The organism is Microbacterium sp. zg-Y625, assembly GCF_030246925.1.
GTDB classification, from domain to species: Bacteria; Actinomycetota; Actinomycetes; order Actinomycetales; family Microbacteriaceae; genus Microbacterium; species Microbacterium jiangjiandongii.
Genome location: NZ_CP126740.1, coordinates 459,429 through 1,377,821, shown reverse-complemented (window position 1 = coordinate 1,377,821; position 918,393 = coordinate 459,429). Strand labels below are relative to the sequence as shown.

Genomic DNA, 918,393 nt, shown 5'->3' with positions numbered 1-918,393 from the left:
TACGACGCGTTCGAGGTTCTCGTGGGTCTGCCACTGAATCTCAGCGGCAACGACACCCCGTCCACGGCAGACGCCCGGGCGTTCGCGGCCGAGCTGGCCCAGGCCGGATCGACCCCCGTGCGCATGGTGGACGAACGTCTCAGCACGGTCTCGGCGCACGCCGCGCTCAGGCAGAGTGGGCGTTCCCAGCGGGATTCTCGTAGCATTGTCGATCAGGTCGCCGCCGTCGTACTGCTGCAGCACGCGCTCGATGTTGAGAAGAGCACCGGTCGGCCACCGGGAAACCCGACACCTCCGGCCCAGGAGCCCGCCTGATGCCCTCATCCTCGTCACCGTTCGACGATCCGCCGGCCGACCTTTTCGGCAAGCTCCCCGACCCCCGGGGACGCTCGGGCGTCGCGCGGTCGGCGCCGCCGCCGTCTGCTGCGGGCCCCACAGACGCCGCGCCGGAGCACCCCGCTGACGACCGCGCCGCCGCGCCGGATGGCGGGACCGCTCCCGCGCCGGCTCCGACGCCGGCCACCGCCGCAGGTGACCGGCCGCTGTCCCGCCGTGAGGCGCGGCGCGCGGCCACCGGCGGAGCCCTCATCGCGGGGACCGCGAACACGAGCCAGACCGAAGCCCCGGCCTCGAGCGAGCCGCCTCCCGCGGCGCCGCGACCCGCGGCATCCGCCGCGTCCTCCGAGTCGCCCATCGACGCCGCCACCCCCTCCGCGGACCGGGCCGAGACGCCACCGGACGCAGCGGCGGAGACACGCACTGCGACCGCACCGCGACCGGCGGCCCGCCCCGCTGCCACCGCCACGCTCGACGCCCTGTTCACCGGTGAGGCGACGAGCGACGACCTGGGCGCGCCGCCACCCCCGCCGGACAAGCGCGGTCGGCGGCGCGGCGGATGGATCATCCTCGCCCTCGTGCTCGCACTTCTCGGTGGCATCGGCATCGGCGTCGCCTGGGTGTGGAACACCTACGAAGAGCCCATCCGCGCGTTCATGGGCTGGGAGGAGCCGAAGGACTACGAAGAGGGCGAAGCGACCGGCGAAGCGGCGGTGACCATCATCACCGGCGACAACGGTGCGTCGATCTCGCAGAACCTCTTCGACGCCGGCGTGACCAAGACCCCCGACGCCTTCTACGACTACCTCATCGACACCCAGCAGAACCCGCCCTTCCAGCCCGGCGTGTACCTGCTGCAGCAGAAGATGACCTCGGCGGCCGCCCTCACCGCGCTACTGGATCCCGCGAACAAGCAGGCGAACACCGCGCAGCTGCGCGAGGGCCTCACCGTGGAGCAGTCCCTCCCGCTGCTGGCGGAAGGGCTCGCGCTGCCGATCGAAGACTTCCAGGCGGCCGTGGCGAACCCCGCCGACTACGGCGTGAGCGCCGACAGCCTCGAGGGGTGGCTCTTCCCGGCCACCTATACCTTCGACCCGGGTGTCACTGCTGCCGACGTCATCCGCGCCCTCGTCGAGCGCACGACCCAGTCGCTCGACAGCGCCGGGGTGCCCGTCGAACGTCGCCACGAGATCCTCACCATCGCGTCGATCATCGAGCGGGAGGCCCGGTTCGAAGAGGACTTCTACAAGGTCTCCCGGGTCATCCAGAACCGGCTCGCGCCCGGGAACACCGAGACGTCCGGCCTGCTGCAGATGGACTCCACCGCGCAGTACGGCTACCAGGAGATGCACGACGGAACGGTGAGCTCGTCGCAGGAAGCCCTCGAAGACGACAACCCGTGGAACACGTACCGGCACCCCGGCCTCCCGGTCGGCCCCATCGCCAACCCCGGCGACATGGCCATCGACGCGGCGATGCATCCCGCCGACGGCCCCTGGATGTACTTCGTCACGGTCAACCTCGACACGGGCGAGACCATCTTCACCAACACCGGCGCCGAGCACGAGAAGGCCGTCACGCAGTGGCAGCAGTGGTGCGCTGACAACCCGGACTCGGGCTGCTGAGCGTGGGGGAGCGGGCTGCCCTGGAGGTCTGGGGCGATCCGATCGCGCACAGCCGGTCGCCGCAGCTGCACGCCGCCGCGTACCGGGTGCTGGGCCTTCCCTGGACGTACGGGCGCCGCCAGGTCACGGAGCAGGGTTTCGCGGCCGAGCTCGCGCGCGCCCGTGACGCGGGCCTGCGCGGCCTGTCACTGACCATGCCGCTGAAGGGCGCCGGCTTCGCCGCCGCCACCTGGCTCGACCCGCGCGCACAGCTCACCGGCGCGGTGAACACGCTGCGACTGGACGGCGACGCCCTGCGCGGCTTCAACACCGACGTGGGCGGCATCGTGCGAGCCCTGCGCGAAGCCGGCATCGACGACCTCGACCGGGCCCGCATCGTGGGCGCCGGCGCGACGGCGACGTCGGCACTGGTGGCGCTCGAAGAGCTCGGCGCACGACACGTCGAGGTGGCGGCGCGCCGCCCTGCCGCGGTCGCGCCCATCCAGCAGCTGGGCGCTCGGCTCGGGATCGACGTGGTGCCGGTGCCACTCGAGACGCCGTCGCACGCGGGCGTGCCGGTGACGGTGGCGACCCTTCCGGGGGACGCCCGTGTCGCCGCGGCCTCCACGGAGGCCCTCGCGCAGGCGGGCGGGCTGCTGATGGACGTCGTGTACGGACACTGGCCGACCGCGTTGTCCGAGGCGTGGGAGCGGGCCGGACACCCCGCCCTCTCGGGCCAGGGGATGCTGCTGCATCAGGCGCTGCTGCAGGTGCGCGTCTTCGTCACCGGCGACACCGCCACGATGGTGCCGCGCGAGCCCGATGTGCTCGCCGCAATGCGCCTGGCGCTCGTGGGAGGATAGGCGAATGCTCCGCGTGCTCACGGCCGGCGAATCGCACGGCCCCGAACTCGTCGCCATCATGGAAGGCATGCCCGCCGGCGTGCCGGTCTCGCGCGACGCCATCCAAGCCGACCTCGCCCGCCGCAAGCTCGGCTACGGCCGCGGATCGCGCATGAAGTTCGAGCAGGACGAGCTCTCGATCTCCGCCGGCGTGCGTCACGGCACCACGATGGGAAGCCCCATTGCGCTGCGCATCGGCAACACCGAGTGGCCCAAGTGGGTCGAGGTGATGAGCCCCGAACCGGTGGAGCTCACCGACAAGTCCCGCGGCCGCAGCGCCCCGCTCACCCGGCCGCGGCCCGGCCACGCCGACCTCGTCGGCATGCAGAAGTACGACTTCGACGAGGCACGACCCATCCTCGAACGCGCGAGCGCCCGCGAGACCGCGGCACGCGTCGCGCTGGGAGCCGTCGCCCGGGCGTTCCTCGGCGAACTCGGCATCCGCCTCGTCAGCCACACCCTCTCGATCGGGCCCGTGCACGTCCCCGCCGGGGCGGCGCTTCCCACGCCCGACGACGTCGACCTGCTCGACGCCGATCCGCTGCGGTGCTTCGACGCGGCCACGAGCGCGGCGATGGTCGCGGAGGTGGATGACGCCCGCAAGGACGGCGACACCCTCGGCGGCATCGTGGAGGTGCTCGCCTACGGGCTGCCCCCGGGGCTCGGTTCGCACGTGCAGTGGGACCGCCGACTCGACGCCAAGCTCGCGCAGGCGCTGATGAGCATCCAGGCGATCAAGGGCGTCGAGGTGGGTGACGGCTTCGAGACCACCCGCCGCCGCGGTTCGGCCGCGCACGACGAGCTGTTCGCCACGGATGCCGGCATCGCCCGGTCCAGCGACCGCGCCGGCGGCACCGAGGGCGGCATGTCCACGGGCACCGTGCTGCGCGTCCGGGCCGGGATGAAGCCGATCGCGACGGTGCCGCACGCCCTCCGCACGGTCGACGTCGCCACCGGCGACACCGCCTCGGCCCACCACCAGCGGTCCGACGTCTGCGCCGTGCCGGCCGCGGGTGTGGTCGCCGAGGCGATGACGGCGATCGTGCTGGCCGAGGTGGTGCTGGAGAAGTTCGGCGGCGACAGCGTCGGCGAGACCCGCCGCAACCTGCAGTCCTACCTCGCCGCCATCCCGGCGACGCTGCGCACGACACACGCCAGCGACCCCTCGCTGACATGAGCGCGCTCGTCCTGATCGGCCCCATGGGCGCGGGCAAGACGAGCATCGGCCGACGCGTCGCCAAGGCCCTCGGCCTGCCGTTCACCGACACCGACGCGGCCATCGTGCGCGCGCACGGACCGATCGAGCACATCTTCGCCACGCACGGCGAGCCGCACTTCCGGGCCGTGGAGCGCGACGCGGTGGGGGCGGCGCTCGCCACCGGTGGCGTCGTCGCCCTCGGCGGCGGGGCGATCCTCGACCCCGACACCCGCGACGCCCTCACCGGCCATCGCGTCGTGCTGCTGACGGTCTCACCCGACACCATCGCCTCCCGCATCCGCGACACCACCCGACCCCTGCTGCAGGGGGAGGATGCCGTCGCCCGCTGGACCGAGATCTACCAGGCCAGGCGCAGCCTCTACGAGCAGGCGGCGGACGTGACCTTCGACACCTCGCGGGGCCCCCTGCAGGAGGTGGTCGACGCCGTCGCCCACTGGGCCGCGGCCACCGAATCCCCCAAGGAGCACGCATGACCGACACCACCACCATCTCGGTCACCGGCAGCGCCCCCCACGACATCCTGGTCGGCCGCGGCATCCTCTCCCAGCTGCCCGAACTGGTGCCGGCAGAGGCGAAGAAGGTGCTCGTGGTGCATCCCCCCACGCTGCGCGACGCCGCCGAGGCCCTGCGGCTGCAGCTCACCGACGCGCTCGGCGGCGGTCGGCAGGTGCTGCTGGCCGAGATCCCCGACGCCGAGGCGGGCAAGCGCATCGAGGTCGCCGCCTTCTGCTGGCAGGTGATGGGGCAGGCCGACTTCACCCGGACCGACGTCGTCATCGGGTTCGGCGGGGGAGCGGTGACCGACCTCGCCGGGTTCGTCGCGGCCACATGGCTCCGCGGTGTGAAGGTGATCCTGGTGCCCACGACGGTGCTCGGCATGGTCGACGCCGCCGTCGGCGGCAAGACGGGCGTCAACACCGCAGAGGGGAAGAACCTCGTGGGCGCGTTCTGGGCGCCGCATGCCGTGCTCTGCGATCTCGAGATGCTCGACTCCCTGGGCGCGAACGAGCGCATCGCCGGCTACGCCGAGGTGGTCAAGGCCGGATTCATCTGGGCACCCGAGATCCTCGACCTCATCGAAGCGGATCCCGTCGCCGCCGTGGACCCGTCATCCCCGGCTTTCCGGCGCACGATGGAGCTCGCCATCGACATGAAGGCGCGCGTGGTCAGCGAGGACTTCCGCGAAGCGGGGCTGCGCGAGATCCTCAACTACGGCCACACGCTGGGTCACGCCATCGAGCACGCGGAGCGCTACCAGTGGCGCCACGGCGCGGCGGTGTCGGTCGGCATGATGTTCGCCGCCGAGCTGTCCCGCCTGGCCGGCCGGCTGCCGGATGCCGCGGCGCAGCGTCACCGCGACGTCCTCGAGACGCTGGGGCTGCCCCTCAGCTATCGTCCCGGCGCGTGGCCGCAGCTGCTGGCGACGATGCAGCGCGACAAGAAGACCCGCGGCGGCATGCTGCGCTTCATCGTGCTGGATGACATCGCCCGCCCGACGGTGCTGCAGGCGCCCGACGAGTCGCTGCTCTTCGCGGCGTACCAGGAGCTCTCCGAGTGACGCCGGCATCCGACCCTCGCCTGTCGGTTCGTCGCATCCGCGCTGACGAATGGCGAGAGGTGCGTGCGCTGCGGCTGGCTGCCACGGCAGACCCCGATGCGGCGATCGCGTTCCTCGAGAGCCACGCCACGACGGCCGCGCGCAGCGACGCCTTCTGGCAGTCGCGCACCGAGGATGCCGCGCTCGGCGAGACCGCCGCCCAGTTCATCGCGATCCTCGACGACGAACCGGTGGGAAGCGCCGTCGTGCTCGTACGGGCCACCGGTCAGACCGATCACCTGGGCCGATTCGTCGACGACCGACGCGCCGATGTGGTGGGCGTGTGGGTGCGGCCGGACAGCCGCGGCTCCGGCGCGATCGATCTGCTGCTGGACGCGGCCGCCCAGTGGGCGCAATCGGCGGGGCTCAGCCGCGTGCACCTGGACGTGCACCGCGACAACACGCGCGCCCAGGCCGCCTACCGGCGGGCCGGCTTCCTCCCCACCGGGGAGACCCTCGACGGGCCGATCGGACCCGAGATCGTCATGGCCCGGGACCTGCCGGGCACCGGCGACCACCGCTGACACCGGCGAGACACCTCCCCGGCACAGGAAGACTCACCGACACAGGACGTCCCGACGGCGTGCGACCTGTGCCGGTGAGATCTCCTGTCTGCGGGAGACAGGAAGGACGCGGATTCCGGGAACGGATGCTGCCGACGATAGGGTGCCAGGGTGAGCACGCCCCGCCGCCTCCTGCTGGTCAACGGCCCGAACCTGAACCTCCTCGGCATCCGCGAACCCGACGTCTACGGCCGGGACACGCTGGCCGACGTCGAGCGCATCGTGTCCGAGACCGCCGCCCGCCGCGGCTTCGAGGTGCGGGCGGTGCAGAGCAACCACGAGGGCGTGCTGCTCGACGCCATCCACGCCGCCCACGACGACTGCGCCGGCATCGTCATCAACCCCGGCGGGCTGTCGCACACCTCGGTGGTGCTGCGCGACGCGCTGGCCGGGGTCGCGCTGCCCGTGGCCGAGGTTCACATCTCCGACGTGCAGGCGCGCGAACCCTTCCGCCACCGCTCCTACATCGCGGATGTGGCCGTCGTCCACGTCACGGGGGAGGGTGTGGCCGGGTACGCGAAGGCGACCGCCCTGCTGCTGGATGTCATCACCGGCAACGCCGACGCCTGAGACGATCCCCGACGTCATCCCGTAGAATCGAACGCCGGGCCCGCGCGCAGCGCCCGACACCCTCACACGAAACGGACTCCCTTCTCCCATGGCATCCACCGCAGACATCAAGAACGGCGTCGTCCTCAGCATCGACGGCCAGCTTTGGAACGTCATCGAGTTCCAGCATGTCAAGCCGGGCAAGGGAGGCGCCTTCGTGCGCACCAAGCTCAAGAACGTCGTGTCCGGCAAGACCGTCGACCGCACGTACAACGCGGGCGCGAAGATCGAGATCGAGAACGTCGACCGACGCGATTTCACCTACCTGTACAACGACGGCGACAGCTACGTGTTCATGGACGTGGCCGACTACGACCAGCTCAGCGTGCCGGCCGCCACCGTCGGCGACGCGAAGAACTTCCTGCTCGAGAACCAGCAGGTGCAGATCGCGATGAACAACGGCAACCCGCTGTACGTCGAGCTCCCCGCGTCGGTCGTGCTGGAGATCACCTACACCGAGCCGGGCCTGCAGGGCGACCGCTCATCGGCCGGCACCAAGGCCGCGACCGTCGAGACGGGGTACGAGATCCAGGTTCCGCTGTTCGTCGAGCAGGGCACGAAGGTCAAGGTCGACACCCGTACGGGCGACTACCTCGGCCGCGTCAACTGAGCGGGGCACCGCCCTTTCATGAGTGCCCGCAGCAAGGCGCGCAAGCGCGCCCTCGACATCCTCTACCAGTCCGACGTGCGCGGTGACGACCTCGGAGTGACCCTGGCCGCCGAGGCCAAGCGCGCCGCGAACGAGCCGTCCCGCGAGACGTCATGGCTCTATGCCCGCGAGATCGTCGACGGTGTGATCGACAACCGCGACGAGATCGACGAGCAGATCACCGGCGTCTCCAAGGACTGGGTCCTGAACCGCATGCCGGCCGTCGACCGCGCCATCCTGCGGATGGCCACGTGGGAGATCCTGCACAACGACGAGGTCCCCGCCGCGGTCGCCATCGACGAGGCCGTGGAACTGGCCAAGGAATACTCCACCGACGATTCGGGCGCATTCGTGCACGGCGTGCTCGGCCGCATCGCCCGCGCATCCTGACCCCGCTGCGGCGGTGTCCGCGGGTGCCGGGAGAATGAAGCCCGTGGACCCGTCCTCGCCCGACTGGCGCGCCGTGCTCGCGACGCCCGGCAGGCTCGGCGCCGCGCCGCCCCTGGCGCTCGGCGTCGAGCTGCGCCAGCGCGCGCGCCGCGACGGCTCGCCGTGGAGCGCACCCCGCTGGCAGACGGCGACGTCGCGCGACCTGCACGCGTTCGGCGCCGACGTCGCCGTCGGACTGCGCCCGCTCGTGCGCAGCGACCGCTCGGACACCTGGATCAAGGGCCGCGCCTCGTGGGATGCGCTGCGTCGCCCCGGCCACGGCTACGACCCCGCGCAGGCACGCTGGTTCGTCGAGCTGTACAGCATCGTCCGTGATGCCCGCACGCTCGGCACCCTGCCCGACGGGTCGGAGTGGCTGCTGACCGACGAGGTCGAATCGGGGCTCTTCTGGCCTCACCTGCGCGACGCGCAGGCACTCGGCATCCCGATGCGCTCGACCAAGCCGCAGCAGACGGTGACCGTCGCCGAGAGCGCCTCCGCCTCGCTGCGGGCCGAGCGCGCCGGCGAAGGCCTCGCCCTCGTCGCCCACGTCACCATCGACGGCGACGATGTCGGCCCGGCCGAGGTGCGCCCGCTCGGCGCCGTCGGCCTCTATCGCTTCGCTCCCTCCGGCGAGCGCATCGACGTGACCCTGGCCGCGGCAGCAGTCCCCGAACCCGTCCGCGCGGTGCTGCGCGCCCGCACCCCGGTCGTGGTGCCACCGGACGAGAGCGACGAGTTCCTGCGCGATCACCTGCCCCGGCTCACCCGGCACACCCCGGTGGCCCTCGGCACGGGTGTGACGGCGCCGCCTGCCGCCCCGCCGCGACTGCACCTGGCGGTGGCGTTCGCGCCCCGCGACAGGGTGGACATCACCTGGTCATGGCACTACGCGGGCGTCCCACCCGCCCCCTTCACGGCGCCGCCCGCCGCCGACCGCGACGGCGACTTCGAAGCCGGTGTGCGTCAGGCGGTCGAGGACGCCTGGAACGGCGCCGGCGACCTGGCGTTCGCCGCCGATGCGGCGTTCACGGGAGCGGATGCCGCGCAGTTCGCACACGCCGTGCTGCCGCGCCTCGAGCAGCTTGACGACGTCGAGGTGGAGGTGACCGGCATCCGCCGTTCCTACCGGGAGCTCACCGGCATCCCGGAGATCACCGTCACCACTGTCGAGACCACGGATGCCGACTGGTTCGAGCTCGGCATCCTCGTCACGATCGACGGGCGCCGTATCCCGTTCGCGCCGCTGCTGCGGGCCCTCACCCTGCGCCGCAGCAAGATGCTGCTGAGCGACGGCGGCTACTTCTCGCTCGCCCACCCTGCGCTCGATCGCCTCCGCGAGCTGGTGGACGAGGCGGCGGAACTCGACGAGTGGGAGACCGGCGCCCGCATCAGCCGGTACCAGAGCGCCCTGTGGTCGGACTTCGAGGATCTCGCCGACCAGGCAGAGCCCGCCGTGACCTGGCGCGCGGCGGTCGATGGCCTGCGCGGGCAGGGCGGTGTCGAGCCCACCCCGGTGCCGGCCGCGCGGCGGGCAGAACTGCGGCCGTACCAGCGCAGCGGGTTCGACTGGCTCGCGTTCCTCTGGCGGCAGCGCCTGGGCGGCATCCTCGCCGACGACATGGGACTCGGAAAGACCGTGCAGGCGCTCGCCCTGATCGCGCACACTCGGGAGACGGGGGAGCGACGGCCGTTCCTGGTGGTGGCGCCGACGTCGGTGCTGGCGACCTGGCAGAGCGAGGCGGAGCGGTTCACCCCGGGACTGGTCGTGCGGACGATCGACGTCAGCGCAGCCAGGCGCGACGCCGACGTCGCCGCCCTCGCTGTGGGCGCGGACATCGTCGTGACCTCCTACACGCTGCTGCGCCTGGATGAGCACGAGTACGGGGCGGTCGAGTGGGCCGGCCTCCTGCTCGACGAGGCGCAGTTCGTGAAGAACCCGGCCACGAAGCTCCACCGGATCGTGCGGACCCTGCGCGCGGACGTCACCTTCGCCATCACCGGAACGCCGCTGGAGAACAGCCTCAGCGAACTGCACGCCCTGCTGTCGCTGACCTCGCCCGGGCTCTTCCCGTCGGCGCAGCGCTTCCGCACCGAGTACATCAAACCCATCGAGCAGGGCAAGACGCCCGAGAACGCCGAAGGCGGGCCCTACCGTGCGCGCCGCCTGGAGCGGCTGCGCCGTCGCATCCGCCCCTTCGTCCTGCGCCGTACGAAGGAACTGGTTGCCCCCGACCTGCCTCCCAAGCAGGAGCAGGAGCTGCGGGTGCGCCTCGGCGACGACCACCGGGCCCTGTACGACACCGTGCTGCAGCGGGAGCGGCAGAAGGTGCTCGGGCTGCTGCACGACCTCGACCGCAACCGCTTCATCGTCTTCCGCTCGCTGACGCTGCTGCGCATGCTGAGCCTGTCGCCCGCCCTGATCGACGGTCGCCACGCGCGCATTGCCTCCGCCAAGCTCGACGCCCTCGTCGAGCACCTCACCGAGCTCGCCGCGGAGGGGCACCGCGCGCTGGTCTTCAGTCAGTTCACCTCGTTCCTCGATCTGGCAGAGCGCCGGCTGGAATCCGCCGGCATCCCGTACGCCCGGCTCGACGGGTCCACCCGTCGCCGGCAGGACGTCGTCGCGGGGTTCCGTGACGGCGATGCGCCGGTGTTCCTCATCAGTCTGAAAGCCGGCGGTTTCGGGTTGACCCTCACCGAAGCCGACTACGTGTTCCTCCTGGATCCGTGGTGGAACCCCGCGGCCGAGACCCAGGCCGTCGACCGCACGCACCGCATCGGGCAGACGCGCCCGGTGAACGTGTACCGACTGGTCGCCGATGGCACGATCGAGCAGAAGGTGATGGCCCTGCAGGAGCGCAAGGCGCGGCTGTTCCAGTCGGTCCTGGACGCGGACGACCTGTTCTCGCACGAGCTCGACGCCGACGACATCCGGGCGCTGTTCGACCTCTGAGACGCGTTTGTCACGGCGTCGCGGCCCGACCCCCGCGAGGTCACGACGTAGACTCGGGAACTGTTCGACACGGGAGGAATCCATGCGCATCACGGGGCTCGGCCACGCCGGCATGTTCATCGAGACGGCAGGAGGCACCATCCTCTGCGACCCGGTGATCAAGTCGTCGTTCTACGGTTCGTGGTTCGTCTTCCCCGACAACCGCGCCCTCGACTGGGAACGCTTCGGCAACGCCGACTTCCTGTACATCTCGCACCGCCACCGTGACCACTTCGACCCCTGGATGCTGGAGAAGTACGTCCGCAAGGACATCGAGGTGCTGCTTCCGGACTACCCGACGGACGACCTCGAGAACGACCTGCGAGGGCTCGGCTACGAAAACATCACGTACACCCAGGCGGGGGAGATCATCGAGCGCGGACCGCTGCGCCTCATGATCACGCCGCTGCGCGCACCCAGCGACGGCCCCATCGGCGACTCGTCGCTTTCGGTCGACGACGGGACCGCGTCGATCCTGAACCAGAACGACTCGCATCCGCTGGACCTCGAGAAGCTGCTGAGCTTCGGCAAGCCCGAGGCCTACTTCACGCAGTTCTCCGGAGCCATCTGGTGGCCCATGGTCTACGACCTGCCGGACGAGGCGAAGGTCAACTTCGCCCACCTCAAGCGCGAGGCCCAGCACAAGCGGGCGATGTTCTACATCGAGAAGGTCGACGCGCCCCATGTGTACCCTATGGCCGGCCCGCCGATGTTCCTGCGCGACGAGCTTTTCCGCTACAACGGGCTCGGCCAGGAGAACGACTCGATCTTCACCGACCAGGCTCAGTTCCTCGCCAGGATGAAGGAAGAGGCCCCGAAGTACGACGGTCACGTCTTCATCCCGGGCACCGTCGTCACGATCGAAGACGGCCGGCAGACGGTCGAGCAGACGCTGTACTCCGAGGCCGAGATCGAGCGGATCTTCTCCGACAAGTGGTCGTACCTCGAGGAGCAGCGCGCGAGCCGGCAGGACGAGATCCGCGCCGAAGAGGCCTCGCGCGCGCCCGTGCTGCCGCCGGCCGAGATGCTCGCCGAGCTGAAGGCCTGGTGGGAGCCACTGCTGCGGCGCGGACGCATCTTCCGCGAGGGCGTCGGGGGACCGGTGCGCATGACGATCGGTGAGCTCGACCTCTGCATCGACTTCCCCAAGGCCAAGGTGCGGGAGTACGCGGGGGAGGAGACCAACTACTGGTTCACCATCCCCGCCGACCTCGTCTCCACGAACATCGCCGAGCGCGAGATCGACTGGTCGAACTCGATCTTCCTGTCGATGCAGTTCCAGGCCGGTCGCGTCGGCAAGTTCAACGAGTTCATCTACACCTTCTTCAAGTGCCTCTCCCGCGACCGCATCGAGTACGTCGAGAACTGGTACGCCGAGCAGTCCGACGTCTCCGAGGACATCCAGCTCGACGACTGGACCGTGCAGCGCCGCTGCCCGCACCTGCGCGCCGACCTGTCCAAGACCGGCAAGATCGAGGGCGACGTGCTCACCTGTTCGCTCCACGACTGGAAGTGGGACCTGAAGACGGGCAAGTGCCTGTCGACCCTCGGGCACCCGATCCGCGCCAGCCAGGTCGAGGACGAACTGCACCGCGCCGCCGCGAGCCCCGCCGCCTGAGCGCGCCGTCGTCGTTCCGGCTCCCGGGCCGGTAGGCTGAGCGGGCACACCCAGCAACCTTTAACACCGTCCTGTGAGGCGGAGAAGGGAGCGGCGGATGAGCACGCGCACCGTGCTGCACGACGCCGATATCGCCCGAGCACTGACCCGGATCTCGCACGAGATCCTCGAGTCCAACCGGGGGTCGGACGATCTCGTGATCCTCGGCATCCCGACCCGCGGTGTCACTCTCGCGGAACGCATCGGCACTCTCGTCAGCGAGTTCTCCGGCCGCAGCATTCCGGTCGGGGCGCTGGACGTCACGATGTACCGGGACGACCTGCACCGCAACCCGACGCGGGCGCCGCACCCCACCGCCATCCCCGCGGGCGGCATCGACGGCAAGACCGTGGTGCTGGTGGACGACGTGCTGTTCTCGGGCCGCAGCATCCGCGCCGCCCTCGACGCGCTGCAGGACATCGGGCGCCCCGCCGCCGTGCGCCTGGCGATCCTCGTCGACCGCGGCCACCGCGAGCTGCCGATCCGGCCGGACTTCGTCGGCAAGAACCTCCCCAGCGCCCGCGACGAGCGGGTCAACGTGCGCCTCGCCGAGGTCGACGGCGTCGAGGAGGTGACGATCGGATCATGAGGCACCTGCTCGACACCCGCACCCTCAGCCGCGACGACGCGCTGCAGATCCTCGACGTCGCCGAAGACATGGCCGACACCCAGCAGCGAGAGGTCAAGAAGCTGCCGACGCTGCGCGGCAAGACCGTGGTGAACCTCTTCTTCGAGGACTCCACACGCACCCGCATCTCGTTCGAGGCCGCCGCCAAGCGACTCTCGGCCGACGTCATCAACTTCTCCGCGAAAGGCTCGTCGGTGTCGAAGGGAGAATCCCTTCAGGACACCGCCCAGACACTGCAGGCGATGGGGGCGGATGCCGTCGTCATCCGCCACGGTGCGTCCGGCGCCCCGCAGACCCTCGCCACGAGCGGCTGGATCACCGCCGGAGTGGTCAACGCCGGCGATGGAACGCACGAGCACCCCACCCAGGCCCTGCTGGACGCCTTCACGATCCGCAAGCGCTTCTTCGCCGGCGACAGCCGTGGCCGGGACCTGGCGGGGCTCCGCGTCGTGATCGTCGGCGACATCCTCCACTCCCGCGTCGCGCGCTCGAACGTGTGGCTGCTGACCACCCTCGGCGCCCAGGTGACGCTGGTCGCGCCGCCGACCCTGGTTCCGCAGGACGTCTCGGCGTGGCCGGTGCACGTGCGCTACGACCTGGACGACGCACTGGACGAGGGTGTCGACGCGCTGATGATGCTGCGGATTCAGCTGGAGCGCATGGGCGCGGCCTATTTCCCGACTGAACGGGAGTATTCCCGCCGGTGGGGTCTGGACGCCGGGCGTTTGGGGCGTCTCGCGCCCGATAGCATTGTCATGCACCCCGGTCCCATGAACCGGGGTCTGGAGATCTCCGCCGACGCCGCCGATTCGCCCCGCTCGACCGTGCTCGAACAGGTGACGAACGGCGTGTCCGTGCGGATGGCCGCCCTTTACCTGCTGCTGGCGGGGGAGCGCGCACGAGCAGGAGAGGACGGACGATGAGCGAGAGCCTCCTCATCCGCGGCGCACGCATCCACGACGGAGCGGGCGACCACCGCACCGCCGATCTCGTGGTCGCCGACGGGCGCATCGCCGAGGTGGGCACGGGACTCAGCCGTGCCGGGGCCACCGTGATCGACGCCGACGGGCTGATCGCCCTCCCCGGGCTGGTCGACCTGCACACCCACCTGCGCGAGCCCGGCTACGAGGCGTCCGAGACGATCCTCACCGGCTCCCGCGCCGCTGCCGCCGGCGGCTACACCGCGGTGTTCGCCATGCCCAACACGTCCCCCGTCGCCGACACCGCGGGCGTCGTCGAGCAGGAGCTCGCCCTCGGCGAGGCCGCCGGATACGTCACCGTGCAGCCCATCGGGGCCGTGACGGTCGGACAGAAGGGCGAGCGACTCGCGGAACTGGGGGCGATGGCATCCTCCCGCGCACAGGTCCGCGTCTTCAGCGACGACGGCTTCTGTGTCTGGGATCCGCTCATCATGCGGCGGGCGCTGGAGTACGTGAAGGCCTTCGACGGGGTCATCGCACAGCATGCGCAGGACCCGCGGCTGACCGAGGGCGCCCAGATGAACGAGGGCACCGTCTCGGCCGAGCTGGGGCTCGCCGGCTGGCCGGCCGTCGCCGAGGAGTCGATCATCGCCCGCGACGTGCTGCTGGCCGAGCACGTCGGCTCCCGCCTGCACGTCTGCCACCTGTCCACCGCGGGGTCGGTGGACATCATCCGCTGGGCGAAGAAGCGCGGCATCGCCGTGACCGCCGAAGTCACCCCGCACCACCTGCTGCTCGACGAGGAGCTCGTGCGCGGCTACGACGCACGCTTCAAGGTCAACCCGCCGCTGCGGCGGGCGGAGGACGTGCAGGCCGTGCGCGAGGGTCTGGCCGACGGCACGATCGACATCGTCGCGACCGACCACGCCCCGCACCCTGCAGAGGCCAAGGCCTGCGAATGGCCTGCGGCCGCCAACGGCATGGTGGGGCTCGAAAGCGCCCTGCGCGTCGTGCAGCAGGCGATGGTCGAGACGGGGCTCATCGGCTGGAACGACGTCGCGCGCGTCATGTCGACCACCCCGGCCCGCATCGGCCGGCTCGCCGGTCATGGCACGCCGCTCGCGGCGGGCGAGGCCGCGTCGCTGACGCTCTACGACCCCGCCCCGGTGCGCCCCTTCGGTCGCGACGACCTGCGCGGACGCAGCGCGAACTCGCCCTACCTGGGTCGCGAGCTTCCCGGCGAGGTGCGCTGGACGCTGCACCGGGGCCGCGCGACGGTCGCCGACGGCGCGCTGCGCGAGATGACGGAGGCATCGGCATGACCCGCGAGACCGCACTGCTGATCATCGTGGCCGTGGCGATCGGCCTCTTGGGTCTGGTCGCCTGGGGCTGGAAACGACGATCCCGCCGCGACGCCGGCTTCGCGCCGCCCGTGGGAGAGATCCCCGCCGGCGCCACCGTCATCGGCGTCTTCCCGGCGCTGTACGTCGCCACCACCCGCCACGGGGAGCCGCTCGAGCGGCTCGCCATCCGCGGCCTCGGCTTCCGATCCAAGGCCGACGTCACCGTGACGGATGCCGGTGTGGCCCTGGACCTCGTCGGGCAGTCGCGCCTGTTCATCGACCGCGCCCGCATCAACGGCGTCGCACAGGCCACCGTCGCGATCGACCGCGTCGTCGAGCGCGACGGCCTGGCGCGACTGGACTGGCAGATCCCCACCGCCGACGGCGACGAGATCGTCGTCGACTCCTACTTCCGACCCCAGGAGACCTCCGCGCGCGCGCTCGTCGACGCGCTGCGGCAGATCCCCGACTCCGCTCCCACGACAGGAGACCCCGCGTGAGCTTGTTCACCCGCGAACCCGCCGTGCTCGTCCTCGAAGACGGCACCCGCCACACCGGACGCGCCTACGGCGCCCGAGGCACGACCCTCGGTGAAGTGGTCTTCGCCACCGGCATGACCGGATACCAGGAGACGATCACCGACCCGTCCTACGCCGGCCAGATCGTGCTGCAGACGGCGCCGCACATCGGCAACACCGGCATGAACGACGAAGACCCCGAGTCGCGACGCATCTGGGTCGCCGGCTACGTCGTGCGCGACCCCTCCCGCGTCGTGTCCAACTGGCGCGCCGACAGCACGCTCGACGAGGCGCTCGTCGCCGACGGCATCGTCGGCATCAGCGGCATCGACACGCGTGCCGTCACCCGTCACATCCGCTCCGCCGGCAGCATGCGCGGGGGCATCTTCAGCGGCGACGCCGCCGACATCGACCCCGAGGAGCAGCTGCGCATCGTGCGCGAGGCCCCCGCGATGGCGGGTCGGAACCTGTCGGCCGAGGTGTCCGTCTCGGCCCCGCAGGTGACCCCGGCCGTCGGTGAGCGCATCGGCGCCGTCGCGGTGCTCGACCTCGGCGTCAAGCAGGCGACGGTGGCGAACCTCGCCGCGCGCGGGTTCGACGTGCACGTGCTGCCGCAGGACGTCACGATCGACCAGATCCGCGCCATCGACCCGGTGGGGGTGTTCTACTCCAACGGCCCCGGCGACCCCGCGGCATCCGACGATCACGTCGTACTGCTGCGCTCGGTGCTCGATGAGAAGCTGCCCTTCTTCGGCATCTGCTTCGGCAACCAGCTGCTGGGGCGCGCTCTCGGCTTCGGCACCTACAAGCTGCCGTTCGGCCACCGCGGCATCAACCAGCCGGTACTCGACAAGCAGACGGGGCGCGTGGAGATCACCGCGCACAACCACGGGTTCGCCGTGGATGCACCGATCGAGGGCGTCACCGACAGCCCCTCCGGCTACGGCCGGGTCGAGGTGAGCCACGTGGGACTCAACGACAACGTCGTCGAGGGCCTGCGGGCCCTGGACCTGCCGGCGTTCTCGGTGCAGTACCACCCGGAGGCCGCCGCCGGCCCGCACGACGCCAACTACCTGTTCGACCGCTTCCGCGACCTCGTGCTCGCGAACCTGGAGACCACGAAGAATGCCTAAGCGCGACGACATCACCTCCGTCCTCGTCATCGGATCCGGCCCGATCGTCATCGGGCAGGCCGCCGAGTTCGACTACTCCGGCACGCAGGCCTGCCGCGTGCTGCGCGAGGAGGGCGTGCGCGTCATCCTGGTGAACCCGAACCCGGCCACGATCATGACCGACCCGGACTTCGCCGATGCGACCTACATCGAGCCGATCACCCCGGAGGTGATCGAGACGATCATCGCCAAGGAGAAGCCCGACGCGATCCTGCCGACCCTCGGTGGCCAGACGGCGCTGAACGCCGCGATGGCGCTGGACAAGGCCGGCATCCTCGACAAGTACGGCGTGGAGCTCATCGGAGCCAAGGTCGAAGCGATCGAGAAGGGCGAGGACCGCCAGATCTTCAAGCAGCTGGTGATCGACGCCGGCGCCGAGGTCGCAGCCTCGCGCATCGCCCACACGATGGACGAGGTGCTCGCCGCCGCCGACGAGCTCGGCTACCCGCTCGTGGTGCGTCCGTCGTTCACGATGGGGGGCCTGGGGTCCGGATTCGCCTACGACGAGCGCGACCTCCGTCGCATCGCCGGCGCGGGCCTGCACGACTCGCCCACGAGCGAGGTGCTGCTGGAGGAGTCGATCCTCGGCTGGAAGGAGTATGAGCTCGAGCTCATGCGCGACACCGCAGACAACACGGTCGTCGTCTGCTCCATCGAGAACGTCGACCCGGTGGGCGTGCACACCGGCGACTCCATCACGGTCGCCCCGGCGCTGACCCTCACCGACCGCGAGTACCAGAAGATGCGCGACATCGGCATCGACATCATCCGCGCGGTGGGTGTGGATACCGGCGGCTGCAACATCCAGTTCGCCGTCGACCCCCAGACCGGGCGCATCATCGTCATCGAGATGAACCCGCGCGTCTCGCGGTCGTCGGCGCTGGCCTCGAAGGCGACCGGGTTCCCGATCGCCAAGATCGCCGCGAAGCTCGCCATCGGCTACCGCCTCGACGAGATCCCCAACGACATCACCAAGGTGACGCCGGCCAGCTTCGAGCCGACGCTGGACTACGTCGTGGTGAAGGTGCCGCGCTTCAACTTCGAGAAGTTCCCCGCGGCGGATGTCACCCTCACCACCACCATGAAGTCGGTCGGCGAGGCGATGGCCATCGGCCGCAACTACGCCACGGCGCTGCAGAAGGCGCTGCGCTCGCTCGAGAAGCGCGGCTCCAGCTTCCACTGGGGAGACGAAGAGCGCTCCGTCGAGGAGCTGCTCGAGGTCGCGAAGACCCCCACCGATGGCCGCATCGTCGTGCTGCAGCAGGCCATGCGCAAGGGCGCGAGCATCGAGCAGGCGTTCGAGGCCACCAAGATCGACCCCTGGTTCCTCGACCAGATCGTCCTCATCAACGAGGTCGCCGAGTTCGTGCGCACGGCGGGCGAACTGGATGCCGACACCCTCCGCACCGCCAAGGAGCACGGCTTCAGCGACGCGCAGATCGCGCAGCTGCGCGGCATCCCCGAGGCCGAGGTGCGCGGCATCCGTCACGCGCTGTCGATCCGCCCGGTGTACAAGACCGTCGACACGTGCGCGGGGGAGTTCCCCGCGCTGACGCCCTACCACTACTCCAGCTACGACGCCGAGACCGAGATCACCCCCTCGGATCGCACCAAGGTCGTCATCATCGGCTCGGGCCCCAACCGCATCGGCCAGGGCGTGGAGTTCGACTACTCGTGCGTGCACGCCTCGTTCGCCCTGTCGGACGCGGGCTACGAGACGATCATGGTCAACTGCAACCCCGAGACCGTCTCGACCGACTACGACACGAGCGACCGGCTGTACTTCGAGCCGCTGACCCTCGAGGACGTCCTCGAAGTGCTGCACGCCGAGGCGCAGTCCGGCACCATCCTCGGCGTCATCTGCCAGATGGGCGGCCAGACGCCGCTGGGCCTTGCCAAGGGCATCGAAGAGGCCGGCTACACCATCCTCGGCACGCAGCCCGAGGCCATCGACCTCGCCGAGGAGCGGGAGCTGTTCTCGCGCCTGCTCGATGAGGCGGGCCTCGTCGCGCCGCGCAGCGGCACCGCGATCGACGTCGACGGCGCCGTGGCGGTCGCGGAGGGCATCGGCTACCCGGTGCTCGTGCGCCCGAGCTTCGTGCTCGGCGGTCGCGGCATGGAGATCGTCTACGACACCGCGAGCCTGCGCGACTACTTCGTGCGCATCGCCGACCAGGCCATCATCGGCCCCGGCATGCCGCTGCTCGTGGACCGCTTCCTCGACGACGCCGTGGAGATCGACGTCGACGCGCTCTACGACGGCACCGACCTGTACATCGGCGGCGTCATGGAGCACCTCGAGGAGGCCGGCATCCACTCCGGCGACTCGAGCTGCACGCTGCCGCCGATGTCGCTCGGCCGCGGCGAGATCGACCGCGTGCGCGAGGCGACGCGGGCCATCGCCGAGGGCGTGGGCGTGCGGGGTCTGCTGAACGTGCAGTTCGCCGTCAGCGCGGGCGTGCTCTACGTCATCGAGGCGAACCCCCGGGCCAGCCGCACGGTGCCGTTCGTCTCCAAGGCGCTCGGCATCCCCATGGCCAAGGCGGCCGCCCGCATCATGGCGGGCACCCCCATCGCCGGGCTCATCGCCGAGGGGATGCTGCCCGAGCAGGACGGCTCGCGCGTGCCGCTGGATGCCCCCATCGCCGTCAAGGAGGCGGTGCTGCCGTTCAAGCGGTTCCGCACCAAGGACGGCCGCATGGTCGACTCCGTGCTCGGCCCGGAGATGCGCTCGACGGGCGAGGTCATGGGGATCGACCGCGACTTCCCCACGGCGTTCGCCAAGAGCCAGGCGGCGGCGTACGGCGGGATGCCGCTGGAGGGGACCGTCTTCATCTCGGTCGCCGACGACGACAAGCGCGCCGTGATCCTGCCCGCCCACCGGCTGCAGGAGCTCGGCTACACGATCACCGCGACCGAGGGCACGGCCGAGATCCTCGCGCGCAACGGCATCGCCGTGACGGTGGTGCGGAAGTACTCCGAGACGGTCGAGAGCGGTGAGCCCAACATCGTCGACCTCATCAATGCGGGCGAGATCGACATGATCGTCAACACCCCGTCGGGCGGGATCTCCCGTGCGGACGGCTACGAGATCCGTGCCGCAGCGGTGGCCGCCGACAAGGCGCTGTTCACGACCATGGCGGTGCTCGGCGCCGCCGTCAGCGCCCTGCCGGTGCTGCGCGAAGGGTTCCGCGTGCGGAGCCTGCAGGAGTACGCCGCCGACCGCGCCGCAGATCTGGCCGCGAGCCAGGGCGACCGGGGAGGAAGATGACCGGGTTCGGCGGGCGACTGCGCGAGGCCCTCGCGACGCGGGGACCTCTCTGCGTCGGGATCGATCCGCACGAGCACCTGCTGGCCGAGTGGGGTCTTCCCGCATCGGCGGCCGGGACCCGTGACTTCGGGCTGCGCGTCGTGGATGCCGCGGCCGGCCGCGTCGGCATCGTCAAGCCCCAGGTGTCTTTCTTCGAGCGGTGGGGATCCGCCGGGTTCGCAGCGCTCGAAGAGGTGCTCGCGGCGGCGCGCGCGGCGGGCCTCCTCATCATCGCCGACGCCAAGCGCGGCGACATCGGGACGACGATGGACGCCTACGCCCGCGCGTGGCTGACCCCCGGGTCGCCGCTCGAGGCGGACGCGGTGACCCTCAGCCCGTACCTCGGCGTGGGAGCGCTGACCGGCACGCTGGAGTACGCGCTCGCGCACGGCAAGGGCGCGTTCGTGCTCGCCGCCACCAGCAACAGCGAGGCCCGGCGGCTGCAGGGCGCCCGCGACGGCGGGGACGGAACGGTCGCCGCCAGCGTGGTGGCGGAGATCTCGGCTTTCAACGCGCGCACCGCGGCGGCGGGGGAGCCCGCCGGGGTCGGCTTCGTGATCGGCGCGACCGTCGACCTGGCCGAGGCCGGGCTGGCGGACGCGCTTCTCCCCGCGGCCCCCGTGCTGGCGCCCGGCTTCGGCGCCCAGGGCGCGCAGCCGACGCACCTGGCGGCGCTGACGAGGAGTCTTGCCTCGCCGGTCGTCGCCAGTGAGAGTCGCAGCATCCTGTCGGTGGGTCCGACGACACTTGCCGCACGCATCGCTGAGCGTGCGGCGCTGTACCCGGAGGTGGAACATGGTTGATGCACAGCATCCTCCCGAAGTCGACCGCGCCGCGGCATCCCGCCGTGCGGTCGCCGCCCGTCGCGAGCGCGCGGCGCTGAAGCGCGACGTCGCCACTCGCGTGATCTCGCCGCAGGAGCTGCTGCGCCGGGCGCTGGCTGAGCCGACGTCGCCGGCGGGAGCCATGCGGGTGCCGGAGTTCCTCACCTCGATCCCCGCGATCGGGGAGGGAAAGCGCGACCGCATCCTGCAGCAGCTGGGCATCTCGCCCGTCAAGCGCCTGGGCGGGCTCGGCACGCGCCAGCGCGTGGCGCTGCAGCGGTTCCTCGACGAACGCTGGCCGGAGCCCGTGGCGCGTACCGGTCGCAGCCGGCTGATCGTGCTGGCCGGTCCCACCGCCGTGGGCAAGGGGACGGTCGCCGCGTACATCAAGGAGCACCACCCCGAGATCATGCTGTCGGTCTCGGCGACCACGCGCGCGCCGCGGCCGGGCGAGGTCGAGGGCGAGCACTACTTCTTCGTCGACGACGCCGAGTTCGACCGCCTGGTACGTGACGGCGAGCTGCTCGAGCACGCCACCGTGCACAACCACCACCGCTACGGCACGCCCCGCGCGCCGATCGACGCGGCGCTGGCCGAAGGACGCACGGTGCTGCTGGAGATCGACCTGCAGGGCGCCCGGCAGGTGCGCGCGGCCGAGCCCAGCGCCACGCTCGTCTTCCTGCTGCCGCCGAGCTGGGACGAGCTCGTGCAGCGCCTGGTCGGACGGGGCACCGAGGGCGACGAGGAGCGGGCCCGTCGCCTGCGGACGGCGAAGGTGGAGCTCGCCGCACAGGGCGAGTTCGACTATCGCGTGGTCAACGACGACGTGGCGCACGCCGCCGCCGAGGTCGCGAAGATCGCGCGCTGACGGCGCCGGGCTGCGCGCGCGGCGCGCGGCGCGCGGCATCCTTCAGTCGTCGCGAATGCGCGCCCAGAACGGCGCGGCGCACGACAAGGTAGACTGGGGGGATGCCTCGGTCAGCCGAGCGCCCAGACTTTCTCTCCCCGATCAAGACCACGACCTCAGGAGGTCCCGCATGGCCACTCGCGACCAGGGCATCATCGACCCGCCCATCGACGCACTGCTGGAGAAGGTCGACTCCAAGTACCAGCTCGTGATCTACGCATCCAAGCGCGCGCGTCAGATCAACGACTACTACTCCGACCTGCACGAGGGCAACCTCTTCGACAACGTCGGCCCGCTCGTCGACTCGACCGTCGAGGACAAGCCGCTGACCATCGCGCTGCACGAGATCCACGAGGACAAGCTGCGCCTCCGTCACGTCGACTGAGCCTCACACACACCCGATGACGCCGTGCGGCGGCCCGCTTTCGAGCGTGTCCGCCGCACGGCGCATACTTGTGTCCACCCCCGCCGCCCTCGACCTGGAGCATCGATGACCGACCTGCGCCTGTTCACCTCCGAGTCCGTCACCGAGGGTCACCCCGACAAGATCTGCGACCAGATCTCCGACAGCATCCTCGACGCGATCCTCACGGAGGACCCGAACGGCCGCGTCGCCGTCGAGACGCTCGTGACGACGGGGCTGGTGCATGTCGCCGGCGAGGTGTCCACGAGCGCGTACGTCGAGATCCCCGCGATCGTGCGCGACGTCGTGAACCGCATCGGCTACACCTCCAGCGACGCCGGCTTCGACGGCAACTCGTGCGGTGTGAGCGTGTCGATCGGCGCACAGTCCTCCGACATCGCCGCGGGCGTCGACAAGGCGTTCGAGCGCCGCGAGGACGGATCCGAGGACCCGCACGACCTGCAGGGCGCCGGCGACCAGGGCATCATGTTCGGCTACGCCACCGATGAGACGCCGCAGCTCATGCCGATGGCCATCTGGACCGCCCACCGCATCGCCGAGCGGCTCTCCGCCGTGCGACGCTCCGGGGAGCTGCCCTTCCTCCGCCCCGACGGCAAGACGCAGGTCACCCTCGGCTACGACGGGCACACCCCGCGCACGGTCGAATCGGTCGTGCTGTCCACGCAGCACCAGGCCGACATCTCGCAGAAGGCCCTCCGCGCGGCGGTGCGGGCCGAGGTCATCGACCCCGTGCTCGAAGAGACCGGGCTCGCGCTTCCCGACGTCAAATACTTCATCAACCCCGCGGGTCCCTTCGTCACCGGCGGCCCCAAGGGCGACGCCGGGCTCACCGGCCGCAAGATCATCATCGACACCTACGGCGGCGCCGCCCGTCACGGCGGCGGGGCGTTCAGCGGCAAGGACCCGTCGAAGGTCGACCGCTCCGCGGCCTACGCGATGCGCTGGGTGGCGAAGAACGCCGTCGCCGCGGGCCTGGCCGAGCGGCTCGAGGTGCAGGTCGCCTACGCGATCGGCAAGGCCAAGCCCGTCGGGCTCTATGTCGAGACCTTCGGCACCGGCCGCGTGTCCGACGAGACGATCCGCCGCGCGATCCGCGACGTGTTCGACCTGCGTCCGAAGGCGATCATCGAGCACCTCGACCTGCTGCGCCCCATCTACGCGCAGACCGCGGCCTACGGACACTTCGGCCGCGAACTGCCCGACTTCACGTGGGAGCGCACCGACCGCGTCGAGGAGCTCCGCACGGCCGCAGGCCTGTAGTGGATGCCGCGGGCGCCGGCGTGACGACCCGTCGCGTCGCACGCGTGCTGATCGACTCGCCGCTTCCGCAGTTGGACCGGCTGTTCGACTACGAGGTCCCCGACGAGCTCGTCGACACGGTGACGCCCGGCATCCGCGTGCGCGTGCCGCTGCGCACCGCCGGCCGCGTCGTCGACGCCTACGTCGTCGAGACGGGAGAGGCGGATGCCGCCGGGCGCCCGCTGTCGCTGGTCGAGTCGGTGATCTCGCCGGTCGCGGTGCTGCCCCCGGGCCTGTACGCGCTCGCACGGCGGGCCGCCGACCGGGCCGCCGGCTCGGCATCCGACATCCTGCGGCTCGCCGTACCCAAGCGCATGGTGCGGGCCGAGAAGGCGTGGTTCGCGCGGGCGACTGTGGCCGCGCCCGCAGTCGCCGAGGCGGATGCCGCGTGGGCCGACGCCGTGCTCGCGGCGTTCCCCGGGCTCTCCGACGCGATCGCCGCGGGGGAGCGGCTCGCGGTGGACGCACCGCCGCACCCGGCCCGGCTGGCTTCGGGCGAGGACGTCGGGGCGTGGGCGGAGCTGCTCGCCGCGGCCGCCGTGCGCACGCTGACCTCGGGCCGCAGCGCCGTGCTCGTCGTCCCGGACCACCGCGACCAGGCGCAGCTGGAACTCGCCCTCGCCGGCCGCGTGCCCGACGACGCCCTCGTGCGCGACGACGCGCGCCGCTCCGGTCCCGAGCGCTACGCCTCGTACCTGCGGGTGCTGGCCCCCCAGCCCTGCGTCGTCATCGGCAACCGCTCCACCGTGTACGCCCCGGCGCACGAGCCCGGACTCGTCGCGATCTGGGACGACGGCGACCCGCTGCTGGCCGAACCGCTCAGCCCCGGCGTGCACGCCCGCGACGCGGCGCTCGTGCGGCAGGAGCTCGACGGCGCGGCGCTGCTGTTCGCCGGCCACACCCGCACCACCGACGTCGAGCGGCTCGTCGCGGTCGGCTGGGTGCGCGAGGTGCCCGCCCGCCGCCGCACGAGTCCCCGCGTCGTCCTCTCGGCGACGCGCGAGGGCGAATCCCACGGCGCGCGCGTGCCCTCGTCGGCCTTCGCCGCCGCCCGCGAGGGCCTGGCATCCGGGCCGGTGCTCGTGCAGGTGTCGCGCCCCGGCTACGCCCCGGTGCTCGTGTGCGCCGACTGCCGCACACCGGCGCGCTGCCCGCACTGCGCCGGACCGCTGCGCGCCCGTCGGCCTGGCGCCATTCCCGAGTGCGCGCTGTGCGGACGCAGCGCCCCCGCATGGAAGTGCGCCAACTGCGAGAGCACGCGGCTGCGCATGGCCTCGTCCGGCAGCGAGCGCACCGCCGACGAGCTCGGGCGCGCGTTCCCCGGCACGCGCGTCATCGTCGCCGACGGCGTGCATCAGGTCACAGCGGTGGATGCCAGGCCCGCCCTCGTCATCGCCACGCGCGGCGCGGAGCCCATCGCCGCCGGCGGCTACCGCGCCGTCGTGCTGCTCGACGGCGACCGCATGCTCATGGCCGACGACCTGCGCATCGGCGAGTCCTGTCTGCGCTGGTGGTCCAACGCCGCGGCACTGGCCGCCCCCGGCGCGCCGGTGCACCTCGTCGGGGTCACCGGGGCCGTCGCCCGGGCGCTGGCGACCTGGACGCAGTCCGCCTATGCCCGCAACGAACTGGCCGAGCGGGCGCCTCTCCACATGCCGCCGGTCGTGCGGGTAGCCGCGATCCAGGGGTCGACCCAGGCCGTCCGCACGTGCCTCGACACCCTGCGCGACGACGTGCCGGCACTCGGCGACGACGCTGTGCTCGGCCCCGTGAGCGCCGAGGACGGCGCCCGTGCGGTGGTGCGCTTCGACTACGGCGTCGGCCGTGCCGTCGCCGAGAGCCTGCGCTCGGCCGTCATCGCCGATGCCCTCCACGCCCGACGCCCCACGAAGGGACGCCCCGGCCCGAGCCGTGCGACCCTGAGAGTGCGGGTCGACGTTCCCGATCTGGATCTGTAAGGAGCCCCATGCGCCTCGTCTTCGCGGGTACCCCCGAACCCGCCGTCCCCTCGCTGCGTGCCCTGGCCGCCTCCGGCCACGACCTGGTCGCGGTCGTGACCCGCACCGACGCGGTGCTGGGTCGAAAGCGCGTGCTGACGCCGTCGCCCGTGGCCCAGGCTGCCGACGAGCTCGGCATCCCCGTCATCAAGGCCGACCGGCTCGACGCGTCCGCGACCGACGCGATCACGGAGCTGCGGCCCGACCTCGGCGTCATCGTCGCGTACGGGGGCCTCGTGCGCGAGCCGCTGCTGTCGATGCCGCCGCACGGGTGGATCAACCTGCACTTCTCGCTGCTGCCCCGCTGGCGGGGAGCGGCGCCCGTGCAGCACGCGCTCATCGCGGGGGACCGCACGACCGGGGCCAGCGTCTTCCGACTGGTGGCCGAGCTCGACGCCGGTGACGTGTACGGCGAGGTCACCTACCCGGTGCCCGAGGAGGCGACGGCAGGCGACGTGCTGGCCGACCTGGCCGACGTCGGAGCAGGGGTGCTCACCGAGGTCGTCGACGCCATCGCCGCGGGCACCGCCCGCGCCGTCCCGCAGGTGGGGGAGCCCACCTACGCCGGGAAGCTGACCTTGGCCGACGGCGCCCTGGACTGGACGCAGCCCGCCCGACGCGTCGTCGACCGCGTGCGCGGCACGACCCCGGAGCCGGGCGCGCACACCACGATCGGGGGAGTGCGCCTGAAGGTGCTGGCGGCGAGCGCCGTGGCGGATGCCGCGGACCTCGAGCCCGGCCGGATCGGGCTGGTCGGTCGCGACGTGACCGTCGGCGCCGGCGAGGGCGCGGTCGTGCTGCACCGCGTGCAGCCGGCGGGGAAACCCGCGATGGATGCCGGTGACTGGTGGCGCGGGGCGCGCCTGACCGATGCGGTGGCCGGCTCATGAGCGGCGCGACCCTCGCCCGTCGCGTGGCCTTCGAGACGCTGCGGGGCGTGCACGAGTCCGACGCGTACGCCAACCTGCTGCTGCCGCGCGAGATCCGCCTGGCCGGGCTGACCCCTGCCGATGCGGGGCTCGCCACCGAGCTGACCTACGGCACACTCCGCCGCCAGGGCACGTACGACGCGATCATCGCGGAGGTCGCCGGTCGCTCGCCCGACGACATCGACCCTCCGGTGCTCGACGCCCTGCGCCTCGGGGTCCATCAGCTGCTGTCGACCCGCGTCGCCTCGCACGCCGCCGTCAACGAATCGGTCGCGCTCGCGCGGTCGGCCGCCGGGCAGGGGGCCGCGGGGTTCGTCAACGCCGTGCTGCGGCGCGTCTCGCGCGAGACCCCCGGCACGTGGATGGAGCGCATCACCGCCGCGGCGCGCTCCGACGATGAGCGCCTCGGCCTGACGTACGCCCACCCGGTGTGGGTCATCCGGGCACTCCGGCGGGCGCTGGCCGCCGAGGGACGCGCCGACGAGCTCGAAGACCTGCTGGCCGCCGACAACGCCTCACCGCAGGTGACCATGACGGCGCTGCCGGGGCTCGCCGAGATCCCCGCAGACGCCCAGCGCACGCCGTACTCGCCCTACGGCTTCCGCCTGGGCGGCGGCGCTCCCGACGCCATGATCGCGGGCGCAGGCGGCCGCATCCGCGTGCAGGACGAGGGGTCGCAGCTCGCGGCCCTGGCCCTGGTCGGGGCTGCACCGGTCGCGGCCGGCGAGCGCTGGCTCGACCTCTGCGCGGGCCCCGGCGGCAAGACCGCCATCCTCGCCGCCGAGGCGCTCGAGCGCGGGGCAAGGCTCGAGGCGAACGAACCGTCGGCCATCCGCGCGCGCCTCGTGCGCGACTCCGTCGCGGGCGTGCCGATGGACGTCCCGGTGAGCGAGCTCGACGGCCGGGAGCGGGCGGCGTCTGCCCCTGGGCAGTACGACCGTGTGCTCGTGGACGCGCCCTGCACGGGGCTGGGGGCGCTCCGCCGCCGCCCCGAGGCGCGGTGGCGCAAGAGCCCGGCCGACATCCCCGAGCTCACCGACCTGCAGCTGGGGCTGGCCACCGCCGCGGTGCAGGCGCTGCGGCCCGGCGGCATCCTGGCGTACGTCACCTGCTCGCCGCATCTGGCCGAGACGGCGGCCATCGGCGCCGAACTGCGACGCACCTTCGGCGACGAGGTGGAAGAGCTCGACGCGCGCGCCGTGGTCGAGGACGTCTCACGTTCGCCGCTGGATCTTCCCGAGCAGGCAGACGGCTCCGGGCGCGCGCAGCTGTGGCCCCACCGGCACGGCACCGATGCGATGTCGATCACGCTTCTGCGGCGACGGTGATCCCCGCTGCCCCCTCCCCGCGGGCCCCGGGCACCCGCGGCTGCGCGCGCTGCTCGAGTGTCGCGTCGGCACAGTCCCGCGCTCCCGCACCCACCATTCGCGACACCGGAGCAGCGCCGGTTCTGGCGCGGAGCGTACGCGCCTCGTGCGGGCGTGCGCGCGGCTGTTCGAGTGTCGCGTCGGCACGGTCCCGAGCGCCGGCACCCGCCATTCGCGACACCGGAGCCGTGCGGGTTCTGGCGCGGAGCGTACGCGCCTCGTGCGGGCGTGCGCGCGCTGCTCGAGTGTCGTGTCGGCACGGTCCCGAGCGCCCGCACCCGCCATTCGCGACACCGGAGTAGTGCAGGTCTGGCGCGGAGCGTACGCGCCTCGTGCGGGGGTGCGCGGGCTGTTCGAGTGTCGCGTCGGCACGGTCCCGAGCGCCGGCACCCGCCATTCGCGACACCGGAGCAGCGCGGGCGCCGCGAGAGCGGCGGGCGCGGGGCGGTTCGGGCGGCGCGGCCCGGATAATGGGACGGTGACCGACACCACCGACGTCCGCGTCAATCCCAGCGTCCTGGCCGCCGACTTCGTCAACATGCAGGCGGAGCTGGCTCGCATCGCCACCGCGGACTTCGTGCACGTCGACGTCATGGACAACCACTTCGTGCCGAACCTCACCTTCGGCCCGCAGATGGTGGCGCGCATCCAGCAGACGAGCCCCGTGCCGCTGGACGTGCACCTCATGATCGACGACCCGGAGCGCTGGGCGCCGGAATACGCCGAGCTCGGCGCGGCGTCGGTGACCTTCCACCTCGAGGCGGCCGCGAACCCCGTGGCGCTCGCCAGACGGCTGCGCTCGATCGGCGCTCGCGCGGGCGTCGCCGTCAAGCCCGGAACTCCCGTGGAGGGGCTCTTCGACAGCCTCGACGAGTTCGACCAGATCCTGGTGATGACGGTGGAGCCGGGCTTCGGCGGTCAATCCTTCATGCCGGAGACCATGCCCAAGCTGCGACTGCTCGCCGACGAGGCCCGCCGCCGGGGGAGCGCGGTGTGGCTCCAGGTCGACGGCGGCATCGGTGAATCCACGATCGCGCAGGCCGCCGAAGCCGGTGCGGACACGTTCGTCGCCGGCTCTGCGGTGTTCGGCGCCGCCGACCCCGGGGCCGCGATCCTGGCGCTGCGGTCGGCGGCGGGGCGCGCCCACCGGCACTGAGCCTCGGTCAGCCGGCGCTGTCCGGCGGTGCGGTCACGGCCGGGTCCAGCGCATGGTGATCGAGAAGTTCGCGGTGGACTTCGCGTTGGTGATGATGGCGCCCAGTTCCGCACTGAGCTGGATGCCGAACTCGAGCTCGATCTCCTGCGGTACGACCGGCAGCCGCGTGAGCCGGTCGATGAGAGCCCGCACGACCGGTTCGACCCGTTCCACCGCGTCCTCGAACCGGCGCTGGGAGCGTTCGACCAGTCCGCCGTCGGAGTCGCCCCCGCCGCGCGTGACGATCGGACCCGGGGCGGTCCAGGACGCGGGCGTGCTGACCTCCACCAGGATGTCTCCGCCCTCTGAAGGGAATGCGACGATCGGGCACATCTTCTGATCCTCACTGTTCGTGCGTCACCGTGACGTCGAAGTCGCCGACGTTGCCGACGTACCCCTCGTCGTTGATACCGAGGAAGAGCGCGCCATCGGCCGGGCACGTCATGTCCAGCGCCGAGCCGACGAGGAACGGCGCCCCCGACTCGCCGACACGCCCGATGAGCGCGGCGTGGTTCGCGTCGTCCACCACATTGGTGTCCAGCCGCTCGCCGTCCATCCCGTCCGGGCCGGAGGCGCGGTCTGCCGTCCCGCCGTGCTGAACGATGCCGGTCGCACGGATCTGCAGCGGCTCGTCAACGGCGCACTCGACCGCCGTCACCGTCCACAGCTGGCTGGCCGGGATGGCGAAGCTCGTCGTGGTCGGAACGGGTGAGGGTGTCCCGGCGCCGGGTGCGGGGGAGGCATCAGGCTCCCTGAGACCGGGAAGAACCGCCGCCAGGGCGATGCCGGCGGCGGCGATGGCCGCGAGTCCGATGCCGGCCCCCACGAGCGCCGCCGTCCGCCGACGTCGTCGTGGCCCCGGCGGTACGCTCTCCCCGAGCGGTGTTCCCCCGGCCACCGCCTCGGCATCGGCGGGCGCCGGGGGCAGCGGATCGGGGGCGCCGGCGTGCCGGCCCGCCAGCGACTGGATCTCGGCGACGGTGAACAGGCGGGTGTCCTCGCCGCGCAGGTAGAGCACGGGGGTGATCCACTCGAGCGTGTCGCGCGAGAGCCCGAGGATCGCGATGCGTCCGCTGCGGGTGGCGTCGTCGATCGTGCGGCCGTAGGCCAGGGCGGCATAGAAGCCGTGCGCGAAGGCGAGCGCCGCGGCGTCGCTGACGGTGAACTGCATGGCCACGACCGCGCTGATCCCGCTGCGCACGAGCGCGGCGGCGGTGCCGGAGTACAGCTCGCGCAGGCCGCTTGCACCCGACATGCACGAGTTGAGAACGACCAGGCGAGGCGTCGGCTCGGTCTCGTCGAGCAGATCGGCCAGCGCGGCGGCGCCGACGTACTCGGCGCGGCCGTCGGGTCCGCAGAACGCCAGTTCGCCCTCGTCGGTCTCGTCCTGGTAGCGGCTGTGGCCCACGAAGTGCAGGACATGCCAGGCCTGGGCCAGGAGCCTGCCGTGCAGCCGATCCCAGCTGACCTGCTCGATCCACTCGATGCGCGCCAGTCCCGCCGCCACGTGCGGGGCCAGGGCGCGCTCCAGACGGTCGCGCTCGGCCTCCACGTCCAGCGTCGCCAGGTTGCGGGGCGAGGAGAGTAGGCCGAGGATCCGCAGTGGCGGATCCACCCGCAGCGGCGCGAGCGACTCGGGCGGGCCGATCTGGCGGATCAGCGACTCCTTCCGGCACAGGTAGGTGCCGGTGGCCCCGTCGAACATCGCCTCCCAGGGCAGCGCCGCCAGCGCCGGGTCCTCCAGCCGCAGCCGCAGCTGCAGGTTCTCCCCGCGCGCGTGGGCGAGGGCGCGGCTGGTGCGGAAGGCGGCGCCGACGTCGCCCGTGAACAGGCGGTCGAACAGCTCCGCGCCGATGCGGCGGACTTCGCCCTCGCCGGCGCTGAGCGTGCGCCGCGCAGGGACCGCCGAAGCGAGCACCGTCGCCTCCACCGACGACAGCCGCGCCGCCAGCGCGTCCACATCGAGGTCGAACGCGCCGCGGCCGCCCTCGCTGCCGGTGGCCCGCAGCACACGGACCGGCCGCGCACGGGAGGGTTCTCCCGCGCTGATCTCGAGTTCGATGACCGCACCCATGGCCGCCCCCATCCGCGACTGGAACGAGCGTATCGCCGTGCGCGGACAGGGGATAGGGCCGTCTCGCGCGGTCACGCGGCCGGCAGTGGCCCGCCCGTTCGGTAGCCTGTCAGGGTGAAGACGTTCGACGCCCTGTTCGCTGAGCTGTCCGCCAAGGCGGAGCAGCGCCCCGAGGGATCGGGCACCGTCGCCGAGCTTGATGCCGGCGTGCACGCGATCGGCAAGAAGATCGTCGAAGAGGCCGCCGAGGTGTGGATGGCCGCGGAGTACGAGTCGCAGGATGCCGCGGCGGAGGAGATCTCCCAGCTGCTCTACCACCTGCAGGTGATGATGCTCGCGAAGGGGATCACCCTCGCAGACGTCTACCGACATCTCTGAGCGCCTCTCGTCACCCCTCCGCTCCCACCCGAAAGCCACACATGCTGCGTATCGCCGTGCCGAACAAGGGCTCCCTCGCCGACACCGCCGCCGAGCTGCTCGCCGAAGCGGGCTACATCGGCCGCCGCGACCCGAAGGACCTGCACGTCATCGACCCCGTCAACGAGGTCGAGTTCTTCTACCTGCGCCCCAAGGACATCGCCACCTACGTCGGCTCCGGCGCCCTGGACGTGGGCATCACCGGCCGCGACCTGCTGCTGGACGCCCGCATGCCCGGTGCCCGCGAGGTCGAGGCGCTCGGCTTCGGCGCCTCGACCTTCCGCTTCGCCGGTCCCCCCGGACGGTTCTCCGCCCTGGCCGACCTCGAGGGCCTGCGTGTCGCCACCGCCTACCCCGGCCTCGTCGACGCCTACCTCGATGAGCACGGCGTCGCCGTGGACCTCGTGCCGCTGGACGGCGCCGTGGAATCGGCCGTGCGGCTCGGCGTCGCCGACGCGGTCGCCGATGTCGTCTCCACCGGCACCACCCTCCGCCAGGCGGGCCTGGAGATCTTCGGACCCGTGCTGCTGCAGTCCGAGGCCGTGCTCATCGGCTCGCCGACCGAGGCGGAGGGCGCGGAGACCCTGCTGCGCCGCCTGCGAGGCGTCATGGTGGCCCGCCGATACGTCATGGTCGACTACGACCTGCCGGTGTCGCTCGTCGACCAGGCGGCCGACATCGCCGGCGGCATCGAGTCGCCCACCATCTCGCCGCTGCGCGACCCCTCGTGGGTCGCGGTGCGCGTCATGGTCGAGCGCCGTCGCGTGAACCAGATCATGGACGCCCTCTACGCCATCGGGGCGCGCGCGATCCTCGTCACCGCTATCCACAACGCGAGGCTCTGATGGCGCTGGCGTGCCGCGTCATCCCGTGCCTGGACGTCGCCGCGGGCCGGGTGGTGAAGGGCGTCAACTTCGCCAACCTGCGCGACATGGGCGACCCGGTCGAGCTCGCTCGGCTGTACTTCGAGCAGGGCGCAGACGAGATCACCTTCCTCGACGTGACGGCCACGGTCGACGCGCGTGCGACGACGTATGACGTCGTGCGCCGCACGGCCGAGCAGGTCTTCATCCCGCTCACCGTGGGCGGCGGCGTGCGCTCGGCCGACGACGTGGCGCGCCTCCTCGGCGTCGGGGCGGACAAGATCGGCGTGAACTCCGCCGCCATCGCCCGTCCCGCGCTCATCGACGACATCGCCGACCGGTTCGGCGCCCAGGTGCTCGTGCTCTCGCTCGACGTCAAGCGCTCCGCTGTCACCCCGTCGGGCTTCGTCGTGACCACCCACGGCGGACGCACCGAGACGGAGCTGGACGCACTCGACTGGGCGCAGGAGGCGATCGAACGGGGTGCCGGCGAACTGCTGGTGAACTCCATCGACGCCGACGGCACGAAAGAGGGCTTCGACCTCGAGCTCGTCCGTCTCATGCGGGAGCTGTCCACCGTGCCGGTCATCGCCTCGGGGGGAGCGGGCGACGCCTCCCACTTCGCCCCCGCAGTGCACGCCGGTGCCGACGCGGTGCTCGCCGCCTCGGTCTTCCACACCGGCCAGCTCACCATCGGCGACGTCAAGGACGCGCTGGCCGCCGAGGGGATCCTCGTGCGCGGACGGGAGGACCTGTCGTGACCGACAGCGTGGATGAGCGCATCGCACGCGTGACCTTCGACGAGAACGGCCTGGTGGCCGCCATCATCCAGCAGTGGGACACCCTCGAGGTGCTCATGCTGGCATGGATGGATGCCGAGGCCCTCCGCCGCACCCTCACCACCGGCCGCGTGACCTTCTGGTCGCGTTCCCGGCAGGAGTACTGGCGCAAGGGCGACACGTCCGGGCACATCCAGCTCGTGCGCGGCGCGCGCCTGGACTGCGACGGCGACGCCGTGCTCATCTCCGTGGAGCAGGTGGGGGCGGCGTGCCACACCGGCACCCGCACGTGCTTCGACGCCGACGACCTGCACCCCGTCACGGCGACGCCATGACCCGGCGCGCGCGTCTTATGGCGGTGCTGGCGATGGTCGTCGCCGGCGGCACTGCCGTCATCTCCTCCACGCAGACCTGGCTGGACGTCACCCTGACAGACGGCGCGGCGCACGTGCTGGCCGTCCCCGGAGCCGCCGCCGTGCCGGTGATCGCGCCCCTGGGGCTCGCCGCGCTGGCGCTCGGTCTCGCGCTCACGATCGTCGGCCGCGTGCTGCGTTACGTCTTCGGGGCGATCGCCGTCGCCGTCGGCGGCCTCATGCTCGCGCTCACCTGGCCGGTGGCCGTCGACCCGCCCGTGACGGCTGCGGCATCCACCGTGACCGAGACGACGGGCCTGAGCGGCACCGAGGCGGTCTCCGCCCTCGTGGCCGGAATGGCCGTGACCCCGTGGCCGTGGGTGACGGTCGTCGCGGCCGTGATCCTGGTGGTGGGGGGTGTCTGGACGCTCGCCTCGGCACACCGCTGGACGGGCGCCGGACGCCGCTATCGCACCGAGGCCACGGCCGTCGCCGGCCCCGCCTCGTCGCGCCCGCACGATGCCATCGACTCGTGGGACGACCTGTCGCGCGGCACGGACCCGACAGCCTGACCCCGCTAGACTGGACCGGAGCGGCCGCCCTGCCGCTGCGCACGCGAAGGAGACAGATGAGCAACCACATCGGCGACCCCGGCCACGGACATTCCCCGGCAGCGTGGACCGCCGTCGTCATCATGCTGCTCGCGTTCGTGCTGGGCACCCTGTTCTTCTGGCTGGACATGCCGGCGCTCGTCTGGGCCTCCGCCGGCCTGCTCGTCGTCGGCGCCATCGTCGGCTGGGCCATGTCCAAGGCCGGTTACGGCGCCAACGGTCCCAAGTACGCCTCGAAGCAGCATTGAGCATGCTCGCGGGCCTGACGGCCGGCGCGGTGGAGGATGCCGAGGAGCGGTCGCTGCGGCGGCCGCTCGCCGAGGTGGAGAAGCTCGCGCTGTCGCAGCCCGCGGCGCGCGACGCCCTCGCCGCGCTGGCGCCCGCGGACCGCGTGAAGATCATCGCCGAGGTCAAGCGCGCGAGCCCCTCGCGCGGCGACCTCGCCGCGATCCCCGACCCTGCTCACCAGGCCTCGCTCTACGAGACCGGGGGAGCCAGCGCGATCTCGGTGCTGACCGAAGGGCGCCGCTTCAAGGGCAGCCTCGCCGACCTCGAAGCGGTCAAGGCCGCGGTGTCGGTGCCGGTGCTGCGCAAGGACTTCATCGCGACGCCCTATCAGGTGCTCGAGGCCCGGGCCTCGGGCGCGGACCTCGTGCTGCTGATCGTCGCGGCCCTCGAGCAGCCCCTGCTGGCACAGCTGCACGCCCTCGTGCTGGAGCTGGGCATGACGCCGCTGGTCGAGACGCACTCGCTCGACGAGGTGCAGCGTGCCGCCGACGTCGGCGCCCGGCTGATCGGCGTCAACGCCCGCGACCTGTCGACCTTCGAGCTCGACCGTGACCTCTTCGGCCGCCTCGCCGAGCACATTCCGGCGGATGCCGTGAAGATCGCCGAGTCCGCCGTCCTCACCCCTGCCGACGTCGCGCACTACCGCGGCGCCGGCGCCGACGTGGTCCTCATCGGGGAGGCGCTGGTCACCGGCGACCCGGTGGCGACCCTCACCGCTTTCCTGGAGGCCGGCTCATGAGCCTGCGCGAGGCCCACGGGCCCTACTTCGGCGACTTCGGCGGGCGCTACATGCCCGAGTCGCTCATCGCCGCGATCGACGAGCTGACCGCGGAATACGAGGCGGCCAAGGCCGACCCCGCGTTCGAGGCGGAGTTCCAGAGCCTGCTGCGCTCGTACGCCGGCCGCCCGTCGCCCCTCACCGAGGTGCCGCGGTTCGCCGAGCACGCCGGCGGCGCCCGGGTCTTCCTCAAGCGCGAGGACCTCAACCACACCGGCTCGCACAAGATCAACAACGTCATCGGGCAGGCCCTCCTCACCAAGCGCCTGGGCAAGACCCGCGTCATCGCCGAGACGGGCGCCGGCCAGCACGGCGTCGCCACCGCCACGGCAGCGGCCCTGTTCGGATTCGACTGCACGATCTACATGGGCGAGGTCGACACCGAGCGTCAGGCGCTCAACGTCGCCCGCATGCGGCTGCTCGGCGCCGAGGTCGTCCCGGTCACCACGGGCTCCCGCACACTGAAGGATGCCATCAACGAGGCATACCGCGACTGGGTCGCCAGCGTCGAGACGACCAACTACGTCTTCGGCACCGCCGCCGGTCCCCACCCCTTCCCCGCCATGGTGCGCGACTTCCAGAAGATCATCAGCGAAGAAGCGCGCGCGCAGCTGCTGGACGAGGTCGGGCGCCTGCCCGACGCCGTCGTCGCCTGCGTCGGCGGCGGCTCCAACGCCATCGGGATGTTCGACGCGTTCCTCGACGACGAGGGCGTGCGCCTGTACGGCGTCGAGGCTGCCGGCGACGGCGTCGACACGCTGCGCCACGCGGCATCCATCGAGCGCGGCCGCCCCGGCGTGCTGCACGGCGCGAAGACCTTCGTGCTGCAGGACGAGGACGGCCAGACCGTCGAGTCGCACTCCATCTCGGCGGGCCTGGACTACCCCGGTGTCGGGCCCGAGCACGCGTGGCTCGCGTCGATCGGCCGCGCCGAGTACATCCCCGCCACCGATGCCGAGGCGATGGACGCGCTGCGCCTGCTCAGCCGCACCGAGGGGATCATCCCCGCCATCGAGTCCGCCCACGCCCTCGCCGGCGCCATGCGACTCGGACGCGAGCTCGGGCCGGATGCCCTGATCGCCGTCAGCCTTTCGGGCCGCGGCGACAAGGACATGGACACCGCCGCGCGCTGGTTCGGGCTCTACAGCGACGAGGCGCCCGCACCCGTCGTCACGCCGCCCGAGGACGAAGCCGCCGCCGGCGAAGGGATCGAGCTGTGACCTCCCGCGTCGCCGCCGCCATCGACGCCGCCGCCGCCCAGGGGCGCGGCGCGTTCGTCGGCTACCTCCCGCTCGGGTTCCCCGACCTGCGGACGAGCATCGAGGCCGCCGTGACCCTGGCCGAGAACGGTGCCGACATCCTCGAACTCGGCCCGCCGTACTCCGACCCGGTGATGGACGGCACGGTCATCCAGGAGGCGACCCAGACGGCCCTCGCCGCCGGTTTCCGGCTGCGCGACATCTTCACCGCTGTCCGTGAGATCACGGCCCGCGTCGACGTGCCCGTGCTCGTCATGACGTACTGGAACCCCGTCATGCAGTACGGCGTCGACCGCTTCGCCGACGACCTGCTGGCTGCCGGGGGAGCGGGCCTGATCACGCCCGACATCACGCCGGATTCCGCCGCGGAGTGGATCGCCGCGTCCGAGCGGACGGGACTCGACCGCGTCTTCCTGGCCGCCCCGACCTCGACCGACGAGCGCCTCGACCTGATCGTCGGGGCCTCCACCGGGTTCGTGTACACGGTCTCGACCATGGGCATCACCGGAGAGCGGGCCGATCTGGACGCCGCGGCGCGCACCCTGGTGGGGCGCCTGCGCGACCGCGGATGCGAGCGGGCATGCGTCGGCATCGGCATCTCGACCCCCGAGCAGGTGGCGGGAGTGCTCGAGTACGCCGACGGCGCGATCGTGGGCACCGCCCTCGTGCGCGCGCTCCGCGACGGGGGTCTCGACGCTCTCGCCGAGACCGCACGCGCCCTCACCGCCGGCTCGGCGCCCGTCGCGAACTAGACTTTCCTGGCCGGCCCGCCGCCGGCCCTCTGAACGCAAGGACACGGATCCCCATGATCACTGCCGTCGCGCACGTCGTCGCCAGCATCCCGAGCCCCTCCGTCAGCTACTGGGACCTCGGGCCGGTGCGCATCCACTTCTATGCGCTGTGCATCATCGCCGGCATCATCGCCGCGGTCCTGCTCACGAACCACCGACTCACCAAGCGCGGCGCGGAGCCCTGGGTCGTCATCGACGTCTCGCTCCCCACGGTGATCCTCGGCATCGTCGGGGCCCGCTTCTTCCATGTGCTCACCCACCCCGGCTTCTACTTCGCCGAGGGCCGGCAATGGTGGAATCCGTTCGAGCAGGATGCCATCTGGAACGTCTGGGACGGCGGCATCGCGATCTTCGGCGCCCTGCTCGGCGGCGCGGTGGGTGCGTGGATCGGATGCAAGTGGACCGGCATCCGGTTCTGGAGCTTCGCCGACGCCCTCGCCCCCGGACTGCTGCTCGCCCAGGCGCTCGGACGCTTCGGAAACTGGTTCAACCAGGAGCTCTACGGCGTGCCGACCGACCTGCCGTGGGGCCTGGAGATCGACTACCCCAACGCCGCGTGGCCCGCGGGCCTGCCCGAGGGGACCCTCTTCCACCCCACGTTCCTGTACGAGGTGCTCTGGAACCTGCTGGGCGTGGTCGTGCTGCTGTGGGCCGGCCGCAAGCTGCGTCTGCAGTGGGGGCGCCTGCTCGGCCTCTACCTCGTCTGGTACAGCGCGGGGCGCATCGTGTGGGAGTCGATCCGCATCGACCCGAGCGAGGTGTTCTTCGGCCTGCGCACCAACGTCTGGGCATCGATCCTCGGCATCGTGGTGGGACTGGCGATCATCATCGTGCAGAAGCGTCGCCACACCGGGGGGGAGCCGTCGGTTTATGTGCCCGGCAGGCAGTGGACCCCCGAGGGGGCTGTACAATCGCAGGACAACGATGACTTCGTCGACGTGAGCGCACCCCCCGCGTCCGATGTCCCCGAGGAGACAGCCACAAGCGCAGTTCCCCGTACATAGGTTTCAGGGCCGACGTCGTCCCGTCTTGAGTCTCAGAGTGAGGACGGCAGGTATGCCTTCGAGCCCCCGTCACGACGCCGGATCCTTCCGGGCGTTCCCGCCCCGTCAGGGCATGTACAACCCCGCGTTCGAGAAGGACGCGTGCGGTCTGGCGATGGTCGCAACGCTCCGCGGCCACGCCGGCCACGACATCGTCGAGCTGGCGCTGACGGCGCTGCGCAACCTCGAGCACCGCGGCGCGATCGGGTCGGACGCCGGTACCGGCGACGGCGCCGGCATCCTCACCCAGATGCCCGACGCGTTCCTGCGCGCGGTCGTCGACTTCGACCTGCCGGCGGCGGGGGAGTACGCCGCAGGGATGGCATTCCTCCCCCGAGAGCGCGACGCCCGCGAGGCGCTGAAGACCGGCATCGAGGAGCTCGCCGCCCGCGAGGGACTCACGGTGCTCGGCTGGCGCGAGGTCCCGACCGCCGACGACAATCTCGGCAAGCTGGCGTACGCGGCCCGTCCCGCGTTCGAGCAGCTGTTCCTCTCCCGCCCCGCCATCGGCGGTGCGCCGGCGTTGTCGGGCATCGCCCTCGACCGGCGCGCCTATCGGCTGCGCAAGCGCGCCCAGCATGAGCTGGGCGCGTATTTCGTCTCCCTGTCCTGCCGCACCCTCGGCTACAAGGGCATGGTCACCACGCTGCAGCTGGAGCCGTTCTACCCCGACCTTCAGGACGAGCGCTTCGCCTCGGAGCTGGCCGTCGTGCACTCGCGGTACTCGACCAACACCTTCCCGTCGTGGCCCCTCGCGCAGCCGCTGCGCATGCTGGCCCACAACGGCGAGATCAACACCGTCAGCGGCAACCGCAACTGGATGCGCGCGCGGCAGTCGCAGCTGGAGTCGGAGCTGCTGGGGGACATGCGGCCGCTCCTGCCGATCTGCACCGAGGGCGCCAGCGACTCGGCGTCGTTCGACGAGGTGCTCGAGCTCCTCACCCTCTCGGGTCGCAGCCTGCCGCACGCGATCATGATGATGGTGCCCGAGGCCTACGAGAAGCAGGCGGACATCGCCCCGGACCTGCGGGCGTTCTACGACTACCACTCCATGCTCATGGAGCCCTGGGATGGCCCGGCTGCACTGATCTTCACCGACGGCACCCTGGTCGGCGCCACCCTCGACCGCAACGGCCTGCGCCCCGGGCGCTGGACCGAGACGACCGACGGCCTCATCGTCATCGGCAGCGAGACCGGCGTGCTCGACTTCGAGCCCTCGCGCATCAAGCGCCGCGGGCGGCTGAGCCCGGGACGGATGTTCCTCGTCGACACCGCCGAGCGGCGCATCGTCGAGGATTCCGAGATCAAGGCGCGGCTCGCGGCGTCGGAGCCCTGGGAGCTGTGGCTGCGCCAGCGCCTGCAGCTGTCGGAGCTTCCCGAGCGCGAGCACATCGTGCACCCGATCGCCTCGATCACGCGCCGGCAGCGCACCTTCGGCTACACCGAGGAGGAGGTGCGCATCCTGCTGACCCCGATGGGGCAGAACGGCGCCGAGCCCATCGGCGCCATGGGGTTCGACACGCCCATCGCGGTGCTCAGCGAGCGTCCGCGGCTGCTCTTCGACTACTTCGTGCAGCAGTTCGCCCAGGTCACCAACCCGCCACTGGACTCGATCCGCGAAGAGGTCGTCACGAGCCTCCGAGCCGGCCTCGGCCCGGAGCGCAACCTGCTGTCGAGCGGGCCGGATCACGCACGCCAGATCACCCTCGACTTCCCGGTGATCGACAACGACGAGCTGGCGAAGATCCAGAACATCGGGCGCACCATGCCCGGGCGCCGGTCCGTCACGCTCAGGGGGCTCTACCACTTCGACGCCGGCCCCGGCACGATGAAGGCGCGCCTGGACGAGCTGTGCGCCGAGGCGGACCTCGCCATCGAAGAGGGCGCGGAGTTCCTCATCCTCTCGGACCGCGACTCGAACAAGGACCTCGTCCCCATCCCGTCGCTGCTGCTGGTCTCGGCGATCCATCACCACCTCATCCGCAGGCAGAACCGCATGAAGGTGGGCCTCGTCGTCGAAGCAGGCGACGTGCGTGAGGTGCACCACGTCGCGACCCTCATCGGCTACGGCGCGTCGGCGGTGAACCCGTACCTCGCGATGGAGAGCGTCGAGTACCTGGTGCGCGCGGGCTTCATCACCGGCATCACGCCCGAGAAGGCCGTCACCAACGTCATCTACGCGCTCGGCAAGGGCGTGCTGAAGATCATGTCCAAGATGGGCATCTCCACCGTGTCGTCCTACGCGGGAGCGCAGGCGTTCGAAGCGGTCGGCCTCTCGCAGGAGTTCATCGACGCCTACTTCACCGGCACCGAGAGCAAGCTCGGCGGCATCGGCATCGAGCACATCGCCGCCGAGAACCAGGCACGACACGACTTCGCCTACCCGGAGGACGGCGCCGCCCGGGCGCACGAGCGGCTGTGGACCGGCGGCGAGTACCAGTGGCGTCGCGACGGCTCGCCGCACCTGTTCAACCCCGACACGATTTTCCGGCTGCAGCACTCGACGCGTTCCCGCCGTTACGACATCTTCCGCGAGTACACCAAGCTCGTCGACGACCAGGCGCGCGAGCTCAAGACCCTGCGGGGCATGTTCACCCTGCGCAGCGGCCTGCGCCCGCCGGTGCCGATCGACGAGGTCGAGCCGGTCTCGTCGATCGTCAAGCGCTTCTCCACCGGGGCGATGAGCTACGGCTCGATCTCGAAGGAAGCGCACGAGACGCTCGCGATCGCCATGAACCGGCTCGGCGCGAAGTCGAACACCGGCGAGGGCGGCGAAGACGTCGAGCGTCTGCTCGACCCCGAGCGTCGCAGCGCCATCAAGCAGGTGGCATCCGGCCGGTTCGGCGTCACGAGCATGTACCTCACGCACGCCGACGACATCCAGATCAAGCTCGCCCAGGGCGCCAAGCCCGGCGAGGGCGGGCAGCTGCCGCCGGCCAAGGTGTACCCGTGGGTGGCCCGCACCCGCGGCGGCACCCCCGGCGTCGGTCTCATCTCACCGCCGCCGCACCACGACATCTACTCCATCGAAGACCTCAAGCAGCTGATCTTCGACCTCAAGCGCGCCAACCCCGCAGCCCGAGTGCACGTCAAGCTCGTGAGCCAGTCGGGGATCGGCGCGGTCGCCGCAGGCACGGCGAAGGCACTGGCCGACGTGATCCTCGTCTCGGGGCACGACGGCGGCACCGGCGCAAGCCCGCTCAACTCCCTGAAGCACGCGGGTACGCCGTGGGAGCTGGGGCTGGCCGAGACGCAGCAGACCCTCATGCTCAACGACATGCGGGACCGCGTCGTGGTGCAGGCCGACGGTCAGCTCAAGACCGGGCGCGACGTCATCATCGCCGCTCTGCTGGGCGCCGAGGAGTTCGGCTTCGCCACCACGGCCCTCGTGGTCGAGGGCTGCATCATGATGCGCGTCTGCCACCTCGACACCTGCCCCGTCGGCGTCGCCACCCAGAACCCGGTGCTGCGCGAGCGCTTCACCGGCAAGGCCGAGCACGTGGTGACCTTCATGGAGTTCCTCGCGCAGGAGGTGCGTGAGTACCTCGCCGAGCTCGGCTTCCGCTCGCTGGACGAGGCGGTCGGGCGCACCGAGCTGCTCGACGTCAACGGTGCGGTCGCGCACTGGAAGGCCGAGGGCCTCGACCTCGGTCCGATCCTGCGCGGTCCGGCGTTCGCCCCGGAGGTCGCGCGCCGCAACATGCGCACGCAGGACCACGAGCTCGAGGAGCACTTCGACGTGCAGCTCATCGAGCGCGCGCAGGACGTCGTCGCGCACGGCGGTCAGATCACGATCGACCTGCCGATCCGCAACACCGAGCGGGCCGTCGGCACCATGCTCGGCAACCGGGTGACGCTCGCACACGGCGTGAACGGCCTGCCGTCGGGGTCCATCGTGGTGAACCTCACCGGGTCCGCGGGTCAGTCCTTCGGGGCGTTCCTTCCCGCCGGCATCACCCTGCGCCTCGAGGGCGACTCGAACGACTACGTGGGCAAGGGCCTGTCTGGCGGCCAGATCGTCGTGCGCCCCCCGCGGGATGCCGCCTTCGACGCATCCCGCAACGTCATCGCCGGAAACGTCATCGGCTACGGTGCGACGCAGGGCACGATGTTTCTGCGGGGCGTCGTGGGGGAGCGGTTCTTCGTGCGCAACTCCGGCGCCACCGCGGTCGTCGAGGGCGTCGGCGACCACGCGCTGGAGTACATGACCGGCGGGCTCGCCGTGATCCTCGGCGCCACCGGGCGCAACCTCGGCGCCGGCATGTCCGGCGGCAACGCCTACATCTACAAGCTGGACCGGGCCCTCGTGAACCGCGAGGCACTGGCATCCGGCGAGCTCGAGCTGCTGGAGATGGGCTCCGGCGACATCGAGATCCTGCGCGACCTGCTTCTGCAGCACGTCGCCGAGACCGAATCCGCTCTGGCCGCATCGCTGCTGGAGAACTTCGACACGGAGGCGGGCAACTTCGTCCGCGTCGTTCCCCGCGACTACGCCGCGGTGCTGCAGACCCGCCAGCAGGCGGCTGCAGAGGGACTCGACCCCGACGGCGAAGTCGTCTGGAACCGCATCATGGAGGTGACGGGTGGCTGACCCGAAGGGCTTTTTGAAGGTCACCGAGCGCGAGCTTCCGCCGCGCCGCCCGGTGCCGGTGCGCATCCTCGACTGGAAAGAGGTGTACGAGCCGGGCGACACCGCCGTGCTGCGACGCCAGGCCGGTCGCTGCATGGACTGCGGGGTGCCGTTCTGTCACAAGGGCTGCCCCCTCGGCAACCTCATCCCGGAGTGGAACGACCTCATGTGGCGCGGCCAGGCCCGCAGCGCCAGCGAGCGGCTGCACGCGACGAACAACTTCCCGGAGTTCACCGGGCGGCTGTGCCCGGCGCCCTGCGAGAGCTCGTGCGTGCTGGGCATCAACCAGCCCGCCGTGACCATCAAGCAGGTCGAGGTGTCGATCATCGAAGAGGCGTTCGCCCACGGCTGGGTGGAGCCGGAGCCCCCCGAGCGCCTCACCGGCAAGACCGTCGCCGTCGTCGGCTCGGGCCCCGCCGGGCTCGCCGCCGCACAGCAGCTGACCCGAGCGGGCCACACCGTGGCCGTCTTCGAGCGCGACGACCGCATCGGCGGGCTGCTGCGGTACGGCATCCCGGACTTCAAGATGGAGAAGCGCCACCTGGAGTACCGGCTGCGCCAGATGCAGGACGAGGGAACACGGTTCCGCGCCGGCGTCGAGATCGGCCGCGACATCACGTGGGACCAGCTGCGCGAGCGGTACGACGCGGTCGTGGTGGCCACCGGGGCGACCGTGCCCCGTGACCTCCCCATCCCGGGGCGCGACCTCGCCGGCGTGCACTTCGCGATGGAGTACCTCGTCGAATCCAACAAGGCCGTCGCCGGCGACCAGGTGCCCAACCAGATCACCGCGGCGGGCAAGCACGTCATCGTCATCGGCGGCGGCGACACCGGGGCCGACTGCATCGGCACCGCGCACCGCCATGGCGCGCTGAGCGTGACGAACCTCGCCATCGGCGTGCAGCCTCCCACGGCGCGCCCCGACCACCAGCCGTGGCCGATGACCCCGACGCTGTTCGAGGTCTCCACGGCCCACGAGGAGGGCGGGGAGCGGACGTACCTGGCATCCACCGTGGAGTTCCTGGGCAACGACGTCGGCGAGGTGCGCGCGCTGCGCGTGGCCGAGACCGAGTTCGTCGACGGCCGTCGAGTGCCCAAGAGCGGCACCGAGCGCGAGATCCCCGCCGACCTCGTGCTCATCGCGATGGGGTTCACCGGCCCCGAGCGCGACCAGCTGGAGGACCAGCTCCACACGCAGTTCACGCCGCGCGGCATCCTCGCCCGCGACGAGGACTACCAGGCCAGCCACCCCGGCGTCTTCGTCGCCGGCGACGCCGGCCGCGGTCAGTCGCTCATCGTGTGGGCCATCGCGGAGGGCCGGGCCGCTGCCGCGGCGGTCGACCGCTTCCTCATGGGCAAGACCGAGCTTCCCCAGCCCGTACGACCCACTGACATCGCTATCGGCCTGCAGCCCGCGTAGGCTGAAGACGGCAGCACTCGACAGCCATCCCCCCAAAGACCGGAGCACATCCACGATGAGACGCGCGAAAATCGTCGCCACTCTCGGCCCCGCCACGTCCACCTACGAGATGGTCCGCGCGATCATCGACGCGGGTGTCGATGTGGCGCGATTCAACCTGAGCCACGGTGACTATTCCGTCCACGAGAACAACTTCGCCAACGTGCGCAAGGCGGCACAGGATGCCGGCCGCGCCGTCGCCGCGCTGGTCGACCTGCAGGGCCCCAAGATCCGCCTCGGCAAGTTCGCCGACGGGCCCCACCAGCTCGCCGTGGGCGACGTCTTCAAAATCACCACCGAGGACATCGAGGGCACCAAGGAGATCGTCTCGACGACCTTCAAGGGGCTTCCCGCCGACGTCCGCCCGGGCGACTTCCTCCTCATCGACGACGGCAAGGTGCGCGTCGAGGTGACCGAGGTCGAGGGCCCGGTCGTCACGACGAAGGTCATCGTCGGCGGTCCGGTGTCCAACAACAAGGGCATCAACCTGCCCGGCGTCGCCGTCAGCGTTCCCGCCCTCTCCGAAAAGGACGAGGCGGATCTGCGGTGGGGCCTGCGCGCCGGGGCGGACCTCATTGCGCTGTCATTCGTGCGCAGCGCTGAGGACGTCACCCGCGTGCACGAGATCATGGCCGAGGAGGGGCGCCGCGTGCCCGTCATCGCCAAGATCGAGAAGCCGCAGGCCGTCGAGAACCTCGAGGAGATCATCGACGCCTTCGACGGCATCATGGTCGCCCGCGGGGACCTCGGCGTCGAGCTGCCGCTGGAAGCCGTGCCGATCGTGCAGAAGCGCGCGGTCGAGCTCTGCCGTCGCATGGCCAAGCCCGTCATCGTCGCGACGCAGATGCTCGAGTCGATGATCAACAACCCCGTGCCCACGCGCGCCGAGACCAGCGACGTCGCCAACGCGGTGCTCGACGGTGCCGACGCGGTCATGCTCTCGGGCGAGACGAGCGTGGGGGACTACCCCGTCGTGGTCGTGGAGACCATGGCCCGCATCATCGAGTCCACCGAAGAGCACGGTATGGACCGCATCGCACCGCTCAACACCAAGCCGCGCACGCAGGGCGGGGCCATCACCCTCGCGGCGATGGAAGTGGCCGAGTTCGTCGAGGCGCGCTACGTCTGCATCTTCACCGAATCCGGTGACACCGCCCGGCGCATGTCGCGGCTGCGTCCGAAGTTCCCCATGATCGGGTTCACCCCGGAGCCGGCGATCCGCCGCCGCATGGCGATCACGTGGGGCGTGCAGTCGGCCATCGTCGAGCACGTGGCCCACACGGACCTCATGTTCATCCAGGTCGACGAGTACCTGCTGAACAACAAGCTGGCCGAGGTCGGAGACCGCGTCGTCGTGATCTCCGGGTCCCCTCCCGGAATCATCGGGTCGACCAACGACATCCGCATCCACAAGGTGGGCGACGCCGTGCACGGCAAGGCGCCGATCTACAAGGCCGAGCAGTAAGGCCGGAAGCGAAAAGGAGAGGGATGCCGCGATGCGGCATCCCTCTCCTTTTTCCGTACCGGTGGTGGGAGTCGAACCCACACGTCCGAAGACAACCGAGTTTGAGTCGGTCGCGTCTGCCATTCCGCCACACCGGCGTGCCTCCACGACGATACCGCAGGGAAGCGCCTCGCCTGTCCTAGAATGGAAGGGTGACTGACCTCGACGAAACCGCCACCCCCATGGCCACAGCCCCGCGACGCGTCGTCGTCGCCGAGGACGAATCGCTGATCCGCCTCGACATCGTGGAGATCCTCCGCGACAACGGGTTCGATGTGGTCGGCGAGGCCGGTGACGGCGAGACGGCCGTGCAGCTGGCCACCGAGCTCCGCCCCGACCTCGTGATCATGGACGTGAAGATGCCCGTGCTCGACGGCATCTCCGCCGCCGAGAAGCTCAGCAAGGCGCACATCGCGCCCGTCGTGCTGCTGACGGCGTTCAGCCAGAAGGAGCTCGTCGAGCGCGCGACCGAGGCCGGTGCGCTGGCGTACGTCGTGAAGCCCTTCACGCCCAACGACCTGCTGCCGGCGATCGAGATCGCCCTGGCCCGCTACGAGCAGATCATCACGCTCGAGGCCGAGGTCGCCGACATGGTCGAGCGCTTCGAGACCCGCAAGCTCGTCGACCGGGCCAAGGGCCTGCTCAACGAGAAGATGGGCCTGACCGAGCCCGAGGCCTTCCGCTGGATCCAGAAGGCGTCGATGGACCGCCGCCTGACGATGCAGGACGTCGCCAAGGCCATCATCGAGCAGCTGGCACCCAAGAAGTAACGAGACACCACTTTTCGGATGAGACCTGCCGCATTGCGGTGGGTCTCATCCGTTTTCTGGTTTCTCGCGGGGTCTCGCGCGGGTGGGACGCCCGGACGTGAGGGTCAGCGGTCCTTGATCAGGTTCGTGATGCGCACCGTCGAGCAGCGCCTGCCGCTTTCGTCGGTGATGACGATCTCGTGCACGGTCATCGACCGGCCGAGGTGAATGGGCGTGCACACCGCCGTGACGCGGCCGCTCGTCGCCGAACGCGTGTGGGTGGCGTTGATGTCGGTGCCCACCGCCAGGCGTTCCGGCCCCGCGTGCAGGTTGGCCGCCATCGACCCCAGCGACTCGCCGAGCACGACGTAGGCGCCGCCGTGCAGCAGCCCGACCGGCTGGGTGTTGCCCTCCACCGGCATCGTGGCGACGCAGCGGTCCACCGTGAACTCGGTGAACTCGATCCCCATCTTCTCGGCGAGGGCGCCCATTCCGCGGCGGCTGACCCACTCGAGTCCGGTTTCGGTCGCGGTCTCCTGGTCGGTCATGTCCTGCTCTCGGTTCGGGCTGTCCCACCCGCTCGTTAGGCTGGATGGGTGACGGATGCCGCAAAGCCTACCCTTCTGATCGTCGACGGCCATTCCCTGGCATATCGGGCGTTCTTCGCCCTTCCGGTGGACAACTTCACCACCAAGGACGGCCAGCACACCAACGGGATCTACGGGTTCCTGTCGATGTTCGTGAACCTGCTGAAGGCCGAGAAGCCGACGCACGTGGCGGTGGCCTTCGACACGTCGCGGCAGTCGTTCCGCACCCGCGAGTACGCCGAGTACAAGGCGAACCGCTCCGAGTCGCCCGCGGAGTTCAAGGGGCAGATCCCGCTCCTGCAGGAGTGTCTGGCGGCGATGAACATCACCGTGCTGCAGAAGGAGGACTTCGAAGCCGACGACATCCTCGCGACGCTGGCGACCGAGGGCGCCGCCGCCGGCTTCGACGTGCTGGTGTGCTCGGGCGACCGCGACACCATCCAGCTCGTGAACGACGACATCACCCTGCTGTACCCCAGCGTGCAGGGCGTCTCGCAGCTGAAGCGCTACGACCCCGCCGCCGTCGTGGAGAAGTACGGCCTGCCGCCGGAGATGTACCCCGACATCGCCGCTCTCGTGGGGGAGACGAGCGACAACCTCCCCGGTGTGCCGAAGGTGGGGGAGAAGACCGCCGTGAAGTGGCTCACCCAGTACGGCACGCTCGACGAGCTGCTGGAGCGGTCGGGCGAGATCAAGGGCGTCGTGGGCGGGAACCTCCGCGAGCACCTCGACGACGTGCGCCGCAACCGCACCCTCAACCGGCTGCTGCGCGATGTCGAGCTTCCCGTCACGCCGCAGGACCTGGCGGTGCAGCCGATCGACACCCAGGCCGTGCGCGACATCTTCGCCCGCCTGGAGTTCCGGACGCTCCTGCCTCGGGTCTTCGAAGCCGCCGGCGCCATCGACCCGGGACCGGACCCCGATGCGGCACCCGCCGCCGTCGCACCGACACCCGCCGAGCCCGACCCGGCAGGACTCTCGGAGTGGCTGGATGCCGCGAGTGGCGAGGTTGCCGTGACGGTCTCGATCTCCGGCGGTCTGCCGCAGCGGGTGGGACTTGCGACCGCGGACGCCGCCGTCGAGGTCACCTGGACCGACGAGACCGCCGCCGTACTGACCCCGTGGCTGGTCTCGGACGCGCCGAAGGTGCTCTCCGACGCCAAGCCTCAGGTCAAGGCGCTCCGCCGCGCCGGGGCGGCGCTCGGCGGCCTGGTGTTCGACGCGATCGTCGCCGGATGGCTGCTGCGCCCGAGCTTCCCCGACAAGAACCTCTCCGACCTCGTCGACCGCTACCTGGGCGAGAAGCTTCCCGAAGCCGACCCCACCCAGCTGGTGCCCGAGACCGAGGGCGCGACCCCCGGTCAGGTGTCGTGGTTCACGCTGCGGGTGGCGGACGCTCTCCGCGATGAGCTGCCGCAGAGCGTGGCATCCGTCCTGGCCGACATCGAGCTGCCGACGCTGCTGACCCTCGCCGACATGGAGCTCGCCGGCGTCGCGGTCTCGCACGAGAAGCTCTCCGCGTTCTCGGGCGAGCTGGCCGCGCGGGCCGACGCCATCGCGCAGCAGGCGTACGCGACCATCGAGCGCGAGGTGAACCTCGGGTCGCCCAAGCAGCTGCAGGAGGTGCTCTTCGAGCAGCTGCAGCTGCCGAAGACCCGCAAGACCAAGACCGGGTACTCCACGGATGCCGCCGTGCTCGCCGACCTGCAGGAGACCAACCCGCACCCGTTCCTCAACCAGTTGCTGCAGCACCGCGAGGCCACGAAGCTGCGGCAGATCATCGAGTCGCTGGACACCGCGATCGCCGCCGATGGTCGCATCCACACCACCTACGTCCAGACCGGCAGCCAGACCGGGCGCCTGTCGAGCACCGACCCGAACCTGCAGAACATCCCGATCCGCACTTCTGAGAGCCGCCGCATCCGCGCCGCGTTCGAAGTGGGGGAGGGATACGAGACGCTGCTGACCGCCGACTACTCGCAGATCGAGATGCGCATCATGGCGCACCTCTCCGGCGACCCTGGCCTCATCGAGGCCTTCAATTCCGGCGAGGACCTGCACCGCTTCGTGGGTGCGCGCGTGTTCCACGTCGCCCCGGAGGACGTCACCCCCGCCATGCGCACCAAGGTCAAGGCCATGTCGTACGGACTCGTCTACGGCCTGTCGGCGTTCGGCCTGTCCAAGCAGCTGCGCATCGAGCAGTCCGAGGCGAAGGGCCTCATGCTGGAGTACTTCGCCCGTTTCGGCGCCGTGCGCGACTACCTGCGCTCGTCGGTCGAGCAGGCCAAGATCGACGGCTACACCGAGACGATCTTCGGCCGCCGCCGCCCGTTCCCCGACCTCTCGAGCCCCAACCGGGTGCTGCGGGAGAACGCCGAGCGGGCAGCGCTCAACGCCCCCATTCAGGGCAGCGCTGCGGACATCATGAAGATCGCGCTTTTCCGTATCCACGCCGAGTTCGCCCAGCAGCAGCTGCGGTCGCGGGTGCTGCTGCAGATCCACGACGAACTCGTGGTCGAGGTGGCTCCGGGAGAGTGGGATGCCGCCGAGCGGATCGTGCGCGAGCGCATGGGCGATGCCGCGCAGCTCTCGGTGCCGCTGGACGTGCAGATCGGCCGCGGCGCCGACTGGGACGAAGCCGGTCACTGACGGCTCGGTTCGTGTGCGCACCCCCCGGCGTTCTAGTCTCAAAGGATGACTGAGACCTCACGCCCCACGACCCGGATCGACCAGATCGCGGACGCGTGGGTGGACACGCTCGCCGAAATGTCCCCGATGCTGGCCACCTACATCGGCCGCACCGAGTACAACGACCGCTTCGACGACCTGTCGCCGGCCGGCACCGAGCGCGCCGCCCAGGCCGCCCGATCGACCCTGGCCGAGCTCGAGACCGCCGACACCGTCGACGAGATCGACGTCGTCACGAAGACAGACCTCAGCCGCGAGCTGCGCCTGCAGCTCGAGCTGCACGATGCCAAGGCGCACCTGCGCGACCTCAACGTCATCGCCTCGCCCGCACAGGATCTGCGCTCGGCCTTCGACCTCATGCCGACCGAGACGGTCGAGGACTGGAGCGTCGTCTCGGCACGTCTGAGAGCGCTCCCGCAGGCTATCGCCGGGTACATCGAGACGCTGCGCGAGGGCATCGCGACCGGCGTTGTTCCGGCGCGCCGCCAGGTGCTCGAGGTGGTCACCCAGATCAGCCGCTACACCGAGGACCGCGGCTTCTTCTCGACCTTCGCCGCCGAGGCGGCTCCCGCCGAGGGGCACCTCCCGGCATCGCTCGCGCGTGAGCTGACCGACAACAGCAATGCTGCGCGCGTCGCGTATGAACGGCTGTCGTCGTTCCTCTCCTCGGAGCTCGCCCCCGAGGCGAGCGAACAGGATGCCGTGGGGCGCGAGCTCTACGCGCTGCACTCGCGGCGGTTCCTCGGCGCCGAGATCGACCTGGACGAGACGTACGAGTGGGGAATCGAAGAGCTCGCGCGCATGGTCGCCGAGCAGGAGTCCATCGCCCGGCAGATCTCGCCCGGCGCCACCGTCGAAGAGGCAGTGGCCCTCCTCGAAGCAGACCCCGCCCGCCAGCTGCACGGCACCGAGGCGCTGCAGCGGTGGATGCAGGAGACGAGCGACCGCGCGGTCGAGGAGCTCGGGCGGACCCACTTCGACATCGCCGAGCCCATCCGGCGGCTCGAGTGCATGATCGCGCCGACCAACGAGGGCGGCATCTACTACACCGGGCCGACCGACGACTTCTCCCGCCCGGGTCGCATGTGGTGGTCGGTGCCCGAGGGCGTCGACCGGTTCGACACGTGGCGTGAACTCACGACCGTGTACCACGAGGGTGTTCCCGGTCACCACCTGCAGATCTCGCAGGCGGTCTACAACCGCGCTCAGCTGAACTCGTGGCGGCGGCTGCTCGCCGGCACGAGCGGCCACGCCGAGGGCTGGGCGCTGTACGCCGAGCGCCTCATGGAGCAGCTGGGCTACCTCGACGACCCCGCCGATCGCCTCGGCATGCTCGACGGGCAGCGCATGCGCGCGGCCCGCGTCGTGCTCGACATCGGCGTGCACCTGCAGAAGCCGCGCCTGGACGGCACCGGCACGTGGGACTTCGACTACGCGCTGGAGTTCATGCGCCGCAACGTCAACATGTCCGACGAGTTCGTGCGGTTCGAGGTCAACCGGTACTTCGGCTGGCCGGGCCAGGCACCGGCGTACAAGGTGGGCCAGCGTATCTGGGAGCAGCTGCGCGACGAGGTCGCCGAGCGCGAGGGCGAGGACTTCTCGATCAAGCGGTTCCACAAGCGCGCCCTCGACATCGGCGGCGTGGGCTTGGACACCCTGCGGGCCGCCCTGCGCGGCTGAACCGCCGCCGCGGCTGAGCCCCCTGCGCCGTCCGACGGCGTCAGTCACCGCCGGCGCGGGGGTCGTGCAGCAGTGCCACGACCTCCGCGTCACCGGTCTGTGCGAAGTCGTCGTAGTACTGACCCACCGCCCAGAAGTCGCGCGGCTGCGACGGACACACCCACTCGTCGACGGCATCCGTCGGTGGCCGCCACCGTGCCGGAGCCACAGGCACCGCCAGCACGATGTGGGCAGCGCCCCGGGCGCGCAGCGCGCGGCAGGCTGCCAGTGCCGTCGCGCCGGTGGCGACGCCGTCGTCCACGACGATGACGGTGCGTCCGGCGACGTCCCCGTCCGCGCCGTAGCGCGCCGTACGCCGCTGCAGCTCCGCCGCCTCGACACGCTCCACGTCGGCCAGCTGGCCGGGGGTCACCCCGCCGGCGCGGACCGCGTCGGCGTTGATGACCCTGGCATCGGCGGCGATCGCTCCTGCGGCGACCTCGGGCTGCGACGGGATGCCGAGCTTGCGCACCGCCACCGCGGTCAGCCGCAGCCCGAGCCCGCGGGCGACGGCCGCGGCGACCACGACGCCGCCGCGGGGGATGCCGACGACGATCGCGTCGGACCCCCGCCATGCGGCGAGGCTCGGCACCAGGGCGGCGCCGGCCGCCGCCCGGTCGGCATACTCGGCCACGCGCTCACCGTACGCCCGCGGCGCCGGTGCGGGAACACCGTCGCGTCATACGCGCCTTGGGCCCCTGCGGCATCCGTACGATGACGGTATGACCGACGCGTCCACCACATCCGCAACAGCGTCGGAGCGACTCGACGCGCTGCCGTTCACGCGCAGGCACCTGCGCGTGCTCACCGGCTCCGGCATCGGCTGGGCGCTGGACGCGATGGACGTCGGGCTCATCTCGTTCATCATCGCGGCGCTGGCGGTGCAATGGTCGCTGGAGCCGGGCGAGACGGCCTGGATCGCGTCGATCGGGTTCGTGGGCATGGCCATCGGGGCGAGCCTCGGCGGGCTGCTGGCCGACCGGTTCGGGCGCCGGCAGGTGTTCGCCCTCACGCTGCTGGTCTACGGCATCGCCACCGGTGCCAGCGCCCTCGTCGGTGGCCTGGCGGTGCTGCTGGTGCTGCGGTTCTTCGTCGGCCTCGGCCTCGGCGCCGAGCTGCCGGTGGCGAGCACCTATGTCAGCGAGTTCGCCCCCGCCCGCATCCGCGGCCGGCTGATCGTGATCCTCGAGGCGTTCTGGGCCGTCGGGTGGACCGCCGCGGCCCTCATCGGGTACTTCGTGATCCCCGGATCGGACGACGGCTGGCGCTGGGCGTTCCTGTTCGGCGCCATCCCCGCCGTCTACGCCCTCATCGTGCGGTGGCGGCTGCCGGAATCGCCCCGCTGGCTCGAGCGGCGGGGGAGGACCGCCGAGGCCGACGCGGTCATCCGCACGTTCGAGGATGCCGCAGGCTCCCGCCCCGGCTCGTCGCCGGCCGCGGCCCGTCGCGCCGTCGACGGCGGCTCGGTCCCGGCGCCGGCGGCCGTGCGCACCCGCGACCGTCTGGCAAGGCTGTGGGCGCCGGAATTCCGCCTGCGCACCGCGAGCCTGTGGGCGGTGTGGTTCTGCGTCAACTTCTCCTACTACGGCGCGTTCATCTGGATTCCGACCATCCTCGTCGCCCAGGGCTACGACCTCGTGCGATCCTTCGGCTTCACCCTGCTGATCACCCTCGCCCAGCTGCCCGGCTATGCCGTCGCGGCGTGGCTCATCGAGGTGTGGGGGCGACGCCTGACGCTGTCGGTGTTCCTCGTGGGGTCGGCCGTCTCGGCGGTGCTGTTCGGCACCGCCACCGGCGAGGGCGCGATCATCGCCACCGGCATGGCGCTGTCGTTCTTCAACCTGGGGGCGTGGGGCGCGCTCTACGCCGTCACGCCGGAGATGTATCCCACATCGCTGCGCGCGACGGGGTCCGGCTGGGCAGCGGGCGTCGGCCGCATCGCATCGATCATCGCGCCGCTCACCGTGCCGCCGCTGCTGGCTGTCGGCGGAGCGCCGGTGCTCTTCATCGTGTTCGCGGCCTTCTTCGTCGTCGCCGCCGCCGCGGCGTGGGGACTCGCGGACAGACGCGGACTCGCCCTCGACGACCGGTGAGGTTCCGGCGCGTAGGCTGAACCGATGGCATCCGTACGCTACGTCGCAATCGGCGATTCGTTCACCGAAGGGGTGGGCGACGACCTGCCCGACGGCCGGGTGCGGGGGTGGGCGGATCTCGTCGCGCAGGGCTGGGCGGATGCCGTGGGCGAGCCGGTCGAATACGCGAACCTCGCCATCCGCGGCAAGCTGATCGACCCGATCGTGGCCGAGCAGCTGGAGCCGGCGCTCGCGTTGAAGCCGACGCACCTGTCGTTCAACGGCGGCGGCAACGACATCCTGCGGCCTCGGGCGTCGGTCTCCCGGGTCGTGGACACCTTCTCGCACGTGATCCGCCGCTGCGATGAGGAGGGCGTGCAGCTCATCCTGCTGTCGGGGGCGAACCCGTCGGGTCAGCTTCCCCTCAGCCGCGTGATCCAGCGCCGAGGCGACCTGCTGTCCGCGGCCGTCGTGCAGCGCGTGGCGGACCGGCCCGACATCATCCGGGCGCTCAACTGGCCCGACCGGGAGCTGTCGACCCCGCCGTACTGGTCAGAGGACCGGCTGCACATGAACAGCCGCGGTCACCACCGGGTGGCCGCCCGCGTGCTGGAGGCGCTCGGCCTCGCCGTTCCCGAGGGCTGGTGGTCGCTGCCGGATCTTGCGGCGCCCGGCCTGAGCGGGGCGGCGTATTACCGCGCGCACGTGGGTCCCTGGGTGCGGCGCCGGCTCACGGGTACCTCGTCCGGTGATGGACGCCAGCCCAAGCACGCCGTCTGGGAGACGATCGACCCCGGTCACGCCCGCACGGCGTAGGTCAGCTCGGCGAACTGGCCGCTGCGGCGCACGTCGGTCAGCGTCAGCCGGTCCGCGCCCAGGCGGCGGGGGAGGAGCGGCTTGCCGGCACCCAGCGTCGCCGGGGCGACCGACACCCGGATCTCGTCGAGCAGTCCGGCGTCGGCGAACTGGCCGGCGAGATCTCCACCGCCCACGACCCAGACGTCGAGGTCGCCTGCCGCATCCCGGATCTGTGGCCAGGCCGCGGACACCGGGCCGGACGCGAACCGGATATCGGCGCCGGGCACATCGGGGAGGGTGCGCGAGGTGAACACCCATGTCGGGCGCGGCCCGTAGAACGTCGGCCAGCGCTCGGGGTGGTCCAGCAGGCCTTCGTGCCGCAGCACCCATTCGTAGGTCGCGGAGCCCTGAACGAGCACGCCGATGCCGTCGAGGAACCCGTGGAAGTCGGCATCCCCACCCTCGCCGCCGGGCACGGCGAAGAGCCAGTCGAGTGAATCCGACTCGTCCGCCAGGTACCCGTCGAGGGTCGTCGCCGTGTAGAAGATCACGCGTGCCATGAGCGCAACGCTAGCGCTCGGGCCCGGCAGGGCACATCACCGGTGCCGGTGTCAAGTAGTCCTTGCTCCCGCAGCGCCTCGGCCAGTATTCGGAAGTCACCTGACCCGAAAGGAACTGCCATGAGCATCGGAGCCGGAATCGCGCTCTTCGCCATCGGAGCGATCCTCGTCTTCGCCGTCAACGTCGAGATCGACTTCGTCAACCTCGACATGATCGGCTACATCTTGATGGGCGCCGGGGCGCTGGTCTTGCTCATCGGCATCGTGCTGCTCGCGCGTCGCCGCTCGACCGAGACCGTGTCGCGCACGGCGGTCGACCCCGTCGGCGGCGAGCGCGTCACGCGCCGCTCGACGAGCACCTCTGGCGACGACGTCCTCTGACCCCACCCCAAAGGTGCCCCCGCGCGACCGCCACTAGAGTGCCCCTGTGGGCGACATCGAAATGGCACGGATCGCCGGGGGCACCGTCATGCTCCACGACGCGCGGCGGGAGCGGCGCTGGAAGGTGAAGCTCGAGCCGTTCGAGATCGGGGTGTACCCCGTCACCCGCGAACAGGTCGCCGAACTGCTGGGGGAACAGGCGCCCCATCCCCGACGGCCCGCGACCGATCTGAGCTGGTTGCGCGCCGTTCGGCTGTGCAACGCGGCATCCGAGTGGGAGGGACTCGACCCCGCCTACACGTTCGAGGGCGAAGAAGTGACGTGGCATGTCGACAGCGACGGCTACCGCCTGCCCACCGAGGCGGAGTGGGAGTTCGCCTGCCGCGCCGGCTCCACCGGGCCGCACTACGGGCCGCTTCCCGAGGTGGCGTGGACGGCGGCCGACGGCTGCACGACGCCGCAGAACGTCGGCGGCAAGCTGCCGAACCTCAACGGACTGTTCGACACCCTCGGCAACGTCTGGGAGTGGTGCTGGGACCTGCTCGACCCCGCCCGCTACGGCGACTACCGGGTCTTCCGCGGCGGCGGGTTCGCCGACGACGCCTGGAGCGTGCGCGCGTCGACGCGCCGGGGTGGCGCGCCGCGCATGCACCACGACGACGTCGGCCTGCGGCTGGCGCGCGGCGGGTTCGACGCGGTGGATGCCGCACAGGGCTGGTCCGCCGCTGCGGACCGCGAGCGCGCGCTGACGGACGAGCCGCTGCCGCCGGGGTGGACGCCGCGGGGGTAGGCGCGGCCCCTCGGTGCCTTCGGGTGTCACGCGTTGCGGGTCGGTGCCGCGCTGCGTGACGACAACCGCCACCTGGACTGCGTCAGCGCGCGATCTCCGCCAATCCCACGTCGCGGCACAGGCTCTCGAGGCCGGACAGGCCGTAGGCCTGCAGGGGGCCGGCCACCCCGGCGGCGTTCACGCGCCCGTCCAGCAGCGACTCCGCCGCCTTCGCCATGAGCTCCGCGGTCAGACTGTAGGCGCTCGGCCCCTCCAGGTGCACTTCGGCCAGTGTGGCCTCGTTCTGGTCCGCAGCGATCGCGACGACGTGACTGCGGGTGCGCGCGCGCTCCTGCTCGTCGGGCCCGGGGGAGGCGTCGTCGTCCGCGGCGGCGAGGCGCTCGATCAGCGGGCGGCCTCCGGGAATGGCGGCGACAGCACCGAGCACACGCGAAGCCACCGGCATGACCCGCGCCATGCCCGAGAACCAGCCGTTGTAATCCTCCACCGTCTGCACCCCGGGGTAGTGCACGGGGAGGAACAGCGCCTCGGTTCCTGAGACGAGGATGCCGGTGCGCTCGTCGCCGCGCACCTGGAAAGGCTGCGTGCGGCTGCCGGTGCGCACCTCCTGCAGTTGACCGTCGCGGCACACCACCGTGGGGAGAAGCATGCCGTCGGCCATCGTGGCCCGCGTGCCGCGGCTGATGCCGCCCCGCATCGACCCGGTCGCGAAGTACCCGATGCGCACCGCGGTCGCCGCGGCGCCGGCGCGTTCCAGGGCCAGCGCGCCGGCCAGCATCCCCGGGACGTAGTCGTAGCCGAACGCCGGCAGCATCGCGATGCCGGCGGCGCGCGCCCGCTCATGGTGACGGCGCTGCAGCTCACGGACGAACCCGATCTCGCCGGTGGTGTCGATGTAGTGCGCGCCGGCGTCGACGGCGGCCTCCGCGGCTGCCCAGCCGAGGCGCTCGAAGGGGCCGACCGTCGTGATCAGCACGTCGCCCGGTTCCAGCAGGGCGCGCACGGCCGCGGCGTCGGTCGCATCCACCGTCTGCGTCGGGAGGTCTGCATGCCGCGCCGACAGCGCCGACAGCTTCCCGGCATCGCGGCCTGCGAGCAGTGGCTGCTCACCGCGGCGCACCAGCGCCTCGACGATGAGCGCCCCGGTGTATCCCGTCGCTCCCAGAACCACGATCTTGGACGACATCGATCCTCCTCGTCGGCGGCTCACGAGACGACGGCGGCGTGAGTCCGGCCCTCCGGGAATCGTGCCCGCTCCGGTGGGTGAAGTCCAGCGTCGGCCGCGGATCGGGGGCTGTCGTGGACCACAATCTCGTCCGAAGGCCCCGGACGGGTCGCGCTACACCGCAGCACCCGCGTAGCGTGGCGACGGTCGGGGCTGTGGACGAGGGGATGCCGATGAACCGGGACCATCGCAGGCGCCTGCTGTTCATCGTCGTGCTTGTCTTCACAGGGCTGGGGACTACCGCCGTCGGCATCGGCAACAGCCAGGGCGCGCTGGTGGGGCTCACCGTATTCGTCGTGGCCGCTGTCTTCCCCGCAGCGCTGTTCGCTGTCGCGGCATACGTGTGGTCGGCGAACGACAGGGAAGCCGCCGCGCGCGGCCTGCCGCCGCTGGACCCCGACCACCTGCCCTGACCCGGCCGGGCGATCGCGACACGTCCTTGCGGGTCGGCGCACGGGCTCGCGTGGCATCCGCGGCTCTGTCGGGGCGTCCAGGTCGACTCGCTACGGTGAGCGGATGAGTACCCACATCGCGGCCGAACCCGGCCAGGTCGCCCCCATCATGCTGTTTCCCGGAGACCCCCTGCGGGCGAAGTGGATCGCCGAGACCTTTCTGGAGGATGCCGAGCTCTACTCGCAGACGCGCGGGATGCTCGGCTTCACCGGCACGTGGGAGGGGCACCGCGTCTCGGTGCAGGGATCGGGGATGGGGCAGCCGTCGATGGCGATCTACGCCAACGAGCTGATGGAGTCCTACGGCGTGGAGACGATCGTGCGCGTGGGGTCGTGCGGAGCGCTCACCGAGCGGGTCGCGCTGCGCGACATCATCATCGCCAACGGAGCCAGCACCGATTCGGCGATCAACCGGGTGCGCTTCCACGGACTCGACTACGCCCCCGTCGCGGACTTCGGTCTGCTGCGGGCCGCCGTCGCTGCGAGCGAGGCAGAGCCGCCGGCATCCGCCGTGCACGTCGGACCCCTCTTCTCGAGCGACCAGTTCTACACGACACGTGCGGAGCTGACCGAGCCGCTGGTGCGCCACGGCGTTCTCGGCGTGGAGATGGAGACGAGCGGCCTGTACACCCTGGCCGCGTACTACGGACGGCGCGCGCTGAGCATCTGCACCGTCTCGGACCATCTCGTCACCGGCGCGGAGACGACGGCCCACGAGCGTGAACAGACGTTCGGGGACATGATCCGCATCGCGCTGCGGGCGGCTACGAGCTGAGGGTTGGCGGGGCGGATCGGGGCTCGGGGTTTCGGGCTCGGGGCTCGGGGCGTCGCCGTTTCCTCCACAGGCGGATGCCGGCAAGAGTTATCCACAATTAGCGATTGGCCTGGGATTTAGGCGCGGCCGATGTCGGTGGCCCTCGGCAGAATTGCGGGTATGAGCAGTTCACCGGCAGCCGCCACGAGACGCGATACGCGGTCGCGTGGGGCGGTGCTGGGGGAGTTGGAACGCACCCGCTCGCGGATCGCGGCGCTGCAGGCCGAGGAGCTGGGGTTGCTGGCGCGGGCGGATGCGATCGCGGCGGAGCAGACCGCCCGCGTGCCCTCCAGTGCGGGCCGGGAGCGGGAGATGCCGCTGCGGGAGATGGCCGCCGAGGTCGCCGCGGTGATGCGCCGCTCCGACCGGGTGATCCAGGACCGCCTGCATGACGCGACCGTGCTGGTGACCGGGTTCGCCGCGACCGTCGCGGCGCTGCGGGCCGGGGCGGTCGACACGGCGCACGTGCGGATCATTCAGGATGCCGGTGCCCACATCACCGACCCCGACGCGCGAGTCCGGTTCGAGCAAGCCGCCCTGGTCGTCTGCGAACGGGAGACGCCGGGGCGGGCGAAACCGATCATCGCGATGATCGCGCAGAAACTGCACCCCGTACCCCTCGCCGACCGCCACGCCGAGGCCGCCGCCGGCCGGCGGGTGTGGGTGCGAGACCTCGACGACGGCATGGCGGAACTCGCCGCGGTGCTCCCGGCGGCGCTGGCGTACGCGATTCGCGACCGGCTCACCCAGCACGCGCGCGAGGTGATTGCCGCCCGGCGCGCCGCCGCGCCGGAGAAGCCGACGGGCAGCGACGGTGCGACCGCGGAGACGGGAGACGACACCGGCTCTGCCTCGACCGCCCCGGCGCACCCAGCGGTCGAGCGACCTGCCGACAATGATCCCGGGGTGACCGATACCCGCACCACCGACCAGGTCCGCGCCGACATCCTCACCGACCTGCTGCTCACCGGCCACGCCAGCACACCCGTCTCCTCGAGCAGCATCCCCGCCGGGCAGGCGATCACCGCGCACGTGCAGATCGTGATCCCCGCCGCCACTCTCACCGGCGACGGCACCGCACCGGCCGAACTCATCGGATACGGGCCCATCGACCCCGACACCGCCCGGCACCTGGCCGGGACCGCCGACCTGTGGGAGCGGGTGTTCACCTCACCCACCACCGGGGCCGTGCAACACGTCGACACCTACCGGCCCAACCGGGCACAACGCAGGCACCTCGACGCGCGGGATGAGCACTGCCGGTTCCCCGGGTGTCGAAGGCCCGTCTACTACTGCGACCACGACCACACCCTCGACCACGCGCGAGGCGGACCCACCGACGTGTGCAACCTCGCCAACCTCTGCGTCCGCCACCACACCCTCAAGCACGCCAGCGCGTGGAACGTCATCCAGAAACCTCACGGCATCCTGGAATGGACAAGTCCAACCGGCCGGATCCACCTCGACATCCCCAGACGCGTGCTCGAATTCACCGCCCTGGCCGCCGCCGAAGACCCACCCCCGTTCTGAGGTCGGGCGCCCGAGACGGTACTTTCCCACCATGGACGACGATGTCACGGGTCTGGCACGCGAGGGCTCGCCCAGCGCCGCGCGAGAGTTCGTTCCGCGATCACACCGCGAACTCCCGATGCTGCGGCTGTTTCTGCCGTTCACCGATCTCCACCGGCCGCAGGGTGACGATGCGGTGCGGTGGTCCCGCTTCGCCGAGCTCGGGGACCACTCGGCTTCGCTCAGCTGGTTCGAACTCGCGGACCGCATCGCCGCGGAGCACCCCGCCGTCCGCGACCTGATCCCGTGCAGGGGGGAGCTCGATGAAGAAACCGCTGCTGCGTTACGCGGTGTGATCGGTGACATGAGGCTCCGATGCCTTCGCTGGACCGGCTACGGCGAAGCCGCCCGCACCAGCACGTCGCGTCGCGTGTTCGGCGGCGAGTACTTCGAAGACGACCTCCGCGCCTCGGACGTCGTAGCGGGTCGACGGGTGCCCGAGTTCGCATGGGATGCCGCGGGCCGGCTCGCCTGGGGCACCCGCCTGTTTCCGGACTCGCTCATCGTGGCTGCCGAGCCAGCCCTCTTCCGACAGCTCCACAACGATCCGCGGCTGGACGTCGTCTCCGTACGCGTGGAGCGGGACGTCCTGCCCCCGAGCGCGGGGGACTGACCGAGCCGGCAGGGGAGTGGGCCGCGTCGGCGCGCCGACGCCCACCGCCAGTGCGGTGGCCGGATTGGGCAGCAAAGGCGCGAGATCGAGGTTTCCGTGGTGCATGCTTGTGCCATGGCGGGGAGACCGAGCGGTTTCGAGTTCACGGTGCGCGGCGACCAGGTTGTGATCCGGCATAACGGCCGGCACGCGACGACGCTCCGCAAGTCGGCTGCCAGCGGATTCCTTGACGACGTCCAGCGGTCGGATCCCCAGCAGCTGATGGCCCGTGTCACCGGCAACTACAAGCACGGCAACGAGCGTGGGACGGGCGGTCGAAGGTAACGGCATGAAGGGTCACCCCGCGCGAGCGGCGGTCGCTATCGTTGCGCCATGCCTTCGGTGACGGACTGGATCTCGAGCATCGGCTCCTTGGTGGGCGCCCTGACCGGCGTCGGCGCGCTGATCGTCGCTGTGCTCAGCTATCGCAAGTCGAACAGGGCTCTGGCCGCCGACGCGCAAACCAGGGGAGCAGTGACCTCGACCGTGGACGCGATCGAGGCGCTCGGGCGGACCGAGGGGTTCGGCGCCGAACCAGGTGCCGAGGGCTATGGCATCCGTCGCGAACGACCCGAGGCTCGGGAGCAGAAGGACGCATACGAGTCAGCGTTGAAGGCCGCCCGACGCGAGCTGGGGCGGACGTAGGGGACCGGCCCTCAAACTCCGTCCGCATCCCGGCCCGTTCGATCGACGGGGGACGCGGCGTGTCGATCGCGTCGGGCACGCCACGCTCGCCACGCGCCGGTGGACCAGAGCGCCCAGATCACGAGTAGCGGCTGGAAGAGCAGGCGGATGCCGCGGGCGAGATCGGTGTCCAGCCCGAAGGCATCCGTGCCGCTGACGAACTGTTCGATGTTTCCGGGGAAGATCGCGACGAAGAAGGCCGCGGTGACCCACCCGATCAGCGCACGTTGCCGCGCCCACGCCAGCAGGGCGAGGCCGAGCGCGATCTCGACGACGCCAGACGCGAGGACCACGAGATCGACTGGCAGCGGGAGCCACGCGGGAACCTGCGCGACGAACGACGCGCGCGCGAAGGTGAGGTGCCCGGCTCCGGTGAAGAGGAGGAAGGCGCCCAGCATCCATCGGGCGATCATCCGCGGAAGGCTCGTGCCCGGGCGCTCGCCCGTGGGCGACGCGGACTCGCGATCTGCGCGACGGCGCGCTGCGTTCATGTCATCACCTCACGATCCGCTCGGTGCCGTGTTGGTACGCCCAACATACGGTGGGACGCGGCTCGGCGAGAGACGTCGTTCCATACCGCCCTCAGCGCGCGGCCCCAGCCCAGAGCCAGCGCAGTGCGTCGGGGAGCAGCACGCCGCCGTGATTGGGGGAGTGTCCGCCGTCTCCTACGACGAGCCGAAAGTCGTATCCGGCGCGCGCGAGCGCCGCAGCTGTTTCGAGGTTCTCGGCGAACCAGTTGTCCTGGGGAGCGTTCCAGTTCAGGTCACGGTGAGCCGCGTGCAGGAAGATCCTCGTCGGTCGGGGCGGTTCGGTCTTCAGCAAGGCGGGGAAGGGGTTGCCGCCAGGCATTTGCGCGAAGCTTGCATTGAACCCGATTACCCTTCCGATTCCGTCAGGGCGGCACCACGCAGCTGTCACGGCCGCGTTGCCACCGCTGCTCCCGCCGCAGATTCCGCGCATCATCGGGTCCGGCGAGACCGCGAAGCGGTGCTCGATCAAGGGCAGTACCTCCTCGAGGAGGAAGCTGCCGTAGGCCTCGCCGAAGGAGTCGTACTCGGCGTTGCGGTGCTCCATCGGCACAGCGTCGACGTTGAGAACCCCTGGGTCAACGAACACACTGACCATCGGCGGGAGTTCGCCCGCCGCAGAAAGATTGTCAAGAACGGTGGCGCCACGGACATCCCCGTCGGGGTCCAGATACCACCAACCGTCATTGAAGAACATCACGGCACACTCGGCGGAGGTGGGCAAACCGGCCGGCCGGTGCACCCATACGGTCCGTGACGTTCCGGGGAATCTCGTGCTCGTGTCGATACGGATCTCCTCGATGGAGCCAGGCTGGACGCCGCGTCGCGCCAAGGAATCAGGACCGTACGCGTAATCGACGTCGGCCTGATCGAGAGGCAACGGGACAAAGGGCATCATCATCGGCACGCCATGACTCTGCCATGGCGGAAGCCTCTCGCTGACGGGGAGGGGGCGTCGTAGGAAGGGCGCGATGCAGAACATCGACCGCAATCCTGCTGTCCGACTTCACCACGGGGGGCGGACGACGATCACTGGATTGACATAATGTGCATTATCGGCGCTTCAGGAACGCTGCGTTGCGGGTAGCAGACCCGCCCCGAGGAGCCGCAGAATGATCACCGACACGAGGAGGCGATCATGGCGACGACGCACGCGGTCAGGCCACTCACCCTCGAGACCTATCCGGCCTGGCTGGCGCTCGCTGAGAAGCACAACGGCGTCTGGGGCGGATGCTGGTGCTCGTACTTCCACGGCGACACCGACCTCACCGTCAAGGATCAGTACGACGGGCCGACCTTCAAGAAGCGGCTCGTGGCGGAAGGCATCGCGCACGCGGCACTGGTCTTCGACGGCGCCGACGCTATCGCCTGGTGTCAGTACGGCAGTCCCGCCGAGTTGCCGGGCATCTACCACCGCAAGCAGTACGACGCCGGTGAGACGCGGCCGGCACCGTGGCGCATCACGTGCTTCTTCGTCGACCGCGACCACCGACGTTCCGGCGTGGCGCGCGAGGCCCTCGACGGTGCGCTTGACCTGATCGCGCAGGCCGGCGGCGGCGAGGTCGTGTCGTTCCCCAATGAGCTCGCGCCGGGCAAGCGCACCTCATCGTCGTTCCTGCACAACGGCACCCGGGCGATGTTCGAGAAGGCCGGCTTCGTCTTCGAGCGCCACATCGGCAAGAGCAAGACCGTCATGCGCAAGACGATTCCGGCGGCACTGCCCTGACACGGACCGTCTACCGGCACGTGCCAACCACCGGGACCCGACGAGCCGCGCCCCGCGTCGCCCTCTAGGCTCAGAGGGTGCTGGATGTCGCCACCGGATTCGTCGTCATCGGTGTGGCGATCTTGGTCGGCTACATCATCGGCCGCGTCGACCTTCTCGGTCCGCACGGCCGCCACGTGCTCAACCGACTCACGTTCTTCGTGCTGTCTCCATTCCTGCTCTTCGTTGTGCTGGCCCAGGCCGACGTGCAGACGCTTTTCTCGGCCCTCCTGCCGGTCTCCGCGATCGCTGCGGTGGTGGTGATCGCCGCGCAGGCCCTCTTCTCGCGCTTGCTCTGGCATCGCACCACCGCCGAGACGACGATCGCGGCGCTCTCGGCCGGACAGGTCAACTCCAACAACATGGGCATTCCGCTGTCGCTGTATCTGCTCGGCAGCGCCGCCTTCCCCGCCCCCGTGATCCTGCTGCAGCTGCTGGTGTTCACGCCCATCTCGATGGCGATCCTGGATGCCGCAACCACTGGCCAGCGCTCCCCCCGCCGCATCCTCAAGCGCACGGCGACGAACCCGATCGTCCTCGGTTCCGTGCTCGGAGTGGCGGTGTCGCTGTCGGGCTGGGACCTGCCGCCGCTCATCCTCGATCCCGCGCAGCTCATCGCCAACGCGTGCGTGCCGGTGCTGCTGATCGGCTACGGCATGTCGCTCTACGGTCAGCGGGTGCTGGGCACGGCCGGCCACCGGCGGGACGTGATCCTCGCCACCTCCTTGAAGCTGGTGGTCATGCCGCTGGTCGCGTGGGCGACGGCGGCGTACGTCTTCCAGCTGCCACCGGACGGCACACTCATCGTCACGGTGCTTGCGGCGCTGCCGACGGCGCAGAACATCTTCACGTACTCCCAGCATTACGGCGTCGGCGAGACCATCTCGCGGGACACGATCTTCCTGACGACCGTGGGATGCGTCCCCGTGCTGCTGCTCATCATGGTGCTGCTGGGCTAGCACTCCCCCGCCGTGTTCCCCGTTCGCGCGCGCGGATGCAGGGCTACAATGGCGCCGTCCTCACAGAATTTTCTCAGAAAGGACGCACGATGACCTACAACACCCCCATCGACCGACCGTTGCTCAACGGCATCCGCACGGCCCTCGGCATCAGCGGCGTGCTCGCACTGATCCTCGGCATCCTCATCCTCGTCTGGCCCGGCCGCACAGCCATGGTCGTCGTGGCGGTGGTCGCGATCTACGCCGTCGCTGCGGGCCTGGTGTACGCGGGGCTCGGGATCTTCAGCGCCCAGAAGGGCGGGTGGGCCCGTCTCGGGCACATCGTGCTGGGGGTGCTGTTCATCGTCGCCGGCATCGTCGCCTTCATCAATCTCCCCGCGGCCACGGCCTGGTTCGGGACCTTCATCGGCGTGCTCGTCGGCATCATGTGGATCATCGAGGGCATCGTCTCGCTCTCGACCCTCGAGTGGGTTGCCTCGCGGGGGTGGACGATCTTCTACGCGGTCCTCTCCGTCATCGCCGGCGTCGTCCTGCTGTTCGCCCCATCGTGGGGAGCGCTGACGCTCTGGCTGCTCATCGGCATCTCGGCCGTCATCCTGGGCCTGGTGCAGGTCATCCGCGCCTTCACATTCGGAAAGTGACAAGCCGCGAAGGGATGCGGACGCACCCCCGTCAGGGGACGATGGGCAGGTAGCGGTTCCACCAGTCCAGCACCGCGGCGAAGCGCTCGACACGGTGGCGCGGCCGGCCGCCGCGGGTGAGCTCGTGATCCTCACCGGGGAAGATGAGCATCTCGGCCGGAGTCCCCTGACGCTTCAGCGCGGTGTAGTAGCGCGTGGCCTGCTCGAGCGGGCAGCGGAAGTCGAGCTCCGAGTGCATGACGAGGGTCGGCTTCCGCACCTGCGAGACCATCGCCATGGGGCTCTGCGCCGCCATCGCCTCGGGGTCGGTGCCGACGTACTCGTCACCGAAGAACGAGCCGATGTCACTCGTGCCCGCGAAGGCGACGGGGTCGAGGAATCCGCGCTCGACGATGGCGGCGGCGAACCGGTGATCGTGGGCGATCGTCCAGGCGGTGAGGTAGCCCCCGTACGACCCGCCCATGATGCCGACCCGGTCCGCGTCGAGGCGCTCGTCGGCGGCGACGACGCCCTCGAGCAGGTCGATGACGTCGGTGAAGTCGAGCGTCCCCATCGCCTGGCGGATGCTGCGCCCGTGCGCACGGCCGTAGCCGGCCGATCCCCGGGGGTTGCCGTACACCACGGCGTAACCGGCGTCGACGAGCACCTGGGTCTCGTCGAAGGCCCGGATGCCGTAGGCCGCGAACGGTCCGCCGTGGATCTGCAGGATCACGGGGAAGGGACCCTCGCCGTCCGGCACAGCGACCCAGCCGTGCACCGGGTGGCCGTCGCGGGCGGGGATCGTGACCTCGGCCGGCTGCACGAGGCCCGCGGCGCCGAGGGCCTCGCCGAACGTGGTGAGCAGGCGCGGGCGACCGTCGACGACCTCGGCCAGCTCGCCGAACGACGTGGGCGTGCCGATGGCGACGACGATGCGGCCGCCCGCCGCCGCGTGGCCGAGCACCTCCACGTCGCCGCCGAGCACCACCGAGCTCCTGCCCTTGCGGGTCACCCGCAGCAGGTGCACCCGGCCACGCGTGCGGTCCTGCACGAGCAGGTCGTCGCCGTCGAATCCGATGTGGCTGCCGACCTCGCCGAGATCGACGGTCTCGGGGTCGGTCAACGGGTGGGCGCCTGCGGCATCCAGATGCCAGAGGCCCGTGCCGGGTGCGACGAAATCGCGGCCATCCTCGCCGACGTCATAGGCGAGGAGGAACAGCGCCCCGTCGGGCGCCACCGCCACTTCCGAGACGGCGAGACCCGCCTCGGGGCCGAGGACGGTCCGCTCCCCCGCGCCGTCGACCGCCACGGCGACGATGCGGCTGCGCAGGTCGCGCGCCTCGTGCTCGATCGTCTCCACGATGGCGAGCACGTGCCCGCCGTCCGCGGTGAACACCGGTGCGCCGTACGAGGCGGAGCCGTGCGTCAGCTGCGTGGCGTCCGCCGGGACCGCGCGGGCGTGCGGCCCGTCGCTCCCTTCGGCGCGCACCCGGGCGGCGGGCTCGTAGAGGGGCTCCGCATCGAGGTCGGGAGCGGGCACGACGAACAGGTGTGACGGGCGATCGCCGATGTAGCCGAGTCCGTTGGCGTGCCACCGGATGCCGGTGATGCGCCGCGGCGCCTCGGCTGCGGCATCCAGGCCCTCGACCGAGCCGTAGCGGCCCCGCTCCGGCACGCGGGCCGTGAAGGCGAGCGTTGCGCCGTCGGGCGACCAGGCGAATGCCCCCACCCCGAGCGGGGCGTCGGTCGTCTGCACCGGCTCCCCTCCCGCTGCGGCGACGACGAAGATCTGCCGGCGCCCCTTGGCATCCTCGCGGAGGAAGGCCACGGCGCCGCCGTCCGGGCGAAGCCGAGGCGAGGCGTCGGCGACGCCGCGCGTCAGCCGGCGCGGGGCGCCATGCGGCAGGTCGATGCGCCAGAGCTGGCCGACGTCGCGATTGGCGGACAGGTCGGGGCGGGACGTGGCGAAGATCGCGAACGCACCGTCGGGTGAGAGGGCGGGCCTGCCCACCGAGACGAGGGCATCGATGTCCTGGGCCCGCATCAGCTCACTCCCCCGCGAAAGAACCGGTGTCGCCGACGAGACGTGTGTGGTCCTCGGGCACCGGGTCGACGGCGGCTCGGGCGACCTCGGCGGCGAACTCCGACACATTGTAGAGCTTGCCCGCGGACTCGCGTCGCGAGGCGATGGCGCCCGGGTTGGCCCGCTCGAGCAGGGTCGCGGTGATGGTGCCCTCGATCATGTCTCCCGACACGACGACGAAGCCGATGCCGCGCTCGTCGAGCTCGCCGATCCGCTCGCGCAGGGCATCCTCGCCGGCGCGCTTGGACAGCGCGACGACCTCATACTCGGCCATCGTCGGCGTCGTTCGGATGAAGTGGGCCTGGTGGCTCGTCACGAACACGACCCGCGAGCCGTGGTGCAGCAGCGGCAGCGCCGCCTGCAGCACACCCACCTGGGCGTCGCGGTTGAGAGTCAGGGCGTAGTCCTCCGCCATGCCGGACTCCATGCCGCCGGAGGCATTGAGCACGAGGATGTCGAGGCCGCCGAAGGCGCGCTGCACCTCGGCGAACATCGCCTGCACGGCGTCGGGATCGGTGAGGTCGGCCCCGACCACGAGCACCTCGACGCCGAGCTCGCGCAGCTGCGAGGCCAGCTTCTCGGCGCGCGGCGCCTTGTTGCGGAAGTTGATGACGACGTTCGCGCCGGCCTCGGCGAGGTAGCGCACGGTGTCCGCGCCGATACCCCGGGATGAGCCGGTGACGAGCGCCGTCTTTCCGCTGAGGGAGCCGGCAGGCAGGATCTGGGACATGGGCGGCGCTCCTGTCTCGGGGGCCCGGAACGGGCGTCGCCGGGCCATCCGAGCCTAGCAAGCACCGGCGTCGTGACCCGGTGTTAGGGTTCCCTCAAGGACCGACGAAGGGACCGCGATGCTGCCCGATCTGACGCAGTACATCTGGATCGCCTGGCTCGTGCTGGCCCTGCTCTTCGTCACCATCGAGCTGCTGACCCTGGAGTTCACCTTCCTCATGCTCGCGGCCGGCTCGGCGCTGGGTGGCCTGGGGGTCTACCTCTTCGGCGGGCCGTGGTGGCTGCAGATCGTCGTCGCTGCGGCGCTGTCGGCGCTGCTGCTGTTCACGATCCGCCCCCTGCTCCTTCGCACGCTGCGCCGCGGCGACGAGCCTGCGCGCACCAACGTCGATGCGCTGTACGGGATGGGCGCCCGCGTCGTGGCCCCGTTCGTCGAGGACCGCGGCTCGGTGCGGCTCGACAACGGCGAAACCTGGACCGCGTGTCTCGAACCCGATGCTTCTCCGGCGCAGGTCGGCGACCGCATGCGCGTGGTCCGCGTCCTCGGCTCCGCCGTCGAGGTCGCCCCCTCCCCCGCACGTGAAAGGACCTCGGACGATGGTTGACGTCGGCGCGTTCATCGGACAGATCTTCGTGATCGTCCTCCTGGTGGTGCTCACGATCTTCGTGGTCGTGGTGATCTTCCGCTCCATCCGCATCATCCCCCAGGCCTACACCGGCGTCGTGGAGCGCCTGGGGCGCTATCAACGCACGCTGAGCCCCGGCCTCAACCTGCTGATTCCCTTCGTCGATCGCGTCCGCCCGCTCGTGGACATGCGCGAGCAGGTGGTGTCCTTCCCGCCGCAGCCGGTGATCACCGAGGACAACCTCGTCGTCTCGATCGACACGGTCGTCTACTTCCAGGTCACCGACGCCCGCGCCGCCACCTACGAGATCGCCAACTACCTCAGCGCGGTCGAGCAGCTGACGACCACCACGCTGCGCAACGTCGTCGGCGGACTGAACCTCGAGCAGGCCCTGACAAGCCGGGACAACATCAACGGGCAGCTGCGGATCGTGCTGGACGAGGCCACGGGCAAGTGGGGGCTGCGGGTGTCCCGCGTGGAGCTGAAGGCCATCGACCCGCCGGTGTCGATCCAGGACTCGATGGAGAAGCAGATGCGCGCCGAGCGCGAGCGCCGCGCCACGATCCTGACCGCTGAAGGCTCGAAGCAGGCGCAGATCCTCGAGGCGGAGGGGCGCCGGCAGGGCGAGATCCTGCGCGCCGAGGGTGACAAGCAGGCGGCTGTGCTGCGCGCGCAGGGTGAGGCGGAAGCCATCGAGACGGTCTTCGAAGCCATCCACAGGGGGAACCCCGACCAGAAGCTGCTGGCCTATCAGTATCTGCAGACCCTGCCGAAGATCGCCGACAGCGCGTCGAGCAAGCTCTGGATCATCCCCAGCGAGTTCACCGAGGCGCTGAAGGGCGTCAGCGGGGCATTCGGGTCGAAGACGACGGATGCCGCGGCCCGCGGCCCGCGCCCCACGTCGCTGTGACGCACCCGTGGTTCGCGGGGCGCACGCCCCGCATCCTGGCTCATCGCGGGTTCGTCCCCCCGGACGCCGACGGCATCGTGGAGAACAGCTTCGCCGCGATCGCGGCCGCCCACGCCGCCGGCGCGGGCTACATCGAGTCCGACTGCCACGTCACCGCCGACGGCCACGTCGTGCTGCTGCACGACGCCGACCTCAGCCGCGTGGTCGGCGACCCGCGGCCCGTCGCGCAGGTGACCCTCGCCGAGCTGGAGCGGCTGATGTCCGGTATCGGCGGTCTCATCACGCTGCGCCAAGCCCTCGAGGGGTTCCCCGACGTGCGGTTCAACCTCGACGTCAAGACCGAGGCTGCCGCCGTCCCCGTCGGGCGCGCCGTGGCGCCCCACGCCGAGCGCGTGCTGCTGGCGAGCTTCTCCGACGCGAGGCGGCGCGCGGCGCTCGATGCCGCCGGCCACTTCGGCGGCGGCATCCGGCCCGCCACATCAGCCGGCACTGCAACGATCGCGCGGGTACTCACGGCCGTCCGCGCCCACACACCGTGGATGGTGCGCCGCGCACTCGCGGGCGTCGACGCGCTGCAGATCCCCGAGCGCCGGGGGCCGGTGCGCGTGCTGACCCCGCGGCTCATCGACGCCGCCCACCGCTGCGGCGTGGAGGTTCACGTGTGGACCGTCAACGACCCGCTGCACATGGCGCGGCTCGTCGAACTCGGCGTCGACGGCCTCGTCACGGACCGCACCGACCTGGCGCTGCGAGCGGTCGCCAAAGGCCGCTGAGACCGCGCGTCAGCCGGCCTGGGATTCGGCTGTGAAAGCCCTATCGGTTGTGCCGGTTTGGGGTATGCGCACAGGTCCCGGCGCTATACCTGAACAGGCGACGAGAGGACCACACAATGGCAGACCGCAGCTTGCGCGGCATCCGACTCGGCGCGTCCAGCCTACAGAGCGAGGACGGCGTCGTTTTTCATGAACGGACCACGCACACGTATGTGTGCAACACGTGTGGCCGTGAGACAACCCTTCCCTTCGCGGTCGACGCCGAAGCGCCCGAGACCTGGGAGTGCCGCACCTGCGGCGCCGAGGCCGTCCTGCGTGTCGGCGAGAAGACCGTAGAGGTCGACCACAGCGGCGACAAGGTGCCGCGTACCCACTGGGACATGCTGCTGGAACGGCGCACGATCCCCGAGCTCGAAGAACTGCTCGAGGAGCGGCTCGCGTTCATCCGCGAGCGGCGCGGCGCAGGCCAGAGCGTGACGGCGAAGAAGAGCGCCTGAGCTCACACCGATTCGACGACGCCGGTCCCCTCGGGGGCCGGCGTCGTCGTTTGTGCGCCACCACGACGCGCGACGAGCCGGGCGCCGGCCAGCACGGCGAAGGCCACGACACTCCCCCATCCGAGCACGAGTTTCACCGCTGCGCCGATGACGACGGCCGGAGTCAGGCCGGTGCGCAGCGGCACGTCGGTGAGCATCGCCCCGGCCTCGCCCGCTGGCAGCCCGTCGATCACGGTGCCGTCCGGAGCGATCACCTGGCTGGTGCCCACAGTGGACAGGTTCACCACGGCGCGGCCCGTCTCGATCGCACGCATCCGCGCGAACGCCAGCTGCTGCAGGTTCTCGTCGGTGTCGCGGAAGTCGGCGTTGTTCGTCTGCATCATGTAGACCTCCGCGCCGTCGCGCGCGCCCTCCCAGACCACGTCGTCGTAGATGACGTCGAAGCAGATCGCGAGGCCCACGCGCACGCCGTCGACGTCGAACACGGGCGGGTTCGTGCCCGGGGTGTACTCGCGCTGGATGAGCCCGATGAGGTCAGGGACGATCGCTTCGAAGAACCACCGGTCGGGGACGTACTCCCCGAAAGGCACGGGCACGCGCTTGTCGTGGAGCGCGACGGGGTTCTCGGTCCCCGCCTCCCACAGCATCGAGGTGTTGAAAACCGCGTCGTCGCGCTGGGTGGCGCCGTTGACGATGAGCGGCGCGTCGAACGACTCCGCGAGCCGGTCGAGCACCCGCGCCACCGATTCGTTCCGCAGGGGGTCGGCGTCGATCCCCCCTTCGGGCCACAGCAGCACGTCCAGGTCCTCGCCCAGGAGCGGCTCGGTGGCATCGAGCTGGGACTGGAAGACGTCGTACGGCTCCCGCTCGTCGAAGTACCCTGCCGGGCCGTTGCCCTGCACGGCGCCCACGCGCAGCGTGCCCGCGGGGGTCGTCGGGAAGGCTGGTGTCAGCAGCAGCACCGCCACCGCCGCCGCCGTCGGCACCGCCGTGGGCCAGGAGCGCCAGGCGCCGAGTCGCACCCATTCGACGGCGGCCGCAGTGGCGAACACCATCAGGAAGGTGAGTCCCGCGACGCCCGTCCACGAGGCGACGTGGGCGAGCGGGCTCTCCGACTGGCTCATGCCCAGCCGGCCCCAGGGGAAGCCGGTGTAGGGCCAGGAGCCCATGACCAGCTCACGCGCGGTCCAGAGGCCCGCCACGAGCGCCGGGAGTGCCACTAGACGCGCCCACCTGCCGCCCCGCACGCGCGGCATCCATCGGTACGCCAGGGCGATGGGGATCGACCCCAGCCCCCAGAGGAGCGCCTCCAGGCCTCCGAGTCCGAACCAGGGCAGCAGCCCCAGGTAGCGCGTGATCCAGACGATGTGCGTGAAATAGAACGAGACGCCGAAGACGAGGCCGACGGCCAGCGCCCCCCAGGCCGACCGGCCGATGAGCGACACGAGGGCGAGCACGACACCGACGAACGCGAGCGGCCACCATCCCACGTCGGGGAAGGCGAGGTCGAGCACCGGGCCCCCGACGAGCGCGACCACGAGGGCGAGCCACAGCGGCAGCAGCGGCCGCGTGGCCGTGCTCTGCCCCTCCGGCGCCCCGCTCATACCGCGCTGTAGGCGACGATGCCGCGTCGCACGGCCTCGAGCGCCTTCCGCGCCGTCGTCGCGACCGGCGCATCAGCGACGAGCGACAACTGGTCGAGAAGGTCGATGGTCTGCTTGGCCCAGCGCACGAAGTCGCCGGCCGCGAGGTCGGCCTCGGTCAGCACGCGGTCGAGCATCCCCCCGCGGGCCCACGTGTGCATCGCCTGGGCAAGGCCCGTCGCGACCGGCTCGGTGCCTGGCAGGTGGTGCTCGCGCTCGAGGTCGTCCAGCTGCGCCCACAGCAGCTGCGTCTCGGTGAGGGCGGTGCGGAACGTCCCGCGGGGCAGCCCGTACTCCCCCGGGCCTTCGGAATCACGGCGCGGCTCGTAGACGAGGCAGCATGCGAGGGCCGCGAGCGAGGCGGCATCCAGGTTGTTCCAGATGCCACGGCGCAGCGCCTCGGCGACGAGCAGATCGCGTTCGCCGTAGATGCGACGCATCGTGCGGCCCGCCGCCGTCAGGGTCGTCCGGCCCTCGTCGTCGACGGCGACGTAGTCCAGCTCGGTCAAGACGTCCACCACGCGGTCGAACACCCGCGCGACGGTGCCGGTGCGGGTCTGGATCTGGTTGCGCAGCTTGTCGGTGCGGCGCTTGAGCTTCCAGTAACGCTCGCCCCAGCGCGCGTGGTGTTCGCGGTCGGGACAGTTGTGGCAGGGGTGGCGCTGCATCCGGCGACGGAGCGTCTCCATCTCCTGCTGGCGCTGGCGGCGCACGCGTGCGGGGGCGGTGCGGTCGGCGCGGTTGAGCTTCTCGAGATCGCTCAGCTCGCGCCGGATGGCGGCGTACTCCGTGAAGTCCCCCCGCTCGCACGTCTGCGCCTGCTGGTAGCCGGCGAGGGACTCCTCTGCCTCGCGCACCTGACGCGCGAGACCGACCACCGAGCGGTCCGCCTGGAACTGCGCGAAGGACGACTCGAGGATCTCGCGGGCCTCGGCGCGGCCGAACCGGTCGATGAGGTTCACCGCCATGTTGTAGGTCGGGCGGAAGCTGGAGTTGAGCGGATACGTGCGGCGCGAGGCCAGGGCGGCGACGGCCTGCGGATCGAGGCCCTCGGTCCACTGGATGACGGCGTGGCCCTCGACGTCGATGCCGCGGCGCCCGGCGCGGCCGGTGAGCTGGGTGTACTCCCCCGAGGTGATCGCCACCCGGGCCTCGCCGTTGAACTTCTCGAGCTTCTCGAGCACCACCGTGCGGGCCGGCATGTTGATGCCGAGGGCGAGCGTCTCGGTGGCGAAGACGGCCTTGACGAGCTTGCGGCGGAAGAGTTCCTCGACGACCTCCTTGAAGGCCGGCAGCAGACCCGCGTGGTGCGCCGCGATGCCGCGCTCGAGGTTCTCGCGCCACTCCCAGAAGCCCAGTGCATCCAGATCGTCGGCGTTCAGCGCCGCCGTGCGCTCGTCGACGAGGCGACGGATCTCGGCACGCTCGTCCGTGTCGGTCAGGCGCAGGCCCGAGCGGCGCACCTGCTGCACGGCCCCGTCGCAGCCGGCGCGGCTGAAGATGAAGAAGATCGCCGGCAGCAGGTTCGCCCGCTGCAGCAGCTGTACGACGGCAGGGCGGTCGAGCCGCTCCACGCGCTGCACGTTGCCGGGCCTGACCGGTCGTCTGCCACCCCGCTGCGGCCGCCGGTGGCCGGGTTCGTAGCCGGACTGTCGCGCACTGTTGTGTCCGTGCGCGCGGCGGTTCTCCTCGAACGTCTGGCCCTTCACGGACCGGATGCGCATGAGCTCCTGGTTGACCTGTGCGGTGGCGATGCCGGCGCGGTCGTCGAACAGCGGCAGCAGGTCGCCGCGCACGAGCACGTGCTGCTCGAGCGGCACCGGCCGCGTCTCGGACACGATCACGTCGGTGTCGCCGCGCACCGTGTCGAGCCAGTCGCCGAACTCCTCGGCGTTCGAGACCGTCGCCGACAGCGACACCAGCCGCACGCTGGGCGGCAGGTGGATGATGACCTCTTCCCACACCGCGCCGCGGAACCGGTCAGCGAGGTAGTGCACCTCGTCCATGACCACGAATCGCAGGCCGCGCAGCGCCGGCGAGTCGGCGTAGAGCATGTTGCGCAGCACCTCGGTCGTCATGACGACGACCCGGGCGTTGCCGTTGATGTTGGTGTCACCGGTGAGAAGGCCGACCTCGTCCTCGCCGTACACCTCCTGCAGCTCTCGGAACTTCTGGTTCGACAGCGCCTTCATCGGCGTGGTGTAGAACGCCTTGTCCCCGGGCTCCCGCATTGCCAGGTGCACGGCGAACTCGCCGACGATCGTCTTGCCCGCACCGGTGGGCGCGGCCACCAGGACGCTCCGGCCATCCTCGAGGGACTGGCATCCGGCGATCTGGAAGGGATCCAGGGTGAAGCGCTGCTGCTCGGCGAACTCCGCGGTGAGGGGATGCCGCCGCGCCTCCGACGCAGCGGCGAACCGCTCCGCCGGGCTGGGAGAGGTCACAGCGTGAGTCCCGACGGCGAGAGCGCAGCGGCGCGCTTCGCGCGGCGGTGGTCCAGCAGCATCGCCAGGCCCGCTGCGGCGAAGTAGAGCACCAGGAGGATGCCGGTGATCAGGAACGTCGTGGCGACGTCCGCAGGAGGGGTCGCGATGCAGGCGAAGATCACGCTGATGAGCACCGCGACCCGCCACGACGACAGGATCGCCTTGCCGGTGAGCACCCCGGCGAAGTTCAGGGCGATGAGGAAGACCGGCACGATGTAGGCCACCCCGACGAACAGCATCAGCTTGAACACGAAGTCGTAGTAGTAGTTGGCGTCGTACATCGCCGAGGCCCCCGTGGTGAGGAACTCGGCCATGAGCTTGACGATGTTCGGCATGACGAGAAGGCCCGTCGCACAGCCGGCGAAGAACAACGGCACGGCCGCGGCGATGAACCCGACGGTGTAGCGCTTCTCACGCTTGGTCATGGCCGGCATGATGTAGGCCCATATCTGCCAGATCCAGATCGGGGCCGACAGCAGGAAGCCGATGGCGAAGGCCATGCGCATGCGCAGGTCGAACGCCCCGGTGACGCTCGTGTACATCAGCTCGACCGCGGCCTGCTCCCCCCGCTCCGCTGCGAGCATGCGGATCGGCTCCGTGATGAGGTGCATCACCGGCTCGGTGATGAAGAACGCGGCGATCATCGCCACCACCACCGCGGCAGCACCGATCATCAGGCGACGCTTCAGCTCGATCAGATGATCGGCCAGCGACATCCGCTTCTCACGCCGAGAGTCGTCCCGTTCGACCCTCGACGGCCGGGTCATGACCACGCTCAGCGCGAAGAGGGCGGATCAGTGCGCTTGTCGGCGTCCAGCGTCGAGGCGGGGTCGACCGTGGGCGCGGTGGCCCCGGAAGAGACCGGTGCTTGGTCGTCCTCCTTCATCGCCTTCATCTCGGTCTTGAACACGCGTGCGGACTGCCCCATGCTCTTCGCGAGCGCAGGAAGCTTCGCTGCGCCGAACAGCAGCAGGATGATTGCCAGAATCAGCAGCCACTGCCAGCCGTGAATACCCATGAGAGTCCTTTCGTCGAAGCGGTCGACCGCCTCAGTCTAAACGGCGCTCATCGATATTGGGCCAGACCCGCGGCAGCCCACGCAGCCGCCGCTCTGCGTGCACCCACGGGCGCGAGCACCTCAACGTCACCGCCGAGACGCGTGGCGACGCGCTTGAGGCTCTGCTCATCGGCGACCCGCATGGTGGCCGTCGCCAGCTCACCGGCCGCGGCGATCTGCGCACCGCTGAGGTACTCGCCCAGCAGCGGCGCGATCTGTCGCGGGTACCGCACCCGCGCGAGGACGTCGCCGGCACCCGGTTCGAACAGCTGCGGCACGGGCTCGCCGCTGTGACTGACCGGGATCTCGGTGAGCGCTACCTCGCTGACGCGCTCCAGGTGGAACGTGCGCATGCCCTGTCGCATGTGGCACCACCCCTGCAGGTACCACTGGCCGTCCGCGATGTGCACCTTGGCCGGGTCCACCGTGCGCGTGGTGGGCGCGGCATCCGGCGCCTGGTAGGTGAAGGACACCGCGACACCCCGGCGCAGCGCCTCGGCGACCGTCACCCGCACGTCATCGACGGGCCCGGGGGCGACGATCACCTCGGCGGGTGCGCTGGCGGCACCCCGGGCGAGCTTGACGATGAGGTTCTGCACCGTGCCGCTGTCCCCCACCCCGGGAAGGGTCGCTGCCAGCTGCAGTCCTGCCAGCAGCGCCGCGGCTTCCCGCGCGGTCAGCCGAGGAGCACGCTCCAGACCGACCGAGTTGGTGATGACGATGAGATCGCGCTCGTCCAGCAGATCCCAGTCGATGTCGAACAGGTCGTTGGGCAGCTGCCAGAAGCCGCCCTCACCGGGCCGGCCGATGACGGTCAGCTTCTGCACCATCTCGCGCATCTGGTCGGGCGTGACCTCGAACTCGTCGGCAGCCTCCGCCACCGACACCTCGCCCTTGCCGAGCAGATACGGCACGAGCTGCAGCAGCAGCGCAGCCCGTTCCGTGGCGTGCAGCGGCCGCGCGCTCATGTCGCGTCCTCCGCGCCGTCGGAGTGCAGGGCCAGGGTCGCCTGCAGCCGCCGGATCACCTCGTCGCGCAGCGTCGCCGGCTCCACCACCCGCACCTCGGGACCGTATGAGGCCAGCTCGTCGGCCAGCACGTGCACGTCGACGTAGGGCACCAGCATGCCCTGGCCGGCAGGCTCTGCGCGGCGGCGCAGCCGCAGCGACGCCTCGGTGCCGGGATGCACCTCCAGCAGCGCCCGCTGACGGGCGGCGACGTCGTCGAGTCCGCGCACTGCCCGCTCCCCCGCACCGTCGCGCAACGACGGATCGAAGGTCTCACGGGTGATCGCGACGTCGCCGACGATGCGCGACAGCAGGAACGTGCGCTCGGCCTGCTGGTCGAGGTCGAAGCCGAAGACGTGCCAGCGCGCCTCGTAGTCGACGAGCGCGAGCGGGCGGATGCGACGTGAGCGGGGCCGCTCCTCCCCCGGCTTGAGGTAGGGGAACGACACCACGCGGGCCTGCTCCATCGCCTTCTGCAGCGGCGCGAACGCGGGCGTCCGCACACTCAGGCGGGGTGAGAAGCCGATGATGGGCTCGTCGACCTCGTTGCCGAGCGCGCGGATCTTGCGCAGCCCACTGCGCGCCTCGGCCGACAACGAGCTCTCGCTCCAGACGCCGCCGGCGACCGCGAGCACGGCGAGCTCCGCAGGCGTGAACGAGATGTCCTCCGGCAGGGCGTACTCGTCATTCGGCACGCGGTACCGGGCCTCGCGCAGGTCGTCGGGATCGGCATAGTCGCCGATGGTCTCGATCGGCACTCCGAGGCCGCGCAGGCTCTCCTTGTCGCGCTCGAACATCTTCTCGAGGGCGTCCTTCGACGCTCCCGACTGCGCCTGCTCCCGATAGCCCGCCACCGAGGAGAGGATGGTGTCCTTGGTCAGCCCCTGGTCGGTCGCCATGAGCGCGACGAGCAGGTTCACCAGACGTTCCTCCGGTGCGCTGCGGCTCGTCGCTGCGGCCACCTCGGGCTACTCCGCCGCCTCGTCGAGACCGAGGATGTCGATCACGAACACGAGCGTCGCACCGGGGGGAACCGGCCCCTGTCCCGCGTCGCCGTACGCCAGGTCGGAGGGGATGACGGCGAGGATCTGCGAACCGACCGTCTGACCCTGCAGCGCCTCGGCGAAACCGGGCACCACCTGATCCAGCGACAGCACGGCCGAGGCCCCGGCCTCCCACGTGGAGTCGAAGACCTCTCCGTCGTCCCAGGTGACGCCGGTGTACTTCACGCGGACGGGAAGGTCGCCGGTGACGACCTCGCCGTCGCCCTCCTTCAGCACCTCGACGACGAGTTCGTCGGGTGCCTCCGCGTCGGGCACGATGATGCCGGGGGTGCCGTCGGGCGCCAGCACGACCGTGGGCATGCCCCGGCGCGCGTTGTACTGGTCGTCGCCGTCTGCCCGGTCGGGGTAGACCTTCTGCAGATCGAGGACGAAGACCGCGGTGTCATCCTCGGTCAGACCCAGGCTCGCCGCCGCTTCGGGCAGCATGTCGTTCGGCGCGACCGCCCCGACGATGAGGGATCCCTCGGTGGCGCAGTCCAGCATCTTGGCGATGCCCTCGTAGGCCTCTGCCCACTGCGACACCGGCACGACCTGGGTACCCGACTGCAGCAGCAGGTCACCCGTGCTGCCGTTGACGATCGTCACGTCGAACGCGACTTCCTGTGCGTCGGAGGCGACGACAGGGCCGTCGCCCACGGTGATGTCGCGGTACACGGTCTCGTCCACGTGGACGGGGGCCGACACCCCGATGGTGTCGCCCGACATCGTGATCAGGTCGAGCACCTGTGCGTCACCCCCATCGCGCGTGCACGACGCGGCGGGCTCGGCGGACGAGCATCCGACCAGAGCGAGGGCGGACAGGCCGATGACGGCGGTGATGGCGGGAATCCTGCGCACCGGTACAGCCTAATCGGTGGCGGAGTCGGGCTCCGCCGCCCCCGCTGCGATCCGCGCGCCATCCGCTGCCCGCTGGGCTTCGCGCACGCGCTTGCGCAGGTTCTTGTCGGTGATCTGTCGGTCGCCCACGGCGCCGGGAGTCCACAGCTCCACGTCCTCGTCGGCGTAGCTCGGCTTCTTCAGCGCGCGCTTGCGCACGTCGGGAGGCACCGCGCCGGGCGCGAGGCGACGGGCGGTGAGGAGGAACCCGGTGTGGGCCACCATGCGGTGGTCGGGCCGCACGGCCAGCCCTTCCACGTGCCAACCGCGCACCATGGTCTCGCTGGCCTCGGGGTCGGTGTACAGCCCGGTGCCGCGGATGTACTCGGCCACACGGCTCAGCTGCGTCGCGGTGGCGACATAGCAGAGCACCACGCCACCGGGCGTGAGGGCCTCAGCCACTGCGTCGATGCACTCCCACGGCGCAAGCATGTCGAGCACGACGCGGTCGACGGATGCCGGTCCTACGGCATCCGGCAGGGATTCGACGAGGTCGCCCACGACCACGTCCCAGGTCTCCGGCGTGCCGCCCAGGAACGTCTCGACGTTCGCACGGGCCACCTCGGCGAACTCCTCGCGGCGCTCGAACGACACCAGGCGCCCGGCGGGACCGATGGCGCGCAACAGCCACAGCGACAGGGCGCCGGAGCCGACGCCGGCTTCCACCACCGTCGCGCCGGGGAAGATGTCGGCCTGGGCCAGGATCTGCGCGGCATCCTTCGGGTAGACGATGGCCGCTCCGCGCGGCATCGACATGACGAAATCCCGCAGCAGGGGGCGCAGCGCCAGGTACTCGTGCCCGCCGCTGTTGGTCACGACCGACCCGTCGGGAAGACCCACGAGCGCCTCGTGGCGCAGCACCCCGTGATGGGTGTGCAGCTCGCCGCGCTCCCGCAGCGTGATGGTGTGCAGGCGGCCCTTGGGTCCGGTCAGCTGCACGCGGTCGCCGTAACGGAACGGCCCGCTGGGCCGGGTGAGGTCCGCGGTCATCGGGACTCCTTCGCGCGGTGGTGGGCATGGAACTCGGCGACGTCCGCGGCGGTGCGGCCCTCGAGGGTCGGCCACAGCGCGTGCGCGCCGACGCCCGTCAGCGAAACCATCAGAGGCACGCCGATCGTCGCCGCACCCGAGGCGATGGCCGAGCGCAGACCGTTGGGGGAATCCTCGATGGCGACGACCTCGGCAGGCGTCACCCCGAGGATCTCGCAGGCCTGCAGGTAGGGGTCGGGAAAGGGCTTGGGGCGGATCGCGTCGTCACCGGCGATGATCACGTCGAAGGCCTCGAACGGGATCTGCGAGACGACGGTGTCGGCCATGCGCCGCATGGACATCGTCACCAGCCCCGTCTTGACCCCGGCGTCCCGCAGGCTCGCCAGCAGCTCCTGGGCGCCCGGACGGAAGGGGTTCCCGAGTTCCCGCAGCTGCCGCATCACCTCATCGGTGAGGTGGTCGACGATGGCATCCTCGTGCATGCGCACCCCCGCCTCCTGCAGGATGCGGGCGGAATCGTGGAGCCCCAGGCCCACCAGCCCCAGCGCCTGCTCGTGCGACCAGGTGCCGCCGTGACTCTCGATGAGCGGGGTCTCGGCCGCCATCCAGTAGGGCTCGGTGTCGACGAGGGTGCCGTCCATGTCCCACAGGACAGCGCGCAGCGCGGCGTTGGAAGAGGGGGCTTTCACCTCCCCATGGTACCGACGCGCATCGCGCGGCCCGCCCGCACGGGCGACACCCGGCCTATCCTTGGGGAGACGAAAGGAGACACGTGGAGGGTCTGGGACGCCGCGTGCTCGTGGCCGCGTTCGACGGTTGGAACGATGCCGGCGAGGCCGCATCGGCCGCTGTCGCGCTGCTGCGCGAGGAGGGCTCGTACGAGCCCGTCTTCTCCGTCGACCCCGAGCTGTACTTCGATTACCAGTACACCCGGCCGCAGATCGCGTTCGACGCCGACGGCCAGCGCGTGCTCACCTGGCCGCAGACCACGCTCTGGCGCCCCACCCGTCGCGCCCGCGGCACGCAGCTGTGGCTGCTGTCCGGCGTGGAGCCGGCGCGGGCCTGGCAGGGGTTCGCCGCGGAGCTGGTCGACGTCGCGCTGCGTGAGGACATCACGGGCATGGTCTCCCTCGGGTCGATGATGTCGGACGTGCCGCACACCCGCCCCATCTCCGTCGCCGCCGGCAGCCACAATGAGGAGCTGCGCACCCGGCTGGGCCTGGAGCGCTCGACGTACGAGGGGCCGGTCGGCATCCTGAGCGTCCTCGACCAGGCTGCCGACGCCGCCGGCATCCCCTCGGCGTCGCTCTGGGCGAGCGTGCCCCACTACGTCGCCGGGCACACCCCGTCGCCCAAGGCGACGCTGGCTCTGCTCGACAAGCTCGAGGATCTCACCGGCGCGCGGGTGCCGCGCGGGACGCTCGCCACCGAGGCGGCCGCGTGGGAGGCGTCGATCGACGCCGCCGCGGCGGACGACGAGGAGATGACGGAGTACATCCGCCAGCTCGAGCGCACCCGCGACACGTGGGACTCCCCCGAGGCGTCCGGTGACGCCATCGCGCAGGAGTTCGAGAAGTACCTGCGTCGCCGCGGCGACGGCCTGGGCCCCACCAAGCCCGGCCGCGACGACCCGCCGCGGCGCTGACGGGCGTCCGCCGCCGCGACGACGGCGGACCCGGGTCAGGGCTGGATGACGCCCATCGACAGCAGCACCAGCAGCACGGCGCCCAGCGCCACCCGGTAGATCACGAACGGCAGGAAGCTGCGCTTCGAGATCCACTTCATGAAGAAGGCGATGACCGCCAGCGCCACCACGAACGCCACGATCGTGGCCACGAGGGTCTCGGGCAGCGTGAACGGTCCCTGCTCGTCCCAGCTCTTGAAGAGCTGGTAGAAACCGCTGCCGAAGACGGCGGGGATCGCCAGGAGGAACGCGTAGCGCGCGGCATCCGCCCGCTTGTAGCCGAGGAAGAGCCCCATGGTGATCGTTCCGCCCGACCGTGAGACGCCGGGGACGAGAGCGAGGGCCTGCGCGAACCCGAAGGCCACGCCGTGGGGCACGGTGAGGTCGTTGAGCTCGCGGCGCTTCGCGCCCACCGCGTCGGCGATGCCGAGCAGGATGCCGAAGCCGATGAGCATGATGGCCACCAGCCAGAGCGAGCGGAAGACCGTCTCGATCTGGTCCTCGAACAGCAGCCCCAGCACCACGATCGGGATGCTGCCGATGATGATGAGCCACCCCATGCGGGCGTCGGGGTCGTTGCGGGGCGCTTTGCCCGACAGCGACCGGAACCACTGCGTGATGATCCGCACGATGTCGCGCCAGAAGAAGACCACCACCGCCGCTTCGGTGCCGATCTGGGTGATGGCGGTGAAGGCGGCGCCGGGGTCCTCGGCGCCGGGGAGGAACTCCCCCAGAATGCGCAGGTGCGCGCTGGAGGACACCGGCAGGAACTCGGTCAGACCCTGGACCAGACCCAGGATGATGGCCTCGAAGAAACTCATGCGCGCCTTTCGGTGACTGCGTGTCAGTAGGTGCGGAGCAGGTCGGTGAGAACCGCCTGTCCGAAGACGAGGGCGTCCAGGGGGACGCGTTCGTCGACCCCGTGGAACATACCCGTGAAATCGAGATCCGCCGGCAGGCGCAGCGGGGCGAAGCCGTAGCCGGCGATGCCGAGGTGCGCGAGCGCCTTGTTGTCCGTGCCGCCACCCATGAGGTAGGGGATCACCGGGACGCCGGGGTCGTGCCGTCCGAGGGCCGCCACCATTTCGCGCACCAGGTCTCCCGCGAAGGGAACCTCGAGACCGATGTCGCGGTGGACGATCTCGATCTCGACGTCGGGCCCGACGATGGCGGCGATGTCGGCGAGGGCGGCATCCTCTCCCCCGGGCACCGTGCGCACGTCGATGAGCGCCTCGGCCGTGTCGGGGATGACGTTGTGCTTGTAGCCGGCGGTGAGGCCGGTGGGGTTCGTCGTGGTGCGGAAGGTGGAGCGCAGGAACGCGGCGGCGGGGCCGAACTGCTCGGCGACGGCATCCGGATGCCGGGGGTCGCCGGTCACGAGGGCAGCGAGGCCCTCGACGAGCTGCCGGGACGTGTCGGTCATCGCCAGCGGCCACTCGGTGCGTCCGAGCGCGGCGACGGCCTCAGCGAGGCGCGTGACGGCGTTGTCGGGGTGGAACCGGCTGCCGTGGCCGGCAAGGCCCCGGGCGCGCAGGCGGATCCAGACGAGGCTCTTCTCCCCCGTCTGCAGGAGGTACGCGCGCCGGTCACCGGAGGCGATGGAGTAGCCACCCACCTCGCTGATCGCCTCGGTGGCGCCGGCGAACCACTCCGGTTTGTCCCGGACCACGAGGGCGGAGCCTTCGACACCGCCGTTCTCCTCGTCGGCGAAGAAGGTCACGATCACATCGCGGGCCGGCTGCTCGCCGGCGCGCAGCAGGTCGGCGACGGACGTGAGGATCATGGCATCCATGTCCTTCATGTCCACCGCCCCGCGACCCCACAGCATGCCGTCGCGGATCTCGCCGGCGAAGGGGTCCACGCTCCAGTCCGCCGCCACGGCGGGGACGACGTCGAGGTGGCCGTGCAGCACGAGGGCGGGCTTGTCGCGGTCGCGCCCCGGGACACGGGCGACCAGGTTCGTGCGGCGCGGGATGGGCTCGTAGTACTCGGGCGCGAGGCCGAGCGCCTCGAGGTAGGCGCCGGTGTATTCGGCGGCCTCGCGCTCGCCGCGGGCGTTGCCGCCACCGAAGTTCGACGTGTCGAACCGGATGAGATCGCGGGCGACGCGCACGACCTCGGGCAGGTCGGTGTCGGTCTCGGGCATGCGCTCTACGCTACCGGTGTCGGCGAGGGCGCCCCGCGTGGCGCCGGTTCGAAGTCGTCTCGCGATCATGCTAGGCTCGACCCTCGGTTGCGAAAGCAGCTTCACCCACTGCGCGGGTGGCGGAATAGGTAGACGCGCTAGCTTGAGGTGCTAGTGCCCTTTAACGGGCGTGGGGGTTCAAGTCCCCCCTCGCGCACAGTCAAGAAGGCCCCCGAAAGGGGGCCTTCTTCTGTTTCTGGGGACCATACCCCCCGCTGCCGCGCTCGCCTGTCACGTTTCGTCGCTTCGGGCGCGCGGAAGCGACGATATGCGACAGGCGAAGCGCGCGTCAGGCGACGGAGACGCCGAAGACGAGACCCAGCACGTAGGTGATGGCGGCGGCGCCGAGGCCGATCGCGAGCTGGCGCAGGGCACGGCGCAGCGGCGGGCCGCCGGAGAGCACGCCGACCATCGCACCGGTCGCCAGCAGTGCGATGCCGACCAGCACCAGCGCCAGCACCACGGCGACGACCCCCTCGAGGCCGAAGATCCAGGGCAGCACGGGGATGACCGCGCCTGAGGCGAAGAAGAGGAAGCTCGACGTCGCCGCGCCCCATGCCCCGCCGACCACGTCCTGCTCCTCGACGGCGTCCACGGGGCGTCGGTAGGGCTTCGACCGGTCTGCCGCCTGCGCGGTCTCGACGACGCGCCGGGCGCGGGCCAGCGCCTCGTCGGCATCCAATCCCCGGGCGCGGTACACCAGCGCCACCTCGTTGGCGTCGAGGTCGAGATCGGGCAGCGCCGCGTCGGCGAAGTCGCTGTGGCCGGTCGAGGCGAGCATCTCGCGCTGCGAGCGCACCGACACGAACTCACCCGCGGCCATCGACAGCGCGCCGGCGAGCAGGCCCGCCAGGCCGCTCAGCAGCAGGAAGGGAGCGCCCACACCGGTCGCGCCGATGCCCATCACGAGCGCGAGGTTCGACACCAGCCCGTCGTTGGCGCCGAACACCGCCGCGCGGAACGTGCCCGACAGCTGCCGACGGCCGCGCGCGGCGAGATTGCGGACGACCTCGTGGTGCACCTTCTCATCGGCGACCATGGCGGCCGTCGCGTAGGGCTCGTTCTCATACGGCGAGCGCGCCTCGGCGTGCTGTGCGAGCGCCAGCACGAAGACCATGCCGAAGCGCCGCGCCATCCACACCAGCATCCGGGTGTCCAAGCTGGGGCTCGGCAGGCGCTTGGGCTCGCCGCCCAGCAGCGCCAGCCAGTGCGACTCGTGGCGTCCCTCGGCGTCGGCCAGGGCGAGCAGGATCTCCCGCTCCTCCCCCATGCGCCGTTGCGCCAGCGTGCGGTACAGCCGCGCCTCGGCGCGTTCGTCGGCGAGGTACTGCGCCCAGCGTCGACGATCGCGTGAGGTCGGTGCGGCGGACGAGGGCGCGGTCATGGAACCTCCGTGAAGAAGGGGCGAGGGGGATGCCTCCACGGTAGCGAGCCGGGTGCGGACGGCGCGGCCGAAAGCCGCGATTGCCAGTATTTCGGGGTTCCGAAGCGCCGACCGCGCGGAGCTAGGAGTGCACGCGGCGACGCAGCAGGTCGATCCGCGCCTGCAGCTGGGCCACGGTGGCGTGGGAGACGGCCGGTCCCCCGCACAGGCGCCGGAGCTCTGCGTGCACGGCGCCGTGCGGCTCGCCGCTCTGCCGCGCGTACACGCCGACGAGGCTGTTGAGCAGCTGGCGCTGCTCCTTGAGCGTGCGGTGCAGCGCCGGCGGCAGGGTTGTGGCGGGCGGCGCTCCCGTGGCATCCGCCGTCTGCGCTTCGCTCGTCTCACGCGCCTTGCGGTGCCTGCCCTGCCGCGCTTGCCGCTGCATGAGGAGCTCGTGCACGTGCTCGGGCTCGAGGAGTCCGGGAAGCCCCAGGAACTCCTCCTCCTCGGGGGTTCCCGGCACGGCGAGCTGGCCGAACTCCTTGCCGTCGAACAGCACACGGTCGAAGTGCGCGACCGAGCCGAGCGCCTGGTAGCTGAACTCCTCGGTGAGCGAGTCGGATGCCTTGTCCTCGCGCTCCGCCTCGGCCAGCAGGGTGTCCTCGAGGCCGTCGTCGTCGCCCGACTCGCGGTCCAGCGCATGGTCGCGCTCGCGCTCCATCTCATTGGCGAGGGCCAGCAGCTGCGGCACGTGCGGCAGGAAGACGCTCGCCGACTCGCCGCGGCGGCGAGCGCGCACGAAGCGGCCGATCGCCTGGGCGAAGAAGAGCGGGGTCGACGCGCTCGTGGCGTAGACGCCGACCGACAGCCGGGGCACGTCGACGCCTTCGGACACCATGCGCACCGCGACCATCCAGCGCGACGTGCCCTTCGCGAACTCCTCGATGCGACCGGATGCCGCCGGATCGTCCGAGAGCACGACGGTCGTCGGCTCCCCCGTGATGTCGCGGAGGATCGCCGCGTACGCACGGGCGGCGGTCTGGTCGGTCGCGATGACGAGGCCCCCGGCGTCGGGGACCTCCTGCCGCACCTCGCTGAGGCGGCGGTCGGCGCTGCGCAGCACCGCGGGGATCCAGTCGCCCTGCGGATCCAGCGCGGTGCGCCAGGCCTGCGAGTTGATGTCCTTCGTGTTGTCCTGGCCGAGGTGGGCCTCGTACTCGTCACCCGCCTTGGTGCGCCAGCGCATCTGCCCCGCGTACACGAGGAAGAGCACGGGACGCACGACCCCGTCGGCCAGGGCGCGCCCGTAGCCGTAGTTGTAGTCCGTGCGGGAGAGCCGGATTCCCTTCTCGTTCGGGTGGTACTCCACGAACGGGATCGGCGCGGTGTCGCTGCGGAACGGGGTCCCCGACAGCAGCAGGCGACGCGTCGCCCGCTGGTACGCCTCGCGCAGGGCGTCGCCCCAGCTGAGGGCGTCACCGCCGTGGTGCACCTCGTCGAGGATCACGAGGGTGCGGGCGTCCTCGGTGAGGCGCTGATGGACGGATGCCTTGACCGCCACCTGCGCGTACGTCACCGCGACGCCGTGGTAGTGCCGGGCGGGTGAGACGTGGCGGTTGCTGAAGTTCGGGTCGAGACGGATGGACACGCGCGCCGCGGCATCCGCCCACTGCGTCTTCAGATGCTCGGTCGGGGCCACCACGACGATGCGGTCGATGATGCGCCGGCGCAGCAGCTCGGTCGCCAGACGCAGGGCGAAGGTCGTCTTTCCGGCGCCCGGCGTGGCGGCGGCGAGGAAGTCCCGGGGGCCTTTACCGACCCCGTCGGGGCCGTCCATCGCGAAGTACTGGTCGAGCGCTTCGGCCTGCCAGGCACGCAGTCGCTGGGCCGTTCCCCAGGGGGCGCGCTGCGGGAACGACGGCGAGAGGTGCTCGGCAGCGAAGCTCCCGAAATGCTCCTGCTGCTGTTCATCCACGACGGTCCAGCCTAAACGAGCCCACGGACGCTAGCCTCGAAGCTGGCTCAGCCGAGGAGGCACCATGCCCGACACCGACCCCGACACCCCCTCCGACTCCGTGACCGAATCCCTCGACCGTCTCGCCGAGTACACCCCGAACGAGACCGAGCACCCGTGGCGGCGCATGGTCGCGATCGGCGACTCGTTCACCGAGGGCATCGGCGACCCCGATCCCTCCTCCCCCGGCGGACACCGTGGCTGGGCGGACCGCGTCGCCGAGGTGCTGGGCGCCCAGGTCGACGACTTCGCGTACGCCAACCTCGCGGTGCGCGGAAAGCTGATCGGCCAGATCGTCGACACTCAGATCGAGCCGGCCCTGGCCCTGAAGCCGGACCTCATCACGTTCTCCGCCGGCGGCAACGACGTCATCCGCCCCGGTGGCGATCCCGACGCCGTCGCCGCACTGTTCGAGGATGCCGTCGTGCGGCTGACCTCCACCGGAGCGACGCTGCTGATCTTCACCGCCATCGACACGAACTTCACCCCGGTGTTCCGCGGCATCCGCGGGCGTGTCGCCATCTACAACGAGAACATCCGGGCCATCGCCGAGCGCTACGACTGCGTCGTGGCCGACCAGTGGGCGCTGAAGGAAGTGCAGGACATGCGTTTCTTCGACGACGACCGCCTGCACTACAACACCCTCGGCCACCACGAGGTGGCCCGCATGGTGCTGCGCGCCCTGAACGTGCCGAACGACCTGCAGCCGATGCAGCCCGAGCCGGTGCCGCCTCGCACGTGGCGGGCCGCGCGGGCGAACGATCTCGTCTGGGCACGGGAGCACCTCGTGCCGTGGGTGCTGCGCCGGGTGCGCAACCAGTCCTCCGGCGACCACATCACGGCAAAGCGCCCCGAGGCGCTGCCGATGACGACGCTCGCGCCGGGACCGGATGCCGCGGCGACGCCGGCCAAGCCGGCGTAGGGTCGGCGGCCGTGGCTATGAGCGGTCAAGCTGACCAGACGCGCCTTCGGTCGGCGCTGCGATGGATCAACATCGCGGCCGTTGTCGCCGCGGCCCTGCTCGTTGCCCTGTTCATCGTCGGCCTGCTCGGTGCGAACTCGGCGCAGCTCGTCGCCGCGGGCATCGGCTTCGCCGGAGCGATGGCGGGCTGGTCAGCGGGTTACGCGGTGATCACGTCGAAGCTGCGCGCCGCGCCCGAGCAGCACTCTGCAACGATGAGTGGATGAGTTCCCCTGGACCGAGCCCGGCACTCGTCCCTGAGTTGCTCGTCAGTGACACGAGCAGGAGCATCGACTTCTGGTGCGGCCTCTGCTGGTTTGAGATCGCCTATCAGCGCCCCGAAGAGGGCTTCGCCTACATCACCCTCGGCTCCGCGCACATCATGCTCGAACAGCGCGGCATCGGCCGGAACTGGATAACGGCACCGCTGGAGAGCCCGCTCGGGCGAGGCATCAACTTCCAGATCAGCGTTCCCCGCCTCGACCCGATCCTGGCGGCGCTGCGCGACGGCTCCTACCCCGTGTTCATGGCGCCGGAGACGAAGTGGTACGCCATCGGGGAACTCGACGAAACGGGCGTGCGGCAGTTCCTGGTGACCGATCCCGACGGATACCTCATCCGCTTCCAGGAGTCACTCGGACACCGGCCGCGCAGGCAGACGCCCTAGCTGCGGACGTCGTGAGTCAGCGACCACAGCGCCACCGCGCTCGCCGCCGCGACGTTGAGCGAGTCCACTCCCCCGGCCATCGGGATCGTGACGACGGTGTCGGCGGCCTCGAGCGCCCGGCGGGAGAGCCCGTCACCCTCCGCGCCCAGCATGAGCGCGACCCGCTCCGGTCGGGCGGCCGCGAAGTCGTCCAGCGGCACGGCACCCTCGGCGAGCGCGAGCGCCGCGAGGTGGAAGCCCCCGTCGTGCAGGATGCCGCGCGCCTCGGGCCACTCCGGCAGCCGCGTCCACGGCACCTGGAAGACCGTGCCCATGCTGACCCGCACGCTGCGCCGGTACAGCGGGTCGGCACACCGGGGCGACACGAGCACGGCGTCGGCCCCGAGCGCGGCGGCGTTGCGGAACGCCGCCCCCACGTTGGTGTGGTCGACGATGTCCTCGAGCACGACCACGAGACGCGCGCCGGCGATGATGTCCGCCACCGGCGGGGCGACGGGGCGGTGCATGGCGGCGAGCGCGCCGCGATGCACCTGGTAGCCGGTCAGCTGCTCGGCGACCTCGGCCGGAACGACGTACACCGGCGCATCGCCGGCGAGGTCCCGCACGTCATCGACCCACTTCTCCTGCACGAGGACCGAGCGCGGCCGATGCCCTGCCGCGACGGCGCGGCCGATGACCTTTGCGGACTCGGCGATGTACAGGCCGCCCGCGGGCTCGAGCACCCGGCGCAGCGCCACGTCGGTGAGGTCCCGGTAGTCGGCCAGACGGGGATCGGCGGGGTCTGCGACGTGCTCGATGGGCATTGGTCCACTCTCCCACGCGGCGCGAACCCCCACCCGCGCGCGAGCCGTGCCGCCCCCATGCGCGGCTGACCGTAACCTCCCGGTAAACCAGCACGCCTAGAATCGTCCGGGTGACCCCGGTGCTCCAGCTCGACGCGCCGACCGAGCGACTGGTCGGCGAGGCCGCCGACGTGCTGCGCGGCCGCAAGATCGCGGTGCTCACCGGCGCGGGGGTGTCCACGGACTCCGGGATCCCCGACTACCGCGGCGAAGGCGCACCGGTGCGCACGCCCATGACGGCGCAGCAGTTCCTCGCCAGCGAAGCCGCCCGGCGACGGTACTGGGTGGGCAGCCACCTGGGATGGCGCGTGTTCGCCGCCGCCTCCCCCAACGCCGGCCACACCGCCCTCGCAAGCCTCGAGCGCGCCGGCATCGCCACGGGCGTCGTCACCCAGAACGTCGACGGCCTGCACCTGCGCGCGGGCAGCCGCCGCGTCGTGGAACTGCACGGCACGATGCGCCGGGCCTTCTGCACCCACTGCGGCCAGGTGTTCGACAGACGCGACCTCGCCGTGCGGATCGAAGCGGACAACCCCTGGCTCAACGTTCCCGACGACGTGCTGCTGGGCCCCGACGGCGACGTGCTCCCCGAGACCGCCGACGGTTTCCGTGTACCCGAATGCAGCGTGTGCGGTGGCGTACTCAAGCCCGACGTCGTCTTCTTCGGCGAGTTCGTCCCCGTCGAGCGGTTCGCCGAGGCCGAGCAGCTCGTGCGCACGAGTCAGGCGCTGCTCGTGGCCGGCTCTTCGCTCGTCGTCAACTCCGGGGTGCGCCTGGTCGAGCGCGCCCGCCGTCGCCGGCTGCCGGTCGTCATCGTGAACCGCGGCGAGACCCGCGCCGACACCAAGGCGACGGTGAAGATCGACGGCGGCACGAGCCCCGTGCTGGCGGCCCTCGCCGATCGGCTCGCCGCCTCGCGCTGATCGTCGCGCGCGCACCCCTCTCGCTCCCGGCCGCCCCACCGTCTCCGAGCCCCCTCACGGATGCCGCGGTTAGGCTCGACGGGTGACTCTGCTGACCCTCGTGCGCCACGGCGAGACCGACTGGAACCGCGCGCGCCGCATCCAGGGGTCCACCGACATCCCGCTCAACGACACCGGACGCGCCCAGGCCCGCGACGTCGCTCAGCAGCTGCGCGAGCGCCTGACCACCGGTTCACCGGTCATCGTCGTCAGCAGCGACCTGTCCCGCGCGCGGGAGACCGCGGAGATCATCGCCGACACCCTCGGTGTCGATCCGCCCCGCACCTACCCGCAGCTGCGGGAACGCGCCTATGGCGAGGCGGAGGGCGTGGATGCCGCGGAGTTCCTGGAACGCTGGGGCGACTGGCACAGCGCCGAGGTGCCCGGCGCCGAGCCCTGGCCGGCCCTGCGCGCCCGCGCCCTGGCGGCCCTGCAGCAGATCGTGCGGGACGCGCGGCACACGACCGCGCCGGCGTCGGCATCGGTCATCGCCGTCGCACACGGCGCGCTCATCCGGGAGATCATCCGCCACGCCACGGGAGGCGAGCTCCCCCCGGTCGGCTTCCGCCTGCCCAACGGGTCGAGCTGCGACCTGCTGCTCGAGCGCGACCGCCTGCGGCTGCTCTCGGGCGTGGGTCCCGTCGTCGCCGGCTAGCGCCCGGTGCGGTGCAGGAGCGTCCGCGCGTGGCGCAGCACCGGTTCGTCGACCATCCGGCCCCGGTAGGTGAAGACCCCGCCCTCGTCCTCCGCCGCCCGCAGCACGGCGTGGGCCCATTCGCTGTCCGACGCGCTCGGCCGGTAGGCCGCGCGGATCACGGCCACCTGGCTGGGGTGGATGCAGGCGGTGGCGGCGAATCCGCTGGCCGCGGCATCCTCCGCTTCGCGGGCGAGGCCCTTCGTGTCGGCGATGTCGAGGTGCACGGCGTCGATGGCGGCCTTGCCGCGCGCGCCGGCGGACAGCAGCACGTGTGCCCGCGCGTGGCGGGCGACGTCGCGGTAGCGGCCGTTGGGCTTGCGGCTCGATGTACCACCCAGCGAGGCGACGAGATCTTCGGCTCCCCACATCAACGCGGACACGTTGTCGAGCGCGGCGATGCGCTCCGCGGCGGCGATGCCCCGCGCCGTTTCGCACAGCGCGACGACGGTGTAGCGCGCGTCGATGCGGCGGATCCGCTGGGGCGACTCGGCCTTGGCGACCATGATCGTCCGCACGTCCGTCTGCGAGAGGGTGGCCAGGTCCGCCTCGTGATCCGGCGTGCCGACCGGGTTCACCCGCACGATGACCCGCGAAGCGTCGAGTTCCGCGTCGATGAGGGCGCCGCGCGCGGCCGTCTTTTCGGCGGGTGCCACGGCATCCTCGAGGTCGATGATGACGCCGTCGGCCCGCGCAAGCGCCGACGCGAACCTCTCGGGGCGGTCGGCGGGGCAGAAGAGCAGGGCCGGGCCTGCCGGGATCGCGGTCACGTCGTCGCCTCCTCGTGGTCACGGCTCCATATCAGGGCCGTGCGCGTGGCCGTCGCGACGACCTCGCCGTGCTGGTTGCGCCCGGTGTGGCGCATCGTGACGATGCCCTGCCCTGCACGCGAGGCCGACGACCGCGCGCCGGTGATCTCGGTGTCGGTGTAGAGCGTGTCGCCGGGGAAGAGCGGGGCCGGGAACGTGATGTCGGTCAGTCCGAGCTGGGCCACGAGCGTCCCCTGGGTGAGCTGGGCAACCGACGAGCCGATCATCGTCGCCAGCGTCCACATTGAGTTGATCAGGGGACGGCCGAACGGCTGCGTCGCGGCGTACGCCTCATCGACGTGCAGCGCCTGCGCGTTCATCGTCAGGCCCGAGAACAGCACGTTGTCGGCCTGTGTGACCGTGCGGCCCGGTCGATGCCGGTAGCGCGCCCCGACCGCGAACTCCTCGAACCACAGTCCCCGCTGCACGATGTCGGGCGCGCCGGCGGGGGTGTCGGTCATGCCGTTCACGCTACCCCGAGTGCGCGGGCGATGACGAGCAGCTGCACCTCGGTGGTCCCCTCCCCGATCTCGAGGATCTTGCTGTCGCGGTAGTGGCGGGCCACGGGGTACTCGTTCATGAATCCGTTGCCCCCGAAGATCTGCGTGGCGTCGCGGGCGTTGTCCATCGCCGCCTCACCCGAGACGAGCTTCGCGATGGCGGCCTCGGTCTTGAACGGGCGCCCCGCATCGCGCAGGTGCGCGGCCCGCACCCACGCCAGCCGCGCCGTGTGCACGCGGGCCTGCATGCGCGCGAGGGTGAACTGGATGCCTTGACGGGTCGACAGCGCAGCCCCGAACACCTGCCGCGTCGCGGCGTAGTCAAGCGCCGCCTCGAGGCATCCCTCCGCCGCTCCGGTCGCGAGGGCCGCGATCGCGATGCGCCCCTCGTCGAGGATGTGGAGGAAGTTCGCAAACCCCCGCCCCTCCTCGCCGAGCAGGTTCTCCTCGGGCACGCGGCAGTCGGCGAAGGTCAGCGGATGCGTGTCGGACGCGCGCCACCCCGCCTTGTCGTACGCCGGTCCGACGGTGAAACCGGGCGTGCCGCTGGGAACGATGATCGTGGAGATCTCGGGCCGGTCGCCGCGACGCCCCGTGACGGCGGTGACGGTGACGAATCGGGTGATGGGCGTGCCGGAGTTGGTGATGAACTGCTTGCTGCCGTCGATCACCCACCCCCCGCCGTCGCGCCGGGCGGTGGTGCGGGTGGCGCCGGCATCCGATCCCGCCTCGGGCTCGGTGAGCCCGAAACCCGCCAGCGCCCGGCCCGTCAAGAGGTCGGGCAGCAGCTCCGCCCGCTGCGCGTCGGTGCCGAAGCGGAACACCGGCATGGCGCCGAGGGACACCCCCGCCTCGAGCGTGATCGCGATGGACTGGTCCACGCGCGCGAGCGCCTCGATCGCGAGCCCGAGGGCGAGGTAGGTGCCGCCCTGGCCGCCGACCTCCTCGGGGAAGGGCAGGCCGAACAGCCCCATGTCGCCCATCTGCGCCACGACGTCCATGGGGAGCGTGTGCGTGCGATCGGCCTCGTACGCGACCGGGGCGACGACGTCGTCGGCGAAGGCGCGCACCATGCGGGCCAGCTCGATCTCGTCGTCCTCCAGCGCGTACGAGCTCAGGTCGACGGGTCCGGTCATGGGGTCTCCTCCTCGGGGTTCGCGGGGTCCTCGTGCACCTCGGCGAGCACCTCGTCACGGCGCACCTGCGCGCCGACGCCGACGAGCATCCGCGCCGCGCCATCGTGGGGCGCCGTCACGGTGTGCTCCATCTTCATGGCCTCGATGGTGACCAAGCGCGACCCGGATGCCACCCGGTCGCCGTCCTGCACGTGCACGGCCACGACGGTCCCCGGCAGGGGCGCCCGCACGTGCGGCGCGGCGGGCGCATCGACGCGTGCGCGCGCCGCCCGGCTCCGCTCGGACGCGTCGCGGCGGGTCACCGGCCGCAGTCGATGGGTGGCCCCGGCCAGGTGCACCCACACGTCGCCGGCGCCGTCCCGGGCGAGGGTCGCACAGGTGCGCGGCGCGGCGCCGGCGGGGTCGGGCACGGATGCCGCGACCACCGACCCGCCCTCGGTCTCGAAGCGCGCGTGGCGCGGTGCCCGGCCGCCGCCGAGTCGCCAGCCGTCGCGGCGACCCCAGGGCGTCCCCGCCACGGCACCGTCGCCACCGCCGTCGGCGAGCGCGTCCGCGGCTGCGGCGAGCGCGTCCGCGGACGGCTCGGGAACCGCCAGCGGGGGCAGGGCGTCGATGATGTGCGTGTCGAGGCGTCCGTCCTGCACGGCGGGTTCGGCGAGGAGTGTCCGCAGGAAGGCGATGTTCGTGTCGACCCCCAGCACGACGGTGTCGGCGAGCGCCGCGTCCAAGAGGTCGAGCGCCTCGCGTCGGTCGGCGCCGAGGGCGATCACCTTCGCGATCATGGGGTCGTAGTGGCTCGTCACGATGCTGCCGGTCTCCACAGCGGCATCCACCCGCACGCCCTGCGGCACCCGCCAGGAGACGACCTCGCCGGTGGCGGGGAGGAATCCGCGCGCGGGGCTCTCGGCGTACACGCGCGCCTCGATGGCGTGCCCCTCGAGGCGCACATCGTGCTGCGCGAACCCCAGCGGCAGGCCCGCCGCCGCGCGCAGCTGCTCGGCCACCAGGTCGACGCCGGTGACGAGCTCCGTCACCGGATGCTCCACCTGCAGCCGCGTGTTCATCTCGATGAAGAAGAACTCGTCCGGACGGTCGGCGGCCATGAGGAACTCCACCGTGCCCACCCCGAGGTAATCGACGCTCGCCGCGGCCCGGCAGGCCGCCTCACCGAGTCGCCGGCGCGTCGCCGCGTCGACCGCAGGCGACGGCGCCTCTTCGATCACCTTCTGGTGGCGCCGCTGCAGCGAGCACTCGCGCTCGCCGAGGTGCACCACGGTGCCGTGCGCATCGGCGACCACCTGCACCTCGATGTGGCGCGGGCGCTCGACGAGGCGCTCGAGCAGCAGCGTGTCGTCGCCGAACGCGCTCGCCGCGACCCGCCGCGCGGCGGCGAGCGCATCGGGCAGGTCCGCGGGCTCCCGCACGATCTGCATGCCCTTGCCCCCGCCGCCGGCGGAGGGCTTGACCAGCAGCGGGAACCCGTGGGTGTCCGCGGCGGCGCGGATGGCGGCATCCGTCATGCCTGCGGCACTGAACCCGGGCACGACCGGCACCCCGTGAGCGGCGACGTGCGCCTTGGAGCGGATCTTGTCGCCCATGACGTCGAGGGCGTGCGGGGCGGGCCCGACGAACACGATGCCGGCGGCTGCGCACGCGCGGGCGAACGCCGCGTTCTCGGAGAGGAACCCGTACCCGGGGTGCACCGCCTGGGCGCCGGTGCGGCGGGCGGCGGCGATCACGGCGTCGATGTCGAGGTAGGACTGCGAGGCCGGCGCCGGCCCGAGCCGCACGGCGACGTCGGCCTCGCGCACGTGCGGAGCGTCGGCATCGGCGTCGCTGTAGACGGCGACCGAGCGGATGCCGAGGCGGCGGAGCGTGCGGATGACGCGCCGGGCGATCTCGCCGCGGTTGGCGACGAGCACGGTGTCGAACAGGGTCGTGGTCATGTCACATCCGGAAGAGGCCGAAGCCTGGGGCGGGGAGGGGTACCCGGGACACGACGTCGAGGGCCAGCCCCAGCACGTCGCGGGTGTCGACCGGATCGATGACCCCGTCGTCCCAGAGGCGCGCCGTGGCGTAGTAGGGGTCGCCCTGCGTCTCGAACTGGGCGCGCACGGGGGCTTCGAAGGCGGCCCGCTCCTCGGCCGACCACTCTTCGCCGCGCGCGGCGAGCTGGTCGGCCTTCACCGTCGAGAGGACTGACGCCGCCTGCGCGCCGCCCATGACCGAGATGCGGCTGCCCGGCCAGCTCCACAGGAACCGGGGCGAATAGGCGCGGCCGCACATCGAGTAGTTGCCGGCGCCGAACGATCCGCCGACCACGACGGTGAGCTTGGGCACCCGCGTCGTGGCGACGGCGGTGACCATCTTGGCGCCGTCCTTGGCGATGCCGGCGGCCTCGGCGTCACGGCCGACCATGAACCCGGAGATGTTCTGCAGGAACAGCAGCGGGATGCCGCGCTGATCGCACAGCTCGATGAAGTGGGCGCCCTTGAGGGCCGATTCCCCGAAGAGCACCCCGTTGTTGGCGAGGATGCCGACCGGATGGCCGTGGATGCGGGCGAACGCGGTGACCAGCGTCGTGCCGTACTCCCGCTTGAACTCGTGCACGCTGCCGGCGTCGACGAGGCGGTCGATGACCGCGTGGGCGTCGTACGGAACGTTCACGTCCACGGGTACGACGTCGTACAGCTCGTCGGCGGGCGCCGCGGGATCGGCGGGTTCGTGCACCTGCCATGCCGGCGGTGCGGGCGGCGGCAGGGTCAGCACGATGTCGCGCATGATCTCGAGGGCGTGCTCGTCGTCATCGGCGAGGTGGTCGACGACCCCGGAGCGCCGGGCATGCAGCTCGCCGCCACCGAGCTCTTCGGCGGTGACGACCTCGCCGATCGCCGCTTTCACCAGCGGCGGGCCACCGAGGAAGATCGTGCCCTGCCCCCGCACGATCACCGTCTCGTCGCTCATCGCCGGCACGTAGGCGCCGCCGGCCGTGCAGGAGCCCATCACGGCTGCCAGCTGCGGGATGCCGGCGGCCGAGAGCCGGGCCTGGTTGAAGAAGATCCGCCCGAAGTGGTCGCGGTCGGGGAAGACCTCGTCCTGCAAGGGCAGGAACGCTCCCCCGGAATCGACGAGATAGAGGCAGGGCAGCCGGTTCTCCAGGGCCACCTCCTGAGCACGCAGGTGCTTCTTCACGGTGAGGGGGAAGTAGGTGCCGCCCTTGACGGTGGCGTCGTTGCACACCACCATCACGTGGCGCCCGTGCACGAGCCCGATGCCGGCGATGACACCGGCGGCAGGGGCCTGGCCGTCATAGAGGCCCTCCGCGGCGAGCGGGGCGAGCTCGAGGAACGGACTGCCCTCGTCGAGCAGTCGGTCGATGCGCTCCCGCGGCAGCATCTTGCCGCGTGCCAGGTGACGCGCGCGCGCCGCTTCGCCCCCGCCGTCGGCCACCTTCGTCAGGCGCGCGCGCAGTGCGGCGGCGAGGTCGCGCTGCGTGTCCTCAGCGGCCGGAACCGGGGCGCGTGCGGTCATGCTGTCTCCGTCGACGTCACGATCGCGTCACACACGTTGTCGGCGGGCGACGCGCATGGTTAGTTTTCACTAACCGGGGCTTCAGGTTAGCGAGGATTAACTGAGATGACAACGGGACCGACCGACCGAGAAAGAGCCAAAGCCGACCGCCACGCGTCGCTGCTGCGGGAAGCCTCGCGACTGTTCGCGCAGCGGGGGTTCGCCGGCGTGAGCCTCGAAGACCTGGGCACCGCCGTGGGCATCACCGGTCCCGCGGTGTACCGCCACTTCCCCAATAAGCAGGCCCTCCTCGGGGCGATCCTGGTGGACGTGAGCCGCACCCTGCGCGACGGCGGCGGGGCGGTCGTGGCCGCGGGGCGCACGTCCCACGACACCCTCGATGCGCTCATCGCGTTCCACGTCGATTTCGCCCTCACGTCGGCGGACGTCATCCGCGTGCACGACCGGGAGCTCGCCAGCCTTTCCGAGGCCGACCGCCGCACGGTGCGGCGCCTGCAGCGCGAGTACGTCGAACTGTGGGTCGTCGTGCTCGACGGCCTGCGGCACACCATCCCGGCAGCCGCGCTGCGCGTGCGCGCTCATGCGTGCTTCGGCCTCATCAACTCCACCCCCCACAGCCTGCAAGCGGCGCGCGACAGCATCGGCGACGCCGAGCTCCGCGACATCCTGCGGGCGATGGCGCGGGCGAGCCTCATGGCCTGACGGTACGGCACCCGGCGTCACCGCAGCAGCAGCGCCCGGCCCGGCTGGCGCAGCACTGCAGCGACGTCGGCGACGAACCGTGCTCCCTGCTCGCCGTCGACGAGCCGGTGGTCGAACGACAGGCTGAGGGTCAGCACCTCTCGAAGCGCGACCTGACCCTCGTGCTCCCACGGCAGCCGCCGCACGCTGCCGAGCGCCAGGATCCCGGCCTCCCCCGGGTTCAGGATCGGGGTGCCGGCATCGACGCCGAACACCCCCACGTTCGTGATCGAGAACGTCCCGCCCGACAGCGCCGACGGCTCGGTGCGGCCGGCACGCGCCGTCTCGGCCAGCGCCACGATCGCGTCGGCGAGCTCGACGAGCGTGAGGGCGCCGGCATCCTTGATGTTCGGCACGACCAGCCCGCGCTCGGTGGCCGCGGCGATGCCGAGATGCACGCGTCGGAACTGCACGATCTCGTCGTCCCGCCATCGCGCGTTGAGCATGGGGTGGTGCGCGAGCGCCAGGCAGGCGGCCTTGGCCGCCACGGCGAGGATTCCGATGCGGTGCCCTGCGAGCCGCCGGTCGTCCCGCAGCTCGCCGAGGAGCCGCATCGTCTCGGTCACATCCACGGTCAGGAACACCGTCGCGTGCGGCGCGGTGAAGGCGCTCTGCACCATCGCCTGAGCCGTGAAGCGACGGACGCCGCGCACGGGGATGCGGGTGACGTCGTCATCGGCTGCGGCGGCCGGAGCGGGCACCGCCGGCCCGGGCGTCGCGGCCGCGGGCGCCTCGGCGACACGCTCGGCGAACTGCTCCACGTCGGCGCGGGTGATGAGGCCCTCGCCGCCCGTCGGGGTCACCAGGCGCAGGTCCACCCCGAGGTCCTTCGCGAGCTTGCGCACCGGCGGGGTCGAGCGGGGACGCTCGCCGAAGGGCGGCTCCGGCTCGAGCGCCCGCACCGCGTCGTGGGGCGCGTCGGCGACGACCTCCGCCTCGAGCGTCGTGCGGCCGGCAGCGGCGCGTCTCCGGCGCTGGGGACGGCCCCCGGATGCCGGTGCGGCGCCGTAGCCGACGAGGTGCGGCTGGGGCGCTTCAGCCGCTTCGGCGGCGTCGTCGGCCGGGGGGCTCGCGGGCGCGTCGAGCTCGAACGAGACGATGACGCTGCCGACGGCGATCACGTCGCCCGCCGCGGCGTGCAGGGTGGCGACCCGGCCGGCGTGGGGCGACGGCAGCTCGACCACCGCCTTGGCCGTCTCGACCTCCGCCAGCACCTGGTTGAGCGCGACCTCTTCACCCTCGGCGACGAGCCACTGCACGAGCTCCGCCTCGGGGAGCCCCTCCCCCAGGTCGGGCAGCCGGAACCCCGAGATCACTGCGCCGCCCCCGCGAGGCTATGGGGTCGGTCGAGCACGCGGTCGACGGCGTCGAGGATCCGGTCGAGGTCGGGCAGATGGTGCCGCTCGAGCTTGGCGGGCGGGTACGGGATGTCGTGGCCGGTGACCCGCAGCGGCGGCGCTTCGAGGTGGTGGAAGCAGCGCTCGGTGATTCCCGCAGCCACCTCCGCCCCCACTCCCGCTTCCCCGGGGGCCTCGTGGGTGATGACGGCCCGACCGGTGCGACGGACCGATGCCGCGATGGTGTCGTAGTCCACCGGCGACAGCGACCGCAGGTCGATGACCTCCAGCGACACCCCGTCGTCGGCGGCGGCCTCCGCAGCCTCCAGCGCGGTCGCGACCTGCGCTCCGTAGGTCACCACGGTCGCGTCGCGTCCGGGGCGGACCACGCGGGCCAGGCCCATCGGCGGGGCGTCGGCGAGCGGGGCGGCGAGATCGACCTCGCCCTTGACGTGGTACAGGCGCTTGGGCTCGAAGAAGACGACCGGGTCATCGCACGCGATCGCCTGGCGCAGCATGAAGTGGGCATCGGACGGGTTCGACACCGCGACGACCCGCAGGCCCGATGTGTGCACGAAGTACGCCTCGGGCGACTCGGAGTGGTGCTCGGCCGCGCCGACGCCGCCGGCCCAGGGGATCCGCACCGTCAGCGGCATCCGCACCGCCCCCCGCGTGCGGTAGTGCAGCTTCGCCACCTGGCAGACGATCTGGTCGAACGCGGGATAGACGAAGCCGTCGAATTGGATCTCGACGACCGGGCGGAACCCGCGGTACGCCAGCCCCACCGCCGTGCCCACGATGCCGGACTCGGCCAGCGGGGTGTCGATCACCCTGCCGGCCCCGTGCGTCGCGAGCAGTCCGTCGGTGATGCGGAAGACGCCGCCCAGCGTGCCGACGTCCTCCCCCATGATGAGCACCGAGGGGTCCTCCGCCAGGGCGCTCCCCAGCGCGGCATTGAGCGCCTTGGCCATCGTGAGCTCGGTCATGACGCACCCTCCTCGAACCCGTCGAGGTACGCGGCGTAGGCGCGGCGCTCCGCCTCGAGTGCGGCGTGGGGCTCGGCATACACCTCGTCGAAGATCGTCAGCGGGTCCCGCGTGCGGTACGACAGGCACACCTCCCGCACGTCGGCGGCCAGCCGGTCGGCGTCGGCGGCGATGTCCGCCGCAGCCTCGTCGTCCAGCGCCCCCCGCGCGCGCAGCAGCGCGTGCACCCGGGCGATCGGGTCGCGGCCGCGCCACCGCTCGAGCTCCGCCGGGTCGCGGTAGCGCGTGGGGTCGTCCGCGGTCGTGTGGGGACCCATGCGATAGGTGACCGCCTCGATGTACGCGGGCCCCGCCCCACTGCGTGCGCGCTCCAGTGCCCAGCGCATGGCGCCGAAGCAGGCGAGCACGTCGTTGCCGTCCACGCGCAGACTCGGGATGCCGAAGGCGGGCGCCCGCGCGGCCAGCGGCGTGCGGGACTGCACGCGCACCGGCTCCGAGATCGCCCACTGGTTGTTGGAGCAGACGAAGACCACAGGGGCGCCGAAGGACGCGGCGAACACCATGGCCTCGTTCACGTCGCCCTGGCTCGAGGCACCGTCGCCGAAGTAGGCCACAGCCACGTCGTCGGTGGCGACGCCACCGAGCGCCTCCGCGCGCTGGATGCCCATCGCGTAGCCGACGGCGTGCAGGGTCTGCGCGCCGATGATGATCTGGGGGCCGGCCGTGCGGCGGGCGAACGGGTCGCCCATCGACTGCTCCTCGCCGCGCCAGACCTGGATCAGCTCCGTCGGCGTCGCGCCCCGCACCAGCTGCACGCCGGACTCGCGGTAGCTCGGAAAGACGAAGTCGGCCGCCCGCAGGGCGCGCGCGGTGCCGATCTGCACCGCTTCCTGCCCCTCGCAGGGCGCCCACAGGCCGAGCTGGCCCTGCCGCTGCAGGGCGACGCCCTCGCGGTCCAGGCGTCGCGTACGCACCATGTCGCGATAGAGGCCGACGAGGACGTCGTCACCCACCTCGTGCAGCCACGGTTCCAGCGTCGCATCCGCGACCCGTTCGCCGTCGGGGGTGATGACCTGCGCGACGGGCCCCATGTCGGTGCCGGGATCCGCGGTCGTGCTCGGGAGATACGTCATCGTCGCCTCCGTCCCGGCGCCCCTCGTGAGGACCCCGTCGGTTCCGCGCCGGCCTCGTCGCCGGCTGCCGCGAGCGTACGTCGACACAGCACCTAGCTCAAGCACAAGCCGCGATCTTGAGCATCTTGCGCATGTCGACCCGCGGGTCGCGTGCTAGCGTTTCGCACTATGAGCACCCTGGACCACGTCGACCTGGCCCTGTTGGACGCCCTGGCGGACGACCCGCGCGAAACCGTCGTGGCGCTGTCCGAGCGCCTCGGGCTCTCACGCAACACCGTGCAGGCGCGCATGGGCAAGCTCGACCGCGCCGGCGTCTTCCTCTCCTACGAGCGGGCGATGGCGCCCGCCGCCCTCGGCTTCCCCCTCGAGGCCCTGCTCAGCGTGGTCGTCCGACAGGCCGACCTGCCGCGGATCACCGCCCAGATCTCCGAGATCCCCGAGGTCATCCAGGCTCACGGGATCAGCGGCGCGATCGACCTCGTCGTGCGGGTGGCCGCCCGCGACACCCAGCACCTGTTCGACATCGATGCACGCATCCTCGCGATCGAGGGCGTGGAGCGCTCCGAGACGTCGCTGGTGATGGAAGAGGTGATCGGCTACCGCGTCCGGCCGCTCATGGAGCTGGCCCGCGGCGAGGCGTGACGCCTCGTCAACGCCTGTCCGGCGCCGCCGCCACCCTCACGCGGGGCGTGGCATCCATCCGCACCAGAACGACGCCGACGAGGATGAGCGCTCCTCCGGCGAACTGCACGGGCGCCGGCGCCTCGCCCAGGAAGAGCCAGGCCATCATCAGCGTGAACAGCACCTCCGACAGTCCGACGAAGGATGCCACGCGCGCGCCGATGCGCGGCACCGCCACCACGCCGAGCGCGTAGCCGAGACTCGTGCCGATCGCACCCACCCACGCCAGCGGCATCCACCACGGCACCTCGACGCCGTCCAGCACCACGCTCACCTCAGGAGCGGCGAACGGCAGGATGCCGGCCAGGAGCAGCACGCCGATGAGCGCTGTTCCGATCAGCAGCCCGCCGGACGCCAGCGCCAGCGGCGGCAGTCGGTCGCCGCTGCGCTCGGCGATCGCGAAGTAGACGGCGGTGCACGTGGCCGCACCCAGCGCGAACAGCGTGCCGAGCAGGTCGAAGCGCGCACCGGTGAGGTCCACGACCAGCACGAGGCCGGCCATCGCCACGAGAGAGCCCCCGAGGACGAGCCGCGAGGGAGCGCGGCGGCTGCGCGCCCACACCCAGATCACCAGCAGCACCGGCGCGAAGTACTGGATGAGCAGGGCCACGGCCACCGGCATCCGCTGCATCGCCGCGAAATAGAACAGTTGGCAGCCGGCCACGGCGGTGAGCCCGAAGGCGACGATGATGCCGCCGTGTCTGCGCAGGAACCCGCGCTCGCGGCGCACCGCCTGCAGGAGCGCCGGCGAGAGGACGAGGCCGGCGAGCCCCATCCGCACCAGCAGCACAGCCCCGAGCGACCAGCCCGCTTCCAGCAGCGGCTTCAGGAAGGGACCGGAGAAGGAGAACGCCAGAGCCGAGGCCACCGCGATGACGAGTCCCGAGGTCGCCACGCGCGGAGGTCTGGCGACGGCGGAGGACAGCAGTACAGTACGTGTGCTCATGCTCCGCCTGTCAGGGGTGTGGTGTGATTCACTGGTGACAGTACGCCCACCGACGTCAGGGGTCAATGTGCTCTTCGCTCGTGACACGACGCAAGCTCTCGCGGCGGCCGTCGACCTCGTCAACACGCTGCCCGCGACCGCCACTGACGGCGCCGATCGCCTGGTGGACAGAGCGGATCTGCAGCGGTTCCTGCAGGTGCACCGCTATACGGGATCCTTCACGGGCGACCAGCGCGAGCTCGACGCGGTGCGCGCCATCCGCCCCCGCCTGCACGAACTCTGGCTGGCCGACCGCACGGCCGCCGTGCCGCTGGTCAACGGCATGCTCCGCGACGGTCACGCCCTGCCGCAGCTGGTGATCCACGAGGGCTACGACTGGCACATCCACGCCACCCGCGACGACGCGACGTTCGCCACGCGCGTCCTGGTGGAGACGGCGATGGCGTTCGTCGACGTCATCCGCCTCGATGCCTACGAGCGGGTGCGCATCTGCTCCGCCGACGACTGCCTGTCGGTGTACATCGACTACTCCAAGAACGGCTCGAAGCGGTACTGCGACACCGGCAACTGCGGCAACCGGATGAACGTCAACGCGTACCGTCGGCGGAAGGCTGCAGAAACCGCCTGATCGCCGCCGCCGCCGGCTGCGGCGTCTCGTAATGGATGAGGTGTCCGACGCCCTCGATCTCCACCAGCCGCGCATCGGGGAAGAGGGTCGCCAGGTGCCGCTCCGCCGCGATGGGCGTGATGTCGTCCTGGACGGCCGCCACCAGCAGGGTCGGCTGATCGATCGCCGGCGCGTAGGCGCGGATGTCGTTGGAGACCGACGCCAGGAACGCGTCGTGCAGCACGTCGCGATCGGCGAACCGCGAGAAGTACGTGTCGTGCTGATCGTGCACGAAGCGGCGCAGCGCCCGGTCGCGGGTCTTGGCCATCGACATGCTCATGACGCGCACGATGAGGCGGCTGCGCAGCACCGCATCGCCGACCGGGCGCGGCAGCCGGGCGCCGGCCCAGTAGTAGAAGACCGCCAGGCGGGTGAGGATGCCGCGGGGGCCTTCGAGCGCCGGGGCGCCGATCGGGTTGACCAGGATGACCCGCGGGGTCTCGAGGCCCCCGGCGACGGCCGCGGAGACGACGATCGACCCGAACGAGTGCCCGAGGATCACCGCCCCGGGTGCGGTCGCGGCAACGAAGTCGGTGAGCCACGCGGCGTAGGCGGCCAGATCGTGGCGGCGACCGGGCAACGGTGCGGTCTCGCCGAATCCGGGGAGGTCGGGCATGAGCACGCGGATGCCGTCGAGGTGGGCGACCACCGGCTCCAGGCCGTGGTGCTCGCCGCGGAAGCCGTGCACCGCCACGATGGTGTGCTCCGCAGTGGCGGGGCCGTACTCCCAGTAAGCGGTCGTTCCGCCTTGCACCGCGACCTCGTGTCGGCGCACCGGAATGCGGGCGAGGGAGTCGGCGTAGGGGTGCAGGGCGGTCACCCCTGAAGTCTACGAGGCGGCGACGGAGCGCCTGCCCGCCGATGTCGGCGCCCGGCTCTAGCGTTGTGGACATGACGATGTGGCAGCCCGAGCCGCTTCTCGGCTTTCCCGAGCCCGCGCGCATTCCGGCGTGGACGCGCCTTGTCGGCGTGTTCGATCTCGAGACGACCGGCGTCGATGTCGAGAACGACCGCATCGTCACCGCCCACGTCGGCGTCATCGACGGCTCCGGCGCGGTCGTGCACGCCCGCGACTGGCTCGCCGACCCCGGCATCGACATCCCCGAGGGGGCGACGGCGGTGCACGGCATCACGACGGCGCACGCCCGCGCCGAGGGCCGGGCCGCTGCCGAGGTCGTCGCCGACGTCGTGCAGATGCTGCGGGGACTGTTCGCCGCCGGCATCCCGGTGGTCGCCTACAACGCGTGCTACGACTTCTCGCTGCTCAAGTACGAGGCCGTGCGTCACGGCATCCGTGCCCTCCGCTCGCCCGGACCCATCATCGATCCGCTCGTCCTCGACAAGGCCCACGACCGGTACCGCCGCGGCAAGCGCACCCTCGAGGCCGTCGCCGCGCATTACGCCGTGCCGCTCGAGGGCGCGCATGACGCGTGCGCCGACGCCGTGGCTGCCGGACGGGTCGCGCAGGCCCTCGCCGAGCGGTTCGGGCCGCAGCTGCCGCCCACGGCGCAGGAGCTCCACACGCAGCAGATCGGCTGGGCGCGGGCGCAGGCGGCGAGCCTCACCGAGTACTTCATCAAGGTCGGCCGGCTCGACCCCGATGACAGCCTCGACGGCAGCTGGCCGGTGCGCTGACCGCCGCAACGACGAAAAGGCCCCGCCGAAGCGGGGCCTTTCGTGTGCGGCGACTTACTTGGTGCCGAAGTTCTTGAAGCGCTGGTTGAACTTCTCGACGCGACCGGCCGAGTCCATGATGCGCTGCTTGCCCGTGTAGAACGGGTGCGAAGCCGACGAGATCTCGACGTCGATGACGGGGTACTCGGCGCCCTCGAACTCGACGGTCTTGTCGCTGGTGACGGTCGAGCGCGTGAGGAACAGTTCTCCCGAGCCCAGGTCGCGGAACACGATGGGGCGGTAGTCGGGGTGGATGTCAGTCTTCATGAGGTGTCCTTGAGGTGGTGCCCTGGATTTTGCCAGAACGGTCAAAGTCTGCGGTGCGAATGCACCAAGGAACGATTCTATCAGCCTTGCGGCACAACGCGTACCGCGGCTCGACGGCGGGTCAGGCCGAGGCCGCCTCGGCGCGGGCCGAGTAGCGCCCGGCCTCTTCGTGCAGCGCGATCTGCATGCCGAACGCCTCGGTGAGGTTCTGCGCGGTGAGGGTCTCGGCGATCGGGCCGGCGGCCACCACCCTGCCCTCCCGCAGCAGCATCACGTGGGTGAATCCGACCGGGATCTCCTCCACGTGGTGCGTCACCATCACCATGGCGGGCGTCGTCGGCGCCTGCGCGTAGCCGCTCAGCAGGGCCAGCAGCTCCTCGCGGGCACCGAGGTCCAGGCTCGCGGTCGGCTCGTCCAGCAGCAGCAGCTCGGGGTCGGTCATCACGGCGCGGGCGATCTGCACCCGCTTCTGTTCGCCGTCCGACAGCGTGCCGAAGGTGCGATCGGCCAGGTGATCGAGCTTCCACTCGGCGAGCACGCGCAGGGCGCGGCGCTCGTCGATGTCCTCGTAGGCCTCGTTCCAGCGCCCCATGACGGCGAAGGCCGCCGTCAGCACGACGTTGAGCACCGTCTCCTCCGGCGGCACGCGCCGGGCCATGGCCGACGAGGCGAAGCCGATGCGCGGGCGCAGCTCGAACACGTCTGTGCGGCCGAGCCGCTCCTCCAGGATCGTGACGACGCCCGACGTCGGGTGCATCAGCGTCGCGGCGAGCTGCAGCAGGGTGGTCTTGCCCGCGCCGTTCGGCCCGAGGATCACCCACCGCTGGTCGTCGGTGACGGTCCAGTCGACATGGTCGACGATGTCCCGGGCATTCCGGCGGACGACGACGTCGGAGAACTCGAGAACCTCAGCCATGCGCCCAGCCTATCGGCCGCCGCCGGTGACCTCGGCGTACAGCGCGGCCGTCGTGTCGGCGATCGCCTGCCAGCTGAACGCCTCCGCGGCGCGGGCGCGCCCGGCGCGTCCGTAGGCGGCGGCGCGCTCGGGGTCGGAGACGACCTCGGTGAGCACGGCGGCGAGGTCGGCGACGTACCGCTCCGGGTCGGTCGGCGTGCCGGTGCCGTCCTGCACCTGTTCGATCGGCACAAGGCGCCCCGTCACACCGTCGACGACCACCTCGGGGATGCCGCCGGTCGCGGTGCCGACGACGGCCGCACCGCACGCCATCGCCTCGAGGTTCACGATGCCGAGCGGCTCGTAGACCGACGGGCAGACGAAGGTCGTCGCGGCCGACAGCAGCGTGCACAGCTCGTGGCGCGAGAGGTGGCGGTCGATCCAGACCACACCCGAGCGGGTCTGCTGCAGGCCGCGCACGAGTTCCTCGACCTCCGCCATGATCTGCGGGGTGTCGGGCGCTCCCGCGCACAGCACCAGCTGCACCTCCGGCGGCAGCAGGGCGGCGGCGCGCAGCAGATACGGCAGGCCCTTCTGGCGCGTGATGCGGCCGACGAAGACGACACTCGGCCGCGCGGCATCCACACCCAGCTCGGCGAGCAGCTCCGGGTCAGACACCGGATGCCACGCGTCGACGTCGATGCCGTTGTAGATCACCCGCACCTTCTCGGGGTCGAGCTCCGGGTAGCTGCGCAGGATGTCCTGGCGCATGCCCTCACTGACGGCGACGATGGCCGCGGCCCCCTCGTAGGCGGTCTTCTCGACGTAGCTCGAGATGGCGTACCCGCCGCCGAGCTGCTCGGCCTTCCAGGGCCGCAGCGGCTCGAGCGAGTGCGCCGTGACGATGTGCGGGATGCCGTGCAGGAGCGAGGCCAGGTGTCCGGCGAAATTCGCGTACCAGGTGTGGCTGTGCACGACGTCGGCGCCGGCCACGTCGCCGACGATCTCGAGGTCGGTGCCGAGCGTCTGCACGGCCCCGTTGGCGGATGCCAGCTCCGCCGGCACGCCGTAGGACGTGGTGCCCTCCTCGGCGCGGTCGGCCCCGAACGCGCGCACCCGCACGTCCAGCTGCGACCGCAGCGCCTTCACCAGTTCGGTGACGTGGACGCCGGCCCCGCCGTAGATCTCCGGCGGGTATTCCTTCGTGACGATGTCTACGCGCATGCCACGAACGCTAGTACAGCGCAAGTGCTCGTGCATTGCTGGCAGGCCCCCATCGGTGGCCATAGTGTTGAGCCATGCCTACGACGCCGAAGGTCTTCGGAATCATCCTCGCCGGCGGCGAGGGAAAACGCCTCATGCCCCTGACCGCCGACCGCGCGAAGCCCGCCGTGCCGTTCGGGGGCCAGTACCGGCTGATCGATTTCGCCATCTCCAACCTCATCAACTCGGGCCTTCGGCAACTGGTGGTGCTCACCCAGTACAAGTCGCACAGCCTCGACCGCCACATCTCGCAGACGTGGCGCATGTCGGCGCTGCTGGATTCGTACGTCGCCTCGGTGCCCGCGCAGCAGCGACTGGGCAAGCGGTGGTTCTCGGGCTCCGCCGATGCCATCCTGCAGAGCCTGAACCTCATCAACGATGAGAAGCCCGACATCGTCGTGGTGGTCGGCGCCGACCACGTCTACCGCATGGACTTCCGCCAGATGCTCGACGCGCACATCGAGTCCGGCAACAGGGCGACCGTCGCCGGCATCCGTCAGCCGATCTCGATGGCCAACCAGTTCGGCGTCATCGACGTGACCGCCGACGACCCCACGAAGATCAACGATTTCCTTGAGAAGCCGCAGGACCCGACGGGTCTCGCCGATGCGCCCCACGAGGTGCTCGCCTCCATGGGCAACTACATCTTCGACGCCGACGCCCTCATCGAAGCGGTCCAGGCCGACGGCGAGGTGCCGACGTCCAACCACGACATGGGCGGCGACATCATCCCCTACTTCGTCAAGCGCGGCGAAGCGGGCGTCTACGACTTCAAGCGCAACGAGGTCCCCGGCTCCAACGATCGCGACCGCGACTACTGGCGCGACGTGGGGACGATCGACTCGTTCTTCGACGCCCACATGGATCTCATCTCGACCCTGCCGGTGTTCAACCTGTACAACACCGACTGGCCGATCCACTCGCAGACGGTCAACTCGCCGCCGGCGAAGTTCGTGCGCGACTCGGTCGGTCGCATGGGCAACGCGATCGACTCGATCGTGTCGCTCGGCTCCGTGCTGTCGGGCACGCACCTCGAGCGGAGCGTCGTGGGCCCGTGGGCGCTGACCGGCGGCGGCTCGACCATCACCGACTCTGTGCTGTTCGATCACGTCGACATCGGCGCGGGGGCACGCGTGCACCGGGCGATCCTCGACAAGAACGTGCGACTGCTCGACGGCGCGACGGTCGGCGTCGACCGGGCGCGGGACCTGTCGCGCGGCTTCACCGTGACCGACTCCGGCATCACGATCGTCGGCAAGAACGCGGTCGTCGAGCGCTGACGCGGCGGGCGCGCGGCGCGCGATAGCGTGGAGGCGTGCTGCCTGCCCGCTTCCTCGTCGTGTTCGACGCCGACTCCACGCTCATCCGCAACGAGGTCATCGAGCTCATCGCCGATGAGGCGGGACGCGGCGCCGAGGTGGCCGCGGCCACCGAAGCGGCGATGCGCGGCGAGGTGGACTTCGCGGCGAGCCTGCGCTCCCGTGTGGCCCAGCTGCACGGGGTGCCGGTGGCATCCTTCGCCCGCGTGCTCTCACGCGTGGAGCCCACGCCGGGAGCGCGGGAGCTGATCGACGCCATCCACGCCCGTGGCGGGATCGCGGCGGTCGTCTCCGGGGGGTTCCACGAGATCCTCGACACCGTCGCACCGGCCCTCGGCGTCGACCTGTGGCGGGCCAACCGCCTGCACGCCGCAGACGGGTCGCTCAGCGGGGTGGTCGACGGCGACATCGTGGATGCCGCAGGCAAGGCCGCGGCGCTGCGGGAATGGGCCACCGGCCACGGCGTGCCGCTGTCCCGCACCATCGCGATCGGCGACGGCGCGAACGACCTGCAGATGATGGCCGCCGCCGGCCTCGGCCTGGCGTTCAACGCCAAGCCCGCCGTGCGGGCGCTGGCCGACCTCGTGATCGAGCGGGTCGACCTGCGGGAAGTCATCCCGCTGCTGCCCTGAGCGGGCCCCGGGCGTGTCGGGTGTCGGGGGTGCCGAGTAGCCTCCGGGCATGGACGTCATCCTCATCCCCGGACTGTGGCTCGACGCGTCGTCGTGGGACGACATGCTTCCCGCGCTGCGCGCGGCCGGCCACTCCCCCCGCCCGCTGACGCTTCCCGGCGTCGGCGCTCCGGCGGCCGACAGCGCCGAGATCGGCATCGCCGACTGGGTCGACGCGGTCGTCGCCGAGATCGACGCGGCGTCGGGCCCCGTCGTGCTCGTCGGTCACAGCGGCGGTGGCAACGTCGCCTGGGGCGCGGCCGACGCCCGCCCCGAGCGGGTCGCCCGTGTGGTCTTCGTCGACACCGTGCCCCCACCCCACGGCGGCACCATCTCGGAGTTCGACACGGTGGACGGGGTGGTGCCCTTCCCGGGCTGGGACTTCTTCGACGACGACGACGTCGCCGATCTCGACGCCCCGACGCGGGCGGCGACCGCGCAGCGCACGCGGAGCGTTCCGGCGCGCGTGCCGACCGATCCGCTGGCACTCACCGACGGGCGGCGGCACGCGGTCCCCGTGACGATCCTCTCCGGGGCGTTGAACGCGGAGACGCTTCCGGGGGTGATCGCCGAATGGGGCGCCTTTGCGGACGAGTCGCGGCGATCCACGACGCGCAGGTGGTGCACCTCGGCAGCGGTCACTGGCCGCAGTTCTCACAGCCCCAGTCGTTCGCCGACGCTCTCGTACGCGCCATCTGACGTGTCGGTGCGGAGTCAGTGCCCCATGCCGAGGCCGCCGTCGACGGGGATCACCGCGCCGGAGATGTAGGCCGCATCGTCCGAGGCGAGCCAGGCGACCACTCCGGCCACCTCGGCGGCCGTCGCGAACCGGCCCGCGGGGATGTTGCGCTTGTACTCCGCCTGGGTCTCTTCGGGCAGGGCCGCGGTCATATCGGTCTCGATGAACCCGGGAGCGACGACGTTGGCCGTGATGCCGCGGCCGCCGAGCTCGCGCGTGAGGGACCGCGCGAAGCCGACAAGACCGCTCTTGGAGGCGGCGTAGTTGATCTGACCCGCCGAGCCGTAGAGGCCCACGACGCTGGAGATGAGGATGACGCGACCCCAGCGGGCGCGCAGCATGCCCTTCGACGCGCGCTTGACCGCCCGGAACGTACCGCCGAGGTTCGTGGCCACGACGGAGTCGAAATCATCCTCGGTCATGCGCAGCAGCAGCGTGTCCTTGGTGATGCCGGCATTGGCGACGACCACCTCGACGGGGCCCAGCTCCCGCTCGACCTCGGCGTACGCGGCATCCAGCGACGCGGAATCGGTCACGTCGGCGCGCACCGTGAGCGATCCCTGCGGACCCTCGCCCGAACGGGCGGTGACGGCGACCCGGTGACCGTCGGCGACGAAACGCTCGGCGATCGCGCGGCCGATGCCACGGTTGCCTCCGGTGATGAGGACGACGCGTGCGGTGGTCATGAAGCTCCCTGGATGGTGCGGACGTGCGGCGGCCCCAGCCTAGTGCGGCCCCCGTTTGACACCCGCGGCACGGCACTGGGACGCTGGGGTCTACCCGCGAGGAAAGGCGAGACGTTGAGCACCCCCGACAACACACCCCCGGCCGGCGAGACCAACGAGCCGGCAGCGCCGACCCCTCCCCCGTACACCGCGCCGGCTTACACGCCGCCGCCCGCATACAGCCCCCCGCCGGCCGGGGCCCCGTACGCCGCGCCGCCGGCGCAGCCGCCGTACGCCGCACCCGCGCCCTACGGCCAGCCCGGCGCCGAGCAGCCCTCGTACAGCGCTCCCGGGTATCCGCCGGCTCCGCCCGCGTCGTACGGCCAGGCTCCCTACGGCCAGGCCCCCTACGGCCAGGCCCCCTACGCCGGCGCCTACGGCTACGCCGAGCCGAAGACCAACCTGCTGGCGATCCTCTCGCTCGTCGCCAGCCTCCTGGGCATCATCGGGGTGCTGCCGCTCATCGGCTCCGTCGCCGGCGCCGTCCTCGGCCACATCTCCCTGCGGCAGATCCCGAAGACCGGCGAGAAGGGCCGGGGCCTGGCCCTGGCCGGCACGATCATCGGATGGGTGGGCATCGGCCTGGCCGTCCTGCTCATCCTGCTCCTCGTCTTCATCTGGCTCGCGAGCGTCAGCTCGCTCACCAGCACGTACTGACACGGGCTCCGGCCTGCGCCACCCGGCGTAGGCTGGAGGGACCGTGAAGAAGTCGACCAGAGCGCAGACTGCGACCTCGCTTCCCGCCGCGCCGCGCGACGAAGCGGCGTCGCGGATGACCAACTACTTCATCACGATGGGCGTGCGCGTCACGTGCTTCGTGCTGATGGTCGTCGTCACGCCGTACGGCTGGTACACCGCGGTGTTCGCGCTCGGGGCGATCGTGCTTCCCTACATCGCCGTCGTCCTCGCGAACGTCGGCAAGGACACGCGCCCGACGGCGCCGGAGAACCCCGGTCGCGCCCTGACCGGAACCGCGTCGACGCCGCCGACACCGCCATCCCGCCCGACCGTGATCCGCCTGGACGAACAGCGCCCCACCGAGCCCGGAGAGCCGACGTGAACGAAACCATCTGCTCGCGCGCAGGATGCCGCGCCGACGCTCGGTGGCTGGTGGTCTGGCGCAATCCCCGCATCCACCCGGAAGACCGCCGCAAGCGCTGGGCCGCGTGCGATGAGCACGTCGGCTACCTGCGCGACTACCTCACCGCGCGGGACTTCCCGGTGGCGGTCGAGCCGCTGACCGCGGCGGCGACGCAGTGAGCCGGCGTCCTGCGCCCACCGCCGTCCGGTGGGCGGGATACGTCGCCGTCGCCGTGGTCTTCGCGATCGCCTGCGCCTACCTCTCGCACTGGCAGTTCGCACGCGGCGAAGAGCGCTCGACGCAGCTCGAGCTGGTGGAACGCAACTACGACGCTCCCGCCGTGCCACTGGCGGAGCTGATCCCCGCCGACGACGGGATGGATCCCGGCGACCAGTGGCGCCCCGTGACGCTCGTCGGCGAGTACGACGTCGACAGCCAGCTGCTCGTGCGCAACCGGCCGCATGGGGGCACCGCCGCCTTCGAGGTGCTGGTGCCGTTCCACACCGACGACGGGCGCGTTCTGCTCGTGGACCGGGGGTGGGTGCGCCCCGGCGCCGACCAGCCCGATCCCGACCACGTCCCGGCGGCCCCTGAGGGCCCGGCGACGGTGGTCGTGCGGCTGAAGGCGGGCGAGATGCTGCCGTCCTCGGGACGGTCGGCTCCCGAGGGCCAGGTGGCCACGATCCACCTTCCCCTCATCGCCGAGCTCATCGACGGCGGCGACGCCCTCATCGACAGCGCGTACGGACTCATGGTCAGCGAGGACCCCGCACCGGCGGAGGTGCCGAACGCCATCGCTTCGCCCTCGGAGGATCCCGGGCCGCACCTCTCCTACGCGATCCAGTGGATCCTCTTCGCCGTGATGGGCTTCATCTTCATCGGGTACATGATCCGCACCGAGCTTCGCGTCCGCCGCGAGGAGGCCGCCGATCGCGCCGAAGCGGCAGCGCGCGCCGGTGAGGACGTCACGGGACGCCGGCCCGTCCGTCGGCCGCGCCCCCCGAAGCGGCGCCGCGACCGCGACGCCGAGACCGAGGACGCGCTGCTGGACCGCGCGGGCGGCTGACGCCCTGCTCCGCCCCGCTCGCGGTGCGAGCCGCGGACGGGTCGTGGAATCCCGCGCTCAGGCGAGGGTGATGAGGTCGGCGTAGTCCCGGCCCCAGATGTCCTCGACGCCGTCCGGCAGGATGAGCACCCGCTCCGGGTTGAGCGCGTGCACCGCACCCTCGTCGTGCGAGACCAGCACGACCGCGCCCTCGTAGTGCGACAGGGCGTCGAGGATCTCCAGACGCGACGCGGGGTCGAGGTTGTTGGTCGGCTCGTCGAGCAGCAGCATGTTGGCGCTCGAGACCACGAGCGTCGCGAGCGACAGCCGCGTCTTCTCGCCGCCCGAGAGCACCGCCGCGGGCTTCAGCACGTCGTCGCCGGTGAAGAGGAACGACCCCAGCACCTTGCGGGCCTCGGTCGCCGTGATGTCGGGGGCGGCCGACATCATGTTTTCCAGCACCGACCGCGTGACGTCGAGGTTCTCGTGCTCCTGCGCGTAATAACCGATCTTCAGCCCGTGCCCGGGCTCGAGCTGCCCGGTGTCGGGCTTGTCGACACCCGCGAGAATGCGCAGGAGGGTCGTCTTTCCGGCGCCGTTCAGACCCAGCACGACCACCTTCGAGCCGCGGTCGATGGCGAGGTCGACGTCGGTGAAGATCTCCAGCGACCCATAGGACTTCGACAGTCCGGATGCCATGAGCGGCGTCTTGCCACACGGCGCGGGCTTGGGGAAGCGCAGCTTCGCGACGCGGTCCTCCTGGCGCACATCGTCCAGGCCCGCGAGCATCTTCTCGGCGCGGGCGACCATCTGGTGCGCGGCGGCGGCCTTCGACGCCTTGGCGCCGAACCGGGCGGCCTGCTGCTGCAGCACGGTGGCCTTCTTCTCGACGTTGGCGCGCTCCTTCTTGCGGCGCTCCTCGTCTGCGACCCGCTGGCGCAGGTAGTTCTTCCAGTTCATGTTGTAGACGTCGATGACCTGGCGGTTGGCATCGAGGTAGAACACGCGGTTGACCGTCTCGCCGACGAGCTCCACGTCGTGGGAGATGACGATGAGACCGCCCTTGTAGTTCTTCAGGAACTCCCGCAGCCACACGACGCTGTCGGCGTCGAGGTGGTTGGTCGGCTCGTCGAGGATCATCGTCTGCGCGTCGGAGAAGAGAATGCGCGCCAGCTCGATGCGGCGACGCTGCCCGCCCGAGAGGGTCGACAGCGGCTGGTCGAGGATGCGGTCGGGCAGCGACAGGTTGTGCGCGATCGTCGCGGCCTCGGCCTCGGCCGTGTAGCCCCCGAGCGCCTCGAAGCGCTCGGTGAGATTGCCGTACCGCTTCATGGCCTTGGCCGCGGCATCCGCATCATCCGACGCCATCGCGAGCGAGGCCTCGTGCATGCCGATCGCCAGCGAACCGAGTCCCCGCGCGTCGAGGATGCGCGTGCGGGCGAGCATCTCGGGGTCGCCCGAGCGCGGATCCTGCGGCAGATAGCCGAGTTCCCCGCTGCGCTCCACCCTGCCGTCAGCCGGGAGGAGGTCGCCGGCGAGCACCTTGGTGAGCGTCGTCTTGCCGGCGCCGTTGCGGCCGACCAGGCCGACTTTGTCTCCATCGGAGACGCGGAAGGAGACGTCGGACATCAGCACGCGGGCGCCTACGCGGATCTCGAGGTCGTGCACGGCGAGCACAGCGAACGTCCGTTCTTCGTGGGGTGGTGGGGGGTCGGCACAGGGCCAGCCCCCCAGTATACGTCGCGCGGCTGACCTCGCCGTCCGCGGCGCAAGACACCCCCTCAGGACGACCCGGCGTGCGACTCGCGATGGACGCCTCTGCGTGCGCGCCTCCGTAGCGTCGCCGGTGTGGAGATCATCAACGAGCTCATCCTGCAGGCGGTCGCCTCACCGTGGCTCTATCCCGTCATGTTCGCCGTCGCCGCCCTGGACGGGTTCTTCCCGCCGGTCCCCAGCGAGACGGTGCTGGTGGCGGCCGCGGCGGTCGCGGCATCCGCGGGGGGACCCGACATCGTGCTGCTGTGCGCCACTGCAGGAGCGGGAGCGGTCGTCGGGGACAACCTCGCATACCTTCTCGGGCGCACGGCCGGCACGCGCCGGTGGCGGTGGCTGCAGCGCCCCAGGGTCGCCGCCGCCTTCGCCTGGGCTCGGGCCACCCTCGAGCGACGCGGAGCGCTGCTCATCATCGGCGCACGGTACATCCCCGTCGGCCGGGTCGCGGTCAACATGTCCGCCGGCGCCGTGCGCTATCCGTGGCGCCGCTTTCTGCCGCTGAGCATCGTGGCGTCCGTCAGCTGGACCCTCTACAGCGCCGGCATCGGGCTCATCGCCGGTCACTGGCTCGCTGAACAGCCCGTCTTGAGCGCGTGTGCGGGGGTGATCGTCGCGCTTCTCATCGGCCTCGTGGTCGACCGGGTCGCGGCGCGGCGCCGGTCCCGCACGGGAGGCTTCGTTGTCGACACCCAGGAGGAACGAGGTAAAGTAAGCCTGTCCTAACATCAGGCTTCGCCCTCCGGAGGTTTCCGTGCCCCGCACTCGACTCGCCGTCGCCGCCCTGGCCGCGTCCGCCCTGCTTCTGTCCGGCTGCGCCGGAACCGCCGACGCACCGGCCGACGGCGCCACCGCTGAGGGTTCGGACGGGGCGTTCCCCGTCACGATCGAGCATGCGCTGGGCGAGACCACGATCACCGAGAAGCCGGAGCGCATCGCGACGGTCGCGTGGGCCAACCACGAGGTGCCGCTGGCCCTCGGCGTGGTGCCGGTCGGCATGAGCAAGGCGACCTGGGGCGACGATGACGGCGACGGCGTGCTGCCCTGGGTCGAGGAGCGCCTCGAGGAACTGGATGCCGAGACGCCGGTGCTCTTCGACGAGACCGACGGCATCGACTTCGAGGCCGTCGCCGACACGCAGCCGGACGTCATCCTCGCCGCGTACTCCGGGCTGACGGACGAGGAGTACGAAACGCTCTCGAAGATCGCGCCGGTCATCGCCTACCCGGACGTCGCCTGGGCCACGTCGTACGAGGACATGATCCGCCTGAACTCGGCCGCGCTCGGAATGGCCGAGGATGGCGAGCAGCTCATCGCCGATCTCGGCGCACGGGTTCAGGACGCCCTCGCCGCCCACCCTGAGCTGGCGGAGGCGAAGGTGCTCTTCTCCTACCTCGACCCCTCCGACTTCAGCAGCATCGGGTTCTACACCGAACACGACACCCGCCCCGGGTTCCTCGAAGGACTGGGTCTACCCCTGCCCGCCATCGTCGCGGAGGAGTCCGAGGGGACGGAGGCGTTCTACGTGACCGTCAGCTCGGAGCAGGCGGACCGGTTCGCCGACGTCGATGTGTTCGTCACCTACGGCTCCGCGGACGGCGCGATCATCGACCAGCTGCAGGCCGACCCGCTGCTCTCCCAGATTCCCGCTGTCGCGGAGGGCCGGATCGCGATCCTCGAAGACGGCACGCCGCTGGCGGCATCCGCGAATCCGTCCCCCCTGTCGATCGGCTGGGGCATCGACGAGTACTTCGCGGTACTCGCTGGTCCACTCGGCTAGCGAGCGTGGACGCCCTCCGCACGCAGGCACCCCTGCCGGACACCGCCGTCGTGCGGCGTCCGGCAGGGGTGCGCCTCGCGTGGGTGGGCGCCGGGGCGGCGCTGCTGCTGGTGCTGTCGATGACCTCCGTGGCGTTCGGCGTGCGCGACGCCTCCCCCTCCGAGATCCTCCAGGGGCTGACGGGGCAGACCGACGGCATCGCGCAGGCGGCGGTCGCCGCCCGCATCCCCCGCACCGTCCTTGCGCTCCTCGTCGGGGCGGCGCTGGCGATGTCGGGCGCGACGATGCAGGCCGTGACCCGCAACCCGCTCGCCGACCCCGGGATCCTCGGGGTCTCGGGCGGCGCGAGCCTGGCGGTGGTGATCGGCATCGCCTTCTTCGGGCTCTCCGCGCCCTACAGCGTCATGGCCGTCGCCATCGCCGGGGCGGCGGGCGCGGCGGTGTTCGTCTACGCCGTCGGCTCCCTCGGCCGCGGGGGCGCCACACCGCTCAAGCTGACCTTGGCAGGCGCCGCGACCTCCGCCGCCTTCACCTCGCTGGTGAGCGCCGTGCTGCTCCCCCGCGTCGACGTGATGGAGACCTTCCGGTTCTGGCAGATCGGAGGCGTCGGAGGCGCCACATGGGACCGCATCGCCGCGCTCTCGCCGGTGCTCGCCCTGGGTGCCATCGTGTGTCTGGTCACGGCCCGCGGCATGAACTCGCTCGCACTCGGCGACGACCTGGCCGCCGGCCTGGGCGAGAACGTGGCCCGCACGAGGCTGATCGCGGCCGCCGGCGCCATCGTGCTCTGCGGGGCGGCGACGGCCATCGCGGGTCCCATCGCGTTCGTCGGACTGGTGATCCCCCACCTCTGCCGCCTGCTGGTGGGCACCGACCACCGGTGGCTGCTGCCGATCTCTGCCCTCGCCGGGGCGGCGCTGCTGGTGGCCGCCGATGTCGTCGGGCGCGTCATCGCGCGGCCGGCCGAGCTCGAGGTCGGCATCCTCACTGCCGTCATCGGTGCTCCCGTCTTCATCTGGATCGTGCGACGACAGCGGGTGAGGGAGCTGTGAGCACCACGCAGACCTCCCCCCGCGCGGCCGCGCCGAACCGTGACGTCGCCGCCGGCCGCCGTGCGCGGCAGCGGCGGCGAGCGCTGCTCACCATCGCGCTGGCGCTGGCCGTCGTCGCCGTGTACGCCCTCAGCCTGATGGTCGGCAGGACGTTCTACCCGCCCCTCGACGTGCTGCGCGTCATCGCCGGCGAGACCGTACCGGGCGCGTCGTTCACCGTCGGCGAGCTGCGGCTGCCCCGCGCCACGCTGGGACTCGTCGCAGGCCTCGCCTTCGGCCTCGCGGGCGTCACGTTCCAGACGATGCTGCGAAACCCCCTCGCATCGCCCGACATCATCGGCATCACGTCCGGCGCGAGCGCCGCCGCCGTCGTGGGCATCATCGTGCTGTCGCTGAACGGGACCGCCGTGTCGCTGCTGGCCCTCGGCGGCGCGCTGGTCACCGCCGCCGCGATCTATCTGCTGTCGAACCGGGGCGGTTTCGCCGGCACCCGGCTGATCCTCATCGGCATCGGAGTGGCGGCGATGCTCGACAGCGTCGTGACATATGTGCTGTCGCGGGCGGCGGCGTGGGATCTGCAGACCGCCATGCAGTGGCTGACGGGGAGTCTCAACGGGGCGACGTGGGCGACGGTGCTGCCCCTCGCCGCGGCCTGCGCCGTGGTGGTGCCGATCATGCTCTCTCAGGCACGCAACCTGGGTGCCCTGCGGCTGGGTGACGACACCGCCGCGGCTCTGGGGGTGCCCGTCGGGCGCACCCGCATCGCTCTGATCGTCGGCGCCGTCGTGCTGCTCGCCTTCGCCACGGCCGCCGCCGGGCCCATCGCGTTCGTGGCGTTCATGGCCGGGCCCATCGCCGCCCGCCTGGTGGGAGCAGGCGGATCCCTCCTCGTGCCCGCCGCTCTGATCGGCGCGCTGCTCGTGCTCGTCGCCGACCTCGTCGGGCAGTTCGCGTTCGACAACCGCTACCCGGTGGGGGTCATCACCGGCGTCCTCGGCGCCCCCTACCTCATCTACCTCCTCATCAGGACCAACCGCTCGGGAGGCTCGCTGTGAGCATCGCCCACACTCTCACCGCCGAGTCGCTCACCCTCGGCTACGGCGATCGCACCGTGATCGAGGGACTCGATCTCGAGGTGCCGCCCGGGCGCATCACCGCCATCGTCGGGGCGAACGGCTGCGGCAAATCGACGCTGCTGCGCGCGCTCGCCCGGCTCATCGCCCCGCAGTCGGGGGACGTGCTGCTCGACGGCCGCTCGCTGCGCAGTCGTCCGACGAAGGAGGTCGCACGCACGCTCGGGCTGCTCCCGCAGAGTCCCGTGGCGCCCGAGGGCATCGCGGTATCCGATCTCGTCGGGCGCGGTCGCCACCCGCACCAGAAGATGCTCGCGCGGTGGAGCGAACGGGACTATGCCGTCGTCGCGCAGGCACTGCACGACACGGGCACCACCGAACTGGCCGACCGCGCGGTGGACGAGCTCTCCGGGGGGCAGCGACAGCGCGTCTGGATCGCCATGGCGCTCGCGCAGGAGACCGACGTGCTGCTGCTGGACGAGCCGACGACGTTCCTCGACGTGGCGCACCAGATCGAAGTCCTCGACCTGCTCACCGACCTGAACCAGGCGCGGGGCACCACGATCGTCATGGTCCTCCACGACATCAACCTGGCCGCGCGCTATGCCGATCACGTCTTCGCCCTGCGCTCAGGACGCGTGGTGGCCTCGGGCCCCCCGTCGGAGGTCATCACCGATGCGCTCATCCGCGAGGTGTTCGACCTCGACTGCCTGGTCGTGCCCGACCCGGTGTCGGGTACGCCCATCGTGCTCCCCCGCGGCCGGCACCATGTGCGCGGCGTCGCGACATCCGCTTCCTCCCCCACGACCGGAGACTCCGATGGCCCCGCCCGCTAGCACGTCACGCTTCTTCCGCGCCCGGGTCAAGGCGATCACCGACCTGACCCCCAGCTTCCGGCGGTTCACCTTCACCGGCGATGACCTGGACGAGTACGGCGACCCCGGCCTCGACCAGCGGGTCAAGCTCGTCTTCCCCACCGCAACGCTCGGGCTCGACGCCATGCCCACGGGCGACGACTGGTATCTGCGGTGGCGGGACCTGCCCGAGGATGCCCGCCTCCCCTTCCGCACCTACACGACCCGGGCCGTCCGCCGGGCGCACCGCGAGGTCGACATCGACATGGTCGCCCACGACGTGCTCGGTCCGGCATCCGCCTGGATCGCCGGGGCCGCCATCGGCGATGAGGTGCTCATCTTCGCCCCCACCACCGCCCACACGGGCGTCAGCTACGGCATCGATTTCGTTCCGCCTGCCCGCGCCGAACGGGTGCTGCTGGCCGGCGACGAGACCGCAGCGCCCGCCCTCGCCGTCATCCTCGAGCAGCTGCCTCCGGACGCGAAGGGCGTGGTCGTGCTCGAGGTTCCCCACCCGGGCGACACCGCCTACCTCCCCCGGCACGCCGGCTTCGAGTACCGCGTGCGCGCCCGCTCGGCCGAGCGTCACGAGCACCTGCTGCCCTCGGTCACCGACGCCGCCGTTCACCTCGCTCCCGCAGGACGCGGGTCACTGGTGGAGGAGATCGACGTCGACAAGGACATCCTCTGGGAGGTGCCCCGCACCGCGAAGGGAGGCGCCGCACTGAAGAGCGCGCCCCTTTACGCATGGCTTGCCGGCGAGTCCGGTGCCATCAAGGCGCTGCGACGCTGCCTGGTCTCCGAGCACGGCGTGGACCGCCGCGCGGTCGCGTTCATGGGCTACTGGCGACTGGGCAGAGCCGAGAACTGACACCGCTCCGGGCCGATCAGCCCGCGCGCTGCTCCTGAGCGTGCCCGAGCCGCAGCCCGGGAACAAGCGTGAACAGCGCCGCGGCCGTGCCGAGCGCGAAGACCGCGACGAACCCGGCTCCTGTCGCGGCGAACGCGAGGAACACCAGACCCATCGTGGCGATGACGACGGCGGAGCCCACGGCATCGGAGATCGACAGCGCCGAGGAATTGAACCCCTGGTTCTGCGGCGTCGAGTACGCCAATGTCAGCACGGTCAGACGCGGGTACATCAGCCCCATCCCGGCACCGGCCAGCGACCAGCCGGCGACCAGCAGCGCGGGATGCAGGTGCCACAGGGACGTCAGCAGGGCCACGGCGATCGCGGTGGTCAGCAGCGCCGTGCCGATGAGGGTGACGCGGGCGTTGCCGAGCCGGTCGCCCCAGCGACCCTGCACCCACGCGCCCAGCGCCCACATGATGGCGGCGACGGTGAGGCCGAGCCCCGCCCACACCGGTGAGAACCCGTACTCGTCGATGAGGAGCTTGGGCACATAGACCTCTGCGCCGAAGAGGGCGCCGGCGATGACGCCGCGCATGAGCACGACGCTCGGCAGGCCGCGTGCCGCGCGGAGCGTCCCCCGCGGCAGGAGCGGACGCACGGTCACGGCGATGACGACGACGGCGGCCAGCACGACCACCGGCATCCAACCGTCGGCGCCGCCGGCGAGGCTCAGCGCGAGGGCGCCGGCCGCGACGAGCACGGCGAAGAGCAGGCGGGCACCCAGCGGCGTGCGGTCGGGGTGCGCGGTGCCGAGATCGGCGCCGCGCAGGCGCGCCCAGACGAGGACGAACGCGACGACGGTGAGCACAGCGACCCCGAGGAAGACCCACCGCCAGTGGAGGAACTCGGCCACCGCGCCCGCGAGAACCGGGCCGACCAGCGACGGCACGACCCAGGCGGCCGAGAACGCCGCGAACACGCGCCCGTGCAGGTGCCCGGGAAAGACGCGGGCCACGACGACGTACAGGGCCACCGTCTGGCCACCGGTGCCGAGTCCCTGCAGCAGACGGCCCGCGACGAGCACCTCCATGGTGGGGGCGACGCCGGCCGCCACCAGCCCGGCGGCGAACAGCACGACGGAGGCGGTCAGCGGTCCCAGCGGGTTCGAGCGATCGCACCAGGCACCCGCGACCACCATGCCGATGACACTCGTCGCGACGGTCGCGGAGAACGCCGCCGCATACAGCGCCTCCCCGTCGAGGTCGGCGCTGACCACGGGCATGACGGTGGTGACCGCCAGCGCCTGCGTGGCCGCGAGGAGGATCATGGCGACGGCGCCGGCGGTCACCCAGACGAACCGCGGCGACCAGATGCCGGGCGTGACCTCGGTGCTCATGCGCGGGACAGCGCGCCGATGCGCTCGACGGCCTCCTGCAGCACCTCCGGCGCACAGCCCAGGTTGATGCGCACATGGCCGGCGCCCTGCGCGCCGAACGCCGGACCCTGGTTGAGGGCGACCTTCGCCTCGCGCAGGATCTTCGCGGCGGGGTTGTCCCCCCAGCCGAGAGCGGTGAGATCGACCCACGCGAGGAATCCGGCCTCCGGGATGCGGTAGCGCGCCGACGGCAGGTGGGTTGCGAGCAGCTCCGCCAGCAGGCGCCGGTTGACATCGAGGGCGGCGAGCAGCGAATCCCGCCAGGGGTCGCTCTCCGGCGAGAACGCGGCGATGTTGGCGAGCGCGCCGAACAGCCCGGTGCGCCACTCGACCTCGGCGGGAAGCGCCGTCAGCATCGCGGCCGTGGCGTCGGAGCCGGCCACCATGACCGCGCACTTCAGACCGGCGAGGTTGTAGGTCTTGCTGGCACTGGTCACCGCGAAGGCGTGCTCCGCAGCGAGCGGGGACGCCGCCAGATAGGGCGTGAAGGTGACGTCGGGCTGGGTCAGCGGGGCGTGGATCTCGTCGCTGATGACCGTCACCGCGTGCCGGTCGGCGATCTCGGCCAGCGCGGCAAGGGTCTGCCGCGAGTGCACCGTCCCCGTCGGGTTGTGCGGGCTGCACAGCAGCATCGCGCGCGCGCCCGCGGCGAACGCTGCCTCGATGCCCTCGAGGTCGAGGCGCCATCCTTCGCCGGTCTCGGCGAGCGGCACGCGCACGACGACGCCGCCGGCCTCCTCGATGGCATCTGTGAAGGGCGGATACACCGGCGGGGTGATGACCACGCCGTCGCCGGGGCGGATGACCCGGCGCAGCAGCTCCACGACCCCCATGATGACGTCTCCGGTGGACCTCACGCGCTCCGGCGCCACCGCCCACTCCCACCGGCGCCGGGCGTAGGCGGCGAAGGCGTCGCGGATGCCGGGGTCGGGAGGCGTGTAGCCGGTGTCGCCGCGGGCGACGGCCCGCGCCAGCACCTCGGTGATGGGTTCGGCGAGCGGGAAGTCCAGCTCGGCGACGAACAGCGGCAGCACGTCGTCGGGGTAGGTCCGCCACTTGGTGCTGCTGCGACGGCGCAGCTCGTCCAGCGGCACGGCGCGCAGGGGGGTGGGTGTCACGGTTCCAGCTTGGCACGACGCCCGCCGGACGACGGCGCGCGGCGACTCGGGGCGCCATGCAGAAGGCCCAACGCCCGGTCAGGGCGTTGGGCCTTCTCACGTCAGATGGCGAAGCCGAGGGCGCGCATCATGTCGCGCCCGTCATCGGTGATGCGCTCGGGGCCCCACGGCGGCATCCACACCCAGTTGATGCGGAACCGCTCGACGACCTGGTCCAGAGCCTGTGCGGTCTGCTCTTCCAGCACGTCGGTGAGCGGGCAGCCGGCCGAGGTGAGCGTCATGTGGATCACGAGAGCGTCGTTCTCGTCGTCCCACGCGAGGTCGTAGATGAGGCCGAGGTCGACGACGTTGATCCCGAGCTCGGGGTCCATGACGTCCTTGAGGGCCTCGATGACCTCTTCGTACTTGTCGGTGGTGAGCGTCGCGGTCATGACGCGATCCTACGCGCCCGCGTCGGCGACGGGCTCGAGGTAGCGGTCGTAGCCCTCGCTCTCAAGACGGTCGGCCAGCTCGGGGCCGCCCTCCTCGGCGATGCGTCCCGCGACCATGACGTGCACGAAGTCGGGACGGATGTAGCGGAGGATCCGCGTGTAGTGGGTGATGAGCAGCACGCCGAGGCCCGTGTTCTCCTTGGCGCGGTTCACGCCCTCGGAGACGATCTTCAGCGCGTCGACGTCGAGGCCGGAGTCGGTCTCGTCGAGCACCGCGATCTTCGGCTTCAGCAGCTCGAGCTGCAGGATCTCGTGTCGCTTCTTCTCGCCACCGGAGAAGCCCTCGTTGACGTTGCGCTGCGCGAACTTGGGGTCCATCCGCAGGTTCTTCATGGACTCCTTGACGTCCTTGGTCCAGGTGCGCAGAGCCGGTGCCTCACCCTCGATGGCGGTCTTGGCCGTGCGCAGGAAGTTCGTCACGGTGACGCCAGGGATCTCGACCGGGTACTGCATCGCGAGGAACAGGCCGGCGCGTGCGCGCTCGTCCACGGACATCGCGAGCACGTCCTCGCCGTCGAAGGTGATGGAGCCGCCGGTGACGGTGTACTTCGGGTGGCCGGCGATCGTGTAGGCGAGCGTCGACTTGCCCGAGCCGTTGGGGCCCATGATGGCGTGGGTCTCACCCGTGCGGATGGTCAGCGTCACGCCGTTGAGGATGGGGGTCGTTCCCTCATCGGTCTCGACCGTCACGTGCAGGTCGCGGATCTCGAGGACAGACATGTCAGACTTCCTTCTTCAGGTTCGGGTCGATGAGCACGTCGTCGCCGTCGATCTGGACGACATAGACGGGGACGGGCTCGTAAGCGGGGAGGTTCAGGGGACGGCCGGTGAGCAGCGAGAACGCCGAGCCGTGGGCCCAGCACTCCAGGGTCTCCCCCTCGACGAATCCCTCGGACAGCGAGATGTCGCCGTGCGTGCAGGTGTCGCCGATGGCGTGCACCTCACCGTTGGAGTCCAGAACGAGGGCGATCGGCACGCCGTCGACCTCGACCCGGCGGGCGGTGTCCTGCTCGAGCTCGCTCAGCGCGCAGACGCGGGTGGCGGTCATTCCTGCACCCCTGCGTCGAGCTCGGCGAGGATCGCCGCGGTGAGCTCCTCCTCGAGCGAGGGGATGCCGGTCTTCTGCACGATCTCGCCGAGGAACCCCACCACGACCAGGCGCCGCGCTTCGGCCTCGTCGATGCCACGGGCCTGCAGGTAGAACAGCTGCTCGTCGTCGAAGCGACCGGTGGCGCTGGCGTGGCCGGCGCCCTGGATGTCCCCCGTCTCGATCTCGAGGTTCGGAATGGACTCGGCGCGGGCGCCGTCGGTGAGCACCAGGTTGCGGTTGGCCTCGTACGAGTCGGTGCCGCTGGCATCCGCCCCGATGAGCACGTCGCCGATCCAGACGCTGCGTGCACTCTCGCCCTGCAGCGCGCCCTTGTAGAGCACGTCGCCCTTCGTGTGCGGACCCTTGTGGTGCATGTACACCTGGCTCTCGAGGTGCTGCCCGGCGTCCGAGAACGAGACGCCGTAGAGCTTGCATTCCGAGCCTGCTCCGGCGAGCTCGACCGAGGGGTTCACACGCACGACGCCGCCGCCCAGGCTGATCACGACGTGGGTGAGGGTCGCGTCGCGGTCCACCCGCGCCTGGTGGGATGCCACGTGCACCGCGTCGTCGTCCCAGCGCTGCACCGTCACGAGGTTCAGCCGGGCGCCGTCGCGCACGATGATCTCGACGTTCTGCGCGTACTGCGCGGAACCGGAGTGGTACAGCAGCACCGTGGCGGCCGAGTTCGGCATGGCCTCGACGATGATGTGGGCGTTGCCGTGGGCACGCGCGTCGCGGCCCACGAGGTCCACGCGCAGCAGGCCTTCGTGCTCCTCGTTCGCCGGAATGCGCAGGTGCAGCGCGTCGGGGCTCTGCTTCCAGGCGATGGCGGCGGCGACGTCCTCGGGGCGGAACACCTCGCCGCGCACGGCGGCCTCGTGGCCGACCGACGCGACGCGCAGGGTCTCGGGCACGTCGAGGCGGTACTCGACGGCCTCGGAGGCGCTGGTGTCCTCGTCGACCAGCACCGCGCCGAGGCGGGCGATCGGGGTGTGCTTCCAGTTGACCTCACGGCCGGTGGGGGCGCCGAAGTCGGCGGGGTCGAACGAGGTGGGACGCTCGGAGCGCGTCTGCACCGGGACGAACGCGGCGGCAGGGTCGATGTGGCCCTCCGCGCCGGCGACGGGGGCCTGGGTGACGGTGGTCATCAGCCGACGGATCCTTCCATGCCCATCTCGATGAGCTTGTTCAGCTCGAGGGCGTATTCCATGGGCAGCTCGCGGGCGATGGGCTCGATGAAGCCGCGGACGATCATCGCCATCGCCTCGTCCTCGGGCATGCCGCGGGACTGCAGATAGAACAGCTGCTCTTCGCTGACCTTCGAGACGGTCGCCTCGTGACCCAGCTGCACGTCGTCCACGCGGATGTCGATCGCGGGGTACGTGTCGGAGCGGGACTTGGTGTCGACGAGCAGGGCGTCGCAGCGCACCGTGTTGGCGGAGTGGTGCGCGTTGGCGTCCACTCGCACCTCACCGCGGTAGCCGGCACGTCCGCCGCCGCGCGCGATCGACTTCGAGATGATCGACGACTGCGTGTACGGGGCCATGTGGATCATCTTCGCGCCGGCGTCCTGGTGCTGACCGGGACCGGCGAAGGCGACCGACAGGGTCTCGCCCTTGGCGTGCTCGCCCACCAGGAAGATCGACGGGTACTTCATCGTCACCTTCGAGCCGATGTTGCCGTCGACCCACTCCATCGTCGCGCCCTCGTGGGCCACGGCCCGCTTGGTGACGAGGTTGTAGACGTTGGTCGACCAGTTCTGGATGGTCGTGTAGCGGACGCGCGCGTTCTTCTTGACGATGATCTCGACGACCGCGGAGTGCAGCGAGTCGGACTGGTAGATCGGCGCGGTGCAGCCCTCGATGTAGTGCACGTACGAGCCCTCGTCTGCGATGATCAGCGTCCGCTCGAACTGGCCCATGTTCTCGGTGTTGATGCGGAAGTACGCCTGCAGCGGGATGTCGACGTGCACGCCCTTCGGGACGTAGACGAACGAGCCGCCGGACCAGACGGCGGTGTTGAGCGCGGCGAACTTGTTGTCACCGGAGGGGATGACGCTGCCGAAGTACTCCTCGAAGAACTCGGGGTGCTCACGCAGGGCCGTGTCGGTGTCCATGAAGATGACGCCCTGGTCCTCCAGCTCCTTCTGGATCTGGTGGTAGACGACCTCGGACTCGTACTGGGCGGCGACGCCGGAGACCAGGCGCGCACGCTCCGCCTCGGGGATGCCGAGCCGCTCGTACGTGTTCTTGATGTCCTCCGGAAGGTCCTCCCAGGTCTGGGCCTGCTTCTCGGTGGAGCGCACGAAGTACTTGATGTTGTCGAAGTCGATGTCGCTGAGGTCGGCGCCCCAGGTGGGCATCGGCTTGCGGTCGAACAGCTGCAACGCCTTCAGGCGGGTCTTGAGCATCCACTCGGGCTCGGCCTTGAGGGCCGAGATATCGCGGACGACGGCCTCGCTGAGGCCTCGCTTCGCGGTGGCGCCGGCGGCATCGGGATCGTGCCAGCCGAACTCGTACACCCCCAGCGAATCAAGCTCGGGACGGTCGATGAGCACATCCGACATGACGATTCCTCCTCTGGGCCGCAACGGTGTCATCCGTCCCGGCATTCACGTCCCCCCGTGGAGTTCCGAGGGGGTGATGCCGCTTTCGGGCCCGCTCAACTGGCGCGCAATCGCGCCTAGACTGTAAGAGATGACCGGCGCTCACGCGCGGCATCCCACCCCATGAGTCTACAGGCAGCGCCGGGATCCGGCGTGGCCGCGCGGACCGCCCATCCCGATGCGGTGCGCATTCCCAGGAGGCGACGACATGTCCCACGCGGCCGCAGCGACGACCCGCTCGTCCCGCCTGCTCGATCGGCTCCCCGATCGCGTCGATCGGCGGGTGCGCGTCTTCGCCTGGCTGTCGTTCCTGGCCGAGGTGCTCATCATCGCCACCGGCGGTGCGGTGCGCCTCACCGGGTCGGGGCTCGGCTGCCCGACGTGGCCCACCTGCACCCCCGATTCGCTGGTGAACACGCCCGAGATGGGCATCCACGGTGTCATCGAGTTCGGAAACCGCACCCTGACGGGACTCGTCGGAATCCTCGCCCTCATCGTGGTCGTGCTGGTCTGGCGCATGCGCGCCGAGCGCCGCGACCTGTTCGCCCTGTCGCTCGTCGTGCTGGGCGGCGTCGTCGCGCAGGCCGTCGTCGGCGGCATCACGGTGCTGACGGGCCTGAACCCCTTCATCGTGGGCTTCCACTACGTCGCTTCGCTCGTACTCGTGTGCGTGTGCGCCGCGTTCCTCGTGCGCATGCACGCCGCCCCCGGTTCTCGCGCGCTCGCGGTGCCCCGCTGGTACGCGATCACGACGCACGTGACCACGCTGGCCCTGGCCCTCACGATCGTCTTCGGCGTGCTCACCACCGGCGCCGGCCCGCACTCGGGCGATGCGGATGCCGGTCGCAACGGCTTCAACGCCGAGCTGCTCGAGCACGTGCACGCCTGGCCCGGCTATGCGCTGTTCGCCCTGGTGCTGCTGCTGACGGCCGTCGCCTGGTCGCGGCGCCTCCCCACCCGGGCATGGGTCACCGCGCTGCTGGGCGTCGTGCTGGTGCAGATCGCCGTCGGCCTGTACCAGGCGCGCAACGGCCTGCCCGAACTCGCCGTCGGCGTACACATGGTGCTCGCGGCCCTGGCGGCGGCGACGATGACGGTCGTCGTGCTGCGACTGAAGGCGCCGGCAGCGCCGACCAGCGACCGCGCCGAAGAGCTGCACATAGCGCACGCATAGCGCGCTCCCTGGCTCTGTCCGGGTAAGAGGCGCAGGCTGGGCACCCCCTCGCGGCATCGGCCGCGTTCCCAGCAAGGAGCAGCATGACCTCTCGCGCCCGCCTCGCCCGCAGCATCCCGTTCTGGATCCTCGTCGTGGGATCGCTGGCCACCGCCATCGCCGGCGCGGTCATGCTGTTCGATCGCCTCACCGTCATGGCGACCGCTCTGGCGGCGGGAACGGCGACGGGCATCGAGGTCTACGTGGGCCAGGTCGAGGCGGTCGTCGGCGGCATCCTCGTGGGCGCAGGCCTCGTCGGTCTCGCGCTGGCGCTCACCGTCGCGTCGGCGCGTTCGCTCGTACCGGCCGCGTCCGCCGCGGTGCCGGCCCCCGAGCCGTTCGACGGGCCGGCGGTGCACTCGACCTCGGCCACCGCCTCCCCCGCGTCCACCGCCGGTTCCGGTCCCGCTCCGGCCGGAGGCCCCGCGGCGCACGTCACGACGGTGGACGCCGCCGGCCCCGCCCCCGCCCTGACGAAGCCGCGCGTGGACGCGTCCGACCCCGAGGCGCCCCGCCCCTGACCTGACGCGGGTGGGCGGGCGGGGGCGGCGGGCGGGCGCCGCGACCGCCGGCATGCGCCGTCCGCGGCATCCGCGCCGTCCGGCATCCGCGCCCGCGGCGCCGCCGCAGCTTCGGAGATGACCTCGAACCTCGGAGCCCGCCCGGGCTTTGCCTCCGCAAATGCGTCCTTCTCCGACGACGTGGCGTCGCGGCCTTACCGGACGCGGTGCAGCCCTTGGCCGACCGCACGCGCGATGCGGTCCTGCACGGCCGGCCAGTCGTCGATGACCTGCGGATAGGTCACGCGGATCACGTGGTACCCCCGCAGCAGAAGCTCAGCGTCGTGCGCCACATCGTCAGCTCGCTGCCGCCCGACGTGCTCACCGCCGTCGATCTGGATGACCAGCCGGTCCCCGATGAGGAAGTCGACCCGGTGTCCCTCGATCCAGGCCTGCGGCACGATGCGGACGCGCAGCCACCGCAGCCGCACGGCGAAGATGGTCTCCAGCCCGGACCCGGCGAACGGGTGCGCCTCGGCGAGCAGTCGGCGGGATGCCGCCGGCAGCGGCATCCGCGCGAGCACGTCCATCGTCGCGAGCCCCTGCTGCAGTGCGGACTCCCACACCGCCAGCGCGACCTCGTGGGGCTGACACGACGCGACGATCGTCAGGACGTTCTCGATCGGGTCCGCGAGGACGTCGGGATGCCGCGGCACGAGCGGTTCCGCCCAGTGCACCACCGGGCGCGAGGCCTTGTGCCCCGCCGCGTGGGGAAGGGCCGCGACATGGGGGCGCTCCTCGCGCAGCACCCACAGCCCGCGACGCCGCGCCTCCGTGATGCACGACAACACCACGCCGCCGCGCGCCGCCGCGACGAGTTCGGCATCCGCGCCCGGGATCGCCACCCAGTCCCGCCGCACGCGGGACAACAGCCCGCGCTCCAGGGCCATCCGGATGCAGTAGCGCGTCCACCCCTCGCGCTGCAGCGACGACACCCGCGCCACACCGCCTCGGACGGCGATCCGCTCACACAGGCGGCGGATCGCCGTCTCGGTCCTCATCTCGGCTGCCATGGCGCCTGAGCATGCCCGCCCCGCGCGGCGTCCGCTGCGCCCCACCGACGAACCGTGGACGAAGAGGGCATCCACACACCTGTGGAGGCCGCGCTGCGGACCCACCCCCGCCCCAGCGTCGGCGTCCTGGGAAGCCACAACTTCGGGGATCGCCGTTGTCCCGGAGCCGACGGCCCGATGCCCTCCGAAGAACTGCTTATCCCCGAAGAACCGGCGGCGCGGCGGCGACGCGGGGCGGCGCGCAACGGCGGCGGCGCGCAACCGGGGACGCGGGCGGCGCAACCGGCCGGGATCAGAAGGGCAGGAGCGGGTCGACGGCGATCGCGACGAACAGCAGCGTCAGGTAGGTGATCGACGCGTGGAACACCCGCATCGGCTTGGGCTCCGTGCCGCGCACCGCACGGTTGTAGAGCACGTGGGATTCGTAGACGAACCAGCCGCCGAAGACCAGGGCCGACACCGTGTACACGAGCCCCATCTCGCCCACCGGGATCAGCAGCAGCGAGCACGCGACGGTGGCCCATGCGTAGAGGATGACCTGCAGGCCGACCTGTGTGCCGTTGCGGGTGGCGCCCAGCATGGGCACCTCGACCTCGGCGTAGTCGCCCTTGTACTTCATCGACAGGGGCCAGTAGTGCGGCGGCGTCCAGAGGAACACGAGCGCGAAGAGGATGAACGCGCTCCACGACAGCGAGCCGGTCACGGCGGACCAGCCGATCAGCACCGGGAAGCAGCCGGCGATGCCGCCCCAGACGATGTTCTGCTCGGTGCGGCGCTTGAGGATCATCGTGTAGATCACGACGTAGAAGAAGATGGCCCCGACCGACAGCGAGGCGGCGACCCAGTTCGTCGTCGCGAGCAGCCAGACGGTGGATGCCACGGCCAGCACCCACGAGAAGATGAGCGCCCCGCGGGCCGAGACCTCGCCGGTGACGATGGGGCGGCGGGCGGTGCGCTTCATGTGCGCGTCGATGTCGCGGTCGAGGTACATGTTGAACGCCGCCGCGGAGCCGGCGCTCATCGAGCCGCCGATCACGGTGGCCAGCACCAGCCAGACATTGGGGAACCCGCCCTGCGCGAGGATCATCACCGGCACTGTGGTCACCAGCAGCAGCTCCAGCACGCGCGGCTTCGTCAGCGCGACGTAGGCGCGGACGGTGCGTCCGAACGAGGGGGCCGCCGTCTGCACACTGCCCGACGTCGTCGTGATGTCCATTTCCCCCGCTATCGCCGCTGCCTGCCTTCTCAGTCTAGGCCATGGCCTTCGCGCGGCGAGCCGGTGCGGCATTGTCACACAGGCACAAGACCGCCCTCCCCTGTACCCCACTTCGCTATGCTGAACCCACACGCGCGCCGGTGCCCGCCGGCCGCCGTCACCCCTTGCGAACGAGGGCTGCGGACCGGCCCTGGGATGGCGCACTCCCTCGAGAAAGGCGACCTAGTGTCGGAGTTGCAGTGGGAAGAGATCGACCGGCGCGCGGTGGACACCGCCCGAGTGCTGGCAGCCGATGCCGTGGAGAAGGTCGGCAACGGCCACCCCGGCACCGCCATGAGCCTCGCACCGGCCGCCTACCTGCTGTACCAGCGGGTGCTGCGCCACGACCCCACCGACACCCACTGGCTCGGCCGTGACCGCTTCATCCTGTCGGCGGGGCACTCGTCGCTCACGCAGTACGTGCAGCTGTACCTCGGCGGCTTCGGTCTGGAGCTCGACGACCTCAAGGCGCTGCGCACGTGGGGTTCGAAGACCCCCGGCCACCCGGAGTTCCGTCACACCGACGGTGTCGAGATCACCACGGGTCCGCTCGGGCAGGGTCTGGCCTCCGCGGTCGGGTTCGCCTACGCCGCGCGCTACGAGCGCGGCCTCTTCGACCCCGAGGCTCCGGCGGGAACCTCCCCCTTCGACCACTTCGTCTACGTGATCGCCGGCGACGGCGACCTGCAGGAGGGCGTGACCAGCGAGGCGGGGTCGCTCGCCGGCCACCAGCAGCTCGGCAACCTCATCGCCATCTACGACTCCAACCAGATCTCCATCGAGGACGACACGAACGTCGCCTTCACCGAGGACGTGGCCGCACGCTACGAGGCCTATGGCTGGCACGTGCAGACGGTCGACTGGAAGCGCACCGGCGAGTACGTCGAGGACGTCGCCGAGCTCTATGCGGCGATCGAGGCGGCCAAGGGCGAGACCGACCGCCCCTCGCTCATCGTGCTCAAGACCATCATCGGGTGGCCGTCCCCCGGCAAGCAGAACAGCGGCAAGATCCACGGCTCCGCCCTCGGTGCCGACGAGCTCGCCGCGACGAAGAAGGTGCTGGGCTTCGACCCCGAGAAGACCTTCGAGGTGGCCGACGACGTGATCGCGCACACCCGTGCCCTCGCCGAGCGCGCCGCGCCCGCCCGCGCCGAGTGGCAGCAGGCGTTCGACGCCTGGGCCGAGGCCAACCCCGAGCGCAAGGCACTGCTGGACCGGCTCGAAGCCGGTGAACTGCCGGCGGACATCGCCGACGCGCTCCCGACGTTCGAAGCCGGCAAGGACGTGTCCACCCGCGCCGCGTCGGGCCTCGTGATCAACGCTCTGGCCGCCGAGCTGCCCGAGCTGTGGGGCGGATCGGCCGACCTGGCAGAGTCCAACCTCACGACGATCAAGGATGCCAAGAGCTTCATCCCCGCCGAATGGTCGACCCACGAGTGGTCGGGTTCGCCCTACGGCCGGGTGCTGCACTTCGGCATCCGCGAGCACGCCATGGGCGCCATCATCAACGGCATCAAGCTGCACGGCCCCACCCGTCCGTTCGGCGGCACCTTCCTCATCTTCAGCGACTACATGCGCCCCGCGGTGCGTCTGGCCGCTCTGATGGACATCCCGTCGATCTTCGTCTGGACCCACGACTCGGTCGCCCTCGGCGAGGACGGCCCGACCCACCAGCCGATCGAGCAGCTGGCGACGCTGCGCGCGATTCCCAACTTCACTGTCGTGCGCCCCGCCGACGCGAACGAGACGGCTGCGGCATGGCTCGAGATCCTGCGCCGCAACGGCGGTCCCGTCGGCATCGCGCTGACGCGCCAGAACATCCCGGTGTTCCCCCGGGGCACCGGTGACGCCGACGGCGACGCGTTCGCCTCGGCGGACAACGTGGCCAAGGGCGCGTACATCCTCGCGGAGGCTCCCGGGGGCACGCCGGACGTCATCCTCATCGCCACCGGTTCCGAGGTGCAGCTGGCCGTCGCCGCCCGCGAGACGCTCGCCGCCGAGGGGGTCAACGCCCGCGTGGTGTCGGCGCCGTCGCTCGAGTGGTTCGCCGAGCAGGATGCCGCCTACCGCGAGCAGGTCCTGCCGTCCGCCGTGAAGGCGCGGGTGTCGGTCGAGGCCGGCTCCCCCCTGACGTGGCGCGGGGTCGTCGGCGACGCCGGCCGCTCCGTCGCGATCGACCACTTCGGCGCATCGGCCGACTACAAGACCCTGTTCCAGAAGTTCGGCATCACCGCCGACGCGGTCGTGGAAGCGGCACGCGAGACTCTCAAGGAGACCCACGCATGACCACGCCCACCCCCACGCAGGCCCTGTCCGACGCCGGCGTCAGCATCTGGCTCGACGACCTCTCCCGCCAGCGCATCACCACCGGCAACCTGCAGCAGCTCATCGACACCCGCAACGTCGTCGGGGTGACCACGAACCCGACGATCTTCCAGGGCGCGATCTCCGCCGGCATCGGCTACGAAGAGGCCATCGCCGCCCAGGCTGCCAAGGGCGCGTCGACGGACGACACGATCTTCTCGCTGACCACCACCGACGTGCAGAGCGCGTGCGACATCTTCCGCCCCATCTACGACGCCACGAAGGGTGTCGACGGCCGGGTGTCGATCGAGGTCTCCCCCGACCTCGCGCACGACACCGCCGCGACCGTCGCCCAGGCCAAGGAGCTCGCGGCGGCCGTCGACCGGCCGAACGTGCTGATCAAGATCCCCGCGACCAAGGCCGGGCTGCCCGCGATCACCGAGGTCATCGCCGCAGGCATCTCGGTCAACGTCACGCTCATCTTCTCGCTGGAGCGGTACGCCGAGGTCATCGAGGCATACCTCACGGGTCTCGAGCAGGCCAAGGATGCCGGTGTCGACCTCACCGGCATCCACTCCGTGGCCTCGTTCTTCGTCTCGCGGGTCGACACCGAGGTCAACAAGCGTCTCGAGGCCGTGGGCACCGGCGAGGCCGAGGGGCTCATGTCGCTCGCGGGTGTCGCCAACGCGCGCCTGGCCTATGAGCTGTTCGAGCAGAAGTTCGCCGAGAAGCGCGCGACCGACCTCGTGGCAGCCGGTGCCAACGTGCAGCGTCCCCTGTGGGCCTCCACCGGCGTCAAGGACCCGAAGCTCCCCGACACGCTCTACGTCACCGAGCTCGTCGCCCCCGGCACCGTCAACACCATGCCCGAGAAGACCCTCGAGGCGACGTTCGACCACGGCCAGATCACCGGAGACAGCATCAGCGGCACCTACGAGGCTGCGCACAAGGTCTTCGACGACCTCGACCGCCTCGGGATCGACCTCGTCGAGGTCACCCAGCTGCTCGAGGACGAGGGCGTGGACAAGTTCATCGCGTCCTGGCACGAGCTGCAGGGCACCGTCACCGCAGCGCTCGAAGGGGCGAAGGCCGACGCATGACCTTCGACATCCGGGTGACCGGGCATGCGAAGGCGGCGGTCGAGCGCACGCTTCCCGGGCTCGTCGCCGACCTCGTCGCCAGCGGCATCACGGCGGGCGACGGGAGCCTGTGGGGTGCCGAGGCCGAGGCCGAGGCATCACGTCGGCTGGGATGGGTGCAGGCCGTGAGCGTCTCCCGGCCGCTGGTCCCCCAGATCACCGCCCTGCGCGACGAGTTCGCCGCCCGGGGGATGACGCGCATCGTGCTGGCCGGCATGGGCGGGTCGTCGCTTGCTCCCGAGGTGATCGCACAGACCGCGGGCCGACCCCTGGTGATCCTCGACTCCACCGCCCCCGGGCAGGTGCTCGCCGCCATCGACGGTGACGCCGAGACCGGCGGCCTGGCCGAGACGGTGCTGGTCGTGTCGTCGAAGTCGGGCTCGACGGTCGAGACCGATTCGGCCCTGCGCGCCTTCGAGGCGGCGTGGCTGGATGTCGGGATGGACCCCGCCGAGCACGTGGTCGTCGTCACCGACCCCGGCTCGCCCCTCGACGAGCGGTCGCAGGCTGCCGGGTATCGCGTGTTCCACGCCGACCCGACGGTGGGCGGACGCTACTCCGCCCTCACCGCGTTCGGTCTGGTCCCCACGGGACTGGCGGGGGTCGACATCTCGGAACTCCTCGACGAGGCCGAGGCGACCCTGCTCGAGGTCGCCATCGACAGCGCCGACAACCCGGCGCTCGTACTCGCCGCGGCCATCGCCGGCGGTGATCCCCGTCGCGACAAGCTCGGTCTCGTGAGCGACGGCACGCACATCGTGGGGCTTCCGGACTGGATCGAGCAGCTCGTCGCGGAGTCCACGGGCAAGGACGGCACCGGCATCCTTCCGGTGGTCCTCCTCCCGGTCTCGCCCGAGCTCGATACCCGTCCGGCGGATCTGCAGATCCTCCGTCTCGTCGACGAGGCGCGCGAGTTCCACCTGTTCGAGCAGCACGAGGGCGAGATCCTTGTCAGCGGTTCGCTCGGCGCCCAGCTCGTGGTGTGGGAGTACGCGACCGCGATCATCGGCCGCCTCCTCGGCGTGAACCCCTTCGACCAGCCGGATGTGGAGTCGGCCAAGGTCGCCGCCCGCGGACTGCTCGACGTGCGGCCCGCCCCGACACAGCCGGCGTTCACCGAACGCGGCATCGAGGTGCGGGTGTCCGACCCCGCCCTCGCTGCCCGGGGTACCATCGCGGGCGTGTTCGAAGAGCTGTGGGCGCGCGTGCCTGCGGACGGCTACGTGTCGCTGCAGGCATATGTCGACCGGCTCGACCTGTCGCAGCTCGCCGGGCTGCGCGAGATGGTCGCGGCAGACAGCGGCCGCCCCACGACGTTCGGCTGGGGTCCGCGCTTCCTGCACTCCACGGGCCAGTACCACAAGGGCGGCCCCGCCACCGGCGTCTTCGTGCAGATCCTCGACGCCGGCGAGGTCGACCTGGAGATCCCGGGGCGGCCCTTCACCTTCGCCGAGCTCATCCGCGCGCAGGCCGCCGGTGACGCCACCGTGCTCGCCCAAACCCACGGGCGACCCGTCGTCACCCTCACCCTCATCGAACCGCAGGCCGAAGTGCTGACGCTGTTCGAAGCCGTCCTGGAGGACTGAAAGAACGTATGACCGTCGAGATCTCGCGTGGCCACAACCCGCTGCGCGATCCGGACGACCGGCGCCTGAACCGCATCGCCGGTCCGAGCGCGCTCGTCATCTTCGGCGTGACGGGCGACCTGTCACGCAAGAAGCTCATGCCCGCCGTGTACGACCTCGCCAACCGGGGACTGCTGCCGCCGGGATTCGCGCTGGTCGGGTTCGCCCGACGCGACTGGGCCGACGACGACTTCGCGCAGGTGGTGTACGACGCCGTCAAGCAGCACGCGCGCACCCCCTTCCGCGAGGAGACGTGGAAGCAGCTCCTCCAGGGGATCCGCTTCGTCTCGGGCGAGTTCGACGACCCCGACGCCTTCCACCGGCTGCGGGAGACCGTGCACACCCTCGACCGCGAACGCGGCACCATGGGCAACCACGCGTTCTACCTGTCGATCCCGCCGAAGGACTTCCCCCTCGTCGCGAAGCAGCTGAAGGCGTCGGGCCTCGTGGACGACACCTCGGCCGGTGACACCAGCTGGCGCCGCGTCGTGATCGAGAAGCCGTTCGGCAGCGACCTGCAGACCGCGCGCTCCCTCAACGAGGCGCTCGAAGTCGCCTTCCCGGCCGACTCGATCTTCCGCATCGACCACTATCTCGGCAAAGAGACCGTGCAGAACATCCTCGCGCTGCGCTTCGCCAACGAGCTGTACGAGCCGCTGTGGAACCGCAACTACGTCGACCACGTGCAGATCACGATGGCCGAGGACATCGGCGTGGGTGGCCGTGCCGGCTACTACGACGGCATCGGGGCGGCGCGCGACGTCATCCAGAACCACCTGCTCCAGCTGCTGGCGCTCACCGCCATGGAGGAGCCGATCTCGCTGGATGCCACACACCTGCGGGCCGAGAAGGAAAAGGTCCTGGCCGCCGTGCGGCTGCCTGAGGACCTCTCCACGGCCACCGCGCGCGGGCAGTACGCCGGCGGCTGGCAGGGAGGCGAGAAGGTGACCGGGTTCCTCGACGAGGACGGCATGGATCCGGCATCCGCCACCGAGACCTACGCCGCGATCAAGCTCGAGATCGCCACGCGGCGATGGGCGGGCGTCCCGTTCTACCTGCGAACCGGCAAGCGGCTCGGACGCCGCGTGACCGAGATCGCGGTGGTGTTCAAGCGCGCGCCGCAGCACCTGTTCCTGCGCAACCAGACCACCGAGCAGGGGCAGAACGCCCTGGTGATCCGCGTGCAGCCGGACGAGGGCGTCACGATCCGCTTCGGCTCCAAGGTGCCGGGGGCCGCCACCGAGGTGCGCGACGTCACGATGGACTTCGGCTACGGTCACGCCTTCACGGAGTCGAGCCCCGAGGCCTACGAGCGTCTCATCCTCGACGTGCTGCTCGGCGACCCGCCGCTGTTCCCCCGCCACGAGGAGGTCGAGCTGAGCTGGCGCATCCTCGACCCCGTCGAAGAATTCTGGGCGGCGCAGGGCGGACCCGTCGAACAGTACTCCCCCGGTTCCTGGGGCCCGCCATCGGCGGATGAACTGCTGGCCCGCGACGGCCGCGTCTGGAGGCGTCCATGATCGTCGATCTGCCCGACACCACGGTGTCCCAGGTCGCCCGCTCGCTGGTGAAGGTGCGCGAGGAGGGCGGCGCGGTCGCGCTCGGCCGCGTGCTGACGCTGGTCATCGCGACATCGCACGGTCTGGAGGAGGAGGCGATCGACGCCGCCAACGACGCCTCCCGTGAGCACCCCATGCGCGTCATCGTGGTGATGACGAACCCCGAGGGCGAGGCCCGCCTGGACGCGCAGATCCGCGTCGGCGGCGACGCGGGCGCCAGCGAGGTCATCGTGTTGCAGGCTCACGGCGACGCGGCCAGCAACCCCGACAGCCTCATCACGGGCCTGCTGCTGCCGGATGCGCCGGTGGTCGCCTGGTGGCCGGACCACCCGCCGGCGGTGCCGGCCGAGTCCGGCATCGGCCGCATCGCGCAGCGGCGCATCACCGACGCCTCGACGCGCCCATTCGCGGCCGACCGGCTCTCGACGCTCGCGCGCACGTACGCCCCCGGCGACACCGACCTGGCGTGGACCCGCCTCACCCACTGGCGCGAGCAGCTCGCCGCGGTGCTCGACCAGCCGCCCTACGAGCCGGTGACGGCCGTCGAGGTCGTCGGCAGCAGCAGCTCGCCCTCCACGGCGCTGCTGGCCGCGTGGCTGCGGCTGAAGCTCGAGATCCCCGTCACGTGGCGCTACGCCTCGCCCGAGGAGTGGGACCACGGCATCCGTTCCGTGCGCCTCACACGATCCTCCGGCGACATCGTGCTGGAGCGCGCCAACGACATCGACGCGCACCTCTCGCAGCCCCGGCAGCCGGGACACGACATCGTCCTGCCGCGCCGCACGCTGCGCGAATGCCTGGCCGAAGAGCTGCGCAGGCTCGACCCCGACGTCCTCTACGGGCGTGTGATCACGCAGGGCTGGGAACTGCTCGGTCCCGCCGTTACCGGGGTGACGCGTGGCTGAGTTCTTCGCCGAGAAGCGGGTCGTCGTGCGGCCTGACCGGGAGCACGTCGCTCGTTCGGTCGCCTCGCGGTTCCTGTCGCGGCTGGCCAAGCGCACCCACGACGGACGCCTCGCGCACGTCTCGCTGACCGGCGGCGTGATGGGCGCCGAGGTGCTCCGCGAGCTGGGCGGTCATCGCAAGCGCGACAGCGTCGACTGGTCGCTCGTGCACTTCTGGTGGAGCGACGAAAGGTTCGTCCCGCGCGACAGCGCCGAGCGCAACGAGAAGACCGCGCACGCCGAGCTGTTCGACCACATCGACATCCCCGCGGAGAACATCCACCCGATCCCGGCGTCGGACGCCGGGATCGATCTCGACGCCGCGGCCGAGGCGTACGCGCGCGAGCTCGCCCGCTTCGCCGACGACGAGGCGGGCAACGCCTGGCCGACGTTCCAGATCAGCCTCCTCGGCGTGGGGGCCGACGGACACATCGCCTCGCTCTTCCCCGACCGGCCGGAGATCCAGATCACCGACCGCGCGGTGGTCGGGGTGCGCGACTCCCCCAAGCCGCCACCGGAACGGGTCACCCTCACCCGACCGGTGATCAACTCCGCCTCGCGCGTGTGGATGGTCCTGGCCGGGGCCGACAAGGCCGCCGCCCTCGGACTCGCACTCGCCGGCGCGAGCTACGACAGCGTGCCCGCCGCCGGCGCCAAGGGTCGAAAGCGCACCATCCTCTTCGTGGACGAAGCCGCAGCCGCGCAGGTGCCGCCCGAACTCATCGACGGCGAGTACTGAGGCCAGTACACGGACCGGAATGACGAAAGGGGATGCCGCGAGGCATCCCCTTTCGTCGCTCTCGCGAGCGGTGGTCACAAACCGCGGCGCTCCCGCAGCTGCTGCAGCGCGTCGTCGAGGAGCGATTCGGCCTCTTCGTCGGTACGGCGCTCCTTCACATAGGCGAGGTGCGTCTTGTACGGCTCGGGCTTGGCCAGCGCGGGCGGGTTCTGCTGATCGCGGCCGGCCGGAAGCCCGGAGTGCGGCGAGTCGATCGTGTCGGGGATCTCCTCCTCGGAGATGCCGGCGGCGAAGTAGCGCACCGTCTCGTTGCCCAGAGCGTCCCAGTACGACACGGCCACGCGGTCGGCGTGGAAGCCGTGGTCCTGCTCGCCCATCGGTCCTGCTCCCACCCGCGTGCCGCGGATGGCGTTTCCACCTGTAGCCATGTCAGATTCCCTGGAACTTGGTGATCAGGCCGAGGGCCACGATCGAGACGAACCACGCCAGCGCGAGGATCACGGTGAAGCGGTTGAGGTTGCGTTCAGCCAGGCCCGAGGAGCCCATCGCGGATGTCATCCCGCCGCCGAACATATCGGAGAGGCCGCCACCGCGTCCCTTGTGGAGCAGGATGAGAAGGGTCAGCAGCAGGCTGGTGATGCCGAGCAACACCTGCAGGACGAACTCGAGGATTGGCACAGTCGTAGAAGCCTTTCGCTGTGGTCCCTGCGGACCGCACAAGGGTCGAGTATAGCGGGCGATGGCGTGGCGACGGGTTCAGCGGCCGGAGTGGCCGCCGAACCCGTCGTGGATCACACCCCGACGTGCTTCTGGAATCGGATGATCGCCGCGAACTCGTCGACCAGCAGGCTCGCTCCGCCCACCAGTGCGCCGTCGACGTCGGGCTCGCGCATGAAGCTCGCGATGTTGCCCGACTTGACCGACCCGCCGTAGAGCACACGGGTGCGCGCGGCAGCGTCGGCGCCGAGCTTGGCCGCCACGACGTCGCGCAGCTTGGCGCAGACCTCCTGCGCCTGCTCGGGGGTGGCCGCCTGCCCGGACCCGATGGCCCAGACCGGCTCATAGGCCACGACGACGTCGGCATCCGCCGGCACACCGTCGAGAGCCACCTCGAGCTGACCGACGGGCACCGCGCTGGCGCCGTGGGTTTCGAGGTCCTCCGCGGTCTCGCCGACGCAGATCACCGGCACGAGGCCGTGCCGCAGCGCCGCCTGCACCTTGGATGCCACGACCTCATCGGTCTCGGCATGGTACTGCCGGCGCTCGGAGTGACCGATGATGACGTACCGGCAGTCGAGCTTCGACAGGAACGCGCCCGAGATCTCTCCCGTGTACGCGCCCGAATCGTGCGCCGACAGGTCCTGCGCGCCGAGGGCGAACTCGATCTTGTCGGCATCCAGCAGCGTCTGCACCGCCCGCAGGTCGGTGTAGGGCGGGAAGACCGCCACCTCGACACTGCCGTTCTCGTGCTTGGCGTCCTTGAGCGTCCACGCGAGCTTCTGGACGAAGGCGATCGCCTGCAGGTGATCGAGGTTCATCTTCCAGTTGCCCGCGATGAGCGGGGTACGGTTCACTGCCATCCGAGGACCTCCAGTCCGGGCAGACGCTTGCCTTCGAGGAACTCCAGGCTCGCGCCGCCGCCGGTGGAGATGTGACCGAACTGGTCGTCAGAGAATCCGAGCTGACGCACCGCCGCGGCGGAGTCGCCACCGCCGACGACGGAGAGACCGTCGACCTCGGTGAGCGCCTGGGCCACCGTCTTGGTGCCGGCGGCGAAGGCGTCCATCTCGAACACGCCCATGGGGCCGTTCCAGAACACCGTCTTGCTGCCCCGGATCGCGTCGGCGAAGAGCCCCGCGGTCTTGGGACCGATGTCCAGGCCCATGCCCGACGCCCCGAACGGCGTGTCCTCGAGGGCGTCCGCCTCGGCGACCACGTGTTCGGCGTCGGCCGAGAAGGATGCCGCCATGACGGCATCCACCGGCAGCACCAGCTCCACGCCGCGCTCAGCGGCCTGGGCGATGTAGCCGCGGACGGTCTCGAGCTGGTCCTGCTCGAGCAGGCTCTTGCCGACCTTGTGGCCCTGCGCCGCGAGGAAGGTGTACATCATGCCGCCGCCGATGCAGAGTTTCTGCACGCGTGGCAGCAGGTGCTCGATGACGCCCAGCTTGTCGCTGACCTTCGAGCCGCCGAGGACGACCGTGTAGGGCCGCTCCGGCTTCTCGGTCAGGCGGTCGAGCACGTCGACCTCCTTCTCGATCAGGTATCCCGCCGCGGAGGGCAGGATCTGCGCCAGGTCGTAGACCGAGGCCTGCTTGCGGTGCACGACGCCGAAGCCGTCCGACACCAGCACGTCGCCCAGCGACGCGAGCTCCTCGGCGAAGGCGCGGCGCTCGGCCTCGTCCTTCGCCGTCTCCCCCGCGTTGAACCGCAGGTTCTCGATCACCGCGACGTCGCCGTCCTGCAGCGCCGCCACGGTCTCGCGGGCCGAGTCGCCCACGGTGTCGCCGGCGAACGCCACCGGCTTGCCCAGCAGCTCGGAGAGCCGCTGCGCCACCGGCGCAAGGCTGTACTTCTCATCGGGGGCGCCGGCGGGCCGGCCCAGGTGCGAGCACGCGATCACGCGCGCGCCCTGGTTGATCAGTTCGTTCAGCGTGGGAAGCGCGGCCCGCACGCGGCCATCGTCCGCGATGACACCGTCCTTGAGAGGGACGTTGAAATCAGCGCGGACGATGACACGCTTGCCGGCGAGCGACCCCAGCGAATCGAGGGTGCGCAGAGCCATGGTCGTCAGAGCTTGTCGGCGACCAGCTCGGTGAGGTCAACGAGGCGGTTGGAGTAACCCCACTCGTTGTCGTACCAGCCGACGATCTTCACCTGGTTGCCCATGACGCGGATGAGTCCGGCGTCGAAGATGCACGAGTGCGGGTCGGTGACGATGTCGCTGGAGACGATCTCATCCTCGGTGTACTTGAGGATGCCCTTCAGGGGGCCCTCCGCGGCTGCCTTGAAGGCGGCCTTGATGTCCTCGACGGTCACACCGTCGCGCGTCTCGATGGTGAGGTCCGTCGCCGAGCCGGTGGGCACGGGAACGCGCAGCGCGAAGCCGTCAAGCTTGCCCTTGAGCTCCGGCAGCACCAGGCCGATCGCCTTGGCGGCACCCGTGGAGGTCGGGACGATGTTGAGGGCTGCGGCGCGGGCGCGGCGCAGGTCCTTGTGCGGGCCGTCCTGCAGGTTCTGGTCCGCGGTGTAGGCGTGGATCGTGGTCATGAGACCACGCTCGATGCCGAAGTTGTCGTTGAACACCTTGGCCATGGGAGCCAGGCAGTTCGTCGTGCACGACGCGTTCGAGATGATGTGGTGGTTCTCGGGGTCGTAGTCGCCCTCGTTGACGCCGATGACGAACGTCGCGTCCTCACCCGAGGCCGGTGCCGAGATGAGCACCTTCTTCGCGCCGCCTTCGATGTGCTTGCGCGCATCGTCGGCCTTCGTGAAGCGGCCGGTCGACTCGATGACGATGTCGACGCCCAGCTCGCCCCAGGGCAGGTTGGCGGGGTCACGCTCTTCGAAGACCCTGATCTTCTTGTCGCCGACCGTGATCGAATCCGCGTCGTACGTCACGTCGGCGTCGAGGCGGCCGAGGATCGAGTCGTACTTGAGCAGATGCGCCAGGGTCTTGTTGTCGGTGAGGTCGTTCACCGCCACGATGTCGAGGTCCGCCCCCTGCGCGAGCGCGGCGCGGAGGTAGTTGCGTCCAATGCGGCCGAAGCCGTTGATGCCGATCTTGACAGACACGATGTCTCCCGGTTTCCGTCGCGCCGGCGGCGCCTGCTCGGCGCTCCAGACACGCGATCTCTGTGACAGAGAGGATGCCGGAACCCGCCCGTTTCCGGGGAGGATTCAGGCATCCTCACCTGTCTTCGACACTACAGCAGACCGGCGGTCTTCTCACGGGCCGTGTCGAACCGATCCGACACATTCGCCCAGTTGGCGATGTTCCAGAACGCCTTCACGTAGTCGGCGCGCACGTTGCTGTAGTCCAGGTAGTAGGCGTGCTCCCACACGTCGAGGAGCAGCAGGGGCACGGTGCCGGCCGCGAGCTGGTTCTGCTGATCGAAGAACTGCTGGATGATCAGGTTCTGGCCCAGCGAGTCCCAGAACAGTCCCGCCCAGCCGGATCCCTGCACGCCGAGCGCGGCGGCGGAGAAGTGCGCCTGGAACTTGTCGAACGAGCCGAAGTGGTCGTCGATCGCCGACGCGAGGTCGCCGACCGGCTTGTCGCCGCCCTCGGGAGACAGGTTCGTCCAGAAGATCGAGTGGTTGACGTGGCCGCCGAGGTTGAACGACAGGTCCTTCTCGAGCTTGTTGACGTACGCGAAGTTTCCCGTCTCGCGGGCCTCCGCGAGCTGCTCGAGCGCCGTGTTCGCGCCGGTCACGTATGCCTGGTGGTGCTTGTCGTGGTGCAGCTGCATGATCTTCGCACTGATGTGCGGTTCCAGCGCCGCGTAGTCGTACGGCAGCTCGGGCAGTGTGTATGTCGCCATGTTCGCTTCTTCCTGTCGGCGCCGCGCCGAAATCCTCGGAGCGGCGAGGGGACGTGGATCATCCTAGTGAGCGACAACACCGGCGGCACAAGGTTGCTTCCCGATGACCGAGGCGGTATCGACGGGGTCGTATGCACGCCGTTTCCTTCACAGCGCCGGGGGGTGCGCGGGTTATCCACAACAGGCTTTCAGCCTGGGGTTTGTGGACCGGTCGATGTCGGTGGTCGGCGGGAGGATTGCGGGCATGAACACCTCCCCGGCACACTCCCGCAGCGACACCCGGTCGCTCGGCGCGGTGGTCGCGGGGCTCGAGGTGACGCGCCGGCGGATCGCGGCGCTGCAGGCGGAGGAGCTGGGACTGCTGGCACGCGCGGACGCGATCGCGGCGGAGCAGACCGCGCGGGTGCCGTCGAGTGAGCGGCGGGAGCGGGAGATGCCGGCGCGGGCGATCGCGGCGGAAGTGGGGGCGGCGCTGCGACGGCCGGACCGGGGCATGCAGGACCGCATGCGGGACGCCACGACGCTGGTGGGCGGGTTCGCGGCGACGGTGGCGGCGTTGCGGGAGGGGCGGATCGACAGCGCGCATGTGCGGGTGATCCGGGATGCCGGGGCGGGGATTGTCGACCCTGAGACGCGTGCCCGGTTCGAGCAGGCGGCGCTGGTGGTGTGCGAGCGGGAGACCCCGGGGCGGGCGAAGCCGATCGTCGCGATGATCGCACAGAAGCTGCACCCGGTGCCGCTGGCGGACCGGCACGCCGAGGCGGCCGCGGGCCGGCGGGTGTGGGTGCGGGACCTCGACGACGGGATGGCGGAACTCGCCGCGGTGCTGCCGGCGGAGCTCGCGTACGCGATCCGGGACCGCCTCACCCAGCATGCCCGGGAGGTCACCGCCGCGCACCGGGCACGCGCCGCGGAGGCAGAGACTGCGGCTGATCCGGTGGCCACCGATACCCGCACCACCGACCAGATCCGCGCGGACGTGCTCACCGACCTGCTGCTCACCGGGTGCGCCACCGCCCCGGCTGCCACCGGCGCCATCCCGGCAGGGGCGGCGGTGACCGCGCAGGTGCAGATCGTGATCCCCGCCGACACCCTCACCGGAGCGGGCACCGCACCGGCAGAACTCGCCGGGTACGGACCCATCGACCCCGACACCGCCCGGCACCTCGCCGCGACCGCGGAGCTGTGGGAGCGGGTGTTCACCTCCCCGACCACGGGCGCGGTGCTGCAGGTCGACACGTACCGGCCCACCCGGGCGCAACGCCGGCACCTCGACGCCCGCGACGAGCACTGCCGGTTCCCCGGCTGCCGACGCCCCGCCCGGTTCTGCGACCACGACCACACCCACGACCACGCCCGCGGCGGACCCACCGCCGTCTGCAACCTCGCCAACCTCTGCGAACGACACCACGGCATGAAACACGCCACCGCGTGGACGGTGATCCAGAAACCCCACGGCATCCTCGAATGGACCAGCCCCACCGGCCGCGTCTACCCCGACAGCCCCAGACGCGTCCTCGAGTTCACCGCCCTCGCGGCAGCACAGCAACCCCCACCGTTCTGAGGCTGAGAGCGAACCGCGTGGGCTCGTCAGTCGTCGTCGCCGGCCGGGACGGCCGACTCGGTGTCGGGGATACCCTCGGCTTCGGCCTTCTTGTCCGCCATCGCCAGCAGGCGGCGGATGCGGCCGGCGACGGCATCCTTCGTCAGCGGCGGGTCGGCGTGGTGGCCCAGCTCGTCCAGGCTCGCGTCACGGTGCGCCAGGCGCAGCTCGCCGGCCTGCTTCAGGTGCGGCGGCACCTCGTCGCCGAGGATCTCCATAGCCCGCTCCACGCGTGCGCACGCCGCGACGGCGGCCTGTGCGGAGCGGCGCAGGTTGGCGTCGTCGAAGTTGACCAGGCGGTTGACGCCGGCACGCACCTCGCGGCGCTGGCGCAGCTGCTCCCATTCCGCGGCGGTGCGCACCGCACCCATCTCGGCCAGCGCGGCGCGAATGGCCTCGCCGTCGCGCACGACGACGCGGGGCACTCCGCGCACTTCACGCGCCTTGGCGGCGATGCCGAGGCGGTGAGCGGCGCCGACGAGCGCCATGGCCGCCTCGCCCGATGGGCACGAGATCTCGAGCGCCGCCGAGCGGCCCGGGTCGCTGAGCGTGCCCGCCGCGAGGAAGGCCCCCCGCCAGACGGCCGCCAGATCGGGGCGCGCGCCGGTGGTGAGCTTGTTGGGCAGCCCGCGCACCGGGCGACGCCGCTGATCGAGCAGCCCGGTCTGACGGGCCAGCGTCTCACCGCCGTCGATGACGCGCACAGCGAAGTGACCGCCGACACGGCCCCCCGACGCCTGCACGTGGGCGAGTTCGGGCCGCACGCCGTAGATCTCCATGAGGTCGCGAGCCACGCGACGGGCCAGGCCGTCGGACTCGAGTTCGGCCTCGACGGCGACGCGGCCGGCGATCGAGTGCAGGCCGCCGGAGAACCGCAGCAGCGCTGTCAGTTCGGCGACGCGCGCGGTGGGTCGCGGGTCGCGAATGGCGGCCAACTCGGCCTTCACGTCAGCGGTCAAAGGCACGGGATTCCTTCCGAGAGGCGCAGGGGACGATCGTCCAGCTTACTCTCGACCGAGGTCCCGATGCTTCACACGCACGGCGACGCCGGGCAGCGCCGCCAGTCTCCGTGCCAGTTCTTCGGCGGTCGCTACCGAGCGGTGCTTGCCGCCGGTGCACCCGACGGCGACGGTGGAGTGAGGCTTGTTCTCGCGCTGATATCCGGCCAGAACCGGCTGCAACGCCGCGACGTACGCGTCGAGGAACTCCACCGCGCCCGGCTGCCCGAAGACGTAGTCGCGTACGGCATCGTCCTTGCCGGTGAGCGACTTCAGGTCCTCGACCCAGAACGGGTTCGGCAGGAAGCGCATGTCCGCCACGAGGTCGGCATCCGACGGCAGCCCGTATTTGAAGCCGAAGCTCATGACGGTGAGCGTGTGCCGGGCGGACCCTTCGGTGGCGAAGAGGTCGACGATGCGGGTGGCCAGCTGGTGGATGTTGTTGTTGGAGGTGTCGACGATGAGATCGGCGCTCTCGCGCACGCGCGCCAGTCGTGCGCGCTCCCGGTGGATGCCGTCGAGGAGCGTCCCCTCACCCTGCAGCGGGTGCGGCCGACGCACCGATTCGAAGCGACGCACCAGCACGTCGTCGGAGGCGTCCAGGAACAGCACGCGCAGGTGCCTGCCGTGGCGCAGCGCCTGCGTGATGCGGGGAAGCTCGGCGAAGAGGTCGCGGCCGCGCACGTCGACCACCGCGGCGACCTTCGGCAGCGAGCCGCCGGCGAGCTCGCTGAGATCCAGCAGCGGACGAAGCATCTGCGGCGGAAGGTTGTCGACGACGTACCAGCCGAGATCCTCGAGGGCGTTGGCGGCGGTGGTGCGCCCCGCGCCGGACATGCCCGTGACGATGAGGACCTCACCCGCGTCCTGTGCCGTCATCAAGCGCCTCCGTCGTCCCCTACACCCTACCGGCGCGCGAGGTGCTCGTGGACCGTGGCGGCGAGCTTGGGACCGATGCCGGGAAGCTCGGCGATCTGCTCGGGCGTGGCTTCGCTCAGGGCGGCCACGGAGCCGAAGTGTCGCAGCAGCGCCTTGATGCGGGTGGCACCGAGCCCGGGAACCTCGCTGAGCACGCTGTTGATGTCACGTCGACGACGCTTGCGCTGATGCGTGATGGCGAACCGGTGGGCTTCATCGCGCAACCGCTGCAGCAGATACAGCGCCTCGGAGGTCCGCGGCAGGATCACGGGATAGTCCTCCCCCGGCAGCCACACCTCTTCGAGCCGCTTGGCGATTCCGCACAGGGCGATCTCCTCATGGCCGGCGTCGGCCAGCGCCCTCGCCGCCGCCTCCACCTGCGGCTTGCCGCCGTCGACCACCAGCAGCTGCGGCCGGTAGGCGAACCGCGGCTTCTTGCGCGCGGGGGCGACGACCTCGCCGTCATCGGTGGGCTGCGGCTCGGGCTCGTCCTGCTCCTCGGGACGGTTGAGATACGCCAGTCGCCGGGTGAGCACCTGGTGGATCGAGTCGGTGTCGTCCGTCGTCTCGGGCACGCCGAACGTGCGGTACTGGTCCTTGCGAGGAAGACCGTCCTCGAAGACCACCATCGAGGCCACGACGTGCGTGCCTCCCAGGTGCGAGACGTCGAAGCACTCGATGCGCAGCGGTGCTTCGCTGAGCCCGAGGGCCTCCTGCAGGTCGGTCAGCGCCTGCGTGCGGGCGACGTAATCGCTCGTACGACGCGTCTTGTGCAGCATGAGGGCCTGCTGGGCGTTGAGGTTCGCGGTCTTCATGAGCTCCGCCTTGCGGCCCCGCTGCGCCACCTGGATCGACACCCGCTTGCCGCGACGGGCGCTCAGCCACTCCTCGATGTCGCCGGCGTCCTCGGGGAGAGCGGGCACGAGCACCTGACGCGGGATGTCCGCCGCCGCCGCATCGCCGTAGCTGCGCTGCAGCACCTGGTCGACGAGATCGGCTCCCGAGATGTCGATCTCCTTCTCGATGGTGCTGGCGCGAACCCCGCGCACGCGCCCGCCGCGCACGACGAAGTGCTGCACGGTGGCCGCGAGCTCGTCCTCGGCGATGCCGAACAGGTCGGCGTCGGTGTCGTCCGACAGCACGAGGGCACTCTTGTTCAGCACTGCGTCGATCGCCTGCAGCTTGTCGCGGTAGACGGCGGCCGTCTCGTAATCCATGGCCGCCGCGGCTTCCTTCATGCGGGCGGTGAGCTCGCGTGCGAAGCGCTGGTCGCCTCCGGACATGAAGGCGACGAAGTCGTCGACCATCGCACGGTGCTCTTCGATCGACACCTTCATCGAGCAGGGGCCCCCGCAGCGCCCGATCTGCCCGGGGAAGCACGGCCGCCCGCTGGCCATCGCCTTCTTGTACGACGAGTCCGAGCACGTGCGGATCGGGAAGACCCGGATCATGAGATCGATCGTGTCGTGCACCGCCCACACCTTCGGGTACGGCCCGAAGTACTTGGCCCCCGGGATGCGGCGGTTGCGCGTCACGATCACCCGCGGTGCCTCATCGGCGAGCGTCACCGCCATGAACGGATAGGACTTGTCGTCCCGGTAGCGCACGTTGAACGGCGGATCGAACTCCTTGATCCACATGTACTCCAGCTGCAGGGAGTCCACGTCGCTGGCGACCACCGTCCACTCCACGGATGCCGCTGTGGTCACCATGCGGCGGGTACGCGTGTGCAGCGTGTGCAGCGGGGCGAAGTAGTTCGACAGCCGCGCACGCAGGTTCTTCGCCTTGCCGACGTACAGCACACGCCCGTCGGCGTCGCGGAAGCGGTACACCCCCGGGTTGGTCGGGATCTCCCCCGGCTTCGGCTTGTACGGGAGGGCGGGAGCGGAGCGCGGCATCCGCTCAGCCCGCCTTGCGGACCGCCTGCGCGTCGCCGAGCACTTCGGCCAGGAACGCGCCGGTGTGGCTGCCCGCGGTGCGGGCCACCTTCTCGGGCGTGCCGGTGGCGACGATCTGACCGCCGCCGGAACCGCCCTCAGGCCCCAGGTCGATGACCCAGTCCGCCGACTTGATCACGTCGAGGTTGTGCTCGATGACGATGACGGTGTTGCCCTTGTCGACGAGGCCGCCCAGCACCTCGAGCAGACGCGCCACGTCTTCGAAGTGCAAGCCGGTGGTCGGCTCATCGAGAACGTAGATGCTGCGCCCGTTGGAGCGGCGCTGCAGCTCGGTCGCGAGCTTCACGCGCTGCGCCTCACCGCCCGAGAGGGTGGTGGCCGACTGCCCGAGACGCACGTACCCGAGTCCCACGTCGACGAGGGTCTTGAGGTAGCGGTGGATCGCCTGGATCGGCTCGAAGAACTCGGCCGCCTCGGAGATGGGCATCTCCAGCACCTCGGCGATGTTCTTGCCCTTGTAGTGCACCGCCAGCGTGTCGCGGTTGTACCGCTTGCCGTGACACACCTCGCAGTCGACGTACACGTCGGGAAGGAAGTTCATCTCGATCTTGATGGTGCCGTCACCGGAGCAGGCCTCGCAGCGACCGCCCTTGACGTTGAAGCTGAACCGACCCGGCTGGTAGCCGCGCACCTTCGCCTCGGGCGTCTCGCTGAACAGGGTGCGGATGCGGTCGAACACGCCGGTGTACGTGGCGGGGTTCGAGCGGGGCGTACGGCCGATCGGCGCCTGGTCGACGTGCACGACCTTGTCGAGGTTGTCGAGCCCGGTGACGCGCGTGTGCTTGCCGGCGAGGCGGCGCGCGCCGTTGAGCCGGGTGGCGAGCACCTCGTAGAGGATGCCGTTGACGAGCGTCGACTTGCCCGACCCGCTGACGCCGGTGACCGCGGTCAGCACCCCGAGGGGGAATTCCGCCGTGACGTTCTTGAGGTTGTTCTCGCGCGCGCCGACCACCGTCAGCATGCGCTTCTTGTCGATGGGCCGACGCTTGGCCGGGGTCGGGATGGAGCGGCGCCCCGACAGGTACTCCCCGGTGAGGGAGTTGCGGTCCTCCAGCAGCGATGCCAGCGGCCCGGAGTGCACGACGTGGCCGCCGTCGACGCCGGCGCGGGGCCCGATGTCGACGACCCAGTCGGCGGCGTGGATGGTCTCCTCGTCGTGCTCCACGACGATGAGCGTGTTGCCGAGGGCCTTCAGCTTCAGCAGGGTCTCGATGAGCCGCCTGTTGTCGCGCTGGTGCAGCCCGATGGACGGCTCGTCGAGCACGTAGAGCACCCCGGTCAGTCCGGAGCCGATCTGCGTCGCCAGTCGGATGCGCTGGGCCTCTCCGCCCGAGAGCGAACCGGCGGCGCGGCTGAGCGTGAGGTAGTTGAGCCCGACCTGCACGAGAAAGTCCAGGCGCGCGCGGATCTCGCGCAGCACCGCCGCGGCGATCTGTGCCTCACGGTCGGTGAGCTCGAGCTGCGCGAAGTACTCCTGCGCCTCGGCCAGGCTCAGCCGGGAGGCGTCGGCGATCGAGTGGCCGTGCACGAGCACGGCGAGCACCTCGGGCTTCAGCCGGTCGCCGTTGCAGACCTGGCAGGGCACCTCCCGCAGGTACTCCGACCAGCGCTGACGCTGGCTGTCGGACTCGGCCTGGGCGTACTGCCGCTCGATGTACGGCACGACCCCCTCGAAGCCCGACGCGTAGCGCATCTCACGGCCGTAGCGGTTCTTCCACTTGACGGTGACCTTGTAGTTCTCGCCGCGCAGCACCGCATCCTTGATGTCCTGCGGGAGCTTTCGCCATGGCGTGTCGAGCGAGAACTTGAGGTCCCGCGCCAGACCTTCGAGCAGCCGCTCGTAGTACTGGTACAGACCCTTGCCCTGAGTCGTCCAGGGGATGAGCACGCCCTCGCTGATGGAGAGATCCTCATCGGCGATCATGAGGTCGACGTCGACCGACATCTTCGTGCCGAGCCCCGAGCAGGCGGGGCAGGCGCCGAAGGGCGCGTTGAACGAGAAGGTGCGGGGCTCGATCTCGGTGAGCTGGATCGCGTGGCCGTTCGGGCAGGCCAGCTTCTCGGAGAACGACTGCCAGGCGTCGTCGCCCTCTTCATCGACGAAGTTGACCTGCATGATCCCGCCGGCCAGTCCCAGGGCGGTCTCGACCGAGTCGGTCACGCGGCTCAGGATGTCGGGCCCGGCCACCAGGCGGTCGACCACGACGGCGATGTCGTGCTTGTAGCTCTTCTTGAGCTTGGGAGCCTCCGCGAGCTGCACGAGGTCGCCGTCGACGACAGCGCGCGCGTAGCCCTTCGCGCTGAGCTCCTTGAAGAGGTCGGCGAACTCACCCTTCTTCTGCGAGACGACGGGAGCCACCACCTGGTACCGCGTGCCGTCGGGCAGCTCCATGAGCTGGTCGGCGATCTGCTGCACCGTCTGACGCTGGATGCGCTCACCGCACTCCGGACAGTGCGGCACCCCGATGCGCGCCCAGAGCAGTCGCATGTAGTCGTGGATCTCGGTGATCGTGCCCACCGTCGAGCGCGGGTTGCGGTTGGTCGACTTCTGATCGATCGAGACGGCCGGGCTCAGGCCTTCGATGAAGTCCACGTCGGGCCGGTCGACCTGCCCGAGGAACTGGCGAGCGTACGAGCTCAGCGACTCGACGTAGCGACGCTGCCCCTCGGCGAAGATGGTGTCGAACGCGAGACTCGACTTTCCCGAGCCCGAGAGGCCGGTGAACACGACGAGCGCGTCGCGCGGAATGTCGAGGTCGACGTTCTTCAGATTGTGTACGCGGGCACCGCGGACGCTGAGCGTTCCGCGGGAGTTTCCGGGCGCGGGGACAGAGACGATGGGCACCGATCAAGTCTAGGCGGGGCCTCGGACACCGGCTCGGAAAACCCTGCGAGGCGCGCGCGTGGTAGGGCACCGCCCCGCCACTCGTCAACCGGCGATGGGCACGAGCGTCGCCGCGTAGCGTGCCGTGCAGTCCACCCCCCGCGACGATGGAGGATCCATTGCACAAGGACCGCAAGCCCACCCGCGACGACATCGCGATCCCCGGCGTCCCCGCGCCGGCGCCGCCGACTCTGGCGGAACCCACCGAACCGACCGAGCCGCTGCCCCCGAAGCCGGATCAGGCGGCGCCGAAGACGGTGACGCCCACGGGCGCCGAGACCGGTCTTCCGCCGAGCGCCGTCGCTCAGCAGGGCAGCCGCCTCACCACGGCGCAGGGCACCCGCGTTCGTGACACCGACCACTCCCTGAAGGCCGGAGCGCGGGGACCCGTGCTGCTGCAGGACCACCACCTGCGGGAGAAGATCACCCACTTCGACCACGAGCGCATCCCGGAGCGGGTCGTGCACGCCCGAGGCGCCGCCGCCCACGGCACCTTCCGCGCCAACGGGGCCGCCTCCTCCGTCACCCACGCCCAGTTCCTGCAGAAGGGTGCCACCACCCGCGTGTTCGTGCGGTTCTCGACCGTGCTCGGCTCCCGCGGCTCGGCGGACACCGTGCGCGACACGAGGGGGTTCTCCACGAAGTTCTACACCGAGGAGGGCGTCTACGACCTCGTCGCGAACAACATCCCGGTGTTCTTCATCCAGGACGCCATCAAGTTCCCCGACGTCATCCACGCAGGAAAGCCGCACCCCGACCGCGAGATTCCGCAGGCCCAGTCGGCCCATGACACGTTCTGGGACTTCGTCTCCCTGCACACCGAGGCCCAGGCGCACGCCATGTGGAACATGTCCGACCGCGGCATCCCCCGCTCCTACCGGATGATGGAGGGCTTCGGCGTGCACACCTTCCGCATGGTGAACGCGGACGGGGCCACGTCGCTGGTGAAGTTCCACTGGCGCCCCAAGCTCGGCACGCACGCTCTGACGTGGGAGGAGGCTCAGCTGGCGGCGGGCAAGGACCCCGACTTCCACCGCCGCGACCTCGCCGATGCGATCGAGGCCGGCGCCTTCCCGCAGTGGGATCTGGCGCTGCAGGTCATGCCCGACACCGAGGATGAGACCTTCGAGGGCATCGACCTGCTCGACCCGACGAAGTTCGTTCCCGAGGAGCTCGCGCCGCTGCAGGTGGTGGGCACCATGACGCTGGACGCCAACCCGACCAACTTCTTCGCCGAGACGGAGCAGGTCGCCTTCCACCCGGGCCACCTCGTGCCGGGAATCGACGTGACGAACGACCCGCTGCTGCAGGGCCGGCTCTTCTCCTACCTCGACACGCAGATCAGCCGACTGGGCGGCCCGAACTTCGCCCAGCTGCCCATCAACCGCCCGCACGCCGACGTCAACGACATGCTCCGCGACGGCATGCACCAGACAGCGGTGCACCGTGGCGTTGCGCCGTACCAGCCGAACTCGCTCGACGGCGGCTGCCCGTTCCACGCCGGCGCCGACGAGTCGACGTTCGCCGACCTGCCGGTGCGGGTGGCCGAGTCGGTGAAGGAGCGCGCGCAGCCGGCGAGCTTCGACGACCACTACTCGCAGGCACGCCTGTTCTACCGGTCGCTCACGCCGCTCGAGCAGCAGCACGCCGCCGAGGCCTACGCGTTCGAACTGGGCAAGTGCTACGAGCAGGCCATCAAGGAGCGTCAGCTGCAGGCCCTCGCCAACATCGACGCCGACCTCTGCGCATCGGTCGCCGATGCGCTGGGACTGCCCGCCCCCGAGGCCACCGTTCCCGTGACCGACGCGCCGCCGAGCCCGGCGCTGTCGCTGCTCGGCCAGCGGTGGCCGATCGAAGGCCGCACCGTCGGCATCATCGCGGATGAGCACACCGACCAGGGGGAGCTCGGCCGCACCCGCGCGGCGATCCACGCCACAGGCGCCGTGCCGCTGGTCGTGGCCCCGCGCGGCGGCATGCTCGGCACCGTGCCGGTGCAGCGCACGGCACACACCGCCGCGAGCATCGAGTTCGACGCGGTCATCGCGCTGTCGGCGTCGCCCGACCCGCGCACCGCGCGGCTCTTCGACGAGGCCTTCCGCCACGGCAAGGCGATCGGCGTGACCGATGCCGCGAGCGCCCTGCTGCGCGACGCGCGCATCCCCGTCGACGCCCCCGGCATCGTCGCGGGATCGGCCGAGCAGGTCGTGGCCGGCGTGCTCGACCTCATGCCCGAGCACCGCGTCTGGACCCGCTGGCAGGCGCCCCTGCGCTGACGGTCAGGCTCGCCCCGTTCCCGAGAACGGGGCGAGCCCGTCCCGCAGGGCCGCGAGCGCCGCGGCATCCACCCCCACGCGCTGCATGATCTGCTCCGGCACGCGCCGGGCCTCCTGGCGCAAGGCGACTCCCGCCTCGGTGAGGGCGATGTCGAGCACGCGCTCGTCGTTGCGACGACGGGTGCGGGTGACCCGGCCCTGCGCCTCCAGCCGCTTGACCAGCGGCGACAGGGTGGCCGGCTCCATCGCCAGCTCGTCGGCGAGGTTCCGCAGCGACCGCGGGGCGCTCTCCCAGAGCGCGAGCATCACGAGGTACTGCGGGTGCGTCAGCCCGAGGGGCTCCAGCACCGGGCGGTAGATCGCGACGACGTTGCGGGCGGCGGTGACGATGGCGAAGCAGACCTGGTTCTCGAGCTTCAGCAGGTCGTCGGCACCGTCCACGCCCCCGAGTCTAGCCATTCGTTAGTACACTAATGATCATGACGCGCAGCGACCCGGACCGCCCTCCCCTGCGCGAACGCGTCCGCGAAGCCGGCGGCTGGTACGCCTACCTCAATTCGCGCCTGATCAAGGTCGCCGGCCCCGCGTCCGTGGGACCCTACGACGCCGAGCCCGAGCCCACGCGCACCGAACGGGCCTGCCCGCTGTGCGGCAAGCCGATGTCGCAGCACACGTTCGACCGCTCGGGGCCGAAACCCCTCATGACCTGCCCCTGACTCAGCGCAGGCGCACCGATCCGTCGGCTTCGAGTGGCCAGCCCGGATTGACCGCCACCTCCCACGGGTGCCCGTCGGGATCCACGAACACCCCGGAATAGCCGCCCCATTCGGTCTCGGCGGCCGGGCGCGCGACACGGGCACCGGCCTGCTGGGCGGTCCGCAGGATGTCGTCGACCTCGGCGGGCCGCTCCACGTTGTGGGCGAGGGTCACCCCGCCCCACCCGCCACTGTCCGCCACACCGGAATCCGCCGCCAGGGCCGCCCGCGCCCACAGCGCCACGACCATGCCTCCGGCCTGGAAGAAGGCGATGTCACCGGGAACCGATCGGGGGTGCGGTTCCCAGCCGAGCGCGCGGTAGAACGCGATCGACCGCTCCAGGTCCGCCACTCCGAGGGTGACGAGGGAGAGCCGCTGCTGCATGGTCGCTCCGATCAGGCGTGGCCGGCGCGCTCCATGGCGCGCAACTCCTTCTTGAGGTCCTGCACCTCGTCGCGCAGCCGGGCGGCGAGTTCGAACTTCAGCTCGGCGGCGGCCGCCAGCATCTGGTTCGACAGGTCCTCGATCGTCGACTCGAGCTGGTTGGCACCCTCGGCCGCGATGCCCACCCGACGCAGCTGCGGGGTGGGGCTCTTGCCCTTGCCGCTCTTGAGGGTGCCGGAGCGCTTCTTCGACAGCAGCTCCTGGGTGTCCGACGCCTCGCGGTTCAGCGCGTCGGTGATGTCGGCGATGCGCTTGCGCAGCGGCTGCGGGTCGACGCCGTGGGCGACGTTGTAGGCGATCTGCTTCTCGCGACGACGTTCGGTCTCGTCGATGGCCTTGCGCATCGAGTCCGTCATGTTGTCGGCGTACATGTGCACCTCGCCCGACACGTTTCGGGCCGCGCGTCCGATCGTCTGGATGAGGGAGGTGCCCGAGCGCAGGAACCCCTCTTTGTCGGCATCCAGGATCGCCACGAGCGACACCTCGGGCAGGTCGAGGCCCTCGCGCAGCAGGTTGATGCCGACGAGCACGTCGTAGACACCGGCACGCAGCTCGCTGAGCAGCTCGACACGGCGAAGCGTGTCGACGTCGGAGTGCAGGTAGCGCACGCGCACCCCGTGCTCACCGAGGAAGTCGGTGAGCTCCTCGGACATCTTCTTCGTCAGGGTCGTCACCAGCACGCGCTCGTCGCGGCCCACCCGCACCCGGATCTGCTCGAGGAGATCGTCGATCTGCCCCTTCGACGGCTTCACGATGATCTGCGGGTCGACGAGCCCGGTCGGACGGATGATCTGCTCCACCACGCCGTCGGCGATGCCCATCTCGTACCGCCCGGGCGTCGCCGAGAGGTAGACGGTCTGCCCGACGCGCTGCTTGAACTCGTCCCACCGCAGCGGCCGGTTGTCCAGGGCGCTCGGCAGGCGGAAGCCGTGGTCCACCAGAGTGCGCTTACGGGAGGCGTCGCCCTCGTACATCGCACCGATCTGCGGCACCGTGACGTGCGACTCGTCGATGACCATGAGGAAGTCGTCGGGGAAGAAGTCCAGCAGCGTGTGCGGCGGCTCCCCCGGCATGCGGCCGTCGAGGTGACGGGAGTAGTTCTCGATTCCGGAACAGAAGCCGAGCTGCTGCAGCATCTCGATGTCGAAGGTCGTGCGCATGCGCAGTCGCTGCGCCTCGAGGAGCTTGCCCTGACCTTCGAGTTCCTTGAGGCGCTCGGCGAGCTCGTGCTCGATGGTGCCGATGGCGCGCTGCACGGTGTCGGTGCCGGCGACATAGTGGGAGGCCGGGAAGATCGGCACGCTGTCCATGCGGTTGATGACATCCCCGGTGAGCGGATGCAGCATGTACAGCGCCTCGATCTCGTCACCGAACATCTCGATGCGGATCGCGAACTCCTCGTACACGGGGATGATCTCGATCGTGTCGCCCCGCACCCGGAAGTTGCCGCGCGAGAAGTCGACGTCGTTGCGGTTGTACTGCATCGCGATCAGCTTGCGGATGAGCGCGTCGCGGTCGTACCGCTCCCCCACCTGCAGCGCCACCATCGCGCGCAGGTACTCCTCGGGCGAGCCGAGACCGTAGATGCACGAGACCGTGGAGACGACCACGACGTCGCGCCGGCTCAGCAGCGAGTTGGTCGTCGAGTGGCGCAGCCGCTCGACCTCGGCGTTGATGGACGAGTCCTTCTCGATGAAGGTGTCCGTCTGCGGAACGTAGGCCTCGGGCTGGTAGTAGTCGTAATAGCTGACGAAGTATTCCACCGCGTTGTTCGGCATGAGTTCGCGGAACTCGTTGGCCAGCTGCGCGGCGAGGGTCTTGTTGTGCGCGAGCACGAGCGTCGGCCGCTGCACCTGCTCGATGAGCCACGCGGTCGTCGCCGACTTGCCGGTTCCGGTCGCGCCGAGCAGCACGACGTCGGTCTCACCGGCGTTGATGCGGGCGGCGAGCTGGGCGATGGCCTGGGGCTGGTCGCCGCTGGGCGTGTATTCGCTGACGACCTCGAAGGGCCGGACGGCACGGGTGGTCTGCATCCTTCCAGCGTAGGCCGCCCTGCCGACAACGGGCCGGGCGTTCGCCCCCGGCAGATCGGGCCGCCCCGGCGGGGCGGCTCCCGGCCGCGGGGCGGTCGACGGCCCACCCGCCCGTTCGCGTACGATGTCCACGAGAGCGAGGCGACAAGTGCAGCGAACGGCCGTGGTCCTGGAGGACGAAGAGGACATCCGCGCGCTCATCACCACGGTGCTCACCAGTGCCGGCTACGAGGTGTTCGAGACGGCCAACGGTCTCGACGCCGTGGAGCTGGTGGCCCGTCACAACCCCGTGCTGACGACGCTCGACGCGAACGTCCCCGGCATCGACGGTTTCGAGGCCGCCCGTCGCATCCGCGAGGTCAGCGACACGTACGTGATCATGATCTCCGCGTTCGTCGAGGACGCCGACGCCGAGCGCGGGCGCCTGGCCGGCGCCGACGAGTACCTCGGCAAGCCCTTCCGTCCGCGCGAGCTTCGCGCGCGGCTGGAGATGGTGCCCGACCGGCGCCGGCGCACCGACGAGGGCTAGGCGCTCGGCTCGGCGACGAGCACCGCGGATGCCACGCTCGAAGCGGCCCGCAGGGCTGCCGCACGCGCGTCGGCGAGGAGGGCGTCGGCATCCTGCCCCCGGACCGATCCCACGGCGATACCCACTCCGAGCGACGGCAGCACTCCCCCGCTTGCGGCGTTGAACGCGTCGAACAGCTCGCGGTACATCGCCATGCCCAGCCGCCGCGCCTCGCCCGACGACCGCACGGTGGTCATGACCGCGAGCAGATCGTCGTCCTGCTCGCCCACCACCGCCAGGGCCGTCGTGCTGCGGCGCACCGCGTCCCGCCCCTGGGCGACGAGCTCGTCGGCCAATTCGATGCCGAACGCGGTGGCGATGTAGTCCAGTTCTTCCAGACGCACCACGAAGACGGCGATCTGCTCGCCATGGCGCCGTGCGTCCAGCACCGCCTGCGCGAGGGCGGCGTCGAACTCCGCGCGGGAGCGGATGCCGAACGGGGAGCCTTCCCCGTCATGGGCGGCCCGGCCGCGCAGCCCGGTGCGCCCGGCGCGCAGCACCGATGTGCCGACGACCATCGTGATGGTGAGGACGATGGTGAGGATGGATGCCGCGGCAGTGCCGAACCACGTCTCGAACAGCGCGCTCTCGGGGCCGGCGACGACGAACGCGACGACGCGCCCGGCATAGAACGTCGACTGCACGGCGAACGCGCAGGTCAGCGCCGCGGCGGTGGGTGCGTGCCGCAGGGTGCCCCGGCGGGTGGCGAGGGCGGCGAGGGCGGCGAACACCCACAGGGGCACGAACATCCAGAGCGCACCGGCCCAGTCGCCGCCGTCGGGGCCCTCGAGGAGCGCTGCCGCCGCTGCTGCGGCGGACGCCACGGCCACCGCGGCCGCCGGCCCCCTCATGGACCCCTCGTTGTACCGGCGGCAGCCGAGCCACATCAGTCCCGTCGAGGCGACGAACGCGCCGTTGCCGCCGGCCACCGCCCACCAGGATGCCGGCTGCGTCGCCCACACCAGATAGAACAGCGTCGTGACCAAGCCGCTGAGAAAGCCGAGCGCCCAGAGCCTTCCAGCCGCGTCGTCGCGACGCAGGAACGTCTCGACGATGAACAGCACGGCGCTGACCACGACGACGAGCGCGGTGACGGTGGCGAGGGAGTCCTGCTCCATCACGTGACTCCTGCTTCCTGCGGGTCCGAGCGGCCCACCGAGGCGTCGGCGTCCGCGCCGGGCCGCACGGACGGAATCGAGACGGTGAAGGTCGACCCGACGCCGAGTGTGCTGTGGACGAAGATGTCGCCGCCCAGACGACGGATGATCTCGCGGCTGATCGAGAGCCCCAGCCCGCTCCCCTCCACGTCGGTGCGGCGCACGGCGGCCCCCCGGTAGTACCGCTGGAAGATGTTCGCCAGATCGTCCTCGTCAAGCCCCACCCCGGTGTCCTCCACCAGGATCAGTGTCTTGCGCCCGCGAGTGGCGGTCACCAGCGACACGCGGCCGCCCTCGCGGTTGTACTTGATCGCATTGGAGACCAGGTTGTCGACGACCTGGCGCAGCCGGAGGGGATCGACGTAGCCTCGTGCCGGCAGCGCACGTGACAGGTCGATCGTGACGTTGCGGCTGCTCTCCCCCGTGATGAAGGACTGCGCCGAGGACTTGACGATGTCGAGGACGTCGACGTCTCGCGGCTGCATCGCCAACGCCACGCCGTCCGACGTGCTGGATGCCTTCAAGACGTCCCCGACGAGGGTCAGCAGCCGGTCGGCGTTGCGGTCGGCGATCTCCAGACTCGAGGCGGCCGCGGCCGGAAGCCCCGGCTCGTCCAGAGCGAGCTCGATGTGGCCGATGATCGACGTGAGCGGGGTGCGCAGCTCATGGGACACCGACGACACGAGCATGTCCCGCGCCTGAAGCGCCCGCATCTCAGCGGTGACGTCGCGGGAGACCATGACCGCGCCGGCATCGTCGTGGTCCACCGCGCCGGGCAGCAGACGCACGGTGATGCTCAGCGCCCGCCGCTCGCCGGGCACCGGTTCGAACCACACCCGCTGGTCCGAGAACTCCTCGCCGCGCAGCGCGCGCGCGAGGGGCTGCTCATCGGGCGGCAGCGGCGTGGTGCCGTCGGCCTGGTAGAGGACGGGCGCCACGCCGTCGCGGTCGGGCATGAGCTGGTGCAGGTGCGCGTGCGCGTCGCTGGTGATCGTCGTCAGCACGCCCCGCTCGATGCGCACGACCTCGAAATCGACGGTGTCGAAGACCTCCGACAGCGTCTGCTCCTGGTGACGGGACCGTTCCAGGGCCTGTGCGAGGATCTCGGCCTGCCGGCGCAGCAGTCGCCGCTGCGCCGCGGCCCGACGTGCGCTGGAGTACGAGGTCGCGCCGATCGCGGTCAGCACGACGGGGAGCAGCAGTGTGCCGAAGCTCACCGACTGGTGCGGGGCCAGCGTCGCCGTGATCGCATACATCCCGACCGTCAGGCCCAGGCCCCCCACGAACCCGGCCAGGGCGAACGACGACGCCAGCCAGAGCACGGGGAAAGTCCACAGCAGGGCCGTGCCCGCCGTGGTGTCGGCCATGCGCATCAACGCGATCCCGACGATGTCGCCCAGCGGAATGAGCGCAGTCCACCACAGGGGAACGCGCGACCACGGCAGCGCGATGGCCACCGCCGTGAGTGCGACCACCACCAGCACACCCGAGAAGAACAGGGCCACGTCGCCGGTGAAGCCGTTGCCGAGCATGAGGAACGCGAGCACCGAGACCACGGCGGCCAGGAGCAGCTGGTTCAACGCGGCGGTCCGGGCCGACGTGCGGTCTGCCGTCCGCACCTCGCCTCCGACGCGGCGATCCGAGACCTCGGGCTGCTCTCCGTCGGGGTCGGAGGCGGGAGACGGCATAAGACGACGTTATCGCGAGTGAGCGTCCGCGCCGGAACCGGCGTCATCCGCCGCGCCGCCGACCTTGGCCCAGAGCTCGTCGGTCTGCGACAGCGTCGCGGCCAGGGTGCCCGTGGTGTCGATGACGACGTCGGCGATCGCGAGGCGCTGGTCGTCGCCGACCTGCGAAGCGATCCGGGAGTGCGCGTCGGCCTCCGACATGCCCCGCAGCTCCACGAGACGTCGGGCCCGCATCTCCGCCGGCGCGTGGGCGACGACGATGAGGTCCCAGGGGTCGTCGACACGGGCCTCGACCAGCAGGGGCACGTCGTAGACCACGACCGCGCCGGGATCCGCCTCGCGCGCCTCGGCGAACCGGCGGACGGATTCCGCGCGGACGGCAGGGTGGACGATGGCGTTCAGTCGCGCGACCGCCCCGTCGTCTCCGAAGACACGGGATGCCAGCCGCGCGCGGTTCAGCGAGCCGTCGGCTGCCAGCACGTCGGGACCGAACGCCTCGGCGATCGCCTCGAGCACCGGCGAGCCGGGTGCCTGCACGTCGCGGACGATGCGATCGGCATCCACCACGATCGCCCCGTGGTCGGCGAGCCGACGCGCGATGGTGGACTTTCCCGAGGCGATCCCGCCGGTGAGTGCGATGAGCGGCATGTCATCGAGCATGCCAGACGCGCCGCCCGGGGCGGCGGCGGCGTGCGGGAACGACGAAGGGCCGCCACCGAGACGGTGACGGCCCTTCGTGATGGATCAGCGACCCGAGAGCTTCTCCCGCAGGGCGGCGAGAGCCTCGTCGTCGGCCAGCGTGCCGGCCGAACCGCTGTCGGACGAGTACGAACCCGCACCCGCGTCGACACCGGCGGCAGCCTCGGCCTCGAGGGCCTTGGCGACGGCGGCCTTGTGAGCCTCCCAGCGACCCTGAGCGGCGGCGTACTCGGCCTCCCAGGCCAGACGCTGCTCGTCGAAGCCTTCCTTCCACTGGTTGGTCTCGGCGTCGAAGCCCTCGGGGTACTTGTACTCCCCGTTCTCGTCGTACTCCGTGACCATGCCGTAGAGGGCGGGGTCGAACTCGGTGCCGTTGGGGTCGACCGACTCGTTGGCCTGCTTGAGCGACAGCGAGATGCGACGACGCTCGAGGTCGATGTCGATGATCTTCACGAAGACCTCTTCACCGACCGAGACGACCTGCTCGGCGAGCTCGACGTGCTTGCCCGACAGCTCGGAGATGTGCACGAGGCCCTCGATGCCGTCGGCGACGCGGACGAACGCACCGAACGGAACCAGCTTGGTGACCTTGCCCGGAGCGACCTGACCGATCGCGTGGGTGCGGGCGAAGACCTGCCACGGGTCCTCCTGCGTCGCCTTGAGCGACAGCGAGACGCGCTCGCGGTCCAGGTCGACCTCGAGGATCTCGACGGTGACTTCCTGGCCCACCTCGACGACCTCGGAGGCGTGCTCGATGTGCTTCCACGAGAGCTCGGAGACGTGCACGAGGCCGTCCACGCCGCCCAGGTCGACGAACGCACCGAAGTTGACGATCGACGAGACCGTGCCCTTGCGGACCTGGCCCTTGTGCAGGTTGTTGAGGAACGTGGTGCGCGACTCGGACTGCGTCTGCTCGAGCAGGGCGCGGCGCGACAGCACGACGTTGTTGCGGTTCTTGTCGAGCTCGAGGATCTTGGCCTCGATCTCCTGACCCAGGTAAGGCGTCAGGTCACGGACACGGCGCAGCTCGATCAGCGAGGCCGGCAGGAAGCCGCGCAGCCCGATGTCGACGATGAGACCGCCCTTGACGACCTCGATCACCTGGCCGGTGACGACACCGTCGTTCTCCTTGATCTTCTCCACATCGCCCCAGGCGCGCTCGTACTGCGCACGCTTCTTGGAGAGGATGAGGCGGCCTTCCTTGTCCTCCTTCTGGAGAACCAGGGCTTCGACCTCGTCGCCGACCTTGACGACCTCGTTGGGGTCGACGTCGTGCTTGATGGAGAGCTCGCGCGAGGGGATGACGCCCTCGGTCTTGTACCCGACGTCGAGGAGAACCTCGTCGCGGTCGATCTTGACCACGGTGCCTTCGATGAGGTCGCCGTCGTTGAAGAACTTCAGGGTCTTCTCGACCGCGGCCAGGAAGTCCTCGGCAGATCCGATGTCGTTGATCGCGACCTGCTTGGTGGCCGGGGCGGTCGTTGCGGTAGTCATGTAGTGGGTTGTCCTTGTTGGGTTGGGGTATCGGGCCTCGAACCGGGCCGTGCCGCCAGGGCGAACGGAACCGCGGTCGGAAGCGAAGCGGATTGTGGTGCGATGTCGTGCGCGGACGCCGATGCGGCGCCCACACGAATGACACTTCAGGATACCAGAGAACAGCGGTGCGCCGCGAGGCTCCCCGGTGCCGTCAGCGCGGGACGGACGCGGCGCACACGACGCAGCGGTCCGCCGCCGGCCGCGCCTGCAGGCGCGCGACCGGGATCTCCGCCCCGCACGATATGCACACTCCGTAGGTCCCCTGCGCCACCCGCTCGCGCGCGGCGTCGAGCTCGGCCCGCTCGGCCAGGGCAGCGCGTCGCAGCGCCTGCACCTGTGTCCACTCTCCGCTCAGCGTCGAGCCCTCCGGGTCGTGCTCGTCGTCGGCCGTGCCGTCCGCGCGGTCGCGCCGCAGCATCGCATCGTCGTGGTCGAACCGCGCGATGCGCGCGTCGACCTCGCGCCGACGGTGCTCGAGCTCGTCTTCCAGCGAGCGCAGCGCGGCCGCGCGATCGGTCACAGGCCGCGCAGCGCGTCGGCGATCGGCACCTCGCCGTTGCCGAAGCGCACGGTGCGCCCGACGGTCGCCGGCTCGACGAGGGATGCCGCGATGACGGCGGCGACGTCGGGGCGCGACACCGCTGCGTCGCCCTGGGGGTCCAGCGAGATGCGGCCCGTCGGGGGGTCCAGCGTCAGGGCGCCGGGCGCGACGATCGTCCAGTCCAGGCCGCTGGCCTGCAGATGCTCGTCGGCCGCCCACTTCGCCTCCGCGTAGGGGAAGAACCCGTCGCCGGGGTCGATGCCATGGTCGGCGCGCGAACCGATCCACGAGACCATGACGAACCGGGGCACTCCCCCGGCGACGGCGGCGTCGATCGCCCTGATGGCGGCGTCGCGGTCGACGGCGTAGGTGCGCTCGGCGGAGCCGCCGCCCGCACCGGCCGCCCACACCACGACATCGTTGCCCGAAACCAGGTTGGTGAGCTGGTCCAGGTCGAGTGACGCCACATCGGCCACGACCGCCTGTGCGCCGGCGGCGACGACGTCCGCCTCGTGGTCGGCGTTGCGGATGACCGCGGTGACGGTGTCGCCGCGCTCGGCGAGGATCGGCTCCAGATTCAGGGCGACCTTGCCGTGTCCGCCGATGATCAGGGTGCGTGCCATGTGGAACTCCTTTTGGGAACGGGACGGCTCCCCACGCTAGCGCCCCGAGGCCGTCAGAGGGCCGGTGCGCCCTGCGACTCGGGCGTCGCGGTACTATCCGCGCCGCGTGCCGCCAACCTGCTGTGATGCCTGCCCCACAGCAGGTAGAAGGCCAGCACGACCGCCACCCATCCGGCGAACCACACATACGTCGACCATCCGAGGCCGGCGATGAGGTACAGGCACGCGGCGATCGACAGCACCGGCGTGACGGGGTAACCCGGCACCCGGAACGCGCGCGGCAGGTCGGGCCGGGTGCGACGCAGCACCATGACGCCCACCGAGACGACGATGAAGGCGACGAGCGTCCCCATCGAGACCAGGTCCCACAGGCTCGTCAGCGGCACCAGCCCCGCCAGCACCGCGACCGCGGCCGACACCACGACCGTGGAGAAGACGGGAGTCCGCGTGCGCGGGTCCACCCGCGCGAACGCCTTCGGGATGAGCCCGTCGCGGCCGATCGAGTAGAGGATGCGCGTCTGCCCGAAGAGGATCACCAGGGTGACCGAGAAGATCGACACGACGGCCCCAGCCGCCAGCAGCGTCGCCGGCCACGATGCGCCCAGCACGTCCGCGAGGATGACGGCGAGGCCGGCGCTCTGCTGTGCCGGCTCGCTGAAATCGCCCCACGGCTGCGCACCCACCGCCGCGACCGCGACGAGCAGGTACACCGAGACGACGACGGCGAGCGCGATGAGGATCGCCCGCGGCAGCGAGCGCTGCGGGTCGCGCACCTCGTCACCCGCCGTCGACACGGCATCCAAGCCGATGAAGGTGAAGAAGATGGTGCCGGCGGCCGCGGTCACCCCCACCGCCCCGTGCGGGGCGAACTCGGCGAAGTGGTCCACGCGGAAGGCGGTGATGGCGATTGCGGCGAACATCAGGAGCACCGCCACCTTGATCACCACCATGATCGTGTTGACGACCGCGGATTCCCGCGTGCCGCGCACGAGCAGCACGGCGCACATGGCCACGAGCACGACAGCCGGAAGGTTGACGACGCCGCCCTCGAGCGGACCCGTCATGAGCTCCGGCGGCAGGTGCCAGCCGAACACCGCGGCGAGCAGGTGGTCGAGGTAGCCGCTCCAGCCCGACGACACCGCCGCAGCCGAGACGCCGTACTCCAGCATCAGGCAGGCAGCGACCCCCATCGCGACGATTTCGCCCAGGGTGACGTAGGCATAGGAGTACGTCGATCCCGAGATCGGTACGGCGGAGGCCATCTCGGCGTAGCAGACGGCCGACAGGCCCGCGGCGATCGCGGCGATGACGAACGAGAGCAGCACGGCGGGGCCTGCCAGCGGCACGGACTCGTGCATGACGAAGAAGACGCCGGTGCCGATCGTCGCGCCAACGCCGAGCATCGCCAGTTGAAAGGTGCCCAAGCGCCGGACGAGCCCCGTGGCGGAGTCCTCGCTCTGCGGGGTGATCGGCTTGCGCCGGAACAGCGCACGCATCGCGCTCTGACGAGCCGGCATCCGATCTCCTTCTGTGCGGTGGACAACCATCTATTGTAAGCCGCGGTGTTATGGCGCCGCGTCCGGGGGCGGCGGGACGCCGTCGCGGCGGCATCGCGGGAATGCCACCGATGTCGGCGCGGTTGGATCCGCTGACCCCGACTGCAGGAGACCCCATGAGCACGGCAACCGACGACAGAGTGCTGCACCCCCATGCGGCGATGGGCGCGGTGAGCCTGCGCGTCGCGGACCTCGAGGCGATGAGCGGCTATTACACCCACGCGTTCGCGATGGAGCCCCTCGTGGAGAGCGTCCGGGGACGCGAGGTGCACCGGGTGCTCGGGCGCGGATCCACTCCGCTCGTGCGGCTCGTCCACACCCCGGATCTGCCGCAGGCCGGTCCGCGCGAGGCGGGCCTCTTCCACACCGCGTTCCTCTTCGACGACGCCGAAGCGCTGGCCGCGACGGTGTACCGCGCCGCGCAGCATCCCCGCAGCCGCTTCACCGGCTCGGCGGACCATCTGGTGAGCGAGGCGTTTTACTTCACCGACCCCGAGGGCAACGGCGTGGAGCTCTACACCGACCGCGACCGCGCGGAATGGGTGCACGTCGCCGGTCAGATCCAGATGGACGTCCTCGCCCTCGACCCGAACGAGTACCTCCGCCGCCACCTCACGCAGGAGGCACTGGATGCGGGCCCGTCTCGTGCCGGCGCCGTGGGCCATGTGCACCTGCAGGTCGGCGACATCGCCACTGCCCGAGCGTTCTACGTCGACGCACTCGGGTTCGAGGCCACGCAGAGCGCCTACCCCGGGGCGCTCTTCGCCGCCGCCGGCGGATACCACCACCACATCGCGATGAACACGTGGAACAGCCGCGGCGCCGGTCCGCGCGCGGCGGCCCTGGGCCTGGGGGATGTGTCGATCACCGTCCCCCACCGCGAGGAGCTCGACGCCCTGACCGCGCGGCTGCGCGGCCACGGCATCGCCCACGACGGCGACGGCAGGTCGGTGCGCGCTGTCGATCCCTGGGGCACGCAGGTCACGGTCGCCCTCCCCGACCCCTCCCCCGACGAGGTGCTGCAGCGCTGACGGGTTTGCCCGGCCCGGGCACTGACGCGGTGCCGACCCACGGCCTAGCGTGGACCGCATGGCCCTGACCGCCGCGATCCGCGCCGATCGCCGGCTGCCCCTGCTGCAGGTGGTCAAGTCGGCGCTCGCCACCGTGCTCGCGTGGGTCGTCGCGGGCGCCCTGCTCGGGGGCCCCCCGCCGGTGTTCGCGGCGATCGCCGCGCTGCTGGTCGTGCAGCCGAGCCCGAACCAGTCGGCTGCCAAGGCGATTGAGCGCACCGTCGGCGTCATCGCCGGAGTCGCGATCGGTTCAGCCCTCGGTCTGGCGTTCGGCACGCAGGCCTGGGTGGTGCCGGCGGCGGTCGTCACGTCGCTGGTGTTCGGCTGGGTACTGCGGATGACGCCCGGCGTCAGCAACCAGACGGTGATCAGCTCCGTGCTGGTGCTGGCCCTCGGCGTGTCGACACCCGGCTACGCGGGAGCGCGCGTGGTCGAGACGATCATCGGCGCGGCCCTGGGACTCGCGGTGAGCGTGCTTCTGGCGCCCCCCGTGCACGCCACCGGAGCGCTCGATCGCGTGGATGCCCTGGGCCTCGAGACGGCCGCGACACTGGACCGACTCGCGGACGCCTTCACGTCACGGCGCACCACGGCCGAACTGGAGGAGATGCTGCTGACGGCTCGGCTGTTGCGCCCCATGCGGGATGCCGCGGAGAGCGCACTGTCCACCTCCACCGACGCGCTCGCCCTCAACCCCCGCGCGCCGCATTTCCGTCCACAGATCGACCACCTGCAGGACCTGCTCGAGAGGTTCTCCGGCATCGTCACGCAGGTGATCGGCATGACCCGCGCGGTGCGCGAGTATGGCGGCGGTGGCCTCGTCGACGAGCCGTCGTCCCCTGCGATCGCCGAGCAGCTGCGCCGGGCCGCGCACGACCTGCGGCTGCTGACGAGCGCACCCGGCGAGCTCGTGGAGGACGAGGAGCCGGCCCTCACCCGGCCCCTTCAGATCCAGACGCCGTCGACGACGAACTGGGTGCTGATCGGATCGATCCTGGTGGACCTGCGCCGCGTGCACGAAGCCATCACGGCTCCGCTGTGACCGGCGGGTCGATGACACCGTCGAGGTACCACCAGCGCCCGCTCTGCCACACGAAGCGGCTGCGCTCATGCAGCACTCCGCGGGTCGGGCCCTCGCTCCAGTGCGCGCGGAACTCCACGTAGCCGCGCTTGGCGCCGGCCTCGGTGTCGAGGATCTCCAGCCCTCGCCAGCGCAGAGCGGGGTCGAGGTCCAGGCGCTCCGGTCGGGTGCCCGGGTGCCAGGTCTGCTCGAGGTAGGCGGCGTCGCCCACGACGAACGCGGTGTACCGCGAGCGCATGAGCGCCTCGGGCGTCGGCGCCGGCACGCCGGCGAGGTGGCGTCCGCAGCAGTCTGCGAAGGCGGCCCCGCTTCCGCACGGGCAGGGGTGGTCGTCACGCATGGTGCTGCCAGTCTCGCACCGCTTTGACACCGCGACGGCTCCCGCCTAGCGTTCAGGCGCACGACCGTGGCACGCCGACGAGAGGAACACCGTGACTGCAGCGCCCCGACCGCGCATCTGGGGCACCGCGCAGTTCTGGTGGCGCGCCGCCATCGTCGCGGTGGGCCTGCTGGGCCTGTCCAGCGGCAATCATCGGCTCGTCTTCTTCACGATCCAGAGCAACGTGATCGTCTTCGCGTACTACGCCGGCGCGCTGTACTGGATGGTGCGCCGCGGCATCCCGGACGCCCCCGCCCCGCGGTTGCGGGGCGCGGTGACGACGTGGATCCTCACGACCGCCCTCGTCTCCCACGTGCTGCTCAACGAAGGGGCGAGCCCGCTGCCCGGGCTCATGGCCGCCGATCCGGCCCAGGCGCTGGCGAACCAGTCGCTGTTCCTCTTGCACTACGTCGTTCCGGGGATGGTGCTGGTGGACTGGGTGATGTTCGGCCCCCGCCGAGCGGTGCGCTGGCGCGACGGCCTGCTGTGGCTGATCTACCCCGCCGCCTACGCGATCGTGACGCTCTCCCGCGCGATCGCCTTCCCCACCATCGCCGACCGATTCCCCTACCCGTTCCTCAACGTCGACGAGCTGGGTCTCGGCGGCGCGGTGCTCGGAATGGCCCAGGTCGTCATGGTGATCGCGGTCATCGCCGCCGCCGTCATTGGACTGGACCGCCTGTCGGCCGCGATCGGCGGCCGGCTGCGTGGGGTGGTCGTGCGCGGCTGACCCCGCGGCTCTCGCCGCTGTGGATAACCGGATGCCGCGTGAGCGGTGCGCGATAACGTGTGCGCATGAGGGCACGGGGCGCGATCGGGGCAGTCACCTCGGTCCTGCTTGTGCTGGGTCTGACCGCGTGCGCGCCGGAGCCCGAGCCGACGCCCACCCCCACAGCCACGGGCTTCGCTTCGGAGGCCGAGGCGTTCGCCGCCGCCGAGGAAACCTACCGCGCCTACGTCGAGGCTCTGAACCAGGTGGACCTCAGCGACCCCGACACGTTCGAGGCGGTGTACGCGTGGACCACGGGGGAGGCGAATGCGGGGGAAAGAGAGGCGCTGTCTCAGATGCACGCGGACCAATGGACGGTTTCGGGCCAGACGGTCACGACGCGCTTCTTCCCAACGACGTATTCCCCGGACGCCGACACCCTCGTTACGGCCCTGGCTTGCAGCGACGTTAGCCGGGTGACAGTCGTGGACGATTCGGGTGGCTCAATGGTCAGCCCGGAGCGCCAAGACGTCTACGCGCTGGAACTTACCTTCGTCCATTCGAAAGACACCGCAACGTCACTGAGGATCGCTTCCAGCTCAGCCATAGAGGACCCCCGGTGCGCTACCTAATCGTGGGTGCCGCGATGGTTCTACTGTCGATCGGGACCGTCCCCGTGCAAAACGATAGGTGTACGGGAGCAGTCAACTGGACGTCCTGCTCGGTGCAGAACACCGGCTCCTCGGTGGAGCTGGGCGCGGACTACACCGCGGGTGGTGGCCACGGTGGTGGCGGCGGCAGGGACAACAGCGACGACGCAGTCGCACCGGGAACCGGCCAGCCCGCACCGGCCCCGGTCTGTAACCCGGTCGTCGGCTGCCGCGGCGGCTATCAGGTCTGGGCTCCCCCCGAGGTCACGATCAGCGACCTCGCGGCGTTCACACCGGCGCGCCCGACGTTCACGGCGGAACCCGACGGGGTCGCGGTGCGCGGCATGCCCGCCAACTTCGTGGCGAGTGCGACGGAGCAGCACATCGCCGGCGAGCTGTTCGACCACCCCGTGGTGGTGCGCTTCGTGCCCGCCGCGTTCGTGTTCCACTACGGCGACGGCTCGAGCCGCACCTCGTCGACCGGTGGGGCGACCTGGCCGACGCTCGGTCAGGCGCAGTTCACCGCCACCGCCACCAGCCACGCCTACGGCGAGCGCGGCGACTACGCAGCCTCGGTCACGGTGCGCTATTCGGCATCCGTCGATTTCGGCACCGGCTCGTGGCGCGACGTTCCCGGGTTCGTCGAATCGACGACCGGCGGGTACGGCGTGCGCGTCGTCGAGGTGCACACGGCGCTCGTGGACCGCACCTGCCTGGAGGACCCGACCGGGCCCGGGTGCTGACGACGACGTCCGTCCGCGCCGACGGCGGTACCGCTCCGACGAAGCGCCCAGCGCCCGACTATCCCTCCGACGGCGACTCGCGCCGCAGCCGGGAGGCAATGCGCGCGTATCGGACGGCAAGGAAGCTGAAAACGCAGAGGATTGCCGCACCGGTGATGATCCCGAACCCGTCGCGACCGTTGGCCATGTGCCTGACGAGGATCATCGCCCCCGAGACGGCTGCGAGAGCATAGAGGGCGACCATGCCGACGGCGGTTCGGAAGGTGATCGTCGACATGAACATGGCGACAATGTACACGCGGACCCCGCCGCCAGCGAAGCAGAGGGCGAACACGGCAGGATGGGGCATGCCCGACCAGGTACCACCGCAGGCGCTCGCCGATCCTGCCGCGTCGGGTACCACCGAAGGAGAGAACTCGGATGTCTGATCGCCTCATGCTCCTCGACACCGCGTCCCTCTACTTCCGGGCGTTCTACGGGGTGCCCGACAAGGTGCGCGCCCCCGACGGCACGCCCGTCAACGCCGTCCGCGGGCTGCTCGACATGATCGCGAAGCTGACGACGACCTATGACCCGACCGACATGGTCGCCTGCTGGGACGACGACTGGCGGCCGCAGTGGCGCGTCGACCTCATCCCGACCTACAAGACCCACCGCGTCGCGGAGGTCGTGCCGGGTGCGCCCGACGTCGAAGAAGTTCCCGACCCGCTGCAGGCGCAGATCCCGGTGATCCGCGAGGCCCTCGCGCTGCTCGGCATCCCCGTCGTCGGGCGGGCCGACCACGAGGCCGACGACGTCATCGGCACCCTCGCGACCGGTGCGACCATGCCGGTCGACATCGTCACCGGCGACCGCGACCTCTTCCAGCTCGTCGACAACGCCCGCGACGTGCGGGTGATCTACACCGCCCGCGGCATGAGCAACCTCGAGGTCGTCACCGACGCGACGGTCGTGGCGAAGTACCGCATCCTGCCCACGCAGTACGCCGACTACGCCACGCTGCGCGGCGACGCATCCGACGGCCTCCCCGGAGTCGCCGGGATCGGCGAGAAGACCGCGGCGACCCTGCTCGCCGCGCACGGCGACCTCGACGGCATCCGCGCCGCCGCCGTCTCTGGTGACGGAATGTCCGCCACGGTCGCGAGCCGCATCCTCGCGGCCGCCGACTACCTCGACGTCGCCCCCACCGTGGTCAAGGTGGTCACCGATCTCGATATCGAGCAGCCGAGCTCCCGTCTTGGGGCGCCGGATGCCGCCACGCGCGCCGCCGCGGAGTCCTTCGCCGAGCGCTGGGGCCTCGGCACCTCGATGAAGCGGGCGTTGGACGCGCTGGCCACCCGCGGCTGAGAAACCACGTTTCGGATGGGAAACACCGCCGTGCGCGGTGTCTCATCAGGAAAGTGGTGTCTCGCGGCGACGTGGGACCCGGGGCCACGCCCGCAACGCACGTCAGCGCCGGCGCGCCGTCCACTCCCGCAGCCGGGCCAGCGGCCAGGAGGTCACGATCCGCTCGACGGGCACGCCGGCACGCTCGGCGCGCGCGGCGCCGTGGTCGATGAGCGACAGCTGTCCCGGCGCGTGCGCATCGGAGTCGATCGAGAAGAGGCACCCGGCGTCGAGGGCCAGCGCGATGAGCTCGTCGGGCGGGTCCTGCCGTTCGGGGCGGGAGTTGATCTCCACCGCCACCCGATTCTCGGCGCAGGCCGCGAACACCGCGGCGGCATCGAACTGGGACTGCGGGCGGGTCCCGCGCGAACCCTCGACGAGGCGCCCGGTGACGTGGCCCAGCACGTCGACATGCGGGTTCTGCACCGCCGCGACGAGGCGGCGCGTCATCGGGCCCCGGTCCATCCGCAGCTTCGAGTGCGCGGATGCCACGACGACGTCCAGCTCATCCAGCAGCTCCTCCTGCTGGTCGAGCGCGCCGTCGTCGAGGATGTCGACCTCGATCCCGCTGAGCAGCGTGAACCCGTCGCCGCTGAACGCCGGAAGCAGCGCCAGCTGTTCGCGCAGCCGCTGCGGAGACAGCCCGTTGGCGACCCGGAGGCGTGGCGAGTGGTCGGTGAGAGCGAGGTACTCGTGACCGAGCGCACGCGCGGCCTCGGCCATGAGGTCGATCGAGGTGAGTCCGTCCGACCAGTCGGAGTGGCTGTGCAGGTCGCCGCGCAGACGGGCGCGGAGGTCCGAGCCGACCGGCGCGACCCCGGCGCTCTCGCGCAGCTCGACGAGGTAGGCGGGCACCTCCCCCGCCAGCGCCTGCTGGATCACCGCGAAGGTCGACTCCCCGATGCCCTTGCGCCGACGCAGTGCCGCGGTGTCGCTCAGCTGCGCGTCGTCGAGGCCCTCGATCGCCGCCGCGGCGGCGCGGAACGCCTTCGACCGGTACCGGGAGGCGCGCTCGCGCTCCAGCAGCGATGCGATCTCACTCAGGGCGTCGTACGGATGCATGGCGACAGAGTACGGGCCCGCACCGAAGTGGTGCGGGCCCGTGGCGTCAGAAGGCTCAGGAAGTCGTGATCGACGACCGCTTCACGACGACGGGAACAGAGGCGAGGCGATGGATCGCCCAGCCGAAGATGATCGACAGCACACCCATGCCCATGGCGAAGGCAGCGACGCCGAACGACACGACCGAGGTGAACAACGACGCCCGCAGGAACGACGCGTTCATCATCGTGGCGCGCACGGGGTCGTCCTGATCGAGCTCGGCGTAGGTCTTGCCCTCCGAGGAGTGCAGGGCGTGCTGCTGGATGATGTCCGCCTGCACGAATGCGGTGAAGGGTCCGGCGACGGTCTGACCCTGGAAGGCCATCGCGTCATCGGGGACGGTGATGTTCTCGGCACGCAGCTGCGAGGAAACCATGACCCAGACGACGATGCCGACGATGATCAGTGCCACACCGCCCAGGATGCCGATGATGCCGGCGGCCTTGATCAGGCCGACCTTGCGGGTGGGCGATTGGATGGTGTCGGCCGTGGTGGCCGGTGCTTCCGACATGCGGGGGTGCTCCTTGTGATCGGGGTGTTCCCTCAACCTAGCGGGGGCAGCCCCCGCCCCGACACACCACCGCCGTGAATAAAGAAACGCCCCTGCTCAGCCGGCGAGCTGCTGCGTCGCCTCCACCCATGCCGACAGCGTCGCGGCGGCGGATCCGTCGTCGATCGCGGCTGCCGCGGCATCCTTCGCCTCCGCCAGTCGCTCGAGTATCGGACGCTGCGCCTGCGCCGGATCCAGCGACAGCCGGTAGGACACGATGCCGGCGGCGGTGTTGAGCAGCACGATGTCGCGCACCGGACCAGGCTCGCCGTCGAGCACCCGACGCACCACGGCCGCGTTGTGCTCGGGTTCACCGCCCAGCAGGTCGTCGATGTCCGCAAGCGGGATGCCGAGATCGCGCGGGTCCAGGTCGTGCTCGTGGACGTCGCCCAGGCTGATCTCCCAGAGCCGGCTGTGACCGGTGGTCGTCAGCTCGTCCAGGCCGTCGTCGCCGCGGAACACGAGGGCGGTCGCCCCACGGGTGCGGAAGACACCGGTGATGAGCGGGACGCGGTCCAGCTGCGCCACGCCGACCGCGTTCGCCTCGGCGCGGGCGGGGTTGCACAGGGGCCCCAGGAAGTTGAACACGGTGGGCACCCCGAGTTCCCCGCGGGTGGCGCCGGCATGACGGAAGCCGGGGTGGAACGCCGACGCGAACGCGAAGGTGATGCCTGTCCGCTGCAGCGTCTGCGCGACGGCGTCCGGCGACAGCGACAGATCCACGCCGAGCGCGCGCAACACGTCGGACGAGCCGGACTTCGAACTGGCCGCCTTGTTCCCGTGCTTGACGACGGGGACCCCCGACGCCGCGGCCACGATCGCGGACATCGTCGACACGTTGACCGTGCCGAAGCGGTCACCGCCGGTCCCGACGATGTCGAGCACCTGCGAGGGCACCGGGAGCGGAACGGCCGCTTCGAGGATCGCGTCGCGGAACCCGACGATCTCGTCGATCGTCTCTCCCTTGGCGCGCAGCGCCACCAGGAAGCCGGCCAGCTGGGAAGGCGTCGCGGCGCCCGTCATCACCTGCCGCATCGCCCACGTCGACTCCGACACGCTGAGGTCGCGCGCGTCAAGGAGAGTGGTGAGGATTTCGGGCCACGAGTAGAGCTCCGCCATGGGGACCGATCCTATCGGGCGCGGATCAGCGAATTCTCGGCGGGCTCTGAGGGTGGACGCACTTCACCCAGCCGATCATCAGCGCTCCGATGGGAAACTTGAGGCCGACTTTCAGCCATAATGAATGTGTGACGAGCTCTCCAACGACCTATCCCCAGGCCATGCGGTCGGTCAAGCGACCTGACCCGGTCGCCGTCGGCACCATTGTCTGGCTCGGCAGCGAGGTCATGTTCTTCGCGGGCCTGTTCGCGATCTTCTTCACGCTGCGCAGCACCTCGCCGGAGCTGTTCGCCGCGCGGAGCGAGGTCCTGAACGTCCCCTTCGCCGCGATCAACACGTTCATCCTCGTGCTGTCGTCCTTCACCTGCCAGGCCGGCGTCTTCGCCGCCGAGCGCTTCCAGTCCTACCGCACCGGCAGCTTCTGGAACGTGCGCAAGTGGGGCATGACCGAGTGGTTCTTCCTCACCTTCATCATGGGCGCGGTGTTCGTCTCCGGCCAGGTCTGGGAGTACGCGACGCTCGTCGCCGAGGGCCTGCCGATCAGCGCCGACGCATACGCCTCGGCCTTCTACATCACGACCGGCTTCCACGCCCTGCACGTCACCGGCGGCCTGATCGCGTTCCTGATGGTCATCGGGCGCGCCTACGCGGTGAAGAACTTCGGGCGCAAGGAGATGACCACCGCGATCGTCGTGTCCTACTACTGGCACTTCGTCGACGTCGTGTGGATCGTCCTGTTCGCCGTCATCTATCTGCTGCCCTTCGTGGGCTGAGAGCGAGCTGAGAAAGCACATGGCACGACACACTCCTCGCCGCACGAACGGCCGCCGCAGCCCCTGGGCCGCCGCAGCCCTCATCGGCATCGGTCTTCTCGTCACCGGCGGCGTCTACGCGGGAGCCTCCGCAGCCGTTGCCGCCTCCGAGCCGCAGACGGTGACGTCCGCGCTCACGGTCGAGGACGGCAAGAAGCTGTTCCAGGCCAACTGCGCCACCTGCCACGGGCTCGACCTGCAGGGCTCCGCGAACGGACCCTCGCTGTACGGCGTCGGCGAGCTCTCGGTGGAGTTCCAGGTGGCTACGGGCCGCATGCCGCTGCAGATGCAGGGCCCGCAGGCCCCGCAGAAGCCGGTGCAGTTCACGCAGGAGCAGATCGAGGCGATCGCGGCGTACACGCAGTCCGTCGCCCCCGGCCCCAGCTACCCCGACGCGCACGTCCTCGACGGCGAGGGCGATGTCTCCGCAGGCGCCGAGCTCTTCCGCATCAACTGCGCGATGTGCCACAACGTGGCGGCCGCCGGCGGCGCCCTCACCGAGGGCAAGTACGCCCCGCCGCTCACCGACACCAGCGCACTGCACATCTACGCCGCCATGGTGACGGGCCCGCAGAACATGCCGGTCTTCAACGACCTGACCCTCACCACGGAGGAGAAGCGCGACATCATCTCCGCGCTGATGTACATGCAGGAGAGCCCGTCGCCCGGCGGCTTCAACCTCGGCTCGCTCGGCCCCGTTTCGGAGGGTCTGTTCATCTGGATCTTCGGTATCGGCGGTTTGATCGCTCTCACCGTGTGGATCACGGCGAAGTCGAACTGATCGATCACTGACACAGCATCACGGAACGCACGAGGAGCACCATGACACACGAGGACGACGCGCTCGAGCACGAGAGGGCTTCCTGGAAGCCCTCCCCGGGGCTCGCGGTCGCGGTATCCGACCCCGTGCACAACCCCGGTCTGCCGCCGCACCGCGCACGCATCACCGACAAGGATCCCGCCGCGATGAAGCGGGCCGAGCGCACGGTGTACACCCTGTTCTACCTGTCCCTCGCCGGGAGCATCTGGGCGGTCGCCGCCTACATGATCTTCCCGATCGAGAGCGGGCAGCTCATCGACATCCGCAACAACAACCTCTTCATCGGACTCGGCATCGGCCTGGCCCTGCTCGCGATCGGCGTCGGCGCCATCCACTGGTCCAAGGCGATCATGTCCGACAAGGAGTTCATCGAGCCGCGTCACGCCACCCGTGGCCGCGACACGACACGTGAAGCCGCCGTCGAGGTGTTCCGCGAGGCCAACGAGGAGTCCGGGTTCGGCCGCCGCACCATGATCCGCAACTCGCTGATCGCCGCGGTCGTGGCATCCGTCGTTCCGGGCATCACGCTGTTCCGCGGCCTCGCCCCGGAAAGCACGCCCGAGCACCCCCACGCCGGCGACCCGGTGTACCTGCTCAGCCACACCATGTGGAAGAAGGGCGAGCGCCTGGCGCACGACCCGAGCGGCCTGCCCATCCGTGCCGCCGACCTGACCCTCGGGTCGGTCGTGCAGGTGATCCCCGAGTCGCTCGCCTCGCTGAGCCACCACGACGGCTACCTCGAGGAGAAGGCCAAGGCGATCGTCCTGGCCGTGCGCCTGCTCCCCGAGCAGCTGAAAGAGGCCGAGGACCGCAAGGACTGGTCGTACGACGGCATCGTCGCCTACTCCAAGGTGTGCACGCACGTCGGCTGCCCCGTCGCCCTGTACGAGCAGCAGACCCACCATCTGCTGTGCCCCTGTCACCAGTCGCAGTTCGACGTGTCCGATGGCGCGGCGGTCATCTTCGGCCCCGCTGCACGTCCGCTGCCGCAGCTGCCGATCACCGTCGACGACGAGGGCTACCTCATCGCACGCAGCGACTTCACCGAGCCGGTCGGCCCGAGCTTCTGGGAGCGTCATTGAGCACCGCAACTGTCACTGAGGAGACGACCGAGAGGTCGAAGAACTCCGACGAGAAGCCCCTCGGCGGGCGCTTCGTCGCGGGGGCGGCGAACTATCTCGATGAGCGCACGAGCATCTCGGGCCTCGTCAAGGAGCTGGGACGCAAGATCTTCCCGGACCACTGGTCGTTCATGCTGGGCGAGATCGCCCTGTGGAGCTTCGTCGTCGTGCTGCTCTCCGGCACGTTCCTGACGTTCTTCTTCCAGGCCTCGATGGTCGAGACGCACTACTACGGCGCGTACGAGGCGATGCGCGGCATCCCGATGTCGGCAGCCATGGAGTCCACCCTGCGGATCTCGTTCGACATCCGCGGCGGTCTGCTGGTGCGTCAGATCCACCACTGGGCGGCCCTCGTCTTCGTCGCCGGCATCGGCGTGCACATGCTGCGCGTCTTCTTCACCGGCGCGTTCCGCAAGCCGCGCGAGCTCAACTGGGTGATCGGCTTCGTGCTGTTCGTCCTCGCGATGGGTGAGGGCTTCACCGGCTACTCGCTCCCCGACGACCTGCTCTCGGGCAACGGCCTGCGCATCATCGACGGCATGGTCAAGGGCATCCCGCTGATCGGCACCTGGACGTCGTTCCTGCTCTTCGGCGGCGAGTTCCCCGGCGTCGACATCGTGGGGCGCCTCTACACGCTGCACATCCTGCTGCTCCCGGCGATCCTGGTGGCGCTGCTCGCGCTTCACCTCATGCTCATGATCGTGAACAAGCACACGCAGTTCGCCGGCCCCGGCCGCACGAACAGCAATGTCGTCGGCTACCCGATGGTGCCGGTCTACATGTCGAAGATGGGCGGCTTCTTCTTCATCACGTTCGGTGTGATCGTGCTGATCGCGTCGCTGTTCACCATCAACCCGGTGTGGAACTACGGCCCCTACGACCCGTCGCCGGTGTCTGCGGGAACGCAGCCCGACTGGTACATCGGCTTCGCCGACGGCGCCCTGCGTCTGGTGCCGCCGCACCTGGAGACGGTCTTCCTCGACCGCACGTGGTCGTGGAACATCCTGCTGCCGCTCGGTGTGCTCGTCGTCTTCATCCTGCTGGTCGCCATCTACCCCTTCATCGAGGCGTGGATCACCGGCGACAAGCGCGAGCACCACATCGCGCAGCGTCCGCGCAACGCCGCCACCCGCACCGCCATCGGCGCGGCCGGTGTCACGTTCTACGCGGTGCTGTGGGCTGCGGCATCCTCCGACCTTATCGCCACGCACTTCTTCCTCACGATGGAGGGCGTCATCCACGCCCTGCAGACGCTGCTCATCGTCGGGCCGATCGTCGCCTACTTCGTCACCAAGCGCATCTGTCTCGCGCTGCAGAAGAAGGACCGCGAGATCGTGCTGCACGGCTACGAGTCCGGTCGCATCGTCCGCCTCCCGGGCGGCGAGTACATCGAGGTGCACCAGCCGGTCGACGAGTACGAGCGCGTCAAGCTCGTCGACGTCGAGACCAACGCGCCGCTGGTGGTGCGGCCCAACGCCAAGGGACGCATCCCGTGGCACGAGAACCTGCGCGCCTCGCTGTCACGGTGGTTCTTCGAGGACCGCCTGACCCCGCTCACCCAGGCGGAGCTCGACGCGGCGCTGGCTCACCAGCACCACTCCCTCGACCACATGCAGGAAGAGGAGGCCGCGGAGCTTCAGGGCGCCCACGAGCGCGCCGGCGTCCCCGACGCTCCCCTGCACCCGATCGATGACGGTCACAACAGCGAGACGGCCGTGCGCCCGTCGAACGTGATCATCCCCGACGAGGGCGACGACAAGAAGGACAAGAAGGACTCCTGAGTTCTGACATGAGAAGGGCCCCGGCGTATGACGCGCCGGGGCCCTTCTCGTTCGTCCGGGGAACAGGGCAGGATTCCTGCGCTCTTCGTCCTCCCGCGACGCCCTGTGCTCCTCGCGGAGCGCGGTACGGTGACTCGATGATGGATGCCGCCACCTACTTCTCCGCGAAGCTCCGCCATGAGACCGACCCGAGCGACGTTCACGAGGCCCAGCGTGCGGGCAGGACGATGACGCTCGTCGACGTGCGCAGCGAGGCGGCGTGGGACCGGGGACGTGTCACCGGAGCCGTGCACCTGCCCCACCGTGAGATCACCGCCCGCGCTGCCGCGGAGATCGATCGGGCCACGCCCGTGGTCGTCTACTGCTGGGGCCCCGGATGCAACGCCGGCGCCAAGGCAGCCCTGGCCTTCGCCACGGCCGGCTACGACGTGCGGGAGATGATCGGCGGGTACGAGTACTGGGCCCGCGAAGGCCTGCCGACGGAGGACGACAGCGGCCCGCTGCCGCGCCGGTTCGACCCGCTCACCATGGTGGTGCGGTAGCAGACCGGGAGCCGGCCTCAGGCGCTGTCGAGGCCCTCGAGAAAGCGGGCGGCCGCAGCGCCGACGAACACGGGTGCCTCGGGCGAGACCCGCTCGGGCGCCGGGACGATGTCGCACACGACGGCCGTCGCGTTGTCGCGGGTGCCGGCGTCGAGCGCGACCCGCACCACCCAGTCCGCGGCACGCTCAGGTGTCGGCGCGAGGACGAGGAGCCGCTCCAGCTCGTCGTGGGGAACGTAGTCGCTCACTCCGTCGCTGCACAGCAGCCAGCGATCCCCGTGCACGGCGTCCACGCGGGCCACACTGACGGTGTCTTCATCGTCCCCGCTGAGCGAGGCGGTGATGACGTTCCGCCGCGGGTGCACGGCCGCTTCCTCGGCGCTGAGGAGCCCCTGGTCGACGAGGGCCTGCACGAGCGAGTCATCGCGCGTCTGGCGGCTCAGCAGCCCGTCCCGCAGCAGGTAGGCGCGGGAGTCGCCGGTGTGGGCGAGGAGGAGCTCTCCCGATCCCCCGAACCACAGGCCGGTGAGGGTCGTGGCCATGCCCACCAGCGCGGGGTCCCGTCGCGTGTGCGCGCCGATGTCCCAGTTCGCCCAGCGGATGCGGGATGCCAGGTGCTCCGCGTCACGCGTCTCGGGCGAGCCGGCAGCGAGACGGTGCAGGAGCGCGGCCGATGCGAGATCCCCCGCCGGTCCCCCACCGACGCCGTCCGCAACGCCCGCCCCCCAGGATGCCGCGAAAGCGGCATCCTGGTTGACGGCGCGGAACTCGCCGACGTCCGAGACGGCGGCGGCCCTCAGTCGAGCGGGCATGATGCTCAGCGAGCGAAGTACCCGCGGTAGTACTCGAACACCCAGCCCACGATGGCGATGACGAAGACGGCAAGGCCGATCGGGATCATGAAGGTGCCGACGGCGAAGCCGATCATGGCCAGTGCCGCGGAGAAGGCCAGCACGATCGGCCACCACGACCACGGGCTGAACTCACCCATCTCGGGGTCCCCGTCGTCGATGTCCGCCGTGAGGATGTCCTCGGGCAGCTCGCCGCCCTGCGCCTTGTGCACACGGCTGACGTAGAAGCCGATGAGTGCGGCCATGAAGACCGAGAAGAACAGCGCCACGGTGCCGACCCACTCGATCGCCTGGTACCAGGCGAGCTCCGGGTAGGCGATGATGTTCCACCAGGTGTAGACGATCGCGACCAGCAGGAAGAAGCCCGCGAGAAGCCACCAGAGGTTGACGTTGGTCTTCATCGCTTACTTGACCTCTCCCTCGGAGACATCGACAACCGGAGCATCGGGCGCGTCCTTGGCAGGTCCCACGCCGACCGGCACGGCCGCCTCGGGGTGGTTGACGTCGAACGCCGGGCGCTCGCTGCGGATGCGCGGGATCGAGGTGAAGTTGTGGCGCGGCGGCGGGCAGCTCGTGGCCCACTCCAGCGAACCACCGTAACCCCACGGGTCGTTGACCGTCACCTTCGGCGCCTTGCGCGCGGTGATCCACACGTTGAACAGGAACGGGATCATCGAAGCACCGAGGATCATCGCACCCACCGTGGAGATCTGGTTCTCCCAGGTCCAGCCGTCCGCAGCGGAGTAGTCGGCGTAGCGACGCACCATGCCGTCGACACCCAGCCAGTGCTGCACGAGGAAGGTGAGGTGGAAGCCGACGAACAGCATCCAGAAGTGCACGTAGCCCAGGCGCTCGTTGAGCATGCGGCCGGTCCACTTCGGCCACCAGAAGTAGAACCCGGCGAACATCGCGAACACGACTGTGCCGAACACCACGTAGTGGAAGTGCGCGACCACGAAGTACGAGTCAGAGAGGTGGAAGTCCAGCGGCGGCGACGCCAGGATCACACCGGTCAGACCACCGAAGACGAACGACACCAGGAACCCCAGAGCGAACACCATCGGCGTCTCGAACGTCAATGACCCTCGCCACATGGTGCCGATCCAGTTGAAGATCTTCACCCCTGTCGGCACCGCGATCAGCATCGTCATCAACGCGAAGAACGGCAGCAGCACCGCACCGGTGACATACATGTGGTGCGCCCACACCGCCACCGACAGCGCGGCGATCGCGATCGTGGCGTACACCAGGGTCTTGTACCCGAAGATCGGCTTGCGGCTGAACACCGGGAAGATCTCCGACACGATGCCGAAGAACGGCAGCGCGATGATGTACACCTCGGGGTGACCGAAGAACCAGAACAAGTGCTGCCACAGCAGCACCCCACCGTTCTGCGGATCGAAGATGTGCGACCCGAGCACACGGTCCGACGCCGCCGACAGGATGGCTGCCGCCAGCACCGGGAACGCCATGAGGATCAGGATGCTCGTGATGAGCGTGTTCCAGGTGAAGATCGGCATGCGCCACATCGTCATACCCGGGGCGCGCATCGTGACGATGGTGGTGATGAAGTTCACCGCACCGAGGATCGTGCCGAAGCCGCTCATGCCCAGGCCCAGCATCCACAGGTTGCCGCCGGCGCCGGGGGTGAAGCTCGCGTTGGCGAGGGGCTGGTAGGCGAACCAGCCGAACGATGCCGCACCCTGCGGGGTGAGGAAGCCCGAGATCGCGATGAGCGAGCCGAAGAGGAAGAGCCAGAACGCGAAGGCGTTCAGGCGCGGGAACGCCACGTCCGGGGCGCCGATCTGCAGCGGCAGGATCGCATTCGCGAAGCCCGCGAACAGCGGCGTCGCGAACATCAGCAGCATGATCGTGCCGTGCATCGTGAACAGCTGGTTGTACTGCTCCATCGTCGGCACGACCTGCATGCCGGGCTCGAACAGCTCCGCGCGGATGATCAGCGCCATGACGCCGCCGAGCAGGAAGAACAGCACCGACGAGATCAGGTACATGTACCCGATGGTCTTGTGGTCAGTGGAGGTGATCCACTTGACGATCAGGTTGCCCTTCTGCTCCACGCGCGACGAGCTCAGCAGAGCCGCCTGACGCGGGGGAAGGGTGGTGGGTCGGGCCTGTCCCGTGCCCTCGAGTGTCGTCGCCATCTCAGTGGTCTCCCTCGGCCTCGCCGGCCTTGTTGCCCGGCAGGTTCTGCAGGCGATCGTAGGCGTCGTTGATGTCACCGGTCTGGCCGGCGTCGCGCAGCGTCTCGAGGTACTCCTCGTACTCGTCCTCGCTGACGACCTCGACGTTGAAGAGCATCATCGAGTGGTACTCGCCGCAGAGCTCGGCGCACTTGCCGGCATAGGTGCCTTCACGGGTCGGCGTGAAGGACCAGTAGTTGTCCTTGCCGATGTACATGTCCTTCTTGTAAAGGAAGTCGATGATCCAGAACGAGTGGATGACGTCGCGCGACTGCAGGTGGATCTTCACGGTCTGGTCGACCGGCAGGTACAGCGTCGGAAGCGCGGCCTGGTCGATGTCGCCCTTCTCGTTGGCTTCGGCCTGCACGCCCATCGTCCAGACGGCGTCGTCGGCGTCGCCGTTCTCGGGGTTGTACTGGAAGTCCCACGACCACTGCTTGCCGATCGCGGTGATCGAGACGTCGGGGTCGTCGTACTGCGTCTCGAGGATCGACTGGTCACGGGCCGTGAAGGCGAAGAACCCGACGACGAGGATCAGCGGGATGACCGTGTACAGGATCTCGATGGGCATGTTGTACCGCATCTGCACGGGCAGGCCCGTCTGGCCGCGACGGCGGCGATAAGCGATGGCGGCCCACCCCATGAGACCCCAGGTGACGATGCCGACCACAAGGAGCACGATCCACGAGGTGGTCCACAGCCCGGAGACCATTTCGACCCGGTCGGTCGCCGGAGCGCCGCCCTCCTCGAAGCCGGGGAGATAGCCGTTCAGCTCCGTCGGGGAGCACGCAGCCAGCGTGACTGCAGTGGCTGCTCCCAACGGGATGGCGGCCCAGCGTAGGCGGCGTTTTGATCGCACGGTGCACCTTTCCGGACGCGGGTATGACCAGCTAAGTCTAGGGCAACGTCACACCGGATTCAGGCCAACCATCCAGGTCCGCAAACGCGTCGTCCGGCGGTTTTCCCGCGCTGATCAGCGCCGGAACCGCCGGACGAAAGGCCGGGAAACCTTCAGATCAGTGGAAGCTGTCGCCGCACGCGCAGCTGCCTGCCGCGTTGGGGTTGTCGATGGTGAACCCCTGCTCCGAGATGGTGTCCTTGAAGTCGATCGTGGCGCCGTCGAGGTACGGCACGCTCATGTCGTCGACGATCACCTCGACCCCGTCGAAGTCGACGGTCTTGTCGCCGTCGAGGTAGCGCTCGTCGAAGTAGAGCTGGTAGATCAGGCCCGAGCAGCCGCCCGGCTGCACGGCCACGCGCAGGCGCAGGTCGTCGCGGCCCTCCTGGTCGAGCAGGCTCTTGACCTTGGCGGCGGCGGCGTCGGTGAGCGAGACGCCGTGGTCGCGGACGACCTCGGCGACAGGCTGTGCGGTGTCGGTCATGGGGTCTCCCCTGGGTCGGGCCGCCAGGAGCGGCTGGATGCCACGATTCTACGCGCGTCCCTGGGAAGCCGGCCCGATCAGAGGCTCTTGGCGTCCAGCCGCTCCAGCAGGAGCGCCTCGGAGACCAGCGCATTGCGGAACGTGTCCAGGTGCAGCGACTCGTTCGGGCTGTGCGCACGCGCGTGCGGGTCTTCCACCCCGGTGACGAGGATCTGCGCCTCGGGGAACACACGCACCAGGTCCGCGATGAACGGGATCGACCCGCCCACCCCGATGTCGACGGGGGCCACCCCGTATCCGGTCTCGAGCGCGGCGCGCGCATCTTCGACGGCCCACCCCGCGGTGTCGACGAGGAAGCCGTCACCGAAGTCCACATCCGAGAAGGTGAGCTCTGCCCCGAAGGGCGCGTTCGCCCGCAGGTGGGCCTCCAGCGCCCCGTACGCCTGCTGCGCGGACTGACCGGGCGCCACGCGGGCGCTGATGACGACGGACACCTCCGGGCTGAGCGTGTTCGACGCGTTCGCGACGCTGGGGGCATCGATACCGGTCACCGTCACGGACGGCTTGTTCCAGATGCGGCTCAGGATGGTGCCGTCTCCGATGGCGGACACCCCGTCGGGCAGCCCGGCCTCGTCGCGGAGCGTCTGCTCGCTGTACTCCGGGGTCGGGGCCTCTCGGTGGGTCATACCGGCGACGGCGACACTCCCGTCGGCATCCCACAGGGTGGACAGCAGCCGGACCGTGGCCATCATGGCGTCCGGCACCGCGCCCCCGAACATCCCGGAATGGGAGGCGTGCTCGAGCGTGCGGACGGTGAGCGTGAAGCGCGCGTTGCCGCGGAGCGACACGGTGACCGCCGGCGTGCGCGAATCCCAGTTGCCGGAGTCCGCCACGACGATCACGTCGGCACGCAGCGCATCTGCGTTCTCTTCGAGGAAGGCTGCGAAGGAGCGTGAGCCGGCCTCCTCCTCCCCCTCGATGAACAGGGCGACGCCGAGATCGAAATCGGGGCCGAGGGCCTCGGTGAGCGCGCGGAGGGCGCCGATGTGCGCCATCACACCGGCCTTGTCGTCGGCCGCGCCGCGAGCGTAGAGGCGGCCGTCTCGAACCGTGGGCTCGAAGGGCGGCGACTCCCACAGTGCGTCGTCGCCGACCGGCTGCACGTCGTGGTGGGCATAGAGCAGGATCGTCGGGCGGCCGTTGCGCGCAGCGCGGGTCGCGAGCACTGCCGGCATCCCGCGCTCTTCGGTGCCGGGGATCGCCGCATCGCGCACCTCCACCCGCTCGAAGATGCCGAGCCCCTCGGCGAGCTGCTTCACGGCCTCTGCGCTCCGACGCACCTCGGCGGGGTCGAAACCGGGGAAGGCGATGGAGGGGATGCGCACCAGCGCGCCCAGGTCGGCAAGGGCGGCGGGCACGGCGGCGGCGGCCGCGGCGCGCACCGCCTCGGGGCGGGACAGGTCGGAAGTCATGCGGGTAATCTTAGATCGAACCCGATTCCCGCTATCCAGAGGATCCCCCGTGGCCAACACCCCCGCTTCCGCGCCGAAGGAAACGTCGACGACGACGCCCGCCGAGCAGGTGGGACCGGGCAAGGGCCGGCCGACGCCCTCCCGTGCCGAGCGCGAGGCAGCCCGCAAGCGCCCGCTGGTGGCCGACACCAAGGAGGCCCGCGCCCGCGCGAAGGCGGAGCTCGCCGCCGCGCGCGAGAAGGCCCGCATCGGCATGGCCAACGGCGAGGACCGCTACCTGCCGGCGCGCGACAAGGGCCCGCAGCGTAAGTTCGCCCGCGACTTCGTCGACGCCGGATGGCACCTCGGCGAGGCCGTCATGCCGATGATGCTGCTCGTGATCGTGCTGACCTTCATCCCGATCCCGGCCATCACGTACTACTCGTTCATCGGCCTGTGGATCTTCATCCTCTTCGTGATCGGCGACATGATCATCACCTCGATCCGGGTGAAGAAGGTCGCGAAGGACCGCTTCGGCACGCGCATGGAGAAGGGCCTCGGCTGGTACGCCGCAATGCGCACGATTCAGATGCGCTTCATGCGTCTGCCCAAGCCGCAGGTCAAGCGCGGCACGAAGGTCTGACCGCAGCGCGTCAGCGCGCGGCTCTTCTGAGCCCGCGGTTGATCTGCCGCGCCCAGAGCGGCCCCCGGTAGAGGAACCCGGTGTAGCCCTGCACGAGGTCGGCGCCGGCACCCAGCCGTTCGCGCACGTCCCCGGCCGTCTCCACTCCCCCGACGGAGATGACGCAGAACGTCTCGGGCACCGCTGCACGCAGCACCCGCAGCACGGCGAGCGAACGCGCCTTCAGCGGAGCACCGGACAGTCCGCCGTCGCCGGCGGCCGCGACCACCGCGGGGTCGCTCACGAGCCCTTCCCGGGAGATGGTCGTGTTCGTGGCGATGATGCCGGAAAGACCCGCGTCGACGGCGAGGCGCGCGATCGCACGGATCTCGTCGTCGGGCAGGTCGGGGGCGATCTTCACCAGCAGCGGGGTGTTCCCGGAGGCGTCGCGCACTGCCTCCAGGAGAGGCCGCAGCGTCTCGACGGCCTGCAGCCCGCGCAGACCCGGCGTGTTCGGTGACGAGACGTTCACGACGAGGTAGTCGGCCAGGGGGGCGAGCAGACGGGTGCTGGTGACGTAGTCGGCGGTGGCATCCGCCACGTCGACGACGCGGCTCTTGCCGATGTTGACGCCGAGCACCGCCCGCTTGCTGCGGCGGCGGAGGGCGCGCAGGCGGGATGCCGCGGCCTCGGCGCCGTGGTTGTTGAACCCCATGCGGTTGACCACTGCCCGGTCGGGCACCAGGCGGAACAGGCGCGGCCGGGGGTTGCCCTGCTGCGGGATGGCGGTGAGTGTACCGACCTCGACATGGCCGAAGCCGAGCGCCCACAGCCCCGCGGCGCCGGTGACGTCCTTGTCGAAGCCCGCGGCGACGCCGAAGGGGGAATCGAACGTGAGACCGAGCGCCTGCGTCTGCAGCTGCGGTGCCGGCCGCGTGAACCGGCGCACGAGCGGGGCGACGGGCTTCGCGCCCAGCGCGCGGATCACCGTCATCGCCGCGTGGTGCGCGGTCTCAGGATCGAGACGGGTGAGGACGGCTCGGAAGAGAAGGGGATACATCGTCGGTACCTGCAGACCGGCGGGTCAGTCCGCGTGCACGGCGGCGCGGGCCGTCGCGTGGTCGGCGCGCAGCTGCGCGATGGCGGTCTCGAAATCCTCGAGCGAATCGAACGCCTGATAGACGCTCGCGAAGCGCAGGTAGGCCACCTCGTCGAGGTGGCGCAGGGGCCCGAGAATCGCCAGCCCGATGTCGTTGGTGTCGATCTGCGACGACCCGGTCTGGCGGATCGCCTCCTCGACAGACTGGGCGAGGATCGCCAGGTCGCCCTCGGTGACGGGGCGCCCCTGGCATGCCTTGCGGACGCCCGACATGACTTTCTCGCGGCTGAAGGGCTCGATGACGCCGGAGCGCTTGATCACGTTGAGGCTCGCGGTCTCGATCGTCGAGAACCGTCCGCCGCACTCGGGACACTGGCGTCGGCGGCGGATGCTCAGGCCGTCGTCGCTCGTGCGGGAGTCGACGACGCGGGAGTCGGGATGGCGGCAGAAGGGGCAGTGCATGGCACCGACAGACTAGCGCCCGAAGCGGGCGGTGACCGCTTCGCCGTGCGCGGGGAGGTCCTCGGCCGTCGCGAGCGCCACGATCCCGTCGGCGACCTCCGCGAGAGCGGCCTGGTCGTACGCGATGATCTGCTGTGGACGGAGGAACGTCGACGCGGACAGTCCCGCCGCGTAGCGGGCCTGACCGCCGGTGGGGAGCACGTGGTTGCTTCCGGCGAGGTAGTCCCCCAGGCTCACCGGCGACGCCGCGCCGACGAAGACCGCCCCGGCGTTGACGAAGTCGTCGACGCGGGGGTCGGCGAGGTGCAGTTCGAGGTGCTCGGGGGCGTAAGCGTTGCTGACCGCCGTCGCCGCGGCGATGTCGTCGACGAGCACCACGGCCGACTGCGGCCCCGCCAGCGCCTGGGCGATGCGTCCCGCGTGCCGGGTGCGCGCCGCACGCTCGGTGACCGCGTCGATCACGGCGGTCGCGAGAGCCTGCGACGGCGTCACCAGCACGGCGGATGCCTGCTCGTCGTGCTCGGCCTGGCTGATGAGGTCCATCGCGACCAGCGCCGCGTCGGCGCTGTCATCGGCGACGATGAGGATCTCAGTCGCCCCGGCCTCGGAGTCGGTGCCGACCACGCCCGCGACGGCGCGCTTGGCGGCCGCGACGAAGTTGTTGCCGGGGCCGGTGACGACGTCGACCGGCTCCAGCCCGATCGCCGGCACCCCGTACGCGAACGCGCCTATCGCGCCGGCGCCGCCCATCGCGTAGATCTCGGTGACCCCGACCAATCCGGCTGCCGCCAGGATCACCGGGTGCACCCGACCGCCGTGCTCGCGCTGCGGCGGGGATGCGAGGGCCACCTCGCCGACGCCGGCGACCTGCGCGGGCACGACGTTCATCACGACGCTCGAGGGGTAGACGGCCTTGCCGCCGGGGACGTACACCCCGGCGCGACGGACGGGCCGCCACCGCTGCTCGACGCGGGCACCGGGGGAAAGCTCGACAGCCGAGGGCGGTGGCACCTGCGCGGCGGAGGCTTCCCGCACGCGACGGATGGCTTCTTCGAGCGCGGCGCGCACCGCCGGATCGAGCGACGCGAGGGCTTCGTCGACGTGCTCCTGCGGCACCCGCAGGGCGTGACCCGATGCGCCGTCGAAGCGCTCCGCCTGCTCGCGCAGCGCGGCCTCGCCACGCGCGGCGACATCATGGACGATCTCTGCCGCCGTCGTGAGCGCCTCCGCGCGCGCCGCTCGGGCGCGCGGGACGGATGCCAGCAACTCGGCCGCGGTGAGCGTGCGGCCGCGGAGGTCGATCGTACGGAGCATCCCTCCAGATTACCGGCCGCTCCCGGGCCCGCCGTGCCGTGTGCGGGCGGTCAGCCCCGCGTGACGTCCGAGACGTCGTGCAGGTATCCCACACGTCCGTCTTCGTGGCGCACGACGTACACCTCACCGCGGTCCTCGATGACGAGCGCCCACGCGTCGGGTCCGATGCGGAAAAGCGGTGCGCCCTGCGCGTCGACGACGTCCCGCTCGACGGGCGCGAGTGCCCAGAACGCCTGGCTCACCGGTCCGCTGGAGACGACGACGGCCTCCTCGACGACGACGTCGCTCGAACCCGGCTCCGCCTCGGCTTCGGCGGGGGCCTCGTCTGCTGCGGCGACGAGCGGCTGGTCGTCCAGCGAGCGCTCGACGTCGGGGTTCTCACCGAAGCTGTCGGTGTCGTAGACCGCCGTGTGGGCGGCGCCGGAGTCGGCGACGCCCGTGTCGGCTGCGCCATACGCCACGGCACCGTACGCGTCGGTCCCGTAGCCGCCGGCTGCAGGGGCTCCGGCGGTGCCGGAGGTGGCATCGGCGGGCTGCGCGGCCGCGGGTGCCGGGGCGGGGCGGGGCTCGCGAGCGGGACGGGCGACGACGGGTCGCAGCGGCCGCGCGTTGCGGTGGGCCGTCACCTCACGCCGGTGCTGGAAGTCCTCCGAGAGCGTCGGCAGCAGCGGGGCGAAGACGGTGAGCACCACACCCGCGAGCATCAGGAAGAACTCGACCCACACGACCCAGCTGCTCAGCCACACACCGGTCTGCACGCCGCGCGCGATGTTGGTCCACAGTGCCGCCAGCCAGACGACCGTCGACACCGAGAACGCCACCGAGGCGAACTGGTCGATGCCGAGCGACCCGACACGGCGGATGCCGTCGGGCGAGAACCGGCGCAGCACGATGAGGAAGACCGCGACCGTGGGAACGCCGATGGTGAGGATCCAGTCCAGACCCGAGTTCCACACCGACCCCCCGATCCCCCCGATCTGCCCGACCACGTCGTCGCGGTACAGGGAGAAGAACGACACGACGAAGGCCACGAGCCAGACGCCCAGGAGCGCCACCTCGCGTACCGAGAAGGGGCCGACGCCGTACTGCGGCGGGGCGCCTGCGGACTCCGGCGCGGCGTGCGCCGTGGCATCCGGAGCGTCGGTGGAGTGATCGGGGGTGTTCACGGTGTTCTCGTCGAGCCGCTCGTCGGTCACGTTCATCCCTTCGCCGTCGCGCCGGAGGCGCGGTCATCCGATGGTACCGGTCAGCCCAGGCAGTGGGGACCCAGCAGCCCTTTCAGCTCGCCGTAGAGATCGGCGGTCACCTGCACGTGCATCGGCACCTCGAACACCTTCGCGATGCCGCCCTTGTGCACCTTCAGCGTCACCTCGGTGTCGCCGCGGTGGCGCGTGAGCACCTGGGCGAGTTCGCCGATCACTGCCTCGGTGGCGCGGTGCTCGGGCATCGTGAGGGTGAGCGGGCCTGCGACGTCGGTCGTACCCAGATCCGGCGAGAACGCCGACTGACCGTGCAGGTTCAGCCCGTCGTCGCGCCGCGAGACGCGGCCGCGGACGACGAGGATGGAGTCGGCGACGAGCATCGACTGGAACTCGGTGTAGGTCTTGCCCATGAACATCACGGTGACCTCGCCGTTGAAGTCCTCGACCGTGATCATGCCGTACGGGTTGCCACTCTGCTTGGCTACCCGGTGCTGCACGCTGGTCACGAGGCCCGCCACGGTGACCTGGTCGCCGTCCTGCACGTCCTCGCTGGACAGCAGGTCGTGGATTGACATCGAGGCGTGCTTGGCCAGGGGGATCTCGAGGCCCGCCAGCGGGTGATCCGAGACGTACAGGCCGAGCATCTCGCGCTCGAAGGCGAGTTTGTCCTTCTTGGTCCACTCCGGCCGCTCGGGCACCTTGGGCGGCATGATCTCCTCGGCCTCGTCGTAGAGGCTGTCGAAGTCGAAGCCGATGGCACCCGTGGCCGCCTTGCGCTTGGAATCCACGGCGGCTTCGGTGGCATCCTCGTGGATCTCCATGAGCGCGCGGCGCGTCGAGCCGAGGGAGTCGAACGCACCGGCCTTGATGAGAGATTCGACCGTGCGCTTGTTGGCGACGTGGATCGGCACCTTGGTGAGGAAGTCGTGGAAGCTGACGAAGTTGTCGTCGGCGCGGGCGGTCACGATGCCGTCCACGACGTTGGTGCCGACGTTGCGCACCGCGCCCAGACCGAAGCGGATGTCCTCGCCGACGGCGGCGAAGTACCGGATGGATTCCCGCACGTCCGGCGGCAGCACGCGGATGCCCATGCGGCGGCACTCGTTGAGGTACACCGCGAGCTTGTCCTTCGCGTCGCCGACGCTCGTGAGCAGCGCCGCCATGTATTCGGCGGGATAGTGCGCCTTCAGGTACGCCGTCCAGTACGACACCAGCCCGTAGGCGGCGGAGTGGGCCTTGTTGAAGGCGTAGTCGGAGAAGGGCAGGAGGATGTCCCACAGCTTCTGGACGGCGGCGTCGGAGAACCCGTTCACGTGCATGCCGGCCTGGAAGCCCGCGTACTGCTTGTCGAGCTCGGACTTCTTCTTCTTGCCCATCGCGCGGCGCAGGATGTCGGCCTGACCCAGGCTGAACCCGGCCACCCGCTGGGCGATCGCCATCACCTGCTCCTGGTAGATGATCAGGCCGTAGCTGGTGCTGAGGATCTCGGCGAGCGGCTCTTCGAGCTCGGGGTGGATCGGAGTGATCTCCTGCAACCCGTTCTTGCGCAGCGCGTAGTTGGTGTGGGAGTTCGCTCCCATGGGCCCCGGCCGGTACAGGGCGATGACGGCCGAGATGTCCTCGAAGTTGTCGGGCTTCAGCAGGCGCAGCAGCGACCGCATGGGTCCGCCGTCGAGCTGGAACACGCCCAGGGTGTCACCCCGCGCCAGCAGGTCGTACGCCGCCTGATCGTCGAGGGCGAGGTCTTCGAGGACCACCTTCTCGCCGCGGTTGGCCTCGATGTTGTCGAGCGCGTCGTCGATGATCGTGAGGTTGCGCAGCCCCAGGAAGTCCATCTTGATGAGGCCGAGGGACTCGCACGCCGGGTAGTCGAACTGCGTGACGATCTGACCGTCCTGCTCGCGCTTCATGATCGGGATGATGTCGATCAGCGGCTCGCTGGACATGATGACGCCGGCGGCGTGCACGCCCCACTGGCGCTTGAGGTTCTCGAGTCCCACCGCGGTGTCGAACACGGTCTTGGCCTCGGGGTCGCTCTCGATGACGGAGCGGAACTCGGAGGCCTCCTTGTAGCGGGGGTGCTTCGGGTCGAACATGCCGCCCAGGGGCATGTCCTTGCCCATCACCGCCGGCGGCATCGCCTTGGTGAGCTTCTCCCCCATGCTGAAGGGGAACCCGAGCACGCGCCCGGCATCCTTCAGGGCCTGCTTCGCCTTGATGGTGCCGTACGTGACGATCTGCGCGACGCGCTCGTCACCGTACTTCTCGGTGACGTACTGGATCACCTCGCCGCGGCGACGGTCGTCGAAGTCGACGTCGAAGTCGGGCATGGAGACGCGGTCGGGGTTGAGGAACCGCTCGAAGATCAGGCCGTGCTCGAGCGGGTCGAGGTCGGTGATCTTCATCGCGTACGCGGCCATCGAGCCGGCGCCGGAGCCACGCCCGGGACCGACGCGGATGCCGTTGCGCTTGGCCCAGTTGATGAAGTCGGCGACGACGAGGAAGTAGCCGGGGAAGCCCATCTGCACGATGACGCCGGTCTCGTACTCCGCCTGCTTGCGCACCGCGTCGGGGATGCCGCCGGGGTACCGCTCGTGCAGGCCGTTCTCGACCTCTTTGACGAACCAGCTCTCCTCGGTCTCGCCGTCGGGCACCGGGTAGCGCGGCATGTAGTTGGCCGAGGTGTTGAACTCGACGTTGCAGCGCTCGGCGATGAGCAGCGTGTTGTCGCACGCGATCTCGTGGTCGCGGAAGATCTGACGCATCTCGGCGGGCGACTTGACGTAGTACCCGTCGCCGTCGAACTTGAATCGGTTGGGGTCGTCGAGGGTGGACCCGGACTGCACGCACAGCAGTGCCGCGTGGCTCGTCGCGTCGTGCTGGTGGGTGTAGTGCAGGTCGTTGGTGGCCACCAGCGGAATGCCGAGGTCCTTCGCGAGCCGGTGCAGGTCGGTCATGACCCGGCGCTCGATCGACAGGCCGTGGTCCATGATCTCGGCGAAGTAGTTGTCCTTGCCGAAGATGTCCTGGAACTCCGCCGCCGCCGCGCGCGCCGCGTCGTACTGGCCCAGCCGCAGGCGGGTCTGCACCTCGCCGGACGGGCAGCCGGTGGTGGCGATGAGGCCCTTGGAGTACGTCTGCAGCAGCTCGCGATCCATGCGCGGCTTGAAGTAGTAGCCCTCGATCGAGGCCTTGCTCGAGAGGCGGAAGAGGTTGTGCATGCCCTCGGTCGTCTCCGACAGCAGGGTCATGTGCGTGTAGGCGCCCGAGCCGGAGACATCGTCACTGTTCTGCTCGGGTGTGCCCCAGCGCACGCGCGACTTGTCGCTGCGGTGGGTGCCCGGGGTGACGTACGCCTCGATGCCGATGATCGGCTTGATGCCGGCATCCTTCGCCGTCTTGTAGAACTCGTACGCGGCGAACGTGTTGCCGTGGTCGGTGACGGCGATGGCCGGCATGTCCAGCCGCACCGCCTCCTGAACCATTGCGCCGATGCGGGCGGCGCCGTCGAGCATCGAGTACTCGCTGTGGACGTGAAGATGAGCGAAGGAGTCGGATGCCACGGATCAAGTCTACGTTCGGCCACCGACGCCCGAGGCGGGACGCCGGGCGCGCCGCCTAGGCTGGGAGCATGGCCACTCCGGAGTTCGTCCTGTCGCTGCGCGAGCGGATCGGTCACGATCCCCTCCCCCTTGTCGGCGTCACCGCCGTGGTCTTCCGCGACGAGAAGGTGCTGCTCGGCAAGCGCGCCGACAACGGCGCGTGGGAGGCGGTCTCGGGCATCGTCGAGCCCGGCGAGGAGCCGGCGGATGCCGCCGTGCGCGAGTGCCTCGAGGAGGCCGGCGTCGTGGTGAAGGCGACCCGCCTGGCGCTCGTGGAGCAGATCCCCAGGATCACCTACGCCAACGGCGACCAGGTGGACTATCTCGGCCTGGTGTTCCGCTGCGAGTGGGTGTCGGGCGACCCGCACCCCGCCGACGGCGAGCTGACCGAGGTGGGGTTCTACGGCCTCGGCGAGATGACCGACGTCACTCACGAGCACGTGCGCAAGATCGCCCTCTCGATGGCGGAGGACGATCCGGCGACCTTCCGCGGCGGTCGCTAGGCGGCGCTGCTCCGAGACCGGGCGAGCCGGCGACGGTCGGCCCGCATCGCGAGCGCGGACCACGGGAGCAGGAGCAGCAGCAGCAGGAACCAGGACCGCGGCGAGAGCCATGCGCCCAGCGGTGTGGCTGTCGCACCGGTGACGTCGAGGGTGAGCCCGATGAGGAACCAGCCGCCCACGAAGTAGGCCAGCGGTCCGCCGAACAGGCTCCACAGCGAAATCCGCGAGCGGTTCTGCTCGATGAACCGCTGCTGCCGGGCGGCGAGGTCTGCCTGGCGACTGCGCACCTGCGCGCGGCGCTGCGCCTCGCTCAGTGCGCCGCCGATCGTCGACAGGTCCACGGCCCACGGGATGTCGCGCTCCGCCCGGGCCAGTCGGCGCCGCGCGCGGACCGCGCCGATCACCGTGAACAGCGCCGGCACGGCGAGCACCAGGCCGGCGACCCACCAGGCATCCGCCGCCGCGAACTCCCAGCGGAAACTCGACCCGGTGCCGTTGTAGTACACCGCACCGCCCATGACGATCGGCTTCTCGCGGACCCACAGCGGCAGGGTCGCGGCAAAGGCCACGAGCGCCAGCGTGAAGGACACGGTGATGGCGGCGGCGCGGGTGGCGCTGCGGTCGGCGTCGAGCCAGCGGCGCAGAACGACATCGCGATCGACACTCATGGACCTGACGCTACGGGACACAACGGCGCGGGGACGCGATCCTCGCCCGCCCGGCGCTAGAGGTCCCGCCGCATCAGCACCCGGGGGAAGCCGCCGGCGATCGCGTCGGTGTCGGCGGCTTTGCGGAAACCGGCCTGCTCGAACAGCCTGCGGGTGCCGACGTAGGCCATCGTCTGGTCGACCTTCTCCCCGCGGTTGTCCACCGGGTAGCCCTCGATCGCCGGTGCGCCTTGCTGCCGCGCATATGCCACCGCGCCGTCGATGAGCGCATACATGACGCCCTGCTTGCGGTGGCCCGGCCGCACCCGGAAGCACCACAGCGACCACACGTCCACATCGTCGATGTGCGGGATCCTGCGGTTGCGGCCGAACGTCGTCCCCGCGCGGGGGTACACCGCCGCCCACCCGACCACCTCGCCGTCACCGTCGTACGCGAGCACCCCCGGCGGCGGGTTCTCGGCGCACAGCTCCCGCACGCGCTGCGCTCGCGCCGGCCCTCGCAGTGCGACGTTCTCGCGCGAGGGGATGCGGTAACTCAGGCAGAAGCACACGTTCGACGCCGGGTTCTGGGGACCGACGATCGTCGCGACGTCCGCGAAGACCGTGGCCGGGCGCACCTCGATGACCATGACGGCATCCTGCCCCGTCTCGAGGACAGGAGGAATACCCGGTACAGGACGAATGAGGCGCGACTCACCTGCCCCGGTGAGTTCTCCTGTTTCGGGGAGAGGATGCCGCGGCTTCGGGGAGAGGATGCCGCGGTTCAGTCGCCGCGAAGGAGGTCGAGCGCGTGCTGAAGATCCGCCGGATACGGCGAGGTGAAGGTCACCCAGTCGGTCGTGGCCGGATGGGCGAACGACAGCTCGCGCGCGTGCAGCCACTGCCGCGTGAGACCCAGGCGCGCCGACATCGTGGGGTCGGCGCCGTAGAGCGGGTCCCCGACGCACGGATGCCGGTGGGCGGCCATGTGCACGCGGATCTGGTGCGTGCGCCCCGTTTCGAGATGGATCTCCAGCAGCGACGCACCGGGAAAGGCCTCGATAGTCTCGTAATGCGTGACGGAGTCCTTGCCGTCGGGCGTGACGGCGAACTTCCACGAGTGCGAAGGGTGCCGGCCGATGGGCGCGTCGATCGTGCCCGCGAGCGGGTCGGGGTGCCCCTGCACGACGGCGTGGTAGACCTTCTCGACCGTGCGCTCCTTGAACGCGCGTTTGAGGGCGGTGTAGGCGCTCTCCGTCTTGGCCACGACCATGAGGCCGCTGGTGCCGACGTCGAGCCGGTGCACGACGCCCTGGCGCTCGGCGGCTCCGCTGGTGGCCACACGGAACCCGGCTGCGGCCAGCGCCCCCAGCACCGTCGGCCCCTCCCATCCGACGGAGGGGTGCGCGGCGACACCGACGGGCTTGTCGACCACGATGATGTCGTCGTCGTCGTAGACGATGCCGAGGTCGGGAACGGCGACGGGGACGACCCGCGGGGGTTCCTTCTCGGCCCATGTCACCTCGAGCCAGCCGCCGGCGCGGAGCTTGTCGGACTTGCCCAGCGTGCGCCCGTCGAGCACGACACCGCCGGCCTCGGCCACTTCTGCGGCGAAGGTGCGCGAGAACCCCAGGAGCTTGGCGAGGGCGGCATCCACCCGTACGCCGTCGAGCCCGTCGGGGACGGGGACGCTGCGACTGTCCATCTCAGGCCTTCGCGGCCTCGTCGGAAGCCGCGGCTGCGTCACCCTCGGATGCCGCAGGCGCGGCGTGCCGGTGGTGTTCGCGGGTGCCGTCGAACCGCAGGCCGATCAGCACCAGCACGGCGACGCTGATCATCATCGTGACGATGAAGATGTCGGCGATGTTGTAGATCGCGGAGGGGAACCCGAGCCACATCCACGGCGTGTGGATGAAGTCGATCACGTGGCCCACCAGAAAACCCGGTTCGCGCACGAGCCGGTCGGTGAGGTTGCCGAGGATGCCACCGAGGAGCAGTCCCAGGACGACCGCCCAGAGGCGCGAGCGCACGGAGCGCACGGCCAGCACGACGATCGTCACGGCGGCGGCGGCCAGCACGAGGGTGAAGACCCACGTCACCCCCTCGCCGAGAGAGAAGGCGGCACCGGGGTTGCGGGTCAGGTACAGCTGAAAGAAGTCGCCGAGGACCGGAACCGTCTCCTGGTAGGGAAGGCCCTCGAGGGCGAGATGCTTCGTGAACTGGTCGGCGGCCAGCACCAGCGCCGCGAGAATCGCGATGATGGTGCCGGCCGCCGCCGTACGCAGGGGCGTCCGTTCCGTCAAGGACCGGGCCTAGTGGCCGACGGCCGAGACCGGCGCGGAGCCGGACGTCGTGCCGGTGGTGTCGAGGTCGCGGAGCTTGCCCTCGATGTAGCTGCGCAGCTGCGAGCGGTAGTCGCGCTCGAACTGGCGGAGTTCGGCGATGCGCGCCTCAAGAACGCCGCGCTCCTTCTCGAGCCGCGCGATCTCGTCGCGGCCGCGGGCCTCGGCCTCGGCGACGATCGACGCCGCCTGTGCCTGTGCCTCGGAGATGAGCTTGTCGCGCTGAGCCTGGCCCTCGGCCACGTGCTCGTCGTGCAGACGCTGCGCGAGCTCGATGATGCCGGCGCTGGCGGCGACGGGAGCGGCCGGCGAGGTCTCGGCGGCGGGGGTCTCGGCGACCACCTCGACGGCCTCGACCTCTTCGACCTCGGCGGGGGCCTGAGCGGCCGGCGCGGCGGCCGGGGTCTCGCCCGACTCGTAGGCGGCGAGCTTCGCCTTCAGCTCTTCGTTCTCCGCGATCGTCTTGCGCCACTCGACGACGATCTCGTCGAGGAAGTCATCGACCTCGTCCGGGTCGAATCCCTCCTTGAAGCGCACGTGCTGGAACTGCTTGGTGACGACGTCATCGGGGGTCAAAGCCATTGTCTGGTCCTCTTTCGGAGCTCACGTCGCGGGCCGATCGGGAGCAGCCCGCGTTCTGCGGGCCGATCAACCCAGCATAGTGCGAGCGGTCACGGGCCGCGAGGCGGGATGGGCGGTCAGGGTCCGGCGATCGAGCGCGTGATCGACAGCAGCACGAAGCAGACGAGCATCGTCAGCGGGAACGCGAGGTCGACGGCAACCGGGCCGAGGCGAAGCGGGGGGATGAACCTGCGGAAGAACTTGATGGGAGGGTCGGTGACCGTATAGACGATCTCCGCCGCGATCAGGCCGGCGCCGCGGGGGCGCCACGATCGATTGAACATCGGGATGTACTCGAGGATCAGCCGCACGAGCAGCAGCAGAACATAGACGAGCAGGAGCGAGTTGACGATCGCAGCGACGAGCTTGAGCACGTCCACGGCGGACTACTGCGCGAAGGCGGGCGCCTCGGGGTCGGCCTGCACGACAGCACCATCACCCGACACCGCGACGTTCTCGGGCGACAGCAGGAAGACCTTGCTGGTCACGCGCTCGATGCGACCGAACAGACCGAGCGACAGTCCGCTGGCGAAGTCGATCAGGCGGCGCGCGTCGGCGTCGCTCATCTGCGAGAGGTTGATGATCACGGGGATGCCGTCGCGGAAGTTCTCGGCGATGATCTGGGCGTCCCGGTACTGCTTGGGGTGCACCGTGAGGATCTCGCTGATCGCGCTGGGCGCGGGCTGGCGCACCACGGCGGGACGGTGGATCGGCGTGACCGGGGCGGGAGCCTTCTCGATCGGCTTCTCGCGGCGCGGCTGCGGCTGCTGCTGCGCGGCGGGCTCCTCGTAGATCTCTTCCTCGTCGGCCAGACCCAGGTACACCATGGTCTTCTTGAGCGGGTTCGACATCGCAAATCCTCCGTGGTTCGCTCGTGTGTTCCGAGGCTATCCGTGCACGGGCCTCGGGCCCGTGATTGCCGAGCCGATCCGCAGGTGTGTCGCACCTGCCGCGATCGCCTCCGAAAAATCGCCGGTCATCCCGGCTGACATCCATCCCGCGTCGGGCACCACCGCGCGCACCTGGTCACGTGCCGCAGCGAGGCGGGCGAAGGCATCCGCCGCCGGCTCGTCCAGCGGCGCGACGCCCATGACCCCGCGCACCCGCAACGTCGGACAGCTGCCGGCGATGTGCTCCGCGAGACGGGGGACGTCGTCCGGCGAGGTGCCGCCCCGTCCCGCGTCGTCGGTGAGGTTGACCTGCAGCAGCACATCGAGGACGCCCTCCACGGACTGCCCCGCGGCTTCGAGGGCATCGGCCAACCGCGCGCGGTCGACCGAATGCACGACGGCCGCCGCCTCGCGGATGGCCCGGGCCTTGTTGGTCTGCGCCTGGCCGACGAAGTGCCACCGCAGGTGCGGGAGGTCGGCAAGTTCCGCCCGCTTCGCGGTCAGCTCCTGCTGACGGTTCTCGCCGACGTCGCGCACGCCCAGGTGGTACAGCTCCCGAACGAGCGAGGCGGGGTGGAACTTGGTCACCACCACGCGCGTGATCTCCCCCGGGTCACGGCCCGCCGACCGAGCGGCATCCACGATGCGCGCGTCGACGTCGGCGAGCCGTGCCTTGAGATCCACGGTTACTTCAGGAAGTCGGGGATGTCCAGGTCATCGTCACCGAACGCCGACTCGTACGAGTCGGTCGACACCGGCGCACTGACCGACACGTGCTCGCGCTCGCGGGGCGTCTCGGCCGGAGCCGGCACGTCGCGGGCTGCCTCGGCGGCCGGAACCGCCGGCAGCACGGGAGCGGACGTGGTGCGCTGGGTGCTCACCGGGTCCAGCCGCAGAGCGGGCTCGCCGCCGTCGAAGCCGGCCGCGATGACCGTGACGCGCACCTCGTCGCCGAGGGTGTCGTCGATCACCGTTCCGAAGATGATGTTCGCTTCGGGGTGGGCTGCTTCCTTGACCAGCTGCGCGGCGTCGTTGATCTCGAAGATGCCGAGGTTCGAGCCGCCCTGGATCGACAGCAGCACACCATGGGCGCCTTCGATCGAGGCCTCCAGCAGCGGAGACTCGACCGCGAGCTCGGCGGCCTTGATCGCGCGGTCGGCGCCGCGAGCGGAACCGATGCCCATGAGGGCGGATCCCGCCCCCTGCATGACCGACTTCACGTCGGCGAAGTCGAGGTTGATGAGGCCCGGCGTCGTGATGAGGTCGGTGATGCCTTGCACACCGGCCAGCAGCACCTGGTCGGCCGTGGCGAAGGCCTCGATCATCGAGATGCCGCGGTCGCTGATCTCCAGCAGACGGTCGTTCGGCACCACGATGAGGGTGTCGACCTCTTCCTTCAGCTTCGACACGCCCAGCTCGGCCTGGCTCTGGCGACGGCGACCCTCGAAGGAGAACGGCTTGGTCACGACACCGATGGTCAGGGCGCCGATCGACTTCGCGATGCGCGCGACGACCGGGGCGCCACCGGTGCCGGTGCCGCCACCCTCGCCGGCGGTCACGAAGACCATGTCGGCGCCGGTGAGAGCCTCTTCGATCTCCTCCGCGTGGTCCTCGGCGGCGCGACGGCCGACCTCGGGATCGGCACCTGCGCCGAGTCCGCGGGTGAGCTCACGCCCGACGTCGAGTTTGACGTCGGCGTCGCTCATCAGCAGCGCCTGAGCGTCGGTGTTCACTGCAATGAACTCGACACCCCGCAGGCCAAGCTCGATCATGCGGTTGACGGCGTTCACGCCGCCGCCTCCCACACCCACGACCTTGATCACCGCGAGGTAGTTCTGGTTCTGGCTCATGCGCCGGCCTCCGTATCGTCCCGAACCCTAAACCTTCAACCTCATGTAGAGGTTTAAAGAAATGCTGGGTATGCAATTCCCGCTGACTCCGAAGCTAGGGTGCCGACGGGCCGCGACGTGCAGCGTCGCGGGCGTGTCGCCGGATGCGAATTCAGAACCGGTCGTATCGGGTCAGCGCAGCACGATGGCGTCGGGCGACGACACGTCGTACGCGGCCACCGTCTCGGGCGGGCGCGAGCGCATGATGGTCTCGAGCGCCAGTGCCTTCATGGCCGACTCGTCCGCGCCGCCCCAGACGATCTCGGTGCCGGTCGCCCCGAGAGTGAGGGTGACGTCGTTCGGCGTCGTGGCTGCGACCCGCGTCACCTGCGGGCGGATGCCGGCAGGCAGTGACCGCACGACATGGCCCACCGCCTCGAATGCGTCGGATTCCACGCCGCCGGCTACTTCGATCAGCGGCTCCCCCGCCGGCGGCGTGCTGGTGGTCGAGAGGCCCACTCCCGCCGCGTCGACGAGGGTGAACCCGGCCGGCGACGACAGCACGCCGATCGGGGTGCGCTCCACGATGCGCACCACGAGTTCGTGCGGCGGACGCGCTTCCAGCGAGTAGGTCTCGACGAGGGGGAAGCCCACCAGGACCGCCTTCACCTCACTGTCGTCCACGAGCGGCATCGGCGTTCCCACCTGTCCGGACAGTGCCTCCTCGACGGCGCCGGCATCCAGCCGTTCGGTGCCCTCGACGGTGATGGTCTGCACGGCGAACAGCGGGCTGTAGGCGGCACCCAGCGTGCCCAGCACGAGCACCAGCACGGCTGTGGCGACGCCGATCCACGCCATACGGCGGCGACGCTGGCGTGCGGTGAAGCGGCGCACCTCTGCGCGAAGCGCCCGTCGACGCGCCCGGGCGGCGCGCATGACATCGCCGAACCGCACCTCCTCGTCAGCGGACTCGGACGATGGATCGACCGGTCCCCGGGCCGACGGAGTATCGACGGGAGGCGGCGCCGGGCGGGTCAGAGGCCCCGGGTCCGCGGCGGAAGTGACGCCTGCGGGCTCATCGTCTCGCAGGTGGAACGGGATCACCGGCGCCAGCGGCACCGTCTCGGCCTCGTCGGGAGATCCGTCGGCGGCAGAGGCCCGATCGGCGCCCGGCTGGGGACTGTCCGGAGCCTCGGGCTGCACCTCGGGCAGCGGCCGCCGGGGCGGCCCGACGGTGCGGGGCGGGTCGACCGCGCGCGACGCGGCATCCGCCCCGCTTTCTTCGGGGCGCGCGTCCGACGGCGGCGGGAGCGGGCTCGGCCGGCGCATCCGGGCTACTCCGCCGCCGGGGACGGCGTGGTCGCCGCGAGCGCATCCAGCACCTGCGGGATGATGAGGTTTACGTTGCCGCAGCCGAGGGTCACGATGAAGTCCCCCTCGCGCGCGATCGACGCCGCGTAATCGGCCGCCTGCTGCCAGTCCGCGACGAAGTGGGCGCGGGACGGGTCGCCGAAGGCGCCGGTGACGAGTTCGCCGGTGACGCCCGGCACCGGGTCCTCCCGTGCGCCGTAGACGTCGAGCACGACCGTCTGGTCGGCGTGGGACTCCAGCACCTCCGCGAACTCGCGGTACATCTCCTGCGTGCGGGAATAGGTGTGGGGCTGGTGGAGGGCGATGATGCGACCCTCGCCCACGACCGTGCGAGCGCCGGCGAGGGCGGCGGCGACCTCGGTGGGGTGATGGGCGTAGTCGTCGTAGACGCTCACGCCGCGCTGCACACCGTGCAGCTCGAACCGGCGCACCGTGCCGCCGAAGGGCTCGACCGCGCGCAGCGACTGTTCGAGCCCGTAGCCGAGGGTGAGCAGCACCGCCACCGCGCCGGCGGCGTTGATCGCGTTGTGGGCGCCGGGAACGGTCAGACGCCCCTCCACCGAGACGCCCTCGTGCGTGAGAGTGAAGGAGACAGGTCCGTCGGCGACGATGTCGGTGACCCGCACGTCCGCCTGCGCGTGCTCGCCGAACGTGACGACGTTCGGGTGCGTCAGCCGGGCACGCACGCGCTGCGCGCCGGCGTCGTCGGAGGAGATCACGACCGCCTCGCGCGCCTTGTCGCCGAAGCGGGCGAACCCTTCGTAGAACGCGTCCCGGGTCGCCCAGTGGTCGAGGTGGTCGGGGTCCACGTTGGTGATGAGGGCGACCGACGTGTCGTACAGCAGGAACGTGCCGTCGGACTCGTCCGCCTCGATCACGAACAGCTCGTCGGCACCCGTGCCGCTCGAGACGCCGAGTTCGGCGATCACGCCGCCGTTGACGAACGTCGGGTCGGCATCCAGCCGCTGCAGCGCCGTGACGATCATCCCCGTCGACGTCGTCTTGCCGTGGGCGCCGGCCACCGACACCAGCCGGCGGGAGCCGATCAGCCAGTGCAGCGCCTGCGAGCGGTGGATGACGTGCAGGCCGCGCTGCTTGGCCAGCACGAACTCGGGGTTCTCGGGCCAGATCGCGCCGGTGTGCACGACCGTGTCGACGTCGTCGCCGAGGTTCGCTGCGTCGTGACCGACGTGCACCGTGGCGCCGCGCGCGGCCAGGGCCCGCAGTGCCGGGCTGTCGGCGCGGTCGGATCCCGAGACGCGGATGCCGCGGTCCAGGAACATCCCCGCGAGTCCGGACATGCCGGAACCGCCGATGCCGATGAAGTGCGCGGCGGTGATGTCGTCGGGGATGGGCAGGGTGAGGTCGGGTCGGATCATGGCCCGACAAGTCTAGGTCGGGTGCCGTGAAGGACCGCTGTGCGGCGCGCCCGTCAGCGACCGAGGGCGGCGTCGATCATGGCGATGACGTCTTCGGTGCCGGTGCGGCTGCCCACGGATGCCGCCGCGTCCCGCATCGCCTGCAGCGCGGCGTCGTCCTGCAGCAGCGGGACGATCTCGCCGCGCACGCGCTCGGGGGTGAACTCGCCGTCGGAGATGAGCCGCGCCGCTCCGGCACGCACGGCCGACGCGGCGTTGAGGGCCTGCTCGCCGTTGCCGACGGCGTACGGCACGTAGACCGCCGGGATGCCGAGGGCGCTGATCTCGCTCACCGTCGCCGCCCCGGCACGCGAGACGACGGCATCGGCCAGGGCGAAGGCGAGGTCCATGCGGTCGATGTAGGGCAGCAGCGTGTAGCCGGCGACGCCCGGATCCTGCAGCTCGTTCTTCTCCCCCGCCGCCTGCAGCAGCTGCCATCCGGCATCCCGCACGTCTTTCCAGGCCCCGGCGAAAGCCTCGTTGAGGCGCCGGGCGCCCAGCGAACCGCCGAAGACGAGGAGGGTGGGCAGGTGCGGGTCCAGCCCGAAGTGGGCGGCGGCTTCGTCGCGCAGCGCTTCGCGGTCGAGTTCCGCGATCTCGCGCCGCAGCGGCATCCCCACCACGCGCGAGCGCTTCATCGGCGTGCCGGCGAAGGCGACGCCCACCCCTGCCGCCCGACGTGCGCCGAGCACGTTCGCGAGTCCCGGCCGCGCGTTGGCCTCGTGCACGACGAAGGGCACGCGCTCGCGGGACGCCGCGACGTAGGCCGGAGCCGAGGCATACCCGCCGAACCCGACCACGACGTCGACCCGGTGGGCGCGGATGTGTGCGCGCACCTGGGCGACGGCCCGCAGGAAGCGGGGCGGGAACGCCACCGCCGCGCCGTTCGGACGGCGGGGGAACGGCACCTTGTCGACGAACAGCAGCTCGTAGCCGCGTGCGGGGACGAGCCGGGTCTCCAGACCCTCACGGGTGCCCAGCACCAGCACGGTGTCCTGCGGGTTGCGGGCGCGCAGCCCGTCCGCGACGGCCAGCAGAGGATTCACATGCCCGGCGGTTCCGCCGCCGGCGAGGAGGTACGTCGTCACCAGATGACCCTACCCGCGTCAGATCGCAGCGACGGCGGGCGTCTTCACAGGCAGCGTGCGGGCGAACGACAGCAGCACGCCGCACGCCATGAGCACCGACAGCAGCGCCGTGCCTCCCTGCGACATGAAGGGCAGGGGCACGCCCAGAACGGGGAACACCCGCAGGACCACGCCGATGTTGATGAGGGCCTGGCCGACGATCCACACCGTGATGGCACCTGCCGCGATGCGCACGAACGCGTCATCGGTCTTGCGGACCACGTGGAAGGCGCCCACGGCGAAGAGCGCGAACAGCCCCAGCGCGACGATGCAGCCGATGAGGCCCAGCTCCTCCCCCACGATGGCGAAGATGTAGTCGTGCGCCGCGGCCGGGAGCCACGCGTATTTCTCGCGCGAGTTGCCCAGACCCAGACCGAAGATCCCGCCGCTGGCCAGGCTCCAGACGCCATGCAGCGGCTGGTAGCAGGTCTCCAGGTAGTCGGCGATGCAGTTCGGGTCGAGGAAGCTCATGATGCGCGCCATGCGGTTGGGGCTGCGGATCGCGAGGACGGCGACGGTGGCGACGGCCGCGAGGAGCGGGATGATGAACAGCCGCAGCTTCACGCCCGAGAAGAACAGGGCCGCCAGCAGGATCAGCACCAGGATCATCGTGGTGCCGAGGTCTCCGCCGGCCATGACCGTCGCGATGACGAGGCCGCCGACGGGGACCACCGGGATGAAGACGTGCTGCCATTTGGTCAGCAGTGAGCGCTTGCGGAACAGCACCAGCCCGAGCCAGAGCGCAAGGGTGAGCTTGAGGAACTCCGACGGCTGCGCCTGCTGGCCGGCGATGGAGATCCAGTTGCGGTTGCCGTCGTTCTCGATGCCGATGCCGGGGACGAAGACGAGCAGCTGCAGGAAGGTCGCGCCGATCAGCACGGGCCAGGCGATCTTCTTCCAGAACGACACCGGGAACCGGCTGAGGACGAACATCAGCGGGATGCCGATCGTCGCGAACACCGCCTGCTTGACGAGCGTGTCGAAGGGACCGAGACCGGCAGCCGTGGACGTGGCGGAGGTGGCCGACAGCACCATCACGAGACCGAAGGCGGTCAGCAGGAGAGCGGCTGACGAGATCAGGACGAACTCGCTCGGCACCGGCGTGAAGACCTTGCCGAGCGAGATCCGCGCGGCGAGGGGGCCCCGCGACGCGCCGTCAGGCGGGGTCGTCGGGGGTGTCGTGCGGTTGTGCGTCGTGCTCGCCATGCGACCCCCCTCCGATCCGTTCGCGCACCGCTGCGGCGAAGCTCTTGCCGCGGTCGGCGTAGGACGCGAACTGGTCGAAGGATGCTGCGGCGGGGGCGAGCAGAACCACGTCCCCGTCACGGGCGATCCCCGCCGCCAGTTCGACGACCCGCGTCATGACCTCTCCAGTGTCGGCGTCGTCGACCTCGAACACGGGTACCGTCGGCGCGTGTCGCTCGAACGCCTCGACAACGGCCGTCCGATCGGCGCCGATCACGATGGCCGCCTTCGTCTTCGCACCCCTCCCCGCGACGAGGCCGGAGATGTCGACGCCCTTCAGCAGGCCGCCGACGATCCAGACGGCTCCCGGGTAAGCGGCCAGTGACGACGCGGCGGCATGCGGGTTGGTGGCCTTCGAGTCATCGACCCACGTGATGCCGCCTTCGATCGCGACCACCTCGATGCGGTGCGGGTCGAGGTGGAAGTCCTCCAGCGCCGCCGCGATCGCGGCCGGCTGCACGTCCAGGGCGCGTGCGAGGGCACTGGCCGCGAGGATGTTCGCCACGACGTGGGGAGCGGCGAGCCCGTGGGCGGCGAGGTCGGCGACGGTGGTCAGCTCGAGGGCGCTCGTGGCCCGGTCGGCCAGGAAGGCGCGGTCGACGAGGATGCCGTCGACGACCCCCAGGTCGCTGGGTCCCGGCACCCCGAGGTCGAAGCCGATGGCGCGGCATCCTTCGACCACTTCGGCCTCTTCGACCATCTCGCGCGTGGCGATGTCGGCCTTGTTGTACACGCAGGCGATGCGTGTGTTGGCGTACACGATCGCCTTGGCATCCCGGTACGCCCGGAACGAGCCGTGCCACTCCAGGTGGTCGTCGGCCAGGTTCAGGCACACCGACGCCGTCGGCGACACAGGCTCGGGCGTCCACTGCAGCCCGAGATACCAGAGCTGGTGGCTGGACAGCTCGACCACGAGCACGTCGAAGCCGGCGGGATCGCGCACCGCGTCGAGCACCGGCACGCCGATGTTGCCGCAGGGCGCGGCCCGCAGACCGCCCTCGGCCATCATGGTCGCCGCGAGCCGGGTGGTCGTCGTCTTGCCGTTGGTTCCGGTGATGAGCACCCACTCCGCAGGGCGGCCGTCCGGGCGGGTCACCTTGTCGCGCACGCGCCAGGCGAGCTCGATGTCGCCCCACAGGGCGATGCCGGCGTCCTGCGCCCAGCGGATCACCGGGTGATGCGGCGGGAAGCCCGGCGAGGCGACGATGACGTCAGGGGCGAAGTCCACGAGATCGCCGGGCACCTCGGTCAAGGGCCCGGTCCACAGCTCCGCGCCGATCACCGGCAGCAGGCGTGCATACTCCTCGGCGGCGGTCTCGGTGACCACCAGCACCTGCGCGCCGAGCTCCGCGAGCGTGTCCGCCACCGAGAACCCGGTGACCGACAGGCCCAGCACCGCCACGCGCAGCCCGCGCCAGTCGGCGTTCCAGCTGGTGAGTGTGTTCAGACGCTCGTTCATTGCGCGGCAAGCCATTCGACGTAGAAGAGGGCCACACCCGTCACCGCCAGGATGCCGGCGATGATCCACATGCGCACGACGATGGTGATCTCCGGCCACCCCCGCAGCTCCAGGTGATGGTGGAAGGGGCTCATGAGGAAGATGCGCTTGCCGCCGGTCGCCTTGAAGTAGTACCGCTGCAGCACGACAGAGCCGGGAGCGATCACGAAGACGCCGGCGATGAGCACGGCCAGCAGCTCGGTGCGGGTGAGGATCGACATCGCGACGATGACGCCGCCGATGGCCATCGACCCGACGTCGCCCATGAAGATCTTGGCCTTGGGCGCGTTCCACCAGAGGAAGCCGACGAGGGCGCCGATGAAGGATGCCGCGACGATCGTGAGGTCCAGCGGGTCGCGGGTGAGGTAGCAGGCGTCGGCGTAGGCCGGCACGAGCGCCGTGCTGATGCACCGCTGCTGGAACTGCCAGAAGGCCACGAGGCTGTAGGCCGACACCGTGAAGATGCCCGCACCCGTGGCCAGTCCGTCGAGCCCGTCGGTGAGGTTGGTGGCGTTGGACCAGGCGACCGACAGGAAGGACACCCACGCGAGGTAGAGGATCCAGCCGACGATGGCGCCCAGCGCCATGAACGACAGCACCGGGATGTCACGGAACAGCGAGATGTGGGCCGACGCCGGCGTGACGTCGCGGACATTCGGGAAGTTGAGCGCGAAGATGCCGAAGGGCACCGCCACGAGCACCTGGCCGATGACCTTGCGCCAGCCCGACAATCCGAGGCTGCGCTGGCTGCGCACCTTCAGGTAGTCGTCGATGAAGCCGACGACGCCGAGCCCCACCATCATCCAGAGCACCAGAAGGCCCGATGCGGTGGGCGGGCTCCCGCCGACGTACGTGCCGACGAGGTACCCGATGACGGAGGCCAGGATGAAGACGATCCCGCCCATCGTGGGCGTGCCGCGCTTGGCGCCGTGCTGCGGGTTGTTGCCGTCCTCCGGCGTGCGGATGACCTGCCCCCAGCCCAGCTTCTTGAAGAGCCGGATGAACAGCGGCGTGAGGAAGAGCGTGAACGACAGTGAGATCGTCGCAGCGATAAGGAGGGATCTCACGAGAACGATTCTCCCAGACGATCACCCAGATGCCGCAGGCCCGCAGCGTTGGACGACTTCACCAGCACACGGTCGCCGTCGCGCAGCTCCCCGGAGAGGTAGTCGTAGGCCTCGTCGGCTGTGGCGAAGTAGACCGCCTCCCCGTCCCAGGAGCCCTCGGAGATGACGGAGATGAACAGGCGCCGCGCCTCCGGCCCCACCACGACGATGCGGCGGATGTTCAGGCGCACCGCCAGCAGCCCGATGCGATCGTGCTCCTCACCGGAGAATTCGCCCAGCTCGCTCATCGCGCCGAGCACGGCGACGGTGCGCTGGTCGGGACCCGCGATCTGCGCGAGCGTCCGCAGCGCCGCCGCCATGGAGTCGGGGCTGGCGTTGTAGGCGTCGTTGATGATGCGCACCCGGGTCGAGCCCAGCGGCTGCATGCGCCATCGCTCGGCGAGTTCAAGCGTCTCCAGGCGTGCGATGGCGTCGCGGGCGCTGACCCCGAGCGCGGTGGCCGCCGTGAGCGCCGCCAGGGCGTTCATCACGTGGTGCTCCCCCAGCACGCGCAGCCGCAGCGGCAGGCGCTCTCCCTCGATGACGACGGTGCACGATGTGCCGTCGGCATCCACCTCGACGTCCTCAGCGCGCACGTCGGCCGCCGACGTGCGCCCGAACCAGCGGACGCTCTGGTCGCGGTCGGCGGCGATCGTCGCCATCGTGGCCACGCGTGCGTCGTCGGCGTTGAGCACGGCGATCCCGCCGCGACGCACGGCGTGGATGAGCTCGGACTTCGCCCGCAGGGTCGCCTCGACGCCCCCGAATCCTCCGGCGTGCGCCATGCCCACCATCAGCACCACGCCGACGTCGGGCTGCACGAGTCCGGCGAGCCGGGCGATCTCTCCCGGGCCGCTGGCGCCGAACTCGCTGACGAGGAACCGCGTGTCATGGGTGACGCGCAGCATCGTCAGCGGCGCGCCGACCTCGTTGTTGAACGAGGCGCGCGGTGCGACGGTCTCACCCTCGTCCTGCAGGATGCGCGCCAGCATGTTCTTGGTCGTCGTCTTGCCGTTGGAGCCGGTGATCCCGACGATCCGCAGTCGGCCGCCGGCGCGCACCCGGGCGACGACCTCGCGTGCCAGGTCCGCCAGCGCGGCGACGGCGTCGGCCACGACGATCTGGCTGACAGCCGCCGACACGGGGCGTTCGACGATCGCCAGCGCCGCGCCGCGCTCGAGGGCGGCGTCGACGAACAGGTGGCCGTCGGTGTCCTCCCCCGGCTTCGCGACGAAGATGCCGCCGGGTTCGATGAGGCGGGAGTCGGTGTCGACCGCGCCGGTCACCACGGTGTCCGGACCGGCTCCGCCGGCCGGGCGGAGTTCACCGGATGTGGCCCGGGCGACCTCGGCGAACGTCAAGGGGATCATGTGTGTCCGTTCTCGGTCACGAGCGCGCGCACGCCGGCGCGGGGCGGCGCGATCACTGCGTCTTGGGAAGAAGGGGCGTCTGCGAATCAGAGGGCAGGACGCGGTAGTTCTTGAGCACCTGCATCACGGCCTTCTGGAAGGCCTGGCGGTTCGCAGCAGACGATCTAATGGTAGTCGGCTCGTCGAGCGTGGTCAGAACGATGTACTGCGGATCGTCGGCCGGCACGATGCCGATGAGCGACGTGAAGTAGACGCCCGACTTGTAGCCGTTCTCCCCTGCGACCTGCGCGGTACCCGTCTTGGCGGCGATGCGGTAGCCGTCCACGGCGATGTAGTCGGCCATCTGAGCCTGCACCGCGACGTTCTCGAGCATGAGGGTCACCGCGTCTGCGGCCTCCTTCGACACGACCTGCTCGGGCGCGGGCAGATCGGGCTCGATCACGGTGCCGTCGGCGAGCGTGCAGGACTCCACGATCGACAGCGGCATCTTCAGCCCGCCGTTCGCAAGGGCCTGATAGGCGCTCGCGACCTGGGGGGAGGTCATCGTGTAGCCCTGCCCGAAGGTCGTGGCGTAGAACGTCTGGTTGTCCCACTCTGCGGGAGGATGCAGCACCCCCTGCGGCTCCTGCGGCCAGCCGATGGCGGTGCCCTTGCCCACCCCGAAGCGTTGCAGGTACTCGTGGCGCGTGTCGGCGGTGAGCATCTCGCCGAACTTCGACAGGGCGACGTTCGACGAGTCGATCAGCGCACCGGTGAGGGTGTAGTTCAGCACGGGGTGCGATTCGAAATCGCCGACGCGCGCACCGTTCGGGAAGGTCTCATAGTCACCCGCGGTCACGGTCGTGTGCGGCGTGGCGACGCCCGCGTCGATGACGCTGGCTGCGGTGATGGCCTTGAGGGTCGATCCGGGCTCGTAGGACTCCAGGAACAGGCGCGAACCCCGGTCCTCGGGCGCCGACCCATCGACGTTGTTGGGGTCGACGGTCGGGTACTCCGCCGCGGCCCGGATCTTGCCGGTGGCCACCTCGAGCACGAAGATCGCGCCGCTCGAGGCCTGCTTGTTCTGCACCTCTTCGGCGATGAGCTGCTGCAGATACCACTGCAGGTCGCGGTCGATCGTCAACTGCAGCGTGCCGCCGTCCACGGCGGGAGTCTCGATCTCGGTGCCGGGGATCACGACCCCGTCGGCACCGCGCTGGTAGCTGCGCTCCCCGTCCTGCGGCGCGAGGCAGGCGTTCTCGATCTGCTCCACGCCGGCGAGGGGCTCGCCGTCCGAGCCCATGAAGCCGAGCAGGTTGCCGGCGACCGCCCCGTCGGGGTAGGTGCGCTCGGGGTGCGGATCGAAACGCACGAACGGCGCCCGCAGGGCGGCCAGCTCCCGGTACTGCTCCGTCGTAAGACCTCGTTTGAGGTAGGCGAACCGGCTGCCGGGGTCGGCCGCGAGGGCGTCGTCGACGATCTTCATGATCTCGTCCGCGCTCTGCCCGGTGATGGCCCCCATCTCGGCGGCCACCTGCTCCCAGGGCACTTCGACCGTCACGCCGTCGATCTCGCGATCGACGGGGCCGACGTTGAGGGGGTCGAGCTTGCCGTCGTACTTCAGAATGCTCGTGGCCAGCGGCTCGCCGTCCGCGTCGACGACCTCGCCACGCGTGCCATAGAGCTCCTCATGGGCGCCGAGCGCCAGTGCCTGCGAGTCGGCGATGTGCTCGTCCGCGTTGACCACCTGGATGTCGACGAGCCGCAGGATGAACCCGGAGAGCACGGCGAGGACGACGGCGAGAGCGGCGACGGTGCGTCGGCGCGGGCTGCGGGTGGCTCGTGTCGTCATGGCTCTCAGTGTGTGCGGGGAACGGGGAGTCCGTCGGTGATCGGCGGGGGTGTCGTGGCATCCGTCGCGGCGGCGCCGGATGCTCCTGCCGCCGCCTCGGGCGCTGCCGGGGCGCCCTCGATCGTGGACAGTGGCGCGGTCACGAGCGGCACGTCGGAGATGAGGGCGTTCGGCACGGCGGGGCGGCCGAGCGCGTCGATGCTCGAGCCGCCCACGGCTGCCTCGCCGGCGCCCAGCACTGCGCCGTCGCTGAGGCGCAGGTAGTTCGGCGACTCGGCGATCACCATCCCCAGGGCGGAGGCATTCGCGGCCAGGAACTGGGGAGAGTTCATTCCCGCGACGTCGTCGGTGAGGATCTGCTTCTGATAGGTCAGGTCCCGCTGCTCGCGGGTGAGCTGCGCCACCTCGTAGGAGCCCTGCGTGGTGAGGATGGAAAGGCCCATCTGCGCGGCGCCGATCGTGACCGCCCCGGCCACGGCGATGATGCCGTAGAGCAGGCGCGGTCGCCGACGCGGCGCCGGGGCCGTGACGACCTCGAGACGGCGCCTCGGCGTGTGGAGGGGGGCGGGCAGCGCTGCGGCAGTGGCCGCCGCGGAGCCCAGGGGCAGAGTGCTCATGCGTCCTCCCGCAGTCGTTCGGCGGCGCGCAGTCGCACCGGTGTGGCCCGCGGATTGCGAGCCCGCTCCTCGGCGGAGGCGAGTTCTGCGCCCTTCACCAGCAGCTTCATGCGCGGGGCATGCTCGGGCAGTTCCACCGGCAGGCCGGCCGGCGCGGTCGACGCCGCGGCGGCGGCGAGCTCGCGCTTGACGAGACGGTCCTCGAGGGACTGGTAGGACAGCACCACGATCCGCCCGCCGACCGGGAGCAGGCTCAGGGCCGCCGGGATCGCGCGCTCCAGCGCCGACAGTTCGGCGTTGACCTCCACGCGCAGCGCCTGGAAGACCCGCTTGGCCGGGTGACCGGCTGCCTTCAGCGCGGCGGGCGTCGCCGCCTGCAGGATGTCGACGAGCCGGCCTGACCGCGTGATCGGCTCCGCCTTGCGGGCCTCGATGATGGCGCGGGCGTAGCGACCGGCGAGCCTCTCTTCGCCGTATCGCTCGAAGATGCGGCGCAGGTCCCCCTCACCGTAGGTCGCGAGGATGTCGGCGGCGGTCGTGCCGGCGGTCTGGTCCATGCGCATGTCCAGCGGCGCGTCCCGCGCGTAGGCGAATCCGCGGTCCGCCTCGTCGAGCTGCAGCGACGAGACACCCAGGTCGAACAGGATGGCGTCGGCGTTCCTTCGGCCGGTGGATGCCACCGCCTCGGCGATCCCGTCGTAGACGGTGTGGACGAGGCTGACCCGGTCGCCGAAGCGGGCGAGCCGCTCCCCCGCGATGCGCAGGGCGTCGGTGTCGCGGTCCAGCCCGATCAGGTGGGCCTCGGGGAACCGCTCGAGCATCGCCTCGGAATGGCCGCCCATGCCGAGGGTGGCGTCCACGAAGACGGCGCCCTCGTGCTGGAGGGCGGGCCCGAGCAGCGCGACGCAGCGCTCGAGCATGACGGGGGTGTGGATGTCGCGGGCTTCCATGATGTGAAGGGCGTGGCCCTCGACCCTGATCCCCATCCGCTCCGACCTGGCACCGGGGAAGTGTGTCAGGGCGTGCGGCTGGGAGTCACGATCGAGGCTCAGAAGAGGCCCGGGATCACCTCCTCCTCCATGTCGGAGTAGCTGTCTTCGTTTCCTTCGGCGTAGGCGTTCCACGCGTCGGCGTTCCAGATCTCGGCGTGGGCGCCGACACCCGTGACGACCAGTTCGCGGTCGAGGTTGGCGTAGGCCCGCAGCGGGGGCGGGATGGTGATGCGGTTCTGGCTGTCGGGCTTCTCGGCGCTGGCGGCCGAGAGGAACATGCGCTGGAAGTCGCGGGACTGCTTGTTCGTCAGCGGCGCCTCGCGGATGCGCTCGTACACCCGCTCGAACTCCGCGGTGCTGAACACGTACAGGCAGCGCTCCTGACCACGGGTGATGACGACGCCGGGGCCGAGGTCGTCGCGGAACTTCGACGGGAGGATGACGCGGCCCTTGTCGTCGAGCTTGGGAGTGTGGGTGCCCAACAGCATTGCCACCACCCCCTTCGTCCGGCCCCGCCAGGTAGCGCCACTTTACTCCACTTCCCTCCACTTCACTACACAAACCACCGACATTGCCCCCTGGCTGCCCCGGACCGCCCCGCGCGCACGAAAAAAGAGCACCGACCGTGAGGTCGGTGCTCTTGCGTTTTCGAGGGGTCAGTGCCGGTCTTGGCGGCGATCCCAGCGCTCATTCATGCGATCCATGAACGAGGTGGAGGAACGTGGAGCGCCCGGGCGGGCGCGGGATCCATCGACCGGCGCGCGGCCGGAGCCGCGCGTGGGGGTGACGGCGAGCACCACACCACCGAGCATGACGATGAAGGCGACGACACCGATGGCGACGTAGCCCGTCGATACCCCCGCGATGAGGCCGCCGAGGCCGAGAAGCACGAGGATCGTGCCGTAGACGATGTTGCGATAGCTGAGCGTGCGCCCATCGCGAGGCGCGCTCACCACGTCGGCGTCGTTGCGCATGAGATGGCGTTCCATCTCATCGAGCAGGCGCTGCTCCTGTTCGGACAGTGGCATGCATCCCCCTTGTGAGGTCCCAATAGGCATTGATTCTAACCGTGCCCGCGAGAACTAGGCTAGGCCCGTGTCGCCTACCGCGGATCCCATCGAAGCTGTTTCACAGCGACTGGTCGACTTCTTCACACAGCAGCGGGATGCCGCCCAGGCAGAGGGGCCGGAAGCGGTCACGTTCGTCGAGGCCGGGGTCGGCGCCGTCGGCGGCGGCAAGCGCCTTCGCGCCCGCTTCTGCGTGACCGGATGGCGGGCTGTGGCCGAGGCCGGAGGCCGCCGCCCGGGAGAGGCGCCGTCCGAGGTCATCACCGCCGCCGCCGCACTGGAGATCTTCCAGGCCGCCGCGCTCGTGCACGACGACCTCATCGACAACTCCGACACCCGGCGTGGCCGCCCGTCCGCGCATCGCGCGCTGGAGGCGGGTCACCGGGATGCCGGCTGGCTGGGCGACCAGGCGGGGTTCGGACGCTCCGCAGCGATCCTGCTGGGCGATCTGCTGGTGGCGTGGAGCGACGACCTGCTCGAAGACGGGCTGACCTCGGCCACCTGCGCCGCGGCCGCGCGTCGGGAGTATGCGCGCATGCGCCGCGACGTCACGATCGGCCAGTTCCTCGACATCGCCGAGGAGGCGGCCTTCCGCCAGTCCCCCGATGGCGAGCATGCCGACCGCGCGCTGCGCGTGGCATCGCTCAAGTCCGCCCGCTACAGCGTTCAGCAGCCGCTCCTGGTCGGCGCGGCCCTCGCCGGGGCGGACGCGCAGCAGCACGCCGCACTGGCGGCCTTCGGGCACCCCGTGGGCATGGCGTTCCAGCTGCGCGACGACGTGCTCGGCGTCTTCGGCGACACGGCGGTCACCGGCAAGCCCTCCGGCGACGATCTGCGCGAGGGGAAGCGAACCGTGCTCATCGCCTTCGCCCGCGAGACCCTCCCGCCGAGCGCCCGGCGGACGCTCGATGAGCTCCTCGGCGACCCCCAGCTCGACCAGGAGCAGATCGGCGCGCTGCAGCGCACGATCGTCGACTCCGGCGCCCTGGCCCGGGTGGAGGACCTCATCGCCGCATACGCCGCCGAGGCCGACCAGGCGCTTCGCGGCGCGCATCTGGGCGCCGCCGCGGTCGGCGAGCTGCGAGACCTCGCCCGCGCGGCGACGGCCCGATCGGCCTGATCAGGCGAGGGTCTGCGCGACCCGTCGCACCTCGGCCTTGCGGCCTTGACGCAGGGCCTCGATGGGGGGCAGTCCGATCGAGTCGTCGTGCTCGAGCAGCCAGTCGATCGCCTCGTCGTCGGTGAATCCGGCGTCGTGCAGCACGATCGCGGTGCCGCGCAGCGACGAGAGCGGGTGCCCGTCCAGGATGAACACCTCCGGCACCGCCAGCTTGCCGGTGCGGCGGGATGCCACGAGGTGGTACTCGTCGATGAGGCGCCTCACCCGACCCAGAGGTTCGCCGAGGGTCTCGACGAGTTCAGGCAGTGTCAGCCAAGCGGTCTCGATGCGCGAAGAGGTGGTGTCGCCGGTCACCCTCCCATGATGGCATCCGACCGCGGGGTGGCCGCGCGCTTTATGAGAATCTCATCATTCACACGCGTCACTTGCGTCACTCGCGTTGACCCTTTTTCACTTCCGTGACAGCGTGGCGGGGGTCCCGAAGGAGATCCCCCCATGCGACGACACCGCGCTCCCGCGCCGGCCACAGCCGCCGCCCCCCGCCCCGCACCCGCGCCCGCAGCGACCACCGGCGCAACCCTTCGTCGGCACTGGCCGGCGGCCGCGGCAGGGTCGCTCGCGCTCCTGCTCACGTCCGGTCAGGCCGCCCACGCGGCGGCTCCTCAGCCCGCGCTGCGCGATGCCGCCGTGTCGCCCGTCCTCACCGGCGCGAAGTCCGCACTCGCGCCCCGTCACACGCCTGCTGCGCCCTCCGCTGCGGCGACCCACGTCGTCGAGCCGGGCGACACCATCAGCTCCATCGCCGCCGCGCATGGCCTGCGAGTGGGCGACGTGCTCGCCCTCAACGGCCTGGGCTGGTCGTCGGTCATCACCCCCGGTCAGACGATCCAGCTGGCAGCGCCCACCGCTGCCGCCCCCGCCGCTCCGGCAGCGGCCGCTGCGGGCTCCTACTCGGTCGTCGCCGGCGACACGATGAGCGCGATCGCCGCACGGCACGGCGTCTCGACCGACGCCCTGCTCGCCGCCAACGGAATGGACCGCTCGTCGGTGATCTACCCCGGCCAGACCCTCGCACTGCCCGGCGCGGGCATGCAGCCCGCGGCATCCGCCTCCCCCGCCGCCGCCCCGGCGGCTGCCGCCGCTCCCGCCGCGGCATCGCACGAGATCGCCGCGGGCGACACGATGACGGGCATCGCTTCGCGCTACGGCGTGTCGCTCGACGCGCTGCTGTCCGCCAACGGAATGGACCGCTCGTCGATCATCTACCCGGGTCAGACCGTGAAGATCCCGGCAGCCTCGGTGGCGGGCCTCGACGCGGAGCAGGCGGCCAACGCCCGCACGATCATCCACGTCGGCCGCCAGCTGGGCGTCTCCGACCGGGGCATCGCCATCGCGCTGGCCACCGGCATGGTCGAGTCGTGGCTGCGCAACCTCGACTGGGGCGACCGGGATTCGCTCGGCGTCTTCCAGCAGCGCCCCAGCCAGGGCTGGGGATCGCCGGAGCAGGTGCGCGACGTCGAGCGCGCCACCCGGGTCTTCTTCGGGGGCCCGTCCGATCCGAATGGAATCGGCAGCCGCGGACTGCTGGACATCCCCGGCTGGGAGTCCCTGGCCTTCACCGATGCCGCCCAGGCCGTGCAGGTCTCCGCCTATCCCCACCGCTACGGCGAGTGGGAGGAGAAGGCGTACGCGTGGCTCGCCGCACTCGGATGACCATAACCGTCGGCCGCGAGGGTGAGGCGTTACCCGGGGAGCCCCGGCGCCGTCCGTAGACTCTACGCGTGAGCACGAGCCAGCAGACGGATCCGCTGATCGGCCGTCTGGTCGACGGCCGATACCGTGTGCGTGCTCGCATCGCCCGTGGCGGCATGGCCACGGTGTACGTCGCGACCGATCTGCGGCTCGAGCGGCGCATCGCCTTGAAGGTGATGCACGGGCACCTCTCGGACGACTCGATCTTCCAGAGCCGGTTCATCCAGGAGGCCCGGGCCGCCGCCCGCCTGGCCGACCCGCACGTCGTGAACGTGTTCGACCAGGGCCAGGACGGCGACATGGCGTACCTCGTCATGGAGTACCTGCCCGGCATCACCCTGCGGGAGCTGCTGCGCGAACAGCGCCGGCTCACCGTTCCCCAGACCATCACGATCATGGATGCCGTGCTCTCGGGGCTGGCGGCAGCCCACCGCGCCAACATCGTGCACCGCGACGTCAAGCCCGAGAACGTGCTGCTGGCCGAGGACGGTCGCATCAAGATCGGCGACTTCGGCCTCGCCCGCGCGACGACGGCCAACACCGCGACCGGACAGATGCTGCTGGGCACGATCGCGTACCTCGCGCCGGAGCTGGTGACGCGCGGGAGCGCCGACGCCCGCAGCGACATCTACGCCCTCGGCATCATGCTGTACGAGATGCTCACCGGCGAGCAGCCCTACAAGGGCGAGCAGCCGATGCAGATCGCGTACCAGCACGCGACCGACTCGGTCCCCCGCCCGAGCGCGAAGAACCCCGGCGTCCCCGAGCCGCTCGACGAGCTCGTGCTGTGGGCCACCGAGCGCGACCCCGATGAACGCCCGTCCGACGCGCGCGAGATGCTCGACCGGCTGCGCGAGATCGAGCGGTCGCTGGGCGTCGCGCCGCAGGTGGTGCGCACCGCCCCGATCGGCGTGGTGCCCGAAGACGACATGCTCGACTCCGGCGAGATGACGAAGGTGCTGCCCGGGGCGTTCACCGCTCCCACGGTGACCTCCGACGTCGACAACGCCACGCGGCTGCGCCGTCGCACGCAGCGCAACGCCGCCAAGGGCGGCTGGCTCGTGACCATCGTCGTGCTCTTGGCGGGTCTCGCTGCGGGGACCGGCTGGTGGTTCGGGTCAGGCCCCGGCTCGCAGGTGGCCGTGCCCGACGTCATCGGCATGACCTTCGCGGATGCGGAGGCGGCGCTGTCCCTCGAGACGCTGCAGGCGGTGGAGGACGGCGAGAACAACCTCGAGGTCCCGGCTGGCCAGGTCATCCGCACGGAGCCCACCCCGGGATCTCGCGTGGACCAGGAGACCCCCGTCACCGTCTTCATCTCCCGCGGACCGGCCGAGGTGTCGCTTGCCGGCCTCGCCGGCATGTCCGAGGCGCAGGCCCGCGAGTACCTGGATCAGAACATCGTGCGGGTGCAGGACGAGGTCGCACGGGAGTTCCGCGACGACGTCGAGCGGGACATCGTGCTCGCGGCATCCATCACCCCGCGTGACGGCGGCGACCCGGTGGACTGCAGCGGCGGCTGCGCCGTGCGGCAGGACGACTTGGCATCCCTGACCGTCTCGGCCGGGGCCGTCCCTGACGTCGGCGGCGCATCGGTGGAATCCGCGACCCGCACGCTGGACGAGGTCGGGCTGCTGGTGGCATCCGACACGATCGGCGAGTGGAGCGCCGACATCGACAAGGGCCGCGTCCTCGGGGTGGCCGGTGTCGACGGTCCCCTGCGGCCGGGCGACACGGTGACCCTCGTGGTGTCGAAGGGACCCCAGCCCATCGAGGTTCCCGACGTCACCGGATACACCGTGGCCGACGCGATGCAGACGCTCGCCGACGCCGGCTTCGAGCCCGGCACGGCACTGCCGGAGATCGCCTGGGGCATCTTCACCGTGAGCAACACGTCTCCGGAGGCGGGCTCGTGGCAGCTCCCCGGGACGTCCATCACGGTTCGCGTCACCGGCTGACCTTCGGGCGTCCGAAGGGCCCCTGCGCCACGGGGCCACCTGCGACCACCGAACCGGCGCGACGCACCGGCCACGAGGGCGCACTGACCCGCAGGCTCAGCGCTTCTCGAGCTCCTCGGCGACGAGGAACGCCAGCTCCAGGCTCTGCATGTGGTTCAGGCGCGGGTCGCACAGCGACTCGTAGCGCGTCGCGAGGGTGGCCTCGTCGATCTTCTCCGACCCGCCCAGGCACTCGGTCACGTCGTCGCCGGTGAGCTCGACGTGGATGCCGCCCGGGAACGTCCCCACAGCGCGGTGCGCCTCGAAGAATCCGCGCACCTCGTCGACGACGTCGTCGAAGCGACGCGTCTTGTAGCCGGTGGGCGTCGTGATGCCGTTGCCGTGCATCGGGTCCGTCACCCACAGCGGCGTCGCGCCGGAGTCCTTCACGGCCTCCAGCAGCGGCGGCAGCGCATCGCGGATCTTGCCGGCGCCCATGCGGGTGATGAACGTCAGGCGTCCGGGCTCCCGCTCGGGGTCGAGCTTGTCGATGAGCTTCAGCGCCGTGTCGGTCGAGGTGGTGGGACCGAGCTTCACCCCGATGGGGTTGCGGATCTTCGAGAAGTAGTCGACGTGCGCGCCGTCGAGGTCACGGGTGCGCTCACCGATCCACAGGAAGTGAGCGGAGGTGTTGTACGGCGTGCCGGTGCGCGAGTCGATGCGCGTCATGGGGCGCTCGTAGTCCATCAGCAGGCCCTCGTGGCCGGTGTAGAACTCCACGCGCCGCAGCTCGTCGAAGTCTGCTCCCGCAGCCTCCATGAACTTGATGGCCCGGTCGATCTCGCCCGCGAGGCGCTCGTACCGCTGGTTGGCCGGGTTCGAGGCGAACCCCTTGTTCCAGCTGTGCACCTCGCGCAGATCCGCGAAGCCACCCTGCGTGAACGCGCGGATGAGGTTCAGCGTGGATGCCGCGGTGTGGTAGCCCTTCAGCAGCCGTGCGGGGTCGGGCTGGCGCGACCCGGCGGTGAAGTCGTAGCCGTTGACGATGTCGCCACGGTAGGCCGGCAGCGTCACGTCGCCGCGGGTCTCGGTGTCGCTCGAGCGCGGCTTGGCGAACTGCCCCGCCATGCGCCCCATCTTCACGACCGGCATGGAGGCGCCGTACGTCAGCACGACGGCCATCTGCAGCACCGTCTTGATGCGGTTGCGGATCTGCTCGGCGGTGGCGCCGGCGAACGTCTCGGCGCAGTCCCCGCCCTGCAGCAGGAAAGCCTTGCCGGACGCGGCGCGCGCCAGGCGCTCGCGCAGGTTGTCGACCTCTCCGGCGAACACCAGCGGGGGCAGCGTCGCGATCTCGCTCGAGACGGCGGCAACGGCATCCGGGTCCGCCCAGAGGGGCTGCTGCTTGATCGGCAACGCGCGCCAGGCGTCGAGGGGGTCGGTCTGCGGGAGCATCAGGCCAGTCTACCGAGGCGTCACCGGCTCCAGCGCCGTGTGACGACCCCGCCGCCCCCCGTCAGGACGCCGAGACCGCGCGGCTCTTCACCGTCGAGGCGTAGACGTCGTCGTAGCGCTGCTCACCCAGACGCTGCAACGCCACCATGATCTCGTCGGTCACCGAGCGCAGCACGTAGCGGTCGTTCTCCATGCCCCGGTAGCGGGAGAAGTCCAGCGGCTCCCCGATGACCATCCCGACGCGGCCGACTCGCGGGATCGTGCGGCCGATGGGCATGACGGCGTCGGTGTCCACCATCACCACGGGAATGACGGGGACGCGCGCCTCGAGCGCCATGCGCGCGATGCCGGTGCGGCCGCGGTACAGCTTGCCGTCGGGGCTGCGGGTGCCCTCGGGGTAGATGCCGAGAAGATCGCCGCCCCCGAGCACCTGCAGCCCCGTGTTCAGCGACGCCTCGGAGGCCTTGCCGCCGGTGCGGTCGATGGGGATCTGACCGGTGGCCTTCATGAACATGCGGGTCGCCCAGCCCTTGAGACCCTTGCCGGTGAAGTAGTCGCTCTTGGCCAGGAACGACATCGGTCGGTCGATCATGAGCGGAAGGAAGACCGAGTCGCTCACCGACAGGTGATTGCTGGCGAGGATCGCCGCGCCCTCACGGGGGATGTTGGTCCGGCCCACGATCCACGGTCGGAAGATGGCCTTGACGACCGGTCCGATCACGATGTACTTCATGAGCCAGTAGAACACCGCTAGACGCTCCTGCCCGCGAGGTCGGCGACGCCGATGAGACCGGCGTCGTTGCCCAGCTGCGCGATGACGAAGTCGGCGACCGGCCGCTCGCCGTACCCGGGCAGCGACGTCTCGTACGCCAGTCGCACGGGCTCCAGGAGAGTCTCCCCCAGCTGCGCGACTCCCCCGCCGATGACGAAGAGCTCGGGGTCGAGCACGGCCTGGATGCCGCCGCAGGCTTCGCCGAGGGCCGTCGCGACCCGGCGCAGCGCCTCGACGGCGCCGGGATCCCCGGCGAGCACGAGGCGCGAGATGGCGGGGCCGGGAATCGTGCCCTTCTCTTCGCGCACCTGCGCGAGCGCCGCGCCGATACCGCCGGCGTCGGCGATGTCGTTCGCCTCGCGCTGCAGGGCACGCCCCGAGGCGTACTGCTCGAGGCATCCGTTCTGGCCGCAGCCGCACAGGCGCCCGTCGCGCATGAAGCGCATGTGCCCGAGCTCGCCGCCGATGCCGTGGCCGCCGTAGGCGAGCTCACCGCGCGAGACGATGGCTCCCCCTACTCCGGTGCCGAGCGTCAGCATGACCATGTCGCCCACGCCGCGGCCCGCGCCGAAACGGTACTCGCCCCACCCGGCGGCGTTCGCGTCGTTCTCGATGGTGACGGGCCGACCGATGCGCCGCTCGAGGTCGGCGCGCAGCGGCTCGTTCCGCCACGCGATGTTGGGCGCATGGAAGACGACCGAACGGGTCTTGTCGATGAAGCCCGCGGCGGCGACCCCGACGGCTGCCACCTCGTAGGACTGCGCGAAATGGCGGGCCATGTCGGCCACGGCATCGGCGAGGGCCTCGGTGTCGACGGGGGTGTCCACCCGGAGCTTCTCGACGACGTTGCCGGCGTCGTCCACGACGCCTCCGGCGATCTTCGTCCCGCCGATGTCGATCCCGACCTTGAGCACGCGGCATCCTTCCCGCCGCTGCCGTGCGCAGGGCGTCTTGAAGTCTACTGCGCGAACGCACAGGGCACCCGGAGCGAGACGCGCATGACGTTACACTCGGTTTCGGCGCAATAACCCGATTTTCGTTCGGTACCGAAGGAGTTGCCGTGGTCCAATTCGAAGTTCCCGCAATCGTCCCCGCTGATCCGCAGGGCAATATCAGCGATCTGCTCGCCGATCGGGTGAAAAGCACCCCCGATCTGGCACTGTTCGCCGTCCCCGACGGGGACGGCTGGCGCGACATCACCGCCGCTGCGTTCGAGCGGGAGGTCATCCGCCTGGCCAAGGGCCTCGTGGCCGCCGGCATCGAGCCCGGCGACAAGGTGGGCTTCCTCGCACGCACCACCTACGAGTGGTCGCTCGTCGACTTCGCGATCTTCTACGCCGGCGCCGTCATGGTGCCGATCTACGAGACCAGCTCGGCAGCGCAGATCCAGTGGAACCTCACCGACTCCGGCGCCATCGCCTGCATCGTCGAATCCACCGACCACGCCGCGCGCCTGGCCGAGGTCCGCGACGAGCTCCCGCTCATCCGCAGCACGTGGACGATGGATGCCGGCGACCTCGACGCCGTCCGCGCCGACGGCGCGTCGGTCTCGGACGAGGAGATCGAGCGTCGGCGCAACCTCGCCGTCGGCTCGGACATCGCCACGCTGATCTACACGTCCGGATCCACCGGCCGCCCCAAGGGGTGCGTGCTCACGCACAGCAACTTCGTCGAACTCTGCCGCAACTCCGCCAAGGCGCTCAGCGAGGTCGTCGCCGAGCCTGGCGCGTCGACGCTGCTGTTCATCACGACCGCGCATGTGTTCGCGCGGTTCATCTCGATCCTGAACATCCACGCGGGCGTGAAGACCGGCCACGAGCCCGACACCCGACAGCTCCTGAAGGCGCTCGGCAGCTTCAAGCCGTCGTACCTGCTGGCCGTGCCGCGCGTGTTCGAGAAGGTCTACAACTCCGCCGAGCAGAAGGCTGAAGCAGGCGGCAAGGGCAAGATCTTCCGCGCCGCCGCGCACGCGGCGGTGGAGCACTCCACCCTGCTGCAGGACGGCAAGAAGGTCCCGCTGGGCCTGAAGATCAAGTTCCGACTGTTCGACAAGCTCGTCTACGGCAAGCTGCGCGCCGCCATGGGCGGCCGCGTCAAGTACGCCGTGTCGGGGTCGGCCCCCCTCGGACCGCGGCTGGGACACTTCTTCCACAGCCTGGGCGTGACCATCCTCGAGGGCTACGGCCTCACCGAGACCACGGCGCCGGCGACGGTGAACCTCGCCACCAAGTCGAAGATCGGCACGGTCGGACCGGTGCTTCCCGGCGTCGGCGTGCGACTCGGCGAGGACAACGAGATCGAGGTGCGCGGCATCAACGTCTTCAAGGAGTACTGGCGCAACCCCGAGGCCACGGCCGAGGCGTTCCACGACGGCTGGTTCAAGACCGGCGACATCGGCTCGTTCGACGACGAGGGCTTCCTGACGATCACGGGGCGCAAGAAGGAGATCCTCGTCACCGCCGGTGGCAAGAACGTCGCACCGGCCGCGCTCGAGGATCCGATCCGCGCGAACCCGATCGTCGGACAGGTCGTCGTCGTCGGCGACCAGAAGCCCTTCATCGGCGCCCTCGTGACGCTCGATTCCGAGATGCTGCCCACGTGGCTTGCGAACAACGGACTGCCGGCCGACATGACGCTCGCCACCGCCGCAAAGGACCCGAAGGTGCGCGCCGAGGTGCAGAAGGCGATCGACACCGCCAACGCCCACGTGTCGCGCGCCGAGTCCGTCCGCAAGTTCAGCATCCTCGACAGCGAGTGGACCGAGGCCAGCGGTCACCTGACGCCGAAGATGTCGATCAAGCGCAACGTGATCCTGGCGGACTTCGCCTCACACGTCGAGGACCTCTACGCCGTTCCGGTGACGACGACGAACGTCGCTCTCGGCGGCTGACACCCGACACACGATGAAGAAGGCCCGGGGAGCGATCCCCGGGCCTTCTTGCGTCGCGCCGACCGTCGCCGGCGATGCGATGCGTCAGAACCAGCTGGACTCGCGCACCTCGCGCATGGCGGCACGGCGCTCTTCGGGCGCGAGCCGGTCGAGGTAGAGCATGCCGTCCAGGTGGTCGGTTTCATGCTGCAGCGCCTGCGCGAGCAGGCCGTCGCCTTCGAGCACGACCTCGTTGCCGTCGAGGTCGATCCCGACGGCTTTGGCGTGCGGATGCCGGATGGCGTCGTGCCAGAGGCCGGGAACCGACAGGCATCCCTCCCCCATCGGCACCGCCTCGCCCGAGACCTCGACCAGCCGGGGGTTGAGGATGTAGCCGATGTCGCCGTCGATGTTGTAGCTGAAGGCACGCAGGCCGACGCCGATCTGGTTCGCGGCCACCCCGGCACGCCCGGGCAGGGCGACCGTGTCGAGCAGATCTCGCACGAGCGCACGCACGCCGTCGTCGATGTCGTCGATCGGCGCGCACGCCGACCGCAGCACGGGGTCGCCGAACAGGCGGATGTCGCGGACGGCCATCAGGCAGCCGACGGCAGGCCGCGCAGGCCCTCGATGACCGTGGCCGCGAGTTCGCGCGCCGCCGTGCGCGTCGCCGGCTGCAGCTCGCGGAAAGAGATGGCGCTCCCGGCGGCGATGTGCGGGTCGTACGGCATGTGGACGACGGCTCGCACGCGCGAGCGGAAGTGGGCTTCGAGCTCGGCGGGACGCACGAGAGGCGCCCCCGGGCGGCTGGCGTTGAGCACCACCACGGCGTTGCGCGCCTTCTCGGCGTGGCCGTTGGCCTCGAGCCAGGTGAGCGTCTCGGATGCCAGGCGCGCCTCGTCGACGCTCAGGCCCGTCACCACGATGATCTCGTCGGCCAGGCCGAGCGTCGCGCCCATGACCGAGTGGACGATGCCCGTGCCGGTGTCGGTCAGCACGACCGAGTAGTAGTGGGCGGCGAACTGCGCGACGTCGTGGTAGTCGTCATCGTTGAAGGCCTCGGAGATGTGCGGGTCGGCGTCGGATGCCAGCACGTCGAGCCGGGTCTCGTCGCGCACGACGATGTCCGACAGGTCGTGGTACCCGGAGATCTCGCCGCGGCGGCGCACCAGATCACGCACCGTCTTGCCGCTGGGGTGACCGATCCGCTCGGCCAGCGTGCCCCGGTCGGGGTTCGCGTCCACGGCGATGATGCGATCGTCGCGGGCGTCGGCGAGGGCCATGCCGAGCAGTGTGGTGATCGTGGTCTTGCCGACCCCGCCCTTGCGGGAGAGCACCGGGACGAACTTCGCGCTTCCGCTGAGTGTCGCGGCGATGCGGCGGTCCAGCGCCTTGCGCTCACGGGCGCGGCGACCGTCACCGAGGTTGATGCGGTGCCTCGACAGCGAGTAGAGCAGGTGCCGCCAGGCGCCCTCCGGCTCTGGCTTGACCACGTGGTGCGGGTCGAGCAGACGGTCGGCGGTCAGCAGGTCGGCGGACTCCCGCCCCGGCTCGATCTCGCCGAGGCGACGGGGAGCGAGCTCGGCGCTGCGCGCGCGCAGGCGCTCGGCCGTGCGCGGATGCGCCTCGTCTGCGGTGCGGGCGCGCCTGGCGGCCGCCGTGGAGGGCTTCTCATCGTCGCCGGTCGTGGGCTTCGCAACCGCGCCGGTGGCGGGCTTGGCGACAGCGACAGCGCCGGTGGCGGGCACGGATCCGGTCGCGGGGCCGGCGACGGCACCGGTGGCGGGGGTGTCCTCGGAGGCCGCGGCATCCTTCTGCGCTGCCTCGTCGGCGGCCGTCGGCGAGGCCACCTCGTCGGCGAGCTCCTCGTCGTGAGCGAACTCCTCGAACGCCGGACGGTGCAGCTCTCCGGTCTCGTCGTCGATCGTGACGTCCTCTGCGGCGACGATGTCGACGCCGTCGGTCGCCGGGTCCGTGACCGGGGCGAATCCGATGGGCACGAAGCCCTCCGCGACGACGCCGTCGTCGACTGCCTCGTCGTCGGCATCGTCATCGTCATCGTGGGGCACCGGCAGCACGACGTCGACCTGGGCCGTGGCGGCGCCGAGGACTCCGATCCCGGTGGTGTCCAGGCTGGCACCGTCGGCGAGGACGCCGTTCTCGGGCTCTTCGTCGTGCGTCGAATCGTTGCGCTCGGGCGTCACAGCTCACTCCATGTAGGGTCCCGGACGACGTGCGCCCGCCCTCACAGGCTACTCGGAGGGGCGGACGACGGCCAAAAGGTCCCCGGCTTCGACCTGCTGTGTGCCCGACAGCACCAGCCGTTCCACGACGCCGTCGACAGGAGACGTGATCGCCGCTTCCATCTTCATCGCCTCGATGGACGCGATCGGCTGCCCGGCGGTGACCGTGTCACCCGACTGCACCTTGATCGTCACGACGCCCGAGAACGGCGCCGCCACCTGACCCGGCTTCGACGTGTCCGCCTTCTCGGCTTGGCGATGCGCGACGTCGATGGCGCGGTCGCGCACGAACACCGGCCGCAGCTGGCCGTTGAGGGTCGTCATGACCGTGCGCATGCCCTTGTCGTCCGCCTCGCCGATGGCCTCCAGCCCGACGTACAGCTGCACGCCGCGCTCGATCTCCACGACGTGTTCGGTACCGGAGGCGAGCCCGTACAGGTAGTCGACGGTGTCGAGCACGCTGAGATCGCCGTACGTGTCGCGGACCTCCTGGAACGCGCGGGTCGGCGCCGGGAAGAGCAGGCGGTTCAGGGTGCGGCGGCGCGTGGGGGCGTCTGCGTCGAGCGCCGCCGCGTCGTCGTCGGCCAGCTCCGTCACCCCGACCTTCACCTCGCGGCCCTGCAGCACCTTGGTGCGGAAGGGCTCCGGCCAGCCGCCCGGCAGGTCGCCGAGCTCGCCGGCCATGAAGCCCACGACCGAGTCGGGCACGTCGTACTTCTGCGGGTTCGCCTCGAAGTCGGCCGGATCCGCCTTGACGGCCGCCAGGTGCAGGGCGAGGTCGCCGACCACCTTCGACGACGGGGTCACCTTCGGCACGCGGCCGAGGATCGCGTCGGCTGCGGCGTACATGTCCTCGATGAGCTCGAAGTCGTCCGCCAGCCCCAGCGCGATGGCCTGCTGGCGCAGGTTCGACAGCTGGCCACCCGGGATCTCGTGGCGGTAGACCCGGCCCGTGGGACCGGGCAGGCCGGACTCGAACGGGCGGTACAGGGCGCGTACGGCCTCCCAGTACGGCTCGAGGTCGCTCACGGCGGAGAGATCCAGCCCCGTGTCGCGCTCGGTGTTCGCCAGGGCCGCGACCAGCGCCGACAGGGAAGGCTGGCTCGTGGTGCCCGCCATGGGCGCGGCGGCGGCGTCGACGGCATCCGCGCCCGCCGCACTGGCCGCCAGCAGGGTCGCGAGCTGACCGCCGGCGGTGTCGTGGGTGTGGACGTGCACCGGCTGGTCGAAGCGCTCGCGCAGCGCCGAGACGAGACGCGCGGCGGCGGCAGGACGCAGCAGCCCCGCCATGTCCTTGATCGCCAGGACGTGCGCACCGGCATCCACCATCTGCTCCGCCAGGCGCAGGTAGTAGTCGAGGGTGTAGAGGTCCTCGGCGGGGTTGAGCAGGTCGCCGGTGTAGCAGAGGGCGACCTCGGCGACGGCGGTGTCGGTGGCGAGCACCGCGTCGATGGCCGGACGCATCTGCGAGACGTCGTTCAGGGCGTCGAAGATGCGGAAGATGTCGACGCCCGATGCCGCGGCCTCGCGGACGAAGGCGTCGGTGACGGCCGTGGGGTACGGGGTGTATCCGACGGTGTTGCGCCCGCGCAGCAGCATCTGGATCGCGACGTTCGGCAGCGCGGTGCGAAGGGCATCGAGGCGCTCCCACGGGTCCTCGCCGAGGAAGCGCAGCGCCACGTCGTAGGTGGCGCCGCCCCATGCCTCCATCGACAGCAGCTGCGGGGTCAGGCGGGCGACGTACGGCGCGGCGGTGACGAGGTCCTTCGTGCGCACCCGGGTGGCCAGCAGCGACTGGTGGGCGTCGCGGAACGTCGTCTCGGTGACGGCGAGGGCCGTCTGCTCGCGCAGGGCCTTCGCGAAGCCGGCGGGGCCGAGCTCGAGCAGCCGCTGGCGGGATCCGTCGGGCGCGGGGGCGGTGACATCCACGGCGGGGAGCTTGGATGCCGGGTCGACCGACACCGGGTTCGCGCCGTTCGGGCGATTGACGGTGACGTCGGCGAGCCAGCCGAGGATCTTCGAGCCGCGGTCCTTGGACTCCCGCCCCTTGGCCAGGTGCGGCCGCTCGTCGATGAACGACGTCGACAGATCGCCGGCGACGAACGCCGGGTCTTCGAGCACCGTCTGCAGGAACGGGATGTTGGTGGACACCCCGCGGATGCGGAACTCCGCCAGCGCGCGACGGGAGCGGACGACCGCGGCTCCGAAGTCCCGGCCTCGGCAGGTCAGCTTGGCGAGCATGGAGTCGAAGTGCGGGCTGATCTGCGAGCCCGCGGCGGTGGTGCCGCCGTCGAGGCGGATGCCGGCCCCTCCCGGAGAGCGGTAGGTGGTGATCTTGCCCGTGTCGGGCCGGAAGCCCTGCGACGGGTCCTCGGTGGTGATGCGGCACTGCAGGGCGGCGCCGCGCAGGTGGATCTGCTCCTGCCGCAAGCCGAGCTCGTCGAGGGTCTCCCCCGCCGCGATGCGCATCTGCGCCTGCACGAGGTCGACGTCGGTGACCTCTTCGGTGACGGTGTGCTCGACCTGGATGCGCGGGTTCATCTCGATGAAGACGACCTCGCCGGTGCGGGGACCTGCCGTCTCGAGCAGGAACTCGACCGTGCCGGCGTTCTGGTAGCCGATCGACTCCGCGAACGCGATGGCGTAGCCGTGCAGCGCGTCACGCACGTCGTCGTCGAGGTTCGGCGCCGGGGCGATCTCGATGACCTTCTGGTGGCGTCGCTGCACCGAACAGTCCCGCTCGAACAGGTGCACGGTGTGGCCGGCCTGGTCGGCGAGGATCTGCACCTCGATGTGGCGGGGCCGCTGCACGGCCTGCTCGAGGAACACCCGCGCGTCGCCGAACGCACTCTCGGCTTCGCGCATGGCCTCGGCCACGGCGGGGGCGAGCTCCTGCGGGTACTCCACGCGCCGCATCCCGCGCCCGCCGCCGCCGGCGACGGCCTTGACGAAGATGGGGAAGCCGATGTCCTCGGCCTGGGCCAGAAGCTCGTCGACGTCGTCGGATGCCTCGGTGGAGCGCAGCACGGGCACGCCCGCGGCGACCGCGTGGTGCTTGGCGGTGACCTTGTTGCCGGCCATCTCGAGCACTTCGGCGGGCGGGCCGATGAAGGCGATGCCGGCCGCGGCCGCCTTTGCCGCGAGCTCCGGGTTCTCCGAGAGGAACCCGTAGCCGGGGTAGATGGCATCCGCTCCGCTCTCGGTCGCCACGCGGATGATCTCGTCGACGTCCAGGTACGCCCGCACGGGATGCCCCTGCTCACCGATGCGGTAGGCCTCGTCGGCCTTCAAGCGGTGCAGCGAATAGCGGTCCTCGTAGGGGAAGACGGCGACGGTGCGAGCGCCGAGTTCGAAGGCGGCGCGGAATGCGCGGATGGCGATCTCGCCTCGGTTCGCGACCAGGATCTTGCGGAACATGCTCACCTCACGTGGGATGACCGGGGCGCGCATCGCTGGACGCCGGACTGCCTGAGTGTGCTCACAGCCTAGGGGACGGTAACGTAGACCTCCGTGCACGTACTCTCCGTCAGTTCGCTCAAGGGCGGGGTCGGCAAGACAACGGTCACACTGGGGCTCGCATCCGCTGCGTTCGCTCGCGGTGTCCGCACCCTCGTCGTCGATCTCGACCCGCAGTCCGACGTGTCGACGGGGATGGACATCCAGGTCGCCGGTCGCCTCAACGTCGCCGATGTCCTCGCCAATCCGAAGGAGAAGGTCGTCCGTCAGGCGATCACCTCCAGCGGCTGGGCGAAGGTCCATCCCGGCACGATCGACGTGATGATCGGCAGCCCCTCCGCCATCAACTTCGACGGACCGCACCCGAGCGTGCGCGACGTCTGGAAGCTCGAGGAGGCGCTGGCCACCATCGAGCCGGACTACGACCTGGTGCTGATCGACTGCGCGCCCTCGCTCAACGCGCTGACGCGCACCGCGTGGGCGGCATCGGACCGGGTGATCGTCGTCACCGAGCCCGGGCTCTTCTCCGTCGCCGCCGCCGACCGTGCGCTGCGGGCGATCGAGGAGATCCGTCGCGGACTGTCGCCGCGGCTGCAGCCGCTCGGGATCGTGGTGAACCGCGTGCGCCCGCAGTCGATCGAGCACCAGTTCCGCATCAAGGAGCTGCGCGACATGTTCGGGCCGCTCGTCCTGTCGCCGCAGCTGCCGGAGCGCACGTCGCTGCAGCAGGCGCAGGGGGCCGCGAAGCCGCTGCACATCTGGCCGGGCGACTCGGCCCAGGAGCTGGCCGCCGACTTCGACGCGCTGCTGGACCGCGTCATGCGCACGGGACGCATCGCCGACCCCGCCGAAGCCCGCGCCTGATCCCCGCCGCTGCCGAGTGAGTATTCGTCGCGCCGAGTGAGTATTCGTCGCGCCGAGTGAGTATTCGCGGGGCGAGCCCCCTTCCAGCGCCGAGCGAGTTACGGGTTGCGCGCAGCCGACGCGCACCGGGCAAAGCCTCGACGACGCGTCAACGCAGACAGCTGTGGGCAGGCGCGATGAGCCACTCGCAGGCGCGAATGCTCACTCGCGAACGCGAATACTCACTCGCGAACGCGAATACTCACTCGGGAACGCGAATACTCACTCGCGAACGGTCAGGCGGTGCGCTTCGCGCGGCGAGCGGAGAGCTCGTCCATCGCGTCGGGAGCCTGGGAGTCGAAGTCGACCAGCGTCGACTCGACCTCGCGCAGAACCTTGCCGACGGCGATGCCGAAGACGCCCTGCCCGCGGCTCACGAGGTCGATGACCTCGTCGTTCGAGGTGCACAGGTACACCGACGCGCCGTCGCTCATGAGCGTCGTCCCCGCCAGGTCGCGGATGCCGGCCGCACGCAGCTGGTCGACCGCGGTGCGGATCTGCTGCAGCGAGATGCCGGTGTCGAGCAGGCGCTTGACGAGCTTCAGCACGAGGATGTCGCGAAAGCCGTACAGCCGCTGCGATCCCGACCCGGAGGCACCCCGCACCGTGGGCTGCACGAGCTCCGTACGGGCCCAGTAGTCCAGCTGCCGGTACGTGATGCCGGCGGCACGCGCCGCCTGCGCTCCGCGATAGCCGACTTCGTCGTCCATCTGCGGCAGTCCGTCGGTGAACAGGAGGTCGGCAACGAACGGCTGTCCGTCGGCCGCTTCGCCAGCGGTCATGCTCGTCTCCTCACTGTTCGGGTCGGTTCTTCCACGCTACGGGAGCCGAGGGGCACCTTCAATGACATCCGCATCTGGACGTCGGCGTGTCGCGTTACGGGGTGATTCTGTCGAGCGCGGTCTGCACGAATGCGCCGCGCACCTCGTCGAGTCGGCGGACGAGTTCGGGCGCGAGCTCACCCGCGCGGGCGCGGGCGTTGGTGTCGCTGCGACGCAGCATGGGCGCCAGCGCCGTCTCGACCAGGGCGACGTCGCGCTCGGCGTTCTGGCGCAGCGAACGCAGGTGGCGGGGATGGATGCCGTGCTCCGCCAGCCCGGCCAGCGCGCGCAGGAGCGTCAGCGCGCGCTCGTCATAGCTGTCGGCGCCGGCCAGCAGCCCCGCGGTGATCGCGTCGCCCAGCAGCCCCGCCTCGGCGCCGGCGGCGGCGATGAGCTCGTCCCGTCGGTACCGGCGCGGGGTCGCCGTGATCGAGGGCGGCATGAGCGCGCCGATGTCGTGACCGGCGTCGCGCTCGTCGAGCACTTCGCGGATGCGCTGGAGCGGCATGTAGTGATCCCGCTGGAGCGACAGCGCCAGCCGCAGCCGCTCGAGGTCGCCCGGCGAGAACTTGCGGTAGCCCGACTCCGTGCGCGTGGGTGCGACGATGCCCTGGACCTCGAGGAAGCGCAGCTTGCTGCTGGTGAGAGAGGGGAATTCCGGTGCCAGCCGGGCCAGTACCTGGCCGATGCTGAGGTAGCCCGCGGGCGCAGAGCGTCCGCGGGGTGAGGCTTGAGCCATCAAGCGCCTGCCGCGCGGTCGACCGGTGCGATGAAGAAGTTGAGCCGGAACTTGCCGATGCGCACCTCGGCGCCGTCGGTGAGGACGGCACGGTCGACGCGCTCGCCGTTCACGTACGTGCCGTTCAGGGAACGCTGGTCGACGATCTCGAAGGTCAGGCCGGTGCGGGTGACCTCGGCGTGACGGCGTGAGACGGTCACGTCATCGAAGAAGATGTCCGCCTCGGGGTGGCGGCCGATCGTGGCGACATCACTGTCGAGCAGGTACCGCGCCCCGGCCGTGGGACCCGAGCGGACCATGAGCAGCGCGGACCGCGACGGCAGCGCGGCGATCGCCTCGAGCTCGGCCTCGGTCAGCTCGCTGCCGAACGGCACGAACGAAAGATCCGAGTCGTGACCGAAGGTCTGCGTCGTATCGGACCCGCCTGCGGGGGTGTGTGCATCCGCCGCATTGCGGTGGATGTTGCCGTGCTCTCGCCGGTCGTTCTCGTCCACGCTTCCTCCTTGGCGACTCAGCCTAGTGGATGCGCCGTCGCGCGCGCAGTGCGGATCGGCGGCCGCGCCCACCATCGACCGGTGTTTCCGTGTGTGTCGTCGTGCGTGACGACCCGGCCGTCCGCACGTAGCGTGGCCCCGTCAGCCCGTGAAACCAGGAAGGAACCGCGCCATGACCACGCCGCGCCATCACCGTCCGCCCGCCGAGGTGCGCGAGCAGACGGTGTGCATGTGCGTGCGCGGGCAGCGGTGCTCGGTGTTCACCCCTGGGCACGCGGTGCACCTCATCCAGGCCCGGCTGGCGTCGGCGACCCCGGCCGAGTGGACGGATGCGATCGTCGACGAGGTGGATGCCGCCGCCGGCACGGTGTCCCTGCGCGCCGTCGACGGCGGTGAGTCCACGATCGTGTGGAACGCCGCGGGCGCGGCGCGCGTCGCGGAGGTCGGCTCCCCGGTCGCGGTGCACCGTCGCTACCGGGTGCTCGCCGTGGGCCGACGGTGGTTCAACGTCGCCGCCGTCGGCGGGGACGCGGCGTAGGACCTCGGAGCGGCACCCGCCACCACCGGGGCCGACCCGCGAGGGGACGACGGCTCAGACCGTCATCGAGTCCTTCACCGCCTGGCAGGCGTCGATGCACGCGCGGCACGCCTGGGCGCACATGCGGCAGACCTCGCTCATCTCGGCGTGCGGCAGGCACATGTCCTCGCACGTCTGGCACATCGCGATGCAGGCATCCAGCATCGCCATCATCGATGCGGGCGTCATGCCCTGCATCCGCAGCATGGCGCGCATCATCGTGTTGCACATGTCGGCGCAGTTCATGCACGCCGGCGCGCAGTCCATCATCTGCGTCGAACACACCACGCAGGCCTGCTCGCACGCCGAACACGCGTCCATACACGCCTGCATCAGCGCCATGTCCATCGCGTCCATGCCCGGAACCGCCGACATGTCCTTCGAAACGGCATCCATCATCCTGGAGTCCATCGCCCACCTCTTCTCGTCCGTGTCAGACGGGCAGGGGGCCCGCCTGCCGGTCATGGTAGGACGGGCGACCGGCCTGCGGTAGCCCCCGGGTAGGGTCGGACAGGTGATGTCTTCCCCCACCCGCAGCCCCCGCAGAGCCCGCCTGGGCGCCGTCACCGCCGCCCTGGGACTCGGCCTGCTCGGCGCGCTCGCGACAGCGACCCCCGCCGCTGCGCATGACGAGATGATCGCGTCCGACCCCGCTGACGGCAGCACGGTGGCCGTGCTCCCGCCCGAACTGACGCTCACGTTCTCCGCCTTCCCCCTGGACGAGCCCGGGGCGACGCTGGTGGAGGTGACGGATGCCACGGGCACCGACCTCACGGCCGGCGAACCGGTCGTCGACGGCACCGCGGTCACCCAGGCGCTCGAGGGCGAAGTCTCCGGTGAGGTCGCCGTCCTGTGGAAAGTGGTCTCCAGCGACGGTCACCCCATCGACGGCGAGTTCCGGTTCGATGTGGCCGCAGCCGCCGCGCCGTCGCCCACCCCGGGGGAGGCCACCGCACCGGCCGCCACCGCGGAACCGACTCCGCAGGAGTCGACCGCGCCGGTCACCGAGTCTCCCTCCCCCGCCCCCGCCGACGACGAGGACGGCGCCTCGGTGCTGCCATGGGCCCTCGGCGGGATCTTGCTGGTGACCGCCGTCGCCGCCGTGGCGTACCTGCTCGGCTCGCGGGCGCGACGTCGGCGTGCCGACGGGGCGGCCGGGGGTCCCGGGGACCGCACGGCCGACGAGGACTAGGCTGGTGGTCATGCCTCACTACGACGTCGTCATCCTCGGCGCGGGCCCCGGCGGGTATGTCGCAGCGGTCCGCAGCGCACAGCTCGGCCTGTCCGTCGCGATCATCGAAGAGAAGTACTGGGGCGGTGTGTGCCTCAACGTGGGCTGCATCCCCTCCAAGGCTCTCCTGCGAAACGCCGACCTCGCCCACACCTTCCTCCACAAGGCCGACCTGTTCGGCATCTCCGGGGACGTGCACTTCGACTTCGGCACCGCGTGGGATCGCAGCCGCAAGGTGGCGGACACCCACGTCAAGGGCATCCACTACCTGATGAAGAAGAACAAGGTCACCGAATACGAGGGGCGCGGCACCTTCGCCGACGCCCACACGATCGACGTGGCCAAGGCCGACGGATCCACCGAGCGCGTCACCTTCGACAACGCGATCATCTCGACGGGCTCGAAGGTGCGCCTGCTTCCCGGCGTGCAGCTGAGCAAGAACGTCGTGACCTACGAGGAGCAGATCCTCACCCGCGACCTGCCGGAGTCGATCGTCATCGTCGGCGCCGGCGCCATCGGCATGGAGTTCGCCTTCGTGCTGAGCAACTACGGCGTGAAGGTCACCATCATCGAGTTCCTCGACCGGGCGCTGCCCAACGAGGACGCCGAGGTGTCCAAGGAGATTCAGAAGCAGTACAAGAAGTACGGCATCGACATCCTCACCTCCACCAAGGTGGAGTCGGTCACCGATGACGGCACGAAGGTCACCGTCGCATACAGCGCGAACGCCGACGGCGCGAAGGGCTCGATCGAGGCCGACAAGGTCATGATGTCGATCGGCTTCGCCGCCAACGTCGAGGGCTACGGCCTGGAGAACACCGGCGTCAAGCTCACCGACCGCGGTGCCATCGAGATCGACGACTACATGCGCACGAACGTCGAGGGCATCTACGCCATCGGCGACGTGACGGCGAAGCTGCAGCTGGCTCACGTGGCCGAGGCGCAGGGCGTCGTCGCCGCCGAGACCATCGCCAAGGCCGAGACGCAGACGCTGGGCGACTACCGCATGATGCCGCGAGCGACCTTCTGCTCGCCGCAGGTGGCATCCTTCGGCCTCACCGAGCAGCAGGCACGCGATGCCGGCTACGACGTCAAGGTCGCGAAGTTCCCCTTCAGCGCCAACGGCAAGGCCAACGGCCTGGGCGAGCCCATCGGCTTCGTCAAGCTCATCGCGGATGCCGAGCACCTCGAGCTGCTGGGCGGACACCTCATCGGCCCCGACGTGTCGGAGCTGTTGCCCGAGCTCACCCTCGCGCAGAAGTGGGACCTCACCGCGCTCGAGGCGGCACGCAACGTGCACACGCACCCTACGCTGTCGGAAGCCCTGCAGGAGGCCTTCCACGGCCTCGCCGGGCACATGATCAACATCTGACGCCCGCCGTCACCGCACCACCTGACGCCGCCCCAAGACGAAGCCGGGGGCGGCGTCAGGCGTTGACGCGTGGCGCGTTACGTCTCGCTGCGCTCGCTCAACGACCGCGGGTCAGAAGCCGAGCGCCCGCGCGAGCTTCGACCCGGATGCCGCGGGGCGGCCGCCCGCGTGCGCCACGAGGGCGTCGGCGGCGGCGAAGAACGCCGCCCGCTGCTGAGGGTCGGCGGGGGCGGCGGGGCCGAGTTCCAGCTCCCACTCCCGCCAGGACGACTCCGTGCCGCGTCGCTCGTCACGGGCGGTGACGTGGTCGTCGACGAACTCGGCGACGAGTCCCCCCGCGGCATCCGTCAGGGCATACGCCACGCGCGCGTTGCGGATGCGCGCGAGGGCCGCGAACGGAGGCACCGCCCACTGCGAGAGAGCCTCGACCACGCCTTCGGGCACCGGCAGGTCGAGCAGGTCGGCGACCGGCTCCTCATCGAGCGGCCACGCCCATTCGTGCTTGCCCTCGGGCGTGGAGATCTTGATGTGCCAGCCGGCGTCGGGACCGCCGGAGCGACGCCGCACGGCGACGCCCGCGCGGGCGAGGTGCCCCTCCGCGGTGTCGAGATAGCGGGCGTCGAGGTCTCGGCGCTCGGCCTCGCCGACGGCGGCGACGCCGGGCAGTGCCGTCAAGTCCGGCACCGCCACGGCGTCGTCCACGTCGTACTTCCGCTCCACCTCCAGCGAGCGCAGCGGCTCGCCGTCGGCAGCGGTGCGGTGGATGTCGTCTGCCACGCTGTTACGGCAGGTCGGGGTGGTCGTCGGGGTCGGGGTCGATGTCGTCCTGCGACTCGACGAAGCGGAACGTCGCCTCGGTGGGACCGTCGTCGTCGCCGGTGTTCTCCGGCGCGCCCTCCCGCTCGTAGACGACCTGCGTCTCGCTGTAGGGAAGGATGAGCCGGTCCATCTCCGGGTCGTCGAGGGGAATCAGCTGCCCGTCGAGCGGACCTCCGTGCATACGTGCAATAGCCATGGGTTGACCTCCTGCTCCGACCCTAACCCGGCCCGCCCGGCTGATCGGCGTCGTTGCCCGAGAGGATCGCGGATGCTACGGCAGCGTGCCGCCCCAGCCCTGCAGCGTGCCGTCGGGCGAGGCGAAACGCGCCATGAGCGTGCAGTCCTTGCCGCCCAGCCCCTCGGCGGCCAGCGCATCCAGCTGCGACAGCGCGAGCCGCGCCGCGGGCAGATGCACGCCCGTGGCCTCCCCCGCCTGCACCGCGAGGGCCGCGTCCTTGCGGGCGAGGTCGACGGAGAACGTCGCGTCGAAGCCGTTGTTGGCGGCGGCCGTCGGCACCACCCCCGGCACCGGGTACCAGGTGCGCTGGGCCCAGGACTGGCCGGACGAGGCATCCACCACCTGCCAGAACACCTGCGGGTCGAGTCCCAGGCGCTCCGCGAGCTGCGACCCCTCCGACATCGCCAGCACGCTGATGAACAGCATCATGTTGTTCGCGAGCTTGGCGGCGATGCCGCTGGTCGCCTCGCCGCAGGCGATGACCGTGCGGGCCATCGGGTCGACGATGCCGCGCGCCCGCTCGACGTGATCGGGGTGCCCGCCCAGAAGGAATGACAGCGTCCCGGCTTCGGCGCCGGCCGTGCCACCCGAGATGGGGCTGTCGACGAACGCGAGTCCACGCGCGGCGGCCTCGTCGTGGCACCACTGCGACGTGCCGACGTCGACGGTCGACGTGTCGAGCAGCAGCGTCGCGGATGCCGCGTGGGCCAGGATGCCGCCCTCTCCCCCGTACACGGCGCGCACCTGGTCGGGTCCGGGAAGGGAGGTGAAACAGGCATCCGCGCCGTCGAGCGCGTCGGCGAGGCCGTCGACCACCTGGATGCCGCGGGCAGCCGCCGCCTCGCGCGCGGCGGGCGACGGATCGACGCCGCGCACGGTGTGTCCGGCGGAGACGAGGTGGGCGGCCATGGGCGCACCCATGTGGCCGAGGCCGATCCAGGCGATGGTGGACATGGGGTTCTCCCTGCGACGTCGCTGTCGCGGCCGCGGGGTGTGCGGCCGTCACCAGTCACAATAGGGCGCGCCGTGGCATCCATCGAGCACGGCCGACCGAGGGAGCGTCTCGGTCGGCATAGACTCAGGCGCGATGAAGCCCTTCCTGCTGCTGGCGACCCGCGCCGAAGACGTGCCCGCCGACGAGGAGTACGCGCTGTTCCTGCGCTACACCGGGCTGGATGAGAAGCACCTCGTGCGTCACCGCCTCGAGGCACAGCCGCTGGGCGAGGTGGACCTCGATGACTACTCGGGAGTCTTCGTCGGCGGTGGACCGTTCAACGCCTCGGACCCGCCGGAGAAGAAGTCCGCCGTGCAGCGGCGCGCAGAGGCGGATTTCGCGCGCCTGCTCGACGAGGTCGTGCCGCGGGACTTCCCGTTCCTGGGCGCCTGCTACGGCGTCGGCACCCTGGGGGCACATCAGGGCGCGGTGATCGACGGCACCTACCGCGAGCCGATCAGCGTCGTCACCGTGCAGCGCACGCCCGAAGGCGCCGCCGACCCGCTGCTGGCGGGCCTGCCGGACGAGTTCGCCGCGTTCGTCGGCCACAAGGAGTCGATCGCCGCACTTCCCCCGTCGGCGACCCTCCTGGCGACGTCGGCCGCCTGCCCGGTGCAGATGTTCCGCGTCGGGCGCAACGTGTATGCGACGCAGTTCCACCCGGAGTGCGACGTCGAGGGGATCTCGACCCGCATCCGCGCATACGCGAAGCACGGGTACTTCGCCCCCGACGAATTGGACCTGACGCTCGAGGCGGTGCGCCGCCTGCCGGTGACGCACACCGGTGGCATCCTGCGCGCCTTCGTCGAACGCTACGCCCGCTGAGCCGCCCCGCCTCAGACCACGGCGGGGACGTGCCAGATGCGGTCGATGTACTCGCGCATCGACCGGTCCGAGGAGAAGTAGCCGGTGCGGGCGACGTTGAGGATCGCCGAGCGCGTCCACGCGTCACGGTCGGCGTACGCGGCATCCACCTCCGTCTGCGCATCGATGTACGAGCGGTAATCGGCCAGCACCATGAACCGGTCGTCGTAGAGCAGGTTCGACACGATCGGCTCGAACACCGACGCGTCGCCGCCCGAGAATGCGCCGGACGCGATGAGGTCGATCGCGCGGCGCAGCTCGTCGTCGCTCTGGTAGTACTCGCTGGGACGGTAGCCGGCGGTCGCCAGGGCCTCGACCTCCGGCTCGCGCATGCCGAAGAGGAAGAAGTTCTCGTCGCCGACGAGCTCGCGGATCTCGATGTTCGCCCCGTCGTCGGTGCCGATCGTGAGCGCGCCGTTGAGGGCGAACTTCATGTTGCCGGTGCCCGAGGCCTCCTTGCCGGCGAGCGAGATCTGCTCGGAGAGATCGGCGGCGGGGATCACGCGCTCGGCGAGGGTCACGTTGTAGTTCGGCGGGAAGAGCACCTGCAGGCGACCCTGCAGTCGCGGGTCGGTGTTCACGACAGAGCCGACGGCGTTGATGAGGTGGATGATGCGCTTGGCCATCGCGTACCCCGGGGCCGCCTTGGCGCCGAAGATCACCGTGCGCGGCTGCAGTGAGGCCACGTCGATGCGGCCGGAGAGGACACCCTCGTACAGCGTCACGACGTGCAGGAGCTTCAGCGTCTGCCGCTTGTACTCGTGCAGACGCTTGACCATGACATCGAGCATGTGTCCGTCGCTGACCTCGAACCCGTCCCGCGCACGCAGCACTTGGTGGAGCCGGCGCTTGTTCGCCGCCTTGACGTCCGCGAAGGCGGCCCGGAACTCGGCGTCTTCGGCGAACGGCTCGAGTTCTCGCAGCCGATCCAGGTCGGTGACCCAGCCATCGCCGATCGCGGCGGTGATGAGGGACGACAGCTCCGGGTTGGCCAGCCGCAAGAAGCGTCGAGGAGAGACGCCGTTCGTGACGTTGGTGAACTTGCCGGGGAAGAACGCGTCGAAGTCGTGCAGCACCGTCTCGCGCAGCAGCTGCGAGTGCAGCTCGGCCACGCCGTTGACCCGCACCGCGGCGACCGTGGCGAGGTACGCCATACGCACCGAGCGCTGGGGGAACTCCGCGATGATCGACATGTCGCGCACGCGCATCTCGTCGTTCGGGTAGGCCTCGCGCACGGCGGCGAGGAAGTCCGCGTTGATACGGAAGATGATCTCCAGGTGCCGCGGCAGCAGCCGGCCGAGCAGGTCCACCGGCCAGGTCTCGAGCGCCTCGGGCATGAGCGTGTGGCAGGTGTACCCGAAGCACTGGCGGGTGATCTCCCACGCGGCATCCCAGTCCATGCCCCGGTCGTCCACGAGAACCCGCATGAGCTCCGGCACCGCGATCACCGGGTGGGTGTCGTTGAGCTGGAACGCGACCCGGTCGGGCAGGGTCCGAAGATCGGCGTCCGCGAGGTCGTCGATGACGTCGGCGATGGATGCCGCGACGAAGAAGTACTGCTGCTGCAGCCGCAGCTCCTTGCCCTGCGGGGTGGAGTCCTCGGGGTACAGCACCTTGGAGATGTTCTCGGCGTACGTCTGCGCGCGCACGGCCTCTGCGTAGTCCCCGGCGTTGAAGATGCGCAGGTCGAAGGCATCCGTGGCCTCGGCCGACCAGAGGCGAAGGGTGTTGACGCGCCCGTTGCGGTAGCCGGGCACCATGTAGTTGTACGGCACCGCCCGCACACTCCAGCCCGGGATCCACCGGGTGCGCGTGACGCCGTCGTCGTCATAGCTCTCGGTGTACCCACCGAACGAGACCGTCTGGGCCGCTTCGGGGTGGGGGAACTCCCACGGCGAGCCGAGCGCGAGCCACGCGTCGGGCTGCTCGATCTGCTGGCCGTCGACGAAGGTCTGGCGGAAGATGCCGTACTCGTAGCGGATGCCGTAGCCGACATTGGGCACGCCCATCGTCGCCAGTGAGTCGATGAAACACGCGGCGAGGCGCCCCAGTCCCCCGTTTCCGAGTCCGGGCTCGACCTCGATGCCGCGGAGATCGTCGATGTCGATGCCGCACGCGGCGAGGGCCTCGGTGGCGACGTCCGTCAGGTCGGCGGCGAGCAGATTGTTGTCGAGCTGACGACCCAGCAGATACTCGGCGGAGAGGTAGCAGACGGTTTTCGCCTGGGTCTCGCGCTGAGCCCGCCGGTCTTCCAGCCACCGGGCCACGAGGTAGTCCCGCACGGTGGTGGCCAGAGCGACGTAGCGGTCGTTGGCGGTGGATGCCGACAGCGTCACCCCGCGCTCGAGGTTGAGGTTCTGCAGGAATTCCTGCACGAAGCCATCCACCGTGGGCGCGGGCGGGGTCACCGGCGCGAGGGCAAGCGGATGCGTCGCACCGCGCGCGGAAGAGGAGGGGCTGGGTGTCTCGAACTGTTGGGCCACGGGTACGACGCTACCCACCCTCGTGGGGCGCGTGCACCTCGGCCCCTCGGTCCCGGCACTCGGGCGGCCTCGGGCGGCCGCGGTTACGAGGCTCCGGCGCCTCGGTTCCGGCGCTTCGGCGCCTGCGTTCGGCGCTACGGCGCCTGCGTCCTGAGTGCCGTCGCAGCGGCGGCGGGCGCCCTGACCCTTCAGGCGATGTCTTCGAACCGCTCGATGTCAGCCGTCGCCACGGAGTGCTCCGGCGACAGGTTCAGGCCCAGGTCGACGACCACGACCCGACCGGCGAGGTGCGCGCCGGCGCCGCGGATGAGACCGGCCTTCACCGCCCCGAACGTCACGGTCACCGCGGCGGGCAGCACCATGTCATCGCCGACCGAGCCGTCGTCAGGCTGCACGCCGCTGGGGATGTCGACCGCGACCGCTCGGGAGCGACCCGCGCGCACCGCAGGCAGCAGCTGCTCCACCGCGGCGCGGGCGCCGCCACGCAGGGCGGGATCGGCGGAGGCGCCGATTCCGACGATGCCGTCCACGATGAGGTCGTAGGCGGGGTCGGCCGCAGCCGCCTGCTGCAGCGTGACCGGGCGGGCGCCCGCCGCCAGGGCGGTGCCGAGGCCCCGCTCGTGGGCGGCATCCGCCGTCTGCAGCACGTCGACCCCGATACCTTCAGCGGCAAGGGCGGCGCCGGCCAGAAGCGCATCGCCGCCGTTGTCGCCGCGGCCTGCGAGGACGAGCACCCTGCCGCCGGGAGTGATCTCCCGACGGAGCACCGCCGCCAGTGCCGCCGCGGCACGGTCCATCAGCGGCTCCCCCGCCGCCAGCAGCGGCGCCTCGGCCGCCCTCACCTGCGCCGCAGTGTAGGCGGGGGCGAGTGTCATGCGTCCGCCCTCGGGCCGGTGTCTTGGGCTTCCTTCGCCGCCGCCTTGTTGCGCTCTTCGGCTTCGTTCTCCGCCGCCTTGTTGCGCTCTTCCGCTTCGGCATCACGCGCGGCGGTCAGTTCACCGGAGGCGGCCATGACGGCGTTCTCGGCCCGCCGCACCCGACGCTGCGCGAATGTCTTCGCGCCGTAGCGGGCGCGGACGCGATCGGATTCCTCTTCGACGCCGGTGACGATGTAGGCGCTCGCGATGAGAATCACCTGCGCCGACAGGTTGAACCACAGCAGCAGCGCGATCAGCGACGCGAAGGTCGCCAGCAGCGGGTTGTTCGAGGCGCCACCGACGAACAGCCCGGACAGCACCTGCAGCACCGTCAGGCCGATGCCCCCCAGCACGGCGCCGCTCCACAGCGCCCTGGCCGAAGGGTGCAGGCCGGACAGCACCCGGAACGACACGGCGACGATGAGGGTATCGAGGGCGAAGACGACGACGATCGTGAGCACCCGGCCGCCGATCTCGAGCAGCGGCGACGACGACGAGATGCCGAACCAGTCAGCGACGATCGTGAGGCCGGTGGTGCCGAGGAAGGTGATCGCCGCGGACGCCGCGAGCCCCACCCCGATGCCGATCGCCAGGGCCAGGTTGCGCAGCAGCACCCACACGATCATGAGGTCTTCGGTCACGCGGTCGGCGATCATCCGCATCGCGGTGCGGAGGGTACCGACCGCGCCGATCGCGGCGCCGATGAGGCCGATGAGGGAGATCACGCCGGCCACGGTGAAGCCGGTGCTGACCGCGACCGACCGCGGATCCTCGATGATGCCCCCCTCCCCGACGATGCCGGGGATCGTGTTGTCGACGGCGGAGATCAGCGCGTCGTAGGCGGCGGGATTGCCCGCGAGCCAGAGACCTGCCAGAGAGAAGCCGAGCAGCACGCCCGCGAAGACACTGAACAGGGTGCGGTACGTGACGCTGTCGGCCAGGACGGGGCCGCGGTGCTCGACGTAGAGCAGGAGGGCGCGCACGGGCTTTCTCGACAGCGCCCAGGCGATGACCTTCTGCACGGCGTTCTGTTCGCTCATGCCGTCACCCTAGCCGCGCCGCGCGGCGGCCTGCCGGACTTGACGCCCCCGGGGAGAGCGTGGAAGTGCGGGCTGCGTGGGTCGGCGCGGACGCGGCTCTGCAGGTCGCGGGGTCAGGCGGCGATGGATGCCGCGAGGGCGAGCCAGGCCCCACCCAGCAGGTAGGGACCGAAGGCGATGCGGGTGGTGCGCGTGGCGCGCCCCGTGGCCAGCAGGCCGAGCGCCACCACTCCCCCGAGGACGAACGCGGCGGCGGTGCCGGTGAGCACGGCCGCCCACCCCGTGTGCCCGAGGACGACACCCACCACACCGGCGAGCTTCACGTCGCCGCCGCCCACGCCACCGCCGAGCGCCCGCAGCGCGGCGTAGAGAAGGAACAGCACGCCCCCGCCGAGCAGGGACCTCAGCAGCGGCGCCGCGTCGCCGCCGGCGAGGGCCGCGACCGCGAACAGCACGAGGATCAGTGGGTACAGGGGAAGCACCAGGGCGTTCGGAAGCCGGTGGTCCCTCAGGTCGACCACGGCGAGCCAGACGCTGCCGGCGGCGAACAGCGCGTAGGCGAGCGCCACCGGCGCAACCACGAGAGGCATGGCTTCCCACGTCACCCGGAGTCCCGACACGGCGCCAGCGTAGAGCGCGGCGCCCGAGTGCGGCGTGGGTGATCCACAGGGGCGGGGCGCGGCGCGGCGCGGTGGCACGCGCCGGCCGCGTCAGCGGCGCGTGCTCACCAGAGCGGGTGGATGTCGGCGCGCAGGTGACGGTCGTACACCGCGTGCACGGCGGCATCGAACGCGTCGATGTCGAAGGCGCCCGGCTCCAGCAGGGCCGCAGCCGCCGCGTTCGACGACGCCTGGCGCACATTGCGCGCGCCCGGGATGACGCTGGTGACGCCCGGGCGGGATGCCACCCACGCGAGCGATGCCGCCGGCAGCGACACGCCCTCGGGCAGTGCGGCCGTGAGCTCGGCGACAGCCGCGAGGCCGGTCTCGTAGTCCACGCCCGAGAAGGTCTCGCCGCGGTCGAACGCCTCGCCGTGACGGTTGTACGTGCGGTGGTCGTTCTCGGCGAAGGTGGTCGAGGCCGTGTACTTGCCGCTCAGCAGCCCCGAGGCCAGCGGCACGCGGGCGAAGATCGCGACGCCGGCATCCGCCGCGGCAGGCAGCACCTCGTCGAGCGGCTTCAGCCGGAACGGGTTCACGATGATCTGCACGTTCGTGACGTTCGGGCGCGCGATCGCGGCGAGGGCCTGCGCACACGTCTCGACCGAGACGCCGTACGCGGCGATGGTGCCGTCGGCGACGAGGGCATCCAGGGCGTCGTAGGTGGCATCCGCCTCGATGACTTCGCTCGGAGGGCAGTGCAGCTGCACGAGGTCCAGGGTGTCGACCCGGAGGTTGGCACGGGACCGGTCGGTCCACGCCCGGAAGTTCTCGGGGGTGTAGTTCGCGGGCTCCTGCGCCATGCGCCGGCCCATCTTGGTCGCGACCGTGATCCCGTGACCGGGTCGCTCGGCGAGGAACGCGCCGATGACCGATTCGCTGCGTCCGTCGCCGTAGACGTCGGCGGTGTCGAAGAGGGTCACTCCCCCGTCGACGGATGCCGCCAGCACCTCCCGCGCATCGGATTCGTCGACGACGCCCCAGTCGGCGCCGAGCTGCCAGGTTCCGAGGCCGATCGCCGAGACGGACCGACCGGTGCGACCGAGGGGACGCTGCTGCATGAGTGCTCCTTTTTTCCTGTCCAGGATGCCACGCTGCGGCGGCGCCGGGTGCGGCTACCGCGCCGTCGTCCGGCGTGGCAGCGATCGACCTGCGGCTGCGAGGAGCGCGGCGTCGACGGCCCCGGCCAGCGCGACCATGAGGAGGTAGACCAGCAGATCCCTTGCGTCGAAGACCGTACCGAGGAGGAGCATCGCGGGCGGGAAGGCGGTGCCGAGGCGCTCGGGAAGTCCGGTCAGCTGGAGCAGCTCGACGGCGGTGCACCACGCCGCTGCCGCCAGACCGAGGCCCCAGGGGCGTGCGCGCGGCAGCAGCATCGCGAGCCCGATGTAGGCGGCGAGCGCATAGAGCGCGTCCCCGGCGATGTCGGAGGCGGCGGTGTCGGGTGCCCAGCGGTGCACGGCGAGTCCCGCGCCGATCGTCGCCGCGAGCAGGACGGCGGCGAGCAGGCGACGGCGGGCGGGACGCGGCATCCGGTCACTGTAACGGTCGCGGTGCGGACGGAGCCTCGGGTCGCACGATGCGGCAGGATCGGGATATGGATGCCGCACCCGCCGGACTGACCCGCCTGCCCGCACCGCAGTTCGTGATGACGGCCGACGGCGACCGCATCGCGACATACACGTGGGGCGATGAGGCCGCGCCGACGGTGTTGTGCGTACACGGGTTCGGCTCGAGCACCCGCGACAACTGGGTCTCCACCGGGTGGGTGCGGGACCTGCTCGCGGCGGGGCTCCGGGTGCTCGCCGTGGACCAGCGGGGTCACGGCGCCAGCGACAAGCCGCACGCCCCGGGATCGTATGAGATGTCAGGGCTGGTCGCCGACCTCGTCACGGTGCTGGACACGTATCTGCTCGATTCCGTGCGCTACGTGGGCTACTCGCTCGGGGGTCGCGTCGGCTGGCAGGCGGCGGTGGATGTTCCGCACCGGATCGAGCGCGCGGTGCTCGGCGGCATCCCAGACGGCAGGCCGCTCGCGCGCATGCAGATCGACCAGGTGAAGGCGTACCTGGACGGCGGGCGTCCGGTGGAGGATGCCATGACCCGCCGGTACATCTCGCTGGCGGAGCGGGTGTCCAGCAACGACCTGCGAGCCCTCGTCGCGCTCGCCGAGGGGATGCGGCTGGGCGACAGCGACCCCGACCCGGCGTCGCCGCCGATGCAGCCGGTGCTGTTCGCCACCGGGAGCGAGGATCCGATCCTCGAGGAGTCGCAGCGGCTGGCGTCTGCGGCGCCGCAGGGCACGTTCGTCGAGATTCCGGGTCGCACTCACGTCAACGCGCCGGGTTCCCGCGACTTCCGTCAGGCCGGGGTCGCGTTCCTGCGTTCGTGACGCGTGCCGAGTGAGTATTCGGCGTGCCGAGTGAGTATTCGCGGTGCCCAGTGAGTATTCGCGGTGCCGAGATTCACGCACGCGGCGCGAGGGACGCCACGATCGCACCGTCCTCCGGGATACCGGCATCGACGTCACGGATGTCGCGACCGCCCCGATGCCACTGCCGGTATCGGGAGAACCGGATCGGCACGCCGCGCGCCGAGCGCAGATCGTCACTATCCATCGCCTGCACGTGCACGTGAGGCTGCGTGGAATTGCCCGAGTTGCCGCACTCGGCGAGCACGGCCCCGGTGGTCACGCGGTCCCCGATCCGGACGCGTAGCGAGCCGGCGCGCAGGTGCACCAGTGCCACGCAGGCACCGCTCCTGCCGTCGCGAAGGATGACATGGTTTCCCGCCACGGCCGCAGGCCCGGCGCGCAGACGCGCACTCTGTCCCGCGATGTAGCCGACCAGCGCGAGCTGCGACCGGCGGGCGTCGTGGTCGGGTTCGCCGTCGTGCACCGCGATGACCACTCCGTCCACGGGGGCGAGAATCGGCATCCCAAAGGCGACGAACCGGGAGGCCGGTTCTGTCGCCACCACAGTGCGCCAGTCGCGACGGTCGGCGGTCCTGTCGCGGTCGTCCACAGCGACGAAGTCGATAGCGTAGCGCTGGCCCAGCACGTCCACGCCGTGACTCGGCACCCGCCGGGCGGGGCTGTTCTGCACGAGCCATCGCCCCTCGAACGGCAGCGCCAGCGTCACGGATGCCAGCGCCATCATGGGCACCTCCTACCGGTCTCCGAGTGACCGCCACGGTACTCCGCCCACGAATACTCACTCGGCACCACGAATACTCACTCGGCGCGACCAATACTCACTCTGCGGCGGCGGCGGCAGCAGCGGATCGGCGAGGGCCGGCGGCGGGGAGAAGGCCGGCGGCGCGGGCGGGCTCGGCGTACGCCGCCGCCAGCGAGGTCACCGTGTCATGGGCGTTCAGCCCACTGGGGTTCGGCACGACCCACAGCGCTCCCCCGGCGAGCGCTTCGGGCTGGCGGCCGCTCGTCGCCCGCGGCCGGTCGAAACCCTGTCGATACGCGGTGATGCCGACCACCGCGATCACGGCGGCATCCCACGTCCCGGCATCCGCCTCGAGCCGCCGGGCGCCCTCGCGCAGCTCCTCGCGCGACAGCTCATCCGCTCGGGCGGTCGCCCGGTGCACGAGGTTCGAGATACCGATGCCCGCGTCGAGCAGCATCCGGCGATCGTCCGGCGACATGCCGTCGTCGGTGATCCGTGGCAGGCGAGGAAGGATGCCGGCGGCCACGAGCGCCGGATAGAACCGGTTACCGGGGCGGGCGAAGTGCGCCCCGGTGGCGGCCGTCCACAGCCCCGGATTGATCCCGACGAACACCAGCCGGGGCCGCTCGGGCATGAGATCCGGCACCGTGCGCTCCCGGAAGGCCAGCAGCTGCTCCCGCGTGAAACCCATGGGCGGCCGGTCTACTCCCGATACGACGATGGCAGGGGCTATCCCTGTCCTGTTCACGATATCCCGGGCGCGAGGGCGTGCGGCAGGGATGCCGACAAGGCGAGCGCTCGGTATCAGCCCTGAGGCGGGCTCGCCCCGTAGAGCGTGGCGGGCTCCCTATGGATCGGAGCACTCGGCGGCCAGCGACTCTGGCAGGTGCCCGTCGATGGGGGGCGTGATGACGGCGGATCCGATCGCGCACCTCGAGGGCACGTATGGCCGGATCCGCACCGTCGAGGCGGCACCGGACGGCGCGCTGTGGATCGTCACATCGAACACCGACAGGGCGACGTGGGGTGGGACGGACCCGCGTGACGGAGATGACCGCATCCTTCGCATCGAGGTGCGGCCCGGCTGACCGGGGACTCGGCACCGCGAGTACTCACTCGACGCGACGAATACTCACTCGACGCGACGAATACTCACTCGACGCGACGAATACTCACTCGACGCGACGAATACTCACTCGATGACGCCGGTCGTCTCCCGATACGACGATGGCAGGGACTTCTCCCTGCCATGTCCAGGATATCGGGCGAGGGGGGACTTGCGGCAAGCCCCCCTCGGCGGAGCAGGATGGGCGGCTGCGGCCGGTGGGGCGGCCGCAGGAGCGGAGGGCGCCATGTTCGACGTGATCATCGTGGGCGGAGGGCCGACCGGCATGATGCTCGCGGCGGAGCTGCGGCTGCACGACGTCACCGTGCTCATCCTCGAGAAGGACGACGCACCGTCCACGCAGGTGCGCTCGCTCGGGCTCCACGTGCGCAGCATCGAACTGCTCGACCAGCGCGGGCTGCTCGACCGATTCCTCGCGCACGGCACGCAGTACCGGATCGGCGGGTATTTCGCCGGCATCGACAGCCCTTGGCCGGACGACCTCGACACCGCACACGGCTACATCCTCGGCATCCCACAGCCCGTCACCGATCGCCTGCTGACCGAGCACGCCGCCGCGCTGGGCGCCGACATCCGGCGGAGCTCAACCGTGGTGGCGCTGACGCAGCACGACAGCGGCGTCGAGGTGCGGCTGGCGGACGACACGTCGCTGCGCGCCCGCTTCCTCGTCGGGTGCGACGGCGGCCGCAGCGCCGTGCGTCGCCTCGCCGGCATCGGCTTTCCCGGCGAGCCCGCCACGATCGAGTGGCTGCTGGGCGAAATGGAGCTCACCGCGCCGGCGGAGACCGTGGCAGCGGTGACCGCTGCGGTGCGGCAGACGCAGCGCGGATTCGGGGCCGGCCCCTCGACCGACGGACGATACCGCGTGGTCGTGCCCGCTGAGGGCGTCGCCGAGGATCGCACCACACCCCCGACCCTCGAGGAGTTCTCCGCACAGCTTCACCGCCACGCCGGCACCGACTTCGGCGCGCACTCCCCCCGGTGGCTCTCGCGCTTCGGCAACGCCACACGGCTGGCCGAGCGCTACCGCGTCGGGCGCGTGCTGCTGGCGGGGGACGCGGCCCACGTGCATCCGCCGCTCGGTGGACAGGGTCTCAACCTCGGCATCCAGGACGCTGCCAACCTCGGCTGGAAGCTCGCCGCCGAGGTGCGCGGCTGGGCACCGACGACACTGCTCGACACCTACGAGGCCGAGCGCCGCCCCGTCGCCGACGACGTCCTCAACCTCACACGCGTGCAGAGCGAACTGACCCTCACCGAGCCCGGTCCGCAGGCCGTCCGCCGGCTGATGACGGAGCTCATGACCATTCCCGAAGTCAACCGCCGGCTGATCGAGAAGATCACCGCCATCGGCATCCGGTACGACTTAGGCGATCCCTCACCCGTGGTCGGCCGCCGGCTGCGCGACGTCAGGCTCACGCACGGCCGCCTCTACGAGCGCATGCGCGACGGGCGCGGACTGCTGCTGGACCCCGCCGGCGAGCTGGATGCCACGGGATGGTCCGATCGCGTCGACCACCTCGTCGACGGCAGCGCCGAGCTGGATGCCGCGGCGGTGCTGCTGCGCCCCGATGGCCACGTCGCATGGCGGGGTGACGCCGCCGCAGGGCTCCACCGGGCGCTGACGCGGTGGTTCGGGGAAGCGACCGGATGAGCGGGGCGTTCCGTCTCGCTGCGCTCGCTCAACGACCGGTGAGGAACGCCAGCACATCCCGGTGGTACCGCCGGTGCAGCGTCGTTCCCAGGTGTCCCACCCCGGGGTACACGATCGACCGGCCGTCGGGGATGCGCGCGGCGGTCTCGCGGAAGAGCTGCGGCGTGTAGAAGCGATCCCGCTCGGCACCGATGACGAGCGTGGGCGCCGCCACCTGACCCAACCGGTCGCCCACGTCGAAGTCGTCTTCGGCCTCGATGACCGCGAGAAGCTCGGCGCCCGCATGGGCGAACGTACTGCGTCCCATCAGCCACCCCGCGGCGCCGAAGAGGGCGGACCCCGCCGCCGATGCCGCGACCTCCGCCCCCATGGTCGCGCCGGCCCGTCTGGTGCGACCCGTGTGCACGGCCGCTGCCAGGTCCCGCTGCACCTGCCTTCCGTGGTCGCTCAGCCGGTGGGCGGCCGAGACGATCACGAGTCTGCGAACGAGCTCCGGGTGGTCGAGCGCCAGCTGCAGCGCCACGCTGCCGCCGGTCGAGACCCCGACCACGTCCAGCGGCGCGGGCAGGTGCGGGCCGATGGCCGCCGCCGGCGCGGCCGCGATCTGCGCCATCGTCACGGGCGCGACCAGGCCCTCGGACCAGTGCATCCACACCACGTCACGCCGCCGCGCGAAAGGGGCAAGCAGGCGGCCCTGCATCCAGAGACCCGCTCCCGACGGCAGGTGCGGACTGCCGGACAAGCCGGGGAGGTACACCAGCGGCGCGCCCGAACCGAGCCGGAAGTACGGGATGCCGGGGGGCCACTCCCCTCTGACGACGGGGGTCTTCGTCACGAGTTTTCGGCCTCCAGTGCAGGCGGTGCGCGAGCGGCAGATTGAGCGGTGCGCGACCGGTGCGCGCGCAGCGCCCGGGCGACGGCTGACCACAGCATCCGCCCCCGGCGCCACCTGCACAAGGACGTCAGCGACCCTTGTCTCCACGCACCGCAGGTCGACATGATGGGGCGATGCAGCCACCACCGCTGGGCAGGTATCAGGAGATCGCCGACACGCTCGCCCGCCACGGTCTGGGCTTTCTCGCCGGCGAACTCGGCATCACCCGGTTCCTCCCCTCGCGCCGGCGGGCCGCAGCCGGCACTCCGCCCGCGCCGCCGGCCGACGCGCCGACCCAGCTGCGGCTGGTCCTCGAGGACCTCGGTCCGACGTTCATCAAGCTGGGTCAGCTGCTGTCGACGCGAACCGACCTGCTGCCGCCGGCCTACATCACCGAGCTGTCGAAGCTGCAGGATGCCGGACCCGCGGTGCCCGCCGAGCGGATCCGGGAGACCGTCCACCAGGAGCTGGGCAGCGACCCGGAGGAACTCTTCGCGTCGTTCGATTGGACCCCGATGGCATCCGCCTCGATCGGTCAGGTGCACGCGGCGACCCTCGGCGACGGCACGCCCGTCGTGGTGAAGGTGCGCCGCCCCGAGGTGGTCCGGCAGGTGCAGGACGACCTCGAGATCATCAACACCCTCGCCGGGCGAGCGGCGAGGGTGTCGTCGCTGGCCCGCTCCTACAACATCACCGGCATCGTGAAGGAGTTCTCCGACACGCTGCGCGCCGAGCTCGACTACCTGCGCGAGGCCCGCAATGCCGAGCGGTTCGCGGAGAACTTCGCCACCCGCCGCGGGGTCGTGATCCCCCGGGTGTTCTGGGAGACCACCACCTCCCGCGTACTCACTCTCGAGCGCATGACCGGCATCAAGGTGAGTGATCGGCAAGCCCTGGATGCCGCAGGCATCGACCCCGGCGCGCTGGCCGAGGCGGGCGGAAAGATCGTGCTGACGATGATCTTCGAGGACCGGTTCTTCCACGCCGACCTGCATCCCGGCAATCTCTTCGTCCACCCCGACGGCACGCTCGCTTTCATCGACTTCGGCATGGTCGGCGAGCTCAGCGAAGAACTGGCCGATCAGCTCGCCGATGTGTTCATCGGCACGGGGACCCGCGACTCCGAAGCCCTCGCCAACGCACTGATCGAGCTGTCCGTCACCCAGGGGTCGGTGGACCGGCGAGCCCTGCGCGCGAGTGTGGCGTCCTTCCTCTCGCAGCACTTCGACAAGCCCCTCGGCGACATCCACTTCACCCGCATGGTCACCGATCTGCTCCGCATCCTCCGCGAGAGCCACCTGCAGCTGCCGCACGAGATCTCCCTCGTGGTGCGCACGCTCGTCGTCATCGAGGGGGTGGGCGTGCAGCTCGATCCCGCGTTCGACCTGAACGCGGTGCTCACGCCCTACGCCCGCCGCCTCATCCGCCGTCGGCTGTCGTTCGAGGCGCTGTCCAAGCGCATAGGACGCGCGTCGATCGATGCCGGCGCGCTCATGCTCGAGTTGCCCACGCGTCTTCGCCGGCTGATCGAGTCGGTCGATGACAACGGCATCGAGGTCCACCTGCGCGCGACAGAGCTCGTCCCGCTCTTCGCCCGCGCCGAGCGCATCGGCAACCGCGTGGTCGCCGGCATCATCACTGCGGCACTCATCAACAGCATCGGTCAGCTGATGGGCCGCGACGACCGCCTGCGCACGTGGCAGCGCGCCATCACCGGTGCCGTGCTCACCGCGTTCACGAGCCTGAGCGGCTATCTGCTGTGGACGTCCCGTCGACGACGGGACTGACCGCGACCGGCCCGGGGCACAATGTCCCTTGTGCAGCCAAGACCCCGCGGTCCCTCCTCGGCGACGAAGCGCTGGGCCGCGGCTGCCGCACTCGGCGGGCTGGGGGTCACCGCCCTGATCGCTGTGGCCTTCGGGGTTTCCGAACGCCCTCCGACTGTCGCGACGCCGGCGGCACGGGCCGACATCTCGGCGCCTGCGCTGCCGCCCGCGACCGGCGGGTTCTCGTACCAGCTGGGCGGGAGCTACGCACCCGAGGCCGGAGTGCAGGTGGTCAGCCGCGATCGCCGGGCCGAACCGGCCGGTGACGGCTTCTACAACGTCTGCTACGTGAACCTGCTGCAGACGCAGCCCGACGAGGAAGGCGTCGCAGGCCCCGGGGGCTATGGCACCACGCAGTGGTGGATCGATAACCATCCCGACCTGCTGCTGCGCGACACCGACGGGGCGCTCGTCATCGACGGCGAATGGAACGAGGCGCTCTTCGACGTGCGCACACCCGCCCAGCGCGAGCGGCTGCTCGACGTGCAACACGAGTGGTTCCAGGGATGTGCGGATGCCGGATACCAGGCGATCGAACCCGACAACCTCGATGCGGCCGGGCGCTCGGCCGGGCTGGTCTCGTTCGCGCAGACGCGCGAGTACCTGAAGCTCGTGGTGCCGGCCGTGCACGATCTCGGGCTCGCGATCGCCCAGAAGAACACGTCCGATTCACCGGACGGATACGGACTCACCGGCCGCACGTTCGTGGACACGACCGACCCGGTGCAGGGGTTCGACTTCGCGATCGCCGAGGAATGCGCCGCGCACAGCGAGTGCGACGCCTACACCGACGTGTACGGAGCCCTCGTCTTCGAGATCGAGTACACCGACGCCGACCCGGTGCAGCAGCGCGACGGCGTGTCACGCACCGCGTTCGAGTGGATCTGCCGCGACGACGGCCCGGAGCGCTCCATCATCCTGCGCGACCGCGCGCTGCAGCCGCCGGGGGCACCGGGCCACGTGCACCGGGAGTGCTGAGCACTCCCGCATCGGCGGGCGCCGCACCCGTGCCGTCCCAGCGGCGCGGTCAGCCGATCGGCGGACGCGTCACGACACCCAGCGCGACGTCACGCCGAAGGCGTCGGCCACCGCCCGGATCTCGTCCGTGCTCAGCCCCTCCCCGCGGCCGCCGGCGGTGAGGTTCATGTACTCGTACTTCGCGCCGGTCTCGGCATACTCGACCCGGTCCACCGCGCGCGTGACCGACAGATCGGATCGGGCCATGACGCCGTGCTTGCTCCAGAGCACGATCTCGTGCTCGCGCAGGCCCTGCACGTTGGCCGCCATGAGTTCGGCGGATCCGGGCACCATGAACTCCAGCACGCCGATGCCGTCGCGGAGGGCCACGATCGACTCCGGCTCCCACCGCAGGATGCGGCGGTTCATCGTCTCGGTGTCCCGGTACGTCGGCACGTGACTGAGGTAGGTCAAGTGCGGCGGCTGTGCGTGCACCACGGCGTGGAAGTCCAGCCCGCGCCGGCCGACCTGATCGTCGTGCACCGCGAGATGAGAGTTGAACTCGCTCGTGAGCGCGTCGAACTGGCGCTGCGGTGACGAGAGCATCTCGGCGCCGACGCCGTCGGCATCCACGATGACCGCCGCGATCGCCGCCAGCGGGTTCTCGGCGATCTGGCGCAGGCGCCGCCCCGATCCGGTGACCAGCAGCGTGCGACCTGCCAAGGCGGGCGCGGCCAGCGGCAGCTCGATGCGCTCCGAGATCGGGAAGAGCTGACGAACGCGCGGAAGCTCGTCGAGGCAGATCGAGATGTTGCCGGCACCGGCTTCGCTCGCGTCGATCTCACAGATGCGGTGCCCGGCCGCGCCCATGCTGGCGAGATACTGCTCGATGGTCGGGCGGTCGATGGCCATGCTGACTCCTTGGTCGCGATCCGAATGAATCGTTTCAAGCCTAGGGTATGGTCTGACCACAGGTCAAACGAGCTCCGCCCGGCCCGCGGCCCTCGACGAAGCGGAGTGACCCGTCAGACCCCCAGCACCTCGAGCGACGCCGTGACCGCCCCACCCTCCTCGAGCGACTCCGCCTCGCGCACGGCGCGCTTGAGCGGAAGCCAGTAGCGACCGGACGTACTGGGGAAGATCGACGTGCGCCACGTCGTGCCGCCGACGGTGGCCTCGACGCGCACCGCACCGAACCCGCGTGTGAAGGGTGCAGTGAGTTCGGCGATGTCGGCGCTCAGCTCCTCGGGGACGTCGGCGAACAGCCACGTCTCGGGGCGTGCTTCCCACCGGAACACGACGGATTCGAACTCGATGCGCACACCCTCAGTCTCCACCGCCGAGCCGTGAGCAGCAGCGACCCGCATGCCCGCATCAACCGATCGGTGGATGCCACGATCCACCGGCCCTCACCCCAGACCTGACCGGTCGGGCGATCCGCCGCGGCCGGCGGGCGGGCACCGTGGAGACAGGACAATCATCGAGGTGGACGGACTCCGGGGCGTCGGTCACACGGCCGCGGCGGCTCGCACGCGCCGGGCGGTCGTGGTGATGGTGGCGAACTCCCGCGCGCCGAGGACGCTCTCCGTCCGCCGCATCAGATCGTCCCCGGAGACCGCCGCGTACCCGGGGCCCGCCGGGATCGGCGAGGTCGTCGTGGCATCCGTCACGAACTCCACCACGAACCCGAGGTCGCCCGCGATCCGCGCCGTGGTCTCGCAGCACTGCTCGGTGCGGATGCCGCAGACGACCAGCCGGCCGATGCCGCGGGCCGCGAGCTGCCGCTGCAGGTCGGTCGAGGTGAAGGCGTTGACCGTGGTCTTGGTCACCTGGATCTCGTCGGCCCGGGGTCCGAGTTCCGCGACAACCCGGACGAACCCGGAGTCGGGGTCGAACACTTCCCCGGTGCCCGGCTCGGCGTGCGTCACCCAGGCCACGGCATCGCCCGCGGCGCGCGCATGCGCGACGAGCAGGGCGATGTTGTCGAAGACCTGCGGGTTCGCGGTGGCCGCCCAGTCGTCGGGACGCTGCCGGAAGGACTCCTGTGCGTCGATGACGAGCAGGGCGGTGTCGGTCGGGCTCATGTCCCCATCCTGGCGGGCTGCGGCGCCGCCCGGAAAGGCGGCAGGCGGTCACGGCGCGACGGGATCCGGCCAGCTACGGGGTGAGGCGGCCCCACGCCCGCCGGAATGAGGGGCTCGATCGAAATGAGGGGCAACCTCAGCCAGAACGCCCTCATCCGGGCAGATCCCCTCAGTTCGGCGCGGCGCCCTGAATCCCGCACGCGGCCACTCGCGCCACGCAACCCCCTGGGCACGAGCCGCGCCCGGAGATGAAGATGAAGGATGCCGCAGACGCGCCTCCACGACTTCCGCCGCGGATCCCTGCGCTTCGATGTCTCCGATACGGGACCCCTCGATGGCCCGGTCGTCGTGCTGCTGCACGGGTTCCCCGGGTCGCGTCGCACGTGGGACGCGGTGACGCCGCTGCTGGCTGCGGGTGGCGCGCGCGTCGTCGCGTTCGACCAGCGCGGATACTCCCCCGGCGCGCGCCCACGGCGGCGTCGCGACTACCGCGCGGTCGACGTCGTCGGCGACGTCACAGCGCTGCTCGACGCCCTGGAGGTCGAGCGCGTCCACCTCGTCGGCCACGACTGGGGCGGGTTCGTCGCGTGGCGGATGGCCGCGGCATCCCCGCACCGGCTGAGCGGCGTGACGGTGCTGTCGACGCCGCATCCACGGGCGATGCTGCGATCGCTGGTGTCGTCGGCGCAGGCGCTGCGGTCGCTCTACATCGGGTTCTTCCAGCTGCCATGGCTGCCCGAAGCACTGCTGCGACCGCGCCTGGCAAGGCTGCTCGTCGCGTCGGGGCTCCCCATCGACCTCGCGCAGGAGTACCAGCGCTTCCTCTCCGGGCCGCAGGCGCTGCGCGGGGCTCTCAACTGGTACCGCGGCATGTGGCTGCCCGACCGGCGTCGGCGACGCACCGCCCCGGACGCCATCAGCGTCGACACCACGTACATCTGGGGAAACGGGGATCAGGCCCTCGGCCGTCGTGCCGCCGAGCTGACCGGCCGGTACGTCGGCGCGGAGTACCGCTTCGTCGAGCTCGACGAGAACCACTGGCTGCCCGAGCGGGCAGCGCCGCGCGTCGCGCAGGAAGTGCTCTCGGCGATGCTGCAGGATCATTCCGGCACGGATGCCAGCCGGTAGCACACACCGGTGCAACCCCCCAGCCCGCGTCGCGCGGTGAAATGATCTATCGGAGACGAAGAGGTCCGGGTGGACGGAGAGAGAGCATGAGCGACAACGGCACAGACACGCACAGCGGCGGCACCTCCCGCACCCGAACGGTGGTCACGCGCGTCATCGGCGGAGCCGTCGCCGCGGCTGCCGTCGGCGTGGCGGCGTTCGGCTCGATCACCTCTGCGGCGAGCGGGCAGGAGATCAGCGCCTCCATGACGATCATCGCGCCGGCCGCCGCGGGCGGCGGGTGGGACGGCGTCGCGCGCGAGCTGCAGCAGGCGCAGAAGGCCAACGGCCTGGTCAACAACGTGCAGGTCGTCAACATGCCCGGCGCCGGAGGCACGATCGCGCTCGGCAACGTGTCGGTGCTGAACGGTCAGGCCAACAACCTGCTGGTGGGCGGTACGGGTCTCCTCGCCGCGACGATCCAGTTCGACTCCGCGGCGAAGATGAGCGACGTCACCCCGCTCGCCGTCATCGTCGAGGAGTACGACGTCATCGTGGTGCCGGCCGACTCTCCGCACGAGACGCTCGACGACCTCGTTGCCGCCTGGCGGGAGGATCCGGCGTCGATCCCATGGACCGGCGGCGGATCCTTCGACCAGCTGGTGGTGACCGATCTCGCGCTCGCCGCCGACATCGACCCCGTCGAGACCACGTACATCTCTTCCGACGGCGGCGGCGAAGCCATCCAGGCGCTCCTCAACGGCACCGCCCAGGCAGCGGCCGGCGGCTACCCCGACAACATCGACCAGATCGAGGCGGGACGCCTGCGGGCGCTCGCGCTGGTGGCGAAGGAGCCCATCGACGGCATCGACATCCCGACCGCGGCGGAGCAGGGCTACGACATCTCGCTGTCGAACTGGCGGCTCCTGGCGGCACCGTCCGGGCTGGGCGACGACGACGTCGAGGCGCTCACCGACCTCGTACTCGACAGCGTCGCCACCCCGGAGTGGGCGGACGCCATCGAGCGGTACCGATGGACCGAGCGGATCATCACCGGCGACGACCTGGCGGCGTTCCTCGACGACGAGGAGAGTCGCATCGCGACCCTGTACGAGGAGATGGGCCTGTGACCTTTCCCACGAATCCCACCGCGGCATCCGCCGTCATCGGCGGCCGATACCGGCTCACCTCGGGTCCGAGCCGCACGGCGGCGCTGCTCAAGGGGCTCACGATGCCCATCGTGATCGCCGCCTTCGCGACGTACCTGCTGGTCGGCATCCTCACCATGAGGGTGCCCGAGGGAACGAGCTTCCCGGGCCCCCAGTTCTTCCCCGGGATCATCGCCGCCGGCCTGTACGTCTTCGCGGTCGTCCTCTCGATCAACGCGCTGCGCGACGCGCGCACGCCGGCCGCGCCCGCCGCCGACCCCGTCGAGGCGCTCCTCGACGAGGAGACCGCCGCTGCGGCATCCACCCCCGCCCGCCCGGTGCGCGTCGACGTCGCGTCGCTGGCCTGGGTCGTCGGATCGTTCTTGGTCTTCGCGTTCGCCCTCGACCTGCTCGGCTGGATCATCGCCGCCGGGCTGCTGTTCTGGTGCGTCGCGCGCGGCTTCGGTTCCACCAAGCCGTGGCAGAGCCTCGTGGTCGGGTTCACGGTGAGCTCGGTGGCCTACATCGGTTTCGACATGATGCTGGGGATGACGCTCCCCTCCGGCATCCTCGGGGGGTTCTGACATGGATGCACTGCAGATGCTCGCCGAGGGCTTCGCCGGCGCGCTCACCCCCGCGAACCTGCTGTGGGTGCTCATCGGATGCCTGCTCGGCACGGCCGTCGGCGTGCTCCCGGGCCTCGGGTCCTCGATGGCGGTGGCGCTTCTGCTCCCCGTCACCTTCTCGCTGGACCCGACCGCCGCCTTCATCATGTTCGCCGGGGTGTACTTCGGCGGCCTGTTCGGCGACTCGACCATGGGCATCCTGATGAACACGCCCGGTCAGGCCTCGGCGATCGCCTCCACGTTCGAGGGTCACAAGATGGCGCTCAACGGCCGAGCCGCGCAGGCCCTCGCGACCGCCGCGATCGGCGCGTTCATCGGCGGGTTCATCGCCTCGATCGTGGTCGTGTTCGTCGCCCCCGCCCTCGCCGACTTCTCCAGCAGGTTCGGGCCCGCGGAGTTCTTCGCACTCGCGGTGTTCGCTTTCGCCGCCACGTCGTCCGTCGTCACCGACAACGTGATCAAGGGACTGACCGCCCTGTTCATCGGCCTCGGCATCGCGGTGATCGGCATCGACGGCGTCTCGGGGGCACCCCGGTTCACGATGGACTCGCCGCAGCTCTTCGACGGCGTCTCACTCGTGACCGTCACCGTCGCGATCCTGGCTCTCGGCGAGGTCATCTACGTCGCATGCCTGGAACGGCATACCTCCGACAGGTCGCTCATCCGCCCCACCGGCCGCCCATGGCTGAGCCGCAAGGAGCTGAAAGAGGCGACGCCCGCCTGGCTACGGGGCACAGCGATCGGCCTGCCGTTCGGCGTCATCCCCGCCGGCGGGTCCGAGATCCCCACGTTCCTGGCGTACGGGGTCGAGAAGCGCCTCGACGCTCGGCGCAAGGATCCGCAGTTCGGTCGCGGTGCGATCCGTGGGCTTGCCGCCCCGGAGGCGGCGGGCAACTCGACCACCGGCATGGCGATGGGCGCGCTGCTCGCGCTGGGGCTCCCGATCTCGGCCACCGCGGCGATCATGCTCGCCGCGTTCCGGCAGTACGGGCTGCAGCCCGGCCCGTTGCTCTTCGACCGCGCGCCCGACCTCGTCTGGTCTCTGCTGGCGAGCTTCTTCATCGCGATGGTCGTCCTGCTGATCCTGAACCTGCCGTTCGCGATGCTGTGGGCGAAGCTGCTGCTCATCCCCCGCCCGTACCTGTACGCCGGCATCACCGTGTTCTGCGCGCTGGGCATCTACGCCACGTCGGGGTCGACGTTCGACCTGCTGATGCTGCTCGGCATCGGCGTGCTGGGTTTCCTCATGCGCGCGATGGACTACCCGCTCGCGCCGCTCATCATCGGAATGGTGCTGGGGCCGCTGGCCGAGACGAGTCTGCGCGATGCCGCGATGAGCGCGAACGGCGACTTCTCGGTGCTGGTGCAGGGTCCCATCACGATCTCGCTGTACGCGCTGCTGGCTCTCGTGCTCGCGTTCTCGATCCGAAACCGTGTCGTCGCGCGTCGACGGGAGAAGCAGCAGAAGAAGGAGCTCGTGCTGCGGTGACGCGGGTGGATGCCGGTCAGCACACATCCTCGGAACGTTTGACCGGTGTTGCCGGTGACGTCACCCGAATCTGCCGCTGATGTAGTCCTCCGTGCGCTGATCGGCGGGCTGTTCGAAGATCTGCGCGGTGGGTGCGTACTCCACCAGCACGCCGGTCCGGTCACCCGTGGTGTCATCGGCGAGCGCGGTGAAGAACGCCGTGCGATCGGCGACCCGAGCCGCCTGCTGCATGTTGTGGGTGACGATGATGATCGTGTACTCGCGGCGCAGCTCATGCATGAGGTCCTCGATGCGCATGGTCGCGATGGGGTCCAGAGCCGAGCACGGCTCGTCCATGAGGATCACGTCGGGCTTGACGGCGATGGTGCGGGCGATGCACAGACGCTGCTGCTGACCGCCGGACAGCCCGAACGCGGATTGCTTGAGCTTGTCCTTCACCTCGTCCCAGAGGGCTGCCTTGGTCAACGCCTCTTCGACCAGGTCATCCATGCTGGCCACCTTCATCCCGGTGACGCGGGGGCCGTAGGCGACGTTGTCGTAGATCGACTTGGGGAACGGGTTGGGCTTTTGGAACACCATGCCGATCCGGCGCCGCACCTCGATCGGATCGACGCCCTTGGCATAGATGTCGTCGTCCTGGAACAGCACCTGCCCCTCGACTCGAGCTCCGTCGACCAGGTCGTTCATGCGGTTGAGCGATCGCAGCAGCGTGGATTTGCCACACCCGGACGGGCCGATCAGGGCCGTGATCTCGTTCTTCCCGAAGCTCAGGTTGACGTCGGTGACGGCGCGGAAGGCACCGTAGTAGACGTCCACGTTCTCGCAGCGGATCAGCCCGCTCGGAGCGTCCAGGAGAGGCCGCTCGTCGTGCGGGTGGAACTGAGGGCGAGGCGTGTCCGCGGACGCGACGACGCGGGAGGTGTTCATGGTTACCACCGTTTCTGATACTTGTTGCGGATGAAGATGGCCAGCGCGTTCATGAGAAGCAGCACGGCCAGCAGCAGCACACTGGTCGCGGCCGCCAGCTCGTGGAAGCCCTCTTGGGGACGGCCGGTCCAGTTGAAGATCTGGATGGGGAGGGTCGTGTAGCCGCTCATCAGCCCGTTCGGGTCGAAGGTGATGTAGACCAGGGCTCCGAGGACCAGCAGCGGAGCCGCCTCTCCCAAAGCACGCGACAGCGCGAGGATCGACCCGGTCGCGATGCTCGGCACTGACGCGGGCAGCACCTGACGCCACACCGTCTGCCACGGGGTGGCGCCCAGCGCGAGCGACGCGTCGCGGATCTCCCGGGGAACGGCGCGAAGGCCTTCCCGTGTGGCGATGATGACGACCGGGAGGATCAGCAGCGAAAGTGCGAGCGCCCCGCCGATGACGATGTTCTTGTTCTGCACCTGCAGCAGGCTGAGGAATCCGAGCGCGAGCAGGCCGTAGATGATCGCGGGCACGGCGGCGAGGTTCTGCACGTTCAGCTCGATGAGCCGGTTGAACCAGCGCTTCTTGTCGGCGAACTCCTCCAGGTGGATCGCCGCGGCGATGCCGAGCGGGAGCGTGAAGACGGCGGTGGCGGCGATCACCCACGCCGAGCCGAGAACGGCCGGCCGCGCGCCCGCGGTCTCGGGTGTCGCCGAGGGGTAGTTGGTGAACAGCTGAGGGGAGAGCTTCCCCCAGCCGTCCATCAGGATCGTGATCAGGAGGGTTGCCAGCACCCCGAATGCGACGAGGAGCGACAGCCACAGCAGCAGCAGGAAGAGCATCGGACCGGGTTTGCGGTCCCCATGGGTCCCTGTCCCCAGCGGAGCGGAGACCCGCACCGTCGCCGGTGGGGCGTGACGGGTGGTGGTCATCAGTAAGCCTCCCTGAAGCGGCGGACGAACCGGATGCTGATCATGTTCATCAGCAGCGTGATGAGGAACAGCAGCAGTCCGACGGCGAAGAGGGTGTTGTATTCGAGACTCCCCACGCGGGAGTCCCCGAGGGCGGCGTTGGCGATGAAGCCCGTCATCGTCTGCCCTTGCTCCAGCGGGTTCGTGACGATGCGGGCCTGGCTGCCGGCGGCGATCGCGACGATCATCGTCTCTCCCACCGCGCGGGAGACCCCGAGCACGACGGCGGCGACGATGCCCGACAGGGCGGCGGGGAACACGACCCGCAGGGTGGTCTGCATGCGGTTGGCGCCCAGGGCGGCGCTTCCCTGTCGCAGAGCGCTCGGCACGGCAGACATCGCGTCCTCCGAGATGGAGGCGATGGTGGGGATGATCATGACGCCCATCACCAGTCCGGCCGCCAGCACGCTGAACGCGCCGGTGGGCAGCTGCAGCCATTCGCGAAGCACGGTCGCCTGCACGAACTGCAGAGCGAAGAACCCGTAGACGACCGTGGGAACACCGGCGAGAACCTCCAGCACGGGCTTGAGGATGCTGCGGGTGCGCGGTTTCGCGTACTCGGCCAGCATGATCGCCGCGCCCAATCCGAACGGGACGGCGACCAGCAGGGCGATCACCGTGGTCCACAGCGTGGCGGTGATCAGCGGAATCGCCCCGAACGAAGCGTCGGCGAACCGCGGCGCCCAGCGAGTGCCGAACAGGAACTCCCACACCGGGACCTCGGCGAAGAACGACAGCGACGGGATCAGCAGCGCGATGAGGATGCCGACGGTGGTCACCATCGTCAGCAGCGCCGCAAGGCGCAGAACCATCCTGATGAGGGTCTCGCCCGGCCGCCGACGGCCGGCGAACTGGGTACCCGGCCGAGGGCCCGGAGCAAGCTCCGGACCCGCGGCCTTCTCGATGACGGCGGTCATGAGATTCCTCGACGGAGGGACTCACTCAACCGAGTGAGGCGAGTTCTTCCTGGGCGACGGTGATCTGCTCCTGCGTCAGCGGGACGAACAGCGCAAGCTCCGCGATCTCATCGGAGTTGGCGACGTAGAAGTCGACGAACTCCTTCACCTGGGGCTTGTCCGCGTACGCGGCGTTCTTCACGTAGATGAAGAGCGGGCGCCCGAGCGGCGTGTAGGTGCCGTCCTGCACCGTTTCGGTGCTCGGGTAGACGCCGTCGATGGAGGCGGCGACGATGGTGCCCTCGTTCTCTTCGACGTAGCTGAGGCCGAGGAAGCCGATCGCTCCCTCATCACCTGCGACGCCCTGGATGGTGATGTTGTCGTCCTCCGAGGGGCTGTAGTCGGTGCGGATCGCACCCGTCTCACCGTTGACCTCTTCGGTGAAGTAGTCGAACGTGCCCGAGTCGGTGCCGGCGCCGAAGAGCACGAGCGGCACGTCGGGGAAGCTGGGGTCGACGTCGGCCCAGCTGGTGACGGTGCCCTCGGATGCGGGCGCCCAGATCTTCGCGAGCTGCTCGAGGGTGAGATCGGTCGCCCAGTCGTTCTCCGGGTTGATGATCACCGACAGCCCGTCGTTCGCGGCGATGATCTCGGTGAACTCGACACCGTTCGCTTCGCACTCGGCGGCTTCCTCGTCCTTGATGGGGCGGGAGGCGTTGGAGATGTCCGTCTCGTCGGCGCAGAACGCTTTGAAGCCGCCCCCGGTGCCGGAGGTGGCGACGGAGACGTTCACCGAGGCATCCTGCTCCCGGAACAGGTCCGCGGCTGCCTCGGTGAGGGGGGCGACGGTCGAGGAGCCGTCGGTGGTCACCGAGCCGCCGGCGCCGGCGTCACCGCTTTCGGCGGAACCGCCGGCGGCGGACTGGCCGCCGCACGCGCTCAATGCGAGAGCAGCGGCGGTGAGCGTCGCAACGGCAGCGAATCTGGCTGTGGTCTTGGTCACGGGTGCGCTTTCCTTCATGCCCGGCGAGGGCTCCAGGCCCGCCCGGTGCGGGGCAGGTCAGATAGTCGGTTCTCTATCTGACTGCCAGCGAAGTCCCGCACCTTGAACGGCGGGTGAACGCGGCCTGGCGGTGGGATGTCCCCCAGCGAACCGTCTGGTGATCGCCGACCACGAGCAGCCCGTCGTCACACCCGCGAAGGTGGACTCCCCGTCACTCCGACAGCATGACGGGAGCAGGGATGCCGGTGAGCTCGTGGAGCCGGTCAATGGGGACGTTCGCGCCGAAAGCCGGCATCCCGGGCTCGAGCCGACTGCCCGCTGCGAGGCCGCCGATCGGGAGCGGGTCGAATCCGAGCGCGTCGATCAGCTCCGCCACGACGGCGAGGTCCTCGGGCGAATCGCCCGCGAGCGCGATCGCCTTGCGCCCGGGGCTGCCTGCTGAGCGAGCCTCGTCCTCGAGGTCGTGGTAGCCCATGTGGTTGAGCGCTTTGACGACCCGCGCCCCCGGCAGCGCCTGCTGCACGGCTTCGCTCGAGGAGGTTCCGGGCGGGACGATGCTGTCGCGCGGACCGTCGGTCTCCCACCAGTGGTTCATCGCGTCGACGACCAGCTTGCCCGCCAGCTCAGCCACCGGGAGGTTCAGGTGTTTGCCGAGCGGCAGCGCGAGGATCACCAGGTCCGACGAGCGTGCAGCCTCGGCCGGCGAGGCGGCGGTCGCGCCCGGCGTGAGGACCTCCGTGATCAATGCGATTCTCGCGGGGTCGCCCGAACCTGCGATCAGCACGCGCATGCCCGCGGCGTCCGCCAGGCGCGCCAAGACGGTGCCGACCTTTCCGGCACCCAGAATGCCGACGGTGTGTATGGGCCCCGTCACCGCGCCACTCCCACCCTGACGTCGGACTGTTCGGCCACGAGTTCGCGGACCCGCGGTATGACCTGGGTGCCGTACAGCTCGACCGAGCGGAGCCGTGCACTGGCTGACACGGTGCCGGCGGCCGAGTAGATCATGTCGAACCGGCCGGCATCCAGCACTCCGACAGCGTGGGCGATCTTTCTCGCGACCGTCTCGACCGAGCCGACGTAGAGCGAGCCGTGCGCGACCTCGGACTCGAACTCCTCGCGCCGCAGCGGCGGCCAGCCGCGCAGCGCGCCGATGCGGTCACGGATCACCTTGTATCCGGGGTAGAAGAGCTCCTTGGCTTCGGCGTCGGTGGCCGCGACGAACCCGGGCGAATGCATCCCGACCGGCTGTGCGATGGTGCCCTGCTGCTCGCTCGCCCGCCGATACAGATCGGCGTAGGGGGCGAACCGGTCCGGCGCCCCGCCGATGATTGCCAGCATGAGCCGGAAGCCGTAGTGGGCCGTGCGGATCACCGATTGCGGCGATCCTCCGACTCCCACCCACGTGTTGAGTCGCCCCGACTCGGTCTTCGGATACACGTCCGCCTCGTGGAGCGCGGCACGGGTCGTCCCCTCCCAGGTGACCGGCTTCTCGTCCAGGAGCCGGTGGAACAGGTCGATCTTCTCCTCGAACAGCACCTCGTAGTCCTTGAGGTCGTATCCGAACAGCGGAAACGACTCGGTGAACGAGCCCCGTCCGAGGATCACCTCGGCACGACCGTGGGAGAGCGCGTCGACGGTCGCGAAGCGCTGGAAGACGCGCACCGGGTCGTCCGAGGACAGCACCGTCACACCGGAGGCGAGCCGGATGCGCTTGGTCACGGTCGCGATGCCGGCGAGCACCGTCTCGGGACTGGATATCGCGAACTCCGGCCGGTGGTGCTCCCCCAGGGCCACCACGTCGATGCCGATCTCGTCTGCAAGCACAGCCTCGGCCACCGCAGCACGGATCGCCTGCGCCTGTGAGACGACCTGCCCCCGGTCGTCACGGGGCAAGTCGCCGAAGCTGTCGATTCCGAACTCGATCTGTGAAGCATCCATCGTGTGCCTTCCTTTTTTAGTTGACATGTGAATCATCGCGGCATATTGTTCACATGTCAACTACTGAGGAGCGGTGATGGGAACATCGACACGTCACGACCTGCCGACGAGCGAAGAACTCGCGATCTGGCGGGCGCACATCGAGACCTTCCTGATCGTGCGCTCTCGCATCGAGGCGAGGCTGCAGCAGAACTCGGGACTGTCCAGCGGCGACTACAAAGTGCTCCTCGCGCTGAGCGAGGCGGAGGGCAAGGCGTTGCGCGCCTCGGAACTCGCCGCCCAGATCGAATGGGAGCGCAGCCGACTCTCCGGACACCTGGGGCGAATGGAGAACCGACGCCTGGTGCGCCGCGAACCCTGCGCGGAGGACGCCCGCGGATCGCGCGTGTGCCTCACCGATGAGGGCGCCCGCGCTTTCCGTGCCAGCACGCTTCCCCACCTGCGCGCGATCAAAGAGCTCTTCGTCGACGCGTTCACACCCGAGCAACTCGCCCACCTGGGTGAGGCCGCGGCCGCGCTGCGCGGTCACCTGGGCCTCGACGCCCACCCCACCCCCGCCAGCACGAACCATTCGGACCTCTCGATAGGAGAAGCCTCATGACCAGCAAGCCGATCATCGTCGTCGCCGGCGCCACCGGGGCGCAGGGCGGAGGTGCGGCCACGGCCCTCCTGGAAGACCCGCAGCAGCGCTTCGCGGTCCGCGCCCTCACGCGGGACCCGCAGTCTCCCGCCGCCAAGGCCCTCGCCGATCGAGGCGCGCAGGTCGTCCGGGCGGACTTCGCCGACCCGTCGACGTTGGACGCCGCCTTCGCGGGAGCCCACGGCGCGTTCCTCGTCACGAACTTCTGGGAGCACGGGTCCGCCGCGCAGGAGAAGGATCAGATCGCCAACCTCGCCGCCGCGGCGGCATCCGCGATGCTGTCCCATGTCGTGTGGTCCACCCTGGAGGACACCCGGGACCTGCTGCCGGTCAGCGACCCCCGCATGCCCGTCCTGCAGGATGCCTACAACGTGCCCCACTTCGACGCGAAGGGCGAGGGGAATCGCCTGTTCACCGAGGCGGGCGTCCCCACGACGTTCCTGAACACGACCTTCTTCTACCAGGGCTTCATCGACGGGTTCGCTCCCCGCCGGGGCGAGGACGGTGAGCTTGTGCTCGCCCTGCCCTTCGAGGCGCAGAAGCGGCTCGCCGGGGTGGACGTCGACGACATCGGCCGCACGGTGCTTGCCCTCCTCGCCGCCGGAGACGCGTACGTCGGGAAGACCGTGAATCTTGCCGGCGACCACCTCACCGGCAGCCAGTACGCGGACATCATCGGCGAGGTCATCGGCGAGCGCGTCCGGTTCGACAGCATTCCGTACGACGTCTTCCGCGCGGCGCCGATCCCGGCTGCCGAAGAGGTGGCGAACATGTTCCAGTACTACGGCGACTTCGAGAACGAGTTCACCGGCGCCCGCGACCTCACCGCGCTGCGCCATCTCAACCCCGACCTGAAGTACTTCCGCACGTGGGCGCTCGAGAACGCCGACGCGTTGAAGACCGCGACTGGCTGACGGATCGCGCCGCCCCCGACAGAAGGACGCAGCAGTGGGAGAAGAATCAGTCCGCCGAACCGACGTGGTCGTGATCGGTGGCGGACAGGCGGGATTGTCGGCCGGCTTCCATCTGAGTCGGCGTGGGTTCACCAGTGCGCTCACCGGCCCCGACGCGGAGCGCACCTTCGTGATGCTCGATGCCGAGGAGCTGCCGGGTGGTGCGTGGCTGCACCGGTGGCAATCCCTGACGATGGCCACCGTCAACGGCATCTTCGACCTCCCGGGATTTCGGCAGGCGCCTCCCGACCCGGCTGCACCGGCACGGGACGCAGTGCCCGCGTACTTCTCCGCGTTCGAGCAGCACGCGCAGCTGCCGATCCTCCGGCCCGTCACCGTGATTTCGGTCACGCGCGCCGATGACGACCCCGACGGTCGACTCCTGGTCCATTCCAGCGCCGGGACGTGGAGCACCCGTGCGATCATCAACGCGACCGGAACCTGGACCAATCCGACGCTCCCCTCCTATCCCGGGCAGGAGACTTTCGGGGGACGCCAGCTCCACACCCGCGACTACACGACGCTGCGCGACTTCGCGGGCGAGCGGGTCGCGATCGTCGGAGGGGGGATCTCAGCCGTCCAGCAGCTCGAAGAGATCTCGCGAGTCGCGGAGGTGTTCTGGTACACGCGCCGGGAACCGGTCTTCCGCGACGGCGGCTTCACGCCCGAGGTGGAGGGGCGTGAGGTCATCTCGAAAGTCACGGCAGACATCGAAGCAGGAAACCTCACCGGCAGCGTCGTCTCCTACACGGGTCTCTTGTGGACCCCCTACGCACTCGCCGCGAAGCGACGCGGTGTGCTCATGCGACGGCCGATGTTCACGCGAATCGAACCGGCAGGCATGCGAGAGCCAGACGGCACCCTCACCCCCGTCGACACGATCCTCTGGGCAACAGGATTCCGCCCCGCCCTCGCTCACCTCGACCCGCTGGGGCTGCGCAACGCCCGGGGCGGGATCGAGATGCGAGGCACGCAGGTCGCCGCCGAACCCCGTGTGCATCTCATCGGGTTCGGCCCCTCACAGTCCACCGTCGGCGCGAACCGAGCGGGGCGCGACGCCGTGCGCGCTCTGACCGGCCGCCCGCAGCCGGCCGTCGTCCGGGGTTGACCGACGGCAGCCCGCCGCTTGACCCGGTTGCAGGAACAGGGCTTTGACTTCCCTCAGGGCTGCACCACTCGCTCGCCGCTGAATCCGCACCGATCCCCAGGGGGAACCATGCCTTCCGTCCACCACCGCACCCTCATCGTCGACGGCCTCGACGTCTTCTACCGCGAAGCGGGCCCCGCCGACGCCCCCGTGCTTCTCCTGCTGCACGGGTACCCCACGAGTTCGCACATGTTCCGTCACCTCATTCCCGCCCTGGCCGACCGATACCGCGTCATCGCGCCCGACCACATCGGCTTCGGGCGATCGTCGGCTCCGTCCGTGGACGACTTCCCCTATACCTTCGACGCCCTCGCCGACGTCACCGCCCGGTTCCTCGAGCAGGTCGGCGTCACTCGGTACACGGTCTATGTGCAGGACTACGGCGCACCCATCGCGTGGCGTCTCGCGCTGCGGCATCCCGCCGCGGTCGAGGGCGTCATCTCGCAGAACGGCAACGCCTACGAAGAGGGTTTCGTCGACGACTTCTGGGCGCCCATCTGGGCGTACGCGGCCGACCCCTCTCCCGAGAACAAGAGCGCGCTCCGCCCGGCGCTCGAGCGCGCAGCCGTCGAATGGCAGTACACACACGGGGTGCCCGACCCCACGACGATCGACCCGGATGCCTGGGAGCACGACATCGCCCTCCTGAGCCGGCCCGGGGTGGACGGAGCCCAGCTGCACCTCTTCGGCGACTACTCGACCAACCGCGAGCTCTACCCCCGCCTCCACGAGTGGCTGCGCGAGACGCAGGTGCCCGTGCTCGCCGTGTGGGGCCGCAACGACGAGATCTTCGGCGCCGCCGGGGCCGAAGCCTTCCGCCAGGATGTTCCGAACGCCCGCGTCGAACTGCTCGACGCGGGCCACTTCCTCCTGGAGTCGAACCTCGACGACGTGGTGGAGATCATCCGCGATTGGCGCGGCGGGTTCTGACGCTCGATCAGGGACGAGCGGCCTGAGCCGCTTCATCGGGGCGGTTCGGCGCCCAGCCGTACGGCGAACGGTGTCTTCCGCAGCCTGCCGGAGGGGCGTCGCTCAGCTTTGCGCCGCCGCGCGACGGTGAGCCCGATACGCGCGTGTGCGGTTTCGGTTCTGGCAGGTCAGCGAGCAATACTGGCGGCGTCCTGCCGGCGACTGGTCGACGTACACGTCGGCACATGCGTCGCCCTCGCAGACACCGAGCCTGCTGGCATCCGGTTCGTGGCGAAGGTGGTCGATCAACGACAGCGTGGCGCCGGCCAGCAGCGCCCGATCGCGGCGAGCGGTGTGCCAGACCTCCTGCACCGCCCAGGCCTCAGAGGCCAGCGCCGGTGACATCTGCGCCTCGGAGATGAGTTCGTTGAGACGATCGGCACACTCTCGACCCGAGGATGCCGCGAAGATCGGATGGACCAGGTTGGCCGTCTCCACGAGGGTGCGCTCGTCGAAGGGCGGAAAATGCGCCCAGAACGGAGGGCTCTGTGCACGGAGGCTCTCGGCCGTCGGATACGGCTCGTTGCCCTCGTGCGCTTCGGTCCGGGGAGCATCGCCCCACTCGTTGACGATGTGCACGAGGAGCGGGAGGGGCAGAGGGTGCACCTCCGCGGTCTTCGGCGCTGCCATCGAGCTCCACCTCCTGTCACCGGTAGTCAGAGCGTAACGCGTTGCACCGGACGAGGCGGATGGGGGGCGGTGATGCGTCACCGCGCCTCCACCGCGTCGTCGAGTCCGCGGAGCTTGCGCACCGGGGACCAGAGGATCCACCCTATGGCGAGCGTGGTGCCGACTGCTCCGACGACGATGGCGACGGCTGGTCCCCCGGCCGTGGCGACGAATCCGGCGGCGATGGCGCCGATCGCGATCATTCCCCAGCTGAGGAACCGGTAGGCGGCGTTGACCCGTCCGCGGATGTCGTCGGGAGTCGCGAGCTGGCGGACGGTGACCGCCTGGGCTCCGGCGAGGCCGACGCCGAATCCGCTCAACGCAAGCGCGACACCCGCCACCGCGAGGGCGGCGGCCGAGGGCGCCGCCGCGGTGAAGATCAGTGCGAGCGGGGCGGAGTTTCCCACGATCGATGCGGCGATGAGGGATCGTCCGTAACCGAATCGTCGGGTCGCTCTTGCGCTGACCAGCGCGCCGAGCACGGCGCCCGCACCCGACGTCATGAGCAGGCCGCCGAGGATCGCCGGACCGAGGTCGTACTGCTGCGTGACGTGCAGCGTCAGGCCGAGCAGCAGGATCTCGCTGGCGAAGTTCCAGGTCGCGGCTTCCAGCGCCAGGTCGCGCACGACCCGGTTGCGACGGAGAAAGGCGAGTCCGGCCCTCGCCTCGAGCCACGGGGAGACTCGATCGACCGCTTCGTTCCGCGCACGCTCGACCGCGGTGACGCGCGTGAGGAAGAGAGCGGAGAAGAGGTAGGTGGCCGCGTTGGCGGCGAGTGCGATCGGCGCGGTCAGCGTCTGGACGATCACGCCGCCTACCCCACTGCCGGCGATCGACATGGCCGACTGGGTCGACGTCAGGCGCGCGTTGGCATCGGTGAGCCGGTCGTTCGGCACGACCGCGGGAAGCAGCGAGAAGTCGGCGAGCTGCGCCAAGACGGTGCACGTGCCGATCACGAAGACCGCGACGGCCAGCATCCAGATCGGCAGTGGAAGGGTCAGCGCGGCGATCACGATCGCTGTGAGGACCACTCCGCGTGCGAGGTCGGCGGCGATGAGCAGCCTCTTGCGCCGCATGCGGTCGACCACCACACCAAGCGCCAGAGTGAGGACGAGGAACGGCGCGTACTGAGCCACACGCACGACGGCGAGCTCGCCCGCACTCGCGTCGAGCGTCAGCAACGCGAGAAGAGGCAAAGCCAGCTCGCCGATCTCGGAGCCCAGTAGCGACGTCGCTGACGCGGCCCACAGCCACCGGAACGATCGACTCGGCCAGCGCTCCCTCGCTCTCACGGTGCCGGCCCCGCCTCTCAACTCGGGCTGCTGTTCTCGCGATCCGGTCAGGTCACCTGTCGATTCACTCACCGCGCCCCCAAGGGTCAAGGTGTGTCACGCCATCATTGACGCCACCACGTGACAACTATGTCACGCGATGTCGGCGCTTGTCACGTGACCCGGCGTGAATTGATCACCCAAAGGCGATGCTGTGCACGGAGCGTCTCTCTGCATAAAGCCGGGCGACCTCCGACACATGCAGAGCCTCCGATTCCCCTCCGGGTTCAGAAGAGCTGGCGCCAGTTCGCCTTGGCGAGATCGAGCAGCTCGTCGCCGCGGCCCGACATGACGGTGCGGATCGCGTAGAGCGCGAACCCTTTGACCTGTGCGGCCTCGATTGCGGGCGGCATGGAGAGCTCCTGCCGTTCGGTGACGACGTCGAGCAGGGCAGGCCCGTCGTGGTCGAGGACCTCGCGCAGGGCACCCGGAAGGTCCTCGCTGCGCTCCACGCGACGCGCGAAGATTCCCATCGCCTCGGCGATCGCGGCGAAGCTGGGGTTGTTGAGCCCTGTCCCGTAGGTGACGAATCCGGCCGCCTTCATCTCCAGCTCGATGAAGTTCAGGGAGGAGTTGTTCACCACGATCGTCTTCACCGGCAGCGCGTTCTGGGTGAGGGTGAGCAGTTCCCCGAGCATCATCGCGAGTCCGCCATCGCCGGCAAGCGCAACGACCTGTCGGTCCGGATGCGCGACCTGCGCGCCGATCCCGTGGAGCAGCGCATTTGCCATCGACCCGTGCGTGAACGAGCCGATCAGGCGCCGCCCCTCCGTCATGGACAGATAACGCGCGGCCCAGACGGTCGGCGAGCCGACGTCCGCGGTGAAGATCGCGTCGTCGGCGGCCTGCTCGTTCAGCAAGCGGGTGAGGTACTGCGGATGAATGGGACGCGTGCTCTTCGCCGGCACGGCCAATTCGTCGAGCTTCGCCCGTGTCTTCCGGTAATGGGCGGTGGCATCGTCCAGGTGTCCCCGATCATCGCGCACGGCGAGTCGCGGGAGGAGCGCCGCAGCGGTCGCGCCGGCGTCGCCGACGAGGCCGAGGTCGAGCGGATGCCGTCTACCCAGCTGCGACCCGCGGATGTCGACCTGGATGGTCGTGGCGCGCTCGGGGTAGAACTGCTCGTACGGGAAGTCGCTGCCGAGCACGAGCAGAGCATCTGCGCCCTCCATGGCACGGTATCCGGAAGCGAACCCGAGCAGACCCGTCATCCCCACATCGAACGGATTGTCGTACTCGATGAACTCTTTGCCCCGAAGGGCATGCACGATCGGTGCGGCCAGCCGGTCGGCGAGAGCGACGACCTCATCATGCGCGCCCTCCACGCCCGCGCCGGCGAGGATCGTGACCTTCCGCGCGGCGTTCAACAGCGCCGCGGCCTTGTCGAGCTCGGCATCGCTGGGCACGATCACCGGATGCGATCGCTCGATCACGACGGCACGGTTGTCGCCGACCTCGGCGAGGGCGACGTCCCCGGGAATGACCAGCACGGCGACTCCGCGCTGCTCGATCGCCGCACGCATCGCGATCTCGAGCAGCCGCGGCATCTGCTGGGGGTCGGCGACGTACTCGACGTAGACGCTGCACTCCCGAAACAGCTCCTGTGGATGCGTCTCCTGAAAGTACCCCGTGCCGATCTGCGCCGTCGGGATGTGCGCAGCGATGGCGAGCACGGGAACACGCGAACGGTTGGCGTCGAACAGACCGTTGATGAGGTGCAGGTTGCCGGGCCCGCACGATGCCGCGACGACTGCCAATTGACCCGTCAGCGCAGCATCCGCAGCCGCTGCGAACGCCGCAGACTCCTCGTGCCGCACGTGCAGCCATCGGATCGTGCCGTCCTTGCGAAGCGCATCCGTGAACGCATTCAACGAATCCCCCGGAAGACCGTACACACGGTCGATCCCGTTGGCGTGCAACGTCTTCACGATGTTCCCAGCGACAGTGGCCATGACAGATCATTCCTTCAGGTTTGGGTTGTGCGGTTTTCGGGGACAGCGAGGCTCCGTCGTCACCGGTTGTCGTGGAGCTCGGCGAAGCTCCAAGCCATGCGAGTGGCATCCGGACCCGCGGCGTCGGTGAAGATCCCCTCGCTGCCCGGGGTGGACCACACGTGGGCCAGCTCCTCCGAGAAGACGTACTCGATGAGCGCGTCGCCCTCGGATGTGCGCAATCTGGTCTGCTCGTAGCCGTACTGCTCGCCGGCGGGAGGGTGTGTCACGGTCTCGGCGACGAGGTCGAGGCTGTCGTTGTCCAGACCGTCGTCGACGAGGTCGTGCAGGGCGATCCAGTGTTCGACCAATCGTTCGCCGACGAGAGACGGCACGACCTCGTCCCGGCCTCCCTGCACGATGAGCAGGGGGACCTGCCGGGCCCTGTCGCCCATCTGCTCCCAGGCCAGTCGGCCGGTGGTGGTGGGCGGGGTGGCGTCCGGATCATCGGGATCTACCCGGTCGAGTCCGTATTCACCTCCGGCGACGGAGGTGACTGTCGCGAACACATCCGGGTAGGTGACACCGAGGATGACCGCCGTCCCCGCACCCGATGACGCCCCCGAGACGTGGATCCTGTCCGGGTCGGCGCCGTAGGTCTCCACGACCTCTTGCGCCACGCCGGCCAGGAGCGCCGGCTCCCCCGCTCCTCGGATCTGATTGCGCGGATCCGCGGAGTTCCAGCAGTTGAGCGTGTTCTCGAAGGGCCGCTGGGTCGGATACACGACGATGAAGCCTTCGCGATCGGCGAGGGCGTTGAACTGAGTGGATGCCTTCATCGAATTCCACCCGAATCCCGTCATGCCGCACCCGTGAATGGCCATCATCACCGGCAGCTGAGTGGAGCCGTCGTGCTGCGGGGGGACGTGCACCTGGTAGTGCTGATGGGCACCATCCGACGACACATAGACGTGGTTGTGGTCGGCGTCGCCCGTCCACCAGGGCAACCCGAACTGGAAGACGATGGCGAGCATCACGGCGGCGGTCGCGAGCAACGCGGTGACGCCGCTGAGGACCCACGGCCATCTCCGCCTGCGACGATCACGGTGCGCGGGCATCTCACCCCACTCCTTCCTCGGCCTTCAGCTCACCTGCAGCGATCGCGGTGAGGAGTTCGGCGTGATCCGCATGAGTCTGGTCCGCGTACGCGCGCGCAAAGCGGAGGATCTCTTCTTCGAAAGCGGCTCCTCGTCCGATGTACGCGGCGATCGCCGCGGGGTCACCGCTGCGGGCGTGCGCCTTCGCCAGCGTGCGACCGCAGGCCTTGGCGAACTGAGGCAGGTACGCCGCGATCTCGGCTCCCTTGGGGATGATCTTCATGTCGCGGTACTGACGCACGTAATAGTCCATGCCGTCGACGCGCATGTGGCCGAGGAAGATGTCGGCGGCGGACTGCATGAGGCGCTGACCCACGACGACCCGCTCGCCGTGGTTCGAGAACTCACTCGGGCCGAGGAACTCCTCGTACACCGAGGCGGCGGCCTGCTTCGCCTGCAGGAACAGCGGCTGACGCCCGCTGTCACCCTCCAGAAGATGCAGCCAGACGCGCATTCCGACGCTCCCGACGCCGACGATCTGCCGGACCGAGTCGCTGCGGGTGAACCGATCGATGAGCCGACGCAGATGGGGCGGGATGGAGGCGAGGTACGTGTCATAGACCTGCCGATAGGCACGGATGCGCTCTTCCTCGCTCATCCCCTCGTCGATCCGCTTCATCGGCTCGAGGAGGATCCTGTGCTGTCCGTTCTCTTCGGTGACCAGCTTCTTCGCCGCGCCGTGGTGGGTCTGCTTGCGCGACTGCTTCTCTATGGCGCGCGCTGCGGCATGAGCGGAGTCCGAGGTCAGTCCCTTCAGCGGCACATCGGCCGTGACCTGGTCATACCAGACGTCGAGCTCTCCCATGCGGGCGTACCGTCGCATCGCCTTGCGGTATCCCGTCAGGACTGCGGATGCGGCATCCTCACCGCAGGTGCCGCCGAGTCGCTCCGAGTCGGCGAGCACGTGCACGCTGGCGACGAGGCGCTTCAGATCCCATTCGAATGGCCCCGGGAGAGTTTCGTCGAAATCGCGCGCGTCGAACAGCAGGCTCCGCTCCGGCGAGGCCCACAGCCCGAAATTGAGGATGTGCGCGTCGCCGCACATCTGCACTGTGAGTCCCGAATGCGGCGCAGCGGCGAGATCAGCGGCCATCACGGCTGCGGCGCCGCGCAGGTACGCCCAGGGGGAGGATGCCATCCGCGCATACCTCAACGGCAGAAGCCGTGCCTCGCGGATTCCTTCTTGCGCACGTAACCGATCGACGGCTCGCATCTGCCGGACGCCGGGGTCCCATGCCACCGCATGAGAGAGGCCTCCGCCGGGAGGGCTCATCGACCGCGCTCCTCGGCGATGGAGTTGGCGCCGTCGATCGTGATGAGCTGTCCGGTGATGTAAGACGCGCCTTCGCCTGCGAGAAACGCGATCACGTACGCCACCTCGTCTGCGGTGCCGGATCGGCCGACGGGTGTGGCCGCGCCCATACGCCGTTCCTGATCGGAGGCGGATGCCGTGTCGATCCACCCCGGAGCGACAGCGTTCACCGTGATGCCGGCCGCGGCCATATCGATCGCCGCCGCGCGCGTCAGTCCCACGATCCCGGCCTTCGCCGCGTGGTAGGCGACGTCGCCCCGGTATGCGGCGACGGGGCCCGACACCGAGGACACGTTGACCACGCGCCCGTAGCCGGCGGCCTGCATGGGGCCCGTCACGGCGCGGGTCATCAGGAACGTCGTGGTCAGGTTCCGATCGAGCGAGGCGTGCCAGTGGCCGAGGACCGTTCTGCCGATCCCGCGCGGCGCGTACGAGTCGGACACGGCCGTCATCCCGGCGTTGTTGACGAGGATGTCCACTCCACCGAACAGATCCCGCGCACACGCGACGACCGCGTCCGCGCCGCCCTGATCGGTGAGGTCGGCGACCACCCCTTCCGCTCGGATGCCTGCGTCGCGCAATTCTGCGACGCGCTCGAAGATGCGATCCGTCGTCGATGTGATCACCACCTGGTTTCCGGCGAGCCCGAGAAGACGCGCTGACGCGAACCCGATTCCGTGAGCGCTTCCCGCGCCGGTGACGATCGCCACTCGCTGTCTTCGAGTTGTCATGGTCAAACTCCCCTCTTGGGATCGACCGCCGAAACGGCCGGACGACGTCGACACGTCGAGTCAAGACCGTGTGGTCGCCACAGGGTCAAGCGCCTTGCCTTGATGCCGAAGCGTAGGCTTGGCGGGTGAGCTTCCCGGAGGTGGTCGGCGCCCGTATCGCCGGCATCAGGGCGTGATGCCCCCGGTCGCGTCTTCTGACGCGGCCGCCATCACCGACCCCTTAACGCCTACGCCCGTGCGGCGCGCATGACGCGCCCGGGCATCACCGAAAGCGAAACCATGCTCCCCATCACCGAGAAGACCCTCCGCGCGTCCTTCGTCAACGCCTCTCGCAAGGAGGTCAGCGACCTCACCCTTCCCGCCGGTTTCGAGACGCTCGACTGGGATCGACTGGATTACCTGGGCTGGCGCGACCCGAAGATCGGCCGGCGCGCGTATGCCGTGGTGCCGTCGTTGGACGGCGACCTCATCGGCATCCTGCTGCAGCAGGCCACGACGTCACCGCGCTCGCGCGCCCAGTGCGCGTGGTGCAACGACGTCACCCTCCCGAACAGCGTGGTGTTCTTCAGCGCCAAGCGCTCGGGCAAGGCGGGGCGCAACGGCAACACGATTGGCACGCTGGTCTGCGAGGAGTTCCAATGCTCGCGGAACGTGCGCCGCACTCCCCCGCTCGCCTACGAGGGGTACGACCTCGAAGCGGCCCGCCAGCGACGGATCGAAGAGCTGCAGCTTCGCACCGCGTCGTTCGCCGCTGAGGTCTAGCAGGGGCAGGATTCCTGCGCGCGCCTCTCCTGCACGACTCGGTGGGGCGGCCGCGCGCTGCGCCACGGCCTGACGACGGTCTATCGGATCACGCGGCAGTCATGCCAACGCCGCTTGCAGCATGCTCACGAGCGCCTTCGCCGCGACACGTTCTGGGTCGTGGTCGGGGTTGTATTCCACGAGCAGCGCGCCGGCGCACCGTGGCTCTTGGAGGAGGACGCGGAGCAATTCGGTGAGGTCGCGGAGTGAGAGCCCACGACCGTAGGAGGGTACGTCGGCCGCGGGTACCTGGAGGAAGTCCAGCACGTCGACATCGATGTGGACCACGACATGATCGTTGCTCAGCCCGGCGATGGCGCGGCGCGCCGCCGCCGCCGGATCGGCGGACACGATCGACCCCGGGATGCGCACGCTGCCCACCTGCCCGTGCACGTCCTCTTCGTCGTCGGTCAAGCCCAGGAAGACGACATCGGAGTCTCGCAACAGCGGTCGCCGTGGGCCGATGCCGGCGATGGCGTCGTCGGTGCCAGGCAGGTCGAGCATGTGCGCGACTCCCATGGAGTCGAGGATGGGTTCGTCGGGGTGATCGGCAGGGATTGCGAGATCCTGCCCGCCGTCAACCCAGATCATCCCGACATCGCGCCCCGCAGTGACGAACGCACTCACCATCGCGATGGCGAGTGTGCACTCCCCTCCGATGATGAGAGGTCGCGCGCCTTCCTCCAGAAGCTCGACAATACGAGTACGCGCGTTCACCAGCACCTCGAGCACCGCGTCGGCATTGTTCGGCCTGTCGGCCTGGCGAAGGGGTGCCCACAGGGCCTCCGGTTGGTCACCGCAGTCCCGCACCGCGACTGGTCCCCGGTGGAGCGCCTCCATCAGCCCGGCCGAGCGCAGGGCACCCGGGCCCTTGTCCAGCCCGGCCCAGTGGGCGGCCGCGCTGGAAGGAACGCCCAATACGCTCCACGGCCGGTTGCGCTCCCGATTGGCTTCGCTGACAAGCACCCTCGATGTCATGGGGCCGACTCTCTCACGGGCCCCCGACACCGCAGCGATTTCACCCGCATAACCGCCCAGCGCGGAGACGCGCGCTAGGCTGCCCGCGCAACCCCGGTCGACGCCCGGACGATCAGCTGCGAGCCGAGCGTCACGACGTCGCCGATCACGGTGCCGGCGATCGCCTGCAGCAGCAGGTCGACGGCGAGGGCGCCGCTGCGCTCGATGGGCATCTGCACCGTGGTGAGTGCCGGGGTGACCGCCCCGGCGAGGTCGATGTCGTCGATGCCCACGAGGCTGATGTCGTCGGGGCAGGAGCGCCCCAGTTCCAGCATCCCCGCCTCGAGCCCCAGGGCGACGAGGTCGTTGTATGCGACGACGGCCGTGGCCCCGCTCGCTGCCGCGAGTGCGGCAGCGGCGCGCCCGCCCTGAATCGACGCGGCGTGGTGGCTGAGGCGGGTGAGACGGATGCCGTGGTGTTCGCACGCCGCGGCGATGGTGTCGAAACGGCGGGCGTCGGCCCATGACCCTTGCGGGCCCGAGGCGTAGGCGATGTGCTCGTGCCCGAGGGCGACGAGGTGCTCGATGGCCTGACTGGGACCGTGCACGGCGTCCATGATCACGCAGGGGACGCCGTCGATCTGCCGATTGATGATGACTGCAGGGCTGGTGCCGATGAGGGCGATGACCTCGGCGTCGGGCAGGCGGGGCGAACACAGCAGCATGCCGTCGAGCCGACGAGCCTGTTCGATCTGCTCGCGCTCGCGGCGGAGGTCCTCATCGGCGTCGAACAGCACGATGCGGTGGCGTCCGTGCCACGCCTGGCTCTCGATGGCCTTGAGAAGCTTGCCGTAGACGGGGTTGGCCACGTCCGGCACGATCACGCCGAACGTGCGGGTGGCGGTGCCCGCCTGCGGGTTGGCATAGCCGAGGTCGGCCGCTGCCTCCATGACGCGCTCGCGCGTGGCGGCAGCGAGGCGCTCCGGCTCGCCGAACGCACGCGACGCGGTGGCGATCGACACCCCCGCGCGGCGTGCCACGTCCGTCAGTGTCGCTGCCACGTTCACCCCCCGCCTCGCCGCAATCCTAGGACATCGCGCCATCACTGAAACAGCTTGACAAGTTTGTACAACTGATTCACACTGTTTTTCATGACGATCAACGCCGATCTCCGGATGCTGAGCCGCACCACCCCTGCGGCCACCGCTCCGCTGGTCAACCCCGCGGGCGCCGGCATCCTCCATCTCGGTCTCGGCAGCTTCCACCGGGCGCACCAGGCGATGTACACCGCCGCTGCCCTGCAGAAGGAGGGCGGCAGCTGGGGAATCGTGGGGGTCGCCTCCCGCTCCCGCACGGTCGTCGAGGCGCTGCGCGCGCAGGATTTCCTCTACTCCGTCGCCACCATCTCCCCCGCCGGCACGACGCTCGCGATCCCCGGCGTGCACAGCGATGCCTTCGTCGCGGCCGACCAGCCCGAGCGGGTCGTTGCGCACATCGCCGATCCGGCCATCCGCATCGTGACCCTCACCGTCACGGAGAACGGATACAGCTACTCCGCCTCGACTGAGCACCTCGACCTCGACGACCCGTCGGTCCGCGCAGACCTCGCCGGCGGCGCACCCCGGTCGACCATCGGACAGCTCGCCCGTGGGCTGCAGGCTCGGGCGGCCGGCGCGGGCGAGCCGCTCTCGGTGCTCAGCTGCGACAACCTCGCGGCCAACGGCAAGCACACCGAGAAGCTCGTGCGCGAGTTCCTCCAGGCGCTGCCCGGCGGCGAGGCATCCGATGCCCTCGCTTTCCTCGACCGCGCCGTGACGTTCCCCTCGAGCATGGTCGACCGCATCGTCCCTGCCACGACGCCGCAGCTGCGCAACGAGGTCGGCACGCTCCTCGGCGCCCGAGACGAGATCCCCGTGCCGGGCGAGCCGTTCTCGATGTGGGCCATCGAGGACCGGTTCGCCGCCGGACGCCCCGCGTGGGAGGCGGGTGGTGCCGTCTTCACCGACGAGGTCGGCCGTTACGAGCAGATGAAGGTGCGCCTGCTCAACGGCACCCACTCGCTCATCGCGTACCTCGGCGCTCTCCGCGGCGTCGCGACGATCCCCGAGGCCATCGGCCTGGGCGGGATCGAGGATGCCGCGCGCTCCGTCATGCGCCGCGAGTACGAGCCGTCGGTCGAGGTGCCCACCGGTGTCGACATCCGTGAGTACGAGGGCCAGCTCTTCGAGCGTTGGGGAAACAGCGCCCTTGGTCACCGCACCAGTCAGGTCGGCTCCGACGGCTCGGTGAAGCTCCGCCAGCGCATCCCTGAGCCCGCGCTGCAGGCACTCGGGCGCGGCGAGATGCCGCACCTGATCGCGCTCACCGTCGCCGGCTACCTCTCCTGCCTCGCCCCGCTGCCCGGATTCGATCCCGGCATCGAAGCGGCCGCAATGACCGACTCGGCGCGCGAACGCCTCGCCGCTTTCTCGGCCACCGTGCGCGATGGCGGAGAACTCGCCCTCCGCGTGATCACCGACCTGCAGCTCTTCGGCACCGCCCTCGCCCACCAGGACGCGTTCATCGCCCGGGTCGGCGAGCTCGTCGACATGATCCGCACCCGCGGAGTGGATGCCGCCATCACCGATGCGGTTTCGGCATCGTCCGGGACGTCGTCCGCACTCACCACGAAGGGGGGACGACGATGAAATCGCTCGTCATCCACAGCAAGGAAGACATCCGCTGGGAGGACCGCGAGGTCCCCGAGCCCCGCGACGGCGAGGTGCGGCTGCGCGTCGCTTTCGTGGGCATCTGCGGATCCGACCTGCACTACTACTTCCACGGCGCCAACGGCGAGTACACGATCCGCGAGCCACTGACCCCCGGTCACGAGCTCTCCGGCGTCGTCGACCTCGACCCGTCCGGACGCCTCGCGCCCGGCACTCCGGTCACTGTGCACCCCGCGCGCTACGGTGCCTCTGCACCCGGCCTCGAGGACCGCCCGCACCTGCGTCCCGGCGGCGACTACCTCGGCAGCGCCGCGGCGAACCCGCACCGCCAGGGCGGGGCATCCGAACTGCTCATCGTCGAGGACCACATGGTGCGGGTGCTGCCCGACACCCTGCCCCTTGAGCGCGCCGCGCTCGCCGAGCCGCTCGCCGTCGCGCTGCACGCCGTGAGTCTCGCGGGTGACCTCACCGGCCGGCGCGTGCTCGTCATCGGCGCGGGCCCCATCGGCCTGCTCGTCGTCGCGGCTGCCGTGCACGCCGGCGCCGGGGTCGTCGGCGCGAGCGACGTGCGCCCCGAACCGCTCGAACGCGCGCAGGCGCTGGGCGCGACGGAGGTCTCCCTCGTCGGGCGCGACACGATCGAGAACGAGTCGTACGACGTCGTCTTCGAATGCTCCGGCGTGGGCGCCGCGCTCACCCAGGCCGTGCGCGCGGCACGCCGCGCCGGCACGGTCGTCCAGGTCGGGATGCTCCCGAACGCCGACGTCGGCGTGAACCTCGCGCCGATGCTGGCGAAAGAGCTCACGATCCGCGGTGCGTTCCGCTTCTCGACGGAGATCGACGACGCCGTGCGGATGCTCGCGGAGTCAGATGCCCTCGACCCCGTCGTGTCGCACGTCATCCCGGCATCCGATGCCGTCAGCGCGTTCGAGACCGCCCGCGACTCGTCCGCCTCCGCCAAAGTGCTTCTCTCCCTCTAGCAATCACCACTATCCAGCGGCCCGCCGCTCCCGTCACACCGTCACACCCATACCGTTTCCTGGTCCGAAGGAGTACCTCCCATGTCCGAATCGCAAACGACGGTCACGGCCGCCGATCCCGCAGCGAAGAGGTCGGTCCGCGACCTCGTGCGCGCCGCCGTCTCCGGCTGGCTCGGCACTGCCCTCGAGTTCATGGACTACCAGCTGTACTCGCTGGCCGCCGCGCTCGTCTTCGCCGACCTCTTCTTCTCCGCGGAGAACCCGGCCGTGGCAGTGGTCGCCGCGATGGCCACCTACGGCGTCGGCTACGTGGCACGCCCTGTCGGCGCGTTCTTCTTCGCCCGCCTCGGTGACAAGACCGGCCGCGCCAGGGTCCTCTTCTACACGATCCTGCTGATGGGTCTCGCGACCACGCTCATCGGCGTACTCCCGACCTACTCGCAGGTGGGCATCCTCGCGCCGATCCTCCTCGTGCTGCTGCGCATCGCGCAGGGCTTCGGCGCCGGCGCGGAGATCTCTGGAGCCGGCGTCATGCTCGCCGAGTACGCCCCCGCGAAACGCCGCGGCATCATCGCCTCTCTCGTCGCCCTCGGCACCAACTGCGGCACCCTCCTGGCCTCGGGCATCTGGGCCATCCTGCTGATCGCGTACAGCGAGGAGGAAGTCATCGAGTGGGCATGGCGAATCCCCTTCATCGCCAGCGCGGTCATCATGCTCTTCGCTCTCTGGGTGCGCTTCAACCTCAAGGAGACCCCGGTCTTCGAGGAGCGTGACGACGTCGTCGACGGCAGGGCGCTCTCCAAGGCGGACGCGCTCCAGCTCGCCACCGAGACCGGTGACGTCCGCACGCTGGAGGCGATGCAGCACAAGCCCATCAAGGCCTTCATCATCGCGCTGATGCTGCGCTTCGGCCAGGCCGGGAACTCCGGCATGATCCAGACGTACCTCATCAGCTACATCACCGTGGTGCTCCTGCTGGACCGCTCGATCGGCGTCAACGCCGTCATCGTCTCGTCGCTCGTCGCCTTCATCACCGTGCCACTGTCGGGCTGGCTCGGCGACCGCTTCGGCCGCAAGCGCATGTACATGATCTGGGCGGTCGTCGCGCTGATCGTCATCATCCCGACCATGCTCATGATCAGCAGCGGAGAGACCACGCAGGTCTTCGTGGGCTACGTCGTGCTGCACAACCTCGCCGTGATGAGCTTCGCGTCGCTCGAGAACCTGACCATTCCGGAGATCTTCGGCGCACGGAACCGCTACACCTACACGGCGATGGCGCGTGAGATCGGCGCCATCGTCGCAACCGGTGCCGGCCCCGTCATCGCGGCCGCCTGGGTCTCCGCCGTCACCGGATCGTTCATCCCGATCATCATCATGCTGATGTTCTTCACGCTGTGCACGCTCATCGCGTCGATCTGGATGCCGGAGGTCGCCGGTCGCGACCTGACGGACCCCCGCGACGCGATCTGACCGACCAGACCATCACAACCCGGGGTGCGGGCGCCTGAACGTCCGCACCCCGCACCCCCAGGAGACACCATGGCCATCGAGCTCGTCGATGTCATCATCACCAGCCCCGGACGCAACTTCGTCACGCTCAAGATCACGACCTCGGACGGCTTCGTCGGCTGGGGCGACGCCACCCTCAACGGTCGCGAGCTCGCCGTCGCGTCCTACCTCGAGGACCACGTCGCATCCACGCTCATCGGCCGCGACGAGGATCGCATCGAAGACACCTGGCAGTACCTCTACCGCGGACCGTACTGGCGTCGCGGCCCGGTGACGATGGCGGCGATCGCCGCGGTTGACATGGCGCTCTGGGACATCAAGGCGAAGAAGGCCGGAATGCCCCTGTACCAGCTGCTCGGCGGCGCCAGCCGCGAGGGCGTGCGCGTCTACGCCCACGCCTCGGGCACCGACTACGCCGCGCTGAAGAACGCCATCACCGGGTACGAGGAGCTCGGCTTCACGGCCGTTCGGGTGCAGACCGGCGTTCCCGGCCTCGGCCAGATCTACGGTGTCTCGGCGGCCGGCCACGGTGTGCGCTACGACTACGAGCCCGCCAAGCGCTCCGGCGACCGCCCCGCCGAGGAGCGCTGGGACACCCGCAACTACCTGACGCACATGCCCGGCGTTTTCGCGCAGATCCGCGAGGACTTCGGCACGGACCTGCGCATCCTCCACGACGGCCATCACCGGATGTCCCCGATCGAGGCCGCGCGCTTCGCGAAGGACATCGAGCCCTACGACCTCTTCTGGCTCGAGGACTGCACCCCCGGCGAGGATCAGACCGCGCTCCGTCTCGTTCGCCAGCACTCCACCACACCCCTCGCGATCGGCGAGGTCTTCAACTCGGTGTACGACTATCAGACCCTCATCACCGAGCGACTCATCGACTACGTGCGGTCGGCGGTCACCCACACGGGCGGCATCACAGCGATGAAGAAGCTCCTCGACTTCGCGGCGATCTACGGCATCAAGTCGGGCATCCACGGTCCGACCGACATCTCCCCCGTCGGCATGGCCGCAGCTCTCCACCTCGGCCTCGCGATCCACAACTTCGGCATCCAGGAGTACATGCCGCACAACGAGCAGACGCTCGAGGTGTTCCAGACCTCCTTCACGTTCGACCGGGGCTTCCTGCACCCGGGCGATCAGCCCGGGCTGGGCGTCGAACTCGACGAGGATGCCGCCGCCGGCCACGAGTACACGAAGGCCTATCTGCCGGTGAACCGCCTGCTCGACGGGACCGTGCATGACTGGTGAGGCGCGCCGCGTCGCGCTCCCCGCGCGCACGGCCGAATCCCGTCTCATCGTGGTCGCCCGCGCCGAGCGCGCCGAGGATTACGCCCCGGTGCTCGACGTGCTGATCGACGCCGGCCTCCGCAGCGTCGAGCTCACGCTCACGACGCCCGGAACGCTCGACCATCTGCCCGACCTGCTGCGACGGTACGAGGGGGCGGTCGACCTGGGCGTCGGCACCGTCACGAACGGCGACGAGCTCGCACGCGCGGTGGATGCCGGCGCGAGCTACCTCGTGACCCCGATCACCACTGCCGCCTTGATCACACAGGCGACCGCGGCTGGTGTGCCGATCGTTCCGGGCGGACTCACGCCGACCGAGCTGTTCACGTCGTGGTCGGCGGGCGCATCCGCTGTGAAGATCTTCCCCGCCGGGCAGGTGGGAGCGTCGTACCTGAAGGACCTCCGCGGACCGTTCCCCGACATCGTCGCCGTCCCTTCGGGCGGCATCGACCTCGCCGAAGCCGACGCCTGGCTCACCGCCGGTGCCGCCGCGGTGAGCGTCGGGGGACCGCTGCTCGGTGACGCGTTCCGCGGCGGCGATCTCCAGGCCCTCCGCGACCGCGCCGCGGCCTTCGTCGCCGTCTGCAACAGGAGCGCCACATGACCGAGACCGCCCGCCCCGACGCCCATACCCCCGCCGTCGTCACGTTCGGTGAGACCATGGCGCTCGTGCGCACGACCGAGATCGGGTCACTCAAGCACGCGAGCACACTGGCTCTCGGCATCGGCGGTGCCGAGAGCAATGTCGCCATCGGGCTCCGCCGTCTCGGAGCGCCCGTCTCGTGGCTCGGCAGAGTCGGCGACGACCCGCTCGGCGAGCGGGTGCTGCGCGAGATCCGAGGCGAAGGCGTCACCGTGCACGGCATCGTCGACGCGGATGCCCCCACCGGCCTCATGATCAAGGCACGACCGTCGTCCAGCTCGTCAGCCGTGCACTACTACCGTGCGGGATCGGCCGGTTCACGCCTGGCGCCTACCGACCTGCCGGCTGGGTGGGTCGAAGGGGCATCGATCCTTCACATCACGGGCATCACGCCGTTGCTCTCTCCCTCTGCCCGTGAGGCCGCCCGCGACGCCGTCGATCGCGCGCGAGTGGCCGGTGTCACGGTGAGCTTCGACATCAACTACCGCTCCGCGCTGGCGGACCCCGCCGTTGCCGAACCCGTCCTTCGCGACATCGCGGAGCGGGCCGACATCATCTTCGGTGACGCCGCCGAACTCGGCGTCCTCTACCCGGATGCCACCCCCGCCGATGCGGCCGCACGGCTGATGGATGCCGGGACCAAGCAGGTCGTACTCAAACTCGGGCCCGAGGGGGCGGCGACCTCGACCAGCTCAGAGCGCATCGAATCCCCCGGATTCGTCGTCGACGTCATCGACACCGTCGGCGCCGGCGACGCCTTCGTGGCGGGGTACCTCAGCGCCCACCTCGCTGGGCTCGACCTGCGATCCACGCTTCTCCGAGCGAACGCATGTGGCGCAATGGCCTGCCAAGTCCCAGGAGACTGGGAAGCGGCTCCCACCCTGCAGGAGCTCGAGCGATTCCTCGAGGGCGGAGACCCCGTCAGACGCTGACGGCCTGTCCCTCACCGTACTCGTCTCGTCGACGGGCCCGCGTCAGACCGGCTGGGGGATGACGCCGCCGGCCCGCTCCCAGTGCCGCAGGAGCTCGGGCTGCACGGGGACGGCCAGTTGCTCGGCGGCCTCTTCCTCGCTCTCACGAAGCGCGTGCTTGAGCGACTCGGCCACGCCGTCGTCAGTCTTCAGGCCTCGCTCTTTCCAACCCGGGATCATCTGCTCGAGGTAGTAGTTGACCCTCGTCACCTGCGGGGTCGCGTTGTACTCCGCCGTGCGGACGCCGTTCTCTGCTGCGAGGGCACGCAGGGTGCTCCGCAGCTGCGCGGTGACGACGTGACGGTCGTCGACGACGATGCCGCCCGTCGCGGCGAGGCCGTAGCGGAGCGCCACGCGCACGTCATCGTCGTTCGACGGACGTTCCGCGTTCTCCCACCAGTCGGTCATCAGCCCGAGGTCCTCGCCCTGGGTGCGTGCGAGGTCGAGCACGGTCTGATCGGCGTTCGCTGTCCACGTGAGCTGTCCGAACGGCTTGACGAAGTAAAGCAATGGGTCCTCCCCCGGGTCTATCCGAGCGTATCCACCGTCACCGACACTGTGCGTCTGGCGCCCACACAGTGCTCGAGCTGCAGGGTGTTCTGGGCGTCCGTATCCGAGAGGTGCGTAAAGCGCCGCCCGGCCATCCGGGGGCAACGGCCGCGGAGCAGGAACGATCGGGGCGAATCGACGCGCGAGACACGCAGCGAGGTCATTTCGGTGGGAAATGATGGCCAACTCCCCTAGCCCCACCTGCGGGCGGCCTACGTAGGAACTGCCAAAGGGAGCATCCGCCCCCACGGACCCCGTTCCGGGCATCGGCCTTGAACCGACTCGGGTGAGGTCCGCGAAAACGGCCCGCATGGCCGGGGTTGACCGTGCAAGTCTGCGGGCGGGTCATGCGATCGAAGTTTTCGTTGGCCGCTGCCTGTGCGAACCCCGCGCGCCTGGTCCAGTTCATCGTCGGGCTCGCGCGCTGATGGACCCGCTTGCGAACCCTCTATCCCTCAGTGAGTCTCGTCGAGTGATGGACGTGGTGGTTCGCGACGGTACTCCGGATGACGCCCCGAGTCTGGCGGTACTGAAGCTCGCATGGGCGAACCGTCATCACGTGACCGTTGAAGAAAGTCAATCGTTCGCCCGAGACCTCGCCTCGTGGATGGCGTCACAGGGTGATTCACTGCTGACGCGGGTAGCGGAGCACCGTGGCGATCTTGTCGGCATGGCGTGGCTCGTCGTCTTCGACCGAGTCCCGGACTTCAGCGATAGGAATCGAAGGACCGGCGACGTGCAAAGCGTCTTCGTCAGCCCCGAGTTCCGGCGTCGAGGAATCGGGCATGCGTTGGTGAGCTCGCTCGTCGATGCGGCCGACCTGCGAGGAATTCCGCGGATCACCGTCAGTTCGAACGATGCTGCGGCGCGACTCTACCTGGGGACAGGTTTCGAAGCATCGCCGCGGCTCCTCGAACGCCGACTCAACCAGGAACGCTGATGGACCGGCTTGCGGGTAGCCGCGGGTTCAGCTTCGTCCTGGACCGCGGTCGACGGGAGAACTGCCTTGGTTCACTCTTCTTTGCGCGGGCGAATCTCATTCGCACAGCTAAGAAACATGGCCGTGGAGGGTCGCGACAGCGCGGAAATTCGTGATCTTCGGCTGGTAGGCATGTACATTTCGGCGTATGAGCTCACGACGCTTCGTGGCACCGGGCCTGGTCGCGACCGTCTTCCTGTTGACAGCCTGCTCGCCTCCGGCCGAGTTTGCGCGGGAGCAGACTGCAGCGGATCGACCAGATTCTGTCGTCGACGGGTCCGCCGACAGGATCGACGTCGGGACTCTTCGATACGTCGGAAACGCGGATGAGTTCGACGTCTATCTCGCGCGCGCATCTGACGACAGCGAGACGCTGTGCCTTTCGCTCGTTCTCGATGACGTTTGGCAAAGCACAGATTGCGGGCGCGACTCTGTATCCGTCCGGATCAGCGACAGCGCTAGTGTCGCGGCCGAGATCGACCACCGTGGCGGGGAAGGTCGGGAGATGATCTCCGAAAACGTCTGGGTCGCCCGAAAATAGGTACGACGCAGCGAACGCTGGTGTGTTCGGGTAGCGACCGTTAGGAGACGCGCCCGGAGCAGTCTGTTGTGCTGGACACGTTGAAGTCGGGCGGGAGTAGCCCGTTGGCGCGTTCGATCACGATGTCCGCGGCGGCCTGGATGAACGCGATGTGCTCGCGTTGAGCCTGATCGGCGCTCTCCCATTCCGGGCCGGACACGGTAAAGGGGTGCTTGAGCGCGTACTGCTTGACATCCTCACCGAAACGGGTCCAGTCCTGACTTTGCAGCGTCGCGAGCGCTGCCTCGACGTCCGTTAGTCCCGAAGCCGCGCTCAGGTAAACGGCGTAGGTGCAGCGGATGGATTCTCCCGAGAGCGTCGTGTACTCCACGGGAAGCACCAGATCGCCTGCAACTTTCTCTGCCTCAGGTCCCACCCAAAGCTGGGGAATCCAGATGGAAGCTGCTCCGGTGAGCACGACCGCGGAGACGACCGCGGTCGTGGCGATCGCGCTGGCTCTAGGCCACAATGAGCGGGCGCTGCCGCCCCCGGACTCACCAGTGCCCGCCATCGCGCTTACGAGCCGGGTCATCGCTGCGGCGCTCGCTCGATGCCACAGCAGACGCATCCCGTTGCCCGCGCCCTCGGCATCGCGCGCCGCGGACGGAGGCTCGGATGCGGCAGCGGCGAGGAGCGCGGCCCTCGCCTCCGCCATCGCCTCGGGGCTGGGAGCAGGGGCGTCGTCACGAGTGCTTTTGAACAGTGCCAATACGTCCATGATCCGTCTCCTGTTCGAGAATGCTGAAGCCCGCGGCCCGGCGCAGCCGTCGCCGTGTGCGGTTGAGTCGTGAGCGCACCGTGCCGACCGGCACCTGCATCGCTTCCGCGATCGACGCGTAGCTCAGCTCGCCCCACGCGAACAGCAAGAACGTGTCGCGGTCGGCGGCACTCAAGTTCTGCAGCGCTTTGCTCAATCGCCGCGTCAGCCGCTCGGCGTCGACACGAGATCCCACCTGCTCGACGAAGTCGGGCGCGACCTGCGCGGCCAGGTCAGCAGCCAACCCTCTCCACGCCACTGCTTCGAGCCGCGCGTACTTCCGCATCAACCTGGTCGCGATCCCGAGCAGCCACGGCCGCGCATCCGCGACCTCCAGGTTGTACGAAGACCGCTTCTCGAACGCCACCAAGAACGTCTCCGACATCACGTCGTCGGCAACGTGGTCTCCCAGGCGTTGGGCGACGTATCGGTACACGGAAACGGCGTGACGATCGAACAGCGCGGCGAATACCGCTGGCTCACGCGCCGAGCGCTCAATGACCTCGTTATCGGGGCTCACATCCGTATTGCTCGAATCCCTCGCTTCGGTTCACACCAATTTGCCCTACACGAACCCAACGGGAAAGAAGGGAATACCAGCCGACGCGCCCGGCGAGGGGCCGGCTCGCGGGCAGCGGCGACCAGGCTCGTCGCGGCCGCTACGCTCAAGCTGTGACCAAGGAACCGGGTGTCCTGACCGCACGCGTGGTTTCGTGGCCGGCAGTCGCCACCATCGGACTCACCGCTCTTGCCTCGGCCGCGGTCATTTGGCTGATCGCTGTTCCGTTCGGCCCAGAAGTCTGCGCGCTCTCTCTGCCGGGCCCGCGCAACTGCTTCACGTCTCAGCGCATCCAGGCCGCCTTTCTTCCCACGCTCGCGATCATGGCGATCGCAGTTCTTTCTATTGCGGTGACCCTCGTTCGGCCACGAATCTCTCGATTCGTCAGCTTCGTAGCGGTTCTTCTGCTGCTGGCGATGACAGTCATCGCGTACGTGCTGGTCGCGTGGATTCCAGCCCTTCCCTGGTCGGGGTTGTCAGGCGTGAACCCCTAGCACCTACGAGGCGTCCCCGCTCCGGGGCTTGCCTGGGATCCCATGGGATCCGGTTACGCGCTGCGGCGGATCAGTCGCGCTGATCGTCAGAGTTGGTGAGATCGATGAATGCGTCGCGCTGCGGATGAGCGTGGGCATTATCGACAGGTGGGACCTCATGAGGAAGTGCCACGGCGTTGGAGTCCGCCTCGCCGTAGGGAACGATCTCCACCGCAACAGAGTCCCAGCGGTACAACGTGGTTCCTGCTGCAGGGCTCTGCGCGGTGATGTAGTAGAGCCCCGGCCATGCCAGTGCACCGATCGGCGGGCCGTCCGGATCGGGGTTGGCGAGTGTCACGCCCGAGTCGCCGGCCACATCACGGCCGACATGAAATGGAAGCCCGACGATGTCAGGCACTGATACCTGATCCGCAAACCGCTCCGTCATGAGTCCGACGCTACGCCCAGATCAGCACCCTCCGATACGCCCGATCGAGGACCGTTCGCGCGCACGGTTCACGAAAGCAATCGCCAGGTGCTTGCTTAGCCGGTCGGTTCGTCGCGTGGGTCTGAGAGGTATGCGGTGATGTCGATGGGTTGGGTCGGTGGCAGGTGAATCGCCGAAGGAAGGATCGGTGTCGTCGTCATGTGCTTCTCATTTCACGAGGTGGTGGTTGAACGCGTGTGCCACGAGTTGAAGGCGGGAGGCGAGTTCGAGTTTGGAGAGGATGCTCGAGATGTGGGACTTGACGGTGGTTTCGCCGATGTACGAGGCTTCGGCGATCTCGGCGTTGGACAGGCCGCGGGCGGCCAGTAGATAGACCTCTCGCTCACGGGCAGTCAGCGCGGCGATGGCTTGCTGGTCAGGCTGGTCTTCGGTGTGTGGCGTGAGGTCTCGGATCAGCGCGACCGTGGTCGGGGGCGCGAAGACCGAGCTCCCGTCGTGCACAGTGCGGATCGCGGCGAGCATTAGTTCGGGTCGGGCGTCCTTCATCAGGAACCCGTGTGCGCCGGCCGCGATCGCGTGTGCCACGGCGTCGGGCCGTTGGTGGGTCGTCAGCACGATGACGCGTGAGCCGGGTGACGCTGCCACGGCGTGGCGCGTTGCGGTGATGCCGTCGGCTTTCGGCATCCGGATGTCCATGAGGATGACGTCGGGCGCCTCCCTGCCCGCAAGGCTCACGATCGCTTCCCCGTCGTATGCGGCGCCCACGAACTCCAGATCCGGCTGAGAGCGGACGATCATTTCGATGCCGGCGCAGAACAGCACCTGGTCGTCAGCGATCGCGACCCGGATGCGGTCGCTCACGCGACGACCTCCGTAAAACGTGCCGCCTCGACGGGGACGAACGCGTTGACGATGAAGGCATCGTCGTCGATCCCGACGGTGAGCCAGCCGCCGGCAAGCCGCGCCCGGTCCTGCATGCCGCGGATACCGCGACCAGGCTCGATCGCATCGGCGTCCGTCGCCGGGGTGGCGATCAGCACCGCCAAGCCCGGCCCACGCCAATCCAGCGTCACTCTCGCGGAGCCTTCGGCACGGGAGTGTCGCACCGCGTTTGTCAACGACTCCTGCACGATCCGGTAGACGCTCGACTCCTGGACTGGCGTGAGCGGACCGGCGTCGCCGAGTTCGACGTAGTCGACGGCGAGGCCGGCGCCGCGCACTCGCTCCACGAGCGCGGGCAGGCCCGCGAGTCCGGGGCGCTGCGTCAGCTCCAAGCTCGGACTCGCGTCGAGCAGTCGACGCAGTTCGACGAGACCGTCTCGCGCCGTGTCGGCGATCGTGGTCAACGCCTGCTCGGCGTCCGGGGAGAGCGCTGAGTCCAGCATCCGGGTCCCGTCGGCCTGCGCCGCGATCACGGCCAGCGAATGCGCCATGACATCATGCACGTCTTGGGCGAGCCGCTCCCGCTCCGACAACACGACCAGTTCGCTCTCCACAACGTCGAGGTCCTGCTGCAGAGCCTGAGCCTGCCGGCGGGCCGCAGCGACCTGGTTCGCTCTGCGCATCGCAAGACCCGCGCACCAGGCGCCAGCGGCGAGGCCGACCGCGACCGCGCACACCGCGGCGAACGTGCCGACAATGTCCAACCCGCCACCGCTTTGGAACTGCCGGGCGGATTGAAGCGAGTACAGCACCGGCCACCCGTCACGACCGAATGTGCGCACCGTAAGCAGCGCGGCCACGACGGCCGCGTACACCGCGGAGACGGGAAGCGAGATCCAGTGGACCGCGCGTCGGCCGAACGCGCTGACGTTGAACACCGCATACAGCAGCGGCAGGTACGCCGGCCAGCTCGAGCTGATGAACCGCGCGCCCTCGATCAGCAGTTGCAGGCCGATCGTCGCCCCCATGAGGACTAGGGCGACCGCAGGCCACTTCTTCGAGACCCCGATCACGATGCCGAACAGCAAGAACGCAAGCATCGCCACCACCGGGCCGTATGCGCCGTTTCCCAAACGACCGGCCTCACCGAGCCACCACAGCAGGATGTACACGACTCCCACAGCGGGCGCCACGAGGTCCGCCGATCGCACTCGTATCTGATTCACATCGCGAATCTATGCCGAGCTGCACGAAGACAGCAGCAACCGGCCACCCATCTCCTCCCCAGGAGGGAGAAAGATCCACTCATCGGACGGGAAACCGCGACTCGACTCACGACCTGCAATCACGACTGACTGACTGTCTCATCGCCAACGCGCGCAGAGGGACCGGCTACCGGACGGTCTTCAAGGTAGCGGTTGCTCGCTCCGGGCAATATCCGCTTTGGTGCTCAGCAGACTTCGGTCATCAACGACTCGACGGCATCAGCGAGATCGCTAACGGGGCGAAGCCCGTCAAGCTCCAGGTCGGCCCCTCGGCGCAGCATGGGTTCCACCTCCGCGACGTACCGTCGAATCTCGTGGCGTTGCTCCGGCGAATGCCCGTACGGGTTGTTCGTTCGGAGGGTGACTCGTTCGAGCAACACATCGACGGGTGCGCTTAGGAGGATCACGTGATCGAAGCGGTCGTAGAAGGTCGCCTGATTCTCCGCGGTGCCGGCAACAACCACGTCTCGGTGCGACTCCAGCAAGGCAGTCATCCGGGATGCGTTCCAGGGCCCGCCATCGTGGTCGGTCCAATCTTCGTAGTCAGTGTCGACCGTATGGTGTCCGCGACGACTGAGTTCACTGAGAAGGGTGGACTTGCCCGCGCCCGACATGCCGGTGATGAGAAGTCGCGCCACGCGGACAACTTATCGTGCTCGTCCGACAACCGATCCGCCTACGGTAGGGAAGCTGTCGCGCGACGGACCGGTCATCGGGGGGGGGGCAACCTTGGACTGGTTCGGTCGAATAGCGTGTGGTCATGCCGTCTGTAGCTGAGAGAGTCGAAGAGATCCAGAGCGCCATCGCGCAGCTGCGCTCTGCCGCCATCCGCGATGACGATCCACGTCGCGGTCAATCTGCCGAGCGGCTCGAGTTGCAGTTCAAGGGCATCACCAGTTCGCAGGAGCTGCGTTCGGCTGCCAGAGATGCCCTCCGCCTCTATGCAGGTGGGATGGGTTCATTCCAGGATGCGGGAACGTCGGAAGTGGACTCCGCGATCACGCGATTGGGCCGAGCGCTCCGCCAAGCAATATAGAGGGGACCGGCAGCGTGCAACGAGGGACCGGCATCTGCACGTGGCCGACTAGCTTTCGGTCGACTCCATCCGGTGCGACGGTGGCCGCATGGAGATCATCGAGTGGTGGCCGAAGACGGATTCGGCCGGATGGGCTGGCGTCGCAGACGAGTCGCCGATCCGTCAGAGCGTGACACTCCGCCCCATGCGCAGCACCCGCAGGCGCTCTGCGCTGTCGTCGGCGATGATCAGCCGGGCGCCGATCCGCAGGGCGTTTGCGAGCAGCGGCGGCTCGGCGAAGTGCGCGACCTCGACCGGCTCACCGTCGTGGTCTTCGAGCAGGCCGGCGCTGCCGTCATCCCATCGGGCGAGCAGGCCACTCCGGCGCATCCGGCCGGCGCGCGAGAGCGTCCGCACGGCCGGAAGCGCCGGGCGCTCGCCGCCGCGCCGCTGCTCGCCGCCGCCGCGCAGCCGCAGGCCGGCGTCGGCCGTATCGATGCCCTCGGCGTGGCCAAGCAACACGTTCACCCCGAGCCGTCCGACGCTCGTCACGTCGGGCCGGTCGCTCTCGCGCAGGATCGACAGATCCGCTCCGACCTCGAGCACTCGATCCGATGTCACTAGGTACGCGCCATCGGCTGCACGCTCGGCATCGACGACGGCTCTGCGGATGCCGGTGCGCACGAGCCGTCCGTCGGGCCGCAGCTGGGAGATCCCGTCATCCCCGTAGAGCAGTGTTCCTTCGCCGACGCGCAACATCCCGTGGAAGCGTCCCGGCCATGCCCCGACCTCGCCCGTTGCGGCGCCTTCGCGCAGGTCGAACGCCTGCACCCGGTCGCCCAGCATCGCGACGATGGCGGGCCCGTCGGGCAGCTGCGCGAGCCCGACGCCGCGGACGGGCTGCGAAAGCGGCACCTCGCCCACGACGATGAGGTCGGCCTGACGGATCTGCAGCCCGCGGGCAGGCGCGTCCTGGGCGAACTCCTGATGGTTCTCTCCGACGCGCACGATGCTCACCTCGCGGTCCCGGCCCGAAGGCGTGACGACTACCGATACCCGTGTGGGCGAACCGGCCACGCCGATCGCGCTTGCGAGCACCTCGCCCTCGAGCTCGCGCAGCTCGAGTCGCTCTCCGTCGGGCAGGCCGTCGACGAGCACCTCCCAGTGGTGGAGCACCCCGTGCCCGTCCTCGGGCGGACGAGGAGACCAGTGCACGTTGTAGCCGCGATGCCCCTTGAACCACGGGTCGACGAGCTGCTGACAATCCCCGATCTTGACGAGCAGCTCAGCCTGCAGCCGGTCGAGGTCGGCCTGAGTCACGACGGGCGGGGGGTCGAACCGGATGAACCGTGTGCCGCCGTTTGTCCGCACCATGAGGTCGATCGGGAAGGCTGCGTCGTAGTACGCGGGCTGCGGCATCCCTATGCCCATGGACACTTCGATCGGAAGGCTGACGTCGTCGACGCGGATGTCGGCCGGCTGCACCGGACCGTCGAGCCGTTGGAGCGCAGGCGCCGCGCACAGCCGCAGGGGCGCGGTTCCGCGGTTGCCGAGCGACACGCCGGCGCGCAGGATCTCGAAACGCTCAGGCTCCGACCCGAACAGGGCGATGAGCGCCATCGACGCTGCGCCGCACGACACGCGCGGCACGTGCTTCGCGAACGGGCTGACGCCCAGCAGCTCCACCACGGCGTTCGTCGGCTCGCTGATCTGGAACGCGCCGGCGATGGCGATCCCGTCCGGATGCGCGATGAGATCGGTGGCGGTCGCTCGCGCGACGCCGGCGATCCCTGGGATGAGCACGTCGCGATCGACGCGCACTTTGGCGGCGTCCGGCTGCGACACCGCGGTCTGCGGCTGCTCGCCGACCGCGTCGACAATCGCCTCGCCGATCAGGTGGTAGAGGAAGGCGCGGAACGGGATACCGAAGCCGTCGAGCAGCGCGACCACCAAGTTGCTGAGTCCCCCGACGGGGTTGACGATCCCTGCGAAGTCGATCTCGGCGCTCAAGCGGTTCGGCCGGTCGATCCACATGGTGAGCGAGACACGCGGCTGCGCCGACACGGTGATGTCGAGGTCGATCTCGTCCACCTCGACGAGGTGATAGATGGCCAGCACGTCGACGTCGAGCCGCGCCCTGCCGGCGAGCGGCACGTAGTCCGCGCTCGGATAGGTCTCGAGGTCGTCGTTGCGCGGTAGCTGGCGCCAGACCTCGTTGACGACGCGGTGGGTGATGTAGGCGGCCGGGACGTAGAGCGCCCAATCCCGCCCCTGGCGACGGTCGACGATGAATCCCTTGTGGAAGTTCTCCCACGCCGCCCAGCGCAGATCCTGCGAGGCGCGGATCTCGACGCGGATGACGAGCGTCGTCCCGATGTCGTCGACGCTGAGCCCCGCGTTGAGGAATCCGGTCGGCAGCTTGAGCGAGTCCAGCCCCAGCCTCACGGTGCCCGACGGAGCGAACAGGCGCATCTGGCCCGAGACGTACGACTCCAGCGCAGCACTGACCCCGGGCGGCACCGGGACGGGAAGAGCTGGCGGCGGCCCGAACTCGACCCTGATGGGCACCGCCTTGAGACAGCAGTCGTCGTCGACCGAGAACGCCGTCAGCTCGTAGAACATCGTCACTGGCCAGGCTACGAGCGGTGGGTCCACGTTCGGATTGCCACGGATGTCGGCATCGGTCGTCAGTTGCAGCACGAGATCCTGCTCGAGCACCGTCCGGAAGCCCTTCGAGGCATCCCGCTCGCGGACCACGTCACCCCGCTGGACGTAGGCCACGTCGAACGTGGTCGGCTCATCGTGACGGAGGCGGCTGCTGCCGACATCCACCCGATCCAGCACGAGCTGCATGCCACCGACCGCGGGGAGCACCGGCGGACAGAGGGCGAGCCTCCGTAGATAGCTGCGCTGCGCCGCGAGAAATCGCCCTACGTCGACCTGGAAATCGATTTCGCTCATCGCGCATCCGATCAGACTCGAGCCGGCACCCGGGTGTCAGCGTGGACCCCGTTCGGAGACCTGTCAACACACTTGGTGATTGCGCACGTTGTCAGCGGCACTGACGACAGGCGTACCGACTGATCGTGATGTCTCAGCGGCGCCTGCGCTCGCCGGTGACGTTTCAGCAGCGTCCTTCCGGACGCGTGTCTCAACTCACATGGGGCACGACCCTTCTCAGGGCAGAGGCGGGACCGGTAGCGTCGGGACGGTGACCACCCCGTCAATGGATGCCGCTGGGCCGAGCACGACATCGGCGCGACCCGAACGCGGGCAGACGGCGGCAGTAGCGGTGGTGGTCGTGCTCGGAGGACTGCTTGCCTTCCTCTTCGCGGGAGGCTCAGTTGGCCTTGTGCGCGGATCGCTTCACTTCAACTGCTCGTGGGGCATCGGCGGTGAATGGGGTCCGGACGGCTCCTGGGCGTGCGCGGACGGCATCGGATACCTCGGGGTGGTCGTCGTTCTTGGCGGGATGTCGGGTTCGCTTCTGCTCGCTGGGCTTCTCGTCGCTGTCGCCCGGCCGTCAACTGGTCGCTCGGTCGTGTATCTCGTCTTCGCGGCGGTCTCATTGGCGTGGGTGGGCTTCTGGACGTTCTATGCCGCAACTGCCTACACCGGTCCCCGACCCGACGGCGAGACGGGTGTAAGCCTGTGGATCTCGACAGTGCTCCTCGGTCTCGCGACCTGCGCCCTCGCACTGCTCGTGGGAGCTGTGGGAGCCTTGACGTCGCGCCGCTGGTCGCCACTGGTGCTGTGGGTCGGCGTGGGTTTGGTGCTCCTTGGCACCGCCCTCACGCCCGGCATCGCCATCGCGTCCTTCGTCTCCGCCGCGATGCTGACAGCTGCTGGCGTCGAGCGGCACCGAAGGCGCTGACCACCGGCACGCACAGATACTCGGCGAGCTCGTTGATGTTGAAGAGCTGCTCGAGCCCTCAATGCTCGAGCGACAGGTTGTTCTCGGTGTCCATACCCAGGAAGCGCGTAGCGCGGCGGCGCCCGGCCATCCGGGGGTAACCGGAGCGGAACAGCGGGGAGTTCCCGGTCGGGATGCGCCCTATGATCACTCGCGGCAACGACGAAGGGCCGGCTCCGAGGAGCCGACCCTTTGCCACAACCGTGGGCTGTTGGCAGAACTATTCCTGGTGCGGATCGCGGTGGTGTGCCGTTCCTGCATTTCCTGTAACTGGTGCTCAGTTTTCCTGTAAGCAAGTGGACCTGGCCGGCCGCAGTCGATCTGTGGGGGACCGCACTGCTAGGGGCGGTTGGACCTGCAGCCCTGGTCGCCTCGAGGGCCATCCGGCCCCCGAGGCCGTCAGTCAGGCCGTCTCCAGTTCGATCACGATCTCCTTGAGCATTTCGATGAATGCCGATGTCGTCGTACGTCATGGCGAGGGACACGGAGAACTCTCCGCGGTGGACGGGGAAGAAGCCTCGGATGGCGAGCTCAAGCGAGATGATCTGGGTCTTCTCGGAGTCGAGGTGGCGCGCACCGCCCCCTCACCTCGCCCCCAGAGCCCCACGGATACACTCGACCGATGCCCGGAACACCGAACGAACCGACCGATGCGTTCGTCCGCGTTCGCGGCGCCAACGAGAACAACCTCAGGAACGTCGACGTCGATGTGCCGCGCGACAGGATCGTCGCGTTCACTGGCGTCTCCGGATCGGGCAAGTCATCCCTGGCATTCGGCACCATCTTCACCGAGGCCCAGCGCCGCTACCTCGAATCCGTCGCCCCCTATGCACGGCGCCTCATCCAGCAGGGTCATGATCCGCACGTCGAGTCGATCTCGGGCCTACCCCCAGCCGTCGCACTGCAGCAGCGCCGCGGCGCCCCCAGCTCGCGATCGAGCGTCGGTACCGTCACCACACTGTCGAACTCGCTCCGGATGCTGTTCTCCCGCGCCGGCACCTTCCCCGAAGGGTTCACGACGCGCCTCGACTCCGATGCGTTCTCGCCGAACACCGCAGCCGGCGCCTGCCCCGAGTGCCATGGCATCGGCGTCTCGCACACCGTCACCGAGGATTCGCTGGTACCCGATCCCTCGCTGAGCATCCGCGATGGCGCCATCGCCGCCTGGCCGGGTGCGTGGCAGGCGAAGAACCTGCGAGACATCACCATCGCGCTCGGGTACGACGTCGAGCGCCCGTGGCACGACCTCGATCAGGCCGACCGCGACTGGATCCTCTTCACCGACGAACAGCCGGTCGTGCAGATCACCCCTCAGCGCGACCGCGTGGCGAAGCCCTACAACGGCATGTTCTGGAGTGCGAAGAAGTACGTCTTCCACACGCTGGCCGACTCGAAGAGCCAGATGATGCGCTCGAAGGTGTTGCAGTTCGTGCGGTCGGGCCCGTGCCCGCTCTGCCACGGCACAGGTCTTCGCCGCGAGGCACTGGCCGTCACGTTCGCCGGGCGCACGATCGCCGAGCTCAACGCCCTCCCGATGGCCGAACTCGCCGAGGTGCTGCGCCCGACCACGCAGCTCACGGATGCGGCTCACGCGCTGCCGACCACGCTCTCCGGCGAGCGCACCGATGTTGCCGTCGCTCTCACCACCGATCTACTGGCGCGCATCACCGTGCTCACCGACCTCGGCCTCGGGTACCTCGGGCTCGGCCGGGTGACGACCACGCTCTCCCCCGGCGAGATGCAGCGGCTGCGGCTCGCCACCCAGCTGCGGTCAGGGCTCTTCGGTGTCATCTACGTGCTCGACGAGCCGTCGGCCGGCCTGCACCCCGCCGATGCGGAGCCGTTGCTCGATGTCTTGGAGCAGCTCAAACGCTCGGGCAACTCGGTTTTCGTGGTCGAGCACAACATGGATGTCGTCCGCCACGCCGACTGGATCGTCGACGTCGGCCCCGGAGCGGGCGAGGGCGGTGGTGACGTGCTCTACAGCGGAGCGGTCGACGGACTCGCCGCGGTCGAAGCATCCGTCACCCGGCCGTTCCTCTTCCCTGATCAGGGCACCGCGGCGGCAGACCGCCGCGACGTGCGCGAGCCCGCGAACTGGCTCACCGTCGAGGGCATCACGCTGCACAACCTCGCCGACGTCGATGCGGCCATCCCGCTCGGCACCTTCGTCGCGGTCACCGGTGTCTCAGGGTCGGGCAAGTCAACGCTCGTGAGCCGCGTGCTGCGTGATGTCGTGCGCGAGCATCTGCGCTCCGGCCGCGACGACGGCATCGATGATCCGGACGACGACGCCACGACCACCGACCCCGCAGGCGATGACGCAGGTCTCACCGAGGCGACGCTCCCGGATGCGCACGCCGACACGCTGACGGTGCGCCGTGCCACGGGGCTCGAGCACATCGACCGCCTCGTGCGCGTGGATCAGAAGCCGATCGGACGCACCCCTCGATCGAACCTGGCGACATACACGGGCCTGTTCGACGCGGTCCGGACGACCTTCGCGAAGACCGACCTCGCTCGCGAGCGCGGGTATACCGCCGGACGCTTCTCGTTCAACGTCGCCGGTGGACGCTGCGAGACCTGCCTCGGCGAGGGGTTCGTGTCGGTGGAGCTCCTCTTCCTGCCCGGCAGCTATGGTCGCTGCCCGACCTGTCACGGCGCCCGGTACAATGCAGAGACTCTCGAGGTCGCCCACAACGGCAAGACGATCGCCGATGTGCTCGCGCTGACGGTCGAGCAGGCATCCGACTTCCTCGCGCCGGTGCCGGCGGCTGCCCGCAGCCTGCAGGCCCTCCTCGACGTCGGACTCGGCTATCTGCGACTCGGGCAGCCCGCGACCGAGCTGTCGGGCGGCGAGGCACAACGCATCAAGCTGGCGACCGAGTTGCAGCGTTTGCGCCGAGGCCACACCCTCTACCTGCTCGACGAGCCGACGACGGGTCTGCATCCCGCCGATGTCCGGCGGCTGCTCGCGCAGCTGCACGCGCTGGTCGACTCGGGAGACACGGTCGTGGTCGTCGAGCACGAGATGGATGTCGTCGCCGCCGCGGACTGGATCATCGACCTCGGCCCGTCGGGTGGAGATGCCGGCGGACGCATCGTCGCGACGGGAACACCGGATGCCGTGGCGAAAGACCCCGCGAGCCGCACGGCGCCGTATCTCGCCGAACGCCTCAGCCTTTGACCCGTCTCGTCGGCGAAGCTGATCGCGGGTCGCCCGGTGAAGGTGCACACGACCGACATGCACGAGCTGTCCCGGGCGATGGGGCACGCAAGCTACGCCATCACCGACAAGGTCTACGCCCACCTGCGCCCGCGGGACTACTCACGCCACCGCGCCGCGTTCTCTGCTCACATCGCCCAGCAGAGCGTTGCGGCCGCGCCGGTACGTGCCATCGGAGGCTAGCTAGACACCGAGACGCGGGTTGATGAGCTCTTCGGTTGCTTGCACGTACTCAACCAGCAGCAAGAAGACGTTGTTGCAGAGATCGAGCGAGGGCTTCATGTTCCGGTCACGCTTCTCCGCGTCTCCCTGACCTCTGGAAGGCTTCAGATCGAGTTCGTGAGCGATCATGTTCCGCGCCGCGAAGAAGTCTCGAAACGACTCCAGACGCTGATTCGAGAACACCCTCAGGTCAAGCCCCAACGCGTCGCGCACATTCTTGAGTTCATCCTCGCCCTGAAGACTGCGCGTGGTGAGCGATTCGATGTAGGCAGTCAGCAGAGCCTCATCGACCGATGAGCTTCTCAGGACCGCGTAGACAGACCGCTCCTGCTTGCTCAGATCGCTCAGGAACTTCATCCACTTGTCGATCGTCTGCGGGTGCGCGTTGAGCAGCATCGGCAGTGTGTCGCGCACGAGTTGCTTCAGAACCGCATCCACGCCCGCCCCGGAGAAGACGATGGCCGCGCGGAGAAGATCGCTTTCGGCGTGACCGAGCCGAGCGAGCTTGGTCCCCTCCACCTTCTTCGCGGCGCGGAGATCACTCAGGTTGTCCAGCAGAGCCTGCACGCTTGCATGTGATGCGCGGAGCCGCCGCACAGTCTGCACGAATGGCGCGGGCGCCGGGAGCTTCGCGGGAAGCGGGGTGAGCTTGAGAATGACTGGCGACGGCACGCCCACATCCTGACAGAGCGCGCCGACAGTCGGAGTCCTTTTGGAGTCCTCGGCGATTCCCGGACATGCAGAAGGCCCGGAACCTCTTGCGAGATTCCGGGCCTATTCCGGTCGGGATGACAGGATTTGAACCTGCGACCCCTTGACCCCCAGTCAAGTGCGCTACCAAGCTGCGCCACATCCCGGTCTTCCGCTGTCCGCGCGCGGACAACTCCCCTATCCTAGCCGCTCCGCGGACGCCGCGCGAACCGGCACCGCCCGCGCATGTCGCGCGCGACGTTGCCGGGTGTCGGCGGCTGCCGCTAGCGTCGCGACATGACCGAAATCACGATCGAGCCGGCAACGTCGCAGCGGTTCGACGACATCCAGCACGCCTTCATGGACGGTGGCGACGGCGCCGAGTGCCAGTGCATGTGGTGGCTGCTGACGGGCGGTGACTGGAACGGCACCCCGGAAGACGAGCGCATCGAGATGTTCCGTGCGGAGGTCGACGCCGGGCCACCGCCCGGGCTGATCGCGTACCTCGACGGCACACCGGCGGCGTGGGCACGGGTCGGACCCCGCACGAAGCAGCCGCGACTGGCGCGCACGCGCAATTACGCCGCCTCCCCCGACCCGTTCGATGACCCCGACGTGTGGGCCGTGAGCTGCTTCGTCGTGCGCCGGGAGTTCCGCGGCAACGGACTCAGCGAAGCTCTGCTGGATGCCGCGGTGGAGTACGCCCGCGACAGCGGCGCCCGAACCGTGGAGGGGTACCCGATCGACGTGACGGTGAAGAAGACGCCGGCCAACGACCTGTACCACGGCACCCTCTCGATCTTCGAGAAAGCCGGATTCACCGAGGTGGCGCGCCCGAAGCCCCAGATCGCGATCGTGCAACGCCACCTTCGCTGACCGACCCCGATAGGTGGGCGACCCTACGATGAGATCACCCGTCCCCCTGGCCCGAAGGAGCGCCGTGCATCTCGCCGCCGACACTGCCGACACCGTGGCGAGCCCGACCACTCAGACGCGCACCTGGTGGTGGGGCTTCGCTGCGTACGCCGTCATCGCGCTCGCCCATGTGATTCTGCTGGCGGCCGGGTCGCCGCTGACCTACCCGAGCAAGCTCGCCCTCATGCCGGCTCTCATCCTCGCGGCGGCGTGGGCGTTGCGCGGCACACGCTGGGGCGTGCCGCACGCCCTCTTGGTGGCCGCACTCGTGTTCTCGTGGTTCGGCGACGGCGCCGCGTTCTTCTTCCCCTTCTTCGACGACGAACTGCCGATGATGCTCCTCAGCTTCGGCCTGGCGCACGCCTGCTACATCGTGCTGTTCTGGGGCCACCTCGCGGTGCGGCGGCTGCCTTGGTGGTCAGCGATCTACGCGGTCTGGTGGGTCGTTCTGATCATCGTGCTTTGGCCGCTGCTGGGTGCCCTGGCCATCGGCGTCGCGGTGTACGGCCTCGTGCTCGGCGGCACCGCCGCTGCGGCGACGCGGTGCAACCCCGCCGTCATCGTCGGTGCCGTGTTCTTCTTGGCATCCGACACCACACTCGCGTTCCGCCTGTTCGTCCCGGGCACGCCCGACTGGGCTGGGGTAGCCGTCATGGTCACGTACACGATCGGGCAGGGCCTCATCGCGCTGGGCGTCGTGCAGCACCTGCGCGGGGTGCGCGCGCGATGACGGATGCCGCCAAGCCGGCACGCGTCGACGCGTGGCTCTGGGCGGTGCGCGTGTACAAGACCCGCTCCGCCGCGACGGCCGCATGCCGCGCCGGACACGTGCGCGTCAACGGCGAGCGCGCGAAGGCCGCCCAGCCGGTACGCGCCGGCGACGAGCTGCGGGTGCGCATCGCGGGGTTCGACCGCATCCTGGTGGTGCGCCAGACGATCACCAAGCGTGTCGGCGCCGCGCTGGCCGCCGCCGCGGTCGACGACCGTACGCCTCCCCCGCCGCCGCGAGAGATGACGGCGTTCGTCCCCGTCCGCGACCGCGGCGCGGGACGCCCCACCAAGCGGGAGCGACGAGAGACCGACCGGCTGCGCGGGCGCTGACGCCTCCAGGCCGCCGGGAGTCAGACGCCGTCGGCGACCTGCCCGGCGTAGGTGGCGAGGCCGCGCCGCAACTCGAGGTAGATCTGCCGCGCCGACGCCTGCTGCCCCAGCTCCGCGCGCCGCGCCCACTCGTCGAACGCCAGTCGCACCGTGCAGCTCACGGCGGTGATCAGCGCACGCGCGGTGAGCACATCGGCATCCGCCTTCGCCGCGTCGACGGCGGCATCGGTGAGCGCATCGGCGCTGGCCGCTTCGTTGCGCAGCGCCACCGCCAGCAACGCAGGCTCAGCGTGCACCAGCCGGCGCAGCCGCAAAGCGCGCGCGTGGGTCTCGGGGTGGGCATCGAACGCCTCGAGCAGTCGCAGCCACCCGGTCTCGAGCGCGGCGGCCACGGGAGCACCGCCACGGATCGCAGCGAGGGTCTCGCGGTGCACGGCGACGGAGTTGTCGTCTTCGGGGGCGAAGGCGGCCTCTTCCTTCGTCGCGTAGTAACGGAAGAAGGTGCGCGCCGAGATTCCGGCCGCACGGGCGATCTCATCGACCGTGGTGGCGGCCACACCCTTGCGCTCGAACAGAGCGAGAGCGGCATCGGAGACGTCGCGCTGCGTCTCACGGCGTCGGCGTTCGCGCAGGCCGACCGGCGCGTCATCGACGTCGCCGGGCTCCACCTGCACTGCATCCATGCCGCCATCTTACAGATTGCGCCAAGATGGCACTCTCTGACATGATTGGTGTTCCTCATCGGCGACCGACGCTCGCCGCGCCCTCTTTCCCGCGCTTCGTCTGCCGCATTCTGCGGCCGTGAGCACCCCGCACTGACAGAAAGTCCTTTGTGACCCTCGAGAAGAATCCCCCCACCGCGGACACCCCCACTCCCACCGGCACCGCACCCGTCATCGTGCGCCCCGGCGTGGTCATCGCCCTGCTCGTGATCTCGGCGTTCGTCGTCATCCTCAACGAGACGATCATGAGCGTGGCCCTCCCCAGCCTCATGGTCGACCTCGACATCACCGCGAGCACCGCCCAGTGGCTGACCACCGGGTTCCTGCTGACGATGGCGATCGTCATCCCCCTGACCGGCTACCTGCTCGCGCGCTTCCCGTTGCGCGGCGTCTACCTCGCCGCCATGAGCCTGTTCACGCTCGGCACCCTCATCGCCGCCCTCGCTCCCGGCTTCGAGATGCTGCTGGCCGGCCGCGTCGTGCAGGCATCGGGCACCGCGATCATGATGCCGCTGCTGTTCACCACCGTGCTGTCGATCGTTCCTGCGACGCACCGCGGCCGCATGATGGGCGTCATCTCCATCGTCATCGCCGTCGCCCCGGCCATCGGGCCGACCGTGTCCGGCGTCATCCTCTCCGCGCTCAGCTGGCGCTGGCTGTTCTGGATCGTCCTGCCGATCGCGCTCATCGCCCTCACCCTCGGCGCCCTGTGGGTGCGCAACGTCACCGAGACCCGCCCGGCCAAGTTCGACGTGCTCAGCGTGCTGCTGTCGGCCCTCGGCTTCGGCGGCCTGATCTACGGACTCAGCTCCATCGGCGAAGCCGCCTCGGGCAACGCGCCGGTTCCGGTGTGGATCCCGCTCGTGATCGGCATCCTGGGGCTCGTCGCCTTCGTCGCCCGCCAGCTGCAGCTGCAGAAGACCGACAGCGCGCTGCTGGACCTGCGCACCTTCAAGTCGAAGTCGTTCAGCCTCGCCGTGACGCTCGTCGTCGTCGTGATGGCGGCACTCTTCGGCTCGCTGGTGCTGCTACCCATCTACTTGACCGACGTGCTCGGCCTCAAGACGCTGACCATCGGACTCATGCTGCTGCCCGGCGGCGTGCTCATGGGCGTCATTGCCCCGATCGTGGGATCGCTCTTCGACAAGTACGGCCCGACGCCGCTCGTGATGCCCGGCATGGTCGTCGCCGCCGCCGCCCTGTGGGGCATGACGACGTTCGACGAGTCGGCTACGATCCCCTGGATCATCGCCGTGCACATGACGCTGAACCTCGGACTCGGGTTCGTCTTCACGCCGCTGCTGACCTCGGCACTGGGGTCGCTGCCGCGGCCGCTGTACCCGCACGGCAGCGCGATCGTCGGAACGATCCAGCAGGTCGCCGGCGCCGCCGGCACCGCCGTGTTCGTCACCCTCATGTCGGTGCAGGCGGCCTCGTCGCTGGCGGAGGGCGCGAGCGCCGTCTCGGCCGTCGCCTCGGGCGTGCACCTGGCGTTCCTCACCGGCGCGATCGTGGCGTCGGCCGCGGTGGTCCTCGCGTTCTTCGTGCGCAAGGCACCCGCGCCCGACGACGCCCCGCAGGGCGAAGCGCTTCCCGTTCACTGATCGCGGATTCACGAAGGGTCGGCAGCGCGCGCTGCCGGCCCTTCGTCGTTCGCGGGCCTAGGCGCGCTCGGACAGCAGGCCGAGGAGCCACCCGGCGCTGCGCACCGCGCCCCCCGCTTCGGCAGCGCGCCGAGACAGCTCCCGGTCGGCGGTGACGACGATGACGCGGCGCCCCTCCGACACGAGCCGCGATGCCTCGTCGACGATCGCGTCGTCGCCGGCGGCGGGGGCGCGCACGACGTGCACGCCGGTGACGTCATCGGCAGTGCGCGCGGCACCCTCGAGCACAACGGAGACCTCGGGGAACCACTGCCCCGCGGGCAGATCGATCGCGGCGGCATCCACCCCCTGTCGGGCCCACGCGGCCAGCCGCTCGAGCAGCCGTGACGCCGCACCCGGGCGGTCGCGCCACCAGCCGTCGGGGACCGACCCCACGACGTTCGCGGCGTCCACCACGACGGCCGGTCGCACATCCAGCAGGGTCCGCAGCTGCGGCCACGCGGTGGCCAGTCCGGGGTGCAGCGGGTAGTCGTCGACGTCGGCGACCGGCACCCACGACAGCTCGCGGCTTTCGGCGTCGCTGATGACAGGCTCGAACGGCGTCACGACGTCGGCGAGCACGGTGCCGTAGCTCCAGATGCCGACGTCCAGCATGCTGAGCAGCCGCGGACGCACCGCATCCGCCGGCACCCCGGCCTCTTCCGCGGCCTCCCGCAGGGCCGCGTCGGCCGCGCTCTCGCCCTCGTGCCGCGCGCCGCCGGGGAGGCCCCAGGTTCCACCGAAGTGACTCCACGAGACCCGATGCTGCAGCAGGATGCCGCGCTGCGCGTCGAGTGCCAGCAGCCCGGCCGCGCCGAACCGACCCCAGTAGCGGGTGCCGTCGTCGGCGACGACCCAGGCGTCGCCGGGATCGCGCGGGCCGTCCGGGCGGCGCGGCTCATCCGGTGCGGGCGGGACGATCGTCATCGTTCCAGCCTGGCACAGCCCGTGCCGCGTGGCACCGCGCGGCGCACCAGCCGGCGACGCCGCCGCATACACCCAGCGCGAGCGTCGCGCCGGGAACGCCACGCGACGCTGCGCAGCTCCACAACGGGGCCGCAGCCGCCAACGACCACCCGTTGTAGCCACTACATATAGCGCGATGCGCTGGTCTGACCACATGCATATAGTGGTGAGCCCCGCAGACCGTTCACCCCGCAGAGGATGCCATGACCGCCCCGACCCCACTCGCCGCCCCCCGCTCCGTCGCCGTCGCCGCCACGGTCGACGAGTACCTTTCGCGGGCGGACTGGCGCGTCAACGCCAACGCGAACCAGGGGTACTCCCTCGGCGGGCTCATGCTCAACGCCTCGGGCAAGATGATCGCCAACTACTGGCTCGACCATGTGTACGCCCCCGAGGCGGGGGCGGCGCATCGCGAGGGCGACCTGCACATCCACGACCTGGATATGTTCGCCGGCTACTGCGCGGGGTGGTCCCTGCGCACGCTGCTGGAGCAGGGCTTCAACGGCGTCCCGGGCAAGATCTCTTCGCGGCCGCCCAAGCACCTCTCGAGTGCGCTCGGGCAGATGGTCAACTTCCTCGGGACGCTGCAGAACGAGTGGGCGGGCGCCCAGGCGTTCAGCTCGTTCGACACCTACCTGGCCCCGTTCGTGCGTCTCGACGCGCTGACCTACGCGCAGGTGCGCCAGGCGATGCAGGAGTTCGTCTTCAACCTCAACGTGCCCTCGCGCTGGGGGACGCAGACGCCCTTCACCAACCTGACGTTCGACTGGACGGTCCCCGACGACCTCGCGCCGCAGCATCCCCTCATCGGCGGCAGCGTGTGCGACTTCACCTACGCCGACCTCACCGCCGAGATGGCGATGATCAACCGCGCCTTCATCGACGTGATGACCGAAGGCGACGACGACGGCCGCGCCTTCACCTTCCCCATCCCGACGTACAACATCACCATGGACTTCCCGTGGGACGACCCCGAGGTCGATGCCCTCTTCGCGATGACGGCGAAGTACGGCCTCCCCTACTTTCAGAACTTCGTCACGTCGGACCTTGACCCCCACATGATCCGCTCGATGTGCTGCCGGCTGCAGCTGGACCTCACCGAGCTGCTCAAGCGCGGCAACGGGCTGTTCGGCTCCGCCGAGCAGACCGGGTCGGTCGGGGTCGTGACCGTCAACTGCGCACGCCTGGGCTTCGTGCATTCCGGCGACGAGGATGCCGTCATCGCGCGTCTCGACGAACTGCTGGAGATCGCACGCGACACCCTCGAGGCCAAGCGCATCGTGATCGACCGCCACATCCAGGGTGGGCTCTTCCCGTACACCAAGCGCTACCTCGGGTCGCTCGAGAACCACTTCTCCACGATCGGCGTCAACGGGCTGAACGAGTTCGTGCGCAACTTCACCCGGGATGCCGAGGACATCACCACACCCGCCGGTATGGCGCTGGCCGCCCGCGTGCTCGATCACGTGCGCGAGCGCATGGTGCAGTTCCAGGAGGCGACGGGCCACATGTACAACCTCGAGGCGAGCCCCGCCGAGGGGGCGACCTACCGCTTCGCCAAGGAGGACATCGCGCGCTACCCCGGCATCCGTCATGCCGGCACCGCCGACAACCCGTACTACACCAACTCCTCGCAGCTTCCGGTGGGCTTCACCGACGACGCGTTCGAGGCGATGGCGCTGCAGGAGGAGCTGCAGGGCAAGTACACCGGCGGCACCGTGCTGCACCTGTACATGGGCGAGGCGATGGCCTCCGCCCGGGCGTGCAAGACGCTGGTGCGCCGGGCGCTGGAGCGATTCCGGCTGCCCTACCTCACGATCACCCCGACCTTCTCGATCTGCCCCGCGCACGGCTACCTCTCGGGCGACCTCCCCTCGTGCCCGCAGTGCGGCGCCGAGTGCGAGGTGTGGACGCGCGTCATGGGGTACTTCCGGCCGGTGTCGTCGTTCAACGTCGGCAAGAAGGGCGAGGCCGCCGAGCGCGTCTACTTCGCGCAGGACCGGGCGGATGCCGCGGCGCAGCCGGTCGGAGCGCCCGCGTGACGACGCCCACCGCCGCCGACCTGCGCATCGCGGGCCTCACGCGTCTTTCGACGGTGGACTGGCCCGATGCGTTGGCGGCGACGGTGTTCCTGCAGGGGTGCCCGTGGGACTGCTTCTACTGCCACAACCCGGCGCTGATCGCCCCGCGCGCGGCCCCTGCGATGACGTGGGACGAGGTGGCGGCGTTCCTCGATTCGCGGATCGGGCTGCTCGAAGCCGTGGTGTTCACCGGCGGCGAGCCCACCATGCAGCCGGCGCTGCTCCCCGCGATGGCCGAGGTGCGCGCGCGGGGGTTCGCGGTGGGCCTGCACACCGGCGGGGCGTATCCGCGGCAGCTGGCGCGCGTGCTGCCGCTCGTGGACTGGGTGGGCCTGGACATCAAGGCGGCCACCGACGACGACTACACCGCGGTGACCGGCCGCCCCGGTGCAGGCGAGCGCGCATGGCAGTCGCTCGAGCTCGTGCTCGCTCAGCAGCGGGTGCGCGCTGACACCGACCGCCCGCTGCAGTACGAGGTGCGCACCACCGTGCACCCCGGCGCGATCGACGAGTCCGGCCTCACCGCGCTCGGATGCCGCCTGGCGGATGCCGGCGTGCGTGACTGGGCGGTGCAGCGCTTCCGCGACACCGGCACGCGGGCGCCGCTCCCCCGCGGCGCGGGTGCGTACCGCGCGGTCGCCCTCGACGGCATCCCCACCGCCCGGTTCGACCGCGTCACCGTGCGCTGACGCACTCGCGTCGCCGCTCCGCGCCCCCGCGCCCGACGCGACGCCCGGAGCGCCGCGGGCCGCGCCCGCGAGAAACCACAAACGGGATGAGACATCGCGCATTGCGTGGTGTCTCACCCCGAAAGTGGTTTCTCAGCGATGGCGGATGCCGGCACGCACCCGCGGCCGACGGGTCAGCGCTGGCGCTTCTCGCGCACCCGCATGTTGATGACGATCGGCGTGCCCTCGAAGCCGAACAGCTCGCGCAGGCGCCGCTGGATGAACCGGCGGTAGCCCGGGTCGAGGAACCCGGTCGTGAACAGCACGAATGTCGGCGGGCGGGTCGAGGCCTGCGTGCCGAACAGGATGCGGGGCTGCTTGCCGCCGCGCAGCGGGTGCGGGTGCTCCGCGACGAGCTCGGAGAGGAACGCGTTGAACTTGCCGGTGGGGATGCGCTGGTCCCATGAGTCCAGCGCCGTCTCGAGCGCGGGCACGAGCTTGTCGAGGTGGCGACCGGTCAGGGCGGAGATGTTGACGCGCGGAGCCCACGCCACGTGGGCGAGGTCCTGCTCGATCTCGCGCTCGAGGTAGCGGCGACGGTCGATGTTCTCCATGTCGTCATCGTTCAGGCGATCCCACTTGTTGAACGCCAGCACGAGCGCGCGCCCCGACTCGAGCACGAGGTCGATGATGCGCACGTCCTGCTCGCTCAGCGGCTGGCTGACGTCGAGCACGACGACGGCGACCTCCGCCTTCTCGAGCGCCGCCGAGGTGCGCAGCGACGCGTAGAAGTCGGCGCCCTGCTGCAGGTGCACCCGGCGACGGATGCCGGCGGTGTCGACCAGGCGCCAGAGCTTGCCGCCCAGCTCGACGACCTCGTCGACCGGGTCGCGGGTGGTTCCCGCGAGCTCGTTGACGACGACGCGCTCTTCGCCTGCGGCCTTGTTCAGCAGCGACGACTTTCCGACGTTGGGGCGACCGAGGATCGCCACGCGGCGGGGGCCGCCGATCTCCTGCTTGGCGACCGCCGAGACCTCCGGCAGCACCTTCATGACCGCGTCGAGAAGGTCAGCGACGCCGCGGCCGTGGATGGCCGAGACGGGGTACGGCTCCCCGAGTCCGAGAGCCCACAGGGCTGCGGCTTCCGGCTCATGGCGCTGGTCGTCGATCTTGTTGGCGACGAGGAACACCGGCTTGCCGCTCTTGCGCAGCAGCTTCACGACGTGCTCGTCGGTCGAGGTGGCGCCGACCATCGCGTCGACGACGAAGAGCACCACGTCGGCGAGGTCGATGGCGACCTCGGCCTGCGCGGCCACCGATCGGTCGATGCCGCGGGCGTCGGGCTCCCAGCCGCCGGTGTCCACCAGCGAGAACCGGCGGTCCATCCACTCGGCCTTGTAGGTGACGCGGTCGCGGGTCACGCCGGGGGTGTCCTCCACGACGGCCTCGCGGCGGCCGAGGATGCGGTTGACCAGCGCGGACTTGCCGACGTTGGGGCGACCGACGATCGCGACCACCGGCAGCGCCGGGGTGTACTCCACGCCGTCGTCGCCCTGCGCGGCACCGGCGAGCAGCCCGGCGTCTTCGTCGTCGAGCTCGTAGTCCGACAGCGAGGCGCGCAGGGTCGCCGCGCGCTGCTCGGCCAGGTGCTCGTCCATGTCGGCGAGCTTCTCGGCCAGGTTGTCCGGGCCGCCTTCGTACTCTTCTTCAGCGCTCATGGTGCGCTCCCGTCTCTGCGCGGACGACGTCGAGTACGGCGTCCACAGTCTGTTCGAAATTCAATGCGGTCGAATCGACCACCGTCACGCCGGGGGCGGCGGTGAGGAAGTCCACGACCTTGGCGTCGGCGGCGTCGCGACGATGCAGGGCGTCGGCGACGGCCGTGGCATCCTGCGTCGTGATCTCGGCGCTGCGGCGCGCGGCGCGCACCTCGGGTGCTGCGGTGAGGAGAATCCGCACCGGCGCGTCGGGGGTCACGACCGTCGTGATGTCCCGGCCCTCGACGATGACACCGTCCAGGCCCGACGTCGCCACGAGCGCCCGGAACATGGCGTTGACGGCCTCGCGTACCGCGGGCACCCGCGCGACGCCGCTCACAGCGTCCGACACGCGGGGCTCGCGGATGGCGTCGGTCACGTCGGTGGCGCCGACCCTCACCCAGTAGTCGTCGGGGTCGAGCGAGATGGCGAAGTCGAAGTCGCCGGCGACCTCGAGCACCGAAACGGCGTCGGAGGTGTCGACGCCGTGCGACAGCGCGTGCCAGGCCAGGGCGCGGTAGGCGGCGCCGGTGTCGAGGTAGCCGAACGACAGCCGCCGGGCGGCCTGCTTCGACACGCTGGACTTACCGCTGCCGGCCGGGCCGTCGATCGCGACGACGACGGGTCCGCCGACCGTCGCCGCAGTGCTCTGTGAGGTGTCAGTCATTGGTGCTCGCAATCTTCCAGCCCCGCGCCGTCAGGCCGTCGACGGTCCGTCGCACCGCGGCGGGGACGACGCTGACTTCCGCCAGGCCGAATTGTGCGCCGGGCGAATGCTCCAGGCGCAGGTCCTCGACGTTCACGTCGAGGACGCCGAGGTCGCCGAAGAGGCGCCCCAGCTGGCCGGGGCGGTCATCGACCATCACCACGACCTGTTCGAAACGGCGGTTCTGACCGTGCTTGCCGGGGAGGCGCTCGACTCCGTCGTTTCCGCGTCGGATGGTCTCGGCCACGTCGCGGCGGGCGCCGGGGACCTCGGGTTCGCGCAGCGCCGCCGACACGGCCGTGAGGTCGGCGGCCAGCGCGTCGAGGACGTCGACCACCGGGGCTGCGTTGGCGCCGAGGATCTGCACCCAGAGCTCCGGAGCGGATGCCGCAATGCGCGTGGTGTCCCGCACGCCCTGGCCGGCGAGGCGCAGCGAGCCCTCGGGCGCGTCGACGAAGCGGCCGGCCAAGAGGCTCGCCACCAGCTGCGGCACGTGGGAGGTGAGGGCGACCGCCCGGTCATGCTCCTCGGGGCTCATCTCGAGCGGCATGGCGCCGAGGTCGAGGGCAAGGCCCTCCACGAGAGCGAGGTCGCCGGGCCGGGTCTCGCCGTCGCGGCAGACGACCCACGGACGGCCGACGAAGATGTCGGCACGGGCGGCGATGGCGCCGCCCCGCTCGCGGCCGGCCAGCGGGTGGGAGCCGATGTAACGGGTGAGATCCACGCCGCGCTCACGCAGCCGTCGCAGCGGCTCGAGCTTGACGCTCGCGACGTCGGTGACGACGGCCTGGGGGTACGCAACAAGCTCCCGCTCGATGACGTCGGCCGTGACGTCCGGCGGCACCGCCACCACGACGAGCACGGGCGCGTCATCGGCGCGGGCGGCACGGCCGGCGCCGTAGTCGATGGCCAGGCGCAGCTGTGCCGGCGACGTGTCGTCGAGCACGACGTCGACGCCACGGGCACGCAGTGCGTGGCCGATGCTGGACCCCAGCAGCCCCGCGCCCACGATGCGGACGGGGCCCTGCACGCGCGCGGCGAGCGGCCCCGTCGTCGAATCGGTCACTGGCTCTCCTGGTCGCCCGGCGACGGCTCCTCCGTCGCGGCGCGCGCCAAAGTGAGCAGCGCGCCGCGTTCCACTGTAGTCAACTCGCGCGCACGGCCAGCCGGGAGTGTTCCCAGGTGCAGCGGCCCGAACTGGCGTCGGACGAGCTCCACGACGGGGTGGCCGACCTCGGCCATCATGCGCCGCACGATGCGGTTGCGACCGGAGTGCAGGGTGAGTTCGACCAGGCTCGTCTCGCCGGACGTGTCGAGCAGCCGCGCCTTGTCGGCGGCGATGGGGCCGTCCTCCAGCTCGATGCCCTTGGTCAGCCGGGCGATGGTCTGCGCCGTGACCCGGCCGGACACCTTGGCGATGTAGACCTTGGTCACTCCGAACGACGGGTGGGCGAGCACGTGGGCGAGGTCGCCGTCGTTGGTGAGCACCAGCAGCCCGGAGGTCTCGGCATCCAGGCGTCCGACGTTGTAGAGCCGCTCCGGCCAGTCCTTCGTGTACTGGCGCAGGTCGGGTCGACCGTTCTCGTCCTTCATCGTGCTCACGACGCCGGTGGGCTTGTTGAGCATGACGTAGCGCTTGGATTGGTCGAGCTGGATGACCGTGCCGTCCACGTCGATGAGGTCGCGCTCGGGGTCGACGCGGGACCCGAGCTCGGTGACGACCTGCCCGTTCACCCGCACGCGGCCTTCGACGATGAGATTCTCAGACACCCTCCTCGAGGCGACTCCCGCGTTCGCGAGCGCCTTCTGCAGCCGTACACCCTCGGTGTCCATCGTCTTGTCTCCATCTTGTCGTCGGGGGTTGGCGTGCTCGGTCATCGCAGGCCTTCCACATCGAACCCGTCGGCGCCGTCGTCCAGCAGCGGCGAGATGTGGGGCAGCTCGTCGAGCGAGTTGATGCCGAGGTTCACCAGCAGCGCGTCGGTCGTGCCGTAGTTGATCGCCCCGGTCTCGGGGTCGGTGAACAGCTCGGTGATGAGGCCGCGCGCGACGAGCGTGCGCACCACAGAGTCGACGTTGACCGCACGGATCGACGCCACTTGGCTGCGGGTGACGGGCTGCTTGTAGGCGATGACGGCCAGGGTCTCGAGCGCCGCCTGCGACAGCCGCGACGGGGCCTGTGCGTTCACGAACTCCGAGACGAGCGCGTCATGCTCGGCGCGCACGTAGAAGCGCCAGCCACCGCCCACCTCGCGCAGCTCGAATCCGCGACGGGGGCCCGCGGCCTCGCCGTCGTAGTCGGCGACGAGGGCCTCGATCGCCTGGCGCACGGCCGGGACGGGCGCGCCGACGGCGGCAGCGAGGCTCACGAGCGACTGCGGCTCGTCAACGACGAGCAGGATCGCCTCAAGACGCTCCGCGACGGATGCCACGTCCTGCGGCCGCTGCACGGGCTCTTCGCCGTCATCGGTCGCGGACACCGCCACGGGCTCGGTGCGCAGCGTGGGGTCATCGGTCATAATCGGCTCCCAGAGAGGCGAGGCTGTCGTCCGACCACCGTTCGGCGGTCCAGCGGAGGGTCAGTTCCCCCAGCGGTTCGAGCTGCTCGAACGACAGGGCGGCATGGCGGTAGAGCTCGAGCACGGCGAGGAACCGCGCGACGACGACGCCGGTCTGATCCACGCCGGCGACGAGGTCGCGGAAGTTGAGGGTGCCGGCGCCGCGGAGCAGCGTGACGACGATCGCCGCCTGCTCACGGATCGACACCAGCGGCGCGTGCAGGTGGTCGAGTCCGACGTGCGGGATCTCCTTGGGGGCCATGGCGACGACGGCCAGTGCGGCGAAGTCGTCGGGCGAGAGGGTCCACACCAGTTCCGGCACGGCGCGACGGTACTTCTCCTCGAGCGGCACCGATCGGGTGTGCCGCCGATCCTCGGCCTGCAGGTGCTGGGCGAACCACGCCGAGACCTCTTTGAACGCGCGGTACTGCAGCAGACGCGCGAAGAGCAGGTCGCGCGCCTCGAGGAGCGCGACCGACTCGGCATCCACCAGCTCGCCCTGCGGCAGCAGGCCGGCCACCTTCATGTCCAGGAGCGTCACGGCGACGACGAGGAACTCGGATGCCTCGTCGAGCTGCTCCGCGGTCTGCATCGATCGCAGGTAGGCGATGAACTCGTCGGTCACCCGGCTGAGGGCGACCTCGGTGATGTCGAGCTCGTGCTGCGAGATGAGCGACAGCAGCAGGTCGAACGGGCCGTCGAACACGTCGAGGGACACGCGGAATCCGGGGGTGGCCGTCTCGGCCTCGGCGTTCGTCGATGGCTCGACGACGGCGGACGTGTCGTCGTCAGGCGACGGCGCCACGGGCGACCAGCTCCCGCGCCAGCCGCAGGTATGCCTGGGCGGCCGGGTGCTCCGGCGCGAAATCGATGATCGGCACGCCCGACACCGAGGCGTCGGGGAACTTCACCGTGCGGCCGATGACGGTCTCGAGCACGTCGTCGCCGAACGCGTCGACCACTCGCTCCAGCACCTCGCGCGAGTGCAGGGTGCGCGGGTCGTACATGGTGGCCAGCACGCCGTCGAGCTCGATCGTGGGGTTGAGGCGGTCGCGCACCTTGTCGATCGTCTCGATGAGCAGCGCGACGCCGCGGAGCGCGAAGAACTCGCACTCGAGCGGGATGAGCACGCCGTGGCTGGCGGTGAGCGCGTTGACCGTCAGCAGGCCGAGCGACGGCTGGCAGTCGACCAGGATGACGTCGTACTCCCCGGCGACCTTGCGCAGCACGCGGGCGAGGATCGTCTCACGGGCGACCTCGTTGACCAGGTGCACCTCGGCCGCCGACAGGTCGATGTTGGCGGGGAGGATGTCCAGGCCCTCGACGGCGGTGGGCACGATCACCTCGTGCGGGTCGCGCTTGCTGTCCAGCAGCAGGTCGTAGATGGTGGGGATCTCGTGCGTCGCGATGCCGAGACCCGCCGAGAGGGCACCCTGCGGGTCGAAGTCCACCGCGAGCACCCGGCGGCCGTACTCGGCCAGCGAGGCGGCGAGGTTGATGGTGGTCGTCGTCTTGCCGACGCCGCCCTTCTGGTTGCACAGCGAGATGATGCGTGCGGGACCGTGGCCGTTGAGCTTGGGTGGGGTCGGGAAGCCCTGATAGGGGCGGCCGGTGGGACCGATGGGTGTGTCCCCCGCCGCGGTCTTCGCCGCCTGTGCCTTACCCGCCACCGATGCTCCTGCCCTCTGGGATGCCTGCACCGATTCTAGCCGTCACGTGGGCGATCGCCGGAGGGCGCGCGGTGGCGACCCTCCGGCGATGGCGACTAGCGTGCCGCGCCGGCGAGCGTGCCGGTCACGGTCTCGACCGTGGGGTCGTACAGCATGCAGAGGATCTCGCGGTCCCCACCTGCCCAGGACTGCTCGCTGGGGTACATCGGCCAGTACTCCAGCGCCGACTCCTCCCAGGGCGTGCCCACGAAGGTGGCGAACTCGGCGATGCACGTCTCGTCGGCCTCGGCCGAGAGCGCGTCGGTGCCGGGGAACTCCGACGACGCGGAGTCGAACGCGTGGTAGACCTCGTCCTCGTGCGGCTCGTCGCAGGGGACGATGGGGACGCTCTCCAGCTCGGTCTCGCCGCTGAGCTCCGACGTGTTGAGGCAGTCACCCACGCGGATCGAGAACACGTCGACAGCGTCGGAGCTCTCGGTGACCTGGCCGCTTTCAGCATCGCGGACGGGCTCCGAACCGGTGTTGGGCAGCGACGCGGCGGAACACGCGGTCAGCGTGGTCATGCCGAGCACGACGAGGCCGGCGAAGGCGACCTGGGGACGAGCGAGCTTCATGGTGTGGTCTCTCTTTTTCATAGGTGATTCATTGCCTCTTCAGAGGTACGAGGACTCACCTTGCCAGCACACGGCGCGTCGGCGCCAATCGGGCGGGGTCAGAGACTGCCGAGTACGTCGAGCCGAAGCTGCGCGACGACGGCGATGAGGGCGTAGTTCACGACGGTGAGAAGCGGCGCCCAGCCCAGCAGCGCGGCGCCGAGGCGCGGCATCCGCCCCCACACGCCGTCTCGGAGCGCCCAGCCGAGCGTGAACCAGAAGAGCGGAATGGTCACGAGCCACACGACCATGCACCAGGGGCACAGGGAGCCGTACTCGAAGACACTGCGGTAGGCGAAGACGTGCACCAGCAGGAAGCCGCCGAGGACGAACACGGTGAACACGCGCCAGAACCACGCCCGCAGCCCGTCGGGGGCGGCGAGCGCACTGATGCCGGCGTAGATCGGTCCGAGGAAGAGCGTCATGCCGATGATCGAGTTGCTGAACCCGAGCAGGTTGCCGCCGGGCGAAAGCAGGTTGGGCCCGCACGTGACCAGCACGCTGATCTGGCACGAGAACAGCGGGTCCGCTCCTGTCAGCTGCCCGATGTACTCCTGGTACAGCAGGAACGACACCACCCACCCGGCCGCCGCGGCGACGATCCAGAACACGGCGAGCGCGCGCGGCGGACGGAGGGTGGTCGCGGCTGTGGTCGACATGCCCCTCAGTCTGGCGTCCCGCTCGCGCCACCCGCTGATCGGCCGGCCGTGCAAACCCCACCCACCACCGCCCCGCCGGCCCCACCACACGCTGAGACGAATACGGGCGGCCGAGACTGGGGGGATTACCCACTGTCTCGGCCGCCCGTATTCGTTTCACCGATCGGGGGGGGTGACGCGGTGCGGCGCGGGCCCACCGTGGCCGTGGCCGCGGGCGCGCGCCGCGGGTCAGCGGGCGCGGGGGTGGGACGTCACGTACACGTCGCGCAGCGCGTCGGGCGAGACGTAGGTGTAGATCTGGGTCGTTGTCACCGAGGCGTGGCCGAGCAGCTCCTGCACGACGCGCACGTCGGCTCCCCCCTGCAGCAGGTGCGTCGCGAACGAATGCCGCAGGGTGTGCGGCGAAACGTGCGCCGTCAGCCCGGCACGGTCGGCCGCCTGCCGGATGACCAGCCACGCACTCTGCCGCGACAGCGGGGCCCCGCGGACGCCGAGGAACAGCCGTGGTGTCGCACGCCCCCGTCGCGAGAGCTCCGGTCGCACCCGAGTGAGGTACGCGTCGACCGCGGTGCGCGCATAGGAGCCGATCGGAACGATGCGCTCCTTGTCGCCCTTTCCGCGCACGCGCAGCACGTCGCCGTGTGCCAGGTCGTCGACGTCGAGCTGGACGATCTCCGAGATCCGGGCACCCGTCGCGTACAGCAGCTCCAGCAGCGCGCGGTCGCGAAGCCCCGCGAGGTCGCCGGGCTGGGCATCGGATGCCGCGGGTCCCGATGCCTCGAGCAGCGCTTCCACCTGCGCGATGGTGAGAGCCTTCGGCAGACGACGCGCCGCCTTCGGGGGCCGAAGGCGCCCCGTGGGGTCGTCGTCGGAGAGTCCTTCCCGCACCAGATGGCGGTGGAAGGACCGCACCGCCGACTGCAGACGCGCCAGGCTCGACGCCGCCGGCGGCGGGTCGGCGGACGCGCGGTCGGCGATGAACCCCGACACCACGTCGGCCGTCACGGCATCGGTGTCGGCGATCCCCTGCTCCTCCAGCCACCGCGCATACCCGCCGAGGTCGCGACGGTATGCGGCGCTGGTGTGCTCCGACAGCCCGCGCTCTACGGCGACGTGACGGAGGTATCCGTCGATCGCGCGCTCGATGCGCATGTCAGTGCTCGGCGGCCCCGGATCGGCGCAGGCGCTCCGCGGCGGCGAACGCGCCGATCGCGAGGACGCCGTTGCGCAGCCGCCCCTCGAGGATGCCGGTGATCACGTCTTCCAGCGGCACCCAGGCGAGGCGGATGTCGCTCTCCTCCTCGCTGCGGGCGTGCGTCTCCGCCGCGGCGGAGAGCCCTCGCGCGAAGAAGACGTGCAGCACCTCGTCGTTGCCGCCGGGGCTGGAGTGGAACGTCACCAGTGGCTCCCAGTCCGCGGCGACGAGGTCCGCCTCCTCCGCGAGCTCCCGCCGGGCGGCGACGGCGGGAGGCTCGCCCTCGACGTCGAGCAGGCCGGCCGGGATCTCCCAGTCGCGGCTGCGGATCGGATGCCGGTACTGCTGGATCAGCAGCATCCGCCCCTCGCCGTCGAGCGCGACGACGGCTGCGGCGCCGGTGTGCGCGACGTAGTCACGCACGATCTCGCCCTCGCCGTAGCGCACGGTGTCGCTGCGGACGTCCCACACGCGTCCCCGGTAGACGCGCTCGCTGCGCACGACGTCGTACTCGACGGGCTCGTCGCGCAGTTCGGCGGGGTCGGCAACCCCCGCAGCGGCGGCGTCAGGCATTCTCGACGTCGAACAGCTCGCTGGCGCGGTGACGCTCGACAGCCGCGGCGACCAGGCCGCGGAAGAGCGGGTGCGGCTCGGTGGGCCGCGACCGCAGCTCCGGGTGCGCCTGGGTGGCGATGTAGTACGGGTGCACGTCGCGCGGCAGCTCGACGTACTCCACGAGTCCCAGGTCCGGGTTCACGCCGGAGAACACCAGACCGGCTTCGGCGATCTGGTCGCGGTAGCGGTTGTTGACCTCGTAGCGGTGGCGGTGACGCTCGTAGGCGACGTCGGATCCGTAGACCTCCGCGGCCACCGAGCCCTCGGTGAGCTTGGCCGGGTACAGGCCCAGGCGCATGGTGCCGCCCAGGTCGCCGCCGGCGAGGATGTCGACCTGCTCGGCCATCGTCGCGATCACCGGGAACTCGGTGTCGGGGTCGAACTCGCTCGAGGACGCACCCTCGAGCCCGGCGACGTTGCGCGCGTACTCGATGACCATGCACTGCAGGCCGAGGCAGATTCCGAGGGTGGGAAGGCCCTGCTCGCGGGCGAACCGCAGCGCGCCGAGCTTGCCCTCGATGCCGCGGATGCCGAAGCCACCGGGGATCACGATGCCGTCCACGCCGGAGAGCGCCTTCTCGGCGCCTTCGGGCGTCTCGCACAGGTCCGACGGGATCCAGGTGATCTTCACCTTCGTCTCCTGACCGAAGCCGCCGGCCTTGAGCGCCTCGGTCACCGACAGGTACGCGTCGGGCAGGTCGATGTACTTGCCGACCAGGCCGATGGTGACCTCGTGCTTGGGGTTGTGCACCGCCTGCAGCACGGTGTTCCAGCGGGTCCAGTCCACGTCCGCGGCCTTGGAAAGCCCGAGCGAACGCACGATGTAGTCGTCGAGCCCCTGCTCGTTGAGCATGGTGGGGATGTCGTAGATGCTCGGGACGTCGACCGCGTTGACGACGGCATCCTCATCGACGTCGCACATGAGCGCGATCTTGCGCTTGTTCGACTCGGTGACGGGCCGGTCGCTGCGCAGCACCAGCGCGTCGGGCTGGATGCCGATCGAGCGGAGCGCTGCGACGGAGTGCTGCGTGGGCTTGGTCTTCTGCTCGCCCGAGGCGCCCATGAACGGAACCAGCGACACGTGCACGAAGAACACGTTGCCGCGGCCGAGCTCGTGGCGGATCTGGCGGGCCGACTCGATGAACGGCTGCGACTCGATGTCGCCGACCGTGCCGCCGATCTCGGTGATGATGACGTCGGGCCGCGGCTCCTCGGTCGACTGCAGCCGCATGCGGCGCTTGATCTCGTCGGTGATGTGCGGGATGACCTGCACGGTGTCGCCGAGGTACTCGCCGCGGCGCTCCTTGGCGATCACCTGCGAGTAGATCTGCCCCGTCGTGACGTTCGCCGACTGGTTCAGTTCGATGTCGAGGAAGCGCTCGTAGTGGCCGATGTCGAGGTCGGTCTCTGCCCCGTCATCGGTGACGAACACCTCGCCGTGCTGGAACGGGTTCATCGTTCCAGGGTCGACGTTCAGGTACGGGTCCAGCTTCTGCATGACCACGCGCAGGCCGCGTGCGGTCAGCAGGTTGCCGAGGCTCGCAGCGGTCAGCCCCTTCCCCAACGAGGAAACGACACCGCCTGTCACGAAGATGTGCCTGGTGATGTCGTTCGAAAGTGGGGCCGCGCTAGAAGTTTCCGTCACGGGCTTTCATCCTATCAGTCCTGCGCCGCCGAGGCTGAGCAGTTCGCGTGCGTGGGTGAGCGCCGCCTCGGAATCGGCCATTCCCGACAGCAGTCGGGCCATCTCGGCTTCTCGGTCGGCGCCCTCCAATCGTCTCACGCTCGAGGCGGTGACCGACCCGTCGTTGGCCTTCACGACGGTGAGGTGGTTGCCGGCGAAGGCGGCGACCTGCGCCAGGTGGGTGACCACCACGACCTGAGACGATTCGGCCAGGCGCGCCAGGCGACGTCCCACCTCGATCGCGGCCGCTCCGCCGATGCCGGCATCCACCTCGTCGAAGACGAATGTGGGCACGGGGTCGGTGGCGGCGATGACCACCTCGAGCGCCAGCATGACGCGGCTGAGCTCGCCGCCCGAGGCGCCCTTGGCGACCGGCCGAGGCTCGGCTCCGGGGTGCGGGGCGAGGAGGATCGTCACGTCGTCGCGCCCGGCGGCGGAGGGCGACCCCGGCGCGACCTGCACCGCGAGGCGGGCGTCGGGCAGCGCGAGGGCGCGCAGCTCTGCGGTGACCGCCGCGCCGAGTCGCTCCGCGGCATCGGTGCGGGCGGCGGTCAGGGTGTCGGCGGCGGCGTCGAGCACGGATGCCGCGGCGTCGCGCTCCTGCGCGAGGCGCTCGACCCGGTCGCCGTCGTCGTCGAGTTCGGCCAGGCGGGCGGAGCCGGTGCGCAGCAGCTCGATCGCGGCATCCACCGAGCCGTGCACGCGAGACAGCGTCGCGAGCTCGGCCCGCCGCTCCTCGACCAGGGCGAGTTCCTGCGGGCCTGTCTCATCGAGGTCGGCGAGGTAACCGGACAGCGACTGGGCGAGGTCCACGGCGCGGTACCCGATGTCGGCCGCCTGCTCGGCAAGGGCGGCAAGCGACTCGTCGCGGTCGGCGGCGCGCTCCAGTGCCCGCCGCGCCTCAGCGGCCAGTGCCACGACGTCGGGCGCATCGTCGTCGGTCGACAGCGCCGCGTGGGCGGTCGCCGCCGCCACGCGCAGGTCCTCGGCGTGCGCGAGGCGCTCGGCCCGACGCGTCAGGTCCTCGTCCTCCCCCGGCTGGGGGTCGACCCGCTCGATGTCGGCCAGCAGCAGGCGCAGTTCCTCGGCTTCGCGGGCGCGGGCGTCGCGGTCGCCGGTGAGGGTCGTCAGCTCGGCGTCCAGCGCCCGCCAGGTGTCGTATGCCGCGCGGTAGTCCGCGAGGGCGGCGGCGACCGGCGCCCCGCCGAACCTGTCGAGGGCCTCGCGCTGCGCGACGGCAGAGCGCAGCCTCAGCTGGTCCGACTGGCCGTGGACGACGACGAGCTGGTCGGCGAGGTCCGCGAGCACACCCGCGGGCGCGGTGCGTCCGCCCACCGTCGCCCGGCTGCGACCCTCACTCGAGAGCGTCCGCCCCAGGTACAGCTCGGCGTCGCCCTCGCCGATGGGCTCGAGGTCTCCCCCCGCCTCCCGCACGCGTTCTGCGACGGTTCCGTCCTGCGGGACGATCCAGGTGCCCTCGACCGACGCCTGGGCGGCGCCCGAGCGCACGGCGCCGGAGTCGGCGCGCTGGCCGAGCAGCAGCCCCAGGCCCGTGACGACCATCGTCTTGCCCGCGCCGGTCTCGCCGGTGATCGCGGTGAACCCCGGTCCCATCGGCAGCGTCGCCTGGGCGATGACGCCGAGGTCGCGCAGGCGAATCTCCTCGATCATCGCGGCACCTCGCACGACACCGCGATGCTCACGGGGCCTCCGCATCGACGGGGCCGACGGGTCCCCGCCAGCCGGTCACGGGCAGCTGGAACTTGCGCACGAGCCGGTCGGTGAACGCCGCCGGATGCAGCCGCGCCAGGCGCACCGGGTCGGCGGAACGGCGCACGACCACGCGGGCGCCCGGCGGCAGATCGTGGGAGCGCCGCCCATCGCACCACAGCACGCCGAGGCCGTTGTTGCGCTCGAGCACCTCGATCGCAACCGCCGCCTCGGGGCTGACGACCAAGGGGCGGGCGAAGAGAGCGTGAGCAGACAGCGGAACGACCGTGATCGCCTCGACGGTCGGCCACACCACGGGTCCGCCGCCCGAGAAGTTGTACGCCGTCGATCCGGTGGGGGTCGACACCACTACGCCGTCGCAGCCGAACGACGACAGCGGGCGGCCGTCGATCTCCATGACGACCTCGAGCATCCGCTCCCGGCTCGCCTTCTCGACGGTGGCCTCGTTCAGCGCCCACGTCTCGTAGATCACCGTGTTGGCGGCATCCTTGATGCGCACCGACAGGGCCATGCGCTCCTCGACGACGTAATCGCGGTCGATCACGCGACGCACCGCGTCGTCCATGTCGTCGCGTTCGATCTCGGCCAGAAAGCCGACGTGGCCCATGTTCACGCCCAGCACGGGGGCGGTGCCCTCGCGGACGAGTTCGGCTGCCCGCAGGATCGTGCCGTCGCCGCCGAGCACGATGGCCAGCTCGATGTCGTCGACCGCGACGTCGCCGCCGAGCGTGGCGACGCCGGAGAGGTCGATGCCCTGCAGATCGGCGCGGTCCTCGGGCGTCGCGACCGGCTGGGCCCCGGCGGACTGCAGGGCGTGGAAGACGCGCTGCGCGGCGTCGGCGTTGTCGCCGCGGTGGGCGTTGACGACGACGAGGATGTGTCGCTGAGGCTGCGTCATTCGATCTCCGCCAGTCGGTTCACGGTGCCCAACCATTCTGTCGGATTGCCGTCCGCCCCCGGACGCAGATGCACGAGATACTCCGCGTTGCCGTGCGTACCGGCGATCGGCGAGGAGATGAGCCCGCAGGTGCCGAGCCCCGCGTCCCATGCCGCCCACAGCACGCCGGCGACGGCGTCGGCGCGGAGCCCCGCGTTCTTGACGAGCCCCTCCCGCACGCCGGTGCGCCCCACCTCGAACTGCGGCTTGATAAGCAGCACGATGTCGGCATCCGGGGTGCAGACGGCCGCGACGGCCGGCAGCACGTGCGAGAGCGAGATGAACGACAGGTCCCCGGTGACCACCGACGGCGCGTCGTCGACGCCGGATGCTGCCGCGAGGCTCTCGGGAGTCATGTGTCGAACGTTGAACCCCTCGACCGCGTGCACCCCCGGGTCGGCGGCGACGGGCGCGGCGAGCTGACCGTGGCCGACGTCGACGGCGAGCACAGGGTGCGCGCCTCGCTCGCGCAGCACCTGCGTGAATCCTCCGGTGGACGCCCCCATGTCCAGCGCCGTCCGGTGCTGCACGTCGACGCCGAACGCGTCGAGGGCGGCGATCAGCTTGTGCGCCGCGCGGCTGACGTAGTGATCGGATGCCGCGACGGTGATCGCAGCATCCTCTCCCACCCGTGCGGAGGCCTTCACGAGCGGGTGCCCGTCGACGCTCACGAGGCCTGCAGCGATCAGCTGCGCGGCGTGCGTTCGCGAGCGCGCGAGCCCGCGCGCGGCGACGGCCGCATCGAGGCGCTCCGTCATGCCGAGGCGCCTGCCGGGCCGGACTGCAGCCGGCGGGCCAGTTCGTCGTGCAGCGCCGCGTACCCCTGTGCCCGCTCCTCCAGCGGCTGCCCCTCGATCACCTCGAGCGCCGACAGCAGATCGTCACGCGGCTGCGCGGTTTCGGCTGCGGACGGCTCGGGCGCGGCATCCATCGACATGCCCCCAGGATAGGCGCTGGTGCGCCGGATCAGGGCCGGTGGAACGGGTCGGCGTACAGCCGCTCCGGCACCCGGAACCCGAAGATGCCGCGGCCTGTCGCCCAGATCGCCGCCGCACCCGCACGCACGAGGTCGATGGGGCGCGAACCCTCGGAGAGGATATGGATGTCGGGGCCGTCGATGCGCACCACCGCGTCGCGCACGGTGGTGGTGTCGCCCTTGGTCTTCACCTCGGGGTACGGCTCGTGCAGCTCGCGCAGGTCGCCCAGGATGTAGGTGGGCCGCGAATGCGGCGGCGCGGCCAACACGTGCTTGGGCCGGTCCACACCCGTGAGGACGAGCACCGACGGGATGCCGGCGGCCTGAGCCCCCGCGATGTCGGTGTCGAGGCGGTCGCCGAGGAACAGCGGGCTCGACGCGCCGAACCGCGCGACGGCCTCGTCGAAGATCGGACGCTCCGGCTTGCCCGCCACGACCGCAAGCCGGCCGACCGCGGTGTGCACGGCCGAGACCAGGGTGCCGTTGCCCGGAGCCAGGCCTCGCGCCTGCGGGATCGTCCAGTCGGTGTTGGTGGCGATCCATGGGATGCCGCCCTCGTCCTCGGGCCGCGCCAGGGCGTACGCCGCTTCGGCCAGGTGCTGCCACCCGACGTCGGGGGCGAACCCCTGCACGACGGCGGCGGGAGAGTCGTCCGCACTGCGCGTGACCGCGTAGCCCGCCTTCTCCACCTCGACCGTCAGACCGTCCCCACCCACGACGAGGATGCGCGAGCCGGGCGCCACGCGCTCCCGCAGCAGGCGCATGGCCGCCTGCGGACTCGTCACGACGTCCTCGGGTTCGGTCGAAGACAGACCGAGTTCGCGCAGGTGGCTCGCCACGGTGGCGTCGGTGCGCGACGCGTTGTTGGTGATGTAGCCGAGCCGCCGGGTCTGGCCGGCGCGCACCAGGCTCTCCACCGCGTGCGGAAGCGGGCCGGGTCCGGCGTAGACGACGCCGTCGAGGTCGGCCAGCACGACATCGACGCCGTCGAGCGGGGACGGGGTGGTGTTGCGCGAGAACAGCGCCATCACTTCTCCGGGGTGTCGTCCGAGAGCGCGGCGTCGTCGAACAGCGTCTCGCTCTTCGGGTCGATGGTCTCGTCCGAGTCCGAGTCCGAGTCGGAGTCCGAGTCCGTCTCGGGCTCCGCGACAGGGGCAGGCTCCTCCGCCGTCGATTCCGAGTCGTCGGTGGCATCCCCGTCGGGCGCCGCCACGGGCGTGGCCGTCGACTCCGAAGCCGCGGCCTCCGCCTCAGCGTCGCCCTCAGCCTCCGCCTCAGCGTCGCCCTCAGCCTCCGCCTCAGCGTCGCCCTCAGCTTCAGCCTCAGCGTCGCCCTCAGCCTCAGCGTCGCCCTCAGCCTCAGCGTCGCCCTCAGCCTCAGCGTCGCCCTCAGCCTCAGCCTCAGCGTCGGCCTCAGGCTCAGCCTCGGCGACCACAGCGTCCTCGGGGTCGAGCGCGACCTCCTCCACCTCGTCGACGATCTGGTACTCCTCGTCGGCCGATGACCCGAGAGCAGCGTCGATCGCCTCGGCTGCGACGACCGCGCGACGCTGCCACTCGGCGGACTCCTCGTCCCGCCCGAGCTCTGCCAGCACGGTCGCACGGGCGGCGAAGAGCGCCGGGCTCCATTCGAAGGCGCGGTCAGGATCCAGCTCCGGAATGTCCAACTCCGCCAGCGCGCGCTGCGGCTGCCCGAGGTCCAGCTGGGCGCCGGACATCGCGATCGCGAGTTCGACCCGGGCCGGGGTCGGCAGCGCCGCACGGTCGACCGAGCGACCGAGCTCGAGCGCCCGATCCGGGCGCCCCACCCCGCGCTCGCTGTCGACCATGAGGGCGATCTGATCGTCGCGACCTGAGATGCGCCGGTACGTCCGCAGTTCTCGCAGCGCCAGGGCGAAGTCCCCGATCGCGTAAGCGGTGATCGCGGCGGTCTCCCGCGCGACCGCGATACGCCCGGCACGACGGATCGCGGCGAGAGCGTGCTCGTGGGCCAGCTGCGGGTCCTCGTCGATAAGCATGGCTGCCATCGCGAGGTGTCGACCGACCTGCTCGGCGTTCTCCTTGCTGAGGGTCTTCAGCTCGTTGCGCGCCGAAGGATGCAGGTCGGCAGCGGTGACATCGTCCGGGATGTGCGGGCCGGACTCACGCTGCTCCTGCGGCGGACGCGACACGCGGCGGTCGTCGCGCGCGTCGAACGGACGCCCGCCGCCATCGCGCTTGGCGTACGGCTTGCGGTCGCCATCGCGGGGCGGGTAGGACTTACGCTCACCGTCGCGAGGGGTGTAAGGCCGACGCTCGCCATCGCGAGGCGGGTACGACTTACGCTCACCATCACGCGGCGGGTAGGCACGACGCTCACCATCGCGAGGCGGGTACGACTTCCGCTCACCATCACGGGGCGGGTAGGACTTACGCTCACCATCACGAGGCGTGTAGGGCCGACGCTCGCCATCGCGGGGCGGGTACGACTTCCGCTCACCATCACGAGGCGTGTAGGGACGGCGCTCGCCATCACGGGGCGGGTACGACTTCCGCTCACCATCACGCGGCGGGTACGACTTACGCTCCCCATCACGGGGCGGGTACGACTTACGCTCCCCATCGCGAGGCGTGTAGGGACGACGCTCACCATCACGGGGCGGGTACGACTTCCGCTCACCATCACGCGGCGGGTACGACTTCCGCTCACCATCGCGAGGCGGGTACGACTTACGCTCCCCATCGCGAGGCGTGTAGGGACGACGCTCACCATCACGCGGCGGGTACGACTTCCGCTCACCATCACGGGGCGGGTACGACTTCCGCTCACCATCGCCCGCAGCGGGCCGGCGGTCGCCGTCGCGCTTCTGGAACGGCTTGCGGTCGCCCTCACGCTTCACGAAGGGCTTGCGCTCCCCCGAGTTTCGCCGGTCGTCGGACACGTGCTTGGGGCGCCGGCGCTCTTCGCCATCCGGTCGCTTGTCGTCCGTCATCTCGGCTCCTTCCCTATTGCTTTGTTAACGAGAAATGGCCACCCAACTCTGGGTGGCCATTTCACGGAAGAAGTCCGGCGGTGTCCTACTCTCCCACAGGGTCCCCCCTGCAGTACCATCGGCGCTGAGAGGCTTAGCTTCCGGGTTCGGTATGGGACCGGGCGTTTCCCTCTCGCTATGGCCGCCGAAACACTATTGATGTTTCAGTCTGCACACAACAAAAGATTGTTGTTATGCGGTTCTCGACCGTACATCGAGAACCACTCAGTGGACGCGTAGCACCTCAAACGGGTGTGTTATCAAGTCATCGGCTTATTAGTACCAGTCAGCTGCATGCATTGCTGCACTTCCACATCTGGCCTATCAACCCAGTAGTCTGGCTGGGAGCCTCTCGCCCGAAGGCATGGAAGTCTCATCTTGAGGCCGGCTTCCCGCTTAGATGCTTTCAGCGGTTATCCATCCCGAACGTAGCTAATCAGCGGTGCTCCTGGCGGAACAACTGACACACCAGAGGTTCGTCCAACCCGGTCCTCTCGTACTAGGGTCAGATCCTCTCAAACTTCCTACGCGCGCAGCGGATAGGGACCGAACTGTCTCACGACGTTCTAAACCCAGCTCGCGTACCGCTTTAATGGGCGAACAGCCCAACCCTTGGGACCTACTCCAGCCCCAGGATGCGACGAGCCGACATCGAGGTGCCAAACCATGCCGTCGATATGGACTCTTGGGCAAGATCAGCCTGTTATCCCCGAGGTACCTTTTATCCGTTGAGCGACAGCGCTTCCACAAGCCACTGCCGGATCACTAGTCCCGACTTTCGTCCCTGCTCGACCTGTCAGTCTCACAGTCAAGCTCCCTTGTGCACTTACACTCGCCACCTGATTGCCAACCAGGTTGAGGGAACCTTTGGGCGCCTCCGTTACTTTTTGGGAGGCAACCGCCCCAGTTAAACTACCCACCAGGCACTGTCCCTGAACCGGATTACGGTTCGAAGTTAGATATCCAGAGTGACCAGAGTGGTATTTCAACAATGACTCCACACGAACTGGCGTCCATGCTTCAAAGTCTCCCACCTATCCTACACAAGCCACACCGAACACCAATACCAAGCTGTAGTAAAGGTCACGGGGTCTTTCCGTCCTGCTGCGCGTAACGAGCATCTTTACTCGTAATGCAATTTCGCCGAGTTCGCGGTTGAGACAGTTGGGAAGTCGTTACGCCATTCGTGCAGGTCGGAACTTACCCGACAAGGAATTTCGCTACCTTAGGATGGTTATAGTTACCACCGCCGTTTACTGGGGCTTAAATTCTCAGCTTCGCCTTGCGGCTAACCGGTCCTCTTAACCTTCCAGCACCGGGCAGGCGTCAGTCCGTATACATCGTCTTGCGACTTGGCACGGACCTGTGTTTTTAGTAAACAGTCGCTACCCACTAGTCTCTGCGGCCTCCAAACGCTTTCGGAGCAAGTCCTAATACGTCGAAGGCCCCCCTTCTCCCGAAGTTACGGGGGCATTTTGCCGAGTTCCTTAACCACGATTCTCTCGATCTCCTTGGTATTCTCTACCTGACCACCTGAGTCGGTTTGGGGTACGGGCGGCTAGAACCTCGCGTCGATGCTTTTCTTGGCAGCATAGGATCACCCACTTTTTATCCGCATCGTGTCTCAGCCTTAATGAGTGACGGATTTGCCTATCACTCGGCCTACGCACTTGCCCCGGGACAACCATCGCCCGGGTTGGGCTACCTTCCTGCGTCACACCTGTTAATACGCTAACCGCACCAGCATGGGGTCGTGCGCTAGCTCCAACGTTCTCACCCCGAAGGGATCGAATCAGAGGAATTCGGGCACTTAGCACCACTGGATTAGCTTGGGCGGTTCTTCGCCGGTACGGGAATATCAACCCGTTGTCCATCGACTACGCCTGTCGGCCTCGCCTTAGGTCCCGACTTACCCAGGGAAGATTAGCTTGACCCTGGAACCCTTGGTCTTTCGGAGGACGTGTTTCTCACACGTCTTTCGCTACTCATGCCTGCATTCTCACTCGTGTAGCCTCCACGGCTGGTTCACACCGCCGCTTCGCTGGCCACACGACGCTCTCCTACCCATCAACACGGCTGGACCACGAAGGCCTACCAATAATGTCAATGCCACAACTTCGGTGGCGTGCTTGAGCCCCGTTACATTGTCGGCGCGGAATCACTTGACCAGTGAGCTATTACGCACTCTTTCAAGGGTGGCTGCTTCTAAGCCAACCTCCTGGTTGTCTAAGCAACTCCACATCCTTTCCCACTTAGCACGCGCTTTGGGACCTTAGATGGTGGTCTGGGTTGTTTCCCTCTCGACTATGAAGCTTATCCCCCACAGTCTCACTGCTGCGCTCTCACTTACCGGCATTCGGAGTTTGGCTGACGTCAGTAACCTTGTAGGGCCCATCGGCCATCCAGTAGCTCTACCTCCGGCAAGAAACACGCAACGCTGCACCTAAATGCATTTCGGAGAGAACCAGCTATCACGAAGTTTGATTGGCCTTTCACCCCTATCCACAGCTCATCCCCTCAGTTTTCAACCTAAGTGGGTTCGGTCCTCCACGACGTCTTACCGTCGCTTCAACCTGGCCATGGATAGATCACTTCGCTTCGGGTCTAGGACATGCGACTGAATCGCCCTATTCAGACTCGCTTTCGCTACGGCTACCCCTCACGGGTTAACCTCGCCACATATCGCTAACTCGCAGGCTCATTCTTCAAAAGGCACGCTGTCACCCCTACTAAGGAGGCTCCAACGGTTTGTAAGCAAACGGTTTCAGGTACTATTTCACTCCCCTCCCGGGGTACTTTTCACCTTTCCCTCACGGTACTTGTCCGCTATCGGTCATCTGGGAGTATTTAGGCTTATCAGGTGGTCCTGACAGATTCACACGGGATTTCTCGGGCCCCGTGCTACTTGGGATACTCTTCGCGTCAAGAGAGGCATTTCGACTACGGGGTTCGCACCCTCTATGACCAGGCTTTCAATCCTGTTCGTCTATACCTTCTTGTAACGCCGACAGATCGGCAGAACTGTCTGAAAAGTCCCACAACCCCGAATACGCAACTCCTGCCGGATATCACACGTACTCGGTTTAGCCTGTTCCGGTTTCGCTCGCCACTACTAACGGAATCGCGGTTGCTTTCTCTTCCTGTGGGTACTGAGATGTTTCACTTCCCCACGTTCCCTCTACCCGCCCTATATATTCAGGCGGGAGTCACTGGGTCGGCACGCCGCCCAGCGGGGTTTCCCCATTCGGAAATCCTCGGATCAAAGTGTGCTTATCCACTCCCCGAGGCTTATCGCAGATTGCTACGTCCTTCTTCGGCTCCAGATGCCAAGGCATTCACCGTTTGCTCTTAAAGACTTGAAAATCACATGAGTTTGAATCAAAACTCGAAACCCAGACTCAAAAGAGCCTGGATCGAAATTGACTAATGATCTTTAAGATCATCGATCGAAACAATCCCGAAGGATCATCTCGAAGATGCTCGCGTCCACTGTGTAGTTCTCAAAGTACGGGCGGTACCCACCCCGCCTGCCGGCAAGCCGACAAACAAAAGCAGGTCCAGAGGATTCGTCTGGCACTCAACCCGAAGGTCAGTGCGCATCCGGTCCCTCAGGACCCAACAGCGTGCATGTACCGGCAACTCCCCCCGAACCGTTCCAGCCGCAAGCGGCGTACTGAGTCCAAAGATCATCACTGGCACCAAGTCAAATGTTCCACCCATGAGCTACCGGCGAGAACGTATGTCTCGATCCGGCGCCTGGACACCCCAAAGGGTGCCAGATGCTCCTTAGAAAGGAGGTGATCCAGCCGCACCTTCCGGTACGGCTACCTTGTTACGACTTAGTCCTAATTACCGATCCCACCTTCGACGGCTCCCTCCACAAGGGTTGGGCCACCGGCTTCAGGTGTTACCGACTTTCATGACTTGACGGGCGGTGTGTACAAGACCCGGGAACGTATTCACCGCAGCGTTGCTGATCTGCGATTACTAGCGACTCCGACTTCATGAGGTCGAGTTGCAGACCTCAATCCGAACTGGGACCGGCTTTTTGGGATTCGCTCCACCTCACGGTATTGCAGCCCTTTGTACCGGCCATTGTAGCATGCGTGAAGCCCAAGACATAAGGGGCATGATGATTTGACGTCATCCCCACCTTCCTCCGAGTTGACCCCGGCAGTATCCCATGAGTTCCCACCATTACGTGCTGGCAACATAGAACGAGGGTTGCGCTCGTTGCGGGACTTAACCCAACATCTCACGACACGAGCTGACGACAACCATGCACCACCTGTTTACGAGTGTCCAAAGAGTTGACCATTTCTGGCCCGTTCTCGTATATGTCAAGCCTTGGTAAGGTTCTTCGCGTTGCATCGAATTAATCCGCATGCTCCGCCGCTTGTGCGGGTCCCCGTCAATTCCTTTGAGTTTTAGCCTTGCGGCCGTACTCCCCAGGCGGGGAACTTAATGCGTTAGCTGCGTCACGGAATCCGTGGAATGGACCCCACAACTAGTTCCCAACGTTTACGGGGTGGACTACCAGGGTATCTAAGCCTGTTTGCTCCCCACCCTTTCGCTCCTCAGCGTCAGTTACGGCCCAGAGATCTGCCTTCGCCATCGGTGTTCCTCCTGATATCTGCGCATTCCACCGCTACACCAGGAATTCCAATCTCCCCTACCGCACTCTAGTCTGCCCGTACCCACTGCAGGCCCGAGGTTGAGCCTCGGGATTTCACAGCAGACGCGACAAACCGCCTACGAGCTCTTTACGCCCAATAATTCCGGATAACGCTTGCGCCCTACGTATTACCGCGGCTGCTGGCACGTAGTTAGCCGGCGCTTTTTCTGCAGGTACCGTCACTTTCGCTTCTTCCCTGCTAAAAGAGGTTTACAACCCGAAGGCCGTCGTCCCTCACGCGGCGTTGCTGCATCAGGCTTTCGCCCATTGTGCAATATTCCCCACTGCTGCCTCCCGTAGGAGTCTGGGCCGTGTCTCAGTCCCAGTGTGGCCGGTCACCCTCTCAGGCCGGCTACCCGTCGACGCCTTGGTGAGCCATTACCTCACCAACAAGCTGATAGGCCGCGAGCCCATCCCAGACCGAAATTCTTTCCAGCTGCTGACCATGCGGTCGCAGCTCGTATCCAGTATTAGACGCCGTTTCCAGCGCTTATCCCAGAGTCCGGGGCAGGTTGCTCACGTGTTACTCACCCGTTCGCCACTGATCCACAGAGCAAGCTCTGCTTCACCGTTCGACTTGCATGTGTTAAGCACGCCGCCAGCGTTCATCCTGAGCCAGGATCAAACTCTCCGTAAAAGAAATTTGCCGACACAACCGGAATAAGGTCGTGTACAGCGAGTTTGAACTGACCAAATGGATGTCATTACTGACTTATCCGTTGCCGACCCCCAAAAAGGGAATCGGACTTTGATCCAAAGGAATCTCACCCGGTAAAAACCGGGACGAGGTTATTTGGCATTTGACAAGTGCACGCTGTTGAGTTCTCAAGGATCGGATGCTCCTGCCGGCCGGCCTCTCGGCCTGCCCTGCAGGGCAACTTCTCTATCTTACCCATCTCCTCGAGCTTGTCAAATCGACCAGCCGGTGAGGTGGGAAGCTCCATCCATGTCAGAAGACCCTCGATCCGAGGATCGAAGAGGATGGGGTGTTGCCACTTGAGGGGTGCGGGGCCTTCGGCCTCTCCGCTGTTCCCTGTGGGGCCAACAGAGAAAACAATACGTCGATCCCGCAGACTCGGCAAATCTGGGCCGCATCCCGGGAGTGTCGCGCGTCATTCCGCGGCCAGGAGGGTCTGCACGGCGTCGACGAGCACCGCTCCCCCGGAGGCGGCCAGAGCCTGGGACACGGCGGACTGCGTGATCCCCTCGGCCGCTGCGATCGCACGTTGCGTGTCACCCAGGCACCGGCGGTACGTGATGCGGCGAACCCGCTCTGCCATCGCCGTGACGAGCTGATCGCGCGCGACGAAACCCGAGTTGGCGAGCCGCACGGCCTCGCGCACCGCGGCATCCTGGCTCTCAGCCGCCGCCGCCCACGTGCGCACGCCCGGGAGGGTGCGGCTCTGCTTGGCGTGCACGGTGTCGATGGCGGCGCGGGCCGCCCACCAGGCAGGTCCTTCCGAGATGGTGCCGACGGTGGCCGACGGCACGTCGTCGATCGGACCCACTCCGATGCCGAAGCGGCACTCGATGCCGTCGGGGAGGGCGAGCCGGATCAGCAGCACGGCGGCGGATGCCGCCGCCAGCGTCGGGTAGACGCCCTGAAGCTCATCCCCGACGGTGGGCCGCAATGGCCGCTCCGAGAGCGGGAAGTCGGACTCGACCCGATCCACTGCACCCTCGAGGTGTCGCTGTGCTCCACCCCGGTCAGTGAGGGTGCGGGATCCGACGATGTCCGCGGTGACTGCGACGCTCATGCGATAAGCGTACAGCTGATGTCGTGCGAATATAAGTCTGATGCTTATCGACTAGATGCCCAGGGCATGAGCGACGGCCTGCGCACGAGCGACCAGCTGCGCCCGCTGCTCGTCGACCCGCACCGGGGCGGTGCCGCCGGCCCCATCGCGGCTCGCCACCGATCCCTGAATGGACAGGACCTCCCGCACCTGCGGGGTCAGGTGCGGTGAAACCTGCGCCAGCAGCTCGTCGCCGGCATCCTGCAGTTCGATCCCTCGCTGCTCGCAGGCCTGCACCAGTGCGCCGGAGATCTCGTGCGCGTCGCGGAAGGGAACCCCGCGCTTCACGAGCCACTCCGCCACATCCGTGGCGAGCGAGAACCCCTGCGGAGCGAGAGCCGCCATGCGCTCGGTGTCGAAACGCAGCGTCGCGACCATGCCCGCGAACGCCGGCAGCACGACTTCGAGCGTGGTGACGGAGTCGAAGACCGGCTCTTTGTCCTCTTGCAGGTCGCGGTTGTAGGCCAGCGGAAGCGCCTTCAAGGTCGCCATCAGGCCGGCGAGGTTGCCGATGAGCCGCCCGGCCTTGCCTCGTGCGAGCTCGGCGATGTCGGGGTTCTTCTTCTGCGGCATGATGCTCGACCCCGTCGAGTACCCGTCGTCGAGTGTCACGAATCCGAACTCGCGCGTGTTCCAGATGATGATGTCCTCGGCGAAGCGGGACACATCGACCGCGATCATCGCGGCGATGAACGCGAACTCCGCGACGACATCGCGTGCGGCCGTCCCGTCGAGGGAGTTCTCGGCCGGCCGGGCCAGGCCCAGCTCCTCGGCGACCAGCTGCGGGTCCAGGCCCAGCGTCGCCCCCGCCAGCGCTCCCCCGCCGTACGGCGAGACGCTCGCGCGCACCGTCCAGTCGCGAAGACGCTCGAGGTCGCGCACGAGCGGCCAGGCATGGGCCTGCAGGTGGTGCGCCAAGAGGATGGGCTGGGCGTGCTGCAGGTGCGTGCGCCCGGGCATGATCGCGGTGGCGTGGGCCTCGGCCTGGGCAGCGATCGCATCGACGACCCGCAGGATCTCGCGAGCGATCAGCCGCGAGTGGTCGAGCAGGTACATGCGCACGAGGGTGGCGATCTGGTCGTTGCGACTGCGGCCGGCACGCAGCTTGCCGCCGAGCTCTGCGCCCACTTCGGCGATGAGCGCGGCCTCGAGCGCACCGTGCACGTCCTCATCGTCCGGGCCTGCGGCGAGGGTGCCGTCCTGCACGGCCGTGGCCAGCGCGTCGAGGCCGGCGTGCATGCGCGCTTCCTCGTCGGCGGTCAGGTAGCCGGCGGCGGCGAGCGCCTTGGCGTGGGCGTGGGAGCCGGCGATGTCGTAAGGCGCCAGGACCCAGTCGAAGTGCGTGGAGCGGCTCAGCGCCGCCAGCTCGGGCGAGGGGCCCGAGGCGAACCGTCCGCCCCACAGTGCGCCCGCGTTCGTGCCTTCACTCTTGCTTCCGCTCACCGGTCCAGCCTACCGGGGCTGGTCGGCCGTTCCGGGGACGGCGCGGCGTGCCAGCAGCGCAAGCAGCCGCTCCAGCGGCCCGCGACCCAGAAGCAGCGCCCACAGCGTGCACCCGGCGAGGATGCCGAGGGTGATCGGCCAGAAGGGGTGCAGCGCACGGAACTCCGCGAGGCCCTCGGTGCTGCCCAGCGCCAGCCACGCCCACACCGCCCAGACCACGAGCTGGGCGACGTAGGCGGTCAGCGGCATGGCGCCGGCGGCGCGAAGCGGCAGCACCGCCCAGGTGAGCGGAGTGCGGCAGAGCAACAGGCACGCCCCGATCATCGCGATCGCGAACCCCCCGGATCCGATGACCTCGAGGATGCCGCTGGAGTGCGGCCGCGCCGTCCACACCGCGCCCCACAGCGACGACGCCTCCGCCCACTCGTCCGCGCCGGACACGAGCGCGACGCCGTACCCGACGACGGCGAGAACACCGCCGGCGAACACCAGTCGCAGCTGCGTGGCAGCGACATCCAGGTCCAGACGGGCAAGGCCCATGCCGGCGAGGATGAACGCGATCCACACCGGGAACGGATAGTGCCACCCCACCAGCAGCGCCACCTGCTCCCCCACGGCGGTGCCCCAGAAGGGCGCGCCGTCGAGCCACGCCTGCACGAACGGCATGACGAGGGCGACCACCGCCGCTGTGCACAGCAGGGCGCGGGAGCCGAGTCCGGTGAAGGGGATGCCGAGCAGGAACAGCAGCGCGTAGGCGGGGAGGATCACGTAGACGGGGACCCCCGTCGCGATGAGCAGGATGCCGATGGCGTAGAGCGCCGCGGCACGCACGGCGAGTCGTGCCCGTGCCGTGCGCATCGCCGCACCGGCCAGAGGCTGTCTCCCACCGGTGACGATGCCGAGGGACACCCCGGCGAGGGTGGCGAACAGGATCGACGAGCGGCCGTCCGCCACCCCCGCCCAGGTGGGCGTGTCGGGCGCGTCCCCGTCGAGCAGGTGGGCGGCGAGCATGCCGACGATGGCCAGCCCGCGCGCGAGGTCGATCCCGGCCAGCCGGCCGGGACCGTTCAACGCTGCTACTGCTGCCGCAGCAGCCACACCAGCAGGGCCTTCTGCGCGTGCAGCCGGTTCTCGGCCTCATCCCACACCACGCTCTGCGGGCCGTCGATCACCTCGGCGTCGACCTCGTAGCCGCGGTCGGCGGGGAGGCAGTGCATGAACATGGCGTCCGGCGCGGCGAGCGCCATGGTCTCGGGGGTGACCTTGTACGCGCCGAGCTCTCGCAGGCGCGCCGCCTTCTCCTCTTCCTTGCCCATCGACACCCAGGTGTCGGTGACGACGACGTCGGCTCCGGCAGCGGCCTCGACCGGGTCGGTGTAGAGGGTCAACGACCCGCCGGTCTCGGCGGCGCGGCGCTCGGCGTCGGCGACGACGTCGGCTCGCGGCGCGTACTCCTCAGGCGACGCGATGCGCACGTGCATGCCCGCCGTCACGCCCGCCAGCGCGTAGGAGTGGCCCATGTTGCTGCATCCGTCGCCGAAGAAGGCGAGCGTCAGGCCCTTCAGCTGGCCCTTGTGCTCACGGATGGTGAGGAGGTCCGCCAGCAGCTGGCAGGGGTGGAAGTCGTCGCTGAGCGCGTTGACCACCGGCACCCGCGTGCCTGCCGCCATCTCCTCGAGCCCGGCCTGCGCGTACGTGCGCCAGACGATCGCCGCGACCTGACGCTCGAGCACGCGCGCGGTGTCGGCGGGGGTCTCCTTGCCGCCCAGCTGACTGCTGGCCGTGGAGATGATGAGCGGCGATCCGCCGAGGTCGGCGATGCCGACGGCGAACGACACCCGGGTACGGGTCGAGGACTTGTCGAAGATCACCGCGACCGTCTGCGGCCCCTCGAGGGGCTTCAGCTTCCAACGGTCCTTCTTCAGGGCGACGGCCAGCTCGAGGATCTCGGCCTGTTCGGCGGCGGTCAGGTCGTCGTCGCGCAGCAGGTGACGGGTCACGCGGATGCCTCCTCGGAATCGGTGGGGACGTCGAGCAGGAGCGCCTGCTCGACGGTGGACAGCGCGCGGGCGAACAGGTCGGCGAACTCGTCGATCTCGACGTCGCCGATCGTCAGCGGCGGCGCGAGGCGCACGGTGCTGTCGTTGGCCGCGTTGACGATGAGCCCGTGCTCCTGCGCGGCGGCGACGACGGCGCCTGCGACGGGATGCCGCAGCGCGATGCCGATGAGCAGTCCCTGCCCGCGGCATCCGTCCACCAGGGGCGACCCGATGGCGGCGACGGCATCGCGGATCTGCTGACCGCGGACAGCGGCGTTGTGCACCAGGTCCGCGCTCTCGATCTCGCCCAGCACCGCCGAGGCGACGGCGGTGCCGAGGGCGTTGCCGCCGAAGGTCGAGCCGTGGGTGCCGGGGTAGAACAGCTCGCTCGCGGCGCCGAACGTGATGAGCGCCCCGATGGGGAACCCGCCGCCGATGCCCTTCGCCACCGTGATGGCGTCGGGGGTGATGCCGGCGTGCTGGAACGCGAACCAGGCCCCGGTGCGTCCTGCCCCGGTCTGGATCTCGTCGATGATGAGCAGCGCGCCGTGACGCGCGGTGATCTCACGGGCGGCGCGGAGGAACCCCTCCGGCAGCTCCACGACGCCCGCCTCGCCCTTGATGGGTTCGACGAACAGCGCCGCCACCCGGTCGTCCATCGCCTGCTCGAGCGCCTCGACGGTGGAGTCGATGAACTCCACCCCGGGCACCATCGGCAGGAACGGCTCCTGCATGTAGGGCTTTCCGGTGAGCGCGAGCGTGCCCATGGTGCGACCGTGGAAGGCGTCCTTGAAGGCGAGGATGCGAGGCCGGTCGGCTCCGCCGTGCAGGCGGGCCAGCTTGAAAGCTGCTTCGTTGGCCTCCGCCCCGGAGTTTCCGAAGTACACCCGGCCGTCCGGGCCTGTGCCGGCGAGGCGCTTCAGGCGCGCGGCGAGCTCGAGCTGCGATGGGGTGGCGAAGAAGTTCGATACGTGGGCGAGGGTCGCGGCCTGCCGCGAGACCGCCTCGACGAACGTCGGGTGGGCGTGGCCGATGGAGTTGACCGCGATGCCGGCGAGGAAGTCGAGGTAACGACGCCCCTCGGCGTCCCAGAGGGCTGCCCCCTCGCCGCGCACGAACAGCGCCGCGCGCTCACCGACGTTGCGCACCAGATCCCGCTGCGCGTCGTCCTGCCAGTTGTTCGCGGTCATCCCGCCACCACCTCCGTGCCGATGCCCTGCTCCGTGAAGATCTCCACCAGCAGCGAATGCGGCTGGCGTCCGTCGATGATCGCGGCGGTGTCGACGCCGCCGTCCACGGCATCCAGGCACGCCTGCATCTTCGGGATCATCCCCGACTCCAAAGTGGGCAGCATCGCGCGCAGGTCCGTGGCCGTCAGGTGCGACACCAGCGAGCTGCGGTCCGGCCAGTCGGCGTAGAGGCCGGGCACGTCGGTGAGGATGATGAGCTTCGTCGCCCCGAGGGCGACGGCGAGGGATGCCGCGGCGGCGTCGGCGTTGACGTTGAGCGACTGCCCGGGGTTGTCGAGGTCGGGCGCGATGCTCGAGACCACAGGGATGCGCCCTGCGGCGAGCTGATCGAGCACCGGCTGCGGGTCGACCGCGACGACATCGCCGACATTGCCGAGGTCGTGCTCGATCCCGTCGACGTGAACGCCGCGGCGGCGCCCGCCGAACAGGCCCGCGTCCTCGCCGGACAGTCCGCTCGCGAAGGGCCCGTGCGTGTTGATGCGGCTGACCAGCTGCGGATTGATCTGGCCGGTGAGCACCATGCGCACCACCGAGATCGCCTCGGTCGAGGTGACCCGGTAGCCGCCCTTGAACTCGCTCGGGATCGACAGCCGGTCGAGCATCTTCGAGATCTGCGGTCCGCCGCCGTGGACGACCACCGGCTTGACCCCGACGAAGCGCAGGTAGGCGATGTCCTCGGCGAAGGCATCCTGCAGCTCGTCGGAGACCATCGCATTGCCGCCGAACTTGATGACGATGATCTGGTCGCTGAAGCGCTTGAGCCACGGCAGCGACTCGATGAGCACGCCGGCTTTGACCGCGGCCTCTTCGGGGGTGGTCTGCTGGATGTCGGTCATGAGGAATACGCGCTGTTCTCGTGGACGTAGTCGTGCGTGAGGTCGTTGGTGAGGATCGTCGCCGCCTCGGCGCCGACCTTCAGGTCGATGTGCACGTGGGTGGCACGGGGGGTGAGGTCGACCTCCTCGCGCGGGCGGTCGGGGCCGCCGGCGGTGCAGACGCGCACGCCGTTCATCCAGACGTCGACGTCGTACGGGTCGAAGGCGGCATCCGTCGTGCCGATGGCGGCCAGCACCCGGCCCCAGTTCGGGTCGTTGCCGAAGATCGCCGCCTTGAAGAGGTTGTTGCGGGCGACGGAGCGTCCGACCGTCACGGCGTCGTCCTCGCTCGCGGCCCCGGTGACCTGGATGGTGATGTCGTGGCTCGCGCCCTCGGCATCGCCCTGCAGCTGACGCGCGAGGTCGCCGCAGACGGCGGCGAGCGCGGCGCGGAAGGCGTGCGGGTCGGGGACGACGTCGCTGGCGCCGCTGGCGAGCAGCGTCACCTGGTCGTTGGTCGACATGCAGCCGTCGGAGTCGAGCCGGTCGAAGCTCACACGGGTGGCGGCGCGCAGGTGCGCGTCGGCCTGGGCGGAGTCGAGGACGGCGTCGGTGGTGATCACGACGAGCATGGTCGCAAGGCCCGGCGCGAGCATCCCGGCGCCCTTGGCCATGCCGCCGATCGTCCACCCCTCACCGCGGAAGACGCTCTGCTTGGCACGGGAGTCGGTGGTCATGATGGCGTGCGCGGCGTCGTCCCCGCCGTCGGGGCTCAGCGCGGCGATGCCCTTCTCGACCCCGTCGAGAACCTTGGCGCGGAAGACCTCGTCGCCGGTGCCGATGAGTCCCGTGGAGCAGACGATGACGTCGCCCGGGCTGACACCCAGCAGCTCGGCGGTCTTCTCGGCCGTCTGGTGCGTGGTCTGGAAGCCGAACGAGCCGGTGAAGCAGTTGGCGCCGCCGGAATTGAGCACGACCGCCTCGACCACGCCGTCGGCGATGGCCTGCTGGGACCAGATGATGGGGTTCGCCTTGGCGCGGTTGCTGGTGAACACCGCCGCGCCGACCTTGAGCGGGCCGCGGTTGACGACGACGGCCACGTCGTTCTTGCCGGTGGACTTCAGTCCGACGGCGACGCCGGCCGCGTCGAATCCTCGTGCTGCCGTGACGCTCACGGTGCCACTCCGTTCACGCTCAGGCCCGTGGCCTCGGGAAGGCCGAGGGCGATGTTCATCGACTGGATCGCGGCACCAGCGGTGCCCTTGGCCAGGTTGTCGAGCGCCGCGACGACCACGACGCGGTTCGCCGCGCGGTCGATGGCGAGGCCGAGGAGCGCGGTGTTGGCGCCTACGACGTCGGCGGTGCGCGGGAAGTGCCCCTCGGGCAGCAGCTGCACGAACGTCTCGTCGCCGTACGCGTCTTCCCAGGCGCCGCGGATGTCGGCATCCGTCGCCCCGGGCGCGATGGGCGCTGTGCTCGTGGCGAGGATGCCGCGGGCCATGGGCACGATCACGGGGGTGAAGGAGATGCGGATGTCGGCCGGGTCGATGCCCGCGGGGTTTGCGGGGGCCGCTTGGGCCAGTGCCTGGCGGATTTCGGGGATGTGCCGGTGCGTGCCGCCGACCGCGTAGGGGTTCGCGCTGCCGAGCACCTCGGCGGCGAGCAGGTTCGGCTTGAGGCTCTTGCCCGCGCCGGACGGACCGACGGCGAGCACGGTGACGATGTCGGAGGGGTCGATGACGCCCGCGGCGACGCCCGGCGCGAGGCTGAGGCTGACCGTCGAGGCGTTGCATCCGGGCGCGGCGATGCGGCTCGCGCCGACCAGGCGTTCGCGCTGCTTCGCGCCTGCGACGGGGAGCTCGGGGACGCCGTACGCCCACGGATCGTGGAAATCGCCGCCGTAGAACTGCTCCCACGCGTCCGCGGAGGTGAGCCGGTGGTCGGCGCCGGCGTCGATGACCAGCGGGGTGTCGGCGAGCGCGTCGGTGTACTGGCCGGACTGCCCGTGCGGCAGGGCGAGGAACACGATGTCGTGGCCGGATAGCACGTCGGGGGTCGTGTCCTGCAGCTGCAGGTGCGCGAGTGAGCGCAGGTGCGGCTGATGGTCGATGAGGGGCTGCCCGGCGTTGGAATGTGCCGTGACGGTGCGGATCTCGATGTCGGGGTGAGCGGCGAGGAGGCGCAGGATCTCGCCGCCCGCATAGCCGGAAGCGCCGGAAACGGCGACCGAATAGGTCATGTATCCACCTTAATTGTCTGGGTTGCGGGGCCGGGAACGGCGACACCGGCGGCGACCGGGACCGGCCGCGTGCAGGGTCGCCTAGAGTCGGCGCCCGCCCAGACGGCGGCGCGCAGCAGCGGCGCTCGAGACGAGCGTCGCGGGGGTGCACACAGCCGAAGGCATGCCGCGACGATATCCCCCTGTCCCCGCGCCCCGCAAATCCGCCGCTCGCTGCCGAGTGAGTATTCGCGGTGCCGAGTGAGTATTCGCCGCGTCGAGTGAGTATTCGCGGTGCCGAGTGAGTATTCGTCGGCTCGAGTGAGTATTCGCGCGGCGGAGCTCAGCCGAGGGCGGCGAGCAGGGCGAGCTCCTCCCGGCGGCTCAGGCCGGAGCGCCGGTCCCGGTCGAGGCCGGAGCGCCGCTCCGCGGCGAGGGTCCGCTCGAGCGTCGCGCGCAGCGGGCGCAGCCGCCCACCGAGGATCGTGTACGCCGCGTGCGAGCGAGACCACATGCCCGGCATCCCGCGCGGCAGCCACAGCGGAAGAGACCGCGGACCCGACCAGTACGACACGCCGTGGTCGAGCAGCCACTCCTCCGCGGCATCCACCATCGGACCCGTGTGCCCGGCCACCTCCCGCGCCTGCGCGAGCACGTCCGCGAGCGGATGCGGGTCACCCACGGCGTTGACCACCCCGGTCCACGGCGCCTCGCCGATGGCGGTGATGAAGTCGGCCAGGTCGTCCACGTCGATCACCGACACCCCGCGCCCGTCGGTCGGCGGCACAAGCACCGACTCTCGGCCGGCAAGCGCGAAGCGCGCGACCCAATAGCCGAATCGGTCCGACCCATCACCCGGTCCGGCGATCAGCCCGGGACGAACGATCGCCGCGCGATGGCCGAGAGCCGCCCGGACCGCCTCTTCCGCGGCGGCCTTCTCGTGCGGATAGTCGCTTTCTCGCCCGGGTTCCAGCGGCGCCACCACCGGTGCCGATTCGTCCGCCCCGGCGGCATCCGCGTCGGCGTACACCGAGATGCTCGAGACGAACGTCCAGTGTCGGGTCTGCGTGGCGAGGGCCCCGACGGCGGATGCCACGTGGGCGGCATCCGACGACACGTCCACGATCTCGTCCCACTCCATGGGCGCGACGGCGTCATATGCGCCGTCCGCCGCGCGGTCGCCGGCGATGAGACGCGCTCCCTCCGGTGCCGGGCTCGTCCCACGGGCAAGGCACGTCACGCGGGCGCCGCGGTCGAGCCAACGCTCCGCGATGCGCGCGCCCAGCCATCCGGTCCCGCCGAGGATCAGCACGTCGGTCATGCGTCGATTCCACCAGAGGCGGGACCGCAGCGCGACGGATGGATACTCATTCGCGGCGACGAATACTCACTCGACAGCGCGAATACTCACTCGCAGACGGGAATACTCACTCGCGAGCGCGTCGGAGGGGCCTGCCAGGATCGAGGCATGCTCACCACCCTCGCCGTCTCCGGCTATCGGTCGCTGCGCGACGTCATCGTTCCGCTTGCGCCCCTCACAGTCGTCACCGGCGCCAACGGCTCCGGAAAGTCCAACCTCTACCGCGCCCTCCGGTTGCTGTCGGCGACCGCCAGCGGCTCGCTCATCGCGGCGGTCGCCCGCGAAGGCGGCCTGCCCTCGGTCCTCTGGGCCGGGCCGGAACAGGGCGGCGGAGAGGCGACGATCCGCCGCGGCCCAGTCGCCGTGCAGCTGGGGTTCGCCGGCGACGAACTCGGCTACCTCGTCGACCTCGGCATCCCCCAGTCCGACCAGCGCAGCCTCTTCGCACGCGACCCCGAGATCAAGCGCGAGCAGGTCTTCGCCGGCCCGCTCGCCAAGCCCGCGACGCTGCTCATCGACCGGCTGCGCGGCGCGACCCGGGTGCGCGAGGGCTCGTGGGTCACCCTCGACCAGCAGCTCGCGCCGTTCGAGAGCATCGTGACCGACCTCGCCGACGGCGACACCGCCCCCGAGCTGCTGACCCTGCGGCGCATGCTCGGCGCCTGGCGCTTCTACGACCACTTCCGCGTCGATGCCGAAGCCCCCGCCCGCCGCCCGCAGATCGGAACCCGCTCCCACACTCTCGCGCACGGCGGCGAAAACCTGGCCGCCGTCTGGGCGACGATCCAGGATGCCGGCCACGGCGCGCCCCTGGACCGCGCCGTCGACGCCGCGTTCCCCGGCGCACGGGTGCAGGTCACCGGCAACGACGGATTGTTCTCGCTCTCGCTCCGTCTGCCGGGACTGCTGCGCCCTCTGCAGTCGACGGAGCTCTCCGACGGGACGCTTCGCTACCTGCTCCTCTGCGCCGCGTTGCTGCCGGGACGCCCCGCTCCCCTCATCGTGCTCAACGAGCCCGAGGCGAGCCTGCACGCCGACCTGCTCGATCCGCTGGCACAGCTCATCGCCGCGGCATCCGAGCGCACGCAGCTGATCGTCGTCACCCATGCGCCGCAGCTCGTCGCCGGCCTTGCCGACGCCGCCCACGTCGAGCTGCAGCGAACCCCCGACGGCACGGTCGTCGCCGGTCAGGGGTTCCTCGACGTCCCGGCGTGGAACTGGGGCTCGCGCTGACCCTCACGCGCGCCGGGAAAGGACATCTGGCGGCCAAGACAATGGGAAGTCCCCGATGTCTCGGCCGCCAAATGACGTCTCTCCGGGTCTGGTGACCGGCGGCTGGCCGCCGCGAATACTCACTCGGCACGCCGAATACTCACTTGGCACGCCGAATACTCACTCGGCGCCGCGAATACTCACTCGCGGATGGCAGCTCCCAGGCGCGCGGCGGCGACGGCGACACCGGCGAGCTTCGCCTCGGTCGCCTCGGCCGCGGTTAGCGTGCGGTCGGGCGCGCGGAAGCGCAGCGCGAACGTGAGCGACTTCTCGCCCTCGCCGACACCCGAGCCGCGGTAGTCGTCCACCAGCCGCAGCGACTCCAGCAGTTCCCCGGCGCCCTCGACGAGCGCGGCGCGCACCGCTGCGGCCGGCACGTCCCGCGACACCACGAGCGAGACGTCCTGCGTCGCTGCCGGGTATCCCGACAGAGATGCCGCGACCACCCGGTCGCCGGCCAGCGACAGCACGAGGTCGAGGTCCAGCTCCGCCACGATCACGCGGCCGGGCAGATCGGCATCGGCCGACACCGACGGCAGCACCTCACCGACGTAGCCGACCTCGATGTCGCCGACCGAGAGCACGCCGGTGCGTCCCGGGTGCAGCGCCACACGCTGCCCCTGCGCCACGTCAACGGTCACTCCGGCCGCCGCAGCCACCGTGCGGACGGCATCCAGCGCATCACCGATGTCGAACGGCTCGGCGGCCTGCCCCGGCTGCTTGGCGGTCCGGTGGCCGGTCAGCAGCACCGCGACGTGACGCGCCTGCGGCGGGATCGACGCATCGAGCGCGGCGAGGGTGGCGGCATCCGGCCTCACAGCCAGCGGCGGCACATGGTCCGTGCCGTACTCGACGCCGGGCTCGGGGAGGAACACGGCACCCGTCTCGAACAGCGCGAGGTCGCCGAAACCGCGGGCCAGGTTGCGGTGCGCGACCTGCAGCAGACCCGGCACCAGCGAGCGACGCAGGAACGGCGCCTGGCCGTCCAGCGGGTTGGCGAGCTTGACGCTCGGCAGGTGCTCGCCCGAGGCGGACCCGTGCAGGTCGTTCTGCTCCGCGGTGGTGAACGGGAACGACGGCGTCTCGGTGTACCCGGCGGCCGCGAGCGCGTTCGCCACTCGCCGCCGTCCCGACTGCGCAGCGGTCAGACCGCGGCCCGACGGCGGCACGGGCAGCACCGAGGGGATGCGGTCGAACCCGTCGATGCGGGCGACCTCTTCGGCGAGGGTCCATTTGTCGGTGAGGTCCGGACGCCACGACGGCGGGATGACGACCCATCCCTCGCCGGTCTCGGTGACCTCGCACCCGATCTTCTCCAGCGCCCCGACGACATCGGCATCGCTGTAGTCCACGCCGATCAGCCCGGGCACGAACGCCCGCGGCAGCTCGATCCCGGCGATGTGCACGTCGGCGAACAGGGCGCCGCCGACCTCGGTGTCCAGCGTCCCGCCGGCGTACTCGACCATGAGGTCGGCCACGCGCCGGGCAGCGACGAACGGGATGAGCGGATCCACGCCGCGCTCGAACCGGCGCGACGCCTCCGACGGCAGCTTGTGCCGACGGGCGGTGCGGGCGATCGAGACGGTGTCGAACACCGCGGCCTCGATGAGCACGTTGCGGGTCGCGTCGGTCATCTCGGTCGTGCCGCCGCCCATGACGCCGGCCAGGCCGATGGGGCCGGACTCGTCGGTGATGAGCAGGTCCTCGGGGCTGAGCGTGCGCTCCTTGCCGTCGAGCGTCGTGAGCTTCTCGCCCGCCGCCGCCCGGCGCACCGTGATGCCGCCCGTCAGCCGGTCGAGGTCGTAGCCGTGGATCGGGTTGCCGAGCTCGAGCATCACGTAGTTGGTGATGTCGATCAGGATGCCGAGCGACCGGATGCCGGCGAGCGTGAGCCGCGCGACCATCCACGGCGGGGTGGGCTTGGTGGGGTCGACGTCGCGCACGATCCGAACGACGAACTCGCTCGCGCCCACGCGGCCGCGGATCGGCGCCTGGTCGTCGACCGCGACGGCGAAGCCCTCGACCGGCTGCTGCAGCTCGCCCCATTCCCGCTCGCCCGGGTCGCGGAAGGCGGCACCCGTCGCGTGCGAGTACTCGCGTGCAACGCCGCGGATCGACAGCGCGTAGCCGCGGTCGGGGGTGACGTTGATCTCGACCGCGACGTCGTCCAGGCCCAGCAGGGCGATGGCATCCGCCCCCACCTCGGGGTCCAGCCCCAGCTCGACCAGGCGCAGGATGCCGGAGTGCTCGTCGCCGAGCCCCAGCTCCTTCGCCGAGGCGATCATGCCGTCCGACACGTGCCCGTAGGTCTTGCGCGCGGCGATCGGGAAGGGCCCCGGCAGCACGGCGCCGGGAAGGGTCACCACGACCTTGTCGCCGGCGAAGAAGTTGCGGGCGCCGCAGACGATGCCGCGCACTCCCCCGTTGGCCTCGCCGACATCCACCTGGCACCAGCGGATCGTCTTGCCGTTGGACTGCGGCTCCTCGATGAACTCGACCACCTGGCCCACGACGATCGGGCCCTGCAGGTCGAAGCCGTGCACGTCCTCCTCTTCGAAGCCCACCGACACCAGCGCCGCGAGGACGTCCTCGGGTGTGGCATCCGCGGGGACGTCGACGTATTCACGCAGCCACGAGAGCGGAACGCGCATCAGACCACCATTCCAAACTGCTCGCTGAAGCGGACATCGCCCTCGGCCATGTCACGCATGTCCTGTACATCGCTGCGGAACATCAGCGTCCGCTCGAAACCCATGCCGAACGCGAAGCCCGAGTACACCTCTGGGTCGATCCCGGCCGCGCGCAGCACGTTCGGGTTGACCATTCCGCACCCGCCCCACTCGATCCAGCGCGCCCCGCCCTTGAAGGTGGGATGCCACAGGTCGAACTCGGCCGACGGCTCGGTGAACGGGAAGAAGTTCGCGCGCATGCGGGTCTTCGCCTCGTCGCCGAAGAGCACCCGCGCGACGTGGTCGAGCGTGCCCTTCAGGTGCGCCATCGTGATGCCCTTGTCGACGACCAGGCCCTCGAACTGGCTGAACACCGGCAGGTGCGTGGCATCGAACTCGTCGGTGCGGTACACGCGGCCCGGCGCGAGCACGTAGATCGGCAGGTCACGCTCGAGCATGCTGCGCACCTGCACGGGGCTCGTGTGGGTGCGCATCACGAGGTGACGCTCGACGGGGTCGACGTAGAAGGTGTCCTGCATCTGGCGCGCCGGGTGGTCGACGTCGAAGTTCAGCGCGTCGAAGTTGAACCACTCGTGCTCGAGCTCGGGACCCTCGGCGATCTCCCACCCCATGCCGACGAAGATGTCGGCGATCTGCTCCTGCAGAAGGGTCAGCGGATGCCGCGCCCCGACGCGCGCGCGCTGCGGCAGCGCCGTGATGTCGATGCGCTCGGACTCGAGCTTCGCGGCGGTCTCGGCGGCGGCGACCTCGGTCTCGCGGGCGGCCAGCGCCTGGGTCACGCGTCCCCGCGCCTGGCCGACCAGCTTGCCGAACTCGGCCTTGCGGTCGTTGGGCACGTGGCGCAGCTGCGCGTTGAGTGCGGCCAGCGGCGAGCCCTCGGCGGTGTGCGCGGAGCGCGCCGCCTTCAGGTCGGCCGTGGTGGTCGCTCCGGCGATCGCGGCGAGGGCCGCCTCGACGGCGGCATCCACCGCTTCGGGGGTGATTTCGGGAGTGTCAGACACGAAGAACGAGTCTACCGACCGCCGCACAGGGAACCTGTCGGCGGGGTGAAACCGCGGCGGCTACGTCCCCGATCCCGTGCCGTACTTGCCGGCGCCCAGCTGCATCGAGATCACCTCGGTGTCGGTGGTCTCCGCGACGGGGTGGTGCATCGGATCCAGGTGCACCCGCGGCGAGCGCCGGGTGCGGCGCTGCAGCACATGCGCGACGTACGACAGCAGCAGGCACAGCACGATGTAGATGCCGCCGCCGACGAGGGCCGCGGGGATCAGCGGCGACCCGTAGACCGCGTTCGAGCCGAGCAGCTTCACGACGTAGAGCAGTTCGGGGTAGGTGATGATGAAGCCCAGCGCGGTGTCCTTCAGCGTCACCACCAGTTGCGCCACGATCACCGGCATCATCGCGCGGATCGCCTGCGGCAGCAGGACCAGGCGCATGACGCCGGCTTTGCGCAGGCCGATGGCGTAGCCGGCTTCCTTCTGGCCGCGCGGCAGGGATTCCACGCCGGCGCGGATGACCTCCGCCAGCACCGACCCGTTGTACGCGATCAGCGCGATCACGACGGCCCAGTACGGCGGCATCTTCACGTCGATGACCGGCAGGCCGTAGTACAGCAGGGTCATGAAGACCAGCACCGGGATGGCGCGCAGCACCTCGACGATCCAGCCCACCGGCACACGCACCCAGGCGTGGTCCGAAAGCCGTCCGATCGCCAGGACGAAGCCGAGCACGATGGCGCCGACGGCCGCCACGGCGAAGGCGGCGAGCGTGTTGCCGGTGGCCTCGAGGAACAGCATCCAGATGGAGGCGTAGCTGAACAGCTCCCACTTGGCGGGGCTGAACTGGCCGGTCTCGGCGAAGCGCCAGATGACCCAGGCCAACACGCCCAGCACCACGATAATGGTGAGGGCCCCGATGATGCGGTTGCGCACCACGGCACGGGGCCCGGGCACGTCGTACAGGACGGAGCTCATCGCGCGACCCTCCACTTGTTCTCGAGGGTGCGCTGCAGCCACGCCAGTAGCAGCACGAGGACGACGAAGATGACCATCACCCACACGAGCACCAGAAGCTGGTTCTCGCCGCGCTCGCTGAGCCACGACCGCACCGATCCGAGGTTGAGCACGGAGAAGCCGGCGGCGACGGTGGTGTTCTTCAGCAGGGCGATGAACACGCTCATCATGGGAGGGATGACCGACCGGGTCGCCTGCGGCAGCACGACGAGCGTCATCACCTGGGTGAAGGTGAGGCCCAGCGCGCGGGCCGCCTCGGCTTGACCGACGGGAACGGTGTTGACGCCCGAGCGCACCGTCTCCGCAACGTAGGTCGCGGTGTAGATGCCCAGCGCGACCGTCGCAAGCAGGATCGCGTCGATGCGCTCCTGCAGCATGATCGGCAGGCAGAAGGCGAAGAAGAACATCACCAGCGTGAGCGGTGTGTTGCGGATCCAGTTGACGTAGACCGTGCCGACGCCGCGTGCGACGGGGACGGGCGACACGCGCATGGCCCCGACGATCAGGCCGAGGACCAGCGCGATCGCGGCCCCGCCGAAGAACAGCACGAGCGTGCCCCGCAGGGCCTCGCCCCAGAGGTCGAGGTTGTCGGTGATGACACCCATCGATCCGCCTCTCGTTTCACATCAAATGGAACGATCCCGGCGGCGGCGCGAGCACCGCCGCCGGGATCAAGGTCACTCGGCCGCGTCGACCTCGGGCTGGTCGGCGCTCACGCCCGACGCACCCAGGTTGTTCTCGAAGATGGCCTCCCAGACCTCGCCGCCGTCGGTGAACATCGTGTTGATGTACTCCTGCAGCGCGGTGTCGCCCTTGGCGATGCCGACGCCGTAGCGCTCCTCGCTGAACGGCTCGCCGACGACCTTGAGGTTCTCGGGGTCCTGCGCGGCGTAGCCGATGAGGATGGCCTCGTCAGTCGTGACGGCGTCGACCTGGTTGTTCTTCAGGTCCTCGACGCAGGTGGAGTACGTGTCGTACTCCTTCGTCTGAGCGGGCGTCTCGTCCTTGATCCGCTGCACCGAGGTAGAACCGGTGGCCGAGCAGACGACGTGGTCGGCCGTCAGCGCGTCGATGCCGGTGATGTCCTCGTTGTCGGCGGCGACGAGCAGGCCCTGGCCGGTGATGAAGTAGGGACCAGCGAAGGCGATCTGCTCCTTGCGCTTGTCGGTGATCGAGTACGTGCCGACGTAGTAGTCGATGTCGCCGTTGACCAGCGCCTGCTCGCGGTTCGCCGACGCGATCGGCTGGAACTCGATGTCGTCCTCGTCGTAGCCCAGCGATGCCGCGATCCAGCGCGCCACGTCGACGTCGAAGCCGGTGCGCTCACCGGTGGCGGGGTCGAGGAAGCCGAGACCGGGCTGGTCCTCCTTGACACCGACCACGACGCTGCCGCGGTCGCTGATGGCGTCGAACGTGGGGCTGCCCTCGATCGTGACGTCTTCGGCGACCGTCCAGGGCGTGCCGCTGGTGGTCTCCTCGGCCGCGTCACCGGTGCTGTCGTCGGTGGCACCGGGCGTGCCGCTGTTGCAGCCGGTCAGTGCGAGCGCTGCGACGGCGAAAGCCGCGACGGCGCCGCCGATCCGATTGATGCGCATGTGATCCTCCTGGTGATCTGTGCTTCTTGGGTCACCGCGCCGGTGCAGGGCGCGGACGTCTCAGTGGGTGATGAGCTTGGAGAGGAAGTCTTTGGCCCGGTCACTCTTCGGCGCGGTGAAGAACTGGTCGGGGGTCGCTTCTTCGACGATCTGCCCGTCGGCCATGAACACGACGCGGTCGGCGGCCTTGCGCGCGAACCCCATCTCATGGGTCACCACGATCATCGTCATGCCGTCCTGCGCGAGGCCGACCATGACGTCGAGCACCTCGTTGATCATCTCCGGGTCGAGCGCGCTGGTGGGCTCATCGAAGAGCATGACCTTGGGCTTCATCGCGAGAGCCCGGGCGATGGCCACGCGCTGCTGCTGGCCGCCCGAAAGCTGCGCCGGCAGCTTGTCCGCCTGCTGGGCCACGCCGACCCGCTCGAGCAGGACGCGCGCCTCCGCCTCGGCATCCGCCTTCTTCATCTTCTTGACCTTGATGGGACCCAGCGTGATGTTCTCGAGGATCGTGAGGTGCGAGAAGAGGTTGAAGGACTGGAAGACCATCCCGACATCCGCGCGCAGCGCCGCGAGGGTCTTGCCCTCCTTCGGCAGTTCCTTGCCGTCGATCGTGATCGAGCCGCTCGTGATCGTCTCGAGCCGGTTGATCGTGCGGCAGAGCGTGGACTTGCCCGAGCCGGACGGCCCGATGACCACGACGACCTCGCCACGGTTGACGGTGAGGTCGATGTCCTGCAGCGCTTGGAAGTCGCCGTAGTGCTTCTGCACGTCGGTCATCACCACGAGGGGCTGTCCGCGTCGGACGTCGATGTTCGAAGTGCGCGGAGCAGCCTGCGAGTCTGGAGTCGCCATGAAGGACACTGTATTCCCGCGCTGAGACGCGCCACGGCAGATTGTGCCGACCTTTACCGTTCCGAAACATAACGGACGCGCGCGGGCGGCAGTGCTGCGGATGCCGGCGACGGACCCCGTCGCGGCTCGGTCAGGCGTCGGCGCGCTGCGCGAAAGCCGACTCGTACAGGCAGACGCTGGCCGCAGTGGCGAGGTTGAGCGACTCGGCGCCGCCATAGATCGGCAGGCGCAATGCCAGGTCGGCATGCGCCAGTGCCTCCTCGTCGAGCCCTCGCGCCTCGTTGCCGAACAGCCACGCGGTGGGGCGGGAAAGGAGCGCCCGGTGAGAGAGGAAGTCCTCGCCGCCGACGTCGGCGGCGACCACCTGCAGACCGGCGGCTCGCGCGCGGGAGGCGGTGGTCTCGAGGTCGGCGCCCACCGCGACCGGCACGTGGAAGAGCGAGCCCGTCGTCGCGCGGACGACCTTGGGGTTGTAGAGGTCCACCGTGCGACCGGTGAGGATCACCGCATTGGCCCCTGCGGCATCCGCCGCCCGGATGATGGTGCCGAGGTTCCCCGGGTCGCGCACCTCTTCGCAGATCGCGATGAGACGTGGACCGGCGGCGAAGACATCCTTGACGGACGTCGGCGACTGGCGGGCGACCGCCACGATCCCCTGCGGGGTGACGGTGTCGGCCATCGCCTCGATGACGGCTTCGGTGGTGAAGACGACGTCGACGCCGGCATCCTGCGCGGCGTCGCGGACATCGGCATGGCGCTCGAGGGCGCTCGGCGTCGCGAACAGCTCCACCAGCGTGTCTGGCCGGTGCGTGAGCGCCTCACGCGCGGCCTGCGGTCCTTCCAGCAGGAACAGGCCTGTTTCTTGGCGGGCGCTGCGCTTGGTCAGCTTGGCGACGGCACGCACACGAGGCGAGCGCGGATTCTCGAGCACGCTCCCATCCTAGAACGCGCACCCCCGGCGCCCGGATACGCCGAAGGGGCGTCCTCCGCAGAGGACGCCCCTGAGATCCGGTAGCGCGAGCGCTGCCGGCAGGTTCGAAGTCAGGCCTTGGGGGCGTTGACGTCGGACGGCAGTGCGGCCTTGGCCGTCTGCACCAGCGAAGCGAACACGGCCGGCTCGTTCACCGCGAGCTCGGCCAGCATGCGACGGTCGACCTGCACGCCCGCGAGACCCAGACCCTGGATGAAGCGGTTGTACGTGATGCCGTTCTGGCGGGCAGCGGCGTTGATGCGCTGGATCCACAGGCGACGGAAGTCACCCTTGCGCTTGCGACGGTCCCGGTATGCGTAGACCAGCGAGTGGGTGACCTGCTCCTTCGCCTTGCGGTACAGGCGCGAACGCTGACCGCGGTAGCCGGAGGCGCGCTCGAGGATGACGCGGCGCTTCTTGTGGGCGTTTACGGCCCGCTTGACTCTTGCCATTATCTTCTACTTTCTGACGTGCGGGGGAGCTCAGAGACCGAGCAGCTTCTTGGCGACCTTCGCGTCACCCGGGGCGAGGACCTGCTCCTGGTTGAGGCGACGGGTGCGGCGGCTCGCCTTGCCCTCGAGGTTGTGGCGCATGCCGGCCTGCTGCTTCATGAGCTTGCCGCTTCCGGTGAGCTTGAAGCGCTTCTTGGCACCCGAATGGGTCTTCTGCTTCGGCATCTCTTCTTCCTTCGTTGCTGGTCCCGCGCAGGCGGGAGTCGGTATCCCGCGATGCGGGGGTCTGTGGGGCCTACTCGGCCGTCTGGTCGCCCTGGGGCTGCACGGCGTCAGCCTGCTCGGCGTCACTGTGCTCGGCGTCGCCGTGCTCGGCGTCATCGTGCTCGTTGTGCTCACCGCCGGAGCGCGCGCTACGCGCCGCCTCCTTGTTGGCTGCGCGCTGGGCGTTCTGCTCGGTCTTCACCTCGGACTTGTTCTTGTGCGGCGCGACGACCATGACCATGTTGCGGCCGTCGATGGTGGGGCTGGACTCCACCGTGCCGTACTCCGCCACGTCCTCGGCGAACTTGCGAAGCAGTCGCACACCCTGTTCGGGACGCGACTGCTCGCGCCCGCGGAAGAGGATCATGGCCTTCACCTTGTCACCGGCCTGGAGGAAGCCCTCGGCGCGCTTGAGCTTGGTTATGTAGTCGTGCGCCTCGATCTTCAGCCGGAAACGGACCTCCTTGAGGACCGTGTTCGCCTGATTGCGTCGCGCTTCCTTGGCTTTCTGCGCCGCCTCGTACTTGAACTTGCCGTAGTCCATGATCTTGACCACGGGGGGCTTCGAGTTCGGGGCCACCTCGACCAGGTCGAGTTCGGCCTCCTGGGCCAGGCGCAGCGCCACCTCGATGCGGACGACGCCGACCTGCTCACCCGCGGGTCCGACGAGGCGGACCTCGGGGACGCGGATGCGGTCGTTGGTGCGGGGATCGCTGATGCGGGACTCCTCTTACGTAGCGAATAGGTTCGGCCACCGCGACGATCCGCTTACAGCGGTCCCTCGCGGGCGGAAGATTCGCACGTTCCACCCGCACAGCGCACCTGCGCCGGCTTCTGCACCCTGACTACCCCGTACGAGACGGAGCGGAGCGCGTGGACCCGGTAGCCTGGAGCGGCAAGCGCGGGTGGGATGTGATCCTCTTTCGATCCGGGAGCAGAAACCCCCGGTGCCCGCGAAAGTCTAGCAGAAAGTGCGATGTGAACACTATTCCCGATGGGCAGGACGATCTGACGGCGCACGGAAGTGCCCCGGATGCCGAGACGCAAGCCCGCTGGGAGGAGCAGGACCGGGCGGCGAACGCCGCCACCCGCGACATCGCCGACGTGCCGGCGGTCGAGGTGATCACCACCACGGCGGTGCACCTCATGAGCGCGGCGGCGGTCAAGGTCGGGCTCGCCGACGATCCCACGACGCAGCAGGACCTCGATGAGGCGCGCAAGCTCATCAACGCGCTGGCGGGACTCATCACCGCCGGCGCCCCCGAGATCAGCGACATGCACGCCCGGTCGCTGCGCGACGGCCTGCGTTCCCTGCAGCTGGCGTTCCGCGAGGCTTCGGTGGTCCCCGACCCGATCGGCAAGGGCCCCGGCGAGAAGCTGACCGGCCCGGTCACCTGACCGCTCGCGAGTGAGTATTCGCGTTCGCGAGTGAGTACTCGAGGGCGCGAGTGAGTATTCGAGGTGAATACTCACTCGGCGCGGTGAATACTCACTCGGCGACGCGAATACTCACTCGGCGGCGCGGAGGAGCTTCACGGTCAGCGAATCCACCAGCACCGCGACCCTGTCGTCGGCGGCCCAGCGCGCGGCGAGGCGCTGCAGCACGGCATCGAGCTCGGACTGCTCGAGACCCGCGATCAGCTGCAGCCGCACCACCAGCTCCGGCCCCCGCAGGCGTGCCTCGGGGTCCCCGGGCGCCACCGACAGGTCGAGCACGGCGAGTTCCCCGCCGATGCTCTCCTGCAGGCCGCGGTAGACCTCCGGCGACGCGTAGCTCGGCTCCCACGGACGCCCCTGGCCGATGGCCCACACCGCGGGCCGGCGCAGCACGAACTCCGTCTCCGACGTCGGGTCGATGACGATGAGGTCGGTGTCGTCGTTCGCCGCGGCCAGCGCCGTGCGCACGCCGTCAGCCGGGACCGGACGCGCCGTGGCATCCCACCGCTGCATCGTGGTGACCGATGTGAACACCGGCAGCACGCGGCGGCCGTCGGGCGCCGCGACCGTCACGATCGAGAGCTCCTGCGTCTTGTCCACGGCCAGGCCCGTCGGCCCCACGCCCTCGTCGCCCTTCTCGGCGACGAGGGGGATCAGCAGGCGCGCGCTGCGGTAGGCATCGACGACGGCGACCTGGTCGCCCTCCCCCGCGCGGAACGCCGTCAGCGCCGCCAGCAGCGCCGGATCGGCCGAGCCGTCATCGCCGGCGTGCGGGTTCGCCTGGAAGGCGCGCCCCTCCCACGGCACGCCGGCTGAATCGCCGGAGTTGCCGCAGTGGTCGTCAGGCGCCGGCGACATCCAGCGCCTCAGCGAGCGTGAAGGCCCCGGCGTAGAGCGCCTTGCCCACGATCGCACCCTCGATGCCGAGCGGCACGAGTTCACGCAGCGCAGCGATGTCATCGAGGCTCGAGATACCCCCGGATGCCACGACCGGCTTCGGGGTGCGCGTGGCCACTTCGCGGAGGAGTTCGAGGTTCGGGCCCTTCAGGGTGCCGTCCTTGGTGACATCGGTCAGCACGTACCGCGTGCAGCCGGCCTGCTCGAGGCGCTCGAGCACCTCCCAGAGGTCGCCGCCCTCACGCGTCCAGCCGCGCGCCGCGAGCGTCGTGCCGCGCACGTCGAGCCCCACCGCGATCGCGTCGCCGTAGCGCGAGATGACGTCGGCCGCCCACTCCGGGTTCTCGAGTGCCGCCGTGCCGAGGTTGATGCGCGAGGCCCCGCTCTCGAGCGCCGCCTCCAGCGACCGGTCGTCGCGGATGCCACCGGACAGCTCCACCTGCACGCCCTTGACGTTGCGGACCTGCTTGATCACCTTGCGGAGGACCGCGGTGTTGTTGCCCCGGCCGAACGCGGCGTCGAGGTCGACGAGGTGGATCCACTGCGCGCCCTGACGGGCCCAGGCCATCGCAGCGTCGACGGGGTCGCCGTAGGTCGTCTCGGATCCCGCCTCGCCCTGCGTCAGACGCACGGCCTTGCCGGATGCCACATCGACGGCGGGGAGGAGGATCAGCTCAGGGGTGGACGCGAAATCGTTCATGGCTCCAGGGTGCGGGCTCGGGGGCGCGGCGGACGCCGCGACAGCACGGTGTCAGACAGTAGTGCGGCGCAGCGCGCCGATCCAATTGGAGAGCAGGCGGATGCCGGCTTCGCCCGACTTCTCGGGGTGGAACTGGGTCGCCGACAGCGGGCCGTTCTCGACGGCGGCGAGGAACGGGGCGCCGTGCCGGCTCCAGGTGAGGGCAGGCGCCGGGAACGGCGGCATGACGTCGAGCGTCCAGGACTGAGCGGCGTAGGAGTGCACGAAGTAGAAGCGCTCGCGTTCGATGCCGCGGAACAGCACCGAACCCTCGCCGGGTTCCACGGTGTTCCAGCCCATGTGCGGCAGGACGGGGGCGTCGAGCTCGGTGACGGCGCCGGGCCACTCGCCCAGCCCCTCGGTGTCTTCGCCGCGCTCGACGCCGTGCTCGAACAGCACCTGCATGCCCACGCAGATGCCGAGCACCGGGCGGCCGCCGGCCAGCCGGCGGTCGATGAGCTCGTCGGCACGGCTCTCGCGCAGCGCGTCCATCACGGCGCGGAACGCGCCGACGCCGGGAACGACGAGCCCGTCGGCGTCGCGCACGAGCCCGCGGTCCGACGTCAGCCGCGCGTCAGCACCGGCGGCGATGAGCGCTTTCACCGCGGAGTGCACGTTGCCCGACCCGTAATCGAGCACCGCGACGAGAGGCCGGTCTTCGGAGGGGGTGACGCTCACAGAGCGCCCTTCGTGCTGGGGACGCCCTGCACGAGCGGATCGCGGGCCTTGGCCTGTCGGAACGCCCGCGCGAACGCCTTGTACTCCGCCTCGGCGATGTGGTGCGGGTCGCGGCCTCCGAGCACGGTGACGTGCACGGTCATGCCGGCGTGGAACGCGATGGCTTCGAACGTGTGGCGCACCAGCGAGCCGGTGAAGTGGCCGCCGATGAGGTGGAATTCGTACCCGGCGGGTTCCCCGGTGTGCACCAGGTAGGGCCGTCCGCTGATGTCGACGACCGCCTGCGCGAGCGCCTCGTCCAGCGGCACGAGCGCGTCGCCGTAGCGCGAGATGCCGCTCTTGTCGCCCAGTGCCTCGCGGATCGCCTGACCCAGCACGATCGCGACGTCCTCGACGGTGTGGTGGGCGTCGATGTCGGTGTCGCCGGACGCCCGCACGGTGAGATCGGTCAGCGAGTGCTTCGCGAACGCGGTCAGCAGGTGGTCGAAGAACGGCACGCTGGTGTCGATGTGGCTGCGGCCGGTGCCGTCCAGGTCGAGCTCGAGCTCGACGGTCGATTCACTGGTCGCACGGCGCGCGGACGCGGTTCGCGCCTCGGGACGGGTCATGATCTCGAGTCTATCGAGGCCAGCGCGTCGAGGAACGCGGTGGTCTCGGCCTCGGTGCCCGCCGTCACCCGCAGGTGCCCCGGAATGCCGACGTCGCGGATAAGCACACCCCGGTCGTACAGCGCCCGCCAGGTGGCGGCGGGGTCGGCCACGCCGCCGAAGAGGACGAAGTTGGTCCAGGACTCGTGCGGCTCGTATCCGAGGGCTTCGAGGGTCGCCGAGATGCGGTCGCGCTGCGCGACGATCTCGTCGACCATGCCGAGCATGACGGGCGCGTGCCGGAGGGCCGCCGTGGCCGCGGCCTGCGTGAGCGCGCTCAGGTGGTAGGGCAGACGCACGAGCCGCAGGGCGTCGATCAGCGCCGGATCGGCGGCCAGATAGCCCACCCGGGCGCCGGCGAACGCGAAGGCCTTGCTCATGGTGCGTGAGACGACCAGGCGCTCCCGCCCCGGCAGCAGCGTGATCGCCGACTGCTGGTCGTGGGGCGCGAACTCCGCGTACGCCTCATCGACGACGACGATGCCGTGACTGGCGTCGTAGACCGCCTCGACGACGTCGAGCGGCAGCGGCGTGCCCGTCGGGTTGTTCGGCGCGCAGAGGAAGATGACGTCCGGCGACGCGTCGGCGACCTGGGATGCCGCGTCGGACGGGCTCAGGGTGAAGTCGTGCGCTCGGTGGCCGGCGACCCATGCAGCCCCCGTCCCGCGGGTGAGCAGCGGATACATCGAGTACGTCGGCGCGAAGGAGAATGCGGTGCGTCCCGGCCCTGCGAAAGCCTGCAGCACGTGCTGCAGGACCTCGTTCGATCCGTTGGCCGCCCAGATCTGCTCGGGCCCGAGGCCGTGTCCGAGGTACTCGGCGAAACCCTCCCGCAGCGCCGTGAACTCGCGGTCGGGATAGCGGTTGATGTCGCGCAGCGCGCGGGCCACCGAGTCGAGGATGTCACCGGCCACCTCGTCGGGAACGGGATGGGTGTTCTCATTGACGTTGAGGGCGACAGGCAGGGCAGCCTGGGGTGCGCCGTACGGGGTCTGGCCGCGCAGATCGGCGCGGAGGGGCAGGTCGTCGAGACTCACGATCACCCCTCCCATGCTAGAGCGCATGGCGCGATCAGCGGCCCGGGGCGTACTCCAGCGGGATCGACAGGCGCTGGCCGGCGGCGACGGCCGAGGTCTCGAGCGCGTTGAGACGGACGATGGCGTCGATGACGTCACGCGGATCCGCCTGCGGGGCCACCTCTTCGGCGATACCCCAGAGCGACTCCCCCGGCGCGACCGTCACGGTCTCGAAGCTTCCGGCGGGCGCGGAGTCGGCGACCGTCGCCAGGGCTCCCCCTCCGCTGAGGACAGCGACGGCGACGACGGCGACGGCGGGCAGTGCGGCGATGCCGACCAGCACGCGTCGACCGCGGGAGGTGATCCGCAGCCGCGTGGCGGACGGCGTGGGTCCGGCGAGCTGGATGGTGGTCATGGGTCCTCCTCTGTGGCGATCTTCGTATCCGACTCTCGGCCGGGAGAGCCGGATACGAAGTTCTCTTCCGAAGTTATCTTCGAAGTTATAGACTGTCAAGCACGAAACTCGCTCGCAGATCGATCGCACGCGACACGCGCGCACCTCGACCTGTCGGCATCCGTCACCGGATACGGTTTCGATAGGAGCACCCCACCACGGACCTCCGACATTCGAAGACGCTGCCCCGCGCGGCGAGACGGGAGAGGGCGATGACCGACGTGACACCGGTCGGCCGCGAGCGGGCTCAAGACAAGCCGCAGACGCGCCGACGCAAGAGCCTCAGCGAGAAGCAGCTCGCGATCCTCGAGGTGATCCAGCGGTCGATCGCGCGCCACGGCTATCCGCCGAGCATGCGCGAGATCGGCGACGCGGTCGGATTGAAGTCGCTCTCGAGCGTCACCCACCAGCTCAACCAGCTCGAGCTCAGCGGCTACCTGCGCCGCGACGCCGGCAAGACGCGCGCGATGGAGGTGCTGATCGACCTGCCCGGCTCCGCCGCCGAGAACCCGGCCGACGCCGCTCCGTCGGTGGGCGACGCCGCCCTCGTGCCGCTGGTCGGCCGCATCGCCGCGGGAGTCCCCATCACCGCCGACCAGCAGGTCGAGGAGATCTTCCCCCTACCGCGTCAGCTCGTCGGCAAGGGCGACCTGTTCATGCTCAAGGTGAGCGGCGAGTCGATGATCGACGCCGCCATCTGCGACGGCGACTGGGTGGTCGTGCGCTCCCAGGCGACCGCGGACAACGGCGACATCGTCGCGGCGATGCTCGACGGCGAGGCCACCGTGAAGACCTTCCGTCAGCGTGACGGGCACACGTGGCTGCTCCCGCGCAACAGCGCGTTCGAGCCGATCCTGGGCGACGAGGCCGTCGTGCTCGGCAAGGTCGTGGCGGTGCTGCGGGCGATCTGACGCGCAGAGCCACGAGGAGGGGATGCCGCGACGACTGCGGCATCCCCTCCTGCGTTCCTGCGCCGGTGGCGGTCAGAGCCGACGACCGCCCCGGCGGCTCCGGTCAGACGCGCGCGGCGACCTCCTCGCGCACGGCGTGTGCGGCCGCCACCAGATTCCCCAGCGAGCGCACCGTCTCGTCGTAGCCGCGGGTCTTGAGCCCGCAGTCCGGGTTGACCCACACCTGTCCGACGGGAAGCTCGTCGACCGCGCGCCGCAGCAGCGCCGCGATCTCGTCCGTCGACGGCACACGGGGAGAGTGGATGTCGTAGACGCCCGGCCCGACGCCGCGCGCGAAGCCCGAGTTGCGGATGTCGGCGATGACCTCGCCGCGGCTGCGGGCGGCCTCGATGGAGGTGACATCGGCGTCGAGCGCTGCGATCGCCTCGATGACGACCGCGAACTCCGAGTAGCAGAGGTGGGTGTGCACCTGGGTGGCCGGCGCGGCCCCGGCGGTGGCGAGCCGGAACGCCGCAACGGACCAGTCGAGGTAGGCCGCCTGGTCGGCCGTCTTGAGCGGCAGCAGCTCCCGCAGCGCCGGCTCGTCGACCTGCACGATGCGCAGGCCCGCGGCCTCGAGGTCGGCGATCTCGTCGCGCAGCGCCAGGGCGACCTGGTCGGCGGTCTCGGCGAGCGGCTGGTCGTCGCGTACGAACGACCACGCGAGAATCGTCACCGGTCCCGTCAGCATGCCCTTGACGTGCTTCGCGGTGAGCTTCTGCGCATACGCCGACCAGGCGACGGTGATGGGGGCCGGCCGCGCGACGTCACCCCAGAGGATCGACGGCCGCGTCGCCCGTGAGCCGTACGACTGCACCCACCCGTTGCGCGTCACCGCGAATCCGTCGAGGTTCTCGGCGAAGTACTGCACCATGTCGTTGCGCTCCGCCTCACCATGCACCAGCACGTCGAGCTCGAGCTGCTCCTGCAGCGCGATCACCTGCCGGATCTCGTCGCGGAGGAACTCCCGGTATTGCTCGCCGTCCAGACGCCCGGCGGCGTGCGCGGCGCGGGCGCGGCGGATCTCGGGGGTCTGCGGGAACGACCCGATGGTCGTCGTGGGGAGCACCGGAAGGCCCAGTGCCGCTGTCTGCGCCTGCTCGCGCTCGCGAGCCGGCACACGCCGGTAGTCGCCCGGGGTGAGCCCCCCTGCGCGCGAGCGGACCGCGCCATCGCGCACCCCCGGTGCCGACCGCCGGTCCGTCAGCGCCTGCGAAGCGGCCCGGAGGTCGTCGTCGATCGCCGCCCTGCCCTGCGAAAGGCCGCGCGCGAGGGCCACCACCTGACCGACCTTCTGATCGGCGAAGGCGAGCCACGACGCCAGGCGGGGATCGAGACCCGACTCGTCCGAGACGTCGTGCGGCACGTGCTGGAGCGACGTGGACGTGCCCGCGGCAACCGCCGCGGCGCCGAGGTTCCGCAGCGCCACGAGACGCTCCCACGCGGCATCCAGGTCGCCTCGCCAGACGTTGCGTCCGTCGATGATGCCGCCCACGAGGGTCTTGCCTTCCAATCCATCGACGGCCGGCGGCACGGCGCCCCGGTGCAGGTCGACCGCGATGGCCTCGATGGGAGCGGCGGCCAGTGCCGCCCACGCCGACGGCGAGAGCTGGGCGTAGCCGGCAGCGACCAGGATGGCGGGGCGGTCCGCCGCAGAGCCCAGCACCGTGTAGGCGCGTGCGGCCGCCTCGGCCAGGCGCTGCGGAGTCGTCGGCAGGCTCTCGCTCACAAGTGCGGGCTCGTCGAGCTGCACCCACTCCGCCCCGGCCGCACGCAGGGTCGCGAGGAGATCCCGGTACACCGGCAGCAGGTCCTCGAGGCGGCTGAGCGGGTCGAAGCCCTCGGGCGCGGCATCCGTCGCCTTCGCCAGCGCGAGCAGGGTGACCGGTCCCACGACGACGGGCCGCACGGTCACGCCGTCGGCCTTCGCCTCGGCGACCTGGCGGGCGAAGCGGTCCGTCGACAGCGCGAACGCCGTCTCCGGCCCGATCTCGGGCACGAGGTAGTGGTAGTTCGTGTCGAACCACTTGGTCATCTCGAGCGGCGGCCGGTCGCCGTCGCCGCGCGCCGCCGCGAAGTATGCCGAGAGTGGAATGCCTCCGTCGTCGTCGCGCAGGTCGGCGAACCGGGCGGGCAGAGCACCGACCGCAACGGCGGCGTCGAGCACCTGGTCGTAGAACGAGAAGCTCTCCGGCACGGCCGAGTCCACCCGCCCCAGCCCCAGTTCGACGAGCCGCGCGCGGGTGGCCCGCCGCAGGTCGGCAGCGGCGCTCTCGAGCCCCGCTTCGTCCAGGGACCCGGCCCAGTGGGCTTCGACGGCCCGCTTCAGCTCGCGGTCGCGCCCGATGCGGGGGTAGCCGAGGATCGTGCCGTCGGGGAACGTTGCGGTCGTCATGATGCGGTCTCCTTGTGTGGGGTGAGGATGCCGGCCTCGCCGAGGACGGCCAGGACGACGCGGTGGTCGTTGAAGGCATAGAGGTGCACGCCGGGCGCGCCATGCGCGACCACTTCGCTCGCCAGCCGCGCCGCGGCGGTCACGCCGATCTCGCGCTGGCCGGCTGCCGTCGGCTCGACCTCGAGGGCGATCGCCAGTTCGGCGGGCAGCTCCTCGCCCGTGAGCTCGAGCACCCTGCGGAGGCGCGCGGGTGAGGTGATGGGCATGATGCCGGGGAGGATCGGGATGGTCACACCGGCGGCCCGCGCCCGCTCGACGAAGGCGAGATAGACATCGGGGTGGAAGAACAGCTGGGTGATCGCCAGCGTCGCCCCCGCCGCCTGCTTCGCCAGGAGCGCATCGAGGTGCTGACCGGCGTGCCTCGAGCGGGGATGCCCCATCGGGAACGCCGCCACGGCGATCTGGGCGCGCGGACGGGACTGCACGCGTGCGGCGCCGGGAAGACCCGGGATCGCCGCCTCCGTGTAGGGGGCACGCTCCGCCTGCACACGATCGATCAGCTGCACCAGCTGCGCCGCGCTCTCGAGGTCGCCGAGGAACGTCTCGTCTTCGCCGACGCCCGCCGGCGGGTCGCCGCGGAGGGCGAGGAAGCTCGTGATGCCGGCGTCGAGGAACTCGCGGATGAGAGCCGTCGCGCCGGCGTAGGTGTTTCCGACGCACGTCAGGTGCGCGAGCGGCTCCACCGACGTCGTCCGCCGGATGTGTCGCAGCACCGCGAGGGAATCCCCTCCGGTCGACCCGCCGGCCCCGTAGGTGACCGAGAGAAAGCTCGGCCGCGCCTCGGCCAGCAGCCGGATCGTCTCGTGCAGCCCTTCCGCTGCCGCCGGTGATCGCGGCGGGTAGAGCTCGAACGAGAACGGCACCGACGGTGCGCTCGCCTCGGGCAGCAGGCTCATCTCGCCTCCTCAGGGTTCAGGGGACCCGGCCCATGCGGCCGCATCCACGCACACCGGGTGCGTTTCTCGCGGGCGGGTGCCGGGCTCGGCTGTCGCTCCTGCCCTGCCCCCGTGCGGGGCGAGGCGACGATGGGGCAACGGTAGCCAGGAGGCTCCCCCGGCGGCGGTCCTGTGACGGTCTGTGCCGTTGTGTGTCCCCGCGTAACGTGGGGGCATGGTCGACGTCCTCCCCTACGGTTCCTGGCCCTCTCCCCTCTCCGCCGCGGAGGTCGCCGCGGCATCGCCGCGGATCGAGGGGGCGGGGTTCGTCGGCGACGAGGTGTGGTGGGGTCAGACGGTGCCGAGCGAAGGCGGTCGCACCACCGTGCGCCGCCGCACCCCGGACGGTACGGCGTCGGATGTGCTCCCCGCGCCCTGGAACGCGCGGTCCCGCGTGCACGAGTACGGCGGCGGATCGTGGACGGCCTCGCCCGACGGCATCCTGTTCTTCGTCGAGAAGACCGACCAGCGGGTCTACGCCCTTCCTGTCGACGGCGAGCCCACCCCGCTCACCCCGGCCGCCGGCGACGTGCGCTTCGGCGGGCTGAGATGGCAGCACGGCACGCTCCTCGCCGTGCGCGAGGATCACACCCGCGGGCCGCGCCCGGTGCGCGACATCGTCGAGATCGCCACCGCGGGCGACGCGCGCGTGGTCCCGCTGGCGGGCGGCAGCGACTTCGTGGCCCAGCCGGCGCTCTCCCCGGACGGCCGCCACCTGGCCTGGGTCGCCTGGAACCACCCCGACATGCCGTGGGACCGCAGCCGGGTGATGGTCGCCCGGCGCGAGACGAACGGCGCGGCGCCCGTGAGCGCCGTGACCTCCGGCACTGCTTCGGCGCTGCAGCCGGAGTGGCAGGATGCCACGACGCTCGTCTACGCCGACGACGCCACGGGACGGTGGAACCTCTGGCGCACGGACCCGGCAGCGACCGCGGCGGCCGAGCCGGTGTCGCCCGCCGATGCCGACACCGGCGGACCGCTGTGGAGCCTCGGTCAGCGCTGGTTCGCCGTGCTCGAAGACGCACGCCTCGCGGCCGTGCGCACGAACGGCGACGACGAAGTGGTCGTCATCGACCCCGACGGCACCGCACGGCCGCTCGGGGTGCCACCGACCGCGGGGGTGTCGGTCGAGGACGCGGCCGGGACGCGCGTGCTGCTCACCGGGGCCGGCGCGACCCTGCCGTCCGGGCTGTGGCTGGTGGACGTCGACCGTCCGGCGGACGCGGTGCTGATCGCGGGCGGCGAAGCAGCGTGGGATGCCGAGTGGATGCCGCACCCCCGGCCGTTCACCGTCGACGGGCCGCTGGGCCCGGTGCACGCCTACGACTACCCGCCGACCAGCCCCGTCGCCGAAGCGCCTGAGGGCGAACTCCCGCCCTACGTCGTCTTCGTCCACGGCGGACCCACCGGCCAGGTGGCGGGTGCGGCATCCGGAAAGATCGCCTACCTCACGAGTCGCGGGATCGGCGTGCTCGACGTGAACTACGGCGGCTCGAGCGGATACGGCCGCGCCTACCGCGAGCGCCTGCGCGGCCAGTGGGGCGTCGCGGATGTCGCCGACGTGGCCGCCGCCGCTGCGGGGATCGCTGCCGAGGGCCGGGCGGATGCCGCACGCCTCGCGATCGCGGGCGGCTCGGCCGGGGGGTGGACCGTGCTGTCCTCGCTCGTCGGGACGGACGTGTTCGCCGCCGGGATCTCACGCTACGGCGTGGGTGATGCCCGCTCGCTCGCGGAGGACACCCACGACTTCGAGGCCCGCTACCTCGACGGGCTCATCGGGCCCCTTCCCGAGGCGGAAGCGGTCTACGTCGAGCGCTCGCCCCTCAGCCACCCGGAGCGGTTCCGCGTGCCGGTGCTGCTGCTGCAGGGCGCCGAGGACGAGGTGGTGCCGCCGTCGCAGTCCGAGGCCATCCGCGACGCCCTGGCCGCGCGCGGAGTGCCGCACGCGTACGTGCTGTACGAGGGCGAGGGGCACGGCTTCCGGCGTGGCGAGACGATCGCCAACGCACTGGAGTCGGAGCTGTCGTTCCTGGGACAGGTGTTCGGCTTCGAAACCCCCGGGGTGCCGACCCTGCAGCTGACCACCGCCGGCTGACCCGCGGGCGCGGCTGCCCCGGCGCGACCCAGCGCGCCGGCGCGCGCCGCGAGCACGCGCCGCCGCCCGGCGAGCACGCGCCACCCCGCGAGCACGCGCCACCGCCCGGCGAGCAACCCGCCGGGCAACGGACTCAGGCGTCGGTGCGGAACCGCTCCAGCTCAGCCGCCAGCCGCGGGGAGACGTGCGCGTGCAGCGCCGTGCCCTCCTCCTCGTGCGACTGGGTCAGGATGTGTCCCGTCTCGTGCGCGGCCGAGACGAGGTCGCCCCGGTCGTACGGCACGAGCGCGTGCACCTCCACGGCGGGAAGGGGGAGCGCCTCCTCCACGGCCACGCGCAGCTCGTCGATGCCCTCGCCCGTGCGCGACGACACGAAGAGCGCGTCGGGCTCGAGGCCGCGCAGCACCAGCCGGGTGTCCTCGTCCACGAGGTCGGCCTTGTTGAACACGACGATCTCGCGGATGTCGCGGGCACCGACGTCGCCGATCACGTCCCTCACCGTCGCGAGCTGGCTCGCGGGGTCGGGGTGCGCGGCATCCACGACGTGCACGATGACGTCGGACCCGGCCACCTCTTCCAGCGTCGAGCGGAACGCCTCGACGAGCTGGTGCGGCAGGTTGCGCACGAATCCCACGGTGTCGGTGAGGGTGTACACCCGGCCGTCCGCGGTCTCGGAGCGGCGCACCGTGGCATCCAGCGTCGCGAACAGCGCGTTCTCGACGAGCACACCGGCGCTGGTCAGCCGGTTGAGCAGGCTGGACTTGCCGGCGTTGGTGTACCCCGCGATGGCGACGGAGGGGATCGTGTTGCGCTTGCGCTCGGCGCGCTTGGCGTCGCGCGCGGGTGCGAAGTCGCGGATCTGGCGGCGCAGCAGCGCCATGCGGGTACGGATGCGGCGACGATCGAGCTCGATCTTCGTCTCACCGGGACCGCGGGATCCCATGCCCGCGCCGCCGGCGCCCACCTGGCCACCGGCCTGACGGCTCATCGAGTCGCCCCAGCCACGCAGACGCGGCAGCAGGTACTCCAGCTGCGCCAGTTCGACCTGCGCCTTGCCCTCACGGCTCTTCGCGTGCTGGCTGAAGATGTCGAGGATCACCGTCGTGCGGTCGATGACCTTCACCTTCACGACGTCCTCGAGCGCGCGCCGCTGGCTGGGCGCGAGCTCGGTGTCGGCGATGACGGTGTCGGCGCCGACCGACGCGACGATGTCCCGCAGCTCCTGGGCCTTGCCCCGACCCACGTACGTGGCCGGGTCCGGGTGCGGACGCCGCTGCAGCACGCCGTCGAGCACGACAGCGCCGGCGGTCTCGGCCAGCGCCGCGAGTTCACGCAGCGAGTTCTCGGCGTCCTCCTGCGATCCCTGCGGGTACACGCCCACGAGCACGACGTTCTCGAGCCGCAGCTGACGGTACTCGACCTCGGTGACGTCCTCGAGCTCGGTGGAGAGCCCTGGCACGCGCCGCAGCGCCGCGCGCTCTTCGCGGTCCCACTGGTCGCCGTCGCTGTCGCCGTAGGCGGTCGACTCGTCCTGCAGCGCCTGCGCTGCGCCCAGCGGGTGGTTCTCTCCACGCTCGCCGAACGTCGTGACCTTCACGCCCGAGCGCAGCTCTGCGCGCGCCAGCACCCGATCCACCGGGTCGACCGGCGTCGAGTCGGCGTTGTCGGGGATGGTGGTGTCTGTCATGTATTCCTTTCGGGATGCCACTGACCGCGGCATCCTCAAACTCTAGCTTTCCGCCCTGCGGGTGGCCTCCGCTACGCTCGCAGGATGGGGAACGATCACTACTTCAGTGCGTCCCCGTCCAGTCCCGATGATCTCCGCCGCATCCGTGTGACCCTCGCAGGCCGCGCCGTCGAGGTCACGACGGCGGGCGGGGTATTCAGCCCGGATCATGTGGATTCCGGAACGGCGGTACTGCTGGCGAACACTCCACCGCCTCCGCCCGGTGGACATCTGCTCGACCTCGGCTGCGGCTGGGGTCCGATCTCCCTGTCGCTGGCCATGGACGCTCCCCACGCGACGGTGTGGGCCGTCGACGTGAACGAGCGGGCACTCGATCTCGTGCGCCGCAACGCGGAGGCGTTGGGGCTCTCCAACATCAACGCCGTGCTGCCCGACGATGTTCCCTCCGGCGTCTCCTTCCGCTCGATCCGCTCGAATCCGCCCATCAGGGTCGGCAAGAGCGTGCTGCACGGCATGCTGCAGCATTGGATCCCCCGCCTGTCCGAGCGCAGCGACGCCTGGCTGGTCGTGCAGCGCAACCTCGGCTCGGATTCGCTGCAGCGGTGGCTGGATGCCACGTTCGCCGACGGCTACAGCGTGCACCGGGCTGCCACGGCGCGCGGCTTCCGCGTCATTCGCGTACGCCGGCACGGCTCCCCCGCCACGGCGGAGATCACGCTGCCCTGAACCGCGCCCGCGCCCGCGCCCGCGCAGGGCACGCCGCGGTCAGGCCAGCGCCACCTCGCCGGTGAAGACCAGGGTCGCCGGTCCCGACAGCAGCACGTGCTCGCCGTCGTCCTCCGTGCGCACGCGGACTCCGAGCCTGCCGCCGGGAACGTCCACCTGCCAGGCGTCCGGCGCGGCAGGCCCCGCCCAATGCCGCACCGCGAGAGCCGCGGCGGCGACCCCGGTGCCGCAGCTGAGGGTCTCCCCCACGCCGCGTTCGAACACGCGCATGGTGATCGCGCCGACGCCGCCGCTCACGAGCGGATCGGCCGGGACGACGAACTCGATGTTGGCACCGTGGCGAGGCGCGGGGTCGAGCACCGGCTGCACGGTGAGGTCGAGGCCTTCGAGCTCGCGCTGCGCGGGGAGGGCGACGACGACGTGGGGATTGCCGACGTCGATCCCCTGGCCGGGGCGGGCGACGTCGAGGCCTCGGGCGCGCACGAGCACGTCGTCTTCCTCGGTGCGCCAGACGCCCAGATCCACCTCGAATCCGTCCACCGACCGGGTGACCCGCTTCACGCCGGCACGCGTGCCGATGTCGAGGTGGCCGCCATCGGCAAGCGCGGCAAGGCCGGTGTCCACGAGGTACCGCGCGAACACCCGCACGCCGTTGCCGCACATCTCGGCGGCCGAGCCGTCGGCGTTGCGGTAGTCCATGAACCACTCCGCGCCGGATGCCGCAGCGTCGTGGCCCGCCTCGATCGCCGCGGAGCGCACGACGCGCAGAATGCCGTCGCCGCCGATGCCGAACCGGCGGTCGCAGAGGATGGCGACCTGGTCGTCGCTGAGGTCCAGGGCCCCGTCGGGGTCGGCGACGATCACGAAGTCGTTGCCGGTGCCGTGGCCTTTGGTGAACGGGAGGGTCTGCGGCATCCGTCCAGTCTACGGTCGGGGTTCGGCTCTCCGACCTTCCGCGGCGTCGAGTCCCGCTGCGTCCGCGGCGGCGGAACGCCAGCTGCCCAGAAGCGGGGCCGCCGAGGCGCCGGGTGCGACCCACGTGACGTCGGGGTACCGCTTGAACCACGAGACCTGGCGCCGCGCGTAACGGCGGGTGAGCGCCTGCGTCTCGGCCACGGCGTCGACGTGCGGCATCCGCCCGTCCAATTCCGCCAGTGCCTGGGCGTAGCCGATCGCGCGACGCGCGGTGACCCCGTCCTCGAGGCCGTCGGCGCGCAGGCGAGCCACCTCGTCGACGAGTCCGGCGGCCCACATCCGTTCGACCCGGGCGTCGAGGCGGGCGACGAGTTCGTCGCGGGGCATGCTCACCCCGAGGATCGTCGTGGGCTCGTGCCACAGCTGGGGTGCGTCCGGGAGGGCAGCGCCATGGGTCGCCTCGCCGAGCTCGAGCACTTCGAGCGCCCGCACGATGCGTCGGCCGTTGCGCGGGTCGACCCGTTCCGCCGTCGCCGGGTCGAGCTCGCGCAGTCGCGTGTACAGCGCTCCGGGCCCTTCGGCCTCGAGCGCGGCCTCCAGGCGCGCGCGCACCGCTTCATCGCGCGGCGGGAAGCGGAAGTCGAACAGCACGCTGGAGACGTAGAGCCCCGACCCGCCGACGAGGATCGCGTCCGCGCCGCGGTCGTGGATTTCGCGGATCGTCGTGCGCGCGAGGTCCTGGTACCAGGCCACGGCTGCCTCGTCGGCGGGCCGCAGGACGTCGAACAGGTGGTGCGGGATGCCGCGCCGCTCGGACTCGGGCAGCTTCGCGGTGCCGATGTCCATGCCGCGGTACAGCTGCATGGCGTCGGCGTTCACGATCTCGGCCGGATGCCCCCGGGCGTCGAGGGCTTCGGCGAGGTCGAGGGAGAGCGTGGTCTTGCCGGTGCCGGTGGCGCCGACGACAGCCCACAGGCGCGGTGCAGCCGCCGTGTTCACCGGGTTCAGACGCCGATGCGCAGCGACGGCAGCCCGAGCGACACCGCGCGGGGCGCACCGGAGTCGCCTGCGGGAGCAGGCACCCCACACGACTCGGCCTGCGAGCGATCCCAGGCGTCACCCGCACGCGTGCGCCGGATGCGCAGGGGCGCACCGTCCGGGGCGTCCGCAAGCAGGTGGAAGGGCGCCGCATGCGTCACGACTGCGGTCACCACGTCGCCCGGACGCGGGAGCGCCGAGCCGGCGGGCACTTCGAAGTGCACGAGCCGGTTGTCCTCTGCGCGACCGGTCAGCCGGTGCGTCGCGGCATCTTTCTTGCCCTCACCTGTCGACACCAGCACCTGCAGCTCGCGGCCGACCTGCTTCTGGTTCTCTTCGAGGCTGATGCGGTCCTGCAGCGCGAGCAGGCGCTCGTAGCGCTCCTGCACGATGTGCTTCGGCACCTGGCCGGGCATGGTCGCTGCGGGGGTGCCCTCGCGGATCGAGTACTGGAAGGTGAACGCGCTCGCGAAGCGCGCCGCCTCGACGACCCGCAGGGTGTCTTCGAAGTCGGCGTCGGTCTCTCCGGGGAACCCGACGATGATGTCGGTCGAGATCGCGGCGTGCGGGATGCGCTCGCGCACGCGGTCGAGAATGCCGAGGAAGCGCGACGACCGGTACGAGCGGCGCATCGCCTTGAGGATACTGTCGCTGCCGGATTGCAGCGGCATGTGCAGCTGCGGCATGACGGCGGGGGTCTCGGCCATCGCCGCGATGACGTCGTCGGTGAAGGCCGCGGGGTGAGGACTGGTGAACCGGATGCGCTCGAGCCCCGGGATCTCGCCCGCCGCCCGCAGCAGCTTGCCGAACGCCTGACGGTCGCCGAATTCGACGCCGTAGGAGTTGACGTTCTGCCCGAGCAGGGTGACCTCGATCGCACCGTCGTCGACGAGCAGCCGGATCTCGTTCAGGATGTCGCCCGGCCGGCGGTCCTTCTCCTTGCCCCGCAGGCTCGGGACGATGCAGAACGTGCAGGTGTTGTTGCAGCCCACGGAGATGGACACCCAGCCGCTGTGCACCGAGTCGCGCTTCGTGGGAAGCGTCGAGGGGAAGACCTCGAGGGATTCGAGGATCTCGAGCTCCGCTTCGCCGTTGTGCCGTGCGCGTTCGAGCAGGCTCGGCAGCGACCCCATGTTGTGCGTGCCGAAGACGACGTCGACCCACGGCGCCTTGCGCTGCACCGTCTCCTTGTCCATCTGCGCCAAGCAGCCGCCGACGGCGATCTGCATGCCCTCGTGATTGTCCTTGCGGGACTTCAGATGCCCCAGGGTGCCGTACAGCTTGCCGGCGGCGTTGTCGCGCACGGCGCAGGTGTTGATGACGACCACGTCGGCCTCGGTGCCGGCGTCGGCGCGCACGTAGCCGGCGCTTTCGAGCGAACCGGAGAGTCGCTCGGAGTCGTGCACGTTCATCTGGCATCCGAAGGTGCGCACCTCATAGGTGCGGGGCCGACCGTCGGCGGTGTGCGCGGCGAACGACGGCGCGATGAGCGTGGGCGAAGCGGACGGAGAGGTCATGATGTGCCCATTCTAGATTCCGTTGGCTGCACGTCGACCGGAGTGGACGAAGCGCCGAGTCTGCGGGACCCGGCGCTTCGTCCGTTGCGTGCATCGGGGGCGTCAGCGGAAGCGCACGCCACCGCCCGTGCGGCTCTCCGCCAGGGCGGTGCGCGCGGCTGACGCGGCGACCGAGCCCGCATAGCCGCGCCGGGACAGCTGCCCCATCAAGCGACGCATCGCGGTCTCCTGGTCGACACTCTCGAGCTGACGTGCCTTCGTGCGAGCGAACTCGAGGGCTCGCTCCGCCTCGTCGTCGGGCTGTTCCGCCAGTGCCTCTTCGGCGACGTCGCGAGGGATGCCGCGCGATGAGAGCGTCTGCGCGATCGCCCGCTGGCCCTGACCCTTGCGTTGCGTGCCGGCGTGGATGAGCTGTTCGGCCAGCCGCGCGTCGTCGAGATAGCCCAGCCGCTCGAACGAGGCGAGCAGAGTCTCGACCTCGTCGGGCAGCAGCTCGCGCTCGACGGCGGCGGCGCGGGCTTCGGCGACGGAGAGCTGGCGGGCGCGGAGCTTCTTCAGCAGCACCCGTTCGGCCGCGGCCACGCGGTCCGCGCGCTCCTCGTCGGTTTCCTCGGCCAGGACCGGGTCGAGGCCCGCATCCCAGGTGGACCGCCATTGCGCGACGTCGCCCCGCACCGGCTCCACCGTCGCGGTTCCGGCGCCGGCGCCCCGCGTGGGCTCCGGCGCGGGTGCGGACCGGCGTCCGCCGAACAGCGGGATGACGGGGGCGATCCCTTCGGCGTCCTCCGGGACGCCCCCGTCGCTCTCGAACCGGACCATCAGGCCGGGCGGCGTGCCGCGAGCTCGTCGGACGCCGGCTCCTCGACGACCTTCGGCTGGCCGATGCCCAGCTTCTGCTTGATCTTCGTCTCGATGTCGTTGGCGATGTCGGGGTTGCGCAGCAGGAAGTTGCGGGCGTTCTCCTTGCCCTGGCCCAGCTGGTCGCCCTCGTACGTGTACCAGGCGCCGGACTTCTTCACGAGCGCGTGCTCGACACCGAAGTCGATGAGACTGCCTTCGCGGGAGATGCCGGTGCCGTAGAGGATGTCGAACTCCGCCTGCTTGAACGGCGGCGCCATCTTGTTCTTGACGACCTTCACACGCGTGCGGTTACCCACCGCGTCGGTGCCGTCCTTCAGCGTCTCGATGCGACGGATGTCGAGACGGACAGACGCGTAGAACTTCAGCGCCTTACCGCCGGCGGTGGTCTCGGGCGAACCGAAGAACACGCCGATCTTCTCGCGCAGCTGGTTGATGAAGATCATCGTGGTGTTGGTCTGGCTGAGCCCACCGGTGAGCTTGCGCAGCGCCTGCGACATCAGACGCGCCTGCAGGCCGACGTGGGAGTCGCCCATCTCGCCTTCGATCTCGGCCTTGGGTACGAGGGCTGCGACCGAGTCGATGACCACCAGGTCGACGGCCCCGGAGCGCACCAGCATGTCGGCGATCTCGAGCGCCTGCTCCCCCGTGTCGGGCTGCGACACGAGCAGCTGGTCGATGTCGACGCCGAGCTTCTGCGCGTAGTCGGGGTCGAGCGCGTGCTCGGCGTCGATGAACGCGGCGATACCGCCGGCGCGCTGCGCGTTGGCGATGGCGTGCAGGGTCAGGGTCGTCTTACCCGACGACTCCGGACCGTAGATCTCGATGATGCGACCACGGGGCAGTCCGCCCACGCCGAGGGCGACGTCGAGGGCGATGGAGCCGGTGGGGATGACAGCCACGGGCGCGCGCTCGTCGCTGCCCAGTCGCATGACCGAGCCCTTTCCGAACTGCCGGTCGATCTGGGCGAGGGCCGATTCAAGGGCCTTCTCGCGGTCAGCGGGTGAGGGCATGACGTGCTCTTTTCTGCTCGCGGTCGGTCGCCTGTAGGCTGACGCGCTCTGCCCGGGTGGGCTGGATGCTGCGACAAGGCGTGTGGTGTGCGATGACGGGTTCCACGCTACGGAGGGCCTCCGACATTGGGTCGGCCGCCTCCCGTGATCGGGGATGACTCGCTCTCGACACCGTCTGTGCAGGAGCCTACGCTCCTATCGAACACACCTTCGACGACACGCCGCACCGCTTCGTTCGAACGTGCGAATGCAGCGGACGGATCAGCGTCGGCGCGGGTCCATGCGTCCCACGCCGTAGCGCCGGGCGACGGGCACATCGGCTTCTTCGCAGAGCGCCGCCCACACCTCGCGCGCGGCGACCCCGGCATCGAGCGCCTCACGGGCGGTCAGACCGCCGGCGCCCGACAAGGCGAGGTCGGCGACCAGAGAGGCGCCTCGCGAGCCGAACTCGTCCACGACGGCGCGATCGAACTCGCTGCGGCGCATCGGGGGACGTCAGCGCAGCGACAGCGCGGGCCCGGCGTCCACCGATGCCACGAGGTCGTCCGGGACGACGTCGGGGAAGGTGTGCAGGCCTTCGAGCACGGAGATCCGGTCGCCCACTTCGCGCATGATCGACGAGATGGGCACATCGAGCGCATCGGCCACCGCCGCGAGGATCTCGCTCGAGGCCTCTTTCTGACCACGCTCGACTTCGCTGAGGTAGCCCAGCGCGACACTGGCGCGACCCGCAACCTGACGGAGGGTGCGCCCCTTCTGCAGACGGAAGTCACGCAGGACTTCCCCGATCTCTTGACGAACCAGGATCATTTCGGGCCCCCTCTCGCTTTCGATTCCCGTTGGGTGCAACACAGTACAACGACCAGAGCTGTCAATATAATCCCGCTTGTTGTGCGTGTGGTGAGAATCCGACTGCAGTAACGCACGGCCTGCGGGATCTGTTCCCGCTACAGCGCATCGAGCGCCAACGAGACGGCGTGAACGGCTGCGGCGTTGCGGATCTGCTCGCGGTCGCCCTGGAGAACCAGGGATTCCACCCGGGATCCGAGCGAGGTGGACACCGCCACGTGCACGGTGCCGACCGGCTGCCCGTCCGGCGAGTCGGGGCCGGCGATGCCGGTGGTGGCGATGCCGATGTCGGCGGGAAGGCCAGCCGCCCCGACGGCGTTGCGCACACCGCGCGCCATCTGGCGGGCCACGCGCTCGTGCACCGGCCCGTGCGCTTCGAGCAGCAGCGCATCCACGCCGAGGAGCGACTGCTTGAGGTCTGTCGCGTAGGCGACGATGCCGCCGCGGACGACGGCGGACGCCCCGGGCACCGCGACGAGCGACGAGATCACCAGGCCACCCGTGAGCGACTCGGCCACGCCGACCGTCCAGCCGAGCTCGCGCAGGCGCTCCACGAGCAGCTCGGCCTGGCTGCGGCGTCCCCCCGAGACGAGGGTCTGCTCCGCGTCGTCGGGCAGGTCGGGATCGGGAGCGGAGCGGAACGGGCTCACGAGGCCGCCCCGCGTCGTGCGCGCCGTGAGCCGCGCACCTCCGCGACGATGTAGTCGATTCCGCTGGCGACGGTGAGCAGCACGGCGATGGTCATGGTCACGAGGTTGACCCAGTGGATCCACTCCCCCACCACCGTCCACAGCGGAAGCAGTGCGAGCGACAGCGCGACGGCCTGGGCGACGGTCTTGAGCTTGCCCATCCACGCCGCCGCCACCACGTGGTCGCTGGCCACGATCAGACGGTGCACGGTGACGCCGACCTCGCGCACCAGCACCACGACGGTGACCCACCAGGGCAGTTCGGCGAGGATCGAAAGCCCGACGAACGCGCAGCCGGTGAGCGCCTTGTCGGCGATCGGGTCGAGCAGCTTGCCGAGATCCGTGACGATGTCGTGCTTGCGGGCCAGATAGCCGTCGATCCCGTCGGTGGCGATGGCCACGATGAACAGCACCGCAGCCCACCATCGCAGCGCGCCGTCGGCACCGCCATCGGCCAGCAGCATCCACAGGAAGACCGGCGCGCACAGGATGCGCGCGATCGTGATCGCATTGGGGAGCTGCCTCGGGATCGCCACGAATCGAGCCTAGTTGCTCTGCGGGTCAGCGCCCGGTCAGGCCCCAGGCATCCTCGTCGTCGGAGCTCTCCTCCACGACCTCATACCCGGCGAACTGCTCCTCGACGGGGTCCTCCTCCTCGGGGACCTCCTCGCCGCGCAGTCGAGCGAGCACCCCCGGCAGCTGCTCCGCGGTCACGAGCACGTCGCGCGCTTTGGACCCCTCGGAGGCGCCGACGATCTCGCGCGACTCCAGCAGATCCATCAAACGCCCGGCCTTGGCGAACCCGACGCGGAGCTTGCGCTGCAGCATGGAGGTCGAACCGAACTGCGTCGACACGACGAGCTCGGCGGCCGCGAGGAGCAACTCGAGGTCGTCCCCGATGTCGGCGTCGACCTCCTTCTTCTCCGCCACCGCGGCGACGTCCTTGCGATACTCCGGACGCGCCTGCTGCGTGACGTGCTTGACGACCTTCTCGATCTCGCTCTCACTCACCCAGGCGCCCTGCACGCGCAGGGCCTTGGAGGTGCCCATCGGGCTGAAGAGGGCATCGCCCTGGCCGATCAGGCGATCGGCGCCCGGCTGATCGAGGATGACGCGCGAGTCGGTGACGCTCGTCACGGCGAACGCCAGGCGCGAGGGGACGTTGGCCTTGATGAGACCGGTGACGACGTCGACCGACGGACGCTGCGTGGCGAGCACCAGGTGGATGCCGCTGGCGCGCGCGAGCTGCGTGATGCGGACGATGGAGTCCTCGACGTCGCGCGGGGCGACCATCATGAGGTCCGCCAGCTCGTCGACGACGACGAGCAGGTACGGGTAGGGCTTCAGGACGCGTTCGCTGCCGGCGGGCAGCTGCACCTCGCCGGCGACGACGGCGCGGTTGAAGTCGTCGATGTGGCGATAGCCGAACGACGCGAGGTCGTCGTACCGCATGTCCATCTCCTTCACGACCCACTGCAGCGCCTCGGCCGCCTTCTTGGGGTTCGTGATGATCGGCGTGATGAGGTGCGGCACGCCGGCGTACGACGTGAGCTCGACGCGCTTCGGGTCGATCAGCACCATGCGCACCTCGCTGGGCTTGGCGCGCATGAGCAGGCTCGTGATCATCGAGTTGACGAAGCTCGACTTTCCGGAACCCGTGGAGCCCGCCACAAGCAGGTGGGGCATCTTGGCGAGGTTGGCCACGACGTAGCCGCCGCCGACGTCCTTGCCCACGCCGATCGTCATCGGGTGCACGGAGTTGGTCGCGGCGGACGAACGCAGCACGTCGCCGAGCGTGACGATCTCGCGGTCGGTGTTGGGGATCTCCACGCCGATCGCGCTCTTGCCGGGGATGGGGGCGAGGATGCGCACCTCGTTCGACGCGACGGCGTAGGCGATGTTGTTGGTCAGAGCGGTGATGCGCTCGACCTTCACGCCCGACCCGAGGGCGATCTCGTACTGCGTGACTGTCGGACCCCGCGAGAACCCCGTGACGCGCGCGTCGACGGAGAACTGCTCGAACACGCTCGTGATCGCGCGCACCATGGCGTCGTTGGCTTCGGACCGCGCCTTCGGCGGCGTGCCGGCGGCCAGCGCGGCCGTCGAGGGCAGGCGATAGGTCGCAGACGGCGGCAGGCCGTCGCCGTCGCCTCCGAGGCCGGACATGCCGGGCAGCTCGCCGTCGCCCTGCGCCTCGGTGGCGTCTTCGCGGATGCCGGTGTCGGAGCGCCGACTGCCCTTGCGCACCGCGTCGGTCACATCGGGGTGGATGACTTCCGTCGCGGCATCCTGCGTCGGAAGAGGCGGCGGGGGCAGGGGTGGCGCGATCGCCTGGTCGAATCCGCCGGTGTCGCCCTGGGGGGACAGCAGCGCGGTGAGGTCCTGCGATCCGATCCCGTCGTCGGGATCCTCCTCGCGACCGGACTTGTTCCGTCGCCACCAGGGCAGCGCGTCGTCATCGTCGCCGGTGGACTCCGCCGCGGGCGCTGCAGCGGGCTTCTCGACCCGCTCGGTGCCGAACATCCAGGCGTAGAGGTCGCCGAGGCGGTGCCCGATGCGGTTGGGCGGCGTCTTGGTGATGATGAGCACGCTGAGCAGCGCCAGCAGCCCGAGCACGATGCACGCGCCGATCTCGGTCAGGTACGACAGCGGCTCGCCGACCATCCAGCCGAAGAGGCCTCCCGCCGTGCTGAGCGACGGCAGGAGTTCGCTCGGCTGCGGTCGTCCACCCAGCACGTGGCAGAACCCCGCGATGGTGAGGACGAGGAGCCCGAAGCCGATGCCGATGCGCCCGTTGTCGTGCACCGACGACGGATGCCGGAAGAGCCAGCCCGCCAGCAGCAGCAGCAGGACCGGAAGGATGAACGCCTCACGCCCGATGAGAGCCCCGGCGGTGTAGGCGCTGATCGTGGCGGCGACCTCGGTGCCGATGAAGAACCACTCGACCACGGAGCCCGCGATCGCCATGAGCACGAGAAGGAACGGGAAGCCGTCGCGGCGCTGGTCCTTCTCGAGCGTCTCGGGACCGAACGCCCGGAACAGCCCGCCGGTGGCGTGGGCGAGCCCCATCCAGGCGCGCACGACGACGGGGGGCTTCTCGGACTCATCCACGTAGCGCTTGGGCGCGGGGGCCGGCTTGCGGGCGCGCGAAGACGACCCTTTCGCGGGCGCGCGGCCGCTCGTGGTCGAACTGCTGCTCCTGGCCATCCCTCCACGCTACGTCGGGACCACCGACATTGCCCGGAACGACGCGGCCTTCGCTCGGCCCGGCGCGGCCCGCGGACCACTGCGACACCGCACCCCACGAACGCAGAACGCCCGCGGACCGCACCAGGCGGCCCGCGGGCGTCGGAAGCAGGCGGTTACGCCTCGATCACGAGCGGCACGATCATCGGACGGCGACGCAGACGCTGGTTGACCCAGCGGCCGATCGTGCGACGGACGACCTGCGAGAGGGCGTGCGAGTCGCGCACGCCCGACTTCGACGCCTCGGCGAGTGCGGCCGCGATCTTGGGCTTCACATCGTCGAACACCGAGTCGTCCTCGGCGAAGCCGCGGGCGTGGATCTCGGGGCCGGTGATCACGGCGCCGGTGGCGGCATCCACCACGACGATGACGGAGATGAACCCCTCCTCGCCGAGGATGCGGCGGTCCTTGAGGTCGGCATCGGTGATCTCACCGACCGTCGAGCCGTCGACGTACACGAAGCCGATGTCGAGCTGGCCGACCACCGTGGCCACGCCGTCCTTGAGGTCGACGACCGTGCCGTTCTCGCCGAGGATGGTGCGCTCGGCCGGCACGCCGGTGTCCTGTGCGAGCTTGGCGTTCGCCATCAGGTGGCGGTACTCGCCGTGCACGGGCAGCACGTTCTTCGGCTTCAGGATGTTGTAGCAGTAGAGCAGCTCGCCGGCGGCGGCGTGCCCCGAGACGTGCACCTTCGCGTTGCCCTTGTGCACCACGTTCGCGCCGAGCTTGGTGAGCCCGTCGATGACGCGGTAGACGGCGTTCTCGTTGCCGGGGATGAGGCTGGATGCCAGGATCACGGTGTCACCGGGACCCGGCTCGATCGCGTGGTCGAGGTTGGCCATGCGGCTGAGCACCGCCATCGGCTCACCCTGCGAGCCGGTCGACATGTAGACGATCTTGTCGTCGGGCAGGTCCTGGGCCTTCTTGTAGTCGATCAGCACGCCCTCGGGGACGGTGAGGTAGCCGAGGTCGGCGGCGATCGTCATGTTGCGCAGCATGCTGCGGCCGAGAAGCGCGACGCGGCGGCCGTTGGAGTGGGCGGCATCGAGCACCTGCTGCACACGGTGCACGTGGCTCGAGAAGCTGGCGACGATCACGCGACGCGGCGCCTTGGCGATGACCTGGTCGAGCACGGGCCCGATCGAACGCTCCAGCGGGGTGAACCCCGGCACGTCGGCGTTCGTGGAGTCGACGAGGAAGAGGTCCACGCCCTGCTCGCCCAGTCGGCCGAAGGCGCGCAGGTCGGTGAGGCGGCCGTCCAGCGGCAGCTGATCCATCTTGAAGTCGCCGGTCACGAGCGCCATGCCGGCGGGCGTGTGGATGGCGACGGCGAGCGCGTCGGGGATGGAGTGGTTGACCGCCACGAACTCCAGGTCGAACGGGCCGACCTGCTCCTTCTGGCCCTCTCGCACGGTGAGCGAGTAGGGCTTGATCCGGTGCTCTTTCAGCTTCGCCTCGACGAGGGCAAGGGTGAGCCCCGAGCCGATCAGGGGGATGTCGCGCTTGAGACGCAGCAGGTACGGCACGGCGCCGATGTGGTCCTCGTGACCGTGCGTCAGCACGACGCCGACGATGTCGTCGAGGCGGTGCTTGATCGGTTCGAAGTCCGGCAGGATCAGGTCGACCCCCGGCTGGTGCTCCTCGGGGAACAGCACGCCGCAGTCGACGACGAGGAGCTTCCCCTCGTATTCGAAGACGGTCATGTTGCGCCCGATCTCCCCGAGGCCGCCGAGTGGCGTGACGCGGAGGGTTTCGGGGGCGAGGGTGGGGGGCGAGGTGATCTCGTGGGGACTCATCGTGTCGTGCCGTGAACCTTCGGGAGTGCGCCGCCAGCTGCCGCGTTGCGGTCGGGGCGGAAATTGGAGAAATCAGCGCCGACGACGTCGGTCACCAGGGAAAGCTCGTCCTCGATCATCGCGGCCTCCCACTCCTCCGGCCCCACGAGGGGCAGGCGGACGCGGGGGCTGGAGATGCGACCGAGGCCGTGCAGGATGTACTTCGCGCTCACCGTGCCCGGTACGTGCGTCATGACTGCGCGCACGAGGGGCTCCAGCTGCTTGTGAGCCGCCGTGGCCGCGGCGAGGTCGCCCCGGTTCACGGCGTCGACGATGACCCGATAGGGTGCGGCCGCGATGTTCGCGGTCACCCCGATCAAGCCGGTGGCGCCGATCGCGAGGTGCGGAAGCGCGTTCGCGTCGTCGCCTGAGAAGTACATCAGGTCGGTTTGGTTGAGCACCCGGCTGACCTCGCTGAAGTCGCCCTTGGCGTCTTTGACCGCGAGGATGTTCGGATGCTTGGCGAGACGGAGGATCGTCTCGTACTTGATGGGCACCCCGGTGCGGCCGGGGATGTCGTAGAGGATGACCGGCAGGTCGGTCGCGTCGGCGACGAGACGGAAGTGCGTGAGGATGCCGGCCTGCGTGGGCTTGTTGTAGTACGGCGTGACGATCATGATGCCGTCGGCGCCGGCCTTCTCGCTCGCCTTGTAGAGCTCGATGGCGTGGGCGGTCTCGTTCGAGCCGCCGCCCGTGATGATCTTGGCGCGGCCGGCCGCGACGTCCTTGCCGACCTCGACGAGACGGATCTTCTCGGGGTCGGTGAGGGTGCTCGTCTCCCCCGTGGTGCCGGTGACGACGATGCCATCGGCCCCGGCGGTGATGACGTCGTCCATGTGCTTCTCGACGGCGGGCCAGTCCACCTCACCGTCGGCGGTCATCGGTGTGACCAGCGCGACGAGGACCTGTCCGAAGGGGTTGGCCTGATGCGTCATGTTCCCAGGGTATCGGTTCACCGGGACGCTCCCGATAGTGTCGCGCCATGACGTGGCAGACCCGATCGACCCACGAGGTGTACGGCAACAGGTGGATCCGCGTGCGGGAGGATGCCGTCACCGGCCCCGCCGGACGGGGCATCTACGGGGTGGTCGAGATGCGGCATCCGGCCGTGTTCGTCGTCGCCGTCGACGACGAACAGCGCGTCTGCCTGGTGGCGGTGGACCGGTACACAGTCGGGTCGTCGCTCGAGGTCCCCGCCGGCGGTTCCGACGGCGAAGACCCGCTGGACGCCGCCCGCCGCGAGCTCGCGGAGGAGGCGGGCGTGGCGGCATCCGAATGGGAGAGCCTGGGCGTGATGAACGCGCTGAACGGGATCGCGGTCGCCCCCGAGCATGTCTTCCTCGCCCGCGGCATCGGCACGGTGCAGGACGCCGCGCACACGCAGGCCGAGGAGGGGATCGACGCCGTGCACTGGGTGCCGTTCGCCGACGCGCTCGCGATGATCGCCGACGGCCGCATCACCGACGGGGAGACGATCGCCGCTCTGGCCTACGCCGGCATCCGCCTGGGGCGCTTCGCCTGATCAGCGGCCGCGCGAGGCGACGGCCACCACGACACGGTCGGGCAGCACGCGGGTGAGCGCCACGAGCGCCTTGTAGCGCAGCGACGGCACCGAGACGGACTTCCCCCGGGCGACGTCGCGGAGCGAGTCGGCCACGACGTCGCGGGCGTCGAGCCACATCCACCCCGGCACCCCCTCGCGCCCCGGCTCCATGCCCATGCGCTCGTGGAAGTTCGTGTGCGTGAACCCGGGGCACACCGCGGTGACGGTCACGCCGCGCGGGCCGTATTCGACGTTCGCCCAGCGGCTGAAGCTGATGAGCCACCCCTTGGCGGCGCCGTAGGTCGAGCGCGGAGTGAAGGCGGCGACGGATGCCACGTTGACGATGCGCCCGCGGTGCCGGGCGAGCATGCCGGGCAGGGCGGCACGCATGAGCGCCATCGGCACGGCGACGTGCAGGGAGAGGTGCCGCTGCTCGTCGGCGATGTCGTTCGTCTCGAACGCGAGCGGCAGCCCGAAGCCGGCGTTGTTGACGAGCATGTCGACGGGGCGCTCCTCGTCGCCCAGTCGCCCGACGACCGCGGCGAGGCCTTCGGGATCGAGCAGGTCGGCGGCGAGCGGCTCGCACCGGACACCGTGCGCCGTGGTGAGGTCGTCTGCCAAGGCGGCGAGCGCATCGGCATCCCGTGCGACGAGCACGAGATCCATGCCGCGCTCAGCCAGCTCACGGGCGTACTCGGCGCCGAGTCCGGAGCTCGCGCCGGTGATCAGGGCCGTCTTCGCCATGGAGCGAGCCTACGACGGCGGCTGGAGGGTGAGGAAACGGTAGCGGATGCCGGTGCGCGACGTGTGCCACCCCTCCCCCGGGTCGGCGACGACGATGCGCCAGGAAGAGCGGTCTGGCGCGAACGTGTCGCCGTCGACGTCGAGATCCAGTTCGGTGACCTCCAGCAGGTCGGCCCGGCCGATGGCCTCGCGGAAGAGCCCACCGCCGCCGATCACCCAGACGCGCGCCGGGTCGTGGGCCTCTGCCAGATGGAGAGCGGCATCCAGTGAGGACGCACGCTCGGCGCCGGCGGCAGACCATTCCTCGTCGCGGGTCACGACGATGTTGCGGCGCCCAGGGAGCGGCCGGAACCGCTCGGGGAACGACTCCCAGGTCTTCCGCCCCATCACCACGGGCGCGCCGACGGTGACCGCCTTGAAGTGCGCGAGGTCTTCGGGGACGTGCCAGGGCATGCCGCCCTCGGCTCCGATCACTCCGCCGCGGGCTTCGGCCCAGACGAGGCCGATCGGCGCGGTCACACCGCCACCGCGGCGCGGATCGCCGGGTGGTGACGGTAGTCCTCGACGACGAAGTCCTCGTACCGATAGTCGAAGATCGACTCCGGGGTGCGGGCCAGGCGCAGGGTCGGGTACGGGTACGGGTCGCGGCTGAGCTGCTCGCGCACCTGCTCGAGGTGGTTGTCGTAGATGTGGCAGTCGCCGCCGGTCCAGACGAACTCGCCGGGCTCGAGGCCGGTCTGCTGCGCGACCATGAGGGTCAGCAGGGCGTAGGAGGCGATGTTGAACGGCACGCCGAGGAACAGGTCGGCGCTGCGCTGGTAGAGCTGGCAGGAGAGCTTGCCGTCGGCGACGTAGAACTGGAAGAGCGCGTGGCAGGGCGCGAGGGCCATGTTCGGGATGTCGGCCACGTTCCAGGCCGAGACGATGAGGCGGCGGGAGTCCGGGTTGGTGCGGATCTGGTCGACGATCTGGGCGATCTGGTCGATGTGACCGCCGTCGGGCGTGGGCCATGAGCGCCACTGCACGCCGTACACCGGGCCCAGCTCGCCGTCGGCATCCGCCCACTCATCCCAGATCGTGACGCCGTGCTCGCGCAGCCACGACACGTTCGATTCGCCCCGGAGGAACCACAGCAGCTCGTACGCGATGGATTTGAAGTGCACCCGCTTGGTGGTGATGAGGGGGAACCCCTCGGCCAGGTCGAATCGGATCTGCCGGCCGAACACGCTCGTCGTGCCGGTGCCGGTGCGGTCGTCCTTGCGGGTGCCGTGCTCGAGCACGTCGCGCAGGAGGTCCTCGTACGGGGTGGGGATCGCCGTGGTCACGGCTGCCACGATACCCGCGGTCACCGTCACGGGCCTTTCATCCACACGCCGCGCGCCGAGTCGGGGAGCCGTTATCCACACCCGTGACGCCCGCTCGCCCACATGGGGCTAGCCTGGGCCGTGGTGAACCCCGTAGATGCCCTCCTCGTCCTCACCGCGCTTCTCGCGGTGACGCTCGGTGTCGGCGCTTTCGCCCGGTGGCGTCAGGGCCGTCCGCAGCGGCACACCCCCAACGAAGTCGTCGACCCCCACCGCCTGGGGGCGGAACGGCTCGGCGACACCGCGACGATCCTGCAGTTCAGCACCGAGCTGTGCTCGCGGTGCCCCGGAGTGCACCGCACGCTGGCGACGCTCGCAGAGGACCGTGACGGGGTGGTGCACCTCGACGTCGATCTCACCCACCGCCCCGACATCGCCAAACACTTCAACGTGATGCAGACCCCCACCACGCTCATCCTCGACCGCGACGGGGCGATCCAGACTCGCTTCGGCGGCATCCCCAGTCGCGACGTCGTCGACCTCGAACTGACGCGACTGAGCGCGGGCCCGGCACGTGACTGATCACACGGATGCCGCCTCGCGCGGCGTCGATCCCCGAGGGCCGCGGTTCGGGGCGGCGATCACCTCTGCCCTGCTGCTGGTGACGGTGCTGCTGGGCCTCATGGGCATGTCGACCGCCCGCGCGTCGTTCGGCTGGTTCGCCTACCAGCCCCTGGCCGACGAGGTGTTCGCCCCCGGTGCGGGCTGGGCGGTCTCGGCGGCGTCGCTGGGTCAGCGTGCCCTCGATCCCGGGTTCGTGGCGCTGCTCGTCGTCGCGCTGCTGTTCCTGTGGGGGGTGCTGTCGCCGCGCACGGCACCCTGGGCGGCGCTGTTCCGCGCCGTCGTCCAACCGAGGCTGGCGCCCCCGACCGACCTGGAAGACCCGCGACCGCCCCGTTTCGCGCAGGGCGTCGGGCTGTTCGTCACCGCCGCGGGCCTCGTGCTGCACCTGGCCGGCGTACCGTGGGCGCTCCCGATCGCCGCGGCCATCGCGTTCGCCGCCTCCTTCCTCAACGCCGCGTTCGGGCTGTGCCTGGGATGCCGGATGTACCTCCTCCTGCAGCGCGCCGGCATCGTCGGTCGCGCCCGGCCCGGCGCCGCCTGACCGCACGCGGCCGTTCCGCCCTGGCATCCGCCCCGTTAGGCTCGCTCCCGGGGGCGCACCCGGCGCTCCCGCGAACCGGGAGGACCCCATGAGCGTCACGAGCGAAGCCAGCACCACCTGGACCGGCAGCCTGTTCGAAGGCTCCGGCGAGGTCGACCTCGCCACGTCCCACCAGGGCCCGTTCGCCGTCAACTGGAAGGCGCGCAGCGAGGGCTCAGGCTCCGTGACCACCCCGGAAGAGCTCATCGCCGCCGCGCACTCCTCCTGCTTCTCGATGGCCCTGTCCAACGCCCTCGCCCAGAACGGCACCCCGCCCGAGCGCATCGAGACCACCGCATCGGTGACCTTCGTCCCCGGTGAGGGCATCCGCGGCAGCCACCTGAACGTCAACGCGAGCGTTCCCGGCCTGTCGCCGGAGGACTTCGCCCGCCTCGCCGAAGAAGCCAAGAGCGGCTGCCCCGTCTCGGCAGCCCTCGCCGGCATCGAGATCACCCTCGAGGCGACCCTCGCCTGACATGGACGCCCAGGGACAACCGCGCCGCGTCGTCGTGGCGGGGGCATCGGGCCTGATCGGCCGCGCCCTCGTCCAGTCGCTGCGAGACGACGGCGTGTCGGTGACGCGGCTCGTGCGGCGCGCCCCGGCGTCGCCCGACGAGGTCGAGTGGCTCACCGGTGACGCGCCCCTGAACCCCGACGTGCTCGCCGGCGCCGACGCGGTGGTGGGCCTCAACGGCGCCAGCATCGGGCGGTTCCCGTGGACCGAGGCGTACAAGCACGAACTGCTCTGGTCGCGTGTCACGCCGACTCAGGCACTCGCCCGCGCCGTGCGGGACCTCGGCGACGACGCGCCCGCCTTCCTCTCATCGTCGGCGGTCGGGTACTACGGGTCCGCACCCGGCGAGCGTCTCACCGAGACGGCCGGCCGGGGCGAGACGTTCCTCGCCGACCTCTGCGGCGAGTGGGAGACGGCGGCCTTCGCCGCCGGCGACCGCGCCCGGGTCGTCGCGCTGCGCACCGCCCCGGTCGTGCACCGCGAGGGGGTGCTGAAGCCCCTCCTGCTGCTGACGCGGGCAGGCCTGTCGGGTCCGATCGGCCGGGGCACGCAGGCGTGGCCCTGGATCTCGCTCGACGACGAGGTGCGCGCGATCCGCCACCTGATCGACGCCGACCTCGAGGGACCCGTGAACCTGTCGGGGCCCACCCGGGCGACGGCGAACGACCTCGGCTTCGCGCTGGCGGTGCAGCTGAACCGTCCCTACCTGGTGCGCGCGCCGATCTGGGCGATGCGACTGGTGCTCGGTTCGGACGCCACGGAGGCGCTGCTGACCACCGATGCGTTCGTCGCTCCGCAGGCGCTCGAGGCGACCGGGTTCACGTTCGCGCACGAGACCGTCGACGAGGCGGTCACCGCGGCGCTGGCGGCGTAGCTGCGGGGCGGTCTCGCGGCGCGGCGCGGTGCGGGACGCGCGGCGCCGCGCCTCGGCGCTCGCGGCCTAGCGCGGCGCGGTGCGTGACGCGCGCTCCAGCGAGATCGCCTTGCGCACCGCGCCACGCGCGCGTCGACGATCGCCCGCGGCATCGTAGGCCAGCCCCAGCCGGTACCAGGTGCGCCAGTCTTCCGGTGCCGCCTCCACCTCCGCGCGGTAGCGGGGGAACAGGGCATCGGCCTCTTCGCGCAGGGGACGGCCACTGGGACGCACCGAGACGGTTTCGGTGGGAAGACCCCCCTCGGCCTCGAGACGGCGTCCGACCTGCTGGGCACGCACGCCGAACCACAGCTCGCGGCCCAGACCCCATGCCGCGAGAACCGGCAGCGCGAACAGGGCCACGCCCATCGCGACGCCGATCGGCTCACCGCTTTGCAGCAGCATCCACCCGCGCTGAGCGACGAGCACGATGTACACCGCCAGCATCACCGCCATCACGGCGACGCCGATACGGGCGCTCATGCGCCGGTGGTGCGGGCGACCTGACCGGGCACGCCGCCTTCGTCGACCCCCGGGTCGGCCGGCGGTGCACCGGGAACACGGATGCCGATGTCCAGGAAGTTGTCGAGCCCGATGACCACCCCCCGGGCGTCCCGTGCGGCGTGCAGGGCCAGGCGGATGCCGGGCGCGTAGGCGCGCGCGGGCTCGATCGTGTCGTGCACGATCGACAGGGACTCCCCCGGACCCGACAGGATCGTCTCCTGGCGGGCGATGACACCCGGACGGCGGAGCGAGTGGATCGGCACGCTCGCGACCTGCTGGCCGCGGGCGCGCTGGTCGACGTGGGGCGACTCGACGGGACCGACCTGGGAGCGCGAGGCGGCGATCAGCTCGGCGGTGCGCACCGCCGTGCCGCTGGGGGAATCGACCTTGGTCTCCCGGTGGGCCTCGACGATCTCGATCGAGGGGAAGAACGGGGCGGATGCCGCGGCGAGCGCCGTTGCCAGCACGGAGCCGAGCGAGAAGTTCGGGATGAACACGGCGCCGGTGCCGGCGGCCTGCACGAGCGGCCGCACGAGGGCGATGCGCTCTGCCGACCACCCGGAGGTGCCCACGAGCAGCTGCTGCCCGCGCTCGACGGCGTGGCGCACGACGTCGATCGAGACGGCGGGGGTGGAGGTGTCGATCACGAGGTCGGCGGCATCCATCTCCGACAGATCGCTCGCCGACGTCAGCTCCGCAACCAGCTCGAAGCCTTCGGTCTCGGCCACGACCCCGCTCACGATGCCGCCGAGCTTGCCGGTCGCGCCGACGAGGGCCACGCGTGTCGTCATGCCACCAGCCTACGGGGCTACGCTCGAAGGCATGGTGAGCCTGCGCCCTGCACCCGTCGACGACCCCGCCGCGCACGAGCTGCTCGAGGAGTACTTCGGCATGCGGGCCGAGAGCTTTCCGGGGCAGGCGTATCGCACCGTCTTCCCCGATCCGGCGGCCTTCACCCCGGACGCGGGGGTGTTCCTGCTGGTCGTGGATGACGACGGGCGCGCTGTCGGGTGTGGCGGCATCCGGCGCATCGCCGACGGCCCGGCCGGGCGCCGATACGAGGTGAAGCACCTGTACCTGCGGCCCGAGACCCGCGGTCGGGGCTGGGGTCGCGCGCTGCTGGCCGGGCTCGAGGATGCCGCACGGCAGTGGGACGCCGCGGAGCTCGTACTCGACACCCACCACAGCCTCGAAGCGGCGGGGCGGCTGTACGCGGCATCCGGGTTCGTCGGGATCGAGCCGTACAACGACAACACCAACGCGACGCGCTGGTACGGCAAGCCGCTGCGGGGCGACGCGCCGGGGCGGGAAGGCGCCGAGCCGGCGCGCCGCACCGCCGACCAGGGCCTCTGACGCGGGCGACGCCCGCGCGGCGTTCCGTCGTCGCATCCGGCCCCTTCCCGGCCCTGTCGAGGCGTTCGGGGCCACCGACCACGGGCCCGGGTGCCGCTCAGCGCGGTGCGTGCGCGTCGGATGCCGCAGGGCGGCCGACCGCGAGCCGGATGCGAATACTCCCTCGGCAGCACGAATACTCACTCGGCGATGCGAATACTCACTCGGCGGCGCGAATACTCACTCGGCGGCGTCAGCGGCCGCCCCGCAGGGCGGTGACGGGCTCGATACGCGACGCGCGGCGGGCCGGGAACCAGCCGGCGACGAGACCCACCACGGCGCCGAGGACCGCGCCGCCGACGGCGACCCACGGGTCCACGAGCGGAGTCCACTGCTGCGACACGGCGAAGGCCACGACCGAGACCACGGCGAGCGCCGCACCCAGCAGCCCACCGAGCAGGCCGATGATGATCGACTCCACGACGAACTGCGCCGCGATCTGCCGGCCGGTGGCCCCCAGCGCACGCCGCAGCCCGATCTCGGGCACGCGTTCGATGACGTTCAGCATCGTCACGTTGGCGATGCCCAGCGCGCCCGCCAGCAGCACGATGCCCCCCAGGATGAGGAACACGACGTTGACATCCGCGCTCACGCTGTCGCCCAGGTCGGAGCGGGCCGCGGGTGCCGAGATCTCCAGATTCTCGGGCGCATGGGGCGACAGGGCGATGGCGGACTGCTCCCCCACCTGCGGGCCGGTCCCCATCGCGATGCGGATCTGCATCTCACCGGGAGCCCCCAGCGCCCGCTCGGTGCGCGCCGTCTGCAGGGGCATGACGACCGCATCGAGCAGGTCTCCGCGCGCCTGCACGTCCTCGAAGACGCCGACGACGGCGTACGGCACTCCGCCGATGAAGACGGACGGCTGCCGGTCGACGCGGTTGACCCCCAGCCGCTCCGCCGCACGGGCGCCGAGCACGACGACCCGGTCGCCGCGCTGATCGTGCCCGGTGTCGAACATCCGGCCGGTCACCAGTTCACCGCCCACCACGTCGAGCAGGCCCGCGGTGGCGGCGACGAGGGCGGGGGATGCGGTCGCCGGTGCTGACGGATCGTTCACCGGCACAGCGGTGATGGCGTCTTCTCCGAGCGGCACCTCGGCGATGAGCGCCGCGGCTTCCACGCCGACGAGACGGGTGACGCGGTCGACCCCGTCCCACGGCAGCCGTGCCGTCGCGGCACTCCCGCCCGAGGCCGTCGTGGCCTCTCCCGGTGCGACGACGACCTGCGTCGCCTTCACCGCGTCGAACTGGCGGGCGATCTGGTGGGCCGCGGTCTGGGCGAACCCGACCGTGGCGACCAGCGCGCCGATGCCGAGCACCGTCCCCACCAGCGTCATCGCCAGTCTGCCCGGCCGCGAGCCGATGTCGGCCGTCGCCTCGACCACGAGATCCTGGAAGGTGAAGCGGTCGGCGCGCGGCACGTGCGGCACCAGGGCGTCGACCGCCGCAGCGCCGGAGTCCGCGGCGCCGGAGGCATCCTGCGCGGTCACGGCTTCGGGCGCGGATGCCGCGGTCGTGCGCCGCCGCCGCGGCCACCAGCGCATCAGGACTCCTCGCTCAGGCGGCCGTCGGCGATGCGCACGCGTCTTCCTGCGCGCGCGGCGACGGCGCTGTCGTGCGTGATCACGACGAGGGTGAGCCCGTCGGCGCGCAGGTCGTCGAACAGCTCCATCACCTCGTCGGAGGTCGCGGCATCCAGGTTTCCCGTCGGCTCGTCGGCCAGCAGCACGCTCGGCGTGCTCACCACCGCCCGGGCGACGGCGACGCGCTGGCGCTCCCCGCCCGAAAGCGTGGTGGGGAGGAAGTCGGTGCGGTGCTGCAGCCCCACGCGGGCCAGCGTGTCGCGCGCCCGCCGCTCGCGCTCGCGCCGCGGCACCCCGCTGTAAAGCATCGGCATGAGCACGTTGTCCAGCACCGTGCGCCGCGGCATGAGGTGGAACGACTGGAACACGAATCCGATGCGCCGCGCGCGCACGGCGGCACGCTCGTTCTCGCTCAGGGTGCCGGTGACCACCCCGTCGATGCGGTACTCGCCGACGCTCGGCCGGTCGAGCAGCCCCAGCATGTTGAGCATCGTCGACTTGCCCGACCCGCTCGGACCCACGATCGAGACGTAGTCCCCCCGGCCGACCCGCAGGTTGACCCCTTTCAGGGCCTGCACCTCCGGCGGGCCGGGGAACGAACGGGTGACGTCTCGCAGCTCCAGGAGCGCCTCCGTCACCGCCCGACCACCACGAGGTCGCCCGCCGCCAGGTCGTCCTCGACGGGCGCGACCTCGACGAACCCGCCGGCAGCCAGCCCGGTCGTCACGACCACCACGCGGGTGGTGGCGTCGTCGCCGTCGCGGGGATCCCCGTCGACGACCTCGACGCGCGCCTCGCCGCCCGGCCCGGCCGTCAGTGCCGCGACCGGCACGAACAGCACCTCGCCCGCCGTCGCCCCGACGGGGAGCGACACCCGCACGTTGCGCCCCTGCAGCTGCATCGCCTGATCGGTGGTCAGCTCGTCCGGCTGGAGCGTGATCTCCCACCGGTCGCCCTGCGTGGCGCCGGGGGTCAGCGCGGAGATCACCGCACGGTGCGGCGTGCCGTCGGCGAGCTCGAACGTGGCCTCGCCGCCGACCTCCAGCAGCGCGGCGTCGGCCGGCGCTGCGGCACCGACGACGGTGATCGCCGCACCCGACACGATCATCGCCGCCCCCTGCAGCACCTGGCCGCGGGCGACATTGACGGCGTCGACGCGGCGCGGCAGCTCGCTGAGGTACAGCACCTCAGCCGCCGACAACGAGGGCATCGCCTGCTCGCGGGCGCGTTCCAGCGACTGGCGAGCTTCCGCCAGCTGACGCTCCGCCGCTTCGACGGCCGCCCGCTGACCGCTCGTGTCGGGCGTGGCGTCGAGCTGGCTCCGCTCGAGCCGGCGCAGGTCCAGGGCGTCGCGCAGGTCCGAGACCTCGGCCTCCCACGCGGGGACCTCGGCCGGCTCCGCGGGGCGCTGCGCCATCCGCACGTCGAGAGCGCGCTGAGCGCTGTTGACGGCGTTGTCGGCGGCGCGGATGTCGACGGGCGATGCGCCGCCCGACGCCTGCCCGAGGTCGGCACGCGCCGCGGCGACTGCCTGCTCGGCCGCACGCATACCCTCCTGCGCCCCCAGCACGGCGTCCGCCGCACCCTCCTCGGCCGCAGGAGCGGGGTATCCCACCTGCGCGTAGAGCTCGGTGACCGCCGCGGCGGCGGCCGCGTCGAAGACATCCGACGCGGGGTCGCCCGCGTCGATCCCCACCGCGCGCATCGCCTCTTTGAACTGCACCACGTCCGGTCCGGTGAGTCCGAAGACGAGCGTCCGGTACGCCGGCAGCTCACCGGGAAGCACGATGACCGGACGGCCGGCGACTTCCAGCGCGACCGAGAGCGGCTCGAGGGTGGCACCGACCTCCGGAACGCTCCCCGTGACCACGGCCGGACCGCCGAGGGCACCGGTGTCGATGGTCACCTCGACCGAGTCGGCATAGCCGACGTCGCCGCGGATGGTGACGTCATTGCTCAGGATGCCGCGCTCCACGGCGACGGTGATGAGCCCGGGCTCCGGCGGGTCGGTGAGTGAGGCGGCATCCGCCGGCGAGAGCACGAAGCGGCCCACGAGGAGACCCGCGGTCAGGCTCAGCACCGCGGCCGCCGCGATGATCCACAGGGCGCGGTTCGTTCGGAAGACCCGCCCCCACCCGTTGACCCTCGCCGAAGATGCCGCCGGTGCTTCCCCCGCATCCGCGTCGACGGCCTCCGTGGACGTCGCGGCATCCTCGCCGGGCAGCAGATCGTCGAAGACCGGAGCGTCACGCCCCGGCATCTATCGGCCCTGCTCTGCGGCCGCCTTGAAGGCGTCCAGTTCCGCCTTGTGGTCGGCGATGAACTGCTCCTCGAGTTCGGCGGTGATCTTCGCCTGCTGGTCGCGGTAGTCCGTCTTCTCGCGGCAGTCGAGGTCGGCCAGCGCCAGTTCCACCTCGCGCTCGGCGAGCTCCGCGAGGGCCGGGTCGTCCTCGATCCACTCGGTCTGGTTCTCGTAGTACGCGTTCAGCTCGTCGCTCATCGACGTCTGCGCGTCTGCCTGTGCGACGAAGCCGGAATGCCCGGCATCGTCCATGCACGAGGCCCACTCCGCGTTGAGATCCGCCAGCTCCGGCGCGTTCTGCATGTCGTTGTAGAACTCGTTGATCGCATCCATCAGGGGCTTGTGCTCATCGGAGGTGAAGGGATCGTCACCCTCCGTCTCGTGCTGGGCCCATCCGTGGCACCCACTCTGGGTCCAGTCCCATTCGTACGAGCCGTCTTCGCCCATCTCCTCCTCGGGGATGCTGGGACCGTAGAGCACCTCGTAGTAGGCGTTCTGCTCGGACTCCGTGAGGCTCGACACGTAGTCCTGGTTCGGGTCGACGTACTCCTCCCCCGGTTCCGTGGCCTCATCCTTTCCGGGCCACTCGACCATGCCGTAGCCGTACTGCGCCACCCATTCGCGCGAGTCCGGTTCCCACACAACGTCGTCGCCCGAGACCATGTAGCCGCTGTCTGCCACCGGGATGTACTCGAAGCCTGCTTCGGTCATGCATTGCGCGACGAGTTCCTCGCGCTGCTTGTTGTCCTCCTCGAAGCGCTTCTGCTGCTCCTCCTCGCTGAGGTCGCCGCCCCACGCGGCGGCGAGGTACTCCCCCAGCGGGGACTGTTCCTCGGCCTTGGGGCCGGTGTCCGAGCCGCTGCATCCCGTCAGCGCGATGAGCAGGGCGGCGACGCCGACGACGGCGCCCGCAGTGTGACGGTACATGTTCCTCCCAGAGTGCCCCGCGCGGCCGTCTCACCGCGCCATGGGGCCAGGTTATGGGGTAGCTGTGAATTCCGGCATCCATCGGAGGGATGATCTCGCGCGCGCACAGAGCCGCGCGACGAATACTCACCTGAATGCGCGAGTACTCACTCGACGATGCGAATACTCACTCGCGGGCGCGAATACTCACTCGACGATGCGAATACTCACTCGCGGGTGCGAATACTCACTCGCGGGCGACGAGGGGTCGTCCTCAGACGGGAGGCAGCTCGGGCAGGCCGGTGCGCAGCTCGACCGGCAGGTGGCCCAGGTCGTTGTGGGAGACCAGCGTCCAGGGACGACCGGCTCGCTGCGCGACCACCGTCAGCCCGCAGTGGGCCTGATTGAGCGTCAGCCAGCGCCACGCCGGCATCTGCAGCACCTCGCGGACGAACCACGCGATGACGAAGTTGTGCGTGATGATCAATTCGTGGGCATCGGGTTTGCGTTGCAGGAACTCCGCGACCGCATCAGCCATCTGCGCCGATCCCGCTTCGATCTCGGCCTCGGTGTACGACCCGAAGAACGACTCGTACATGGCCGGGGTGTCTTCGGTCATGCCGGTGGGGATGCAGTCGAACAGCAGCGCGTTCGGCTGCGGCGAAACGGCCGGCAGACGGTCGGCGACCGTCCGGGCGGTCTCTGCGGCACGTTCGAGGGGCGAATGCCACACCGCGGTGAGCGGCACGCCCGACAGCCGGTCGGCCAGCAGCGAAGCCTGACGCTGACCGCGGGGCGACAGGGGACCATCGTCGATGCCGTGCTCGGCATCGAGGTGCTCTCCATGTCGCACGAGGTACAGATATTGCGTCACGCTTCTCGCTTCGTCGGGGGAATCGCCCTGCCGGGCGCACGTCCAGCCTATGTCAGGCGGGGATCACACTGCCGCGCGGGCCAGCTCGGCGAGCTGGCTGCGGCCGAGCTTCACACCTACGCCCTGGACCAGCTCCTCGACGTGGGTCGGGGAGTACACGTTGACGATCGGCGCGACGACCGTCTTCTGCGCCAGCACCCAAGCCAAGGCCACCGCGGCGTCAGGCACCCCCAGCTCGGCGCCGAGCGCGTCGAGGGCCTTGAGGGTGCGCGTGCCGCGCCGATTGATGCTCGCCGCCAGCTGCGCGCCGCGGACGGAGGCGCCGACGCGCGAACGGGAACGGTGCCGCCCCGCGAGGAACCCGTGCTCGAGTGCCTGGGAGGGGGTGACCGCGATGCTCTGGGCCCCCGCGACCAGGCGCAGGTCGCCCTCGAAGTCGGCCCGGCGCAGCAGGTTGTAGGGGACGTCGAGGGTCGTCAGGCGCGGCAGGCCGGCGGAGGAGAGGATTCTGGCCTCGACCAGCTGCGGCGCGGTGAACCCGAACGCTCCGACGGCGCGCACCTTGCCCGCCTCGACCAGCCACTCCACGGTCGCGAGGGCCGATTCGAGCGCGGTGCCCCGGTCGGAGCCCCCGTCGAGGTACAGCACGTCGATACGGTCGGTGCGCAGTGCGGTGAGCGATGCCTCGACCGCACGCACCAGGTTGACAGGGCCCAGCCCCGGGTGCTCGGGGTGAGCGCCCACGCGCACCGCGACGACGAGATCGTCGCGGAGCCCCCGCGAGTGGATCCACTGTCCGATGATGTGCTCACTGCGCCCGCCGGCATAGGAGTCGGCGGTGTGCACGGCATTGCCGCCGAGCTCGAGGTAGGCGTCGAGGATGGCGTGACTGGATTCCAGATCGACGTGCCACCCGAACTCCGCGCCGCCGAGGATGAAGGGGAACACCGACAGGCCCGACTCGCCGAGCACGGTGCGGACACCCGTTCCCACGGGCGGACCCACCACGGGGATCGGAGCCGAGGGGTGCTGCGGGGATGCCGCAGACGTGCGCGTCGAAGTCTCGGTCGGGCCGGCGCCGAACAAACCCATCTCACACCCCCCTCGAATCCCGTCCACGGATCCGAGCCATTTCCTCCACGCCCCCGGCGCTTATCTCGAGGGTAGGCCAGGCCTCCGACACCACCGGTCATTGGTCTGCACGTCATGTGAACTTTGCATAACGTTCTGGTCACGACCCGGGCGGGTGTCCCCCGTCTGGGGGACAAACGGCGAGCGCCCGCCCCTCGCGAAAGGGACGGGCGCTCGGATCGGAGTCGATCAGGCGTCGGCGGACACCTCAGCCGTCTCGGCGGGAGCGGCCTGGTCGGCGCTCTCCTCCACGACGGGCTCGAGCGACAGCTTGCCGCGGTCGTCGATCTTGGTGATGCGCACGAGCAGCTTCTGGCCCACGCCGAGCACGTCTTCGACGTTCTCGACGCGCTTGCCACCGGCGAGCTTGCGCACCTCGCTGATGTGCAGCAGGCCGTCCTTGCCGGGCAGCAGCGAGATGAACGCGCCGAACGCGGCCAGCTTCACCACGGTGCCGAGGAACTGCTCGCCGACCTCCGGGTTGGTGGGGTTGGCGATCGCGTTGACCTGGGCCCGGGCGGCCTCGGCCGCGGGGCCGTCGGTCGCGCCGATGTAGACGGTGCCGTCCTCCTCGATGGAGATCTGCGCGCCGGTCTCATCCTGGATCGCGTTGATCGTCTTGCCCTTGGGGCCGATCAGCTCGCCGATCTTGTCGACGGGGATCTGCACGCTGATCACGCGCGGAGCCGTCGGAGCCATCTCGTCGGGGCCGTCGATCGCGGCGTTGAGCACGCTCAGGATCGTCATACGCGCGTCCTTGGCCTGCTGCAGCGCAGCCGACAGCACCGACGACGGGATGCCGTCGAGCTTCGTGTCGAGCTGGATCGCCGTGACGAACTCGCTCGTGCCGGCGACCTTGAAGTCCATGTCACCCAGGGCGTCCTCGGCACCGAGGATGTCGGTCAGCGCCGCGTAGCGGGTCTGACCGTCGGCCTCAGCCGACACGAGACCCATCGCGATGCCGGCGACGGGAGCGCGCAGCGGCACACCCGCGTTCAGCAGCGACAGGGTGGACGCACACACCGAGCCCATCGAGGTCGAGCCGTTGGAGCTCAGCGCCTCGGAGACCTGACGGATGGCGTAGGGGAACTCCTCGCGGCTGGGCAGCACCGGCACGAGGGCGCGCTCGGCAAGGAAGCCGTGCCCGATCTCGCGACGCTTGGGGCTGCCGACACGGCCGGTCTCACCGGTCGAGTACGGCGGGAAGTTGTAGTGGTGCATGTAGCGCTTGCTCGTCGTGGGCGACAGCGAGTCGATCTGCTGCTCCATCTTGAGCATGTTCAGCGTGGTGACACCCAGGATCTGGGTCTCGCCGCGCTGGAAGATCGCCGAACCGTGCACGCGCGGGATGACCTGCACCTCGGCGTCCAGCGGGCGGATGTCGGCAAGTCCCCGACCGTCCATGCGCACACCCTCGGAGAGGATGCGATCGCGCACGATCTTCTTCGTGACGGACTTGTACGCAGCCGAGAACTCCAGCGGGGCCGCTGCCGGCAGCTCGCCTGCCTCGGTCGCGGCGATCAGTTCGGCCTTGACGCGCTCCTTGAGCTCGTCGTCGGCGTTCTGACGCTCCTGCTTGTCGGCGATCTGGTAGATCGGGACGAGCGAGTCGTGTGCGCGAGCCGAGACGAAGTCGTACGTCTCCTGGCTGTAGGGCAGGAAGACCGGGAACTGCTTGATCTCCTTCGCGGCGGTGTTCGCCACGACGTTCTGCGCGCCGACGAGCTCCTTGATGAAGGGCTTCGCAGCCTCCAGGCCCTGCGCGACGATCTCCTCGCTGGGCTTGATGGCGCCGGCCTTGATCAGGTTCCAGCTGTTCTCGGTGGCCTCGGCCTCGACCATCATGATCGCGACGTCGCCGTCGGGCAGCACACGGCCGGCGACGATGAGGTCGAAGACGGCCTCTTCCATCTGCTCGACCTTGGGGAAGGCGATCCACTGGTCGGCGTGCTCACCGTGACCGGGCATGAGCGCGAGGCGCACGCCGGCGATCGGACCCGAGAAGGGCAGACCGGAGATCTGGGTGGACAGCGAGGCGGCGTTGATCGCGAGCGCGTCGTAGTACTCGCCCGGGGCGATCGAGAGCACGGTCACGACGATCTGCACCTCGTTGCGCAGGCCCTCGACGAACGAGGGGCGCAGCGGACGGTCGATGAGACGGCAGACCAGGATCGCCTCGGTGGAGGGGCGGCCCTCGCGGCGGAAGAACGAGCCGGGGATCTTGCCTGCGGCGTACGAACGCTCTTCGACGTCGACGGTCAGCGGGAAGAAGTCGAAGCCCTCACGAGGGTGCTTGCCGGCGCTGGTGGCCGACAGCAGCATCGTCTCCTCGTCGAGGTAGGCGGCGACGGCGCCCTGCGCCTGCTGCGCGAGGCGGCCGGTTTCGAAGCGGATGGTGCGGGTGCCGAAACGTCCGTTGTCCAGGACGGCTTCGGCGGCGGTGATTTCAGGACCTTCCAAGAGGTCTCTCCTTCTTTGTTTAGACTCGCACGCGCGTTTCGCGCACGAGATCGTTCGAAGGAGCAGGAACAGGCAGATATGGGCGCGCGGAACAAGTCCGCAGGTCCGCCTGCGCTGGCCACCAGTAGAAGACCACCGTCCGATTTCGGACGGGAATCCACCACAGGGGACCAGCTTTCTGCCGGGCCTGCTCCCTGAGCTCAGTATTCGATTGAGCGGATGCCACAAGGGCACCCTGACCGAGCCTAGCAGGCGCCGCCTGTCACGCGTCTGCGAGACGGTACGCCCGCTACCCGCGACGGGTGCGCCCTGCGTAGGCTGGTCCCATGAGCACCGATGACACGTCCGCAGCCTCCGAGGAGATGAAGCGCAAGTTCAAGGAGGCGCTCGACAAGAAGAACGCACACACCCGCAACGGTGAGGCGCACCTTGACGGCGACTCCGCCGTGCACGGCGCCCACGGCGCCGTGACCCGCCGCGAGTTCCGCCGCAAGAGCGGCTGACACACCGCAACCGGGGGGCCCACCGCACGCGCGGTCGGGCCCCTCACCCTTGGGCGGGCCCGTTGCCGGCGGCCGGTCTCCCGGCCGGCCGCACGTCGTACGGCGCGTCCGGCAGCCGGTTCTGGAACTCCAGGATCGCCTCGTTGTGCACTTTACCGCCGCTCACCTCGACCGCGCGGGACAGCGTCTCGTCCGCGGACCACGCCTCCGGCCCTGCCATGACGGCGGGCACGAACCCCAGCAGCGCCTCGCTGACCTCCCAGCTCGCTGAGTTCCAGAGGTACGACGGGCTGTGGTCGACCGCGTAGTAATTGACCGAGCCGCCGACGGTGAACATCGGGTCGGCGAAGCTCGTCGGTCGCGCCCACTCGAAGCCCATGCCCTCATCGCACGAGACATCCACGATCAGGCTGCCGCGGCGGAACGCGGCGAGGTCGGAGGTCTTGAGATAGACGAGCGGCCGGTTGGGATCTTGCAGCGTGCAGTTGACGACGATGTCGGTCTCGGCGAGGAAGGGCGCCAGGGGCACGCGTCCCTCATCGGTGATGACCTCGCTCACGTCGGGTCCGTCGTGGTCGAACTGGATGATCTGAGTGGCGTGGATGGGCGCTGCGACCGACGCCGTCGCCCGATTCGTGAGCACGCGCACATCCTGCACGCCGTGAGCCCGCAGGGCGGTCACGGCGCCGCGGGCCGTGGCTCCGAACCCGATGACGACCGCCGTCAGTCGCCGGCCGTAGTCCCCCGTCGAGCCGCACAGCTGCAAAGCGTGCAGCACGGAGCAGTAGCCGGCGAGCTCGTTGTTCTTGTGGAAGACGTGCAGACCGAACGAGCCGTCGGCATTCCAGTGGTTCATCGCTTCGAACGCGATGACGGTGAGGTGCTTGTCGAGGGCGAGCTGGGTCATCTCCTCGTCCTGCACGAGGTGCGGCCAGCCCCAGAGCACCTGGCCATCGCGCATCGCGCGGAGGTCGGCGTGCTGCGGCTTGGGCAGCAGGAGCACATCGGCGGCCTCGAACAGCTCCCCCCGGTTCAGGATCGCGCCGACGATCGGGCGCAGTTCATCGTCGGAGATCCCGAAGCGCTCGCCGTAGCCGGCTTCCAGCAGCATCCGCGCGCGGAGGTCCTCGGGGATCCTCTCGAGGTGGTCGGGGTGAAGCGGCACGCGTCGCTCGTCCGGCTTGAGCGAGGCGCCCACGACGCCCAACGTGAGGTGCTGCGTCGCCATGGTCGTCTTCTTCCCGTTGCGCGGTCCGGGTGGACACCGTGACCCGACGCTACCAGTGACGTGCCGGCAGCACTCGGCCGGTCGTTCGGGTCACTCCCCCGCGAGCCCGCCCAGCAGGTGACCGAACGAGCGACCCCGGCCGAGGTACGTGGCCGGGTCGAACGGGTCCCCCTCGCCGCGCGTCGTGCGGCGCGCCACCGCCTCGGCGAGTTCCCGCGCCCCTCGGTCCACGCGCGTCGCGAGCGGAGCGATGTCGTCGACCGGTGCGCCCCAGTCGCTGGACGCGGCGAACACCCCCGTCGACACGGGCTCGGCGTGCAGGTAGGTGAACAGCGGCCGGATGGCGTAGTCGAGCGCAAGCGAATGGCGCGGGGTGCCGGCGTTCGCGCCGATGAGCACGGGCATGCCGGTGAGCGCGTCGCGGTCGAGGATGTCGATGAATGACTTGAACAGCCCCGAGTAGCTGGTCGAGAAGATCGGCGTGACCGCGATGAGGCCGTCCGCCGACACCACCGTGTTCACCGCCGCCTCCAATGCCGGCGGCGCAAACCCGGTCAGCAGATTGTTCGTGATGTCGTGGGCGAGATCGCGCAGCTCCACGGTGTCGATGCGCACATCCTCGCCGCGGTCCAGGAGCTCGCGCCGGGTGGCCGCGGCGAGCTTGTCGGCGAGCATGCGCGTCGAGGACGGGTTCGACAGACCTGCCGAGATCACGGCGATGCGGCGGTCGCTCATCGGGCGCCCCCGCTCAGGCCGAAGGCGGCGCCGCTGGGCGCGTCCTGATAGGGCGAGGGTCCGCTGAGGTTGTCGCCGCGATTGGCACGCGGCCGCGCCTCGCGCGGGGCGGCGTCGCCGTAGACCGCGGCCACGCGGGCCGCGTGGGTGGGGGCATCGGGCACGTCGGCCGGCCGGCCCTGAGCGAACTCCCGACGCAGCACCGGCACCACCTCCCCACCGAGGAAGTCGAGCTGCTCGAGCACCGTCTTCAGCGGAAGCCCGGCGTGGTCCATCAGGAAGAGCTGCCGCTGGTAGTCGCCGAAGATGTCGCGCATGCCGGCGTAGCGGTCGATGACCTGCTGCGGCGAGCCGACCGTCAGCGGGGTCATCTCGCTGAAGTCCTCGAGCGACGGGCCGTGACCGTAGACCGGCGCGTTGTCGAAGTACGGCCGGAACTGCGCGACGGCATCCTGCGAGTTCTTCGCCATGAACGCCTGGCCGCCCAGGCCCACGATCGCCTGCTGCGGGGTGCCGTGCCCGTAGTGGGCATAGCGCTGCCGGTACAGGTCGATGAGGCGCTGGTAGTGCTCGGCGGGCCAGAAGATGTTGTTGGCGAAGAAGCCGTCGCCGTAGTACGCAGCCTGCTCCGCGATCTCGGGAGTGCGGATCGAGCCGTGCCAGACGAACGGCGCGACGCCGTCGAGGGGGCGCGGGGTCGACGTGAAGCCCTGCAGCGGCGTGCGGAACTTCCCCTCCCAGTCCACGACGTCCTCTCGCCACAGCTTGTGCAGCAGGGCGTAGTTCTCCACCGCCAGTGGCAGGCCCTGCCGGATGTCCTTGCCGAACCACGGGTACACCGGCCCGGTGTTGCCACGGCCGAGCATGAGGTCCATGCGCCCGCCGGAGACGTGCTGCAGCATCGCGTAGTCCTCGGCGATCTTCACCGGGTCGTTCGTGGTGATGAGGGTCGTCGCCGTCGACAGGATCAGCCGCCGCGTGCGTGCGGCGATGTACGCCAGCGTCGTGGTGGGCGAGGACGACCAGAACGGCGGGTTGTGGTGCTCCCCCAGAGCGAAGACGTCAAGGCCCACCTGCTCGGCGTGCTCGGCGATCGTCAGGGTCGCCTGGATCCGCTCCGCCTCGCTGGGGGTGCGCCCCGTGGTCGGGTCCTGGGTGATGTCGCTCACGGTGAAGATGCCGAACTGCATCTGTGTGCCGGTGCTCATGTCGTCCACGGTCGCTCTCCGCTCCCGGATGCCGGTGGGCACCCGTTCTATGCAAATGAATGTATCGCGTGCAACGCGTGCGCTACCAGGTTATTCCCGCGTGCGCACGCCCCGGTGATGCCCGCAGTACCGCAGGTAGTGTGGCCCGCGATGGACGAGGCAGCACACGACGGCGGTGGATCGGCATCGGCCCGGCCGAAGGCGGGCGCCCCGCGACCGAAGCGGCGCGTGCCCTTCTGGGACAACGCCCGCTTCGCGTGCATCGTGCTGGTGGTGTTCGGCCACGCGACGCAGCGTCTGACCTACGATTCGGACCTCGCCCAGGCGGCATACCTGCTCGTCTACGCGTTCCACATGCCCGCGTTCGCGATCATCTCGGGCTACTTCTCCAAAGCCGGCGCGCCGGGCGAGCGCCAGATGGCGCGCGTCATCACCGACATCCTGGTGCCCTACCTGATCTTCGAAGGCCTCTGGACGCTGACGAAGTGGCTCGTCGAAGGGGCCGCCAATCCCAATCCCACGCAGCCGTCGTGGACACTGTGGTTCCTGCTGGCCCTCGGCATCTTCCGCGTGGTGCTGCCTTATCTGGCTCTGCTCAAACGGCCTCTGCTGTGGACGGCGGCCATTTCGATCGGCGCCGGATACCTTCCCAACCTCGACTCGACCTTCTCGCTGGCGCGCACCCTCGGGCTGCTGTTCTTCTTCACGCTCGGCTGGTGGCTGCGCGACCGCGACGTCATCGCGCGCTTCGACCTGCTGCGCCCCCGGCCCTGGTGGCTCGTGGCCGGCGCGGTCGCCGTCTTCTCCGTCGCGGCCTGGGCGGCGTGGTCTTTCGTCGAAGAGTGGCGCACGCTCGACTTGAGGGCGTGGATGTTCTACGACACCGGCTATGCCGAGCTCGGCGCCGCCCAGTGGTGGGCGGGTGGTGTGCGCCTGCTGCTCATGGGGATCGCGCTGATCCTCACGGCGGCTTTCCTGCTGCTCGTGCCCCGCCGGGACCGGTGGTGGACCCGCTTCGGCCAGTACACGATGTACATCTACCTGCTGCACTCGTTCGTGCTCTACCCCTTCCGCGAGTCGGGGGTGCTGCAGCAGCTGGATCCCACGTGGTTCTGGCTGCCGGTGGTGGCGGTGCTGTCGGTGGCGGTCGCGCTCGGCCTCGCGACGCGGCCCGTGCGCACGGTCTTCCGCCCGTTCGTCGAGCCTCGGCCGCGCTGGCTCTTCGCCGACCCCGCGCTCGCGGCCCGCGAGGGACGCGACAGCGACCCCACCGGTTCACGCCGCACGCCCGAGGCGCCGCGATCGGGAGGGTCCGGCCCGCGCCGACGCGACTGAGCCGGTCACGAACGACGAGGGCCGCCCCACACCTGGGACGGCCCTCAAGAAGTTTTGCGCGATTGAACGCTGGCTGCGATGCCTTAGCGGCGGAGTCCGAGACGCTCGATCAGCGAGCGGTAGCGCGCGATGTCGATGTCCTGGAGGTAGCCGAGCAGACGACGGCGCTGACCGACGAGCAGGAACAGCCCACGACGCGAGTGGTGGTCGTGCTTGTGCTCCTTGAGGTGCTCGGTGAGGTCCTTGATGCGCTGCGTCAGCATCGCGACCTGCACCTCGGGGGATCCGGTGTCACCGGGGTGCGTCGCGTACTCTTCGATGATCGCCTTCTTGACGTCTGCTTCCAGTGCCATAGGTGATCCCCTCTCTGCTCGTTGCGCGGCGCCCGACGCCTGATGCGTGGGCTCTCTTTATCCGCGGCCGATCTAACGGCAACCTCGATAGTCTACCAGCCCGGCGGCACCGTCAGCGTCCCGCCTGCGCCGCCACGACCCGCCGCAGGGATCCGGACGTTCGTCGGCGGATTTCGGTCGTCGCACCCGCCGCCGGCTGCTGGTGTCCCGCCCCGGGTCTAGAGTCACCGCGTGAGCACCGCACCCGTTCCGATCATCGCCCCGGCCGCGCCCGCCGCGGCACCCGCGACGCCGCCGCGCCAACCGGGGGCGGCAGCGCTGACCGCGCAGTTCGTGCTCACCGGCATCATCTGGGGGTCGAGCTTCCTCTTCATGAAGGTCGCGCTCGAGGGGGTCTCCCCCGCGCAGGTCGTCTGGGCGCGCCTGGTGCTCGGCGCGCTGACCCTCGGCGTGTTCGTCGCGCTGCGGCGAGAGCGCCTTCCCCGTCGCCTCCGCGTATGGGGTCACATGACGGTGCTGGCGCTGTCGTTCTGCGTCGTGCCGTTTCTGCTCTTCTCGTGGGCGCAGCAGTTCGTCACCTCCGGTCTCGCGAGCATCTACAACGCGACGACGCCGATCATGACCGCTCTCATGGCCTGGGCGGTGTTCCGCGTCGAGCGGCTGAAGGCCGCGCAGATCGCCGGCATCCTCGTCGGCGTCGCCGGGGTCATGGTGATCATCGCGCCATGGCAGGGGCTCGATCTGACGCAGAGCCTGCTCGCGCAGCTCGCGATCCTCGGCGCGACGGCCTGCTACGGCTTCAGCCTCGCGTACATGCGCCGCTTCGTCGCGGACTCGGGCATGAGCGCGCTGGTCTTCTCGTTCCTCAACATCGGGATCGCAGCGATCATCATGCTCGCTCTCACACCGGTCGTCGCCCGCACCCCGGTGCACCTGGACATCTGGATCACGCTGAGCCTGGTCACCCTCGGCTGCGTGGGAACGGGCATCGCCTACATCTGGAACCAGAACGTGCTGCGCGCGTGGGGTCCCACCCGCGCGTCGACGGTGACCTACATCACGCCGGTCGTGGGCGTCGCTCTGGGCGTGGCGCTGCTGGGCGAGAAGCTCCACTGGAACGAGCCCGCCGGGGCGGTGCTGGTGTTCCTCGGCATCCTGCTGGCGCAGAACCGCCTGCGCCTCGGGCGGCGGCGGGCGGATGCCGCATGAGCTGCACGCGTGCGGCATCCGCCCCGCTCGTCACTCCTGGAAGGAACCCTGCAGGTCGAGCGTGATGGTGACGTCCTTGCCGACCAGCACACCGCCGGTCTCGAGCGCGGCGTTCCAGGTGAGGCCGAAGTCCTCGCGGTTGATGACGGTCTTGGCTGTGGCGCCGGCCTTGTAGTTGCCCCACGGGTCGGTGCCGAAGCCGCCGAACTCGACCTCGAAGGTCACCGGGCGCGTGATGCCGCGGATGGTCAGATCGCCGTCGATCAGGAAGTCGCCGTCGACCAGGCGCGCACCGTTCGAGACGAAGTCGAGCGTGGGGTGGTTCTCGGCGTCGAAGAACTCCGCCGAGCGCAGGTGCGCGTCGCGCCCCTCGTCCTTGGTGTTCACCGAGGCGACGTCGGCCGAGGCCGTCACGCGCACACCGAGCGGGTTCTCCGGGGCGACGATCGTGCCGCTCTTCACGTCGAACGTCCCGCGCACCTTCGAGATCATCATGTGGCGCACGCTGAACGAGACCTCGCTGTGCGAGGGGTCGAGCACCCAGGTGCCGGCCTTGTAGCCGGGAATTTCGGTCGTGGTCGCGTTCGTCGCTTCGGTCATGGTGTCCTCCATCTGGCCGGGCTGTCCGGCGGTCTTCCGGAGCCAACGACGGTGCCGCCATATCCATTCCCGTGAATGAAAATCAGCCGTCACGACTTCACTGAGGTGCCCGCTTCCAGAATCGACACGATGGAGAACAGCGTGAAGCACACCGCCCCCAAGCCGGTCAGCACGCGCGCGGGGATGAAGAGCCCGGGGTCGGTCGTGGCAGCCTCTGCCAAGAAGGCCGCGAAGAACAGGCACGCCAGGCAGGTGAAAATCGGGATGAGGGGCACCCGGTTCGCCAGCACGAAACGCCGCCGCCACACCGCCGCCAGCAGGAAGACCTTGGAGACGATGCTGTAGCAGATCATGCCCAACCCGATGAGGACGCAGCCCGGCGCAAGGCGCTCGGGGCGGTCCGAGGCGAACAGCACCACGAGTCCCCAGACGACGGCGACGCTGCCCATGGCCAGCACCCACATCGTCCACGCCCAGCGCTCGGGCTCATCGAACTCGTTGCGCACCTGCCTGCTGACCGTGGCGACCAGGGAGATGAGGCTGGCGCAGATGGCCGCAAGGCCGATCATGACGTGGCCGGCGATGTAGCGGGGCGCCTCGGCCGAATCGGTGAGCAGGATCGCCGCCCAGACGACCAGCACGAGTGCAGCCGTCGCCGGGATGCAGATCAGTCCCAGCATGACGGCCCTGCCGTACGCCCCGGACGGAGCGCCGTCCTCATGCCGGCGTGCCGCATTGGCCGTGATCAGGGTGAAGGCGCTCGAGGCGACCGCGACGGTCGTGACGCACGCCGCGATCAGCCCCACGCCGAACACGACGTGCCCGGCGACGAAGTCGGCGTTCGATGCCCCGCCGCGGATGACCAGCCCCCAGATAGCGGTCGCGACGGCGACCCCGTAGCCGAGCACCGGCAGGACCACCTTCCAGATCGGCGCGAAGGTGCGGGTCAGCTGGCGGATGATCATCGCGGCGGTGGTGAACAGCGCGATGCAGATAGCCGTCAATGCCATCAGCACATGGCCCGCCGTCCGGTGGGCAGGGTCGTCGCCCCCGGCGAAGACGTACCAGCCGAAGCTGAGGCAGACCGCTCCCATCAGGAGCGGAATGGCACGGAACAGGATGCTGATTCCGAAGTTCACGTGCACCTCACTCACCCGGTCGATGCCAACAGCCTCGCAGGGGGCCAACGTACCCGCGGTGCCGGATGCGCTCAAGGTCCCGGCCTGCACACGCCCGGACACGACAGGAGGGGCGGATGCCGTGGCATCCGCCCCTCCGCAGGGTCGATCCGGTGCTCAGCCGACGGCGAGCAGATCGATGATGAAGACGAGGGTCTTGCCACCGAGGAAGTGACCCCCGGCCGGTCCGTAGGCCAGGTGCGGCGGGATGATCAGCTCGCGACGACCGCCGACCTTCATGCCGGGAATGCCGTCCTGCCAGCCCTGGATGAGGCCGCGCAGCGGGAACTGGATGCTCTCGCCGCGGCTCCACGAGGAGTCGAACTCTTCGCCGGTGTCGTACTCCACACCCGCGTAGTGGACGGTGACGGTGTCGCCGGGCTTCGCCTCGGGGCCGTCGCCGACGATGAGGTCACGGATGACCAGCTCGGAGGGAGCCGGCCCCGTCGGGGCGTCGAACTCGGGCTTGCTTCGGTTGTCAGTCATCCCCCCATCCAACCCGAGGCGCTGGGCGCGGTCAACGCGCCACGCTCGCTTGACACCCTTCGCAGGCGGGGGGATCATTGGGATATATCGACTCAGCGCTCGGGAGACACGCAGGCATCGCCGCGGCACCGGGCGCTGAGCCGTTGACGGGCACGGTCGGCTCCACCGCCCTCCGCCCGCCGGACTACCGCGCGAACAGTGCCGCCCGCGCCGCGACCGCACGGGCGAGGAAGACGTGCTCGTCCTCGACCGCGTGCGCGTCCCTGCCCGACAGCGCCCGCTGCCGGGCCGCGGCGAGCGCCGTGGCATCCGAGATGAAGGCCTTCATGGTGTCGGCTCTTCCTCCCGGCAGCGTGCGCGCCCAGGCCATGGCGCGACGACGACCCGCCCCCGTGGCGAGCATGTCGACCTCGCCCGCGGTGAACCAGCCGGCTGCGGCGTAGTCCGCCAGCCGCGCACGCGTCAGCCGCGCCTCTTCGCGACGCAGCAGCAGCACCCCCGCGATGAACAGGACGAACAGCGGCATCTGCAGGGTCGTGTACAGGGCGAAGAAATCCGCGAACAGGGCGGAGCCGTTCCACAGGGCGTGGAGCAGGATCGCACCGACGAGGCCGACTGCCCAGGGACCCAGCGCCGCACCCACCGACGCCCCGTTCCGGGCGGCGCGGCCGAGGGCGTATCCCGTCACCGCGGTGAACATCACGTGCGCGAACGGCGACAGGATGCCGCGGACGAAGAACGTCACCGTGGTCTCGGCGAAGCCTCCCTCGATGAGGCTGGAGGCGAAGTAGAGGATGTTCTCGGTGAAGGCGAACCCCGCGCCGACGAGCGCTCCGTAGACGATTCCGTCCACCGGTCCGTCGAACGCGCGGCGTCCGACGGCGAAGATGAGCAGCAGACCCAGCCCCTTGGCCACTTCTTCCACCACGGGGGCCTGCACGACCGACGAGAAGGCCTCGCGCCCCAGCGACCCGTCATTGCCGATCGCCAGGGTGATCACCAGGTCCACGGCGAGGGAGATGACGACGGACGCGATCGCCCCCCACGCGATGGCGAGCACGACCAGGGAGCGGGGCTCGGGCTCCCAGCGGTCGACCATGCGTACCGCGAGAAGCACACCGACGAAGGGGACGACCGCGAGCACCATACCGATCACGGACGCTGCGGTTCCGAGGAAGGTCAGGAAGTAGGCCGCCAGTCCGATCAGCAGCAGCACCAGGATGCCGACGATCCAGATCGGGGCGCTTCGCCCCTTGCGCGGCGGCACGGGCAGCGCGGGAGGCGACGACGGCGCGGGCGCGATGGTCGCGGCATGCCCGGGATGCGGCTGGGAAAGCGCAGAGGTGTACGGCACGACCGACAGCCTAGGGGCGCGCCGGGTCGCCGATCGCCCGCTGCCGAGACCGCTAGCCTGAAGGGATGCGCTTCGCCCACGTGATCACCGCCGCGGGCGCGCCGCCCCGGCTGGCCGTCGTCCGGGGCGACGAGGCCCTCATCACCGAGGACCTGTTCCCCGGTGCGCCCCGCCTGCTACAGAACCTCATCGACGGCGGCGACGACCTGCTCGCGCGCGTGCGCGACGCCGCCGATTCCGCCACGTCGTGGCATCCGCTGGCCGGCTCCTCCTTCGCCTCCGCGGTGCTGGCGCCGCCCGTGATCCTGGCGATCGGCCTGAACTACGCCGCCCACTCCAGCGAGCTCGGACTCAAGGCCGACACCGCCCCGACGGTCTTCGTGCTGTGGCCGAACTCCCTCACCTCGCATCGGGCGACGACGTCGTGGCCGCGCTCCCTCAGCGAGTCGGTCGACTACGAGGCGGAGCTCGGCGTCATCATCGGCCGTCCCGCGAAGGACGTCTCACCCGAGACGGCGCTCGATCACGTGTGGGGCTACACGGTGGTCAACGACATCACCGCGCGCGACATCCAGTTCTCCGAGGCGCAGTGGTCGCGTTGCAAGTCGTTCGACGGCTTCACCCCCACCGGCCCGTTCGTGGTGACCGCCGACGAGATCCCCGACCCGCAGGACCTGCACATCTGGGCGAACGTCGACGGCCGCATCGTGCAGGATGCCACGACGGGGCAGATGATCCGCTCGGTCGCCACCCTCGTGTCGCACCTGTCGTCGTCGGCGACCCTCCTGCCGGGCACCCTCATCTCCACCGGGAGTCCCGGGGGCGCCGGCTACTCCCGGGACCCGCAGATCTTCCTGCGCGACCGCTCCACCGTCACCGTGGGCATCGACGGCATCGGCGAGCTCACGACGCACTGCCGCATCAACGACTGACCCCCGCACGCCGCAGCGCACGGGGGCCGATCGACACGGGTGTCAGTCGCAGGTGATGGTCGAGCCGTCGACCAGCTGCCAGACGCCGGGGCCGAGGTCGTCGCACGCAGCGTCAGCCGCGCCGAGCACCGATGTGAAGACCACGATGGCGATGACGATGCTCAGCACCATCAGCACGCTGCTGATGATGATGGCCGCGAGCGCCCACGTGTTCTTGACGCCGGCTTTCTTGCTCTGCACGTACGCGACGATGCCGAGGATGAGGCCGAACAGCTGTGCGAAGAACGACAGCACGAAGGCGACGATGCCCAGCGTCTTTCCGGGCACGGGCTCACCGGGGCCAGCGGGGGCACCGCTCGGGTCGTACGCCGGTGCCGCACCGTAGGCGGGCGCAGCACCGTACGCGGGGGATGCGGACGGCGCCGCCGGCGGCTGGTACGGGGGCTGCCCGGCCGAAGGCGTGGGCGGCTGAGGGGGGTTCTGATCGGACATGTCTGCTCCTTGATGCGCCGGCGTGTCCCGGATGAGAAAACGCTAGCGTTCACCGATAAATTGCGACAAATCTCCCCATTCAGGCGTCGATTATGCTATCGGCGGCCTGCTGAACCGGGATGGCCGCCGTGATCGCCTCGAGCCCCGACAGCCGCGCGGGCGAGAGCTGCTTGTCCACCTCGTCGCGGCTCATGAGGCCCGCCTCGACCACGAGATCCCCCACGTTGTGGCCCGTCAGCAGTGCGGTCTTGGCCAGAGCGGCGGATGCCGCGTAGCCGATGAAGGGCGTGAGCGCGGTGACGACCCCCACCGACGACCCCACCATCGCTCCGAGGCGTTCGCGGTTCGCCGTGATGCCGTCGACGCAGTTGACCCGCAGCGTGCGCATGGCGCGGCGCATCCAGGTTATCGACTGGAAGAGCGAGTGCGCGATGATCGGCTCGAATGCGTTCAGCTGCAGCTGCCCGCCCTCGACGGCCATCGTGACGGTGAGGTCGGCGCCCGCGACCGAGAACGCGACCTGGTTCACGACCTCGGGGATGACCGGGTTGACCTTGCCGGGCATGATGCTCGATCCTGCCTGCCGCGCGGGCAGGTTGATCTCGCCGAACCCGGCCTGCGGGCCGCTGGAGAGCAGCCGCAGGTCGTTGCTGATCTTCGACAGCTTGATGGCGTTGCGCTTGAGCGACGAGGAGAACGACATGAACGAGCCGGTGTCGCTCGTGGACTCGACGAGGTCGACGGCCGTCTCGAGGTCGAGTCCCGAGATCTCGCGCAGGTGCCGCAGCACGGCGCGGGAATAGTCGGGGTGCGTCGTGATGCCGGTGCCGATCGCGGTGGCGCCCATGTTGATCTCGTACAGCAGCGAGGCGTTCTCGGTCAGTCGCGCGTGGTCCTCGCCCAGGGTCGTGGCGAAGCCGTTGAACTCCTGCCCGAGCGTCATCGGCACGGCGTCCTGCAGCTGCGTGCGACCGACCTTCAGCACGTCGTGGAACTCGACCGCCTTGGCCAGGAACGCCTGACGGAGAAGGTCGAGCTCCTCGAGCAGCGTGCGCAGGTCCAGTCCCAGACCCACCTTGATGGCCGTCGGGTAGACGTCGTTCGTCGACTGGCTGCGGTTGGTGTGGTCGATCGGCGAGAGGAACGCGTAGTCGCCCTTCGGCCGCCCTGCCATCTCGAGCGCGATGTTGGTGATGACCTCGTTCGCGTTCATGTTCGTCGACGTTCCGGCGCCGCCCTGCACCACGCCCACGACGAACTGGTCGTGGAACTCGCCGTCGATGACGCGCTGCGCCGCCGCGTCGATGAGGCGGGCGCGCTCGGGGTCGAGCGCCCCGATCTCGGCGTTCGCGCGGGCGGATGCCTGCTTGACCATCGCCAGCGCGCAGACGAGGTCGCGGTAGACCGAGATCGGCCGCTGCGAGATCGGGAAGTTCTCCAGCGCCCGGGCCGTATGCACCCCCCAGTACGCGTCGGCGGGGATCTCCACCGAGCCCAGGGAGTCGGTCTCGGTGCGGGTGGCGGGGGTGTCGTCCAGTGGCATGATGCGTCCTCGTGGGTGCTCACAGCGGTGTGATGGGATGCCACGAGCCTACCTGTGGGCGCCGGCCGCCCCCGCCGGTCGCCCTCAGCGGGCGGGCTTGCGCGAGAACGCCTGCAGCCGCTCCTCGGGTGTCAGCCGCGCCATCTCGGCGACCCATTCCGGCGAGAAGAAGTCGCCGGTGGGCGCCTCGGCGACCGGGACGACGGCGTGGGTCACCGTGTCGTCGTAGACGTGCACGAGGTGGAAGGACTGCCCGGCATCCATGCCGTTCACCTGCGCCGGCGGCCGCTGCAGGTTCATCGTGTAGCAGGTGGCCGAGGCGACGCTGACGGGAACTCCGGCGAACGTGCCGTGCGTCGAGTAGTGCAGGTGTCCGGCGAGGATGCCGCGCACGTCGCTGCCGCGGACGACGTCGGCCAGAGCGTCCTGGTGGCGCAGCTCGAGGATGTCGAACAGCGGGATGTGGCTGGGGAGGGGCGGGTGGTGCATCGCCAGCAGGGTGCCCAGCGGCGCCGGCTCGCGCAGCACGTCGCGGAGCCACTCCAGCTGCGCCGCGTCGAGGTCGCCGTGGTGCCACCCCGGCACGCTGGTGTCGAGGGCGACGAGGCGCAGTCCGCCCAGGTCCCAGACGCCGGTCACCGGCTCCTCGCTCGCCTCGAGCCCCAAGAGGTCGCGGCGCAGCTCGGGCCGTTCGTCGTGGTTTCCGGCCACCCAGATCACGGGTGTCTGCAGCCGCTCGGCGACCGGCTCGACCGCGGCCCGCAGGGCGCGATACGCCTCGGGCTCCCCCAGATCGGTGAGATCGCCGGTGAAGACCAGCGCGTCGGGCCGCACACCCAGCCGCTCGACTGCGGCGAGCGTCGCCTCGAGGTTACGGCCCACGTCGAAGCGCCCGCCGAGCCTGGCGTCACCGCCCAGCAGGTGGGTGTCGCTCAGGTGCACGAGGGTTCGACGGGCCGGCGGGTGGATGCCGAACTGCACGGGTTTCGGGGGCTGCATGGCGCCGAGTCTAGGCGAGGGCTCCGACGCCCGATCCGGTCAGTGGTTGAAGACGATGAGCAGCAGGCCGAACAGCACCGCGCCCGCGCACACCGCGAACGAGGCGTACGCCCCGACGAGCGCAAGACGCTTCTGGCCATCGGTCAGCGGGCTGCGAGTCGCGGCCTTCGCTGCGGCCTTCGCCGCCCGGCGCGCCTGCTTCTCGGAGATGACGGTGATGGCGTCGGTGAACTCCGCCGGGGCGACGACGGGAGCCCGCCCGGCGCGCACCAGCAGCCGCAGCCCGAGGGCGTAGAAGCCGACGACCACCACCGCGGCGAGCAGGGCCGCTGCGAAGACCTGCAGGAAGGCGACCCAATCGATCGAGAAGCTCACTGGTCGCCCTTCCGTTCGTCGGCGCGGGCGCCTGTCGCGGCATCCTTCGTCGCCGTCGTGTCGTTCCCTGCCTGCTCGCGCAGGAGCGCGCGGTGGCGGCGGGTGGGCGGCGGGTTGCGCTTGACCTTCACGGCGCGTCCGGACTCGGCCACCTCGCTCATCGCGTTGGCGGCGTTGACCTCGTTGCGGCGGGAGCGCAGGAAGATCGCCAGGATGATGATGACGGCGGCGATGGCTCCCACCAGCACCCCCACGACCTGCCCGAGCCACACCACGATGAGTGCGAAGAGCGCGCCGACGGCGCCGGCGGCCGGGAGCGTCAGCAGCCAGCCGATCATGATGCGACCGACGGTGCGCCAGCGCACCTTCGAGCCGCGCCGGCCGAGACCCGAGCCGATGACCGAGCCGGAGGCGACCTGCGTCGTCGACAGCGCGAAGCCGAGGGCGCTCGAGGCGAGGATGGTCGACGCGGTCGACGCCTCGGCCGAGAAGCCCTGCGCCGGCTTGACGTCGGTGAGGCCCTTGCCGAGGGTGCGGATGATGCGCCAGCCGCCCATGTAGGTGCCGAGCGCGATCGTCACGGCGCACGCGAAGATGACCCACAGCTGCGGCTGATCCGAGGACTGCCACCCGACGGTGATGAGCGCGAGCGTGATCACGCCCATCGTCTTCTGCGCGTCGTTGGTGCCGTGGGCGAGGGCCACGAGCGACGACGTGAAGATCTGGCCCCAGCGGAAGCCGTCCCGCCCGTCGGGCTTGGAGTCGTACCGGCGGGTCATGGCGTAGGCGAGCTTGGTCACCGTGAATGCGATGAGACCGGCCGTCAGCGGCGCGATCAGGGCCGGCAGCACCACCTTGGACATGACGACGCCCACGTTGATGGCCTCGGCGCTGGCGCCGACGAGGGTGGCGCCGATGAGACCGCCGAACAGGGCGTGCGACGAGCTGGAGGGAAGCCCCAGCAGCCAGGTGAGCATGTTCCACGTGATGGCGCCGATGAGTCCGGCGAAGATGATCGACGGGAAGATCGTGACCGAGATCTGGTCTTCTCGGATCATGCCGCCCGAGATGGTCCGCGCGACCTCGGTCGACAGGAACGCCCCCACCAGGTTCAGCACCGCTGCCAGCAGCACCGCGGTCTTGGGCTTGAGTGCCCCGGTGGCGATGGGGGTGGCCATCGCGTTCGCCGTGTCGTGAAAACCGTTCGTGAAGTCGAAGAAGAGGGCCAGTGCGATGACCAGCACGACGATGAGGGCTGCGGTTTCCACCGTTCGCTTTCCGTCGGGAGATGGGGGGAAGGGTGTCGACGGTGTCGACGTGCGAACGAACAGTTCAGCGAGGATTCGTGCTCCGTTTACCGGGCCGACAGAAATCCTCGCACATCCGCGCGGGTGATGCGTGCCGTTCGCCCGCGCACGGGCGCGGGCGCGGCCGGCGACGGCTAGCGTGGTGTGGTGACCGTCACCACCCAGACGCCCCCGGCATCGCCCGCTCCCCCCGTCGCCGACCGTCGCCCTGTCGACAGGACGCACCACGGCGACACGTTCTCGGACCCCTATGAGTGGCTCCGGGCCAAGGACGACCCCGAGGTGATCGCGCACCTCGAAGCCGAGAACGCGTACACCGATGCGCGCACCGCCCACCTCGCAGGCCTGCGGGAGCGGATCTTCCAGGAGATCAAGGGACGCACCCTCGAGACCGATCTCTCGGTCCCCACGCGCCGCGGCTCATGGTGGTACTACGGCCGCACCGTGGAGGGCAGCCAGTACGGCATCCAGTGCCGCGCCCCGCTGGCCTCCCCCGAGGACTGGACGCCGCCGGTGCTGTCTGCCGATGTGCCCGTACCCGGTGAGCAGGTTCTGCTCGACGCCAACGTCGAGGCGGAGGGTCACGACTTCTTCTCGCTCGGCAGCTTCGAGGTCAGCAACGACGGGCGCACGCTGCTCTACGGCGTCGACACCGAGGGTGACGAGCGCTACACCGTCCGCGTGCGGGACCTCGAGACGGGCACCGCCCTGCAAGACGAGATCCCCGGCACCTTCGCCGGTGCGACCTTCTCCCCCGACGGCCGGTTCATCGTCTACACGACCGTCGACGACGCCTGGCGCCCCGACACCGTCTGGCTGCACGAGCTGGGCACCCCCGTCGCCGACGACACCCGGCTCTTCCACGAGCCGGACGAGCGGTACTGGGTGGGCGCCGGCTTCACCCACAGTGACCGCTACCTCATGATCGAGCTGGGCTCGTCGGTCACGTCCGAGGAATGGCTGCTGGATGCCGATGACCTCCGAGGCACGCCGCGCGTGGTCTGGCCGCGGCGGGAGGGCGTGGAGTACTCCTCAGAGCACGCGGTCGTCGACGGCGAGGATGTGCTCTACATCCTGCACAACGACGGAGCGCTCGATTTCGAGCTGGTGCGCGTCGCGGCATCCGATCCCGCCGGTGACCGCGAGACCGTGATCGCCCATGAGTCCGGCCGACGGCTGCTGGGCCTGTCGACCTTCCGGGACTGGGCCGTGACGGCGTACCGCCGCGAAGGGCTGGAGCGTCTCGGCATGCTCGACTACGCCACCGGCGCCGTGACGGAGATCGCCTTCGACGAACCGCTGTACAGCGCGGGGCTGTCGGGCAACCCGGAGTGGGCGCCGCCCATGCTGCGTCTCGGCTACGGGTCGTACGTCACCCCCGGCACCGTCTACGACTACGTCGTCGCGACCGGCGAGCTGCTGCTGCGCAAGCGTCAGCCGGTGCTCGGCGGCTACGACGCGTCGGACTACGCGCAGGAGCGCGTGTGGGCGACGGCCGCCGACGGCACCCGGGTGCCGGTCTCGCTCGTATGGAAGCGCTCGTTCGGCGCGCCCGCCACCGACGGTCCCCGCCCCCTGCACCTCTACGGCTACGGCTCGTACGAGCACTCCATCGACCCCGGGTTCTCGGTCGCGCGCCTGTCGCTTCTCGACCGCGGCGTCGTGTTCGCCGTCGCCCATGTGCGCGGCGGCGGCGAGATGGGCCGCCAGTGGTACGAAGAAGGCAAGCTGCTGCACAAGCGCAACACCTTCACCGACTTCGTCGACGCCGCCCGTCACCTCGTCGACGCCGGCTACACGTCGCCCGACCGGATGGTCGCCGAGGGCGGATCGGCCGGCGGGCTGCTGATGGGCGCGGTGGCCAACCTGGCGCCGGAGCTGTTCGCCGGCATCCTCGCCGGTGTGCCGTTCGTCGATGCCCTGACGACGATCCTCGACCCCTCCCTGCCGCTCACGGTGATCGAGTGGGACGAGTGGGGCGACCCGCTGCACGACCCCGACGTGTACGCGTACATGAAGTCGTACTCCCCCTACGAGAACGTGCGCGAAGGGGTCGCCTACCCCCGCATCCTCGCCGTCACCTCGCTCAACGACACCCGGGTGCTGTACGTCGAGCCCGCCAAGTGGGTGGCGCGCCTGCGCGAAGTCGGCGCCGACGCGATGCTGAAGTGCGAGATGGTCGCCGGCCACGGCGGCGTCTCGGGCCGATACAACTCCTGGAAGGAACGCGCCTTCGAACTCGCCTGGCTGCTGGACGTCCTCGGCTCCGCCGACGCCGAGTGAGTATTCGCGGCGCCGAGTGAGTATTCGCGGCGCCGAGTGAGTATTCGCGGCGCCGAGTGAGTATTCGCGGGGCGGGGCGGGGCGGGGCGGGGCGGGGCGGGGCTGGGTCCCGCCTACAGGTGATCTCACCGGAACAGGATGCTTCCGTGGCATCCGCCCTGTGTCGGTGAGATCACCTGCGCCGGGGAGGCCCTCAGCGGTGCAGTCCCTGCGCGATGGCCGTCGAGATGACGGTGGTCACCCGTTCCGGTTCGAAAAGCACCTGGTGGTAGTCGAAGCGCAGGATGGTGTACCCCAGCAGGATGAGCCGGGCGTCGGCGGCCAGGTCGCGGCGGCGGTCCCTTCCCTGATGATGGGCGAAGCCGTCGATCTGCACGACCAGCCGCTCCCCGATCAGCGCATCGACGGGGTGGCCGTCGATCCACGCCTGCTGGCGCACGCTCACCCCGTTCGAGCGGGCCAGCAGCACGAACCGGGTCTCGACCCCCGAGTCGGACAGGTCGGATGCCACGGCCGCCAGCGCCCGCGCAGCCTCCCCCCGCCACTGGATGCGCGCAAGCACCGCGGGAGGCACCACCTTCCGCCGGATGGCCGATTCCCAGACGCAGAGCGCATCGGCCATCGGCGCACAGCGCGCGACCTGGAAGAGGATGTTCGGCACCGGGTCAACGAGGGTCTGCGGACCGACCGGCGCCGGCCCGCGGGCCCAATGCAGGCGCACTCCGTCGGCATCGTGCCGTGACGAGGTCGGCGGAACCACGAGGTGGGCGTGCTGGTGCGGCGGTGTCCACAGGCCGATGTGCGCCGCCGCGCTCACGCAGCTGAGTCGCCCGCCGGCGTACGCCGCACGGCGCAGGTCCGGTGGGCAGTCGCGCGCGACCAGCCAGGAGCGCCGCACCCGTTGTACCCCGCCGCGCTCGACCGCGAGGCGGATGCCGTGGGTCGTGAAGCCCGCGGCCTTCACGGCGCTGGAATGGGCGGCCCCGCCGCGGGCGACGAGCCACGAGACGAGTTCCGATGTCGGATGCATGCCGTCATCCTGCGGGGCACGGCCACGGGCCCGCAGGCGCCGACCCGTGCGCCGTGGACGGACTCGCGAGTCGGCCGCCTGTGCAGGAGGCGCGGCGGCGCGAGCGCGGCATCCACCCTGGCCCCGGAACAGGAAGTCTCACCGCAACAGGACGGAGAGCGCCCGAAACAGCCTGTCTCGGCGAGATCACCTGCGCCCGGGATATGGATGCCGGTCCGGGGGCGCAGCCACGGCGGCGCGCCGGGCCGGCGGCGCGAGCGAGGGGTGCGGGGCGGGGCGCGGCGGCGCGGGGCGCGGCGGCGCGAGCGCGGCATCCCTCCCCGGGGCAGGAAGACTCACCGAGACAGGACGAAGCAGCCCGGAACGACCTGTTCCCGGGAGACCTCCTGCAACGGGAAGGTCGCCCGGGAACATACGGTCGCCCGGCTACGAAAACCGCGAACGCCGCGAACGCCGCGAAGGCCGCGAACGCCCCGTGACGCGCGACGCGCGACTCAGCCGAAGAGCGCGGCGGCCTCTTCGTAGCGGTACAGCGGCACGGTGTTGAGCTCGCCGAGCGCCTCCTCGAAGGAGACGCGCACGATGTCGGTGCCCTTCATCGACACCATCTGCCCCCACGCGCCGTCCATGATCGCGTCTGCGGCGTGCAGCCCGAGGCGGGTCGCCAGCACACGGTCGAACGCCGACGGCGAACCGCCGCGCTGGATGTGGCCGAGAACCGTCGCGCGGGTCTCGATGCCGGTGATGCGCTCGATCTCGGGCGCGATGAGCTCGCCGATGCCACCCAGACGCGGGCGGTTGAAGGCATCGAGGCCCTTGTCGCTGTAGGCCTCGTCCATGCCGGTCAGCTTGAAGCCCTCCGACACGACGACCAGGGGCGCGCGGCCGCGGTCGTGGGCCTTGGACACCTGCTCGCAGATGTCGTCGATCGACATCGGCACCTCGGGGATGCAGATGACGTGCGCGCCGGCGGCCATGCCGGCGTGCAGCGCGATCCAGCCGACGTGGCGGCCCATGACCTCGGCCACCATGCAGCGCTGGTGCGAGTCGCCGGTCGTGCGCAGGCGGTCCATCGCGTCGGTCGCGATGTTGACCGCGGTGTCGAAGCCGAACGAGTAGTCCGTGGCCCGCAGGTCGTTGTCGATCGTCTTCGGGACGCCCAGGACGTTGATGCCGTCGTTGGCGAGGCGGTTGGCCGCCGCCAGCGTGCCCTCGCCGCCGATGGCGATGATGCCGTCGATGCGGTGGCCGTACAGCGTCTTCGCGATGTTCTCGGCGCCGCCGCGGGGACCCTCGTAGGGGTTCGTGCGGCTGGTGCCGAGGATCGTGCCGCCGACCTTCGACAGGCCCTTCACCTCGTGGCGGGTGAGGGGGAAGAAGTCTGCGTCGACGACGCCCCGCCAGCCGTCGCGGATGCCGACGAACTCCAGGTTGTAGGTGGTGGTGCCCTTGAGCACCACGCCGCGGATGACCGCGTTGAGTCCGGGGCAGTCTCCGCCGCTCGTGAGGATGCCGATCTTCATGGAACGTCCTTGCTGTCAGCTGTCAGTGATGATGCGGCCACGCTGCCTGTCTCGACACTATCGCCGGACGCGACCGGCTGCCACACACCCGGGCCAGGGGAAATGCGACGCGGCCCCGCCGGAAGCGGGGCCGCGTCGATGATCAGACCGTGTGGATGCCAGCGGGTCAGCTGCCGCCGAGCGAGCGGCGCAGCAGGTGCATGAGCGCCGAGAGCTGCACCGAGTCGGTCGACACGGCATCGGCCGCCTCGCCGTCGAGCGCGCGGGCCGCCAGGCCCTGCTTCGAGTCGATCAGCTCCGCGATCTTGGTGTCGATCGTGTGCGCGGCGATGATGCGCCACGCGGTGACCGGCTCGTCCTGACCGATGCGGTGCACGCGGTCGATCGCCTGCGTCTGCTCGGCGGCCGTCCACGACAGCTCCGCGAGGACGACGTTGGATGCCGCCTGCAGGTTCAGCCCCACACCGGCAGCCGTCAGCGAGCACACCGCGATGCCGACGCCCGGGTCGTTGTTGAACGCGTCGATGGCATCCTGCCGTGCCGGCGTCGTCTGGTCGCCGCGGATCGAGACGGTGCGCAGCCCTGCCGCGGCGAAGTGCGCCTCGGCGGCATCCATGACGTCGATGTGCTTGGCGAAGAAGACGACCTTGCCCACCGACCGCTGCAGCTGCACCGCGTAGTCCGCTGCGAGCACGGCCTTGGCCTGCCCGATGCGTCGGACCATGGTGAAGACGTTCTCGGAGCCGGAGCCGGCGGCCTTGGACTCCTCCAGCTCGTTGTGTGCGACCAGCCGGACGATGTCCTCGTCGTAGTCGCCGCGGAACACCCGGTCGCCGCGCGCTTCGAGGATGCGGCGGTACTTCGCCGCGAGGCGGTCGCCGAGCTCGCGCTCCGCGGCCCGGATCGAACGACCGTATTCGTCGTCGAGCTCGACGGGCAGGTCGGCGATGAGCTTGTCGGGAAGGTCGGCGGCGACGTCCTTCTTCTTGCGCCGCACGATGCCCATCGAGATGACGGCCTCGCGCGCTTCGGGATAGAACGCCTTGTCCGCCGGTGTCAGCCCCGTGGCGTCGAGCTTCTCCATCAGCTCGGGACCGGGCTTCTCGCCGTTGGTCCACCCGAGGAAGCGCCAGATCGCGTCGAAGTCCTCGACGTCGTTGATCAGCGGCGTGCCGGTGAGGGCGAGCATGAGCGGGTCGCTCACCTGCTCGCGGATGCGGCCCGCCAGCGCCAGCACGTTCTGCGAACGCTGCGAGGAGAGGTTCTTGATGAAGTGCGCCTCGTCGACGACCATGCCCTTCAGGCCGATCGAGCCGAGCCATGTCAGGTGCCGGTCGAGGATCTCGTAGTTGACGATGAAGACGTCCGCGAACGCGTCGATGTTCTCGCCGTCACCCTGGATGACCGTCGCCCGACGCTGCGGCGTCCAGCGGTGCACCTCGCGGGCCCAGTTCATCTTGACGACGTTGGGAACGACCACCAGGAGCGGATAGGCGTCGGCGACGGACGCCGCGAGCACCGACTCGGCCGTCTTGCCGAGGCCCGGCTCGTCGGCGAGCAGGAAGCTGCGGTGGCCGTGGCGCACCGCCTCGAGGAACCGCGACTGGTGCGGCATGATCTCGAGGCCCTTGGGCGACAGGCGGTCGAACTCCGGCATGGGGGGCAGGTCCATCGACGCCGCGGTGCCACCGGCACCGGTTTCGAAGGCCTTGTACAGCGGCCCCATGAGCTCCCAGCCGTCGAGGCGACGACGGGGCGTGTCGGTGTGCAGCTTGCGGGAGAGATCCGGCGCGAGGAACGGGTTCGCCTCGCGGCGCGCCTCGATCTGCGGCGGGATGACCTGACGCGAGCTGACGGCGGCCGGCACGACGGGGGCCGCCAGCGGGACGCTGTCGGTGATGATGAGCTCGTCCGGCGGGAGCTCGGCCCCCGACTCGAGCAGCCAGTCCCGACGCATGCGCTTGGCGACGGGAGACGTGGCCTGGTCGACCTCCAGCAGCTGGATGAGGGACGTGTCGCGCGCCGCGGTCTTGGCGAGGATCGTTGCGACCCCGTCGAGGCGCTTGAGCAGCTCCGCGCGCGTCGCGTCGGTGATCTCGGTGTCGGCCTTGACCCGCGCCCGCTCCTCGCGCACGAGGAACGCGATCACCTGGAACTTGGAACGGTTGGTGGGGCCGAGCTTTCCGCGCTGGGACTTGGCCTCGACCTCGCGCACCTTGCGGGCGAGGATCGGGATGATGGGCGCGTCGTCGTCACGTCGCGACGACGAGTTCTTCCTGCGCCGCGACGTGGACTGCGCGGCAGGTGCCGTGGTCGGCATGCTCCTCCTGGGCGTGGATGCCGGAAGCCTCGGGGCTGCCCCGGGGCGGGGTCGATCTGCATGTCACCGCGTGCGGCTCGGATGCCGGGACGACCGCGGTAGGGGGACATCGCGCGTGGCGACACGGGCCCACTGCGGCCGAATACGGCGGAGGCGCCTTTCCCCGGCATCCAGTCTAGGGCATATGCGCCGGTCAGCCCCAGATCATCGAGGCGATGTCTTCGGTGTACCCCTCGGGGCCGTAGTTCAGCCACACGGTGCCCACCCAGCCGTTGCCGCGGAAGAAGTGCGTCTCGCCCTTCTCCACCAGCTTGTCGTCGTAGCTGAGAAGCGTCTCGTTGAACCGGCACAGCGTGCCGCCCTGCGCCTCACCGCAGGCGAATCCGGCGTTGCGCAGCGCGGCGACGAGGTCGGATGCCGCGGCCGGCTCGATGAGCGCGACGGTCGTGGCGATGCCCTTCTCCGAGGGGTACCCCCATGTGCAGCGCAGCGTCGGCACACCGGATTCCAGCAGCGCCAGCGCATCGGCGTTCTGGGTCGACGGCATCGTGACGCCCGGATCGTTCATCGGCGCGACGTTCGCCTCGAGCTCGCCGCGCATCGCCGAGGAGTAGATGTCGTCGCACGATGCCGGAAGGGCGATGTCCTGCGCGGGAACGGTTGCACTCGGGGTCGGCTCCGGGGTGGCGTCCGGTGTCGCATCCGGCTTCGCCGTGCCCGCCGTCGGCGTGGTCGTCGGGGTGGCGCCGGACGGCTCCGAGGCCGAGGGCTCCGGCTGGCAGGCGGCCAGCGCCCCGACGAGCATGCCGGTCACCGCCACGATGAGGGCCGTGCGGCGTAGGCGGGTCGAGGTCTCAGCCGAAGTGCGCATCACCTCCGACGATAGCGCGATGAGCCCCCGCCGGGCGTCTTATCCTGTGCACATGCTCACGCCCCGCGCGACGGTCAAAGACGTCGCCGCGCTCGCCCGCGTCTCACCCAAGACGGTGTCGAACGTGCTCACCGGCGCCGCCCACGTACGACTCGAGACGCGCAGCCGCGTCGAGGAGGCGATGCGCGCGCTGGACTTCGTGCCGAACCTCTCGGCGCGGGGGCTGCGCAGCGGCCGCTCTGGCACGATCGGGGTCGCCCTGCCCGACCTCGCCACCGGGTATTCGGCCGAGCTCATGCATTTCCTCGTGGAGGCGGCCCACGAGCGGGGCCTGGCCGTGCAGATCGAGGAGACGGCCGAGCGGCCCCAGCGCGAACAGGACCTGCTCTCCCGGGCGCGCGCGCACCTCGTCGACGGCCTGATCCTCAACCCGGTGCGCCTGGAGGACAGCGTGATCGACCGCACCGACCACCTGCCGCCGGTCGTCGTGATCGGAGAGGTGGAGCAGCACCGCACCGACCGGGTGCTCATCGACAGCCGCACCGCGGCGAAGGATGCCACGGCGCACCTCATCGCCCAGGGCGCCCGCCGCATCGCCGCCGTCGGCGGGGATGAACGCCCCGAGCACGCCACAGCGACGAGCCGCCTGCGCCTGGCCGGGTACCGCGAGGCGCTCACCGAGGCGGGACTCCCCGTCGATCCGGCGCGGGAGAGCAACAGGCTGCCGTGGGGCATGGCCGCCGGCGCGAGCGCCATGCGCACGATCCTCGACCGCGGCGCTGAGGTCGACGGGGTCGTCGCCTTCACCGACTCCCTGGCCGTGGGGGTCGTGCACGAGCTGACCGCGGCGGGCCTGCGGGTGCCGGCGGACGTGCTGGTCACCGGTTTCGACGACATCGACGTCGCTCGCTTCACGACGCCGTCCCTGACGACCGTGAGCTTCGATCGCCGGGCGCTGGCGGGCGAGGCGCTGCGGCTGCTCACCGAGCGGATCGCCCACGCCGATCGTGCCGCCCAGGCCGTCACGATCCCCCATCGCATCGTCCCCCGCGAGAGCTCGGCCGCCTTCTCCCCACAGAGCCGCTGACCATCGACGCACCGGGCGGACGGTGCATGCTTGCGCCGAGGGTTACATCGATGTAATGATTCCTTCACCTTTCCCCGGATGAGTCACGAAGGAGTGACGATGACACCACCGGCCCCGGTATCACGACGACAGTTCCTGAGCCTCGCGGGCATGCTCGCCGGTACGGCGGCGCTCGCTGCGTGCAGCGGGTCGGCCGTCGCGGGGACGACCGCCCGGCCCCTGCAGTTCTGGCACCTCCTCAGCGGTGCCGACGGCGTCACGATGTCGGGACTCATCGACACCGCCAACGCGGCGCAGAACACGTACGCCGTGCGGCCGACGGTGCTGTCGTGGGGTGAGCCGTACTACACCAAGCTCGCCATGGCCGCCGCAGGCGGACGGGCACCGGACCTGTCGGTGATGCACGCATCGCGTGTCGTCGGATACGCCCCCGGCGGGCTGCTGGACCCCTGGGACGTGCAGCGCCTGGCCGATCTCGGCGTCGACGAGGGCTCGTTCCCCGCGGCCGTGTGGGAGAAGGGGTTCGTCGGCGATGACCTCTACAGCGTCGCGCTGGACGCCCACCCGTTCATCCTCATGTTCAACACCGAGATCTGCGAGCGCGCCGGCGTGCTCGACAGCGACGGGCGCCTGCGCGCCGTGTCCTCCCCCGAGGACTTCCTCGAGCTCGCCCGGGCCGTCGCCGGCGAGTCCGAGGGGCACGGCCTGTCCTACGGGTACCTCGGCGACGGCGCGCAGATGTGGCGCCTGTTCTACACGCTGTACACCCAGCACGGCTCAGAGATCGCGCTTCCGGAGGGCGGCACCGCCGAGATGGACGACGACGCGGCGCTGGCCTCGCTGACCTTCATGCAGCAGCTGCTCGACGGCGAGATCGCGGCGCGGGAGAACGACTACCAGTCCGCGATCGCCGAGTTCGCGACGGGCCGCAGCGGCCTCTTCCTCACCGGCGTGTGGGAGCTGCGATCCATGCAGCAGCAGGATCTGCCGCTGGATGCCACGATCATCCCGACCCTCTTCGGCACGCCCAGCGTCTACGCGGATTCCCACGCCTTCACCCTCCCGCATCAGAGCTCACCGAACCCCGAGACGCGGGACCTGGTCTACCGGTTCGTCGCCGACATCCTCAAGGGATCGTTCGATTGGGCCGGCGCCGGACACATCCCGGCATACCTGCCCGTCACCGAGGCGCCCGAGTACGCGGACCTGCTGCCGCAGGCCCACTACGCCGACGCCGCGGAGTACGTCCGCTATGACCCCCCGGCGTGGTTCACCGGGTCCGGCTCGCGCTTCCAGGCGGAGTTCGGCTCAGCGGTGCAGAACGTGCTGCTGGCCGGCGATGACCCCTCTGCGGCGATCGCCCGCTTCCGCTCCCGCCTGGACACCCAGCTGCGAACACCCAATCCGGCCAACCCGCGCGGAGGTGCGTCATGACCACCACGGCACCCGCCACCTCGACGGCGACCATCGTGACCGGCCGCCGGGACCCCGGCATCCGCCGCGCGAGCGGCGAGCGCCGGGAGACCGCGGCGGCCTGGGGGTTCCTCACCCCGTTCATGATCGCGTTCGTGCTGTTCCTGGTGTGGCCGCTGCTGCACGGCCTGTACCTGAGCTTCACCGACCAGTCCCTCACCGGCGCCGGAGGCGGTTTCGTCGGGTTCGCGAACTACGCCGAGGCGCTCGGCGACCCGGTGATGTGGCGGTCGCTCGGCAACACGGTGTGGTTCACCGTCCTCTCGACGGTGCCGCTGGTGCTCCTCGCGCTCGTGATGGCGCTTCTGGTGCACCGGGGCCTCCCCGCCCAGTGGCTGTGGCGCCTGTCGTTCTTCATGCCGTACCTGCTGGCATCCACCGTGATCTCGCAGATCTGGGTGTGGATCTTCAACCCCCAGATCGGCGCCGCCAACCGGGTGCTCGCCTGGTTCGGCCTGGAGCCCCTCGCCTGGCTGCAGAGCCCCGACACCAACATGTACGCCATCGTCATCGCCACGGTGTGGTGGACGGTGGGCTTCAACTTCCTGCTGTACCTCGCGGCGCTGCAGAACATCCCGGCCCAGCAGTACGAGGCGGCCGCCATCGACGGTGCGGGACCCTGGCGGCAGCTGTGGTCGATCACCCTGCCGCAGCTGGGGCAGGTGACGGTGCTCATCGTCATCCTGCAGATGCTGGCGTCGCTGAAGCTCTTCGACCAGGCGTACCAGATGCTCGGCGGCGTCGCGAGCGACACGACCCGTTCGATCGTGCAGTACATCTATGAGGCCGGATTCGTCGGCTACCGGTTCGGGTACTCCTCGGCCATCTCCTACGTGTTCTTCGCCATCATCGTCATCATCGGGGTGGTGCAGGCGTTCGCCATGCGCCGCCGGGGGGAGCAGTCATGACCACCACCGCTCAGGTGCGCGCCCCGCTGGCGACGCCCGAAGGCGCCGGCAACCGGCCCGACCGCAACACCAAGCCCGGTGCGCGACGGCTCAGCCCGCTCAACATCCTCGCCTTCCTCGCGCTGGCGCTGATGGCGATCGGCTGGCTGCTTCCGTTCCTCTGGGCGGTGGCCACCTCGTTCATGACCGAGACCGATGCCGCCTCCGGCGGCAGCTGGATCGGCCCGTCCGGCCCCACCACCGACGCGTACGCGGCGATCCTCGCCCAGGGGAACGTCTACATCTGGGCGTTCAACAGCCTGTGGACCTCTGCTGCGGTGACCGCCATCACCGTGGCCATCTCGGCGATGGCCGCCTACGCGTTCTCACGGCTGGAGTTCCCCGGCAAGAGGTTCCTCTTCGGCGCGGTGATCGCCTCCATCGTCGTGCCGCCGCAGGTGCTCATCATTCCGCTCTTCTACGAGATGCTCGCGTTCAACCTCGTCGACACCCCGCTCGGGCTGATCCTGCCGCAGGTGGTTGCCCCGGCGATGGTGTTCATCCTGAAGAAGTTCTTCGACCAGGTGCCGATCGAGCTCGAGGATGCCGCCCGGGTCGACGGCGCCGGCCGAGTGCGGGTGTTCTGGTCCATCGCGCTGCCGCTGTCGCGTGGCATCCTCGCCGCCGTCGCGATCTTCGTCTTCATCTCGACCTGGAACAACTTCCTCTGGCCGTTCCTCATCATCAACGACACGAACCTCATGACCCTGCCGGTCGGCCTGCAGACCGTGATCAGCGCCTACGGCGTGCAGTACGCCCAGGTCATGGCGCAGGCGGTGCTTGCTTCGCTGCCGCTGATCGTGCTGTTCCTGATCTTCCAGAAGCAGATCGTCCGCGGCGTCGCCACGACCGGCTTCGGCGGCACCTGAGCCGCGCTCCCCTCGACACCCCCCCCCCGATCGACAGGAGAACCATGCCCCGCGCCCGCATCGTCATCGACCGCGACTTCACGGTGGGCGACGTGCCCCGTCGGCTCTTCGGCTCGTTCGTCGAGCACATGGGCCGCTGCGTCTACACCGGCATCTTCGAACCGGGGCACCCGCAGGCCGACGAGCGCGGGTTCCGCCGGGATGTGCTCGCCCTGGTGAAGGAGATGGGACCGACGGTCGTGCGCTACCCGGGCGGAAACTTCGTCTCCGGATACCTCTGGGAGGACGGCGTCGGACCCGTGGCCGACCGGCCGCGGCGCCTCGACGGGGCCTGGCACACCGTGGAGACGAATGCGTTCGGGCTGCACGAATTCGTCGACTGGGCTCGGGAGGCCGACGTCGAGGTGATGCAGGCGGTGAACCTCGGAACCCGCGGCGTCGAGGAGGCGCGCGCGCTCGTGGAGTACTCCAACCACCCGGGCGGCACCTACTGGTCGGACCTGCGGCGCCGCAACGGAGCCGAGAAGCCGTTCGACATCCGGCTGTGGTGCCTGGGCAACGAGCTCGACGGGCCCTGGCAGATCGGGCACAAGACCGCACACGAGTACGGCCGGCTGGCGCAGGAGACCGCCAAGGCGATGCGGTTCGTCGACCCCGACCTCGAGCTCGTGGCCGTGGGGTCGTCGAACCGCCAGATGCCCACGTTCGGGTCGTGGGAGCACACCGTGCTCACCCACGCGTACGACGAGGTCGACTACATCTCGATGCACGCCTACTACCAGGAGCGCGACGAGGATGCCGCGTCGTTCCTCGCCGAAGCGGTCGACATGGACGCGTTCATCGAGGGCGTGGTGTCCACCATCGACGCGGTCAAAGCCGCCGGCAAGCACCGCAAGCAGGTCGACATCTCGTTCGACGAGTGGAACGTCTGGTACCAGGAGGGTCTGCAGACCGAGGACCAGCCGCACCTGGTGGCCCGCCAGTGGCGGGAGCACCCGCGCCTCATCGAAGACACGTACTCGGTCACCGACGCGGTCGTGGTGGGCACGTTCCTGCACAGCCTGCTGCGTCACGGCGACCGCGTGCGCATCGCCAACCAGGCGCAGCTCGTGAACGTCATCGCCCCCATCCGCTCCGAGGAGAACGGCCCGGCGTGGCGGCAGACGATCTTCTGGCCCTTCGCCCGCATCGCCCACCTCGCCCGCGGTCGTATCCTGCGCCTCGCGGTGGATTCGGCGCAGATCCCGACGGTGAAGTTCGGCGACGTCGACGCGGTCGACGCTGCCGCGACGTGGGACGAGCAGACGGGCGAGGTGGCGCTGTTCCTGGCGAACCGGTCCCTGGACGAGCACGCCGAGGTGACGCTCGAGCTGCGGGGGCTGGATGTCACCGACGTGAAGGATGCCGAGGTGCTGACCGTCCCCGAGGGCGGCGACCGCCACACCGCCAACACCGAGCAGGCGCCGGACTCCGTCGGGCTGGTGCCGCTGCGCGCCGTCGGCATCGACGACGGCGTGCTGCGCGCGACACTGCCGCCGGTGTCGTGGGCGGTCGTGCGGCTGGGCGTCGCACGGTCGTGACCTGCGGCATCCGCCTGCGGCGCGGTTACGCTTGACCCATGCCCCGTCTCACTGAACGCGAACTCGCCGCCACCATCGACCACGCGATCCTGAAGCCCGATTTCACCCGGTCCGACGTCGACGCGGAACTGGACATCGCGGCTGAGTGGGGCGTCTTCAGCGTGTGCGTCCGCCCCTCGGACATCCCCTACGCCGTGCAGCGCCTCGACGGCACGGGCGTTGCCGTCGGCACCGTCATCGGCTTCCCGCACGGCACCACCTCGACCACCGCGAAGGTGGCAGAGACCATCCGTGCCCTCGAGGACGGCGCCACCGAGTTCGACATGGTGATCAACATCGGCGCCCTCCGCTCGGGCTTCGACGAGGTCGTCGTCGACGACATCCGCGCCGTCGTGGATGCCGCGGGGGGCCTGGTCACCAAGGTCATCCTGGAGACGAGCCTGCTGGACGAGGAGCAGATCGCCCGGGGCAGCCGGCTCACCGAGGCCGGCGGCGCCGACTTCGTCAAGACCTCCACCGGCTTCGCCGGCGGCGGAGCGACCGTCGAGCACGTGCGCCTCATGCGCGAGAACGTCGGCACCGGCGTGCAGGTGAAGGCCTCCGGCGGCGTGCGCAGCCTCGACACGGCGCTCGCGATGCTCGATGCCGGCGCCTCGCGGCTCGGCACCAGCGCCAGCGCCACGATCCTCGGCGAGCTGCGTGCCGTGCTCGCCGGCGAAGCGGCGTCGGGCGCAGTCGACGAATCGTCGTACTGACCGGGCCTACTGCAGCGCGGCGCGCACGCGGGCGACGTCGTCGGTCATGTGCGCGATGAGCGCGTCGATCCCCTCGAAGGCGACCATGCCGCGGATGCGGGCGATGAAGTGCACCTCGACGCGGTGGCCGTAGAGGTCGAGGTCCGTCTCGTCGAGGACGTACGCCTCGACCTGGCGCACCGCGACGTCGTCGAACGTGGGATTCGTCCCCACCGAGATGGCCGCGGGGTACCGCGTCGTCGAGTGCGGTGAGGGCGTGGCATCCGCGCCCTCGATCGCGCCGTGGTCGACGAGCCACCCCGCGTAGACGCCGTCCGCGGGCACGAAGCCCTCGGCGTCGACGGAGAGATTGGCCGTCGGAAAGCCCAGCTCACGCCCGCGCTTGAGGCCGTGGACCACCTCGCCGCGCACCGCCGGCGGGCGGCCCAGCAGGCGCGCGGCGGTCTCCACGTCGCCCTCGGCCATAAGCGTGCGGATCCATGTGGACGACACCCGGCGGCCCTCATCACGCGCGCGGATGTCGTCGATGACCTGCACGCGGAACCCGAGCTCACGGCCCAGGTCCGCCAGCAGGCGGGGGTCACCCGCTCCCCCGCGACCGAACCGGAAGTCGCTTCCGACGAACACGGTCACCGCGCCGACGGCGTCGACCAGCACCCGACGCACGAACTCCTCGGGTGCGAGGTCGGCCAGCGCGCGGTCGAAGTGCAGCACGAGGGTGGCATCCACGCCCGTCTCCGCGAGCAGCGCGAGCTTCTGGTCGAGACTCACGAGGTCTTCGGGGCACACCTCGGGGCGCAGCACGCTCAGCGGGTTGCGGTCGAAGGTCACGGCGACGACGCGGGCCCCCTCGGAGGCCGCCTCCACCCGGGCGCGGTCGATGCCCGCCCGATGGCCGGCGTGCACGCCGTCGAACTTTCCGATGACGACCACCGACGGCCCGAAGCCGGCGGGGATCTCGGCGGGATCGCGGAAGGTGATCACCACGACGACCTCTCGACGGGTTCGGGAGCGGGTTCCTCGACGCGGCCGGGGCGATGCGTGGTGAGCCACCACAGGCCCAGGACGGGCAGCGCGAGCGGGATGAAGAGGTACCCCGCCCCGTACCACTGCCAGACCGTCTGGTGGTCGAACAGCTCCGGGAGCAGGAAGGTCAAGGAGCCGACGACGATGACCCCGGTCAACTCGAAGCAGATCGCCACCCACGCCACGACGTACCAGGTGCGGGAACCGGCGAACACGAGCGCGAGCGTCGCGAGGATGTACACGCCGGCGGCCGCGGCCGACAGCGAGTAGGCCAGGGGCGCCTCGTCGAAGCGCTCGACGATCTGGACGAAGGAGCGGCCGCTGGCTGCGAGCGCCATGACCGCGTAGAGGATCACGAGCACGCGGCCGATGCCGGCCATACGGGGGCGGGGGGACATGTCGCGCTCCAGTGTAGGGGCCGCGGGAACGAGCCGGCTCATGCGCCCTGCACCGTCCAGATGACCTGCATCCGCCAGACCATGACGGCCACCGACAGCGCGGCGATGCCCATGATGACGGTGCTCCAGCGGCTGCGCTCGAGGAGCGCCCAGAACACGGCGGCGGGGGGCAGCAGCACGGCCGAGACGAGGTACACCCAGAATTCCAGCAGGCTCCCCGACGGCGGATTGCCCGTCAGCGGGGCGGCGAGGCCGACGACGACCTGCGCCACCAGCAGCAGCTCGACCAGGGCCAGTGAACCCACCGTGAGATCGCTCGGTCGCCGGCCCGCGAGGCCGAGCACCACGCACAGCAGCCCGGCCACGACGGCGACAGCCACCTGGACCACCGCGAACCACAGGATCATCAGCTCTCCTCCGAGACGTTCATCGCGCTCTTCACGTCGTCGCCGCGGCGCTCGACGATCCCCACCAGCCGGCCTTCGGGGTCGATCGCCGCCGCGCGTTCGGTGCCGAGCCGTGCGGCGGCGCCGGTCAGGCGCTTGCCGTGGCGCAGGTCCCGGGCCTCATCGGCGGTGACGGGGAACGCGCCGAGAACGCTCGCGGCCACCTGCGCCTGCGGCAGGAGCGCCGCCGCGGCGATGTCGTCGACCCCGACCGCGTCGGCGACGTCGAACGGGCCGATGCGCGTGCGCCGGAGCGCGGTGAGGTGTCCCCCGACTCCGAGCGCTGCGCCGAGGTCGCGCGCCAGCGCACGGATGTAGGTGCCGCTGGAGCAGTCGACGACGACGTCGAGGTCGAGCACGCCGGCGCCGTCGCGGCGCCCGCGCACCACGAAGCGCGAGACGGTGACGGCGCGCGCGTTCAGCTGCACCTCTTCACCGGCGCGGGCGAGGTCGTACGCCCTGCGGCCGTTGACTTTGATCGCCGAGACCCGGCTGGGCACCTGCGAGATCGCCCCGGTGAGGTCGGCGATGCCCGCGGCGATCGCCGCGTCGGGCACGGCCGCGACCGCCGCGGCATCCGCCGTGGCCGTCACGGTGCCGTCGGCGTCGTCGGAGTCGGTGGCCACCCCGAGCCGGATCGTGGCCTCGTAGGTCTTGTCGAGCCCGACGAGGTAGGTCAGCAGTCGCGTCGCGCTGTCGACACCCAGCACCAGCAGACCGGTCGCCATCGGGTCGAGCGTGCCGGCGTGGCCGATCTTGCGGGTCCCCAGGGCTCGGCGTGCGCGGGCGACGACGTCGTGACTCGTGATGCCGCCCGGCTTGTCCACGAGCAGGATGCCGCCCATCAGCAGAAGTCCCGGTAGACGCGCGACGGATGCCGGAAGTCGGTGTTGTCGACGATGGCTGACGCGGCGCGACGGGGGTCGGCGTCGCGCAGGTACAGTTCCTGGCCCTGCCGGTACCGCGCGTTGGAGGCCGCCGTGTGGTCGGGGTCGGTGCCGTCGCGCTCCGCGAGACGGGCGAACGCGACGTCGACCGGGACGTCGAGCCACAGCGACCAGTGCCAGAGGCCCCGCAGCTCCGGTCGGTGCAGGAAGATGCCGTCGACCAGCAGCACCGCGTCGGGGCCCGCGACCTGCGGGGCGACGTCGACGGGGGCGTCGGCGTTGACGTCCCACACCGCGGTGCGGAAGGGCTCGCCGGCGCGGAACGGGTCGATGAGCTCCCGGCGGAACGCGGCGTAGTCGTAGGAGTCGAGGTAGAAGCCCTCCGGCGACGTGCGGCCCCTGGCGTAGCGCTCGGCACGGGGGCGGTGGAACCCGTCGACCGACGCGCGGACGACCGGAACGTCGTCGAAGACGGTCGCGAAGCCGTCGGCGAATCGGGTCTTGCCCGCGCCGTCGAACCCGTCGACGGCGAGGACGATCCGGCCCCGGCGGTGATGCTGGCGCGCGTCGTCGCGCAGGCTGCGCCAGAGGTCGGGAGCGGTGGTCTCGGGCATCCCTCCAGCTTAGTTCGATGGCGGCGGCGCGCTCACGGGACGCAGCGGCCGTAGGCTTTTGCGGTGCCCGACCTCGCCGCCCCGCTCATCGCGTGGTACCGGGAGAACGCGCGGGACCTGCCGTGGCGGCATCCGGAGTTCGGCGCGTGGGGTGTGCTCGTCAGCGAGTTCATGCTGCAGCAGACGCCCGTGGCGCGGGTGATCCCTCACCTCGAGGCGTGGCTGGAACGCTGGCCCGACCCCGCCGCGCTGGCCGGCGAGCCACCCGCCGAGGCGGTGCGGCAGTGGGCGAACCTGGGGTACCCGCGCCGCGCGCTGTGGCTGCACCGTGCGGCGGTGGAGATCCGCGACCGGCACGGGGGCGTCGTGCCGGCGGACGTCGATGCGCTTCTCGCGCTCACCGGGATCGGCGACTACACCGCCCGCGCCGTGGCCGTGTTCGCGTACGGCCAGCGGCACCCGGTCGTCGACACCAACACCCGGCGCGTGCTCGCGCGGGCGGTCGACGGTCGGTCGCAGCCTGGAGCGCCGGCGCGGCGCGACCTCGCGGCGATGGCGGCGGTGCTTCCCGGCGACGACGCGGGCGCGGCGATCGTGAACGCCGCGGCCATGGAGCTCGGCGCCGTGGTGTGCACGGCGCGCGCGCCGAGGTGCGAGGCGTGCCCGCTCGCGCACGTGTGCGCGTGGCGGGCCGCCGGCTACCCCGACACCGGCGACGGTCGGCGACGGCAGGCCCGGTACGAGGGCAGCGACCGGCAGGCGCGTGGGGCCGTGCTGCGGGTGCTGCGGGAGGCCGCAGCCCACGCGGTGCCGGCGGACGCGGTCATCGGCGACTGGCCGGATGCGCACCAGCGCGACCGCGCGATCGACTCGCTCGTCGCGGACGGGCTGGTCGAGGCATCCGGGGGCATGCTCGCGCTGCCGCGCTGAGCCGCCGCGGCGAACCGCCGCGGCGTGAGCTGGCGCCACCGGGCACAACGTCGGCGCTTCACGCCTGCGGGAGCTGCGGGGCCAGCGGAAGCCCTGGGGCGGTGCGGATCGGCGACGTTGTGCACGCGATCCGACTGTGCCTGCGCGGTGGCGTCCTGACATGGCGCACACGGCGCGACGAGACGCACTCGCGAGGGCGAATACTCACTCGGCGACGCGAATACTCACTCGCGCCCGCGAATACTCACTCGAGCCCGCGAATACTCACTCGCGAGCCCGAATACTCACTCGGCGTCGAGGTCGCGGGGCTTCACGTAGGGGTCCGGCTCGCCGGCGTAGGCGGCGCCGGTGGCGAGACCGGCCACGGCGGCGTCGCGCTCGCGCGCTTCGCGCAGCAGGTCCTCGATGTGCCCGGCGTTCTCGGGGATCGCGTCGGGGATGAACTCGAGGGTCGGGGTGAGCCGCACGCCGAGCTGGCGCCCGACCTCGCTGCGCAGCAGACCGGTGGCGGCCTTCAGCGCCTCAGCGGTGTCGGCGCGCTCCTTCTCGGTGCCCAGCACCGTGTAGAACACCGAGGCGTGCTGCAGGTCGCCCGTGACTTTCACGTCCGTGATGGTCGTGAAACCGAGTCGCGGGTCGCGCAGCCCCTTCTCGAGGCGCTCGGCGATCAGCACGCGGATGCGGTCGGCCATTCGGGCCTGACGCTCTGACGACATGGTTATCTCCCTGAAGGTGGAAGGCGGGGGGCGCCGTGTGGCACCCCCCGCCGGGTGATCAGCCTCGCGGCTTCTCGACCATCTCGGTGGTTTCGATCTCGTCGCCGATCTGGATGTCGTTGAACTTGCCGAGGCCGATACCGGCCTCGTAGTCCGTACGCACCTCGGTGACGTCGTCCTTGAAGCGGCGCAGCGACTCGATCGCCAGACCGTCCGCGACGACGACGCCGTCGCGGATGACGCGGGCCTTGGCGTTTCGCGTGATCGTTCCCGATCGCACGATGACACCGGCGATGTTGCCGAACTTGGAGGAGCGGAACACCTCGCGGATCTCCGCGACGCCCGACTGGACCTCTTCGTACTCCGGCTTGAGCAGGCCCTTGAGCGACTGCTCCACATCGTCGATCGCGTTGTAGATGACCGAGTAGAACCGGATGTCCACGCCTTCACGCTGAGCACGCTCGCGTGCCTTGGCGTCGGGGCGCACGTTGAACCCGATCACGATCGCGTTGTCGATCGTGGCGAGGTTCACGTCGGACTCGGTCACGGCACCCACACCGCGGTGGATGATCCGCAGCTGCACCGAGTCGTCGACCTCGATCTTCAGCAGCGACTCCTCCAGCGCCTCGACGGCACCGGAGACGTCACCCTTGATGATGAGGTTGAGCGACTCGACCTTGCCCTCCTGCAGAGCGCGGGTGAAGTCCTCGAGCGAGATGCGCTTGCGGGCCTTGGCCAGCTGGGCGTTGCGCTCGGCGGCTTCACGCTTCTCAGCGATCTGACGGGCGAGGCGGTCTTCCTCGGTCACGATGAACGTGTCACCGGCACGGGGCACGGAGTTCAGACCCTGCACCTGCACGGGGCGCGACGGGTAGGCCTCTTCGACCGGATCGCCGTTCTCGTCGGACATGGCGCGCACGCGGCCGTAGGCGGTGCCTGCGACGATCGCGTCGCCGACGCGCAGCGTTCCGGACTGGATGAGCACCGTGGCCACCGAACCGCGGCCCTTGTCGAGCTTGGCTTCGATCGCGACACCACGGGCGGCCTTGTTCGGGTTCGCCGTGAGGTCGAGCCCCGCGTCGGCAGTCAGCAGGACGGCATCCAGCAGTTCCTGGATGTTGGTGCCCTGGCGAGCGGAGACGTCGACGAACATCACGTCGCCGCCGTACTCCTCGGCGACCAGGCCGTACTCGGTGAGCTGCTGGCGCACCTTCGCCGGGTTGGCGTCGGGCTTGTCGACCTTGTTCACGGCCACGACGATCGGAACGCCTGCCGCCTGGGCGTGGTTCAGTGCCTCGACCGTCTGGGGCATGATGCCGTCGTCGGCTGCGACCACGAGGATCGCGAGGTCGGTGACCTGCGCACCACGGGCACGCATGGCGGTGAAGGCCTCGTGACCGGGGGTGTCGATGAACGTGATCGCCCGCTCGATGCCCTCGTGCTCGGTCCACACCTGGTACGCACCGATGTGCTGCGTGATGCCGCCGGCCTCACCGGCGACCACGTTGGTCTGACGGATCGCATCGAGCAGTCGCGTCTTACCGTGGTCGACGTGACCCATGACGGTCACGACCGGCGGACGGATCTCGAGGTCGTCTTCGCTCTCGGCTTCGAGTTCCGCGTCGAGGTCGAGACCGAAGCCCTCGAGGAGCTCCTTGTCCTCGTCCTCGGGCGAGACCATCTGGATCTTGTAGCCCAGCTCCTCGCCGAGAACCTCGAACGTCGCCTCGTCCAGCGACTCGGTGGCCGTGGCCATCTCGCCGAGGTTGAACAGGATCGTCACGAGGGTGCCGGGCTGCACCGTGTAACCGGTGATGGCCTCGATCTTGTCGGCGAAGTCGGCGATCGATGCGCCGCGGCGCATGCGGATGATCTCGCCGTTACCGCGCGAGACATTGACGCCGCCGACGACCGGCGCCGACCGCATCTCGAATTCCTGCCGCTTCGCCCGCCGCGACTTGCGCTGCTTGGACTTGCCGCCACCCTTGCCGAAGGCACCTGCGGTGCCACCGCCGGGTCCACGACCACGGCCACCGCCGCCGCCGGGACGACCGGCGAAGCCACCCGCGGGCGGGCCGCCGCCAGGACGCTGGAAGCCGCCACCGGCACCGCCGGGACGACCGGGACCGCCGGGACGCTGCTGGAACGGTGCACCGGGGCGACCGCCACCGCCGCCGGGGCGACCTGCGCCACCGGGACGGGGAGCGCCCGGACGCGGCGCGCCGGGGCGCGGCGCCTGGGGACGCGGAATGTTTCCGGGGGTGGGGCGCTGCCCCATGCCCTGCGCCGAAGCGAAGGGGTTGTTGCCGGGACGGGGACCTGCGGGACGCTGTCCCATGCCCTGCGCCGACGAGAACGGGTTGTTACCGGGCCGCGGCGCGCCACCGGGACGCGGAGCGCCCGGGGTGGGGCTGCCGGCAGCGGGACCGCCGGCAGCGGGGCCGCCGGGCTTGGGTGCCGCGTCAGGCTTGCCGGGTGCCGGGGCGGGCGCCGCAGCGGGCGTGGCCGCAGCGGGCGCCGCGGGCGCGGGTGCCGCCGGAGCGGGTGCGGATGCCGCCGGAGCAGGCGCGGCCGGGGCGGATGCCTCCGGCGCCGGGGCCGGGGCCGCCGGAGTCGGCGCAGACGGACGGGCGGGGCCCGGACGTCCCGCGGGACGAGCGGGTGCACCCTGGGCGGGTCCGCCGGGTGCCGGCTTGGCGCCGTCGGCCTGCAGAGCCTGACGGAGCTTGCGAGCCACGGGAGGCTCGATGGTCGAGGAAGGGCTCTTGACGAACTCGCCAAGCTCCTTCAGCTTCGCAAGGGCGACCTTGCTGTCTACGCCGAGTTCGGAAGCGATCTCGTGCACGCGTGGTTTTGCCACAATTCTCCTGTCTGAAGGTCTGCCCCAGACAGGAGCAGACCACTAGTTGCGGACGGGTCTCATTTCGAGCCGTTCACTTTGAGTCCATAGCCGTTCAGCCGTTTCGCTGGAAGTGGTTCTGAAGGGTCTGCGTGTCAAGCGAGCCTGACACGCGCAGTGCTCGTCCGAAGGCACGGCGCCGGATGGCGGCGTCCACGCACTCGCTTGTGTCATGCACCCACGCGCCCCGCCCCGGCATCGATCCGCGCTCGTCAACGACGACCTGCAAACCGACCGCCACGACTCGAGTGAGCGTGGCCCGGGGGGCACGCGCGCGGCATCCCACGCACGTTCGAACGGAATCCATCCTACCCCCTCCGCGCGCCGGGGCGGATGCCACGCCCCCGCCGCGCCGGACGGATCAGCTCTCCTCCAGGATGCTGTCGGGCTGGATGTCGATCTTCGCGCCGGTGAGCTTCGCGGCGAGTCGGGCGTTCTGACCCTCCTTGCCGATGGCCAGCGACAGCTGGTAATCGGGCACGAGCGCCCGCACGGCCTTCGTGGACGCGTCGAGGATGAAGCTCGACGTCACCTTGGCCGGCGACAGGGCGTTCGCCACGAACGCGGCGAGCTCCGGGTTGTAGTCGACGATGTCGATCTTCTCGCCGCCCAGCTCCTCGGTGACGGCACGCACGCGGCGCCCCAGCTCCCCGATGCAGGCACCCTTGGCGTTGATCGACGGGTCGGTGGCGGTCACAGCCACCTTGCTGCGGTGGCCGGCTTCGCGCGCGAGCGAGACGATCTCGACGAGGCCGGACGCGATCTCGGGGACCTCGAGGGCGAAGAGCTTGCGCACGAGTCCCGGGTGCGTGCGCGACACGGTGATCTGCGGGCCCTTGAGACCCTTCGCGACGCTGGTCACATAGACCCGCAGCCGCGAACCGTGCGCGTAGGACTCGCCCGGGACCTGCTCCTCGGGCGGGAGGATCGCCTCGACGCTGCCGAGGTCGACGTGCACCATGCGGGGGTTCGGGCCCTGCTGCACGACACCGGCGACGATGTCGCCCTCTTTACCGCGGAACTCTCCCAGCACGGCGTCGTCGGCGATGTCGCGCAGTCGCTGGCTGATGACCTGCTTGGCGGCGAACGCGCCGATGCGGCCGAAGTCCTCGGGAGTGGTCTCCTCCTCGCCGATCACCGCTCCCTCGTCGTCGAGCAGCGGCACGTAGATCCCGACGTGGCCCGACTTGCGGTCGAGCTCCACGCGGGCGCCCGCGGGGACCTCGCCGGTGGGCGAGACGTGCTTGCCGTAGGCGGTGAGGATGGCCTGCTCGATGATGCGCACGAGCTCATCGAACGGGATCTCCTTCTCGCGCTCGATCGTCTTCAACAGTCCGAGATCGATGTCCACGGTGTTCTCCCTATTCAGCTCTCTCGCGGCGCGCGAACGGCGCGACCGCATCCCCCATACGTTACCGGATGCCGCCCGGCGCGGCCTGAGAAAGCGTCGGCCTCACTGCGGACAGGAGTCCAGCACGCGGTCGGCGCGCGCCGCTCCGGCCACGGTGTCGGTCTCGGCTTCCAGGGCCACCTCGCTCCACCGCAGCAGCACCGGGAGCATCGTGGAGCGCGGCTGGAGGATGTCCTGATGCCCGCCGTCGGGGACGACCCAGGAGAACACCCGCTCCCCCTCGCCGCACAGGCGCCGGACGAGATCCCGCTGCAGGACGGTGGGCAGCACCTCGTCGTCGGCGCCCCAGCCGACGAACAGCGGCGTGCCCCACGGCCCCTCCGGAACGTTCTGCGCCAGGCGTTCGCCGAGCGCGCCCGTCGTCAGGTCGGGGAGCGACACCGGGTCGTCCTGCGACAGGCCGAGCGCGGTGAGCGCCGACACCACGACGCCGGGTTCACTGAGGCAGCGCTGCGCCATCTCGCGGATCACCTGCCTGGCACCCCCCGCGACGTAGTCCTCGAGGTGCACATCGGCATAGGTCTCCGCATAGGGCACGAGCACCCACGACACCATCACCGTCAGCAGCGCGTTGGCCTCCCCCGAGGCGAGTTCCCCGGCGAGCGCGAGCGGGTCGGCGGCGGGAGCCAGCAGCGCGGTGCCCCGCACATCGAGCCCTGGCGTGTAGTCCGGGGCGATCTGCGTCGTCCAGAGCGCTGCGTGCCCGCCCTGCGAGTGCCCCCACACGAGGGTGCGCGGAGACAGCACGAGGTCGTCGTCCAGCTCACCGGCCGCCAGCACCGCGTCGAGCGCCGAGCGCGCCTCGCCGCGGCCGATGAGGTAGGGGAAGTCCCCGGGCGCACCCTGGCCGGTGTAGTCGGGCGCCACGACCACCCAGCCGTTGTCGATGGCCCGGTTGACGTCGGGGATGGCCCAGTGCGTTGCGGTGCCGTCGGCGAGGCTCGGCGCGCAGCCGCGCGCGACCCCGGTGGTGCCGTGGTTCCAGATCACCACGGGGCGGGGGCCGTCCGCGGGCTCGTCGGGAACGATCACGAGGCCGCTGGCCACCGCGGGGTCGCCCAGCGACGAGCGGGTCGTGTAGAGGATGCGCTGGACGGTGGCTCCCGGCGGCGCCGCTCCGAGGTAGTCGTCCGACCGGATGAGCCGGCCGTGACCATCGGGTACGTCCGCGGGCGGGTCGTAGAAGGCGTCGATGACAGGCGCACCGTCGGCGAGCCAGCCGTTCAGCCAGGATCCGCCCGCCGCCGCGCTGACGAGCAGCGCCGCCATGGCGTAGCGCCCCACCGCGACCCACGCCCGACTGCGGCGGCTGGGCGGGCGCGAGTCCACCGGATCGACCCGGGGCCCGTCGGCGAGGATGCCACGGACGCCCCGCACGACCAGCGTGACGCCGAACACGATCGTGCGCACACCGAAGAGCACCGCGACGACCAGCACGCTGACGTCGGGCCATGTCAGGGCCAGCACGCCGAACACGATCTGGGCACCGCCCCACGCGAGGTCCAGCACCCGCCGGCTGACACCGCCGCGACGGACAGCGTCACCGAGAGACGCGACGCCGGCGAGGATCAGCAGCACCGCCAGGGCGGTGGGGAGCAGGTCCAGCCTGCCGCCGAACCAGACGGCCAGTGCGATTCCCCCGACGATCCAGGCGATGCCCACCGCCCGGTTCCACCGGTGGCGGTGACGGGGCGCGATCAACTCGACCGCTCCCGCGACCACGGCGCTCGCGCCGATGTAGACCGCCAGCAGCAGCAGCGAGGTCAGCGGGCGGAAGACGATGAGAAGGCCGAGCGCGACGACGACGATGCCCATCGCGAGCAGCGCCGGCGCGGGGGCGCGCACCAGCAGCCGCGGGAGCGCCGCCCACCCCGCGCGCAGTCCCGCAGCTTGCCCTGTCACCCGGGAATCGTACCCGCGGTCGCCTCCGTGAACCCTGCACCCCTAGGCTGTGGCGGTGCCCGATGCCGCCTCTCCGCCTGCCACCCGACAGGTCGCCCGCGACGTCGCCCACCACCCGGCGGCCCGTTTCGGGGCGAGGGCCGGATACGCCGCGAACGGCGTCGTCCACGGCCTCATCGGGTCGATCGCGCTCGTCGTGGCGTTCGGCGGCACCGGCGAGAGCGACCAGACGGGCGCCCTGAAGGCCATCGCGGAGGCACCGCTCGGATTCGCTGCGCTGTGGGTGCTCGCTGTGGCTCTGTGGGCGCTCGGCACGTGGCATCTGGCCGAGGGCGTGCTCGCCCGCGCCCCGGAGGGCGATGTCAAGGGCGCCGCGAAGAAGTGGGGCGTGCGGGCGTCGGAGTGGGGTCAGGCGGCGGCCTTCTCGGCCATCGGCTTCCTCGCCGCAGCCGTCGCGCTCGGTGCCCGGCCGAACGCCGAAGAGGCGGCGGAGCGAGCCAGCGAAGGAGTGCTCACCATCGCGGGCGGGTCGATCCTGCTCACCCTGGTCGGGCTGGGGGTCGCCGTCGGCGGCATCTCGTTCGTCGTCATGGGTGTGATGCGCAGCTTCCACAGCAAGCTGGACATCCCCGATACGCCGCTCGGACACGCCGTCGTCGCGCTGGGTGTCGTCGGGTTCGTCGCCAAGGGGATCGCACTGCTGATCGTCGGCATCCTGCTGCTGGCGTCAGCCCTCACGATCGACCCGTCGACCGCGGGAGGACTCGACGGCGCACTCCAGGTCCTGCTCGGGATGATGTTCGGCCCCGCGCTCGTCGCCGTCGTGGGCGCGGGCTTCGTCGCGTACGGCGCGTTCTGCCTGTTCCGCGCCCGCTACGCCACCCTCTGACCCGGCGGCGGCGCCGGCCGCGGCTCCTAGGCCCGCAGGCGCGCGACCGCGTCGGCCGCCGCGACGACCTCGCGCTCGCCGGTGCGGCGATCCCACAGCTCCACCTGGCCGTCGGCGGCGCCGCGGCCGACGATGACGATCTGCGGCACGCCGACGAGTTCGGCGTCGCCGAACTTCACGCCCGGCGAGACCTTGGGACGGTCGTCGTAGAGCACGTCGAAGCCGGCCTGCTCGAGGTCGGTCGACAGCTTCTCGGCGAGCTCGAACGCCGCGGCATCCCGGCCGGTGGCCACGACGTGCACGTCGAACGGGGCGACCGAGGCCGGCCAGATGAGGCCCTTGTCGTCGTTGTTGAGCTCGGCGATGATCGCGAGGATGCGGGTGATGCCGATGCCGTAGGACCCCATGGTGACGGTGACGAGCTTGCCGTTCTCGTCGAGCACCTTGAGTCCCAGCGCCTCGGCGTACTTGCGGCCGAGCTGGAAGACGTGGCCGATCTCCATGCCGCGCGCGAGCTCCACGGGCCCCGAGCCGTCGGGGGCGGGGTCGCCGGCACGCACGGTGGCGACCTCGACGAACCCGTCGGCGGTGAAGTCGCGCCCCGCGACGAGGCGGGCGACGTGCTTCTGGTCGATGTTGGCGCCGGTGATCCACGACGTGCCGTCGACCACGCGGGGGTCCAGGAAATAGCGGATGCCGGTGGCCGACTCCTCGCCGAGGATCGGTCCCTTCTCGGACCACGGGCCGATGTAGCCCTTCACCAGCAGCGGGTGCGCGGCGAAGTCGGCTTCGGTCGCCGGCTCCACTGCGGCGGGGGCGAAGGCCACCTCGACGCGCTTGTCGTCGATGTCGCGGTCGCCCGGGAGCCCCACGACGACCAGCTCGCGCGTGCCGTCGAGGTGCGTGAGCGCGAGCACGACGTTCTTCAGCGTGTCGGCCGCGGTGTACTCGCCGTCGAGGTGCGCGTTGCAGTGCGCCACGAGCGTGTCGATGGTCGGGGTGTTCGGGGAGTCGAAGATCACCGGGGCCGGGAGTCCGTCGAACGGAACCGGGTCGGGGACGACGGTGGTGAACGCCTCGACGTTGGCGGCGTAGCCGCCGGCGGAGCGGACGAACGTGTCCTCCCCGACCGGGGTGGGGTGCAGGAACTCCTCGGAGCGCGATCCGCCCATGGCACCGGCATCCGCCTGCACGATGACGTACTCCAGGCCCAGACGCTGGAAGATGCGCTCGTACGCGTCACGCTGCGCCTCGTACGAGGCGTCGAGCCCCGCGTCGGTGTAGTCGAACGAGTAGGCGTCCTTCATCGTGAACTCGCGGCCGCGCAGCAGGCCCGCGCGGGGACGCGCCTCATCGCGGTACTTGTCCTGGATCTGGTAGATCGACAGCGGCAGGTCCTTGTACGACGAGTACAGGTCCTTCACGAGCAGCGTGAAGACCTCTTCGTGCGTCGGCGCGAGCAGATAGTCGGCGCCCTTGCGGTCCTGCAGGCGGAAGAGGGCGTCGCCGTACTCCTCCCAGCGGCCGGTGGCCTCGTAGGGCTCGCGCGGCAGCAGCGCCGGGAAGTGCACCTCGTAGGCGCCGGCGGCGGCCATCTCCTCGCGCACGATCTGCTCGATCTTGCCCTTTACCCGCAGCCCCAGCGGCAACCAGGCGAACACGCCCGGCGCCTGGCGGCGGATGTAGCCGGCGCGGACGAGCAGCCGGTGGCTCGTGACCTCCGCATCGGCGGGGTCTTCACGGAGGGTACGGAGGAAGAAGTGCGACAGACGGGTGACCACGAGGAGTCAGTCTACGGATGCCGCGGCCCCGGCGTGGCGCCACGGCCTCGGCTCAGCGTGTGCGCGTGTACTCGGTGACGGTGACGGCCGTGAAGGCGGAGCAGGCGCGCACATCGCACAGCGAGCATTCCGTCCCCGGACGGTAGTGCTCGTGCGCCTCGCGAACGTGCCCGCACGCGCACATGTCCGACTGCGGTTCGGTCCGCTTCGGGGTCTTCCTCATGTCTCGTCCCTCCCTCGGCCGACGGGACTCCCCCGGTCTCGGTCATCCGGGGTCCCCTGTCCTCCCAGACAGCCGCTGAGAACCATTGTGGACTGCAATTCCTGTTTGTCCACCGAATGGGGGACGTGACGCGCCGAGCTGGCCCCACTGTCCCCCATTCGGGGGACGAAAAACCGCGGAATTCCGCCGATGTCCTCCGAAGAGGGGACACGTTTCGGCCATTTGGTAACGGGGCTCGTCGGTAGCGTTCACAGGGATGTAACACCCGGCCGGAACGCTCGGACCATCGATATCGGAGCATCAGGTTCCCCCGCCGGGGCCTCCACAAGAGGACACGACCCCCTGGGTGCGAGGGCGCGCTGCCATGCATGCGCCCCGCCCGATCTCGTGGCATCGCCGACCAACGGAAACCCATCGCGCCCCTCGACGAAAAGGTGACTCCCTGTGACCATCCCCCTGCCCACCACGCCGCGCATATCGATCATCGTCCCCGCCCGCAACGAGGCCAAGAACCTCGAGATCGTGCTTCCCCTGCTCCCCGACGTGCACGAGATCATCGTGGTCGACGGTCACTCCGTCGACGGCACCGCTGAGGTGGCCCGCCGTGTCCGACCCGGTGTCGAGGTCATCACCCAGACCCGCAAGGGCAAGGGCAACGCGCTGGTGTGCGGTTTCGAGCACGCGACCGGCGACATCATCGTCATGTTCGACGCCGATGGCTCCGCCGACCCCGATGAGATCCCGCGCTTCGTCGACGCGCTCGTGCAGGGCGCCGACGTCAGCAAGGGCAGCCGCTACATGGCCGGCGGCGCGAGCGAGGACATCACGTTCCATCGCAACCTCGGCAACCGGGGCCTCAACCTGCTGACCAACATCCTGCTCGGCACCCGCCACTCCGACCTCTGCTACGGCTACAACGCCTTCTGGCGCCGGATCCTCCCGTCCCTCGAGCTGCCCGCCGCGCACATCCCCGGCGCCGAGGGCCAGATGGTCTGGGGCGACGGGTTCGAGATCGAGACGCTGCTGACCTGCCGCATGGCCGAGAACCGTCTGCACGTGGTCGAGGTCCCGAGCGTGGAGCTTCCCCGCATCCACGGCGAGAGCAATCTCAACGCCGTCACCGACGGGCTGCGGGTGCTGCGCACCGTGCTCGACGAGCGCATGAAGCGCTGGGGCCGCAAGCGCGCGGTCGGCCCGGCCGGGTTCACGGCGACACCGGCCGCCCCGGCGCCCGCCGAGCGCGCGGAGTCGATCGGCCGGTGATGTCGGTCAGTGTCGTGATCTGCGCGTACACGCTCGACCGTTGGGATCAGCTGACGCTGGCCATGACCTCGGTTTCGGACCAGGGCGTCGGCGACGAGACGATCCTCGTCATCGATCACAACGACGAGCTGCTGCGCCGCGCACAGGCCCGGTGGCCCGAGGCGCGCGTGCTGGCCAACACCGGCAAGCAGGGACTGTCCGGCGCGCGGAACACCGCCCTGCAGGTGGCAGACGGCGAGATCGTCGCCTTCCTCGACGACGACGCGGTGGCCGAGCCCGGATGGCTGCGAACGCTGGTCGACGGATTCATCGCGCCGTCGGTCGTCGCGGTGGGCGGCAGCGCCGTGCCGCTGTGGCCGGGCGACGCCCCCGCCGTGCTCCCCGAGGAACTGCTCTGGATCGTCGGATGCAGCTATCGCGGACTCCCCACACGCCCCGGCCCTGTGCGCAACGTCATGGGCTGCTCGATGGCCTTCCGCCGCGACCCGCTCCTGGCCGTCGGCGGCTTCAACACCGACACCGGCCGCGTGGGCAAGCTTCCCATCGGCTGCGAAGAGACCGAGGTGTGCATCAAGCTGCGCCAGCTCGATCCGACCCACACCGTGCGGTACGAGCCGTCGGCGCGCGTTCGCCACCATGTCAGCCCAGACCGGACGCGCATGGCGTACGTCGCCCATCGCAGCTGGTGCGAGGGGATCTCCAAAGCGGGGATCGCGCGCACCGTCGGGCGCCAGGATGCGCTGTCGGCCGAGTCCGCCTACGCCTCACGCGTGCTCCCCGCGGCCCTCTGGCGGGAGCTGCGCCGCGGCCCGCAGGGCGCACCCGCCGCCACGGCGATCCTGCTCTCCCTGCTGCTCGCCGGCGCGGGCTTCCTGCGCGGCAGCATCGCCCCCGTGCGCGCCGGCAGCCCTCGCCGCTCGCTGACAGGGCGGACGCTGGCGTGACGGGCATCGGACGCCGGCACGCCGACGTCCCCGGCGCCGGCGCCGCGGTGGGCCGGCGCATCACGCGCGACTCGCTCTGGCTGGCAGCGGGGTACGCCGTCACCTCGCTGTCCGGGTTCGTCTTCTGGATGCTTGCGGCGCTGTGGATACCGCAGGCTCAGCTGGGCCTCGAGGCCTCGGCGCTCGCGGTCATCATGGCCGCGGCCGCGCTGGCATCCAACGGCCCGGGAAGCGCGCTGGTCGTCATGCTCCCGCTGGGCGGCCGGGCGGCGTGGTCGCTGCTGGGTCGCGCCTACGCCGTGACGACGGCGCTCAGTGCGGGAACCGGACTCGTGGCCGGGGTGCTCGTGGCCGCGGTGCTGCGACCCGATCCGCCGGTCGTCGTCACGGTGGCCGTGGTCACCCTCTGCACCGTGGTGTGGGCGCTGTTCAACGTGCAGACCCAGGCGCTGGCGGGAGCCGCCGACGCCCGCAGCACGCTGCTGCTCAACGGCTCCGCGAACCTGCTGAAGCTCGCTCTGCTGGCGGTTCTGGCCTTCGGTGCGGCCGGCACGGTGCATCCGCTCGTGACGGCGACGATCGCCCCCGCCGTCTGTGCCGTCGCCGTCGGCGCACTCGTGCTGGTGCCGCGCGCCCTGCGACGGGAGCAGGCACGGCGGCCGAGCGCGCAGACCTGGGACGCCGGGATCGCCCGCGCCTTCGCCCTCTTCACCGCGCAGAACGCCCTCGCCGTCGGCGTTGTGCTCTGCGCAGGGCTGTCGCTGTCGTTCGTCGTCACGGCCCTCGCCTCGCCCGAGGAAGGCGCGGTGTTCGCCATCGCCTATCAGTTCAGCGTCGCGCTGGACCTCGTCGGCGTCAGCGTCGCGACGGCGCTGGCCAAGAGCGCCGCGGCCGACTTCGACCCGAGCGCCGTGCTCGCCCGGTCGTACACGCGTTCCGTGTTCTTCGCGGTGGGTGCCCTGGGCGCGTGCGCGACCGTCGCCACGCCGCTGCTCTTCCTCATCGCCGGCAAGGGCTACCCGCCGCTGTACGGCATGGCCGTCGTCGGCGCGCTCGCGCTGGCGAGCCTCATTCGTCCCGGCTACGACATCTGGTCCGCGCTCGCCCGCGCGCGGCACCGGGTGCGGCCGGTGCTGTGGAGCAACCTGCTCTACGTCTGCATCCTGTTCACCGTCGTGCTGCTGCTCGTCCCCTCCCACGGGGCCCTAGGCGCAGCGCTGGCCATGGTCTGCGGCGCGTGCGCCCTCGCGGCCGTGGGCGCGGTCGGACTCCGCCGTGTGCGTGACCTCGCGCCCGCGCACGCCCTCGAACCGAAAGGTGTTGCCGCATGACGACACTGACCTTGATCCCCGCCATGCCATTGCACGGCGATGTGGACCGCGCCGCTGCGATATGGGTGGGCCTGCTCGAGGCGACGGATCTCGCCGATCACGTCGACACGATCACCCTCGCCGAGGGCGAGCTGTTCGACCGCGCCCGACTGCTGGTGCGCGAGCGCGGCGCTGTACGCGGGTATGTGACGCTCCCGCTGACGGCCGGCGCGCTCGACGCGCAGGCCCTGCGCGTCGCCGTGGCGGCGCTGCCTGAGGTCCCTCCGGCACCGCGCACCTCCCCCCTCCCCATGACCGTCGTGGTGTGCACCCGCGACCGCGCCGGGCTGCTGCGGGACGCGCTGGAGGCGATCCGTGCCATCGAGTACCCCGCGTACGAAGTGGTCGTGGTCGACAACGCGCCCGCCACCTCCGAGACCCGCGACCTGCTCGCGGCGGAGTTCCCCGAGTTCCGGTATGTCCGCGAGGATGCCGCAGGGCTCTCGCACGCCCGGAACGCCGGCCTGCGCGCCGCCGCCGGGCAGATCGTGGCGTTCACCGACGACGACGTGGCCGTGGACTCGCAGTGGCTGTGGGCGATCGCCGCCGGCTTCTCGCGCGCCGGCGACGTCGGCTGCGTCAGCGGTGTGGTGCCCACGGGCGAACTGCGCAACGAGGTGCAGGCGTACTTCGATGCCCGCGTCAGCTGGTCCAAGCTCACCACCGCCCGCGAGTTCCGCTTGAGCGATCCGCCGGCGGACCTGCCGATGTTCCCGTTCTGCGTGGGCGAGTTCGGCACCGGTGCGAACTTCGCGGTGCGCCGCGACGGCATGCTCGCCCTCGGCGGGTTCGACACCGCGCTCGGCGTCGGCACGCGCACGAAGGGCGGCGAGGACCTCGACATGTTCCTGCGGCTGCTCTACGACGGTCAGGCGATCGTCGTCGAGCCCGCCGCCCTCGTGTGGCATCGCCATCGCGCCGACCTCGACGCCCTCACGGCGCAGGCGATCGGCTACGGGCGTGGGTTCGGCGCCTGGGCGACCACCGTCCTGCTCGACCCGCGCATGCTCGGCGCCGCCCTGGGGCGGGCGCCGCGCGCCGTGGCGCGCCTCGTGAACAAGCCCATGTCGACGGTGGACGACGCAGCGACCTCGTCGACGCTCTCCGCCGAGGCCAAGCGCGTGGGGCGCACCGAACTGGCGAGCGTCCTCGGCGGACCGGCGAGCTACTTCGCGGAGCGGCGCGCCCAGCGCGAAGCCGGCACACTCGCCGGGCCGGCCTCGCGCGGCCCCGTGATGGAGCGGCGATGCTGGGCGTCGCTGGCGGGCATCGGCGGGGTGTGCGGGCTGCTCGGTCTGCTGCCGCTGCCCCCCGCCCTGTCTCTCGCCTTCGTGGCGCTGTTCATCCTGATCGGCCCCGGCGCCCTCGTCCGCGCGTGGGTGGTGCTGCCGCCCCACTTCGCCCCGCTCGTCATCCCCGCCATCGGCATCTCGGCCCTGCTGCTGCTGACCACCGGCATCGTCTACGCGCAGTGGTGGAACCCCGTGCTGTGGCTGTTCGCCCTGGCCGGGGCCACGTGCCTCGGCGCCATCGTCTCGTTCGGTGCGAGGAGGACCGCATGACCATCACCGCACCCCGCACCGACCGCTCCCCCGCCCGCCCCGTGCCGGCACGTGCCTCCCGACCCTGGCTGCTGCCGACCATCACCCTCGGCCTCGCCGTCGTCGCCTGGCTCATCGCGATCCCGTCGCTGCGCGACGCCCCGTGGCACCTGTTCGGACTCCTCGCCGCGGCGAGTCCGCTGTTCCCTGTCTCGATCGCGCTCGCGGTCATCGCGTTCTGCCTGGCGATCGCGCTGCGGGCGACCCGCACCGCAGGGGTGGCGCTGGTGACGACCATCCTCATGACGCGCCTGCCCACCGCGATCTCCACCGACGCTCCGCTGTACTCGTGGACGTACAAGCACTTCGGTCCCATCGACTACATCCAGCGCTACGGCACGGTCGATGTGGACGTGGACATCTACCACAACTGGCCCGGAGCCTTCTCGTTCATCGCGTGGCTGAACACCGTCACGGGGTCCGAGACGATCGACATCGCGCAGTGGTTCGCGGTGGGCTCGCAGCTGGCCGTGGCCGCCGCGATCTTCTTCCTGGCACGCACCTACGGGCTGAACCCCGCCACCGCGCTCGTCGCCGCCTTCTGCGCCCACGCGGTGAACTGGGTCGCCCAGGACTACTTCTCCCCGCAGGCGATCGCCTTCGCCCTCGGCATCGTCGTGGTCGCGCTCATCCTGGCCTCGGTCACGACGAAGGCGGCGGCCTGGGTGGCGGTGCCGATCTACGCGGCGATCGTCGTCACCCACCAGCTCACGCCGTACTGGCTGCTGGCGGCGGTGCTCCTGCTGACACTGCTGGGGCGCGTGCGCCCCCGGTACATCGTCATCGTGTTCGCGGTGATCGCGATCGGCTACATGGTGCTGCACATGAACGTGCTCAGCCAGTTCGGGCGGCTGCTGAACTTCGACTTCCTCAGCAATATCCTCACTCCCTCCGCACGCAACGAGACGCTCGGAAACCCCAGCATCGGGCAGCTCACGAACTCCTGGGCAGCCCGTGGCGTGACGCTTCTGGTCTGGGTGTCCGCGGGGCTCGTCACGGTCGTCCGGCTCCTGCGGCGTCGCAGCCCGTGGCGTGACACCCTCGTTCCCGCCATCGTCGCGTTCTCGCCCGCCCTGATCCTGGTCGGCCAGGGCTACGGCGGCGAGGCGATGTTCCGGGTGTTCCTCTACTCCATCCCCGGCTGCATGCTGATCCTCGCGCCCGGCATCACCCGCATGCTGCGCGGGGAGCTCGACCGCGCGCGCCGCGGGGCCCAGGTGGGTGTCGCGGGCCTCACCGTGATCGCCTCGCTCACCTCGATGCAGGCCTACTACGGCGGCTGGTTCGCCAACCTCGTCACGCCCGAGTCGGTGCGCCTGACCACCGAGGTGCTGCGCAACGAGGATCCCTCCACCCTCACGATCGGCGTCGCGCCCGGCGCCCCCGGACGCCTCGTCGCGGAGTACGTCGACTTCGTGGCGGCCGACGCGCTGTTCGACTCCGGCATCGACATGTGGCTGACCTCCTGGCCGGGCTGGGAGACGGAGCAGTTCGCCGACCCGCGCCGCGTCACCCGACTCACCGACAGCCTCGTGTGGGAACAGCGCCCGGCGCTCGTGGTGATCACCCAGCAGATGCGGGACTACAGCGCCTACTACGGCACGCTGCCCGACGGCGCCCTCGACCGGTTCGAGGGCATCCTCGAGGACGATCCGCGCTGGGAGCTGGTGCACGAGTCCGACGAGACGCTGGTCTACCGCCTCGACCTCGGCGCGAGGAGGCTGGGCTGAGCATGCCGGCCTCCACCGGGACACCGCCGCGCCAGCGCCGCGCGACGGCGGGCGCGAACGGCGGCATCACGGGCGCGGTGATCACGACGTACCTGGCGCGCATGTCGTCGATGATCGCGTACGTCGCACTGCTGCCCCTCGTGCTGGGCGCCTTCGGCGCGGAGTCGTACGGCCTCTACATGCTGACCGTCGCGCTCGGCGCGCTGTTCCAGCAGGATCTCGGCATCGGCGACGCGACCACCCGGTTCATCGGGGTCGCGGTGCCCTCGGACGACGTGGCGCGCATGCGGCGGGTCGCCTCGGCCAGCAACGTGTTCTACTTCGGCGCGGCGTTCGTGCTGGCATCCGCCACCGCCATCGCCTTCGCCGTGACGATCCCCAATGCCGACTTCAGCGAGAGCCTGCAGTCCACCGCCTGGGCGCTGGCGATCCTCGGGGTCGGCAACGTCTTCCTGCTGCTGGTGTTCTCGGCCAACCGCCAGATCCTCGCCGGCATCGGACGCCTTCACATCGTGAACTACCTGCTGATCGCACTCGCATCGTTCCGCGTCGTCTTCACGGTGATCGTGTGCGTGCTGGATCTCGGCATCGTCGCCGTCGCGGTCGTCGACGTGCTCGGCATCCTGGGCTTCGGCATCGCCACCTACGTGCTGCGCCGCCGCTGCGCGCCGCGCATCACCGCGCGCGTCTCCGACTTCCGCTGGGACGTGTTCCGGGAGCTGTTCCGCGTCTCCTCGCAGCTGATGGTGCTGGGAATCGCGGGCGTCGTGGTCATGCAGGTGGGCGGCATCCTCACGGCGCTGCTGCTGCCGATCGCCTTCACCGCGATGTATGCCGCCGGGCAACGGATCTACCTGCTCGTGAAGGAGGTGACCGGCTCGCTCGCCGTCGCCCTCCTGCCGACGGCATCCATGCGCCATGGCGGCGCCGAGGGCGCCCCGATCGGACACCTGTACCTGCGCGGCACGGGCCTGGCGAACATGCTGATGACGCTCGTGCTCGTGCCGGTGGTCATCTTCATGCCGCAGATCATGCAGGTCTGGCTCGGCGAGGCCGGCCCGGGCGCCGCGATCGTGGCGCAGATCCTCGTGCTGTCGATGTTCGCCAACAACAACCATCTGCTGGCCGTGCCCATCCTCACCGCACAGGGGTCGCTGCGGGGCTTCGCCGTGCTGCACACGATCTGGGCCGTCACCGGCACCCTCCTCGCGCTCGCGCTCGGGAACACCCTGGGCCTCGCCGGCATCGCGCTGGGGCTCGCCCTGCCGATCGTCGTGCTGGAGCCGTTCTACATCGCGATCACGCTGCGCCGCCTCGACCTGTCGCTGCGCGATTTCGCGATCCGATGCCTCGTGATGCCGTTCGCCACCGTCGCGCCGCTCGCGGCGCTGCTGTACGGGGCGAGCCTGCTCGATCCGCCGTTGCCGCTCGCAGCCGCCCTCATCGCACTCTGGGCGGTCGCCGCGCTCACCGTCTACTACTTCTTCGCTTTCGACAAGGCCACGCGTGCCCGGGTGAGGGCGGCACTGCCCGCTCCTTTCCGTGCCGGCCGCACCCTGGAGGACTCCCCGTGACCATGCCCATCGAGAACACCCACGACCCTCGCCCGTCGGGGTCGGGATTCATCGACGAGATGCAGCGGCGCTCGTTCGCGGCGCTGACGGCGCTGCACGACGGCGTCGATTCGCTCGTGCTCACCGATTTCCCCGATTACGAGAACATCGGCGACTCGGTCATCGCGCTGGGTCAGGCGGAGTTCTGGCGCCGCGCCGGCATCCGCGTGGAGGCCACGTATTCGTGGGGCACGATCTCCCCCGCGGTGTACGACTCGCCGACGCCCGTCGCCATCCAGGGCGGCGGCAACTTCGGCGGGCTCTACCCGCAGCACAGCGAGCACCGCTACCGCCTGGCCGAGCGGCTGCGCCCCGAGACGCTGCTCATCCAGGAGCCCCAGTCGGTGCACTTCGCCTCCGAGGCCGACCGCGCCGAGTTCGCCCGGCGCATGGCGGTGCGCCCCGGGCTGCGCCTGGCCGTGCGCGACACCGCATCGCTCGCGGCCGTGCGCGACCTCGTCGATGATGTGACGCTGGCGCCCGACAGCGTGCACATGCTCGGCCGCCTGGAGGCGGCCGCTCCCACCCGGGAGAGCGTCTACCTGCTGCGCCGCGACGACGAGAGCGCCCTTCCGGCGGGCGTCGGGGCGACGGCGGTCGACTGGCCGGCGATGACGTTCACCGACCGCCTCGCGCAGCGCCTGCGCCGCACCTTCTTCGAGGGGGCCGTCACGCGCCGTATGAACCGCACGACCGAGCGGTGGTTCGCGGATGCCGCCACGCGCCTGGCCACCGGCGTCGCGCTGCTGTCGCCCGGCGAGACCATCGTCACCGATCGCCTGCACGCGATGCTCGTGGGGCTGCAGATGGGGCGCAGGGTCATCGCTATCGACAACGCCAACGGCAAGCTCACCAGCTACGCCGGCACCTGGCTGGAAGACCTCGACCTCCCGCTCAGCTTCGCCCCGGATCTGCCGACAGCGACGGCGATGGTCTGAACCATGGTCATCGCACGCGACGAGGAGACCGGCGCCGAGGTCCGCGGACCCGGGCTGGTTGCGGCGCGCGGTGCGGCGTCGGGGCGCGTGCTGGGCCGTGACCGGCTGTCGGCGGGCGTCTACATCAGCGTCGAGCTCTCCCCGCTCGTCGTCCCCGAGCGGGCGGCGGTCGTGGATGCCGTGCGCACCCTCATCGGCATGGGCGCCGCCGCCCGCGCCGGCCGCACGTTCGACGGCGCCCGGTGGCGGTACGACCCCGAGGCCCTCGACGGGCAGGCCGAGCGCATGGTGCGGCAACTGCCTGCGGCGTACGCGGGCGACGCCGGGCTGCCGCGCCTGCGCGAGGCGATCACCCCCGACCTCCCGTTCATGGTCTTCCTCGGGGACGACCGCGCCTCGCTGTGCATCGACCACAGGCTCGGCGACGGGTTCCTCGGTGTCATGCTGACCGCCGGCATCCTCTCGGGCCGCGGCGCGCCCGGCGTCTTCGCCTCGGCCCGCGACGCCGACCCGCTGCCCGCCGCGCTGAACGCCACGTTCCTGCATCACCCCGGGCGCGCGGTCGACGTCGTACGGGACCGGCTCGCCGAGCGACGCACCCCGCGCCCGGCCTACACCGGAGACACGGTCCCGGCCGAACGCGGCTCGCTCGACCTCGTCACCGGCATCATGGGCCCCGACACCTACCGATCCATCGCCGCCTGGAGCCGGGGACGCGTGCCCCCCACCCTCGCGATGATGTTCGCGCTGCGCGAGGCGCTGCGGCGCGTCGGCTTGCCCGTGATGGACGAGGGCTCGATCCTCGTCGACCTGCGCCGCTACCTGCCGTCGGGGCGCTCGACGCTGGCGAATTTCGTCGTGGGCCACCCCATCGACACCGCGGCCGGGCTGGATGCCGCCGGCGCCGGCTTCAGCCGCGACCTGCACACCGGTCGCCCGCTTGCGGCGCTGACCGCCGGGCTGCTCACCCGCGGGTGGCGGCGCCCGCCCGCGGCGAGCGCGCCCGCCGCCGCCAAACCGATCGTGAGCGACATGGGCTTCCTCCGTGCCCTCGAGCCGCTGCCGTGGGCAGGCGAGGGGACCGTGCGCGTGTCGGTGGACCCCGCCGGCCGCAACGGCATCACCGCGCTCACCGCCGTACTCCAGCGCCGCCTCAACGTCTCCATGAGCTTCGACGCCTCCCTGTACGACCGCTCGACCATCGCCGCCGCCTGCGAGCTGCTGTGCCGCGACCCGAAGGGACTACTGCCTTGACCATCACCGCCCCTCCCCCCACCGAGGCCCCGACCCCGCGCCGGCCCCGGCGCCGGCGCCGCTGGCTCACCCTCGGCATCCCCGCCGGCATCCTCGTGATCGTCCTCGTCATCACGGGTGTCTGGTGGTTCACCGGCTTCTCCTTCCTCGCACCGCGCTACGGCGACGACGAGCCCCTCTTCGACGACTTCGACGGGCCCGCCGGGTCCAAGCCGAACCCCGCGTTCTGGAGCATCCAGACCGGCGGCGGCGGCTGGGGGAACAACGAGCTGCAGGAGTACACCGAGGACGCCGTGGCGCTCGATGGCGAAGGCAACCTCGTCATCACCGCGACGATCCCCTCGGATGGCTCGACCCCCACCTCGGCACGGATCACGAGCCACAACAAATGGTCGTTCAGCTTCGGCCAGCTCTCCGCGCGCGTGAAGCTGCCCGAGGGGCAGGGACTGCTCCCGGCCTTCTGGCTGCTCGGAGACGGCATCGACCGCGTCGGATGGCCCAATGCCGGCGAAGTCGACATCATCGAGACCCCCAACGACACCTCCCGCAGCCGACACCACCTGCACGGGCCGATCGGGTGGACCGAGCACTGGTCGGTGAACCACGGCGTCGACATGCCGGCGCCGCTCGCCGATGACTACCACGTCTACACCGTCGAGAAGCAGCCCGGCCGCATCATCATGGCGATCGACGGCCAGGTCGTGTGGGACGTCGAGGAGTGGGACATCCCGCTCACGGGGCGCTGGGTGTTCGACGAGCCCACGCACGTGCTGTTCAGCCTCGCCGTCGGAGGCAACTGGCCAGGCGACCCGGATGCCACGACGCCGGAGGTCAACAAGATGCTCATCGACTGGATGGCCTACACACCGGCCGACGAGACCGAGACGCTGGTCCCGTGAGCGGCCGTGTCGGCGGCCGCGTCGCGATGCTGGCGCGCAGTCTCGCGGAGGACGCGTCGTGGGGGTGGCGATCGTTCGTGACCAACAGCGTCGCAGGCTCGGTGCTCTGCCCGCGGGCGGTGCGCTACGGCATCCTCCGCGCTCGAGGCTTCGACGTGCAGACCCCCAACCTCTCGTCACGCTGCACGTTCACGGGAGGCCGTGACATCCGCATCGGCACCGGCACGTTCGTCAACGTCGGATGCTACTTCGAGGCCGTCGCGCCCATCCGCATCGGCGAGGACTGCCAGCTGGCGATGTTCGTCACGATCATCACGAGCTTCCACGGGGTGGGCCCGGACGGGGTGTCCAAGGATCGCGACAGCGCACCGGTCACCATCGGCGACCGGTGCTGGCTCGGCGCGAACGTCACGGTGCTCCCCGGGGTCACCATCGGCGACGATGTGGTCGTCGCCGCGGGCGCCGTCGTCACACGGGATCTGCCCGGCCGCGCCGTCTACGGCGGTGTGCCCGCCCGCCTCATCCGCACCCTCGCGGACGAGCCCGCGCCCGCCGCGGCCTGACTCATCGCAAGGACTCCCATGCAGACCTCCCACCCCGTCACCACCGCGCGCGCCACCCAACGGGTGACCTGGCTCGACGGTGCCCGCGGCATCGCGATCATCCTCGTCGTGCTCTTCCACGCCGGCATGTTCACGGTGCCCACCGGGCTCGCCTCGCCGTGGTGGGAACCGCTCAACCTCGTGTTCGCCCTGCTGCGCATGCCGCTGTTCTTCCTCGTGGCGGGCATGCTCGCCGTCGGGGCGGTGCAACGCTCCTGGCCGGCACTGTGGCGTACGCGCCTGGCGGTGCTGGTGTGGGTCTTCGTGGTGTGGACGGTGCTGCGGTTCGCGTATTACCAGGTGATCCCCGAACCGATCGATCTGAACCAGTCCAGCTGGCTCGACTTCGTCCTGTCGATCGTGCGCCCCTCGAACGGGCTGTGGTTCCTGTTCGCGCTCGCGCTGTTCCTCGTCGCGGCGAAGGCGCTGCACGGGCGGGTGAACCGCTGGATCGTGCTGGCCATCGCGACGGTGGCGTCGTCGGTCGCGCACGGCGGGTTCACCTTCGGCAACGTCACGTACGACGGCATCATGAAGTACTTCGTGTTCTTCATGCTCGGCCTGTACCTGCGGGAGCCGATCATCCGCTTCGTGCACCGCCGCCGGTGGCCGGCGGCGGTCGCACTGCTGGTCGTGTTCGCGGCGGCCATCGCGCTGCGCGGTGCGACGGGATGGTTCGTGGATGCCGCCACGGCGGTGCCGGTGGGTCTCGTCGCCGTCGCCTTCGGCCTGTGCTTGTCCCGCAATCTCGCCCGCACCCCGTTCACCCGGCCGCTCTCGCGGCCGCTGGAGCACCTCGGCCGGCGCACGCTGCAGGTGTACGTCACCCACATCCTGCTGCTGTCGACGTTCACCAGCGTGCTGGTGCCGTCCGCCGACACCGGGGTGCTCACGATGCTGCAGCCCGTGATGCCGGTGCTGATGTCGGCGATCGCCATCGCGCTGAGTCTGCTCGTCGCCGCGGGCTGCGAGCGGGTGCCGGTGCTGCGCCTGCTCTACGTTGCGCCCGCCTGGTTCGCGCGCGACCGTGCCGGCGATCGCCGGGGCTGAGCCCGCCTCCCGGAAACAGGAGAACTCCCCGGTACAGGAGAATTTCAGCCGAAACGTCCTGTACCGGGGAGTTTTCCTGCACCGGTGATGCGCTGAGGCGGTCAGTTCAGCGCCGCGAACACCCGCGCGGCCAGGTCGGGCAGCGGCACCGGCACCTCGCTGGGGCGCGTCAGGGTGCGGTCGCGAGCGCGGCGAGGGCACGCTCGCCGAGTTCGACCACCAGGGCGAAGTCATTGTCGGGGGGATGACCGTGCACGGCGCGCAGCACATTCACGCCGTCGGTGGCGACAGCGATGTGAGTCCCCTCCTCGCCCGTGACGATCGCCCCCTCGGCACCGGGAATGGTCACCGCAGTGGCATCCGGATGCGCGGCCACGTCATCCCACCACCCCGCCCCACCAGGCATGATCTCCAGGGCGAAGCTGGCGGATCTGCCTGCAGGGTCCGCTGAGCCGGAATCGGTGAACCAGGCGCAACGGCGTGCGACACCCGCGTCGTCCAGCAATTCGTCCTCCGGCTGCGGTGACGGCCCTCCCTCGAAGCCGCCGTAGAGGTTTGCACCAGCGAGATCGGACAGACCGATGTGCGACGCGATGTCATCGCACGAGGGCAGCTCCCACCAGGTGGATCCGCGCGTGGCGGACACGGGGGCCGGGAAGGATGCCAGGTTGGCCGCAGCCGCGGTCAGCGCCGCGTCGAGCTGTTCCACAGGAGGGGCAGACAGTTGCCATCCGGCCCGGGCCATGAGCCAGACACCGTTTGCGACACGCGACATGCGGCACAGGGTGGAGTCATAACTCGGCTCGCAGCGCGGATCACTGAAGTCAACGCCTGTGACCGCCGCTTCGGGAAGCGCGTATACCGAGATCCCGTCCATGCCCTCGGGCAGGCCCGCCCCTTCCCCGCCCATCCAGGTGCACTCGAGGCCGCCGGCGGTGGACTCGGCATTCAGGTCGATCCCGCGCCGCGCCGATGCGCCCGCGTTGGCCTCGGACCAGCTCGCCTGATCCGTGGCGCCGACGCCGAGGATCGACTCGACCTGTTGCTGTGTCAGCACGTTCGCACAGTCGCCGTCGAACGCCGCAACGGGCCCGACTGCTTCCGGCGTCGGCGCCGGTGAGAGGCCGGCATCCGATGGCGACGGCGACGTCTGCGGCGTCTGCGGAGGCGTCGTACAGGCCGACAGCGCGGCGACCCCGATCACGAGCGGGGCGAGGACGCGAAGGATGCGCATGTCTGCATATTGCCGGAACCGCGGGCGGCCGATTGGAACGATTCGATCACGGCCGGACCGGGGAATGGCCGTCTCCCCAGAACAGGAGGACTCCCGGGAACAGGACGATCCGCCGGGAAACGTCCTGTTCCGGGGAGATCGCCTGTGGCGGGGAGGCGGAATCAGGCCGTGATGACCTGCGCGGTGCCGATCGGTGCGGCCGGCCCCATCTCGGCGGCGAGGCGGTTCGCCTCCTCGATGAGCGTCTGCACGATGTCCGCTTCAGGCACGGTCTTGATGACCTCGCCCTTGACGAAGATCTGACCCTTGCCGTTGCCGGATGCCACGCCGAGGTCGGCCTCGCGGGCCTCGCCCGGACCGTTCACGACGCAGCCCATGACGGCCACGCGCAGCGGCACGGTCATGTCCTTGAGCCCCTCGGTGACGTTGTCGGCGAGCGTGTAGACGTCGACCTGTGCGCGCCCGCACGAGGGGCACGAGACGATCTCGAGCTTGCGCTCGCGCAGGTTCAGCGACTGCAGGATCTGGTGGCCGACCTTGACCTCTTCGGCGGGCGGCGCCGACAGCGAGACACGGATGGTGTCGCCGATCCCCTCGGACAGCAGGATGCCGAAGGCGGTCGCGCTCTTGATCGTGCCCTGGAACGCCGGCCCCGCCTCGGTCACACCGAGGTGCAGCGGCCAGTCGCCCCGCTCGGCCAGCAGCCGGTAGGCCTTCACCATGATCACGGGGTCGTTGTGCTTGACGGAGATCTTGAAGTCGTGGAAGTCGTGCTCCTCGAACAGGCTCGCCTCCCACACGGCGCTCTCCATGAGAGCCTCCGGGGTGGCCTTGCCGTACTTCTCGAGAAGACGACGGTCGAGCGAGCCGGCGTTGACGCCGATGCGCAGCGAGACGCCGGCATCCTTCGCCGCCTTGGCGATCTCGCCGACCTTGTCGTCGAACTGCCGGATGTTGCCGGGGTTCACCCGCACCGCGGCGCACCCGGCGTCGATCGCCTGAAAGACGTATTTGGGCTGGAAGTGGATGTCAGCGATGACCGGGATCTGGCTCTTCTTCGCGATGATGTGCAGCACATCGGCGTCGTCCTGGCTCGGCACCGCCACACGGACGATCTCGCATCCGGACGCCGTCAGCTCGGCGATCTGCTGAAGGGTGGCGTTGATGTCCGTGGTCTTGGTGGTCGTCATCGACTGCACGCTCACGGGTGCGTCCCCACCGACGAGGACCTTCCCGACGCGGATCTGACGGCTCTTGCGACGCGGAGCGAGAAGCTCCGGCACTCGCGGCATTCCGAGGTTGACTGCTGGCACGATCCCACCCTACGCCGGGCGACCTGGAGAGGGGCCGAACGCCGCCCGCGGACAGCGGTGTGGTAGTTTCGGCCCCATGTCCGCGAACCTCACCTGGTGGCTCACCGCATAGGCGGCGGGTTCGTGTGACGACAGACCGCCCGCGGGGCGGTCTTTTCATTTGGGGTGGCCGCTCCCATGACGAAAGACCGACCATGACCGCGTCCCTCACCGCCACGCTGGCCGCGCTGCCCGCGTTCGCCCTCATCGCCCGCGACGCCGACACGGTGGAGATCCTCTCCGGCGAGGTCGTCGACGTCGAGCTGCTCGCCGACATCCCCCTGACGGATGCCACGGGCACGCCCCGAGAGGTGCTCGCCATGGTGCCGTTCCGTCAGGTGCGCGAACGCGGCTTCGCCTGTCACGACGACGGGGCTCCGCTGCGGTGCCTCATCGTGGACCGCCACACCTCCGTGCCGCGGGCACAAGCGCTGGCCGAGCTGCCCGCCGAGCCGATCGCGCTCGCCGACGCGGGGTTCGACATCGCCGACGACGCCTACGCCGACATCGTGCGCCGCGTCATCGCCGAGGAGATCGGTCGCGGCGAAGGCGCGAACTTCGTCATCCGCAGGGACTTCACCGCCGGGGTGGATGCCGACCCCCGCACGGCCGCACTCACGTGGTTCCGGGCGCTGCTCGAGCACGAGCGCGGCGCGTACTGGACGTTCGCCGTCGTCACCCCCGACCATGTCGCCGTCGGTGCGAGCCCCGAGGCACACGTGAGCGCTCAGGGCGGCGTGGTGACCATGAACCCCATCTCCGGCACCTTCCGCCACCCCGCCGGCGGCGCGACGGCCGAGACCCTCAGCGCGTTCCTCGCCTCGACCAAGGAGACCGAGGAGCTCTTCATGGTCGTCGATGAGGAGCTGAAGATGATGAGCGCCGTCTGCGCGGACGGCGGACGCATCACCGGTCCGCACCTCAAGGAGATGTCGCGTCTGACCCACACCGAGTACGTGCTGCGGGGCCGCAGCCGACTCGATCCCCGCGACATCCTGCGCGAGACGATGTTCGCCCCCACCGTCACCGGCTCCCCCATGCAGAACGCGTGCACCGTCATCGCCCGGCACGAGACCGCGCCGCGCGGGTACTACTCGGGCGTCGCCGCGCTGTTCACCCCGCGCGACGAGGCGGCCTCCACGACGGAGGAGGGCGACGACGTCACGCACGACCTCGACGCCCCCATCCTCATCCGCACCGCATATCTCGAAGACGGACGGCTGCGCGTGCCGGTGGGCGCGACGCTCGTGCGCCACTCCGACCCCGACGGCGAAGTGGGCGAGACCCACGGCAAGGCCGCCGGCGTGCTCGGCGCGATCGGCGCGATCCCCCGCGACACCGCGGCCGAGGCCGCAGCCGCCGCCGTGACGGCGGGCGCGCCGGACACCGACGCGCCGGCACCCGCACCGCGATCGCTCGCGGACGACCCGCACATCGCCGAGCTGCTGGCCTCGCGCAACGCCCGGCTGGCGGAATTCTGGCTGAACCCGCAGGGCGACGACGCCGAACCCGGCCCGTTCGCCGGCCGGACGGCCGTGGTCGTCGACGCCGAGGACCGCTTCACCACGATGCTCGCCCACCAGCTGCGCCACCTGGGACTCGACGTGGCGATCGTGCCGTGGGCCGAAGCATCTCCCGCGACGCTGGATGCCGCCGACCTCGTCGTGGCCGGCCCCGGCCCCGGCGACCCCCGCGACCCCGACAGCCCGCGCCTGCGCCGCATGCGCGAGGTGGTGCGCGACCGGCTGCGCAGCGGCCGGGCGCTGCTGGCCGTGTGCCTCAGTCACCAGATCCTCGCCCACGAGCTGGGCCTTGATCTGGTGCCGCTGGACGCACCGCACCAGGGTCTGCAGAAGACGGTCGACGTCTTCGGCGAGCCGGCGTCGATCGGCTTCTACAACACGTTCACCGCGCGTCTCGCGCCTGCGACGGCGATCGGGACGGCCGAGGTGGCAGCCGATGCGGCATCCGGCGACGTCTACGCGCTGCGCGGTCCCGGATTCGCGTCGGTCCAGGGCCACCTGGAGTCGATCCTCTCGCGCGACGGCATGCGCACGCTCGATCGCCTCGTCTCCGCCGCTCTGGCCTGACGAGCGTCGTCGGTCCCCGAGACGGGGTCAGCCGAAGACGGAGATCGGGTTGAACACGTCGGCGAGGATCAGGATGCCGCCCATCCCGATCATCAGCACGACCACCGCGAACGTCGCCGGCACCAGACGTGCGGTGTCGACCGGGCGGGGCGGCGGCCGGCGGAAGATCTTCGCGACCAGGCGCTTCAGTCCGTCCCACAGGGCCACCGCGACGTGCCCGCCGTCCAGGGGCAGCAGCGGGACGAGGTTGAACACGAACAGGGCGAGGTTCAGCGACGCCAGCAGCCCCAGCAGCCCCGACACCCGGTTGAGCACCGGCGCGTCGATCGCGGCGACCTCACCGGCGATGCGCCCTGCGCCGACGACCGACAAGGGTCCGTCGGGGTCGCGCTCACCGCCGGTGAACAGCGCCACCGCGGTGTCGTAGACCCGCACCGGCAGCTGCACGATGACCCCGGCGACGCGCTGCACACTGTCGACCGTCATCTCGGCGCCGGCCCAGATCGGCTGCGGCACGTACTCCGAGCGCGCGGTCATGCCCACCATGCCGACCTCGGCGGTGGTCACCTGTCCGTCGGCGTCGACGATCTCCCGCTCGGTGAGCGCCGGGGTCACCTGAAGCGTGCGGGTCTCGCCGTCCCGTTCGATCACGACGGGGAGGGTCTCGCCGGGCGAGTCCTGGATGATCTGCGACGCCTCGGCGAAGGTCTCCACCGGCACGCCGTCGACGGACACGAGCACGTCGCCGGGGAGGATGCCGGCGGCAGCCGCGGGCGCGGCCGGGTCGTCCGCGGTGCACTCGGACTGCGCGGACGCACCCGACACGAGGCACTCGCTGACGCCGGCGATCGTGGTGGTGGCGGTCTGCACGCCGATGCCGCTGAGCATGATCGTGAACAGCACGAGGGCCAGCAGCAGGTTCATCAGCGGACCGCCGAGCATGATGATGATGCGCTTGTAGACGGGAAGCCGGTAGAACAGCCGGTCCTCGGCGACGTCGGTCATCGTCTCGGCGTTGGCGGCGCGGGCGTCCTGCACCATGGTGGCGAAGAGCCCGCCACCGGCACGGCCACCGCGCTCCGCCGCGGCAGGGGACGGCGGGTACATGCCCGACATCGAGATGTAGCCGCCGAGCGGGATCGCCTTGAACCCGTACTCCGTCTCGCCGCGCCGGCGCGACCACAGCGTGGGACCGAAGCCGATCATGTACTGGCCGACGTGCACGCCGAACTTCTTCGCGGGCACCAGGTGGCCCAGCTCGTGGAGCGCGATCGAGACGGCCAGTCCCACGACGAGGACGAGCACTCCGATGACGAAGGCGATGACGGTCACAGCGGGTCAGGCTACCGCCACCGCCTTTGAATTCGCCGTGGCGCGCCTGCACCGTACGCTGATCCGGGGAGGCGGGCATGACGACACGACAAGCGCGCACGCTGCGCGGCGCGACCGCTGCCGGCGTCGCGACACTCGTCGCCGCCACGGCCCACACCCTCTCCGGCGGCGGCGCTCCCGACCCCTTGCTCGTCCTGGCCGTCGCCTGCCTCGCCACGCCTCCCGCCGTGCTGCTCTCCGGCGGCCGTTCATCGCTCTGGCGTACCGCGCTGGTCGTCGCCGCCGCGCAGGCCCTGTTCCACGGCGCGTTCGCGCTCGCCGGCGACGCCCGCGCGCTCCCGGGCGGCGGGCACGCGCACCATCACACCGGCGACATCGTCGCTTCCGCCGTCGGGACGGTCACACCCGTCGACCCCATGCCGCTCGGCCACCTCGTCGCCGCTGTGGTGACGATCGCGGCCCTGCGCCACGGCGAGCGCCTGCTGCGGCGGCTGGGCCGCGGCATCCTGCGTCTGACGTCTCGGCGCCTGCCCGCTCTGCGGCCGCTGCCGGCCGCGCCGACCGCGCCGACCGCGCACTGCGCCCGCCTGCGCCCTCGCCGCCCCACCCCCTCCCCTCTCTCCCGACGGGGTCCGCCGGTCTCCGCCCGCTGACACCCCCGGCGCTACGCGCCACCTTCGCCGACGGCGCCCGCCGTCCCCCGAATCGAGAGAGCTCTCATGACCACCATCACCCCGGCACGCCGTCGCGCGCGCCTGACCGCCGGCGTGCTCGCCGGCACCGCGCTGGCCCTGGCCGCCCCCCTGGCGGCGAGCGCGCACGTCCACGTCGACCCCGCCGATGCCACGGCCGGCGGATCGACCGTGCTGACCTTCTCGTCCAGCCACGGCTGCGACGCGTCGCCGACCACCGGCTTCACGATCGACATCCCCGAGGGCGTCGCCGGCATCGCGCCGCACGCGCAGGCGGGCTGGACGATCGAGCGGGTCGGCGCCGACACCGGCGTGCCGACGCACGTCGTCTTCACCGCCGACGCACCCATCGAGTCGGGGCTGCTGACGACCGTCTCGATGCAGGTGACGTTCGCCGACGACCTCGCCGGCGAGCAGGTGGCCTTCCCCGTGCTGCAGGAGTGCGTCGATGGATCGACCGCCTGGGCGGACATCGCCGAAGAGGGTCAGGACCCGCACGACCTCGACGCCCCCGCGCCGGTGGTCACCGTGGGCGACGCGACGGACGAGGCCCACGGCGGTCACGGCGAGGACGCGGCGACCGACGAGGCGGCAGCCGATGCCGGCGACGACTCGGCGCTGCCCATCGCGCTGGGAGCGGGCGGCCTCACCCTCGGCGCCGCGGGCCTGGCAGCGGGCCTCGTCGCCCTGCGCCGCACCCGCCGCAGCTGATCCGGCAGGGGCGTCGCCGCACGCCCGACGGCGCCCCTGCACGTCCTCGATACGACAGCGACAGCCGCCCGCCACGAGGCCTCTTGTCCGACCGCGGCCCGCGGCGTAACTTCCCCCCCAGATGCGGACCGAACTGCACCGCAGCTCGTGTTTCGCATTCGCGGCCCGCACACCGCGGGCGCCGGACATCGAGGATGGGAGCGGCTGATGAGCACAGCGAACACCGGGGACGAGGAACTCACCCCCCGATTTGCACGACCCGGCGAGGCATCCGTCGCCGCCCGGCACGTCATCCCGCAGCAGGAGTCGCTGCCCGACACCGCCAAGCAGATCGTCGACGACGAGACGATGCTGGACGGCAACTCCCGGCTGAATCTCGCGACCTTCGTGGGCACGTGGATGGACGACGACGCCAAGCAGGTGTACGAGGCGTCCTTCGACAAGAACATGATCGACAAGGACGAGTACCCCCAGACCGCCGCCATCGAGGACAACTGCTGGCACATGCTGGCGAATCTGTGGAACGCGCCGGACGCCTCGCGGAGCATCGGCACCTCCACCATCGGCTCGTCCGAGGCCTGCATGCTCGGCGGACTCGCCTTCAAGCGGCGCTGGCAGCAGTCGCGTCGTGCCGCGGGCAAGGACACCGCCAAGCCGAATCTCGTGATGTCGTCCGCGGTGCAGGTGTGCTGGGAGAAGTTCTGCAACTACTTCGACGTCGAGCCTCGCTTCGTTCCCATCAGCCTCGAGCACAAGACGCTCGACGGGTACGACCTGGAGAAGTACGTCGATGAGAACACGATCGGCGTCGTCGCGATCATGGGCGTCACCTACACCGGCATGTATGAGCCGGTGGCCGAGATCGCCAAGGCCCTCGACGAGATCCAGGCCAAGACCGGCCTGGACATCCCCATCCACGTCGACGGCGCCTCCGGCGCCATGATCGCCCCGTTCCTGCAGCCCGATCTGGTGTGGGACTTCCGTCTCGAGCGGGTGCACTCCATCAGCACGTCGGGCCACAAGTACGGCCTGGTCTACCCGGGCCTCGGCTGGGTCGTCTGGCGCGACACGCAGTGGCTGCCCGAGGACCTCGTGTTCAAGGTGAGCTACCTGGGCGGGGAGATGCCGACGTTCGCGCTGAACTTCTCACGCCCCGGCGCGCAGGTGCTGCTGCAGTACTACATGTTCCTCCGGCTCGGATTCGAGGGATACCGCGCCGTGCAGCAGGCCTCGCAGGACGTCGCGAAGTACCTGTCGGCCGGCATCGCGAAGATCGACGCGTTCGAACTGTGGAACGACGGCAGCGACATCCCGGTGTTCGCCTGGTACCTCAAGGAGGGGCACACCAAGAACTGGAACCTCTACCATCTGCAGGACCGTCTGCGCATGAAGGGCTGGCTCGTTCCGGCGTATCCCATGCCGGATGATCTGGCCGATCTCACCGTGCAGCGCATCGTGGTGCGCAACGGCCTGAGCATGGATCTCGCCGCCGAGCTGCTCGGCGACATCGAGACCGAGACCGCGTACCTCGACGCCCTCGAGTCGGCCATGCCCGTCGAGGGCCAGCACCCCGCGTTCCACCACTAGGCGGCAGCCATGTCGACCAACGCAACGAACCAAGCGACGGATGCCGCGAAGGCGGCATCCAACCATCCGCTCACCTCGCACAAGGCCGTCACCGCCTTCCTCGGAGTCGGCCAGCTCGCGATGCTGACGCTCGTGGTGGTCGCGAGCCTGCGCTCGCTCCCCGCGATGGCGGTCTACGGGCTCGGCAGCGTCACGCTCTACATCATCCCGGCCATCTTCTTCCTCATCCCCACGGCGCTGGTCGCCGCGGAGCTGGCGACGGGATGGAAGGGCGGCGTCTACGTCTGGGTGCGTGAGGCGTTCGGCAACAGATGGGGGTTCACGGCGGTCTGGCTGCAGTGGATCCAGAACGTGGTGTGGTACCCGACGCAGATCGCCTTCATCGCGGCGGCCCTCGCGTTCGTGTTCCTCGATCCCTCGCTGTCGAACTCCGGGCTGTACACCGCGATCATCATCCTGACGCTCTACTGGGGATCCACGCTGATCACCCTGCGCGGCGGCAACCTGTTCGCCAAGCTCGGATCGTGGGGCGGCATCCTCGGCACCCTGCTGCCGGCGGTGCTGCTCATCGTGTTCGGGTTCATCTGGCTCGGCACCGGGGAGAGGAGCGAGACCTCGCTGGAGCCCTCGGCCGTCATCCCGCCGTTCACCGGGATCGCCTCGATCGTGCTGATCGTGTCGAACGTGCTCGCCTACGCGGGCATGGAGGTCAACGCGGTACACGTGAACCAGATGAAGGACCCGGGGCGCGGGTATCCGCGGTCGGTGCTGCTGGCGTCGATCCTCATCCTGCTCGTGTTCATCCTGCCGACGCTTGCGATCTCGATCGCCGTGCCGGAAAAAGACCTCGGGCTCACGAACGGCATCATGCTCGCGTTCCAGGCCTACTTCGACAAGTGGGATCTGGGGTGGGCGACGGCGGTCGTGTCGGCGCTCATCGCCGCCGGCGCACTGGCCTCGGTGATCACCTGGATCGCCGGTCCGTCGAAGGGCCTGCTCGCCGCGGCAGAGACCGGGCTGCTGCCGCCCGCCCTGCAGAAGCGGAACAAGGCGGGCGTGCAGTCCGGCATCCTCATGCTGCAGGGCACCATCGTGACGCTCCTGGCGGCGATCTTCGTGATCGTGCCGAACGTGAGTGCGGCGTTCGTCGCGCTCATCGACATGGCGGCGGCGCTGTACCTGATCATGTACATGCTGATGTTCGCGGCGGCGATCGTGCTGCGACGCAAGGAGCCGAACGTCAAGCGCGCCTACCGGGTGCCGGCGATGAACCTCGTCGCCGGGGTCGGCTTCGTCGCGTGCCTCTTGGCGTTCGTGCTGGCCTTCGTCCCGCCCGACGGGTTCACCGCGTTCCCGGTCGCGGCGTATCCGTGGATCGTGGGCCTGGTCATCGTCGTGCTCGGCGGACCTCCCTTGGTCTTCTACGCGCTGCGCAAGCCGAGCTGGGATCGTCGGAGCCCGGCGGAGAAGGCCCTGCACGGCACGCACGACGAGGATGAGGCTGCGGGCGGCACGACCGCGTCTCCGGCGGCCGGCTCGACGCCCCCGCCGTCGACACGCTCGGGGCCCCGGTCCGGCGGAGCCCCGCCTCCATCCGCCTGAGCTCGGCAGTGATCTGCGGTCGCGGGGCAGCATCCCGCGACCGCAGATCTGCGCGCACGGTGGGGTCTCGACCACGCTGGATGAGAGGATGGGAAATGCCATGCCCACCGATGCCCCCACCAATCTCCCGCCCGTCCTGCGCCCGGAGCACCCGCCGGTGCGCGCGCTCGACGAACTCGCCCGCCGCTTCGGCGTCGACGTCCGCGGCGACGTCGCCGGAGTGAGCCTGTCGGGCATCACCCTCGCCACCGCCGACCTCCGACCCGGCGAGGCGTTCGTGGCCATCCGCGGCGCGGCCCGCCACGGTGCGGAGTTCGCCCGCGCGGCTGCCGAGAAGGGCGCCGTCGCGATCGTCACCGACGCGGCCGGGGCCGACATCGCCGCCGACGCCGGGCTGCCGATCGTCGTCGTTGACGACCCGCGTGCGATGCTCGGCGACCTGTCGGCCTGGGTATACGGCACCGGTCCCGACGACGACCTGCCCCTGCTGTTCGCCACGACCGGTACCAACGGCAAGACGAGCGTGTCGCACCTGCTGGAAGGCATGCTCGAGCAGGTCGGCGCCGTCACGGGCCTGTCGTCGACGGCGGAACGTCACATCGCCGGCCAGGTGATCGTGTCGCGGCTGACGACCCCCGAGGCATCCGAGTTCCACGCCCTCCTCGCGCTCATGCGCGAGCGCGGCGTCGAGGCCGTCGCCGTCGAGGTGTCGGCGCAGGCGCTGTCGCGTCACCGCGTGGACGGCATCGTGTTCGACGTCGCGGCGTTCACGAACCTCACCCATGACCACCTCGACGACTACGCCGACATGCGGGAGTACTTCGAGGCGAAGCTGCCGCTGTTCCGCGCCGACCGGTCGCGCCGCGCGGTCGTCTCCCTCGACTCGGCGCCGGGCGCCGAGGTCGTCGCCCGGTGCGAGGTGCCGTGCACGACCGTCGGCACGCCCGACATCGCCGCCGACCCGCAGGTCGCAGCAGGCGCCGACTGGATCGTCGAGATCGTCGACGAGCGCCAGTCCGGCACCGAGTTCCGCCTCACCGGTCCCGACGGTCGATCGCTGCAGACGACGGTTCCGGTCATCGGCCGGCACATGGCGGCCAACGCGGCGCTCGCCATCGTCATGATGCTCGAGGGCGGCTACGCCTGGGAGACCATCACCGCCGCGCTCGAGCGAGACGGCGGCATCCGGGCGCATCTCCCCGGCCGCACCCAGCTCGTCTCGGGTGACCGCGGCCCTGCGGTGTACGTCGACTTCGGGCACTCCCCCGATGCGTTCGAGAAGACCCTCGCGGCCGTGCGCCGGGTGACCCCGGGCAGGGTGCTCATGCTCTTCGGCGCCGACGGCGACCGGGATGCCACGAAGCGCCATGACATGGGACGCACCGCCGTGCTTGGCAGCGACATCCTCGTCATCACCGACCACCACCCGCGCTACGAGGACCCCGACTCGATCCGGGCGACCCTCATCGAGGGCGCGCGCCTGGCTCGGCCTGACGCCGAGATCCACGAGTACTCGCCGCCCGAGCGTGCGATCGTCGAGGCTGTGAAGCTGGTGGGTGAGGGCGACGCGATCCTCTGGGCCGGTCCCGGTCACCAGGACTACCGCGACATCCGCGGGCAGCGCACACCGTACTCGGCGCGGGAGCTCGCTCGCCGCGCCCTCCGCGACGCGGGGTGGCCGGTGCCCGAGCCGAGCTGGCCCGTTCCGTACGCGGACTGACGGCCCGGAGAACCGCTCGCGCCGACCCCGGCGCAAGAGACACCGGCCGTGCATATCCCCGTTTGTGGTCAGACCACATGCAATGCGGCCCGGGCGCCGAATTTCTTATGCGTCTCCTGCATACCCTGCAGCTGTGGTCAGACCACGCCGTATCCTTGAGGTACGCCTCGAAGGGTCCCGACGAGACCCGCACGGCGATCACTCGCAGAGGATTGAGGAAACGATGACCACGGTCACTCCCCCCACGCAGCTTTCCGGCGCCGACGCCATGCCCGAGGCCTGGGAAGGATTCACTCCCGGCCCTTGGCAGGACGACATCGACGTCCGCGGATTCATCCAGGCCAACTACACCCCCTATACCGGTGACGCCGCGTTCCTCACGGGCGCGACCGAGCGCACCGAGCGGGTGTGGCAGACCCTCATGGGGATGTTCCCCGAAGAGCGCGAGCGCGGCGTCTACGACGTCGACAACCACACGCCCGCCGGCATCACCGCCCACGCCCCCGGCTACATCGCCGAGGACGACGAGCTGATCGTCGGCCTGCAGACCGACGCGCCGCTCAAGCGCGCCATCATGCCGTACGGCGGATGGCGCATGGTCAAGGGCGCACTGGAGACCTACGGCTACGAGATCGACCCGGTGCTCGAGAAGATCTTCACCACCTACCGCAAGACGCACAACGACGGCGTGTTCGACGTGTACCCGCCGGCCGTCCGCCGCGCCCGCAGCAGCCACATCATCACCGGGCTGCCGGATGCCTATGGTCGCGGTCGCATCATCGGCGACTACCGCCGCGTGGCGCTGTACGGCACCGACGCGCTCATCGCAGGCAAGAAGACCGAGCGCGCAGAGCTCGACATGCACTTCTCCTCCGAGGAGATCATCCGCCAGCGCGAGGAGAACGCCGAGCAGATCCGCGCCCTCCAGGAGCTCGCCGAGATGGCCGCCTCGTACGGGTACGACATCACCCGTCCCGCCGCGACGGCCCGCGAGGCGATCCAGTGGCTGTACTTCGCCTACCTCGGTGCGGTGAAGGAGCAGAACGGCGCCGCGATGAGCTTCGGGCGCAACACCGCCTTCCTCGACATCTACATCGAGCGCGACCTGGCGCGCGGCATCCTCACCGAGGAGGACGTGCAGGAGCTCGTCGACGACCTCGTCATCAAGCTGCGCATCGTGCGGTTCCTGCGCACCCCCGAGTACGACGCGCTGTTCTCCGGCGACCCCACCTGGGTCACCGAGTCCATCGGCGGCATCGGCGAGGACGGGCGCACGCTCGTCACCAAGACCGCGTTCCGCTTCCTGCAGACGCTCTACAACCTGGGTCCTGCGCCCGAGCCGAACCTGACGGTGCTGTGGAGCGACGACCTGCCCAAGGGCTTCAAGGAGTTCTGCGCGAAGGTCTCCATCGACACCTCGTCGATCCAGTACGAGTCCGACGCCCACATCCGCGCCCTCTGCGGCGACGACGCGGCCATCGCCTGCTGCGTGTCGCCGATGGCCGTCGGCAAGCAGATGCAGTTCTTCGGCGCTCGCGTCAACCTCGCCAAGACGCTGCTGTACGCCATCAACGGCGGACGCGACGAGGTCAGCGGCAAGCAGATCACGCCCCTGCTGCCGGCGGTCACCGGTGACGTACTGGAGTACGACGACGTGCGGGAGAAGTTCCGCACGACGATGGAGTGGCTGGCCGAGACCTACGTCGACGCGCTCAACTGCATCCACTACATGCACGATAAGTACGCCTACGAGCGTCTCGAGATGGCGCTGCACGACCGCGAGGTGCTGCGCACCATGGCCTGCGGCATCGCGGGCCTGTCGGTGGCCGCGGACTCGCTGTCGGCGATCAAGTACGCCACGGTGCGCCCCGTGCGCGACGAGTCGGGTCTGGTCGTGGACTACGAAGTGGAGGGCGAGTACCCCTGCTTCGGCAATGACGACGACCGCGTCGACGCGATCGCCCGCGACCTCGTCACCGAGTTCATGGAGATGCTGCGCCGCCACCCCACCTACCGGAACGCGGTGCACACCCAGTCGGTGCTGACCATCACGTCCAACGTCGTCTACGGCAAGAAGACGGGGAACACCCCCGACGGACGCCGCGCCGGTCAGCCGTTCGCCCCTGGTGCCAACCCGATGAACGGGCGCGACACCCACGGCATGCTGGCCGCGGCCCTCTCGGTCGCCAAGCTCCCCTTCGAGCAGGCGCAGGACGGTATCTCGCTCACCACCACGGTGGTCCCGGCCGGCCTCGGCCGCACCGAGGAGGAGCGGGTGCACAACCTGGTGGGCCTCCTCGACGCCCAGATGGTCTCGGGCGGTTACCACCTCAACGTCAACGTGCTCACGCGCGAGACGCTGGAGGATGCCATGGAGCACCCCGAGAACTACCCGCAGCTGACCATCCGTGTCTCCGGATACGCGGTCAACTTCGTGCGACTGACCCGCGAGCAGCAGCTCGACGTCATCAGCCGCACGTTCCACACGGGAATCTGACTCCCGTGTCCGCCATCCTGGTGCCGGCGCCCGATGCCGCACGCCCTGACTCCGACGGACGTCACGCCCACCTCGAAGCCGTGCGGGCGGGTCGCGTCGCGAGCGTGCACTCCTGGGAGCTCGTCACTTCCGTGGACGGTCCCGGCACCAGGATGACCCTCTTCCTCGCGGGCTGCCCGTTGCGCTGCCAGTACTGCCACAACCCCGACACGTGGCAGCAGCGCGACGGCATCCCGACCGAGATCGACGATGTGCTGGCCCGATTGCGCCGGTACCTGCCCGTGTTCAAGGCCACCGGCGGGGGGCTCACCATCTCGGGCGGCGAGCCGATGCAGCAGCCGGCGTTCGTGACGCGACTGGCCCGCGAGGCGAAGGAGCTCGGCATCCATGTCGCCCTCGACACCTCGGGCAACCTCGGACGCAACGCCTCCGACGCCCTCCTGGACGACCTCGGCATGGTGCTGCTGGACGTGAAGTCGGGCCTGCCGGACACGTACCGCGAGGTGACCGGCCGCGAGCTGCAGCCGACGATCGACTTCGGTGACCGCCTGGCGGCCAAGGGCGTGCCGGTGTGGATCCGGTTCGTCCTCGTTCCGGGTCTGACCGACGCCCCCGACAACGTCGAGGCCGTGGCTGACATCGTCGAGCGCTGGCCGAACGTCGCGCGCGTCGAGGTGCTGCCCTTCCACCAGATGGGCACGTCGAAGTGGGAGCGCCTGGGCATCGACTACACCCTGGCCGACGTGCAGCCGCCCGATGCGGACCTCGTCGAGAGCGTGCGCGATCGCTTCCGCGCGCGGGGGCTTCAGACCTACTGAGCCGCCGCGATCAGTCCGTCGGCGGTGCGTCGGGCCCATTCCTCCGCCTCCGCGAGGCTCTCGCGCGAAAGCGCCGAGGGTGCCTCGTGCCGGTCGACGACCGCGCGCACCGTGTCGACGATGTCCGTGAAGCCGAGCCGACCCTCGTGGAACGCGTCGACGGCCTGCTCGTTGGCGGCGTTGAACACGGCGGGGTACGTGCCGCCGATGCGCCCCACCTGCTTGGCCAGCGCCACGGCGGGGAAGGCACGCTCGTCCAGCGGCTCGAACGTCCAGGTGGTCGCGGTGGTCCAGTCCAGCGGCCGACCGACGCCCGGCACCCGGTGCGGCCAGTCCAGACCCAGCGAGATGGGAAGGCGCATGTCCGGCGGCGACGCCTGGGCGATCGTGGAGCCGTCGACGAACTCGACCATCGAGTGCACGATCGACTGCGGGTGCACCACGACGTCGATGTCGGCGTAGTCGACGCCGAACAGCAGGTGGGCCTCGATGACCTCGAGGCCCTTGTTGACGAGCGTCGCGGAGTTCGTGGTGACCACCCGCCCCATGTCCCACGTCGGGTGGGCGAGCGCCTGGGCGGGCGTGACGGATGCCAGCTCGTCGCGGGTGCGGCCGCGGAACGGCCCGCCCGACGCGGTGAGCACGAGCCGGCGCACCTCGCCGCGCTCCCCCGAGCGCAGCGCCTGGGCGATGGCGGAGTGCTCGGAGTCCACCGGCACGATCTGCCCAGGGGCGGCGAGCGCGGTGACGAGGTCGCCGCCGACGATGAGCGACTCCTTGTTCGCCAGGGCCAGGGTGCGGCCCGCCTCGAGGGCGGCGATGGTCGGCCCGAGACCCACGGAGCCCGTGATGCCGTTGAGCACCACGTCGGCTTCCACGTCGCGCACCAGCTGCTCGGCCTCGGCGGCCCCGAGCGCCGTGTGCTCGACGTGGAACTCCTCCGCCTGGCGCGCCAGTGCGTCGCGCTGGGAACCGGCCGACAGGCCCACGACCTCGAACCGGCCCGGATGGGCGCGGATGACGTCGAGGGCCTGAGTGCCGATGGAGCCGGTGGAGCCGAGGATGAGAACGCGTCGCACGCGCCTCAGCCTACGGTCACGGGGTCGCCGCGGGCTTGATGTCGAGGATGTCGATGACGAAGACGAGGGTCTGGCCGACGAGGTCCTGCTCGTTGATCTCGCCCTCGCCGTACGCGACGGCCGGCGGAAGCACCGCGATGACCTGTGAACCGACCTTCTGACCGACCAGCGCGTCGCCGAAGCCCTTCACGACCGCGGTCGTGGGGAAGGCGGTGGGGCCCCTGCCCCAGCTCTGGTCGAACACCTCGCCGGTGTTCCACGACACTCCCTGGTACTGCACCTCGACGTTGTCGCCCTCGGCGACGGTGTCACCGTCACCCTCCTTGAGCACGGCGAGCTGATACTCGGTCGGCGCGTCGCCCTCGGGAAGCGTCACCGTGGGCGCGCCGCTCTCATCGAGTTCGACCGTGGGCATGCCCTCGACCGGCTCCTGCTCCTCGCCCCACGCGGCGCTGGGGACGATCTCGAGCAGGTCCATGACGTACACCTGGGCTGCGGTGCCGCTGGCGTCGTCTGCGGGCAGGGCGACCGCCACGCGCGTGCCGACCGTGGCGCAGCCGAGGAACTGCCCGATCCCCGTCTGTGCGCCGATCTGCTGGACGGGCATCTCCCCCTCGACGTAGCCGATCGCACCCATTTCGGTGGCGGTCTCGGCATCCAGCCCCACGAAGGCGACGTTGACGTAGTCACCCTCCGAGACCCTGTCGCCGTCACCCTCGACGAGCACCGACGTCTCCATCTCTTCGATCTCCAGCGGGGCGGAGAAGCTGACGGTGGGCGGTTCGCCCACGGGCCCCTCGGCCTTGACGGCATCCGACGCCGCACCGGCGTCGAGCTGCGCGTCGCAGAGGGCGGACGAATCCGCGGCCTCGGTCTCGGACTCGGCGGGATCCGCGGAACCCGTGCATCCCGCGAGGAGGACCACCGAAACGGCGGCGACGGACAGGGCGGCGAGCGGGCGGAAGCGCACGGGGATCCTCACGGAGAGAGAAAGGGGGACCCGGCCATCCTCCCGCACTCTCCTTTGCCGTGGCTGGGAACCTCCCGGACGGCATGCCCGAGCGCGCATGCGAACGGGAGTACCCTCGACGGGTGACCGCCCAGCCCCCTGCATCCCCCGAGCAGACGAGCGACGCCACGGAGGTGCCCGGAGTCGGGCTCACCTACGTCGTCGGGCGCTGGATCATCGCCCCGCTGGCGCGCCTGTTCTACCGGCCGCGCATCGAGGGGCGCAAGAACGTGCCGCGCAAGGGCCCGGTGATCCTTGCGAGCAACCACCTGTCGTTCATCGATTCGTTCGTGATCCCGATGGCGTCGCCGCGCGCCGTCCGCTTCCTCGCCAAGGCGAGCTACTTCGAGGGCAAGGGGCTCAAGGGGTGGTTCGCCCGTGAGTTCTTCTACGCGGTCGGCGCCTTCCCGGTGCAGCGGGGGGCTGGCCAGGCGGCGCTCGACGCGCTCGATCAGCAGAAGCGCATGCTCGAGGCGGGATGGGCGACCGCCCTATACCCCGAGGGCACCCGCTCGCTGGACGGGCGCCTGTACAAGGGACGCACCGGTGTGGCGTTCCTGGCCCTGCAGACCGGAGCGCCCGTCGTTCCCGTGGGTCTCGTCGGCACGAACGAGGCGATGCCGGTGGGCGCGAAGTTCCCGCGGTTGCGCCCGCGCGTGACCGTGCGCTTCGGGGAGCCGATCGATCTGTCGCACCACGGCGCGGCATCCTCGGGGCGCGCCCGGCGCCTGGCGACGGATGAGATCATGGCGGCCATCCACGCCCTGTCGGGTCAGGAGCTCGCGAACGCGTACAACGAGGCGCCCGCGCAGAACGCGGTGGAGCGCATCAAGCAGGTTCTGCCGCACGAGCGTCGCTGACCCGCCCGCTCCCGAGTGAGTATTCACGTCACCGAGTGAGTATTCACGTCACCGAGTGAGTATTCACGTGGCCGAGTGAGTACTGGAGGCGAATACTCACTCGCGGCGACGAATACTCACTCGACGCGTCGAATACTCACTCGGCGGCGACAACCGGCTCGTGGCGGACGGGAAAGTTCACCGAGTTCGCGATGAAGCACCACTCGTGGGCCTGGGCGTGCGCGGCGAGCGCGGCCTCGACCATCGACGGGTCGGCGACGGTGACCTGCGGACGCAGCACGACCTCGCGGAACGCTCCCCCACCGTGGCCGTCCTGCACGAGCACGCCCCGCGCCTCGTCGCGGTACGCGGTGACGACGACCCCGGCCTGCACGCACGCGTGCAGATACGACAGCAGATGGCATTCCGACAGCGCCGCCAGCAGCAGGTCCTCGGGGTTCCACTTCGCCGGGTCGCCGCGGAACGGGCGGTCGGCGGAGGCGGCCAGCGTCGGCTTGCCGTCGACCTCGATCGTGACCGTGCGGTCATAGTCCCGATACCCGCTCGTGCCGGTCCCCCGGTCGCCGGTCCACTCCGTGCGCACGACGTACCTGTGCTCGCCCAACATGCCGCCAGTCTGCCACGCGGGTTCCCAGCGCCTCCCCGGTAGGCTTGCTGCGTGCCGCAGACGTTCTCCGCCCAGGATGCCGTGGAGCTCGCCGTCGTCGAACGCAGCGGCTTCGTCGAGTCCCGCCACACCGGGAGCGCCGTCGTGCTCTCCCCCGACGGATCGGTGCGCACCGCCCTCGGCGATGCCGACGCCCCCGTGCTCCCCCGCTCCACCCTCAAGCCGCTGCAGGCGCTCGGCTGCCTCACCGCCGGCGCCGACCTCGACGGCGAACGCCTGGGCCTGGCCACCGCCAGCCACTCCGGCACCGACCGCCACGTCGACGTCGTGCGCAGCATCCTGCACCTCGCGGGCAAGAGCGAGGACGACCTGGGCTGCCCGCCGGCGTGGCCCGGTGACACGGCGACGCGCGACGAGATCGTCCGCGAGCTCGGCGCGCCCTCCCGCATCCGCATGAACTGCTCCGGCAAGCACGCGGCCATGCTGCTGGCCTGCACGGTCAACGGCTGGGATGCCGCGACCTATCTCGACCTCAACCACCCGCTGCAGATGCACATCCGCGAGGTGGCCGAGCGCCTGACCGGCACCAAGCTCTCCATCGCAGCCGTCGACGGCTGCGGGGCCCCGGTCTACGGCATGGGCCTGACGGCACTCGCCCGCGGCATCCAGCGCATCGCCACGTCTTCCGAGCGCTCCCCGTTTGCGCTCCACCGCCACGCGGCGGCGCTCGTGCGCGCCGTGAAGGACAACCCGTGGACGATCGACGGCCCCGGGCGGCCCGACACCGTCGTCATCGAGAAGCTCGGCGTCTTCGCCAAGACCGGCGCGGAGGGGGTGCTCGTCATGGCGGCGCCCGACGGCACCACGGTGGCGCTGAAGGTGCTCGACGGCAGCGCCCGTGCAGCCACGGTCGTCGCCCTCACGCTCCTCGTGCGGGCGGGCGCCCTGCCGGCAGCGCACGTCGCCCAGGTGCTGGGATCTCTTCCGCTGACCATCCAGGGCGGCGGCAAAGACGTCGGAGCGATCCGCCCGACAGTGTGACGGTGTCCCCACGAGGGACGCGGAGAAGGAGCGATCGATGAGGATCTGCGTACCGACCGAAGTGAAGAACAACGAGTACCGCGTCGCCCTGACGCCGGCCGGGGTGCACGACCTCGCCTCGTCCGGGCACGAGGTGTTCGTGCAGCGCGGCGCCGGCGCGGGATCGTCGATGACCGACGCCGAGTACGAAGCCGCCGGCGCGACGCTGCTGGAGGACCCCGCCGAGGTGTGGGCGCGCGCAGAGCTGCTGCTGAAGGTGAAGGAGCCGGTCCCCAGCGAGTACGGCTACTTCCGCGACGACCTCGTGGTGTTCACTTACCTGCACCTCGCCGCCGACCGGCCGCTGACCGAGCGCCTCGTCGCCGACCGGGTGACCGCGATCGCGTACGAGACCGTGCAGCTGCCAGGCGGCGGGCTGCCGCTCCTCGCGCCCATGAGCGAGGTGGCGGGGCGCCTCGCGCCGATGGTCGGCTCCTCGACCCTGATGCGCTCGGCCGGCGGCCTGGGTCTTCTCATGTCCGGCGTGCCGGGAACCCGCCCCGCGCGGGTAACGATCATCGGCGGCGGGGTAGCCGGAGCGAACGCGGCGCTCCTCGGGGCGGGGATGGGCGCCGACGTCACCATCTTCGACACGAACGTGCAGCGCCTGCGGTTCCTCGACGACCACTTCCAGGGGCGGGTCAAGACCGCCGCGTCGAACCCCCTCGACCTGGATGCCGCGGTCGTGGCATCCGACCTGGTGATCGGCTCCGTGCTCATCCCCGGCGCCAAGGCGCCGAAGCTCGTCACGAACGCGATGGTGGCGCGGATGCGGCCGGGCTCGGTGCTCGTGGACATCGCCGTCGACCAGGGCGGATGCTTCGAGGACAGCCGCCCCACGACCCACGCCGACCCCACATTCACGGTGCACGGCAGCGTCTTCTACTGCGTCGCGAACATGCCGGGCGCCGTTCCGAACACGTCGACGTCGGCCCTCACCAACGCCACGCTCCCCTACATCCGCCGCATCGTCGCGCACGGCTGGCGTGAGGCGCTGCGCACCGATCCGGCGCTGGCCGCGGGTCTGAACACCCACGCCGGCGAGGTCGTGAACGCGGGCGTCGCGACGGCGCACGGGATGCCGCTGGCTTCCCTGTCCGACGCCCTGGCATAGGCGAGCGCCGCCGCTCACGCCAGCCGCACCCGCCGGGCGGCGCTCTCGGCGTCCCACACCCACGCTCGCGCACGGCCGGGCGCGGCGTACGGGGGCAGCACCCGCGACGCGGTCACCGCCCGCACCTCCCCGGCGCAGGCGGCGTCCACGACGAGCGTCCCCGTCGCCCGCACCACCTGCAGCGCGCGCCATTCGCGCAGCCACGTCTCGGGCTCACCCCACAGCACCAGCGGCCGCCCGCGCGCCGCGGTCGGGGCCTGCTCCCCCAGCGCGACCACGTCGACGCCGGCCGCGGCCCACCGTTCCCGCACCGCCCGCGCGCCGGACGACGACGGGGCGACGAAGCCGGTGAGCCCTTCCGGCCGGTACAGCGCCACGTCGGCGTCCCTGGGCCGCAGCGCCGTGTCGACGAGCGCGAACTGCACCGTGACGTCGTCCAGCGTGCCGCGACCCGCGGGCATATCCCGGCGATGGGCAGCCGCCTCGCCGCCCGCCGCGACATGGTCCGCCCGGGTGGGGAGGGCCAGGATCGCCCGGCGCGGCAGCAGGGCCGCCACCCGGGCGGCGATCCCCGTGAGCCGGTGGGTCGTGACCACCAGGCGGATGCCACGCCGGGCCCCGTCGCGGGCGAGCGTCTCCACCTGCTCCGACAGGTGGGCCTGGTGATCCGGGCCGAACGGCACCGGCAGAGCGTCGAGGTCGTCGAGCAGAACCAGCGTGCCCGGCGGCAGCTCGTCGAAACGGGCGACAGCATCCCACGCGCCCTCGGGATCGCGCGGCACCACCAGGGTGCGCGCGGGGTCGTGCTGCGCTGCAGCCAGCCGCAGCAGGCCGGTCTTGCCCGACCCGGGACCCCCGATGACGAACAGTCCCCGGTCCTCCGGTGCGAGCACCACCGGTCGCTGCCGCTGCCGGTGCGGTTCGTCCGCCAGCCCCAGCACGATCACGCCGGGCCGTGGCTCCGCCGCCAGCGACGCGAGCGGCACCTGTGACGGCAGCTCCGGCAGCCACGGTCGCCGGGGCGGCGGTCCGGCGTCGGCCGCGACCAGCGCGGTGAGCGTCGCATCACCGCACACCGCGACCTGGGTGCTGCGGGCCACCCGATCGGCGGCGCGACGCACGAGGGCGAGTCCCCGCGCCGCAGGGTCCCCCGGCAGCGTGGCCGCGTCGTCCGTCCCGATCACCAGCCGCGAGTCCCCGGGGTCGGTCACCCGCAGGCTGATCCGCAGCGGACAGTTGGCCAGCAGGGCATCACGGAAGACCCCGCCGGCGCGCTGGCCGGCGAGGATCAGGTGCATGCCCAGTGCCCGCCCGCGCGCGGCGATGTCGGCGAACAGCTCGTGCAGCTCCGGCTGCGTGCCCACCAGCGCCGCGTACTCGTCCACGACGATCACCAGCCGCGGCAGGCGGTCGCCGGCCTCACCGACGTCGCGGGCACCGACGGCGGCGAGCGCCTGCTCGCGGTGGCGCAGCTCCGCACGCAGGCTCTGGATCGCGCGGAGGGCGGCCGCCTCGTCGAGGTCGGTCAGCACTCCGGTCACGTGAGGCAGCCCTGCGAGGCGGTCGAAGGCCCGCCCTCCCTTGAAGTCCGCCAGGAGGAACGCCACCTGCGCGGTGGTGTGGGTGGCGCAGAGCGAGGCGATCCAGGTCGTCAGCAGCTCGCTCTTGCCGGCGCCCGTCACCCCCGTGACGATCGCGTGCGGGCCGTCGACGACGAGGTCGACGACCACCATCTCACCACCGTCGCGGCCGATGACCGCCGGCAGCGTGCCGGGCGCGGGGGCCGGGGCGGACGGCAGCAGGCCGGCGAGGTCGCCCGCCTGCACCGACAGTGCCCCGGTGACGTCATGGGCGCGGGCGGCCAGCGCGGCCGCGATCTGCGCCGCCTGCTCCCGGCCGAGGGCCTCGACCGCCACGGCACGGGTCATGCCGGCGTGATCGAGGCGCGCAGTGGTGAAGCCGGTCAGCGTCAGCACCGCGGCGCAGCGCGGCGGCGGGGGCAAGCCGGGGCCCACCACCGCGATCGGCGCGTCCACTCCCCGCTCGACGCGGTCACCGGGCGGGCAGAGCTGCACTGCGGTGCCGGCGACGGCCCGGCGGTGCGGCATGCCGGCGGTCCATCCGCCGTCGACCGCCGCAGATCCGACCAGTCTCACGTCGCCGGGCGCGGAGGCCAGGCACAGCTGCGCGACGAGAGCCCGCGCGACGGCCGCGGCCGCCACCGGCGGGCCCACGACGGCCACCCCATCGGCGGCGGGCACGGTGAGCGGCGCCCCGGTCAGCCGTGCCGCACCCGCCCGGAGTGCGGCGTCGTCGCCGCCGGCATCCCCACCTGTCACCTGCACCCGGCTCGGCACCTCGCCCACCCCGACCCGCAGCTGCCCGGCGCGCCCCGGCACGACACGCCAGATCTCGTCCGGTCGCGCCACGAAGGCGGCGACGTCGGGATGCCGACGGTGCAGGTGATCGCGCTCCGCCGTGTGACGAGCACTGACCGCCTCAGCGATCCGCAGGCGGGCACCGCATTGCGACCGGCGTACCCGGCGACGGTCCCGACGGGCGGCCCGGAGCCCATCGAGGGCGGCGCCGCCGGCCAGCAGCGGGCCGAGCGCCGCGAACCACAGGGACATGACGGACCCCGTCACCTGCCAGAGCACCACCGACGCCGCCACCGGCAGCAGCGCCGAGGCGAACGGGAGCGCGGGGCGCGGCGGCGGCTCGGCGGCCGCGGGCAGCGCGAGCGGCTCGCCGCGAACCTCGTCGGGCCACTCCGGGCCCGGAGCAGGGGGGATCACCCCTCCAGCACACCGCATCACGCTCGACGGCGGCGGCGGGCAGCCCTCTCGCGAGGAGGTCCCGCGTCAGTCCGCGCTTGTGGAGGAGCCGGCGTCGCTCGCCGTTGCGGTATCCACGCCGTTCGCAGCGGACATGTCCGGGCGCTGCACGGGGGTCGTCTGCGCCGCCACCTGGGGGCGCTCGGCGGTGTCGTCGTCGATGCCGGCGCCGCCGGACAGGCGAGCGTTCAGCACGATGACGGAGATGTTGTCCCGCCCGCCGTTCTCGATCGCCGCCTTCAGCATCGAGTCGACTGCCTCTCCCGGGTCCGCGTGCTCGAGCAGGAAGTGCAGGATGCCGTAGTCGGTGAGTTCCTTCGTGAGACCGTCGCTGCAGATGACGAACCGGTCGCCGTCGACGATGTCGAGGCGCACGTAGTCCGGCGTGACACTCTCGGTGGGACCCACCGCGCGGGTGATCACGTTGCCGTACGGGTGGTTCTCGGCCTCTTCCGGGCTGAGGCGCCCCGACGCGATGAGCTCCTGCACCACGGAGTGGTCCGTCGTGATCTGCATCAGGCTGTCGTCGCGCATCAGGTACACGCGCGAATCGCCGATGTTGAGCGTCACCCAGGTCGGCTCGTCAAGCGCGGCGTCGAGATACACCCCCGTCACGGTCGTGCCGGTGCCGTCATCCGTCGTGCCGGCGTGGCGGCCGATGTCCTCGACGGCGCGGGCGAGGGCCTTCTCGATGGCTTTGGGGCTGACCGCATCCTTGCCGGCCACGGCCTTGAGCCGCTCGACGGTGCTGGCGCTGGCGATCTCTCCGCCGATGTGACCGCCCATGCCGTCCGCGACGATGAACAGGGGGTACTCGGCCAGAACAGCGTCCTGGTTGACCTCGCGGCGGCGGCCCACATCGGTGGCTGCGGCCCACGAAAGGGACAGCTCTCCGTCGGGCAACGTGACGACGCGTGTCTGGGTGGTGGCCTCGGGCACGCTCTCGCCCTTCCCTGTCGACGTGATGCGCTCCGCTGCGGAACGCGTTTTCACATCCTAGTGGACGGTTGCGGCATCGCTTTCGGTCGACCCGGGATCGACCGCCGCCTGGAACTGCGCGTTGTACAGCCGCCAGTACGCCCCTTTCGCCGCCAGCAGGTCGTCGTGCGTGCCCTGCTCCACGATGGAGCCGTGCTCCATCACCAGGATCAGGTCGGCATCGCGGATGGTGGAGAGCCGGTGCGCGATGACGAACGAGGTGCGGTCCTGGCGCAGTCGCGACATGGCGCGCTGGATGAGCAGCTCGGTGCGGGTGTCCACCGACGAGGTGGCCTCATCGAGGATCAGCAGCCGCGGGTCGGAGAGGAACGCCCGCGCGATCGTCACCAGCTGGCGCTCCCCCACACTGAGGTTCGAACCCTCATCGTCGAGCACCGTGTCGTACCCGTCGGGAAGCGCGTGCACGAAGCGGTCGACGTACGCCGCCGAGGCGGCATCGACCATCTCCTGCTCCGTGGCATCCGGACGCCCGTAGAGGATGTTCTCGCGGATCGTGCCGGAGAAAAGCCACGTGTCCTGCAGCACCATGCCGGTGCGCGAGCGCAGGTCGTCGCGGGTCATCTTCCGGATATCGAGGCCGTCCAGGGTGATGCGCCCGGCGTCGATGTCGTAGAACCGCATGATGAGGTTCACGAGCGTCGTCTTGCCTGCCCCGGTGGGACCGACGATGGCGACCGTGCTGCCCGGGCGTGCGGTGAGATCGAGCCCATCGATGAGCGGCTTGTCCGGCGAGTACCGGAAGGAGACCTCCTCGAAGTCCAGGTCGCTGGCATCCTCGTGCACGGTGAGGGCCGGGTCGGGGTCGGGTGTCTGCTCCTCCTCGTCGAGCAGTTCGAACACCCGCTCGGCACTGGCGACGCCGGACTGCAGCAGGTTCGCCATCGAGCCCAGCTGGCTCAGCGGCTGGGTGAACTGCCGCGAGTACTGGATGAACGCCTGCACGTCGCCGATCGACATGCGTCCACCTGCGACCTGCAGCCCGCCGACGACGGCGATGGCGACGTAGACGAGGTTCCCGATGAACATCATCGCGGGCATGATGACGCCGGAGAGGAACTGGGCGCCGAACGTCGCCCGGTACACCTCGTCGTTCTCGCGGCGGAAGTCCGCCTCGACCTCGCGCTGGTGCCCGAAGACCTTGACGATCGCGTGACCCGAGAAGGTCTCCTCGACGCGGGCGTTGAGCACGCCGGTCGCCTTCCACTGGGCGACGAAGAGCTTCTGCGACCGGCGCGCGATGAGGAGCGTCACGACGACGGTCAGCGGGATCGTCACCAGCGCGATGACGGCCAGCAGCGGCGAGATGACGAACATCATGACGAGCACGCCGATGACCGTCAGCAGCGATACGACCACCTGGGACAGCGTCTGCTGGAGGGTCTGGCCGATGTTGTCGACGTCATTGGTGACGCGGCTCAGCAGCTCGCCGCGCTGTACGCGGTCGAAGTACGACAGCGGCAGGCGGTGCACCTTCTCCTCCACCTGCATCCGCAGCCGGTGCATCGAGCGCTGCACCACCCCGTTGAGGATGCGGGCCTGCAGCCAGCCGAAGACGCCCGCCAGCAGATAGATGGCGAGCACCGCCATGAGGATCCACCGCAGCCGCTCGAAGTCGATGCCGGCGCCGGGGACGAAGTCCATGGCCGAGAGCATGTCGGCCTGCTGCTGCTCGCCCTGGGCGCGGAGACCCTCGACCACCTGGTCTTTCGTGACCCCGGAGGGCGCCTGCAGGGAGATGAACCCGGCGAACACGACGTTCGTGCCCTCGCCGAGGATCTTCGGGCCCGTGACGGTCAGCCCCACGCTGAGCACGCCCAGCACCAGCACGGTGATCAGCTGCGGCATGTCCACACGCAGCATGGATGCCAGGCGCCGGGCGCTCGGCCCGAAATTCTGTGCCTTCTGCACGGGAGCGCCGACCGCGCCGTGTCCGCGCGGGCCCGGGCCGCTCATGCTGTGGCCTCCGCCGCCAGCTGAGATTCGACGATCTCCCGATACGTCTGACAGGTCCTGCGCAGCTCGTCATGGCGCCCCATGCCGACGATGCGGCCGTGCTCGAGCACGATGATCTGGTCCGCTCCCTGGATCGTCGACACCCGCTGAGCGACGACGAGCCGCGTCGTCCCGGGCAGCCGGGTGTCCAGCGCTCGGCGCAGGGCCGCGTCGGTCTGCAGGTCCAGAGCGGAGAACGAATCGTCGAAGATCTGGATGCCGGGGTTCTTCACCAGCGCCCGCGCGATCGCCAGCCGCTGGCGCTGACCGCCCGACACGTTCGTGCCGCCCTGCGCGATCGGCGCCTCGAGCTGCCCGGGCATGGCCTCGACGAAGTCGCGGGCCTGCGCGGTGTCCAGTGCTTCCCAGAGCTCGAGATCGCTGGCCTCGCCGTTGCCGTAGCGGAGGTTCGACGCGACCGTGCCCGAGAAGAGGAATGCCCGCTGCGGCACCAGGCCGATGCGCCGCCACAGGTCGTCGGGGTCGATGTCGCGCACGTCCACGCCGTCGACCCGAACGGTGCCGGCGGTGACGTCGAACAGGCGCGGGACGAGCCCCACGAGCGTGGTCTTGCCGGATCCCGTGGAGCCGATGACGGCGGTCGTCGTCCCCGGCGCAACCGTGAAGGTCACGTCGTGCAGCACCGGCTCCTCGGCCCCCGGGTAGGCGAAGCCGACGTGGTCGAACTCGATCCGCCCCTCGGGCCCCAGCGGCACCACGGGCGCTGCGGGCGCAGCCACCGACGGCCCGGTCTCGAGCACCTCGCCGATGCGCGTGGCGCAGACCGCCGCCCGCGGGATCATCACGAACATGAAGGTCGCCATCATGACGCCCATCAGGATCTGCATCATGTAGTTGAGGAACGCGAACAGGGTGCCGATCTCGACACCGGCCTCCTGCACCTCCCACGCACCGAACCAGATCACCGCGACGCTCGAGAGGTTCATCACGAGCATGACGGCGGGGAACATCAGCGCCATGAGGTTTCCGGCCCGCAGCGCCGTCGCCATGACGTCTTCACTGGCACCGGAGAAGCGCGCGCGCTCCTCGCGCTCGCGCACGAAGGCCCGGATGACACGGATGCCGGTGAGCTGCTCGCGCAGGATCTGGTTCACGCGATCGATGCGCCGCTGCATGAGCGTGAACGCGGGCACCATCCGCACGACGATCAGCCCGACGATGATGAGGAGCGCCGGCACCGAGACGGCCATGAGCCACGACAGCCCGGCATCCTGCCGGACGGCCATGATGATGCCGCCGATGGCGAGCATGGGAGCCGAGATCATGAGGGTCGCCGAGACCTGCACCAGCATCTGCACCTGCTGCACGTCGTTGGTGTTGCGGGTGATGAGCGAGGGCGCGCCGAACTGGCCGACCTCGCGCTGCGAGAACGCGACCACCCGGTGGAAGAGGTCGGCACGCAGATCGCGTCCGACGGAGGTCGCCAGGCGCGAGCCGAACCAGACGGCGATGATGGCGCAGACGATCTGCACGGCGCTGACGATCAGCATGACGCCGCCCGTGGACCAGATCACCTCGATGTCGCCGGTGACCACGCCCTCGTCGATGATGTCCGCGTTGAGGGTCGGCAACAGCAGGGATGCCACCGACTGCGCGAGCTGGAACACCACGACCGCCACGACGAGCGGCCACATGGGTCGCGTGTACCGGGCCAGAAGCTTGCCGAGCACGGTCCCCCCTCCAGCGCCGGGCGTGGCGCACCGACCTCGACGCTACGCCTGCACCCCGCCCCGGTGCCAGACGCGGCCGTGCGCCCTGGGCGAACCGGGCTCAGACGCGCGCGGCCGGGTCCTCCACCAGCGGGAACAGCGCGTCGATGGCCTCGAGGTCCTCGGCGAGCGGCACCCATGCTGAAGCTGCGGCGTTGGCCCGCACCTGCTCGGGGCGGGTTGCCCCGGCGATGACGCTGGACAGGCCTGGACGCGACAGCAGCCAGCCGTAGGTCGCCTCGAGCATGGTGATCCCGCGCTCGTCGCAGAAGGCGCGATAGGCGTCCAGCGCATCCCACGGCGCGTCTTCGTAGACGTGGCGGCGCTGGCGCATGATGCGACTGTCGGCGGGGGCCTCGTCGCGGCGGAACTTGCCCGTGAGCAGGCCGTTGTGCAACGGGAAGTAGGGCAGGAACCCCAGCCCGAAGCGCTCCGCCGCCGGGATCACCTCGCGCTCGGCGGCCCGGGCCAGCAGGCTGTAGTGGTTCTGCGCGGAGACGAACGGCACGTCGTGTCGGGCGCCGGCCACGAGAGCGGCCTCGGCGATCTGCCATCCGGCGAGGTTCGAATGGCCGATGTAGCGGACCTTGCCCTCGCGCACGAGGTCGCCCAGGGCGTCGAGCGTCTCTTCGATCGGCGTTCCGGGGTCGGGGGTGTGCAGCTGGTACAGGTCGATCCAGTCGGTGCGCAGGCGCCGGAGCGACCCCTCGACCGCCCGGCGGATGTAGGCGCGCGATCCCTTGGCCTCGGTGGGGAGCCCCGGCATCGCCGCGCCGGAGTGCCCGAACTTGGTCGCCAGCACCACCTGCTCGCGCCGCGAGCCCAGTGCCTGCCCCATCAGCGTCTCGGACAGGCCCGGCTCCCTGCCGTACATGTCTGCTGTGTCGAAGAAGGTGACCCCCGCGTCGATGGCGGCATCGATCACCGCGCGGGTGCCTTCGAGGGTCTCGGTGGCGGTGCCGGCGCGACCGAAGTTGTTGCAGCCGAGGCCGGCAGCGGAGACGACCAGGCCGGACGAGCCGACGCGGCGCAGCGCCGGCGCCGTCACGGCTGCCGGGGCGGCTCGGGCGCCGCGGGCGGCTCGGTGTCGGGCGGAGCCGTCGGCGGCTGCGGCGGCTCGTACGGCGGCGGCTGAGTCGCCGCGGGCGGCTGGTAGCCGGCGGGCGGCGACGGCGGCTGGTAGCCCGCGGGCGGCACCGGCGGCTGGTAGCCGGCGGGCTGATAGCCGGCGGCGGTGGGGGGCGGCGGATAGGCGGCGTAGCCGGGAGCGACATACTGCGGCGCCGGAGCCTGCACCGGGATGCCCGTCCACCGGGTCGTGTCGCGCAGGAACGAGTTCGCCCAGGGAGCCGGCGGCAGGGCGAGGTTCCACCGTGACCGGTCGAACGCGAGGATGCCGAGCCACACGACCGAGAGGAAGATGTACAGCACCACCCAGACGGGCTCCTTCTGCAGCTTCACGCCGACCCGGTAGGCGGCGAGCACCGTGTAGACGCTGGCGGCGAGGAAGAAGAGAGACCCGACGCCCACCGGCGCGAGGATGATCCCCGCACCCCACGCGATGAGCAGCCACCAGGGGTTCAGATCGCCGAGCTTCGCGAAGACCATCGTGTTGTAGATGGGAACCCACGCGCGCCAGCGGCCCTGCACGCCCGCCTTGTCGAACAGCTTCATCATGAACAGCGATGTCAGCACGTAGGCGCCGGCGGCGACGAGCAGGCCGATGCCGATGCCGATCAGCGCGAGCACCGCGACGGCGGCGCTGTCGGTGTCGTAGGGACTCATGGTGTCGACCTCCGCAGTCGGACGATGGTGGTGGGCGCAGCTCGTACGGAGCTCACGCCCCGCAGTCACATGCTAGCGACAAGCTCCATCTCACCGGGCGCTCCGGGGCGCAGCTGCAGACCCGCGCTGTCGGCCCACTCCCGCAGCGCCCCCGCGGACGGGATGACGGGACGATCGGTGGCGAGCAGCCGCACCAGCTCACCCTTGGCACGCTTGTTGAAGTGGTTGAGCGCCCGCACCGTACCGTCGGGCCCTGCGGAGACCACCCGCACGTAGGCGCTGTCGACGCCGGGTGGCAGGGGTCCGAGCGCGACGTACGCCTCGGAGCGCAGATCCAGCACGAAGGCCGGGGCTTCCGCGGCGATCGCCGTGGCCACGGGCTCCGCCCAGATCCGCCGCAGCGGCGCAAGCCCCGGCAGCCGCGCACCGGCGGCCAGACGGTAGGCCGGGATCGCATCGAGAGCGGACACCGGTCCGAACGGCGCCGAGTGGATCATCACGTGGGCGCCGAGCCAGCCTCGGGCGGCGGCGTCGAGCGATGCCGCGTCGAGCGCGTCGAAGAGCACCCCGGTGTAGCGGTCGACCGCCGGCATCGTCGGAGCCGTCCGCAGCGCCGCGTTCACGGCGACCTCGCCGCGCTGACGCTCGCTGAGCTTCAGCGCTTTCATGGCGGCCTGCTCGTCGGCTGACAGCGCCACGAGCGCGTCGATCACGGCGGTGCGCTGCGGCCCGAGCTGCGGCAGCGCGAGCGTGGCGGCATCCAGCGGCGGCCCCTCACCGCCGGAGCGCTTCGTCTCGGAGGGTGGCAGCAGGATCAGCATCTCGCCCCCGAAGCATCCCCGAGACGCACGAATGCACCGAAGAGCAGGCTCATTCGGTGCATTCGTGCGTTGTCAGCGGGTCAGGAGACCAGCGCGGCGTGTCCCGCCACGATGGACAGCTCGTCGGCCGCCATCGACAGGAAGCCGTCGCGCGCGTCGACAACGACCTTGCGGCCGTCGTCGGTCGTGATCCGCACCTGACCTTCGGCGAGGATCGCGAGCACGGGCTCGTGACCGCTCATGAAGCCGATCTCACCCTCGACGGTCTTGGCCACGACGAGGCTCGCCTCACCGGACCAGACCTCCGACTCCGCGGAGACGAGGCTGACGGAGATCGCCATGTCAGCCGTTCTCCTTCTGGATCTTCGCCCACTTCTCTTCGACGTCGGCGATGCCGCCGACGTTGAAGAAGGCCTGCTCGGCCACGTGGTCGAAGTCACCCTTGACGATGGCGTCGAACGACTCGATGGTCTCCTTGATCGGGACCGTGGAGCCCTCGACGCCGGTGAACTTCTTCGCCATGTAGGTGTTCTGCGAGAGGAACTGCTGGATGCGACGTGCACGCGACACGACGACCTTGTCCTCTTCGGAGAGCTCGTCGACACCGAGGATGGCGATGATCTCCTGCAGTTCCTTGTTCTTCTGGAGGATCTGCTTGACGGCGGTGGCGACGCGGTAGTGGTCCTCGCCGATGTAGCGGGGGTCGAGGATGCGGCTGGTCGAGGTCAGCGGGTCGACGGCCGGGTACAGACCCTTCGACGCGATCTCGCGGGACAGCTCGGTGGTGGCATCCAGGTGCGCGAACGTGGTGGCCGGCGCCGGGTCGGTGTAGTCGTCGGCGGGCACGTAGATCGCCTGCAGCGACGTGATCGAGTGACCACGCGTCGAGGTGATGCGCTCCTGGAGCACACCCATCTCGTCGGCGAGGTTGGGCTGGTAGCCCACGGCCGAGGGCATGCGGCCCAGCAGCGTCGAGACCTCGGAGCCGGCCTGCGTGAAGCGGAAGATGTTGTCGATGAACAACAGCACGTCCTGCTTCTGCACGTCGCGGAAGTACTCCGCCATCGTCAGGGCCGAGAGGGCGACGCGCAGACGCGTCCCCGGCGGCTCGTCCATCTGGCCGAAGACGAGGGCGGTCTTCTCGAAGACGCCCGCCTCCTCCATCTCGTGGATGAGGTCGTTGCCCTCACGGGTGCGCTCGCCGACACCGGCGAACACCGACACGCCACCGTGGTCCTGCGCGACGCGCTGGATCATCTCCTGGATGAGCACGGTCTTGCCGACGCCGGCCCCGCCGAACAGGCCGATCTTGCCGCCCAGCACGTACGGGGTCAGCAGGTCGATGACCTTGATGCCGGTCTCGAACATCTGGGTCTTCGACTCGAGCTGGTCGAAGTTCGGCGCCTGGCGGTGGATGCCCCAGCGCTCGGTGATCTCGATCTGCTCGCCGGGTGCTGCGTTGAGCACGTCACCGGTCACGTTGAAGACCTTGCCCTTGGTGACGTCGCCGACGGGCACGGTGATGGGTCCCCCGGTGTTGCGCACCTCCTGGCCGCGGACGATGCCGTCGGTGGGCTTGAGGGCGATGGCGCGGACCAGGTCGTCGCCGAGGTGTTGAGCGACCTCGAGCGTGATCTCGGTGGACGTGTCGCCGATCGTGATCGTCGTCTTCAGCGCGTTGTAGATCTCGGGGATCGAATCGTGCGGGAACTCGATGTCGACGACGGGGCCGGTGACGCGCGCGACGCGGCCTGTGACCGTGGTCGCCTCGGGTGCGGTGAGAGTCATTGTCTTCTCTTTCGGTGGGTTCTACTTGCCCGACGCCAGAGCGTCGGCGCCGCCGACGATCTCGGCGATCTGCTGAGTGATCTCCGCCTGACGCGCGTTGTTGCGCAGGCGGGTGTAGTCGGTGATGAGCTTGTCGGCATTGTCGCTGGCGGACTTCATCGCCTTCTGCGTGGCGGCGTGCTTGGCCGCCGACGACTGCAGGAGGGCGTTGAAGACGCGGCTCTGGACGTACACCGGCAGGAGTGCGTCCAGGACGACCTCCGGGCTCGGTTCGAATTCGTACAGGGGGTACACCTGGCCGGAGGCCGACTCGTCGGTGGATGCCTCGACGACCTCGAGCGGCAGCAGACGCACGCGCTCGGGGCTCTGGGTCATCATGCTGACGAACCGGTTGTAGACCAGGTGGATCTCGTCGACGCCGCCCTCTTCGCCGCCGCGGTCGTAGGCGTCCAGCAGGGCGCCCGCGATCAGTTCGGCGGTGTTGAAGTGCGGAGTGTCGGTGTCGCCGACCCACTCCCCCGCGGCCTGCATGCGGCGGAACTGGAAGTAGCCCACCGCCTTGCGCCCGACGAGGTAGTACGAGACTTCCTTGCCCTCGGACCGCAGGAGCTCGGCGAGCTCCAGCGCCTCACGCAGGATCTGGGAGTTGAAGGCGCCCGCCAGTCCCCGGTCGGAGGCGAAGATGACGATCGCCGAACGGCGGATCACCTCGCGCTCCGTCGTGAGGGGGTGCTGGACGTTGGAGTACGTCGCGACCGCGGAGACGGCTCGCGTGACGGCTCGCGCGAAGGGCGACGACGCGCGCACGCGCGCCATCGCCTTCTGGATGCGCGAAGCCGCGATGAGCTCCATCGCCTTCGTGATCTTCTTGGTCGTCTGAGCAGAACTGATCTTCTGCTTGTAGACCCGCAGTTGTGCGCCCATTGGCTTCCCCTACTGAGTCGTCAGCCCCGGCGGCCCTTGACGATCTTCTCCTGGTTCACGTCATCGGCGGCTGCTGCCGCGAACTCCTCGTGACCCGGGTTGTTGATCGCCATGCCCTTGCCGGACTGGAACTCGAGCACGAACTCGTCGACCAGCTTCTCGAGCTGGGCAGCGGTGTCGTCATCGAGGACATTGGTTTCACGCAGCGTGTCGAGGATCGACGTGTTGCGCTTGAGGTAATCGAGCAGCTCGCGCTCGAAGCGCAGCACGTCCTCCACCGCGATGGTGTCGAGCTTGCCGTTGGTGCCGGCCCAGATCGAGACGACCTGCTCCTCCACCGGGTACGGCGAGTACTGCGGCTGCTTGAGCAGCTCGGTGAGCCGCGCACCGCGGGCCAGCTGGCGCCGCGAGGCGGCGTCGAGGTCCGAGGCGAACATGGCGAACGCCTCGAGCGAGCGGTACTGGGCGAGCTCGAGCTTCAGCGTTCCGGAGACCTTCTTGATCGACTTCACCTGGGCGTCGCCACCGACGCGCGACACCGAGATGCCGACGTCGACCGCGGGACGCTGGTTGGCGTTGAAGAGGTCGGACTGCAAGAAGATCTGGCCGTCGGTGATCGAGATCACGTTGGTCGGGATGTACGCCGACACGTCGTTGGCCTTGGTCTCGATGATGGGAAGACCCGTCATCGAGCCGGCGCCCAGCTCGTCGGAGAGCTTCGCGCAACGCTCGAGCAGACGCGAGTGCAGGTAGAAGACGTCACCCGGGTAGGCCTCGCGGCCCGGCGGGCGGCGCAGCAGCAGCGACACGGCGCGGTAGGCCTCAGCCTGCTTCGACAGGTCGTCGAAGATGATCAGCACGTGCTTGCCGCCGTACATCCAGTGCTGGCCGATGGCCGAGCCGGTGTAGGGGGCGAGGTACTTGAAGCCGGCGGGGTCGGACGCCGGAGCGGCCACGATCGTGGTGTACTCCATGGCGCCGGCATCCTCGAGCGCGCCCTTGACGCCGGCGATCGTGGAGCCCTTCTGGCCGATGGCGACGTAGATGCAGCGCACCTGCTTGTTGACGTCGCCGGACTCCCAGTTGGCCTTCTGGTTGATGATCGTGTCGATCGCGATGGCCGTCTTGCCGGTCTGTCGGTCGCCGATGATGAGCTGACGCTGGCCGCGGCCGACCGGGATCATGGCGTCGATCGCCTTGATGCCCGTCTGCATCGGCTCGTGCACGCTCTTACGCGACATGACGCCGGGCGCCTGCAGCTCGAGCGCGCGACGGCCGTCGGCTGCCACAGGGCCCAGGCCGTCGATCGGGTTGCCGAGCGGGTCGACGACGCGACCGAGGTAGCCGTCGCCGACGGGGACCGAGAGGACCTCGCCGGTGCGGGTGACCTGCTGGCCCGCCTCGACGCCGGAGAAGTCGCCGAGGACGACGACACCGATCGCGTGCTCGTCGAGGTTCAGCGCCAGGCCGGCGGTGCCGTCCGCGAAGCGGACCAGCTCGTTCGCCATCACGCCGGGGAGTCCCTCGACGTGGGCGATGCCGTCTGCGGCGTCGATGACGGTGCCGACCTCGGTCGCGGCGGCCCCGGAGGGCTCGTACGCGGCGACGAAGTCCTTCAGCGCGTCACGGATGACGTCGGGGCTGATGGAGAGTTCTGCCATGGTCTTCCTTCGTGTTCATGGGACCTCGCGGCCCCGAAATCTCCGCTCCGCTGAGCGGGAAGCTCTAACCGGCCAGCTTCTGGCGCAGGTCGTGCAGACGACTCGCCACGCTGGCGTCGATGACGTCGTCCGCGATCTCCACCCGCACGCCGCCGACGACCGAGGGGTCGACGACGATGTTGAGGGAGATCTCGGTGCCGTACCGCCGCGACAGCGCGGCGGTGAGGCGCTCGGCCTGCGGGGCGCTCAGCGGCTTGGCGGCGACGACCGTGGCCACCGACCGTCCTCGCTGCTGTGCGACCAGGCGCATCGCGCGGCTGATCAGCTGCCGAACGCGACGCTCGCGCGTCTGCTGCACCGCCGACGAGACGATGAGCGTCGTCGCGGCGCTGGTGCGGCCGCGCAGCAGACTCTCGATGAGCCTGCCCTTGGCCGACGCCTCGCCGAGGCGGCTGCCGAGAGCCAGTTCCAGCTCGGGGTTGGCGGCGATCGTGCGCACCACCTCGAACAGCTCGCCCTCGATGTCCGCTCCGGGCTCGGCGATCGCGGCGGCACGGATGCCGAGCTCCTCGATCCCGTCCACGAGGTCCGACGCAGACGACCACCGCTGCTGGGCCGCGGCCGAGAGCAGAGTCACCGTGGTGGGCCCGAACGTGCCGAACACGTGTGAGACCACCTGCGCCCGCGCACCGGGCGCAGCAGAGGAGTCAGCAAGCGCGCCGCTCAGCTGGGACGACTCGCCCAGCGTCCGCGCCGCGGCGAACAGCTCGCGAGCGACGTCGAGGTCGACCGACGACGCCGCGCCGAGCGCGGCCGTCGTCGCCGCCCGGGCCTGAGTGGTCGCGCTGCCCATTACTTCGACGCCTCAGACGACTCGAGCTCGGCCAGGAAGCGATCCACGACGGCCTGGGCCTTCGCGTCGTCCGACAGGCTCTCGCCGATCACACCGCCCGCGAGGTCGAGGGCAAGCCCGCCCACCTCGCTGCGCAGCGAGACGAGCGCCGTCTGACGCTCGGCCTCGATCTGCGCGTGAGCGGCAGCGGTCAGGCGTGCAGCCTCGGAGGAAGCGGCATCCTTCGCCTCGGCGACGATCTTCTTGCCGTCCTCACGGGCGGCCTCGCGGATCTCACCGGCTTCCTTGCGGGCCTCGGCCAGCTGCGCGGTGTACTGCTCGAGGGCGGCCTCAGCCTTGCGCTGGGCCTCGTCGGCCTTGGCGATGTTGCCCTCGATCGAAGCGGCACGCTCGTCGAGCAGCGTCTTCATCTTGGGAAGGGCGACCTTCCACATGACGAACAGGATGATGACGAAGCAGACCGCCGACCAGATGATGTCGTACCAGGCGGGGATCAGCGGGTTGGGCGTGCCACCCTCTTCCGCGGCGTACGCGACAAGAGCGTTCAGCATCCTGTCTCCTTAGGGCTGGAGGGGGCGATTAGTTCGTGAAGATGAAGTAGGTGGCGATGCCGATGAAGGCGAGCGCCTCGGTGAAGGCGATACCGATCCACATGAGCACCTGCAGGCGGCCGGCCAGCTCGGGCTGACGGGCGACACCCTCGATCGTCTTGCCGACGACGATGCCCACGCCGATGGCGGGTCCGATGGCGGCGAGGCCGTAGCCCATCGTCGCGACGTTGCCGCTGAGCTCGGCGAGAACCGTAGTTGCGTCCACGGGGGTTTTTCCTTTCGGTTATGGGCGGCTGTGAGCCGACCCGCTTAGTGCTCTTCCGCGACCGCGAGCTGGATGTAGACCGCGGTGAGGAGAGCGAAGACGTAGGCCTGGAGGACGGCCACGAGGATTTCGAAGAGGGTGAAGACGAAGCCGAAGGCGAGCGAGCCCGCGGCCAGCGCCGACCACCAGCCGCCGAGGTCGAGCAGGAAGAACTGCGTCGCGGCGAAGAAGAGGACCAGCAGCAGGTGCCCGACCATCATGTTCATGAGAAGTCGGAGGGTCAGCGTGACCGGCCGGATGATGAACGTCGAGATCAGCTCGATGGGCGTGACGATGATGTAGATCGGCCACGGCACACCGGAGGGGAAGAGCGCGTTCTTGAAGAAGTTCTTCGGGCTCTTCTTGACGCCGGCGTAGATGAACGTGACGTAGCTGACGACCGCGAGCAGCAGCGGAACGGCGACGATCGCGGTGCCGGCGATGTTCATGAACGGGATGATTCCCGTGATGTTCATGAACAGCACCATGAAGAAGATGGTGCTGAGGATCGGCAGGAACCGCTGACCGTCCTTCTTGCCGAGCAGGTCTTCGGCGATGTTGACCCGGACGAAGTCCAGGCCCATCTCGACGATGCTCTGGAAGCGGCCGGGGACGACCTTCATGCGTCGGGTGCCGAGCCAGAAGATCAGTACGATCGCGAGGGTCGCGATGAACTGGATCAGGTGGATGCGGTTGATGACGAGGTCGCCGAACTGGAAGACGGCTTCGGGGAAGAACTCGTCAATCGAGGGTCCGTGGAATCCGCCGTCTTCGGCGGTGGGGGCGATCAGTGTCGCAGCGTGAATAAACAGCGCGGGCTCCAGCTTCGGGGCGCCGGTGCAGGACCGGTGCGACGATGGTCGATGAGCGTCACTCCACAAATGCTCCGGGTGATGGAGCGGGGCGGGCGCGTCTCAACACTATCAAACTCCCAGGGCGCTCAGAGCCGCTCATCCGCGTCATCGCGCCCTTCGCCGACTTCTTCTGCGGTCGGAAGGGTCACGTCGCTCGCGTGCGGCACGCGGGAGCGCATCAGCACGACCACGTCGATGATGAGCGACGCGATGATCCCGACGACGAGCGAGATGAAGAAGACGGTGGGGTTGAGCCACGCCTGGCCGCGCAGCACGAGCAGCACGACGATGAAGACGATGAACTTGAGGATCCAGCCGCCGAGCACGATGCCGAAGAAGATCGGCACGTACAGCGCGTCGCCGTACCAGCGGTTGGCGATGAGGATGCTCCCGCCGGTGATGCCGAGGAACGCGAAGGCCAGCGCCACGCCCACGAGGGCGCTCCACAGTCCTTCCACTCCCCCGGCCGCGTAGCCGGCCACGGCGCCGACGACGGCGAGGATCGCCGTCACGGCCGCGGACCACAGCAGGGTGGTGCGGAGGACCGGAGTACTGGACACAGGGCTGGGGGTCATCGGGACTCCTGAAGGGCGGGACGGGTGCGTCGGGCGGGCGTGAGGGTGACGACGAGGCAGGCCACGCAGCCGAGGGCACCGAAGGCGACACCCGGCAGGTACTGCCCCGGCCAGTCGGCCGTGGTGCCGATGTACATCAGCAGCACGGCGAGACTGACCACCGCCGTCCAGGCGTAGAAGATCAGCACCGCATCGCGGTCGGAATGCCCCATGTCGAGCATGCGGTGGTGCAGGTGCTTGCGGTCGGGCGAGAACGGGGACTTGCCGGCGCGCATGCGGCGCAGCACCGCCATGCCGAAGTCCAGCAGCGGCAGCATCACGACGACCATCGGGAGCAGGATCGGGATGAAGGCACCGAGCAGCTGCGAGCGGCCGAACTGGTCGGGGTCGCCCAGCAGCGCGGGGTCGAGCGAGCCGGTGATCGACACCGCGGAGCACGCCATCAGCAGGCCGATCATGAGCGCACCGGCGTCGCCCATGAACATCTTCGCGGGATTCCAGTTCATCGGGAGGAACCCGATGCAGGCGCCGATGAGGACGGCTGCGATGAAGGATGCCATCGTGAAGTAGGTCGCCGAGCCCATGTCGCGCATGAGCAGGTACGCGTACGCGAAGAAGACCAGGTTGGCGATGAGGGCGACTCCGGCGACGAGACCGTCGAGGCCGTCGATGAAGTTGACGGCGTTCATGACGATGACGATGGAGAAGATCGTCAGCACGAAGCTGACGGTGCTGGAGAACCCGGTGATCCCGCCGATGGGCAGAGTGTAGATCTGCAGCTCGCCGAACCAGGCGACGATGCCGGCGGCGAGGAACTGCGCCCCGAGCTTGATGGTCCAGTCCAGGTCCCAGAGGTCGTCGGCGACGCCGACGAGCACGATGAGCGTCGTGGCGGCGAGCACGGCCCAGGGCGCCGGGTCCGACCAGAAGCTGCCGAAGCGGGGATCGGGGTGCATGGCCGAGACGGCGAAGGCCGCCACGATCGCGAGGTACATCGCGATCCCCCCGAGACGGGGGGTCGGCGTCTTGTGCACGTCGCGCTCGCGGATGGCCGGATACAGCTTGTAGCGCAGACTCAGCCGCCACACCGCCCACGACAGCACCAGCGTCAGGGCGGCGGTGAGGATGACGATGAAGACGTACTGTTTCACGCGCCGCCGCCGGCCGCCGCGGCGGAGTCCTCCGCCTGGTCGGGGTCGGCTTCGAGCAGCTCGCCGAGCACGTCCCGCAACCGGGAGCGTGACACGGCGCCGTCACGAAGGACGCGCACGAGGCCGTCGCCCTCCCCCACGAGTCCGGTCGCGTCGACGATCGTCGACGGGATGCCGGTCTCGCGCATGCCGGCATCCAGATACACCGCCACGCTGTCGCCCAGCATGTCCACGGCCTCGTCGATCGCGACGGCGGCCGCCTTGCCGGTGAGGTTGGCGCTGGAGACCGCCAGCGGACCGCACTCCTCGAGCATTTCCAGGGCGATGCGGTCGGCGGGCATGCGCACCGCGACGGTTCCGAACGTGTCGCCCAGGTCCCAGGACAGCGACGGCTGCGCCGGCAGCACGATGGTGAGCCCTCCCGGCCAGAACTCCTCGACGAGCCGCTCGACGGGCTCGGGGATCTCCGCAGCGAGAGCGCGCAGCGTCGAGACGCCGGGCACGAGCACCGGCGGGGGCGACTGACGTCCCCGCCCCTTCGCCGCAAGCAGGCGCGCCACGGCGGCCGGGCTGAAGGCGTCTGCCGCGACACCGTAGACGGTGTCGGTGGGCAGCACGATCAGCTCGCCGCGGGCTATCGCCTGACGTGCCTGGCGCAGGCCGGGGAGCAGCTGCGTGTCGTCGCGGCTGTCGAATACGGGTGACATGGCGGTGTCAGTCTACCGGGGCACCCTCGGACTCCTGTCAGCGCTCTCCCGAGTGCCGACCGCGGCTCAGGCGCGGACGGCCGTGGTGGCGCGGTCCCGCAGGGTGAGGTCCTGATGGGTGGCCGCCGCCCGCCAACCGTCGGCCGCGAGCAGCTCGCGGATGGGCGCGCCCTGCCACTCGCCGTGCTCGAGCACCAGGGTCCCACCCGGATGCAGCAGCCGACTCGCGACCCCGCTGATCACGCGCACGACGTCGAGCCCGTCCGCTCCCCCGTAGAGCGCCGCCGGCGGATCCCAGTCGCGCACCTCGGGGTCGCGCGGAATCGCGCCTTCCGGGACGTACGGCGGGTTGGACACGACCACCGACACGGTGCCGTCGAGCTCGGGGAACGCCTCGGCGAGGTCGACGAAGGCGATGCGCGCGTTCGGAGCGCCCACGGCGCGGAAGTTCTCCTTGGCCCACACGAACGCGTCGACGGAATTCTCCGCCGCGTACACGCGGGCGTGCGGCACCTCCGTCGCCAGTGCCAGGGCGATGGCGCCGCTGCCGGTACCCAGATCCACGGCGACCGGGTTCGGCCCGGCGGCGGCCGACAGGGCGTCGATCGCGATCTGGGCGACCGTCTCGGTCTCGGGACGGGGGACGAAGACGCCCGGACCGACCTTCAGCTCCAGGTGACGGAAGGGAGCCAGGCCCGTGAGATGCTGCAGCGGCTCGCGCGCGGCGCGACGATCGAGGAGGTCGGCGAAGACGGCGGCGTGCTCTGCGGACACCGTGTCGCCGCGCACCGCCGCGGCGTGCAGCTCGCCGCGCCCCACTCCCAGAACGTGCGCCAGCAGCAGCTGTGCATCGACGTCGGCGGAGGCCACCCCGGCGCGCTGCAGCAGGCCGGTGGCGTCGCGCAGCGTCTCGGCGACGCGCGCGGCGGCGGGTGCAGGGCGGGAATCGGGCATGAGCGGCATCCAGCCTGTCACAAAACCCCCCGCCCCCGGTGCGCGCCATAGGCTGGACACAGGACCTCCGCCCGTCGACGAGGCCTCCCCGACCCGCACGAAAGGCAGACCATGTCCGGAATCCACCCCGACATCACGAGCGCATTCGGCAACACGCCCCTCGTCAAGCTGAACCGGATCACCGAGGGCCTTCCCGGCACGGTGCTCGCGAAGCTCGAGTTCTACAATCCCGCCTCCAGCGTCAAGGACCGGATCGCGATCGCGATGATCGACGCGGCCGAGGAGTCCGGCGAGCTTCCCCCCGGGGGCACGATCGTCGAGGCCACGAGCGGCAACACCGGCATCGCACTGGCCATGGTCGGCGCGGCGCGTGGCTACAAGGTCGTGCTCGCGATGCCGTCGTCGATGTCGATGGAGCGACGCCTGCTGCTGAAGGCCTACGGCGCCGAGCTGGTGCTGACCGACCCGTCCGGCGGCATGAAGGGCGCCGTTGCGAAGGCGCAGGAGATCGTCGACGAGACGCCGGGCGCTGTGCTCGCGCGCCAGTTCGAGAACGCCGCCAACCCGGCGATCCACCGCAAGACGACCGCCGAGGAGATCCTGCGCGACACCGACGGCAAGGTCGACTACTTCGTCGCCGGCATCGGCACGGGCGGCACCATCACCGGCGTCGGCCAGGTGCTGCGCGAGCGCGTGCCCGAGGCGAAGGTCGTCGCCGTCGAGCCGGCCGACTCGCCGCTGCTGACCAAGGGCACCGCGGGCCCGCACAAGATCCAGGGCATCGGACCGAACTTCATTCCGGGGCTGCTGGACCAGAGCGTCATCGACGAGGTCATCGACGTCGAGTTCGCCGATGCCATCGCCACCGCGCGCGAGGTCGGCGTCAAGGACGGCATCCTCGTCGGCATCTCTTCGGGCGCCGCCCTGTGGGCCGCCCTGCAGGTCGCCGCACGCCCCGAAGCCGAGGGCAAGAACATCGTCGTGGTGATCCCCTCGTACGGCGAGCGGTACCTCTCCACCGCGCTGTACGAGGATCTGCGCGAAGACTGACCCCCTCCGGCCCGGGCGGCATCGTCGCCCGGGCCGTCATCGTTCCCAGAAAGCAGGTACCCGTGCGCGGCATGCCGCACTCCCCCGCGTCGGCTCCCGGCCTGAAGGCCATCGCGTGACCGCGCCGCTGCGCGGCCTCGTCGGTCTGCTCGGTCGGGCGCGCGAGGACATCGCCGCCGCGAGGCTGCGCGACCCCGCCGCTCGCAACGGACTCGAGATCGCACTGCTGTACCCGGGCCTTCACGCCGTGTGGTCGTACCGCGTCGCGCATGCCCTGTGGGTGCGTGGCCTGCGCCTTCCGGCCCGTGCTCTCTCGCAGGTCACGCGGTGGCTCACCGGCGTCGAGATCCACCCCGGGGCACGCATCGGGCGACGGTGCTTCATCGACCACGGCATGGGCGTGGTGATCGGCGAAACCGCCGAGATCGGCGACGACGTGCTGCTGTACCACGGGGTCACGCTCGGCGGCCGGACCCGCAACGGGGGCAAGCGGCATCCCACGCTCGGGGATCGCGTGCTCGTGGGTGCCGGCGCGAAGGTGCTGGGCCCGATCACGATCGGTGCCGGCACGGCCATCGGCGCGAACGCCGTGGTGACCAAGGATGCGCCCGCCGACAGCGTGCTGGTGGGCGTCCCGGCGAAGGTGCGCCGGCGCACTCCCGGCGAGGACACCCGTGCGCTGCTGATGGCGCCCGAGTACTTCATCTGACGCGAGCGGGACTCAGCGCACGTCGAGAGCGAGCGCCCTCCCCGCCAGCGCATGGTCGCGCAGGTGCAGGATGACGGCGGCAGCCATCACCGTGAGACCGGCCAGTTCGAGGGTCTCCTCGAAGGCGGCCAGCGTCCACACGACCGGGTCGTACTCATCGCGCAGGAACGACTCCACCTCGGCGCCCGCCGTGGCGCTCACGACCTCGATGCCGATGGCGCCCCCGAGGAAGAGCGCAGCGGCGAGGATCATCAACCCGCGCGTGCGCGCCGGCAGGCGCAGGACGAATCCGACCACGAACGGCGCGGCGATGAGCAGCGCGATGCCGACGGGTATGACCCAGGCGTACCAGAGCGGGCCGCCGGTGATGCCGAGCAGGTTGCGCGTGGCGAACATCAGGCTCTCGTGCAGAGCGGCGCCCTCGTCCAGCGAGAGGAAGAGGAACGTCACCGCCAGGATCGCCCACATGCGCCGCTCTCGCCGCATGGCCGTCGCGCGCGCGATCGCACCGAGCGTCACGCTGATGCCGAGGAGCAGCATCATGTTGAACCAGGTGGGGATGCTGGTCTCGGAGTCCATGTCGAACGCTCCGACGACCCGCCCCTCGTAGTTGAGAATCCCGAACAGGGCCGCGCCGTGCCCAGCGATGTGCAGCGCGGACAAGGCCGCGGTGGTCGCGGCCAGCACCGTGATGACGGTGCGGGCACGGATCGTCAGCCGCACCGGCGGACCCTCCACCGCCGTCCGTCCCGAAGCATCCGTCGTGTCGTCGTCGACAGGCGTCGCCATTTCATCCCCCAAGAACCCCCGACGAGCCCCCGGTGAACAGCTGCTGCTCACCTTCTCGTCACCCTGCGGACACCATAGCGCCACCGCGCGTCGCTGCGGCAACGCTCTGGTGTCCGCGATGCACCGGACAGGGACGACGCCGGTGGTGCGCCGTGGCTCGTGGGCCGCGCCGCCCCCCTCCCCCTTGCCGGGAAACCACTTCTCCGCTGAGACATCACGCACCGCGTGGTGTCTCGCCCCGAAGCTGGTTTCTCGCGGGGGCGGGGCCGCTCAGAAGGGCGGGGGTTGCTGTGCGCGATCATCCCGAACCGGGCCCTGTCAGCCAGCGGCGACGATCGGGAGGCGACTCCCTAGAAAGGTGCGGGTTCGTCGATGGCAGCGAGTCATGCGCCGCCGCGGCAGCTACTTACGCCGGGCGTCGCGGCGCTCGTCGACCTTGCGCCGGATGAACACCATCGGCAGCAGCACCGTCGCCACCGCGGTGACCACCCACACCACCACCGGAGCGAGGATCCACGCCAGGCCGCCCGTGATGCGCAGTCCCCCGACCGGGAGCAGAACCACGACAAGCAGGGCCACCAGCGTCGAGATGATGCCGATGCCGCCCAGCAACGCGGGGGCGTATCGCCGCGCCACCTTCGCGATCCAGGGCGACAGCACGCTCTGCAGGACGGCGAAGATCACGATGCAGACGACGAAACCCCACCAGTCGGCCCACACGATCTGGAAGCCCGACACGGTGAGATCGGCCACGATGAGGCCGAGGGCCGCCGATGCCAGGAAGACCAGGGCGCGCAGCAGGAACATGACCATGCGGCGACCATAGCGACTCCCCCGCATCCGGCCCAGGGGTCGAAGACCCCCGGTCAGGACCCGAGCGCCGCCAGTCGCGCCTCTTCGTCCGCGGTGATCGCGGACTGCACGATCGGCTCGAGCGCGCCGTCCATCACCTGGTCCAGGTTGTACGCCTTGTAGCCGGTGCGGTGATCGGCGATGCGGTTCTCGGGGAAGTTGTAGGTGCGGATGCGCTCCGAGCGGTCCATGCCCCGGATCTGCGACTTGCGCGCATCGGAGGCCGCGGCATCCCGCTCCTCCTGCTGCTTTGCCAGCAGCCGCGCACGCAGCACGCGCATGCCGGCCTCACGGTTCTGCAGCTGCGACTTCTCGTTCTGCATCGACACGACGATCCCGGTGGGCACGTGGGTGATGCGCACCGCCGAATCGGTGGTGTTCACCGACTGACCGCCGGGCCCCGACGAGCGGAACACGTCGATCTTCAGATCGTTCGGGTCGATGTGCACCTCGTCGGGTTCGTCCACTTCGGGGAACACCAGCACGCCGGTGGTGGACGTGTGGATGCGACCCTGGGACTCCGTCGCCGGCACGCGCTGCACGCGGTGCACGCCGCCTTCGTACTTCAGGTGCGCCCACACCCCCTGCGCGGGGTCGCTCGACGAGCCCTTGATCGCGATCTGCACGTCCTTGTAGCCGCCAAGGTCGGACTCGTTGCGGTCCAGCACCTCGGTCTTCCACCCCTTGGATGCCGCGTACTGCACATACATCCGCAGCAGGTCGGCGGCGAACAGCGCGCTCTCGGCGCCACCCTCGCCCTGCTTGATCTCCATGATCACGTCACGGGCGTCGTCGGGGTCGCGCGGGATCAGCAGTCGCCGCAGACGCTCCTGCGTGGCGGTGACCTGCTCCTCGAGAGCGGGCACCTCCTCGGCGAACGCCTCATCATCCTTGGCGAGCTCGCGCGCCGCCTCCAGATCGTCCGCCGCCGCGACCCACGCATCGTGGGCCGCGACGATGCGCGACAGCTCGGCGTAGCGCCGATTGACCCGCTTGGCGCGGCCGGCGTCGGCGTGCACCGCGGGGTCGGAGAGTTCCTCCTGCACCGCGCGGTGCTCGTCGATCAGCCCGCGGACGGATTCGAACATGCCGGAGTCGGACACGGTCGACTCCCGCTCAGCGGATGCTGTTGTCGTTCGCGTGGCTGCTGCCGCCGGGGGCGGGCATGGACTTCTGCATCTGCACGAGGAACTCGACGTTCGACTGCGTCTCGCGCAGCTTTCCGAGAACCACTTCCAGTGCCTGCTGCGGGTCGAGCCCGGCGAGGGCGCGGCGCAGCTTCCACGTGATCTTGACCTCGTCGGGCGACAGCAGCATCTCCTCGCGACGCGTGCTCGAGGCGTTGACGTCGACAGCCGGGAAGATGCGCTTGTCGGCGAGCTGACGGCTCAGGCGCAGCTCGCTGTTGCCGGTGCCCTTGAACTCCTCGAAGATGACGTCGTCCATCTTCGACCCGGTCTCCACCAGGGCCGTCGCGAGGATCGTGAGCGATCCGCCGTTCTCGATGTTGCGCGCGGCGCCGAAGAAGCGCTTGGGCGGGTACAGCGCCGAGGCGTCGACGCCACCGGTCAGCACACGCCCGGAGGTCGGAGCCGAGATGTTGTACGCACGACCCAGACGCGTGATCGAGTCCAGCAGCACGACCACGTCGCGACCGAGCTCCACCAGGCGCTTGGCGCGCTCGATGGCGAGCTCGGCGACCGTGGTGTGGTCCTCGGCGGGACGGTCGAAGGTCGAGGCGATGACCTCGCCCTTGACGGTGCGCTGCATGTCGGTGACCTCTTCGGGCCGCTCGTCCACGAGCACGACCATGAGGTGCACCTCGGGGTTGTTCGTCGCGATCGCGTTGGCGATCTGCTGCAGCACGATGGTCTTGCCGGCCTTCGGGGGCGCGACGATGAGGCCGCGCTGGCCCTTGCCGATCGGCGCCACCAGGTCGATGATCCGCTGGGTCAGCTTCTCGGGGGCGGTCTCGAGGCGCAGACGCTCCTGCGGGTACAGCGGGGTCAGCTTGCCGAACTCCACGCGCTCGGCGGCGTCGTCGACGGACAGGCCGTTGATCGAGTCGACCTTGACCAGCGCGTTGTACTTCTGGCGACCGGACTGCTCGTTCTCGCGGGGCTGCTTGATTGCACCCACGACGGCGTCGCCCTTGCGCAGGTGGTACTTCTTCACCTGACCGAGCGAGACGTAGACGTCGCTCGTGCCCGGCAGGTAGCCGGTGGTGCGCACGAACGCGTAGTTGTCGAGCACGTCGAGGATGCCGGCGATGGGGATGAGAACGTCGTCCTCGCCGATCTCGGTGTCGAACTCGTCGCTCTGACCGCCCTGCGGGCGGCGCTTGTTGCGCTGGCGACCGCGGCCACCCTGACCCGACTCGTCGTCGGACTCGGCGGGCTGGGCCTTCTCGGCCGGCTCCGGCGCGTTGCCGCCCTGACCGTTCTGGCCGCCCGAGGCGTCCTTGTTGCGGTTGCGGTTGCGGTTGCGCGAACGGCTGCGCGAACGCGACGGCGTCTCGCCCTCGGACTGCTCCCCGTCGGAGGGCTTGTCGCCTTCGGAGTTCTGGTCGGCGTCGGCGCGGCTGCCCGCGTCGGCGCGGTCGTCGTCACCCTTGTCGGCGTCGCGCTTGGCGTCGCGCTTGTCGGCGCGCTTGTCGGCGGCGGGTGCGGCGTCGCCCTCGGAGGCGGCGACGTCGGTGCGGGCCTCGTCGGTCTGCGCTGCCTCTGCCGGCGCGTCGGCGACAGCTTCGGAAGCCTTGCCGGCGGTGCGGCTGCTGGCCCGACGCGAGCCGGTCTTGCGACCCGTGCTCTTGGCGGCGGGCGCCTCGGCTGTCTCGGCGACCGGCTCGGCGACCGTCTCGGCGGCGGCATCGTCGGATGCCGCGGCGGGCGCGGCCTGCGCGGCGTCGCTTGCGGCCGGAGCCTCGACCGCGGCGTCGGCGGCCGGCTCTGCGGCCTTCTCAGCCACGTCGCTGCTCTTGGCACGACGCGGAGCACGCTTGCGCGGCGCCTTCGCCGGCTTCTCGTCCACGGGTGCCGCGTCGGCCGGAGCCTCGGTCGCGCCGTTCTCGACGGCTGCGACGGACTCGAGCACGTCAGCGGTCTCGGTCTCGGCAGGCGTCTGGGCGGCGGCCTCGTCGGGCTCCACCGGCTCTGCGGCAGCCTCGCCGTCGGCCGTCGGTGCGCCCTCTTCAGGTGCGGTGGTGACGGTCTCGTCCACGGGCGTGTTGTCGCCCTCGGTGTCGCCGTCGGTACGGATCTCGGAGATGGACTCCACGAGTACTCCCTTGCGTGTTATCGGATATGCCGGATCGCGTTCGATCCTCGCGGCCGGCGTCCGGTCCCCGGATGGAACATGGGAAACGGCGCAGCGCGATCAGATCGGGATGGATGCAGCAGTTCGCAGAATTGCGACGGAGGCCAGATTCACGGGTTTACGTGGAACCCTCCGTTTGGTCCCTCACTGTACCACCCTTGACATCGACGGCGAGCATGAGGGGTTCCCACGGAGTGTCCGCCACCCGGGCGGCGATCTCCGCCGCCACCAGGCGCCGTCCCGGCCCGTCGGCGAGCACCAGCACGCTGGGGCCGGCGCCCGACACGACGGCGGCGAACCCCTCGGCGCGCAGCGCCCGGACGAGCCGATCCGTCTCCGGCATGGCCTGGGCACGGTAGGACTGGTGCAGCTTGTCCTCGGTCGCGGCGAGCAGCAGTTCGGGGCTCTGGGTGAGCGCGGCGATCAGCAGGGCCGAGCGCGACACGTTGAACACCGCGTCCTCCCTCGGCACCTGCAGCGGCTGGAGGCTCCGGGCCAGCGACGTCGACATCGTGAAGCCCGGCACCAGCACCAGCGGCGCGACGCCGCGGTGCACGATGAGCTTCTTGTGCTGCGGTCCGGATTCGTCGAGCCATGCGATGGTGAGCCCGCCGAACAGCGCCGGCGCGACGTTGTCGGGGTGTCCCTCGAGCTCGGTCGCGAGGCGCAGCAGGGCGTCAGGACCGATCTCCACGTCGCCGGCGAGAAGTCCCTTCGCCGCGAGCAGTCCCGCGACCACCGCCGCACCAGACGAACCCATGCCGCGGCCCTGCGGGATGGCGTTGTGGGCGCGAAGGCGCACACCCGGCATCCGGCGGGCGTATGCCTCGTATGCGTAGGCCATCGCCCGCAGCACCAGGTGGGAGCCGTCGCGCGGCACGTCGGCCGCGCCCTCGCCCGTGACGTCGATGTCGATCTCGCCCTCGGGGAGCGCCGTGACCGTCAGCTCGTCGTAGACGCTGAGCGCCAGGCCCAGCGTGTCGAACCCGGGACCGAGGTTGGCACTCGTGGCGGGCACGCGCACCACGACCGTGCGCCCGACGCCCGCTTCGGGCGCCGACCCTGCAGCCAAGGGAGCTGTGGTCACGCGGTGGCCTCGGCGACGAGTCCCAGCACCGAGGCGACCTCGCTCGTCGCGGCATCCACGACGAGCGGCTGCACCTCGGAACCGTCGGCGGCGCGCAGCGCCCACTGCGGGTCCTTCAAGCCGTGGCCGGTGACCGTGAGCACGACGCGCGCGCCGGCGGGGATGATGCCCGCTTCGGCACGGTCGAGCAGACCCGCGACGCTGATGGCGGATGCCGGCTCGACGAAGATGCCGACGGCGCCGGACAGCAGCTTCTGCGCGGCGAGGATGCGGTCGTCGTCGATGGCGCCGAACCATCCGTCGGTCGCGTCCCGCGCCTCGAGCGCCAGCTCCCACGAGGCCGGGTTGCCGATGCGGATCGCGCTGGCGACCGTCTCGGGGTTGCGCACGACCTCGCCGCGCACGAGCGGGGCGGAACCCTCGGCCTGGAAGCCGAACATGCGGGGCACGCGGGTGGCGGCGCCGCGACCGGCCTCCTCGCGGTAGCCGCGCGAGTAGGCGGTGTAGTTGCCGGCGTTGCCGACGGGGATGAAGTGGAAGTCCGGGGCGTCGCCGAGCTGCGAGACGATCTCGTATGCGGCGGTCTTCTGGCCCTCGATGCGGTCGGGGTTGACCGAGTTGACCAGGTGCACCGGATAGTGATCGGCCAGCTCGCGGGCGATCTCGAGGCAGTCGTCGAAGTTGCCGCGGATCTGGATGAGACGGCCGTTGTGGGCGACGGCCTGGCTGAGCTTGCCCATCGCGATCTTGCCCTCGGGCACGAGCACCGCGGCGGTGATGCCGGCGTGCGCCGCGTAGGCCGCCGCCGACGCCGACGTGTTGCCCGTCGACGCGCAGATGACGGCCTTCGCACCGTGCTCGACGGCGCGCGAGAGCGCGACGGTCATGCCGCGGTCCTTGAAGGAGCCGGTGGGGTTCATGCCCTCGTACTTCACCCAGACGTCGGCCCCCGTCATCTGCGACAGCGCGGGCGCCGGCAGGAGCGGCGTGCCGCCCTCGCCGAGGGTCACGACGGTCGAGGCCTCGGTGACTCCGAGACGGTCGGCGTATTCGCGGAGCACTCCGCGCCAGAGATGTGCCATGTCAGTTCCCCTCCACGCGCAGCACGGACACGACGCGTTCCACCACGCCGCTCTCGGCGAGGCGGGCCACCGTCTCGCTGAGGTCCCGCTCACGCGCCGTGTGCGTTCCGATGACGAGCCGGGCGACGCCCGCCTCCTGGCCTGCCTCGGCGTCTTCGCCGCCGGACAGGATGTTCTGCTCGACCGTGGCGATGGAGACGCGGCCGTCACTGAGAATGCCGGCGATCGTCGCCAGCACGCCCGGGAGGTCGTCGACCTCCAGGGTGATCTGATAGCGGGTGCACACCTCGGCGATGGGGAGGACCGGCAGGTTGGCCCGGGTGGACTCCCCCACCCCGACCCCGCCGGCGATGTGCCGCCGGGCTGCCGAGACGATGTCGCCGAGCACCGCCGACGCGGTCTGCACGCCACCGGCACCGGCACCGTAGAACATGAGGTCCCCGGCCGCCTCGGCCTGCACGAACACGGCGTTGTTCGCGCCGTGCACGCTCGCCAGCGGGTGCGCGCGGGGGACGAGAGCGGGATACACGCGCACCGAGATCGCCTCGCCCGTGGGCGAGGTCTCGCCGTCGACGCTCATGCGCTCGCACACCGCGAGCAGCTTGATGACGTAGCCGGCGTGCCGCGCAGCATCCATCATCGCCTTGTCGATGCCGACGATGCCCTCACGGTGCACCGCGTCCAGCGGAACGGCGGTGTGGAAGGCGAGGCTCGCGAGGATCGCGGCCTTCTGAGCGGCGTCGTAGCCCTCGATGTCGGCCGTCGGGTCGGCTTCTGCATAGCCGAGCTGCTGCGCCTGGGCGAGGACGTCGTCGAATTCGGCGCCTTCGGCATCCATCCGGTCGAGGATGTAGTTGGTGGTTCCGTTGACGATCCCCATGATGCGGCGCACGCGGTCGCCGGCGAGGGAATCGCGCAGCGGCCGGATGATCGGGATCGCGCCGGCGGCGGCGGCTTCGTAGTACACCGACGCGCCCACCTGCTCTGCAGCCTCGAAGATCTCGGGGCCGTGGGTGGCCAGCAGCGCCTTGTTGGCGGTCACGACGTCGGCGCCGGAGTTGATGGCGTGCAGGATGAGGCTCCGGGCCGGCTCGATGCCGCCCATCAGCTCGATGACGATGTCGCTGCCGACGATGAGGGGCTCGGGATCGGTGGTGAACAGCTCCCGCGGCAGGTCGACGTCGCGCGGCGCGTCGATGTCCCGTACCGCGATGCCCGCGAGTTCGAGCTCGGCTCCAGCGCGGTCGGCGAGCTCGTCGCCGTGTTTGAGCAGCAGGTCGGCGACCTGCGACCCCACGGCTCCCGCTCCCAGCAGCGCGACGCGCAGGCGGCGGTAGTCGGTCATTCAGTTCCCTCCGTCGATGAGATCCCCGCGTCGCGCGCCAGCAGGTCGTCGATGGACTCGCCGCGCACGATCACGCGGGCGGAGCCCTCGGCGACCGCCACGACGGGCGGGCGGGGGATGTAGTTGTAGTTGCTCGCGAGCGAGAAGCAGTAGGCGCCCGTCGCGGGGACGGCCAGCAGGTCGCCGGGGGCGACGTCGCCGGGCAGGTACTCGGCCTCGACGACGATGTCGCCGGATTCGCAGTGCTTGCCGACCACCCGCGCCAGGGCCGGTTCGGCATCGCTCGCGCGCGAGACCACGCGTGCGGAGTACTGCGCGCCGTAGAGGGCCGGGCGGGCGTTGTCGCTCATCCCGCCGTCGACGCTCACGTACAGCCGCCGCAGCTCGTCGGTGGCCTGGACCGGCTTGACGGTGCCGACCTCGTAGAGGGTGACGCCGGCGGGTCCCACGATCGATCGCCCGGGCTCGACGGCGAGGGAAGGGAGCGCGATGCCGCGCTCGGCGCACTCCCCCGCGACCGCGCCGACGATGCCGTCGGCGAGCTCTTCGATGGGGGTCGGGTCGTCGGCCGAGGTGTAGGCGATGCCGAAGCCGCCGCCGAGGTTGAGCACCGGCACCGGGCCGCCGGAGAGCAGTTGTGCGTGCACCTCGACCAGACGGGCGGCGGATTCCCGGAAGCCGGCCACCCCGAAGATCTGGGAGCCGATGTGACAGTGCAATCCGTCGAAACGCAGGCTGGGAAGCTCGCGGATGCGACCGACGACCTCGACGGCGCGGGCCAGCGGAAAGCCGAACTTCTGGTCCTCGTGCGCGGTCGCGAGGAAGTCGTGGGTCTCGGCGTGGACGCCGCTGTTGACCCGCAACCGCACCGACTGCACGATGCCGCGGGCGGCAGCGGCCTCGGCGACGCGGGCGATCTCGGCGTCGCTGTCGATGACGATCGATCCGACGCCCACCTCGACGGCGCGGGAGATCTCGGCGGTGCTCTTGTTGTTGCCGTGGAAGCCGATGCGCACGGGGTCGGTGCCGGCGGCGAGGGCGACGGCCAGCTCACCGCCCGTCGAGACGTCGACGGCCAGCCCCTCCTGGGTGACCCAGCGCACCACCTCGGTCGACAGGAACGCCTTGCCGGCGTAGTAGACCTCGGCGGTGGTGCCGTGCTCGGCGGCGGCGGCGTCGAACGCGGCGCGGGTGCGACGCGCCCGTGCGCGCACCTCGGTCTCGTCCAGCACGTAGAGGGGGGTGCCGAAGCGTTCCTTCAGTTCGGTGACCGGTACTCCGCCGATGCGCACGATGCCGTCGTCTTCTCGGTCCGCCGATGCGGGCCACACGGCCGCGACCAGGTCGTTCGCGGTGTCGGGCTTCGCGAGGCGATCGGACGCGGGGACATGGGCGGGCGAGGCGGACACGGAGCAGACCAATCGGGTGGGATGCGGAAAGCTGCGCCTTGCGGAACAGCGGCCGGATGCCGGGCGGATCATCCACGCTCCGACGTGCAAGCAGTCTAGGGCACCACCGCGAACGGGGCGGTGAGTGTGACGCGCGCGATGCCCTCGGTCAGGCGCAGGTGCCGTCGGCCAGCAGGGCGTCGTCGAGGAGGAGGCGATCGTCGACGTCGAAGCCGGCGCGCAGCCGGTCGCCCTCCACGGCGACGTCCGCGAGAGTCAGCCCCCGTGGCAGGTACTCGGCGATGCACACCGGCCAGTCGCGCAGCACGGCGTTGGAGACGATTCCGAACTGGCGCCGCAGCTCGTCGGCCGTGATGTCGGAACCGGCGACCTGGATCGATGTGGGGGTCAGCACCAGCTCCCCCTCCTCGGCGCTCGGGGTCAGCGACAGCCCGACGGGGACCTTCGCGCCGAACAGTGACAGCTCGATGCTGGCGGTGATGTCGGGGGCGGCGATGCCGACCGTCTCGACGGGGAAATCCTCCACGGCAGAGAGCAGCCCGCGCAGCTGGGACTCGTCGAGCGTGACGACGGCGTGGGCGTCGCGCATCTCGCCGTCGCCGCGGATGGGAACATCGCGCGCTTCGACGACGACGTCGGCGGAGAAATCCCCCTGACGCACGTCGTCGGACGAGATGCGAATGCTCGTCAGCGCGCCGCCGATCAGCTGCGGAAGCACGGCGCCCTCCAGCGCCACGTCGATCTGCTGGTCCTTCGGCAGGGCGAGCTCCGCGATGATCCGCTGGCGCACCGTGTCGATGACGATGTTGCGCGCAACGGCCTCCGCCACGAACCACGCGGCGACGGCGAGGACCACGACGATCACCGCCGCCACGACCCAACCCAGCCCGCGTCGCCGGCGCTTCTGCGGGGCGGCGGGCTCCGACGACGACAGCACCCACTGCGCCGCCGGGTCCGGCAGCGGCTGGGTGGGGTGCGTGTCGCCCGTCATGTCACATGCGCTCGGGCGCACTCACCCCGAGCAGATCCAGGCCGTTGCGCAGCACCTGGCCGGTCGCATCGTTCAGCCACAGGCGAGTGCGGTGCAGGTCGGTGACGGGGTCGTCACCCAGCGGGATCACGCGGCAGTTGTCGTACCAGCGGTGGTACAGGCCCGCCAGCTCCTCGAGGTAGCGCGCCACACGGTGCGGCTCGCGCACCTCTGCGGCGAAGGCGACGGTGCGCGGGAACTCCTGCAGGGCGCCCAGCAGCGCCGACTCGGTCTCGTGCTCGAGCAGCTCGGGAGCGAAGGCGCTGCGGTCCACCCCGCTTTCGGCGGCGTTGCGCGTGACGTTGTGGGTGCGCGCGTGGGCGTACTGCACGTAGAAGACGGGGTTGTCGTTCGTGCGCTTCTGCAGGATCTCGGGATCCAGCGTCAGCGGGGAGTCGGCGGGATAGCGCGCGAGCGAGTACCGCAGCGCGTCGGTGCCGAGCCATTCGCGCAGGTCGTCGAGCTCGATGATGTTGCCGGCGCGCTTGGAGAGGCGGGCACCGTTGATCGAGACGAGCTGACCGATGAGCACCTCGACGTCCTTCTCGGGGTCGTCGCCGGCGGCACCGGCGAGCGCCTTCAGACGGTGCACGTAGCCGTGGTGGTCGGCGCCGAGCAGGTAGATCTTGTGCTTGAAGCCGCGGTCGCTCTTGTTGAGGTAGTACGCGGCGTCCGCGGCGAAGTAGGTGAACTCGCCGTTCGAGCGACGGATGACCCGGTCCTTGTCGTCGCCGAAGTCGGTGGTGCGCACCCACACCGCGCCGTCCTGGTCGAACACGTGGCCCTGGGCGCGCAGGCGCTCCACGGCCTCCTCGACGAGGCTCGGTCCGCCGTCGGCGCCGGGGGCGTGCAGCACCCGTTCGCTGAAGAAGACGTCGAAGTGGACGTTGAACTTCGCCAGCGACGCCTGCAGCTCGCCGAGCTGCAGGTCGTAGGCACGGTCGCGCGCGGCCACCAGCTGCTCATCGGCGGGGAGGTCCAGGATGCCGGGATCTGCGGCCTGCACCCGCTGGGCGAGCTCGTCGATGTAGGCGCCGGCGTAGCCGCCCTCCGGGGTCGGCTCGCCCTTCATCGCGGCAAGCACGGAGGCGCCGAACCGGTCCATCTGCGCACCGGCGTCGTTGATGTAGAACTCGCGCACCAGCGTCGCGTCACAGGCCAGCAGCAGGCGGGCCATCGCGTCACCGAGCGCCGCCCACCGGGTGTGTCCGATGTGCATCGGACCGGTGGGGTTGGCGCTGACGAACTCGAGGTTGATCGTGTTGCCGCGCTGGCTGTCGTTGCGACCGAAGGCGGCACCCGCCTCGACGATGGTCTTCGCGAGGGCACCCGCCGTGGCGGCATCCAGGCGGATGTTGATGAATCCGGGGCCGGCGACCTCGACCGACGCGATGCCGTCGACGGCGCCGAGCGCCTCGGCGATCTCGGCGGCGAACTCGCGCGGGTTCGCCCCCACGGCCTTCGCGAGCTTCAGCGCGGCGTTGGACGCCCAGTCGCCGTGGTCGCGGTTCTTCGGCCGGTCCAGCGGCAGATCGGCGGGCGTGAGCCCCTCGGTCGAGCCCGCACGTCGCGCCTCGGCGGCCGGGCGGACGACGTCGAGCAGGACAGCGGAGAGGGCTTCAGGATCCATAACCCTCCGATTCTACGCGGGGCGTGCGCGCCGCCTCGCTCAGGCCAGCTGCACCAGCTGCGACGGATCGTCCGAGGCGGGGTCGGATGCCGCGGCAGCGGCGGCCTGCGAGGCGGCGTCCTCGGCGTCTTCGGGGACGAGCCAGGCGTCCACGTACATGCGGGTGAGCCCGACGTAGCCGCCGTGGTAGCTCAGGAACGCGCAGTCGGCGGCATCCCGTCCCGTCGCGATGCGCACGAGCGACCCGCGATGCGACAGCCGGGTGGCGTCGATGACGTACCAGGCGCCGTCGAGGTACGCCTCGGCGACGGCGTGGAAATCCATGGGACGAAGCCCCGGCGCGTAGCAGGCGGCATAGCGGGCGGGCACGTCCATCGCCCGCAGCAGCGCGATCACCAGGTGGGCGTAATCGCGGCAGACGCCCTGGCCGGTGCTGAGGGTCGTCACCGCCGAGTCGGTGCCCTGACTCAGTCCCAGCGTGTACGTCGTGCTCCTGGCCACGAAGTCCTCGATGGCGGCGACGAGATCCCGGCCCGAGAGCCCGCGGAACTGACGGCGCGCCTGCGCGAACAGCTCGTCGGATTGGCAGTACCGGCTGGGGCGCAGATAGGTGATCGTCTCGAGGTCGGTGTGCGGCGCCGTTCCGGGCGCGATGTCGAGCACCGCCTCGTACCGCACCCGCAGCTCTCCCGGCTCGCCGCGCAGGCGGTGAAGCCGGCCCCCGGCGGGGTCGACGATCTCGGTCGGCGTGCGGTCCCGCCCGCCCTGGTGCAGGGTCAGCTGCTCGGTCACGAGGTGCGCCGTGCGCGCCGCGGAGATCTGAAGGATGAGGTCGACGTCGGACCCCAGTTCCAGGTCGAGTTCGGCGGTCACTTTGCGATGCACCGGGCTATCCTCGCACGGCGCATCGACCCCTCGGCCGCGGCGTCGACGGCTGCCGTCCACGGCGGTGTCGGCGCCCGCTCCGGCGTGCCCTACTCTCGGAGCGTGACGGTAGACAGCCACGCGCGATCCCGACGCCCTGCGTGGCCGATCGTGCTGCTGGCCGCCGCCGTCGCCGCGATCTGCGTCCTCGGGCTCTGGCGGCCCTGGCAGGCGGCCTCGGCGCCCGCCGCCGGCGCACCGGGAGCGGTCGCCGCCGTCACACCGGCGGCGCTCGAGCTGCCCGCAACACCCCGTGTGCTGGTCTTCGGCGACTCGTGGACCTACGGGTCCGCGGCAAGCGACCCGACGCGCGGCTACGCGTACGTCGCCGCCGAGACGCTCGGGTGGGATGCGGTCGTCGACGGCGTCCGCGGCAGCGGGTACCTGAAGCCCGGCATCGACGGCGGCTCCTTCGGCGAGCGGATCGCGGCGCTCGACGCTGCGCTGCGCCCGGACCTCGCGATCCTGCAGGGATCCATCAACGACCGCCGGCTGGGCGCGGAGGGCTACCGCGAGGCGGTCAGCGCCGCCTGGGACGACCTGAGGTCGACGTACCCCGATGCGCAGATCGTGGTGCTGGGACCTGCGCCGCAGGTGCTGCCCGTGGAACGCGAGACGGCGCGCATCGACGCCGACCTGCGCGAGCTCGCCGCGGCTCGCGGCTGGTGGTACGTCTCCCCGCTCGCCGAGGAGTGGATCACCCCTTCTCGGTACCTCGACGTCATCGACACCTCCGACGTCGGCCGCGACCACCCGTCCACCGCCGGCCACGCCTACCTCGCGTCCCGGCTCATCGAGGCGATCGCCGGCATCTCGGTCACGACGGATGCCGCGGCGGACAGCACCGTGAGCCCCCTCGTGCCCTGACGCCGAGCGGTGTCATAACGCAGCGGCATCTGCCTGTAAAGCCCCGTGATCCGGGCCGAATCCCTCCCTAGCGTCGGAACATGGACGCGACCTTCTCCCCCACCCACGCCATCGTGACCGCTTCGGACTCCGGCATCGGCGCCGCGACCGCCATCGCCCTGGCCGAGGCAGGGCTCGACGTCGGCATCACCTGGCACTCCGACGAAGAAGGTGCTCAGCAGACAGCCGAGGCCGTGCGCGCCCGCGGCGCACGCGCCGTCGTCACGCAGTTCGACGCGACCGACCTGGTCGGCGCGTCCCAGGTGCTCGAGCGGCTGGCCGAGGAACTCGGCGGCGTCGACGTCTTCGTCAACAACGCCGGGGGCGGCGGCGGCACCGGCGTGCTCGACCTGTCGCTGGACGAGTGGCGTTCGACGGTCGCCCTCAACCTCGACGGCGCCTTCGTCGGCATGCAGTGGGCCGCCCGGCGCATGGCCGACGCGGGCCGCGGCGGCCGCATCGTCGCGATCACGAGCGTGCACGAGCACCAGCCGCGGGTGGGCTCCGCCGCGTACGTCGCCGCCAAACACGGCCTGGGCGGGCTCGTGAAGACCATGGCGCAGGAGCTCGGCGACCGGCAGATCACCGTCAACGCCGTCGCCCCGGGCGAGATCGCGACCCCGATGAACGACATGGAATCCGCGGACGCGGAGCAGACCCACCGACCCGGCATTCCGCTGGCGCGGCCCGGCCGCCCGGAGGAGATCGCGGCGGTCGTCGCCTTCCTCGCATCCCCCGCCGCCTCGTACGTGACGGGGGTCAGCTGGCCCGTCGACGGCGGCATGCTGCAGATGGGCCCGCAGGCCGGATCGCACCTCGAAAGCGACCAGTGGCGTCAGCCCTGATCAGACGGGCGTAGGCTCGGAGGGGAGAAAGAGGCCTCTGAGCATGAAGATCGTCGCATCAGCAGACTGGCGGGACGCTGTCCCCTTCGAGACCCCGGTGGTCGTCGCGGACGTGGTACCGGGAGATCCGGCGCACTGCGTCGCCTGCCGTACCGAGGCCGACCCGATCCCCCGCACGGAGCTGTGGGCGATCAAGCACCGGCATCCCAAGCACCACGACGGCTTCGTGCGGTTCTACTGCGCGCAGCACCTTCCCGCGATCGAGAAGCCGGCACCGGCTCCCGTCGCCGCCCCGGCGCGCAAGTCCCGTTCCACCGCGCGCCCTGCGGCGCGCCCGGAGCGCACCCCCGCGGTGCGTCGCAGCTCTTCGGTCGACGAAGCCCCCCGGGCGATGTGCCCGAACTGCTTCGTGGAGGTATCGGCGACCGGGCTGTGCGGCATGTGCGGCACCCAGGTGGTCTGAGCCCGATAGCGACCCGTCCGCCGCTGTCACGCGGTCGAGCCCTGCGCGCCGCATCCGCGATGTGACCGCCGGGCCGTTCGCGTCGACCGAGCGTCACTGCCACTGGTCGCGTGAGGTCGCGGGCACGAGCCCCCCACCTCCGCGACGAGCGCGGGCCATGAGCGCGAGCTGACCGGGACCGTCCATCGCGTGCAGCACGCACGGCCCGAGCTCGCGCTCCCACGCCGCGGCGAACTCCTCGGCATCCCGTCGGCGACGCCCGATGAGCGACGGCACCGGCACGAAGTGCCCCTCGGTCCGCCGCCGGGCGACGCGGCGCAGCACGCCCCGGACGAACGCCGACCGTCCACCGCTGCCGGTCTCGAGCAGGAAGCGCGGCGTGCGCACGGGGCCGAACAGCTCCCCCAGCGCGTCGGCGAGCGTGCGCTGATCGGTGAGGGATGCCGACACGGCCTCGATCGCGATCTCGCCGGTCCCGTCGTCGAGCTCCGCCTCCGTCGCCGCGATCGTCACCGGCTCATCGGCGACGCGGCCCGCGCGGCGCAGCGCCTCCCACACGATCCCGGCGATGCGCCGATACGGCTCCGCGCCGCCGGCGAGCTGCGCACGCGCCGCCCGCCAGCCGCGGCCGAGTTCGACGGCCGGCACGATGCCGGCCAGCAGCAGAGCGGCGCCGGCCACCGTCCCTGCCTCCGGGCCCATGGCGGCACCGACCGCGAGCCCCAGGGTGGCGCTCCCCGCGCCGGCTGCCGCGGCCGTCCCAGCGAACGCGCCGCCCAGCGCACGCGACACCGGCCGGCTCGTGCGGAACAGCGGAGCCTCCCGGTGGCGCGGAACGAGCGCGCTCACACTCTCGCGGTCGACGTAGGGCTCGCCGATCCGCCAGTGCGTCCGCGTGACAGAGCGCGCCGGCGGCATGCCGAGGGCGTTGAGGGCGGCGACGGATGCCGCGGCATCCTTCGCCACGACCGCCGCCAATCCGGCCCGCTGGCGGGCGGGCATGGCGATCGACGTGCCCCGTACGACCCGCGACGGGTCATCGGCGTCGAGGCCCCACAGGCGGGCGTGCTTGCGGCGCAGCCGCGTGGCGTCCGGTTGCGCCGACAGCGGGAACGTCGGCGGCAGCAGCGCCGTGACCGTCCAGTTGTGGGCGACCTTCTCGGGCCAGGCGGGGTCGAGGCGCAGCGTGCGCCCCCGCAGCTGCTGCGTGGCCGACGCCGTCGACACTGCGGTCAGGTCGATGAGGGTGTTGACCGCAGGGCAGTCCCACCCCTCGCCGAAGAGGCCACGGGTGCCGACCACCACCTGCACGGTCCCCCGCGTGAGCAGCACCGATGCCGCGCGCACGAGGGCGGCGACACCGGCGCCCGGCGCGTGCAGTTCCGACACCTCCGCCGCCTCGATCAGCGGGGCCGCCGCGACCGGCACGCCCAGCTCGTCCCCGAGCACTGAGACGAGCACGTCCACGTCGCGCGTGGCGATGCGCGCGTGGCTGCCGGTGACGAGGATCGCACGCAGCCCGGAGGTCGCGACGTCGTTCACCAGCGACGTGAAGGTGCGGAGAGCTCCGGCGGTGCCGACGAGCCCGCCGTGCTTGTTGCCGTGCGACGCGAAGTCGGTGACCACCAGTGCGCGCAGCCGCTCGTCGCCCAGTGCCTCGCGCTCCAGCCGCAGGATGTCGCACGCGGCGTGGTCCTTCGCCAGCGACGACGCGAGCATGGTGTCGACCGGGTCGCGCGTGCGCCGCACCCCCCGATCGCTGAGCGCATACCCGAAGTCGGCGAGCGTGCGACGGATGCGATGCCACTGCCGCTCGGCCCCCGGATCGGGCAGCAGCCGGTCCAGCGCGAAGCGTGCGAGCAGCCGCAGCGTCTCGTCGGCGCTGGGCGGCCGCCGCGCCACGTCGGGCAGATGGGAGACGAGCGGATGCCGCGGCGCCGCCGTGGCCAGCATCGCCGCTGCCGCCTCGGCGGCGGCGAAGTCGTCGGCGAACGCCACTGCCAGGCGCGCATCGACGGCGTGGTCGGCGGCGTCGACGGTCGAGGGGGTCGCAGGCGGCGGCTCGAGCGGGTCGCGCGGCGGTGACGGCGGCAGGGCGGGTTGCAGGGTGTCGACGAGGAACTGCAGACCGGTGTCGCCCGCGAAGGTCGTCCGCAGCAGCACGGCGAGCCCCTCCGCGTGACCGGAGAGGAAGGCGAGCTCGTCGCGGGTCGGCTCGACGAAGCGCACGAGGTCGCGGTAGGGCGCGAGGTTGCCCTCGCGCACGACCGCCGGCACGGGCACCTCGTAGTCGACGTCGCCGAGGAGCGAGGTGTAGTTGTCGTACTCGTCGGCGTCATCGGGTGACGGGAGCGTCGCGGTGAGTCCGATCAGCAGCGGCTCGCGCCCCGCAGCCCGCAGACGGGCGACGAGGGTCGCGACCACAAGCGCCCAATGGTCGAGCAGGTGGTGGCATTCGTCGAGCACCACGGTCTCGACGCCATGGGCAACCAGTCGGTCGATCAGCGCGAGGGCGTTCGGGTGCAGGGCCGTCGCGAGCACCTCGGGGTCCTCACGCACGAGCCGTCGTCGCAGCGTCCGGGAGCGGCCCGCGATGCCGCGGCGGTAGGCCGCGGGATTTCCCGACGCGAGGTCGTCGAGCCACTGTGCCGCGGCATCCGGCGATCGGCCGTCCGACTCGAGCTCATCGCGCCACCGGCTGCGGGCGAGCCCCGCGAACGGGTTGGCGGTGTCGAGGACGCTGAGTGCCTGGTAGGTCAGCGCCGTGAAGTCCCCGAGGCTGTCCGGGTCTTCGGACACCGCGCTCTGGTCGGGCGCGAGGGTCGCCGCGGTGGCGGCCCACTGCGTGCGGATCGTCGTGGTCGGCGTCAGCACGACCGCACAGCGGCCACGGCGGGCGGCCAGCAGCAGCCCGAGCAGGGTCTTCCCCGACCCCGGCGGCGCCACGATGTGCAGCGACGAGCCCGCCGCGACGTCGACGCGGTCGAGCACATCGGCCTGGTAATGCCGCAGCGTTCCGGAGAACCGCCACGCCGCGAGCGGTGCGGTCGCGGTCGCCGGTGGCATCCGTTCAGCTTACGAGCGCCGACCCGCCTCGCTCGGTCGCGCCACCCCGCCCCGCAGCGATAGCGGCGACGGATACGCAAGGAAATCTTGCCTCGCGTAGACGTGCAAGCTAGCCTTGCCGAATGAACGCAGAAGCGCACGTGCAGAAGACTCGCCGCCTCGTGATCGCAGCCATCGTGGTCGGCCTCGGCCTGGGGCTCGTCGGGCTCTTCGTGGGAACGAGCATCCCCGGGCTCGTGATGACCGTGGCAGGCTGGGCCGTCGTGATCGCCGGCATCGCGTGGCTGATCACCCGGCATTCGCAGCGGTCGTCCGCTGCCTCCCGGGCCGGATCGTGGCGCCCCGGCGACGGGAAACCGCGACCGTGACGACCGAGGCCGACGCCGATCTGGCCGTCGAGCTGTCGCGGCTGGCGGCGCGGCACGGCGCTCCCCCGGGACAGGCCGGCGCGACGACCGACGAGCTGCTCGCCGCGGTGACGGCGTTCCACGACATCGCCCGCGTATCGGCGGACCTGCAAGGGCAGGCCGTGCGGGCCGCGCACGAAGCCGGCGTCAGCTGGGCGAAGATCGGCACCCTCCTCGGCACGTCACGGCAGGCTGTGCAGCAGCGCTTCGACCCGCACTACATCCAGCACGACGAGCCGAAGGGATCCAGCCGCATCCTCGGTCCGGTGACGCGCGCCGAAGAGATGCACCATCTCGCCGAGGCGGGCGCCCAGGGCTGGCGACTCATCGACGCCCGCCACGGTGAGCACGTGCTCGAGAGGGACGACGAGGCGTGGGACATCACGCGGGTCTCGGTGTTCTCGGCCCGGCCGATGCCCTCCCCCGCGCAGGGGTGGCAGGCGGCGGCCACGAGGTTCCCGGACTGCTTCTACATCCGCCCCGCGCGAGCGGATGCCACGGCGGCGCGCGGCCGGGAGTGAACCGGACACTCGGCGGAACCCGTCAGACTGGGAAGAGCCACACGAACGGAGCCCCCCGTGCCCTCCCCGCAGACCCGCGCGGCGCCCGAGTACCAGCGCAACGCACTCGCCCCCGCGATCCTCGCCGCCATCGCATGCGTGGCCGGGATCGCGCTCCTCAGCCACGAGTACTACCTCGCGATCCGCTTCATCGTGGCGATCCTCGCCGTCATCATCGGCTGGTTCGCCCTGCAGGCGCGGCAGTGGTGGTGGATGCCGGTCATGCTGGCGATCGCGATCGTGTGGAACCCGCTGTATCCGTTCGAGTTCGCCGGCCCCTGGTGGGTGGCCGCGCACGTGATCGCCGCGGCGGTGTTCCTCGCCGCCGGCGCGCTGATCCGATCCCCGCGCACCCTCGCCTAGACGGTCACCTCCGCGACGAGCGCATCGCGGATTTCTGGGTGAGATCACCGCGCTCGGCCAGAGCGGCGTACTCGGCACTGCCGAGCGGGACCAGCGCGACGCGGCCCTGCTCGTCGTGGTGGAACCCCCAGCCGTACCGCTTGGCCAGCGGAGAGGCCCGCAGGCACGCCTGATCCTTCGCGAAGAAGCGATCCCATTCCGCGGACCGCTCGGAATCGGTGATCCCGGTGCGCAGGGCGTACACCTCGAAGAGGATCTCGTCGGAGGTCCTCTCGTACGGGTGATCGTGGATCAGCTCGTACTGCAGGGATGCCACGCTCGGCTTCGCGCCCGCGGGCGGCACCTCTGCGACAGGCACGGGGCAGTCGGGCGCCGTGGCGATGAAGGTGCTGCGGTAGTTCGTCGTCATGACCACATCCTGCAGCGCGCCGTCCCCGCCGGTATTGCAGAATTGCGCCATGCAGGGCGCACGCACGAGAGCCATCGGCACGGCCGAGCGCTCCGGAGTGCTGCAGCCGCAGAATCTCGAGCGCTTCCGCGCCCAGTGGATCCCGCCGGCCGAAGACGTCCGCGACGTTGTGGACACCTACTGGGCGGTGACGTGGCGACTCGAGCCCGGGGAGTCCATCGATCAGCGGATCATCGACCACCCGTCGATCACGCTCAGCATCGAACGGGGCGACGTCTTCGCGCCGCTCGTGGTGACGTCGGCGCGGTCCACGGCCTGGACGCGCACGATCAGCGGCGTCGGGGGTGTGTTCGCGATCCGGCTGCGTCCCGCCGGCCTCGCCGTGGTGTCCGACCTCGCGGCGTGGTCACTCCCCCACGAACGAGAGGTGACCGCCGACCTCGACGGCCGGTGTCACCGGCTCCTCGAGCAGATCGCGGCCACGCCGGGACCCACCGCGCGCGCCGAGGCCGCAGACGCGCTGGTGCGGGAACTGCGCGCCGAGCGTCCGCTGGCGCCGTCGCAGCGGTTGGCGAACGCCGGGCTCGACGCCATCGCCGCGCGGCCGCACGTGCGGAGGACATCTGACGTGGCCGATGCGCTCGGGGTGGGCGTCCGGACGCTGCAGCGCGCGCTGCATGCCCACGTCGGGCGCGGTCCGAGTGAGATCGCTCGCCGTGTGCGCCTGCAGGAGGTCGTCCGGCGCCTTTCGACCGAGCACGGGAGCCTCGCCGACATCGCCGTCGAACTCGGCTACGTCGACCAGGCGCACCTCACGAACGACTTCCGTGCCGTCGCCGGCGTGACACCCGGGGCCTACCTGCGAACGCAGGCGCAGGCGCAGGCAGCCCTGGCCGTCGGGAGCGGCGGCGATGCTCACGCAGCAAGGACGGAGGGGATGCCGCACGCGTGACCACAGCGGGCGGCCGAGACCGCGGGAATCACCCGCTGTCTCGGCCGCCCGTCGTCGCCTCCGCAGCCGCCGCACTCGGCGGCGAGGGCGCTGGCGGTCAGGCCACGCGCGCGCTGTGCGCGGCGGCGATCTCGCGCCCGGAGCGCACGGCGTGCTGCTCCGCGTCGGCCTTGAGCGCCGCGGCCGTGTCGGCGAAGGCATCCATCGCGGGGTTCACGCCGACCAGCGTGAACGGCCGCTGGACGACGCGCAGGTCGAGCCCCCAGACGTCCTCGAGCACGCGACGCAGCCACGCCGTGGAGTGGTCCCAGCCTTCCTTGGGGCTGCCGGGGGAATAGTTGCCGCCCAGCACGGTGACGAGCGTCGCGGGCTTGCCCTGCAGCGCGGTGCCCTGCGGGTTGATACGCGGGTCGGTGTACGCCAGGTCGAACCACGTCTTGAAATGCTGTGAGACGCCGTAGTTGTACAGCGGAACGGCGAACAGCAGCGCGTCGGCGGCGGTCAGCTCGTCGGCGAACGTCGTGGCCAGATCCACCGCCGCCTGCTGCCGCTCGGTTCGCTCGGCCTCGGGCACGCCCGGCGCCGTCACGGCATCGACCCACGCCGTGGCGGGCACCGGGTCGAGGCTGAGATCGCGCCGGGTGACGACGGAATCCGGGTGCGCAGCGAGCCATTCGGCTTCGACGAGGTCGGCCAGGGCACGGCTCGACGACATGGAGGGGAAGATGCTGGCATCCAGTCGGAAGAGGGACATGAATCTCCGATCAAGGGGCTTGGGTTTCAGGAGTCACTACGAAAAACATAGCGACAAGCGAAACGCTAGCACGATAGAGTCGGGGTGTGGGTGATGAGGGACACGAGGGGCGCCAGTGTGACGCAGCCGTCAGCCTCGCCTTCTCCGTCCTCGGCAAGCGCTGGAACGGGATGATCCTCGACGTGCTGCGCGGCGGAGCGATGTCGTTCGTCGAGCTGCGGCGGGGGGTGGGCGGCATCAGCGACGCTGTACTGTCCGACCGGCTCACCGAGCTGGCCGAAGCGCAGCTGGTCGTGCGCCGTGTCTCGCCGGGGCCGCCCGTGTCCGTGAGCTACGAACTGACCGACGCCGGGTGCGCACTCCTCCCCCTGCTGACCCGATTGGGCGAGTGGGCGGCAGCCCACCTGGGCGCGGCGGCGCGCTGACGGACGCGCTGACGGACGCGCTCAGGCGTGCCGGCGCGAAGGCGCCGCGCCCGTCACGTCCGACCAGCTGCGAAGGGTGGTCTCGACGACGCCCTCGAGCTCCTCACGCGTGGCCCCGTTGGCGGCCTGCACCGCAAGGCCGGAACCGACCGTGGTGAGGTATCGAGCGAGCGCCTCCGGATCAGCCTCTGCAGGAAGATCGCCCTCGTCCACGGCGCGCTGGAAGCGCGCGACCAGACGCTCCCGCGATGCGCTGCGAACGCCTCGAAGCAGATCGTGAGCACCCTGCGCATCCTCGCTTTCCGGCAGCGCCGCCTGCACGAGCAGGCATCCGTGCGGTCTCCCCGGCTGGGTCGTGGTATCGACGACACCGCGCAGGAACGTCTCGGCGACCGCCCGCACGGTGGGCTCCTCCACCGCCCGCGCCTCATATGCTGCGGGCCCCTCCAGGTAGCGGTCGACCGCCTTTCGGAAGAGCTCTTCCTTGTTCCCGAACGCCGCGTACATGCTGGTCTTGGTGATGCCCATGGCCCCCGTCAGATCCATGAGACTGGCGCCTTCATAGCCCCGCTGCCAGAACGTCAACATGGCACTGTCGAGGGCCTCATCGACGTCGAAACCTCGGGGCCTGCCTACTGTGCCGGCTGGGGATTGGGGCATGGCGCCACTGTAGTTCCTCAGTCTCATCCGGGCGCGGGGAGCGGGCGTTGCGCCGCACGATCTCGGCGAGCGCCCCCAGCCCGCCGAACGCGATCAGCGCGCCGGCGATGAGGATGCCGCCCGTCGGACGGACGATCGACTGACCCGAGAGCGCCTGCACCGTCACGGTGACGAGGGTCGCCGTGAACACGGCGACCGCCACCGTCAGCGCCTGCAGACGGGCGCGCCGGGTCGACAGCGAGCGGAATCTCCGCCCCAGGAGTTCGAGACCGACAAGCGCGAGCGGGATGACCTGCAGGGCGTGCATCCCGATGAAGTGGGGAATGCGCAGATCGCCACCCGTCGTGCTCCACCCCAGAAGCGGAAGCCCGGGGCCTCCGTCCGGCACGCCCACCGCGTGGGCTCCGACGATGCCCTGGAAGTCGTCGAGTTGGCCCGCGGTGGGCAGCGTCATCAGAAATCCCAGACCCAGTCCGATGAGAGCCAGGATGATTCCGGATCTCGCCGCGAACGTGCGGGCGGGGTCGGGGCCGGGATTGCGCACCACGGCGATGGCGATGAGCAGCGTCATGACCCAGACGAGCGCTATCGACGCGGCCATGATCGCCCAGACCGTCGTATGCCACGGAGTGCTGATGTTGAAATGACTCGTCTCCGCCGCAGCAGCCAGGGCGAAGATGAGCAGGATTTCGATGGACAGGGCGACGACGACCCACGTCCCGGCACGGTCCGCGACGCGCCGACCACGTCGCACCTGGCCGATGAGCCAGGCGAGGGTCAGCGTGTAGATCGCCCCGGACACCGCGAACTTCAGCGGCTTCAGCCATACCCCCGCACCGGTGATCTGCCGCTGATCGATCACGGCGGCCACCGCGGCCACCACCGCGAGAACCACCATCGAGGCCGCGAAGAGCACCAGCGGCCGGTGCCAGCGGTCCGGCCGGGGCAGCGGATCCGCGGCCGTCGCGCTCACGTGCTCACCCGCTCACGCCGCGGACGATGAGACCGACGCCGGCCGAAACCGCCCCGATCGTGAGCACACCGGCTCCGATCCACAGCAGCGCGATCGCACGGTTGGGGCGTGCCGGATCCTTGCCGATCACCGAGAGGAAGAATCCGGCCGGCATGAGAATCGCCGCCACCAGTATTCCGAGCGAGAGGGTCGCGAACGGCTCGGCGACATCGTTCGTCTGCACGATGACCATGGTCAGCAGACCCAGGATCACAAGCACTCCCGCATGGGCGTGTCCGGCTCGGAAGAACGACTTCTGAAGATCGTTGGCGGGGACGCCCCCGGAAAGGACCCTGACGAGGAACCATCCGCCGTACGCGACCGCCACGACGGTGAGAAGGACGATGCCGGCATTGATCTGGTGCGCGCTCTCGAGCATGGGATGCCTTTCTGGAGTGGTGAACGCGCAAACAGTACCGCTCGGTACTTAATTCCACCACCGGCATCCGCTTTCTCAGCGCACGGCGCGTTGCGCGCGTTGCAGGTTGCGGATGAGCTCCTCCCTGCTCTGCCCGTCGACCGCGTGGCGCCACATCGGCGTGCCGGGAGCGCTGCGCCAGGAGGCGCTCAGCGGACTGTTGTCGACGGCGTCGAAACCGAGGTCGTCGTAGAAGCGGGTCACGAGATCGACGGCATCCGGATAGTCGCTCGACACCACCAGCGCCTTGCGGTCCGGGGCTCCGGCGGGGCGCGCGAGCCTGACGATCGCGGGCAGAGCGTCGCTGGGAACGCGGATCTCGAAACGCGCGTGGAACTGGATGTGACTGAACGCCTTGACGACCATCGATCGCGGCAGCTGCTCCTGCCGCAGCTCATGCACGGTCTTGCGTCCGGAATCCACCTCCGGGTAATTGCCGTCGCGCCAGACCATGTAGTTGTTGTTGTCGATGACGACCTTCCCGGCAAGCTCTTCGACGGGAAGGCGGTCGTCCGGGGCGTAGGGAACGCCAAGAACGCGAAGTCCCCCGCCGCGGCCCCCTCCGCCGCCGTCGCTGCGCGCGCCTGGGGGCCGAGCTCTGCGACGAGGCCCCGCAAGGTGTCCGGCCCGCGCGAGTTGGCGATGGCGACCCTGTAGCCGGCTTCGATCGCGACCCGTGCGAGGGCGCTCCCTGCCTGGCCGGCGCCGAGGATGCCGATGGTGGTCCCTGGTTCTCGTTGTGCCATGAGTCGAAAGTAGGGCGCCGGGACGACGGCGTCTCCCTTTTGAGGGGGCCCTGTCGCACCCCTGATCACCGCACGCTCTCAACGACGAATCGCCGCCCGAATCCGGACGGCGATCTTCGTGTTGAGTGGTGGTGGTGGTGCCCCCGACAGGAGTCGAACCTGCGACCTACGGTACCGGAAACCGGCGCTCTATCCACTGAGCTACGGAGGCGTACCGAACGAGACTATCACTGGCCAGACGGCCCTCTCGACAACGCAGATCGCCCCGGAGCCGGAGCTCCGGGGCGATCAGTTGCGTGTGTCGGTTTCCGTATCCGGTCACCTCTCGGTATCCACGTTTCCGTTTTCTTCTCGCGACACCGAAGCTACGCCGATCCCCCGCCGGGTCAAGAGCTCGCCCGCGAATCGACTCACCCTCGGGTTGAACGTGAAGGATGCCGGCATCCACAGCGCCTCACTCGGGGCTGACCAGCTTCAACCCGACGATGCAGCCGACGAGACCCAGGATGAGAAGGAACTTCACGAGCGAGAAGTCCTCGTCGCCGGTGATCATCGCGTAGACGACGGTGATCGACGCCCCGATGCCGACCCAGACGGCGTACGCGGTGCCGGTCGAGATCTCGCGCATGGCGTACGCGAGGCCGCCCATGCTCAGCACGAGAGCGACGCCGAAGACCACCGATGGCCAGAGCTTGGTGAAGCCCTCGGACTTGCCCAGGGCCGTCGCCCAGACGGCCTCGAGAACCCCCGACACGATGAGAACGATCCACGACATGACACAGCCTCCGTGGCCAGTCTTGTCGCTCACCGGGTACTGAACCGTCGTCCGGGGATCCGGTCGGGATCCACCAGCGATGGTACCGCCGCCCTCCTCGCGAACGGGCCGCGGCGGCCCGAGGGAGGGCAGCGCCCGGCAGCGTGCACAATGTCGCCAACTCGCCGGTGGGGCGCCCCGAACCGACTGATTCCGCCCCCGCCGTCGCGATATGCCGACGTTGTGCACGCCGGGGCCGGCGTCCCCGCCCCGACCCCGCCGAGCAGCGGCCCGGCAGACTCCGCGTCGCGGCACCCACGGCCCCGCCGGCGCCGATCTGCGACGTGCACAACGTCGCCACGCCCGGCAGCGAACGCCCCGAACCCGCCGGTTTTGCACGCGACGACGCGAGGGTGCCGACGTTGTGCACGCCGGACCCCGCCCCTCAGGGCGAGACGAAGAAGATCGCGTCGAGCAGCCCCGGGTTGTGCGCGTGCACGAGCACGGCGAACACCACGGCGTCGAAGAGCAGGTGCACCGTGACGACGTACGCGAGCGAGCGCGTGCGCAGGAAGATGTACCCCTGCAGCAGCGCGAACGGGATCGTCAGCGCCGGCCCCCATTCGCGGTAGCCCAGCTCCCACAGGAACGACACGAACACGATGGCCTGCAGCAGGTTCGCCGACAGGTCGGCGAAGTGGCGGCGCAGCAGTGCGAACACGGTGCAGATGAAGAACAGCTCGTCCCAGATGCCGACGGCCCCGACCCCGACGAACAGGCGCGCGATGAGATCCGGGGTGTCCACCACCGGCCAGTTCATGTAGACGCCCGAGGTGATGAAGTAAAACGGCAGGATCAGCCAGCCCAGCACCAGCACGAGCACGAGCCACACCCACTGGAAGGTGCTCCACCGCCCTCCCCCGCGCCACGGGAACGAGATCGCCCGGTCCCGGTACACCCAGCGCGAGATGACGTACGGCACGACCACGGCGCCGCCGAGGGCGAGGGTGAACCGCACCATCGCAGCGTTGTCGAGCTCGGCCTTCAGGTCGATGAGGCTGACGACGACCATGCCGACCGCGATGAGCGACAGATCACGCACGAGGCTCGGCGGACGCGTGTCGGATGCCGCGAGCGCGGCATCCCGCCCGCCGCGCCGTTCCACGAGGGCCGCCACGACGAGCCCCGCGATGAGGAGCGCCCACCCCAGCAGCGGCTGCAGCAGTACGAAGAACGCGGGAGCGGCCAGGCACACCAGCAGCGCCGGCACGGTGGCGAGGGACACCAGCGGCCGCGTGACCGGGACGACCGTCTTCATGCGCGCGCCTTCCGTCGATAGACCAGGTCGCGGATGTCCCGGCCCTTCGCGGCGCCCTTGCGCTCGAAGGCGGTGACGACGCGCCCCTCGAACCGAGGCGCCCACGTGCCCGCGAACGCGGGCTCGAAGTCGGCGGCCTCGTCCATGACCTCGCTCATCTGCAGCGCGTAGTCCTCCCAGTCGGTCGCGAGCCGCAGCAGACCGCCGTCGCGCAGCACGCGGGCGGCGAGCGCGGTGAAGGGCGGCGCGACCAGGCGGCGCTTGGTGTGCTTCTTCTTGTGCCACGGATCGGGGAAGAACACCCAGAGTTCCTGCGCCGAGGCCTCCGGCAGCAGGTGCTCGAGCACCTCGGGGGCATTGGCCTCGACGACCCGCAGGTTTCGCAGGCCTTCGCGCCCGGCGTCGAGCATGGTGCGGGCGAGCCCCGCCTTGAACACCTCGACCGCCAGAAAGTCCACCTCGGGGTGCGCGGCTGCCGCGTGCACGATCGCGTGTCCCTGGCCCGAGCCGATCTCGACGACCAGCGGGGCGGTACGCCCGAAGACCTCTGCCGGGTCGACCTCGGAGCCCGCGCGCACGCTGGTCGTCGCGCCGTCGCGCTGCAGCGGCAGCGCGTAGAACGGGGCGAGCTCGCGCCAGGCGCGCTCCTGCGCCTCGGACATGCGGCCGCTGCGGCGCACGAACGACACCGTGCGCTTTCGGAACGGGGCGTCGGGGTCGGCGGTCGGGTCCGCGTCGGGCTCAGGATCCGGCATACGCCAAGGCTACCGGTGCCGCCCCGCCCGCCCCACGACGGATCAGTCCTCCTGCGTGACGAAGTCGATGAGCTGCTCCACCCGCCCGAGCAGGGCCGGGTCGAGGTCGCGGAAGGTGTGGACGCTCCCGAGGATCCGCTGCCACGCCCGGGCGATGTCGGCCTGCTCCTCAGCGGGCCAGCCGAGAGCCCGGCACACACCGGTCTTCCAGTCGATGCCGCGGGGGACTTTGGGCCATGCCGGGATGCCGACGGCGCGCGGCAGCACGCACTCCCACACGTCCACGTGCGGGTGACCGACCACCAGCACGTGGGCGCCATGCGGGCCGCGTGCGACGGCGTCGGCGATGCGCTGCTCCTTGGAGCCGGGGACGAGGTGGTCCACGAGCACCCCGTATCGGCGCTCGGGTCCCGGCGGCTCGTCCCGCAGCGTCTGTTCGAGCAGGTCGATGCCCTCGAGGTACTCGACGACGACCCCCTCGACGCGCAGGTCGGCTCCCCACACCTTCTCCACCAGCTCGGCGTCGTGGCGACCCTCGACGAGGATGCGACTGGCGCGCGCGACCCGGGCGCGCTCCTGCGGCGCGGCGAACGACCCGGACGCCGTGCGGGTGCGCGGCTTCGGACCGGCCGTCGGCACGACGAGTCGCACGGGGGCGCCGTCGATGAGGAAGCCGCCGCCGAGCGGGAACTGCCGGCGCCGGCCGACGCGATCCTCCAGCTCCACCAGTCCCGCCTGCACCCCGGTGACAGCGCCGCAGAAGCCGTCGCCGGCCACCTCGACCACGAGATCGCGTGAGGCCGGCACGTTCGGGATCTCGCGTCGCCCTGCAGTGCGCCATCCGGACGCGAGCACGTCGCTGCCGTATCGGTCGTGGTCCATGTGTCCTCCGGGGGCCAGAGCGTACCCGCCACGTGGGCGGAGCCCCGGGCGACCCGCCGCCGGGCGCCGCACCCCGCTTCATCGTCATCTCACAGCCTCCCGACTACCACGGGCAGGGGGCCGGGTGCATAGACTCGAAACGAGGTGCTTCGTCGCGCCTCGGAAGGGGACGCGATGCGCAGGCGCTGGGCCATGATTCTCACGGCCGTTGCTGCCGTGCTCCTGTCCGCCACGACCGTCAGCGCCGCGGCGACCGACCCCGTGCAGCTGGGGGCGTCGCGCCTGCTCGACCAGGCCGACGTGCTCACCGGTGGCGAGGCGTCCGCGGTGGAGGACCGCCTCGACGGACTCTACGACGCGACCGGGGTCGACCTCTTCGTCGTCCTCGTGAACGAGTTCACCAATCCCTCGGACCGCCAGGAGTGGGCGGATGCCGTCGCGCTCGGCAACGGCCTGGGGCAGAAGCAGTACCTGCTGGCCATCGCCACAGAGGGCCGGCAGTACTACATCTCCGCCGATCAGGACGGCCCCCTCAGCGACAGCGAGCTCACCGCAGCGGAAGAGGCGATGCGACCCCTGCTGGGAGCCGATGATTACAGCGGCGCCATCGAGCTCGCCGCGGACCGCTTCGAGTCCGACCTCGAGCCCGGCGGGAGCGGCACGTGGCTGTGGATCGCACTCGGCGCCGTCGCCGTCGCGATCGTCGTCCTGCTCGTCGTTCGCTCGCGCCGCTCCAAGGCCGCCGGCGGCCGCGGCCCGAAGGGCGAGGCGGTCGAGCAGATCCCCCTCGCCGAGCTGGAACGACGTGCCGCGTCGGCGCTCGTGGCCACCGATGATGCCGTCCGCACCAGCGAGCAGGAGCTGGGCTTCGCGCGCGCGCAGTTCGGCGACCAGGCCACGGTCGAATTCCAGCAGGCACTGGCGTCAGCGAAGGACAACCTCACCCAGGCCTTCACGCTCCAGCAGCGGCTCGACGACTCCGAGCCCGACACCGAGCAGCAGGTGCGGGAGTGGAACACCGAGATCCTGCGGCTGTGCGAGCAGGCGGATGCCGGTCTCGATGAGAAGGCCGCCGACTTCGACGAGCTGCGCAAGCTCGAGCAGAACGCGCCCGAGGCGCTCACCCGCGTGCAGGAGCAGCGGACGGCCGTAGCCGCACGACTGGATGCCGCCGAAGCGGCATTGCAGGCGCTGCACTCCGACTATGCGCCCGAGGCGCTGGCGACGGTCGCCGACAACCCGCAGCAGGCCCGCGAGCGGATCGCGTTCGCGGACGAGCAGCTGGCGCAGGCGGCCAGCGCCGTCGCCGCAGGCGACGGCGGCACCGCGGCCGTCGGCATCCGCGCGGCCGAAGACGCCGTCGAGCAGGCCGCCCTCCTCGAAGACGCCATCGGGCGCCTGCAGGCCGACCTCGGCAAGGCCGAGAAGGATGCCGTCGCACTCATCGCCGACCTCGAGCACGACATGGCCGTCGCCGCCTCGCTCCCCGACAGCGACGGTCAGGTCGCGGCGGCCGTGGCCGCGACGCGCCAGCAGGTCGACACGGCGCGGCAGAACCTGGCCACCGCGGCCAAGCGACCGCTGGTCACCCTGGAGGCTCTCGAGACGGCCAACACCCGCATCGACGGCGTCGTCGCGGCCGTCCGCACCGCGCAGGAGCGCGCCCAGCGCGCGCAGCAGATGCTCGGTCAGCAGCTCGCGCAGGCGCAGGCCCAGGTGTCGGCCGCCGAGGACTACGTATCGGCACGCCGCGGCGCCGTCGGCGCCCAGGCCCGCACGCGGCTGGCCGAGGCGACCGCGGCGCTCGCGCAGGCGCAGCAGCTGGCCGCGACCTCGCCCGAGCAGGCGCTCCCCCTCGCGCAGCGGTCGCACCAGCTGGCCGCGCAGGCGATCCAGTACGCCCAGAACGACGTCGGCGGCTTCGGCGGCGGGGGCTTCGGCGGGGGCTTCGGCGGCGGCGGGGGCGGCGACAACGGCATGCTCGGCGCCGTGCTCGGCGGCATCGTCATCAACTCGCTGCTCAGCGGCGGAGGCGGCCGCTCCCGTGGCGGCGGCGGCTTCGGCGGCATGATGGGCGGCGGCGGCAGCAGCCGCGGTCGCAGCGGCGGCGGCTCGTTCCGCCCCGGCAGTTTCGGTGGCGGGGGCACCCGCGGCCGCCGCGGAGGGGGGCGCTTCTGATCCTCCGCGCCCGCCGCACCACGGCATCCACGACCACTCCACGTCCACGTGATAGGAAGGCAACACCCATGGCAAAGCAGTCCATCTTCGGTCGCATCTCGACCCTCATGAAGGCGAACATCAACGCGCTCCTCGACTCCGCCGAGGACCCGCAGAAGATGCTCGACCAGCTCGTGCGCGACTACTCCAACTCCATCGCCGACGCCGAGTCGGCCATCGCCGAGACCATCGGCAACCTGCGTCTGCTCGAACGCGACCACCAGGAGGACGTGCAGGCGGCCACCGAGTGGGGCAACAAGGCCCTCGCCGCCAGCCGCAAGGCCGACCAGCTGCGCACGGCCGGCAACCTCGCCGACGCCGACAAGTTCGACAACCTCGCCAAGATCGCGCTGCAGCGCCAGATCAGCGAGGAGAACGAGGCCCGGGCGATCGCGCCCACCATCGCCACGCAGACCGAGGTCGTCGAGAAGCTCAAGGACGGCCTCAACGGCATGAAGGGCAAGCTCGAGCAGCTGAAGTCGAAGCGCTCGGAGCTGCTGGCCCGGGCGAAGACCGCCGAGGCGCAGACCAAGGTGCACGACGCGGTGCGGTCCATCGACGTACTCGACCCCACGAGCGAGCTCGGCCGCTTCGAGGACAAGGTGCGTCGCCAGGAGGCCCTGGCCGCCGGCAAGCAGGAGCTCGCGGCATCCAGCATCGACGCCCAGTTCAACCAGCTCGAGGACGTCGGCGAGCTGACCGAGGTCGAGGCACGCCTGGCCGCGCTGAAGTCCGGCGCCCCGGCGAAGGCGATCGACGCCGGAGCCTGATCTCCGCAACGAACGCGGGCGCCGTTTCCTCACGGAGCGGCGCCCGCTGTCGTTACGGCGGGTTTCGCACGGCGCGGACGTTCGTGTCCGCGCGCCGCTTCAGGAGAGGATGGGCACATGACCCGGTTCATCGTCGTGCCGCAATGGCAGGGCTCGCCGTCTGCGCGCGCCATGCTCCTCGTCGACGGAGCGGAGGCGATCGCGGGCGACCTCCCCCGCGCCGCCTGCACCCGCGTGGACGTGCCCCTCGAAGCCGGCGAGGCCCTCGGCACCGGCGTGCACCGGCTGAGCGCGCTGGCGCGCATCCAGTCGCTGGTCACCGAGGCGCTGGCGCCGGTCGACGAGCCGTTCGTCGTGGTCGGCGGCGACTGCGCGGTGGCCGTTCCCGGCGTCCGGCACGCGGCGGCCCGCCATCCGCACCTCGCGGTGGTGTGGCTCGACGCCCACGGCGACCTCAACGACCCGCAGTCCTCGCTGTCGGGCGCCTACGCCGGCATGGCCCTGCGCGCCGTCGTCGGCGATGGCGAACTGGCCCTGCCCGCGGGCACCGTCGCGCCCGAGCGCGTCGTCCTGGCGGGGGCCCGGGAGCTGGATGCCGCAGAGACGGCGTACCTGCAGACCTCCGACGTCACCCACCTCCCCGTCGAGGCGTTCACCGACCCCGCCGCGCTCGCCGACGCGGTCGCTGCGACCGGGGCCGACGCGGTGTACGTGCACGTGGATCTCGACGTGCTGGACCCGGCGGCGATCACCGGCGTCGGCACGGCTGTCCCCTTCGGCATCGAGGTGCCGCAGCTGGTCGCCGCCCTCGCCGAGCTGCGTCGGCGGGTGCCGCTCGTCGGCTCGTCGCTGGCGGGATTCTCGCCCGTCTCGCCGCGGGCCGCGGTCGACGACATGGGCGCGATCCTGCGCGTGATCGGCGCGCTGGCGTGAGCCCGATCTCGACGCCACCGGCCGGCTGGCGCGACGCCGCCGACCGCGCGGTGGCCCGGGGCCTGCGGCAGGACCGCTGGATTCCGGGCTTCCTGCTGGATTCACCGATCAGTCGTCTGGGCTATCTCTGGGGCACCGCCGTCGGCCTCGTCTGGGGCACCGTGTGGTCCACCGGCCGCGTCGAGAAGCGGCAGGGTCTCTGGGTGTTCCGCGGCATGCCTGGCTGGACCTTCGGCCGCGGCGGCGTCTGCGTGGGCGGGTGCTTCCTGACCGGCAACGGCCGCATCACCCCCGCCCTGCTGCGCCACGAGGCGGTGCACAAACGGCAGTGGGAGCACTACGGCGCGCTCATGCCCGTGCTCTACCTGCTGGCCGGACGCAATCCGCTGACGAACCGCTTCGAGATCGAGGCGGGACTCGAAGACGGCAGGTACGTGCCCCGCGGGTCGTGACCGCGGCGCTCAGCGCGCGGTGGCGAGGCCGAACCGCTCGGGCGTGCGGATGTCTTCGGCCGGAATGCCGAGGCTGCCCGTGAGGTGGTCGACGATGTCGGCGGTGCCGAGGTAGCCGCCCAGCAGGAACACGCGGGTGCCGCGCTCCTCGCCGCACAGCATCTCGTCGGCCCACGCCGCGACCGCGCGCGCGAGCGCCTCACCCGGCGCGCAGGACCGGCCGGTCCCGGGTGCGCCGGAGCGGCGCGAACGGTCGAGCCAGGTCAGCGTCATGCGCGGGGGAACCGTGATGTCGGCAGGCCAGCCGTCGTCCGGGACCTCGACGAAGACACGACCGGTCGAGCACAGCGGCAACGTGGCGAGAAGAGCCTCGAGATCGGCGAGCGAATGCTCGTCGGCGGTGACGAGGTGCTGCACGCGCGTGTGCTTGGCGGCCCGGCATGCGGTGACGCTGTGATCGAGGGAGGTCATGACGCTGCCAGGATACACGGATATAGGGTTGCCTAACCTGAGTAAGGGTCAGCTTCCCCGAATCAGCACCGCGGTCAGCTCGCGGATCTCGTCGTCCCCCAGACCGTGCGCGCGCAGGAACTCCACCGGAGCGCCGTAGCGGCTGCGCAAGTCGTCGAGGAGGGTGCGCATCGCGGCGGCGGGCGACTTCGTCGCCAGCTCCTCGAGAAAGCGCGCCTCGGGATGCCGCGAGCGCAGGTACCGCAGCACGCGGGCGTTGCGCTGCGGCGGCAGCAGCGCCTCGGTGCGCGCATAGTCCGCCACGACGGCTTCCTCGTCGACGCCCGCCGCTGCGAGCGTCAGTCCCACGGTGACCCCGGTGCGGTCTTTGCCGACCGTGCAGTGCACGAGCACCGGCTGATCGGCCAGCACCCCCCGCACCACCTCGACGACCCGGTCGGCGGCCTCATCGAGCATCGCGCGGTAGAAATCGTCGAGATCGACGTCCTTCTCGAAGAACGATGCCGCCGACCCGAGGAAGAGGGGAACGCGCATCGTCTCGAGCCCCAGACCGTCGACCAGCGACGGCTCGAGGGCGACCTCGTCGTCGGCGCGCAGGTCGATCACCCGCCGCAGCCCCAGCTCGCGCAGCGTGCGCCTGCCGACGTCGTCCAGGCGCGCGAGGTTGCCGGAGCGGAACAGCACCCCCGAGCGCGTCACCCCGTCCCGCGCCGGCAGACCCCCCACATCGCGGAAGTTGAGCGCTCCCGAAACGCCGCCCGTGGCATCCGTCATGCCTGCTCTCCGTCGCGGGGCGGCACGGGATAGCGACCGGCGATGGCGACGCGGTTGAACGCGTTGATCGACACGAGGATCCAGCTGAGCGCGACGTACTCCTTCTCCGACAGGATGCCGCCCACGCGTTCGTACACGTCGTCCGCAATGCCGCCTCGGTCGATGTGCACATGGGCCTCGGTCAGCTCCAGCGCGGCGCGCTCCCGCTCGCTGAACACGCCCGAGTCCCGCCACACGGCGACCTGCGCGATGACGTCCGCGGTGAGGCCGGCCGCCGTCGCGCGGTCGACGTGCACCCGCACGCAGTAGGCGCATCCGTTCAGCTGCGATGCGTGGATCTGCACGAGCTCTCGCAGGCGCGGCTCGATGCCGGCCTCATCGGCGAGCGCGCCCACGGTCTTGGCCATTGTGTGGAGGGCACGGTAGGCCGTCGGCGCGGAGCGGGACAGGTGCACGCGCGGTTCATCGCTCATGATCCGACCCTAGCGCCGGGCCCGGAATGCGCACTGGACGGCCGGCAAGTGGCGCACTTCCCTCGGCAGAGGCCCCGAGAATGCTGATCCCGGCCTCACAAACGGTGGCCACGATGCCCGACCTGTGCCGGGCGGACCCTAGGCTGTTACGCGCACAAGAGTACGCAGGGACCCGGACAGCGCTGGCGCCCCTGCCCTTGCGAAAGGATTCCCTCCATGCTCCGCCGTACCCCCTTGGCCGCCGCCGTGCTCATGGCCGGCGCTCTGGCCCTCACGGCCTGCACCTCCGAGCCGTCGCCCGCCCCGTCGACCAGCGCCGTCGCCGACCCGAACGCCTCCGTCACGGTGCGCATGGTCGCCGAGCCCGGCAACCTCGACATCCGCGAGACCGCCGGCGCCGCGCTCGACCAGCTTCTCATCGACAACGTCTATCAGGGCCTGGTATCCCGCACCCCGGAACAGGACATCACGCCCGCCCTGGCCAGCGACTACGAGGTGTCCGAAGACGGACTCACCTACACCTTCACGCTCCGCGAAGGGGTCGTCTTCCACGACGGCCAGCCGCTCACCCCGCAGGACGTGGTGTGGTCGCTCACCCAGGTGCGCGACAACCCCAGCTACCGCGACGCCCAGCGGCTCGCGGGCGTGACGTCGGTCACGGCCGACGGCCAGACGATCACCGTCACCCTGAGCCAGCCCGACTCGAGCTTCCTGTGGAACCTCACCGGTCGCGCGGGACTCGTGCTCAAGGAAGGGGATGCCACCGACCGCAAGACCGCGGCCAACGGCACCGGCCCCTTCACGCTCTCGTCGTGGCGGCAGGGCGACAACGTCACCCTGCAGCGGTTCGACGGCTACTGGGGCGACCCCGCCGGCGTCGCCGAGGTGGTCTTCGCGTACATCCCCGATACGCAGGCGGCACTGAACGCGGCCCTCGCCGGCGAGGTCGACGTGGTGACCGGGTTCGACGCGAACCTGTCGGAGCAGATCGAGGCCAACGGCGATTTCGCCGTCGAGGTCGGCGCGTCCACCGACAAGGCCACCCTCGCGATGAACGCCTCGGACGGCCCGCTGTCGGACGTGCGGGTGCGCCAGGCGATCCGTCAGGCGATCGACCACGACGCCATCGTCGAGGCGATCGGCGTCGGGCAGACGCAGTACGGTCCGATCCCCGAGCTGGACCCGGGCTACGAGGACCTCTCCGACGTGGCGCCGCACGACCCGGATGCCGCACGCGAGCTTCTCGCCGAGGCGGACGCGGAGGATCTCGAGCTGACGCTGACGGTCCCAGATTTCTACGGCACCACCGTGTCGCAGATCCTCGTCTCGAACCTGCACGACGTCGGAGTGACGCTCGAGGTCGAGGTGGTGGAGTTCTCCGCCTGGCTCAACGACGTCTACGTCAACCGGGACTACGACCTCAGCTTCGTGCTGCACACCGAGGCGCGCGACTTCGAGAACTGGGCCGACCCGGAGTACTACTTCGGCTACGACAACCCCGAGGTGCAGGAGTTGTTCGCGCAGTCGCTCGCCGCGACCGACGAGGACGAGGCCGCCGAGCTGCTGGCGGAGGCGGCACGCATCGTCTCGGAGGACCACGCCGCCGACTGGCTCTACAACGGCGCCTCGGTCGTCGCGGTCGGCGATAGCATCGCCGGTATGCCGACGGTCAACGTGAACGAGCGCCTCAACCTCGCCGAGATCACCAAGAGCGAGGGGTGATCCGCTACGCGCTGACACGGCTGGTCCTGCTGCTGGTCGGGCTCGTCGTCGCCAGCGTGTTGATCTTCGCCACCCTGCGGGTGCTCCCCGGCGACATCGCGCAGATGATCGCGGGCGTCGGCAGCACCCCCGAGCAGGTGGAGGCCATCCGGTCGCGCCTGGGCCTCGACCGCGCTCTGCCCCTGCAGTACCTCGACTGGATGTCGGGGGTCCTCCGGGGCGACCTGGGCACGTCGCTGCTGACCGGCAGCTCCGTGGCCGCCGAGCTCGCCCAGAAAGCCCAGGTGACGGTGCCCCTGGGGCTCCTCGCCATGGTGATCGCGCTGGTGTTCAGCGTGCCCCTGGGCGTCGCCTCGGCGCTGCGGCGCGGCCGCGCCGACGGAACGCTCATCACCGTCGGCGCGCAGGCCCTTGCCGCCGTCCCCGTCGTCTGGGCGGGAATGATGCTCGTCGTCGTCTTCGCGGTGTGGCTCGGCTGGCTGCCGGCACAGGGCTTCCCCCGTGCCGGCTGGGCCGACCCCGCCGCCGCCTTGCGCGCTCTGCTGCTGCCGGCCATCACGATCGGCATCGTCGAAGGCGCCATGCTGCTGCGCTTCGTCCGGTCCGCCACCCTGCAGGCGGTCGGTCAGGACTACGTGCGCGCGGCCGCCGCGAAGGGACTCACCCGCACGCAGGCGCTGCTGCGTCATGGCCTTCCCAACGTCGGGCTGTCGGTCATCACGGTGCTCGGCCTGCAGGTCGCCGGCATCATCGTGGGCGCCGTGGTCATCGAGCAGCTGTTCTCGCTCCCCGGCATCGGCCGCATGCTCGTCGTCGACGTCGGCCAGCGCGACCTGCCGAAGGTGCAGGGCGAGCTGCTCGTGCTCACCGGCTTCGTGCTGGTGGTCGGCTTCGCGGTGGACCTGTTCCACCGCATGATCGACCCGCGACAGCGGGAGGCGCAGTGAACGGCCCGTCGCCACAGGCCCGACCCCCGCGCGCCGGCGGCCGGTGGGGCTGGCTGCGCCGCCTCACCGCCCTCACCACCGGCCGCACCGGCCTGGCCGTGTTCGCCGTCGTCGGCCTCACCGCCGTCGTGTCGGTGTTCTGGACGCCGTTCGACCCGCAGCGCGTCGACATCGACCGGCGGTGGGCGCCGCCGGGCTGGCCGCATCTGCTGGGCACCGACGGCACCGGGCGCGACATCCTGAGCCTGCTCATGGCGGGGTCCGTCACGACGGTGTGGGTCGCCCTCGGCGCGGGCCTGATCGCGACCCTCATCGGACTCGTGCTGGCATCGCTCGGCGCGCTCACGGCACGCTGGGTGCGCGAGTCGGTCGCCGTGCTCGTCGACATCCTCATCGCCTTTCCGGTGCTGCTCATCGCCATGATGATCTCGGCCGTCTGGGGCGGGTCGCTGTGGGTGGTGATCGTCTCGGTGGGCATCGGGTTCGGCGTCAACATCGCCCGCGTGACGCGCCCCGAGCTCCGCCGGGTGCTGCACAGCGAGTTCGTGCTCGCGGGCCGCGCGGCGGGACTCACCCCGATGCAGAACCTGCTGCGCCACCTCTTCCCCAACGTCGCTCCGGTATTCATCGTGCAGCTGTCGTGGGGCATGGCCGTCGCGGTGCTCGCCGAGGCGGGCCTGTCGTACCTCGGGTTCGGCGCACCGCCCACCCAGCCGTCGTGGGGAGGGCTGCTCAGCGAACTGCAGAGCTACATCACGGTGCATCCGTTGTCGGTGGTGTGGCCCGGGCTTGCCATCACGCTCACGGTGCTCGGACTCAATCTGCTCGGCGATGGACTGCGCGAGGCGACGGACCCGACCTTGTCGCGCCGCAGAAACGCCGCCCGCGCGCACGTGCCGGAGGTGGTGGCGTGAGCCTCGAGGTGCGCGACCTGGCGATCGAGCTGGGCGGCCGGCGCGTCGTCGACGGCGTCTCGTTCGACGTGCCCGATTCCGCGCGCGTGGGCCTCATCGGCGAATCGGGCTCCGGCAAGTCGCTCACCGCGCTGGCGATCATGGGCCTGCTGCCGGATGCCGCGACGACCTCGGGCAGCATCCGCTGGAACGGCCGTGAGCTCATCGGCATGAAGGACCGCGACCTCGCGCGCCTGCGCGGCGACGAGATCGGCATCGTCTTCCAGGAGCCGCGGACGGCCTTGAACCCCATCCGCACCGTCGGCAGGCAGATCTCGGAGTCGGTGCGCATCCACGAGCGGGTCTCGCGGCGCGAGGCCAACGCCCGGGCGGTCGCCGAGGCCACGCGGGTCGCCCTCCCCGACCCGGAGCGCATCGTCGCCCGATACCCGCATCAGCTCTCAGGCGGACAGCGGCAGCGTGTGGCGATCGCCATGGCGCTGGCGTGCCGGCCACGCCTGCTCATCGCCGACGAGCCGACGACCGCGCTCGATGTCACGATCCAGGCGGAGATCCTGCAGCTGCTCAGCGACCTCGTCGCCCGGGACGGCATGTCACTGGTGTTCATCACCCACGACCTCGCCGTGCTCTCGCAGATCGCCACGCACGGCGTCGTGCTCGAGCACGGCCGCGTCGTCGAATCCGCGCCCGTGTCCACTCTGCTCAGCTCCCCCGCGTCACCGGTGACCCGGGGGCTGCTGCGCGACGCCACCGCCACGCTGTGGCGCCCGGGAGGCGGCGCATGACGACCCTGCTGCGCGGCCGGGGCCTCACCCGCCGCTACCTCTCCCCCCGCACCGCCCTGTTCGAACCGCGGCGCTGGACGACGGCGCTGGAAGACGCCGACATCGACGTCGCGGAGAACTCCGCCCTCGGCATCATCGGAGAGTCGGGCTCGGGCAAGTCCACGCTGGTGCGCCTGCTGCTGGGGCTCGACAGCCCCACCGCGGGCACGGTCGAGTTCGACGGCCGGCCGGTGCTGGCATCCGCGCCCGCCCGGTCGCTGCACTGGCTGCGCCGACAGACCGGCATCGTGTTCCAGGATCCGTACGAGTCGCTGGACCCCCGCATGAGCGTCGGGCGCATCGTCGCCGAGCCGCTGTGGGCGCTCGGAATCGACGGCGACCGCCGCGCCCGGGTGCGCGAGGTGCTGGGTGACGTCGGGCTCGAGCCCGACATGGCCGACCGCTTCCCGCACGAGTTCTCCGGCGGCCAGCGCCAGCGCGTCGCGATCGCCCGCGCGATCGTGCACCGGCCGCGCCTGCTCGTGGGCGACGAGCCCTTGTCGGCGCTCGACGTGACGGTGCGGGCGCAGATCCTCGAGCTGCTGCGCGACCTGCGGCGACGCCAAGGCCTCGCCCTCGTGCTCGTCTCCCATGACATCGGCGTCGTGCAGAACCTCTGCGACGACGTGATCGTGATGAAGGACGGCCGCATCGTCGAGGAAGGCCCCACCGAGAAGGTGCTGCTCACGCCGCAGGTGGCGTACACCCGGCGGCTGCTGGCATCCATCCCGGTGATCGACCCCGGCGGGGGCGTTCCGGATGTCGGCGCCGCCCCCTAGCCTCATGCCATGAACGCGATCGTCCCGCCCTACCTGCTCGCTCGGCTCGCGGCGACCGAGGCCCCCCACCTGGCGCGGGCGGCGCAGGCGGCGCGCGCCACACTCGAAGCCGAACGCGGCCACCACCCCGACCTCACCCGCCTGCGGCTGTCGATCGACGAGAGCGGCTCGCTCGTGGCCGACGCGGCGCCGTCCGCGAACCGGGCCGTCTCCGACGCGCAGCATCAGGAGGTCCTGCCCGGGGTGCTCGTGCGCGCCGAGGGCGACGATCCCACCGGCGACGACGACGTCGACCAGGCCTACGACGGCCTCGGGATCACCTTCGACTTCTTCTGGGACGCCTTCGGCCGCGCGGGCATCGACGGCGTGGGCGGCACGCTCGCAGCCACCGTGCGCTACGGCGTCGACTTCGACAACGCCTTCTGGAACGGCGAGCGCGTGGTGTTCGGCGACGGCGACGGCGAGGTCTTCACCGGGTTCACCGACTCGCTGACGGTGATCGCCCACGAGCTGGCCCACGGCGTCACCGAGTACTCCGGCGGGCTGGTGTACGAGGGCCAGTCCGGCGCCCTCAACGAATCCGTCTCCGACGTGTTCGGCGCCCTCGCCGAACAGCACCACCTCGGCCAGCGCGCCGACGATGCCTCATGGCTCATCGGCGCCGGCATCTTCACCGACGCGGTGCAGGGCAGGGCGCTGCGCTCGCTCGCGGAGCCGGGGACCGCCTACGACGACGACGTGCTGGGGCGCGATCCGCAGCCCGGGCACATGCGGGACTACGTCGAGACCACCGACGACAACGGCGGGGTGCACATCAACTCCGGCATCCCGAACCGCGCCTTCCACCTGGCGGCCACGGCGCTCGGCGGGTTCGCCTGGGAGCGGGCCGGGCGCATCTGGTACCTCGCCCTCACGGGCGGCTCGGTCTCACCCACCTCGGACTTCGCCGCCTTCGCGCGCGTGACGCTGGCCGTCGCCGTGGCGGAGTACGGTGAGGACTCGGAGGAGGTCGCCGCCGTCCGCGCCGGTTGGTCGGGCGTCGGCGTGATCGAGGATGCCGAAGCGCGATGACCCTGCCGTCTCGGTGACGGTGGTGCGCACCGGCGGGATCGCAGGGCTCCGCCGCACGTGGCACGTCGCGCCCGTCGGCGCCGACGCCCGGCGCTGGCTCGACCTCATCGAGCACTGCCCCTGGGCCGAACCGCGTCCGGATCGCCCCTCGGGCGCCGACCGCTTCTCCTGGAAGGTGAGCGCCGAGATCGGCAGCGAGCACCGCGAAGCGCGGCTGCAGGATGCCGAGGTGACCGGCCCCTGGCGGACGCTCGTCGACGCGGTGCGCGCGTCGCCTGACGTCACCCTTCGCGGAGGCGGCCGAAGAGACCCTTCTTCTTGACCGGGTTGAGCGACTTCTGCAGGTAGACCGTGCCGAGCCATCGCCCGAACTTGTGGCCGACGCGCCCCATGCGACCCACCTCGACGAACCCGAGCTTCTCGTGCAGCGCGATGGAGGCTTCCGCGCCCCGGTCGCTGATGATGGCGACCATCTCCCGGATGCCGGCCTGCTCCGATGCCGCGATGAGCGCCTCGAGGAGCGCGCGCCCAAGTCCTTTGCCGGTCGCGGCCTGCCCGAGATAGATGGTGTCCTCAACGCTGTAGCGGTAGCCCGATTTGCTCGAGAGCGGCTGCACGTAGGCGTAGCCGAGGATCTGACCCGACGGCGACTGGGCGACGAGGAAGGGCAGACCGAGCTTCTGGGCGTGGGCGAGCTTCTCGCGCCACTGCGCGTGGGTCCACTTCTTCTCGTCGAAGGTGACCACCGAGTTCGTGACGTAGTGGTTGTAGATCTCGCGGATGTCCGGCACATCCCGCTCCTGCGCGGGGCGGATCTCGTAGGAGAAGGCCCGCTCCGGCTCCGGGCGGCGACGCAGGTGGCGGGGCAGGCGGCGCCGGTCGCGCTCGTACTCGTCCTCCAGCATGCCGTCAGCCTAGGGCCGGGTCGTCGGGGAGCCGCCAATCCACCGGTTCTCCGCCCTGTTCCACGAGCAGCGCGTCCGCGCGCGAGAAGGGCCGGGAGCCGAAGAAGCCCCGGGACGCCGACAGCGGTGACGGGTGCGGGGATTCGACGCGGGGCGTGTCACCGAGCATCGGCGCGAGCGCGGCGGCATCCTTGCCCCACAGGATCGCCACGAGCGGCTGGTCGCGCTGCACGAGCGCCCGGATGGCGTGCTCGGTCACCTTCTCCCACCCCCAGCCCCGATGCGAGCCGGCCGCGCCGGGGGCGACGGTGAGCACACGGTTGAGCAGCATGACACCCTGGTCGCTCCATGCCGAGAGGTCGCCGTGCGCGGCCGGCGGGATGCCGAGGTCGTCGGACAGCTCTCTGTAGATGTTGCGCAGGCTCCGCGGGATCGGCCGGACGTGGGCGCCGACGGCGAACGACAGCCCGATAGCGTGCCCGGGCGTCGGGTAGGGGTCCTGCCCCACGATCAGCACGCGCACGTCCTCGAGCGGGCGCTGGAACGCGCGCAGCACCCGGTCGCCGGCGGGCAGGTAGGTGCGCCCCGCCGCCGTCTCGGCGCGCAGTCGCTCGCCGAGCGCGGCGATGTCGGGCGCGACCGGCTGCAGTGCCTTCGCCCAGCCGGGGTCCACCATTCCCGCCTCGGCGAGTTCGGGCAGGGTCATCGGCATCCGCTCCTCCGTCCACACCCGATCCAGCCTACGGAGGGCTGCTGCGGGCGCGGCGCCGTATGGGATCGCTCGGTCCCGCGCGTCGCCGTCTCCTCCACAGCCAGAGGAGGGCTCGAGTTATCCACAATGCGCCTGTGGTCTGGGATTTGTGGGCGCCTCAATGTCGGAGGGGGTCGGCAGAATCGGGGGTATGAACAGCTCCCCGGCCGCCGGATCGATCGCCACCGGATCGATCGCCACCGCCTCGCACGGCGCGGTGATCAGCGGGGTCGAGCACACGCGCCAGGCGATCGCGGCGTTGCAGGCGGAAGAGCTGCAGTGGTTCGCTCGGGCCGAAGCTCTCGCGGCCGAGGAGACCGCACGCATTCCGTCGAATGAGGGGCGGGAGCGGGAGATGCCCCGCCGCGGCATCGCCGCCGAGCTCGCCGCGGTGCTGCGCCGGTCGGATCGGGGCATGCAGGAACGCATGCGCGACGCCGCCGTACTGGTGGACGGGTTCCCCGAGACACTGGGTGCTCTCGAGGCCGGCGGGATCGACGTGGCGCACGTGCGGGTGATCCAGGATGCCGGGGCCCGCATCACCGACCCCGACGCGCGGGCACGGTTCGAACAGGCCGCGCTGGTGGTCGCCGAGCGGGAGACACCGGGCCGGGCCAAGCCGATCATCCTGATGCTCGCACAGCGCCTGGACCCCGTGCCGCTGGAAGAGCGGCACACCGAGGCCGCTGCGGGACGGCGGGTGTGGGTGCGGGACCTCGACGACGGCATGGCCGAACTCGCCGCGATCCTGCCGGCACCGCTGGCGTACGCGATCAAGGAGCGACTCACCGCGCACGCGCGGGAGATCGTCGCGGCGGCCCGCGGCGCGCGGGCCGGGGCGGGCGCGGCGAGCGATGCGGGCACCGAGGCTGACGCGAGCGCGAGGCCCGAGACCGGCGCCGCGGCCGCCGCGCCCGACGCTGCCGACGCCGACCCACTCGCCACCGACCGACGCACCACCGATCAGGTCCGCGCGGACGTGCTCGCCGACCTGCTCCTCACCGGGCACGCCACCGCCCCGGTCTCTGCCGGCAGCATCCCCGCGACCGCCGCGATCACCGCGCACGTGCAGATCACCATCCCCGCAGCGACCCTCACCGGGGAAAGCACCGAACCCGCCGAGCTCGCCGGCTACGGGCCCATCGACCCCACCACCGCCCGGCACCTCGCCGCCACCGCCCCGGTCTGGGAGCGGCTGTTCACCTCCCCCACCACCGGGGCGGTGCTGCAGGTCGACACCTACCGGCCCAGCGCGCAGATGCGCAGGCTCCTCGACGCGAGGGACGAGCACTGCCGGTTCCCCGGCTGCCGAAGGCCCGCCCGCCAGTGCGACGGCGACCACACCATCGACGCCGCCCGCGGCGGACCGACCCGCGTCACCAACCTCGCCAACCTCTGCCCCGGCCGACATCACCCCGTGAAACACGGCACCGCATGGAGTGTGGTGCAGAGACCCGACGGCATCCTGGAGTGGACGAGTCCGACAGGGCGGATCTACGTCGATATCCCCCGGCGGGTGCTGGAGTTCATGGCCCTCGCCGCAGCCGCGGAACCCCCGCCGTTCTAGCTGTACCCGGCCGGTACGCAGCATCCGACTCACTCAGGTCCGCGCGACGCATGCTCCGAGGTGGCGAGAAGCTGCACGAGCCGCGCTGCCATCGCTTCCGAGTCCCAGGTGTGACCTGCTCCCCGCACCTGTTCGTGCGATCCTCGCGGCGCGGCGGCGGCGATGTCCACGGCGGCGCGTGCCATGCCGGGAAAGGACTCCGTGCCGTACACGGCGAGGACGGGCGCCATGATGTCGCGCAGCGATGACGCCAGGCCCCGGGATTCGACGAGGGCGAGAGCGGACCCGTCCGGAATCCAGCTGAGGATGAAGGCGGGGTACTCCGGCGATCCCTTGAGGTACTCGATCCATCCCGGCGGCATGTCGACCATGTACGCGGCGACGGCGTCCTCCAGCCTCCCCGCGTCGATGTCCCCCTCGACGCGTTCCCACCAAGCAGCGGCTCCGCCGTCGAACTGCCCGAACGGCGCCTCCCAGAGGACGAGGCCCGTGAGCCTGCCGATCGACGGCGCCGCCTCGATCACGATCGCGCAGCCCGAAGAGTGACCGACCAGCACGAGAGGAACGTCCAGATGCTGCGCGAGCGCGCGGATGGCCTCCAGCTCCCGCTCCAGCGAGATCGGTCCCGGTGCCGCCGAGTCCCCTCGGCCGACGCGGTCGTGCACGATCGCCTGAAAGCCGGCCTCTCCGATGCGTCTGGCGGTGTCCGACGTCACCTCATCGCCCGCCCGAGCGAGACCCGCCCCCGCGACGAAGATCACCGCCGGCGCGGACTCCGGCCCGTACCGATCGAAGACGACCCGGTCACCGAGCGCCGTCCGCACTTCGCCCATGGCTCCACCGCCTCAGTCGAGAACCCGTCTCGACTCACACGCTAGACCGCGTTCGTCGCTCATTCCACCGGCAGGCGCGGCCGCAGCGGACCGCGTGCGAGCAGGTGCTGCGCCGACTGCGCCACCGGCCTCATCGTGACGAGGTCGAGGTTGACGTGGCCCGGTGCGTTCAGCGCGTAGGCGATGACGTCGGCGACATCGGATGCCACGAGCGGCTGCTCGACGCCGTCGTAGACGCTCTCCGCCGCGGCACGGTCGCCGCGTAGGCGGTTGAGCGTGAACTCCTCGGTGTAGACCATGCCGGGAGCCACCTCGACGACCCGGATCGGCTCGCCGTTGAGCTCCAGGCGCAGCGCCTCGGCGAGCATGGACTCCCCCGCCTTCGCGGCGTTGTAGCCGCCGCCCCCGGGGTACGCGCGCTGTGCCGCGGTGGAGGTGACGAAGAGCGTGTCGGCGTGCCCGTCGACGGCCGCGGCGGCGCGCAGCTGCGGCAGGAGGGCGGCGACGAGCATCTGTGCCGAGAGGACGTTCACCTCGAACATCCAGCGCCAGTCCCCCGGATCGCCGTCCTCGACGCGGTCGGTCCCCCGCGCCCCGCCCGCGACGTGCACGAGCGCGTGCACCGGCCCGGTCTCGGCGAGCCACCCCGCCAGCGCGTCGACGTCGGCCTGCTGGGTGAGGTCGGCCGCATAGGCGGCCGCTCCCGTCTGCTTCTCCAGCGCCGCCAGCCGCTCCGCACGGCGAGCCACTCCCACCACGTCCCATCCGGCATCCCGGAGAGCGCCCACCGTCGCCTCGCCGATCCCCGAACTCGCTCCTGTGACCACCGCGCGTCGTGTCATGGGACCCACCGTACCGCGCAGGTTACGTCACATTTCCGCCCCGTTGTTGACAGGAGGGCCCAGTCCGTAGCCTCAGACCAGGCCGCGGCAGCCGTGGTCGACCCGACATTCAGGAGTCATCATGTCCGCACCCGAGAACTGGCGCTTCGAGACCAAGCAGATCCACTCCGGTGCCGCCCCGGATCCGGTCACCAAGGCTCGCGCCACGCCGATCTACCAGACCACCTCCTACGTGTTCGACAACGCCGACCACGCCGCGAACCTGTTCTCGCTGGCCGAGTTCGGCAACATCTACACCCGCATCCAGAACCCGACCCAGGATGTCGTCGAGCAGCGGGTCGCCGCGCTCGAGGGCGGCACGGGCGCGCTCCTGGTGGCCAGCGGTCAGGCAGCGGAGACCTTCGCCGTGCTCAACATCGCCCAGGCCGGCGACCACATCGTGTCGTCCAGCTCGATCTACGGCGGCACGTACAACCTCTTCAAGTACACCCTCGCCAAGCTCGGCATCGAGACGACGTTCGTCGAGAACCAGGACGACCCCGAGGAGTGGCGCCGCGCGGTGCGCCCGAACACCAAGCTCTTCTTCGCCGAGACGATCGGCAACCCGCAGATCAACGTGCTCGACATCCGCACCGTCGCCGACATCGCCCACGAATCCGGCGTCCCGCTCATCGTCGACAACACGATCGCGACGCCCTACCTCATCCGCCCGTTCGAGCACGGCGCCGACATCATCGTGCACTCGGCGACGAAGTTCCTGGGCGGCCACGGCACCACCATCGGCGGCGTGATCGTCGACGGCGGACGTTTCGCGTGGTCCGAGAACGTCGAGAAGTTCCCGGGGCTGACCGAACCCGACCCGTCGTACCACGGCGCCTCGTACACGACCGCCGTCGGCGACGCCCTGGCCTACATCATCAAGGCCCGCGTGCAGCTGCTGCGCGACCTCGGCTCGGCCATCGCCCCGATGAGCGCGTGGCTGCTGCTGCAGGGCATCGAGACCCTCTCCCTGCGCATCGAGCGGCACGTGCAGAACGCGCAGGAGATCGCGGAGTGGCTGGAGAACCACGACGACGTCGCCGCCGTGAACTACTCGGGGCTTCCCACGTCGCCCTGGTACGCCGCCGCCAACACGTATGCGCCGAAGGGCGTCGGCGCGGTGCTGTCGTTCGAGCTCAAGGGCGGCGTCGCTGCGGGCCGGGAGTTCGTCAACTCCCTCACGCTCTTCAGCCACCTCGCCAACATCGGCGACGTGCGCTCGCTGGTCATCCACCCCGCCTCCACGACGCACTCCCAGCTGACACCCGAGCAGCAGCTCACCTCGGGCGTCACCCCGGGCCTGGTGCGCCTGTCGGTCGGCATCGAAGCCGTCGAGGACCTGAAGGCCGACCTCGCGCAGGCCCTGGCCGCCGCCCGGCGCCTCTCGGAGGCCGCGCGCGCCTGACCCGCGCGTCGTGCAGCGGGGCGCTCACCCGTACCCTGATGCCATGACCGAGCGTCTCGCCACGACCTACGACGACTTCGGGCGCCGCTGGGCGCACGGCACGTCCCCGCTGTACGAGAACTGGGCGACCGGCATCGCGGGCGACCCCGGCATCCTGGCCCTCCTCGCCGCCCTCCCGCCCGCGATGCAGCAGCCGAACCGCATCTTCGCCGCCGCTCGCTGGGCGGGGAGCCCCCTCGAGCCGTTCCCGCAGTGGCGGGAGTGGCTCGAGGCGCACTGGGAGCAGGTCGCCGAGATCGCCGCGTCCCGCACCACCCAGACCAACGAGCCCGCGCGGTGCGCCACGCTGCTGCCTCAGCTGGCGCGCATCCCCGGCCCCCTCGCGCTGCTGGAAGTCGGCACCGCGGCGGGGCTGTGCCTGCTTCCGGATCGGTACGCGTACGAGTACACCGCCCCCGGCGGCATCCATCGCGTCGGCGATGCGCCCGTCGTGATGCCGTGTCGCGTGGACGACGACGAGGCGGTGCCGCAGCGCGTTCCCGAGGTCGTCTGGCGGCGCGGCATCGACCTGTCGCCGATCGACCCGCGGGACACCGCCGCCGTCGACTGGCTCGGGACCCTGATCTGGCCGGGCCCCGACCATGACGGTCGCGTCGCGCGTCTCCGCGCGGCGGCGGAGATCGCGGCGGCCGATCCGCCCGACATCGTCCGCGGGGATCTGCTCGAGACGCTGCCCGAGGTCGCCGCGTCGGCGCCGGCGGATGCCACGCTGGTGATCTTCCACAGCGCCGTGCTGCTGTACCTCGATCAGGACGGGCGACGTCGGTTCGTCGAGCTGGTGGAGCGGGTGCGCGCCGCCCGCGACGGCCGCATGGTGTGGATCTCGAACGAGTCGTCGGGGACGCTGCCCGAGGTGGACGCCCGCATGCCCAAGGGACTCGACACCGATCGGCGCTTCGTGCAGTCGGTCGACGGGGTGCCGGTGGCCCTCGCCGGCCAGCACGGCGCCACCTACGAGGTCCGGCCCTTCTTCTGAATCAGGCGCCGTCCCACCAGCGCAGCACCCGCAGCGCACGAAGCGTCACCCAGCGGCTCGGGAACCCCTCGTGCTCGGCCTCGAGGTCGAACAGCGTGGGACCCTGGTGGGTCAGCTCGAGCTTCCACATCCCGAACGGGAGCATCTTCGCGCGCAGCAGCTCGATCGCCTCCGCGCAACGGTCGTCGCGATCCGGACGTGCGGACCGGAAGTAGTCCAGAGCGCGCAGCACGTCGTAGTACCACCGGGTCGGGAAGGACGGCATGGCGAAGCGGGGGTCGATGAGCTCACCGGTGGACGCGCGTCGGAGCAGGCGCCGCGCGAGCAGGTACTCCTCGCCGCGCAGGCGCGCGGCGGTCACGGCATCCGATCCCCCGCCGCCCTGCTCCCACGCCCACAGCCCCTCGAGCGCGCAGATCGTGGAGTGGAAGGACGAGCGGCTCGTGCCGTCTTCGTCCCAGCAGTTCCACCCGCCGTCGGCCAGCTGACCCGACAGCAGCGTCTCGACGATCTCGCGACCGTCCTGCCCGAAGTAAGCGGCGTTGGCCAGCGCGCCGCCGTTGATGCACGGCTCGACCTCGCCGTCGAAGTACGGCTGCCCGTCGTGATCCCAGCGGACGTTCTCGCGCACCCGGGTGATCGCCCGCACCACCTCGGGTGCCGCCGGGTCGGGCCCGAACGCGCGCAGCAGCTCCAGCGACGGGTGCGTGGCCGACCAGGCGTCGTAGAACGGGCGGCTCTCATCCACCCAGCCGGGGCGGTATGTGCCCCCGTCCCACAATCCGTCCTCGGCCTGCTCGGCGAGGAGCCGGGCGCCGCAGCCCTCGGTGGCCACCCGCGCACGCTCCGCGGCGACCTCCTCGGGCGCGGCATCCGTCAGGTCGCGCATCACCTGCCAGCGGACGGCAGGATCGGACTCCAGCAGGTACTCGATTGCGCTCATGAGCGCAAGCTACTCCGACCCTCCGACACGTAACACGGGGACGCCCCTCGACCGCACCGGACAGAATGGGGACGTGGACTGGCAGACCTCCGAAGACACCGTGCCCTCGGCGCCGGTGACCGAGGCCGACGCGCGCCTGCTGCTGGGCCGCCCTCCCGCGACCGGCGCGTGGCGCGACGGCGATCCGCCGGGGGACCGCCGGTTCGAGGCGTTCGGCGCCTTCCGCACCGAGGGCGGCCGCGAGCTGCCGGCGATGCGCCTGGCGTACGAGACCTGGGGCGAGCTGAACCCCGCCCGCGACAACGCCGTGCTGATCCTGCACGCCCTCACCGGCGACTCCCACGTGCGCGGGCCCGCCGGTCCCGGACACCCCACCGCCGGCTGGTGGAGCGACATCGTCGGTCCCGGCGCCCCGATCGACACCGACCGCTGGTTCGTCGTCGCGCCGAACATGCTGGGCGGATGCCAGGGCTCGACGGGCCCGGCGAGCATCGGCCCCGACGGCTACGAGTGGGCCTCGCGCTTTCCCTACCTGACCATCCGCGACCAGGTCGCTGCGCAGGTGCGCCTGGCCGATGCCCTCGGCGTGGACCGCTGGGCGGCGGTCATCGGCGGCTCGATGGGCGGCATGCACGCGCTGGAATGGGCGGTATCCGTTCCCGACCGCGTCGAGCGCCTGGCGGTGCTGTCGGCGCCGCCGGCGAACACCGCCGACCAGATCGCGCTGAACTCGGTGCAGCTGGAGGCGATCCAGATCGACCCGAGGTTCCAGGGCGGGGAGTATTACGACGCCGGCGACGGCGACGGGCCGCACCGGGGCCTGGCGCTGGCGCGCCGCATGGCGCTGCTGAACTACCGCTCCCCCACCGAGCTGAATTCCCGCTTCCAGCGCTCGTGGCAGTCGGGCAAGAGTCCGCTGGGCCACGGCGGCCGGTTCGCCGTGGAGTCCTACCTCGACTTCCACGGCAACAAGTTCACGCGCCGCTTCGACGCCAACAGCTACCTGGTGCTGGTGGAGGCGATGGACTCCCACGACGTCGGACGCGACCGCGGCGGCATCGAGGACGCCCTGGCGCGTGTCACGGCGACGACCCTCGTGCTCGGCATCGACAGCGACCGGCTGTTCCCCGTCGACGGGCAGCACCGCATCGCCCGTGGCATCCCGCACACGCTCGACGGCGACGCCGCGGTGGTGCTGGCGAGCGACTTCGGGCACGACGGGTTCCTCATCGAGACCGCCGCCGTCGGCCACCACCTCGGGCGCCTGCTGCGGAGCTGACCGCTCAGCCCGCCGAGCGGGTGTAGCGCCAAGGCAGGGCGCCTACCTCGAGGCGGTGGCGGGCCGCACCGCCTGCGCCCACGGAGTCGTATTCGCCATCCTCCTGCCACAGCAGCATCGGGCCGTCCGCGCCTCGGCGCGCGACGCTCTCGAAACGGTGGATGCCACCCAGGCGCGCCGCGGCGAGCGCGCTCCCCGCGTCGTCGTGGTCTCGCAGCCCGTGCAGCGTGACCCACGTCGGCGGGTACAGGATCAGCTCGTCCCGCCCGTGCGCTGCGAGCGCGTCGGCCGGCCGGAGCCACCGCGCGGCGACGGCTTCGTCGGGGGCCGGGCGCACCTCGCCGCCGGGGTCGGGAGCGAGGAAGAACCATGTGCGGATGCGCAGCGGCCGCCCCGGCGGCGGGTCCCAGACCGACAGGGTCACGAGGTCCGCGGGCCGCAGCGTCAGCCCCGCCTCCTCGCGGGTCTCACGCACCCCGGCAGCGCGGGCGACGAGCTCCTCCGGCGGCGCCGCGTCACCGAGGTCGCCGGAGCCCCCGAGACCCTCACGGTCGCCGGGGTCCACCTTGCCGCCGGGGAACACCCACGCGCCGGCGAACGACCCCCGGTCGGGTCGCTCCAGCAGCAGCACCTCGACACCCGCGTCGCCGTCGCGCAGCAGCACGACCGTCCCCGCGACCGGAACGGCGGGGTCGCTCCCGTCCTCCGGCCGACGCGGAGTCGATTCCCCGTCGCCCTCCGCCGGCACGTGCAGCACGCCGCGTCGCACTCCTCCCGATGCCACCGCCGGTCAGTCCTCGGTGCCTGCAGACGCGTTCTCTGCGGCATCCAGCGCCTGCTCGAGACGTTCCACCTTGCCGTCGATCTCTCCGGTGTGACCCGGGCGGATGTCGGCCTTCAGCACGAGCGACACCCGCGACCCGAACGGCAGGACGGCCTCGGTGGCCCGCTTGACGACGTCGAACACCTCGTCCCACTCGCCCTCGACCTCGGTGAACATCGAGGTCGTGCGATGCGGCAGGCCAGAGGCGCGCACGACGGCGACGGCTGCGGCGACCGCGTCGTGCACCGAGCCGTCGGCGCGACCGGTGCCGCTGGGGGCGACGGAGAAGGCGATGAGCATGGGGACCCTCCAGGGATCAGATGGACACGAAAGGGGCGGATGCCGCGCGGCGCGGCGCTGCGGTGGCCACGCGCACGCGGGCGAGGCGCACCAGCGCCCACACCCACAGCGCGACGTAGAGCACGTTGCGGAGGGTGAGCACGGCCACCGGCAGGGGCGACGCAGCGAGCACGCCGCCGTAGAGGATCGGGTAGACCAGCTGCGTGAGCAGGGCGATCGCCAGCGCCAGCACGGCCGGCCGCCACCAGCGGCGCCGGTCGAGCACGAGCCCGAGCACGAGCGGCGCGACCAGCCACGTCGCGAACTGCGGCGAGCCCACCTTGTTCACCACGACGAAGGTCAGCACCAGGCTGAGCGCCAGCGGCGGGAGCAGCCCGACCACGTGCGCGCCCCGGCGCACCTTGAGCGCCCCGACGCCGGCCACCGCCAGCATGACCGCCACCAGCAGCGGAGTCATCGCCGCGCTCAGCGTCTCGACGCCGGGCCCGGCGACCTGGAAGGTCAGCATGACCCCGTCGTAGTAGATCTGGGATCCCGGCACCCGCAGCGCGGCGAGCCACATGTGCACGGCGCTGACCGGTGCCTCGATCTGCAGCCCGCGCTCGGCCTGACCGCGGACGAACCCGAAGAGGTGCGCGCCGCCCCCCGCCGCCAGCACCGCCGCCGCCGTGACGGCGGAAACGACCACGGCCCCCGCGACGATCTTCCTCCGGGGGCGCAGGGCGATGACGGCGGCTGCCAGGAGCGCGGCCGGCCACACTTTGATCCAGGTCGCCACCGCCAGCAGCACGGAGGCGAGGAACGGCCGGCACGTGAGCCACAGGCATCCCATGACCGCGAGGGCGACCGTCAGCCCGTCGAGGCGGTACAGACCAACGGGACCCAGCAGCGCGATGAACGCAAGCCAGAACCAGGCGCCGGCCACGCGGCCGCGGGAGCGCCCACCACCCACCAGCACCGCGAACGCCACCGCATCGACGATCGTGACGACGACCGCCCAGCCCACGGTGTAGCCGACCGGACCGGCGAACAGCCACCCCGCCAGCATCGGGACGAGCGCCAGCTGGGGGTACACCCAGGGCGCCGTGACGCCCATGACCTCGCGGCCGTCGGGGCAGTACGCCGAGGAGCCGCCCCACAGTGCACAGGACGACCAGGGCTCGTACACCAGGTATACATCGCCCATGGGCTGGTTCGGCATGACGAAGCCCAGCCCCGCGACGCCGACGTGCACGACGGCGAAGGCAAGCCACAGCAGCGCACGCCTCGACACGGTGCCCATCCTACGGACCGGGGCCGCGCGGGTCAGAAGCGCCCCGACAGCACGGCTCCGACCACGCGCGGAAGGGCCGCCGCGACATCCAGCGCCGTGACGGGTCCCCCGCCCAGATCACGGGATGCCAACGCGCCCGCCTGCCCGTGCAGCCACGCCCCCGATGCCGCCGACGCCGCGAGCCCCGTCGGGTCGACGTCGCCGCGGGCAGCGCGCCCCGCGACGAGCGCCGCGATCACGCCGCCCAGCACGTCTCCGGTCCCGGCTGTCGCCAGCCACGGCGTGCCCGCCCGCACCCGCACCGCCGTGCCGTCCGGCGCCGCGACGATCGTCTCGGCGCCCTTGAGCACAACGACGCCCCCGAGCGCCGCGGCGGTGTCGAGGGCCGCAGTCACACGATCCGCATCGACGGGCTCGTCGAGCCCGAGGGCCGCCCGCAGCGTCGCGTGCTCCCGCTCGTGGGGGGTGACGACGACGGGCGCGGTGGCCCCGGCGACGAGGTCCAGCGCTCCGGCATCGGCCACCACCGGAACGTCGCCGGTGAGCAGATGGCGAAGCGCCCCGGTCTCGGCGCGGGCGCGCTCCGCGGCATCCGTTCCCGACCCGATCAGCCATGCCTGCACGCGCCCGTCGCCGGTCACCGTCTCGGGGCGCCGGGCCAGCACCGCGGCGGCGGCGGCCTCGGGTCCGACGTAGCGGACCATGCCGATGCCCGTGCGCCATGCGGCCTCGACACCCAGCACCGCCGCGCCCGGATAGCGGTCCGAGCCGGTTCGCACACCCACGACGCCACGGGAATACTTGTGGTCGGCGTCCGTTGGCATCCGCAGAGACGCCGCGACATCCGCACTCGTCCACGCCCGCGTTCCGACCATGGGCGCCACCCTACCCGTGCCGGAGGCACCGTGACCCTGCTGTTCCAGCCCTTCGTCCTCGGCAGCGACCCGGCCACCGCGGTCACCGCCCGCAACCGGCTCTGGGTCGCCCCCATGTGTCAGTACTCGGCCGAAGACGGCATGCCCGGCGAATGGCACCACGTGCACCTCGCGCAGTTCGCCTCCGGCGGGGCGGGCCTCATCACGGCCGAGGCCACCGCCGTCTCGCCGGAGGGACGGATCTCCCCCGAGGATGTGGGCCTCTGGAACGACGCTCAGCGCGACGCGTGGGCGCCCATCGCCGCCGCCATCCGCCGCCGAGGCGCGGTGCCGGCCGTGCAGCTCGCCCACGCCGGGCGGAAGGCCTCGACATGGTCGCCTTTCTCGGGGCACCGCGGGAGTGTCCCCCTCGCCGACGGCGGCTGGCCCACCGTGGCGCCGTCCGCCGTCGCCTTCGAGGGCTTCGCCACGCCCGAGGCGCTGGATCGGGCCGGCATCGACCGCATCGTCGACGCGTTCGGGGCCGCCGCGGCGCGCGCCGTGGCGGCCGGGTTCGAGGTGCTGGAGATCCACGCCGCCCACGGGTATCTGCTGCACCAGTTCCTCTCGCCGCTGGCGAACCTGCGCGACGACGAGTACGGCGGCTCGCTCGAGGGACGCGCACGACTGCTGCTGCGGGTCTGCGATGCGGTGGCCGCGGCGGCGCCGGGCGTGCCGCTGATCGTGCGCTTCTCGGCGACCGACTGGGCCGAAGGCGGCTGGGACGTGGACGAGACCGCGACCGTCGCCGGTTGGGTGGCCGAGCGTGGCGTCTCGCTCGTGGACGTCTCCAGCGGCGGGCTCGTCGCCCATCAGCGCATCACCACCGGGCCCGGGTATCAGGTGCCGCTCGCCGCACGGGTGCGGGCGACGGCAGGCATTCCGGTCAGCGCCGTGGGCGAGATCACGGATGCCGCGCAGGCCGAGCGGATCCTCGCCCACGGCGACGCCGACGTCATCACGGCCGGACGGGAATGGCTGCGCGACCCGCACTTCGCACTGCGCGCCGCGGGCGAGCTCGGCGAGGACATCGGCTACTGGCCGCCGCAGTACGTCCGGGCACGCCGCCGCTGAACCCGACGCCCCTCACCGCAGGCGCCGCGTGGCGTCCTGCACTTCGCCGACCAGCTCTTCGATGATGTCCTCGAGGAAGAGCACCGCGGTGGTGCGGCCGGACTGATCGCGCACCTGCGCGAGGTGGCGGCTGGAGCGGCGCATGATCGCGAGCGCGTCTTCGAGGTCGGTCGTCTCGGACACCGGCACCATGTGATGGATGCGCTTGGGCTTCACCGGTGCGGATGAGGCCGTCGCGGCATCCGGGCCTTCGGCCTCGCGCAGCACGTCCTTCAGATGCACGTACCCGAGCGGCGCCCCCTCGCCGTCGACGATGACGTAGCGCGAGAAGCCGTGCTTGGCCACCGCCCGTTCGATCTCGTCCGGCGTGGTCGATTCGGGCAGGGTCACCAGCGACGACAGCGGCACCGCGACGTCCTTGGCCTTCTTGTCGGTGAACTCCACCGCGGCCGCGACCGTGCCGGAGGCGTCGTCGAGCACGCCCTCGATGCGCGACTGGTTCACGATCGTCGCGACCTCGTCGAGCGTGAAGGTCGAGGCGGCCTCGTCCTTCGGCTCGACGCGGAACAGCCGCAGCACGTGGTTGGCGATCCAGTTGAGGGTCACGATGATCGGGTGGAAGAGCCTCGACACCCACACCAGGGGCGTGGCCAGCAGCAGCACCGCGCGATCCGGCAGCGAGAACGCGAGGTTCTTCGGCACCATCTCGCCGAACACGACGTGCAGATACGACACCAGCAGCAGGGCGATGACGAACGCGATGACGTCGACGACCCCCTCGCCGAGCCCCGTCAGCCCCAGCGGAACGGCCAGCAGGTGGTGGATGGCCGGCTCGGAGACGTTGAGGATCAGCAGGGAGCAGATCGTGATGCCCAGCTGGCAGGTCGCGAGCATGAGCGTGGCGTGCTCCATGGCCCACAGCGCCGTCTTGGCCGGGCGGGACCCCTTCTCGGCCAGCGGCTCGATCTGCGAGCGACGCGCGGAGATGACGGCGAACTCGGCGCCCACGAAGAACGCGTTGAACACCAGCAGCACGACGAGCCATGCGATTCCGGCCCAGTCACTCATCGCGTGCCCCTTCTTCGTCGCCCTCGGCGAGCGGGCGCGGGGTGAACCTCACCCGTCCGACGCGTCGTCCGTCCATGCGCTGCACCGTCAGGGTGCCGTCTTCGAGCTCGATGCTGTCGCCGACGACGGGGATGCGCTCCAGCACGCTCATGACATACCCGCCCACGGTGTCGTACACGTCCCCTTCGGGAACGCGGATGCCGGTGCGGTCGCGCAGCTCGTCAGGGCGGAGCTCCCCCGGGAACGTCACGAGACCGGCCGCGCGCACGATGCCCGCGCGGCTGCGGTCGTGCTCGTCGAGCACCTCGCCGACGATCTCCTCCACGAGGTCCTCCAGTGTCACGACCCCGGCGGTGCCGCCGTACTCGTCGACCACGACGGCCATCTGATAGCCGCGCGCCCGCAGCTCCGAGATGAGGGCGTCCAGGTGCACCGCCTCGGGCACACGCAGCGGCTCCGAGGCGATCGCGGCCGCCGGCACGTCGGCGCGGCGCTCCCGCGGCACGCTGACGGCGGCCTTGACGTGCACGACGCCGGTGATGTCGTCCATCGAGTCGTCGTACACGGGGAACCGGCTGTGACCGGTGCGCCGAGCGAGCTGGATGACGTCCTCGACCGAGTCCGAGGCGGCGACGGCGTGCACGCTGGGCCGCGGCGTCATGACGTCGGCGGCGGTGAGGCGGGAGAAGGTCAGGGTGCGCTGCAGCAGCGACGCGGTGTCCTGCTCGAGCACGCCGGCGCTGGCCGAGCGGCGAACGAGGCTCGACAGCTCCTCGGCGGTGCGGGCGCCGGAGAGTTCCTCCTTCGGCTCCACCCCCATGGCGCGGAGGATGCCGTTGGCGCTGCCGTTGAGCACCGAGACGGCGGGGCGGAAGACCGTGGTGAACCCGACCTGGAAGGGCATCACGAGCTTCGCGGTCTGGCGGGGGATGGCGAGGGCGAAGTTCTTCGGCACGAGCTCGCCGAGGATCATCGAGAAGACCGTCGCGATCGACATGCCGACCACGGCGGCCACGGGGCGGGAGACCGCCTCCGACCAGCCCCACGCGCCGAAGACCGGCGCGAGCAGGTTCGAGATCGCCGGCTCCATCGTGTAGCCGGTGAGCAGCGTCGTCAGCGTGATGCCGAGTTGCGCGCTCGACAGGTGCGTCGAGGTGATGCGCAGCGCCGAGATGGTGATCGACAGGCGGGTCTCGCCCGCGGCCTGACGCGACTCCAGATCCGCCCGGTCCAGGTTCACCAGGGCGAACTCACTGGCGACGAACAGGCCGGTGCCGACTGTCAGAAGCAGCCCCACGCCCAACATCACGTAATCCATCACGCGTCACCCCCCGTCACGGGGAGAAAGGGTCGGTGGGGCGAGCATCTACTACTGGGAGGGTCGTCCATCGTAGGGGAATTCTACGGGATCACCAGCCGACGGGCAGAGCCTTTCCCTCCTCGTAGCCCGCCGCGGACTGCACGCCGACCATGGCGCGGTCGTGGAACTCCGCGACGCTGGCCGCACCGGCGTAGGTGAACGACGAGCGCACGCCGGAGGTGATCATGTCCAGAAGATCCTCGAGTCCCGGCCGCAGCGGGTCCAGGTAGATCTTCGACGACGAGATCCCCTCGGCGAACAGCTCCCTGCGGGCCAGCTCATAGGGGTCCAGCCGCCCGAACCGCTCATGCACGGCCTTGGTCGAGGCCATGCCCCACGACTCCTTGTACGCGCGCCCCGCGTCGTCGGTCTGCACTTCGCCGGGCGCCTCGATCGTGCCGGCGAACCAGGAGCCGATCATGACGGATGCCGCACCCGCCGCCAGCGCGAGCGCGACGTCCCGGGGGTAGCGCACGCCGCCGTCGGCCCACACGTGTCCGCCGTGCTCGGCGGCCGCCTGCGCGGTCTCGAGCACGGCCGAGAACTGCGGGCGCCCGACGGCGGTCATCATGCGCGTCGTGCACATCGCCCCCGGCCCCACGCCGACCTTCAGGATCGACGCCCCCGCCGCCATGAGGTCCGCGACACCCTCGGCCGTGACGACGTTGCCGGCCGCGATGGGGATGCCGAGATCGAGGGCCGACACGGCGTGCAGGGCCCGCAGCATGCCCTCCTGGTGCCCGTGCGCCGTGTCCATCACGAGCACGTCGACGCCGGCGGCGGCAAGCGCCTTCGCCTTCGCGGCCACATCGCCGTTGATCCCGACCGCCGCCGCGACGATGAGCCTGCCGTCGGCGTCGACGGCAGGTCGGTAGAGCGCCGAGCGCAGGGCGCTGCGGCGCGAGAGCGTGCCGACGAGCAGCCCGTGGTGCAGCACGCAGACGACGTCGGCCTCGGCGGCCACGATGAGGTCGAACGCCTGCCGCGGGGTCTCGACGTCGTCGGCGTCGATCGCGGCGGCGGGCCCCCTGACCAGATCGCCCAGCCGGGCGTCGGCGAGGGCGGTCCCGAGTCGCGGCGCGGGGACGATGCCCAGCACATCGTCCCGCGTGAGGCGCCCGTCGGGGCCCGACCCGGGAACGGAGGCGACGAGGACGCCGTGTCCCTCCGTCGCGGGCAGCAGCCGCCGGGCGTCGGCGACCGTCGCCTCGGGCGGCAGCACGAGCGGCGTGTCCCACCGCACCGGCTGGTCCTTGACCCAGCGGATCGCGGCATCCAGCTCCTGCAGCGGCATGTCCTGAGGCAGCACCCCGAGCCCCCCACGGCGCGCGAGAACGGAGGCCAGCCGGGCGCCGGTGACCGAGTTCATGTTGGACGACACCAGCGGGATCGTCGCGCCGGTGCCGTCGCCGGGCGCCAGATCCACCTCGAGCCGGCTCTGCACCGCCGATCGGCGTGGCACGAGGAACACGTCGGAGTACGTCAGATCGACCGCAGGCCGCTCCCCGGAGAATCGCATGTTTCCACGGTAGCCGCGCGCGACGCGCCCGGCTCGGAGTTCGCCGAATGCGCGAAACAGCGCTTCCGCCGGAGGACACCGTCGAAAAGGGGCTAACCTTGACAGTTGTGCGCGCAGGCGACGACGATGCCGCGCGCGATCGGATCTTCACCGAAGAAAGCAGGCGATCCAGCGTGTCCAGCCAGGTGACCGGCGTCGGAACCTCGAGCGAAGGCGAGTTCGGAGCGAACGCGTGGCTCGTAGACGAACTCTACGAGCAGTTCAAGGCAGACAAGAACTCCGTGGACAAGGCCTGGTGGCCGGTTCTCGAGGCCTATCAGCCGGACGGTGCCGTGGCAACGGCCGAGCCCGCTGCTGCCGCCGAGCCGCACCCCGTGACGGCTCCGATCCCCGTCATCGGAACGCAGCCGGTGGCCCGCACCACCGCGAAGCCGGCCGCACCGCAGCCGATCCCCGCGCAGGCGCAGGACCGCAAGCCTGCCGCCCCGAGCGAGGCGGGCGAAGACGTCGTCACCCCGCTGCGCGGCATGACGAAGACCCTCGCGGCCAACATGGACCAGTCGCTGACGGTCCCCACCGCGACGAGCGTCCGCACGATCCCCGCGAAGCTGATGATCGACAACCGCATCGTCATCAACAACCACATGGCCCGCACGCGGGGCGGCAAGGTCAGCTTCACGCACCTCATCGGCTGGGCGATCGTCCAGGCGCTGAAGACCTTCCCGAGTCAGAACGTGTACTACGCCGAGGTCGACGGCAAGCCGTCGGTGGTGGCTCCGGCCCACATCAACCTCGGAATCGCCATCGACGTGCCCAAGCCCGATGGCTCGCGTTCGCTGCTGGTGCCGAGCATCAAGCGCGCCGAGACCCTCACCTTCGGGGAGTTCCTCTCCGCTTACGAGGACCTGGTCACCCGGGCACGGGCGAACAAGCTCGCCGCCGCCGACTTCCAGGGCACCACGATCTCGCTGACCAACCCCGGCGGCATCGGCACCGTGCACTCGGTGCCGCGCCTGATGAAGGGCCAGGGCTGCATCGTCGGCGCCGGCGCCCTGGAGTACCCGGCGGAGTTCCAGGGGTCCAGCGAGAAGACGCTGGTCAACCTCGGCATCGGCAAGACGATCACGCTCACCAGCACCTACGACCACCGCGTCATCCAGGGCGCAGGTTCCGGCGAGTTCCTCAAGATCGTCCACGAGATGCTCACCGGCCGTCGCGAGTTCTACACCGACATCTTCGCGGCGCTGCGCATCCCCTACGCCCCCATCCGCTGGGCAGGCGACATCAACGTCGACCTCGCCGAGCGCATCGACAAGACCGCCCGCGTGCAGGAGCTCATCAACTCCTTCCGGGTGCGCGGCCACCTCATGGCCGACATCGACCCGCTGGAGTACGTGCAGCGCACGCACCCCGACCTCGAGATCGAGAGCCACGGTCTGACCTTCTGGGATCTGGACCGCGAGTTCGTCACGAACGGCTTCGCCGGCAAGCGCACCATGAAGCTGCGCGAGATCCTGGGGGTGCTCCGTGACTCGTACTGCCGCACCCTCGGCATCGAGTACATGCACATCCAGGACCCCGACCAGCGCGCCTGGTTCCAGAACAACGTCGAGGCGAAGTACGAGAAGCCGAACCACGACGAGCAGCTGCGGGTCCTCAGCAAGCTGAACGAGGCAGAGGCGTTCGAGACGTTCCTGCAGACGAAGTACGTCGGCCAGAAGCGCTTCAGCCTCGAAGGCGGCGAGTCGCTCATTCCCCTCCTCGACCAGGTGCTGCGCGGCGCCGCCGACGTCGGCCTCGACGGTGCGGCGATCGCGATGGCCCACCGCGGCCGCCTCAACGTGCTCACCAACGTCGCCGGCAAGACCTACGGCCAGGTGTTCCGCGAGTTCGAGGGCTCGGTGGCGATCGGGTCCAAGAGCGGTTCCGGCGACGTCAAGTACCACCTCGGCACCGAGGGCACCTTCGTCACGGACGACGGCACGGAGCTGCCGGTCGTGCTGGCGGCCAACCCGTCGCACCTCGAGACCGTCGACGGCGTGCTGGAGGGCATCGTCCGCGCCAAGCAGGACCGCAAGCCCATCGGGTCCTTCTCGTGGCTGCCGATCCTCGTCCACGGCGACGCCGCTTTCGCCGGCCAGGGCGTTGTGGTCGAGACCCTGCAGATGTCGCAGCTGCGCGGCTACCGCACCGGCGGCACCGTGCACGTCGTCGTCAACAACCAGGTCGGGTTCACGACCCTCCCCCAGGACGCCCGCACGTCGGTGTACGCCACCGACGTCGCGAAGACCATCCAGGCGCCCATCTTCCACGTCAACGGGGACGATCCCGAAGCGGTCGTGCGCGTCGCGGAGCTGGCGTTCCGCTACCGCGAGGAGTTCCACCGCGACGTCGTGATCGACCTCGTGTGCTACCGCCGCCGCGGTCACAACGAGGGCGACGACCCCTCGATGACGCAGCCGCTCATGACGAACCTCATCGAGGCGAAGCGCTCGGTGCGACGCCTCTACACCGAGGCGCTCGTGGGTCGCGGCGACATCACCGAGGAGGAGTACGAGCAGGCGAAGAAGGACTTCCAGGACCGCCTCGAGGTCGCCTTCGCCGAGACGCACGCGGCCGAGACGGGATCCACTCCCGTCGTCGCAGCGGGCGCCGACGCGGTCGAGCCGGCGGCCGGCGAGCCCGAGACGACCGGGGTCTCGCGCGAGGTCGTGCACCTGATCGGCGACGCCTTCGTCAACAAGCCCGAGGGCTTCACGGTGCACAACAAGCTGCAGCAGCTGCTGGAGAAGCGCCACGACATGAGCCGCAACGGCGCCATCGACTGGGCGTTCGGCGAACTGCTGGCCTTCGGCTCGCTGCTGCTGGAGGGCACCAACGTGCGTCTGGCCGGACAGGACGCCCGCCGCGGCACGTTCGTCCAGCGCCATTCGGTGTTCCACGACCGGGCGAACGGCCAGGAATGGCTGCCGCTGACGAACCTGTCCGACAACCAGGGCCGGTTCTGGGCCTACGACTCGCTGCTGAGCGAGTACGCGGCGATGGCGTTCGAGTACGGCTACTCGGTGGAGCGCCCCGACGCGCTCGTGCTGTGGGAGGCCCAGTTCGGCGACTTCGCCGACGGCGCCCAGACCGTCATCGACACCTACCTGTCGGCGGCCGACCAGAAGTGGGGTCAGCAGTCGAGCGTCGTGCTGCTGCTGCCGCACGGGTACGAGGGCCAGGGACCGGACCACTCCTCCGCGCGCATCGAGCGCTACCTGCAGCTGTGCGCGCAGGACAACATGACCGTCGCCCGCCCGTCGACCCCCGCGTCGTACTTCCACCTGCTGCGTCGGCAGGCGTACCAGCGGCCGCGGCGTCCGCTGGTGGTCTTCACCCCGAAGGCGATGCTGCGCCTGCGCGGCGCGACGAGCCCCGTCGACGACTTCCTCACGGGCAAGTTCGAGCCGGTCCTCGACGATTCCCGGCAGCTGGACCGGTCCGCCGTGAAGCGGGTGCTGCTGCACGCCGGCAAGATCCACTGGGACCTGCGCGCCGAGCTGGAGAAGAACCCGAACCCCGAGATCGCCCTCGTGCGGATGGAGCAGTTCTACCCGTCCCCCGTGGCGGAGCTCAACGCGGTGATCGACAGCTACCCGAACGCCGAACTGGTGTGGGTGCAGGACGAGCCCGAGAACCAGGGCGCCTGGCCCTTCATCGCCCTGGAGATCGTCAAGCACCTGCACGGGCGCACCATCGCCCGCGTCTCGCGTGCGGCGGCGGCATCCACCGCGACGGGCTCGAGCAAGGTCCACGCGATCGAGCAGGCGGAGATCATGCGGGCGGCACTGACGCTCTGACGCGCCGAACGACGAAGGGGGTGGATGCCGCGGCGTCCACCCCCTTGTTCGTTCCGAGCCCGTCGGTCAGTGCGCGGCCTGCGCCTCGCGCAACCGTGCCAGCACCTGATCGCGCAGCTGCTCGGGGGCCGTCTCCTTGCAGGCGCGCGCCACGACGTCGGTCAGCGTCTTGGCTACCAGCGCCTCCTGCTGGCAGGCGGCGCAGTTCTCCAGGTGCTCGGTGATATCCGCGTGCTCCGTCTTGCAGACCTCGTGGCGCAGGTACTCCTCGAGGTCGCGGCGGGCCTTGTCACAGCCGCAGTCGGTCATTTCGCACTCCTTGTCGGGGTCGTGTCGATCCCGCGTTCGCTCGCATAATCGGCCAGCAGTTCACGAAGCATCCGCCTGCCACGGTGCAGGCGGCTCATGACCGTGCCGATCGGGGTTTTCATGATGTCCGCGATCTCCTGATACGCGAATCCTTCGACGTCCGCGAAGTAGACGGCGAGTCGGAAATCCTCGGGGATGGACTGCAGCGCCTCCTTGACGACCGATGCCGGCATGCGGTCGATCGCCTCGGCCTCGGCCGAGCGGGCACTGGTCGCCGTCGTGGACTCCGCACCGCCGAGCTGCCAATCCTCAAGCTCGTCGATCGTGCCCTGGTACGGCTCGCGCTGCTTCTTGCGGTAGGTGTTGATGTAGGTGTTGGTGAGGATGCGGTACAGCCACGCCTTCAGGTTCGTCCCCTGCGTGAACGACGACCACGACGCGAACGCCTTCACGAACGTCTCCTGCACGAGGTCGGCCGCATCGGCGGGGTTGCGGGTCATGCGCATCGCCGCCCCGTACAGCTGATCCATGAAGGGCAGCGCCTGCTCCTCGAACTGGGCGCGTGCTTCTGCTGCGGCATCGACCTGGTCGCTCATCACGCGCAAGTCTACGTCGGCGTCGAGCACGCCCCGCAGGGGGGCATCGAGCGTCACCGTCATCTTTCTCCTTTTCCTGGCGTAAACCGGGAGGTTCGTTAGGCTAGAACGCGATGAGTGTCGCCGAATATTCCGCCGTACCTTCAGCCGCTGACGGCGACTGGCCCGCGCCCACTGTGCACGAGCCGCTCGTCGCGACGCTGAGCGTCCCCGGATCGAAATCGCTGACCAACCGGGAGCTGATCCTGGCCGCCATCGCCGACGGGCCGGGGCGGCTGATATCGCCGCTGCACTCGGAGGATTCGGCCCGCATGATCGAGGCTCTGCGCGCTCTCGGCGTCCAGGTGCAGGAGGTCGCAGGCACCGGCTCGTTCGGTCCCGACCTCGTCGTGACGCCGGCGAACCCGATGTCGGGCGAGACCGTGGTGGACTGCGGCCAGGCCGGCACGGTCATGCGCTTCGTGGCGGCCATCGCCGGCCTCGCTCGGGGTGAGGTGACGCTGACCGCCCACGAGACGGCGCTTCACCGGCCCATGGGCGAGATGATCAAGGCGCTGCGCGCCGTGGGCAGCGACATCGACGACGAGGGGACGTGGTCGCTCCCCTTCGTCATCCACGGACACGGGCACGTGCGCGGCGGCGACGTGGAAATCGACGCGAGCGGATCGAGCCAGTTCGTCTCCGGGCTGCTGCTGGCCGCTCCGCGCTTCGACGTGGGGCTCACCCTGCGCCACAAGGGCCGGCGCCTGCCGAGCCTGCCGCACATCGACATGACCGTCGAGGCCCTGGGCCACCGCGGTGTGCACGTCGAGCGCCCCAGTGCCAACGAGTGGATCGTGCCGGCCGGCCCCGTGCGGGCGAAGGACGTGGCGATCGAGCCCGACCTGTCCAACGCCGCGCCGTTCCTGGCGGCCGCGATGATCGCCGGCGGCCACGTGTCCATCACCGGCTGGCCGGCCCACTCCACCCAGCCCGGCGCCCTCCTCACCGAGATCCTTCCCATCATGGGCGCCCGCACCCAGCGCCGGGGCGGCGCCCTCACCGTCACCGCAGGCAGCAGCGGCATCCACGGGGTCGACCTCGACCTCTCCGCCGCGAGCGAGCTGACCCCCACCCTGTGCGCGCTGGCCGCGTTCGCGGACGGCCCCACCACGATCACCGGCGTCGGCCACATCCGAGGTCACGAGACCGACCGCATCGCGGCGATCGTCGGCAACCTGCGGGCCCTCGGCGGCGAGGCGCACGAGCTGCCCGACGGCATCCGCGTCGTCCCGCGCCCGCTCACCGGTGGACTCTGGCGCGCGCATCACGACCACCGCATGGCCACCGCCGGAGCGCTCATCGGCTTGGCCGTGCCTGGCGTATTCGTCGACGACATCGGGACCACGCGCAAGACGCTGCCCGAGTTCCCGCAGCTCTGGGCCCAGCTCGTGGGCTCCGCCGCGGGGAACGCCGAGCGGTGACCGGCTGCGGGCGGAGCCGGCGATGAGCTGGCTCGACAGCGACGACGACGAGTTCGATTTCGACGAGGCCTCCATCCGGATGCGGCCCAACCCGAAGGCGAACCGGCCGCGCACCAAGCGCCGCCCCGCGCACAGCGACGCCCGCATCGCGCGGGTGCTGGGCGTGGACCGCGGGCGGTACACCGTGCTCGTCGACGAGGACGGACCGAACGAGCACACGGCACTGGCCGTGCGCGCGCGGGAGCTGCGCAAGACCCCGATCGTCACCGGCGACCAAGCCCGCGTGGTCGGCGACACGTCCGGCAGCCAGGGCACGCTCTCCCGGATCGTCGGATTGCAGGAGCGCACGTCGCTGCTGCGACGCTCCGCCGACGACACCGACCAGGTGGAGCGGGTCGTCGTCGCCAACGCCGACCAGATGCTGGTGGTCGTGGCAGCGGCCGACCCCGAGCCACGGGAGCGGCTCGTCGACCGCTACCTCATCGCCGCACTGGATGCCGGCATCCGCCCTCTCCTCGTGGTCACCAAGACCGACCTCGCCGACCCCTCGGCGTTCCTGTCGCACTTCGAGGGCGTCGAAGGACTGCAGGTGTTCACCAGCGCGCAGGGTGCCATGCCGGTCGAGGAGATCGGCCGGCAGCTGGTCGGCCACTCGACGGTGTTCGTGGGCCATTCCGGAGTCGGCAAATCGACCCTGGTCAACGCGCTCGTGCCCGACGCGCATCGCGCGACCGGACACGTCAATCAGGTGACGGGCCGTGGCCGCCACACCTCCAGCTCCACCGTCTCGCTGCGCTACCACGGCGCGGAGGGCAACGGCTGGGTCATCGACACTCCCGGCGTTCGCTCGTTCGGGCTCGGTCACGTCGATCCGGCGAACATCCTGGCCGCCTACACCGATCTCGCCGCCGCCGCCGCGGAGTGCCCGCGCGGGTGCACGCACCTGCCCGACGCCCCCGACTGCGCGATCGTCGAGGCGCTCGCCGAGGGCCGGCTCGGGCCGAACGGCGCGGCACGGCTCGACTCGCTGCAGCGGCTGCTGGCCACGTTCGCCGAGCGGGATCGCAACGCCGCCGCGCGTCCGTAGGCTGGAGGGATGACGCTTCAGCCCGGCTCCCCCGCACCCGATTTCACCCTTTCCGACCAGGACGGCGAGAAGGTCACCCTGTCGTCGCTGCGCGGCCGCCCGGTGATCCTGTACTTCTACCCCGCGGCCATGACCCCCGGCTGCACCACACAGGCCTGCGACTTCCGCGACAGCATGCCGGCGCTGCAGTCGGCCGGGTACACGCTGCTGGGCATCTCGCGGGACACGCCCGAGAAGCTGCGCGCCTTCCGCGACCGCGACGGCCTGACATTCGATCTGCTCAGCGATCCCGACCACGCCGTGCACGAGGCGTACGGCGCCTGGGGCGAGAAGATGAATTACGGCAAGCGCGTCGAAGGGGTCATCCGGTCGACCTTCGTGCTCGACGGTGACGGCGTGATCCAGCACGCGCTGTACAACGTGCGCGCCACCGGGCACGTGGCCCGGCTGCGCACGCTCCTGCAGCCTGCCTGAACCGGCTCAGTGCGGCCGTGCGTCGGGCTCCCGGCGCGCGGCCGCACGCACGCTGAGCACCAGCAGGACGAGCACGGCGACCGCTGGAACGGCCAGGGCGAGCGCCACGCCGCCGTCCGCGTAGGTGCCGGACACCGCGCCCAGTGCCACCGCCAGCAGCAGCAGCTGCACGACGATCGCGCCCGAGCGGCCCCACGACTGTCCGCGCAGGACAGCCACCGCGAACGACCCCACCGCCACGGCGGCCACGACCGTGAGCACGATCAGAGCGAGGGCGCTGGCCACCGACACGGTGTCGCCCACCGTCAGCGCCACGATCTGCCATCCCGCGAGAGCGGCGACGCCCAGCGCTTCGAGGGCGATGAGGACACCCGCGATGCGTTCGACGGGCGTGAGAGCGGAAGTTGTCGGCATCCTCGTGTCTGCTTTCGGGAAGTGGGCGGTCTTTGTGTACAACCTCCATGGCTTCGGCGGACGCTCAGCAAGTTCCGCAGAAGACTCAGGAATGACCCTTGCCCGGACTCGCCGCACTGTGAAACCATTGTCAGGTTGTGTGCTCCCACAGCGCCGTGGGGCGAGCACGAGGCTCGCACATGCCCAGAGTACCGGAAACCCGAATCGTCACTCTGGATGCACGCGAACAATTCCCCCCCCCATCAAGGAGCACCCCAATATGGATTGGCGCGACAAATCCGCATGCCTGACCGTCGACCCCGAACTGTTCTTCCCCGTGGGCAACACCGGCCCCGCAGTCGAGCAGATCGAGAAGGCCAAAGCCGTGTGCGCGCGGTGCACGGTCACGGAGATCTGCCTGCAGTACGCCCTCGAAACCGGCCAGGACTCCGGGGTGTGGGGCGGCCTTTCCGAGGATGAGCGCCGCGCCCTGAAGCGCCGCGCCGCGCGCGCCCGCCGCGCCAGCTGACACCGCCCGCCGTGTGCGCCGGGGGGAGGCGCGCACGGCGGCGGTGGTCATCCGCGCCGCCGCTGCCGGGGCGTTCAGCCCGCGCTGCGCTCGATGTAGCGCAGCGGAATGTCGATGGTCACCTCGGTGCCGCTGCCCATGATCGTGTGCCAATCGATGGTGCCGCCCAGCTCACCCTGAATGAGCGTCCGCACGATCTGCGTGCCGAGCCCGCGACCCACCTGCCCCTCGGGGAGCCCTGTTCCGGTGTCGCGCACACTCACCTCCAGCCGCTCGTCGGAGCGCTCGGCGGCGATCTCGACATCGCCTTCCTTGCCGGCGAGGCCGTGCTCGACGGCGTTGGTGACGAGCTCAGTGAGCGCCAGCGCCAGAGGCGTCGCGTACTCGCTGGGGAGCGTCCCGAACTGCCCGGTCGTGCGCGTGCGCGCCCGCGTGTTCGGCGCGGCCGCCACCTCGGCGACCAGCTTGAGCACGCGCGCGAAGACGTCGTCGAAGTCGACGTTCTGCGCCAAGCCCTCCGAGAGCGTGTCGTGCACCACGGCGATCGCGGACACCCGGCGCATCGCCTGGGTCAGAGCCTCGCGGGCCTCGTCGGAGTGAGTGCGCCGTGATTGGATGCGCAGCAGCGACGCGACCGTCTGCAGGTTGTTCTTCACGCGATGGTGGATCTCACGGATCGTCGCATCCTTCGTGATGAGCTCCTGCTCCTGATGGCGGATCTCGGTGACGTCGCGGCAGAGGACGATCGCGCCGATGCGCTTGTCGTGATCGCGCAGCGGAATGGTGCGCAGCGACACGGTCACCCCCCGCGCCTCGACGTCCGCGCGCCAGGGCGCCCGCCCCGTCACGACGACGGGCAGCGATTCGTCGAACTGCCGTTTCGCGGGCAGGATGCCGGTCGTCACCTCCACGAGCGACTCGCCCTCCAGCTCCTCTTCGAAGCCCAGCCTGTTGAACGCGGACAGCGCGTTGGGGCTGGCGAACGTGGTCACCCCGTCGGGGTCCAGCCGGATGAGGCCGTCCGACGCGCGCGGCGCGCCGCGGCGGGGCGAGGTCGGCGCGGTCAGGTCGGGGAAGTCGGCCGAGGCCACCATGGCGAACAGGTCGTCCGCGCAGTCGTTGAAGGTGATCTGCTGGCGCGACGGGGTGCGCGTCTCCCCCAGGTTGGTGTGACGGGTGAGCACGCCGATCACGCGCGGGTCGACGTCGCCGTGGGCACGCTCGCGGACGATCGGCACGGCGCGCACCCGGGTGGGGGTCTCCTCGAACCAGTCCGGCGATGCGGAGTCGACGATGCGCGCCGTGTTGAACGCGTCGCGCACCTGCGTGCGCCACTGGGGGCGCACCCGATCGCCGACGATGTCACGGTAGAACAGCGTCGCCGCGCCGCTCGGACGGGTGTGCGCGACGGCGATGAACGAGTCATCCGCGGTGGGAACCCAGATCACGATGTCGGCGAACGCGAGGTCGGCCAGCAGCTGGCCGTCGCCGGCGAGGCGGTGCAGCCACTCCACGTCATCGGCGGAGGACCGCCCCTGGGCATAGACGATATCGCTGAGGGTGGACACCCTTTCACCCTAACCGGGCGCTCAGGCGGTCCGCGCGAACAGCCCGCGGCGTCGTTCCGACCCGGCGCGCCGCCGTCTCGGGACGGGCGGGGACACCGGTGCGACCGGAGCGATGGCCTCCCCCACCAGGCGCCGCACCGCCGCCGAGAGGGCGCTGCGGCCGGCGACCTCCTGCGCGGGCCGGGCCGCCAGCATCGCGGCATCCGCCGCCTTGGTGTCAAGCGGCAGGAACCAGACGTCGCGGATGCCGCAGAAGCGGTCCAGCGTCGCGCGCACCTGCCCGCGGGGATCGACCCCCAGCGCGCCGGGGCGGAGGCGGTTGACGACGACCACGACGGGCGTGGCGCCCACCGTCGCCCGCAGCTCGGCGTGGCCGCGCACGAAGCGTGCCATGCCGACGGGGTCAGCCGATGCCACTGCCACGATGAGGTCCGCCGCCCGCACCGCCGCCAGCGATGCGGCGTTCCGCCGCGGACCGGCCAGGTCGCTGACGATCTCCTCATCCTGCTCGAGCGACGCCGCGACGTCGACGATCGTCTCGTCCACCCAGGAGCGACACACCTGCAGCGCCCCGCCGACGCGCTCCTCGCTGAGCTCCGGCCACCGTCCCGGCCGGTTGAGACCGGTCAGCACCTCCACCCCGCGCCCCAGCGGCACGCTGATGCGGCTGAGCTCCGCGGGGGTCAGGGCATCGTGGTCGACCTGACGGCACGCGGCCGCGAACCCCGGGCCCTCATCGGCGAGGCCGAGCGCCAGCGCGAGGGACGGCGCGTGGGTGTCCGCGTCGACGAGACCCACCCGTCGGCCGTCGCGGGCGAGCTCGGCGGCGAGCTCGACGGCCACGGTGCTGCGCCCCGGCGCCCCGGTGGGACCCCAGACCGCGATCACCCGCCCCGTCGGCGCGGGGGCCGGCGCCACCGGCGTGACACCACCCTGCAGCGCCTCCGCCACGCGCGCGCCGTCGCCCAGGGGCAGCGGTGCCGGGAGCCCGTACAGCTGCGCCAGCCGATCGTCGCCCGACCCTCCGCTCAGCGGCACGATGCGCACGCCGTGACGGTCGCAGAGCGACACCAGTGCCGGCGCGATGGTGTCGCGGCGCAGCTCCAGCATGAGCAGATCGGCCGCGGTGACGGCGCCGAGCAGGTCACGCCCGTCGGCGGCGAGCATCGCGTCGGCCGCCGCGCGCGCGGGCGCGTCGGCAGCGACCGCAGCCGAGGCCGTGACGCCCAGCCGTTCCAGGTGCAGCGCGATGTCTGAGGCGGCGGGACCGTCCACGGCGACGACCGCGGTGGTCACCGCCCACCACCCACGGCCGGAACGACCGACAGTGCGGCGCCCCCGGCAATCGCGGAGAGGGTCGCGGCGACATCTGCGCGCGGGATGATGAGCTCGAGGGCGGGACGATCGGCGCCCATCACCGAATCGTCGCGCGTCACGGTGGCGACGGTCGCATCGGGCACGAGGATGCGCGGCTCGTCGAACGCCCCGTGCTCGAGGGCCGGAGCGGCCCACAGCTCGACCGCCGTGCCCGCGCCGACCGCCGCGGGCACGTCGGTCGCGGATCGCAGCACGACGGAGGTCAGATCGCTGACGGACGCCTCACCCACGGCGCTGAGGGGAACCAGCTCGCCCTCCGCGATCGTGCGCACGGCCACGGCACCCGGTTCGAGCAGCCCCGGCGCGGCGTAGACGTCGTCGCCCACCTGCCCGAGGGCGACCTCCACCACCTGCAGGGCACCGGCCTGCACCTCTTCGCCGGGGACGATCGTGCGCGCCGCAGCGAAGACGGGCACGGTCTGCCGCGCCGCGGCGACCACGAACCACACGCCCGCGATCGAGGCGACGATGAGCACGATGCCGAGGATGAACCGCGTGTCCGCCCAGAATGCCCGCGTGCGTGCGGGAACGGGGTCCGGTGCACTCATGGGCACCATGGTGGCCCAACCACCGCTCTCACCGCGGCGTTTATCCACAGGCCGGCGCGGGGCGGGTCGGCTCCCCCGCCGCACCTGATAATGGGTGGATGCCCAGCGCAACCCCTCCAGATGCGCGCCTGCTCGCCCCTGCGCAGGTCGCCGAAGTGCTCAGCGTGTCGGTCGACGAAGTGGTGGCCCTGGTGCTCGACGGAAGGCTCCGCGGCATGAAGGTCGGCTCCCCCGCGCGCTGGCGGATCGAGGGCGACAGCGTGGAGCGCTACCTCGACGACCAGGCCGAGGAGGCCCGCCGCATGGCGCTGTGGCGTCAGTCCAACGCCGCCAGCTTCCCCGAGCTGTGGGGCCGAGGCGTGGTGCAGCGGCCCGACTGACCCCTCACGTCAGCGCTGCGGCAGAGTCCAGTCGCAGCCAGACCAGGGCATCGGTCGGGACGAGCCGGTGACCGCCCACCGCCGCCGCCCGTCGCGGTGCGTCTCGGTCGTGCAGCGCCAGGTCGACGTGGTCGGCACCCGCACGGTCGATCGTGCCCGACAGCAGCCGTCCGCCGGCGACGCCCACCGTCACCGGAATGCGCCGCCGGGAGAGGTCGCGCAGCACGAAGCCGAGCGTCATGCGGTCGGCCAGGCGGGCGGGCGCCGCCACGGGCCGGGCGCTGCGCAGCAGGTCGGCCTGCGGGATGCCGATCGCCGCCGTGCCGGCGAAGGGCAGCAGCAGCGCACCCCCGCGCCGGGTGTCAGCGGTCACGGCGAACCAGTCGGCGCCCACCGCCGACACGGTGCCGGTGGCGACGGTGCCGTCGACGAGGTCCACCGACACCGTGGGCTCGGTCCCCACCAGCACCCGCAGGCGCTCCCGCAGCGACAGCTTGGACAGCCGCAGGCGCTCGGCCTCGGTGTCCAGCGCCGCACGCTCCGCCTCCCACTCCGAGGCGAGCTGGTCCTCGAGGTCCTCGAACAGCCGATCCCAGCGCATCCCGCGAATGTAGCGTCCCGCTTCCGGACCCCCGGGGGGTTGTCCACAGGTTGGAGGATTCTCATCGCGCGCCGCGCGGCGGCTGTGGTTCACTCGTGCCACTTCCCGCCCCCGCGCTCGCCCAGAGAAGGGACACCGCATGGTCCCCCACCCCTCACCGGCGTCGCGGCCCGTGCATGTGTCGGTGGCCGTCGAGGACTTCCTCGCGCCGCAGCGTACGCCGTCCGCCGAACTCCCCGATCCCGAGCCGCTCCTGCGCAACCTCACCCGCGGGGTACTCGAGGTGCTGGCCGGCGTACGCGAGGTCGACCAGCTGGCACGCTGGTTCGCGGAAGAGCCGTTCCGCGCCCTCGTCACCCGCGCGAACCTGGCCGCGCGGGCACGCAGCGCCCGGGGCGTCCCCGCGGCCCGGCCGGTTCACGCCATCGGCACCATCGTGCAGTCCTCGCCGCTGGACGGGGTGATCGAGGCGGTCGTCATCGTCTCGGGTCCTGCACGCACCCGTGCGGTCGCGATCCGGCTGGAGGGAATGGACCGCCGCTGGCGCGCGACCTCCCTCGCTCTGCTGTGATCCCCGCCCCGGCGGGCCGCCTACTCGGCGTCGATCAGCTCGAGCAGCGACTTCAGCGCATCGCGGATCTCGTCGTGGTCGTACTGACCGGCGCGGCTCTCGCCCGAGATCACGCCCGAACGGTGCACCTTCCGGAAATCGCCGAAGGGGAAGGTGTAGGCCTTCTTGGTGCGGCCGTCCTCATCGCGGTCCACGCCGAGATGCCAATGGGAGTACTCGGTCCAGCCCTCGCTCTCGATGAAGGCGTTCTCTTCCGCGGCGCTGGGAGCGGCCTCTGACCAGTCGTCGCGTTCATCGCGGACGACCTTGCCGTCGCGGATGAGGGCGCGCGCATGACGCAGGGCGGGCTTGTTCAGTTCGATGGCCATGACGAAACGATACGGATCCCCGCCCGCGGCGTCACTGCCGGTACGAGGACAGGAAGTTGCCGAGTCGTTCCACGGCCTCGCTCAGCACGCGCGCCTCGGGCAGCGTCACGATGCGCAGGTGATCGGGCGTCGGCCAGTTGAAACCGGTGCCGGGGACCAGCAGCACGTGCTCGGCGACGAGGAAGTCGTAGACGAGCTTGCTGTCGTCGTGGATCTCGTACACCTCCGGATCCAGCCGCGGGAAGGCGTAGAGCGCACCGGCGGGCTTGTGACAGGTGACGCCGGGAATGGCCTCGAGCCCCTCCCACGCGGCATCCCGCTGCTCATGCAGCCGCCCGCTCGGAGCGATCAGCATGTCGATGGACTGCACGCCCGACAGCGCGGCCTGCACGGCGTGCTGCGCCGGCACGTTGGGGCAGAGCCGGGTGGATGCCAGCAGCTGGATGCCCTCGAGGAACCCGGCCGCGTGCTTCTTCGGCCCGGTGATGACCAACCAGCCGGAGCGGTAGCCGGCGACGCGATAGGTCTTGGAGAGTCCGTTGAACGTGAGGCAGAGCAGGTCCGGCGCGAGGGTCGCCAGCGGAATGTGCTCTGCGTCGTCGAAGAGGATGCGGTCGTAGATCTCGTCCGAAAGCAGCAGCAGCGAGTTCTCGCGGGCGATGTCGACGATCCCCTGCAGCACCTCGCGGCTGTACACCGCGCCGGTGGGGTTGTTGGGGTTGATGACGACGATGGCCTTGGTGCGGGGGGTGACCTTGGCGCGGATGTCTTCCAGGTCGGGCTGCCAGCCGTCGTCGCTGTCGCACCGGTAGTGCACGGGCGTGCCGTCCGCGAGGCTCGTCATCGCCGTCCACAGCGGGTAGTCCGGGGCGGGGATCAGCACTTCGTCGCCCTCATCGAGCAGCGCCTGCATCGTCATCGTGATGAGCTCGGAGACGCCGTTGCCGAGGTAGACGTCGTCGGGGTCGAACGAGGGGAAGCCCGGGGTCTCCTCATAGCGGGACACCACCGCCCGGCGCGCCGACATGATCCCGCGGCTGTCGCTGTAGCCGTGCGAGTGCGGGATGGCCTCGATCATGTCGCGCACGATCTGGAAGGGGGCTTCGAACCCGAAGACGGCGGGGTTGCCGGTGTTGAGCTTGAGGATGGTGTGCCCGTCGGCCTCGAGCCGGTCGGCCTCGGCGAGCGCCTGGCCGCGGATCTCGTAGAGGACGTTCTTCAGCTTGCTCGACTGGTCGAGGTTGCGCAGCGGACTCATCGGTTCAGGATATCCCCGGTGCCACGGCCAATGTTCCACCGGTGGCCCGGCCGCCCACCGGCATCCCTCCCCGAAACAGGAAAACTCACCGGTACAGGAGATTCCGGCTGAAATCGTCCTGTGTCGGTGAGTCTTCCTGTCCCGGTGATACGGGACAGTGCCTGCGGCTACTTCTTCTTGCCGGTGGCGCGGCGCTGTGCGCGGTTCTGTGGAGCGGATGCCGGGCGGGCCTCGGCTGCGGAGTCGGTGCGCTGGCCGAAGGCGCCGCGGGGCGCCTCTTCGGTCACGGTGGCCGCCGGGGCGGGGGCCGTGCGGGCCTGCCGTGCCTTGGCCGTCGCCGCCTGCTGCACCTGGCCGCGCTCGTTGCGCACCTCGACGTCGCCGGAGTCACTCGGGGCCGAGTACTCCAGTCGCGGCTGCTCGGGGGCGACCAGTCCCTTGGCATCGACCTCGGCCTGCTGGCCGTCGGTGCGACGCACCTCGACCTCGAGGTTGTAGAGGAAGCCGACCGACTCCTCCTTGATCTGCCCCATCATCGCCTGGAACATCTGGTAGCCCTCGCGCTGGTACTCGATGAGCGGGTCGCGCTGGGCCATGGCGCGCAGGCCGATGCCGTCCTTGAGGTAATCCATCTCGTAGAGGTGGTCACGCCAGCGGCGGTCGAGCACCTGCAGCACGACGCGGCGCTCGAGCTCGCGCATCGCGGGTGAGCCGAGGGATTCCTCGCGGCGCTGATAGGCGATCTTGGCGTCGGAGAGGATCTCGCGCTTGAGGATCTCGGGCGTGATGCGGCCCTTGTGGCCGGCCTCGGAGACGACCTCGTCGATGGTCACCGACACCGGGTAGAGGGTCTTCAGCTCCGTCCAGAGCGCGTCGAAGTCCCAGCTCTCGGTGTGCCCCGACGACGTGTGGTCGTCGATGACCGAGCCGATGGCATCCTCGATGAAGTGCTGGACACGCCCGGACAGGTCGTCGCCCTCCAGCACGTGGCGACGGTCGGCGTAGATGGCCTCGCGCTGGCGGTTCAGCACATCGTCGTACTTGAGGACGTTCTTGCGGATCTCGGCGTTGCGGGACTCGACCTGGGACTGTGCGCTCTTGATCGCGCGCGACACCATGGTCGACTCGATGGCGACGTCGTCGGGGAAGTTCGTGCGCGCGAGGATCGCCTCGGCGGCGCCGGACTGGAACAACCGCATGAGGTCGTCGGTCAGCGACAGGTAGAAGCGGCTCTCGCCGGGGTCCCCCTGGCGGCCGGAACGACCGCGCAGCTGGTTGTCGATGCGGCGGGATTCGTGCCGCTCGGTACCCAGCACGTACAGGCCGCCGGCTTCGACGACCTTCGTCGCCTCTTCGGCGACGGTGTCGCGCACGGCCTCGTAGACGTTGTCCCACTCGGCTTCGTACTCCTCGGGCGTCTCCACGGGATCGAGGCCCTTGGCCTTCATCTCCTGCACCGCGAGGAACTCGGCGTTGCCGCCGAGCATGATGTCGGTGCCGCGGCCGGCCATGTTGGTGGCGACCGTCACCGCGCCCAGCCGCCCGGCGCGGGCGACGATCTCGGCCTCGCGGGCGTGGTTCTTGGCGTTGAGCACCTCGTGCTTGACGCCCTTCTTGGCCAGCAGGCGCGAGAGGTACTCGCTCTTCTCGACGCTGACGGTGCCCACGAGCACCGGCTGCCCGCTGGCGTGACGCTCGGCGATGTCCTCGACGACCTGGGCGAACTTCGCCTGCTCGTTCTTGTAGACGAGGTCCGGCTGGTCCTTGCGGATCATCGGCTTGTTCGTCGGGATCGGCACGACACCGAGCTTGTAGGTCGACATGAACTCGGCCGCCTCGGTCTCGGCGGTACCGGTCATGCCGGCGAGCTTGTCGTACAGGCGGAAGTAGTTCTGCAGCGTGACGGTGGCGAGGGTCTGGTTCTCCGCCTTGACCGGCACGCCCTCCTTCGCCTCGATCGCCTGGTGGATGCCTTCGTTGTACCGGCGGCCCACGAGGATGCGGCCGGTGTGCTCGTCGACGATCATGACCTCGTCGTTCATGACGACGTAGTCCGCGTCGCGCTTGAACAGGGCGAGCGCCTTGATCGAGTTGTTGAGGAACGAGATGAGCGGCGTGTTGGCCGACTCGTACAGGTTGTCGATGCCGAGGTAGTCCTCGACCTTCTCGATGCCGGGCTCGAGCACGCCGATGGTGCGCTTCTTCTCATCGACCTCGTAGTCGACCCCGGGCTCGAGGGTCTTGGCGATCTTCGCGAACTCCACGAACCAGCGGTTGGCCTCGCCGGAGGACGGCCCCGAGATGATGAGCGGAGTGCGCGCCTCGTCGATGAGGATGGAGTCCACCTCGTCGACGATGGCGTAGAAGTGGCCACGCTGCACGAGGTCGTCCTTGCGCCAGGCCATGTTGTCGCGCAGGTAGTCGAAGCCGAACTCGTTGTTGGTGCCGTAGGTGATGTCGGCGGCGTACTGCTCGCGGCGCACCTGCGGGTTCTGCCCGGCGACGATCGTGCCGTAGGTCATCCCGAGCGCCCGGTAGACGCGGCCCATGAGCTCGGCCTGGTACGAGGCCAGGTAGTCGTTGACGGTGATGACGTGCACGCCCTTGCCCGCGATGGCGTTGAGGTAGACCGGCAGCGCCGCCGTCAGGGTCTTGCCCTCACCGGTCTTCATCTCGGCGATGTTGCCGAGGTGAAGCGCCGCGCCGCCCATGACCTGCACGTCGTAGGGACGCTGGCCCAGGGTGCGCTTGGCCGCTTCGCGCACCGCAGCGAAAGCCTCGGGCATCAGCTGGTCGAGCGTCTCCCCGGCGGCGTAGCGGGCTCGCAGCTCCGCCGTCTCGCCGCGCAGCTCCTCGTCGGTGAGCTGCGCGTAGTCCTCTTCGAGGGCTCCCACAGCCTTGACGACCTGCTGCAGGCGCCGCAGCACCCGCCCCTCACCGGCGCGGAGCAGTTTCTCGAGAGGGTTGGCCACGGGGCATCTCCATCTGTGGTTCGGGCGCGGGTTGCGCCGGAGCCCTCACGCTCGGGCGCGCGGGCACACACCGCCATGTTATCGGCCTGTGACCTCTGCGTCGCCTGAAGAGGGCCTGCGAACTCTCGCCCTGAGCGAACCGACGCGCCGACCATCGTCGCGCCGTAGGATCGGCGTATGGCCGGATTCTGGGGCAAGCGCAAACGGGAGCAGCAGGAACTGCAGGAGCACGACGCGGATCTCGCGCGCCGGGCCGACGCCGCGCTGGTGGCCACGGACGAGCGGCTTCGCGTCACGACCGACGAGCTGGTCTTCGCCGACGCCGAGCTCGGCTCCGACGCCACGGCGGAGCTGCGGGAAGCGCTCGCGGCGGTGCGTCATCACCTGGGCGAGGCGTTCCACCTCAATCAGCTCAACCACGACGACATCCCCGACACGATCGAAGAGCTGCGCACGCGCAACGCGCGGATCATCCAGCTCTGCGAGTGGGCGGACGATCTGATCGACGACCGCACCAGCGCACTGGCCGAGCGCATCGAGCGTGCGCGCCGAGCCCCCGAGGTCCTCGCCGGCATCCGCGCGGATGTGGAGCGCCTCAGCACCCGCATCCCTGCGGCGCGCACCGTGGTCGAGCGGATCAACCTGCGCTACGCCCCGAGTGCCGCGCAGCGCGTGGCCGGCAACGCCGACGAGGCGGCCGGGCTGCTCGATTTCGCCGCGCACGGCGCCGACGTCGCCGAGCGTCGCCGCGACGCCGGCGAGCGCGGAGCCGCGAACATCGCGCTGGAGACCGCCATCGAGGCGGTGCGGCGGGCGGGGACGCTGCTGGATGCGGTGGACGACTTCGAGGTCGAGGCGCTGCGTGCCCAGTCGACTCTCGCCGCCGTGGTCGCCGACTCCCGCGAGGACATCGTGGCCGCGCGCAACGCTCCGCAGGTGCCGGCGGTGACCACCGCGGTCGCCGAACTGGAGCGGGCCCTATCGGGTCTCACCCCGGCCGGCGGCAAGGCCGACCCCTTCGCCGAGCTGACGGTGCTGCGCGAGAAGAACGCCGCCCTGGACGCCGCGGTCGACAAGGCGCGCGAGCGCGCCGCCCGGCCGATCCCGGACGAGGCGCACGTGCGTCACGCCGTCGACGACGCCGACCGCCAGCTGGCCGTCGCGCGCTCGGTGATCGCGGGGCACCGCGGGTGGATCGGAGCCGACGCCCGCACCCGCCTGGCCGAGGCGGAGAGCCTGCGGGCGGCGCTCACCGCGGTGATCGCGGGCCCGATCGGCGAGGACGACCGCGAGAAGGCCCTCGCCGACGCCCGCCGCTGCGGAATGCTCGCCTCCGAGGCGCTGCAGTACGCCCAGCGGGACATCGACTCCTCGCGCCCCGACGATCCGGGCTGGGGCGGCCCCCAGGGCGGATGGGGCGGCGGCCGCGGCGGCCGCCCCGGCGGCGACAACATCATGGGAGGTCTGCTCGGCGGCCTCGTCATCGGCAGCCTGCTGGACGGGATGTTCGACTGACCCGAGAGGGCGCACGCACAAGAAAGCGGATGCCGCGTGTAGGCGATGGTCCACGCGGCATCCGCTGTTCATGAAGAGGCTATGAGGCGATGTCAGCCGCCGGCGGGGCAGCCGTGGTCAGCGAGATCACGCCGTAGTCCCAGCCCTTGCGCCGGTAGACCACGCTCGGGTGGTCGCTGCGGGCGTCGATGAACAGGAAGAAGTCGTGGCCGACCAGCTCCATGCGGTCGACGGCCTCCTCGACGGTCATCCACTCCGCGTCGAACTGCTTCGTGCGGATGACGACGGGGGTGTAGTCCGCCTCTTCGGTGCTCTCAGGCTGCACCGGAACGGTGCCGGTGGCGACGGCTTCGAGCACGTCGACGGGGGCCGGTTGCACGTCGATGCCCTCGAGCGAGCCGTTCTCCTTCTTGAAGGTGGCGCCGCGCGGCTTGTCGCGGGCGTCGAGGCGCTTCTCCTTGGCACGGCGCAGCTGCTCGGCGAGCTTGTCGACGGCCAGATCCAGGGCCGTGAACTTGTCGCCGTCGACGGCTTCAGCGCGCACCAGCGGTCCCTTGCCGGTGAGGGTCAGCTCGACGGTCTCGTCTTCCATGCGACCGTTGTGGTACGCGCGGTGGGTCACTTTGACGTCCAGCCGCTGGGCCCGCGGAGCGAGGTGCTCGACGCGCTGCGCCTTCTCTTCGACCACAGTGCGGAATCGATCGCTGATTCCGACTCCCACGCCGACAATGCTGGTATCCATCCTTGACCTCCTTGTTCCGGTCCGCCCGGCCAAGGGCGGACCATGAGTCGCCTTGTCCCTTCAACGCTATCGTCCCCGTCGCCCGATGTCATCTTGACGCCCCATACGTGCGCGCGGTGAAGGCCACGGTGGCCGCACCGACGACGTGGACACCGCCGGCCCGCAACGCCCGCGCCGCCTCGGCCAGGGTGGCGCCGGTGGTCACGACGTCGTCCACGAGCACCACCGGCAGATCGACGTCGCCGCGCGTCGTCATGCTGCCGGCGACGTTGGCGCTGCGCGCCCCGCGCGTCAGCCCTCGCTGATCGCTCGTGGCGCGTGCGAGCTGCAGCAGCCGGCGGGGTTCCGCGCCCGCCCGACGCGCGATGAGTTCGACCGGGCGGTACCCGCGCCGGCGCACGGACGCCGGCGATGCCGGCACCGGGACCACCGCCGCGTGCGGGTCGCACGCACCGAGCGCCGCGGCGAGCGCCGGGGCGAGCGCGCGAGCGAGCGAGGTGCGCCCGTCCTCTTTGAACGCACGGAGTACCCGTGCGGCCACCCCTTCGAAGCTCAGGCCGCTCCAGATCTCCAGCCCGCCCGCGGTGCGGCGGCGCGGCTCCGGCACGAGGTGCGCCCGGCACGGCGCGCACAGCGGTGTGTCCGGGAGGTCGCAGCCGGCGCACCAGGTCGGAAAAGCGAGCGAGAGCGCATCGGCGAGCGCGCCGCGCACGGCGGGAGGAAGCGGGATCATCGCCCGATTCTGCGGCGGCTCCGCCGCCGGCGCAGAGGATCCCGCCGGCGTCGGGGACGGATCGGCACCGTCTGCGCCTGGGGAGAGCGGGGCGGCTCAGCCCGGGGTTCCCTGCACCGTGGCGAGCACCAGCACGGGGACGTCCGCGGCGGCGTTGCCCCAATTGGTCCCGCGACGCACGTACAGCACACCGCGCGCGTCGAGCAGACGCGGGACGAAGGCCTGGTTGGTCGGGGCGATGGTCGTGATCGCTGCCGGCGCGGTGACGATGTCGGCCGGTCCCCCCACCAGCTGCTCCACCAGGTTGGTGTCACCGGCGACGTCGGAGACGATCCCCACGTGCGTGGCGTCCAGCCACGCCATGTCCGTTCCCGTACCGGGGAGGGACCCGAGCATCCACGGTTCACCGAGGCGCACCGGCACTCCCCCGTCGCGGATGACGCCGGCCACCCACACCGTCGGCGGCCCGCCGTCGCTGACCACGGCCGCGACCCGCGTGCCGTCGCGCGACACCTCCATCGAGCTGATCCTGGTGGCATCCGGCCAGGCGGCCGCCACATCGACGCTCGCGCCCTCGGGGCCGAAGGCCCGCAGCGCCTGGGGCTGCGAGCGCGGGACGCTCCACACCCAGCCGCCGGTGTCGATCGTCGGGGCGATGAGGTCGGGCCGGGTGTCGACATCCGCCCAGCCGGTGGCCGCATCCGCGCGCGCGACGGCACCCGTGCCGCGCAGCAGCGCCGCGGCATCCTGGTCGGCCGACACCTGCACCGCCGTGGGGCCTGCGTCGACGATGGCCTCGGAGAGCTCCCCGATCGGCTCGAGCGCGTCGCCGGAGAGGAAGCCGAAGCCCTCCTCCACCAGCACGAGGGGCTGCGGCGGCACCCGTGTCGAGCGGGTCTCCACCCGCGACGCCGGCAGCGGCTGCCCGTCGACCGTCAGCTGCACCGCGGTCACCCCGGCACCGACGAGGCTCTCCAGCAGCTGCGTCTGCACGCGGTCCAGGGTCTCGCGGTCCAGATCCAGCGCCCCAGGGGTGAGTTCGACCTGCGCCGTGCCGTCGTCCCGCACGGGCACGGTGCGTGCGGCGAGGGTGACGTCCTCGGGCACGGCGGTGGCGACGGCCCCCGACAGCCAGGGGCTCGGCCCGCTCTCCAGCAGGGCGCTGGCCACGCTGGTGGCGGGGTTGGTCGTGGTGAACCACCGCACGTCGGGGACGAGGTAGGTCCAGGTGGGGTCGAAGTAGGCCAGCGCGTAGCTGCGGAAGACCACGTCGAAGCGGGCGTCGTCCAGCACGATCCCGTTCGGGGCCTCACTGATGCGCCACTGCCCGTCTTCCTGGGCGAGTCCGAACCTCAGCTCGAGGTCGTCGCCGCCGAGGTCGTCGTAGGCGCCGACCTCGTCCACGGTCGCCTGGGCCGTCACGTTCAGCACGATGGTGTCGTCGCCCGCGTCGACGTACTCCCGCTGCGAGAAGTCGTCGATGGTGACGTTGGCGGAGGGATCCCACGTCTCTCGCGCTTCGGCGGTGAGGTACTCGCGCGCGGTGGCCCACTCCCCGCGGGTGCCCGAGCCCGCGCGGATGAAGCCCTCCACGATCTCCTGCGGAGTCGCACCGGGCTGCGGGGGGTCGGCGATCAGGGAGATGTCGGGCGGGCGGGTGTCGCCCTCCAACGGCAGGCCGGGGTTGACCGGGCCGCTCGTGGGCAGCCCTGCGCACGCGGACAGCATGAGGGCGGATGCCGTGGCGATCGCGACGGCGAGCGCGCGGATCGGCGATCTCATCGCTTCTCCCTCCGGTCTGCGGGCGGTATCTCGATCGGCTGGGTCAGCCCGAGGGTGTCGAAGGCGGCGTCGTCTCCGGGGTCCGCCGGGATCGGCGACGCTCCGCTGAGCTCACTGCCGTGCCGGGGGATGGTCAGCACGAAGTGGGTGCCTCGCCCCAGCGCCGACCACACCGCGAGGGTGCCGCCGTGCAGCCGCGCATCGCCCAGCGCGATGGACAGACCGAGTCCCGTGCCGCCGATCGTGCGGGTGCGCGACGGGTCGGCTCTCCAGAAGCGGTCGAAGACGCGCTCGGAATCGGCGGCGGTCATGCCCAGGCCGTAGTCGCGCACCCCGAGCGCGACGGCGTGCTGGTCGCTGTCGACGGTCACCACGATCGGGCGCCCCTCCCCGTGCTCGATCGCGTTGCCCAGAAGGTTGCGGACGATGCGGCGGACGCGCCGCGGATCCATCTCGACCGGCGAGTACCCGCCGGGGGCGATGAGGCGCACGTCGGTGCCGTGCTGGTCCGCGAGCTGCTGCATCGACGCGATGACGTCCTCGGCCAGCTGCGCCATGCTGGTCGGCTCGATCTCCAGCTGCACGGAGCCGGCGTCGTACCGGCTGATCTCGAGGAGGTCCGTCAGGAGCGTCTCGAACCGCTGCACCTGGGCGTGCAGCAGCTCCGCGGCGCGTGCGGTGGCGGGGTCGAACGCCTCCCGCCGGTCGTTGATCATGTCCGATGCCAGGCGGATCGTCGTCAGGGGCGTGCGCAGCTCGTGGGAGACGTCGGACACGAACCGCTGCTGCACGAGCGAGAGGTCGGCGAGGTCCTTGATCTGCGATTGGATGCTGTCGGCCATCGCGTTGAACGAGCGCGCGAGCGTGGCCAGCTCGTCGTCGCCGCGCACCTGCAGCCGCACCCCGAGATCGCCGTGCGCCAGCCGCTCGCTGGTCTCGGCCGCCTCGGCGATCGGGCTCGTCACCGACCGCAGCACCACCCACGAGATGGCGCCGATCAGCAGCACCAGCGCGGCACCGACGATCCACAGGGTCACCTGCACGAAGCCCAGCGTCTGCGAGGCGTCCGCGAGGTCGTAGCCGAAGTAGAGCTCGTACGAACCGGCTTCCGGCACCTGCAGCTGCTGGCCCACCACGATGCCGGGCACCGTTCCGCCGTCGCCGTCCGGGAGGGCGACCGACTGCCACCACTGCAGCTCGGCCCCGTCCTGCACGGACGTGCGCAGGCCTTCCGACAGGTAGTCCTCGGTCAGCCCGCCGGTTGTGAAGCCCTGGGGCGCCAGAGCCGAAGCCGGGTCGCTGCGCAGCGCCGCCGTCATCTCGGTCGCCCCCTGCCGGGCGACGGTGCTGACGCTGACCAGCAGATTGTCGACCGCGACGAGGTCACCGCCGACTTCCGCGGAGTCCAACGTCGCCTGCGCGGTCTGCGTGGTGCGTGCGGCATCGTCGAGCACCTGTTCCAGGCGCGACTGGAACAGGTCGTTCTGGATCGCCAGCGCCATGAAGACGAAGGCGGCCAGCACGGCCAGTGCGCTGAGGCCCAGAGCCAGCAGCACCGTGCGGAAGCGCAGCGAGCGCCGCCACGCATAGGCGACGTGCCGGGGCCAGGAGCGCCAGTCCCGCAGGCGGGCCGGCACACGCCGCGGCGCGCGCGCGAGGGACACGGACCTCAGACCACCGCGCCGGCGCGATATCCGACGCCGCGCACCGTCGTGACGATGCGGGGGTTGTCGGGGTCGAGCTCGACCTTGGCACGCAGCCGCTGCACGTGCACGTTGACGAGGCGGGTGTCGGCCTTGTAGTGGTAGCCCCACACCTGCTCCAGCAGCATCTCGCGGGAGAAGACGTGCTGGGGCTTGGATGCCAGCGCCACCAGCAGCTCGAACTCCAGCGGCGTCAGCGCGATCACCTCGTCCCCTCGGCGCACCTCGTGGGCCGAGACGTCCACCGTCAGATCGCCGATGCGCAGCGTCTCTCCGGCGGGCTCCGACGTCGGCCGCAGCCGGGTGCGGATGCGGGCGACCAGCTCCTTCGGGTTGAAGGGCTTCACGATGTAATCGTCCGCGCCCGACTCGAGACCGCGGACGACGTCGGCGGTGTCGGTACGCGCGGTGAGCATGATGATGGGCACACCGGACTCGGCACGGATGCGCGTGCAGATCTCTATCCCGTCGGCCCCGGGAAGCATGAGGTCGAGCAGCACGAGGTCGGGGCGCTCGGCACGCCACACGTCGACGGCGGCCGCTCCGTCGGCGCAGAACACCGTGTCGAAGCCCTCGGTGCGCAGGACGATGCCGATCATCTCGGCCAGCGCCGTGTCGTCATCGACAACAAGGATGCGTGAGGTCATGGGTGCGTGCTCGTCCTCCGGGTTCCCCAGCCCGCGCCGCAGGCAGGGCGAGCGGGCTCCGCCCAGAGTAGCCGACACCGTCGGCAGGTGGCCGCACCGCCCCGCGGCGCCGCGTCGCGGCATCCGCCCGTTATGACACGATAGGACCCACCCCCAGCCGCCCAGGGAGAGTCATGACCGCATATCCGGCCTGGACGCCCGCCGCCCGCCCGGGCATCGTCCCACTGCGTCCGCTGTCGTTCGGCGTCATCCTCGGCCGCTCGTTCTCGGCCCTGCGCCAGAACCCGCGCGTACTGCTGGGCTTCGCCCTGGCCGTGCAATCGGTGGCCACGTTCCTCGGATCGCTGGCGATCGTCGCGATCCTCATCGCGGCGTACCTGCGACTGGACACGCTGCGACCGGGCACTCAGGCCTTCGACGAGGTGATGGCGGGATCCATCGCCATCGGCTTCGGCGGCAGCGTGCTGGTCAGCCTCGTGATGTCGGCCGTGAGCGTGATCGTCCAGGGCGTCGTGGTCGCAGAGGTGACCCGGGCCGTCGTGGCGGAGAAGCTCACCCTTCGCGCCCTCTGGACGCAGGTGAAGCCCGTGATCTGGCGGCTGGTGGGCTACACCCTGCTGCTGACCCTCGTCGTGCTGGTGGCCCTGGGCATCGTGGTCGCCGGCGCCGTCGTGCTCGTCCTCAGCGATCCCGTCAGCGGCATCGTGGTCGCGCTGGGCGTGGGGCTCGCGGCGATCCCCCTGGCGCTGTGGCTGACGGTCAAGCTGCTGCTCGTGCCGCCGGCGATCATCCTGGAGCGTGCGACGATCACCGGCGCCATCGCGCGGTCGTGGACGCTCACCCGCGGTCGCTTCTGGTCCACGCTGGGCGTCGTCGTCATCATCTCGGTCGCGTTCGGCACCATCGGCCAGCTGGTGAGCCTGCCGTTCTCGCTGGCCACGACGGCCGTCTCCACCGTGCTCGCCCCCACGGGGGACCCCGAGACCGGCTTCTTCGTCGCCCTCGTCGTCGGCGGTGTGCTGACGCAGGTGGTCACGGTGCTCGTGCAGTCGGTCGCGCTGATCGTGCAGTCCACCGCGACGTCGCTCATCTACGTCGACTGTCGCATGCGGCGTGAGGGGCTGGACCAGGACCTGCTCGCCTACGTCGAGCGGCGCGATGCCGGAGCCACCGACCTGGACGACCCGTACACCCGCCACATCGGTCGCGCGGTCGCGCCGCGCGCGGCCGCCCCTGGCCCCTACGCCGCGTACCCGCCCCCGCCGGGCGCGTATCCGTCCCCGCCGGCCGGCGCCTACCCGCCGCCTGCCGGGTACACCCCGCCGCCCGGCGCGTACCCGCCGCCGGCCCGGCCGGAGCCCGAAGAGGGATCGCACCCGTGGGTGAAGCCCTGACCGCGGAGGTCCCGCTGATCCCCGACGGGGACGAGGCACGCCGCTGGGCCGAGACGGAGCTGTCCGATCCCGCCTACGCGATCACCGAGCCGACGGCGCTGGACCGCTTCGCGTACGGCGTGGAGCAGTTCTTCCGCGATCTGTTCGCCACCGAGCTCCCCGAGGGATGGGGTCCGTGGCTGGCGATCGGGGTGTCCGTGCTCATCGTCGCCCTGGTCGTGGTGGCGCTCGCGATCTGGGGGATGCCGCGGACGCCCGCGCGATCGCGCACCGCAGCCGACCTCTTCGGAGAGACCGAGCAGCGCACCGCCGCCCAGCTGCGCGCTGCCGCCGCGCAGCACGCCGACCGCGGCGAATGGGATGCCGCCGTCGCCGAGCGGTTCCGCGCACTCGCGCGGGCCCTCGACGAACGCGGCGTCGTGGACGTCGCCCCCGGTGCCACCGTTCACGCCTTCGCCCGCGACGCCGGCGCGGCCCTGCCCGCCCTGGCGGAGCGCCTGGAGCGCGCGGCCAGTGCCTTCGACGACGTGCGGTACCTGCGCCTGCCGGGAACGCCGGAGCTGTACGGCGCGGTCGCCGCGGTCGACGACGACGCCGCCGCATCCGTCCCCCACCGCCGCGACCCGGTGGCGGCGCCATGACGGCGCCCGCCCCCGCCGACGCCGCCGCGCGCCGCCGACGCGTCGGGGGGTGGGCGGCGATCGCCGCGGCCCTCGTGCTCACGGGCGCGGGCTCGGCGGCCCTTCTCTCCCTCGGCGACTGGACCGAGCGGGATGCGCTGGATCCGGAATCGGTGGGCGCTACCGGCACACGCGCGGTCGCCGAGGTGCTGCGCGACCAGGGCCTCAGCGTCGACGTCGTCCGCGACCGGCCGTCCGCCGAGCGGGCGCTCGCCGACAGCGGCGACACCCTCGTGCTCACCGACACCGCCCCCCTGGACGACGAGACGCTCGAACGCCTCACGCGCATGGCCGACGACGTCGTGCTCGTCGACCCCCGCTCGCGCGACGTCCGGGTGCTGCTTCACGACGCCGCAGCCGCCGGCATCGGCGATGGCGGCCTCGCCGAGCCGGAGTGCACCCTCGCCGAGGCGCAGCGCGCCGGCTCCATCGTGCCGGGCGCGGTCTTCACCCCGGGTGAGGGCGTCACCGCCTGCTATCCGTCGGGCGACGGACACGCCCTCCTCTCGGCCGAGGGCGACACCGGCCGCATCACCGCCCTCGACGCCGGCGAGCTCTTCAGCAACGCCCACCTCGCCGATGACGGCAACGCCGCACTCGCGGCGAACCTGCTCGGGCGTCAGCCGCGGGTGGTCTGGTACCTGCCGGCGCTCGGCGACGGCGCGCTGCCCGACACCGCCCCCACCCTGGGCGACCTGACGCCCGACTGGGTGACGCCCGCCATCGTCGTGGTGCTGGCATCCGCGGTCGCCGCCATCGCATGGCGCGGCCGCCGGTTCGGCCCGCTCGTCACCGAGGACCTGCCGGTGACCGTGCGGGCGTCGGAGACCACCGAGGGGCGGGCCCGCCTCTACGCTCGCGCCCGGGACACCGTGCACGCCGCCGACCTCCTGCGCTTCGGCGCGCTCGAGCGTGTCGCCCGCGCGCTGGGCCTCGGGCCCGCGACCCCCGCCCCCGCGATCGCCGACGCCGCCGCCGCCCTCCTGGGGGCGGACCGCGGCCGCGTGCGCGGCATCCTGATCGATGACCTGCCCGCCAGCGACGCCGAGCTCGTCGCGCTCGCCGACGCCCTGGATGATCTCGAGACGGCCGTCCGTCTCGCCGCCCGACCCGAGAGGAACCCGCAGTGACCCACCTCGAGCCCTCCGCCGCCGCACCCGCGCCGCCGATCGACGACGACGCCCTGCGCGAGGCGATGAACCGTGTGCGGCTGGAGGTCGGCAAAGCCGTCGTCGGCCAGGACGGCGCGGTGACCGGGCTGCTCATCGCCCTGCTCGCGCGCGGCCACGTGCTGCTGGAAGGCGTGCCCGGCGTCGCGAAGACGCTGCTGGTGCGCTCGTTCAGCCGCGCGATCGGGCTCGACACCAAGCGTGTGCAGTTCACCCCGGACCTCATGCCCGGTGACGTCTCCGGGTCGCTCGTGTACGACGCCCGCTCGGGCGAGTTCGAGTTCCGCGAGGGGCCCGTGTTCACCAACGTGCTGCTCGCCGACGAGATCAACCGCACGCCGCCGAAGACCCAGGCCGCACTCCTCGAGGCCATGGAGGAGCGCCAGGTCTCGGCTGACGGGGTCACCCGCCCGCTTGCGGATCCCTTCCTGGTCGCGGCGACGCAGAACCCCGTGGAGCACGAGGGCACCTACTCGCTCCCCGAGGCGCAGCTGGATCGCTTCCTGCTGAAGCTCGTCATCGGCGTCCCGGCACGTGAGGCGGAGCTCGCGGTGCTGCGCCGACACGCCGACGGGTTCCGCCCGGGCGACCTGGAGGCTGCGGGCATCGGCGCCGTCGTCGGGGCGGACGAGATCCGCGCGGCGCAGCGCGCCGCGGCATCCGTCGCCGTCGCCGACGACGTGCTCGGGTACGTCGTCGACCTCGCCCGGGCCACGCGGCAGGCGCCCTCCGTGCAACTGGGTGCGAGCCCGCGAGCCGCGACGGCCCTCCTGGCGGCGGCCAAGGTCTGGGCGTGGCTCGGCGGCTACCCCGCCATCACCCCGGATCACGTGCAGGCCATGCTGCTGCCCGCCTGGCGGCACCGGCTGCGGCTGCGGCCCGAGGCCGAGATCGAAGGCGTCTCGGTGGAGGCGATCCTCGCGTCGGTGCAGCAGCAGACCCCCGTCCCCATCTGAGTCGGCCTCCCGCCCGCCGTCCACCACCGTCCCCACCGTCCGCACGTCCCGAAGGAACCATGTACGTCACCGGCCGTCTGCCCGCACTGGTCGCCCTCGGCGTCGTGCCCGTGGTGCTGCTGGGCTCCGCCGGCATCGCCCCGTGGCCCGTCGCCGGGCTGTGGCTGCTGCTGTGCGCGCTGGCCGCGGGAGTGGACGCCGCGGTCGCACCGGATCCGCGGCTGCTGCAGCTCACACGCACCGGTCCCACCCGCGCGCGGCTGGGTGAGCGCGTCGACACCGCCCTCGTCGTGCACAACGGCGGCGCCCGGCGGCTGCGCGGGCAGCTGCGCGACGCGTGGCAGCCGACGGCCGGAGCGCCCGAACGCCGCGCCCGGCTGGACATCCCTGCCGGCGAGCGGCGGACCATCCCGATACCGCTGCGGCCACGGCGGCGGGGCGAGCTGCGCAGCGAATTCGTGGTCGTCCGCTCCGGCGGCCCGCTCGGCATCGGCGGGCGCCAGGCCCGCATCGAGGCGCCGGGTGCCGTGCGGGCGCTGCCGCCCTTCACGTCGCGGCGGCATCTGCCCTCACGGCTGGCGCGGCTGCGCGAGCTCGACGGCAACACCAGCGTGCAGGTGCGCGGGCAGGGCACCGAGTTCGACAGCCTGCGCGAGTACGTCCGCGGCGACGACGTGCGCTCCATCGACTGGCGCGCCACCGCCCGCGCCGGCACGACGATGCTGCGCACCTGGCGCCCGGAGCGCGACCGACACGTCGTGATCATCGTCGACACCGGCCGCACCTCCGCTGCGCGGGTCGGCGACGGCGTGCGCCTGGATGCCGCCATGGAGGCAGCGCTGCTGCTGGCCGCTCTCGCGTCGCGCGCCGGCGACCACGTGCACCTCGCGATGTTCGACCGGGTGCTGCGCGCCCGGGTCACCGGCGTCGACGGGTCGGCGCTGCTGCCGGCGATGGTCGACGCGATGGCGCCGGTGGAGGCGCAGCTGATCGACACCGACTGGGATGCCGCCTTCGCCCAGGTGCGCACCCTCACCTCCCGTCCCTCGCTGGTCGTGCTGCTGACCGCGCAGGACTCCCCCGAGTCCTCCCGCGGGTTCCTCGGCTCCCTCGGCGCCGTCGCCCGGCGAGCGCACGTGCTCGTCGGCACCGCCACCGACGCCACGCCGGACCTGACCGGTGCGGCATCCGGGGGGCGCCGCACCGCCGACGACGTCTACCGCGCGGCGGCCCTGGAGCGCAGCGCCCGCGACGCCGCGCGGGTGGCCGCCGCCATCGCCCGCGCCGGCGGCGACGCGCTCAGCGCCTCCGCCGACGACCTGCCGCCGCAGATCGCCGACCGGTACCTGGCATTGAAGGCAGCCGGCCGGCTCTGAGCTCGCGACGCGGGTGCTGTCGAGGTGCGCCGCGGGGGGCTACTGTGAGCGCGAAAGGAGCCACAGCCATGAGCAATGATCCTCGTCCGGAAGAACACGTCGCCCCCACGCCGCTCGATCACGCCGCCGCCCCCGGGGGCCCGAGCATGGCCCTGCGCCTGTCGGCGGAGGCGATGGGGACCTTCCTGCTGGTGTTCGGCTCGATCGGCGCCGCCCTGTTCGCCGCCGACTACGGCGTCGGCTCCGAGGGCACGTCCCTCGGCATCGGCTTCGTCGGGGTGGCCCTCGCGTTCGGCCTCACCGTGGTCGCGGGCGCTTACGCCTGGGGCCCGATCTCGGGTGGACATTTCAACCCGGCCGTCACCCTCGGGCTCGCCGCCGCGGGCCGCTTCCCCTGGCGGGAGACCGTCGCGTACATCGTCGCCCAGCTCGTGGGCGGCGCCATCGGCACCACCCTCCTCGTGCTCATCGGGCTCTTCGGGCCCGACGGCTGGCTGCGCTCGGCCCAGGACGGCGGCTTCGCGAGCAACGGGTTCGGCGAGCACTCCCCCGGCGGCTTCGGTCTGGGCGCCGCGATCGTCGCCGAGATCCTGTTCACGGCGATCTTCGTGCTGGTGATCCTGGGGGTGACGCACCCCAGCCGGGGGACGAAGTTCGCCGGGCTGGTGATCGGGCTGACGCTCACCCTCATCCACCTGGCATCCATCCCGATCGACAACACGTCGGTCAACCCTGCCCGCTCCATCGCCACCGCCCTCTACGGCGGCCCCGATGCGCTGCTGCAGCTGTGGGTGTTCATCGTCTTCCCGATCGTCGGCGCCCTGGTCGCCGGCTTCTGCCACCGCGCCCTGTTCGACGGGCGAGAGCTGGGCTGACCGCACGCGAAGCGGCCCGCCCCGAGAGGGGACGGGCCGCTTGGCTGCCGTGCGGGTGGATCAGCGCAGGTCGAAGCGGTCCAGCTCCATGACCTTGCCCCACGCGGCGACGAAGTCGCGCACGAACTTCTCCTGCGCGTCGTCGCTGGCGTAGACCTCCGCGAGGGCGCGGAGCTCGGAGTTGGAGCCGAACAGCAGGTCGACGCGCGTGCCGCGGCCGACACGCTCGCCCGAGCCGTCCTTGATGCCCTCGAACGCCTGCGAACCGGGGTCCAGCGGCGTCCACGTGGTGCCGAGGTCGAGCAGGTTCACGAAGAAGTCGTTCGTCAGCACGCCGGGTCGGTTGGTGAAGACGCCGTACTCCGAGCCGTCCCAGTTGGCGCCGAGCACCCGAAGGCCGCCGACGAGCACCGTCATCTCGGGCGCGCTGAGGGTCAGCAGGTTCGCCTTGTCGATGAGGTGGTGCTCCTGCGGGAGGAACGCCTTGGGCCCGTAGTAGTTGCGGAACCCGTCGGCCGCCGGCTCCAGGTAGCCGAACGAGTCGACGTCGGTCTGCTCCTGCGTCGCGTCGGTGCGGCCCGGGTGGAACACCACGTCGGCGTCGACACCGGCCGCGTGCGCGGCCTTCTCGACCGCCGCGTTGCCGGCGAGCACGATGATGTCGGCCAGCGACACCTTCTTGCCGTCGGTGCGTCCCTCGTTGAAGGCGTTCTGCACGCCCTCGAGGGCGTCGAGCACGACCTTCAGCTGCGGCGGGTTGTTGACCTGCCAGTCCTTCTGCGGCGACAGGCGGATGCGGGCGCCGTTGACGCCGCCGCGCTTGTCACTGCCGCGGAACGACGATGCCGCCGCCCAGGCCGTCGACACGAGCTGCTCGGTGGTGAGACCGGTGGCGAGGATCTGCTGTTTCAGCGCTGCCGCGTCGGCCGCGTCGATCAGCACGTGGTCGACCGCCGGAACCGGGTCCTGCCAGATGAGCTCTTCGGTGGGGACCTCGGGTCCGAGGTAGCGGGCGATGGGGCCCATGTCGCGGTGGGTCAGCTTGAACCAGGCGCGGGCGAACGCGTCGCCGAAGGCCACCGGGTCCTCGAGGAAGCGGCGCGAGATCTTGTCGTACTCGGGGTCGACGCGCAGCGCGAGGTCGCTGGTGAGCATGCGCGGTTCGCGGCGCTTGGTCGCGTCGTGGGCCATCGGCACCATGTCGGCACCGGCACCGTTCTTCGGGCGCCACTGGTGCGCACCGGCGGGGCTCGTGAAGAGCTCCCACTCGTAGGCGTAGAGGATGTGGAAGAACTCGTTGTCCCAGCGGGTGGGGTGGTAGGTCCACGTCACCTCGAGGCCCGACGTGATGGTGTCGTCGCCCTTGCCGGTGCCGAAGTTGTTTTTCCAGCCCAGGCCCTGCATCTCCAGGCCCGCGGCCTCGGGGTTGTCCTCGAGGTTGGAGTCCGGTGCGGCGCCGTGGGTCTTGCCGAAGGTGTGGCCGCCGGCGATGAGGGCGACGGTCTCCTCGTCGTTCATTCCCATGCGCGCGAAGGTCTCGCGGATGTCGCGTGCCGAGGCGAGCGGGTCGGGGTTGCCGGCCGGGCCCTCGGGGTTGACGTAGATGAGACCCATCTGCACGGCGGCGAGGGGCTTTTCGAGGTCCCGCTCCCCGGTGTAGCGCTCGTCGCCGAGCCAGGTGGTCTCGGGGCCCCAGTACACGTCGTCGTCCGGCTCCCAGACGTCGGCGCGGCCGCCGCCGAAGCCGAAGGTCTCGAAGCCCATGGACTCCAGCGCGACGTTGCCGGCGAGGATCATGAGGTCCGCCCACGACAGCGCCTGGCCGTACTTCTTCTTGACCGGCCACAGCAGGCGCCGGGCCTTGTCGAGGTTGACGTTGTCGGGCCAGCTGTTCAGCGGCGCGAAGCGCTGCTGTCCGGCGCCGCCGCCGCCGCGACCGTCGGTCGCACGGTAGGTGCCGGCGCTGTGCCAGGCCATGCGGATGATGAGGGGGCCGTAGTTGCCGAAGTCGGCCGGCCACCAGTCCTGCGACGTGGTGAGCGTCTCGGCGATGTCGGCCTTGACCGCGGCCAGGTCCAGCGCGGCGAAGGCGGCCTTGTAGTCGAAGTCGCCGCCCAGGGGGTTGGCCTCGACCGGGTTCTTCTTGAGGATGCGCAGGTTCAGCTGGTTGGGCCACCAGACGTTGTTCGCCGATCCCGTGGTCGGGTGCGGCTGGCCGGCGGGGTGGGCCTGACCGGCGCCGCCTGCCTGACCACCGTGGATGACGGGGCAGCCGCCCGCGGCATCCGCCTTCGCGGCCTGTTCGGCGAAAGCGGTGTCGGTGTCGGTGACGGTGACGGATTGGTCGATGCCGGTGGCGTCTTCACCGATCGCGGGGATCGTGTCGTCGGTCATGGGGGTCCTTCCATTGCAGGGTTCGGGTTGCATTCGGGGGGGGGGGAGGAACGCGAGTGCGGGATTCAGGCAGCGGCGCACGTGGCGCACTGACCCCAGAAGGTCACCTCAGCGGTGGCGACGGCGAAGCCGTGGGTCTCGGACGGATGCAGGCAGGGCGCATGCCCCACCGTGCAGTCGACGTCCTCGACCCGGCCGCACGTCGTGCAGACCAGGTGGTGGTGGTTGTCGGCGACCCTCAGCTCGAAGAGCATGGGGTGGCCTGCCGGTTCGATCCGGCGCACCAGTCCCGCGTCGGCGAAATCACCGAGAGCATTGTAGACCGACTGCTTGCTCGCCCGCGGAGCGAGCGGAGCCACCCGCGCGTAGACGTCGTCGGCACTCGCGTGGGGCTGACCGGCGAGCGCGTCGAAGACGACGCGGCGGGAGTCGGTGACGCGGAGCCCGGCGGCGCGGATCGCGTCCGCGGCATCCGGAATGCTCTGCTGCGTCATGCCTCCACCCTACCGTTGTTTTGACTGATACAAAACACGCAGGGGGGCGTCAGCCGGCGATCAGCCGCGGGGTCCCGGTCTCGTACTCGGTGAGGTCGCCCGTCTCGCCGCGGCGGTAGGCACGGCCGCCGACGACGAGCATGTAGACGAGGAAGGCGGCGAGCGCCGCCGCGCCGATGCCGATCTTCAGCGGCCAGGGCCAGGGCTGCGCAGTGACGAATCCCTCGATCAGGCCCGAGAGCGCGAGGGCGAACACCAGTCCGATGGCCACCGTCGCCAGCGACCGTCCCGCCGCAGCGACCGCCTCGCCCCTCCCCCGCCTTCCCGGCGCCACCCATGCCCAGAAGATGTGGAGCCCCGCCGCGCCGGCGACGAAGATGCTCGTCAGCTCCAGCAGTCCGTGGGGCGCGATGTGGAGGAGGAAGACGTCGCCCCGATCGAAGGCGAACAGCACCGCCGCCGACGTGCCGACCCCGACGGCGTTCTGCACCAGCACCATCACCGGCCAGAGCCCCGTGATCCCGAAGAGCACGCACTGCGCGGCGATCCAGGCGTTGTTGGTCCAGACCATCCCTGCGAAGACGGCCGCGGGATTCTCGCTGTAGTACTGCGTGAAGTCGTTCTCGGCGTACTGCTCCAGCTGCGCCTGACTGCCCATCGACGCCAGCGCCACCGGGTCCCGGGCGACCCAGGCCGCCACCAGGGCGGCGACCGCGACGAAGCCGATCGCGATGACCAGGGTCGTGTAGCGGAGGCGATAGAGGGCTGCCGGCAGCTGCCGCAGGAAGAACCGCGGCACCTGACGCAGCACGTTGTCGGGGGTGCCGGTCAGCTGCAAGCGGGCGCGCGCGAGCAGAGTGGAGAGGTAATCGCCCTCGGGGGTGCGACCGGCCGATGTCTTCAGTTCGGCGAGATCGGCCGAGGCTGCCCGGTAGCGGGTGACCAGCTCGTCGGCCTCTGCCCCGCCGAGCCGGCGACGACGGCTCAGTTCGTCCAGACGCGCCCACTCCCCACGCCGGGCGGCGGTGAGGGCGTCGGCATCCATGTGATTCACTGTAGCCATGCCGACGCCCGGGCCCGCCGTGGAGATCCAGCAGGACGAGATCCTCACGGGCGAAGCCGTCGCCCTCGACGTGCAGCCGGTCGGCTACTTCCTGCGCGCGGTGGGCGTGCTCATCGACATGGTCGCCGGGGTGGCGCTGTTCCTGCTGCTCGCGGCCGCCGCCTCGTGGGCGGCGGGGCGCAACGTGCTCGGCGGGGACCTCACCTCGGTCTTCACGATCGTCGTGCTCGTGCTCGTGACCGTCGTGATCCCGACCGCGGTCGAGACCGCCACCCGCGGGCGCAGCCTCGGCAAGCTCGTGATCGGCGCCCGTATCGTGCGCACCGACGGCGGGGCGGCGGGTTTCCGGCAGGCGTTCATCCGGGCTCTGGTGGGCGTGTTCGAACTGTGGTTCACGCTGGGCGCCGTCGCCGGGATCGTGGGAGCCTTCACCCCGCGGGCGGAGCGCCTCGGCGACCTGCTGGCCGGCACCTACAGCGAACGCACCCGCACCCCGAAGCTGCCGCCGGAGCCCCCTGGGGTGCCGCCGGTGCTGGCGGGGTGGGCGGCGGTCGCCGACGTCGGCCGGCTGCCCGACCGCCTCGCACGCCGCATCGCCCAGTTCGTGCGGCAGGCCCGGGATCTCGAACCCGCCGCCCGCACGCGCACCGCGATGTCGCTGGCCGCCGAGACGCGGACATTCGTCGCCCCCGTGCCCGCGGTCGACCCCGAGACCTTTCTGCTCGGCGTCGTGGCGGTCCGCCGCGAGCGCGAACTGCGGGCGCTGCACGGGGAGGACGAGCGCGCGGCCGCACTGACCGCCGGCGTCGACGTGGCGCCGCGGGGGTTCCCGGTGCGCTGACGCCGCGAGAGGCTCAGTACCGGTAGTGGTCCAGCTTGTAGGGGCCCTCGACCGGCACGCCGATGTAGGCCGCCTGCGCCGGCGTGAGGGTGGTCAGCTGCACGCCGAGGGCATCGAGATGGAGCCGGGCGACCTTCTCGTCGAGGTGCTTGGGGAGCGTGTACACCGCGGTCGGGTACTCCTCGCGTCGGGTGAACAGCTCGATCTGCGCCAGCACCTGGTTGGTGAAGGACGCGCTCATCACGAAGGACGGGTGGCCGGTGGCGTTGCCGAGGTTCATCAGCCGCCCCTCGCTGAGCACCAGGACGCTGCGCCCCGTGGGCAGCCGCCACTCATGCACCTGCGGCTTGATCTCCACGCGCTCGGCCCCGGAGAGTGCCTCAAGCCCCGCCATGTCGATCTCGTTGTCGAAATGCCCGACGTTGCCGACGATCGCGAGGTGCTTGAGCGCCAGCAGGTCGTCCACGGTGACGACGTCCTTGTTGCCGGTGCCGGTGATGAGGATGTCCACCTGGTCCGCGACGTCGGCGAGCCGCGCCACCTGGTATCCGTCCATCGCCGCCTGCAGCGCGCAGATCGGGTCGACCTCGCTCACGATGACGCGCGCGCCCTGGCCGCGCAGGGCCTCGGCCGCGCCCTTTCCGACATCGCCGTAGCCGCAGACGAACGCGACCTTGCCGCCGATGAGCACGTCGGTGGCGCGGTTGAGGCCGTCGGGCAGCGAATGGCGGATGCCGTACTTGTTGTCGAACTTGGACTTCGTCACCGAGTCGTTGACGTTGATCGCGGGGAAGAGCAGGCGATCGGATGCCGCGAGCTCGTAGAGCCGGTGCACGCCGGTGGTCGTCTCCTCGGTGACACCGAGCAGGCCCGCGGCCATGCGGGTGAAGCGCTGCGGGTCGCGGGCGAGGCTGCGGCGCAGCACGTCGAGGATGACACGGTACTCGGCGGGGTCGTCGGGGGCGGCATCCGGCACCGCCCCGGTCTTCTCGAACTCGACGCCCTTGTGGACGAGGAGGGTGGCATCTCCGCCGTCGTCGAGGATGAGGTTCGGTCCGTCGAAGCCCTCGTCGCTCCAGTCGAAGATGCGGTCGGCGAGGTCCCAGTACTCCTCGAGCGTCTCGCCCTTCCACGCGAAGACCGGCACGCCGCGCGGCTCGTCGACCGTGCCGTCCGGGCCGACGACGACGGCGGCGGCGGCCTCGTCCTGGGTGGAGAAGATGTTGCAGCTGGCCCAGCGCACCTGGGCCCCGAGGGCGACGAGCGTCTCGATCAGCACGGCCGTCTGCACCGTCATGTGCAGCGAACCCGCGATACGCGCACCGGCCAGAGGCTGGGAGGGCCCGAACGCGGCGCGCAGGGCCATGAGACCCGGCATCTCGTTCTCGGCCAGGCGCAGCTGGTGGCGCCCCGCCTCGGCGAGCGACAGATCGGCGACGGCGTACGTGAGGGCAGGCGTCTGGGTCGGCATGCCGTCATTGTGCCACGCACCGCCGGAGGCGGGCCGGGTGTCAGACGCGCAGCGTCTCGTGGCGCACGACGACCCATCCCTTGGGCACCGAGAGCCGCTCGGTGTGGATGGCGCAGAGGTCGTGGGCGTGCGGGTCTCCCCCGCCGCCCAGGGGTCCGAGGGCCGCCATCTGGTCGCCGTAGTCGAACGTGAGGGTCGTCACGGCTTCCCGGGCGCACCCGACCTTGGAACACAGTCTCTCGCGCATCGTCACCACGCTATCGCCGAGGTGCGGGCCGGGCCGCACGCCGCGCGGCATGCCTCAGAAGCGGAAGCGCTCGGGGCCCAGGTCCCAGGGATCCTTGTCGAGGTATTCGGCGGCCGCACGGAAGACGCAGCTCTCGATGATCATGCGCCGGTGCAGCTCGTCCTCCCGGTGCGGCCGGCTGAGGCGCTCGATCGGCAGGCGGTACAGGATGATGCGCTGCTGATCGGGCAGCACGCTCCAGCGCGGGATGCCGCCGTCGTCCGCGGCATCCGGCATCTCGCCGACCTCGAAGCGCACATCCCGCAGGTCCTCCCAGGCGCTGCGCAGGAACTCCGCCGCCGCTCCCACGGCCAGGTCGAAGCGCTCGGCGCGGGTGTCCAGCGGGGGCAGCGGCGGGCGCACGACGGGGCTGCGCCCGTCGCGACCGTGACGGCCGTGACGGGACGGCCGCGGGCGGGCGACGGTCTCGGTTCTCAGACGGCGCCGCATCATGTGCCCATCCTAAGCTCAGGGGTGGACGACGAGCGGGGATGCCGCCGCGTCAGCGGGCCAGACGGGGTAGGCGGCCAGCGCGCCGTCGCCGGCGAAGCCGACCGCGGCATGGACCGGCTCGGCCGCTTCGAGCCGGTAGATCGCGCCCTCCGAGACGTCGACCTCGACCGTCCCGCCGGCGGGCACGGTCACCTGCTGCGCGGCGCCCGCGCCGGCGTCGGCCGTCAGCGTCGCCGTGACCGCCTCGCCTGCGGGCGCCGCCAGCGTCAGAACCGGCGACGGCCCCGCCGCCACGGCCACGAGGGTCGCGCCGTCCAGTCGCGGGGCTGGCGTGTGCCAGGCGAAGTCGTCTCCCTCGCCGAACCCGGTGGTCGTCCACACCCCGCCGACGACGGCGGCGTCGGCGGCGACGTGCACGCTGTAGGCGCCGACCGCGAGCGCGCCGAGGTCGAGTTCCAGCGGCAGTCCCGCCTCGAGCGGCACCTCGCGCGTGGCGACCTCACGGTCGCCGCTTCGCACCGTCACCGTGGCGGTGGTGGGCGTGGAGGGGGCCAGCAGTCGCACGACGGCGGTGGGGTCCGATGCGCCCTCCACCCCGGGCGGGGCGTTCACGGCGACGCCCGGGAAGACCAGCTCGGTGTCTGGGGCGATGATGGCGCCCACCTGGTCGACACCGCCGGCGAGGAGCGTGCGGGTGATGCTCGCCTGCAGCGAGGCCTGCACGGGGGCGCCGGTGGAGACCAGGTGCAGCACGGGGCTCTGCTCGCCGCGCACCAGACCGGCCAGGGGGACCACGCGCTGCGTCCCGGGAGCGACGACGAGCTGGCCCGCAGGCGGTGTCTGCGGACCGGCCGCACCGTAGGCGGTGATCTGGACGGTGGCGGGGACGCTGCCCGGGTTCGCCAGCAGCAGCAGGCCCGACGAACCCGTGGTGGTCGCTCCGCCGACGATCCACGATTCCAGGAGGGGTGGGGCGCAGGAGGCCGCAGCGAAGCCGGAGAGATCCTCTGCGGCGACCGACGCCGACGAGGCGGCGGCGAGATCGGTGCGGGTGTCGCCGGCGGGAGGGGCCGAGAAGACCGCGGGCGCGGAGCCCTCGATCCCGGGGACCGTCAGCACCTCGGGCGTCGGCTCGGTCTGCCCGGCGGCCGTGCCGACGGTGGTCGTGGCCTCGGCGACGACCGACACCGAGCCTGCCAGCGTCGCGTCGCGGCCGATCGCCAAGAGGCCACCGGGGCACGCGACCACCGACTCCGACGGTGCGGGCGTCGCGACCACGCTGATGGGGGCGCGTTCGTGGGCGGGCCAGGTCACGGCGGCGGCGGTGACCGTGCCGGCGACGAGCGCGACCGCCGCGACCGTGCCGCCGGCCAGCCGTGCACTGGTGGCCCAGCGGGACCTGGTGGTGGTCATCGTCCCTCCCCTGCCCGAAGGCCGACGACCCGCGGCACCCGACGGGCATCGCGGCGGGTCTGGGCCGTCGGTATCGCCAACAGCACCGCGATGATGAGCACCAGGGCCTCGCCGGCGAAGATCCAGCGCGCGATCGCCGCGACCTGCCGGTCGGCACCGGGGCGCGGCTCGATGTCGCCCGACACGCGCCAGAGCGATCCCCGCGCCGTTTCGCCGACCGGCTCCAGCCGGTCACGCTGGTCCAGCGCGATCGCCGCCGTGCGGCGCAGCGACTGCGCCGCCTCGGTGACGGGCTCGGCGGTCGGGGCGAGCAGAACGAAGGCGATGCCGCGCTCGGCGAGCGGGGCCACGGCGTCATCGGCCGCATCGGTGACGAGGTCCGCGATCAGCTCGGCGGTCTCCCGGTCGGCGGGGGTGGCATCCACCCGCGTCGAGTGCAGCGTGCTCTGGCCGCCGAGGGTCTCGCTGGCACCCCATACGACATCGGCGGCGATCGAGCCGTCCGCGAGGGGCGCGATCACGATGGTGCCGAGCGACGGCGATCCGCGGCCTTCGGCTGCCACATAGGCGGGGAGGGTGCTCGCGGCACCCTCGGTGAGGGCGGCGGCATCCCGTGCCTGCGCAGTGAGGGCGGGGATCGCGCACACGGCGAGCACCCCCATCACGGCGGTCGCGCCCACCACGCGCACCGTCGGCACGGCCGGCACGACGTCGAGGGTGAGCAGCGCCGCGCCGATGACGCCGAGCCAGGCCAGGCTCAGCCCCGCGCCCGGCCACACGACGACCGGCTGTGCGGCGGGGGTCACGGCGACCGAGATGGCGACGGCCGCGAACGCGGTGGCGATTCCCAGCGCCGCGGTCGACAGCAGCAGCACGCCCGCCGCCCAGCGCACCGTCAACGGGGCGATGAGGGCCAGAAGCGTCGGCAGTGCCACCAGCAGCGGCACCCACCAGGTCGGGCCACCGCCGAGCAGCCCTCCCCAGCCGCCCGGGTCGGGGGTCGGGAAGCCGGCGGCGAGGAGGGCCCGTCCGGCGGCGTCCGCCGTCGCGACAGCCCCCGCCCACGGCACGCCGGGGTCGGCGAGAAGGCCCCAGGGGTTGCCTGCCGTGAGCTGCTGCCACACCAGGGGGGCGGCCATCGCCGCGGAGGGCACCACGAGCCACGCCACGCGCGCAGCGCTCCGGCCGGCCCGGCGCACCAGGGTGATCGCGAGGGCGACGACCCACAGCACCAGGAGAGCGGGGACGAGCGAGGGTGCAGACGCGGCAACCCCGGCGAGCAGAAGGGATGCCATCCCGGCGGCTGCCCACGACCGGTGCGCGACCGAGCCCGCGTAGAAGAGCCACGGCAGCAGCAGGTGCAGGATCACCGCAGCGGGCCGCGGCTCCACGAGGACGTTGAGGAAGGTGGGCGCCAGCGCCCACGCGACGCCGCCGGTGATGCGCAGCAGCGAGCGATCGGTCACGCGGGTCGCGGCGAACCAGCCCCCGAGCACCGCCAGGGGCAGGGCGAGCACCCAGAGCACGACGAGCGCCTGGGACGGCGCGGCCGGCGACAGCGAGCCGATGGCGGCGACGATCGCCGAGAAGGGGTCGGCGGCGCCGACGGTGTCCAGGCCCAGGGGGCGCTGACCGTAGGCGGCATCCGCCCACAGCTGCGCCACGGTGTCGCGCAGCGGAGCCAGCGCGCCGCCCCCGAGCACCGGCCACGCCAGCAGGGCCGGGAACGCGGCGACCGAGACGACGAGCGCCGCCAGCACCGCCCACGCTCCGCCGCCGCTGAAGAAGCGCAGCTCGGTGCGGCGGGCATCGGCGAGCCGGTCGGAGTCGTCGGTGAGCGCGAGGTTCGTGCGCAGGTCGGCGCGGCCGATGCGCAGCGGCGCCAGGCTCTGCCACGACACGCGCCGGGTGCGGCGGATGCCGCCGCGCGCCCGGGCCACGGCCGGGATGCGCGCCATCGCGACGGCCGCCGCCGCCCATTCCGGCCAGATCTGGGCGGGCCGCTTGGCCACCAGATGCACGATCGTGCGCCAGAGCGCGATCGGCAGGATCGCCAGCCACTGCAGCGGCAGCACCGGCGCCGCGGCGTACACGAGCCGACGGTGCAGCTGTGCGGTGCGCACGGCGAACGCGCGCCGCATCCGGCGGCGCGAGCCATAGACATCGGGGAGCCCCGCCACGCCGTCGCCGGCGACCGCCACGACGGCGGTCGGCACGAGCGTGACGCGGCCGCCGGCCAGTCGGGCGCGGACGCCCAGATCGAGACCCTCGTCGGCGCCCGACAGTCCCCGATCGAGTCCGCGGAGCTCGCGCCAGACCGCGGTGCGCACGAGCACACCGCGGACGTCGGCCGCGAGCACGTCCTGCCCCGCGTCATGCTGACCCTGATCGAGCTGGCCGTCGGCGAGCCCGACCGCCCGGCCCAGCCTGGTCATCGACACCCCGAGCGAGACGATCTCTCCCCGGTCGTCCCAGCGGACGAGCTTCGGGGCGGCGAAGGCGACGGAGGGCGCGAGCTCGAGGGCGCCGGCGAGCCGCGCGAGCGCCTGCGGCTCGGGAGCGGTGTCCTGGGCCAGCAGCCATACCGCGTCACCGGTCACCCGATGCGTGGCAAGGGCTGCCGCCTCGGCGTAGCGGGTGGACCGCGGTGCGGAGATCACGCCCTCGGCGCGCGAGTCGGCCGCCAGCTGACGGAGGTTCTCGTCCTCCCCGCACAGCACGATCGTCAGAGCATCGACGGGGCGGGTCTGCGCGTCGAGGGCGGCAAGCGTGCGTCGCAGATGGAAAGCGGCGGGGGTGCGGCCGTCGGGGCGCACGACGAGGATGGCGTGGACTCGGGCGGGCATGACGGGGACAGCCTAAGCGCGTGAAAGCCGCATCCCACGCCGCCGCGCGCGGGTCGGGCGGATCGGCTCAGGAAGCCTGGCGCTTGAGCTTGCGCCGCTCGCGCTCGCTGAGCCCGCCCCAGATGCCGAACCGCTCATCGTTGCGGAGCGCATACTCGAGGCATTCGGTGCGCACATCACACGAGGCGCAGACGCGTTTGGCGTCGCGGGTCGAGCCGCCCTTCTCGGGGAAGAACGCCTCGGGGTCGGTCTGAGAGCACAGCGCGTCGCTCTGCCAGGCGAGAGCACCGTCGTCGTCTTCGACGGGGCGGCGCACGCCGGGGACGCCGAGCTGGACGGGATCGACGAACCAGTTGTCGGGAACGCCCGAGCGATACTGCGATCCAGTCATCTCGTCCCCCGCCTTCACAGATGTCCGCACCGTGCGTGCGTATGCCTAATTACACCGGTGTGATTCGCCGCGGTCAAGTCGCAGATCGTAAACCCTCAACCGCGACTTCAACCTTTACGGCGTGTCTTCGGCGTGTCGCGAAAATCTTCTGCGGCGATCAGGGGTGCCCGGGCTGGGCGACGAAGACCTCGCCGACACCGGTGAAGGTGAGGGCGCCCTCCTCTGCGTCGGCGAAGACCGCGCCGCCGGCGACCAGCGTGACGGGGGTGGACCGACCGCCCCGGACGGACACCGGGCCGCGGACAGCCAGCGCGACCGCCGGTCCCGACACCGCCACCTGGGCTTCGCCGTCGACGAGGACCCGGGTGAGCGTGAAGTCCGCCATGCCCACGTCGAACACGCCGTCTTCCGGGATCACGAGGGGCGCCGGCGCGGGCGTGGTGTCGACGATGCGCAGCAGCTCGGGCACATCGATGTGCTTGGGGGTGAGTCCACCGCGCAGCACATTGTCGCTGGCGGCCATGAGCTCCACGCCCAGACCGTCCTGGTAGGCGTGCAGCACGCCCGCCGGCGCGAAGAGCGCCTCACCCCGGCGCAGTTCCACGAGGTTCATCAGCAGCGCCACCACGACGCCCGGGTCGCCCGGGAAGTCCGCCGCGATGGTGCGCAGAACCGCCAGCTCGGCGGCGAACTCGGGGGCCGAGGCTTGCGGCAGCGCCGCGATCACCCCGTCGACCTCAGCCTGCGCCTGCCCCGAGAGCAGCCATTCGAGGGTCGCGCGCAGCGCCGCCGGCTCGTCGTCGCCCTGCAGGTGCGCCGCGAGGGCCGAGGGTCCGGGGCCGTCGCCGAGCGCGGCGACGAGACGCCGGGTCGCAGCGACGGGGCGCAGCCCCACCAGCGCGCGGAAGACGTCGCTGACGGCGACGATGATCTCGGGCTTGTGGTTGTCGTCGCGGTAGGTGCGCTCCGCGGCGTCGCGGGCGATGCCGGCCGCCTCCTCGCGGGCGAACCCGGCTTCGGCCTGCTCCTTGGAGGGATGGGCCTGGATGGACAGCGAGGACCCCGCCGCCAGGAGCTTCATCAGATACGGCAGCCGTGAGGCGCCCCGCCCGCGCAGCCAGACGTCCAAGGTGGCGCCGGAGCCGTCGCCGACGACGCTCGGGGCGCCGGGGTGGTCGCCGAACCAGATCTCCGCCTCGGGGGCGCCGGAGGGCGCCCGCCCGGTGAGCTCGGCCAGCAGCGTCGTCGAACCCCAGGCGTAGTCGCGCGGGGTGTTGGAGAGGGGGACCAGCACGCCCCCAGCCTAGGCGCGCGACCGCCCGGCATGCGAAGGCGCGGGCGGTAGCCTGAACACACCATGGCCGTCCACACCCAGCATCCGGTCTCGGCGCCGCCGGCCGCCCCGCCGCGCGAGCGCACCGGGGTGCTGCTGCTGCGGGCCTGGTGCGTGGTCGTGCTGTTCACGACCATCACCGGCACGGCGTGGGTGCTCGCGGTGGGTGAGGTCGGCGCCGCGCTGATCGGGGCGGGGACCGCCCTCGTGTCGGCCGTCATCTGGCTCACGACGCGCCCTCCCGTGCAATGGCGGCGCCTCCCGTGGTTCGTCCTGGCATACGTCGCGTTCGCCGCCGCCTCGCTGCTGTGGACGGCGTGGCCCGCGACGACCCTGCTGACCGTCGCGCTGATGCTGGTGACCACGTTCCAGGGCCTGTTCGTCGCGGCGACGCTCACGTGGCAGGAACTGGTGCGTGCCGTCGCGTCGGCGTGCAAGTGGGTCGTTGCGCTGTCGCTGGTGTTCGAGCTGTGGGTCTCGGTGTTCATCGGCGGCCCGCTGCTGCCGCGCTTCATCGTGCCCGAGCGCCCCGCGCCCGACCCCATCGTCTACTGGTCCCGCGACAACCTGTTCGACGGCGGGCGCATCCAGGGCATCTTCGGCAACGCGAACCTGCTCGCCTACGCGGCGCTGTTCGCCCTCATCGTGTTCGCGATCCGCTACGCCGCCCGCGCCCCCCACCGGCCGCTCCTGCTCGGCTGGATGGCCGCGGCGCTCTACCTCTTCGTCCGCGCCGGCTCGGCGACCGCATACGTGGCCGCCGCACTCGTGCTGGTCGTGCTGACCACCGTCCTGCTGATGCGCACCACCCGGCGGCCCGGCGAGCGCACGCGCTACTACGTCGTCTATGCGGCCGTGGCACTGGGCGGGCTTGCGGCGGCGTGGCTGCTGCGCGACCGCGTCTTCTCCCTGCTCGGCCGCTCGAGCGACCTGACCGGGCGTGAGACGATCTGGGCCACCGTGCTCGCCAGGGCCGCCGAGCGGCCCGTGGCCGGCTGGGGCTTCGCCACCCCGTGGCTGCCGTGGGATCCCGCGTTCGACGGCTGGATCGTCGACCACGGCGAGACCGTGATGCAGGCGCACAACATGTGGCTGGACGTCTACCTGCAGCTGGGGGGCGTGGGCGTCGTCCTCATGGCGACCACGTACCTGGCGTTCGTCTGGCGCTCGTGGTTCTTCGCCGTCGACCGGCCCCGGTGGGACCTGCGTGCCGATCGACCGTACTCGCCCTTGACACTGCTGCCGACGCTGACGGGAGCGGTGCTCCTCGTGCAGGGGCTCGCCGAATCCGGACCGCTGCTGCTGTGGGGGTGGCTCGCGGTGGTGATGTTCGCGTTCAAGATCAAGCAGGCGCCGCTCGTCGGGGTCGGCCCGGCAGAGCAGACCCTCGCGCTCGAGCGCGGCGAGCTGCCCCAGCGGGCGGAGTGACCGGCGTGGCGCAGCCGAACGTCCGTGGCGGCGGCCGCGGCCTGGTCGCGCTGCTGTCGTCCGCGGCGATGGCCAGCGCCTTCACGCACGCCGCGCTCGGCGCGGTGTTCGCGGGGTACCTGATCGAGCGCATGGCGGGCCGCATCACGTACGTCACGATCGTGGCGGGCCTGTGCCTCGTCGGTGCGGCGATGCTCGCCGCCCGCCGGCGCGAGATCTCCGCCCTGCGACTCGCCCCCACGACGCTCCTGGTGTTCCTGGCGTGGGTCCTGGCGAGCGTCACCTGGAGCCAGGATGCCGGCGGCACGGTCGCCGGCTGGCTGGGGCTGGCGGGGCTCGCCTTCATCGCCGTCGTCATCGGGCACGTGCGCGACACCCTGCAGACCGCCCGCGCGCTCGGCGACGTCATGCGGGTGCTGCTGACCCTGTCGCTCGGGCTCGAGATCCTCTCCGGCATCCTCTTGGACATGCCGCTGCGCTTCCTCGGGATCCAGGGCAACCTCGCGATGCTCGGCCCCGTCCAGGGCATCTTCGGCACCCGCAACTCCCTCGGGTTCGTCGCGGTGCTCGCACTCATCACGTTCCTCGTGGAGTACCGCACGATGTCGGTGCCCCCGGGGCTGTCGCTGTACTCCGCGGTGCTCGCCGGCACGCTCGCCGCGCTCTCGGACTCCCCCACCGTGCTGGTGCTCGCCGTCGCCGCGGCCACCGCCACCGGCGCGCTCGCCCTGGTGCGCCGCACCCGCCGCGACTACCGCCGCTCGGTGCAGTGGTTCTTCGGCGGCGCGCTGATCATGGGGATCATCGTGGCCTACCTCTTCCGGCATCCGATCATCGCGTGGATCGGCGCGGCGCGGGACTTCTCCACCCGCGCGGACCTGTGGGCGCAGATCGTCGTGTTCGTGCGCGCGCGGCCCATCCAGGGCTGGGGGTGGAGCGGCACCTGGACCGACGAGTTCCCGTTCGGCACGATCAACTACATCCTGCGCGACACCCACCGCTCCGCACTCAGCGCCTACTTCGACGTGCTGCTGCAGGTGGGCTGGGTGGGGCTCGTGCTCTTCGGCACGTTCGCCGGCCTGGCGTTCGTGCGCTCGTGGCTCGTCGCCAGTGAACGGCGGTCCATCCTCTACGCCTGGACGCCGCTCATCCTCGTGGCGCTGCTCGTGGACTCGGTCTTCGAGAGCTTCGCGCTGGCGGGCTACGGCTGGCTCATGCTCGTGCTGTGCGCGGTGCGCGCCGGGCAGTCGCGGTCGTGGCGGGAGCGCCTCGACGGGGCGTCGCCGGACAGCGATCTGCCGCTCCTCGACACGACCGGGGGGTTGGACAGGCGCGCGGGGTAAGATCGGGGGGCCATGCCCCCGCTCTCCGAGACCCCCGCCGCCGCGCCCTTCGACCCCGCCTCGGCGACCATCGCCGTGGTCACCTTCAACCGCTCGGGCCTGCTGACCCGGCTGCTGGAGAGCATCACGGCCATGGACCCCAAGCCCGGGCATATCGTCATCGTCGACAACGCCTCGACCGACGACACCACCGAGGTCGTGGAGTCCTTCCGGGAGCGCATCGGCACCGAGATCGTCTACCGCCGCCTGGAGACCAACACCGGCGGCTCCGGCGGCTTCAGCGAGGGCATGCGCATCGCCTACGAGCTGGGCTCCACCTGGATCTGGCTGATGGACGACGACGTCGAGGTCATGCCCGACGGCCTCGCCCGCATGGGCGCCTGGGCGCCGCGGTTCAAGTCCATCCAGGGGCGGCGCTACGACTACGACGGCAGCGAGTTCTACTGGCAGTACCGCATCGCCGAGCCGCTGGCCATCCCGATCCCGTTCGCACCGGCCGGCTTCGACGCTTCGGGCTACAAGGAGATGAACTCGGGCTGCTTCGAGGGCATGTTCATCCACCGCGACATCGTCGCGCAGATCGGCCTGCCCGATCCCCGATTCTTCATCTACTGGGATGACCAGATGTACGGCTGGCTCGCCTCACGCAAGACCACGGCGGTCATCGTGAACGAGTTCGTGCTGCGCCGCACCCGCGAGATCAAGCAGTGGGACATGGGCATCCGCCACATGAACGCTTCGAGCAACGCGTACCGCTACTACATCATGCGCAACCGCGGCCACATGAAGCAGTACTACCGGGCGCTGGGCGTGTACAACCCCGTGCTGTTCGGACTGGGCACGGCCCTGACGTTCGCGAAAGAGGTCATCCGGCTGCTGTTCGTCGAACGCACGGTGCGGGGCACGTCGAACCTCTTCCGCGGCATCCGCGACGGACGCAAGATCGCCCGGGATCGCTCGTGGAAGCCGATGCCGCCCCTGGCGGCCACGGCCGATCACCCGGCGGCGTAGTCCGCGTTGTAGCGCGCCAGCACGTCGTCCAGGGGGGCGTCGAGAACGAGCGCGCCCTTGTCCAGGTACAGCCCACGGGTGCAGAACCGACGGAGATCCCGCTCGTTGTGGCTGACGAAGAACAGCGTCCGCCCCTTGTCGAGCAGTTCCTCCATGCGCCGGTAGCACTTCTCCCGGAACGCCTTGTCGCCGACGGCCAGCACCTCGTCGACGAGGAACACCGGCTCGTCCAGCTGCGACACGACCGCGAACGCCAGACGCACCTTCATGCCGCTGGAGAGGTGCTTGTATGGCGTGTCGACGAAGTCGCGGAGCTCGGCGAACTCGATGATGTCGTCGAAGCGGCGGGCGACCTCTGCGCGCGGCATCCCGTGCAGACCCGACGTCAGGCGCACGTTCTCCCGCACGGTGAGATCGCCGACGAAGCCGCCCGTGATCTCGATCAGCGGGGCGACGCCCCCGTTCACCCGCACGCTCCCCTCGTCAGGGAGAAGCACACCGGCGACGAGTTTCAGCAGGGTGGACTTGCCCTGACCGTTGCGGCCCACCACGCCGATCGATTCCCCGGGCCGCACCGTGAACGACACGTCGCGCAGCGCCCAGAACTCGTCCGGGCGGGTGCGCCGGTTCGCACCGCCGAAGAGGTCCTTGATGCTGCGTCCCCCGCGGCGACCCCGGCGGAAGCGCACTCCGAGGTCCCTGGCCTCGATGGCGTTCGACGTCATCACAGCTCCTTCAGCACAGCGTGCTCGAGGCGGCGGAACACCGTGAGCCCCAGCACCAGGAAGAACGTGCTCATGACGAAGGCCATGACCACGGTCAGCGTGTCCCACTGATCGGGGAAGAACCCGACGCGGTACAGGGTGAAGATGCCGGCGAGCGGGTTGAACGCCGCCAGTTCGCGGAAGCCATCCGGGAGGTCCGCGACACCGTAGATGACCGGCGACGCATAGAAGAGGGCACGCAGCACGAGCCGCGTGGTGCGCTCGAGGTCGCCCCACAGCACGCACAGGGGCGCCACGAGCAGTCCGATCCCGACGAGGAGCATCGTCTGCAGCACCACGGCCACGGGGAACCAGAGCAGACCCCACCCGACCGATGCGCCCGCGAAGACGGCGAACACCACCAGCACCGGCAGCGAGCACAGGAACTCCACGCCCTTGCTCAGCACGATGCGGTTCACCCAGATGGATCGCGGTATCGCGGTCGAGCGGACCAGGCGCGCGTCCTTGTTGAAGGCGCGGGTGAAGTCGGAGACCGACGCGTTGAACCACACCCAGGGCAGCAGCGCCGTGATGAGGAAGACGATGTACGGCTGGGCCCCGACCGCACGATCGAAGATCTGAGTGAAGACGAACCAGTAGATGGCGCTCATCACGAGCGGGTCGAGCACGGACCACAGGTAGCCCAGGGCGCTCGTGGCGTAGCGCACCTTCAGGTCCCGCGCCGTCAGCAGCCAGAGCGAGTGCAGGTAGCGCCGGGGAGAGCCCGGGGCGCCGACGGTCGCTGAGGTCACGGTCTCGATCCTAGGATGCCGGAGCGTGCTCGAGCGGCCCGCACTGGTCGATGCGGTACAGGGAGGTCTCGCCGTCGGTGGCCACGAGGGTGAACAGTCCTGCTTCGACGGCGGCGTGCGGACCCGGGAAGTGGTTTCCCGCCGGGTCCCCTCCCCCGAAGGCGCGCGGGGCATAGGTGACGTAACGCACCATCAGCCGGTCGAGGGCATCGCAGACCTGCGGGTTGCTCTCGATGTCGGCCAGGTGCCAGGCGATGGTCTGGCGATCGGCGTCCCACTGGCCGTTGACGTGCGGGAACACCGGCTCGGGCCCCCCGAACACCTGCGTCCAGGCGGAGCCGTCCCAGGGGTCCCCGGCCACGCGCTGGCCCTCGGGGACGATGTCGTCGAGCTGCGAGAAGAACGCGATCTGCCGGCTCGAGACGACCTCGTCGACGGCACGATCGGGCATGCGGAAGACGTAGCCGACCGCGTCGGTCACGCCGGTCGCGCCGAGCGACACGGCCGATGCGCCCGCGACGAGCCACGCGAGGCCCACCGCCACCGCCGCGCGGGCCCGCACGCGCCGTCCGATCCACCGCGACACGGCCATCACCCCGAGCGTGGCGACCACGACGGCGACCACGACGAGCGCGGAGCTCAGCCGGTACTTGTCCTTGTACCACAGCGCCGTGGCGAGCTTGGTGACGACGTCGTCCGAGCCCGCCGCCAGCACATACAGCGCGGCCACCAGCGCGTACGAGCCCACGAGCCAGCGTGTGCGCGGCGCCCGCCAGGCGACGACGAGCCCCACGAGCACGCCCGCCGCCAGCAGCGGAGCCGGCCAGGTCGGGGCGCCGCCGACACCGGTCAGCCACGACTGCGCCAGCACCTGCCAGACGCCGTCGCCCAGCGACTGCACCGCCTGCGCCTGCGGTCCGCCGAGCCGATCATCGAGAGGCCGCTCGAACAGCCCCAGCCTGGTCACGAGGTACCAGAACCCCACTGCGGCCACCGCGATCGTTCCGGCGGCGGCCGCGGCGGCGAGCCACAGCAGCCGGGTGCGCTCGGCTCCCCCGGCGCGCCAGGCGCCGCCTGCGGCGGCGGCCAGTACCCCCACGACCGGCACCGCCAGCAGGAGTGCCCAGGTCACCAGCACACGCGGCTGGCCGAAGGCGACGGCGCCGGCGACGAGCGCCGTCGCGGCGAGGGACCACCACAGCAGCGGGCGCCTGGCGCCGGCGCGGGCGGCCCGCCACCCCCGCCAGCCCAGTACGGGAACGGCGATGGCCGCAGGCAGGAGCGCGGTGGCGAGGTAGGTCGGATAGAGGGTGCCCCAGGTCAGCAGCGCGTACGGCATGGCGCCGAAGGCGGCGCCGAGGGGCAGCGCGACGAGGGCGGCCGTGCGGGAGGACCCCGGGATGCAGACCTGCGCGAACCACGCCACGCCCGGCAGCCACACGACCGCCGCGACGGCGAGCCAGGCGGCGTTGACCGCGATGGGGATGCTGGTGCCGCTCACCTGCACCGTGAGGGCGACGAGGCTGTGCCACCCCGACGGGTAGAACGAGAAGGAGTCGCCCGTCTCGATGAGGGTGCGCAGGGTGAGCGACGAGGCGTCGCCGCCCTCGAGGATGGCGGCGATGGCCGACAGGTGGAAGACGTTGTCGTACGTCTGGCTGACCGCCGTGGGGCTCGGGACCGCGGCGAAGGCGACGACGGCGATCACCGCGGCGGCGAGCACCCAGGTGAGCACCAGGGGCCACACCCTCCCCGGTTCCCGCGGGAGCTGCAGGCCCCCTCGGCGGGCGAGCCAGGCGCACAGCGCCAGCACCGCCGCGACAGCAAGGACGGGCCAGATCGAGAAGGACAGCCCGAGGCCGGCGGCGACGATGCCGGCGACGCCGATCACCATCACCGACAGGGGGCCGGCGAGGGCCGCCCGCGCCGTCCAGCCCATGCGCAGCGGCGCCAGCGCGAGCGCGCCGGGCACGACGAGCAGGGCGGCGGCGACCGCCAGGGGCGCGCCGGCAGTGATCCAGCCGAGGTCTGTCACGTCAGGCGAGGTCGTTGTTCCACATCGACAGCGCCGAACCGATCGCCATGTGCATGTCGAGGTACTGGTACGTGCCGAGTCGGCCGCCGAAGTGCACGTCCGCCTCACCCTTCGTCAGCTCCCGGTAGGCCAGCAGCCGCGCGCGGTCGTCGGCGGTGTTCACGGGGTAGTACGGCTCGTCCTCACGGGTGGCGAACCGCGAGTACTCGCGCATGATCACGGTCTTGTCCTGCGGGTACCGGTCGGCCCGCTCGGGGTGGAAGTGCTTGAACTCGTGGATCCGCGTGTACGGGATGTCCGCGTCGGCGTAGTTCATCACCGGCGTTCCCTGGAAGTCGCCGGTGTCGAGAACCTCCTCCTCGAAGTCGAGCGTCCGCCAGGACAGCTCGCCCTCGGCGAAGTCGAAGTAGCGGTCCACGGGTCCGGTGTAGACCACGGGGAGCTGACCGACCACCGCGCGCTTGTTCAGCGGCTGATCGGCGTCGAAGAAGTCCACGCCGACCTTGACCTCGATGTTCGGATGGTCGGCCATCCGCTCGAGCCACCGCGTGTATCCGTCGACCGGGAGGCCCTCCCAGGTGTCGCTGAAGTAGCGGTTGTCGTAGTTGTACCGCACCGGGAGCCGGCTGATGACCTCGGCGGGGAGGTCCCGGGGGTCGGTCTGCCACTGCTTGGCGGTGTAGTCGCGGATGAACGCCTCGTACAGCGGCCGCCCGATGAGGCCGATGCCGCGCTCCTCGAGGTTCTGGGCCGTCTTCGGGTCGAACTCGCCCGCGAGCTCCTGCACCACCGCGCGGGCCTGATCGGGCGTGTAGGCCGCCTGGAAGAACTGGTTGATGGTGCCGAGGTTGATCGGCAGCGGATACACCACGCCCCGGTGGTTCGTGTAGACGCGGTGCACGTAGTCCGTGAACGCGGTGAACCTGTTGACGTACTCCCAGACCGTCGCGTTGGAGGTGTGGAAGAGGTGGGCACCGTAGCGGTGCACCTCGATCCCGGTCGTGGCCTCGTCTTCGCTGTAGGCGTTGCCGCCGATGTGGTGACGCCGCTCGATGACGGTGACCTTGCGCCCGGAGGCTGCGGCCCGTTCGGCGATCGTGAGCCCGAAGAAGCCGGAGCCGACGACGAGGAGATCCATGGGATGCCATGCCTTTCCGGCGCCGCGCGCCCGTAACAGTTTAGGAGGGGCCGTCCGAGGACGCCGCCAACCGCGCCTGCCAGGTGCCGATCGCCGCCTCCTGCGGAGCCGCCTCCCGGTACGCACGAGCCAGGGCAGGCCACTGCCACCACAAGCGCGCTCGCAGTGCGACGGCGCGCCGCAGGCCCCGCGCGGCGGTCCCCCGGCTGCGGCGCATGGCGAACGCGCCCTTGCCGGAGGCGGCGTCGACGATCGCGCTGTCGAGCATCCCGAGCGCCCACCACTTGCCCTCCGCGCGCGTCAGCCGCACCGGCGACGCCGAGCTCCGTGCCGGGCGCAGCTGGTGCACCAGGACTCTCGCCCCTCGGGCAAGCATCTCGGCCGCCCCCCGCGGCGGCGCGACCGTGGAGTCGACCAGCGCGAGGGGCAGCTCGGACTCGGGCAGGACGGCCTGACCTTCCCGGGTCAGCACGGCGGCAGGGCGCGCGGGACCGTGCCGCAGCACGGGCCACAGGTGCTCCGGGCCGCGCAGGAGGTCGGTGAGGGCGAGCGCGCGGACCGCGGCGGAGCCGTATTGCCCACACAGCAGGTGGTTCACGTCCTGAGCGAACGACGCGGAAAGCACCCGTCCGCCACGACGGCGCCCGTGAAGCAGGGCGGCGACCAGGCGGTTGCGCAGCTGGAAGTACGCCTGCCAGTCCAGTCCGTCGTCCTTCGCCGTCCAGGGCATGTGCCAGAGGGCAGCTCCCGGCAGCGTGACGGTGGTCACGCCGTGCGCCGCCGCCCGCAGCCCGTACTCGGCGTCGTCCCACTTGATGAACAACGGCAGGGACGCGCCCAGCAGACGGATCGTCGCGGTGGGGATGAGGCACATCCACCACCCGTTGAAGTCGACGTCGATCCGGTGGCTGAGCTCGGGAGTGCTCTCGACCGTCGTCGTGCTCAGGTCGGCTCCGGACAGCGACGGCTCCACCGGCTCCCACCAGAACCCCGACCGCTCGATCCGCTCGCCGAACGAGTGAAGGCGCGTCGGGTCCACGAGGCTGAGCATCTGCGCGCCGACGATCGTCGGCGTTCGCGACGACTCCGCGAATGCGGCCAGCCGGCGCACCGACTCGGGCTCGAGGTCGACATCGTCATCCAGCAGGAGCGCATGGGTGGCCGTTCCTGCGGCGGCTTCGACCATGCCACGGCTGAATCCGCCGGACCCCCCGACGTTCGGCTGGCGCACGACCTGCAGCATCGTGCCGAGGCGCGCGGCGACGCTGGCGAAGCCGTCGGCAGCGACAAGCGGCCGTGTGCCCTGGTCGGCGACGACGATCCGGTCGACGCAGGAGCGCAGCCCGGGATCCTCCGCGAAGCGATCGAGCAGGCGCACACAGTCCGCCTCCCGGTCGAAGGTGGTCACGCACACCGTCAGGGTCGCCGGGGCCGGTGCCGGCCCCGGCGCCTCCCAGCGCACGTCGCCGATCGTGGCGCCGTCGGCGGCGGCGACGATGTCGCACCACAGCCACCCGTCGCGCGGGGTGATGTCGAGCTCGTACGACCCCTCGCCCGTCGCGTCGCGGACATGGGCGAGCGTGGACACGACGCCCTCGGCATCCGTGCCACGAACGACGACGTCGGCGGTGCCGTCGATGCGCCACGCGAGCCGCACCCGCCCGACCGCGGTGTGAGCGGCCCAGTACCCGGCCGGGAACGCCCCGAAATAGGTCGCGAACGAGGCGCGGGCCTCGACACGCATCCGGTCGCGGGACAGCGCGGAGCCGCCCCTGGCGTACAGCGCAGCGCGGCGAGGATCGTCGGAGAGCACGCAGCGCTGCAGCGTGCGCCACGCCGGTTCGGCGAGCCCCGTCATCGGGTGCGGCGGTCCCTGCGCCACTCGCGCAGCGTGTGGGTCACCCGCTGCCCCAGAGAACGCCGGTCGTCGAGCTGCCGGGCCACTTCGTCCTGGATGTACCGGCTGAGGTAGAGCACCAGCCCGGGCCCGTGCCGCTGGACATAGGCGCGCAGCGCCTCGTCGCGCACCAGGCGGTCGTAGTGCTCATGCTCGGCCGCCAGGGCGTACATGCTGTTGCCCAGCTCGCCGGTCACGCCCTTGCGCTGCATCCAATACGCCAGCGGCTCGCCGGGGAGGTAGCCGATGCGATGGCGCAGCGCGGCGCGCAGGTTGAACTCCCAGTCCTCGGCGGCGTGCAGGTCCTCGCGATAGAAGCCGACGTCGTCGTGGAGGCGCCGACGGTAAAGGTAGGCGATGGGCACGGCGCGGTTGACCTGGAGGAGGTCGGCGTAGGTGATCTCGGTCATCCCCGGCCAGAACGGCGCACGGCCGACCTCGGCGAAGCCACCGTCGCGCTCGGCCTCGTAGACGATCTCCGTCTCGGCGACGACGCCGATCTCCTCGCCGCGACCGTCGAGGTGCGCGACGGTGCGGGAGAGGAACTCCGGATGCCAGAGGTCATCGTCGTCGTGCAGCACGATGAACTCCGTCTGCGTGGCGCGCACGCCCGCGTTCGCCGCCGCCGACCGGCCGGTGGCGACATCGTTGTGGATGACGCTCAGGCGCGCACGCAGCGGTCCTGCGGCCTCGGCGACCACGGCGTCGACGGGTGCGGGCGCACCTCCGTCGTTCACGATCGTCACGGCCGTGTCGGTGAAGGTCTGCGACGCGATGTCCGCCAGCGTCCTCCGCAGGAACCAGGGCCGGTTCTTCGTGCGGACGACGATGCCCACTCGGGGGCGAGATTCGTCGGACACCACGGTCCCTCCGTCCGGTTCGTACCGCGCCCGACCCTATCACCGGGCCGTTCCGCCGCAGCTGAACGACCTATACTCGGGAGGATGCTGAGCCGTGTCCGCGCCGCCTGGCGCGCCGCGCGCAGCGCGCCGGTGATCGGCTCCGCACTGGCTGCGGCCGACCGGATGTGGTGGGCGCGCATCATCCGTCGTGCGGACATCGTCGACCTGGACGCAGTCGCCGCTCAGGCCGGGCGGCGGATGTCGGAGCGAGCGGCGATCCGTCGGTATGTGCGCGGGGGCTTCCGGGAGGGCTTCACCCTCAACCCCCTGTACCTCGAGCGGACCATCTCCCGGCAGCTCTCCGACTCCGACCGCGTTCCCGCCCTGTACGCCTATCTCGTGAACGACCGCCGTCGGCTGCGTGTCAGCCCGCTATGGGATGCGGAGGCGCTGGCGAAGGAGGATCCCGCCGCGCTGGACGATCCGGCTGGGCCTCTGGGGCACGCGTGGCGACGCGCACAGTCGACCGGCACGTTCCGCCTCGCGGGAACCGAGATCCCCCGCGCCGCGGTGACCGAGCTGGCCGCACACGCCTTCGACCGACCGGCGCCACTGACCGGGGACGCCCTCATCTGCGTGCTCGGACCGGACGAGACAGATCCCGACCAGCCGCTGCGCCTGGTCCTCGACGCGGTGCAGCGCGGGCTCGAGGTCGACATCCGCGCCGCGGCGGCCGCATACGACGTGTTCCTCCACGCGCGCCTGATCTCCGCGACATCGCCGCGCGTCCGGGTGACTGACACCGCGGCGGTGTTCCCTGCGCCCCGCGCGACCGGCGCCACGGTCTTCCGGGGTCCCCACGCGAGCGTGACCGCCGAGACGCTCCCCGTGATGCTCCGCGAAGCCGCGCACGGCCCCGTCGCCGCGCTCTGGCTTGCGCCGGACGGCACCGTCGCGGCGGCCGGCGCGGTCAGGCTCGACGGCCGGACGGCGCCCCTCCTGCGCGCGCATCCCCTCGAGGATGCGCAGCGACTGGGGTCCGACCCCGGCGTTCCCGCGCTCGCCGGGCCGGTACGGGCGTGGCCGGCGGGCGCCGCCGCCGTCGGGGCGGGGCACACGCTCACCTCCTGCACGACGACCGCGCGCTTCGACGCCGCGTGGCTCGACGAGCCGCAGGCGGATGCAGACGGTGCCTCCCTGCTGGCCCGGGCGGGGTTCCGATTCCTCGCGTGGCACGGCGAACGGGCGGTCGTCGCCCGCACCGGCACCCGGCGCCGGTGGGCCATCCGCACGTCGGCACCCGCGGGAGCCGCCGGTGAGGCGTGGGGCGACACCCACTTCGCGCGCGATCTCGCCGCCGCGCTGCGCCGGCTGGGAGAGGACGTCGTCGTAGACAGTTACGACGCGCGCGAACGCGAGACGAGCTACCTCGACGACGTCACGGTCGTCCTGCGCGGTCCGCACCCCATACCCCGGGGCCCGTCGGGCCGGAGCCTGCTGTGGATCATCAGCCACCCCGACGAGATCACCGCGGAGGAGGTCGCCGGATTCGACGCGGTCTTCGCGGCATCCACGTCATGGGCGCGACGCGCGACGTCGCGCTTCGGCACCCCCGTGCACCCGCTCCTGCAGTGCACCGACACGACGAAGTTCCACCCGGGCACGTCGGATCGCGGGACCGACATCGTGTTCGTCGGCACGGCGCGCGGGATCGCGCGGCCGGTCGTCGTGGCCCCGATCCGCGCCGGCATCCCGGTGAAGGTGTACGGGCCGGACTGGAGCGGCTACATACCGGCCGGCGCCGTCGTTTCGCCGAGCGTGCCCCGCTCCGAGCTGCCGGAGCTGTATCGCAGCGCAGGGGTCGTCCTCAACGACCACTGGCCCGCGATGCAGCGCGAAGGGTTCGTGTCCAATCGCCTGTACGACGTCGTCGCCGCCGGTGGACGAGCCATCTCGGACGACGTCGTCGGCATCTCCGAGACCTTCGGCGCCGCCGTGCGGACGTACTCGGACGTCGAGGAGCTCCTCGCGATGCTGAGCGGAGACCTCGACGCGCTTTTCCCCGACGAGGCGGAACTGGGGCGCATCGCGCATCAGGTGGCCGCGGAGCACTCGTTCGACGCCCGCGCACGCACGCTCGTGCAGACCGTGGACGGCCTCTCGGCCTAGGCGGACTCGATGGCCGTGCGTGCCGAAGCCTCGCGGTCGTCGGGGAAGACCCAGCGGTCGTAGGTGAAGAAGCGGAAGGCCATGGCCAGCGCCTGACCGATCAGCGTTCCCGAGATGTTGTCCGGCACCGGTCCCTCGAGGCCCAGCACGTACCGCGAGAACGCCAGGCAGCCGAGCTGGATCAGGATCGCCACGACGTTCAGCGCGACGAAGACCACATAGCGCGAGAAGCGTCGCGCGAGAGTGCGCGTTCCGAAGGTCCAGTACCGGTTGCCGACGTAGGTGACGACCGTGGCGACGATGATCGCCGTGGCCTTCGCGACCAGCGGCTGGTCGTACAGGGGTCCGTCCCCGTCCAGCCCGAAGGCGAGCAGATTGAACACCGCGAAGTCGACCACGAAGGCAAGCCCGCCCACGACGAGGAACGCGCCGCTCTTGCGGAGGAATCCCCCCACACCGCCTCGCTCGGACATCCGACTCCTTCTCGGCGCGGATGGGCGCGCCGACCGCCCATGATAACTTGGATGGCGCGTTCCGCCGGGTATGGCGGTGGCCTACCCCGAGGAGATCTGCGTGACCACGTCCGCTCCGTCCATCGCGGCGATCGTTCCCTGCTACAACGAAGAAGCGGCTGTCGGGCAGGTCGTCACCGACCTGCGTAACGCCGTCCCCGGCATCTCCGTGTACGTGTACGACAACAACAGCAGCGATGCGACGGCGCGCGTCGCGGCCGAGGCCGGCGCGATCGTGCGCACCGAACTCACGAAGGGCAAGGGCAACGTCGTCCGTCGCGCCTTCGCCGACGTCGACGCCGACATCTACGTGCTCATCGACGGCGACGACACGTACGCCGTCGATGATCTCCCCCAGATGATCGCGGCCCTCCAGTCGGGTCCTTACGACCATGTGCTGGGAGTGCGCCGCCAGACCACGACGACGGCCTACCGCCCGGGTCACGAGCTCGGGAACCGCGGGTTCAACTGGTTCGTCGGCAACGTCTTCAAATCCCCGGTGAACGACATGCTCAGCGGCTACCGGGTGTTCTCCCGCCGCTTCGTGAAGAGCTTCCCTGCCCTCTCTCGCGAGTTCGAGATCGAGACGGAGCTCACCGTGCACGCGATGAGCCTCCGCGTCCCGCAGATCGAAGTCCCCGTCGGTTTCAAGGACCGCCCGGCCGGCAGCGAGAGCAAGCTCCGCACCTATCACGACGGCTTCCGCATCCTCTCCCTGATCGTGGGCCTGATCCGCCACGAGCGGCCGATGATGTTCTACGGCATCGTCGGCGCGATCCTGGCGCTGCTGGGCCTCATCGTGGGCATCCCGGTGATCGTGGACTTCGCGCAGACCGGCCTCGTCCCACGGTTCCCCACCGCGATCCTCGCCATGGGAATCGTGCTGCTCGCCTTCATGTCGTGGACCATCGGACTGATCCTGGACGGCGTGCTCAAGGCGCGCCGCGAACTGAGCCGCCTGAACTACCTGGGGCACGACGCACCGCGAGTCGGTCCGGGCGCATGACGCTCCCCGCCCGCCTCGGCCATGGAGTCGTTGCTGCGCAGCTGTGGCTCATGTCGCGCCCCGCTTTGCACGTCGCGGTCTTCGCAGGCGCGTTCTTCCTGCTGTTCGCGGGCTGGGGGCTCTTCCTCCCCCTCGCGTCGAGTCCCGACGAGTCGGCCCACTACATCTACTCGGCCGCCGTGGTCCGCGGCCAGAGCGGCATGCTCGACGTCGTGGTCCCCGCCCGGATCGCCAGCGTCCATGACCTGGCCGCGTGCCTCGCCTTCCAGATCGATGTGACCGCCTCGTGCCAGACCGAGTTCCGCACGGATTCGAACGCCGACGTGGCGACCCGCACGCACGTGGGGCTGTACAACCCGGTCTTCTATGCGTGGACCGGTCTCGGCTCGCTGCTGATCCCGACCGAGAACGGCATGTACGTCGCCCGTCTCCTGGCCGCCCTCGTCAATGCCGGGGTGATCGGCTGGGCGACGTCCCTGCTGATCCGGACGGCGCGTTCGCGCTGGACCGTCACCGGCCTGCTGATCCTCATCACGCCCATGGTCGTGTACATGTGCTCGGTCCTGAACCCCAACGGGCTCGAGATCGTCGCGACCCTCGCCATCGTCGTCGGCGGGTGGAACCTCATCGTGCGCCGGCCCACGCGCGGCCGCTGGACCGAATCGCATTCGATCGTCCTGATCGCCGGCGCGCTTCTTCTGGTGTCGCGCGGTCTCTCACCGCTGATCGCTGCGCTCGTCCTCACCGCACTCGCGATCTGCGCGGGGTGGACCGCCCTCCGGGACGTCCTGGCACAGCGCACGTCCTGGGTGCTGCTGGCACCGCTCGTGCTGATCGGCGTCCTGAGCCTCCTCTGGATCCTCTCGCACGGCACCAACTACGTCGGCGTCGTCCCTCCTGACTCGCTCAGTGAGGGGATCGCATCGATCCCGGTGTATTACGACCTCATCGACGGACAGCTGAACCAGGTCGTCGGCCAGCTGGGCTGGCTCGACCTCCCCGCACCCCACCTCGTCGTGTTCGGCTGGCTGGCCGCTGCTGCGGCATTCGTCTTCGTGTCGTTCCTCGCAGCCGCCAAGGGCGAGCGGGTGACGCTCGTTCTCGCAACCGCCACCTGCATCCTTCTTCCCGGGGTCCTCTCCGGGATCCAGTGGAGCGGACAGGGGTGGCAGGGGCGCTACACGCTGCCCTATGTGGTCGCTCTGCTGGCCATCGCCGCCCTCAGCGCAGGCGACCGCATGGCCACCCCTCCGCTCGTGACGGACGAACTCTCCCGTCGCGCTCAGCGGGTGGCGGCCATCGGTGCGCCCTGGGGCTTCCTGCTCGCCCACGTGTGGATCATGCTCAACGGTGCGCACCGCTACCTTCTCGGCAACTCGGCGCCGCTGTGGGCAGACCCGGCGTGGCGCCCGCCGCTGAGCCTGTGGCTGCTCGCCGCGCTCATCGGGGTGGGCCTGCTGCTGGTCACGACGCTGGTGTCCAGCGCGCCCCGACCGCTGCTCGCGCGCGAGCGGCGCTGAGGCGACCGCCCGCGCGGCGCCTCAGTCGAGGGTGATCGCGGTCCCGACCCCTGCCGTCCACGTCACCTGTCCGCGTTGGAAGCGCTGCGTGCACACGTCGCCTGCGGTCGAGCAGCTCTCCGCACCGGCGGGGTAGCCCAAGGGTCCGCCTTCGTACCCGGCGTGGGCCCACGCTGAGCCGATGCCCCCGTGCGTCCAGTGCGCCCCCGTCGCGGTCGACCAGTGGATCTGTCCGTTCTGGAAGACCTGGAAGCAGCCTCCCCCGATGAGCGCGCAGGACTGCCCGCTGAGCGGGTAGCCCGTCGGCCCCGCACCGCCGCCCTGCGCGTCCCAGGCGGTGAGGATGTCACCGGTCAAGACGCGGGAGCCGATTCCGGGCACCCACACGATGCGTCCCGATTGGAACTGCTGCGAGCAGGCGCCTGCGGCAAGCCCGCACGTCTCCTCCGCCACGGGGAATCCCAGCGCACCCCGTTCGTATCCGGTCCGGGCCCATTCGGACCCGATGCCGCCGTGTGTGGAATGCGCCCCGGTCGCTGCCGTCCAATGGATGCCGCCGTGCTGGAAGGTCTGGTAGCAGCCCTCCTGCACGAGCCCGCACGTCTGATCATTGAGCGGGTAGCCGAGCGCCCCCTTCTCATATCCCGTCGAGGCCCACGTCGCGAGGAAGTCGCCGCGGGTGGCGAACGCGCCCACCCCCGGAGCCCAGTGGATCTGGCCGTTCTGGAACCGCTGGTAGCAGCCGCCACCGGTGAGCCCGCAGGTCTCCTCGGTGACGGGGTAACCGAGCGCCCCGCGCTCGTTGCCGTTGCGCGCCCAGGCGGAACCGATCCCGCCGCCCGTGCTGAACGCGCCGGTCGCAGCGGACCAGTGGATCTTCCCCTTCTGGAAGACCTGGTAGCAGCCTTCTCCCGGCAGCCCGCAACCCTGATCGCTGATCGGGTACCCGAGGCTCCCCCGCTCATATCCGGTCGCCGCCCACCGAGAGAGCATCGCGCCTGTCGTCACGAACGCGCCGTACCCCGCAGACCAGTGGATCTGCCCATTGGCGAACACCTGGTAGCAGCCGTTCTCCGGCAGCCCGCAGGTCGGCGCATTGAGCGCACCGCCGAGGGCGCCGGCCGCTCCCCCGACCGCGGCGTACTTCGCGGCGATGGCGGCGGGCCCGAGGGACTTCGTCGATCCGAACCACGCGGTGAAGTAGTTGTGGAAGTTGCGGTTGCCGTAGCTCGAACAGCCGTCGCCCTGCCCGTACCCGGCTGCGAGCGAAGCGCGGTTCGGCTGGTAGGGCGTGTAGTAGTACAGGTTCGCGGTCGCCTGGTTCTGGACGTACACCGGCGAGGACCCGCAGGACACCTCCGGGTGGTAGCGGATGTTCCAGGTCCGGCCCGGTGCGTACCAGGTGAAGTACTGCTGGGTGCCCGGCGGGTTCGCGTACCGCTTGAGCTGCCAGGCCGCCCCGTACACCTGGTTGAAGAAGCCGAAGTACCGCGAATCGCACGCCGCAGTGTCGGGGCAGCCCTGCCCCATCGCGATCTTGTACTGCGAGTCGTACGGATACGTGTCCGTCACCAGGCTCTGCTCCTTCTGCAGGGTGACGAGGATGACCTGCGGGTTGATGCCACAGGCCTGAGCGACGTTGTAGATGATCTCGGCCGACGTCTCCCGCGGCTTTCCGGTGTAACTCCGGCACATGGCATCCGCCGCACGACTGCTGGTGGCCTGGGCATAGTCCTTGAGGCAGGTGTAGCCGGGGTCACACGAGGGCACCCGGGCGTTGAGGAAGCTCTGGATCTCGGCGACCGACATGGTGCCGCTGGCGAAGAACACCGCGTCGTCGATGATGTTCCCCGGGTCGAACCCCGTGACCGCCGCTGTCACGACGCGCGGGGAGGCCTTCGGCGACGCGGACCCCTGCGCCAGTGTGGCCGAGCCTGCGCCGAGGGCTGCCGGCGTCTCGTCCGCCGCCGCGGGGGCGGCGGCGCCGATGACCACGAGAACGGCAACCGCTATGGCAGCGGCGGTGCGTGACAGAACGGAGGGCACGGACATGGTCTAACCACCAGGGTGTCGGCACGGACATCAGACGGGCGCGTCTGGCCCCGTCCAGGCTACGGGAGCACGGGCGTAAATCTTGACGACCGCGTCGTTGCGCGCCTCATCCCCGTGGTGCGGAGTACAGCCAGTCCCAGAAGACCGTCTTGAGATCCCGGAGCGCGTGGTACTGGTTGTCGTCCTCGGAGAGGAACTCGAAGGGGGTGACGACCTTCGTCAGGTGCCACCCGGCCCTCTTCGCCTGTGCGCTGGCCCAGATGTCCTCGAGGAAACCGAATCGCGCGGGAAGGCGCGAGAAGAACCCGCGCTGGTGCACCAGCCGGGTGTCGCAGATGCTCCCGCCGGTGCCGACGTAGTCCGCCTCGGCTCCGGCGGCAAGCTCGCGACGGTCCCAGTACCCGGCGACCACTTCGAACGCCCACAGCCCGGCCAGGCCGTGGGGCTGGTAGGCATCCAGCAGATGGCGGATGAAGTCGGCCGAGACGGCCTCATCGTCGTCGATCATCACGAACGGCTGCGACTCCTTCGCCGGGGCGAGGTGACGCGCGACGACGAAACGCGCGATTCCGCCGAGGTTCACCCGGCTCGAATGGAACTCCACGCTGGCGATGGCCCCGCTGGCGCCGTGCGCACGTACCGCGGACAGGAAGGCCGCGTCGTTCTCGGGGCGGTTGCTCCACAGCAGCAGTCGCAGGGGGGGCGCATCGCGCTGGGCGGCCAGATCCGCCAGCGTACGGGCCAGCAGGTGGGGCCGGTTCCACAGGCACATGACGACGGGCAGCGCGGCCGGGTCTCGCTCCCCCGCGACCAGGCGCCACCGCGGCGCAACGAGCACGCGGTGGGTCAGGGCGGCACGCCAGCGCAGGCGGCGCCCGGCCGTGACGAGCACCGTCCGGGGCCCTCCGGCAGCGCGCAGACGCCGCACCGCGCGCATCACGCCGGCGCGCACACGCAGCGGGACGGTGCGGCGTGCGAGCTCCCGCATGCGACGTCGTCCGGCACGCACGAGGCGCGCAGGACCGGAAGGCGTACCCTCAGACACGGCCGTCGGTGACGTCCGTGAACTCCGGCACGATGAACACCGGACCCACCGCGCTGTGGAACGGCGCGGCGTCGAAGGAGCAGGCCTGCCGCGCGTCGTCCAGGTGACGGCCCGCAGAATCCATCAGGGAGACGTTCACGAAGTACTTGCCTTCGCCGAACCGCGCGTCGCGCAGCAGGAACTCCACGGTACGTCGGCCGATGAGGGGCTCCGGGACGAACCCGACGCGCTCGCTGGTCGTTCCGTACACCGCCGCACCCATGACGGTGTCGACCTGGATGGCGCAGCGCCACTGCTCGAGCGGCTCCGCCGCTTCGAGTTCCACGCGGATGCGGATGTCGCTGCCCGGAAGGACCTCGCCATCGGCCGTTCCATCGACCACCTCGAGCTCCGTGGAGACGATGCGCGCGCTCTCGGTCTCGACCGCGTCGCGCGTGCCGGTGCGCTCGTGCTCGCGTTCTTCTTCCGCCACGCGCCGCTCATCGAGGATGTCGCGGAAGCGGGCCACGGCCATGTTCGGGTCGCCGTCGAAGACGACGCGTCCCCGGTTCATCAGCACGGCGCGGTCGCAGAGCTCGGTGATCTGACCCAGCGAGTGGCTCACGATCACGATGGTGCGACCCTCCGCCTGGAAGGTGCGGATCTTGTCGAGGCACTTCCGCTGGAACGCCTCGTCGCCGACGGCGAGGACCTCGTCGACGAGCAGGATGTCCGGGTCGGTGTGCACCGCGACGGCGAACGCCAGCCGCACGTACATCCCCGACGAATAGAACTTCACCTGGGTGTCGATGAACTCCCCGATGCCGGAGAACCCGACGATGTCGTCGAAGCGCTCGTCGGTCTCGGCCCGGGTGAGCCCGAGCACGGAAGCGTTCAGATAGACGTTCTCACGTCCGGTGAGGTCGGGGTGGAATCCCGCCCCCAGCTCGAGCAGCGCCGCCAGGCGGCCGCGCTGCTCGACGGTGCCCGTCGTGGGGTCGATGATGCCGCCGATGACTTTCAGCAGCGTGCTCTTGCCGGAGCCGTTGTGCCCGATCAGCCCGATCGTCGTGCCCGCTGCGATGGCGATGTCGACCTCGCGCAACGCCCAGAAGTCCTCGCGGTGGCGCCGGCCCGCTCGTCCCAACGTGACGATGCGCTCCTTGATCGATGAGTCCTTGCGCACGACGAATCGCTTCGACACACCGTTGACGCGCACGACGTCAGGGTGCGGCTCCTGGGGGCCCCGACTGTTCATCTCGTGTTCTCGTCCGTTCACAGTTCTTGCGCGAAGTTGCCCTGCAGGCGCAGGAAGACCCGATGGCTGGCGAAGAGGAAGACCAGTCCGACGACGAGCGCGATGCCCTGCCGCAGCAGCAGATCGGTCGGCTGGGGGAAGTCCGCTCCGCCGACCCAGAATGCGCGCTGGAATCCGAGCACGGCGAGGGTGATCGGGTTGTTCGTGAAGACCGCCGTCCAGAACTCGGACCGGATGATCTCGGTGGCCATCTGCCAGGAGTAGACCACGGGGCTGGCCCAGAACAGCAGCATCGTCCCGACCTCGACCAGATACTGCACATCGCGCAGATAGACGTTGAGGGCGCTGAAGAGCAGCGCCAGGGCGGTGCCGAAGACCACCAGCACCGCGATCGACGGCAGCACGTAGAGGATCTCCGCGTGCAGCGGTGGTTTGCCCACGAGCAGCGTGGCGAGCACGAGTATCGCCAGCTGCACGGCGAAGTTGAACAGGGCGGAGCCCACGCTCGCGAGGGGGAAGACCTCGCGCGGCAGGTAGACCTTCTTCACGAGGCCGGAATTGGCGATGATGGAACCGGTGCCGCTGATGACGATCTCGGTGAACAGCCCGACCGCCGTCAGCCCGGTGAAGATGTAGACGGCGAAGTCCGGGATGCCGCGCGCGGCCCCCAGGAACTGCCCGACGACGATGAAGTAGATCGCCAGCTGCATGAGGGGGCGCGCGAGGGACCACAGGAACCCGAGGGTCGAGTCCTTGTAGCGCGCCTTCAGGTCGCGGCGGATGAGGAGGTCGAGCATGCTGCGCTGCGCGAACAGGCTGCTGACGGACTCCAGGAGGGCGCGGGGTCGGAGGCCCTTGGGTGCCCCGATCGTCCGCATCGGTGTGGCGCTGAGGCGCGCATAGCGCTGCGCGGCGATGGACGCTTCGGACATTCCGGTGAGTCTACCGTCCGCGCCTGAGAGCTCCTGCGCGGCGCACGAGCCGCCGCGCCGCGCGCAGCAGCCGGCCCCGCACGGTCGGCGCCGCCGCCACCGCCCGCAGTCGAGCACCGAGTCCGGGATGGTGCACCCGCAGGTAGACGCGCAGGAAATCGATCGCGCGCCCCCGGGAGAAGTCCCCCGCCAGCCGAAGGGTCTGGATGCGCTCGGAGAGGTCGCCGCGGCCGCCGGCGCTCAACTCGTCGAGGTTGAACTCCAGCGCGGCGTAGCTGGTCGCGATGTAGTCGGCGTTCGCGACGGTGCGCGAGTGGTAGCCCTGCTCACCGGCGGCATACGCGGGCATGCGCTCGAGGATGTGGGCGAGGCCCCCGTCGGCATAGGCGCCCTCGCCGCCGAAGTCCTCGTACTTCCACGGGTGGTCCACCAGCGGGCGCAGGGCCTCGGGGCGGGCGATGAACATCGAGCCGTAGGGCGCGAGCGGCGAGACGTCGTCCAGCGGCACGTGGATGCCGAGCACATCGGCCAGAACCTCGAACCCGGGTTTGTTCGCCCACCAGGCCCGCCCCATGGTGGGGTAGCCGATGTGGATCATGGGAGGGAACACCATGCCCAGTCCCGGCTCACGCTGGAACATCGCCAGCACGTTCGCGGTGTAGGCGGGCCCCGCGAGCAGGTTCCCGAACTGCTGCCGGGCGAAATGCCGCCCGACGTTGAACCCGTCCTGCGGCGTCTTCTTGGAATGGAGCTTCACGACCAGGTCGTATCCCCCGCCGAGCAGGACATCTCGGCATCCGACGAGGAATGCGCTCTGGTCGCGGCCGCTGTTGTCCACGACACGCACCTGCCACGACACGGCGGTGCCGTACCGTTCGGCGAGGCGTGTCGACAGCGTGTCGGCCCGGGCTTGGTCGGGGGTCGTGACGATGAGGTCGAATCCGTCGGGCAGCGTCTCGACGCGGTCGAGCATGCCGTCGAGCATCTCGGTGTAGAACACGTGCAGGATCGCCACGACGCGAAGCGGCCTGTCCGGGTCGTACCGGGTGGCACCCGCCGACGCGGGGATCTCGAGCATCGCGGCATCCGCGTTGAGCACCTTCGGGGCGACGTTGCGCGCCAGGTCCTGCCACATCACCTCGAGGGGGTAGCCGCCCGCCTCGGCTTCGTCGATCACCCACCGCCCGACGACGCCGTTGGCGTTGAGGTAGGGGGGCCACTGGAAGAACACGCGCCGCTTGAGCAGCGGACAGCCGTCGGCCACGAGCGCTGCCGCGTCGTACAACGACGGATTCTTGCTCGGATACTCGGACTGCGGGAAGGCGGCTTGGTGGACGTAACCGGCCTCGGCGAAGTGCTCCGTGAACACCACCTCATGCTTCAACACCGCATCGAAATACCCGGGCATCTCCGGCAGCGCCGCCCAATACTCCCGCCACCGCGACGACCCCAGCATCTCCCGCCGCACCGCGATCCAGAACGACTGCAGATGATACGGAAGCACACCCGAACCCGTGAACGGATTCGGCACCTCCCGGGCATGATCAGTCATCCCCCAGAAATGCACCGGCTGCGCATCCATCCGCTCGAACACCGGACCGAACGGCCGCACCGGGCCATACCAGGTGTCATTGGCGAACACGACCTCATCGAACTCCGCCACCGACGACCCCAGATGATCCAACGCATCCTTATGCGCCCAGATGTCGAAACCCCGGTTCTCCCGAACCAGCACCTCATCGCACACCGGCTCGAGCTTCGCGCGGCCCTCCGCCGACAACTCCCCGTTCACCACCACCAGGATGCGATCGGCATGCTCACGCAACCCCGCCAACGCCACCGGGATGTAATCCTCCACACCCCCACGGCGATCCCACACGACATACACCACCAGCCGCCGCCCACCCACCGGAAACGCCACCGGCACACCCACACCCGACACCGCGGTCATCGACCCCTCCTCACGCGTGCGCGCAGCCTGCGGGGGATGTCGCGCACCCTTCGCGCGGCATGGGCCGCCCGGCGCACCCGCTGCATCAGGCCCGGACGGTTCATATTCAGATACATCTTCAGGATGCCGCGCACGCTGACGTTCCCGTCCCACTGGACGCGGTGCAGGAACTGGATCTGCTCCAGGGGGTAGCCCGGCAGGGTGGTGGAGAGCTGGTCGACCGCGTAGTCGATCGACGAATGAGCGATCGCGGCGTGCTGCGGGCTCAGCACGGTGCGCACGTGATACCCGCGTTCCGCCGCGAACGGCGCGAGGAGCAGGTCGTCCCCACCCGCACGGGCGAGGGTCTCCCCCAGCGAGTCGTCTTCCGGTTCCGCCGTCACTTCCGTGAGGAGGGCGAGAGCCTGCGGCCGGGCGATCCAGGCCCCGATCGACGGGCCGACCGAGGGCCCCGGATCCACCGGCACCCGCACGCCCATACGCTCGAAGAGCTGCTGCGCGGGACCCCAATGCTCCCCCCAGCCGAGGCCCGCGACCGCGCGTCCGATGTGCGCGCGCACGGGGAACACCGCCCCCAGCCCCGGTTCGCGGTGGAAGCCTTCGTACAGCCGCGTCACGACTCCAGGGCCGCCCAGCAGCGACTCCAGGTCGTGGCGGCGGAGGTACACCGCTCCGGCCTCCCGCCCGTACAGGCACGGATCGTCCCGCAGGCGCACGATGAGATCCCGGGTGGGGTCCACGAGCACATCCCGGCATCCGACCCACAGCGCGTCGCCGAAGTCGGGCCCGGACGGGACGACGCGCACCTCGACGTCCTCGGCGGCGCCGTCACGGAGGATCGCGGCGACCTCGTCGACCATGTCCTGCCGCGGCACGGTCGCGACGACCCTGTAGGGCGCGGGGACCGACGTCAAGGCAGCCCTGAGGGCCGTGGCCGCTGCGGGGCCGCCGAGGTTCAGGATGACCGTCACGCGCGGCGTCCACGCCGGCACCTCCGGGGCGTCGTCCTCGCCCACCACGTCGACCAGACCGGCGTCTGCGATGAGCACGCGTGGCGCGACGTTGCGCGCGAGGTCGTGCATGACCACCTCGACGGGGTAATCCTCCCGTGCGATCCGGGCGATCAGCTCACGGCCGATCACCGCGTGGCGGTCGAGGAACGGCGGGTAGTGGAACAGCGGACGCCGCTTCACGAGAGGACACCCGTCGTCCAGCATCAGGTCGACGTTGAACAGTGCCGGATGGTCGGAGGGATACCCGGCGGAGGGGAAGGCGGCTTGGTGGATGTAACCGGCCTCGGCGAAGTGCTCCGTGAACACCACCTCATGCTTCAACACCGCATCGAAATACCCGGGCATCTCCGGCAGCGCCGCCCAATACTCCCGCCACCGCGACGACCCCAGCATCTCCCGCCGCACCGCGATCCAGAACGACTGCAGATGATACGGAAGCACACCCGAACCCGTGAACGGATTCGGCACCTCCCGGGCATGATCGGTCATCCCCCAGAAATGAACCGGCTGCGCATCCATCCGCTCGAACACCGGACCGAACGGCCGCACCGGCCCATACCAGGTGTCATTGGCGAACACGACCTCATCGAACTCCGCCACCGACGACCCCAGGTGATCCAACGCATCCTTATGCGCCCAGATGTCGAAACCCCGGTTCTCCCGAACCAGCACCTCATCACACACCGGCTCGAGCTTCGCGCGACCCTCCGCCGACAACTCCCCGTTCACCACCACGAGAATGCGCGCCGCATGCTCACGCAACCCCGCCAACGCCACCGGGATGTAATCCTCCACACCGCCACGGCGATCCCACACCACATACACCACCAGCCGGCGCCCACCCACCGGGAACGCCACCGGCACACCCACACCCGACACCGCGGTCAGTGTCTGCCCTGCTGCAGCACCTTGAGCAGGTAGGCACCGTAGCCGCTCTTGACCAGCGGCTCGGCGCGCTCGCGCAGCTCGTCGTCGGTGAGGAACCCGACGCGCCAGGCCACCTCTTCGGGGCTGCCGATCGACAGGCCCTGACGCTTCTCCACGGTGCGGATGAAGTCCGTCGCCTCGGCGAGCGAATCGAAGGTTCCGGTGTCCAGCCACGCGGTGCCTCGCGGCAGCAGCTCGACCTTCAGCCGTCCCTGCGCGAGGTACTCGCGGTTCACGTCGGTGATCTCGAGCTCTCCTCGCGCCGACGGCGTGAGGTTCGCGGCGATGTCGACGACGTCGTTGTCGTAGAAGTACAGGCCGGGGACGGCGTAGTTCGAGCGGGGAACGGTCGGCTTCTCCTCGAGTGAGACCACCCGGCCCTGGTCATCGAACTCCACCACACCGTAGGCGGTGGGATCGTCGACCCAGTAGCCGAACACCACGCCGCCGTCCAGCGTCGTGTACTGGCGCAGCCGCGTGCCCATGCCCTGGCCGTAGAAGATGTTGTCGCCCAGCACGAGCGCCACGGAATCATCGCCGATGTGGTCGGCCCCGAGGACGAACGCCTGCGCCAGTCCGTCGGGGCTGGGCTGCACCTTGTACGTCAGGGAGATCCCGAACCGCGAGCCGTCACCCAGCAGCCGCTGGAAGGCCTCGGAGTCCTGCGGCGTCGTGATGATGAGGATGTCGCGGATGCCCGCCAGCAGCAGCGTCGACAGCGGGTAGTAGATCATCGGCTTGTCGTAGACGGGAACCAGCTGCTTGGAGACGCCGAGGGTGATGGGGTGCAGGCGGGATCCGGTTCCGCCGGCGAGAATGATTCCACGCATGCCGTCCAGTCTCGTTCATCAGGCGGGCGGCACCAAACCCGCGGACGCGATCAGCTGACGGGGTCGGTCGCGAAGGCGTCGATGGCGCGTGACACCGCGTCGGGGGCGAGGCGTGCGGCGCGCTGGACCCAGGCGTGCGCGTTGGCCCGCACCTGCGCCCATGTCGCGTCGTGGGTGAGCGCGTCCGCCATCGCGCGCTCGAGAGACTGCGCGTCGCCGCGCGAGAACAGCAGGGCGTTGTACCCGTCGAGCACGTCGTGTCCGAGCGCGGGACTCTCCGCCGCGATCCACACGGCCCCCAGAGACATCAGCGCATACGGCGCGAGCGGCGAGCTGTACTCCTCGTACGACACGATCGCCCGGGGGCGCAGGCCGGCGATGCGTTCGAGCTCGCCGGTATCGAGGGCGTCCACATGCACGACCCGGTGGTCGTGCTTCGCGGCGACGGCCCCGACCTCGCCCTGCTGCTGCGCCGTGGCGCCGATGCTGACCACGACGGGCTCGGCGGACTCCGGGAGCGCGGGCGGCTGCAGCGCCGGGGCCACCCGTGCGAGCACCTCCCATGCGGTCTCCGCCTGCAGCTGGCGCTGCGCCCAGCGGGTGGGGGCGATGTAGTCGAATTCGGACCGGTACCCGGCGATGATGCGGGTCTGCCGTGCGGGGTCATCCGGAAAGCCGACACTCTCGACGGTCGGCAGCAGGTACACCGGCACACCCGCGCGCCGGGTGGCCAACCAGACGGTCTCGGCGGCCGTCCAGTCGCAGGCGACGACCACGCCGCCACGGCCGGCGAGCCGCTCGATGAGCTCTTCCTGCGGCGCGGGCCCCTCGACGACGTGCACCGCGACCTCGCGACCGCTGCGCCGCAGGTGGTCGGCGAGCGTCTCGACGTACCGCCGCCAGAGACCATCGGATGCCGACCCGAGCACGATGTCCACGGGCTGGGCGGCATCGACCGATCGCGCGAGGAAACGCGACTGCCACCGCCGCCAGAACCGCCGCATCGACGCCAGTTCGCGGTGGCCCTGGCTGTACCCGCGGGAGGCCGACTCGTGATGCACGAGCATCGCGGCCGGCTGGTAGTAGCAGCGGAAGCCGGCATCCCACGACCGCAGGCCATAGTCGACGTCCTCGAACCCGAGCCAGAACTCGTCGTCGAGCGGCCCCACGGCGTCGAACGCCGCCCGCGTGATGTACACGCACGCCCCGGAGATCGATGTGTTGTATCCGGCGACGTTCGCCGTGGGCTTCGTGGCGGGCGAGCCGACGTGCAGGTGCCCGAACCACTGCGGCGCGAGCAGGCGCGCCCAGTACGTCCCGCCGTACTGGATGAGGCCGTCGGGGTAGACGAGCTTCGGGCTGACCATCCCGATCCGGGGGTCGATCTCGTATGCGCTGTACTGCAGCGCCTCCAGCCACCCCGGCTTGGCGACGATGTCGCTGTTGAGCAGGACGATGTCGTGACGTGCCTGCGCCATGCCCACGTTCACCGTGCCGGCGAAGCCCAGGCGACGCTCCTTCAGGATGACCCGCACCCGGTCGGACTCGAACGCGCGCAGCTGCGCGCCGACCGCCGCGTCGATGTAGTCGTCGACGATGATGACCTCGTAGTCGGCCCCTGACAGGGTCTCCTCGATGCTGCGCAGCGCGACGGTCAGCAGGGCGACGTCGTTGTAGCTGGGGATGACGATACTGACGGGGCGCCCATGCGCGCGGAACCATTCGCGCATCGCCGGGCTGGTCACCTCGCCCGCGGTGTTGCGAGAATAGGAGCGCTCGACGCGCGCGTCCCGCACCGCGGATCTCACTCGCTCAGGCATCCTTCGGTAACCGGCCCGGGCCACGCGGGTCAGCAGCCGGGACATACGGGTCGTGATCGATCGAGGAGACACCGCACACATGCTACCCACCGCTCCTGCGACCTCCCCCCGCCCTCGCATCGTGCTCGTGGCCCCCGACGTCGTGGGCGCGCGGATGGCGGGACCCGGGCTGCGCTTCGCGGAGATCGCCCAGCAGCTCGCGACCGTCGGGGACGTCACTCTCGCGGTCGGCATCGAGGGCAGCGACGTCGAGGCGCTGCGCGGTCGCGGGTTCGACGTCGTGGCGTACGAGGGTCGCGACGAGCTGGTCGCGCTGCTCACGAGCCACGACGTCGCCTTCTGCCAGCTCATCGACGAGGTGGCCGTGCGCGAGGGGCAGCGAGCGGGATGCCGCTTCATCTTCGACCTGTACAACGCGCTGCCCGCCGAGGCGATCGGCGCGGAGCGCATCGGCGGCTTCGACACGCAGCCGGAGAAGGACGACGTCTTCCGCGACGTGCTCCGCTTCTTCCGCTTCGCGCTGCGCACGGGAAGCTACTTCGTGACGTCCAACGAGCGTCAGCGGGACTTCTGGATCGGCTACATGATCTCCGCCGAAGGCCTTCTGCCGAGCGATCTGCGCGGGCGCACCCCCGACGAGGTCATCGGGCTCTGCCCCTTCGGCATGGCCGAGGGCGAGCCGGCGAGCGATCGCCGCGGCATTCGGGAGCGATTCGGCATTCCCGCCTCCGACCTGGTGCTGCTGTGGGCCGGCGGCATCTGGGACTGGTTCGACGCGGAGACCCCTATCCGGGCTGTCGCCCGGCTGCGCGAGCGCGGCTTGGGCGTGCACCTGGTCTTCTACGGCACGACGCATCCCAACGCGGCGATCGGCCGACCCACGGCGGTGCGCCGCGCAATGGATGCCGCGACCGATCTGGGCGTGCTGGGCGACGGCGTGCACTTCATCGACGGCTGGGTGCCCGCGTCGGAGCGCGCGGACTACCTGCTCGACGCCGATGCCGCCGTCTCGACGCACAAGGAGTCGTTCGAGACCCGGTATGCCTTCCGCACCCGCATCCTCGACCACTTCTGGGCCTGCCTGCCGAGCATCGTTTCCGAGGGCGACTGGTTCGCCGAGTACATCGCCGAGCACGGGCTGGGCGAGGTGGTGCCGTACTCCGACGTGGAAGCCACAACGGCGGCGATCGAACGCCTGCTCGACCCCGCCGAGCGCGAAGCTGTTCGTCTGCGCGTCCGCGGCGTCAGGGAGGACTGGCGCTGGTCGTCGACGACCGCCGAGCTCGTGCGCGTCGTCGCCCACTGGCAGGACACGCTCGTCCCCCGTCCCGTCGATGCGCCCGCGGTGGCACCCGCCCCGCCGCCCGCGGCTCCCCCGGGCGCGGTCGCGCGCCTGCGTGCGCGGCTCTCCGGCACGATCGTCGGCAGCGCGTACCGGCGGCTACGTCGGCGCTGAGGCCGCCTGCACCTCGCGGTAGAACCCGGCGGTCTCGTCGAGCACGACCCGCCAGGCGTGACGGCGGGCCGTCTCCCACCCCGCGACACGCAGCCGCTCGCGTTCCGCCGGGTCGTCCAGAAGGCGACGCATCGCCGCTGCGAGCGCCGCGTCGTCGTCCTGGGGAACAATGATGCAGTTCGAGCCGTCGTGGCAGAAGTCCCTGTTGCCGTGGGAATCGGTCGTGATCACCGGGCACCCGGCGGCCATCGCCTCGAGCACGGGAAGGCCGAAGCCTTCGTGGCGGGAGGTCTGCACGAACAGGGTCGCCCGGTTGTACAGCTCGTTGACCTCCGCGTCGTCCGGACGGACGACGTACCGGGCACGCTCGTCTCGCATGAGGTCGGGCTCGTTGCCGAACAGCACAAGCGTCGGGCGCGCCTCCCCCAGTCGCTGCCAGGCGCGGCGCGTCATCTCGAAGTTCTTCTGGAAGAAGGACCTGCCCAGCGCCAGCACGGTGTCGGGCTCCCGCTCGATCCCGGGCAGTGGCCGGAACACACGGTCGTCGTACCCGATCGGCAGCAGTCGCGCCGCGACGCCCACCTCCGCGAGCTCCTGCTGCTGATAGCTCGCCTGCGTCACGGTGAAGAACTCCCGGCGATACCCTGCCACCACAGCCGCCCGGGCGACCGGGTCGTCCGGGTAGAACCAGGTTTCGAACTCCTGCACCAGGAAGACCGGCACGCCGTGACTCACGGACGCGAGCCACACGATCTCGCCCGTCTCCCACCAGGTGGCGACCTTGAGGGCATCGACGCGCCGCAAGGCCAGCAGAAGGTCCTCGTAGGTGCGGTACCGCTGCACCGGCACACGCAGGTCGAACCAGCCAGGCTCCGGTTCGAGCGACCAGATCTCCACGTCGAACCCGCGCTCGGCCAGGCCGTTGGCCTGCTCGAACACGACCCGGATCCCCCCGCTGATGGACGTCGCGTTGAGGACGAAGACGATGCGCGGGCGGCCGTCGGCCGCCGTGATGCGCCGCTCCAGCTGCCACCTCCGCTGTTCCGCGCCGAGGTCGAGCTGCGGGATGCGGGTGACCGCGAAGGCGGTGCTCGCCAGACAGAGGGTGCGGATGTGCCCCGCCCAGGCCTGCCGCACGACGCGGCCGGCCTGCTCGTCCAGCGAGAGGCCCGCCAGGTGGCGCTCGGCCAGGTCGACGCGATCCAGCGCGTCTGCGGTCACGTACATCCCGTGCATCGCGGCAGTGAGGACGTACCGCGGGATGCGATGCTGACCGTAATCGCGGCCGCCACTGGAGGGCACCACCGCTCCACTGGGCCGTTCGACGTCGTACCCGCTGACCTGCACGCCATCGCAGTCGTACGCGGGAACCACGATGCCGATGTCGTGGTCGTGGTGGTACTCGTGCGCCGCGTGCTGCAGATGGATGACGGCGACGGGGTCGGGCAGGGGCTGGCTGGCGTCGAGGAGAAGCAGGTCGTGTCGGCGCCACTGCCGGTGCGTCCACTCCCACAGCGCCGCGAGCTCTGCGACCGCCGGCGTGGACGACGCCACGTGTGCGCGGTGGAGGTGCCCAAGGCGGGGCGCCAGTCGTTCGCCGACGAACAGTTCGGCATTGAGCACCGACTGCGCCCGCATCACCCAGGCTGCGACGTCGCCTGCGGCGTCGTCGCCGAGGAGCGCGATCACCAAGGGACGACGCTCCAGGCGATACCAGGCCTCGGCGCGCGAGGGGGTGAAGGTCGTGGTCACGCCGCTGGCGAAGGTCGCCCCCTCCTGCACGGCGGCCATCCGCGCCGCGCGGCGGTCCAGCAACGACGTGCGCACGCCTTTGCGCAGCACATCGGCCACCGCCGACACCCCCTGCGCCACACCTTCGAGCATCACGGCCGCTCCACGGGCAAGCCTCCGGATGATCCCCCCCATACCGCACCGCCCGTCCGGCCGAATCGGCGGAGTCCACCCCCGGTCACCGCCTCACTGGAGGTCCCAGGGTACGCGTTAGGGTGGTCTTGCGCTGGGGAAAACCCGATCCCCCGCCATCACGCAGAGTTGGAGACCTCTTCCGATGATCGCCATGACCATGATGGTCCGTGACGAAGCGGACATCGTCGGAGCGATGGTCCAGCATCACCTGGACCAGGGCATCGATCTGTTCCTGGTGACCGACAACGGCTCGGTCGACGGAACCACCGAGATCCTGGAGGAGTTCGCGCGCCAGGGAGTGATCGAGCTGCGGCACGATCCGCGCCACCTCAAGCAGCAGCACGAGGTCGTCACCGCCATGTCCCGCGAAGCCGCCCGACGGGGTGCCCGCTGGGTGCTCAACGCCGACGCGGACGAGTTCTGGCTCGCTCAGAACGGTGAACTGACGATCCGCGAGGCGCTGGAGCGCATCGATCCGGCCATCGGCGCTTTCATCGTGCCCGTCACCGACATGACGGGGCCACCGGCCGCGTCGGGCACCGGACTGCAGCGCCTGGTGTACCAGGACCGGCGCCCGGACGAGCTGATGCGCCGGCTCGGCATCCACGCCCACGCGACCCCCGACGTCGCGTTCGTCGCGAGCGAGGACGTCGTCGTGGCCCAGGGCAACCACTTCGTCAGCGTCGAGAGCCACGGCGAGCCGGCCCCCGGCGCCGGACTCGAAGTCCTCCACTTCCCGTGGCGCTCGTGGGCGCAGTTCTCACGCAAGGTCGAGAACGCGGGCCGCGCCTATGAGGCGTCGCCGCACCTCAAGCCCAGCGCGAACCACCACGGCATGCGGGACTACCGCCGCCTGCAGGACGGATTCCTCTTCGGGGCCTACGTGTGTCGGCACCCGTCACCGGAGGAGCTCGCCGAAGGGCTCGCGAACGGCTGGTTCGTCGAGGACCGCCGCATCGCCGACGCCATCCCCTCGCCGCAGCCGGACGAGCCACTGGACGACGAGCACGCCGCGGCCGAACGTGCGCTCATGCAGCGCATCGCTCCGCTGGAGCAGCGCCTGCAGGACCTCGAAGCCCGGGAGCGCAAGTCCGCCGACGATCTCGATTACCGCCTGCGACACGTCGCCGAGCTCGACGAGATCATCGCCGGCCTGCGCGACGAAGTGGGCGCGCTGCAGTCGGACAACCTCGGACTGCGGCAGAAGGCAGACGAGCTGGACGGACTGCGCGGGCGTCGCTGGTTCCGCGTGCTCGAGCGCGTCGCCCACCGCCTCGGCGCCCGGCGACGCTGACGGGGGCCGCCGTTCGTCGTGTCGGCGACGGGTGGATACCCTAGAAGAATGCGCAGACTGCTCGTCACCGGCGGTGCCGGCTTCATCGGTTCCAACTTCGTCCACCACGTCGTGGAGCACACCGACGACCACGTGACGGTCCTCGACAAGCTGACCTATGCGGGCAACCGCGCGTCGCTGGCGGACCTCCCTGAAGATCGGGTGCGCTTCGTGCAGGGCGACATCGCCGACGCCGCCCTCGTGGACGAGCTGTTCGCGCAGACCGACGCCGTCGTGCACTTCGCCGCCGAGTCGCACAACGACAACAGCCTGCACGACCCTCGGCCGTTCCTCGACACGAACATCGTCGGCACGTACACGCTGCTCGAGGCGGCCCGCACGCACGACGTGCGCTTCCACCACATCTCGACGGACGAGGTCTACGGCGACCTGGAGCTGGACGACCCGGCGCGGTTCACCGAGTCGACCCCGTACAACCCGTCGTCCCCCTACTCCTCGACGAAGGCGGGCAGCGACCTGCTGGTACGCGCGTGGGTGCGCTCGTTCGGGGTGCGGGCGACCATCAGCAACTGCTCCAACAACTACGGTCCCTACCAGCACGTGGAGAAGTTCATCCCACGCCAGATCACGAACGTGATCCGCGGCATCCGCCCCAAGCTCTACGGCAAGGGCGAGAACGTGCGCGACTGGATCCACGCGGACGACCACTCCTCCGCGGTCCTGACCATCCTCGAGCGGGGCGAGATCGGGGAGACCTACCTCATCGGCGCCGACGGCGAGGAGGACAACAAGACCGTCGTCGAGATGATCCTGCGGCTCATGGGGCAGCCCTCCGACGCGTACGACCACGTCACCGATCGTGCCGGTCACGACCTGCGCTACGCCATCGACTCGACGAAGCTGCGCACGGAGCTCGGCTGGGCGCCGCGCTACCAGGACTTCGAGGCGGGACTGGCCGCGACCATCGACTGGTACCGCGCTCACGAGGACTGGTGGGCGCCGGCGAAGGACGGCGTCGAGGCGTTCTACGCGGCGAAGGGTCAGTGATGACCGAGTACGGAAAGGGCCTGCAGCCGACCGAGACCGGCATCCCGGGTCTCGTCGTCTGGGATCTGCCCGTGCACGGCGACAACCGCGGCTGGTTCAAGGAGAACTGGCAGCGCGAGAAGATGACCGCCGCGGGCTTGCCCGACTTCGGCCCGGTGCAGAACAACATCTCGTTCAACGACGCCGTCGGCACGACCCGCGGCATCCACGCGGAGCCCTGGGACAAGTGGGTCTCGGTCGCCACCGGGCGCATCTTCGGCGCGTGGGTCGACCTGCGCGAAGGCCCCACGTTCGGCGCGGTCTACACCGCCGAGCTCGACCCGTCCAAGGCCATCTTCGTGCCGCGCGGGGTGGGCAACTCCTACCAGACCCTCGAGACGGACACCGCGTACACGTACCTGGTCAACGACCACTGGTCCCCCGACGCGCAGTACACGTTCCTGAACCTGGCCGACGAGACCGCCGCCATCGCCTGGCCGATCCCGCTGGATCAGGCGGAGCTGTCGGCGAAGGATGCCGCCCACCCGCGCCTGGCCGACGTCACCCCGGTGCCCCCGAAGAAGATCCTGGTGCTCGGAGCCGGTGGACAGCTCGGCCGGGCGCTCCGGGCCGAGTACGGCGACGCCCCGCACGTCGAGTACGCCGACCGCGCCGAGCTCGATCTGACGGCGCCGGGCCTGGAGTCCGCGCGGCGCTGGCGCGAGTACGACACCGTCATCAACGCCGCCGCCTACACCGCGGTCGACCTCGCCGAGACGGCGGAGGGACGCGCCGATGCCTGGGCTGCGAACGTCACGGGCGTCGGAGCCCTTGCCCGCGTGGCCGCCGCGAACGGCATCACGCTCGTGCACGTCTCGAGCGACTACGTCTTCGACGGCGCCAAGTCGGCGCCCTACACCGAGGACGACGCGATCGCGCCGCTCGGTGTCTACGGACAGACCAAGGCCGCCGGCGACGCCCTCGTGGCCACGGTCCCCCGTCACTACATCGTCCGCACGAGCTGGGTCATCGGCGAGGGCGGCAACTTCGTCCGCACGATGGCGTCGCTGGCGGAGCGCGGCATCGACCCGAAGGTCGTCGACGACCAGGTGGGGCGCCTCACGTTCACCGACGACATCGCCCGCGGCATCCGGCACCTGCTCGAAACGGGGGCCCCGCACGGGGTGTACAACCTCGCGGGCAATGGTGAACCGGCCACGTGGGCGGACATCGCCCGGCGGGTCTTCCAACTCACGGGGAACGACCCCTCGCGCGTCACCGGGGTGACGACCGAGGAGTACTTCGGCTCGGCGCCGGGGCCGGTTGCGCCCCGTCCCCGCAACAGCGTGCTGGACACCACGAAGGTCGAGCGCGCCGGTTTCACTCCGGCGAATGCCTCGAGGTCTCTGGAAACCTACCTCGGCACCCGCGGCTGAACGACGTCGAAGACCGCGACGAAGCGCTCCGCGGAGCGGAGCTGGGAGTACCACGGCATGGGACGGTCGTAGCGAGACCGGCCCTTCCCTGCGGCCGAGTCAGCAGCGCACAGAACGGAACACCGCATCCGACAGCGCCTCGGGCCCACCCAGGAGAGTGACCTGACGCGCCCCCGCCTTGATCAGGTAGTCCTGGGCAGCCCCTGACATGCAGTTGGTGGGGGTCAGGAGCAAAGGCCCCTCCTTGCGCGCGGAGAGAACCGCGCCCACCACGGCGTCGGGGAAGTTCTGGCCGGTCGCGAAGAAGGCGTTCGAAAAGGCCCCGGGGTAGACGTGGGAGCTGACCATCAGGTTCGTCACGTACCGGTCCGCACCGCCGAGCCGCTCGACCGACAGGCCCGCCGCTCGCAGGGAATCGACCATGCCGGCGGGCAACACGTCCTCTCCCCCGACGATGATCACCGTCTTGGCACTCAGCCGCGTCAGCGTTGTGCGCGTCGCCGCGTCGATCGTGGGGCTGCGCCCGTCGACGAGCAGCACCGCTGCCTCGCGCGCGGCCCCCGCGCCGGCGGCCGACAGCGCGTCGGGATAATTGAGGCCCGTGGCCAGGTAGACAGTCGAGGACGCGGTCATGAGCTGGGTCGCCACGAGACGACTCGTCTCAAAACGGTCCGCACCTCCGACGCGTTCCACGCGTGCCCCAGGCAACGCCGCGCGGAGATCACCCACGACGGTCTCAGAGACGGCGGACGTTCCGCCGAGCACCACGACCCGCGACGGATTCAGCCGTCGCGCCTCCTGCCACGCCTCGGCAGGCAGGCCAGCGTGTCCGGTGATGAGCAGTGACGCGCCCTGTGCCGCGGCGGCCGACGACGCGGTGAGCGCGTCGGGGTAGTCGGCTCCGGACGCGATGAAGAGGACCTTCGCGCCATCGGGGAACCCCCGCTTCGACATCTCCACGGCGGTGATCACGCGATCAGCTCCCTGAACGCGGTCGACAGAGTAAGGGAGCGCGGGCGCCGTGGCGAGATACTGCGACGACAGCCACATCTGCTGTCCGTTGACGTTGGCACGGGTCCAGGCGCCGTATGTTCCGGACGCCTGCACGACCGTGCCCTTGCCGAGGCTCATCGCGCCCGTGCCGCATTTGGTGGTCGGCGCGGTCCGCGCATTGAGCGAGGATGCGGTGACCACCAGCTTGTCGCCGCGCGCCGCGATCTCGGTCGCCGGCGGCACCGTGCACGGTGCGATCAGCGCTGCCGCGCCGCCCGCCCCCTTGAACCACTGCTGGTAGTAGTTGTAGAAGTTGCGGTTTCCGTACGCCGAGCACTCGTCCCCGGTGCCCGTGCCGGCGGCGAGGGCGGCGATGTTCGCACGATAAGGCGTGTAGATGTAGAGGTTCGCCGTCGCCTGGTTCTCGATGTAGACCTGCGAGGTGCCGCATGCGCGGTCGGGGTGCCACTGAATCGTGTTCACGCGTCCCGGGCGGTAGTTGTACCACCCGGGGTTCTGCACGTAGAGCTGCTGCTGGCGCGCACCCAGGTAAATCTGGTTCACGAAGCCTGCGGCGCGCGGATCGCACGGTGCGGTGTCGGGGCAGCTCTGCCCGAGCGCGGCGTCGAAGTGCCGCTGCGTCGGCTTCGTCCGCGTGACCAGTCCCTGCTCCTTCTGGAGCATCACCAGCAGCACCTTCTGACTGATGCCGCAGGCCTGCCCCGCAGCGGCGATGATCTCGGCCGCGGTGGCGCGGGGCTTGGCCGGAACAGCCCGGCAGTAGCGGTCGGCGGCCATCGCGGGCAGGTCTGCGGTGAAGTCCTTGATGCACGCCGGTCCCCCGGCGGCGGGGACGCAGGACCGGCCTTTGTCATTCAGGAACGCCTGCACCTCGGCCGCCGTCATCGCCGAGCCGTCGAAGAACTCGGCGTCGCTGATGATCATCCCGCCGTCGAAGATCGACCCGGCGGCCTGCGCCGGCGCGGCCGGGGCTGACATCCCCACCAGCGACCCCACGAGGATGCCCGCAAGGGTCAGGACGGCGAGCTTGAACGGCGTCCGACGGCGCTCCGGGGGGCGAGGCATGGGACCAGTGTTACGGAAGTTATGAGAGAACACCAATGTTCCTCAGGTAACGATTCGCGCGAGACTACAGGTCGGCGTGGAGCTGCCAGACCCGCTCGGCGGCCCCGGCCCACGAGAACGCCCGGCCTCGGTCGGCGGCGAGCACCGACAGCCGCTCCCGTGCGGAGTCCGATCCGAGCACCTGCCCCAGCGCGTCGGCGAGGCCCTCACCCGCGGCATCCACGAGCAGCCCGCCGTCCACGACGACCTCGCGGTGCACGGCGCAGTCCGCCGCGACCACCGGCGTGCCGAGGGCGAGGGCGTCGACCACGAGCCACGGGAAGGCCGTGATCGTCGCCGGGGCGATGAGCGCCGACGCGCCGCTCACCACGGCGGCGCGGTCGAAGGCCTCGAGCGTGCCCCGCACGAGAAGGCGGGCTTCGGGCAGGCCGGCCGCACCCCCGAGTTCGGCCACGGCCGAGGTCTCCGCCTCCCCCACTCCCAGCACGACGACGGGGAGCTCGCCTCCCGCCCGGGCCACCGCGCGGAGCGCGGCATCCAGCCCCGCACGCCAGGAGCCGTCGACGAGCACGTACTCCGTCGGCAGGTCCAGGGCGCGCCGACGCCCGACGTCGTCGGTGGGGATGCCGAAGCCGTCCGGGGCGGCGCCGGCGATGACGCGGATGCGATCGCCCAGCTTCGCAACCTCGGCGAGGCGCTCCGCGTGCGCGTGGGTGGGAACGACGACGGCGTCGGCGTGCTTCGTCGCCCGCTTCAGCATGCCCTTCTGCCACGAGACGTAGGGCCGCGCCAGTTCGTCCGGGGCTTCCCACGCAGCGAGGTCCCAGACGGTCACGACGATCTGGTGGTGGTCGTAGACACGGTCATGACGCACGAGCGGCGCCGCGAGCCCCGTCGCGTGGATCATGCCGCCGCCGACCCCCGCGGCGATCCCGAGCTGCCAGGACGCCGCGAGCTCCCGCCGCCCCAGCGGCGCGGTGTCCACGCGGGCCAGGCCCGGGACCTGCTCACGAAGCGCCGCCCGCACATCCTCCGGCACCGAGGGCAGCAGCGCCGCGACATCGCATCCGGACGGCGCGGTGCGCACCAGCGCCTTGGCCAGTTCGCGCGCCGCTTCGCCCTGCCGGTCGCCGGCGGCAACCGGCGCGTCCAGCACGACCCGCAGTGTCGTCGTCATCGCTCAGCCCTCCGGGGCGGGGGTCGGCGCCGGCGGATGCAGCGCCGACTGCACCGCCTCATGCACGCGGTCGTAGTCCGGGTCGTCGGGGTCGATGCCGATCCCCTGCGGTGTGAGCTCGAGGGTCGTCATCGGCTGCTCCTTGGCCTTCAGCGCCAGCTCGGCGAAGTACGCCAGCATGGACTGCGGCAGGTCGGTCTCGATCAGGTCCTGCCCGGCGGCGGCGATGTCGTTGAACCGCGTCAGCGCGTTGAACGGGTCGAGCTGCTCCAGCATCGCCTGCTGCAACTGCCGCTGCCGCTGCATGCGGTCCCAGTCGCTCGTGGTGTAGCGGGAACGGGCGTACCACTGGGCGGTGTCGCCGTCCATGTGCTGCTCGCCCGCCTCGATCCAGCCGCTTGCCCACTCCTCGGCGGGCTGGCCGTCGTACGTCGGCCCGCCGCCCTTGGGCAGCCGCTCGGTGACGGTGATGTCCACGCCGCCGAGCGCGTCGATCATGTCCGCGAAGCCGTGCATGTCGATGAAGACGTAGTACGGAATCTCGATGCCGAGGATGCCCTCCGCGGCATCCTTCGTCGCCTCCACCGCGGGCGTGGAGCCCCGGTCTGCGGCGTCGGGGTACAGCCCCGATCCGTCGCGGCACACCTCGACGGCGTTCATCAGCTGGTTGATGCCGGCACCCCAGCCGCAGGAGAGGTCGCTGTGCCCCTCGAAGCCGTCGGGATAGAGATCCTGCATGGGCCCCGCCGAGAAGGGCGCGTTCTGGATATCGCGCGGGATGCCGGTGATCGTGACGGCACCGGACTCGGCGTTCACCGACACCACCGAGATGCTGTCGAAGCGCATCGAGTCGCGTCCGTCGCCGCTGTCGGCGCCCAGCAGCAGGATGTTGTAGTAGCCGTCCGACGGCGGCACGCTCGGGCCGCTCTGCCCGAAGATGCTCCCGAACGCACCGCGCAGGTTGCCGACCGAATAAGCCGCGTACGCGGTGCCGCCGCCGGCGATCACCAGCAGCGCCACCGCGAGGGCGGCGACGCCGACGCGGGCGCGCCCGCGCACGCGCACGAGGCGCACGAGACGGAGGGTGTCGACGGTGAGGACGACCCACAGCGCGACATAGCCGATGAGCAGCACCTGCGCGGCGGTGAGCGCGAACCAGTTGCTCCCCAGCGTGAACAGCGCCGGTTGCCAGAGCAGGGCGAGGAGCGCGACGAGCGCGACCAGCACCCACATCGTCAGCGTCGCGCCGAGGCCGAAGCGGCCGAGCCTGCGGCTGCCGGCGAGCACCTGGGCGGAGCCCGGCAGCAGGAAGTTCAGCACGACGAGCCACCAGGCACGACGGGTCATGACCTCGGGCGATGTGGCATCCGGATGCCGCAGCGGGCGCTCCTGCAGAAGCCGCGTCCGCGCGCCGGTCGACCCCGCGGCGCTCACACGCGGCGGCGTGGTCACGCTCACAGGGCGCCCTTCAGCCGGCGGTTCTTCTCCTCCACCTGGCTCTCGAGGTCGCGGGCGTAGCCGGCCACGCGCTCGGCGAGCCGCTCGTCCGACATGCCGAGCATGCGCACCGCGAGGAGCCCGGCGTTCTTCGCGCCGTTGATCGAGACCGTCGCCACCGGGATGCCCGCGGGCATCTGCACGATGCTCAGCAGGGAGTCGAGGCCGTCGAGGGTGGCCAGTTGCACCGGCACCCCGATGACCGGGAGCTCCGTGACAGAGGCCAGCATGCCGGGGAGGTGCGCCGCGCCCCCGGCACCGGCGATGATCACCTTCAGGCCGCGCGCACGCGCCTCGCGACCGTAGCGCAGCAGCTTGTCGGGCGTGCGGTGGGCCGAAACGACCTCGACCTCGTGCGGCACCGCGAAATCCGACAGCGCCTGCGACGCGTCGCTCATGACCCGCCAGTCGGAGTCCGAGCCCATCACGACGCCGACGAGGGGTTCTTCAGAGGAGTGCAGCGGCCGGGTCACCCGTCAAGGCTAGGCCGCGCTGCTGCAAGTTGCCCGCAACGGCGCGCGCCCGGCGTCGCTCCGACAGGCTGCGGTCAGGCTGGGGTGAGGCCGGGTCAGGCGTCGAAGTGGGCGGCGGCGGCCCGCGCCTCGTACGCGACGTCGTCGAGATCGGTGCCCGCGACGGTCACGTGCCCCACCTTGCGGCCGGGTCTCGGCGCCTTGCCATAGGTGTGGATCTTGGCGCCGGGGTGCTCGGCCATCGCCCCGGCGAAGCGGTCGTCGAGCCCGCCCTCCGCCGGTCCCCCGAGGATGTTGATCATCACCGACCACGCCGCGCGCGGCGAGGGTTCCCCCAGCGGCAGGTCGAGCACGGCACGCAGATGCTGCTCGAACTGGCTCGTCACGGCACCGTCCTGGCTCCAGTGGCCGCTGTTGTGCGGGCGCATGGCCAGTTCGTTGACGAGCACGCGCTCATCGGCGGTTTCGAACAGCTCCACCGCCAGCATGCCGGTGACACCGAGACCTGTGGCGATCGATTCGCCGATGCCGCGGGCCACGTCCACGAGCCGCTGGGCGGCGTGTGGTGCCGGGGCGATGACCTCGGCGCACACGCCGTCGCGCTGCACGGTCTCCACCACCGGGTACGAGCGCAGGTCGCCCGACGGCCGCCGCGCCACCTGCTGCGCGAGCTCGCGGGTGAAGTCGACGAGCTCCTCCACCAGCAGCTCGCCGCCCCGGGCGTCTTCGGCGAGCGCGGTGAACCAGTCCTCGACCTCCGCAGCGGCGGACACGACCCGCACGCCCTTGCCGTCGTAACCGCCGCGCGGCGTCTTCACGACCGCGCGGCCGCCGTGCGCGTCGAGGAAGTCCTGAAGCTGGGATGCCTCGGCGACGGCGGCCCACTCGGGCTGCGGCATGCCGAGCTCGTCGAGGCGTGCGCGCATGAGCAGCTTGTCCTGCGCGAATCGCAGCGCGTCGGGCCCTGGGTGCACGGCGACTCCCGCATCCAGGAGGGCGCGGAGCACCTCCTGCGGCACGTGCTCGTGGTCGAAGGTGAGGACGTCCACGTCCCGCGCGAAGGCGAGCACCGTCTCGGCGTCGCGGTAGTCGCCGACGGCGGTCGCCGCGAGCGACGCCGCCATGCCCGGCTCCTCCGCGAGAACCCGCAGCTCGACCCCGAGCTCCACCGCCGGTGCGATCAACATGCGGGCCAGCTGGCCCCCGCCCACGACTCCGACACGCAGCGCCATGCCGCTCCTTTCGTCCCCTTCATCCTCCCGCATGCGCGGGGCCGCCGTGGCGGGGCGCTCAGCGCCCCGGAAGCGGCGGCGGCGGGCCTGCGGGCTGGGCGACCGTCGGGATGGCGTGGGAATCCCGGTGCGCGAGGATCTGACTCACCTCGACCTGGTCGGCGAGCACCTCGTGCACGAGCGACACCGCGGGGATGTTCTTCAACACGACCGGCGCGTCCACGCCATTGGACAGGATCAGGGTGCCCGACCCCCACAGCCGCTGCAGCGGTCCCCGGCGCTCACGGATGGTGTAGCCGCGTGCGTGGGCGACTTCGGTGCGGTGGGTGGTGAACAGCCCCGACCGCGCGATGACGCGCCGGGTCGTGATCGTGTAGGTGCGCGACAGCCAGGTCAGGTACGGCAGCACGACCAGGATCAGCACGATGACCGCCGCCGCGGTCGGCAGCATCCAGTCCTCGAAGGGTGCCGGCACGTGCCCGAAGAAGTAGCCGACCGCCCCGGCCACGGCGATGAGCACCAGCGCCGGCCAGAACATGCGCCGCGCATGCCCTCGCACGCGCGCCACTCTCAGTTCGGGCGTCGGCGCGCCGGGCGCCGGCGTCAGCGGACGCCCCGCGAAGCTCATGGGCTGGGTCACCCCACCATTGTGGCGGGCGCCGCCGACGTCGGGCGTCTGGCGCGCGGACCGCGGCTCAGCGCACGTGCACGACGTCGCCGGCCGAGACCATCGTCTCCACTCCGGAGACCTCGACCACGAGGCGGCCGTCCGCGTCCAGCCGCACGGCCCGGCCGACGAGCACGCCGCCGTCGGGCATGCTCACCGAGACGTCACGGCCGATCGTGTCGCAGCGCTCCTCGACCTCGGCACGCACTCCGGATGCCGCGGCGTCGCCACCGGTGCCTGCGAGGGCGGCCAGCTGCTCGTCGAGGTGGCGCAGATAGCGGGCGAGCAGGTCGTCGAGGTCGACGTCCACCCCCACTGCGGCGAACGACGTCGCGGTGGGCACCGGCAGGTCGACCCGGCGCATGCTGGTGTTCACCCCTGCCCCCACGACGACCGCCGAAGGATCGCCGGGAACCACCTCGGCGAGGATGCCGCACACCTTGCCACCGTCCAGCAGCACGTCGTTCGGCCACTTCAGCGCCACCTTGTGGACGTGCCCGCTCAGCACATCCGTCAGCGCGCGCGTCATCGCCGCTCCGGCGACGAGGGGGATCCAGCCGCGCGCGTGTGCGGGAAGATCGGGCACGCGCACCAGCACCGACACCGCCAGCGCCGTGCCCGGCGGCGTCGTCCAAGACCGGTCCAGGCGACCGCGGCCGGCGCGCTGGTCGTCGGTGAGCAGCACCGACAGGTGCGGATGACCGGCGGGATCGTGCTCGAGGTCGCGGATGAGGTGGGCGTTGGTGGAGTCGGTCGATTCGACGACCTGCAGCCGGGGCGAGACGGCCGCTGCGAGCGGGAAGCCTGCGGTGGGGAGCGTCATGGCGACACCCTACGCCCGAAGGGATTCCCACAGCGGATGCCGCAACCCCTTGTCTCCACCCTCCAACGTCCGCGGGGGCGCTGTCGCTAGGGTGGAACGGTGACGGACCAGCCCGACCTCTCCACGACCGCCGGCAAGATCGCCGACCTGCGCGACCGATACCAGGAGGCGGTCCTCGACGCCGAGGCCGCCGCCCGCGACAAGCAGCACGCGAAGGGCAAGCTGACCGCGCGCGAGCGCATCGAGCTGCTGGTGGACCCCGGCTCGTTCGTCGAGTTCGACGAGTACGTCCGCCACCGCACCACGGCCTTCGGGATGGACCGCTCCCGCCCCTACGGCGACTCGGTCGTCACCGGCACGGGCACCATCCACGGGCGCACCGTCGCCGTGTACGCCCAGGACTTCTCGACGTTCGGCGGGTCCCTCGGCGAAGTCGCCGGCGACAAGATCATCAAGGTGATGGAGTTCGCCCTGCGCGGCGGTATGCCCATCATCGGCATGCTCGACTCCGGCGGGGCCCGCATCCAGGAGGGCGTGGTGGCCCTCGGCAAGTACGGCGAGATCTTCCGCCTCAACACCGCCGCCTCCGGGGTCATCCCGCAGATCTCGATCGTCATGGGGCCGGCCGCCGGCGGCGCGGTGTACTCCCCCGCCCTGACGGACTTCGTGATCATGGTCGACAAGACCAGCCAGATGTTCGTCACCGGCCCCGACGTCATCAAGACCGTCACCGGCGAGGACGTCGGCATGGAGGAGCTCGGCGGCGCGCACACCCACAACACCCGCTCGGGCGTCGCCCACTACCTGGCCGAGGACGAGGACGACGCCCTCGACTACGCGCGCACGCTCGTCGGCTTCCTCCCCGACAACAACATGGCGGAGCTCCCCGTGTACGAGCACGGGTTCGAGTGGGAGACGACGGATGCCGACCGGTCGCTGAACGCGATCATCCCCGATTCCGCGAACCAGCCGTACGACATCCACCAGGTCATCGGTCACCTCGTCGACGGCGGCGACTTCCTCGAGGTGCAGCCCCTGTTCGCGCCGAACATCGTGATCGGCTTCGGCCGCATGGAGGGGCGAACGGTGGGGATCATCGCCAACCAGCCGTCGCAGATGGCCGGCACCCTCAACATCGAGGCCGGCGAGAAGGCGAGCCGCTTCGTGCGCTTCTGCGATGCGTTCTCGGTGCCGATCGTCACGCTCGTCGACGTGCCCGGTTACCTCCCCGGCACCGACCAGGAATGGACGGGCGTCATCCGCCGCGGCGCGAAGCTGCTCTACGCCTACGCCGAGGCCACCGTGCCCCTGGTGACCGTGATCCTGCGCAAGGCGTACGGCGGCGCGTACATCGTGATGGGCTCCAAGCAGCTGGGCGCCGACGTCAACCTCGCCTGGCCGACGGCCGAGATCGCGGTGATGGGCGGTCAGGGCGCGGTGAACATCCTGTATCGCAACGAGATCCGTCGGGCTGAGGAGGCCGGCGAGGATGTCGCGGCCGTGCGCGCGCGCCTGGCGTCGGAATACACGTACAACGTCGCCTCCCCGTTCCTCGCCGCCGAGCGCGGCGAGCTGGACGGCATCATCGAGCCGGCGCAGACCCGCGTCTCGGTCGCCAAGGCCCTGCGGTCGCTGCGCGGCAAGCGCGCGAGCCTGCCGCCGAAGAAGCACGGGAACATCCCGCTGTGAGCACCCCGCCCCCCGACGAGGCCCGCATCCGCGTCGATGTGCGGCGCGGCAGCGCCACCGAAGAGGACCTCGCCGCGGTCATCGCCGTGGTCACCGAGGCGTACCACCGCGAGGCCGCAGACGCCGTCGTCGACGACCCGCCGGTGCGGCCAGGGTGGGAACACGCGGCGCGAGGCCTGCGCCGGCCGCTGGATCGGCAGGCCGGCTGGCGGACCGGACTTCGCTGAGTCCGCGTTGTCCCCCAAAGTACCTACAGACAGGCTTCGTCGCGGCGGCGGATACTGATCCTGCTGAACGCAATTCTGCGTCCGCCGGATCGCTTCGTTTCTTTCGAACGCGTCACCCGGCCCCCGCGGAGAGGTTTTCGGGTAACCGCTCCGCACACGGCGAGGGGCGGGCGGCTTCGCCGCCCCTCGCCGCTCTACCTTCCCGCCCCGGCGGAACGCTTCTCCGCGTCCGGCAGCGGCAGCGCGATCTCGCGCCACAGGTCCACGGTGTCCTCGCCGTCCTCGCGCGAGCGACCGACCACCGTGACGGCGACCGTCTCGTGCGGAGCCGTCCGGATGTAGATGCGCTCGGACTGGGCGTTGCGCAGCACGTCTGCCAGCTCCGCGCGCACGACCCGCAGCCCGCGCTCGCCGAGACCGTCGAGGCCGCCTTCGTCGAGCACCGTGACGTTCGCACCGCGCTGGCGTGCGGCTTCGAGCACACCGCGCACATCGTCGTCGAGAAGCCGCCGACCGCGCAGCTCGTCGCGCATCCGCCCCTCGGCCAGCCGGGCCAGCTCGCGCTCATGGGCGTCGAGGTCACCGCCGGTGGCGATGGTGCGGGTGAGCACGGGGCCGGCGACGGCGAGCGCCCGCTGCACCTGCACGCGGCGCTCCCGCTGGCGCCCGGCCTGCGACGCCAGCCATTCCGACGCCGCGCGCTGCAGTCGCGTCAGCTGGGTGCTCTCGAGCGACGCCCGGTCCGTCGACCACATCAGCAGCTGCGCCATCGCCGTCCACACCGCCGACCCGACGAGTCCGAGCGACAGGCTGGGCAGCAGCCCGATCCAGAAGGCGCCCTGAATCGTCAGCAGCACGATGCCGATGGCCGCGACGATCGGCCGGCGGCGCACCACGACGATCGCCATGAGCGCGCCGATGGCGCCGATCGTCCACGTGGCGTACGGCTGCGTCCGCGCGGCTTCGTCGACGCTGGCCCACACCACACTCGGCACGACGGCGGCCGTGCCGAGCGCGAGAGCGGCCACCCAGGCGGGCAGCAAAGTGGGTCCGCCCCCACCGGTGGTCATGCCGGCGTCGTCGACGAGGCCACGCCGCTTCACCTCACCGCTGCGCTGGCCCCAGAAGATGGCGAGCCACGACGCGGCGAGGTACAGCGCCACCGCCGCGGCGGTCGCGAGCCAGTGATCGGAGAAGTTGCCCTCCCACCAGGGCCAGCCGATGCCGAGGTAGGCGGTGAACGCCACACCCAGCGCGGACAGCACGCTCCGAGGTCGCAGCTTCATGGCAGCGGCTCCCATTCCAGGACGACGCTGGTCCCCTCGTCGGTGGGTGACACGTGTGCGCGTCCGCCCACCGCGGCGACCCGCGCGTAGATCGACGCCCGGATGCCGAGCCGGTCGTCAGGGACCGCGCCCAGGTCGAAGCCCGTGCCGGCGTCGCGGACGGTGATGCGGATGCCGCCGCGCTGGGCGCCGTCGTCGACGGTCACCACGAGGCCGACCGAGGCGGCGTGCTCGACCGCGTTCGCCACGGCCTGCGTGGCGGCGAGCACGAGCGCCCGCCCGACGCGACCCGGCACGGTCACGGCCTCGTCGGTCAGGGACCGCTGGACCTGCAGGTCCACACCGACCTCCTGCGCCGCCCGTTGCAGCCGCTCGATCAGCTCGTGCACCGACACCGGGGCGTCGGGGCCCTCGCCGGCATCCTGCTCGGTGTTCGCCAGACGTGTGAGCGCCTCGCGCGCCATGGCCACCGCCAGCGCCCGCTCCCGCGGCGTCTCCGCCCGCTCCGCCGCGATGAGGGCGGCCAGCACGCTGTCGTGCATGAGCGCGGCGACCGCGATGCGCTCCCGTTCCGCTGCGTCGGCCGCGGCGGCCGCGGCGTACGAGGCGACCGCCTCGGCCCGTGCCTCGTCGACATCGGTGGCGACCGCGCGATAGACGCGGTCGAGGGTGAGCAGCACCGCTCCGAGGATGATGGCGTAGAGCACGTCGAGGCCCACGGGAGCAGCGGCATCCGGAGCGAAGTCGAACTGCGCCCAGCGCACGATGCCGTACTCCACCGGCACCATGACCGTCCACACGAGCTGAAGCGGCAGCGGGAAGGACAGCACGGCCGCGACCGTCGCCACATTGAGCAGCAGCCAGATCCACGGCCCCTCCGAGGGCGATGTCGGCGTGCCCACCACGGCGAGGGGCCACGCGAGCAGGGCCAGCGGGTAGGCGACGGCGAAGACGCCCGCGGTCTCGCGCACCGCACGCCCGACGATGCAGCCCACGATCATCGCAGCCAGGGGGACGAAGACCACGACCATGAGAATCGTGCGCCACTGCGGCAGTTCGTCCGTCGACCCGAAGGCGGTCAGGAGCGAATGGACGCCCAGGGCGATGCTGCCGGCGCCGACCGCGAGCGAGGTGAAGCGTTCGACGCGCGCTCGGGTGAACGTCGCCATGCCGGCGATCGTGTCCGCGGTGTGGGGAAAAGTGCCGTGTGCGTCCGCCAGCACGCGGCGACTGGCCTCAGACTGCACCGGGGGACTCGGTGGGTCGGGTCAGGAGTCCGTCCTCCATCGCGCGGCGCGCCAAGTCCACCTTGGTGGGCGCAGGGCGGCCCACCTCGACGTACTTGTACCTCACTCGCGTGATGTTCTCCTTGGCCGTCGAGTACGCCACCCCCAGGCGGTCCGCGACGACCTTCAGCGGGAGCCCCGCAGCATAGAGCCTCAGCACGTCCCGCTCGCGAGCGGACAGCTGCGCGTCGGCGAAAGCGCGATCGCCCTCCACCGCGCTTGCCCACTCCACGTTGTCGAGGTGCTGTCCGTCAGCGACCGTGCCGATCGCCTCGACGACCTCGTCGATGCGGCTGGCCTTGCTGATCACGCCCGCGGCTCCCGCGGCCAGGGCCTCGCGCACGGTGGTCGCACGGTCCGCCACGCTGTGGATGATGACGCTCGAGCCGTCCCGCACGAGGCGCGTGACGTTCTCGGTGACCGTGGTGCCATCGCCCAGGGTCAGATCGAGCACGACCACGTCCGCCGGCGGCTGGTGGCTGTAGAGCCGCCAGTCGAGGTACTCCGTGACGGAGCTCCCCGAGAAGGCCACGTCCTGGGCGCCGGAGCGCAGGCACGCCGCTTCGAGCCCGAGCCGCACCGACTCGTGGTCGTCGATGAGCGCCACCCGGATCATGCTGGTCATGCTACCGCCGCGGCTCTTCGCGGATGAGCGTCGCCACGGCCTCGACGTGATGCGAGTTCGGAAAGAGGTCGAGACCGTCGATGCGGGACGCCGCGTACCCGGCCTCCCGGAAGGTCGCCACATCGCGCGCCAGCGCCACGGGATCGCACGCCACGTAGACGACGGTCTGCGGTGCGAGCGATGCCACGGCCTGCACCACTTCGCGCCCGGCGCCGGAGCGCGGCGGGTCGAGCACCACGACGCCGCGGGCCAGCCGCTCCCGGTCGCGACGGGTGGCCTCATTGCCCCACTGGGCGAGCCAGCGGTCCACGCGGCCGGTCTCGGCGCGCGCACCCACCCACTCGGAGAGGTTCTCGCCGGCGTGCTCGGTCGCGCGGGAGTCGGACTCGACACTGATGACGCGCGTGCGGGGTCCGCCGATGTCCCCGAGCGCCGCGGCGAACAGTCCCACGCCGCCGTAGAGGTCCAGGTGCAGCGACTCGGGGTCGAGACCTTCGGGGTGTGCCTCGGTCAGATGCTCGGAGACGACCTGCGTCAGCGCGTGCGCTGCGAAGCGGTGCACCTGCCAGAACCCGCCGGCATCCACGCGGAACTCGCGCCCCGCGACCTGTTCTACGATGACTTCGCGCAGCGGATTCGCCCCCGTCGCCCTGCGTCCCGTCGGAGTCGCGCCGCGGGGCCGGCGCCCGCCGTCACGGTGGTGGTGCTCGGGTCGGGGCAGCACGCGCACGCGCCCATCGGACGGAAGCACCAGATCGATCCGCCCCGGCGCCACACCCTGCAGCTCCAGCGCCACACGCGCGAGGTCGGGGGCGGCCAGCGGGTGGTCCTCGACCGTCACGACGCGGTGGCTGCGCGCCGCGTACGGGCCGACGCGGCCGTCGGCATCCACGTGCAGGCTGAGCCGGGTGCGCCACCCGGTGCCGTCGTCGTCCGCGGGCGGGGTGGCACGGTCCACACCGTCGGCCGACACCGGGGAGACCGTGACCGGCATCGTCAGGCCGGCGAAACGCTGCAGCGCGTCCGTGACGACGTGCTGCTTGAGGGCCCGCTGGTGGGTGAGTTCGATGTGGCCGAAGTCCGCGCCGCCCGGTCGGTCCTCCGGGGCCACGTCGACATCCGCCTGCCGCCAGATGTGCGGGCGACGGTGCGGCGACGCATCGAGCACCTCCAGCACCTCACCACGCCAGAACGACGCCTTGCCGACGTCGGTCAGCCGCACCCGCACCCGCTCCCCCGGGAGAGCGTCGGGAACGAACACGACGCGCCCCTCGTGACGGCCGACGAACACGCCGCCGTGGGCGACGTCGGTGACGTCGAGATCGATGAGGGCGTCCGTGGATGCCAAGGGTGTAGCCATCCTTCGATGCTCGCACACCCAGATGTGCCCGCCCCTAGGCTGGGGCGATGCGCGTGTGCCTCGCCTCGACCTCTCCCGCCCGTCTCACGCTGCTGCGGCAGGCCGGCATCGAACCGGAGACGATGGCACCGGACGTGGATGAGGATGCCGTCATCGCAGCGGTTCAGCATGACGAGGCGCGCACCCTTCCCGCCGCCGAGCACGTGCTGCTCCTCGCGCGACGCAAGGCCGCGGACGTCGCCGAGCGCGTGGCCGCAGCCGGGTTCGAGGGCATCGTCATCGGCGGGGACTCGATGTTCGAGATCGACGGCGAGATCCTCGGCAAGCCCTACACGGCCGAGGCCGCCGTGGCGCGATGGCGGGCGATGCGGGGGCGCACCGGCATCCTGCACTCCGGCCACAGCGTCGTGCGGGTGCGCGCCGGCCGGCCGACGGCAGAGGCTCACGCGGTCGCAGAAGCGGCGGTGACCTTCGCCGCCGACATCGACGACGACGAGATCGCCGCGTACGTCGCGACCGGCGAGCCGCTGCACGTGGCCGGGGCATTCACCATCGACAGCCTCGGCGGCCCCTTCATCGACGCCGTGCAGGGGGACCCCTCGACGGTGGTCGGAATGTCGCTGCCGACGGTGCGCCGCCTGGCGCGGCAGCTCGACGTCGCCTGGCCGACGCTCTGGAACCGTTCGTAGACATCGACGAAGGTTTCCCGGACTTTCTTGTGCGGGTGATCCAAAGAGCACCCCCGGTGTCTGGGTAGGCTGACATCCATGCCTGCTATCGCCAAGGTGCTCATCGCGAACCGCGGCGAGATCGCCGTCCGCATCATCCGCGCTGCCCGCGACAGCGGCAAGGGGTCGGTCGCCGTCTACGCCGACCAGGATCGCGACGCCCTGCACGCCCGACTCGCCGACGAGGCCTATTCGCTCGACGGCGCGACGAGCGCCGACACCTACCTCTCGATCGACAAGATCCTCTCCGTCGCCCGCCGCTCCGGCGCCGACGCGGTGCACCCCGGCTACGGCTTCCTCGCCGAGAACGCCGACTTTGCCCGCGCCGTCATCGCCGCGGGGCTCGTCTGGATCGGACCGTCGCCCGAGGCGATCGAAGCCCTCGGCGACAAGGTCACCGCCCGGCATGTGGCCGAGCGGGTCGGCGCTCCGCTCGCACCGGGCACGCCTGGACCGGTCGCGAACGCCGATGAGGCCATCGCGTTCGCCCGCGAGCACGGTCTGCCGATCGCCATCAAGGCCGCGTACGGCGGCGGCGGCCGGGGACTGAAGGTCGCCCGCGAGCTGGACGAGGTGGCCGAGGCCTTCGAATCCGCCACCCGCGAGGCGATCACCGCCTTCGGGCGCGGCGAGTGCTTCGTGGAGAAGTACCTCGACAAGCCCCGTCACGTCGAGACCCAGTGCCTGGCCGACGCCGCCGGCACCGTCGTCGTCGTCTCGACCCGCGACTGCTCGCTGCAGCGGCGCCACCAGAAGCTCGTGGAAGAGGCTCCGGCCCCCTTCCTCACGCCCGAGCAGAACGAGGTGCTCTACACCTCGTCGAAGGCGATCCTCAAAGAGGTGGGCTACGTCGGGGCCGGCACCTGCGAGTTCCTCATCGGCGCCGACGGCACCATCTCGTTCCTCGAGGTGAACACCCGCCTGCAGGTCGAGCACCCGGTGTCCGAAGAGGTCACCGGCATCGACCTCGTGCGCGAGCAGTTCCGCCTGGCCGAGGGCGGCCTGCTCGAAGAGCGCGACCCCGAGCCCGTCGGCCACTCCATCGAGTTCCGCATCAACGGGGAGGACCCCGGTCGCGGGTTCCTGCCGCAGCCCGGTCGCATCCACGTCTTCAAGACCTTCGGCGGACCCGGCATCCGGCTCGACTCCGGCGTCACCGCGGGTGACGCGGTGTCGGGCGCGTTCGATTCGCTGCTGGGCAAGATCATCGTCACCGGGCGCGACCGTGCCGAGGCGCTGTCACGGGCGCGCCGGGCGCTCGATGAGTTCGAGGTCGCCGGCATGCCGACCGTGCTGCCGTTCCACCGCCGCGTCGTGCGCGACCCCGCCTTCACCGCCGAGGACGGCCGGTTCGGCGTCTTCACGCGCTGGATCGAGACCGAGTTCGACAACGACATCCCGCCGTGGGACGGCGAAGACGACACCCCGGATGCCGGCGACAGCCGCCACACGGTCGTCGTCGAGGTCGCAGGCAAGCGCCTCGAGGTGAGCCTGCCCGACCGCATCGTCGCGGCTCCGGCGAAGGTCGGCCGCCCGGCGGCTGTGCCGCCGTCGCGGCGAAGCCACGCACCGACGGTGGTCGCCGGGGCGTCGGGCGACGCCGTCACGTCGCCGATGCAGGCGACCGTCGTGAAGGTCGCCGTCGCCGAGGGACAGCAGGTCGTCAAGGGCGACCTCGTCGTCGTGCTCGAGGCGATGAAGATGGAGCAGCCCATCCAGGCGCACAAGGACGGCGTCGTCGGCGCCCTGGACGCCATGCCGGGCACCACCGTCTCGGCCGGGCACCTGCTGCTCACGATCACCTGACCCCGGCGGGGTCGCGGCCCCGTGGCATCCGTCGCGCCCGGCCGAGGGAGGGCAGCGCGCGGGTTACACCTCGGGCTCGGTGGCCCGGTCGACGATGTGCATCGCGCGGGCGGCATCGGTGATCGACCCCGAAAGCGAGGGGTACACCGCGAAGACGCGCGACACCTGGTCGACGGTCAGCCGTCGCTCCACGGCGATCGCGATGGGGTAGATGAGCTCCGAAGCGCGGGGAGCCACGATGACCCCGCCGAGCACGGTGCCGCTTCCCTGCCGGGCGAAGAGCTTCACGAAGCCGTCGCGGACGCCCATCATCTTGGCGCGGGGGTTGGCCGCCAGCGGCAGCTTGTGCACGACGCCGTCGACCAGGCCGGAGTCGATGTCCGCCTGCTGGAAGCCCACGGTCGCGATCTCGGGGGCGGTGAAGATGTTGGCGGCGATGCGGCGGCGCTCGAGCGGGATGACGGTGTCACCGAGGGCGTGGAACACCGCGGTGCGCCCCTGCATCGAGGCGACCGAGGCCAGCGGCACGAAGGTGGTGCAGTCGCCGGCGGCGTAGATGTTGGGGACCGACGTGCGGGCGACCCTGTTGACGCGGATGTGCCCGGACTCGGTCATCTGGATGCCGGCCTCCTCCAGCCCGATGCCGGCGGTGTTCGGCACGGAGCCGACGGCCATGAGGCAGTGGCTGCCCTCGATCGTGCGTCCGTCGGCGAGGGTCACCACGACGCCGTCACCCGAGCGCTGCACCGTCTGGGCACGGGCCTTCGACAGCACCTGCATACCGCCGCGGGTGAAGACACGCTCGAGGAGGGCCGCAGCGTCCGGGTCCTCCCCCGGCAGCACGTGGTCACGGCTGGAGACGAGCGTGACCCTGGCGCCGAGGTTCATGTAGGCCCCGGCGAACTCGGCGCCGGTGACGCCCGAGCCGACCACGATCAGGTGCTCCGGCAGCGACTTCATGTCGTACAGCTGGGTCCAGGTGAGGATCCGCTCCCCGTCGGGCGGCGCGGTGGGGAGCTCCCGCGGCGACGAGCCGACGGACACGACGAGGGTGTCCGCCTCGATGCGGTCGAAGTCGACGCCACCGGGGCCGGTGGACACCACGACGGCGTTGTCACCCTCGAGCCGCCCGTGGCCGGAGACGATCCGCACCCCCGCCTCGACGAGCGTCGCACGCATGTCGTCGGACTGCTGGCGCGCCAGCGACAGCAGACGCTTGTTCACGGCTGCGAGGTTGATGGCGACCTCGGGCTTGAGCGGCCGACCGTCGCCGCCGCGGGCGAACAGCTGCACGCCCAGGTCACCGGCCTGCGAGATCGCCACTGCCGCGTCCGCGGTGGCGATGAGGCTCTTGGAGGGGACGACGTCGGTGATCACCGCGGCACCCCCGACGCTCGCGCGCTCGACGAGCGTGACCTTCGCGCCGAGCTGGGCGGCGGCGATCGCGGCCTCGTAACCGCCGGGGCCCCCACCGAGGATGGCGACGGTCTGGGTGCGCTCGAAGCTCAACGACATGACTCCATTCTCTCAGGCGCGCTGAGGCGTCGATGCCGCTCGGCTGGCCTCGCGGCATCCGACTTCCTAAAGTGGGGGCATGTCCGACACGACCACCCATCCCCTCGACGACCCCGCTGCCGACCCCTTCGGCGTGGCCGCCGACGCCGCCGCCGACATCGCCCGCATCACGGGAGTCGAGCGCCACGACATCGCACTGACACTCGGCAGCGGGTGGGGCAAGGCCGCAGAGCTCATCGGCGAGACGACCGCCGTCTTCCCCGCCACCGAGGTCACCGGCTTCAGCCGCCCGGCCCTGCAGGGGCACGCCGGGACCCTCCGCAGCGTCCGGACCGAGTCGGGCGCGAACGTGCTGGTCATCGGCGCGCGCACCCACTTCTATGAGGGCCACGGCGTGCGCCGCGTGGTGCACAGCGTGCGCACCGCCGCCGCGACCGGTGCCCGCATCATGGTGCTCACCAACGGCGCCGGAGGGATGCGGGCGGGCTGGACCCCCGGCCAGCCCGTACTCATCAGCGACCACATCAACCTCACCGGCGCCTCGCCGCTGGAGGGCGCGACGTTCATCGACCTGACCGACCTGTACTCCCAGCGCCTGCGCGACCTCGCCCGCACGATCGACCCGACCCTCGACGAGGGCGTGTACTGCCAGTTCCGCGGCCCCCAGTACGAGACGCCCGCCGAGGTGCGCATGGCGGGGATCATCGGCGGCGACATCGTCGGCATGTCCACCGCGCTCGAGGCCATCGCCGCGCGGCAGGCCGGCATGGAGATCCTCGGCTTCTCGCTCATCACCAATATGGCCGCCGGCATCCAGGACAGCCCGCTCAGTCACACCGAGGTGCTCGAGGCCGGGCAGGCGGCCGAGTCCGTCATCTCGTCGCTGCTGGCCCGTGTGATCGGCTCGCTGTGACGGACATCACGCGGGCCGCCCGCCGCTGGCTCGCGCAGGACCCCGACCCCGTCACCCGTGCCGAGCTGGAAGAGCTGCTCGCACGGGAGGCGGAAGGCGACGAGGCGGCATCCGCCGACCTCGCCGACCGGTTCGGCGCGCGCCTCGCCTTCGGCACGGCCGGGCTGCGGGGGCGCCTGGGCGCCGGGAGCAACCGCATGAACCGGGTGCTGGTCATGCAGGCCGCCGCCGGCCTCGCGGCGTTCCTGCTGGAGCGTCCCGGCCCGGACGGCCCGCCCACCGTGGTGATCGGCTACGACGGCCGTCGCAACTCCGACGTCTTCGCCCGCGACAGCGCAGAGGTGTTCGCGGGGGCAGGCGTGCGCGCGATCCTCCTCCCCCGCCTACTGCCCACCCCGGTGCTGGCCTTCGCCGTCCGTCACCTCGGTGCCGACGCCGGCGTCATGGTCACCGCCAGTCACAACCCGCCCGCCGACAACGGCTACAAGGTCTACCTCGGCGGCCCCGACGACGGCGCGCAGATCGTTCCCCCGGTCGACGCCGAGATCGCAGCGCACATCCAGCAGGTGGCGGATGCCGGCGACGTCGGATCCCTGCCTCGCTCGAGCGACTACGAGGTGGCCGGCGAGGACGTCGTCGAGGCGTATATCGACGCGACCGCCGCCGTGGCCCCGGCACCGGCGGCCGCCGACGGCATGACGTGGGTCTACACCGCGATGCACGGTGTGGGCTGGGAGACGCTCTCGCGCATCCTCGAGCGGGCCGGCTACCCCGCCCCGGCGCTCGTGACGGCGCAGACGCAGCCGGACGGCACCTTCCCCACCGTCGCCTTCCCCAACCCCGAGGAACCCGGCGCCATGGACCTGGCGTTCGAGACCGCCCGCGAGGTCGGGGCGGACTTCATCCTCGCCAACGACCCCGACGCCGACCGGCTGGCCGTCGCCGTCCCCGATGCCGACGCCCCCGGCGGGTGGCGCAAGCTCACCGGCAACGAGATCGGCCTGCTGCTCGGGTGGCGGGCCGCGAAGCGGGCTGCCGACGCCGGACTCGGAGCCGAGGCTTCGCTCGCCTGCTCGCTCGTGTCGTCGCCGGGTCTGGCCGTCGTCGCCGAGCGCTACGGCCTGTCGTCGTACGCGACGCTGACCGGGTTCAAGTGGATCTCGCGCGCGCCCGGCATCGTCTACGGCTTCGAAGAGGCGCTGGGATACCTCGTCAACCCCGAGACCGTGCGGGACAAGGACGGCATCTCGGCCGCGATCGCGATGCTGGGGCTCATCGCCGAGGCACGCGCGTCGGGCGGCGACGCCAACAGCCTGCTCGCCCGGTTCCAGGACGAGTTCGGGTTCTTCGACAGCGGTCAGGTGGCGCTGCGCGTGGAGGACGTATCGATCATCGGCCGCATCATGGCGTCGCTGCGCTCCTCGCCCCCGCAGGCGGTCGGCGGCGTCGCCGTCGAGCGGATCGACGACCTGCTGGACGGCGTCGACGGGCTTCCGCCGGGCGATGTGCTGCGACTCTGGCTTGCCGACGGATCGCGCGTGATCGTGCGGCCGAGCGGCACGGAGCCCAAGGTCAAGGTCTATCTCGACGTGCGGGGCGAGTCCGCCGCCGACGCGCGGGCGCGACTGGTCGCGGTCGAGGCCGGAGCCAGGGAGCTGCTCGCCCGCGGGTGAAAGAGGCGCACATGCGCGAACACGACGCGCCCACGCCGGGCGCAGACGCTTCCAGTGCGGTGGATCCACCGCACTGGAAGCGCAACGTGGTGCTGTTCCTCGCGGGGCAGACCACGAGCCTCTTCGGGTCGATGCTCGTGCAGTACGCCGTGTTCTGGTACCTGACGCTGACCTATCAGCGGGGCGACATCATGGCGCTCGCGGCGGTGTTCGGGTTCCTGCCGCAGGCGATCGTCTCGATCTTCGGCGGGGTGTGGGCCGACCGCCACAACCGCAAGCACCTCATCATCGCGGCGGACGCCGGCATCGCCCTGACGACCCTGGCGCTCGCCCTGATGATGATGACCGGCTACGACGGCGTGTGGCTCATCTTCCTGACGCTCGCGATCCGCTCCGCCGGCGCCGGCATCCAGAGCCCCGCCGTATCGGCGCTGATCCCGCAGATCACCCCGGCCCGGAACCTGATGCGCGTCAACGGCGTCAACGGCTCCATCCAGTCCGCCATGGCGCTGCTCGCGCCGGCGGCGGCGGGCGCCGTCTTCGCGTGGGCGGCGACGGCGTGGGGCGGGGCGGCGGCGTCGCTCATCCCGATCTTCTTCGTCGACGTCGTCACGGCCGCCGTCGGCATCCTGCTGCTCGCGTTCGTGCCGGTCCGCGCCGTTCAGCGATCCGACGACGCCCCCACCGGGTACTTCGCCGACCTCGTGGAGGGCGTGCGCTACGTCGCGCACCACGCCTTCCTGCGCTGGCTGCTGGCGTTGTTCGCGATCATCTTCGTGCTCAGCGTGGCGCCCTCGAGCCTGACGCCGCTCATGCTGGTGCGCACCTTCGACGCCGGCGAGCAGCAGAACATCACCCACCTCGCGGTGCTCGAGATCGCCTTCAGCGTCGGGATGATGCTCGGCGGCATCGTCGTGGCATCGTTCTTCGCCACGCGCAGCCGCATCGGGATGATCGTCACGTCGGCGCTGGTCTTCGGCCTGCTGGCGATCGGCATGGGGCTGTCGCCCACCGTGTGGATCTTCTTCGCCTTCATGTTCCTCGTGGGCCTCGCGGTGCCGTTCTTCTCCACGCCGGCCTTCACTCTCCTGCAGGAGACCGTCGAACCCGAGCGGCAGGGCCGCGTCTTCGGGTTCGTCGGCATCGTCATGGCCGTCGCGATGCCGCTGGGCATGTCGGTGCTGGGCCCCCTCGCCGATGTCGTCGACATCGAGGTGCTGCTGGTGGCCACCGGCATCCTCACCTTCCTCGTCGTGGGTGCCGCGGTGGGGCTGCCCGTCGGGCGCCGTGCCATGCAGGCGGCGCGGACCGCGCGGGAAGCCTGACCATCGGCGGCGAGCGACGTGGCCGGGCGGGCCGGTCCGTCCGCCGCGCCCGGTAGCCTCGTGCTGTGCTGCTGAGCGACGCCACCATCCTGGAGAACGCCCACGTGCGACTCGAGCCGCTGGGGCCGCAGCATGCGTCCGACCTCGCCGTGGCATCCGTCGGGCTGGAGCACGCCTGGTACACCTCGGTGCCTCTGCCTGCGGGCGTGCCGGAAGAGATCGCCCGGCGCTCGGCGATGCGCGACGCCGGCACCATGAACCCGTGGGCGGTGCTCCGCGAGGGTGTCGCCGTGGGGATGACCTGCTTCTGCGGCATCGACCAGCCGAACCGGCACGTCGAGATCGGCTACACCTGGCTCGCCCTGTCCGCGCAGCGCACCGCGGTGAACACCGCGGCGAAGCTGCTGCTGCTGGGGCACGCGTTCGACGCGTGCGATGCGATCGCCGTGGAACTGCGCACCCACTGGCACAACCGGCAGTCGCGCGCCGCGATCGCGCGGCTCGGCGCGAAGCAGGACGGCGTGCTGCGCAACCACCGACTCGGACCGGACGGCAGCCTGCGCGACACCGTGGTGTTCTCGATCCTGCCGCACGAGTGGCCCGCCGTCCGGCTCGGGCTGCAGGAGCGGTTGCGCGGCGGCTGACCCCCGCCGCTCCGGGGTCCGTCGCCCGATACGCGCCCCGAACCCGGGGTTTCCGGGGTCCGTGGCCCGATACGCGCCCCGAACCCGGGGTTTCCGCGGTCCGTCGCCCGATACGCGCCCCGAACCCGGGGGTTCCGGGGTCCGTCGCCCGATACGCGCCCCGAACCCGGGCGGCGCCTTCTCCACACGCCCCGCGGAGCGGCGTGTCCTCCCCGATTGTCGAATCACCGCCCCGGACGGATGCCGCGAGCGGCGATCGTCCCAAGATGACCGAGGAAATCCGACTGCTGACACTCGATCACCTGCGACAGCGCGGCATGACCAGCCGTCAGATCGCGGCATCCGCGGCCGGCGGAAGCCTCGTGCGCCTGCGTCGCGGCATCTACGCGAGTACGAGCGCCTGGCGAGCGGTGCATCCCGAGCAACGCATCGTCGCCCGCGCTCACGCGCTCGCGGCGGTGTCGGTCACGCGCCCCGTCTTCGCATATGCCACGGCTCTGGCGCTGCAGGGTCAGCCGCTGTACCGCGCGCGCGACGATCGGCTGCACGTCATCGCGGATGCCGGCCGGCCCGGCGCCGCACATGGGGTGGTGCGGCATCGCGGAGAGATCACCGGCGACGTGGTCGAGATCGACGGTCTGCTGTGCACCGGCCTCGCTCGTTCGGTCGCGGACATGGCACGCACGGCGACCTTCGAGCAGGCGGCGACCTCCGCCGACGCGGCGCTGCACACCCTGTTCGCGCCGCGCGACGGCGTCTACGACCTCGATGGCGCGGAGGAATTCCGACAGAACGTGCGCCGGATCGTCCACGCCAGCGCACACGGGGTGAACCGGGCGGAGCGGGTGCTCGAGTTCGCCGATGGCAGGGCACATCTCCCCGGCGAAACGATCAGTCGCATCCGCCTGCGTGAGGTGGGGTTCCGTCGCATCCGCTTGCAGGTCGCCGTCCCCTCACCCACGGGCGGCTGCTACTACCTCGACTTCGGGATCGACGACGCCGACGCCTACGGCGAGTTCGACGGCGCGATCAAGTACATCGATGGACGGATGCTGGACGGTCGCACTCGCGCCGACGTCTTCGACGCCGAGAAGCAACGCGAGGACTGGATCCGGGGCACAACGCAACGTCGCCACGGCCGATGGGGGTGGCCGCACGTGTCCACCGCTGCCACCTTGGCGGAGCGTCTGGCCGCGTTCGGCATCCGTCCCCCGCGGTGACCGTCGCCCGATACGCGCCCCAAACCCGGGGTCTCCGGGGCCGTCGCCCGATACGCGCCCCAAACCCGGGGTCTCCGGGGCCGTCGCCCGATACGCGCCCCAAACCCGCGGGTTTCGGGGTTCGTCGCCCGATACGCGCCCCGAACGGCGAGGCGAGCGACGGACGGACGGACGGCGGACCGACGGCGGGTGGGCGGGCGGGCGGGGCGGGTCTCAGCCGTCGATGACGGCGACGAGCTCGTCGAGGAACGCGGCGAAGTCGCTGCCGCGTCGCACGATGCGCTGCACGCTGTCGCGCTCGCTGAACACCTCGACGAACTGCTCGAACACGGTCTGGAACGCCGCGCGGTCGCTCTCCGAGAACGCGGTGAAGGCGACGACCTGCACCCGCCCCTCGCCCCACGGGATCGACGGCTCGGCGATGCCGATCGCGATCGCGGTGCGCGTCGCCGTCATCCCGATCGCGTGGGGCACGGCGAGCGCGTCGGTGAACGCAGTGGACGAGAGCTTCTCGCGCTCGATCGTGCGCTGCACGTAGCCCTCGTCGATGATGCCCTGATCCACCAGCAGGCCGCCCAGGCGACGGATGACGCCTTCTTCGCCGCCCGTCCCGTCCAACCCGCGCACGAAGGCCACCGGCGAGAAGTACCGCTCCAGCTCGGCCCGCAGCCGTGCCAGCCGGCGCCCGCGTCGCACCCGCCCGGCCGCCGCCTGCACGCGCTCGACGTCGCTCTCGGTGAGGAACGGCTGGATGCGCACGATCCGCTCCCCCGGCGTGGGGGGATCGATCGTGGTGAGGACGAGATCCGTCTGGATGCCGGTCCAGTCCGGGTCCACGCGCGTCTCGACGCCGACGACCTCCACGGCCTGGCCCAGCGAGCGCGCCACGCTCGAGCGCAGCAGCTCGTGCAGCTCGTAGTACCCGGGGCAGACGATCGTCGCGGTCAGCAGCTGGTCGGCGCGCCGGCTGCGCTCCAGCCGCCCACCCACGTGCATCGCGATGTACGCGATCTCGTCGTCCATGAGGGGGATGTCCAGGCGATCGGCCAGGCCGCTGGCGATGAACACGGCGACGTCGAAGATCATCGGGTAGGTGGACTTCAGCGACCGCGTGAGGGGGTTGCGAGACCACGCCTGGGCGCGGGCGCGCTGCAGCAGATTCTGCACGTGCAGCGCCAGGCGCAGCACGAAGTCCTCGTGGGCGATGTCGACGAGGAACTCGGATGCCGCCGACTCCACGACCTCCCGCACGACGCGCTCGACCTCGGGGTCGAGCAGATCGCGCGCCCGGTCGACCGGGCCGGCCCCCGGTGCGACCACGCGGGTGAGCACCAGCGTCGCCAGGTGGCTGCGATCGCCGGCCCCCAGGCGCACCCCGAGGTGCTCCTGGCTCAACCGGTCGATGAGGGCGCCGATCTCGGCGCGGGCGGGGTCGTCTTCGGGAGCCGCCTCCAGCCCACGGTCGCGCGCGACCCGGTCCGCGGCGATGGCGATGTGCATGACCACATCGGCGATGCCCAGCTCGTTCACGAAGTAGCCCAGCTGCCCGAGCCCGGCCACGAGCTCGGTCTTGAAGGGACCGAAGGCCTGAGCGCCGATGGAGCGGGCGCCGAGGGTGCGTCGCAGCGCCTCGAGGTCGAACGACCCGGCATCCATCTCGTCGTGAGCCAGCGTGCTGAGCAGCCGGCGCTGCGCCGCCTCGGTGCCCTGCAGGCGCGCGCGCGAGCCTGAGCGCTCGAGGGTCAGCTCGGTGCCGCCGAGAAGACCCCGCACGCGGGCGAGATCGGCCTCGATCGTGGCGGGGCTGACGAACAGCTGGTCCGCCGTCTCGTACACGTCGATGCCCTCGTGTTCGTCGAGCAGCGCCCGCACGAGCGTGTGCAGCCGGTCGCGTGGGGTGCCCCCATCGGAATCGGCGCGCAGCGCGGCGACCGCATCGGGGCCGGCACGGTAGCCCTGTGGTCCGGATTCGATCGCGGTGCCGCCCGGGACGCGCGCGTTCACCGCCGTGACGTAGCTGCGGACGCTGCGCGGTGTCACACCGAGCGCGTCCGCCGCGGTCGCCGCCGTGATCCAGTCCCCGTCGCGTGTGAGCAGCGCGAGCAGTCGGTCCTGCCTGGCTCTGGTCACGGGGATCCCTTGCGTGCGTCGTTCCCCTCAGTCAACCACGCGCGCTCGCATAACCTTCCGCCCCCGCGGAAGCAACCCTGGTTGTCCCGCGGCGGGGTATTGAGAAAGATGGCCGGGGAGGAGGTACGACGTTGAGAATCCTTGTGGTGTGCGCTGCGGGCGCATCCAGCACGTTCGTCGCACAGCGTGTGCGCCATGCGGCACACGACCGCGGTCTGCCGTACGCCGCTTTCGCCGGCACCGAGCAGTCACTGCCGATCGATCTCGACGGTGCGGACGTCGTACTGGTGGGGCCGCACCTGACCTACGCTCTCGAAGACATCCGCCGGGAGGCGGCTCCCCGCGGAACGGCAGTGGTTCTGCTGCCCGACGACATCTTCAGCGACCGCGACGGCTCGCGCACCCTCGCCTTCGTGCAGAGCGCGCTGGAAGGAAGGGAAGTCCTGTGACCGCGATCACCCGCACTGTGCGCGTCGGCTCCACCAACGGTCTGCACGCCCGCCCCGCGAAGCTGTTCGCGCAGGCCGCCAAGGACTCCGGCATCCCCGTCACCATCGCCAAGGATGCCGGCGCTGCGACCAACGCCGCCAGCATCCTCGGCGTGATCGCGCTCGGCGTGGAGCGCGGCGACTATGTGACCCTGACCGCCGACGGCGACGGGGCCGAGAACGTCCTCGACACTCTGGCCGAACTGCTGGCCACGGACCACGACGCCTGATGAAAGACGAAGGAGACACGATGACCGAGTTGCGCGGAGTGGGCATCGGCCTGGGCGTGGCCCAGGGGCCGGTCGCCCGCATGTCCGAGCCGCTTCCCCCGCCCGCCGACACGGCGAGCGGACGGGATGCCGAGGAGGAGCGTGGCCGTGCCCGCGCCTCGGTCAGCGCCGTGGCCCGCGAGCTCGAGCAGCGCGGCGCACAGGCGGGCGGCGCCGCCCGCGACGTGCTGGAAGCGCAGTCGATGATGGCCGAGGACCCCGCCCTGCTGCAGGAGGTCGACGCCCGCATCGCCCAGGGCAAGACCGCCGAGTTCGCCGTGTACGACGCGTTCGCCTCGTTCCGTGAGCAGCTCACCGCGATGGGCGGATACCTCGGCGAGCGCGCCGCGGACCTCGACGACGTCGCCCAGCGGGTGATCGCCCATCTGCGGGGGGTGCCCGCACCCGGCGTGCCGGATCCCGGCCACCCGTTCGTGCTGGTGGCACGCGACCTCGCCCCCGCCGACACGGCGCTGCTGGACCTCGACAAGGTGCTGGCCCTCATCACCAGCGACGGCGGCCCCACGTCCCACACCGCGATCCTCGCCCGCGAGAAGGCGATCGTCGCGGTCGTCGGCGCTGCCGGGGCGACTGAGCTCGCCGACGGCGAGACGGTGATCGTCGACGCCGCCGCCGGCGTCGTGGTCAGCGATCCGTCTGCCGAGGACCTCGCCCGCGCCCAGAACCGCGCCGATGCCCGCGCCTCGGCGGCATCCGCCCCCATCACCCCCGGCGCCCTCGCCGACGGCACCCCGGTGCCGCTCCTGGCGAACCTCGGCAAGCCGGAGGGCGCCGAGGAGGCCGTCGCGCTCGGGGCGGAGGGCGTGGGGCTGTTCCGCACCGAGTTCCTCTTCCTCAGCTCCAGTTCGGCTCCCACGGTGGAACAGCAGCGGGAGACCTACACCCGGCTGCTGCAGGCGTTCCCCGGCAAGAAGGTGGTCGTGCGCGTTCTCGACGCCGGCGCGGACAAGCCGCTGGCGTTCCTCAACGACGCGCACGAGGACAACCCCGCCCTGGGGCTGCGAGGGCTGCGCGCCCTCCGCGCGAGCGAAGACATCCTGCGCGAGCAGCTCACCGCCCTCGCACAGGCGGATGCCGCGACCGACGCCGACGTGTGGGTGATGGCGCCGATGGTGTCCACGGTGGAGGAGACGCGGTATTTCACCGAGCTCGCCCGCGACTACGGCCTGAAGATGGCCGGCGTCATGGTGGAGGTCCCCTCGATCGCGCTCATGGCCGACAAGGCCCTGGCCGTGGCCGACTTCGCTTCCATCGGCACCAACGACCTGACGCAGTACACCCTGGCCGCCGACCGCCTGCTCGGTTCCGTGGCCGCCTTCCAGGACCCCTGGCATCCAGCCGTGCTGCGCCTCATCCGCGAGGTCGGCGAAGCCGGCCGCGCCAGCGGCAAGCCGGTCGGCATCTGCGGTGAGGCCGCCGCCGACCCGCTGCTGGCGGTCGTGCTCGTCGGCCTCGGCGCCTCGACGCTGTCGATGGCGCCGACGGCCCTGGCGGACGTGCGCGCCAGCCTGCTCACCCATACGTTCGACGACGCCCAGCGCATCGCCGAAGCCGCCCTCACCGCTGACGACGCGGCGGGGGCACGCCTTGCGGCCCTGCAAGCCGCTACCCGAGAGAAGGAGACACAGCAATGACGACTGCGTCAGCCCCCGCCACACAGGGGGGCAGCAAAGCGCGGGTCGGAGTCCAGCGCTTCGGCACGTTCCTGTCCGGCATGATCATGCCGAACATCCCCGCGCTCATCGCATGGGGCATCTTCACCGCATTCTTCATCGACGTGGGCTGGACGCCCAACGCGGACCTCGCGACCATCGTGGGTCCGTTCATCCACTACCTGCTGCCGATCATCATCGCCTACACCGCCGGCCACATGGTCTACGGCGTGCGCGGTGCCGTCGTCGGCTCGATCGCCGTGATGGGTGCCATCGCGGGGTCGGACCAGCTGATCGCGCAGTTCAACGCGTCGCTGCCCGAGGGCGAGGCCCCGCTGGGTCAGATCCACATGTTCATCGGTGCGATGATCCTGGGCCCGCTGGCGGCGTACACGATGAAGTGGCTCGACAAGCTCTGGGACGGCAAGATCAAGGCCGGCTTCGAGATGCTCGTCAACATGTTCTCGGCGGGCATCTGGGGCTTCGTGATGGCCATCATCGGGTTCTACCCGATCGCGTGGCTCGTCAACGGCCTCATGGACGTGCTGGGCAACGCGGTCGACTGGCTCATCGAGGCCAACCTGCTTCCGCTGACGAGCATCCTGATCGAGCCGGCGAAGGTGTTCTTCCTGAACAACGCCATCAACCACGGCGCGCTCACGCCGCTCGGCGTGGCGCAGGCGGACGAGACCGGCAAGTCGATCCTGTTCCTGCTCGAGGCCAACCCCGGCCCGGGTCTCGGACTGCTGCTGGCCTTCACCTTCTTCGGCATCGGCGCCGCGCGCGCGTCGGCACCGGGTGCGGCCGTCATCCAGTTCTTCGGCGGCATCCACGAGGTGTACTTCCCGTTCGCCCTGATGAAGCCCGTCCTCATCGTGGCCCTGATCGCCGGCGGCATGACCGGTGTCACCACCAACATGCTGTTCGACACCGGCCTGCGGGCTCCCGCCGCACCGGGATCGATCTTCGCGGTGCTCGCGCAGACGGCCAACGACAGCTACCTCGGGGTCATCCTCTCGGTGATCCTGTCGGCGGCGGTCACGTTCATCATCGCCTCGATCATCCTGCGGGCCACGCGCAAGCGGGACCTGCTGGCCGAGGGCGACAAGTTCGCCTCGGCGGTCTCGCAGACCGAGGCGAACAAGGGCAAGTCGTCGGCGTCGCTCGACGCCCTGCGCGCCGCCGACCGTAACGACCGCGAGGCCGTGCGCGAGGGCGAGCAGGCGGTCGACCGCCTGGAGACCGAGGCCGAGACCGGTGGACGCCTCGACGGCGGCGCCGTCGCGACCAAGCCGGTGCGCAACATCGTGTTCGCGTGCGACGCAGGCATGGGGTCCTCCGCAATGGGGGCGAGCGTGCTGCGCAACAAGATCAAGAAGGCGGGCATCGAGGACGTCACGGTCGTCAACAAGGCGATCGCGAACCTCGACCCCTCCGCCGACCTGGTCATCACGCAGAACCAGCTCACCGACCGCGCGCGCCGGCAGACGCCGAATGCGATCCACGTGTCGGTGGACAACTTCATGAACTCGCCGAAGTACGACGAGGTCGTGGAGCTGGTCCGCGATCAGCACAACGGGTCCTGAGAGACCGCTGCGGGGCCGGGTGGCGTATATGCCCCCGGCCCCGCGCGTTTCCGCTTGCGGCTGTTAGCCCGGTCCGCTGCGGATACGCAAGCCCTCCCCCGCGCGACGGGCGAGCTGAGACAGTGAATGGGCCGGATGCCGCGGCATCCGCCCGAAGAAAGGGGTACGACATGGCACGCGAGGTGCTGAACGTAGGACAGGTCCGCATCCACGGAGGCTCGGTGAGCCGCGAGGACGCGATGAAGGAAGCCGCCGACATCCTCCAAGCGGCGGGCGCTGTGACCGGCGCCTACTTCGATGCGATGCAGCAGCGCGAGGAGACCGTCTCGACCTACATGGGCAACGAGCTGGCCATCCCGCACGGCACCAACGAGACCAAGGAGACGATCCTCGACTCGGCGCTGTCGGTCGTCCGCTACGACGGCGGCGTGGACTGGGACGGCAACCCGGTGACCTTCGTCGTCGGCATCGCGGGCAAGGGCGACGAGCACCTCGAGATCCTGTCGCAGATCGCGCTGGTGTTCTCCGACGAGGACGAGGTCGCCAAGCTCAAGCAGGCGCAGACGCCCGAGGAGCTGTACACCCTCCTCTCGACGGTCAACGCGTCATGAAGGCCGTCCACTTCGGCGCCGGCAACATCGGGCGCGGGTTCGTCGGCCTGCTGCTACACGAAGGCGGCTACGAGCTGGTCTTCTCCGACGTCGCCGCCGACCTCGTCGACGCGATCAATCAGGTCGACTCGTACACCGTGCACGAGGTCGGCGAGGGCGGCACCGACAAGGTCGTGACGAACTTCCGGGCCATCAACAGCCAGGTGGACCCTCAGGCCGTCATCGACGAGGTGGCCACGGCCGACATCGTCACCACCGCGGTCGGTCCCACCGTGCTGCGCTTCGTCGCGCCGCACATCGTCGCCGGTCTCGCGATGCGCGACCCCGCGCTGCCGCCGCTGAAGATCATGGCGTGCGAGAACGCGATCAATGCCACCGATCTGCTGCGTGACGAGATCCGCGCCCAGGCGGAGGAGGGCTGGGATGCCATCGCCGGGCACGCCGTCTTCGCCAACACCGCGGTCGACCGGATCGTGCCCGCGCAGGCACCGGGAGAAGGCGTCGACGTCACGGTGGAGCCCTTCTTCGAGTGGGCCATCGAGGCGCCGCCCTTCGGCGGCGAGCTGCCCTCGATCCCGGGCGCGCACTTCGTCGAGGACCTGGCGCCGTACATCGAGCGCAAGCTCTTCACGGTCAACACCGGTCACGCCGCGACGGCGTACTTCGGCGCGCGCGCCGGCGTCGACACGATCGCCGCCGCGCTGGAGGAGTCGGAGATCGTCTCGGCCGTCGCCCGGGCGCTGTCGGAGACGTCCGCGCTGCTGGTCGCCAAACACGGTCTGGATCCTGACGACCTCACCGACTACCGCGAGACGATCCTGCGCCGCTTCGCCAACCCCGCACTCCCCGACACGGTGTGGCGCGTGGGTCGGCAGCCGCTGCGCAAGCTCTCCCGCCACGAGCGGTTCGTCGGTCCCGCCGCCGAGGCGGCCGAGCGCGGCCTCGCCGTCGAGGGCCTCGTGGCGGCGATGGGCGCGGCGCTGGAGTTCGACGACCCCGAAGACCCGCAGTCCGTGGACCTGCAGCGGCTGCTGCGCGAACAGGATGCCGCGACGTTCACGGCATCCGTCACCGGTCTCGATTCGGACCACCCGCTCTTCGCCCCCGTGCTGGCCGTCGTGACGGCGCGCCAGGAGGCGCTGCGCTGAGCATGCCGGGGACCCACCGCAGCCGCGGCCGCCGCGTGCTGCGGTGGGTGCTCGGGTCGGTCGCCGGCCTGCTGGTCGTCGCCGTGGTCGGCGTCGTGATCTGGAGCCAGGTGGGCGTCATGGCGGCGGAACCCGAGCCCCTGGAGGCGGTGAGCGCCGACGAGCGGATCACCGTGACTGACGACCCCGGCGCGATCGTGCTCTCCCCCGCCGACGGCGACTCCGACACCGGCCTGGTGTTCATCCCCGGCGCCAAGGTCGGCCCATGGGCGTACGCCGCGCTGCTGGCCGGAGCCGTCGCGGAGAATGACCTGACGGTGGTCATCACGAAGCCCTGGCTGAACCTCGCGTTCTTCGATCCCCGCCCACTGGACACCTTCACCGAGCCCGAGCCGGACGTCGACACGTGGATCGTCGGCGGCCACTCCCTGGGAGGCGTCCGGGCGTGCCAGCTGGCCGACGATGCCGACGCGCTGGTGCTGTTCGCCTCGTACTGCGCGACGGATCTGTCCGACGCGGACCTGGCGGTGCTGAGCTTGGCGGGCACCCAAGACGGTCTGTCGACGCCGCAGAAGATCGCCGATGCGCGAGGGCTGCTGCCGGACGACGCCGAGCTGGTGGAGATCGATGGCGCGTCGCATGCGTCCTTCGGGGACTACGGGCCGCAGGCCGGCGACGGCGAGCCGACGATCGGCGACGAGGAGATGAGAGCGCTGGTCACCGCAGAGCTCGCCGGACTCGTGGGGTCCCTGACGCCCTGATCGAGGGCGCGGCGCGCGCGGCACGCCCGCGTCAGCGGGCGAAGCCCTCCGCGATGATCTCGATGAGCTCCTCGCGCTCTTCGACGGTGAGGAAGGCAGCCGCGGCGGCGTTCAGCTGGAACGCCTCGAGGTCGTCGAGGTCGTACTCGAACGCCTCGGCCAGCAGTGCCAGCTCGCGAGTGAGCGAGGTGCGGCTCTGCGTGCGGTTGTCGACGTTCACCGTGACGGAGAATCCCAGCTGGTACAGCAGGTCGAACGGGTGGTCGACCAGCTCCTTTCCCCACTGCTCGATGGCGCCCGTCTGCAGGTTCGACGACGGCGACAGCTCCAGCGGGATCTCGCGGTCGCGCACCCACCGGGCGAGGTCGCCCAGCTGCACGAAGACCTCCTCGCCCTCGCGGGAGACGACCTCGAGGTCCTCGGCCAGACGTACGCCGTGGCCGAGGCGCAGCGCCCGCCCGTCGATGAGGGCCGAGCGGATCGAGTCGAGCCCGGCCGCCTCACCCGCGTGCACCGTGACGGGGAAGAAGTGGGCGGCGAGGTAGTCGAACGCGGCACGGTGGTTCGACGCGGGGAAGCCGTCCTCGGGCCCGGCGATGTCGAAGCCGACGGCGCCGCGCGTGCGGTGGGCGACGGCCAGCTGGGCGATCTCCAGCGAACGGTCGGTGTGGCGCATGGCGGTGATGAGCTGGCCGACGCGGATGTCGCGGCCGGTCGCCTCGACGGCATCCTCGCCCTCCTCGATGCCCTCCTGGACCGCCTCGACGGCCTCGTCCAGCGACAGCCCGCCCTGCAGGTGCTGCTCGGGAGCCCAGCGCACCTCGCCGTAGACCACGCCGTCGGCGGCGAGGTCCTCGACGAACTCGCGCGCCACCCGGGTGAGACCCTCGCGGGTCTGCATGACGGCGGTGGTGAGATCGAAGGTCTTCAGGTACTCCACGAGCGAGCCCGAATCGCTGCGGTCGGCGAACCAGTCGGCCAGCTGACCGGCATCGGGCACCGGCACGTCCACCCCGGTCGCATCGGCCAGTTCGATGATGGTCTCGGGCCGCACGGCGCCGTCGAGGTGGTCGTGAAGCGAGACCTTCGGAAGCTCGCGGATCGAGACTCCCTGCAGGCGGGCGTCGTCGTTCTGGTCGATGGCCATGAGGTTCCTTCGTTCGGTGCGGGGTCAGGCGGTGATGCGCTCGAGCACGAGCGGCGTGGTCGTCGGGGCCGTCGCGCCGACCTCCCACGCGCCGTCCAGGGCGTCGAGCGCGCGACCGAACCGCTTGTCATCCTCGGCCAGCAACGTGAAGAGAGGCTGACCCTCGGTCACGGCGTCACCGGGCTTGACGTGCAGGTCGATGCCGGCGGCGTGGACGACGGGGTCCTGGGCGCGAGCGCGGCCGGCGCCCAGCCGCCACGCGGCGATGCCGAAGGGCAGCGCGTCGAGGCGGGTGACGAAGCCCGCGGAGGTCGCCGTGACGGTGTGCGTCTCGCGCGGGGTCGGGAGCGCCGCGTCGGGGTCGCCGTCCTGGGCGCGGATCATGGCGCGCCACGTGTCCATCGCGCGCCCGTCGCGCAGGGCCGCCTCGACATCCGCATCGGGCTGGCCCGCCAGGGCGAGCATCTCGCGGGCCAGGGCGAGGGTGAGCTCCACCACGTCGGCGGGGCCGCCGCCGGCGAGCACCTCGACGGACTCCCGCACCTCGTTGGCGTTGCCGATCGCGAGGCCGAGCGGAGTGTTCATGTCGGTGAGGAGCGCGGTGGTCGCGACGCCCGAGTCGGTGCCGAGCGCCACCATCGTGCGGGCAAGCTCGCGGGCCTTCTCGACGTCGCGCATGAAGGCGCCGCCGCCGAACTTCACGTCGAGCACGAGCGCATCGGTGCCTTCGGCGATCTTCTTGGACATGATGCTCGACGCGATGAGCGGAATGGCCTCGACGGTGCCGGTGACATCGCGCAGCGCATAGAGCTTCTTGTCCGCCGGTGCGAGGCCCGACCCGGCGGCGCAGATGACCGCGCCGATGTCACGCAGCTGCGCGAACAGCTCGTCGTTGGTGAGCGCCGCGCGCCACCCGGGAATGGACTCGAGCTTGTCGAGCGTGCCGCCGGTGTGACCGAGGCCGCGCCCCGACAGCTGAGGGACGGCGACCCCGAAGGATGCCACGAGCGGCGCGAGCGGCAGGGTGATCTTGTCGCCGACACCGCCGGTGGAGTGCTTGTCGACCGTGGGCTTTCCGAGGTTCGCGAAGCTCATCCGCTCGCCCGAGGCGATCATGGCGTCGGTGAGCACGCGGATCTCATCGCGCTCCATGCCGTTGAGCAGCACCGCCATCGCGAACGCCGCCATCTGCGACTCCGCGACGTACCCGCGCGTGAAGGCGTCGACCATCCAGCGCAGCGCGTCTTCGGGGACGGCGCCGCCGTCGCGCTTGGCGCGGATGACGTCGACGGCGTCGAAGGGCTCGTTGTCGGTGATCATCGTGCGGCTTCCTCCAGGTCGCGCGGCCCGAAGGCATCGGGCAGCACCTCGTCGATCGTACGGATGCCGGAGACGGTCTCGAGCAGCATGCCGGGGAGGGAGAACTCGTACAGCAGCTGACGGCATCGCCCGCACGGCATGATGGTCTGCCCGTCGTTGTTGACGCACACGAACGCGACGAGCTGGCCGCCGCCGGACATCTGCAGGTCGCCCACCAGGGCGCACTCCGCGCACAGGCCGACGCCGTACGAGGCGTTCTCGACGTTGCAGCCGGCCACCACACGGCCGTCGGTCACGAGCGCGGCCGCGCCCACCCGGTAACGGGAGTAGGGGGCGTATGCGCGCTCCATGGCCGCCGTCGCGACGGCGCGCAGATGGTCCCAATCGATGTCGGTCATGTCGGTGTCATCCCTTGATGTATGGCTTGCCGGCTGCCGCGGGTCCGCGGATCTGGCCGGCGAAACCGGCCACGGCGATGATGGTGACGACGTAGGGCAGCATGAGCATGAACTCGCTCGGGATCGGCGTGCCCAGCACCGTCAGCAGATTCTGCAGGTTGGTGGCGAAGCCGAACAGCAGCGCCGCGAGGGCGGCGCGGATGGGGTCCCACCGGCCGAAGATCACCGCGGCCAGGGCGATGAAGCCGAGACCCGCAGTCATCTCCTTGCCGAACTGCGGCACCGACACCAGGGTGAAGTACGCCCCGCCGATGCCGGCGATGGCGCCCGCCAGCGACACGTTCCAGAAACGGGACACGTTGACCTTGATGCCGACGGTGTCGGCAGCCTGCGGGTGCTCGCCCACCGCGCGCAGGCGCAGGCCCCAGCGGGTGCGGTACAGACCCCACGCGACCACGGCGACGGTGATGTACATGAGGTACACCAGGAACGTCTGGTTGAACAGAACCGGTCCGATGATCGGGATGTCGCTGAGGAGCGGAATCTCGAGCCGCGTGAAGCGCACGGGCTGGTTGAGCTCGTTCTCGTTGGGCACGAGCAGCGCGCCGTAGAGGAAGCCGGTCAGGCCGGTGACCAGCACGTTCAGCACGACGCCGACGATCACCTGGTCGACGAGGTACTTGATCGCGAAGGCGGCCAGCACGAAGGCGACCAGCACACCGCCGATCATCGCGCCGATGAGGCCGATGAAGGGGTTGCCCGTGATGCTCGACAGCAGCGCCGCCGAGAAGGCGCCCAGCAGCAGCTGCCCCTCGATGGCGACGTTGACCACGCCCACCCGCTCGCCGATGACCCCGCCCAGCGCGCCGAAGACCAGCGGCACCGAGAGGGAGATCGCTCCGAACAGCAGCCCCGTGACCGGCACGAGTCCGCCCGCGGCCGCCCACACGAGGAAGGCGAACACCCCGAGCACCGCGAAGACGATGACCAGCCACAGCGGCGGGCGGCGGTACGACCAGGCATCCCACGCCGCCCATGCCGTCAGGGCGAGCAGCAGCACCACGAGCAGCCAGCTGGTGGTGGCGGTGGGCAGCTCCACGTTGGGAAGGGCGATCGCCGACGACGCGTCGCCGAGCCGGAAGGTGCTGATCCCGTCGCGGGGGGCGAAGAAGAACAGCGCAGCCAGCAGCACCGTGGCCAGGGCCAGGACGACCGGCACCTTCAGGTGCCGCTCCTTGACCGTGCCGAGCGGGAGGGCGCCCGGGGAGGAGACCGTGGGAGCGAGCGCGCTCATGCGGCCACCGCCTTCTTCGCTGACTTGGCTCGGGCTTTGGCCGCCTTCTCCGCGTCGGTCTTGGGCAGGAAGAACACCGCCCGCAGCAGCGGCGGCGCCGCGATGAACAGCACGATGAGCGCCTGAACGACCAGCACGATGTCGACGGGGATCCCCTGCGCCTGCATCGAGAACGACCCGGACTTCAGCGCGCCGAACAGGATGCCGGCGGCGAAGGTGCCCCACGCGCGACTGCGGCCGAGGAGGGCGACGGTGATGGCGTCGAAGCCGATGCCGGCGTCGATCGAACCCGAGAAGCCGGTGGTCACCGACCCCTGGATCTGGTTCATCGCGGCCAGGCCCGCCAGTCCTCCGGCGAAGAGCATCGCGTAGACGTAGATGCGCTTGACGTTGATGCCCGCCGCGCGCGCGGCGTGCGGGTTCTCCCCCACGGCGCGCAGGCGCATGCCGAGGCTCGAGAACTCCACGATCCACCAGACGGCGATCGTCGCGATGATCACCATCACGAAGCCCCAGTCCAGCAGCGGGAACGCAGACCCGAAGAGCTCGGGGAACTGCGCCGTCTCGGGTGTGGCCGAAGTGATGGGCTGGTTGGTGCCCGGCTTCTGCAGCAGGCCGGGCGTGCGGATCATCCACAGCAGCAGGTAGTAGGCGACGTAGTTGAGCATGATCGTGAGGATCACCTCGTGCGCGCCCGTGCGCGCCTTCAGCACCCCCACGATCCCGCCCCACAGGGCGCCCCCGATGATGCCGGCGAGCATCGTCAGCGGCATGTGCAGCCAGAACGGCAGGTCGAGATTGAAGGCGAACAGCGCCGCGAAGATCGCGCCGACGAGCATCTGGCCGCGGGCGCCGATGTTGAACAGGCCCACGCGGAACGCCAGCGCCACGCCGAGTCCGGCGGCGATGAGGGGAGCTGCGAATCCCAGGGAGCTGGTCAACGGGCGGATCTGCGCGGCGAAGTCCGCCCCGCGCGGGTTGAACACCGCGCCGCGGAAGAGGGCCTCGTAGCCGCCGTACACGGCGCTCCAGATCGCGGCGAACGTGTCGCCGGGGCGGGCGAAGAAGTAGCCGGCCGCCTCTTGGACATCTTCGTCGGTGAGGGCGATGAGGATGCCGCCGACGACCAGCGCCAGCACGATCGCGAGGATCGTGGTGAATGCGCTGCCGCGAAGGAGGTCCTTGATGAAGACGTTGGTGCGCGGCGGCGGCGGAACCTCGGGGTCCCCCGCCAGCGGGCTCTTGACGGGAGGCAGCTGCTCGGGGGGCAGCCCCTGGGTCACGTCGTCGGCACCGGGTGTCGTGCCGGTCATGCTGCCACCTCCGGGTCGCTGGCGCCGGCCATCATGAGGCCGAGGATGTCGCGCGGGGTGTCGCCGGGGACGACGCCGACGATCGCGCCGCGGTACATCACGGCGATGCGGTCGGCGAGCGCGGTCACCTCGTCGAGCTCGGTCGACACGACGATCACCGGCACGCCGCTGTCGCGCGTCTCGATGATGCGCTTGTGGATGAATTCGATGGAACCGACATCGACGCCGCGGGTCGGCTGGGCGGCGACGAGCAGCCGCAGTTCGCGGCTGAGCTCGCGGGCGATGACGACCTTCTGCTGGTTGCCGCCGGAGAGAGTCGCGGCGAGGGTCTGCGGGCCCTGCGTGCGGATGTCGTACTCGGCGATGCGGTCGCGGGCGAAGCCGTCGAGGGCCTGTCGCATGATCGTGCCCATGCGGACGAACGCGCGGTCGGAGGAGCGGTCGAGGATGAGGTTCTCGGCGACGGAGAACTCCCCCACCAAGCCGTCCTCGTTGCGGTCCTCGGGGACGAACCCCACGCCGGCGTCGAGGATGCCACGCACGCTCCGGCCCACGAGCTCGGTGCCGTCGAGGCTGATGGAGCCTTCGACGCGGGCGGCGAGGCCGACGATGGCCTCGACCAGCTCGGTCTGCCCGTTGCCCTGCACTCCGGCGATGGCGAGCACCTCGCCGGGGCGGACGTCGAACGAGACGGCGTCGACGACGATGGCGCCGTGGTGGGTGAGCACGCGGAGGTCGCGGACCTCCAGTCCGCCGGAACCGAGGCGCGGCGGCTGCTTCTGCACGGTCAGCTCGACAGCACGACCGACCATGAGCGACGCGAGCTCGGTGTTGGACGCGGTCGGCGAGGCCTCGCCGACGACCGCGCCGAGGCGGATGACGGTGATGCGGTCGGCGACTTCGCGCACCTCGCGCAGCTTGTGGGTGATGAAGACGATCGAGGTGCCCTCGTCGCGCAGCTGACGCATGATCGTCATCAGCTCGTCGGTCTCCTGCGGGGTGAGCACCGCGGTCGGCTCGTCGAAGACGAGCACCTTGGCATCGCGGGAGAGCGCCTTGATGATCTCGACGCGCTGCTGCACGCCCACGGGGAGGTCTCCCACGATGGCATCCGGGTCGATGTCGAATCCGAACCGGTCGGCCACGGCGCGCACGTGCGCGCGGGCGGCGCCGAGGTCGAGCACGCCCAGACCCTTGGTCGACTCATGGCCGAGCATGACGTTCTCGGCGACGGTGAACACCGGGATCAGCATGAAGTGCTGGTGCACCATGCCGATGCCCGCGGCCATCGCGTCGCCCGGCCCGCGGAAGTGCTGCGGCACCCCGTCGAGCAGGATCTCCCCCTCGTCGGCCTGGTACAGGCCGTAGAGGACGTTCATCAGCGTGGACTTTCCGGCACCGTTCTCGCCCAGCAGCGCATGGATCTCACCGGGCTCCACGGTGAGATCGATCCGATCGTTGGCGACGAGGGTGCCGAATCGCTTGGTGATTCCGCGAAGCTCGAGCTTCATATCTCAACCCTATTCCAGGAGCCGCGCAGCCGCCGCTCCCCTGTCCATGGGAACATGCGCGGGGCGAGCAGCGATCATCGCTGCTCGCCCCGAGCGGGACTTCAGAAGGTCACGGGGAGTTCGGCGACTCGACCGTGATGTCACCCGCGATGATCTGCTCCTGCAGGGCAGCCAGCTCGTCGGCGAGACCCTCGGGCAGCTCGGCCTCGAACTCGTGGAACTCGGAGAGCTTGACGCCCTCGTTCTCGAGCGTCCCCACGTACGGCTCCACGTTGAAGTCGCCCGCGGCGGCCTCGAGGGTGGCGTCGTACACGGCCACGTCGATGGCCTTCATGATCGAGACGAGGGTCACGTCGGTGACGTTGTCATCGGCCACGGCGAGGTCCTTGTCGACGCCCACCATGACGACGTCCAGGCCAGCGTCGGTGATGGCCGCCGCTGCGCTCTGGTAGATCGGTCCGCCCACGGGGAGGATGACATCCACACCCTGGTCGAGCACGCCCTGCGCGGTCTGCTTGGCGGTGTCGTTGGCCGCGAAGCCGCCGGTGAAGGCGCCCTCCTGCGCGGCGGTGTCCCAGCCGAAGACCTCGACGGCAGCGCCCTTGTCCTCGTTGTACTTGTCGACGCCCATCTCGAAGCCGTCCATGAACACGGCGACCGACGGGATCTGCATGCCGCCGAAGGTGCCGACCTTGTTGACGCCGTTCTGCGCCGACCAGGCCGCCGCGGCGTAGCCGCCGAGGTACGACGCCTGCGCGGTGTCGAACACGAGGGGCTTGATGTTCGGGGCGTCGGTGGCGCCGTCGAAGTCGTTGTCGGCCCAGTCATCGATGATCGCGTAGTCGATGTCAAGGTTGGCCAGCGCCGACTCGACCGTGGCGGCCGAGAGGTTGAAGCCCACCGAGACGATGAACGTGCAGCCCTCGGAGACGAGCGTCTCGAGGTTCGGCGCGTAGTCGTTGGGCGTCGTCGACTCCATCTCGATGCCCTCGATGTCGAGCTCCTCGAGGGCGCGGTCCATGCCTTCCTTGGCGGACTGGTTGAACGAACGGTCGTTCCAGCCGCCCTCGTCAGAGATCAGGCAGGGCTTGAAGTCGTCTGCCGGCTCGGGTGCGGCACTGCCGCCGGTGTTCTCCTCGGGCGCGCTTCCGCAGCCTGCGAGGGCGACGAGCAGCGTAGCGACGCCGGTCGCGCCGAGGACCTTCTTGGTGGTCGAGATGGTCAAAGCAGCCTCCACGATGGCTCCCGCGGATTTCGCGGCGCCATCTGAAAGTTACCCACTGTGACGCGGTGCCCTTGACCGAATCCGGGCCTGACGGCGAAAGGTTACAAAGACGCAATCATCGCGTCATAGACAGCTCACAAAACGTCGCCGCGGCCGGTGAGCTTGAGCGCATCGACCACGCCCTTCACGCGCTGCGCGTGCTCGCTCGTGGTGACCAGCAGAGCGTCCTCGGTGTCGACGACCACGATGTCCTTCACGCCGATGAGGCTGATGACGCGCGAGGTCTGGCTGACCACGATGCCACTGGCGGCGTCCGAGAGGACGCGCGCGTTCTTTCCCAGGATCGCCAGCTCGTTGCGGCCGTGGGAGTTGAGCTTGGCGAGGCTCGCGAAGTCCCCCACGTCATCCCAGTCGAAGTGCCCGGGGATGACGGCGAGGCGCCCCTTCTCGGCCGCGGGCTCGGCCACGACGTAGTCGATCGCGATCTTGGGGAGCGTCGGCCACACCCGGTCGACGACGGGACCGCGGCGCTCCCGGTCGTCCCACGCCTCCGCGAGCTCCAGCAGGCCCGCGTGCAGCTCGGGCGCGTTCTCAGCGAGCTCGGCCAGCAGCACGTCGGCACGGGAGATGAACATGCCCGCGTTCCACAGGTACGAGCGGTCGGCGAAGTACTCCTTCGCGGTGTCGAGGTCGGGCTTCTCCACGAAGCGCTCGACGACGGCGGCCTCCGGGGCTCCGTCGACGATGAGCTCGCCGTCCTTCTTGATGTATCCGAACCCCACGGAGGGTTCGGAGGGCTGGATGCCGATCGTGCAGATGTAGCCCTCGCGGGCGACGGCGACGGCTTGCTGCACGGCGAACTCGAACGTGCGGGTGCCACGGATCACGTGGTCGGCGGCGAACGAGCCGATGATGACATCGGGCTCACGGCGCACGAGCACGGCCGCTGCCAGCCCGATCGCGGCGGCGGATTCCCGCGGGTCGGATTCGAGGAAGACGTTGCGGTCGGGGATGCCGGGCAGCTGCTCCTCCACCGCCGCGCGGTGCGCGCGACCGGTGACCACGGCGATGCGGTCAGCACCCGCGAGGGGCTCGAGGCGGTCCCAGGTGTCGCGCAGCAGCGTCTGCCCGGACCCGGTCAGGTCGTGCAGGAACTTGGGGGCGTCGGCGCGCGAGAGCGGCCACAGGCGGCTGCCGATTCCCCCCGCGGGGATGACGGCGTAGAAGTTCGCAAGGGTGTCTGCCATGGGGCCCAGGCTAGCGACACGCGGCATCCGCCCCGTGAACAGCCGCGATTAGGCAGGCCTTCGTCGCCTCGGTTCGATCCGCGGGAATAGGATGGACGACGCGCCCCTGTGACGCAACGTGGATTCCGCCCCTCCTGTGCGAGCGGTCCACCTCCCCCCTGTCGACCATGGAGGACGAAAGTGGCTGCACCAGCACGCGTCACGCTGTCGGTGAAAGAGACGACATCCAGAACGCCGCGCGGCACGCTGTACCGCGGCAACGAGGGCATGTGGTCGTGGGTGCTGCACCGCATCACCGGCGTCGCCATCTTCTTCTTCCTGCTCGTGCACGTGCTCGACACGGCACTGATCCGCGTGGCGCCTGAGGCGTACAACGCGGTCATGAGCACGTACAAGAACCCGATCATGGGGCTCGGCGAGGTCGTCCTCGTCGCTGCGATCGCGTACCACGCGTACAACGGGCTGCGCATCATCCTCGTGGACTTCTGGTCCAAGGGCGCGCGCTACCAGCGCCAGCTCTGGTGGGGCGTTCTGGCCCTGTGGCTCGTGACCCTCGTGCCGTTCTCGGTGCGCCACCTCTCGATCGTGTTCGCTTCCGGATGGGGAGGCCACTGATGACCGCCGACACCCTCGCCGCGCCCCGCGCGCCGCACTCCACGCCCCGCAAGAAGGGCGCGAACCTGGAGAAGTGGGGCTGGATCTACATGCGCGTCTCGGGCGTGCTGCTGGTCGTGCTGATCTTCGGCCACCTGTTCGTGAACCTCATGCTGGGCGAAGGCATCCACGGCATCGACTTCGCATTCGTCGCCGGCAAGTTCGCCTCGCCGTTCTGGCAGTGGTGGGATGTGCTGATGCTCTGGCTCGCCTTCATCCACGGCGCCAACGGCATGCGCACGATCGTCAACGACTACGTCACCGGCCCCAAGGCCCGTCGCGCGCTGGTCTGGGCGGTCTGGCTGTCGTCGGGGCTCATGATCGTCCTGGGCACGCTCGTGGTGTTCACCTTCGACCCCTGCCTCGGGATTGAGAACAGCGCCACCGAGTGGCTGATCGAGAAGTGCGCGGCGTAGCGACGTCGCGCGACACAGCAGAGATTGAAGGCATCTGACACGTGAGCACCCAGAGCGAAGGCGCCGTCGTCAAGGACGGCGTGCACTACCACCAGTTCGACATCGTGATCGTGGGCGCCGGCGGCGCCGGCATGCGGGCGGCCATCGAGGCCGGCCCTGGCGCGAAGACCGCCGTGATCTCGAAGCTCTACCCGACCCGCTCGCACACCGGTGCGGCGCAGGGCGGCATGGCGGCGGCCCTGGCCAACGTCGAAGAGGACTCGTGGGAGTGGCACACCTTCGACACTGTCAAGGGCGGCGACTACCTCGTCGACCAGGATGCCGCGGAGATCCTCGCCAAAGAGGCGATCGACGCCGTCATCGACCTCGAGAACATGGGGCTGCCGTTCAACCGCACCCCCGAGGGCAAGATCGACCAGCGCCGCTTCGGCGGTCACACCGCCGACCACGGCAAGACCCCGGTGCGCCGCGCCTGCTACGCCGCAGACCGCACCGGCCACATGATCCTGCAGACGCTGTTCCAGAACTGCGTGCGCCTCGGCATCAACTTCTTCAACGAGTTCTACGTGCTCGACCTCGTGACGGTGAAGGCGCCCGACGGCAGCATGCAGGTCGCGGGCGTCGTCGCCTACGACCTCGCGACCGGCGACCTCCACGTCTTCCAGTCCAAGGCCGTCATCTTCGCCACCGGCGGCTTCGGCAAGATCTTCAAGACGACCTCGAACGCGCACACCCTCACCGGTGACGGCGTCGGCGTGATCTGGCGCAAGGGCCTGCCCCTGGAGGACATGGAGTTCTTCCAGTTCCACCCCACCGGCCTCGCCGGCCTCGGCATCCTCCTCACCGAGGGCGCCCGCGGTGAAGGGGCGATCCTGCGCAACGCCTCGGGTGAGCGGTTCATGGAGCGCTACGCCCCCACCATCAAGGACCTCGCCCCCCGCGACATCGTCAGCCGCTGCATGGTGCAGGAGGTCGCCGAGGGCCGCGGTGCCGGGCCGGACCGCGACTACGTGCTGCTGGACTGCACGCACCTGGGCGCCGAGGTGCTCGAGACGAAGCTCCCCGACATCACCGAGTTCGCCCGCACCTACCTGGGCGTGGACCCGGTGGTGGAGCCCGTGCCGGTCATGCCGACCGCCCACTACGCGATGGGCGGCATCCCCACCAACGTCAAGGCCGAGGTGCTCGCCGACAACACCACCGTCGTCCCCGGCCTCTACGCCGCCGGCGAGTGCGCGTGCGTCTCGGTGCACGGCTCCAACCGTCTGGGCACCAACTCGCTGCTGGACATCAACGTGTTCGGCAAGCGCGCCGGCCGCAACGCCGTCGAGTACGTGCAGACCGCGGACTTCGTGCCGCTGCCGGAGGACCCCGCCAAGGAGGTCCGCGACATGCTCGAGACCCTCCGCAACAACCCGGGTACCGAGCGCATCGCGGTGCTGCGCAAGACGCTGCAGGACGAGATGGACCGCAAGGCCCAGGTCTTCCGCACCGACGAGTCCCTCGCCGAGGTCATGGACGTCATCGCGGACCTCCGCGAGCGCTACCGCAACGTGCACGTCGACGACAAGGGCAAGCGGTTCAACACCGACCTGCTCGAGGCCGTCGAGCTCGGGTTCCTCCTGGACCTCGCCGAGGTCGTCGTCGTCACCGCCCGCAACCGCAAGGAGAGCCGCGGCGGCCACATGCGCGACGACTACCCCAAGCGCGACGACGAGAACTACATGAAGCACACGATGGCCTACCTCTCCGGCGACCCGCAGTCCTCGCACCCCGAGGACCACATCCGCCTGGACTGGAAGCCCGTCGTCATCACGCGTTACCAGCCCATGGAGAGGAAGTACTAGGCATGGCCACCGCACTCGCCCCCGCCGAGACGGCCGACGCCGTGGAGTCCGGCGCCACCGGCATCCAGTCGTTCCTCGTCACCTTCATCATCCGCCGGTTCGACCCCGAGAAGGACACCGAGCCGCGCTGGGTCGACTACGACGTGGAGCTGTACTCCACCGACCGTGTGCTGGACGCCCTCCACAAGATCAAGTGGGAGGTCGACGGCTCGCTGAGCTTCCGCCGCTCGTGCGCGCACGGCATCTGCGGCTCCGACGCCATGCGCATCAACGGTCGCAACCGCCTGGCCTGCAAGACGCTCATCAAAGACCTCGACATCTCCAAGCCCATCTACGTGGAGGCCATCAAGGGCCTGCCGCTGGAGAAGGACCTGATCGTCGACATGGAGCCGTTCTTCGCGTCGTACCGCGAGGTGCAGCCGTTCCTCATCGCCACCTCCAAGCCGGAGCCCGGCAAGGAGCGCATCCAGACCATCGCCAACCGCGAGATCTTCGACGACACCACCAAGTGCATCCTCTGCGCCGCGTGCACCTCGTCGTGCCCGGTGTTCTGGACCGACGGGCAGTACTTCGGGCCCGCCGCGATCGTCAACGCGCACCGGTTCATCTTCGACTCGCGCGACGACGCCGGCGACGCACGCCTGGACATCCTCAACGACAAGGAAGGCGTGTGGCGCTGCCGCACGACCTTCAACTGCACCGAGGCGTGCCCCCGCGGCATCGAGGTCACCAAGGCCATCGCCGAGGTGAAGCAGGCGATCCTGCGCAAGTAGCCGGATCCCCCTCGGTACGCTGGGGCGCGTGAGCGACCCCGGCCGGGAGGGCGCGCCCGACGACGGGCGGGACGATTCGTGGCGCGCCCGCTGGGACGATTCGGTGCTGCGCGAACGCCTGGACGAGCCGATCGAGCGCGCCACGGCGCTGCGCCGGCGCACGCTGGCGTGGTTCCCGGTGCGGGTGTGGCGGCACTTCCTGCGCCACAACGGGTTCCTCCTCGCTGCCAGCATCAGCTACCAGTCGCTGTTCGCGATGTTCGCGGTGCTGTACTTCGCCTTCGCGATCGTCGGAGTCTGGCTCGGCGGCAGCAGGGATGCCATCGACGCTCTCATCGCGCTGGTGAACCTCTACATCCCCGACCTCATCTCCGCCGGCGGTCTGGTGACGCGGGAGGAGGTCACCGAGGTGGCCCGTTCCAGCACGGGCGCGCTCGCGATCACCGGTTCCGTGGCGTTCGTGGTGGCGATCTGGACCGCCATCGGCTTCGTCACCTACACCCGCCGTGCCGTGCGCGACATCTTCGGGCTGCCGTTCGACCCCCGCAGCTATCTGGTGCTGAAGGCGCGCGACTTCGTCGCCGGGGCGATGTTCGGCATCGCGCTCGTGCTCGGTGCGGGGCTCGGGGCGATGGCCTCGGGCGCGGTCAATCTGCTGTTCGACCTGTTCGGGTGGCAGGATGCCGCGGCCTGGGTGTCGGTGGCCAGCCGGGTGGGGTCGGTCGTGGTGGCCTTCGGGATCAACTCCACCGCGCTGGCGCTGCTGTTCCGGTTTCTCGCCGGGGCCTCGGTGCCGTGGCCGACCATCTGGCCCGGCGCGGTGCTGGGCGGAGCGGCGATCGGGGTGCTGCAGCTGGGTGCCGGCCTGCTGCTGGTCTACACGCCGGCCAACCCGCTGCTGGCGACGTTCTCGGTCTTCATCGCGTTCCTGGTGTGGTTCCGTCTGATCGCGATCGTGATCCTCGTCGCCGCTTCGTGGACCGCCGTCGTGGCACGGGACCGCGACATCCCCCTCGCCCCGGTCAGCGATGCGCAGCGCCGCGCCGTCGAAGCGCGCGCGCTCGTGATCGCCGCGGAGGTGCACCTGCGCGAGGCACGCGAACGGCGCCGGCGCGCGCCCTGGTACCGAGCCCGCCGAGCCGCTCGCGACGTGCGCGCGGCGAAGCAGGAGCTGGCCCGCGCGCAGGCGGCGCTGCCACGGGCCGACACCCGCGTCCCCGGCGGGCTGCTGGACTGAGGCGGCGTTCCGCTGGTTCGCTGCGACGTCGGGTGTCAGCCCCGCTGGTTAGGCTTTTCGTCGTGCCACGAACACTCCGCATCGCCTCCGTCAACGTCAATGGCATCCGCGCCGCCGTCCGCAAGGGCATGACGCCCTGGCTCGAATCAGCCGAGGTCGACATCCTGACCCTGCAGGAGGTGCGGGCCGAGGCATCCGACCTCGCCGCCGCCTTGCCCGGTTGGCACGTCGTCAACGACGAGGCGCTGGCGAAGGGCCGCGCCGGCGTCGCCATCGCCGCCCGCGAGCCGCTGGAGGTGTGGCGCACCGACCTCGGCGCGGACGAGACCCTCGATGCCAAGGGCCGCTGGGTCGAGGCGGACATCGACGTCGACGGCGAGCCGGTCACGATCGTCAGTGCCTACGTCTTCACCGGCCAGGCCGACACCGACAAGCAGGTGGCCAAGTACGCCTTCCTCGATGCGATGGAGGCGCGGATGCCGCGCCTCGCGGCCGACGGCGCGCTGGCGGTCATCACCGGCGATCTGAACGTGGGACACCGGGAGCTCGACATCCGCAACTGGAAGGGCAACGTCAAGAAGGCCGGGTTCCTCCCCCGCGAGCGGGCCTACTTCGACCGGTTCACCGGCGCCGCCGGGGCAGAGGTCCGCGGCGTCGACGGATCCACCGGCACCGGGCTCGGCTGGGTCGACGTGGGCCGCGCGTTCCACGGCGACGTCGACGGCCCGTACACGTGGTGGTCCAACCGCGGCAAGGCGTTCGACACCGACACCGGCTGGCGCATCGACTACCACCTGGCCTCCCCCGCGCTGGCGGAACGGGTGACGGATTACCGCGTCGTGCGGGCGCCCTCGTGGGACACCCGCTGGAGCGATCACGCGCCCGTCATCGCGGACTACACGGTGGGAGTGTGATGCGGGCGCGGCGAGGGGCGTGGCATCCGCTCCATAGACTGGAGGGGTGACCAAGCCCCGTCTCTACTCCGGAATGCAGCCCTCGGCCGATTCGCTCCAGATCGGCAACTACATCGGGGCGCTCCTGCAGTGGCGTGACCTGCAGGAGGCGTACGAGGCGTACTTCTCGGTGGTGGACCTGCACGCGCTCACCCAGCCCAACGATCCCGCCGAGCTCCGCGAGAAGACCCGTCGCACCGCGGCGCAGTACATCGCCGCCGGCATCGAGCCGTCGCGGTCGACCCTCTATGTCCAGTCGCACGTGCGCGCACACGCCGAGCTGGCGTGGATCCTCTCGACGATCACCGGATTCGGCGAGGCCGGGCGCATGACGCAGTTCAAGGACAAGTCGCAGCGGTACGGCGCCGACAGCACCTCGGTGGGCCTGTTCACCTACCCGATCCTGATGGCCGCCGACATCCTGCTGTACCAGACCGACATCGTGCCCGTCGGCGACGACCAGAAGCAGCACGTCGAGCTCACGCGCGACCTCGCCGAGCGGTTCAACTCCCGCTACGGCGAGACGTTCACGGTGCCGATGCCGGTGATCCAGAAGGAGACGGCACGCATCTACGACCTGCAGAACCCGCTGGCGAAGATGTCGAAGTCGGCCGAATCGGATGCCGGCGTGCTGTGGCTGCTGGACGACCCCAAGGTGTCGGCGAAGAAGATCATGCGCGCCGTCACCGACAGTGAGGGCGTGGTGCGGTACGACCGCGAGAACAAGCCCGGGGTGTCGAACCTCCTGGTGATCTACGCCGCCCTCACCGGCCGGCAGATCCCGTCGATCGAGGACGAGTACGCAGGCCGTGGCTACGGCGACTTCAAGAAGGGGCTCGCCGAGGTCGTCGTGAACGAGTTCGGCCCGGTGCGCGAGCGCGCGCTCGAACTGCTTTCGGACCCGGCGGAGCTCGACCGCGTGCTCGCGGCGAACGCCGCCCGTGCCGACGAGGTCGCCGACGCGACGCTGTCGGCCGTGTACGACCGGGTGGGCCTGCTCCGCCGCGCCTGACGCCGGCTGGCCGGCGGCATCGACGGCCGGCGTGCAAGCCGCGCAGCGTGCACAACGTCGGCAATCCAGCCGCGGCCACCCCTCAGGAGCGCGACCGCCGCTCTCGCCGCTGGATCCGGCGACGTTGTGCACGCGCAGCGCGCCTGCCCGGCGCCGTCAGCGGGAGCTCGCCGCCCGACGCCGACGACCGGTGGCGACCTGGTGCGCGCCGAGCAGCGCCGTCCGGTGGGCTACGACGTCGCGGATGGCACTGATCACCTCATCGGGTCGGTGCAGGATGTCCTCGGCGATCGGGCGCAGTGTGACGTACCCCTGCCGCGCGGCCTGCAGATCCCTCCGGCGGTCTCGGCGGCTCTCCTTCCAGCCGCCGTGGAACTGCTCGCTGTCGCATTCGATGATCAGCCAGCCATCGACCACCAGGTCCACCCGGCCCACGCCGCGGATCTGCACCTGGACGTCGACCTGCCACCCGTGCGCCCGCAGCAGCAGCCGCATGAGCGTCTCGATACCCGACTCCGCACGGGGGTCGAGGAGCGGACGCAGCACCAGGAATCGCTGCGGCAGCATCCGGAACACCTCGGCGATGCCGGCTTCGTCCACCAGCCCCCGGTACCACGCGCTGTCCAGGGTGGCGATCGCCGCGCGCGGTGGCTGGCACCGGCACGCCTGCGCGAGCGCTTCGATCAGCGGCGCCGCGAGCGCGTCACTCGCAGCGGCCGTGGACCTCCAGTGCCGGATGACGCGATCGGTCCGAGGCGGAACCCGCGTGGACCCGCGATCCATCTGCACGTGCAGCACGTGGTTCACCGCGACGAACACCTTCAGTGCCGACAGCAGTGACAGGCAGTCCACGCGTCCGCCGTGGCGGGCGGCGGCGAGGAACTCGGGCGGAGCACTGCCGTCGACGTAGGTGCCGCGGCGCACGCGGACGAGCGATCCGCTGGCCACGGCGACGCTGATGCGGCGCCGACTGGCACCGTGCCGGCGCAACGCCGCGTAGCTGATCGTGGCCGGGACACGGGGGAGCTCGGACGGTGCCGGTGCGTCGGGGGCGATGGCGACTCGGGTGGCGTGCACCGTCCCGATGATGCTCCAGCGCGGTCGGGCGCCGGCGGGCCGACGACGGTTTCGGGGATAGCCGGGGGCAGCTGGCGGCTGTGGAGGAGCCGGCGCTTCTCGGCTGCGCGTCTCGCTGTGCACAACGTCGCCACATCGAGGCGGATAGCCCGCCGCGGGGGCGCGCGGTGGCGGCCCGGCCCGGATCGCCGACGTTGTGCACGGGCGGGCGGCGCCGGCGGGTGCGGGGCGCACCCCGGCCGGCGGCATTGCGCCCGTCGGCGCGCGGTTAGGCTCGAATGATGCAACCGGTGACCCTCCGCACGTCCCGCCTCGAGCTGTCGCTCCCGACCGAGACGGATGCCGACGCCGTCACTGCGGCCGCGCAGGACCCCGAAGTGGCGCGCTGGACGACGCTGCCCTCCCCCTATTACCGCAGCCACGCCATCGACTTCATCGCCAAGGCCGCCGAGTGGTGGGACGCCGAGACCGAGCTGACCTGGGCCGTCCGCCTCGACGGCGCGTGGATCGGCATGCTGGGCCTGCAGCACCTGCACGTGGGAGGCGACGCCGAGATCGGGTTCTGGATGGCGGCGTCCGCGCGCGGCCAGGGCTACCTCGGCGAGGCGGCGCGCGCCGTCATCGACTTCGCGTTCGACCCCGACGGGCTGGGTCTCCAGCGCATCGAGTGGCAGGCGATCGTCGGCAACATCCCCTCCGCCCGCACAGCGCGCTCGCTGGGATTCCGCTACGAGGGCCTGATGCGCCAGAAGCTCGTCGACCCCCGCGGCCGTCACGACGGCTGGGTCGCCGGGCTCCTCCCCACCGACGATCGCTCGCCCGTGGACTGGCCCATCCTCGCCGTCTGACCTGCACCACGGGGGCCCGGGGGCGCCGACGCAAGCCCCGCCCGCGCTCCGCGTGTCCGTGCCAGGATGCCTGGTATGCCCGAGATGCCAGAAGTGCAGGGGCTCGTCGACTTCCTCGGCGAGCGCGCACGCGGCCTGCGCGTGTCCCGCGCGACGGTCGCGAACATCGCCGCACTGAAGACGTACGACCCTCCGGTCGACGCGCTGACCGAGGCGGAGATCACCGCCGCCGAGCGCCATGGGAAGTTCGTCGACCTCGCCGCGCGCACCCCGACCGGCGACACGCTGCACCTCGTGTTCCACCTCGCCAAGGCGGGGTGGCTGCGCTGGTACGACCGGCTCCCGGCGACCGTCATCAAGCCGGGTCGCACCCCGATCGCCCTGCGCATCGCCTTCGACGACGGAGCGGGCTTCGACCTCACCGAGGCCGGCACCAAGAAGTCCCTCGCCGTCTACGTCGTCCGGGCTCCCGCCGACGTTCCCGGCATCGCGCGCCTCGGCCCCGATCCGCTCGACCCGGGCTTCGACCGCGACACGCTCGCGGGACTGCTCGCCGGCCGGCGCACGCAGATCAAGGGGGTGCTGCGCGACCAGTCCGTCATCGCCGGGGTCGGGAACGCCTACTCCGACGAGATCCTCCACGCCGCGCGCATGTCTCCGTACGCCCTCGCGGCGGGTCTCGACGACGCCGAGATCGACCGGCTCTATGCGGCCCTCCGGGAGACCATCACGGATGCCGTCGCCGCGGCATCCGGAAAGCCCCCCGCCGATCTGAAGGATGCCAAGCGCCGCGGCATGCAGGTGCACGGCCGGCGCGGTGAGACCTGCCCGGTCTGCGGCGACGAGGTGCGCTCGGTGTTCTTCGCCGACAATTCGCTGGAGTACTGCCCGACCTGCCAGACCGGCGGCAAGATCCTGGCCGACCGCCGGTTGTCCCGGCTGCTGAAGTAGCGAGCCTCGCCCCGAGCTGCGGAGACCCACGTATGAGCGACACAGCCGTCCCCCTCGCCCCCGGCATCCGCCACGAGGCGGGACCCGATGCCGGTCGCCCCATGTCCCCCTCCCACACTCGGTGGCGGCCGCTCGGGTTGGCCGAGGTGCGCATCGACGGCGGCTTCTGGGGCGAGCGTCAAGAGCGCAACGCCAGCGACATGATCGCGCATGTCGAGCGCTGGATCGAGAAGATGGGGTGGGCGGGCAACTTCGACGCCGCCGTCCAGGGGCGTCTGCCGGCGGACCGCCGAGGTCGTGAGTTCTCGGACTCGGAGATCTACAAGCTGCTCGAGGCGATGAGCTGGGAGGTCGGGCGCACCGGCGACGCCGACCTCGACGCGCGCCTGCGCCGTCTGGCGGCACGTGTGGCCGCGGCGCAGGAGGACGACGGGTACCTCAACACGATGTTCGGCCGTCCCGGCCATGCCGCCCGCTACAGCGATCTGCAGTGGGGGCACGAGCTGTACTGCTTCGGCCATCTCATCCAGGCCGGCGTCGCCCGGGCACGCACCCACGGCGACGACGAGCTCGTCCGCGTCGCGATCCGCGCAGCCGACCACGTGTGCCGCGAGTTCGGCCCCGATGGCAATCAGGGCGTGTGCGGCCACCCCGAGATCGAGGTCGCCCTCGTCGAGCTCTTCCGCGTAACGGGGCAGCGGCGCTACCTCGACCAGGCACGCTTGTTCATCGACCGTCGCGGCCGGGGCGTGCTCGGCGAGATCGGGCTCGGCTCCGCGTATTTCCAGGACGACGTGCCGGTGCGGGAGGCGACGGTGTTCGACGGCCACGCGGTGAGGGCGCTGTACCTCGCCGCGGGCGCGGCCGACGTCGCCGATGAGACCGGCGAGCAGGCGCTCCTGGATGCCGTCGTCCAGCAGACCACCGCGACCCTCGCCCGCCGCACCTATCTCACCGGCGGGATGGGTGCGCACCACGAGGGCGAGTCCTTCGGGCTGGACTTCGAGCTGCCGCCGGACCGCGCCTACTCCGAGACGTGCGCCGGGGTGGCATCCGTCATGCTCAACCACCGTCTGCTGCTCGCCACCGCCGACGCCCGCCACGCCGACGCGGTGGAGCGCGCCCTCTTCAACGTCGTGGCGGCATCCCCCGCAGCCAACGGGCGCGCGTTCTTCTATACCAACCCGCTGCAGCAGCGCGTGCCGGGCCGTGAGGTCGACCCCGACGAGGCGAGCCCTCGCGCCGCGTCGAGCCTGCGCGCCCCCTGGTTCGAGGTGTCATGCTGCCCGACCAACCTGACCCGCACGTTCGCGTCGCTCGGGGCCTATCTGGCCTCGGTCGATGACACCGGCCTGCAACTGCATCAGTTCGCCCCCGCCACGATCCGCACCGAGCTGGCCGGCGGCCCGCTCGAGCTCGAGGTGCGGACCGCCTATCCCGCGGACGGGCGCCTCGAGATCTCCGCGACCGGGGCTGCCGGGGATTGGACGCTCTCGGTGCGGGTGCCGGGCTGGGTGCCGGACGGTCTCGTGCGCGTCGACGGGGTCGAGCGACGAGCCGAAGACGGTTACCTCGTGGTCAGCGGACCGCGAGCCGGCGACACGGTCGTCGTGGAACTGCCGATGCGCGCGCGCTGGACCTGGGCCGACCCCCGCGTGGACGCGGTGCGCGGACAGGTCGCCGTCGAGCGCGGACCCGTCGTGTATGCGCTCGAGTCGGTGGACCTCGGCGCCGACGTGGCCGATGCCCGCGTGAGCACGCAGGCGGCGCCCCTCGACGACGACGGCCGTGTAGTGGTGCGGCTGCGCACGGCAGCGACCGCCGACGCACCGTGGCCGTATGCGGGAGCGCCGCCGGCCGGCGAGACCGACACCGACACCGCGCGGGACGTCGCACTCGTCCCCTACCACGCGTGGGCCGAGCGCGGACCGTCGACGATGCGCGTGTGGATGCCCGTGGACACCGAGCGATAGGGACCGCCGGGGCTACTGGTCGGTGCCCATGAGGATGCGGGCGTCCTCGTCGACCCAGTCGAAGGACTTCGTCACGGCCTTGCGCCACAGCCGGTGCCGACGCTCCCGCTCGTCCTCGCCCATGCGGGGCTCGAAGCGGGCCTCCTCCTGCCAGTACGCGCGCAGCTCGTCCTGGTCCGACCAGACCCCGGTGGCGAGCCCGGCGGCGTACGCGGCGCCGAGCGCAGTCGTCTCGATCACGCGCGGCCGCACCACCGGGATGCCCAGGATGTCGGCCTGGAACTGCATGAGGAGATCGTTGCGGGTCATGCCACCGTCCACCCGCAGCTCCTCGAGGGTCACGCCGGTGTCGGCGGCGACCGCCTCCACGATGTCGCGCGTCTGGAACGCGGTCGATTCCAGGGCGGCGCGGGCGATGTGCCCGCGGTTGACGTAGCGCGTCATGCCCACCAGCGCCCCGCGTGCTTCGGGCCGCCAGAACGGTGCGAACAGGCCGGAGAAGGCCGGCACGAAGTATGCGCCGCCGTTGTTCTCCACGGTCGCTGCGAGGGTCTCGACCTCTTCGGAGCGCTGGATGATCCCAAGATTGTCGCGCAGCCACTGCACGAGCGATCCGGTGACGGCGATCGACCCTTCCAGGGCGTAGCGGGCGGCCTCGCCCTCGCGGCGATAGGCGACGGTCGTGATGAGGCCGTGCTGCGAGCGCACGAGCTCGTCGCCGGTGTTGACGAGGAGGAAGTTGCCGGTGCCGTAGGTGTTCTTCGACTGCCCCGCGTCGAACGCCGCCTGCCCGAAGGTCGCCGCCTGCTGGTCGCCCAGGATGCCGGCGATGCGGATGCCGCGCGCGACGCCCGGCACCGTGACCTCGCCGACCACTTCGGACGACGAGCGGATCTCCGGCAGCACCGCCCGCGGGATCCCCCACACCTCGAGCAGCTCGTCCGACCAGTCCAGGGTCCGCAGGTCCATCAGGAGGGTGCGGCTGGCATTGGTGACGTCGGTGACGTGGATGCCGCCGCGGCTGCCGCCGGTGAGGTTCCAGATCACCCAGCTGTCGAGGGTGCCGAAGAGCACGTCGCCGGCTTCCGCCGCCGCGCGCACGCCCGGGACGTTGTCGAGGATCCAGGCGATCTTGGATGCCGAGAAGTACGTTGCCAGCGGCAGCCCGGTCTGCTCCGCGAACCGCTGGCTGCCGGCGTCGGACTCGGCGGCCAGCTGATCGATGCGCCGCTGCGTGCGGGTGTCCTGCCAGACGAGGGCGTTGTGCACCGGACGGCCGGTGCGCCGGTCCCACAGCATCGCGGTCTCGCGCTGGTTGGTGATGCCGATGGCGGCGACGTCGCCCGCGCCCACGCCGGCGCGCGACATCGCCGACGAGAGCACCCACTCGGTGTTCGTCCAGATCTCGACCGGATCGTGCTCGACCCAGCCGGCGCGCGGAAAGATCTGCGCGTGCTCGCGCTGCGCGGTGGTGACGATGGTGCCCTCGGCGTCGAAGACGATGGCGCGCGTGGACGTCGTGCCCTGGTCGATCGCGATCACGTGGTCGGTCATCGGGCGTCCTGACTGTCGGTGAGCGGTTCCGGCAGCGCCGGGGCGGGTGCGTCGGACACCGCTGCGGGATCGGCGGCGCGCACGGCCAGCATCGCCCGGTCGACCTCCTGGCCGACACGCGAGCGGTTCCACCCGAGCACCGGGGCGATGACGCCCGCGACCTCGCGCGCGGCCTCGGCGGTGACCCCGCCGGTGAAGGCCAGGCCCGTGCGGCGCATGAGCATGTCGTCGAGGTGGCGCACGTGCTCGGTCGCCGCGAGGTGACGGAGCTCGCCGGAGCTGTAGCCGGCCGCGTTCGCGAGGGGGCGGTCGTCGGGATCGGCAATGATGGCGGCGATGACGTCGGCGGCGATCGTGCCGTAGCGGCTGAGCAGCTGGTCGACCCGGTCCACCGGCAGGTCGCCGGCGTGGGCCTTGACCCATTGCGCGCGGGCGCGCTGCGTGGTGGGGAAGCCCCGCCCGCCCCCGATCGCCACCCCCTTCGTCGAGCGCCGGCGAGGTGCGGCGAGGTGGCCGAGCACGGTGTCGGCGAGGCGCTCCGCAGACGCCCGGAACGTGGTCCACTTTCCGCCCACGAGGGTCAGCACGACCGCGGGGAGCCCCGCCACCCGTGTCTCGTCGATGCGGTAGTCCCGCGAGACGAACCCGGGGGCGACATCGTCATGGCGCGGGAGCGGCCGCACGCCGGAGAAGCGGTACACGATCTGGTCGCGCTCGACCCGGATGCCGGGAAGCACCTGACCGACCAGGTCGATGAAGTAATCGACCTCGGCCTCGGTGCACACCGCCGGCTGCCGCATGTCGTGCTCGAGATCGGTGGTGCCGATGAGCACGCGGCCGCGCAACGGATAGATCAGCACGATCCGGCCGTCCTCGTTCTCGAAGAACAGCTCCCGCCCGCCGGTGGCCGCCAGCAGCTCGGGGCTGTCCACGACGATGTGCGACCCTTTCGTGCCCCCCATGCGCCGCACCGGGTCGCCGAGTCCCGCGTTGGTGAGGTCCGCCCAGGGTCCGGTGGCGTTGACGACGACGGACGCTGCGAACACGGTCTCCTCGCCGCTCATGGCGTCACGCAGCAGGATGCCGTTTTCTCCCACTCCGACCGCCGCGGTGTAGTTGGCCGCCCGAGCACGGCCGCCCCCGGCCGCGAGCGCGTCGCGCAGCACGTCGATCGCGAGCCGCTCCGGGTCGTGCACCGAGGCATCCCAGTAGGTCGCGGTGTACTTCACGGCCGGATTCAGGTCGGGGAGCTCCTGCAGGGAGCGCTTGCGCCCACGGAAGGCGTGCCGCGGCACCTGCCCGCCGCCGCGCGAGAACGAGTCGTAGATGACCAGGCCGATCTTGATCAGGGCCGCCCCGCGCTCGCGCTTGGCCCCCGAGCCATGGCGGAGGAACCGCAGGGGCGCCGCGAGCAGACCCGAGAACGTCGAGAAGATCGGGATGGTGGTCTGCAGCGGGCGCACATAGTGCGGCGCGGTCCGCAGCAGGGCGTTGCGCTCGGTGACCGCCTCGTGCACGAGCCGGAACTCGCCGTTCTCGAGGTAGCGCACCCCGCCGTGGATCATGTGCGACGACGCCGCGGAGGCGCCGCTGACATAGTCCGCCCGCTCCACGAGGGCCACGTCCACGCCCTGCATCGCCAGGTCGCGGAAGGTTGCGAGGCCGTTGATGCCTCCCCCGAGGATGAGCACGTCCGCGTGTGGTCGCGCGGCCAGGCCGGCGAATACGTTGCTGTCGTCGACCGTCATCCGTGCGTCTCTCCTTCGTGTGCGCGCCTCCCACCCTCGCACGTTTCGGCGGGTCGAGCGGTCGCCACGGGCGCCCTGACGGGGAATGAACAGGGTGGCGCCGCGTTGACTAGACTCGGAGCAGAAACGTGCTCCGGGGTCGGTGGGAATCCGAACCGGCGGTGACAGTCCGCGAACCCGCGCCTGACGGCAAGGGTTGACCCGGTGGGATTCCGGGACCGACGGTGATGCGACAGATGTCGCTAGTCCGGATGGGAGGAAGCACGAACGACGCCCCGTGCGTCGTCGGCGGCCCGTCCGTTGCCCCGGAGTCTTGACCGGAGGACCACGGATGGAAGCGACGGAGCGAGAACGCGAGGCGATGCGCCGCGCGATGTCTCTCGCCCTGCACGGACCGCGCGGGGTCAATCCGCAGGTGGGTGCCGTGCTGCTCTCCCCCGACGGCACGGTGCTGGCCGAAGGCTGGCACCGCGGCGCCGGCACGGCCCACGCCGAAGTCGACGCCCTCGGCAGGCTCGGCCCCGATGCGGCGCGGGGCGCCACCGCGGTGGTCACGCTGGAACCCTGCAACCACACCGGACGGACCGGTCCGTGCTCCGAGGCGCTCATCGCGGCCGGCGTCGCCCGGGTCGTCTACGCCGTCGACGATCCCGGCCGGGCATCGTCCGGCGGCGCGGCGCGGCTGCGCGCGGCGGGCGTCGACGTCACCGGAGGAGTGCTGGCCGACGAGGGCCGCGCGCTGCTGGACTCGTGGCTCACCGTGCAGCGACTGGGCCGCCCCCACGTGACCGTCAAGTGGGCGCAGTCCCTGGACGGGCGTGCCGCGGCGGCCGACGGCACCAGTCAGTGGATCACCGGGCCCGCCGCCCGGGAGGACGTGCACCGCCGGCGTGCCGCCGCCGACGCGATCGTCGTCGGCACCGGGACCGTGCTCGCAGACGACCCGGCGCTGACCGCACGACGCCCGGATGGCGCACTGCACGACGCGCAGCCCATGCCGGTGGTCGTGGGGCGTCGCCCGATTCCCGGCGACGCGCGCGTGCACCGGCATCCTCGTCCCCTCATGCTGCACGAAGGCGCCGAGCTCTTCGGCGAGGACGACCACGCGGCGACGTCTCTGCTGGCGCAGCTGCGCGACCGGGGCGTGCAGCGGGTGTTCGTCGAGGGCGGCCCGACCCTCGCCAGCGCCTTCCTGCGTGCGGGGCTCGCCGATGAGGTGCTCGCATACGTCGCCCCCACCCTTCTGGGCGGACCGATCACGGCGATCGGCGATGCCGGAGTGACCACCATCGACGAGCAGCTGCGCCTGGACGTGGCCGCCGTCGAACGACTCGGCGACGATCTGCTGATCGTCGCGACCCCCCGGCGGGCCGGGGAACAGCAACAGGAAGGAACGCGCTGATGTTCACCGGAATCGTGGAGGAACTGGGCGAGATCACGGCCGTCGCACCCTCGGGCGATGGCGTGCGCCTGACGGTGCGCGCACCGCTGGCGGTGTCGGATGCCGGGCATGGCGACTCGATCTCCATCAGCGGAGTGTGCCTCACCGTCGTCGACCAGCAGGGCGACGCATTCACCGCCGACGTCATGAAGCAGACCCTCGACATGTCGACCCTCGGCGAGGTGGCCGCCGGCAGGAGCGTGAACGTCGAGCGTGCCATGGCCGCGCACGGCCGCCTGGGCGGGCACATCGTGCAGGGGCACATCGACGGCACCGGGGAGGTGCTCGAGGTGCGTCCGGGCGACCAGTGGCGGGTGCTGCGCATCTCGCTCGACCCCGCGCACGCCCCGCTCGTGGTCGACAAGGGCTCCATCGCCGTAGACGGCGTGTCGCTCACCGTCAGCGCGGTCAGCCCTGCCGGTGCCGAGCCCGCGTGGTTCGAGGTATCACTCATCCCCGAGACGCTCACCGCCACGACGCTCGGCGCCCTCACCCCGGGTCACCGCGTCAACCTCGAGACCGACATCCTCGCGCGCCACGTGCAGCGCCTGCTCGCATTCCCCCCGACCGCCCCCGCGGTCCCGAACGAAGGAGGCTCCCGATGAGCCTTTCCACCATTCCCGAGGCCCTCGCGGCCCTGCGCGCCGGGCGCCCGGTCATCGTCGCCGACGACGAGAACCGCGAGAACGAGGGCGACGTCGTCCTGTCGGCCCAGCTGGCGACACCCGAATGGATCGCCTGGACCGTGCGCCACTCCAGCGGATTCATCTGCGCACCCATGCCCGCAGAGTGGGCCGACCGGCTGGATCTCCCACCGATGGTCGAGGTCAACGAGGACGCCCGAGGCACCGCGTACACGGTCAGCGTGGATGCCGCCGATCGCGTCACCACCGGCATCAGCGCGGGCGACCGTTCGCACACCCTCAACGTGCTCGCCGATCCGGATGCCACGCCGGCGAGCGTGATCCGCCCCGGCCACATCCTGCCGCTGCGGGCGGTGGACGGCGGGGTGCGCGAGCGCGGCGGCCACACCGAGGCCTCGGTGGAGCTCATGCGCCTGGCCGGCCTCGAGCCGGTGGCCGCGATCTGCGAGCTCGTCGCCGAGGACGGGTCGATGATGCGCCTCCCCGGCCTGCTGGAGCTCGGCGAGCGCGACGGCCTGCACGTCATCACGATCGAGCAGCTCGTGGCCTACCTCGACGAGCACGAGCCTGTCGTCTCGCCCGCGAACGTGCCGCACCGGCGCCGGGTGAGCCTGCGCGCGGAGACCAAGCTCCCCACCTCGCACGGCGTCTTCCGGGTGCTGGCCTACAAGGACCGCGTGACCGGCACCGATCACCTGGCCATCGTCTCCGGCGACCTCACCGACGACGCTCCCCTGGTGCGCGTGCACTCCGAGTGCCTGACCGGTGAGGCCTTCGGGTCACTGAAGTGCGAGTGCGGGCCGCAGCTCGACGCCGCCCTCGACGCGATCGAGCAGGACGGCGGCGTCGTGATCTACATGCGTGGCCACGAGGGCCGAGGCATCGGGCTGATCAACAAGCTGCGCGCCTACAGCCTGCAGGAGAACGGCCTGGACACGGTCGACGCGAACCTCGCCCTCGGTCTTCCCGCCGATGCGCGCGATTACGCCGCCGCCGCCGGCATCCTCTCCGACCTCGGCGTCGACAAGGTGCGGCTCCTGACGAACAACGTCGACAAGGTCGACCAGCTGCGCGCCCTCGGCCTCGACGTCGCCGAGCAGGTTCCTCTCCTCGTGGGCGTCGGCCCCAACAACCACCAGTACCTGGCGACGAAGGCCGACCGCATGGGCCACATCATCGCGAGCGACGACCTCGACAGCGCCCTGGCGCAGAGCAAGGAGGCCCGCGCATGAGCGGCACCGGATCCCCCCAGCAGCACGCCCCGGTCGATGGCACGGGCCTGCGGGTCGTCGTCGTCGCCGGCACCTGGCACGACGTCATCACCGACGGCCTGATCGCGGGAGCGCAGCGCGCTCTGGATGCGGCGCGGGCGACCTGGTCGCTGGTGCGGGTGCCCGGATCGTTCGAGCTGCCCCTCGTCTCGAAGGCGGCGCTCGAGTCCGGCGCCGACGCGGTCGTCGCACTCGGCGTCATCATCCGCGGCGGCACCCCGCACTTCGACTACGTCTCCTCCGCCGCCACCGACGGCCTCACGCGGGTGGCGCTGGACACCGGCAAGCCGGTCGGATTCGGCGTGCTCACGCTCGACGACGAGCAGCAGGGCCTGGACCGTGCGGGCCTGGAGGGCTCGAAGGAGGACAAGGGCGCCGAGGCGGCGGATGCCGCGATGCGCACCGCGATCGTGCTCCGCGACCTGCGGGGCTGATCGCGACCATCAGGAACGCTGAAGGTGGCGGCTAGACTGGCGGCATGGAAATCCTGCGTCACGTCGTCGTCTTCATCCACCTGACCGGGTTCGCCGTGCTCTTCGGCGCCTGGGCCGTCGAGGCCTTCGGCGGCCGTCGCCGCTTCACGCGGCTCATGACGATCGGCATGACCATCGCCGCGGTCGCCGGCCTCGCCCTCGCCGCCCCCTGGGGCATCGAGTACGACCTCAACTACGTCAAGCTCGGCGTCAAGCTCGGCGTGCTGCTGGTCATCGGCGCGCTCCTGGGCATCGGCACCGGCCGCCAGCGCAAGACGGGCGCCGTACCCTCGGCCATGTTCTGGTCCGTCGGCGTGCTGACGCTGCTCAACGCCGGGATCGCCGTCATCTGGCGCTGATCCCGCGCCGCTGCCGGGCGCGCGCCCGGCAGCGGCTTAGGATGGACCACCGTGCGGCCGCGACAACGCGGGCGCACACCCGGTGATTCAGCGCTGAGACGCCCGCCGCACCACCCCGCTCCGGACGCCTGCCACCGGACCGTCCCACCCGGGCGGGACCACCACTTGTCGACAGGCTTCCTCCTCCATGTCCTCAGCACCCGCGGCATCCACCGCTCCCGCCAACCCCCGCTCGCGTGTCATCACCGCGAGCCTTGTCGGCACGACGATCGAGTTCTACGACTTCTACGTCTACGCGACCGCCGCCGTCCTGGTCTTCCCCATCCTCTTCTTCCCCACCGGCGACGAGACGACGGCCCTGTTGTCGTCGTTCGCGGTGTTCGGTGCCGCGATGGTCGCCCGCCCCATCGGCGCGGTGATCTTCGGCCACTTCGGCGACCGCTTCGGCCGCAAGGCGACCCTCGTCGGGTCGCTGCTGACGATGGGCATCGCCACCTTCCTCATCGGCCTGCTGCCGACGTACAACGACATCGGCTGGTGGGCGGCGCTCCTGCTGCTGCTCATGCGGCTCGCGCAGGGCTTCGCCCTCGGCGGCGAGTGGTCGGGCGCCGCGCTCGTGGCCACCGAGAACGCCCCGAAGGGAAAGCGCGCCTGGTACGGCACCTTCCCGCAGTTGGGCGCCCCCATCGGGTTCATCATCGCCAACGGCATCTTCCTGGTCATCAACTTCGCGCTGCCTCACCCCGACGGCCCCGCGCAGCGCTCCGCGGAGTTCCTGGAGTGGGGCTGGCGCGTGCCGTTCCTGTTCTCCGCAGTCATGGTCATCGTGGGACTGTGGGTGCGACTGAAGCTCGTCGAGTCCGAGACCTTCGCCAAGGCGGAGAAGACCGGCGCGATCCACAAGTTCCCGCTGGGCGAGGTCGTCCGCCGCCACTGGCGTCCGCTCATCCTCGGCACGTTCATCATGCTGGCCACCTACGTGCTCTTCTACCTGATGACGAGCTTCACCCTGTCGTACGGCACCAAGCCGGGGCTCGAGGCCGCCGAGCAGGCCGCCCTCGACGCCGGCCAGGCCTTCGACGCCGCGGCATACGTCCCCGGCCTCGGGTTCGGTTACACCGATTTCGTCATCATGCAGATCATCGGCGTGGTCTTCTTCGGCATCTTCACGCTGCTCTCGGGGCCCGTCGCCGACAGCATCGGACGCCGCAAGCTCCTGCTGTGGGTCACCGCCGCGATCGCGGTGTTCGGCCTGCTGTTCAACGTCTTCCTGCTGCCGCACGCCGACCCGAAGTTCACCGGCGCTCTCACGCAGGCCTTCCTCATCCTCGGCTTCATGCTCATGGGTGTGACGTTCGGGCCGATGGGTGCGGTGCTGCCCGAGCTCTTCCCGACGAACGTGCGCTACACCGGGTCGGCGATCTCGTACAACGTGTCGTCGATCCTGGGTGCAGCTCTGGCCCCGCTGGTGGCCGTGGCACTGTGGGCCGCCGCCGACGGCCAGCCGTGGCTGGTGGGCGTGTACCTCACCGGGTCCGCGGTGCTCACCTTCATCGCCCTGGTTCTCTCGAAGGAGACCAAGGACGTCGAGTACGAGACGAACATCGGCCTCGGAGCCACCGGGTCGCTCTGACGCGACCGACAGCACGGCGGATGCCGCGGGGCCGAGGCTCCGCGGCATCCGCCGTCTCGGGCGTGCGATCGGATGTCAGTCCAGGAACAGGGCCCGCATCCGCTTGGTGGTGAACACCAGCCCGACGGCGATCATGACGACGTAGTAGAGGATGTGCCATCCCATGTCGGGGCTCATGACCCCGGTGGTGAACCCGCGGATCAGCTCGACACCATGCCACAGCGGGAAGGCCTTCACGATCCACTGCACGACCTCGGGGTACACCGTGATCGGGTACAGCGTCGAGGAGAAGAGGAACATCGGCAGCAGCACGAAGTTGATCCAGTCCATGTGCTGGAAGGTCTTCATGTAGCTGGTGACCGCCATGCCGAGGCTGGCGAAGCCGAACGCGATCAGCAGCACCGCCGGGATCGCGAGGATCGCCGTCGGGGCGAGGTTCAGCCCGAGGATCTGCATGATGATGAGGAACCCGGTGGCGTAGAGGAGTCCGCGCAGAAGTGCGTAGAGCATCTCCCCCAGCGCCACATCGAGCGGTCCGAGCGACGTCGACAGCATGCCCTCGTAGAGCTTGCCGTAGTTGAGCTTGAAGAAGACGTTCCAGGTGGAGTCGTACACCGCGCCGTTCATTGCCGAGACCGCCAGGAGGGCCGGGGCGATGAAGGCGGCGTAGGGCACGTCGACGCCGCCGCTGGTCTGCACGTCACCGATGAGGGAGCCGAGGCCGATACCCATCGAGGCGAGGTAGAAGACCGGCTCGAAGAACCCCGAGAGCACGACGATCCAGCTCGACGACCGCGCGGCGAGGAGCCCCCGCTGCACGACGGCCCACGGGTTGCCCGCCCACAGGGCCCGCACGCCGCCGCGGCGCGGCGTGACATCCACCATCGTCCCGGCAGTGATTCCGGTTCCGCCGGTGTCGCGCACGCTCACCGCGCCAGCCTCCGCTCGAAGTAGTGCCTGCCGAGGAACCAGCCCCCCGCCGCCAGCGCGAGCAGGTAGGCGATGTGCACCCCGATCATCGGCGGCATGCCGTCACCGTAGGTCGCCGCGCGGCCGAGCTCGGTGGCGTGCCAGAGCGGCGAGATCCAGCCGATCCACTGCAGCCAGCCCGGCAGCTCGCTGAGCGGATAGAACGTCCCCGAGAAGAGGAACATCGGCATGAAGATGAAGCGCTGCACGAGCGCGAACTGGCCCTTGTCGTCTTCGATGGAGGCGGCGTACGCCATGACCGGGATGCCGAAGGCGAGCCCGGCGGCCAATCCGGCGAAGATCGAGAGCCAGCCGGTCGCCGGGTCGGGCACGGCGCCGAAGAGCCAGAGGAACAGGTAGTACAGCACGACCGTCACCACCATGCGGGCGGCGGCCCCGGCGACGACTCCCCCCGCGATCTGCGCTGAGGCGATCGGCGACGCGCTGAACCCGAAGAAGTACCGGCGCCATTTGAAGCCCGCCATCACGGGGTAGGTGAACTCCTCGGATGCCACCGCGATCGCCGCCGTCATCAGCAGTGCCGGGGCGACGAAGACGAGATAGTCGACCTGCTGCCCGCGGTCGATGATGGGCGCGTCGATGAGGGCGGCGAGCCCCACCGCCATGCCCAGGAGGTAGAGCACCGGCTGACCGAGGGCGCCGATGACGATCGTCCAGCCGTAGGCGCGCATGGCGCGCACCATGTGCTCGGTGACGTACCAGCCGCCGAAGCGCCGCGGCTTGCGCCCCCAGGCCATCGCCTCGTCGCGCAGCTCGTCGAGAGTCGGGGGCACCGCTGTGGCGGACGCCCCGGCCCGGCTGTCCTCCGCCGCGCTCATTCGATCAGCGACCTTCCCGTGAGGCGCAGGAACACGTCCTCCAGCGACGAGCGGCGCACGAGGCTCGTGAGCGGCTCGAGGCCGGTGGCTGTGACCCGCTCCAGCGCCTCTTCGCCGTCGTGTGCATAGATGAGGATGCGGTCGGGCAGCACTTCGGTGCGTTCGCCGATGCCCTGCAGCTGCACGGCCACCTGCTCGTTGCGGCTGGAACCGAAGCGAAGCTCCAGCACCTCGCGGCTGGAATGCTCGCGGATGAGCGAGGCCGGCGTCCCCTCGGCCATGATGCGGCCGTTGTCGACCACGACGAGCCGATCGCACAGCTGCTCGGCCTCGTCCATGTAGTGCGTGGTGAGCACGAGCGTGGTGCCGCGCTCCTTCAGCCGGAAGAGGCGGTCCCACAGCACGTGACGGGCCTGCGGGTCCAGGCCCGTCGTCGGCTCGTCCAGCAGCAGGATGCGGGGGTCGTTGATGAGGCCGCGGGCGATGGTGAGCCGGCGCTTCATGCCGCCGGAGAGCTGGTCGACCTTGCTCTTGGCCTTGTCCTGCAGCTGGGCGAAGGCGAGCAGCTCATCGGCCTTCTGCGCGCAGACCTTGCCCGGGAGCCCGAAGTAGCGGCCGTAGATGTAGAGGTTCTCGCGGGCGTTCAGCTCACCGTCGAGGTTGTCCTGCTGGGGCACCACCCCCAGGCGCGAGCGGATCTCGGGTCCGTACCGGTCGGGATCGAGGCCCAGGATCTGCAGGTCGCCGGCGGTGCGCGTGGACACCGCGCCGATCATCTTCATCGTCGTGGACTTGCCCGCCCCGTTGGGTCCGAGCAGGCCGAAGGACTCCCCCGGCGCGACCTCGAACGACAGATCGTCTACGGCGAGGAAATCCGGCTTGCCCTTCGTGCGGTAGGCCTTGACGAGGTTGTGGGCGGAGATGACCGGTTCTGGCACCGCACCACAGTAGCGCCGGCGCCCGACACCGGGCTCTCTCCTGACACGCGTCAACCTGCATTGACATCGCGCGCATGCGTCAATTACGGTTGACACATGGAGAAGGAGGCGCGATGAGCTCAGATGACATCCGCACTCTGGTGGGCACGCCCGGCGAGCGGGAGCCCATCGCGGAGCTGCACCGACTGGCCGAAGTGCGTCGGGAGCTCTCCCGCGCGGAGGAGACGCAGGTGCGCCGCGCCCGCAACCTGGGCTTCTCCTGGCAGGCGATCGCCGGCGCCCTCGGCGTGAGCCGACAGGCCGTGCACAAGAAGTACGGTCGAAGGTAACCCCCCGCATGAACGAGGTATCACCCATGTCCTCCCCCACCTCCCCCCGCAGCCGCCGTGGCCGCAAGGCCCCCGCTGACGGGCCCCGCGCCAGCCTGAAGCAGCTGCTGCCGTTCCTCCTCGAACACAAGGGCGTGCTCGTCGTCGTCGCGATCCTGAGCATCCTCGAGGCGCTCGCGACCCTCGGCCAGCCGCTCGTCGTCGGGCAGGTGATCGAACGGGTGCAGGCCGGCGAGATGCTCGGCATGCTCGTCTGGTTGCTGATCGGGCTGGTCGTGGCATCCTCCCTGATCGGCGGATGGCAGCACTACCTGCTGCAGCGCACCGGCACCGCGGTGGTGTACTCGAGCCGCAAGCGGCTGATCGCGCGGCTGCTGCACCTGCCGGTGCGGGAGTTCGACGCCCGCCGCACCGGCGACCTCGTCTCGCGCGTCGGCACCGACACGACGCTGCTCTACGCCGTACTGACGCAGGGGCTGGCGGACTCCCTCGGCGGTGCGCTGATCTTCGTCGGCGCGATCATCGCGATGGCGCTCATCGACCCGGTGCTGCTGCTGCTGATCCTCGTGGTCATCGGCGTCTCCGGCACGGTCGTCGCCCTCCTCAGCGGTCGCATCCGCACCGCGACGCAGGCCCAGCAGGAGAAGGTGGGCGAGCTCGCCTCCGGCGTGGAGCGGGCCGTGGGCTCCATCCGCACGATCCGTGCGGCCGGAGCCGCCGAACGCGAGCAAGCGGCGATCGGCGAGACGGCGCGCGGCGCCTACGACGCCGGAGTGAACGTCGCGAAGGCGTCGGCGCTGGTCGTCCCCATCGCCGGCGTCGCACTGCAGGTGTCGCTGCTGGTGGTGCTCGGGGTGGGCGGGTTCCGCGTGGCATCCGGCGCCATCTCCATCGCGGAGCTCGTCACGTTCGTGATGTTCCTCTTCTTCCTGGTGGGCCCGCTGGGCTCGTTCTTCGGCGCGATCAGCTCGGTCAACCAGGCACTCGGGGCGCTGGGACGCATCCAGGAGGTGCTGGATCTGCCGACCGAGAGCGACGACGACGCCGTGATCGCCGCTGCCGTCGCCGCGGAGCCGATGGTGGCGGATGCCGCGGGCGTCGTGCCCGCGATCGAGTTCCGCGATGTGCGTTTCCGGTACCCCGAATCCGTCGTCGCCGCCCGGCGCAAGGCCGAGAACGAGGCGATGAAGACGCTCACGGACGCGCACGTCGAGACGCCCGCCGTGGCTGTTGCTGACCAGCCTGTGGTCGACGACGACGTGCTGCGGGGCGTGTCGTTCTCGGTGCCCGCGGGCGCCCGCGTCGCCCTCGTTGGGCCGTCCGGCGCCGGCAAGAGCACGACGCTTTCGCTCATCGAGCGGTTCTACGACCCCACCGGCGGGGCGATCCTGCTGCACGGCCGCGACATCCGCACGCTCCACCGCGACGAGCTGCGCTCCCAGCTCGGCTACGTGGAGCAGGACGCCCCGACCCTCGCCGGCACCATCGCCGAGAACCTGCGGCTCGCCTCCCCCGACGCCTCAGACGAGCAGTGCGAACGGGTGCTGCGCGACGTCAACCTGGGCGAGGTGCTCGAGCGCAGCCCACTGGGCCTGGACGCCCCCGTCGGCGAGGCGGGTGTCATGCTGTCCGGCGGCGAGCGCCAGCGCCTCGCGATCGCACGGGCGCTGCTGGCGGCGCCCCCGATCCTGCTGCTCGACGAATCCACGTCATCGCTGGACGGCCTCAACGAGCAGCGGATGCGCGAGGCGTTCGATGCTGTCGCGACCGGCCGCACGCTCGTGGTCATCGCCCATCGCCTGTCGACCGTCGTCGACAGCGATCACATCGTGGTCATCGACCACGGCGAGGTCGTCGGTCAGGGCACGCACTCCGAGCTCGTGGCATCCACCCCGCTGTACCGTGATCTCGCGAAGCACCAGCTGCTGGTGTGACCCGGCCTGGCGCTCCCGGGCGGCTCAGGCCTGCTGGGCGAGCTTCAGCCGATAGCGCAGCGCGGCGAGTTCGGCGTGCAGGGTCGCCGGCACGCGGCCGTCGAAGGTGCGGTAGAACTCCTCGGTGAGGTCCGCCTCCTGCAGCCACAGCGCGGGATCGATCGCGAAGAGCTCGTCGAGGTCCCGCGGCGAGACGTCGACGCCGTCGAGGTCGAGGTCTTCGATGCGCGGGAGTCGGCCGATGGCACTGTCGACGGCGGGCACGGTGCCCTCGATGCGACGGACGATCCAGTCGATGACCCGCGCGTTGTCGCCGAAGCCCGGCCACAGGAACCGGCCGTCGGCGCCCTTGCGGAACCAGTTGACCTGGAAGATGCGCGGCGCCCGGTCGAACCGCACCTGCTGGCCGACCTTCAGCCAGTGCGCGAAGTAGTCGGCCATGTTGTAGCCGCAGAAGGGCAGCATCGCGAACGGGTCGCGGCGCAGCTCCCCCACGGTCCCCTCGGCGGCGGCGGTCTGCTCGGACGAGATGTTGGAGCCGAGGAACACGCCGTGGGCCCAGTCGGTGGCCTCGAGCACGAGGGGCACATTCGTCGCCCGCCGGCCGCCGAAGAGGATGGCATCCAGCGGCACGCCCTCGGGCGAGTCCCAGTCCGCGGCGATCTGCGGGCACTGGGCCGCGGCGACCGTGAAGCGGGAGTTGGGATGAGCCGCCGGCCGGCCGCTGTCGGGGGTCCAGGGGTTGCCCTCCCAGTCGGTCAGGTGCGCGGGGGCGTCGTCGGTGAGCCCCTCCCACCAGACGTCGCCGTCGGGGCGCAGCGCGACGTTGGTGAAGATCGTGTTGCCCCACAGCGTCTCGACGGCCGTGACGTTCGTCGACTCCCCCGTGCCCGGGGCGACGCCGAAGAACCCGGCCTCGGGATTGATGGCCCACAGGCGCCCGTCCTCGCCGGGGCGGATCCAGGTGATGTCGTCGCCGAGCGTCTCGACCCGGTAGCCCGGGATCGTGGGGCGCAGCATCGCGAGGTTCGTCTTGCCGCACGCCGAGGGGAAGGCCGCGGCGATATGGAAGGCCTTTCCCTTCGGGTCGATCACCCGGATGAGCAGCATGTGCTCCGCCAGCCACCCCTCGTTGCGGCCGATCACCGAGGCGATGCGCAGCGCAAAGCACTTCTTCGCCAGGATCGCGTTGCCGCCGTATCCGGATCCGTACGACCAGACCTCGAGGGTGTCGGGGAAGTGCACGATGTACTTCTCGTCGTTGCACGGCCAGGCCACGTCCTGCTCGCCCGGGGCCAGCGGCGCACCGACGGAATGCACGGTCTTCACCCAGGGCTTGCCTGCCGCGATCTCCTCGACGACGCCCCGGCCCACCCGGGTCATGATGCCGATGGATGCCACGGCGTAGGCGCTGTCGGTGACCTGCACGCCGATCTGCGACAGCGGTCCGCCGACGGCACCCATCGAGAAGGGCACGACGTACATCGTGCGCCCGCGCATGGACCCGGCGAACAGCGGGGTGATCGTGGCGCGGATCTCGTCGGGCGCGACCCAGTTGTTGGTGGGCCCCGCGTCTTCCTCGAGCTCCGAGGCGATGAAGGTGCGCCCCTCGGTGCGCGCGACGTCGCTCGGGTGCGAGCGCGCCAGGTAGGAGCCCGGTCGCCACTCGGGATTCAGCTTGATGAGCTTCCCCTCGTCGACCATCTCGCGCAGGAGCGCTTCGTTCTCGGCGGTCGACCCGTCCACCCAGTGGATGCGGTCGGGCTGCGTCAGCGCGGCGATCTCGTCGACCCACGCGAAAAGCGCCTCGGCGGCGTCGCCGCTGAGCGCGGGGCGCTTGCCGTTCGGGACGGCCGTGGGCACCCGTCGCAGCGCGGTCGAAGCGGGGCGGGCGAAGATGTCTGCGAGTGCCATTTCTCTCCTTGGAGGCGGGTACGTCTTCAGCGTGCCGTGGGTTCGCGTGCTTTTGGCATCGTCGGCGGCCGCAAGAAGTGCGATTCTTTCGCTACCATCAAGGAATGGCCGCCTCCTCGCTGGAACTGACCACGCTGGGTCACCGGATCCGCCACCACCGCCTTGCGAGCGGATTCACGCTCGACGAGCTGGGGGCGCTCGTGGGGGTGGCCGGCAGCCAGCTGAGCCTCATCGAGAACGGCAAGCGCGAGCCCAAGCTGTCGCTGCTGCAGGCGATCGCCGACGCCACCGGCACCCAGGTCGCCGAGCTGCTGTCGGCCGAACCGCCGAACCGGCGCGCTGCGCTCGAGATCGAACTCGAGCGCGCGCAGGCGAGCACGGTCTTCCGTCGCCTGGGCGTCCCGCCGGTCAAGGTCACCAAGGGCACGCCGGACGAGACCCTCGAGTCCATCCTGGGGCTGCACCGCGAGCTGCAGCGACGCGAGCGCGAGGCGATCGCCACTCCCGAGGAGGCACGGCGCGCCAACACCGAGCTGCGGCTGGCGATGCGCACGCAGGCCAACCACCTGCCCGAGATCGAGGCCCTCGCCGAGAAGCAGCTGAAGGCGGCGGGACACGTCGCGGGCGCCCTCACCCACCGCACCGTCAGCATCATGGCCTCCCAGCTGGGGTTCGAGCTCATCTACGCCGGTGATCTGCCGACCTCTGTCCGCTCGGTGACCGACCTCGAGAACGGCCGCATCTACCTCCCGCCGGCATCCATCCCCGGCGGTCACGGCCTGCGCTCGATGGCGCTGCAGGCCATGGCCCACCGCCTGCTCGGTCACCGCCAGCCCACCGATTACGCGGATTTCCTGCAGCAGCGGCTGGAGATCAACTACTACGCCGCCTGCTGCCTCATGCCCCAGGCGGCATCCGTCGCATTCCTGCAGCAGGCCAAGCGCGACCGCAACCTCGCCGTCGAGGATTTCCGCGACGCGTTCGGCGTCACCCACGAGGCCGCGGGCATGCGGATGACCAACCTGCTGACGGCCCACCTCGACATTCCGCTGCACTTCCTGCGCGTGGACGGCAACGGCGCCATCTCACGGGTCTACGAGAACGACGGGCTGCCGCTGCCGATGGATGTGACCGGTGCCGTCGAGGGGCAGGTGGTGTGCCGGCGGTTCCTGGCCCGGTCGGCGTTCGAGGAGCAGAACCGCACGACCGAGCACTACCAGTACACCGACACACCGGCGGGGACGTTCTGGTGCTCGACACAGACGGGAACGACGTCCGACGGGGAGTTCTCGATCACCGTCGGGGTCCCCTTCGACGACGCCCGGTGGTTCCGGGGGCGGGAGACACCCAAGCGGGCAACGTCATCGTGCCCCGACGAGGCGTGCTGCCGCCGCCCGCCCGCCGACGTCGCCTCGCGCTGGGAGGGGAAGGCCTGGCCGAGCGCCCGCGTGCACATGCAGATGTTCTCGCCCCTGCCGCGGGGGGCCTTCCCCGGCGTCGACGACAACGAGGTGTACGACTTCCTCGAGCGGCACGCCCAGGGCTGAGCGCCGGCATCCGCCTCAGCGACCGAGGAAGTGTGAGAAACGGGCCAACGCGGCGTCGACCTCGGATGCCTCCACCTGATCGGGCACCAGGACGCGCGCCACCGGGAGCCGGTCTTGCCGGCCGGCCGCCACCGACGTCGACCACACCCCCACGACCTCCCCCTCGGCGACGAGGATGGGCTTGACGATGCCGTTCTTGGCCGGCCCGACCTCTCCGAGCAACGGGGCAGGGCAGGCCACGGTGCGATCCGCGTAGGAGATGTAGGACTCCTCGAACGGCGGGAGCGCCATGACGCGGGGCGCTGACAGCAGACGCCGCGGGCCACGGGAGCGGCGGACGTACAGCCGTTCGCCCGCACGCTCGGCTACCACTTCGACGTCCTCGGCTGCGGCATCGGCGGCCTGACGCGCGACGCCCAGGGGAAGACCAGACCACCAGGAGAAGTCGCGCGGCCCGGCCGGACCGTGCGAGGCGACGAACCGACGGAAGAACTCCGCCAGCGGGTCTTCGGGCGCCGCCTGGTCGGGCGCCCACTCCTCGACCAGCACGAAACGCTGCTCCCGCGTCGGCAGTCCCTGGCGCGCGACGACCGGGCCTTGGCAGATCACCAGCCGCGTCGAGAGCACGACGAGCAGGTGGTAGCCCCGCTGCCCGGCGGTCGACACTCCCGCCGCTTCGAGCACGGCGAAGATCTCGGCGCGCGTAAGCCGTCCGCCGCCGCCGAGCGCCGCGCGGACGGCACGCTCCGCCCGCAGCGCCTCGGCGTCGTCGATGCCCTCGGACCGGTGTACCCCAGCCGCCTGCTGGCGCTGACGTGGGCCGGTGACCGCCAGCACCCAGCCGAGGTCCCGCGCGGGCACGATGTGGATCGTGCCGCGCATCGTCCACGAGCGCACGATCTCGCCGCAGGCGAAGGCGGCATCCACATCGCTCAGGCCCGGTGCGCCGCGGGTGCGGGCGGCCAGCGCCCACCGGCCTCCCCAGAACTCCTGGGCCTGCACGGCGAGCATGTGGGATGCCACATCGGCGACGCTGGCCGCCGGCGCGCTCAGTCGGTGGGAACGCAGGCGCTCGCGGCGGAGGGCGGCGGCATCCATGGCCCCATCATGGGGGATGCCGCCGACGCCGTGCCCACGGCAGCCCCCGCGTCAGGCGAACGGGTTCGCGGTGAGCGTGTACTTCGTCTGCAGGTACTCGTGGATGCCTTCGGCGCCGCCCTCGCGCCCGAGGCCCGACATCTTCCAGCCGCCGAAGGGCGCCGCCGCGTTCGAGACCACGCCGACGTTGAGCCCCATCATCCCCGTCTGCAGGCGCTCGATCATCCGCTGCCCGCGGCTGAGGCTCTCGGTGTAGACGTAGGACACGAGGCCGTACTCGGTGTCGTTGGCGATGCGCACGGCGTCGTCCTCGTCGTCGAAGGGGACGATCGCCAGCACCGGGCCGAAGATCTCCTCGCGGAGGATCTCGCTTCCGGCCGGCACGTCGCTGAGCACGGTCGCGGCGAAGAACGAGCCCGGCCGGTCGATGGGCTCGCCGCCGGCGCGCAGGGTCGCGCCCCGACCGACGGCGTCCTTGACCAGCTCGCCCGTCTTCGCGACCGCCTTGTCGTCGATGAGCGGGCCGATGATGACCCCCTCCTCGGTGCCGCGGCCCACGCGGAACGACTCGACGCGCTCGGTGACGCGCCGCGCGAACTCCTCGACGACGGCGCGGTGCACGATGAAGCGGTTGGCCGCGGTGCAGGCCTGGCCGATGTTGCGGAACTTCGCCGCAATGGCCCCCTCGACGGCCTTGTCGAGGTCGGCGTCGTCGAACACGATGAACGGGGCGTTGCCACCCAGCTCCATCGACGTGCGGAGCACCCCCTTCGCCGCCTTCTCCAGCAGCGAGACGCCCACCGGGGTGGACCCCGTGAACGAGAGCTTGCGCAGACGCGGGTCGGCGATGATCGCGTCCGACAGCGGCCCCGACGATCGCGTCGTGACGACGTTGACGACGCCGGCAGGAAGGCCCGCGTCCTCCAGCAGCTTCGCGAAGGCGAGGGTCGTCAGCGGAGTGAGGGCGGCGGGCTTGACGACCACGGTGCAGCCCGCGGCGAGCGCGGGGGCGATCTTGCGGGTCGCCATGGCGAGGGGAAAGTTCCACGGCGTGATGAGGAAGCACGGCCCCACCGGGTGCTGCGTCACGATCATGCGACCGGTGCCCTCGGGGTTCGCGCCGTATCGTCCGTTCGCGCGCACCGCCTCCTCGCTGAACCAGCGCAGGAACTCGCCGCCGTAGGCGACCTCACCGCGCGCCTCGGCGAGCGGCTTTCCCATCTCGAGGGTCATCAGCAGCGCGAAGTCCTCCTTGCGCTCCTGCAGCAGGTCGAAGGCGCGCCGGAGGATCTCCGCGCGCTCGCGGGCGGGCGTCGCCGCCCACGCCGGGAAGGCGGCGTCGGCAGCATCCAGGGCGGCCACGCCGTCGGCGACCGAGGCGCTGGCGATGGTCTTCACGACGTCGCCGGTGGCGGGGTCGACGACGTCGAGCGTCTCGCCGCCGGACGCCGCGCGCCACTCGCCGCCGATGAACAGGCCGTCCGGGACCGTTGCCAGCAGGTCGGTCTCACGCTCGTCAGTCATAGGGACTCCTTCGTCATCGGATGCCGCAGAGAGGCGTCCCGATGATCGTATACGATGCCGCGCCGATGACCCTTATACTCGGTATCGTCCGGCGGCCCTCCACGCCGTCGGTGCCCGAAAAAGGGGCACGCAGCCACCCCCACGCCCAGGACCGAAGGCGGCCGCCGGGCGGGCGAGCCAGACACATACGGCATCCATTCACCGTCCCTGTCTTCTGGAGAACGCCCATGCCCTCCGTTTCCGCGCACGTCGCCGCCACCCTCGCCACGCACATCGACCACGTCTTCGGCCTCATGGGAAACGGCAACGCCTGGTTCCTCGATGCCATCGAGCGCGACACCTCGGCGACCTTCACCGCCGTGCGGCACGAAGCCGGCGCCGTCGTCGCCGCCGACGCCTATCACCGGGCGTGCGGGCGCCTGGCGGCAGCCACCGCGACCTACGGGGCCGGGTTCACCAACACCCTCACGGCGCTGGCCGAAGCCGTGCAGGCGCACGTGCCGCTGGTGCTCGTGGTGGGCGACGAGCCCACTTCGGGCCCACGCCCCTGGGACGTCGACCAGATCGCCCTGGCGGCGGCGGTCGGCGCCCGCACCTACACCGTGGGGCGGACGGATGCCGCAGCGACCACGGTCATCGCCATCGAGCACGCGCTGACTTACCGGGTGCCGACGGTGCTGGCGATCCCGTATGACGTGGCCACCCGCGAGGCGGGCCCCATCCCCGCCGCCGTGGAACCCGTACTGCCCGCGCCCCTGCAGCCCGGACCCTTCGCCCGCGCAGCCGTGGACGACCTCGCCCGCGCGCTGGCCGGGGCCCGCCGCCCGCTCCTCGTGGCAGGCCGCGGCGCGTGGGTGTCCGGGGCCGGAGCGGCGCTCGGCCGCCTCGCCGACGCCACCGGCGCGGTGACGGCGACGACCGCGCTCGGGCGCGGCGTCTTTCCGCGCCCGGAGTACGACCTCGGGGTCACCGGCGGATTCGGTGCCGAGGGCGCGATGCAGCTCGTGCGCGACGCCGACGTCGCGGTGGTCTTCGGGGCGTCGCTCAACCAGTTCACGATGCGCTTCGGCGACCTGTTCGCCCCGGGCACCCGCGTCGTGCAGGTCGACACCGCCCCGGCGGCGACCCACCCGCACGTCGGCGGCTTCATCCGCGGCGACGCCGCCGTCGTGGCCGACGCCCTCGCCACGGCCGTGGCACAGCTGGGCGCCGCCCCCTCGGGCTGGCGCGAGAGCCTGGACATCGCGGCGCTCCGCGCTCAGGAGCCCGGCGAGGAGTTCGCGGCTGACGGGCGCCTCGACCCCCGCGCGGTGGCCGCTGCCATCGGCGAGCTGCTGCCCGAGGACCGCATCGTGGTCTCGGACGGCGGTCACTTCATCGGCTGGGCCAACATGTACTGGCCGGTCGCGTCGCCTGACCGCATGATGATGATCGGCACGGCCTTCCAGTCCATCGGCCTGGGGTTCCCGAGCGTTCCGGGCGCGGCGCTCGCGCGGCCGACGTCGACCGTCGTGCTCACCACCGGGGACGGCGGTGGGCTGATGGCGCTGGCCGACCTCGAGTCGGCGGTGCGGGTCGCCGGCGGGCGCGGGCTCGCGGTGGTGTGGAACGACGGCGCGTACGGCGCCGAGGTGAACCTCTACGGGCTGAAAGGCGTCGCCCGCGGCCCGATGATGATCCCCGATGTGGATTTCGCCGGCCTCGCTTCGGCCGTCGGCGCCCGCGGCGTGGTCGTACGCGAGCTCGCCGACCTGGCGGCGCTGGCGGAGTGGGCGGCCCTGCCGGCATCCGACCGGCCCTACCTGCTGCTCGACCTGCGCATCTCGTCCTCGGTCATCGCGCCGTACCAGCAGGAGATCATCCGTGTGAACTCCTGACCCCGCATCCCCGCGTGGCGCGTCGCGCGCTGCTCCGGTGTCGCGAGAGGTGGGTCCCGCGGGCCCGCACCGTGCGGAAGCGACACCGGAGCAGCCCCGGGCGCCCGGCGGCGGGGGTCAGGGGCGGGCGGGCAGCATATGCTGCGCGAAGAAGTCCGCCAGCTTCTCGCGGTCGCTCAGTGGCAGGACGTGCGCGACGTACTGGTCGGGGCGCACCACGACGACGGCGCCGTCGCGGTCGATGCCGCGCCGCTCGAAGATGTCGTCGTCGCTGCGGGCGGCGTAGATCTTCTCGTAGTCGATCAGTCCGAAGGGCCCGACGCGTGGCAGGAAGACCGCCGGGATGTCCGCCATCTCGACCTCGGAGTGGTCCTGCTGGTAGACGGCCTTCACGTCGAACACGGCGTCGAGGTCGGCGCCGGCCGGCGTGAAGCGCACGACGGGCGAGTCGGATGCCGTCGCCAGCCAGTCCGCCCACGCCGCGAGCGCGGAGGCGTCGCGGTCGGCGAAGGCGTAGATGCGCCACCGACCGTCGGCACGTGCGTGGTGGCCGAGGTGGGCCGGCACCGCGTCGCCGATGCGCACCACCGGCGCGGAGGTGAAGCGCTTGCCGACAGGGAAGCCCGTCGCCCGCTGCTGGTGGGTCGCCTCGCCCACGATCATCGACGGCGGGTACTGGGTCATGAACCCGGCGGGGAACTCCGCCGTGGCCGTGTAGAACTCGGCGAGCTCCTCGGGGCTGTCGAACTCCTCGGGCTTTCTGGCCATGAGGCTCGACCACTCCTTGTCGAAGTCGATGAGGTTCTGCGCGATCTCCTGCCGCTCGGCGGAGTAGGTCGCCAGCAGCGCTTCGGGCGCGCGGCCGGTGAGCACCGACCCGAGCTTCCAGCCGAGGTTGAATCCGTCCTGCATCGACACGTTCATCCCCTGGCCGGCCTTGGCGCTGTGGGTGTGGCAGGCGTCTCCGCAGATGAAGACGTGGGGCGCCCGCTCCCCACCCGGCTCGACGTCGTCGAACTTGTCGGTGACCCGATGCCCCACCTCGTACACCGACCACCAGGCGACGTCTTTGACGTCGAGGGTGTACTGGCCCAGGATGTCGTTGGCCTTCGCGATGATCGTCTCCAGCGGGGTCGTGCGGATGCGCCCGTTGTCATCCTCGGGCACCTCCCCGAGGTCGACGTACATGCGGAAGAGATGCCCGCCCTCGCGGGGGATGTGCAGGATGCTGCCGTGCGGGGACTGGATCGCGCACTTGATGCGGATGTCGGGGAAGTCGGTGACGGCCAGGACGTCCATGACCCCCCACGCGTGCCGGGACTGATCCCCGATGTGCGTGCGCCCGATGGCCTGGCGCACCCTGCTGCGCGCGCCGTCGCAGCCGACGACGTACTTCGCGCGCACCGTGCGCTCCTTTCCCGCGTCGGGGCCTTCGGGGCGCAGCAGCGTCACCGTCACCGGGTACTCCCCCTCCCCGACCTCGAGCGAGACGAACTCCCAGCCGTAGTCGGGGGTGATGCGCGCCGGCGACGTCGCCGCGACCTCGGCGAAGTAGTCGAGCACCCGCGCCTGGTTGACGATGAGGTGCGGGAACTCGCTGATGCCGTGGGGGTCGTCGTCGGCGCGGGCGGTGCGCACGATGCGCGAGCGGTCGGCGGTGTCCGGCGCCCAGAAGTTCATCTCGCTGATGCGGTAGGCCTCGGCCGTGATGCGCTCGGCGAACCCGAAGGCCTGGAAGGTCTCGACACTGCGCGCCTGGATGCCGTCGGCCTGGCCGATCGCGAGGCGCCCGGTGCGGCGCTCGACGAGTCGGGTGGTCACGCTCGGATACTGCGCCAGCTGGGCGGCCAGCAGCATGCCGGCGGGTCCGGAGCCGACGATGAGCACGTCCACCTCGTCGGGAAGCTCGGCGGGGCGGTCGATGCCGGTGCCCGCCGCGGGCTGCACGCGCGGGTCGGTGGAGACGTAGCCGTGGTGGTGGAACTGCATCGGCGCCGGTCCCCTCAGACCTTCGACATACCGTAGATCGGGCTGACCGACTGCTCGTCCTCGTGGTCTGGCCCGAGCGGGATGCCGGACCGGTCACGCAGGAGCAGCGTCGCGATGAGGCCGATCACCGTCATGCCGGCGAGGTACCAGGTCACCGACTGGGTGGACCCGGTCGCCTGCACGAGCGCCGTGGCGATCGTGGGGGCGAAGGCGCCGCCGAGGATCGCGCCGATCGCATAGGAGATCGAGACCCCGGAGAAGCGGATGGATGCCGGGAAGAGCTCGGTGTAGAGCGCCGCCTGCGGTCCATACGTGAAGCCCAACCCCAGGGTCAGGATCGCCAGGCCCAGGAAGAGCAGCCCGACGTCCCCGGTGTTGACGAGCGGGAAGAGAAGGAAGACGCCCACCAGCTGCAGCCCCCAGCCGATGAGGTACGTCGTCCGGCGCCCGATCCGGTCGGCGAACCAGCCGGCGGCGAGGGTCGACAGCAGCCAGGTGACGGCCGAGCCGGTGACGGCCCACAGCACCGGGCCGCGCTCGAGGCCGAGGGGACCGTCGGGATTCGTCGCGTAGCCCTGGATGTAGCCGCCGGTGGTCATGTACCCCACGGCGTTGTTGCCGGCGAACACCAGCGCGGCGATCACGACGAGCAGCGCGTGCTTGCGGAACAGCTGCACGACCGGCATCTGCGCCTTCTCCTTGCGCGCGTTGAGCTCCGCGAACACGGGGCTCTCCTCGACGCGGCGGCGGACGTACCAGCCGATGAGGATGAGCACGACGCTGAGGAGGAACGGCACGCGCCACCCCCACTCGAGGAACGCATCGCCCGGCGCGATCATGGCCATGAGCGCCATCACGCCCGAGGCCAGCAGCAGCCCGAGCGGAACGCCGATCTGCGGCGACGCCCCGAACATGCCGCGGCGCTTCTTGGGCGCGTGCTCCACTGCCATGAGCACCGCGCCGCCCCACTCGCCGCCGGCCGAGACACCCTGCAGGATCCGCAGCACGACGAGCAGGATGGGCGCCAGGATGCCGATCGCCTCATAGTCGGGCAGCACGCCAATGAGAGCGGTGGCGACGCCCATGAGGATGAGCGTCCACATGAGCACCACCTTGCGGCCGTACTTGTCACCGAAGTGCCCCGCGAGGAAGGCGCCGAGCGGACGGAAGAGGAAGCTGACACCCACCGTCGCGAAGGCGATGAGCGCGCTGTTGGCGCCGAGCGGCGCGAAGAAGAGCTGGCCGAAGACAAGACCGACGGCCGTGGCGTAGATGAAGAAGTCGTACCACTCGACGGTGGTTCCCACCACGGTCGCGAAGACGACGCGTCGGCGGTCCGCGCTGGTGGCGATGGTGCCCGTGGGGGTGAATCCCTCCGGGGCGGCGGGCTGGCGTGTGCTCATCGTTGACTCCCATGTGACGTCGCTGTCTGGGGCGCGACCGTGGTTGCCGCGTGCGGGATGATCATATACGATTTCAGATACGACGCAAGAGCGAGGGAGCTCATGACCCCTGATTCCGACCAGGCACCGGCCGACGAAGGCTTCGGCGCTCTCCCCCAGCGCCCCGGCAAGATCATCGCCGTCCATCTGTCCTACGCCTCGCGGGCAGCCCAGCGGGGGCGCACCCCCTCGGCGCCGTCGTACTTCCTGAAGCCCTCGAGCTCGGTCGCCGCGTCCGGCGGCACGGTGGAGCGCCCCGCGGGCACGGAGCTGCTGGCCTTCGAAGGCGAGATCGCGCTCGTGATCGGCACCACGGCCCGCCGCGTGCCGCTCGCCCGCGCCTGGTCCCACGTGGGCTGGGTGACGGCCGCCGACGACCTGGGGCTCTACGACCTGCGCGCCAACGACAAAGGCTCCAACGTGCGCTCGAAGGGCGGCGACGGCTTCACACCGCTCGGTCCCCGTCTCATGGACGCGCGCACCGTCGACCCCACGGGCCTGCGGGTGCGCGCGTGGGTCAACGGCGAGCTGCGGCAGGAGGGCACGACGGCCGACCTGCTCTTCCCCCTCGCGCAGTTCGTCGCCGACCTGTCGCAGCACTTCACGCTCGAGCCCGGCGACGTCATCCTCACGGGCACGCCCGCCGGCTCCTCCGTCGTCGCGCCGGGCGACGTCGTCGAAGTCGAGGTCGACTCCCCCGACACCGGCGTCACGTCGGGCCGCCTCACGACGACCGTGGTGGCAGGTACCGGCGCGCCGTTCGACCCGTCGCTGGGTTCGCTGCCGTCGGTCGACGACACGCAACGCGAGGAGGCCTGGGGATCGCGAGAGACCGCAGGCCTGGCGCCGCGGGGCCTTGACCCGCAGCTTCGCGCCACGCTCGAGCGGGTGCCGGTCGCCGCGCTCTCGCAGCAGCTGCGCAAGCGCGGGCTGAACAACGTGACGGTCGACGGCGTCCGTCCGCTGCATCCCGACCGCAAGCTCGTCGGCACCGCCCGGACGCTGCGGTTCCTGCCCGGCCGCGAAGACCTCTTCGCCGAGCACGGCGGCGGCTACAACGCGCAGAAGCGCGCCTTCGACGCGGTCGAGACCGGCGAGGTCATCGTCATCGAGGCCCGGGGCGAAGCCGGCTCCGGCACGCTCGGCGACATCCTCGCCCTCCGCGCCCAGGCCCGCGGGGCCGCCGGCATCGTCACCGACGGCGGCGTGCGTGATGCGGATGCCGTGACCGCCGTCGGCATCCCGGTGTACACCGTCGGCGCGCACCCGGCTGTGCTCGGCCGGCGCCACGTGCCGTGGGAGACCGACGTGGCGGTCGCCTGCGGCGGCACCGCCGTGCAGCCGGGCGACATCATCGTGGGCGACGCCGACGGTGTGATCGTGATCCCGCCCGCCCTTGCCGCGGAGGTCGCCGCCGCCGCCCTCGCGCAGGAGGACGAGGACGCCTGGGTGGCCGCCCAGGTGGCCGCCGGCCACCCCGTGCAGGGACTCTTCCCCATGAACGCGCAGTGGCGGGCCCGTTACGACGCCGAGCGGGCGGACGCATGAGCGCGGCGAACGGCTTCAGCAAGTCGCAGCAGGCGTACCAGTGGCTGAAGGCCCGCATCGCGAGCCAGGAGTTCACGCCGGGCTACCGGCTGGTGCTGGGCACCATCGCCGGAGAGCTGAACATGAGCGTCGTGCCGGTGCGCGAGGCGATCCGTCAGCTGGAAGCCGAGGGGCTGGTGACCTTCGAGCGCAACGTCGGAGCGCACGTGTCGATGGTCGACGACTCGCAGTACCGCGCCAGCATGCAGGCGCTGAGCATCCTCGAGGGTGCGGCCACCGCGCTGGCGGCCCGCCGTTTGACCGCCGACGACATCCGCGCCGCCCGCGACGTCAACGCGCGCATGATCGAGCGGCTCGATGACTTCGACCCCCGCGCGTTCACGGCACTGAACCAGGAGTTCCACGCGCTGCTGTACGCCAAGTGCGCCAACCCCCGCATGCTCGAGCTCGTCACCACCGAGTGGGGGCGGCTCGGGCACCTGCGGGACTCGACCTTCAGCTTCGTGCCCGGTCGCGCCCAGGAGTCGGTGCGCGAGCACGAGAACATCCTCGTGCTCATCGAGCGCGGCGCCCCGCTGGGCGAGATCGAGAAGGCCGCGCGCCGTCACCGCTCCGCCACGCTCGACGCCTACATGATCCACGAGCATCCCGACGAGGCCCTCGGCCTTCCGGCCTTCTGACCGCTCCCCCTGGAGGAACCGACATGACCGACAGCACTCCGGCGCGTGACCGCCGCCATGTTCCGGCGGACCTCCCCGATCGCATCCGGCACTACATCGACGGCGCTTTCGTCGATTCCGTGGACGGCGACACGTTCGACGTGCTCGAGCCGGTCTCGAACGAGACGTACGCGCCGGCCGCGGCGGGCAAGAAGGCCGACATCGATCTCGCCGTCGCCGCCGCGCGGCGCGCCTTCACCGACGGCCCCTGGCCGCGCATGCTCCCGCGCGAGCGCTCCCGCATCCTGCACCGCATCGCCGACCTCGTGGAGTCGCGCGACCGGCGGCTGGCAGAGCTCGAGTCCTTCGACTCCGGCCTGCCGATCACCCAGGCGCTCGGCCAGGCCCGGCGTGCCGCCGAGAACTTCCGCTTCTTCGCCGACCTGATCGTGGCGCAGTCCGACGACACCTTCAAGGTGCCCGGTCGCCAGATCAACTACGTCAACCGCAAGCCGATCGGGGTCGCCGGGCTCATCACGCCCTGGAACACCCCGTTCATGCTGGAGTCGTGGAAGCTCGGGCCGGCCCTGGCCACCGGCAACACCGTCGTGCTCAAGCCCGCCGAGTTCACCCCGCTGTCGGCGTCGCTGTGGGCGGGGATCTTCGAGGAGGCCGGGCTCCCGCAGGGGGTCTTCAACCTCGTCAACGGCCTGGGAGAGGATGCCGGGGACGCGCTCGTGAAGCATCCGGACGTCCCGCTCATCTCGTTCACCGGCGAGAGCCGCACCGGGCAGCTGATCTTCGCCAACGCGGCACCGTATCTCAAGGGCCTGTCGATGGAGCTCGGCGGCAAGTCGCCGGCTATCGTCTTCGCCGACGCCGACCTCGAGGCGGCGGTGGATGCCACCATCTTCGGCGTCTTCTCCCTCAACGGCGAGCGCTGCACGGCCGGCAGCCGCATCCTCGTGGAGCGCGCCGTCTACGACGAGTTCGTGGAGCGCTACGCCGCCCAGGCTTCCCGGGTGACCGTCGGCTACCCCCACGACCCCGACACCGAGGTCGGCGCTCTCGTGCATCCCGAGCACTTCGACAAGGTCATGGGCTACGTCGAGCTCGGCAAGACCGAGGGGCGCCTGGTCGCCGGCGGCGGGCGGGCGGAAGGGTTCGAGTTCGGCAACTTCGTCGCACCGACGGTGTTCGCCGACGTCCGACCCGATGCCCGCATCTTCCAGGAGGAGATCTTCGGCCCGGTCGTGACGATCACCCCGTTCGAGACCGATGCGGAGGCGCTGACCCTGGCCAACGACACCCGGTACGGGCTCGCCGCGTATGTGTGGACCAACGACCTCACGCGCGCACACAACTTCTCGCAGGCCGTCGACGCCGGCATGGTGTGGCTCAACTCCAACAACGTGCGGGACCTGCGCACGCCCTTCGGCGGGGTGAAGGCCTCGGGCCTCGGGCACGAGGGCGGCTACCGCTCGATCGACTTCTACACCCACCAGCAGGCGGTGCACATCACCCTCGGCGAGGTGCACAACCCCACCTTCGGCAAGCGCTGAACACCCCCCGACCATGACTGCGAGGACGCTGACATGACCCACCGCGACGACATGACCCTCACCTCGTCCGGATTCTTCGTCTCGCAGGAGGCGCCGATCCACACCGACGACCCCATCCCCACACCCTCCTCGCCGGCGCCGGACATCCTGCGGTGCGCGTACATGGAGCTCGTGGTCACCGACCTCGCCGCCTCGCGACGGTTCTACGTCGACGTGCTGGACCTCGTCGTCACCGAAGAGGACGAGAACACCGTCTACCTCCGCTCGATGGAGGAGTTCATCCACCACAACCTCGTGCTGCGCCAGGGTCCGGTCGCGGCGGTCGCCGCGTTCTCCTATCGCGTCCGCTCCCCCGAGGACCTCGACCGGGCCGTCGCCTTCTACACCGAGCTCGGATGCCGCGTCGAGCGCCGTGCGGAGGGGTGGACGAAGGGCATCGGCGACTCCGTCCGGGTCGAAGACCCCCTCGGATTCCCGTACGAGTTCTTCCACGACGTGGAGCACGTCGAGCGTCTCGCCTGGCGCTACGACCTCTACTCGCCGGGGTCGCTGGTGCGCCTCGACCATTTCAACCAGGTCACCCCTGACGTGCCGCGGGCGGTGAAGTTCATGCAGGATCTGGGCTTCCGGGTCACCGAGGACATCCAGGACGACGAGGGCACCGTCTACGCCGCCTGGATGCGACGCAAGCCCACCGTCCACGACACCGCCATGACCGGCGGCGACGGCCCCCGCATGCACCACGTGGCGTTCTCGACGCACGAGAAGCACAACATCCTGGCGATCTGCGACAAGCTCGGAGCCCTCCGCCGGTCGGATGCCATCGAGCGCGGCCCGGGCCGTCACGGCGTGTCGAACGCCTTCTATCTCTACCTGCGCGACCCCGATGGACACCGCGTGGAGATCTACACGCAGGACTACTACACCGGGGATCCCGACAACCCCGTCGTGACGTGGGACGTGCACGACAACCAGCGCCGCGACTGGTGGGGGAACCCCGTCGTGCCGTCCTGGTACACCGAGGCATCCCTCGTGCTCGACCTCGACGGCAATCCGCAGCCGTTGACAGCACGCACCGACACCAGCGAGATGGCCGTGACGATCGGCGCCGACGGCTTCTCGTACACCCGGCCCGCCGACGGCGAGCACAAGCTGGGTCACCAGCTGTGACCGGTCGTTGAGCGAGCGCAGCGAGACGAAACGCCGCGCACCCCTACGCTGAGGACACCGAAGGAGACCCCGATGCTGGACCCCGACACCGTCGCCGCGATCGCCACCGAGCTGGCCGAGGCCGATCGCACCCACGGCGTGGTCCCCCGCATCACCGCGCGCCACCCGCAGGCGACGGTGGAGGACTCGTACGCGATCCAGGGCGTGTGGCGCGACAGGAATCTCGCTGCCGGCCGGCGGCTGGTGGGGCGCAAGATCGGGCTGACCTCGAAGGCGATGCAGCAGGCCACCGGGATATCGGAGCCCGACTACGGGGTCATGTTCGACGACACCGTCTATGCCGACGGCGCGGAGATACCCATCGACCTCTTCTCGAACGTGCGGGTGGAGGTCGAGCTGGCGTTCGCGCTCGAAGAGCCGCTCGAGGGCCCCGACTGCACGCTCGAGGATGCCCTGCGCGCCATCGACTACGCCGTCCCGGCTCTGGAGATCCTGAACTCGCACATCGAGCTCGAGGGCCGCACGATCGTCGACACCATCGCCGACAACGCGGCCTACGGCGCCATGGTGCTCGGCAGCATCCGCAAGCGGCCGGACGAGGTCGACCTGCGCTGGGTGCCGGGTGTGCTCTCGCGCAACGGCGAGATCGAGGAGACCGGCGTGGCCGCGGGCGTGCTCGGCCACCCGGCGACGGGCGTGGCCTGGCTGGCGAACAAGCTGCACCAGCACGGCGCGCGACTCGAGGCCGGCGAGATCATCCTGGCGGGCTCTTTCACCCGCCCCGTGTGGGTCGCCCGCGGCGACACCGTGCGGTGCGACTACGGACCGATGGGAGTCATCACATGCCGCTTCGTCTGACACCGACCTTCCGCGACGATCTCGCTGCGGCATCCCGCCCTCTCGCCGGGATGTGGGTGAGCTCGGGGTCGCCGGTGGTGGCGGAGATCTGCGCCGGGTCAGGGCTCGACTGGCTGCTCATCGACATGGAGCACTCGCCCAACGGGCTCGGATCGGTGCTCACTCAGCTGCAGGCCGTGGCGGCATACCCGATCACGCCGGTGGTGCGCGTGCCGAGCGGCGATGCCATCACGATCAAGCAGGTGCTGGACCTCGGCGCGCAGAATCTGCTCGTGCCGATGGTCTCGAGTGCAGAAGAGGCACGGGCGGTCGTCGCCGCGGTCCGCTATCCGCCGCGCGGAGTCCGCGGGGTCGGGGCGGCGCTGGCGCGCTCGGCCCGATGGAACCGCGTGGAGGACTATCTGCGTGACGCGGACGAGCACGTGTCGCTGCTGGTCCAGGTCGAGACGGTGGCCGGCGTCGAGGCGGCCGACGAGATCGCGGCGGTGGACGGGGTGGACGGCGTCTTCGTCGGCCCGGCGGATCTGGCGGCCTCCATGGGGCTTCTGGGTCAGCAGTCGCATCCCGAGGTCATGGCGGCGATCCAGCGCACCTTCGAGGCCGCGCGCGCGGCGGGCAAGCCCGTCGGCGTGAACGCCTTCGACCCCGCCGTGGCCGCGCGTCACCTCGAGGCCGGCGCGTCGTTCGTGGTGGTCGACGCGGACGTCGCGCTTCTCGCTCGGGGATCGGAAGCGCTCAGCGCGCGCTGGGTGCACGGTGTCGGCGACGCCCCCCGCGTGTCGTACTGACCGCGCTAGATGAGAGTTCGATGAGAGCTCACCCGCACCCGATGCGCTTTCTTTCAGGACGCACGTAGGTTTCTCCTACCGAACACTCAGGTTCGGCAGACGGAGGCCCCGCATGACTCGCTCGCTGTCTCTCCCGCGCTTGCTGCAGCTGTTCGCCGTCGTGGGGGTGACGGTGCTCCTCCTCGTCATGCTCGCACCGCCGGCGCGCGCGGCGACGACCGGAGACTTCACCGCGACCCCCGTCACGCCCGAGGCTCCGGCCGAGTCCGGCGCCCGCTCTGCCACGGGCAAGCTCGCTGAGAGCGACCCCGACGTGCTCGCGCGCACCGACGCGCGCCAGACCGCGATCATGGTCAAGGTGGACGTCGACCCTGTCGCCGCCTACGCCGGCGGGGTCGAGGGCTTCGCCGCGACGAGCCCCGCCGCGACCGGGCGCGACCTGGCCGACAGCGACGTCTCCGCCTACACGCGCTACGTCGAGGAGCGGCTGGATGCCGCCTTCGCCGAGATCCAGGCATCCGTCCCCTCCGCGGAGCTGCTGTCACGTCACGTGACCGTGTACGGCGGACTGTCGATCATCCTCCCCGCAAACCGCGCGAAGGACGTCGCAGGACTCGAGACGGTCGCCGCGGTGCAGGACAACGCCCTGCGCACCCAGGGAACGGCAGCCACCGAGGAGACCCCGGCTCCGGAAGAGACCCCCGCACCGCAGGAGTCCCCGGCACCCGAGGAGACCCCGGCACCGGAAGAGACACCGGCGCCGGAAGGGACCCCCGCACCGGAAGAGACCCCGGCTCCGGAAGAAGCCCCCGCACCGGAAGAGACCCCCGCCCCCGAAGAGACCCCGGCGCCGGAGGAGACCCCCGGCCCGATCACCTACGACACGAACGGCCTCGACAACGACGGCTCGACCTTCGTCGGCGCCGACACGGTGTGGCCGAGCCTCGGCGGTCGCGACCAGGCGGGTGCCGGCGTCATCGTCGGCGTCATCGACACCGGCATCTGGCCCGAGCACCCGATGCTCGTCGACAACGGCATCCCCACCCCCGAAGGCGGGCCGTGGGCGTGCGAGTTCGGCGGCGGCGCGGAGGGCGCCGGTGACGACTTCGCCTGCAACGACAAGCTGGTCGGCGCCCACGCGTTCCTCGACACCTACCAGGAGCTCGCCGAAGAGCCCGCCGGCGCCGTCGACTTCTGCGGCGCCGACGTCTGCTCCGCACGCGACTCCGACGGGCACGGCACCCACACCGCCACCACCGCCGCCGGCAGCGCCGTGGACAGCTCCCCCGTGCTCGGCGTCGACCACGGCCCCATCAGCGGCATCGCACCGGGGGCGTCGATCATCGCATACCGGGCACTCGGCCCCGGCGGCGGATACAACTCCGACCTCCTCGCCGCCGTGGAGCAGACGGTCCTCGACGGCGTCGATGTCATCAACTACTCCGTCAGCGGCTCGGCGAACGTCTACACCGACCCGGTGGAGATGGCGTTCCTCGACGCCTACGCCGCAGGGGTCGCCGTGCACGCCTCGGCCGGCAATTCCGGCCCCGGCGCGTCCACGGCCAACCACGCCGGCCCGTGGACGACGACGGTCGCCGCCTCCACCCTCGACCGGGCCTTCACCTCGACGCTCGAGCTCTCGTCCACCGACGGCGGCACGCTGACCAAGCCGGGCGCGACGATCACCCAGGGCGTCACGGACGCCCCGGTCGTGCGCGCCGACGCCGTCCCGGGCTACACAGGCGGCATCCGTTGCGAGCAGCCCTTCGCCGACGGCACCCTCGCCGGCACCGTCGTCGTGTGCGAGCGGGGCGGCAACGGCCGCGTCGCAAAGGGCTACAACGCCTTCCTCGGCGACGCGGCGGGCATGATCCTGTACAACCCGACCACGCAGGAGACCAACACCGACAACCACTTCATCCCGACGATCCACCTCGAGGGACCCAACGACGAGGTTCTCGCCTTCCTGACCCGACCGGGCGTCACCGCCTCGTGGGGTCCGGGGCAGGCGGGTCCCGGACCGGGCGACGTGATGGCGAACTTCAGCTCGCGAGGACCCATCGGGGAGTTCCTCAAGCCCGACATCACGGCCCCCGGCATCCAGGTGCTCGCCGGTCACACGCCCGCCCCGAGCGGACCCGACTCCGGTCCCGCGGGCCAGTACTACCAGGCCATCGCCGGCACGTCGATGTCTTCGCCCCATGCGGCCGGCGTCGCGGCCCTCGTGATCGCCGCCCGGCCGGACTTCACGCCCGGTCAGGTCAAGTCGGCGCTGATGACCTCCTCTCTGCAGGACGTCGTGAACCCGGACGGCTCGCCCGCGGGCGTGTTCGACCGCGGCGCCGGCAGCATCCGCGCCGACCGTGCCGTGGCGCCGATGCTCACCATCGCCGAGACGGCTGAGCGCTTCCACGGCAGCATGAGCGACCCGCAGGGACGCGTCGACCTCAACATCCCGAGCATCTACGTCGATCCGATGCCCGGCGCCATCGAGACCTCCCGCACCGTCACGAACGTCACCGACCGGCCGCAGACGTTCCGCGTCAGCGACGAGGCGACCGGGGGCCTGCGGGTGACGGTCTTCCCGTCACGGTTCACCATCGCTCCGGGGTCGTCCAAGCGGCTGTCGGTGATCATCGACGGACTGGAATCGGCCGAGGGCTGGCAGCAGGGCGAGATCACGCTGACGCCGACCCGCGGCGGCTCGGACGTCGTGATCCCGCTCGCGGCGAACGTGCGCGAGGCCGAGGTCGCGCTCGGGCAGTCGTGCGAGCCGGAGGAGATCCGCCGCGGTGCCACCACCACGTGCACGGTCACCGCGACGAACTTCCTGCCGGTGGAGGTGCCGGCGAGCATCAACGTCGCCGCGCACCCGTTCCTGAACGTGCGGGGCGTCACCGCACCCGCAAAGCGGCAGTTCCTGGGTGCGAGGTGGGACGGCACACTGAGCCCCGCGATCGCACCGACGATCCAGACGGTCGCCCCAGATGCCGACACCCACCCCGCCGGCGGGTACCTGTCACTGGCGGACTTCGGGATCGCGCCGGTGGCGGGGCTGGGAGATGAGGAGGCGGTCAACGTCCCGGTGGCCTCCTTCCTCTACGGCGGCGAGGTCTACGACAACATCGGCATCACCGCCAACGGGTACGCCGTCGTCGGTGGGAACACCGCCGACGTGGAGGCGGCACCCACCGGCATCCCCTCTCCTGCCACGCCCAACAACGTGCTTGCGCCCCTGTGGACCGATCTGAACCCCGAGGACGGCGGCGCGGTGCGTGTCGGCATCCTCAACGACGGCGTCACGTCCTTCCTCGTGATCGAGTGGGAGGAGGTGCCGACGTACTCCGGCAACGCCGTGAACACCTTCCAGACCTGGATCGCCCTCGGCGGCACTGAAGGGATGTGGTTCGCGTACCGCGACGACGCGATCGCCGACACCGAGTCCGGGGGGATCACCGGAGCCGAGAACCGCAACGGCACGAGCGGCGCCGTCGCCGACCCGCCGCGTGCGGGCGACGTCTACGTCATCACGACCACCCCGCCGACAGCCGGCGGCACCGTGAGCTTCGACTACACCCTCACCGGGGTGCTCCGCGGGCAGTGGGACACGTGGGCGACGCTCACCAGCCCGCAGCTGCGGGCCATCCCCGCCGAGCAGACGACGATCACGGTGCGCTGACCCGCGCGCGCCGCCCGCGCCGCCCGCGCGCTGAGACGACTACGGGGCGCCGAGACGGTGGGTAATCCCCACGGTCTCGGCGCCCCGGTGTCGTCTCACGAGCGGGGGCGTGGGACAGTGGAGCGATGAGGACCTGGGTCGTGCGCTTCGTGGCGCTGTACGTGTTCGACGTCGTGGTGCTGCTCGCCATCGGCGCGCTGGTCCCCGGGGTGCGGGTGGGGTGGTCGGCACTGTGGGCTGGAGCGGTGCTGGCGGCGGCGACGATCTGGCTGAAGCCGGTCATCCACCGTTGGTTCCGATCGATGGCCGGCCGTTCCGCGGTGAAACGGAGCAGGCTCGCCGAAAAGCTCGTGCAGTATCTGCTGGTGCTCGCGGTCGCGGCGGTCATCTGGGTGCTGCTGGTCGCCTTCACCGGCGTGAACGTGCGCGGTTTCGTCTTCGGCTGGTTCGTGCCGCCGGTCTTCCTGCTCATCGCGTGGGCGCTCTACGACCTCATCGACGACCGCCTGGAAGCCCGGGCCGGGGCGCTCTACGACCGTGCCACCGGCGGTGGCCGCCAGCGCGCGGTGCCGCCCGCCGCGGCATCCCCCGCTCCTGGCGCCGCGCCCGCGCGCGAAAACGTCGACGACGGCCTCACCCCCGAGCAGCGCCGCATGTTCGACGATCTCGGCAACCCCTGACCCCTCGAGTGAGTATTCGTCGCCTCGAGTGAGTATTCGTCACCTCGAGTGAGTATTCGTCACCCGCGCGAACGACGGATCCCGAATACTCACTCGCGACGCGAATACTCACTCGCGCGCCCGAATACTCACTCGACGACGCGAATACTCACTCGGCGGCGCGCTCGGCGGCCTCGACCACGTTCGTCATCAGCAGCGCGACCGTCATCGGCCCGACCCCGCCGGGGTTCGGCGACAGGTATCCGGCGACCTCCGCCACGTCGGGATGCACGTCGCCGAAGACGCGGTTCTTGCCCGTCTCGGGATCCACCTCGCGGGTGACGCCCACATCGAGCACCGCGACCCCCGGCCGCACGTCCTCTGCCCGCACGATGTGCTTCACGCCCGCGGCGGCGACGATGACGTCGGCCGCGCGCAGGTGACGGGCGAGGTCGACGGTGCCGGTGTGGGTCAGGGTCACCGTGGCGTTGTACTCGCGGCGGGTCAGCAGCAGGCCGATCGACCGGCCGATCGTCACCCCGCGGCCGACGACGACGACGTGCTTGCCCGCCAGGTCGTAGCCGTTGCGGGTCAGCAGCTCGATCACGCCGCGCGGCGTGCACGGCAGCGGCGTCGTGATCGGCGTGTTGACGTTCAGCACCAGCCGGCCGAGGTTGGTCGGGTGGAGGCCATCGGCATCCTTCGCCGGGTCGATGCGCTCCAGGATCGCGTCGGTGTCCAGGTGCTTCGGCAGCGGCAGCTGCACGATGTAGCCGTGGCAGGCGGGGTCGGCGTTGAGCTCGTCGATCAGCGCTTCGACCTGCTGCTGGGTGGCGTCGGCGGGCAGCTCCCGCTGGATCGAGTTCATCCCGATCGCCTGGGACTGCTTGTGCTTCATGCCGACATACAGCTGGGATGCCGGATCGGCCCCCACCAGCACGGTCGCGATTCCCGGGACGATGCCCTTCTCCGCCAGCGCCGCCACCCGCGTGCGCAGCTCGTCCTTGATCGCCGCCGCCGTCGCGACGCCGTCGAGCCGGACCGCGGTCACTGCTGCAGGCCGGGGTAGAGCGGGAACGCGGCGGTCAGCGCCGCCACCCGCACGCGCAGCGCCTCGAGGTCGGCGCCGGGCTGCAGAGCCAGCGCGATGATGTCGGCCACTTCGGTGAACTCGGCGTCGCCGAAACCGCGGGTCGCGAGCGCCGGCGTGCCGATGCGCAGCCCCGACGTCACCATCGGCGGCCGCGGGTCGTTGGGGACCGCGTTGCGGTTCACGGTGATGTGGATCTCGTGGAGGAGGTCCTCGGCCTGCTTGCCGTCGATCGCCGCGTCGCGGAGGTCCACGAGCACCAGGTGCACATCGGTGCCGCCGGAGCGCACCGCGATGCCGGCATCCTTGACGTCCTGCTGCGTGAGGCGGTCGGCGAGGATCGCGGCGCCCCGCAGCACCCGCTCCTGCCGCTCGGCGAACTCGGGGGTCGCTGCGAGCTTGAACGCCGTCGCCTTCGCGGCGATGACGTGCATGAGCGGCCCGCCCTGCTGGCCGGGGAAGACGGCGGAGTTGATCTTCTTGGCGATGTCGGGGTCGTTGCTGAGGATGAAGCCCGAGCGGGGACCGCCGATGGTCTTGTGCACCGTCGAGGACACGACGTGGGCGTGCGGCACGGGGTTCGGGTGCAGGCCCGCCGCGACGAGGCCTGCGAAGTGCGCCATGTCGACCCAGAGGAGCGCCCCCACCTCGTCGGCGATGGCGCGGAACGCGGCGAAGTCCAGCTGGCGGGGGTAGGCCGACCAGCCCGCGATGATGACCTTCGGCTTGTGCTCGACGGCGAGGCGGCGCACCTCGTCCATGTCGACCAGCGAGGTCTCGGCATCCACCCCGTACGCGACGATGTTGTAGAGGCGCCCCGAGAAGTTGATCTTCATGCCGTGCGTGAGGTGGCCGCCGTGGTCGAGCGACAGGCCGAGCAGCGTGTCGCCGGGGCGGGCGATGGCGTGCAGCACCGCGGCGTTGGCCGAGGCACCGGAGTGCGGCTGCACGTTGGCGAAGTGGGCGCCGAAGAGGGACTTCGCCCGCTCGATCGCGAGCTCCTCGGCGACGTCGACCTCTTCGCACCCGCCGTAGTAGCGGCGTCCGGGGTATCCCTCGGCGTACTTGTTGGTCAGCACCGAGCCCTGCGACTGCAGCACCGAGACCGGCACGAAGTTCTCGGACGCGATCATCTCGAGGTAGCCGCGCTGACGGTCGAGTTCGCGCTCGAGCACCTGCGCGATCTCGGGATCGACCTCGGCGAGCGGGGCGTTGAACACGGAATCGGTCATGGCGATCTCCAGACTGCAGCGGTACGTGGGGTGGTCGAGGCACCCGCGATGCGGGCGTATCGAGACCCGGCCCAGGCGTGCGGTCGAATGCCTTGTCGGTCGCTCCCCGGTGGTGACCCACCTCAACGCCAGTCGCGACACCCAGAGCATAGCGGATGCCGCGTCGCGCTTGCCCGTCCCCGTGCGGGGGACGCGGCGTTGCTACGCTGACTTACCGTGCAGACCCCGGGCGTGCCGAGCGTGGATCGCGTAGTCCACCGCGTGCGGCTCGTCGATGCCGGCACCGTCACCGACGACGCGTGGGTGGCCTTCGGCGACGGGCGCGTCCGTGCCGTCGGCCAGGGCGACTCCTGGCGGGACCTCTCCCCCGCCCAGGCGCATGACGGCGACGGCGCGTGGCTGACCCCCGGCTTCGTCGACATCCACGGGCACGGCGGCGCGGGCCACGCCTTCGACGACGGGGCCGAAGCCATCGCCGAGGCGCGCGCGATGCACCGGTCCCACGGGACCACGCGGGCGGTGCTGTCGCTTGTCACGGCATCCGTCGACGACCTCGTCTCGCGGGTCGCGACGATCGCGGGCCTCGCCCGCACGGATGCCACCGTCCTCGGCTCGCACCTCGAAGGCCCGTTCCTCGACGTCGGTCACAAGGGCGCGCACACCGCGGGGCTGCTGCGGGCACCCGACGCGCGCTCGGTCGACCGCCTGCTGGATGCCGGCGACGGCACCATCCGGCAGGTGACCCTCGCCCCGGAACTCCCCGGCGCGCCGGAAGCCATCGCGCGCTTCGTCGCCGCGGGCGTCGCCGTGGCCGTGGGACACACCGACGCCGATGCCGATGCGGCCCGCCGCGCGTTCGACGCGGGGGCGACGATCCTCACCCATGCCTTCAACGGCATGCGCGGCATCCATCACCGGGCGCCCGGTCCCGTCGTCGCGGCGATGCAGGACGAGCGGGTCACGATCGAGCTCATCGCGGACGGAACCCACGTGCACCCCGACGTGATGCGGCTGGTGTTCGCCGGGGCTCCCGGACGCGTCGCCCTGATCACCGACGCGATGGCAGCCGCCGGGTCGGCCGACGGCGCGTACGCGCTCGGCGGCCTGGCCGTCACCGTGGCGGACGGGGTCGCACGCCTGGACGACGGCGGCTCGATCGCGGGGTCGACGCTCACGCAGGATGCGGCACTGCGGATGGCCACCGGGCGGTGCGGCGTCTCGATGCCCGACGCGATCGACGCGCTCACCGCCGTACCCGCCCGTGCGATCGGTGCGCCGGCGGGGTCGCTCGCCGTCGGCGCTGCGGCCGACGCGGTGCTGCTGGACGCCGATCTCGCCGTGCGCACGGTGTGGGTCGACGGCGTTCCGGCGTAGCGACCACCGGCGGGCTCCTCCCGCGCCGGACCTAGACTGAGGTCATGTCCGACCTCCCCTCCGTGCGCCCCGCGAAGCCCGCCGAACCGCAGCCGCCGCAGCCCGGCACCAGCCGCGCGCTCACCGCGGTGGACGTGTTCTCGGCGGTCTGCGGCGTGTTCGCGTTCTCGACCCTCGCCTACTGGGGCTTCGTGGCGTGGGAGTTCCCGTGGAACCTCGTCGCGGGGATCGGCACCCCCATCGTCGCGATCCTGCTGTGGGCGCTGTTCGTCTCCCCCCGCGCCGTGCTCGCGGTGCACCCGTTCGTGCGTGCCCTCGTCGAGCTGCTGGTCTACGCGGCCGCGACGATCGCCTGGTGGGCGCTCGGCCACGCCTGGGTCGGACTCGGCTTCGCCGTGATCGCCGTGGCCGTCGGCGTCATCTCCGGCCGGCGCCGCCTGGCGTGAGCACGGTGCCGCAGCCGACAGCGACCGACGTGGTCGCCCTGCTGCGCGAGGCGCTGGGCAGCCGGGTCGACACCGCGCCCGAGGCGCTGGAAGCCGTCCGTGCCGACAAATCCGGCCACGCGTCCGCCGGCGCCCCCCTGGCCGTGGTGCACGCGGCATCCGTCGCCGACGTGCAGCAGACCCTCCGCATCGCGACCGCGACCCGCACACCCGTCGTCACCCGCGGCGCCGGCACGGGCCTGGCCGGCGGCGCGAACGCCGGCGCGGGCGAGATCGCCCTGTCGGTGCGCGGCATGGACCGCATCCTCGAGGTGCGTCCCGACGACCTGCTGGCCGTGGTGGAGCCCGGCATCATCAACGCCGAGCTGAACGCGGCGCTCGCCCCGCACGGGCTGTGGTGGGCCCCCGACCCCGCCAGCCGAGAGATCTCCACGGTGGGCGGCAACATCGCCACCGGCGCCGGTGGCCTCCTGTGCGCGAAGTACGGCGTCGTGCGCGATGCCGTGCTGGGCCTGGACGTCGTGCTCGCGGACGGCCGGCTGCTGCGGCTCGGCCACCGCAGCGTCAAGGGCGTCACCGGTCTCGACCTCACCGCGCTCATGATCGGCTCCGAGGGGACGCTCGGCGTCGTCGTGGGTGCCACGCTGAAGCTCCGCCGCCTCGTGCCCGGGGCCACGCGCACCCTCGCGGCCACGTTCCCCGACGTCCGCTCGGCCGCTGTGGCCTCGGCCGCGGTGACCGCCTCCGGCATCCAGCCGGCGATCATGGAGCTGATGGATGCCGTCAGCCTCGAGGCCGTGCACCGGCTGCTGCGGCTGCCACCGCCCACCCCCGGTGCCGCGCAGCTCACGATCCAGACCGACGGTCCCGCCGCCGCCGTCGAGGCCGAGGGCATCGCCGACGTGCTGCGGGCAGCGGGAGGCACCGTGGCCCTCGCCGCCGACGAAGCCGAGGGCGAGCGGCTGCTGGCGGTGCGCCGCGCGATGCATCCCGCCATGGAGACGCTCGGCACGACCCTCATCGAGGACGTCTCGGTGCCCCGCAGCGCCCTGCCGGCGATGTTCGACGAGATCGCGCGCGTCGAGCGCGACCACGGCATGGTGATCCCCACGGTGGCGCACGCCGGCGACGGCAACCTGCATCCGAACTTCGTGTTCCAGGGCACCGAGGTGCCTGCGGCGGTCTGGGATGCCGCCGGCGACCTGTTCCGGGCAGCGCTGCGCCTGGGCGGCACGTTGACCGGCGAGCACGGCATCGGGGTGCTCAAGCGCCGCTGGCTGGCCGACGAGCTCGGCGACGATCAGTGGCAGCTGCAGCGGGACGTCGCCCGCGTGTTCGACCCGCTCGGCATCCTCAATCCCGGCAAGGTCTTCGCCGTCTGAGCGCGCGGACCGCGCCGAGCGGTCAGAGCCCCTGCCAGGCGGGCTTGTTCTCCCACGTGTAGCGGTAGTAGTCCGCCCGTTTCAGCTGCGATGCCGCAGCCTCGTCCACGACGACCGTCGCGTGCGGGTGCAGCTGGATGGCCGACCCGGGGAGCGAGGCGGTCACCGGCCCCTCGACCGCACCGGCGACGGCGGCGGCCTTGCCCTCGCCGAACGCCAGCAGCACGAGGTGGCGGGCCGACAGGATGGTGCCGAGCCCCTGTGTGATGCAGTGCATCGGCACGTCGTCCACGGCGTCGAAGAACCGCGCGTTGTCGGCGCGCGTCTGCGCGGTGAGGGTCTTCACGCGGGTGCGGGAGGCGAAGGACGACCCCGGCTCGTTGAAGCCGATGTGCCCGTCGGTGCCGATCCCGAGGATCTGCAGGTCGACCCCGCCCGCCTCGGCGATGGCGCGCTCGTAGTCGTCGCCGGCGTGCTCGATGCCTTCGAGCGACCCGTTCGGCACGCGCACGCGCGCGGGATCCAGCCCGAGCGGCTCGACGACCTCGCGCGTGATGACGTTGCGGTAGCTCTCGGGGTGCGCAGGGTCGATGCCGACGTACTCGTCCAGCGCGAATCCGCGCACCTGCGAGAGGTCCACCTCGCCCTGACGAGCGCGCAGCGCCTCGTAGACCGGCAGCGGGGTCGAGCCGGTGGCGAGCCCGAGCACGGCGTCGGGGGTGCGGCGCACGAGGGCGAGGATCTCCTCCGCGACCAGGGTGCCGGCATCGGCGGCGGTCGGAACGATCACGATCTCAGCCATGGACGGTTATCTCCTCAGCGGTGGATGCCGCGCCGACCAGTGCCGCGCCGACGGCGGCCGTCGGCGACCCGGCGGGAAGCAGAGCGACACGACCATCCAACCGCACCGTGCGCAGGAACGGCGACTCCCGCGCCCGACGAACCAGTTCCCCGCGCACGGGGTCGGCCGGCTTCTGTACCGTGACCGTTCCGTTGCGTCCGGCGTGTCAGGCGTCGATTATCATGGGGAGGACGTATCGACTCACACGACCGGGGGGTGGAATGTGACGGACGTGGTCACCAGGCCAGATGCCGACAGTTCGAACGACGCTGCTGCCGATGATGCGACGACCGTCGCCCTGGATGCCGGTGGTGACCGCACCGACGGCACCGACGTGCGCTGGGCCCCCGCCGAACCGGCTCCGAAGCGCCGCCGACTGGGCCTGTGGATCGGTGTGCCGGCGGCCCTCGTCACCCTCGGCGCGGCTGCCGCGTCACTGATGCTGGTCGCCCCCGGCACCTCCGTGGCCGGTGTCCCGGTGGGGTGGCTCACGCCCGGCGCCGCCGGCGACGTGGTCACCGAGCGCCTCGGCAGCACCGAGATCGTGCTGGAGACAGGCGCGACCGTCACCGCCGCCGACCTGGGCGCGAGTGTCGACGGACAGGCGCTGGCCGAAGCCGCCTTCGCCGAGCGCCCGATGTGGAACGTCACCCAGTGGTTCGGCGACCCGGTGCCCGCCACGGTCACCATCGACGCCGAGCAGACGGCAGAGGTGCTGCGCGACGCTGCCCCCGCGCTGTACACCGCGCCGACCGATGCCACGGTCGCCTTCGACGCGGCATCGCAGACCTACGTGCTGACCCCCGCGATCGACGGTGAGGGCATCGACCCGACGGCCGTCGAAGCGGCGCTGCAGCAGGCCTTCGACGACGGCGCGAGCTCCGTCACCCTCGACGACCCGGGCCGCTCGACCCTTCCCGCGCACACCACCACCGAAGAGGCGCAGGCCGGTGTCGACACGCTCAACGCGATGCTCGACTCCGCAGGCTTCTACATCGGCGAGGAGCGCACCGTGCCGATCGACCGGGCCGCGCTGGCATCCTGGCTGACCCTTTCGACGGGCGAGAACGGCGAGGTCACGTTCGAAGCGGATGCCGCCGCGATCCAGCCGATGGTCGACACCCTCCCCGGCCTCGTCGCGCGCGAGGCGGTCGACGCCACCGTCATCACCAACACCGCCGGCGAGGCGCTCTGGGACATCCAGGCCGGCCACACCGGCCGGGCGCTGGAGTCCACCGACGGAATCGCCGCCGGCTTCGCCGACCAGCTGGCCACCGGCAACGCCTCCTACGCGCTGCCGGTCGTCGAGACCGAGTTCCAGACGACCGCGCTGACCCGGACCATCGACGTCAATCTCTCCGCACAGCGGGTCACCCTCTGGGAGAACGGCGCCGCCGTGGACTCCTGGTCGGTCTCCACCGGCAAGCAGGGTGCACCCACCTACCCCGGTGAGTACACGATCCAGAGCATGTACCCCATGCAGACGCTGTACGGCACGTATCGCGGCCCGAACGGCGAGGACCTCGGTCCCTACGTGCAGCCCGACGTGAAGTGGATGATGTACTTCAACGGCGGTCAGGCGTTCCACGGCGTGTACTGGCACAGCAACTGGGGTCGTCCCAGCAGCCACGGCTGCGTCGGGATGCCGGAATGGCGCGCAGCCCAGCTCTACGACTGGGCCGCCCCGGGCGTCGAGGTGTCGATCCACTACTGAGCGCCCGCCGCCCCCTAGGGTGGCGATCGTGCCCCGTTTCGACCTGCCCGCGGCCGAGCTCGCCGCATATCGACCCGACGTCCGCGAACCACACGACTTCGACGAGTTCTGGACCCGCACCCTCGCGGCCGCACGCGCTGCCGGGGGCGAGGTGACCCGGCGCCGGGTGGACACCCCCTTCACGGTGTTCGACGTGCACGACGTCACGTTCCCGGGCTACGACGGCGAGCCGGTGCGCGCGTGGCTGACCCTGCCCCGAGGCGCGACCCAGCCCCTCCCCGCCGTCGTGGAGTACAACGGCTACGGCGGCGGCCGGGGGCTTCCCGGGGAGCGGAGCACATGGGCGGCCGCCGGGTACGCGCACCTGTTCATGGACACCCGAGGCCAGGGATCGGCGTGGGGATCGGGCGGGGACACCCCCGACCCGCACGGCTCTGGGCCCGCCGCCAACGGGTTCATGACGCGCGGCATCGACTCGCCCGAGACGTACTACTACCGGCGCGTGTTCACCGACGCCGTGCGCGCCGTCGACGCGGTGCGCACCTTCGCCGAGGTCGACCCGGCGCGCGTGTCGGTCGCCGGGGGCAGCCAGGGCGGGGGCATGACGCTCGCCGCCGCGGGACTGTGCGACGGCCTCGTCGCCGCCCTGCCGGACGTGCCGTTCCTCTGCCATTTCGAGCGCGCGGTCGGGCTCACCGACAGCGACCCGTACCAGGAGATCGTGCGCTACCTCTCCGTGCACCGCGGCGCCGACGAACGCGTCTTCGAGACGCTGTCGTACTTCGACGGGGTCAACTTCGCCCGGCGCGCGACGGCATCCGCCCTCTTCTCCGTCGCGCTCATGGACCCGGTCTGCCCGCCGTCGACGGTCTACGCCGCGTTCAACCACTACCCCGGCGACAAGCGCATCGAGGTGTACACGCACAACCAGCATGAGGGCGGCGAGGCCCACCAGTGGTACGCGCAGGCGGCGTTCCTGGCCGAGAAGCACGGTGCGCCCGCGTCGACGTCGTGAACGGCGTGTGACGCTTTCGGGCGCATGTGCGTCGGTGCGGCAAACCCCGATAACCTGTGGTCATGGCTGAGCTGCATGTGGTGGAACTGTCGGCATCGACGATCGTCGCGGTGAACAACATGTCGCTCAAGCCGGGGCAGGAGCGCTTCCTCGCCCCCGAGAGCTACGCGATCGCCGCGACCGTCGTGAACCCCGCCACCTCGTGGCAGCGGGTCGTCATGGACGGCGACGAGGTCGTCGGCTTCGTGAGTGCGAACTTCGATCCCGAGGCGCCGCAGGAGCACTTCCGCTCCGTGCTGTGGCGCATCAACGTGGATGCCGACGACCAGGGCCGCGGCGTCGGGCGCTTCGCCGTCGAGCAGCTGCTCGAAGAGGCGCGCTCGCGCGGCATGGACCACGTCAACGTCATCTACGAAGCCGGCGAAGGCGGCCCCGAGACCTTCTTCACCCGCGTGGGCTTCACGCCCGTCGGCGAGACCGAGTACGGCGAGGTCGTCGCCGAGGTCCGCCTGTAGCGGCATCCGCCCCGCGCCGCGCCCCGCGCCGCGCCCCGCGCCGCGCCCTGCGCCGCGCCCTTCGACGCTGAGACGAATACGGGCGGCCGAGACAGTGGGTGATACCCATCGTCTCGGCCGCCCGTATTCGTTTCACGGTCGGCGCGCGGGTCAGCCGATCGCGTCGATCACGGCGTTGAAGGTGGTGGAGGGGCGCATCACGGCATCCACCAGCGCGACGTCGGGGCGGTAGTAGCCGCCGATGTCGGCCGGCGAACCCTGCACCGCGGTCAGCTCGGCGACGATCGTCTCCTCCTGGGCCGCCAGCGCCTCGGCGATCGGCGCGAAGACGGCGGCCAGCTCGGCGTCGGCGGTCTGACGCGCCAGCTCCTCGGCCCAGTACCGCGCCAGGTAGAAGTGGCTGCCGCGGTTGTCGATCGTGCCCAGCTTGCGTCCGGGCGAGCGGTCCTGCTCGAGGAACGTGCCGGTCGCGGCATCCAGCGTGTCGGCCAGGACCTGCGCCTTGACGTTGCCGGTCGTGGTCGCGAGGTGCTCGAGGGATGCCGCGAGGGCGAAGAACTCACCCAGGGAGTCCCAGCGCAGGTAGTTCTCCGCCACCAGCTGCTGCACGTGCTTGGGCGCCGACCCGCCGGCGCCGGTCTCGAAGAGGCCTCCCCCGGCCAGCAGCGGCACGATCGAAAGCATCTTGGCGCTCGTGCCGACCTCGAGGATCGGGAAGAGGTCGGTGAGGTAGTCGCGCAGCACGTTGCCGGTCACCGAGATGGTGTCCTCACCCTTGCGGATGCGGTCCAGCGAGTACTGCGTGGCCTCGGCCGGCGCGAGGATCTCGATCGTGAGCCCTGACGTGTCGTGGTCGGCGAGGTAGGTCTTCACCTTCTCGATGAGCTGGGCGTCGTGCGCGCGGGAGGCGTCGAGCCAGAACACGGCGGGGGCGCCGGTGGCCCGGGCACGGGTGACGGCGAGCTTCACCCAGTCGCGCACCGCGATGTCCTTCGTCTGCGTCGCACGCCAGATGTCCCCCGGGGCGACGGTGTGCTCGAGCAGCACGTCGCCGGCGGAGTTCACGACCTGCACCACGCCCTCCGACGCGATCTCGAACGTCTTGTCGTGGCTGCCGTACTCCTCCGCCGCCTGCGCCATGAGGCCGACGTTGGGGACGCTGCCGATCGTGGCGGGGTCCAGCGGTCCGTGCGCGATGACGTCGTCGATGACGGTCTGGTAGACCCCGGCGTAGGAGGAGTCCGGGATCACCGCGATGGTGTCGTCCTCGCCGCCGTCGGCGCCCCACAGCTTGCCGCCGTTGCGCACCAGCGCGGGCATCGAGGCATCCACGATGACGTCCGACGGCACGTGCAGGTTGGTGATGCCCTTGTCGGAGTTGACGTACGACAGGCGCGGTCCCTGCGCCATCGCGTCGGTGAAGGCCGCGATGATCTCTTCGCCGCCCTCGACGGTCGCAAGACCCGACAGGATGCCGCCGAGGCCGTCGTTCGGGGTGAGCCCGGCGGCGGCGATGCGGTCGCCGTACTGCGCGAACACGTCGGCGAAGTAGGCGCGCACGACGTGGCCGAAGATGATCGGGTCGCTGACCTTCATCATCGTGGCCTTGAGGTGCACCGAGTACAGCACGTCGTCCGCCTCGGCGGCCCGCAGCGTCTCGAGGAGGAACGCGTCGAGCGCCGCGGCCGAGAGGAACGTGGCATCCACGATCTCGCCCGGGAGCACCTTCAGGCCCTCCTTGAGGGTCGTGACGGTGCCGTCGGATGCCACGTGCTGGATCGTCAGCACGTCGTCGGCGGGGATCACGACCGAGGACTCGTTGGACTTGAAGTCGTCGTGGCCGAGGGTGGCCACGCGGGTCTTGGAGCCCTCGGCGAACGGCTTGTTGCGGTGCGGGTGCTTGCGGGCGTAGTTCTTCACCGACAGCGGCGCACGGCGGTCGCTGTTGCCCTCGCGCAGCACCGGGTTGACCGCGGAGCCCTTGATGCGGTCGTAGCGGGCGCGGATGTCCTTCTCCTCGAGCGTGGCGGGCTCGTCGGGGTAGTCCGGCACGTCGTAGCCGGCGGCCTGCAGCTCGGCGATGGCGGCCTTCAGCTGCGGGATGGAGGCGGAGATGTTGGGGAGCTTGATGATGTTCGCCTCGGGCAGCGTCGCGAGGCCACCGAGCTCGGCCAGCGCGTCACCCACCTGCTGCTGCGGCGTGAGGCGCTGCGGGAAGGCGGCGAGCACGCGCCCGGCAAGCGAGATGTCGCGCGTCTCGACGGACACGCCCGCCTGACCGGTGTAGGCCTGGACGATGGGCAGGAACGACGCGGTCGCCAGCGCCGGCGCCTCGTCGGTGTACGTGTAGATGATGGTCGGCTCGGTCATCAGTGTCTCTCCGTCCGCGAGCGGCAATTGTCTCGATATCAAGATACCCCGGGGCTCACACCAGCGACTCCCGCCAGGCGGCGTGCAGCTGGGCGAACTTGCCGGTGCCGGCGATGAGCGCCGCCGGGGTGTCGTCCTCGATGATGCGGCCGTGCTCCATGACGAGCACCCGGTCGGCGATCGCGACCGTCGACAGCCGGTGCGCGATGATGATCGCGGTGCGGTCCGACAGCAGCGTCTGCAGGGCCTGCTGGATCATCCGCTCGCTGGGCATGTCGAGCGACGCGGTCGCCTCGTCGAGGATGAGCACGGCGGGATCGGCCAGGAAGGCGCGGGCGAACGAGATCAGCTGACGCTGACCTGCCGACACCCGGCCGCCGCGCTTGTTGACGTCGGTCTCGTACCCGTCGGGCAGCGCCTGGATGAACTCGTCCGCCCCGACCGCGCGAGCGGCCTGGACGATCTCCTCCATCGTCGCGTCGGGCTTTCCGAGTGCGATGTTGTCGGCGATGGTGCCGCTGAACAGGTACGCCTCCTGCGTGACCATGACGATCGCGCGCCGCAGATCCTTCGGGTGCAGGTCGCGCAGATCCACACCGTCCAGGCTCACCTCGCCGCGGCTCGGGTCGTAGAACCGCGACACGAGCTTCGCCAGCGTGGACTTGCCCGCGCCCGTCGTCCCCACCAGGGCCACGGTCTGGCCGGCGGGGATGTCCAGGGAGAAGTCGGGCAGGATGGTGCGGCCCGATCCGTATCCGAACTCGACGCCGTCGAAGCGGACGTGACCGCGCGCGTGCCAGAGGTCCACCGGAACGGCCGGGTCGGGGACGGTGGGCTCCTCTTCGAGGATGCCGGAGACCTTCTCCAGCGCCGCGGTGGCCGACTGGTAGGAGTTGAGGAACATCGCGATCTCCTCCAGCGGGCTGAAGAAGTTGCGGATGTAGAGCACCACCGCCAGCAGGCTGCCGATGAGGAACGTGCCGTCGACGACGCGCAGCGCACCCCACAGCAGCACGATGGCCATCGTCACGTTGGCGATGAAGATGAGGCCTGGGTCGAGGATGCCGAACAGGCGCACGAGCTTGAGGTTCACCCGGCGGTACTCCGCCGAGATCTCGCCGAACTCGGCGTCGTTGCGCTTCTCCTTGCGGAAGGCCTTGACCGCGCGGATGCCCGTCATCGTCTCGACGAACTGCACGATGAGCCGCGCGCTGACCACCCGCGACAGGCGGAAGCCCTTCTGCGATTCGCGGTAGAACCAGCGCATCAGCAGGAACAGCGGCAGTCCCATGACCACGAGGATCAGGCCCGACTGCCAGTCCACGAGGAAGAGCGCCACCAGCGTGAAGACGCCGTAGAGCGCCCCCTGCACCAGCTGGTTGAGTCCACCGTCGAGGAGTTCCCGGATGGACTCGAGGTCGCTCGTCTGCCGCGAGATGATGCGCCCCGAGGTGTAGGTCTCGTGGAATTCCAGGCTCAGCCGCTGGGTGTGACGGAAGATGCGGGTGCGCAGGTCCATCAGCACGGCCTGGGTCAGCCGCGCCGACAGCAGCACGTACCAGGCGATGAGGAGGGCGCCCATCACCCCCGACACGAGGTAGAGCGCCGTCACCCCGAACGCCGGCATCCAATCGGCGTAGTCCACCGCACGCGGCAGCGCCTCGTTGATGCCCCAGGCGATGAGGGCGGGGCCGAGGACGCGCAGACCGGTGGAGGCGACCAGCACGATCGCCGTCAGCACCAGCAGCCTCTTCATGGGGCTCACCAGCGACCACAGCAGCCGCAGCGACCGGCGCCGGATGGTGCGGCTCTCTTCCTTGGTGTAGTCGTCGCGGTCTTCGCCGCTGGTCCCCTGGACGCTGGACGCGCTCACAGGTTCACCTCCGTCTCGCGCTGGGTGCGTTCCTCGGCTTCGAAGCTCGAGATGACGTATCGGTAGTGCTCACTCGTGCGCAGCAGCTCGCTGTGGGTGCCGACCGCGGTGACGCGACCGGCCTCGAGCACCGCCACCCGGTCTGCCATCGCGACCGTCGATGGACGGTGCGCCACGATGAGCGCCGTGGTGGTCGCCAGCACACGCCGCAGCGCCGCCTCGACGAGGGCCTCGGTGTCGACGTCGAGCGCCGACAGCGGGTCGTCCAGCACCAGCACGGCCGGACGCGCGGCAACGGCACGCGCCAGGGCCAGGCGCTGACGCTGACCACCAGACAGGCTCAGCCCCTCCTCGCCGACCAGCGTGTCGACTCCGTCGGGCAGCTCGTGCACGAACTGCGCCTGCGCGATGGCGAGGGATTCCGCCAGGACGGCGTCGGCCTCCGGGCTGTCCGGGCGCAGGTCGTCGCGGCCGAGCAGCACGTTCTCGCGCACCGACGAGGAGAACAGCGTGGCATCCTCGAACGCCATCGCGACGTGCCGGCGCAGCTCCTCGAGCGTGAGATCGCGCACGTCGACGCCGTCCAGCTCCACCGCGCCCTGAGTGACGTCGTAAAGGCGCGCGGGGAGGGTGGTGAGGGTCGTCTTGCCGGAGCCGGTGAGCCCGACGAGCGCCATCGTCTCCCCCGGCTGCAGCACGAGGTCGATGCCGTCGATCAGGTCGCGCTCGTCGGGACGGGCATCCTGATACCGGAAGTGCACGCCGCGGAAGGCCAGCTCGCCGCGGGGCTGGGCGATCGTCTTCGGGTTCACCGGGTCGACGATGTCGTTGGTCTCATCGAGCACCTCGAACACGCGGTCGGTGGCCGTGCGGGCGTCGACGAGGAAGGCGAAGAGGAAGCCGAGCGACTCCAGCGGCCACCGCAGCGCCGTCGCCATCGCGAAGAACGCGAACAGCTCGCCGACGGTGAGCTGATCCTGGCTGGCGAGCCAGATGCCGATGAGCAGGCACACCGCGAACGCCACCATCGGCACGACCTCGAGCCAGAACCACAGCACGCCCACTTCGCGCGCCTTGCGCAGCTCGGTGGTGCGCAGCGTCTGCACCTGGGCGGTGAACTTCTGCAGCGCGTGCTTGCCGCGGCCGAAGGCCTTGAGCACGCGGATGCCGTGCACGCTCTCTTCCACCGACGTGGCGAGGTCTCCGGCCTGGTCCTGGCTCTGCCGTGCCAGCACGCCATAGGTGCGCTCGAATCGGAAGCCGAAGAACCACAGCGGGATCGAGACCACGAGGAACGTGACGCCCAGCGCCCAGTGCCAGCGGAACAGGAAGAACGCGCCGATGATGATCGTGAGCACGTTCACCAGCAGCAGGATCGACCCGAACGCCAGCCACCGGCGGATCAGGTTGATGTCCTGCATCATGCGGCTGAGCAGCTGACCGGACTGCCAGCGGTCGTGGAACGACACCGGCAGCCGCTGCAGCCGACGGTAGAACTGCTGACGGATCTCGTACTCGACGCGGGTGGCGGGGCTCAGCACGAACGCGCGCCGGAGCCAGACGAAGAACGCCTCGAGCACACCGAGCACCAGCACGCCCGCCGCCGCCCAGACGATGAGCGGGATGTCACCGGTCGCGATGGGGCCGTCGACGGCGGCTTCGAGGACGAGCGGGATGAGCAGGCTGACCAGGGCAGCGCCGAACGCGGCGATGACGCCGCCGATGAGGCGCGGCATCACGGGTTTCACGAACGGGATCAGGCGCGCGAGCGCGCGGGGGGTGGAGAGTCTCTGAGGCGAGGAAGACATGGTCCTTCGAGGGGTTGGTCGGATGCGCGGGGCGGAGGGGTGCCGGGGCGGCGGGGTGGCGGGGCGGCGACGCCGGCGGGTCGCATCGGCTCGGCGCTCGGCGGCTCGGTGCCGTCGGCTTCGCGGGCTTGGGCTTTCACCGGCGCGGGCCTGGGCGCGGAGGGCTGCGGACTGAGGCGCGGATGCCGGGGTTGCGGGCGGCTCTCACCACTCCGTGGTGACGACGGCGCGCACGCCTCGGCGGGACGAAGACGTCGCCGGAGTCCGGTGCCTACCCGGCCACCGGTCGGCGACCGGCGGGGACGAGGAGGCGCACGATGGGCTTCGCGGTGACGGCGGCCTGGTACATGGCGTCCTCCTGGGGATGTGGATTGCTGCCACGGATGGCGACAGCCCCCCAGACTATCCCTGTGAATTCGCTGAACGCAACACCCGGTTCAGGCGGACTCGTGCACCAGGAGCGCCCGCTTGATGTGAAGACCCCACGCGAACCCCCCGAGACTGCCGTCCGCGCGCAGCACGCGATGGCAGGGGACGAAGAGGGCCGGCGCGTTGCGGGCGCAGATCGACGCGGCGGCGCGCACGGCCGCCGGCTGACCCATCGCCGCGGCGAAGGCGGTGTACGTCAGCGGCTGTCCGGGCTCGATGCGGCGCAGGGCATCCCAGCCCGCCCGCTGCAGCGCCGTGCCCTGCTGCACGACGGTCACCCGGTCGATCGCGTGCAGGTCGCCGGCGTAGTAGGCCAGGACGGCCCCCGCGGCATCCGTCGCCCCCTCTCGCACCGTCTCCGGGCGCAGCGCGGGGTGGATACGGGCCATCATCGCCTCGGCATCGGCGGTCCAGCCCGAAGAGAGCACGCGGCCTTCGCTGTCGGCGACGATCGTGAAGGGGCCGTCGGCGGTGTCGACGGTCTCGATGAGGGCGGTCATGCGGTGACTCCTTCGGAGGCGAGGGCGGGGGCGGGTGCGGGTGCGGGGGCGCTCTGCGCGGCGCTCTGCGCGGCGGGCGGCCCGGCGGGCGGCCCGGCGGGCGGTCGCAGGGCGGCGCGCCAGAGGTGGGCGGTCAGGTACGTGCGCCAGGGCGCGGCGCGCGCGGACCATGCGACGAGACCCACCGGGTCGGCGGGGATGCCGAGGGCCGCGGCGCCCGTGCGAGCCGCGACATCGCCGGGAAGCAGCACGTCGGGGTCGCCGGTCACGCGCATGCGGACGTAGTCGGCCGTCCACGGCCCGACCCCGGGGAGAGCCAGGAGGCGTGCGCGCTGGTCGGCGGCGTCATCGCCGGGCGACAGGGTCAGCTCGCCCGACGCCATCAGTCCTGCCGCACCGGTCAGGGCGCGGATGCGGGCGGCCGGCCCGCGCAGCACGTCGGCGCCGTGCTCGGCGATGGCCGCCATCGTCGGGAACAGCCGGTCGGTCCCCTCGTGGGCGGGGACCCGCTCCCCCAGCGCGTCGGTCAATCGCACGAGCGCGGTGCGGGCGGCCGCCACCGAGATCTGCTGCCCGACCATCGCGCGGATGAGCATCTCGTGGGGGTCGGCGGCGCCGGGCACCCGCATGCCCGGCGTCGCGGCGAGCGAGGCGCGCAGCTCGGGGTGGTGCCCGAGCGCCTCGTCGACGGCGACGGGGTCGGCATCCAGATCGAACAACCGCCGCGCCCGCGCGACCAGCGCCGTCAGGTCCCCCAACCGGGTGAGTCGGGCGTCGAGGCGCACGCGGTCGGGGCCCGCCGCGCGCAGCCGGAACCAGGCCGGTCCGCCCGGGAGCGCGATGGTGCGCGCGAACGACGTCGCCGTCGCCGTCTCGACGCCGGCGATGGCGCGGGCGGACATCCAGGCGAAGAGCCCGTCGACGTCGAACGGCGGGCGCACGGGGAGGACGAGGTCGATGGCGCCGGCGTCGGGGTCGGGGCGGGTGCCGGGGCGGGTGCCGGGGCGAGTGGCGGGGCGGCGGGCGCGCAGCTGCTGCGGCGGCATCCCGAAGACCTCGCGCACGGTGTCGTTGAACTGCCGGACGCTGGCGAAGCCCGCCGAGAAGGCGACGTCCGAGATCGGCAGGTCGGTGCCGACGAGCAGCATGCGGGCGGTGTGCGCGCGGTGCGCGCGGGCGAGCGCCAGCGGGCCGGCGCCGAGTTCGGCGGTGAGCAGGCGCGAGAGGTGCCGGCTGGAGTATCCGAGGCGTGCGGCGAGGCCCGGTACGCCCTCGCGCTCGACGACGCCGTCGGCGATGAGGCGCATGGCGCGGCCTGCGGTGTCGCCACGCAGGTCCCACGCCGGGGACCCCGGTGCGGCCTCGGGCAGGCACCGCTTGCAGGCCCGGTAGCCCGCCTCGTGGGCGGCGGCGCTGGTGTCGAAGAACTCGACGTTTCCGGGCTTGGGCGTGCGTGCCGGGCAGCTGGGGCGGCAGTAGATGCCGGTCGTGCGCACCGCGGTGACGAACTGGCCGTCGAAGCGCGCGTCGCGCGCGTGGATGGCGCTGTACCGCTCGTCGAATCCGGGCATGCTCCCAGCCTGCCACCCCCGCGCCCCGCCCACTCGCGGAAATCGGACACCACCGTCGGTCGCCGAGTGAGTATTCGGCGCGCCGAGTGAGTATTGGAGGCGCCGAGTGAGTATTCGGCGCGAATGCTCACTCGCGAGCGCGAATACTCACTCGCGAGCGGTGAGCGGTGCGATGAGAGACGCGGGGCGCTAGCGTGCGGGCATGAGCGAACGCGAGTACGACGTCGTGGTCATCGGAGCGGGTGCTGTCGGGGAGAACGTCGCCGATCGCGCGGTCCAGGGCGGGATGACCACGGTCATCGTCGAAGAGGAGCTCGTCGGCGGCGAGTGCTCGTACTGGGCGTGCATGCCGTCCAAGGCGCTGCTGCGCGCGCCGTCCGCCCTGCGCGCGGCACGCGACGTCGCCGGGGCGCGCGAAGCGGTGACCGGCGACCTCGACGTCGCCGCCGTGCTCCGCCGACGCGATGGCATCACCCACGACTGGTCGGACGAGGGACAGGTGCAGTGGCTCGACGGCGCCGGCATCGAGCTGGTGCGCGGTCACGCCCGCCTCACCGGCATCCGCCGTCTCGAGATCACCTCCGCCGACGGCACCCGCACCGCGCTCGTCGCCCGGCACGCGATCGTGATCGCGACCGGGTCCGCCGCGCTCCTTCCCGACGTCCCCGGGCTCGCCGACGTCCAGCCGTGGACGAGCAGGGATGCCACGAGCGCCGAAGCCGTCCCGGATTCTCTGGCGATCATCGGCGGCGGAGTCGTCGCCGCCGAGATGGCGACCGCGTACGCCGCTTTCGGCGCCACGGTCACCCTCATCGTGCGCTCGCGCCTGCTCGGGTCGATGGAGCCGTTCGCCGCCGACCTTGTCGCCGCCTCGCTCGCCGACGCGGGCGTTGACATCCGCACCGGCGTGGAGGTTGTTCGGGCCGAGCGGGAGCGGGGTGCGGATGCCGTGCTCCACCTGTCCGACGGGTCGCGGATCGCCGCGGCCGAGGTGCTCGTGGCCACCGGGCGCACGCCCCGCACCGCCGACCTGGGCGTCGATGCGGTGGGACTCGCGCCCGGCGAGTGGCTCGACGTCGACGACACGATGCTCGTGCGCGGCACCGACTGGCTCTACGCCGTAGGCGACGTCAACGGCCGGTCGCTGCTGACCCACCAGGGCAAGTACCAGGCGCGCGCCGCCGGGGACGTGATCGCCGCCCGAGCCCGCGGTCGCGGCGTGCAGGACCGGCCGTGGGGCGCGCACGTGGCCACCGCGGATCACGCCGCCGTGCCGCAGGTCACCTTCACCGATCCCGAGGTGGCGTCGATCGGCCTCACGGCGAAGGCCGCGGCCGACGCCGGGCTGCGCACCCGCGTGCTCGACTACGACCTGGCATCCGTCGCAGGCGCCTCTGTGTACGCCGACGACTACCGGGGCCGGGCGCGCGCCGTCGTCGACGAGGACCGCGGGGTCCTGGTCGGCGCGACGTTCGTCGGCCCCGATGTCGCCGAGCTGCTGCACGCCGCGACCATCGCCGTGGTCGGCGAGGTGCCGCTGGAGCGGCTCTGGCACGCGGTGCCCGCGTACCCGACGGTCAGCGAGGTGTGGCTCCGCTGGCTCGAGGCCTACGGGCGACCCACGCCCTGACCAGACCGGCACGACGAATACTCACTCGGCACCACGAATACTCACTCGGGGTCAGTGGAAGAAGTGACGCTCCCCGGTGAAGTACATCGTGGCGCCGGCGGCGCGCACCGCGTCGATGACCTCCGCGTCACGCACCGACCCGCCGGGCTGGATGATCGTGCGCACGCCGGCATCCAGCAGCACCTGCACGCCGTCCGCGAAGGGGAAGAACGCATCGGATGCCGCGACCGACCCGGCCGCACGGTCTCCGGCCCGCTCCACCGCGAGTCGGCACGAGTCGACGCGGTTGACCTGCCCCATGCCGATGCCGACAGTGGCCGAGGCCTTCGCCAGCACGATGGCGTTGGACTTCACCGCACGGCACGTCTTCCACGCGAACGACAGGTTCATCAGGTCCTCGTCGGCGGGACGCTCGCCGGTCACGAGCTCCCAGCCGTCCACGAGCGACTCGATCTTGTCGGGGAAGCGGTCGGCGTCCTGCAGCAGCAGGCCACCCGACACCAGGCGCACGTCCATCGGCTCCTGACGCCAGTCGGCGGGGAGCTTCAGCACGCGCAGGTTCTTCTTGAGTCGGAACACCTCCAGCGCCTCGGGCTCGAAGTCCGGCGCGACGATCACCTCGGTGAAGATGTCGCGCAGGTTCTCGGCCATCTTCAGCGTCACCGTGCGGTTCGCGGCGATGACGCCGCCGAAGGCCGACACCGGGTCGCACTCGTGTGCGCGCAGGTGCGCCGACGCGATGGGGTCCAGCGCCTGCGGGGCGGCCACGGCGATGCCGCACGGGTTGGCGTGCTTGATGATCGCGACGGCCGGCTTGATGAGGTCGAAGGCCGCGCGCAGGGCGGCATCCGAGTCGACGTAGTTGTTGTACGACATCTCCTTGCCCTGCAGCTGCGTGGCCTGGGCGATGCCGTGTCCGCCGGTCGTCGTGTAGATGGCGGCGCGCTGGTGCGAGTTCTCTCCGTAACGGAGGGTCGACAGGCGCTCGGCCTTGATGGTCAGGTGCGCGGGCAGGTCGCCCTCGGCGAGGGTCTGCTCCGCGAACCACGTCGACACCGCGGTGTCGTAGGCGGCCGTGTGCGAGAACGCGCGGGCCGCGAGCTCCCGGCGCTGCACGAGCGAGGTGCCGCCGGCGGCGATCGCCTCGATGACGGCCGGGTAGGACTCCGGAGAGACGACGACGGCGACGTTGGCGAAGTTCTTGGCGCTCGCCCGCACCATCGCCGGTCCCCCGATGTCGATCTGCTCGACGACGTCCTCGGACGACGCACCGGAGGCCACCGTCTCGACGAACGGGTAGAGGTTCACCACGACGAGCTCGAAGGGCGCGATGCCGAGATCGGCGAGCTGCCGCTCGTGGTCCTCGAGGCGCAGGTCCGCCAGAAGACCCGCGTGCACGCCCGGGTGCAGGGTCTTCACACGGCCGCCCAGCGATTCCGGGAATCCCGTGACCGCTGCCACGTCGGTCACGGCGAAGCCGGCGTCGCGGACGGTGGCCGCCGTCGAGCCGGTCGAGACGATCTCGACGCCCGCATCCGCCAGGGCGCGGGCGAGCACCAGCAGGTCGGTCTTGTCGCTCACCGAGACGAGGGCCCGGCGCACCGGGACGATGTCGCGGGGACGGTACAGGGACGGGTCGTGGCTCGGGCCGGCCATGGAGAACTCCTCCGGGTCAGTGTGCGGATGCCGCGGTGAGATCCAGCTCACCGACGGCGATACGGCGGACGACGTCGATCAGCAGGCGCCGCTCGACGGGCTTGATGCGCTCATGCAGGGTGTGCTCGTCGTCTCCGGGCAGCACCGGCACGCGCTCCTGCGCGAGGACCGGGCCGGAGTCGACACCGTTGTCGACGACGATGACGCTCGCCCCGGTGCGGGTGGCGCCGGCAGCGAGGGCGTCGCGCACGCCGTGCGCGCCGGGGAACTCGGGGAGGTAGGCCGGGTGGGTGTTGATGATGCGCGGCGACCAGGCTTCGACGACGGCGGCGGGCAGCAGCTTCATCAGGCCGCTCAGCACGACGAGGTCCGGCTGCCAGACCTGCAGCTGCTCCTGCAGCTCGGCTCCCCACGCATCGCGCTCGGCGGCGCCTCGCCAGGGGACGACGAAGCTCGGGATGCCGAACTCCTCGGCGTGCGCGAGGCCGGAGGCGTCCCGGTCGGCGCCGACGACGACCACCCGGGCCGGGAAGGCGGGATCGTTCGCGGCTTCGAGGAGGGCCCGGAGGTTCGATCCGGCACCCGAGATGAGGACGGCGACCGTGAGCACGCGGTCAGTCTACCGGCGGGCGCGGTGCGACCTCGGCCGCGCCCTCCGTGCCCGCCGTGGCGACGTCCGCAGTGGCGGCCGCAGCCGGCTCGGCGGCATCCGGCTCCCCGCGACCGCGCGGCGAGAGCAGCAGGATGGCCGCCCCGATCGCGGACTCGATCCCGACGGTGAGGGCGAGCGGGCCGGGTGCCGGCCCCACCGAGGCGAGGGTCCCCGGGCCGATGGAGCCCGAGGCGACCGCGGCGAGGAGCGCCGCTCCCGCTCCGGCGAGCACGGCGATGCCGAGCGTCACGACGATGCGCGCCCCCATCGGCTCCGGCCCCGCGGCGCCGGCACGGTCGCGCACGAGCTGCGACCGGGCCACCCACCCGGCCAGCGCACCGGCACCCACCGGCAGCAGCGCCAGCAGCAGCAGCCACGGCGAAGAGGACTCGGGAAGCGCGCCGAGCACCGGGATGCCGGGGAGAAGCCCCACCTGGGTGCCCACCGGCGACACGACGGTGTCGACACCGACCGCGAAGCCCGGTCCCGCGATGAAGGCGATCGCCCACACCACGAAGGTCGGGAGATAGGCCAGGTGGCCCACGGTGAACACCGAGGCGCCGAGGGCGTCGACCTGCGCGGACTGGAAGAGGGCGATGATCTGCGACCCCCGCAGCAGCACGGCGACGGCCAGCAGCAGGGCGCCGGCACCGATGAGGGCGGTCAGCACGATCGCGGTCCCTCGGGCGATGAGACCCGGGACGTCGGGCCACGCCCCACCTCGGCGGTCGAGCACGACGCGCACGGCATCGACGACACCGTCATCGCCGTTCTGCCAGGCGACCGCCAGCGCACCTCCCAGCGCCGGCACCGTATACACGAGGGCCGGCAGCACCACGGCCTGCCACGGCTCGACCCCGGCGATGTCGTTGCCGGTCGTGGCGAGCACCGCCGCTGCTGCGGCCACGACGACGACGGCGCCGGAGAGCACCCCCACGACCCAGGCGCCGGCGGTGGCGGCGCGCGCACCGGAACGGAAGGCGAAGATCGCCGTGAACATCGTCAGCGCGAGCGGCGCCAGCGAGATGGCGAACGACGCCGCGGCCGGGTCGATGCCCAGGGGAACCGTGAACTCCTCCGGCAGGCTGATGGCCAGCGGCACGAGATGGCCGAGCTGCCAGATGCGCCCCGCAGCCGGCCACAGACCCGCCCACGAAGCGTCGGCTCCGAAGCCGAAGATCCACAGCAGCGTCAGCGGCGCGAGCGCGGCGACGAGACCGACGGCGACGGCGAGGACGGCGTCGAAGGCGGCGAGGAGGGCGACGAGAAGGCGATTCATGCGCTGTCGACCCTACCTGCGGCGGCTCTGTGGCCCGCGCGGACGCCGGGCGCGTCACGCGTGTCAGAACTCACAGCGAATCGCAATACATTTGGGGTATGACCTCCACCCGACCGGGCGCGAAGCCGCCCGCCTCCACGCCTGCCATCGCGACGGGCGCACTCGACCGCTTCTTCTCGATCACCGAACGTGGGTCCACGGTCGGCACGGAGGTGCGCGGCGGTCTCGTCACCTTCGTGACGATGGCCTACATCGTGATCCTCAACCCGATCATCCTGTCGACGGCCGACGTCGACGGCACGGTGCTCTCCCCCGGCGCGGTCGCGGCGAGCACCGCCCTCACCGCCGGATTCATGACGATCCTCTTCGGCATCGTCACCCGGCTGCCGTTCGCGTTCGCCGCGGGGCTGGGCATCAACGCCTTCCTGGCGTTCTCGGTCGTCGGGCAGGTGACGTGGGGCGAGGCGATGGCCCTCACCATCATCAACGGCCTCATCATCGTGCTGCTGGCGGCGACCGGGCTGCGCAAGATGATCTTCGACGCCGTCCCGGTGCAGCTCAAGCTGGCGATCACCGTCGGCATCGGCCTCTTCATCGCGTTCATCGGCTTCGTGAACGCCGGCTTCGTGCGCGTCGGCGAGGGCACGCCCCTCGAGCTCGGCACCGCCGGCTCGATCGCCTCGATCGACACGCTGCTGTTCGTGGTGACCCTGCTCATCGGCGGCATCCTCATCGCGCTGAAGGTGAAGGGCGCCATCCTCATCGCCCTCGTCGGCGGCACGATCCTCGCCGCGATCGTCAACATCTTCACGCCCCTCGCCGACTTCGGCCTCTCGGGCGGTCTGTTCGCCCTGCCCGACCTCAGCCTCGTCGGCGCCGTGGACTTCGGCTTCGACTTCGCCAAGGTGGGCTTCGTCACGCTGCTGATGTTCGTGTTCACGCTCGTGTTCACCAACTTCTTCGACGCCATGGGCACCATGACGGGCCTGGCGAAGGAGGCCGACCTCGCCGACGCGAAGGGGGACTTCCCCCGCATCAAGTCCGCGCTCGTCGTCGAGGGCGTCGGTGCGGTCGTGGGTGGCGCGACCTCGTCGTCGTCGGCCACCGTGTTCGTCGAGTCGGGCTCCGGCATCGGCGAGGGTGCCCGCACGGGGCTCGCGAACGTGGTCACCGGCGTGCTGTTCCTGCTCGCGATGTTCGTGACGCCCGTCACCGGCCTCGTCCCCGGCTTCATCGCCGCCGCTGCGCTCGTGCTCGTCGGCGCGATGATGCTCGCCCAGATCAAGCACATCGACTTCTCGGAGTTCAACGTGCTGCTGCCGGTGTTCCTCACGGCGACCGTCATGCCGCTGACCTACTCGATCGCCAACGGCATCGGTGCGGGCTTCGTCAGCTGGGTCGTCGTCAACGCGCTGTCGGGCCGGGCGCGCAAGGTGCACTGGCTGCTGTGGGTGGTCGCCCTCGGCTTCGTGGTGTACTTCGCCCGCGGCCCCATCGAGGCGCTGCTGGCCTGACCGGTTTCGAGGGCTGAGCCGGCGCGCCGCGCCGCTCAGTCCTCGACCGGCTCCAGCACGAACACCGCGATGCGCCGGTCGGTCTTCTCCTGATAGGCGTCGTAGTCGGGCCACACCGCGGCCGCCCGACGCCACCACTGCGCGTATTCGTCGCCGTCGAGCTCGCGCGCAAGGTACTCACGCCGCACGGCCCCGTCCTGCAGCGCCACCCGCGGGTTCTTCCGCACGTTCCAGTACCATGCGGGCGGTTCCGGGGCGCCACCCTTGGATGCCACCACCGCGTACCGACCGTCGTGCTCGACCCGCATCAGCGCGGTCTTGCGCAGTCCCCCGCTCTTGGCTCCGACCGTGGTCAGCACGATGATGGGGACCCCCCGCAGGGTATTCGCCTCGCGGCCGTCCGACGCCTCGTACTGCTCGGCCTGCGTGCGCGCCCACTCCGATGTGCTCGGCAGATACTCACCATTCAACGACATCCCCTCACGCTAGCGTCAATGGGGAGTTCGCCCCATCGGCCACCCGCCGTCTTCGCTCCTAGAGTGAGAGCCGCACGCCACCCGAAGGAGCACTGATGTCCCTGCCCGACCAGATCGGCCCCATCCCGGGGGACCCGGGCACCATCTCGTCACGTGCCGGTCGCTTCACCGCGACCGCCGACGCGATCCTCGAGGCCGTCGCCGGCCTGCGCGCGGCGATCGCCGACACCTCCAACCACGAGAGCAAGGCGCTGGACCAGCTGGCCGAGAACGCCGGCGAGACGGCGACGCGGCTGGAGTCCCTCGAGGGCCGCTACCGCGAGGCGGGTGAGGCTCTCAGCTCCTTCGCGACGGTCCTCGAAAGCGCTCAGCGCGAGGCCGAGACCGTCGTGCGCGCCCACGCGGAGGCCGCGGATGCGGAGCAGCGCTACGACCGGGAGATCTCCCGCTACCGCGAGGAGCGCCAGCGCACGACGGACCCCATGGTCGCCGTCGACCTCAACCAGCACCTGATGCTGCTCGCGCAGCGCCAGGGCGCGCAGTCCTCCGCCGCCGCCGACGCGCAGGCGCGCTTCACCCAGATCGTGCAGCGCGTGCGCACCGCCGGCGTGGATGCCGCCGCCCGCATGCGCGACGCGATGGACGGCGACGGGTTCAACGACGGGATGTGGGACAACTTCTCGGGCTGGGTGGCCGAGAACGCCGAGATCCTCAAGGCCATCCACAGCGTGCTGCGCATCGTCACCTCGGTGCTGTCCGTGCTGAGCTTCTTCATCCCCGTGCTGGCGCCCTTCGCCATCGCCGCGGCCGCGCTGACGGCGGGCCTGAGTCTCGTGCTCGCCGCGACCGGCCAGATGTCGTGGGTCGACTTCGCGATCGACCTCATCACGGTGGCCACCTTCGGTGTGGCCGCGGTGGCCCTGCGGGCGCTCGGCACCACGATGAACGCCCTCAAGGGGACCCGCGTCGCGCGGCTGGCGGCGCAGGGTCACGGTTCGGCGCTGCGCTCGGTGACCGGCAGCTTCAACGGCGTGCTGCGCGGGCGCAACGGGCTCACCCTCGGCCCCGTGAAGCTGCCCTCGACCGCGTGGGCGCGGGAGGTCTGGGGGGCCAAGGGCATCACCAGCGCCCACTTCCTGCGCGTCGCCCAGCGCGCCCAGGCCGGAGCCGGCGGGCCGCTGGACGACCTGCTGCTGCAGATCGGGCGCAGCCAGATCGCCACGATCAAGAACGCGTTCCTGACGCGCACGATCGCCACCATGCCCGGCACCGTGCAGAGCGTCGCCGCGCCGATCTCCGAGATCCTCGAGGGCCAGCTGCCGGACAACCCCGTCAGCGGCGTGATCGACAGCGCCCTGGGCGGGTGGCAGCACGTCAAGGATGCCGCCACCTGGAAAGTAGGGTCGTAACGTGACAGATCGCGCGACGAAGACATCCTCCGCCGCAGGGCGCCGACCCGCCCCCGCCCGCCGCAGGCAGAGCCGCGGCAAGCGGCCCGCAGAGAAGTCCCCGAGGGTGCGGCTGGCGGGCCGCGTGTTCTTCTGGTCCGCGATGGGCGTCGTCGCCTTCGGCATGCTGCCGCTGGCGATCATCGCGATCATCGGCATCGCGCAGGGCACCGTCCCCTCCGAAGCCGACGGCGGCATCATCGGCTCCGCCCCCGGCTTCCCCCTCTTCCAGCCGCCGTTCTGGCTGCTGTGGCTCCCGGCCCTGGGAATGCTCGCCCTCACGGTCATCACGTGGCCGTTCCCCTCGCGCTTCCCCGCCTACTTCTGGGGCGCGCGGTTCGACATGAGCATCATCAGCCTCGTCGGCCTGCTGACGACGCTGATCGCCGCCGTGGCATACGAGGCGCCCCAGTCGTCGATCGTGTTCGCCGCGGCCGGCGCCTTCTTCGTCGCCATGGTGGTCTTCGGCATCCGGGGTGCGATCGAATACGTCCGCGACATCCGCGAGCTGCGCCGGCCGGTGCGCCGGTGAGCCCGGCATCGACCACCGCCGGCCGGCTCCCCCGGCCCGAGATGATCCTGCCGCCCGGGTGGCAGCTCTTCCCCGTCACCGACGACAACGCCGCCACGGCGCGCGCGGCGTTCGCGGGGGCCTGGGAGAGCGGGCCCCGCGACAGCATCGGCCCGTTCGTGCACGAGCTCGAGCGCACGCTCGCGTCGGCGCTGGATGACGCTCGCGAGACCGGGGCGTTCGCCGCCGCCATGCCCATGGGCATCCCCTGGCAGGTGCCGGTGTCGACGTCCCTCGTGCTCAGCCACGTGGCCGCCCCCGATCCGGAGCTTCCCCCCGGGGGCGAGCGGGTGGACACCGACGCGGGCCCCGCTCGTCGCGGCATCCGCGATGAGCAGCACCCCGGCGACGCCGATCCCGAGTCGGTCGTGCTGCTGCGCAGCATCGACTACATCTGGCGGGTCCCCGGCCATGACGCCTACCTCGTCGCCTACGCGTCGATCTCCGGCCTGCCGGTCGCGGAGTACGCGCCCGTGACCGAGGCGCTGACGACGCTCATGACCACGATGCTCGACGCCCTGACGTGGCCCGCGGCCGGAGGAGAAGCATGACCCTGCACGTCGACTTCGACCGCGACCTGTGGCTGTACGTCCCCGACGCCTGGCCGTGGGAGGGGTTCGCGGGCATCGAGCAGTGGCGGGACGCCCTGGCCGACGCCCTCGCCGGCGCATACGGCTACGACGACGCGATGCGGGAGTGGGTCGCGGCCACCGCCGAGGGCCTCGCCCGCGGCGCCGACGAGCACGAGCACCGGTTCGCGTACTTCTCCCGCCCGCACGAGGCGCTCGGCATCGCGAGCATCTACGAGATGCCCCGCACGGATGCCACCGACGAGCAGATGCTGGGTGTCGCCGACGCCACCGCCGTGCGGCCCGTGCAGCCCAGCGCCTTCGACGACGGCCGGCTGGGCCCGGGGTCCACCGCCACCCGCCACGTCGCCGACGAGCAGGGGGCTCTGACGGCCATCACCCACTGGCTGTGGCGCCTGGACGACCGCGACGTGCTGATGATCGCGGGGGACCCCGACATCGCGCGCTTCGAGGCGCTGCGCGTGGACTACGACGCACTGGCGCGGGCCATCGGGCTCGCACCCGAGGACTGACGAAAGGAACTCGACATGTCGGGACGACTGAGGATCGACATCGACGAGGTGGGGCGCGTGTCGACCAACCTCGCCACGATCGTGCGCCGGCTGGAGTCGGCGCAGGCCGACGCCAGCTCCCTCGCCGGCGCCATCCCGGTCACGGAGCTGGCGAACGCGACCGACGACTTCGCCGGCAAGTGGGACGACAAGCGCCGCCAGCTGATCGAGGAGGTCACGGCCCTCAAGGAGCAGGCCCATGCGGTGGCCGAGGCGTTCACCGAGATCGACTCCCAGCTGGTCGACGCCCTCACCCGCTCCCCCGAGCCCGCGGGCGGCCCCGGTCGCGGCGGACCTCAGGCGGTCTGAGCCGGGCGCACGCGAGACGACGAAACGACGAAGGGTGGATGCCGCGTGGCATCCACCCTTCGTCGTGTGCGTCCGGCGTTACAGCGCGGCGATGATCTCGCGCATCAGCGTGGCGGTCTCGGACGGCGTCTTGCCGACCTTGACCCCGGCGGCCTCGAGGGCCTGCTGCTTGGCCTGCGCGGTGCCCGCCGAGCCCGAGACGATGGCGCCGGCGTGGCCCATGGTCTTGCCCTCGGGGGCGGTGAAGCCCGCGACGTAGCCGACGACGGGCTTGGTGACGTTGGCCTTGATGTACTCGGCCGCGCGCTCTTCGGCGTCGCCGCCGATCTCGCCGATCATGACGATCGCCTTGGTCTCGGGGTCGGCCTCGAACGCCGCGAGGGCGTCGATGTGCGTGGTTCCGATGACCGGGTCGCCGCCGATGCCGATGGCGGTCGAGAAGCCCAGGTCGCGCAGCTCGAACATCATCTGGTAGGTCAGGGTGCCCGACTTCGACACGAGTCCGATCGGCCCCTTGCCGGTGATGTTGGCGGGCGTGATGCCCACCAGCGACTCGCCCGGCGTGATGATGCCGGGGCAGTTCGGGCCGATGATGCGCGTGGCGTTGCCCTTGCTCTCGGCGTAGGCCCACGCCTCGGCGGTGTCGCCGACCGGCACGCCCTCGGTGATCACGACGAGAAGGCCGATGCCGGCGTCGATGGCTTCGACCATGGCGTCCTTGGTGAACGCCGGCGGCACGAAGGCGATCGACACGTCGGCGCCGGTCTTCTCCATCGCCTCGGCGACGGAGGCGAAGACGAGGAGCTCGACGGCGTTGCCGTCCTTGTCGGTGTGCGAGACGGTGGTGCCGGCCTTGCGCGCGTTGACACCGCCGACGATGTTCGTGCCCGCCTTCAGCATCAGCGCGGTGTGCTTGGTGCCCTCGCCGCCGGTGATGCCCTGGACGATGACCTTGGAGTCCTTGTTGAGGTAGATCGACATTTCGTTGTCCTTCTTCGTCCGGGGCTCAGGCGTTCGCCAGCTCGGCGGCCTTGTCGGCGCCCTCGTCCATACCGGCGGCGAGGGTCACGAGCGGGTTGTTCGCTGCGGCGAGGATCGCCCGGCCTTCTTCGACCTGGTTGCCGTCGAGGCGCACGACGAGCGGCTTGCTCGCGGCGTCGCCGAGGATCTCGAGGGCCTTGACGATGCCCTCGGCCACCGCGACGCACGACGTGATGCCGCCGAAGACGTTGACGAAGACGCTCTTGACCTGCTCGTCGCCGAGGATGACGTCCAGGCCCGCGGCCATGACGGTGGCGGAGGCGCCGCCGCCGATGTCGAGGAAGTTGGCGGGCTTGACGCCGCCGTGCTTCTCACCGGCGTACGCGACGACGTCGAGGGTCGACATGACCAGGCCCGCGCCGTTGCCGATGATGCCGACCTGACCGTCGAGCTTGACGTAGTTGAGGCCGGCGGCCTTGGCCTTGGCCTCGAGGGGATCGGCGGCGTCCTTGTCCTCGAGCAGCTCGTGCTCGGGGTGGCGCACCTCGGTGGCGTTGTCGTCGAGGGTCACCTTGCCATCGAGGGCGATGATGTCGCCGGCGCCGGTGCGGACGAGCGGGTTGACCTCGACGAGGGTCGCGCCCTCGCCCTTGTAGACGTCGTAGAGCTTGACGAAGACGTCGGCGACCTTCTCGACGAGCTCCTCGGGGAACTTCGCCTCGCGGGCGATCTCGAGGGCCTTGTCCTTGTCGATGCCGGTGAGGGGATTGACCTCCACGCGGGCCAGCGCCTCGGGCTTCTCGACCGCGAGCTGCTCGATCTCCATGCCGCCCTCGACCGAGCAGAGGCTCAGGTAGGAGCGGTTGGAGCGGTCCAGCAGCACCGAGAAGTAGAACTCCTCGGCGATGTCGGCGCCGGCGGCGACCATGACGCGCTTGACGACGTGGCCCTTGATGTCGAGGCCCAGGATGGCCTCGGCAGCGGCGTACGCGTCGTCGGGGGTCTTGGCGACCTTGACGCCGCCGGCCTTGCCGCGGCCGCCGGTCTTGACCTGCGCCTTGACGACGACGAGTCCGCCGATCTTCTCGGCTGCCGCCTTCGCCTCCTCAGGGGTGTCCGCGATGATGCCGGCGAGCACCGGCACCTCGTACTTCTCGAATAGGTCTCGTGCCTGGTACTCGTACAGATCCACGTGCAATCCTTCGCTGGGCGACGGTGGGTTTCGGGGCCGAAAAAGAATCTCGATGTCGAGAGATCGACCGATTCCCCAGCCTACTACCCGCGTCTGCGGACTCTGGCCGCGAGCACCCGGCGCCGCCCGGTCACACGTCGGACCGCTGCGCCAGGCAGGGCAGGTCCGTGCGCGCAGGCCCTTCCAGTCGCGTGCCGTCCGGGGCGAAGCGCGAGGCGTGCAGCGGGCAGTCCCACGTGCGCTCCGCGTCGTTCCACGCCACCACTCCGCCCAGGTGGCTGCACACCGCGCTCACCGCGCGTGTCACCCCGCCGACGGTCGAGATGCCCACCGGGCGCCCGCGCCGCTCGGCGACGACGCCCTCCCCCTCGGCGGGGCGGGGCACCGGCACCGAAGTGCGCTCGGCGCCCACCCAGCCGCGCGCGGCCGCCCCGGCCACCTTGGCGTTCTCCACGATGCCGCGCCCGAGATCGCCGGGCATCGTTAGGCGCGTGCCGATCTGCGCCATCCACTGCGGCAGCTCCTCCCGGGCCTGCCCGCGGATCTCGGCAGCGAGCCGCAGCGCCGCCCACGGGGCGTTCGTGAGGCCCCACTTCGCGTAGCCGGTGGCGAAGCGCACGCGACCGAGCCCTCGGGGCAGCACCCCGACGAAGGGGACGCGGTTGTGCGAGGTGTAGTCCTGCGCCGACCACCGATGCGTGGGCTCGGCGCCGGGGAAGTACTGATGCGTCCACGCGACGAGGTCTTCGACCAGTCGGCGCTCCGAGTCGGCGCGGCCGACGGGGTGCCCGTTGCCGCCGACGATGAGACGCGAACCGTGCTCGGCGACGGGGCGCACCGAGCGGGTGGGGCCGTCGACGGAGAGATAGAGGCCCTCGGGCACGGGGCCGGGGGTGTCGAACGAGACGCAGTACGACCTGCTGCCGGTGACCTTCGCGAAGGTGAGCCCTCGGTCGACGATGGGGATGCCGGTGGCCAGCACCACCTGGCCGGCGGTCATCTCGCCGAGACTCGTGCGCACCTCGGGTCGTGGGAGCACCGACATGCCCATCACGCGCGCCCCGGTGTGCAGGGTCCCGCCCGCGGCGACGAACGCCGCGGCGAGCGCCCGGGTGAGGTCCTCCGGGTCGAGAGCGGTCTGGTCGTCCAGCGCGACGGCACGGGCGACGGGGAAGGGCAGGCCCGCGACCTCGTCGGCCGTGACGATGCGGGTGGGAAGACCGGCCTCGCGGGCGGCGTCATGCTCGGCGTCGACGGTCTCGACGCCGGCGGCGGACTGCGCGTAGGAGTAGGCCGTGTGGGTCGTGCGGGGCACGCCCGCGGCATCCGCGAAGGCGAGGATCCACTCCTGCCCGGCACGGTTCGCCTCGACGTAGGCGTGCACGAGGGACGCCGGATGGTGGGCGCGGATCGTGGAGAGCGTGCTCCCCTGCAGCAGCGACACCTTTCCGGTGTTCGACCCACTCGCTCCGGAGGCGATGTCGCCGGCATCGATCACCGCGACGTCGAAGCCGTCGCGTGCGAGCATCACGCCGGTGCTGAGTCCGGTCAGCCCCGCGCCCACGATCACCACGTCGTGGTGGGCGCCGCGCTCGAAGGGGTGGGTGGGGACGGGGCGGGGGTCCTGCTTCCAGAGAGCGGTCATCGCCCCACTCAAACCCGGACGCGCAACCGGCTCAACGGCTTGACACGGCGGGCAGTAGGCTCCGTTGACATGAGCGACACCGACGCCGTGACCACCGCGCGCACTGCCGTGGTGGCCGCCGCGCTGGATCTGTTCGCGGCGCAGGGGTTCGAGGCGACATCGGTCGAGCAGATCGCGCAGGCGGCCGGGGTGTCGCGGTCGACGTTCTTCCGGCAGTTCGGCGGCAAGGACGACGTCGTCTTCGCCGACCACGAGGTGCTCCTCGAGCGGCTGCGCGCCTACCTCGCCGACGACCATGCCGACCCATGGCAGGCGGTCTGCGAGGCGTCGGTGACGGTGTACCGCCACTTCGCCGCCGACCCCGACCTCGCCCGGCGCCGCTACGCGGTGGTGCGGCAGGTGCCGGCGCTGCGCGACCGCGAGATCGTGACCGTCTTCCGCTACGAGCGCCTGTTCGATGAGTACCTGCGCCGCGCGATCCCCGACCTCGACCCGCTCGATGCCGTGGGTTTCGCCGCGCTGGTGACCGCGGTCCACAACCACGTGCTGCGCCGGCTGCTGCGGGGACCGAAGCGGGTGCCGGTCTCGGTGCTGCGCAGCGCCCTCGACGACGCCCTGCAGCGCTTCGGTGTGGCCCCGACCAGCCCGCCGGCCGAGGACGACATCGTGGTCGCCGTCTTCCCGCAGCGGATGCCGGCGGCCGAGGTGGCCCGCCGGGTGCAGGCCTCGCTGTCGCGCTGACGAGGTTCAGAGCGCGACGAGCACCTGCGCCAGCAGGATCTTCACCACCATCGCCGCGGGGTACACCAGGGTGTAGGCCAGCGCGACCCGCGTGTCGTACTCGGTGCGCAGGTTGGCGAAGGCGAGGAGGGCGGGGTTGGTGAGCGTCCCCGCCATCACCCCCGCCAGCCGGGTGCCGCCGGTGTGCATCGCGTGCCGCGCCACGAGGTAGGTTCCCGCCACCACGATCGTGGTGATGACGAAGCCGAGCAGCAGCAGTCGCAGGATCTCGCCCGAGGTGATGGCCGAGATGATGAGGGAGCCCGCCTTGGTACCGGCGTAGGCGAGGAAGATCACCAGCCCCACCTCTGACAGCACGTTCGCCGCCGTCGACGGCAGCGTCGTCACGATCGGCCCGATCCGCCGCACCCGACCGAAGACGAGACCGACGATGAGGGCGCCGGCCGCCGGCCCCAGCGCGAACACTCCCCCGCCGGGGAGCGGCACCTGGATGGCGCCGATCGCGAGCCCGAGCGCGATGCCGAGCCCGAGGGCGACGGGGTTGATGTCGCTGATACCCCGCTCGGAGTCCCCGATCAGCGCCGTCAGCGCCGGCATGGCGTCACGCGGTGCGACGACCTGCAGCCGGTCGCCCTGCTGCAGCACGAGGGACGCCTCGCCGATGATGTCGGCGTCGCCGCGGCGCACCCGGGGGACGGTCGCCCCGAACCGCTCCCGCAGGCCCAGGCTCGCGAGCGTGCGACCCGCCAGCTGCGGATTCGACAGGATCAGGCGCCGGTACTCCAGGTGCGAGCGGTCGTGCACGATGTCCAGCGACGACGTGTGGCCGAGCTCGGCGGCGACGGCCTCGACGGCATCCTGCGGTCCGATGACGTTCACGACGCCGCCGGGCGGCATCTCGGTGTCTGGTCCCACCGTCGCCATGGCACCGCCGCCCTTCGTGCGCAGCCGTGAGAACGTGATGCGGCCGCCGTACCGGGCGCGCAGCGCGCGCGCCGTCGGGCGGTCGGTCGTGTCGATGCGCACCGCCTTGTCGACCAGCGGCACGTGCCCCCCGGTCTCGCCCGCGCGGTGGCGCAGGGCCAGGCCGACGGCGAGCATGGGGCCGACCACGCCGAACACGTAGGCGCTGGCGTAGCCGACCGTCGCCTCGGGGCTGCCGCCGGTGGCGGCGAGCGCCGGGGTGTTGGTCACCGCACCGGCGAAGGTGCCGGCGATCGTGAGCGTGGACACCCCCATCGCCCGCCCGAGGACGAAGCCGGCTGCGGCCGCGACGACGAGGAACCCGGCGACCACCAGCAGGAGCGGGTAGGCGGTGCGCAGCGCATGGCCGAAACTCGGCCCGGCGATGAGCCCCACGCAGAAGGCGAAGAGCACCAGTCCGGTGTCGCCGATGAGCGCCGGCAACTCGATCGTCACGCCGGTGGACACGGCCCACGCGGTCAGGCCCATCGCCCCGAAGAGCACCCCGATCGCCCCGAGCGACACCCCCGCGATGCGGATGCGGCCGAGGGCGGAGCCCAGTCCCACCAGCAGGAAGACGGTGAGCACGGGGTGCGCGGCGAGGAACTCGAAGACCGGGCGCATGCCCCCGAGTATGCCGCGACCAGCCGCCCGTGGCGAGGCGCGGCACCGCCGGGCAGGATGGGCGCATGTACGACATCCCCGCCCCGATGCTCGCCAAGTCCGTCCCCGACGTTCCCGGCGCGCCGGGCTACAGCTTCGAGCCCAAGTGGGACGGGTTCCGGGCGCTCGTGGCCTTCGACGGCGACGAGGTCGAGATCGGCTCCCGCGGCGCGAAGCCGCTGACCCGGTACTTCCCCGAGCTCGTCGAGGCGTTCGCCCGGCTGCTTCCCGAGCCGTGCCTCGTGGACGGCGAGATCGTGGTCGCGGTGGGAGAACCGGGTGCGCAGCGGCTGGACTGGCCCGCGCTGTCGCAGCGGATCCACCCCGCGGCATCCCGCGTCGCCCTGCTCTCTGCCGAGACCCCGGCGATGTTCATCGCGTTCGACCTGCTCGCGCGCGGCGACCGGGACCTGCAGGCGGAGCCGTTCGCGACGCGGCGCGCCGAGCTGGTGGATCTGCTGCACGGGGTGCCCGACCCGGTGCACGTCACGCGCACGACCGAGGATGCCGCGCGGGCGCGTCGCTGGCTGGCGGAGTTCGAGGGCGCGGGCCTGGACGGCGTCGTCGCCAAGGCGCTCGATGCGCCGTACTCCCCCGGTAAGCGCACGATGCTGAAGATCAAGCATGCCCGCACGGCCGACGTCGTGGCCCTCGGGTACCGCATCCACAAGAGCGGCGAGGGCGTGGGCTCGCTGCTGGTCGGCCTGTACGACGACGCCGGGCGGCTGCGCAACGTGGGCGGGGTGGCGGCGTTCAGCAATGCCCGCCGCCGGGAGCTCGTCGACGAGCTGGCGCCGCTCGTCGAGACGGATGCCACCGGGGCCGCTGTCACCGGCGAGACCGACCGCTCGCGCTTCTCGGCGGCGAAGGACACCTCGTTCGTGCGGCTGCGCCCCGAGCGGGTGCTGGAGGTGCGCTACGACCAGCTGGAGGGCGACCGGTTCCGGCACACGGTGCAGTTCGAGCGCTGGCGGCCGGACCGGGATGCCCGCTCCTGCACGTTCGAGCAGCTGGAGGCCGTGGCGGCGTACGACCTCGGCGACGTCCTGCAGTGACCCGCTGATCGCACCGTCGTCAAGCCACCGCGTCGTGGGCCTGTGCGCGGTACGGTCGAGGCATGGGACTGTTCACGCGCTCACCCCGCTCCATCAGCATCGACGCGCCGCTGCGGGTGGACGCGCAGTCGCCCGTGCAGCTCGGCGCCGACCGCGCCCCGTGGAGCCTCTGGGCCGACGGCATGGGCAAGCTCGCGATGCGTGCGCTGCAGCTGATCCTCATCGTGGCGGTGGCCGCGGCGGTCATCCTCGGCATCCAGCAGATCACCGTCGTCACGATCCCGCTCGTGCTGGCCCTCATCCTCGCCTCGGCGTTCGCGCCGGTGATGAGCTGGATGCGCCGCCACGGCATTCCGGCCCTGGTGGCCACCCTCGCGACGCTGCTGGCCATCGTCGCGCTGCTCGGCGGAGTGGGCTGGCTCATCGTCTGGGCCGTGCGGGACCAGTGGAGCGAGCTCTACGGCCAGGCGGAAGAGGGATTCCAGACCGTCGTGGCGTGGGCGCGGGACCTGCCCTTCGCCATCGACCAGGCCCAGATCGACGAGTGGATCGCCGCGGTCACCGACTTCGTCACCAGCGCCCAGTTCGGCTCGGGCGCCCTCGCCGGCGTCGGCGCGGTCGCGAACTTCATCACGGGACTCGTGCTGCTGGTCGTCATCCTGTTCTTCTTCCTCAAGGACGGCCCGCGCATGTGGGCGTTCCTGCTGCGACCCTTCCGCGGCGAGAACTACGAGCGCGCGGTGCGCATCGGTGACAAGACGGTGCAGACCCTCGGCTCCTACATCCGCGGCACCGCGACGGTGGCCGCCGTCGACGCCATCGGCATCCTCATCGGTCTGCTGATCCTGGATGTGCCGCTGGCGATCCCGCTGGCCGTGCTGGTGTTCCTCCTCGCCTTCATCCCGATCGTCGGCGCGACCGTCGCCGGCATCCTCGCCGCCCTCGTGGCGCTGGTCGCCAACGGCTGGGTCGTGGCGCTCATCGTCGTCGGCGTCGTGGTGCTCGTGAACCAGCTGGAGGGCAACTTCCTGCAGCCGGTCCTCATGGGACGCTCGATGAAGCTCCACGCCTTCGTCGTACTGATCGCGTTGACGGTCGGCACGGTGCTGGGCGGCATCCTCGGGGCCGTGCTCGCGGTGCCGATCACGGCCGTCGTATGGGGCGTGGTGCAGGTCTGGGACGGCGACAACATGCCGGCCCGCTGGGCGCGCCCCAAGCCCAACGAGACCGATGCGGGCTCCCCCGAGCGCTGGGCCCGCTCGCGTCGCAGGCGCAAGGCGGTCGCCGAGGCGGCCAAGCACCCGGTCACTCAGCCGGTGTCGTAGCGGTCAGTCCGCTTCGGGCTGGGGCGCCTCTTCGGGTTGCCGCGCCCGGCTGGGCTGCACGCGCGGGGGCTCCCCGGGCATCTTGGGGAAATCCGGCGGGAACGGCAGCTCGCCGAGCCCGGCGGCGACGTCGCGCTCCCACCACTGCAGCAGGGTGTCGATGCGGCCGGGCGCGGCCTGCAGGTCGGCCCAGGGGTCGCCGATGTCCGCGAGTCGCTGGGGCACGGTGCGCACCGTGAAGTCGGCGGGGTCGACGCCCGCTGCGAGCTCCTCCCAGGTCACCGGCGTCGCCACCGGCGCACCGGGCAGCGCCCGCGGGCTATAGGCTCCCGCCATCGTGCGATCGCGGTTGGCCTGGTTGAAGTCGAGGAAGATGCGCTCGCCCCGCTCCTCCTTCCACCAGTTCGTCGTGACCTTCTGCGGCATGCGCCGCTCGAGCTCGCGGCTGGCGGCGATGACGGCGTGGCGCACGTCGAGGAACTCGTGGGTCGGCTCGATCGGGCAGAACACGTGGATGCCGCGGTTGCCGCTGGTCTTGAGGAAGGCGGTCAGACCGGCCTCGGCGAGCACGTCCCGCAGCGCCGGCGCCACCGCGGCGGCGTCGGCGAAGTCGGTGCCCGGCTGCGGGTCGAGGTCGATGCGCAGCTCGATGGGGTTGTCTGTGTCGGCCGCGAGCGAGGCCCACGGGTGGAAGACCACGGTGTTCATCTGCACGGCCCAGACGACGGCGGCGGCTTCGCGGAGCACGACCTGCGGATGCCGACGCCCGCTGTTGTAGGTGCACATCACCTCGTCGACGTACTCCGGCGCCCCCTTGGGCGGGTTCTTCGAGTAGAAGCGCTCCCCGTCGATGCCGCCCGGGAACCGCTCCAGCGACACCGGCCGGTCGCCGTTGGCGGTGAGGAACGGCTCGGCGACCGCGATCACATACTCAGCGAGCTCGTGTTTCGTGATGCCGAGATCGGGCCACAGCACGCGGTTGGGACTCGAGAGACCGACCTCCCGATCGCCGTCGGGGCCGGGGACGGTGAGGGTGATGCGCTCCGATGCCATGCCCCGACCCTAGAGGCGCGGGCGCTGCCTCCGCACGCCCGGCGGGCGCGTCCGGCGCGTGCGCGGCCGGCGCGGTGTGCACAACGTCGCCATTTCGCGCGCGGGGCGGCGAAAACCAGCGGTGCAGGCTCGCTCAGCCGAGGATCGGCGACGTTCTGCACGGTCCCCGTCCCGCACCGCGATGAGCGGCGCGCGCCCGCTCAGGCGGTGAGCGCGATGACAGGGGCAAGCGCGGACCGGTCGAGCATGATCCAGGGACCGGCGGGGTCGACGACGACGCCGGTGAGGCCGACGTCGGCGGCGAGCGCCTTGGACAGCTGCTGCGGGGTGAGCGGCACCGCGCGGTCGTTGCGGCCGAGCACGGCGACCTCGAGCGGGTGTGAGAACACTTCGAGGTGACGGGAGCCGTTCGCGCCGCGCACCTCCGAGACGCCCATGCGCTTGTCCTCACCGGGAACGGCGCCCGCGGCGACCCACACGCGGGTGGTCGCGAGAGCGGCCCCGACGGCGGCGGGGGTCTCGTCGGTGCGCTCCCCGGCCAGCAGGTTCTTCAGAGTGAACTCGGGGTCGGCATCCTGCATGGCCTTCTCCACGAGCGCCTTGGGCAGGATGGCCCGCCGACCCGGCGTCGCGTGGTCGAGGATGAACCCGGCGTACGGCCCGTCGACCACGTTGCGGAGGATCGCAGCCACGGGCTGGCCCATCGCGGAGGTCTCCTTGTCGCCGTCTGCCGCGACGCTGGCCTGAAGGGCGTCGCCGCCGGTGAACGCCAGCAGGTAGCGGTCGTCGCCGACCGCCGAGACCGCCATGGTGAGCTGTTTGCCCTCGGCCAGCTGCGCCCGCGCGTCGCCGCGCACGCGGACGAACAGGTGCCCCTGCAGCAGCTGGCGCATGAGCGTCATGATGTCGGAGGGTTCCGGCTGCTCCGGAAGCGCGGTCAGAGCCTGGCGCACCAGAACGTTGTCCGGCAGGCCCGGCACGCTCTCGGTGCGCGCGGGGGCCTCGGCCGGCCCGCGCTGCACCCGCTGGGCGCCGTCGGGCACCGGCGTCGGCGCCGGCCGCGGGGCCGGGGCGGGCTTTCCGAAGGTCGACATCGAGATGTTCACCTGGGGCACGTCATCGGCCTCGACCTCGGCCGCAGGCGCGTGCGCCTCGGGCGCGACGTCGGGCGTTTCGACCTCGTCGGACGGCGTGGTCTTCTTGTCGCGTCGGGAGAACAGAGCCATCTGTCGAGCGTAGCCGGTGCTCCTCCGGCAGACGGGGGTTGCGGCGGGTGTTGCGGTCCGGCGGCGCCCGCCGGACCCGCCGGGCCGGCGGCGCGAGGCCCTGTCCGTCAGAGCTTGACGATCGGCGCGACCTTGATCAGCAGCTTCTTGGCGCCGGCGGTGTCGAAGCGCACGTGGGCGATGCGCTTGGCGCCCTCGCCGGTGACGGTGTCGACCCGACCCTCGCCGAAGTCGTCGTGGCGGATGCGGTCCCCGGCGGCGAGCTCGAGATCGCCGTTGTCGCGCACCTTCGCCGTCACGCGGTTCGGGAACCGGCTGGGGTCCGTGACGCGGGCGGAGCGCCCGAGCGGCACCAGGTCGTCGCCGTAGCGCGACCCACCGCCGAAGCCCCCGGACGAACCCGACCCGCCGCCGGGGCGGCGCGCGTTGAGCGCCCGCGACTGCGTGCCGCCGCGCGAGTTGACGTCGCCCGGGGACTGCCGCCAGTGCACGAGGTCGGCGGGGATCTCCTGCAGGAACCGGCTGGGCATGGCCGCCGAGACCTCGCCGAACTGTGCGCGGGTCATCGCCAGCGAAAGGTAGAGGCGCTTGCGGGCGCGCGTGATGCCGACGTAGAAGAGGCGCCGCTCCTCCTGCGGCCCGCCCGGCTCCCCCGCCGAGATGCGATGCGGGATGAGGTCCTCTTCGACGCCGGTGAGGAAGACCGTGTCGAACTCCAGCCCCTTTGCGGTGTGCAGCGTCATGAGCGACACCGAGCCGGAGCCGTCGTCGAGGTCGTCGGCATCCGAGACGAGCGCGACGTCGGCGAGGAAGTCGAGGATCGTGCCCTCCGGGTTGTTGCGGGCGAACTCGCGGGCGACCGCGACGAACTCGTCGAGGTTCTCCACCCGCGCCTCATCCTGCGGGTCCTTGCTGCGCCGGAGGGCGTCGAGGTAACCGCTCTTGTTGAGCAGCAGCGTCAGCCCCTCGGCGATCGCCGACGGCGGGGCCAGCTCCCCGGATGCGGGCAGCATGAGGGCGGATGCCTCGGCCAGCACGGCATCCAGCTGCGAGATCGCTGTCTGCAGCTTCGGCCCCACTCCCAGCGCCGAGGCGTTGGCCAGGGCGTCGCGGAAGGTGATCTGCTCCTCGGCGGCGTAGCGGGCGATGGCCGTTTCGGTGACGTCGCCGATGCCGCGGCGCGGGCGGTTCAGGATGCGGCGCACCGCCATCTCGTCGGCGGGGTTCGCCACGGCGGTCAGATAAGCCAGCGCGTCCTTGATCTCGGCCCGTTCGTAGAACTTGGTGCCGCCCATGATCTTGTAGGGCACGGCCGAGCGGATGAAGATCTCCTCCAGCGCACGGGACTGCGAGTTGGTGCGGTAGAACACCGCCATGTCGGAGTAGGCGACCCCGGCCCGGCGGAGGCGGTCGATCTCGTCGGCGACGAACTGCGCCTCGTCGTGCTGCGAGTAGCCGGTGAAGCCGACGATCTTCTCCCCCGCGCCGACGTCGGTCCACAGCTTCTTGTCCTTGCGGTCGAAGTTGTTGCCGATGACGGCGTTGGCCGCCGAGAGGATGTTCTGCGTCGAACGGTAGTTCTGCTCGAGCAGCACCACCTCGGCGCCGGGGAAGTCGCGCTCGAACTCGCTGATGTTGCGGATGTCCGCGCCGCGGAACGCGTAGATCGACTGATCCGAGTCGCCGACGACCGTGAGCGACGCCCCCTCGAGCTCGGGGCCGCTCGCCGAGGGCTCGGCCTCGAAGATCATCATGCCGCCGGAGGAATACGGCTCGGCGCCACTCGCGCCCGACACCGGCCGGGTGAGCTCGCGGATCAGCGAGTACTGCGCGTGGTTGGTGTCCTGGTACTCGTCGACGAGGATGTGGCGGAACCGTCGCCGGTACACGTCGGCGACGTGCGGGAAGGCGCGGAAGAGGTACACCGTCTGGGCGATCAGGTCGTCGAAGTCGAACGCGTTGGCCCGCCGGAGCGACTTCTCGTAGTCGGCGAAGACCTCGACGAAGACGCGCTCGGCGGGGTCGCTCATGTTGGCCTGACGGCGGTACGACTCGGCATCCGCCAGCTCGTTCTTGAGCTTGGAGATGCGCCCCTGCACGGATGCCGGGGTGAGGCCGAACGCGTCGGCCTCGTGCTCCTTGACGAGTCGCTTGATGAGCGCGCGGGAGTCGCCGGAGTCGTAGATGCTGAAGGAGTTCTTGAAGCCGAACTGCTCGGCCTCGCGACGGAGGATGCGCACGCACGCCGAGTGGAAGGTCGAGATCCACATGCCGCGGGACGCCTCGCCCACCAGCTGCCCCACGCGCTCGCGCATCTCGCCGGCGGCCTTGTTGGTGAACGTGATCGCGAGGATCTGGCTCGGCCACGCCTCGCGGTTGCGCAGCAGCGACGCGATGCGGTGGGTCAGCACCCGGGTCTTGCCGGAGCCCGCGCCTGCGACGATCAGCAGTGCGGGGCCGCGATAGGTGACGGCACGACGCTGGGGTTCGTTGAGGCCGCGCAGCAGGTCGTCGTCCTCGCGCGGTCCGGCGTCGCCGACGACGATCAGAGGGGCGGATGCCGCGTCTCGCGCGGCCGGGGCAGGGTCGGTCATGTCCCATCAAGTCTAGGCGGGGGTGCTGACACCCGGCCGGGCAGCTGCACAGCCGGCGGTGCGAGAATCGACCCGTGCGCACCCTGCTGAACATCATCTGGCTGATCCTGGCCGGCTTCTGGCTGTTCCTCGGCTATCTCGCCGCGGGCGTGGTGCTCTGCGTGCTCATCGTGACGATCCCCTGGGGCATCGCGTCGTTCCGCATCGCGCTGTATGCGCTCTGGCCCTTCGGACGCACGGTCGTGGCGAAGCCCACCGCCGGCACGTGGTCGTTCCTCGGCAACGTGATCTGGGTCATCGTCGCCGGCATCTGGCTGGCGATCGGGCACATCGTGTCGGGCGTCGCGCTGTGCCTCACGATCGTCGGCATTCCGCTGGGCATCGCCGATTTCAAGATGGTGCCGGTGTCGCTCGCGCCGCTGGGCAAGGAGATCGTCCCCACCCGGCAGGGTGCGTTCGACCGCGCCGTCGCGCGCTGACCCGAGCCCGCCCGCGGCATCCCCCCGTCCGCCGCCCGCCTGCCGTCACGGGCCGTCACACTCGGCCACCGGCCGCAACAGTCGGCCCCACCGCGCGTCCCACCGGTCTAGCGTGGGGTCATCGCGGCGATCCGGGTGGTCCCGGGCACCGGCTCATACCCGGGAGCGTTGCGGGTTCGACTCCCGCCGTCGCGTCTATCGGCGCAGAGTCACGCCTCAGCGTGCGAACTCCACCGTCCAGGCACAGCTCGGCGCGACCACCGTGTTGCGGGATCGGGAGACTGCAGGCGCCGACACCGCGTCGATCCGCCGTGGCAGCACGGGCGGGAGGAGCGCCTCGACCGCGCCCGGCCGCGCATGACGCGGCCCGGCCAGCGCCCACTGCTCGTTCAGCCGCACGACGGCGAGCGGATGCCCTTCGGAGATCGCGATGCCCACCTCGAACTGGAGGGATGCCAGGAGAGCTGCGAGCGTGACCTGCACCTCCGCCTCCGACGCCTCGCGGGACCGCAGCACTCCAGCCGGCGAGCGCAGCTCGGGGCGACTCGAGTCCCGGAGGAGCGCGCGCAGATTCGTCCGCATCGCGACGATCGCCGCCTCGGGGTCGGCATGGTGCTCCGCCAGCGCGATCGCGACAGCCGCGAGGCGGGGATCCGCGGCGATGAGCGGCCGCACGCTCTCACGCAGGGCCTTGCGCTCACCCTGAAACAGCCGGCGGACCCCGCGCGGGTGACGCAGCCCCGCGCGCACCTCGGGAAGGTCGTCGAGCAGCCCCACGGCCTCGTCGAGCGGAGTGAGCGCGGGCACGCCCTCGGGGATGTCCGCGACGAGGTTGTCGTAGCCGAAGTCACCGTCGCGCGTGTAGAGGAAGACGTCCGCCGCCACCTGTCCCGACGACCGCGGCGGAAGCGCGAGGCCGATCGGCCCCACCGTGGGCCGGGTGCTGGTGACGGCACGACTGTTGCCGGTGGTGGCCAGGACGCTCACGCGGGCGTGCGCAGTGGAGGCGCGCATGGGCAGCGCGCGATCGACGACGGGATCGAGGTGGAGCTGGGCGCGGGCGCTGACGATGTCGGCGAACCCATCGGCGGTGACGTCGACGCCCCGCGGTCTCGCCTGGATCGCGTCGGGCGACGAGAAGCCGGCGGCTCGGGCACGACGCCAGAGGTCCGGCATCCGACTGCGGTGATGCTGCGGCTCGAGCATCCGCTCGAACATCCAGAGCATCCGCCCGGTGCCGCGTTCGGGGTGGGGGGACAGCTGCCACCAGGTCATCCGGCGCGCGAGGTCGCCGGCGACGGCGGGAGCCCAGGTGGAGGCCTCCGCATATCCGAGAGCCGCGACCCATGCCAGGTAGCGCGGCATGTCCTCCGCCGCGCGGCGGAACTCCGCCATCGACACGCCCGGCGGCGGCGTCTCGCGCATCCGGCCAGGGGCACGCAGCACGATCTGCGCCGCCGCCATGCACACCTGCGCGCCGAACCGATCGGCCGCGCGTGCGGTGACCCGCGGCGACCACCCTGTGAGCAGCTGACCGACGTACCCCCCGTAGGTGCGCTCATTGACAGGGCGGTCGCGCAGCGTGGCCGCCGCGCTGGCGATCGTCTGCACGACGAGCTCTTCGGCTTCGTCCGCGTTCGCCGGCAGGGGGAGCGCGGCGAGCAGCCGCCGCATCTCCCCCGCCGAGTCGACGTCGATCATGAGGCGGGAGGTGAGCAGGCCGATTTCCGTCGGGGCGAGCCGGCCGTCGGTCTCCGACGCGAAGCCGCGCCGCAGCAGGTCGTCGATGACGCCGTCCAGATCGACACGCGCACGGTTCTGGGCGAACGCGAGCGTCTGCTCGAACCAGGCGCGCGCGCTCGTGCGGTCGACGACGGATCCGAGGAGGAGCTCGGCGAGGATCGCGTCGCCGAGCTGCCCGGCGATCCGGCTGGTTGCCGCGTACCCGTCGCTGAATCTGGACGCCCATACCGATTCCTCGGCCCTCGGGACCAGCATGAATCCGAAACCCTCGGATTCCTGCCCTGCCCTGCCCGCACGCCCGAACATCTGCTGCGCCTGGCTGACCTCCAGCGGCGTCATCCCGAGCTCCAGGTCTCGGATCACGACGAACTTCGCGGGGGTGTTCACCCCCGTCGACAGGCCCGACGTCGCCACCAGCACACGCAGGTCACGCGTCCGGAACGCGTCCAGCGCGCGGCCCGAATGCGGCGCATCACGGAAGTGAATGCCGACGCCTCGGCGGAAGCAGGACTCCACCACCGTCTCGAGGTCGACGCCTCGGTACGGCACCCCCGCGGCGCGGGCAGCGGTGCGGACGACCGCCGCCTTGCTCCCGCAGAACACGACCGCGCTGGAGGATCCCTTCGCGGCCGCCCGGGGAGACGAGCTGCCCAGGTCCTCGCCGACCAGGCGTCGCAGGAGCGGTAGGACGACCTCGTCCTTCGCGGTCTCGTAGTCCTCGCGCTTCCCTTGCGTCGGGACGTCGTACGGAATGAGCCGGGTCGTCAGCGCCGTCGGGCGCCACGCGGAGCGCACGAGGTCTGCGTGGAACCACGCCGCGAGCTCTTCGGCGTTGGAGACCGTCGCCGACAGTGCGACGATGCGCGTGCCGCCCCCGGCGACACGCAGCCGGGCGATGAGCGACTCGAGCGTCGCGCCGCGGGCGGGGTCACCCACCAGGTGGACCTCGTCGATGATCACGCATCCGATGCGGCTGATGACGTCCTTCAGCGACGCCCGCCGGTAGAGCGCCTCGAATTTCTCGGTGGTCGCCACCCAGAGCTGCGCCTGGCGCACCGCATCGCTGGACATGTTCGTCTCGCCGGTCAGCTCGACCGTCCGGATGCCGTGCGCGCTCCACCGCCTGGCGATCTCCGCCACTTCCGCCGCGAGGGCGCGGGCGGGGAGCAGCCACACGGCGGGCTTGCCGTCCGACACGATCGATCGCAGCGCGGCAGCCTCACCGATGAGGGTCTTGCCCGAGCTCGTCGGCGCGACGACCATCACGTGGCCCGACGTGGACAGGACCACAGGCAGAGCCCGCGACTGCAGCGGGTTCACGCGGTCGAAGGAGTCGAGGTATTTGCGCAGCTCCGGCGGGATCAGCGCCGAGGCGGGAGTCCAGGATTCCTCACCCTGTGCCGCAGCGGCGGCGGGCGATCCCACGAGCAGACCGGCACCCTCGCCACCCTTCGACAACCGTCGAGGTTCCCCAGCCAAGCCCACTCACGCTCCCCTATCCCAGAAAGCGTACAAGCCGCGAGCCTTCCCCTCGCTGCCGGCCGCGTTCTCGCGCGTGCGCTTGATCACCACGCTCCGGTCGGCATCGGCAGCGTCGACCCCGCCCGACCGGCTAGCATTCCGGGATGACCAACCCGGCTCCGATCGACGACGTCCCGGTCGGCAGTGAGATGATCCGCCTCGGGCAGTTCCTGAAGTTCGCCGGGCTCCTCGACTCCGGTGGTGACGTCAAAGAGGCCATCATCGACGGCGAGGTGACGGTCAACGGCGAGGTCGATCGTCGCCGAGGACGGCAGCTGCATCCCGGTGATGTCGTCGGCTTCGGTGAGCGCCTCGTGCGCGTCCAGGCCTGACGCGCCCACGCCGTCTGCGCGTAAGGAAACCCGCATGCCTTCTCCCGGTGAGCTGATCGCGCCCAAACGCCTCGGCCGCGACTTCCGCTGGCTGCTGGCGTCGTCGTGGACCAGCAATCTCGGCGACGGCATCGCGCTGTCGGCGGCGCCGCTGCTTCTTGCATCCCTCACGTCCTCGCCGCTGCTCGTGGCAGCCGGAGCGATGATGCAGTACCTCCCCTGGCTGCTGTTCGGCCTCTTCGCCGGCTCCGTCGCCGACCACCACGACCGTCGGCGGCTGGTCATGCTGGCCAACGCATCGCGCGCGGTCATCGTGCTGGGACTCGTCGTCTTCCTCGCCACCGGCCACGTCACCGTGTGGGTCGTGCTTGCGTCGGCGTTCCTCTACGGCACCGCGGAGGTCTTCGCCGACACCGCCGGGAGCACGCTCATGCCCATGCTCGTGCGGCCGGGCGACCTGGGCGTCGGCAACGCGCGCCTGCAGGCGGGGTACCTCGTGGGCAACCAGCTGGCGGGTCCGCCGCTGGGCGCATTCCTCTTCGCCGCCGCGTCGTTCTGGCCCTTCCTCCTGCAGATCCTGTGCGTGAGCCTGGCTGTGGTCCTCATCTCCCGAATTGCCCGCACCCCGGTGCCTGCGAAGGACGAGCCGACGGCGGATGCCGCGAAGGTGCATCCGATCCGCGAAGGGCTGCAGTGGCTGCGCGCCCACCCCCCGGTGCGAACGCTCATCGTGATCATCCTGGTGTTCAACGTCACCTGGGCCGCTCCCTGGAGCCTCCTCGTGCTCTACGCGACCGAGCATCTGCAGATGGGAGCGGTCGGCTTCGGCGCGCTCACGACGGCATCGGCCCTCGGCGGACTCGTGGGGACCGTCTGCTTCGGCTGGCTCGAACGCCGTCTGTCCTTCGCGACGCTCATGCGCGTCTGCCTGTCGCTCGAGGTGATCATGCACCTGGCGTTCGCCCTCACGACGATCCCCGCGATCGCCTTCGTGATCATGTTCGGGTTCGGCATGTACGCGTTCGTCTGGGGTACCATCTCCACCACCGTGCGTCAACGGCTGGTGCCGCTGCACCTGCAGGGCCGCATCGCCTCGGTGAACATGGTCGGCATCTTCGGCGGACTCGTGATCGGGCAGCTGCTCGGTGGGCTGATCGCCCAGGGGTGGGGACTCACCGCGCCATGGTGGTTCGCGTTCGCGGGTTCGGCGGTGACTCTGCTGCTGGTGTGGCGCTCGATCTCGCACATCGCGGCGGCGCCGCCGGCGCTGGACGTGCCCGGCTCCGCTGACGCCCCTCCGGCGTGAAACCCCGGGCTGATAACGTTCCCTCAGATGCGGGTCTGCCCGCGACGCCCTAGCGCCCGGAGAGCAGGATGACCGAGCAAGCCCCGGCCAGACCCGGGTCAGCGCGGCGACCGACCGTCAAGGAGGTCGCCCAGCACGCGGGGGTGAGCCCGATGACGGTCTCACGCACCCTCGCGGGCGGAACGAACGTGCGCGCCGACGTGCAGGAACGCGTGTGGGAAGCCGTGCGGGAACTGGGCTACCAGCGCAACGAGAACGCCCGCAGCATCCGTCCCGGCCAGTCGAGCGGTCTCATCGGCGTGGCCATCACGAACATCGCCAACCCCTACTACAGCACCTTCGCCCTGGGCGTCGAGGAGGTCGCCGCAGCCACAGGGCGCCGCATCCTCCTCGGCAACACCTCGGAGGATGTGGACCGAGAACGTCAGCTCGTCAGCGACTTCTTGGGTCGGCGGGTCGACGGGCTCATCGTGGTTCCCACCAGTGAGCACCACGACCACCTCGAACGCGCCGTCGCCCAGGGTGTGCCGATCGTGCTCGCCTCCCGCCGCGCCGAGGGCTTCGCCGTGGACAGCGTCGTCCTCGATGACGAGGGCGGGTCCCACCGGGGCACCCTCGCGATGCTCGATGCCGGCCACACCCGCATCGCCTACCTCGGCAACGCCCGATCGATGTTCACCGGCCGGCGCCGCTACGCAGGGTTCGAACGTGCCCACCGGGAGCGCGGTGTCCCCGTCGACCCGCGGCTCATCGGCGAGGGGCAGCAGGATGTGGCGCACGCCCGCGAGGCGATGCGCAGGCTCCTGCGGCTGCCCGATCCACCCACCGCCGTGTTCTGCGCGAACAACCGCAACGCCATCGGCGCCATCGCAGAGATCGGCCGGCAGATCCAGGCTCTCGGGCGTGCGGCATCGGACCTTCCCGAGATCATGAGCTTCGACGACTTCGAGCTCTCCGAACTCATGCCCGTGCCCGTCAGCGTCCTCGGACATGACGCTCGTGAGTTGGGCCGCGAGACCGCCCGACTGCTGCTCGATCGCCTCGACGGCGTGGTCGACGGATCGGCCCGCGAACTGCGGATGCCGGTCACCCTCACCCTCCGAACGCGCTGACCCCGGGCCCTCGCGCCGGAAAAACAAATGGTTGACCCGCCCCAGGCGCGTTGGTAACGTTACCAGCCATCGCATCCGACGGAGGAGAGGTGAGCGTCGTGCACCTGTGCATCGACTTCGGAGGGACCGACATCAAGCTGGGGCTGCTCGACGCCGGGACCCCCCTCACCACCGCCGTCCTCCCCGTACTCGGGACTCCGTCCGACCTGGAGCGCGCCGCGCAAGCCGCGGATGCCCTCATCGCCGGGGAGGGCAACGCCCCCAGCGCCGTGGGCATCGCCGTGCCGGGAGTGGTCGAGCGTCACACCGGGCGCATGCTGCACGCCAACGCGAAATACGACTTCCTCGCAACGAGCGGACTCGACATCCGAGACTGGGCGAGCTCGCGTTTCGGCGTGCCGGCGGTCGTCGAGAACGACGCCCGCGCCGCACTGGCCGGCGAGATGGCCTGCGGTGTGGCGGGGGGAGAGCGGGACGTCGTCATGATCACCCTCGGCACCGGCATCGGCACGGCGGCCGCCATGGGCGGCCGTCTTCTTCGGGGCTCGCATGACCATGCCGGCATCGTCGGGGGGCACGTGACCGTCGACGTCCACGCCGGACCCTGCCCATGCGGCAACGTGGGCTGCGCCGAGCTGCTCGCGAGCACCCGCGCTCTCCGCGAGAGCCACCCCGACATCGACGGCATCGACGCCCTCATCGCATCGAGCCGGACGGATGCCGCTTCCGCGGCGCTCCTGGCGGAGTACATAAGGGTCTGGGGCGCGACCGTCGTCACCCTCTGCCACATGTACGACCCCGACCTCGTCGTGCTCTCGGGCGGCGTGCTGCGCGCTGGTGCGGTCGTCGCCGAGCCTGTCCGTGAATACGTGCACGCCCACCTGTGGGCATCCGCACACCGGCCCCGGTTCGCGGTCCCGACCGCCCCCGAACTCTCCGTGCTGCGCGGCCTGAGTGCCCTCGCCCAGCACGCGCACCACGACATCCCCCGCACGCCCGAGGAGGCGCCCCGGTGACCGGACCGATCGACGGCATGCACAGCGGCCGCACCGCGCGCAGCATGTACGACACTCAGCCGACGATCCCGCTCCCCCGCGGCGAGCGCATCACCCGCGGCGCCGACGCCTGGCGCCTCGCCGCAGGGTCCGCCGAACAGCGCGCCGCCGCGGCCGGCGGAACGCCGCCTGTACTCGTCGTCGACACCTATCCCGGCGCCGACCTCTCGACCGTGGTCCGTGGCATCCGAGCCGCCCTCCCGGACTGGCGGATCGTCGATGTCGAAACGGCTTCACTGCCCACTGCGCGCATCGACGCCCTCATCGACGCCAACCTGACCGACGACCGCGTCTTCGGCGTGATCAGCCACGCGGTGCTCACGGACTTCTACGACCTGGAGCGCCTGCGTACCGTGCGCGACGACGCCGCGCGCACCGAAGATCCCCTCGTCCTGGTCGGCTGGGGGGCGGCGCTCGCGGCCCCCGACGCGGCGACGATCGTCGTGGTGGACATGGCGCGCTGGGAGATTCAGCAGCGCCAGCGCGGCGGCGCCGCAAACTGGCACTGCGACAACGGGGACGACGACAACCTGCGCAAGTACAAGCGGGGATTCTTCGTGGAGTGGCGCGTGGCGGACCGGCACAAGCGCGCGCTCTTCGACACGGTCGATTTCGTCGTCGACGGCAACGCGATCTCACCGTCGCGCACCGAGGGGGCAGCCGAATTCGGCATGATCACGGGAGAGGCGTTCCGCGGTGCGCTCGCGGCCGCGGCGACCCGGCCGCTGCGGGTGGTGCCGTTCTTCGACCCCGGCGTGTGGGGCGGCCAATGGATGAAGAGCGTCATCGGGCTCGACCCGGCGCAGCCGAACTACGCCTGGTGCTTCGACTGCGTCCCCGAAGAGAACTCCCTGTTGCTGCGCGACGCGGCTGACAGTAACACCGGTGTCGTCGAGCTCCCCGCCCTGGACCTCGTCTTCTCGCAGCCCAGGGCCCTTCTCGGCGAGAAGACCTTCGCCCGGTTCGGTGCCGAATTCCCCATCAGGTTCGACTTTCTGGACACGATGGGAGGCGGCAACCTCAGCCTGCAGGTGCACCCGCTCACCGACTACATCCAGAACACCTTCGGCATGCACTACACCCAGGACGAGAGCTATTACATGCTGGATGCCGGTGACGACGCGATCGTGTATCTCGGCACCCGCGAAGGCATCGACCGGGACCGGATGCTGCGCGACCTGGCGGCCGCACAGCGCGGCGAGCGCCCCTTCCCCGCCGAGGACTACGTCAACACCTTCCCCGCGCGCAAGCACGACCACTTCGCGATCCCGGCCGGGACAGTTCATTGCTCGGGCGAGAACTCGATGGTGCTCGAGATCTCGGCGACACCCTTCATCTTCACGTTCAAGCTCTGGGACTGGGGCAGAGTCGGGCTCGATGGCATCCCCCGCCCGGTGCACCTGGAGCACGGAGCCAACAACATCCAGTGGAACCGCGACACCGCCTGGGTGCGCGACAACCTGGTCGGCCAGGTGGAGCAGCTCAGCGACGCCGACGGCGTCGTCGAGGAACGCACCGGCCTGCACGAGCTGGAGTTCATCGAGGTGCGGCGGCACTGGTTCACCGAGCGCGCCACGCACCACACCGCCGGCACGGTCAACGTGCTGAACCTCGTCGAGGGCGACGAGGTCCGGGTGGTGAGCCCCGACGGCGCGTTCGACCCGTTCGTCGTGCACTACGCCGAGACGTTCATCGTGCCCGCCGCCGTCGGCGCGTACGTGATCGAACGCACGGACGACGCGCGCGCAGAGCGCTTCGCCACCGTCAAGGCCTACGTACGCGGCACGGAGCGCGCCGCACCGACCCCCTGACCCGCACCGGGTACCGATCACGAACGAAGGAGTTCTCATGACCAATCGACGAATCATCGCCGGATCAGTGGCGGTGGTCGCCCTGGCGGCCGCCGCGCTCACCGGGTGCAGCGGAGGCGGAGACGGAGCCGACAGCGGCTCGAACGGCGAGACCACCGGCACGCTCGACTTCGCCACCGACAAGGCGGCGTGGAAGGGCGACTTCGAGTCGCTCAACGAAACCAGCGGAGGGGATGCCGACATCACCCTGAAGGTGACCGGATACAGCGACGCCGACCAGTACGACGCGTTCATCAAGCAGTCCTTCCGCACCTCCAAGGCGCCGGGTCTGTTCACCTGGCACACCGGAGAGACGCTGACGGAGCTGGTCGACGAGGGGCTGGTCGCCGAGACCACCGACATCTGGCAGAAGGCCATCGATGAGGGATGGGTCGACGAGAGCCTCGCCGAGGGGTACACCTACGACGGCAAGCAGTACTGCGTACCGATGAACATCGCCTACTGGGTGATGTTCTACAACAAGCACGCGTTCGAGCAGAACGGCCTGAGTGTGCCCACCACGTGGGACGAGCTCGACACGGTCGCCACGACGTTGACCGATGCCGGCGTCACGCCGTACTACCAGACGGCCACGCTGTTCACCTTCCAGTGGTTCCAGCACCTCGTCGCCAGCACCGACCCCGACCTGTATGAAGGGCTGACCACCGGCGACGTGAAGTACACCGACCCCGAGATCGTGGAGGTCATGAACGTCTGGCTCGAGCAGATGGAGAACGGCTGGTTCAGCGACCCCGGCAGCTCCACCGACCCCGCCGTGGGGCTCAAGCAGGGCGACTTCGCCATGATCGACTTCGGCACTTTCTACGCCGGCAACCTCGCCGGCGCCGGCATGACGCCCGACGACTACGGCATGTTCGCCATTCCGGCCGTCAACGGCGCACTGGAGGAGACTCCCGTTGCCGTCGAATCCGGGCCCATCTGTGTCGCTGAGAGCTCTGCGCAGAAGGACCTCGGCCTCGCCTACTCCGAGTGGTGGATGTCCGACACGGCGCAGACCGCGTGGAACGAAGCCCACGGCGATGTGGCGTTCAACCCCAAGGCGACCGTCTCCGACCCGGCCCTGGCCGAGCTCGGCAGCGAGATCGCCGACGGCGACTACGTGCTGTACGACCGGTTCTTCGAGGCGATGCCTTCCGATGTGGTCAATGTCGCGATCGAGCAGTTCGGCGCGTTCATCGCCAACCCGGGAGACCCGATGCCCTACCTCGAGACGATCCAGGCCGAAGCCGACTCGTACTGGGCGTCGCAGGACTAGTGACCACGGCCGGCGCGGGAGCCCCCCGATGACGACGACAGAAACACGGACGGCCGCCGACGTGCGGTCGCCGCATCCGACCACGCCTTCGCACCCGCCGAAGTCGCCGTACGAGTGGTCCGCCCGGGGCTTCGTCGCCCCGGGCGTGATCCTCGTGGCAGTGCTGCTCTACCTCCCTCTGCTGTGGACGGTGTACCTGAGCTTCACGCGGTACAACGGCCTGGGAAGCCCGGAGTGGGTGGGCCTGGAGAACTACGTGGAGATGTTCGCGGATGCCGGGTTCCTCACCTCGGCTGCGAACACACTGCTGTGGGTGATCGGGACGCTTGTCGTCCCGGTCGGCATCGGCCTCGGGATCGCGCTGCTGACCTGGAACCTCGCCGGTGGAATCTGGCTGCGACTCCCGTTCCTCATCCCGTACGCCCTCTCCGGGATCGGCGTCGGGGTCATCTGGTCGTTCATCCTGTCCTCCGGTGGCGCGCTCGACCAGGCGCTGGCGGTCGTCGGCATCACCGATCCGCCGCGCTGGCTGCTGGATGCGCCGCTGAACACCGTCGTCATGATCTTCGCGTCGGCCTGGCAGGGCGTGGGGGTGAACGCGCTGCTGTTCACCATCGGGCTGCAGTCGATCCCGAAGGAGCCGCTGGAGGCGGCGCGCATCGATGGCGCGGGAGGCTTCCGCCTCTTCGGCAGCGTGCTGTGGCCGATGCTCCGCCCCCTCACCGCCGTCGTGGTGGGCCTCTCGATCGTGGCGAGCCTGAAGACCTTCGACATCGTGTGGGCGATGACCAAGGGCGGACCGGGCACGGTCTCGGAGACGCTGGCCCTCACGATGTACAAGGAGACGTTCGTCAATTCCGACTACGGCCTCGGATCCGCCGTCGCGGTCTTCCTCACGGTCGTGACCCTGCTGGCATCCGTGCTCTACCTGCGCCAGCAGCTGTCCCCGAAGCGGGAGTTCTGATCATGAAGAGCATCAGATACGCCGTCCTGGTCGTTCTCGGTCTCTTCTGGCTGCTGCCGGCGTACCTGCTGGTGGTGAATGCCGCGAAGAACCCGATGACGTTCACGACCAAGACCTCCTGGGCGCCCACGGACTTCCACCTGTTCGAGAACATCGCCGACGCGATGGCGTTGTCGGGCCTCGGCGACAGCGTGATTGCGACCCTCATCTATGCCGTCGTGTCGCCGCTCATCGCGGTGATGGTCGGCGCCGCGGCCGGCTTCGCCATCGTCGCGCTGAACCTCAAGCACGGATTCCTGTGGTTCGTCGTCATCTTCGGCGGCACGGTGTTCCCCCTGCAGATGGTGCTGCTGCCGCTCTTCGACGCCTACTCGCGCGTGGGCGCGTACGACACCCGGTTCGGGATGGTGATCGTCTACACGGCGATCTCGATCCCGTTCTCCGCGTTCGTCATGCGCAACTTCTTCACCGGCGTCGCCCACAGCGTCTTCGAGGCGGCCGTGCTGGACGGGGCCACCACGTGGCGCATCTTCGTCCGCTTGTACCTGCCGATCGCCTCGAGCGCACTGGTGGCCATCTTCATCCTGCAGGCGACGTTCGTCTGGAACGACCTGCTGCTCGGTCTCACCCTCAGCCAATCCGACAACGTCCGTCCGATCGTGACGACGCTGGCCGGCATGCAGTCCACCTACGGCGGCGCACAGCTGTCGACGGTGCTGGCGGCGGCTGTGCTCGTCTCCCTCCCGACCGTGGTGCTGTTCCTGTGCACCCAGCGGTTCTTCGCCAAGGGCCTCGCCCTCGGCCAGTATTGAAAGGACCTTCGTGCTCGCTGCGATCCCCCGTGTGGAAGACCTGGCGGCCGACCCCGTCACGCATCACTTCGACGATATGGTCGCGCCCTCGGGTCTGACGAACTTCCTCGGCACGGTGCGCGTCGACCACGACCTCACCGCGATCAGCGCGGTGCAGTTCCCGCCGGTGTCACAGGCGATCACGCAGACCGCGGTGCTGTTCGTCGACGGTCGGCTCTTCGCCTCCTATGGCGTGCCGGTGACGCACCAATGGCGCCCGGACAGAGTCGTGCGCACTGCTGCGGTCGACGGCTGGGAGATCTCGACGACGACCGTGGCCGCGCCCGGACAGACGGCCGTGGTGATCGAGGTCGCGGTGCGCAACACCGGGGACGAACAGCGCCGCATCCGCCTTTCACTGTCGATCGCCGCGCGCGTGACGCGTGCCGCCGGTGCATGGCGCCAGGCCGAGTCGCCGAGCGAGCGCGACGACGTCGAGATCGAGGGCCGGCGGCTGGTGTTCCGTTCCGCCGAGCGCGGCGCGTGGAACATGCAAGGGGTGGATGTGCCGGCTCACATCCGGCTGAGCGGCGTGCCCGAACTCCCCGACGCGTTCGGGACCGGCATCGGCGGCAACGGTCGCGGCGGAGAGATCGCCGTGGAACTCACCGTTCCCGCAGGCGGGACCGGTCGCTTCGGGTACGTGAACGCGACCGGTACGACATCCGATGAGGCGGATGCGTCCTACCGCGCCGTCATCGCCGACGTCGCCGGCGCGGTCGCCGAAGCCGAGCGGTTCTGGAACCGCCAGCTCGCAGCCGCGTTCACCCCCGGCAACGGCGAGTATTCGGGCCACCTGCCGACCCTCGAGACGCAGTCCCCCGCGCTCCGACGTCTGTATTGGTGGAGCATCCTCGGTGTCATCTGGTTCCGCCGCGATTTCGCGGCGAATGTGCTGGGCCGCTCCTACGACACCCTCATGCCCAATTACTGGGGGACGACCACCTTCATTTGGGATTACAGTCTCAGCTCGCTCACCCATGCCCTTCTCGATCCTGAAGAGATGCGGCGCCAGGTGTCCCTGTGGATCGGGCTCGACACGCACACGCACTTCGGCACGTCGTCGCTCACCGGGGAGACAGTCGGCAACTGGTATTCGGTGAACGACTTCGCGATGACGCGGCTCGTGAACGACTATGTGCGGGTCACCGGGAACACGGGGTTCCTCCGCGAGCGCATCGGGGAGCGGGGAGCGGTCACCGAGTCGCTCCGATACTGGGCCCTGGCGTGGCACGATCTGCGCACGCCCTCGGGGCTGGCCGACTACGGCGAGATCGACAACCTGCTCGAGTGCGTCAGCTCGTACACGCACGAGGTCGCCAGCCTGAACGCGGCCAACGTCTGGAACCTGCGGACCGTCGCCGCTCTGCTGGATCAGACGGGCGACACGGATGCGGCCGCTGGACTACGCGGCGAAGCCGAAGATCTGCTCCCACGGGTGCTGGGCCTCGCGGTCGAGGGCGAAGGGTTCTTCGCCGCCGGCCAGCCCGACGGTACGCGCCTGCCGGTGCGGCACTGCTACGACTTCAGCATCGTCGGAACGACGATCCCGCAAGACCTGCCGGCAGAGTTCCGCGCCGACATGGTCTCTTTCTTCCAGCGCGAGCTCCAGTCAGAAAACTGGATGGGGGCGCTGTCGCCCTGGGATCCCGACGCGAGCTACAGCGTGCGGCCCGATCATCAGTGGAACGGCGCCTACCCGGCGTGGCCCGCGGATGCGGGACGCGCTCTCATCGCGCTCGGCGCACCGCGGGTGCTGCTCAGCTGGCTTGACGGCCTCGCCCGCAGCGCCAACCAAGGCCCGATGGGGCAGGCGCACTTCGTTGAGGACGCCGTGCCGGGGATCAACGGTGGAGCCCGCAAAGCGCCGCCGCAGCTGCCCTACATCATCGACTGGTCCTGCTCCTCGTCCGGGGCCTGGTTCGAACTGATCGTGGAGGGCATCTTCGGGGTGCGGATCGGCGTCGATGGCGCCGTCACCGCCGGCGGCTGCATCCAGGACCTCGATCCCACCGCCACGCTGCGCAACCTCCGCGTCGCCGAGCGACTCTTCGACATCCACGCCGACGGCTCCGTCGTTGACTCCCCCCTACCACCCACAACAGTCTCGAAGGAGTGACCCTCATGTATCGGATCCCCTCAGCGCGCATCGGCCTGGCATCCGCCGGAGCCTTCGCCCTGACCGTCGGCCTGGCCGTCGTCACCGGTCCCGCCGCCCACGCGTCGGCCGACCGGTCGCACGGGGATGACTCGTGCCGCCTCGAATCGAGCACGCTGACGGCCACTGCATCGGTGAACCAGGAACTCACCGGGCAGTTCGCCGACTACGGCGACACGGCGGGGGCCTGGACCGGCGGCGACAGCACGTTCTCCCTCCCGCTGCAGGGCGGCGAGCTCGGCTGGTTCTTCTCGGACACCTTCCTCGGCGAGGTGAACCCCGACGGGTCCCGCCCGCAGGACTCACTGTTCGTGAACAACTCGATCGTGGTGCAGTCGCGTCAGGGGCTGCGCACCGTCACCGGCGGCACCGCGGAGCAGCCCGATGCCGTCGCCCCGACCGGAGTGGCGAACACCTGGTACTGGATCGGCGATCCCGCCGATGGGCGCGGCAAGACGATACAGATCCCGCTGCTGCAGTTCGAGAAGACCGGCACGGGCAGCTTCGATTTCCGGTGGACCGCCAACCATCTCGCGACCCTCGACAGCCGGACGCTTCGCCTGATCGAGGTGACCGACCTGCCGTCCGAACGCGGCATCAATTGGGGTTCCTGGACCCTCCAGGAGGGACGCACCACGTATATCTACGGCATCGAGGATGTCGCCGGAGTTCGCACCGCTTTCGTGGCCCGCACCACCGACGGCGACGGGCTGAAGGGAGCGTGGACGTTCTGGGACGGTTCCCGCTGGTCGGCGTCAGAAGCGGATGCGGCACCGGTCGCCGAGAACGTGGCCAATGAGTTCAGCGTCGAGAAGTTCCGTGACGGCTACCTGATGGTGACGCACGACACCTCGGAGCTGTTCAGCACCCGGGTCGTGGCGAAGGTCGGCTGCAGCCCGACGGACATGTTCACCGGCGACACCGAACTGTTCCGCACACCGGAGACGGGCGCCGCCGGCACCTACGGCGATGCCGACGTCTTCACCTACAACTCGCACTCCCACCCCGAACTGACACGGGGATCACGCCTGCTGGTCACCTACAACGTGAACACCTTCGACAACGTGGGCGACGTCTACGACGACGCGAGCATCTACCGTCCGAGGTTCATGGACGTGCGGCTCACGGTCACCCGCTGACCGTCGCCGCTCGTCAGAACGGTGCGGGTTCTTCCGCGGCGGCCAGGGCCATGAACTCCAGCACCCGCCGCGGGACGTCGACGTAGACCCTCCCGGTGGGGCTGGTCCATTCCAGGATGCCGTCGGGTCTCTGCACCACACTCCATGCGGTCTTGTGCTTCACGGGGTGATGTCGGCCGGGGCAGAGGTTGGCGAGGTTGGTGACGCGGGTCGGTCCGCCGCGGGCGGCGTCGATGGTGTGGTCGCCGTCGCACAGTCGCGCGGGCCTCCGGCATCCGGGGAACCGGCAGTGCTCATCCCTCGCGTCGAGGAGCCGTCGCATCTGCACGCTCGGCCGGTAGGTGTCGACCTGCAGCACCGCCCCGGTGGTGGGTGAGGTGAACAGTCGCTCCCAGGTCGGGGCGGTGGCGGCGAGGTGCCGGGCGGTGGTGGGGTCGATGGGCCCGTAGCCGACGAGCTCGGCGGGTTCGGTGCCTTCCCCGGTGAGGGTCGCTGCGGGGATGGTGATCTGCACGTGCGCGCTGATCGCCGCGGTCGCGGGGATGCTGCCGGCGGACACCGGTGCGGTGGCGTGTCCGGTGAGGAGCAGGTCGGTGAGCACATCGGCGCGGACCTGGTCGGTGGTGCGGCAGTCCGTTGCGATGACATCTGTGCTCGCAGCCTCCGCTCCGATGTCAGCTTCGCCGCCCGCCCCAGTCCGCGCCCCCCGTGCCGCCGCGACGATCTCCCGCGCGTGCGCGGTGAGTCGCTCCTTGATCGCGTACGCCAGCGGAGCCGGCAGCACCGCCGCGAGCTCGGCCATCCCGTCGTCGAGGTCCCGCACCCACACCCGCCGACCGGCCGCGGCTTCGGTGTGCCGTTCCTCCAGCGGCACCGGGTCCAGGCGCTGCGCGAGCATCAGGATGATCGGCTTGGCCCGCCCCGGCGTCTCCCGCTCCGCGACCACCAGCGCGGCCTGTTCGAACCGTGCTCGCGCGTCGGGGTCCGTGATGCGCGCCCCGGCATCCTGGATCACCCGCACGTGCGCCACGTCGATCCGGCCGGACTCGAGAGCACCCAGCGTCTCGGGGAACCCCTCCACCAGCACGGCGGCGTCCCGCATGCGTTCCTGCATGCCCCGATCCGACCGGCGCAACACCGCCGCGAGCTCGGCGGCCATGCCGCGGCGCGGCATCTCCCGCTCCCGCCCCTCACTCGACGGGATACGCGCGGTCTCCTCCGCCGCGAGAGCCTCGGCCCGCGCGAACCACTGCAGCTCTTCCGCCTGCAACGCCGCGATCGCCCGCCGGGTGTGCTCCACCCCGCTGATCACCGCGCCGTGCGAGGCGGTGGCGATCGAGCCGGCGGCCGAGGAGCTGTTCATACCCCCGATTCTGCCGACCCCCTCCGACATTGAGGGCTTCACAAATCCCAGGCCACGCGGGCATTGTGGATAACTCGGCGGCACCGCCGCCTGGGGAGGAATCCCCGGCCCGTTCGCGCGAGCCGCGGACCGCAGCCCGACCTCAGGCCGTTTCGTACTCCCGCACGAAGTCGTCCAGCACCGCAGGTTCCGGCAGCTCGACCCACAGTCGACTGCTGTCGGTGTCGGTGCCGATGCCGTTGACCACCGCGGCGCCACCGAGGCGGTCCAGCAGAGGCGCGATGACCGCCGCCCGCGCCGTGGAGACGTATCCGACCGCGCGCCCGCGGGCGTAGACGGCGATGGCCGACGCGTCTCGCTGGTTGCGCGGCTCGCGGCGCAGCACGTACATGCGATCGCCGACGCTCATCCGCTCGTGGTCGTTGGGGCGATACTGGGTGCCCTCGACACGGGCACGGCTGGATTCCAGCCCGCGCAGGTCCGGGAGGGCGGCATGCTCGTGGGCGCTCATCGACAACAAAGAGCGAACGCGTTCCCACCAGACAGGCATTCGTTCACCGTATCGGTCGCCGCTGGGAGACCGCCTGGCCTGCCGCCGCCCGGGGCCGCAGCCGCCCCCGCCCCCGGCCCGCCGCCCGCCGGCCCTGCCCCCGCCTCACTCCCCCGGCAACTCCGGCGTGGTGGTGAACCCGATGAGCTTGTGGGTGCCGTCACACCAGGGCTTGATCGCCGAGACGCCGCACCGGCACAGCGCCACGGTCCGGCGCGGCTGGCGGATCTCCTCCCCCGCCTCGTTGCGGTAGATCACCGCACCGCGCACGATGAGCGGGCCGTCGGGGTAGGCGGTGATGGTGGTCTCGTCCGCGGTCATGTCGTCCTCCTGAGGGTGCGCAGCGGCGTGGCCGCGCGGTGGATGCGTTCGTCGCGATAGCGCACGCCGCCGCGAAGGCGCAGCAGCACGGCGATCCAGACGGTGAGAGAGCGCTCGAGCACCCAGGGCAGCGCCCACAGGCAGTCGCTCGCCCGGAAGTGCGCCCGCCCACCGGCGCGCGCCCTGCCGACGGCGGCGAGGGCGACGACCGCCCCGGCGAAGGCCGCGAGCCCCCGTGCGTTCCCGGCACGCACGAGCGACACGATGGCCGGGAGCAGTGCCAGCTCGCGCAGCAGTCGCTGCGGCTGGGCCCAGTCGTCGTACGCCTGCCGCACCCGCTGCTCCCAGAACCGGCGCACCTCGGCCGGGCGCCGGGATACGTACAGGTCGGATGCCACGTCGACACGGCCGCCGCGGGCGCGCACGGTGCGCTCGAGCTCGAGGTTCTCGAACAGCACGTCGGTGTCGTATCCCCCCGGCGGCAGGGCGCTGCGGCGAAGCGCCACCGTGCCCGAGAAGTCTCCGCCCAGAGCGCGGTTCAGCAGCGTGCGCCCGGTGTCCCACCGCGCATGCCAGGGCGCGGGCGAGAAGACGTTCTGGGGGCGCACGACATCCGAGCGCCCGAGCCGGTCGAGCACCGCAGCGAGCACGGCGCGGTCGTACCGCACATCGTCGTCCGCGATGACGAGCTTCTCGTGACGGGACAGACGGATGCCGGTCATCGCCCCGCGCGCCTTGCCGTTGCGGCCGGGAACGACCGGTGCGACGTGCCGCGCGAACGGCCACGCCGCCCGGTGCGCGGCGAACGCCGTGGCATCCGAGCCGTCCACGACCGTGACGTCGATGACATCCGCCAGCTCCCGCAGGTACACCGTCTGCTCGGCGAGATCGGCGTCTTCGTCCCACCGCAGCGGGAGCACGTACTCGCCGTCCAGGCGCGCGCGGTCAGGGCGAGGCAACGAAGCCCTCGCGCAGGGCCGACCGCCCCTCCTGCCAGGCCTGCAGGATGTGGTCGCCCGCCCATCCGTCGACGGCGAGACACGCGGCGGCGCCGAAGAGGATGTCGGGGAGCAGATCGGGCTCGTCCTCGGCGAGCGCGCCCGCGAGGTCGCGGCCGGCGATCTGCTCGTGCACCGCGTCGGCTTCGACGTGCTCGTCGAAGTACCAGGTGACGTCCGCGCCGAACCCGACCCGCCGGAAGCCGTCGGCGTAGTGCTTGTTGGGAATCGACGACGTCATCTCGAACGCAGCCAGGTGGCCGACGATCGCGCCGCGCAGCCGCCGGTTCAGCCCGAACATCGACATCATGTTGAGGGATGCCAGGGTGACCGCGGGCACCGCGTCGACGTACGCGCCGTAGGTGTCGTCCAGACCCGCCCCGCGCATGGTCTGCGCGAAGATGCCGGCGTGGGCGCGACCTGCGTCGCCGCTGCCGTACTCGTCGAACTGGATCTCCATGAGCGCCGCCTTCGCGCGTCCGGTCAGCCGCGGGATCACCCAGGAGTGGGGGTCGGCCTCGCGCAGCGTGTAGATGCTGCGGTGCATGAGAAACTCGCGCAGCTGCTCGACCGACGCTTTCTTTGCGACGTGGCGGGCGAGGCTCGGCCCGGGCGTCGGTGCGGTGAGGGAGAACAGCAACCGGGCAACGGCATCGGCACCGGGCTCGTCGGGCGCTTCCGGGACGTCGATCTCGGCCCGCAGGCGCGCTTCGAACGCCGCCTCGAGCACGTGGCGGGCTGCGAGCAGGTGCGGGTCCCACTCTCTCGCGTCGGGAAGGCCGCCGAGGGAGCCGTAGTGAAGCGCGTACAGCAGGAACAGCGACAGCTGCACGTCGTCGTCGCGCACGACGTCGTCGGCGGCGTCGACAGCAGCAGCCGCGCGGGCGGCGACGCCGGCGGCATCCTGGGCCGGGTCTGCCAGCAGTTCCAGGATCGCGGCGCTCAGGGGACCGCGGGCAGCGGGTCGAGGGTGGATCCGGGGCTCCGCGGCGGCGGGCAGCGTCATGGTGGTTCCTGTCTGTGAGAAGCGACAGAAGCAAGCTTCGCAAGACCCGCACGGGGCCGCATCGACTTGACGACCCCTCCCCTGTTCGGTAGCACCGGCATCCCCGAGGGGTCAACCCCGTGGCTGCGGGCGCGTCCGGCCCGGAGCCTGGCGGCATGGCCGCTCCCGCTCCGTCGCGCACCGAGATCGCCCCCGGCGTGCACCGCCTCACCCGCGCCGAAGTGAACTGCTACCTGATCCGGGATGCCGCGGGGATCACGCTCGTGGACGCTGGCCTGCCCGCCATGTGGCGTGATCTCGTCGCGCTCCTCGCCGAGTTCGATGCCACCCCGTCCGACATCGACGCCGTGGTGCTCACCCACGGTCACTTCGACCACGTCGGCATGTCGCGACGCCTCGTCGACGACCACGGCGTCGCCCACCACGTGCACGAGCGGGACCGCCGCCTGGCGCGGCATCCGTACCGCTACCGCCACGCCGCCCCGCGCTGGATCTATCCCTTCCGGCATCCTCGCGCCATCCCCGTGATCGCCCGCATGGCCGCTGCGGGCGCCCTCGCTGTCAAGGGCATCGACGCCGGCGGGACCCTCGTCCCCGGTGAGCCGCTCGGCGTGCCCGGCGCCCCGGTGCCGGTGTTCACCCCCGGGCACACCGAGGGGCACTGCGCGCTGCTGCTTCCCGCCGTCGGCGTGCTGCTCTCCGGCGATGCGCTGGTCACGCTCGACCCCTACACCGGAGCCGTGGGCCCACGCATCGTCGCGAACGCCGCGACGGCCGACCCTCACGCCGCGTTGGCGGCGCTCTCCGCCCTCGCCGACACCGGCGCCCGCACCGTTCTGCCTGGGCATGGCGAGCCGTGGACCGAGGGCGTGTCGGCGGCGGTCGAGCAGGCGCTCCGCGCCGGCGAGGCGTGAGGCGGGGTACTCCCACGCAGAGCCGTCGTCAATCCCTTCGCGACCGGCGCGCGCTGCCCCTAGCGTCGACCCCACTGATGCCCGATCGAAGGAGGAGCAGCATGGACACGGACAACGCGCACCCCAGCCAGGCCGAAGGTGACGACCCGGACCGCCCCTCGGAGCAGTCCGGGACGGACGAAGCGATGGGTCACCCCTCACAGGCCGAAGGCGACGACATCGACGCGGAGACGACCGACTCCGAGTGACGCGGCGGCGCCGCTCAGCCCCGTGCCGCAGCCGGCCCGCACAGCTGCACGATGCGGCTGAGGTGGCCGGCCACGGCGAACGCCGGGTCGGGCTGAGCGGCGTCGTCCGTCTCCGCGGCGACCGACCGCGCGTACCGCGTGACGGCGGCCGAGGCACCCTCGGCGGATGGAGACAGGTCCTGCGCGGACGGACCCGCCGCGACGAGGTCAGCACAGGCGCGCAACGCCTCGCCGAGCTGCCGATGCAGACGGGGCAGACCGTCGGCCGTCACCTGCGGCCGCCGCGCCAGCACCTCGGTCACCTCCCGCGTGAGCAGTGTCGCGCGTTCCAGCGCCGACCACGCGAGGTCGTTCTGCTCCTGCTCCGCGACCCGTCCGCGTCCGCGCGGATTGCCGCGCACGCTGCGGCCGGCCTCACCCATGCCCTCGGCCACGCTCGCCGCGAGCGATGCCAGTTCATCGGACTCACGATCGAGGCGCGCGGGGTCGACCTCGCCGGTCTCGATGTCGCCGGCGAGGCGCTCGAGACTGAGCGCGAGTCGCTCACGGAGGTCCGCCAGCTGCGCACCCGCCTCCCGCAGGTACAGCGGCGGCAGCAGCAGGAAGTTCGCTGCGATCCCCACCAGCACGCCGAAGGCCATCGTCACGAGGTACGACGTCGAGAACTCGTCCGCACTGCCCCCACCGAGCAGCAGCACGAAGAGCCCCGCGATGGCGATCCAGTCGCGTCCCGCCCCGAGCCCCCGGATGCCGCCGAGCGCGACGCCGGCCCCGATGACCAGCGCGATCGCCGCGATCGCAGGCGCACCGACGCTGACCGCGGCGAGTCCCCCGAAGCCGAGGACGATCCCGAGGGCCAGCCCGCCGAGGGCCTGCGCGCCCGCGCGTGCGGAGTCCGCGACGGTGGGGTACATGCTGACGAGCACCCCCATCGGGGCGTAGTACGAGTACTCCGCGTCGGCGAAGGGAACGGCGGGCGCCAGATACCAGGCGACGGCGGCGGCAACGGCGGTCTTGGCGGCCAGCACGAGCCGCGACAGCGCGACGACCTCGCCGCCCGCCGAGCGCAGGCGCCGCGCTACCGCGGCGGGGGCGATGCGGCCAGCCCGGCGCTGCCGCCCCGCCGTGTCAGGAGCCGAGGTCCTGGCTCTCGATCTCGAGGGCGGCGTCGTCTTCTTCGTCGAGCGGCACGGGACGTTCGTCGTCGAGCAGCGGGTCGGCGAAGAAGCTCTCGGCGGCCGGATCGGCGGGACGCTCCTCGTCGGGCAGGTCGGGCAGATTGTTACTCATGGCGTGCTCCTCTCCTCCGCCAGCATCGGCGACGGAATCGCCGAGCGCATCCGGTTGACGGCTGCCTTAGCGGAAGCTACGGCTCTCGGAGGCTCCGTTCAGGTTCATCGTGACAGTATTGTTACGCACGCGCCGCCACCCGAAGCATTTCGCGGCATCCGCACCGCGCCGATCCGACGGCGCCGATCCGCGGGCTCACAAAGCCCAGAGGCCCCCGTTTGACCGAGAACTCCACTTCACCCAGTTCCGCCACGCCCAGCCCCGGTCCCACCCGCCGCTCCGCCCGGATCGCCGCGGCCTCCCGCGCCCGGTGGTCGACACTGGTGACCGCGCGGGCGGCGACCCGCACGCCCGGCTCCGCGCGGCGGACCGTGCACGTCGTCTTCGCCGTGAGCGTCGTGGTCAGCCTCGCCGGCACCACCGCCATCCCCGCCATGGCCGTGACGACGCAGGACATGTCCGACACCGCCGCCCGGCCCCTCGACACCTCCGTCGAACTCGATGCCGCCGACGGCACGACCTCGCTGGTCGCCGCCTCCGAGGCTGACGCCCCCCGCGAGACGCAGTCGCTCGTGGTCGCCTCGCAGTCCGACGGCGTCGCCCTCGACCGCCTGTCGTACGCCGCTACGACTCCCGAGGAGATCGCGGCGGTCAAGCAGGCCGAGGAGGCCGCCGCGCAGGCCGAGCGCGCCCGCCTCGCTGCGGCGATCACCAACGGCCAGCTCGCCGCGGTCTCGGCGGCGATTCCCGCCGGTGGCGGCGTCGTGCGGCCGCTGCCGTACTTCGACAACTTCGGCACCCCCTACGCGGGCCACCGCGGCGTGGACTACATGGTCGCCGCGGGCACCCCCATCTCCTCGGTCGCCGACGGCGTGGTGATCGAGTCGTCCGAGAGCGGGCCCGGCTGGGGCGTGTACGTCAAGGTCGCGCACAACATCAACGGCGTGAGCGTCACGACCCTCTACGCCCACATGACGTACGGCTCCCGCACCGTGCAGGTCGGCGACCGCGTCGTCGCCGGTCAGGTGATCGGCCAGGTCGGCGAGACGGGCCGCGCCTTCGGGGCGCATCTGCACCTCGAGGTGCAGGTGAACAACGGCTACGTCAACGGCGAGAGCTGGCTCATCGCCCACGGCGCCTGACACACCCCGCCCGACATACCGGATGCCGCCGGTCGCCCTCCCGCGACCGGCGGCATCCGTGCGTCAGCCCGAGCGACGCATCGCCCGCACGCCGACACCCAGACCGACAGCGGCCACGGCGAGCGCGGACACCGCTCCCCAGAGCACGGCGGGGGCTCCGACGTCCCCGGCCAGCAGCGCCCGCTCGGCCTGCACCACCCCGTTCACCGGGTTGACCGCAGCCACGGCGCGCATCCACGCCGGCCCGTCGTCGAGCGGCAGCAGCATGCCCGAGAGGATGAGGAGCGGGAAGATCAGCGCCTGCTGCACGCCCCAGAACAACCACTCGCGGTCCTTCGTCGCGAGCGCGAGGGAGTACGACAGCGCTCCGAGTCCCACCCCGAACACCGCCAGCAGCACGAGTCCCATCAGAAACCCCGCGACATCGACGCGGAAGCCGAACGGCCAGGCGATCACGACGATCACGATCGACTGCACCACGATCGGCGCCACCTCCTTCAGCGCCCGCCCCACCAGCAGGGCCGAGCGCGAGAGCGGGGCGACGAGGGTGCGCTCGTGCGAGCCGGTCATCATCTCGTACTGCAGGTTCGACCCCGTCGCGCCCGTTCCGAACAGGACGATCATCACCAGCACACCCGGCACGAACCACTGCAGCGTTCCGGCGACGTCGCCGCCGGCAGCGCCGGCCAGGAGCGGCGCGAACAACCCGAGGAACACCAGCGGCTGCAGCAGGCTGAAGATCAGTGAGAACGGATCCCGCAGCACCGGACGCAGCTCCCGGGTGAGCACGTTCCAGGTGTCGCGCACGGCGTGAGGGCGCCCGATCGCCGGCGTGGTCATCGCACGACTCCCGTCTGCCCGGCGGCATCGACCGCGTCGGCGGCATCCGCCTCTCCCGACGCGTCGGTGCCCTCGCCCGCTTCGCGAAGCGTGCGGCCGGTCAGAGCGAGGAAGACATCGTCGAGGGTGGGAGGCACGCCGGTGGCCCGTCGCACGGCGACCCCGGCCGCATCGAGCGCGCGGACCGCCTCCGGGAGCAGGCGTTCTCCGTCGGGAGCGGTGACGGCGACGGATGCCGCGCCCTCCCGCCGCACCGGGCGGTCGGTGAGCGCCTGCACGACGGGCACGGCCCGGTCGGCGTCGGCGTCGCTCGCGAACCGCAGCGTCAGCACGTCGCCGGCGAGCGTCGCCTTCAGGGCGGCTGCGGTGTCATCGGCGATGACCCTGCCGCGATCCATCACCATGACGCGCTCGGCGTACCGGTCGGCCTCGTCCAGGTAGTGCGTGGTGAGGAAGACCGTCGTGCCGTGCTCAGCGCGCAGGTCGAGGATGTGCTGCCAGAGGTTCGCGCGGCTCTGCGGGTCGAGGCCCGTCGAGGGCTCGTCGAGGAAGAGCAGGGGCGGGGCGTGCATGAGCCCCAGGGCGATGTCGAGCCGCCGCTTCTGCCCGCCGCTGAGCTGCTGCACGGCGCGCGTGGCGAAGGAGGCGAGGTCGAGCGACTCGATGAGCGCGTCGGCGCGGATGCGGGCCGCCGCCCGCGCCATGCCGTAGAACGCTCCCTGACTGATCAGCTCGTCGCGCACGCGCTGCGCGAAGCTGCCGCTGGTCAGCTGGCCGACGTAGCCGATGCGCGCACGGACGGCCCCGGCATCGCGCACGATGTCGTGCCCGACGACGCGGGCCGTGCCCTCGGTGGGAGGAAGCAGGGTGGTGAGCATGCGCAGGCTCGTCGACTTGCCGGCGCCGTTGGGTCCCAGGAACGCCACCAGCTCGCCGGCTGCCACGTGGAAGGTGAGGTCGGTGACCGCCGCGACGGTCTTCTTCTTGACGGTGAACCTCTTGGTGAGGCCCGCGGTTTCAATGATCGGTTCAGCCATGGCGGCCACGGTAGAAGGCGATCCGGACACATCCGGTCCGCAATGACGAGCACAATGACGGTGTGACCGACACCACCACCCGCGCGCTGTCGCTGCTGAACCTGTTGCAGACGCACCGGCACTGGCCGGGACGAGAGCTCGCGACGCGACTGGGCGTCACCGAGCGCACGGTGCGCCGCGACGTGGACCGCCTGCGGGAGCTCGGCTACCGCATCGAGTCCTCGCCCGGCGCGGCGGGCGGCTATCGCCTCGAAGCCGGGTCGGCCGTGCCTCCGCTGCTGCTCAACGACGAAGAGGCCGTCGCCATGGCGGTGGGACTGCGCATCGCCGCCGAGCAGCGCCTGGTGGGCGGGCCCGAGACCACTCTCACGGCGATGGCCAAGCTCGAGCAGGTGCTGCCGGCGGCTCTGCGCCGACGGGTGCACGCGATCGGCGACGCCCTGCAGCCGACCGGAGGCGGCGTCGGGGCCCCCGTGTCGACGCAGGTGCTGGGCGAGCTCGCCCTGGCGTGCCGGGATCACGAACGCGTGAGGTTCACGTACACCGCGGCATCCGCCGAGGTGAGCCGGCGCCGCGTCGAGCCGCACGTGCTGGCACCGGCGGACCGGCACTGGTATCTGCTGTGCTGGGACCTCGACCGGGACGACTGGCGCACCTTCCGCGTGGACCGGCTGTCGCACGTGGAGCACACCCGCGTGCTGTTCGAGGCTCGGGCACTGACGGCGGAGCAGGTCGAGGAGTTCATCTCCGTCGCCCGGTCGTGGGTGCGCCAGCCCGTGGAGGCGGACGTGGTGATGGACCTGCCCCTCGCCGACATGCGCGCGGCTTTCGGGGAGTGGTCGCAGGGCGCCGAGGCCGAGGGCGCCGACCGCACCCGCTGGCCGGTGGGCGGGCGGGACTTCCGCGAGACCATGTACGGCATGACCTTCGTCCCCGCCGGGGTGGAGTTCACCACCGATCTCGCGGAACCCGCCCGGTCCGAGCTGCGCGAGGTGCTCACCCGCATGGTGCGCGCCCTCGACGCGCCCCCGCCCGATCCTCGGCCTCCCGCCCCCTGAACGGGCGGCAACGCGCGATCAAGCGATGCGGGTGCCGCGCGGCAGCGTCCTGGCCGGGGTGCGGGTGCGCCGGTAGGCCCAGGCCATCAGTCCGCCGGCGAGCAGCAGCTGCGCGCCGAGACCCACGAACCAGCTGGGAACCGTCTCGGCGATGATGTCGCGCGGCGTCGTATCGTCCCCTGTCGACGGCGCGCACTCGTCGTATCGCTGCTCCGAGGGCGGCGGCTGCTGGGCCGTGCGGACACCGCTCTTGATCTGGCCGAAGAGGTCCACCGGCCATCCCCGCGCGTCGTATTGGGTCGGGGTGGCGTCGGCGAGGATGACGAAGGGGTTCGCTGCCAGCACCCACCACACCGTGTCGAATCGCGGCACCTCGAACGTGGTCGTCTCCCATCGGTCGGCGCAGACGATACCGTCGCCCTGGTAGGTGACGACGCGGTACGACTGGGTCACCTCGGTGCGTACGCCCGCTCCCACCAGCCCGAAGACGATGAGCGTGCCGACCGTGAGCGCCGCCACGACCAGGTAGGTCGTCGCGACCGAGAAGAGCGGCCGGGCGAGGATGGCGCTGAGCGCCGTGCCGATCGCAGAGACGACACCGATCTCGACCACCAGCACCACGAGCGAGACCAGCACGACCCATCCGCTCACGCCGCCCGCCGCCGTGGCGATCACGAGGAACGGGATCGCCACGACGGCGAAGGCGAGCCCCGTCGCCCACGCCGCCAGGAACTTGCCCACCAGGATCTCGCCCGTCGTGGCGAGGGTCACCTGCACGGGTGCGAGGGTCGCGGCATCCCTGTCGCCGTTGATGGAGTTGCCGCTGAGCGTCGGCGAGACGAGCACCGCGAGCAGGAGAGTGATGAGCACGACCGTGGAGTAGATGCCGGGCCCGCGCTCGTTCGAGGTGCCCCAGGCGAGGAACGCCAGCCACGTCACCCCGATGAGAAGGAGCGCGAACACCCCCAGCAGCACGTACCAGGCGACCGATCGCATCCGCTGGACGAGCTCCAGCCGCGCGATCGTTGCGAGACGGTGCACGTTCATGCCGCTCCTCCCCCGGTGGCGGGCCCTTCGCGAAGATCCAGGAAGGTGTGCTCGAGCATTCCGGTGGCCGCCGAATATTCGGCCACCGGGAGCCCCGCCGACACGAGGGCAGCCAGGCCCCGCGCCGCGTCGGCATCCGAGGCGAACCCGACCAGCACGTCGCGCCGGTCGGTGGGGAGGGTGCCGGCATCGAGCCCCAGCGCGGCGGCCACCGGCAGCACGGCGGCGACGCCGTCGCGGTCGGCCAGGCGGATGCGCCACGTGCGCGTGCGGGATGCCGCGACCGCCACCCGCTCCGAGCTCACCGTCTCACCGGCGACGAGGAACACCGCGTCGTCGATCACCTCTTCCAGCTCCGAGAGGATGTGGCTGGAGATCAGCACGGTGCGCCCCTCGGCTGCGAAGCGCCGCAGCAGCACGCGCAGGTCGATGCGGGCCTGCGGGTCGAGCCCTGAGGCGGGCTCGTCCAGCAGCAGCACCCGCGGGTCGTGCACGAGCGCGCGCGCAAGGCCCAGCTTCTGCTTCTGCCCTCGCGAGAGCACCCGCGCGGGTGCGTCGGCGAGGCCCTCCAGCCCGAGGTCGCGCAGCAGCTCCGCCGCGCGCGCCTTCGCCTGCGGCCGGGTCAGGTCGTAGAGCTCGCCGGTGACGGCGATCGTCTCCCGAGCGGTGAGAGAGGGCCAGGCGCCGAGGGCGTCCGGCATCCAGCCGAGAAGGCGCCGAGCGGCGGCGGGGTCGGCGACCGGGTCGACGCCCCCGATCCGCACCTCGCCGGCGTCGGGGGCGAGGAGCGAGGCCAGCATGAGCATGAGCGTTGTCTTGCCGGACCCGTTGGGACCGACCAGGCCCGTCACCGCCCCTTCGCGGGCTTCGAGGGTCACGTCGCGCACGGCGTGGACGTCTCCGAACGATCGTCGGACGCCGCGCGCCACTATTCCGGGTGTGGTCACGAGCGTCACCCTAGCGGAGGGTCGCGATTTCGCCGCCGACCGGCGGTAACCGAGATCTCAGCCGCCGTGGAAGAACGCCACCCCGAGGTCGGTGTGGTCGACGAAGACGCCGTCGACCTCGGCATCCGCCAGCACGCGCCACTCCCCCTGGTAGTCCCCGAACGCGGCCTTGCCGCCGTGCCTGCGGAAGCGCGCCAGCAGGAACGCGTTCTCGGGGCGGGCAGTCCAGGTGAAGACGCGCAGGCCCCGCGCGTGGGCGTCGGCGACGAACGGCGCCGGCCCCGTCGGGCGGCCGAGCGCGTCGGGGGCGAGGATCATGCGCTTGTCGACGCTGATGCCGTCGACCCGTCCGACCAGGGCGTCGAGCCCCGCCGGAGTGACGGTGTCGCGGTAGTCGGGAGCGTCGGCACCCAGCCCCGCCACGAGGTCGAAGGGCTTGCCTTCCGCCTCGAGCAGATAGATGAGGTCTGCCCGGATGCCGCTTCGGCGGAGGTCCGCCAGCACCGTCGACTCGAACGACTCGATGATGAGCGGCAGCTTTGCGTCGTCCCATCCCGCCGCGCGCAGCTCCTCCCCGAGGAGGCCGGCGATGTCCCACCCGAGACCGGCGAAGTAGGTGGCGTGCTTGATCTCGACCACGACGCCGATGGGCCGACCCTGGGCGCGGGCCGCGTTTCGGACGAGGTCGAGCACGTCCCGCAGGCGCAGCACCGGCTCCCGGTCGTCGAAGGCGGCACTGGCAGGACGCAGCTTCGGCAGCCGTTCGCGGCAGTGCAGGCCGCAAAGCTCGTCGGCGGTGAAATCCTCGGTGAACCACCCGGTCAGCTCCTCGCCGTCGATGGTCCTCGTGGTGCGCCGGTCGGCGTACTCGGGACGGTCGGCGACGTCGGTCGTGCCCGAGATCTCGTTCTCGTGCCGCACCATGAGCACCCCGTCGCGACTGACGACGACATCGGGCTCGACGGCGTCGGCGCCGGTGGCCAGCGCGAGGTCGTACGACGACCGGCTGTGCTCGGGGCGATAGCCGGGTGCGCCGCGGTGACCGATGATGAGCGGACGGGGGCGCGGCATCCCCCCAGGCTACGCGCGACCCGGAGCGGGGCCGCTCGGGGCTGTGGCATCATGCCTTCAAAGCTCGCTCACAGCGATATTCCGCGCTCGCGTCATACGCGTCCGTTACTGTGGGGTGCACACAGCACGGCGCTGTGTCGCAAACCCGACTTTGGAGTGTGAGAGAGCACGTGGCCCTCAACAACCCCGCATTCGCCAACCCGGCGTTCCAGGAGCAGCGTCCCGGCTTGACGCCGCCGACGACTCCCGGTGCGCAGACCCCGTACGCCGCCGCTCAGCACCAGGGCGTCGACGTCGCCGCCCAGGCGCAGATGGAGGGCATGTACGCCGCTCCGTCCGCCGGCGCCGTCGAGACCGACCGGATGACCGTCGAGGACACCGTCGTCAAGACCGTCGGCCTCTTCGCGATCCTGGTGGCCACGGCCGTCGTCGGCTGGATCTGGACGCTGTCGCCGCTCCCCGACAACGGCCCCACCATGATGCCGTGGATCATCGGCGCCCTCGGCGGCTTCGTGCTGTCGATGGTCGTCATCTTCAGCTCGCGCAAGAAGATCCGCCCCGGCCTCATCTTCGGCTACGCCGCGATGGAGGGTCTGTTCGTCGGTGGCATCTCGGCGTACTTCGAGTTCGTCTTCCCCGGCATCGTCATGCAGGCGACCCTCGCGACCCTCGCGGTCGTGGGTGTGACCCTCGCGCTCTTCGCCAGCGGCAAGGTGCGCGCGTCGAAGAAGGCCACCAAGATCTTCATGATCGCGATGGTCGGCTACCTCGTCTTCTCGCTGCTGAACGTCGTGCTCATGCTCGTGGGCGTCGTGCCGGCCGGCATGATGTTCGGCCTGCACAGCGCGCCGAGCCCCCTCTTCGGCATTCCGTGGGGCGTCATCATCGGCGTGTTCGTCATCATCCTGGCGGCCTACTCGCTGGTGCTCGACTTCGACCAGATCCAGCAGGGCGTGCGCAACGGCGCCCCCCGCAAGTTCGCCTGGATGGGCGCCTTCGGCATCATGGTCACCGTCGTGTGGCTGTACGTCGAGATCCTGCGGATGCTCGCCATCCTGCGCGGCAGCGAGTAACACCCGCGTCGTTCGTCGAAAGGGCCGCCCTCCGGGGCGGCCCTTTCTCGTTGCGGCGCGGGCCCGGCGGGGTCAGCGGCCGGGCCGCGGCACCGGGGCGGCGAGGGCGGCGCGCACCGCGGCGGCGAGGGCGCGCATCGAGGCGGCGGCATCCATCCCTGCGGCTGCGGCGCGGGCGGCATCCGCGAGCCACGCGCGCACCCCGGGACCCGTGAGCAGCGCCGTCAGCGCGCCGGCGAGGGCATCGACGCCGCCGTCGGGCACGAGCATGCCGCCGCCGCGGGCGAGGGTGTCGCGGGGGCCGTAGGGGATGTCGTACGAGACCACCGGCACCCCGTGGCCGAGGGCCTCGAGCACCACCAGCGGCTGCCCCTCGTTCGTGCTCGTGAGCACGAAGAGGTCCGCCGTCGCCCAGGCCGTCTCGGGGTCGGCGGTGTGCCCGTGGAAGAACACCGCTCCGCCGACGTCGAGCGACTCCGCGAGGGCCACGAGGGCGGCGCGCTCCGGTCCGTCGCCGTACACGTGCAGCTCGGCATGCGGCACCGAGGCCCGCACCGTCGCGAGCGCACGGATCGCGTCGTCCACGCGCTTTCTGGCACTGAGCGTGTTCAGCATCACGATGCGGCCGGGCACCGGATCGTTCGCCAGCCCCGCCGGCGCCGGATGCGGCACGACGGACGAGCGGATGCCGCTCACCCGCCGTTCCACGTCGGCCTGCTGGCTCGCCGTCAGCCACAGCACGCCGTCGAACCGGTCGGCGACGGCGAACCAGCGCGTCCAGGCGGCATCCATCGGCGCATCCCACGTGAACGGGGCCTGCACGTGACAGGCGTGCGTGGTGTGCAGCAGCCGGATGCCGGGCTCCAGCTGCGGCGCCGCCTCTGCCACCAGCACCTCGCCCACCTGCCGCGCCTCGCAGATCACGACCGTGTCGCCCGCGGTCTCGGCCGCGAGGGCGTTCAGCCACGCCCGGTACAGCGCGCCGAAGCCGGGCAGCCACCCGGCCGGCGCGCTGCCGTCCTCGGACCACACCACGACCGGGGACTCGCTCAGGTGCCACGCGGGGTCGCCCGCGATCACCGGCAGCTCGAGCACCGTGCGGCCCGCGGCGTCGCGGATGGCGCGACTGCCGGCGTCGGCGGCCGCCGCGGGGGCAGGCAGCGGCAGCGCCGCGGCGCGCAGCCACGCGGCATCCGCCCGGGCGTCGTCGAAGAGGTTCCGCAGATCTTCGGGGGCGCCGAGCAGCCCCCGGCGCACCCATTCCGCGCGGTCGCGGTCGTGGTCTTCCTGGTCCCCCGGATCCACGGTCAGCAGGCGCACGCGGGCGCCGGCGCCGGCCATATCGCGGGCGCGGCGCAGCACCGAGATGGTGAAGCCGCCGTCGCGGTCGGGGATCAGGCGGCTCGCGAGCACGAGGTAGTCGGCGTCGGGCAGCGCGGATTCACTCATCCGTCCATCCTCCCCCACGCGCCCTGGGTCTCCCCCGAACCGCGGCGCCGCGCCCGCCCGCCCGCCCGGAAACGACGGATGCCGCGACCCTCAGGCCGCGGCATCCGTCACCGACTCACTCCCACTCGATGGTCCCCGGGGGCTTGCTCGTCACGTCGAGCACGACCCGGTTGACCTCGCGCACCTCGTTGGTGATGCGGTTCGAGATCTTCGACAGCACGTCGTACGGCAGGCGCGTCCAGTCCGCCGTCATCGCGTCCTCACTCGAGACCGGGCGCAGCACGATCGGGTGGCCGTAGGTGCGGCCGTCACCCTGCACGCCCACCGAGCGGACGTCTGCCAAGAGCACCACGGGGCACTGCCAGATCTCGTCGTCAAGACCCGCCTTCGTCAGCTCCTCGCGGGCGATGGCGTCGGCGTCACGCAGAATCTCGAGGCGGTCAGCGGTGACCTCACCGACGATCCGGATGCCGAGGCCGGGGCCCGGAAACGGCTGGCGCCCGACGATGACCTCGGGGAGCCCGAGCTCCCGGCCGATCGCCCGCACCTCGTCCTTGAAGAGGGTGCGCAGCGGCTCGACGAGCTCGAACTGCAGGTCCTCGGGAAGCCCGCCCACGTTGTGGTGGCTCTTGATGTTCGCGGTGCCCGCTCCACCGCCGGACTCCACGACGTCGGGGTACAGCGTGCCCTGCACGAGGAAGCGGATGGGCTCGCCGTCGGCGGCGGCCTCGGCCACGAGCGCCGCCTCGGCCTGCTCGAACGTGCGGATGAACTCGCGCCCGATGATCTTTCGCTTCTGCTCCGGGTCGCTCACGCCCGAAAGCGCCGTGAGGAAGCGCTCGCGCGCGTCCACGGTCACCAGGCGCACGCCGGTCGAGGCGACGTAGTCCTGCTCGACCTGCTCCCGCTCGCCCTTACGGAGCAGTCCGTGGTCGACGAAGATGCACACGAGCTGATCGCCGACGGCCTTGTGCACGAGCGCGGCGGCGACGGCCGAGTCGACGCCTCCGGAGAGCCCGCAGATCACGCGGCCGGTGCCGATCTGCTCCCGGATCTTCGCGACCTGCTCGGCGATGACGTTGCCGCTGTTCCAGTCGGCGGGGAGCCCCGCGGCCTTGTGCAGGAAGTTCTCCAGCACGTTCTGGCCGTGGTCGCTGTGCTTGACCTCGGGATGCCACTGCACGCCGTACATGCGGCGCTCGTCGCTCGCGAAGGCGGCGACGGGGGTGGCGGCGGTCGAGGCGAGCACCTCGAAGCCTTCGGGGGCGGCGGCGACCTGGTCGCCGTGGCTCATCCAGACGTTCTGCTGCGCGGGCTGCCCCGACAGCAGCACGCCGCCGTCGCCGGAGAGCGTGGCATCCGTCGCGCCGTATTCGCGCAGCCCGGTGTTGGCGACCTCGCCGCCGAGGGCCTGCGCCATCACCTGGAAGCCGTAGCAGATGCCGAGGGTGGGGACCCCGAGGTCGAAGACCTCCGGGTCGAGGCTCGGGGCGCCGGGCTCGTAGACCGACGCGGGTCCGCCCGAGAGGATGAGGCCGACGGGCTGCTTCTCGGCGATCTCGGCGGCCGTCGCGGTGTGAGGGACGATCTCGCTGTAGACACCGGCCTCGCGGACGCGCCGGGCGATGAGCTGGGAGTACTGGGCGCCGAAATCGACGACCAGCACGGGACGCTGCGAGGTTTCGGTCTGAGCGGTCAACGGTTGCCTTCCGTGGCGGGGATGGGAGCGGATGCCGCAGCTTCAGCGGCTTCCCGCTCGGCGAGGTAGGTCGTGACCTCCCGGGCGACGCGCGCCTCCATGAAGAACGACAGCAGCGGCACGACACCGCCGAGGGCGAGGAGGAGGAAGCGCACGAAGCCCCAGCGCATGAGGCTCCACACCCGGAAGCAGGCGAAGAGGTACACGACGTAGAACCAGCCGTGCACGATGAGGATGCCCAGCGACAGGTTGAGACCGTCGCCGGTGGAGATCATCTCGCACTGGTCGCTGCCCGGGATGAAGAGCGAGAACCACTGGCAGTCGGGGCCGACGATGACCGTCGCGAACCACAGCAGGCCGCCGGACCCGCCGGCGAACAGCTCGACATGCAGCGGCGTGTACTTGAAGATCATCTCGGCCAGCAGCAGGAGCAGCCCGACGCCGGTGATCACCGACGCGATCTGGTAGAACTTCAGCGCCGAGCGGATCGCTGGGAAGGACGCGAGTTTGGGGGCCGGCATGGCTTCCATCCTACCGTCGCGTTCACCGTCGCCCACGCGCCGCCGGGCGCCGTCGGGCGCCGTCGGGGCGGGCCTTCGAGCGGTCAGGGAGCGGATGCCGCGGCCTGCTGGTCCTCGAGCTCTTCGACTTCCTTCTCCCATGCGTCACGCGCGAGGCGGTACCACATGTAGAACGCGAACCCGGCGAACACGACCCACTCGGCCGCGTAGAAGATGTTCAGCCAGTTGACGTTCGATCCCTCGACCGGTGCGGGCGACGCGATGGCCTCGAGTCCGCCGAGCGGCTCCGCGGAGGTCAGGTAGGCGCGGTACACCTCGAGTCCGTCGACGTCGTGCCAGCGGGACAGCAGCGCCGCCGGTGACATCCGCGTCATCGTCTGCGGGTCCGCGCCCCTCGGCGGAACCCCGGGCCCCTCGTCGGAGATCAGACGGCCGGTGAGCTGCACGACGGCTCCCGGGTCGGCTTCGGCATCGGCTTCGAGGGTCGCGATCGCCGCCTGGGCGTCGGCCTCAGTGGGCGCCCAGCCCACGGCGACGGCCAGTGACGTCGGGTCGCCGGCGCCCGCGGTGGTCTCGTCCAGCCGCAGCTGGCCGGTGACCCAGTAACCCTCGGTCCCGTCGTTGAAGCGGGATGCCACCGGGATGAAGTCCCCGGGGATCCAGCGCCCCGCGGCCTCCACCCGCTGGCCGACGAGCGGCTCGGACAGGTATTCGCCGGGACCGGCGACCTCGGCCAGCGGCCGCAGCTCCTCGGTCATGCCGGGGGGCGGCGGGTCGCTGTCGATCGCGTTCCCCAGCTGCCACTGGCCGAGCCAGGCGAAGACCCCCGCGACGGCGAGCGCGAACACGAGCATGGCCAGCCACCACGGCCGCAGCATGACCTCGCGGAGAGTGGGCGGGAACTGCGGCAGCACGCCGGCACCGGCGGCCGCGCCGCCGTCGGGCGCCGTCACCGGCTCAGGGGCCGGCGTGGTCGCCGGGCCCGTCGACGGATTGCTCACGCTCATCTGGACCGGTACGGCGCGACGACGACCTCGACGCGCTGGAACTCCTTGAGATCCGAATAGCCTGTGGTCGCCATGGACTTCTTCAGCGCGCCGATGAGGTTCGCGGTGCCATCGGCGACGGTGGCCGGGCCGTAGAGCACGGACTCGAGGTTGACCTTCTGCTCGACGCGGATGCGGCTGCCGCGGGGCAGCCGGGAGTGGTGCGCTTCGGGGCCCCAGTGGTATCCGCGGCCGGGAGCATCGGTCGCCCGGGCGAGGGCGACGCCCAGCATGACGGCATCCGCCCCCATCGCCAGCGCCTTCACGATATCGCCGGAGGTGCCGACACCGCCGTCGGCGATGACGTGCACGTAGCGGCCGCCCGACTCGTCGAGGTAGTCGCGGCGTGCGCCGGCGACGTCGGCGACGGCGGTGGCCATGGGCGCGTGCACGCCGAGGGTGGCGCGCGTGGTGGATGCCGCCCCCCCGCCGAAGCCGACGAGCACGCCCGCCGCGCCGGTGCGCATGAGGTGCAGCGCGGCGGTGTATGTCGAGGCGCCGCCGACGATGACGGGAACGTCGAGGTCGTAGATGAACTTCTTGAGGTTCAGGGGAGCGTCGACGCTCGAGACGTGCTCGGCCGAGACGGTCGTGCCGCGGATGACGAAGAGGTCGACGCCGGCGGCGACGACGGTCTCGTACAGCTGCTGCGTACGCTGCGGGGTGAGGGCACCGGCGACGGTGACACCGGCGGCGCGGATCTCGGCGAGCCGGTCGCGGACGAGCTCAGGCTTGATGGGCTCGGCGTACAGCTCCTGCATGCGCCGGGTGGCCTCGGCGTCGGCGAGCGTCGCGATCTCGGCCAGGAGGGGATCCGGGTCGTCGTAGCGCGTCCACAGGCCCTCCAGGTCGAGCACCCCGAGGCCACCGAGCTGGCCCAGCATGATCGCGGTGCGGGGGCTGACGACGGAGTCCATGGGGGCTGCGAGAACCGGGATGTCGAATTGGAACGCGTCAATGGCCCAGCCCGTGGAGACGTCCTCGGGGTTGCGGGTGCGGCGCGACGGCACCACGGCGATGTCGTCGAAGGCGTACGCGCGGCGGGCCCGCTTGGCGCGGCCGATCTCGATCTCCATGCTCACCCCTCCAGCCTACCCGCCCCCTCTCCCCCGGCTGCCGAGTGAGTATTCGCGGTGCCGAGTGAGTATTAGCGGCGCCGAGTGAGTACTCGCGGCGCCGAGTGAGTACTCGCGGTGCCGAGTGAGTACTGGTCCCCCCGTCGGCATTCACCCCGCCGGCATCCACCCCGGATCAGGCGGCCCTGCGGCGCAGTACCCGAGTGAAGACGCCGTCGAGGAGGAACAGGCAGGAATGCCCAGGACCCGACCCAGGGCGCCGGCGCGACGACCACGGCGCTGATGATGAGGGCGCTGCGCGAGGCGCGGCCGAAGGCGACGACGTCCGCCGTCGTCATCTCGGGAAGCATCACGTCGGCGTGGCGTGCCATCCACTCCCACTGCAGCCCACTGCACAGGATCGCGAGGAAGAAACTCACCGGCATGGCCAGTCGGCCCGCCACGAATTCCGAGTACTCGGTGGTCAGATTCGTCGCAAACGGAACGAGCACGATGAACAGCAGCCGCGCGTTGTTGAGCCAGATGACGGTGGTGTCCACGCGCTGGACATGCTCGAACTGCTGCACGTGCACTCGCCACAGCAGGCACAGCAGCACGAAGCTCAGCGCGAAATTGAAGAAGAGGTTCGACATGTCGCCCAGCGCCGCCCACATCTGGGCTTCGGAGTCGACCTCGCCCAGCGAATGATCGGTGAGGTCGAGTACGAGCAACGTCGCCGCGATGGCGAACACGCCGTCGGTGAATGCCTCGATCCGGCGCGTGGACAGGCTCGCCGACCGCGGGCTCCGGATCACGGGGTCAGGCTAGCCCGGTCTCCGACGCCCAGTAAGTGTCCTGGCGGCGGTGCAGCGCCGCGGTCATCGCGGGCTGAGGGCGTGGGCATCCGGGAAGGCGACGCTGTCGCCCAGAGACGTGCGCCGATAGTAAATCTCGCGCCCGCGGCGGAACGAGCGCAGCATCACCGCGCCGGTCCATCGGACATCGCCACGATTCGGTCCAGACCGAATGATGGAGATCTGCGAGCATTGCGGCGCGGATGCCACCGGTTCGGCGTCCGCCGCATGGATGCGACCGCTCGGCCCGACCGCGACGCTGCGGCACATTCCAGAAAGCACCCACCCCGCCCTCCGGCATCCCCGCCGTGCCTGCATCGGCCGCGGCCGCTCCGGCGGAGCCGCGCGGTCACGCCAGGCGCGAGGATCCCCTCGCCCGCATGCAGCGTGAGCGCGACGAACGCGCCGCGCGCTCGTCGACGGACTCTTCGGCTGAGGCGCTGCTCGAGTACTCACTCGCGAGCACGAATACTCACTCGGCGCGGCGAATACTCACTCGGCGCGACGAATACTCACTCGCGAGCGTCAGGCGCGGTAGTTCGGGGCCTCCACCACGATCTGCACGTCGTGGGGGTGCGACTCCTTGAGCCCGGCGGGGGTGATCCGCACGAACTTGCCGCGCGCCTTCAGCTCCTCGACGGTGCGGGCGCCGACGTAGAACATCGACTGCCGCAGGCCTCCGACGAGCTGGTAGGCCACCGCCGACACCGGTCCGCGGTAGACGACCTGCCCCTCGATCCCCTCGGGGATGAGCTTGTCGTCGGTCGGCACGTCGGCCTGGAAGTAACGGTCCTTCGAGTACGACGTCTTCTTGCCGCGCGTCTGCAGGGCACCCAGCGACCCCATGCCGCGGTACTGCTTGTACTGCTTGCCGCCGACGAAGACGATCTCGCCCGGCGACTCGTCGGTGCCGGCGAAGAGCGACCCGATCATCACGCTGTCCGCTCCCGCGACGAGAGCCTTGGCGATGTCGCCGGAGTACTGCAGCCCGCCGTCCGCGATCACCGGGACCCCGGCTTCGCGGGCGGCCAGCGACGCCTCGTACACCGCGGTCACCTGCGGCACGCCGACGCCCGCGACCACGCGCGTGGTGCAGATCGATCCCGGACCGACGCCGACCTTGACGGCGTCCACGCCCGCATCGATGAGCGCCTGGGCACCCTCGCGGGTGGCGACGTTGCCGCCGATGACGTCGATGTGGTCGAACGTCGGGTCGGCCTTGATGCGCCGCACCATGTCGATGACGCCCGCGGACTGCCCGTTGGCGGTGTCGACGACCACCACGTCCACGCCCGCGTCGCGCAGCGCCTCGGCACGCTCCCATGCGTCGCCGAAGAAGCCGATCGCCGCGCCCACGCGCAGGCGCCCCTGCTCGTCCTTGGTCGCCAGGGGGTACTTCTCGCTCTTGTCGAAGTCCTTGATGGTGATGAGGCCCGCGAGCTTGCCGTCGTCGTCGATCAGCGGCAGCTTCTCGACACGGTGGTGGGCGAACAGCGCGATGACCTCGTTGGCGCCGATGCCGACCTTGCCGGTGATGAGTCCCTCGCTGGTCATGACTTCGCGCACCTTGGTGGTCTGCCGCTCGAAGCCGGAGACGAAGCGCATGTCACGGTTGGTGATGATGCCCACCAGGCGCCCGTCGTCGTCGATGACCGGCAGGCCCGAGATGCGGTACTGCGCGCACATGGCGTCGACCTCTTCGATCGACGCGTCCGGTGTCGTCGTGATCGGGTCGGTGATCATGCCCGACTCGCTGCGCTTGACCCGGTCGACCATGGCCGCCTGATCCTCGATGGAGAGGTTGCGGTGGATGATGCCGAGACCCCCCTCGCGGGCGATGGCGATCGCCATGCGCGCTTCGGTGACGGTGTCCATGGCGGCCGCGATGAGGGGCGTCGCGACCGTGATGTTCCGCGTCACGTGCGAGGACGTGTCCGCCTCGCTGGGGATGACGTCGGTGTGGCCGGGCAGGAGGAGGACGTCGTCGTAGGTCAGTCCGACGAATCCGAACGGGTCGTTGTGCTCCATAGGTGTGTCTCCTGCGCGCGCGGCGCGTTCTCGAGTGGACGACGACGGCCGGCGCGGTGCGGCGCCTCTGTTGATTGTAAGTGCCTGCGCGCGCGTTGCATTCCCGCGCGCGTAGTGCAGTGCCGCGCCCGGGAGGACCTGCCGCGCCGACGAAAACGGGATGAGAACGTACGGTAGGCGAAACAGAACCGACACATTACGCTCATAGCGTCGTACACCGAGGCTGATGTCGAACCCGCGCTTCTGGCCTCCCGTACCCGAAGCGGAGGTTCCGTGAGTCCCACGACCATGACGCAGCGGCGCAGCACCGGATGGGTGGGCGTTCTCGTCGGTCTCCTTCTCGCTGCAGCCATGGCTCTGTTCGCTGCGCCCACCGGCGCGTACGCGGCCGGCGATGCCCCGGACACTCCGGGAGGCGACCAGGAGCAGACCGACTTCTACTTCGGCGGTGTGATCACCTTCGACGACGAACCGGTGCCGGACGTGACCGTCGCGGTCGAGGGCGGTGGCTTCGAAGCCGAGACCATCACCGGCGCCGACGGACGCTGGCGCCTGTACGTGCCGGAGAAGGACACCTACACCCTCATCGTCGACGAATCGACGCTGCCGGACGGCGTGATCGTCGAAGGCGAGTCCGCGTCGCAGGAGGTGGAGTTCGGCCTCACCGGCTCGAAGATCGTCAACCTCTTCCTGGGCGAGGGGGTGCGTGAGACCACGTCGTTCGTCGACCAGCTGGTGGAGCGCATCATCAACGGCCTGAACTTCGGCCTGCTGCTGGCGCTGGCCGCCATCGGCGTCTCGCTCATCTTCGGGACGACGGGCCTGACGAACTTCGCCCACGCCGAGATGGTGACGTTCGGCGCGATCGTCGCGGTGATCCTGGGGGTCTTCTGGCAGGTGCCGATGTGGCTGACGATCCCGATCGTGGTGATCGTCGGCGCGGCCTTCGGATGGGTGCTGGATGCCGGTCTCTGGCGGCCCCTGCGGCGCAAGGGCATCGGGCTCGTGCCCCTCATGATCGTGAGCATCGGTCTGTCGCTGGCCGTGCGCTACCTCTACCAGTTCTACTTCGGCGGCTCCACGGTGCAGCTGCCGGGTGCGGGCTCGGCGAAGATCCAGCTGTTCGGTGCGGTGCAGCTGTCGCCGGTGAACCTCATGTCGATGGGCATCAGCATCGTCGTCATCGTGGCGGTGGCGGTCTGGCTGCTGCGCACCCGCGTCGGCAAGGCCACGCGGGCGATCTCCGACAACCCCGGCCTCGCCGCCGCGTCGGGCATCGACGTCGACCGGGTGGTGCGGATCGTCTGGATGATGGCGGCGGCCCTGGCCGCCCTCGCCGGCATCCTGTGGGGCTACTTCCGCCCGGGCGTGCGCTGGGACATGGGTGTGCACATCCTGCTGCTCATCTTCGCCGCGGTGACGCTCGGCGGTCTCGGCACCGCGTTCGGCGCCCTCGTCGGCGCCATCATCGTCGGGCTGCTGGTCGAGGTGTCGACCCTCTGGATGCCGTCGGACCTGAAGTACGTGGGGGCGCTGGTCGTCCTCATCTTGATCCTGCTGGTGAGGCCCCAGGGAATCCTGGGCCGCAAAGAGAGACTCGGATAGGAGGCGACCATGGATTGGGGAGGCATTCTCAACAACACCGCGGGGTGGCTGTTCAGCCCGACGACGATCGCCTACGCCCTCGCGGCGACGGGCCTCGCGGTGCACTTCGGCTACGCCGGACTGCTCAACTTCGGCATGGCGGGCTTCATGGCCATCGGCGCCTACAGCTACGCGATCTCGATCCTGTCGTTCGGGTTGCCGTGGTGGCTCGGCATCCTCGTCGGCATGGTCGCGGCGAGCGTCTTCGCGCTCATCCTCGGCATCCCGACGCTGCGGCTGCGCGCGGACTACCTCGCCATCGTGACGATCGCGGCCGCCGAGATCGTGCGGCTGCTGTTCACCACGACGGCGTTCGACGAGTACACCAACTCCGCCGACGGCCTCGGCGGCTACCACGCCGGCTTCCGCGCGGCGAACCCCTTCCCCGAGGGGACGTACGGGTTCGGGCCGTGGGTGTACACCGCCACCGAGCTGTGGGTGCGGGTGTTCGGCGTGTGCCTGCTGGCCATCGCGATCCTCATCGTGTGGCTGGTGATGCGCAGCCCGTGGGGTCGTGTCCTCAAGGGCATCCGTGAAGACGAGGATGCCGTGCGCTCGCTCGGCAAGAACGTCTTCGGCTACAAGATGCAGGCGCTCGTGCTCGGCGGCATCTTCGGCGCGATGGGTGGCGTGGTGTTCGCGCTGCCCTCCGCGGTGGTGCCGGCGACCTACACCACGAGCCTCACCTTCTTCATCTGGACGATCCTGCTGCTCGGCGGCGCCGCGACGGTCTTCGGTCCGGCCCTCGGCGCGGTGATCTTCTGGGTGATCATGGCGTTCCTCGACGGCGTGCTGCCGGCCCTCGCCGCACAGGGCGTCCTGCCGATCTCGCCCATCCAGGCGGGCACCCTGCGCTTCGTCTTCGTCGGCGTCGCGCTCATGCTGCTCGTGATCTTCCGCCCGCAGGGCATCCTCGGGAACAAGAGGGAGCTGACCTTTGTCAAATAACACCCCCGACACCCCGCCCGAGCCGCCGCCGTCGACGGGCAGCATCCGCCGCCCCAAGACCGGGGGCCTCGCCGAGGGCGAGCCCGTACCCGGCGTCGCCAAGGTCGACCCGATCCTCATCGCCGACAACATCACCCGACGCTTCGGCGGCCTCACCGCCGTCGACGTCGAGCACCTGGAGATCCCCCGCAACGCCATCACGGCGCTCATCGGGCCCAACGGCGCCGGCAAGACCACCCTGTTCAATCTGCTGTGCGGGTTCGACAAGCCCAACTCCGGCTCGTGGAGCTATGACGGCCAGCAGCTGTCCGGCATCCCCTCCTTCAAGGTCGCCCGCATGGGCCAGGTGCGCACGTTCCAGCTCACCAAGGCCCTGTCGCTGCTGACCGTGCTGGAGAACATGAAGCTGGGCGCCACCAAGCAGATCGGCGAGCGCTTCTGGACGAGCATGCTGCCGTTCCTCTGGCGCAAGCAGGAGACCGAGATCGAGCAGAAGGCGCGCGAGCTGCTGGCGCGCTTCAAGCTGGATGCCAAGGCCGACGACTACGCCGCCTCGCTCTCGGGCGGTCAGCGCAAGCTCCTCGAGATGGCGCGCGCCCTCATGAGCGACCCGAACCTCGTCATGCTCGACGAGCCGATGGCGGGGGTCAACCCGGCGCTCACCCAGTCCCTGCTCGATCACATCCTCGACCTCAAGGAACTCGGCATGACCGTGCTCTTCGTCGAGCACGACATGCACATGGTGCGCCACATCGCCGACTGGGTCGTGGTCATGGCCGAGGGCAGGATCGTCGCCGAGGGCCCGCCCGACGTCGTCATGCAGGACAAGTCGGTGATCGACGCCTACCTCGGCGCCCACCAGGACGTCGACCTCGGCGTCGTCACCGGCCGCATCTCGGGGGAGCTGGACACCTCGGCGATCGCACTGCTGGAAGAGATCCACGAAGAGGAAGAGGCGTCGATCGCCGAAGCCGAGGAGGAGAACAAGTGAGCGACCCCTCGATGACAGCCGGCGGCGCCGGCACGGGAACGGCCAGCCGCGAGGTCGTGGTCGACGTGCGGGACCTCACGGCGGGCTACCTCCCCGGCATCAACATCATCAACGGCAGCAACCTCGTCGCCCACCGCGGCGAGCTGATCGGCATCATCGGCCCCAACGGCGCCGGCAAGTCGACGCTGCTGAAGGCGATCTTCGGCATGGTCAAGGTGCGCGGGGGCGAGATCACGCTCAACGGCGAGAGCATCCTGGGACTGAAGTCCGACAAGCTCGTGCAGCGCGGCGTCGGCTTCGTGCCGCAGACGAACAACGTGTTCCCCTCCCTCACGATCGAGGAGAACCTGCAGATGGGGCTCTATCAGCGCCCCAAGGCGTACGCCGAGCGGCTGGAGTTCGTCACGGGCATCTTCGCCGAGCTCGGCAAGCGCCTCAAGCAGCGGGCCGGATCGCTCTCCGGCGGCGAGCGCCAGATGGTCGCGATGAGCCGTGCGCTCATGATGGATCCGGCGGTGCTGCTGCTGGACGAGCCGAGCGCCGGGCTCTCGCCGGTGCGTCAGGACGATGCGTTCATCCGTGTCTCCGACATCAACAAAGCCGGCGTCACGATCATCATGGTCGAGCAGAACGCCCGCCGCTGCCTGCAGATCTGCGACCGCGGCTACGTGCTGGACCAGGGACGCGACGCCTACCAGGGCACCGGGCGGGAGCTGCTCAGCGACCCGAAGGTCATCGGCCTGTATCTCGGGACGCTCGGCGAGGACGAGTGACCCGCTGACGACAGCGAAAAGCCCCGGAGCAGTTCATCTGCTCCGGGGCCTTTCTTCATGTGTCAGTCGTTGACGCGGGTGTGGGTGTTGTCCGCGCCGTACTCGAAGATGCCGATCGTCGCCTCGGTCGGGTCGCCGGCCTCGTCGAACGCAATGCCACCGGAGTAGCCGTCGTAGTCGGCCGTGCCGCCCTCGAGGATGATGTCGGCGCAGTCGGCGAACGACTCGCACTTCTCGCCCTCACCGGTGCCGCCCGACACCTCAGGCAGCGCCGCCGCGATGTCCGCGGTGTCGGTGGAGTTGGCTGCGAGGGCGGCCAGCGCCAGCAGCACCACGGCGTCGTAGGACTCGGCGGCGTAGTTGAAGTCGACCAGCTCGCTGCCGTCCTGCTCCATCCACTGGGCCGTCAGGCGCTCCTGGAAGTCGTCCGAGAGCACGGGACCCGGCTGCGTGCCCTTCGATCCCTCGATCGACACCGGCATGTCGGCGCCCCACTGCGAGATGTTGCCGTCCACGAAGTAGAAGTTGGCGCCGTCGAAGCCGCTGTTGACGAACGACGGGACGATCGTGGCCGTCTCCTCGAAGCCGATCACGGCGATCGCATCGGGGTTCTGGGCCAGGATCGACGACACCGGAGCGCTGAAGTTGGTGTCGCCGGCGTTGTAGGACTCGCTGGCGACGACCTCGCCGCCGGTGGCGGTGAAGGTCTCGGTGAGGGCCGCTTCCAGCCCCGTGCCGTACGCGTCGTTGAGGTAGATGATGCCGAGCGTCGAGTGTCCGTCCTCGGCGATCAGGTTGCCGAGCACCTCGCCCTGCAGCAGGTCGCTGGGGGCGGTGCGCCAGTAGAGGTCGTCATCCTCCCAGGTGGTGAAGTCCGGCGACGTGTTCGCCGGCGAGAACGTGATGACGCCGGCGCCGACCGCCTGGTCGAGGAAGAGCTTGGTCACACCCGACGAGGCGGCGCCGATGAGCGCCTGCACGCCGTTGCCCAGCAGACGCGGCACGGTGGTCTCGTACGCCTTGTTGTCGGTGTCGCCCGAGTCGCCGTACTCCACCTCGACGGTGATGCCCTTGTCGGCCTCGTTGATCTCGGCGACGGCCAGGCCCACGCCCGCTTCCTCGGGCGGGCCGAGGTAGGCCAGCGACCCGGTCTGCGGCAGCACGGTGCCGATGCTGAGATCCAGCGGCGCACGCTCCTCCGCCGCGGGCGCAGCAGACGTTTCGGCGGGCTCGCTCGAACCCGCGCAGCCGGCAAGGATCATCGCGCTGGCTCCGACCACGGCGACGGCGCCGAGGACCTTGGCGCCGCGCGAACGTGTGAAGACGCTCATAGTGCTCCCTAGTTGTTTCGTGAGCGGCGCGGCTTCGTCGGGTGCCGCGCCAGTGGGTCCCAACCTAGACCCGGCTCCGCGTCGCCAGTGTTGCGATGTGTTAACGGTCTGAAACAGAACAGTCTCGGATCGATAACGGCCGCCGGCCCCCACGACGCGGGGGTCGGATGCCGCACCCGGCGGCATCCGCTCAGGTCACCGCGCCGAGGTCGTCGACCCGCACCCGCCGGGCGTGACGCAGCGAATCGGCCGTGAGCAGGATGAGCGCCACCCACACGAGGGCGAAGCCGATCCAGCGCTCGGGGGGCATGTCCTCGCCCAGCCACACGCCGATCGCGAACTGCAGGATGGGGGCGACGAACTGCAGCAGACCCATGACCGTCAGCGAGGCACGGCGGGCACCGGCGGCGAAGAACAGCAGCGGTGTCGCGGTGATGACGCCGGCGAGCGCCAGCAGCACCGCGTGCCCGACGCCGTCGGTGCCCATCGTGATGCCGGTGGTGGCGCCGACGATCACCAGCTGCACGATCGCGACCGGCAGCAGCCAGAAGGACTCCAGGGTCAGACCGCTCACGGCATCCACGGCCGGGCCGATCTGCTTCTTCACCAGTCCGTACACGCCGAACGAAGTCGCAAGCGTCAGCGCGATCCACGGGAACGTGCCGTACCCCACCACGATGACGAGGACCGCCGCTCCCGCCACGCCCAGCGCCACCCACTGGGTCACGCGCAGCCTCTCGCGCAGCACCAGCACGGCCAGCAGCACGGTCACGATGGGGTTGATGAAGTAGCCGAGGCTCGACTCCAGCACGTGCCCGGTGAGGGTGGCGATGAGGAAGACCTGCCAGTTGACGTAGATCAGGGCGCCCGCCGCCGCGGTCCACATGAGCAGTCGCGGCTGCCGGATGATGGCGATGATCTTCGGCCACGACCGCGTCACCGTCAACAGCAGCAGGCAGAAGACGAGCGACAGCAGCACGCGCCAGGAGACGACCTCCCACGGGCCGGTGGGGGCGAGCACGAGGAAGTACAGGGGCATGAAGCCCCACAGGAAGTACGCGCAGAATGCGTAGACCCCGCCGAGCGCGCGTTCGCGGGCGGGGTCGTGGGCGGGGGTCGTCACCGGCTCAGCCTAGAGCCGCCGTGACGACGAAGGACCCGGATGCCAGGCATCCGGGTCCTTCGTGAGAATCGCGTCTCAGCGGACGACGACAGCCAGCACGTCGCGCGCCGACAGCACCAGCAGCTCGTCGCCACCGAACTTGACCTCGGTCCCGCCGTACTTGCTGTAGATCACGCGGTCGCCGACGGCGACGTCGAGCGGAATGCGGTTGCCGTTGTCGTCGATGCGACCGGGGCCCACGGCGACGACCTCGCCCTCCTGGGGCTTCTCCTTCGCGGTGTCAGGAATGACCAGCCCGCTGGCAGTGGTCTGCTCGGCCTCGACCTGCTTGATGACGATGCGGTCCTCGAGCGGCTTGATGGAAACCGACACGGTCTACCTCTTTCTTGGAACTGAAGACTCGTTAGCACCCACCTGTTGAGAGTGCTAACGCCAGTGTACGGGCGCGCTGGCACTCACGCAACGCGAGTGCCAGCCCTCGTGACGCCGCGTGACGGGCAGGGCCGCCGCGCGCCGCCGCCGTAGGCTGAAGGGATGGAGCTCGCCGAACTGACCGCACTGCTGACCCCGGAGGGCCTGCGGCTGCTGGACGCGACGGGCGGCATCCGCACGACCGACGAAGCCGCGGCCGCCGTGTCTCGGCTGCGCGCCGCCGGCCACTCCCCGGAGCTCGTCGCCGCCGTCGTGGGGCAGGCACGGCTGCGGGTCAAGGCCGAGGCGAAGTTCGGCGAGTTCGCCGAGCGCATGCTGTTCACCCGCGCGGGGCTGGAGCAGGCCACGCGGCTGTCGGTCGCCGCCCGGCACGCGGTCCGCTTCCGCGACGCCGGGTTCTCCCGCGTCGCCGACCTCGGCTGCGGCATCGGCGGCGATGCGCTGGGGCTGGCGGCGCTCGGGCTCGAGGTCGAGGCGGTCGAGGCCGACGAGGTCACCGCGGCGATCGCGGCCTACAACCTCGCCCCCTTCGGCCGGCAGGTGCGGGTGCACCACGCCCGGGCCGAGCAGTTCGACTCGCCCTCCGTCGACGCCGTGTGGCTCGATCCCGCCCGCCGCACGCCCGGACACACCGAGACCACGCGCGTCGGTGCAGCCGAGTGGTCGCCGCCGCTGGAGTGGGTCTTCCACTTGGCCGAGCGCACGCCCGCCGGCATCAAGCTCGGCCCTGCCTTCGACCGGGCCCTGCTGCCGCCGCGCGCAGAAGCGCAGTGGATCAGCGTCGACGGATCGACCATCGAACTGGTCGTCTGGACACGCTCGCTGGCCCGCCCCGGCGTGCATCGGGCGGCGCTGGTGGTGCGCGGGGACGCGGCGCACGAGCTGACCGCGGCGGCCGACACCGCGGACGAGCCCGTGCGCCCCCTCGGCGCCTACGTGCACGAGCCCGACGGGGCCGTCATCCGCGCCCGCCTCATCGGCGACGTCGCCCGTCGGCTCGAGGCCGGCATGCTGGCGCCGGGCATCGCCTATCTCACCGGCGACGCGGCCCTCACGAGCCCGTTCGTGTCGACGTTCAAGGTGCGCGAGCGCCTCCCCGCCGATGTCAAGGGTCTCAGCAAGGCGCTGCGCGAGCGCGGCATCGGGACGCTCGAGATCAAGAAGCGCGGCGTGGACGTCGACCCCGCGGTGCTGCGCACCAAGCTCAAGCTCTCGGGGAGCGGGTCGGCGACGCTGCTGCTCACCCGTGTCGGCAACACCAGGCTGGCGCTGCTCGCCGACCGCGTGAGCTGAGCACGTGAGCTGAGCGCGTGAGCTGAGCGTGGCGAGCTGAGCGCGGCGTCAGGCGAAGATGTTGGCGGTGCCGGCGGCCCAGATGAGCCACCCCGCGCTGTACAGCACCGAGAGCACCGCGAGCACGAGCGCCCACACCGCGACCGACCGGTTCTCGAGGGGGCGGCGCAGCGCGATGACCGCCGTCACGGCGGCGCCCACGCCGATCGGGAACCCCCACCCGACGAACCAGGAGATCACGAGGCCGGCGATCGCGAACCCCAGCGCCCAGGCCGCGATGCCCACGACGGGGCGCTGCGGCTCGATCCAGGCGTAGACCGTTCCGGTGTCGTTCAGCGCCTCGCGCTCGGCCCGGTTGAGGCCCTCGGCGACGTCGACGTCGACCGGCGCGGTGGGGAGCCGATGGAAGCCGCCGCGGTGCTCGCCGGGAAGGCGCGGCGCTTCGTCGGCCACCGCCACATCGGGAGAGGGCTCCTCGACCCGCGGTATCGGCCGCGGCGGCGTGCTGGGCACGGCCGCGGCGGCATCCGGCCGTTCGTCGCTCACACCGGCACCTCCTCGGCCACCTGGATCTCGGTGACGGGAAGCGTGGAGTCCGCGCCGAACGCCAGCGAAGACGCCGGCCGGCCCGCGCTGATGAGCTCGGCCGCCAGCCCCGCGATCATCGCACCGTTGTCGGTGCACAGGCTCAGCGGCGGAATGCGCACCGTCACCCCGGCCTCGGCGGCGCGGGCGAGCGCCACCTCGCGCAGCCGACGGTTGGCGATGACTCCGCCCCCGAGCAGCAGCCGCGGCACGTCGTGACGGACGCAGGCGTCGAGCGCCTTCGTGACGAGCACGTCGACGACGGCTTCGCGGAAGGATGCCGCGACGTCGGCGACGGGAACCGGCTCCCCCGCCGCCTCGCGCTGCTCGATCCAGCGGGCGACGGCGGTCTTCAGGCCCGAGAACGAGAAGTCGTAGCGGTGGTCCGCCATGTCCGACGCGCGGGACATCCCCCGCGGGAACCGGATCGCGTCCGGGTCGCCGGTCGCCGCAGCCCGGTCGATCTCGGGTCCGCCGGGATACGGGAGCCCGAGGATGCGCGCCACCTTGTCGAACGCCTCACCGGCGGCGTCGTCGACGGTCTCCCCCAGCATCTCGACGTCGGTCGTGAGATCGCGCACCAGTAGCAGCGACGTGTGCCCGCCGCTGACGAGCAGCGCGACCGTGGGGTACTCGACGGCGTCGCCGGTGAGGAGGTCTGCCGCGATGTGGCCGACGAGGTGGTTCACGGCGTAGAGCGGCTTGCCGAGGCCCACGGCGAGGGCCTTGGCGGCGCCGATCCCGACCATGAGGGCACCGGCCAGGCCCGGTCCGCTGGTGACGGCGACCGCGTCGAGGTCGGCGAGCGTGACGGGGCGGCCCTCGGCGGCTGAGGCCTCGGCGAGCGCCCGCTCGATGGCGGGCTGCAGGGCCTCGAGGTGGGCGCGCGCGGCGATCTCGGGCACGACGCCGCCGTAGCGGGCGTGCTCGTCCATGGAGCTGGCGATGGTGTTGCTGAGCAGGCGCCGGCCGCGCACGATGCCGATGCCTGTCTCGTCGCAGCTGGTCTCGATGCCGAGCACCAGCGGGTCGTGGCGGTTCACGAGTGGTCCCTTTCGGCCGCGGCGTCGGTGGTGGCGGGGGCGGCGGGTGTGGCGGCCGGCGCGGCGGCGCCGGTACCGGGCGCGGTCGCGTGCGTACCGGGCGCGGTCGCGCGCGTGGCCGCCCAGGCCCGCAGGTCGAGCCGCATCACGACGGCATCCACCCCGTCCGGCTGGTAGTAGGCGGGCCGCCTCCCGAGCTCGCTGAAGCCCTCCGAGACGTACAGCGCCTGGGCCGTGGGGTTGTCCGCCCGCACCTCGAGGAAGACCTCGGCGACGCGGCGCGTCACCGCCTCGTCCAGCAGGGCCCGCAGGAGCGCGCGTCCGTACCCGCGCCCGCGGGCGTCGGCGGCGATCGCGATGGTCTGCACGTCGGCATCCTTCGCCCCGTCGGGGGCGCGCAGTCCCGCGTAGCCGACGAGGCGTCCGTCCTGTTCGAGGGCGAAGTAGCGGCCATGCGGCGAGGCGAGCTCTGCCCGCATCAGCGTCTCGCTCCAGGCATCGGTGGGAAACGAGGCCCGCTCGAGCGCCATGATCGCGTCGAGGTCGTCGAGGTGGGCGGCGCGCACGGTCATGCGCCGACCTTCTTGCGGGGCGCCGGCACCGACACGTCGGGCGAGCGGAGGTAGAGCGGCTCGGATGCCGCGACCTCGCGCCCCGCCGCGATCGCCCGCGCGGCGACCAGGGCGAGCATCTGCGCGGGCACGGCCGCGGCGTCGTGGCGGCGTGCGCCGAGCTCGACCAGGCGCGCGTCGAGGTCATCGCGCGGCACGAGGGCGGGGCCCGCGGTGCGAACGGGCAGCCCCTCGTCGTCGAGACCGTCGTAGACCGAGTACGCGAACTCGCGGCGGCGGGCGTCGGTGACGACGGCGAACCGCGGGGTCTCCTCCCCCGCGATCGCGTCGGCCAGCAGCACCTCGAGGGCGACGGCGTCGTGGCTCGCGACAGGGATCACCGGGACGCCACGGGCCAGCGCGAACGCGGTCGCCGCAGCGATGCCCACCCGCAGGCCCGTGAAGGGCCCCGGTCCCATTCCGGCTGCGACGTGCGTCACGGTGACGGGCTCCGCCGCGGTCGTCGTGCCCACCGGACCCCGCGTCGCCTCGCCGAGCACCTGCTCGAGAAGTCCGCCGATCACCTCGGCGTGCGCGAGCGGGTTGTCGCTGGCGGCGGCCGAGCGCACGACCCCGTCGAGCTCGACGACGGCCAGAGCCGTGCCGAGAGAGGTGTCGATGCCGAGGATCACCGTTCCAGGCTACCCGCGCGTGCGCGCGGCATCCTCGCCTCCGCCCTCACGGGCGACGGGAGACGACGACGCGTCGCGGGGTGTCGGCGTCGAGCTCCTCGGTGGCGCGCGAGAAGGTGCCGCAGGCGGTGTCGACGCCGCGGCCGTGCCACTCGCGGTCGAGCTCGACCTCCCACCAGGTCTCGCGCAGGCCCGGCACCATGTCCCGGCCCCACTCGACGATGACCACCGACCCGTCGAGGTCGATGTCGATGTCGTCCAGCTCCGCCGCCGAGCCCAGCCGGTAGGCGTCGACGTGCACGAGCGGGGGGCCGTCCACGAGCGACGGGTGCGTGCGGGCGATGACGAAAGTGGGACTCTGCACGGGACCGCGCACGCCCAGGCCCGCCGCGATGCCGCGCGTCAGCGTCGTCTTGCCCGCCCCCAGCGCCCCGGTGAGCACGACGAGGTCCCCCGCCCGCAGCGCGCGGCCGAAGTCGCGGCCGAGCTGCTCCATCTCCGCCGGAGACGAGATCTCCCGCTCGCCGAGGAACGCGTCCAACCCGGTCATCGCCGGCCTCCCGTGCACAACGTCGGCGATCCGAGCCGGCCCGCGTCGCGATCGTGCCCGCGGTGGCCCGCGCCGCCCGCGGTGGCGACGTTGTGCACGCGGCGCGTGTCGAGCCCCGTCACGACGTCACCGCGCGCCGCGATACGCGCGGGCCGATGCGCGTCACGATCTCGTAGTTGATCGATCCGGATGCCGCGCCCCACTCGTCGGCGGCCGGCTCGCCGCGGGCGGGGTCGCCGAAGAGCACCACTTCGTCGCCCACGGCCACCGGGGTGTCGCCGACGTCGACGACGAACTGGTCCATCGCGATGCGGCCAGCGACGGTGAACCGGCGGCCGCCGAGGGTCACCGGGCCCCGGCCCGAGGCGGCGCGCGGCACCCCGTCGGCATAGCCGAGCGGGACGAGCGCGAGGGTCGTCTCGGCCGCGGTGCGGTGCGCGTAGCCGTACGACACGCCCTGCCCGGCGGGCACACGGCGCACCGCGACGACGGGCGCGCGCAGCGTCATGGCGGGGCGCAGGCCCAGGTCCGCCGAGGTGCGGTCGTCGAAAGGCGACAGTCCGTACATGCCCAGGCCGATGCGCACGCAGTCCAGGCGCGCTTCGGGCAGGTCGATGGCGGCGTCCGTCGCGGCGATGTGGCGCACCTCGGGGGTGAGCCCCGCCGAGGCCGCGAGCGCCGCTCCCTCGTGGAACCGCACGAGGGCGGCGCGGTCGTCGGCCGCGGACGTGTTGGAGAGGTGGCTGAAGAGGCCGACCACGCGCACCCGGCCGAGTCGCTCCAGGCGGGCCGCCTCCGCGAAGACCGTCGCCCAGTCCGCGGGCGCGAGGCCGTTGCGGCCGAGGCCCGTCTCGAGCTTCAGGTGCACCGCGACCGGCCTGTCGGCGGTCGCCGCTGCGGCTGCGGCGAGCAGCTGGTCGAACCGCGACACCCCGATCTCGATGCCGTGCGACGCCGGCTCGGCGAACGTGGCGCCGGGGGCGTGCAGCCAGGCCAGGATCGGCGCCCGGACACCGGCGCGGCGCAGATCCAGCGCCTCGCTCACGTCGGCGACGCCGAGGCGCGTCGCTCCGGCGCCGAGCGCCGCCTGCGCGGTGCGCACGGCGCCGTGGCCGTAGCCGTCGGCCTTCACCACGGCGAGGATCTCCACGCCGGTGAGGCGCTTGAGTCGGCGGACGTTCGCGCCGATCGCGCCGACGTCGATGACGGCCTCGCGCAGCGTGCCTGCCGGCATCCCGTTCATCGCGCACCCCCTGTGCCCGGGTCTGCGGACTCGGCCACCACGTAGGCGGTCGCCAGTCCCGCGTCGTGCGACAGCGACAGGTGCAGCGTCGTGATGCCGCGGTCGGCGACCACCGCGGCAGTGGATCCGGTGAGGGTGAACCACGGGCGCCCCGAGGGCTCCGGGGTCACCTCGATCTCGGTCCAGTGCACGCCGTCGGAGCCGCCCAGCGCCTTGATCAGGGCTTCCTTCGCGGCGTAGCGGGCCGCCAGCGACCGCGGGGGCAGGCGCCGCTCGGCGGGCGAGAAGAGCCGCTCGGCGAGCCGCGGCGTGCGTTCGAGCGACCGCTCGAACCGCGGGATGTCCACGAGGTCGACGCCGATTCCGACGATCACAGCCACCTCCCTCGCACCCCGGTCCCCGTCGGGGCGCGGCATCCGACAGGATACCTCGCGGCCGCCCGTCGGGATTCCGGCTGTGGGTTGCGCCTGATTCGGGCCGGGCCGAATCCGGCGGTGGGCAGGAGTTCCGACGGGGTCGGTCGCTAGCGCGCCGCGGCGAACCGTGCGCTGTAGCCGGGGTCGAGCTGGGCGAACCGCGCGTCCCACGCCCCCGGGCCGCCGAGGTCCGCCCCGGGGTCGGCGGCCACCGCGGCCAGCCGCTCGAGGTACGTCTGCCACCCGGCGCCGTAGGTCATCGACTGGATGCCGGTGTGCTCGAGCACGAGCCGGGTCCCGGTCGGCGCGGGCTCGAGGCGCACCACGAGTTCGGTCGGCTCCTCGCCCTCGGCGTGCCACACGGTCGTGAAGCCGTACGGCGGGTCGCACGCGGTGACCTCGCCCCGCCCCCACGCGCCTGCGCCGTCGCCGTCGGCGACCTCCCAGGCGCCGCCGAGGCGCAGGTCGCCGCTGTAGTTCCCCATCCACCGCGCCAGGCGGTCGCGCTGGGTGACGGCCTCCCACAGGTCGTCGATGTCGGTGGGGTACACCGCGTCGTACACGAGGCGGTAGCCGTCGCCGTGGCGCTCGATGAGCGGGGAGTCGATGGTCATGAGGCATCCTTCCGGTCGTGTCGCGCAGGCCGCGGCGGTGCCGCCTGCGTCGTGGTCGTTCCCGCCGCGGCGTGCGTGCGCTTGCCGCGGGCGATCTCGGTGCCGAGGGCGTCGAGCCGCTGGGTCCAGGGGGCGCGCAGGCGCGCGAGTGCCGCTTCGGCCGCCGCGGGGCCTGCGGGGTCGAGGGCGTAGATGCGACGCGGGCCCTCGGCGCGCACGGTCGCGAAGCCGTTCTCGCGCAGCACGCGGAGGTGCTGCGATACCGCGGGCTGCGAGATGCCGAACTCGGCGCGCACGAGGTCGACGAGGGCGCCGGCGGGCTGCTCGCCCTCGGCGAGCACCTCGAGCATGCGCCGCCGAGCGGGGTCGGCCAGGACGTCGAACGGGTGCACGAGACCACCGTATAAGTTCCGACTTATACGGTCAAGCGCTCGCGAGTGAGTATTCGTCGACGCGAGTGAGTATTCGTCGACGCCGCGGGCCGGCGGCTTGGTGTCCCGCGGCCCGCTGCGGCGCACCCCCCGAATACTCACTCGGGAACGCGAATACTCACTCGGTGCCCCGAATACTCACTCGAGAGCGCGAATACTCACTCGACGGTGACGGACTTCGCGAGGTTGCGGGGCTGGTCGACGTCCAGACCCTTGGCGGTCGCCAGGCCCATCGCGAAGATGTGCAGCGGCACGACGGCCAGGAGCGGCTCGAAGAGGGGACCTGCCAGCGGGATGCGCAGCACCTCGTCGGCGAACGGGAGCACGGCGGCATCGCCCTCTTCGGCCACCGCGATCACGCGCGCGCCGCGGGCACGGATCTCCTGGATGTTGGAGACGACCTTCTTGTGCAGCTCGGCGGACTCGCGCGGCGACGGGACGATCACGAACACCGGCTGCCCGGGCTCGATCAGCGCGATGGGGCCGTGCTTGAGCTCACCGGCGGCGAAGCCCTCGGCGTGGATGTAGGTGATCTCCTTGAGCTTGAGGGCCCCCTCCAGCGCGATCGGGTACCCCACGTGGCGGCCGAGGAACAGCACCGAGCGGGTGTCGGCCATCCAGCGCGCGAACTGCTCGATGTGGGACTGCTCCTCGGCGAGGATCTGCGAGATCTTGCCGGGGATGGCCTCGAGCTCGCGCGCGTGCTCACCGATCTCGACCGCCGAGAGCGTCTCGCGCAGCCGTCCGATGTGCAGGGCGAGCAGGTACAGGGCCGTGATCTGCGCGACGAAGGCCTTCGTCGAGGCGACGGCGACCTCGGGACCGGCGTGCGTGTACACGACGGCGTCGGATTCGCGCGGAATCGTCGCACCCTGCGTGTTGCAGATCGACAGCGTCTTCGCGCCGTGCGCCGAGGCGTACTTGACGGCCATGAGGGTGTCCATCGTCTCGCCGGACTGGCTGATCGACACCACGAGCGTGTCGGGACCGATCACCGGATCGCGGTAACGGAACTCGTGGGCGAGCTCCACGTCGACGGGGATGCGCGTCCACTGCTCGAGCGCGTACTTGCCGGTCATCGCCGCGTAGGCGGCGGTGCCGCAGGCGATGACGACGATGCGGCGGATGCCGATGAAGAGCTCATCGAGCCCATCGAGCTCGGGGATCTGCACGAGCCCCTCGTGGATGCGTCCGCGGACGGTGTTCGCGACGGCCTCGGGCTCCTCGGACACCTCCTTGGCCATGAACGACGACCAGCCGCCCTTCTCCGCCGCCGAGGCGTCCCAGACCACTTCGAAGGGCTCGACGTCGACGTCGTTGCCGTCGAAGTCGGTCACGGTGACGGCGTCGGGGGTGATCGCGACGATCTGGTCCTGGCCGATGGCCAGGGCGTTGCGCGTGTGCTCGACGAAGGCGGCGACGTCGGAGCCGAGGAAGTTCTCGCCCTCGCCCAGGCCGATGACCAGCGGCGAGTTGCGGCGGGCGCCGACGACGACGCCGGGGCTGTCCTGATGCATCGCCAGCAGGGTGAAGGCGCCCTCCAGGCGCGACACCACGGCGCGGAAGGCGGCGACCAGGTCCCCGTCCGACTCGTGGTAGGCCCGGCCGAGCAGCACCGCGGCGACCTCGGTGTCGGTCTCGCTGCGGAAGGCGTACCCCTCCGACAGCAGCTCCGCCTTCAGCTCGGCGAAGTTCTCGATGATGCCGTTGTGGATGACGGCGAGCTTGTCGTCATCGGCGAGGTGCGGGTGCGCGTTGGCGTCGGTCGGCCCACCGTGGGTGGCCCAGCGGGTGTGGCCGATTCCGGTCGTGCCATCGGGCATGGGGTGTGCGGCGACGTCGTCGCGCAGCACGCTGAGCTTGCCGGCGTGCTTGCGCATGTCGAGGCGTCCGTCTTCGTCGATGACGGCGATGCCGGCGGAGTCGTAGCCGCGGTATTCGAGGCGGGCAAGGCCCGAGAGGAGGATGTCCTGGCTCGGCCGCGGGCCGACGTATCCGATGATTCCGCACATGCCGCCCATCATAGGTCGGGGCGGCTGCAAGCCCGCGCCGCGCAGCACCGGGCGACGGACGGTGCGTGGCACGAGCGGGGTGGATGCCGCAGGCGGCGCGGTTACAGCGCGGCTACGGCGCGCGCGGGTTCGCCGGCGCCGGCGTGTGGCCCGCGACGAGGGCGCGCACGTTCTCGACGACATCGGGGTTGCGCAGCAGCTCGTCATGGGTGCACCCGACCCCGCCGAACGACAGCGCCGCGGTCCCGTTCAGCACCTCACCGATGCCTGTCACTCCCGGCGCGACGCGATCCTCGCACCGCACCACGAAGCTCGTGTCCGCCTCGGCGACGGCCGAGTCCCGCGAGACGAGGCCGTCGCCGACCGAGACGACCAGGCCCCCGGCCCGCACCCTGCCGTCGCCGGCGATCGCGTGCACGTCCAGCTCGGCCGGCCAGTCGGGCATGTCCGCCAGCTCCTGGGAGCCGGTGTGCAGCGCCCGGCCGGCCTCGCCGGTGTTGGCGATCGAGGTGCGCAGCCACGTGGGAAGTCCGCAGCCGTTCATGGCATCCGCCTCGAGGTCCCGATTGCAGAGGTCCACGAGCGCGGGAACGATCAGGGCGCGCCCCGCGGAGCCCGCCCCGATGGCGGTGCCGGTGGCCAGCGAGATGACATCCAGCAGGGTGGCGGCGTCCGACCCCAGGGTGGGCGTCCCCACCGTGACGACCTGCCCGATCATGGGCACGAGGTCGGGATGCGCGGTGACGGCGTGACGCAGGGCCAGGCCCCCCATCGAGTGCGCGACCACGTCGACGGGGGCGCTGGTGTCCCGCGCCAGCTGCCGGATGGAGGCGGCGAGCCCGTCGACGACGGCTGCACCCCCGATCCAGGCCGCAGCGGTCTGCGAGTAGTCGAACGCGTACAGGGTGGTGCCGGGGAGGGACTCCAGGCTCTCCTGCAGCGAATGGGTGATCTCGTCGATGGCGGCGCCCTCCCCCGCCGCCGCGGGGCGCGCGAAGGGGGATTGGGCGATCCCCGGCTGGGTGTCGGCGGCACCGGGCAGCGACGTGCTCAGCCAGCCGTGCACGAAGAGCACGGCCTGCGCGGGCTCGGCCTCGGATCGGCTCACGGGATCCACCGCCGACAGCGGCACGAGCGACCCGCCCAGCCTGTCGGCGGCCACGGGTGCCACGACGACCTCCGCCGGCACCGGAGCGGCCGCGTACGCGGGGAGCGGCACCCCCGAGCTGGAGTAGACCAGCGCCGCCACCAGAGCGACCACGATACGGGCCGACCGCGAGCGTCCGGCGCGCAGCGCCCACCCGCTCAGACGCCGGCGCGCAGCCCCGCGGGCGCCCGTGTGCGACGTGTCAGACCTGTTCTCCGCGGTCGACGGCGGCGGTGCGCCCGGGGCCGGAACGGCGTGCGGCATCGTGTCGCTGCGCGGCATCAGGCGGATCTCGAGCGCGGAATGGTAACCCCCATAACACGATTATGGGGGTGAGAAGCGGCGTGTCGGTAAACACAATGCACAAATACGAAGCGGGACCCTCTCGAGTCAGCCATTTGGGGACTGAATTACTCGAGAGGGTCCCTTCGCCCGCGCACTCCCGGACGATCCGTTGGGGACGGAGCATGCCCAGAACGCCGCTTGGGGGGCAGCTGAGATTTACGCGCAGGCGCGCCCATGCTACCGGATCGCCCGGGCGATACGGCCGTCCGTGTCCCCCCTATGGCGGACACGCCCGGTCTGTGTAATATGGCCGCCGACAGGCAGGGGCCTGAGGCATTTGGGGAGTCCCGGGCCGATGCTGTCTGTCGATCCAGGGGGCATTTGGGGACACTGTGCACCGTGGGGGGCGTTGTGCCGTGCGCTGCAGAAGCGCACGGCACAACGTGTTTGCGGGGGGACTCGGACGTTTGTGGGGGACTCCGACGATTGAGGGTTCCCCTGCCCGCAGGCCTGTGCGATACTCAACCGACGCCGGCCACCGAAAGGGGCCGCGGGTTGCCGAGGGGTCGGCATCCCGCTTCAGTCCGATGGGGAATCGGACTGCGACAGAAGCGGCGTCTCTTTGGGGAAGTACGGGTTTCGGCCCGAGCTTGGGGACGCGGGTTTCGACCCGCCTTTTGGGGAACACCGGGGAAACGTTCATGGGGAAACGGTCCTGCACGAGCGCGCGCTGCTGCGCGTTCGAGCCTTTTGATCACGCACGACTCGACGTCGGAACTCTGCGATGAGCGTCGCGGCGCTGCCTCTCGAAACCGAGGCAAGCGTCCGCGCCCCTCGTGTTCAGCCGCTCTTGCAACAGCGGCTGGCATGGTTGCGCAGACGACGGGCGTGGATGGGCACCGTGGATGCCGCGATGATCGCGGCGGCATCCACCGCAACGGTCACCGCGCAGCTGGTCGCGTCGGCGGGAGACCCCGCCGCGCCGCCCTCGACGCAGATCGTCGCGGCGGGCGTGGTGATGGCGGCGGTCTGGATCGCCGCGCTGGTCGTGCTGCGGCGCGCGAGGTACCGGCACGGCAGCGGACAGCGCCTCGAGCTGCTGCCCGTCGTGCACGCGGCGGCGATCGGCCTCGCGGCGCTCGCGCTCGTTGCCGGCACGACCGGCTGGCAGGTGGTCTCGCCGCACGTCGTCACCACCCTGCCGATCGGCGTGGCCGTGCTCGTGGCGACCAGGGCGGGACGGCAGGTCTGGCGCTCGCACGGGCGGCAGGGGCCGGCGATGGCGCCGCGCACCCTCATCGTGGGCGACCCCCTGAGCATCGAGCACACCATCCGGTCGCTCCGCCGGGACGGCCGGCTGCGGCACAACGTGGTCGGGACGGTGCTGGGCGACGAGGGGGTCACCGAGGTCCGGGTCGATGACCGCACCTACCGAGTGCTCGGCGCGCCGGGCGAGACCGCGCGGATCGCGGCCGAGCTGTGCGTCGACACGGTCATCGTCGCGGGCGGCACGGACGACCCCGACTTCGTGCGCAGGCTCAGCTGGAGCCTGGAGGGCGCGGCCACAGATCTGGTGCTCGCGACGCGGCTGACCGATGTGGCGCGTTCGCGGATCGGGTTCGAGCGCACCGACGGTCTCGCGCTCACGCATGTCAGCCTGGCCCGGTTCGACCGCTCGACCATGCGGGCCAAGCGCGCATTCGACGTGGTCGTCGCGCTCATCGCGCTCGTTCCGATCGCGGTGATCACACCGATCATCGCCCTGCTGGTGAAAGCGGACACACCGGGGGGCGTGTTCTTCCGTCAGCAGCGGATCGGGCGCGACGGGCGCGAGTTCGACATCCTCAAGTTCCGCACGATGGTCGCCTCCGCCGAGGCCGACCGTGCGGCGCTCGAAGCGCTCAACGAAGGCGCGGGGCCGCTGTTCAAACTGAAGTCGGACCCACGGGTGACGCGGGTGGGCGCCGTGCTGCGCCGCTTCTCCCTCGACGAGCTGCCCCAGTTCTGGAATGTGCTCAAGGGCGAGATGAGCGTCGTCGGCCCCCGCCCTCCCCTCCCCTCCGAAGTGCACGGCTACGCCGGCACGGTGTTCCGGCGGCTGTACGTGCAGCCGGGCATCACCGGGCTCTGGCAGGTGAGCGGGCGCAGCGACCTGACGTGGGAGCAGAGCGTGCGACTGGATCTGCACTACGTGGAGAACTGGTCCCTCGCCACCGACGTGCGGATCATCGCGCGAACGGCGAGCGCCATGGTGCGCCCGAAGGGGGCGTACTGACATGTCGCGCCACACTCCGATCGTGCTGCCGGTGACTGCGCTGCGTCCGCGGCTGTCGCCGGTGCCGGCTCCCCCTCGCCCACTGGGCGGAGGGGTGAGCGACATCCCCGTCATCACCATCGGCGGCGGCCCCGTGCACCTCGTCGATGACCGGCAGGCCCGGCGCCTGATCATGGATGCCACGCACGCGCCGGACCTGCCGCCGCTGGCGGTGTGCTCGATCAACCTCGACCACGTGCACCACTTCGCACGCGCGACGGACGACTTCGGTCCCGACGCTCCGGTGCGCTGGCTGAATCTCATCGACGGCGCTCCCATCGCACGGCAGGCGGAGCGCCTGACGGGCATCGCCTACCCGCGCCTGGCCGGCAGCGACCTGATCGGCGGCATCCTCACCGACGCCGCGGCGGCCGGACTCTCGGTGGGCGTGCTCGGCGGCTCCTCGGAGGTCACCCGCGCGCTGCGGGAAGCCCTCGCGGCGGGCTGGCCCGGAGCGCGATTCGGCGGGCACTGGACCCCCTCCCGCGAGGCGCTGTCCGATCGCGCCGGGTGCGCGGCGGTCGCGGGCGAGATCCGCGGGCAGGGCGTCGACATCCTGCTCGTGTGCCTCGGCAAGCCGCGGCAGGAGCGGTGGATCGCGCAGAACGGCCCGCAGACCGGAGCCACGGCGCTCCTGGCTTTCGGCGCCGTGGTGGATTTCCTCGCCGGTCGAGTCTCCCGCGCTCCGCGGTGGGTCTCGCGGGCCGGCGTGGAGTGGATGTGGCGGCTCATGCTCGAGCCAAGGCGCTTGGCGCGCCGGTACCTGGTTCAGGGACCACCGGCCTATGTGGCCGTGCGCCGATCGCACTCCTCCCCCAGAGGGCATGAGCCGTCCACTTGACGAGCATCCGTCCGGTCGCCCGGAGGCCGGACGGATGCCTGTCGGATCGGACGACGCGCGGGCGCGGAGAAGCCGCGCCCTGACGACCCCCATGCGGTGGACCCTCGCGGCCGTGGCCGTCGTGGTCGTCGGCGGGTCGGTGAGCGCCGGATGGATGCTGACGGCGGATGAGCCCGCATCGACCGCACCGCCGTCCGCCGCGCCGGCGATGACGCCCGGTCCCCTCCCCGACGCCACGCCCGTTCCCGGCAGCGAGGTGCAGGATCCCGATCCCGCTGCGGCGCCGTACGCCGGTGTGCCGCCGCTGCCGACGCCGACGCCGCTCGTCGCCGCGCCCCTCCCCGCCGGAGCGTCCGCCGACGGCGCGCTGGTCGAGGGCTTTCCCGCGGCGGTCGCCGGTCCCCTGACGGGGGCCGACATCGTCACCAGCTCGCTCGCCGTCGACGGCGGCGTCGTGCAGGCGGCGCTGACGGCCCGCACCGACGCGACGGCCGACGAGGTGCGCGCCGACTACGCCGCCCGCTGGACCGCTCTCGGGCTCGCCGCTGCCGGCACCGACACCGCGGACGCCTTCGCCGACCCCTTCTCGTCGGTGATGCTCGCCTTCGCCGCCGGTTCGGGCACCGGCACCGTGTACACCGTCTACGCCGTGCTGCGGACGGGGTGACGGCATGTACATCTCGCTGACCAACGCGCCCGACGCGGCCGAGCGCGCCCGCCCGGACGGCCCCCGCGGCGCGCGCACCGTCTCGTCCACCGTCGTGACGCTCGGCATCGTCTCACTGCTGACGGACATCTCGTCGGAGTCGGTCGCGGCTGTGCTTCCGCTGTACATCACCGGGGTGCTGGGCCTGTCGACGATCGCCTTCGGGGTGCTCGACGGGCTCTACCAGGGGGTCAGCGCCGTCGTCCGCATCGCCGGCGGCTACGCGTCGGACCGCCTGGACCAGCCGAAGTGGGTCGCCTTCACCGGGTACGCACTCGCCGCGGCCGCCCGGGTCGGACTGCTCTTCGCCTCCGGCTTCGCAGCGATCACCGGCGTTGTGACCGCCGACCGCATCGGAAAGGGCATCCGCACGGCGCCGCGCGACGCCCTCATCGCCGCGTCGAGCGAGCCGGAGAGCCTCGGGCGCGCGTTCGGCGTGCACCGCATGCTCGACAACATCGGCGCCGCCCTCGGCCCGCTGATCGCCTTCGTCATCCTCCTCATCGTGCCCGACGGCTTCCACATCGTCTTCACCGCCTCCCTGGCCTTCGCGCTCATCGGCGTGCTCGTGCTGGGGCTCGTGGTGCCGAACGTGCGCACCCGCCCCGCGCGCCGCGCGGCGGACCGCGGGCGCCGCGCCGCCTCCCGGCGCTTCGCGTGGCGCCGGCTCTGGAGTGGACGGATGCGGCGCGTGCTCGCGGGTGCCGGCATCCTCGGCATCCTCACGATCGGCGACGGCTTCGTCTACCTCGTGCTGCAGGCGCGCAGCGACTTCGCCGCGCAGTGGTTCCCGCTGCTGTACGTCGGCACCAACGTCGTGTTCCTGGCGTGCGCGATCCCGCTCGGGCGGCTCGCCGACCGGGTCGGCCGCGCGCGCGTGTTCGTGGTCGGTCACTTCGCGCTGCTCGGCGCCTATGCCGTGGCCGCCCTGGCCATCGACGACCTGGTGGCCACCGTCTTGTGCCTGGTGTTCCTCGGCGCGTTCTATGCCGCCACCGACGGGGTGCTGGCCGCACTGGCGGCAGAGACCACGAGCCCGCAGACGCGCGCCACCGGCATCGCCGCCGTACAGACGGTCGTCGCGGTGACCCGGTTCGCCTCGGCCGCAGGGTTCGGCGTGCTCTGGTACGCGCTCGGCCGCGAGCCGGCGATGATCGCCGTCGCGGTGCTCCTCGCCGTCGCCATTCCCGTCGCCGCCCTCGTGCTGCGGCCGTTCCTGTCCGCGACCGGTCGGGCGGTCTCGTGAACGACCGCGCGAAATGGGCGCTCATCGCGGCGCTGTCGGTGGTGGCGCTGGGCGGCACGACGGTGGTCGGGGTGGTCGCGTGGGCGGACCAGGGCGCGCGACGCGCCGCGCCCAGCGACGTCGCCACGACCGATCGGTGGTCCACCGACGGCGAGCGCATCGTGTTCCGCAACACCGCGTCGGGCGAGGGCTACGGGCATGTCGCGAGCGTGCCGCTCGCCGATCCCGGCGGCACCCGCGCCGTGAGCGACATCGCCTGCGACCGCCTCGACGCGGCGCCAGACAGCCTGTCGTGCCTGCGCTCGGTGCGCGGCATCGTGCCGACCTACACCGCCACCGTCTACGCCGGCGGCGCCGCCGACGCGGGGGGCGCGGTGCGGGAGTGGCCCCTCGCCGGCATCCCCAGTCGCACGCGCCTCTCGCCCGACGGCTCGCTGGTCGCGACGACCTCGTTCGTCACCGGCCACTCCTACGCGGCCGTCGGGTTCTCCACCGCCACCTCCCTGCGGACCACCGGCGGCGACGACCTCGGGAACATCGAGGAGTGGACGCTGCTCATCGACGGCGAGCCGGCCGCTCCCGTGGACCGCAACTACTGGGGCATCACGTTCATCGACGAGACCGCCTTCTACGCCACCGTGGGCCTGACCACCGCCGGCGTCACCTACCTGGTGCGCGGGGACATCGCCGCGCGCACCCTCACGACGCTCGCCACGAACGTGGAGTGCCCCTCGCTCTCGCCGGACGGTACCCGCATCGCGTTCAAGCGGGTCACCGGCGGCTCCGGGCCGACCGCGCACTGGACGCCGGCGATCTACGAGGTCGCGACCGGGCGCATCCACCTGCTGCCCGAGACCCGCAGCATCGACGACCAGATCGAATGGCTCGACGACGACGTGCTGCTCTACGGGATGCCGCGAGCAGGTGTTGCCGGCGACACCGATGTCTGGGCACTCGCAGCGGACGGATCAACAGAGCCGTACGTGCTCATCGAGCATGCGTGGTCTCCGTCGGTGGTGAGGGAGGAGTGATGCGGTCGCGACGCAGGACCAGCAGCCATGCCAGCGCGGCACCGATCGCCGCACCGAGCGTATTGGCGAGGATGTCGCGCGGGCTGGCCGTGCGGGCGGGAAGTGCGAGCTGCACGAGTTCGGCGGCGATGGATATGGCGGCCGCCAACAGCGCTCCCCGCAACGGATGGCGGAAGGAAAGCGTCAGCAGCAGGCCGAGCGGCGCGAACAGGGCGATGTTCGCCAAGAACTCGATCCACCCGTATCCGAACCAACCGGCACCGAATGCGGCCCGGATCCAGTCACCTATCGCTTCGACGATCTCGCCGTACGACACCGGGGCGAGCAGAATTCCGACGACTGCGAGCAGGTACGCAACCAGGCCGATGAGCACCCACGTGCTACGCCTGCGCCTGTACGCCATGGGGCCACCATGCCACATGGCCCCAGCGGCCGGAGCAGAGATGAAGGAGTCGCGCTCATGAGCACGCCCATCCGTCCGGATAACCGCTTCCTCTCGGTCGACGAGCCTGCGGAAGTCGTCGTCCTCGTCGTGACGTATAACAGCGCGCAGGAGATCGATGGCCTGCTGCAGTCCCTCCGGCCGGAAGCAGCACTCACCGGCATGAGAGTGATTGTCGCGGACAACGACTCGTCGGACGAGACGCTCGGCGTCCTGGCTCGGCATGATGATGTCGTCGTGGTGCGCTCGGGCGGAAACCTCGGCTATTCGGGAGGGATCAATGTCGCCGCTGCGCAGGCCGGCGACACAGAGTGCTTCCTGATCCTCAACCCCGACCTCCGCGTGCGCCCGGGCGCCGTCCGTGCGCTTTTGGCTGCAAGGCGTGGACGCCCCGACGCGGGTATCGTCGCTCCGCGGATCGTGGACGACGACGGGCAGGTGACACCCTCGCTCTTCAATGAGCCCGGCGTGCTTCGTGCGCTGAGCGACGCGATCCTGGGTCCGCTGTGGGCGTCGAGACCGCGAGCACTCACGGAGTGGGTGCGGCGGCCGGTCGCCTATACCCGTCAACGGGACGTCGATTGGGCGAGTGGAGCCGCCCTCCTCGTCACAGCGGAGGCGGCAAGGGCCGCCGGGGAATGGGACGAACGGTTCTTCCTGTACTCGGAAGAGACCGACTATTGCCATCGTGTCCGGGCCGCCGGCTTCGCCGTCGTGTTCGAGCCGAGCGCGGTGGTCGAACACAGCCAGGGCAAGTCGGGCTCGTCGGCGGCCCTCGATGCGCTCCTCAACGTCAGCAGGGTGCGATACGTGCGAAAACATGCTCCACGTCGCGCGGAGGCCTACCGCCGCGTCGCCATCGTGGGGGCGGCGCTGCGCATGCACAAATCGGAGGCGCATCGATTCGTGTACCGCACACTGCGCGACGAACGCAGCTGGCGGTCCCTGCCCCGAGGCAGTTGGCGAGGGTCGACGGATTCGCCCACGGCATCTGTCATCGTGCCTGCTCACAATGAAGCCGCCGTCATCGAACGAACCCTCCGCGAACTCGCTGAACCTGCCGGTCTCAACTCTCTCGACATTCATGTCGTCTGCAACGCATGCAGCGACGACACCGCACCCAAAGCCGGGTCCGTGCCCGGTGTCAGGGTGACCAGCCTCGACATGGCCTCCAAGATCGCCGCTGTGAACGAAGGCATCAGGACCGCATCGGCCGAGCCGTTCATCGTGCTCGACGCCGACATCGAATTCCCGTCGGCGGCGATCCCGGGCCTCATGCGCGCGCTGGCGCGACCGGGGATCCACGCCGGCAGACCACCATTCGAGTACGACGCACTCGACTCGGTCCCGCTCGTGCGCGCCTACTACCGGGCGCGCTCGCGCGTGGCCAGCATGACCGGCGCCCTCTGGGGCGCTGGCGTCTACGCATTGACCGGACCGGGGATCGAGCGTGTCGGGATCCTCCCCGCGGTAACCGCCGACGACTTCTACGTCGACAGCATGTTCAGCCCTGCAGAGAAGGCGATCCCGCTGAGCCCACCCGTCCGCGTGCGCGTGCCGCGTACGACCGGGGCGCTCCTCGCGGTGCTGACTCGCAGCAGACGCGGCGTATCCGCACTCGGCCACGACGGCGGCGGCAAGACCCTGCGTGATGTGCTGCGGACGGTACGGGGCCCGTGGAGTCTTGCCGACGCGGTCATCTTCACCGCCTTGACCGCGCTGGGCCGACACCGCGCAAGACGGTCGACGGATACCGATCTGTGGGAGCGGGACGATTCCAGCCGCGAACTGGCCGCAGTCACCGCGCTCTCCCCGCCTCGTGTGGCCGGATTCCGCGCCCGATGAGAAGTGCCTCACCGAGCCCAAGTGGCTCTTGCCCCGTTGTTACGCTTCTTGCACTCGCGTGACTCGGCGCGACCCATCCCCCGCGGGGAGTGTCTCCAATGAAGATGACGCCTGCCTCCCACAGGACCGCCGCGCCGCTGGGGCGCCCTGCGCTGGCGCCGATCCGTCTCGCCCTCGCCGCCGCAGCGGTCCTGATCCTCAGTGTCGTGGTTTCCCACCCCACCGCGACGGCCATCCCCGCAGATCCGGCGCGGCCCGGTGAGGTCACCGTGTTCGCCTCCGCCATGGTTCCGGCGAACGCCGGGCCGGTGCTCACCGGAACAACCGCCGCCTCCGCGTCGCGGTCCATCTTCGCAGACAGCGCGAAACCCGCCGTTCCTGTCGATCCGGACACCCGTGCGGTCGAACTCGGTATGCGGTTCACCCCCGCGACTGCGGGAACCGTCACGGGGATCCGCTTCTTCAAGACCGACGCCAACGAGGGTCCGCACACGGGATCACTCTGGTCTGCACAGGGAGAGCTCCTTGCACGGGTCGTCTTCGCGACCGGCTCCCCGGAAGGATGGCAGACTGCGGCGCTGAGTAGTCCTGTCCCCCTCGACGCGGGCCAGGAGTATGTCGTCTCCTACACGGCCGAGTCCGGTGCGTACTCGGTAGAGGAGAACTACTTCGTTCGGCCGAATGCGGTCGGGGGCCTGCAGCTCCCCCGGGCTGCCGGCGTCTACACCTACGAAGCGGGAGGCTTTCCCTCCCAGTCGCACCGCTTCTCGAATTACTTCGTCGATGTGTCCTTCGTCCCCGAGCCCGATCCGGGCACGGGCGAACCGACTCCGAACCCCGATGCGGCAACCGGATCCGTCCTGGACGATGCACCGTCCGCCGACGCGGAGGATGCGGACACCGCGTCCGTCGAACTGGGCATGAGATTCTCGCCCAAAGTCGATGGGACGATCACCGGCATCCGGTTCTTCAAGACCTCGGGTAACGACGGTCCGCATCGCGGCACACTCTGGGATGCCGATGGAGAGGTGCTCTCACGTGTCACCTTCGCCGAGACTTCTGCAGAAGGCTGGCAGCTGGCTCGCCTTTCCGCACCGGTGGAGGTGACTGCCGGGGGCGAGTACGTCGTGTCCTACCTCGCGACGCGAGGGCGCTATGCCGCTGAAGACCACTTCTTCGATCAGGGAATCGACTCGCCCTACCTGTCGGTTCCTGCCGGTGCCGGCGTCTATGCATACGGCCCCGGCGGCTTCCCCACCGACAACTATCTGAACTCGAACTACTACGTCGATATCGTCTTCGCTCCGGCATCCACAGCCCCCACACCCGCGCCGAGTCCGTCGCCCACTCCCGTCCCGACGACCCCCGCCCCGACGCCCCGACCCACGGCCACTCCCTCGCCGACCCCCACCCCGAGCCCCGCGCCGGGGCGGGGCGGCTCCGTGCTGGATCTGCCGCAGGAAGCGTGGTGGGGCGGCGCGCAGTACTACAGCAGATTCGACAAGGCCAGCGCCGCAGGATGGGACGAGGACACCTTCTTCCCCATCGCCGTGTTCTTCGGCAAGCCGGAGCACGCGGGGTCTTTGGCAGCCATCGGGGTGAACACCTATATGGGCGCCGAGCACGACGGCTCACCGCTGACGTCGATCACGAACGAGGGCATCTCTGTCCTCGCACAGAACGAGTGGACGCCGGCGGAGGTCTCAAACAACGCGAGGGTGGTCGGATGGCACGTCAGCGACGAATGCGAGATGGGCTACTCCGATTGCACTGAGGAGTCCGAGCGGGGCAGGCTAGCCGCGCAACAGGGCTTCGTGTCCGACTTCCGCTCTCGCAACGACGGCCGGTTCCTTCAAGCGAACTTCGGGAACGGTGTGCTGGGCACCTACTGGGCACCGACGACAATGGACGAGCACGTTGCGCTGATGGACGTCACGAGCGTCGACAAGTACGCGTACACCAGTCCGCACGTGCAGGATCTGCTGCCAACGTCCCCCGCCTGGCCTGCCGGCAAGGAACCGGCCTCTTCCGGGGCTTACGGGTGGCTGCAGGACCAGATGGAGACGTTCGCGTCGCCGGCCGCATCCCGACCGAACTGGGTGTTCATCGAAACCGCCGAGCCGTACTTGAGCGAGGCGGGCGCGACGAGCATGACCGGCCAGCAGATCGAGGGTGCCGTGTGGAACTCGATCATCCACGGCGCGGCGGGCATCGCGTACTTCCAGCACAACAGCAACGGCATCTGCGGGAACTACTCGCTCGTCGAGTGCGGCGAGACGCTGCGGGCTGAGGTCAAAGCCATCAACGCCGAGGTGACCGCGCTCGCGCCCGTTATCAACTCGCCGTCGTACCGGTGGGATTTTGGGCCGGGCCTGGAGACGACCCTCAAAGCACGCGACGGCTACGCCTACATCATCGCGATGACCGACGGAGGCACAGGATCGCGATCGCTCGAGCTGCCTGCAGGTGTCGACGGCAGCGTCATCGAAGTGATCGGCGAAGACCGTACGCTCGCCGCAGTCGACGGGACCGTGGTGGATACCTTCACCGCTGAGCACGACCACCACATCTACCGACTGGCGCTGCGCGACTGATCGCCGCTCCCGATTCAATCGCCCAGGAACGCCGCAATCGCCCGTCGACGTGTCGCCAGGTCGGTGCCGGATTTGGCGGACACCATCACGGCGACATCTTCCTCCGATGCTGCACCCAGCAGACGCGCGAACGCTTCGTCGTCGAGGGGGTTTTCGTCGTAGTGGTTGACGCATCGCATCGCCGTCTGGTGCATCACGGGCGTGTACGCTGAGACGATTTCGTCGACATATACCCCGTAGAGCACCATCTCCGAGAAGTGCAGGTTGCGGCCGATCGCCGCCTGCCAGGGGATCCCGGCGCGCTCCTGTACCCACGCCAGCAGTGCACGCACCACCGCCGGGTCCCAGATGCAGGGGCAGCAGATGTAATCCGGCAAGCGAGCGTCACCGCCGCGAGCAGGCAGCGGCAGGCCGAGCATCCGCCGGGCGACGGTGTCCCAGATCACGTGGCGTGTCATGCCCTCATGTACACCGCTGGGCAGGCGGTACAGCGGGATGCCTCCCCCGGCACCGTAGTCCGCGATGGAGAACGGGCGGATGAACACGATGTCGGAGTCAACGAGAAGCACACGGTCGGCCGTGCTGCCGGCCGCGGCCCCGAGCTTCACGACCTGCTGGGCGATCCAACCACGCACGGGCGGCCAGGGATGGCGAACGTCGATCCAGGCATTCGCCCGCGGCACCTTGCGCATCCGTGTGGGCAAGAGGTGGCCCACCGTCTGGACCGTCACGTTGTCACCGGCCAGCTCCGCGAACAACCGGTGATCGTGCGCCGGCACGACGATGCGATGCAGGGTGCCCGGCGGTGCGAACCGCTGCACGCTCTCGACCAGATCGCGACACAATTCGAAATCGGGTGCGTAGCTCGGCGTGAGGATTTCCAGGGTTCGTGGGGATTGGTCGGCCACTGTATGCCTCCTACTGGGCATCTGTCGAACGGGACAGGTGCTGACTCACTCGCGTCGGAATGGCGCGCCGCCGAGCCACCCCGACGCCGGGAAGCGCACGCGCTCGAGATCGAAGCGCCAAATCGCTATCCGCCCGTCCGATGGCCCGCAGAGCGCTCGCATAGCCGATGAGGAGAAACATGAGGCCGGCAGCGATGGGAAAGCTGAGGCCGTCGAAAAACAGCAAGAGCACCGCGATGGTCAGGGTCGATGCGGCCGTCGCGGAGCCCAGCAGGCGGGTATCCGGGAACCGTGAGAAACGACCCGCGCGGGCGGCACCGACCACGGCGCATCCCACCATCGCCAACAGCGAAGCGACGCCCAGCACCCCGAGTTCAACCGTGGTGAGAACCCACTGGTTGTCAAAGATGTAATAGCGCGGGAGGAAGGTCCCGAATCCCTGCCCGACGAGCGGACTCGTGGCGAGGAACTCAGGGACCCTGGCAAGCGCATTCGTGCGCGATTGGGTGCTCGGGTCACCGGACGCCTGCGTGAACAGCGACAACGTCGTGGAGAGCATCCCGGGCACCACGATCACGACCGCCGCTGCCGCGACTGCACCGCCGACGCCGATTGCCATGCGGTATCCCCGGGGCATCCCCGGGAGGAAGGCGACGAACGCGACCGCGATCCCGATGACGGCGGAGCGTGAGACCGAGAGCAGTGCGGCGAGCGCGAGGAGCGTTGCCGGCAGCCATGCGGTGATGATCCCCCCCGCGGACCGCGGACCTCGCAGCAACCCATGGGCCAGCGCGAGCGGAAGGATCGCCGTGATCGCAGCCGTGTACTCCAGCGGGTGTGTGGCCGTGCCCGACGCTCGCGTGAACATTCCTCGAGTGTCGACGCCGCCGAGATCCATGCTCACGCCGGGAAGGGCTGCCACCCACCCAAGAAGGGTCTGTCCGGCGAAGAACTGACACAGCCCGAGCACAGCGAGAAAAACCCCTGCCCCGACGATCCGTCGATGAAGCTTCGCAGCGTCATGGTGAGTGCGGATGCCATCCATGACGACCAGGAGCACGCCGCTCCATGACATCAAGCGCAACAAGGACACGATGGCAGGACTGACTTGGTCGGCCGGCTGGCCTCTGAGCATCGCGAACGCGAAACTCACAAGCACCACGACCACCAAGCACCCCAGCGCCAGGCGCACAGGCTGACGGACGGGCAGGACGTCGACGTTGCGTTGCTGCAAGCGAGCGAGCGTCCACCACATCATGAGGAGAAGCCCCCACAGCAGCGACGGCCGACCCAGGGATCCGAGAGCAGTGATGGTCAGGTTCGACGGAACGGCGATGAGTAGCACAAGGTAGACGGTGACCATCGTGAGCGCGCTTCCACCACGCGAGGCCTTGACCACGCTGTGCTCATACGCCGCACGAGGTTGGGGGAGATCGGCGCGCATACTCACGTCTCCGAGTTGTGCACCGGCACCAGATCGCTCCTTTGAGACGCACCGCGCTCCGAGTCCGAGTGCGGTGGCGCGTCGTGAGCGTCACCCCGCGGCGGAGAATCGTGGTCCTCCACGCGGCGACGAGGACGTCCCGGCGCCGCCGCTGCGGGATGATCCGAACGGTGCCGCCTGCGACGGCGCTCACGCGCGAGACCGTCCACCACGGCCGCAAGCAGCACGGCGAGCGCTGAGGTTCCCAGCCCCAACGCCGCGACGACCGTGAGCCGGTTCCGCTGTTGGAGCGTACTCACGCCGTCGCGCGTGACGAGGGTCACCCCGATCTGGCTCGTCGCCGGAATGCCCTGACTCGTCTGTAATTCTTCGACGGTTCGGACTGTCATTTCGATCGCGTCGTCGAGGATCTCTGCCGCGACTTCGTCCTGCGGCGCGGTCACCGTGATCAGGATGGCGGGGCCGGCATTCAGCGGATCGCGGGAGACCACCATCTCAGATCCGGGGTGAGGCTCGGTGAGCTCACGAACGACGTCTTCCGACCCGACGGCGCGGACGATGACATCCGCTGCCGCGGTGAGCCCACCGAGGAAGAGGAACGGATTGGAACTCCCTTCCGGCAAGGTTCCTTCCCCCGGTAGCAGCAACTGCGTGGCCGCTCGCTCATAGTCCGGGGGGATCGTCGCCCATGCGACCGCCGCGGCCGAGATGGCGATCAGGATGCCGGGGACCACGATGTACCACCGGCGGCGAAGACTCCTGAGGACCGCTGCGAAGTTCATGAGACCCTTCCCCCTGTTGGTGCGCGACGTTGGTCACGTCGACTCAGTACCTCGTCCGAGGCGACTGCCGCCCACGCCGCCACGAGCACGCCAGCGCCGACCATTGCGGCTGCTGCCATCGCCTGTGCCATACGTGACGGCGTGATGTGCTCGATTCTCAACGTGAGCGGCTCGACCCGCGCGGTGATGCGTTCTTCGGGCGCTATGCCGCCCCCCGACTGCTGAGCTTCGGTGCTCTGCTTCACCCGCGCGAGGATCTGCGACTGCTGCTCCGCGACCCATTGCTCGGTCTGACCGACGATCTGGATCTCGATCACGGCAGTGCCGTAGCTCGGGGCCCACTGGCTGCCATCGTCGCGCAACCCGACGAGGATGCCCTGCCGTAGACCCGCGCCGTAATAGGGCGCGTCTCCCGCCGAGTAGCGCACCGTCGGCGTGTTCGGGCTGATCTGCGAAGCGACCGCGCCGGCGAAGGCAATCACGCTCTCGTTCGAGGTCGCGTTGTCGGGCGTGAGCGAGCTTTCGTACGGAAAGGTGAAAGACACCACGGTGCGGGTGGAGTACACGCCCGCACCGCTCCAGAACAGTCCGAGCAGCACGGCCGCCGCCGCGAGAGGCACGCACGCGACGTACCACCGCCGCCCCAGCGCACGCAGGATATCGCGTAGCGTCATCGCCCGTCCTTCGCCAGCCCCCCGGCTGAATCCCCGTAGCCTAGCGCGCGCCATCGCTGCCGCCTCCGGATGCGTGAACGGAGTCGATCAGTTCGAGCATTTGTCTCGCCCGACGCGCCCAGCTGTGATCCTGAGCGAACCGGCGCCGTCGCGCGTCCGCGCCGTCGTCACCACGCCGGGCCACCGACTGCTGCACGGCTGCAGCGAAGCCCTCCGGGTCACTGCAGACGGTGACGTCCGAGGTGGCCAGCCACCGTGAAGCCGGCAGATCGCTGGATACGACGGGCACGCCGGCTGCCAGATACTCCAGCGTCTTCAGCGGCGAGCTCGCTCGGTTGAACGCCGACGGGGTGTAGGGAGTGAGACCCACCGCAATCTGCGCGAGATGGCCCGCCACCTCATGCGCCGGCACGGCCCCACGCCAGTCGACGCGGGGATGCGCCACCAGTCGCTCGAAGCGTTCAGTGAACACCGCATCGCGCGCTCTGTGCGGACCGACGATGCGAAGACCCACGCCCGCGGCGACAACCGCCTCGAGCAGGGCCAGATCCAGTCGTTCGTTGACCTGCCCCACGAGACCGGCCAGCGGCCCGCGTTCTCCTCCGGCGGAGGCGGCCAGGACGGGCGCACCGTTGGGCAGCACAGCGATCCGTGCGTGCGATGCATCGGCGGCCACGGTCTCCGCCAGTGTGGGACTCACGGCGGCGATCACGTCCGCTTGCCGGACATTGCCGCGCTGAATGCCCTCCACCCACGCTCGGCCCAGGCCCATGAGGTGCGCCCCCGCCACCCAATCGTCCGTTAGATAAAGCACCCGCCGAGCGCGAATGCGCGGGAAAGGCGTCATCGGATTGGCGACGACGACCGCGTGCACCGCACGCCCCCGCAATACCCATGCGCACGTCGCGGAGCGAATAACCCCGGTGACGGCGCGCATCGGCCAGCGCGCGACGCCTGGGAGGGCGGGTACCCGCACCCGCGTGATGGCGCCCATCGGTGTCACAGCGTGACCTCGCCCCCGCAACCAGGCGCGCCAGGAGCCCCGTTGCGCAGGATCAATCCAGATCACCGGTCGAAGCGCAGCGATTTCGGTAACGATGCGTCGATCCGTGCCGATGACACCGTCCCATTCGACGCCGGCGAACCAGACGATGGCGGACGCGTCGGCGCTCATGTCGTCGCCGCCCTGCGCAGGGCCGTGACGGGGCGAGCGTTGAAGTCGTCCTCGGCTTCCGTTCCCCGGGCACGTCGGACTCGCTTGCCCACGTAATAGGCGCCGTAGCGCCCCAACGCGGCCACGTTCGACGCCAGAGGGAAGGGAGCCGGCCGATCTAGAGCACGTTCGTACATGGCGACCTGAAGCGCCGCCGCCCGCTCGAGCGAGAACCGCTCGCGGACCAGTCCCAGCCCGTACGCGCCCAGCTGCCGGCGGAGGGCGTGTGAGCGCACGAGCGGCCTGAGCTCACTCTCCAACGCCTCCACCCCGTGTTCGGCGCCGCCGTCGACGCCGTACCAGCCTGTCCACAGGAACGCCTCGATCGTGTGAGGCGTGAGCGTCTTCCAGAACCCGTGCTCGCCCTGCACGATCAGCGGCGAGCCATACGCCAGCGCGCGCAAGGCCGACCCTCCCATCCCGAAAGAGATATCCGCCGCGGCATATGCCGGCCGCGGGTCGTCGAGTCTGCCGGTGAGCACAACCGTCCCCGGACCGAATTCGTCATTCACGCGTCGGGCGCGTCCCTCGACCTCACTGCTCGCCGGCCCATCACCGACCAACACGAGACGGACAGGGTCGGTGCGGGACATCCTGCCGACCACGTCGATCGCGGTCAGCACCCCCTCAAGTTTGAGTTCGCGCGCGAAGCGGGACACCGACACGATTGTGATGCGCTCCTCGTGCAGGCCGAAGCGTTCGCGGAAAGCCGCCACACCCGGATCGTGCGCAACGTCGTTGTGGGTCAGGTCGACGGGGGGCTCGAGCACATCGACCCGTCGTCGTCCCGCGTGACGTTCGGCATCAGCGATCTCTTCCGTGCCGACCACGAGCGGCACGGAGCGCGGGATGAAACGCGGCACCGACATCGACATCACTGTCGCCATGACCGCAGGTCTCCGCCGACCTGCCACCGCAAGCGTCGCATCCAAGGTGGGCGGCCACTCGTACCCGTGGATCACGTCGATGCCGCGGCGGTCCACAATGTCGCGCAGCGCCGCGGCTGCAGACGGAGAGGGGCGCTTTCCCATGGGGGGAGCCTCGATGAACTCGACCCCCAGGGCATCGATCCGCGCGTTCAGCGCGCCGCGACGCCCGAAGATCAGCACTTCGTGGCCGAGGTCACGCACGGCTGCGGCCAACTCGATCGCATTGAGCTGGCTGCCGCCGATGTTCAGGTCATGCGGGTAGACGATGATCCTCATCGGCTCTCCTCCTCGTCGTCGGAGCGACGGAGGGTCCTCACACTGCTTCGCGACATCGCCGCGAGCACGCCGATGATCGCCAATGAGGAGAACCCGGCCAGTAGCACCGCCACGACGTCCGGAAGTGGTGACTGAGCGATGGCCCAGCTCGCGGCACCCGCTCCGACTGCACCAGCCAGCGGAAGGACGCCGGTGCGGGCCAGCGCGCGCACGCGCACCCCCGCGCGGTGCAGCGCCCATGCGTAGCCTGTGACGAGCACGAGCGCGGCCACGACGAACTGCGCCGCGGCCACGCCCTCGGTACCGCCCCACTGCGCCCCCACCAGGAGCGCGGGAATGGATGCGGCCAACCACGCGGTTTGGATACCCATCAGTGTCGCTGAACGGCGCTTGACTGCGAGGAAGTCGTACGCGAGCTCGAAGACCACCCGCACAGCTGCCTGCAGGGCAAGCCATTGCAGTGCCAGCGACGCGGGGAGCCACACCTCACCGAAGACGAGTCCCACGATCGGCACCGCGGCCCCTGCGATGAAGGCACACGCCGGCAGCGCCACAACCAGCACGAGTCGGTACGCCGCGCGGAAGTTGACATCCATCCGCCAGGGGTCGTGCTGGATTCGGGCGAAAGCTGCCGGGGCCACCGCCCGGATCGGGTACGACAGCATGGTCACCGGAAAGCTCGCGAGATTGAATGCCAGCAGGTAGAAGCCCAGCGCGGAGGTCCCGAGAACCGCGCCCACGACGAGCTGATCGGCGTACCCCACCGCGAAGACCACGATGCTCGCCGCCGCCAGCGGGAGCCCGAATCGCAGCAGCGGGCGCACCAGTTGCCGATCCCACCCGAAGCGCAGCCCGCTGGGCGAGAACGCGATCAGCATGATCGCGAAGACGACGGATGCCACGACGCGCCCGATGGCGAGGCTCATCGCCCCCCAGCCGAGAAGCGCCAGCACGACCGAGATCCCCGCGCCGAGCCAGATGTTCACCTGGTCGGCGATGGTGCGCTTTCCCTGCTGGTAGTCCCGCTGCAGCAGCGCCGCCGGCACCGCGACCAGGCCGTTGATCGGCACGCACACGAGCATGACCCGTACGACGTCGGCCGCACCGGCGTCGCCCATGGCAGCGGCGAAGGACGGCGCCGCCGCCCACGCGAGGGCGAAGAACGCCAGGCTCGCCGCGATCGAGATCGTCGCGACCGTCGGGGCGATGCGCCGCGGGTCGCCCTCCCACCGCACGATCGCGAGACTCACCCCGAGCTCGTTGAAGCTCAGCACCGCGGCGAGCGCGACGAGGGCGACGGCGTAGGTGCCGAACTCGTCCGGCCCGAGCACCCGCGCGATGACGATCGAGATGAGGAGGGTGCCGAACTTGCCGAATGCGGTGTTCGCGAAGCTCCACACCAGCGCCCGCTGGGCACCCGGCCCGCCGGGGCGCACGGGTGGCGGCGGGGTCATGACGCCGGTCTCGTCAGTTCCGGACGGCTGCACGCAGCACCTCCGCGACGCGCGCCTGCTGGTCGGCGGTCAGGTGCGGGAACATCGGCAGCGACATGATGCGCTCGGCGGCGGCCTCGGCGACGGGGAACTGCCCGCGCCGGCCTCCCAGGTATGCGTACGCCTCGGTGAGGTGCACGGGGGTCGGGTAGTGGATGCCGGTGCCGATCCCCGCAGCACCCAGCTGAGCCATGACGCGTGCGCGCTCGGCGACCCGCACCACATAGAGGTGCCAGACGTCGCTGTTGCCGGCGCGGACCGACGGCAGACGCACCCCCTCGACGTCGCCGAGCAGCTCGCCGTAGCGCCGCGCCGCGGCCCGCCGGGCGGTGTTCCACCCGTCGAGGCGTCGCAGCTTCGCCCGCAGCACGCTCGCCTGCACGGCGTCGAGCCGGGCGTTCATTCCGACGTGGTCGTGCACGTACTTCACGGCGCTGCCGTGCGCGCCGAGGTTGCGGACGAGAGCGGCGATGTCGTCGTCGTCGGTCATCACGGCGCCGGCGTCGCCGGCCGCCCCCAGATTCTTGCCGGGGTAGAAGCTCGTGGCGGCGACCTGCCCGAGCGCGCCCGCCCGCCCGGCGGAGCCGCCGGCGCCCTGCGCTTGCGCGGCATCCTCGACGACTGCCAGGTCGTGGCGCCGGGCGAGGGCCGTGATGAGGCCCATGGGCGCGGTCTGCCCGAACAGGTGCACCGGCGCGATCACCCGGGTACGCGGCGTGATCGCTGCCTCGACGGCGCCCGGATCGATGAGCAGGTGCTCGTCGTCCACATCGACGAACACCGGCACGGCCCCCAGGCGCGAGGCGGCCTCGGCCGTGGCGATGAAGGTGTTGGCCGGCATGATGACCTCGTCGCCCGGCCGCACGCCGACGGCGCGATAGGCGAGTTCGAGGGCGTCGGTGCCGTTGGAGACCCCCACGACGTGACGCACGCCGATGTAATCGGCGTACTCGCTCTCGAACGCCGCGACCTCGGGCCCGCCGACGAAGGCGGCCGACGTCAGCTGCGCCTGCCACACCGGCATCACCTCGTCGGCGATCTCCGCCTGCTGCGCGGCGAGGTCGAGGAACGGCACCGATTCGGTGAGCGTGGCGGTCATGCGAGGACTCCCAGAGGTCGTGCGGGCACACCGGCCCAGGTCTCGGTCGCAGGGACGTCGGCGAGCACGACGGCTCCCATCCCCACGGTGGCGTCCGCCCCGATGGCGACGCCCTGACGGATCGAGGCGTTCATCCCGATGTAGGCGCCCTCACCGACCCGCACGCCTCCGCCGAGGGCGACCCCCGCGGCCAGCGTCGCGCCGTCGTCGAGGACGTCGTCGTGGGTGATGACGCAGTTCGGCATGACGACGACGTGTCGGCCGATGACGGCGTCGGCCGTGACGACCACGCCGTCGAGCAGGATCGATCCTGCACCGACGACGCTGGTCGCGCCGATCCGCGCGGACGGCGCGGCGAACGTCGCGAAGCGGTGCTGCGCCACCCCCGCTTCGGAGAGGCGCCGCACCACGCGCCGACGCGCGGCGCCGGGGCCGATGCACACGAGCAGTCGCTCCTCCCGGTGCACCGCGGCGTCGACGGTCCCGATGACCGGCACACCACCGACCTCGGCACCCAGGAGCGAACGGTCGTCGTCGAGGATGCCGGCGACCCCTCCGATCCCCGCCGCCAGCACCTCGCGGGCCAGCCCGCCGGCGCCGATCAGCAGCACCCCGGCGATCATGCCGGCACCCCGACGGGTGCGCGCAGCACCGAGATGATGCGGTCCTGATCGTCGGCGCTCAGCGTGTGGTAGAGCGGCAGGATGAGCGTGCTGTCGGTGAGCCGGTCGGTCGCCGGCAGCCCGTTCGCGGGCACCAGGTGCCGATAGGGAGGCTGCCGGTGCGAGGCCATGATGCCGCGCCGGGCCGAGATGTCCGCCTCGGCGAGGGCAGTGAGCAGACCGTCGCGGTCGACCGGGTAGTCCTCGAGCACCTCGACCCAGAAGGACTGCACGTTGCCGGTCCCGTATGCGGGGTCCGCCACCGGGCGCAGCCCCGGGATCTCACGGATCGCGGCGCGGTAGCCCGCCGCGAGCTCCCGGCGGCGCTTCACGATGCGCGGCAGACGCCGCAGCTGCACGAGTCCGACGGCGGCCTGCAGGTCGGTCATGCGGTAGTTGTAGCCGACCTCGCTGTACTCCTCGGCCGGGGGCAGCACGGAGCCGTGCCGGTCGGCGGCCGACACGCTCATCGCGTGTTCGCGCAGGTGCCGGGCGCGCTTGGCCCAGTCCCCTCGCCGCGTGGTGAGCATGCCGCCCTCGCCCGTGGTGAGGAGCTTGCGCGGGTGGAAGGACCACGCCGCGATCTCGGCCCCGGCGCCCACCGGCCGCCCCTTGTACGTGGATCCGGCGCCGCACGCGGCATCCTCGATCACGATGATCCCGAGCGGATCGGTGGCCTCGCGCACGTCGTCCAGGTCGACCGGCACACCGCCCTGGTCGACCACGATGACCGCCTTCGTGGCCGACGTGATCGCCATGCGCAGCGTCTCGCCGGTGACGTTGCCGGTGATCGGGTCGACGTCGGCGAACACCGGATGCGCTCCGACGTACCGCACCGCGTTGGTCGTCGCGATGAACGACAGCGACGGCACCACGACGTCGTCGCCCGGGCCGATGCCGGCGACGATGAGGGCCAGGTGCAGGGCTGTCGTGCAGCTCGTCGTCGCGACGGCGTAGCGGGCGTCCATGGCCTCGGCGAACTCCCTCTCGAACTGCGCCACCCGCGGTCCCTGGGCGACCCAGCCGCTGGCGATGACCTCCGCCACCGCCTCGGCCTCCTCCTGGCCGAGCCAGGGCACCATCACATTGATCCGCTCGCTCATCGCGTCTGCACCGTCCGTCCGGTCGAGATCTCTTCACGCAGCGGCGCCCACCACTCGACGAGGCGCCGCAGGCCCTCCTCGATGCCGATGGTCGCCTCGAACCCGAGGTCGCGCCGGGCGGCCGTCGTGTCGGCCAGCCGGCGGACGACGCCGTTCACGGCGCGGTCGGGTCCGTGCTCGACACCCAGGTGCTCGGCATCCATGACGCGCAGCAGCGCCTCGGCCAGCTGCAGCAGGCTCGTCTCCTGGCCGCTGGCGATGTTGTAGGTGCCCTCGACGATGTCGCTGCGGGCCGCCAGCACGTTCGCGCGGGCGATGTCGGGCACGCAGACGAAGTCCATCGTCTGCGCCCCGTCGCCGAAGATCAGCGGCGGCCGGCCGTCGGCGATGCGCTCCATCCACCGCACCAGCACCTCGGTGTAGAGGCCGTGCACATCCATGCGCGGTCCGTAGACGTTGAAGTAGCGCAGGAGCACGTAGTCCAGCCCCGACATGGCACGGAAGCTGCGCACCAGTCCTTCGTTGAACGTCTTCGCGGCGCCGTACAGGGTGTCGTTGTTCTCGTGGTGGTGCCGCTCGTCGGTGGGGAAGGTCTCCGCCATGCCGTAGACCGACGCGCTGGATGCCGCGACGAGCTTGCCGACGCGGTGACGCGCGGCCGCCTCGACGACGTTGAACGTGCCGTCGACGAGCACCTCGAGCGCGAGCCGGGGCTCTTCGGCGCACTGGGTGATGCGGATCGCGGCCTGGTGGAAGACCACATCCTTGCCGGCGGTGAGCTCGTCGACGAGCCCGGCGTCGCGGATGTCTCCGTCGATGAGCGACACCCGCCCCGTGGCGAGCGCGTCGTCGAGGTTGGCGAGGCGCCCACGCACCAGGTTGTCGAGCACGTCGATGTGGGCGGCTCCTGCGGCGAGCAGCTCGTCCACCAGCGTGGAGCCGATCGTGCCGGCGCCGCCGGTGACCAGAATGCGGGAATCTTCCAGGCGGGTCATGCCGCCACCTCCTCGAGGTCGGCCGCGACCGGGCGCGGAGCACCGGCGGCGGCAAGGCTGGATGCGGCGGCGTCGAGCACCGACAGCACGCGCAGGCCCGCGGCGCCGCTCGTGCGGGCCGGGCGTCCTTCGCGGATGGCGGCGGCGAACTCCGACACCACGCCGCCCAGGGCTTCACGCTCGGGAAGCGCCGGCGCCCAGGTGTCACCGAGCCGGTACGAGATGTTCGCAGCCCGGGTGTCGGCGGAGGTGACCTTCGACAGGTTGTCGATGTCGACCCCGCGGTCGTAGACGCTCAGCCGCTGCTGCGGGTTGAGGTCGTCCCAGACGAGGGTGCGCTTGGTCCCCCCGATGACCATCTGGCGGATCTTCGTCGGGCTCAGCCAGTTGACGTGCACGTGCGCCATCGCGCCGCACTCCAGCGGCATGGCGAGGTACCCGACGCAGGACTTGCCCGTCTGCAGCGGGTCGGAGCCGTGGGCCGAGACCGAGGTCGCCGCGAGCCCGCCGGGAAGCACGAAGTCCATGATCGACAGATCGTGCGGCGCGAGGTCCCAGAAGACGTCGACGTCGGGCTGGATGAGACCCAGGTTGATGCGCACGCTGTCGACGAACAGGATGTCGCCCAGCGACCCCTCCTCGATGAGCTCGCGGATCTTCAGCACCGCCGGGGTGTAGCAGTAGGTGTGGTCGGCCATGAGCACGAGACCCTGCTGCTCGGCGCGCCGCACCATCTCGACGCCGCGTTCACGGGTGTCGGCGAGCGGCTTCTCCACCATCACGTGCTTGCCCGCCTCGAGCGCCGCCAGCACGATGGCGTGGTGTGTGCGCGCCGGCGTCGCGATGGCGATCGCGTCGACCTGCGGGTCGCGCAGCAGCGCGCCGAGGTCCGACGTGATCGGCACGCCGCCCACGCTGTCCGAGACGGCCCGTGCCCGCTCGATGTCGAGGTCGCAGATCGCGACCAGCTCCCAATCCGATCCGGCGCGGAAGTTGCGCGCGAGGTTCGGCCCCCAATACCCGGCGCCGATGACGGCGACGTTCAACCGTTCAGACACGGTTCCCCCAGTTTCCCCAGTTGTTTCGTTTCCCCAGATGTGCGGCTCTGCCGCTAACCGGACGGGACGAAGATGACGTCCACCCAGTAGTTGTGCGTCGAGACGTTCCTCGGGAACTCTCGCGAGTAGATGTGGGCGCTGCCCTGCGCCGGGACCGTGAAGTGACCCACGGTCTTCGGCAGGGCGAGCCCGTGCAGATCGACGGCGTAGCGCCCGGTCGTGCTGTACAGCCCCACGCGGTATTCGACCCCGGGCTCGAGCGCCACCCGGGCGTCGAACACCGCCGTCTGCCAGCCGTCGACCGTCTCGTTCGTGAACAGCACCTCGGCCAGTGCCCGCCCCTCGGCGTCCCACAGGTAGCCGGTGTGCTCGCCGGTGTTGGCCGATCCCTTGTAGAAGCGGATGCCGGCGGCATCCCCCGCGGCATCGACCGCGAAGCGGGTGGCCACCTGAACCCGGTCGGGATCCTCCCACCAGGCGTGCTCCGGCACGGCGTCCCCGAACATCGTCACGCCGTCGACCGGCGGCTGCAGCGGTGTCGGTGCCGGTGTCGGCGTCGGTGTCGGCGTCGGCGTGGGTGTCGGCTCGGGGTCCGGTTGCGGCTCGGGATCGGGGTCGGGCGCCGGCGGCAGCACCGGAGCCGGCGTGAACGCGCGGTCGAAGTCCACCTCGACGTCGACGAAGTACGCCGAGCCGTTCCACGACTGGGTCGGCAGCCCGCCGGCCGGGTCGGTGTTGAACCGGCCGTTGGCGCCGCCGGGCGCGGTGATGCCGCCGCTGGTGACGTCGGAGCCGAAGAAGGCGGGTGTGATGGCGAACCCGCCGACCGGGGCGAAGTACGACACGACGTAGGTCTCCCCCGGAGTGAGGGCGACCGGCTGCGACAGTGCGGCGCGCTGCCAGCCCGTCGCGGTCTCGTCGGCGAACTGCACCTGGGCGATCCGCTCGCCCGCGGAGTTCCACAGGCTCCCCACGTGCGTGCCGCCGTTCTGCGCTCCCTTGTAGAACCGGATCGCCGTCACCGAGCCGGGGCGCGCCACCGTGAACGCCGTCCCGACCTCGATCGGATCACGGTCCACGGTGGACGGCATCTGCGGCGCCGTGCTGCCGAAGATGGTGTCGACGGGTCCGGCGACGGGCGGCTCCTCGGTCGTGAACGTCCACTGCTCAAGCGCCTGCCCGTCGATCGTGACGGCGGCTGTGTAGGTGGTCGCCCGGGCCAGCGGCTGCAGCGGCGCGAACGCGACGCGTCGGGCGCCGGCGTCGTAGGCGACCGTGCCGGCGACGACCACGCCGCCGGGGGCCGACACCGTCAGCGACGGCGACGGTGCGTCGTGGCTGAGCGTGGCCGACACGGTGGCCGTGACGGGCACACCCGCTCCGACCGGCTCCTTCGCCACGAGGGCGACCGGCGTCTGGGTCTCGGTGCCGGCGGTGAACTCGACGTCGACGAAGTAGCTCGTGGCCCGCCACGACGACGTCGGCCGCTCGCTCACGGCGCCGTAGCGGAAGGCGCCGTTGTCGACGGTCGCGGCGGTGAGCGGACCGCTCGTGCGCACCGTGTCGAAGTAGCCGGCCTCGGCGACATAGCGCCCCTGCGGCGAGTGGTACGACACGGTGTAGGTCTGTCCGGCGACGAGTTCCACCGGCTCCGAGAGCGCGGCGCGCTGCCAGCCCGACGCGCTCTCGTTGGCGAAGGCGACGGATGCCAGCTGCTCGCCGTCCGGCGCCCAGAGCGTGCCGGTGTGGGCGCCGGTGTCGCCGGCCGCCTTGTAGAACCGCAGCGCCGAGACGACACCGGGCACCGACGAGTGGAACGACATCGCCAGCTCCACCGCCGCGCCGTCGTCCGCCGGCGACCCCGCAGGCGGACGGTCGCCGAAGAAGGTGTGCACCTCCGCCGCGCCGGGCTCGAGCTCCACCCGGAACCCGGTGGTCGCGTCGAGGCCGGTCGTCTCCTCCCCTTCGATGCCCGAGACCGTCACGGAGACCTCGGCGCCGTACGGAAGCGGCGACGACGGCGTGAACGTCACGGTGGTGCGCGCGGCATCCACGTCCGTCGTGCCGGAGATCGCCGCCCCGGCGGCCATGGCCTCGACGACGGGCACGCCCACGAGCGCTTCGCTGAAGGTCAGGGCGACGGCCGTGTCGCGGTCCACACCCTGGGCGCCCTGCTCCGGCGTGGCGCTGCGCAGCACCGGCCCGGAGGCTGCCGGCTCGAAGACCACGTCCACGTGGTAGCTGGAGCTCGACGACTGCCAGGGGTGCCCGCCGGCGTAGCTGAACACCGCGCCGTTGGCCGGTACCCGCAGGGGGCCGCGCCGGTGGCCGTCGGCGTAGGCGGAGGGGGTGAGCGCGTACCCGCCGCCGGGGGCGTCGTACGACACGACGTATTCCTGTCCGGGCTGCACCGGCACCGGCTCGGCGAACAGGGCCCGCTGCCACCCCGAGCTCGACTCGTCGGCGAAGGTCACCTCGGCCAGGCGCTCGCCGGCCGCCGACCACAGCGCGCCCTTGTGCACGCCGGGGTTCGCGGGTCCCTTGAAGAATCGCACCGCCGTGATCCACCCGCGCTGGTCCACGCTGAAGCGAGTGCCGAGCGTCACCTCGTCGGTGTCGCTGGCCGAGGCGATCAGCGGCTGGTCGCGGGACGTGTAGAGGGAGCAGGGGCACTCGCCTTCTGGCGGCACGGGGCGCGTCGTGGTGAAGGTCCACGGAGCGCCGCCGTCGAACGCGGCGTCGCCGGCGGCCACCGCGGCGACCGCGACGGTGTAGGTCGACCACTCGGCCAGCAGGGTCGCGGGCGCGAAGCGGGCGGTGCGCAGCACCGGATCGTACGACAGCGTGCCCTCGACGGCGACTCCGTCGGGCCCCGTGACGGTGAGGGCGACCGAGGCGGGATCGACGTCGCCGGTGAAGGCGACGGTCACGTCGCTGTCGGGCTGGATGCTGGCCGCCCGCGGCGCCGGCGACTGCGCCGCCAGCCGGACGGTCGGGTCGAGCTCCGTCTCGAACAGGGCGTCGACGAAGTAGTTCGCGTCGTCCGCCGTGCGGGTGGGCCGGTTGCCCGGGTGGCCGAACACCGCCGGGCTGGCAGCGCCCACCCCGGACGTGACGGCCAGGGGCGACGAGGTGCGCACCTGGTACGGCCAGTATCGCGGGACGAACGCGTACCTCCCCTTGGGCGCGGTGTACGACACCACGTACGGGGTGCCGGCCGTGACGGCCACCGGTGCGCCGAACATCGCCGTCTGCCACCCGGTGGCCGTCTCCCCGACGAACTGCACGACCGCGAGCGGATCGGCATCCGTCCCCCACAGCCGGCCGGTGTGGATGCCGGTGTTGCCCTCGCCCTTGTAGAAGCGCACTCCGGTGATGTAGCCGTCGACCTCGGGGGTGAACTGCAGGCCGAGCTCCACCCGCTGGGTGTCGCTGGCCGCGGCGACTGCGGGCACCTCCTCGCCGAAGACGGACGCGGGTCCGGTGACCGCGACCGTCCGGCGCGTGCCCTCGGCGGGGAAGTTCGCACTGTCGTCGATGGCGCGCGCGAGGATCTGCGCCTCGCCGTGCCCCTGCTGCCGGTAGGTGTACGACCATTCGGTCGTGCCCTCCGCCGCACGCCACGACGCGCCTCCGTCGGTGGAGACCTCCACGCCGGCCACGGCGCCTCCGACGTCGGAGGCGGTGCCGGTGACGGTGACGGTGGCCCCGTGCGTCTGCGGCTGACCCTCGGTCGGGGTGAGGATCACCGCCGTCGGCGGGATGGTGTCGGTGCTCGCCGTCGCGTGCACGAGCCCGGGCATGAGCGAGCCGGGCTGGGCCCCCATGTCGGCGAGCAGGTTCACCTGCGCCTGCTGCATGCGCGGGTCCGCTGCCGGGCGGTCGCCGTCGTGGGTGCTGTCCAGCCCCCATCCCCACTGCACGCTTCCCGCCGAGAACACCAGCGCGCCGCTGGCCGCCCGGTACAGCGTGATGTGGTGCTTGGTGTTGCCAGCGGTCACCGTCTTGCCGTGGTCGCGCAGGTACTGCGTGACGGGGCCGGTCGTCGTGGACAGCCGGATGAGGCCCGCCGGACGGAAGCCGTTGTCGATGTCCTCGTTGGACTCGTAGCCGACGGTCTGGTCGGTGAGCTCGGCCGACTCGCCGGGTGCGAGGTCCTCGAGGCCGGTGTGACGCCAGAGGCGCATGCCGCCTTCGGCGCCCGTCACCGTCAGCGGCATCCTCACGTCGTTGACCATGTACATGGTCCCGGTGAGGGCGTTCTCGGGAAGGTGCCCGCCCTGGGCCGCCCCGGCGAACCGGGGGTCGCGCCAGGTGCCGGTCCACTCCGCCGCCGGATCGATCTTGCCGTCGGCCCAGGTCTCCTTGTACGACACGAGGGTGCGGTGGTCGGTCGCGGCGTCGTCGATGGACGGCTCGTAGCGGGTGCGCCAGTACCCCTCGTTGCCGCTGAGGAACTGCAGGTTGACCCCCGCGTCGCGCGCCGCCTCGATGTTCGCCCGCTGCGCGCCCGACCAGTACTCGTCGTGTCCGACCGACAGGAACACGCGGTGGTTCAGCAGCTCGTCGCCGCGGCGGTCGGTGTCGACCCCGGCGATGTAGCTGACGTCATAGCCGTTGCGCTCGAGAAAGCGCACGGTGGCGTACTCGGAGCTGAAGTAGAAGTCGCGGGCCTCGATGCCCCCGCGCGTCGCGAACGGGCGGTTGTAGCTGAGCTTGAACGCGCGGCCGTGGGCTCCGCCCTGGTAGAAGTCCGCGCCGCCGTACATGTTGTAGGCGTGCCACGTCGGGTCGGAGGTCTGGAAGAGCACGTCCGAGGTGTTGCCGTCGCGGCGGACGATGAACGTGATGTGGCTCGCCCCATGGGTGTCGGAGCGTTCCAGACGGGCGACGTAGACCCCCGAGACCGCGTCGGCCGGCACGTGCCAGGTGGCCGAGACGTCCCAGGTGCCGCAGTCGACGAGCTCCGTCGCCTCTTCGGTGCGGCACTCGTTGCGCTGCGGCTCGATGAGCGACGGCTCCACCGACTGCACGAACCGGGCGCCGTCGCCCTGGTACCAGCCGGTGCGGTACACGTCGATGTCGTAGTCGGCGGCATCCGTGTCGATCTTGAAGTCGATGGCCTCGCCGGCGTTCACGCTGATGTCCGTCGCGAACCCCTGGATGCTCGGGTCCCCCGCACCGTCGATGTCCCAGATCTCAGGGTCGGTGCCCTCGTGCCGGTTCTCGCAGACGATGGCGTTGACGTCCGCGCCGCACGGGCTGGCCGCAGCCGCCGCGTCCGCCACCGGCTGCAGCGCGACGAGAGTCGCGGCCAGCACCGCGAGCAGCGCCGTCGACGCCGCGGCGCGCGCAAGACGCGTACGTTTCGGAGCCGTCGACGCAGCGACGGCTCCCCTTGATGTCCCCATGCATGTTCCCCAGTCGGCCGCACGCCGAAGCGACGCCAGCCATAGCCGGCACAGCTCGCGAGCGTTCTCGCTCCTGCGTGTGTCCGCACCACCCCTGGCGCAGACACGACCGGTATCCCCGCCTGCAGTGTATAGGCAAGCGGCGGCTCGGCACCAGGCTCGATCGCCGATCCGGTCACGAACCGCTCGCGCGGCTCAGTCGGCGGCGACCCGCGTCGCCTCCGAGCGCCCCGAGCGCGCCGTCGTCCGTCCCGCCCCGCGCGCCTCCCGGGCGTGCCTCGCCTCCCTCGCCTCCCGCGATTGCTCGGCGAGATGATGCGCGAGGCGCACGGCGAGCGCGGCGGCGAAGAAGGTGGGGTTCGCCTCGGCCGAGGTGGGCAGCAGGCTGGTCGACGCGATGTACAGGTTCGCCACCCCGTGCACGCGGCAGTCGCCGTCGGTGACCCCGGCCGCGGGGTCGGCGCTCATCCGCGTCGTCCCGATGCTGTGGAAGCCGTCGGTGGCCTGCTCCCAGGCGAGGGCGCGCACGCCGGCATCGTCGGGCGCCCGGTACTCCAGCCGGCCGAGGCCCGCGGCCTGCAGCTCGGCGTCGAGCAGCTCATGGCACCGCAGCAGTGAATCGACGTCGTCTTCGAGGTAGCGGTAATCCACCCGCAGCACCGGCGAGCCGTCGCCGTCGGCGCCGAGCACGACGCGGCTGTCCGGGTTGGGCAGCTGCTCCGCGTGGTAGTGCAGGGAGTACCGCCCGCCGTCGTTGTGCAGGATGAAGCCGGGCTTGCGCACCCGCGACGCATACCGCCGCAGCAGGATGTCGAGGACGTCCACCGCCGCCCGCCAGGGCCGGCGCAGGATGTTGCGCACGTGCGGGCCGAGGCGGTAGGGCCGCGGCCCGACGTGGCGCAGGCGTATCCCCTCCGCCAGCAGCATCCGCCCGAGCGGTGCGATGGCGATGCCGAGGAACACCGCCGAGAGGGTCGGATGCCGGTGCGTGTGCTCGTAGAACGGCGGGTTGTCGAGGTAGAAGCTGGTGTTGAGCACCCGGTGGCGACGCTGCGCCTCGGGCGTCAGGGTGAACCGGCGCCGGATGTACGTGTCGTGCTCGTCGCGCTCGAAGTCGAGGTCCGCCGCCCGCGCGGCATCCGTCAGCACGATGTCGGCGATGCTGCCCGTCGCGTGCCCCATGTAGTACCGCCCGAGGGGCCCGTCGACGCCGCCGAAGAGGTGGGGATGCCGCGACTGGACGTCCAGCAGCGCGCGCGTGACCTCCAGGCCCCCCATCGCCAGCACGTACGACGTGCCGTGCAGGGTGAGGCGCTCGCCGTCCCGCTCGGCCACGAGGCCCGCGACCGAGCCGTCGTCGGCGATGTCGATGTCGACCAGCCGGCAGTTCAGCAGCACGGTGACGCGGGGGTTCGCGATCACCCGGGAGCCGAGGCCCCGGGCGAGCTTCGGCTGACGCGACCACCGTTCCAGGTTCGACATCGTGAACTCCGACAGTCCCCTCCAGTCGGGGCGCGAGGAGCGGAAGACGGCGGACCCGCAGTCGATGTAGCGCGCGGTCTGCTCGAGCCACGGCGCCACGTCGTCGACGCGGATCGGCCAGTCGCTGAGCGGCACGTAGTCGCGCGGCTCGAAGTCGATGGGCTCGAGGGTGACGCACCGGCCGCCCCAGAGCCACGAGGTGCCGCCCACCCCGCGCCGAGTGGTCAGCGACGCGTCCGCGTGGCGCACCGGATCGGCGATCTCGGTGCGAAAGGCGGTGTCGAGCGCGACGTCGCGCCTGCCCGAGCGCAGGTTGCCCGCATCGACGAGGAGCACACGGCTCCCCGCCTCGGCGGCGGCCATCGCGAGGGCGAGTCCGACGGGCCCCGCTCCCACGACGACGCAGTCGTAGCCGGTGCCCTGTGGCCGGTGCACGCGCGGGCGCGGGCGCGGGCGCTTCATCGGCCCGCTCCGCTCACGCGGCTCGAGGCGTCGCGCTCCCAGGGGAGCGCTGCCGGATCCGCGGTCGCGGGGGGTCTGCGCAGCCGCGAGGCGAGCGTGAGCGCGACGTACCAGGCGGCGTCCAGGGCGGTGCGGGCGTCGCGCACCGACGACGCCAGCGCGCGGGAGCGACCGGATGCCCCCGAGGCGATCCGCAGGTCGACGTAGCCGCGGCGCTGCCGGGCGAGGAGCCCGAGGAGTGCGGCGACCGTGCGCGGAGTGTGCACCACGGTCGCGGACGCGTCGACCACCCGCTTCTCGTCGTAGGAGAAGTGGCCGTCGAACCAGGAGTCGTCGGCGGTGACGGCGGCGAACCGGTCGAAGCGGGCGTGACCCCGCTCGTTGGTGCCGTAGGCCCCCGCGCCCCACAGCCGACGGCGCTCCCCCGGAATGCGGGCGCGCGCCCGGTAGTACGCCCGCACCGGCGCGGTCGCCCCACTCACGTCGTAGACGTGCGGCGGACGCGCGGCGAGCACGCCGGGCCGCCGCAGTTCGGCGAACACCGCCAGCGCCGCCTGCGGGTCGAGCTCGACATCGGCGTCGACGTACAGCCGCGGCCATGCCGTCGCCACGCTGTCGGCGAGGTTCAGCGCCTCGGTCTTGGATGCCGCGTCGAGCTCGACGACGCGGACGCCCGGGAACCCGCGGGCGATCTCGGCGGTGTCGTCCCGGCATCCGTTGCAGGCGACGATCACCTCGACGCCGTCGAGCGCGCCCAGCGGGGCGAGTGCGCGCAGCGCCCGCCCGATCACGGCGGCTTCGTCGTGGGCGGGGATGATCACGGCGCCCGTCGGGGTCGCGGCGACGGGGTCGCCCTGATGGGCGTGCCATCGCTGCCGCCTTCTCACCGCCGACGCGTGCGGCGTCCCGTGCGCGCCGTGCGGGCCGTGCGGGCCGTGCGGGCCGTGCGGGGAACGGTCGATCACCCCGCCGTCCGGCGGGTCGCCCACGTGGCCGTCCGGCGGGTCGCTCACGTGTCCGTCCGGCGGGTCGATCGCGCCGCCGTCCGGCGGGTCGCTCACCCCCAGCGCCGGCGCCGGCTCCCCCTCGCGCGCATCACGAACACCCCGTTGTACAAGACTCCCCATCGTCTTCCCCCGTCGCGTGCCCGGCCCACACCGGTGCACGCCTCTTGTCGGCGCACCGCAGGCCATCCTGCGGCGTCGAGCCCACACCCCCAGGTGCGGAGCAAGCCGAAGCTCCCCGGGGGCAGTGTAGCGACAACCGGCATCCGTGCACAGAGAATTCATATGTGGTGGCGATCGCGCGTGCGCGCGCGGCGTCGGGGTCGTACGTTGGGGGTGGTCCCGCGGGGCCTGGCCGTCGCGTCCCATCGAGAGGAACCGCCATGTCGCCCACCGGCACCCCCACCGGCACTCCCGCTGCAGCGCCCGTCGACTCTCCCGCCGATGCGCCCGTCGTGCAGCCCTCCGCCGACATCGACGACGGGGTCGAGCTCGGCGCCCGCACGCGGGTGTGGCACCTGGCGCAGGTGCGCAGCGGCGCGCGTCTCGGGGCGGACTGCAACATCGGCCGCGGGGCCTACATCGGCCCCGGCGTCGTGCTCGGCGACGCGTGCAAGGTGCAGAACTACGCCCTCGTGTACGAGCCGGCCGTCGTCGGCGACGGCGTGTTCATCGGTCCCGCGGTGGTCTTCACGAACGACGAGTTCCCCCGCGCGGCGAACCCCGACGGCACGCTGAAAGGCACCGACGACTGGCACGCGGTGGGCGTGACCGTGGATCGCGGAGCGTCGATCGGCGCCCGCGCGGTGTGCATCGCGCCGGTGCGGATCGGGGAATGGGCGCTCGTGGCCGCCGGCGCCGTGGTGACCAAGGACGTCCCCGCGCACGCGCTCGTCGCGGGCGTGCCGGCCAAGCGCGTCGGCTGGGTGGGACGCGTCGGACGCCCCCTGGTGGCCGACGGCGACGCGTGGGTGTGTCCCGAGTCCGGCGAGCGCTACGCCGAGGACGGTGATTCACTGCGGCTGCTGTCGTAGCGGCATCCGGCGGTTAGCGGCATCCGGCGGTAGCGGCATCCGCCGTCGTTGTTCGCGGCGCTCAGAGCTTGCGCAGCAGCACACGCTCCACGGCGTGGTCGGCGCCCTTCTGCAGCACCAGGGTCGCGCGGTGGCGCGTGAGCTCGACGTTCTCGCGCAGGTTCGGCAGGTTGATGTCGTTCCAGAATCCCAGCGCGAGCTCGACCGCCTCGTCGTCGCCGACCTTGGCGAACCGGTTGAAGAACGAGTTCGGGTTGCTGAAGGCCGCACGGCGCAGCGCCAGGAACCGGTCGACGAACCACTGCGTGATGTGCTCGGCGTCGGCATCGATGTAGATGGAGAAGTCGAAGAGGTCGCTGACGGCGACGTCGTGCGGGGACGGCGGCGGCTGCAGCACATTGAGTCCCTCGACGATCACGACGTCGGGCCGGCGCACCATCACGTGGGCGTCGGGGATGATGTCGTAGCGCATGTGCGAGTAGAACGGGGCCCGCACCTCGGCCGCGCCGCTCTTGACCTCGGTGAGGAAGGTGACGAGGGCCCGGCGGTCGTAGGACTCCGGAAAGCCCTTGCGGTGCATGATGCCGCGGCGCTCGAGCTCGGCGTTCGGGTAGAGGAAGCCGTCGGTGGTGACCAGCTCCACCCGCGGGGTTCCAGGCCAGCGGGACATGAGCTCGCGCAGCAGTCGCGCGATGGTGGACTTGCCGACGGCGACGGAGCCCGCCACCGCCACGACGAACGGCGTCGTCGCGTCGGTGTCGCCGAGGAAGGCGCTCTCTTCGGCACCGAGCCGCTTGGTGTTCTCGGCGTACAGCGACAGCAGCCGGCTGAGGGGCAGGTACACCTCGCGCACCTCGTCGAGGTCGAGCCGGTCGCCGATGCCGCGCAGCTGCACGACCTCGGTCTCGCTGAGCGGATTCGCCACCCCGCGCGCCAGCCGCGCCCAGTCGGCGCGGTCGATCTCCCGGTAGAGCTCGCGGGCGAGGGGCTCGGGCTCGGTTTCGGCCGCGCTCGCGGCAGTGGTCTCGGCCATCGCGCCCATCGTATCGGTGCGGCGGCCCGCGGTCGTTGCCGGTCCCCCGCGTGCACAACGTCGCCATCTCGCCCGGGATCCGGTGCGGGGCGGCCGCAGGCCCGGCCAGCGGCCCGGATCGCCGACGTTGTGCACGCCCGCCCCGCGCGAACCGGCCGCCGTGACCGCCGCGGACGTCGCAGCCGCGGCATCCGCCCCGCTACGCTGGCCCCGTGCGCCTGGGAGTCCTCGACATCGGTTCGAACACCGTCCACCTGCTGATCGCCGATGTGATCCCCGGCGGCAGACCGCACGCGACGACCAGCCAGCGCACCGTCCTGCGACTGATGCGCTATCTCGAGCCCGACGGCTCGATCAGCGACGAGGGCGTGGCCGCGCTCGTGGCAGCCGTGACCGAGGCCCGCGAGACGGTGGCGCGCGAGAAGGTCGCCGAGCTGCTCGCGACCGCGACCAGCGCCGTGCGCGAGGCGAAGAACGGCAAGAAGGTGATCGCCCGCATCGAGGAGGCTCTCGGGCAGGAGCTGCAGGTGCTCGGCGGCGAGACCGAGGCGCGGTTCACGTTCCTCGCGGTGCGGCGGTGGTTCGGCTGGTCGGCCGGGCAGATCCTGCTGTTCGACATCGGCGGCGGGTCGCTCGAGCTGGCAGCGGGGGCGGACGAGCTGCCGGATGCCGCGGCATCCGTGCCGCTGGGGGCCGGGCGCATGACGGTGGAGTACCTGCCGAACGACCCGCCCGGTGAGGACGAGGTCGAGCGGCTGCGCAAGCACGCGCGCAAGACGCTCGCGCCGGTCGCGGAGATGTTCGCGGGAATGCCGAGGCCCGATCATGTGGTGGGGTCGTCCAAGGCCATCCGGTCGCTGGCGAAGCTGGCGGGGTATCCGGTACCGGGGTGGTCGGGGATCGAGCGCATGGTGCTGCCGCGCGCGGCGCTCAAGGCGTGGATCCCCCGCATGGCGCGGATGCCGGCCGAAGCACGCGAGGCCCTGCCCGGAATCACGGCGGACCGGGCGTTCCAGATCGTCGCGGCGGCGGTCGTGATGCACCAGGCGATGAAGGCGCTCGACGTCGAGGAGCTCGAGGTGAGCCCCTGGGCCCTCCGCGAGGGCGTGCTGCTGCGCTACATCGAGTCGCTGTCCTGGAGCGCCCCCGGCTCCTGACGCTAGCGAGTGAGTATTGGTCGCGCCGAGTGAGTATTGGTCGCGACGAGTGAGTATTGGTCGCGAATACTCACTCGGCACCGCGAATACTCACTCGGCGTCGCGAATACTCACTCGGCGGCGGGGAATGGGGCTCGTGGGCCCGCGGCAGCAGGGGCCCGCCTCTTTACTCGCGAACACCACAGCGGGAGTATTCACACCATGGATGCTGCGAAGCCTTCGATTCGCACGCCCGACCAGCGCATCCGGGTCTTCATCAGTTCCACCCTGAGGGAGCTCGAGCCTGAGCGCCGCGCCGTGCGGGCTGTCGTCGAGCGACTTCATCTGGCACCGGTCATGTTCGAGCTCGGCGCGCGCCCTCACCCGCCCCGCGCCCTGTACCGCTCGTACCTGCAGCAGTCCGACATCTTCCTCGGGCTGTACTGGGAGCGCTACGGCTGGGTCGCTCCCGACGAGGAGATCTCCGGACTCGAGGACGAGTACCGGCTCTCGACCGCACTGCCGTCGCTCATCTACATCAAGGAGCCGGCGCCCCAGCGCGAGGACCGTCTCGCGGGCCTCCTCGACGCCATCCGCTCCGACGACCGCACGTCCTACAAGTCGTTCCAGACCCCCGAAGAACTCGCCGATCTCGTGCTCGCCGACATCGCGACGCTGCTGGCCGAGCGCTTCGACGCCGCCGGCACCCACCCCGGCCCGGCGCCCGAACCGGCGCCCCAACCGGCGCCCGGCCCCGCACCCGCACCCCCACGACCCCCGGCATCCGACCCCACCCCCACCGGCGCACTCGCGCTGCCCGGCGGCATCCCGGCGCCCTACACGGCGCTGGTCGGGCGCGAGCGGGAGATGGATGCCGCGCGTGCGCTGCTGTCCCACCCGAGCACCCGGATCCTCACCCTTACCGGCCCCGGCGGGGTCGGCAAGTCGCGCCTGGCGATCGAGCTCGCCTCGGATGCCGCTGCCTCCGGCCGCGACGTCGCCTTCGCAGCCCTGGAGTCGGTGCCGAGCCCGCAGGGCGTGATCACCGCGATCGCGCGCGCGCTGGGCGTGCGGGACGTCGGCGACGAGCCGCTGGAGACGAAGGTGAAGGCGGCGATCGTCGACCGCGACGTGCTGCTCGTGGTCGACAACATGGAACACGTGCTGGCGGCATCCGATGTGCTCGTGCGCCTCGTGACGGCCGCCCCGCGCCTGCAGCTGCTCGTGACCAGCCGGTCGCCGCTGCGCGTGCGGGCCGAGCAGGTCTTCGAGGTCCGCCCGCTGCACACGCCCGCCGCCGGCACCCTCGACGACGAGATCGCGGCCGAGTCACCGGCGGTGTCGCTGTTCGTCCAGCGCGCTCGGGCGGTGCGTCCGTCCTTCCGTCTCACGCCCCAGAACGCCGCCGCCGTGGTCGAGATCAGCCGCGTTCTGGAAGGCATCCCGCTCGCGATCGAGCTGGCCGCCGCGCGGGCGCGCCTGCTGAGTCCCCAGCAGACGCTCGACCGGCTGGATTCCGCGCTGACCCTGCTGGTCGACGGGGCCCGTGACCTTCCCGACCGGCAGCGCACCCTCGCCCGCACCATCGAGTGGAGCGTCGACCTGCTCGATGAGCGCTTGCGCCACGCCCTCGGCGCCCTGGGCGCGTTCACCGGCACGTTCACCCTCACGACGGCCGAGCAGGCGCTGGCCGAGGTCGGCGTCGACGATCCGCTCGGGGCGCTGGAAGCCCTCGTGGATGCCAGCCTGCTCACCCGCATCGAGCACGGTGACGACGCGGCGTTCCGCATGCTGGGGCTCGTGCGCGCGTACGCCCGGGAGCTGCCGTCCGCCGAAGACGCCGAGCGCAACGAACGGGCCTGGATCCGCGCCTACCGGACGGCGGCGGAAGAAGCCGCGCACCGCCTGCGGGGCCCCGCCCAGGTGGAGAGCCTGGCGTTCCTCGAACTCGAGACCGAGAACCTCGCGGCCGTCATGCGGGCGCTGCTGGACGCCGAAGACCTGGATGCCGCGGCCGACTACGCCTGGCACCTGTACCTGTTCCTCTGGCTGCACGGGTACCTGGGCCTCGTCCAGAACTGGATGAGGGAGCTGCTCGACACGGCCGAGCGCGACGGCATCGCGCTGCCGCCGCGCACGAGGGCGATCGCCCTGTATTACGTCAATGCCGTGCGGTTCTGGCAGGAGTCCGACTACGACCCCCTGCCCGGGCTCATCTCCAGCCGGGACCGGTTCCTCGAGGTGGGCGATCCCGCCGGAGCCGCCCTCGCGGGGGTGTCGGTGGGGCTCGCGCTGCTGGCCGGCGCGCCGCAGCCCGACGTCTCGCGCGCACAGGACGAGCTCGAAACCGCCTACGCGCGCTTCGTCGTGGCACAGGACACGTGGGGCGAGGCGATGTCCCTGATCATGCTCGGCCGTCTCGCTCTGGCCACGGGGTCACTGGCATCCGCCCGCGAACGGTTCGAGGCGAGTCTCGCGCGCGCGCAGGCGCAGGGCGAGCGGCTCGGCATCGTCATCGCACAGAACCACCGCGGGTGGGCGCGCCTGCTCGCCGGCGACACCGACGGCGGCACCGCCGACTTCACGACGAGCTTCGAGCTGTCGGTGCTGCTCGGCCACGACGACGGCATCGCCTACGGACTCGAGACCTTCGTCGCGGTGCACGCGGCACGGGGCGACGTGGTTGCCGCCGGGCGGCTGCTGGGCGCGGCGGAACGCCTGCGACGCCGAACCGGGCTCGGCAACCGCGGCGCCTTCGACTACCACACCGCCCCGCTGCAGGCCCTCCGCGATGCGGGCAAGGGCGACGAGCTGGATGCCGCGGTGGCGGAGGGCCGCGAGATGAGCGTGGCGGAGGTGCTGAGCCTTGTCGGACGGTGACGCGGTGGCGGAAAGCGTCGGCGCGGGCGATCGCGTGTTCACGGTGACGCGGTGGGTGGCGGTGGCGATCATCCCCTTCCTCGTGGCGGCGGCGTTCCTGCTGTACACGTTCCCGACGCGCACCGGCGAGCTCTTCGCCTGGCCGATCGACCCGCCGCTGTCGGCGTATCTGCTGGCATCGGCATACGTCGGCGGTGTGTGGTTCTTCGGCGGGGTGGCGACGGCGCGGCGCTGGCACCGGGTGGCACACGGGGTTCCGGCGGTGGTCGTCTTCGCCGGGCTGTTGCTGGTCGCGACGCTGCTGCACCTGGACCGGTTCTCGCAGAACATCTCGTTCTTCACGTGGATGGCCCTCTACGCCACGACGCCCGTGATCGTCGCCGTGCTCGGTATCGTGCAGCGCCCGCAGGATCCGCGCGTGCCGGAGACAGTGGATGTCGCGATCCCCCGACCGGTGCGCATCGCGCTGGCGGCGATCGGAGCGGCGGCGTTGTGCGCGGGGGTCGCGGTCTTCGTCGCGCCCGCCGCCGCCGTGGAGGTGTGGGCGTGGCAGCTGACCCCGCTCACCGCGCGGGTGACGGGCGCCGTGCTGACGCTCACGGGAGTAGTGAACGCGGCGCTGCTGTGGGACGCGCGGTGGAGCTCGTTCCGGCTGCTCTTCCAGGCGCAGCTGCTGAGCCTGGTGGCGATCGCGCTGTCGCTCATCGCGCGCCGCGAGGACCTGCTGACCGACCGGCCGGCGGCGCCGCTCTTCGTCGCGATGATCGTGGCGGCGCTCCTCGCCTACGGCGGCCTGACCGTCTGGTGCGAGGCGCGGATGCAGCGCGCGGCAGCCTCACGCTCGCGAGTGAGTATTCGTCGCCTCGAGTGAGTATTCGTCGCCTCGAGTGAGTACTCGTCGCGAATACTCACTCGGCACCGCGAATACTCACTCGGCACCGCGAATGCTCACTCGGCAGCGGGGAAGAGCAGAGAGGACCGGCCCCCAGTGGCGCGGCCCTCTCGCGGCCCCGGACCGCTCGAGAACGAGCGCGGACCTGAACGACGGCGAAGAAGAGGCGACGTCGCGTGGGGGGATGCGACGTCAGCGCGGCTCCGCTGGCGTGCTTCCCCTGTTCTACCGCATCCACCGCGGCGCGCTCAAACGTCCGCCCGGTGTGTGACGCCGCCGCGCGTCAGACGGGAAGTGCCAGCCTGTCGCGCACGACGTCTGCCAGCCTCGCGGCCACCGCCGTCGCGGTGTCGGCCGTCTCGGCCTCGACCATCACGCGCACCAGCTGCTCGGTGCCCGACGCGCGCAGCAGCACGCGACCCGACAGCCCCAGCGATGCCGCCGCCTGCGCGACCGCCGTCTGCACGCCCTCGTCGTCGTTCACCCGCGTGCGGTCGACGCCGGTGACGTTGACGAGCACCTGCGGGTACACCGTCATCACCGATGCCAGCTCGGTCAGCGTGCGCCCGGTGCGCGCCACCTCGGCGGCAAGGTGCAGGCCGGTCAGCAGGCCGTCGCCGGTCGTGGCGAACTCGCTCATGATGACGTGCCCGGACTGCTCGCCGCCCAGCGAGAACCCGCCCGCGGCCATGCGCTCCAGCACGTAGCGGTCGCCCACCCCGGTCTGCTCGACGCGGATGCCATGCTCGGCCATTGCCCGGTGCAGGCCCAGGTTGCTCATGACCGTCGCGACGAGCGTGTCGTCCTTGAGGCGACCGCGGCGCTTCATCGACAGCGCGAGGATCGCCATGATCTGATCGCCGTCGACCACCTTGCCCGCGGCGTCGACGGCGAGGCAGCGGTCGGCGTCGCCGTCGTGGGCGATGCCGAGGTCGGCCCCCACGCGCACGACTTCACCGGCGAGCACATCGAGGTGCGTCGAGCCGACGCCGTCGTTGATGTTGATGCCGTTCGGGTCCGCGCCGATGACGGTGACGCGAGCACCGGCATCCCGGAAGGTCTCCGGCGACACACCGGATGCCGCGCCGTGGGCGCAGTCCAGCACGACGTGCAGGCCATCGAGACGATACGGAAGCGAGCCGAGCAGGTGCACGACGTAGCGGTCCTCTGCGTCGGCGAAGCGGGCGATGCGCCCGACGTCGCCGCCGGTGGGCTGCAGCTTCGGGCCGGCCATGGCCGCCTCGATGCGCGCTTCCACCTCGTCGGGCAGCTTCGATCCGCCGCGGGCGAAGATCTTGATGCCGTTGTCGGGCGCGGGGTTGTGCGACGCCGACACCATGACGCCGAAGTCGGCGTCGCGGTCGGCGACGAGGAACGCCGCCGCCGGGGTCGGCAGCACGCCGGCGTCGAGCACGTCGACACCGGACGAGGCCAGGCCCGCCGACACGGCGGCCGAGAGGAACTCCCCCGATATCCGGGGGTCGCGGGCGACGACGGCGGTGAGCCGCTTGCCCGCCCGGCGCCGGGCCTCCGCAATACGCCCCTGGCCCAGGACGACAGCAGTCGCCTGGGCCAGGGAGAGCGCGAGGTCGGCGGTGAGGGGGCCGTTGGCCAGCCCCCGCACACCGTCCGTACCGAACAGCGCCATGTGCGTTCGGATCAGCGCTTCGAGTACTGAGGCGCCTTGCGGGCCTTCTTGAGACCGGCCTTCTTGCGCTCCTTGACGCGAGCGTCGCGCGAGAGGAAGCCGGCCTTCTTCAGGGTCGGGCGGTTGTTCTCTTCGTCGATCTGGTTCAGCGACCGAGCGATGCCGAGGCGCAGGGCGCCGGCCTGGCCCGAGGGGCCACCGCCCGAGATGCGGGCGATGACGTCGTAGCCACCGGCGAGGTTCAGCACCGTGAACGGGTCGTTGATGAGCTGCTGGTGCAGCTTGTTCGGGAAGTAGTCCTCGAGCGTACGGCCGTTGACCGTGATGGTGCCCGAGCCGGGGATCAGGCGCACGCGGGCGATGGCCTGCTTGCGACGGCCGACCGCTGCGCCGGGGACCGACAGCACGGGGCGTGCGACGGCGGCCTGGGCCTCTTCAGCGGGCGTCTCAGTGGAGTAGTTCTGCGGGGTCTCTTCGATGTTCGCCATCAGTTTTTGTCCTTAAATCTGAGGGGGCGCTTACTGGGCGACCTGGTCGAGGGTGTACGTCTTGGGCTGCTGCGCCGAGTGCGGGTGCTCGGCACCGCGGTAGACCTTCAGCTTCGACAGCTGCTGGCGACCGATGCTGTTCTTGGGCAGCATGCCGCGCACGGCCTTCTCGACGGCGCGCTCGGGGTTCTTCTCGAGCAGCTCCTCGTAGGCGACGGACTTGAGGCCGCCCGGGTAACCCGAGTGGCGGTACGCCCGCTTCTTCTGCAGCTTCTGACCCGTCAGCGCGACCTTGTCGGCGTTGACGATGATGACGAAGTCACCGGAGTCCATGTGGTTGACGAAGGTGGGCTTGTGCTTGCCACGCAGAAGCGCGGCGGCGTGCGAGGCGAGGCGGCCGAGGACGACGTCGGTTGCGTCGATGACCAGCCACTCGCGCTGGATCTCGCCAGCCTTGGGGGTGTAAGTGCGCGTCACGATAGTGCTGCTTTCTTGTGTCGAACGGAGGAGTTCGTGAATCCCACTCCGGGGTGGTTCGAGTCCGTCGAAGACGGTCGAACACGCCAGTGGAGGGCTCACGTTCGCGGTGCCGGCCAGCAGGCGGCTTGCACCAAAGAGACAGCTTAGCATGTCGAGGCCCCCTCCCCACGATGAGCGGGGCTGACGAGGGCGGGCGCCGACGAGGCGTCACGCACCAGTAGCCGGGCGAGGTTACGCGTGGCATCCGGCGGTCGCAACCCCCTCGCATACGTACGACGCCCGGATTAGCTTCGGGAGCATGACCTCCTCTGACCCCCGCGAGCCAGGCGCCCCGGTCTATGACGCCGGCTCCACCGGAGCAGCTGTTCCGGTGGACAAGACGCACACCCTGCATAACGACGTGCTGTCCCGTGAGAAGGATCGCTTCGGCGGATTCAAGTTCGGGTCCGCGTTCTTCGGATGGCTGACCGCCATGGGTACCGCCGTGCTGCTGACCGCCCTCGCCACCGCCATCGGCCTCGCCGTCGGTGCAGGGTCGGGCACCACCACCGACGAGGTGGCGGATGCCGTCGCCGACGACGCCGGCACCGCCGGGGTGATCGGGGCGATCATCCTCGGCCTGATCCTGCTCATCTCCTACTTCGCCGGCGGCTACGTCGCCGGCCGCATGGCGCGATTCAGTGGCCTCAAGCAGGGCCTCGCGGTCTGGATCTGGGCGATCGTCATCGCCATCGTCGTCGCGATCGTCACCGCCATCGCCGGCAGCCAGTGGGAGATGGTCGGCAGCCTGCAGGGGATCCCTGCCATTCCGGTGGATGCCGAGTCCGCCACCTTGACCGGCATCCTCACTGCCATCGGCTCCGCGATCATCGCGCTCATCGGCGCCCTGCTCGGCGGCGCGGCGGGCATGCGCTACCACCGCAAGGTCGACCGTGTCGGCCTCGGCCGACAGGAGAGCTGACCATGATCAGCTCCCACGACATCGCCAGCCTCATCGGACGCCACGTCGTCGACGAAGAGGGCCACAAGGTCGGCACGGTCGGCCAGGTGTTCGTCGATCCCCACACGGGGAACCCCAACTGGGTGACGGTGAAGACGGGATTGTTCGGCTCGTCGGAGTCGTTCGTGCCGCTGGAGCAGGCCGCCGAGGTCGAGGGCGAACTGCGCATCCCCTACGACAAGGATGCCGTCAAGCACGCTCCCCGGTTCGACTCGGACGCGGAGCTCACCCACCGCCAGGAGGAGGAGCTGTACGCCTATTACGCCCTCCGCGACGCGCCGGACAGCGATTCCGATTCGGGGTCCGAGGGCGGCCACGGGCACCACGGCACGCACGAGCACGAGCACGGCGACCGCACGCACGCGCACGAGCACAAGCACGACGGCGATCACGATCACGATCACGATCACGATCACGACGATTCCCAGGCCGAGGCGAACGATCGCGCCGGCTCGACTTCGGCTGCGACTCCGCCGCCGTCGGCGGGAGACGTCGAGACGGTGGACGGCGGAACCGTCGCTCCTGCGCCGGTTGCCGACGGCGGCTTGCGGCTGCGGCGCTACGTCGTGACCGAGCAGGTGACGGTGAGCGTTCCCGTCGCCCGCGAAGAAGTGCGGCTCGAACCAGAGTCGCCTACCGGATCGGCATCCGATGACGATGCCGGCACACCCCCCACGAACCGCTGACGCGGTCGTGACCCCCGAGAGAAGGAGATCCCCATGGGCATCGGAGATGACATGAAGCACAAGGCCGAAGAGCTGAAGGGCAAGGCCAAGGAGGGCGTCGGCAAGGCGACCGACGACAAGTCTCTCGAGTCAGAGGGCCACATGGACCAGGCCAAGGGCAAGGGCAAGCAGGCCGTCGATGACGTCAAGGACGCCTTCACCGACAAGTAACCCGCAACCACAAAGCGGCGACCGTCCCCCTCAGCGAGGGGCGGTCGCTTCTTCGTGTGCGCGCGCTGCCCGCAGGCCCACGCCGCGGCCGAGCCGGACTCAGCCGAGGCGGCCGAACCTTCGCCGCGGGCGAGCCGGGACTCAGTCGCGACGACCGAACCTCAGCCCCGGCGACCGAACCCCAGTCGCGACGACCCGGAACCTCAGTCGCGACGACCCGGAACCTCAGTCGCGACGGCCGGACCTCAGTCGCGACGACCGAACCCCGGCCGCGACGACCCGGACCTCAGTCGTGACGGCCGGACCCGCGCCGCGGGGGCTCCGAGCCTCACGCCGGGACGAAGTCGAACCGCTTGCGCGCCCCGCGCCTGGGCGTGCGGGCCGGGTCGACCCACGGCGGCGGGATGAACCACACGTCGGCCATGGTCCCCGACCCGTCGATGCGCACCTCGTAGCCGTTGTCGTGCACGCGATGATGGCACGAGTCGCAGAGCAGCACGCCGTTCGACAGGTCGGTGGGGCCGCCGTCGCGCAGCCACCATCGCAGGTGGTGCACCCGGGTCAGTCCTGGTGGGGCGCCGCACCCGGCGCATCCGCCGTCACGTTCGACGAGCGCCAGCTTCTGCGCCTTGGTGAAGAGCCTCTTCTTGCGGCCCCAGTCGAGGATCTCGCTCTTGCCGCCCAGGACGCACGGGATCACGGCGCCGCCGGCGGCCATGCGCCGCACCGTGCCGATCGAGACCGGCTGGGTCATGCCGTCGATGACGCCGCTGCCCGTGCCATTCTCGAGGTCGTCAAGCGATACCCGTACCACCACGGTCGCTCCCTCGAGGGGCAGATCCGTGTGCTCGCACCCGAGGGCATGCGCGCACAGTCGCGCTAGCGCGTCGGCCTGCAGCTGGGGGATAGACCGGCGCGCAGGATCGGCGTCGGGTGCGTCGCCGCTTCGCGGTGCGCGGAGGTCTGCCGTCACGAGCGCCTCGATCGCCGCCCGTACTGGAGCAGCGTGCTCGGGATCGAGCAACGCCGACAGCGAGGTCATGCCGTTGCGCTCTTCCCGAATGTGCAGGTACCGCTGCGAGCGCAGCTCGTCTTCACGGGGTTCGACGCCGTCGGGGTCGAGCCAGGCTTCGGCGGGCGCGATGACCTTCGCCAGCTGGTCGCCGGTCAGCCCGGGGGCTTGCTCGACCAGCATCCGCTCCGCGGCATCCGTCGCCTCGCGCCCCGCACGCATGACCACCTTGTCGAGCATGCTGATGATCGCGGAGGCTGCGGCCGAGCCGATACTCCCCGCCTCGACCGCGGACGCCACGTGCGGATGCCGCGCGGGCGCCCGCTCCCCCGAGAGCAGCAGCCGCGGCGCCGTCGCCTCACCGACCTGCACGAGCCGCGCCGCCTCACCGTTTGTCGACCCGGTCGTGGCCGCGATGAGCGCGGTGGGATTGCGGTAGCCCTGCGACTTGGCCAATCCGTCTGGCCCGAGCTCGGGACGCGACTGCCGCGCGATCTCGGCCGCGACCTGCGCATGCAAACCGTCGGTCAGCCGCCGCACTTTGCCGAGCGCATCGTTCAAGGCGACGAGCAACGAACCGGCCGCCCCCTCGATCGCGCCCTCCGGCCACCCTTCAGCGACAGCGGATGCCGCTTCTATCAGGCTCTGGAGGGGCTGGTTCATACGACTGATGATACTCCGGAAGCGCCCCGGAGTATAGAACATCTTTTCGCCTGTGGATAAGTCTGCAGCGGATTTCCGCCGATACCGACAGAGGACGGCTGTCTCGTAGATCCGCATTTACGTTCGGTTCCGCACACTCCAGCGCCGCCCCGTGAAGAGGTCAGCGACGCGGAAGTCCCGCCGCTGGGTGAGGGCGGCACGGGGTGCGCGCTACGCGCTCTTGGCTGTCAGCAGCAGCCGGTCGCCCGGGTGGATCAGGTGTGGGTGCGTCGGCGGGAGTTCCTTTCGGTTGATCAGGAACACGCTCCCGGTGCCGCCGGGCAATCATGTCGATCGGGTCGCCCTCAGCAACCACATACTCGGCGAGGATCCCCTCCGCGTCTGGGACGACACGAATACTCACTCGGGATGCCGAATACTCACTCGGCACCGCAAATACTCACTCGACGACGCGAATACTCACTCGACACCGCGAATACTCACTCGCGAGCCGGAAGCGGGAAAGGGAACGGGCCGGAGGGGCCCCGATACAGTGGCACGGCGCCCGTACCCGAACCGAAAGGTCGTCCGTGTTCGAGATCATCACCGTCTGCACCGGCAACATCTGCCGCTCACCGCTGGCTGAGCAGCTGCTGCGCACACGGCTGGCGGGGCTCCCCGGCAGCGTCAACAGCGGCGGCACCTACGACATGCGCGCGTCGGAGATGCCCGCCGAGGCCCAGCGCCTCGCCGCGCAGCACGGAGTACCCGCGGAGCTGTCGACCGAGCACCGTTCGCAGCTGCTGAACTCGCGCATGCTGACCACACCCGACCTCATCCTGGCCATGGCGCGCGAGCACCGCCGCGCCATCGTCGAACTCGCGCCGGCGCGCCTGCGCTCCACCTTCACCGTTCGCGAGTTCGCGCGACTGGCGAGGGACACCCCGGATGCCGAGATCATCGCGGCCGCCGACGCCGCGGGCCAGGACCCCTCGGCACGACTGCGCGCGGCGGTGGCCTCGGTCGCCGCGCACCGCGGCGTCTCGCTGCCCCCGGCCGACCCGGCCGACGACGACGTTATCGACCCGTACCGCCGCTCGTGGAACACCTACGAGCTGTCGGCTTCGCAGCTGGTGCCGGCCATCGACGAGGTCGTGCGGGTCGTTCGCCTGGCCGTCCCCGCCTGACCCGCAGCGCCCGACCGCGGCCCGCAGCGCACCCGCGCCGCCGGCTGGCGCCAGACGCACCCCGCAGCACCCACAGCGCCCGACGGCGCCAGAAGCGCCCAACCGCAGCAACCGAAGCGCCCACCCCCAGCGCCCGAAGCCGCCCCGCGCCGCGGGCTACCCGGCCGGCGCCTCGCCGGTGCCGGGGTCCGTCACCGGCGGGTCCGTGACCGGCGGGTCGACCGGACCGGGATCGGTCGGCGGCACACCCGGATCGGTCGGCGGCACACCCGGGTCGGTCGGCGGCACACCCGGGTCGACGTACCAATCCGAGCCGTCCGATCCACCCGAACCGCCAGACTCGGCGTCCTCCGCCGCCTCTTCCTCGGCCGCGATCTCATCGAGAGCGCGCTGGTTGTCCTCCCGCAGCGCGTCGACGAGCGGCGGCAGCACGAGCATCGCCTCGATGCCCAGCAGGCCTCCGGCCTGACCCGACGGCACCGCCGCGGCGGCAGCCGTGAGCGCGTCGCGGAAGCTCTGGTCGGCCTGGTCGTTCTCGGCGTTGACCGTCGCGGCCCACGCCGGGAACGTCGCGCCGAACGCAGCCACCTGCTCGACGAAGCGGTCCCGCAGATCGGTGACAGCACCCCGCAGGGCATGCATCCGCTCGGTGGGCTCCGCCATCTCGGCCGCCCGGGCCTGCACGTCGTCGATCGCCGCACCGACGTCGGCCAGCGAGTCCTCATCGATGGCGGGCCGGGAGTACGGGGCGGGCAGCTCCGGCAGCACGAGCGCGTCGAGCCCTGCCCGGTAGTCGGTCAGGGCCTGCATCGCCGCGGCCCGCGCGGGCTCGTCGGAGTATCCCTCCACCGCCACCAGGGCCGGCTCGAGGCGCGCGGCATCCTCCCGGCCGGCGGTGACGTCGGCCTCGATGCGCGTGGCCGTCGCCGAGAGGCTCTGCTGGGCGTTCACCAACGCGGCCTCGTCGGTGGCGAGCGACTGCAGGGCGTCGGCCGCAGGGCTGGCTGAAGCGAGCTGGATGCCGCCGAAGACCGCCGTCCCCGAAACGACCCCGACGGCGAGCACGGCGACGAGCACGCTCAGCCAGTCGGTGCGCTTGTGACCACGCGAACTCTTCTTCGCCTTGCCGCCACCGCCGCCGCCCGACAGCACCACCGGCGCCGCATCCGCCGCCGCGCTCTGCACCAGATCGACCAGACGCTGCGTGTCGTCGACCGGCGCCTGCGCCTGGCGCCGAGACCCCCCGACCCCGACCCCGTCGACGCCCCCGCCGCCGAGCATCTCGGCCAGGCCGGCATCGCTCGGCACCTCACGCGCGGCGGGCTCGAATTCGTCGCGAGTGGCCCGGTCGTCGTCGAACAGTCCAGCGAGAGTGCTCATGGGGTCCTTGCGGAAACGTGGGCTGCGGTCAGCCGAAAAGGAGAAAAGTGACAGGACAATTCGTGAAAGGATACCTCGCGCAGGATATATCACCCCCGAGGCAGGAGCGCCATGGACATTCACGACTATGCGCGCATCCTGCGCCGCAATCTCGTGCTCATCATCTCGCTGGCGCTGATCGGCGTCTCCGGGGGTGCTCTCGTCGCATTGACGACACCGGCGCGCTATACCGCTTCGACGCAGCTTTACGTCTCGGTCGGCACCAATGGCGGCACCACGTCGGAAATGACTCAGGGCACCAATTTCGCGCGCCAGGCGGTGACCACCTACGTCAGCGTGATTCCCAGCGCCATCGTGCTCGATCCGGTAATCGAGCAATTGAACCTCGATGAATCGGCCGAAGAACTCGCTCACCAGGTGAGCGCGTCGGCGGGTCTCAACACCGTGGTCATCGACGTCACCGTGAACGACCCGAGCCCCGAGCAGGCCGCGCGCATCGCCAATGCCATCGGCGAGAGCTTCACCACCGTGGTCGCCGAGCAGCTCGAGGCCCCGACGGGCGATCGCCCCTCCCCCGTGCGCATCGAGACGCTGCAGCCGGCGCAGGTGCCCCTCAGCCCTTCTGCGCCCAACATGCGCCTGTCGCTCGCACTCGGCGGACTGCTGGGGCTCGCGGCGGGCGTGGGCATCGCGGTGCTGCGTGAGGTGCTCGACACCCGCATCCGCACGGTGAAGGACGTCGAGGAGATCACCGGCGCCCCGACCCTCGGCGGCATCGCCCTGGACCCCCAGGCCAAGACGCGCCCCCTCGTCGTCGCCGCGGCCGCCCGCGACCCGCGCGCCGAGGCCTACCGGACGCTCCGCACCAACGTGCAGTTCCTCGCCCTCGGTGGCGGCCCCGCGGCGTACGTCGTCACGAGCGCCGGGCCGAGCGAAGGAAAGTCGACCACCTCGGCCAACCTCGCCATCGCGTTCGCCGAGACCGGCGCCCGCGTCGCGCTGCTCGACGGGGATCTGCGCAAGCCCAAGGTGGCCGATTACTTCGGCATCGAGGGCGGGCTGGGGCTCGCCGACGTGCTGGTGGGCCGGGTCGCGGCATCCGACGTCATCCAGCGCTGGGGCCGCGGCACGCTGTTCCTGCTGCCGGCGGGCACGGTGCCGCCGAACCCGGCCGAGCTGCTCGGCTCACAGGCGATGGCCAAGCTCATGCGCGAGCTGAAGGCGGCGTTCGACGTGATCATCGTCGACGCCCCACCGACGCTGCTCGTGACGGATGCCGCTGTCGTCTCGCGACACACGAACGGGGCGATCGTGGTCGCCGCGGCCGGCTCGACGACCAAGCCGAGGCTGGCGAGCGCGGTGAAGAACGTCGAGGCCGTCGGCTCGAAGGTGCTCGGCACCGTCGTCACGATGGTGCCGACCGCCGGCGCCGACAAGACCGCCTACGGCACCTACGCCTACGCGGCGCAGTGAGCCCCGGCCGGTCGGGCGCGTCCCGGGCGGCCTGCGGCGCTGTGGAAGAATGACCCGAACCCGACCATCACACCCCTGGGAGACCACCGCGTGGAACTTCGCGATTACCTGCGCATCCTGCACAAGAACTGGATTCTGCTGCTGGTGCTGCTCATCGCAGGCCTCGCCGGCGGCGCCGGGTATGCCTTTCTGCAGACCCCGAAGTACGAGGCATCCACGCAGCTGTACGTGTCGGTGCGCACCGAGGGCGCGGCCACGGGCGACCTCGTGCAGGGCACGAACTTCGCCCGCCAGATGGTCACGAGCTACGTCGATGTGATCCCGACGAGCCTGGTGCTCGACCCGGTGATCGAAGAGCTCGAGCTCGACATCACAGCCGCCGAGCTCGCGGCGCAGGTGTCGGCCAGCACGCCTCTCAACACGGTGTTGATCGATGTCTCCGTCACCGATGAAGACCCCGAGCTGGCCGCCGCCATCGCAGACGCCACCGCCGCGAGCTTCGCGCAGGCCGTGCAGACGACGCTCGAGAAGCCGCAGGCCGTCGACGCCGTCAGCCCGGTGCAGATCACGATCACGCAGCCGGCTACGGTACCCGCCGCTCCCACCAGCCCGAACGTGCCGCTGCTCATCGCCCTCGGCGCCCTGCTCGGCCTGGCCGCCGGCGTCGCTCTGGCCGTGCTGCGCACGGTGCTCGACACCCGCATCCACACGCTGCACGACATCGAGGCGCTCACCGACAAGCCTCTGCTCGGCGGCATCGCGTTCGACCCCGAGGCTCCCAAGCGGCCCCTCATCGTGCACGCCGACCCCCGCAGCCCCCGCGCGGAGTCATTCCGCACCCTGCGCACCAACCTGCAGTTCCTCGACGTCGAAGACGGGCCGCGCAGCTTCGTCGTGTCGAGCGCCGGCCCCGGCGAGGGCAAGTCGACCACCACCGCGAACCTCGCGATCGCCCTGGCCGAGACGGGCGCACGGGTCGCGCTGCTCGACGGCGACCTGCGGCTCCCCCGCGTCGCCGACTATATGGGCCTTGAGGGCGGCGTCGGCATGACCGACGTGCTCATCGGCCGCGTGCAGCTGACCGACGCGCTGCAGAAGTGGGGCGCGAACCAGCTGTTCGTGCTCACGAGCGGCCCCGTGCCCCCGAACCCCAGCGAGCTGCTGGGCTCTGCGGCGATGGACCACCTTCTCGCCGCCCTCACCGAGCACTTCGACTACGTTCTCATCGATGCCCCGCCGCTGCTGCTGGTCACCGACGCCGCCGTGCTGAGCAAGAAGACCCGTGGCGTGATCCTCGCGGCTGCATCGGGCAAGACCAAGAAGCAGGACCTCTCCGGAGCCGTGCGCTCCCTCGAGACGGCCGGCGGCAACCTGCTCGGTGTCGTCGTGACGATGCTGCCGACCAAGGGCCCCGACAGCTACGGCTACGGCTCGTACACCTACGGCTCGACCCACCACCACGAGCAGGCGCCGGTCGAGCTCACGCGGGCCGAGGCCAAGGAACGGCGTGCCCGCCGCCGGGCCGCCGAGAAGACCACGGCCGGCCAGAACGCCTGACCGCCGTCCGAGGGCCGGTCAGGGCGCGCAGACGACGAACGGCAGCGCGGTCACGACCGGCTCTTCGCACGCGGCGGGGTCCGTCGTCAGCACCGCGTAGCCCGCGATGTTCTCAGGCGGCGCGTCGGTGAGCGCCACGTGGGAGCCCGCGAGCACGACCAGACTGACGGGCCCGCCCCACTGGGTGGCGATCCACTCGGCGTCGGCGACGGCGATCTCCGCCGCGATGGCGCGTTGGTGTGCGAGCACCGCGCCGTCGGATGCCAGCGCTTCGCGCGCCGCCGACACGGCCTGCGCCGCCGGCACGGTCGCGACGAGCACCGCGGCGAGGCCGATCGCGCCTCGCACCAGCCAGACCCGCGCGCCTCGCGGCGCAACGGCGGTGTCCCCGGGTGACGGGGCAGAGCGGCGCCCCTCTGCCGCGCGCCACAGCACCCCCAGGGCGGGCACGACGAACGCGAAGAGCACCGGCACGAAGGCCAGCAGGCCCGGGGCGGGGTGACGCACCCACAGCGGCGTGTGCATCGCGGTCGCCCACCAGCCGACGAACGTGAGCGCACCGACCACCGCTGCGACCAGCAGCGGCGCGGTGTCACGCACGCGGGCGCCGGCACCCACGCGCACGGATCCGAACTCGGGAACCCGGCGCACCACCACGACTGCCGCGGCGATGAGCAATACGACCGCGATCGCCGTCGCCGCCGCGACGGCGGCGGGAAGATGCCACGACGCCGACAGCGTCGCCAGCTTCTCGGGAACGGAGGTCGTGACTCCGGGCTGCCCGCCGTTGCGCACGAAGCCCACAGTGCTGCGCAGGTGCTGCCAGAAACCGGCCGGTCCGAGGGCGATCAGCGCGCAGAGCTCGACGATCGCGGTGGGCACAAGCGCGAGCACCGCCGGCAGCACGACGGCATGCAGGCGCCGCATCAGCGGGATGCCGGGCAGACTCAGCAGCATGGCCAGCACGAGGGCGGGAGCCGCCAGCAGCGAGATGTACTTGGTCTGGATCGCGAGGCCGAAGAGCAGCCCCGCGAGCCAGGGCCTGCGCTGCACCACCACCAGGGCCCAGGCGAGCAGGGCCGCCGCCGGCACCTCGCCGAGGATGTCTGCGGGACCCTGGATCGGCGACGGCGGCGCCGCGGCGTCGAAGGCGAGCGGAACCGTGACCGCCAGCAGGCCCGCCCAGCGACCGCCGACGCGGCGCCCAAGCAGCCAGACGGCAGCGAGCAGAGCGAGGTAGAACGCCGCCGGCACCAGGCGCGCCCCCACGACCAGGTCGACCCCGAAGGCCAGCACCGCCGCGATCGGCAGCAGCACCACCGGACCCGTCGAGATGCGCGCGTCGAAGGGCGTCAGGGTGCTGCCCGAGAGGGTGCCGTCGCTCGTGTAGCCGAGCCCCGCGAGCAGGTTGAGAGGCACGGTCAGGTTGAACGCCTCGTCCTCCCAGAGCGGGTTGACGGTGACGCTCTGCCACAGCACGACCAGGTGCGCCCCGGCGAGCAGGGCGGCCAGCAGCCAGAAGGCCACATCGGTCAGTCGTCGCAGCGTCGTCATGCCGCATCCGCGACGCGCGACCGCAGGTCCGCGGATGCCGTGCGCAGCGCCAGCATCGGGGCCGACGGTCGCAGCGACAGCCGCCAGAGCTCCCCCAGGGCATGACGTACGAACGAGCGCAGGCGCTTGGGTGGCAGTTTCGGCTGCCCGTTGCCGCCCCACATGGTGCCGACGGTCTCTCCGCCGCGGCGCGGCAGGCTGCGCACGGGCACAGAGGTCACCCGCAGCCCGCACCGGGCCTCGGCGAGCGAGAAGTGCACGTGCGGCACGATGGCATCCGCCCCGACGGCGTCGATGAGCTGCTGCAGCACCTGGGGCCGGTAGGCACGCAGCGGGGTGTTGATGTCGGGCACGCCGCGCCCTGCGAACGGACGCACGGCGACGCGCAGCCCGAAGCTCAGCGCACGGCGGAACCACGGGTCTTCGCGGCCGCGGCGCACCCCGTGCACCACGTCGGCACCGGTCGCCTCGAGTGCGCCGAGCACGCGGGCGATGTCGTTCCCTGCGAACTGCCCGTCGCCGTCGACGTGTACGACGACGTCGGGCGAGAGCTGCAACCCGGCCACGTACGCGGCGAGCGCCGTGGGTCCGTGCCCGCGGTTGCGGGTCTGCGTCTGCACCTGCACGCGGTCGAGTCCGAGACCCGCGACGACGGCAGCCGTCGCGTCGGTGGAACGGTCGTCGGCGACGACGATGTCGAGCTCCGACGCGAGCGGGGCGAGGTGCTCATGGATCTCGAGCAGGAATTCGGCGATGCCCGCGGCCTCGTTGTACGCGGGCATGACGACGGCGATGCGCTGAAAACTCACGTCGCGATCTCCCGGGCTGGTCGCTGTTCGGTGCCACTCGGGCAATCCCTGTAGCGTAGTCGAATCATGTCGCTCCCCCCGCGCGCGAAGCGCCTCGTCGCGCTCGGCACCCGGTTTCTCACCGTGGGCGCGATCAGCACCGTCATCGAGATCACCGTCTTCAACCTGCTGCTCGTGGGCTTCGGGTGGGATGCCGTCAGCGCCAAGGTCGTCGCCTCGCTCGTGGCTCTCATCAACGCGTACTTCGGCAACCGCCAGTGGACCTTCCGCCACCGCGCGCGACGCCGCCGCTGGCTGGAGGTGGCCCTCTTCGTCGGCGTCAACGCGATCTGCACCGTGCTCGGCGCGGTCATCGTGTGGCTCGGAGTGGATGCCGCCGCGGCGATGCTCGAACGACAGCCCGGCGCCCTCGTGGTCAACGTGATCAACCTGGCGAGCATCGTGGTCGTGGTCATCGCGCGCTTCGGCTTCTACCACGGCGTCGTCTTCCGCGTCGCGCCGCAGAAGAGCGCGGCTACTGAGCCGCGCACCCCGGCGCCTCGATCGTGACCGGTGTCTCGCGCACCATCGGGGTGTGCCAGACGTCCACCGGCCCGTAGTCGGCGCCCGCCGTTCCCGAGAACACCGCCGTGACGGCGTGCGTCGACGCGGGGTCGTTGATCACGTTGATCTTGACCGCCGGCCGGCCGAGGTGCTCGACGGGCGCCGCCGCAACCGGCACGCCGTCGACGGAGGCCGACACGAAGGTCGCGCCCACCGGACCGTAAAGGACGAGATCGGTGCTGATTACGCCCTTCGGGAAGAAGCGCCCGGGCGAGATGTAGCGGGCGAGACCCCGAACCTGATCGGGCTGCAGCGTCGACGTGAGCGATGACGTCACGGTGAACGTGGGCGCCACGTCGGCGGCCACCGTGCACGCATCGGTCGCCACCGTGACCGCGGTGTCCATGTAGTAGTTGAGCTTGCCCTCGGTGATGTCATTGACATACGAACCGATGAGCGTGGTCTCGGAGTTATCTGTGGGCAGCGCGCCGGTCAGGCGGGTGCCGGCGATGAGCTCGGCTTCGGCCGGCGAGGTCGGCACGTAGAGTAGCCGCCCCTCATCGATGGCGCGCGTCGCCTGCTCGATGAGCTGGCGCGGGTTAGAGACGGACGTGAGCGCGTCGAAAATCGCTCCCGCTGCGACCGCGAAGTAGGCATCCTGCATCCTCGGGTCGGGGAAGCGGGAATAGACCTCGTTCAGCAGATTCGCCACCACGGTATTCGACTCGAGCGCGTCGCCGTTGGGCAGGCTCACTGGACCGGTCGCCGCCATGAGGTAGCTGAGGGCGACGGGATCGATGGAGACGGTGCCGTCGATCGGTGTGCCGAACCGCTCCGCCCAGAATGCCCCCATGATCCGCGCCGACTCCGCGAAGTCGGGCGTCATCGTGACGTCCTGCATATACCGGCCCACCTTGTCGCCGTAGAGGGCAACGGTTGCCGGGTCGAGCTCTGCGACCGGGTTCGGCCGGCCGTTCACGAAGTCCTGGCTCGATGCCTGCTGAGCGATGGAGATGTCGCCGTTGTCGACATGCAACATGACGAGCGCAGCGGGGTTACCACCGGTCCCCCGGGATTCAGCGTTGTTCTGTACGAGCACCAAGTAATTGCGAGGACCCTCGGCGCCCAGCATGCCGGGCAGCACGGCAAGCGCCTGCTGAGCGGGTGCGATGAGCGGCTCGATCTGGGCGACCACACGATCGAGCTGGTCGACACCGGATGCCACCTGGTCGACGATGCTGCTGCGGTCGATGCCGTCGATGGTGGCACGGGCGTCGGCGACAGCAGTGGCGGCTTGATCGACCAGCTCGGATGCCTGGGTGAGCATCGCGGTGTCGATGCGTCCCCCCGCGGGGGCCAGACCGTCGAGGTTCATCTGCGATGCGGGGAGGGCTGCCCGCACGACCAGGTCGTTGATCGTCGCGGCGACGTCGCGCACGACGACGAGGTTCGGTCCCACGACAGGAAGTCCCTCTGCGAAGCGCCAGAGTTCGCCGTCTGCCTGCGCGCGCGCTACACCCGTGAGTTCCTGCAGCTGCGCCACGGTCTGCTGGGCAGCCGTAGCATCTCCGGCGAGGATCTGGTCCTTCGCGGCGCTGGCGAGCGGAACGGCGCTCTGCAGCGCGTCGCGGGCAGCAAACGCCCGGTCAGCAAGCGTCTTTGCTACCAAAGCGCCACCCGCCATGAGGGCGATGAGAATGAGGGCCGAGATCGTCAGAACCCAGAATCTGGTGCTGCGGATTTGGGGTCGCGGTTGCTCGGTTGACACCGCCACAGTCTAGGACGTGTCTTTGAACTGCATTTTCATTGGCTATGTTGTAGAGGGGGACTAATTCATGACGACGAAGTGCACGGCGGTGGGGCCCGGTTGCCCCCGATACGACCGGAATTCACGGCAATGACGACGACGTTCATTGGTACGCAAGACGCGACCGAACTCGATTCCGTGGATCCCACCGCGACTCCACCTACCGTCAAGAATTGGCGGCCGGCCTACGCCAGGCGCCTCATCCTCAGTGACCTCCTGGTGCTGATCGTCGTCGTGTTTGGCGCGCAGGTCGTCTGGTTCGGTATGGGAAACGCTGAGGTCGCTATGCGCGATGACCTGCGAATCTCAGAGTTGTCGTACTGGGCGTTCTCCACCGTGCTGGTGCTCGCCTGGATGTGGGGGCTCAGCCTGATCGACTCCCGCAGCCATCGCGTCGTCGGGACCGGAATGGCGGAGTACCGCCGCGTCGTCGATTGCAGTGTTCGACTGTTCGGCTACGTCGCGATCATCGGTTTCCTCCTCCGGATTGACGTCGCGCGGGGATTCCTTCTCATCAGCCTGCCCGTCGGGATCGTTGCTCTGGTGCTCGAGCGGTGGCTCTGGCGCCGGTGGATCAACACCCGGCGTCGGCGCGGCGAGTATTCTGCCCGCGTGTTGCTCGTGGGCTCGGAGCGGAGCGTCGCCGAGATCGCAAACGAGCTGCGGCGCACGCCCGAGGCCGGATACCTGGTCGTTGGTGCCTGCGTGCCCACTGGAAAAGTTGCCGACACCATACCGGGCACCTCGATTCCCATCATGGGAGCGGTCAGTACCATCGACCGCGCGCTTGCCGTCACCGGGGCCGACACCGTGGCTGTTACCAGCACAGACGACCTCCCGGCCCGCAAGGTGAAGGAGATCTCCTGGAGCCTCGAAGCCGGGCGCCAGCACCTGGTGCTCGCACCGAGCATCATCGACATCGCGGGCCCGCGTCTGCACACCAGGCCCGTCGCGGGCCTCCCGCTGATCCACGTCGAGACGCCACGCTTCAGCGGCGGTCAGTTGTTCGCCAAGCGGATGGTAGATCTGCTCCTGAGCCTCGGGGCCCTGATCATACTCAGCCCGGTTCTGCTCTTCCTCGCCCTCGCCGTCCGACTCTCCTCACCCGGGCCGGTGCTCTTTCAGCAGACCAGAGTCGGACTGCGCGGTCGCGAGTTCACCATGTTGAAATTCCGGACGATGGTCGCGAACGCTGAGGATCTCCTCCCCGAACTCGTTACGGGGCGACGGGACGCGGGCAACGAGGTGCTCTTCAAAATGAGTGACGATCCGCGAGTTACGCGAGTGGGTCGCGTCATGCGCAGATTCAGCCTCGATGAACTGCCGCAGCTACTGAACGTCGTCGGAGGATCAATGTCCCTCGTAGGCCCGCGACCGCCTCTTCCCAGCGAAGTAGAGAAGTATGCCGACCATGTCCATCGGCGCTTCCTCGCGAAGCCTGGCATAACAGGCGCTTGGCAGGTAGGTGGCCGGTCAACGCTCTCGTGGGAGGAATCCGTGCGACTCGATCTTTCCTACGTAGAGAACTGGAGCCTTCTCGGCGACCTCCTAATCCTCTTGAAAACGATTCGGGCCGTGATCGCGCCGGGCGCGACCGCTCACTGACCGTTCCTACCAGGGCCGAGCAATGCCTCTTCACAGGGTGGTAAATCAACGACGCCACGCACTCATGACAACCGTTGTGATGGCTCGCATGGCAGCAATTTCGGTCCCACGCTCTCCGACGCGGCGCCTATCCGCCATCAACAGACTTGAGCACTTGACCATTCCCGCCGACTGGCGAAAGCGACATACGATTCACGACACCGCAGATTCCAAAATACGGCGAGCCCGGCGTACGTTATATAGGAAGGTCCCGAGTTCCCCACAAATCCTCACCCCCCGCCGCGAGGGATCCTCGGAGGTGACAGCACCAACCGACGCGCAACCCGCGCGACTCCCCCATCACCGAATCCTCGACATCGCCCCACAGCGCGTGGATTGTGCGCCACCGGCGGGGCTTCGACTTGATCACCACCCTTGACGCTCACAGAGAGATACCCAGAGATGACGTCCCTCGCTTCTACACAACCAGGGAGCATGTCGATCGATACGTTCGACGTAACCGTTTCCCCCCTGACTGTGGATGGGGCCGTCGACGCAATCATTGCGGCCGCGAGCGGCACCTCCGCCACGCTGATCGCCGCGCACAACCTGCACAGCGTTTATGTACTCCATACCAACGATGCATTTCGGCGTTTCTACGACAGCGCTGACTACACACTGATCGACGGTTGGCCGATACTGTCCGCACTTAATCGCACACGATCACGAAGCGGGCTCCCGAAGTTGGGAACTGAATTCCGCATCGGCTCGACGGATTGGATCCCAGAAGCGATCCGCTCCGAACATATATCTCGCGTGCTTGTGGTTGGCGCTTCTCGCGAGTCTAACGAGGGGTTCATCCGGCGCGCCTCGACCGACAACCGCGGGATAGAGTTTTTAGGGATCCCCGGCCACCCCTGGCGACCACATCGACTCCCTGAGCTCGTAGAAGAGGCGAAAGAGTTCGGCCCGCAACTGACCATCGTCGGCATGGGAATGCCCCTCCAAGAGGAGGTCGCGCTAGCACTACGATCCGGCGGAGTGATGGGAGCCATCGCCACCGTTGGAGGCGCGATAGATCAGCTTTCCGGAGCCCAAGGACATGCGCCGCGCTGGACCGGACGCCTGAAGATCGAGTGGCTCTGGCGTCTGGCGTGTGATCCTCGCCGGCTCGCGAGTAGGTATCTGGTGGAACCCCTTGACCTGCTACGTGTGCTTTACCGTCGAAAACGAGCAATCCAATGAGAGTGGCGGCAGTAATCCCGACCATCGGGCGGCCCGAGTTAGTCCGCGCGGTAAGGTCCGCGCTGGACCAGTCCGTGCCCGTCTGGCCCGTCGTCGTGCTCGATCGCCCCTGGCTCCAACGGGAAGTGAACGAGCAACTGCGGGATCTCCCCCACGAGCTTGTCCTTACGACAGGCGCCGTCGGCGGGGCCTCAGCACGCAATCTAGGCGTGCGCAGTGCGCGCGCCGACGTGATCGGTTTCCTCGATGATGACGACGAGTGGCTTCCGGACAAAACTTTCCAACAACTAGAGCTCCTAAAGAAATCGCCTCGGGCGATCGCAACCAGCCGCGCCCGACTGATAGGTCGGAAAGAGCGCATAGTTCCTGAGCGACCATATGTGAGCGGGCAACCGATTGCCGACTATTTGCTTGACCGCTCATCGATCACCCTTCGCAAGAACTTCATGCAAAGCTCAACCCTGCTCATTCCTCGACAGACAGCCATCAATGTTCCCTGGCGGGACGAGCTTCCTCGGCACCAAGACTGGACATTGCTCATCGACCTTGTAGCCCAGCGCATGGAAGTGATGACGCATCCGGATCCTCTTGTGAACGTCTACCAGGGATCCACAGCCTCCGTCTCACGTTCCAAGGACTGGCGTGCCAGCGAAGCATGGTTAAACACTTTCGGCGCGAAAGCATCGCCAAAATCCAGAGCTGACTTCCTCTGCTCCGTCGTTGTACGTTCTGCTATCGCCGCGGGCGACTACAGGCAGGCTCTGCACATCCTAAAACGCGCGATTGCACTCCGCCCACATTTGTCTGCGCTCCTCGTGGCAGTCTCGGAAGTGGCACGCCGCGGATGAGCCCAAGCATCACCGAAATCGACCGTCGATTTCGAGACCGTTCCCGTTGCGCTACCGATGGCCTGCCAACCCGCACCCCCAACCGCGCGGCAGCCTCTGGCCGCAGTATACCGACACTGCGGCGCTTGCCGGATGTGAAATCCGGACCCCGCACATTGCATCATTGAGAATAGAGGACCCGAATGCTATTCGTCACAATAACTAGCCAGCGAGATAACCTGGGGGATTCCCTTCTGCGCCGCCCGCTAATTCGAGCCGCGCAAACGGGTGGCGCATGTCACGTCTTCGTTGGCCGAGGCGCCTCCGACTGGACAAACCTAGGCTTGAGGACAATAGATACGCTTTACACGAGCCGCCGTCGTTGGCTTGGGGCCCTGTTCCGAAGCGCGTTGAGCCAGAGGACGTCCCTTTTCCTGAATGCAGGAGAGCTACTGCCGGACCTCCGGTTTCGCGTCACCCGTGCACTCATGGCGCCAGCAATTGGACTCGTCAAGCTGCGCGGTGGCGCGGTCATCCACGCTGGCTTCGGGTTGCGAGACCCCGGGGGGAAAGTTCCATTTGCCGCCAAGGCAACCATACGGGCGAGTGACCTTGTGTCGTGGCGTGATGAAGCTTCGCGTCATGCGGTCGGGATTGGGACGGTGTGCCCGGACTGGGCGATGGGAGAGGGGCCGCCCGTCGAAGTTGTAGCCGAACGCCAGTACGAGGTCAGGACCAGCCGAGTACTCGCGCTGAGCATCCGCGGCGACCGGCCCATCCCATCGGACGAGTGGGTAGAAACTGTTCGACGCACCGCAGCCAACGATCTGCAGGCTCGAATCGTTGTGGTTTGTCAGGTGCGACGCGACGCGGTGCGGGCCGAGTGGCTCGCAAGGCAACTCGACGCGCAACTGATTGCTTGGCCAGATAGCGCAACGCACGCCGATCAGGAAAGAGCCGTACGCGCGGCATACTCGAAAGCGACGTGGGTGGCGTCGGACCGGCTTCACTCCGTGGTCATGGCCGTCACGGAAGGTGCGATCCCGCTCGATCTCGTTCCAGATTCGTCGCGGAAGGTCTCGCGTGCGCTCGCGGTCGCTGATCTCACCCTCCTTCCTGCGAGGCACGCTTCAGCCCGCATCGATGCAGATCAGGCGCAGGTTCTGAATTCGCTTCGTTCCGCGCGGAGCCGACTAGACGATCTCGCATGCGCAATCGCTGCGCGCGTCTCGGGCGAGCGTGCTACGCCTTTGCGGGTGCTCCACACAGTCTCAGCGCCAGACCACACAACACGTTATGCCCGGCACATGGCCGCTACCGAGGACTTCGGGATTAGGCCGCTGTTTCTCGGCTGGCCTCGCGCGCTCTTTGGCCGCTACGAGGCGCTGCACGTTCACTGGCCTGAACACTTCGTGCCCGCAGGCTCCTCGCCCCGAGAGCGGGCTGTGCGCCTGCTGGCACGGATAGTCATCAGACGTGTTCGACGCCGCAGAATCCCTGTTATCCGTACCCTTCACAACGTCACTCCACATCGTCCCGTGACCCGGGACTGGGGAGCCACCCTTAGGTCCGCGCTCGACATGCTCACTACTGCCGAAATCCACCTCGTCCCAGGAGACCCTAAAGTCTCAGAGGGCACCGTCCACCTGATTCCTCACGGGAGCTACCGAGAGCCATATGCCGACGTTCCGACGCAGTCTGCGGTGCCGGGTCGCGCGTTGCACTTTGGCCGATTGGAGCAATACAAGGGCGTTCCGGAACTTCTTGGCGCTATGCACGCATCGCGCATCGAAGAACTCCGGATCGTAGGCGCTCCGACCGACCAGCGCGTGGCTCAAGCGGTTCGGGACGCCGCTGCCTCGGACAATAGGATCTCCTACCAGTTCGGGTTTGTGCCCGACGAGGACCTGGCTGTCGAGATCAGCCGGTCCTCCCTGTGCGTCTTCCCATACCGAGAACTTCATAGTTCTGGTGCCGTACTCGTTGCCCTTTCACTGAATCGGCCAATTTTGGTACCCCTCACTGCCACCACAGTCGCACTTCAGCAGGAGGTAGGAGACGAATGGGTGCGCATATATCGCCAGTTCGACAGCAGCGAACTCGATGCGGCGCTGGAATGGTCTTTACATGCGCGTAAAACCTCGCGACCGAATCTGGATGAACGCAGCTGGCAGCGCATACGAGACCAGCACGGGAATGTACTCCGGTCTGCAGTGGCCGAGCGAACCGCTCTGTAAGGGCGCGCCGATGACCTCTTACATACTTACTTATCTTGACTACAGCGAACTCAGATTCGTCAGGGATCAGTTCCGTGCAGGAGAGCCTGAGATTGTGAGCGCAGTTACGGAGCTAACGCGCGAAGCAGACAGCCTGCTCGGCATCCCGCCCGCATCTGTGACAGATAAGACTGCCCTCGCCGCATCGGGCAATCCTCACGACTTCTATGCGATCGGCGGATACTCCTGGCCCAACCCCGAGACGCCCGACGGTCTGCCTTACCAGTATCGCGACAGCGAGACGAACCCAGAGGCACTCAACTCGACGGCTTTCGATAAGGGACGCTACGAGGACATGACCGCGCGCGTGGCGACACTCGGGCTCGCCTACTTCTACACCTCGGACACGCGGTACTCGACTCACGCCACGAGGCTGCTTCGCGCATGGTTCATCGACCCGACAACGCGGATGAACCCGCACTTCCGCTATGCGGCTGCGCGGCCGGGTGTTTGGGACGGGCACTTCACGGGCACAATCGAAGGCGTATTTCTCATCGAGATGCTGGACTACGTCGCACTTATCGGGGACTCGTCCGAGTGGACTTCTTCTGACGATGAAGCCCTCCGGTCTTGGTTCCGAGAGCTCAGCGACTGGCTCGCTCACAGCCCCTTCGGACGGCGCGAGATATTCTCGACGAACAATCACGGCTCTTATCTGCTCGCGCAGATTCTCGCGTTCGCTACATATGGCCGGGAATACGAGAGAGCGCGGCGGGTGATTCCGTTGGCCCGCCGCGAGTTGCGCCGCCAGATCCGTCCAGACGGCAGCATGCCATTGGAGATCGACCGCGCGGATGGATGGTTTTACTCCGTGTATGGGTTGCGGGCGTTCACAGTGCTCGCACGACTAGCCGAGCACTATGGTGAGAACCTGTGGAATAGGGGCGCTCTAGCTCAGGCCTGCGCATCGTTGGCTCCGTACCTGACTGGAGCCACTGCCTGGACCTTTACCCGAGGGCATAAACCGTGGGAGCACGACGCAATTCAGCTGTATCACCTCGCCGCTCGCGCGTACCGATCTGCCGACCTACTTTCTACGGCGATGACAATCGCGAACGAATCATCCGAGCCTTTGCGGGATCAGACGCTACTCGGGCTGCCCGCAACAGACGTAACTGGCGGCCACAAGCGAATTCCCCTGGCTCAGCATTGGACGCACGCTTCCTTGCCCAAACGTGGACCTGTCTCCGCAGGATCAAAGCTCACCGCGCGTGCACTGGGAGCCCTCTGCGCGCGCGGTCTATGGCCAGGCAGGGCGCTGCCATGACCAGAGCCAGCTCCATTTTCCCGTCCCGAGAGATTCGAGCGCGGAGTTGAGTCGTCCACATACTGCGGCTGGCGGAATCGGCGGCTCCGCGTCACGCGGAGTGAGGGCTACGGCCATCGGACAACTTGTCGCGATTGCGACTCAGTTGCTCAGCGTGGTAGTCCTTGCTCGCCTCCTGAGCCCTGAGGATTACGGCCTGCTCGCCATGGTAATGGCAATCGTCGTGATCGGGGAGGTGATCCGCGAATTCGGGCTCGCGAGCGCTGCCATTCAGGCACCAGATCTACCGAGACAACACCGTACGAACCTCTTCTGGTGGAACACGGGCCTCGGTGGCATGTGTGCGCTTGCGCTCTTCCTATGCGCGCCACTTATTGCGGACTTTTACCACGAACCGCGCATCACAGAGATTGCACAGGCTCTCTCGCTTACCTTCCTACTCGGTGGCGTGACCACCCAGCCGAAGGCACACCTGGCAAGAGATCTGCGATTTGGTGCTTTGGCCCTCACGGACGTGCTACCCGGCGCGCTGGGCCTAGCAGGCGCGATAGTCGCCGCGCTCTTGGGCTGGGGGGTATGGGCGCTTGTAGCGCAACGGTTGATCATCGCGATCTCGATGCTCGTGCTCGCGGTCTCCTTCGACCGCTGGCTACCCGGGCTTCCACGCCGCAGTGAGGGAATGCGACCTCTGCTGCGCTATGGACTTAATCTCGTGGGGACACAGCTCGTTTCCGGCACGAGCCGGAACGTGGACTACATTGTGATGGGTCACCGATTCGGAGCGGAAGCCACAGGCCTATACAGTCGCGCGTTCGAACTCGTGATCAACACGCTCAATCAGATAAATGCCCCTTCCACGAAGGTAGCGGTCCCGATACTTTCCCGCCTCCAGCATGATGAGGCTCGGTTCACCAGCTTCCTCTTGCGCGGTCAACGCACGCTCCTCTTCGTTATCATCCCAATACTGGGGGTGGGCGCGACGCTTGCCGAACCTCTCGTTCAACTCGCTCTCGGCCCACAATGGTCGGCTGTTGTTCCATTCGTGCAAGCGCTGGCTGTCGTGGCAGCAACCGACAAGATCCTCGGCTACGCAACATGGTGGTACGCCCTCTCGCGGGCGAAGACGGACGTCACGTTCAAGGTGACCGTCGTGAAATCGGTCCTCCTGATCACCGGGATCATCGTTGGGTCAGCGTCTGGGCCGCTTGGAGTTGCTTGGGGCTACGCAGCGGCCACGACCCTCGGGTGGCTAGCCGATCTCGCGATGTATCGGTGGCTTGCTGATGCGCCATCAGGCAAGCTATTTACCAACGCTCTTGTCGCGCTGTTCATGAACGCGATCCCGGTCGCTGGCACCCTCGCGGCTGCGCACTGGCTATCTGATTTACATGCACTGGCGTACCTTCTGGCCGGGCTCGGCACGTATTTTGCTCTATGGCTTTCGGTTTGCCTTTCGGTTCCAGCCTTCCGCACTGAAATGTCCGACGCAATCCGACTGATCCGCCGCCTAAAGAGGTGATCGCTGAACAAAGGCCGGCACCCACGATCCGGTACAGGGCCGGGCCTTTGAACAGGGAGATCGGCGCGTTTCCTGACGACCTAGACTGGGCCCCGGCGAATCGGAGGCGTGCATGCCGTGCCGCGCCGTTTACCACCCTTCACACCGGGCCTCTGCCTGTCGCAGGGAGGCGGCGCTACGGCGAGCGGAGCGACGCGCCGGTTAGCATGGGCACATGACCTCTCCTTCGAACTCTTCGACTCAAGGAGAGGGCGCCATAAAGCGCTGGCGAATCGCGCTGGTGGGTTTTGCATTCGTCCTCGCGTCGTCACCAGTTGTGTTCCGAGACCACCCCGAGTGGCTGAGCTTCGCGCTGTGCGGCCTCGCCGTCATGGTGCTGTGCACCGCCGGGCGGGGCACTAAGGTCACAGCTGGCCTGGCCATCTTCGTCACGTGGGCCGCCCTCAGCGCAATATGGTCATCGGATCAGGTCGGCACCGCGATCGATCTAGCAACGCTCGCAGCATCAGTCGTCATCGGCTTCGCGTTCGCGGGGTTCGGCGCACGAATCGTCGCGCAGGGGCTCCTGGTGGGGAGTGCGACATCGACCGGGGTCAGCCTGCTGCTGGGGATCATTGCACCCAGCTACGGACGTTCGGATGAGTTCGGCGGCGCGCTCACCGGCATTTATGCACACCGCAATTTGTTAGCGTCCGTCGCGGTCATTTGCCTGGCACTGATCGTGGCAAGAATGATGAATGCTTCGACCGCAAAGGAGAGATGGGGCCTGGCGCTACTGTCGACAGTCGTCCTGGCGACCATCGCCGCGACGAACAGCAGTTCGGCCATCGTTATCGCGGCTGTTGTGGTGATCGGCGGCGCATTCGTCCGGTTTGGCGGGTTGCTAGGGCCTCTGGGACGGCTCGGGCTTCTCCCTCTCCTCTCGGTGCTAATCGGGGGCTTCGGTCTGCCGATGCTCATCCAGTCCGTGCCTGAAATCACTGCGAGCGTCGGTCGAGACACAACGTTGACCGGGCGGACGGCAATTTGGAACATCGTGTTGTCCCTAACCGCAGAGCGGCCACTTGTCGGCTACGGATGGGGCGGCGTATGGCGCGGTGAAGTCGGCGACTTCGTCCGTTACGCCTTCGGCTGGAACACAGCTAGATCGGCCCACAGCGGGTTCTTCGATGTGCTGCTCCAGCTTGGCTGGGTGGGGGCCCTAGTTATGGCTGGCGCAGCGCTCGCCGCCGCCATCCGCTCGGTGAAGCTGAGCGTAGCGTCGCCTGAGTTCTCCTGGCTGGTGCTCGTGCTCATCGCGCTCTTCGTCAACAGCTTGTCGGAATCGTTGCTGACCCGCCCACTCGGCACCTTGCTCCTAGCGGCGATCGCCGCCGTCTCCCTAGTGGAGCTGCGCCGGCGGACGATAGAGCCTCCGGTATTCGGCGGGCGAGGGGCGTCGGCAGGCTCTGATATGCCGCAGCTAGCCCGGCGACCATAAGCGCCGCGACGTCGACCGCCCCGCCATCGTAGATGCGGTTTTCCGGATTTCATGGCCCGAGTCGCGAGCGGCGCACCGACTTGCTCATGGCCCCGAGGCTCTTACGAATGGCCCGCGCTTACTTGATAGCCGCTCCGTGATCCCGTGGGGCGGTAGTCGCCCGCCAGTGCTTGACTTGATCGCCACCTGTCATAGGAATTGCCCGGGGATGTTGCACCCTCCCCGTATCGGCATCGGCATCGGCATCGGCATCGGACGGGGAGTCGGGCATGCTCTGGTAGGAAGGGAGGTGCGGACACGGCCTTTTCGGATCTGAGGCCGGCACTTTTTTCCGCCGCCCGCCCCTTCCTGAGGAGTCTCATGCGTCTGTCTGTCATCGGTTGCGGTTACCTCGGCGCGGTCCACGCGGCGGCGATGGCATCCATCGGCCACGAGGTGGTCGGTATCGACGTCGACGCCCGCAAGATCGAGATGCTGTCGAGCGGCGAGGCGCCCTTCTTCGAGCCCGAGCTGCAGGAGCTGCTGACAGAGGGAATCGCGTCGGGGCGGCTGCGCTTCACCACCGACATGGCCGAGGCGCAGGGCGCGAAGGTGCACTTCATCGGAGTCGGCACCCCGCAGCAGAAGGACGGCTACGCCGCTGACCTCACCTACGTCAACGCCGCCGTCGATGCGCTGCTGCCGCACCTCAGCGCGGGCGACATCGTCGCGGGCAAGTCAACCGTGCCCGTGGGCACCGCGGCGACCCTGGCCGAGCGCGTCACGCCGACGGGGGCGACCCTGGTGTGGAACCCCGAGTTCCTGCGCGAAGGCTTCGCCGTGAAGGACACCATCGACCCCGACCGGCTCGTCGCCGGTGTCCCTGCGGGGCCCGAAGGCGAGGCCGCCGCCGAGCTGCTGCGGGAGGTCTACCACCCGTCGGTGGCCAAGGGCACCCCGTTCATCGTCACCGATCTGGCCACCGCAGAACTGGTGAAGGTGGCCGCGAACGCGTTCCTGGCCACGAAGATCAGCTTCATCAACGCGATGGCCGAGATCGCCGAAGTCACCGGCGCCGACGTCACCACCCTCGCCGACGCGATCGGCCACGACGCCCGCATCGGCCGCCGATTCCTGGGTGCCGGCATCGGGTTCGGCGGCGGGTGCCTGCCCAAGGACATCCGCGCGTTCGCCGCACGCGCCGAAGAGCTCGGCCGGGGCGAATCGGTGACGTTCCTGCGTGAGATGGACGCCATCAACATGCGCCGCCGCGACCGCGCCGTCGACCTCGTCGTACAGGCCCTTGGCGGCTCGGTTTTCAAGAAGAACGTCACCGTCCTGGGAGCGGCCTTCAAGCCTCACTCCGACGACATCCGCGACTCCCCCGCCCTCGACGTCGCCGTCCGCCTGCACGGCCTGGGCGCCTGGGTCACCGTCACCGACCCGCAGGCCATCGACAACGCCCGGGCCCGGCACCCGCAGCTGAACTACGTCGAAGACCGCGACGAAGCGCTGCGCGGAGCCGACGCCGTCATCGTCGTCACTGAATGGGACGAATACCGGCGCCAGCTCACCCCCGAGCACGCGGCATCCCTCGTCACCGGCCGGATCATCGTCGACGGCCGCAACTGCCTCGACGCCGCCGCCTGGCGCGCCGCCGGCTGGGACTACTACGGCATGGGCCGGCCGTAGCACGCCCTCCTCTCGACGCTCAGTCGTGGGCGTTCTGCAGAACCGCGCGCGAGCGCAGCTGGCCTGCGGCGAGAAGCTCCAACGCCCGTTCCGCCTGCGACATGGGGAACAGATCGACCACCGTCCGGATCTTGCCCTCCGCGGCCAGCCGCAGAACCTCGTTCATGTCGCGACGTGAGCCGAGGATCGACGCTTTGATGACCTGTTCGCGGTTGAAAGGAAAGTCCTGCACCGACACCGGCACGCCAGACACCAACGTGCCGCCCCATTTCAGCGCCCGTAGAGCCTGAGCGGTGACCTCGTCCGAGGGCGCGAAGGTGAGAGCGGCGTCGAGAGAGTCTTCCAGCGCCGCGCCCGGGTCCACCCGCGATGCGTCGATCGCCTCGGCCGCCCCGAGCTCCAGGGCGACGTCGCGATGTTCCGCACGGCGCGCCACAGCGATCACCTGAGCACCGGTGAGCACGGCGAACTGCAGAGCCAGATGACCGACGCCACCCAGCCCGAAGACGCCCACCCGCATGCCGGGCCTCAGGTCGAGCTTCTTCACGGCGCCGTAGCCGGTGATGCCCGGGCAGAACAGCGGTGCGGCCGCCGCGAGGTCGAGCTGCTCAGGCACGTGATAGGTATGGGCCGCGTTCGAGAGCATGAACTCGGCGAACCCCCCGTTCACGTGCTCGCCGGTGATGAGGCGACGATGGCAGAGATTCTCGCGGTCACTCAGGCAGAATTCGCATTCCTCACACGTCCACCACAGCGGCTGCACGCCCACGGGGTCGCCCACACTGAACCCGCTGACTCCCTCCCCCAGTGCCGCTACCCGGCCGGTCACCTCGTGGCCGGGGATGATGGGACTGATCGCCGGCACTCCGCCGTCGACCCAGTCACCTTCGATGAGGTGCAGGTTCGAGCGACACACGCCGCACCCGGCGACGTCGATGAGCAGCTGCCCCGCGGCGGGTTGCGGCGTCGGCGCTTCGCGCCACTGCATCGGGTGCTCGGCCAGAGGCCCCGGAACATCCACTTCGTTTGCCAGCATGTCGGTCTCCTTCACTGTTAGTTCTGTCTGCGCGCCACAGCCGCGTCGACGAGGGGAGGCTGCACCGCACCGTCGCGGATCAACCAGGTGCCGTCTGCCGACAGCGAACCGCCGGGCGCTGCACGCAGGTCCTTGACGATGTCCCAATGCAACGCCGACTTGTTCACCCCACCGCACTGCGGATAGGCCCGGCCCAGCGCGATGTGCACCGTGCCGAGGACCTTCTCATCGATGAGCAAGTCGCCCGTCATCGTCGTGAGGGCCGCGTTCGTGCCGATCCCCAGCTCCCCCACCCGGCGAGCGCCGGCGTCGGTGTCGAGAAGATTCCGCACGAACTCGAGCCCCTCGGTCGCGCGCTCCCGCACCACCAGGCCGGCCTCGAACTCCAACTCGAGATCGCAGACCTCGACGCCGGCGAACCAGAACCGCCCCGGGAAGTGGATGACCCCGCTCACGCTGCGCTCCAGCGGGGCGGTCGCGATCTCGCCGTCCGGCCAGTTCGCACTCCCCGAGAAGGCGACCCAGCGACGGCCGGCCACTGGCAGCTCGAGGCGACCCCACGAGTCTTCGATCACCACCGTGCGCGCTTGATCGAGCTGCGCGCAGAGCGCCGACATGCGGGCCTCGGCCTCGGGCCAGTCCGCATCGAACGAGGCCGCCCACTCGGCCAGAAGCCGGTCGGCATCCTGTCCCGTCGCCTGGGCCCACTCGGGGGTGGGGGTGCGCACGAGCGCCCATCGCGTCTCCTGCCACCGCAGGGTCGACACGATGCCGCGGCCGTGTCGCAGCGCCGCGATGCGCGTGGGCTCGGCGTCGACCACAGGCGACGTCATGGCGCGGAACGACACGTGCACGTCGCACCACCGCATCGCCGCCGCCTCCAGCGGCGGCGCCTGCTCGAGGACGGTGGCGTCGGCCCAGCGCAACGCGCTCTCGTCGAACCGCTCATCGGTGGCGACGACTTGGGGCACAGCCCCACGCCGCCAGCACTCGTCCACGAAGGCTGCCACAGCAGCAAGCGCCGACGCGTCAGTGAAGAACACCGACACCTTGTCACCCGACGCCACCCGCACGCCGTCGGCGACGAGTGCGGTGATGCGCCGCCAGTCGATCCCCTGGCTCATCGCGCCCGCTCATGCTGAAGAGGAGCCACGGCACGGTACAACGCCGCGAAGTTCGAGTGATCCGCGATGAGCAAGGCGCGCGTGCCGTCGTCGGGGCGCACCCGCTCTTTCTCCCTGACCCATCCCCGGACCTCGTCCGGCCGCTCCACAGCCCCGACCCCGAGCGCGGCGAGGAAGGCATTGCCGTATGCGGCTCCCGGCGAATCGGTGACCTGCTGCTCGAGCCCGGTGACCGTGGACACGGTCCCCATGATGATCGGGTTCTGCGTGGCGCCGCCGATCGCCACCACACGGGAGACCGCCGCCTCGCCGGCGCACAACGCGAGGATCGCCGCGGCGATCGAGTGGCCGACGCCCTCGAGAACGGCCCGGGCCACGTCCGCGCGGGTGTGCTCCAACCCCAGCCCGATCAGCACGCCGCGGCTGGTCGGGTCTTGGAAAGGCGTGCGTTCCCCGGCGAAGTGCGGCAGCGCGAGCACGCCTCGCGCGCCCGCCTGCGATTGATGGGCCAGATCGATGAGCCGCGAGAAGGTCAGTTCGTCCTGCTCGTCTGCGAGGCCCAGCAGATCCGCCAGCCACCGAGTCGCGGTCCCGGCTGTCGACGTGCCCGACGCCAGCACGTACGTGCCCTCGAACACGAAGGGCGCCGACCAGAGGCCGTCTTGTGGCCGAGGTCGGTCGCCCACGCGGATGAAGTAACCGCTCGATCCGTACATCGCCATCAGCTCCCCGTCCGAGACGACGCCGGAGCCGACCGCCTCCGCAGGCGAATCGGTCGTCCCGACGATGACCGGGGTACCCTCCGGAATGCCGGTGATCGTCGCCGCCGCGGCGGTGACCGCACCGGCTGTCTCCGTGGTCCAAGCGATGCGAGGCAGCCGAGCGGCGTCGACGAAGTCTTCACAGCCCGATACGTCCCACGCGCCCGCGCTCAGGTCATAGAGCGGGTGGAAGTACCCCGCCGTGGCATGGTCGATGACCACCTCTCCGGTGAGCTTCGCGACCAGCCACGACTGGCTCGTCATGAACCAGCGCGCGCGCTGCCAGACACCGGGCTCTTCGTCCTTCAGCCAGGCGATCTTGGGGCCGGCCGACTGGCTGGTGAGCGTGTTCCCCGACCGCCGCACGATCTCGTCCTCACCGAGCGCCGCTGTGAGGCGTTCGATCTGCGCCGTCGCCCGCGTATCAATGCCGTACAGGATCGCCGGACGCAGCGGCCGAAGGTCGACGTCGGTCGCGACGACGCACGGGCCGATCGCGCTCACTGCCACCGCCGCGATCCTCTCCGCCGCCGGGGACTGCCGGACGAGATCGCGCGCGATCTCGCAGACGTCGCCCCACCAGGCATCCTCCGGGTCCTGCTCGACCCACCCCGGCGCGGGAGTGTCGATGCCGTGACGGCGACGAGCGGCGGCGACGACCGTGCCGTCGCGGTCGACCAGCACGCCCTTGCTCTCGAACGTGCCGACATCGATCCCGAGGAACATGATCAGCGAACGGCGATCGCGACGCTCATGAGATCCTTCACGCGCGCGACGTCAACGTCGTTCTCGAACTTGCCGTCCTTCTTGAAGAACGTGCCGACGATGCCCGCGTCGGCGAACTGGATGCTCTCCTCCAGCGTGTCCGGCCGCACCCCCGTGTTGACGAAAACCGGCACCGACCCGGCATGCTCCTTCACCGTCTTCAGCGTCGAGGTGTCGGTTGGAGCGCCCGCCGTCAGACCCGACACGCACAGTCCGTCGGGCACGCAGTTGAACACCGTGGACCGGGTGAGCTGAGCCAGATCGCGCGCGGCGACGTACGACGCCGCCTCGGGAACGATGTTGAACAGCAGCCGCACCTTCTCGGCATCCACCGTCAGCCGGTGCCGCGCGGTGCGGCCGACGTTCGTGTCCCACATGCCGAAGTCGCTCGCGTACACACCGGTGAACACCTCGCGCACGAACGCTGCACCGGTGGCGACGGCGAGGTCGATCGACGCAACGGCATCCCAGAGCACGTTGACGCCGAACGGCACCGCGAGCTGGTCGCGGACCTCGCCGATCACGCGCGCCATGCTGATCGCCGTGATCGGGTCGGTGTGGGTCAGGTAGGGCAGGCTGAACTCGTTGGAGATGAGGATGCCGTCCACTCCGCCTTCCTGCAGCGCGCCGATCTCCTTGCGCGCATGCGCGATGATCCCCTGCATGCCCACCGACTTGTCGAAGCCGGGATCGCCCGGCAGCGCCGGAAGATGGCACATGCCGATGATCGGCTTGCGGACAGGAAAGACCTCATCGAGCCAAGTACTCACGGGGAGAACCGCCTTCGGTTGCGTGATGGAAAAGGGTTGGGGAATGGAGCGGTTCAGTCCGCGCCCGCCGCCGCAGGGGACGTCGCACGCCACGACTCGACGAACCGCAGCAGCGCGGTCGCGCCAGGGTCCGCTTTGCCGATGCTGCGCTCCTGGAGCCACGAGGCGCGGCCGCGCCGGGACTGCAGGCCCTTCGTGCGCTCCACGGCGTCGTCGGCAGCTCTGACTGCGGCGTTCACCGCTACCTCGGCATCGACCTGCCCGACGAGCGCGTCGGCGACAGCGGCCAGTCCGTCGTAGATCGTCTTGTCACCGAGCTGTGTCTTGCCGCGTTGCGAGATGCTGGTGCCCGCAGCGTCTGCGAAGCGCTGCGCGTCGTCGATCGTGATCTCGGAGACGTCGGCCCAGACCCGCGATCCAGCCAGCAGCGCCCCCGCGACCAGCGCCGCCATCGTCGAGGGGTTCGCATTGGCGAACGCCTTCGCCGACGCGCGCGCGATCTCGGTCGGCGTTGTCTCGGCAGGCAATGCCTCCAGAGCATCGATCACCGCGGTGGACCCGGCGGAGATCGTGATGCCGAGGTCACCGTCGCCGAGAGCCTGGTCGAGTTCGCGCAGCTCGTCGGCTGAGTCGATGAGCACGGCGAGGCTCTCACGAATGCGAGCGTTCAGCTCAGCGGCGTTCATGTCAGCTCTCCTCGAAGAAGGGGGACTTCGCGGGCGCTTCGAGCAGCGCGAGGCGCTCGTCGTCCAGATGAAGCAGTGAGATCGATGCGCCCGCCATCTCGAGGCTGGTGGCGTACTCCCCCACATAGTTCTTGACGATCTCGATGCCCAGGTCCGCCAGCATCAGGTGCGCCTTGCGGTACAGCACGTACAGCTCTTCGAGGGGCGTCGCACCCATCCCGTTGACGAGCACCGCGACACGCGCGCCGGAGCGGAGACCGAGGTCGTCGACGAGCGCCTGGACGAGATGCTCGGCGATCTGGTCCGCGGATTCGAGCGGACCGCGCCGGATGCCCGGCTCGCCGTGGATGCCGATGCCGATCTCCATCTCGCCGTCGGGAAGATCGAAGCTCGGCTGGCCGGTCATCGGCATGATCGTGGGCGCAAGACCGATCCCCATCGTCGCCGTGTGGGCGACGACGTCTTCGGCGATCTCGGCGACCCGCTCGAGCGAGTCTCCGCGCTCTGCGGCGGCACCGGCCGCCTTGTAGGCGAAGAGGATGCCGGCGACGCCGCGTCGGTCGGCCGCCCGCTCCTTCGGCTGGCTCGCGACGTCGTCGCGACCGAGCACCGTGCGGGTCGGGATGCCTTCCAGGTCGGCCAGGTCGGCCGCGAGGTCGAAGTTGAGGACGTCGCCGCCATAGTTGCCGTAGAGGTACAGCACGCCGGCTCCCCCGTCCACGGCTTTGGTCGCTTCGAAGATCTGCTCCGGGCTCGGGGAGCTGAAGACGTTGCCGATCGCGACGCCCGAGCAGAGGCCCTTTCCGACATAGCCCTTGAAGAGCGGCAGATGCCCGGAGCCCCCACCGGTGACGATCCCGACCTTTCCCTGCTGCGGGGCGTCCGCGCGCACCAGCACTCGCAGGTCGTCACCCGGCGTCTTCACCAGTCCGGGATGCGCGAGCAGGATGCCCTGCACGAACTCGTCGACGAACGCCTCCGGCTCGTTGATGATCTTCTTCACTTGGCTCGTTCCTTTCCGCGACGCGGGATCGCCGGGTCGCCCGTCTCACTCGGTGTCGGCGGCGGCACTTTGCGACGTCGCCGGAACTTCAGCTGGTCGAACACCATGACCGCGATCAGCAGCACGCCCTGGGCGATGGCGTACTCGTAGGCCGACAGTCGCATCGCCGTGAATCCGCTCGAGACCACCTGCAGTGTCAGGGTGGCGAGGATCACGCCGAGCACCGTGGCGAAGCCGCCGTTGGGATTCGTGCCGCCCAGCACGGCGATCACGATTGCAAGCAGCACGTAGCTGGATCCGTAGTCCGCGCTCGCCGACGGGTTGCGGGCGAGGAAGACGAGTCCGGCGAGGCCCCCCAGCACGCCGCTCACGACGTAGGTGAGCATGAGGGTCGACCGGCTGCTGATGCCGGAGTAGCGTGCGGCGACCGGGTTGGCTCCCTGCAGCTGGATCTTGCGGCCGATCGCGGTGCGGTTGATCACCACGGCGATCACGACGGCCGCGAGGATCAGCACGAGGAAGAGCACCGGCACCCCGACAAGGGTGGCTTTGCCGATCGCCGTGACGGCGGGAGGCGCTCCCGAGATCGTCACACCACCGGTCCACACCAGCGCCAGGCCGTTGAACAGCTGCATCGTCCCGAGCGTGGTGAGGATGGGTGTGACCCCCACCACGCTGATCAGCACGCCGTTGACCGCGCCCAGCAGTGCTCCCATCCCCAGGCCGGCGAGCACGAACAGCAGCGAGAGCGAACCCGCGACCTCTGGCCCCGCACCTGCGGCGACGGCGGTGTAGAGCGACGACACCGTGATCGCGGACATGTTCGCGATGGCCACGACCGACAGGTCGATGCCGCCGGTGAGCATGGCGATCATCATCGCGAGCGAGATCAGCCCGATCTCGGGCGCTCCGACGCCGATGTTCTGCAGGTTGATGGGGTTGAGGAACACGCGCGGGTTGAGGAGCGCGAACAGCGCGAAGACAGCGATGAGCAGCAGGACCATACGGCCGGTGCCTCGCTGCACCTGCACCCGAGAGATGAGCTTCGCGAGCGGCCGGTCAGCCGCGTTGCCTGCGGCGGATCGGCTCTGCGTATTCAGATCGCTCATGCGCGGGCCACCTCCTCTTCGAGCAGCACCGGGGTCTTGCGCGCCCGCATCGCCGTGAGGGCCTGGATGCTGACGCCGATGATCAGCAGAACGCCGACGGCCGCACGCTGCCAGGTGCTCGGGATGCCGATGAGCACCAGGTTGTTGTTGATGAGCTGCACCAGCACGACACCGAGCACCGTCCCGAGCACCGAGCCGCGGCCGCCGAAGATCGATGCGCCGCCCAACACCACCGCAGCGATGATGTCGAGCTCGGTGCCGACCAGCGACTGCGGATTCGCGTTCTTGCCGAGTATCACGGCGACCACTCCGCCGAAAGCGGCGAGCGCGCCGACGAGCACGTAAAGCAGTACCTGCGTGCGAACGACCTTGATGCCCACGCGCCGTGCCGCCTCGATGTCGCCGCCGATGGCGAAGATGCTGCGACCGAACGCGGAGTACTTCAGCATCCACCACACGAGCACGGTGATCATGACGACCGGCACGAGCATGCCGTGGAGGTACCCGGCGCCCGGGACGTCGACCAGGTGGGCGTCACCGGCCGCCGACACGCTCGGGGGAAGCTTGGCCGCCGAGATGTACGCCGATCCGATGTACGTGAGCAGGATCCCTCTCACCACGCCCTGCGTGCCGAGCGTGACGATCAGCGTGGGCAGTCGGAATCGTGCGATCACGACGCCGTTGAGCAGTCCCCAGAGGGCGCCGATCACCAGCGCGATGGCGAAGACACCCACGAGCGTGGGATCGAAGCTCGCCTGGTTCGACCAGCTGACGGTCGTATAGGCCGCGAAGATCGCGATCGCGGGGAACGACACGTCGATGCCGCCGGAGATCATCACGAGGAGAACTCCGAGCGCGAAGATGAGAGGGACGAGCGAGCTGCGCGCCAGCCCGAAGAAGGTGCCGGGAGTGAAGAACACCGGGCTGGCGATCGACATCGCGATGACCACCACGACGATCACCGCCGCCAGCACTCCCTCGTTGTTCGGCCCCCGCAGCCGCCCCAGCATCTCCATCAGGCGGTCATCCTTTCCTGAATGGCATCCAGGGTGATGTCCGCACCGGCCATCTCCGAGACGATGCGCCCCGCTCGGACGATCAGCACCCGGTGGCAGCTCGCCACCAGTTCGGGGATGTCGTCAGAGATCACGATGATCCCCATCCCCTCAGCGGCCTGCGCGCGGAGGATCGAGAAGATCTCCTCCTTCGAGCCGATGTCCACCCCGACGGTGGGGCCGTTGAGCATGAGGACAGCCGGCTTGCGGTCGAGCCACTTGGCGATGACGACCCGCTGGGCGTTGCCCCCCGAAAGGCTCCGGACGGGGGCCTGCACGTTGGGGGCCTTGATCCGCAGGCGCGCGAAGAGGTCTCTCATCGAACGCGCGATGCGCTTGCGGTCAAGCAGCAGCATCTTGCCGCGGTAGGAATCCAGCGACGCGGCCACCATGTTGTCGGCGATGGACTTGTCGAGGAAGAGTCCCTGGGTCAGGCGGTCTTCCGGCACGTACCCGATGCCCGCGCGCACCGCGTGGGATATCGACCGAATGCGACGGGTCTCGCCGTTGACCGCGACCGTTCCTGTGTCTGCGGGTTCGACGCCGAAGATCGCCTCCGCGATCTCGCCCCGCCCCGAGCCCAGCAGACCCGTGATGCCGAGGATCTCGCCGCTCTGCACGGCGAAGCTGACATCCTCGAAGGCCCCCTCACGGCCGAGACCGTCCACCGCCATGAGAGGCGGCTGGTCGAGAGGCAGGTCGTCGACCAGGCGCTCCTCACCGACATCACGGCCGGTCATCGCCTTCGCGATGCTGCGCCCGGTGTATTCGGATGCGAGCCCGGATGCGACGACCTGGCCGTTGCGGAGCACCGTCACTCGCTGCGCGATCTGCAGCACCTCGTCGAGCTTGTGGCTGACGAACATGATCGCCACCCCGCGCTCCTGCAGCCGTCTCACGATGGCGAACAGGCGCTGCACCTCGGAGTGCGTCAGCGCCGTGGTCGGCTCGTCCATGATGAGAACGCGGGCATCGCCCACGAGCGCGCGACAGATCGCGATCAGCTGCCGGTCGGCGACCGAGAGGTGCTCGACGTCGGCATCCAGATCGATGTTCAGCCCGAGCTCGGCGACGATGCTCTCGGCCGCAGCGCGGATGCGGCGACGGGACGACAGCTTGCGTCGGGCCGTGAGCTCGCTGAGCATGGCGATGTTCTCCGCGGCGGTGAGGTTCGGGAACAGCGAGAAGTCCTGGTAGATCACCTGGATGCCGGCGCGGATCGCGCCGCTCGGCGTGGTGTGGCCCAACGTCTGGCCATCGAGCACCATCACGCCGGAGTCAGGTCGCTCCACGCCGCTGATGATCTTGATGAGTGTGGACTTACCGCTGCCGTTCTCTCCCGCGAGGCAGTGCACTTCGCCGGGATCGAGCGTCAGCGAGACGCCGCCGAGCGCGCGGACACCGCCGTAGATCTTGACGATGTCCCGCACCTCAAGCGCAGGTTCGACGGAGCTCATGCGTGTCGGCACCCTTCAGTCGCGACGCGGGAGGGCACCTGGTGGCACTCTCCCGCGTCGACCGATGTCGGATCGATCAGAAGTCGTACTCGTCGACGTTGTCGGCATCCACCGCGACACCCGCATCGCCCGCGAAGACGTTGTCGTAGCCGTCGAGCTTGACCAGCGATTCGTATCCGGGAATACCGAGGTCCGTCCCCTCTTCGATCGTCTCGCCGTCGAGGAGGATCTGTGCGATCTGCAGCTGAGCCTTGCCCGCCAGCGCGGGGTCCCAGAAGAAGATCTTGTCGATCGCCCCGCTCGCCAGGTAGCTCTCGGCCACGGACGGAATGGACGTGCCCATCACGCACACGGTGTCGCTCTTACCCGCTTCTTCTACGGCCCGTGCGATGCCCACGACGTCCGTACCGGCGGAACCCTGGAAGCCCTTGATGTCGGGATACTTGGCCAGAAGCTCCTTGGCCTTGTTGTAGGCGACCTCTTCGTCCTCTTCCGACTCGATCGGATCTTCCAGGCGGGTCATCTCGGAGAAGTTGGCCGTCTGGTTCTCTTCGGCGCCTTGCACCCACTCGCTGTGCGATCCGTTGGTGAGCCGGCCGACGAATTGCACGTAGCCGCCTTCCTCGTCCATGCACTGAGCGAGGTTGTCCATGATCTGCGACCCGTACGCCTTGTTCTCGAACGCCTCGATGTCGATGTCGACGTTGTCGATTCCCGCGGCCTCGTGGGAGACGACGATGATGCCCTTGTCGCGGGCCTCACCCAACACCGTGGCCAGCCCGGCCACGTCATTGGGGACGACGGTGATCGCCAGGGGCGACTGGGCGATGAGGTTTTGGATGATGTCGACCTGACCCTCGTTGGTCGCCTCGGCGGGTCCTTCCTGGCGCGCGTCGATTCCTGTCTCAGCGGCCCACTCGTCGACGCCGACCTCCATGCGGTCGAACCAGCCGATCCCCGTTGCTTTGACGACCGTGACGTACGCGCCTTCTGCGGCGGCGTCGCCACCCCCCGTCGCGTCTCCCCCACCGTCGCCGGCGGTGGTGCCGCAGCCGGCGAGCGCGAAGACAGCGGTCCCCGCGAGCAGGGTCATGGCAAACCTGTTGCGATTCATGCTCACTCCTTCGTGATCGGACCTTCGCGTTGCTGCGTGAAACCGAGGGTCGTTTCGCCGAAGGTAGCCATGCACCTGCGCGATTGTCAATGCCCTCACGCGCACAATCGCGCAGTCCTGCCGATTCGCTGCGTGAAATTGCGCACCTCCCCCGGATAGAGTGGTCCGATCCCTACCTACGAGGAGCGCAGAGCGATGTCGCGACAGGCTCAGATTCTTGAGCTGCTGGCGGAGCAGGGCTTCCAGTCCGTTGCGTCCCTCGCGGACGCCTTCGGCGTGACCGCGTCCACGATCCGCCGCGACCTCGACCAGCTCGAGGCGCGTGAACTCATCCAGCGCACGCACGGCGGCGCCCTCCCCAGCCCTCAGTACGGGGCGCCCTTCGATCTGAAGAGCACTCTGCACCGCAAGGAGAAGGTCGCCATCGGCAAGGCCATGGCTGACCGCATCCTCGACGGCCAGACGGTGTTGATGGACAGCGGTACGACGACGCTCGAAGTCGCGCGACATCTGGCAAGCTCCCGGGTGACGATCGTGACGAACGATTTGCAGATCGGCCTCGTGGTGGCTGAGCGCCAGCGCGCGAATCTGGTGTTCATCGGCGGGGAGCTGCTTCCGAACGACGTGTCGATGTGGGGCCCCACGTCCGTTCAGCAGCTGCAGAACCTGCGCGTCAACGTGGCGATCCTCGGGTGCGACACCGTGCTCGATGACGGTTTGTACAGCACGTCCAGCTACGAGATCGAGCTCAAGCGAACGATGCTCTCCATCGCGGGCGAGGCATTCTTCGTCGCGGACAGCACCAAGTTCGGTCGCGAAGCCCTGTTCAAGTGCTTCGACCTCTCGTCCTTCACTGCGGGGATCACGGACTCGCACCTCGACCCCTTGCGCGCCGCGACCTTCCCCGTTCCTCTCATCCGGGCGACCATCGACGACACGGCCTGACGGCGATGCCGGTAACACGCGGAAACGACCGCGAAATCTGGCACTGAAAGAGTCCTGAAAACCCCCTAGGGACGCGCTGGCGCGACAAGCACCGGGTGCGTGCGTCGGCAGTCCTCCACCGAGGAAGGACCTGCTTTCGCATGCCTGAAACCAACCCCTCCGCGCGACCTCGTCGCGCCCGAACCCGAGCGCTGGCGCTGCTCACCGCAGCCCTCGCTGTCTTCGGCGGCTCGCTCGCGCTGGCTCCCGCAGCCCACGCTGCCACCGGCGTCACCGTCACCGCTCCCGGGGCGGTCACCGCCGGCGACACCGTCACCGTGACAGTCGCCGCCGAGGCCGGTGCCGACCTGTTCGCCTACGACCTCACGCTCGGGTACGACCCCACCCTGCTGGCCTTCGCCGCCGGCAGCGAGACCTATCCCACCGGCGGCTACGGCGCGGTCACCGAATCCTCCGGCACCGTCACGTTCACGAACACCCGGCTCGGCACGTCGCCCGGCCTCGCGGGAACGCACGACCTCGTGACGTTCTCGTTCACCGCGGTCGGCTCGGGCTCGGCGACGATCAGCGTCGACGACGGTACATTCCTCGACTCGGCGAGCGCTTCTCAGCCGCTGCCTGAGGCAGTGACGACCACGGTCGAGATCGCCGCGGCACCGGTGACGCCCAGCCCCACCCCCGCCCCGGGTGCTCCGGGCGCGGGCGCGCCGGCCGCAGGCGAGGGTGCTGCCGATGACGCAGCGGCATCCGACCCCGCAGGCAACTCGGCGGGGTCGCTGGCCACTACTGGTGGCGACGTCGTGATGTGGATCGTCGTGGGTGCCGCGGGCGTGGGGCTGGTCGCGCTCGGTGTGGTGCTGATGGTGCGGCGTCGGCGCGCGGAGGTCGAGGCGTGAGCGGGGGTCGGGCGTTTCGTCTCGGGCGCGTTGCGCCCTCGCTCAACGACCGGGGGGTCAACCATCGGAAGGGAAACATGAACACCAAGCGCACCCGCGGCGTGGTCGCCGCGGCGGCCGTGCTGGGCACCGTCGGCGCCCTGGGCGTGAGCCTGCCGGCATCCGCCGTCGCCCCGAGCGTCGCCCCCCTGCTGGCGCCGTACTTCACCGAACTCGACCTCACCGGCGACGATCAGGTGACCACCGCCGACCTCGACGTCGCGGCATCCGCCCTCGGCATCACGAGCGGCGCGGCGGATTGGACCGACGTCGCGGTCATCGACACCAACGCCGACGGGAGGATCACCGTCGCCGACCTCGCCGACCTCGCGCAGCGGATGATCTACGACGACGGACCGTTCCAGCTGGTCGAGGCCTCGGTGCTCGACATGCAGGCCGCCATGAACGCCGGAGTCACCACCTCGGTCGAGATCACGCAGGGCTACATCGACCGCATCGCCGCCTACGACGACGCGCTCGTCGACTCGGCGCCCGGCGGTCGTCCGCTCAACTCGATCATCACCGTCGGCGCTGCGGCCCTCGAAGCGGCTGCGGCCGCCGACGCCGAACGCGCCGCCGAGGGGATGACGAGCATGCTGCTGGGCGTGCCCATCGCGGTGAAGGACAACTACAACACCGTCGACATGGTCACCACCGGCGGCTGCGGATGCTGGAACGACAACCAGACCGCGACCGACGCCTTCATGGTGAAGGGCCTGCGCGACGCCGGGGCCGTGATCCTCGCCAAGGCGAGCCTCGACGAATTCGCCTACGGGTTCGCCTCGGAGTTCTCGTCGTTCCACGAGGCAGGCACCTCCACGCTCGTCGCGAGCCCCTACTTCACCGACCGCACTGCGGGCGGATCGAGCGGCGGCACGGGCGCGGCGATCGCCGCGAACCTGGCGGGCATCGGCTTCGGCACCGACACCGGCGGGTCGATCCGCGTGCCGTCGTCGTACAACCAGCTGGTGGGTGTGCGTCCGACGGTGGGCCTCGCCAGCCGTGACGGCATCATCCCGCTCGCACTCAGCCAGGACACCGGCGGCCCCATGACCCGCAGCGTGATCGACGCGGCGGTGGCAATGGATGCCGTCGTCGGCATCGACCCCGCCGATGCCGTCACCTCGCGGCAGCAGGGCCAGGTGCCGGCGTCGTACACCTCTTATCTCGACCCCGGCGCCCTCGCCGGCGCCCGCATCGGATACGTCGCCTCGATGATCGGCGGCAACCCCACGACCGTGCGGCTGTGGGAGGAGACGAAGGCGACGCTCGAGTCGCTGGGCGCCACCGTGGTGGAGGTCGCGGGATCCGCCGACCTCGACACGGTGCTGGGCGAAGGCAGCGGCAGCACGATCGAGTTCAAGCGCGACCTGAACGGGTACATCGAGACGCACCTGGCGCCGAACGTGACGGCACGCAGCATCGACGCGATCCTCGAGGGCGGCAACTACGTCACCTCGCGGCAGCGGGTGTACGCGCAGCGCAATGCGGTGACCGAGGAGGAGTACCAGGCGTGGGCGGGGCCCACCGGGACCCACACCACCGTGCTCGCCCAGGGCAAGACGCTGGTGACCGGCATGCTCGACGGCCTCGAGCTCGACGCCCTCATCTACCCGTCGGGCACCCCCTACGGCACGCAGGGCACCAACCTGCGCCTCAGCCCCAACACCGGCATGCCGTCGGTGACGGTGCCGATGGGTCAGGCCGTCGAGGGTGAGCAGCTCCCGGGCGCGAACGTCAACATCGAGTTCCTCGGTCGCGACTTCACCGAGGGCACGCTGCTGGGGCTCGCCTACGCCTTCGAGCAGGCCACGCACCACCGCACGGCCCCCGCGCTGTACCCCGCGCTGGACTGACCGCCAGCGCCTGCGGCATCCGTCGAGTCTGGCGGATGTCGCAGGCGCGCAAGCCACCGGTCGCCGTCGCCTCGGATCTCTGCCGCCAGCTGATTACCGCTGTCGCCACCTTCTGGCACAATCGGACTCACTGAACGGATGCTGTGGGGTCCGTTACGCCAGTGAGGGGGACACGTGGCGCACACTGCTTCGCCGAGGGCCGTCGTCATCGATGACGACGCCGATGTTCGGCATCTGCTTGTGGAGATTCTGACCAGTGCGGGTTTCGCCGTCACCGCCGCAGAGAACGGCGCCGATGGGGTCGCGGCCGTGCTGGCACACGATCCGGTCATCACGACCGTCGACGTCGACATGCCCGGCATCGACGGCTTCGAGACGACGCGGCGCATCCGCGCGAACGGCAACGACACCTACATCGTGCTCATCACCGCGCTCACCGATGAGGCCGACATCGTGCTGGGCTTCGGCGTCGGCGCCGACGACGTGGTCGTCAAGCCCTTTCGGGCGCGCGAGCTGCGTGCGCGGCTGCTGGCGATGCTGCGGCGCCCGCGCACCGCCGAGACAGCGGCGGCACCGGGCTCCGGCGAGCGCCCCACGCCGGGCGGCTTCACCCCGACCGACATCGTGCGGCTCGACGGGCTACGGCTCGACCGCGACACCCGCACCGTCACCGTCGACGACGTCGACGTGCCGCTCACCCGCACCGAGTTCGAGCTGCTGGCGACGATCCTCGAATCGGGGCGACGGGTGCGCAGCAAGGCCGACCTCGTGCTCACCCTGCACGACGAGACGTATCTCGATCCGGCCCGCGTGAGCGACGCTGATGTGCGCGCCATCGAAGCGCACATGACCAACCTGCGCCGCAAGCTCGGCGACAGCGTGCACCAGCCCCGTTTCATCGAAACGGTGCGCGGTGCCGGCTACCGGGCCATCGCCGGAGACGAGGGAGAGGAAGGCGACGAATAGGCGTCGCGGCCGTCGATACACTGACCCCATGGCGGCCGCCCCCCAACCCGAAGCGCCGCCGCGCTACGACAGCGCACCCAGCAGGTGGAGCGACACCCGAACGCGGTCCATCTGGCAGTGGCAACTGGTGCTCGCCGTCGCCGTCGCGGCGATCGCCGTCATGGTCGCGCTGCTGACACCGACCACCTTCACGCGCGTCGTCTTCGATGCCGGCGTGGGGCTGCTCATCCTCGTCAGCGCGGCGACCATCGCCGTGCCGTGGCACCGGTTCGGTCGCGCGGCCGTCGCCCTCGTGCCCGGGCTCGACATCGTCGCGATCGGCCTCATGGCCGCCGGCAGCGACGGCATGCTGACCATTCTCTGGGTCTTCCCGGTCGCCTGGTTCGCCACCTACTACACGCTCCCGTGGCTCGTGGCCGCGCTGTCGGCCATCGCCGTGATCCTCACCATCGACACGCTCATCGCCGAGGTCACGCCGACGCGGACGCTGCAGGTGACGGTCGTGCTGCTGTCCCTCGTCTTCATCGGGCTCACGATCGCCACCGGCTCGCGCCGCACCCGGGCGTTCAGCCGACTGCTCTCGCGTCAGTTCACCCAGCTGGAGCGCACCCTGCGTCGCGTCGAGGCGCAGGAGAAGCGGGCGATGGCCCTGTTCAACTCGGTGGACACCGCTCTCGCCCGCGTCGACCGCCGCGGCGTCATCCGCAGCTCCAACCACGCCTTCCAGCGCCTGTACTCGGTGGACGACGCGACCCACCCCCACCCGACGGCGGCGGTGGAGTACGACGCATACCGCGGCAGCCCCCTGCCGCCGCACGACACGATGATCTCGCGCGCTGCCCGCGGCGAGCTGTTCGAAGACCGTCGCATCTGGCTCTTCGACGGCGAGGGACGCTGGCACGCGCTCGACGTCACGACGAGCGCCGTCGTGTCGACCGCCGACGAGCGCGAGGTGACGCTCCTGTCCGTCCGCGATGTCACCGCCGCTGTCACCGCGCAGGAGGAGAAGAGGACGATGACCAGCGTCGTCTCCCACGAGCTGCGCAACCCGCTCACCGCGATCATCGGACACGTCGACCTGCTTCTGGACCGTGACGGTCTGCCGCCCGATGTCATCGAGAAGCTGACCGTGGTCGAGAACGCCGGCCAGCGCATGGAGCGGCTGATCGCCTCGGTGCTCGAGAAGCACAAGCCGACCGCCCCGGCCGCCGAGACGGTCGACCTGCGCCGCGTCGCCGCGGCATCCGTCGACGCCTTCCGCCCGGCAGCGCAGAACGCCCAGCTCACGGTCGACGCCGCCCTCGATGCCGACCTCTTCGTCAGCGGCGATGCCTTCCGCCTTCGTCAGGTGCTCGACAACCTCATCGGCAACGCCGTGAAGTACACCCCCCGGGGCGGGCACATCCGCGTGGACGGCCGCCGGGTGCAGGGCGAGGTGCGCCTCGCCATCTCGGACTCCGGCATCGGCATGGCCGCCGCCGACATCGACCGCATCTACGAGCCGTACTTCCGCGCCCAGAGTGCCCGCGACAGCGGCGCGCCGGGCACGGGGCTCGGCATGGTCATCACGCGCGAGATCGTCGAGCAGCACGGCGGCCGGCTCGAATTCACCAGCGCCCTCGGGCGCGGAACGACCGTCGTGCTGCACCTCGCAGCGCATGACGAGGAAAGGACCACCCCGTGATCGACCCGACGATCGGCGTGGTGCTCGTGGCCCTGTCGACGGTGAACACCGCCGTCATGATCGGCCTCGGGTTCTTCCGCCGGCCCAGCCGAGCCAGCGCCATCTGGAGCATCGCCTTCATCCTGGCGATGGTGACGTCGTACGGCTGGGTGGCCGCCGACGTCACCGGCTCGCCGACGCTGCGCGCCGGGTGCGCCGGCGGCCTGCTGGGAGCGACGCTGCTCGTCTGGTCGGGCGTCCGCGCATGGCGGGGCAAGCGCCCGTTCGTCGGGGTGGCCGCCGGAGTGACCGCGGTGTTCTGCATCGCCCTGCCGCTCGCGGCCGGCAACGACGTGTTCGGGCTCGTCTTCCGCGTCGTGTTCGCCGTGGGGGCGGCATTCGCCGCTCTCACCCTGGCCGAGCTCGTGAAGATCGGCCCGCACCTGCGCCACGAGACCATGCCGCTCGCGCTGGCATCCAGCGGCTTCATCCTCTTCGGCACCCTCAGCGTGGTCGACGCCGTGCTGCAGGGCCCGCCCGCCGCCGGCTCCGACGGACTCGACCTCATCCGCAACCTCAACTCGATGGGGTCGATCGTCTATGGGACCGCTGCCCTGATCACCGTGCTGCTGTTGACCCGGGAGGGCGCGCCGACCCAGCGCGCCCCGAAGACGGCGTCGCCCTTCCGCGCGGTCGCCGAAGACCGGCTGCGCCGTGCCGAGGCGCTCGGCGACAAGTGGTGGTGCTTGCTGGACATCCGGCTCGACGACCCGGTCGACCTGCGCGAAGCCTTCAGCGCCACCGACTTCGCCCGTGTGGCCGACCGGTTCGCGCGCGATGTGCGCGCCGTGCTTCCCGCCGATGCCGACATCGTGAGCCAGGATGCCGCCCACATCACGGTGCTGCTCCCCCGCCCCGAGGGCGCGGTGCGGCAGCTGCTGTCGCGGCTGCTCGACCGCGTCGCCACCCCCGACCCGGCCCAGCCGATCGCGGTGCGGGTGTCGGCGAGCATCGGCTGGGCCGGTGTGGACGTCGTCGGGTACGACCTCGACGAGTTGCTCGCGGCGGCACGTCTCGCCGGCGCGGAGGCGCAGCGCAGCGGCGGCGACCGCTGGGAGCGCGTGTCGGCCGCGCAGCACTCCCCCCGCTGATGCGGGGGCGTCGTGCACGCCCGCGCCGGCCACGGCCGCGCCGGGCCGTCATCGTCGTCGTCGCCACCGGGGTCGTCATCGTGCTGGGAGTGCTCACCGTGGTGGGGATGCTCATCACCCGGGCAGCGCAGGCCCGGAGCGCTCAACCGCCCGGGGTCGGCACCACGCTCGTCGTGGCATCCGACTCCCGCGCCGTGCAGGCGGCCGACGATGCCACCGCATCCGCCGAGCAGCGCGCGGCGGCCGCGTACCTGGCCGAGCAGCCGACGGCGTACTGGCTGACGCCCGAACGCGATCCGATCGGAGAGGTCCGGGAACGCATCGCGCACCTCGCCGCGCAGGCCCGCGAGCAGAACGCGTCGCTGGCGGTGGTCGTCTATGGCCTCCCCGGCCGCGACTGCGGCGGCTTCTCGGTCGGCGGACTCGACGACGCGGACTACGCCACCTGGACCGAGGAGATCGGCACGGCACTCGCCGGTGCGCGCGACGTGCAGCGCATCGTGCTGCTGGAACCCGACAGCCTGGCCCTCGCCCCCGAGTGCGGTGACCTCGACGACCGCGCGCGACAGCTCACCGCAGCCGTGGAGCGTCTGCAGGGGGACAACACCTGGATCTACCTCGACGCGGGGCACTCCGACTGGCACTCACCCTCGGTCATGGCCGACATCATCGCCGGCACCGGACTGCTCGAGCGCGTGCGGGGCTTCGCCACGAACGTGTCGAACTACAACTCCGCCGCCGAGGAGTTCGCGTACGCCCACGCCCTCGCCGCCGAACTCGGCGGGGGCCATGCCGTCGTCGACACCTCGCGCAGCGGCGCCGGGACGAACGGCGAGTGGTGCAACGCGACCGGCCGCCTCATCGGCGAACCGGGCGGCGCATTCGGCGACGAGGTCGTCGACACGAACCTGTGGGTCAAGCCTCCCGGCGAGAGCGACGGCACGTGCAACGGCGGCCCGCCCGCCGGGCAGTGGTGGGCGGATGCCGCGGTGGAGCTCACGCGCGATGTGCGGTGAAGCGGTGTGCCGCACAAGGAATGCGGATGCGGGTCGCGGCATGTGTAGCATGAGCAAGATCCCCCCGTTTCCCCGAGGTTTTCCTACATGAGTGATCTGACAACGCCCGTCAAGACGGCGGTGATCGTCGAGGACGACCCCGACATCCGGCATCTGCTCGTCGAAGTACTGGAGGCCATGGGGTTCTCCACGGTCTCGGTGGGCAACGGCATCGACGGGGTGCGGGCAGTGCTCTCGTACCAGCCGCTCATCACGACCCTCGACGTGACCATGCCCGGCATCGACGGGTTCGAAGCCGCCCGCCGCATCCGTGAGCAGAGCGACACGTACATCATCATGCTCACGGGCCTCGAAGAGGAGGCCGATGTCGTGCTCGGCTTCGGGTCGGGTGCCGA

838 protein-coding genes, 5 tRNA genes, 3 rRNA genes, 1 pseudogene and 3 riboswitches (2 of these 850 running past the window's edge) are annotated in these 918,393 nt (G+C 70.6%); of the genes and pseudogenes, 361 read left to right on the top strand and 486 right to left on the bottom strand.

The features are described from left to right. The 26 genes from ruvX to rpe form a co-directional block, all read left to right on the top strand. Window positions 1-315: the 3' portion of a Holliday junction resolvase RuvX gene (gene ruvX / locus QNO14_RS06280; RefSeq protein WP_257493566.1), read on the top strand. It extends 159 nt beyond the left edge of the window; 315 of the gene's 474 nt are visible here — the last part of the coding sequence; its start codon lies beyond the left edge, outside the window; it ends in the stop codon at window positions 313-315. Continuing rightward, window positions 315-1,961: an endolytic transglycosylase MltG gene (gene mltG / locus QNO14_RS06275; protein ID WP_257505997.1), complete on the top strand. Its 1,647-nt coding sequence runs from the start codon at window positions 315-317 to the stop codon at window positions 1,959-1,961. The genes ruvX and mltG overlap by 1 nt, the downstream gene beginning before the upstream one ends. Before the next feature lie 2 nt (window positions 1,962-1,963). Continuing rightward, on the top strand, window positions 1,964-2,803 hold the full coding sequence (locus tag QNO14_RS06270) for a shikimate dehydrogenase family protein (protein WP_257505996.1): 840 nt from the start codon (window positions 1,964-1,966) through the stop codon (window positions 2,801-2,803). Between the two features lie 4 nt (window positions 2,804-2,807). Further along, on the top strand, window positions 2,808-4,019 hold the full coding sequence (gene aroC, locus QNO14_RS06265) for a chorismate synthase (RefSeq protein WP_257505995.1): 1,212 nt from the start codon (window positions 2,808-2,810) through the stop codon (window positions 4,017-4,019). Beyond that, window positions 4,016-4,534: a shikimate kinase gene (locus QNO14_RS06260; RefSeq protein WP_257505994.1), complete on the top strand. Its 519-nt coding sequence runs from the start codon at window positions 4,016-4,018 to the stop codon at window positions 4,532-4,534. The genes aroC and QNO14_RS06260 overlap by 4 nt, the downstream gene beginning before the upstream one ends. After that, on the top strand, window positions 4,531-5,619 hold the full coding sequence (aroB, locus tag QNO14_RS06255) for a 3-dehydroquinate synthase (RefSeq protein WP_257505993.1): 1,089 nt from the start codon (window positions 4,531-4,533) through the stop codon (window positions 5,617-5,619). Before QNO14_RS06260 ends, aroB begins: the two co-directional genes overlap by 4 nt. After that, on the top strand, window positions 5,616-6,182 hold the full coding sequence (locus tag QNO14_RS06250) for a GNAT family N-acetyltransferase (RefSeq protein WP_257493572.1): 567 nt from the start codon (window positions 5,616-5,618) through the stop codon (window positions 6,180-6,182). The genes aroB and QNO14_RS06250 overlap by 4 nt, the downstream gene beginning before the upstream one ends. Before the next feature lie 150 nt (window positions 6,183-6,332). Then, window positions 6,333-6,791, top strand: a complete 459-nt coding sequence (locus QNO14_RS06245; RefSeq protein WP_257505992.1) for a type II 3-dehydroquinate dehydratase — start codon at window positions 6,333-6,335, stop codon at window positions 6,789-6,791. 88 nt (window positions 6,792-6,879) lie between these two features. Continuing rightward, entirely contained in the window at window positions 6,880-7,440 is a 561-nt protein-coding gene (efp, locus tag QNO14_RS06240) for an elongation factor P (RefSeq protein WP_257493574.1), read from the top strand. An 18-nt stretch (window positions 7,441-7,458) separates the two neighbouring features. Next, window positions 7,459-7,869: a transcription antitermination factor NusB gene (gene nusB / locus QNO14_RS06235; protein ID WP_257505991.1), complete on the top strand. Its 411-nt coding sequence runs from the start codon at window positions 7,459-7,461 to the stop codon at window positions 7,867-7,869. A 34-nt stretch (window positions 7,870-7,903) separates the two neighbouring features. After that, window positions 7,904-10,864 (top strand): DEAD/DEAH box helicase, encoded by a 2,961-nt coding sequence (locus QNO14_RS06230; protein ID WP_257505990.1) that lies wholly within the window; start codon window positions 7,904-7,906, stop codon window positions 10,862-10,864. Between the two features lie 82 nt (window positions 10,865-10,946). Then, the gene (locus tag QNO14_RS06225) at window positions 10,947-12,521 is read left to right on the top strand and encodes a Rieske 2Fe-2S domain-containing protein (protein ID WP_257505989.1); all 1,575 of its coding nucleotides are present in this window, start codon (window positions 10,947-10,949) and stop codon (window positions 12,519-12,521) included. A 97-nt stretch (window positions 12,522-12,618) separates the two neighbouring features. Then, on the top strand, window positions 12,619-13,149 hold the full coding sequence (pyrR, locus tag QNO14_RS06220; protein WP_257493578.1) for a bifunctional pyr operon transcriptional regulator/uracil phosphoribosyltransferase PyrR: 531 nt from the start codon (window positions 12,619-12,621) through the stop codon (window positions 13,147-13,149). Further along, on the top strand, window positions 13,146-14,111 hold the full coding sequence (locus QNO14_RS06215) for an aspartate carbamoyltransferase catalytic subunit (protein WP_257493580.1): 966 nt from the start codon (window positions 13,146-13,148) through the stop codon (window positions 14,109-14,111). Before pyrR ends, QNO14_RS06215 begins: the two co-directional genes overlap by 4 nt. Further along, window positions 14,108-15,430, top strand: a complete 1,323-nt coding sequence (locus QNO14_RS06210) for a dihydroorotase (protein ID WP_257505988.1) — start codon at window positions 14,108-14,110, stop codon at window positions 15,428-15,430. Before QNO14_RS06215 ends, QNO14_RS06210 begins: the two co-directional genes overlap by 4 nt. After that, window positions 15,427-15,951, top strand: a complete 525-nt coding sequence (locus QNO14_RS06205; protein ID WP_257505987.1) for a PH-like domain-containing protein — start codon at window positions 15,427-15,429, stop codon at window positions 15,949-15,951. Before QNO14_RS06210 ends, QNO14_RS06205 begins: the two co-directional genes overlap by 4 nt. Before the next feature lie 2 nt (window positions 15,952-15,953). Then, window positions 15,954-17,102, top strand: coding sequence for a glutamine-hydrolyzing carbamoyl-phosphate synthase small subunit (carA, locus tag QNO14_RS06200; protein WP_257506068.1), 1,149 nt, complete (start codon window positions 15,954-15,956; stop codon window positions 17,100-17,102). Further along, entirely contained in the window at window positions 17,095-20,412 is a 3,318-nt protein-coding gene (gene carB / locus QNO14_RS06195; RefSeq protein ID WP_257505986.1) for a carbamoyl-phosphate synthase large subunit, read from the top strand. The genes carA and carB overlap by 8 nt, the downstream gene beginning before the upstream one ends. Then, on the top strand, window positions 20,409-21,254 hold the full coding sequence (gene pyrF / locus QNO14_RS06190) for an orotidine-5'-phosphate decarboxylase (RefSeq protein ID WP_257505985.1): 846 nt from the start codon (window positions 20,409-20,411) through the stop codon (window positions 21,252-21,254). Before carB ends, pyrF begins: the two co-directional genes overlap by 4 nt. Continuing rightward, window positions 21,247-22,143, top strand: a complete 897-nt coding sequence (gene gmk, locus QNO14_RS06185) for a guanylate kinase (RefSeq protein WP_257493586.1) — start codon at window positions 21,247-21,249, stop codon at window positions 22,141-22,143. Before pyrF ends, gmk begins: the two co-directional genes overlap by 8 nt. 169 nt (window positions 22,144-22,312) lie before the next feature. After that, a complete protein-coding gene (gene rpoZ / locus QNO14_RS06180; protein WP_257493587.1) occupies window positions 22,313-22,567 on the top strand; it encodes a DNA-directed RNA polymerase subunit omega in 255 nt (84 codons plus the stop codon). A gap of 105 nt (window positions 22,568-22,672) precedes the next feature. Next, window positions 22,673-23,866, top strand: a complete 1,194-nt coding sequence (gene metK / locus QNO14_RS06175; protein WP_257493588.1) for a methionine adenosyltransferase — start codon at window positions 22,673-22,675, stop codon at window positions 23,864-23,866. A 20-nt stretch (window positions 23,867-23,886) separates the two neighbouring features. Beyond that, window positions 23,887-25,863 (top strand): primosomal protein N' family DNA-binding protein, encoded by a 1,977-nt coding sequence (locus tag QNO14_RS06170; RefSeq protein ID WP_257505984.1) that lies wholly within the window; start codon window positions 23,887-23,889, stop codon window positions 25,861-25,863. An 8-nt stretch (window positions 25,864-25,871) separates the two neighbouring features. After that, complete coding sequence (gene fmt / locus QNO14_RS06165) at window positions 25,872-26,792, top strand: methionyl-tRNA formyltransferase (protein ID WP_257505983.1); 921 nt, start codon at window positions 25,872-25,874, stop codon at window positions 26,790-26,792. Further along, window positions 26,789-28,159 carry an RsmB/NOP family class I SAM-dependent RNA methyltransferase gene (locus QNO14_RS06160; RefSeq protein ID WP_257505982.1) on the top strand — a complete coding sequence of 457 codons (1,371 nt, stop codon included), beginning with the start codon at window positions 26,789-26,791 and terminating at the stop codon, window positions 28,157-28,159. Before fmt ends, QNO14_RS06160 begins: the two co-directional genes overlap by 4 nt. Window positions 28,160-28,676: 517 nt before the next feature. Then, window positions 28,677-29,354, top strand: coding sequence for a ribulose-phosphate 3-epimerase (gene rpe / locus QNO14_RS06155; protein ID WP_257505980.1), 678 nt, complete (start codon window positions 28,677-28,679; stop codon window positions 29,352-29,354). Window positions 29,355-29,387: 33 nt separating this feature from the next. On the opposite strand, the gene QNO14_RS06150 is transcribed toward rpe, so the two are convergent. Together QNO14_RS06150 and QNO14_RS06145 are read right to left on the bottom strand one after the other, a co-directional pair. Continuing rightward, window positions 29,388-29,726 (bottom strand): CU044_2847 family protein, encoded by a 339-nt coding sequence (locus QNO14_RS06150; protein WP_257493593.1) that lies wholly within the window; start codon window positions 29,724-29,726, stop codon window positions 29,388-29,390. A 10-nt stretch (window positions 29,727-29,736) separates the two neighbouring features. Further along, window positions 29,737-31,467, bottom strand: a complete 1,731-nt coding sequence (locus tag QNO14_RS06145; RefSeq protein WP_257505977.1) for a CHAT domain-containing protein — start codon at window positions 31,465-31,467, stop codon at window positions 29,737-29,739. 114 nt (window positions 31,468-31,581) lie between these two features. Between QNO14_RS06145 and QNO14_RS06140 the strand changes: the two genes are divergently transcribed. Genes QNO14_RS06140 through pyk form a run of 13 tightly spaced genes read left to right on the top strand, consistent with a single transcriptional unit; the run spans window position 31,582 to window position 46,203 of the window. Further along, entirely contained in the window at window positions 31,582-31,845 is a 264-nt protein-coding gene (locus QNO14_RS06140; RefSeq protein ID WP_257493595.1) for a phosphoribosyl-ATP diphosphatase, read from the top strand. Window positions 31,846-31,886: 41 nt separating this feature from the next. After that, on the top strand, window positions 31,887-32,729 hold the full coding sequence (gene hisG, locus QNO14_RS06135) for an ATP phosphoribosyltransferase (RefSeq protein WP_257493596.1): 843 nt from the start codon (window positions 31,887-31,889) through the stop codon (window positions 32,727-32,729). Continuing rightward, on the top strand, window positions 32,729-33,508 hold the full coding sequence (gene hisF / locus QNO14_RS06130; protein WP_257493597.1) for an imidazole glycerol phosphate synthase subunit HisF: 780 nt from the start codon (window positions 32,729-32,731) through the stop codon (window positions 33,506-33,508). Before hisG ends, hisF begins: the two co-directional genes overlap by 1 nt. Then, window positions 33,505-33,861 (top strand): phosphoribosyl-AMP cyclohydrolase, encoded by a 357-nt coding sequence (hisI, locus tag QNO14_RS06125; protein WP_257493598.1) that lies wholly within the window; start codon window positions 33,505-33,507, stop codon window positions 33,859-33,861. Before hisF ends, hisI begins: the two co-directional genes overlap by 4 nt. Continuing rightward, window positions 33,858-34,451 (top strand): Trp biosynthesis-associated membrane protein, encoded by a 594-nt coding sequence (locus QNO14_RS06120; protein ID WP_257505969.1) that lies wholly within the window; start codon window positions 33,858-33,860, stop codon window positions 34,449-34,451. Before hisI ends, QNO14_RS06120 begins: the two co-directional genes overlap by 4 nt. Before the next feature lie 56 nt (window positions 34,452-34,507). Beyond that, a complete protein-coding gene (locus tag QNO14_RS06115) occupies window positions 34,508-34,738 on the top strand; it encodes a DUF6704 family protein (protein WP_257493600.1) in 231 nt (76 codons plus the stop codon). Window positions 34,739-34,740: 2 nt separating this feature from the next. Then, window positions 34,741-35,517 (top strand): indole-3-glycerol phosphate synthase TrpC, encoded by a 777-nt coding sequence (gene trpC, locus QNO14_RS06110; RefSeq protein WP_257505968.1) that lies wholly within the window; start codon window positions 34,741-34,743, stop codon window positions 35,515-35,517. After that, window positions 35,514-36,776 (top strand): tryptophan synthase subunit beta, encoded by a 1,263-nt coding sequence (gene trpB, locus QNO14_RS06105; protein ID WP_257493604.1) that lies wholly within the window; start codon window positions 35,514-35,516, stop codon window positions 36,774-36,776. The genes trpC and trpB overlap by 4 nt, the downstream gene beginning before the upstream one ends. Next, window positions 36,773-37,567 (top strand): tryptophan synthase subunit alpha, encoded by a 795-nt coding sequence (gene trpA, locus QNO14_RS06100; protein WP_257493605.1) that lies wholly within the window; start codon window positions 36,773-36,775, stop codon window positions 37,565-37,567. The genes trpB and trpA overlap by 4 nt, the downstream gene beginning before the upstream one ends. Window positions 37,568-37,620: 53 nt before the next feature. Further along, on the top strand, window positions 37,621-38,610 hold the full coding sequence (gene lgt / locus QNO14_RS06095) for a prolipoprotein diacylglyceryl transferase (protein ID WP_257493606.1): 990 nt from the start codon (window positions 37,621-37,623) through the stop codon (window positions 38,608-38,610). Window positions 38,611-38,662: 52 nt separating this feature from the next. Beyond that, window positions 38,663-43,240 (top strand): glutamate synthase large subunit, encoded by a 4,578-nt coding sequence (gene gltB / locus QNO14_RS06090; protein WP_257505967.1) that lies wholly within the window; start codon window positions 38,663-38,665, stop codon window positions 43,238-43,240. Beyond that, window positions 43,233-44,699 (top strand): glutamate synthase subunit beta, encoded by a 1,467-nt coding sequence (locus QNO14_RS06085; RefSeq protein WP_257505966.1) that lies wholly within the window; start codon window positions 43,233-43,235, stop codon window positions 44,697-44,699. Before gltB ends, QNO14_RS06085 begins: the two co-directional genes overlap by 8 nt. A gap of 55 nt (window positions 44,700-44,754) precedes the next feature. Next, window positions 44,755-46,203 (top strand): pyruvate kinase, encoded by a 1,449-nt coding sequence (gene pyk / locus QNO14_RS06080; RefSeq protein WP_257493609.1) that lies wholly within the window; start codon window positions 44,755-44,757, stop codon window positions 46,201-46,203. 56 nt (window positions 46,204-46,259) lie between these two features. Here pyk and QNO14_RS06075 read toward each other — a convergent pair. Further along, window positions 46,260-46,340: transfer RNA gene (locus QNO14_RS06075), tRNA-Leu, on the bottom strand. Window positions 46,341-46,424: 84 nt separating this feature from the next. On the opposite strand from QNO14_RS06075, the gene QNO14_RS06070 reads away from it, so the two are divergent. Continuing rightward, window positions 46,425-47,012 (top strand): ANTAR domain-containing response regulator, encoded by a 588-nt coding sequence (locus tag QNO14_RS06070; RefSeq protein ID WP_257493765.1) that lies wholly within the window; start codon window positions 46,425-46,427, stop codon window positions 47,010-47,012. Window positions 47,013-47,116: 104 nt separating this feature from the next. On the opposite strand, the gene QNO14_RS06065 is transcribed toward QNO14_RS06070, so the two are convergent. Continuing rightward, on the bottom strand, window positions 47,117-47,539 hold the full coding sequence (locus tag QNO14_RS06065; protein ID WP_257493610.1) for a hotdog fold thioesterase: 423 nt from the start codon (window positions 47,537-47,539) through the stop codon (window positions 47,117-47,119). A gap of 48 nt (window positions 47,540-47,587) precedes the next feature. Between QNO14_RS06065 and polA the strand changes: the two genes are divergently transcribed. Together polA and QNO14_RS06055 are read left to right on the top strand one after the other, a co-directional pair. Continuing rightward, window positions 47,588-50,227, top strand: coding sequence for a DNA polymerase I (gene polA / locus QNO14_RS06060; RefSeq protein ID WP_257505964.1), 2,640 nt, complete (start codon window positions 47,588-47,590; stop codon window positions 50,225-50,227). Window positions 50,228-50,272: 45 nt separating this feature from the next. Continuing rightward, entirely contained in the window at window positions 50,273-51,946 is a 1,674-nt protein-coding gene (locus tag QNO14_RS06055; RefSeq protein WP_257505963.1) for a DUF885 domain-containing protein, read from the top strand. Between the two features lie 40 nt (window positions 51,947-51,986). Here QNO14_RS06055 and QNO14_RS06050 read toward each other — a convergent pair whose 3' ends face one another. Continuing rightward, window positions 51,987-52,619, bottom strand: a complete 633-nt coding sequence (locus QNO14_RS06050) for a phosphoribosyltransferase (RefSeq protein WP_257505962.1) — start codon at window positions 52,617-52,619, stop codon at window positions 51,987-51,989. A gap of 88 nt (window positions 52,620-52,707) precedes the next feature. On the opposite strand from QNO14_RS06050, the gene QNO14_RS06045 reads away from it, so the two are divergent. Continuing rightward, a complete protein-coding gene (locus QNO14_RS06045) occupies window positions 52,708-54,078 on the top strand; it encodes an MFS transporter (RefSeq protein WP_257505960.1) in 1,371 nt (456 codons plus the stop codon). Window positions 54,079-54,102: 24 nt separating this feature from the next. Further along, window positions 54,103-54,873 (top strand): SGNH/GDSL hydrolase family protein, encoded by a 771-nt coding sequence (locus tag QNO14_RS06040; protein ID WP_257493617.1) that lies wholly within the window; start codon window positions 54,103-54,105, stop codon window positions 54,871-54,873. Here the strand turns inward: QNO14_RS06040 and QNO14_RS06035 are convergent. Next, window positions 54,855-55,415, bottom strand: coding sequence for a dihydrofolate reductase family protein (locus QNO14_RS06035; RefSeq protein ID WP_257505958.1), 561 nt, complete (start codon window positions 55,413-55,415; stop codon window positions 54,855-54,857). The genes QNO14_RS06040 and QNO14_RS06035 overlap by 19 nt on opposite strands. Window positions 55,416-55,535: 120 nt before the next feature. On the opposite strand from QNO14_RS06035, the gene QNO14_RS06030 reads away from it, so the two are divergent. Both QNO14_RS06030 and QNO14_RS06025 read left to right on the top strand, forming a co-directional pair. After that, on the top strand, window positions 55,536-55,796 hold the full coding sequence (locus QNO14_RS06030) for a DUF6458 family protein (RefSeq protein WP_257493619.1): 261 nt from the start codon (window positions 55,536-55,538) through the stop codon (window positions 55,794-55,796). 46 nt (window positions 55,797-55,842) lie between these two features. Further along, the gene (locus tag QNO14_RS06025; RefSeq protein ID WP_257493620.1) at window positions 55,843-56,586 is read left to right on the top strand and encodes a formylglycine-generating enzyme family protein; all 744 of its coding nucleotides are present in this window, start codon (window positions 55,843-55,845) and stop codon (window positions 56,584-56,586) included. An 82-nt stretch (window positions 56,587-56,668) separates the two neighbouring features. On the opposite strand, the gene QNO14_RS06020 is transcribed toward QNO14_RS06025, so the two are convergent. Further along, window positions 56,669-57,772, bottom strand: coding sequence for a saccharopine dehydrogenase family protein (locus QNO14_RS06020; RefSeq protein ID WP_257505957.1), 1,104 nt, complete (start codon window positions 57,770-57,772; stop codon window positions 56,669-56,671). A gap of 212 nt (window positions 57,773-57,984) precedes the next feature. Here QNO14_RS06020 and QNO14_RS06015 point away from each other — a divergent pair, with 212 nt between their 5' ends. The 6 genes from QNO14_RS06015 (at window position 57,985) to QNO14_RS05990 (ending at window position 61,943) form a co-directional block, all read left to right on the top strand. Beyond that, complete coding sequence (locus QNO14_RS06015) at window positions 57,985-58,224, top strand: hypothetical protein (protein WP_257505956.1); 240 nt, start codon at window positions 57,985-57,987, stop codon at window positions 58,222-58,224. Between the two features lie 103 nt (window positions 58,225-58,327). Further along, window positions 58,328-59,038 (top strand): purine-nucleoside phosphorylase, encoded by a 711-nt coding sequence (gene deoD / locus QNO14_RS06010; protein WP_257505955.1) that lies wholly within the window; start codon window positions 58,328-58,330, stop codon window positions 59,036-59,038. 159 nt (window positions 59,039-59,197) lie between these two features. Next, window positions 59,198-60,607 carry an HNH endonuclease signature motif containing protein gene (locus QNO14_RS06005; RefSeq protein WP_257505954.1) on the top strand — a complete coding sequence of 470 codons (1,410 nt, stop codon included), beginning with the start codon at window positions 59,198-59,200 and terminating at the stop codon, window positions 60,605-60,607. Between the two features lie 31 nt (window positions 60,608-60,638). Then, entirely contained in the window at window positions 60,639-61,259 is a 621-nt protein-coding gene (locus QNO14_RS06000) for a hypothetical protein (RefSeq protein WP_257505953.1), read from the top strand. A gap of 114 nt (window positions 61,260-61,373) precedes the next feature. Beyond that, on the top strand, window positions 61,374-61,583 hold the full coding sequence (locus QNO14_RS05995) for a hypothetical protein (protein WP_257505952.1): 210 nt from the start codon (window positions 61,374-61,376) through the stop codon (window positions 61,581-61,583). Window positions 61,584-61,631: 48 nt separating this feature from the next. Further along, entirely contained in the window at window positions 61,632-61,943 is a 312-nt protein-coding gene (locus QNO14_RS05990) for a hypothetical protein (protein ID WP_257505946.1), read from the top strand. 11 nt (window positions 61,944-61,954) lie between these two features. Here the strand turns inward: QNO14_RS05990 and QNO14_RS05985 are convergent, their stop codons facing one another. Together QNO14_RS05985 and QNO14_RS05980 are read right to left on the bottom strand one after the other, a co-directional pair. Continuing rightward, window positions 61,955-62,395 carry a DoxX family protein gene (locus QNO14_RS05985; RefSeq protein WP_257506066.1) on the bottom strand — a complete coding sequence of 147 codons (441 nt, stop codon included), beginning with the start codon at window positions 62,393-62,395 and terminating at the stop codon, window positions 61,955-61,957. A 169-nt stretch (window positions 62,396-62,564) separates the two neighbouring features. Further along, window positions 62,565-63,410, bottom strand: coding sequence for an alpha/beta hydrolase (locus tag QNO14_RS05980; protein WP_257506065.1), 846 nt, complete (start codon window positions 63,408-63,410; stop codon window positions 62,565-62,567). A gap of 237 nt (window positions 63,411-63,647) precedes the next feature. Here QNO14_RS05980 and QNO14_RS05975 point away from each other — a divergent pair, with 237 nt between their 5' ends. The 3 genes from QNO14_RS05975 (at window position 63,648) to QNO14_RS05965 (ending at window position 65,874) form a co-directional block, all read left to right on the top strand. Next, a complete protein-coding gene (locus tag QNO14_RS05975; protein WP_257505945.1) occupies window positions 63,648-64,235 on the top strand; it encodes an N-acetyltransferase in 588 nt (195 codons plus the stop codon). A 77-nt stretch (window positions 64,236-64,312) separates the two neighbouring features. Further along, the gene (locus QNO14_RS05970) at window positions 64,313-65,233 is read left to right on the top strand and encodes an AEC family transporter (protein WP_257493632.1); all 921 of its coding nucleotides are present in this window, start codon (window positions 64,313-64,315) and stop codon (window positions 65,231-65,233) included. Window positions 65,234-65,322: 89 nt separating this feature from the next. Next, window positions 65,323-65,874 (top strand): HdeD family acid-resistance protein, encoded by a 552-nt coding sequence (locus tag QNO14_RS05965; RefSeq protein WP_257505943.1) that lies wholly within the window; start codon window positions 65,323-65,325, stop codon window positions 65,872-65,874. A gap of 31 nt (window positions 65,875-65,905) precedes the next feature. On the opposite strand, the gene QNO14_RS05960 is transcribed toward QNO14_RS05965, so the two are convergent. Both QNO14_RS05960 and QNO14_RS05955 read right to left on the bottom strand, forming a co-directional pair. Then, complete coding sequence (locus QNO14_RS05960; RefSeq protein WP_257505942.1) at window positions 65,906-67,897, bottom strand: alpha/beta hydrolase family protein; 1,992 nt, start codon at window positions 67,895-67,897, stop codon at window positions 65,906-65,908. A gap of 4 nt (window positions 67,898-67,901) precedes the next feature. Beyond that, complete coding sequence (locus QNO14_RS05955) at window positions 67,902-68,666, bottom strand: SDR family oxidoreductase (RefSeq protein WP_257493635.1); 765 nt, start codon at window positions 68,664-68,666, stop codon at window positions 67,902-67,904. 118 nt (window positions 68,667-68,784) lie between these two features. On the opposite strand from QNO14_RS05955, the gene QNO14_RS05950 reads away from it, so the two are divergent. The 4 genes from QNO14_RS05950 (at window position 68,785) to QNO14_RS05935 (ending at window position 71,471) form a co-directional block, all read left to right on the top strand. Further along, window positions 68,785-69,270 (top strand): NfeD family protein, encoded by a 486-nt coding sequence (locus QNO14_RS05950; RefSeq protein ID WP_257493636.1) that lies wholly within the window; start codon window positions 68,785-68,787, stop codon window positions 69,268-69,270. Then, window positions 69,263-70,201 carry an SPFH domain-containing protein gene (locus QNO14_RS05945; RefSeq protein ID WP_257493637.1) on the top strand — a complete coding sequence of 313 codons (939 nt, stop codon included), beginning with the start codon at window positions 69,263-69,265 and terminating at the stop codon, window positions 70,199-70,201. The genes QNO14_RS05950 and QNO14_RS05945 overlap by 8 nt, the downstream gene beginning before the upstream one ends. Then, window positions 70,198-70,974 carry a glycerophosphodiester phosphodiesterase family protein gene (locus QNO14_RS05940; RefSeq protein ID WP_257493638.1) on the top strand — a complete coding sequence of 259 codons (777 nt, stop codon included), beginning with the start codon at window positions 70,198-70,200 and terminating at the stop codon, window positions 70,972-70,974. Before QNO14_RS05945 ends, QNO14_RS05940 begins: the two co-directional genes overlap by 4 nt. Before the next feature lie 116 nt (window positions 70,975-71,090). After that, window positions 71,091-71,471: an RNA polymerase-binding protein RbpA gene (locus QNO14_RS05935; RefSeq protein ID WP_257493639.1), complete on the top strand. Its 381-nt coding sequence runs from the start codon at window positions 71,091-71,093 to the stop codon at window positions 71,469-71,471. A 2-nt stretch (window positions 71,472-71,473) separates the two neighbouring features. Here QNO14_RS05935 and lnt read toward each other — a convergent pair whose 3' ends face one another. Genes lnt through QNO14_RS05890 form a run of 9 tightly spaced genes read right to left on the bottom strand, consistent with a single transcriptional unit; the run spans window position 71,474 to window position 81,283 of the window. After that, window positions 71,474-73,075 carry an apolipoprotein N-acyltransferase gene (lnt, locus tag QNO14_RS05930; protein ID WP_257505941.1) on the bottom strand — a complete coding sequence of 534 codons (1,602 nt, stop codon included), beginning with the start codon at window positions 73,073-73,075 and terminating at the stop codon, window positions 71,474-71,476. Further along, window positions 73,072-75,558, bottom strand: coding sequence for a DEAD/DEAH box helicase (locus QNO14_RS05925; RefSeq protein ID WP_257505940.1), 2,487 nt, complete (start codon window positions 75,556-75,558; stop codon window positions 73,072-73,074). The genes lnt and QNO14_RS05925 overlap by 4 nt, the downstream gene beginning before the upstream one ends. Further along, entirely contained in the window at window positions 75,555-76,316 is a 762-nt protein-coding gene (gene tatC / locus QNO14_RS05920; RefSeq protein WP_257493642.1) for a twin-arginine translocase subunit TatC, read from the bottom strand. Before tatC ends, QNO14_RS05925 begins: the two co-directional genes overlap by 4 nt. A 59-nt stretch (window positions 76,317-76,375) precedes the next feature. After that, a complete protein-coding gene (gene tatA, locus QNO14_RS05915) occupies window positions 76,376-76,618 on the bottom strand; it encodes a twin-arginine translocase TatA/TatE family subunit (RefSeq protein ID WP_257493643.1) in 243 nt (80 codons plus the stop codon). A 47-nt stretch (window positions 76,619-76,665) separates the two neighbouring features. Beyond that, window positions 76,666-77,625 carry a helix-turn-helix transcriptional regulator gene (locus tag QNO14_RS05910; RefSeq protein WP_257505938.1) on the bottom strand — a complete coding sequence of 320 codons (960 nt, stop codon included), beginning with the start codon at window positions 77,623-77,625 and terminating at the stop codon, window positions 76,666-76,668. After that, complete coding sequence (locus QNO14_RS05905) at window positions 77,622-78,626, bottom strand: helix-turn-helix transcriptional regulator (RefSeq protein ID WP_257493645.1); 1,005 nt, start codon at window positions 78,624-78,626, stop codon at window positions 77,622-77,624. The genes QNO14_RS05910 and QNO14_RS05905 overlap by 4 nt, the downstream gene beginning before the upstream one ends. 6 nt (window positions 78,627-78,632) lie before the next feature. Then, window positions 78,633-79,565 (bottom strand): FKBP-type peptidyl-prolyl cis-trans isomerase, encoded by a 933-nt coding sequence (locus QNO14_RS05900; protein ID WP_257493646.1) that lies wholly within the window; start codon window positions 79,563-79,565, stop codon window positions 78,633-78,635. A gap of 9 nt (window positions 79,566-79,574) precedes the next feature. Then, window positions 79,575-80,594, bottom strand: a complete 1,020-nt coding sequence (locus tag QNO14_RS05895) for a tRNA (adenine-N1)-methyltransferase (RefSeq protein ID WP_257505937.1) — start codon at window positions 80,592-80,594, stop codon at window positions 79,575-79,577. Beyond that, entirely contained in the window at window positions 80,591-81,283 is a 693-nt protein-coding gene (locus QNO14_RS05890; RefSeq protein ID WP_350338824.1) for an HAD family hydrolase, read from the bottom strand. The genes QNO14_RS05895 and QNO14_RS05890 overlap by 4 nt, the downstream gene beginning before the upstream one ends. 83 nt (window positions 81,284-81,366) lie before the next feature. Between QNO14_RS05890 and QNO14_RS05885 the strand changes: the two genes are divergently transcribed. Next, window positions 81,367-82,239 (top strand): PAC2 family protein, encoded by an 873-nt coding sequence (locus QNO14_RS05885; protein WP_257505936.1) that lies wholly within the window; start codon window positions 81,367-81,369, stop codon window positions 82,237-82,239. A gap of 35 nt (window positions 82,240-82,274) precedes the next feature. Here the strand turns inward: QNO14_RS05885 and QNO14_RS05880 are convergent, their stop codons facing one another. Further along, complete coding sequence (locus QNO14_RS05880) at window positions 82,275-83,099, bottom strand: undecaprenyl-diphosphate phosphatase (protein WP_257493650.1); 825 nt, start codon at window positions 83,097-83,099, stop codon at window positions 82,275-82,277. Between the two features lie 23 nt (window positions 83,100-83,122). Next, entirely contained in the window at window positions 83,123-84,424 is a 1,302-nt protein-coding gene (locus tag QNO14_RS05875; RefSeq protein WP_257505935.1) for a M20/M25/M40 family metallo-hydrolase, read from the bottom strand. Between the two features lie 110 nt (window positions 84,425-84,534). On the opposite strand from QNO14_RS05875, the gene QNO14_RS05870 reads away from it, so the two are divergent. After that, a tRNA-Leu gene (locus tag QNO14_RS05870) sits at window positions 84,535-84,620 on the top strand. Window positions 84,621-84,752: 132 nt separating this feature from the next. Here the strand turns inward: QNO14_RS05870 and QNO14_RS05865 are convergent. Both QNO14_RS05865 and QNO14_RS05860 read right to left on the bottom strand, forming a co-directional pair. After that, window positions 84,753-85,847, bottom strand: coding sequence for a VIT1/CCC1 transporter family protein (locus tag QNO14_RS05865; protein WP_257505934.1), 1,095 nt, complete (start codon window positions 85,845-85,847; stop codon window positions 84,753-84,755). 121 nt (window positions 85,848-85,968) lie between these two features. Next, window positions 85,969-87,801 (bottom strand): DEAD/DEAH box helicase, encoded by a 1,833-nt coding sequence (locus QNO14_RS05860; RefSeq protein WP_257493653.1) that lies wholly within the window; start codon window positions 87,799-87,801, stop codon window positions 85,969-85,971. 166 nt (window positions 87,802-87,967) lie between these two features. Here QNO14_RS05860 and QNO14_RS05855 point away from each other — a divergent pair, with 166 nt between their 5' ends. Genes QNO14_RS05855 through QNO14_RS05845 form a run of 3 tightly spaced genes read left to right on the top strand, consistent with a single transcriptional unit; the run spans window position 87,968 to window position 89,468 of the window. Then, entirely contained in the window at window positions 87,968-88,762 is a 795-nt protein-coding gene (locus QNO14_RS05855) for an SGNH/GDSL hydrolase family protein (protein WP_257493767.1), read from the top strand. 17 nt (window positions 88,763-88,779) lie between these two features. Then, complete coding sequence (locus QNO14_RS05850; protein WP_257493654.1) at window positions 88,780-89,028, top strand: hypothetical protein; 249 nt, start codon at window positions 88,780-88,782, stop codon at window positions 89,026-89,028. Then, window positions 89,025-89,468 carry a bleomycin resistance protein gene (locus QNO14_RS05845; RefSeq protein WP_257505933.1) on the top strand — a complete coding sequence of 148 codons (444 nt, stop codon included), beginning with the start codon at window positions 89,025-89,027 and terminating at the stop codon, window positions 89,466-89,468. The genes QNO14_RS05850 and QNO14_RS05845 overlap by 4 nt, the downstream gene beginning before the upstream one ends. On the opposite strand, the gene QNO14_RS05840 is transcribed toward QNO14_RS05845, so the two are convergent. Then, the gene (locus tag QNO14_RS05840) at window positions 89,465-90,271 is read right to left on the bottom strand and encodes a TrmH family RNA methyltransferase (RefSeq protein ID WP_257505932.1); all 807 of its coding nucleotides are present in this window, start codon (window positions 90,269-90,271) and stop codon (window positions 89,465-89,467) included. The two genes, QNO14_RS05845 and QNO14_RS05840, sit on opposite strands and share 4 nt — an antisense overlap. Window positions 90,272-90,390: 119 nt before the next feature. On the opposite strand from QNO14_RS05840, the gene QNO14_RS05835 reads away from it, so the two are divergent. Then, window positions 90,391-91,233 carry a Sir2 family NAD-dependent protein deacetylase gene (locus QNO14_RS05835; protein ID WP_257506059.1) on the top strand — a complete coding sequence of 281 codons (843 nt, stop codon included), beginning with the start codon at window positions 90,391-90,393 and terminating at the stop codon, window positions 91,231-91,233. Between the two features lie 82 nt (window positions 91,234-91,315). Continuing rightward, the gene (locus QNO14_RS05830) at window positions 91,316-91,927 is read left to right on the top strand and encodes a histidine phosphatase family protein (protein WP_257505931.1); all 612 of its coding nucleotides are present in this window, start codon (window positions 91,316-91,318) and stop codon (window positions 91,925-91,927) included. On the opposite strand, the gene QNO14_RS05825 is transcribed toward QNO14_RS05830, so the two are convergent. Genes QNO14_RS05825 through QNO14_RS05805 form a run of 5 tightly spaced genes read right to left on the bottom strand, consistent with a single transcriptional unit; the run spans window position 91,924 to window position 97,942 of the window. Then, window positions 91,924-92,736 (bottom strand): HpcH/HpaI aldolase/citrate lyase family protein, encoded by an 813-nt coding sequence (locus tag QNO14_RS05825; RefSeq protein ID WP_257505930.1) that lies wholly within the window; start codon window positions 92,734-92,736, stop codon window positions 91,924-91,926. The two genes, QNO14_RS05830 and QNO14_RS05825, sit on opposite strands and share 4 nt — an antisense overlap. Then, window positions 92,733-93,236 carry a MaoC family dehydratase gene (locus QNO14_RS05820; RefSeq protein WP_257493659.1) on the bottom strand — a complete coding sequence of 168 codons (504 nt, stop codon included), beginning with the start codon at window positions 93,234-93,236 and terminating at the stop codon, window positions 92,733-92,735. The genes QNO14_RS05825 and QNO14_RS05820 overlap by 4 nt, the downstream gene beginning before the upstream one ends. 5 nt (window positions 93,237-93,241) lie before the next feature. Next, window positions 93,242-94,411: an acyl-CoA dehydrogenase family protein gene (locus QNO14_RS05815; protein WP_257505929.1), complete on the bottom strand. Its 1,170-nt coding sequence runs from the start codon at window positions 94,409-94,411 to the stop codon at window positions 93,242-93,244. Further along, on the bottom strand, window positions 94,408-96,357 hold the full coding sequence (locus QNO14_RS05810) for an acetyl/propionyl/methylcrotonyl-CoA carboxylase subunit alpha (RefSeq protein WP_257505928.1): 1,950 nt from the start codon (window positions 96,355-96,357) through the stop codon (window positions 94,408-94,410). Before QNO14_RS05810 ends, QNO14_RS05815 begins: the two co-directional genes overlap by 4 nt. Window position 96,358: 1 nt before the next feature. Next, window positions 96,359-97,942 (bottom strand): carboxyl transferase domain-containing protein, encoded by a 1,584-nt coding sequence (locus QNO14_RS05805; protein ID WP_257493662.1) that lies wholly within the window; start codon window positions 97,940-97,942, stop codon window positions 96,359-96,361. Between the two features lie 105 nt (window positions 97,943-98,047). Between QNO14_RS05805 and QNO14_RS05800 the strand changes: the two genes are divergently transcribed. Beyond that, window positions 98,048-98,644 (top strand): TetR/AcrR family transcriptional regulator, encoded by a 597-nt coding sequence (locus tag QNO14_RS05800; RefSeq protein ID WP_257493663.1) that lies wholly within the window; start codon window positions 98,048-98,050, stop codon window positions 98,642-98,644. 17 nt (window positions 98,645-98,661) lie between these two features. Here QNO14_RS05800 and QNO14_RS05795 read toward each other — a convergent pair whose 3' ends face one another. The 3 genes from QNO14_RS05795 to pdhA are packed head-to-tail and all read right to left on the bottom strand — an operon-like array spanning window position 98,662 to window position 102,139. Then, the gene (locus tag QNO14_RS05795) at window positions 98,662-99,999 is read right to left on the bottom strand and encodes a dihydrolipoamide acetyltransferase family protein (protein WP_257505925.1); all 1,338 of its coding nucleotides are present in this window, start codon (window positions 99,997-99,999) and stop codon (window positions 98,662-98,664) included. Continuing rightward, on the bottom strand, window positions 99,996-101,006 hold the full coding sequence (locus tag QNO14_RS05790) for an alpha-ketoacid dehydrogenase subunit beta (RefSeq protein WP_257493665.1): 1,011 nt from the start codon (window positions 101,004-101,006) through the stop codon (window positions 99,996-99,998). The genes QNO14_RS05795 and QNO14_RS05790 overlap by 4 nt, the downstream gene beginning before the upstream one ends. Further along, window positions 101,003-102,139 carry a pyruvate dehydrogenase (acetyl-transferring) E1 component subunit alpha gene (gene pdhA / locus QNO14_RS05785; protein WP_257505923.1) on the bottom strand — a complete coding sequence of 379 codons (1,137 nt, stop codon included), beginning with the start codon at window positions 102,137-102,139 and terminating at the stop codon, window positions 101,003-101,005. The genes QNO14_RS05790 and pdhA overlap by 4 nt, the downstream gene beginning before the upstream one ends. Before the next feature lie 168 nt (window positions 102,140-102,307). Between pdhA and QNO14_RS05780 the strand changes: the two genes are divergently transcribed. Further along, window positions 102,308-102,781 (top strand): Lrp/AsnC family transcriptional regulator, encoded by a 474-nt coding sequence (locus tag QNO14_RS05780; protein WP_257493667.1) that lies wholly within the window; start codon window positions 102,308-102,310, stop codon window positions 102,779-102,781. Between the two features lie 7 nt (window positions 102,782-102,788). Here the strand turns inward: QNO14_RS05780 and QNO14_RS05775 are convergent, their stop codons facing one another. Next, window positions 102,789-103,766, bottom strand: a complete 978-nt coding sequence (locus tag QNO14_RS05775) for an EamA family transporter (protein WP_257505922.1) — start codon at window positions 103,764-103,766, stop codon at window positions 102,789-102,791. Window positions 103,767-103,833: 67 nt separating this feature from the next. Here QNO14_RS05775 and QNO14_RS05770 point away from each other — a divergent pair, with 67 nt between their 5' ends. Then, a complete protein-coding gene (locus tag QNO14_RS05770; RefSeq protein ID WP_257493669.1) occupies window positions 103,834-104,394 on the top strand; it encodes a CGNR zinc finger domain-containing protein in 561 nt (186 codons plus the stop codon). Here the strand turns inward: QNO14_RS05770 and QNO14_RS05765 are convergent. Next, window positions 104,354-105,253 (bottom strand): alpha/beta fold hydrolase, encoded by a 900-nt coding sequence (locus QNO14_RS05765; protein WP_257493670.1) that lies wholly within the window; start codon window positions 105,251-105,253, stop codon window positions 104,354-104,356. The two genes, QNO14_RS05770 and QNO14_RS05765, sit on opposite strands and share 41 nt — an antisense overlap. A 71-nt stretch (window positions 105,254-105,324) precedes the next feature. Between QNO14_RS05765 and QNO14_RS05760 the strand changes: the two genes are divergently transcribed. Next, on the top strand, window positions 105,325-106,068 hold the full coding sequence (locus tag QNO14_RS05760) for an exonuclease domain-containing protein (protein ID WP_257493671.1): 744 nt from the start codon (window positions 105,325-105,327) through the stop codon (window positions 106,066-106,068). Window positions 106,069-106,122: 54 nt separating this feature from the next. On the opposite strand, the gene QNO14_RS05755 is transcribed toward QNO14_RS05760, so the two are convergent. From QNO14_RS05755 to glgA, 3 genes are all read right to left on the bottom strand, one after another. Beyond that, window positions 106,123-106,374, bottom strand: a complete 252-nt coding sequence (locus tag QNO14_RS05755) for a type B 50S ribosomal protein L31 (protein ID WP_257493672.1) — start codon at window positions 106,372-106,374, stop codon at window positions 106,123-106,125. 121 nt (window positions 106,375-106,495) lie between these two features. Next, entirely contained in the window at window positions 106,496-107,290 is a 795-nt protein-coding gene (locus QNO14_RS05750) for an ABC transporter ATP-binding protein (protein ID WP_257493673.1), read from the bottom strand. Window positions 107,291-107,299: 9 nt separating this feature from the next. After that, window positions 107,300-108,493 carry a glycogen synthase gene (gene glgA, locus QNO14_RS05745; protein ID WP_257493674.1) on the bottom strand — a complete coding sequence of 398 codons (1,194 nt, stop codon included), beginning with the start codon at window positions 108,491-108,493 and terminating at the stop codon, window positions 107,300-107,302. Window positions 108,494-108,567: 74 nt separating this feature from the next. Between glgA and glgC the strand changes: the two genes are divergently transcribed. From glgC to QNO14_RS05730, 3 genes are read left to right on the top strand one after another with little or no spacing between them, the layout of a single operon-like run. Then, the gene (gene glgC / locus QNO14_RS05740; RefSeq protein WP_257493675.1) at window positions 108,568-109,812 is read left to right on the top strand and encodes a glucose-1-phosphate adenylyltransferase; all 1,245 of its coding nucleotides are present in this window, start codon (window positions 108,568-108,570) and stop codon (window positions 109,810-109,812) included. A 35-nt stretch (window positions 109,813-109,847) separates the two neighbouring features. Continuing rightward, window positions 109,848-110,483 carry a phosphoserine phosphatase SerB gene (serB, locus tag QNO14_RS05735; protein ID WP_374113945.1) on the top strand — a complete coding sequence of 212 codons (636 nt, stop codon included), beginning with the start codon at window positions 109,848-109,850 and terminating at the stop codon, window positions 110,481-110,483. Between the two features lie 49 nt (window positions 110,484-110,532). After that, window positions 110,533-111,291, top strand: coding sequence for an alpha/beta fold hydrolase (locus QNO14_RS05730; RefSeq protein WP_306814777.1), 759 nt, complete (start codon window positions 110,533-110,535; stop codon window positions 111,289-111,291). On the opposite strand, the gene QNO14_RS05725 is transcribed toward QNO14_RS05730, so the two are convergent. Then, window positions 111,237-111,947 (bottom strand): beta-ketoacyl-ACP reductase, encoded by a 711-nt coding sequence (locus QNO14_RS05725; RefSeq protein WP_257505921.1) that lies wholly within the window; start codon window positions 111,945-111,947, stop codon window positions 111,237-111,239. The genes QNO14_RS05730 and QNO14_RS05725 overlap by 55 nt on opposite strands. 114 nt (window positions 111,948-112,061) lie before the next feature. Here QNO14_RS05725 and QNO14_RS05720 point away from each other — a divergent pair, with 114 nt between their 5' ends. The 4 genes from QNO14_RS05720 to QNO14_RS05705 are packed head-to-tail and all read left to right on the top strand — an operon-like array spanning window position 112,062 to window position 114,133. After that, window positions 112,062-112,643, top strand: coding sequence for a DUF4190 domain-containing protein (locus QNO14_RS05720; protein ID WP_257493678.1), 582 nt, complete (start codon window positions 112,062-112,064; stop codon window positions 112,641-112,643). Between the two features lie 43 nt (window positions 112,644-112,686). Beyond that, complete coding sequence (locus QNO14_RS05715; RefSeq protein ID WP_257493679.1) at window positions 112,687-113,046, top strand: DUF3099 domain-containing protein; 360 nt, start codon at window positions 112,687-112,689, stop codon at window positions 113,044-113,046. Further along, window positions 113,043-113,246 (top strand): hypothetical protein, encoded by a 204-nt coding sequence (locus tag QNO14_RS05710; RefSeq protein ID WP_257493680.1) that lies wholly within the window; start codon window positions 113,043-113,045, stop codon window positions 113,244-113,246. The genes QNO14_RS05715 and QNO14_RS05710 overlap by 4 nt, the downstream gene beginning before the upstream one ends. Next, the gene (locus QNO14_RS05705) at window positions 113,243-114,133 is read left to right on the top strand and encodes an SURF1 family cytochrome oxidase biogenesis protein (RefSeq protein ID WP_257493681.1); all 891 of its coding nucleotides are present in this window, start codon (window positions 113,243-113,245) and stop codon (window positions 114,131-114,133) included. Before QNO14_RS05710 ends, QNO14_RS05705 begins: the two co-directional genes overlap by 4 nt. Before the next feature lie 57 nt (window positions 114,134-114,190). Here QNO14_RS05705 and QNO14_RS05700 read toward each other — a convergent pair whose 3' ends face one another. Next, on the bottom strand, window positions 114,191-115,789 hold the full coding sequence (locus tag QNO14_RS05700; RefSeq protein ID WP_257493682.1) for an ABC-F family ATP-binding cassette domain-containing protein: 1,599 nt from the start codon (window positions 115,787-115,789) through the stop codon (window positions 114,191-114,193). A gap of 171 nt (window positions 115,790-115,960) precedes the next feature. Here QNO14_RS05700 and QNO14_RS05695 point away from each other — a divergent pair, with 171 nt between their 5' ends. From QNO14_RS05695 to QNO14_RS05670, 6 genes are read left to right on the top strand one after another with little or no spacing between them, the layout of a single operon-like run. After that, a complete protein-coding gene (locus QNO14_RS05695) occupies window positions 115,961-116,608 on the top strand; it encodes a DedA family protein (RefSeq protein WP_257505919.1) in 648 nt (215 codons plus the stop codon). Between the two features lie 28 nt (window positions 116,609-116,636). Continuing rightward, a complete protein-coding gene (locus QNO14_RS05690) occupies window positions 116,637-117,662 on the top strand; it encodes an iron-siderophore ABC transporter substrate-binding protein (protein WP_257493684.1) in 1,026 nt (341 codons plus the stop codon). Between the two features lie 5 nt (window positions 117,663-117,667). Then, a complete protein-coding gene (locus QNO14_RS05685) occupies window positions 117,668-118,714 on the top strand; it encodes a FecCD family ABC transporter permease (protein ID WP_257493685.1) in 1,047 nt (348 codons plus the stop codon). Continuing rightward, complete coding sequence (locus QNO14_RS05680; RefSeq protein ID WP_257505918.1) at window positions 118,711-119,769, top strand: FecCD family ABC transporter permease; 1,059 nt, start codon at window positions 118,711-118,713, stop codon at window positions 119,767-119,769. Before QNO14_RS05685 ends, QNO14_RS05680 begins: the two co-directional genes overlap by 4 nt. Next, complete coding sequence (locus tag QNO14_RS05675) at window positions 119,766-120,623, top strand: ABC transporter ATP-binding protein (protein WP_257505917.1); 858 nt, start codon at window positions 119,766-119,768, stop codon at window positions 120,621-120,623. The genes QNO14_RS05680 and QNO14_RS05675 overlap by 4 nt, the downstream gene beginning before the upstream one ends. Then, the gene (locus QNO14_RS05670) at window positions 120,607-121,512 is read left to right on the top strand and encodes a siderophore-interacting protein (RefSeq protein ID WP_257505916.1); all 906 of its coding nucleotides are present in this window, start codon (window positions 120,607-120,609) and stop codon (window positions 121,510-121,512) included. The genes QNO14_RS05675 and QNO14_RS05670 overlap by 17 nt, the downstream gene beginning before the upstream one ends. A 16-nt stretch (window positions 121,513-121,528) precedes the next feature. On the opposite strand, the gene QNO14_RS05665 is transcribed toward QNO14_RS05670, so the two are convergent. From QNO14_RS05665 to sufB, 7 genes are all read right to left on the bottom strand, one after another. Then, window positions 121,529-122,890: an MFS transporter gene (locus QNO14_RS05665; RefSeq protein WP_257505915.1), complete on the bottom strand. Its 1,362-nt coding sequence runs from the start codon at window positions 122,888-122,890 to the stop codon at window positions 121,529-121,531. Continuing rightward, the gene (locus QNO14_RS05660) at window positions 122,887-124,047 is read right to left on the bottom strand and encodes a MalY/PatB family protein (RefSeq protein ID WP_257505914.1); all 1,161 of its coding nucleotides are present in this window, start codon (window positions 124,045-124,047) and stop codon (window positions 122,887-122,889) included. The genes QNO14_RS05665 and QNO14_RS05660 overlap by 4 nt, the downstream gene beginning before the upstream one ends. A gap of 101 nt (window positions 124,048-124,148) precedes the next feature. Further along, entirely contained in the window at window positions 124,149-124,478 is a 330-nt protein-coding gene (locus tag QNO14_RS05655; RefSeq protein ID WP_257505913.1) for a metal-sulfur cluster assembly factor, read from the bottom strand. Between the two features lie 9 nt (window positions 124,479-124,487). Then, a complete protein-coding gene (gene sufC / locus QNO14_RS05650) occupies window positions 124,488-125,258 on the bottom strand; it encodes a Fe-S cluster assembly ATPase SufC (protein ID WP_257505912.1) in 771 nt (256 codons plus the stop codon). Window position 125,259: 1 nt separating this feature from the next. Continuing rightward, the gene (locus QNO14_RS05645; RefSeq protein WP_257493693.1) at window positions 125,260-125,586 is read right to left on the bottom strand and encodes a non-heme iron oxygenase ferredoxin subunit; all 327 of its coding nucleotides are present in this window, start codon (window positions 125,584-125,586) and stop codon (window positions 125,260-125,262) included. Continuing rightward, on the bottom strand, window positions 125,583-126,776 hold the full coding sequence (sufD, locus tag QNO14_RS05640; protein WP_257505911.1) for a Fe-S cluster assembly protein SufD: 1,194 nt from the start codon (window positions 126,774-126,776) through the stop codon (window positions 125,583-125,585). The genes QNO14_RS05645 and sufD overlap by 4 nt, the downstream gene beginning before the upstream one ends. Beyond that, window positions 126,776-128,194 carry a Fe-S cluster assembly protein SufB gene (sufB, locus tag QNO14_RS05635; RefSeq protein ID WP_257493695.1) on the bottom strand — a complete coding sequence of 473 codons (1,419 nt, stop codon included), beginning with the start codon at window positions 128,192-128,194 and terminating at the stop codon, window positions 126,776-126,778. Before sufB ends, sufD begins: the two co-directional genes overlap by 1 nt. Window positions 128,195-128,441: 247 nt before the next feature. On the opposite strand from sufB, the gene QNO14_RS05630 reads away from it, so the two are divergent. Both QNO14_RS05630 and QNO14_RS05625 read left to right on the top strand, forming a co-directional pair. Continuing rightward, window positions 128,442-129,407: a COX15/CtaA family protein gene (locus QNO14_RS05630; RefSeq protein ID WP_257505905.1), complete on the top strand. Its 966-nt coding sequence runs from the start codon at window positions 128,442-128,444 to the stop codon at window positions 129,405-129,407. Between the two features lie 83 nt (window positions 129,408-129,490). Then, window positions 129,491-129,967 carry a dinucleotide-utilizing enzyme gene (locus QNO14_RS05625; RefSeq protein ID WP_285184580.1) on the top strand — a complete coding sequence of 159 codons (477 nt, stop codon included), beginning with the start codon at window positions 129,491-129,493 and terminating at the stop codon, window positions 129,965-129,967. Between the two features lie 194 nt (window positions 129,968-130,161). Here the strand turns inward: QNO14_RS05625 and QNO14_RS05620 are convergent, their stop codons facing one another. After that, window positions 130,162-131,019, bottom strand: coding sequence for an endonuclease domain-containing protein (locus QNO14_RS05620; RefSeq protein WP_257505902.1), 858 nt, complete (start codon window positions 131,017-131,019; stop codon window positions 130,162-130,164). Between the two features lie 292 nt (window positions 131,020-131,311). Next, a complete protein-coding gene (locus QNO14_RS05615; RefSeq protein ID WP_257505901.1) occupies window positions 131,312-132,235 on the bottom strand; it encodes a heme o synthase in 924 nt (307 codons plus the stop codon). Window positions 132,236-132,460: 225 nt separating this feature from the next. Between QNO14_RS05615 and tkt the strand changes: the two genes are divergently transcribed. The 6 genes from tkt to pgl are packed head-to-tail and all read left to right on the top strand — an operon-like array spanning window position 132,461 to window position 140,584. After that, on the top strand, window positions 132,461-134,560 hold the full coding sequence (gene tkt / locus QNO14_RS05610; RefSeq protein ID WP_257505900.1) for a transketolase: 2,100 nt from the start codon (window positions 132,461-132,463) through the stop codon (window positions 134,558-134,560). Next, window positions 134,557-135,678, top strand: coding sequence for a transaldolase (tal, locus tag QNO14_RS05605; RefSeq protein ID WP_257493702.1), 1,122 nt, complete (start codon window positions 134,557-134,559; stop codon window positions 135,676-135,678). Before tkt ends, tal begins: the two co-directional genes overlap by 4 nt. Continuing rightward, window positions 135,675-137,303 (top strand): glucose-6-phosphate isomerase, encoded by a 1,629-nt coding sequence (locus QNO14_RS05600; RefSeq protein ID WP_257505898.1) that lies wholly within the window; start codon window positions 135,675-135,677, stop codon window positions 137,301-137,303. The genes tal and QNO14_RS05600 overlap by 4 nt, the downstream gene beginning before the upstream one ends. Window positions 137,304-137,311: 8 nt before the next feature. Further along, the gene (zwf, locus tag QNO14_RS05595; RefSeq protein WP_257493704.1) at window positions 137,312-138,862 is read left to right on the top strand and encodes a glucose-6-phosphate dehydrogenase; all 1,551 of its coding nucleotides are present in this window, start codon (window positions 137,312-137,314) and stop codon (window positions 138,860-138,862) included. After that, window positions 138,859-139,806: a glucose-6-phosphate dehydrogenase assembly protein OpcA gene (locus QNO14_RS05590; RefSeq protein ID WP_257493705.1), complete on the top strand. Its 948-nt coding sequence runs from the start codon at window positions 138,859-138,861 to the stop codon at window positions 139,804-139,806. Before zwf ends, QNO14_RS05590 begins: the two co-directional genes overlap by 4 nt. After that, entirely contained in the window at window positions 139,799-140,584 is a 786-nt protein-coding gene (gene pgl, locus QNO14_RS05585; RefSeq protein WP_257505896.1) for a 6-phosphogluconolactonase, read from the top strand. The genes QNO14_RS05590 and pgl overlap by 8 nt, the downstream gene beginning before the upstream one ends. Before the next feature lie 74 nt (window positions 140,585-140,658). Here the strand turns inward: pgl and QNO14_RS05580 are convergent, their stop codons facing one another. The 6 genes from QNO14_RS05580 to QNO14_RS05555 all read right to left on the bottom strand — a co-directional run bounded on the left by QNO14_RS05580 (window position 140,659) and on the right by QNO14_RS05555 (window position 145,128). Continuing rightward, on the bottom strand, window positions 140,659-141,012 hold the full coding sequence (locus QNO14_RS05580; RefSeq protein WP_257493707.1) for an RNA polymerase-binding protein RbpA: 354 nt from the start codon (window positions 141,010-141,012) through the stop codon (window positions 140,659-140,661). 1 nt (window position 141,013) lies between these two features. Next, window positions 141,014-141,262, bottom strand: a complete 249-nt coding sequence (gene secG, locus QNO14_RS05575; protein ID WP_257493708.1) for a preprotein translocase subunit SecG — start codon at window positions 141,260-141,262, stop codon at window positions 141,014-141,016. 113 nt (window positions 141,263-141,375) lie between these two features. After that, on the bottom strand, window positions 141,376-142,164 hold the full coding sequence (gene tpiA / locus QNO14_RS05570; protein ID WP_257493709.1) for a triose-phosphate isomerase: 789 nt from the start codon (window positions 142,162-142,164) through the stop codon (window positions 141,376-141,378). Then, window positions 142,155-143,369 (bottom strand): phosphoglycerate kinase, encoded by a 1,215-nt coding sequence (locus tag QNO14_RS05565; RefSeq protein ID WP_257493710.1) that lies wholly within the window; start codon window positions 143,367-143,369, stop codon window positions 142,155-142,157. The genes tpiA and QNO14_RS05565 overlap by 10 nt, the downstream gene beginning before the upstream one ends. A gap of 5 nt (window positions 143,370-143,374) precedes the next feature. Beyond that, entirely contained in the window at window positions 143,375-144,379 is a 1,005-nt protein-coding gene (gene gap / locus QNO14_RS05560) for a type I glyceraldehyde-3-phosphate dehydrogenase (RefSeq protein ID WP_257493711.1), read from the bottom strand. A gap of 131 nt (window positions 144,380-144,510) precedes the next feature. Further along, a complete protein-coding gene (locus QNO14_RS05555; RefSeq protein WP_257493712.1) occupies window positions 144,511-145,128 on the bottom strand; it encodes a superoxide dismutase in 618 nt (205 codons plus the stop codon). Between the two features lie 244 nt (window positions 145,129-145,372). Here QNO14_RS05555 and QNO14_RS05550 point away from each other — a divergent pair, with 244 nt between their 5' ends. Then, window positions 145,373-146,692, top strand: coding sequence for an HNH endonuclease signature motif containing protein (locus QNO14_RS05550; protein ID WP_257505895.1), 1,320 nt, complete (start codon window positions 145,373-145,375; stop codon window positions 146,690-146,692). A 26-nt stretch (window positions 146,693-146,718) separates the two neighbouring features. Here QNO14_RS05550 and whiA read toward each other — a convergent pair whose 3' ends face one another. From whiA to uvrA, 4 genes are read right to left on the bottom strand one after another with little or no spacing between them, the layout of a single operon-like run. Further along, on the bottom strand, window positions 146,719-147,696 hold the full coding sequence (gene whiA / locus QNO14_RS05545) for a DNA-binding protein WhiA (protein WP_257493714.1): 978 nt from the start codon (window positions 147,694-147,696) through the stop codon (window positions 146,719-146,721). Between the two features lie 39 nt (window positions 147,697-147,735). Beyond that, window positions 147,736-148,608, bottom strand: a complete 873-nt coding sequence (gene rapZ, locus QNO14_RS05540) for an RNase adapter RapZ (RefSeq protein WP_257493715.1) — start codon at window positions 148,606-148,608, stop codon at window positions 147,736-147,738. A gap of 26 nt (window positions 148,609-148,634) precedes the next feature. Next, a complete protein-coding gene (uvrC, locus tag QNO14_RS05535; RefSeq protein WP_257505894.1) occupies window positions 148,635-150,545 on the bottom strand; it encodes an excinuclease ABC subunit UvrC in 1,911 nt (636 codons plus the stop codon). 4 nt (window positions 150,546-150,549) lie between these two features. Beyond that, a complete protein-coding gene (uvrA, locus tag QNO14_RS05530) occupies window positions 150,550-153,450 on the bottom strand; it encodes an excinuclease ABC subunit UvrA (protein WP_257493717.1) in 2,901 nt (966 codons plus the stop codon). Window positions 153,451-153,596: 146 nt separating this feature from the next. Between uvrA and QNO14_RS05525 the strand changes: the two genes are divergently transcribed. Next, window positions 153,597-155,762, top strand: a complete 2,166-nt coding sequence (locus QNO14_RS05525) for a catalase (protein ID WP_257505893.1) — start codon at window positions 153,597-153,599, stop codon at window positions 155,760-155,762. A gap of 3 nt (window positions 155,763-155,765) precedes the next feature. Here QNO14_RS05525 and QNO14_RS05520 read toward each other — a convergent pair whose 3' ends face one another. Continuing rightward, window positions 155,766-156,203, bottom strand: a complete 438-nt coding sequence (locus tag QNO14_RS05520; protein WP_257493720.1) for a MarR family winged helix-turn-helix transcriptional regulator — start codon at window positions 156,201-156,203, stop codon at window positions 155,766-155,768. A 32-nt stretch (window positions 156,204-156,235) separates the two neighbouring features. Here QNO14_RS05520 and QNO14_RS05515 point away from each other — a divergent pair, with 32 nt between their 5' ends. Continuing rightward, entirely contained in the window at window positions 156,236-156,478 is a 243-nt protein-coding gene (locus QNO14_RS05515) for a hypothetical protein (protein ID WP_257493721.1), read from the top strand. Between the two features lies 1 nt (window position 156,479). Here QNO14_RS05515 and QNO14_RS05510 read toward each other — a convergent pair whose 3' ends face one another. Continuing rightward, a complete protein-coding gene (locus tag QNO14_RS05510; protein WP_257505889.1) occupies window positions 156,480-156,902 on the bottom strand; it encodes a VOC family protein in 423 nt (140 codons plus the stop codon). 11 nt (window positions 156,903-156,913) lie between these two features. Then, window positions 156,914-158,995 carry an excinuclease ABC subunit UvrB gene (uvrB, locus tag QNO14_RS05505; RefSeq protein ID WP_257505888.1) on the bottom strand — a complete coding sequence of 694 codons (2,082 nt, stop codon included), beginning with the start codon at window positions 158,993-158,995 and terminating at the stop codon, window positions 156,914-156,916. Window positions 158,996-159,158: 163 nt separating this feature from the next. On the opposite strand from uvrB, the gene QNO14_RS05500 reads away from it, so the two are divergent. Then, complete coding sequence (locus tag QNO14_RS05500; RefSeq protein ID WP_257493723.1) at window positions 159,159-159,524, top strand: response regulator transcription factor; 366 nt, start codon at window positions 159,159-159,161, stop codon at window positions 159,522-159,524. Here QNO14_RS05500 and QNO14_RS05495 read toward each other — a convergent pair. From QNO14_RS05495 to QNO14_RS05465, 7 genes are all read right to left on the bottom strand, one after another. Beyond that, entirely contained in the window at window positions 159,521-160,681 is a 1,161-nt protein-coding gene (locus tag QNO14_RS05495; protein ID WP_257505887.1) for a diguanylate cyclase domain-containing protein, read from the bottom strand. The two genes, QNO14_RS05500 and QNO14_RS05495, sit on opposite strands and share 4 nt — an antisense overlap. After that, entirely contained in the window at window positions 160,681-162,408 is a 1,728-nt protein-coding gene (locus QNO14_RS05490; RefSeq protein ID WP_257505879.1) for a sensor histidine kinase, read from the bottom strand. The genes QNO14_RS05495 and QNO14_RS05490 overlap by 1 nt, the downstream gene beginning before the upstream one ends. Window positions 162,409-162,417: 9 nt before the next feature. After that, entirely contained in the window at window positions 162,418-163,056 is a 639-nt protein-coding gene (gene coaE / locus QNO14_RS05485) for a dephospho-CoA kinase (RefSeq protein ID WP_257493726.1), read from the bottom strand. Between the two features lie 96 nt (window positions 163,057-163,152). Next, window positions 163,153-164,601 carry a 30S ribosomal protein S1 gene (rpsA, locus tag QNO14_RS05480; protein WP_257493727.1) on the bottom strand — a complete coding sequence of 483 codons (1,449 nt, stop codon included), beginning with the start codon at window positions 164,599-164,601 and terminating at the stop codon, window positions 163,153-163,155. Window positions 164,602-164,794: 193 nt separating this feature from the next. After that, entirely contained in the window at window positions 164,795-165,163 is a 369-nt protein-coding gene (locus QNO14_RS05475) for a TraR/DksA family transcriptional regulator (protein ID WP_257493728.1), read from the bottom strand. After that, entirely contained in the window at window positions 165,160-165,807 is a 648-nt protein-coding gene (locus QNO14_RS05470; protein WP_257505878.1) for an NAD(P)H-binding protein, read from the bottom strand. Before QNO14_RS05470 ends, QNO14_RS05475 begins: the two co-directional genes overlap by 4 nt. 53 nt (window positions 165,808-165,860) lie before the next feature. Beyond that, window positions 165,861-167,324 (bottom strand): APC family permease, encoded by a 1,464-nt coding sequence (locus QNO14_RS05465; RefSeq protein WP_257505876.1) that lies wholly within the window; start codon window positions 167,322-167,324, stop codon window positions 165,861-165,863. A 155-nt stretch (window positions 167,325-167,479) separates the two neighbouring features. Between QNO14_RS05465 and QNO14_RS05460 the strand changes: the two genes are divergently transcribed. Then, complete coding sequence (locus QNO14_RS05460) at window positions 167,480-168,394, top strand: VOC family protein (RefSeq protein WP_257505874.1); 915 nt, start codon at window positions 167,480-167,482, stop codon at window positions 168,392-168,394. Between the two features lie 58 nt (window positions 168,395-168,452). Continuing rightward, on the top strand, window positions 168,453-169,475 hold the full coding sequence (locus QNO14_RS05455; RefSeq protein ID WP_257505872.1) for an FUSC family protein: 1,023 nt from the start codon (window positions 168,453-168,455) through the stop codon (window positions 169,473-169,475). Here QNO14_RS05455 and QNO14_RS05450 read toward each other — a convergent pair. Continuing rightward, the gene (locus QNO14_RS05450; RefSeq protein ID WP_257505870.1) at window positions 169,459-169,854 is read right to left on the bottom strand and encodes a YchJ family protein; all 396 of its coding nucleotides are present in this window, start codon (window positions 169,852-169,854) and stop codon (window positions 169,459-169,461) included. The two genes, QNO14_RS05455 and QNO14_RS05450, sit on opposite strands and share 17 nt — an antisense overlap. Window positions 169,855-169,945: 91 nt before the next feature. Here QNO14_RS05450 and QNO14_RS05445 point away from each other — a divergent pair, with 91 nt between their 5' ends. From QNO14_RS05445 to QNO14_RS05435, 3 genes are all read left to right on the top strand, one after another. Further along, window positions 169,946-170,623, top strand: a complete 678-nt coding sequence (locus tag QNO14_RS05445; RefSeq protein ID WP_257505869.1) for a Pr6Pr family membrane protein — start codon at window positions 169,946-169,948, stop codon at window positions 170,621-170,623. 65 nt (window positions 170,624-170,688) lie between these two features. Next, the gene (locus tag QNO14_RS05440) at window positions 170,689-171,234 is read left to right on the top strand and encodes a hypothetical protein (RefSeq protein WP_257505867.1); all 546 of its coding nucleotides are present in this window, start codon (window positions 170,689-170,691) and stop codon (window positions 171,232-171,234) included. A 92-nt stretch (window positions 171,235-171,326) separates the two neighbouring features. Continuing rightward, window positions 171,327-171,995, top strand: a complete 669-nt coding sequence (locus tag QNO14_RS05435) for a hypothetical protein (protein WP_257505866.1) — start codon at window positions 171,327-171,329, stop codon at window positions 171,993-171,995. Between the two features lie 58 nt (window positions 171,996-172,053). Here the strand turns inward: QNO14_RS05435 and QNO14_RS05430 are convergent, their stop codons facing one another. Next, entirely contained in the window at window positions 172,054-172,398 is a 345-nt protein-coding gene (locus QNO14_RS05430) for a hypothetical protein (RefSeq protein ID WP_285184572.1), read from the bottom strand. Between the two features lie 17 nt (window positions 172,399-172,415). Here QNO14_RS05430 and QNO14_RS05425 point away from each other — a divergent pair, with 17 nt between their 5' ends. Beyond that, entirely contained in the window at window positions 172,416-173,342 is a 927-nt protein-coding gene (locus tag QNO14_RS05425) for a 5'-3' exonuclease (RefSeq protein ID WP_257505862.1), read from the top strand. Window positions 173,343-173,444: 102 nt separating this feature from the next. Here QNO14_RS05425 and QNO14_RS05420 read toward each other — a convergent pair whose 3' ends face one another. From QNO14_RS05420 to trpD, 3 genes are all read right to left on the bottom strand, one after another. Further along, on the bottom strand, window positions 173,445-174,443 hold the full coding sequence (locus QNO14_RS05420; RefSeq protein ID WP_257505860.1) for a PHP domain-containing protein: 999 nt from the start codon (window positions 174,441-174,443) through the stop codon (window positions 173,445-173,447). A gap of 55 nt (window positions 174,444-174,498) precedes the next feature. Further along, complete coding sequence (locus QNO14_RS05415; RefSeq protein ID WP_257505859.1) at window positions 174,499-174,993, bottom strand: aromatic ring-opening dioxygenase LigA; 495 nt, start codon at window positions 174,991-174,993, stop codon at window positions 174,499-174,501. A 96-nt stretch (window positions 174,994-175,089) separates the two neighbouring features. After that, the gene (trpD, locus tag QNO14_RS05410; RefSeq protein WP_257493743.1) at window positions 175,090-176,151 is read right to left on the bottom strand and encodes an anthranilate phosphoribosyltransferase; all 1,062 of its coding nucleotides are present in this window, start codon (window positions 176,149-176,151) and stop codon (window positions 175,090-175,092) included. 161 nt (window positions 176,152-176,312) lie between these two features. On the opposite strand from trpD, the gene ctaE reads away from it, so the two are divergent. From ctaE to QNO14_RS05385, 5 genes are all read left to right on the top strand, one after another. Further along, entirely contained in the window at window positions 176,313-176,924 is a 612-nt protein-coding gene (gene ctaE / locus QNO14_RS05405; protein WP_257506057.1) for an aa3-type cytochrome oxidase subunit III, read from the top strand. A 19-nt stretch (window positions 176,925-176,943) separates the two neighbouring features. Beyond that, window positions 176,944-177,744 (top strand): cytochrome bc1 complex diheme cytochrome c subunit, encoded by an 801-nt coding sequence (gene qcrC, locus QNO14_RS05400; RefSeq protein ID WP_257493744.1) that lies wholly within the window; start codon window positions 176,944-176,946, stop codon window positions 177,742-177,744. Between the two features lie 41 nt (window positions 177,745-177,785). After that, window positions 177,786-178,865, top strand: a complete 1,080-nt coding sequence (gene qcrA, locus QNO14_RS05395) for a cytochrome bc1 complex Rieske iron-sulfur subunit (RefSeq protein WP_257493745.1) — start codon at window positions 177,786-177,788, stop codon at window positions 178,863-178,865. Beyond that, entirely contained in the window at window positions 178,862-180,685 is a 1,824-nt protein-coding gene (gene qcrB / locus QNO14_RS05390; RefSeq protein ID WP_257493747.1) for a cytochrome bc1 complex cytochrome b subunit, read from the top strand. Before qcrA ends, qcrB begins: the two co-directional genes overlap by 4 nt. 137 nt (window positions 180,686-180,822) lie before the next feature. Beyond that, window positions 180,823-181,227, top strand: a complete 405-nt coding sequence (locus tag QNO14_RS05385; protein WP_257505857.1) for a rhodanese-like domain-containing protein — start codon at window positions 180,823-180,825, stop codon at window positions 181,225-181,227. Window positions 181,228-181,244: 17 nt separating this feature from the next. Here the strand turns inward: QNO14_RS05385 and QNO14_RS05380 are convergent, their stop codons facing one another. From QNO14_RS05380 to QNO14_RS05355, 6 genes are all read right to left on the bottom strand, one after another. Beyond that, on the bottom strand, window positions 181,245-182,039 hold the full coding sequence (locus QNO14_RS05380; protein ID WP_257505855.1) for a PP2C family protein-serine/threonine phosphatase: 795 nt from the start codon (window positions 182,037-182,039) through the stop codon (window positions 181,245-181,247). Between the two features lie 5 nt (window positions 182,040-182,044). Continuing rightward, window positions 182,045-182,479 carry a cytochrome c oxidase subunit 4 gene (locus QNO14_RS05375; protein WP_257493750.1) on the bottom strand — a complete coding sequence of 145 codons (435 nt, stop codon included), beginning with the start codon at window positions 182,477-182,479 and terminating at the stop codon, window positions 182,045-182,047. 3 nt (window positions 182,480-182,482) lie between these two features. Beyond that, a complete protein-coding gene (gene ctaD, locus QNO14_RS05370) occupies window positions 182,483-184,240 on the bottom strand; it encodes an aa3-type cytochrome oxidase subunit I (RefSeq protein ID WP_257505853.1) in 1,758 nt (585 codons plus the stop codon). A gap of 1 nt (window position 184,241) precedes the next feature. Continuing rightward, window positions 184,242-185,138 carry an aa3-type cytochrome oxidase subunit II gene (gene ctaC, locus QNO14_RS05365; RefSeq protein ID WP_257495975.1) on the bottom strand — a complete coding sequence of 299 codons (897 nt, stop codon included), beginning with the start codon at window positions 185,136-185,138 and terminating at the stop codon, window positions 184,242-184,244. 157 nt (window positions 185,139-185,295) lie between these two features. Next, window positions 185,296-185,661, bottom strand: a complete 366-nt coding sequence (gene erpA / locus QNO14_RS05360) for an iron-sulfur cluster insertion protein ErpA (protein ID WP_257495974.1) — start codon at window positions 185,659-185,661, stop codon at window positions 185,296-185,298. Window positions 185,662-185,738: 77 nt separating this feature from the next. After that, complete coding sequence (locus QNO14_RS05355; RefSeq protein WP_257505852.1) at window positions 185,739-187,133, bottom strand: dipeptidase; 1,395 nt, start codon at window positions 187,131-187,133, stop codon at window positions 185,739-185,741. 49 nt (window positions 187,134-187,182) lie between these two features. Between QNO14_RS05355 and QNO14_RS05350 the strand changes: the two genes are divergently transcribed. Next, window positions 187,183-187,755: a DUF3043 domain-containing protein gene (locus QNO14_RS05350; protein WP_257495972.1), complete on the top strand. Its 573-nt coding sequence runs from the start codon at window positions 187,183-187,185 to the stop codon at window positions 187,753-187,755. Window positions 187,756-187,765: 10 nt separating this feature from the next. On the opposite strand, the gene QNO14_RS05345 is transcribed toward QNO14_RS05350, so the two are convergent. From QNO14_RS05345 to dnaE, 5 genes are read right to left on the bottom strand one after another with little or no spacing between them, the layout of a single operon-like run. Then, the gene (locus QNO14_RS05345) at window positions 187,766-188,794 is read right to left on the bottom strand and encodes a quinone-dependent dihydroorotate dehydrogenase (protein ID WP_257505851.1); all 1,029 of its coding nucleotides are present in this window, start codon (window positions 188,792-188,794) and stop codon (window positions 187,766-187,768) included. 24 nt (window positions 188,795-188,818) lie between these two features. Then, window positions 188,819-189,295, bottom strand: a complete 477-nt coding sequence (nrdR, locus tag QNO14_RS05340) for a transcriptional regulator NrdR (RefSeq protein ID WP_257495970.1) — start codon at window positions 189,293-189,295, stop codon at window positions 188,819-188,821. A gap of 12 nt (window positions 189,296-189,307) precedes the next feature. Continuing rightward, window positions 189,308-190,609, bottom strand: coding sequence for a histidinol dehydrogenase (hisD, locus tag QNO14_RS05335; RefSeq protein WP_257505850.1), 1,302 nt, complete (start codon window positions 190,607-190,609; stop codon window positions 189,308-189,310). A gap of 50 nt (window positions 190,610-190,659) precedes the next feature. Beyond that, on the bottom strand, window positions 190,660-191,811 hold the full coding sequence (locus tag QNO14_RS05330; protein WP_374113942.1) for a hypothetical protein: 1,152 nt from the start codon (window positions 191,809-191,811) through the stop codon (window positions 190,660-190,662). Between the two features lie 44 nt (window positions 191,812-191,855). After that, a complete protein-coding gene (gene dnaE, locus QNO14_RS05325) occupies window positions 191,856-195,326 on the bottom strand; it encodes a DNA polymerase III subunit alpha (RefSeq protein ID WP_374113956.1) in 3,471 nt (1,156 codons plus the stop codon). 116 nt (window positions 195,327-195,442) lie between these two features. Here dnaE and QNO14_RS05320 point away from each other — a divergent pair, with 116 nt between their 5' ends. Continuing rightward, window positions 195,443-195,916 carry an NUDIX hydrolase gene (locus QNO14_RS05320; protein ID WP_257505846.1) on the top strand — a complete coding sequence of 158 codons (474 nt, stop codon included), beginning with the start codon at window positions 195,443-195,445 and terminating at the stop codon, window positions 195,914-195,916. Here QNO14_RS05320 and QNO14_RS05315 read toward each other — a convergent pair. The 21 genes from QNO14_RS05315 to QNO14_RS05215 all read right to left on the bottom strand — a co-directional run bounded on the left by QNO14_RS05315 (window position 195,913) and on the right by QNO14_RS05215 (window position 215,848). Continuing rightward, window positions 195,913-196,584 (bottom strand): hypothetical protein, encoded by a 672-nt coding sequence (locus tag QNO14_RS05315; RefSeq protein WP_257505845.1) that lies wholly within the window; start codon window positions 196,582-196,584, stop codon window positions 195,913-195,915. The genes QNO14_RS05320 and QNO14_RS05315 overlap by 4 nt on opposite strands. Before the next feature lie 56 nt (window positions 196,585-196,640). After that, window positions 196,641-197,213: a GNAT family N-acetyltransferase gene (locus QNO14_RS05310; protein ID WP_257505844.1), complete on the bottom strand. Its 573-nt coding sequence runs from the start codon at window positions 197,211-197,213 to the stop codon at window positions 196,641-196,643. Window positions 197,214-197,347: 134 nt separating this feature from the next. Next, complete coding sequence (locus tag QNO14_RS05305) at window positions 197,348-198,268, bottom strand: RluA family pseudouridine synthase (protein WP_257495963.1); 921 nt, start codon at window positions 198,266-198,268, stop codon at window positions 197,348-197,350. A gap of 1 nt (window position 198,269) precedes the next feature. Continuing rightward, window positions 198,270-198,866: a signal peptidase II gene (lspA, locus tag QNO14_RS05300; RefSeq protein ID WP_257505843.1), complete on the bottom strand. Its 597-nt coding sequence runs from the start codon at window positions 198,864-198,866 to the stop codon at window positions 198,270-198,272. A 9-nt stretch (window positions 198,867-198,875) separates the two neighbouring features. Next, window positions 198,876-199,487, bottom strand: coding sequence for a DivIVA domain-containing protein (locus tag QNO14_RS05295; RefSeq protein ID WP_257495961.1), 612 nt, complete (start codon window positions 199,485-199,487; stop codon window positions 198,876-198,878). A gap of 116 nt (window positions 199,488-199,603) precedes the next feature. Further along, complete coding sequence (locus QNO14_RS05290) at window positions 199,604-199,906, bottom strand: YggT family protein (RefSeq protein ID WP_257505842.1); 303 nt, start codon at window positions 199,904-199,906, stop codon at window positions 199,604-199,606. 6 nt (window positions 199,907-199,912) lie between these two features. Further along, window positions 199,913-200,377, bottom strand: a complete 465-nt coding sequence (locus QNO14_RS05285) for a cell division protein SepF (RefSeq protein ID WP_257495959.1) — start codon at window positions 200,375-200,377, stop codon at window positions 199,913-199,915. A 36-nt stretch (window positions 200,378-200,413) separates the two neighbouring features. Next, window positions 200,414-201,100, bottom strand: a complete 687-nt coding sequence (locus tag QNO14_RS05280) for a YggS family pyridoxal phosphate-dependent enzyme (RefSeq protein ID WP_257505841.1) — start codon at window positions 201,098-201,100, stop codon at window positions 200,414-200,416. A 2-nt stretch (window positions 201,101-201,102) separates the two neighbouring features. Then, the gene (gene ftsZ / locus QNO14_RS05275) at window positions 201,103-202,266 is read right to left on the bottom strand and encodes a cell division protein FtsZ (protein WP_257505840.1); all 1,164 of its coding nucleotides are present in this window, start codon (window positions 202,264-202,266) and stop codon (window positions 201,103-201,105) included. A gap of 171 nt (window positions 202,267-202,437) precedes the next feature. Next, the gene (locus QNO14_RS05270) at window positions 202,438-203,574 is read right to left on the bottom strand and encodes an FtsQ-type POTRA domain-containing protein (protein ID WP_306814773.1); all 1,137 of its coding nucleotides are present in this window, start codon (window positions 203,572-203,574) and stop codon (window positions 202,438-202,440) included. 5 nt (window positions 203,575-203,579) lie between these two features. Then, window positions 203,580-204,995 (bottom strand): UDP-N-acetylmuramate--L-alanine ligase, encoded by a 1,416-nt coding sequence (murC, locus tag QNO14_RS05265; RefSeq protein WP_257495955.1) that lies wholly within the window; start codon window positions 204,993-204,995, stop codon window positions 203,580-203,582. A 53-nt stretch (window positions 204,996-205,048) separates the two neighbouring features. After that, a complete protein-coding gene (gene murG / locus QNO14_RS05260) occupies window positions 205,049-206,122 on the bottom strand; it encodes an undecaprenyldiphospho-muramoylpentapeptide beta-N-acetylglucosaminyltransferase (RefSeq protein WP_257505839.1) in 1,074 nt (357 codons plus the stop codon). Between the two features lie 18 nt (window positions 206,123-206,140). Then, a complete protein-coding gene (gene ftsW / locus QNO14_RS05255) occupies window positions 206,141-207,367 on the bottom strand; it encodes a putative lipid II flippase FtsW (protein ID WP_257495953.1) in 1,227 nt (408 codons plus the stop codon). Next, window positions 207,318-208,865: a UDP-N-acetylmuramoyl-L-alanine--D-glutamate ligase gene (gene murD, locus QNO14_RS05250; RefSeq protein ID WP_257505838.1), complete on the bottom strand. Its 1,548-nt coding sequence runs from the start codon at window positions 208,863-208,865 to the stop codon at window positions 207,318-207,320. The genes ftsW and murD overlap by 50 nt, the downstream gene beginning before the upstream one ends. Further along, window positions 208,862-209,971 (bottom strand): phospho-N-acetylmuramoyl-pentapeptide-transferase, encoded by a 1,110-nt coding sequence (gene mraY, locus QNO14_RS05245; RefSeq protein WP_257505836.1) that lies wholly within the window; start codon window positions 209,969-209,971, stop codon window positions 208,862-208,864. Before mraY ends, murD begins: the two co-directional genes overlap by 4 nt. Further along, entirely contained in the window at window positions 209,968-211,380 is a 1,413-nt protein-coding gene (locus QNO14_RS05240) for a UDP-N-acetylmuramoyl-tripeptide--D-alanyl-D-alanine ligase (protein ID WP_257495950.1), read from the bottom strand. Before QNO14_RS05240 ends, mraY begins: the two co-directional genes overlap by 4 nt. A 52-nt stretch (window positions 211,381-211,432) precedes the next feature. Then, window positions 211,433-213,211, bottom strand: coding sequence for a peptidoglycan D,D-transpeptidase FtsI family protein (locus QNO14_RS05235; RefSeq protein WP_257495949.1), 1,779 nt, complete (start codon window positions 213,209-213,211; stop codon window positions 211,433-211,435). A 5-nt stretch (window positions 213,212-213,216) separates the two neighbouring features. Beyond that, complete coding sequence (ftsL, locus tag QNO14_RS05230) at window positions 213,217-213,828, bottom strand: cell division protein FtsL (protein ID WP_257495948.1); 612 nt, start codon at window positions 213,826-213,828, stop codon at window positions 213,217-213,219. Continuing rightward, entirely contained in the window at window positions 213,825-214,778 is a 954-nt protein-coding gene (rsmH, locus tag QNO14_RS05225; RefSeq protein WP_257505834.1) for a 16S rRNA (cytosine(1402)-N(4))-methyltransferase RsmH, read from the bottom strand. Before rsmH ends, ftsL begins: the two co-directional genes overlap by 4 nt. Before the next feature lie 98 nt (window positions 214,779-214,876). Further along, window positions 214,877-215,308 carry a division/cell wall cluster transcriptional repressor MraZ gene (mraZ, locus tag QNO14_RS05220; RefSeq protein ID WP_257495985.1) on the bottom strand — a complete coding sequence of 144 codons (432 nt, stop codon included), beginning with the start codon at window positions 215,306-215,308 and terminating at the stop codon, window positions 214,877-214,879. 168 nt (window positions 215,309-215,476) lie between these two features. Further along, the gene (locus QNO14_RS05215; protein WP_257495946.1) at window positions 215,477-215,848 is read right to left on the bottom strand and encodes an SCO2097 family morphological protein; all 372 of its coding nucleotides are present in this window, start codon (window positions 215,846-215,848) and stop codon (window positions 215,477-215,479) included. 67 nt (window positions 215,849-215,915) lie between these two features. Here QNO14_RS05215 and QNO14_RS05210 point away from each other — a divergent pair, with 67 nt between their 5' ends. Continuing rightward, entirely contained in the window at window positions 215,916-217,007 is a 1,092-nt protein-coding gene (locus tag QNO14_RS05210) for a polyprenyl synthetase family protein (RefSeq protein WP_257505833.1), read from the top strand. Here the strand turns inward: QNO14_RS05210 and QNO14_RS05205 are convergent, their stop codons facing one another. Then, entirely contained in the window at window positions 217,008-217,334 is a 327-nt protein-coding gene (locus tag QNO14_RS05205; protein WP_374113955.1) for an Rv2175c family DNA-binding protein, read from the bottom strand. It abuts the gene before it with no gap. Window positions 217,335-217,502: 168 nt separating this feature from the next. Between QNO14_RS05205 and QNO14_RS05200 the strand changes: the two genes are divergently transcribed. After that, window positions 217,503-218,720, top strand: a complete 1,218-nt coding sequence (locus tag QNO14_RS05200; RefSeq protein WP_257505832.1) for a muramidase family protein — start codon at window positions 217,503-217,505, stop codon at window positions 218,718-218,720. 68 nt (window positions 218,721-218,788) lie between these two features. After that, window positions 218,789-220,717: a Stk1 family PASTA domain-containing Ser/Thr kinase gene (gene pknB, locus QNO14_RS05195; RefSeq protein WP_257505830.1), complete on the top strand. Its 1,929-nt coding sequence runs from the start codon at window positions 218,789-218,791 to the stop codon at window positions 220,715-220,717. A 96-nt stretch (window positions 220,718-220,813) separates the two neighbouring features. Here pknB and QNO14_RS05190 read toward each other — a convergent pair whose 3' ends face one another. The 3 genes from QNO14_RS05190 to QNO14_RS05180 all read right to left on the bottom strand — a co-directional run bounded on the left by QNO14_RS05190 (window position 220,814) and on the right by QNO14_RS05180 (window position 223,837). After that, window positions 220,814-222,151: a class II 3-deoxy-7-phosphoheptulonate synthase gene (locus tag QNO14_RS05190; protein ID WP_257495941.1), complete on the bottom strand. Its 1,338-nt coding sequence runs from the start codon at window positions 222,149-222,151 to the stop codon at window positions 220,814-220,816. 61 nt (window positions 222,152-222,212) lie between these two features. Then, complete coding sequence (locus tag QNO14_RS05185) at window positions 222,213-222,899, bottom strand: lysophospholipid acyltransferase family protein (RefSeq protein WP_257495940.1); 687 nt, start codon at window positions 222,897-222,899, stop codon at window positions 222,213-222,215. Window positions 222,900-222,901: 2 nt separating this feature from the next. After that, a complete protein-coding gene (locus QNO14_RS05180) occupies window positions 222,902-223,837 on the bottom strand; it encodes an ROK family glucokinase (protein WP_257495939.1) in 936 nt (311 codons plus the stop codon). A gap of 146 nt (window positions 223,838-223,983) precedes the next feature. On the opposite strand from QNO14_RS05180, the gene QNO14_RS05175 reads away from it, so the two are divergent. Further along, window positions 223,984-225,813 carry an AMP-dependent synthetase/ligase gene (locus tag QNO14_RS05175; RefSeq protein ID WP_257505829.1) on the top strand — a complete coding sequence of 610 codons (1,830 nt, stop codon included), beginning with the start codon at window positions 223,984-223,986 and terminating at the stop codon, window positions 225,811-225,813. A gap of 84 nt (window positions 225,814-225,897) precedes the next feature. Here QNO14_RS05175 and QNO14_RS05170 read toward each other — a convergent pair whose 3' ends face one another. The 3 genes from QNO14_RS05170 to QNO14_RS05160 are packed head-to-tail and all read right to left on the bottom strand — an operon-like array spanning window position 225,898 to window position 231,452. Next, window positions 225,898-226,389, bottom strand: a complete 492-nt coding sequence (locus QNO14_RS05170; RefSeq protein ID WP_257495937.1) for a peptide deformylase — start codon at window positions 226,387-226,389, stop codon at window positions 225,898-225,900. Further along, the gene (locus QNO14_RS05165) at window positions 226,389-227,996 is read right to left on the bottom strand and encodes a MinD/ParA family ATP-binding protein (protein WP_257505828.1); all 1,608 of its coding nucleotides are present in this window, start codon (window positions 227,994-227,996) and stop codon (window positions 226,389-226,391) included. Before QNO14_RS05165 ends, QNO14_RS05170 begins: the two co-directional genes overlap by 1 nt. Before the next feature lie 48 nt (window positions 227,997-228,044). Further along, on the bottom strand, window positions 228,045-231,452 hold the full coding sequence (locus QNO14_RS05160) for a pyruvate carboxylase (protein WP_257505827.1): 3,408 nt from the start codon (window positions 231,450-231,452) through the stop codon (window positions 228,045-228,047). Window positions 231,453-231,545: 93 nt separating this feature from the next. On the opposite strand from QNO14_RS05160, the gene QNO14_RS05155 reads away from it, so the two are divergent. Continuing rightward, complete coding sequence (locus QNO14_RS05155; RefSeq protein WP_257495934.1) at window positions 231,546-232,355, top strand: ParA family protein; 810 nt, start codon at window positions 231,546-231,548, stop codon at window positions 232,353-232,355. Between the two features lie 275 nt (window positions 232,356-232,630). Here QNO14_RS05155 and QNO14_RS05150 read toward each other — a convergent pair whose 3' ends face one another. The 3 genes from QNO14_RS05150 to QNO14_RS05140 all read right to left on the bottom strand — a co-directional run bounded on the left by QNO14_RS05150 (window position 232,631) and on the right by QNO14_RS05140 (window position 234,448). After that, window positions 232,631-233,176, bottom strand: coding sequence for a MerR family transcriptional regulator (locus QNO14_RS05150; RefSeq protein WP_257495933.1), 546 nt, complete (start codon window positions 233,174-233,176; stop codon window positions 232,631-232,633). Window positions 233,177-233,270: 94 nt separating this feature from the next. After that, entirely contained in the window at window positions 233,271-233,954 is a 684-nt protein-coding gene (gene ftsR / locus QNO14_RS05145; RefSeq protein ID WP_257495932.1) for a transcriptional regulator FtsR, read from the bottom strand. Further along, window positions 233,954-234,448 (bottom strand): FHA domain-containing protein, encoded by a 495-nt coding sequence (locus tag QNO14_RS05140; RefSeq protein WP_257495931.1) that lies wholly within the window; start codon window positions 234,446-234,448, stop codon window positions 233,954-233,956. Before QNO14_RS05140 ends, ftsR begins: the two co-directional genes overlap by 1 nt. 172 nt (window positions 234,449-234,620) lie before the next feature. Between QNO14_RS05140 and QNO14_RS05135 the strand changes: the two genes are divergently transcribed. Next, window positions 234,621-234,986, top strand: a complete 366-nt coding sequence (locus QNO14_RS05135) for a hypothetical protein (protein ID WP_257505826.1) — start codon at window positions 234,621-234,623, stop codon at window positions 234,984-234,986. A 54-nt stretch (window positions 234,987-235,040) separates the two neighbouring features. On the opposite strand, the gene QNO14_RS05130 is transcribed toward QNO14_RS05135, so the two are convergent. Continuing rightward, complete coding sequence (locus QNO14_RS05130) at window positions 235,041-235,424, bottom strand: four-helix bundle copper-binding protein (protein ID WP_257505825.1); 384 nt, start codon at window positions 235,422-235,424, stop codon at window positions 235,041-235,043. A 118-nt stretch (window positions 235,425-235,542) separates the two neighbouring features. On the opposite strand from QNO14_RS05130, the gene QNO14_RS05125 reads away from it, so the two are divergent. Both QNO14_RS05125 and lpdA read left to right on the top strand, forming a co-directional pair. Further along, window positions 235,543-236,217: a copper resistance CopC family protein gene (locus tag QNO14_RS05125; protein ID WP_257505824.1), complete on the top strand. Its 675-nt coding sequence runs from the start codon at window positions 235,543-235,545 to the stop codon at window positions 236,215-236,217. A 10-nt stretch (window positions 236,218-236,227) separates the two neighbouring features. Then, on the top strand, window positions 236,228-237,628 hold the full coding sequence (lpdA, locus tag QNO14_RS05120; RefSeq protein ID WP_257505823.1) for a dihydrolipoyl dehydrogenase: 1,401 nt from the start codon (window positions 236,228-236,230) through the stop codon (window positions 237,626-237,628). A 111-nt stretch (window positions 237,629-237,739) separates the two neighbouring features. Here the strand turns inward: lpdA and QNO14_RS05115 are convergent, their stop codons facing one another. The 3 genes from QNO14_RS05115 to QNO14_RS05105 all read right to left on the bottom strand — a co-directional run bounded on the left by QNO14_RS05115 (window position 237,740) and on the right by QNO14_RS05105 (window position 239,639). Next, window positions 237,740-238,405 (bottom strand): CYTH domain-containing protein, encoded by a 666-nt coding sequence (locus QNO14_RS05115; protein WP_257505822.1) that lies wholly within the window; start codon window positions 238,403-238,405, stop codon window positions 237,740-237,742. Window positions 238,406-238,409: 4 nt separating this feature from the next. Beyond that, on the bottom strand, window positions 238,410-238,643 hold the full coding sequence (locus tag QNO14_RS05110; RefSeq protein ID WP_257505821.1) for a response regulator: 234 nt from the start codon (window positions 238,641-238,643) through the stop codon (window positions 238,410-238,412). Between the two features lie 75 nt (window positions 238,644-238,718). Then, complete coding sequence (locus tag QNO14_RS05105; protein WP_257505819.1) at window positions 238,719-239,639, bottom strand: NAD(P)-dependent oxidoreductase; 921 nt, start codon at window positions 239,637-239,639, stop codon at window positions 238,719-238,721. 133 nt (window positions 239,640-239,772) lie between these two features. Between QNO14_RS05105 and QNO14_RS05100 the strand changes: the two genes are divergently transcribed. Further along, on the top strand, window positions 239,773-240,504 hold the full coding sequence (locus QNO14_RS05100; protein ID WP_257505813.1) for a glutamine amidotransferase: 732 nt from the start codon (window positions 239,773-239,775) through the stop codon (window positions 240,502-240,504). 11 nt (window positions 240,505-240,515) lie between these two features. Here QNO14_RS05100 and QNO14_RS05095 read toward each other — a convergent pair whose 3' ends face one another. The 6 genes from QNO14_RS05095 to QNO14_RS05070 all read right to left on the bottom strand — a co-directional run bounded on the left by QNO14_RS05095 (window position 240,516) and on the right by QNO14_RS05070 (window position 247,174). Then, window positions 240,516-242,951 (bottom strand): glycogen/starch/alpha-glucan phosphorylase, encoded by a 2,436-nt coding sequence (locus QNO14_RS05095; protein ID WP_257506055.1) that lies wholly within the window; start codon window positions 242,949-242,951, stop codon window positions 240,516-240,518. Between the two features lie 263 nt (window positions 242,952-243,214). Next, window positions 243,215-243,901 carry an NAD(P)H-hydrate epimerase gene (locus QNO14_RS05090; RefSeq protein ID WP_257505812.1) on the bottom strand — a complete coding sequence of 229 codons (687 nt, stop codon included), beginning with the start codon at window positions 243,899-243,901 and terminating at the stop codon, window positions 243,215-243,217. Further along, complete coding sequence (locus QNO14_RS05085; RefSeq protein WP_257505810.1) at window positions 243,898-244,983, bottom strand: YhjD/YihY/BrkB family envelope integrity protein; 1,086 nt, start codon at window positions 244,981-244,983, stop codon at window positions 243,898-243,900. Before QNO14_RS05085 ends, QNO14_RS05090 begins: the two co-directional genes overlap by 4 nt. A gap of 113 nt (window positions 244,984-245,096) precedes the next feature. Continuing rightward, entirely contained in the window at window positions 245,097-245,603 is a 507-nt protein-coding gene (locus QNO14_RS05080; protein ID WP_257505809.1) for a prepilin peptidase, read from the bottom strand. A gap of 104 nt (window positions 245,604-245,707) precedes the next feature. After that, window positions 245,708-246,703, bottom strand: coding sequence for an aldo/keto reductase (locus tag QNO14_RS05075; protein ID WP_257505807.1), 996 nt, complete (start codon window positions 246,701-246,703; stop codon window positions 245,708-245,710). Between the two features lie 54 nt (window positions 246,704-246,757). Next, window positions 246,758-247,174 (bottom strand): ribosomal maturation YjgA family protein, encoded by a 417-nt coding sequence (locus tag QNO14_RS05070; protein ID WP_257495918.1) that lies wholly within the window; start codon window positions 247,172-247,174, stop codon window positions 246,758-246,760. 65 nt (window positions 247,175-247,239) lie between these two features. On the opposite strand from QNO14_RS05070, the gene QNO14_RS05065 reads away from it, so the two are divergent. Beyond that, window positions 247,240-248,034 (top strand): alpha/beta fold hydrolase, encoded by a 795-nt coding sequence (locus QNO14_RS05065; protein ID WP_257495917.1) that lies wholly within the window; start codon window positions 247,240-247,242, stop codon window positions 248,032-248,034. A 73-nt stretch (window positions 248,035-248,107) separates the two neighbouring features. Here the strand turns inward: QNO14_RS05065 and QNO14_RS05060 are convergent, their stop codons facing one another. Both QNO14_RS05060 and QNO14_RS05055 read right to left on the bottom strand, forming a co-directional pair. Continuing rightward, a complete protein-coding gene (locus tag QNO14_RS05060) occupies window positions 248,108-248,800 on the bottom strand; it encodes a M23 family metallopeptidase (RefSeq protein ID WP_257505806.1) in 693 nt (230 codons plus the stop codon). Between the two features lie 94 nt (window positions 248,801-248,894). Then, entirely contained in the window at window positions 248,895-249,509 is a 615-nt protein-coding gene (locus tag QNO14_RS05055) for a mismatch-specific DNA-glycosylase (protein WP_257505805.1), read from the bottom strand. A 217-nt stretch (window positions 249,510-249,726) separates the two neighbouring features. Between QNO14_RS05055 and QNO14_RS05050 the strand changes: the two genes are divergently transcribed. Continuing rightward, window positions 249,727-249,906, top strand: coding sequence for a PQQ-dependent sugar dehydrogenase (locus tag QNO14_RS05050; protein ID WP_257505803.1), 180 nt, complete (start codon window positions 249,727-249,729; stop codon window positions 249,904-249,906). 264 nt (window positions 249,907-250,170) lie between these two features. Then, window positions 250,171-251,598, top strand: a complete 1,428-nt coding sequence (gene rox, locus QNO14_RS05045) for a rifampin monooxygenase (RefSeq protein ID WP_257505802.1) — start codon at window positions 250,171-250,173, stop codon at window positions 251,596-251,598. Between the two features lie 28 nt (window positions 251,599-251,626). Here the strand turns inward: rox and QNO14_RS05040 are convergent, their stop codons facing one another. Next, entirely contained in the window at window positions 251,627-252,433 is an 807-nt protein-coding gene (locus tag QNO14_RS05040) for an alpha/beta fold hydrolase (RefSeq protein ID WP_257505801.1), read from the bottom strand. A gap of 173 nt (window positions 252,434-252,606) precedes the next feature. Here QNO14_RS05040 and QNO14_RS05035 point away from each other — a divergent pair, with 173 nt between their 5' ends. Both QNO14_RS05035 and QNO14_RS05030 read left to right on the top strand, forming a co-directional pair. Then, entirely contained in the window at window positions 252,607-254,259 is a 1,653-nt protein-coding gene (locus QNO14_RS05035; RefSeq protein ID WP_257505800.1) for an ABC1 kinase family protein, read from the top strand. A 30-nt stretch (window positions 254,260-254,289) separates the two neighbouring features. Beyond that, window positions 254,290-255,276 carry an endo alpha-1,4 polygalactosaminidase gene (locus QNO14_RS05030; RefSeq protein WP_257505799.1) on the top strand — a complete coding sequence of 329 codons (987 nt, stop codon included), beginning with the start codon at window positions 254,290-254,292 and terminating at the stop codon, window positions 255,274-255,276. Window positions 255,277-255,345: 69 nt separating this feature from the next. Here QNO14_RS05030 and QNO14_RS05025 read toward each other — a convergent pair whose 3' ends face one another. From QNO14_RS05025 to QNO14_RS05015, 3 genes are all read right to left on the bottom strand, one after another. Next, window positions 255,346-256,167 carry a class II aldolase/adducin family protein gene (locus QNO14_RS05025; RefSeq protein WP_257505798.1) on the bottom strand — a complete coding sequence of 274 codons (822 nt, stop codon included), beginning with the start codon at window positions 256,165-256,167 and terminating at the stop codon, window positions 255,346-255,348. A 113-nt stretch (window positions 256,168-256,280) separates the two neighbouring features. Beyond that, a complete protein-coding gene (locus QNO14_RS05020) occupies window positions 256,281-256,577 on the bottom strand; it encodes a DUF1905 domain-containing protein (RefSeq protein ID WP_257505797.1) in 297 nt (98 codons plus the stop codon). 186 nt (window positions 256,578-256,763) lie between these two features. After that, a complete protein-coding gene (locus QNO14_RS05015) occupies window positions 256,764-257,339 on the bottom strand; it encodes an isochorismatase family protein (RefSeq protein WP_257505796.1) in 576 nt (191 codons plus the stop codon). Window positions 257,340-257,600: 261 nt separating this feature from the next. On the opposite strand from QNO14_RS05015, the gene QNO14_RS05010 reads away from it, so the two are divergent. The 4 genes from QNO14_RS05010 (at window position 257,601) to QNO14_RS04995 (ending at window position 261,709) form a co-directional block, all read left to right on the top strand. After that, window positions 257,601-258,467, top strand: a complete 867-nt coding sequence (locus tag QNO14_RS05010; RefSeq protein WP_257505794.1) for an alpha/beta fold hydrolase — start codon at window positions 257,601-257,603, stop codon at window positions 258,465-258,467. A gap of 86 nt (window positions 258,468-258,553) precedes the next feature. After that, a complete protein-coding gene (locus tag QNO14_RS05005) occupies window positions 258,554-259,576 on the top strand; it encodes a tripartite tricarboxylate transporter substrate binding protein (RefSeq protein ID WP_257505792.1) in 1,023 nt (340 codons plus the stop codon). After that, window positions 259,573-260,178, top strand: a complete 606-nt coding sequence (locus QNO14_RS05000; protein ID WP_257505788.1) for a tripartite tricarboxylate transporter TctB family protein — start codon at window positions 259,573-259,575, stop codon at window positions 260,176-260,178. The genes QNO14_RS05005 and QNO14_RS05000 overlap by 4 nt, the downstream gene beginning before the upstream one ends. A 1-nt stretch (window position 260,179) precedes the next feature. After that, window positions 260,180-261,709, top strand: a complete 1,530-nt coding sequence (locus QNO14_RS04995; RefSeq protein ID WP_257505787.1) for a tripartite tricarboxylate transporter permease — start codon at window positions 260,180-260,182, stop codon at window positions 261,707-261,709. Window positions 261,710-261,769: 60 nt separating this feature from the next. Here the strand turns inward: QNO14_RS04995 and pstB are convergent, their stop codons facing one another. The 6 genes from pstB to QNO14_RS04965 form a co-directional block, all read right to left on the bottom strand. Next, on the bottom strand, window positions 261,770-262,543 hold the full coding sequence (gene pstB / locus QNO14_RS04990; RefSeq protein ID WP_257495983.1) for a phosphate ABC transporter ATP-binding protein PstB: 774 nt from the start codon (window positions 262,541-262,543) through the stop codon (window positions 261,770-261,772). A 95-nt stretch (window positions 262,544-262,638) separates the two neighbouring features. Further along, a complete protein-coding gene (pstA, locus tag QNO14_RS04985) occupies window positions 262,639-263,553 on the bottom strand; it encodes a phosphate ABC transporter permease PstA (protein ID WP_257505786.1) in 915 nt (304 codons plus the stop codon). Then, a complete protein-coding gene (gene pstC, locus QNO14_RS04980; RefSeq protein WP_257495902.1) occupies window positions 263,553-264,509 on the bottom strand; it encodes a phosphate ABC transporter permease subunit PstC in 957 nt (318 codons plus the stop codon). The genes pstA and pstC overlap by 1 nt, the downstream gene beginning before the upstream one ends. A 25-nt stretch (window positions 264,510-264,534) precedes the next feature. Next, entirely contained in the window at window positions 264,535-265,491 is a 957-nt protein-coding gene (locus QNO14_RS04975) for a PstS family phosphate ABC transporter substrate-binding protein (RefSeq protein ID WP_257505785.1), read from the bottom strand. A 211-nt stretch (window positions 265,492-265,702) separates the two neighbouring features. Then, entirely contained in the window at window positions 265,703-266,365 is a 663-nt protein-coding gene (locus QNO14_RS04970) for an NADPH-dependent F420 reductase (RefSeq protein ID WP_257505784.1), read from the bottom strand. Continuing rightward, entirely contained in the window at window positions 266,362-267,432 is a 1,071-nt protein-coding gene (locus QNO14_RS04965; RefSeq protein ID WP_257505783.1) for an LLM class flavin-dependent oxidoreductase, read from the bottom strand. Before QNO14_RS04965 ends, QNO14_RS04970 begins: the two co-directional genes overlap by 4 nt. Window positions 267,433-267,508: 76 nt before the next feature. On the opposite strand from QNO14_RS04965, the gene QNO14_RS04960 reads away from it, so the two are divergent. From QNO14_RS04960 to QNO14_RS04945, 4 genes are all read left to right on the top strand, one after another. Continuing rightward, entirely contained in the window at window positions 267,509-268,033 is a 525-nt protein-coding gene (locus QNO14_RS04960; RefSeq protein ID WP_257495898.1) for a MarR family winged helix-turn-helix transcriptional regulator, read from the top strand. Further along, complete coding sequence (locus QNO14_RS04955; RefSeq protein ID WP_257505782.1) at window positions 268,030-268,986, top strand: NmrA family NAD(P)-binding protein; 957 nt, start codon at window positions 268,030-268,032, stop codon at window positions 268,984-268,986. Before QNO14_RS04960 ends, QNO14_RS04955 begins: the two co-directional genes overlap by 4 nt. Before the next feature lie 34 nt (window positions 268,987-269,020). After that, window positions 269,021-270,133, top strand: coding sequence for an NAD(P)/FAD-dependent oxidoreductase (locus QNO14_RS04950; RefSeq protein WP_257505781.1), 1,113 nt, complete (start codon window positions 269,021-269,023; stop codon window positions 270,131-270,133). Window positions 270,134-270,241: 108 nt separating this feature from the next. Further along, on the top strand, window positions 270,242-271,102 hold the full coding sequence (locus tag QNO14_RS04945) for an alpha/beta fold hydrolase (protein WP_257505780.1): 861 nt from the start codon (window positions 270,242-270,244) through the stop codon (window positions 271,100-271,102). A gap of 102 nt (window positions 271,103-271,204) precedes the next feature. On the opposite strand, the gene QNO14_RS04940 is transcribed toward QNO14_RS04945, so the two are convergent. The 6 genes from QNO14_RS04940 to QNO14_RS04915 form a co-directional block, all read right to left on the bottom strand. Continuing rightward, on the bottom strand, window positions 271,205-271,720 hold the full coding sequence (locus QNO14_RS04940; protein ID WP_257505779.1) for a CGNR zinc finger domain-containing protein: 516 nt from the start codon (window positions 271,718-271,720) through the stop codon (window positions 271,205-271,207). Window positions 271,721-271,848: 128 nt separating this feature from the next. Further along, window positions 271,849-273,102, bottom strand: coding sequence for an MFS transporter (locus tag QNO14_RS04935; RefSeq protein ID WP_257505778.1), 1,254 nt, complete (start codon window positions 273,100-273,102; stop codon window positions 271,849-271,851). A 266-nt stretch (window positions 273,103-273,368) separates the two neighbouring features. Then, a complete protein-coding gene (gene poxB, locus QNO14_RS04930) occupies window positions 273,369-275,093 on the bottom strand; it encodes a ubiquinone-dependent pyruvate dehydrogenase (RefSeq protein WP_257505777.1) in 1,725 nt (574 codons plus the stop codon). A gap of 59 nt (window positions 275,094-275,152) precedes the next feature. Continuing rightward, a complete protein-coding gene (locus QNO14_RS04925; RefSeq protein WP_257495891.1) occupies window positions 275,153-276,190 on the bottom strand; it encodes an extracellular catalytic domain type 1 short-chain-length polyhydroxyalkanoate depolymerase in 1,038 nt (345 codons plus the stop codon). A gap of 1 nt (window position 276,191) precedes the next feature. After that, complete coding sequence (locus tag QNO14_RS04920) at window positions 276,192-277,442, bottom strand: DUF2252 domain-containing protein (protein WP_257506054.1); 1,251 nt, start codon at window positions 277,440-277,442, stop codon at window positions 276,192-276,194. Between the two features lie 56 nt (window positions 277,443-277,498). Continuing rightward, window positions 277,499-278,272 (bottom strand): SDR family NAD(P)-dependent oxidoreductase, encoded by a 774-nt coding sequence (locus tag QNO14_RS04915; RefSeq protein WP_257505776.1) that lies wholly within the window; start codon window positions 278,270-278,272, stop codon window positions 277,499-277,501. Between the two features lie 279 nt (window positions 278,273-278,551). On the opposite strand from QNO14_RS04915, the gene QNO14_RS04910 reads away from it, so the two are divergent. Further along, the gene (locus tag QNO14_RS04910; RefSeq protein ID WP_257505775.1) at window positions 278,552-279,034 is read left to right on the top strand and encodes an FBP domain-containing protein; all 483 of its coding nucleotides are present in this window, start codon (window positions 278,552-278,554) and stop codon (window positions 279,032-279,034) included. A 99-nt stretch (window positions 279,035-279,133) separates the two neighbouring features. Here the strand turns inward: QNO14_RS04910 and QNO14_RS04905 are convergent, their stop codons facing one another. Continuing rightward, entirely contained in the window at window positions 279,134-280,051 is a 918-nt protein-coding gene (locus QNO14_RS04905) for an arginase family protein (RefSeq protein ID WP_257505774.1), read from the bottom strand. Between the two features lie 74 nt (window positions 280,052-280,125). Then, a complete protein-coding gene (locus QNO14_RS04900) occupies window positions 280,126-281,070 on the bottom strand; it encodes a LacI family DNA-binding transcriptional regulator (protein ID WP_257495887.1) in 945 nt (314 codons plus the stop codon). 111 nt (window positions 281,071-281,181) lie between these two features. On the opposite strand from QNO14_RS04900, the gene QNO14_RS04895 reads away from it, so the two are divergent. From QNO14_RS04895 to QNO14_RS04870, 6 genes are all read left to right on the top strand, one after another. Continuing rightward, on the top strand, window positions 281,182-282,717 hold the full coding sequence (locus QNO14_RS04895; RefSeq protein WP_257505773.1) for a mannitol dehydrogenase family protein: 1,536 nt from the start codon (window positions 281,182-281,184) through the stop codon (window positions 282,715-282,717). Beyond that, window positions 282,714-283,718 (top strand): L-idonate 5-dehydrogenase, encoded by a 1,005-nt coding sequence (locus QNO14_RS04890; protein ID WP_257505772.1) that lies wholly within the window; start codon window positions 282,714-282,716, stop codon window positions 283,716-283,718. Before QNO14_RS04895 ends, QNO14_RS04890 begins: the two co-directional genes overlap by 4 nt. A gap of 81 nt (window positions 283,719-283,799) precedes the next feature. Next, window positions 283,800-285,191: an MFS transporter gene (locus tag QNO14_RS04885; RefSeq protein ID WP_257505771.1), complete on the top strand. Its 1,392-nt coding sequence runs from the start codon at window positions 283,800-283,802 to the stop codon at window positions 285,189-285,191. A 69-nt stretch (window positions 285,192-285,260) separates the two neighbouring features. Continuing rightward, window positions 285,261-286,487, top strand: a complete 1,227-nt coding sequence (manD, locus tag QNO14_RS04880) for a D-mannonate dehydratase ManD (protein ID WP_257505770.1) — start codon at window positions 285,261-285,263, stop codon at window positions 286,485-286,487. After that, window positions 286,477-287,130, top strand: coding sequence for a bifunctional 4-hydroxy-2-oxoglutarate aldolase/2-dehydro-3-deoxy-phosphogluconate aldolase (locus QNO14_RS04875; protein WP_257505769.1), 654 nt, complete (start codon window positions 286,477-286,479; stop codon window positions 287,128-287,130). Before manD ends, QNO14_RS04875 begins: the two co-directional genes overlap by 11 nt. After that, window positions 287,127-288,101, top strand: a complete 975-nt coding sequence (locus QNO14_RS04870; RefSeq protein ID WP_257505767.1) for a sugar kinase — start codon at window positions 287,127-287,129, stop codon at window positions 288,099-288,101. Before QNO14_RS04875 ends, QNO14_RS04870 begins: the two co-directional genes overlap by 4 nt. A 42-nt stretch (window positions 288,102-288,143) precedes the next feature. On the opposite strand, the gene QNO14_RS04865 is transcribed toward QNO14_RS04870, so the two are convergent. Continuing rightward, entirely contained in the window at window positions 288,144-288,650 is a 507-nt protein-coding gene (locus QNO14_RS04865; RefSeq protein ID WP_257505765.1) for a hypothetical protein, read from the bottom strand. Window positions 288,651-289,164: 514 nt separating this feature from the next. On the opposite strand from QNO14_RS04865, the gene QNO14_RS04860 reads away from it, so the two are divergent. Both QNO14_RS04860 and QNO14_RS04855 read left to right on the top strand, forming a co-directional pair. Further along, a complete protein-coding gene (locus QNO14_RS04860) occupies window positions 289,165-289,629 on the top strand; it encodes a GNAT family N-acetyltransferase (RefSeq protein ID WP_257506053.1) in 465 nt (154 codons plus the stop codon). A 187-nt stretch (window positions 289,630-289,816) separates the two neighbouring features. Then, the gene (locus QNO14_RS04855) at window positions 289,817-290,209 is read left to right on the top strand and encodes a hypothetical protein (RefSeq protein WP_257495879.1); all 393 of its coding nucleotides are present in this window, start codon (window positions 289,817-289,819) and stop codon (window positions 290,207-290,209) included. 40 nt (window positions 290,210-290,249) lie between these two features. Here QNO14_RS04855 and QNO14_RS04850 read toward each other — a convergent pair whose 3' ends face one another. Then, window positions 290,250-290,966 (bottom strand): hypothetical protein, encoded by a 717-nt coding sequence (locus QNO14_RS04850; RefSeq protein ID WP_257495878.1) that lies wholly within the window; start codon window positions 290,964-290,966, stop codon window positions 290,250-290,252. Next, window positions 290,932-291,525 (bottom strand): RNA polymerase sigma factor, encoded by a 594-nt coding sequence (locus QNO14_RS04845; protein WP_257495877.1) that lies wholly within the window; start codon window positions 291,523-291,525, stop codon window positions 290,932-290,934. Before QNO14_RS04845 ends, QNO14_RS04850 begins: the two co-directional genes overlap by 35 nt. Before the next feature lie 152 nt (window positions 291,526-291,677). Here QNO14_RS04845 and QNO14_RS04840 point away from each other — a divergent pair, with 152 nt between their 5' ends. Next, entirely contained in the window at window positions 291,678-292,058 is a 381-nt protein-coding gene (locus tag QNO14_RS04840) for a hypothetical protein (protein ID WP_257495876.1), read from the top strand. Between the two features lie 70 nt (window positions 292,059-292,128). Here the strand turns inward: QNO14_RS04840 and QNO14_RS04835 are convergent, their stop codons facing one another. The 5 genes from QNO14_RS04835 to QNO14_RS04815 form a co-directional block, all read right to left on the bottom strand. Then, complete coding sequence (locus QNO14_RS04835) at window positions 292,129-292,455, bottom strand: PASTA domain-containing protein (RefSeq protein WP_257505764.1); 327 nt, start codon at window positions 292,453-292,455, stop codon at window positions 292,129-292,131. 237 nt (window positions 292,456-292,692) lie between these two features. Next, complete coding sequence (locus tag QNO14_RS04830; protein WP_257505762.1) at window positions 292,693-293,346, bottom strand: response regulator transcription factor; 654 nt, start codon at window positions 293,344-293,346, stop codon at window positions 292,693-292,695. After that, entirely contained in the window at window positions 293,343-294,593 is a 1,251-nt protein-coding gene (locus tag QNO14_RS04825; protein WP_257505761.1) for a sensor histidine kinase, read from the bottom strand. Before QNO14_RS04825 ends, QNO14_RS04830 begins: the two co-directional genes overlap by 4 nt. Window positions 294,594-294,817: 224 nt before the next feature. Beyond that, a complete protein-coding gene (locus tag QNO14_RS04820; protein WP_257495872.1) occupies window positions 294,818-295,270 on the bottom strand; it encodes an AAA family ATPase in 453 nt (150 codons plus the stop codon). 560 nt (window positions 295,271-295,830) lie between these two features. Continuing rightward, on the bottom strand, window positions 295,831-298,608 hold the full coding sequence (locus QNO14_RS04815; protein ID WP_257505759.1) for a hypothetical protein: 2,778 nt from the start codon (window positions 298,606-298,608) through the stop codon (window positions 295,831-295,833). Between the two features lie 250 nt (window positions 298,609-298,858). Here QNO14_RS04815 and QNO14_RS04810 point away from each other — a divergent pair, with 250 nt between their 5' ends. The 3 genes from QNO14_RS04810 to QNO14_RS04800 all read left to right on the top strand — a co-directional run bounded on the left by QNO14_RS04810 (window position 298,859) and on the right by QNO14_RS04800 (window position 302,969). Then, window positions 298,859-299,521 carry a hypothetical protein gene (locus tag QNO14_RS04810; protein WP_257505758.1) on the top strand — a complete coding sequence of 221 codons (663 nt, stop codon included), beginning with the start codon at window positions 298,859-298,861 and terminating at the stop codon, window positions 299,519-299,521. A gap of 661 nt (window positions 299,522-300,182) precedes the next feature. Further along, window positions 300,183-302,747: an excinuclease ABC subunit UvrA gene (locus QNO14_RS04805; RefSeq protein ID WP_257505757.1), complete on the top strand. Its 2,565-nt coding sequence runs from the start codon at window positions 300,183-300,185 to the stop codon at window positions 302,745-302,747. A 36-nt stretch (window positions 302,748-302,783) separates the two neighbouring features. Then, complete coding sequence (locus tag QNO14_RS04800) at window positions 302,784-302,969, top strand: hypothetical protein (protein ID WP_257505756.1); 186 nt, start codon at window positions 302,784-302,786, stop codon at window positions 302,967-302,969. On the opposite strand, the gene QNO14_RS04795 is transcribed toward QNO14_RS04800, so the two are convergent. Both QNO14_RS04795 and QNO14_RS04790 read right to left on the bottom strand, forming a co-directional pair. Continuing rightward, window positions 302,970-303,680, bottom strand: a complete 711-nt coding sequence (locus tag QNO14_RS04795; protein ID WP_257505752.1) for a type IV conjugative transfer system protein TraE — start codon at window positions 303,678-303,680, stop codon at window positions 302,970-302,972. Window positions 303,681-303,791: 111 nt separating this feature from the next. Further along, a tRNA-Pro gene (locus QNO14_RS04790) sits at window positions 303,792-303,865 on the bottom strand. Window positions 303,866-303,995: 130 nt separating this feature from the next. Between QNO14_RS04790 and QNO14_RS04785 the strand changes: the two genes are divergently transcribed. From QNO14_RS04785 to QNO14_RS04775, 3 genes are read left to right on the top strand one after another with little or no spacing between them, the layout of a single operon-like run. Next, window positions 303,996-304,574, top strand: coding sequence for a GNAT family N-acetyltransferase (locus QNO14_RS04785; protein ID WP_257495855.1), 579 nt, complete (start codon window positions 303,996-303,998; stop codon window positions 304,572-304,574). Between the two features lie 28 nt (window positions 304,575-304,602). Beyond that, window positions 304,603-305,343 (top strand): lysoplasmalogenase, encoded by a 741-nt coding sequence (locus QNO14_RS04780; protein WP_285184522.1) that lies wholly within the window; start codon window positions 304,603-304,605, stop codon window positions 305,341-305,343. Next, window positions 305,340-305,714, top strand: a complete 375-nt coding sequence (locus tag QNO14_RS04775) for an RNA-binding S4 domain-containing protein (protein WP_257505750.1) — start codon at window positions 305,340-305,342, stop codon at window positions 305,712-305,714. The genes QNO14_RS04780 and QNO14_RS04775 overlap by 4 nt, the downstream gene beginning before the upstream one ends. A 20-nt stretch (window positions 305,715-305,734) precedes the next feature. On the opposite strand, the gene QNO14_RS04770 is transcribed toward QNO14_RS04775, so the two are convergent. Next, entirely contained in the window at window positions 305,735-306,397 is a 663-nt protein-coding gene (locus tag QNO14_RS04770) for a TetR family transcriptional regulator (protein WP_257505748.1), read from the bottom strand. Between the two features lie 215 nt (window positions 306,398-306,612). Between QNO14_RS04770 and QNO14_RS04765 the strand changes: the two genes are divergently transcribed. Further along, on the top strand, window positions 306,613-308,040 hold the full coding sequence (locus tag QNO14_RS04765) for a DHA2 family efflux MFS transporter permease subunit (RefSeq protein ID WP_257506052.1): 1,428 nt from the start codon (window positions 306,613-306,615) through the stop codon (window positions 308,038-308,040). A 57-nt stretch (window positions 308,041-308,097) separates the two neighbouring features. Here the strand turns inward: QNO14_RS04765 and QNO14_RS04760 are convergent, their stop codons facing one another. Continuing rightward, window positions 308,098-309,006 carry an NUDIX domain-containing protein gene (locus QNO14_RS04760; RefSeq protein WP_257505746.1) on the bottom strand — a complete coding sequence of 303 codons (909 nt, stop codon included), beginning with the start codon at window positions 309,004-309,006 and terminating at the stop codon, window positions 308,098-308,100. 242 nt (window positions 309,007-309,248) lie between these two features. On the opposite strand from QNO14_RS04760, the gene QNO14_RS04755 reads away from it, so the two are divergent. Together QNO14_RS04755 and QNO14_RS04750 are read left to right on the top strand one after the other, a co-directional pair. Next, complete coding sequence (locus tag QNO14_RS04755) at window positions 309,249-311,087, top strand: ribonucleoside triphosphate reductase (protein ID WP_257505745.1); 1,839 nt, start codon at window positions 309,249-309,251, stop codon at window positions 311,085-311,087. After that, entirely contained in the window at window positions 311,084-311,815 is a 732-nt protein-coding gene (locus tag QNO14_RS04750; RefSeq protein ID WP_257505744.1) for an anaerobic ribonucleoside-triphosphate reductase activating protein, read from the top strand. The genes QNO14_RS04755 and QNO14_RS04750 overlap by 4 nt, the downstream gene beginning before the upstream one ends. Window positions 311,816-311,988: 173 nt before the next feature. On the opposite strand, the gene der is transcribed toward QNO14_RS04750, so the two are convergent. From der to QNO14_RS04600, 30 genes are all read right to left on the bottom strand, one after another. After that, window positions 311,989-313,512, bottom strand: coding sequence for a ribosome biogenesis GTPase Der (gene der / locus QNO14_RS04745; protein ID WP_257495848.1), 1,524 nt, complete (start codon window positions 313,510-313,512; stop codon window positions 311,989-311,991). Continuing rightward, window positions 313,502-314,218: a (d)CMP kinase gene (gene cmk / locus QNO14_RS04740; protein WP_257505743.1), complete on the bottom strand. Its 717-nt coding sequence runs from the start codon at window positions 314,216-314,218 to the stop codon at window positions 313,502-313,504. Before cmk ends, der begins: the two co-directional genes overlap by 11 nt. Continuing rightward, window positions 314,211-315,323 (bottom strand): prephenate dehydrogenase, encoded by a 1,113-nt coding sequence (locus QNO14_RS04735; RefSeq protein WP_257505742.1) that lies wholly within the window; start codon window positions 315,321-315,323, stop codon window positions 314,211-314,213. Before QNO14_RS04735 ends, cmk begins: the two co-directional genes overlap by 8 nt. Next, on the bottom strand, window positions 315,320-316,090 hold the full coding sequence (locus QNO14_RS04730; RefSeq protein WP_374113940.1) for a pseudouridine synthase: 771 nt from the start codon (window positions 316,088-316,090) through the stop codon (window positions 315,320-315,322). The genes QNO14_RS04735 and QNO14_RS04730 overlap by 4 nt, the downstream gene beginning before the upstream one ends. Before the next feature lie 41 nt (window positions 316,091-316,131). After that, the gene (gene scpB, locus QNO14_RS04725) at window positions 316,132-316,776 is read right to left on the bottom strand and encodes an SMC-Scp complex subunit ScpB (protein WP_257505741.1); all 645 of its coding nucleotides are present in this window, start codon (window positions 316,774-316,776) and stop codon (window positions 316,132-316,134) included. Further along, complete coding sequence (locus QNO14_RS04720) at window positions 316,766-317,620, bottom strand: segregation and condensation protein A (protein WP_374113939.1); 855 nt, start codon at window positions 317,618-317,620, stop codon at window positions 316,766-316,768. Before QNO14_RS04720 ends, scpB begins: the two co-directional genes overlap by 11 nt. Next, on the bottom strand, window positions 317,604-318,485 hold the full coding sequence (locus QNO14_RS04715; RefSeq protein WP_257495843.1) for a ParA family protein: 882 nt from the start codon (window positions 318,483-318,485) through the stop codon (window positions 317,604-317,606). Before QNO14_RS04715 ends, QNO14_RS04720 begins: the two co-directional genes overlap by 17 nt. A gap of 95 nt (window positions 318,486-318,580) precedes the next feature. After that, window positions 318,581-319,120 (bottom strand): septum formation family protein, encoded by a 540-nt coding sequence (locus tag QNO14_RS04710; RefSeq protein WP_257495842.1) that lies wholly within the window; start codon window positions 319,118-319,120, stop codon window positions 318,581-318,583. 77 nt (window positions 319,121-319,197) lie between these two features. Continuing rightward, entirely contained in the window at window positions 319,198-319,797 is a 600-nt protein-coding gene (locus QNO14_RS04705) for a vitamin K epoxide reductase family protein (protein ID WP_257505740.1), read from the bottom strand. 228 nt (window positions 319,798-320,025) lie between these two features. Beyond that, entirely contained in the window at window positions 320,026-320,949 is a 924-nt protein-coding gene (gene xerD / locus QNO14_RS04700; protein ID WP_257505739.1) for a site-specific tyrosine recombinase XerD, read from the bottom strand. Between the two features lies 1 nt (window position 320,950). After that, entirely contained in the window at window positions 320,951-321,565 is a 615-nt protein-coding gene (locus QNO14_RS04695) for an NUDIX domain-containing protein (protein ID WP_257505738.1), read from the bottom strand. Further along, window positions 321,558-323,252 (bottom strand): CTP synthase, encoded by a 1,695-nt coding sequence (gene pyrG / locus QNO14_RS04690; RefSeq protein ID WP_285184512.1) that lies wholly within the window; start codon window positions 323,250-323,252, stop codon window positions 321,558-321,560. Before pyrG ends, QNO14_RS04695 begins: the two co-directional genes overlap by 8 nt. Window positions 323,253-323,258: 6 nt before the next feature. Then, window positions 323,259-324,962 carry a DNA repair protein RecN gene (gene recN / locus QNO14_RS04685; protein WP_257505737.1) on the bottom strand — a complete coding sequence of 568 codons (1,704 nt, stop codon included), beginning with the start codon at window positions 324,960-324,962 and terminating at the stop codon, window positions 323,259-323,261. A 28-nt stretch (window positions 324,963-324,990) separates the two neighbouring features. Beyond that, window positions 324,991-325,920 (bottom strand): NAD kinase, encoded by a 930-nt coding sequence (locus QNO14_RS04680; protein WP_257495834.1) that lies wholly within the window; start codon window positions 325,918-325,920, stop codon window positions 324,991-324,993. Beyond that, window positions 325,917-326,717 carry a TlyA family RNA methyltransferase gene (locus QNO14_RS04675; RefSeq protein WP_257495833.1) on the bottom strand — a complete coding sequence of 267 codons (801 nt, stop codon included), beginning with the start codon at window positions 326,715-326,717 and terminating at the stop codon, window positions 325,917-325,919. The genes QNO14_RS04680 and QNO14_RS04675 overlap by 4 nt, the downstream gene beginning before the upstream one ends. Then, window positions 326,714-326,896: a hypothetical protein gene (locus QNO14_RS04670; RefSeq protein ID WP_257505736.1), complete on the bottom strand. Its 183-nt coding sequence runs from the start codon at window positions 326,894-326,896 to the stop codon at window positions 326,714-326,716. Before QNO14_RS04670 ends, QNO14_RS04675 begins: the two co-directional genes overlap by 4 nt. A gap of 29 nt (window positions 326,897-326,925) precedes the next feature. Next, complete coding sequence (locus tag QNO14_RS04665; RefSeq protein WP_257505733.1) at window positions 326,926-327,963, bottom strand: HAD-IIA family hydrolase; 1,038 nt, start codon at window positions 327,961-327,963, stop codon at window positions 326,926-326,928. Then, complete coding sequence (locus QNO14_RS04660) at window positions 327,963-329,105, bottom strand: tetratricopeptide repeat protein (RefSeq protein ID WP_257505732.1); 1,143 nt, start codon at window positions 329,103-329,105, stop codon at window positions 327,963-327,965. Before QNO14_RS04660 ends, QNO14_RS04665 begins: the two co-directional genes overlap by 1 nt. A gap of 873 nt (window positions 329,106-329,978) precedes the next feature. Further along, a 5S ribosomal RNA gene (rrf, locus tag QNO14_RS04655) occupies window positions 329,979-330,095 on the bottom strand. Window positions 330,096-330,201: 106 nt separating this feature from the next. After that, window positions 330,202-333,307: ribosomal RNA gene (locus QNO14_RS04650) — 23S ribosomal RNA — on the bottom strand. Window positions 333,308-333,735: 428 nt separating this feature from the next. Next, a 16S ribosomal RNA gene (locus tag QNO14_RS04645) occupies window positions 333,736-335,257 on the bottom strand. Together the 16S, 23S and 5S rRNA genes form the textbook arrangement of a ribosomal RNA operon. Window positions 335,258-335,732: 475 nt before the next feature. After that, window positions 335,733-336,377, bottom strand: coding sequence for a SatD family protein (locus tag QNO14_RS04640; RefSeq protein ID WP_257507135.1), 645 nt, complete (start codon window positions 336,375-336,377; stop codon window positions 335,733-335,735). 51 nt (window positions 336,378-336,428) lie between these two features. Further along, window positions 336,429-337,859: an argininosuccinate lyase gene (argH, locus tag QNO14_RS04635; protein ID WP_257507134.1), complete on the bottom strand. Its 1,431-nt coding sequence runs from the start codon at window positions 337,857-337,859 to the stop codon at window positions 336,429-336,431. A 9-nt stretch (window positions 337,860-337,868) separates the two neighbouring features. Next, complete coding sequence (locus QNO14_RS04630; protein WP_257507133.1) at window positions 337,869-338,930, bottom strand: DUF1624 domain-containing protein; 1,062 nt, start codon at window positions 338,928-338,930, stop codon at window positions 337,869-337,871. Window positions 338,931-338,935: 5 nt separating this feature from the next. Continuing rightward, window positions 338,936-339,859, bottom strand: a complete 924-nt coding sequence (argF, locus tag QNO14_RS04625) for an ornithine carbamoyltransferase (RefSeq protein WP_257494901.1) — start codon at window positions 339,857-339,859, stop codon at window positions 338,936-338,938. Continuing rightward, window positions 339,856-341,088 (bottom strand): acetylornithine transaminase, encoded by a 1,233-nt coding sequence (locus tag QNO14_RS04620; protein ID WP_257494902.1) that lies wholly within the window; start codon window positions 341,086-341,088, stop codon window positions 339,856-339,858. The genes argF and QNO14_RS04620 overlap by 4 nt, the downstream gene beginning before the upstream one ends. Continuing rightward, complete coding sequence (argB, locus tag QNO14_RS04615; RefSeq protein WP_257494903.1) at window positions 341,085-341,984, bottom strand: acetylglutamate kinase; 900 nt, start codon at window positions 341,982-341,984, stop codon at window positions 341,085-341,087. Before argB ends, QNO14_RS04620 begins: the two co-directional genes overlap by 4 nt. Continuing rightward, a complete protein-coding gene (argJ, locus tag QNO14_RS04610; protein ID WP_257494905.1) occupies window positions 341,981-343,138 on the bottom strand; it encodes a bifunctional glutamate N-acetyltransferase/amino-acid acetyltransferase ArgJ in 1,158 nt (385 codons plus the stop codon). Before argJ ends, argB begins: the two co-directional genes overlap by 4 nt. Further along, window positions 343,135-344,202, bottom strand: a complete 1,068-nt coding sequence (argC, locus tag QNO14_RS04605; protein ID WP_257507132.1) for an N-acetyl-gamma-glutamyl-phosphate reductase — start codon at window positions 344,200-344,202, stop codon at window positions 343,135-343,137. The genes argJ and argC overlap by 4 nt, the downstream gene beginning before the upstream one ends. 322 nt (window positions 344,203-344,524) lie before the next feature. Beyond that, the gene (locus QNO14_RS04600; RefSeq protein ID WP_257507131.1) at window positions 344,525-345,502 is read right to left on the bottom strand and encodes an NAD-dependent epimerase/dehydratase family protein; all 978 of its coding nucleotides are present in this window, start codon (window positions 345,500-345,502) and stop codon (window positions 344,525-344,527) included. Between the two features lie 147 nt (window positions 345,503-345,649). On the opposite strand from QNO14_RS04600, the gene QNO14_RS04595 reads away from it, so the two are divergent. Next, window positions 345,650-346,774 (top strand): AAA family ATPase, encoded by a 1,125-nt coding sequence (locus QNO14_RS04595; RefSeq protein WP_257507130.1) that lies wholly within the window; start codon window positions 345,650-345,652, stop codon window positions 346,772-346,774. Window positions 346,775-346,953: 179 nt separating this feature from the next. Here QNO14_RS04595 and pheT read toward each other — a convergent pair whose 3' ends face one another. The 10 genes from pheT to infC form a co-directional block, all read right to left on the bottom strand. Then, window positions 346,954-349,464, bottom strand: coding sequence for a phenylalanine--tRNA ligase subunit beta (gene pheT, locus QNO14_RS04590; protein ID WP_257507129.1), 2,511 nt, complete (start codon window positions 349,462-349,464; stop codon window positions 346,954-346,956). After that, window positions 349,464-350,504 (bottom strand): phenylalanine--tRNA ligase subunit alpha, encoded by a 1,041-nt coding sequence (pheS, locus tag QNO14_RS04585; protein ID WP_257507128.1) that lies wholly within the window; start codon window positions 350,502-350,504, stop codon window positions 349,464-349,466. The genes pheT and pheS overlap by 1 nt, the downstream gene beginning before the upstream one ends. 60 nt (window positions 350,505-350,564) lie before the next feature. Beyond that, on the bottom strand, window positions 350,565-351,476 hold the full coding sequence (locus QNO14_RS04580; RefSeq protein ID WP_257507127.1) for an amino acid ABC transporter permease: 912 nt from the start codon (window positions 351,474-351,476) through the stop codon (window positions 350,565-350,567). After that, window positions 351,473-352,120 (bottom strand): amino acid ABC transporter permease, encoded by a 648-nt coding sequence (locus tag QNO14_RS04575; protein WP_257507126.1) that lies wholly within the window; start codon window positions 352,118-352,120, stop codon window positions 351,473-351,475. The genes QNO14_RS04580 and QNO14_RS04575 overlap by 4 nt, the downstream gene beginning before the upstream one ends. A 72-nt stretch (window positions 352,121-352,192) precedes the next feature. Continuing rightward, on the bottom strand, window positions 352,193-353,110 hold the full coding sequence (locus tag QNO14_RS04570; protein WP_257507125.1) for a glutamate ABC transporter substrate-binding protein: 918 nt from the start codon (window positions 353,108-353,110) through the stop codon (window positions 352,193-352,195). 60 nt (window positions 353,111-353,170) lie between these two features. Continuing rightward, complete coding sequence (locus QNO14_RS04565) at window positions 353,171-353,890, bottom strand: amino acid ABC transporter ATP-binding protein (RefSeq protein ID WP_257494978.1); 720 nt, start codon at window positions 353,888-353,890, stop codon at window positions 353,171-353,173. 205 nt (window positions 353,891-354,095) lie between these two features. After that, on the bottom strand, window positions 354,096-354,896 hold the full coding sequence (locus QNO14_RS04560) for a TrmH family RNA methyltransferase (protein ID WP_257507124.1): 801 nt from the start codon (window positions 354,894-354,896) through the stop codon (window positions 354,096-354,098). A 110-nt stretch (window positions 354,897-355,006) separates the two neighbouring features. Beyond that, window positions 355,007-355,387 carry a 50S ribosomal protein L20 gene (gene rplT / locus QNO14_RS04555; protein WP_257494916.1) on the bottom strand — a complete coding sequence of 127 codons (381 nt, stop codon included), beginning with the start codon at window positions 355,385-355,387 and terminating at the stop codon, window positions 355,007-355,009. A gap of 30 nt (window positions 355,388-355,417) precedes the next feature. Continuing rightward, window positions 355,418-355,612, bottom strand: a complete 195-nt coding sequence (rpmI, locus tag QNO14_RS04550; RefSeq protein ID WP_257494917.1) for a 50S ribosomal protein L35 — start codon at window positions 355,610-355,612, stop codon at window positions 355,418-355,420. Between the two features lie 70 nt (window positions 355,613-355,682). Then, complete coding sequence (gene infC / locus QNO14_RS04545) at window positions 355,683-356,369, bottom strand: translation initiation factor IF-3 (protein WP_257507137.1); 687 nt, start codon at window positions 356,367-356,369, stop codon at window positions 355,683-355,685. Between the two features lie 260 nt (window positions 356,370-356,629). On the opposite strand from infC, the gene QNO14_RS04540 reads away from it, so the two are divergent. After that, on the top strand, window positions 356,630-357,049 hold the full coding sequence (locus QNO14_RS04540) for a DUF1844 domain-containing protein (RefSeq protein WP_374760878.1): 420 nt from the start codon (window positions 356,630-356,632) through the stop codon (window positions 357,047-357,049). A 111-nt stretch (window positions 357,050-357,160) separates the two neighbouring features. On the opposite strand, the gene QNO14_RS04535 is transcribed toward QNO14_RS04540, so the two are convergent. Genes QNO14_RS04535 through QNO14_RS04510 form a run of 6 tightly spaced genes read right to left on the bottom strand, consistent with a single transcriptional unit; the run spans window position 357,161 to window position 361,480 of the window. Then, window positions 357,161-357,946, bottom strand: a complete 786-nt coding sequence (locus QNO14_RS04535; protein ID WP_257507123.1) for an SseB family protein — start codon at window positions 357,944-357,946, stop codon at window positions 357,161-357,163. Beyond that, window positions 357,930-358,685: a bifunctional 1-(5-phosphoribosyl)-5-((5-phosphoribosylamino)methylideneamino)imidazole-4-carboxamide isomerase/phosphoribosylanthranilate isomerase PriA gene (gene priA / locus QNO14_RS04530; RefSeq protein WP_257494919.1), complete on the bottom strand. Its 756-nt coding sequence runs from the start codon at window positions 358,683-358,685 to the stop codon at window positions 357,930-357,932. The genes QNO14_RS04535 and priA overlap by 17 nt, the downstream gene beginning before the upstream one ends. A gap of 51 nt (window positions 358,686-358,736) precedes the next feature. Continuing rightward, the gene (hisH, locus tag QNO14_RS04525; RefSeq protein WP_285184501.1) at window positions 358,737-359,402 is read right to left on the bottom strand and encodes an imidazole glycerol phosphate synthase subunit HisH; all 666 of its coding nucleotides are present in this window, start codon (window positions 359,400-359,402) and stop codon (window positions 358,737-358,739) included. Beyond that, entirely contained in the window at window positions 359,399-360,010 is a 612-nt protein-coding gene (gene hisB, locus QNO14_RS04520) for an imidazoleglycerol-phosphate dehydratase HisB (protein ID WP_257507120.1), read from the bottom strand. The genes hisH and hisB overlap by 4 nt, the downstream gene beginning before the upstream one ends. Further along, entirely contained in the window at window positions 360,007-361,101 is a 1,095-nt protein-coding gene (locus tag QNO14_RS04515; RefSeq protein ID WP_257507121.1) for a histidinol-phosphate transaminase, read from the bottom strand. Before QNO14_RS04515 ends, hisB begins: the two co-directional genes overlap by 4 nt. Before the next feature lie 19 nt (window positions 361,102-361,120). Beyond that, a complete protein-coding gene (locus tag QNO14_RS04510) occupies window positions 361,121-361,480 on the bottom strand; it encodes a LysM peptidoglycan-binding domain-containing protein (protein ID WP_257507119.1) in 360 nt (119 codons plus the stop codon). A gap of 251 nt (window positions 361,481-361,731) precedes the next feature. Here QNO14_RS04510 and lexA point away from each other — a divergent pair, with 251 nt between their 5' ends. Next, window positions 361,732-362,430, top strand: a complete 699-nt coding sequence (gene lexA / locus QNO14_RS04505; RefSeq protein ID WP_257494924.1) for a transcriptional repressor LexA — start codon at window positions 361,732-361,734, stop codon at window positions 362,428-362,430. 103 nt (window positions 362,431-362,533) lie between these two features. On the opposite strand, the gene metE is transcribed toward lexA, so the two are convergent. Together metE and QNO14_RS04495 are read right to left on the bottom strand one after the other, a co-directional pair. After that, complete coding sequence (gene metE, locus QNO14_RS04500) at window positions 362,534-364,864, bottom strand: 5-methyltetrahydropteroyltriglutamate--homocysteine S-methyltransferase (protein WP_257507118.1); 2,331 nt, start codon at window positions 364,862-364,864, stop codon at window positions 362,534-362,536. Beyond that, on the bottom strand, window positions 364,861-365,820 hold the full coding sequence (locus QNO14_RS04495; RefSeq protein ID WP_257494926.1) for a methylenetetrahydrofolate reductase: 960 nt from the start codon (window positions 365,818-365,820) through the stop codon (window positions 364,861-364,863). The genes metE and QNO14_RS04495 overlap by 4 nt, the downstream gene beginning before the upstream one ends. A 214-nt stretch (window positions 365,821-366,034) precedes the next feature. On the opposite strand from QNO14_RS04495, the gene QNO14_RS04490 reads away from it, so the two are divergent. Continuing rightward, entirely contained in the window at window positions 366,035-367,954 is a 1,920-nt protein-coding gene (locus QNO14_RS04490) for a S9 family peptidase (RefSeq protein WP_257507117.1), read from the top strand. A gap of 133 nt (window positions 367,955-368,087) precedes the next feature. Here the strand turns inward: QNO14_RS04490 and hflX are convergent, their stop codons facing one another. Next, a complete protein-coding gene (gene hflX, locus QNO14_RS04485) occupies window positions 368,088-369,641 on the bottom strand; it encodes a GTPase HflX (protein ID WP_257494928.1) in 1,554 nt (517 codons plus the stop codon). Between the two features lie 84 nt (window positions 369,642-369,725). Between hflX and QNO14_RS04480 the strand changes: the two genes are divergently transcribed. Then, window positions 369,726-370,367, top strand: a complete 642-nt coding sequence (locus tag QNO14_RS04480; protein WP_257494929.1) for a class I SAM-dependent methyltransferase — start codon at window positions 369,726-369,728, stop codon at window positions 370,365-370,367. A gap of 39 nt (window positions 370,368-370,406) precedes the next feature. Here QNO14_RS04480 and dapF read toward each other — a convergent pair whose 3' ends face one another. The 12 genes from dapF to dapA all read right to left on the bottom strand — a co-directional run bounded on the left by dapF (window position 370,407) and on the right by dapA (window position 383,262). After that, window positions 370,407-371,282, bottom strand: a complete 876-nt coding sequence (gene dapF / locus QNO14_RS04475) for a diaminopimelate epimerase (protein ID WP_257507116.1) — start codon at window positions 371,280-371,282, stop codon at window positions 370,407-370,409. Between the two features lie 9 nt (window positions 371,283-371,291). After that, window positions 371,292-372,281, bottom strand: coding sequence for a tRNA (adenosine(37)-N6)-dimethylallyltransferase MiaA (gene miaA / locus QNO14_RS04470; RefSeq protein WP_257507115.1), 990 nt, complete (start codon window positions 372,279-372,281; stop codon window positions 371,292-371,294). Window positions 372,282-372,286: 5 nt separating this feature from the next. Further along, window positions 372,287-373,837, bottom strand: coding sequence for a tRNA (N6-isopentenyl adenosine(37)-C2)-methylthiotransferase MiaB (miaB, locus tag QNO14_RS04465; protein ID WP_257494932.1), 1,551 nt, complete (start codon window positions 373,835-373,837; stop codon window positions 372,287-372,289). Window positions 373,838-373,939: 102 nt separating this feature from the next. Further along, complete coding sequence (locus QNO14_RS04460) at window positions 373,940-374,656, bottom strand: regulatory protein RecX (RefSeq protein ID WP_257494933.1); 717 nt, start codon at window positions 374,654-374,656, stop codon at window positions 373,940-373,942. Next, window positions 374,656-375,708, bottom strand: coding sequence for a recombinase RecA (recA, locus tag QNO14_RS04455; protein WP_257507114.1), 1,053 nt, complete (start codon window positions 375,706-375,708; stop codon window positions 374,656-374,658). Before recA ends, QNO14_RS04460 begins: the two co-directional genes overlap by 1 nt. Before the next feature lie 261 nt (window positions 375,709-375,969). Continuing rightward, window positions 375,970-376,194, bottom strand: a complete 225-nt coding sequence (locus QNO14_RS04450) for a DUF3046 domain-containing protein (protein WP_257494935.1) — start codon at window positions 376,192-376,194, stop codon at window positions 375,970-375,972. Between the two features lie 9 nt (window positions 376,195-376,203). Continuing rightward, window positions 376,204-376,518, bottom strand: coding sequence for a helix-turn-helix domain-containing protein (locus QNO14_RS04445; protein ID WP_257494936.1), 315 nt, complete (start codon window positions 376,516-376,518; stop codon window positions 376,204-376,206). A gap of 137 nt (window positions 376,519-376,655) precedes the next feature. Then, window positions 376,656-377,207, bottom strand: coding sequence for a CinA family protein (locus QNO14_RS04440; protein WP_374114023.1), 552 nt, complete (start codon window positions 377,205-377,207; stop codon window positions 376,656-376,658). Next, entirely contained in the window at window positions 377,204-377,782 is a 579-nt protein-coding gene (gene pgsA, locus QNO14_RS04435; RefSeq protein WP_257494937.1) for a CDP-diacylglycerol--glycerol-3-phosphate 3-phosphatidyltransferase, read from the bottom strand. The genes QNO14_RS04440 and pgsA overlap by 4 nt, the downstream gene beginning before the upstream one ends. A 25-nt stretch (window positions 377,783-377,807) precedes the next feature. Then, window positions 377,808-380,453 carry a DNA translocase FtsK gene (locus tag QNO14_RS04430; RefSeq protein WP_257507113.1) on the bottom strand — a complete coding sequence of 882 codons (2,646 nt, stop codon included), beginning with the start codon at window positions 380,451-380,453 and terminating at the stop codon, window positions 377,808-377,810. 155 nt (window positions 380,454-380,608) lie between these two features. After that, window positions 380,609-382,288, bottom strand: coding sequence for a ribonuclease J (locus QNO14_RS04425; RefSeq protein WP_257494939.1), 1,680 nt, complete (start codon window positions 382,286-382,288; stop codon window positions 380,609-380,611). After that, window positions 382,285-383,262, bottom strand: a complete 978-nt coding sequence (gene dapA / locus QNO14_RS04420; protein ID WP_257494940.1) for a 4-hydroxy-tetrahydrodipicolinate synthase — start codon at window positions 383,260-383,262, stop codon at window positions 382,285-382,287. Before dapA ends, QNO14_RS04425 begins: the two co-directional genes overlap by 4 nt. Window positions 383,263-383,309: 47 nt before the next feature. On the opposite strand from dapA, the gene QNO14_RS04415 reads away from it, so the two are divergent. Next, complete coding sequence (locus QNO14_RS04415) at window positions 383,310-383,849, top strand: NUDIX domain-containing protein (protein WP_257507112.1); 540 nt, start codon at window positions 383,310-383,312, stop codon at window positions 383,847-383,849. Here QNO14_RS04415 and QNO14_RS04410 read toward each other — a convergent pair whose 3' ends face one another. Genes QNO14_RS04410 through QNO14_RS04400 form a run of 3 tightly spaced genes read right to left on the bottom strand, consistent with a single transcriptional unit; the run spans window position 383,850 to window position 385,939 of the window. Then, window positions 383,850-384,614 carry an SDR family NAD(P)-dependent oxidoreductase gene (locus QNO14_RS04410; RefSeq protein ID WP_257507111.1) on the bottom strand — a complete coding sequence of 255 codons (765 nt, stop codon included), beginning with the start codon at window positions 384,612-384,614 and terminating at the stop codon, window positions 383,850-383,852. A gap of 9 nt (window positions 384,615-384,623) precedes the next feature. Next, window positions 384,624-385,133 carry a dihydrofolate reductase gene (locus QNO14_RS04405; RefSeq protein WP_257507110.1) on the bottom strand — a complete coding sequence of 170 codons (510 nt, stop codon included), beginning with the start codon at window positions 385,131-385,133 and terminating at the stop codon, window positions 384,624-384,626. Next, the gene (locus QNO14_RS04400; protein WP_257507109.1) at window positions 385,130-385,939 is read right to left on the bottom strand and encodes a thymidylate synthase; all 810 of its coding nucleotides are present in this window, start codon (window positions 385,937-385,939) and stop codon (window positions 385,130-385,132) included. The genes QNO14_RS04405 and QNO14_RS04400 overlap by 4 nt, the downstream gene beginning before the upstream one ends. A gap of 120 nt (window positions 385,940-386,059) precedes the next feature. Here QNO14_RS04400 and QNO14_RS04395 point away from each other — a divergent pair, with 120 nt between their 5' ends. The 4 genes from QNO14_RS04395 (at window position 386,060) to QNO14_RS04380 (ending at window position 388,510) form a co-directional block, all read left to right on the top strand. Continuing rightward, window positions 386,060-386,500 carry a thioredoxin family protein gene (locus QNO14_RS04395; RefSeq protein ID WP_257507108.1) on the top strand — a complete coding sequence of 147 codons (441 nt, stop codon included), beginning with the start codon at window positions 386,060-386,062 and terminating at the stop codon, window positions 386,498-386,500. Beyond that, window positions 386,493-387,083 (top strand): DUF4395 domain-containing protein, encoded by a 591-nt coding sequence (locus tag QNO14_RS04390; RefSeq protein ID WP_257507107.1) that lies wholly within the window; start codon window positions 386,493-386,495, stop codon window positions 387,081-387,083. The genes QNO14_RS04395 and QNO14_RS04390 overlap by 8 nt, the downstream gene beginning before the upstream one ends. Window positions 387,084-387,171: 88 nt before the next feature. Further along, window positions 387,172-387,597 (top strand): OsmC family peroxiredoxin, encoded by a 426-nt coding sequence (locus QNO14_RS04385; RefSeq protein WP_257494946.1) that lies wholly within the window; start codon window positions 387,172-387,174, stop codon window positions 387,595-387,597. Window position 387,598: 1 nt separating this feature from the next. Then, entirely contained in the window at window positions 387,599-388,510 is a 912-nt protein-coding gene (locus tag QNO14_RS04380; protein ID WP_257507106.1) for a TIGR01777 family oxidoreductase, read from the top strand. A gap of 66 nt (window positions 388,511-388,576) precedes the next feature. On the opposite strand, the gene QNO14_RS04375 is transcribed toward QNO14_RS04380, so the two are convergent. Together QNO14_RS04375 and dapB are read right to left on the bottom strand one after the other, a co-directional pair. Then, the gene (locus tag QNO14_RS04375; protein WP_257494948.1) at window positions 388,577-389,032 is read right to left on the bottom strand and encodes a hypothetical protein; all 456 of its coding nucleotides are present in this window, start codon (window positions 389,030-389,032) and stop codon (window positions 388,577-388,579) included. Next, window positions 389,029-389,844 (bottom strand): 4-hydroxy-tetrahydrodipicolinate reductase, encoded by an 816-nt coding sequence (dapB, locus tag QNO14_RS04370; protein ID WP_257507105.1) that lies wholly within the window; start codon window positions 389,842-389,844, stop codon window positions 389,029-389,031. The genes QNO14_RS04375 and dapB overlap by 4 nt, the downstream gene beginning before the upstream one ends. A 31-nt stretch (window positions 389,845-389,875) precedes the next feature. On the opposite strand from dapB, the gene QNO14_RS04365 reads away from it, so the two are divergent. Next, entirely contained in the window at window positions 389,876-390,406 is a 531-nt protein-coding gene (locus QNO14_RS04365) for a GNAT family N-acetyltransferase (RefSeq protein WP_257494950.1), read from the top strand. A 232-nt stretch (window positions 390,407-390,638) separates the two neighbouring features. Here the strand turns inward: QNO14_RS04365 and QNO14_RS04360 are convergent, their stop codons facing one another. From QNO14_RS04360 to QNO14_RS04330, 7 genes are all read right to left on the bottom strand, one after another. Further along, window positions 390,639-391,988: an ABC transporter permease gene (locus QNO14_RS04360; RefSeq protein ID WP_257507104.1), complete on the bottom strand. Its 1,350-nt coding sequence runs from the start codon at window positions 391,986-391,988 to the stop codon at window positions 390,639-390,641. Continuing rightward, on the bottom strand, window positions 391,988-392,665 hold the full coding sequence (locus tag QNO14_RS04355) for an ABC transporter ATP-binding protein (RefSeq protein WP_257494952.1): 678 nt from the start codon (window positions 392,663-392,665) through the stop codon (window positions 391,988-391,990). The genes QNO14_RS04360 and QNO14_RS04355 overlap by 1 nt, the downstream gene beginning before the upstream one ends. Continuing rightward, the gene (locus QNO14_RS04350; RefSeq protein WP_257494953.1) at window positions 392,662-394,287 is read right to left on the bottom strand and encodes an HlyD family secretion protein; all 1,626 of its coding nucleotides are present in this window, start codon (window positions 394,285-394,287) and stop codon (window positions 392,662-392,664) included. The genes QNO14_RS04355 and QNO14_RS04350 overlap by 4 nt, the downstream gene beginning before the upstream one ends. Continuing rightward, on the bottom strand, window positions 394,288-395,256 hold the full coding sequence (locus QNO14_RS04345; protein WP_257494954.1) for a hypothetical protein: 969 nt from the start codon (window positions 395,254-395,256) through the stop codon (window positions 394,288-394,290). A 253-nt stretch (window positions 395,257-395,509) separates the two neighbouring features. Then, window positions 395,510-396,109: a histidine phosphatase family protein gene (locus QNO14_RS04340; RefSeq protein WP_257494955.1), complete on the bottom strand. Its 600-nt coding sequence runs from the start codon at window positions 396,107-396,109 to the stop codon at window positions 395,510-395,512. 63 nt (window positions 396,110-396,172) lie between these two features. Beyond that, window positions 396,173-397,201 (bottom strand): aldo/keto reductase, encoded by a 1,029-nt coding sequence (locus tag QNO14_RS04335; protein ID WP_257494956.1) that lies wholly within the window; start codon window positions 397,199-397,201, stop codon window positions 396,173-396,175. 228 nt (window positions 397,202-397,429) lie between these two features. Continuing rightward, window positions 397,430-399,700 (bottom strand): polyribonucleotide nucleotidyltransferase, encoded by a 2,271-nt coding sequence (locus tag QNO14_RS04330; RefSeq protein ID WP_257507103.1) that lies wholly within the window; start codon window positions 399,698-399,700, stop codon window positions 397,430-397,432. Window positions 399,701-400,026: 326 nt separating this feature from the next. Between QNO14_RS04330 and QNO14_RS04325 the strand changes: the two genes are divergently transcribed. Then, complete coding sequence (locus tag QNO14_RS04325; protein WP_257494958.1) at window positions 400,027-400,203, top strand: DUF5302 domain-containing protein; 177 nt, start codon at window positions 400,027-400,029, stop codon at window positions 400,201-400,203. Window positions 400,204-400,246: 43 nt separating this feature from the next. Here QNO14_RS04325 and QNO14_RS04320 read toward each other — a convergent pair whose 3' ends face one another. The 3 genes from QNO14_RS04320 to QNO14_RS04310 all read right to left on the bottom strand — a co-directional run bounded on the left by QNO14_RS04320 (window position 400,247) and on the right by QNO14_RS04310 (window position 403,356). Further along, window positions 400,247-401,431, bottom strand: a complete 1,185-nt coding sequence (locus QNO14_RS04320; protein ID WP_257507102.1) for a N(5)-(carboxyethyl)ornithine synthase — start codon at window positions 401,429-401,431, stop codon at window positions 400,247-400,249. A gap of 90 nt (window positions 401,432-401,521) precedes the next feature. After that, a complete protein-coding gene (locus QNO14_RS04315) occupies window positions 401,522-402,166 on the bottom strand; it encodes an FMN reductase (RefSeq protein WP_257494960.1) in 645 nt (214 codons plus the stop codon). Continuing rightward, a complete protein-coding gene (locus tag QNO14_RS04310) occupies window positions 402,163-403,356 on the bottom strand; it encodes an LLM class flavin-dependent oxidoreductase (RefSeq protein ID WP_257494983.1) in 1,194 nt (397 codons plus the stop codon). Before QNO14_RS04310 ends, QNO14_RS04315 begins: the two co-directional genes overlap by 4 nt. 168 nt (window positions 403,357-403,524) lie before the next feature. Here QNO14_RS04310 and QNO14_RS04305 point away from each other — a divergent pair, with 168 nt between their 5' ends. Next, complete coding sequence (locus QNO14_RS04305) at window positions 403,525-404,709, top strand: acyltransferase family protein (protein ID WP_257507101.1); 1,185 nt, start codon at window positions 403,525-403,527, stop codon at window positions 404,707-404,709. A gap of 83 nt (window positions 404,710-404,792) precedes the next feature. Here the strand turns inward: QNO14_RS04305 and rpsO are convergent, their stop codons facing one another. Beyond that, window positions 404,793-405,062: a 30S ribosomal protein S15 gene (gene rpsO, locus QNO14_RS04300; RefSeq protein WP_017830938.1), complete on the bottom strand. Its 270-nt coding sequence runs from the start codon at window positions 405,060-405,062 to the stop codon at window positions 404,793-404,795. Window positions 405,063-405,293: 231 nt separating this feature from the next. On the opposite strand from rpsO, the gene QNO14_RS04295 reads away from it, so the two are divergent. Next, window positions 405,294-406,271: a DMT family transporter gene (locus QNO14_RS04295; protein WP_257507100.1), complete on the top strand. Its 978-nt coding sequence runs from the start codon at window positions 405,294-405,296 to the stop codon at window positions 406,269-406,271. A gap of 30 nt (window positions 406,272-406,301) precedes the next feature. Here the strand turns inward: QNO14_RS04295 and QNO14_RS04290 are convergent, their stop codons facing one another. From QNO14_RS04290 to QNO14_RS04275, 4 genes are all read right to left on the bottom strand, one after another. Further along, window positions 406,302-406,871, bottom strand: a complete 570-nt coding sequence (locus QNO14_RS04290) for a YceI family protein (RefSeq protein ID WP_257507099.1) — start codon at window positions 406,869-406,871, stop codon at window positions 406,302-406,304. Window positions 406,872-406,960: 89 nt separating this feature from the next. Then, window positions 406,961-408,025: a DUF2776 family protein gene (locus tag QNO14_RS04285; protein WP_257507098.1), complete on the bottom strand. Its 1,065-nt coding sequence runs from the start codon at window positions 408,023-408,025 to the stop codon at window positions 406,961-406,963. Between the two features lie 141 nt (window positions 408,026-408,166). Beyond that, window positions 408,167-408,535: an FKBP-type peptidyl-prolyl cis-trans isomerase gene (locus tag QNO14_RS04280; protein WP_257494966.1), complete on the bottom strand. Its 369-nt coding sequence runs from the start codon at window positions 408,533-408,535 to the stop codon at window positions 408,167-408,169. Between the two features lie 184 nt (window positions 408,536-408,719). Continuing rightward, window positions 408,720-409,889, bottom strand: a complete 1,170-nt coding sequence (locus tag QNO14_RS04275) for a PrsW family intramembrane metalloprotease (RefSeq protein ID WP_257494967.1) — start codon at window positions 409,887-409,889, stop codon at window positions 408,720-408,722. Between the two features lie 65 nt (window positions 409,890-409,954). Between QNO14_RS04275 and QNO14_RS04270 the strand changes: the two genes are divergently transcribed. After that, window positions 409,955-410,821: a fumarylacetoacetate hydrolase family protein gene (locus QNO14_RS04270; protein WP_257494969.1), complete on the top strand. Its 867-nt coding sequence runs from the start codon at window positions 409,955-409,957 to the stop codon at window positions 410,819-410,821. Window positions 410,822-410,863: 42 nt separating this feature from the next. Here QNO14_RS04270 and QNO14_RS04265 read toward each other — a convergent pair whose 3' ends face one another. The 5 genes from QNO14_RS04265 to QNO14_RS04245 form a co-directional block, all read right to left on the bottom strand. Next, window positions 410,864-411,313: a DUF4190 domain-containing protein gene (locus QNO14_RS04265; RefSeq protein ID WP_257494970.1), complete on the bottom strand. Its 450-nt coding sequence runs from the start codon at window positions 411,311-411,313 to the stop codon at window positions 410,864-410,866. A gap of 79 nt (window positions 411,314-411,392) precedes the next feature. Further along, window positions 411,393-412,856: an aspartate ammonia-lyase gene (locus tag QNO14_RS04260; protein WP_257494971.1), complete on the bottom strand. Its 1,464-nt coding sequence runs from the start codon at window positions 412,854-412,856 to the stop codon at window positions 411,393-411,395. 84 nt (window positions 412,857-412,940) lie between these two features. Then, window positions 412,941-413,855: a phosphodiesterase gene (locus tag QNO14_RS04255; protein ID WP_257507097.1), complete on the bottom strand. Its 915-nt coding sequence runs from the start codon at window positions 413,853-413,855 to the stop codon at window positions 412,941-412,943. Between the two features lie 39 nt (window positions 413,856-413,894). After that, the gene (locus tag QNO14_RS04250) at window positions 413,895-414,230 is read right to left on the bottom strand and encodes a peptidase (RefSeq protein ID WP_257494973.1); all 336 of its coding nucleotides are present in this window, start codon (window positions 414,228-414,230) and stop codon (window positions 413,895-413,897) included. Continuing rightward, window positions 414,227-415,498 carry an inorganic phosphate transporter gene (locus QNO14_RS04245; protein WP_257494974.1) on the bottom strand — a complete coding sequence of 424 codons (1,272 nt, stop codon included), beginning with the start codon at window positions 415,496-415,498 and terminating at the stop codon, window positions 414,227-414,229. Before QNO14_RS04245 ends, QNO14_RS04250 begins: the two co-directional genes overlap by 4 nt. Window positions 415,499-415,681: 183 nt before the next feature. On the opposite strand from QNO14_RS04245, the gene QNO14_RS04240 reads away from it, so the two are divergent. After that, window positions 415,682-417,820 (top strand): S9 family peptidase, encoded by a 2,139-nt coding sequence (locus QNO14_RS04240; RefSeq protein ID WP_374114021.1) that lies wholly within the window; start codon window positions 415,682-415,684, stop codon window positions 417,818-417,820. A gap of 193 nt (window positions 417,821-418,013) precedes the next feature. Here QNO14_RS04240 and QNO14_RS04235 read toward each other — a convergent pair whose 3' ends face one another. The 4 genes from QNO14_RS04235 to QNO14_RS04220 form a co-directional block, all read right to left on the bottom strand. Further along, entirely contained in the window at window positions 418,014-418,850 is an 837-nt protein-coding gene (locus tag QNO14_RS04235; RefSeq protein WP_257506831.1) for an endonuclease domain-containing protein, read from the bottom strand. A 494-nt stretch (window positions 418,851-419,344) separates the two neighbouring features. Then, on the bottom strand, window positions 419,345-420,373 hold the full coding sequence (locus QNO14_RS04230; RefSeq protein ID WP_257494977.1) for a 6-phosphofructokinase: 1,029 nt from the start codon (window positions 420,371-420,373) through the stop codon (window positions 419,345-419,347). 166 nt (window positions 420,374-420,539) lie between these two features. Further along, the gene (locus QNO14_RS04225; RefSeq protein WP_257494984.1) at window positions 420,540-422,693 is read right to left on the bottom strand and encodes a DEAD/DEAH box helicase; all 2,154 of its coding nucleotides are present in this window, start codon (window positions 422,691-422,693) and stop codon (window positions 420,540-420,542) included. A 193-nt stretch (window positions 422,694-422,886) separates the two neighbouring features. Further along, window positions 422,887-423,564, bottom strand: a complete 678-nt coding sequence (locus QNO14_RS04220) for a hypothetical protein (protein WP_257506830.1) — start codon at window positions 423,562-423,564, stop codon at window positions 422,887-422,889. Between the two features lie 52 nt (window positions 423,565-423,616). Between QNO14_RS04220 and QNO14_RS04215 the strand changes: the two genes are divergently transcribed. The 6 genes from QNO14_RS04215 (at window position 423,617) to deoC (ending at window position 430,275) form a co-directional block, all read left to right on the top strand. Further along, window positions 423,617-424,651 carry a LacI family DNA-binding transcriptional regulator gene (locus tag QNO14_RS04215; RefSeq protein WP_257506829.1) on the top strand — a complete coding sequence of 345 codons (1,035 nt, stop codon included), beginning with the start codon at window positions 423,617-423,619 and terminating at the stop codon, window positions 424,649-424,651. A 99-nt stretch (window positions 424,652-424,750) separates the two neighbouring features. Then, entirely contained in the window at window positions 424,751-426,085 is a 1,335-nt protein-coding gene (locus QNO14_RS04210) for an extracellular solute-binding protein (protein WP_257506828.1), read from the top strand. Then, on the top strand, window positions 426,082-427,032 hold the full coding sequence (locus tag QNO14_RS04205) for a carbohydrate ABC transporter permease (protein WP_257494988.1): 951 nt from the start codon (window positions 426,082-426,084) through the stop codon (window positions 427,030-427,032). The genes QNO14_RS04210 and QNO14_RS04205 overlap by 4 nt, the downstream gene beginning before the upstream one ends. Then, the gene (locus QNO14_RS04200) at window positions 427,029-427,940 is read left to right on the top strand and encodes a carbohydrate ABC transporter permease (RefSeq protein WP_257494989.1); all 912 of its coding nucleotides are present in this window, start codon (window positions 427,029-427,031) and stop codon (window positions 427,938-427,940) included. The genes QNO14_RS04205 and QNO14_RS04200 overlap by 4 nt, the downstream gene beginning before the upstream one ends. 44 nt (window positions 427,941-427,984) lie before the next feature. Continuing rightward, window positions 427,985-429,520, top strand: coding sequence for an arabinosylfuranosidase ArfA (arfA, locus tag QNO14_RS04195; protein ID WP_257506827.1), 1,536 nt, complete (start codon window positions 427,985-427,987; stop codon window positions 429,518-429,520). 38 nt (window positions 429,521-429,558) lie between these two features. Beyond that, window positions 429,559-430,275 carry a deoxyribose-phosphate aldolase gene (gene deoC / locus QNO14_RS04190; protein WP_257494991.1) on the top strand — a complete coding sequence of 239 codons (717 nt, stop codon included), beginning with the start codon at window positions 429,559-429,561 and terminating at the stop codon, window positions 430,273-430,275. A 6-nt stretch (window positions 430,276-430,281) separates the two neighbouring features. On the opposite strand, the gene QNO14_RS04185 is transcribed toward deoC, so the two are convergent. Genes QNO14_RS04185 through QNO14_RS04165 form a run of 5 tightly spaced genes read right to left on the bottom strand, consistent with a single transcriptional unit; the run spans window position 430,282 to window position 433,646 of the window. After that, entirely contained in the window at window positions 430,282-431,259 is a 978-nt protein-coding gene (locus QNO14_RS04185; RefSeq protein ID WP_257506838.1) for a bifunctional riboflavin kinase/FAD synthetase, read from the bottom strand. Then, window positions 431,256-431,699: a hypothetical protein gene (locus QNO14_RS04180; protein WP_257494992.1), complete on the bottom strand. Its 444-nt coding sequence runs from the start codon at window positions 431,697-431,699 to the stop codon at window positions 431,256-431,258. The genes QNO14_RS04185 and QNO14_RS04180 overlap by 4 nt, the downstream gene beginning before the upstream one ends. 38 nt (window positions 431,700-431,737) lie before the next feature. After that, window positions 431,738-432,106: a hypothetical protein gene (locus tag QNO14_RS04175; protein WP_257506826.1), complete on the bottom strand. Its 369-nt coding sequence runs from the start codon at window positions 432,104-432,106 to the stop codon at window positions 431,738-431,740. Further along, the gene (gene truB / locus QNO14_RS04170) at window positions 432,106-432,990 is read right to left on the bottom strand and encodes a tRNA pseudouridine(55) synthase TruB (protein WP_257506825.1); all 885 of its coding nucleotides are present in this window, start codon (window positions 432,988-432,990) and stop codon (window positions 432,106-432,108) included. The genes QNO14_RS04175 and truB overlap by 1 nt, the downstream gene beginning before the upstream one ends. Then, a complete protein-coding gene (locus QNO14_RS04165; RefSeq protein ID WP_257506824.1) occupies window positions 432,990-433,646 on the bottom strand; it encodes a nucleoside/nucleotide kinase family protein in 657 nt (218 codons plus the stop codon). The genes truB and QNO14_RS04165 overlap by 1 nt, the downstream gene beginning before the upstream one ends. A gap of 63 nt (window positions 433,647-433,709) precedes the next feature. Here QNO14_RS04165 and QNO14_RS04160 point away from each other — a divergent pair, with 63 nt between their 5' ends. After that, complete coding sequence (locus tag QNO14_RS04160; RefSeq protein WP_257506823.1) at window positions 433,710-434,576, top strand: HhH-GPD family protein; 867 nt, start codon at window positions 433,710-433,712, stop codon at window positions 434,574-434,576. 284 nt (window positions 434,577-434,860) lie between these two features. Here QNO14_RS04160 and rbfA read toward each other — a convergent pair whose 3' ends face one another. The 5 genes from rbfA to QNO14_RS04135 form a co-directional block, all read right to left on the bottom strand. Then, the gene (gene rbfA / locus QNO14_RS04155; protein WP_257494997.1) at window positions 434,861-435,292 is read right to left on the bottom strand and encodes a 30S ribosome-binding factor RbfA; all 432 of its coding nucleotides are present in this window, start codon (window positions 435,290-435,292) and stop codon (window positions 434,861-434,863) included. A 58-nt stretch (window positions 435,293-435,350) separates the two neighbouring features. Continuing rightward, on the bottom strand, window positions 435,351-438,152 hold the full coding sequence (gene infB / locus QNO14_RS04150) for a translation initiation factor IF-2 (RefSeq protein ID WP_257506822.1): 2,802 nt from the start codon (window positions 438,150-438,152) through the stop codon (window positions 435,351-435,353). 94 nt (window positions 438,153-438,246) lie between these two features. Beyond that, a complete protein-coding gene (locus QNO14_RS04145) occupies window positions 438,247-438,498 on the bottom strand; it encodes a YlxR family protein (RefSeq protein WP_257506821.1) in 252 nt (83 codons plus the stop codon). A 54-nt stretch (window positions 438,499-438,552) separates the two neighbouring features. Further along, window positions 438,553-439,542 (bottom strand): transcription termination factor NusA, encoded by a 990-nt coding sequence (gene nusA, locus QNO14_RS04140; RefSeq protein ID WP_257506820.1) that lies wholly within the window; start codon window positions 439,540-439,542, stop codon window positions 438,553-438,555. Window positions 439,543-439,644: 102 nt separating this feature from the next. Next, the gene (locus QNO14_RS04135) at window positions 439,645-441,504 is read right to left on the bottom strand and encodes a lipase family protein (RefSeq protein ID WP_257506819.1); all 1,860 of its coding nucleotides are present in this window, start codon (window positions 441,502-441,504) and stop codon (window positions 439,645-439,647) included. Between the two features lie 55 nt (window positions 441,505-441,559). On the opposite strand from QNO14_RS04135, the gene QNO14_RS04130 reads away from it, so the two are divergent. Continuing rightward, on the top strand, window positions 441,560-442,393 hold the full coding sequence (locus QNO14_RS04130) for a DUF1206 domain-containing protein (RefSeq protein WP_257495002.1): 834 nt from the start codon (window positions 441,560-441,562) through the stop codon (window positions 442,391-442,393). A 26-nt stretch (window positions 442,394-442,419) separates the two neighbouring features. On the opposite strand, the gene QNO14_RS04125 is transcribed toward QNO14_RS04130, so the two are convergent. Together QNO14_RS04125 and QNO14_RS04120 are read right to left on the bottom strand one after the other, a co-directional pair. After that, window positions 442,420-444,174, bottom strand: a complete 1,755-nt coding sequence (locus QNO14_RS04125) for a proline--tRNA ligase (protein WP_257506818.1) — start codon at window positions 444,172-444,174, stop codon at window positions 442,420-442,422. A 52-nt stretch (window positions 444,175-444,226) separates the two neighbouring features. Beyond that, a complete protein-coding gene (locus QNO14_RS04120; protein ID WP_257495004.1) occupies window positions 444,227-444,397 on the bottom strand; it encodes a hypothetical protein in 171 nt (56 codons plus the stop codon). Between the two features lie 444 nt (window positions 444,398-444,841). On the opposite strand from QNO14_RS04120, the gene QNO14_RS04115 reads away from it, so the two are divergent. From QNO14_RS04115 to QNO14_RS04065, 11 genes are read left to right on the top strand one after another with little or no spacing between them, the layout of a single operon-like run. Next, a complete protein-coding gene (locus QNO14_RS04115; RefSeq protein WP_257495005.1) occupies window positions 444,842-445,660 on the top strand; it encodes a glycosyltransferase family 2 protein in 819 nt (272 codons plus the stop codon). Next, window positions 445,660-446,604, top strand: coding sequence for a glycosyltransferase family 2 protein (locus tag QNO14_RS04110; RefSeq protein ID WP_257506817.1), 945 nt, complete (start codon window positions 445,660-445,662; stop codon window positions 446,602-446,604). Before QNO14_RS04115 ends, QNO14_RS04110 begins: the two co-directional genes overlap by 1 nt. After that, window positions 446,601-447,935, top strand: coding sequence for a lipopolysaccharide biosynthesis protein (locus tag QNO14_RS04105; protein ID WP_257495007.1), 1,335 nt, complete (start codon window positions 446,601-446,603; stop codon window positions 447,933-447,935). Before QNO14_RS04110 ends, QNO14_RS04105 begins: the two co-directional genes overlap by 4 nt. Next, window positions 447,932-449,536 (top strand): glycosyltransferase family 2 protein, encoded by a 1,605-nt coding sequence (locus QNO14_RS04100; RefSeq protein WP_257506816.1) that lies wholly within the window; start codon window positions 447,932-447,934, stop codon window positions 449,534-449,536. Before QNO14_RS04105 ends, QNO14_RS04100 begins: the two co-directional genes overlap by 4 nt. Next, window positions 449,533-451,305, top strand: coding sequence for a hypothetical protein (locus QNO14_RS04095; protein ID WP_257506815.1), 1,773 nt, complete (start codon window positions 449,533-449,535; stop codon window positions 451,303-451,305). The genes QNO14_RS04100 and QNO14_RS04095 overlap by 4 nt, the downstream gene beginning before the upstream one ends. A gap of 2 nt (window positions 451,306-451,307) precedes the next feature. Beyond that, window positions 451,308-452,879: an MATE family efflux transporter gene (locus QNO14_RS04090; protein ID WP_257506814.1), complete on the top strand. Its 1,572-nt coding sequence runs from the start codon at window positions 451,308-451,310 to the stop codon at window positions 452,877-452,879. A gap of 2 nt (window positions 452,880-452,881) precedes the next feature. After that, the gene (locus tag QNO14_RS04085) at window positions 452,882-453,856 is read left to right on the top strand and encodes a polysaccharide pyruvyl transferase family protein (RefSeq protein ID WP_257506837.1); all 975 of its coding nucleotides are present in this window, start codon (window positions 452,882-452,884) and stop codon (window positions 453,854-453,856) included. Between the two features lie 3 nt (window positions 453,857-453,859). Next, window positions 453,860-455,110 carry a hypothetical protein gene (locus QNO14_RS04080; RefSeq protein ID WP_257506813.1) on the top strand — a complete coding sequence of 417 codons (1,251 nt, stop codon included), beginning with the start codon at window positions 453,860-453,862 and terminating at the stop codon, window positions 455,108-455,110. After that, on the top strand, window positions 455,107-456,009 hold the full coding sequence (locus tag QNO14_RS04075) for a glycoside hydrolase family 16 protein (RefSeq protein ID WP_257506812.1): 903 nt from the start codon (window positions 455,107-455,109) through the stop codon (window positions 456,007-456,009). Before QNO14_RS04080 ends, QNO14_RS04075 begins: the two co-directional genes overlap by 4 nt. After that, complete coding sequence (locus tag QNO14_RS04070; RefSeq protein WP_285184468.1) at window positions 456,006-456,572, top strand: acyltransferase; 567 nt, start codon at window positions 456,006-456,008, stop codon at window positions 456,570-456,572. Before QNO14_RS04075 ends, QNO14_RS04070 begins: the two co-directional genes overlap by 4 nt. An 18-nt stretch (window positions 456,573-456,590) precedes the next feature. Next, window positions 456,591-457,661, top strand: coding sequence for an acyltransferase family protein (locus QNO14_RS04065; RefSeq protein ID WP_257506811.1), 1,071 nt, complete (start codon window positions 456,591-456,593; stop codon window positions 457,659-457,661). A 169-nt stretch (window positions 457,662-457,830) separates the two neighbouring features. Here QNO14_RS04065 and QNO14_RS04060 read toward each other — a convergent pair whose 3' ends face one another. Continuing rightward, entirely contained in the window at window positions 457,831-458,895 is a 1,065-nt protein-coding gene (locus tag QNO14_RS04060) for a hypothetical protein (protein ID WP_257506810.1), read from the bottom strand. 161 nt (window positions 458,896-459,056) lie between these two features. Further along, window positions 459,057-460,208 (bottom strand): flavodoxin-dependent (E)-4-hydroxy-3-methylbut-2-enyl-diphosphate synthase, encoded by a 1,152-nt coding sequence (gene ispG / locus QNO14_RS04055; protein WP_257495016.1) that lies wholly within the window; start codon window positions 460,206-460,208, stop codon window positions 459,057-459,059. 194 nt (window positions 460,209-460,402) lie between these two features. Here ispG and QNO14_RS04050 point away from each other — a divergent pair, with 194 nt between their 5' ends. After that, a complete protein-coding gene (locus QNO14_RS04050; protein WP_257506809.1) occupies window positions 460,403-462,337 on the top strand; it encodes an anthranilate synthase family protein in 1,935 nt (644 codons plus the stop codon). A gap of 27 nt (window positions 462,338-462,364) precedes the next feature. On the opposite strand, the gene QNO14_RS04045 is transcribed toward QNO14_RS04050, so the two are convergent. Next, window positions 462,365-463,669 carry a M50 family metallopeptidase gene (locus QNO14_RS04045; protein ID WP_257506808.1) on the bottom strand — a complete coding sequence of 435 codons (1,305 nt, stop codon included), beginning with the start codon at window positions 463,667-463,669 and terminating at the stop codon, window positions 462,365-462,367. Window positions 463,670-463,746: 77 nt separating this feature from the next. Between QNO14_RS04045 and QNO14_RS04040 the strand changes: the two genes are divergently transcribed. The 7 genes from QNO14_RS04040 to pflA all read left to right on the top strand — a co-directional run bounded on the left by QNO14_RS04040 (window position 463,747) and on the right by pflA (window position 473,296). Beyond that, window positions 463,747-464,322: a hypothetical protein gene (locus tag QNO14_RS04040; RefSeq protein WP_257506807.1), complete on the top strand. Its 576-nt coding sequence runs from the start codon at window positions 463,747-463,749 to the stop codon at window positions 464,320-464,322. Window positions 464,323-464,388: 66 nt separating this feature from the next. Continuing rightward, window positions 464,389-465,072: a YcnI family protein gene (locus tag QNO14_RS04035; protein ID WP_257506806.1), complete on the top strand. Its 684-nt coding sequence runs from the start codon at window positions 464,389-464,391 to the stop codon at window positions 465,070-465,072. A 207-nt stretch (window positions 465,073-465,279) separates the two neighbouring features. Continuing rightward, complete coding sequence (gene gad / locus QNO14_RS04030; protein WP_257495021.1) at window positions 465,280-466,659, top strand: glutamate decarboxylase; 1,380 nt, start codon at window positions 465,280-465,282, stop codon at window positions 466,657-466,659. 9 nt (window positions 466,660-466,668) lie between these two features. Continuing rightward, complete coding sequence (gene gadC / locus QNO14_RS04025) at window positions 466,669-468,261, top strand: glutamate/gamma-aminobutyrate antiporter GadC (protein WP_257506805.1); 1,593 nt, start codon at window positions 466,669-466,671, stop codon at window positions 468,259-468,261. Between the two features lie 100 nt (window positions 468,262-468,361). Next, window positions 468,362-469,981: a Mur ligase family protein gene (locus QNO14_RS04020; protein ID WP_257506804.1), complete on the top strand. Its 1,620-nt coding sequence runs from the start codon at window positions 468,362-468,364 to the stop codon at window positions 469,979-469,981. A 223-nt stretch (window positions 469,982-470,204) separates the two neighbouring features. Next, the gene (gene pflB / locus QNO14_RS04015) at window positions 470,205-472,478 is read left to right on the top strand and encodes a formate C-acetyltransferase (protein WP_257506803.1); all 2,274 of its coding nucleotides are present in this window, start codon (window positions 470,205-470,207) and stop codon (window positions 472,476-472,478) included. 5 nt (window positions 472,479-472,483) lie between these two features. Beyond that, window positions 472,484-473,296 carry a pyruvate formate-lyase-activating protein gene (gene pflA / locus QNO14_RS04010; protein WP_374114009.1) on the top strand — a complete coding sequence of 271 codons (813 nt, stop codon included), beginning with the start codon at window positions 472,484-472,486 and terminating at the stop codon, window positions 473,294-473,296. Here the strand turns inward: pflA and dxr are convergent. Together dxr and QNO14_RS04000 are read right to left on the bottom strand one after the other, a co-directional pair. After that, a complete protein-coding gene (dxr, locus tag QNO14_RS04005; RefSeq protein ID WP_257506802.1) occupies window positions 473,290-474,375 on the bottom strand; it encodes a 1-deoxy-D-xylulose-5-phosphate reductoisomerase in 1,086 nt (361 codons plus the stop codon). The genes pflA and dxr overlap by 7 nt on opposite strands. 16 nt (window positions 474,376-474,391) lie before the next feature. Next, entirely contained in the window at window positions 474,392-475,345 is a 954-nt protein-coding gene (locus QNO14_RS04000) for an FKBP-type peptidyl-prolyl cis-trans isomerase (protein WP_257506801.1), read from the bottom strand. 83 nt (window positions 475,346-475,428) lie between these two features. Here QNO14_RS04000 and QNO14_RS03995 point away from each other — a divergent pair, with 83 nt between their 5' ends. Then, window positions 475,429-476,244 carry a lysophospholipid acyltransferase family protein gene (locus tag QNO14_RS03995; protein ID WP_257495174.1) on the top strand — a complete coding sequence of 272 codons (816 nt, stop codon included), beginning with the start codon at window positions 475,429-475,431 and terminating at the stop codon, window positions 476,242-476,244. Between the two features lie 136 nt (window positions 476,245-476,380). Here QNO14_RS03995 and QNO14_RS03990 read toward each other — a convergent pair whose 3' ends face one another. Then, window positions 476,381-476,851 carry an OsmC family protein gene (locus QNO14_RS03990; protein WP_257506800.1) on the bottom strand — a complete coding sequence of 157 codons (471 nt, stop codon included), beginning with the start codon at window positions 476,849-476,851 and terminating at the stop codon, window positions 476,381-476,383. A gap of 51 nt (window positions 476,852-476,902) precedes the next feature. On the opposite strand from QNO14_RS03990, the gene QNO14_RS03985 reads away from it, so the two are divergent. After that, window positions 476,903-477,892, top strand: a complete 990-nt coding sequence (locus QNO14_RS03985; protein ID WP_257495029.1) for an asparaginase — start codon at window positions 476,903-476,905, stop codon at window positions 477,890-477,892. A 37-nt stretch (window positions 477,893-477,929) separates the two neighbouring features. Next, window positions 477,930-479,045 carry an alanine dehydrogenase gene (gene ald / locus QNO14_RS03980; protein WP_257506799.1) on the top strand — a complete coding sequence of 372 codons (1,116 nt, stop codon included), beginning with the start codon at window positions 477,930-477,932 and terminating at the stop codon, window positions 479,043-479,045. A 14-nt stretch (window positions 479,046-479,059) separates the two neighbouring features. On the opposite strand, the gene QNO14_RS03975 is transcribed toward ald, so the two are convergent. The 19 genes from QNO14_RS03975 to prmC form a co-directional block, all read right to left on the bottom strand. Next, complete coding sequence (locus QNO14_RS03975; RefSeq protein WP_257506798.1) at window positions 479,060-481,840, bottom strand: FtsK/SpoIIIE domain-containing protein; 2,781 nt, start codon at window positions 481,838-481,840, stop codon at window positions 479,060-479,062. Between the two features lie 66 nt (window positions 481,841-481,906). Then, window positions 481,907-482,818, bottom strand: a complete 912-nt coding sequence (locus QNO14_RS03970; RefSeq protein WP_257506835.1) for a PP2C family protein-serine/threonine phosphatase — start codon at window positions 482,816-482,818, stop codon at window positions 481,907-481,909. A 57-nt stretch (window positions 482,819-482,875) separates the two neighbouring features. Continuing rightward, the gene (locus QNO14_RS03965) at window positions 482,876-484,831 is read right to left on the bottom strand and encodes an ABC transporter ATP-binding protein (protein WP_257506797.1); all 1,956 of its coding nucleotides are present in this window, start codon (window positions 484,829-484,831) and stop codon (window positions 482,876-482,878) included. Then, the gene (locus QNO14_RS03960; protein ID WP_257506796.1) at window positions 484,828-486,561 is read right to left on the bottom strand and encodes an ABC transporter ATP-binding protein; all 1,734 of its coding nucleotides are present in this window, start codon (window positions 486,559-486,561) and stop codon (window positions 484,828-484,830) included. Before QNO14_RS03960 ends, QNO14_RS03965 begins: the two co-directional genes overlap by 4 nt. Before the next feature lie 100 nt (window positions 486,562-486,661). Then, complete coding sequence (locus tag QNO14_RS03955) at window positions 486,662-487,648, bottom strand: aldo/keto reductase (RefSeq protein WP_257506795.1); 987 nt, start codon at window positions 487,646-487,648, stop codon at window positions 486,662-486,664. Then, window positions 487,645-488,385, bottom strand: coding sequence for a DUF5684 domain-containing protein (locus QNO14_RS03950; RefSeq protein ID WP_257506794.1), 741 nt, complete (start codon window positions 488,383-488,385; stop codon window positions 487,645-487,647). The genes QNO14_RS03955 and QNO14_RS03950 overlap by 4 nt, the downstream gene beginning before the upstream one ends. Before the next feature lie 65 nt (window positions 488,386-488,450). Continuing rightward, complete coding sequence (locus QNO14_RS03945) at window positions 488,451-489,206, bottom strand: YaaA family protein (RefSeq protein ID WP_257506793.1); 756 nt, start codon at window positions 489,204-489,206, stop codon at window positions 488,451-488,453. 80 nt (window positions 489,207-489,286) lie between these two features. Then, on the bottom strand, window positions 489,287-489,547 hold the full coding sequence (locus tag QNO14_RS03940; RefSeq protein ID WP_257495037.1) for a F0F1 ATP synthase subunit epsilon: 261 nt from the start codon (window positions 489,545-489,547) through the stop codon (window positions 489,287-489,289). Between the two features lies 1 nt (window position 489,548). After that, window positions 489,549-490,994: a F0F1 ATP synthase subunit beta gene (gene atpD / locus QNO14_RS03935; RefSeq protein ID WP_257495038.1), complete on the bottom strand. Its 1,446-nt coding sequence runs from the start codon at window positions 490,992-490,994 to the stop codon at window positions 489,549-489,551. Between the two features lie 21 nt (window positions 490,995-491,015). After that, a complete protein-coding gene (locus QNO14_RS03930; protein WP_257495039.1) occupies window positions 491,016-491,918 on the bottom strand; it encodes a F0F1 ATP synthase subunit gamma in 903 nt (300 codons plus the stop codon). A 20-nt stretch (window positions 491,919-491,938) separates the two neighbouring features. Continuing rightward, window positions 491,939-493,579 carry a F0F1 ATP synthase subunit alpha gene (atpA, locus tag QNO14_RS03925; RefSeq protein ID WP_257495041.1) on the bottom strand — a complete coding sequence of 547 codons (1,641 nt, stop codon included), beginning with the start codon at window positions 493,577-493,579 and terminating at the stop codon, window positions 491,939-491,941. Between the two features lie 64 nt (window positions 493,580-493,643). Then, window positions 493,644-494,432 (bottom strand): F0F1 ATP synthase subunit delta, encoded by a 789-nt coding sequence (locus tag QNO14_RS03920; protein ID WP_257495042.1) that lies wholly within the window; start codon window positions 494,430-494,432, stop codon window positions 493,644-493,646. Next, entirely contained in the window at window positions 494,432-494,983 is a 552-nt protein-coding gene (locus QNO14_RS03915; RefSeq protein ID WP_257495043.1) for a F0F1 ATP synthase subunit B, read from the bottom strand. The genes QNO14_RS03920 and QNO14_RS03915 overlap by 1 nt, the downstream gene beginning before the upstream one ends. A gap of 28 nt (window positions 494,984-495,011) precedes the next feature. Next, entirely contained in the window at window positions 495,012-495,248 is a 237-nt protein-coding gene (atpE, locus tag QNO14_RS03910; protein WP_141380743.1) for an ATP synthase F0 subunit C, read from the bottom strand. 44 nt (window positions 495,249-495,292) lie between these two features. Then, on the bottom strand, window positions 495,293-496,078 hold the full coding sequence (gene atpB / locus QNO14_RS03905; RefSeq protein ID WP_306815066.1) for a F0F1 ATP synthase subunit A: 786 nt from the start codon (window positions 496,076-496,078) through the stop codon (window positions 495,293-495,295). Between the two features lie 149 nt (window positions 496,079-496,227). After that, window positions 496,228-496,716 carry a Cg1360 family ATP-synthase-associated protein gene (locus tag QNO14_RS03900; RefSeq protein WP_257495045.1) on the bottom strand — a complete coding sequence of 163 codons (489 nt, stop codon included), beginning with the start codon at window positions 496,714-496,716 and terminating at the stop codon, window positions 496,228-496,230. Further along, entirely contained in the window at window positions 496,713-497,867 is a 1,155-nt protein-coding gene (locus QNO14_RS03895; protein WP_257495046.1) for an MraY family glycosyltransferase, read from the bottom strand. The genes QNO14_RS03900 and QNO14_RS03895 overlap by 4 nt, the downstream gene beginning before the upstream one ends. Then, window positions 497,864-498,574, bottom strand: a complete 711-nt coding sequence (locus tag QNO14_RS03890; protein ID WP_257495047.1) for an L-threonylcarbamoyladenylate synthase — start codon at window positions 498,572-498,574, stop codon at window positions 497,864-497,866. Before QNO14_RS03890 ends, QNO14_RS03895 begins: the two co-directional genes overlap by 4 nt. Before the next feature lie 66 nt (window positions 498,575-498,640). Next, window positions 498,641-499,528: a peptide chain release factor N(5)-glutamine methyltransferase gene (gene prmC, locus QNO14_RS03885; protein WP_257495048.1), complete on the bottom strand. Its 888-nt coding sequence runs from the start codon at window positions 499,526-499,528 to the stop codon at window positions 498,641-498,643. A 111-nt stretch (window positions 499,529-499,639) separates the two neighbouring features. Here prmC and cysK point away from each other — a divergent pair, with 111 nt between their 5' ends. Beyond that, entirely contained in the window at window positions 499,640-500,578 is a 939-nt protein-coding gene (gene cysK, locus QNO14_RS03880) for a cysteine synthase A (RefSeq protein ID WP_257495049.1), read from the top strand. A gap of 115 nt (window positions 500,579-500,693) precedes the next feature. Next, complete coding sequence (gene epsC, locus QNO14_RS03875) at window positions 500,694-501,287, top strand: serine O-acetyltransferase EpsC (protein WP_257495051.1); 594 nt, start codon at window positions 500,694-500,696, stop codon at window positions 501,285-501,287. A 12-nt stretch (window positions 501,288-501,299) separates the two neighbouring features. Here epsC and QNO14_RS03870 read toward each other — a convergent pair whose 3' ends face one another. From QNO14_RS03870 to QNO14_RS03820, 11 genes are all read right to left on the bottom strand, one after another. After that, window positions 501,300-502,076 carry a DUF8692 domain-containing protein gene (locus QNO14_RS03870; RefSeq protein WP_257506792.1) on the bottom strand — a complete coding sequence of 259 codons (777 nt, stop codon included), beginning with the start codon at window positions 502,074-502,076 and terminating at the stop codon, window positions 501,300-501,302. 402 nt (window positions 502,077-502,478) lie between these two features. After that, the gene (locus tag QNO14_RS03865; protein ID WP_257495053.1) at window positions 502,479-502,889 is read right to left on the bottom strand and encodes a hypothetical protein; all 411 of its coding nucleotides are present in this window, start codon (window positions 502,887-502,889) and stop codon (window positions 502,479-502,481) included. A 53-nt stretch (window positions 502,890-502,942) separates the two neighbouring features. After that, on the bottom strand, window positions 502,943-504,016 hold the full coding sequence (gene prfA, locus QNO14_RS03860; RefSeq protein WP_257495177.1) for a peptide chain release factor 1: 1,074 nt from the start codon (window positions 504,014-504,016) through the stop codon (window positions 502,943-502,945). A 28-nt stretch (window positions 504,017-504,044) separates the two neighbouring features. Further along, complete coding sequence (gene rho / locus QNO14_RS03855) at window positions 504,045-506,204, bottom strand: transcription termination factor Rho (protein WP_257506791.1); 2,160 nt, start codon at window positions 506,202-506,204, stop codon at window positions 504,045-504,047. 157 nt (window positions 506,205-506,361) lie between these two features. After that, the gene (thrB, locus tag QNO14_RS03850) at window positions 506,362-507,330 is read right to left on the bottom strand and encodes a homoserine kinase (RefSeq protein WP_257495054.1); all 969 of its coding nucleotides are present in this window, start codon (window positions 507,328-507,330) and stop codon (window positions 506,362-506,364) included. Then, entirely contained in the window at window positions 507,327-508,412 is a 1,086-nt protein-coding gene (gene thrC, locus QNO14_RS03845; protein WP_257506790.1) for a threonine synthase, read from the bottom strand. The genes thrB and thrC overlap by 4 nt, the downstream gene beginning before the upstream one ends. Before the next feature lies 1 nt (window position 508,413). Beyond that, window positions 508,414-509,757 carry a homoserine dehydrogenase gene (locus QNO14_RS03840; protein WP_257495056.1) on the bottom strand — a complete coding sequence of 448 codons (1,344 nt, stop codon included), beginning with the start codon at window positions 509,755-509,757 and terminating at the stop codon, window positions 508,414-508,416. Next, on the bottom strand, window positions 509,754-511,166 hold the full coding sequence (lysA, locus tag QNO14_RS03835; RefSeq protein ID WP_257506789.1) for a diaminopimelate decarboxylase: 1,413 nt from the start codon (window positions 511,164-511,166) through the stop codon (window positions 509,754-509,756). The genes QNO14_RS03840 and lysA overlap by 4 nt, the downstream gene beginning before the upstream one ends. A 148-nt stretch (window positions 511,167-511,314) precedes the next feature. Next, window positions 511,315-512,157, bottom strand: a complete 843-nt coding sequence (locus tag QNO14_RS03830; protein ID WP_257495058.1) for an LmeA family phospholipid-binding protein — start codon at window positions 512,155-512,157, stop codon at window positions 511,315-511,317. A 1-nt stretch (window position 512,158) separates the two neighbouring features. Next, the gene (locus QNO14_RS03825) at window positions 512,159-513,826 is read right to left on the bottom strand and encodes an arginine--tRNA ligase (protein WP_257495059.1); all 1,668 of its coding nucleotides are present in this window, start codon (window positions 513,824-513,826) and stop codon (window positions 512,159-512,161) included. A gap of 39 nt (window positions 513,827-513,865) precedes the next feature. Further along, window positions 513,866-514,711: a transglutaminase-like domain-containing protein gene (locus QNO14_RS03820; protein WP_257495060.1), complete on the bottom strand. Its 846-nt coding sequence runs from the start codon at window positions 514,709-514,711 to the stop codon at window positions 513,866-513,868. A 102-nt stretch (window positions 514,712-514,813) separates the two neighbouring features. Here QNO14_RS03820 and QNO14_RS03815 point away from each other — a divergent pair, with 102 nt between their 5' ends. The 3 genes from QNO14_RS03815 (at window position 514,814) to QNO14_RS03805 (ending at window position 516,964) form a co-directional block, all read left to right on the top strand. Next, window positions 514,814-515,617, top strand: a complete 804-nt coding sequence (locus QNO14_RS03815) for an SGNH/GDSL hydrolase family protein (RefSeq protein ID WP_257495061.1) — start codon at window positions 514,814-514,816, stop codon at window positions 515,615-515,617. An 80-nt stretch (window positions 515,618-515,697) separates the two neighbouring features. Next, window positions 515,698-516,501: an SDR family oxidoreductase gene (locus tag QNO14_RS03810; RefSeq protein WP_257495062.1), complete on the top strand. Its 804-nt coding sequence runs from the start codon at window positions 515,698-515,700 to the stop codon at window positions 516,499-516,501. Between the two features lie 43 nt (window positions 516,502-516,544). Then, window positions 516,545-516,964: a glucose-6-phosphate dehydrogenase gene (locus tag QNO14_RS03805; protein WP_257495063.1), complete on the top strand. Its 420-nt coding sequence runs from the start codon at window positions 516,545-516,547 to the stop codon at window positions 516,962-516,964. 93 nt (window positions 516,965-517,057) lie between these two features. On the opposite strand, the gene QNO14_RS03800 is transcribed toward QNO14_RS03805, so the two are convergent. Continuing rightward, complete coding sequence (locus tag QNO14_RS03800) at window positions 517,058-520,030, bottom strand: DEAD/DEAH box helicase family protein (protein ID WP_257506788.1); 2,973 nt, start codon at window positions 520,028-520,030, stop codon at window positions 517,058-517,060. Window positions 520,031-520,152: 122 nt separating this feature from the next. Here QNO14_RS03800 and QNO14_RS03795 point away from each other — a divergent pair, with 122 nt between their 5' ends. Genes QNO14_RS03795 through QNO14_RS03785 form a run of 3 tightly spaced genes read left to right on the top strand, consistent with a single transcriptional unit; the run spans window position 520,153 to window position 521,360 of the window. Continuing rightward, on the top strand, window positions 520,153-520,398 hold the full coding sequence (locus QNO14_RS03795) for a hypothetical protein (RefSeq protein ID WP_257495065.1): 246 nt from the start codon (window positions 520,153-520,155) through the stop codon (window positions 520,396-520,398). After that, a complete protein-coding gene (locus QNO14_RS03790) occupies window positions 520,395-520,958 on the top strand; it encodes a hypothetical protein (protein ID WP_257495066.1) in 564 nt (187 codons plus the stop codon). The genes QNO14_RS03795 and QNO14_RS03790 overlap by 4 nt, the downstream gene beginning before the upstream one ends. 57 nt (window positions 520,959-521,015) lie before the next feature. After that, entirely contained in the window at window positions 521,016-521,360 is a 345-nt protein-coding gene (locus QNO14_RS03785) for a DUF6804 family protein (protein WP_257495067.1), read from the top strand. A 4-nt stretch (window positions 521,361-521,364) separates the two neighbouring features. On the opposite strand, the gene QNO14_RS03780 is transcribed toward QNO14_RS03785, so the two are convergent. Then, window positions 521,365-521,769: a DUF6157 family protein gene (locus QNO14_RS03780; protein ID WP_257495068.1), complete on the bottom strand. Its 405-nt coding sequence runs from the start codon at window positions 521,767-521,769 to the stop codon at window positions 521,365-521,367. Window positions 521,770-521,818: 49 nt separating this feature from the next. Between QNO14_RS03780 and QNO14_RS03775 the strand changes: the two genes are divergently transcribed. Beyond that, the gene (locus QNO14_RS03775; RefSeq protein WP_257495069.1) at window positions 521,819-522,721 is read left to right on the top strand and encodes a helix-turn-helix domain-containing protein; all 903 of its coding nucleotides are present in this window, start codon (window positions 521,819-521,821) and stop codon (window positions 522,719-522,721) included. Between the two features lie 97 nt (window positions 522,722-522,818). Here the strand turns inward: QNO14_RS03775 and QNO14_RS03770 are convergent, their stop codons facing one another. Then, on the bottom strand, window positions 522,819-523,475 hold the full coding sequence (locus QNO14_RS03770) for an FMN-dependent NADH-azoreductase (protein ID WP_257495070.1): 657 nt from the start codon (window positions 523,473-523,475) through the stop codon (window positions 522,819-522,821). Between the two features lie 86 nt (window positions 523,476-523,561). Between QNO14_RS03770 and QNO14_RS03765 the strand changes: the two genes are divergently transcribed. Continuing rightward, window positions 523,562-523,900 carry a winged helix-turn-helix transcriptional regulator gene (locus QNO14_RS03765; protein ID WP_257495071.1) on the top strand — a complete coding sequence of 113 codons (339 nt, stop codon included), beginning with the start codon at window positions 523,562-523,564 and terminating at the stop codon, window positions 523,898-523,900. A 21-nt stretch (window positions 523,901-523,921) separates the two neighbouring features. On the opposite strand, the gene QNO14_RS03760 is transcribed toward QNO14_RS03765, so the two are convergent. The 10 genes and pseudogenes from QNO14_RS03760 to QNO14_RS03720 form a co-directional block, all read right to left on the bottom strand. Then, on the bottom strand, window positions 523,922-524,488 hold the full coding sequence (locus QNO14_RS03760) for a TetR/AcrR family transcriptional regulator (protein WP_257506834.1): 567 nt from the start codon (window positions 524,486-524,488) through the stop codon (window positions 523,922-523,924). Window positions 524,489-524,504: 16 nt separating this feature from the next. Continuing rightward, window positions 524,505-525,533 carry a hypothetical protein gene (locus tag QNO14_RS03755; RefSeq protein ID WP_257506787.1) on the bottom strand — a complete coding sequence of 343 codons (1,029 nt, stop codon included), beginning with the start codon at window positions 525,531-525,533 and terminating at the stop codon, window positions 524,505-524,507. Window positions 525,534-525,537: 4 nt separating this feature from the next. Further along, entirely contained in the window at window positions 525,538-525,951 is a 414-nt protein-coding gene (locus QNO14_RS03750; RefSeq protein WP_257495074.1) for a hypothetical protein, read from the bottom strand. Window positions 525,952-526,026: 75 nt separating this feature from the next. Continuing rightward, window positions 526,027-526,443: an NAD(P)-binding domain-containing protein gene (locus QNO14_RS15320; protein ID WP_306815082.1), complete on the bottom strand. Its 417-nt coding sequence runs from the start codon at window positions 526,441-526,443 to the stop codon at window positions 526,027-526,029. Window positions 526,444-526,541: 98 nt separating this feature from the next. Next, window positions 526,542-526,736 (bottom strand): annotated as a pseudogene (locus QNO14_RS15315) (NAD(P)-binding domain-containing protein); the annotation flags it as partial. 135 nt (window positions 526,737-526,871) lie between these two features. Beyond that, window positions 526,872-526,947, bottom strand: a tRNA-Arg gene (locus tag QNO14_RS03740). Window positions 526,948-527,190: 243 nt separating this feature from the next. Continuing rightward, the gene (locus tag QNO14_RS03735; RefSeq protein WP_257495076.1) at window positions 527,191-527,511 is read right to left on the bottom strand and encodes a DMT family transporter; all 321 of its coding nucleotides are present in this window, start codon (window positions 527,509-527,511) and stop codon (window positions 527,191-527,193) included. Window positions 527,512-527,522: 11 nt separating this feature from the next. Next, window positions 527,523-527,587, bottom strand: a riboswitch (guanidine-III (ykkC-III) riboswitch). A 348-nt stretch (window positions 527,588-527,935) separates the two neighbouring features. After that, entirely contained in the window at window positions 527,936-528,808 is an 873-nt protein-coding gene (locus QNO14_RS03730) for a CPBP family intramembrane glutamic endopeptidase (protein WP_257506786.1), read from the bottom strand. After that, window positions 528,805-529,563 (bottom strand): tRNA (guanosine(46)-N7)-methyltransferase TrmB, encoded by a 759-nt coding sequence (gene trmB, locus QNO14_RS03725; RefSeq protein WP_257495078.1) that lies wholly within the window; start codon window positions 529,561-529,563, stop codon window positions 528,805-528,807. The genes QNO14_RS03730 and trmB overlap by 4 nt, the downstream gene beginning before the upstream one ends. Window positions 529,564-529,605: 42 nt before the next feature. Further along, a complete protein-coding gene (locus tag QNO14_RS03720; RefSeq protein ID WP_257506785.1) occupies window positions 529,606-530,445 on the bottom strand; it encodes a DUF3097 domain-containing protein in 840 nt (279 codons plus the stop codon). 192 nt (window positions 530,446-530,637) lie between these two features. Here QNO14_RS03720 and QNO14_RS03715 point away from each other — a divergent pair, with 192 nt between their 5' ends. From QNO14_RS03715 to QNO14_RS03700, 4 genes are all read left to right on the top strand, one after another. Then, window positions 530,638-532,623, top strand: coding sequence for a TPM domain-containing protein (locus tag QNO14_RS03715; protein WP_257506784.1), 1,986 nt, complete (start codon window positions 530,638-530,640; stop codon window positions 532,621-532,623). A gap of 68 nt (window positions 532,624-532,691) precedes the next feature. Then, the gene (locus QNO14_RS03710) at window positions 532,692-533,432 is read left to right on the top strand and encodes a PspA/IM30 family protein (protein WP_257495081.1); all 741 of its coding nucleotides are present in this window, start codon (window positions 532,692-532,694) and stop codon (window positions 533,430-533,432) included. A 117-nt stretch (window positions 533,433-533,549) separates the two neighbouring features. Beyond that, a complete protein-coding gene (locus QNO14_RS03705) occupies window positions 533,550-534,365 on the top strand; it encodes an arginase family protein (RefSeq protein WP_257506783.1) in 816 nt (271 codons plus the stop codon). After that, complete coding sequence (locus tag QNO14_RS03700; protein WP_257495083.1) at window positions 534,362-534,817, top strand: Fe-S oxidoreductase; 456 nt, start codon at window positions 534,362-534,364, stop codon at window positions 534,815-534,817. The genes QNO14_RS03705 and QNO14_RS03700 overlap by 4 nt, the downstream gene beginning before the upstream one ends. A gap of 9 nt (window positions 534,818-534,826) precedes the next feature. Here QNO14_RS03700 and QNO14_RS03695 read toward each other — a convergent pair whose 3' ends face one another. Genes QNO14_RS03695 through QNO14_RS03685 form a run of 3 tightly spaced genes read right to left on the bottom strand, consistent with a single transcriptional unit; the run spans window position 534,827 to window position 536,535 of the window. Continuing rightward, complete coding sequence (locus QNO14_RS03695; RefSeq protein ID WP_257495084.1) at window positions 534,827-535,288, bottom strand: SIP domain-containing protein; 462 nt, start codon at window positions 535,286-535,288, stop codon at window positions 534,827-534,829. A 48-nt stretch (window positions 535,289-535,336) separates the two neighbouring features. Continuing rightward, the gene (locus QNO14_RS03690) at window positions 535,337-536,062 is read right to left on the bottom strand and encodes a tyrosine-protein phosphatase (protein ID WP_257506782.1); all 726 of its coding nucleotides are present in this window, start codon (window positions 536,060-536,062) and stop codon (window positions 535,337-535,339) included. Beyond that, entirely contained in the window at window positions 536,059-536,535 is a 477-nt protein-coding gene (locus tag QNO14_RS03685) for a carboxymuconolactone decarboxylase family protein (RefSeq protein WP_257495086.1), read from the bottom strand. The genes QNO14_RS03690 and QNO14_RS03685 overlap by 4 nt, the downstream gene beginning before the upstream one ends. Window positions 536,536-536,751: 216 nt before the next feature. Between QNO14_RS03685 and QNO14_RS03680 the strand changes: the two genes are divergently transcribed. The 7 genes from QNO14_RS03680 to QNO14_RS03650 are packed head-to-tail and all read left to right on the top strand — an operon-like array spanning window position 536,752 to window position 543,114. Next, a complete protein-coding gene (locus QNO14_RS03680; RefSeq protein WP_257506781.1) occupies window positions 536,752-538,257 on the top strand; it encodes an ABC transporter substrate-binding protein in 1,506 nt (501 codons plus the stop codon). After that, window positions 538,254-539,204, top strand: coding sequence for an ABC transporter permease (locus QNO14_RS03675; protein ID WP_257495088.1), 951 nt, complete (start codon window positions 538,254-538,256; stop codon window positions 539,202-539,204). Before QNO14_RS03680 ends, QNO14_RS03675 begins: the two co-directional genes overlap by 4 nt. Then, the gene (locus QNO14_RS03670; protein ID WP_257506780.1) at window positions 539,201-540,118 is read left to right on the top strand and encodes an ABC transporter permease; all 918 of its coding nucleotides are present in this window, start codon (window positions 539,201-539,203) and stop codon (window positions 540,116-540,118) included. The genes QNO14_RS03675 and QNO14_RS03670 overlap by 4 nt, the downstream gene beginning before the upstream one ends. Then, window positions 540,115-540,903 (top strand): ATP-binding cassette domain-containing protein, encoded by a 789-nt coding sequence (locus QNO14_RS03665; protein WP_257506779.1) that lies wholly within the window; start codon window positions 540,115-540,117, stop codon window positions 540,901-540,903. The genes QNO14_RS03670 and QNO14_RS03665 overlap by 4 nt, the downstream gene beginning before the upstream one ends. After that, on the top strand, window positions 540,900-541,721 hold the full coding sequence (locus QNO14_RS03660; protein ID WP_257495091.1) for an ABC transporter ATP-binding protein: 822 nt from the start codon (window positions 540,900-540,902) through the stop codon (window positions 541,719-541,721). The genes QNO14_RS03665 and QNO14_RS03660 overlap by 4 nt, the downstream gene beginning before the upstream one ends. A 9-nt stretch (window positions 541,722-541,730) precedes the next feature. Beyond that, the gene (locus tag QNO14_RS03655; protein ID WP_257506778.1) at window positions 541,731-542,792 is read left to right on the top strand and encodes a M4 family metallopeptidase; all 1,062 of its coding nucleotides are present in this window, start codon (window positions 541,731-541,733) and stop codon (window positions 542,790-542,792) included. Continuing rightward, window positions 542,776-543,114: a protealysin inhibitor emfourin gene (locus tag QNO14_RS03650; protein WP_257506777.1), complete on the top strand. Its 339-nt coding sequence runs from the start codon at window positions 542,776-542,778 to the stop codon at window positions 543,112-543,114. Before QNO14_RS03655 ends, QNO14_RS03650 begins: the two co-directional genes overlap by 17 nt. On the opposite strand, the gene QNO14_RS03645 is transcribed toward QNO14_RS03650, so the two are convergent. Further along, window positions 543,074-543,697: a GNAT family N-acetyltransferase gene (locus QNO14_RS03645; protein ID WP_257506776.1), complete on the bottom strand. Its 624-nt coding sequence runs from the start codon at window positions 543,695-543,697 to the stop codon at window positions 543,074-543,076. The two genes, QNO14_RS03650 and QNO14_RS03645, sit on opposite strands and share 41 nt — an antisense overlap. Window positions 543,698-543,701: 4 nt before the next feature. Beyond that, entirely contained in the window at window positions 543,702-544,409 is a 708-nt protein-coding gene (locus QNO14_RS03640) for a uracil-DNA glycosylase (protein ID WP_257506775.1), read from the bottom strand. A 190-nt stretch (window positions 544,410-544,599) separates the two neighbouring features. Between QNO14_RS03640 and QNO14_RS03635 the strand changes: the two genes are divergently transcribed. Continuing rightward, on the top strand, window positions 544,600-546,015 hold the full coding sequence (locus QNO14_RS03635) for an HNH endonuclease signature motif containing protein (RefSeq protein ID WP_257506774.1): 1,416 nt from the start codon (window positions 544,600-544,602) through the stop codon (window positions 546,013-546,015). 29 nt (window positions 546,016-546,044) lie between these two features. On the opposite strand, the gene QNO14_RS03630 is transcribed toward QNO14_RS03635, so the two are convergent. Both QNO14_RS03630 and QNO14_RS03625 read right to left on the bottom strand, forming a co-directional pair. After that, window positions 546,045-546,848 carry an alpha/beta fold hydrolase gene (locus QNO14_RS03630; RefSeq protein WP_257495096.1) on the bottom strand — a complete coding sequence of 268 codons (804 nt, stop codon included), beginning with the start codon at window positions 546,846-546,848 and terminating at the stop codon, window positions 546,045-546,047. A 59-nt stretch (window positions 546,849-546,907) separates the two neighbouring features. Continuing rightward, window positions 546,908-547,690 carry an SDR family oxidoreductase gene (locus tag QNO14_RS03625; protein ID WP_257495097.1) on the bottom strand — a complete coding sequence of 261 codons (783 nt, stop codon included), beginning with the start codon at window positions 547,688-547,690 and terminating at the stop codon, window positions 546,908-546,910. Between the two features lie 121 nt (window positions 547,691-547,811). Here QNO14_RS03625 and QNO14_RS03620 point away from each other — a divergent pair, with 121 nt between their 5' ends. Further along, entirely contained in the window at window positions 547,812-549,134 is a 1,323-nt protein-coding gene (locus QNO14_RS03620; protein ID WP_257495098.1) for a bifunctional o-acetylhomoserine/o-acetylserine sulfhydrylase, read from the top strand. A 43-nt stretch (window positions 549,135-549,177) separates the two neighbouring features. Further along, window positions 549,178-550,170: a DUF2332 domain-containing protein gene (locus QNO14_RS03615; protein ID WP_257506773.1), complete on the top strand. Its 993-nt coding sequence runs from the start codon at window positions 549,178-549,180 to the stop codon at window positions 550,168-550,170. Window position 550,171: 1 nt separating this feature from the next. Here QNO14_RS03615 and QNO14_RS03610 read toward each other — a convergent pair whose 3' ends face one another. Then, the gene (locus QNO14_RS03610) at window positions 550,172-551,113 is read right to left on the bottom strand and encodes a hypothetical protein (protein WP_257506772.1); all 942 of its coding nucleotides are present in this window, start codon (window positions 551,111-551,113) and stop codon (window positions 550,172-550,174) included. 73 nt (window positions 551,114-551,186) lie between these two features. Between QNO14_RS03610 and metX the strand changes: the two genes are divergently transcribed. Further along, window positions 551,187-552,392: a homoserine O-acetyltransferase MetX gene (gene metX, locus QNO14_RS03605; protein ID WP_257506771.1), complete on the top strand. Its 1,206-nt coding sequence runs from the start codon at window positions 551,187-551,189 to the stop codon at window positions 552,390-552,392. A gap of 4 nt (window positions 552,393-552,396) precedes the next feature. On the opposite strand, the gene QNO14_RS03600 is transcribed toward metX, so the two are convergent. The 4 genes from QNO14_RS03600 to QNO14_RS03585 are packed head-to-tail and all read right to left on the bottom strand — an operon-like array spanning window position 552,397 to window position 555,663. Beyond that, a complete protein-coding gene (locus QNO14_RS03600) occupies window positions 552,397-553,176 on the bottom strand; it encodes an NUDIX hydrolase (protein WP_257506770.1) in 780 nt (259 codons plus the stop codon). Window positions 553,177-553,182: 6 nt separating this feature from the next. Then, entirely contained in the window at window positions 553,183-553,515 is a 333-nt protein-coding gene (locus QNO14_RS03595; RefSeq protein ID WP_257495103.1) for a thiamine-binding protein, read from the bottom strand. Between the two features lie 16 nt (window positions 553,516-553,531). Continuing rightward, entirely contained in the window at window positions 553,532-554,788 is a 1,257-nt protein-coding gene (locus tag QNO14_RS03590; RefSeq protein ID WP_257506769.1) for a hypothetical protein, read from the bottom strand. Window positions 554,789-554,820: 32 nt separating this feature from the next. Then, window positions 554,821-555,663 (bottom strand): ADP-dependent NAD(P)H-hydrate dehydratase, encoded by an 843-nt coding sequence (locus QNO14_RS03585; RefSeq protein WP_257506768.1) that lies wholly within the window; start codon window positions 555,661-555,663, stop codon window positions 554,821-554,823. Window positions 555,664-555,693: 30 nt separating this feature from the next. Between QNO14_RS03585 and QNO14_RS03580 the strand changes: the two genes are divergently transcribed. Beyond that, window positions 555,694-556,776, top strand: coding sequence for an NADH:flavin oxidoreductase/NADH oxidase (locus QNO14_RS03580; RefSeq protein WP_257506767.1), 1,083 nt, complete (start codon window positions 555,694-555,696; stop codon window positions 556,774-556,776). Window positions 556,777-556,788: 12 nt separating this feature from the next. On the opposite strand, the gene QNO14_RS03575 is transcribed toward QNO14_RS03580, so the two are convergent. The 3 genes from QNO14_RS03575 to guaB1 form a co-directional block, all read right to left on the bottom strand. Beyond that, on the bottom strand, window positions 556,789-557,844 hold the full coding sequence (locus tag QNO14_RS03575) for a hemolysin family protein (protein WP_257495107.1): 1,056 nt from the start codon (window positions 557,842-557,844) through the stop codon (window positions 556,789-556,791). Further along, window positions 557,837-559,162, bottom strand: a complete 1,326-nt coding sequence (locus QNO14_RS03570) for a hemolysin family protein (protein ID WP_257495108.1) — start codon at window positions 559,160-559,162, stop codon at window positions 557,837-557,839. Before QNO14_RS03570 ends, QNO14_RS03575 begins: the two co-directional genes overlap by 8 nt. 91 nt (window positions 559,163-559,253) lie before the next feature. Beyond that, window positions 559,254-560,723 carry a GMP reductase gene (guaB1, locus tag QNO14_RS03565; RefSeq protein WP_257495109.1) on the bottom strand — a complete coding sequence of 490 codons (1,470 nt, stop codon included), beginning with the start codon at window positions 560,721-560,723 and terminating at the stop codon, window positions 559,254-559,256. A gap of 173 nt (window positions 560,724-560,896) precedes the next feature. On the opposite strand from guaB1, the gene QNO14_RS03560 reads away from it, so the two are divergent. Beyond that, window positions 560,897-564,565, top strand: coding sequence for a multifunctional oxoglutarate decarboxylase/oxoglutarate dehydrogenase thiamine pyrophosphate-binding subunit/dihydrolipoyllysine-residue succinyltransferase subunit (locus QNO14_RS03560; protein WP_257506833.1), 3,669 nt, complete (start codon window positions 560,897-560,899; stop codon window positions 564,563-564,565). A 66-nt stretch (window positions 564,566-564,631) separates the two neighbouring features. Here QNO14_RS03560 and QNO14_RS03555 read toward each other — a convergent pair whose 3' ends face one another. Both QNO14_RS03555 and QNO14_RS03550 read right to left on the bottom strand, forming a co-directional pair. Further along, window positions 564,632-564,874 carry a zf-HC2 domain-containing protein gene (locus QNO14_RS03555; RefSeq protein WP_257495110.1) on the bottom strand — a complete coding sequence of 81 codons (243 nt, stop codon included), beginning with the start codon at window positions 564,872-564,874 and terminating at the stop codon, window positions 564,632-564,634. After that, entirely contained in the window at window positions 564,871-565,533 is a 663-nt protein-coding gene (locus QNO14_RS03550; protein WP_285184447.1) for a sigma-70 family RNA polymerase sigma factor, read from the bottom strand. The genes QNO14_RS03555 and QNO14_RS03550 overlap by 4 nt, the downstream gene beginning before the upstream one ends. 50 nt (window positions 565,534-565,583) lie before the next feature. Here QNO14_RS03550 and aroA point away from each other — a divergent pair, with 50 nt between their 5' ends. Genes aroA through bcp form a run of 3 tightly spaced genes read left to right on the top strand, consistent with a single transcriptional unit; the run spans window position 565,584 to window position 568,494 of the window. After that, window positions 565,584-566,933, top strand: coding sequence for a 3-phosphoshikimate 1-carboxyvinyltransferase (gene aroA / locus QNO14_RS03545; protein WP_257506766.1), 1,350 nt, complete (start codon window positions 565,584-565,586; stop codon window positions 566,931-566,933). Between the two features lie 22 nt (window positions 566,934-566,955). Then, window positions 566,956-568,020 (top strand): ribosome small subunit-dependent GTPase A, encoded by a 1,065-nt coding sequence (gene rsgA, locus QNO14_RS03540; RefSeq protein WP_257506765.1) that lies wholly within the window; start codon window positions 566,956-566,958, stop codon window positions 568,018-568,020. A gap of 9 nt (window positions 568,021-568,029) precedes the next feature. After that, window positions 568,030-568,494 (top strand): thioredoxin-dependent thiol peroxidase, encoded by a 465-nt coding sequence (gene bcp, locus QNO14_RS03535; RefSeq protein ID WP_257495113.1) that lies wholly within the window; start codon window positions 568,030-568,032, stop codon window positions 568,492-568,494. A gap of 6 nt (window positions 568,495-568,500) precedes the next feature. Here the strand turns inward: bcp and QNO14_RS03530 are convergent, their stop codons facing one another. Beyond that, entirely contained in the window at window positions 568,501-568,908 is a 408-nt protein-coding gene (locus QNO14_RS03530; RefSeq protein WP_257506764.1) for a histidine kinase, read from the bottom strand. A 259-nt stretch (window positions 568,909-569,167) separates the two neighbouring features. Between QNO14_RS03530 and QNO14_RS03525 the strand changes: the two genes are divergently transcribed. After that, window positions 569,168-569,416, top strand: a complete 249-nt coding sequence (locus QNO14_RS03525) for a WhiB family transcriptional regulator (RefSeq protein WP_191718336.1) — start codon at window positions 569,168-569,170, stop codon at window positions 569,414-569,416. Window positions 569,417-569,490: 74 nt separating this feature from the next. On the opposite strand, the gene QNO14_RS03520 is transcribed toward QNO14_RS03525, so the two are convergent. Genes QNO14_RS03520 through QNO14_RS03510 form a run of 3 tightly spaced genes read right to left on the bottom strand, consistent with a single transcriptional unit; the run spans window position 569,491 to window position 572,909 of the window. Next, entirely contained in the window at window positions 569,491-570,984 is a 1,494-nt protein-coding gene (locus tag QNO14_RS03520) for a sensor histidine kinase (RefSeq protein ID WP_257506763.1), read from the bottom strand. Between the two features lie 21 nt (window positions 570,985-571,005). Further along, complete coding sequence (locus tag QNO14_RS03515; protein WP_257506762.1) at window positions 571,006-572,280, bottom strand: CpaE/TadZ family protein; 1,275 nt, start codon at window positions 572,278-572,280, stop codon at window positions 571,006-571,008. Next, the gene (locus QNO14_RS03510; RefSeq protein WP_257495117.1) at window positions 572,277-572,909 is read right to left on the bottom strand and encodes an SAF domain-containing protein; all 633 of its coding nucleotides are present in this window, start codon (window positions 572,907-572,909) and stop codon (window positions 572,277-572,279) included. The genes QNO14_RS03515 and QNO14_RS03510 overlap by 4 nt, the downstream gene beginning before the upstream one ends. Before the next feature lie 98 nt (window positions 572,910-573,007). Here QNO14_RS03510 and QNO14_RS03505 point away from each other — a divergent pair, with 98 nt between their 5' ends. After that, window positions 573,008-573,289, top strand: a complete 282-nt coding sequence (locus QNO14_RS03505) for a helix-turn-helix domain-containing protein (RefSeq protein WP_257495118.1) — start codon at window positions 573,008-573,010, stop codon at window positions 573,287-573,289. A gap of 4 nt (window positions 573,290-573,293) precedes the next feature. Here QNO14_RS03505 and QNO14_RS03500 read toward each other — a convergent pair whose 3' ends face one another. Further along, window positions 573,294-573,890, bottom strand: coding sequence for a hypothetical protein (locus tag QNO14_RS03500; RefSeq protein ID WP_257506761.1), 597 nt, complete (start codon window positions 573,888-573,890; stop codon window positions 573,294-573,296). Window positions 573,891-574,029: 139 nt separating this feature from the next. On the opposite strand from QNO14_RS03500, the gene QNO14_RS03495 reads away from it, so the two are divergent. Next, on the top strand, window positions 574,030-574,461 hold the full coding sequence (locus QNO14_RS03495; RefSeq protein WP_257495120.1) for an Rv3235 family protein: 432 nt from the start codon (window positions 574,030-574,032) through the stop codon (window positions 574,459-574,461). Between the two features lie 20 nt (window positions 574,462-574,481). On the opposite strand, the gene QNO14_RS03490 is transcribed toward QNO14_RS03495, so the two are convergent. The 3 genes from QNO14_RS03490 to secA all read right to left on the bottom strand — a co-directional run bounded on the left by QNO14_RS03490 (window position 574,482) and on the right by secA (window position 579,059). After that, window positions 574,482-574,829, bottom strand: a complete 348-nt coding sequence (locus tag QNO14_RS03490; RefSeq protein WP_257495122.1) for a hypothetical protein — start codon at window positions 574,827-574,829, stop codon at window positions 574,482-574,484. 31 nt (window positions 574,830-574,860) lie between these two features. Further along, entirely contained in the window at window positions 574,861-576,087 is a 1,227-nt protein-coding gene (locus QNO14_RS03485) for a pyridoxal phosphate-dependent aminotransferase (RefSeq protein WP_257506760.1), read from the bottom strand. A 167-nt stretch (window positions 576,088-576,254) separates the two neighbouring features. Continuing rightward, the gene (secA, locus tag QNO14_RS03480; protein ID WP_257506759.1) at window positions 576,255-579,059 is read right to left on the bottom strand and encodes a preprotein translocase subunit SecA; all 2,805 of its coding nucleotides are present in this window, start codon (window positions 579,057-579,059) and stop codon (window positions 576,255-576,257) included. Between the two features lie 177 nt (window positions 579,060-579,236). Between secA and QNO14_RS03475 the strand changes: the two genes are divergently transcribed. Next, complete coding sequence (locus tag QNO14_RS03475) at window positions 579,237-580,574, top strand: hypothetical protein (protein ID WP_257495125.1); 1,338 nt, start codon at window positions 579,237-579,239, stop codon at window positions 580,572-580,574. 79 nt (window positions 580,575-580,653) lie between these two features. Here the strand turns inward: QNO14_RS03475 and hpf are convergent, their stop codons facing one another. From hpf to mtrA, 5 genes are all read right to left on the bottom strand, one after another. Beyond that, window positions 580,654-581,316 carry a ribosome hibernation-promoting factor, HPF/YfiA family gene (gene hpf / locus QNO14_RS03470; protein ID WP_257495126.1) on the bottom strand — a complete coding sequence of 221 codons (663 nt, stop codon included), beginning with the start codon at window positions 581,314-581,316 and terminating at the stop codon, window positions 580,654-580,656. A gap of 88 nt (window positions 581,317-581,404) precedes the next feature. Then, window positions 581,405-582,049, bottom strand: a complete 645-nt coding sequence (locus tag QNO14_RS03465) for a ComF family protein (protein WP_257506758.1) — start codon at window positions 582,047-582,049, stop codon at window positions 581,405-581,407. Between the two features lie 96 nt (window positions 582,050-582,145). After that, complete coding sequence (locus QNO14_RS03460; RefSeq protein WP_257506757.1) at window positions 582,146-583,831, bottom strand: LpqB family beta-propeller domain-containing protein; 1,686 nt, start codon at window positions 583,829-583,831, stop codon at window positions 582,146-582,148. Further along, complete coding sequence (gene mtrB / locus QNO14_RS03455) at window positions 583,828-585,495, bottom strand: MtrAB system histidine kinase MtrB (protein ID WP_257495132.1); 1,668 nt, start codon at window positions 585,493-585,495, stop codon at window positions 583,828-583,830. Before mtrB ends, QNO14_RS03460 begins: the two co-directional genes overlap by 4 nt. A 5-nt stretch (window positions 585,496-585,500) precedes the next feature. Further along, window positions 585,501-586,181, bottom strand: coding sequence for an MtrAB system response regulator MtrA (gene mtrA / locus QNO14_RS03450; RefSeq protein WP_257495134.1), 681 nt, complete (start codon window positions 586,179-586,181; stop codon window positions 585,501-585,503). A 173-nt stretch (window positions 586,182-586,354) separates the two neighbouring features. On the opposite strand from mtrA, the gene QNO14_RS03445 reads away from it, so the two are divergent. From QNO14_RS03445 to aqpZ, 6 genes are all read left to right on the top strand, one after another. Next, window positions 586,355-587,575, top strand: coding sequence for a glycerophosphoryl diester phosphodiesterase membrane domain-containing protein (locus tag QNO14_RS03445; protein ID WP_257506756.1), 1,221 nt, complete (start codon window positions 586,355-586,357; stop codon window positions 587,573-587,575). Further along, complete coding sequence (locus tag QNO14_RS03440) at window positions 587,560-588,216, top strand: DUF4129 domain-containing protein (protein WP_257506755.1); 657 nt, start codon at window positions 587,560-587,562, stop codon at window positions 588,214-588,216. Before QNO14_RS03445 ends, QNO14_RS03440 begins: the two co-directional genes overlap by 16 nt. After that, entirely contained in the window at window positions 588,213-589,385 is a 1,173-nt protein-coding gene (locus tag QNO14_RS03435) for a DUF4350 domain-containing protein (RefSeq protein ID WP_257506754.1), read from the top strand. Before QNO14_RS03440 ends, QNO14_RS03435 begins: the two co-directional genes overlap by 4 nt. Before the next feature lie 65 nt (window positions 589,386-589,450). Beyond that, window positions 589,451-590,380, top strand: a complete 930-nt coding sequence (locus QNO14_RS03430) for an AAA family ATPase (RefSeq protein ID WP_257495183.1) — start codon at window positions 589,451-589,453, stop codon at window positions 590,378-590,380. 59 nt (window positions 590,381-590,439) lie between these two features. Beyond that, on the top strand, window positions 590,440-591,756 hold the full coding sequence (locus QNO14_RS03425) for a DUF58 domain-containing protein (protein ID WP_257506753.1): 1,317 nt from the start codon (window positions 590,440-590,442) through the stop codon (window positions 591,754-591,756). A gap of 146 nt (window positions 591,757-591,902) precedes the next feature. After that, window positions 591,903-592,631: an aquaporin Z gene (gene aqpZ / locus QNO14_RS03420; RefSeq protein WP_257506832.1), complete on the top strand. Its 729-nt coding sequence runs from the start codon at window positions 591,903-591,905 to the stop codon at window positions 592,629-592,631. A 60-nt stretch (window positions 592,632-592,691) separates the two neighbouring features. On the opposite strand, the gene katG is transcribed toward aqpZ, so the two are convergent. The 3 genes from katG to QNO14_RS03405 form a co-directional block, all read right to left on the bottom strand. Further along, window positions 592,692-595,025 carry a catalase/peroxidase HPI gene (gene katG / locus QNO14_RS03415; protein WP_257495139.1) on the bottom strand — a complete coding sequence of 778 codons (2,334 nt, stop codon included), beginning with the start codon at window positions 595,023-595,025 and terminating at the stop codon, window positions 592,692-592,694. Between the two features lie 65 nt (window positions 595,026-595,090). After that, window positions 595,091-595,519 carry a Fur family transcriptional regulator gene (locus tag QNO14_RS03410; protein WP_257495140.1) on the bottom strand — a complete coding sequence of 143 codons (429 nt, stop codon included), beginning with the start codon at window positions 595,517-595,519 and terminating at the stop codon, window positions 595,091-595,093. A 49-nt stretch (window positions 595,520-595,568) separates the two neighbouring features. Then, complete coding sequence (locus QNO14_RS03405) at window positions 595,569-596,564, bottom strand: stage II sporulation protein M (RefSeq protein ID WP_257506752.1); 996 nt, start codon at window positions 596,562-596,564, stop codon at window positions 595,569-595,571. A 16-nt stretch (window positions 596,565-596,580) separates the two neighbouring features. On the opposite strand from QNO14_RS03405, the gene QNO14_RS03400 reads away from it, so the two are divergent. Beyond that, window positions 596,581-597,423 (top strand): RDD family protein, encoded by an 843-nt coding sequence (locus QNO14_RS03400; RefSeq protein WP_257506751.1) that lies wholly within the window; start codon window positions 596,581-596,583, stop codon window positions 597,421-597,423. Window positions 597,424-597,436: 13 nt separating this feature from the next. On the opposite strand, the gene ahcY is transcribed toward QNO14_RS03400, so the two are convergent. From ahcY to manA, 7 genes are all read right to left on the bottom strand, one after another. Further along, window positions 597,437-598,894, bottom strand: coding sequence for an adenosylhomocysteinase (gene ahcY, locus QNO14_RS03395; protein WP_257506750.1), 1,458 nt, complete (start codon window positions 598,892-598,894; stop codon window positions 597,437-597,439). Between the two features lie 40 nt (window positions 598,895-598,934). Then, a complete protein-coding gene (locus QNO14_RS03390; protein ID WP_257495144.1) occupies window positions 598,935-599,141 on the bottom strand; it encodes a DUF3499 domain-containing protein in 207 nt (68 codons plus the stop codon). A 54-nt stretch (window positions 599,142-599,195) separates the two neighbouring features. After that, window positions 599,196-599,633 carry a metallopeptidase family protein gene (locus QNO14_RS03385; protein WP_374114005.1) on the bottom strand — a complete coding sequence of 146 codons (438 nt, stop codon included), beginning with the start codon at window positions 599,631-599,633 and terminating at the stop codon, window positions 599,196-599,198. Between the two features lie 15 nt (window positions 599,634-599,648). Continuing rightward, entirely contained in the window at window positions 599,649-601,046 is a 1,398-nt protein-coding gene (locus tag QNO14_RS03380; protein WP_257506749.1) for a DUF5719 family protein, read from the bottom strand. Then, window positions 601,043-603,892, bottom strand: a complete 2,850-nt coding sequence (locus tag QNO14_RS03375) for a glycosyltransferase (RefSeq protein WP_257506748.1) — start codon at window positions 603,890-603,892, stop codon at window positions 601,043-601,045. The genes QNO14_RS03380 and QNO14_RS03375 overlap by 4 nt, the downstream gene beginning before the upstream one ends. 67 nt (window positions 603,893-603,959) lie before the next feature. Continuing rightward, a complete protein-coding gene (locus QNO14_RS03370) occupies window positions 603,960-604,283 on the bottom strand; it encodes a WhiB family transcriptional regulator (protein WP_285184438.1) in 324 nt (107 codons plus the stop codon). A gap of 157 nt (window positions 604,284-604,440) precedes the next feature. After that, entirely contained in the window at window positions 604,441-605,577 is a 1,137-nt protein-coding gene (gene manA, locus QNO14_RS03365) for a mannose-6-phosphate isomerase, class I (RefSeq protein ID WP_257506747.1), read from the bottom strand. A gap of 63 nt (window positions 605,578-605,640) precedes the next feature. Here manA and QNO14_RS03360 point away from each other — a divergent pair, with 63 nt between their 5' ends. The 3 genes from QNO14_RS03360 to QNO14_RS03350 are packed head-to-tail and all read left to right on the top strand — an operon-like array spanning window position 605,641 to window position 609,398. After that, window positions 605,641-607,044 (top strand): O-antigen ligase family protein, encoded by a 1,404-nt coding sequence (locus QNO14_RS03360; RefSeq protein ID WP_257506746.1) that lies wholly within the window; start codon window positions 605,641-605,643, stop codon window positions 607,042-607,044. Between the two features lie 5 nt (window positions 607,045-607,049). Beyond that, window positions 607,050-608,387: an O-antigen ligase family protein gene (locus QNO14_RS03355; RefSeq protein WP_257506745.1), complete on the top strand. Its 1,338-nt coding sequence runs from the start codon at window positions 607,050-607,052 to the stop codon at window positions 608,385-608,387. A gap of 12 nt (window positions 608,388-608,399) precedes the next feature. Next, window positions 608,400-609,398: a glycosyltransferase family 2 protein gene (locus QNO14_RS03350; RefSeq protein ID WP_257495150.1), complete on the top strand. Its 999-nt coding sequence runs from the start codon at window positions 608,400-608,402 to the stop codon at window positions 609,396-609,398. Here QNO14_RS03350 and QNO14_RS03345 read toward each other — a convergent pair. From QNO14_RS03345 to QNO14_RS03320, 6 genes are read right to left on the bottom strand one after another with little or no spacing between them, the layout of a single operon-like run. Next, window positions 609,383-610,123: an ABC transporter ATP-binding protein gene (locus QNO14_RS03345; protein WP_257495152.1), complete on the bottom strand. Its 741-nt coding sequence runs from the start codon at window positions 610,121-610,123 to the stop codon at window positions 609,383-609,385. The two genes, QNO14_RS03350 and QNO14_RS03345, sit on opposite strands and share 16 nt — an antisense overlap. Further along, on the bottom strand, window positions 610,123-610,914 hold the full coding sequence (locus QNO14_RS03340) for an ABC transporter permease (RefSeq protein ID WP_257495153.1): 792 nt from the start codon (window positions 610,912-610,914) through the stop codon (window positions 610,123-610,125). The genes QNO14_RS03345 and QNO14_RS03340 overlap by 1 nt, the downstream gene beginning before the upstream one ends. Before the next feature lie 10 nt (window positions 610,915-610,924). Further along, window positions 610,925-612,949 carry a DUF6541 family protein gene (locus tag QNO14_RS03335; RefSeq protein ID WP_257506744.1) on the bottom strand — a complete coding sequence of 675 codons (2,025 nt, stop codon included), beginning with the start codon at window positions 612,947-612,949 and terminating at the stop codon, window positions 610,925-610,927. Between the two features lies 1 nt (window position 612,950). Beyond that, the gene (glf, locus tag QNO14_RS03330) at window positions 612,951-614,087 is read right to left on the bottom strand and encodes a UDP-galactopyranose mutase (RefSeq protein WP_257506743.1); all 1,137 of its coding nucleotides are present in this window, start codon (window positions 614,085-614,087) and stop codon (window positions 612,951-612,953) included. Window positions 614,088-614,127: 40 nt separating this feature from the next. Beyond that, a complete protein-coding gene (locus QNO14_RS03325) occupies window positions 614,128-615,969 on the bottom strand; it encodes a glycosyltransferase (RefSeq protein ID WP_257506742.1) in 1,842 nt (613 codons plus the stop codon). Further along, window positions 615,942-616,844: a glycosyltransferase family 2 protein gene (locus QNO14_RS03320; protein ID WP_257506741.1), complete on the bottom strand. Its 903-nt coding sequence runs from the start codon at window positions 616,842-616,844 to the stop codon at window positions 615,942-615,944. The genes QNO14_RS03325 and QNO14_RS03320 overlap by 28 nt, the downstream gene beginning before the upstream one ends. An 84-nt stretch (window positions 616,845-616,928) precedes the next feature. On the opposite strand from QNO14_RS03320, the gene QNO14_RS03315 reads away from it, so the two are divergent. Next, on the top strand, window positions 616,929-618,995 hold the full coding sequence (locus tag QNO14_RS03315) for a glycosyltransferase (RefSeq protein ID WP_257506740.1): 2,067 nt from the start codon (window positions 616,929-616,931) through the stop codon (window positions 618,993-618,995). On the opposite strand, the gene QNO14_RS03310 is transcribed toward QNO14_RS03315, so the two are convergent. Continuing rightward, on the bottom strand, window positions 618,992-619,468 hold the full coding sequence (locus QNO14_RS03310) for a GtrA family protein (RefSeq protein ID WP_257495159.1): 477 nt from the start codon (window positions 619,466-619,468) through the stop codon (window positions 618,992-618,994). The two genes, QNO14_RS03315 and QNO14_RS03310, sit on opposite strands and share 4 nt — an antisense overlap. A 100-nt stretch (window positions 619,469-619,568) precedes the next feature. Here QNO14_RS03310 and QNO14_RS03305 point away from each other — a divergent pair, with 100 nt between their 5' ends. Together QNO14_RS03305 and QNO14_RS03300 are read left to right on the top strand one after the other, a co-directional pair. Next, window positions 619,569-620,513 (top strand): glycosyltransferase, encoded by a 945-nt coding sequence (locus tag QNO14_RS03305; RefSeq protein ID WP_257495160.1) that lies wholly within the window; start codon window positions 619,569-619,571, stop codon window positions 620,511-620,513. Then, window positions 620,510-622,033, top strand: a complete 1,524-nt coding sequence (locus QNO14_RS03300; protein WP_257506739.1) for a DUF2142 domain-containing protein — start codon at window positions 620,510-620,512, stop codon at window positions 622,031-622,033. Before QNO14_RS03305 ends, QNO14_RS03300 begins: the two co-directional genes overlap by 4 nt. 21 nt (window positions 622,034-622,054) lie before the next feature. On the opposite strand, the gene QNO14_RS03295 is transcribed toward QNO14_RS03300, so the two are convergent. From QNO14_RS03295 to QNO14_RS03260, 8 genes are all read right to left on the bottom strand, one after another. Beyond that, window positions 622,055-624,079: an LGFP repeat-containing protein gene (locus QNO14_RS03295; protein WP_257506738.1), complete on the bottom strand. Its 2,025-nt coding sequence runs from the start codon at window positions 624,077-624,079 to the stop codon at window positions 622,055-622,057. A 112-nt stretch (window positions 624,080-624,191) separates the two neighbouring features. Further along, window positions 624,192-625,073: a glycosyltransferase family protein gene (locus tag QNO14_RS03290; protein ID WP_257495163.1), complete on the bottom strand. Its 882-nt coding sequence runs from the start codon at window positions 625,071-625,073 to the stop codon at window positions 624,192-624,194. A gap of 49 nt (window positions 625,074-625,122) precedes the next feature. Continuing rightward, complete coding sequence (locus QNO14_RS03285) at window positions 625,123-626,367, bottom strand: ABC transporter ATP-binding protein (protein ID WP_257495164.1); 1,245 nt, start codon at window positions 626,365-626,367, stop codon at window positions 625,123-625,125. 17 nt (window positions 626,368-626,384) lie between these two features. After that, window positions 626,385-627,299 carry an ABC transporter permease gene (locus tag QNO14_RS03280; RefSeq protein WP_257495165.1) on the bottom strand — a complete coding sequence of 305 codons (915 nt, stop codon included), beginning with the start codon at window positions 627,297-627,299 and terminating at the stop codon, window positions 626,385-626,387. A gap of 10 nt (window positions 627,300-627,309) precedes the next feature. Next, a complete protein-coding gene (locus QNO14_RS03275) occupies window positions 627,310-629,250 on the bottom strand; it encodes a rhamnan synthesis F family protein (protein WP_257506737.1) in 1,941 nt (646 codons plus the stop codon). Next, window positions 629,247-631,142, bottom strand: a complete 1,896-nt coding sequence (locus QNO14_RS03270) for a rhamnan synthesis F family protein (RefSeq protein ID WP_285184431.1) — start codon at window positions 631,140-631,142, stop codon at window positions 629,247-629,249. Before QNO14_RS03270 ends, QNO14_RS03275 begins: the two co-directional genes overlap by 4 nt. 5 nt (window positions 631,143-631,147) lie before the next feature. Continuing rightward, on the bottom strand, window positions 631,148-632,020 hold the full coding sequence (gene rfbA / locus QNO14_RS03265) for a glucose-1-phosphate thymidylyltransferase RfbA (protein ID WP_257506730.1): 873 nt from the start codon (window positions 632,018-632,020) through the stop codon (window positions 631,148-631,150). A gap of 50 nt (window positions 632,021-632,070) precedes the next feature. Further along, window positions 632,071-633,828 carry a glycosyltransferase gene (locus QNO14_RS03260; RefSeq protein WP_257506729.1) on the bottom strand — a complete coding sequence of 586 codons (1,758 nt, stop codon included), beginning with the start codon at window positions 633,826-633,828 and terminating at the stop codon, window positions 632,071-632,073. Window positions 633,829-633,919: 91 nt separating this feature from the next. On the opposite strand from QNO14_RS03260, the gene QNO14_RS03255 reads away from it, so the two are divergent. After that, a complete protein-coding gene (locus QNO14_RS03255; protein WP_257506728.1) occupies window positions 633,920-635,296 on the top strand; it encodes a glycosyltransferase in 1,377 nt (458 codons plus the stop codon). On the opposite strand, the gene QNO14_RS03250 is transcribed toward QNO14_RS03255, so the two are convergent. Then, on the bottom strand, window positions 635,282-637,180 hold the full coding sequence (locus tag QNO14_RS03250; RefSeq protein WP_257506727.1) for a glycosyltransferase family 4 protein: 1,899 nt from the start codon (window positions 637,178-637,180) through the stop codon (window positions 635,282-635,284). The two genes, QNO14_RS03255 and QNO14_RS03250, sit on opposite strands and share 15 nt — an antisense overlap. A 193-nt stretch (window positions 637,181-637,373) precedes the next feature. On the opposite strand from QNO14_RS03250, the gene QNO14_RS03245 reads away from it, so the two are divergent. The 3 genes from QNO14_RS03245 to rfbD are packed head-to-tail and all read left to right on the top strand — an operon-like array spanning window position 637,374 to window position 640,978. Then, window positions 637,374-638,516, top strand: a complete 1,143-nt coding sequence (locus QNO14_RS03245; RefSeq protein WP_257494638.1) for a glycosyltransferase family 92 protein — start codon at window positions 637,374-637,376, stop codon at window positions 638,514-638,516. A gap of 48 nt (window positions 638,517-638,564) precedes the next feature. Further along, window positions 638,565-639,563, top strand: a complete 999-nt coding sequence (gene rfbB / locus QNO14_RS03240) for a dTDP-glucose 4,6-dehydratase (RefSeq protein WP_257494639.1) — start codon at window positions 638,565-638,567, stop codon at window positions 639,561-639,563. Next, the gene (gene rfbD / locus QNO14_RS03235) at window positions 639,563-640,978 is read left to right on the top strand and encodes a dTDP-4-dehydrorhamnose reductase (protein ID WP_257506726.1); all 1,416 of its coding nucleotides are present in this window, start codon (window positions 639,563-639,565) and stop codon (window positions 640,976-640,978) included. The genes rfbB and rfbD overlap by 1 nt, the downstream gene beginning before the upstream one ends. Window positions 640,979-641,077: 99 nt before the next feature. Here the strand turns inward: rfbD and QNO14_RS03230 are convergent, their stop codons facing one another. From QNO14_RS03230 to QNO14_RS03200, 7 genes are all read right to left on the bottom strand, one after another. Then, window positions 641,078-643,057 carry a cell wall-binding repeat-containing protein gene (locus tag QNO14_RS03230; protein WP_257506725.1) on the bottom strand — a complete coding sequence of 660 codons (1,980 nt, stop codon included), beginning with the start codon at window positions 643,055-643,057 and terminating at the stop codon, window positions 641,078-641,080. Window positions 643,058-643,121: 64 nt separating this feature from the next. Further along, window positions 643,122-644,234: a glycosyltransferase gene (locus QNO14_RS03225; protein ID WP_257506724.1), complete on the bottom strand. Its 1,113-nt coding sequence runs from the start codon at window positions 644,232-644,234 to the stop codon at window positions 643,122-643,124. A gap of 3 nt (window positions 644,235-644,237) precedes the next feature. Continuing rightward, window positions 644,238-645,692 carry an LCP family protein gene (locus tag QNO14_RS03220; protein WP_257506723.1) on the bottom strand — a complete coding sequence of 485 codons (1,455 nt, stop codon included), beginning with the start codon at window positions 645,690-645,692 and terminating at the stop codon, window positions 644,238-644,240. Beyond that, window positions 645,689-646,156: a 5-(carboxyamino)imidazole ribonucleotide mutase gene (gene purE / locus QNO14_RS03215; RefSeq protein WP_257494700.1), complete on the bottom strand. Its 468-nt coding sequence runs from the start codon at window positions 646,154-646,156 to the stop codon at window positions 645,689-645,691. Before purE ends, QNO14_RS03220 begins: the two co-directional genes overlap by 4 nt. A 143-nt stretch (window positions 646,157-646,299) precedes the next feature. Further along, a complete protein-coding gene (locus tag QNO14_RS03210; RefSeq protein WP_257506722.1) occupies window positions 646,300-647,436 on the bottom strand; it encodes a 5-(carboxyamino)imidazole ribonucleotide synthase in 1,137 nt (378 codons plus the stop codon). A 58-nt stretch (window positions 647,437-647,494) separates the two neighbouring features. Next, window positions 647,495-648,076 (bottom strand): PH domain-containing protein, encoded by a 582-nt coding sequence (locus QNO14_RS03205; RefSeq protein WP_257494645.1) that lies wholly within the window; start codon window positions 648,074-648,076, stop codon window positions 647,495-647,497. A gap of 55 nt (window positions 648,077-648,131) precedes the next feature. Then, the gene (locus tag QNO14_RS03200; RefSeq protein WP_257494646.1) at window positions 648,132-648,926 is read right to left on the bottom strand and encodes a biotin--[acetyl-CoA-carboxylase] ligase; all 795 of its coding nucleotides are present in this window, start codon (window positions 648,924-648,926) and stop codon (window positions 648,132-648,134) included. A gap of 99 nt (window positions 648,927-649,025) precedes the next feature. Here QNO14_RS03200 and QNO14_RS03195 point away from each other — a divergent pair, with 99 nt between their 5' ends. Together QNO14_RS03195 and QNO14_RS03190 are read left to right on the top strand one after the other, a co-directional pair. Continuing rightward, a complete protein-coding gene (locus tag QNO14_RS03195; protein WP_257494647.1) occupies window positions 649,026-650,615 on the top strand; it encodes an acyl-CoA carboxylase subunit beta in 1,590 nt (529 codons plus the stop codon). Then, entirely contained in the window at window positions 650,612-650,842 is a 231-nt protein-coding gene (locus tag QNO14_RS03190; protein ID WP_257494648.1) for an acyl-CoA carboxylase subunit epsilon, read from the top strand. The genes QNO14_RS03195 and QNO14_RS03190 overlap by 4 nt, the downstream gene beginning before the upstream one ends. 194 nt (window positions 650,843-651,036) lie before the next feature. On the opposite strand, the gene QNO14_RS03185 is transcribed toward QNO14_RS03190, so the two are convergent. From QNO14_RS03185 to QNO14_RS03170, 4 genes are all read right to left on the bottom strand, one after another. Continuing rightward, a complete protein-coding gene (locus tag QNO14_RS03185) occupies window positions 651,037-652,128 on the bottom strand; it encodes a hypothetical protein (RefSeq protein WP_257494649.1) in 1,092 nt (363 codons plus the stop codon). After that, entirely contained in the window at window positions 652,125-653,297 is a 1,173-nt protein-coding gene (locus QNO14_RS03180; protein ID WP_257494650.1) for a sensor histidine kinase, read from the bottom strand. The genes QNO14_RS03185 and QNO14_RS03180 overlap by 4 nt, the downstream gene beginning before the upstream one ends. A 67-nt stretch (window positions 653,298-653,364) precedes the next feature. Further along, complete coding sequence (locus QNO14_RS03175; RefSeq protein WP_257494651.1) at window positions 653,365-654,030, bottom strand: response regulator transcription factor; 666 nt, start codon at window positions 654,028-654,030, stop codon at window positions 653,365-653,367. A 10-nt stretch (window positions 654,031-654,040) separates the two neighbouring features. Then, window positions 654,041-655,399, bottom strand: coding sequence for a class I SAM-dependent RNA methyltransferase (locus tag QNO14_RS03170; RefSeq protein ID WP_257506721.1), 1,359 nt, complete (start codon window positions 655,397-655,399; stop codon window positions 654,041-654,043). A gap of 47 nt (window positions 655,400-655,446) precedes the next feature. Here QNO14_RS03170 and QNO14_RS03165 point away from each other — a divergent pair, with 47 nt between their 5' ends. Beyond that, window positions 655,447-656,088, top strand: a complete 642-nt coding sequence (locus tag QNO14_RS03165; RefSeq protein WP_257494653.1) for a Maf family protein — start codon at window positions 655,447-655,449, stop codon at window positions 656,086-656,088. A 78-nt stretch (window positions 656,089-656,166) separates the two neighbouring features. Beyond that, the gene (locus QNO14_RS03160) at window positions 656,167-657,933 is read left to right on the top strand and encodes an acetyl/propionyl/methylcrotonyl-CoA carboxylase subunit alpha (RefSeq protein WP_257506720.1); all 1,767 of its coding nucleotides are present in this window, start codon (window positions 656,167-656,169) and stop codon (window positions 657,931-657,933) included. A gap of 63 nt (window positions 657,934-657,996) precedes the next feature. On the opposite strand, the gene QNO14_RS03155 is transcribed toward QNO14_RS03160, so the two are convergent. Next, complete coding sequence (locus QNO14_RS03155; protein WP_257506719.1) at window positions 657,997-659,448, bottom strand: NAD(P)H-quinone dehydrogenase; 1,452 nt, start codon at window positions 659,446-659,448, stop codon at window positions 657,997-657,999. Between the two features lie 79 nt (window positions 659,449-659,527). On the opposite strand from QNO14_RS03155, the gene QNO14_RS03150 reads away from it, so the two are divergent. The 5 genes from QNO14_RS03150 to QNO14_RS03130 all read left to right on the top strand — a co-directional run bounded on the left by QNO14_RS03150 (window position 659,528) and on the right by QNO14_RS03130 (window position 665,223). Further along, entirely contained in the window at window positions 659,528-660,361 is an 834-nt protein-coding gene (locus QNO14_RS03150) for a purine-nucleoside phosphorylase (RefSeq protein WP_257494656.1), read from the top strand. Continuing rightward, the gene (locus QNO14_RS03145; protein WP_257506718.1) at window positions 660,358-662,034 is read left to right on the top strand and encodes a phospho-sugar mutase; all 1,677 of its coding nucleotides are present in this window, start codon (window positions 660,358-660,360) and stop codon (window positions 662,032-662,034) included. Before QNO14_RS03150 ends, QNO14_RS03145 begins: the two co-directional genes overlap by 4 nt. Window positions 662,035-662,045: 11 nt before the next feature. Then, entirely contained in the window at window positions 662,046-663,359 is a 1,314-nt protein-coding gene (locus tag QNO14_RS03140) for an MFS transporter (RefSeq protein WP_257506717.1), read from the top strand. Between the two features lie 65 nt (window positions 663,360-663,424). Beyond that, window positions 663,425-664,003: a GNAT family N-acetyltransferase gene (locus QNO14_RS03135; RefSeq protein WP_257506716.1), complete on the top strand. Its 579-nt coding sequence runs from the start codon at window positions 663,425-663,427 to the stop codon at window positions 664,001-664,003. A 266-nt stretch (window positions 664,004-664,269) separates the two neighbouring features. Beyond that, a complete protein-coding gene (locus QNO14_RS03130; protein WP_257506715.1) occupies window positions 664,270-665,223 on the top strand; it encodes a hypothetical protein in 954 nt (317 codons plus the stop codon). A 213-nt stretch (window positions 665,224-665,436) separates the two neighbouring features. On the opposite strand, the gene QNO14_RS03125 is transcribed toward QNO14_RS03130, so the two are convergent. Further along, window positions 665,437-667,353 carry a BglG family transcription antiterminator gene (locus tag QNO14_RS03125; RefSeq protein ID WP_257506714.1) on the bottom strand — a complete coding sequence of 639 codons (1,917 nt, stop codon included), beginning with the start codon at window positions 667,351-667,353 and terminating at the stop codon, window positions 665,437-665,439. Window positions 667,354-667,484: 131 nt separating this feature from the next. Here QNO14_RS03125 and QNO14_RS03120 point away from each other — a divergent pair, with 131 nt between their 5' ends. The 7 genes from QNO14_RS03120 (at window position 667,485) to QNO14_RS03090 (ending at window position 673,889) form a co-directional block, all read left to right on the top strand. Further along, a complete protein-coding gene (locus tag QNO14_RS03120; protein ID WP_257494662.1) occupies window positions 667,485-667,802 on the top strand; it encodes a PTS sugar transporter subunit IIB in 318 nt (105 codons plus the stop codon). Next, a complete protein-coding gene (locus QNO14_RS03115) occupies window positions 667,799-668,071 on the top strand; it encodes an HPr family phosphocarrier protein (protein ID WP_257494663.1) in 273 nt (90 codons plus the stop codon). The genes QNO14_RS03120 and QNO14_RS03115 overlap by 4 nt, the downstream gene beginning before the upstream one ends. A 20-nt stretch (window positions 668,072-668,091) precedes the next feature. Continuing rightward, entirely contained in the window at window positions 668,092-669,765 is a 1,674-nt protein-coding gene (gene ptsP / locus QNO14_RS03110; RefSeq protein ID WP_257494664.1) for a phosphoenolpyruvate--protein phosphotransferase, read from the top strand. Continuing rightward, window positions 669,762-671,369 carry a PTS mannitol transporter subunit IIBC gene (locus tag QNO14_RS03105; protein ID WP_257494665.1) on the top strand — a complete coding sequence of 536 codons (1,608 nt, stop codon included), beginning with the start codon at window positions 669,762-669,764 and terminating at the stop codon, window positions 671,367-671,369. The genes ptsP and QNO14_RS03105 overlap by 4 nt, the downstream gene beginning before the upstream one ends. Before the next feature lie 170 nt (window positions 671,370-671,539). Next, entirely contained in the window at window positions 671,540-671,980 is a 441-nt protein-coding gene (locus tag QNO14_RS03100; protein WP_257506713.1) for a PTS mannitol transporter subunit IIA, read from the top strand. Then, window positions 671,977-673,128 carry a mannitol-1-phosphate 5-dehydrogenase gene (locus tag QNO14_RS03095; RefSeq protein WP_257494667.1) on the top strand — a complete coding sequence of 384 codons (1,152 nt, stop codon included), beginning with the start codon at window positions 671,977-671,979 and terminating at the stop codon, window positions 673,126-673,128. Before QNO14_RS03100 ends, QNO14_RS03095 begins: the two co-directional genes overlap by 4 nt. Window positions 673,129-673,130: 2 nt before the next feature. Beyond that, the gene (locus QNO14_RS03090) at window positions 673,131-673,889 is read left to right on the top strand and encodes an alpha/beta hydrolase (protein ID WP_257506712.1); all 759 of its coding nucleotides are present in this window, start codon (window positions 673,131-673,133) and stop codon (window positions 673,887-673,889) included. A gap of 31 nt (window positions 673,890-673,920) precedes the next feature. On the opposite strand, the gene QNO14_RS03085 is transcribed toward QNO14_RS03090, so the two are convergent. The 8 genes from QNO14_RS03085 to QNO14_RS03050 all read right to left on the bottom strand — a co-directional run bounded on the left by QNO14_RS03085 (window position 673,921) and on the right by QNO14_RS03050 (window position 683,344). Further along, window positions 673,921-675,036, bottom strand: a complete 1,116-nt coding sequence (locus QNO14_RS03085; protein WP_257506711.1) for an adenosine deaminase — start codon at window positions 675,034-675,036, stop codon at window positions 673,921-673,923. A 24-nt stretch (window positions 675,037-675,060) separates the two neighbouring features. After that, window positions 675,061-676,356 (bottom strand): thymidine phosphorylase, encoded by a 1,296-nt coding sequence (locus QNO14_RS03080; protein ID WP_257506710.1) that lies wholly within the window; start codon window positions 676,354-676,356, stop codon window positions 675,061-675,063. Then, on the bottom strand, window positions 676,353-676,754 hold the full coding sequence (locus QNO14_RS03075; RefSeq protein WP_257494671.1) for a cytidine deaminase: 402 nt from the start codon (window positions 676,752-676,754) through the stop codon (window positions 676,353-676,355). Before QNO14_RS03075 ends, QNO14_RS03080 begins: the two co-directional genes overlap by 4 nt. A 7-nt stretch (window positions 676,755-676,761) precedes the next feature. After that, window positions 676,762-678,048, bottom strand: coding sequence for an ABC transporter permease (locus QNO14_RS03070; protein WP_257494672.1), 1,287 nt, complete (start codon window positions 678,046-678,048; stop codon window positions 676,762-676,764). After that, window positions 678,045-679,361 (bottom strand): ABC transporter permease, encoded by a 1,317-nt coding sequence (locus QNO14_RS03065; RefSeq protein ID WP_257494673.1) that lies wholly within the window; start codon window positions 679,359-679,361, stop codon window positions 678,045-678,047. Before QNO14_RS03065 ends, QNO14_RS03070 begins: the two co-directional genes overlap by 4 nt. Further along, on the bottom strand, window positions 679,358-680,872 hold the full coding sequence (locus tag QNO14_RS03060; protein WP_257506709.1) for an ABC transporter ATP-binding protein: 1,515 nt from the start codon (window positions 680,870-680,872) through the stop codon (window positions 679,358-679,360). Before QNO14_RS03060 ends, QNO14_RS03065 begins: the two co-directional genes overlap by 4 nt. A 109-nt stretch (window positions 680,873-680,981) precedes the next feature. Further along, entirely contained in the window at window positions 680,982-682,097 is a 1,116-nt protein-coding gene (locus tag QNO14_RS03055; RefSeq protein ID WP_257506708.1) for a BMP family lipoprotein, read from the bottom strand. 134 nt (window positions 682,098-682,231) lie between these two features. Then, a complete protein-coding gene (locus QNO14_RS03050; RefSeq protein ID WP_257494677.1) occupies window positions 682,232-683,344 on the bottom strand; it encodes a mannose-1-phosphate guanylyltransferase in 1,113 nt (370 codons plus the stop codon). Window positions 683,345-683,524: 180 nt separating this feature from the next. Here QNO14_RS03050 and sdhC point away from each other — a divergent pair, with 180 nt between their 5' ends. The 7 genes from sdhC (at window position 683,525) to trpS (ending at window position 690,236) form a co-directional block, all read left to right on the top strand. After that, window positions 683,525-683,959, top strand: a complete 435-nt coding sequence (gene sdhC, locus QNO14_RS03045; protein WP_257494678.1) for a succinate dehydrogenase, cytochrome b556 subunit — start codon at window positions 683,525-683,527, stop codon at window positions 683,957-683,959. Continuing rightward, window positions 683,959-684,414, top strand: coding sequence for a succinate dehydrogenase hydrophobic membrane anchor subunit (locus QNO14_RS03040; protein ID WP_257494680.1), 456 nt, complete (start codon window positions 683,959-683,961; stop codon window positions 684,412-684,414). The genes sdhC and QNO14_RS03040 overlap by 1 nt, the downstream gene beginning before the upstream one ends. 41 nt (window positions 684,415-684,455) lie before the next feature. After that, entirely contained in the window at window positions 684,456-686,261 is a 1,806-nt protein-coding gene (sdhA, locus tag QNO14_RS03035; RefSeq protein WP_257494681.1) for a succinate dehydrogenase flavoprotein subunit, read from the top strand. Window positions 686,262-686,263: 2 nt separating this feature from the next. Beyond that, window positions 686,264-687,034 (top strand): succinate dehydrogenase iron-sulfur subunit, encoded by a 771-nt coding sequence (locus QNO14_RS03030; RefSeq protein WP_257494682.1) that lies wholly within the window; start codon window positions 686,264-686,266, stop codon window positions 687,032-687,034. A 28-nt stretch (window positions 687,035-687,062) separates the two neighbouring features. Beyond that, window positions 687,063-688,271: a YihY/virulence factor BrkB family protein gene (locus QNO14_RS03025; RefSeq protein ID WP_257506707.1), complete on the top strand. Its 1,209-nt coding sequence runs from the start codon at window positions 687,063-687,065 to the stop codon at window positions 688,269-688,271. A gap of 62 nt (window positions 688,272-688,333) precedes the next feature. Continuing rightward, window positions 688,334-689,185: an exodeoxyribonuclease III gene (locus QNO14_RS03020; protein WP_257506706.1), complete on the top strand. Its 852-nt coding sequence runs from the start codon at window positions 688,334-688,336 to the stop codon at window positions 689,183-689,185. 46 nt (window positions 689,186-689,231) lie between these two features. After that, window positions 689,232-690,236 (top strand): tryptophan--tRNA ligase, encoded by a 1,005-nt coding sequence (gene trpS, locus QNO14_RS03015; protein ID WP_257506705.1) that lies wholly within the window; start codon window positions 689,232-689,234, stop codon window positions 690,234-690,236. A 156-nt stretch (window positions 690,237-690,392) separates the two neighbouring features. On the opposite strand, the gene QNO14_RS03010 is transcribed toward trpS, so the two are convergent. After that, the gene (locus QNO14_RS03010) at window positions 690,393-691,313 is read right to left on the bottom strand and encodes a type IV toxin-antitoxin system AbiEi family antitoxin domain-containing protein (RefSeq protein ID WP_257506704.1); all 921 of its coding nucleotides are present in this window, start codon (window positions 691,311-691,313) and stop codon (window positions 690,393-690,395) included. A gap of 281 nt (window positions 691,314-691,594) precedes the next feature. Between QNO14_RS03010 and QNO14_RS03005 the strand changes: the two genes are divergently transcribed. From QNO14_RS03005 to QNO14_RS02995, 3 genes are all read left to right on the top strand, one after another. After that, window positions 691,595-692,161 (top strand): GNAT family N-acetyltransferase, encoded by a 567-nt coding sequence (locus QNO14_RS03005; protein ID WP_257494689.1) that lies wholly within the window; start codon window positions 691,595-691,597, stop codon window positions 692,159-692,161. Window positions 692,162-692,236: 75 nt separating this feature from the next. After that, entirely contained in the window at window positions 692,237-693,112 is an 876-nt protein-coding gene (locus QNO14_RS03000; protein WP_257506703.1) for an Fpg/Nei family DNA glycosylase, read from the top strand. Window positions 693,113-693,144: 32 nt separating this feature from the next. After that, window positions 693,145-695,085, top strand: a complete 1,941-nt coding sequence (locus QNO14_RS02995) for a glycoside hydrolase family 127 protein (RefSeq protein ID WP_257506702.1) — start codon at window positions 693,145-693,147, stop codon at window positions 695,083-695,085. Between the two features lie 12 nt (window positions 695,086-695,097). On the opposite strand, the gene glpK is transcribed toward QNO14_RS02995, so the two are convergent. Together glpK and QNO14_RS02985 are read right to left on the bottom strand one after the other, a co-directional pair. Beyond that, window positions 695,098-696,639: a glycerol kinase GlpK gene (glpK, locus tag QNO14_RS02990; protein ID WP_257506701.1), complete on the bottom strand. Its 1,542-nt coding sequence runs from the start codon at window positions 696,637-696,639 to the stop codon at window positions 695,098-695,100. Further along, window positions 696,636-698,387 (bottom strand): glycerol-3-phosphate dehydrogenase/oxidase, encoded by a 1,752-nt coding sequence (locus QNO14_RS02985; protein ID WP_257506700.1) that lies wholly within the window; start codon window positions 698,385-698,387, stop codon window positions 696,636-696,638. Before QNO14_RS02985 ends, glpK begins: the two co-directional genes overlap by 4 nt. A 125-nt stretch (window positions 698,388-698,512) precedes the next feature. Further along, a riboswitch (FMN riboswitch) is annotated at window positions 698,513-698,655 on the top strand. Window positions 698,656-698,718: 63 nt separating this feature from the next. Between QNO14_RS02985 and ribD the strand changes: the two genes are divergently transcribed. From ribD to QNO14_RS02955, 6 genes are all read left to right on the top strand, one after another. After that, the gene (gene ribD / locus QNO14_RS02980) at window positions 698,719-699,789 is read left to right on the top strand and encodes a bifunctional diaminohydroxyphosphoribosylaminopyrimidine deaminase/5-amino-6-(5-phosphoribosylamino)uracil reductase RibD (protein ID WP_257494694.1); all 1,071 of its coding nucleotides are present in this window, start codon (window positions 698,719-698,721) and stop codon (window positions 699,787-699,789) included. Then, a complete protein-coding gene (locus tag QNO14_RS02975; RefSeq protein WP_257494696.1) occupies window positions 699,789-700,433 on the top strand; it encodes a riboflavin synthase in 645 nt (214 codons plus the stop codon). The genes ribD and QNO14_RS02975 overlap by 1 nt, the downstream gene beginning before the upstream one ends. Next, window positions 700,430-701,704: a GTP cyclohydrolase II gene (gene ribA, locus QNO14_RS02970; protein ID WP_257506699.1), complete on the top strand. Its 1,275-nt coding sequence runs from the start codon at window positions 700,430-700,432 to the stop codon at window positions 701,702-701,704. The genes QNO14_RS02975 and ribA overlap by 4 nt, the downstream gene beginning before the upstream one ends. After that, entirely contained in the window at window positions 701,701-702,177 is a 477-nt protein-coding gene (gene ribH, locus QNO14_RS02965) for a 6,7-dimethyl-8-ribityllumazine synthase (RefSeq protein ID WP_257506698.1), read from the top strand. Before ribA ends, ribH begins: the two co-directional genes overlap by 4 nt. A 44-nt stretch (window positions 702,178-702,221) precedes the next feature. Next, the gene (locus QNO14_RS02960) at window positions 702,222-702,575 is read left to right on the top strand and encodes a Fe-S protein (RefSeq protein WP_257506697.1); all 354 of its coding nucleotides are present in this window, start codon (window positions 702,222-702,224) and stop codon (window positions 702,573-702,575) included. Between the two features lie 187 nt (window positions 702,576-702,762). Then, window positions 702,763-704,208: an MFS transporter gene (locus QNO14_RS02955; protein ID WP_257494701.1), complete on the top strand. Its 1,446-nt coding sequence runs from the start codon at window positions 702,763-702,765 to the stop codon at window positions 704,206-704,208. A gap of 75 nt (window positions 704,209-704,283) precedes the next feature. Here QNO14_RS02955 and QNO14_RS02950 read toward each other — a convergent pair whose 3' ends face one another. The 3 genes from QNO14_RS02950 to QNO14_RS02940 are packed head-to-tail and all read right to left on the bottom strand — an operon-like array spanning window position 704,284 to window position 706,954. Continuing rightward, on the bottom strand, window positions 704,284-705,093 hold the full coding sequence (locus QNO14_RS02950; protein WP_257506735.1) for an ABC transporter permease: 810 nt from the start codon (window positions 705,091-705,093) through the stop codon (window positions 704,284-704,286). Window positions 705,094-705,134: 41 nt separating this feature from the next. Then, a complete protein-coding gene (locus tag QNO14_RS02945; protein ID WP_257494702.1) occupies window positions 705,135-706,016 on the bottom strand; it encodes an ABC transporter permease in 882 nt (293 codons plus the stop codon). Next, window positions 706,013-706,954: an ABC transporter ATP-binding protein gene (locus tag QNO14_RS02940; protein WP_257506696.1), complete on the bottom strand. Its 942-nt coding sequence runs from the start codon at window positions 706,952-706,954 to the stop codon at window positions 706,013-706,015. Before QNO14_RS02940 ends, QNO14_RS02945 begins: the two co-directional genes overlap by 4 nt. Window positions 706,955-707,067: 113 nt before the next feature. Between QNO14_RS02940 and QNO14_RS02935 the strand changes: the two genes are divergently transcribed. Next, on the top strand, window positions 707,068-707,283 hold the full coding sequence (locus tag QNO14_RS02935) for an AsnC family protein (protein ID WP_257494704.1): 216 nt from the start codon (window positions 707,068-707,070) through the stop codon (window positions 707,281-707,283). Between the two features lie 26 nt (window positions 707,284-707,309). Then, complete coding sequence (locus QNO14_RS02930) at window positions 707,310-709,217, top strand: ABC transporter ATP-binding protein (RefSeq protein WP_257506695.1); 1,908 nt, start codon at window positions 707,310-707,312, stop codon at window positions 709,215-709,217. A 24-nt stretch (window positions 709,218-709,241) separates the two neighbouring features. On the opposite strand, the gene QNO14_RS02925 is transcribed toward QNO14_RS02930, so the two are convergent. Next, window positions 709,242-711,131 (bottom strand): phosphoenolpyruvate carboxykinase (GTP), encoded by a 1,890-nt coding sequence (locus QNO14_RS02925; RefSeq protein WP_257494706.1) that lies wholly within the window; start codon window positions 711,129-711,131, stop codon window positions 709,242-709,244. A 104-nt stretch (window positions 711,132-711,235) separates the two neighbouring features. On the opposite strand from QNO14_RS02925, the gene QNO14_RS02920 reads away from it, so the two are divergent. Beyond that, window positions 711,236-712,678, top strand: a complete 1,443-nt coding sequence (locus QNO14_RS02920; RefSeq protein ID WP_257506694.1) for a helix-turn-helix transcriptional regulator — start codon at window positions 711,236-711,238, stop codon at window positions 712,676-712,678. A gap of 15 nt (window positions 712,679-712,693) precedes the next feature. Here the strand turns inward: QNO14_RS02920 and QNO14_RS02915 are convergent, their stop codons facing one another. Both QNO14_RS02915 and QNO14_RS02910 read right to left on the bottom strand, forming a co-directional pair. Continuing rightward, window positions 712,694-713,776, bottom strand: coding sequence for a winged helix DNA-binding domain-containing protein (locus QNO14_RS02915; RefSeq protein WP_257506693.1), 1,083 nt, complete (start codon window positions 713,774-713,776; stop codon window positions 712,694-712,696). A gap of 51 nt (window positions 713,777-713,827) precedes the next feature. Continuing rightward, entirely contained in the window at window positions 713,828-715,300 is a 1,473-nt protein-coding gene (locus QNO14_RS02910; RefSeq protein ID WP_257506692.1) for an NAD-dependent succinate-semialdehyde dehydrogenase, read from the bottom strand. Between the two features lie 227 nt (window positions 715,301-715,527). Between QNO14_RS02910 and QNO14_RS02905 the strand changes: the two genes are divergently transcribed. Continuing rightward, window positions 715,528-717,177 (top strand): thiamine pyrophosphate-binding protein, encoded by a 1,650-nt coding sequence (locus tag QNO14_RS02905; RefSeq protein WP_257506691.1) that lies wholly within the window; start codon window positions 715,528-715,530, stop codon window positions 717,175-717,177. Between the two features lie 117 nt (window positions 717,178-717,294). On the opposite strand, the gene QNO14_RS02900 is transcribed toward QNO14_RS02905, so the two are convergent. Both QNO14_RS02900 and QNO14_RS02895 read right to left on the bottom strand, forming a co-directional pair. Further along, window positions 717,295-719,166 (bottom strand): FAD-binding monooxygenase, encoded by a 1,872-nt coding sequence (locus QNO14_RS02900; protein ID WP_257506690.1) that lies wholly within the window; start codon window positions 719,164-719,166, stop codon window positions 717,295-717,297. 14 nt (window positions 719,167-719,180) lie between these two features. Next, entirely contained in the window at window positions 719,181-720,569 is a 1,389-nt protein-coding gene (locus QNO14_RS02895) for an MFS transporter (RefSeq protein WP_257506689.1), read from the bottom strand. Window positions 720,570-720,671: 102 nt separating this feature from the next. Between QNO14_RS02895 and QNO14_RS02890 the strand changes: the two genes are divergently transcribed. From QNO14_RS02890 to QNO14_RS02855, 8 genes are all read left to right on the top strand, one after another. Further along, window positions 720,672-722,156: a fumarylacetoacetate hydrolase family protein gene (locus tag QNO14_RS02890; protein ID WP_257506688.1), complete on the top strand. Its 1,485-nt coding sequence runs from the start codon at window positions 720,672-720,674 to the stop codon at window positions 722,154-722,156. After that, window positions 722,153-722,836 (top strand): GntR family transcriptional regulator, encoded by a 684-nt coding sequence (locus QNO14_RS02885; protein WP_257494714.1) that lies wholly within the window; start codon window positions 722,153-722,155, stop codon window positions 722,834-722,836. Before QNO14_RS02890 ends, QNO14_RS02885 begins: the two co-directional genes overlap by 4 nt. Window positions 722,837-722,859: 23 nt before the next feature. Continuing rightward, complete coding sequence (hpaE, locus tag QNO14_RS02880) at window positions 722,860-724,377, top strand: 5-carboxymethyl-2-hydroxymuconate semialdehyde dehydrogenase (protein WP_257506687.1); 1,518 nt, start codon at window positions 722,860-722,862, stop codon at window positions 724,375-724,377. A 33-nt stretch (window positions 724,378-724,410) separates the two neighbouring features. Beyond that, complete coding sequence (hpaD, locus tag QNO14_RS02875; RefSeq protein WP_257506686.1) at window positions 724,411-725,547, top strand: 3,4-dihydroxyphenylacetate 2,3-dioxygenase; 1,137 nt, start codon at window positions 724,411-724,413, stop codon at window positions 725,545-725,547. A gap of 72 nt (window positions 725,548-725,619) precedes the next feature. Then, the gene (locus tag QNO14_RS02870) at window positions 725,620-726,405 is read left to right on the top strand and encodes a fumarylacetoacetate hydrolase family protein (RefSeq protein ID WP_257494718.1); all 786 of its coding nucleotides are present in this window, start codon (window positions 725,620-725,622) and stop codon (window positions 726,403-726,405) included. Beyond that, a complete protein-coding gene (locus QNO14_RS02865) occupies window positions 726,390-727,193 on the top strand; it encodes an HpcH/HpaI aldolase family protein (protein ID WP_257506685.1) in 804 nt (267 codons plus the stop codon). Before QNO14_RS02870 ends, QNO14_RS02865 begins: the two co-directional genes overlap by 16 nt. A gap of 112 nt (window positions 727,194-727,305) precedes the next feature. Beyond that, complete coding sequence (locus QNO14_RS02860; protein ID WP_257506684.1) at window positions 727,306-730,872, top strand: S8 family serine peptidase; 3,567 nt, start codon at window positions 727,306-727,308, stop codon at window positions 730,870-730,872. A 125-nt stretch (window positions 730,873-730,997) separates the two neighbouring features. Then, the gene (locus tag QNO14_RS02855; RefSeq protein ID WP_257506683.1) at window positions 730,998-731,552 is read left to right on the top strand and encodes a hypothetical protein; all 555 of its coding nucleotides are present in this window, start codon (window positions 730,998-731,000) and stop codon (window positions 731,550-731,552) included. A 148-nt stretch (window positions 731,553-731,700) separates the two neighbouring features. Here the strand turns inward: QNO14_RS02855 and QNO14_RS02850 are convergent, their stop codons facing one another. Then, on the bottom strand, window positions 731,701-732,582 hold the full coding sequence (locus QNO14_RS02850; protein WP_257506682.1) for a bifunctional methylenetetrahydrofolate dehydrogenase/methenyltetrahydrofolate cyclohydrolase: 882 nt from the start codon (window positions 732,580-732,582) through the stop codon (window positions 731,701-731,703). Next, window positions 732,579-733,853 (bottom strand): serine hydroxymethyltransferase, encoded by a 1,275-nt coding sequence (gene glyA / locus QNO14_RS02845; RefSeq protein WP_257506681.1) that lies wholly within the window; start codon window positions 733,851-733,853, stop codon window positions 732,579-732,581. Before glyA ends, QNO14_RS02850 begins: the two co-directional genes overlap by 4 nt. A gap of 62 nt (window positions 733,854-733,915) precedes the next feature. Further along, window positions 733,916-733,999, bottom strand: a riboswitch (ZMP/ZTP riboswitch). Window positions 734,000-734,093: 94 nt separating this feature from the next. Here glyA and nagA point away from each other — a divergent pair. From nagA to QNO14_RS02830, 3 genes are read left to right on the top strand one after another with little or no spacing between them, the layout of a single operon-like run. After that, window positions 734,094-735,227, top strand: a complete 1,134-nt coding sequence (gene nagA / locus QNO14_RS02840; RefSeq protein ID WP_374114004.1) for an N-acetylglucosamine-6-phosphate deacetylase — start codon at window positions 734,094-734,096, stop codon at window positions 735,225-735,227. 44 nt (window positions 735,228-735,271) lie between these two features. Then, window positions 735,272-735,673 carry a YrdB family protein gene (locus QNO14_RS02835; protein WP_257494725.1) on the top strand — a complete coding sequence of 134 codons (402 nt, stop codon included), beginning with the start codon at window positions 735,272-735,274 and terminating at the stop codon, window positions 735,671-735,673. Further along, window positions 735,670-737,055, top strand: coding sequence for an FAD-binding oxidoreductase (locus QNO14_RS02830; RefSeq protein WP_374113999.1), 1,386 nt, complete (start codon window positions 735,670-735,672; stop codon window positions 737,053-737,055). The genes QNO14_RS02835 and QNO14_RS02830 overlap by 4 nt, the downstream gene beginning before the upstream one ends. A 22-nt stretch (window positions 737,056-737,077) precedes the next feature. Here QNO14_RS02830 and nagB read toward each other — a convergent pair whose 3' ends face one another. Both nagB and QNO14_RS02820 read right to left on the bottom strand, forming a co-directional pair. Continuing rightward, a complete protein-coding gene (nagB, locus tag QNO14_RS02825) occupies window positions 737,078-737,857 on the bottom strand; it encodes a glucosamine-6-phosphate deaminase (protein ID WP_257494727.1) in 780 nt (259 codons plus the stop codon). Continuing rightward, window positions 737,850-738,014: a hypothetical protein gene (locus QNO14_RS02820; RefSeq protein ID WP_306815013.1), complete on the bottom strand. Its 165-nt coding sequence runs from the start codon at window positions 738,012-738,014 to the stop codon at window positions 737,850-737,852. Before QNO14_RS02820 ends, nagB begins: the two co-directional genes overlap by 8 nt. A gap of 114 nt (window positions 738,015-738,128) precedes the next feature. Between QNO14_RS02820 and QNO14_RS02815 the strand changes: the two genes are divergently transcribed. The 3 genes from QNO14_RS02815 (at window position 738,129) to QNO14_RS02805 (ending at window position 741,140) form a co-directional block, all read left to right on the top strand. Continuing rightward, window positions 738,129-739,610, top strand: a complete 1,482-nt coding sequence (locus tag QNO14_RS02815) for a L,D-transpeptidase family protein (protein WP_257506679.1) — start codon at window positions 738,129-738,131, stop codon at window positions 739,608-739,610. 28 nt (window positions 739,611-739,638) lie between these two features. Next, window positions 739,639-740,625 (top strand): acetylxylan esterase, encoded by a 987-nt coding sequence (locus QNO14_RS02810; RefSeq protein WP_257506678.1) that lies wholly within the window; start codon window positions 739,639-739,641, stop codon window positions 740,623-740,625. A gap of 62 nt (window positions 740,626-740,687) precedes the next feature. Further along, window positions 740,688-741,140, top strand: coding sequence for a GNAT family N-acetyltransferase (locus QNO14_RS02805; protein ID WP_257494730.1), 453 nt, complete (start codon window positions 740,688-740,690; stop codon window positions 741,138-741,140). 150 nt (window positions 741,141-741,290) lie between these two features. Here the strand turns inward: QNO14_RS02805 and QNO14_RS02800 are convergent, their stop codons facing one another. The 5 genes from QNO14_RS02800 to QNO14_RS02780 all read right to left on the bottom strand — a co-directional run bounded on the left by QNO14_RS02800 (window position 741,291) and on the right by QNO14_RS02780 (window position 749,691). Next, the gene (locus tag QNO14_RS02800; RefSeq protein WP_257506677.1) at window positions 741,291-743,510 is read right to left on the bottom strand and encodes an NADP-dependent isocitrate dehydrogenase; all 2,220 of its coding nucleotides are present in this window, start codon (window positions 743,508-743,510) and stop codon (window positions 741,291-741,293) included. Window positions 743,511-743,565: 55 nt separating this feature from the next. Continuing rightward, a complete protein-coding gene (locus tag QNO14_RS02795; protein ID WP_257506676.1) occupies window positions 743,566-745,383 on the bottom strand; it encodes an ABC transporter ATP-binding protein in 1,818 nt (605 codons plus the stop codon). After that, window positions 745,380-747,191, bottom strand: a complete 1,812-nt coding sequence (locus QNO14_RS02790; RefSeq protein WP_257506675.1) for an ABC transporter ATP-binding protein — start codon at window positions 747,189-747,191, stop codon at window positions 745,380-745,382. The genes QNO14_RS02795 and QNO14_RS02790 overlap by 4 nt, the downstream gene beginning before the upstream one ends. A 437-nt stretch (window positions 747,192-747,628) precedes the next feature. After that, window positions 747,629-748,120 (bottom strand): methylated-DNA--[protein]-cysteine S-methyltransferase, encoded by a 492-nt coding sequence (locus QNO14_RS02785; protein ID WP_257506674.1) that lies wholly within the window; start codon window positions 748,118-748,120, stop codon window positions 747,629-747,631. After that, window positions 748,117-749,691 carry an AlkA N-terminal domain-containing protein gene (locus QNO14_RS02780; RefSeq protein ID WP_257506673.1) on the bottom strand — a complete coding sequence of 525 codons (1,575 nt, stop codon included), beginning with the start codon at window positions 749,689-749,691 and terminating at the stop codon, window positions 748,117-748,119. The genes QNO14_RS02785 and QNO14_RS02780 overlap by 4 nt, the downstream gene beginning before the upstream one ends. A 202-nt stretch (window positions 749,692-749,893) precedes the next feature. On the opposite strand from QNO14_RS02780, the gene QNO14_RS02775 reads away from it, so the two are divergent. Continuing rightward, the gene (locus QNO14_RS02775; RefSeq protein WP_257506672.1) at window positions 749,894-751,321 is read left to right on the top strand and encodes a dihydrolipoyl dehydrogenase family protein; all 1,428 of its coding nucleotides are present in this window, start codon (window positions 749,894-749,896) and stop codon (window positions 751,319-751,321) included. Between the two features lie 51 nt (window positions 751,322-751,372). Here the strand turns inward: QNO14_RS02775 and purH are convergent, their stop codons facing one another. The 3 genes from purH to QNO14_RS02760 are packed head-to-tail and all read right to left on the bottom strand — an operon-like array spanning window position 751,373 to window position 754,908. Then, window positions 751,373-752,977, bottom strand: a complete 1,605-nt coding sequence (gene purH, locus QNO14_RS02770; protein ID WP_257494739.1) for a bifunctional phosphoribosylaminoimidazolecarboxamide formyltransferase/IMP cyclohydrolase — start codon at window positions 752,975-752,977, stop codon at window positions 751,373-751,375. A gap of 16 nt (window positions 752,978-752,993) precedes the next feature. Continuing rightward, entirely contained in the window at window positions 752,994-753,587 is a 594-nt protein-coding gene (gene purN / locus QNO14_RS02765; RefSeq protein ID WP_257494740.1) for a phosphoribosylglycinamide formyltransferase, read from the bottom strand. Window positions 753,588-753,591: 4 nt separating this feature from the next. Beyond that, window positions 753,592-754,908: a cell division protein PerM gene (locus QNO14_RS02760; RefSeq protein ID WP_257506671.1), complete on the bottom strand. Its 1,317-nt coding sequence runs from the start codon at window positions 754,906-754,908 to the stop codon at window positions 753,592-753,594. 98 nt (window positions 754,909-755,006) lie between these two features. Here QNO14_RS02760 and QNO14_RS02755 point away from each other — a divergent pair, with 98 nt between their 5' ends. Next, window positions 755,007-756,422, top strand: coding sequence for an NCS2 family permease (locus tag QNO14_RS02755; protein ID WP_257494742.1), 1,416 nt, complete (start codon window positions 755,007-755,009; stop codon window positions 756,420-756,422). A gap of 35 nt (window positions 756,423-756,457) precedes the next feature. Here the strand turns inward: QNO14_RS02755 and QNO14_RS02750 are convergent, their stop codons facing one another. Next, a complete protein-coding gene (locus tag QNO14_RS02750; RefSeq protein WP_257506670.1) occupies window positions 756,458-756,898 on the bottom strand; it encodes a nitroreductase family deazaflavin-dependent oxidoreductase in 441 nt (146 codons plus the stop codon). Between the two features lie 95 nt (window positions 756,899-756,993). On the opposite strand from QNO14_RS02750, the gene QNO14_RS02745 reads away from it, so the two are divergent. From QNO14_RS02745 to QNO14_RS02725, 5 genes are read left to right on the top strand one after another with little or no spacing between them, the layout of a single operon-like run. Then, entirely contained in the window at window positions 756,994-758,307 is a 1,314-nt protein-coding gene (locus tag QNO14_RS02745) for a putative T7SS-secreted protein (RefSeq protein ID WP_257494744.1), read from the top strand. A gap of 1 nt (window position 758,308) precedes the next feature. After that, window positions 758,309-758,878: a hypothetical protein gene (locus QNO14_RS02740; protein ID WP_257494745.1), complete on the top strand. Its 570-nt coding sequence runs from the start codon at window positions 758,309-758,311 to the stop codon at window positions 758,876-758,878. Then, window positions 758,875-759,468 (top strand): hypothetical protein, encoded by a 594-nt coding sequence (locus tag QNO14_RS02735; RefSeq protein WP_257506669.1) that lies wholly within the window; start codon window positions 758,875-758,877, stop codon window positions 759,466-759,468. Before QNO14_RS02740 ends, QNO14_RS02735 begins: the two co-directional genes overlap by 4 nt. Next, entirely contained in the window at window positions 759,465-760,019 is a 555-nt protein-coding gene (locus tag QNO14_RS02730) for a hypothetical protein (protein WP_257506668.1), read from the top strand. Before QNO14_RS02735 ends, QNO14_RS02730 begins: the two co-directional genes overlap by 4 nt. A 15-nt stretch (window positions 760,020-760,034) precedes the next feature. Continuing rightward, complete coding sequence (locus QNO14_RS02725) at window positions 760,035-760,367, top strand: hypothetical protein (RefSeq protein WP_257494748.1); 333 nt, start codon at window positions 760,035-760,037, stop codon at window positions 760,365-760,367. Window positions 760,368-760,445: 78 nt separating this feature from the next. Here QNO14_RS02725 and sucD read toward each other — a convergent pair whose 3' ends face one another. The 3 genes from sucD to QNO14_RS02710 form a co-directional block, all read right to left on the bottom strand. Further along, a complete protein-coding gene (sucD, locus tag QNO14_RS02720) occupies window positions 760,446-761,348 on the bottom strand; it encodes a succinate--CoA ligase subunit alpha (RefSeq protein WP_257506667.1) in 903 nt (300 codons plus the stop codon). Between the two features lie 25 nt (window positions 761,349-761,373). Next, window positions 761,374-762,540, bottom strand: coding sequence for an ADP-forming succinate--CoA ligase subunit beta (gene sucC / locus QNO14_RS02715; protein WP_257506666.1), 1,167 nt, complete (start codon window positions 762,538-762,540; stop codon window positions 761,374-761,376). Between the two features lie 130 nt (window positions 762,541-762,670). Continuing rightward, complete coding sequence (locus tag QNO14_RS02710) at window positions 762,671-764,185, bottom strand: FAD-dependent oxidoreductase (RefSeq protein ID WP_257506665.1); 1,515 nt, start codon at window positions 764,183-764,185, stop codon at window positions 762,671-762,673. Between the two features lie 69 nt (window positions 764,186-764,254). Here QNO14_RS02710 and QNO14_RS02705 point away from each other — a divergent pair, with 69 nt between their 5' ends. Next, window positions 764,255-764,926 (top strand): TetR/AcrR family transcriptional regulator, encoded by a 672-nt coding sequence (locus QNO14_RS02705; protein WP_257494752.1) that lies wholly within the window; start codon window positions 764,255-764,257, stop codon window positions 764,924-764,926. 6 nt (window positions 764,927-764,932) lie between these two features. Here the strand turns inward: QNO14_RS02705 and QNO14_RS02700 are convergent, their stop codons facing one another. Further along, entirely contained in the window at window positions 764,933-766,513 is a 1,581-nt protein-coding gene (locus tag QNO14_RS02700; RefSeq protein WP_257494753.1) for an aspartate:alanine exchanger family transporter, read from the bottom strand. Window positions 766,514-766,578: 65 nt separating this feature from the next. Here QNO14_RS02700 and QNO14_RS02695 point away from each other — a divergent pair, with 65 nt between their 5' ends. Both QNO14_RS02695 and QNO14_RS02690 read left to right on the top strand, forming a co-directional pair. Next, on the top strand, window positions 766,579-767,607 hold the full coding sequence (locus QNO14_RS02695; RefSeq protein WP_257494754.1) for an ATP-dependent DNA ligase: 1,029 nt from the start codon (window positions 766,579-766,581) through the stop codon (window positions 767,605-767,607). Between the two features lie 62 nt (window positions 767,608-767,669). After that, entirely contained in the window at window positions 767,670-768,932 is a 1,263-nt protein-coding gene (locus tag QNO14_RS02690; RefSeq protein ID WP_257494755.1) for an AI-2E family transporter, read from the top strand. 3 nt (window positions 768,933-768,935) lie between these two features. On the opposite strand, the gene ligD is transcribed toward QNO14_RS02690, so the two are convergent. The 3 genes from ligD to QNO14_RS02675 form a co-directional block, all read right to left on the bottom strand. Continuing rightward, window positions 768,936-769,985, bottom strand: coding sequence for a non-homologous end-joining DNA ligase (gene ligD / locus QNO14_RS02685; RefSeq protein WP_257506664.1), 1,050 nt, complete (start codon window positions 769,983-769,985; stop codon window positions 768,936-768,938). Between the two features lie 200 nt (window positions 769,986-770,185). Continuing rightward, window positions 770,186-771,211 carry an SseB family protein gene (locus tag QNO14_RS02680; RefSeq protein ID WP_257494757.1) on the bottom strand — a complete coding sequence of 342 codons (1,026 nt, stop codon included), beginning with the start codon at window positions 771,209-771,211 and terminating at the stop codon, window positions 770,186-770,188. Window positions 771,212-771,318: 107 nt separating this feature from the next. Continuing rightward, complete coding sequence (locus tag QNO14_RS02675) at window positions 771,319-773,805, bottom strand: ATP-dependent helicase (RefSeq protein ID WP_257506663.1); 2,487 nt, start codon at window positions 773,803-773,805, stop codon at window positions 771,319-771,321. A gap of 74 nt (window positions 773,806-773,879) precedes the next feature. On the opposite strand from QNO14_RS02675, the gene QNO14_RS02670 reads away from it, so the two are divergent. Continuing rightward, the gene (locus QNO14_RS02670) at window positions 773,880-774,284 is read left to right on the top strand and encodes a YccF domain-containing protein (protein ID WP_257494759.1); all 405 of its coding nucleotides are present in this window, start codon (window positions 773,880-773,882) and stop codon (window positions 774,282-774,284) included. A 122-nt stretch (window positions 774,285-774,406) separates the two neighbouring features. Further along, window positions 774,407-774,479, top strand: a tRNA-Met gene (locus QNO14_RS02665). Window positions 774,480-774,500: 21 nt separating this feature from the next. Here QNO14_RS02665 and QNO14_RS02660 read toward each other — a convergent pair. Then, window positions 774,501-777,485 carry a DEAD/DEAH box helicase gene (locus QNO14_RS02660; protein WP_257506662.1) on the bottom strand — a complete coding sequence of 995 codons (2,985 nt, stop codon included), beginning with the start codon at window positions 777,483-777,485 and terminating at the stop codon, window positions 774,501-774,503. 167 nt (window positions 777,486-777,652) lie between these two features. Between QNO14_RS02660 and QNO14_RS02655 the strand changes: the two genes are divergently transcribed. The 10 genes from QNO14_RS02655 (at window position 777,653) to QNO14_RS02610 (ending at window position 789,591) form a co-directional block, all read left to right on the top strand. Continuing rightward, window positions 777,653-777,880, top strand: coding sequence for an RNA-binding S4 domain-containing protein (locus tag QNO14_RS02655; RefSeq protein ID WP_257494762.1), 228 nt, complete (start codon window positions 777,653-777,655; stop codon window positions 777,878-777,880). Window positions 777,881-777,914: 34 nt separating this feature from the next. Continuing rightward, a complete protein-coding gene (locus QNO14_RS02650; RefSeq protein WP_257506661.1) occupies window positions 777,915-779,186 on the top strand; it encodes an MFS transporter in 1,272 nt (423 codons plus the stop codon). A gap of 68 nt (window positions 779,187-779,254) precedes the next feature. Then, a complete protein-coding gene (locus tag QNO14_RS02645; protein ID WP_257494764.1) occupies window positions 779,255-780,298 on the top strand; it encodes a LacI family DNA-binding transcriptional regulator in 1,044 nt (347 codons plus the stop codon). Between the two features lie 89 nt (window positions 780,299-780,387). Beyond that, entirely contained in the window at window positions 780,388-781,314 is a 927-nt protein-coding gene (locus tag QNO14_RS02640; RefSeq protein WP_257506660.1) for an ROK family protein, read from the top strand. After that, window positions 781,311-783,164, top strand: coding sequence for a class I mannose-6-phosphate isomerase (locus tag QNO14_RS02635; protein ID WP_257506659.1), 1,854 nt, complete (start codon window positions 781,311-781,313; stop codon window positions 783,162-783,164). The genes QNO14_RS02640 and QNO14_RS02635 overlap by 4 nt, the downstream gene beginning before the upstream one ends. Before the next feature lie 37 nt (window positions 783,165-783,201). Next, the gene (locus QNO14_RS02630; RefSeq protein WP_257506658.1) at window positions 783,202-784,479 is read left to right on the top strand and encodes an ABC transporter substrate-binding protein; all 1,278 of its coding nucleotides are present in this window, start codon (window positions 783,202-783,204) and stop codon (window positions 784,477-784,479) included. 28 nt (window positions 784,480-784,507) lie between these two features. Further along, the gene (locus QNO14_RS02625; protein ID WP_257506657.1) at window positions 784,508-785,443 is read left to right on the top strand and encodes a carbohydrate ABC transporter permease; all 936 of its coding nucleotides are present in this window, start codon (window positions 784,508-784,510) and stop codon (window positions 785,441-785,443) included. 2 nt (window positions 785,444-785,445) lie between these two features. Continuing rightward, the gene (locus tag QNO14_RS02620; protein WP_257494771.1) at window positions 785,446-786,255 is read left to right on the top strand and encodes a carbohydrate ABC transporter permease; all 810 of its coding nucleotides are present in this window, start codon (window positions 785,446-785,448) and stop codon (window positions 786,253-786,255) included. Window positions 786,256-786,265: 10 nt separating this feature from the next. Further along, window positions 786,266-788,413, top strand: a complete 2,148-nt coding sequence (locus QNO14_RS02615) for a glucosidase family protein (RefSeq protein ID WP_257506656.1) — start codon at window positions 786,266-786,268, stop codon at window positions 788,411-788,413. Window positions 788,414-788,418: 5 nt separating this feature from the next. Next, window positions 788,419-789,591 (top strand): DUF5005 domain-containing protein, encoded by a 1,173-nt coding sequence (locus tag QNO14_RS02610; RefSeq protein ID WP_257506655.1) that lies wholly within the window; start codon window positions 788,419-788,421, stop codon window positions 789,589-789,591. Between the two features lie 13 nt (window positions 789,592-789,604). On the opposite strand, the gene QNO14_RS02605 is transcribed toward QNO14_RS02610, so the two are convergent. The 5 genes from QNO14_RS02605 to QNO14_RS02585 all read right to left on the bottom strand — a co-directional run bounded on the left by QNO14_RS02605 (window position 789,605) and on the right by QNO14_RS02585 (window position 793,829). Then, complete coding sequence (locus QNO14_RS02605) at window positions 789,605-790,954, bottom strand: HNH endonuclease signature motif containing protein (protein WP_257506654.1); 1,350 nt, start codon at window positions 790,952-790,954, stop codon at window positions 789,605-789,607. Between the two features lie 142 nt (window positions 790,955-791,096). Further along, window positions 791,097-791,465 (bottom strand): HIRAN domain-containing protein, encoded by a 369-nt coding sequence (locus tag QNO14_RS02600; protein ID WP_257506653.1) that lies wholly within the window; start codon window positions 791,463-791,465, stop codon window positions 791,097-791,099. Window positions 791,466-791,609: 144 nt separating this feature from the next. Then, window positions 791,610-791,825 carry a CDGSH iron-sulfur domain-containing protein gene (locus tag QNO14_RS02595; protein ID WP_257506652.1) on the bottom strand — a complete coding sequence of 72 codons (216 nt, stop codon included), beginning with the start codon at window positions 791,823-791,825 and terminating at the stop codon, window positions 791,610-791,612. After that, window positions 791,822-792,784 carry a glycosyltransferase family 2 protein gene (locus QNO14_RS02590; RefSeq protein ID WP_257506651.1) on the bottom strand — a complete coding sequence of 321 codons (963 nt, stop codon included), beginning with the start codon at window positions 792,782-792,784 and terminating at the stop codon, window positions 791,822-791,824. Before QNO14_RS02590 ends, QNO14_RS02595 begins: the two co-directional genes overlap by 4 nt. After that, entirely contained in the window at window positions 792,771-793,829 is a 1,059-nt protein-coding gene (locus QNO14_RS02585; RefSeq protein WP_257494778.1) for an iron-containing redox enzyme family protein, read from the bottom strand. Before QNO14_RS02585 ends, QNO14_RS02590 begins: the two co-directional genes overlap by 14 nt. 155 nt (window positions 793,830-793,984) lie before the next feature. On the opposite strand from QNO14_RS02585, the gene QNO14_RS02580 reads away from it, so the two are divergent. Together QNO14_RS02580 and QNO14_RS02575 are read left to right on the top strand one after the other, a co-directional pair. After that, window positions 793,985-794,743 (top strand): MBL fold metallo-hydrolase, encoded by a 759-nt coding sequence (locus tag QNO14_RS02580; RefSeq protein WP_257506650.1) that lies wholly within the window; start codon window positions 793,985-793,987, stop codon window positions 794,741-794,743. Window positions 794,744-794,844: 101 nt separating this feature from the next. Continuing rightward, a complete protein-coding gene (locus QNO14_RS02575) occupies window positions 794,845-794,991 on the top strand; it encodes a hypothetical protein (protein ID WP_257494780.1) in 147 nt (48 codons plus the stop codon). A gap of 14 nt (window positions 794,992-795,005) precedes the next feature. Here the strand turns inward: QNO14_RS02575 and QNO14_RS02570 are convergent, their stop codons facing one another. Continuing rightward, a complete protein-coding gene (locus QNO14_RS02570) occupies window positions 795,006-796,019 on the bottom strand; it encodes an aromatic acid exporter family protein (protein WP_257506649.1) in 1,014 nt (337 codons plus the stop codon). Window positions 796,020-796,119: 100 nt separating this feature from the next. After that, on the bottom strand, window positions 796,120-796,281 hold the full coding sequence (locus tag QNO14_RS02565; RefSeq protein WP_257506648.1) for a hypothetical protein: 162 nt from the start codon (window positions 796,279-796,281) through the stop codon (window positions 796,120-796,122). 218 nt (window positions 796,282-796,499) lie between these two features. Between QNO14_RS02565 and QNO14_RS02560 the strand changes: the two genes are divergently transcribed. Then, complete coding sequence (locus tag QNO14_RS02560; RefSeq protein WP_257506647.1) at window positions 796,500-797,423, top strand: M23 family metallopeptidase; 924 nt, start codon at window positions 796,500-796,502, stop codon at window positions 797,421-797,423. Window positions 797,424-797,486: 63 nt separating this feature from the next. On the opposite strand, the gene QNO14_RS02555 is transcribed toward QNO14_RS02560, so the two are convergent. Further along, the gene (locus QNO14_RS02555) at window positions 797,487-798,263 is read right to left on the bottom strand and encodes an ABC transporter permease (protein WP_257506646.1); all 777 of its coding nucleotides are present in this window, start codon (window positions 798,261-798,263) and stop codon (window positions 797,487-797,489) included. Beyond that, window positions 798,260-799,300, bottom strand: coding sequence for an ABC transporter ATP-binding protein (locus QNO14_RS02550; RefSeq protein ID WP_257506645.1), 1,041 nt, complete (start codon window positions 799,298-799,300; stop codon window positions 798,260-798,262). The genes QNO14_RS02555 and QNO14_RS02550 overlap by 4 nt, the downstream gene beginning before the upstream one ends. A gap of 62 nt (window positions 799,301-799,362) precedes the next feature. On the opposite strand from QNO14_RS02550, the gene QNO14_RS02545 reads away from it, so the two are divergent. Then, window positions 799,363-800,358 (top strand): helix-turn-helix transcriptional regulator, encoded by a 996-nt coding sequence (locus QNO14_RS02545; RefSeq protein ID WP_257494787.1) that lies wholly within the window; start codon window positions 799,363-799,365, stop codon window positions 800,356-800,358. An 18-nt stretch (window positions 800,359-800,376) separates the two neighbouring features. Here QNO14_RS02545 and QNO14_RS02540 read toward each other — a convergent pair whose 3' ends face one another. Genes QNO14_RS02540 through QNO14_RS02530 form a run of 3 tightly spaced genes read right to left on the bottom strand, consistent with a single transcriptional unit; the run spans window position 800,377 to window position 803,423 of the window. Beyond that, a complete protein-coding gene (locus QNO14_RS02540; RefSeq protein ID WP_257506644.1) occupies window positions 800,377-801,405 on the bottom strand; it encodes an ABC transporter permease in 1,029 nt (342 codons plus the stop codon). After that, window positions 801,402-802,352 carry an ABC transporter ATP-binding protein gene (locus QNO14_RS02535; protein ID WP_257506643.1) on the bottom strand — a complete coding sequence of 317 codons (951 nt, stop codon included), beginning with the start codon at window positions 802,350-802,352 and terminating at the stop codon, window positions 801,402-801,404. Before QNO14_RS02535 ends, QNO14_RS02540 begins: the two co-directional genes overlap by 4 nt. 57 nt (window positions 802,353-802,409) lie before the next feature. Further along, the gene (locus QNO14_RS02530) at window positions 802,410-803,423 is read right to left on the bottom strand and encodes a glycerophosphodiester phosphodiesterase family protein (protein WP_257506642.1); all 1,014 of its coding nucleotides are present in this window, start codon (window positions 803,421-803,423) and stop codon (window positions 802,410-802,412) included. Window positions 803,424-803,593: 170 nt separating this feature from the next. Here QNO14_RS02530 and QNO14_RS02525 point away from each other — a divergent pair, with 170 nt between their 5' ends. Continuing rightward, complete coding sequence (locus QNO14_RS02525) at window positions 803,594-804,496, top strand: Bax inhibitor-1/YccA family protein (RefSeq protein ID WP_257494891.1); 903 nt, start codon at window positions 803,594-803,596, stop codon at window positions 804,494-804,496. 72 nt (window positions 804,497-804,568) lie between these two features. Here the strand turns inward: QNO14_RS02525 and QNO14_RS02520 are convergent, their stop codons facing one another. The 7 genes from QNO14_RS02520 to guaB form a co-directional block, all read right to left on the bottom strand. Continuing rightward, window positions 804,569-805,945 (bottom strand): glycosyltransferase, encoded by a 1,377-nt coding sequence (locus QNO14_RS02520; protein ID WP_257506641.1) that lies wholly within the window; start codon window positions 805,943-805,945, stop codon window positions 804,569-804,571. A 115-nt stretch (window positions 805,946-806,060) separates the two neighbouring features. Continuing rightward, entirely contained in the window at window positions 806,061-807,644 is a 1,584-nt protein-coding gene (gene guaA / locus QNO14_RS02515; protein ID WP_257506640.1) for a glutamine-hydrolyzing GMP synthase, read from the bottom strand. Beyond that, entirely contained in the window at window positions 807,641-808,165 is a 525-nt protein-coding gene (locus QNO14_RS02510; RefSeq protein ID WP_257506639.1) for a DUF3817 domain-containing protein, read from the bottom strand. The genes guaA and QNO14_RS02510 overlap by 4 nt, the downstream gene beginning before the upstream one ends. A gap of 83 nt (window positions 808,166-808,248) precedes the next feature. Next, the gene (locus QNO14_RS02505) at window positions 808,249-809,043 is read right to left on the bottom strand and encodes an SURF1 family protein (RefSeq protein ID WP_257506733.1); all 795 of its coding nucleotides are present in this window, start codon (window positions 809,041-809,043) and stop codon (window positions 808,249-808,251) included. A 125-nt stretch (window positions 809,044-809,168) separates the two neighbouring features. Beyond that, window positions 809,169-810,287: a GuaB3 family IMP dehydrogenase-related protein gene (locus QNO14_RS02500; protein ID WP_257506732.1), complete on the bottom strand. Its 1,119-nt coding sequence runs from the start codon at window positions 810,285-810,287 to the stop codon at window positions 809,169-809,171. Between the two features lie 71 nt (window positions 810,288-810,358). Continuing rightward, window positions 810,359-811,081, bottom strand: coding sequence for a TMEM175 family protein (locus tag QNO14_RS02495; protein ID WP_257506638.1), 723 nt, complete (start codon window positions 811,079-811,081; stop codon window positions 810,359-810,361). 564 nt (window positions 811,082-811,645) lie between these two features. Further along, window positions 811,646-813,148: an IMP dehydrogenase gene (guaB, locus tag QNO14_RS02490; protein ID WP_257494796.1), complete on the bottom strand. Its 1,503-nt coding sequence runs from the start codon at window positions 813,146-813,148 to the stop codon at window positions 811,646-811,648. A gap of 288 nt (window positions 813,149-813,436) precedes the next feature. On the opposite strand from guaB, the gene QNO14_RS02485 reads away from it, so the two are divergent. Genes QNO14_RS02485 through QNO14_RS02470 form a run of 4 tightly spaced genes read left to right on the top strand, consistent with a single transcriptional unit; the run spans window position 813,437 to window position 817,504 of the window. Continuing rightward, window positions 813,437-814,753 carry an ABC transporter permease subunit gene (locus QNO14_RS02485; protein WP_374114003.1) on the top strand — a complete coding sequence of 439 codons (1,317 nt, stop codon included), beginning with the start codon at window positions 813,437-813,439 and terminating at the stop codon, window positions 814,751-814,753. Between the two features lie 9 nt (window positions 814,754-814,762). Then, window positions 814,763-815,740 (top strand): branched-chain amino acid ABC transporter permease, encoded by a 978-nt coding sequence (locus QNO14_RS02480; RefSeq protein ID WP_257494798.1) that lies wholly within the window; start codon window positions 814,763-814,765, stop codon window positions 815,738-815,740. Between the two features lie 43 nt (window positions 815,741-815,783). Continuing rightward, window positions 815,784-816,731 (top strand): ABC transporter ATP-binding protein, encoded by a 948-nt coding sequence (locus tag QNO14_RS02475; RefSeq protein ID WP_257506731.1) that lies wholly within the window; start codon window positions 815,784-815,786, stop codon window positions 816,729-816,731. An 11-nt stretch (window positions 816,732-816,742) separates the two neighbouring features. Next, entirely contained in the window at window positions 816,743-817,504 is a 762-nt protein-coding gene (locus QNO14_RS02470) for an ABC transporter ATP-binding protein (protein ID WP_257494896.1), read from the top strand. 62 nt (window positions 817,505-817,566) lie between these two features. Here QNO14_RS02470 and QNO14_RS02465 read toward each other — a convergent pair whose 3' ends face one another. The 3 genes from QNO14_RS02465 to groES form a co-directional block, all read right to left on the bottom strand. Beyond that, on the bottom strand, window positions 817,567-818,835 hold the full coding sequence (locus QNO14_RS02465; protein ID WP_257506636.1) for an ABC transporter substrate-binding protein: 1,269 nt from the start codon (window positions 818,833-818,835) through the stop codon (window positions 817,567-817,569). Between the two features lie 190 nt (window positions 818,836-819,025). Continuing rightward, on the bottom strand, window positions 819,026-819,958 hold the full coding sequence (rarD, locus tag QNO14_RS02460) for an EamA family transporter RarD (protein WP_257494800.1): 933 nt from the start codon (window positions 819,956-819,958) through the stop codon (window positions 819,026-819,028). 75 nt (window positions 819,959-820,033) lie between these two features. Beyond that, the gene (gene groES, locus QNO14_RS02455; protein WP_191719721.1) at window positions 820,034-820,330 is read right to left on the bottom strand and encodes a co-chaperone GroES; all 297 of its coding nucleotides are present in this window, start codon (window positions 820,328-820,330) and stop codon (window positions 820,034-820,036) included. Window positions 820,331-820,492: 162 nt separating this feature from the next. On the opposite strand from groES, the gene QNO14_RS02450 reads away from it, so the two are divergent. Beyond that, a complete protein-coding gene (locus QNO14_RS02450) occupies window positions 820,493-821,683 on the top strand; it encodes a class I SAM-dependent methyltransferase (protein ID WP_257494801.1) in 1,191 nt (396 codons plus the stop codon). 48 nt (window positions 821,684-821,731) lie between these two features. Here the strand turns inward: QNO14_RS02450 and QNO14_RS02445 are convergent, their stop codons facing one another. The 11 genes from QNO14_RS02445 to QNO14_RS02395 all read right to left on the bottom strand — a co-directional run bounded on the left by QNO14_RS02445 (window position 821,732) and on the right by QNO14_RS02395 (window position 831,081). Continuing rightward, entirely contained in the window at window positions 821,732-822,229 is a 498-nt protein-coding gene (locus QNO14_RS02445) for a hypothetical protein (RefSeq protein WP_257494802.1), read from the bottom strand. Then, window positions 822,226-823,311, bottom strand: coding sequence for a tRNA (adenosine(37)-N6)-threonylcarbamoyltransferase complex transferase subunit TsaD (gene tsaD, locus QNO14_RS02440; protein WP_257506635.1), 1,086 nt, complete (start codon window positions 823,309-823,311; stop codon window positions 822,226-822,228). Before tsaD ends, QNO14_RS02445 begins: the two co-directional genes overlap by 4 nt. Continuing rightward, on the bottom strand, window positions 823,308-823,883 hold the full coding sequence (gene rimI, locus QNO14_RS02435; protein ID WP_257506634.1) for a ribosomal protein S18-alanine N-acetyltransferase: 576 nt from the start codon (window positions 823,881-823,883) through the stop codon (window positions 823,308-823,310). Before rimI ends, tsaD begins: the two co-directional genes overlap by 4 nt. Next, window positions 823,880-824,554 carry a tRNA (adenosine(37)-N6)-threonylcarbamoyltransferase complex dimerization subunit type 1 TsaB gene (tsaB, locus tag QNO14_RS02430; RefSeq protein WP_257506633.1) on the bottom strand — a complete coding sequence of 225 codons (675 nt, stop codon included), beginning with the start codon at window positions 824,552-824,554 and terminating at the stop codon, window positions 823,880-823,882. The genes rimI and tsaB overlap by 4 nt, the downstream gene beginning before the upstream one ends. A gap of 46 nt (window positions 824,555-824,600) precedes the next feature. After that, window positions 824,601-825,104 (bottom strand): tRNA (adenosine(37)-N6)-threonylcarbamoyltransferase complex ATPase subunit type 1 TsaE, encoded by a 504-nt coding sequence (gene tsaE / locus QNO14_RS02425; protein WP_257506632.1) that lies wholly within the window; start codon window positions 825,102-825,104, stop codon window positions 824,601-824,603. A gap of 118 nt (window positions 825,105-825,222) precedes the next feature. Beyond that, window positions 825,223-826,347, bottom strand: a complete 1,125-nt coding sequence (gene alr, locus QNO14_RS02420) for an alanine racemase (RefSeq protein WP_257506631.1) — start codon at window positions 826,345-826,347, stop codon at window positions 825,223-825,225. After that, window positions 826,344-826,721 carry a holo-ACP synthase gene (locus QNO14_RS02415; RefSeq protein WP_257494808.1) on the bottom strand — a complete coding sequence of 126 codons (378 nt, stop codon included), beginning with the start codon at window positions 826,719-826,721 and terminating at the stop codon, window positions 826,344-826,346. The genes alr and QNO14_RS02415 overlap by 4 nt, the downstream gene beginning before the upstream one ends. A 149-nt stretch (window positions 826,722-826,870) precedes the next feature. After that, a complete protein-coding gene (locus QNO14_RS02410) occupies window positions 826,871-827,377 on the bottom strand; it encodes an SRPBCC domain-containing protein (protein ID WP_257506630.1) in 507 nt (168 codons plus the stop codon). Beyond that, the gene (locus QNO14_RS02405) at window positions 827,374-827,769 is read right to left on the bottom strand and encodes an ArsR/SmtB family transcription factor (RefSeq protein ID WP_257506629.1); all 396 of its coding nucleotides are present in this window, start codon (window positions 827,767-827,769) and stop codon (window positions 827,374-827,376) included. The genes QNO14_RS02410 and QNO14_RS02405 overlap by 4 nt, the downstream gene beginning before the upstream one ends. Window positions 827,770-827,966: 197 nt before the next feature. Next, complete coding sequence (glmS, locus tag QNO14_RS02400) at window positions 827,967-829,820, bottom strand: glutamine--fructose-6-phosphate transaminase (isomerizing) (protein ID WP_257506628.1); 1,854 nt, start codon at window positions 829,818-829,820, stop codon at window positions 827,967-827,969. 112 nt (window positions 829,821-829,932) lie between these two features. Continuing rightward, the gene (locus QNO14_RS02395; RefSeq protein WP_257506627.1) at window positions 829,933-831,081 is read right to left on the bottom strand and encodes an esterase/lipase family protein; all 1,149 of its coding nucleotides are present in this window, start codon (window positions 831,079-831,081) and stop codon (window positions 829,933-829,935) included. A 1,063-nt stretch (window positions 831,082-832,144) separates the two neighbouring features. Between QNO14_RS02395 and QNO14_RS02390 the strand changes: the two genes are divergently transcribed. From QNO14_RS02390 to QNO14_RS02370, 5 genes are read left to right on the top strand one after another with little or no spacing between them, the layout of a single operon-like run. Beyond that, entirely contained in the window at window positions 832,145-833,527 is a 1,383-nt protein-coding gene (locus QNO14_RS02390) for a sugar transferase (protein ID WP_257506625.1), read from the top strand. A gap of 1 nt (window position 833,528) precedes the next feature. Next, the gene (locus QNO14_RS02385) at window positions 833,529-834,407 is read left to right on the top strand and encodes a WecB/TagA/CpsF family glycosyltransferase (RefSeq protein ID WP_257506624.1); all 879 of its coding nucleotides are present in this window, start codon (window positions 833,529-833,531) and stop codon (window positions 834,405-834,407) included. Between the two features lie 34 nt (window positions 834,408-834,441). Continuing rightward, window positions 834,442-835,074 carry a hypothetical protein gene (locus QNO14_RS02380; protein WP_257506623.1) on the top strand — a complete coding sequence of 211 codons (633 nt, stop codon included), beginning with the start codon at window positions 834,442-834,444 and terminating at the stop codon, window positions 835,072-835,074. A 4-nt stretch (window positions 835,075-835,078) separates the two neighbouring features. Further along, window positions 835,079-836,359, top strand: coding sequence for an MFS transporter (locus tag QNO14_RS02375; RefSeq protein WP_257506622.1), 1,281 nt, complete (start codon window positions 835,079-835,081; stop codon window positions 836,357-836,359). Then, window positions 836,356-837,390 (top strand): TolB-like translocation protein, encoded by a 1,035-nt coding sequence (locus QNO14_RS02370; protein ID WP_257506621.1) that lies wholly within the window; start codon window positions 836,356-836,358, stop codon window positions 837,388-837,390. Before QNO14_RS02375 ends, QNO14_RS02370 begins: the two co-directional genes overlap by 4 nt. Here QNO14_RS02370 and QNO14_RS02365 read toward each other — a convergent pair. Next, window positions 837,347-837,793, bottom strand: coding sequence for a VanZ family protein (locus tag QNO14_RS02365; protein WP_257506620.1), 447 nt, complete (start codon window positions 837,791-837,793; stop codon window positions 837,347-837,349). The genes QNO14_RS02370 and QNO14_RS02365 overlap by 44 nt on opposite strands. A 57-nt stretch (window positions 837,794-837,850) precedes the next feature. Between QNO14_RS02365 and QNO14_RS02360 the strand changes: the two genes are divergently transcribed. Further along, window positions 837,851-839,677, top strand: coding sequence for a glycosyltransferase family 2 protein (locus tag QNO14_RS02360; protein WP_257506619.1), 1,827 nt, complete (start codon window positions 837,851-837,853; stop codon window positions 839,675-839,677). Between the two features lie 104 nt (window positions 839,678-839,781). Continuing rightward, a complete protein-coding gene (locus tag QNO14_RS02355) occupies window positions 839,782-842,271 on the top strand; it encodes a DUF4082 domain-containing protein (RefSeq protein WP_257506618.1) in 2,490 nt (829 codons plus the stop codon). A gap of 14 nt (window positions 842,272-842,285) precedes the next feature. Here the strand turns inward: QNO14_RS02355 and QNO14_RS02350 are convergent, their stop codons facing one another. The 15 genes from QNO14_RS02350 to QNO14_RS02280 all read right to left on the bottom strand — a co-directional run bounded on the left by QNO14_RS02350 (window position 842,286) and on the right by QNO14_RS02280 (window position 863,323). Next, the gene (locus tag QNO14_RS02350; RefSeq protein WP_257506617.1) at window positions 842,286-843,179 is read right to left on the bottom strand and encodes a DUF6492 family protein; all 894 of its coding nucleotides are present in this window, start codon (window positions 843,177-843,179) and stop codon (window positions 842,286-842,288) included. A gap of 10 nt (window positions 843,180-843,189) precedes the next feature. Further along, the gene (locus tag QNO14_RS02345; RefSeq protein ID WP_257506616.1) at window positions 843,190-844,578 is read right to left on the bottom strand and encodes an O-antigen ligase family protein; all 1,389 of its coding nucleotides are present in this window, start codon (window positions 844,576-844,578) and stop codon (window positions 843,190-843,192) included. Window positions 844,579-844,625: 47 nt separating this feature from the next. Continuing rightward, window positions 844,626-845,117 (bottom strand): hypothetical protein, encoded by a 492-nt coding sequence (locus tag QNO14_RS02340; RefSeq protein ID WP_285184404.1) that lies wholly within the window; start codon window positions 845,115-845,117, stop codon window positions 844,626-844,628. 284 nt (window positions 845,118-845,401) lie between these two features. Next, window positions 845,402-846,004, bottom strand: a complete 603-nt coding sequence (locus tag QNO14_RS02335; RefSeq protein WP_257506614.1) for a hypothetical protein — start codon at window positions 846,002-846,004, stop codon at window positions 845,402-845,404. 115 nt (window positions 846,005-846,119) lie between these two features. Beyond that, on the bottom strand, window positions 846,120-847,253 hold the full coding sequence (locus QNO14_RS02330) for a glycosyltransferase family protein (RefSeq protein ID WP_257506613.1): 1,134 nt from the start codon (window positions 847,251-847,253) through the stop codon (window positions 846,120-846,122). Continuing rightward, complete coding sequence (locus QNO14_RS02325) at window positions 847,250-848,497, bottom strand: glycosyltransferase family 4 protein (protein ID WP_257506612.1); 1,248 nt, start codon at window positions 848,495-848,497, stop codon at window positions 847,250-847,252. The genes QNO14_RS02330 and QNO14_RS02325 overlap by 4 nt, the downstream gene beginning before the upstream one ends. After that, window positions 848,494-849,951: an oligosaccharide flippase family protein gene (locus QNO14_RS02320; protein ID WP_257506611.1), complete on the bottom strand. Its 1,458-nt coding sequence runs from the start codon at window positions 849,949-849,951 to the stop codon at window positions 848,494-848,496. The genes QNO14_RS02325 and QNO14_RS02320 overlap by 4 nt, the downstream gene beginning before the upstream one ends. Before the next feature lie 13 nt (window positions 849,952-849,964). Next, window positions 849,965-851,089 (bottom strand): DegT/DnrJ/EryC1/StrS family aminotransferase, encoded by a 1,125-nt coding sequence (locus QNO14_RS02315; RefSeq protein ID WP_257506610.1) that lies wholly within the window; start codon window positions 851,087-851,089, stop codon window positions 849,965-849,967. Further along, complete coding sequence (locus tag QNO14_RS02310; protein ID WP_257494828.1) at window positions 851,086-851,712, bottom strand: NeuD/PglB/VioB family sugar acetyltransferase; 627 nt, start codon at window positions 851,710-851,712, stop codon at window positions 851,086-851,088. Before QNO14_RS02310 ends, QNO14_RS02315 begins: the two co-directional genes overlap by 4 nt. Continuing rightward, a complete protein-coding gene (locus QNO14_RS02305) occupies window positions 851,709-852,854 on the bottom strand; it encodes a DegT/DnrJ/EryC1/StrS family aminotransferase (RefSeq protein ID WP_257494829.1) in 1,146 nt (381 codons plus the stop codon). The genes QNO14_RS02310 and QNO14_RS02305 overlap by 4 nt, the downstream gene beginning before the upstream one ends. Further along, window positions 852,851-853,849: an NAD-dependent epimerase/dehydratase family protein gene (locus QNO14_RS02300; RefSeq protein WP_257506609.1), complete on the bottom strand. Its 999-nt coding sequence runs from the start codon at window positions 853,847-853,849 to the stop codon at window positions 852,851-852,853. The genes QNO14_RS02305 and QNO14_RS02300 overlap by 4 nt, the downstream gene beginning before the upstream one ends. Continuing rightward, window positions 853,846-854,907, bottom strand: a complete 1,062-nt coding sequence (locus tag QNO14_RS02295) for a Gfo/Idh/MocA family protein (RefSeq protein ID WP_257494831.1) — start codon at window positions 854,905-854,907, stop codon at window positions 853,846-853,848. Before QNO14_RS02295 ends, QNO14_RS02300 begins: the two co-directional genes overlap by 4 nt. Window positions 854,908-854,960: 53 nt before the next feature. Then, window positions 854,961-860,318, bottom strand: a complete 5,358-nt coding sequence (locus tag QNO14_RS02290) for a DUF4082 domain-containing protein (RefSeq protein ID WP_257506608.1) — start codon at window positions 860,316-860,318, stop codon at window positions 854,961-854,963. Window positions 860,319-860,513: 195 nt separating this feature from the next. Next, a complete protein-coding gene (locus QNO14_RS02285) occupies window positions 860,514-862,262 on the bottom strand; it encodes a GMC oxidoreductase (RefSeq protein ID WP_257506607.1) in 1,749 nt (582 codons plus the stop codon). Continuing rightward, on the bottom strand, window positions 862,259-863,323 hold the full coding sequence (locus QNO14_RS02280) for a glycosyltransferase (protein WP_257506606.1): 1,065 nt from the start codon (window positions 863,321-863,323) through the stop codon (window positions 862,259-862,261). Before QNO14_RS02280 ends, QNO14_RS02285 begins: the two co-directional genes overlap by 4 nt. 326 nt (window positions 863,324-863,649) lie before the next feature. Between QNO14_RS02280 and QNO14_RS02275 the strand changes: the two genes are divergently transcribed. Beyond that, window positions 863,650-864,300, top strand: a complete 651-nt coding sequence (locus QNO14_RS02275) for a DapH/DapD/GlmU-related protein (protein WP_257506605.1) — start codon at window positions 863,650-863,652, stop codon at window positions 864,298-864,300. Between the two features lie 61 nt (window positions 864,301-864,361). Here the strand turns inward: QNO14_RS02275 and coaA are convergent, their stop codons facing one another. Continuing rightward, entirely contained in the window at window positions 864,362-865,333 is a 972-nt protein-coding gene (gene coaA, locus QNO14_RS02270) for a type I pantothenate kinase (RefSeq protein ID WP_257506604.1), read from the bottom strand. Between the two features lie 212 nt (window positions 865,334-865,545). On the opposite strand from coaA, the gene QNO14_RS02265 reads away from it, so the two are divergent. From QNO14_RS02265 to QNO14_RS02255, 3 genes are all read left to right on the top strand, one after another. Beyond that, window positions 865,546-866,490, top strand: coding sequence for a Ppx/GppA phosphatase family protein (locus QNO14_RS02265; RefSeq protein WP_257494837.1), 945 nt, complete (start codon window positions 865,546-865,548; stop codon window positions 866,488-866,490). Between the two features lie 201 nt (window positions 866,491-866,691). Further along, window positions 866,692-869,349, top strand: a complete 2,658-nt coding sequence (locus QNO14_RS02260; RefSeq protein ID WP_257506603.1) for a DUF4062 domain-containing protein — start codon at window positions 866,692-866,694, stop codon at window positions 869,347-869,349. A gap of 4 nt (window positions 869,350-869,353) precedes the next feature. Continuing rightward, window positions 869,354-870,220, top strand: a complete 867-nt coding sequence (locus QNO14_RS02255; RefSeq protein ID WP_257506602.1) for a hypothetical protein — start codon at window positions 869,354-869,356, stop codon at window positions 870,218-870,220. A 304-nt stretch (window positions 870,221-870,524) separates the two neighbouring features. Here QNO14_RS02255 and glmM read toward each other — a convergent pair whose 3' ends face one another. From glmM to rplM, 3 genes are read right to left on the bottom strand one after another with little or no spacing between them, the layout of a single operon-like run. Further along, on the bottom strand, window positions 870,525-871,889 hold the full coding sequence (gene glmM / locus QNO14_RS02250; RefSeq protein WP_257494840.1) for a phosphoglucosamine mutase: 1,365 nt from the start codon (window positions 871,887-871,889) through the stop codon (window positions 870,525-870,527). Between the two features lie 11 nt (window positions 871,890-871,900). Continuing rightward, window positions 871,901-872,377 (bottom strand): 30S ribosomal protein S9, encoded by a 477-nt coding sequence (rpsI, locus tag QNO14_RS02245; RefSeq protein ID WP_257494841.1) that lies wholly within the window; start codon window positions 872,375-872,377, stop codon window positions 871,901-871,903. A 30-nt stretch (window positions 872,378-872,407) separates the two neighbouring features. Then, window positions 872,408-872,854: a 50S ribosomal protein L13 gene (gene rplM / locus QNO14_RS02240; RefSeq protein ID WP_257494842.1), complete on the bottom strand. Its 447-nt coding sequence runs from the start codon at window positions 872,852-872,854 to the stop codon at window positions 872,408-872,410. A 301-nt stretch (window positions 872,855-873,155) separates the two neighbouring features. On the opposite strand from rplM, the gene QNO14_RS02235 reads away from it, so the two are divergent. Genes QNO14_RS02235 through QNO14_RS02225 form a run of 3 tightly spaced genes read left to right on the top strand, consistent with a single transcriptional unit; the run spans window position 873,156 to window position 874,753 of the window. Next, complete coding sequence (locus tag QNO14_RS02235; RefSeq protein WP_257494843.1) at window positions 873,156-873,818, top strand: hypothetical protein; 663 nt, start codon at window positions 873,156-873,158, stop codon at window positions 873,816-873,818. 2 nt (window positions 873,819-873,820) lie between these two features. Next, window positions 873,821-874,543, top strand: a complete 723-nt coding sequence (locus QNO14_RS02230; RefSeq protein ID WP_257506601.1) for a PRC and DUF2382 domain-containing protein — start codon at window positions 873,821-873,823, stop codon at window positions 874,541-874,543. A gap of 33 nt (window positions 874,544-874,576) precedes the next feature. After that, window positions 874,577-874,753 (top strand): CsbD family protein, encoded by a 177-nt coding sequence (locus QNO14_RS02225; protein ID WP_257494845.1) that lies wholly within the window; start codon window positions 874,577-874,579, stop codon window positions 874,751-874,753. A gap of 328 nt (window positions 874,754-875,081) precedes the next feature. Here QNO14_RS02225 and QNO14_RS02220 read toward each other — a convergent pair whose 3' ends face one another. Next, window positions 875,082-876,428, bottom strand: coding sequence for an HNH endonuclease signature motif containing protein (locus tag QNO14_RS02220; protein WP_257506600.1), 1,347 nt, complete (start codon window positions 876,426-876,428; stop codon window positions 875,082-875,084). Between the two features lie 569 nt (window positions 876,429-876,997). Between QNO14_RS02220 and QNO14_RS02215 the strand changes: the two genes are divergently transcribed. Then, on the top strand, window positions 876,998-877,594 hold the full coding sequence (locus tag QNO14_RS02215; RefSeq protein WP_257506599.1) for an arsenate reductase/protein-tyrosine-phosphatase family protein: 597 nt from the start codon (window positions 876,998-877,000) through the stop codon (window positions 877,592-877,594). Window positions 877,595-877,750: 156 nt separating this feature from the next. Here the strand turns inward: QNO14_RS02215 and QNO14_RS02210 are convergent, their stop codons facing one another. Then, the gene (locus QNO14_RS02210; protein WP_257506598.1) at window positions 877,751-878,974 is read right to left on the bottom strand and encodes a hypothetical protein; all 1,224 of its coding nucleotides are present in this window, start codon (window positions 878,972-878,974) and stop codon (window positions 877,751-877,753) included. Window positions 878,975-879,085: 111 nt separating this feature from the next. Here QNO14_RS02210 and QNO14_RS02205 point away from each other — a divergent pair, with 111 nt between their 5' ends. Next, a complete protein-coding gene (locus QNO14_RS02205; RefSeq protein WP_257494850.1) occupies window positions 879,086-880,447 on the top strand; it encodes a tyrosine-protein kinase domain-containing protein in 1,362 nt (453 codons plus the stop codon). A 90-nt stretch (window positions 880,448-880,537) separates the two neighbouring features. Continuing rightward, window positions 880,538-882,004 (top strand): tyrosine-protein kinase domain-containing protein, encoded by a 1,467-nt coding sequence (locus QNO14_RS02200; RefSeq protein ID WP_257506597.1) that lies wholly within the window; start codon window positions 880,538-880,540, stop codon window positions 882,002-882,004. 18 nt (window positions 882,005-882,022) lie between these two features. On the opposite strand, the gene QNO14_RS02195 is transcribed toward QNO14_RS02200, so the two are convergent. Together QNO14_RS02195 and QNO14_RS02190 are read right to left on the bottom strand one after the other, a co-directional pair. Then, window positions 882,023-883,558, bottom strand: coding sequence for a hypothetical protein (locus QNO14_RS02195; protein ID WP_257506596.1), 1,536 nt, complete (start codon window positions 883,556-883,558; stop codon window positions 882,023-882,025). After that, window positions 883,555-884,367 carry a glycosyltransferase family 2 protein gene (locus QNO14_RS02190; RefSeq protein WP_257506595.1) on the bottom strand — a complete coding sequence of 271 codons (813 nt, stop codon included), beginning with the start codon at window positions 884,365-884,367 and terminating at the stop codon, window positions 883,555-883,557. Before QNO14_RS02190 ends, QNO14_RS02195 begins: the two co-directional genes overlap by 4 nt. 66 nt (window positions 884,368-884,433) lie before the next feature. Here QNO14_RS02190 and QNO14_RS02185 point away from each other — a divergent pair, with 66 nt between their 5' ends. Next, window positions 884,434-884,916 carry a GtrA family protein gene (locus tag QNO14_RS02185; RefSeq protein WP_257506594.1) on the top strand — a complete coding sequence of 161 codons (483 nt, stop codon included), beginning with the start codon at window positions 884,434-884,436 and terminating at the stop codon, window positions 884,914-884,916. Here QNO14_RS02185 and QNO14_RS02180 read toward each other — a convergent pair. Continuing rightward, the gene (locus QNO14_RS02180) at window positions 884,882-886,678 is read right to left on the bottom strand and encodes a DUF4012 domain-containing protein (RefSeq protein WP_257506593.1); all 1,797 of its coding nucleotides are present in this window, start codon (window positions 886,676-886,678) and stop codon (window positions 884,882-884,884) included. The genes QNO14_RS02185 and QNO14_RS02180 overlap by 35 nt on opposite strands. A gap of 129 nt (window positions 886,679-886,807) precedes the next feature. Here QNO14_RS02180 and QNO14_RS02175 point away from each other — a divergent pair, with 129 nt between their 5' ends. The 7 genes from QNO14_RS02175 (at window position 886,808) to QNO14_RS02145 (ending at window position 898,586) form a co-directional block, all read left to right on the top strand. Then, the gene (locus QNO14_RS02175) at window positions 886,808-888,322 is read left to right on the top strand and encodes a sugar transferase (protein ID WP_257506592.1); all 1,515 of its coding nucleotides are present in this window, start codon (window positions 886,808-886,810) and stop codon (window positions 888,320-888,322) included. A gap of 474 nt (window positions 888,323-888,796) precedes the next feature. Next, window positions 888,797-889,546, top strand: a complete 750-nt coding sequence (locus QNO14_RS02170; RefSeq protein ID WP_257506591.1) for a WecB/TagA/CpsF family glycosyltransferase — start codon at window positions 888,797-888,799, stop codon at window positions 889,544-889,546. Continuing rightward, on the top strand, window positions 889,543-890,394 hold the full coding sequence (locus tag QNO14_RS02165) for a glycosyltransferase family 2 protein (RefSeq protein WP_257506590.1): 852 nt from the start codon (window positions 889,543-889,545) through the stop codon (window positions 890,392-890,394). The genes QNO14_RS02170 and QNO14_RS02165 overlap by 4 nt, the downstream gene beginning before the upstream one ends. Window positions 890,395-892,620: 2,226 nt before the next feature. Next, window positions 892,621-893,916, top strand: coding sequence for an alginate lyase family protein (locus QNO14_RS02160; protein WP_257506589.1), 1,296 nt, complete (start codon window positions 892,621-892,623; stop codon window positions 893,914-893,916). Continuing rightward, window positions 893,825-895,435 (top strand): lipopolysaccharide biosynthesis protein, encoded by a 1,611-nt coding sequence (locus QNO14_RS02155; RefSeq protein WP_308211039.1) that lies wholly within the window; start codon window positions 893,825-893,827, stop codon window positions 895,433-895,435. Before QNO14_RS02160 ends, QNO14_RS02155 begins: the two co-directional genes overlap by 92 nt. Before the next feature lie 214 nt (window positions 895,436-895,649). After that, on the top strand, window positions 895,650-896,915 hold the full coding sequence (locus tag QNO14_RS02150) for an O-antigen ligase family protein (protein WP_257506587.1): 1,266 nt from the start codon (window positions 895,650-895,652) through the stop codon (window positions 896,913-896,915). Between the two features lie 360 nt (window positions 896,916-897,275). After that, window positions 897,276-898,586 (top strand): UDP-glucose dehydrogenase family protein, encoded by a 1,311-nt coding sequence (locus QNO14_RS02145; RefSeq protein WP_257506586.1) that lies wholly within the window; start codon window positions 897,276-897,278, stop codon window positions 898,584-898,586. A 19-nt stretch (window positions 898,587-898,605) separates the two neighbouring features. Here QNO14_RS02145 and QNO14_RS02140 read toward each other — a convergent pair whose 3' ends face one another. The 10 genes from QNO14_RS02140 to QNO14_RS02095 all read right to left on the bottom strand — a co-directional run bounded on the left by QNO14_RS02140 (window position 898,606) and on the right by QNO14_RS02095 (window position 909,466). Beyond that, entirely contained in the window at window positions 898,606-899,637 is a 1,032-nt protein-coding gene (locus tag QNO14_RS02140; RefSeq protein WP_257506585.1) for an alcohol dehydrogenase catalytic domain-containing protein, read from the bottom strand. Between the two features lie 2 nt (window positions 899,638-899,639). Then, the gene (locus QNO14_RS02135) at window positions 899,640-900,746 is read right to left on the bottom strand and encodes an aminopeptidase (protein WP_257506584.1); all 1,107 of its coding nucleotides are present in this window, start codon (window positions 900,744-900,746) and stop codon (window positions 899,640-899,642) included. Continuing rightward, entirely contained in the window at window positions 900,743-902,233 is a 1,491-nt protein-coding gene (locus QNO14_RS02130) for an FGGY-family carbohydrate kinase (protein ID WP_257506583.1), read from the bottom strand. Before QNO14_RS02130 ends, QNO14_RS02135 begins: the two co-directional genes overlap by 4 nt. 2 nt (window positions 902,234-902,235) lie before the next feature. Further along, complete coding sequence (locus QNO14_RS02125; RefSeq protein ID WP_257494869.1) at window positions 902,236-903,042, bottom strand: BtpA/SgcQ family protein; 807 nt, start codon at window positions 903,040-903,042, stop codon at window positions 902,236-902,238. A 53-nt stretch (window positions 903,043-903,095) separates the two neighbouring features. After that, window positions 903,096-903,728 (bottom strand): DAK2 domain-containing protein, encoded by a 633-nt coding sequence (locus QNO14_RS02120; RefSeq protein WP_257494870.1) that lies wholly within the window; start codon window positions 903,726-903,728, stop codon window positions 903,096-903,098. A 1-nt stretch (window position 903,729) separates the two neighbouring features. After that, on the bottom strand, window positions 903,730-904,731 hold the full coding sequence (locus tag QNO14_RS02115; RefSeq protein WP_257506582.1) for a dihydroxyacetone kinase subunit DhaK: 1,002 nt from the start codon (window positions 904,729-904,731) through the stop codon (window positions 903,730-903,732). Beyond that, window positions 904,728-905,840: an ABC transporter permease gene (locus QNO14_RS02110; protein ID WP_257506581.1), complete on the bottom strand. Its 1,113-nt coding sequence runs from the start codon at window positions 905,838-905,840 to the stop codon at window positions 904,728-904,730. Before QNO14_RS02110 ends, QNO14_RS02115 begins: the two co-directional genes overlap by 4 nt. Then, the gene (locus QNO14_RS02105) at window positions 905,837-906,856 is read right to left on the bottom strand and encodes an ABC transporter permease (RefSeq protein WP_257494873.1); all 1,020 of its coding nucleotides are present in this window, start codon (window positions 906,854-906,856) and stop codon (window positions 905,837-905,839) included. The genes QNO14_RS02110 and QNO14_RS02105 overlap by 4 nt, the downstream gene beginning before the upstream one ends. Next, window positions 906,856-908,352, bottom strand: a complete 1,497-nt coding sequence (locus QNO14_RS02100) for a sugar ABC transporter ATP-binding protein (protein ID WP_257506580.1) — start codon at window positions 908,350-908,352, stop codon at window positions 906,856-906,858. The genes QNO14_RS02105 and QNO14_RS02100 overlap by 1 nt, the downstream gene beginning before the upstream one ends. A 76-nt stretch (window positions 908,353-908,428) precedes the next feature. Beyond that, entirely contained in the window at window positions 908,429-909,466 is a 1,038-nt protein-coding gene (locus QNO14_RS02095) for an autoinducer 2 ABC transporter substrate-binding protein (RefSeq protein WP_257506579.1), read from the bottom strand. Window positions 909,467-909,661: 195 nt separating this feature from the next. Between QNO14_RS02095 and QNO14_RS02090 the strand changes: the two genes are divergently transcribed. The 8 genes from QNO14_RS02090 to QNO14_RS02055 form a co-directional block, all read left to right on the top strand. Continuing rightward, window positions 909,662-910,411, top strand: a complete 750-nt coding sequence (locus QNO14_RS02090; RefSeq protein WP_257494876.1) for a DeoR/GlpR family DNA-binding transcription regulator — start codon at window positions 909,662-909,664, stop codon at window positions 910,409-910,411. 140 nt (window positions 910,412-910,551) lie between these two features. Further along, window positions 910,552-911,307 carry a cohesin domain-containing protein gene (locus tag QNO14_RS02085; RefSeq protein ID WP_257506578.1) on the top strand — a complete coding sequence of 252 codons (756 nt, stop codon included), beginning with the start codon at window positions 910,552-910,554 and terminating at the stop codon, window positions 911,305-911,307. Between the two features lie 77 nt (window positions 911,308-911,384). Next, on the top strand, window positions 911,385-913,202 hold the full coding sequence (locus QNO14_RS02080; protein WP_257506577.1) for an amidase family protein: 1,818 nt from the start codon (window positions 911,385-911,387) through the stop codon (window positions 913,200-913,202). 174 nt (window positions 913,203-913,376) lie between these two features. Further along, on the top strand, window positions 913,377-914,168 hold the full coding sequence (locus QNO14_RS02075) for a response regulator transcription factor (protein ID WP_257506576.1): 792 nt from the start codon (window positions 913,377-913,379) through the stop codon (window positions 914,166-914,168). Window positions 914,169-914,196: 28 nt separating this feature from the next. Next, window positions 914,197-915,852, top strand: coding sequence for a sensor histidine kinase (locus QNO14_RS02070; RefSeq protein WP_257506575.1), 1,656 nt, complete (start codon window positions 914,197-914,199; stop codon window positions 915,850-915,852). Beyond that, on the top strand, window positions 915,849-916,982 hold the full coding sequence (locus tag QNO14_RS02065; protein ID WP_257506574.1) for a hypothetical protein: 1,134 nt from the start codon (window positions 915,849-915,851) through the stop codon (window positions 916,980-916,982). Before QNO14_RS02070 ends, QNO14_RS02065 begins: the two co-directional genes overlap by 4 nt. After that, the gene (locus tag QNO14_RS02060) at window positions 916,982-917,998 is read left to right on the top strand and encodes a glycoside hydrolase family 6 protein (protein ID WP_257506573.1); all 1,017 of its coding nucleotides are present in this window, start codon (window positions 916,982-916,984) and stop codon (window positions 917,996-917,998) included. Before QNO14_RS02065 ends, QNO14_RS02060 begins: the two co-directional genes overlap by 1 nt. An 87-nt stretch (window positions 917,999-918,085) precedes the next feature. Beyond that, a protein-coding gene (locus QNO14_RS02055; protein ID WP_257506572.1) for a response regulator transcription factor crosses the window boundary here: on the top strand, window positions 918,086-918,393 show its 5' portion. Its footprint extends 739 nt past the window's final position; only the first 308 of its 1,047 coding nucleotides appear in the window; it begins with the start codon at window positions 918,086-918,088; its stop codon lies off the right edge, out of view.

Excerpts from the sequence above, each read along its gene's own strand:
- QNO14_RS03370 (WP_285184438.1), bottom strand. The coding sequence starts at position 604,283 with ATGACTGGATCGCAGTATCGCTCGGGCGTTCCCGACAACTGGTTCGTC.
- QNO14_RS06225 (WP_257505989.1), top strand. The coding sequence starts at position 10,947 with ATGCGCATCACGGGGCTCGGCCACGCCGGCATGTTCATCGAGACGGCA.
- scpB (WP_257505741.1), bottom strand. The coding sequence starts at position 316,776 with ATGACCGATGACCCCACGCTGCGCACCGAGCCCGTGGCGGTGTCCGCG.
- QNO14_RS03300 (WP_257506739.1), top strand. The coding sequence starts at position 620,510 with ATGACGCTCCCCGCCCGCCTCGGCCATGGAGTCGTTGCTGCGCAGCTG.
- QNO14_RS04385 (WP_257494946.1), top strand. The coding sequence starts at position 387,172 with ATGAGCGTCACGAGCGAAGCCAGCACCACCTGGACCGGCAGCCTGTTC.
- sufC (WP_257505912.1), bottom strand. The coding sequence starts at position 125,258 with ATGTCTGTCCTCGAGATCCGCGACCTGCACGTGACGGTCGAGACCGAT.
- QNO14_RS02725 (WP_257494748.1), top strand. The coding sequence starts at position 760,035 with ATGTCGGGACGACTGAGGATCGACATCGACGAGGTGGGGCGCGTGTCG.
- QNO14_RS03485 (WP_257506760.1), bottom strand. The coding sequence starts at position 576,087 with ATGAGTCCGCTGCGCAACCTCGACCAGTCGAGCAAGCTGAAGAACGTC.
- QNO14_RS02375 (WP_257506622.1), top strand. The coding sequence starts at position 835,079 with ATGTACATCTCGCTGACCAACGCGCCCGACGCGGCCGAGCGCGCCCGC.
- QNO14_RS03690 (WP_257506782.1), bottom strand. The coding sequence starts at position 536,062 with ATGACGGATGCCACGGGCGGCGTTTCGGGAGCGCTCAACTTCCGCGAT.
- coaE (WP_257493726.1), bottom strand. The coding sequence starts at position 163,056 with ATGCCGCTCATCGCACTCACCGGCGGGATCGCCTCGGGAAAGTCCACC.
- QNO14_RS03805 (WP_257495063.1), top strand. The coding sequence starts at position 516,545 with ATGAAGATCGTCGCATCAGCAGACTGGCGGGACGCTGTCCCCTTCGAG.
- QNO14_RS05755 (WP_257493672.1), bottom strand. The coding sequence starts at position 106,374 with ATGAAGACTGACATCCACCCCGACTACCGCCCCATCGTGTTCCGCGAC.
- QNO14_RS05810 (WP_257505928.1), bottom strand. The coding sequence starts at position 96,357 with ATGACCACGACCCTGTTCGACACCGTGCTCGTCGCCAACCGCGGCGAG.
- QNO14_RS02910 (WP_257506692.1), bottom strand. The coding sequence starts at position 715,300 with ATGACTGACGAGCGTGAGACCGACCTGCTGGCAACGGTCCCGGACGGC.
- QNO14_RS05270 (WP_306814773.1), bottom strand. The coding sequence starts at position 203,574 with ATGCGCCGGCCGAGCCCGCTCCCGCCGCCGTCGGACGCGCGCCCCGAA.
- QNO14_RS04215 (WP_257506829.1), top strand. The coding sequence starts at position 423,617 with ATGCTCACGCCCCGCGCGACGGTCAAAGACGTCGCCGCGCTCGCCCGC.
- gadC (WP_257506805.1), top strand. The coding sequence starts at position 466,669 with ATGTCGACCAACGCAACGAACCAAGCGACGGATGCCGCGAAGGCGGCA.
- QNO14_RS02575 (WP_257494780.1), top strand. The coding sequence starts at position 794,845 with ATGGACACGGACAACGCGCACCCCAGCCAGGCCGAAGGTGACGACCCG.
- QNO14_RS05060 (WP_257505806.1), bottom strand. The coding sequence starts at position 248,800 with ATGATGGCGCTGGCATCCGTGACGCTGGCGCTGCCGTTCGAGGGGCGA.
- QNO14_RS02390 (WP_257506625.1), top strand. The coding sequence starts at position 832,145 with ATGGGCACCGTGGATGCCGCGATGATCGCGGCGGCATCCACCGCAACG.
- QNO14_RS02110 (WP_257506581.1), bottom strand. The coding sequence starts at position 905,840 with ATGAGCGATCTGAATACGCAGAGCCGATCCGCCGCAGGCAACGCGGCT.
- QNO14_RS03585 (WP_257506768.1), bottom strand. The coding sequence starts at position 555,663 with ATGGTCGGAACGCGGGCGTGGACGAGTGCGGATGTCGCGGCGTCTCTG.
- hpf (WP_257495126.1), bottom strand. The coding sequence starts at position 581,316 with ATGGATACCAGCATTGTCGGCGTGGGAGTCGGAATCAGCGATCGATTC.
- QNO14_RS02620 (WP_257494771.1), top strand. The coding sequence starts at position 785,446 with ATGAAGAGCATCAGATACGCCGTCCTGGTCGTTCTCGGTCTCTTCTGG.
- QNO14_RS04085 (WP_257506837.1), top strand. The coding sequence starts at position 452,882 with ATGCCCATCGAGAACACCCACGACCCTCGCCCGTCGGGGTCGGGATTC.
- QNO14_RS05990 (WP_257505946.1), top strand. The coding sequence starts at position 61,632 with ATGCCTTCGGTGACGGACTGGATCTCGAGCATCGGCTCCTTGGTGGGC.
- QNO14_RS05985 (WP_257506066.1), bottom strand. The coding sequence starts at position 62,395 with ATGATCGCCCGATGGATGCTGGGCGCCTTCCTCCTCTTCACCGGAGCC.
- QNO14_RS04305 (WP_257507101.1), top strand. The coding sequence starts at position 403,525 with ATGGACGAGGCAGCACACGACGGCGGTGGATCGGCATCGGCCCGGCCG.
- QNO14_RS05805 (WP_257493662.1), bottom strand. The coding sequence starts at position 97,942 with ATGACCGCACGCGCCCCGGTTCCGGCCGCTGAGGACACGCAGCGCGAC.
- QNO14_RS02360 (WP_257506619.1), top strand. The coding sequence starts at position 837,851 with ATGAGCACGCCCATCCGTCCGGATAACCGCTTCCTCTCGGTCGACGAG.
- QNO14_RS06030 (WP_257493619.1), top strand. The coding sequence starts at position 55,536 with ATGAGCATCGGAGCCGGAATCGCGCTCTTCGCCATCGGAGCGATCCTC.
- QNO14_RS03750 (WP_257495074.1), bottom strand. The coding sequence starts at position 525,951 with ATGCTCGAGAGCGCGCACCAGATCAATGCCGGCATCGTCCTTCTCACC.
- QNO14_RS05525 (WP_257505893.1), top strand. The coding sequence starts at position 153,597 with ATGGAGGATCCATTGCACAAGGACCGCAAGCCCACCCGCGACGACATC.
- QNO14_RS02340 (WP_285184404.1), bottom strand. The coding sequence starts at position 845,117 with ATGGTGGTCTCCCGCGATCCGCTGAATGCCGGCCCCGCCATCCTGATC.
- QNO14_RS06145 (WP_257505977.1), bottom strand. The coding sequence starts at position 31,467 with ATGGGTGCGGTCATCGAACTCGAGATCAGCGCGGGAGAACCCTCCCGT.
- QNO14_RS03255 (WP_257506728.1), top strand. The coding sequence starts at position 633,920 with ATGCTACCCACCGCTCCTGCGACCTCCCCCCGCCCTCGCATCGTGCTC.
- QNO14_RS02890 (WP_257506688.1), top strand. The coding sequence starts at position 720,672 with ATGACCCCTGATTCCGACCAGGCACCGGCCGACGAAGGCTTCGGCGCT.
- argB (WP_257494903.1), bottom strand. The coding sequence starts at position 341,984 with ATGACCGACATCCAGCAGACCACCCCCGAAGAGGCCGCGGTCAAAGCC.
- QNO14_RS02920 (WP_257506694.1), top strand. The coding sequence starts at position 711,236 with ATGGCCGCCTCCTCGCTGGAACTGACCACGCTGGGTCACCGGATCCGC.
- QNO14_RS02175 (WP_257506592.1), top strand. The coding sequence starts at position 886,808 with ATGACGACGACGTTCATTGGTACGCAAGACGCGACCGAACTCGATTCC.
- QNO14_RS05345 (WP_257505851.1), bottom strand. The coding sequence starts at position 188,794 with ATGTATCCCCTTCTCTTCCGAGCCGTCCTCACCCGTCTCGATCCTGAG.
- rpsO (WP_017830938.1), bottom strand. The coding sequence starts at position 405,062 with ATGGCACTGGAAGCAGACGTCAAGAAGGCGATCATCGAAGAGTACGCG.
- zwf (WP_257493704.1), top strand. The coding sequence starts at position 137,312 with ATGACCGTCGAGATCTCGCGTGGCCACAACCCGCTGCGCGATCCGGAC.
- QNO14_RS02900 (WP_257506690.1), bottom strand. The coding sequence starts at position 719,166 with ATGCAGTTCCACCACCACGGCTACGTCTCCACCGACCCGCGCGTGCAG.
- sufD (WP_257505911.1), bottom strand. The coding sequence starts at position 126,776 with ATGACCACCGTCACCCAGGCCCCCGTCGCCGGCGCGGAGGGCCACATC.
- QNO14_RS05170 (WP_257495937.1), bottom strand. The coding sequence starts at position 226,389 with ATGGCCGTCCGCGACATCCGCCTGTTCGGCGACCCCGTGCTGCGGTCG.
- QNO14_RS06000 (WP_257505953.1), top strand. The coding sequence starts at position 60,639 with ATGGACGACGATGTCACGGGTCTGGCACGCGAGGGCTCGCCCAGCGCC.
- QNO14_RS05450 (WP_257505870.1), bottom strand. The coding sequence starts at position 169,854 with ATGCGTGACGACCACCCCTGCCCGTGCGGAAGCGGGGCCGCCTTCGCA.
- dnaE (WP_374113956.1), bottom strand. The coding sequence starts at position 195,326 with ATGCTCGACGGCGCCGCCCGCATCGGCGCAATGGTTCAGGAGGCGGTG.
- QNO14_RS02565 (WP_257506648.1), bottom strand. The coding sequence starts at position 796,281 with ATGAGTAACAATCTGCCCGACCTGCCCGACGAGGAGCGTCCCGCCGAT.
- QNO14_RS03530 (WP_257506764.1), bottom strand. The coding sequence starts at position 568,908 with ATGCCGACAACTTCCGCTCTCACGCCCGTCGAACGCATCGCGGGTGTC.
- QNO14_RS03640 (WP_257506775.1), bottom strand. The coding sequence starts at position 544,409 with ATGCCGATGACCCTGCCCGAACTCGCCGAGGCGGGAATGGTGGACCCC.
- QNO14_RS02485 (WP_374114003.1), top strand. The coding sequence starts at position 813,437 with ATGACGCAGCGGCGCAGCACCGGATGGGTGGGCGTTCTCGTCGGTCTC.
- mltG (WP_257505997.1), top strand. The coding sequence starts at position 315 with ATGCCCTCATCCTCGTCACCGTTCGACGATCCGCCGGCCGACCTTTTC.
- QNO14_RS02950 (WP_257506735.1), bottom strand. The coding sequence starts at position 705,093 with ATGGTGGATGTCACGCCGCGCCGCGGCGGCGTGCGGGCCCTGTGGGCG.
- rpmI (WP_257494917.1), bottom strand. The coding sequence starts at position 355,612 with ATGCCGAAGCAGAAGACCCATTCGGGTGCCAAGAAGCGCTTCAAGCTC.
- QNO14_RS02305 (WP_257494829.1), bottom strand. The coding sequence starts at position 852,854 with ATGAGCGAGCGGATCAATGTGATGGTGCCCTGGCTCGGCCAGGAGGAG.
- QNO14_RS02645 (WP_257494764.1), top strand. The coding sequence starts at position 779,255 with ATGACCGAGCAAGCCCCGGCCAGACCCGGGTCAGCGCGGCGACCGACC.
- QNO14_RS03040 (WP_257494680.1), top strand. The coding sequence starts at position 683,959 with ATGACCGCCGACACCCTCGCCGCGCCCCGCGCGCCGCACTCCACGCCC.
- coaA (WP_257506604.1), bottom strand. The coding sequence starts at position 865,333 with ATGGCCGAGACCACTGCCGCGAGCGCGGCCGAAACCGAGCCCGAGCCC.
- QNO14_RS03285 (WP_257495164.1), bottom strand. The coding sequence starts at position 626,367 with ATGAACAGTCGGGGCCCCCAGGAGCCGCACCCTGACGTCGTGCGCGTC.
- QNO14_RS02320 (WP_257506611.1), bottom strand. The coding sequence starts at position 849,951 with ATGACCCCGCCGCCACCCGTGCGCCCCGGCGGGCCGGGTGCCCAGCGG.
- efp (WP_257493574.1), top strand. The coding sequence starts at position 6,880 with ATGGCATCCACCGCAGACATCAAGAACGGCGTCGTCCTCAGCATCGAC.
- rsmH (WP_257505834.1), bottom strand. The coding sequence starts at position 214,778 with ATGGAAGCCCGCGACATCCACACCCCCGTCATGCTCGAGCGCTGCGTC.
- murC (WP_257495955.1), bottom strand. The coding sequence starts at position 204,995 with ATGATCCGACCCGACCTCACCCTGCCCATCCCCGACGACATCACCGCC.
- QNO14_RS03165 (WP_257494653.1), top strand. The coding sequence starts at position 655,447 with ATGCGCGTGTGCCTCGCCTCGACCTCTCCCGCCCGTCTCACGCTGCTG.
- uvrC (WP_257505894.1), bottom strand. The coding sequence starts at position 150,545 with ATGCCGCGCTCCGCTCCCGCCCTCCCGTACAAGCCGAAGCCGGGGGAG.
- QNO14_RS05380 (WP_257505855.1), bottom strand. The coding sequence starts at position 182,039 with ATGCCCGCTCGACTGAGGGCCGCCGCCGTCTCGGACGTCGGCGAGTTC.
- lpdA (WP_257505823.1), top strand. The coding sequence starts at position 236,228 with ATGCCTCACTACGACGTCGTCATCCTCGGCGCGGGCCCCGGCGGGTAT.
- hisF (WP_257493597.1), top strand. The coding sequence starts at position 32,729 with ATGGCGCTGGCGTGCCGCGTCATCCCGTGCCTGGACGTCGCCGCGGGC.
- QNO14_RS03210 (WP_257506722.1), bottom strand. The coding sequence starts at position 647,436 with ATGGCGCTGCGTGTCGGAGTCGTGGGCGGGGGCCAGCTGGCCCGCATG.
- QNO14_RS02185 (WP_257506594.1), top strand. The coding sequence starts at position 884,434 with ATGTCGCTCCCCCCGCGCGCGAAGCGCCTCGTCGCGCTCGGCACCCGG.
- QNO14_RS06020 (WP_257505957.1), bottom strand. The coding sequence starts at position 57,772 with ATGTCGTCCAAGATCGTGGTTCTGGGAGCGACGGGATACACCGGGGCG.
- QNO14_RS04360 (WP_257507104.1), bottom strand. The coding sequence starts at position 391,988 with ATGCGCTGGTGGCCGCGGCGGCGGCGCACGACCGCGGCATCCGCGCCC.
- glmS (WP_257506628.1), bottom strand. The coding sequence starts at position 829,820 with ATGTGCGGAATCATCGGATACGTCGGCCCGCGGCCGAGCCAGGACATC.
- QNO14_RS06070 (WP_257493765.1), top strand. The coding sequence starts at position 46,425 with ATGGCCACAGCCCCGCGACGCGTCGTCGTCGCCGAGGACGAATCGCTG.
- QNO14_RS06115 (WP_257493600.1), top strand. The coding sequence starts at position 34,508 with ATGAGCAACCACATCGGCGACCCCGGCCACGGACATTCCCCGGCAGCG.
- QNO14_RS04870 (WP_257505767.1), top strand. The coding sequence starts at position 287,127 with ATGACCGAGACCGCCCGCCCCGACGCCCATACCCCCGCCGTCGTCACG.
- QNO14_RS03080 (WP_257506710.1), bottom strand. The coding sequence starts at position 676,356 with ATGATCACCGACAACGAGCCCTTCGACGCCGTCGACGTCATCCGCGCC.
- QNO14_RS04235 (WP_257506831.1), bottom strand. The coding sequence starts at position 418,850 with ATGCATCCGACATCGGAACTCGTCTCGTGGCTCGTCGCCCGCGGCGGG.
- QNO14_RS02730 (WP_257506668.1), top strand. The coding sequence starts at position 759,465 with ATGACCCTGCACGTCGACTTCGACCGCGACCTGTGGCTGTACGTCCCC.
- QNO14_RS02160 (WP_257506589.1), top strand. The coding sequence starts at position 892,621 with ATGACCTCTTACATACTTACTTATCTTGACTACAGCGAACTCAGATTC.
- QNO14_RS05955 (WP_257493635.1), bottom strand. The coding sequence starts at position 68,666 with ATGTCCCAGATCCTGCCTGCCGGCTCCCTCAGCGGAAAGACGGCGCTC.
- QNO14_RS15320 (WP_306815082.1), bottom strand. The coding sequence starts at position 526,443 with ATGGTCTGGCGCGACGGCAATTACCCGGAGGTGGATTCCGGACGCAAG.
- QNO14_RS02530 (WP_257506642.1), bottom strand. The coding sequence starts at position 803,423 with ATGCCGCGCCCCCGTCCGCTCATCATCGGTCACCGCGGCGCACCCGGC.
- QNO14_RS04260 (WP_257494971.1), bottom strand. The coding sequence starts at position 412,856 with ATGCCACTGGACGACACCCCCGCCACCCGCACCGAGACCGACTCCCTG.
- QNO14_RS05085 (WP_257505810.1), bottom strand. The coding sequence starts at position 244,983 with ATGAGCGAACAGAACGCCGTGCAGAAGGTCATCGCCTGGGCGCTGTCG.
- QNO14_RS03575 (WP_257495107.1), bottom strand. The coding sequence starts at position 557,844 with ATGAGTGACTGGGCCGGAATCGCATGGCTCGTCGTGCTGCTGGTGTTC.
- QNO14_RS02905 (WP_257506691.1), top strand. The coding sequence starts at position 715,528 with ATGCCCTCCGTTTCCGCGCACGTCGCCGCCACCCTCGCCACGCACATC.
- QNO14_RS03250 (WP_257506727.1), bottom strand. The coding sequence starts at position 637,180 with ATGCTCGAAGGTGTGGCGCAGGGGGTGTCGGCGGTGGCCGATGTGCTG.
- QNO14_RS04515 (WP_257507121.1), bottom strand. The coding sequence starts at position 361,101 with ATGGGAGGGGTGATCGTGAGTCTCGACGACCTGCCCCTCCGCGCCGAT.
- QNO14_RS03735 (WP_257495076.1), bottom strand. The coding sequence starts at position 527,511 with ATGTCGTGGATCGTTCTCATCGTGTCGGGGGTTCTCGAGGCCGTCTGG.
- QNO14_RS05960 (WP_257505942.1), bottom strand. The coding sequence starts at position 67,897 with ATGCGGGCCCAGGACATCGATGCCCTCGTCTCGGTGGGCAGGCCCGCC.
- QNO14_RS04785 (WP_257495855.1), top strand. The coding sequence starts at position 303,996 with ATGACCGAAATCACGATCGAGCCGGCAACGTCGCAGCGGTTCGACGAC.
- dapB (WP_257507105.1), bottom strand. The coding sequence starts at position 389,844 with ATGACGACACGCGTGGCCCTCGTCGGCGCGACCGGCAAGCTCGGCGGC.
- QNO14_RS03185 (WP_257494649.1), bottom strand. The coding sequence starts at position 652,128 with ATGAAGCTGCGACCTCGGAGCGTGCTGTCCGCGCTGGGTGTGGCGTTC.
- aroA (WP_257506766.1), top strand. The coding sequence starts at position 565,584 with ATGAGTGTCGCCGAATATTCCGCCGTACCTTCAGCCGCTGACGGCGAC.
- QNO14_RS04600 (WP_257507131.1), bottom strand. The coding sequence starts at position 345,502 with ATGACCGACGTGCTGATCCTCGGCGGGACCGGATGGCTGGGCGCGCGC.
- QNO14_RS04220 (WP_257506830.1), bottom strand. The coding sequence starts at position 423,564 with ATGCGCACTTCGGCTGAGACCTCGACCCGCCTACGCCGCACGGCCCTC.
- prmC (WP_257495048.1), bottom strand. The coding sequence starts at position 499,528 with ATGCCCGATTCCCGCCCTGCACCCGCCGCCGCGCGCGTCGCCGAGACG.
- QNO14_RS03475 (WP_257495125.1), top strand. The coding sequence starts at position 579,237 with ATGGCCGGATTCTGGGGCAAGCGCAAACGGGAGCAGCAGGAACTGCAG.
- QNO14_RS04595 (WP_257507130.1), top strand. The coding sequence starts at position 345,650 with ATGCTCACCACCCTCGCCGTCTCCGGCTATCGGTCGCTGCGCGACGTC.
- QNO14_RS05565 (WP_257493710.1), bottom strand. The coding sequence starts at position 143,369 with ATGGCTCTGCGCACCCTCGATTCGCTGGGGTCGCTCGCCGGCAAGCGT.
- QNO14_RS04050 (WP_257506809.1), top strand. The coding sequence starts at position 460,403 with ATGACCGCGTCCCTCACCGCCACGCTGGCCGCGCTGCCCGCGTTCGCC.
- QNO14_RS02225 (WP_257494845.1), top strand. The coding sequence starts at position 874,577 with ATGGGCATCGGAGATGACATGAAGCACAAGGCCGAAGAGCTGAAGGGC.
- pyrR (WP_257493578.1), top strand. The coding sequence starts at position 12,619 with ATGAGCACGCGCACCGTGCTGCACGACGCCGATATCGCCCGAGCACTG.
- QNO14_RS02610 (WP_257506655.1), top strand. The coding sequence starts at position 788,419 with ATGTATCGGATCCCCTCAGCGCGCATCGGCCTGGCATCCGCCGGAGCC.
- QNO14_RS03625 (WP_257495097.1), bottom strand. The coding sequence starts at position 547,690 with ATGACACGACGCGCGGTGGTCACAGGAGCGAGTTCGGGGATCGGCGAG.
- QNO14_RS02710 (WP_257506665.1), bottom strand. The coding sequence starts at position 764,185 with ATGACCGCTCTCTGGAAGCAGGACCCCCGCCCCGTCCCCACCCACCCC.
- QNO14_RS05840 (WP_257505932.1), bottom strand. The coding sequence starts at position 90,271 with ATGCCCATCGAGCACGTCGCAGACCCCGCCGATCCCCGTCTGGCCGAC.
- QNO14_RS03715 (WP_257506784.1), top strand. The coding sequence starts at position 530,638 with ATGATTCTCACGGCCGTTGCTGCCGTGCTCCTGTCCGCCACGACCGTC.
- QNO14_RS02755 (WP_257494742.1), top strand. The coding sequence starts at position 755,007 with ATGACCTCCACCCGACCGGGCGCGAAGCCGCCCGCCTCCACGCCTGCC.
- QNO14_RS03230 (WP_257506725.1), bottom strand. The coding sequence starts at position 643,057 with ATGCCTCGCCCCCCGGAGCGCCGTCGGACGCCGTTCAAGCTCGCCGTC.
- nusB (WP_257505991.1), top strand. The coding sequence starts at position 7,459 with ATGAGTGCCCGCAGCAAGGCGCGCAAGCGCGCCCTCGACATCCTCTAC.
- QNO14_RS02290 (WP_257506608.1), bottom strand. The coding sequence starts at position 860,318 with ATGGGGACATCAAGGGGAGCCGTCGCTGCGTCGACGGCTCCGAAACGT.
- QNO14_RS04290 (WP_257507099.1), bottom strand. The coding sequence starts at position 406,871 with ATGACCGAAGCGACGAACGCGACCACGACCGAAATTCCCGGCTACAAG.
- QNO14_RS03090 (WP_257506712.1), top strand. The coding sequence starts at position 673,131 with ATGCCGGGGACCCACCGCAGCCGCGGCCGCCGCGTGCTGCGGTGGGTG.
- QNO14_RS04965 (WP_257505783.1), bottom strand. The coding sequence starts at position 267,432 with ATGGATGCTTCACAGATCGAGTTCGGAATCGACAGCTTCGGCGACTTG.
- glgA (WP_257493674.1), bottom strand. The coding sequence starts at position 108,493 with ATGCGCGTAGACATCGTCACGAAGGAATACCCGCCGGAGATCTACGGC.
- rox (WP_257505802.1), top strand. The coding sequence starts at position 250,171 with ATGTTCGACGTGATCATCGTGGGCGGAGGGCCGACCGGCATGATGCTC.
- QNO14_RS04270 (WP_257494969.1), top strand. The coding sequence starts at position 409,955 with ATGCGCTTCGCCCACGTGATCACCGCCGCGGGCGCGCCGCCCCGGCTG.
- QNO14_RS03435 (WP_257506754.1), top strand. The coding sequence starts at position 588,213 with ATGACGGCGCCCGCCCCCGCCGACGCCGCCGCGCGCCGCCGACGCGTC.
- QNO14_RS02580 (WP_257506650.1), top strand. The coding sequence starts at position 793,985 with ATGGCCGCTCCCGCTCCGTCGCGCACCGAGATCGCCCCCGGCGTGCAC.
- QNO14_RS03930 (WP_257495039.1), bottom strand. The coding sequence starts at position 491,918 with ATGGGCGCACAACTGCGGGTCTACAAGCAGAAGATCAGTTCTGCTCAG.
- arfA (WP_257506827.1), top strand. The coding sequence starts at position 427,985 with ATGCCCCGCGCCCGCATCGTCATCGACCGCGACTTCACGGTGGGCGAC.
- hpaD (WP_257506686.1), top strand. The coding sequence starts at position 724,411 with ATGACCCACCGCGACGACATGACCCTCACCTCGTCCGGATTCTTCGTC.
- QNO14_RS04490 (WP_257507117.1), top strand. The coding sequence starts at position 366,035 with ATGGTCGACGTCCTCCCCTACGGTTCCTGGCCCTCTCCCCTCTCCGCC.
- QNO14_RS05615 (WP_257505901.1), bottom strand. The coding sequence starts at position 132,235 with ATGGACATCACGACGACGTCGGGCAGTGTGCAGACGGCGGCCCCCTCG.
- QNO14_RS03770 (WP_257495070.1), bottom strand. The coding sequence starts at position 523,475 with ATGTCCCTCTTCCGACTGGATGCCAGCATCTTCCCCTCCATGTCGTCG.
- QNO14_RS04425 (WP_257494939.1), bottom strand. The coding sequence starts at position 382,288 with ATGAGTCCCCACGAGATCACCTCGCCCCCCACCCTCGCCCCCGAAACC.
- QNO14_RS04565 (WP_257494978.1), bottom strand. The coding sequence starts at position 353,890 with ATGACCGACGTGCAGAAGCACTACGGCGACTTCCAAGCGCTGCAGGAC.
- QNO14_RS03525 (WP_191718336.1), top strand. The coding sequence starts at position 569,168 with ATGGATTGGCGCGACAAATCCGCATGCCTGACCGTCGACCCCGAACTG.
- QNO14_RS03465 (WP_257506758.1), bottom strand. The coding sequence starts at position 582,049 with ATGATCCCGCTTCCTCCCGCCGTGCGCGGCGCGCTCGCCGATGCGCTC.
- QNO14_RS02260 (WP_257506603.1), top strand. The coding sequence starts at position 866,692 with ATGGATGCTGCGAAGCCTTCGATTCGCACGCCCGACCAGCGCATCCGG.
- QNO14_RS05975 (WP_257505945.1), top strand. The coding sequence starts at position 63,648 with ATGGCGACGACGCACGCGGTCAGGCCACTCACCCTCGAGACCTATCCG.
- QNO14_RS05790 (WP_257493665.1), bottom strand. The coding sequence starts at position 101,006 with ATGACCGAGCTCACGATGGCCAAGGCGCTCAATGCCGCGCTGGGGAGC.
- mraZ (WP_257495985.1), bottom strand. The coding sequence starts at position 215,308 with ATGCTGTTGGGCACCCACACTCCCAAGCTCGACGACAAGGGCCGCGTC.
- QNO14_RS04230 (WP_257494977.1), bottom strand. The coding sequence starts at position 420,373 with ATGAAGATCGGCATCCTCACGAGCGGCGGAGACTGCCCCGGACTCAAC.
- QNO14_RS04955 (WP_257505782.1), top strand. The coding sequence starts at position 268,030 with ATGACCAGCAAGCCGATCATCGTCGTCGCCGGCGCCACCGGGGCGCAG.
- uvrB (WP_257505888.1), bottom strand. The coding sequence starts at position 158,995 with ATGCAGACCACCCGTGCCGTCCGGCCCTTCGAGGTCGTCAGCGAATAC.
- QNO14_RS05200 (WP_257505832.1), top strand. The coding sequence starts at position 217,503 with ATGCGACGACACCGCGCTCCCGCGCCGGCCACAGCCGCCGCCCCCCGC.
- QNO14_RS04665 (WP_257505733.1), bottom strand. The coding sequence starts at position 327,963 with ATGGCGCTGTTCTCGCGCAACACCACCCCGTCCCCGCTCGACGGCGTC.
- QNO14_RS03350 (WP_257495150.1), top strand. The coding sequence starts at position 608,400 with ATGCCCCCGCTCTCCGAGACCCCCGCCGCCGCGCCCTTCGACCCCGCC.
- QNO14_RS05555 (WP_257493712.1), bottom strand. The coding sequence starts at position 145,128 with ATGGCGACATACACACTGCCCGAGCTGCCGTACGACTACGCGGCGCTG.
- QNO14_RS03710 (WP_257495081.1), top strand. The coding sequence starts at position 532,692 with ATGGCAAAGCAGTCCATCTTCGGTCGCATCTCGACCCTCATGAAGGCG.
- QNO14_RS03385 (WP_374114005.1), bottom strand. The coding sequence starts at position 599,633 with ATGATGCGGCGCCGTCTGAGAACCGAGACCGTCGCCCGCCCGCGGCCG.
- QNO14_RS03680 (WP_257506781.1), top strand. The coding sequence starts at position 536,752 with ATGCTCCGCCGTACCCCCTTGGCCGCCGCCGTGCTCATGGCCGGCGCT.
- QNO14_RS03460 (WP_257506757.1), bottom strand. The coding sequence starts at position 583,831 with ATGAGATCGCCGATCCGCGCGCTCGCCGTCGCGATCGCCACGGCATCC.
- rpsI (WP_257494841.1), bottom strand. The coding sequence starts at position 872,377 with ATGGCGAACATCGAAGAGACCCCGCAGAACTACTCCACTGAGACGCCC.
- prfA (WP_257495177.1), bottom strand. The coding sequence starts at position 504,016 with ATGTTCGAATCCGTCCGCGGGCTGATCGACGAGCACCGCGCGGTGCAG.
- trpB (WP_257493604.1), top strand. The coding sequence starts at position 35,514 with ATGAGCCTGCGCGAGGCCCACGGGCCCTACTTCGGCGACTTCGGCGGG.
- qcrC (WP_257493744.1), top strand. The coding sequence starts at position 176,944 with ATGGCACGACACACTCCTCGCCGCACGAACGGCCGCCGCAGCCCCTGG.
- QNO14_RS04945 (WP_257505780.1), top strand. The coding sequence starts at position 270,242 with ATGCCTTCCGTCCACCACCGCACCCTCATCGTCGACGGCCTCGACGTC.
- QNO14_RS03595 (WP_257495103.1), bottom strand. The coding sequence starts at position 553,515 with ATGCTCATCGCCTTCTCCGTCGCCCCCAGCGGCACCGGTCGCGCCGAC.
- QNO14_RS05295 (WP_257495961.1), bottom strand. The coding sequence starts at position 199,487 with ATGGCTTTGACCCCCGATGACGTCGTCACCAAGCAGTTCCAGCACGTG.
- gad (WP_257495021.1), top strand. The coding sequence starts at position 465,280 with ATGAGCACAGCGAACACCGGGGACGAGGAACTCACCCCCCGATTTGCA.
- QNO14_RS04410 (WP_257507111.1), bottom strand. The coding sequence starts at position 384,614 with ATGGCGAAGACGGCCCTGATCACCGGCGCGAGCTCCGGACTCGGCGCC.
- QNO14_RS03550 (WP_285184447.1), bottom strand. The coding sequence starts at position 565,533 with ATGACGGTGACGCTCGATGCCCCCCTGCGGGGCGTGCTCGACGCCGAC.
- QNO14_RS02540 (WP_257506644.1), bottom strand. The coding sequence starts at position 801,405 with ATGAACGTGCACCGTCTCGCAACGATCGCGCGGCTGGAGCTCGTCCAG.
- rfbA (WP_257506730.1), bottom strand. The coding sequence starts at position 632,020 with ATGCGTGGAATCATTCTCGCCGGCGGAACCGGATCCCGCCTGCACCCC.
- QNO14_RS04445 (WP_257494936.1), bottom strand. The coding sequence starts at position 376,518 with ATGATCCTGGTTCGTCAAGAGATCGGGGAAGTCCTGCGTGACTTCCGT.
- QNO14_RS02630 (WP_257506658.1), top strand. The coding sequence starts at position 783,202 with ATGACCAATCGACGAATCATCGCCGGATCAGTGGCGGTGGTCGCCCTG.
- QNO14_RS03510 (WP_257495117.1), bottom strand. The coding sequence starts at position 572,909 with ATGAGTGCACCGGACCCCGTTCCCGCACGCACGCGGGCATTCTGGGCG.
- QNO14_RS02985 (WP_257506700.1), bottom strand. The coding sequence starts at position 698,387 with ATGACGGTCGACGACAGCAACGTATTCGCCGGCCTGGCCGCGCGACCA.
- QNO14_RS04680 (WP_257495834.1), bottom strand. The coding sequence starts at position 325,920 with ATGACGCAGCCTCAGCGACACATCCTCGTCGTCGTCAACGCCCACCGC.
- QNO14_RS05425 (WP_257505862.1), top strand. The coding sequence starts at position 172,416 with ATGTCTGATCGCCTCATGCTCCTCGACACCGCGTCCCTCTACTTCCGG.
- manD (WP_257505770.1), top strand. The coding sequence starts at position 285,261 with ATGGCCATCGAGCTCGTCGATGTCATCATCACCAGCCCCGGACGCAAC.
- rfbD (WP_257506726.1), top strand. The coding sequence starts at position 639,563 with ATGACCGAGTACGGAAAGGGCCTGCAGCCGACCGAGACCGGCATCCCG.
- QNO14_RS03405 (WP_257506752.1), bottom strand. The coding sequence starts at position 596,564 with ATGGATGCCGACGCCCTCACCGCCGCCCGGCGTGGGGAGTGGGCGCGT.
- QNO14_RS05010 (WP_257505794.1), top strand. The coding sequence starts at position 257,601 with ATGCCGCAGACGCGCCTCCACGACTTCCGCCGCGGATCCCTGCGCTTC.
- QNO14_RS06120 (WP_257505969.1), top strand. The coding sequence starts at position 33,858 with ATGACCCGGCGCGCGCGTCTTATGGCGGTGCTGGCGATGGTCGTCGCC.
- glpK (WP_257506701.1), bottom strand. The coding sequence starts at position 696,639 with ATGACCGACCACGTGATCGCGATCGACCAGGGCACGACGTCCACGCGC.
- mtrA (WP_257495134.1), bottom strand. The coding sequence starts at position 586,181 with ATGACCTCACGCATCCTTGTTGTCGATGACGACACGGCGCTGGCCGAG.
- QNO14_RS03075 (WP_257494671.1), bottom strand. The coding sequence starts at position 676,754 with ATGACCGACATCGATTGGGACCATCTGCGCGCCGTCGCGACGGCGGCC.
- ribA (WP_257506699.1), top strand. The coding sequence starts at position 700,430 with ATGAGCCTTTCCACCATTCCCGAGGCCCTCGCGGCCCTGCGCGCCGGG.
- QNO14_RS02380 (WP_257506623.1), top strand. The coding sequence starts at position 834,442 with ATGCCTGTCGGATCGGACGACGCGCGGGCGCGGAGAAGCCGCGCCCTG.
- QNO14_RS05590 (WP_257493705.1), top strand. The coding sequence starts at position 138,859 with ATGATCGTCGATCTGCCCGACACCACGGTGTCCCAGGTCGCCCGCTCG.
- truB (WP_257506825.1), bottom strand. The coding sequence starts at position 432,990 with ATGGGCGGCATCCTGCTCGTGGACAAGCCGGGCGGCATCACGAGTCAC.
- QNO14_RS02080 (WP_257506577.1), top strand. The coding sequence starts at position 911,385 with ATGAACACCAAGCGCACCCGCGGCGTGGTCGCCGCGGCGGCCGTGCTG.
- QNO14_RS05850 (WP_257493654.1), top strand. The coding sequence starts at position 88,780 with ATGAGCGGTCAAGCTGACCAGACGCGCCTTCGGTCGGCGCTGCGATGG.
- QNO14_RS04320 (WP_257507102.1), bottom strand. The coding sequence starts at position 401,431 with ATGGCGACGCAGCACCTCACGTTGGGCGTCGTGGGCGCCTCGCTCAAG.
- QNO14_RS02500 (WP_257506732.1), bottom strand. The coding sequence starts at position 810,287 with ATGGAGATCGAGATCGGCCGCGCCAAGCGGGCCCGCCGCGCGTACGCC.
- QNO14_RS04535 (WP_257507123.1), bottom strand. The coding sequence starts at position 357,946 with ATGTCGCCGGCGCCTGACGACCACTGCGGCAACTCCGGCGATTCAGCC.
- QNO14_RS03795 (WP_257495065.1), top strand. The coding sequence starts at position 520,153 with ATGAACGCAGAAGCGCACGTGCAGAAGACTCGCCGCCTCGTGATCGCA.
- QNO14_RS04860 (WP_257506053.1), top strand. The coding sequence starts at position 289,165 with ATGGACGTGGTGGTTCGCGACGGTACTCCGGATGACGCCCCGAGTCTG.
- QNO14_RS03840 (WP_257495056.1), bottom strand. The coding sequence starts at position 509,757 with ATGACCGACTACCGCCGCCTGCGCGTCGCGCTGCTGGGAGCGGGAGCC.
- QNO14_RS02205 (WP_257494850.1), top strand. The coding sequence starts at position 879,086 with ATGGACATTCACGACTATGCGCGCATCCTGCGCCGCAATCTCGTGCTC.
- QNO14_RS03655 (WP_257506778.1), top strand. The coding sequence starts at position 541,731 with ATGAACGCGATCGTCCCGCCCTACCTGCTCGCTCGGCTCGCGGCGACC.
- QNO14_RS03000 (WP_257506703.1), top strand. The coding sequence starts at position 692,237 with ATGCCCGAGATGCCAGAAGTGCAGGGGCTCGTCGACTTCCTCGGCGAG.
- QNO14_RS02680 (WP_257494757.1), bottom strand. The coding sequence starts at position 771,211 with ATGGCTCTGTTCTCCCGACGCGACAAGAAGACCACGCCGTCCGACGAG.
- priA (WP_257494919.1), bottom strand. The coding sequence starts at position 358,685 with ATGAACGATTTCGCGTCCACCCCTGAGCTGATCCTCCTCCCCGCCGTC.
- QNO14_RS04255 (WP_257507097.1), bottom strand. The coding sequence starts at position 413,855 with ATGCAGCCCCCGAAACCCGTGCAGTTCGGCATCCACCCGCCGGCCCGT.
- tsaE (WP_257506632.1), bottom strand. The coding sequence starts at position 825,104 with ATGACCGGGTTGGACGCGTTCCTCGGCGAGCGGGAGATCTCGTCTCCG.
- QNO14_RS03505 (WP_257495118.1), top strand. The coding sequence starts at position 573,008 with ATGCCCAGCGCAACCCCTCCAGATGCGCGCCTGCTCGCCCCTGCGCAG.
- QNO14_RS02705 (WP_257494752.1), top strand. The coding sequence starts at position 764,255 with ATGAGCGACACCGACGCCGTGACCACCGCGCGCACTGCCGTGGTGGCC.
- QNO14_RS04090 (WP_257506814.1), top strand. The coding sequence starts at position 451,308 with ATGCCGGCCTCCACCGGGACACCGCCGCGCCAGCGCCGCGCGACGGCG.
- QNO14_RS02150 (WP_257506587.1), top strand. The coding sequence starts at position 895,650 with ATGACCTCTCCTTCGAACTCTTCGACTCAAGGAGAGGGCGCCATAAAG.
- QNO14_RS02915 (WP_257506693.1), bottom strand. The coding sequence starts at position 713,776 with ATGGATGCCGCCGCCCTCCGCCGCGAGCGCCTGCGTTCCCACCGACTG.
- QNO14_RS04210 (WP_257506828.1), top strand. The coding sequence starts at position 424,751 with ATGACACCACCGGCCCCGGTATCACGACGACAGTTCCTGAGCCTCGCG.
- lnt (WP_257505941.1), bottom strand. The coding sequence starts at position 73,075 with ATGAGCGGGGCGCCGGAGGGGCAGAGCACGGCCACGCGGCCGCTGCTG.
- QNO14_RS05945 (WP_257493637.1), top strand. The coding sequence starts at position 69,263 with ATGGTTGACGTCGGCGCGTTCATCGGACAGATCTTCGTGATCGTCCTC.
- QNO14_RS03200 (WP_257494646.1), bottom strand. The coding sequence starts at position 648,926 with ATGACGCTCCCCACCGCAGGCTTCCCGCTCGCAGCGGCCGTCTCGCCC.
- QNO14_RS04335 (WP_257494956.1), bottom strand. The coding sequence starts at position 397,201 with ATGGGTTTGTTCGGCGCCGGCCCGACCGAGACTTCGACGCGCACGTCT.
- trmB (WP_257495078.1), bottom strand. The coding sequence starts at position 529,563 with ATGCCGGATCCTGAGCCCGACGCGGACCCGACCGCCGACCCCGACGCC.
- QNO14_RS03070 (WP_257494672.1), bottom strand. The coding sequence starts at position 678,048 with ATGAGCGCGCTCGCTCCCACGGTCTCCTCCCCGGGCGCCCTCCCGCTC.
- QNO14_RS05965 (WP_257505943.1), top strand. The coding sequence starts at position 65,323 with ATGACCTACAACACCCCCATCGACCGACCGTTGCTCAACGGCATCCGC.
- glgC (WP_257493675.1), top strand. The coding sequence starts at position 108,568 with ATGCCTACGACGCCGAAGGTCTTCGGAATCATCCTCGCCGGCGGCGAG.
- QNO14_RS03060 (WP_257506709.1), bottom strand. The coding sequence starts at position 680,872 with ATGAAGCTCGAGCTTCGCGGAATCACCAAGCGATTCGGCACCCTCGTC.
- QNO14_RS02760 (WP_257506671.1), bottom strand. The coding sequence starts at position 754,908 with ATGAATCGCCTTCTCGTCGCCCTCCTCGCCGCCTTCGACGCCGTCCTC.
- QNO14_RS04640 (WP_257507135.1), bottom strand. The coding sequence starts at position 336,377 with ATGAGCGTCGCAGTCACCGCGGACATCGTCGGATCCCGCACCCTCACT.
- atpD (WP_257495038.1), bottom strand. The coding sequence starts at position 490,994 with ATGACTCTCACCGCACCCGAGGCGACCACGGTCACAGGCCGCGTCGCG.
- QNO14_RS03005 (WP_257494689.1), top strand. The coding sequence starts at position 691,595 with ATGCAACCGGTGACCCTCCGCACGTCCCGCCTCGAGCTGTCGCTCCCG.
- QNO14_RS04310 (WP_257494983.1), bottom strand. The coding sequence starts at position 403,356 with ATGCAGTTCGGCATCTTCACCGTGAGCGACATCACCCAGGACCCGACC.
- QNO14_RS05855 (WP_257493767.1), top strand. The coding sequence starts at position 87,968 with ATGGTCGCGATCGGCGACTCGTTCACCGAGGGCATCGGCGACCCCGAT.
- QNO14_RS03170 (WP_257506721.1), bottom strand. The coding sequence starts at position 655,399 with ATGGCTACACCCTTGGCATCCACGGACGCCCTCATCGATCTCGACGTC.
- glyA (WP_257506681.1), bottom strand. The coding sequence starts at position 733,853 with ATGACCGATTCCGTGTTCAACGCCCCGCTCGCCGAGGTCGATCCCGAG.
- QNO14_RS02625 (WP_257506657.1), top strand. The coding sequence starts at position 784,508 with ATGACGACGACAGAAACACGGACGGCCGCCGACGTGCGGTCGCCGCAT.
- QNO14_RS05015 (WP_257505796.1), bottom strand. The coding sequence starts at position 257,339 with ATGAGCCCGACCGACACCGCCCTGCTCGTCATCGACGCACAGGAGTCC.
- QNO14_RS04575 (WP_257507126.1), bottom strand. The coding sequence starts at position 352,120 with ATGGGTGTCATCACCGACAACCTCGACCTCTGGGGCGAGGCCCTGCGG.
- der (WP_257495848.1), bottom strand. The coding sequence starts at position 313,512 with ATGAGCGCTGAAGAAGAGTACGAAGGCGGCCCGGACAACCTGGCCGAG.
- QNO14_RS02355 (WP_257506618.1), top strand. The coding sequence starts at position 839,782 with ATGACGCCTGCCTCCCACAGGACCGCCGCGCCGCTGGGGCGCCCTGCG.
- QNO14_RS02655 (WP_257494762.1), top strand. The coding sequence starts at position 777,653 with ATGACCAACCCGGCTCCGATCGACGACGTCCCGGTCGGCAGTGAGATG.
- QNO14_RS03900 (WP_257495045.1), bottom strand. The coding sequence starts at position 496,716 with ATGACCCCCAGCCCTGTGTCCAGTACTCCGGTCCTCCGCACCACCCTG.
- QNO14_RS05470 (WP_257505878.1), bottom strand. The coding sequence starts at position 165,807 with ATGGCACGCACCCTGATCATCGGCGGACACGGCAAGGTCGCCCTGAAT.
- ahcY (WP_257506750.1), bottom strand. The coding sequence starts at position 598,894 with ATGCCGACCCAGACGCCTGCCCTCACGTACGCCGTCGCCGATCTGTCG.
- QNO14_RS03800 (WP_257506788.1), bottom strand. The coding sequence starts at position 520,030 with ATGCCACCGGCGACCGCGACCGCACCGCTCGCGGCGTGGCGGTTCTCC.
- QNO14_RS02145 (WP_257506586.1), top strand. The coding sequence starts at position 897,276 with ATGCGTCTGTCTGTCATCGGTTGCGGTTACCTCGGCGCGGTCCACGCG.
- QNO14_RS06150 (WP_257493593.1), bottom strand. The coding sequence starts at position 29,726 with ATGTGCCCGATCGTCGCATTCCCTTCAGAGGGCGGAGACATCCTGGTG.
- pheT (WP_257507129.1), bottom strand. The coding sequence starts at position 349,464 with ATGCGCGTTCCGCTCTCGTGGCTGCGTGAATACGTCGACGTCCCCGCG.
- QNO14_RS02785 (WP_257506674.1), bottom strand. The coding sequence starts at position 748,120 with ATGACCGCCCTCATCGAGACCGTCGACACCGCCGACGGCCCCTTCACG.
- QNO14_RS03630 (WP_257495096.1), bottom strand. The coding sequence starts at position 546,848 with ATGGGCGAAGTGCGGACGGCGCTCGGTGACCGGGTCGTCTTCGATCGG.
- QNO14_RS02120 (WP_257494870.1), bottom strand. The coding sequence starts at position 903,728 with ATGAACGCCGCTGAGCTGAACGCTCGCATTCGTGAGAGCCTCGCCGTG.
- QNO14_RS05670 (WP_257505916.1), top strand. The coding sequence starts at position 120,607 with ATGGCCCCGCCCGCTAGCACGTCACGCTTCTTCCGCGCCCGGGTCAAG.
- QNO14_RS05550 (WP_257505895.1), top strand. The coding sequence starts at position 145,373 with ATGAACACCTCCCCGGCACACTCCCGCAGCGACACCCGGTCGCTCGGC.
- QNO14_RS03315 (WP_257506740.1), top strand. The coding sequence starts at position 616,929 with ATGCTGAGCCGTGTCCGCGCCGCCTGGCGCGCCGCGCGCAGCGCGCCG.
- QNO14_RS03635 (WP_257506774.1), top strand. The coding sequence starts at position 544,600 with ATGAACAGCTCCCCGGCCGCCGGATCGATCGCCACCGGATCGATCGCC.
- QNO14_RS05865 (WP_257505934.1), bottom strand. The coding sequence starts at position 85,847 with ATGACCGCGCCCTCGTCCGCCGCACCGACCTCACGCGATCGTCGACGC.
- QNO14_RS05090 (WP_257505812.1), bottom strand. The coding sequence starts at position 243,901 with ATGACACTCGCCCCCGCCTACACTGCGGCGCAGGTGAGGGCGGCCGAG.
- QNO14_RS04895 (WP_257505773.1), top strand. The coding sequence starts at position 281,182 with ATGACGATCAACGCCGATCTCCGGATGCTGAGCCGCACCACCCCTGCG.
- QNO14_RS04890 (WP_257505772.1), top strand. The coding sequence starts at position 282,714 with ATGAAATCGCTCGTCATCCACAGCAAGGAAGACATCCGCTGGGAGGAC.
- glf (WP_257506743.1), bottom strand. The coding sequence starts at position 614,087 with ATGGATCTCCTCGTCGTCGGCTCCGGCTTCTTCGGGCTCACGATCGCC.
- QNO14_RS04165 (WP_257506824.1), bottom strand. The coding sequence starts at position 433,646 with ATGCCCGAGACCACCGCTCCCGACCTCTGGCGCAGCCTGCGCGACGAC.
- QNO14_RS05655 (WP_257505913.1), bottom strand. The coding sequence starts at position 124,478 with ATGACCGCGACGCTCACCACCGACAAGTACGAAGAGGTCATCGAGGCC.
- QNO14_RS04755 (WP_257505745.1), top strand. The coding sequence starts at position 309,249 with ATGACCGCCCCGACCCCACTCGCCGCCCCCCGCTCCGTCGCCGTCGCC.
- QNO14_RS03610 (WP_257506772.1), bottom strand. The coding sequence starts at position 551,113 with ATGAGCGCAATCGAGTACCTGCTGGAGTCCGATCCTGCCGTCCGCTGG.
- hpaE (WP_257506687.1), top strand. The coding sequence starts at position 722,860 with ATGACCGACAGCACTCCGGCGCGTGACCGCCGCCATGTTCCGGCGGAC.
- QNO14_RS04620 (WP_257494902.1), bottom strand. The coding sequence starts at position 341,088 with ATGACCGCGAACAACTGGCAGGACGACGCGCAGCGGGATCTGGTGCGC.
- QNO14_RS02745 (WP_257494744.1), top strand. The coding sequence starts at position 756,994 with ATGTCCCTGCCCGACCAGATCGGCCCCATCCCGGGGGACCCGGGCACC.
- QNO14_RS02410 (WP_257506630.1), bottom strand. The coding sequence starts at position 827,377 with ATGACCATCGACTCCCCGCTCATCGAGCGCCACGGCGACGGCTACCGC.
- QNO14_RS04915 (WP_257505776.1), bottom strand. The coding sequence starts at position 278,272 with ATGACAACTCGAAGACAGCGAGTGGCGATCGTCACCGGCGCGGGAAGC.
- QNO14_RS04460 (WP_257494933.1), bottom strand. The coding sequence starts at position 374,656 with ATGGTCCGGTTCGAGAGCGACGGGGGCGTCCCGGAGGACGCCGAAGGG.
- QNO14_RS04225 (WP_257494984.1), bottom strand. The coding sequence starts at position 422,693 with ATGCCGACCACGGCACCTGCCGCGCAGTCCACGTCGCGGCGCAGGAAG.
- purH (WP_257494739.1), bottom strand. The coding sequence starts at position 752,977 with ATGGCCGGCCCGAGCCACGACCCGTCCCTGTACCGTCCCCGCGACATC.
- QNO14_RS04100 (WP_257506816.1), top strand. The coding sequence starts at position 447,932 with ATGACGACACTGACCTTGATCCCCGCCATGCCATTGCACGGCGATGTG.
- rsgA (WP_257506765.1), top strand. The coding sequence starts at position 566,956 with ATGAGCTGGCTCGACAGCGACGACGACGAGTTCGATTTCGACGAGGCC.
- QNO14_RS04925 (WP_257495891.1), bottom strand. The coding sequence starts at position 276,190 with ATGCCCGCGCACCGTGATCGTCGCAGGCGGAGATGGCCGTGGGTCCTC.
- QNO14_RS05050 (WP_257505803.1), top strand. The coding sequence starts at position 249,727 with ATGACGGCGGATCCGATCGCGCACCTCGAGGGCACGTATGGCCGGATC.
- QNO14_RS02275 (WP_257506605.1), top strand. The coding sequence starts at position 863,650 with ATGTCGCCCACCGGCACCCCCACCGGCACTCCCGCTGCAGCGCCCGTC.
- QNO14_RS02385 (WP_257506624.1), top strand. The coding sequence starts at position 833,529 with ATGTCGCGCCACACTCCGATCGTGCTGCCGGTGACTGCGCTGCGTCCG.
- QNO14_RS05355 (WP_257505852.1), bottom strand. The coding sequence starts at position 187,133 with ATGACTTCCGACCTGTCCCGCCCCGAGGCGGTGCGCGCCGCGGCCGCC.
- QNO14_RS03760 (WP_257506834.1), bottom strand. The coding sequence starts at position 524,488 with ATGTTGACGTTCTGGCAGCGGGGCTATGAAGGCGCCAGTCTCATGGAT.
- QNO14_RS02550 (WP_257506645.1), bottom strand. The coding sequence starts at position 799,300 with ATGGCTGAACCGATCATTGAAACCGCGGGCCTCACCAAGAGGTTCACC.
- QNO14_RS02330 (WP_257506613.1), bottom strand. The coding sequence starts at position 847,253 with ATGAGCGCCGACGCGTCCGCCATCGTCTGGTTCGCCGGCGTCGAATGG.
- QNO14_RS05235 (WP_257495949.1), bottom strand. The coding sequence starts at position 213,211 with ATGACGACACGAGCCACCCGCAGCCCGCGCCGACGCACCGTCGCCGCT.
- QNO14_RS05775 (WP_257505922.1), bottom strand. The coding sequence starts at position 103,766 with ATGAGCACACGTACTGTACTGCTGTCCTCCGCCGTCGCCAGACCTCCG.
- lexA (WP_257494924.1), top strand. The coding sequence starts at position 361,732 with ATGACCGACGTGACACCGGTCGGCCGCGAGCGGGCTCAAGACAAGCCG.
- QNO14_RS02090 (WP_257494876.1), top strand. The coding sequence starts at position 909,662 with ATGTCGCGACAGGCTCAGATTCTTGAGCTGCTGGCGGAGCAGGGCTTC.
- alr (WP_257506631.1), bottom strand. The coding sequence starts at position 826,347 with ATGAACGGGATGCCGGCAGGCACGCTGCGCGAGGCCGTCATCGACGTC.
- QNO14_RS04205 (WP_257494988.1), top strand. The coding sequence starts at position 426,082 with ATGACCACCACGGCACCCGCCACCTCGACGGCGACCATCGTGACCGGC.
- QNO14_RS05725 (WP_257505921.1), bottom strand. The coding sequence starts at position 111,947 with ATGACCACCGCACGCGTCGTCCTCATCACCGGAGGCAACCGTGGCATC.
- QNO14_RS05800 (WP_257493663.1), top strand. The coding sequence starts at position 98,048 with ATGACAACGGGACCGACCGACCGAGAAAGAGCCAAAGCCGACCGCCAC.
- QNO14_RS05995 (WP_257505952.1), top strand. The coding sequence starts at position 61,374 with ATGGCGGGGAGACCGAGCGGTTTCGAGTTCACGGTGCGCGGCGACCAG.
- tal (WP_257493702.1), top strand. The coding sequence starts at position 134,557 with ATGACCACGCCCACCCCCACGCAGGCCCTGTCCGACGCCGGCGTCAGC.
- QNO14_RS03160 (WP_257506720.1), top strand. The coding sequence starts at position 656,167 with ATGCCTGCTATCGCCAAGGTGCTCATCGCGAACCGCGGCGAGATCGCC.
- QNO14_RS04770 (WP_257505748.1), bottom strand. The coding sequence starts at position 306,397 with ATGGATGCAGTGCAGGTGGAGCCCGGCGACGTCGATGACGCGCCGGTC.
- QNO14_RS03245 (WP_257494638.1), top strand. The coding sequence starts at position 637,374 with ATGACCATGATGGTCCGTGACGAAGCGGACATCGTCGGAGCGATGGTC.
- ctaE (WP_257506057.1), top strand. The coding sequence starts at position 176,313 with ATGCGGTCGGTCAAGCGACCTGACCCGGTCGCCGTCGGCACCATTGTC.
- QNO14_RS02995 (WP_257506702.1), top strand. The coding sequence starts at position 693,145 with ATGAGCGACACAGCCGTCCCCCTCGCCCCCGGCATCCGCCACGAGGCG.
- pyk (WP_257493609.1), top strand. The coding sequence starts at position 44,755 with ATGAGACGCGCGAAAATCGTCGCCACTCTCGGCCCCGCCACGTCCACC.
- tpiA (WP_257493709.1), bottom strand. The coding sequence starts at position 142,164 with ATGGCAGTGAACCGTACCCCGCTCATCGCGGGCAACTGGAAGATGAAC.
- QNO14_RS03375 (WP_257506748.1), bottom strand. The coding sequence starts at position 603,892 with ATGCCCGCCCGAGTCCACGCCATCCTCGTCGTGCGCCCCGACGGCCGC.
- pyrF (WP_257505985.1), top strand. The coding sequence starts at position 20,409 with ATGACCGGGTTCGGCGGGCGACTGCGCGAGGCCCTCGCGACGCGGGGA.
- QNO14_RS05455 (WP_257505872.1), top strand. The coding sequence starts at position 168,453 with ATGGCCCTGACCGCCGCGATCCGCGCCGATCGCCGGCTGCCCCTGCTG.
- QNO14_RS04675 (WP_257495833.1), bottom strand. The coding sequence starts at position 326,717 with ATGACGGAGCGCCTCGATGCGGCCGTCGCCGCGCGCGGGCTCGCGCGC.
- QNO14_RS03810 (WP_257495062.1), top strand. The coding sequence starts at position 515,698 with ATGGACGCGACCTTCTCCCCCACCCACGCCATCGTGACCGCTTCGGAC.
- QNO14_RS03380 (WP_257506749.1), bottom strand. The coding sequence starts at position 601,046 with ATGACCACCACCAGGTCCCGCTGGGCCACCAGTGCACGGCTGGCCGGC.
- QNO14_RS05875 (WP_257505935.1), bottom strand. The coding sequence starts at position 84,424 with ATGCCCGAGACCGACACCGACCTGCCCGAGGTCGTGCGCGTCGCCCGC.
- QNO14_RS05310 (WP_257505844.1), bottom strand. The coding sequence starts at position 197,213 with ATGGTCATCGAGGTGCGCCCGGCCACGGTCTTCGCGGACGTCGCGACG.
- QNO14_RS05035 (WP_257505800.1), top strand. The coding sequence starts at position 252,607 with ATGCAGCCACCACCGCTGGGCAGGTATCAGGAGATCGCCGACACGCTC.
- QNO14_RS03500 (WP_257506761.1), bottom strand. The coding sequence starts at position 573,890 with ATGCGCTGGGATCGGCTGTTCGAGGACCTCGAGGACCAGCTCGCCTCG.
- QNO14_RS02220 (WP_257506600.1), bottom strand. The coding sequence starts at position 876,428 with ATGAACCAGCCCCTCCAGAGCCTGATAGAAGCGGCATCCGCTGTCGCT.
- QNO14_RS02855 (WP_257506683.1), top strand. The coding sequence starts at position 730,998 with ATGAGGACCTGGGTCGTGCGCTTCGTGGCGCTGTACGTGTTCGACGTC.
- QNO14_RS06210 (WP_257505988.1), top strand. The coding sequence starts at position 14,108 with ATGAGCGAGAGCCTCCTCATCCGCGGCGCACGCATCCACGACGGAGCG.
- QNO14_RS05815 (WP_257505929.1), bottom strand. The coding sequence starts at position 94,411 with ATGACCGGACCCGTCGACCTGAGCTCGTACGCGCTGGAGGACGACGAG.
- QNO14_RS02555 (WP_257506646.1), bottom strand. The coding sequence starts at position 798,263 with ATGACCACGCCGGCGATCGGGCGCCCTCACGCCGTGCGCGACACCTGG.
- QNO14_RS03275 (WP_257506737.1), bottom strand. The coding sequence starts at position 629,250 with ATGACCGCGGTGTCGGGTGTGGGTGTGCCGGTGGCGTTTCCGGTGGGT.
- rimI (WP_257506634.1), bottom strand. The coding sequence starts at position 823,883 with ATGACCGTGCGCGCCGCCCACCTCGACGACCTCGACGCGATCATGGCG.
- QNO14_RS05440 (WP_257505867.1), top strand. The coding sequence starts at position 170,689 with ATGAGGGCACGGGGCGCGATCGGGGCAGTCACCTCGGTCCTGCTTGTG.
- QNO14_RS04780 (WP_285184522.1), top strand. The coding sequence starts at position 304,603 with ATGAGATCACCCGTCCCCCTGGCCCGAAGGAGCGCCGTGCATCTCGCC.
- QNO14_RS04040 (WP_257506807.1), top strand. The coding sequence starts at position 463,747 with ATGACGACACGACAAGCGCGCACGCTGCGCGGCGCGACCGCTGCCGGC.
- QNO14_RS02805 (WP_257494730.1), top strand. The coding sequence starts at position 740,688 with ATGGCTGAGCTGCATGTGGTGGAACTGTCGGCATCGACGATCGTCGCG.
- ligD (WP_257506664.1), bottom strand. The coding sequence starts at position 769,985 with ATGGCATCGGAGCGCATCACCCTCACCGTCCCCGGCCCCGACGGCGAT.
- QNO14_RS04815 (WP_257505759.1), bottom strand. The coding sequence starts at position 298,608 with ATGAGCGAAATCGATTTCCAGGTCGACGTAGGGCGATTTCTCGCGGCG.
- miaB (WP_257494932.1), bottom strand. The coding sequence starts at position 373,837 with ATGACCTCTCCGTCCGCTTCGCCCACGCTCATCGCGCCGTCGTTCGCC.
- QNO14_RS06065 (WP_257493610.1), bottom strand. The coding sequence starts at position 47,539 with ATGACCGACCAGGAGACCGCGACCGAAACCGGACTCGAGTGGGTCAGC.
- QNO14_RS02835 (WP_257494725.1), top strand. The coding sequence starts at position 735,272 with ATGTCCGACCTCCCCTCCGTGCGCCCCGCGAAGCCCGCCGAACCGCAG.
- QNO14_RS03345 (WP_257495152.1), bottom strand. The coding sequence starts at position 610,123 with ATGACGTCGAACGCCATCGAGGCCAGGGACCTCGGAGTGCGCTTCCGC.
- QNO14_RS05240 (WP_257495950.1), bottom strand. The coding sequence starts at position 211,380 with ATGATCCCCTTGACGTTCGCCGAGGTCGCCCGGGCCACATCCGGTGAA.
- QNO14_RS05665 (WP_257505915.1), bottom strand. The coding sequence starts at position 122,890 with ATGAGCACCGAGGTCACGCCCGGCATCTGGTCGCCGCGGTTCGTCTGG.
- QNO14_RS05150 (WP_257495933.1), bottom strand. The coding sequence starts at position 233,176 with ATGACCGCTGGCGAAGCGGCCGACGGACAGCCGTTCGTTGCCGACCTC.
- QNO14_RS03620 (WP_257495098.1), top strand. The coding sequence starts at position 547,812 with ATGTCCGCACCCGAGAACTGGCGCTTCGAGACCAAGCAGATCCACTCC.
- ftsW (WP_257495953.1), bottom strand. The coding sequence starts at position 207,367 with ATGGCGAGCACGACGCACAACCGCACGACACCCCCGACGACCCCGCCT.
- QNO14_RS03555 (WP_257495110.1), bottom strand. The coding sequence starts at position 564,874 with ATGACCGACTGCGGCTGTGACAAGGCCCGCCGCGACCTCGAGGAGTAC.
- QNO14_RS03150 (WP_257494656.1), top strand. The coding sequence starts at position 659,528 with ATGTCCGACACGACCACCCATCCCCTCGACGACCCCGCTGCCGACCCC.
- bcp (WP_257495113.1), top strand. The coding sequence starts at position 568,030 with ATGACGCTTCAGCCCGGCTCCCCCGCACCCGATTTCACCCTTTCCGAC.
- QNO14_RS02285 (WP_257506607.1), bottom strand. The coding sequence starts at position 862,262 with ATGAAGCGCCCGCGCCCGCGCCCGCGCGTGCACCGGCCACAGGGCACC.
- guaB (WP_257494796.1), bottom strand. The coding sequence starts at position 813,148 with ATGGAGCACAACGACCCGTTCGGATTCGTCGGACTGACCTACGACGAC.
- QNO14_RS05820 (WP_257493659.1), bottom strand. The coding sequence starts at position 93,236 with ATGACCGACACCCCCGCCGGCGCGCCCGACATCGTGCAGCGGGGACTG.
- QNO14_RS02585 (WP_257494778.1), bottom strand. The coding sequence starts at position 793,829 with ATGACGCTGCCCGCCGCCGCGGAGCCCCGGATCCACCCTCGACCCGCT.
- QNO14_RS02470 (WP_257494896.1), top strand. The coding sequence starts at position 816,743 with ATGACAGCCGGCGGCGCCGGCACGGGAACGGCCAGCCGCGAGGTCGTG.
- QNO14_RS02650 (WP_257506661.1), top strand. The coding sequence starts at position 777,915 with ATGCCTTCTCCCGGTGAGCTGATCGCGCCCAAACGCCTCGGCCGCGAC.
- recA (WP_257507114.1), bottom strand. The coding sequence starts at position 375,708 with ATGCCCTCACCCGCTGACCGCGAGAAGGCCCTTGAATCGGCCCTCGCC.
- QNO14_RS04480 (WP_257494929.1), top strand. The coding sequence starts at position 369,726 with ATGGGGAACGATCACTACTTCAGTGCGTCCCCGTCCAGTCCCGATGAT.
- trpD (WP_257493743.1), bottom strand. The coding sequence starts at position 176,151 with ATGGCGGAGCTCTACTCGTGGCCCGAAATCCTCACCACTCTCCTTGAC.
- metE (WP_257507118.1), bottom strand. The coding sequence starts at position 364,864 with ATGACGACCGCAACGTTCCCCGACGGCACGATCCTCGGCTACCCCCGC.
- cmk (WP_257505743.1), bottom strand. The coding sequence starts at position 314,218 with ATGACTGACACCTCACAGAGCACTGCGGCGACGGTCGGCGGACCCGTC.
- QNO14_RS03920 (WP_257495042.1), bottom strand. The coding sequence starts at position 494,432 with ATGGGCAGCGCGACCACTCAGGCCCGGGCGGCGACGACGGCCGCGCTC.
- dapA (WP_257494940.1), bottom strand. The coding sequence starts at position 383,262 with ATGACGCATCAGGCCAACCCCTTCGGACAGGTCCTCGTCGCGCTGGTC.
- xerD (WP_257505739.1), bottom strand. The coding sequence starts at position 320,949 with ATGCGCATCGAGCGCGCGATCGACGGATACCTCCGTCACGTCGCCGTA.
- QNO14_RS02070 (WP_257506575.1), top strand. The coding sequence starts at position 914,197 with ATGGCGGCCGCCCCCCAACCCGAAGCGCCGCCGCGCTACGACAGCGCA.
- QNO14_RS04960 (WP_257495898.1), top strand. The coding sequence starts at position 267,509 with ATGGGAACATCGACACGTCACGACCTGCCGACGAGCGAAGAACTCGCG.
- QNO14_RS05385 (WP_257505857.1), top strand. The coding sequence starts at position 180,823 with ATGATGGATGCCGCCACCTACTTCTCCGCGAAGCTCCGCCATGAGACC.
- QNO14_RS06260 (WP_257505994.1), top strand. The coding sequence starts at position 4,016 with ATGAGCGCGCTCGTCCTGATCGGCCCCATGGGCGCGGGCAAGACGAGC.
- QNO14_RS04065 (WP_257506811.1), top strand. The coding sequence starts at position 456,591 with ATGCAGACCTCCCACCCCGTCACCACCGCGCGCGCCACCCAACGGGTG.
- QNO14_RS03400 (WP_257506751.1), top strand. The coding sequence starts at position 596,581 with ATGCCGACGCCCGGGCCCGCCGTGGAGATCCAGCAGGACGAGATCCTC.
- QNO14_RS03775 (WP_257495069.1), top strand. The coding sequence starts at position 521,819 with ATGCAGGGCGCACGCACGAGAGCCATCGGCACGGCCGAGCGCTCCGGA.
- QNO14_RS04080 (WP_257506813.1), top strand. The coding sequence starts at position 453,860 with ATGGTCATCGCACGCGACGAGGAGACCGGCGCCGAGGTCCGCGGACCC.
- atpA (WP_257495041.1), bottom strand. The coding sequence starts at position 493,579 with ATGGCAGAACTCTCCATCAGCCCCGACGTCATCCGTGACGCGCTGAAG.
- QNO14_RS05105 (WP_257505819.1), bottom strand. The coding sequence starts at position 239,639 with ATGTCCACCATCGCCTGGATCGGCCTCGGCCACATGGGTGCGCCCATG.
- QNO14_RS03310 (WP_257495159.1), bottom strand. The coding sequence starts at position 619,468 with ATGTCCGAGCGAGGCGGTGTGGGGGGATTCCTCCGCAAGAGCGGCGCG.
- QNO14_RS02210 (WP_257506598.1), bottom strand. The coding sequence starts at position 878,974 with ATGAGCACTCTCGCTGGACTGTTCGACGACGACCGGGCCACTCGCGAC.
- QNO14_RS05645 (WP_257493693.1), bottom strand. The coding sequence starts at position 125,586 with ATGACCGCCACCCGCGTCTGCGCGCTGAGCGAGCTCGAGCAGGACACC.
- katG (WP_257495139.1), bottom strand. The coding sequence starts at position 595,025 with ATGACCGACGACACGATCCCCGCGATCGGTGAAGACGCCACCGGCATC.
- aqpZ (WP_257506832.1), top strand. The coding sequence starts at position 591,903 with ATGGCCCTGCGCCTGTCGGCGGAGGCGATGGGGACCTTCCTGCTGGTG.
- QNO14_RS04855 (WP_257495879.1), top strand. The coding sequence starts at position 289,817 with ATGAGCTCACGACGCTTCGTGGCACCGGGCCTGGTCGCGACCGTCTTC.
- rapZ (WP_257493715.1), bottom strand. The coding sequence starts at position 148,608 with ATGACGGCACAGGACGCGGGTGAGGTCCTCATCGTCACGGGCATGTCC.
- erpA (WP_257495974.1), bottom strand. The coding sequence starts at position 185,661 with ATGACCGACACCGCACAGCCTGTCGCCGAGGTCGTCCGCGACCACGGC.
- thrC (WP_257506790.1), bottom strand. The coding sequence starts at position 508,412 with ATGGCACATCTCTGGCGCGGAGTGCTCCGCGAATACGCCGACCGTCTC.
- pdhA (WP_257505923.1), bottom strand. The coding sequence starts at position 102,139 with ATGACGTATCTCCCGAGCACGACCGCGGATCCCGGCACCGACATGGGG.
- QNO14_RS02085 (WP_257506578.1), top strand. The coding sequence starts at position 910,552 with ATGCCTGAAACCAACCCCTCCGCGCGACCTCGTCGCGCCCGAACCCGA.
- QNO14_RS02365 (WP_257506620.1), bottom strand. The coding sequence starts at position 837,793 with ATGGCGTACAGGCGCAGGCGTAGCACGTGGGTGCTCATCGGCCTGGTT.
- QNO14_RS05100 (WP_257505813.1), top strand. The coding sequence starts at position 239,773 with ATGAAGCCCTTCCTGCTGCTGGCGACCCGCGCCGAAGACGTGCCCGCC.
- tatC (WP_257493642.1), bottom strand. The coding sequence starts at position 76,316 with ATGTCGCTGGCCGATCATCTGATCGAGCTGAAGCGTCGCCTGATGATC.
- QNO14_RS03615 (WP_257506773.1), top strand. The coding sequence starts at position 549,178 with ATGACCGAGCGTCTCGCCACGACCTACGACGACTTCGGGCGCCGCTGG.
- QNO14_RS03570 (WP_257495108.1), bottom strand. The coding sequence starts at position 559,162 with ATGGATTACGTGATGTTGGGCGTGGGGCTGCTTCTGACAGTCGGCACC.
- QNO14_RS06160 (WP_257505982.1), top strand. The coding sequence starts at position 26,789 with ATGAGCGGCGCGACCCTCGCCCGTCGCGTGGCCTTCGAGACGCTGCGG.
- fmt (WP_257505983.1), top strand. The coding sequence starts at position 25,872 with ATGCGCCTCGTCTTCGCGGGTACCCCCGAACCCGCCGTCCCCTCGCTG.
- qcrA (WP_257493745.1), top strand. The coding sequence starts at position 177,786 with ATGACACACGAGGACGACGCGCTCGAGCACGAGAGGGCTTCCTGGAAG.
- glmM (WP_257494840.1), bottom strand. The coding sequence starts at position 871,889 with ATGGCGCTGTTCGGTACGGACGGTGTGCGGGGGCTGGCCAACGGCCCC.
- QNO14_RS05620 (WP_257505902.1), bottom strand. The coding sequence starts at position 131,019 with ATGGCAGCCGAGATGAGGACCGAGACGGCGATCCGCCGCCTGTGTGAG.
- QNO14_RS04200 (WP_257494989.1), top strand. The coding sequence starts at position 427,029 with ATGACCACCACCGCTCAGGTGCGCGCCCCGCTGGCGACGCCCGAAGGC.
- QNO14_RS05950 (WP_257493636.1), top strand. The coding sequence starts at position 68,785 with ATGCTGCCCGATCTGACGCAGTACATCTGGATCGCCTGGCTCGTGCTG.
- QNO14_RS05750 (WP_257493673.1), bottom strand. The coding sequence starts at position 107,290 with ATGGCTGAGGTTCTCGAGTTCTCCGACGTCGTCGTCCGCCGGAATGCC.
- QNO14_RS02105 (WP_257494873.1), bottom strand. The coding sequence starts at position 906,856 with ATGGAGATGCTGGGGCGGCTGCGGGGGCCGAACAACGAGGGAGTGCTG.
- QNO14_RS04850 (WP_257495878.1), bottom strand. The coding sequence starts at position 290,966 with ATGGACGTATTGGCACTGTTCAAAAGCACTCGTGACGACGCCCCTGCT.
- QNO14_RS04580 (WP_257507127.1), bottom strand. The coding sequence starts at position 351,476 with ATGAGCTCCGTCCTGTACGACGTGCCCGGGCCCCGTGCCGTGGTGCGC.
- QNO14_RS02060 (WP_257506573.1), top strand. The coding sequence starts at position 916,982 with ATGCGGGGGCGTCGTGCACGCCCGCGCCGGCCACGGCCGCGCCGGGCC.
- QNO14_RS04035 (WP_257506806.1), top strand. The coding sequence starts at position 464,389 with ATGACCACCATCACCCCGGCACGCCGTCGCGCGCGCCTGACCGCCGGC.
- QNO14_RS04175 (WP_257506826.1), bottom strand. The coding sequence starts at position 432,106 with ATGATCCTGTGGTTCGCGGTGGTCCAGGTGGCTGTCGCCGTCGTGGCC.
- QNO14_RS04180 (WP_257494992.1), bottom strand. The coding sequence starts at position 431,699 with ATGTCCCCCCGCCCCCGTATGGCCGGCATCGGCCGCGTGCTCGTGATC.
- QNO14_RS05730 (WP_306814777.1), top strand. The coding sequence starts at position 110,533 with ATGGACGTCATCCTCATCCCCGGACTGTGGCTCGACGCGTCGTCGTGG.
- QNO14_RS03050 (WP_257494677.1), bottom strand. The coding sequence starts at position 683,344 with ATGGCAGACACCCTTGCGAACTTCTACGCCGTCATCCCCGCGGGGGGA.
- QNO14_RS02700 (WP_257494753.1), bottom strand. The coding sequence starts at position 766,513 with ATGCGCCCGGTCTTCGAGTTCCTCGCCGCGCACCCCGTGCTCACCGTC.
- QNO14_RS03645 (WP_257506776.1), bottom strand. The coding sequence starts at position 543,697 with ATGCTGGAGGACGAGTACGAGCGCGACCGGCGCCGCCTGCCCCGCCAC.
- QNO14_RS02925 (WP_257494706.1), bottom strand. The coding sequence starts at position 711,131 with ATGGCACTCGCAGACATCTTCGCCCGCCCCGCTTCGACCGCGCTGCGA.
- QNO14_RS03495 (WP_257495120.1), top strand. The coding sequence starts at position 574,030 with ATGGTCCCCCACCCCTCACCGGCGTCGCGGCCCGTGCATGTGTCGGTG.
- QNO14_RS04350 (WP_257494953.1), bottom strand. The coding sequence starts at position 394,287 with ATGCCGGGGCGTGACGCTCCGGTCTTCGACGATCTGCTGCCCGGCGAG.
- rfbB (WP_257494639.1), top strand. The coding sequence starts at position 638,565 with ATGCGCAGACTGCTCGTCACCGGCGGTGCCGGCTTCATCGGTTCCAAC.
- QNO14_RS03175 (WP_257494651.1), bottom strand. The coding sequence starts at position 654,030 with ATGATCCGGGTGGCGCTCATCGACGACCACGAGTCGGTGCGGCTCGGG.
- QNO14_RS05910 (WP_257505938.1), bottom strand. The coding sequence starts at position 77,625 with ATGAGCGCGCGGCCGCTGCACGCCACGGAACGGGCTGCGCTGCTGCTG.
- QNO14_RS02230 (WP_257506601.1), top strand. The coding sequence starts at position 873,821 with ATGATCAGCTCCCACGACATCGCCAGCCTCATCGGACGCCACGTCGTC.
- QNO14_RS02130 (WP_257506583.1), bottom strand. The coding sequence starts at position 902,233 with ATGTTCCTCGGGATCGATGTCGGCACGTTCGAGAGCAAGGGCGTGCTG.
- QNO14_RS03890 (WP_257495047.1), bottom strand. The coding sequence starts at position 498,574 with ATGTCACCCGTATTCGACAGCCGCGACGACACGCAGCTGCTCCCCGGC.
- QNO14_RS03140 (WP_257506717.1), top strand. The coding sequence starts at position 662,046 with ATGCGCGAACACGACGCGCCCACGCCGGGCGCAGACGCTTCCAGTGCG.
- QNO14_RS05375 (WP_257493750.1), bottom strand. The coding sequence starts at position 182,479 with ATGAAGACCAACGTCAACCTCTGGTGGCTTCTCGCGGGCTTCTTCCTG.
- QNO14_RS04380 (WP_257507106.1), top strand. The coding sequence starts at position 387,599 with ATGGACGCCCAGGGACAACCGCGCCGCGTCGTCGTGGCGGGGGCATCG.
- QNO14_RS02800 (WP_257506677.1), bottom strand. The coding sequence starts at position 743,510 with ATGACCGAGCCGACCATCATCTACACGTACACCGACGAGGCGCCGGCG.
- QNO14_RS04095 (WP_257506815.1), top strand. The coding sequence starts at position 449,533 with ATGACCATCACCGCACCCCGCACCGACCGCTCCCCCGCCCGCCCCGTG.
- QNO14_RS04120 (WP_257495004.1), bottom strand. The coding sequence starts at position 444,397 with ATGAGGAAGACCCCGAAGCGGACCGAACCGCAGTCGGACATGTGCGCG.
- QNO14_RS04415 (WP_257507112.1), top strand. The coding sequence starts at position 383,310 with ATGACGTGGCAGACCCGATCGACCCACGAGGTGTACGGCAACAGGTGG.
- QNO14_RS02605 (WP_257506654.1), bottom strand. The coding sequence starts at position 790,954 with ATGAACAGCTCCTCGGCCGCCGGCTCGATCGCCACCGCCTCGCACGGC.
- nrdR (WP_257495970.1), bottom strand. The coding sequence starts at position 189,295 with ATGCACTGCCCCTTCTGCCGCCATCCCGACTCCCGCGTCGTCGACTCC.
- QNO14_RS05415 (WP_257505859.1), bottom strand. The coding sequence starts at position 174,993 with ATGTCGGAAGCACCGGCCACCACGGCCGACACCATCCAATCGCCCACC.
- QNO14_RS02775 (WP_257506672.1), top strand. The coding sequence starts at position 749,894 with ATGAGCGAACGCGAGTACGACGTCGTGGTCATCGGAGCGGGTGCTGTC.
- QNO14_RS03100 (WP_257506713.1), top strand. The coding sequence starts at position 671,540 with ATGGCACGCGAGGTGCTGAACGTAGGACAGGTCCGCATCCACGGAGGC.
- QNO14_RS03695 (WP_257495084.1), bottom strand. The coding sequence starts at position 535,288 with ATGACCTCCCTCGATCACAGCGTCACCGCATGCCGGGCCGCCAAGCAC.
- QNO14_RS04280 (WP_257494966.1), bottom strand. The coding sequence starts at position 408,535 with ATGACTGACAACCGAAGCAAGCCCGAGTTCGACGCCCCGACGGGGCCG.
- QNO14_RS02595 (WP_257506652.1), bottom strand. The coding sequence starts at position 791,825 with ATGACCGCGGACGAGACCACCATCACCGCCTACCCCGACGGCCCGCTC.
- QNO14_RS05510 (WP_257505889.1), bottom strand. The coding sequence starts at position 156,902 with ATGCAGCAGCGGCTCTCCCTCGTCACCCTCGGAGTGGCGGACCTGGAG.
- QNO14_RS05935 (WP_257493639.1), top strand. The coding sequence starts at position 71,091 with ATGGCAGACCGCAGCTTGCGCGGCATCCGACTCGGCGCGTCCAGCCTA.
- QNO14_RS03945 (WP_257506793.1), bottom strand. The coding sequence starts at position 489,206 with ATGCTGATCCTGCTGCCACCCTCCGAGACGAAGCGCTCCGGCGGTGAG.
- QNO14_RS02325 (WP_257506612.1), bottom strand. The coding sequence starts at position 848,497 with ATGAGGATCATCGTCTACCCGCATGACCTGAACATCGGCGGCAGCCAG.
- QNO14_RS06215 (WP_257493580.1), top strand. The coding sequence starts at position 13,146 with ATGAGGCACCTGCTCGACACCCGCACCCTCAGCCGCGACGACGCGCTG.
- QNO14_RS03730 (WP_257506786.1), bottom strand. The coding sequence starts at position 528,808 with ATGAAGACGGTCGTCCCGGTCACGCGGCCGCTGGTGTCCCTCGCCACC.
- trpC (WP_257505968.1), top strand. The coding sequence starts at position 34,741 with ATGCTCGCGGGCCTGACGGCCGGCGCGGTGGAGGATGCCGAGGAGCGG.
- QNO14_RS04910 (WP_257505775.1), top strand. The coding sequence starts at position 278,552 with ATGCTCCCCATCACCGAGAAGACCCTCCGCGCGTCCTTCGTCAACGCC.
- QNO14_RS03950 (WP_257506794.1), bottom strand. The coding sequence starts at position 488,385 with ATGAGTCCCTACGACACCGACAGCGCCGCCGTCGCGGTGCTCGCGCTG.
- QNO14_RS03430 (WP_257495183.1), top strand. The coding sequence starts at position 589,451 with ATGAACCGTGTGCGGCTGGAGGTCGGCAAAGCCGTCGTCGGCCAGGAC.
- carB (WP_257505986.1), top strand. The coding sequence starts at position 17,095 with ATGCCTAAGCGCGACGACATCACCTCCGTCCTCGTCATCGGATCCGGC.
- QNO14_RS04265 (WP_257494970.1), bottom strand. The coding sequence starts at position 411,313 with ATGTCCGATCAGAACCCCCCTCAGCCGCCCACGCCTTCGGCCGGGCAG.
- QNO14_RS06045 (WP_257505960.1), top strand. The coding sequence starts at position 52,708 with ATGACCGACGCGTCCACCACATCCGCAACAGCGTCGGAGCGACTCGAC.
- dapF (WP_257507116.1), bottom strand. The coding sequence starts at position 371,282 with ATGCCGCAGACCCTCCCGTTCACCAAAGGCCACGGCACCGGCAACGAC.
- QNO14_RS05075 (WP_257505807.1), bottom strand. The coding sequence starts at position 246,703 with ATGCAGCAGCGTCCCCTCGGTCGCACCGGTCGGTCCGTCTCGGCGATC.
- QNO14_RS03780 (WP_257495068.1), bottom strand. The coding sequence starts at position 521,769 with ATGACGACGAACTACCGCAGCACCTTCATCGCCACGGCGCCCGACTGC.
- QNO14_RS05600 (WP_257505898.1), top strand. The coding sequence starts at position 135,675 with ATGACCTTCGACATCCGGGTGACCGGGCATGCGAAGGCGGCGGTCGAG.
- QNO14_RS04495 (WP_257494926.1), bottom strand. The coding sequence starts at position 365,820 with ATGAGCCTGCTGCCCGAGGCGAGCGCACCGTCGGTGCCGTTCTCGTTC.
- QNO14_RS03225 (WP_257506724.1), bottom strand. The coding sequence starts at position 644,234 with ATGACGACGACACTGCGGGTCGTGCTGGACGCGCCGGTTGCCGCCGGC.
- QNO14_RS03685 (WP_257495086.1), bottom strand. The coding sequence starts at position 536,535 with ATGAGCGATGAACCGCGCGTGCACCTGTCCCGCTCCGCGCCGACGGCC.
- QNO14_RS05625 (WP_285184580.1), top strand. The coding sequence starts at position 129,491 with ATGACCTCTCGCGCCCGCCTCGCCCGCAGCATCCCGTTCTGGATCCTC.
- deoD (WP_257505955.1), top strand. The coding sequence starts at position 58,328 with ATGAGTACCCACATCGCGGCCGAACCCGGCCAGGTCGCCCCCATCATG.
- QNO14_RS05190 (WP_257495941.1), bottom strand. The coding sequence starts at position 222,151 with ATGCTCCCGCAGACCGACCCCCTCGACGCCTGGCGCGCGTTGCCGATC.
- QNO14_RS02930 (WP_257506695.1), top strand. The coding sequence starts at position 707,310 with ATGTCCTCCCCCACCTCCCCCCGCAGCCGCCGTGGCCGCAAGGCCCCC.
- QNO14_RS04020 (WP_257506804.1), top strand. The coding sequence starts at position 468,362 with ATGCCCACCGATGCCCCCACCAATCTCCCGCCCGTCCTGCGCCCGGAG.
- rpoZ (WP_257493587.1), top strand. The coding sequence starts at position 22,313 with ATGGCCACTCGCGACCAGGGCATCATCGACCCGCCCATCGACGCACTG.
- QNO14_RS03065 (WP_257494673.1), bottom strand. The coding sequence starts at position 679,361 with ATGACCGGCACGACACCCGGTGCCGACGACGTGACCCAGGGGCTGCCC.
- ald (WP_257506799.1), top strand. The coding sequence starts at position 477,930 with ATGAGGATCTGCGTACCGACCGAAGTGAAGAACAACGAGTACCGCGTC.
- QNO14_RS02935 (WP_257494704.1), top strand. The coding sequence starts at position 707,068 with ATGAGCTCAGATGACATCCGCACTCTGGTGGGCACGCCCGGCGAGCGG.
- purE (WP_257494700.1), bottom strand. The coding sequence starts at position 646,156 with ATGGGCTCGGACTCCGACTGGCGGGTCATGAGCGACGCGTCGCAGGCG.
- QNO14_RS05760 (WP_257493671.1), top strand. The coding sequence starts at position 105,325 with ATGACGATGTGGCAGCCCGAGCCGCTTCTCGGCTTTCCCGAGCCCGCG.
- QNO14_RS02465 (WP_257506636.1), bottom strand. The coding sequence starts at position 818,835 with ATGAGCGTCTTCACACGTTCGCGCGGCGCCAAGGTCCTCGGCGCCGTC.
- QNO14_RS02315 (WP_257506610.1), bottom strand. The coding sequence starts at position 851,089 with ATGACCGCCACGCTCACCGAATCGGTGCCGTTCCTCGACCTCGCCGCG.
- QNO14_RS04510 (WP_257507119.1), bottom strand. The coding sequence starts at position 361,480 with ATGACCACCATCCAGCTCGCCGGACCCACGCCGTCCGCCACGCGGCTG.
- QNO14_RS04325 (WP_257494958.1), top strand. The coding sequence starts at position 400,027 with ATGAGCACCGATGACACGTCCGCAGCCTCCGAGGAGATGAAGCGCAAG.
- QNO14_RS04905 (WP_257505774.1), bottom strand. The coding sequence starts at position 280,051 with ATGACATCGAGGGTGCTTGTCAGCGAAGCCAATCGGGAGCGCAACCGG.
- gmk (WP_257493586.1), top strand. The coding sequence starts at position 21,247 with ATGGTTGATGCACAGCATCCTCCCGAAGTCGACCGCGCCGCGGCATCC.
- QNO14_RS02690 (WP_257494755.1), top strand. The coding sequence starts at position 767,670 with ATGGGACTGTTCACGCGCTCACCCCGCTCCATCAGCATCGACGCGCCG.
- QNO14_RS04730 (WP_374113940.1), bottom strand. The coding sequence starts at position 316,090 with ATGGACACCGAGGGTGTACGGCTGCAGAAGGCGCTCGCGAACGCGGGA.
- QNO14_RS02675 (WP_257506663.1), bottom strand. The coding sequence starts at position 773,805 with ATGACCGACCCTGCCCCGGCCGCGCGAGACGCGGCATCCGCCCCTCTG.
- QNO14_RS03030 (WP_257494682.1), top strand. The coding sequence starts at position 686,264 with ATGGCCACCGCACTCGCCCCCGCCGAGACGGCCGACGCCGTGGAGTCC.
- QNO14_RS04060 (WP_257506810.1), bottom strand. The coding sequence starts at position 458,895 with ATGCGCATCCTTCGCGTCCTCGCCCCGCTCGTGATCGGGGTCGCCGCG.
- hisG (WP_257493596.1), top strand. The coding sequence starts at position 31,887 with ATGCTGCGTATCGCCGTGCCGAACAAGGGCTCCCTCGCCGACACCGCC.
- QNO14_RS03180 (WP_257494650.1), bottom strand. The coding sequence starts at position 653,297 with ATGGCGACGTTCACCCGAGCGCGCGTCGAACGCTTCACCTCGCTCGCG.
- QNO14_RS03095 (WP_257494667.1), top strand. The coding sequence starts at position 671,977 with ATGAAGGCCGTCCACTTCGGCGCCGGCAACATCGGGCGCGGGTTCGTC.
- QNO14_RS05135 (WP_257505826.1), top strand. The coding sequence starts at position 234,621 with ATGACCACGCCGCGCCATCACCGTCCGCCCGCCGAGGTGCGCGAGCAG.
- QNO14_RS03995 (WP_257495174.1), top strand. The coding sequence starts at position 475,429 with ATGCCCGAGCGCGCATGCGAACGGGAGTACCCTCGACGGGTGACCGCC.
- QNO14_RS03390 (WP_257495144.1), bottom strand. The coding sequence starts at position 599,141 with ATGCGCGAGAGACTGTGTTCCAAGGTCGGGTGCGCCCGGGAAGCCGTG.
- hisB (WP_257507120.1), bottom strand. The coding sequence starts at position 360,010 with ATGACCCGTCCCGAGGCGCGAACCGCGTCCGCGCGCCGTGCGACCAGT.
- QNO14_RS06055 (WP_257505963.1), top strand. The coding sequence starts at position 50,273 with ATGACTGAGACCTCACGCCCCACGACCCGGATCGACCAGATCGCGGAC.
- QNO14_RS04920 (WP_257506054.1), bottom strand. The coding sequence starts at position 277,442 with ATGCGAGCCGTCGATCGGTTACGTGCGCAAGAAGGAATCCGCGAGGCA.
- QNO14_RS02300 (WP_257506609.1), bottom strand. The coding sequence starts at position 853,849 with ATGACCCGCCTGGAAGATTCCCGCATTCTGGTCACCGGCGGCGCCGGC.
- pstA (WP_257505786.1), bottom strand. The coding sequence starts at position 263,553 with ATGACCACCACCCGTCACGCCCCACCGGCGACGGTGCGGGTCTCCGCT.
- QNO14_RS02480 (WP_257494798.1), top strand. The coding sequence starts at position 814,763 with ATGGATTGGGGAGGCATTCTCAACAACACCGCGGGGTGGCTGTTCAGC.
- pflB (WP_257506803.1), top strand. The coding sequence starts at position 470,205 with ATGACCACGGTCACTCCCCCCACGCAGCTTTCCGGCGCCGACGCCATG.
- QNO14_RS03085 (WP_257506711.1), bottom strand. The coding sequence starts at position 675,036 with ATGGCCATCGACCAGAACGACGACGCCCGCCTGCAGGGAGTCTCGATC.
- QNO14_RS05880 (WP_257493650.1), bottom strand. The coding sequence starts at position 83,099 with ATGAGTTTCTTCGAGGCCATCATCCTGGGTCTGGTCCAGGGTCTGACC.
- QNO14_RS02885 (WP_257494714.1), top strand. The coding sequence starts at position 722,153 with ATGAGCGCGGCGAACGGCTTCAGCAAGTCGCAGCAGGCGTACCAGTGG.
- ribD (WP_257494694.1), top strand. The coding sequence starts at position 698,719 with ATGGAAGCGACGGAGCGAGAACGCGAGGCGATGCGCCGCGCGATGTCT.
- QNO14_RS03865 (WP_257495053.1), bottom strand. The coding sequence starts at position 502,889 with ATGGTCATGTTCCTGCTGCGCGCCCTGGTCTTCCTGGCATCGGCGGCC.
- QNO14_RS02195 (WP_257506596.1), bottom strand. The coding sequence starts at position 883,558 with ATGACGACGCTGCGACGACTGACCGATGTGGCCTTCTGGCTGCTGGCC.
- gltB (WP_257505967.1), top strand. The coding sequence starts at position 38,663 with ATGCCTTCGAGCCCCCGTCACGACGCCGGATCCTTCCGGGCGTTCCCG.
- QNO14_RS04570 (WP_257507125.1), bottom strand. The coding sequence starts at position 353,110 with ATGCGCATCAATCGGATCGGCGGCGCCGTCGCGGCTTTCGCCGTCGCA.
- argC (WP_257507132.1), bottom strand. The coding sequence starts at position 344,202 with ATGACCTATTCGGTCGCCGTTTCCGGCGCTTCCGGCTATGCGGGCGGC.
- rpsA (WP_257493727.1), bottom strand. The coding sequence starts at position 164,601 with ATGACTACCGCAACGACCGCCCCGGCCACCAAGCAGGTCGCGATCAAC.
- QNO14_RS04760 (WP_257505746.1), bottom strand. The coding sequence starts at position 309,006 with ATGACGATCGTCCCGCCCGCACCGGATGAGCCGCGCCGCCCGGACGGC.
- aroC (WP_257505995.1), top strand. The coding sequence starts at position 2,808 with ATGCTCCGCGTGCTCACGGCCGGCGAATCGCACGGCCCCGAACTCGTC.
- QNO14_RS03360 (WP_257506746.1), top strand. The coding sequence starts at position 605,641 with ATGGCCGTCCACACCCAGCATCCGGTCTCGGCGCCGCCGGCCGCCCCG.
- QNO14_RS04705 (WP_257505740.1), bottom strand. The coding sequence starts at position 319,797 with ATGTCGACCACAGCCGCGACCACCCTCCGTCCGCCGCGCGCGCTCGCC.
- QNO14_RS05320 (WP_257505846.1), top strand. The coding sequence starts at position 195,443 with ATGGCCACTCCGGAGTTCGTCCTGTCGCTGCGCGAGCGGATCGGTCAC.
- QNO14_RS03870 (WP_257506792.1), bottom strand. The coding sequence starts at position 502,076 with ATGGCGACGCCTGTCGACGACGACACGACGGATGCTTCGGGACGGACG.
- QNO14_RS03490 (WP_257495122.1), bottom strand. The coding sequence starts at position 574,829 with ATGGCCATCGAACTGAACAAGCCCGCCCTGCGTCATGCGCGCGCCCTC.
- QNO14_RS02865 (WP_257506685.1), top strand. The coding sequence starts at position 726,390 with ATGCCGCTTCGTCTGACACCGACCTTCCGCGACGATCTCGCTGCGGCA.
- QNO14_RS04775 (WP_257505750.1), top strand. The coding sequence starts at position 305,340 with ATGACGGATGCCGCCAAGCCGGCACGCGTCGACGCGTGGCTCTGGGCG.
- QNO14_RS04805 (WP_257505757.1), top strand. The coding sequence starts at position 300,183 with ATGCCCGGAACACCGAACGAACCGACCGATGCGTTCGTCCGCGTTCGC.
- QNO14_RS04710 (WP_257495842.1), bottom strand. The coding sequence starts at position 319,120 with ATGAAAAAGAGAGACCACACCATGAAGCTCGCTCGTCCCCAGGTCGCC.
- QNO14_RS06015 (WP_257505956.1), top strand. The coding sequence starts at position 57,985 with ATGAACCGGGACCATCGCAGGCGCCTGCTGTTCATCGTCGTGCTTGTC.
- QNO14_RS02450 (WP_257494801.1), top strand. The coding sequence starts at position 820,493 with ATGGAGCTCGCCGAACTGACCGCACTGCTGACCCCGGAGGGCCTGCGG.
- QNO14_RS04345 (WP_257494954.1), bottom strand. The coding sequence starts at position 395,256 with ATGTACCGTCACACTGCGGGCGCCGTCGTCGGCGTCGCCGCCCTGCTC.
- QNO14_RS04670 (WP_257505736.1), bottom strand. The coding sequence starts at position 326,896 with ATGTCGATGGATGCCGCGCCCGAGCCGTCCGCAGCCGAAACCGCGCAG.
- QNO14_RS04695 (WP_257505738.1), bottom strand. The coding sequence starts at position 321,565 with ATGCCTGACGCCGCCGCTGCGGGGGTTGCCGACCCCGCCGAACTGCGC.
- ribH (WP_257506698.1), top strand. The coding sequence starts at position 701,701 with ATGAGCGGCACCGGATCCCCCCAGCAGCACGCCCCGGTCGATGGCACG.
- metK (WP_257493588.1), top strand. The coding sequence starts at position 22,673 with ATGACCGACCTGCGCCTGTTCACCTCCGAGTCCGTCACCGAGGGTCAC.
- aroB (WP_257505993.1), top strand. The coding sequence starts at position 4,531 with ATGACCGACACCACCACCATCTCGGTCACCGGCAGCGCCCCCCACGAC.
- murD (WP_257505838.1), bottom strand. The coding sequence starts at position 208,865 with ATGAACGAGCGTCTGAACACACTCACCAGCTGGAACGCCGACTGGCGC.
- QNO14_RS02695 (WP_257494754.1), top strand. The coding sequence starts at position 766,579 with ATGTACGACATCCCCGCCCCGATGCTCGCCAAGTCCGTCCCCGACGTT.
- QNO14_RS04315 (WP_257494960.1), bottom strand. The coding sequence starts at position 402,166 with ATGAGCGACCGCCGCATCGCCGTGATCTCGGCAGGTCTGTCGAACCCG.
- QNO14_RS06005 (WP_257505954.1), top strand. The coding sequence starts at position 59,198 with ATGAGCAGTTCACCGGCAGCCGCCACGAGACGCGATACGCGGTCGCGT.
- QNO14_RS02945 (WP_257494702.1), bottom strand. The coding sequence starts at position 706,016 with ATGAGCGCGGCGGAGGACAGCCGGGCCGGGGCGTCCGCCACAGCGGTG.
- QNO14_RS05495 (WP_257505887.1), bottom strand. The coding sequence starts at position 160,681 with ATGGAGCAGGACTCCCTCGCCACCGTCACCGCGCTCGTCGTCGTGGTC.
- QNO14_RS04365 (WP_257494950.1), top strand. The coding sequence starts at position 389,876 with ATGGTGAGCCTGCGCCCTGCACCCGTCGACGACCCCGCCGCGCACGAG.
- QNO14_RS05460 (WP_257505874.1), top strand. The coding sequence starts at position 167,480 with ATGAGCACGGCAACCGACGACAGAGTGCTGCACCCCCATGCGGCGATG.
- rplT (WP_257494916.1), bottom strand. The coding sequence starts at position 355,387 with ATGGCAAGAGTCAAGCGGGCCGTAAACGCCCACAAGAAGCGCCGCGTC.
- QNO14_RS03650 (WP_257506777.1), top strand. The coding sequence starts at position 542,776 with ATGCCGAAGCGCGATGACCCTGCCGTCTCGGTGACGGTGGTGCGCACC.
- tatA (WP_257493643.1), bottom strand. The coding sequence starts at position 76,618 with ATGGGTATTCACGGCTGGCAGTGGCTGCTGATTCTGGCAATCATCCTG.
- QNO14_RS05110 (WP_257505821.1), bottom strand. The coding sequence starts at position 238,643 with ATGGCTATTGCACGTATGCACGGAGGTCCGCTCGACGGGCAGCTGATT.
- QNO14_RS02960 (WP_257506697.1), top strand. The coding sequence starts at position 702,222 with ATGGAAATCCTGCGTCACGTCGTCGTCTTCATCCACCTGACCGGGTTC.
- sufB (WP_257493695.1), bottom strand. The coding sequence starts at position 128,194 with ATGTCGGATGTGCTCATCGACCGTCCCGAGCTTGATTCGCTGGGGGTG.
- QNO14_RS05780 (WP_257493667.1), top strand. The coding sequence starts at position 102,308 with ATGAGCACCCTGGACCACGTCGACCTGGCCCTGTTGGACGCCCTGGCG.
- recN (WP_257505737.1), bottom strand. The coding sequence starts at position 324,962 with ATGATCGAGGAGATTCGCCTGCGCGACCTCGGCGTCATCGCCCAGGCG.
- QNO14_RS03280 (WP_257495165.1), bottom strand. The coding sequence starts at position 627,299 with ATGTCCGAAGCGTCCATCGCCGCGCAGCGCTATGCGCGCCTCAGCGCC.
- QNO14_RS02235 (WP_257494843.1), top strand. The coding sequence starts at position 873,156 with ATGACCTCCTCTGACCCCCGCGAGCCAGGCGCCCCGGTCTATGACGCC.
- QNO14_RS02095 (WP_257506579.1), bottom strand. The coding sequence starts at position 909,466 with ATGAATCGCAACAGGTTTGCCATGACCCTGCTCGCGGGGACCGCTGTC.
- hflX (WP_257494928.1), bottom strand. The coding sequence starts at position 369,641 with ATGACAGACACCACCATCCCCGACAACGCCGACTCGACGCCGGTCGAC.
- QNO14_RS05055 (WP_257505805.1), bottom strand. The coding sequence starts at position 249,509 with ATGGGTTTCACGCGGGAGCAGCTGCTGGCCTTCCGGGAGCGCACGGTG.
- QNO14_RS05160 (WP_257505827.1), bottom strand. The coding sequence starts at position 231,452 with ATGTTCCGCAAGATCCTGGTCGCGAACCGAGGCGAGATCGCCATCCGC.
- QNO14_RS03105 (WP_257494665.1), top strand. The coding sequence starts at position 669,762 with ATGACGACTGCGTCAGCCCCCGCCACACAGGGGGGCAGCAAAGCGCGG.
- QNO14_RS05630 (WP_257505905.1), top strand. The coding sequence starts at position 128,442 with ATGTCCCACGCGGCCGCAGCGACGACCCGCTCGTCCCGCCTGCTCGAT.
- QNO14_RS02165 (WP_257506590.1), top strand. The coding sequence starts at position 889,543 with ATGAGAGTGGCGGCAGTAATCCCGACCATCGGGCGGCCCGAGTTAGTC.
- QNO14_RS05515 (WP_257493721.1), top strand. The coding sequence starts at position 156,236 with ATGATCATGACGCGCAGCGACCCGGACCGCCCTCCCCTGCGCGAACGC.
- QNO14_RS05025 (WP_257505798.1), bottom strand. The coding sequence starts at position 256,167 with ATGGCCATCGACCGCCCGACCATCGAGCAGTATCTCGCCAGCATGGGC.
- ftsZ (WP_257505840.1), bottom strand. The coding sequence starts at position 202,266 with ATGAGCCAGAACCAGAACTACCTCGCGGTGATCAAGGTCGTGGGTGTG.
- QNO14_RS02505 (WP_257506733.1), bottom strand. The coding sequence starts at position 809,043 with ATGCTGCGGCCGTGGTGGCTGGCCATGCTCGTGTTCGCGCTCGCCGTC.
- QNO14_RS05580 (WP_257493707.1), bottom strand. The coding sequence starts at position 141,012 with ATGGCTACAGGTGGAAACGCCATCCGCGGCACGCGGGTGGGAGCAGGA.
- QNO14_RS02955 (WP_257494701.1), top strand. The coding sequence starts at position 702,763 with ATGTCCTCAGCACCCGCGGCATCCACCGCTCCCGCCAACCCCCGCTCG.
- QNO14_RS04450 (WP_257494935.1), bottom strand. The coding sequence starts at position 376,194 with ATGCGCCGCAGCGAGTTCGATCGCGCCGTCGTGGACGAGTTCGGCTCG.
- QNO14_RS05315 (WP_257505845.1), bottom strand. The coding sequence starts at position 196,584 with ATGAGTGTCGATCGCGATGTCGTTCTGCGCCGCTGGCTCGACGCCGAC.
- QNO14_RS02870 (WP_257494718.1), top strand. The coding sequence starts at position 725,620 with ATGCTGGACCCCGACACCGTCGCCGCGATCGCCACCGAGCTGGCCGAG.
- QNO14_RS05130 (WP_257505825.1), bottom strand. The coding sequence starts at position 235,424 with ATGATGGATGCCGTTTCGAAGGACATGTCGGCGGTTCCGGGCATGGAC.
- QNO14_RS03720 (WP_257506785.1), bottom strand. The coding sequence starts at position 530,445 with ATGGACCACGACCGATACGGCAGCGACGTGCTCGCGTCCGGATGGCGC.
- QNO14_RS05895 (WP_257505937.1), bottom strand. The coding sequence starts at position 80,594 with ATGACCGCGGACCTCACCCGGCCCAGCGGGCCGTTCCGTTACGGCGAC.
- QNO14_RS05065 (WP_257495917.1), top strand. The coding sequence starts at position 247,240 with ATGGATGCCGCACCCGCCGGACTGACCCGCCTGCCCGCACCGCAGTTC.
- QNO14_RS02750 (WP_257506670.1), bottom strand. The coding sequence starts at position 756,898 with ATGTCGTTGAATGGTGAGTATCTGCCGAGCACATCGGAGTGGGCGCGC.
- QNO14_RS02510 (WP_257506639.1), bottom strand. The coding sequence starts at position 808,165 with ATGCCGGCCCCCAAACTCGCGTCCTTCCCAGCGATCCGCTCGGCGCTG.
- guaB1 (WP_257495109.1), bottom strand. The coding sequence starts at position 560,723 with ATGCGATTCTCCGGGGAGCGGCCTGCGGTCGATCTGACGTACTCCGAC.
- rbfA (WP_257494997.1), bottom strand. The coding sequence starts at position 435,292 with ATGTCGTCAGAGCGTCAGGCCCGAATGGCCGACCGCATCCGCGTGCTG.
- QNO14_RS05125 (WP_257505824.1), top strand. The coding sequence starts at position 235,543 with ATGTCTTCCCCCACCCGCAGCCCCCGCAGAGCCCGCCTGGGCGCCGTC.
- QNO14_RS02170 (WP_257506591.1), top strand. The coding sequence starts at position 888,797 with ATGTCGATCGATACGTTCGACGTAACCGTTTCCCCCCTGACTGTGGAT.
- QNO14_RS02895 (WP_257506689.1), bottom strand. The coding sequence starts at position 720,569 with ATGAGCACACGCCAGCCCGCCGCCCCGGAGGGATTCACCCCCACGGGC.
- QNO14_RS05490 (WP_257505879.1), bottom strand. The coding sequence starts at position 162,408 with ATGCCGTCTCCCGCCTCCGACCCCGACGGAGAGCAGCCCGAGGTCTCG.
- QNO14_RS06230 (WP_257505990.1), top strand. The coding sequence starts at position 7,904 with ATGAAGCCCGTGGACCCGTCCTCGCCCGACTGGCGCGCCGTGCTCGCG.
- QNO14_RS05305 (WP_257495963.1), bottom strand. The coding sequence starts at position 198,268 with ATGGACAGTCGCAGCGTCCCCGTCCCCGACGGGCTCGACGGCGTACGG.
- QNO14_RS02100 (WP_257506580.1), bottom strand. The coding sequence starts at position 908,352 with ATGAGCTCCGTCGAACCTGCGCTTGAGGTGCGGGACATCGTCAAGATC.
- hisD (WP_257505850.1), bottom strand. The coding sequence starts at position 190,609 with ATGCTCCGTACGATCGACCTCCGCGGCCGCACGCTCACCGCGGCCGAG.
- QNO14_RS03830 (WP_257495058.1), bottom strand. The coding sequence starts at position 512,157 with ATGACGGGCGACACGCACCCCACCCAGCCGCTGCCGGACCCGGCGGCG.
- QNO14_RS04875 (WP_257505769.1), top strand. The coding sequence starts at position 286,477 with ATGACTGGTGAGGCGCGCCGCGTCGCGCTCCCCGCGCGCACGGCCGAA.
- QNO14_RS05285 (WP_257495959.1), bottom strand. The coding sequence starts at position 200,377 with ATGTCGAACCCGCTCAAGAAGACCATGGTGTACCTGGGTCTGGCCGAC.
- QNO14_RS02860 (WP_257506684.1), top strand. The coding sequence starts at position 727,306 with ATGACTCGCTCGCTGTCTCTCCCGCGCTTGCTGCAGCTGTTCGCCGTC.
- ftsR (WP_257495932.1), bottom strand. The coding sequence starts at position 233,954 with ATGGCTCAAGCCTCACCCCGCGGACGCTCTGCGCCCGCGGGCTACCTC.
- QNO14_RS03705 (WP_257506783.1), top strand. The coding sequence starts at position 533,550 with ATGACCCGGTTCATCGTCGTGCCGCAATGGCAGGGCTCGCCGTCTGCG.
- QNO14_RS02600 (WP_257506653.1), bottom strand. The coding sequence starts at position 791,465 with ATGAGCGCCCACGAGCATGCCGCCCTCCCGGACCTGCGCGGGCTGGAA.
- QNO14_RS04145 (WP_257506821.1), bottom strand. The coding sequence starts at position 438,498 with ATGGATTCCGTTCGAACGTGCGTGGGATGCCGCGCGCGTGCCCCCCGG.
- QNO14_RS02975 (WP_257494696.1), top strand. The coding sequence starts at position 699,789 with ATGTTCACCGGAATCGTGGAGGAACTGGGCGAGATCACGGCCGTCGCA.
- QNO14_RS03290 (WP_257495163.1), bottom strand. The coding sequence starts at position 625,073 with ATGCGGGAGCTCGCACGCCGCACCGTCCCGCTGCGTGTGCGCGCCGGC.
- ctaD (WP_257505853.1), bottom strand. The coding sequence starts at position 184,240 with ATGGCGACGACACTCGAGGGCACGGGACAGGCCCGACCCACCACCCTT.
- QNO14_RS06205 (WP_257505987.1), top strand. The coding sequence starts at position 15,427 with ATGACCCGCGAGACCGCACTGCTGATCATCGTGGCCGTGGCGATCGGC.
- QNO14_RS04995 (WP_257505787.1), top strand. The coding sequence starts at position 260,180 with ATGGATGCACTGCAGATGCTCGCCGAGGGCTTCGCCGGCGCGCTCACC.
- QNO14_RS04885 (WP_257505771.1), top strand. The coding sequence starts at position 283,800 with ATGTCCGAATCGCAAACGACGGTCACGGCCGCCGATCCCGCAGCGAAG.
- QNO14_RS03660 (WP_257495091.1), top strand. The coding sequence starts at position 540,900 with ATGACGACCCTGCTGCGCGGCCGGGGCCTCACCCGCCGCTACCTCTCC.
- cysK (WP_257495049.1), top strand. The coding sequence starts at position 499,640 with ATGTCCGGAATCCACCCCGACATCACGAGCGCATTCGGCAACACGCCC.
- QNO14_RS03130 (WP_257506715.1), top strand. The coding sequence starts at position 664,270 with ATGACCGAGGAAATCCGACTGCTGACACTCGATCACCTGCGACAGCGC.
- poxB (WP_257505777.1), bottom strand. The coding sequence starts at position 275,093 with ATGGCCACTGTCGCTGGGAACATCGTGAAGACGTTGCACGCCAACGGG.
- nagB (WP_257494727.1), bottom strand. The coding sequence starts at position 737,857 with ATGGCTGAGATCGTGATCGTTCCGACCGCCGCCGATGCCGGCACCCTG.
- QNO14_RS02310 (WP_257494828.1), bottom strand. The coding sequence starts at position 851,712 with ATGATCGCCGGGGTGCTGCTGATCGGCGCCGGCGGGCTGGCCCGCGAG.
- QNO14_RS03825 (WP_257495059.1), bottom strand. The coding sequence starts at position 513,826 with ATGGATCCTGAAGCCCTCTCCGCTGTCCTGCTCGACGTCGTCCGCCCG.
- lgt (WP_257493606.1), top strand. The coding sequence starts at position 37,621 with ATGATCACTGCCGTCGCGCACGTCGTCGCCAGCATCCCGAGCCCCTCC.
- QNO14_RS05330 (WP_374113942.1), bottom strand. The coding sequence starts at position 191,811 with ATGAACGTGACCGACGAGCGGCTCGACGAGAACACCGTGAACACCCCC.
- QNO14_RS04375 (WP_257494948.1), bottom strand. The coding sequence starts at position 389,032 with ATGAGCGCCCGTATCGGCGTCGCCGTGATGGCGGTGATGCTGGCGGTG.
- QNO14_RS05980 (WP_257506065.1), bottom strand. The coding sequence starts at position 63,410 with ATGATGATGCCCTTTGTCCCGTTGCCTCTCGATCAGGCCGACGTCGAT.
- QNO14_RS03940 (WP_257495037.1), bottom strand. The coding sequence starts at position 489,547 with ATGGCGATCTCCGTCAGCCTCGTCTCCGCGGAGTCGGAGGTCTGGTCC.
- QNO14_RS05845 (WP_257505933.1), top strand. The coding sequence starts at position 89,025 with ATGAGTTCCCCTGGACCGAGCCCGGCACTCGTCCCTGAGTTGCTCGTC.
- QNO14_RS03155 (WP_257506719.1), bottom strand. The coding sequence starts at position 659,448 with ATGTCGTTGAGCTTCGAGCGCACCCAGACCGTCGCCATCCTCGGTGGG.
- QNO14_RS04110 (WP_257506817.1), top strand. The coding sequence starts at position 445,660 with ATGTCGGTCAGTGTCGTGATCTGCGCGTACACGCTCGACCGTTGGGAT.
- QNO14_RS04430 (WP_257507113.1), bottom strand. The coding sequence starts at position 380,453 with ATGGCCAGGAGCAGCAGTTCGACCACGAGCGGCCGCGCGCCCGCGAAA.
- QNO14_RS05070 (WP_257495918.1), bottom strand. The coding sequence starts at position 247,174 with ATGCCGCGTCCCGCCCGCCGTCGCCTGCTCGCCGCCGTCCTGCTCGCG.
- QNO14_RS06040 (WP_257493617.1), top strand. The coding sequence starts at position 54,103 with ATGGCATCCGTACGCTACGTCGCAATCGGCGATTCGTTCACCGAAGGG.
- QNO14_RS05420 (WP_257505860.1), bottom strand. The coding sequence starts at position 174,443 with ATGCATCCGTACGACGCCCTGAGTGAGATCGCATCGCTGCTGGAGCGC.
- QNO14_RS06035 (WP_257505958.1), bottom strand. The coding sequence starts at position 55,415 with ATGGCACGCGTGATCTTCTACACGGCGACGACCCTCGACGGGTACCTG.
- QNO14_RS05005 (WP_257505792.1), top strand. The coding sequence starts at position 258,554 with ATGAGCGACAACGGCACAGACACGCACAGCGGCGGCACCTCCCGCACC.
- QNO14_RS03990 (WP_257506800.1), bottom strand. The coding sequence starts at position 476,851 with ATGTTGGGCGAGCACAGGTACGTCGTGCGCACGGAGTGGACCGGCGAC.
- sucD (WP_257506667.1), bottom strand. The coding sequence starts at position 761,348 with ATGTCGATCTACCTCAACAAGGACTCCAAGGTCATCGTCCAGGGCATC.
- QNO14_RS03425 (WP_257506753.1), top strand. The coding sequence starts at position 590,440 with ATGTACGTCACCGGCCGTCTGCCCGCACTGGTCGCCCTCGGCGTCGTG.
- pstC (WP_257495902.1), bottom strand. The coding sequence starts at position 264,509 with ATGACCGCCGTCATCGAGAAGGCCGCGGGTCCGGAGCTTGCTCCGGGC.
- QNO14_RS02790 (WP_257506675.1), bottom strand. The coding sequence starts at position 747,191 with ATGTCTTCCTCGCCTCAGAGACTCTCCACCCCCCGCGCGCTCGCGCGC.
- QNO14_RS02135 (WP_257506584.1), bottom strand. The coding sequence starts at position 900,746 with ATGAGCCAGGGGATCGACTGGCGGCGCATCACCGCACTCGTCGCCGAC.
- QNO14_RS02780 (WP_257506673.1), bottom strand. The coding sequence starts at position 749,691 with ATGCCCGGATTCGACGAGCGGTACAGCGCCATCCACGCGCGCGACGCG.
- QNO14_RS03445 (WP_257506756.1), top strand. The coding sequence starts at position 586,355 with ATGACCGCATATCCGGCCTGGACGCCCGCCGCCCGCCCGGGCATCGTC.
- deoC (WP_257494991.1), top strand. The coding sequence starts at position 429,559 with ATGCCCCGTCTCACTGAACGCGAACTCGCCGCCACCATCGACCACGCG.
- ftsL (WP_257495948.1), bottom strand. The coding sequence starts at position 213,828 with ATGAGCACTCTGCCCCTGGGCTCCGCGGCGGCCACTGCCGCAGCGCTG.
- QNO14_RS05215 (WP_257495946.1), bottom strand. The coding sequence starts at position 215,848 with ATGCCACTGTCCGAACAGGAGCAGCGCCTGCTCGATGAGATGGAACGC.
- ptsP (WP_257494664.1), top strand. The coding sequence starts at position 668,092 with ATGACCGAGTTGCGCGGAGTGGGCATCGGCCTGGGCGTGGCCCAGGGG.
- QNO14_RS05465 (WP_257505876.1), bottom strand. The coding sequence starts at position 167,324 with ATGCCGGCTCGTCAGAGCGCGATGCGTGCGCTGTTCCGGCGCAAGCCG.
- QNO14_RS03915 (WP_257495043.1), bottom strand. The coding sequence starts at position 494,983 with ATGCTGAACGCTCTTGTCGCGTACGCCGCGGAAGAGGGTGGCACGCCC.
- QNO14_RS03410 (WP_257495140.1), bottom strand. The coding sequence starts at position 595,519 with ATGACGCAGCAGAGCATTCCGGATGCCGCGGACGCGATCCGCGCCGCC.
- QNO14_RS02520 (WP_257506641.1), bottom strand. The coding sequence starts at position 805,945 with ATGAGTGAATCCGCGCTGCCCGACGCCGACTACCTCGTGCTCGCGAGC.
- QNO14_RS03965 (WP_257506797.1), bottom strand. The coding sequence starts at position 484,831 with ATGAGCGGCCCGGGCCCGCGCGGACACGGCGCGGTCGGCGCTCCCGTG.